The 915,402-nt window shown below is 73.5% G+C and carries 749 protein-coding genes, 4 tRNA genes, 24 pseudogenes and 2 riboswitches (2 of these 779 cut by a window edge); of the genes and pseudogenes, 337 read left to right on the top strand and 440 right to left on the bottom strand.

The window, feature by feature from the left end:
• Together SCK26_RS04285 and SCK26_RS04290 are read right to left on the bottom strand one after the other, a co-directional pair.
• Positions 1-2,248: the 5' portion of a glycoside hydrolase family 65 protein gene (locus SCK26_RS04285; protein WP_318199904.1), read on the bottom strand. The gene continues 113 nt to the left of window position 1, outside the view; the window shows 2,248 of its 2,361 coding nt (coding positions 1-2,248); it begins with the start codon at positions 2,246-2,248; the stop codon falls past the left edge of the window.
• On the bottom strand, positions 2,245-2,985 hold the full coding sequence (locus SCK26_RS04290) for a beta-phosphoglucomutase family hydrolase (protein WP_318199905.1): 741 nt from the start codon (positions 2,983-2,985) through the stop codon (positions 2,245-2,247). The genes SCK26_RS04285 and SCK26_RS04290 overlap by 4 nt, the downstream gene beginning before the upstream one ends.
• 85 nt (positions 2,986-3,070) lie before the next feature.
• On the opposite strand from SCK26_RS04290, the gene SCK26_RS04295 reads away from it, so the two are divergent.
• From SCK26_RS04295 to SCK26_RS04315, 5 genes are all read left to right on the top strand, one after another.
• A complete protein-coding gene (locus SCK26_RS04295; protein ID WP_318199906.1) occupies positions 3,071-3,742 on the top strand; it encodes a nucleoside/nucleotide kinase family protein in 672 nt (223 codons plus the stop codon).
• A gap of 243 nt (positions 3,743-3,985) precedes the next feature.
• Positions 3,986-5,896: a phosphatase PAP2 family protein gene (locus SCK26_RS04300; RefSeq protein WP_318199907.1), complete on the top strand. Its 1,911-nt coding sequence runs from the start codon at positions 3,986-3,988 to the stop codon at positions 5,894-5,896.
• Between the two features lie 764 nt (positions 5,897-6,660).
• On the top strand, positions 6,661-7,578 hold the full coding sequence (locus tag SCK26_RS04305; protein WP_318199908.1) for a MurR/RpiR family transcriptional regulator: 918 nt from the start codon (positions 6,661-6,663) through the stop codon (positions 7,576-7,578).
• 361 nt (positions 7,579-7,939) lie between these two features.
• Complete coding sequence (locus tag SCK26_RS04310) at positions 7,940-8,320, top strand: hypothetical protein (protein WP_318199909.1); 381 nt, start codon at positions 7,940-7,942, stop codon at positions 8,318-8,320.
• A 105-nt stretch (positions 8,321-8,425) separates the two neighbouring features.
• On the top strand, positions 8,426-10,840 hold the full coding sequence (locus tag SCK26_RS04315) for a SpoIIE family protein phosphatase (protein WP_318199910.1): 2,415 nt from the start codon (positions 8,426-8,428) through the stop codon (positions 10,838-10,840).
• Between the two features lie 56 nt (positions 10,841-10,896).
• On the opposite strand, the gene SCK26_RS04320 is transcribed toward SCK26_RS04315, so the two are convergent.
• From SCK26_RS04320 to SCK26_RS04330, 3 genes are all read right to left on the bottom strand, one after another.
• The gene (locus SCK26_RS04320) at positions 10,897-11,562 is read right to left on the bottom strand and encodes a DUF4232 domain-containing protein (RefSeq protein WP_318199911.1); all 666 of its coding nucleotides are present in this window, start codon (positions 11,560-11,562) and stop codon (positions 10,897-10,899) included.
• A gap of 254 nt (positions 11,563-11,816) precedes the next feature.
• Positions 11,817-12,365, bottom strand: a complete 549-nt coding sequence (locus SCK26_RS04325; protein WP_412080705.1) for a flavin reductase family protein — start codon at positions 12,363-12,365, stop codon at positions 11,817-11,819.
• Between the two features lie 501 nt (positions 12,366-12,866).
• Positions 12,867-13,700 (bottom strand): hypothetical protein, encoded by an 834-nt coding sequence (locus SCK26_RS04330; RefSeq protein ID WP_318199912.1) that lies wholly within the window; start codon positions 13,698-13,700, stop codon positions 12,867-12,869.
• A gap of 182 nt (positions 13,701-13,882) precedes the next feature.
• Here SCK26_RS04330 and SCK26_RS04335 point away from each other — a divergent pair, with 182 nt between their 5' ends.
• The 3 genes from SCK26_RS04335 to SCK26_RS04345 all read left to right on the top strand — a co-directional run bounded on the left by SCK26_RS04335 (position 13,883) and on the right by SCK26_RS04345 (position 18,553).
• On the top strand, positions 13,883-14,623 hold the full coding sequence (locus SCK26_RS04335) for a TetR family transcriptional regulator (protein WP_318199913.1): 741 nt from the start codon (positions 13,883-13,885) through the stop codon (positions 14,621-14,623).
• Between the two features lie 183 nt (positions 14,624-14,806).
• Positions 14,807-15,217 carry a Zn-ribbon domain-containing OB-fold protein gene (locus tag SCK26_RS04340; RefSeq protein WP_318199914.1) on the top strand — a complete coding sequence of 137 codons (411 nt, stop codon included), beginning with the start codon at positions 14,807-14,809 and terminating at the stop codon, positions 15,215-15,217.
• A gap of 543 nt (positions 15,218-15,760) precedes the next feature.
• Positions 15,761-18,553 carry a hypothetical protein gene (locus tag SCK26_RS04345; protein ID WP_318199915.1) on the top strand — a complete coding sequence of 931 codons (2,793 nt, stop codon included), beginning with the start codon at positions 15,761-15,763 and terminating at the stop codon, positions 18,551-18,553.
• A 22-nt stretch (positions 18,554-18,575) separates the two neighbouring features.
• Here the strand turns inward: SCK26_RS04345 and SCK26_RS04350 are convergent, their stop codons facing one another.
• Entirely contained in the window at positions 18,576-18,962 is a 387-nt protein-coding gene (locus SCK26_RS04350) for a PPOX class F420-dependent oxidoreductase (RefSeq protein WP_318199916.1), read from the bottom strand.
• Between the two features lie 383 nt (positions 18,963-19,345).
• Here SCK26_RS04350 and SCK26_RS04355 point away from each other — a divergent pair, with 383 nt between their 5' ends.
• Positions 19,346-20,668: a S1 family peptidase gene (locus SCK26_RS04355; protein WP_318199917.1), complete on the top strand. Its 1,323-nt coding sequence runs from the start codon at positions 19,346-19,348 to the stop codon at positions 20,666-20,668.
• Positions 20,669-20,743: 75 nt separating this feature from the next.
• On the opposite strand, the gene SCK26_RS04360 is transcribed toward SCK26_RS04355, so the two are convergent.
• Positions 20,744-20,929 carry a hypothetical protein gene (locus SCK26_RS04360; RefSeq protein WP_318199918.1) on the bottom strand — a complete coding sequence of 62 codons (186 nt, stop codon included), beginning with the start codon at positions 20,927-20,929 and terminating at the stop codon, positions 20,744-20,746.
• A gap of 186 nt (positions 20,930-21,115) precedes the next feature.
• Here SCK26_RS04360 and SCK26_RS04365 point away from each other — a divergent pair, with 186 nt between their 5' ends.
• Positions 21,116-22,315, top strand: coding sequence for a Gfo/Idh/MocA family oxidoreductase (locus tag SCK26_RS04365; RefSeq protein WP_318199919.1), 1,200 nt, complete (start codon positions 21,116-21,118; stop codon positions 22,313-22,315).
• Positions 22,316-22,332: 17 nt separating this feature from the next.
• Here SCK26_RS04365 and SCK26_RS04370 read toward each other — a convergent pair whose 3' ends face one another.
• Together SCK26_RS04370 and SCK26_RS04375 are read right to left on the bottom strand one after the other, a co-directional pair.
• Positions 22,333-23,028, bottom strand: a complete 696-nt coding sequence (locus SCK26_RS04370) for a L,D-transpeptidase family protein (RefSeq protein WP_318199920.1) — start codon at positions 23,026-23,028, stop codon at positions 22,333-22,335.
• Positions 23,029-23,176: 148 nt separating this feature from the next.
• Positions 23,177-24,565: a PLP-dependent aminotransferase family protein gene (locus SCK26_RS04375; protein WP_318199921.1), complete on the bottom strand. Its 1,389-nt coding sequence runs from the start codon at positions 24,563-24,565 to the stop codon at positions 23,177-23,179.
• A 76-nt stretch (positions 24,566-24,641) separates the two neighbouring features.
• Here SCK26_RS04375 and SCK26_RS04380 point away from each other — a divergent pair, with 76 nt between their 5' ends.
• Positions 24,642-26,027 (top strand): pyridoxal phosphate-dependent decarboxylase family protein, encoded by a 1,386-nt coding sequence (locus SCK26_RS04380; RefSeq protein ID WP_318199922.1) that lies wholly within the window; start codon positions 24,642-24,644, stop codon positions 26,025-26,027.
• Between the two features lie 7 nt (positions 26,028-26,034).
• Here the strand turns inward: SCK26_RS04380 and SCK26_RS04385 are convergent, their stop codons facing one another.
• From SCK26_RS04385 to SCK26_RS04405, 5 genes are all read right to left on the bottom strand, one after another.
• Positions 26,035-26,823: an SDR family NAD(P)-dependent oxidoreductase gene (locus SCK26_RS04385; RefSeq protein WP_318199923.1), complete on the bottom strand. Its 789-nt coding sequence runs from the start codon at positions 26,821-26,823 to the stop codon at positions 26,035-26,037.
• 208 nt (positions 26,824-27,031) lie between these two features.
• Positions 27,032-27,946, bottom strand: coding sequence for an SDR family oxidoreductase (locus SCK26_RS04390; RefSeq protein ID WP_318199924.1), 915 nt, complete (start codon positions 27,944-27,946; stop codon positions 27,032-27,034).
• A gap of 95 nt (positions 27,947-28,041) precedes the next feature.
• Positions 28,042-28,671: an MBL fold metallo-hydrolase gene (locus tag SCK26_RS04395; protein WP_318199925.1), complete on the bottom strand. Its 630-nt coding sequence runs from the start codon at positions 28,669-28,671 to the stop codon at positions 28,042-28,044.
• Positions 28,671-29,759, bottom strand: a complete 1,089-nt coding sequence (locus SCK26_RS04400) for an S-(hydroxymethyl)mycothiol dehydrogenase (RefSeq protein WP_318199926.1) — start codon at positions 29,757-29,759, stop codon at positions 28,671-28,673. The genes SCK26_RS04395 and SCK26_RS04400 overlap by 1 nt, the downstream gene beginning before the upstream one ends.
• 124 nt (positions 29,760-29,883) lie before the next feature.
• Positions 29,884-30,198 (bottom strand): hypothetical protein, encoded by a 315-nt coding sequence (locus SCK26_RS04405; protein ID WP_318199927.1) that lies wholly within the window; start codon positions 30,196-30,198, stop codon positions 29,884-29,886.
• A 172-nt stretch (positions 30,199-30,370) separates the two neighbouring features.
• Here SCK26_RS04405 and SCK26_RS04410 point away from each other — a divergent pair, with 172 nt between their 5' ends.
• The 3 genes from SCK26_RS04410 to SCK26_RS04420 all read left to right on the top strand — a co-directional run bounded on the left by SCK26_RS04410 (position 30,371) and on the right by SCK26_RS04420 (position 33,336).
• Positions 30,371-30,736, top strand: a complete 366-nt coding sequence (locus SCK26_RS04410) for a nuclear transport factor 2 family protein (RefSeq protein ID WP_318199928.1) — start codon at positions 30,371-30,373, stop codon at positions 30,734-30,736.
• Between the two features lie 67 nt (positions 30,737-30,803).
• Positions 30,804-30,884: riboswitch (ZMP/ZTP riboswitch) on the top strand.
• 26 nt (positions 30,885-30,910) lie between these two features.
• The gene (locus SCK26_RS04415) at positions 30,911-31,768 is read left to right on the top strand and encodes a bifunctional 5,10-methylenetetrahydrofolate dehydrogenase/5,10-methenyltetrahydrofolate cyclohydrolase (RefSeq protein ID WP_318199929.1); all 858 of its coding nucleotides are present in this window, start codon (positions 30,911-30,913) and stop codon (positions 31,766-31,768) included.
• A gap of 338 nt (positions 31,769-32,106) precedes the next feature.
• A complete protein-coding gene (locus SCK26_RS04420) occupies positions 32,107-33,336 on the top strand; it encodes a glycosyltransferase (RefSeq protein WP_318205908.1) in 1,230 nt (409 codons plus the stop codon).
• Positions 33,337-33,351: 15 nt separating this feature from the next.
• Here the strand turns inward: SCK26_RS04420 and SCK26_RS04425 are convergent, their stop codons facing one another.
• Together SCK26_RS04425 and SCK26_RS04430 are read right to left on the bottom strand one after the other, a co-directional pair.
• The gene (locus tag SCK26_RS04425) at positions 33,352-34,377 is read right to left on the bottom strand and encodes an alcohol dehydrogenase catalytic domain-containing protein (RefSeq protein ID WP_318199930.1); all 1,026 of its coding nucleotides are present in this window, start codon (positions 34,375-34,377) and stop codon (positions 33,352-33,354) included.
• Between the two features lie 110 nt (positions 34,378-34,487).
• Entirely contained in the window at positions 34,488-35,156 is a 669-nt protein-coding gene (locus tag SCK26_RS04430; RefSeq protein WP_318205909.1) for a TetR/AcrR family transcriptional regulator, read from the bottom strand.
• Positions 35,157-35,316: 160 nt separating this feature from the next.
• On the opposite strand from SCK26_RS04430, the gene SCK26_RS04435 reads away from it, so the two are divergent.
• On the top strand, positions 35,317-36,570 hold the full coding sequence (locus tag SCK26_RS04435; protein WP_318199931.1) for a YncE family protein: 1,254 nt from the start codon (positions 35,317-35,319) through the stop codon (positions 36,568-36,570).
• Between the two features lie 299 nt (positions 36,571-36,869).
• Here the strand turns inward: SCK26_RS04435 and SCK26_RS04440 are convergent, their stop codons facing one another.
• The 6 genes and pseudogenes from SCK26_RS04440 to SCK26_RS04460 all read right to left on the bottom strand — a co-directional run bounded on the left by SCK26_RS04440 (position 36,870) and on the right by SCK26_RS04460 (position 43,144).
• Complete coding sequence (locus tag SCK26_RS04440) at positions 36,870-37,172, bottom strand: GNAT family protein (protein ID WP_318199932.1); 303 nt, start codon at positions 37,170-37,172, stop codon at positions 36,870-36,872.
• A gap of 38 nt (positions 37,173-37,210) precedes the next feature.
• Positions 37,211-37,399: pseudogene (locus SCK26_RS37915) on the bottom strand (GNAT family N-acetyltransferase); the annotation flags it as partial.
• Between the two features lie 25 nt (positions 37,400-37,424).
• Positions 37,425-37,925 (bottom strand): metallophosphoesterase, encoded by a 501-nt coding sequence (locus SCK26_RS04445; RefSeq protein ID WP_318199933.1) that lies wholly within the window; start codon positions 37,923-37,925, stop codon positions 37,425-37,427.
• 9 nt (positions 37,926-37,934) lie between these two features.
• Entirely contained in the window at positions 37,935-38,945 is a 1,011-nt protein-coding gene (locus SCK26_RS04450) for an SDR family oxidoreductase (RefSeq protein WP_318199934.1), read from the bottom strand.
• Between the two features lie 45 nt (positions 38,946-38,990).
• Entirely contained in the window at positions 38,991-40,100 is a 1,110-nt protein-coding gene (locus SCK26_RS04455; protein ID WP_318199935.1) for an enolase C-terminal domain-like protein, read from the bottom strand.
• Positions 40,097-43,144, bottom strand: a complete 3,048-nt coding sequence (locus SCK26_RS04460) for an FAD-binding and (Fe-S)-binding domain-containing protein (protein ID WP_318199936.1) — start codon at positions 43,142-43,144, stop codon at positions 40,097-40,099. The genes SCK26_RS04455 and SCK26_RS04460 overlap by 4 nt, the downstream gene beginning before the upstream one ends.
• Positions 43,145-43,269: 125 nt before the next feature.
• Here SCK26_RS04460 and SCK26_RS04465 point away from each other — a divergent pair, with 125 nt between their 5' ends.
• Positions 43,270-43,707: a MarR family winged helix-turn-helix transcriptional regulator gene (locus SCK26_RS04465; protein ID WP_318199937.1), complete on the top strand. Its 438-nt coding sequence runs from the start codon at positions 43,270-43,272 to the stop codon at positions 43,705-43,707.
• 197 nt (positions 43,708-43,904) lie between these two features.
• Positions 43,905-44,489 carry an isochorismatase family protein gene (locus SCK26_RS04470; RefSeq protein WP_318199938.1) on the top strand — a complete coding sequence of 195 codons (585 nt, stop codon included), beginning with the start codon at positions 43,905-43,907 and terminating at the stop codon, positions 44,487-44,489.
• A gap of 26 nt (positions 44,490-44,515) precedes the next feature.
• Here the strand turns inward: SCK26_RS04470 and SCK26_RS04475 are convergent, their stop codons facing one another.
• The 11 genes from SCK26_RS04475 to SCK26_RS04530 all read right to left on the bottom strand — a co-directional run bounded on the left by SCK26_RS04475 (position 44,516) and on the right by SCK26_RS04530 (position 92,514).
• The gene (locus tag SCK26_RS04475) at positions 44,516-44,692 is read right to left on the bottom strand and encodes a hypothetical protein (protein ID WP_318199939.1); all 177 of its coding nucleotides are present in this window, start codon (positions 44,690-44,692) and stop codon (positions 44,516-44,518) included.
• A gap of 90 nt (positions 44,693-44,782) precedes the next feature.
• Positions 44,783-45,151 carry a DUF6479 family protein gene (locus SCK26_RS04480; RefSeq protein WP_318199940.1) on the bottom strand — a complete coding sequence of 123 codons (369 nt, stop codon included), beginning with the start codon at positions 45,149-45,151 and terminating at the stop codon, positions 44,783-44,785.
• A gap of 57 nt (positions 45,152-45,208) precedes the next feature.
• Complete coding sequence (locus SCK26_RS04485; protein ID WP_318199941.1) at positions 45,209-45,481, bottom strand: hypothetical protein; 273 nt, start codon at positions 45,479-45,481, stop codon at positions 45,209-45,211.
• A gap of 80 nt (positions 45,482-45,561) precedes the next feature.
• Positions 45,562-47,799, bottom strand: a complete 2,238-nt coding sequence (locus SCK26_RS04490; protein WP_412080706.1) for a SpoIIE family protein phosphatase — start codon at positions 47,797-47,799, stop codon at positions 45,562-45,564.
• A 754-nt stretch (positions 47,800-48,553) separates the two neighbouring features.
• On the bottom strand, positions 48,554-49,090 hold the full coding sequence (locus SCK26_RS04500; RefSeq protein WP_318199942.1) for a choice-of-anchor K domain-containing protein: 537 nt from the start codon (positions 49,088-49,090) through the stop codon (positions 48,554-48,556).
• A 149-nt stretch (positions 49,091-49,239) separates the two neighbouring features.
• Complete coding sequence (locus SCK26_RS04505; protein WP_318199943.1) at positions 49,240-49,779, bottom strand: GNAT family N-acetyltransferase; 540 nt, start codon at positions 49,777-49,779, stop codon at positions 49,240-49,242.
• A 138-nt stretch (positions 49,780-49,917) separates the two neighbouring features.
• Positions 49,918-50,121 (bottom strand): MbtH family protein, encoded by a 204-nt coding sequence (locus SCK26_RS04510; protein WP_318199944.1) that lies wholly within the window; start codon positions 50,119-50,121, stop codon positions 49,918-49,920.
• A 122-nt stretch (positions 50,122-50,243) separates the two neighbouring features.
• On the bottom strand, positions 50,244-70,376 hold the full coding sequence (locus SCK26_RS04515; RefSeq protein WP_318199945.1) for a non-ribosomal peptide synthase/polyketide synthase: 20,133 nt from the start codon (positions 70,374-70,376) through the stop codon (positions 50,244-50,246).
• Between the two features lie 13 nt (positions 70,377-70,389).
• A complete protein-coding gene (locus SCK26_RS04520) occupies positions 70,390-89,253 on the bottom strand; it encodes a non-ribosomal peptide synthase/polyketide synthase (RefSeq protein ID WP_412080833.1) in 18,864 nt (6,287 codons plus the stop codon).
• 578 nt (positions 89,254-89,831) lie between these two features.
• Positions 89,832-91,205: a serine hydrolase domain-containing protein gene (locus tag SCK26_RS04525; protein WP_318199947.1), complete on the bottom strand. Its 1,374-nt coding sequence runs from the start codon at positions 91,203-91,205 to the stop codon at positions 89,832-89,834.
• 100 nt (positions 91,206-91,305) lie between these two features.
• The gene (locus SCK26_RS04530) at positions 91,306-92,514 is read right to left on the bottom strand and encodes a cytochrome P450 (RefSeq protein WP_318199948.1); all 1,209 of its coding nucleotides are present in this window, start codon (positions 92,512-92,514) and stop codon (positions 91,306-91,308) included.
• Between the two features lie 1,137 nt (positions 92,515-93,651).
• Between SCK26_RS04530 and SCK26_RS04535 the strand changes: the two genes are divergently transcribed.
• Positions 93,652-95,811: a SpoIIE family protein phosphatase gene (locus tag SCK26_RS04535; protein ID WP_412080707.1), complete on the top strand. Its 2,160-nt coding sequence runs from the start codon at positions 93,652-93,654 to the stop codon at positions 95,809-95,811.
• Between the two features lie 190 nt (positions 95,812-96,001).
• Here the strand turns inward: SCK26_RS04535 and SCK26_RS04540 are convergent, their stop codons facing one another.
• Positions 96,002-97,297, bottom strand: coding sequence for a S1 family peptidase (locus tag SCK26_RS04540; protein WP_318199950.1), 1,296 nt, complete (start codon positions 97,295-97,297; stop codon positions 96,002-96,004).
• 677 nt (positions 97,298-97,974) lie between these two features.
• Between SCK26_RS04540 and SCK26_RS04545 the strand changes: the two genes are divergently transcribed.
• The 4 genes from SCK26_RS04545 (at position 97,975) to SCK26_RS04560 (ending at position 104,159) form a co-directional block, all read left to right on the top strand.
• Complete coding sequence (locus SCK26_RS04545) at positions 97,975-98,193, top strand: type A2 lantipeptide (protein ID WP_318199951.1); 219 nt, start codon at positions 97,975-97,977, stop codon at positions 98,191-98,193.
• A gap of 125 nt (positions 98,194-98,318) precedes the next feature.
• Positions 98,319-99,125 (top strand): HlyD family efflux transporter periplasmic adaptor subunit, encoded by an 807-nt coding sequence (locus SCK26_RS04550; RefSeq protein WP_318199952.1) that lies wholly within the window; start codon positions 98,319-98,321, stop codon positions 99,123-99,125.
• The gene (locus SCK26_RS04555; RefSeq protein ID WP_318199953.1) at positions 99,122-101,341 is read left to right on the top strand and encodes an NHLP family bacteriocin export ABC transporter peptidase/permease/ATPase subunit; all 2,220 of its coding nucleotides are present in this window, start codon (positions 99,122-99,124) and stop codon (positions 101,339-101,341) included. The genes SCK26_RS04550 and SCK26_RS04555 overlap by 4 nt, the downstream gene beginning before the upstream one ends.
• Before the next feature lies 1 nt (position 101,342).
• A complete protein-coding gene (locus SCK26_RS04560; RefSeq protein WP_318199954.1) occupies positions 101,343-104,159 on the top strand; it encodes an NHLP bacteriocin export ABC transporter permease/ATPase subunit in 2,817 nt (938 codons plus the stop codon).
• Here the strand turns inward: SCK26_RS04560 and SCK26_RS04565 are convergent.
• Positions 104,156-104,986, bottom strand: a complete 831-nt coding sequence (locus SCK26_RS04565; RefSeq protein ID WP_412080708.1) for a ribonuclease BN — start codon at positions 104,984-104,986, stop codon at positions 104,156-104,158. The genes SCK26_RS04560 and SCK26_RS04565 overlap by 4 nt on opposite strands.
• Positions 104,987-105,222: 236 nt before the next feature.
• On the opposite strand from SCK26_RS04565, the gene SCK26_RS04570 reads away from it, so the two are divergent.
• Positions 105,223-106,269 carry an MGDG synthase family glycosyltransferase gene (locus tag SCK26_RS04570; protein WP_318205912.1) on the top strand — a complete coding sequence of 349 codons (1,047 nt, stop codon included), beginning with the start codon at positions 105,223-105,225 and terminating at the stop codon, positions 106,267-106,269.
• 299 nt (positions 106,270-106,568) lie between these two features.
• On the opposite strand, the gene SCK26_RS04575 is transcribed toward SCK26_RS04570, so the two are convergent.
• Genes SCK26_RS04575 through SCK26_RS04585 form a run of 3 tightly spaced genes read right to left on the bottom strand, consistent with a single transcriptional unit; the run spans position 106,569 to position 109,152 of the window.
• A complete protein-coding gene (locus SCK26_RS04575; protein WP_318199955.1) occupies positions 106,569-107,366 on the bottom strand; it encodes a polysaccharide deacetylase family protein in 798 nt (265 codons plus the stop codon).
• 7 nt (positions 107,367-107,373) lie between these two features.
• Positions 107,374-108,303, bottom strand: coding sequence for a DMT family transporter (locus SCK26_RS04580; protein WP_318199956.1), 930 nt, complete (start codon positions 108,301-108,303; stop codon positions 107,374-107,376).
• Between the two features lie 6 nt (positions 108,304-108,309).
• Positions 108,310-109,152: an SDR family NAD(P)-dependent oxidoreductase gene (locus tag SCK26_RS04585; protein ID WP_318199957.1), complete on the bottom strand. Its 843-nt coding sequence runs from the start codon at positions 109,150-109,152 to the stop codon at positions 108,310-108,312.
• Between the two features lie 272 nt (positions 109,153-109,424).
• Here SCK26_RS04585 and SCK26_RS04590 point away from each other — a divergent pair, with 272 nt between their 5' ends.
• The 4 genes from SCK26_RS04590 (at position 109,425) to SCK26_RS04605 (ending at position 111,725) form a co-directional block, all read left to right on the top strand.
• Positions 109,425-109,598: a hypothetical protein gene (locus SCK26_RS04590; protein ID WP_318199958.1), complete on the top strand. Its 174-nt coding sequence runs from the start codon at positions 109,425-109,427 to the stop codon at positions 109,596-109,598.
• A gap of 152 nt (positions 109,599-109,750) precedes the next feature.
• Entirely contained in the window at positions 109,751-110,788 is a 1,038-nt protein-coding gene (locus SCK26_RS04595) for an iron-containing redox enzyme family protein (RefSeq protein WP_318199959.1), read from the top strand.
• A 33-nt stretch (positions 110,789-110,821) separates the two neighbouring features.
• Positions 110,822-111,460, top strand: coding sequence for a HemK2/MTQ2 family protein methyltransferase (locus SCK26_RS04600; RefSeq protein ID WP_318205913.1), 639 nt, complete (start codon positions 110,822-110,824; stop codon positions 111,458-111,460).
• Between the two features lie 88 nt (positions 111,461-111,548).
• A complete protein-coding gene (locus SCK26_RS04605; protein ID WP_318205914.1) occupies positions 111,549-111,725 on the top strand; it encodes a CDGSH iron-sulfur domain-containing protein in 177 nt (58 codons plus the stop codon).
• Between the two features lie 194 nt (positions 111,726-111,919).
• On the opposite strand, the gene SCK26_RS04610 is transcribed toward SCK26_RS04605, so the two are convergent.
• The 5 genes from SCK26_RS04610 to SCK26_RS04630 all read right to left on the bottom strand — a co-directional run bounded on the left by SCK26_RS04610 (position 111,920) and on the right by SCK26_RS04630 (position 118,328).
• Entirely contained in the window at positions 111,920-112,354 is a 435-nt protein-coding gene (locus SCK26_RS04610; RefSeq protein ID WP_318199960.1) for a protease inhibitor, read from the bottom strand.
• Between the two features lie 323 nt (positions 112,355-112,677).
• On the bottom strand, positions 112,678-114,198 hold the full coding sequence (locus SCK26_RS04615; protein WP_318199961.1) for an RICIN domain-containing protein: 1,521 nt from the start codon (positions 114,196-114,198) through the stop codon (positions 112,678-112,680).
• A 311-nt stretch (positions 114,199-114,509) separates the two neighbouring features.
• Complete coding sequence (locus SCK26_RS04620; protein WP_318199962.1) at positions 114,510-114,887, bottom strand: toxin Doc; 378 nt, start codon at positions 114,885-114,887, stop codon at positions 114,510-114,512.
• 3 nt (positions 114,888-114,890) lie between these two features.
• Positions 114,891-115,130, bottom strand: coding sequence for a hypothetical protein (locus SCK26_RS04625; RefSeq protein WP_318199963.1), 240 nt, complete (start codon positions 115,128-115,130; stop codon positions 114,891-114,893).
• Positions 115,131-115,232: 102 nt separating this feature from the next.
• Complete coding sequence (locus SCK26_RS04630) at positions 115,233-118,328, bottom strand: glycoside hydrolase family 2 TIM barrel-domain containing protein (protein ID WP_318199964.1); 3,096 nt, start codon at positions 118,326-118,328, stop codon at positions 115,233-115,235.
• A gap of 296 nt (positions 118,329-118,624) precedes the next feature.
• Between SCK26_RS04630 and SCK26_RS04635 the strand changes: the two genes are divergently transcribed.
• Positions 118,625-121,021: a SpoIIE family protein phosphatase gene (locus SCK26_RS04635; protein WP_318199965.1), complete on the top strand. Its 2,397-nt coding sequence runs from the start codon at positions 118,625-118,627 to the stop codon at positions 121,019-121,021.
• A gap of 68 nt (positions 121,022-121,089) precedes the next feature.
• Here SCK26_RS04635 and SCK26_RS04640 read toward each other — a convergent pair whose 3' ends face one another.
• Entirely contained in the window at positions 121,090-121,638 is a 549-nt protein-coding gene (locus SCK26_RS04640) for an RNA polymerase sigma factor (RefSeq protein WP_318199966.1), read from the bottom strand.
• 46 nt (positions 121,639-121,684) lie between these two features.
• Between SCK26_RS04640 and SCK26_RS04645 the strand changes: the two genes are divergently transcribed.
• The 4 genes from SCK26_RS04645 to SCK26_RS04660 all read left to right on the top strand — a co-directional run bounded on the left by SCK26_RS04645 (position 121,685) and on the right by SCK26_RS04660 (position 125,858).
• Complete coding sequence (locus SCK26_RS04645) at positions 121,685-123,085, top strand: serine/threonine-protein kinase (protein ID WP_318199967.1); 1,401 nt, start codon at positions 121,685-121,687, stop codon at positions 123,083-123,085.
• 152 nt (positions 123,086-123,237) lie between these two features.
• Positions 123,238-123,945: a DUF4232 domain-containing protein gene (locus SCK26_RS04650; RefSeq protein ID WP_318199968.1), complete on the top strand. Its 708-nt coding sequence runs from the start codon at positions 123,238-123,240 to the stop codon at positions 123,943-123,945.
• A 91-nt stretch (positions 123,946-124,036) separates the two neighbouring features.
• The gene (locus tag SCK26_RS04655) at positions 124,037-125,290 is read left to right on the top strand and encodes an SLC13 family permease (RefSeq protein ID WP_318205915.1); all 1,254 of its coding nucleotides are present in this window, start codon (positions 124,037-124,039) and stop codon (positions 125,288-125,290) included.
• 52 nt (positions 125,291-125,342) lie between these two features.
• Positions 125,343-125,858 (top strand): universal stress protein, encoded by a 516-nt coding sequence (locus SCK26_RS04660; RefSeq protein WP_318199969.1) that lies wholly within the window; start codon positions 125,343-125,345, stop codon positions 125,856-125,858.
• 44 nt (positions 125,859-125,902) lie between these two features.
• Here the strand turns inward: SCK26_RS04660 and SCK26_RS04665 are convergent, their stop codons facing one another.
• Positions 125,903-126,871 carry an aldo/keto reductase gene (locus SCK26_RS04665; protein WP_318199970.1) on the bottom strand — a complete coding sequence of 323 codons (969 nt, stop codon included), beginning with the start codon at positions 126,869-126,871 and terminating at the stop codon, positions 125,903-125,905.
• A gap of 194 nt (positions 126,872-127,065) precedes the next feature.
• On the opposite strand from SCK26_RS04665, the gene SCK26_RS04670 reads away from it, so the two are divergent.
• Complete coding sequence (locus tag SCK26_RS04670) at positions 127,066-127,863, top strand: endo alpha-1,4 polygalactosaminidase (RefSeq protein ID WP_412080709.1); 798 nt, start codon at positions 127,066-127,068, stop codon at positions 127,861-127,863.
• A gap of 49 nt (positions 127,864-127,912) precedes the next feature.
• On the opposite strand, the gene SCK26_RS04675 is transcribed toward SCK26_RS04670, so the two are convergent.
• Positions 127,913-128,113, bottom strand: coding sequence for a ferredoxin (locus SCK26_RS04675; RefSeq protein WP_318205917.1), 201 nt, complete (start codon positions 128,111-128,113; stop codon positions 127,913-127,915).
• Between the two features lie 24 nt (positions 128,114-128,137).
• Positions 128,138-129,367 carry a cytochrome P450 gene (locus tag SCK26_RS04680; protein ID WP_318199971.1) on the bottom strand — a complete coding sequence of 410 codons (1,230 nt, stop codon included), beginning with the start codon at positions 129,365-129,367 and terminating at the stop codon, positions 128,138-128,140.
• 30 nt (positions 129,368-129,397) lie between these two features.
• Here SCK26_RS04680 and SCK26_RS04685 point away from each other — a divergent pair, with 30 nt between their 5' ends.
• Both SCK26_RS04685 and SCK26_RS04690 read left to right on the top strand, forming a co-directional pair.
• Entirely contained in the window at positions 129,398-129,568 is a 171-nt protein-coding gene (locus SCK26_RS04685; protein ID WP_318199972.1) for a hypothetical protein, read from the top strand.
• Between the two features lie 103 nt (positions 129,569-129,671).
• A complete protein-coding gene (locus tag SCK26_RS04690) occupies positions 129,672-130,136 on the top strand; it encodes a nitroreductase family deazaflavin-dependent oxidoreductase (RefSeq protein WP_318199973.1) in 465 nt (154 codons plus the stop codon).
• A gap of 80 nt (positions 130,137-130,216) precedes the next feature.
• Here SCK26_RS04690 and SCK26_RS04695 read toward each other — a convergent pair whose 3' ends face one another.
• Positions 130,217-131,143 (bottom strand): cation diffusion facilitator family transporter, encoded by a 927-nt coding sequence (locus SCK26_RS04695; RefSeq protein ID WP_318205918.1) that lies wholly within the window; start codon positions 131,141-131,143, stop codon positions 130,217-130,219.
• Positions 131,144-131,485: 342 nt separating this feature from the next.
• Here SCK26_RS04695 and SCK26_RS04700 point away from each other — a divergent pair, with 342 nt between their 5' ends.
• Together SCK26_RS04700 and SCK26_RS04705 are read left to right on the top strand one after the other, a co-directional pair.
• Positions 131,486-132,502, top strand: coding sequence for a glutathione S-transferase family protein (locus tag SCK26_RS04700; protein WP_318199974.1), 1,017 nt, complete (start codon positions 131,486-131,488; stop codon positions 132,500-132,502).
• A gap of 28 nt (positions 132,503-132,530) precedes the next feature.
• Complete coding sequence (locus SCK26_RS04705; RefSeq protein WP_318199975.1) at positions 132,531-132,842, top strand: DUF4235 domain-containing protein; 312 nt, start codon at positions 132,531-132,533, stop codon at positions 132,840-132,842.
• 363 nt (positions 132,843-133,205) lie between these two features.
• Here SCK26_RS04705 and SCK26_RS04710 read toward each other — a convergent pair whose 3' ends face one another.
• Positions 133,206-133,670, bottom strand: a complete 465-nt coding sequence (locus tag SCK26_RS04710; RefSeq protein WP_318199976.1) for a pyridoxamine 5'-phosphate oxidase family protein — start codon at positions 133,668-133,670, stop codon at positions 133,206-133,208.
• A gap of 157 nt (positions 133,671-133,827) precedes the next feature.
• Positions 133,828-134,679 (bottom strand): hypothetical protein, encoded by an 852-nt coding sequence (locus SCK26_RS04715; protein WP_318199977.1) that lies wholly within the window; start codon positions 134,677-134,679, stop codon positions 133,828-133,830.
• A 207-nt stretch (positions 134,680-134,886) separates the two neighbouring features.
• Between SCK26_RS04715 and SCK26_RS04720 the strand changes: the two genes are divergently transcribed.
• Both SCK26_RS04720 and SCK26_RS04725 read left to right on the top strand, forming a co-directional pair.
• Positions 134,887-135,273: an anti-sigma factor antagonist gene (locus SCK26_RS04720; RefSeq protein WP_318199978.1), complete on the top strand. Its 387-nt coding sequence runs from the start codon at positions 134,887-134,889 to the stop codon at positions 135,271-135,273.
• A 226-nt stretch (positions 135,274-135,499) separates the two neighbouring features.
• Positions 135,500-136,732 (top strand): ricin-type beta-trefoil lectin domain protein, encoded by a 1,233-nt coding sequence (locus tag SCK26_RS04725; protein WP_318199979.1) that lies wholly within the window; start codon positions 135,500-135,502, stop codon positions 136,730-136,732.
• 9 nt (positions 136,733-136,741) lie between these two features.
• Here the strand turns inward: SCK26_RS04725 and SCK26_RS04730 are convergent, their stop codons facing one another.
• Both SCK26_RS04730 and SCK26_RS04735 read right to left on the bottom strand, forming a co-directional pair.
• Positions 136,742-136,987: a hypothetical protein gene (locus SCK26_RS04730; protein WP_318199980.1), complete on the bottom strand. Its 246-nt coding sequence runs from the start codon at positions 136,985-136,987 to the stop codon at positions 136,742-136,744.
• A gap of 93 nt (positions 136,988-137,080) precedes the next feature.
• Positions 137,081-137,869 (bottom strand): SDR family oxidoreductase, encoded by a 789-nt coding sequence (locus SCK26_RS04735; protein ID WP_318199981.1) that lies wholly within the window; start codon positions 137,867-137,869, stop codon positions 137,081-137,083.
• A 155-nt stretch (positions 137,870-138,024) separates the two neighbouring features.
• Here SCK26_RS04735 and SCK26_RS04740 point away from each other — a divergent pair, with 155 nt between their 5' ends.
• Positions 138,025-139,062, top strand: a complete 1,038-nt coding sequence (locus SCK26_RS04740) for a PHP domain-containing protein (protein WP_318199982.1) — start codon at positions 138,025-138,027, stop codon at positions 139,060-139,062.
• Positions 139,063-139,113: 51 nt separating this feature from the next.
• On the top strand, positions 139,114-139,770 hold the full coding sequence (locus SCK26_RS04745; RefSeq protein WP_318199983.1) for an HAD family hydrolase: 657 nt from the start codon (positions 139,114-139,116) through the stop codon (positions 139,768-139,770).
• A 329-nt stretch (positions 139,771-140,099) separates the two neighbouring features.
• On the opposite strand, the gene SCK26_RS04750 is transcribed toward SCK26_RS04745, so the two are convergent.
• Positions 140,100-140,684 (bottom strand): XRE family transcriptional regulator, encoded by a 585-nt coding sequence (locus SCK26_RS04750; protein ID WP_318199984.1) that lies wholly within the window; start codon positions 140,682-140,684, stop codon positions 140,100-140,102.
• Between the two features lie 377 nt (positions 140,685-141,061).
• On the opposite strand from SCK26_RS04750, the gene SCK26_RS04755 reads away from it, so the two are divergent.
• Both SCK26_RS04755 and SCK26_RS04760 read left to right on the top strand, forming a co-directional pair.
• Complete coding sequence (locus SCK26_RS04755) at positions 141,062-141,709, top strand: FMN-binding negative transcriptional regulator (protein ID WP_318199985.1); 648 nt, start codon at positions 141,062-141,064, stop codon at positions 141,707-141,709.
• Between the two features lie 38 nt (positions 141,710-141,747).
• Positions 141,748-142,461 (top strand): B3/4 domain-containing protein, encoded by a 714-nt coding sequence (locus SCK26_RS04760; protein ID WP_318199986.1) that lies wholly within the window; start codon positions 141,748-141,750, stop codon positions 142,459-142,461.
• 106 nt (positions 142,462-142,567) lie between these two features.
• On the opposite strand, the gene SCK26_RS04765 is transcribed toward SCK26_RS04760, so the two are convergent.
• Positions 142,568-143,761: a PP2C family protein-serine/threonine phosphatase gene (locus SCK26_RS04765; protein ID WP_318199987.1), complete on the bottom strand. Its 1,194-nt coding sequence runs from the start codon at positions 143,759-143,761 to the stop codon at positions 142,568-142,570.
• A gap of 958 nt (positions 143,762-144,719) precedes the next feature.
• On the opposite strand from SCK26_RS04765, the gene SCK26_RS04770 reads away from it, so the two are divergent.
• The 6 genes from SCK26_RS04770 (at position 144,720) to SCK26_RS04795 (ending at position 151,360) form a co-directional block, all read left to right on the top strand.
• Positions 144,720-145,715, top strand: coding sequence for a sporulation protein (locus SCK26_RS04770; RefSeq protein WP_318199988.1), 996 nt, complete (start codon positions 144,720-144,722; stop codon positions 145,713-145,715).
• A gap of 181 nt (positions 145,716-145,896) precedes the next feature.
• Positions 145,897-146,472, top strand: coding sequence for a TerD family protein (locus SCK26_RS04775; protein ID WP_318199989.1), 576 nt, complete (start codon positions 145,897-145,899; stop codon positions 146,470-146,472).
• Between the two features lie 13 nt (positions 146,473-146,485).
• Positions 146,486-146,728, top strand: a complete 243-nt coding sequence (locus SCK26_RS04780; protein ID WP_318199990.1) for a twin-arginine translocase TatA/TatE family subunit — start codon at positions 146,486-146,488, stop codon at positions 146,726-146,728.
• 379 nt (positions 146,729-147,107) lie between these two features.
• Positions 147,108-147,443 (top strand): hypothetical protein, encoded by a 336-nt coding sequence (locus tag SCK26_RS04785; RefSeq protein WP_318199991.1) that lies wholly within the window; start codon positions 147,108-147,110, stop codon positions 147,441-147,443.
• A gap of 554 nt (positions 147,444-147,997) precedes the next feature.
• Complete coding sequence (locus SCK26_RS04790) at positions 147,998-150,085, top strand: AAA family ATPase (protein WP_318199992.1); 2,088 nt, start codon at positions 147,998-148,000, stop codon at positions 150,083-150,085.
• Between the two features lie 447 nt (positions 150,086-150,532).
• Positions 150,533-151,360 (top strand): lysophospholipid acyltransferase family protein, encoded by an 828-nt coding sequence (locus SCK26_RS04795; protein WP_318199993.1) that lies wholly within the window; start codon positions 150,533-150,535, stop codon positions 151,358-151,360.
• Between the two features lie 25 nt (positions 151,361-151,385).
• Here SCK26_RS04795 and SCK26_RS04800 read toward each other — a convergent pair whose 3' ends face one another.
• The 3 genes from SCK26_RS04800 to lpxA are packed head-to-tail and all read right to left on the bottom strand — an operon-like array spanning position 151,386 to position 154,038.
• The gene (locus SCK26_RS04800; protein ID WP_318199994.1) at positions 151,386-152,210 is read right to left on the bottom strand and encodes a UDP-3-O-acyl-N-acetylglucosamine deacetylase; all 825 of its coding nucleotides are present in this window, start codon (positions 152,208-152,210) and stop codon (positions 151,386-151,388) included.
• Positions 152,207-153,259: a UDP-3-O-(3-hydroxymyristoyl)glucosamine N-acyltransferase gene (locus SCK26_RS04805; RefSeq protein WP_318199995.1), complete on the bottom strand. Its 1,053-nt coding sequence runs from the start codon at positions 153,257-153,259 to the stop codon at positions 152,207-152,209. Before SCK26_RS04805 ends, SCK26_RS04800 begins: the two co-directional genes overlap by 4 nt.
• Positions 153,256-154,038 carry an acyl-ACP--UDP-N-acetylglucosamine O-acyltransferase gene (lpxA, locus tag SCK26_RS04810; RefSeq protein WP_318199996.1) on the bottom strand — a complete coding sequence of 261 codons (783 nt, stop codon included), beginning with the start codon at positions 154,036-154,038 and terminating at the stop codon, positions 153,256-153,258. Before lpxA ends, SCK26_RS04805 begins: the two co-directional genes overlap by 4 nt.
• Positions 154,039-154,205: 167 nt before the next feature.
• Between lpxA and SCK26_RS04815 the strand changes: the two genes are divergently transcribed.
• The 5 genes and pseudogenes from SCK26_RS04815 to SCK26_RS04835 all read left to right on the top strand — a co-directional run bounded on the left by SCK26_RS04815 (position 154,206) and on the right by SCK26_RS04835 (position 159,143).
• Entirely contained in the window at positions 154,206-154,865 is a 660-nt protein-coding gene (locus SCK26_RS04815) for a YdcF family protein (protein WP_318199997.1), read from the top strand.
• Positions 154,866-155,194: 329 nt separating this feature from the next.
• On the top strand, positions 155,195-156,016 hold the full coding sequence (locus SCK26_RS04820; protein WP_318205919.1) for a VOC family protein: 822 nt from the start codon (positions 155,195-155,197) through the stop codon (positions 156,014-156,016).
• Positions 156,017-156,241: 225 nt separating this feature from the next.
• Positions 156,242-158,122: a molecular chaperone DnaK gene (dnaK, locus tag SCK26_RS04825; protein ID WP_318199998.1), complete on the top strand. Its 1,881-nt coding sequence runs from the start codon at positions 156,242-156,244 to the stop codon at positions 158,120-158,122.
• Positions 158,119-158,751, top strand: coding sequence for a nucleotide exchange factor GrpE (grpE, locus tag SCK26_RS04830; protein WP_318199999.1), 633 nt, complete (start codon positions 158,119-158,121; stop codon positions 158,749-158,751). The genes dnaK and grpE overlap by 4 nt, the downstream gene beginning before the upstream one ends.
• 21 nt (positions 158,752-158,772) lie before the next feature.
• A pseudogene (locus SCK26_RS04835) lies at positions 158,773-159,143 on the top strand (VOC family protein).
• Between the two features lie 57 nt (positions 159,144-159,200).
• Here the strand turns inward: SCK26_RS04835 and SCK26_RS04840 are convergent.
• Positions 159,201-159,521 carry a hypothetical protein gene (locus SCK26_RS04840; RefSeq protein WP_318205920.1) on the bottom strand — a complete coding sequence of 107 codons (321 nt, stop codon included), beginning with the start codon at positions 159,519-159,521 and terminating at the stop codon, positions 159,201-159,203.
• 175 nt (positions 159,522-159,696) lie between these two features.
• Between SCK26_RS04840 and SCK26_RS04845 the strand changes: the two genes are divergently transcribed.
• Entirely contained in the window at positions 159,697-160,728 is a 1,032-nt protein-coding gene (locus SCK26_RS04845) for an SDR family oxidoreductase (RefSeq protein ID WP_318200001.1), read from the top strand.
• Positions 160,729-160,764: 36 nt separating this feature from the next.
• Complete coding sequence (locus tag SCK26_RS04850) at positions 160,765-161,022, top strand: hypothetical protein (RefSeq protein WP_318200002.1); 258 nt, start codon at positions 160,765-160,767, stop codon at positions 161,020-161,022.
• 84 nt (positions 161,023-161,106) lie between these two features.
• Here the strand turns inward: SCK26_RS04850 and SCK26_RS04855 are convergent, their stop codons facing one another.
• The gene (locus tag SCK26_RS04855; protein ID WP_318200003.1) at positions 161,107-162,396 is read right to left on the bottom strand and encodes an ROK family transcriptional regulator; all 1,290 of its coding nucleotides are present in this window, start codon (positions 162,394-162,396) and stop codon (positions 161,107-161,109) included.
• A gap of 212 nt (positions 162,397-162,608) precedes the next feature.
• Complete coding sequence (locus SCK26_RS04860) at positions 162,609-165,788, bottom strand: bifunctional cytochrome P450/NADPH--P450 reductase (protein ID WP_318200004.1); 3,180 nt, start codon at positions 165,786-165,788, stop codon at positions 162,609-162,611.
• Positions 165,789-166,076: 288 nt separating this feature from the next.
• Between SCK26_RS04860 and SCK26_RS04865 the strand changes: the two genes are divergently transcribed.
• The 4 genes from SCK26_RS04865 to SCK26_RS04880 all read left to right on the top strand — a co-directional run bounded on the left by SCK26_RS04865 (position 166,077) and on the right by SCK26_RS04880 (position 169,988).
• Positions 166,077-166,724 (top strand): PAS domain-containing protein, encoded by a 648-nt coding sequence (locus tag SCK26_RS04865; protein ID WP_318200005.1) that lies wholly within the window; start codon positions 166,077-166,079, stop codon positions 166,722-166,724.
• 99 nt (positions 166,725-166,823) lie between these two features.
• The gene (locus tag SCK26_RS04870) at positions 166,824-167,318 is read left to right on the top strand and encodes an FBP domain-containing protein (protein ID WP_318200006.1); all 495 of its coding nucleotides are present in this window, start codon (positions 166,824-166,826) and stop codon (positions 167,316-167,318) included.
• A 92-nt stretch (positions 167,319-167,410) separates the two neighbouring features.
• Positions 167,411-168,673: an FUSC family protein gene (locus SCK26_RS04875; protein WP_318200007.1), complete on the top strand. Its 1,263-nt coding sequence runs from the start codon at positions 167,411-167,413 to the stop codon at positions 168,671-168,673.
• A 100-nt stretch (positions 168,674-168,773) separates the two neighbouring features.
• The gene (locus SCK26_RS04880) at positions 168,774-169,988 is read left to right on the top strand and encodes a lactonase family protein (protein WP_318205921.1); all 1,215 of its coding nucleotides are present in this window, start codon (positions 168,774-168,776) and stop codon (positions 169,986-169,988) included.
• On the opposite strand, the gene SCK26_RS04885 is transcribed toward SCK26_RS04880, so the two are convergent.
• Both SCK26_RS04885 and SCK26_RS04890 read right to left on the bottom strand, forming a co-directional pair.
• Positions 169,956-170,681 carry a DUF2470 domain-containing protein gene (locus SCK26_RS04885; RefSeq protein ID WP_318200008.1) on the bottom strand — a complete coding sequence of 242 codons (726 nt, stop codon included), beginning with the start codon at positions 170,679-170,681 and terminating at the stop codon, positions 169,956-169,958. The two genes, SCK26_RS04880 and SCK26_RS04885, sit on opposite strands and share 33 nt — an antisense overlap.
• Before the next feature lie 91 nt (positions 170,682-170,772).
• Positions 170,773-171,381 carry a TetR/AcrR family transcriptional regulator gene (locus SCK26_RS04890; RefSeq protein ID WP_318200009.1) on the bottom strand — a complete coding sequence of 203 codons (609 nt, stop codon included), beginning with the start codon at positions 171,379-171,381 and terminating at the stop codon, positions 170,773-170,775.
• Between the two features lie 117 nt (positions 171,382-171,498).
• Between SCK26_RS04890 and SCK26_RS04895 the strand changes: the two genes are divergently transcribed.
• On the top strand, positions 171,499-173,103 hold the full coding sequence (locus tag SCK26_RS04895; RefSeq protein ID WP_318200010.1) for a cytochrome P450: 1,605 nt from the start codon (positions 171,499-171,501) through the stop codon (positions 173,101-173,103).
• Here SCK26_RS04895 and SCK26_RS04900 read toward each other — a convergent pair.
• The 6 genes and pseudogenes from SCK26_RS04900 to SCK26_RS04925 form a co-directional block, all read right to left on the bottom strand.
• On the bottom strand, positions 173,065-173,913 hold the full coding sequence (locus tag SCK26_RS04900) for a pentapeptide repeat-containing protein (RefSeq protein WP_318200011.1): 849 nt from the start codon (positions 173,911-173,913) through the stop codon (positions 173,065-173,067). The two genes, SCK26_RS04895 and SCK26_RS04900, sit on opposite strands and share 39 nt — an antisense overlap.
• Before the next feature lie 58 nt (positions 173,914-173,971).
• Positions 173,972-175,273, bottom strand: coding sequence for an alpha/beta fold hydrolase (locus SCK26_RS04905; RefSeq protein WP_318200012.1), 1,302 nt, complete (start codon positions 175,271-175,273; stop codon positions 173,972-173,974).
• A 93-nt stretch (positions 175,274-175,366) separates the two neighbouring features.
• Positions 175,367-176,386: a LacI family DNA-binding transcriptional regulator gene (locus SCK26_RS04910; protein WP_318200013.1), complete on the bottom strand. Its 1,020-nt coding sequence runs from the start codon at positions 176,384-176,386 to the stop codon at positions 175,367-175,369.
• Positions 176,387-176,439: 53 nt separating this feature from the next.
• Positions 176,440-177,777, bottom strand: a complete 1,338-nt coding sequence (locus tag SCK26_RS04915; RefSeq protein ID WP_318200014.1) for a BNR repeat-containing protein — start codon at positions 177,775-177,777, stop codon at positions 176,440-176,442.
• A 14-nt stretch (positions 177,778-177,791) separates the two neighbouring features.
• Positions 177,792-178,112, bottom strand: coding sequence for an L-rhamnose mutarotase (locus SCK26_RS04920; protein WP_318200015.1), 321 nt, complete (start codon positions 178,110-178,112; stop codon positions 177,792-177,794).
• A gap of 209 nt (positions 178,113-178,321) precedes the next feature.
• Positions 178,322-178,675, bottom strand: a pseudogene (locus tag SCK26_RS04925) (ATP-binding cassette domain-containing protein); the annotation flags it as partial.
• A gap of 273 nt (positions 178,676-178,948) precedes the next feature.
• On the opposite strand from SCK26_RS04925, the gene rhaI reads away from it, so the two are divergent.
• From rhaI to SCK26_RS04960, 7 genes are all read left to right on the top strand, one after another.
• Positions 178,949-180,109 carry an L-rhamnose isomerase gene (gene rhaI, locus SCK26_RS04930; RefSeq protein ID WP_318200016.1) on the top strand — a complete coding sequence of 387 codons (1,161 nt, stop codon included), beginning with the start codon at positions 178,949-178,951 and terminating at the stop codon, positions 180,107-180,109.
• Between the two features lie 109 nt (positions 180,110-180,218).
• Complete coding sequence (locus SCK26_RS04935) at positions 180,219-182,258, top strand: bifunctional aldolase/short-chain dehydrogenase (protein WP_318200017.1); 2,040 nt, start codon at positions 180,219-180,221, stop codon at positions 182,256-182,258.
• Entirely contained in the window at positions 182,255-183,721 is a 1,467-nt protein-coding gene (locus tag SCK26_RS04940; RefSeq protein WP_318200018.1) for a rhamnulokinase family protein, read from the top strand. The genes SCK26_RS04935 and SCK26_RS04940 overlap by 4 nt, the downstream gene beginning before the upstream one ends.
• 94 nt (positions 183,722-183,815) lie before the next feature.
• Positions 183,816-184,571, top strand: a complete 756-nt coding sequence (locus SCK26_RS04945) for a (Fe-S)-binding protein (protein ID WP_318200019.1) — start codon at positions 183,816-183,818, stop codon at positions 184,569-184,571.
• Entirely contained in the window at positions 184,568-186,046 is a 1,479-nt protein-coding gene (locus tag SCK26_RS04950; protein WP_318200020.1) for a lactate utilization protein B, read from the top strand. The genes SCK26_RS04945 and SCK26_RS04950 overlap by 4 nt, the downstream gene beginning before the upstream one ends.
• On the top strand, positions 186,043-186,684 hold the full coding sequence (locus tag SCK26_RS04955) for a lactate utilization protein C (protein ID WP_318200021.1): 642 nt from the start codon (positions 186,043-186,045) through the stop codon (positions 186,682-186,684). Before SCK26_RS04950 ends, SCK26_RS04955 begins: the two co-directional genes overlap by 4 nt.
• Before the next feature lie 77 nt (positions 186,685-186,761).
• Positions 186,762-187,916, top strand: coding sequence for a betaine/proline/choline family ABC transporter ATP-binding protein (locus SCK26_RS04960; RefSeq protein ID WP_318200022.1), 1,155 nt, complete (start codon positions 186,762-186,764; stop codon positions 187,914-187,916).
• Between the two features lie 6 nt (positions 187,917-187,922).
• On the opposite strand, the gene SCK26_RS04965 is transcribed toward SCK26_RS04960, so the two are convergent.
• From SCK26_RS04965 to SCK26_RS04975, 3 genes are read right to left on the bottom strand one after another with little or no spacing between them, the layout of a single operon-like run.
• Entirely contained in the window at positions 187,923-188,879 is a 957-nt protein-coding gene (locus SCK26_RS04965) for an ABC transporter substrate-binding protein (RefSeq protein ID WP_318200023.1), read from the bottom strand.
• Positions 188,876-189,550, bottom strand: coding sequence for an ABC transporter permease (locus tag SCK26_RS04970; protein ID WP_318200024.1), 675 nt, complete (start codon positions 189,548-189,550; stop codon positions 188,876-188,878). Before SCK26_RS04970 ends, SCK26_RS04965 begins: the two co-directional genes overlap by 4 nt.
• Positions 189,547-190,227: an ABC transporter permease gene (locus SCK26_RS04975; protein WP_318200025.1), complete on the bottom strand. Its 681-nt coding sequence runs from the start codon at positions 190,225-190,227 to the stop codon at positions 189,547-189,549. The genes SCK26_RS04970 and SCK26_RS04975 overlap by 4 nt, the downstream gene beginning before the upstream one ends.
• 199 nt (positions 190,228-190,426) lie before the next feature.
• Here SCK26_RS04975 and SCK26_RS04980 point away from each other — a divergent pair, with 199 nt between their 5' ends.
• From SCK26_RS04980 to SCK26_RS04990, 3 genes are all read left to right on the top strand, one after another.
• Positions 190,427-191,284, top strand: coding sequence for a MoxR family ATPase (locus tag SCK26_RS04980; protein ID WP_318200026.1), 858 nt, complete (start codon positions 190,427-190,429; stop codon positions 191,282-191,284).
• Entirely contained in the window at positions 191,281-192,645 is a 1,365-nt protein-coding gene (locus SCK26_RS04985; RefSeq protein WP_318200027.1) for a VWA domain-containing protein, read from the top strand. Before SCK26_RS04980 ends, SCK26_RS04985 begins: the two co-directional genes overlap by 4 nt.
• Positions 192,646-192,763: 118 nt before the next feature.
• Positions 192,764-193,741: a D-cysteine desulfhydrase family protein gene (locus tag SCK26_RS04990; RefSeq protein ID WP_318200028.1), complete on the top strand. Its 978-nt coding sequence runs from the start codon at positions 192,764-192,766 to the stop codon at positions 193,739-193,741.
• A 343-nt stretch (positions 193,742-194,084) separates the two neighbouring features.
• Here SCK26_RS04990 and SCK26_RS04995 read toward each other — a convergent pair whose 3' ends face one another.
• Positions 194,085-194,516 (bottom strand): MarR family winged helix-turn-helix transcriptional regulator, encoded by a 432-nt coding sequence (locus SCK26_RS04995; RefSeq protein ID WP_318200029.1) that lies wholly within the window; start codon positions 194,514-194,516, stop codon positions 194,085-194,087.
• Positions 194,517-194,593: 77 nt separating this feature from the next.
• Here SCK26_RS04995 and SCK26_RS05000 point away from each other — a divergent pair.
• The 3 genes and pseudogenes from SCK26_RS05000 to SCK26_RS05010 form a co-directional block, all read left to right on the top strand.
• A pseudogene (locus tag SCK26_RS05000) lies at positions 194,594-195,817 on the top strand (DHA2 family efflux MFS transporter permease subunit); the annotation flags it as partial.
• Between the two features lie 594 nt (positions 195,818-196,411).
• Entirely contained in the window at positions 196,412-197,626 is a 1,215-nt protein-coding gene (locus SCK26_RS05005; protein ID WP_318205922.1) for a cytochrome P450, read from the top strand.
• 113 nt (positions 197,627-197,739) lie between these two features.
• Positions 197,740-198,675, top strand: a complete 936-nt coding sequence (locus SCK26_RS05010; RefSeq protein WP_318200030.1) for an RNA polymerase sigma-70 factor — start codon at positions 197,740-197,742, stop codon at positions 198,673-198,675.
• A 117-nt stretch (positions 198,676-198,792) separates the two neighbouring features.
• Here the strand turns inward: SCK26_RS05010 and SCK26_RS05015 are convergent, their stop codons facing one another.
• A complete protein-coding gene (locus tag SCK26_RS05015; RefSeq protein ID WP_318200031.1) occupies positions 198,793-199,503 on the bottom strand; it encodes a chaplin family protein in 711 nt (236 codons plus the stop codon).
• Between the two features lie 278 nt (positions 199,504-199,781).
• Here SCK26_RS05015 and SCK26_RS05020 point away from each other — a divergent pair, with 278 nt between their 5' ends.
• Positions 199,782-200,342, top strand: coding sequence for a DUF2243 domain-containing protein (locus SCK26_RS05020; protein ID WP_318200032.1), 561 nt, complete (start codon positions 199,782-199,784; stop codon positions 200,340-200,342).
• Positions 200,342-201,166, top strand: coding sequence for a cytochrome c oxidase assembly protein (locus SCK26_RS05025; RefSeq protein WP_318200033.1), 825 nt, complete (start codon positions 200,342-200,344; stop codon positions 201,164-201,166). The genes SCK26_RS05020 and SCK26_RS05025 overlap by 1 nt, the downstream gene beginning before the upstream one ends.
• Positions 201,167-201,564: 398 nt before the next feature.
• On the opposite strand, the gene SCK26_RS05030 is transcribed toward SCK26_RS05025, so the two are convergent.
• Positions 201,565-202,494 (bottom strand): M56 family metallopeptidase, encoded by a 930-nt coding sequence (locus SCK26_RS05030; RefSeq protein ID WP_318200034.1) that lies wholly within the window; start codon positions 202,492-202,494, stop codon positions 201,565-201,567.
• 5 nt (positions 202,495-202,499) lie between these two features.
• Positions 202,500-202,898 carry a BlaI/MecI/CopY family transcriptional regulator gene (locus tag SCK26_RS05035; protein WP_318200035.1) on the bottom strand — a complete coding sequence of 133 codons (399 nt, stop codon included), beginning with the start codon at positions 202,896-202,898 and terminating at the stop codon, positions 202,500-202,502.
• A 148-nt stretch (positions 202,899-203,046) separates the two neighbouring features.
• Here SCK26_RS05035 and SCK26_RS05040 point away from each other — a divergent pair, with 148 nt between their 5' ends.
• Positions 203,047-203,688 (top strand): peptide deformylase, encoded by a 642-nt coding sequence (locus tag SCK26_RS05040; RefSeq protein ID WP_318200036.1) that lies wholly within the window; start codon positions 203,047-203,049, stop codon positions 203,686-203,688.
• A gap of 8 nt (positions 203,689-203,696) precedes the next feature.
• Here SCK26_RS05040 and SCK26_RS05045 read toward each other — a convergent pair whose 3' ends face one another.
• Positions 203,697-205,127, bottom strand: a complete 1,431-nt coding sequence (locus SCK26_RS05045; protein WP_318200037.1) for an NAD(P)/FAD-dependent oxidoreductase — start codon at positions 205,125-205,127, stop codon at positions 203,697-203,699.
• A 140-nt stretch (positions 205,128-205,267) separates the two neighbouring features.
• Between SCK26_RS05045 and trxA the strand changes: the two genes are divergently transcribed.
• A complete protein-coding gene (gene trxA, locus SCK26_RS05050) occupies positions 205,268-205,645 on the top strand; it encodes a thioredoxin (protein WP_318200038.1) in 378 nt (125 codons plus the stop codon).
• 22 nt (positions 205,646-205,667) lie between these two features.
• On the opposite strand, the gene SCK26_RS05055 is transcribed toward trxA, so the two are convergent.
• Entirely contained in the window at positions 205,668-206,681 is a 1,014-nt protein-coding gene (locus SCK26_RS05055) for a LacI family DNA-binding transcriptional regulator (protein WP_412080710.1), read from the bottom strand.
• Positions 206,682-206,810: 129 nt separating this feature from the next.
• Between SCK26_RS05055 and SCK26_RS05060 the strand changes: the two genes are divergently transcribed.
• Both SCK26_RS05060 and SCK26_RS05065 read left to right on the top strand, forming a co-directional pair.
• The gene (locus SCK26_RS05060) at positions 206,811-207,491 is read left to right on the top strand and encodes a TetR/AcrR family transcriptional regulator (protein WP_318200040.1); all 681 of its coding nucleotides are present in this window, start codon (positions 206,811-206,813) and stop codon (positions 207,489-207,491) included.
• Positions 207,488-208,636, top strand: a complete 1,149-nt coding sequence (locus SCK26_RS05065) for an NAD(P)/FAD-dependent oxidoreductase (RefSeq protein ID WP_318200041.1) — start codon at positions 207,488-207,490, stop codon at positions 208,634-208,636. The genes SCK26_RS05060 and SCK26_RS05065 overlap by 4 nt, the downstream gene beginning before the upstream one ends.
• Before the next feature lie 160 nt (positions 208,637-208,796).
• Here the strand turns inward: SCK26_RS05065 and SCK26_RS05070 are convergent, their stop codons facing one another.
• Positions 208,797-209,477, bottom strand: coding sequence for a helix-turn-helix domain-containing protein (locus SCK26_RS05070; RefSeq protein ID WP_318200042.1), 681 nt, complete (start codon positions 209,475-209,477; stop codon positions 208,797-208,799).
• Between the two features lie 99 nt (positions 209,478-209,576).
• Between SCK26_RS05070 and SCK26_RS05075 the strand changes: the two genes are divergently transcribed.
• Positions 209,577-210,134, top strand: coding sequence for an NAD(P)H-dependent oxidoreductase (locus SCK26_RS05075; RefSeq protein WP_318200043.1), 558 nt, complete (start codon positions 209,577-209,579; stop codon positions 210,132-210,134).
• A 99-nt stretch (positions 210,135-210,233) separates the two neighbouring features.
• On the opposite strand, the gene SCK26_RS05080 is transcribed toward SCK26_RS05075, so the two are convergent.
• A complete protein-coding gene (locus SCK26_RS05080; protein WP_318205923.1) occupies positions 210,234-212,264 on the bottom strand; it encodes a TerD family protein in 2,031 nt (676 codons plus the stop codon).
• Between the two features lie 241 nt (positions 212,265-212,505).
• Between SCK26_RS05080 and SCK26_RS05085 the strand changes: the two genes are divergently transcribed.
• Positions 212,506-212,967 (top strand): hypothetical protein, encoded by a 462-nt coding sequence (locus tag SCK26_RS05085; RefSeq protein ID WP_318200044.1) that lies wholly within the window; start codon positions 212,506-212,508, stop codon positions 212,965-212,967.
• 189 nt (positions 212,968-213,156) lie between these two features.
• Here the strand turns inward: SCK26_RS05085 and SCK26_RS05090 are convergent, their stop codons facing one another.
• Entirely contained in the window at positions 213,157-213,585 is a 429-nt protein-coding gene (locus SCK26_RS05090) for a hypothetical protein (RefSeq protein WP_318200045.1), read from the bottom strand.
• Between the two features lie 145 nt (positions 213,586-213,730).
• The gene (locus tag SCK26_RS05095; RefSeq protein WP_318200046.1) at positions 213,731-214,402 is read right to left on the bottom strand and encodes a helix-turn-helix transcriptional regulator; all 672 of its coding nucleotides are present in this window, start codon (positions 214,400-214,402) and stop codon (positions 213,731-213,733) included.
• A gap of 110 nt (positions 214,403-214,512) precedes the next feature.
• On the opposite strand from SCK26_RS05095, the gene SCK26_RS05100 reads away from it, so the two are divergent.
• Positions 214,513-214,959 (top strand): hypothetical protein, encoded by a 447-nt coding sequence (locus tag SCK26_RS05100; protein ID WP_318200047.1) that lies wholly within the window; start codon positions 214,513-214,515, stop codon positions 214,957-214,959.
• Between the two features lie 68 nt (positions 214,960-215,027).
• Positions 215,028-215,474: a type II toxin-antitoxin system PemK/MazF family toxin gene (locus SCK26_RS05105; protein WP_318200048.1), complete on the top strand. Its 447-nt coding sequence runs from the start codon at positions 215,028-215,030 to the stop codon at positions 215,472-215,474.
• Between the two features lie 71 nt (positions 215,475-215,545).
• On the opposite strand, the gene SCK26_RS05110 is transcribed toward SCK26_RS05105, so the two are convergent.
• Positions 215,546-216,373, bottom strand: coding sequence for a TIGR02452 family protein (locus SCK26_RS05110; RefSeq protein ID WP_318200049.1), 828 nt, complete (start codon positions 216,371-216,373; stop codon positions 215,546-215,548).
• 229 nt (positions 216,374-216,602) lie between these two features.
• Between SCK26_RS05110 and egtA the strand changes: the two genes are divergently transcribed.
• Genes egtA through egtD form a run of 4 tightly spaced genes read left to right on the top strand, consistent with a single transcriptional unit; the run spans position 216,603 to position 220,988 of the window.
• A complete protein-coding gene (egtA, locus tag SCK26_RS05115; RefSeq protein ID WP_318200050.1) occupies positions 216,603-217,916 on the top strand; it encodes an ergothioneine biosynthesis glutamate--cysteine ligase EgtA in 1,314 nt (437 codons plus the stop codon).
• On the top strand, positions 217,913-219,250 hold the full coding sequence (egtB, locus tag SCK26_RS05120) for an ergothioneine biosynthesis protein EgtB (protein WP_318200051.1): 1,338 nt from the start codon (positions 217,913-217,915) through the stop codon (positions 219,248-219,250). The genes egtA and egtB overlap by 4 nt, the downstream gene beginning before the upstream one ends.
• Positions 219,250-220,029, top strand: coding sequence for an ergothioneine biosynthesis protein EgtC (gene egtC / locus SCK26_RS05125; protein ID WP_318200052.1), 780 nt, complete (start codon positions 219,250-219,252; stop codon positions 220,027-220,029). The genes egtB and egtC overlap by 1 nt, the downstream gene beginning before the upstream one ends.
• Complete coding sequence (gene egtD, locus SCK26_RS05130) at positions 220,026-220,988, top strand: L-histidine N(alpha)-methyltransferase (protein ID WP_318200053.1); 963 nt, start codon at positions 220,026-220,028, stop codon at positions 220,986-220,988. Before egtC ends, egtD begins: the two co-directional genes overlap by 4 nt.
• 16 nt (positions 220,989-221,004) lie before the next feature.
• On the opposite strand, the gene SCK26_RS05135 is transcribed toward egtD, so the two are convergent.
• The gene (locus SCK26_RS05135; RefSeq protein WP_318200054.1) at positions 221,005-222,264 is read right to left on the bottom strand and encodes an extracellular solute-binding protein; all 1,260 of its coding nucleotides are present in this window, start codon (positions 222,262-222,264) and stop codon (positions 221,005-221,007) included.
• Positions 222,265-222,481: 217 nt separating this feature from the next.
• Between SCK26_RS05135 and SCK26_RS05140 the strand changes: the two genes are divergently transcribed.
• Positions 222,482-222,697 carry a dodecin gene (locus SCK26_RS05140; RefSeq protein ID WP_318200055.1) on the top strand — a complete coding sequence of 72 codons (216 nt, stop codon included), beginning with the start codon at positions 222,482-222,484 and terminating at the stop codon, positions 222,695-222,697.
• 16 nt (positions 222,698-222,713) lie between these two features.
• Here SCK26_RS05140 and SCK26_RS05145 read toward each other — a convergent pair whose 3' ends face one another.
• Positions 222,714-223,205 carry a hypothetical protein gene (locus SCK26_RS05145; RefSeq protein ID WP_318200056.1) on the bottom strand — a complete coding sequence of 164 codons (492 nt, stop codon included), beginning with the start codon at positions 223,203-223,205 and terminating at the stop codon, positions 222,714-222,716.
• A 96-nt stretch (positions 223,206-223,301) separates the two neighbouring features.
• Between SCK26_RS05145 and SCK26_RS05150 the strand changes: the two genes are divergently transcribed.
• The 3 genes from SCK26_RS05150 (at position 223,302) to SCK26_RS05160 (ending at position 226,943) form a co-directional block, all read left to right on the top strand.
• The gene (locus SCK26_RS05150; RefSeq protein WP_318200057.1) at positions 223,302-224,309 is read left to right on the top strand and encodes an LLM class flavin-dependent oxidoreductase; all 1,008 of its coding nucleotides are present in this window, start codon (positions 223,302-223,304) and stop codon (positions 224,307-224,309) included.
• A 78-nt stretch (positions 224,310-224,387) separates the two neighbouring features.
• Positions 224,388-224,582: an antitoxin gene (locus SCK26_RS05155; RefSeq protein ID WP_318200058.1), complete on the top strand. Its 195-nt coding sequence runs from the start codon at positions 224,388-224,390 to the stop codon at positions 224,580-224,582.
• A gap of 30 nt (positions 224,583-224,612) precedes the next feature.
• Positions 224,613-226,943, top strand: a complete 2,331-nt coding sequence (locus tag SCK26_RS05160; protein ID WP_318200059.1) for an excinuclease ABC subunit UvrA — start codon at positions 224,613-224,615, stop codon at positions 226,941-226,943.
• A gap of 30 nt (positions 226,944-226,973) precedes the next feature.
• Here the strand turns inward: SCK26_RS05160 and SCK26_RS05165 are convergent, their stop codons facing one another.
• The 6 genes from SCK26_RS05165 to SCK26_RS05190 form a co-directional block, all read right to left on the bottom strand.
• Entirely contained in the window at positions 226,974-227,861 is an 888-nt protein-coding gene (locus tag SCK26_RS05165) for a lysophospholipid acyltransferase family protein (RefSeq protein ID WP_318200060.1), read from the bottom strand.
• Entirely contained in the window at positions 227,861-228,631 is a 771-nt protein-coding gene (locus SCK26_RS05170) for a GNAT family N-acetyltransferase (RefSeq protein ID WP_318200061.1), read from the bottom strand. The genes SCK26_RS05165 and SCK26_RS05170 overlap by 1 nt, the downstream gene beginning before the upstream one ends.
• Positions 228,632-228,770: 139 nt before the next feature.
• A complete protein-coding gene (locus SCK26_RS05175; protein WP_318200062.1) occupies positions 228,771-229,796 on the bottom strand; it encodes a hypothetical protein in 1,026 nt (341 codons plus the stop codon).
• A 101-nt stretch (positions 229,797-229,897) separates the two neighbouring features.
• Positions 229,898-230,647, bottom strand: a complete 750-nt coding sequence (locus SCK26_RS05180) for a succinate dehydrogenase/fumarate reductase iron-sulfur subunit (RefSeq protein ID WP_318200063.1) — start codon at positions 230,645-230,647, stop codon at positions 229,898-229,900.
• A complete protein-coding gene (locus SCK26_RS05185; RefSeq protein ID WP_318200064.1) occupies positions 230,644-232,590 on the bottom strand; it encodes a fumarate reductase/succinate dehydrogenase flavoprotein subunit in 1,947 nt (648 codons plus the stop codon). Before SCK26_RS05185 ends, SCK26_RS05180 begins: the two co-directional genes overlap by 4 nt.
• A 2-nt stretch (positions 232,591-232,592) precedes the next feature.
• Positions 232,593-233,264: a succinate dehydrogenase gene (locus tag SCK26_RS05190; protein WP_318200065.1), complete on the bottom strand. Its 672-nt coding sequence runs from the start codon at positions 233,262-233,264 to the stop codon at positions 232,593-232,595.
• 120 nt (positions 233,265-233,384) lie between these two features.
• On the opposite strand from SCK26_RS05190, the gene SCK26_RS05195 reads away from it, so the two are divergent.
• Positions 233,385-234,269, top strand: coding sequence for a LysR family transcriptional regulator (locus SCK26_RS05195; protein WP_318200066.1), 885 nt, complete (start codon positions 233,385-233,387; stop codon positions 234,267-234,269).
• An 8-nt stretch (positions 234,270-234,277) separates the two neighbouring features.
• Here the strand turns inward: SCK26_RS05195 and SCK26_RS05200 are convergent, their stop codons facing one another.
• Positions 234,278-235,168, bottom strand: coding sequence for an NAD(P)H-binding protein (locus tag SCK26_RS05200; RefSeq protein WP_318200067.1), 891 nt, complete (start codon positions 235,166-235,168; stop codon positions 234,278-234,280).
• 131 nt (positions 235,169-235,299) lie between these two features.
• Here SCK26_RS05200 and SCK26_RS05205 point away from each other — a divergent pair, with 131 nt between their 5' ends.
• Positions 235,300-236,145 (top strand): LysR family transcriptional regulator, encoded by an 846-nt coding sequence (locus SCK26_RS05205; RefSeq protein WP_318200068.1) that lies wholly within the window; start codon positions 235,300-235,302, stop codon positions 236,143-236,145.
• Positions 236,146-236,233: 88 nt separating this feature from the next.
• On the opposite strand, the gene SCK26_RS05210 is transcribed toward SCK26_RS05205, so the two are convergent.
• From SCK26_RS05210 to SCK26_RS05220, 3 genes are all read right to left on the bottom strand, one after another.
• The gene (locus SCK26_RS05210; protein WP_318200069.1) at positions 236,234-238,378 is read right to left on the bottom strand and encodes a putative bifunctional diguanylate cyclase/phosphodiesterase; all 2,145 of its coding nucleotides are present in this window, start codon (positions 238,376-238,378) and stop codon (positions 236,234-236,236) included.
• On the bottom strand, positions 238,375-239,187 hold the full coding sequence (locus SCK26_RS05215; RefSeq protein WP_318200070.1) for an SAM-dependent methyltransferase: 813 nt from the start codon (positions 239,185-239,187) through the stop codon (positions 238,375-238,377). The genes SCK26_RS05210 and SCK26_RS05215 overlap by 4 nt, the downstream gene beginning before the upstream one ends.
• Positions 239,188-239,455: 268 nt before the next feature.
• Positions 239,456-240,415, bottom strand: coding sequence for an SCO0930 family lipoprotein (locus tag SCK26_RS05220; RefSeq protein ID WP_318200071.1), 960 nt, complete (start codon positions 240,413-240,415; stop codon positions 239,456-239,458).
• Between the two features lie 858 nt (positions 240,416-241,273).
• Here SCK26_RS05220 and SCK26_RS05225 point away from each other — a divergent pair.
• Both SCK26_RS05225 and SCK26_RS05230 read left to right on the top strand, forming a co-directional pair.
• Positions 241,274-241,402, top strand: a complete 129-nt coding sequence (locus tag SCK26_RS05225) for a hypothetical protein (RefSeq protein ID WP_318200072.1) — start codon at positions 241,274-241,276, stop codon at positions 241,400-241,402.
• Positions 241,403-241,433: 31 nt separating this feature from the next.
• A complete protein-coding gene (locus SCK26_RS05230) occupies positions 241,434-242,198 on the top strand; it encodes a hypothetical protein (RefSeq protein ID WP_318200073.1) in 765 nt (254 codons plus the stop codon).
• A gap of 157 nt (positions 242,199-242,355) precedes the next feature.
• Here the strand turns inward: SCK26_RS05230 and SCK26_RS05235 are convergent, their stop codons facing one another.
• Positions 242,356-243,339, bottom strand: coding sequence for a hypothetical protein (locus SCK26_RS05235; RefSeq protein ID WP_318200074.1), 984 nt, complete (start codon positions 243,337-243,339; stop codon positions 242,356-242,358).
• 329 nt (positions 243,340-243,668) lie between these two features.
• Here SCK26_RS05235 and SCK26_RS05240 point away from each other — a divergent pair, with 329 nt between their 5' ends.
• Positions 243,669-244,340: a class F sortase gene (locus SCK26_RS05240; protein ID WP_318200075.1), complete on the top strand. Its 672-nt coding sequence runs from the start codon at positions 243,669-243,671 to the stop codon at positions 244,338-244,340.
• A gap of 56 nt (positions 244,341-244,396) precedes the next feature.
• On the opposite strand, the gene SCK26_RS05245 is transcribed toward SCK26_RS05240, so the two are convergent.
• Positions 244,397-245,233, bottom strand: a complete 837-nt coding sequence (locus tag SCK26_RS05245; protein ID WP_318200076.1) for a polysaccharide deacetylase family protein — start codon at positions 245,231-245,233, stop codon at positions 244,397-244,399.
• A gap of 191 nt (positions 245,234-245,424) precedes the next feature.
• Here SCK26_RS05245 and SCK26_RS05250 point away from each other — a divergent pair, with 191 nt between their 5' ends.
• Positions 245,425-245,895: a universal stress protein gene (locus SCK26_RS05250; RefSeq protein WP_318200077.1), complete on the top strand. Its 471-nt coding sequence runs from the start codon at positions 245,425-245,427 to the stop codon at positions 245,893-245,895.
• Positions 245,896-246,076: 181 nt separating this feature from the next.
• Entirely contained in the window at positions 246,077-247,501 is a 1,425-nt protein-coding gene (locus SCK26_RS05255; RefSeq protein WP_318200078.1) for an amino acid permease, read from the top strand.
• Here the strand turns inward: SCK26_RS05255 and SCK26_RS05260 are convergent, their stop codons facing one another.
• Positions 247,502-248,665 (bottom strand): CapA family protein, encoded by a 1,164-nt coding sequence (locus SCK26_RS05260; RefSeq protein WP_318200079.1) that lies wholly within the window; start codon positions 248,663-248,665, stop codon positions 247,502-247,504.
• A 216-nt stretch (positions 248,666-248,881) separates the two neighbouring features.
• Here SCK26_RS05260 and SCK26_RS05265 point away from each other — a divergent pair, with 216 nt between their 5' ends.
• The 3 genes from SCK26_RS05265 (at position 248,882) to SCK26_RS05275 (ending at position 250,888) form a co-directional block, all read left to right on the top strand.
• Entirely contained in the window at positions 248,882-249,430 is a 549-nt protein-coding gene (locus SCK26_RS05265; RefSeq protein ID WP_318200080.1) for a sigma-70 family RNA polymerase sigma factor, read from the top strand.
• Positions 249,431-249,573: 143 nt separating this feature from the next.
• Positions 249,574-250,080, top strand: coding sequence for a hypothetical protein (locus tag SCK26_RS05270; RefSeq protein WP_318200081.1), 507 nt, complete (start codon positions 249,574-249,576; stop codon positions 250,078-250,080).
• Between the two features lie 151 nt (positions 250,081-250,231).
• Complete coding sequence (locus SCK26_RS05275) at positions 250,232-250,888, top strand: zf-HC2 domain-containing protein (protein ID WP_318200082.1); 657 nt, start codon at positions 250,232-250,234, stop codon at positions 250,886-250,888.
• 66 nt (positions 250,889-250,954) lie between these two features.
• Here SCK26_RS05275 and SCK26_RS05280 read toward each other — a convergent pair whose 3' ends face one another.
• The 3 genes from SCK26_RS05280 to SCK26_RS05290 form a co-directional block, all read right to left on the bottom strand.
• Positions 250,955-251,818: an Fpg/Nei family DNA glycosylase gene (locus SCK26_RS05280; RefSeq protein WP_318200083.1), complete on the bottom strand. Its 864-nt coding sequence runs from the start codon at positions 251,816-251,818 to the stop codon at positions 250,955-250,957.
• Between the two features lie 55 nt (positions 251,819-251,873).
• On the bottom strand, positions 251,874-253,961 hold the full coding sequence (locus SCK26_RS05285; protein WP_318200084.1) for a SpoIIE family protein phosphatase: 2,088 nt from the start codon (positions 253,959-253,961) through the stop codon (positions 251,874-251,876).
• Positions 253,962-254,032: 71 nt separating this feature from the next.
• Positions 254,033-254,914: a DUF6777 domain-containing protein gene (locus SCK26_RS05290; protein ID WP_318200085.1), complete on the bottom strand. Its 882-nt coding sequence runs from the start codon at positions 254,912-254,914 to the stop codon at positions 254,033-254,035.
• A 127-nt stretch (positions 254,915-255,041) separates the two neighbouring features.
• On the opposite strand from SCK26_RS05290, the gene SCK26_RS05295 reads away from it, so the two are divergent.
• Positions 255,042-256,463 (top strand): lipase maturation factor family protein, encoded by a 1,422-nt coding sequence (locus SCK26_RS05295; RefSeq protein ID WP_318200086.1) that lies wholly within the window; start codon positions 255,042-255,044, stop codon positions 256,461-256,463.
• On the opposite strand, the gene SCK26_RS05300 is transcribed toward SCK26_RS05295, so the two are convergent.
• From SCK26_RS05300 to SCK26_RS05315, 4 genes are read right to left on the bottom strand one after another with little or no spacing between them, the layout of a single operon-like run.
• A complete protein-coding gene (locus tag SCK26_RS05300; protein ID WP_318200087.1) occupies positions 256,451-257,290 on the bottom strand; it encodes an amidohydrolase family protein in 840 nt (279 codons plus the stop codon). The genes SCK26_RS05295 and SCK26_RS05300 overlap by 13 nt on opposite strands.
• Positions 257,287-258,261 carry an aldo/keto reductase gene (locus SCK26_RS05305; protein WP_318200088.1) on the bottom strand — a complete coding sequence of 325 codons (975 nt, stop codon included), beginning with the start codon at positions 258,259-258,261 and terminating at the stop codon, positions 257,287-257,289. Before SCK26_RS05305 ends, SCK26_RS05300 begins: the two co-directional genes overlap by 4 nt.
• Entirely contained in the window at positions 258,258-259,016 is a 759-nt protein-coding gene (locus SCK26_RS05310) for an SDR family oxidoreductase (protein WP_318200089.1), read from the bottom strand. Before SCK26_RS05310 ends, SCK26_RS05305 begins: the two co-directional genes overlap by 4 nt.
• Positions 259,013-260,353: an L-fuconate dehydratase gene (locus SCK26_RS05315; protein ID WP_318200090.1), complete on the bottom strand. Its 1,341-nt coding sequence runs from the start codon at positions 260,351-260,353 to the stop codon at positions 259,013-259,015. The genes SCK26_RS05310 and SCK26_RS05315 overlap by 4 nt, the downstream gene beginning before the upstream one ends.
• Before the next feature lie 184 nt (positions 260,354-260,537).
• On the opposite strand from SCK26_RS05315, the gene SCK26_RS05320 reads away from it, so the two are divergent.
• On the top strand, positions 260,538-261,248 hold the full coding sequence (locus SCK26_RS05320) for a FadR/GntR family transcriptional regulator (RefSeq protein ID WP_318200091.1): 711 nt from the start codon (positions 260,538-260,540) through the stop codon (positions 261,246-261,248).
• A 75-nt stretch (positions 261,249-261,323) separates the two neighbouring features.
• Here SCK26_RS05320 and SCK26_RS05325 read toward each other — a convergent pair whose 3' ends face one another.
• From SCK26_RS05325 to SCK26_RS05350, 6 genes are read right to left on the bottom strand one after another with little or no spacing between them, the layout of a single operon-like run.
• Positions 261,324-264,344: an alpha-mannosidase gene (locus tag SCK26_RS05325; protein WP_318200092.1), complete on the bottom strand. Its 3,021-nt coding sequence runs from the start codon at positions 264,342-264,344 to the stop codon at positions 261,324-261,326.
• A gap of 57 nt (positions 264,345-264,401) precedes the next feature.
• A complete protein-coding gene (locus SCK26_RS05330) occupies positions 264,402-266,654 on the bottom strand; it encodes an endo-beta-N-acetylglucosaminidase (RefSeq protein WP_318200093.1) in 2,253 nt (750 codons plus the stop codon).
• Positions 266,651-267,907: a glycosyl hydrolase gene (locus tag SCK26_RS05335; protein ID WP_318200094.1), complete on the bottom strand. Its 1,257-nt coding sequence runs from the start codon at positions 267,905-267,907 to the stop codon at positions 266,651-266,653. The genes SCK26_RS05330 and SCK26_RS05335 overlap by 4 nt, the downstream gene beginning before the upstream one ends.
• Before the next feature lie 35 nt (positions 267,908-267,942).
• Complete coding sequence (locus tag SCK26_RS05340; protein ID WP_318200095.1) at positions 267,943-268,848, bottom strand: carbohydrate ABC transporter permease; 906 nt, start codon at positions 268,846-268,848, stop codon at positions 267,943-267,945.
• Positions 268,845-269,732 (bottom strand): sugar ABC transporter permease, encoded by an 888-nt coding sequence (locus SCK26_RS05345; RefSeq protein WP_318200096.1) that lies wholly within the window; start codon positions 269,730-269,732, stop codon positions 268,845-268,847. Before SCK26_RS05345 ends, SCK26_RS05340 begins: the two co-directional genes overlap by 4 nt.
• A gap of 5 nt (positions 269,733-269,737) precedes the next feature.
• Positions 269,738-271,021 carry a sugar ABC transporter substrate-binding protein gene (locus tag SCK26_RS05350; RefSeq protein ID WP_318205924.1) on the bottom strand — a complete coding sequence of 428 codons (1,284 nt, stop codon included), beginning with the start codon at positions 271,019-271,021 and terminating at the stop codon, positions 269,738-269,740.
• 218 nt (positions 271,022-271,239) lie between these two features.
• On the opposite strand from SCK26_RS05350, the gene SCK26_RS05355 reads away from it, so the two are divergent.
• Together SCK26_RS05355 and SCK26_RS05360 are read left to right on the top strand one after the other, a co-directional pair.
• Entirely contained in the window at positions 271,240-272,352 is a 1,113-nt protein-coding gene (locus SCK26_RS05355; RefSeq protein ID WP_318200097.1) for a LacI family DNA-binding transcriptional regulator, read from the top strand.
• Between the two features lie 140 nt (positions 272,353-272,492).
• A complete protein-coding gene (locus SCK26_RS05360) occupies positions 272,493-273,845 on the top strand; it encodes an amidase (protein ID WP_318200098.1) in 1,353 nt (450 codons plus the stop codon).
• Between the two features lie 40 nt (positions 273,846-273,885).
• Here the strand turns inward: SCK26_RS05360 and SCK26_RS05365 are convergent.
• Both SCK26_RS05365 and SCK26_RS05370 read right to left on the bottom strand, forming a co-directional pair.
• Positions 273,886-274,170, bottom strand: a pseudogene (locus SCK26_RS05365) (GNAT family N-acetyltransferase); the annotation flags it as partial.
• Positions 274,171-274,220: 50 nt separating this feature from the next.
• Positions 274,221-274,394, bottom strand: a complete 174-nt coding sequence (locus SCK26_RS05370; RefSeq protein ID WP_318200099.1) for a hypothetical protein — start codon at positions 274,392-274,394, stop codon at positions 274,221-274,223.
• A gap of 493 nt (positions 274,395-274,887) precedes the next feature.
• On the opposite strand from SCK26_RS05370, the gene SCK26_RS05375 reads away from it, so the two are divergent.
• Positions 274,888-275,283, top strand: coding sequence for a hypothetical protein (locus SCK26_RS05375; protein ID WP_318200100.1), 396 nt, complete (start codon positions 274,888-274,890; stop codon positions 275,281-275,283).
• 103 nt (positions 275,284-275,386) lie between these two features.
• On the opposite strand, the gene SCK26_RS05380 is transcribed toward SCK26_RS05375, so the two are convergent.
• The 4 genes from SCK26_RS05380 to SCK26_RS05395 form a co-directional block, all read right to left on the bottom strand.
• Positions 275,387-276,880 (bottom strand): SDR family NAD(P)-dependent oxidoreductase, encoded by a 1,494-nt coding sequence (locus SCK26_RS05380; RefSeq protein ID WP_318200101.1) that lies wholly within the window; start codon positions 276,878-276,880, stop codon positions 275,387-275,389.
• A 260-nt stretch (positions 276,881-277,140) separates the two neighbouring features.
• Complete coding sequence (locus SCK26_RS05385; RefSeq protein ID WP_318200102.1) at positions 277,141-278,472, bottom strand: wax ester/triacylglycerol synthase family O-acyltransferase; 1,332 nt, start codon at positions 278,470-278,472, stop codon at positions 277,141-277,143.
• A 48-nt stretch (positions 278,473-278,520) separates the two neighbouring features.
• Positions 278,521-280,842: a GH92 family glycosyl hydrolase gene (locus SCK26_RS05390; RefSeq protein ID WP_318200103.1), complete on the bottom strand. Its 2,322-nt coding sequence runs from the start codon at positions 280,840-280,842 to the stop codon at positions 278,521-278,523.
• 153 nt (positions 280,843-280,995) lie between these two features.
• Positions 280,996-281,739, bottom strand: coding sequence for a (2Fe-2S)-binding protein (locus SCK26_RS05395; protein ID WP_318200104.1), 744 nt, complete (start codon positions 281,737-281,739; stop codon positions 280,996-280,998).
• A gap of 220 nt (positions 281,740-281,959) precedes the next feature.
• Between SCK26_RS05395 and SCK26_RS05400 the strand changes: the two genes are divergently transcribed.
• Positions 281,960-283,414, top strand: coding sequence for a DMT family transporter (locus SCK26_RS05400; RefSeq protein WP_318200105.1), 1,455 nt, complete (start codon positions 281,960-281,962; stop codon positions 283,412-283,414).
• On the opposite strand, the gene SCK26_RS05405 is transcribed toward SCK26_RS05400, so the two are convergent.
• Entirely contained in the window at positions 283,384-284,529 is a 1,146-nt protein-coding gene (locus tag SCK26_RS05405) for a transglycosylase family protein (RefSeq protein ID WP_318200106.1), read from the bottom strand. The genes SCK26_RS05400 and SCK26_RS05405 overlap by 31 nt on opposite strands.
• A 274-nt stretch (positions 284,530-284,803) precedes the next feature.
• Between SCK26_RS05405 and gndA the strand changes: the two genes are divergently transcribed.
• On the top strand, positions 284,804-286,243 hold the full coding sequence (gene gndA / locus SCK26_RS05410; RefSeq protein WP_318200107.1) for an NADP-dependent phosphogluconate dehydrogenase: 1,440 nt from the start codon (positions 284,804-284,806) through the stop codon (positions 286,241-286,243).
• Between the two features lie 915 nt (positions 286,244-287,158).
• On the opposite strand, the gene SCK26_RS05415 is transcribed toward gndA, so the two are convergent.
• From SCK26_RS05415 to SCK26_RS05430, 4 genes are all read right to left on the bottom strand, one after another.
• Positions 287,159-287,503, bottom strand: coding sequence for a GNAT family N-acetyltransferase (locus SCK26_RS05415; RefSeq protein ID WP_318200108.1), 345 nt, complete (start codon positions 287,501-287,503; stop codon positions 287,159-287,161).
• A gap of 34 nt (positions 287,504-287,537) precedes the next feature.
• A complete protein-coding gene (panD, locus tag SCK26_RS05420) occupies positions 287,538-287,957 on the bottom strand; it encodes an aspartate 1-decarboxylase (RefSeq protein ID WP_030611681.1) in 420 nt (139 codons plus the stop codon).
• 284 nt (positions 287,958-288,241) lie between these two features.
• A complete protein-coding gene (locus SCK26_RS05425) occupies positions 288,242-290,626 on the bottom strand; it encodes a phosphoketolase family protein (RefSeq protein WP_318200109.1) in 2,385 nt (794 codons plus the stop codon).
• A gap of 435 nt (positions 290,627-291,061) precedes the next feature.
• Positions 291,062-291,913 carry a hypothetical protein gene (locus SCK26_RS05430; protein ID WP_318200110.1) on the bottom strand — a complete coding sequence of 284 codons (852 nt, stop codon included), beginning with the start codon at positions 291,911-291,913 and terminating at the stop codon, positions 291,062-291,064.
• Between the two features lie 202 nt (positions 291,914-292,115).
• Here SCK26_RS05430 and SCK26_RS05435 point away from each other — a divergent pair.
• Positions 292,116-292,837: pseudogene (locus SCK26_RS05435) on the top strand (IS5 family transposase); the annotation flags it as partial.
• An 18-nt stretch (positions 292,838-292,855) separates the two neighbouring features.
• On the opposite strand, the gene SCK26_RS05440 reads toward SCK26_RS05435, so the two are convergent.
• The 3 genes from SCK26_RS05440 to SCK26_RS05450 form a co-directional block, all read right to left on the bottom strand.
• On the bottom strand, positions 292,856-293,209 hold the full coding sequence (locus tag SCK26_RS05440) for a hypothetical protein (RefSeq protein WP_318200111.1): 354 nt from the start codon (positions 293,207-293,209) through the stop codon (positions 292,856-292,858).
• Positions 293,210-293,435: 226 nt separating this feature from the next.
• The gene (locus SCK26_RS05445) at positions 293,436-293,702 is read right to left on the bottom strand and encodes a hypothetical protein (RefSeq protein ID WP_318200112.1); all 267 of its coding nucleotides are present in this window, start codon (positions 293,700-293,702) and stop codon (positions 293,436-293,438) included.
• 126 nt (positions 293,703-293,828) lie between these two features.
• Positions 293,829-294,536 (bottom strand): CBM20 domain-containing protein, encoded by a 708-nt coding sequence (locus SCK26_RS05450; RefSeq protein ID WP_318200113.1) that lies wholly within the window; start codon positions 294,534-294,536, stop codon positions 293,829-293,831.
• 944 nt (positions 294,537-295,480) lie between these two features.
• Here SCK26_RS05450 and SCK26_RS05455 point away from each other — a divergent pair.
• A complete protein-coding gene (locus SCK26_RS05455) occupies positions 295,481-295,996 on the top strand; it encodes a hypothetical protein (RefSeq protein ID WP_318200114.1) in 516 nt (171 codons plus the stop codon).
• 135 nt (positions 295,997-296,131) lie between these two features.
• On the opposite strand, the gene SCK26_RS05460 is transcribed toward SCK26_RS05455, so the two are convergent.
• Positions 296,132-298,930 carry a helix-turn-helix transcriptional regulator gene (locus SCK26_RS05460; RefSeq protein ID WP_318200115.1) on the bottom strand — a complete coding sequence of 933 codons (2,799 nt, stop codon included), beginning with the start codon at positions 298,928-298,930 and terminating at the stop codon, positions 296,132-296,134.
• A gap of 198 nt (positions 298,931-299,128) precedes the next feature.
• Here SCK26_RS05460 and SCK26_RS05465 point away from each other — a divergent pair, with 198 nt between their 5' ends.
• The 3 genes from SCK26_RS05465 to SCK26_RS05475 all read left to right on the top strand — a co-directional run bounded on the left by SCK26_RS05465 (position 299,129) and on the right by SCK26_RS05475 (position 304,973).
• Positions 299,129-299,815: a lipase gene (locus SCK26_RS05465; protein ID WP_318200116.1), complete on the top strand. Its 687-nt coding sequence runs from the start codon at positions 299,129-299,131 to the stop codon at positions 299,813-299,815.
• Positions 299,816-300,104: 289 nt separating this feature from the next.
• The gene (locus SCK26_RS05470; RefSeq protein ID WP_318200117.1) at positions 300,105-304,289 is read left to right on the top strand and encodes an HPC2 multi-domain protein; all 4,185 of its coding nucleotides are present in this window, start codon (positions 300,105-300,107) and stop codon (positions 304,287-304,289) included.
• 15 nt (positions 304,290-304,304) lie between these two features.
• A complete protein-coding gene (locus SCK26_RS05475) occupies positions 304,305-304,973 on the top strand; it encodes a hypothetical protein (RefSeq protein WP_318200118.1) in 669 nt (222 codons plus the stop codon).
• Positions 304,974-305,311: 338 nt separating this feature from the next.
• Here the strand turns inward: SCK26_RS05475 and SCK26_RS05480 are convergent, their stop codons facing one another.
• Genes SCK26_RS05480 through SCK26_RS05575 form a run of 20 tightly spaced genes read right to left on the bottom strand, consistent with a single transcriptional unit; the run spans position 305,312 to position 329,342 of the window.
• Entirely contained in the window at positions 305,312-307,459 is a 2,148-nt protein-coding gene (locus SCK26_RS05480; protein ID WP_318200119.1) for an ATP-binding protein, read from the bottom strand.
• A 5-nt stretch (positions 307,460-307,464) separates the two neighbouring features.
• Positions 307,465-309,192 (bottom strand): hypothetical protein, encoded by a 1,728-nt coding sequence (locus tag SCK26_RS05485; protein ID WP_318200120.1) that lies wholly within the window; start codon positions 309,190-309,192, stop codon positions 307,465-307,467.
• Entirely contained in the window at positions 309,189-309,725 is a 537-nt protein-coding gene (locus SCK26_RS05490) for a hypothetical protein (protein WP_318200121.1), read from the bottom strand. Before SCK26_RS05490 ends, SCK26_RS05485 begins: the two co-directional genes overlap by 4 nt.
• Before the next feature lie 2 nt (positions 309,726-309,727).
• On the bottom strand, positions 309,728-310,861 hold the full coding sequence (locus tag SCK26_RS05495; protein WP_318200122.1) for a hypothetical protein: 1,134 nt from the start codon (positions 310,859-310,861) through the stop codon (positions 309,728-309,730).
• On the bottom strand, positions 310,858-312,849 hold the full coding sequence (locus SCK26_RS05500) for a hypothetical protein (protein ID WP_318200123.1): 1,992 nt from the start codon (positions 312,847-312,849) through the stop codon (positions 310,858-310,860). Before SCK26_RS05500 ends, SCK26_RS05495 begins: the two co-directional genes overlap by 4 nt.
• A gap of 2 nt (positions 312,850-312,851) precedes the next feature.
• The gene (locus tag SCK26_RS05505; protein ID WP_318200124.1) at positions 312,852-314,102 is read right to left on the bottom strand and encodes a hypothetical protein; all 1,251 of its coding nucleotides are present in this window, start codon (positions 314,100-314,102) and stop codon (positions 312,852-312,854) included.
• Between the two features lie 11 nt (positions 314,103-314,113).
• Complete coding sequence (locus SCK26_RS05510; protein ID WP_318200125.1) at positions 314,114-316,087, bottom strand: phage tail protein; 1,974 nt, start codon at positions 316,085-316,087, stop codon at positions 314,114-314,116.
• The gene (locus SCK26_RS05515; protein ID WP_318200126.1) at positions 316,084-318,123 is read right to left on the bottom strand and encodes a putative baseplate assembly protein; all 2,040 of its coding nucleotides are present in this window, start codon (positions 318,121-318,123) and stop codon (positions 316,084-316,086) included. Before SCK26_RS05515 ends, SCK26_RS05510 begins: the two co-directional genes overlap by 4 nt.
• Complete coding sequence (locus SCK26_RS05520) at positions 318,120-320,060, bottom strand: putative baseplate assembly protein (RefSeq protein ID WP_318200127.1); 1,941 nt, start codon at positions 320,058-320,060, stop codon at positions 318,120-318,122. The genes SCK26_RS05515 and SCK26_RS05520 overlap by 4 nt, the downstream gene beginning before the upstream one ends.
• The gene (locus SCK26_RS05525; RefSeq protein ID WP_318200128.1) at positions 320,057-320,479 is read right to left on the bottom strand and encodes a GPW/gp25 family protein; all 423 of its coding nucleotides are present in this window, start codon (positions 320,477-320,479) and stop codon (positions 320,057-320,059) included. The genes SCK26_RS05520 and SCK26_RS05525 overlap by 4 nt, the downstream gene beginning before the upstream one ends.
• Positions 320,476-321,177 (bottom strand): phage baseplate assembly protein V, encoded by a 702-nt coding sequence (locus tag SCK26_RS05530; protein WP_318200129.1) that lies wholly within the window; start codon positions 321,175-321,177, stop codon positions 320,476-320,478. Before SCK26_RS05530 ends, SCK26_RS05525 begins: the two co-directional genes overlap by 4 nt.
• A complete protein-coding gene (locus SCK26_RS05535; protein WP_318200130.1) occupies positions 321,174-322,355 on the bottom strand; it encodes a type IV secretion protein Rhs in 1,182 nt (393 codons plus the stop codon). Before SCK26_RS05535 ends, SCK26_RS05530 begins: the two co-directional genes overlap by 4 nt.
• A gap of 10 nt (positions 322,356-322,365) precedes the next feature.
• Entirely contained in the window at positions 322,366-323,037 is a 672-nt protein-coding gene (locus SCK26_RS05540; RefSeq protein ID WP_318200131.1) for a CIS tube protein, read from the bottom strand.
• The gene (locus SCK26_RS05545; protein WP_318200132.1) at positions 323,034-323,219 is read right to left on the bottom strand and encodes a putative phage tail protein; all 186 of its coding nucleotides are present in this window, start codon (positions 323,217-323,219) and stop codon (positions 323,034-323,036) included. Before SCK26_RS05545 ends, SCK26_RS05540 begins: the two co-directional genes overlap by 4 nt.
• A 5-nt stretch (positions 323,220-323,224) precedes the next feature.
• Positions 323,225-323,743 (bottom strand): phage tail protein, encoded by a 519-nt coding sequence (locus SCK26_RS05550; protein WP_318200133.1) that lies wholly within the window; start codon positions 323,741-323,743, stop codon positions 323,225-323,227.
• Positions 323,740-325,263, bottom strand: coding sequence for a phage tail sheath family protein (locus SCK26_RS05555; protein WP_318200134.1), 1,524 nt, complete (start codon positions 325,261-325,263; stop codon positions 323,740-323,742). Before SCK26_RS05555 ends, SCK26_RS05550 begins: the two co-directional genes overlap by 4 nt.
• A gap of 1 nt (position 325,264) precedes the next feature.
• Entirely contained in the window at positions 325,265-325,720 is a 456-nt protein-coding gene (locus SCK26_RS05560) for a phage tail protein (protein ID WP_318200135.1), read from the bottom strand.
• Positions 325,721-325,761: 41 nt separating this feature from the next.
• A complete protein-coding gene (locus SCK26_RS05565) occupies positions 325,762-328,026 on the bottom strand; it encodes a phage tail sheath C-terminal domain-containing protein (protein ID WP_318200136.1) in 2,265 nt (754 codons plus the stop codon).
• A 12-nt stretch (positions 328,027-328,038) separates the two neighbouring features.
• The gene (locus SCK26_RS05570; RefSeq protein ID WP_318200137.1) at positions 328,039-328,767 is read right to left on the bottom strand and encodes a carboxypeptidase-like regulatory domain-containing protein; all 729 of its coding nucleotides are present in this window, start codon (positions 328,765-328,767) and stop codon (positions 328,039-328,041) included.
• Positions 328,764-329,342 carry a DUF4255 domain-containing protein gene (locus SCK26_RS05575; protein ID WP_318200138.1) on the bottom strand — a complete coding sequence of 193 codons (579 nt, stop codon included), beginning with the start codon at positions 329,340-329,342 and terminating at the stop codon, positions 328,764-328,766. The genes SCK26_RS05570 and SCK26_RS05575 overlap by 4 nt, the downstream gene beginning before the upstream one ends.
• 232 nt (positions 329,343-329,574) lie before the next feature.
• Between SCK26_RS05575 and SCK26_RS05580 the strand changes: the two genes are divergently transcribed.
• From SCK26_RS05580 to SCK26_RS05590, 3 genes are all read left to right on the top strand, one after another.
• Positions 329,575-329,724, top strand: a complete 150-nt coding sequence (locus SCK26_RS05580) for a hypothetical protein (RefSeq protein ID WP_318200139.1) — start codon at positions 329,575-329,577, stop codon at positions 329,722-329,724.
• Between the two features lie 140 nt (positions 329,725-329,864).
• Positions 329,865-330,620, top strand: coding sequence for an AfsR/SARP family transcriptional regulator (locus tag SCK26_RS05585; RefSeq protein ID WP_318200140.1), 756 nt, complete (start codon positions 329,865-329,867; stop codon positions 330,618-330,620).
• A gap of 228 nt (positions 330,621-330,848) precedes the next feature.
• Complete coding sequence (locus SCK26_RS05590) at positions 330,849-332,051, top strand: peptidoglycan-binding protein LysM (protein WP_318200141.1); 1,203 nt, start codon at positions 330,849-330,851, stop codon at positions 332,049-332,051.
• 133 nt (positions 332,052-332,184) lie between these two features.
• Here SCK26_RS05590 and SCK26_RS05595 read toward each other — a convergent pair whose 3' ends face one another.
• Positions 332,185-332,640: a hypothetical protein gene (locus tag SCK26_RS05595; RefSeq protein WP_318200142.1), complete on the bottom strand. Its 456-nt coding sequence runs from the start codon at positions 332,638-332,640 to the stop codon at positions 332,185-332,187.
• Positions 332,641-332,762: 122 nt separating this feature from the next.
• Between SCK26_RS05595 and SCK26_RS05600 the strand changes: the two genes are divergently transcribed.
• From SCK26_RS05600 to SCK26_RS05625, 6 genes are all read left to right on the top strand, one after another.
• The gene (locus SCK26_RS05600; protein ID WP_318200143.1) at positions 332,763-333,188 is read left to right on the top strand and encodes a cold-shock protein; all 426 of its coding nucleotides are present in this window, start codon (positions 332,763-332,765) and stop codon (positions 333,186-333,188) included.
• Positions 333,189-333,376: 188 nt separating this feature from the next.
• Positions 333,377-334,009 (top strand): TetR/AcrR family transcriptional regulator, encoded by a 633-nt coding sequence (locus tag SCK26_RS05605; RefSeq protein ID WP_318200144.1) that lies wholly within the window; start codon positions 333,377-333,379, stop codon positions 334,007-334,009.
• A 294-nt stretch (positions 334,010-334,303) separates the two neighbouring features.
• Complete coding sequence (locus tag SCK26_RS05610; RefSeq protein WP_318200145.1) at positions 334,304-335,350, top strand: amidohydrolase family protein; 1,047 nt, start codon at positions 334,304-334,306, stop codon at positions 335,348-335,350.
• A gap of 98 nt (positions 335,351-335,448) precedes the next feature.
• Positions 335,449-335,658: a ferredoxin gene (locus tag SCK26_RS05615; protein WP_318200146.1), complete on the top strand. Its 210-nt coding sequence runs from the start codon at positions 335,449-335,451 to the stop codon at positions 335,656-335,658.
• The gene (locus tag SCK26_RS05620; protein WP_318200147.1) at positions 335,648-337,021 is read left to right on the top strand and encodes an NAD(P)/FAD-dependent oxidoreductase; all 1,374 of its coding nucleotides are present in this window, start codon (positions 335,648-335,650) and stop codon (positions 337,019-337,021) included. The genes SCK26_RS05615 and SCK26_RS05620 overlap by 11 nt, the downstream gene beginning before the upstream one ends.
• 31 nt (positions 337,022-337,052) lie before the next feature.
• Positions 337,053-338,252: a cytochrome P450 gene (locus SCK26_RS05625; protein WP_318200148.1), complete on the top strand. Its 1,200-nt coding sequence runs from the start codon at positions 337,053-337,055 to the stop codon at positions 338,250-338,252.
• A 7-nt stretch (positions 338,253-338,259) separates the two neighbouring features.
• Here SCK26_RS05625 and SCK26_RS05630 read toward each other — a convergent pair whose 3' ends face one another.
• The 14 genes from SCK26_RS05630 to SCK26_RS05695 form a co-directional block, all read right to left on the bottom strand.
• Positions 338,260-338,814: an SRPBCC domain-containing protein gene (locus SCK26_RS05630; RefSeq protein WP_318200149.1), complete on the bottom strand. Its 555-nt coding sequence runs from the start codon at positions 338,812-338,814 to the stop codon at positions 338,260-338,262.
• A gap of 33 nt (positions 338,815-338,847) precedes the next feature.
• Positions 338,848-339,657 carry a LytTR family DNA-binding domain-containing protein gene (locus SCK26_RS05635; protein ID WP_318200150.1) on the bottom strand — a complete coding sequence of 270 codons (810 nt, stop codon included), beginning with the start codon at positions 339,655-339,657 and terminating at the stop codon, positions 338,848-338,850.
• Positions 339,658-339,772: 115 nt separating this feature from the next.
• Positions 339,773-340,642, bottom strand: a complete 870-nt coding sequence (locus SCK26_RS05640) for a carbohydrate ABC transporter permease (protein ID WP_318200151.1) — start codon at positions 340,640-340,642, stop codon at positions 339,773-339,775.
• Positions 340,639-341,595 (bottom strand): sugar ABC transporter permease, encoded by a 957-nt coding sequence (locus tag SCK26_RS05645; RefSeq protein ID WP_318200152.1) that lies wholly within the window; start codon positions 341,593-341,595, stop codon positions 340,639-340,641. Before SCK26_RS05645 ends, SCK26_RS05640 begins: the two co-directional genes overlap by 4 nt.
• Positions 341,589-342,908 (bottom strand): ABC transporter substrate-binding protein, encoded by a 1,320-nt coding sequence (locus SCK26_RS05650; RefSeq protein WP_318200153.1) that lies wholly within the window; start codon positions 342,906-342,908, stop codon positions 341,589-341,591. Before SCK26_RS05650 ends, SCK26_RS05645 begins: the two co-directional genes overlap by 7 nt.
• Complete coding sequence (locus SCK26_RS05655; protein WP_318200154.1) at positions 342,905-343,891, bottom strand: GNAT family N-acetyltransferase; 987 nt, start codon at positions 343,889-343,891, stop codon at positions 342,905-342,907. The genes SCK26_RS05650 and SCK26_RS05655 overlap by 4 nt, the downstream gene beginning before the upstream one ends.
• A 93-nt stretch (positions 343,892-343,984) precedes the next feature.
• Positions 343,985-346,351: a glycoside hydrolase family 65 protein gene (locus SCK26_RS05660; protein WP_318200155.1), complete on the bottom strand. Its 2,367-nt coding sequence runs from the start codon at positions 346,349-346,351 to the stop codon at positions 343,985-343,987.
• Positions 346,348-348,459, bottom strand: coding sequence for a xanthine dehydrogenase family protein molybdopterin-binding subunit (locus SCK26_RS05665; protein ID WP_318200156.1), 2,112 nt, complete (start codon positions 348,457-348,459; stop codon positions 346,348-346,350). Before SCK26_RS05665 ends, SCK26_RS05660 begins: the two co-directional genes overlap by 4 nt.
• Before the next feature lie 19 nt (positions 348,460-348,478).
• Positions 348,479-349,474, bottom strand: coding sequence for a xanthine dehydrogenase family protein subunit M (locus SCK26_RS05670; protein WP_318200157.1), 996 nt, complete (start codon positions 349,472-349,474; stop codon positions 348,479-348,481).
• Positions 349,471-350,001: a 2Fe-2S iron-sulfur cluster-binding protein gene (locus SCK26_RS05675; RefSeq protein WP_318200158.1), complete on the bottom strand. Its 531-nt coding sequence runs from the start codon at positions 349,999-350,001 to the stop codon at positions 349,471-349,473. Before SCK26_RS05675 ends, SCK26_RS05670 begins: the two co-directional genes overlap by 4 nt.
• Before the next feature lie 105 nt (positions 350,002-350,106).
• The gene (locus tag SCK26_RS05680) at positions 350,107-351,999 is read right to left on the bottom strand and encodes an ABC transporter ATP-binding protein (RefSeq protein WP_318205925.1); all 1,893 of its coding nucleotides are present in this window, start codon (positions 351,997-351,999) and stop codon (positions 350,107-350,109) included.
• Positions 352,000-352,351: 352 nt separating this feature from the next.
• On the bottom strand, positions 352,352-353,584 hold the full coding sequence (locus SCK26_RS05685; protein ID WP_318200159.1) for an NAD(P)/FAD-dependent oxidoreductase: 1,233 nt from the start codon (positions 353,582-353,584) through the stop codon (positions 352,352-352,354).
• Positions 353,581-354,984, bottom strand: a complete 1,404-nt coding sequence (locus tag SCK26_RS05690) for an FAD-dependent oxidoreductase (RefSeq protein ID WP_318200160.1) — start codon at positions 354,982-354,984, stop codon at positions 353,581-353,583. The genes SCK26_RS05685 and SCK26_RS05690 overlap by 4 nt, the downstream gene beginning before the upstream one ends.
• Positions 354,981-356,411, bottom strand: a complete 1,431-nt coding sequence (locus SCK26_RS05695) for an FGGY family carbohydrate kinase (protein WP_318200161.1) — start codon at positions 356,409-356,411, stop codon at positions 354,981-354,983. The genes SCK26_RS05690 and SCK26_RS05695 overlap by 4 nt, the downstream gene beginning before the upstream one ends.
• Before the next feature lie 273 nt (positions 356,412-356,684).
• Between SCK26_RS05695 and SCK26_RS05700 the strand changes: the two genes are divergently transcribed.
• The 6 genes from SCK26_RS05700 to SCK26_RS05725 all read left to right on the top strand — a co-directional run bounded on the left by SCK26_RS05700 (position 356,685) and on the right by SCK26_RS05725 (position 364,819).
• Positions 356,685-357,671 carry a hypothetical protein gene (locus SCK26_RS05700; RefSeq protein WP_318200162.1) on the top strand — a complete coding sequence of 329 codons (987 nt, stop codon included), beginning with the start codon at positions 356,685-356,687 and terminating at the stop codon, positions 357,669-357,671.
• A gap of 43 nt (positions 357,672-357,714) precedes the next feature.
• Positions 357,715-359,274, top strand: a complete 1,560-nt coding sequence (locus SCK26_RS05705) for an amino acid permease (protein WP_318200163.1) — start codon at positions 357,715-357,717, stop codon at positions 359,272-359,274.
• A 187-nt stretch (positions 359,275-359,461) separates the two neighbouring features.
• Entirely contained in the window at positions 359,462-360,553 is a 1,092-nt protein-coding gene (locus SCK26_RS05710) for a mechanosensitive ion channel family protein (RefSeq protein WP_318200164.1), read from the top strand.
• A 649-nt stretch (positions 360,554-361,202) separates the two neighbouring features.
• Positions 361,203-361,634 (top strand): DUF4186 domain-containing protein, encoded by a 432-nt coding sequence (locus SCK26_RS05715; RefSeq protein ID WP_318200165.1) that lies wholly within the window; start codon positions 361,203-361,205, stop codon positions 361,632-361,634.
• 37 nt (positions 361,635-361,671) lie between these two features.
• Positions 361,672-363,891 (top strand): NADP-dependent isocitrate dehydrogenase, encoded by a 2,220-nt coding sequence (locus tag SCK26_RS05720; RefSeq protein ID WP_318200166.1) that lies wholly within the window; start codon positions 361,672-361,674, stop codon positions 363,889-363,891.
• A gap of 136 nt (positions 363,892-364,027) precedes the next feature.
• Positions 364,028-364,819 carry an N-formylglutamate amidohydrolase gene (locus SCK26_RS05725; RefSeq protein ID WP_412080834.1) on the top strand — a complete coding sequence of 264 codons (792 nt, stop codon included), beginning with the start codon at positions 364,028-364,030 and terminating at the stop codon, positions 364,817-364,819.
• A 60-nt stretch (positions 364,820-364,879) separates the two neighbouring features.
• On the opposite strand, the gene SCK26_RS05730 is transcribed toward SCK26_RS05725, so the two are convergent.
• Genes SCK26_RS05730 through SCK26_RS05740 form a run of 3 tightly spaced genes read right to left on the bottom strand, consistent with a single transcriptional unit; the run spans position 364,880 to position 367,409 of the window.
• Positions 364,880-365,350 (bottom strand): hypothetical protein, encoded by a 471-nt coding sequence (locus SCK26_RS05730; RefSeq protein WP_412080711.1) that lies wholly within the window; start codon positions 365,348-365,350, stop codon positions 364,880-364,882.
• Complete coding sequence (locus tag SCK26_RS05735; RefSeq protein ID WP_318200167.1) at positions 365,347-365,985, bottom strand: sigma-70 family RNA polymerase sigma factor; 639 nt, start codon at positions 365,983-365,985, stop codon at positions 365,347-365,349. The genes SCK26_RS05730 and SCK26_RS05735 overlap by 4 nt, the downstream gene beginning before the upstream one ends.
• Complete coding sequence (locus SCK26_RS05740) at positions 365,982-367,409, bottom strand: S8/S53 family peptidase (protein WP_318200168.1); 1,428 nt, start codon at positions 367,407-367,409, stop codon at positions 365,982-365,984. Before SCK26_RS05740 ends, SCK26_RS05735 begins: the two co-directional genes overlap by 4 nt.
• 124 nt (positions 367,410-367,533) lie before the next feature.
• On the opposite strand from SCK26_RS05740, the pseudogene SCK26_RS05745 reads away from it, so the two are divergent.
• A pseudogene (locus SCK26_RS05745) lies at positions 367,534-370,099 on the top strand (CHAT domain-containing protein).
• 43 nt (positions 370,100-370,142) lie between these two features.
• Here the strand turns inward: SCK26_RS05745 and SCK26_RS05750 are convergent.
• A complete protein-coding gene (locus SCK26_RS05750) occupies positions 370,143-372,269 on the bottom strand; it encodes a helix-turn-helix transcriptional regulator (RefSeq protein WP_318200169.1) in 2,127 nt (708 codons plus the stop codon).
• A gap of 94 nt (positions 372,270-372,363) precedes the next feature.
• On the opposite strand from SCK26_RS05750, the gene SCK26_RS05755 reads away from it, so the two are divergent.
• A complete protein-coding gene (locus tag SCK26_RS05755; protein WP_318200170.1) occupies positions 372,364-373,449 on the top strand; it encodes a M12 family metallopeptidase in 1,086 nt (361 codons plus the stop codon).
• Positions 373,450-373,567: 118 nt separating this feature from the next.
• Here SCK26_RS05755 and SCK26_RS05760 read toward each other — a convergent pair whose 3' ends face one another.
• The 11 genes from SCK26_RS05760 to SCK26_RS05805 all read right to left on the bottom strand — a co-directional run bounded on the left by SCK26_RS05760 (position 373,568) and on the right by SCK26_RS05805 (position 382,990).
• Positions 373,568-374,392 (bottom strand): TauD/TfdA dioxygenase family protein, encoded by an 825-nt coding sequence (locus SCK26_RS05760; protein WP_318200171.1) that lies wholly within the window; start codon positions 374,390-374,392, stop codon positions 373,568-373,570.
• 68 nt (positions 374,393-374,460) lie between these two features.
• Positions 374,461-375,558 (bottom strand): LLM class flavin-dependent oxidoreductase, encoded by a 1,098-nt coding sequence (locus tag SCK26_RS05765; RefSeq protein WP_318200172.1) that lies wholly within the window; start codon positions 375,556-375,558, stop codon positions 374,461-374,463.
• Positions 375,555-376,943, bottom strand: a complete 1,389-nt coding sequence (locus SCK26_RS05770; protein ID WP_318200173.1) for an NtaA/DmoA family FMN-dependent monooxygenase — start codon at positions 376,941-376,943, stop codon at positions 375,555-375,557. Before SCK26_RS05770 ends, SCK26_RS05765 begins: the two co-directional genes overlap by 4 nt.
• A gap of 21 nt (positions 376,944-376,964) precedes the next feature.
• Entirely contained in the window at positions 376,965-378,173 is a 1,209-nt protein-coding gene (locus SCK26_RS05775; protein WP_318200174.1) for an LLM class flavin-dependent oxidoreductase, read from the bottom strand.
• 123 nt (positions 378,174-378,296) lie between these two features.
• Positions 378,297-378,602, bottom strand: a complete 306-nt coding sequence (locus tag SCK26_RS37920) for a putative leader peptide (RefSeq protein WP_412080712.1) — start codon at positions 378,600-378,602, stop codon at positions 378,297-378,299.
• Positions 378,518-379,537, bottom strand: a complete 1,020-nt coding sequence (locus SCK26_RS05780; protein WP_318200175.1) for an ABC transporter substrate-binding protein — start codon at positions 379,535-379,537, stop codon at positions 378,518-378,520. The genes SCK26_RS37920 and SCK26_RS05780 overlap by 85 nt, the downstream gene beginning before the upstream one ends.
• A 50-nt stretch (positions 379,538-379,587) precedes the next feature.
• Positions 379,588-380,379 carry an amino acid ABC transporter ATP-binding protein gene (locus SCK26_RS05785; protein ID WP_318200176.1) on the bottom strand — a complete coding sequence of 264 codons (792 nt, stop codon included), beginning with the start codon at positions 380,377-380,379 and terminating at the stop codon, positions 379,588-379,590.
• Positions 380,376-381,359 (bottom strand): amino acid ABC transporter permease, encoded by a 984-nt coding sequence (locus SCK26_RS05790; protein WP_318200177.1) that lies wholly within the window; start codon positions 381,357-381,359, stop codon positions 380,376-380,378. Before SCK26_RS05790 ends, SCK26_RS05785 begins: the two co-directional genes overlap by 4 nt.
• Before the next feature lie 170 nt (positions 381,360-381,529).
• Entirely contained in the window at positions 381,530-381,679 is a 150-nt protein-coding gene (locus SCK26_RS05795; RefSeq protein ID WP_318200178.1) for a hypothetical protein, read from the bottom strand.
• 31 nt (positions 381,680-381,710) lie between these two features.
• Positions 381,711-381,821, bottom strand: a riboswitch (SAM riboswitch).
• Between the two features lie 77 nt (positions 381,822-381,898).
• Positions 381,899-382,786, bottom strand: a complete 888-nt coding sequence (locus tag SCK26_RS05800; RefSeq protein WP_318200179.1) for a glutathione S-transferase C-terminal domain-containing protein — start codon at positions 382,784-382,786, stop codon at positions 381,899-381,901.
• A gap of 81 nt (positions 382,787-382,867) precedes the next feature.
• Positions 382,868-382,990 carry a putative leader peptide gene (locus SCK26_RS05805; RefSeq protein ID WP_318200180.1) on the bottom strand — a complete coding sequence of 41 codons (123 nt, stop codon included), beginning with the start codon at positions 382,988-382,990 and terminating at the stop codon, positions 382,868-382,870.
• Positions 382,991-383,119: 129 nt separating this feature from the next.
• Between SCK26_RS05805 and SCK26_RS05810 the strand changes: the two genes are divergently transcribed.
• The 7 genes from SCK26_RS05810 (at position 383,120) to SCK26_RS05840 (ending at position 390,287) form a co-directional block, all read left to right on the top strand.
• Positions 383,120-384,286, top strand: coding sequence for an FAD-binding oxidoreductase (locus tag SCK26_RS05810; RefSeq protein WP_318200181.1), 1,167 nt, complete (start codon positions 383,120-383,122; stop codon positions 384,284-384,286).
• A complete protein-coding gene (locus SCK26_RS05815; RefSeq protein ID WP_318200182.1) occupies positions 384,283-384,585 on the top strand; it encodes a (2Fe-2S)-binding protein in 303 nt (100 codons plus the stop codon). Before SCK26_RS05810 ends, SCK26_RS05815 begins: the two co-directional genes overlap by 4 nt.
• Positions 384,578-385,975 (top strand): NAD(P)/FAD-dependent oxidoreductase, encoded by a 1,398-nt coding sequence (locus SCK26_RS05820; protein WP_318200183.1) that lies wholly within the window; start codon positions 384,578-384,580, stop codon positions 385,973-385,975. Before SCK26_RS05815 ends, SCK26_RS05820 begins: the two co-directional genes overlap by 8 nt.
• Before the next feature lie 43 nt (positions 385,976-386,018).
• Positions 386,019-386,915, top strand: a complete 897-nt coding sequence (locus SCK26_RS05825; RefSeq protein ID WP_318200184.1) for a dihydrodipicolinate synthase family protein — start codon at positions 386,019-386,021, stop codon at positions 386,913-386,915.
• A gap of 22 nt (positions 386,916-386,937) precedes the next feature.
• Positions 386,938-387,939: a proline racemase family protein gene (locus tag SCK26_RS05830; RefSeq protein WP_318200185.1), complete on the top strand. Its 1,002-nt coding sequence runs from the start codon at positions 386,938-386,940 to the stop codon at positions 387,937-387,939.
• 32 nt (positions 387,940-387,971) lie between these two features.
• Positions 387,972-388,664 (top strand): GntR family transcriptional regulator, encoded by a 693-nt coding sequence (locus SCK26_RS05835; RefSeq protein ID WP_318200186.1) that lies wholly within the window; start codon positions 387,972-387,974, stop codon positions 388,662-388,664.
• Positions 388,665-388,841: 177 nt separating this feature from the next.
• Complete coding sequence (locus tag SCK26_RS05840; RefSeq protein ID WP_318200187.1) at positions 388,842-390,287, top strand: amino acid permease; 1,446 nt, start codon at positions 388,842-388,844, stop codon at positions 390,285-390,287.
• 10 nt (positions 390,288-390,297) lie between these two features.
• On the opposite strand, the gene SCK26_RS05845 is transcribed toward SCK26_RS05840, so the two are convergent.
• The 3 genes from SCK26_RS05845 to SCK26_RS05855 are packed head-to-tail and all read right to left on the bottom strand — an operon-like array spanning position 390,298 to position 393,593.
• Positions 390,298-391,521 (bottom strand): sensor histidine kinase, encoded by a 1,224-nt coding sequence (locus SCK26_RS05845; protein ID WP_318200188.1) that lies wholly within the window; start codon positions 391,519-391,521, stop codon positions 390,298-390,300.
• Positions 391,522-391,564: 43 nt separating this feature from the next.
• Positions 391,565-393,319, bottom strand: coding sequence for a cation acetate symporter (locus tag SCK26_RS05850; RefSeq protein ID WP_318200189.1), 1,755 nt, complete (start codon positions 393,317-393,319; stop codon positions 391,565-391,567).
• Positions 393,320-393,347: 28 nt separating this feature from the next.
• Complete coding sequence (locus SCK26_RS05855) at positions 393,348-393,593, bottom strand: hypothetical protein (RefSeq protein ID WP_318200190.1); 246 nt, start codon at positions 393,591-393,593, stop codon at positions 393,348-393,350.
• Between the two features lie 555 nt (positions 393,594-394,148).
• On the opposite strand from SCK26_RS05855, the gene SCK26_RS05860 reads away from it, so the two are divergent.
• Both SCK26_RS05860 and SCK26_RS05865 read left to right on the top strand, forming a co-directional pair.
• Entirely contained in the window at positions 394,149-396,674 is a 2,526-nt protein-coding gene (locus SCK26_RS05860; RefSeq protein WP_318200191.1) for an SdrD B-like domain-containing protein, read from the top strand.
• A 218-nt stretch (positions 396,675-396,892) separates the two neighbouring features.
• On the top strand, positions 396,893-397,588 hold the full coding sequence (locus SCK26_RS05865) for a hypothetical protein (RefSeq protein ID WP_318205928.1): 696 nt from the start codon (positions 396,893-396,895) through the stop codon (positions 397,586-397,588).
• A 7-nt stretch (positions 397,589-397,595) separates the two neighbouring features.
• On the opposite strand, the gene SCK26_RS05870 is transcribed toward SCK26_RS05865, so the two are convergent.
• Positions 397,596-398,807, bottom strand: a complete 1,212-nt coding sequence (locus SCK26_RS05870) for a nitrous oxide reductase family maturation protein NosD (RefSeq protein WP_318205929.1) — start codon at positions 398,805-398,807, stop codon at positions 397,596-397,598.
• A 220-nt stretch (positions 398,808-399,027) separates the two neighbouring features.
• Here SCK26_RS05870 and SCK26_RS05875 point away from each other — a divergent pair, with 220 nt between their 5' ends.
• A complete protein-coding gene (locus tag SCK26_RS05875; RefSeq protein WP_318200192.1) occupies positions 399,028-400,182 on the top strand; it encodes a Dyp-type peroxidase in 1,155 nt (384 codons plus the stop codon).
• Positions 400,183-400,786: 604 nt separating this feature from the next.
• Here SCK26_RS05875 and SCK26_RS05880 read toward each other — a convergent pair.
• Positions 400,787-400,927 (bottom strand): annotated as a pseudogene (locus SCK26_RS05880) (transposase); the annotation flags it as partial.
• Positions 400,928-401,021: 94 nt separating this feature from the next.
• On the opposite strand from SCK26_RS05880, the gene SCK26_RS05885 reads away from it, so the two are divergent.
• Positions 401,022-401,525 carry an NUDIX hydrolase gene (locus SCK26_RS05885; protein ID WP_318200193.1) on the top strand — a complete coding sequence of 168 codons (504 nt, stop codon included), beginning with the start codon at positions 401,022-401,024 and terminating at the stop codon, positions 401,523-401,525.
• A 15-nt stretch (positions 401,526-401,540) separates the two neighbouring features.
• Here SCK26_RS05885 and SCK26_RS05890 read toward each other — a convergent pair.
• A pseudogene (locus SCK26_RS05890) lies at positions 401,541-402,373 on the bottom strand (IS5 family transposase).
• A 92-nt stretch (positions 402,374-402,465) separates the two neighbouring features.
• Here SCK26_RS05890 and SCK26_RS05900 point away from each other — a divergent pair.
• A pseudogene (locus SCK26_RS05900) lies at positions 402,466-403,002 on the top strand (IS701 family transposase); the annotation flags it as partial.
• Between the two features lie 135 nt (positions 403,003-403,137).
• On the opposite strand, the gene cynR reads toward SCK26_RS05900, so the two are convergent.
• On the bottom strand, positions 403,138-404,049 hold the full coding sequence (cynR, locus tag SCK26_RS05905; RefSeq protein ID WP_318200196.1) for a transcriptional regulator CynR: 912 nt from the start codon (positions 404,047-404,049) through the stop codon (positions 403,138-403,140).
• 125 nt (positions 404,050-404,174) lie between these two features.
• Between cynR and SCK26_RS05910 the strand changes: the two genes are divergently transcribed.
• From SCK26_RS05910 to SCK26_RS05920, 3 genes are all read left to right on the top strand, one after another.
• Positions 404,175-404,753, top strand: a complete 579-nt coding sequence (locus SCK26_RS05910) for a carbonic anhydrase (protein WP_318200197.1) — start codon at positions 404,175-404,177, stop codon at positions 404,751-404,753.
• Positions 404,754-404,858: 105 nt separating this feature from the next.
• On the top strand, positions 404,859-405,329 hold the full coding sequence (gene cynS / locus SCK26_RS05915) for a cyanase (RefSeq protein WP_318200198.1): 471 nt from the start codon (positions 404,859-404,861) through the stop codon (positions 405,327-405,329).
• 150 nt (positions 405,330-405,479) lie between these two features.
• The gene (locus tag SCK26_RS05920) at positions 405,480-405,977 is read left to right on the top strand and encodes a nucleoside deaminase (protein ID WP_318200199.1); all 498 of its coding nucleotides are present in this window, start codon (positions 405,480-405,482) and stop codon (positions 405,975-405,977) included.
• A gap of 63 nt (positions 405,978-406,040) precedes the next feature.
• Here the strand turns inward: SCK26_RS05920 and SCK26_RS05925 are convergent.
• Both SCK26_RS05925 and SCK26_RS05930 read right to left on the bottom strand, forming a co-directional pair.
• Positions 406,041-406,313 (bottom strand): annotated as a pseudogene (locus SCK26_RS05925) (NAD(P)/FAD-dependent oxidoreductase); the annotation flags it as partial.
• A 16-nt stretch (positions 406,314-406,329) separates the two neighbouring features.
• The gene (locus tag SCK26_RS05930; protein WP_412080835.1) at positions 406,330-406,731 is read right to left on the bottom strand and encodes an arsenate reductase ArsC; all 402 of its coding nucleotides are present in this window, start codon (positions 406,729-406,731) and stop codon (positions 406,330-406,332) included.
• A 95-nt stretch (positions 406,732-406,826) separates the two neighbouring features.
• Between SCK26_RS05930 and SCK26_RS05935 the strand changes: the two genes are divergently transcribed.
• From SCK26_RS05935 to SCK26_RS05945, 3 genes are read left to right on the top strand one after another with little or no spacing between them, the layout of a single operon-like run.
• Entirely contained in the window at positions 406,827-407,135 is a 309-nt protein-coding gene (locus SCK26_RS05935; RefSeq protein WP_318200201.1) for a metalloregulator ArsR/SmtB family transcription factor, read from the top strand.
• Entirely contained in the window at positions 407,132-408,250 is a 1,119-nt protein-coding gene (gene arsB, locus SCK26_RS05940; protein WP_318200202.1) for an ACR3 family arsenite efflux transporter, read from the top strand. Before SCK26_RS05935 ends, arsB begins: the two co-directional genes overlap by 4 nt.
• Complete coding sequence (locus SCK26_RS05945; RefSeq protein WP_318200203.1) at positions 408,247-409,308, top strand: ArsO family NAD(P)H-dependent flavin-containing monooxygenase; 1,062 nt, start codon at positions 408,247-408,249, stop codon at positions 409,306-409,308. The genes arsB and SCK26_RS05945 overlap by 4 nt, the downstream gene beginning before the upstream one ends.
• A 371-nt stretch (positions 409,309-409,679) precedes the next feature.
• On the opposite strand, the gene SCK26_RS05950 is transcribed toward SCK26_RS05945, so the two are convergent.
• The 3 genes from SCK26_RS05950 to SCK26_RS05960 all read right to left on the bottom strand — a co-directional run bounded on the left by SCK26_RS05950 (position 409,680) and on the right by SCK26_RS05960 (position 410,612).
• Positions 409,680-409,868 (bottom strand): hypothetical protein, encoded by a 189-nt coding sequence (locus tag SCK26_RS05950; protein ID WP_318200204.1) that lies wholly within the window; start codon positions 409,866-409,868, stop codon positions 409,680-409,682.
• A 96-nt stretch (positions 409,869-409,964) separates the two neighbouring features.
• Complete coding sequence (locus tag SCK26_RS05955; RefSeq protein WP_318200205.1) at positions 409,965-410,339, bottom strand: metalloregulator ArsR/SmtB family transcription factor; 375 nt, start codon at positions 410,337-410,339, stop codon at positions 409,965-409,967.
• 42 nt (positions 410,340-410,381) lie between these two features.
• Positions 410,382-410,612, bottom strand: a complete 231-nt coding sequence (locus SCK26_RS05960; RefSeq protein ID WP_318200206.1) for a hypothetical protein — start codon at positions 410,610-410,612, stop codon at positions 410,382-410,384.
• Between the two features lie 167 nt (positions 410,613-410,779).
• Between SCK26_RS05960 and SCK26_RS05965 the strand changes: the two genes are divergently transcribed.
• Entirely contained in the window at positions 410,780-412,183 is a 1,404-nt protein-coding gene (locus SCK26_RS05965) for an NAD(P)-binding domain-containing protein (protein ID WP_318200207.1), read from the top strand.
• A 109-nt stretch (positions 412,184-412,292) separates the two neighbouring features.
• Positions 412,293-412,478, top strand: a pseudogene (locus SCK26_RS05970) (MFS transporter); the annotation flags it as partial.
• On the opposite strand, the pseudogene SCK26_RS05975 reads toward SCK26_RS05970, so the two are convergent.
• The 3 genes and pseudogenes from SCK26_RS05975 to SCK26_RS05985 form a co-directional block, all read right to left on the bottom strand.
• A pseudogene (locus SCK26_RS05975) lies at positions 412,423-413,026 on the bottom strand (transposase); the annotation flags it as partial. The pseudogenes SCK26_RS05970 and SCK26_RS05975 overlap by 56 nt on opposite strands.
• 767 nt (positions 413,027-413,793) lie before the next feature.
• Positions 413,794-415,260, bottom strand: a complete 1,467-nt coding sequence (locus tag SCK26_RS05980) for an FAD/NAD(P)-binding protein (protein WP_318200208.1) — start codon at positions 415,258-415,260, stop codon at positions 413,794-413,796.
• A 16-nt stretch (positions 415,261-415,276) separates the two neighbouring features.
• Entirely contained in the window at positions 415,277-416,500 is a 1,224-nt protein-coding gene (locus SCK26_RS05985; protein ID WP_318200209.1) for an ATP-grasp domain-containing protein, read from the bottom strand.
• 276 nt (positions 416,501-416,776) lie between these two features.
• On the opposite strand from SCK26_RS05985, the gene SCK26_RS05990 reads away from it, so the two are divergent.
• Complete coding sequence (locus SCK26_RS05990) at positions 416,777-417,748, top strand: phenylacetaldoxime dehydratase family protein (RefSeq protein WP_318200210.1); 972 nt, start codon at positions 416,777-416,779, stop codon at positions 417,746-417,748.
• A 38-nt stretch (positions 417,749-417,786) separates the two neighbouring features.
• Positions 417,787-418,614 (top strand): class II aldolase/adducin family protein, encoded by an 828-nt coding sequence (locus SCK26_RS05995; protein WP_318200211.1) that lies wholly within the window; start codon positions 417,787-417,789, stop codon positions 418,612-418,614.
• A 77-nt stretch (positions 418,615-418,691) separates the two neighbouring features.
• Here SCK26_RS05995 and SCK26_RS06000 read toward each other — a convergent pair.
• Positions 418,692-419,198: pseudogene (locus SCK26_RS06000) on the bottom strand (IS701 family transposase); the annotation flags it as partial.
• A gap of 300 nt (positions 419,199-419,498) precedes the next feature.
• On the opposite strand from SCK26_RS06000, the gene SCK26_RS37925 reads away from it, so the two are divergent.
• Entirely contained in the window at positions 419,499-420,059 is a 561-nt protein-coding gene (locus SCK26_RS37925; RefSeq protein WP_412080836.1) for a tyrosine-type recombinase/integrase, read from the top strand.
• Here the strand turns inward: SCK26_RS37925 and SCK26_RS06010 are convergent.
• A protein-coding gene (locus tag SCK26_RS06010) for an IS5 family transposase (protein ID WP_318200212.1) occupies positions 420,028-420,839 on the bottom strand; the annotation gives its coding sequence in 2 pieces (ribosomal slippage) (positions 420,028-420,489 and positions 420,492-420,839; 810 coding nt in all). The genes SCK26_RS37925 and SCK26_RS06010 overlap by 32 nt on opposite strands.
• A gap of 229 nt (positions 420,840-421,068) precedes the next feature.
• Between SCK26_RS06010 and SCK26_RS06015 the strand changes: the two genes are divergently transcribed.
• A complete protein-coding gene (locus SCK26_RS06015) occupies positions 421,069-422,313 on the top strand; it encodes a hypothetical protein (protein WP_318200213.1) in 1,245 nt (414 codons plus the stop codon).
• 91 nt (positions 422,314-422,404) lie between these two features.
• On the opposite strand, the pseudogene SCK26_RS06020 reads toward SCK26_RS06015, so the two are convergent.
• The 3 genes and pseudogenes from SCK26_RS06020 to SCK26_RS06030 form a co-directional block, all read right to left on the bottom strand.
• A pseudogene (locus SCK26_RS06020) lies at positions 422,405-422,977 on the bottom strand (IS5 family transposase); the annotation flags it as partial.
• A 676-nt stretch (positions 422,978-423,653) separates the two neighbouring features.
• Positions 423,654-424,532, bottom strand: coding sequence for an alpha/beta fold hydrolase (locus SCK26_RS06025; RefSeq protein ID WP_318200214.1), 879 nt, complete (start codon positions 424,530-424,532; stop codon positions 423,654-423,656).
• 121 nt (positions 424,533-424,653) lie between these two features.
• Entirely contained in the window at positions 424,654-426,309 is a 1,656-nt protein-coding gene (locus SCK26_RS06030) for a GMC family oxidoreductase (RefSeq protein ID WP_318200215.1), read from the bottom strand.
• A 121-nt stretch (positions 426,310-426,430) separates the two neighbouring features.
• Between SCK26_RS06030 and SCK26_RS06035 the strand changes: the two genes are divergently transcribed.
• From SCK26_RS06035 to SCK26_RS06070, 8 genes are all read left to right on the top strand, one after another.
• Positions 426,431-427,534 (top strand): NAD(P)-dependent alcohol dehydrogenase, encoded by a 1,104-nt coding sequence (locus SCK26_RS06035; protein WP_318200216.1) that lies wholly within the window; start codon positions 426,431-426,433, stop codon positions 427,532-427,534.
• Positions 427,535-427,536: 2 nt separating this feature from the next.
• Positions 427,537-428,541, top strand: coding sequence for an acyltransferase domain-containing protein (locus tag SCK26_RS06040; RefSeq protein ID WP_318200217.1), 1,005 nt, complete (start codon positions 427,537-427,539; stop codon positions 428,539-428,541).
• Positions 428,517-428,768 (top strand): acyl carrier protein, encoded by a 252-nt coding sequence (locus SCK26_RS06045; RefSeq protein ID WP_318200218.1) that lies wholly within the window; start codon positions 428,517-428,519, stop codon positions 428,766-428,768. Before SCK26_RS06040 ends, SCK26_RS06045 begins: the two co-directional genes overlap by 25 nt.
• Positions 428,765-431,122, top strand: coding sequence for a beta-ketoacyl synthase N-terminal-like domain-containing protein (locus SCK26_RS06050; protein ID WP_318200219.1), 2,358 nt, complete (start codon positions 428,765-428,767; stop codon positions 431,120-431,122). The genes SCK26_RS06045 and SCK26_RS06050 overlap by 4 nt, the downstream gene beginning before the upstream one ends.
• Before the next feature lie 2 nt (positions 431,123-431,124).
• Complete coding sequence (locus SCK26_RS06055) at positions 431,125-433,524, top strand: SDR family oxidoreductase (RefSeq protein WP_318200220.1); 2,400 nt, start codon at positions 431,125-431,127, stop codon at positions 433,522-433,524.
• A 102-nt stretch (positions 433,525-433,626) separates the two neighbouring features.
• Positions 433,627-434,148: a hypothetical protein gene (locus SCK26_RS06060; RefSeq protein WP_318200221.1), complete on the top strand. Its 522-nt coding sequence runs from the start codon at positions 433,627-433,629 to the stop codon at positions 434,146-434,148.
• Positions 434,149-434,157: 9 nt separating this feature from the next.
• Positions 434,158-435,564, top strand: coding sequence for a wax ester/triacylglycerol synthase domain-containing protein (locus SCK26_RS06065; protein WP_318200222.1), 1,407 nt, complete (start codon positions 434,158-434,160; stop codon positions 435,562-435,564).
• Between the two features lie 16 nt (positions 435,565-435,580).
• A complete protein-coding gene (locus SCK26_RS06070) occupies positions 435,581-437,095 on the top strand; it encodes an ABC1 kinase family protein (protein ID WP_318200223.1) in 1,515 nt (504 codons plus the stop codon).
• Between the two features lie 148 nt (positions 437,096-437,243).
• Here the strand turns inward: SCK26_RS06070 and SCK26_RS06075 are convergent, their stop codons facing one another.
• The 3 genes from SCK26_RS06075 to SCK26_RS06085 form a co-directional block, all read right to left on the bottom strand.
• The gene (locus SCK26_RS06075) at positions 437,244-438,095 is read right to left on the bottom strand and encodes an IS5 family transposase (protein ID WP_318200224.1); all 852 of its coding nucleotides are present in this window, start codon (positions 438,093-438,095) and stop codon (positions 437,244-437,246) included.
• Positions 438,096-438,904: 809 nt separating this feature from the next.
• Positions 438,905-438,978: transfer RNA gene (locus SCK26_RS06080), tRNA-Pro, on the bottom strand.
• Positions 438,979-439,023: 45 nt separating this feature from the next.
• On the bottom strand, positions 439,024-440,454 hold the full coding sequence (locus SCK26_RS06085) for an MFS transporter (RefSeq protein WP_318200225.1): 1,431 nt from the start codon (positions 440,452-440,454) through the stop codon (positions 439,024-439,026).
• 216 nt (positions 440,455-440,670) lie between these two features.
• Between SCK26_RS06085 and SCK26_RS06090 the strand changes: the two genes are divergently transcribed.
• The 4 genes from SCK26_RS06090 (at position 440,671) to SCK26_RS06105 (ending at position 444,044) form a co-directional block, all read left to right on the top strand.
• On the top strand, positions 440,671-441,249 hold the full coding sequence (locus tag SCK26_RS06090) for a helix-turn-helix domain-containing protein (RefSeq protein WP_318200226.1): 579 nt from the start codon (positions 440,671-440,673) through the stop codon (positions 441,247-441,249).
• 114 nt (positions 441,250-441,363) lie between these two features.
• Complete coding sequence (locus tag SCK26_RS06095; RefSeq protein WP_318200227.1) at positions 441,364-441,708, top strand: cupin domain-containing protein; 345 nt, start codon at positions 441,364-441,366, stop codon at positions 441,706-441,708.
• Positions 441,709-441,814: 106 nt separating this feature from the next.
• Positions 441,815-442,978 carry a Gfo/Idh/MocA family oxidoreductase gene (locus SCK26_RS06100; RefSeq protein ID WP_318200228.1) on the top strand — a complete coding sequence of 388 codons (1,164 nt, stop codon included), beginning with the start codon at positions 441,815-441,817 and terminating at the stop codon, positions 442,976-442,978.
• A gap of 61 nt (positions 442,979-443,039) precedes the next feature.
• The gene (locus SCK26_RS06105; protein WP_318200229.1) at positions 443,040-444,044 is read left to right on the top strand and encodes a Gfo/Idh/MocA family oxidoreductase; all 1,005 of its coding nucleotides are present in this window, start codon (positions 443,040-443,042) and stop codon (positions 444,042-444,044) included.
• A 45-nt stretch (positions 444,045-444,089) separates the two neighbouring features.
• On the opposite strand, the gene SCK26_RS06110 is transcribed toward SCK26_RS06105, so the two are convergent.
• Positions 444,090-444,281: a hypothetical protein gene (locus tag SCK26_RS06110; RefSeq protein ID WP_318200230.1), complete on the bottom strand. Its 192-nt coding sequence runs from the start codon at positions 444,279-444,281 to the stop codon at positions 444,090-444,092.
• A gap of 122 nt (positions 444,282-444,403) precedes the next feature.
• Complete coding sequence (locus tag SCK26_RS06115) at positions 444,404-445,306, bottom strand: sugar phosphate isomerase/epimerase (RefSeq protein WP_318200231.1); 903 nt, start codon at positions 445,304-445,306, stop codon at positions 444,404-444,406.
• A 251-nt stretch (positions 445,307-445,557) separates the two neighbouring features.
• Here SCK26_RS06115 and SCK26_RS06120 point away from each other — a divergent pair.
• Positions 445,558-446,925, top strand: a pseudogene (locus tag SCK26_RS06120) (cellulase family glycosylhydrolase).
• Positions 446,926-447,010: 85 nt separating this feature from the next.
• Here the strand turns inward: SCK26_RS06120 and SCK26_RS06125 are convergent.
• From SCK26_RS06125 to SCK26_RS06140, 4 genes are read right to left on the bottom strand one after another with little or no spacing between them, the layout of a single operon-like run.
• Complete coding sequence (locus SCK26_RS06125; RefSeq protein ID WP_318200232.1) at positions 447,011-449,404, bottom strand: glycoside hydrolase family 3 N-terminal domain-containing protein; 2,394 nt, start codon at positions 449,402-449,404, stop codon at positions 447,011-447,013.
• Complete coding sequence (locus SCK26_RS06130; RefSeq protein ID WP_318200233.1) at positions 449,401-450,219, bottom strand: carbohydrate ABC transporter permease; 819 nt, start codon at positions 450,217-450,219, stop codon at positions 449,401-449,403. The genes SCK26_RS06125 and SCK26_RS06130 overlap by 4 nt, the downstream gene beginning before the upstream one ends.
• Positions 450,216-451,172, bottom strand: coding sequence for a carbohydrate ABC transporter permease (locus tag SCK26_RS06135; protein ID WP_318200234.1), 957 nt, complete (start codon positions 451,170-451,172; stop codon positions 450,216-450,218). Before SCK26_RS06135 ends, SCK26_RS06130 begins: the two co-directional genes overlap by 4 nt.
• Positions 451,173-451,179: 7 nt before the next feature.
• Positions 451,180-452,484: an ABC transporter substrate-binding protein gene (locus SCK26_RS06140; RefSeq protein WP_318200235.1), complete on the bottom strand. Its 1,305-nt coding sequence runs from the start codon at positions 452,482-452,484 to the stop codon at positions 451,180-451,182.
• Positions 452,485-452,618: 134 nt separating this feature from the next.
• On the opposite strand from SCK26_RS06140, the gene SCK26_RS06145 reads away from it, so the two are divergent.
• Positions 452,619-453,641: a LacI family DNA-binding transcriptional regulator gene (locus tag SCK26_RS06145; protein WP_318200236.1), complete on the top strand. Its 1,023-nt coding sequence runs from the start codon at positions 452,619-452,621 to the stop codon at positions 453,639-453,641.
• A 1,148-nt stretch (positions 453,642-454,789) separates the two neighbouring features.
• Here SCK26_RS06145 and SCK26_RS06150 read toward each other — a convergent pair.
• A complete protein-coding gene (locus SCK26_RS06150; RefSeq protein ID WP_318200237.1) occupies positions 454,790-455,875 on the bottom strand; it encodes an endo-1,4-beta-xylanase in 1,086 nt (361 codons plus the stop codon).
• A 388-nt stretch (positions 455,876-456,263) separates the two neighbouring features.
• Here SCK26_RS06150 and SCK26_RS06155 point away from each other — a divergent pair, with 388 nt between their 5' ends.
• From SCK26_RS06155 to SCK26_RS06165, 3 genes and pseudogenes are all read left to right on the top strand, one after another.
• Complete coding sequence (locus tag SCK26_RS06155) at positions 456,264-456,959, top strand: glycoside hydrolase family 11 protein (RefSeq protein ID WP_318200238.1); 696 nt, start codon at positions 456,264-456,266, stop codon at positions 456,957-456,959.
• 68 nt (positions 456,960-457,027) lie between these two features.
• Positions 457,028-457,708: pseudogene (locus tag SCK26_RS06160) on the top strand (polysaccharide deacetylase family protein); the annotation flags it as partial.
• Between the two features lie 174 nt (positions 457,709-457,882).
• Positions 457,883-459,832, top strand: a complete 1,950-nt coding sequence (locus SCK26_RS06165; RefSeq protein WP_318200239.1) for a hypothetical protein — start codon at positions 457,883-457,885, stop codon at positions 459,830-459,832.
• Between the two features lie 40 nt (positions 459,833-459,872).
• On the opposite strand, the gene SCK26_RS06170 is transcribed toward SCK26_RS06165, so the two are convergent.
• Positions 459,873-460,874: a helix-turn-helix transcriptional regulator gene (locus SCK26_RS06170; RefSeq protein WP_318200240.1), complete on the bottom strand. Its 1,002-nt coding sequence runs from the start codon at positions 460,872-460,874 to the stop codon at positions 459,873-459,875.
• A gap of 692 nt (positions 460,875-461,566) precedes the next feature.
• On the opposite strand from SCK26_RS06170, the gene SCK26_RS06175 reads away from it, so the two are divergent.
• The 7 genes from SCK26_RS06175 to SCK26_RS06205 all read left to right on the top strand — a co-directional run bounded on the left by SCK26_RS06175 (position 461,567) and on the right by SCK26_RS06205 (position 467,094).
• The gene (locus SCK26_RS06175) at positions 461,567-462,196 is read left to right on the top strand and encodes a hypothetical protein (RefSeq protein WP_318200241.1); all 630 of its coding nucleotides are present in this window, start codon (positions 461,567-461,569) and stop codon (positions 462,194-462,196) included.
• A gap of 78 nt (positions 462,197-462,274) precedes the next feature.
• Positions 462,275-463,168, top strand: coding sequence for an AraC family transcriptional regulator (locus SCK26_RS06180; protein ID WP_318200242.1), 894 nt, complete (start codon positions 462,275-462,277; stop codon positions 463,166-463,168).
• An 85-nt stretch (positions 463,169-463,253) separates the two neighbouring features.
• Positions 463,254-463,451 carry a hypothetical protein gene (locus SCK26_RS06185; protein ID WP_318200243.1) on the top strand — a complete coding sequence of 66 codons (198 nt, stop codon included), beginning with the start codon at positions 463,254-463,256 and terminating at the stop codon, positions 463,449-463,451.
• Between the two features lie 91 nt (positions 463,452-463,542).
• Positions 463,543-464,145, top strand: coding sequence for a MauE/DoxX family redox-associated membrane protein (locus SCK26_RS06190; RefSeq protein WP_318205930.1), 603 nt, complete (start codon positions 463,543-463,545; stop codon positions 464,143-464,145).
• Entirely contained in the window at positions 464,133-464,672 is a 540-nt protein-coding gene (locus tag SCK26_RS06195; RefSeq protein ID WP_318200244.1) for a TlpA disulfide reductase family protein, read from the top strand. The genes SCK26_RS06190 and SCK26_RS06195 overlap by 13 nt, the downstream gene beginning before the upstream one ends.
• Entirely contained in the window at positions 464,669-466,519 is a 1,851-nt protein-coding gene (locus SCK26_RS06200) for an ABC transporter ATP-binding protein (RefSeq protein ID WP_318200245.1), read from the top strand. The genes SCK26_RS06195 and SCK26_RS06200 overlap by 4 nt, the downstream gene beginning before the upstream one ends.
• Complete coding sequence (locus SCK26_RS06205; protein WP_318200246.1) at positions 466,516-467,094, top strand: S26 family signal peptidase; 579 nt, start codon at positions 466,516-466,518, stop codon at positions 467,092-467,094. Before SCK26_RS06200 ends, SCK26_RS06205 begins: the two co-directional genes overlap by 4 nt.
• Here the strand turns inward: SCK26_RS06205 and SCK26_RS06210 are convergent.
• Positions 467,021-468,031, bottom strand: coding sequence for a helix-turn-helix transcriptional regulator (locus SCK26_RS06210; protein WP_318200247.1), 1,011 nt, complete (start codon positions 468,029-468,031; stop codon positions 467,021-467,023). The genes SCK26_RS06205 and SCK26_RS06210 overlap by 74 nt on opposite strands.
• Positions 468,032-468,810: 779 nt before the next feature.
• On the opposite strand from SCK26_RS06210, the gene SCK26_RS06215 reads away from it, so the two are divergent.
• A complete protein-coding gene (locus tag SCK26_RS06215) occupies positions 468,811-470,568 on the top strand; it encodes a M28 family peptidase (RefSeq protein ID WP_412080837.1) in 1,758 nt (585 codons plus the stop codon).
• A gap of 106 nt (positions 470,569-470,674) precedes the next feature.
• Here SCK26_RS06215 and SCK26_RS06220 read toward each other — a convergent pair whose 3' ends face one another.
• The 3 genes from SCK26_RS06220 to SCK26_RS06230 form a co-directional block, all read right to left on the bottom strand.
• Positions 470,675-472,045: an RICIN domain-containing protein gene (locus SCK26_RS06220; RefSeq protein WP_412080713.1), complete on the bottom strand. Its 1,371-nt coding sequence runs from the start codon at positions 472,043-472,045 to the stop codon at positions 470,675-470,677.
• 31 nt (positions 472,046-472,076) lie between these two features.
• The gene (locus SCK26_RS06225) at positions 472,077-473,519 is read right to left on the bottom strand and encodes an endo-1,4-beta-xylanase (RefSeq protein ID WP_318200249.1); all 1,443 of its coding nucleotides are present in this window, start codon (positions 473,517-473,519) and stop codon (positions 472,077-472,079) included.
• Positions 473,520-473,779: 260 nt separating this feature from the next.
• Positions 473,780-474,505 carry a glycoside hydrolase family 11 protein gene (locus SCK26_RS06230; protein WP_318200250.1) on the bottom strand — a complete coding sequence of 242 codons (726 nt, stop codon included), beginning with the start codon at positions 474,503-474,505 and terminating at the stop codon, positions 473,780-473,782.
• A gap of 379 nt (positions 474,506-474,884) precedes the next feature.
• Here SCK26_RS06230 and SCK26_RS06235 point away from each other — a divergent pair.
• Positions 474,885-475,016, top strand: a pseudogene (locus SCK26_RS06235) (transposase family protein); the annotation flags it as partial.
• 16 nt (positions 475,017-475,032) lie between these two features.
• Positions 475,033-475,179, top strand: a complete 147-nt coding sequence (locus SCK26_RS06240; RefSeq protein WP_318200251.1) for a hypothetical protein — start codon at positions 475,033-475,035, stop codon at positions 475,177-475,179.
• A 189-nt stretch (positions 475,180-475,368) separates the two neighbouring features.
• Here the strand turns inward: SCK26_RS06240 and SCK26_RS06245 are convergent, their stop codons facing one another.
• Positions 475,369-476,058: a TetR/AcrR family transcriptional regulator gene (locus tag SCK26_RS06245; RefSeq protein ID WP_318200252.1), complete on the bottom strand. Its 690-nt coding sequence runs from the start codon at positions 476,056-476,058 to the stop codon at positions 475,369-475,371.
• Between the two features lie 97 nt (positions 476,059-476,155).
• On the opposite strand from SCK26_RS06245, the gene SCK26_RS06250 reads away from it, so the two are divergent.
• The 4 genes from SCK26_RS06250 (at position 476,156) to SCK26_RS37930 (ending at position 482,089) form a co-directional block, all read left to right on the top strand.
• On the top strand, positions 476,156-477,082 hold the full coding sequence (locus SCK26_RS06250; RefSeq protein WP_318200253.1) for an SDR family oxidoreductase: 927 nt from the start codon (positions 476,156-476,158) through the stop codon (positions 477,080-477,082).
• A 1,355-nt stretch (positions 477,083-478,437) separates the two neighbouring features.
• Positions 478,438-480,474: an ABC transporter ATP-binding protein gene (locus SCK26_RS06255; protein WP_318200254.1), complete on the top strand. Its 2,037-nt coding sequence runs from the start codon at positions 478,438-478,440 to the stop codon at positions 480,472-480,474.
• 130 nt (positions 480,475-480,604) lie between these two features.
• Complete coding sequence (locus tag SCK26_RS06260; protein WP_318200255.1) at positions 480,605-481,042, top strand: NUDIX hydrolase; 438 nt, start codon at positions 480,605-480,607, stop codon at positions 481,040-481,042.
• A gap of 87 nt (positions 481,043-481,129) precedes the next feature.
• The gene (locus SCK26_RS37930) at positions 481,130-482,089 is read left to right on the top strand and encodes a DUF6461 domain-containing protein (RefSeq protein WP_412080838.1); all 960 of its coding nucleotides are present in this window, start codon (positions 481,130-481,132) and stop codon (positions 482,087-482,089) included.
• Positions 482,090-482,300: 211 nt separating this feature from the next.
• Here SCK26_RS37930 and SCK26_RS37935 read toward each other — a convergent pair.
• A pseudogene (locus tag SCK26_RS37935) lies at positions 482,301-482,505 on the bottom strand (hypothetical protein); the annotation flags it as partial.
• Between the two features lie 97 nt (positions 482,506-482,602).
• On the opposite strand from SCK26_RS37935, the gene SCK26_RS06275 reads away from it, so the two are divergent.
• Positions 482,603-483,157: a YrhB domain-containing protein gene (locus tag SCK26_RS06275; protein WP_318200256.1), complete on the top strand. Its 555-nt coding sequence runs from the start codon at positions 482,603-482,605 to the stop codon at positions 483,155-483,157.
• A 533-nt stretch (positions 483,158-483,690) separates the two neighbouring features.
• On the opposite strand, the gene SCK26_RS06280 is transcribed toward SCK26_RS06275, so the two are convergent.
• A complete protein-coding gene (locus SCK26_RS06280) occupies positions 483,691-485,103 on the bottom strand; it encodes a pyridoxal phosphate-dependent decarboxylase family protein (protein ID WP_318200257.1) in 1,413 nt (470 codons plus the stop codon).
• Positions 485,104-485,796: 693 nt separating this feature from the next.
• Here SCK26_RS06280 and SCK26_RS06285 point away from each other — a divergent pair.
• From SCK26_RS06285 to SCK26_RS06295, 3 genes are all read left to right on the top strand, one after another.
• Complete coding sequence (locus tag SCK26_RS06285; protein ID WP_318200258.1) at positions 485,797-486,624, top strand: class I SAM-dependent methyltransferase; 828 nt, start codon at positions 485,797-485,799, stop codon at positions 486,622-486,624.
• A gap of 151 nt (positions 486,625-486,775) precedes the next feature.
• Positions 486,776-487,300, top strand: coding sequence for a hypothetical protein (locus tag SCK26_RS06290; protein WP_318200259.1), 525 nt, complete (start codon positions 486,776-486,778; stop codon positions 487,298-487,300).
• A 298-nt stretch (positions 487,301-487,598) separates the two neighbouring features.
• Positions 487,599-488,324 (top strand): peptidylprolyl isomerase, encoded by a 726-nt coding sequence (locus tag SCK26_RS06295; protein WP_318200260.1) that lies wholly within the window; start codon positions 487,599-487,601, stop codon positions 488,322-488,324.
• A 414-nt stretch (positions 488,325-488,738) separates the two neighbouring features.
• On the opposite strand, the gene SCK26_RS06300 is transcribed toward SCK26_RS06295, so the two are convergent.
• From SCK26_RS06300 to SCK26_RS06330, 7 genes are all read right to left on the bottom strand, one after another.
• Complete coding sequence (locus SCK26_RS06300) at positions 488,739-489,818, bottom strand: protein kinase family protein (protein WP_318200261.1); 1,080 nt, start codon at positions 489,816-489,818, stop codon at positions 488,739-488,741.
• 129 nt (positions 489,819-489,947) lie between these two features.
• A complete protein-coding gene (locus SCK26_RS06305) occupies positions 489,948-490,676 on the bottom strand; it encodes a HAMP domain-containing sensor histidine kinase (RefSeq protein WP_318205932.1) in 729 nt (242 codons plus the stop codon).
• Positions 490,586-491,467 (bottom strand): hypothetical protein, encoded by an 882-nt coding sequence (locus tag SCK26_RS06310; RefSeq protein ID WP_318200262.1) that lies wholly within the window; start codon positions 491,465-491,467, stop codon positions 490,586-490,588. Before SCK26_RS06310 ends, SCK26_RS06305 begins: the two co-directional genes overlap by 91 nt.
• 35 nt (positions 491,468-491,502) lie before the next feature.
• The gene (locus SCK26_RS06315; RefSeq protein WP_318200263.1) at positions 491,503-492,243 is read right to left on the bottom strand and encodes a response regulator transcription factor; all 741 of its coding nucleotides are present in this window, start codon (positions 492,241-492,243) and stop codon (positions 491,503-491,505) included.
• An 85-nt stretch (positions 492,244-492,328) separates the two neighbouring features.
• Positions 492,329-493,789: a streptophobe family protein gene (locus tag SCK26_RS06320; protein WP_318200264.1), complete on the bottom strand. Its 1,461-nt coding sequence runs from the start codon at positions 493,787-493,789 to the stop codon at positions 492,329-492,331.
• A 30-nt stretch (positions 493,790-493,819) separates the two neighbouring features.
• On the bottom strand, positions 493,820-496,024 hold the full coding sequence (locus tag SCK26_RS06325) for an MMPL family transporter (RefSeq protein WP_318200265.1): 2,205 nt from the start codon (positions 496,022-496,024) through the stop codon (positions 493,820-493,822).
• Between the two features lie 180 nt (positions 496,025-496,204).
• The gene (locus SCK26_RS06330; protein ID WP_318200266.1) at positions 496,205-497,395 is read right to left on the bottom strand and encodes a serine hydrolase domain-containing protein; all 1,191 of its coding nucleotides are present in this window, start codon (positions 497,393-497,395) and stop codon (positions 496,205-496,207) included.
• A 179-nt stretch (positions 497,396-497,574) separates the two neighbouring features.
• On the opposite strand from SCK26_RS06330, the gene SCK26_RS06335 reads away from it, so the two are divergent.
• Positions 497,575-498,954 carry an MFS transporter gene (locus tag SCK26_RS06335; RefSeq protein WP_318200267.1) on the top strand — a complete coding sequence of 460 codons (1,380 nt, stop codon included), beginning with the start codon at positions 497,575-497,577 and terminating at the stop codon, positions 498,952-498,954.
• A gap of 61 nt (positions 498,955-499,015) precedes the next feature.
• Here SCK26_RS06335 and SCK26_RS06340 read toward each other — a convergent pair whose 3' ends face one another.
• Complete coding sequence (locus tag SCK26_RS06340; RefSeq protein WP_318200268.1) at positions 499,016-499,663, bottom strand: helix-turn-helix domain-containing protein; 648 nt, start codon at positions 499,661-499,663, stop codon at positions 499,016-499,018.
• A gap of 161 nt (positions 499,664-499,824) precedes the next feature.
• Here SCK26_RS06340 and SCK26_RS06345 point away from each other — a divergent pair, with 161 nt between their 5' ends.
• Together SCK26_RS06345 and SCK26_RS06350 are read left to right on the top strand one after the other, a co-directional pair.
• A complete protein-coding gene (locus SCK26_RS06345) occupies positions 499,825-501,381 on the top strand; it encodes a class I adenylate-forming enzyme family protein (protein ID WP_318200269.1) in 1,557 nt (518 codons plus the stop codon).
• A 22-nt stretch (positions 501,382-501,403) separates the two neighbouring features.
• A complete protein-coding gene (locus SCK26_RS06350; protein ID WP_318200270.1) occupies positions 501,404-502,597 on the top strand; it encodes an acyl-CoA dehydrogenase family protein in 1,194 nt (397 codons plus the stop codon).
• On the opposite strand, the gene SCK26_RS06355 is transcribed toward SCK26_RS06350, so the two are convergent.
• Together SCK26_RS06355 and SCK26_RS06360 are read right to left on the bottom strand one after the other, a co-directional pair.
• A complete protein-coding gene (locus SCK26_RS06355) occupies positions 502,536-503,207 on the bottom strand; it encodes a tyrosine-type recombinase/integrase (RefSeq protein WP_318200271.1) in 672 nt (223 codons plus the stop codon). The genes SCK26_RS06350 and SCK26_RS06355 overlap by 62 nt on opposite strands.
• A 556-nt stretch (positions 503,208-503,763) precedes the next feature.
• Positions 503,764-504,912, bottom strand: a complete 1,149-nt coding sequence (locus SCK26_RS06360) for a serine hydrolase domain-containing protein (RefSeq protein ID WP_318200272.1) — start codon at positions 504,910-504,912, stop codon at positions 503,764-503,766.
• Between the two features lie 502 nt (positions 504,913-505,414).
• Here SCK26_RS06360 and SCK26_RS06365 point away from each other — a divergent pair.
• Positions 505,415-508,537 (top strand): AfsR/SARP family transcriptional regulator, encoded by a 3,123-nt coding sequence (locus SCK26_RS06365; RefSeq protein ID WP_318200273.1) that lies wholly within the window; start codon positions 505,415-505,417, stop codon positions 508,535-508,537.
• Between the two features lie 239 nt (positions 508,538-508,776).
• On the opposite strand, the gene SCK26_RS06370 is transcribed toward SCK26_RS06365, so the two are convergent.
• Both SCK26_RS06370 and SCK26_RS06375 read right to left on the bottom strand, forming a co-directional pair.
• Positions 508,777-509,610: an alpha/beta hydrolase gene (locus tag SCK26_RS06370; protein ID WP_318200274.1), complete on the bottom strand. Its 834-nt coding sequence runs from the start codon at positions 509,608-509,610 to the stop codon at positions 508,777-508,779.
• A 256-nt stretch (positions 509,611-509,866) separates the two neighbouring features.
• Positions 509,867-510,704: pseudogene (locus tag SCK26_RS06375) on the bottom strand (alpha/beta fold hydrolase).
• A gap of 906 nt (positions 510,705-511,610) precedes the next feature.
• Here SCK26_RS06375 and SCK26_RS06380 point away from each other — a divergent pair.
• A complete protein-coding gene (locus SCK26_RS06380; RefSeq protein WP_318200275.1) occupies positions 511,611-512,192 on the top strand; it encodes a sigma-70 family RNA polymerase sigma factor in 582 nt (193 codons plus the stop codon).
• A gap of 827 nt (positions 512,193-513,019) precedes the next feature.
• Here the strand turns inward: SCK26_RS06380 and SCK26_RS06385 are convergent.
• Complete coding sequence (locus tag SCK26_RS06385; RefSeq protein WP_318200276.1) at positions 513,020-513,376, bottom strand: DUF4333 domain-containing protein; 357 nt, start codon at positions 513,374-513,376, stop codon at positions 513,020-513,022.
• A gap of 491 nt (positions 513,377-513,867) precedes the next feature.
• Here SCK26_RS06385 and SCK26_RS06390 point away from each other — a divergent pair, with 491 nt between their 5' ends.
• Positions 513,868-514,053, top strand: a complete 186-nt coding sequence (locus SCK26_RS06390) for a hypothetical protein (protein WP_318200277.1) — start codon at positions 513,868-513,870, stop codon at positions 514,051-514,053.
• Positions 514,054-514,143: 90 nt separating this feature from the next.
• Here SCK26_RS06390 and SCK26_RS06395 read toward each other — a convergent pair.
• Positions 514,144-514,217, bottom strand: a tRNA-Pro gene (locus SCK26_RS06395).
• Between the two features lie 160 nt (positions 514,218-514,377).
• On the opposite strand from SCK26_RS06395, the gene SCK26_RS06400 reads away from it, so the two are divergent.
• On the top strand, positions 514,378-514,884 hold the full coding sequence (locus tag SCK26_RS06400) for a DUF309 domain-containing protein (protein ID WP_318200278.1): 507 nt from the start codon (positions 514,378-514,380) through the stop codon (positions 514,882-514,884).
• 92 nt (positions 514,885-514,976) lie between these two features.
• Positions 514,977-515,750: a precorrin-6A synthase (deacetylating) gene (cobF, locus tag SCK26_RS06405; RefSeq protein ID WP_318200279.1), complete on the top strand. Its 774-nt coding sequence runs from the start codon at positions 514,977-514,979 to the stop codon at positions 515,748-515,750.
• 71 nt (positions 515,751-515,821) lie between these two features.
• Here the strand turns inward: cobF and SCK26_RS06410 are convergent, their stop codons facing one another.
• The 4 genes from SCK26_RS06410 to SCK26_RS06425 all read right to left on the bottom strand — a co-directional run bounded on the left by SCK26_RS06410 (position 515,822) and on the right by SCK26_RS06425 (position 520,535).
• Positions 515,822-516,601: a cobalt-precorrin-6A reductase gene (locus SCK26_RS06410; protein ID WP_318200280.1), complete on the bottom strand. Its 780-nt coding sequence runs from the start codon at positions 516,599-516,601 to the stop codon at positions 515,822-515,824.
• Between the two features lie 101 nt (positions 516,602-516,702).
• Entirely contained in the window at positions 516,703-517,476 is a 774-nt protein-coding gene (locus SCK26_RS06415) for a sulfite exporter TauE/SafE family protein (protein WP_318200281.1), read from the bottom strand.
• A 285-nt stretch (positions 517,477-517,761) separates the two neighbouring features.
• Positions 517,762-519,273 carry a long-chain fatty acid--CoA ligase gene (locus tag SCK26_RS06420; protein WP_318200282.1) on the bottom strand — a complete coding sequence of 504 codons (1,512 nt, stop codon included), beginning with the start codon at positions 519,271-519,273 and terminating at the stop codon, positions 517,762-517,764.
• 74 nt (positions 519,274-519,347) lie between these two features.
• On the bottom strand, positions 519,348-520,535 hold the full coding sequence (locus SCK26_RS06425; RefSeq protein ID WP_318200283.1) for a thiolase family protein: 1,188 nt from the start codon (positions 520,533-520,535) through the stop codon (positions 519,348-519,350).
• A gap of 140 nt (positions 520,536-520,675) precedes the next feature.
• Between SCK26_RS06425 and SCK26_RS06430 the strand changes: the two genes are divergently transcribed.
• The 5 genes from SCK26_RS06430 to SCK26_RS06450 all read left to right on the top strand — a co-directional run bounded on the left by SCK26_RS06430 (position 520,676) and on the right by SCK26_RS06450 (position 524,018).
• The gene (locus SCK26_RS06430) at positions 520,676-521,485 is read left to right on the top strand and encodes a lysophospholipase (protein WP_318200284.1); all 810 of its coding nucleotides are present in this window, start codon (positions 520,676-520,678) and stop codon (positions 521,483-521,485) included.
• A gap of 433 nt (positions 521,486-521,918) precedes the next feature.
• Positions 521,919-522,410, top strand: coding sequence for a DNA starvation/stationary phase protection protein (locus SCK26_RS06435; RefSeq protein ID WP_318200285.1), 492 nt, complete (start codon positions 521,919-521,921; stop codon positions 522,408-522,410).
• A gap of 67 nt (positions 522,411-522,477) precedes the next feature.
• Positions 522,478-522,819 (top strand): DUF3140 domain-containing protein, encoded by a 342-nt coding sequence (locus SCK26_RS06440; protein WP_318200286.1) that lies wholly within the window; start codon positions 522,478-522,480, stop codon positions 522,817-522,819.
• Between the two features lie 78 nt (positions 522,820-522,897).
• Complete coding sequence (locus SCK26_RS06445; RefSeq protein WP_318200287.1) at positions 522,898-523,149, top strand: hypothetical protein; 252 nt, start codon at positions 522,898-522,900, stop codon at positions 523,147-523,149.
• Between the two features lie 65 nt (positions 523,150-523,214).
• Positions 523,215-524,018 (top strand): SAM-dependent methyltransferase, encoded by an 804-nt coding sequence (locus SCK26_RS06450; RefSeq protein WP_318200288.1) that lies wholly within the window; start codon positions 523,215-523,217, stop codon positions 524,016-524,018.
• Between the two features lie 29 nt (positions 524,019-524,047).
• Here the strand turns inward: SCK26_RS06450 and SCK26_RS06455 are convergent, their stop codons facing one another.
• Positions 524,048-524,902 (bottom strand): Cof-type HAD-IIB family hydrolase, encoded by an 855-nt coding sequence (locus SCK26_RS06455; RefSeq protein ID WP_318200289.1) that lies wholly within the window; start codon positions 524,900-524,902, stop codon positions 524,048-524,050.
• A 151-nt stretch (positions 524,903-525,053) separates the two neighbouring features.
• On the opposite strand from SCK26_RS06455, the gene SCK26_RS06460 reads away from it, so the two are divergent.
• Genes SCK26_RS06460 through SCK26_RS06475 form a run of 4 tightly spaced genes read left to right on the top strand, consistent with a single transcriptional unit; the run spans position 525,054 to position 529,037 of the window.
• Positions 525,054-525,863 carry an SAM-dependent methyltransferase gene (locus tag SCK26_RS06460; RefSeq protein ID WP_318200290.1) on the top strand — a complete coding sequence of 270 codons (810 nt, stop codon included), beginning with the start codon at positions 525,054-525,056 and terminating at the stop codon, positions 525,861-525,863.
• A 48-nt stretch (positions 525,864-525,911) separates the two neighbouring features.
• Positions 525,912-527,315, top strand: coding sequence for a glutamine synthetase family protein (locus SCK26_RS06465; protein ID WP_318200291.1), 1,404 nt, complete (start codon positions 525,912-525,914; stop codon positions 527,313-527,315).
• Between the two features lie 2 nt (positions 527,316-527,317).
• Complete coding sequence (locus tag SCK26_RS06470; protein ID WP_318205933.1) at positions 527,318-528,493, top strand: amidohydrolase family protein; 1,176 nt, start codon at positions 527,318-527,320, stop codon at positions 528,491-528,493.
• A gap of 16 nt (positions 528,494-528,509) precedes the next feature.
• Complete coding sequence (locus SCK26_RS06475) at positions 528,510-529,037, top strand: NUDIX hydrolase family protein (RefSeq protein ID WP_318205934.1); 528 nt, start codon at positions 528,510-528,512, stop codon at positions 529,035-529,037.
• Between the two features lie 262 nt (positions 529,038-529,299).
• Here the strand turns inward: SCK26_RS06475 and SCK26_RS06480 are convergent, their stop codons facing one another.
• The 8 genes from SCK26_RS06480 to SCK26_RS06515 form a co-directional block, all read right to left on the bottom strand.
• On the bottom strand, positions 529,300-530,061 hold the full coding sequence (locus SCK26_RS06480) for a restriction endonuclease (RefSeq protein WP_412080714.1): 762 nt from the start codon (positions 530,059-530,061) through the stop codon (positions 529,300-529,302).
• A 257-nt stretch (positions 530,062-530,318) separates the two neighbouring features.
• Entirely contained in the window at positions 530,319-530,942 is a 624-nt protein-coding gene (locus tag SCK26_RS06485) for a hypothetical protein (RefSeq protein ID WP_318200292.1), read from the bottom strand.
• Positions 530,943-531,376: 434 nt separating this feature from the next.
• The gene (locus SCK26_RS06490) at positions 531,377-531,940 is read right to left on the bottom strand and encodes a dihydrofolate reductase family protein (protein ID WP_318200293.1); all 564 of its coding nucleotides are present in this window, start codon (positions 531,938-531,940) and stop codon (positions 531,377-531,379) included.
• A 202-nt stretch (positions 531,941-532,142) separates the two neighbouring features.
• Positions 532,143-532,472 carry a hypothetical protein gene (locus tag SCK26_RS06495; RefSeq protein WP_318200294.1) on the bottom strand — a complete coding sequence of 110 codons (330 nt, stop codon included), beginning with the start codon at positions 532,470-532,472 and terminating at the stop codon, positions 532,143-532,145.
• Between the two features lie 290 nt (positions 532,473-532,762).
• On the bottom strand, positions 532,763-533,290 hold the full coding sequence (locus tag SCK26_RS06500) for a gluconokinase (RefSeq protein ID WP_318200295.1): 528 nt from the start codon (positions 533,288-533,290) through the stop codon (positions 532,763-532,765).
• Entirely contained in the window at positions 533,277-534,710 is a 1,434-nt protein-coding gene (locus tag SCK26_RS06505) for a glucose-6-phosphate dehydrogenase (RefSeq protein WP_318200296.1), read from the bottom strand. Before SCK26_RS06505 ends, SCK26_RS06500 begins: the two co-directional genes overlap by 14 nt.
• The gene (locus SCK26_RS06510) at positions 534,707-536,554 is read right to left on the bottom strand and encodes a glycoside hydrolase family 15 protein (RefSeq protein ID WP_318200297.1); all 1,848 of its coding nucleotides are present in this window, start codon (positions 536,552-536,554) and stop codon (positions 534,707-534,709) included. The genes SCK26_RS06505 and SCK26_RS06510 overlap by 4 nt, the downstream gene beginning before the upstream one ends.
• Before the next feature lie 69 nt (positions 536,555-536,623).
• Complete coding sequence (locus SCK26_RS06515) at positions 536,624-537,631, bottom strand: NAD(P)-dependent alcohol dehydrogenase (RefSeq protein ID WP_318200298.1); 1,008 nt, start codon at positions 537,629-537,631, stop codon at positions 536,624-536,626.
• A 328-nt stretch (positions 537,632-537,959) separates the two neighbouring features.
• On the opposite strand from SCK26_RS06515, the pseudogene SCK26_RS06520 reads away from it, so the two are divergent.
• Positions 537,960-538,845 (top strand): annotated as a pseudogene (locus SCK26_RS06520) (lactonase family protein); the annotation flags it as partial.
• A 30-nt stretch (positions 538,846-538,875) separates the two neighbouring features.
• Here SCK26_RS06520 and SCK26_RS06525 read toward each other — a convergent pair.
• Entirely contained in the window at positions 538,876-539,676 is an 801-nt protein-coding gene (locus tag SCK26_RS06525) for a universal stress protein (RefSeq protein WP_318205936.1), read from the bottom strand.
• Positions 539,677-541,361: 1,685 nt separating this feature from the next.
• A tRNA-Pro gene (locus SCK26_RS06530) sits at positions 541,362-541,435 on the bottom strand.
• 124 nt (positions 541,436-541,559) lie between these two features.
• On the opposite strand from SCK26_RS06530, the gene SCK26_RS06535 reads away from it, so the two are divergent.
• Together SCK26_RS06535 and SCK26_RS06540 are read left to right on the top strand one after the other, a co-directional pair.
• Positions 541,560-542,267: a transketolase gene (locus SCK26_RS06535; RefSeq protein ID WP_318200299.1), complete on the top strand. Its 708-nt coding sequence runs from the start codon at positions 541,560-541,562 to the stop codon at positions 542,265-542,267.
• Between the two features lie 31 nt (positions 542,268-542,298).
• Positions 542,299-543,219, top strand: coding sequence for a transketolase (locus SCK26_RS06540; RefSeq protein WP_318200300.1), 921 nt, complete (start codon positions 542,299-542,301; stop codon positions 543,217-543,219).
• A gap of 261 nt (positions 543,220-543,480) precedes the next feature.
• On the opposite strand, the gene SCK26_RS06545 is transcribed toward SCK26_RS06540, so the two are convergent.
• From SCK26_RS06545 to SCK26_RS06610, 14 genes are all read right to left on the bottom strand, one after another.
• Positions 543,481-543,840, bottom strand: coding sequence for an MmcQ/YjbR family DNA-binding protein (locus SCK26_RS06545; protein ID WP_318200301.1), 360 nt, complete (start codon positions 543,838-543,840; stop codon positions 543,481-543,483).
• A 45-nt stretch (positions 543,841-543,885) separates the two neighbouring features.
• Entirely contained in the window at positions 543,886-544,407 is a 522-nt protein-coding gene (locus SCK26_RS06550; RefSeq protein WP_318200302.1) for a GNAT family N-acetyltransferase, read from the bottom strand.
• Positions 544,404-544,970: an XRE family transcriptional regulator gene (locus SCK26_RS06555; protein WP_318200303.1), complete on the bottom strand. Its 567-nt coding sequence runs from the start codon at positions 544,968-544,970 to the stop codon at positions 544,404-544,406. Before SCK26_RS06555 ends, SCK26_RS06550 begins: the two co-directional genes overlap by 4 nt.
• 35 nt (positions 544,971-545,005) lie before the next feature.
• Complete coding sequence (locus SCK26_RS06560) at positions 545,006-545,920, bottom strand: LysR family transcriptional regulator (RefSeq protein WP_318200304.1); 915 nt, start codon at positions 545,918-545,920, stop codon at positions 545,006-545,008.
• A gap of 31 nt (positions 545,921-545,951) precedes the next feature.
• Positions 545,952-547,145, bottom strand: coding sequence for a glycine C-acetyltransferase (locus SCK26_RS06565; RefSeq protein WP_318200305.1), 1,194 nt, complete (start codon positions 547,143-547,145; stop codon positions 545,952-545,954).
• A 35-nt stretch (positions 547,146-547,180) separates the two neighbouring features.
• Positions 547,181-548,209, bottom strand: a complete 1,029-nt coding sequence (gene tdh / locus SCK26_RS06570) for an L-threonine 3-dehydrogenase (protein WP_318200306.1) — start codon at positions 548,207-548,209, stop codon at positions 547,181-547,183.
• Positions 548,210-548,426: 217 nt separating this feature from the next.
• A complete protein-coding gene (locus SCK26_RS06575) occupies positions 548,427-548,999 on the bottom strand; it encodes a GAF domain-containing protein (protein WP_318200307.1) in 573 nt (190 codons plus the stop codon).
• Between the two features lie 61 nt (positions 549,000-549,060).
• A complete protein-coding gene (locus tag SCK26_RS06580; protein WP_318200308.1) occupies positions 549,061-549,660 on the bottom strand; it encodes a GTP-binding protein in 600 nt (199 codons plus the stop codon).
• Entirely contained in the window at positions 549,638-550,009 is a 372-nt protein-coding gene (locus tag SCK26_RS06585) for a DUF742 domain-containing protein (RefSeq protein ID WP_318200309.1), read from the bottom strand. The genes SCK26_RS06580 and SCK26_RS06585 overlap by 23 nt, the downstream gene beginning before the upstream one ends.
• Before the next feature lie 2 nt (positions 550,010-550,011).
• On the bottom strand, positions 550,012-550,446 hold the full coding sequence (locus SCK26_RS06590) for a roadblock/LC7 domain-containing protein (protein ID WP_318200310.1): 435 nt from the start codon (positions 550,444-550,446) through the stop codon (positions 550,012-550,014).
• 89 nt (positions 550,447-550,535) lie between these two features.
• Positions 550,536-553,004, bottom strand: a complete 2,469-nt coding sequence (locus SCK26_RS06595) for a sensor histidine kinase (protein ID WP_318200311.1) — start codon at positions 553,002-553,004, stop codon at positions 550,536-550,538.
• Positions 553,005-553,486: 482 nt separating this feature from the next.
• Positions 553,487-554,653, bottom strand: coding sequence for an MBL fold metallo-hydrolase (locus SCK26_RS06600; protein WP_318200312.1), 1,167 nt, complete (start codon positions 554,651-554,653; stop codon positions 553,487-553,489).
• Positions 554,654-555,050: 397 nt separating this feature from the next.
• The gene (locus SCK26_RS06605; RefSeq protein WP_318205937.1) at positions 555,051-555,836 is read right to left on the bottom strand and encodes an SGNH/GDSL hydrolase family protein; all 786 of its coding nucleotides are present in this window, start codon (positions 555,834-555,836) and stop codon (positions 555,051-555,053) included.
• A gap of 176 nt (positions 555,837-556,012) precedes the next feature.
• Complete coding sequence (locus SCK26_RS06610) at positions 556,013-558,085, bottom strand: alpha-galactosidase (RefSeq protein ID WP_318205938.1); 2,073 nt, start codon at positions 558,083-558,085, stop codon at positions 556,013-556,015.
• 173 nt (positions 558,086-558,258) lie between these two features.
• Between SCK26_RS06610 and SCK26_RS06615 the strand changes: the two genes are divergently transcribed.
• Entirely contained in the window at positions 558,259-559,056 is a 798-nt protein-coding gene (locus SCK26_RS06615; RefSeq protein WP_318200313.1) for a tyrosine-protein phosphatase, read from the top strand.
• Positions 559,057-559,087: 31 nt separating this feature from the next.
• On the opposite strand, the gene SCK26_RS06620 is transcribed toward SCK26_RS06615, so the two are convergent.
• From SCK26_RS06620 to SCK26_RS06710, 20 genes are all read right to left on the bottom strand, one after another.
• On the bottom strand, positions 559,088-559,210 hold the full coding sequence (locus SCK26_RS06620) for a DUF6126 family protein (RefSeq protein ID WP_318200314.1): 123 nt from the start codon (positions 559,208-559,210) through the stop codon (positions 559,088-559,090).
• Positions 559,207-559,830 (bottom strand): helix-turn-helix domain-containing protein, encoded by a 624-nt coding sequence (locus SCK26_RS06625; RefSeq protein ID WP_318200315.1) that lies wholly within the window; start codon positions 559,828-559,830, stop codon positions 559,207-559,209. The genes SCK26_RS06620 and SCK26_RS06625 overlap by 4 nt, the downstream gene beginning before the upstream one ends.
• A 110-nt stretch (positions 559,831-559,940) precedes the next feature.
• Complete coding sequence (locus SCK26_RS06630) at positions 559,941-561,326, bottom strand: aspartate aminotransferase family protein (protein WP_318200316.1); 1,386 nt, start codon at positions 561,324-561,326, stop codon at positions 559,941-559,943.
• A complete protein-coding gene (gene dxs / locus SCK26_RS06635) occupies positions 561,323-563,221 on the bottom strand; it encodes a 1-deoxy-D-xylulose-5-phosphate synthase (RefSeq protein ID WP_318200317.1) in 1,899 nt (632 codons plus the stop codon). Before dxs ends, SCK26_RS06630 begins: the two co-directional genes overlap by 4 nt.
• A gap of 31 nt (positions 563,222-563,252) precedes the next feature.
• A complete protein-coding gene (gene ispG, locus SCK26_RS06640; protein ID WP_318200318.1) occupies positions 563,253-564,386 on the bottom strand; it encodes a flavodoxin-dependent (E)-4-hydroxy-3-methylbut-2-enyl-diphosphate synthase in 1,134 nt (377 codons plus the stop codon).
• Between the two features lie 5 nt (positions 564,387-564,391).
• A complete protein-coding gene (gene hpnH / locus SCK26_RS06645) occupies positions 564,392-565,414 on the bottom strand; it encodes an adenosyl-hopene transferase HpnH (protein WP_318200319.1) in 1,023 nt (340 codons plus the stop codon).
• Between the two features lie 5 nt (positions 565,415-565,419).
• Positions 565,420-566,103 (bottom strand): 1-hydroxy-2-methyl-2-butenyl 4-diphosphate reductase, encoded by a 684-nt coding sequence (locus SCK26_RS06650; protein ID WP_318200320.1) that lies wholly within the window; start codon positions 566,101-566,103, stop codon positions 565,420-565,422.
• Between the two features lies 1 nt (position 566,104).
• Positions 566,105-568,135: a squalene--hopene cyclase gene (shc, locus tag SCK26_RS06655; protein WP_318200321.1), complete on the bottom strand. Its 2,031-nt coding sequence runs from the start codon at positions 568,133-568,135 to the stop codon at positions 566,105-566,107.
• Between the two features lie 116 nt (positions 568,136-568,251).
• A complete protein-coding gene (locus SCK26_RS06660; protein WP_318200322.1) occupies positions 568,252-569,325 on the bottom strand; it encodes a polyprenyl synthetase family protein in 1,074 nt (357 codons plus the stop codon).
• A 58-nt stretch (positions 569,326-569,383) separates the two neighbouring features.
• Positions 569,384-570,814, bottom strand: coding sequence for a hydroxysqualene dehydroxylase HpnE (gene hpnE / locus SCK26_RS06665; protein WP_318200323.1), 1,431 nt, complete (start codon positions 570,812-570,814; stop codon positions 569,384-569,386).
• Positions 570,811-571,074: a DUF6380 family protein gene (locus SCK26_RS37940; protein ID WP_412080715.1), complete on the bottom strand. Its 264-nt coding sequence runs from the start codon at positions 571,072-571,074 to the stop codon at positions 570,811-570,813. The genes hpnE and SCK26_RS37940 overlap by 4 nt, the downstream gene beginning before the upstream one ends.
• Positions 571,074-572,024: a presqualene diphosphate synthase HpnD gene (gene hpnD / locus SCK26_RS06670; protein ID WP_318200324.1), complete on the bottom strand. Its 951-nt coding sequence runs from the start codon at positions 572,022-572,024 to the stop codon at positions 571,074-571,076. Before hpnD ends, SCK26_RS37940 begins: the two co-directional genes overlap by 1 nt.
• Entirely contained in the window at positions 572,021-572,917 is an 897-nt protein-coding gene (gene hpnC, locus SCK26_RS06675) for a squalene synthase HpnC (protein ID WP_318200325.1), read from the bottom strand. Before hpnC ends, hpnD begins: the two co-directional genes overlap by 4 nt.
• 361 nt (positions 572,918-573,278) lie before the next feature.
• Complete coding sequence (locus SCK26_RS06680; RefSeq protein WP_318200326.1) at positions 573,279-574,058, bottom strand: ABC transporter ATP-binding protein; 780 nt, start codon at positions 574,056-574,058, stop codon at positions 573,279-573,281.
• Positions 574,051-574,980: an ABC transporter permease gene (locus SCK26_RS06685; protein WP_318200327.1), complete on the bottom strand. Its 930-nt coding sequence runs from the start codon at positions 574,978-574,980 to the stop codon at positions 574,051-574,053. Before SCK26_RS06685 ends, SCK26_RS06680 begins: the two co-directional genes overlap by 8 nt.
• An 88-nt stretch (positions 574,981-575,068) precedes the next feature.
• On the bottom strand, positions 575,069-575,941 hold the full coding sequence (locus SCK26_RS06690) for a glycosyltransferase family 2 protein (RefSeq protein ID WP_318205939.1): 873 nt from the start codon (positions 575,939-575,941) through the stop codon (positions 575,069-575,071).
• A gap of 8 nt (positions 575,942-575,949) precedes the next feature.
• Positions 575,950-576,729 carry a CDP-alcohol phosphatidyltransferase family protein gene (locus SCK26_RS06695; protein ID WP_318200328.1) on the bottom strand — a complete coding sequence of 260 codons (780 nt, stop codon included), beginning with the start codon at positions 576,727-576,729 and terminating at the stop codon, positions 575,950-575,952.
• Positions 576,707-577,768 (bottom strand): iron-containing alcohol dehydrogenase family protein, encoded by a 1,062-nt coding sequence (locus SCK26_RS06700; protein WP_318200329.1) that lies wholly within the window; start codon positions 577,766-577,768, stop codon positions 576,707-576,709. Before SCK26_RS06700 ends, SCK26_RS06695 begins: the two co-directional genes overlap by 23 nt.
• On the bottom strand, positions 577,756-578,508 hold the full coding sequence (locus SCK26_RS06705; protein WP_318200330.1) for a phosphocholine cytidylyltransferase family protein: 753 nt from the start codon (positions 578,506-578,508) through the stop codon (positions 577,756-577,758). The genes SCK26_RS06700 and SCK26_RS06705 overlap by 13 nt, the downstream gene beginning before the upstream one ends.
• Positions 578,505-580,334, bottom strand: a complete 1,830-nt coding sequence (locus SCK26_RS06710; protein WP_318200331.1) for a DUF5941 domain-containing protein — start codon at positions 580,332-580,334, stop codon at positions 578,505-578,507. Before SCK26_RS06710 ends, SCK26_RS06705 begins: the two co-directional genes overlap by 4 nt.
• Positions 580,335-580,600: 266 nt before the next feature.
• Between SCK26_RS06710 and galE the strand changes: the two genes are divergently transcribed.
• The 3 genes from galE (at position 580,601) to idi (ending at position 583,434) form a co-directional block, all read left to right on the top strand.
• A complete protein-coding gene (galE, locus tag SCK26_RS06715) occupies positions 580,601-581,572 on the top strand; it encodes a UDP-glucose 4-epimerase GalE (protein WP_318200332.1) in 972 nt (323 codons plus the stop codon).
• Between the two features lie 129 nt (positions 581,573-581,701).
• Positions 581,702-582,643 (top strand): cation diffusion facilitator family transporter, encoded by a 942-nt coding sequence (locus tag SCK26_RS06720; RefSeq protein ID WP_318200333.1) that lies wholly within the window; start codon positions 581,702-581,704, stop codon positions 582,641-582,643.
• Positions 582,644-582,840: 197 nt separating this feature from the next.
• Complete coding sequence (gene idi / locus SCK26_RS06725) at positions 582,841-583,434, top strand: isopentenyl-diphosphate Delta-isomerase (protein WP_318200334.1); 594 nt, start codon at positions 582,841-582,843, stop codon at positions 583,432-583,434.
• Positions 583,435-583,443: 9 nt separating this feature from the next.
• On the opposite strand, the gene SCK26_RS06730 is transcribed toward idi, so the two are convergent.
• Positions 583,444-583,932, bottom strand: coding sequence for an ATP-binding protein (locus tag SCK26_RS06730; RefSeq protein WP_318205940.1), 489 nt, complete (start codon positions 583,930-583,932; stop codon positions 583,444-583,446).
• A gap of 269 nt (positions 583,933-584,201) precedes the next feature.
• Between SCK26_RS06730 and SCK26_RS06735 the strand changes: the two genes are divergently transcribed.
• The 4 genes from SCK26_RS06735 to SCK26_RS06750 all read left to right on the top strand — a co-directional run bounded on the left by SCK26_RS06735 (position 584,202) and on the right by SCK26_RS06750 (position 588,344).
• Positions 584,202-585,008, top strand: a complete 807-nt coding sequence (locus tag SCK26_RS06735) for an enoyl-CoA hydratase/isomerase family protein (RefSeq protein WP_318200335.1) — start codon at positions 584,202-584,204, stop codon at positions 585,006-585,008.
• A 45-nt stretch (positions 585,009-585,053) separates the two neighbouring features.
• Positions 585,054-585,185 carry an LPFR motif small protein gene (locus SCK26_RS06740; RefSeq protein ID WP_318200336.1) on the top strand — a complete coding sequence of 44 codons (132 nt, stop codon included), beginning with the start codon at positions 585,054-585,056 and terminating at the stop codon, positions 585,183-585,185.
• A gap of 105 nt (positions 585,186-585,290) precedes the next feature.
• Complete coding sequence (locus SCK26_RS06745) at positions 585,291-587,684, top strand: Tex family protein (protein ID WP_318200337.1); 2,394 nt, start codon at positions 585,291-585,293, stop codon at positions 587,682-587,684.
• 84 nt (positions 587,685-587,768) lie between these two features.
• A complete protein-coding gene (locus SCK26_RS06750; RefSeq protein WP_318200338.1) occupies positions 587,769-588,344 on the top strand; it encodes a DinB family protein in 576 nt (191 codons plus the stop codon).
• A gap of 32 nt (positions 588,345-588,376) precedes the next feature.
• Here SCK26_RS06750 and SCK26_RS06755 read toward each other — a convergent pair whose 3' ends face one another.
• Positions 588,377-590,017, bottom strand: coding sequence for an ABC-F family ATP-binding cassette domain-containing protein (locus SCK26_RS06755; protein WP_318200339.1), 1,641 nt, complete (start codon positions 590,015-590,017; stop codon positions 588,377-588,379).
• A 72-nt stretch (positions 590,018-590,089) separates the two neighbouring features.
• On the opposite strand from SCK26_RS06755, the gene SCK26_RS06760 reads away from it, so the two are divergent.
• Complete coding sequence (locus SCK26_RS06760; protein WP_412080839.1) at positions 590,090-591,004, top strand: FAD-dependent oxidoreductase; 915 nt, start codon at positions 590,090-590,092, stop codon at positions 591,002-591,004.
• Positions 591,005-591,325: 321 nt separating this feature from the next.
• Here SCK26_RS06760 and SCK26_RS06765 read toward each other — a convergent pair whose 3' ends face one another.
• Positions 591,326-593,272, bottom strand: a complete 1,947-nt coding sequence (locus SCK26_RS06765) for a Xaa-Pro dipeptidyl-peptidase (protein WP_318200341.1) — start codon at positions 593,270-593,272, stop codon at positions 591,326-591,328.
• A gap of 178 nt (positions 593,273-593,450) precedes the next feature.
• Between SCK26_RS06765 and SCK26_RS06770 the strand changes: the two genes are divergently transcribed.
• Positions 593,451-594,938: a M1 family metallopeptidase gene (locus SCK26_RS06770; protein WP_318200342.1), complete on the top strand. Its 1,488-nt coding sequence runs from the start codon at positions 593,451-593,453 to the stop codon at positions 594,936-594,938.
• Between the two features lie 61 nt (positions 594,939-594,999).
• Here the strand turns inward: SCK26_RS06770 and SCK26_RS06775 are convergent, their stop codons facing one another.
• Positions 595,000-595,959: a PfkB family carbohydrate kinase gene (locus SCK26_RS06775; RefSeq protein ID WP_318200343.1), complete on the bottom strand. Its 960-nt coding sequence runs from the start codon at positions 595,957-595,959 to the stop codon at positions 595,000-595,002.
• 41 nt (positions 595,960-596,000) lie between these two features.
• Positions 596,001-597,467, bottom strand: a complete 1,467-nt coding sequence (locus tag SCK26_RS06780; RefSeq protein WP_318200344.1) for an amino acid permease — start codon at positions 597,465-597,467, stop codon at positions 596,001-596,003.
• 221 nt (positions 597,468-597,688) lie between these two features.
• Here SCK26_RS06780 and SCK26_RS06785 point away from each other — a divergent pair.
• Positions 597,689-598,390, top strand: a pseudogene (locus SCK26_RS06785) (MerR family transcriptional regulator); the annotation flags it as partial.
• A gap of 1,097 nt (positions 598,391-599,487) precedes the next feature.
• On the opposite strand, the gene SCK26_RS06790 reads toward SCK26_RS06785, so the two are convergent.
• Genes SCK26_RS06790 through SCK26_RS06800 form a run of 3 tightly spaced genes read right to left on the bottom strand, consistent with a single transcriptional unit; the run spans position 599,488 to position 604,139 of the window.
• Entirely contained in the window at positions 599,488-601,665 is a 2,178-nt protein-coding gene (locus tag SCK26_RS06790) for a 3-hydroxyacyl-CoA dehydrogenase NAD-binding domain-containing protein (RefSeq protein ID WP_318200345.1), read from the bottom strand.
• A 41-nt stretch (positions 601,666-601,706) separates the two neighbouring features.
• Complete coding sequence (locus tag SCK26_RS06795; protein ID WP_318200346.1) at positions 601,707-602,921, bottom strand: acetyl-CoA C-acetyltransferase; 1,215 nt, start codon at positions 602,919-602,921, stop codon at positions 601,707-601,709.
• 45 nt (positions 602,922-602,966) lie between these two features.
• Complete coding sequence (locus tag SCK26_RS06800; RefSeq protein WP_318200347.1) at positions 602,967-604,139, bottom strand: CaiB/BaiF CoA-transferase family protein; 1,173 nt, start codon at positions 604,137-604,139, stop codon at positions 602,967-602,969.
• A gap of 349 nt (positions 604,140-604,488) precedes the next feature.
• Here SCK26_RS06800 and SCK26_RS06805 point away from each other — a divergent pair, with 349 nt between their 5' ends.
• A complete protein-coding gene (locus tag SCK26_RS06805; RefSeq protein ID WP_318200348.1) occupies positions 604,489-605,667 on the top strand; it encodes a saccharopine dehydrogenase family protein in 1,179 nt (392 codons plus the stop codon).
• Between the two features lie 240 nt (positions 605,668-605,907).
• Here the strand turns inward: SCK26_RS06805 and SCK26_RS06810 are convergent, their stop codons facing one another.
• Entirely contained in the window at positions 605,908-606,651 is a 744-nt protein-coding gene (locus SCK26_RS06810; protein WP_318200349.1) for an endonuclease V, read from the bottom strand.
• 59 nt (positions 606,652-606,710) lie between these two features.
• Here SCK26_RS06810 and SCK26_RS06815 point away from each other — a divergent pair, with 59 nt between their 5' ends.
• Positions 606,711-607,007 carry a YciI family protein gene (locus SCK26_RS06815; protein WP_318200350.1) on the top strand — a complete coding sequence of 99 codons (297 nt, stop codon included), beginning with the start codon at positions 606,711-606,713 and terminating at the stop codon, positions 607,005-607,007.
• Between the two features lie 9 nt (positions 607,008-607,016).
• Here the strand turns inward: SCK26_RS06815 and SCK26_RS06820 are convergent, their stop codons facing one another.
• Positions 607,017-607,355, bottom strand: coding sequence for a plasmid stabilization protein (locus SCK26_RS06820; RefSeq protein WP_318200351.1), 339 nt, complete (start codon positions 607,353-607,355; stop codon positions 607,017-607,019).
• A gap of 292 nt (positions 607,356-607,647) precedes the next feature.
• On the opposite strand from SCK26_RS06820, the gene SCK26_RS06825 reads away from it, so the two are divergent.
• The 4 genes from SCK26_RS06825 (at position 607,648) to SCK26_RS06840 (ending at position 612,144) form a co-directional block, all read left to right on the top strand.
• Complete coding sequence (locus tag SCK26_RS06825) at positions 607,648-608,064, top strand: SsgA family sporulation/cell division regulator (protein WP_318200352.1); 417 nt, start codon at positions 607,648-607,650, stop codon at positions 608,062-608,064.
• Positions 608,065-608,372: 308 nt separating this feature from the next.
• Positions 608,373-609,998, top strand: coding sequence for an ABC-F family ATP-binding cassette domain-containing protein (locus SCK26_RS06830; RefSeq protein WP_318200353.1), 1,626 nt, complete (start codon positions 608,373-608,375; stop codon positions 609,996-609,998).
• Between the two features lie 167 nt (positions 609,999-610,165).
• The gene (gene ddaH, locus SCK26_RS06835; protein WP_318200354.1) at positions 610,166-610,942 is read left to right on the top strand and encodes a dimethylargininase; all 777 of its coding nucleotides are present in this window, start codon (positions 610,166-610,168) and stop codon (positions 610,940-610,942) included.
• Positions 610,943-611,169: 227 nt separating this feature from the next.
• Positions 611,170-612,144 carry an acyl-ACP desaturase gene (locus SCK26_RS06840; protein ID WP_318200355.1) on the top strand — a complete coding sequence of 325 codons (975 nt, stop codon included), beginning with the start codon at positions 611,170-611,172 and terminating at the stop codon, positions 612,142-612,144.
• 27 nt (positions 612,145-612,171) lie between these two features.
• On the opposite strand, the gene SCK26_RS06845 is transcribed toward SCK26_RS06840, so the two are convergent.
• From SCK26_RS06845 to ligD, 3 genes are all read right to left on the bottom strand, one after another.
• On the bottom strand, positions 612,172-612,417 hold the full coding sequence (locus SCK26_RS06845; protein ID WP_318200356.1) for a WhiB family transcriptional regulator: 246 nt from the start codon (positions 612,415-612,417) through the stop codon (positions 612,172-612,174).
• Between the two features lie 174 nt (positions 612,418-612,591).
• Entirely contained in the window at positions 612,592-613,668 is a 1,077-nt protein-coding gene (locus SCK26_RS06850) for a LacI family DNA-binding transcriptional regulator (RefSeq protein ID WP_318200357.1), read from the bottom strand.
• 300 nt (positions 613,669-613,968) lie between these two features.
• Positions 613,969-614,988: a non-homologous end-joining DNA ligase gene (gene ligD, locus SCK26_RS06855; protein ID WP_318200358.1), complete on the bottom strand. Its 1,020-nt coding sequence runs from the start codon at positions 614,986-614,988 to the stop codon at positions 613,969-613,971.
• 73 nt (positions 614,989-615,061) lie between these two features.
• Here ligD and SCK26_RS06860 point away from each other — a divergent pair, with 73 nt between their 5' ends.
• Positions 615,062-616,132: an ATP-dependent DNA ligase gene (locus tag SCK26_RS06860; protein WP_318200359.1), complete on the top strand. Its 1,071-nt coding sequence runs from the start codon at positions 615,062-615,064 to the stop codon at positions 616,130-616,132.
• Positions 616,133-616,157: 25 nt separating this feature from the next.
• On the opposite strand, the gene SCK26_RS06865 is transcribed toward SCK26_RS06860, so the two are convergent.
• Both SCK26_RS06865 and SCK26_RS06870 read right to left on the bottom strand, forming a co-directional pair.
• On the bottom strand, positions 616,158-617,348 hold the full coding sequence (locus SCK26_RS06865; protein ID WP_318200360.1) for a zinc-dependent alcohol dehydrogenase: 1,191 nt from the start codon (positions 617,346-617,348) through the stop codon (positions 616,158-616,160).
• A gap of 134 nt (positions 617,349-617,482) precedes the next feature.
• Complete coding sequence (locus tag SCK26_RS06870) at positions 617,483-617,947, bottom strand: MarR family winged helix-turn-helix transcriptional regulator (RefSeq protein WP_318200361.1); 465 nt, start codon at positions 617,945-617,947, stop codon at positions 617,483-617,485.
• A 185-nt stretch (positions 617,948-618,132) separates the two neighbouring features.
• Here SCK26_RS06870 and SCK26_RS06875 point away from each other — a divergent pair, with 185 nt between their 5' ends.
• The 7 genes from SCK26_RS06875 to pcaD are packed head-to-tail and all read left to right on the top strand — an operon-like array spanning position 618,133 to position 624,602.
• Positions 618,133-618,888, top strand: a complete 756-nt coding sequence (locus SCK26_RS06875; RefSeq protein ID WP_318200362.1) for a CoA transferase subunit A — start codon at positions 618,133-618,135, stop codon at positions 618,886-618,888.
• On the top strand, positions 618,888-619,532 hold the full coding sequence (locus SCK26_RS06880) for a CoA transferase subunit B (protein ID WP_318200363.1): 645 nt from the start codon (positions 618,888-618,890) through the stop codon (positions 619,530-619,532). The genes SCK26_RS06875 and SCK26_RS06880 overlap by 1 nt, the downstream gene beginning before the upstream one ends.
• A gap of 11 nt (positions 619,533-619,543) precedes the next feature.
• Positions 619,544-620,749: a thiolase family protein gene (locus tag SCK26_RS06885; protein ID WP_318200364.1), complete on the top strand. Its 1,206-nt coding sequence runs from the start codon at positions 619,544-619,546 to the stop codon at positions 620,747-620,749.
• Positions 620,750-620,768: 19 nt separating this feature from the next.
• A complete protein-coding gene (pcaH, locus tag SCK26_RS06890) occupies positions 620,769-621,542 on the top strand; it encodes a protocatechuate 3,4-dioxygenase subunit beta (RefSeq protein ID WP_318200365.1) in 774 nt (257 codons plus the stop codon).
• A gap of 5 nt (positions 621,543-621,547) precedes the next feature.
• Positions 621,548-622,150, top strand: coding sequence for a protocatechuate 3,4-dioxygenase subunit alpha (gene pcaG / locus SCK26_RS06895; protein WP_318200366.1), 603 nt, complete (start codon positions 621,548-621,550; stop codon positions 622,148-622,150).
• Positions 622,147-623,484 carry a 3-carboxy-cis,cis-muconate cycloisomerase gene (pcaB, locus tag SCK26_RS06900; RefSeq protein ID WP_318200367.1) on the top strand — a complete coding sequence of 446 codons (1,338 nt, stop codon included), beginning with the start codon at positions 622,147-622,149 and terminating at the stop codon, positions 623,482-623,484. The genes pcaG and pcaB overlap by 4 nt, the downstream gene beginning before the upstream one ends.
• Positions 623,481-624,602 (top strand): 3-oxoadipate enol-lactonase, encoded by a 1,122-nt coding sequence (gene pcaD / locus SCK26_RS06905; protein ID WP_318200368.1) that lies wholly within the window; start codon positions 623,481-623,483, stop codon positions 624,600-624,602. Before pcaB ends, pcaD begins: the two co-directional genes overlap by 4 nt.
• A 140-nt stretch (positions 624,603-624,742) precedes the next feature.
• Here pcaD and SCK26_RS06910 read toward each other — a convergent pair whose 3' ends face one another.
• Positions 624,743-627,427 carry an ATP-binding protein gene (locus SCK26_RS06910; RefSeq protein WP_318200369.1) on the bottom strand — a complete coding sequence of 895 codons (2,685 nt, stop codon included), beginning with the start codon at positions 627,425-627,427 and terminating at the stop codon, positions 624,743-624,745.
• Positions 627,428-627,644: 217 nt separating this feature from the next.
• On the opposite strand from SCK26_RS06910, the gene SCK26_RS06915 reads away from it, so the two are divergent.
• Entirely contained in the window at positions 627,645-628,706 is a 1,062-nt protein-coding gene (locus SCK26_RS06915; protein ID WP_318200370.1) for a DUF2510 domain-containing protein, read from the top strand.
• 101 nt (positions 628,707-628,807) lie between these two features.
• Here SCK26_RS06915 and SCK26_RS06920 read toward each other — a convergent pair whose 3' ends face one another.
• Together SCK26_RS06920 and SCK26_RS06925 are read right to left on the bottom strand one after the other, a co-directional pair.
• Positions 628,808-629,077 carry a hypothetical protein gene (locus SCK26_RS06920; protein ID WP_318200371.1) on the bottom strand — a complete coding sequence of 90 codons (270 nt, stop codon included), beginning with the start codon at positions 629,075-629,077 and terminating at the stop codon, positions 628,808-628,810.
• 257 nt (positions 629,078-629,334) lie between these two features.
• Positions 629,335-629,949 (bottom strand): TetR/AcrR family transcriptional regulator, encoded by a 615-nt coding sequence (locus SCK26_RS06925; RefSeq protein WP_318200372.1) that lies wholly within the window; start codon positions 629,947-629,949, stop codon positions 629,335-629,337.
• A gap of 183 nt (positions 629,950-630,132) precedes the next feature.
• Here SCK26_RS06925 and SCK26_RS06930 point away from each other — a divergent pair, with 183 nt between their 5' ends.
• Together SCK26_RS06930 and SCK26_RS06935 are read left to right on the top strand one after the other, a co-directional pair.
• Positions 630,133-630,933 (top strand): phosphatase PAP2 family protein, encoded by an 801-nt coding sequence (locus SCK26_RS06930; RefSeq protein WP_318200373.1) that lies wholly within the window; start codon positions 630,133-630,135, stop codon positions 630,931-630,933.
• The gene (locus SCK26_RS06935; protein WP_318200374.1) at positions 630,930-631,979 is read left to right on the top strand and encodes a hypothetical protein; all 1,050 of its coding nucleotides are present in this window, start codon (positions 630,930-630,932) and stop codon (positions 631,977-631,979) included. Before SCK26_RS06930 ends, SCK26_RS06935 begins: the two co-directional genes overlap by 4 nt.
• A gap of 72 nt (positions 631,980-632,051) precedes the next feature.
• Here SCK26_RS06935 and SCK26_RS06940 read toward each other — a convergent pair whose 3' ends face one another.
• Complete coding sequence (locus tag SCK26_RS06940) at positions 632,052-632,843, bottom strand: phospholipid scramblase-related protein (protein ID WP_318200375.1); 792 nt, start codon at positions 632,841-632,843, stop codon at positions 632,052-632,054.
• 66 nt (positions 632,844-632,909) lie between these two features.
• Positions 632,910-634,958, bottom strand: a complete 2,049-nt coding sequence (locus SCK26_RS06945) for a phosphocholine-specific phospholipase C (RefSeq protein ID WP_318200376.1) — start codon at positions 634,956-634,958, stop codon at positions 632,910-632,912.
• A 171-nt stretch (positions 634,959-635,129) separates the two neighbouring features.
• Between SCK26_RS06945 and SCK26_RS06950 the strand changes: the two genes are divergently transcribed.
• Positions 635,130-636,416 (top strand): MFS transporter, encoded by a 1,287-nt coding sequence (locus tag SCK26_RS06950; RefSeq protein WP_318200377.1) that lies wholly within the window; start codon positions 635,130-635,132, stop codon positions 636,414-636,416.
• A 48-nt stretch (positions 636,417-636,464) separates the two neighbouring features.
• On the opposite strand, the gene SCK26_RS06955 is transcribed toward SCK26_RS06950, so the two are convergent.
• The 7 genes from SCK26_RS06955 to SCK26_RS06985 all read right to left on the bottom strand — a co-directional run bounded on the left by SCK26_RS06955 (position 636,465) and on the right by SCK26_RS06985 (position 645,398).
• Positions 636,465-638,639: a discoidin domain-containing protein gene (locus SCK26_RS06955; protein WP_318200378.1), complete on the bottom strand. Its 2,175-nt coding sequence runs from the start codon at positions 638,637-638,639 to the stop codon at positions 636,465-636,467.
• 59 nt (positions 638,640-638,698) lie between these two features.
• On the bottom strand, positions 638,699-640,303 hold the full coding sequence (locus SCK26_RS06960; RefSeq protein ID WP_318200379.1) for an alpha-amylase family glycosyl hydrolase: 1,605 nt from the start codon (positions 640,301-640,303) through the stop codon (positions 638,699-638,701).
• 34 nt (positions 640,304-640,337) lie between these two features.
• Entirely contained in the window at positions 640,338-641,219 is an 882-nt protein-coding gene (locus SCK26_RS06965; RefSeq protein ID WP_318200380.1) for a carbohydrate ABC transporter permease, read from the bottom strand.
• Positions 641,216-642,166, bottom strand: coding sequence for a sugar ABC transporter permease (locus SCK26_RS06970; RefSeq protein WP_318200381.1), 951 nt, complete (start codon positions 642,164-642,166; stop codon positions 641,216-641,218). The genes SCK26_RS06965 and SCK26_RS06970 overlap by 4 nt, the downstream gene beginning before the upstream one ends.
• A 5-nt stretch (positions 642,167-642,171) precedes the next feature.
• Entirely contained in the window at positions 642,172-643,524 is a 1,353-nt protein-coding gene (locus tag SCK26_RS06975) for a sugar ABC transporter substrate-binding protein (protein ID WP_318200382.1), read from the bottom strand.
• 129 nt (positions 643,525-643,653) lie between these two features.
• Entirely contained in the window at positions 643,654-644,652 is a 999-nt protein-coding gene (locus tag SCK26_RS06980; RefSeq protein ID WP_318200383.1) for a LacI family DNA-binding transcriptional regulator, read from the bottom strand.
• Positions 644,653-644,726: 74 nt separating this feature from the next.
• Positions 644,727-645,398: a hypothetical protein gene (locus tag SCK26_RS06985; protein ID WP_318200384.1), complete on the bottom strand. Its 672-nt coding sequence runs from the start codon at positions 645,396-645,398 to the stop codon at positions 644,727-644,729.
• A 243-nt stretch (positions 645,399-645,641) separates the two neighbouring features.
• On the opposite strand from SCK26_RS06985, the gene SCK26_RS06990 reads away from it, so the two are divergent.
• Together SCK26_RS06990 and SCK26_RS06995 are read left to right on the top strand one after the other, a co-directional pair.
• Complete coding sequence (locus SCK26_RS06990; RefSeq protein ID WP_030618141.1) at positions 645,642-646,298, top strand: helix-turn-helix domain-containing protein; 657 nt, start codon at positions 645,642-645,644, stop codon at positions 646,296-646,298.
• Positions 646,299-646,435: 137 nt separating this feature from the next.
• Entirely contained in the window at positions 646,436-646,660 is a 225-nt protein-coding gene (locus SCK26_RS06995; RefSeq protein ID WP_318200385.1) for a hypothetical protein, read from the top strand.
• A gap of 77 nt (positions 646,661-646,737) precedes the next feature.
• Here SCK26_RS06995 and SCK26_RS07000 read toward each other — a convergent pair whose 3' ends face one another.
• Positions 646,738-647,436: a 4'-phosphopantetheinyl transferase family protein gene (locus tag SCK26_RS07000; protein ID WP_318200386.1), complete on the bottom strand. Its 699-nt coding sequence runs from the start codon at positions 647,434-647,436 to the stop codon at positions 646,738-646,740.
• A complete protein-coding gene (locus SCK26_RS07005) occupies positions 647,384-648,289 on the bottom strand; it encodes a metallophosphoesterase (RefSeq protein ID WP_318205941.1) in 906 nt (301 codons plus the stop codon). Before SCK26_RS07005 ends, SCK26_RS07000 begins: the two co-directional genes overlap by 53 nt.
• Before the next feature lie 377 nt (positions 648,290-648,666).
• Here SCK26_RS07005 and SCK26_RS07010 point away from each other — a divergent pair, with 377 nt between their 5' ends.
• Positions 648,667-650,202 carry an MFS transporter gene (locus SCK26_RS07010; protein ID WP_318200387.1) on the top strand — a complete coding sequence of 512 codons (1,536 nt, stop codon included), beginning with the start codon at positions 648,667-648,669 and terminating at the stop codon, positions 650,200-650,202.
• A 157-nt stretch (positions 650,203-650,359) separates the two neighbouring features.
• The gene (locus SCK26_RS07015; protein ID WP_318200388.1) at positions 650,360-651,481 is read left to right on the top strand and encodes an ATP-grasp domain-containing protein; all 1,122 of its coding nucleotides are present in this window, start codon (positions 650,360-650,362) and stop codon (positions 651,479-651,481) included.
• Positions 651,482-651,619: 138 nt separating this feature from the next.
• On the opposite strand, the gene SCK26_RS07020 is transcribed toward SCK26_RS07015, so the two are convergent.
• From SCK26_RS07020 to SCK26_RS07050, 7 genes are all read right to left on the bottom strand, one after another.
• Positions 651,620-652,957 (bottom strand): 6-phospho-beta-glucosidase, encoded by a 1,338-nt coding sequence (locus SCK26_RS07020; protein ID WP_318200389.1) that lies wholly within the window; start codon positions 652,955-652,957, stop codon positions 651,620-651,622.
• Between the two features lie 109 nt (positions 652,958-653,066).
• Entirely contained in the window at positions 653,067-653,810 is a 744-nt protein-coding gene (locus SCK26_RS07025; protein ID WP_318200390.1) for a class I SAM-dependent methyltransferase, read from the bottom strand.
• A gap of 203 nt (positions 653,811-654,013) precedes the next feature.
• Complete coding sequence (locus tag SCK26_RS07030) at positions 654,014-655,252, bottom strand: MFS transporter (protein WP_318200391.1); 1,239 nt, start codon at positions 655,250-655,252, stop codon at positions 654,014-654,016.
• Positions 655,249-655,839, bottom strand: a complete 591-nt coding sequence (locus SCK26_RS07035; protein ID WP_318200392.1) for a hypothetical protein — start codon at positions 655,837-655,839, stop codon at positions 655,249-655,251. Before SCK26_RS07035 ends, SCK26_RS07030 begins: the two co-directional genes overlap by 4 nt.
• 59 nt (positions 655,840-655,898) lie before the next feature.
• Positions 655,899-657,125: a hypothetical protein gene (locus SCK26_RS07040; RefSeq protein ID WP_318200393.1), complete on the bottom strand. Its 1,227-nt coding sequence runs from the start codon at positions 657,123-657,125 to the stop codon at positions 655,899-655,901.
• A 97-nt stretch (positions 657,126-657,222) separates the two neighbouring features.
• Positions 657,223-657,378, bottom strand: coding sequence for a hypothetical protein (locus SCK26_RS07045; protein ID WP_318200394.1), 156 nt, complete (start codon positions 657,376-657,378; stop codon positions 657,223-657,225).
• A 173-nt stretch (positions 657,379-657,551) separates the two neighbouring features.
• On the bottom strand, positions 657,552-658,457 hold the full coding sequence (locus SCK26_RS07050; RefSeq protein ID WP_318200395.1) for an AraC family transcriptional regulator: 906 nt from the start codon (positions 658,455-658,457) through the stop codon (positions 657,552-657,554).
• Between the two features lie 146 nt (positions 658,458-658,603).
• Between SCK26_RS07050 and tkt the strand changes: the two genes are divergently transcribed.
• The 8 genes from tkt (at position 658,604) to SCK26_RS07090 (ending at position 667,936) form a co-directional block, all read left to right on the top strand.
• On the top strand, positions 658,604-660,679 hold the full coding sequence (tkt, locus tag SCK26_RS07055) for a transketolase (RefSeq protein WP_318200396.1): 2,076 nt from the start codon (positions 658,604-658,606) through the stop codon (positions 660,677-660,679).
• A 59-nt stretch (positions 660,680-660,738) separates the two neighbouring features.
• Complete coding sequence (gene tal / locus SCK26_RS07060; RefSeq protein ID WP_318200397.1) at positions 660,739-661,884, top strand: transaldolase; 1,146 nt, start codon at positions 660,739-660,741, stop codon at positions 661,882-661,884.
• A complete protein-coding gene (gene zwf / locus SCK26_RS07065) occupies positions 661,881-663,467 on the top strand; it encodes a glucose-6-phosphate dehydrogenase (protein ID WP_318200398.1) in 1,587 nt (528 codons plus the stop codon). Before tal ends, zwf begins: the two co-directional genes overlap by 4 nt.
• Positions 663,464-664,390: a glucose-6-phosphate dehydrogenase assembly protein OpcA gene (gene opcA, locus SCK26_RS07070; RefSeq protein ID WP_318200399.1), complete on the top strand. Its 927-nt coding sequence runs from the start codon at positions 663,464-663,466 to the stop codon at positions 664,388-664,390. The genes zwf and opcA overlap by 4 nt, the downstream gene beginning before the upstream one ends.
• A gap of 1 nt (position 664,391) precedes the next feature.
• Positions 664,392-666,044, top strand: coding sequence for a glucose-6-phosphate isomerase (gene pgi, locus SCK26_RS07075; protein ID WP_318200400.1), 1,653 nt, complete (start codon positions 664,392-664,394; stop codon positions 666,042-666,044).
• A gap of 2 nt (positions 666,045-666,046) precedes the next feature.
• Positions 666,047-666,925 carry a phosphogluconate dehydrogenase (NAD(+)-dependent, decarboxylating) gene (gene gnd / locus SCK26_RS07080; protein WP_030605657.1) on the top strand — a complete coding sequence of 293 codons (879 nt, stop codon included), beginning with the start codon at positions 666,047-666,049 and terminating at the stop codon, positions 666,923-666,925.
• Positions 666,926-666,931: 6 nt separating this feature from the next.
• Positions 666,932-667,519: a histidine phosphatase family protein gene (locus SCK26_RS07085; RefSeq protein WP_318200401.1), complete on the top strand. Its 588-nt coding sequence runs from the start codon at positions 666,932-666,934 to the stop codon at positions 667,517-667,519.
• A gap of 141 nt (positions 667,520-667,660) precedes the next feature.
• Complete coding sequence (locus SCK26_RS07090) at positions 667,661-667,936, top strand: hypothetical protein (protein ID WP_318200402.1); 276 nt, start codon at positions 667,661-667,663, stop codon at positions 667,934-667,936.
• A 78-nt stretch (positions 667,937-668,014) separates the two neighbouring features.
• Here SCK26_RS07090 and SCK26_RS07095 read toward each other — a convergent pair whose 3' ends face one another.
• Genes SCK26_RS07095 through wecB form a run of 4 tightly spaced genes read right to left on the bottom strand, consistent with a single transcriptional unit; the run spans position 668,015 to position 673,737 of the window.
• Complete coding sequence (locus SCK26_RS07095) at positions 668,015-670,225, bottom strand: glycosyltransferase (RefSeq protein WP_318200403.1); 2,211 nt, start codon at positions 670,223-670,225, stop codon at positions 668,015-668,017.
• Positions 670,222-672,039, bottom strand: a complete 1,818-nt coding sequence (locus tag SCK26_RS07100) for a hypothetical protein (protein WP_318200404.1) — start codon at positions 672,037-672,039, stop codon at positions 670,222-670,224. Before SCK26_RS07100 ends, SCK26_RS07095 begins: the two co-directional genes overlap by 4 nt.
• Positions 672,039-672,644, bottom strand: a complete 606-nt coding sequence (locus SCK26_RS07105) for a class I SAM-dependent methyltransferase (protein WP_318200405.1) — start codon at positions 672,642-672,644, stop codon at positions 672,039-672,041. The genes SCK26_RS07100 and SCK26_RS07105 overlap by 1 nt, the downstream gene beginning before the upstream one ends.
• Positions 672,637-673,737 carry a non-hydrolyzing UDP-N-acetylglucosamine 2-epimerase gene (wecB, locus tag SCK26_RS07110; protein ID WP_318200406.1) on the bottom strand — a complete coding sequence of 367 codons (1,101 nt, stop codon included), beginning with the start codon at positions 673,735-673,737 and terminating at the stop codon, positions 672,637-672,639. Before wecB ends, SCK26_RS07105 begins: the two co-directional genes overlap by 8 nt.
• A gap of 130 nt (positions 673,738-673,867) precedes the next feature.
• Between wecB and SCK26_RS07115 the strand changes: the two genes are divergently transcribed.
• The 3 genes from SCK26_RS07115 to SCK26_RS07125 all read left to right on the top strand — a co-directional run bounded on the left by SCK26_RS07115 (position 673,868) and on the right by SCK26_RS07125 (position 677,884).
• Positions 673,868-675,322 (top strand): glycosyltransferase family 4 protein, encoded by a 1,455-nt coding sequence (locus SCK26_RS07115; protein WP_318200407.1) that lies wholly within the window; start codon positions 673,868-673,870, stop codon positions 675,320-675,322.
• A 123-nt stretch (positions 675,323-675,445) separates the two neighbouring features.
• Complete coding sequence (locus SCK26_RS07120) at positions 675,446-676,699, top strand: nucleotide sugar dehydrogenase (RefSeq protein WP_318205942.1); 1,254 nt, start codon at positions 675,446-675,448, stop codon at positions 676,697-676,699.
• A 48-nt stretch (positions 676,700-676,747) separates the two neighbouring features.
• Positions 676,748-677,884, top strand: a complete 1,137-nt coding sequence (locus SCK26_RS07125; RefSeq protein WP_318200408.1) for a glycosyltransferase — start codon at positions 676,748-676,750, stop codon at positions 677,882-677,884.
• 76 nt (positions 677,885-677,960) lie between these two features.
• Here the strand turns inward: SCK26_RS07125 and SCK26_RS07130 are convergent, their stop codons facing one another.
• Entirely contained in the window at positions 677,961-678,551 is a 591-nt protein-coding gene (locus SCK26_RS07130) for a helix-turn-helix domain-containing protein (protein WP_318200409.1), read from the bottom strand.
• A gap of 103 nt (positions 678,552-678,654) precedes the next feature.
• On the opposite strand from SCK26_RS07130, the gene SCK26_RS07135 reads away from it, so the two are divergent.
• Positions 678,655-679,533, top strand: coding sequence for an NAD(P)-dependent oxidoreductase (locus SCK26_RS07135; RefSeq protein WP_318205943.1), 879 nt, complete (start codon positions 678,655-678,657; stop codon positions 679,531-679,533).
• Positions 679,534-679,570: 37 nt separating this feature from the next.
• Here the strand turns inward: SCK26_RS07135 and SCK26_RS07140 are convergent, their stop codons facing one another.
• Complete coding sequence (locus SCK26_RS07140) at positions 679,571-680,011, bottom strand: PPOX class F420-dependent oxidoreductase (RefSeq protein WP_318200410.1); 441 nt, start codon at positions 680,009-680,011, stop codon at positions 679,571-679,573.
• A gap of 120 nt (positions 680,012-680,131) precedes the next feature.
• Here SCK26_RS07140 and SCK26_RS07145 point away from each other — a divergent pair, with 120 nt between their 5' ends.
• From SCK26_RS07145 to SCK26_RS07160, 4 genes and pseudogenes are all read left to right on the top strand, one after another.
• Entirely contained in the window at positions 680,132-680,713 is a 582-nt protein-coding gene (locus tag SCK26_RS07145; RefSeq protein WP_318200411.1) for a TetR/AcrR family transcriptional regulator, read from the top strand.
• A pseudogene (locus SCK26_RS07150) lies at positions 680,710-680,991 on the top strand (MFS transporter); the annotation flags it as partial. The gene SCK26_RS07145 and the pseudogene SCK26_RS07150, both read left to right, overlap by 4 nt.
• Before the next feature lie 5 nt (positions 680,992-680,996).
• Complete coding sequence (locus SCK26_RS07155; protein ID WP_318200412.1) at positions 680,997-681,212, top strand: hypothetical protein; 216 nt, start codon at positions 680,997-680,999, stop codon at positions 681,210-681,212.
• Positions 681,213-681,242: 30 nt separating this feature from the next.
• Positions 681,243-682,466 carry a serine hydrolase domain-containing protein gene (locus SCK26_RS07160; RefSeq protein WP_318200413.1) on the top strand — a complete coding sequence of 408 codons (1,224 nt, stop codon included), beginning with the start codon at positions 681,243-681,245 and terminating at the stop codon, positions 682,464-682,466.
• Positions 682,467-682,479: 13 nt separating this feature from the next.
• Here the strand turns inward: SCK26_RS07160 and SCK26_RS07165 are convergent, their stop codons facing one another.
• From SCK26_RS07165 to ribA, 4 genes are read right to left on the bottom strand one after another with little or no spacing between them, the layout of a single operon-like run.
• Positions 682,480-683,634: a saccharopine dehydrogenase family protein gene (locus SCK26_RS07165; protein WP_318200414.1), complete on the bottom strand. Its 1,155-nt coding sequence runs from the start codon at positions 683,632-683,634 to the stop codon at positions 682,480-682,482.
• A gap of 4 nt (positions 683,635-683,638) precedes the next feature.
• Entirely contained in the window at positions 683,639-684,688 is a 1,050-nt protein-coding gene (locus SCK26_RS07170; protein WP_318200415.1) for a saccharopine dehydrogenase, read from the bottom strand.
• Positions 684,685-685,830, bottom strand: a complete 1,146-nt coding sequence (locus tag SCK26_RS07175) for an FAD-binding oxidoreductase (RefSeq protein ID WP_318200416.1) — start codon at positions 685,828-685,830, stop codon at positions 684,685-684,687. The genes SCK26_RS07170 and SCK26_RS07175 overlap by 4 nt, the downstream gene beginning before the upstream one ends.
• 33 nt (positions 685,831-685,863) lie before the next feature.
• Positions 685,864-686,535 carry a GTP cyclohydrolase II gene (ribA, locus tag SCK26_RS07180; RefSeq protein ID WP_318200417.1) on the bottom strand — a complete coding sequence of 224 codons (672 nt, stop codon included), beginning with the start codon at positions 686,533-686,535 and terminating at the stop codon, positions 685,864-685,866.
• Between the two features lie 38 nt (positions 686,536-686,573).
• Here ribA and SCK26_RS07185 point away from each other — a divergent pair, with 38 nt between their 5' ends.
• Positions 686,574-687,329, top strand: coding sequence for a creatininase family protein (locus SCK26_RS07185; RefSeq protein WP_318200418.1), 756 nt, complete (start codon positions 686,574-686,576; stop codon positions 687,327-687,329).
• Here the strand turns inward: SCK26_RS07185 and SCK26_RS07190 are convergent.
• The 5 genes from SCK26_RS07190 to SCK26_RS07210 form a co-directional block, all read right to left on the bottom strand.
• The gene (locus tag SCK26_RS07190) at positions 687,223-688,308 is read right to left on the bottom strand and encodes a lysylphosphatidylglycerol synthase transmembrane domain-containing protein (RefSeq protein ID WP_318200419.1); all 1,086 of its coding nucleotides are present in this window, start codon (positions 688,306-688,308) and stop codon (positions 687,223-687,225) included. The two genes, SCK26_RS07185 and SCK26_RS07190, sit on opposite strands and share 107 nt — an antisense overlap.
• Before the next feature lie 272 nt (positions 688,309-688,580).
• A complete protein-coding gene (locus SCK26_RS07195) occupies positions 688,581-689,516 on the bottom strand; it encodes a class I SAM-dependent methyltransferase (protein ID WP_318205944.1) in 936 nt (311 codons plus the stop codon).
• A gap of 715 nt (positions 689,517-690,231) precedes the next feature.
• Positions 690,232-691,344: a glycosyltransferase family 4 protein gene (locus SCK26_RS07200; RefSeq protein WP_412080840.1), complete on the bottom strand. Its 1,113-nt coding sequence runs from the start codon at positions 691,342-691,344 to the stop codon at positions 690,232-690,234.
• Between the two features lie 56 nt (positions 691,345-691,400).
• Positions 691,401-691,799, bottom strand: coding sequence for a 6-carboxytetrahydropterin synthase (locus SCK26_RS07205; protein ID WP_318200420.1), 399 nt, complete (start codon positions 691,797-691,799; stop codon positions 691,401-691,403).
• A gap of 115 nt (positions 691,800-691,914) precedes the next feature.
• The gene (locus SCK26_RS07210; RefSeq protein ID WP_318200421.1) at positions 691,915-692,898 is read right to left on the bottom strand and encodes a zinc-binding alcohol dehydrogenase; all 984 of its coding nucleotides are present in this window, start codon (positions 692,896-692,898) and stop codon (positions 691,915-691,917) included.
• A 107-nt stretch (positions 692,899-693,005) separates the two neighbouring features.
• Between SCK26_RS07210 and SCK26_RS07215 the strand changes: the two genes are divergently transcribed.
• A complete protein-coding gene (locus SCK26_RS07215; protein WP_318200422.1) occupies positions 693,006-693,791 on the top strand; it encodes a CDP-alcohol phosphatidyltransferase family protein in 786 nt (261 codons plus the stop codon).
• Positions 693,792-693,888: 97 nt separating this feature from the next.
• On the opposite strand, the gene SCK26_RS07220 is transcribed toward SCK26_RS07215, so the two are convergent.
• From SCK26_RS07220 to SCK26_RS07235, 4 genes are read right to left on the bottom strand one after another with little or no spacing between them, the layout of a single operon-like run.
• Complete coding sequence (locus SCK26_RS07220) at positions 693,889-695,127, bottom strand: MFS transporter (protein ID WP_318200423.1); 1,239 nt, start codon at positions 695,125-695,127, stop codon at positions 693,889-693,891.
• Complete coding sequence (locus SCK26_RS07225) at positions 695,124-696,857, bottom strand: ABC transporter permease subunit (protein ID WP_318200424.1); 1,734 nt, start codon at positions 696,855-696,857, stop codon at positions 695,124-695,126. Before SCK26_RS07225 ends, SCK26_RS07220 begins: the two co-directional genes overlap by 4 nt.
• Positions 696,858-696,860: 3 nt before the next feature.
• Positions 696,861-698,354, bottom strand: a complete 1,494-nt coding sequence (locus SCK26_RS07230; RefSeq protein ID WP_318200425.1) for an ABC transporter substrate-binding protein — start codon at positions 698,352-698,354, stop codon at positions 696,861-696,863.
• Positions 698,355-698,412: 58 nt separating this feature from the next.
• The gene (locus tag SCK26_RS07235; RefSeq protein ID WP_412080716.1) at positions 698,413-698,994 is read right to left on the bottom strand and encodes an N-acetyltransferase family protein; all 582 of its coding nucleotides are present in this window, start codon (positions 698,992-698,994) and stop codon (positions 698,413-698,415) included.
• Between the two features lie 131 nt (positions 698,995-699,125).
• Here SCK26_RS07235 and SCK26_RS07240 point away from each other — a divergent pair, with 131 nt between their 5' ends.
• Positions 699,126-700,520 (top strand): hypothetical protein, encoded by a 1,395-nt coding sequence (locus SCK26_RS07240; RefSeq protein WP_318200427.1) that lies wholly within the window; start codon positions 699,126-699,128, stop codon positions 700,518-700,520.
• Between the two features lie 117 nt (positions 700,521-700,637).
• Here SCK26_RS07240 and SCK26_RS07245 read toward each other — a convergent pair whose 3' ends face one another.
• From SCK26_RS07245 to SCK26_RS07280, 8 genes are all read right to left on the bottom strand, one after another.
• The gene (locus tag SCK26_RS07245) at positions 700,638-702,503 is read right to left on the bottom strand and encodes a discoidin domain-containing protein (protein WP_318200428.1); all 1,866 of its coding nucleotides are present in this window, start codon (positions 702,501-702,503) and stop codon (positions 700,638-700,640) included.
• 123 nt (positions 702,504-702,626) lie between these two features.
• Positions 702,627-703,991 (bottom strand): GH1 family beta-glucosidase, encoded by a 1,365-nt coding sequence (locus tag SCK26_RS07250; RefSeq protein WP_318200429.1) that lies wholly within the window; start codon positions 703,989-703,991, stop codon positions 702,627-702,629.
• Between the two features lie 30 nt (positions 703,992-704,021).
• Positions 704,022-704,861, bottom strand: coding sequence for a carbohydrate ABC transporter permease (locus SCK26_RS07255; RefSeq protein ID WP_318205946.1), 840 nt, complete (start codon positions 704,859-704,861; stop codon positions 704,022-704,024).
• Positions 704,862-704,916: 55 nt separating this feature from the next.
• Positions 704,917-705,903 carry a carbohydrate ABC transporter permease gene (locus SCK26_RS07260; protein ID WP_318200430.1) on the bottom strand — a complete coding sequence of 329 codons (987 nt, stop codon included), beginning with the start codon at positions 705,901-705,903 and terminating at the stop codon, positions 704,917-704,919.
• An 8-nt stretch (positions 705,904-705,911) separates the two neighbouring features.
• A complete protein-coding gene (locus SCK26_RS07265; RefSeq protein WP_318200431.1) occupies positions 705,912-707,228 on the bottom strand; it encodes a sugar ABC transporter substrate-binding protein in 1,317 nt (438 codons plus the stop codon).
• A gap of 108 nt (positions 707,229-707,336) precedes the next feature.
• The gene (locus SCK26_RS07270) at positions 707,337-708,554 is read right to left on the bottom strand and encodes an MFS transporter (RefSeq protein ID WP_318200432.1); all 1,218 of its coding nucleotides are present in this window, start codon (positions 708,552-708,554) and stop codon (positions 707,337-707,339) included.
• 170 nt (positions 708,555-708,724) lie between these two features.
• Positions 708,725-709,321: a helix-turn-helix domain-containing protein gene (locus tag SCK26_RS07275; protein ID WP_318200433.1), complete on the bottom strand. Its 597-nt coding sequence runs from the start codon at positions 709,319-709,321 to the stop codon at positions 708,725-708,727.
• Between the two features lie 119 nt (positions 709,322-709,440).
• A tRNA-Leu gene (locus SCK26_RS07280) sits at positions 709,441-709,528 on the bottom strand.
• A gap of 299 nt (positions 709,529-709,827) precedes the next feature.
• Here SCK26_RS07280 and SCK26_RS07285 point away from each other — a divergent pair.
• From SCK26_RS07285 to SCK26_RS07300, 4 genes are all read left to right on the top strand, one after another.
• Positions 709,828-711,504 carry a thiamine pyrophosphate-binding protein gene (locus SCK26_RS07285; protein WP_318205947.1) on the top strand — a complete coding sequence of 559 codons (1,677 nt, stop codon included), beginning with the start codon at positions 709,828-709,830 and terminating at the stop codon, positions 711,502-711,504.
• Between the two features lie 11 nt (positions 711,505-711,515).
• Positions 711,516-712,748 carry a formyl-CoA transferase gene (gene frc / locus SCK26_RS07290; RefSeq protein WP_318200434.1) on the top strand — a complete coding sequence of 411 codons (1,233 nt, stop codon included), beginning with the start codon at positions 711,516-711,518 and terminating at the stop codon, positions 712,746-712,748.
• A gap of 1 nt (position 712,749) precedes the next feature.
• On the top strand, positions 712,750-714,897 hold the full coding sequence (locus tag SCK26_RS07295) for an acetate--CoA ligase family protein (RefSeq protein WP_318200435.1): 2,148 nt from the start codon (positions 712,750-712,752) through the stop codon (positions 714,895-714,897).
• Between the two features lie 186 nt (positions 714,898-715,083).
• Complete coding sequence (locus SCK26_RS07300) at positions 715,084-716,493, top strand: OFA family MFS transporter (protein ID WP_318200436.1); 1,410 nt, start codon at positions 715,084-715,086, stop codon at positions 716,491-716,493.
• A 73-nt stretch (positions 716,494-716,566) separates the two neighbouring features.
• On the opposite strand, the gene SCK26_RS07305 is transcribed toward SCK26_RS07300, so the two are convergent.
• Positions 716,567-717,244 carry a GntR family transcriptional regulator gene (locus SCK26_RS07305; protein ID WP_318200437.1) on the bottom strand — a complete coding sequence of 226 codons (678 nt, stop codon included), beginning with the start codon at positions 717,242-717,244 and terminating at the stop codon, positions 716,567-716,569.
• A gap of 152 nt (positions 717,245-717,396) precedes the next feature.
• Positions 717,397-718,344 carry a beta-ketoacyl-ACP synthase III gene (locus SCK26_RS07310; RefSeq protein ID WP_318200438.1) on the bottom strand — a complete coding sequence of 316 codons (948 nt, stop codon included), beginning with the start codon at positions 718,342-718,344 and terminating at the stop codon, positions 717,397-717,399.
• A 204-nt stretch (positions 718,345-718,548) separates the two neighbouring features.
• Here SCK26_RS07310 and fdhD point away from each other — a divergent pair, with 204 nt between their 5' ends.
• Complete coding sequence (gene fdhD / locus SCK26_RS07315; RefSeq protein ID WP_318200439.1) at positions 718,549-719,397, top strand: formate dehydrogenase accessory sulfurtransferase FdhD; 849 nt, start codon at positions 718,549-718,551, stop codon at positions 719,395-719,397.
• Positions 719,398-719,419: 22 nt separating this feature from the next.
• Here fdhD and SCK26_RS07320 read toward each other — a convergent pair whose 3' ends face one another.
• Entirely contained in the window at positions 719,420-719,857 is a 438-nt protein-coding gene (locus SCK26_RS07320; protein ID WP_318200440.1) for a MarR family winged helix-turn-helix transcriptional regulator, read from the bottom strand.
• A gap of 145 nt (positions 719,858-720,002) precedes the next feature.
• Here SCK26_RS07320 and SCK26_RS07325 point away from each other — a divergent pair, with 145 nt between their 5' ends.
• Both SCK26_RS07325 and SCK26_RS07330 read left to right on the top strand, forming a co-directional pair.
• Positions 720,003-720,920: a quinone oxidoreductase family protein gene (locus SCK26_RS07325; RefSeq protein WP_318200441.1), complete on the top strand. Its 918-nt coding sequence runs from the start codon at positions 720,003-720,005 to the stop codon at positions 720,918-720,920.
• A gap of 111 nt (positions 720,921-721,031) precedes the next feature.
• Positions 721,032-722,909, top strand: coding sequence for a sialidase family protein (locus SCK26_RS07330; protein WP_318200442.1), 1,878 nt, complete (start codon positions 721,032-721,034; stop codon positions 722,907-722,909).
• Here SCK26_RS07330 and SCK26_RS07335 read toward each other — a convergent pair.
• Positions 722,859-723,923, bottom strand: coding sequence for a bile acid:sodium symporter family protein (locus SCK26_RS07335; RefSeq protein ID WP_318200443.1), 1,065 nt, complete (start codon positions 723,921-723,923; stop codon positions 722,859-722,861). The two genes, SCK26_RS07330 and SCK26_RS07335, sit on opposite strands and share 51 nt — an antisense overlap.
• A 192-nt stretch (positions 723,924-724,115) precedes the next feature.
• Between SCK26_RS07335 and SCK26_RS07340 the strand changes: the two genes are divergently transcribed.
• The 3 genes from SCK26_RS07340 (at position 724,116) to SCK26_RS07350 (ending at position 728,039) form a co-directional block, all read left to right on the top strand.
• Positions 724,116-724,985, top strand: coding sequence for a LysR substrate-binding domain-containing protein (locus tag SCK26_RS07340; protein WP_318200444.1), 870 nt, complete (start codon positions 724,116-724,118; stop codon positions 724,983-724,985).
• Between the two features lie 264 nt (positions 724,986-725,249).
• Positions 725,250-727,076, top strand: a complete 1,827-nt coding sequence (locus SCK26_RS07345; RefSeq protein ID WP_318200445.1) for an AMP-dependent synthetase/ligase — start codon at positions 725,250-725,252, stop codon at positions 727,074-727,076.
• 126 nt (positions 727,077-727,202) lie between these two features.
• Positions 727,203-728,039 (top strand): aldo/keto reductase, encoded by an 837-nt coding sequence (locus tag SCK26_RS07350; RefSeq protein ID WP_318200446.1) that lies wholly within the window; start codon positions 727,203-727,205, stop codon positions 728,037-728,039.
• A gap of 25 nt (positions 728,040-728,064) precedes the next feature.
• Here SCK26_RS07350 and SCK26_RS07355 read toward each other — a convergent pair whose 3' ends face one another.
• A complete protein-coding gene (locus tag SCK26_RS07355) occupies positions 728,065-728,676 on the bottom strand; it encodes a hypothetical protein (RefSeq protein ID WP_318200447.1) in 612 nt (203 codons plus the stop codon).
• 203 nt (positions 728,677-728,879) lie between these two features.
• Between SCK26_RS07355 and SCK26_RS07360 the strand changes: the two genes are divergently transcribed.
• Entirely contained in the window at positions 728,880-729,575 is a 696-nt protein-coding gene (locus tag SCK26_RS07360; protein ID WP_318200448.1) for a glycoside hydrolase family 75 protein, read from the top strand.
• A gap of 13 nt (positions 729,576-729,588) precedes the next feature.
• Here the strand turns inward: SCK26_RS07360 and SCK26_RS07365 are convergent, their stop codons facing one another.
• From SCK26_RS07365 to SCK26_RS07380, 4 genes are all read right to left on the bottom strand, one after another.
• The gene (locus tag SCK26_RS07365; protein ID WP_318200449.1) at positions 729,589-730,296 is read right to left on the bottom strand and encodes an SDR family oxidoreductase; all 708 of its coding nucleotides are present in this window, start codon (positions 730,294-730,296) and stop codon (positions 729,589-729,591) included.
• 73 nt (positions 730,297-730,369) lie between these two features.
• Positions 730,370-731,287, bottom strand: coding sequence for a class I SAM-dependent methyltransferase (locus tag SCK26_RS07370; RefSeq protein ID WP_318200450.1), 918 nt, complete (start codon positions 731,285-731,287; stop codon positions 730,370-730,372).
• A gap of 144 nt (positions 731,288-731,431) precedes the next feature.
• Positions 731,432-733,177 (bottom strand): glycoside hydrolase family 6 protein, encoded by a 1,746-nt coding sequence (locus SCK26_RS07375; protein ID WP_318200451.1) that lies wholly within the window; start codon positions 733,175-733,177, stop codon positions 731,432-731,434.
• 52 nt (positions 733,178-733,229) lie between these two features.
• The gene (locus SCK26_RS07380) at positions 733,230-733,478 is read right to left on the bottom strand and encodes a hypothetical protein (RefSeq protein ID WP_318200452.1); all 249 of its coding nucleotides are present in this window, start codon (positions 733,476-733,478) and stop codon (positions 733,230-733,232) included.
• Between the two features lie 327 nt (positions 733,479-733,805).
• Between SCK26_RS07380 and SCK26_RS07385 the strand changes: the two genes are divergently transcribed.
• Entirely contained in the window at positions 733,806-736,718 is a 2,913-nt protein-coding gene (locus tag SCK26_RS07385; RefSeq protein WP_318200453.1) for a glycoside hydrolase family 48 protein, read from the top strand.
• Positions 736,719-736,871: 153 nt separating this feature from the next.
• Positions 736,872-739,544 carry a cellulose binding domain-containing protein gene (locus tag SCK26_RS07390; RefSeq protein WP_318200454.1) on the top strand — a complete coding sequence of 891 codons (2,673 nt, stop codon included), beginning with the start codon at positions 736,872-736,874 and terminating at the stop codon, positions 739,542-739,544.
• Positions 739,545-739,596: 52 nt separating this feature from the next.
• Here SCK26_RS07390 and SCK26_RS07395 read toward each other — a convergent pair whose 3' ends face one another.
• The 3 genes from SCK26_RS07395 to SCK26_RS07405 form a co-directional block, all read right to left on the bottom strand.
• Positions 739,597-740,310, bottom strand: a complete 714-nt coding sequence (locus tag SCK26_RS07395; RefSeq protein ID WP_318200455.1) for a hypothetical protein — start codon at positions 740,308-740,310, stop codon at positions 739,597-739,599.
• 103 nt (positions 740,311-740,413) lie between these two features.
• Complete coding sequence (locus tag SCK26_RS07400; RefSeq protein ID WP_318200456.1) at positions 740,414-741,169, bottom strand: class I SAM-dependent methyltransferase; 756 nt, start codon at positions 741,167-741,169, stop codon at positions 740,414-740,416.
• 5 nt (positions 741,170-741,174) lie between these two features.
• Positions 741,175-741,480: a 4a-hydroxytetrahydrobiopterin dehydratase gene (locus SCK26_RS07405; RefSeq protein WP_318200457.1), complete on the bottom strand. Its 306-nt coding sequence runs from the start codon at positions 741,478-741,480 to the stop codon at positions 741,175-741,177.
• A 103-nt stretch (positions 741,481-741,583) separates the two neighbouring features.
• Here SCK26_RS07405 and SCK26_RS07410 point away from each other — a divergent pair, with 103 nt between their 5' ends.
• The 6 genes from SCK26_RS07410 (at position 741,584) to narI (ending at position 749,966) form a co-directional block, all read left to right on the top strand.
• Positions 741,584-742,408: a helix-turn-helix transcriptional regulator gene (locus SCK26_RS07410; RefSeq protein ID WP_318200458.1), complete on the top strand. Its 825-nt coding sequence runs from the start codon at positions 741,584-741,586 to the stop codon at positions 742,406-742,408.
• Between the two features lie 103 nt (positions 742,409-742,511).
• Positions 742,512-743,375: a helix-turn-helix transcriptional regulator gene (locus SCK26_RS07415; RefSeq protein WP_318200459.1), complete on the top strand. Its 864-nt coding sequence runs from the start codon at positions 742,512-742,514 to the stop codon at positions 743,373-743,375.
• Between the two features lie 99 nt (positions 743,376-743,474).
• On the top strand, positions 743,475-747,158 hold the full coding sequence (locus SCK26_RS07420; RefSeq protein ID WP_318200460.1) for a nitrate reductase subunit alpha: 3,684 nt from the start codon (positions 743,475-743,477) through the stop codon (positions 747,156-747,158).
• Positions 747,158-748,753, top strand: coding sequence for a nitrate reductase subunit beta (narH, locus tag SCK26_RS07425; protein ID WP_318200461.1), 1,596 nt, complete (start codon positions 747,158-747,160; stop codon positions 748,751-748,753). Before SCK26_RS07420 ends, narH begins: the two co-directional genes overlap by 1 nt.
• Positions 748,753-749,247 carry a nitrate reductase molybdenum cofactor assembly chaperone gene (gene narJ / locus SCK26_RS07430; RefSeq protein ID WP_318200462.1) on the top strand — a complete coding sequence of 165 codons (495 nt, stop codon included), beginning with the start codon at positions 748,753-748,755 and terminating at the stop codon, positions 749,245-749,247. The genes narH and narJ overlap by 1 nt, the downstream gene beginning before the upstream one ends.
• Positions 749,244-749,966, top strand: a complete 723-nt coding sequence (narI, locus tag SCK26_RS07435; protein ID WP_318200463.1) for a respiratory nitrate reductase subunit gamma — start codon at positions 749,244-749,246, stop codon at positions 749,964-749,966. Before narJ ends, narI begins: the two co-directional genes overlap by 4 nt.
• Before the next feature lie 64 nt (positions 749,967-750,030).
• Here the strand turns inward: narI and SCK26_RS07440 are convergent, their stop codons facing one another.
• The 3 genes from SCK26_RS07440 to SCK26_RS07450 all read right to left on the bottom strand — a co-directional run bounded on the left by SCK26_RS07440 (position 750,031) and on the right by SCK26_RS07450 (position 753,323).
• The gene (locus SCK26_RS07440) at positions 750,031-750,456 is read right to left on the bottom strand and encodes an OsmC family protein (RefSeq protein ID WP_318200464.1); all 426 of its coding nucleotides are present in this window, start codon (positions 750,454-750,456) and stop codon (positions 750,031-750,033) included.
• Between the two features lie 147 nt (positions 750,457-750,603).
• Complete coding sequence (locus tag SCK26_RS07445) at positions 750,604-752,754, bottom strand: phage holin family protein (protein ID WP_318205948.1); 2,151 nt, start codon at positions 752,752-752,754, stop codon at positions 750,604-750,606.
• A gap of 137 nt (positions 752,755-752,891) precedes the next feature.
• Positions 752,892-753,323: a hypothetical protein gene (locus SCK26_RS07450; protein ID WP_318200465.1), complete on the bottom strand. Its 432-nt coding sequence runs from the start codon at positions 753,321-753,323 to the stop codon at positions 752,892-752,894.
• Positions 753,324-753,407: 84 nt separating this feature from the next.
• On the opposite strand from SCK26_RS07450, the gene SCK26_RS07455 reads away from it, so the two are divergent.
• Positions 753,408-754,181: an MBL fold metallo-hydrolase gene (locus tag SCK26_RS07455; protein ID WP_318200466.1), complete on the top strand. Its 774-nt coding sequence runs from the start codon at positions 753,408-753,410 to the stop codon at positions 754,179-754,181.
• The gene (locus SCK26_RS07460) at positions 754,178-754,798 is read left to right on the top strand and encodes a DedA family protein (RefSeq protein ID WP_318200467.1); all 621 of its coding nucleotides are present in this window, start codon (positions 754,178-754,180) and stop codon (positions 754,796-754,798) included. The genes SCK26_RS07455 and SCK26_RS07460 overlap by 4 nt, the downstream gene beginning before the upstream one ends.
• A gap of 22 nt (positions 754,799-754,820) precedes the next feature.
• Here the strand turns inward: SCK26_RS07460 and SCK26_RS07465 are convergent, their stop codons facing one another.
• The 3 genes from SCK26_RS07465 to SCK26_RS07475 all read right to left on the bottom strand — a co-directional run bounded on the left by SCK26_RS07465 (position 754,821) and on the right by SCK26_RS07475 (position 758,106).
• Positions 754,821-755,870, bottom strand: a complete 1,050-nt coding sequence (locus SCK26_RS07465; protein ID WP_318200468.1) for an MBL fold metallo-hydrolase — start codon at positions 755,868-755,870, stop codon at positions 754,821-754,823.
• Positions 755,867-757,165 (bottom strand): aminotransferase class I/II-fold pyridoxal phosphate-dependent enzyme, encoded by a 1,299-nt coding sequence (locus tag SCK26_RS07470; RefSeq protein WP_318200469.1) that lies wholly within the window; start codon positions 757,163-757,165, stop codon positions 755,867-755,869. The genes SCK26_RS07465 and SCK26_RS07470 overlap by 4 nt, the downstream gene beginning before the upstream one ends.
• A gap of 182 nt (positions 757,166-757,347) precedes the next feature.
• Entirely contained in the window at positions 757,348-758,106 is a 759-nt protein-coding gene (locus SCK26_RS07475) for a hypothetical protein (protein ID WP_318200470.1), read from the bottom strand.
• A 326-nt stretch (positions 758,107-758,432) separates the two neighbouring features.
• Here SCK26_RS07475 and SCK26_RS07480 point away from each other — a divergent pair, with 326 nt between their 5' ends.
• The 4 genes from SCK26_RS07480 to SCK26_RS07495 all read left to right on the top strand — a co-directional run bounded on the left by SCK26_RS07480 (position 758,433) and on the right by SCK26_RS07495 (position 761,923).
• Positions 758,433-760,229, top strand: coding sequence for a thiamine pyrophosphate-requiring protein (locus tag SCK26_RS07480; protein ID WP_318200471.1), 1,797 nt, complete (start codon positions 758,433-758,435; stop codon positions 760,227-760,229).
• A 90-nt stretch (positions 760,230-760,319) separates the two neighbouring features.
• Positions 760,320-760,697, top strand: coding sequence for a DUF2795 domain-containing protein (locus SCK26_RS07485; RefSeq protein WP_318200472.1), 378 nt, complete (start codon positions 760,320-760,322; stop codon positions 760,695-760,697).
• A complete protein-coding gene (locus SCK26_RS07490) occupies positions 760,694-761,374 on the top strand; it encodes a diguanylate cyclase (RefSeq protein ID WP_412080717.1) in 681 nt (226 codons plus the stop codon). Before SCK26_RS07485 ends, SCK26_RS07490 begins: the two co-directional genes overlap by 4 nt.
• 6 nt (positions 761,375-761,380) lie before the next feature.
• Positions 761,381-761,923 carry a type 1 glutamine amidotransferase domain-containing protein gene (locus tag SCK26_RS07495; RefSeq protein ID WP_318200473.1) on the top strand — a complete coding sequence of 181 codons (543 nt, stop codon included), beginning with the start codon at positions 761,381-761,383 and terminating at the stop codon, positions 761,921-761,923.
• 74 nt (positions 761,924-761,997) lie between these two features.
• Here SCK26_RS07495 and SCK26_RS07500 read toward each other — a convergent pair whose 3' ends face one another.
• Complete coding sequence (locus SCK26_RS07500) at positions 761,998-762,285, bottom strand: DUF6158 family protein (protein WP_318200474.1); 288 nt, start codon at positions 762,283-762,285, stop codon at positions 761,998-762,000.
• Positions 762,286-762,341: 56 nt separating this feature from the next.
• Here SCK26_RS07500 and SCK26_RS07505 point away from each other — a divergent pair.
• Positions 762,342-763,345: pseudogene (locus tag SCK26_RS07505) on the top strand (Vms1/Ankzf1 family peptidyl-tRNA hydrolase); the annotation flags it as partial.
• Between the two features lie 29 nt (positions 763,346-763,374).
• Here SCK26_RS07505 and SCK26_RS07510 read toward each other — a convergent pair.
• Together SCK26_RS07510 and SCK26_RS37945 are read right to left on the bottom strand one after the other, a co-directional pair.
• Entirely contained in the window at positions 763,375-764,940 is a 1,566-nt protein-coding gene (locus tag SCK26_RS07510; protein ID WP_412080841.1) for an ABC-F family ATP-binding cassette domain-containing protein, read from the bottom strand.
• The gene (locus tag SCK26_RS37945) at positions 764,847-765,359 is read right to left on the bottom strand and encodes a histidine phosphatase family protein (RefSeq protein WP_412080842.1); all 513 of its coding nucleotides are present in this window, start codon (positions 765,357-765,359) and stop codon (positions 764,847-764,849) included. Before SCK26_RS37945 ends, SCK26_RS07510 begins: the two co-directional genes overlap by 94 nt.
• A gap of 59 nt (positions 765,360-765,418) precedes the next feature.
• Between SCK26_RS37945 and SCK26_RS07520 the strand changes: the two genes are divergently transcribed.
• The 3 genes from SCK26_RS07520 (at position 765,419) to SCK26_RS07530 (ending at position 768,087) form a co-directional block, all read left to right on the top strand.
• A complete protein-coding gene (locus tag SCK26_RS07520) occupies positions 765,419-766,918 on the top strand; it encodes a bifunctional phosphatase PAP2/diacylglycerol kinase family protein (RefSeq protein WP_318200476.1) in 1,500 nt (499 codons plus the stop codon).
• A 133-nt stretch (positions 766,919-767,051) separates the two neighbouring features.
• Positions 767,052-767,873 (top strand): class I SAM-dependent methyltransferase, encoded by an 822-nt coding sequence (locus SCK26_RS07525; protein WP_318200477.1) that lies wholly within the window; start codon positions 767,052-767,054, stop codon positions 767,871-767,873.
• A 43-nt stretch (positions 767,874-767,916) separates the two neighbouring features.
• On the top strand, positions 767,917-768,087 hold the full coding sequence (locus tag SCK26_RS07530) for a hydrophobic protein (RefSeq protein WP_318200478.1): 171 nt from the start codon (positions 767,917-767,919) through the stop codon (positions 768,085-768,087).
• Positions 768,088-768,108: 21 nt separating this feature from the next.
• On the opposite strand, the gene SCK26_RS07535 is transcribed toward SCK26_RS07530, so the two are convergent.
• From SCK26_RS07535 to SCK26_RS07600, 13 genes are all read right to left on the bottom strand, one after another.
• Positions 768,109-768,390, bottom strand: coding sequence for a gas vesicle protein K (locus SCK26_RS07535; protein ID WP_030605837.1), 282 nt, complete (start codon positions 768,388-768,390; stop codon positions 768,109-768,111).
• On the bottom strand, positions 768,387-768,602 hold the full coding sequence (gvpJ, locus tag SCK26_RS07540; protein WP_318200479.1) for a gas vesicle protein GvpJ: 216 nt from the start codon (positions 768,600-768,602) through the stop codon (positions 768,387-768,389). Before gvpJ ends, SCK26_RS07535 begins: the two co-directional genes overlap by 4 nt.
• Entirely contained in the window at positions 768,599-769,423 is an 825-nt protein-coding gene (locus tag SCK26_RS07545) for a GvpL/GvpF family gas vesicle protein (protein ID WP_318200480.1), read from the bottom strand. Before SCK26_RS07545 ends, gvpJ begins: the two co-directional genes overlap by 4 nt.
• The gene (locus tag SCK26_RS07550; protein WP_318200481.1) at positions 769,420-769,755 is read right to left on the bottom strand and encodes a gas vesicle protein; all 336 of its coding nucleotides are present in this window, start codon (positions 769,753-769,755) and stop codon (positions 769,420-769,422) included. The genes SCK26_RS07545 and SCK26_RS07550 overlap by 4 nt, the downstream gene beginning before the upstream one ends.
• Complete coding sequence (locus SCK26_RS07555) at positions 769,752-770,960, bottom strand: SRPBCC family protein (protein ID WP_318200482.1); 1,209 nt, start codon at positions 770,958-770,960, stop codon at positions 769,752-769,754. The genes SCK26_RS07550 and SCK26_RS07555 overlap by 4 nt, the downstream gene beginning before the upstream one ends.
• Positions 770,957-771,595, bottom strand: a complete 639-nt coding sequence (locus SCK26_RS07560) for a DNA primase (RefSeq protein WP_318200483.1) — start codon at positions 771,593-771,595, stop codon at positions 770,957-770,959. Before SCK26_RS07560 ends, SCK26_RS07555 begins: the two co-directional genes overlap by 4 nt.
• The gene (locus tag SCK26_RS07565) at positions 771,592-771,855 is read right to left on the bottom strand and encodes a gas vesicle protein GvpG (RefSeq protein WP_318200484.1); all 264 of its coding nucleotides are present in this window, start codon (positions 771,853-771,855) and stop codon (positions 771,592-771,594) included. The genes SCK26_RS07560 and SCK26_RS07565 overlap by 4 nt, the downstream gene beginning before the upstream one ends.
• A gap of 30 nt (positions 771,856-771,885) precedes the next feature.
• Positions 771,886-772,656 (bottom strand): GvpL/GvpF family gas vesicle protein, encoded by a 771-nt coding sequence (locus tag SCK26_RS07570; RefSeq protein ID WP_318200485.1) that lies wholly within the window; start codon positions 772,654-772,656, stop codon positions 771,886-771,888.
• Positions 772,653-773,075, bottom strand: a complete 423-nt coding sequence (locus tag SCK26_RS07575) for a gas vesicle structural protein GvpA (RefSeq protein WP_318200486.1) — start codon at positions 773,073-773,075, stop codon at positions 772,653-772,655. Before SCK26_RS07575 ends, SCK26_RS07570 begins: the two co-directional genes overlap by 4 nt.
• A 63-nt stretch (positions 773,076-773,138) precedes the next feature.
• Positions 773,139-773,540, bottom strand: coding sequence for a gas vesicle protein (locus SCK26_RS07580; RefSeq protein ID WP_318200487.1), 402 nt, complete (start codon positions 773,538-773,540; stop codon positions 773,139-773,141).
• Between the two features lie 394 nt (positions 773,541-773,934).
• A complete protein-coding gene (locus SCK26_RS07590; protein WP_318200488.1) occupies positions 773,935-775,782 on the bottom strand; it encodes a transketolase in 1,848 nt (615 codons plus the stop codon).
• 17 nt (positions 775,783-775,799) lie between these two features.
• A complete protein-coding gene (locus tag SCK26_RS07595) occupies positions 775,800-777,284 on the bottom strand; it encodes an NAD(P)/FAD-dependent oxidoreductase (protein ID WP_318200489.1) in 1,485 nt (494 codons plus the stop codon).
• Between the two features lie 331 nt (positions 777,285-777,615).
• The gene (locus SCK26_RS07600) at positions 777,616-778,029 is read right to left on the bottom strand and encodes a phage holin family protein (protein ID WP_318200490.1); all 414 of its coding nucleotides are present in this window, start codon (positions 778,027-778,029) and stop codon (positions 777,616-777,618) included.
• A gap of 80 nt (positions 778,030-778,109) precedes the next feature.
• Here SCK26_RS07600 and SCK26_RS07605 point away from each other — a divergent pair, with 80 nt between their 5' ends.
• Positions 778,110-778,457, top strand: coding sequence for a VOC family protein (locus SCK26_RS07605; protein WP_318200491.1), 348 nt, complete (start codon positions 778,110-778,112; stop codon positions 778,455-778,457).
• Between the two features lie 5 nt (positions 778,458-778,462).
• Here SCK26_RS07605 and SCK26_RS07610 read toward each other — a convergent pair whose 3' ends face one another.
• From SCK26_RS07610 to SCK26_RS07650, 9 genes are all read right to left on the bottom strand, one after another.
• On the bottom strand, positions 778,463-779,008 hold the full coding sequence (locus SCK26_RS07610) for a GNAT family N-acetyltransferase (protein WP_318200492.1): 546 nt from the start codon (positions 779,006-779,008) through the stop codon (positions 778,463-778,465).
• Between the two features lie 17 nt (positions 779,009-779,025).
• The gene (locus tag SCK26_RS07615) at positions 779,026-779,949 is read right to left on the bottom strand and encodes an LD-carboxypeptidase (protein WP_318200493.1); all 924 of its coding nucleotides are present in this window, start codon (positions 779,947-779,949) and stop codon (positions 779,026-779,028) included.
• A complete protein-coding gene (locus SCK26_RS07620) occupies positions 779,946-781,913 on the bottom strand; it encodes an LpqB family beta-propeller domain-containing protein (protein WP_318200494.1) in 1,968 nt (655 codons plus the stop codon). The genes SCK26_RS07615 and SCK26_RS07620 overlap by 4 nt, the downstream gene beginning before the upstream one ends.
• 3 nt (positions 781,914-781,916) lie before the next feature.
• Positions 781,917-783,221, bottom strand: a complete 1,305-nt coding sequence (locus SCK26_RS07625; protein ID WP_318200495.1) for a M20/M25/M40 family metallo-hydrolase — start codon at positions 783,219-783,221, stop codon at positions 781,917-781,919.
• Complete coding sequence (locus tag SCK26_RS07630) at positions 783,214-784,047, bottom strand: M55 family metallopeptidase (protein ID WP_318200496.1); 834 nt, start codon at positions 784,045-784,047, stop codon at positions 783,214-783,216. The genes SCK26_RS07625 and SCK26_RS07630 overlap by 8 nt, the downstream gene beginning before the upstream one ends.
• 152 nt (positions 784,048-784,199) lie before the next feature.
• The gene (locus SCK26_RS07635) at positions 784,200-784,919 is read right to left on the bottom strand and encodes a class I SAM-dependent methyltransferase (protein WP_318200497.1); all 720 of its coding nucleotides are present in this window, start codon (positions 784,917-784,919) and stop codon (positions 784,200-784,202) included.
• A 99-nt stretch (positions 784,920-785,018) separates the two neighbouring features.
• Positions 785,019-787,490 carry a SpoIIE family protein phosphatase gene (locus tag SCK26_RS07640; protein ID WP_318200498.1) on the bottom strand — a complete coding sequence of 824 codons (2,472 nt, stop codon included), beginning with the start codon at positions 787,488-787,490 and terminating at the stop codon, positions 785,019-785,021.
• A gap of 155 nt (positions 787,491-787,645) precedes the next feature.
• The gene (locus tag SCK26_RS07645; protein ID WP_318200499.1) at positions 787,646-790,045 is read right to left on the bottom strand and encodes a DHA2 family efflux MFS transporter permease subunit; all 2,400 of its coding nucleotides are present in this window, start codon (positions 790,043-790,045) and stop codon (positions 787,646-787,648) included.
• A gap of 161 nt (positions 790,046-790,206) precedes the next feature.
• Positions 790,207-790,650, bottom strand: coding sequence for an SRPBCC family protein (locus SCK26_RS07650; protein ID WP_318200500.1), 444 nt, complete (start codon positions 790,648-790,650; stop codon positions 790,207-790,209).
• 146 nt (positions 790,651-790,796) lie between these two features.
• On the opposite strand from SCK26_RS07650, the gene SCK26_RS07655 reads away from it, so the two are divergent.
• The 3 genes from SCK26_RS07655 to SCK26_RS07665 all read left to right on the top strand — a co-directional run bounded on the left by SCK26_RS07655 (position 790,797) and on the right by SCK26_RS07665 (position 794,187).
• On the top strand, positions 790,797-791,840 hold the full coding sequence (locus SCK26_RS07655; RefSeq protein ID WP_318200501.1) for an Rv2578c family radical SAM protein: 1,044 nt from the start codon (positions 790,797-790,799) through the stop codon (positions 791,838-791,840).
• A 210-nt stretch (positions 791,841-792,050) separates the two neighbouring features.
• Positions 792,051-793,622, top strand: a complete 1,572-nt coding sequence (locus tag SCK26_RS07660; RefSeq protein WP_318200502.1) for an alpha/beta hydrolase — start codon at positions 792,051-792,053, stop codon at positions 793,620-793,622.
• 40 nt (positions 793,623-793,662) lie between these two features.
• A complete protein-coding gene (locus tag SCK26_RS07665; protein ID WP_318200503.1) occupies positions 793,663-794,187 on the top strand; it encodes a GNAT family N-acetyltransferase in 525 nt (174 codons plus the stop codon).
• Positions 794,188-794,194: 7 nt separating this feature from the next.
• Here SCK26_RS07665 and SCK26_RS07670 read toward each other — a convergent pair whose 3' ends face one another.
• Positions 794,195-794,776 (bottom strand): adenylosuccinate lyase, encoded by a 582-nt coding sequence (locus tag SCK26_RS07670; protein WP_318200504.1) that lies wholly within the window; start codon positions 794,774-794,776, stop codon positions 794,195-794,197.
• A 394-nt stretch (positions 794,777-795,170) separates the two neighbouring features.
• On the opposite strand from SCK26_RS07670, the gene SCK26_RS07675 reads away from it, so the two are divergent.
• From SCK26_RS07675 to pssA, 9 genes are all read left to right on the top strand, one after another.
• Positions 795,171-796,985 (top strand): 3-hydroxybutyryl-CoA dehydrogenase, encoded by a 1,815-nt coding sequence (locus tag SCK26_RS07675; RefSeq protein WP_318200505.1) that lies wholly within the window; start codon positions 795,171-795,173, stop codon positions 796,983-796,985.
• Positions 796,986-797,121: 136 nt separating this feature from the next.
• Positions 797,122-797,934, top strand: a complete 813-nt coding sequence (locus tag SCK26_RS07680; protein ID WP_318200506.1) for a TetR family transcriptional regulator — start codon at positions 797,122-797,124, stop codon at positions 797,932-797,934.
• A gap of 414 nt (positions 797,935-798,348) precedes the next feature.
• Positions 798,349-799,686 (top strand): crotonyl-CoA carboxylase/reductase, encoded by a 1,338-nt coding sequence (gene ccrA / locus SCK26_RS07685; RefSeq protein WP_318205950.1) that lies wholly within the window; start codon positions 798,349-798,351, stop codon positions 799,684-799,686.
• A 9-nt stretch (positions 799,687-799,695) separates the two neighbouring features.
• Positions 799,696-801,723: a protein meaA gene (locus SCK26_RS07690; protein WP_318200507.1), complete on the top strand. Its 2,028-nt coding sequence runs from the start codon at positions 799,696-799,698 to the stop codon at positions 801,721-801,723.
• A complete protein-coding gene (locus SCK26_RS07695; protein WP_318200508.1) occupies positions 801,720-802,682 on the top strand; it encodes an HpcH/HpaI aldolase/citrate lyase family protein in 963 nt (320 codons plus the stop codon). Before SCK26_RS07690 ends, SCK26_RS07695 begins: the two co-directional genes overlap by 4 nt.
• 5 nt (positions 802,683-802,687) lie before the next feature.
• Positions 802,688-803,212, top strand: a complete 525-nt coding sequence (locus SCK26_RS07700) for a MaoC family dehydratase (RefSeq protein WP_318205951.1) — start codon at positions 802,688-802,690, stop codon at positions 803,210-803,212.
• 3 nt (positions 803,213-803,215) lie between these two features.
• A complete protein-coding gene (locus tag SCK26_RS07705) occupies positions 803,216-804,421 on the top strand; it encodes an acyl-CoA dehydrogenase family protein (RefSeq protein WP_318200509.1) in 1,206 nt (401 codons plus the stop codon).
• Positions 804,422-804,590: 169 nt separating this feature from the next.
• The gene (locus SCK26_RS07710; RefSeq protein WP_318200510.1) at positions 804,591-805,241 is read left to right on the top strand and encodes a phosphatidylserine decarboxylase; all 651 of its coding nucleotides are present in this window, start codon (positions 804,591-804,593) and stop codon (positions 805,239-805,241) included.
• A 22-nt stretch (positions 805,242-805,263) separates the two neighbouring features.
• Complete coding sequence (pssA, locus tag SCK26_RS07715) at positions 805,264-806,082, top strand: CDP-diacylglycerol--serine O-phosphatidyltransferase (protein ID WP_318205952.1); 819 nt, start codon at positions 805,264-805,266, stop codon at positions 806,080-806,082.
• Positions 806,083-806,212: 130 nt separating this feature from the next.
• Here the strand turns inward: pssA and SCK26_RS07720 are convergent, their stop codons facing one another.
• A complete protein-coding gene (locus SCK26_RS07720) occupies positions 806,213-807,349 on the bottom strand; it encodes a glycerate kinase (RefSeq protein ID WP_318200511.1) in 1,137 nt (378 codons plus the stop codon).
• 179 nt (positions 807,350-807,528) lie between these two features.
• Here SCK26_RS07720 and SCK26_RS07725 point away from each other — a divergent pair, with 179 nt between their 5' ends.
• The 3 genes from SCK26_RS07725 (at position 807,529) to SCK26_RS07735 (ending at position 809,970) form a co-directional block, all read left to right on the top strand.
• Positions 807,529-808,632, top strand: a complete 1,104-nt coding sequence (locus SCK26_RS07725) for an ADP-ribosylglycohydrolase family protein (RefSeq protein ID WP_318200512.1) — start codon at positions 807,529-807,531, stop codon at positions 808,630-808,632.
• Entirely contained in the window at positions 808,629-809,123 is a 495-nt protein-coding gene (locus SCK26_RS07730) for an NUDIX hydrolase (RefSeq protein ID WP_318200513.1), read from the top strand. The genes SCK26_RS07725 and SCK26_RS07730 overlap by 4 nt, the downstream gene beginning before the upstream one ends.
• Before the next feature lie 109 nt (positions 809,124-809,232).
• Positions 809,233-809,970: an SIR2 family NAD-dependent protein deacylase gene (locus tag SCK26_RS07735; protein ID WP_318200514.1), complete on the top strand. Its 738-nt coding sequence runs from the start codon at positions 809,233-809,235 to the stop codon at positions 809,968-809,970.
• A gap of 56 nt (positions 809,971-810,026) precedes the next feature.
• Here SCK26_RS07735 and SCK26_RS07740 read toward each other — a convergent pair whose 3' ends face one another.
• The 4 genes from SCK26_RS07740 to SCK26_RS07755 form a co-directional block, all read right to left on the bottom strand.
• The gene (locus SCK26_RS07740) at positions 810,027-810,515 is read right to left on the bottom strand and encodes a methylated-DNA--[protein]-cysteine S-methyltransferase (RefSeq protein WP_318200515.1); all 489 of its coding nucleotides are present in this window, start codon (positions 810,513-810,515) and stop codon (positions 810,027-810,029) included.
• Between the two features lie 52 nt (positions 810,516-810,567).
• On the bottom strand, positions 810,568-812,046 hold the full coding sequence (locus SCK26_RS07745) for a DNA-3-methyladenine glycosylase 2 family protein (protein WP_318200516.1): 1,479 nt from the start codon (positions 812,044-812,046) through the stop codon (positions 810,568-810,570).
• An 80-nt stretch (positions 812,047-812,126) separates the two neighbouring features.
• On the bottom strand, positions 812,127-812,981 hold the full coding sequence (locus SCK26_RS07750) for a methylenetetrahydrofolate reductase (protein WP_318200517.1): 855 nt from the start codon (positions 812,979-812,981) through the stop codon (positions 812,127-812,129).
• A 301-nt stretch (positions 812,982-813,282) separates the two neighbouring features.
• Positions 813,283-813,726, bottom strand: coding sequence for a MarR family winged helix-turn-helix transcriptional regulator (locus tag SCK26_RS07755; RefSeq protein ID WP_318200518.1), 444 nt, complete (start codon positions 813,724-813,726; stop codon positions 813,283-813,285).
• Between the two features lie 230 nt (positions 813,727-813,956).
• On the opposite strand from SCK26_RS07755, the gene SCK26_RS07760 reads away from it, so the two are divergent.
• Genes SCK26_RS07760 through SCK26_RS07770 form a run of 3 tightly spaced genes read left to right on the top strand, consistent with a single transcriptional unit; the run spans position 813,957 to position 817,248 of the window.
• Positions 813,957-814,691, top strand: coding sequence for an acetoacetate decarboxylase (locus SCK26_RS07760; protein ID WP_318200519.1), 735 nt, complete (start codon positions 813,957-813,959; stop codon positions 814,689-814,691).
• Between the two features lie 47 nt (positions 814,692-814,738).
• Positions 814,739-815,689: a 3-hydroxyacyl-CoA dehydrogenase NAD-binding domain-containing protein gene (locus SCK26_RS07765; RefSeq protein WP_318200520.1), complete on the top strand. Its 951-nt coding sequence runs from the start codon at positions 814,739-814,741 to the stop codon at positions 815,687-815,689.
• A gap of 26 nt (positions 815,690-815,715) precedes the next feature.
• Positions 815,716-817,248, top strand: a complete 1,533-nt coding sequence (locus tag SCK26_RS07770; protein WP_318200521.1) for a CoA transferase — start codon at positions 815,716-815,718, stop codon at positions 817,246-817,248.
• Positions 817,249-817,363: 115 nt separating this feature from the next.
• Here the strand turns inward: SCK26_RS07770 and SCK26_RS07775 are convergent, their stop codons facing one another.
• The 4 genes from SCK26_RS07775 to SCK26_RS07790 all read right to left on the bottom strand — a co-directional run bounded on the left by SCK26_RS07775 (position 817,364) and on the right by SCK26_RS07790 (position 822,247).
• Entirely contained in the window at positions 817,364-817,882 is a 519-nt protein-coding gene (locus tag SCK26_RS07775; protein ID WP_318200522.1) for an O-acetyl-ADP-ribose deacetylase, read from the bottom strand.
• Positions 817,883-817,927: 45 nt separating this feature from the next.
• On the bottom strand, positions 817,928-819,346 hold the full coding sequence (locus tag SCK26_RS07780) for an NAD(P)/FAD-dependent oxidoreductase (protein WP_318200523.1): 1,419 nt from the start codon (positions 819,344-819,346) through the stop codon (positions 817,928-817,930).
• Between the two features lie 87 nt (positions 819,347-819,433).
• Positions 819,434-820,279, bottom strand: a complete 846-nt coding sequence (locus SCK26_RS07785; RefSeq protein WP_318200524.1) for an inositol monophosphatase family protein — start codon at positions 820,277-820,279, stop codon at positions 819,434-819,436.
• 126 nt (positions 820,280-820,405) lie between these two features.
• Positions 820,406-822,247 carry a gamma-glutamyltransferase family protein gene (locus tag SCK26_RS07790; RefSeq protein WP_318200525.1) on the bottom strand — a complete coding sequence of 614 codons (1,842 nt, stop codon included), beginning with the start codon at positions 822,245-822,247 and terminating at the stop codon, positions 820,406-820,408.
• Between the two features lie 359 nt (positions 822,248-822,606).
• Between SCK26_RS07790 and SCK26_RS07795 the strand changes: the two genes are divergently transcribed.
• The 3 genes from SCK26_RS07795 to SCK26_RS07805 all read left to right on the top strand — a co-directional run bounded on the left by SCK26_RS07795 (position 822,607) and on the right by SCK26_RS07805 (position 827,533).
• Positions 822,607-825,480 carry a carbohydrate binding domain-containing protein gene (locus SCK26_RS07795; protein ID WP_318205953.1) on the top strand — a complete coding sequence of 958 codons (2,874 nt, stop codon included), beginning with the start codon at positions 822,607-822,609 and terminating at the stop codon, positions 825,478-825,480.
• Between the two features lie 134 nt (positions 825,481-825,614).
• Complete coding sequence (locus SCK26_RS07800) at positions 825,615-826,679, top strand: biotin/lipoate A/B protein ligase family protein (protein WP_318200526.1); 1,065 nt, start codon at positions 825,615-825,617, stop codon at positions 826,677-826,679.
• Positions 826,680-826,867: 188 nt separating this feature from the next.
• Positions 826,868-827,533, top strand: a complete 666-nt coding sequence (locus SCK26_RS07805; RefSeq protein WP_318200527.1) for a hypothetical protein — start codon at positions 826,868-826,870, stop codon at positions 827,531-827,533.
• Positions 827,534-827,569: 36 nt separating this feature from the next.
• Here SCK26_RS07805 and SCK26_RS07810 read toward each other — a convergent pair whose 3' ends face one another.
• From SCK26_RS07810 to SCK26_RS07825, 4 genes are all read right to left on the bottom strand, one after another.
• Entirely contained in the window at positions 827,570-828,286 is a 717-nt protein-coding gene (locus SCK26_RS07810; protein ID WP_318200528.1) for an FHA domain-containing protein, read from the bottom strand.
• Positions 828,261-830,273 carry an AAA family ATPase gene (locus SCK26_RS07815; protein WP_318200529.1) on the bottom strand — a complete coding sequence of 671 codons (2,013 nt, stop codon included), beginning with the start codon at positions 830,271-830,273 and terminating at the stop codon, positions 828,261-828,263. The genes SCK26_RS07810 and SCK26_RS07815 overlap by 26 nt, the downstream gene beginning before the upstream one ends.
• An 88-nt stretch (positions 830,274-830,361) precedes the next feature.
• Complete coding sequence (locus tag SCK26_RS07820) at positions 830,362-831,990, bottom strand: hypothetical protein (RefSeq protein WP_318200530.1); 1,629 nt, start codon at positions 831,988-831,990, stop codon at positions 830,362-830,364.
• Positions 831,987-834,434: a protein kinase domain-containing protein gene (locus SCK26_RS07825; protein WP_318200531.1), complete on the bottom strand. Its 2,448-nt coding sequence runs from the start codon at positions 834,432-834,434 to the stop codon at positions 831,987-831,989. The genes SCK26_RS07820 and SCK26_RS07825 overlap by 4 nt, the downstream gene beginning before the upstream one ends.
• Before the next feature lie 167 nt (positions 834,435-834,601).
• Between SCK26_RS07825 and SCK26_RS07830 the strand changes: the two genes are divergently transcribed.
• Positions 834,602-835,738: a macro domain-containing protein gene (locus tag SCK26_RS07830; RefSeq protein WP_318200532.1), complete on the top strand. Its 1,137-nt coding sequence runs from the start codon at positions 834,602-834,604 to the stop codon at positions 835,736-835,738.
• Here SCK26_RS07830 and SCK26_RS07835 read toward each other — a convergent pair.
• Positions 835,713-836,390 carry a 4Fe-4S single cluster domain-containing protein gene (locus SCK26_RS07835; protein ID WP_318200533.1) on the bottom strand — a complete coding sequence of 226 codons (678 nt, stop codon included), beginning with the start codon at positions 836,388-836,390 and terminating at the stop codon, positions 835,713-835,715. The genes SCK26_RS07830 and SCK26_RS07835 overlap by 26 nt on opposite strands.
• Before the next feature lie 238 nt (positions 836,391-836,628).
• Here SCK26_RS07835 and SCK26_RS07840 point away from each other — a divergent pair, with 238 nt between their 5' ends.
• The 3 genes from SCK26_RS07840 to SCK26_RS07850 all read left to right on the top strand — a co-directional run bounded on the left by SCK26_RS07840 (position 836,629) and on the right by SCK26_RS07850 (position 839,700).
• Entirely contained in the window at positions 836,629-837,315 is a 687-nt protein-coding gene (locus SCK26_RS07840; RefSeq protein ID WP_318200534.1) for a hypothetical protein, read from the top strand.
• A gap of 68 nt (positions 837,316-837,383) precedes the next feature.
• The gene (locus SCK26_RS07845) at positions 837,384-838,148 is read left to right on the top strand and encodes a hypothetical protein (RefSeq protein WP_318200535.1); all 765 of its coding nucleotides are present in this window, start codon (positions 837,384-837,386) and stop codon (positions 838,146-838,148) included.
• Positions 838,123-839,700, top strand: coding sequence for a hypothetical protein (locus SCK26_RS07850; protein ID WP_318200536.1), 1,578 nt, complete (start codon positions 838,123-838,125; stop codon positions 839,698-839,700). The genes SCK26_RS07845 and SCK26_RS07850 overlap by 26 nt, the downstream gene beginning before the upstream one ends.
• Before the next feature lie 76 nt (positions 839,701-839,776).
• Here the strand turns inward: SCK26_RS07850 and SCK26_RS07855 are convergent, their stop codons facing one another.
• The 9 genes from SCK26_RS07855 to SCK26_RS07895 all read right to left on the bottom strand — a co-directional run bounded on the left by SCK26_RS07855 (position 839,777) and on the right by SCK26_RS07895 (position 850,890).
• Positions 839,777-840,427, bottom strand: a complete 651-nt coding sequence (locus tag SCK26_RS07855) for an RES family NAD+ phosphorylase (RefSeq protein ID WP_318200537.1) — start codon at positions 840,425-840,427, stop codon at positions 839,777-839,779.
• A complete protein-coding gene (locus SCK26_RS07860) occupies positions 840,427-841,173 on the bottom strand; it encodes a hypothetical protein (protein ID WP_318200538.1) in 747 nt (248 codons plus the stop codon). Before SCK26_RS07860 ends, SCK26_RS07855 begins: the two co-directional genes overlap by 1 nt.
• Positions 841,170-845,222 (bottom strand): CHAT domain-containing protein, encoded by a 4,053-nt coding sequence (locus SCK26_RS07865; protein ID WP_318200539.1) that lies wholly within the window; start codon positions 845,220-845,222, stop codon positions 841,170-841,172. The genes SCK26_RS07860 and SCK26_RS07865 overlap by 4 nt, the downstream gene beginning before the upstream one ends.
• Positions 845,223-845,531: 309 nt before the next feature.
• The gene (locus tag SCK26_RS07870; protein WP_318200540.1) at positions 845,532-846,551 is read right to left on the bottom strand and encodes a TIGR03842 family LLM class F420-dependent oxidoreductase; all 1,020 of its coding nucleotides are present in this window, start codon (positions 846,549-846,551) and stop codon (positions 845,532-845,534) included.
• 11 nt (positions 846,552-846,562) lie between these two features.
• On the bottom strand, positions 846,563-847,957 hold the full coding sequence (hydA, locus tag SCK26_RS07875) for a dihydropyrimidinase (protein WP_318200541.1): 1,395 nt from the start codon (positions 847,955-847,957) through the stop codon (positions 846,563-846,565).
• Positions 847,954-848,325 carry a hypothetical protein gene (locus SCK26_RS07880; RefSeq protein ID WP_318200542.1) on the bottom strand — a complete coding sequence of 124 codons (372 nt, stop codon included), beginning with the start codon at positions 848,323-848,325 and terminating at the stop codon, positions 847,954-847,956. Before SCK26_RS07880 ends, hydA begins: the two co-directional genes overlap by 4 nt.
• 16 nt (positions 848,326-848,341) lie before the next feature.
• Positions 848,342-849,592, bottom strand: a complete 1,251-nt coding sequence (locus SCK26_RS07885; RefSeq protein WP_318205954.1) for an aspartate aminotransferase family protein — start codon at positions 849,590-849,592, stop codon at positions 848,342-848,344.
• Between the two features lie 29 nt (positions 849,593-849,621).
• A complete protein-coding gene (locus SCK26_RS07890) occupies positions 849,622-850,464 on the bottom strand; it encodes a nitrilase-related carbon-nitrogen hydrolase (protein WP_318200543.1) in 843 nt (280 codons plus the stop codon).
• 174 nt (positions 850,465-850,638) lie between these two features.
• Positions 850,639-850,890 carry a helix-turn-helix domain-containing protein gene (locus SCK26_RS07895; RefSeq protein ID WP_318200544.1) on the bottom strand — a complete coding sequence of 84 codons (252 nt, stop codon included), beginning with the start codon at positions 850,888-850,890 and terminating at the stop codon, positions 850,639-850,641.
• Positions 850,891-850,960: 70 nt separating this feature from the next.
• Here SCK26_RS07895 and map point away from each other — a divergent pair, with 70 nt between their 5' ends.
• A complete protein-coding gene (map, locus tag SCK26_RS07900; protein ID WP_318200545.1) occupies positions 850,961-851,737 on the top strand; it encodes a type I methionyl aminopeptidase in 777 nt (258 codons plus the stop codon).
• 166 nt (positions 851,738-851,903) lie between these two features.
• Positions 851,904-854,462 (top strand): ATP-dependent Clp protease ATP-binding subunit, encoded by a 2,559-nt coding sequence (locus SCK26_RS07905; protein WP_318200546.1) that lies wholly within the window; start codon positions 851,904-851,906, stop codon positions 854,460-854,462.
• Between the two features lie 13 nt (positions 854,463-854,475).
• Here the strand turns inward: SCK26_RS07905 and ggt are convergent, their stop codons facing one another.
• The 9 genes from ggt to pcaC all read right to left on the bottom strand — a co-directional run bounded on the left by ggt (position 854,476) and on the right by pcaC (position 863,125).
• On the bottom strand, positions 854,476-856,278 hold the full coding sequence (ggt, locus tag SCK26_RS07910) for a gamma-glutamyltransferase (protein ID WP_318200547.1): 1,803 nt from the start codon (positions 856,276-856,278) through the stop codon (positions 854,476-854,478).
• 282 nt (positions 856,279-856,560) lie between these two features.
• Positions 856,561-857,439: an amino acid ABC transporter permease gene (locus SCK26_RS07915; RefSeq protein WP_318200548.1), complete on the bottom strand. Its 879-nt coding sequence runs from the start codon at positions 857,437-857,439 to the stop codon at positions 856,561-856,563.
• A complete protein-coding gene (locus SCK26_RS07920; protein WP_318200549.1) occupies positions 857,436-858,080 on the bottom strand; it encodes an amino acid ABC transporter permease in 645 nt (214 codons plus the stop codon). Before SCK26_RS07920 ends, SCK26_RS07915 begins: the two co-directional genes overlap by 4 nt.
• An 11-nt stretch (positions 858,081-858,091) precedes the next feature.
• A complete protein-coding gene (locus tag SCK26_RS07925; protein WP_318200550.1) occupies positions 858,092-859,003 on the bottom strand; it encodes a glutamate ABC transporter substrate-binding protein in 912 nt (303 codons plus the stop codon).
• Positions 859,004-859,019: 16 nt separating this feature from the next.
• Entirely contained in the window at positions 859,020-859,763 is a 744-nt protein-coding gene (locus tag SCK26_RS07930; protein WP_318200551.1) for an amino acid ABC transporter ATP-binding protein, read from the bottom strand.
• Between the two features lie 136 nt (positions 859,764-859,899).
• Positions 859,900-860,319, bottom strand: a complete 420-nt coding sequence (locus SCK26_RS07935) for a DUF6278 family protein (protein WP_318200552.1) — start codon at positions 860,317-860,319, stop codon at positions 859,900-859,902.
• 15 nt (positions 860,320-860,334) lie between these two features.
• A complete protein-coding gene (locus SCK26_RS07940) occupies positions 860,335-861,114 on the bottom strand; it encodes an exodeoxyribonuclease III (protein WP_318200553.1) in 780 nt (259 codons plus the stop codon).
• A gap of 35 nt (positions 861,115-861,149) precedes the next feature.
• Complete coding sequence (locus SCK26_RS07945) at positions 861,150-861,785, bottom strand: MBL fold metallo-hydrolase (protein ID WP_318200554.1); 636 nt, start codon at positions 861,783-861,785, stop codon at positions 861,150-861,152.
• Between the two features lie 38 nt (positions 861,786-861,823).
• Complete coding sequence (gene pcaC, locus SCK26_RS07950) at positions 861,824-863,125, bottom strand: 4-carboxymuconolactone decarboxylase (protein WP_318200555.1); 1,302 nt, start codon at positions 863,123-863,125, stop codon at positions 861,824-861,826.
• 1,166 nt (positions 863,126-864,291) lie between these two features.
• Between pcaC and SCK26_RS07955 the strand changes: the two genes are divergently transcribed.
• Entirely contained in the window at positions 864,292-864,897 is a 606-nt protein-coding gene (locus tag SCK26_RS07955; RefSeq protein ID WP_318200556.1) for a helix-turn-helix domain-containing protein, read from the top strand.
• A 220-nt stretch (positions 864,898-865,117) separates the two neighbouring features.
• Here the strand turns inward: SCK26_RS07955 and SCK26_RS07960 are convergent, their stop codons facing one another.
• The 3 genes from SCK26_RS07960 to SCK26_RS07970 all read right to left on the bottom strand — a co-directional run bounded on the left by SCK26_RS07960 (position 865,118) and on the right by SCK26_RS07970 (position 867,434).
• Positions 865,118-865,792, bottom strand: coding sequence for a ScbR family autoregulator-binding transcription factor (locus SCK26_RS07960; RefSeq protein WP_318200557.1), 675 nt, complete (start codon positions 865,790-865,792; stop codon positions 865,118-865,120).
• Positions 865,793-865,944: 152 nt separating this feature from the next.
• A complete protein-coding gene (locus tag SCK26_RS07965) occupies positions 865,945-866,718 on the bottom strand; it encodes an SDR family NAD(P)-dependent oxidoreductase (protein ID WP_318200558.1) in 774 nt (257 codons plus the stop codon).
• Entirely contained in the window at positions 866,715-867,434 is a 720-nt protein-coding gene (locus SCK26_RS07970) for an HAD family hydrolase (RefSeq protein ID WP_318200559.1), read from the bottom strand. The genes SCK26_RS07965 and SCK26_RS07970 overlap by 4 nt, the downstream gene beginning before the upstream one ends.
• Before the next feature lie 574 nt (positions 867,435-868,008).
• Here SCK26_RS07970 and SCK26_RS07975 point away from each other — a divergent pair.
• Positions 868,009-868,977, top strand: coding sequence for a ScbA/BarX family gamma-butyrolactone biosynthesis protein (locus SCK26_RS07975; protein ID WP_318200560.1), 969 nt, complete (start codon positions 868,009-868,011; stop codon positions 868,975-868,977).
• A gap of 442 nt (positions 868,978-869,419) precedes the next feature.
• Here the strand turns inward: SCK26_RS07975 and SCK26_RS07980 are convergent, their stop codons facing one another.
• From SCK26_RS07980 to SCK26_RS08025, 10 genes are all read right to left on the bottom strand, one after another.
• Positions 869,420-871,201, bottom strand: a complete 1,782-nt coding sequence (locus tag SCK26_RS07980; protein ID WP_412080718.1) for an SWIM zinc finger family protein — start codon at positions 871,199-871,201, stop codon at positions 869,420-869,422.
• A 674-nt stretch (positions 871,202-871,875) separates the two neighbouring features.
• Positions 871,876-874,728 carry a DEAD/DEAH box helicase gene (locus tag SCK26_RS07985; RefSeq protein ID WP_318200561.1) on the bottom strand — a complete coding sequence of 951 codons (2,853 nt, stop codon included), beginning with the start codon at positions 874,726-874,728 and terminating at the stop codon, positions 871,876-871,878.
• A 97-nt stretch (positions 874,729-874,825) separates the two neighbouring features.
• The gene (locus tag SCK26_RS07990) at positions 874,826-875,407 is read right to left on the bottom strand and encodes a sugar kinase (RefSeq protein ID WP_318200562.1); all 582 of its coding nucleotides are present in this window, start codon (positions 875,405-875,407) and stop codon (positions 874,826-874,828) included.
• Positions 875,404-876,549, bottom strand: a complete 1,146-nt coding sequence (locus SCK26_RS07995) for an ROK family glucokinase (protein WP_318200563.1) — start codon at positions 876,547-876,549, stop codon at positions 875,404-875,406. Before SCK26_RS07995 ends, SCK26_RS07990 begins: the two co-directional genes overlap by 4 nt.
• Before the next feature lie 143 nt (positions 876,550-876,692).
• Positions 876,693-877,463, bottom strand: coding sequence for an ATP-binding cassette domain-containing protein (locus SCK26_RS08000; protein WP_318200564.1), 771 nt, complete (start codon positions 877,461-877,463; stop codon positions 876,693-876,695).
• Positions 877,460-878,503 carry an ABC transporter permease gene (locus tag SCK26_RS08005; RefSeq protein ID WP_318200565.1) on the bottom strand — a complete coding sequence of 348 codons (1,044 nt, stop codon included), beginning with the start codon at positions 878,501-878,503 and terminating at the stop codon, positions 877,460-877,462. Before SCK26_RS08005 ends, SCK26_RS08000 begins: the two co-directional genes overlap by 4 nt.
• Positions 878,500-879,504, bottom strand: a complete 1,005-nt coding sequence (locus SCK26_RS08010; RefSeq protein ID WP_318200566.1) for a sugar ABC transporter substrate-binding protein — start codon at positions 879,502-879,504, stop codon at positions 878,500-878,502. Before SCK26_RS08010 ends, SCK26_RS08005 begins: the two co-directional genes overlap by 4 nt.
• Positions 879,505-879,701: 197 nt before the next feature.
• Positions 879,702-880,439 (bottom strand): GntR family transcriptional regulator, encoded by a 738-nt coding sequence (locus SCK26_RS08015; protein ID WP_318205956.1) that lies wholly within the window; start codon positions 880,437-880,439, stop codon positions 879,702-879,704.
• A 625-nt stretch (positions 880,440-881,064) separates the two neighbouring features.
• Complete coding sequence (locus tag SCK26_RS08020) at positions 881,065-881,751, bottom strand: response regulator transcription factor (protein ID WP_318200567.1); 687 nt, start codon at positions 881,749-881,751, stop codon at positions 881,065-881,067.
• Positions 881,752-882,031: 280 nt separating this feature from the next.
• On the bottom strand, positions 882,032-883,303 hold the full coding sequence (locus SCK26_RS08025; RefSeq protein ID WP_412080719.1) for a sensor histidine kinase: 1,272 nt from the start codon (positions 883,301-883,303) through the stop codon (positions 882,032-882,034).
• Between the two features lie 194 nt (positions 883,304-883,497).
• Here SCK26_RS08025 and SCK26_RS08030 point away from each other — a divergent pair, with 194 nt between their 5' ends.
• Both SCK26_RS08030 and SCK26_RS08035 read left to right on the top strand, forming a co-directional pair.
• Positions 883,498-883,698, top strand: a complete 201-nt coding sequence (locus SCK26_RS08030) for a hypothetical protein (protein WP_318200569.1) — start codon at positions 883,498-883,500, stop codon at positions 883,696-883,698.
• 90 nt (positions 883,699-883,788) lie between these two features.
• Complete coding sequence (locus SCK26_RS08035; protein ID WP_318200570.1) at positions 883,789-884,184, top strand: ribonuclease domain-containing protein; 396 nt, start codon at positions 883,789-883,791, stop codon at positions 884,182-884,184.
• A 95-nt stretch (positions 884,185-884,279) separates the two neighbouring features.
• Here the strand turns inward: SCK26_RS08035 and SCK26_RS08040 are convergent, their stop codons facing one another.
• From SCK26_RS08040 to allB, 3 genes are all read right to left on the bottom strand, one after another.
• Positions 884,280-885,092: an AIM24 family protein gene (locus tag SCK26_RS08040; protein WP_318200571.1), complete on the bottom strand. Its 813-nt coding sequence runs from the start codon at positions 885,090-885,092 to the stop codon at positions 884,280-884,282.
• 127 nt (positions 885,093-885,219) lie between these two features.
• Positions 885,220-886,335, bottom strand: a complete 1,116-nt coding sequence (alc, locus tag SCK26_RS08045) for an allantoicase (RefSeq protein WP_318200572.1) — start codon at positions 886,333-886,335, stop codon at positions 885,220-885,222.
• A gap of 39 nt (positions 886,336-886,374) precedes the next feature.
• Positions 886,375-887,712, bottom strand: coding sequence for an allantoinase AllB (allB, locus tag SCK26_RS08050; RefSeq protein ID WP_318200573.1), 1,338 nt, complete (start codon positions 887,710-887,712; stop codon positions 886,375-886,377).
• Between the two features lie 274 nt (positions 887,713-887,986).
• Between allB and SCK26_RS08055 the strand changes: the two genes are divergently transcribed.
• A complete protein-coding gene (locus tag SCK26_RS08055; RefSeq protein ID WP_318200574.1) occupies positions 887,987-888,784 on the top strand; it encodes an IclR family transcriptional regulator in 798 nt (265 codons plus the stop codon).
• Positions 888,785-889,319: 535 nt separating this feature from the next.
• Here SCK26_RS08055 and SCK26_RS08060 read toward each other — a convergent pair.
• A complete protein-coding gene (locus SCK26_RS08060) occupies positions 889,320-889,622 on the bottom strand; it encodes a DUF5955 family protein (RefSeq protein ID WP_318200575.1) in 303 nt (100 codons plus the stop codon).
• Between the two features lie 157 nt (positions 889,623-889,779).
• Here SCK26_RS08060 and SCK26_RS08065 point away from each other — a divergent pair, with 157 nt between their 5' ends.
• Positions 889,780-890,388: a nucleotidyltransferase family protein gene (locus SCK26_RS08065; RefSeq protein ID WP_318200576.1), complete on the top strand. Its 609-nt coding sequence runs from the start codon at positions 889,780-889,782 to the stop codon at positions 890,386-890,388.
• 184 nt (positions 890,389-890,572) lie between these two features.
• Positions 890,573-892,198, top strand: coding sequence for a malate synthase A (gene aceB / locus SCK26_RS08070; protein WP_318200577.1), 1,626 nt, complete (start codon positions 890,573-890,575; stop codon positions 892,196-892,198).
• A 58-nt stretch (positions 892,199-892,256) separates the two neighbouring features.
• On the opposite strand, the gene SCK26_RS08075 is transcribed toward aceB, so the two are convergent.
• From SCK26_RS08075 to SCK26_RS08090, 4 genes are all read right to left on the bottom strand, one after another.
• On the bottom strand, positions 892,257-893,171 hold the full coding sequence (locus SCK26_RS08075) for a HipA family kinase (RefSeq protein WP_318200578.1): 915 nt from the start codon (positions 893,169-893,171) through the stop codon (positions 892,257-892,259).
• A gap of 175 nt (positions 893,172-893,346) precedes the next feature.
• The gene (locus tag SCK26_RS08080; protein WP_318200579.1) at positions 893,347-893,529 is read right to left on the bottom strand and encodes a hypothetical protein; all 183 of its coding nucleotides are present in this window, start codon (positions 893,527-893,529) and stop codon (positions 893,347-893,349) included.
• A gap of 51 nt (positions 893,530-893,580) precedes the next feature.
• Positions 893,581-895,848 carry a fibronectin type III domain-containing protein gene (locus SCK26_RS08085; RefSeq protein ID WP_318200580.1) on the bottom strand — a complete coding sequence of 756 codons (2,268 nt, stop codon included), beginning with the start codon at positions 895,846-895,848 and terminating at the stop codon, positions 893,581-893,583.
• A gap of 367 nt (positions 895,849-896,215) precedes the next feature.
• Positions 896,216-897,715: an IucA/IucC family protein gene (locus tag SCK26_RS08090; protein ID WP_318200581.1), complete on the bottom strand. Its 1,500-nt coding sequence runs from the start codon at positions 897,713-897,715 to the stop codon at positions 896,216-896,218.
• A gap of 450 nt (positions 897,716-898,165) precedes the next feature.
• On the opposite strand from SCK26_RS08090, the gene SCK26_RS08095 reads away from it, so the two are divergent.
• From SCK26_RS08095 to SCK26_RS08115, 5 genes are all read left to right on the top strand, one after another.
• The gene (locus SCK26_RS08095) at positions 898,166-899,740 is read left to right on the top strand and encodes an IucA/IucC family protein (RefSeq protein WP_318200582.1); all 1,575 of its coding nucleotides are present in this window, start codon (positions 898,166-898,168) and stop codon (positions 899,738-899,740) included.
• Between the two features lie 106 nt (positions 899,741-899,846).
• Positions 899,847-901,388 (top strand): hypothetical protein, encoded by a 1,542-nt coding sequence (locus SCK26_RS08100; RefSeq protein WP_318200583.1) that lies wholly within the window; start codon positions 899,847-899,849, stop codon positions 901,386-901,388.
• 58 nt (positions 901,389-901,446) lie between these two features.
• Entirely contained in the window at positions 901,447-902,190 is a 744-nt protein-coding gene (locus SCK26_RS08105; RefSeq protein WP_318200584.1) for an NUDIX hydrolase, read from the top strand.
• Positions 902,191-902,255: 65 nt separating this feature from the next.
• Positions 902,256-903,518, top strand: coding sequence for a VWA domain-containing protein (locus SCK26_RS08110; protein WP_318200585.1), 1,263 nt, complete (start codon positions 902,256-902,258; stop codon positions 903,516-903,518).
• Positions 903,518-904,318, top strand: a complete 801-nt coding sequence (locus SCK26_RS08115; RefSeq protein WP_318200586.1) for a hypothetical protein — start codon at positions 903,518-903,520, stop codon at positions 904,316-904,318. Before SCK26_RS08110 ends, SCK26_RS08115 begins: the two co-directional genes overlap by 1 nt.
• A gap of 106 nt (positions 904,319-904,424) precedes the next feature.
• On the opposite strand, the gene SCK26_RS08120 is transcribed toward SCK26_RS08115, so the two are convergent.
• Complete coding sequence (locus SCK26_RS08120; RefSeq protein ID WP_318200587.1) at positions 904,425-905,051, bottom strand: helix-turn-helix domain-containing protein; 627 nt, start codon at positions 905,049-905,051, stop codon at positions 904,425-904,427.
• A gap of 81 nt (positions 905,052-905,132) precedes the next feature.
• On the opposite strand from SCK26_RS08120, the gene SCK26_RS08125 reads away from it, so the two are divergent.
• From SCK26_RS08125 to SCK26_RS08150, 6 genes are all read left to right on the top strand, one after another.
• On the top strand, positions 905,133-906,341 hold the full coding sequence (locus SCK26_RS08125) for a pyridoxal phosphate-dependent aminotransferase (protein ID WP_318200588.1): 1,209 nt from the start codon (positions 905,133-905,135) through the stop codon (positions 906,339-906,341).
• 107 nt (positions 906,342-906,448) lie between these two features.
• A complete protein-coding gene (locus tag SCK26_RS08130) occupies positions 906,449-908,383 on the top strand; it encodes a trypsin-like serine peptidase (RefSeq protein ID WP_318200589.1) in 1,935 nt (644 codons plus the stop codon).
• A gap of 28 nt (positions 908,384-908,411) precedes the next feature.
• Entirely contained in the window at positions 908,412-909,026 is a 615-nt protein-coding gene (locus tag SCK26_RS08135; protein WP_318200590.1) for a DUF4232 domain-containing protein, read from the top strand.
• A 75-nt stretch (positions 909,027-909,101) separates the two neighbouring features.
• Positions 909,102-909,701, top strand: coding sequence for a histidine phosphatase family protein (locus SCK26_RS08140; RefSeq protein ID WP_318200591.1), 600 nt, complete (start codon positions 909,102-909,104; stop codon positions 909,699-909,701).
• Between the two features lie 160 nt (positions 909,702-909,861).
• Entirely contained in the window at positions 909,862-910,482 is a 621-nt protein-coding gene (locus tag SCK26_RS08145) for a hypothetical protein (protein ID WP_318200592.1), read from the top strand.
• A gap of 52 nt (positions 910,483-910,534) precedes the next feature.
• Positions 910,535-910,957: an acyl-CoA thioesterase gene (locus SCK26_RS08150; protein ID WP_318200593.1), complete on the top strand. Its 423-nt coding sequence runs from the start codon at positions 910,535-910,537 to the stop codon at positions 910,955-910,957.
• A 77-nt stretch (positions 910,958-911,034) separates the two neighbouring features.
• Here SCK26_RS08150 and SCK26_RS08155 read toward each other — a convergent pair whose 3' ends face one another.
• The 3 genes from SCK26_RS08155 to SCK26_RS08165 form a co-directional block, all read right to left on the bottom strand.
• Positions 911,035-912,402 carry a nucleobase:cation symporter-2 family protein gene (locus SCK26_RS08155; RefSeq protein WP_318200594.1) on the bottom strand — a complete coding sequence of 456 codons (1,368 nt, stop codon included), beginning with the start codon at positions 912,400-912,402 and terminating at the stop codon, positions 911,035-911,037.
• A 301-nt stretch (positions 912,403-912,703) separates the two neighbouring features.
• Entirely contained in the window at positions 912,704-914,089 is a 1,386-nt protein-coding gene (locus SCK26_RS08160; RefSeq protein ID WP_318200595.1) for an 8-oxoguanine deaminase, read from the bottom strand.
• A 68-nt stretch (positions 914,090-914,157) separates the two neighbouring features.
• Positions 914,158-915,402 carry the 3' portion of a nucleobase:cation symporter-2 family protein gene (locus SCK26_RS08165; protein WP_318200596.1) on the bottom strand. It continues 168 nt past the right edge of the window, so only the last 1,245 of its 1,413 coding nucleotides appear in the window; the start codon falls outside the window, past its right edge; its stop codon occupies positions 914,158-914,160.

A 915,402-nucleotide genomic window follows, 5' to 3' on the forward strand; every position in this document is an offset into this window, starting at 1 on the left:
GCTCGCCGTGGTGGCGGAGCGTCAGCGGCTCGCCGTCCAGCAGCGCGTACGTCACCTTGTCCGCGCCGATGTCCACGCGCAGCCGGCGTCCGCGGAAGCCCACGTGGAAGGCGAGGCGGCGCAGCCGTTCGGGCAGGCGGGGCGCGAACCGCAGCCGGTCGCCGTCGCGCCGCATGCCGCCGAACCCGGCGACCAGCGCCATCCAGGTCCCGGCGAGCGAGGCGATGTGCAGCCCGTCCCGGGTGTTGTGCTCCAGGTCCTGGAGGTCCATCAGCGCCGCCTCGGTGGTGTAGGCGTAGGCGAGGTCCAGGTGGCCGGTCTGGGCGGCGACGACGGCCTGGCAGCAGGCGGACAGCGAGGAGTCTCGGACGGTCAGCGGCTCGTAGTAGGCGAAGTTCCGGGCGATCTGCTCCTCGCCGTACTCCTCGAAGAAGTCGCCGCAGGTGTACATCGCCAGCACCAGGTCGGCCTGTTTGACGACCTGTTTGCGGTAGAGGTCGAAGTAGGGGAAGTGCAGCAGCAGCGGGTACTGGTCGGGGCGGGTGGCGTCGAAGTCCCAGCGCTGGTAGCGGGTGAATCCGGCGTGCTGTTCGTGGACGCCGAGTTCGTCGTTGTAGGGGATGTGCAGGGCGTCGGCGGCGTCCCGCCAGGCCGCGCTCTCCTCCTCGTCCACGCCGAGCGCCCGGGCCCGGTCCGGGTGGCGTTCGGCCGCGTCGGCGGCGGCGCGCAGGTTCTGCCGGGCCATCAGGTTGGTGTAGGTGTTGTCGTCGGCGACCGCGCTGTACTCGTCGGGGCCGGTGACGCCGTCGAGGTGGAACACGCCGTGGGAGTCGTGGTGGCCGAGCGACCGCCACAGCCGGGCGGTCTCCACCAGCAGTTCCACGCCGGTCTCCCTCTCGAAGCCGGTGTCGCCGGTGGCCGCGACGTACCGGACGGCGGCGTCGGCTATGCCGGCGTTGACGTGGAAGGCGGCGGTGCCGGCCGGCCAGTAGGCGGAGCCCTCCGGGCCGGCGATGGTCCGCCAGGGGAAGGCGGCTCCGGCGAGCCCCAGTTGGGCCGCGCGTTCGCGGGCCTCGTCCAGGGTGTTGTACCGCCAGCGCAGGGCTTCGGCGACGGCCTGGGGCGCGGTGTGGGTGAGCACGGGCAGCACGAACATCTCGGTGTCCCAGAAGGCGTGCCCGTCGTAGCCGGAGCCGGTCAGTCCCTTCGCCGGTATCGCGCGTCCCTCGGCGCGGGCCCCGGCCTGAAGGACGTGGAACAGCGCGAACCGGACGGCCTGCTGGATCTCCTCGTCGCCCTCCACCTCGACGTCGGCGCGGGCCCAGAAGTCGTCCAGACTGGCCCGCTGCTCGGCCAGCAGCCCGTTCCAGCCGTCGTGCGCGGCGGCGGCGAGCGCGGCGTCGACCTGGTCGGCCATCGCGGGCAGCGACCGGGCGCCGGACCAGCCGTGCGCCACCAGCTTCTCCACCCGCAGCGTCTGTCCGGGCTCCAGTACGGAGGTGACGGTGAGCCGGGCCACGTCGATGCCGCTCTCGCTGCGGGTGGTGGTGCGGTCGGGGCCGGTGACGACGTGGTCGGCGGCCACGGCGACCCTGAGGCCGCTGCGCCGGGTGCGGTGCACCAGCCGGAGCCGGCTGCCGGAGGCGAAGTGGTCCTCCTGTTCCAGCGGCGACTTCAGGGCGCGGGCCGCGCGCGGGTCGCCGTCGGGCTCGGGCAGGCTCTCGTTGGCGACCAGTTCCGACTGGATCACCACCCGGCTGCGGTCGCCGACCGCCTCCACCTCGTAGGCGACGGCGGCCACGGCCCGCTGGGTCAGCGACACCAGCCGGGTGGAGCGCACCCGGACCGTGGAGCCGGCCGGGGAGGTCCACTCGCAGGTCCGCTCCAGCACGCCCCGGCGCAGGTCCAGGACGCGTTCGTGGGCGACGAGCCGGCCGTAGCGCAGGTCGAACGGCTCGTCGTCCACCAGCAGCCGGATGACCTTGCCGTTGGTGACGTTGATGACGGTCTGCCCGGACTCCGGATAGCCGTAGCCGGCCTCCGCGTACGGCAGCGGGTGCACCTCGTGGACGCCGTTGAGGTAGCTGCCGGGCAGGCCGTGCGGCTCGCCCTCGTCCAGGTTGCCGCGCCAGCCGACGTGCCCGTTGGACAGCGCGAACACCGACTCGCTCTGCGCGAGCACGTCGAGGTCGAGGGTGGTCTCCCGGACGGTCCAGGGTTCGACGGCGTACGACCGGTCGGTGATCACCGCTCACCTCCCAGTTCGGCCAGGTCCTTGACGACGATGTCGGCGCCGTGCGCGTACAGCGCGTCGGTCTGGCCCACCCGGTCCACGCCGACGACACAGCCGAAGTCGCCGGCGCGGCCCGCGTCCATGCCGGCCAGCGCGTCCTCGAACACGGCCGCGCGGGACGCCTCGACGCCGAGGTCCCGGGCGGCGGCGAGGAAGGTGTCCGGGTGCGGCTTGCCCGGCAGGTTCCGCTCGGCCGCCACCACGCCGTCGATCCGCACGTCGAAGAAGTGCTCGGCGCCCACCGAGCGCAGCACGTCCCGGCAGTTGGCGCTGGAGGAGACGATCGCGGTGCGCAGGCCCGCGGCGCGGACGGCCTCCAGATAGCGCACGGTGCCCTCGTACACCTCGACCCCGCCGGTGCGGATCTTCTCCAGCAGCAGCTCGTTCTTGCGGTTGCCGAGGCCGTGCACGGTGGCGGCGTCCGGCGGATCGCCGGGCTCGCCCTCGGGCAGGCGGATGTCACGGGAGGCGAGGAAGGCGCGGACGCCGTCGGCGCGCGGACGGCCGTCCACGTACTCGTCGTAGTCGGCGTGGACGTCGAACGGCCGTCCCCGTTCGCCGTCGTAGTCGCGCAGGAACGCGTCGAACGTCTCCTTCCAGGCCGCCGCGTGCACGACGGCCGTCCTGGTGACGACCCCGTCGAGGTCGAAGAGGCAGGCCTGGATGGTGTCGGGCAGACCGAGCTGAGTCATACCGAGGACTGTTCCCCGTCCCGGGCACTTAAGCCGGTGGCGCGCACCACATACGGCACGGACGGGTGGTGACACACTCTCCGGTGTGCCTGCGACCATCGGCCGTGTACCGCGGACCTTCGACGACCTCCTCGCCCGTGCCCGTGCCCTGCCCCGGGACGGCCGGCGTGCCCTGCTCGGCATCGCGGGCAGCCCCGGCGCCGGCAAGTCGACCCTCGCGCGGCGGCTGGTCCGGGCCCTGAACGGTGACGGCGTGCCGTGGGCCGCGCAGGTGCCGATGGACGGGTTCCATCTCGCCGACGCCGAACTGGACCGGCTGGGCCGCCGGGACCGCAAGGGCGCGCCGGACACCTTCGACGCGGGCGGCTACGCGGCGCTGCTGCGGCGGCTGCGGGAGGAAACCGGCGAGGTGGTGTACGCGCCGGGGTTCGAGCGGGTGCTGGAGCAGCCGCTGGCGGGCGCGATCCCGGTGCCGCCCGAGGCCCGGCTGATCGTGACCGAGGGCAACTACCTGCTGCTGACGGAGGGTTCGTGGGCGCGGGTGCGGCCGTGCCTGGACGAGGTGTGGTTCTGCGAGGTCGGCGAGGAGGAGCGGATCCGCCGCCTGGTCGCCCGGCACGAGGAGTTCGGCAAGGAGCGCGCGGCGGCCGTGGCCTGGGCGCGTGGCACGGACCAGCGCAACGCCGACCTGGTCGCGGCGACCCGGGACCGGGCGGACCTGGTGGTGCCGGCCACCGCGCTGCCGGCCGGCGACTGACGCCGCCCGTCCTGTTCGTTCCCGTGGACCTCACCGCCACGGGCTCGCTCACGGAGACCTTCGAAAGGCCGAGGTGAGGGCCGCGCGTTCACCCGTCGTACACGCTCCGGTCGCCGCGGCCTTCCCACCGGGTCACCAACCCGCCCTAGACATGCACCCGTTCACCCCGCACTCCGCAACGGGATCGCACCACCGCGCACACCGGCGCGGGCGTTCCCGGCGACCCTTCCGAGAGGCACACGCATGCCGTCACCCGCCGGGCCCCGCACCCCCGCACCGAACCGGCGCCGGTTCCTCACCGCCTCGCTGGCCGCGTCGGCGGGAGTGCTCGCCGCACCGGCCGTCGCCGCCTGGCTGCCGGCCGCCGACGCCAAGGCCGCGACCACGCCGGCCGCGTTCGTGGACGACTACCGCAGCAACACCGCCGACCACCTCACGCCCGGCACCAACGCGGTGGTCCGCGTCCTCGGCGGCTTCGCCGGGATCTGGAAGACCGGCGCCGCCTGGGACTCGGGCACGCCGCTGCGCGCCGACATCCTCCGCGCCGACCTGCGCTACTGCGCGCGGATCACGGCCGCGCGCACCGAGGCGCAGGCGAAGGAGGCGTTCGTCCACGACCGCCGGCACCAGAGCTACGCCCTGATCGCGGGCCTCGGTCCGCTGGCCGGCCCGTACCGGGCCGGCGCGCGGGCGGTCACCTCGATCACCGGCGCGCCCGACGGCACTCCGGCAACCACGGTGAGCGACGCGGTGCCGGCCGGCGCGCCGGCGGGCTCGGCCCTCGGGGCGGGCGCGCACGACTCGGCGCTGGGCAAGGTGGCCGAACTGGTCGACACCCTGCGCGGCCCGTACGCCTCCGGCAACCCCGCCAAGTACGCCTACCAGTACCCGCGGCCGTGGCGGCTGACCGAGGACAGCGAGGTCGTGGACACCGGCCGGACGGACGAGTTCGGCTTCCCGGTGTACGACTCGCCCGTGACCGTGGCCCCGCAGCTGCTGCGTCAGCGCGGCACCTCCCCCGCCGACGACGGCGGCTTCCCCAGCGGTCACACCAACGCCTTCCACCTGGCCGCGCTGGCGTACGCGTACGCGGTGCCGGAGCGGTTCCAGGAGCTGGTGACGCGGGCGTTCGAGCTGAGCCACAGCCGGATCGTGGCGGGCATGCACCACCCGGTCGACGTCATCGGAGGCCGGATCATGGCCACCGCGCTCGCCGCGGCCACGCTCGCCGACCCGGCCCACGCCGGGCTGAAGGCCGCCGCACGGGCCCAGGCGCTCGCCTACTTCACCGAGCGGACCGGCACCACCGCCGACACCCTGTACGCCTACGCGCACCCGGACGACGACCCGTACGCCGACCGGGCCGCGAACCGGCGCGCGGTGCGCCACCGGCTGACGTACGTCCTGCCCCGCGAGGGCCGCGAGCTGCCGCCGGCCGTGCCCAAGGGCGCGGAGGTGCTGCTGGAGACCCGGCTGCCGTACCTCACCGCCGGCCAGCGCCGCGCGGTGCTGCGCACCACCGCGCTGCCCTCGGGCTACGCGCTGCTCGACGGGTTCGAGCAGTGGGGGCGGCTGGACCTGTTCGCGGCGGCGGACGGCTACGGCGCCTTCGACACCGGTGTCACCGTCACCATGGACGCGGCGGCCGGCGGTTTCTCCGCGGCCGACAGCTGGCGCAACGACATCGGCGGGCCGGGCGGGCTGACCAAGCGGGGCACGGGCGCGCTGACGCTGACCGGCCGCAACCGGTACACGGGCGGGACCGTGCTGGCCGAGGGCACACTGACGGCCGGTTCCGGGGACGCGCTCGGCCGCGGGGACGTGCGGGTGACGGGCGGGACGCTGCGGGTGGCCGGGCGGCTGCGGGTGCGCGGCGCCTGGGCGCAGGACGCGGGGACACTGGAGGTCACGGCGCGGGCCGGCCGAGCGGCGGCACCGGTGAGCGTCGCGGGGCGGGCCGTGCTCGGCGGGCGCGCGGTGCTGGCGCTGCGGCTGGACACCGAACGGCCTCCGGCGGCGGGCGGCACGCTGCCGGTCCTCGCCGCGCCCCGGCTGGCCGGACGGTTCGCACGGATCGAGGTCAACTCCGACCGGCTGCGGGCCGTGCCCGTCTACACGGCAGAGGGCCTGTCGGTACGGCTCCTGCGACGGTGACGCCGCAGGGTGGCGGAAGCGGTGCGCCGGCAAGACCGTGAACCGGTCACCGCGCGGCCCGTCCCGTCAGGTGCGCGGACGACGACACGTGAAACGCACAGACGCGGGGAACCGCCGCGAGCGGGCGCACGGGCTGCCGACGGTCCCGGACCCCGCCGTCGCCACGGCGCGCGAACGACCGGCGGTGCTGCTCGCGGCAGCCGCCCGATCGGCAACGGCGGCGGGAACGGTACCCCGACCCGACCCCGACCCCGGCACCACGCGGCCCGTGCCGTCACGCGCGCGGACGGCGACACGTGAACGCCACCCGGTACACACAGACGCTCGGTACCGCTGCAAGCGGGCGCACGGGCTGCCGACGGTCCCGGACCCCACCGCCGCCACGGCGCGCGAACGACCGGCGGTGCTGCTCGCGGCAGCCGCCCGATCGGCAACGGCGGCGGGAACAGTACCCCGACCCGACCCCGACCCCTGCACCACGCGGCCCGTGCCGTCACGCGCGCGGACGACGACACGTGAACGCCACCCGGTACACACAGACGCTCGGTACCGCTGCAAGCGGGCGCACGGGCTGCCGACGGTCCCGGACCCCACCGCCGCCACGGCGCGCGAACGACCGGCGGAACGGATCACGGCGGCCGGCCGGGCGGTGACGTGGGTCGTTCGCTCGCCCTGGCCGACGGTGGGGGTGCCGTCTCAACCCCCTGGTCACGGCGGTCGGTGAGCTATGTTGAGTCATCGTGGCAGACAAAGGAGGCCGACCCGTGCCCTCGCCGCAGCAGGCACGCGCACAGGCATCAGCGATCACGTCGGGCAGGACGGCGCCCGGGGCCGAGGCCGCGCCGACCTCCCGGCTGCGGGACCTCTTCGACGGGCCGCGTCTGTCACCGGGGCAGCGGCGGATCGCCCAGTACCTGATCGAGCACATCACCGAGGCCGCCTTCCTGTCGATCACCGAGCTGGCCGACCGGGCCGGGGTCAGCCAGCCGTCCGTCACCCGCTTCGCCGCCGCCGTCGGCTTCAGCGGCTATCCGGCGCTGCGCGAGCGGCTCCAGTCGATCGCGCTGAGCAGCCTCGCGGGCGGGCCCGGCGAGGAGGACCGGGCCAACGAACTCCAGGCCGCCGTGGACGCCGAGATCGAGAACCTGGAGAACCTGCGGCGCGACCTCGCCGACCCCGACCGGGTCATCCGGGTCGGCCGCGCGCTGTCCCGCTCCACCCCGCTGACCGTGCTGGGGCTGCGCATCTCGGTGTCGCTCGCCGAGTACTTCGGCTACGCCGCCCGCCGGATCCACCCGGACGTGCGGCTGGTGACCCGCGGCGGCAGCGTGGCCTACGACGCGCTGTTGCAGGCCCGGGAGGCGGGTGGCGGCTGGGTGCTGGCCTTCGCCATGCCCCGGCACTCCCAGGAGACCCTCCAGGCCGTCCGGGTGGCGCGCGACGCCGGTCTGAAGGTGGCCCTGGTGACCGATCTGGCGCTCGGGCCGCTGGCCGACGAGGCCGACGTCACCTTCGCCACCGGCACCGGCTCCCGCCTGGTGTTCGACTCCTACGCCGCCCCGGGGGTGCTGGCGGCGGCGCTGCTCCAGGCCATGACGGACGCCGATCCGGAGCGCACCCAGGCCCGGCTGGAGAAGTACGAGCAGCTGTCGGAGCAGCACCAGTTCTTCCTGCGGGACTGAGCGGCGGCGGAACGGCACGGTCACGGCCGCGCCTTCCGCCCGCACCCGGCAGTCGTGAAGATCTTGCGGTCATCCGCCCGCGGGACGGGGATGATTCACCGCAAACGGCGCATGAATGTTTTCATACGTCTTGAAAAGCGATCGGCATATATAAATACTGCTCCGCGGACTCACCGCACAGCCCCCGCACTCGGGGCCCCCGCGCGCACACGCCGAGCCGCCGTCCCCTTCCCACGTCGGCGCCCGGGGTGTGCCGGGGCGCGTCGCCCGCGCGACGCGCCCGTGGCGGCCCCGGCCATCCCCTGGGCCGGGGCCGCCCCGCCCCCCGTCGACCACCGTCACGACGCCGCCCACGGAAGCGATGATCATGCACCTGACCAGCACGCGTATCAGCCCCGACTGGCCCTGTCAGGTCAAGACGCCGGGCAGCTACGACTGGGAGCGCTCGGCGGCCAAGTGGCTGCGCGAGCTGATCCCCGCGCGCTACGCCAGCTATCCGGCGCTCATCCGGCACCCGGTCCTGCTCGCCCGGCACGCGCAGCTCCAGGTGCAGCAGGAGATCCGGGTCGCCCGGACCGCGCTGCAGACCGCGCGGACCGAGCTGCCGGTACTCGGACTGCCCGAATCGGTGATCGAACACACGATCAAGCTGTACGCGGCCGAGGTACTCCAGCTCCAGCACATCGCGCGCAGCGTCCGTGCGGTCAGCGCGGCCCTGGCCGCCCGCGGCACCGGCCGCTGAACCCGCCGCCCGCCCCCACCCGCCGGGCCGCTCATACGAACGTCATGGCAATCCGGACCCGGCAGACGAGTGATCCAACGGGCCGACGTGTGCGATGCTCGTCGCGTGACGAGCGAGCCTCTGTTTCCGGGGGACCGCGACACCGGATCCGGGCCGGCGGCGCCGGCCGAGGTCGTGGCCCGGCAGCGCGCCGAGCTGGACCGTCTGCGGGACCAGGCCGCGGCCTCGGCGATCGTTGAGCGGGCCAAGGGCGCCCTGATGGCCGTCACCGGCTGCGCGCCGGACGCCGCCCACCAGGAATTGCTGCAGCGGGCCAAGGACGGCAACCGCACGCTCATCGAACAATGCTGGCTCACCCTCGGCACGCTGCCGCCGCCCAGGGAACGGCCCGCCCACCCGGCGCCGGCGCCCGCGGCCGTCACCGAAGGCAGGAGCGGGCCCGCCCACAACGGCGATCTCACCGAGCTGCTGGCCGCCCTCGGCCGCGCCCTGGTCCGGGTCGGCTCGCCGCACGAGCTGGCCGGCTGTCTGCTGGAGCGGCTGGCGCCCGAGGTGGACGCCGACGCGGTGCTGCTGTACGAGCGGCTGCCCGAGGACGGGCTCGCCCTCGTCGGACACGCCGGCGTCGAGCCCGTCCTGGCCGCCCAGTGGCGGCACGTCCCGCCGGTGACCGGCCTGCCCGCGCTGGAGGCACTGCGGTCCGGGCGGCCGTGCTGGCTGGAGCACCCCGCCGAGGACCGCACCCGCTACCTGCTCATCGGGCCCCCGCCGGAACGCTGGCTGACCCGGGCCTGGCTGCCCGTGCCCGAGGGCGACACCGCGCGCGTCGCCCTCGGCGTGCTGCGCCGGCGCGACGCGCCGTTCTCGCCGCGCGAGCGGGAACTGCTGCGGGCCGTGGCCCGGCTGTGCGCGGGCCGGCTGCGCGCCTTCGACAGCCCCTGCACCGCCACGGCCGGGGACATCTCGCAGACGGTGCAGGCGGTGTTCGACGCGCTGCCGGGCCCGGCGGTGCTGCTGACCCCGCTGCGCGCCGCCTCCGGCGAGGTCACGGACTACCGGATCACCGCCGCCACCCCGGAGGCGGCCGACGTGTTCGGCCCGCCCGGCCGGGACCTGGTCGGCAGGCACCTCCTGCGGAGCTACCCGTCGGTCGCGGGCGCGCCGCTGCGGCGGGGCTGTCTGCGGGCGCTGGAGACCGGGGAGCCGTACGAGAGCGAACCGTTCGCCTACCGGGACGCGGCCGGCACGGCGCCCGGGACCGCCACCTACACGGTGCGGGCGGCCCCGCTGGGCGAGGGCCTGGTCGTGACCTGGCTGCGGTACGACCCGGTGGACCGGCAGGAGCAGCGGCTGGCCGACGTGCAGCGGCTGGGCAACCTCGGCTGGGCCAACTGGAACCTGATCACCGGAGAGATCTCCTGGGCCGCGCAGACCTACACCGTGCTCGGCCGGCGGCCCGACGAGCCCCCGGTGCCGCTGGAACGGCTGCCCGGCCTGGCCCTGCCGGAGGACACGCGTCCGCTCGCCCGGGCGATCGACGAACTGGTCTCGCACGGGCGCCCGGTCGACGTGCCGTTCCGGACCGAGACGGCCGTGGGCGCCCGGCATCTGCGGATGGTCGCGGAGGCGGTCACGGCGCCCGACGGCGTCCCGGTCGAGGTGCACGGCTTCGTCCAGGACCTGACCGCGCAGCGCAGCGCGGAACTCGCGCTGGTGGAGAGCGAGCGCGCGATGCTGCTCCAGCGCGGCATCCTCCAGGCCGAGCGCGCCCTGGCGGCCCGGCTCCAGCACGCCCTGCTGCCGCTGCCCAGCAAGCCGGTGCGGCTGGCCGGGCTGCGCGTGGAGGTCGCCTATCTGCCCGCGCAGGCCGGCATCCACGTCGGCGGCGACTGGTTCAGCGCCATCGAACTGCCCGACTTCGACGCGCTGTTCGTGGTCGGCGACGTCGCGGGCCACGGCATCGACGCGGTCGCGACCATGGCCCAGCTGAGGTTCACCGCGAAGGGGATGGTGAGCACCGGTTCCTCGCTCACCGGGGCGCTGGCGCGGCTCAACCAGCTGCTGCTGCACTCCCGTGACGGCCAGACCACCGCCACCATGGTCCTGGCCCGCTACGACACCGACCGGCACCTGCTGACCTGGGCGCAGGCCGGGCATCTGCCGCCGGTGCTGGTGCGCCGGGGCGAGGTGCGCTTCCTCGACCGTCCCGGCGGCATCCTGCTCGGCGCGACAGGCGCCCCCGTCTACGAGTCGCGGGAACTGCGGCTGGAGCCCGGGGACCGGCTGCTGCTGTACACCGACGGCCTGGTGGAGCGCCCCGGCGAGGGCCTCGACGCGGGCTTCGCGCGGCTGGCCGAGGCGGTGCGGGCGCACGGCCGCGGCGAGTCCGGTTCGCTGGACGCGCTGCTCGCGGCGATGCTCCCGGACGAACGGCGGGACGACGTGTGCGTGCTGGACATCCGGATGCCGCTGGAGGAGGTCCACGACGCGGTGGACAACCCACGGGTGACGGACGGCTAGAGCGTGTTCCGGGTGGTGCGGGCGGCCGGCGCGGGTCCCGGTGACGACGGCGCGGGTCAGCCGCCCTGGCCGGCGCTTCCGATCGGGCCGACCTTCACCGGGGAGCCGGAGCCGTCCGTGACGGGCAGCGTGGCGGCGCCCGGCCAGGCGAGGGAGACCGACTTCGTCTCGTCCGGCGGGGTCACCACCAGCCCCGTGACGCGGACGCCGGAGCCGCCCGAGTCGTTGACCGGGTAGGTGATGCCGAAGGCCACCGACTCGCCGTACTTCAGGACGGTCCGGCTCGCCGGCTCACCGGTGCGCCGCGCGGACAGCGACCCCGCGTTCGTCTTCAGGTCGACGCCCGCGTAACCCGAGAGCGCGCAGTCCCGGCCGCCGCCGTTCGTGAACTCCACCACGACGGTGCCGCCCGGATCGCCGTCGATGGTGTGGTCCGCCGCCGTGACCTCCAGCTCGTCGGTGCGGCACTTGCCGGTCTTGCCGTCCTTGTCGGAGCCGGTCCCGGCGCCCGTGCCCTGCCCCTCGCCCGGGTCCTTCCCGGCGGAGGTCTTCGCGGCACCCCGCGCCGAGCCGTCCGATCCCGGGCCGCTGTGCGCAGAAGGCGATGCCGGCGCGGCGGACGAGTCGCTCCGGCTCGTGGCGTCGCCGTCGCTCTGGCAGGCGGTGAGCGAGAGGCCCGCGGCGACGGCCAGGGCCGCGATGGTGATTTTGGTGACGCGCATGGTGTCAACCTCGGTATCTGTCGGTCGGGGTGCCGGCCCGTCGGTACGGGCGCGCTTTCCGCGTACCAAGAGCCGTCCGGCCCGGTCCGCCGTTTCGCCCGACCACCCGCTGGTACAACCCTGTTACAGGCGGCGGCGCGCCAGACCCGGAGCGGCGGTTGCCGCACCGTTCCGCGACTGCGCGCCTGTTCCCATCCGCCGTCCGCCGGGACGGACCCATGACCCGGGAGCCGGAACCGGCCCGGCCGTCCCGCTCAGTCCGCCGGGTGGCCCGCCTCGATGGTGGCGGCGTCGGAGAGCCGCAGCAGCGGCCCCGGCCGGCCCTCGCCCCATCCGACCGGGTCGAGCACATGGCCGACGTGGTCGCCGCCGTCGACGCGGTGCAGGACGGTGCCGACGAACCAGGCCGCCACGTCCTCCAGGACGACGGCGCCGGCGGGTCCTTCCCGCCAGCCGGGCCACGCGAACTTGTCGGCGTCGTCGCCGGTCCGGCCGCCGAAGTGTTCCGCGAGGTCCCGCTGGTCACGGGTGAGCAGGTGGACGGCGAGGTGCTGCGCGGCGCGGGCGACCCGGTAGGTGTGGTTGGCCTTGGACAGCCACACGACGAACCGGGGCGGCCGGATGGAGCACTGCGAGGCGAAACCGACCAGACAGCCGGCCCGCTCACCGCCCGCCACGGCGGTCACCACGCACATGTCGGGGTCCAGCCGGTCGAAGAAACCGTCCAGCTCCTCCGGGCCCGCCGCCGGCCCACCGCTGTCCGCCGTGCCGTCCGCGCGTCCCGTGCCGCTCTCGTCCGCCATACGCTCCACTCCGTCCGCTCCCGTCCGGCTCCGCGCCGGCGGTGGGTTGTCGCTCCCGCTCCGGTGTGCCCCGCGTGCCGTCCCTGAATCGTCGCCGACGCCGGTGCGGGACTCCAGCGGGCGACGCGTGTCGTTCCCGGCCGTGCTCGCCTTCGTGCCAAAAGATCCTCATGACGACTCCCCGCTCCCGCCCTTGGTCACGCCGTGCCTCCGCGGCAGACGGTCCCGGCACCGCCGTCGCGCCGGGCCTCGGCGCTCACCACGCCGGACGGGTTCGCGCCGCCGCGGGCGCGGTGGCGCGGCCTGGTCCTCGGCGAGGGCTTCGGCCGGGCCGCCGAACCCTTCCGGTGTGCCGGTGCCTTCGGCCGGGTGCACCGGCGTGCGCTTCCTGTCCGCGCCGGCCGCCCTCGTGTCCTCGGCCACCGGGCCCGAGCCGACGCCGACGTCCGGGGGGCCGTCCGGCACGGCGGGCGCCGGGCAGCAGGCCGCGGTCGGGCCGGGTCAGAGCGCTCCGCGTGCGAACCGGCTCAGCGAGGCCGTGAACGCGGCGACGAAACGATCCCGGTCCGGCTCCGGCAGCGCGTCCAGGGACAGATAGGGGTTCAGGTCCTCCAGTTCGACCAGCAGCAGGCCGCCGTCCGGCGCGCGGCAGGCGTCGACGCGCTGGATGCCGCAGCCGAGGGCGTTCCAGTCGACGAACCGGCGCGCGAACCCGAGGTCGGCGGCGGTGGCCCGGTACGGCCGCAGCTCCCAGCGGCGCGCGGGGTCGGGGGCGTACAGGGCGTACTGGAAGTCGTCGTCGACGAAGTAGAAGGACACCTCGTAGGCGAAGTCGACGCAGGGCTGGATCAGGAGGTCGCCGGAGGCGAGGCCGGGCAGTTCGCCGGCGGGGACGATGCGCAGGCCGAGGGAGTCGGCGCCCGTTCTGGGCTTGACCACGTAGCGTTCGGCGGCCGGCAGCAGGCGCACGTCCTCGGCGCGGTCGACGGTCGGGATCACCGGAAAGCCGGCGTCGGTCAGGTCGAGCAGGTACTGCTTGCCGGCCATGTCCGCCTTCCCGGTGAGCGGGTTGTACACGCGGGTGCCGGCGGCGAGCGCCCGGGCACGGAAGGCCTCGTACTCCCGCTGGTAGCCGAGGACGGGGCCGCTGTTGCGGACGACGACGGCGTCGAATCCGTCCATCAGGGCCGCCGCGTCCCGCGGATGGCACAGGGCCAGGTCGAAGTGGGCGCGCAGCCGGGAGGCCAGGAGGATGTCCTCGTCGCAGTAGCGGCGCCCGCGGGCCTGGTACGCCAGGTCGGTGACGTACAGCAGGCGGGGTCGTGCGGCGGACATGGGAGTGCTCCTCGGGAGGGTGCGGGCCGGTGCCGGCGAGGGGTGGTGAAAGGTTACGCCGGAGCATGCGGCCCTCTTCGTCCGCCCCTGAGCGGAGGAGCGGTACGACACTCAGTACCCTCGTCCGCCACTCGCACTGCACTGAGTGCCACAAGACGCGCCCGGGTGCTACGTTCCCGTCCATGAGCTCCAGCAGCGCGGTGCCGGCCGCGAAGCCGCCGATCCGGGACGCCCTGGTGGCGGCGGCCTTCCGGCTCTTCCTGGAACGCGGGTACGAACAGACCACCGTGGACGACATCGTGGCCCTGGCCGGGGTCGGCCGGCGTTCGTTCTTCCGCTACTTCCCCTCCAAGGAGGACGTGGTCTTCCCCGACCACGAGGGCGCTCTGGCCGAGATGACCGACTTCCTCGCGGCGAGCGGCCCGGAGCACGAGCCGGTGCGCCGGGTGTGCGACGCGGCCCGGCTGGTGCTGCGGATGTACGCGGAGAACCCGGCCTTCTCCGTGCAGCGCTACCGCCTCACCCGCCGGGTGCCGGGCCTGCGCGCCTACGAATTGTCGGTGGTATGGCGCTACGAGCGGGCGCTCGCCGAGTACTTGCGCGGGCGGTTCGCGGGGCGGCCCGACGGGACGCTGCGCGCCGATGTGATCGCGGCGGCCGTGGTCGCGGCGCACAACAACGCGCTGCGCTCCTGGCTGCGGTCGGACGGCGTCGGCGACGCGGGCGCGGCGGTGGACCACGCGCTGGCCTATGTGCAGATGACATACGCGCGGCCGGCGGACACCCCGGCCGTGTGGAGCGGCCCGGCCGGACCCGGCGCGGACGCGGGACCGGACGGGGAGGTGGTGGTGCTGATCTCCCGCCGGGACGCTCCGCTGTGGCGGGTGGTACAGGAGTTGGAGACGGTCCTCGACCGCTCCTGACCCGGCCGCCGGACGGGGCCCGGGCGCACGGCCCGGCCCTTTCAGTGGTACGGAGTGCCTTTACGAGTGACACTGAGTGCCATACCCTGTCGGCGTGCACGGTGGCACGGCAACCGTGCGCACGCGTGCCCGGTCCGCCCAGGGGCACGCGCGATTCCGGCCGAGCGCAGGGAGTTGACCAGCGTGTTTCACCACTCAGCAAGCACCTCGAGGCCGGCGGCCGGTTCCGCGACGGGTGTTCTCGACCCCGCCGCCGACTCCCGGGACGCCCTTCTCTTCCAGCGCTGCACCTGGTGCGGCACGGCGATGTACCACCGGCTGCTGTGTCCGGTGTGCCAGGGCAGCGAGCTGCGCACGGAGCGCAGCGAGGGGGTCGGCACGGTCCGCCACTCCACCGTGGTGCACCGCAACACCCCGGCGGCGCGCAATGTGTCGCTGGTGGAGATGACCGAGGGGTTCGTCGTGCGCGGCCGGGTCATGGGCCCGCCGGTCGGCATCCACAGCGGTGACCGGGTCCGGCTGTCCACCGCGCAGGACCCGGTGCGCGGTGAACCGGTCTTCCAGCTGGTGGACGAGTACCGGGCCTGGACCTGACCGCAGTAGGAGTGTCTCGGCGGCCACGGGACGACGTCCCGTACCGGGAACGGACGTCCGGTCCCGAAGGCCCGGTTCGCGGCGAGGCCGACAGCCGGTGCCAGCGCGCCGTCGCGTGCGCCGGACGCCGGCGGCGGGAGCGGGCGTCCGGCGCGGGAGCGGGGCCTGCGGTGGCCCGAACAGCGCGTCCGGCATGCGCGGGTCCGCCCCGCCGTGCGCTTCGTGCGCGGCCCGCACCGGGAGTTCGGCCGGCGGCTCCCACAGCGGGCGCAGCATGAGCCGCACCCCGCCCGCGTGCGCGGCGGCCCGCTCCCCGCGCACCACGCCACCTCCGCCCGCCGTCCAGTAGCGGACGGACCGGCGGGCACCTGTCCGGTCCCGGCAACTCGGTGCGCCCGCAGGGGCTTTCGGCCCCGGCGAGTCCGCGATGTGATCCATCACCCGTCGCGCACAGGCAACCCACGGACTTCGCCTTCCATCCTCCGGAGACGAGGGACGCCCGGGACCACCGGGACGTCCGAGGTCGGTGTTCGAGGAGGAACAGTGGTCCGTGCCCGGCACATAGGGGTGATGGCCGCCGCGTTGCTCGCGGTGGCCGGGGCATCCCCGGGGGCGGCGGTCGCCCGCTCCCAACCGGACGGCTCCCAAGAGGCGTCGGCCGCACGTGACGCGGTGCCGCTGCCGCCGGGATGGCGGCTGACCGGGAGCGGCTCGGCGCAGCGGCTGGTGTGGCGGTCCGAGCGCCCGGTGCCGATGGGTGACGCCCGGGTCGAATTCCGGTCCGCGGGACGCCTGCTGGGCGTGCCGCGGCCGGCGGCGGACGGCCGCACCTTCCGACTGCCGCTCGGCGAGCGGCGGTTGACCCGGCTGCGGGGCATCGTGCCGGGCTCGCCGTCGCGCGGGCTGGAGGTCTGGGCCGGCGGACGGCGGCTGGACGCGCCGCAGGCGCCCGGTGCCGCGCCTGCGGTGCGACCGCCCGCCCCGCTCCCGGCGAACGCCGTGGATCCGGGCAAGCCCGGCGGCTACCGCACCAGGACCGGAGAGTACGCGCTGAAATCGGTCCGGCTGCCCGGCCTCCCGGCACCGGTGGAGATGCGCGCGGTGGTCGTCGCACCGGTCGGCGCCACCGGCAAGCGGCCCCTCGCGCTGTTCCTGCACGGCCGCCACGCCACCTGCTACAAGGGGCGCGAGGAGGTCGGCATGGACTGGCCCTGCGCGGCCGGCACCACACCGATACCCAGCCACCGCGGCTACCTGCGCGACCAGCGGCTGCTCGCCTCGCAGGGCTACGTGACCGTCTCCATCGCCGCCAACGGCGTCAACGGGCAGGACTTCGCGGCCGAGGACGGCGGCGCGCAGGCCCGCTCGTCGCTGGTGCGCCGGCACCTGGCCCGCTGGGCCGACTGGGCCGAGCACCCCGGGAGCGCGCCGAAGGCGGTCCGCGAGGCGCCGCGTGCCGATCTGTCGAAGGTGCTGCTGGTCGGGCACTCCCGGGGCGGCGAGGGCGTCAACCGGGCCGCGCTGGACAGCCTCACCCCGCCGCCCGCCGGCCAGGACGGCTACCACGGGCCGGTGCGCTGGACGGTCCGGGGCACCGTCCTCATCGGTCCGACCGTCTTCGGTCAGAACCCGGTGCCGGACGTGCCGTCGGTGACCCTCCTGCCGGGCTGCGACGGTGATGTCTCCGACCTCCAGGGCGAGGTGTACGTCGACGGCACGCGCGCGGTGGGCAACGGCACCGCGCTGCACAGCGCCGTGTACGTGATCGGCGCCAACCACAACTTCTTCAACTCGCAGTGGACGCCGGGCCAGGCCGCGGCGCCGGCCGAGGACGACTTCTTCGACGACTCGCGGCACCCCGACCCGGTGTGCGGCAAGGGCGCCGCGACCCGGCTGTCCGCCGACCGGCAGCACCGGGCCGGCAGCACGTACATCGCCGCCGCCGCGCGGCTGTTCCTCGCCGGGGACGACCGGGTGCGGCCGCTCCTGGACGGCTCCGGGAAGCGGGCGCCGTCGGCGGACCCGGCACGGGTGCTGAGCCACGCGGTGGGCGCCCGCCGCAGCGGCGGGTTCCTGCCGGACGGCGGGGTGTCGGTGACCGGCGGCACGCTGTGCGCCGCGGTCGACCCGAGTCCGGCCCGCAGCTGCCTGGCCGCGGGCACCAAGGGGGCCTCGCCGCACTTCGCCCGGTGGGAGACCGACCGCGAGACCGGCCGGCAGGCGGTCGCGCTGCGCTGGACCCGGGCCGGCACGGCGGCCCGGGTGACGCCGGGGAAGCCGGTGTCGCTGTCGGGTTCGACGGCGCTGGCGCTGCGTGTGTTCGTACCGCCGAACACGCGCGGTACGCGGCTGGACGTGGCCCTGACCGACACCTCCGGCAAGAAGGCGAAGCTCGGCCGGGTCACGCTGGACGGGCTGCCCGGCAGCGGGCGGACCGCCTCCTACTGGGCGCGTGAGGTCCGGGTGCCGCTGTCGGCGGCCGGCCGCGCCGGTCTGAAACTGGGTTCGGTCAAGTCCATGGAGCTGACGTCGCGTTCGGCGTCCGGACGGGCCTGGCTGATGGACGCGTGGGGCTGGCGGCCCGGCACGCCCGCGGTGCGCGCGCAGGCGCTGCCGCGCGTGGACGTCGGCCGGGCGACCGTGGACGAGGGGGACGCGGGCACGCGTACCTACCGGGTGCCGGTGCGGGTGACGGGGCACGGCGGCAGCGGCCTGGTCCGGGTGTACGTCGTCGACCCGGTCACCGGGCGGACGACGGACCGGCTGGTGACGGTGCGTCCGGGCGGTCACGAGGCCGATGTGCCGGTGGAGGTGCGGGGCAACACCCGGTACGGCACCGACGTGTCCCACGACGTGCTGGTCAAGGCGGTCCGCGGCGCGGTCGTCGGCTCCTACCGGGGCGGGCTCACCGTGCGCGACGACGACCCGGCGCCGACGACGACCCTCACCCCGGCCGCCGCGAAGGTGACCGAGGGGCAGCCGCTGAAGTGGCGGGTGAAGCTGTCGGAGCCGGTGGACGTGGACATGAGCGTCTGGTTCGAGGTCGCGCCGGCCGCCGCTTCGGAGCTGTCCACCAAGGACGTCCCGGCGCGCTGGCTGCGGGACGAGACCGGGGAGAAGCCCGATCCCGAACGGCCGCTGTCGAAGGTGGCCGGACTCTCGCTGTGGGGTGACATCCCGGCGGGCCGCACCAGTGTGGACCTCACCGTGCCCACGGCCGCGGACGGCGTCCGGGAGTCCGCCGAGTCGGTGCGGTTCCGGCAGCTCGATCCGGACACCGGCAAGCCGCGGGCCGGCGGCCTGGAGGCGACGGGGACGGTGCTCGACGCGTCGTAGGACGCCGCCTTCCGGGTGGCCCTCACCGGCCGGGGGTCACCCGGATGCCGACCGTGCCGTCCAGGCCGCGCCGCAGCCGGCTGCCGAGCAGGGTGAGGCGGCCGAGGACGCCGTACTTGCCGGCGATGAGGCGCCGGTAGCGGGCGGTGGCGCCCGCGTCGGCGATCTCGGCGGTGGCGGGCAGCTGGTCGCCGGTGGGGTTGCCACGCCGGTCGCAGGGGCCGACGAGGACGTCCGGGCGGTGCCGGATCCGCTTGACCTTCCCGCTGCCGGCGGCGGTCCACACGCCGAGGGTGTCCCCGTCGCGGACCACCCACACCGGGGTGGCGACGGGCGTGCCGTTGCGGCGGTAGGTGGTCAGCAGCAGGTAGGGGCCGGCGCCGAGCCGGGCGAGTCGTGTGGGGTCCATGTCCGCAGTCTCCCGCCCGCCGGGTCCAAGGTCCAGACGGTGCAGATCGGGCGGGGCGTCCGGATCGCGTCACCGGACTTCCGCCAGCCGGTGACGCCGATCCCGCTCGACGTGGTCGTCTCCACCGGCGGCGACGAGGACCCGTACGGCCTGCCGGCGCGGCGGTTGACCGACGGAGGGCCTGCCCGCGGCGGCGGCCGGAGGCCGCCGCCGGGTTCGCGCCGGAAGGGGCAGCCGTGTCCGGCGGAGTGGCCCGCGAGCCCGAGCCCGGTCGCCGCTGAACACCGCCGCGCCCGGCGCCGTATGGAGGGGCGGGTCCCCGGCCGGCCGGGGGCCCCGCGGTGCCGGCTCGGGCATCGCGGGTCCGGCCACGGGAGCCTCGCATGCGGCACGCACGACGACGGGTCGTCCTCCGGGTGACACGCCTGGCGGCGGCCGGCGGACTCCTCCTGGGAGGTGCGATGGTCGCACAGGCGGCCTGGGCCGGTGAGCCCTCGCCCGCCTCCGCCGGGCGGCCCGGCGACACCGCTGCGGCGCTGGTGGCGCGGCTCGGCACCGCCCGTACGGCGGGCAGCTGGACCGGAGCCGACGGGCGCGCGGTGGTGGCGGTGACCGACGGGGCGGCGGCGCGGGCGGTGCGCCGGGCCGGGGCCGGGGCGAAGACCGTCGCGCACAGCATGGACGAGCTGAAGTCGGCGACGGCGAGCCTGCGTTCGGCGCCACGGGTGCCGGGCACGGCGTGGGCGGTGGACTACCGGGCCAACCGGGTCGTGGTGCGGGCCGACCGCACGGTGTCCGCCGCCGACTGGTCCCGGCTGAGCCGGGTCGCCCGGCGGATCGGCGGTTTCGTGCACATGGAGCGGACCAAGGGCGCCTTCACCACGCGGCTGAACGGCGCCCGGCCGATCCTGTCGGCCGGCGGGCGCTGCTCGGCGGGGTTCAACGTCACCGACGGGCGGTCCGACTTCATCCTCACGGCCGGGCACTGCGGGGCCGCCGGGGCCGCCTGGTTCGCCGGCGATCCGGGCGGCCCGCCGCTCGGCACCACCGTCGACAGCGCCTTCCCCGGCAGCGACTTCTCGCTCGTGCGGTACGCGGGCGGCACGGCGGGGCCGGGCGCCGACGTGGTCGCGGTCGGCGGCGGCAAGGGCGTGCGGATCACCGGGGCGGCCGATCCGGCCGTCGGGCAGCGGGTGTTCCGCAGCGGGAGCACCAGCGGGCTGCGCGAGGGCCGGGTCACCGCGCTGAACGCGACCGTCAACTACCCGGAGGGGACGGTCACCGGGCTCGTGGAGACCACGGTGTGCGCCGAACCGGGCGACAGCGGCGGCCCGCTGTTCGCCGACGGCATCGCGCTCGGTGTCACCTCGGGCGGCAACGGCGACTGTACGACGGGCGGGACGACGTTCTTCCAGCCGGTGACCGAGGCGCTGTCGGCGCTGGGGGTCCGGATGATCACGTCGGCGGGAGACGCGGGCGGCGCCCGGACGGGTTCGCCCTCCTCCGCGGCCGGTGCGACGGCTCCCGCCCCGGCCCGGCCGGTGACGGGCCGGGCCCTGTCGGACCGCCTGCTGGACGCCCGCAACACCGGGCCGGGCCTGCTGGTCGTCGCGGGCAGTCTGGTCGCGCTGGTGGCGACCCGGTATCTGCGGGCCGAGCGGGACCGCAGGGCGTACCGACGGGACTACTCGGCGACCTGGGGCTGACCGGGCGGCGGAGGGACGACGGAAAAGGGCACCCGTGTCGTCACGGGTGCCCTCGGCGGTACGGCGCGGGGCCGGTCAGGCGGCCCGGTGCGATCGCGGGGTCGCGGCGGCCCACTCCATCACGAGGCGCTGGTACTGCGCGCGCTGCTCGGTGGTCAGTGTCCCGCCCGACCGGCGCCACAGGGCCCGGATCTCCTCGTTGACCTCCGCGGCCGATCGCTCGGAGGCGGTCGCAACAGTGGTGGACATGCTGTGAAGCATATGCCGACCGAGGTGAAGGCGCTGTGAGTAAGTATGCGCGATACGGACATTTCGGACCGTGTTGCTCATCACGTCAATGTGTCAAGCCCCAGCGGGAATTCTTTCGGAACGGCGACCCCGCGCGATCTCAGGGGTGACCGAGTGGGCTCTTGACGCGTAAAATCTTTCGTCGCGAAAGTGATCCATATGACTTTCTCCCTCGGCATCGTCGGCGCAGGACAGTTCTCCGGCCAGTTCGCCGCGCTCTTCCACGCCCATCCCGGCGTACGGGACGTCTATGTGACGGACGCCCTGCCCGAGCGCGCCGAGCGCCTCGTCGCCGCGAAGGGTCTCGCGGGCACGTTCCCGTCGTACTCGGCGATGCTGGAGTCACCGCTCGTCGACGCCGTCGCCGTCTTCACCCGGCGCTGGACACACGGTCCCCTGGTCATGCAGGGCCTGAACGCGGGCAAGCACGTGTACTCGGCCGCCCCCATGGCGGTCACCGCCGAGGAGGTCGCCGCGATCGTCGCGACGGTTCGCGCCACCGGACTGACGTACATGATGGGCGAGACCAGCCACTACCACCCGGCGACCGTGCACGCCCGCGCCAGGAACGCCGAGGGCGCCTTCGGCCGGCTGTTCTACGCCGAGGGCGACCACGTCCAGGACATGGACCCGGACTTCCGCGACGCCCACCGTTGCAGCGGCGGCGAGGACGGGCGGGCGACCGCCGGCCATCCCCCGCTGCTGTACCCGACGCACTCGGTGGGCGGGGTGCTCGGGGCCTGGCGGACGCACGCGGTGAGCGTGTCGGCGATCGGCGTCCGCGACGACCGCGACGATGGTGTTCTCGACCGCTCCGCCGGCATGTTCGACGACGACATGTCCAACGTCACCGCGCTGTTCGAGGTGGCGGGCGGCGGATCGTTCCGCACCAACGAGTTCCGGCGGGTCGGCTACCCGGCGCACCTGCGCGCGTCCCGGTTCCGGTTCTTCGGGACAGAGGCCAGCATGGAACAGCTCGCCACGGTGGCCCTGTGGCAGGACCGCGGCGGCGTCGAGGACATCACCGAGCTGCTGGAGCCGAAGCGGAGCCCCGCGCCCGACGACCCGTCCCTCGCCGCTCTCGCGCCGGAACCGCGCGCGGCCTTCACCTCGGGCTCGGCGCCGGTGCACGACCGGTCCCGGCTGCCCCGTGAGTTCGACCGTCTGGCCAACGGGCACGAGGGCAGCCACCACTTCCTGGTGGACGACTTCGTCACCGCCGTGACCCGGCGCGCCCTGCCGCCGGTGAACGCGTGGGTGGCCGCCCGCTACACCCTGCCGGGCATCGTCGCGCACGAGTCGGCACGGCAGGGCGGGGCGCGGCTGGACATCCCGGACTTCGGGGACGCCCCCGCCTGACGGGACCCGCCCGGGGCTCAGGTGCCCGGCTTGCGGCCGTAGACGAAGACGTCGTCGCCGTTCCTCAGCAGCGACCAGTACTTCTTGGCGTCCGTCTTCGTCATGTTGACGCAGCCGTGCGAGCCCGGCGGGTTCCACATGCTCAGGCCCACCGAGTGGAAGGCCTGGCCGCCGTCGAAGAACTGGCTGTAGGGCATCGGCACGTCGTAGAGGTTCGAGACGTGGTCGATGTCCCGCCAGTAGATCTTCTTCAGGCCGGTGCGCGTCTCGTAGTGGTCACGGCCGGTGCGCACCGGCACCGGGCCGTAGACCAGCCGGCTGCCGTCCTGGATCCAGCTGAGCTGAAGCGTGAGGTTCACACAGGCGATCCGGCCCTTGTTCACCGGGCACTTGCCGTCCTTGTTCGGCTTCTTCCCGACGGCCTTCTGCTTGTTCATCAGGTCCATCACGCCCCAGGTGACCGAACCGGCGTAGCCGATGTCGGGGCTGATGCCGTGCCTGGTCTGGAATGTGCGGATCGCCGTGCAGTCGGCGGCGGACTGCCTGCCGTCGACCGGCCGGCCCAGGAACTTCTCCACCTGCTTCTGGTACGGCCCGGTGCTCGTGGTACAGCTCGCGGCCTGAGCCGGTGCCGCGGTGAAGGCGAGCGCGAGCGGCGTCACCAGTCCCGTCACGCCCAGCGCTATGACGCCTCGTTTGCGTATGCCCCCCATGGTGGCCTGTCTCCTTCCGGTTCCCTGGCGGTTCGCCCGGTCCTCCCGGGTGCTCCTCCAGCGCGATTTCCCGCGGTGTCGGACTACTAGACCCGGCCGGGGAGGGCATGGTTGTGGTTCCGGTCAGGCTGTGACGAAACGGTGAAGTTCAGACCGTATCGCACGCCCTGAGCAGCTCCACCGCCCGGGTGAGGGTCTCGGGTGTGGCCGTGAACGGCAGCCGGAGGTGGCGGCTCAGGGTGGCGCGGTCGGCGGCGAAACGGGGGCCCGGGGTGAGGGCGAGACCGCGCGCGGCGGCCCTCGCCGCGAGGTCGGCGGCGCGCGGTCCGGCGCCGCCCAGGTGCAGCCACAGGCTCAGCCCGCCCGCCGGCACGGTGTACGTCCAGCCGGTATCGGCGAGCAGCCCGGCGAGGTGGTCGCGCTGGGCGCGCAGCCGGGCGCGGCGGTCGGCGAGCAGCGCCGGGAGCGGTGCGCCGAGGAGTTCGGCCGCGATGAGCTGTTCCAGCGGCGGCGGGGCGAGCTGCGCCTGGAGCGGACGCAGCAGCAGGCGCCGTACGAGGTCCGCGGTGGTCCGGATCCAGCCGACCCTGAGGCCGCTCCACAGGGTCTTGCTGACCGAGCCGATCTGGATCACCCGCGCCCCGGCGAGGTGCGGCTCGGTGCCGGGCGGTGTTCTCAGGTCGATGTCGCGCAGGGTCTCGTCGGCGAGGACGGTCAGGTCGTGGCGGTCGGCGAGCGCGGCGACCGCCCGGCGGACGGCGGGGTCCATGTGGGCGCCGGTCGGGTTGTGGAAGTCCGGCACCAGGCAGGCGAGTCGGGGGCGGTGGCGGCGCACGGCGGCGGTGAGGTGGGCGATGTCCCAGCCGTCCGTGGCGGAGACGGGGACCGGCAGCAGCCGGGCGCGGCGGGCGCGCAGCACGGCGAGGGCGCCGGGGAAGGCGGGGTTCTCCACCAGCACGGGCGCGGTGCGGTCGGTGTACAGCTGGTCCAGCAGGAGGGTGAGGGCGGCCTGGGCACCGGCGGTGACCAGGATCTGCTCGGGGCGGGTGGCGAGTCCGGCGCGGGTGTAGCGGTCGGCCAGCAGGGCGCGCAGCCGGGGCAGGCCGGCGGTGGCGACGCCGGAGTCCACGAGCAGCGGCGCGGTCAGCTCGGCGGCGCGGGCGAGGGCGGCGCGGTAGGCGTCGTGGGGCGCGGCGGTCACGGCGAGGGTGAGGTCCAGGTCGGCGCCGGGGGCTCCGCCCCGGTCGAGGGACCAGGGGGCGGTGCGTTCGGTGAGGCGGGCGGGCAGGCGTACGGCGCTGCCGCTGCCGTGCCGGGTGCGCAGCCAGCCGTCGGCGCGCAGCAGGCTGAGCGCGGCGACCACCGTGCCCCGGCTCAGCCGCAGGGTGCGGGCCAGTTCGCGTTCCGAGGGCAGCCGGGTGCCGGCCGGGAGCCGGCCGTCGACCACGGCGTCCTTCACCGCGGCGGCCAGGGTCCGGGCGAGGGGGCCGGGCCGGCCGCGCCAGTCGCCGAGCGCGGCGACGAATCCAGTGTCCACGGGTCCAGTTTTACCGGTCCACTTGTGGCGAAGTGGACCAGGCACGGGGCGGTCGCCGCGGCCTAGGGTGCGGCGCATGGACCGTGTGCTCGCCGGTGATCTCGCCCGGCTCCCCGAACTGCTGCAGGCCGCCCGTGATGTCGCCGCCCGGGAGGTGGCGGGGCTGGCCGGGCGGCCGGTCGCCGCGCCGGGCCCGGTGCCGGGGCGGGCGCCGCTGCCGGCCGAGGGCGTGGGCGGCGAGCGTGCCCTCGCGCGCTTCGCCGAACGCTGGGCGCCCGGTTTCTCCGGCTCCGCCGGCCCGCGCTACCTCGGCTTCGTCACCGGCGGGGCGACACCCGCGTCCGTGGCCGGGGACTGGCTGACGTCCGCGTTCGACCAGAACCTGTCGGGAGCGGGCGGTTCCTGGGCCGGGGAACTGGAGCGGGAGACGGTGGCGTGGCTGCGCGAGCTGTTCGGGCTGGGCGCGGCGCACAGCGGGGCGTTCGTGACGGGCGCGACCGCGTCGAACACGGTCGGGCTCGCCATCGGCCGCGAGTGGGCGGGCGAACGGCTGGGCGTGGACGTCGCCCGGCAGGGGGCGGCGGCGCTGGGCCCGCTGGAGGTGCTGTCGGGCAGCCCGCACTCCAGTGTCGCGAAGGCGATGTCGGTGCTGGGCCTGGGCCGGGACCGGCTGCGGCGGGTGCCGGTGCTGCCGGGCAACCGGGAGGCGGTCGACGTGGCCGCGCTGGAGGCGGCGCTGGCCGAGCGGGCGGGCCGGCCGGTGATCGTCGTCGCCAACGCGGGCACCGTGAACACCGTCGACTTCGACGATCTGCGGGCGATCGCCGCGCTGAAGGAGCGGTACGACTTCTGGCTGCACGTGGACGGCGCGTTCGGCGCGTTCGCGGCGCTCAGCCCCACGCACGCAGGCCTGGTCGACGGGCTGGACGCGGCCGACTCGGTCTGTGTGGACCTGCACAAGTGGCTCAACGTGCCCTATGACGCGGCCGTTCAGTTCACCCGGCGCCGCGATCTGCAGGTGGCGGTGTTCCACAACGCCTCGCCGTATCTGGGACCGCCCGGCGGTGAACCGGAGTTCCTGCATCTGACCCCGGAGAACTCGCGCCGGCTGCGGGCCCTGCCGGCCTGGTTCTCGCTGGTGGCCTACGGACGGGCCGGGCACCGGGAGATCGTGGAGCGCAACGTGGCGCTGGCCCGCCGGCTCGGCGCGGGCGTCGAGGCCCTGCCGGGCCTGCGCCTGCTGGCGCCGGTCCGCCTCAACGTCGTCTGCTTCACGCTCGCCGCGGATCCGTCCGAGGAGCGGGTGGCGGAGCTGGCCCGGGCGGTCGCCGCGTCCGGGGAGGCGTATGTGACGCCGACGGTGTACGGCGGCGTGCCCGGGCTGCGGGCCGCGTTCAGCAACTGGCGTACCACCGAGGCGGACACCGAGCGGGTGCTGCGCGTGCTGGCGGCTTGCGTCTGATGTTTCGTCAGCTACCTCCGACAGCCGTACGGAAGCCGGTGTTGACGGCGGTCAGACCGCCGTCGACCACCAGCGTGGTCCCGGTGATCCAGGCGGCGTCGCGCGAGGCGAGGAAGGCGACGGCGGCGGCGATGTCCTCCGGCTCGCCGACCCTGCCCAGCGGGTACACGGCGCGGACGGCGTCGAGAGCGTCCTCGCGTCCTTCCCACGCCGAGGTGCGGACCGTGCCCGGCGCCACGAGGTTGACCCGCACGCCCCGGTGCGCCGCGTGCCCGGCGAGGGTCCGGGTGAGCGAGCCGAGGCCGGCCTTGGCGGCGCTGTAGGCGTGGTTGCCGAAGTCCTGGAGGCCGTTGACGGAGCCGATGCTCACGATCGCACCGCGTCCGGAGGCGGCGAGGTGCGGCAGGGCGGCCCGGCAGCAGCGGTGGGTGCCGGTGAGGGTGACGTCCAGGTCGTGTGCCCAGGCCTCGTCGGGGTCCTCCTCGTACAGCGGGACGTCCGGACTGCAGTGGGCGGCGCAGTTGACCAGCACGTCGAGGGAGCCGAAGGCAAAGACGGCGCGGGCGACGGCCGCCTCCACCGCGGCGCGGTCGGCCACGTCACAGGCGAACGCCTCGGCGGTCAGACCGTCCTGGCGCAGGCCGGCGGCGGTCCGCTCGGCCTCGGCCGGGTCCCGGTCGGTCACCAGCACCCGACCGCCCTCCTCCGCGAGCCGCCGGGCGACGGCGGCACCGATCCCCCGGGCGGCACCGGTGACGAGAACTCCGTGTCCCGTAAAGCGGGTTGGATGGGTCATGGGCCGACGGTACGTCCTCGGAGGCGCGGACACACCGGTACGGCACCGGCTTTCGCGGTGGCCGTGAGGTTGCCGGGGGCCGCCGGGCGAAGGGGGTCACGGGTGGCCGTGGGATTCTCCCGGCAGCCGGCCTCATCGGTGGCCGAGGCGTCACCGGTCACGGTGACGCGACGGCATCCGGTGACCCGCGTGGGCGCGTAGCCGGAGTTCAGCGGTAGCCGGTGACGTCCGCCGGTTTGCCCGGGTCCTGGACCTCGGTCAGGTAGCGCCAGGCGTCCGGGCGGCTGCCGTCGAGGTCGGTGAAGCCGTACGTCTTCGCCAGGCCGCCGCTGGACAGCGACTGCCCGTTGAACCGGGCCGCCTCCGGGTCGGCGGCCAGCGCGGCGACGGCCCGGCCGGTGAAGCGCGGGGTCTCGGAGATGGCGAAGTGGGGTTCGCGTTCCAGGGCGTCGCGCCAGTTCTCCTCGCGCACGCCGTACGCGTCGAGCATGATCTCCGAGCGCATCCAGCCGGGCGTCAGCGCCACCGCCGTCGCGCCGCGCGGCCCGAGTTCGTGGCCGAGGGCGAAGGCCATGCGCAGCACGGACGTCTTGGCGAGGTCGTAGAAGAAGTTCACGCGATAGGTGTCGCGGTTGTACTCGGCGGTGCCGTCGGTGACCTCCACGACCAGGCCGCCGGGCCGGCGCAGCAGCAGTGGCAGCGCGTAGTGGCTGGTGACGGCGTGGGTCTCGACCGCGAGGCGGAGCAGCCGGAGCCCGTTGTCGAGGTCGTGTTCCCACACGGGGGTGTCCCACGCGAAGAGCTTCTCCCCGCCCCAGATGTCGTTGACCAGAACGTCGAGGCGGCCCCGCTCCCGCGCGATGCGGTCCACCAGCTGCCGTACCGCGGACCGGTCGAGGTGGTCGGCCGGTACGGCGATGCCCCGGCCGCCGGCCTCGGTGACGAGGTCGGCGGTGTCCTCGATGGTCTCGGGGCGGTCGTACTCCGAGCGGCGGGCGCGGGTGCTGCGGCCGGTGACGTACACGGTGGCGCCGGCCGCGCCGAGTTCCACGGCGATGCCCCGGCCCGCGCCCCGGGTCGCCCCGGCGACCAGCGCCACCTTGCCGTCCAGCGGTCCTGTCATGTCCTGCCTCCCGTGTGCCGTGCCTTGCGGTTGCGGCACCCACTCTCAACGGAAAACCGGACACCTTCTGTCGGTGTTCTGGGACGGGCCCGCGATCAGTGCCCGCGCTCGATCCACTCCTGGAGGTGGGGGGCCTCCGCGCCGATGGTGGTGGCGTCGCCGTGGCCGGTGAGGACCTTGGTCCCGGACGGCAGGGCGAGAAGGCGGTCGCGGATGGAGTCGATGATGGTCGGGAAGTGCGAGAAGGAGCGTCCGGTGGCGCCCGGTCCGCCCTGGAAGAGGGTGTCGCCGGTGAACACGGTGCCGAGTCCCGGGTCGTACAGGCAGACGGCGCCCGGGGCGTGTCCGGGAGTGTGCAGGACGGTGAGGTCGGCGCCGGCGGCCTCGATGACCTGGCCGTCGAGGAGGTGCCGGTCGGGTTCGCGGTGCGGGTGGGTCTGTTTCCACAGCGGCAGGTCGTCGGGGTGCAGCCAGATCGTGGCGCCGGTCAGGTCGGCGAGCGCCGGGGCCGCGTTGACGTGGTCGTTGTGGGCGTGGGTGCACACGATGGCGGTCAGGCGCCGGTCGCCGACGGCGCGGGCGATGGCCTCGGCGTCGTGGGCGGCGTCGATGACGATCACCTCCCGGTCGTCGCCGACGAGCCACACGTTGTTCTCCACGTCCCAGGTGCCGCCGTCCAGTGTGAACTGGCCGCTGGTGACGAGGCGTTCGACGCGGGCGGTCATCACAGCACCACCACCGAGCGCAGCACGTCACCGTGGTGCATCCGCTCGAACGCCTGCTCCACCTGGTCGAGTCCGACGGTCTCGGTGACGAACGCGTCGAGCGGCAGGCGGCCTTGCAGGTGCAGGTCGATCAGCATGGGGAAGTCACGGCTGGGCAGGCAGTCGCCGTACCAGCTCGACTTCAGGGCGCCGCCGCGGCCGAAGACGTCCAGCAGCGGCAGTTCGAGCTTCATGTCCGGGGTGGGGACGCCGACGAGGACGACGGTGCCGGCCAGGTCGCGGGCGTAGAACGCCTGCCGGTAGGTCTCGGGCCGGCCGACGGCCTCGATCACGACGTCGGCTCCGAAGCCGCCGGTCAGCTCGCGGACCGCCTCGACGGCGTCGGTCTCCTTGGAGTTGACGGTGTGCGTGGCGCCGAGGCTCCGCGCCGTCTCCAGCTTGCGGTCGTCGATGTCGACGGCGATGATCCGGCCCGCGCCGGCCAGCTTCGACCCGGCGATGGCCGCGCCGCCGACACCGCCGCAGCCGATCACGGCGACCGAGTCGCCGCGGCCGACGTCGCCGGTGTTGATCGCGGCGCCGATGCCGGCCATCACCCCGCAGCCGAGGAGGCCCGCGACCGCCGGGGACACGGCCGGGTCGACCTTGGTGCACTGGCCGGCCGCGACGAGCGTCTTCTCGGCGAAGGCGCCGATGCCGAGCGCCGGGGACAGCTCCTGGCCGGTCGCGGCGAGGGTCATCTTCTGCCGGGCGTTGTGGGTGTCGAAGCAGTACCAGGGCCGGCCGCGCAGACAGGCCCGGCACTGCCCGCACACCGCGCGCCAGTTGAGGACGACGAAGTCTCCCGGGGCGACGTCGGTGACGCCCTCGCCGACCGACTCCACGACACCGGCGGCCTCGTGGCCGAGCAGGAAGGGGAAGTCGTCGGAGATGCCGCCCTGCTTGTAGTGCAGATCGGTGTGGCAGACCCCGCAGGCCTGGACGCGTACGACGGCCTCGCCGGGCCCCGGGTCCGGCACCACGATCGTCTCGATCCGCACGGGCTCGTCCTTGCCCGGTGCGATCACGCCGCGTACTTCCTGCGCCATGGCCTGTCCCTTCATCGAATGCCTTCGCCGACGACCCTACGACGCGACCGATCGGTAGCGGGACGGATCACGCACATGATCGCGCATCCTTCCGGCCGCCGTCGGCCGCGGCGCGGGCCGGGTGTCAGCGGAGGCGGACGGGAACGGCGTTCACCAGGCCGAGCACGGGCGCCGCGGGGGCGATGACCTGCTCCAGCTGGTGCAGCTGGTTCAGCTCGCGCAGGTGCCTCAGCTCCTGCACCTGGTCGCTGACCTTCGGCACGCGGTCCCGGTGCGGGGCCGGGATGTCACCGGCGGTGAGCGAGTCCAGCGCGGACAGCGCGCCGAACTTTCCGATGAGGGGCGCGCCGGTGGTCGCCGCGCCCGCCTGCGGTGCGGCGAGGCCGGCGATCCCGGCGGCCAGACCGACGGCGGCGGCGATGCGTCGTGTGGAGATCATGCCCTCAGCAACGGCCCGGGGCCCGGGCCGGACACGGGCGGCGGAGCCGGCTCACCCGTGAGGTGGAGCGTGCCGCCCGCGCTTGCCGGGGCCGCCGGGGCGGAGGAGTCTCGACAGGGGGACCCGTGCGGCCCGCTCGTGGCCGGGCCGCGGGCGCCTGAAGGAGGTCACCATGACTGATGCGACGGGCTCCGCCTTCGACACCGAGACACTGCGCCGGGGCATAGAGGGCAACACCGGCAACACGCTGCTGTCGCTCTACGCGGACGACGCGCGGATCCGCATCGTGGACCGCGACCACCAGCCCAGTCACCCCACGGTGCTGCGCGGCCGGGCCCAGATCGCCGAGCTGCTGGACGACATCTACCACCGCGACATGACGCACCGGCTGGAGCAGTGCGTCATCCAGGGTGACCGGGCCGCCTACAGCGAGTCCTGCGAGTACGCGGACGGCACCCGGGTCGTCGCCGAGTCGATGCTCACCCTGCGGGACGGCAGAATCGCCGACCAGCTGGTCATCCAGGTCTGGGACGACTAGACGACCAGGCCCGGCCGGTACCGGAGGAAGGGCGGCCCGAGGGTCGTACACACACTCGGTTACGCTGTGAGCGGGCCGTGACTGGCGCTGAGGTGGAGTACCACCGGGGAGCGGTCCATTGAGACAGCCGCGCGCCTGGGCGACAAGAGCCGATCCAGCCCAGGAGTGTGCAGCATGACCCGGACCCAGGCCGCCCGTCTGATGGACGGCACCGCGCTCGCCCGCCGCATCGTGGAGGAGACCGCGCGCCGGGCCGCCGATCTCACCGGCCGCACCGGCACCGCGCCGTGTCTCGCGACCGTGCTGGTCGGTGAGGACCCGGCGTCCGTGACCTACGTCCGCATGAAGCAGAACCGCTGCCGCAAGGCCGGCATCACCTCCCGGCACGTCGCGCTGCCGGCCACCACCACGACGGACGGTCTCGTCGGCACGCTGCGGGAGTTGTCGGCCGATCCGGGCGTGCACGGCATCCTGCTCCAGCATCCGGTGGGCGACCACATCGACGAGCGGGCCGCGTTCGAGGCGATCGCGCCGGAGAAGGACGTGGACGGTGTCACCTTCGCCTCGTTCGCCACGATGAGCTTCGGACTGCCGGGCTTCGTCTCCTGCACGCCGGGCGGCATCGTGCGGTTGCTGGACGAGTACGGCGTCGACCCGGCCGGGAAGCGGGCCGTGGTGGTGGGCCGCAGCGCGATCCTCGGCAAGCCGGTGGGCATGCTGCTGCTGGCCCGGGACGCGACCGTGACGTACTGCCACTCGCGCACCCGGGACCTGTCGGCGGCGGTCCGCGAGGCCGACATCGTCGTGGCGGCGGTGGGCCGGCCGCGGCTGATCCGGGGGCAGGACGTCAAGCCGGGCGCGGTCGTGATCGACGCGGGCTACAACCCGGGGAACGTGGGCGACGTCGACTTCGACTCGGCCGTGGAGCGGGCCTCGCTGATCACGCCGGTGCCGGGCGGCGTCGGCCCGATGACGATCGCCACGCTGCTGGAGCAGACGGTGACGGCCGCGGCCCGGCAACTCGGGGCGTAGGGGCGACGCGGGACCGGCGCGTCCGGGCGCTGTGGTCCCGCCGTACCCGGGGATGACGCGGGTGAAGGTGGTCCGCGGGCCGGGGACGGCGCCGGCGCGCGCGTCTAGGAGCAGCATCCGCCGGGTGCCCTCGCCGCCGCACGCGCGGGCCCGGCCCGGACGGCCCGAGGCCGGGTCCCGGCGCCGGCCGGTACCGGGCGCCGCGCCCGCGCCTGACGGCCCACTGCCGGCCGGTGTCCGTTGACACGGGCGTGTGGACGTGTACCGGACAATCACGCGGGCGCACGGGTGCCGGAACGGCGGAACCGGTCATACTGGCCGGCGTGCGTGTTGCGATCATGACGGCGGGTTCCCGGGGCGACGCCGCCCCGTACACCGGGCTCGGGCACCGGCTCGCGCTGGCCGGGCACGACGTCACGCTGGTCACCCACGGCCGCTTCGAGCCGCTGGTGGCGGGGTCGGGGGTGCGGTTCCACCCGCTGCCGGTGGATCCGCGGGCGGAACTGGAGTCCCCGCGCGGCCGGGGCCTGCACCGCAGCGCCAGCGGGCCCGGGAAGCTGCTGCGCGTGGTGGAGCTGGCCCGGCACGTGGTGGGACGGATGACCGAGGATTTGCTCGACGCGGCGCGGGACAGTGACGTGCTGCTGCTGTCCGCCTCGGTGGCCCCGCTCGGGCACACCATCGCCGAGGGACTGCGGCTGCCCAGCCTGGGCGTGTATCTGCAACCGCTCACGGCCACGCGGGAGTTCGCTCCGCCGATGCTCGGCGGCGGGGCCTGGGGCGGGGCGGTGAACCGGCTCGCCGGGCACGGGGTGGGCCTCGCCGTGGAGCATGTCTTCTCCGGTGCCGTGCCGGCCCTGCGCGCGCGGCTCGGCCTGCCCCGGCTGGGCACCGGTGCCGCGCGGCGGTCCCGGGAGCGGCGGCACTGGCCGGTGCACCACGGCTTCAGTCCCTTGGTGGTGCCCCGGCCCGCCGACTGGCGGGCGGGCCTGGAGGTGGGCGGCTACTGGTGGCCGTACGACACCGAGGAGCGACTTCCCGAGGACGTACGGGAGTTCATCGAGGCCGGGCCGCCGCCGGTGTTCGTCGGGCTGGGCAGTGCCACCGTGCCGGACGCCGGGCGGCTGAGTGCGCGGGTGGTGACCGCGCTCAGGCGGGCCGGGCTGCGCGGGGTGATCCAGCGCGGCTGGGGCGGGCTGGCGGCCGACGGGGACGACATGCTGACCATCGGCGAGGTGCCGCACTCGCTGCTGTTTCCGCGCATGGCCGCCGTGGTCCATCACGCGGGCGCGGGCACCACGGCGGCGGGGCTGCGCGCCGGGGTGCCGGCGGTCTTGGTGCCGGTGCAGTTCGACGCCGGGTTCTGGTCCGCCCGGCTGGTGGCGCTGGGGGTCGCCCCGGCCGTCGTACCGCTGCGCCGGCTGAGCGCGGACGCGCTGGCCTCGGCGCTGTCCCGGGCCGCCCGGGACCCGGCGTACCGGCGCCGCGCCGAGTCCCTGGGCGCCCGGATCCGGGGCGAGGACGGCACGGCCCCGGTGCTGGCCGCCCTGGAGCGGCTCGCCGGCTGAAACGGGACCAGGGTCTCAGCCGGTGGTGAGCACCATGCGGAAGCGGGCGGCGCCGGCGAGCATCTTGGCGTACGCCTCCCCGGCCCGCTCCAGCGGCACCGTCTCGGTCATCGGGCGGATGCCGTGCAGGGCGCTGAAGGCCATGGTGTCCTCGACGTCCCGCGCGGTGCCGGAGGGATGTCCGCGGACGACCCGCCCGCTCATGATCAGTTGCACCGGGCTGATGCCCAGCGGCTCCGGGGTGGCGCCGATGACGGTCAGTTCGCCGCGCGGGGCCAGGCCGTCCACGGTCGCCGTGATGGCCTCGGAGCTGCCGGCGGTGGCCAGTACGGCCTTCGCTCCGCCGAGGGAGCCCAGCGCCTCGGCCACCGGGACCGGTGCCGTGCTGTCGACGTAGTGGTGGGCGCCGAGCCGCCGGGCGAAGTCGGCCTTCTCGGCGCCCCGGGCGATCGCCACGGTCTCGAAGCCCATCGCCACCGCGTACTGCACGCCGAGGTGGCCGAGGCCGCCGAGGCCGAGCACCGCGACCAGGTCGCCCGGCTCGGCCGGACCGCGCCGCAGCCCGTTGTACGTGGTCACGCCCGCGCAGGCCAGGGGCCCGGCGTCGGCCGCGGAGAGCGTGTCGGGGATCCGGGCCAGGGCGTCGACGGGTACGGTCGTCCGCTCGCCGAAGCCGCCGTCGTAGGTCCATCCGGGGACCTTCAGGGCGGTGCACACGATGAAGTCGCCCCGGCGGCAGGGCGGGCAGTGGCCGCAGCTGCCGCCGAACCAGCCGACGGCCACCCGGTCGCCGACGCTCCAGCCGCGCTCCCGAGTGCCCTCGCCCAGTTCCTCGATCCGCCCGGCGATCTCGTGCCCGGGGACCTCGGGAAAGGTCACGCCCGGCAGTCCGCCGCCGACGAAGAGGGCGTCGCTGTGGCAGATCCCGCACGCCTCCACGGCGATCCGCACCAGGCCGGGTCCCGGCGGCCGGATCTCCCGCTCGGCGAGTTCGAAGGTGCCGTCGGGGGCGGTCACCTGGGCGACTCGGTAGGTACTCATGGCGCTCTCCGGGAAACGGGGCGACGGCCTTCACCCCCAGCAGACCAGCTCCGGCCCGATCACGCGCGCCGAGCCGGTCCGCACCCCCGCCGGCCTGCGCGTACGCCGTCTCAGCCGGAACCGGGGCGCCAGCCCTCCGGCCGGAGCATGCCCAGCAGCAGCCGGACCAGTTCGTCCACCACCTCGTCGAGCGTGGCGTCCACCCAGCCGGCCGTCCAGTCGTGCAGCAGCCCGTTGACGCTGCCGATGAAGGCGGTGGCCGCCAGGCGGTAGTCGCGCGGCGCCGCCTGTCCGCGGGCCACGGCCGCGTCCGCCTCGGCACGGATGAGGTCGACCCAGCGGGCGCGGCGGGCCAGGCGCTGCTCCTCCAGGCGGGGGCTGACTCCGATGATCTCCATGAAGGCGATCCGGATGCGGCGCGGGTCGGAGGTGATGTCGCGGGCGTAGGCCCGGAAGAGGGTGGTGACGCGGTCGGCCAGCGCCGAGCCGTCGGCGTCGGCTTCGGCGAGCGCGTCCAGGACGGCCTGTTCGGCCCAGGCGTTGACCTGGAGGTGCAGTGCGGCCAGGACGTCCTCCAGGGTGCGGAACTCCTCGTAGAACTGGCGGGTGGACAGGCCGGCGGCCTGGCTGAGGGCGGCGACGGTGGTGCCGCGGTAGCCGGGGGTGTCGCCGAACAGGCGCAGCGCCGCGTCGAGGAAGCGGCGGCGCCGCTCGGCCTGCCGTTCCTCGGCGGACCGGCCGCCGTAGCGTCCCGTCGGCGCTCTGAGCCTGCCGCCCAACGCGTCCCCCTCCGTCATCCCGCCGGTCCACCAATCTTGTCGTGCACGCATCTTGTCGAGAAGGCCGCCCCTTCCTTACTTTTCAGTAAGTTCATTGTGAATGCGGCCGTGTTCAGATCCCCGGACTTCCCCCGACTTTCCCCGAGGAAAGAGAGCCGTCATGGCTGCCTCCAGAACCAGGCACCTGTGCTCCATGGCCGTCGCCCTCGCCCTGGCCGTCGCCGGGCCGGCGGCCGCCGCCTCCGCGCGTTCCGCCGCTCCCGACGGCCTGCGCGAGGTGCTCTTCGTCGGCAACAACTGGGACGGCACCGCCGATGTGATCCGGTCCTCCGGCGACTACGCGAAGGTCGGCCGGATCAGCGTCGTCCCGGACAAGGCCGCGCGGATGGCGGAGATCAACGCGGACCCGATCAAGTGGATCTACTTCCAGGCGATCCGCAACAGCGTCGGCGAAGGGCACGACCAGTTCGCCGACGACATGTACTCCACCCCGGACGGCCGGTCGGTGGTGGTGTCCCGGCCGAGCTTCGCGGACGTGGTCTCCATCGATCTGGCCACCGGCGCGGTCAACTGGCGGTTCCCGGTGGCCGGTTACCGCGCCGACCACATGGCGGTCTCCCCGGACGGCACCCGGGTGGCGGTCTCCGCGTCCACCGCCGACACCGTGCATGTGCTCGACATCGCCACCGGCCGGCAACTGGGGTCGTTCAAGACCGGCGCCAAGCCGCACGAGAACGTCTTCACCAAGGACGGCAAGTACCTCTGGAACATGTCCATCGGCGACGTCAACACCGACCTGGACGGGCCCGGCTGGGACTGGACCAAGGGCGACCGGCACATCACGGTCGTGGACGCCACGACGTTCCAGCAGGTCAAGGTCATCGACATGCGGCAGCGGCTGGACGCGTTCGGCCTGAAGGACTTCTCCGACGCGGTCCGCCCGGCCGTGTTCTCCCCCGACGAGTCCAAGCTCTACTTCCAGGTGTCGTTCTTCAACGGCTTCTTCGAGTACGACGTCGCCACCGACAAGATCACCCGGATGAAGACGCTGCCGAAGAACCCGGCGACCAGCGAGGACCGCACCACCTGGGTCAACGACTCGCGCCACCACGGGATCTCGATGAACCCCCAGGGCACCAAGCTGTGCGTCGCGGGCACCATGGACGACTACGCGACCGTGGTCGACCGGGCCTCGCTCCAGGAGGGACCGCTGGTACCGGCCGCCAAGCCGTACTGGGCGACGGTCAGCGGGGACGGCAAGGACTGTGTCGTCTCCGAGAGCGGCGCCGACCAGGTGACGGCGATCGACTTCGCCACCGGCCGGAAGGTGACCTCGATCCCCGTCGGCGACCATCCGCAGCGCGTCCGGCTGGGTCGTGTGCGGGCCGACTGGACCGGCCCGAACGGCGGCTGACGCGCCATCAGAACGTGGCCTCCGGGGTGCCCCACTCACTCCCGGAGGCCACACCACCGCCAGAAGCGGCCGACTCGGCCCGCGCCGCGGCGAACAGGTCCGCCGAGGACGCCGTGGCGGCTCCTCTCCGGCCCGCCGGGTGGGGCCGGTTCCTCCTGCGAGAGCTTGCGGGTGCCACGAGCAGCGCGGATCGTGATCATTGTCTGTACCAGCACGGGCACGGCTGAGAGCGGATTCGGCGTGCGCCCGGGAGGCTACCCGGGGTCTCCGGACACCCGTGCGGGCAGGTGCCGGTCGTGTCAGCCGTCCGCGTGCAGGAGGGCGCTGCGCTGGGTGCCCTCGTAGCGGAAACCGGAGCGCTCCGCGACGCGGCAGGACGCGGGGTCGGCCGTGGAGTGGCACAGTCGCAGCCGGTGCGGGCCCAGGTCGTCCAGGGCCCATCGGGTCAGCCGGCGGGCCGCCGTGACGGCGAGGCCGGCGCCGCGGGACGGGGGCAGCAGCCAGTGGACGAGTTCGGCGCCGCCGCCCGCGAGGTCGACGCCGCCCAGGCCGAGGCGTCCGGCCGGGCGAGGGCCCGCACCGCGCCGGTCTCGGCCCGCCACCGCTCGCGCATCCGGGCGATCCGGGCGCGGGCCTCTCCGGCGTCGGCCACGATGAACCGGTTCCACCGCCGGACGGCGGGGTCCTGCCCGGCGGCGAGCAGCGCGTCGGCGTCCTCGGGCCGCCGGGGCCGCAGCCGCAGGCCGTCCGGCAGGTCGAGGACGGGCTGCGCGGCAGCCGCCATTCGGCCACGCGGTACGACGTCGGGTATGCCGGCACTGGAGATCATCCCGGCATCGTCGCACAGGTGCCCGCTACCGCCGGGGCAGCCGGTGCAGGGTCACGTCCGTGAGCGTCCCGCCGGCCGCCGTCGCCGTCAGGTAGGTGCAGTGCGGCTGGCGGCGGCGGTCGGTCGGGGAGCCGGGGTTGAGCAGGCGCAGGCCGCCGGGGGCGGTGGTGTCCCACGGGATGTGGCTGTGCCCGAAGACCAGGACGTCCAGGTCCGGGAAGCGGGCCGCGCAGCGGGCCTCGCGCCCTTGGGCGGGGCCGGTCTCGTGGACCACGCCGAAGCGCAGGCCGCCCAGTTCGGCACGGGCCACCTCGGGCAGCCGGGCGCGCAGCTCGGCGCCGTCGTTGTTGCCGTACACGCCGATCAGCCGGCGGCTGCGGCTCTCCAGCAGGTCCAGGGTGGCGGTGTCGACCCAGTCGCCGGCGTGCAGGACGACGTCCGCGTGCGGGAGTTCGCCGAGCAGCTGCTCCGGGAGCCGCTTGGCCCGCTTGGGCAGGTGGGTGTCGGACATGAGCAGGAGGCGCACGCCGTCGCCCTAGGCCGCTCGTCCGGTGAGGCGGCGCACGCCGAGTGTGGTGCCGAGCACGGCGGCGCCGGCGCCGAGGGCGGTGGCGGCGGGGTGCCGGACCAGGGTCTCCTGCCAGGAGCGGGTGTGCGAGGTGTCGTCGAAGGCGCCGTGCGCGCCCTGGTCGTCGGCGGGGGTGCGGTCGACCGGCTCGAAGAGGTTGTCCAGGTGGGCCGGCGGGACGCTGTCGGTCTGCTGGGAGTCGAAGCCGGTGCGGGCCAGATAGCGGTCGAGCAGCGCCGGGACGAGCCGGTTGGCCCAGATGGTGGCGACGGTGGAGGCGCCGACGTAGTACTGCTTGCGGCGCGGGTGGTCGGCCGCGTACAGCACGCCCCGGGCGGCCACCTCGGGCTGGTAGATCGGCGGGACCGGCATGGGGTGCTTGGACAGCCGGGAGCGGACCCACTGGAACTGGGGGGTGTTGACGGCGGGCATCTGGGCGATGGTGACGTGCACGTTGCTGCCGCGGTGCAGCAGTTCGGTGCGCAGGGAGGAGGTGAAGCCGTTGATGGCGTGCTTGGCCCCGCAGTACGCCGACTGGAGCGGGATGGACCGCTCGCCGAGCGCGGAGCCGACCTGCACGATCGTGCCCCGGTCGCGCGGCAGCATGCGCTTCAGGGCGGTGCGGGTGCCGTTGACGAAGCCGAGGTAGGTCACCTGGGTGACCCGTTCGAACTCCTCGGCGGTGATCTCCTCGAACGGCGCGAACACCGTGGAGAACGCGCAGTTGATCCAGATGTCGATGGGCCCGAACGCCTGCTCCGCGGCCTCGGCGGCGGCCTCCAGCTGCGCCGCGTCGGACGCGTCGGCCACATGCGTCAGGGGCCGGCCGCCGAGCGCCGCGACCTCGTCGGCCGCCATCTCCAGGCCGCCCTCGCCGCGCGCGACCAGGACGACGTCGGCGCCGCGCCGGGCGTACAGGCGGGCGGTGGCGCGGCCGATGCCGGCGCTGGCGCCGGTGATGACGACGGTGGGAGGCATGGTTTCTCCTTTTCGAACGTGCTCGGTGACGCGGCTCGGTCCGTCTCACTCCACCCGGTACGGCGCCGCGCGCTCCCGGGCGAGCGTGAGGCCGAGTCCGGGTTCCCCGTCGGCGCCCGGTGTGACGCTGCCGCCGGCCGGATCGAGGACGCCGTCGAACAGGAGGCGTTCGATGCGGACGTGGTCGTGGAACCACTCCAGATGGCGCAGGTTGGGCACGGCGGCGGCAGCGTGCGCGTGGGCGTGGGGCGCGCAGTGACCGGAGACGTCGATCCCGCGCGCCTGGGCGAGCGCGGCGGCGCGCAGCCAGACGGTGATGCCGCCGCACCGGGTGATGTCGGCCTGGAGGCAGTCGACGGCTCCGGCGGCCAGCATGTGCTCGAAGTACGGCAGGGTGTAGCCGTATTCGCCGGCGGCCACGTCGAGGGGGATGCTGTTTCGGATGCCGGCGAGGACGGTGAGGTGGTCGGAGGAGACGGGTTCCTCGAACCAGGTGACGCCCTGGTCGGCGAGCGCGCCCGCGACCCGTACCGCCTGGCCGCCGGTGTAGCCGCCGTTGGCGTCCACGTACAGCTCGGCCGTGTCGCCGACGGCCGCCCGCGCCAGGGCGACGCGTTCGAGGTCGCGGTCCTGCCGCGCGCCCCACGACTCCCCGATCTTGATCTTGACGCGGGGGATGCCCTGTTCCTCGGCCCAGCCGCGCAGCTGGCGTTCCTGCCGGCCGGCGTCGTAGGTGGTGAAGCCACCGCTGCCGTAGACGGGCACGTCGGTGCGGGCGGCGCCGAGCAGCCGGACGAGGGGCAGGCCGAGCAGGCGGGCCTTGAGGTCCCACAGGGCGATGTCGACGGCGGCGATCGCCTGGGCGGCCAGGCCGGGCAGTCCGGCGTTGCGCACGGCCCGGCACATCCGCTCGTTGGCGCGCGGCACGTCGTACGCGGACAGGCCGGTGACGCTGCCGGCGAGCAGTTCGCGCACGAGGTGGGCGGTGGCGGCGGGCGCGTAGGTGTAGCCGAGCCCGGTGGTGGTGCCGGAGCGGACGGTGACCAGGACGAGGGTGGTCCTGTCCCAGGCGAGTGTGCCGTCCGCCTCGGGCGCGTCGGTGGGCACGGTGTAGACGGCGGTGTCGGCCGCGTCTACGGCCGGCTGGTCGCTCATGGTCGCCTCCGGGACCGGCGCAGCCCGCTGACGACGGCGGCGCTGCCCGCGGCGAGGGCGGCCACGGAGGCGGTGGTCGCCCAGGCGGCCCCGCGGGACGGCTCGTCGGGGCGGACGGCCAGGCGTTCGGGGCGGTCGCCGGGCAGGTTGCCGTCCAGGGCGAGCGCGAGGACCTCGGCGAGGTGCAGCGCGCGCCGGCCGGTGCCGCCCTGTTCGATCTGGGTGCGGCAGCTGAAGCCGTCGGCGACGACCAGGCTGTCCGGGGCGGCGGCGCGCACGGCGGGCAGGACGCCCAGTTCGCCGACGGCCATGGACACCTCGTGGTGGCCGCGCTCGAAGCCGAAGTTGCCGGCCAGGCCGCAGCAGCCCTCGTCGAGCACCTCGGCGTCGAGGTGGGCGCGGCGCATCAGTTCGCGGTCGGCGTCGAACTTCATGACGGCGTGCTGGTGGCAGTGGGTCTGCACGGTGGCCTGCCGGGCCAGTCGCGGCGGCTGCCAGTCGGGGGCGTGGTGGATCAGGTGTTCGGCGAAGGTCCGCACCTGGCCGGCCAGCCGCCGGACGTCCTGGTCGTCGGGCATGAGTTCGGGGGCGTCGGCGCGGAAGACGGCCGTGCAGGAGGGTTCCAGGCCGATGACCGGCGTGCCGGCCTCCAGATAGGGCCGCAGCACGCCGAGGGTGCGGGTCAGCATCTTCTTGGCGGTGGCGAGCTGGCCGGTGGAGATCCAGGTCAGTCCGCAGCACACCGGTTCGGTGGGGACGGCGACGTGGAAGCCGGCGTCCTCGAGGACGCGGACGGCGGACCGGGCGATGGCGGGATGGAAGTAGGTGCTGAAGGTGTCGGGCCACAGGACGACCGTGCGCGGGTCGGCGGGGTCCGGCTCCGGCCGGCCGCGGGCCCGCCACCACTGGACGAAGGACTCCTCGGCGAACACCGGGGCCCGGCGGGCGGCGTCGACGCCGGCGAGCCGCTTGCCGAGGCCGGCCAGGCCGGGCGCGTGCAGCGCGGCGTTCACCAGCCGCGGGGCGGTGCGGCTGAGCCGGGCCCACAGCGGGAGCCAGCCCATGGAGTAGTGGGCCATGGGGCGCTTGCGGCCCGCGTAGTGATGGGAGAGGAACTCGGCCTTGAGCGTGGCCATGTCGACGCCGGTCGGGCAGTCCGACTTGCAGCCCTTGCAGGCCAGGCAGAGATCGAGGGCGTCGTGGACGGCGGTGGAGCGCCAGCCGTCCCCGATCGCGGAGTCCGGGTGCCCGCCGAGCATCTCGAACAGCAGCCGGGCCCGGCCGCGGGTGGAGTGCTCCTCCTCCATGGTGGCCCGGTAGGAGGGGCACATGACGCCGCCGGAGTGGCCGCGGCAGTTGCCGATGCCGACGCAGCGCATCACCGCGCGGTCGAAGGAGTGATCGTCCTCGGGGAAGCCGAAGTGGGTGGCGGGAGTGGCGGGCCGCCAGGTGGGGCCGAGCCGCAGTTGTCCGTCGACCGGGTTGGGGTGGACGATCTTGCCGGGGTTCATCCGGTTGCCGGGGTCGAAGAGCGCCTTCAGTTCGCCGAACGCGGTCACGAGCCGCGGCCCGAACATCCGGGTGAGCAGTTCGCCCCGGGACTGGCCGTCCCCGTGTTCGCCGGACAGGGAGCCGCCGTAGGAGGCGACGAGGTCGGCGGCGCGCTCCAAAAACCGCCGGAAGCGCGCCACGCCCTCGGCGGTGCGCAGGCCGAAGGGGATGCGGGTGTGGACGCAGCCCTGTCCGAAGTGGCCGTACAGGGACGGGCGGCCGTAGTCGAACTCGGCGAACAGGCCCTTCAGGTCGCGCAGATAGTCGCCGAGCCGTTCGGGCGGTACGGCGGAGTCCTCCCAGCCCTCCCAGGTCTCCCGGTCGTCCGGCGGGCGGGCGGTCACGCCGAGCCCTGCCTCGCGGGCCTTGAGCATCCGCTGCTCGCGTTCCGGGTCGTCGGAGAAGGCGACGTTGCGGTCCTTCTCGTCGCGGCCGAGGGCGTGCAGCAGGGCGTGTGCCTGTGCGTCGACGTCCTCCTGGCTGTCGCCGCTGTACTGCACCAGCAGCCAGCTGTCGCCCTCGGGCAGCACGGCGAGCGACTCCAGGTAGGCGCCCTCCTCGCGCATCAGCTGGGCCATCCGGCCGTCCAGGGCCTCCAGTTGGGTGGGGTCGCCGTGCTCCAGCAGGCGCGGTACGTCGTCGGCGGCGGCGCAGATGTCGTCGTAGCCGAGGACGAGCAGGGACTGGTACGCCGGCACGGGCACGAGGTCGAGTTCGGCGCGCAGGACGGTCACCAGGGTGCCCTCGCTGCCGACCAGCGCCTTGGCCACGTCGAAGCCGTTCTCGGGCAGCAGGGAGTCGAGGTTGTAGCCGGAGACGCGGCGCGGGATCTTCGGGTAGCCGCGGCGGATGTCGGCCAGGTACTCGGTGGAGACGCGGTCCAGGCCGGCGTAGATCTCGGCGAGCCGGCCGCCGCCCGCGATGATCCGCTCACGCTCGTCGGGCGGGGTGGGACCGACCCAGGCGCGCTGCCCGTCGTAGGTGAGGATCTCCAGTCGGCGGACGTTGTCGACGGTCTTGCCGTAGGCCTGGGCGGAGGCGCCGCAGGAGTTGTTGCCGATCATGCCGCCGAGCGCGCAGTGGCTGTGGGTGGCCGGCTTCGGTCCGAACTGGAGCTTGTACCGTGCCAGTCGGCGGTTGAGTTCGTCCAGGACGATGCCGGGTTCCACCACGCAGGTGCGCCGGTCGGGGTCGACGGAGAGCACGCCGGTGCAGTACTTGGTCCAGTCGATCACCACGGCGGTGTTGGTCGTCTGTCCCGCGAGGCCGGTGCCGCCGCCCCGGGAGAGGACGGGCGCCTCGAAGCGCGCGCACACCGACACGGCGCGGGCGGCCGCCTCCACGGTGCGGGGCACGACGACGCCGATCGGGATCTGCCGGTAGTTGGAAGCGTCCGTGGCGTAGGCTCCGCGGCTGCCCGCGTCGAAGCGGACCTCGCCGTCCACCTCGGCGTGGAGAGCCGCCTCCAGGCCGGACCTGTCCGCAGGGGTCATCTGCGCTCCTTGGTTCACCGACGTGCTGCGCTGACCGGGGCCGGGCGAGTACCCCGGCAAATAGACAGCCAAAACTGAACAGTCCGAGCTGGACAGTTCCGGCTGCCGGTCATAGCCTGGCGTCCATGGCCGACATCTCCGACTCCGCCGCCCGCGCCGCGCGTGATCTGCGTGTGGTCTTCAGCAGGCTGCGGCGCCGCATCCGCGAGGTGGCGCAGGACGCCGACCTCAGCCCCTCGCAGGAGTCGGCGCTCACCCTGGTCGGCAAGCACGGCGCGGCCACGGCCAGCGCGCTCGCCGCCGCCGAGGGGGTGCGCCCGCAGTCCATGGCCACCACGCTGACCGCGCTGGAGCGGCACGGCCTGATCCGCCGGGCGCCCGACCCCGACGACGGCCGCCGCCAGCTGGTCACGCTGACCGACGCCGGGCGGGCCCGGGTCGAGGGCAACCGGCAGGTCCGCGAGGAGTGGCTGGCCCGCGCCTTCCAGGACCGCTACACCGAGGAGGAGCGGCGTACGGTCCTGGCGGCGCTGGAGCTGCTGGAACGGCTGTCCGCGCCCTGACCCCGGCGCCCACGCGGCCCGGCTCCGCCGCGCACGCCCGTGCCCGCCGCCGCCGCGCTCTTCCCGCACCGCCGGACCCTGCTCGCGCCGGCCGGCTCCGCGCCGCCCTCGCCCACGCCCTCGTCCGGCTCACCCCGAAATCGCTCCACCCCTGAAACACCGGAACACCCGAAACACCCGAAAGGCCCGACCGCCCCATGCCGCTCAGCACGCTCGACCCCCACACCGCCCTCGTCGCGATAGACCTCCAGAACGGCATCGTGGCGATGCCCACGCAGCCCTGCCCGGGCCCGCAGGTGGTCTCCCGCACGGCGGAACTCGCCGACGCCTTCCGCTCCCGCGGCCTGCCCGTGGTCCTGGTCCGCGTCTCCTTCGCCGCCGACGGGGCGGACGCCGTGCCCGGCCGCACCGAACGCCAGCCGCGCGGACTCGCCTTCCCGGAGGGCTGGGACGTCGTCGTGGACGAGCTGTCGGGCCACCCCGGCGACATCCGGGTCACCAAGCACAACTGGAGCGCCTTCCACGGCACCGACCTGGACGTGCAGCTGCGCCGCCGGGGCATCACGCAGATCGTGCTGACCGGGATCGCCACCAGCATCGGCGTGGAATCCACCGCCCGTGACGCCTACGCGCACGGCTACCACGTCACCCTCGCCACCGACGCCATGGCCGACGCCGACGGCGAGGCGCACGCCAACAGCGTGGAGCGCGTCTTCCCGCGCCTCGGCGAGACCGGCACGGCCGCCGAGGTCGCGGAGCTGCTCGCCAAGACCCGCGTCTGACCCCTGCGGCCGGGCACCGGGACTCCTCAGTCCTCGCCGCGCACGATGGTGTCCTCCGTGTCCGGACCCCGGCGCCCCGGCGCGGCGCGGTCCAGGAGTGCCGGGAGGCAGGTGCGCACTCCCGGGTCCCGCCGCCGGCGGGCCTGGGCCCAGCCGGTCTCCGCGTAGGGTATGGCCCGTTTCGCGTCCGCGTGCGCGGTCATGTCGTTCCGCTTCCTTCCGTGTCCCGCCGCCGGCGGGAGCCTTCGCCGGGCCCGCACCGGGCCCGGCGCGGCGATCCGTGTCCGGCCGGGTCAGGTCCGGCCGCCGCCACCGCCGCCGAAGGACCCGCTGGACCCCGGCGACCAGCGCGGACGGCTCTGGTCGGCGGCGCGCTTGGTGCCGACGTTGCCGAGCTGGTGCGGGGTGAGGCGGTCACTCCCGTCGGCGGCCCGGGGCATCTCGTCGGGCTCTCGCACCTCGCGGGTCTCGCCCACCGGTCCCCCCGGCGGCATCTTCGGCTGCTCCTCCGGGCGCGGCGGCGCGGGCTCGCGCTCGCGCACCTTCGCGCCCAGCCGAAAGGCCCAGATGATGCCCGCGACGAGGGCGACTCCGGCGATCAGGATCAGGACGTATCCGAAGGTCTGGGCGCCTGTGGCCGCTTGGTACATGGCAGTGTTCATGACGTGCGGGTACCCGGGGCCGGGCCGCGGATGCCTGGCCCGGGCCTCCCGCGGCGCTCAGTCCTCCTCGCCGGCCGCCGCGCGTTCCACCTCCGCCTCGACCTCGGCCCGGGACCGGCCCGTGTCCCTGGCGTACTCGCTCACCGCCGTCTGCACATCGCGGGCGAGGTCACGCCAGGCCCGCAGGGCGGTCTCGTAGGTGCCCGCCTGGACGCCGGCCAGCCGCCGCTCGGCCGGCGGGCCGTAGGCCTCCCGCAGTTCCTGGACCTGGGTCTGGGCGGCGTCGGCCGCGCGCTGTTTCGCGACCAGTTCTTCGAAGGTGTGCGACACGCCAACCGACCTTAGGCAGCTCCGGCTCTTGCGCACAGAGCGACCTGCGGAAGCGGCCGCACCCGCACCCGAGTGGCGGGTCAGCCGCCGGTCACCAGCTCCGCCCAGACCTGCTTGCCGCCGCTGACCGGCACCGTGCCCCAGGCCGCCGACACGGCCTCCACCAGCCAGATCCCCCGGCCGCCGGTGGCCTCCCAGCCGATCCCGGCGGGTTTGACGGGGCCGCGCGGGGAGGAGTCGGTGACGGCCAGCCGCAGCCGGCGGCCGACCAGGCCGAGGTCGAGCCGGACCGGGCCACCGGTATGCACGAGCGCGTTGGTGACCAGCTCGGAGACCACCAGCAGGGCCGCGTCGACGGTGTCCTGGGGCAGGCCCCAGGAGCGCAGGGTGCGCCGGGTGAAGCGGCGGGAGTGCCGGGCCGCCTCCGGCACCCGCCACACCGTCCAGCTCTCTCTGAGCGGGCGTACGGCCATGCCGTCGTAGCGCATCAGCAGCAGGGCCACGTCGTCGGCGCGGTGGGCGTCGGCGAGCAGCGCGTCGGCGACCAGCCCGAGGTGACCGGGGTCGGCGGCGGCCAGCGCGCGGGCCAGCCGGTCCATGCCGGCGTCCAGGTCCAGGGCCGCCGACTCCACCAGGCCGTCGGTGGTCAGCGCGATCACCGTGCCGGGCTTCAGCCGCAACGGGGTCATCGGGTACTCGGCCCGGTCCAGCACGCCGAGCGGCGGACCGCCCTCGCACCGCAGGATCTCGGCGGTGCCGTCCGGGTGGCGCAGCACCGGCTGCGGATGGCCGGCGCGTACGCACCAGGCGGTGCCCTGCTCCATGTCGACGTCGACGTAGCCGCAGGTGGCGAAGAGGTCGGTCTCCATGTCCAGCAGCAGGCGGTTGGCGTGCGAGACGACCACGTCCGGGGCGTGGCCCTCGGTGGCGTAGGCGCGCAGCGCGGTGCGCATCTGGCCCATCAGGGTGGCGGCGCCCGCGTTGTGGCCCTGGACGTCGCCGATGACGAGGGCCACGTGGTGGTCGGCGAGCGGGATCACGTCGTACCAGTCGCCCCCGACCTCCAGGCCGGCCGTGGTGGGCAGATAGCGGGCGACGGCTGCCCCGCCGGGCAGCCGGGGCAGCCGGCGGGGCAGCAGGGTGCGCTGGAGCATGCCGACGAGTTCGTGCTCGGCGTCGAAGGCGTGGGCGCGCAGCAGGGCCTGGCCGGTCAGCGCGGCGCAGGCGGTGAGCAGGGCGCGTTCGTCGGGGGCGAAGTGGTGCGGGCGGTCCCAGCCGATCAGGCAGGCGCCGGCCATCCGGCTGCCGGCGGGCAGCGGCAGTACGGCGAGACCGCCGGGGCCGACCTCGCCGAGGGCGGGCTCCAGCGCCGAGCCGGCGGGCCAGATCCGGGCACGGCCCGCGCGCAGCGCGGCGGCCAGGGTGGGCATGGCGCGCACCGGGGCGTCGGGCCACTCGGTGCGCCATTCGCTGCGCCACACCTCGGGCCAGGCATCCGGTTCGGGCGGGTCGAGGACGGTGACGACCAGCCGGTCGTTCTCCAGTTCGGCCAAGGCGATCCGGTCGGCCCCAAGCGGTTTGCGCAGGGCGGCCACGACGGCCTGGCCGACGTCCTTGACGGTGCCGGCGGTGGCGAGGGAGGCGGCAAGCCGCTGCACGCGGGCCACGTCGGTGCCGTCGGAGCGCAGGGTGGAGGCGTCGACGACGGTGCCGACGAGCCGGGCGGGACGGCCCTCGCCGCGGGGCAGCAGCCGGCCGCGCAGCCGCAGCCACCGGGGCGGGCCGTCGGGCTGCACGACGCGGAACTCCAGTTCGCGTTCGCCGATGGTCATGTGGTCGGCCTCGACGGCGGACATCAGCGCGGGCAGGTCCTCGGGGACCGTGCGGCCGAGCAGGGTCTCCACGTGGCCGTCGAAGCGCTCCGGACGGATCCCGAACAGCCGCAGGAGTCGCGCGCCGGCCTTCACCCGGCCGGTGTCCATGGCCAGGCTGAAGTCGTTGCCGGCCTGCTCGCCGGTGCCTGCGGCGACGGCCGGTGCGGGCACCGGGATCGCGCGGGCGATCAGTTCCAGACAGGCCCGCTCGTCGGCGCCGAAGCCGCCGGGCTGTCCGCGGACGGCCAGCAGACAGCCACCACCCGGCGGCCCGAGCGGCAGAACGGCCACGGCGATATCGGGGGGCGGGGCGGCCTCGACGATTTCGGGGGGCGGGGCGGCCTCGGCGGTTTCGGGGCGCGAGGTGGCCTCGGCGGTTTCGGGGCGCGAGGTGGCCTCGGCGGGCGGCTCGGCCTCGGCCGCCTCGGAGGGCCGAGCGGACACAGCCGCCTCGGAGGACGGAGCCGACACGGCCGCTTCGGACGGCCCAGCAGACACGGCCGCTTCAGAGGGCGAAGCAGAACCAGCCGCCTCGGACGGCCCAGCAGACACGGCCGCTTCAGAGGACGGAGCAGAACCAGCCCCCTCGGACGGCCCAGCGGATCCGACCACCTCGGACGACGGAGCAGACCCAGCCGCCTCCGACGATGGAGCGGACACGGCCGCCTCGGACGGCCCAGCAGACACGGCCGCTTCAGAGGACGGAGCAGAACCAGCCCCCTCGGACGGCCCAGCAGACCCGGCCGCCTCGGACGCCCGAACAGAACCAGCCGCCTCGGAGGATGGTGCGGGGCGCTCGTTCGGGTGAGCGGGGGTGGGCCATAGGGGGCGGCCGGTGCGGTGTGCCTCGGCGACCGGGGAGGAGCCGGCGGCGGGGTAGGCGTCCGGGAGGCCGTACAGGGATCGGGGCAGGCCGGCCGACTCGGCGAGGCGGAGCAGCGCGGGGTCGTCGCCGGGCGCGTACACCCCGGCGAAGGAGGCCCCGGCGAGGACCAGCGCCTGCTCCAGGAGGCGGCGGAGCCGATCGGGGGCGGCCGGGGAGGCCGCCAGCGCGGCGAGGGCGGCTTCGGCGCGCTCCGGTGCCGTTCCCGCTCCGCCGGCCGCAGCGCCCTGTCTCACCACCTCGCCATTACAGCGCGGCTCGGCGGCCCGCGCAGCCCCTGTGCGCGGGCCGCGGGCTCCGGGCGCCTGCGGGGGGTCAGGACTCCGGCGCGGTCTTCCGCTGGAACCGGGCGAAGATCCAGGCGCTGTCCGTCTCGCCCTCGGGAACGTTGAAGCCGGTCGCCGTCCGGGTCTCCTGCAGCCTTCTGAAGCCGGTGATCTCCACGTCGTACTCGACGTTGTCGATGTACACCTTCTCGGGCACGTGGAATTCCTGCAATTGCACGATGTCGTTCGGGTTCGGACCTTGGTTGGGTGTCTCGTTGTGACGGAACCGCACATTGATGTCGCGGTCGAAGTTCCCGTTCTCGAAGTGCACCTTGATGGTGAGATACACCCAGAACTGTGACTGCTCCGCGAGGTAGATCGGGTAGTTGTAGTGCGTGAACTGCCCTATCGGGAATTCCCGGCCGTTGAGGATCGCCTCCATCGGGTGGCCTTCGAAGTCATAGCCGCTCACATTGCCGCCGGAGGCGGGCTGTCCCCATCTGATCTTTCCGGTGTTCACTCCCGTGAGACCCGGAAGGTCCGCACTGGTCCCCGTGAATGTGCCGCTGGTCTCGATGAGCCCCACTGCGGGATTCCCCTTTCCCTGGGCTTCGCAGAACGAGTTTCCTGCCGTATTGCTCCCGGATTCCGGGAACAGGTCGTCGCCACTCTATGAGACCGGGACGGGGGTGATGAAACGAGAAAACAGGACAAACGAAAAAGGTGCCGCCCCGCCTATCCCGGCTCCCCGGCGCTCGCCGCCACGCCCGGTTCCCCGGTCGGGACGACCAGCAGCTTGGTGACCGAGCCGTCGTCGCCGACGACGTCCCGGACGTGGCGGAAGCCGAGGCGCCGGCACATGGCCAGGCTGGCGGTGTTCCCGGCACCCACCATGCCGTACGCCTCGGTGAGTCCGAGGTTGTCGGCGGCGTGCCGGAGCAGGCCGCGGACCACCTCGCCGCCCAGGCCGCGCCCCCAGTAGCCGGGCAGGAGGGCGGTGACGAGTTCGTGGCCGTCGACGTTGCCGGTCGGCTTGACCTCGGCGTGGCCGACGTAGCGGCCCTGGAGCCACAGGCCCCACACGTCGAAGCGGCGCCGGGGGTAGACGTCGGTGAGGATGGCGCGGAACAGCTCGCGGATCTGCGGTTCGGGCACGAGGTCCTGCCCCATCCAGCGGCACACCTCCTCGTCGCGCAGCAGGGCGACGAAGACGTCCTCGTGCTCGGGCCGGTAGGGGAGGAAGTCCAGGCGTTCGGTGCGCAGGACGGGGGTCATGGCGGGCTCCTCGGGAGTGATGCGGTGCGGTGGGCCGAGGGCGGTGGGGCGCCGGGGCGGCGACTGGTGGGGGGAAGGGGAAGGGGACGCCGGGCCGGCGCGGGGCCGGCCCGGCGGGTGTCCGTGGCGCCGCGGCGGTCAGGCGCCGGTGTTCTCCATGCGCTCGCGCAGGCTCTTGGGACGCATGTCGGTCCAGACCTCGTCGACGTAGGCGGAGCACTCGGCCTCGGTGCCCTCCTTGCCGACGGGCTGCCAGCCGGCGGGCACCTCGATGTCGACGGGCCACAGGGAGTACTGCTCCTCGTCGTTGCGCAGCACCTGGTAGCGGGTGTTCTCGTCCATGTCGTCTTCCTTCGTCGTGCGGTTCGGGTGGGTGGTGCGCGGTGGCCGGCGGGGTGCCGGCGGGGAGCGGGGGCCGGGCCGGGCGGGCCGCCGGCGCGGGGCCGCGCGGGGGCGGAGGATCGTCACCGGCCTCCCCTGGCGTGCCGGGCGAGGTGGCGCAGGGCGGCGGCGAACTCCTCGGCCACCCGGCGCACGGTCTCGGTGTCGTGGGCGCCGGTCCGGTGGTGCCAGGTGAAGGCGAGCCGGCCGTTCTGGACGGCGCCGACCACCTCCACCGGGTGCGAGCCGGCATCCCGCGGGTCGTGGTCCTGCCCGAAGGAGCCGTGCTCGGCGCGGACCAGGCCGCCGTCCGCGGTGTCGGGGCGGGCGTCCCACTGGCCGAGGTAGTTGAACACCACCTGGCTGTGCGCGGTGCCGCCGAGGCGTTCGCGGACCTCGGGCGGGCCGAAGGTGCGCAGCGCGCCGAAGCCGATGCCGTTGCCGGGTACGGCGCGCAGCTGGCGGCGCACCGATTTCACCAGCGACCGCCAGTCCCGGTCCGGGCCGAGGTCGCCGGGGTCGGGCACCTGGAGGGCGACGGGGTGGACAGTGGTGAACCAGCCGACGGTCCGGGTCAGGTCGACGCCGTCGAGGAGGTCCTCGCGGCCGTGGCCCTCCAGGTCCAGGCGGACCCGGTCGTGCCCGGTCCAGCGGGCCAGCGCCAGGGCGAGGGCGGCGAGCAGCACGTCGTTCACCCGGGTGCGGTAGGCGGTGGGCGCCGAGCGCAGCAGGGCGGCGGTGTCCTCCTCGTCGAGTTCGACGTCCACCGTGCCGGCCGGTCCGGCGCCGGCGTCCGGGGCCGGGGGCTCCTCGGTGTCCACGGCCTGTTCCCAGTAAGGCAGTTCGTGGTCGAGGCCGCCTTCGGCGACGTGCGCGGCGAGCCGCCGGGACCACTCCCGGAAGCTGGTGCCGCGCTCCCCCAGCTCGACCGGGCCGCCCTGGAGGGCCTGCCGGTAGGCGGTCTCCAGGTCGTCGCGCAGGACGCGCCAGGAGACGGCGTCCACGACCAGGTGGTGGGCCACGAGGAGGAGGAACGCGGGCCGGTCCGCCTCCCCGGTGAACAGGGCCGCGCGCAGCTGCGGGCCGCGGGCCAGGTCGAAGCTCGCGTGGAGTTCGTCGGCGGCCTTGGCCATGGCCGCGTCGGCGTCGTCGGCGGCCAGGCCGCTCAGGTCGTGCCGGATCAGGATGTCCTGGCCGGTGGCGGGCGGCGGGTTGAACTGCCGCCAGCCGTCCGTCTCCTGAGTGAACGTCATGCGCAGGGCGTCGTGGTGCTCCAGCAGGGCGTCGAGGGCGGCGCGCAGGGCCCGCGGGTCCGGGGTGGCGGCGAGTTCCAGCAGGGCCGACTGGTTGAAGTGGTGGTGGGCGGCGCGCGGTGTGGTGAGGAACCACTCCTGGATCGGGGTGAGCGGCACTTCCCCGGTGACCGGGCCGGTGGCGGACCGCCCGGGCGCGGCGCGGACGACGGTGGCGAGGTCGGCGACGGTCTGGTGGGTGAACAGGTCCCGGGTGGCCACGTGCAGGCCGTCGCGGCGCAGCCGGGAGACCACCTGCATGCTCAGGATGGAGTCGCCGCCGAGCGCGAAGAAGTTGTCGTCGGCGCCGACCTCCTCGATGCCCAGCACATCGGCCCAGATCCGGGCGATGCGGCGTTCGGTGTCGGTGCGCGGCGCGGTCCGCGGTCCGTCCGCCGCCTGGGCCGGGCCGGGCGCGGGCAGGGCCCGGCGGTCGGTCTTGCCGTTCGGGGTGAGCGGCAGTCGTTCGAGCGGCACGAAGACGGACGGCACCATGTGCGGGGGCAGCAGTCCGGCCAGGTGCAGCCGCAGTTCGCCGACGGGCAGGGCGGCGGTGCCGGACGGCTGCGCGGGGACGACGTAGGCGACGAGCCGGGCCGGCGCGCCGGCCGGTTCCGCGCGGACGACGACGACGGCGTCCCGTACCAGGGGGCTGCGGCGCAGCGCGCTCTCGATCTCGCCGGGTTCGATGCGGTAGCCGCGCAGCTTGACCTGGTCGTCGGCGCGTCCGGCGAACCGGAGCCGGCCGTCGGCGGTCCACCGGACCAGGTCCCCGGTGCGGTACATCCGCTCTCCCGGCGCCCCGGACGGGTCGGGCAGGAACCGCTGGGCGGTCAGTCCCGGCCGGCCCAGGTAGCCGCGGGCCAGGCCGGGTCCGCTGACGTACAGCTCGCCGGTGACGCCGGGCGGTACGGGGCGCAGGGCGGCGTCGAGCACCTGGACGCGGGTGGCGCCGGCGGGACGGCCGATGGACGGGGTGCCGGTGCCCGGGGTCAGCGGGCCGGTCCAGCTGGCGACCACGGTGGCCTCGGTGGGACCGTAGGAGTTGATCATCCGGCGGCCGGGGGCCCAGGTGTCGACCAGGTCGGCCGGGCAGGCCTCGGCGCCCACGATGAGGGTGCGCAGCCGGGGCAGGGCGGCGGCGGTCTCGGGCGGCACGGTGGCCAGCGCGGCCGGCGGGATCAGGGTGTGGCTGATCTCCCGTTCCGCGAGCACCTCGGCGAGGCGTTCCCCGACCAGCGGTCCTTCCTCGCCGGTGACCAGCGCGGCCCCGCCGAGCAGGGAGACGCACAGTTCCAGCACGGAGGCGTCGAAGCTCGGGGAGGCGAACTGCAGGACGCGGTCGCCGGGTCCGGCCGCGTACCGCTCGGCGGCGGCCGCGGCGAAGGCGGCGAGGCCCCGGTGGGTGACCACGACGCCCTTGGGGGTGCCGGTGGAGCCGGAGGTGTAGATGACGTAGGCGGGGTGGGCGGGGGTGAGCGCGGTGGTGCGGTCGGCGTCCGTGGGCGCGGTGTCCGGTCCGTCGGCGTTCCACACCTCGGCGGGGTCGCCGAGGACCAGGTGGGCGCCCGCGTCGCGGATCATGAACTCCCTTCGCTGCGGCGGGTAGTCGGGGTCCACGGGCAGGAAGGCGCCGCCGGCCTTGGCGACGGCGAGCTGGGCCACCACGGCCGACGCCGAACGGGGCAGCGCCAGGGCCACCACGCGCTCCGGTCCGACGCCGTCGCGCAGAAGCCGGTGGGCCAGCCGGTTGGCCGTCCGGTCGACTTCCGCGTAGGTCAGTTCCCGGTCGCCGTCGATCAGCGCCACGGCGTCCGGGGTACGGGCCGCCTGTCGTTCGAACAGGGCGGGCAGGGTGGACTCGGGCACCGGGCCGAAGGTGCCGCGGCCCTGGGCCGACAGGGCCATCAGCTCGTCGTCGGAGGCCAGTGGCAGGGCGCCGAGCGGGCGATCGGGGTCCTCGGCGACGGCGCGCAGCAGGGTGCCGAGCTGTGCGGCCATCCGTTCGGCGGTGGCCGCGTCGAACAGGTCGGTGTTGTAGGTGAGCAGGCCGTGCAGGGCGCCGGTGCCGGTCTCGGCGAACTCCAGGGTGAGGTCGAACGCGGCCTGTTCCGACTCCGGTTCGACATCGGTGACGTCCAGGCCGGGCAGGTCGAGACCGGCGGCCGGGGTGTTCTGCAGGACGACCATGACCTGGAAGAGGGGGCTGCGGCTGGTGTCCCGCTCGGGCTGGACGGCGTCCACGACCCGTTCGAAGGGCACGTCCTGGTGGGCGAACGCGTCGAGGACGGTCCGCCGTACGTCGGTGAGGAACGCGCTGAACGGCCGTGCGGCCTCCGGCCGGGAGCGCAGCACCAGGGTGTTGACGAAGAACCCGACCAGGCCCTGCGTCTCGGGCCGGTCGCGCCCGGAGGTGACGGTGCCCACGGCGATGTCCTCGGCGCCCGAGAGCCGGGCCAGGTAGGTCTGGGCGGCGGCGACGAGCGTGGTGAACAGGGTGGTGCCGTGGTCCCGGGCGAGCCGGGTGAGCCGCCGGACGGCCGGTGCGGGCAGCGTCAGCCGGGCGCTCGCGCCGGCGCTGGTGCGCACCGGCGGCCGGGGCCGGTCGGTGGGCAGCTCCAGCGGCGTGGTGCCGGCCAGTTGCTCCTTCCAGTAGGCGAGGTGCTCGTCGGCGGCGGCGGCCCCGGCGGTGCGCTGCCAGTGCGCGTAGTCGGCGTACCGCACCGGCAGCGGCGGCAGCCCGGGCTCGGTGAGGCCGGTTTCGGCGCGGTAGTAGTGGGCGAGGTCGCCGAGCAGGACGGCCGTGGACCAGCCGTCGGTGACGATGTGGTGCAGGGCGAGGGAGAGGACGTGGTCCTGCTCGGCGAGCCGGACCAGGCCGGCCCGCAGCAGCGGGCCCTCGCGCAGGTCGAAGGGGCGGGAGCGGTCCTCCGCGAGCAGCTTGCGCAGCTCCGACTCCCTTGACTGCGCGGCGGTTTGGGACAGGTCGCGGACGGGCAGCGGCACGTCCTGGGCCGGGTGGACGATCTGCACGCCGTGTCCGTCGACGCTGTCGAAGGTGGTGCGCAGGGACTCGTGCCGGGCCACCACGGCGGCGAGGGCCGCGCGGAGCGCGGCGGTGTCCAGGGTGCCGCGCAGCCTGAGGGCGAGCGCGGTCGTGTACTCGGCGCCGCCGGGTTCGAACTCCTGGAGGAACCACAGGCGTTGCTGGGCCAGGGACATCGGCGCCACGGCGTCGCGGGCGACCGGGACGAGCGCCGGGCGGCCGGTGCCGCTCCGGGTGCCGAGCAGGCGGGCCAGGGCGGCCGGGGTGGAGTGGGTGAACACCGCGCGCGGGGTGACGTCGGTGTCGAAGACCTCGGCGAGCCGGGAGGCGAGCCGGATGCTGAGGATCGAGTCGCCGCCGAGCTGGAAGAAGTCGTCCTCCACGCCGGGCGGTTCGCTGCCCAGCACCTCCGCGAAGACGGCCGCCGTGCGGCGCTCGGCCTCGGTGCGGGGCGCGGTCCGGGCGCGCGCCGGCAGGGCCTCCGGCGCGGGCAGGGCGGATCGGTCGACCTTGCCGTTGCGGCTGAGCGGCAGGGCGGCGAGCGGGACGACGGCGGCGGGCACGAGGTAGTCGGGCAGGGTGCGGGCGGCGAAGGCCCGCAGGTCCTCGGTGTCCCGGCCGGCCTCGCCGACGACGTAGGCCACGAGCCGTTTGGCGCCCGGCCGGTCCTCGCGGGCCAGGACGGCGACGTCCGTCACGCCCGGGTGGGCGGCGAGCGCGGCCTCGACCTCGCCGGGTTCCACCCGGAAGCCGCGGATCTTGACCTGGTCGTCGGCCCGGCCCAGGAACTCCACGGTGCCGTCCGGGCGCCGCCGGGCCAGGTCGCCGGTGCGGTACATGCGGGCGCCGGGCGGGCCGAGCGGATCGGCGAGGAAGCGGGCGGCGCTCTCGCCGGGCCGGCCCAGATAGCCGCGCGCGACGCCCTCGCCGGCCAGGTACAGCTCGCCCGGGCAGCCCGGCGGTACGGGGCGCAGCCGGGCGTCCAGGATGTGCGCCCGCATGTCGTCCAGCGGCCGGCCGATGGGCACGGTGGCGGGCACGGCCGCCGGCTCGGTGAGGGCGAAGGAGGTCGCGAAGGTGGTGGTCTCGGTGGGACCGTAGCCGTCCACGACGGTCAGCCCGGGGCAGGCGGCCAGCACCCGGCGCACGGCCGGGGCGGGCACGACGTCGCCGCCGGTCCACACCTGCCGGATACCCCGGAAGCAGTCGGGGGCGTCCTGGGCGAGCAGCCGGAACAGTCCGGCGGTCAGCCACAGCGCGGTCGGCGCGCCGTCGGCGGCGAGCCGGCGCAGCAGGGCCGCGTCCACGGTGCCGCCGGGCGCGACGACCACGCGGCCGCCGTTGAGGAGCGGCGCCCACACCTCGAAGGTGGCCGCGTCGAACGCCACCGGCGAGTGCAGCAGCACCCGCTCGCACACCCCGCCGCCGAACCGGCTGTCGGTGGCCAGCGCCGCCACGTCCCGGTGCCGCACCGCGACGGCCTTGGGCAGTCCGGTGGAGCCGGAGGTGAACATCACATACGCCAGCCGGTCGGGGTCGGGAGCGGGCAGCGGCCGCGTCCCACCGCCGTGCGCGGACCGGTCGGACGCGGACCCCGGCCCTCCGGCTCCGCGCACGGACCGATCAGCTGCCTCCGCGTCCGCGCCGTCAGCGGACCGGTCTGACGCCTGCGCGTCCAGTCCGCGCGCGGGCCGGTCGGGACCGGTCTCCCGTGCTCCCTCCGCGAGGGTGCCCGGTGCCGCCGGCCGGGTGGTGCCGGCGGGCGGTGTCCGGTCCGCCGTGGCGCCGGGGCGGGCCGCGGTCACGTCGGCCGCCGTGAGACGGATGGCCGCGCCCGCCTGGGTGAGCAGCGTGCGGCGGCGCTCTTCGGGGGCGCGGGAGTCGACGGGGACGTAGGCGCCGCCGGCGAGGAGCACGGCGAGCTGGGCGACGACGAGTTCTGCGGAGCGGTCCGGCAGCAGGGCCACCCGGTCCTCGGGCGCCAGCCCGCCGGCGAGCAGCCGGCCGGCCAGCGCCCGCGCCCACTCGTGCAGTTCGCGGTAGGTCAGCTCGCGGTCGCCGTCCTGGACGGCGATCGCGTCCGGGGTGCGGCGGACCTGTTCGGCGAACAGGTCCACGGGGCTGCGCGGGACGGCCGGGCGGGCGGTGGTGTTCCAGGCGGCCAGCAGCTCGCGGTCGGCCGGGGTGAGCAGGTCCAGGTCGGCCAGGTCGGTGTCGAAGCCGTCGGCGAGGGCGGCGAGCAGCGCGGCCAGCCGGCCGGCGGCGCGCTCGGCGGTGCCGGCGTCGAACAGCGCGGGGTCGTAGGCGAGGTCGAAGCCGAGCCGTTCGTCGAGGTGGGCGCGCAGGCACCAGGCGAAGGTGGTGGCGTCGTCGGCGCGCACCTCCTCGACGCGGACGCCGGTGCGGGCGGTCGCCGACTCGTCCACGGGGTAGTTCTCGAACACCACCATGCTGTCGAACAGCGGCTCGCCGGGCGGTACTTCGCCGAGGGCCTGGATGCGGGACAGGGCGAGGAAGTCGAAGCGACGGGCGTCGCTCTGCCGTTCCTGGAGGTCGCGCAGCCACGGCAGCACCGGCCCCGCGGGAATCCGTACCCGGGTCGGCACGGTGTTGACGAACATGCCGATCATGCCTTCGACGCCGGGCAGTTCGGCCGGGCGGCCGGAGACGGTGGTGCCGAACACCACGTCGTCCCGGCCGCCGGAGCGGGCCAGCAGCAGCGCCCAGGCGCCCTCCACCACGGTGTTGACGGTGAGTCCGGCGCGGGCGGCGCTCTCCCGCAGCCGCCGGGAGACCCCGGCGTCCAGCTCGTGGTGGACGGCCGCGGCGGAGCGGGCGCGGTGGGCCTCGGCGGGCGTGCGGTCGTACGGCAGCGGGGTGCGGGCGGTGAACCCGGCGAGCGCGTCGGCCCAGTGCCGTTCGGCGGCCGTCTCGTCCTGCGCGCCGAGCCAGTGCAGGAAGTCCGCGAAGGGCCGCCGCACGGGGGGTGCCTCGCCGGGGCCGCCGGTGAGGGCCGCGTAGCGTGCGCAGACCTCGGTGAGCAGCTGCCCGGTGCTCCAGCCGTCGAGGACGATGTGGTGGGTGGACCACAGCAGCAGCACCTCGTCGCCGGGCAGGGCGGCCAGGGTGAGCCGGGTGAGCGGCGCGGTGGTGAGGTCCAGGCCGGCCGCGCGGTCCTCGGCGAGCAGCCGCTCGGTGTGCTCGGCGCGTTCGGCGGGCGTGAGAGCGCGCCAGTCGAGGTGGGTGACGGGCAGTTCGGCGTGGCGGTGGACGAGCTGGACGGGACGGGGCAGGCCGTGCCAGTGGACGCTGGTGCGCAGCGCCGGGGTGCGGTCGGCGACCTGCTGCCAGGCGGTGGCGAAGGCGTGCGGGTCGGCCACCCCGGACAGCCGTACGGCCGTACGGTCGAAGTAGGCGTGTTCGGTGTCGACGAGGCCGTGGAAGAGCATGCCGGACTGGAGCGGGGTGAGCGGCAGCACGTCCTCGATGTGCCTGCCGGTGCCGACGAGCCGGTCCAGCTGTTCCTGGCCGAGGCCGGCGAGCGGGAAGTCGGAGGGCGTACGGCCGCCGGTCCCGGGGTCCGCGCAGTGCGTCACGATCTCGCGCAGGGCGGCGAGGGTGTCCTCGGCGAGCCGGCGGACGGTGGCCTCGTCGTAGACGGCCGCCGGGTAGGTCCAGCCGAGTTCGAGGCGGCCGTGCTGCACCACGCCGGTGATGTCCAGCAGGTAGGGGCGGGGTTCGTCCGGGTCGGTGTCGCGGCCGGCCGGGGGCAGCGCGCCGCGGATCAGGCCGTCGGCGCCGTCGGCGTCCCACCGGCCGTGGTAGTTGAAGCCGACCTGCGGTGCCGGGGCGCCGGCGAGGGGGCTGCCGGGCACCAGGTGGCGCAGGGCGCCGTGGCTCAGGCCGTGCAGCGGGACCGCGCGCAGCTGTTCCTTGACCGAGCGGAGGGTGTCGTGCCAGCCGGCGTCCGGCGCGACGCGCAGCGCGAGCGGGTACTCGGCGGTGAACCAGCCGACGGTACGCGACAGGTCCACGTCCTCGAACAGCTCCTCGCGGCCGTGGCCCTCCACGCCCAGCAGGACGGTGTCGCGTCCGCACCAGCGGGCCAGGGTGCGGCCGAGGGCGCTGAGCAGGACGTCGTTGACCTGGGTGCGGTAGGTCTCCGGGACCCGGCGCAGCAGGGCGTCGGTGGCGGCCGGGTCCAGGGTGACGGTGAGGGTGGCGGCGGTGCCGTGGGTGTTGGGGCCGGGGCGTCCGGCGGGCAGCCCGGCGGGGGCCGTGCCGGTGCGGGTCCAGTACGGCAGGTCGGCGTCCAGGGCGCCGGAGCGGGTGTGCCGCTGAAGGCGGGCGGCCCAGTGGCCGTAGGAGGTGCCGGTGGCGGGCAGGTCGGCGGGCCGGCCGGCCGCCGTCGCCCGGTGGGCGTCCTCCAGGTCCGCGAGCAGGATGCGCCAGGACACTCCGTCGATCACCAGGTGATGGACGGTGACGACGAGTTGGCCGGGCCGCTCCGGGCCTCGGTCGAGGAACAGGACGCGCAGGACCCGCCCGGCCGTGGGATCGAGGCCGGCCTGCGCCTCCTCCGTCAGCCGCTGGGCCTCGCTCTCCAGCGCCGGGTCGTCGAGCGCGGCCACGTCGTGCCGGCTGAACACGCCGTCCGGGGCCTCGGGCAGCGCCTCCTGGCGCCAGCCGTCGGGAGTGCGGCGGAACCGGGTGCGCAGCGCGGCGTGCCGGCGGACGACCGCGTGGACGGCCTGTTCCAGCGCCGGGGTGCCGGTGCCGGCGGCGAGTTGCAGGCGCTGGGTCATGGTGAACCGCAGCGGCCGAGCGGGATCGCGGCCGTCCAGGTACCAGTGCTGGATCGGGGTGAGCGGCGCCTCGCCGGGCTCCTCGGCGGCGGCCCGGTGGGGCGCCGATTCCTTGGCGCGCAGGGCGAGTTCGGCGACGGTCTGGTGCCGGAAGACGTCCTTGGTGGTGAGGGCGAGTCCGGCCTGCCGGGCGCGGGAGACGATCTGGATGCTCAGGATGGAGTCGCCGCCGAGGGCGAAGAAGTTGTCGCGGGCGCCGACGCGTCCGACGCCGAGCACCTCGGCCCAGATCGCGGCCAGGCGTTCCTCGGTGCCGGGCCGGGGGGCGACGTAGGGGGTGGTGCTGTCGGGCTGCTCGGGCGGGGCGGGCAGGGCGCGCCGGTCGGTCTTGCCGCTGGTGGTGCGCGGGATGCGGGCGAGCGGGACGAACGCGGCGGGCACCATGTGGTCGGGCAGGCAGGCGCGCAGCGCGAGCCGCAGCGCGTCGGCGGACGGTACGCGGCCGGCGGCGGGCACCACATAGCCGACGAGCATGAGCCGGCCGGCGTGTTCCCGGGCGGCCACCGCGGCGTCGGCGACGTCGGGGTGGTCCAGCAGGGCGGCTTCCACCTCGCCGGGCTCGATGCGGAACCCGCGGATCTTGACCTGTTCGTCCGCGCGGCCCAGGAACTCCAGCAGCCCGTCCCGGTCCCAGCGGGCCAGGTCCCCGGTGCGGTACATCCGCTCGCCCGGCGCGCCGAAGGGGTCGGCGAGGAAGCGGGCGGCGGTCAGGCCGGGCCGGTTCAGATAGCCGCGGGCCACCTGCGCCCCGGCGAGGTACAGCTCGCCGGGCACGCCGGGCGGCACCGGATCGAGGGCGCCGTCGAGGACGTAGGCGCGCAGGCCTCCGCCGGGGCGGCCGATGACGGGGCGGTCGGGCCGGTCGGCGGCGCGGCCGTACACCGCGTCGACGGTGCACTCGGTGGGCCCGTACATGTTGTACACGGCGACGCCCAGTTCCCGTTCGGCGCGCACGAGTTCGCGCCAGCCGGCCGGGGTGACGGCCTCGCCGCCGACGAGCAGCAGGCGCGGGTGGTGGCGGCCGGGGGCGAGCAGTCCGGCGGCGGTCAGTTCGCGCAGGAACGACGGGGTGACGTTGACCAGGTCCAGGCGGTGCGCGGCGACCTGGGCGCAGAACGCCTCGGGGTCCAGGCGGACGTCCTCGTCGATGAGGTGCACCTCGTGGCCGAGGGCGAGGAGCAGCGGGCCCTCCCAGGAGGTGTCGAAGGAGAAGGAGGCGCTGAGCGCGGCGCGCAGCCGGTGTCCGTCCGCGGTGTGCGCGGCGAGCAGACCCTCGCGGTGGTCGTGGCAGAGGTTGACCAGCTGCCGGTGTTCGACGGCGACGCCCTTGGGACGGCCGGTGGAGCCGGAGGTGTAGACGAGGTAGGCGGTGTGTCCGGGCAGCAGGGGCCTGATCCGGTCGGCGTCGGTCGGGTCGTGGTCGGGCAGCCGGTCCCAGGGCACCTCGCCGAGGCCGGTCAGCAGGGTGTGCGGGCGGGCGTCGGCGAGGAGGAAGTCCTGCCTGCGCTCGGGCAGCGCGGGGTCGAGGCAGAGCAGGGTGGCGCCCGCCTTGAGGACGGCGAGCAGGGCGACCATCAGGTCGGTGGTGCGCGGCAGCCGTACGGCGATCACGTCCTCGGGACCGGCGCCCCGGGCGATGAGGTGGTGGGCGAGCCGGTTGGCGCGCCGGTTGAGCGCGGCGAAGTCCAGGGTGGTGTCGCGGGCGGCCAGTGCGGTGTGGTGGGGGGTGCGGGCGGCCTGGGCCTGGAAGAGGGCGGGGAAGGTGGTGTCCGGCGCGGGCAGCGGGGCGCCTTGGCCGTCGCGGAGCACCTGGCGCCGTTCGTCGCCGGTCATCAGCGGCAGCCGGCCCACCGTCCGCCCGGGGTCCTCGGCGGCGGCCTCCAGCAGGACGCGCAGCCGGGCGGCGAGGCGTTCGGCGGTGTCGGTGTCGAACAGGCCGGTGTTGTACTCCAGATGGCCGGTGAGGCCGCCGTCGCTCTCCACGAAGTCGAAGGCGAGGTCGAAGGCGGCGGTGCGGACCGGCGGGGTGACCGGCTCCACCGCCAGGCCGGGCAGCCGGGGCGGCTCGGCGTCGAGGTTGTGCAGGGCGACCATGACCTGGAACAGAGGGGTGCGGCTGGTGTCCCGTTCGGGCTGGACGGCGTCCACGACGCGTTCGAAGGGCACCTCCTGGTGGGCGAACGCCTCCAGGACGGTGGTGCGCACCCCGGCCAGCAGCTCCCGGAAGGAAAGCTCGGGACGGACCCGGGCGCGCAGCACCAGCGTGTTGACGAACATGCCGACCACGTCGTGCAGTTCGGGCCGCTCGCGGCCGGCGGTGACGGTGCCGACGGTGACGTCCTCCTGGCCCGCCCAGCGCGCGAGGAGGACCTGGCAGGCCGTCACCAGGGTCATGTAGAGGGTGGCGTCGGCCTCCCGGCCGCGCTCGCGCAGCCGCTCGGTGAGCGCGGCGGGCAGGGTGAAGGTCAGCAGGGCGCCGGTCCGGGTGCGGACGGCGGGGCGCGGCCGGTCGGTGGGCGGCTCCAGCGGGGTCACGCCGGCCAGGGCCTCGCGCCAGTAGGCGAGGTCGGACTCGGCGCGTTCGGTGCGGGCGCGCTGCCAGGCGGCGTAGTCGGTGTAGCGGACGGGCAGGCCGGGCAGGTCGGGGCGGCGGTTCTCCAGGGCCGCGGTGTACAGCTCGCCGAGGTCCCGGGCCAGCACACCGCCGGACCAGCCGTCGGTGACGATGTGGTGGACGGCCAGGACGAGGACGTGCTCGCGGTCGGCGAGCCGGGCCAGGCGGGCGCGCAGCAGCGGCCCGGTGGCCAGGTCGAAGGGGGTTGCGGCTTCCCGTTCCAGCAGGGCGTCCAGGGCGCTGTCGTCCGCGAGGTCGTCCACCGGGAGGTCGACGGGCCGGGCCGGGTGCACGAACTGCCGTGCCTGGCCGTCGTGTTCGGCGAACGTGGTGCGCAGCGCCTCGTGCCGGGCGACCAGCGCGTCCAGCGCGGTGCGCAGCGCGCCGGTGTCGAGCGGGCCGCGCAGCCGCAGCGCGGACAGGGTGGTGTAGTCGGTGCCGCCCGGCTCGAACCGGTCGAGGAACCACAGGCGTTGCTGGGCGTACGACAGGGGGGCCGGGGTGTCCGGGTCGGCGGCCGGGATGGTGCCGGCGGTGTCGCCGCCGCCGGGTTCGTCCAGCGCGGCGGCCAGGGCGGACAGCGTGGAGTGGGTGAACAGCAGCCGGGGCGAGACGTCGGTGCCGAAGGCTGCGCGCAGCCGTGAGGTGACGCGGACGGCGAGGATGGAGTCGCCGCCGAGGGCGAAGAAGTCGTCGTCGGCGCCGACCTCGTCGGTGTCCAGGACGTCCGTCCAGGCGGTGGCGACCAGCCGTTCGGCCCGGGTGCGCGGCGGGGTGCGGGTGGCGTCGGCGGCGAAGCCGTCGGGGCCGGGCGCGGGCAGGGCGCGCCGGTCGAGCTTGCCGTTGACGGTGAGCGGCAGCGCGGCCATCGGCACATAGGCGGCCGGCACCATGTGCGCGGGCAGCAGGCCCTCCAGGTGGGCGCGGAGTTCGGCGGCGGACGGGGGCGGCACGGCGCGGTCGCCGGTGCCGGTGCCGACGACGTGGGCGACCAGCCGGCGGGTGCCGGCGGCGTCCTCGTACACGCCGACGGTGGCCGCGCCCACGCCCGGGTGGCGGTGCAGGGCGGCCTCGATCTCGCCGGGCTCGATGCGGTAGCCGCGGATCTTCACCTGCTGGTCGGCGCGGCCCAGGTACTCCAGGGTGCCGTCGGCCCGCCAGCGGGCCCGGTCGCCGGTGCGGTACATGCGGCTGCCGGGGCGTCCGAACGGGTCGGCGGGGAAGCGGGCCGCGGTGAGACCGGGGCGGTTCAGATAGCCGCGGGCCAGGCCCTCGCCGGCGACGAACAGTTCGCCGACGGCGCCGGGCGGCACCGGCTGGAGGCGACCGTCGAGGACGTAGAGCCTGAGGTCGGGGATGCCGGTGCCGATGGGGCTCGCGGTGCCGGCGCGGGCCGCGGCGGCGTCCAGCGGCGCGTAGGTGACGTGCACGGTGGTCTCGGTGATGCCGTACATGTTCACCAGGCGGGGCGCGGTGTCCGGGTGGCGGGCGTACCAGTCGGCGAGCCGGGCGACGTCCAGCGCCTCGCCGCCGAACACCACCGTCCGCAGCGCCAGCCGTTCGCTCACCTCGGGCAGTTCGGCGTCGGCGCGGATCAGCGGGTAGAAGGCGGAGGGGGTCTGGTTGAGGACGGTGACCCGTTCGTCGGCGAGCAGGCGCAGGAAGTCCTCCGGGGAGCGGGCGGTGTCCTCGGGGACGATCACGAGCCGGCCGCCGTGCAGCAGCGGGCCCCACAGCTCCCACACCGAGAAGTCGAAGGCGTAGGAGTGGAACAGCGTCCACACGTCGTCGGGGCCGAAGCCGAACCAGGGCCGGGTGCGGCCGAACAGGCGGACGACGTTGGCGTGCGGGACGACGACGCCCTTGGGCAGGCCGGTGGAGCCGGAGGTGTAGATGGCGTAGGCGGGGCTCTCGGGCAGGGCCCGGCGGGGCGGGCCGGCGGCCGGGCGGCGGGCCAGGTCGGCGCGTACGTCCGGGTCGTCCAGCAGCAGCCGGGGCACGCCGGTTGCGGCCGCGGTCCGCCGGGTGGTCACCAGCGTCACCGGCCGGGCGTCGTCCAGCAGGTGCCGGACGCGGTCGGCGGGCAGGGCCGGGTCGACGGGCAGATAGGCGGCGCCGGTCTTGAGGACGGCGAGGACGGCCACGACGAGGTCGGTGGAGCGGGGCAGGGCGAGGGCGACGAACGTCTCCGGTCCGGCGCCGAGTTCGGCGAGCCGGTGCGCGAGCCGTCCGGCGCGCGCGTCCAGGGTGGCGTAGTCGAGCCGTTCGCCGCCGCAGGTGACGGCCTCGGCGCCGGGTGTGCGGGCGGCCTGGGCGGCGAACAGGGCGTCCAGGGTGTCGGCGGGCCGGCCCTCCTCGGTGCCGTTCCAGTCCGTCAGCAGCCGGCGCCGTTCCTCGGCGGTCGTCCAGGCGAGGGCGTGCGGCGGCCGGTCCGGGTCGTCGGCCAGCTCGGTGAGCAGCAGGCACAGCCGGTCGGCCAGGGAGCGTACGGTCGGGGCGTCGAACAGCTCGGGGTCGTAGGCGAGGTCGAAGCCGAACCGCTCGCCCTGGTAAGCCCGCAGGACCAGCGGGTAGTTGGTGGCGTCGCGGGAGGAGACGTCGGCCAGCCGGATGCCGGTGGTGGCCGAACGCGCCTCGTCGAAGGGATAGTTCTCGAAGGCGACCATGCTGTCGAAGAGCGGGCTGCCGGCGGGCACGTCGCTCAGCGAGGTCAGCTCGGCGAGGGACACGTCGGCGAACCGCCGGGCCTCGGCCTGCTCCTCCTGGAGCCGCCGGAGCCACTCGGCGGCCGTGCGGTCGCCGTCCACGCGGACCCGGGTGGGCAGGGTGTTGATGAACATGCCCACCATCGACTCGGCGCCGGGCAGGTCGTCGGGGCGTCCGGAGACGGTGGTGCCGAACAGCACGTCCGGCTCACCGCCGTAGCGGGACAGCAGCAGCGCCCAGGCGCCCTGCACCACGGTGCCGAGGGTGAGCCCGGCCGACCGGGCGGTGCGGGCCAGCCGTGCGGAGACCTCCTCGGACAGCCCGGCCGTGTGCACGCCGGCCGAGCGGGTCTCGTGGCCCGGGCGCCGGACGCGGTCGGCGGGCAGCGGGGTGGGCGTGGCGAACCCGGCGAGGACGGCCCGCCAGTGCTCGCGCGCGGCCGAGGAGTCCCGGCCGGCCAGCCAGCGCACGTAGTCGCCGAACGGGCGGCGCGCCGGGGGCCGGGGCGGGGTGCCGGTGGTGAGCGCGGCGTACTCCTCGAAGACGTCGGTGAGCACCTGGGCGAGGCTCCAGCCGTCCAGGATCAGATGGTGGGAGGTCCACAGCAGGTGCAGCCGGGCGTCGGGCAGCCGGACGAGGGTGAGCCGCATCAGCGGGGCGGTGCCGAGGTCCAGGCCGCGCGCGAGGTCCTCGGCGCGCAGCCGCTCCAGCCGGGCGGCCCGCTCCCGCGCGTCGAACTCCCGCCAGTCCGCCTGCTCCACGGGCACGGTGACGTGCCGGTGGACGACCTGGAGCGGCACCGGCACGCCCTCCCACACCACCGAGGTGCGCAGGGCCGGGGTGCGGTCGGTCACCCGCTGCCAGGCCAGGGCGAGGGCGTCGGGGTCGGTGACGCCGTCCAGCAGGAGGGCGGCCTGGTCCACGTACACGTCGTCGGGTCCGCCGACCAGCCGGTGGAAGAGCATGCCCTCCTGGAGCGGGGTGAGCGGCAGCAGGTCCTCCACGTCCCGGCCGTCGCCGGCCAGGCGGTCCACTGCGGCCTGGTCCAGGCGGGCCAGCGGGAAGTCGGAGGGGGTGCGGCCGCCCGTGCCGGGCCGGGCGCAGTGCTCGGCGATGGCGGCGAGCGCGGTCACCATGCCGTCGGCCAGCCGCCGTACGGTGCCGGCGCGGTGCACCTGGTCGCTGTAGTGCCAGGTGATCTCCAGTTCGCCGTCGGCGACGAGTGCGGACACGTCCAGGAGGTGGTCCAGGGGCGCGCCGGGGTCCATGTCGGTGCCGGGTACGTCGGCGACGGGCGTGAAGTCGCCTCCGGCGGGCGCCTCCCACTGGCCGTGGTAGGTGAAGCACACCTGGGGAAGCGGGAGTCCGCCGAGCGCCCGCGCGGCGGGCAGGGGCGATCCGAGGTGGCCGAGGGCCTGGTAGCCGAGGCCCCGGCGGGGCACGGCCCGCAGGCGTTCCTTGGCGGCCTTCAGGGTGGTCCCCCAGTCGTCCGGGCCCGCCGGGACGAGGGTGACGGGGTACTGGGTGGTGAACCAGCCGACCGTGCGGGACAGGTCGGTGCCCTCGGCCGGATCCTCCTCGCGGCCGTGGCCCTCCAGGGCGACGGTCACCCGGTCGGTGCCCGTCCAGTCGGCCAGCACCCGGCCCAGCGCGCTCAGCAGCACGTCGTTGACCTGGGTGCGGTAGACGCCGGGCACCTTGCGCAGCAGGGCCTCGGTGGTGGCCCGGTCCACCCGGGTGCGGACCGTGCGCACGGATCCGGCGAGCGGGGTGCCGGGCAGGTCGACGGGGAGCGGGGCGGGCGGCTCGGCGGTCTCCCGCGTCCAGTAGGGCAGGTCGTCGTCCAGGCCGCCGGCCCGGACCCGCTCGGCGAGGTCGCGCGCCCAGGCGGTGAACGGGGTGTGTTCGGGCTCCAGCCGGGGTTCCTTGCCTATCGCGGCCTGCCGGTAGGCCGTTTCCAGGTCGGCGAGCAGGATCCGCCAGGAGACGCTGTCGACGGCCAGGTGGTGCGCCGCCAGGAAGAGGCGCGGGCGGCCGGGTCCGGTGAGCAGGGCGGCGCGCAGCAGGGTGCCGGTGGCCGGGTCCAGGGCGGCGCGGGCGGCGCCGGCCGCGTCGGCGGGCGGGGTGCCGGGGGCGCAGCGGGTCAGCAGTTCGCCGGCCGGGCCGGTGCCGGGCCGCTGCCGCCAGGTGTCCCCGGTGCGGGTGAAGCGGGTGCGCAGGGCGGGGTGGTGGGCCACCACGGCCTCCAGCGCCCGTTCCAGTGCCTCCGTGTCGAGGTCGTGCGGCAGGTCGAGCAGCATCGACATGGCGAAGTGGCGCAGCGGCCCGTGGGTGGCGAAGAACCACTCCTGGACGGGGGTGAGCGGGGCGGGCCCGTCCTCGTGCGGGCGCCGGGGCGCGGGCACGGCGGTGGTGCGGCGGGTCGCGGCGGCGGCCAGGTCGGCGACCGTCTGGTGCCGGAAGACGTCCTGGGAGCCGATGCCGAGCCCGGCGGCGCGGGCCCGGGAGACGGCCTGGATGCCGAGGATGGAGTCGCCGCCCAGCTCGAAGAAGTTGTCGGTGACGCCCACCCGGTCCACCCCGAGCACCTCGGCCCAGATGCCGGCGAGGGTCTCCTCCTCCGGGGTGCGCGGGGCGGTGAACTGCCTTTCCTCGACGGGGTTCTCGGGTGCGGGGAGGGCGCGGCGGTCCAGTTTGCCGCTGGTGGTCAGGGGCAGCGCGGCCAGCGGGGTGAAGGAGGACGGCACCAGCGCCTCGGGCAGCACCCGGCGCAGGGCCGCCCGCAGGTCGGCGGGGACGGGCCGGGACGCGCCGGGCGCGGGGACGACGTAGGCGGCCAGGCGGGTGTGGCCGTGCGGGTCGGGTACGGGGACGACCGCGGCGGCGGCGATGCCGTCCAGCGCGAGCAGCGCGGCCTCGATCTCGCCGGGCTCGATGCGGTGGCCGCGCACCTTGACCTGGTCGTCGGCGCGCCCGAGGTAGTCGAGGCGGCCGTCGGCGGTCCAGCGGGCCAGGTCGCCGGTGCGGTACATCCGCTCCCCCGGCGCGCCGAACGGGTCGGCGAGGAAGCGGGCCGCGGTCAGGCCCGGCCGGCCGGTGTAGCCCCGGGCGAGCTGCGGGCCCGCGAGGTACAGCTCGCCGCCGACGCCGGGCGGCACCGGCTGGAGCCGGGCGTCCAGCACATAGGCACGCAGCCCGGGCAGGGGGCGGCCCACCAGCGGGCGGTCGCGGTCGTCGATGCGGCAGGACAGCGCGTCGACCGTGCACTCGGTGGGGCCGTAGAAGTTGTGCGCGGTGACGTCCGGGTGGGCGGCCAGCTCCCGCCACAGCGCGGGTCCGACCGGCTCGCCGCCGAGCATGAGGACGCGGGGGTGGTGCCGGGGGTCGGTGAGCAGTCCGGCGGGCAGCAGTTGCCGCAGGTAGGAGGGGGTGAGGTCGAGGAAGTCGATGCGGTGCTCGACCACGTACTCGACCAGCGCGGCCGGGTCCATCCGGGTGGCCTCGTCGACCAGGTGCAGCGGGTGGCCGTCGGCCAGCAGCAGCACGCCTTCGAGTGAGGTGTCGAAGGAGAAGGACGCGGTGAGCGCGACCCGCAGCGGACCGCCGCCCGCCTCGGCGACGAAGCCGGACCGGTGGGCGGCGAGCAGGTGGGCCGCCGCGCGGTGGGGCACGGCGACGCCCTTGGGGCGGCCGGTGGAGCCGGAGGTGTGGATGACGTACGCGGTGTGCTCCGCGTCCAGCGGGGCGCGCCGGTCGGCGTCGGTGGGGTCGGTGTCCGGGGCGGTCGCGGGTACGGCGCCGAGCGCGGCCTCGTCCAGGACCAGGGCCGGGCGGGCGTCGTCCAGCAGGTACCGGACGCGCTCCTCGGGAAGGGCCGGGTCCAGCGGCAGGTAGCCGGCGCCGGCCTTCCACACGGCGAGGATCGCGGTGATCATGTCGGCGGTGCGCGGCAGCCGCAGCGCGACCAGCCGTTCGGGGCCGGCGCCGAGCGCGATGAGGTGGTGCGCGAGCCGGTTGGCGCGGGCGTTGAGCGTGGCGTAGTCCAGCCGTTCGCCGCCCGCGACGAGCGCGAGGGCGCCCGGCGTGCGGGCCGCGCGGCGCTGGAAGATCTCCGGGTGGGTGGCGTCGGGCACGGGCTGCCGCGGGCCGGCGCTCCAGTCGTGCAGCACCTGGCGCATCTCCTCCCGCGAGAGCAGCGGCAGGCTGTCCAGCGGGCGGTCCGGCGCCTCGGCCGCGCCCTGGAGCAGGCGCAGCAGCTGTCCGGCCAGCCGCTCGGCGGTGCCGGCGTCGAACAGGTCGGTGCGGTACTCCAGCAGACCGGTCAGGCCCGCGCCGTCCGGTACGAACTCGATGCTCAGGTCGAAGGTGGCCGCCCGCCGGGGCACGGTGACCGGGGTGGCGGCGAGCCCGCGCGGGGCGGTGGCGGCGGGCGGGGCGGGGTGCAGCAGCACCATCACGTCGAACAGCGGGTTGCGGCCCGCCTCGCGGGGCGCGCCCACCGCCTCCACGATCCGCTCGAACGGCGTGTCGCCGTGGGCGAAGGCGTCGCTCACCGTGCCGGCGGCCTTCGTCAGCAGGTCGCGGAAGGAATCGGAGGCGTCCACCTGGGTGCGCAGCACGACGGTGTTCACGAAGAACCCGACGGTGCGTTCGAGGTCGGTGCGGGGCCTGCCGGGGGTGAGGGAGCCGACGGCGATGTCGTCCTGCCCGGACCAGCGGGCCAGCAGCGCCTGGACGGCGGCGACCAGGGCGGTGTGCAGGGTGCTGTGCCGCTCGGCTGCCAGGTCGCGCAGGCGGGCGGTCAGCGGGGCCGGGACGGTGAAGGTGTGGACGGCGCCCTCGCCCGCCTCCTCACCGCGCCGGGGCCGGTCCAGGGGCAGCTCCGGCGCCACCGTTCCCGTCAACTGCGCCTTCCAGTGCGCGAGTTCGCGGTCGAGGCGGGGGCCGGACAGCTGTGCGCGCTGCCATACGGCGAAGTCCGGGTACTGCGTGGGCACCGGGGGCAGTCCGGGAGCGGCACCGCGCGCCAGGTCGTCGTAGGCGGTGCACAGTTCGTCCAGGACCACGCCCATCGACCAGCCGTCGGTGACGATGTGATGGGCCGTCAGGAGCAGGACGTGCGCGGTCGGCGACTCACGCAGCAGCAGGGCGCGCAGCAGCGGGCCGTGCCGCAGGTCGAAGGGGCGGGAGTACTCCGCCAGCAGGTCCGCGTCCAGGTCGCTCGTGTCCCGGACCGGCAGCGGCACCGGGCCCGCCGGACCCACCAGCTGCACGGGCCGGCCGTCGGTCTCCTCGAAGGTGGTGCGCAGGGCGTCGTGCCGGGCCACGACGGCGGCGAGGGCCGCGCGCAGCGCCTCGTGGTCCAGCGCGCCGGTGAAGCGGACCGCGACCGCGCTGTTGTAGCGGGCGTCGCCGGGCCGCAGCCGGTCCAGGAACCACAGGCGTTGCTGCGCGAACGACAGCGGCAGCGGGCTCTCCCGGTCGGCGCACGGGATGCCTTGCCGGGCGGCGGGCGCGGCGCCGCCGGCGGCCCGGCCGGCCAGGCGCCGCCGCAGCGCCTCCCGCATCTCCTCGGGCAGCGCCTCGGCGCGGTCCCGGCGGGAGGAACCGGAGGCACCGGCGGACGGGGAGGACCCGGCGCGCCGGGCGGGACGGGAGGAGCCGGAGGAGGGAGAAGGGGTCGAAGACGTCATGGTCGTCGGGTCCTCACCGTTCGTCGTGGTCGGGGCCGCCGTACGCGGCGTCTTCGTGGCCGTGTCCGCCGTACGCGGCGTCTTCGCCGCCGTACGCCGGGTCTTCGTCGTCTTCCTCGGGATCGCCGTACGCGGCCGCCTCGAGTTCGCTCAGCACCTGTTCCTCCACGAGCTCCGCGAGGGCGGCGACCGTGCGGGAGACCAGGACGTCGCGGGGGGTGAGCGTGACGCCGAACGCGTCGTTGGCGCGGGAGGCGATGAGCAGGGCGCGCAGGGAGTCGCCGCCGAGCAGGAAGTAGTCGTCCTCGGCGCCCGCGGGCGTCTGGAGGGTCTCCTCCCAGATGGCGGCCAGCGCCTCCTCGGTGGGGGTGCGGGGCGCCACGTACCGCGGCCTCTCCCGCTCCTCGGCCGGGACCGGGGCGGGCAGGGCGGCCCGGTCGGTCTTGCCGTTCTCGGTGAGCGGGAAGCGGTCCAGCACCACGAACGCCGACGGCACCATGTATCCCGGCAGCGAGCGGGCGGCCAGCTCGCGCAGATGGGCGGCGGTGGGCGGTTCGGCACCGGGGGCCGCGAGCAGGTGGGCGACCAGGCGCGGCAGGCCCGGTTCGTCCTCGCGTACGGTCACCACCGCGTCCAGCACGCCCGGGTGGCACGTGAGGACCGTCTCGACCTCGCCGGCCTCGATGCGGTGGCCGCGCAGTTTGAGCTGGTGGTCGGTGCGGCCCAGGTAGTGCAGTTCGCCCGCGCCGTCGCGGCGCACCAGGTCGCCGGTGCGGTACATGCGGGTGCCGGGCGGCCCGAACGGGTCGGCGCGGAACCGGGCGGCGGTCAGTCCGGGCCGGCCGAGGTAGCCGCGGGCCAGCGCCGGTCCGGTCAGCCACAGTTCACCGGGGACGCCGTCGGGGACCGGTCGCAGCCGGGCGTCGAGGACGTAGGCGCCGGTGGCGGGCAGCGGGCGGCCGATGGGCGGCGCGGTGCCGTCGGGCTCCAGCGGAGCGGACCAGGTGGCGACGACGGTGGCCTCGGTGGGGCCGTAGGAGTTGACCATGCGGTGGTGCGGGGCCCAGCGGGCGACGAGTTCGGCACCGCACGCGTCCGCGCCGACGATCAGGGTCTTCAGGTCCGGCAGGGTGCCGGGGGTGTCGGCGGGCAGGGTGGCGAGGGCGGCCGGCGGCAGCAGGGTGTGGGTGACGCGCTCGCCGCGCAGCACGTCGGCGAGTTCGGCGCCGAGCAGCGGGCCGGGCCGGGGTACGACGAGCCGGGCGCCGTGCGGCAGGGACATGCACAGCTCCAGCACGGAGGCGTCGAAGCTGGGCGTGGCGAAGGCCAGCACCCGGTCTCCGGGGGCGACGTGGTAGTGGGCGGCCTCGGCGGCGCTGAACGCGGCGATGCCCCGGTGGGTGACGACGACGCCCTTGGGGGTGCCGGTGGAGCCGGAGGTGTAGATGACGTAGGCCGGGTCGTCCAGGTCGAGCGGGCGGGTCCGGTCGGCGTCGGTGGGCCGGTGCCCGGGCGTGTCGTCCGGCGGGGCGGCGAGCAGGGCGGCGATCTCCTTGGCGTCCAGGGTGAGGGCGGGGGCGGCGTCGCGCAGCATCAGGGCGATCCGCTCCTCGGGGTAGGCGGGGTCCACCGGCAGGAACGCGGCGCCGGTCTTCGCCACCGCGAGCTGGGCCAGCACCATGTCCGCCGAGCGGGGCAGCAGCAGCGCGACGAGGTCGCCGGGCCCGGCGCCGCGGGCGATGAGCCGGTGTGCCAGCCGGTTGGCCCGCGCCTCGGCCTCGGCGAAGGTGAGCAGGGTGCCGGGTGCCTGGAGGGCGGGGTCGGCGGGCCGGCGGTCGACGGCGGCCTCGACCAGGGCCGGCAGGGTGGCGGCGGGCACCGGTGCGGGCGCGGGCCGGGAGGGGCCGCGCAGCAGCCGTTCCCGGTGGGCGGGCGGGAGCACGTCGAGGTCGTCGAGGCGGGCGGTGCCGTCCGAGGCGGCCAGCGCGTGCAGGGCGTGCAGCAGCTGGCCGGCCATCGAGGCGGCGGTGGCCTGTTCGAAGTACCGCGGGTCGTAGCCGAGTTCGACGGTGAGCCGGTCGCCGGGCGAGACGACCACGGTGAGCGGGTAGTTGGTGGCCTCCCGGGCGTCCAGGTCGCGCAGCGCGAGCCCGTGCGCGCCCGCGGTGGCGTCGCCGACCGGGTAGTTCTCGAAGACCACCAGGCTGTCGAACAGCGAGGTGCCGGGCGGGAGGTGGGTGTAGGTGTGCAGTTCGGCCAGGGGCAGGTGGTCGTGGCGGCGGTCCTCGGCCCGGGCCTCCTGGAGGGCGCGCAGCCAGGTGTCGCAGCGGGCGGTGCCGTCGACCTCGGTGCGGGCGGGCAGCGTGGTGATGAACAGGCCGGTGATGGTGTCGGCGCCGGGCAGTCCGGCGGGCCGTCCGGAGACGGTGGTGCCGAAGCAGACCTCCCGCTGCCCGCTCCACCGGGCCAGCAGCAGCGCCCAGGCGCCTTGGACCAGGGTGTTGAGGGTGAGGCGGTGGCGGCGGGCGAACTCCGTCAGGCTCCGGGACTGTCCGGGGTCGAGCCGCCGGGACAGCCAGGCGCCGGAGCGGGCGGTGGTGTCGGGGGCGGGCCGCCGGTCGTACGGCAGCGGGGTCGGGGCGCCGAGGCCGGCCAGGGCGCCGCGCCAGTGGTCCTCGGCGGCGGCGGTGTCGCGGGCGGCGAGCCAGGCGGCGTAGTCGCCGAACGGCCTGCGCTCGGGCAGCCGTGGCCGCTCGCCCTGGGTGAGGGCGGCGTGCGCGGCCATGACGTCGGACAGGACGTGGAAGACGCTCCAGCCGTCCAGCAGGACGTGGTGGAAGGTCCACACCACCCGGACCGCGTCCGGGCCGAGCCGGACCAGGGCGAGCCGCAGCAGCGGGGCCCGGTCCAGGGCGAGGCCGCGGGCCCGCTCGTCGGCGAGCAGCCGCTCCAGCTCCGCCGCGTGCCGCTCGGCCGGCAGCGCGCTCCAGTCGTGCTCGGTGACCGGCAGGGTCGCGTGCCGGTGGACGATCTGGAGCGGCACCGGTACGCCGTGCAGGGCGATCGAGGTGCGCAGCACGGGCGTGTGGTCGACCACGTGCTGCCAGGCGGCGGCCAGGGCCGCGAGGTCGCGGGCGCCGTCGGCCACGAAGGTGATCTGCTCGACGTACAGGCCGTGTCCGGCCTCGTCCAGGCCGTGCATCACCATGCCGGTCTGGGTGGGCGTGAGCGGGTAGACGTCCCGGACGTCCGCTCGGTCGCCGACGAGCCGGTCCACGGCCGCCTGGTCCAGCGGGGCGAGCGGGAAGTCGGAGGGGGTGCGTCCGCCCGCGCCGGGTTCGGCGCAGTGCCGGACGATCGCGCGGAGTTCGCCGGTCAGCTCGGCCGCCAGCCGGGCGACGGTCTCCCGCCGGTGCAGCCCGCGCGAGTACGACCAGGTGAACTCCAGCCGGTCGTCGACGACTTGGCCGAGGACGTCGAGGAGGTGCGGCCGGTCCGCCGAGCGGTCCATGCCGCCGGTGAGGCCGCCGCGCGGTGCGTGCAGCAGGCCGCCCGCGGCGGGAGTCCCGTCCGGCCGGCCCAGGTAGTTGAAGCAGACGGGCGGCAGGGCGGGCAGCCGGCGGCCGGCGGTGGGGTGCAGGTGGCGCAGTGTGCCGTAGCCGAGTCCGCCGTGCGGTACGGCCCGCAGGTTCTCCTTGACCGACTTCAGCACGGTGCCGGTGCCGGCGTCCCGGGGCACGTCCAGGGCGACCGGGTACATCGCGGTGAACCAGCCGGCGGTCCGGGCGAGGTCGGTGTCCTCGAACAGGTCCTCGCGGCCGTGGCCCTCCAGGGTCACCGCCACCCGGTCCCGGCCGGTCCACCGGGCCAGGACCCGGCCCAGCGCGGTGAGCAGCACGTCGTTGACGCGGGTGCGGTACGCCTCCGGGACGTCCTGGAGCAGCCGGCGGGTCTCCTCGGCGTCGAGTCCGGCACTCACGGTGTCCTCGTCGGCGACGGTGTTGGCGCCGCCGGGACGGTCGACGGGCAGCGCGGTGCCCGCGTCCAGGTCCTGCCAGTACGGGAGTTCGGCGTCGAAGCCGCCCGCCTCGGTGTGTGCGGCGAGCCGTCGCGCCCAGTCGCGGAACGAGGTGCTCTTCGGGGCGAGGGCGGGCCGTCCGCCGTCCCGCAGGGCGCGGTAGGCGGTGTCCAGGTCCTCCAGGACCAGCCGCCAGGACACGGCGTCCACGACGAGGTGGTGGGCGGACAGCAGCAGCACCGGGCGGGCCGCGCCGGCCGGCCGGCACAGCGCCGCCCGCAGCAGCGGCCCGCCGGCCAGGTCGAACCCGGCGCCGAGGGCACCGGCGACCGTGTCCGGGTCCGCGCCGTGGTGCACCTCCAGGTGCGCCTCCCGGTCGCCGGGCGCGGTGCCGTACTGCCGCCACCTGCCTTCCGGGGTGCGCTCGTAGCGCATGCGGAGCGCGTCGTGGTGCTCCAGTACGGCGGCCAGGGCGGCCCGCAGCAGCGTCTCGTCGGGGTCCGCGGCCAGCTCGTAGGAGACCGTCTGGCTGAAGTGGGCCGGGTCGCCGGTGAGGGTGGACAGCAGCCAGTGCTGGACGGGGGTGAGCGGGGTCTCGCCGGTCACCGGGCCCTGCTCGGCGGTGACGGCGGCGGCCGGCAGCCGGTCGGCCGCGGCGGCCAGTTCGGCCAGGGTCTGGTGGGTGAACAGGTGCCGGGGGGTCAGCGCGAGACCGGCCCGGCGGGCGGCGGAGACGATCCGGATGCCGAGGACGGAGTCGCCGCCGAGCGTGAAGTAGTTGTCGTCCGCGCCGACCTCGGGCACGCCCAGCACCTCGGTCCAGATCGCGGCGAGGGTCCGCTCGGCCTCGGTACGCGGCGGCCGGCCGGACGTCCCGGCGGCCGGCGCCCCCCACTCCGGCACGGGCAGCGCCCGCCGGTCGAGCTTGCCGGTGGCACCCAGCGGCAGCCGTTCCAGCGGCACGACGAGGGCGGGGACGAGGTGGTCGGGCAGACTGCGGGCGAGGAAGGCACGCAGCTCGGCGGGGTCGGGCGGATTGGCCGGGCGGGCGCCCGAGGGGCCGGACGGACCGGGCCCGGCGGAGTCCGCCGGGGCCGGTGTGCGAGGCACCACGTATCCCACGAGGCGGCGGTGGCCGGCGTGTTCGAGGACGCGGGCCGCCGCCGCGGCCACGGCCGGGTGGCGGGCCAGGGCGGCCTCGACCTCGCCGAGTTCGATGCGGAAGCCGCGCACCTTCACCTGGTCGTCGCCGCGGCCGAGGTAGACGAGGTCGCCGTCGGCCGTCCAGCGGACCAGGTCGCCGGTGCGGTACATGCGGCTGCCCGGCGGGCCGAACGGGTCGGGCAGGAAGCGGGCGGCGGTCAGGCCGGGGCGGTGGAGGTAGCCGCGCGCGACGCCGGTCCCGGCGAGGAACAGCTCGCCGGGCGCACCGGGCGGCACCGGCCGCATCCGCTCGTCCAGGACATGGGCGCGGGCGCCGCCGAGCGGCCGGCCGATCGGCGGGTCGCGGTCGGGGTCGGCCGGGTCGCAGGTGAAGGCGGTGGCGTAGACGGTGGCCTCGGTGGGGCCGTAGATGTTGCGCACCTCGCTGCCGGGGATGGCGTCGCGGACCCGGCCTACGGTCCGGGCCGGCAGCCCCTCCCCCGCGAGCACGACGGTGTCGGCGCTGATCCGCACGGCGTCCTCGGCGAGCAGCCGGTCCAGTGCCGAGGGCACCGCGCTGAGCAGTCCGGCCCGCCAGGGTCCGGGACGCTCGGCGAGGGCCAGCAGGTCGCGGACGATCTCCACGCAGCCGCCGGACAGCAGCGGGGCGAAGATCTCGAAGACCGACACGTCGAAGTTGAGCGAGGTGGAGGCCACCACGTGGTGCAGTCCCCGGCCGGCGAACTCGGCCGCCGCCCAGTCGGTGAGGGCGAGGACGGAGGCGTGGCTGACGACGACGCCCTTGGGGCGGCCGGTGGAGCCGGAGGTGTGGATGACGTAGGCCGGGTGGCCGGGCAGCAGGGTGGCGTGGCGTTCGTCGTCGCCGACCGGGGTGTCCGGCGCCGCGGGGTCCGCGTCGTCCAGCAGGATCCGGGTGAAGGGGCCCTCGGGCAGCCGGCCGGCGGTCTCGGCGGCGGTGATCACGGCGTCGGGCCGTACGTCCTCGAAGAGGAACGCGACGCGCTCGGCCGGGTACTGGGGGTCGACGGGCAGATAGCCGGCGCCGCTCTTGAGCACCGCGAGGAGCGCCGTGACCAGGTCGGCGGTGCGGGGCAGGCAGAGCGCGACGAAGCGTTCGGGTCCGGCGCCGGCGGCGATGAGCCGCCGGGCCAGCCGGCTGGAGCGGGCGTCGAGTTCGCGGTAGGTGAGCAGGTGGTCGCCGTGGCGCACGGCCGGGGCGTTCGGGGTGCGTTCGGCCTGCCGCCGGAACGCGCCGGGCAGCGTGTCCTCGGGTGCCTCGGCCGTCCGTCCGCCGAACCGGGCCACCAGCGCCCGTTCCTCGGCCGGTTCCAGCAGCGGCAGTTCGGCCAGGCGGTGGTTCAGGCCGGCGGCCATGCCGGTCAGCAGGGCGCGCAGGCTCTCGCCGAGCGCGGTGACCGTTGCGGCGTCGAAGGCGGCCGGGTCGTAGTCCAGGTTCACGGTGAGGGTGTCGCCGGGGGCGACGACCACGCTGAGCGGGTAGTTGGTGGGCTCCAGGTCCCGTTCCTGCTCCATGGCGAGGCCGTGCCGGGACAGCGCGCCCGCGTCGAAGGGGTAGTTCTCGAAGACCACGAGGGAGTCGAACAGCGCGGTGCCGCCCGGTACCTCGCTCCAGGACTGCACCTGGGCCAGCGAGACGAAGTCGTGACGGCGGGCCTCGGACTGGGCCGTCTGGATCTCGCGCAGCCACTCGGGCAGCGGGCGGGAGCCGTCGACGCGGACCCGGGTGGGCAGGGTGTTGATGAACAGGCCCACCATCGAGGTGACACCGGGCAGTTCGGCGGGCCGGCCGGAGACGGTGGTGCCGAAGACCACGTCGGTGCCGCCGCCGTAGCGGGACAGCAGCAGCGCCCACGCGCCTTGGAGGACGGTGTTGAGGGTGAGTCCGGCCCGCTGGGCGGTTTCCCGCAGCCGCGCGGAGACGTCCGGGCCGAGGGTCATGCGCACGGATCCGGAGGAGGAGGCGCGGTGGGCCCCGTCGGGGCGCCGGTCGCGGGGCAGTTCGGTGGGTGCCTGGAAGCCGGCCAGGGTGGTGCGCCAGTACCGTTCGGCCCGGCCGGTGTCGCGTCCGGAGAGCCAGCGCAGATAGTCGGCGAAGGGCCTGCGCTCGGGGGTGTGCGGGCGGCGCCCGGAGGTGAGGGCGGCGTACCGCTCGCAGACCTCGTCGAAGACCTGGGCGGCGCTCCAGCCGTCGAGCAGGACGTGGTGGAAGGTCCACACCAGGCGGACCCGGTCCGGGGACAGCCGGATCAGGGTGAGCCGCATCAGGGGCGCGGCGGCGAGGTCGATGCCCCGCTCGCGGTCCTCGGCGAGCAGCCGGTCCAGTTCGCGTGCGCGGTCTTCGCCGGGGCGGGCGGACCAGTCGTGGTGGGTGACGGGCACGGTGGCCCGGTGCCGGACGACCTGGAGCGGTTCGGCGGTCTCCTGCCAGACCAGGTGGGTGCGCAGCACCGGGTTGGCGTCGGCGGTGTGCTGCCAGGCCGTGGCGAGCGCGTGCGGGTCGGTGACGCCGGCCAGCACGAGCTGGACCTGGTTGACGTAGGTGCGGCCGGCCGGGTCGAGCAGGCTGTGGAAGAGCATGCCCTCCTGCATCGGCGTGAGCGGGTAGACGTCCTCGACGTCCCGGCCGTCGCCGGCGACGCGGTCCACGGCGGCCTGGTCGAGCCGGGCCAGCGGGAAGTCCGACGGGGTGCGGCCGCCCGCGTCGGGGCGGGCGCAGTGGGCGACGATGTCGCCGAGCGCGGTCAGCATGCCCTCGGCGAGCGCGGCGACGGTCTCCTCGCGGTGCCGTCCGCCGCCGTAGTACCAGGTGATCTCCAGCCGGTCGTCCTCGACGCGGGCCACGACGTCCAGCAGGTGCGGCCGTTCGGTGTCCGGTGCCTCCGCGCCGCCGAGGCCGCCGGGCACCGCCCGGACCAGCGCGGCGTCGTCGGCGGACCAGTCGAAGCGGCCCAGGTAGTTGAAGCTGATGCCGGGTTCGGGGGCGTCGGCGAGCCGTGGGTCGCCGAGGAGGTGGCGCAGCACGCCGTAGCCGAGCCCTCGGCCGGGTACGGCCCGCAGCTGTTCCTTGACCGTCTTCAGCGCGGTGCCCCAGTCGCCCGCCGGGACGGTCAGGGCCACCGGGTGGAGCGCGGTGAACCAGCCGACCGTGCGGGACAGGTCGACGTCCTCGGCCGACCGGTCCTCGCGGCCGTGTCCCTCCAGGCCGACGGCGACGGTGGCGCGTCCGGTCCAGTCGGCGAGGACCCGGCCCAGCGCGGTGAGCAGGACGTCGTCCACGCGGGTGCGGTAGACGCCGGGCACGCGGCGCAGCAGGGCGTCGGTGCGCTCGCGGTCGAGCCGCACGGTCACCTCGCGGACGCCGGCCATGGTGTTGCCGCCGGCCAGGTCCACGGGCAGCGGGTCGGCCGCGGCCCGCGCGGTCCGCTCCCAGTGGGCGAGCTGCCCGGTGACGTCGAGGCCGCGCAGCCGGCGGACCCATTCGGCCGCCGAAGTGGTGCGGGCGGGCAGCCGTACGGGCTCGCCGGCGGCGGCCTGCCGGTAGGCGGTCTCCAGGTCCTCCAGCAGGATCCGCCAGGAGACGCCGTCGACCACCAGGTGGTGGGCGACGAGCAGCAGCCGGGCGGGCCGGCCGTCGTCGGCGGTGAACAGGCGGGCGAGGAACAACGGGCCTGTCTCCAGGTCGAGTCCCGCGTGGGTCGCCGCCGTGACGTCCTCCTCGGCCCGCCGGTCGTGGAGCCCGAGGAGTTCGGGGACCGGACCGTCGTGGGCGGCGATGTCCTGCTGCCAGGCGCCGTCGGCGGTGCGGCGGAACCGGGCGCGCAGCGCGTCGTGGTGGGTCCACAGCGCGGTGAGGGCGCGGCGCAGGGCGTCCTCGTCCACCGGGCCGGGCGTCTCGACGACGACGGACTGGTTGAAGAAGGCGGGGTGCGCGGGCCGCGCGTCCAGGAACCAGTGCTGGATCGGGGTGAGGCCGGCCGGTCCGGCGACCGGTGCGGTGCCGGCGACGGCGGGTGCCGCGCCGCCGCCGGCGGCGGCCAGTTCGGCCACCGTGGGGTGGCGGAACAGGTCGCGGGGGGTGAGGGCGAGTCCGGCGGCGCGGGCCCGGGAGACCACCTGGATGCTGAGGATGGAGTCGCCGCCGAGCATGAAGAAGTTGTCGTCGACGCCGACGCGTTCGACGCCGAGCAGCTCGGCCCAGATCCCGGCGAGGATCCGCTCGGTGCCGGTGCGCGGCTCGCGGTGGGCACGCTCGCCGCCCGCCGACCAGTCGGGTGCGGGCAGCCGCCGCCGGTCGACCTTGCCGTTGGCGGTCAGCGGCAGTCCGGGGACGGTGACGAACGCGGCGGGCAGCATGTAGTCGGGCAGTCCGGCCGCCAGGTGCGCGCGCAGCTCGGTGGCGGAGGGCGCCGCGGCGCCTTCGGCCGGTACGAGGTGGGCGGCGAGCCGCTTGCGCCCGGCGTCCTCGTACAGGGAGACGACGGCCTCGGCGACGGCGGGGTGGGCGGTGAGCCGGGCCTCGATCTCGGCGGGTTCCACACGGAAGCCGCGGATCTTGATCTGGTCGTCGGCGCGGCCGACGAAGTGCAGTTCGCCGTCGGCGCTCCAGCGCACGAGGTCGCCGGTGCGGTACATCCGGGTGCCCGGCGGACCGTAGGGGTCGGCGACGTAGCGGGCGGCGGTCGCGCCCGGCCGGCCGGCGTAGCCCCGGGCCAGACCCGCGCCCGCGATGTACAGCTCGCCGGGGATGCCGGGCGGCTGGGGCTGGAGGGCGGTGTCCAGGACGTAGACGCGGGTGTTGTCCAGGGGGCGGCCGATGGGCAGGACGGCGGGCAGCGGATCGCCGGAGCGGAAGACGCGGCGGGTGGCGAAGGTGGTGGTCTCGGTGGGGCCGTAGCCGTCCACGACGGTCAGGCCGGGGCAGGCGTCCAGGACGCGGCGGACGACCGCGCCGGGCACGGCCTCGCCGCCCGTCCACACCTCGCGGGCGCCGCGCAGGCAGCCGGGGTCCTCCTGGGCCAGCAGCCGGAACAGGCCGGCGGTCAGCCACAGGCAGCTCACGCCGCGCTCGGTGACGGCCCGGCGGACCTGGGCGGCGTCGAGCCCGGCGGGCGGGGCGAGGACGGCCGTGCCGCCGCGCAGCAGCGGCACCCACACCTCGTACGTGGCGGCGTCGAAGGCGTGCGGCGAGTGCACCAGGACCCGGTCGTGTCCGGCGAAGGCCCGGTCCAGGGCCAGCGCGGCGACGTCCCGCTGGCGCACCGCGACGCCCTTGGGGGTGCCGGTGGAGCCCGAAGTGAACATCAGGTACTGGACGTTGTCGGGATGGACGGCGTACGTCGGCACGAGGGGCGCGACGGAGGTGTCGTCCGCCCGCAGCACGCCGTCGCCGGGCAGCAGTTCCCGGGCCGTCCGCTCCCGGCCGGCGTCCGTGAGCAGCAGGTCCGCGCCGGCCTCGGCCAGCATCCGGCGCAGCCGTTCGGCCGGGGCCCTGCCGTCCAGCGGCACGTAGATCCCGCCGGTGCGGACGAGCGCGAGCTGCGCGACGATCAGGTCCGCGGACCGCTCCATGAGCACGCCGACCGGCCGTTCCGGCCGTACTCCGAGCGCGGCCAGCCGGCCCGCCAACGCCTCGGCCCGGGCGTCGAGTTCGCGGTAGGTCAGGCGGTCGTCCCCGGCTTCCAGGGCCATGGCGTCGGGGGTGCGGCGCACCTGCGCGGCGAAGAGGGCGGCGACGGTGGTGTCGGGCAGGTCGGTGGCGGTGTCGTTCCAGGCGTCCAGCACCTGCGCGCGGCGGTCGGGGGCGAGCAGCGGCAGCCGGGCGGGCGGGCGGAGGGAGCCGGCGGGCAGGTGGGTGAGCAGCACGGTCAGGTACTCGGCCATGCGCTCGGCGGTGCCGGTGTCGAACAGGCTGGGGTCGTAACCGAGCCGCAGGGCCAGCTCCGTTCCGGGGTAGGCGGTCAGGCTCAGCGGGTAGTTGGTGCTCTCGACGCCTTCCAGGCCACTGAGGCGCAGCCCGTGGGCGGCGGCGAGGCCGTCGTCCACGGGGTAGTTCTCGAAGACGACGATGCTGTCGAACAGCGGTGTGCGTTCCGGCAGTTCGGTGAACGTCTTCAGCCGGGTGAGGGGCAGGTGGTCGAAGCGGCGGTCCTCGCTCTGGTCGTGCTGGAGGGCGCGCAGCCAGTCCAGCAGGGTGCCGTGGCCGGGGACGGCGACCCGGGTGGGCAGGGTGGTGATGAACAGGCCGGTCATGGTGTCGGCGCCGGGCAGCTCGGGCGGCCGGCCGGCGACGGTGGTGCCGAACACCACCTCGTCCCGGCCCGCCTGCCGGGCCAGCAGCAGCGCCCAGGCGCCCTGCACCAGGGTGTTGAGGGTGAGGCCGGAGGTCCGGGCCAGTTCCTGGAGCGCCCGGGTGGCGGCCGGGGGCAGCGTGCGGCGCACGGCGTGGGTGGACTCGGCGCGGTGGGCCTCGCGCGGCTCGCGGTCGTACGGCAGCCAGGTGGCCTCGGCCAGCCCGGACAGGCGGCGCCGCCAGTGCCGTTCGGCCTCGGCGGGGTCGCGCTGCCGCAGCCAGGCCACGTACTCGCGGTGCGGTGCGCGGTGCGGGAGGGCGTCGGGGCCGGTTCCGGCGTGGTGGGCGAAGACGTCCGAGAGGACCTGGAACATGCTCCAGCCGTCCAGCAGCAGATGGTGGAAGGACCACACCACGCGCACGGCGGTGCCGGACAGGCGGATCAGGAGCAGGCGTTGCAGCGGGGCCCGCCCGAGGTCGATGCCGCGCGCGCGGTCCCGGGCCAGTACGTCGTCCAGGCGGGCGCGGCGCTCGTCCTCGGTCAGGTCGCGCCAGTCCAGGTGGGTGACCGGTATGCGCGGGTGGGCCTCCACCACCAGCAGCGGTTCGGGCACGTCCTGCCAGACGACCCGGGCGCGCAGCGTCTCGGTGCGGTCGGTCACGTGCTGCCAGGCGGCGGCGAGGACGCCGGGGTCGGGCACGCCGTCCAGCACGAACGTCAGCTGCTGGAGGTAGACCCCGCGGTCGTCCTCGGACAGACCGTGGAAGAGCATGCCGGCCTGGGTCGGGGTGAGCGGGTACACGTCCGCCACCGCCGCCGGGTCCGCGCCGGTGATCCGGTCGACGGCGGCCTGGTCGAGCCGGGCCAGCGGGAAGTCGGACGGGGTGCGGCCGGCGGCTCCCGGCCGGGCGGCGTACCGGGCGAGGTCGGCGAGCGCGTCGGCGAAGCGCCGGGCGAGGCCGGCGACCTCCTCCTCGCGGTGCGGTCCGTCCGCGTAGAACCAGGTGAACTCCAGCCGTTCGTCCGTGAGTTGTCCGACGACCTCCAGGGCGTGCGGGCGGGCGGCCGCCGGGTCGGCGTCCAGCTCCAAGGGGCGTACGGTGCCCCGGTAGAGGCCGTCGGGGTCCTGCGGCAGTTCCATCCGGCCCAGGTAGTTGAAGCTGATCCGGGCCTGCGGGGCGGGCGGCGCCGCCTCCCGGCCGGCGAGCCGGCCGAGGGCGTCGTATCCGAGGCCGTGCCGGGGTACGGCGCGCAGCTGTTCCTTGACCCGCTTCAGCACGGTGTCCCAGCCGGCGTCCCCGGGGACGGCGAGCGCGACGGGGTACCGGGTGGTGAACCAGCCGGCCGTGCGGCTGATGTCGAGGTCGGGGAAGAGTTCCTCGCGGCCGTGTCCCTCGACGTCGACCAGCACCCGGTCCAGGCCGCTCCAGCCGCACAGGACCCGGCCGAGGGCGCCGAGCAGGACGTCGTTGGCCTGGGTGCGGTAGGTGTCGGGCAGGGTGCGCAGCAGCGCCGAGGTGTCCTCGGGGCTCAGCCGCACGGTGACCGCGCGCTGTTCGGCGTAGGTGCCGGCGGGTCCCGTCGGCGGCGGGGGTGCGGTCGCGGGGAGGGCACGGGTCCAGTACGCGCGTTCGTCGTCGAAGCCGCCGTCGGCCGCGTGGGCGGCGAGCCGGCGGGCCCACTGGCGCAGCGGCGAGGACTTGGCGGGCAGCGCGGCGGCGCCGTCGCGGCCGGCGCGGCGGGCCCGGTAGGCGCGGTCCAGGTCCTCCAGCAGCAGCCGCCAGGACACGCCGTCGACCACCAGGTGGTGGACGGCGAGGTGCAGCACCGGGGGCCGGCCGGTGCCGGTGTCGTGCAGGACGGCCCGCACCAGCGGTCCCCGGGCGAGGTCGAAGGGACCGAAGTGGGGGGTGTCGGTCTCCGGCCCGGTGTGCCGGGCCAGGAGCAGGCGGGGCGCGCGCTCGTCCACGGTCCAGGCCGGGGCGCCGTCCGGGCCGTCGGCGGTGAAGCGGGAGCGCAGGGCGTCGTGGTGGGCGACCAGGTCGTTCAGCGCGTCCTGGAGCGCCGCCGGGTCCAGGTCGCCGGGCAGCCGGACGGACAGCGCCTGGGCGTAGTGGCCGGCCCGGTCGGCGGCGGTGTCGAACAGCCAGTGCTGGATGGGGGTCAGGGGGGCGGTGCCGGTGGCGGCCTCCGGTCGGGGGGCGGCCTCGCGCGGGCCGCCGGCGGCGTCCGCGCGGCGGGCCAGGGCGGCCACCGTCTGGTGCTGGTAGACGTCCCGGGAGGTCAGCGGCAGGCCCTCCTGCCGGGCGCGGGCCACCACCTGGATGCTGAGGATCGAGTCGCCGCCGAGTTCGAAGAAGTTGTCGTCCACGCCGATCCGCTCCACCCGCAGCACCTCGGCCCAGATCGCGGCGAGGGCGCGCTCGGTGGGGGTGCGGGGCGCGACGTGCCGTACCGCGCGCACCGCGGGCCCGGGGTCGGGGAGCCGGCCGCGGTCGACCTTGCCGTTCGGGCTGAGCGGCAGGGCGTCCAGTACGACGACGGCCGACGGGACCATGTAGTCGGGCAGGGTGCGGCCCAGTTCCCGGCGTACGGCCTCGGCGTCGGTGCGCTGTCCGGGGGCCGGGACGACGTAGCCGACCAGGCGCCGGTGGCCGTCGTCGTCGGTGGCGGCGGTGGCCGCGGCCTCGGCCACCGAGGCGCAGCCGCGCAGCGCCTCCTCCACCTCGCCCAGCTCGATGCGGAAGCCGCGCACCTTGACCTGCTGGTCGGTCCGGCCGACGTACTCCAGCGCGCCGTCTGCGCGGCGGCGCACCAGGTCCCCGGTGCGGTACATGCGCTCTCCCGGCGCGCCGAACGGGTCGGCGACGAAGCGGGCGGCGGTCAGTCCGGGCCGGTTCAGGTAGCCGCGGGCCAGGCCGGCGCCGCCGAGGTACAACTCGCCGGTGACGCCGACGGGCCGGGGCCGCAGGGCGCCGTCCAGGACATAGGTGCGGGTGAGTGCCACCGGGGTGCCGATGGGCGGGGCCTGCTCGGGCAGCCGGTCCCCGGCGAACCAGGCGGTGGCGTACACGGTGGCCTCGGTGGGGCCGTAGATGTTGGCGACGCGGCAGCCGGGCAGGGCGGCGCGCAGCTCCTTCAGCGTCTGGGCGGGCAGCGCCTCGCCGGCGAGGACGACGGTGCCGGCGGTCACGGGCGCCGTGCCGCCCGCGATCAGCCGGGAGACGACGGACGGTACGCCGCTGAGCAGCCCGGCCCGCCGTGGTCCGGTGCCGTCGGCGAGGGCCGGCAGGCCGGCGACGACCTCGACGGTGCCGCCGGCCGTGAGCGGGCAGAGCAGTTCGAAGACGGAGACGTCGAAGTTGAGGGAGGTCGCGGCGATCACATGGGCCAGCCCGTCGGCGCCGAACCGCTCCCGCGCCCACCGGGCCAGCGCGGCGACCGTGCGGTGGGTGACCACGACGCCCTTGGGGCGGCCGGTGGAGCCGGAGGTGTAGATGACGTACGCGGGGTGGTCCGGCAGCAGCGGGCGGAGCCGGTCGGCGTCGGTGAGGCCCGTGCCGGGCACGGCCGGGTCGGCGCAGTCCTCCAGGTACAGCGGGTCGCAGTCCGGGGGCAGGGCGGCGGCGGTCTCCCGGGTGGCGATCACCAGGGCGGGCCGGGCGTCGGCGAGCATGAGCCGGACCCGCTCGGCGGGATAGCCGGGGTCGACGGGGAGGTAGGCGGCACCCGAGGTGAGCACCGCCCAGAGCACGGGCACGAGGTCGGCGGTGCGCGGCAGGCACAGCGCGACCAGGGTCTCCGGGCCCGCGCCGCGCGCGACGAGCTGCCGGGCCAGCCGGTTCGCGCGCCGGGCGACCTCGGCGTAGTCCAGCCGGTCCGGGCCGCAGATCACGGCCGTACGGTCCGGGGTGCGGGCCGCCTGGGCGTGGAGCAGGCCGGGCAGCGTGGCGTCCGCGGTGTCCCGGAGCCGGCGGGCGGGCGGGTTCCAGCTGTCCACCAGGGTGCGCTGTTCACCGGCGGAGAGCATGGGCAGTTCGGCCAGGGTGCGGCCCGGTCCGTCCGCCATGCCCTCCAGCAGGCGGTGCAGATGGGCGGTCATCCGGGCCACGGTCGCCGCGTCGAAGAGGTCCGTGTTGAACTCGGCGGTCAGGACCGAGCCGCCGTCCGCGTCGGGGGTGAACTCCAGGACCAGGTCGAAGCGGGCGGCCGGGCGGGGCAGCGGATGCTCGGCCAGGCGCAGCCCGCCGGCGAGCGGCGGCACGGGCAGCGCGCTCTGCTGGACGACGAGCGTCTGGATCAGCGGGGTGCGGCTGGGGTCGCGGGGCGGGGCGAGTTCCTCCACCACCCGGTCGAACGGCACGCCGTCATGGGCGAAGGCGTCCAGCACGGTCGTCCGCACGCTCTCCACGAACCGGTCCACGGTGACCCGCTCGTCCACCTCGCCGCGCAGCACCACCGTGTTGGCGAAGAACCCGGGTACGTCCTCCAGGTCCCGCCGTCCGCGCCCGGTGGTGACGGTGCCGAACGCGATGTCCCGCTGTCCCGAGTAGCGGGAGAACAGCAGGGCGGCGGCGCCCGCGAACAGCGTGAACACCGTCGTGCCGCGCCCGGTGGCCAGATGCCGCAGCCGGGTCACCAGCTCGGCGGGCAGGAGGTGCCGGTGGGCCGCGCCGGCGGTGGTGCGCACGGCGGGCCGCGGCCGGTCCGTGGGCAGCTCCAACTGCTGAAGGCCCGTCAGGTGCCGTTTCCAGTAGGCCAGGTCGGCGGTGTCCGCGTCACCGGTCCGCTGTCTGCGCTCCCACACCGCGAAGTCCGGGTACTGGACGGCGGGTTCGGGCAGGCCGTCGGGTGCGCCGGTGGTCTCGGCGTGGTAGAGGGCGGCGAGTTCGCGGGTAAGGATGCCGACGGACCAGCCGTCGGTGACGATGTGGTGCTGGGCCAGGAGCAGTACGTGCTCCTCGGCGCCCAGCCGGACGAGCAGGGCCCGGGTGAGCGGGCCGGCCGTCAGGTCGAAGGGGCGGTTCAGCTCCTCGGTGAGCAGCGCCTCGACGGCCTCCTCCGCGTCGGGCACGCCGGCGAGGTCGGCCGTCCGCAGCGGCAGTTCGGGTTCCGGCGCGATCCGCTGGACGCCCTGGCCGTCGGCGGTGGCGAAGGCGGTGCGCAGGGAGGCGTGCCGGGCCGCGAGCCGGTACAGGGAGCGGCGCAGCGCGTCCGGGTCCAGGGCGCCGCGCAGCCGCAGGGCCACGCCGGTGTTGTACTCGGTGCCGCCGCCGGAGAGGTCGTCCAGATACCACAGCCGTCGCTGCGCGCTGGACAGCGGCAGGCCGTCCCCGGCCGGGGCGGGCGGGATCGGCTCCGGGGCGGCGGCGGCCGACGGGTCGGCGAGCAGCGGGGCGAGGGCGGCGACGGTGCGTGCGGTGAAGACGTCCCGCAAGGTCAGCCGGACACCCAGCTCGTCCCGGACCCGGGCGAGGAGCCGGGCGGCGAGGAGGGACTCACCGCCCAGCTCGAAGAAGTCGTCGGTCACCCCGACCGCGTCGACGCCCAGCACCTGCGCCCAGATCGCGGCGAGCGTCCGCTCCCGCTCCGACCGGGGCGCCACCTGCCCGCCCGCGACCGCACGTCCCGGCGCGGGCAGCGCCCGCCGGTCGATCTTGTGCTGCGGGGTGAGCGGCATCCGCTCCAGCACCACGACGGCGGCGGGCACCATGTGCCCGGGCAGCAGGGCGGCCACGGCACTGCGCAGAGCGGCGGGGTCGAGCGGCTCGGCGGCGTCGGCCGTCACGGCAGGGCCGAGCGGCTCGGCGGGGTCGCGAGGCCCGGCCGCGTCGCGGGGTTCCGCGGAACCGGCCGAGGGCGCGGGAAGCAGTGGTTCGGCGGAACCGGCGGACGCGGCGGAGTCACGCGGTCCGACGGCGCCGGCGGGACCGGCCGAGTCGAGCGGCTCGCCGGAGCCGACCGGAGCGGTGAGGTCACCCGGCTCGGCGGCGTCGGCCGGAACGGCGGGGTCGCGGGGCCCGGCCGCGTCCGTGGGGACGGCGGGGCCGGCCGGGGTGACGTAGGCGACGAGGCGCTGGTGGCCCGGTTCGTCCTCGCGGACCACGACCACCGCCTCCCCGACCGATCCGCCACCGGCGCGGCGCAGGGCCGCCTCGATCTCGCCCGGCTCGATGCGGAAGCCGCGGATCTTCACCTGCCGGTCCAGCCGCCCGAGGAACTCCAGTTCCCCGTCGGCGGTCCGGCGCGCCCGGTCCCCGGTGCGGTACAGGCGGGCGCCGGGCACGCCGAAGGGGTCCGCGACGAACCGGGCCGCGGTCAGGCCCGGACGGCCCAGATATCCGCGCGCCACCGCGTCGCCACCGACGTACAGCTCACCGTCCGCGCCGGGCGGTACGGGCCGCATCGCGGCGTCGAGGACGTACACCCGGGTGTGCGGCAGGGCGCCGCCGATCGTCGGGGTGCCCCGGCCGGCGGTGAGCGGCCCGGTCCAGGTCGCGACGATGGTGGCCTCGGTCGGCCCATAGGAGTTGATCATGCGGCGGCCGGGCGCCCAGCGGTCCACGAGCTCCGCCGAGCAGGCCTCGGCGCCCACGATCAGCGTGCGCAGACGGCTCCCGGCACCCCGCGCCGGGTCGGGCAGCGTGGCCAGCGCGGCGGGCGGGATGAGGGCGTGGGTGATGCCGAACTCGTCGAGGACGGAGGCGAGTTCGTCGCCCAGCCAGGGCCCGTGCGGCGGTACGACGAGCGTGGCGCCGCACAGGACGGAGACGCACAGCTCCAGCACGGAGGCATCGAAGCTCGGCGAGGAGAACTGGAGCACCCGGTCGCCGGGGCCCACCGCGTACCGTTCGGCGGCGGCCGAGGTGAAGCCGCCGAGGCCGCGATGGGTGACCGTGACGCCCTTGGGGGTGCCGGTGGAGCCCGAGGTGTAGATGACGTACGCCGCGTGGTCCGCGCCGGTTCCGGGCCGCCGTACCGCGCCGTCCCCGGCGGCCGGCGCCTCCTCCGCCTCCAGCAGCTCGCCGGCCTCGCGCGGATCGTCCAGGACGACGGCCGGCCCGGCGTCGGCGAGCATCAGCGCCCGGCGCTCGGCGGGATAGGCGGGGTCCACGGGCAGGAAGGCGGCACCCGCCCGCGCGACGGCCAGCTCGGCCGCGATCAGCTCCAAGGAGCGCGGCAGGACCAGGGCCACCACCCGGTCCGGCCCGGCTCCCCGCCGTCTCAGGTGCGCGGCCAGCCGGTCGGCGCGCGCGGCCAGTTCGCGGTAGGTCCAGGTCCGCCGCCCGTCGGTGAGGGCCGGTGCGTCCGGCGTGCGGGTCACCCAGGCGGTGAACAGCTCGCCGAGCGTCGGGTACGCCGGTGCCACGCCGCTCTCCGGCACGCCGGCGGCGGGGCCGGAGAGCGGCAGGGAGGACGCCGGAGCGGGCTTGTCGTGCAGGTCCGTCATGGGTGAAGTCCTTCGGAGAGCGGGGCGATACGGCGCGGGGCGACCCCGGTGGGCCTCGGGGCACGGGAGCGGGAGCGGGTCACCGGGCATACGTGACGGGACGGCGGTGCGGTGCGGCGGGGCCTGGCGCCGGGGAGCGGTGACCGGTGCCGGCACGGGACGGCCGGGGCGCCCGGCCGGTCACGGAGGCGCCGGGGTGAGGAGCGGTCCACCGGGTCCGGGGCCGGGGAACACCCGGGACCGCACCGCGACCGGGACCGGACCCCGGGCCCACGACAGCCACCAACACCCTGCCGGCCGTACCCACGAAACCGGCCACACCGGCGAGACCGGAGCCGCGACCGGAGCGGACGCGGATGCCAACCGGAACCGGACCGGACCGGACCGGCGCCCGCACCGCGGCCGGCACGGCGCCGGACCCGGAACCGAGCCGGCCCGGAGCCGGACTCGAACCGGCACGGCACGGCACTCAGCGGTACCGGCACCGGTACCGATACCGGCGGGATCCCGGTTCAGCCGTCGTCGGTGCGGCGGGCCGTGCGTCCGGAGATCTGTACCCGGTCGACCCGGCCGGTGGCCGGATCGCGGTGGAACCGTCCGCCGGGTTCGAGGCGTCCGGTGGCCGGATCGCGCAGATCGCAGGACAGGTCGGCGTAGCAGACCAGCGGCAGCGGCAGGTCCCCGTCCACGGACAGCGCCGGCGTGCCGTCGGGACCGGGCGCGACGCGGTAGGTCGTGGTGCCGTTGCGGTACGTGCCCTCGCAGCCGGACAGCGCGACGGGCCGGCCCCGGTCCACGGTGTGCGCGCCGGCCGGCACCGGGATGCCGGTGAGCCGGGTCACCTCCTCGGCGAGGTCGCGCCACAACGCGGTGGCGGCGCCGGCGTTGCCGGTGAAGGCCACCACGACGCCGCTCTCCGCGTCGGCCCGCAGGTGGCAGGACGTGCCCTGGGCGTTGCCGTCGTGGCCGCACCAGATCCGGTCGTCCCGCCGGTACAGGGCGAGTCCGGGGCCCCAGCCGTCGGCCAGCGTGCCGGGGCGGGCGGCGTGCTCGGGCCGGCGCATCTCCTTGGCGACGGCGGGCGGCAGCAGGTCCGAGCGGCCGGTGAGCGCGTTGCCGAACGCGATCAGGTCCAGGGCGCTCGCGAGCAGCGCGCCGGCCGGCGCCTCCAGCGGTGCCAGGTTCTGCCGGGCCGGACGGGCCTGCCCGGTCGCGGTGTTGGCGGCGTGCCCGGCCGCCACGGGACGGGTGGGCGCGGTGTCGTCGGTGAACGCGGGCCGGATGCCGAGGGGTTCGAGGAGCAGCGCCCGGACCGCGTCGGGCCACGGCATGCCGGTGACCGTCTCCACCAGCCGTCCGGCGGCGACGTAGCCGGCGTTGGAGTAGGAGAAGTCGGTCCCGGGCGCGAACAGCAGGTCGCGGCCGGTGCAGACGGTGGCGAGATAACGCGGGGCGGTGGTCGCGGCGGCGGTGTCCGAATCCGGGCCGGTGGGTAACCCGCCGGTGTGGGCAAGGAGGTGACGTATCGTCACCTCGGGTATCCCGGCCAGCTCCGGGAGCTGGCCGGCGGCGGGCTCGTCCAGGTCGAGGTCGCCGTCGTCGGCCAGGAGCAGGACGAGCGCGGCGGTGAAGGGCTTGGTGAGCGAGCCCAGCGGGACGGCGGTGTCCGCGGTGAAGGGGCTGCCGGTCGTGGCATCGGCGGTGCCGGTGTGCACGGCGATCACGTCCGTGCCGGTGTGCAGGGCCAGTTGGGCGCCGGGCACCCGGTGGGTCCGGGCCAGCGTGTCGAGCCGGTCCTGCAGTTCCCGGTGCAGGTCCTGCGGCTCCCGGGGGGACGGGGACGGTGTCCGGGAGGCGGCCGGAGCGGCGGGGATGGTGTACGGCATGAGAAGGGGACTCCGTTGGATGGGTCTCAGGTGCGGGTGTGCCGGTCCGGCCCTGATGAGCGGTGCGGGGCCGGCCGGGAGGCGCTGCGGCGCGCCGGGGCTACGGTCTGCCGACCTCGACGGGCAGATGTCGTACGCCGACGATGACGGCCGGGTTCTGGTAGGCGATGTCCTCGTAGGAGGGGATCGTCAGCATGCGGAATCGTTCATGCAACATACGCAGGGCGATCCGTGCCTCCAGCCGGGCCAGGGGTGCGCCGAAACAGAAGTGGATGCCGTGCCCGAAGGTGAGATGGGGATTGGGGCTCCGGGTCACGTCGAAGACGTCGGGCTCGGTGAACCGGGCGGGATCCCGGTTGGCGGCGCCCAGATGGGCCATCAGCAGGGCGTCCGCCGGGATGTCGTGGCCGCCGAGGACCACGGGCCGGGTGACCCGGCGGCCCAGTTCGGGAAAGGGCGGCAGCCAGCGCAGCACCTCCTCGACGGCGGCCGGGATGAGCCCGGGGTCGGCGCGCAGCGCGGCGTCCGTGCCGGGGTGCCGGTCGAAGGTGACGACGGCGTTGCCGAGCAGCGCGGTCGTGGTGATGTGCCCGGCGACCAGCAACAGGGCCACGAAGCCGACCATCTCCTGGTCCCGCAGGCGCGCACCGTCCACCTCGGCGGCGATGAGCCTGCTGGTGAGGTCGTCGCCGGGGTCGGCGCGCCGGGCACGGATGTAGTCCAGCATGTAGCCGTTCATCTCGCGCACCGTGGGAGCGATGGCCTCCAGGGCCCGCTCCAGGTCGGCCATGTCGGGCGCCTCGCCGAGCTGGTCGCCGCCGAACAGGACACCCGCCCACTCCTGGAAGAGCCGGTGTTCCTCGGCCGGGATGCCGAGGAGTTCGGCGATGACGATGATCGGCAGCGGATAGGCCAGCGCGTCCACCAGGTCGAACCGGTCGCGGTCGGCGACGGCGTCCAGCAGCCGGGCGCAGACGGCCTCGATCCGGGGCCCGAGTCCCTGAACGACCCGGGGGGTGAAGGCCTGGCTGACCAGGGCACGGAGTGTGCGGTGTTCCGGCGGGTCCATGCCGACGAAGTTGCCCTGCCGGAAGGTCTCGAAGTCGGGCTGGGTGGGGGTGAGGGCGGAGAGGTCCGAGGAGTAGGTCGCCGGATCGGCGAGCACGGCGGCGACGGTCTCGTGGTCCGCCACCTGCCACACGCCCTGCGCCTCGTCGTGGCGCACCGGCCCGGCCTCGCGTACGTCCCGCCAGCGGTCGGGTAACTCCTCCAGCAGGAGGCGTTCGCCCGTCGGTTGCTTGCTGATCACCTTGTCTCCTTGCTAGCGGCTGCGCGTGCGGGCACGGCGAAAGTCATGCGTACAGGGGTCGTCGGGCACCGGGCCGGGCGGGACCGCGGTCGGTTCCGGACACGGCTGTGCCGACGCTTTCGGGACATCGGACGAGGCGCGGCGCGGGGCGCGCGCGGCCTGCGGGCGCGCGGCGGGACGTCAGCCGTCGTCGGGCTGACGCCGGAGTGGGCCCACGGCCCTCAACACGTGCGACGCAGGACGCGACGACCGCGCGGCCGGCCCCGGCCCCGCGGCGAGCCCGGTCGTGTGGCGCGCCAACCCGACATAACCCATCCCCTCGGCGATACCTCCCGCGCAGCGATCAGGCGGGACCCTCCCGGCTCCTGTACGGACAGCGGGGCCCCCAGCCCCGGCCGTTCGAAACGAGGTGCGAGATGACGCGTTATCGGCGTCCGCCCTCCGTGATGTGCATGGTGCACACCCCGGGACACCTTCGTTTCGAGGGAACTCGGCCACAGTCTTCACGGTGTGTCACGCGCAAGCAACCCCCTGAAGTTGAACGGAGAGTACTGAGCCACTGCTTTTGCGTCATCGTTCAGCCATTCCGCCGGGCCCTTCCCCGCGCGGAGGAGGCGTCCGGATCGCCGCCGCCGCGTGTGCCCCGGCGCCTCATCCGCAAACCGGCTCGCGGGAAAAAAGAAGCCGAAGGGGCTCGTGTGGGGCCACTGTTCGCCCGCCGGCCGCCCGGACCGGTGCCTACCGCCCAGTACGACGGGTTGGCCGAACCTCGCCTGATCTGGTGCGACGATTCGGCCAGGGGACACGCCGGGCCGGCCGCCCGGCACGACGGCGCGACACGCCGTGGGCCGACCCGGCCCACCTCCAGTACGCCCGTGTTTCCCGCACCCCTCGGCCCGGCACCGGACCGCGCCGGGATCCGGAACGCGCCGGTCGTTTTCCCTACCTGAGATTTTCGGCCATCGTGGCGTGACAAGGGGGCGCACACATGGCGCCCGTTCACCACTCACGCCCCGCGTGCCCGGCCGTGCGCCCCGCTCCGCCGCGCACGCCGCACCGGGCCCCGGGGCCGCTCGCCGTGCGCCGCGCGCCGCCGCGAGGGAGTCTTGTGCCCTGGACGCGGCGCGACCGGAGGAGGTGGTCGGCGTGTCCGACGGGCCGGGGCCGGAACCGGCACCGGCGGCCGAGGGGGCGACGGCCGCGCAGCCGTTGCTGTCGCTCGCGCTGGTGTCGATGATGCACGAGGTCCACGCGCACTCCGGCGCGGTGTACCTGCTCCCGTCCGACGAGCCGGTCCTGCGGATGGCGGTGCACGCGGGCATGCCCCGGGCCTTCGCGGCACCGTGGGAGCGGGTGGGGCTGAGCGCCCCGCTGCCGGTGGTGGACGCGGTGCGCGAACGGCGCCTGGTGTGGGTGGGCGGCGAGGAGGAGATGGCCCGGCGCTATCCCCGGATCGCGGTCGTGCTGCCGTACCCGTTCGCGCTCGCCGCGCTGCCGGTGGCGACGGAGCGGCGCGTGTACGGCGCGGTGTTTGTGACCTGGCCCGGCGGGCATCCGCCGGAGCTGTCCGACGCCGAGCGCGGCCGTCTGCGGTCGGCCTGCGAGCGGCTGGCGCTGCGGCTGGAACGGCTGGCGGCGCGGGACGGGCCGCTCGGCCGGGAGGACGACATGTCGGCGTCGGCGGTGGCCGGGGCCGCGACGGTGGCGGAGACGCTGGGCTCGGTCGAGGCGGTCCGGCTGGTGTCCCGGCTGCCGTACGGGCTGATCTCACTGGACCTGCACGGCCGTATCGGGTTCGTGAACCGGGCCGCCGCCGAGCTGCTCGGCCGGCCGGCCGGGCAGCTGCTGGGCACGCCGCTGTGGGCGTCGGTGCCCTGGCTGAACGACCCGATGTACGAGGACCGGTACCGGGCGGCGCTGCTCAGCCAGCAGATGGCCTCGTTCGTGGCGCTGCGCCCGCCCGGGGACTGGCTGTGGTTCCGGCTGTATCCCGGCACCACCGGGCTGAGCGTGCGGATCGGCCGGGCCCGGGCGATGACGCGGAGCGCGCGCGAGACCCGGCAGGCGGGTCCGGGTCCGTCCCGGCTGGTGACGATCTCCCAGGTGCTGAGCCTGGCGGGCGCGCTGACCGAGGCGGTGGGGGTACGGGACGTGGTGCAGCTGGTCTGGGACGAGGTGGCCCCGGCCGTCGGCAGCCAGGCGATGGCGATCCTCGGCTCACAGGGCGGGCGGCTGCACGTGCTCGGGCACCGCGGCTACCGGGAGGCCCGCGTCGTGGAGCGGTTCGAGGGGCTGCCGCTGGCCGAGCGGACCCCGGGCACACAGGCGCTCAGCACCGGGGTGCCGGCGTTCTTCGACTCCCGGGCGCACCTGGAGCGGCTGTATCCGGGCAGGCACCAGACCCCGGACGGCTTCGCGGCCTGGGCGTACCTGCCGCTGATCGCGTCCGGCCGGCCGGTCGGCACCTGTGTGCTGGCGTACGCCGAGCCGCACGTGTTCCCCGCCGACGAGCGGGCGGTGCTGACCTCGCTCGGCGGGCTGATCGCGCAGGCCCTGGAGCGGGCCCGGCTCTACGACGCGAAGCACAGCCTGGCGCACGGCCTCCAGCAGGCGCTGCTGCCGCACTCGCTGGCGTCGCTGCCCGGCATCGAGGCGGCGGCCCGCTATCTGCCGGCCACGCACGGCATGGAGATCGGCGGCGACTTCTACGACCTGGTGCCGGCCCGGCCGCTGGCGGCGGCGGTGATCGGGGACGTCCAGGGGCACAACGTGACCGCGGCCGGTCTGATGGGGCAGATCCGCACCGGCGTACGGGCGTACACCACGGTGGGGCAGGCGCCGCACGAGGTGATCGGCAGCACCAACCGGCTGCTGATCGATCTCGGGGCCGAGTTGTTCGCGAGCTGTCTGTATCTGCGGCTGGACCCGGCGCGCGGGCGGGCCGTGATGGCGCGGGCGGGCCATCCGCCGCCGCTGCTGCGCCGGCCGGACGGGAAGGTGCGGGTGCTGGACCTGGCCGGAGGTCCGCTGCTCGGCATCGACGCCTCGGCCGTCTACCCCACGACCGAGGTGGCCCTGGACCCCGGCTCGGTGCTCGTCCTCTACACCGACGGGCTGGTGGAATCCCCCGGCGTCGACATCGAGGACGCGCTGGCGGACCTCGGCGCGCTGCTGGCCGACATCGGCGACCGGCCGCTGGAGAACCTCGCCGACGAGGTGATCCGGCACAGCGCGGCGGCCCGCGACCGCGCGGACGACGTGGCCGTACTCCTCCTCCGGGCGCACACCACCGACTGAGACCCCCACACCACCGCGGCCGACCACATCACCGAGAGAGCCGCCCCGCCGTCGGGTCCCGACCGTACGACGCCCGCCGCCCCTCCCCCGACAGGCCAGGTCCGGCCCTCCCGCCGGAGGGCCGGACCGCTCCCCGCCGGCTGGAACCGAGGGGGGCCGGCCGGGGAGTCTCAGGGGCGCGCCGGTCCGCTCAGCGCGTACCGGTCGGGGACGACGACCCGTCGTCGTCCGCCGCGCCGGAACCGGAGGCGCCGGACGGCGCCGACGCGTCACCGCCTTCACCGGCACCGGCCTCGTCACCCGCACCCGCACCCGCACCCGCACCGGACTGGTCGCCCGCGCTCCCGAGCGTCGCGCCGGTGGCGCGGAGGGCGGTGGTGACCGGCTGGAAGAAGGTCTCGCCGCCGCCGGTGCAGTCGCCGCTGCCGCCGGAGGTGAGGCCGAGGGCGCTGCCGTCCTGGGTGAACAGGGACCCGCCGCTGTCGCCGGGCTCGGCGCAGACGTCCGTCTGGATCAGGCCGGTGACGGTGTCGACGCCGTTCGGGTCGGTCTCGCTCTGGAAGTTGACGGTGGCGTCCAGGCCGGTGACCTGTCCGTCGTGCAGCCCGGTCGTGGAGCCCATCCGGAACACGGCCTGGCCGACGGTGGCCTCGGCGGCCCGGCCGATGGGCACGGTCCGGCCGTCGCCGGCGTTCACCTCGCTGGGCGCCCGGGTGGCCGGGTCGTCGTACTTGACGAGGGAGAAGTCGCCGTCGCCGGGAAAGGTGGCCTGGTCGACGGTGGCGACGGGCTCGCCGGTCTCCGCATCGGACCACTTCTCGGCGGCCACCCCGCAGTGACCGGCCGTCAGGAAGGCGGGGCTGCCGTCGGCGGCGGTGACGTTGAAGCCCAGGGAGCAGCGGACGTTGCCGCCCTGGACCCGGGAGAAGATGGCGTCGCCGCCCGAGGCGAACGTCCTGAAGGTGCCGGAGGACTTCTTCAGGGTCGCCATGCCGGAGCCGAGGCTCCGTACGGCCGACCGCAGCCGGGCCCACTCGGCGCCGGTCACCGTGGAGTCGGCGGTGACGAGGATCTTGCCGGTGCGCGGGTCGACGGCCCAGGAGGTGCCCGGGATGGCCGCCCGGGTCCTCAGCGTCCGGGCGGCGGCCCTGAGTTCGGCGGTGCTGTTGTCGACCTGGCGGACGACCGCGCCGGCCTTCCGCGCCTGGACGACGACGTCGTCGCCGCCGCCGACCACGTTGACGACGAGTTGCTGCCGGCCGCTGTCGTAGTAGGAGCCGGCGAAGGCGTCGCCGAGGATCTTCCGCAGCCGGGCGTCGAGGTCCGGGGCGTCCGTGGCCCTCAGGGTCCTCGCGGTGCCGCCGGCGCCCGGCGCCGGACCGCCGTCTCCCGGGTCCTGGGAGGCGTCGGCGTGGGGCAGCAGGAACGCCGCCGCGCCGAGTGCCGCGAGAGCGCCCACCGCCATCGCGGCCTTGCGCCTGGGCATGCGCTTGTGACTCAACCTTCTCGACCTCCTGGGACGGGGAGCCCGCCGCTCGCGGGCGGTGCGGACCGGGGTGGGTATCGCGGCGCCTGGATGGCCGTACGTACGCACCGCAGGCGCGGTGCGTTCAGTTCCGGTTCCGTACGGCCGGGCCGGCGCGGCGAATCGGCCACGCTCCGGCCAGCCACTGAACACGGCCCGACCGTCAACCGACCAGACACGAACAAACACGGTCTGCTATCGCTCGATGACGCTCAGCTGTGAACTCGAAGCGGAATCCACCCTTCAGGGAATCTGCACATCGATTACCGGGGCACCTCACCGGCCCCCGGGGATCTGCACATCCGCGCGGCCCCCGGCACGCCATTGGCGAGAAGTGCCGGATTCGCGGCCCGGCGGCCAGGACACCCGTCGCGACGATGCCGTGCGGCATGTGAAGGAGTCGCCGACACGACGTGCGCACGCCTGCACGGATGAGGCCCCTCATGAGCCAAGTGCCCAGGTGAGAGCCCTGGTTGATTGGAAGCGCGGCCCGCGTGCGTGCTTTGATCCATCGCACCGCAGGGCTCCGGCGGCTCCCGTGACCGGGTGCCCGGCGCTCGCGGTCGCGGCCGTCCGTCTGTCCCCAGAGGGGGCCGCTCCCCCCTTGTGAAGTCATCCATACGAAGGGAAGTTCCATCATGAACTCCACCCCCCAGGTCGAGACCGTCGAGATCTCGGACGCCGAGCTGGACAACGTCTCCGGCGGTCTGTCCGTGAACACCCTCAACAGCACCCTCGGCACCGTGAACGAGATCGCCCCCGGCGTGACCGGTCTGGTCAACACGGTCGTCGGCACCGTCGAGGGTGTCACCGGCCTGAACACCGCTCCGGTCAACGGCCTGGTCGCCGGTCTCTGATCGCACCCCGGTGCCACCGAAGTCCCGGAGCCGTCCCTCGGCTCCGGGACTCTCGGACGTTGTGAACCAGATGTGTCACCCCATGCGTCACCTCATGCGTCTGACCCACAGGTGAGGGAAGTTCCGTGCAGTTCCGCCAACAGGCCCTCGCCAAGCTCCAGTCGCCGGAAGAACTGGACCTCCCGGTACGGCTGGCCCGCCCGCAGGGCTGGATCGCGCTCGGCGTCACCGTCGTCGTGCTGGCCGCCGCCTCCGTGTGGGCCGTGACCGGCTCGGTCGCCTCCACGGTCAGCGCGCCCGCCATCCTCACCCACGGGCAGGGCAGTTACGTGCTCCAGAGCCCGGTGGCCGGGCAGGTGACCGCCGTCCTCGCCCGGCAGGGCGAACGGCTGCCCGCGCACGCGCCCGTCGTCAAGGTCCGTACGGAGCACGGCGACACGGTCGTCCGTACCGTCGCCGCCGGCCGCGTCACCACACTCGCCGCCTCCATCGGGCAGATCATCCGGACCGGCGGCGACGTCGCCGCCGTGGAGAAGGTCGCCCATGCCTCCGACCCGCTGTACGCGACCGTGTATGTGCCCGCCGAGAACGCCGCCGCCATCCCGGCGCACGCCTCCGTCGACCTGACCGTGTCCTCGGTCCCGGCCCAGCGATACGGCGTGCTGCGCGGCACGGTGAAGTCGGTGGACCGCGGCGCGCAGTCCGACCGTTCGATCGCCGCGTTCCTCGGCGACCGCCAGCTCGGCGAGCAGTTCACCCGCGACGGCCGCCCGGTCGCCGTGCTGGTGGAACTCGCCGAGTCGTCGTCCACGAAGAGCGGTTACCGCTGGTCCAGCGCCGGCGGGCCGCCGTTCCGGCTCGACTCCATGACCCTGGCCACCGGCTCCGTCCGGCTCGCCGACCAGCACCCCGTCGATTGGCTGCTCCCGTGACCACCGCCCGGCAGACCCGTGGCCGCAGACGGGCGGCCCCCGCCGGACGCCCGTCCGCCAAGTCCCGTACCGGCAGGGCCCGTACGCCCACCGTGCTGCAGATGGAGGCCGTCGAGTGCGGCGCCGCCTCCCTCGCCATGGTCCTCGCCCACTACGGCCGGCACGTCCCGCTGGAGGAGCTGCGCATCGCCTGCGGCGTCTCCCGCGACGGCTCGCGTGCCTCGAACCTGCTGAAGGCGGCGCGGAGTTACGGCCTGACCGCCAAGGGCATGCAGATGGACCTGGCCGCCCTCGCCGAGGTGCGGGCCCCGGCCATCCTGTTCTGGGAGTTCAACCACTACGTCGTCTACGACGGCATGGGCCGCCGCCTCGGCCGGCGCGGGGTGTACGTCAACGACCCCGCCAAGGGCCGCCGTTTCGTGCCGTTGGAGGAGTTCGACGGCAGCTTCACCGGTGTGGTGCTGGTGCTGGAACCGGGCGAGGGCTTCGCCCGGGGCGGGCGCCGTTCCGGAGTGCTCGGCGCGCTGCCGGCCCGGCTGCGCGGCACCGCCGGCACCCTCCCGGCGGCGGTGCTGGCCAGCCTGCTGCTGGTCGCGGTCGGCGCGGCCGTGCCCGCGCTCAGCCGCACCTACATCGACATGTTCCTCATCGGCGGCCAGACCTCCCTGCTGGGCGTGCTGTTCACCTCGATGGCCGCCTGTGTGCTGCTGACGCTGGTGCTGACCTGGCTCCAGCAGGCCAATCTGCTGCACGGCCGGATCATCTCCTCCACCCTCTCCAGCGCCCGCTTCCTGCGCCATCTGCTGCGGCTGCCGGTGACGTTCTTCGCCCAGCGCTCCCCCGCCGACCTGGTCCAGCGCCTGCAGTCCAACGACCAGGTCGCCGAGACCCTGGCCCGCGACCTCGCGGCGGCCGGCGTGGACGCCGTCGTGGTGGTGCTGTACGCGGTGCTGCTCTACACCTACGACCCGCAGCTGACGGTCGTCGGCATCGCCGTGGCCCTGCTGAACGTGGTGGCCATGCGGCTCGTCGTACGGCTGCGCGCGACCCGCACGGCGAAGCTGCGCGCGGACACCGCACGGCTCACCAACACCTCGTACACCGGACTTCAGCTGATCGAGACGCTGAAGGCGACCGGTGGCGAGGACGGATACTTCCGCAAGTGGGCCGGGCAGCACGCCACCACGCTGGAGGAGCAGCAGCGGCTCGGTGTGCCGAGCGCCTGGCTGGGCGTGGTCGCGCCGACGCTCGCCACCTTCAACAGCGCGCTCATCCTGTGGATCGGCGGCCTGCGCGCGGTGGAGGGACACATCTCGGTCGGTCTGCTGGTGGCCTTCCAGGCGCTGGTCGCCCGCTTCACCGCGCCGCTGACCCGGCTCAACGGCGTGGCGGGCCGCATCCAGGACTTCGCGGCCGACGTGGCCCGGCTGAAGGACGTGGAGAACTTCCGCACCGATCCGCTCTACGCCCGCCCCGGCGGTGACTCGGCCCGGCGGCTGCACGGCCATGTCGAGCTGGAGAACATCACCTTCGGCTACAGCCCGCTGGACCGGCCGCTGCTGACCGGCTTCGACCTGAGCGTCGGTCCCGGGCAGCAGGTGGCGCTGGTCGGCGGCTCGGGCAGCGGCAAGTCCACGGTCTCCCGGCTGATCTCCGGCCTGTACACGCCGTGGGACGGGGTGATCCGCATCGACGGCCGCCGGCTGGAGGACATCCCGCGCGGCGCGCTCGCCGCCTCCGTCTCCTTCGTCGACCAGGACGTCTTCCTGTTCGAGGGCTCGGTCCGCGACAACGTGGCCCTGTGGGACCCGTCCATCCCCGACGAGGCGGTGGTGGAGGCGCTGAAGGACGCGGCGCTGTACGACGTGGTGATGCGCCGGCCCGGCGGCATCCACAGCCCGGTCGAGCAGGACGGCCGGAACTTCTCCGGCGGGCAGCGCCAGCGCCTGGAGATCGCGCGGGCGCTGGTGCGCCGGCCGAGCATCCTGGTGCTGGACGAGGTGACCAGCGCGCTGGACGCGGAGACCGAGCTGGTGGTGATGGACAACCTGCGCCGGCGCGGCTGCGCCTGCGTGGTGATCGCGCACCGGCTGAGCACGGTCCGCGACAGCGACGAGATCGTCGTCCTGGAGCACGGCACGGTCGTCGAACGCGGGCGGCACGAGGAGCTGGTGGCGCGCGGCGGCGCGTACGCGGCGCTGGTCAGGGAGCGGTGAGATGACATCCGTGCGGGAAGGCGACCTCGTCCTCGAAGCGCTCGGCTCGCTGGGCACCCGGCTGGACTGCGCCGGGCTCGGCCGGCTGGACCTGGAGGGTCCGCAGGTGCTGTGGCTGGTCGCGGCCGGCGCGCTGGACCTGTTCGCGGTGGACGCCGCCCAGCAGGGCCACTGGCACCACCTGGGCCGGCTGGAGGCGGGCACGCTGCTGCTCGGCCCGGTCGCCGGGCCCCGGCACACGCTGGTGGCCCGCCCGGTCCGGGACTGCGTGGTGCACCGCGTCGGGCTGCGCGAGCTGTACCAGCCGGCCGCCACCGAGACTTGGTCCTACGACGAGCACGGCGCTCCACAGTACGTGCCGCCGGCCTCCAGCCCCCTGGAGTACGCGCTCGCGCTCGGCGTCGGCCGGGGCCTGTCCGTCCTCTTCCAGGCGCCGATGGCGGACGAGCGCGCCGACACGCCCGCCGACGACGACGTGTTCTGGATGCAGGTGCCGCCGGGCAGCGTGCAGTACGGCTCGCTGTACGGCGCCGAGGCCGCGGCCGATCTGCTGATGGACCCGGCGCTGTGGCAGGGCATGGTGGACCAGCAGTACCGGCTGCTGACCGCGCTGGACCGGTGGATCGAGCAGCTGGAGCAGGCGCACGAGACGCGTACGGCCGCCGGGATCAAGGCCGGCGAGGCGGTGCGCGCGCAGGCCGACCAGACCCTGCTGGCCGCCATCGGCAAGCGCTCGGCCCGCCGTACGACGGCCGCCGACGCGGACGCCACCTACGCGGCCTGCAAGCTGGTCGCCGCGGCGGCCGGGATCACGCTCGCCGCGCCCGCGCACGGCGGCACCGCGAGCGAGCGGCTCGATCCGGTCGAACGGGTGGCGCTGGCCTCCCGGGTGCGCACCCGGGCGGTCCGCCTCGAGGGGCGCTGGTGGCGGGAGAACACGGGCCCGCTGGTCGGCCGGCGGGCGCTGTCCGGGGCGCCGGTGGCGCTGCTGTGGCGGCGCGGCGGCTATGTCGCCGTCCACCCGGGCACCGGCCGCCGGACCCCGGTCGGCAAGACGAACGCCGGGGAGTTCGAGCCGCGCGCGGTGATGTTCTACCGGCCGCTGCCCGACAAGCCGCTCTCCCCGCTCGGACTGCTCCGGTTCAGCCTCCGCGGAACCCGCGGCGACCTGCTGAACCTGCTGCTCGCGGGCCTGGTGACGGTGGCCATCGGCGCGCTGGTGCCGATCGCCACCGGCAAGGTGCTCGGCGAGTACGTGCCGCGGGCCCAGGAGGGCCTGATCGCCCGGGTGTGCCTGGCGGTCATGGTGAGCGGAGTGGTCGCGGCGGCGTTCACGCTGCTGGAGAACCTGTCCATCCTGCGCCTGGAGGGCCGTATCGAGGCGGCGCTGCAACCGGCCGTGTGGGACAGGCTGCTGCGCCTGCCCACCCGCTTCTTCACCCGGCGCTCGACCGGCGAACTGGCCAGCGCGGCGATGGGCGTCAGCGCGATCCGCCGGCTGCTGGCGGGCGTCGGCCCGGTCGTCGCCCAGTCGGTGACCGTCGGCGCGATGAACCTGGGACTGCTGCTGTGGTACAGCGTGCCGATGGCGCTCGCGGCGATCGGGATGCTGCTCGTCGTCGCGGTGGTGTTCGCGGGGCTCGGGCTGTGGCAGGTGCGCTGGCAGCGACGGCTGGTGGTACTCGGCAACAAGCTGAACAACCAGGCGTTCCAGACGCTGCGCGGGCTGCCCAAGCTGCGGGTGGCGGCGGCCGAGAACTACGCCTACGCGGCCTGGGCCCGCGAGTTCGCGCGCGGCCGCGAACTCCAGCAGAGGGTCGGCCGGATCAAGAACCTGACCACCGTCCTGGGCGCGGTCTACCTGCCCGTGTGCACCTTGCTGATGTTCATGCTGCTGGCCGGCCCGGCCAGGGGCGCGATGTCGGCGGCGGACTTCCTGGCCTTCAACACCTCGGTGACCATGCTGCTGACCTCGGTCACCCAGCTGACCGGCGCGTTCGTGTCGGCGGTGGCGGCGCTGCCGCTGTTCGAGGAGATCAAGCCGGTGCTGGAGGCCATGCCCGAGGTCCGCACGGCGAGCACCCGTCCGGGGCCGCTGTCGGGCGCGCTGGAGGCCCGCCGGCTGTCCTTCCGGTACACCGACGACGGCCCGCTGGTCCTGGACGACGTGTCCTTCGCGGTACGGCCGGGCGAGTTCGTGGCGGTCGTCGGCCCGAGCGGCTGCGGCAAGTCCACGCTGCTGCGCCTGCTCATCGGCTTCGACCGGCCGGTCTCCGGCAGCGTCCTGTACGACGGCCAGGACCTGGCGGCGCTGGACCGGTCCGCGGTACGCCGCCAGTGCGGCGTGGTCCTCCAGCACGCGCAGCCGTTCTCCGGCTCGATCATGGACGTCATCTGCGGCGCGGAGCCGTACACGCCGGAGGAGGTGATGGCGGCGGCCGAACTGGCGGGGCTCGCGGAGGACATCCAGCGGATGCCGATGGGGCTGCACACCATCGTGGCGGCCGGCGGCGCGATCTCCGGCGGGCAGCGGCAGCGCCTGATGATCGCGCAGGCCCTGATCCGGCGGCCGCGGATCCTCTTCCTCGACGAGGCGACCAGCGCCCTGGACAACGACACCCAGCGCGTCGTCATCGACAGCACCCGCAAGCTGAACGCCACCCGCATCGTGATCGCCCACCGGCTGTCCACCGTGCTGGACGCCGACCGGGTGATCGTGATGGAGGACGGCAGGATCGTCCAGCAGGGCACCCCGGCCGAACTCCTCGCGGACACCGGTGGCCGGCTGCACGAGCTGGTGCGCCGGCAGCTCGCCTAGGACCCGTCCCGCTCGTCGGTGCCGTCCGTCCGCTGCGGCTGGTGATGGGAGGGCATCCAGTGGTGCTCGGTGAACCAGCGGCCGAACAGGGCACCGCCGTAGATGACGAAGCCGACGCCGATGAGCCAGGACTCCACGACGAGGACGGTGCCGACGGCGCCGTAGCTGAGGGCGTTGGTGACGATGAGGGGGGTGAAGACGAGGTGGGAGAAGGCCCGCAGCCCGATCAGGCCGACGACGGTGGCCACCGCGCCCGGCAGCAGCGCCCGCCAGCGGACCTGGCCGCCCAGCAGGAACCGCTGCCCCCACCAGAAGAACAGCACACCGCTCAGCGTCGACAGGGTGATCCGCTGTCCGCCGTGCAGTGTCGTCTTCGTCGCCGCCTCCTGGTACAGGTACGCGGTCAGCACCACCAGCCAGGTCGCCTGCCGCCACACCCGGTGCCACGGGCCGGACGCCAGGCCCCAGATCCTTTCGTAGGCGTTCTGCACACTGCCGCCGAAGGCCACGCCGAAGACGGCGAGCAGGACACCGCTCCAGACGCTGGTGGTGCCGATGACCTTGCGCGGCGGGCTGATGACGTCGGTGACCGCGTGCGCGGACCGGCCGGACAGGCCCATGCCGTCGGTGAGCCAGGACGCGAAGCCGCCCCGCACCAGGGGGTCGGCCGCGGCGACCACGATCAGCAGCGGCGCCAGCGTCACCAGCGACAGGGTGGCGAACCCCATGGCCCGGTGCATCAGTTCCAGTTCCCGCCCGTGCTCGAACAGGGCCCCGACCCGCAGCCACCGCCACGCGCGGTGCAGGCCGCGCCGCAACCGCCTCACGGCTCCTCCCGTGCTCGCCGCCCAGCCGCCGTCGTACCGATGCCTCCAGCCTGGCACGTGCCGGGCGGCTCGCAGCCGCAGGGCGGGCGCGGGCGCGGTGGTGTGGCGCGCCCGGGTGACCCGGCCGGCCGGGGTCCGGTTTGGGCACCGCGACGGCGGAGAATCGTCAATCCGTGCGGAGCACCGACCACGAGACGCCGGACGGCCGGCGGCGGACCCTGATCGTCAGCGCGAGCATGGGAGCCGGTCACGACACCGTGGCCGCCGAACTCGCGCGCCGGGCCGGGGCCCGGGGCGAGCGGGCCGAGGTGGTCGACGTGCTGCGGCTGCTGCCGTACGGCCTGGGCACGGGCCTGCGCCGCGGCTACCAGGCGTCGGTACGCCACCTGCCGTGGGTGTACGCCGGGATCTACGGCGCGTTCCTGCACGAGGGACCCGGCCCGCGGCCCGGCGGGGTGCCGCTGGCCCGGCTGGCCGGGGACCGGCTGACGGACCTGGTGGACCGGCTGCGCGCCGATGTGGTGGTGTCCGTCTTCCATCTGGCGGCGCAGCTCACCGGGCATCTGCGGGCCCGTGGGGCGCTGCGGGTGCCGAGCGCCGTCTTCCTGCTGGACTTCGCGGTGCACCGGCAGTGGCTGCACCCGGGCAACGACCGGTATCTGTGCCTGACGGACACGGCGGCGGCGCGGGTGCGCCGGGCGCTCGCCGCGCCCGTGGTCACCACCGGTCCGGTGGTCGCGCCCGCCTTCCGCGCCCCGGCCCCCGGCGCGGCCCGGTGGCGGCGGCGGTTCGCCGAGCGGGCGCCGGGCCGGGTCCCGGTGCTGCTGTCCGCCGGCGCCTGGGGCGCGGCGTCGCGGCCCGCCGCGACCGCCCGGCTGCTGGCGGCGGCCGGCTGGCTGCCGGTCGTGCTGTGCGGCCGGAACGAGCGGCTGTACGCCCGTATGTCCCGGGAGCCGGCCGCGCTGGCCCTCGGCTGGGTCGACGACATGCCCGGGCTGCTGGCCGCGGGTCACGCCCTGGTGGACAACGCGGCCGGCCAGACGGCCGTGCAGGCGCTCGCGGCGGGCCTGCCGGTGGTCGCCCACCGCCCGCTGCCCGGCCACGGCGCGGACGGCGTCCGCCGGATGGCCGACCTCGGGCTGTGCGCCCTCGCCCCGGACGGCCCCGCGCTCCTGAAGGCCCTGGCCGGCCTCCGCGAGGGCACTTCGGAGCGCGCCGCCCGGGTGGCCCGGGGACACGCGCTGTTCCGCGGGGACGCGCTGGACCACCTGACGGACCTGTGAACCGGCGACACCGCGCCCATCCGCACCGCCCCGGCGAACGCGCCGCCCGCACACCGGCCATCCGGCACACCGGCGGCACCGGCCGCACCGGCCGCACCGGCCGCACCGGCCGCACCGGCACGACGGAGCGCACACGCTCCCCCGCCCCCTCCGCACGCCCCCTCCGGCACACCCGAACCCGCACCACCGCACCCGCGCACTCTCCCGCCGGACTCCGGCACGGCGGTACCGGCACCACCGCGCGCCCGCCGTCGTCCGGCGGGCGCGTTCTCCCGCGCGGCGGAGCAGGCGTCGCCTCCTCACCGGTGCGGTCGTCCCCCGCTCACGCGCTGCGGTGCGGGGGGCCGGGGTGCGGTCGGTGCCGGTATTGCGTGGTGTTCGTGGAGCGGGCCCACCGTCAGGCCCGCCTCGCGGCAGTCCCGGACGATGGCCGGGAGGGCGCCGAGCGCGGCCTGCCAGCAGCCGGGGGCCGAGTACCGGTCGGCGTCGTGCAGCAGGACGGTGCCGCCGCCGCGCAGGTCCGCGGCAACCCGGTCCCGCACCGACGCCGGTGTGGCGTCGGCCGTCCAGTCTCTGCCCCACGCCGACCACAGCACCGTGCGCAGTCCGGACCGCCGGGCGGCCCGCCAGCGGCCGGCGGTGAGGATGCCGTACGGCGGGCGGTACCAGCGCGGGCGCCGCCCGGTGAGGTCGTGCACGACGCGGACGGTCCGGGCCACCTCCTCGGCGTCGCGGGCGAACGCGAGCCGCCAGGGCCGGTCGTGGCGCCAGCCGTGCACTCCCAGCTCGTGGCCGCGCCGTACGGTCTCGCGGAGAACGCCGGGATGGCGCACCGCCCGCTCGCCGACCACGAAGAACGTGGCCCGCACCCCGAGCCGGTCCAGCTCGTCGAGGAAGCACGGGGTCGACTCGGGGTCGGGCCCGTCGTCGAAGGTGAGCGCGATGTGCCGGACGTGGCCGGTGCCGGCGAGGCCGGGGAAGAGCAGCGGCCGTACGCCCGGCAGCCAGGTGGCCGCCGGGACGATGTGCGCCGCGACGGCGCCGGCCGGCAGCAGCGCGGCGGCCGTCCGCCAGGAGCGGCCGGACACGGGGGACATCGGTGACCTACCTCCTCGGTGCGCGCGGAAGAGCGGCGGCCGAACCGGGCGACGGCGCCGGACCGTCCTCGTCCCACTGACCGCCGACGGACGGGGCGCGGGCGAGGCCGATGCTGCCCGCGCCGATCAGGGCCACGCCGACCGCCTCCGGCAGCATGCGCGGCCCCAGCTGGATCGTCTCGGCGAACAGCGCCCAGCCGAGGACCACGCTGCCGAGCGCGTCGCCGAGGGTGAGCGCGGGCTGGGAGGCCGTCAGCGGTCCGGCGGCGAGCGCGCCCTGCAACAGCACGAAGGCGACGAGTCCGGCGGCCCCCGTGGCGTACGGCGACCAGTGCCCGAGCATCGCCGCGGGCCCGTGCTCCAGCCGGCCCACGGCCTCCTTCAGCAGCGCGGCCGTGGTGGCGAAGCACAGCGCCGAGGCGAGGCCGAGCAGCGCGGCCCGGGACGCGCCGCGGACCGGGCGCGCGGCCAGCCAGAGCAGGACGACCGCGCCGAGCACCCCGCCGCCGCCCAGCAGCCAGGCACCGGGGCGCGCGGTGTCCCGCCCGGCGGTCGGGGCGGCGGCCAGCAGGAACAGGGCCAGCCCGCCGGCCAGGGCGACGAACGCCAGCCAGGTCCGGACGTCGGGCCGGCGCCGGAAGACGATGCTGCCCACGGCCAGCGTGAACAGCAGCTCGGCGGCGAGCAGGGGCTGCACCAGGGACAAACTGCCGGTGGCCAGCGCGCCCGCCTGGAACAGGCTGGACAGCAGCAGCAGCGCGGCACCGGCCAGCCAGACGCGGCGGCGCAGCAGCTGCGGGATCCGGCGCAGGATGGACTCCTGCCCGTCGCCCTGGTCCGTCTCCGTCTCCTCGACGGCGGCCCGCCGCTGGAGCACCGAGGCGGACGCGTTGGCCAGAGCCGCGAGCAGGGCGAGCAGCACCGTGACCGCGGTCATGGCGGCTCACCCGAAGCGGGCGGCGAGCCGCCGGTAGAGTCCGGGCGCGGCACCGCGCACCAGGGCGGGCAGCCGGAGCCAGCCGGGGACGAACACCTCGTCCCTGCCGTGCCGTACGGCTGCGCAGACCGCGTCCGCCACCCGCTCGGCGGGCACCGGCCGGGGCCAGGACCGGGCGTAGGGGATGCCCCGCCGGTCGAAGAACGGCGTGTCGACCACACCGGGGATGACATGGCTGACGCCCACTCCGGTGCCGCGCAGCTCGTAGCGCAGGGAGTCGGCGAAGGTGCCGAGGGCGGCCTTGGCCGCGGAGTAGACGGCCTCGCCGCGCACGCCGACGCTGCCGGCCAGGGAGCCGATGAGCACGACGCGGCCGGTGCCGGCGGCGACCATGTGGGGCAGCAGGGCGCGGACCAGGCGGACGGTGGCCAGCAGGTCGACGCCCACGATCTCGTCGATGCGCGCGGCGGGCATGCCGGTGAAGTCCCCGGCCCAGCCGACACCCGCGCCCGCCACCAGCAGGTCGAGTCCTCCGAGGTGGTCCAGCGCGAGGTCGGTGAGCCGTCGGTCTGCGCCGGGCCGGGCGAGATCGCCGGGCAGCGCGACCGCGCCGGACTGGGCGGCCACCTGCTCCAGTCGGGTGACATCGCGGCCGTTGAGCGCCAGCCGCCAGCCGCCCTCGGCGGCCAGCCGGCGCGCCACGGCCGCGCCGATGCCCGAGGACGCGCCGGTCACCAGGGCGGCGCCGCCCCGGCCGGCGGGCGGCGGGGCGGCTCGCTCCTGGGGGGCCGGGGCCGGGGCCGGCCGGGTGCCGTTCGACGGTCCTGCGGGAGACGGGGCATGGGACATGTGACGACCTCACTGCGACGGCGTGCGGGCTCGCGGACTGCCGGGGCCGAACCCTCGGGGTGTATCCAGGGCGCCACACACTGAAACACCGCGCACGGCGGGGACCGTCTCGCCGCGTCCCGGCGGCGGCTGTCCGGGGGCGCGGGGCCGCCGCCGGGCGTGTCCGGTCGCCGGCCGGCCCGGCGGGAGGCCGGCGGGTGCGGCCGGACGCTTGGGACGGCGCCGCCGGGTAACCCGCATGAGAGATCACCTCATCGGTGGAAGGAGAGGTCATGCCGGGTGGGAACGGCCGTAGCGATCACGAGGACCGGCCGGAGTCGGCCGTGGAGGAGGTCCTCCGGGAGGTCGAGGAGGCCGAGAAGCGCGACGAGGACAAGGCCTCGGGCGAGGCCGGGGACGCCATCACCCCGAACACCGGGGCGCAGGAGCAGGCGGAGGGCGACTGACCCGGCCGGGCGGGCGGACCCCGGGAATCCCGCCGGGGCCGGCCCCTCGGGGTGCTCGCCGGCGGGCCGGTGCGCTCGGCCCGCTCGCGGAGGCGGCCGGCCGGTACGCGGGTCGCGCAGTTGATCGACGGCGGCGCGGGTACCCGGGTCTCATGAGCCACGACCAGCGAGAACCCCGGCTGCCCAGCCCCCGAGGCCCGCTCTCCGCCGCGCTGACCGCGAACCTGCGCGGCACGGGCCCGCTCCCCCGACCCGCCGACGCCCGGGCGGCGGACCCGTACGGCGACGACCTCCAGCTCGCCCTGTACGTGTGCTACGAGCTGCACTACCGCGGCTTCGCCGGGGTGCCGGCGGAGCGTGAGTGGGACCCGGAGCTGCTGGCCGTACGGGCCGCGCTGGAGCAGCGCTTCCTGGCCGCGCTGCGCGCCGACACCCCGGTCCACGACAGCCTGGACGACGCGCTCGGCGCCCTCCTCGCCGAGCCGGCCGACGGCGCGGGGCTCTCGGGCTTCCTGCACCGGGAGGGCGAGTTGTGGCAGCTGCGGGAGTACGCGGCGCTGCGCTCGCTGTACCACCTGAAGGAGGCCGACCCGCACGCCTGGGTGCTGCCGCGGCTGTGGGGCCGGGCGAAGGCGGCGATGGCCGCGGTGGAGTTCGACGAGTTCGGCGGCGGCCGGGCCGACCGGGTGCACGCGCGGCTGTTCGCCGGCCTGATGACGGACCTGGGCCTGGACACCGCCTACGGCCGCCATCTGGACGCGGCTCCGGCCGAGATGCTGGCCGTGGTCAACCTGATGTCGCTCTTCGGCCTGCACCGCGCGCTGCGCGGCGCGCTGGTGGGCCATTTCGCCGAGGTGGAGATCACCTCCTCGCCCGGCTCGCGCCGGCTCGCCGAGGCGATGCGCCGCACGGGGGCCGGTCCGGCCGCGGAGTTCTTCTACGACGAGCACGTCGAGGCGGACGCGGTGCACGAACAGGTGGTCCGGCACGAGGTGATCGGCGGACTACTCGATGAGGAGCCGGAGCTGGCGCCGGACATCGCATTCGGGATCGACGCGACCGAGTACCTGGAGGACCGGCTGGCCCGGCGGCTGCTGGCGGACTGGCGGGCGGGACGGTCGTGCCTGCGGGTGCCCCTGGAGGCGACGGGGCAGCGGGAAGCGGAGCGACAGACGGCCTATATATCATGATTCACTGGGCATTCGAGTGAGGTGAACCTTTTGCTGCTTCCGGGTGTGTACGCCCCTCAGGACGACACGGAATTGCTGGTGGAGGCCCTGCGCGAGGAGGCCCCACCGCCGGGTACCCGCGTGCTGGACGTGGGGACCGGGAGCGGGGCCCTGGCACTGGCGGCGGCCCGGCAGGGCGCCGAGGTGACCGCGGTGGACGTGTCCCGGCAGGCGGTGTGGACGGCCCGGCTGAACGCCTGGCTGAGCCGGCTGCCGGTGCGCATCCGGCGCGGCAACCTCTTCGCACCGGTCCGGGGCCGCACCTACGACCTGATCCTGGCGAACCCGCCCTATGTGCCGGCGCCCGAGACCGGGCGCGGGCCGCGCGGCCGGTCGCGGGCCTGGGACGCGGGGAACGACGGCCGGCTGCTGCTGGACCGGATCTGCCGGGACGCCCCGGCACTGCTGCGGCCCGGAGGGCTGCTGCTGATCGTGCACTCGGCCCTGAGCGGCCCCGACCGCACCCTGGAGCTGCTGCGGGCGGCGGGCCTGACGGCCGAGGTGGTCCGGCGCCGCCGTGTGCCCTTCGGCCCGGTGCTGCGCTCCCGGGAGGACTGGCTGCGCCGGCGCGGGCTGCTCGCGCCGGCCGACGACAAGGAAGAGCTGGTGGTCATCCGTGCCGAACGACCCTAGTGACAGCGCGCCGCGCGAACCGGCCGGCGAGACGCCGTACGAAGCGGCCGGCGACCCTCCGCGCGACCCGGCCGGGGCCGCCCGGCGGATCACCGTGCAACGCCGCGGGCCCCTCCTGGTGGAAGGGCCCGTGGAAGTCGAACTGGAGGACGGGACCACGGTCCGCTCGGACCGGTTCCGCGTCGCTCTGTGTACCTGCCGGCGCAGCCGCCGCTACCCCTGGTGCGACACGAGCCACCGGCGCAGGGCGCATACACCTGGTTGAAACCGTACGTTTTTCGCCGCTCCCCGGACGGCCCCCCACGGACCGGCCGGGGAGCGGCTGTGTGCCCGGAGCCGGCGGGCGGCCCCACTCCGCCCGCCTGCCCCGGTGCGAGATCGCAGGTTCCCCGCTCCAGGGGCCGCACTCCCCAGTTGCGGGCCTGATCCGGCTTCCACGGGGTCCCGTGCGATCCCGGTCTAGAACGCGAAGAGGCTGCCGCCGACGGCATCCCTCGCGCACGCGTTGCCGAAAGTGCGCTCGTAGGAGACGCGCTGGCCCTGCCAGACGCCCTGCACCGTGACCACGACGGGGTCGTACACCTTGGTGCACATCACGCCGTCGGCGTCCTTCAGGGCGTCGAAGTCGCCGCCCAGGCCGCGCAGTTCGGCGCAGGCCTCGACGGGGGCCGGATGAGTCCCGGAGGCCGTCGGGGCGCAGCTCAGGGTGACGGCGCGCTCCGGAGTGGCCGTGGCCACGTCGTTGCCGTGGCCGGTGGTGAGCACCAGCGCCGAGGGGGCGTAGAGCGACGACGGGGCGGCGCCCGGTGCAGCGACGGCGGCCCCGGTCAGGGGTCCGCAAACGGCGGCGGCCGTGAGGCCGAGGGCCGCTGCCCAGCGCGCGGTGTTCCGCATTGTGTGCATCCTTCCGCTCGAACAGTCGGGTTGCCGGCTCCAGCCCGGTCGGGTGCCGGAGCGGCGTGCGCCACTCTGCCGAGTCCACCGGCGAAACTCACATCGAACCCATGGGTTTCAGTAACCTTTCGTATTGAATCAGTGGCGTGAAGTAACGGAAATCGAACGGCGGGACCCCGTAACAGAGCGGTTCCCCCGTCCCGGAAACAGCCGGATGGCCGAAAAACAGCGCGTCGTTAATCGTCCTGAAACATTCCGGCTTCGCTCGCCCAGAGCCCCTTCATGACTCCCCGTGTTCACGAAGTGATCACCGCGGGGACGGTTCAGGTCCAGCGCTCTCCGGCGGAGCCGTCCCGTACCTTGACGACGACGTCGGCGCCCGGCCGGCCGGCGCCGGCGGCGAGCGCGAGGGAACGGTCCCAGCGGGGCGTCAGCTCGCCTTGTGCGGTGAGGTCGTAGCGCACGTCGGCGCCGCGTGCCGCGCCGGCGCCGGGACAGTCGCCGAGGAGCACCACGCCCGCGTCGGCGTGCGAGTCCAGGCACAGGCCGGCACCGGCCGCGCTGCGCAGCACCCCGTCGCCGCCGTAGGTCCACCGCTGGGTGGCCGCGGCGGAGCAGACGGCGAGGACGGCGCTCGTCCCGGCGCGGGGCGGCCCCTTGACGTCCAGGCACAGGCCGGTGCCGTTGCGCAGCGGCCCCGGCCGGCCGGCGGCGGGCAGCCCCGCGGAGGCGGAGGCGGACGGAGAGGGGCCGCCGGTGCCGGTCGCCGCGCCGGTGGGGACGGCCGGGCCGGGGCCGCCGGCGCCGCCGTCCGGCCACGGGCAGACCGCCAGGACCGTCGCGAGCAGTCCGGCCGCGACCAGCAAGAGACCCGCCGGCAGCGTCCGGGGCGAGCGGGCGGCTCCGGGCGTGCGGCCCGCGGCCGCCCGGACGGGGAACCGGCCCGGCCGGCCGCCGCGCCGGCGTCCGCCGGAGCGCCGCGGGCCGCCGCGGCCGCGGGCGGGCCCGGGGCCGCGGCCGGGGCGCGAGTCGAGATAGCGGCGGGCGCCCCAGCCGAGCACGGCCTCGGCGAGCAGCACGCCGGGGGCCGCCTCGGCGTGGCCGAGCTGGTCGGCCGCGTGCCGGCAGTGCGCGCAGCCGGCCAGATGCTCGCGGACATCGGGCAGTAGCGCGCCGCCGCGGCGTATGGCGACGTCGAGGAGCCGGTTGTGGTAGCGGCAATCCCTGCCGGGTGCGCGTTCCCGGTGGGCGCGTACCAGGCCCTCGCGGAATTTCTCCCGGGCCTGTCCGAGCAGGGCCGTCGCGTTCTCGGCGTCGATGCCGAGCAGGGCGGCGGGCACGGCGGGCGGCTCGGCCTCGACCTCGGTGTGCCACAGCAGTGCCTGTTCCAGCGGGGAAAGGCCGTGGAACGCGCTCTCGGAGAGAACGCGGTTCTCCGGAATCGGCGTGCGCGCGGCGCGCATGCCGCGCCCGCCGGCCGGTTTCGCGAGTCCGGGCAGCACGGCGGTGATCCGGTCCGTGCCGGACCAGTTCACGACCGTGTCCCGGACCGTCACCAGCAGGCGTGGCCGCAGCGCGTCGGCGCTCTCGCCGAGCGCCAGCCGGCCGAAGACCTGGTGGAAGGCGGTCGCGGTGACCATGTGGGCAAGGGGTCCGGCGCCGGCCAGGCAGATGACCGCGTACTCGTGCGCGGGCTGCCAGTGCCGGGCCATCAGCAGGGCGGCGGACCGGGAGGCCTCGGCGTCGGAGCCGGCCCGCAGCGGCCCGGCGAGGAATTCGTCGGACTCCCCGGGAGCGGCGCCGGACGGCGGGCAGGACGGACGAGGGGGGTGGGGGGTGAGCACGGGGCGGATTCCTCCGGCGCGTGGTGCGAGCGGAAATTCACCGAGGGGGAACCCTTGCACACCTTCCACACGAGCAACAAGGCGCTCGTACGATGTCGACCGTTTGAGAGGGAGTCGGCGCTGCGGCGCCGGTCGAGAATCGACAGAAAGCGGTTCCTCTTCCGCACCCCGTGTGAAGCGCGCGCCCGCACCGGCCGGGCGCGCGCGCTCCCGGAAGGCGCGGTCCGGTAGTGGACTGAGGTCCGGTCCTCCCCGAGAGGCCCCGCTCCGGCCGGTGGCTCCGGCGGCTTCCTCCGCCGGCCGGAGCGGGGTCAGATCTGCCAGGCGCGCAGCCGGTCGGCGGCGCCGTAGACGTCGGTCTTGCCGGAGATCAGGTCCCGGGCGAGGTCGACGAGGGCGCCGTAGGGCGGGTCGATGCCGGCGCCGCTGACGAACATGTAGGCCACGGCGGTGGCGCAGGCGAAGCGGGCGTTGGCGGCGGGCAGCGGCTTGAGCACGGCGAGGGTGTGCAGCAGCGCGGCGGCCCGCCAGGCCGCGTCGGAGTCGACACCGAGCCGGGGCGGGTCCACCCGGTGCCGCGCGACGGCCGCGACCAGCGCCGAGAAGTCGTCCACGGCGGGCTGGTCGGGCAGGACCTCCTCGTGCCGCTGGAGCAGCCAGGGGACGTCGATGTGGATGACGGGGGCCATCGGTCAGGCGGCCTCGCCCCTGCCGGGGCGCTCGTCGTCGGGGAAGGCCGCGGCGAACTCCTCGGCATGGCCGGCGAAGAAGCGGCGGAAGGCGTCCGCGCCCTCCTTCAGGGCCCGGTGCCGGGCGATGTCGGCGGCGGCGGCCGCGCGGACCAGGGCCTTCATCGACGTACCGCGCTCCTTGGCGATCTGGCGCAGGTCCTCTAGTTCCCGTTCGCTGAACTCCACGTTGAGAGCTGGCATGCCCTCACGGTACCGCGCGGGTACTCAGGCGTAAATATCCCCAGGTGGGACGGCCTGCATCGCGGTACCGCCAGGTCTGAACCCGTCGTCTTACGCGCCCTCTCACGCGTCCAGTCCGCTGATGCGTACCGCTCCCTCGGGGCGGCCGGGGCGGGCGCTGGTGAGGGTCAGGCGCAGGCGGGAGCCCCGGACCGGGGCGAAGGTGAGGACGGTGGGGCTGTCGGAGACGGTGGCCCACTCCACCCTCGCCTCCCTCACCGGGACCCAGGCGTGTCCGTTCCACACCGCGACCTCGACGCGCGCGGGCAGGGTGTGGTGCGCGTCGACCGTGAAGGAGACGGCCACCCGGTCGAAGGTCCGGGTGCGCCCGTGGTCGACCGACACCCAGTCCTTCTCCCGGGCCCCGTCGAACGCGGGCAGCAGCGCGGTGGCCTGCTTGGCGAAGGCGTTGGACCAGCCGGTGGCCGGGTCGCCGTCCAGCATCGCGGCGGGCGGGGTGTCCGGACGGCCGGAGTAACTGGCGTCCGCGTGCGGGTAGCCGGGCGGCGCCGGGTGGTCGGGCCGGAGGACGGCGGGTGCGGTGGTCACGGCCGGGCGGGCCGCAGTGGTGCGCAGGCGGACGGTGCCCGGGCGCAGGCCGTCCGCGCGGGCGGTGACCTTCAGGGCGCCGGCCTCGGTGCCGGACCGGACGATCGCGAGCGCCTTGCCGTGGAAGGCGGTGCGGGTGCTCGCCTGGTAGCGCTCGGCGCTCTCCTGGCGGCCGTTGTCGACGCCGGCCAGGGAGCCGCCCAGGACGTCGAAGGCGATGAGGTGCGCGGCGTCGGGCACGACGACCCCGTGCGCGTCGGTGATCTCGGCGGTGACGAAGGCGAGCGACCGGCCGTCGGCGGGCAGGGACCCCCGGTCGGCGGTGAGGCGTACGGCGTGCGGGGCGCCGGCCGTGCGCAGGACGTCACTGGCGACGACCTCGCCGTCCCGCCGGGCCACCGCCCTCAGCTCGCCGGGCCGGTAGCGCACCTTCCAGGTCAGGTGCAGCTTGCCGGCGCTGCCGTTGGGGCTGGTGTAACTGCCCGGCCAAGGGCCGTCGGTGAAGGTCTTGTCGTCGCCGGTGGCCTCGGTGGTCTCCAGGTAGGCGCGGCCGTCGGTGGTCTTCTTGACGTCGAACTCCCGTACGCCGAGGGACTCGCCGTCGAGGAACAGCTCGACGGTGGGCACGTTGGCGTACGCCCACACCTCGACGGTGTCGCCTTCCTCGTGGTTCCAGGTCATCGGCAGCAGATGGACCATCGGCTCGGTGGTCCACTGGCTCCTGAAGAGGTGGTACATGTCCTTGGGGAAGCCGGCCGTGTCGACGGCGCCGAAGAAGGACGCCTTCACCGGGAACACGTCGTACGGGGTCGGTTCGCCGATGTAGTCGATGCCGGACCACAGGAACTGGCCCGCGAACCACTTCCGGTCCCGGTCCTTCTTGTGCCCGTACTCGCCGCTCATCGTCCAGGAGGCGAGGTTGTTGTCGTAGGAGGAGACCTCCCGGCGGCCGGGGGTGTGGTTCTCGCCGGTGTTCAGGTGCTCGGGCTCCTGGTAGGTGCCCCGGGTGGAGGTCTCCGAGGAGGACTCGGACTCGAAGAGGAACAGGTGCGGGTAGGCGGCGTGCAGGGCGTCCACCGACTTGGCCGTGTTGTAGTTGAGGCCGAGGCCGTCCAGCTTGGCGAGCATCAGGTCGGCCGCCGAGCCCTTGGCGGGCGGCCGCCGGTACTTGTCGGAGCCGATGACGAGCGGCCGGGTGTCGTCGGCGGCCCTGATCGCGCCGATGATCCGGTCCGCCATGGCCAGGCCCGCGGTGGAGGTGGAGTCGGGGATCTCGTTGCCGATGGACCACAGCACCACGGCCGGTGAGTTGCGGGCGGCCAGGACCATCTCCGTGGCGTCCCGCTCGCACCACTCGTCGAAGAACCGGCCGTAGTCGTACGCCGTCTTGCCGGTGCGCCAGCAGTCGAATGCCTCCACCAGCATGACGATGCCCAGTTCCTCGCAGACGCGGATCAGCTCCGGCGCGGGCGGGTTGTGCGAGGTGCGCAGCGCGTTGACACCCATCGACTTCATGATCCGCATCTGGCGGCGGACGGCGTCGGCGCTGATCGCGGCGCCGAGGGCGCCCTGGTCGTGATGGAGGTCGACACCCTTGATCTTGGTGTGGACGCCGTTGAGCGAGAAACCCTCGTCGGGGTCGAAGCGGAAGGTGCGGATGCCGAAGGACGTGCGCCGGGTGTCGGTGGTGCGGCCGGCCACGCGCAGCTCGGTGTGCAGGGTGTAGCGGTGCCCGGGGGTCTCGAAGTCCCACAGCAGCGGGTCGGCGACGGTCAGTTCGTGGGTCTGCGCGGCCTCTTCGGCGACGGTGACCGTGCTGGCCGTACGGGCCACGGTCCGGCCGTCGGGCGCGGTGATCCGGGAGCGGATCTCCACGTCCGCGGCGGTGCCGGAGTCGTTGCGCGCGGTGGTCACCACCCGGACCAGCGCCCGGCCGGCGGAGACCTCCGGCGTGGTGACCCGGGTTCCCCAGCGGGCCACGTGCACCGGCTCGGTGATCACCAGGCGGGCCTCGCGGTAGATGCCGCTGCCGGAGTACCAGCGGCTGCTGGGCAGCCGGTTGCGCACGCCGACCGCGAGCACGTTGGGCGTGCTGCCGTCGGTGTGCACCAGGCCGGTGAGATCGAGGGCGAAGCCGGTGTAGCCGTAGGGGTGGCGGCCCGCCTCCGTGCCGTTGCAGTAGACGTGGGCGTCCATGTAGACGCCGTCGAACTCGACCGAGACGCGCCGGCCGGTGTACGAGCGCGGCAGGGTGAAGGAGAGCCGGTACCAGCCGAGGCCGCCCGGCAGGAAGCCGGTGCCGCCGGTGGTGTGGTGCTCGGTGGTGGGCGTCTGCTCGATGCTCCAGTCGTGCGGGATGCGGACCTCGCGCCAGGCCGAGTCGTCGTAGCCGGGGTCGGTGGGCCGCGCCGGGTCACCGGCCGGGTCGGTGGCGCCGACCGGGTCGGCGAGCAGGAACCGCCAGCCGTCCCGCAGCGGCACCGTGTGGCGTCCGCCGGTGCCGGACGCCTCGGCGGCGAGGGCGGCCGGGGCCGCCGCGAGGGCCGGGAGCGTTCCGGCCGCGGGTGCCGCCGCGGCTGCGGCCAGAACCGATCTGCGCGTGACCGTCATGGGCGGCCCTCCCTCATCGGGGCTCGTCAAAGCTCAACAGGACTCAGAAGTACTCACAACTGATCGCGAACAAACAGATTCTGACGGCCTGCTCCACGCGATCGTCAAGGGTCCGGACGCGTACGGCTGCGTACGGCCGTGATCGGGCCGGATTTCCCCGGTGACCGGACCCGCCCGTGTTCGACGGGTCGGCCATGTGGACCCGGCGCCGCCGCTCACGGATGGACATCACGCACTACGCTGGACCACGGGTGGTGCCATCTGTTCACCGGGAGTGTGCGCTTGGAGCGGCGACGATGAGCCGGGTCTATCCGTTCGACGACGCGGGCACGGCACGAGCCGTCATCGGCGCCGACGGTGCGCTGAGGGAGTGGAACGAGGGTGCCGTCCGCCTGCTCGGCCACCCGGCGGACGCCGTCCTGGGCCGCCCCGCCGCCGAACTGCTGGCCGGCGCCCCCGCCCCGGCCGTCCCCGACGGCCCGCGCTGGGAGGGCACCGTCGCACTGCGCCACCGCGACGGCCGTAGCGTCTCCGTGTGGCTGCTCGCGCACCGCCGCCCGCCGCACGACGGACACCCGGGCGACTGGCTCGTGGTCACCCCGCTCGCCGGCGCGGAACCGCCCCTCGCCGAGGACCCGCTCGCCGAGGCGGGCCTGGTCCAGTCCCCCTGCGCGATCGCCGTGTACGACGACCGGCTGCGGCTGCGCCGGATGAACGAGGCGATGGCCGCCGTCGTCGGACTGCCCGAGGAGCGGGTACGAGGGCTGCGGCTGGCGGAGATCGGCGGCAAGCCGCAGAGCGAGGAACTGGAGCGGAACCTGCTCGCGGTGCTGACCTCGGGCCGGCCGCTGGACGTGCAGACCTTCCTGCGCACCGGCGGCGAGGACCGGGCGCACGCCTGGCTGGCCCGGATGGCGCCGGTCCGGGACCGGGCGGGACGGGTGCGGGGCGTGTCCATGGCCGCGCACGACATCACCGACAACCAGCGCGCCCGGCAGCGGCTCCAGCTCGTCAACGAGGCCAGTGTGCGCGTCGGGACGACGCTGGACGTCACCTGTACCGCCCAGGAGCTGGCGGACGTGTGCGTGCCCGCGCTCGCCGACTTCGTCACCATCGACCTGCTCGACCCGCAGGAGAGCCACGGCGAGCCTCCGGCCCGCGTCACCGCGCCGGTGCGGCTGCGCCGCACCGCCCACCAGTCGGTGCTGCCCGGTGTCCCGGAGGCGGTGATCGGCCCCGGGCGGACGGAGCCGTTCCCGGCGTCGTCCCCGCAGGCGGACGCGCTGGCCGCGGGCCGCACCATCGTCGCCTCGCTGCCGGGCGGCGCCATGGAACGCTGGCTGGGCCGGCACGGCGAGCGCGGCGAGCGGGCGCGGGAGTTCGGCGTCCACTCCTTGATGTCGGTGCCGATCCGGGCCCGCGGGCTGACCCTCGGGGTCGCGGTGCTGTGCCGGCACCGGCGCCCGGACGCGTTCACGCCGGACGACGTGCTGCTGGCCGAGGAGATCACCGCACGGGCCGCCGTCTGCATCGACAACGCGCGCCGCTACTCGCGCGAGCGGGAGACGGCGCTCGCCCTCCAGCGCAGCCTGCTGCCCCGCTCGCTGCCGCACACGGCCGCGCTGGCGGCCTGCTCCCGGTATCTGCCGGCCGCGCGCGCCGGGGTGGGCGGGGACTGGTTCGACGTGATCCCGCTGTCCGGGATGCGGGTCGCGATGGTCGTCGGGGACGTGGTCGGGCACGGCATCCAGGCCTCGGCCACCATGGGCCGGCTGCGCACCGCCGTGCGCACCCTGGCGGACATCGACCTGACCCCGGACGAGCTGCTGACCCACCTGGACGACCTGGTGCTGCGCCTCTCCGACGAGTCCGGGACCGCGAGCGCCGGCGAGGCGGGCAGCCCCGGCGAACTCGGCGCGACCTGCCTGTACGCCGTCTACGACCCGGTGTCCCGGCGCTGCACCCTGGCCCGCGCCGGGCATCCGCCGCCCGTCGTCCTGGAGCCGGGCGGCGCGCCCCGGGCACTGGACCTGCCCGCCGGTCCCCCGCTGGGCCTGGGCGGGCTGCCCTTCGAGTCCGCCGAGGTGGAGCTGCCCGAGGGCACGGTCCTCGCGCTGTACACGGACGGACTGGTGTGGTCCCGGGAGCGGGACCCGGAGGCCAGCCGGGAGCTGCTGCACACGGCACTCGCGGCGTACGCCGGCTCGCTGGACGAGACCTGCGACCGTGTGCTGAACGCCCTGCTCCCCTACGGCGGCGCCCCCGACGACGTGGCGCTGCTGCTCGCCCGCACCCAGGGCCTGCCCGCCTCGCAGGTGGCGACCTGGGACATCCCGTCCGACCCGGCGCTCGTCGCGCCGATCCGCAAGCAGGTCGTGGAGCAGCTGGCCGACTGGTCGCTGAGCGAGGCGTCGTTCACGACCGAGCTGGTGGTCAGCGAGCTGGTGACCAACGCCATCCGGTACGGCTCCCACCCGATCCGGCTCCGGCTGATCCACGACGCGAACACGCTGACCTGCGAGGTCTCCGACGCCAGCCACACCGCCCCGCACCTGCGCCGGGCCAAGGTCTTCGACGAGGGCGGCCGGGGCCTGCTCCTGGTGGCCCAGCTCACCCAGCGTTGGGGCAGCCGCCACACGACGGAGGGCAAGACGATCTGGGCCGAACTGCCGTTGTTCGAACAGGACCGGTAGGAGGCCCGGGCAGGTCCTGTACGGCGTACACCGCCGCAGGGGCCGGCGGCGGCGCGGGGCCGGTGGGTTCAGGAGGCCGTCAGCCAGGGGCGTACGCGTTTGCGGGCCTCGTGCAGGCGGGACTTGAGGGTGCCGAGCGGGATGCCGGCGCGCTCGGCGGCCTCGGCGTAGTCCAGCTGGCAGATGTCCCGGTAGACCAGCGGCGCGACCAGCTGCGGATGCTCCCGCTCCAGCCGGTCCAGGGCCTCCAGCAGGTCCACCCGGGAGCCGGCGATGACGCTGGTGGTGCGCGGGTCGACGGCGTGCGCGGGCTCGATGGCGGCGGGCTGCTCGGCGGCCCGCCGCTTCAGCTCGCGGTACTTCTGCCGGCAGCAGTTGGCGACGACGGTGTGCAGCCAGGTGCCGAAGCGGCTGCGGCCCTCGAAGCCCGTGATGTGCCGGGCCACTTGGAGCAGCACGTCCTGGGCGGCCTCCTCGGCGTCCTCCCGGCACGGCAGGAAACGCCCGCAGCGGCGCACGGTCTCGGGCCGGATCTCGGCCAGCAGCAGCTCCAGCGCCGTGCCGTCGCCGGCGGCGGCACGCCGGGCCAGTTCCTCGGTCGGCGTCCGGTCCGGCACGGCGAGGCCCCCTTCACGTCGCTCTCGGGCCAGGCATGATAGCCGTATGCAGCCCCCGGAGCGGATCGGCCGCTACCGACTCGAACGGCCGCTGGGCAGCGGCGCGTTCGCCCTGGTGTGGCTCGGCCACGACCCCGGACTCCAGGCTCCGGTGGCGGTGAAGGTCCTCGCCGAGAACTGGGCGCACCGGCTCGACATCAGGGAACGCTTCCTGGCCGAGGCACGATTGCTGCGCCGGGCCGGTTCCGGCCGGGTGGTGCAGGTCTACGACATCGGCGAACTCCCGGACGGACGGCCGTACTTCGTGATGGAGTACGCCGGCGGCGGGACCCTCGCCGAGCTGGCGGCGGGCGGTGCGCTGCCGGTGTCCGAGGCGCTGGCGCTGACCGCCGAGGCCGCGCGTGCCGCCGCCGAGCTGCACGAGGCGGGCATCGTGCACCGCGACATCAAACCGGCCAATGTGCTGCTGCACACCGCCCCGGACGGCTCCCGGCGGGTCCTGCTGGCCGACCTGGGCCTGGCCAAGAGCCTCGCGCAGGCCTCGGTGCTGACGCTCGCGGCGGGTTCGGCGGGGTACCGGCCGCCCGAGCAGGCCGAGCCCGGCGCGGGCATCGACGAGCGGGCGGACGTCTACAGCCTGGGCGCGGTCGGCTACGAACTGCTCACCGGGACCGTGCCGGGCCCGCCGGGAAAGGTGGTGCCGCCCCGGCGGCTGCGGCCGGAGCTGGACGAGGAGGTGGCACGGGCGCTGCTGCGCGCGCTGGAACCGGACCGGACGCGGCGCTGGCCCGGCGCGCTGGCGTTCGCGCGGGAGCTGGACCGGCTGGCCGCGCGGCCCTGGGCGCCGCCCGCGCGCCGGCCGGCCCGCACGGACCGGCTGCGCGCCCGGCTCGGCCCGGCGACCCTCGCCGTCGCCGCGGTGCTCGCCGCCGGCGCCGCCGCGGCCACGGTGACCGTGGCGCTGCACCGGGACGGCGGCGGGCCGGAGCGGGTGCGGATCACGGACGCCGGCGGCCGGGTGACGCTCACGGTGCCCGCCGGCTGGGGCCGCGAGCTGCGCGACTCCGGCTGGGACCCGCGGGTGCTCGGGCTGGCGGCGGGGCGCGAGCCGGGTCTGGTGGTGGCCGACGACCTGTCCCGCTGGAGCGATCCGACCGCGCCCGTGGACGGCGTGTTCGTCGGCGTCGGCTCACACGGCGGTCTCACCGCCGCGGTGGAGGCCCTCACCCATCCCGGCTGCCGCTCCACCGGCTCCCGCACCTTCGCCGACGCCCACTGGCACGGCCTGGTCCGGTCCTTCGGCCGCTGCCCGGACGGCGGCTCGGTCACCGAGTGCGCGCTTCTCCCGGCGGGCGGAGCTGCCCGGCCGCAGGTGTACGTGCAGATACGCCGACGGGGTGACGGCGACGCGACCGACGGCGTGCTGCGTTCGCTACGGGTGGCCTGAACGGCGCCTGCCGAGGGGCGAATCGGGGAAAAAGAACCCGCGTGCTCCGAACTTTTCCGGCGGTCCGCGCATCGGACGGTGAGAACGGCGCACCCGGCGCCCCCGGCACGCGCCACGGCCGCGTGCCACGATCCTTCAGGAGTGTGAGCGACATGGTGCACACCCCCCGGTCCGCGCGGCGCGGGGCCCTGCTCGCGGGCACGGCCGCCGTGCTCGGCCTGCTGGCCGGCTGCGGCAACGGCGAGACGGTCCGCAGCGATCCCCCGGTCAGGTCCTCCGGTACGGCCGCCCCCGCGCAGGACACTCCCAGCCCCCCGGCGTCCGCCCCGGCCACCTCCTCCGACCCCGTCCCCACCGTCCCCACCGTCCCGCCGGCCCCGCCGAGGTCGACGGCGCCCTCCGGCGGCCGCACGACGGCCGCGCCCGCGACGGCCGCGGGCGGCTCCCGCTGCCACACCTCCGAGCTGCGGGCCTCGGTGGGCCGCAACGACCCGGGCGCCGGCCAGGAGAACTTCCCGCTGGTCCTCACGAACCGGTCCGGCCGCACCTGCACCCTGCGCGGCTATCCGGGCGCGGCCTTCCTGAACGGCTCGGACGGGCAGCTCGGCGCCGACCCCAGGCGCGAGCCCGGCCGCCCGGCCACCGTCACGCTCCGGCCCGGGCGCAGCGCCTGGGCCGGGCTGACCTTCTCCAACCCGCAGGTCAGCGACGCGAAGGCGGCCACCCCGGCCACGCTGCTGGTCACCCCGCCCGACGAACGCGACCCGCTGCGGGTGTCCTGGCCGGGCGGCCCGGTACCGGTCTCCGGCACCGCCTCGTCCGCCCGCCTGACGGTCCTCGGCCCGGGCACGGGCCCCTGACCGGCCTCCCGCCGAGCCCCTGACCGGTCCGCGACCGCCGGTCTGTTTTCATGGGCGGGCACCCCCGTGATCACTTCCGGAAGGACCCGCCCTGAACACCCCGCTCGCCGCGGCCCTGTCCGCCGCCTTGCTGGTCGCCGTGCTGGCCTGGGCCGTCGTACGGCCCTTCGGATGGCCGGAGGCGGTCATGGCCGTGCCCGCCGCCGGGATCGCGGTGGCCACCGGCGTCATCCCCCTCGCACACGCCCGGGCCGAGGCCGAACGGCTCGGCCCGGTGGTCGGCTTCCTGGCGGCGGTCCTGGTGATCGCCCATTTCTGCGACGTCGACGGGCTGTTCCAGGCGTGCGGCGCCTGGACGGCCCGCTGGGCGGCCGGCCGGCCGGTGCGGCTGCTGACCGCCGTGTTCGCGCTGGCCTCGGCCATCACCGCCGTGCTCAGCCTGGACGCGACGGTCGTGCTGCTCACCCCGGTGGTGTTCGTCACGGCCGCGCGTACCGGCGTACGGCCCAAACCGCATGTCTACGCCTGCACCCACCTGTCGAACACCGCCTCGCTGCTGCTGCCGGTGTCCAACCTGACGAACCTGCTGGCGTTCACGGCGAGCGGGCTGAGCTTCACCCGGTTCGCGGCGCTGATGGCGCTGCCGTGGCTGGCCGCGATCGGCGTCGAGTACCTGGTGTTCCGGCGGTTCTTCGCCCGCGACCTCGCCGCGGCGGCCCCGGCCGATCCGGACACCGGCACCCCGCCGCGGCTGCCGCTGTTCGCGCTGGTGACGGTCGGCTGCACGCTGGCCGGATTCGTGGTGGCGTCGGTGTTCGGCGTCGAACCGGCCTGGGTGGCGGCCGGGGGCGCGCTCGTGCTGGCCGGGCGGGCGCTGGCGCGGCGCCGGGCGACACCGCTGACGGTCGTACGGGCGGCGGCCCCGGCCTTCCTGGCGTTCGTCCTGGCACTGGGCGTCGTGGTGCGGGCGGTGGTCGACAACGGGCTCGCGGACGTGCTGGGGCGGGTGCTGCCGGGCGGCACCGGGCTCGCCGCGCTGCTCGGGATCGCCGCGCTGGCCGCGCTGCTGGCCAATCTGATCAACAACCTGCCGGCGGTGCTGGTCCTGCTGCCGCTGGCGGCTCCGGCCGGACCGGGCGCGGTCCTCGCGGTGCTGCTCGGAGTGAACATCGGCCCGAACCTCACCTACGCCGGGTCGCTGGCCACGCTGCTGTGGCGGCGGATCGTGCACCAGCACGAGCACGAGGTGGACCTCGGGGAGTTCACCCGGCTGGGTCTGCTCGCCGTGCCGTCGTCCCTCGCGGTCGCGGTGGTGGCACTGTGGGGGTCGTTGCGGGTTCTGTAGGGGTGCGCGGGCCCGGCTGCGAAGGCGCGCGCGGCGGCGGGAGGTGTGGCGGATGCGGGTGATCGCCTGGCTGGTGGAGGGCACCTGGCCGGCCTGCGTGGACGCGGTGCGCGCCCACGCGCCGGAGGCCGCCGAGGTGGTGCTGCTGCATGTGAGCGGTCCCGAGGTGCCCGCGGTGGCGCACGGGGCCTTCGACGGGCTGCTCGGCCGCGGTCACCGGGCGGGGCACCGGCCGGCCGAGGGCTGGGCACGGGACCCGGGGGACCGGCTGGAGGCGCTGGGCGGCACCTCGGCGTCCGCGCTGCTGGACGCGGCGGCCCGGCGGCTGGGCCGGCCGTGCGTGCGCGAGGAGCGGTCGGGCCGGGCCGAGCGGGAGGTGGTGGCCGCCGCCGAGGGGGCGGGGCTGCTGGTGCTGGCCCGGGACGGGGACCGGTCCCGGCTCGGACCGAAGAGCCTCGGCCCCGCGGCCCGCTTCGCCGTCGACCACGCCCCGTGCCCGGTCCTGCTGGTCTGGCCGGAACCGGCCCCGCCCCTGACCACGCTCCCGCCGCCGCCCCGCCACTCCTGAGCCACCGCCCGGAGCCGGGCACCGGCCCGGGCGGCGCGCGGCGGTCAGTGGCCGCTGACCGCGCGCGGGGCGTACGGCCGCTGGAGTTCCTCGATCTCCTCGTCGGTCAGCCGCAGTTCGACCGCGGCCACCGCGTCCTCGAGGTGCCCCGGCCTGGCGGCGCCGACGATCGGTGCCGTCACGGTGTCCTGGTGCAGCAGCCAGGCGAGGGCCACCCGGGCGCGCGGCACGCCCCGCGCGGCGGCGATCCGGGTGACCGCCTCGACGATCGCGCGGTCGCTCTCCAGGTACAGCCGGCTGCCGAAGTCGTCGGTGGCGCTGCGTCCGGTGACCGTGCCCCAGTCGCGGGTGAGCCGGCCCCGGGCGAGCGGGCTCCACGGCAGCACGCCGACGCCCTGGTCCGCGCACAGGGGGAGCATCTCCCGCTCCTCCTCGCGGTAGAGCAGGTTGTAGTGGTTCTGCATGGACACGAACTTCGTCCAGCCGTGCCGCTCGGCGGTGTACTGCGCCTTGGCGAACTCCCACGCGTACATCGAACTGGCCCCGATGTACCGGACCTTGCCCGCCTTGACCAGGTCGTGCAGCGCCTCCATCGTCTCCTCGACGGGGGTGGCGTGATCGTAGCGGTGGATCTGGTAGAGGTCGACGTAGTCGGTGCCGAGGCGGCGCAGGCTGTGGTCGATCTCGGTCATGACGGCCTTGCGGGACAGACCGGCGCCGTTGGGGCCGGGCCGCATCCGGCCGTGCACCTTCGTGGCCAGCACGATCTCCTCGCGCCGCGCGAAGTCCCGCAGCGCCTTGCCGACGATCTCCTCGCTGGTGCCGTCGGAGTAGACGTTGGCGGTGTCGAAGAAATTGACGCCCGCCTCCAGCGCCTGCCGGATGAGCGGACGGGACGCCTCCTCGTCGAGGGTCCACTCGTGCGTGCCGCGGTCCGGCACGCCGTACGTCATACAGCCCAGACAGATCCGCGACACGTCCAGGCCCGTCGAACCGAGCTTCACATACCGCATCGTTGCTGCTCCCGCCGTCGAGACGATGATCCTCGGCGAGCCTACGACGTGGTCCGGGAGCCGACTTGACGACGGGAGCGCACGGGCGATTTGATCCTGGGACGTGCCGCGCCGCCCGGCGTGGGCAGGATGGAGCGGACTTGTCCCCCACGGGTGTTCCCCGCGCCTCACGGTCGCGTACGGCCCTGGGCGCCTTGGCAGCGGCCCTGGCCGTCACGGTGTCGGCGCTGGCCGGCTGCGCCTCCGGCGGCCCGGACGAAGAGGGTTCCGGCAAGCCCGCCGCGGTGCGGCTGCCCCCGAAGGCCGCGGGTTTCGACTACCAGATCGGCGGCGCCTACCCCCCGCCCGAGGGCGTGCGCGTGGTCAGCCGCGACCGTTCCGACTCCCCCGCCCGTGGCCTGTACAACATCTGCTACGTCAACGCGTTCCAGGCGCAGCCCGCCGAGCGCTCCTCCTGGCCGGCCGATCTGCTGCTGCGCGACGCGCGCGGCAGGCTCGTCGTCGACGAGGACTGGGACGAGCCGTTGCTGGACATCCGCACGCCGGCCAAGCGTGACCGGGTGGCGAAGCGGGTGAACGGCTGGATCGACGGCTGCGCGGACAAGGGCTTCGACGCCGTCGAACCCGACAACTACGACAGCTACACCCGCTCCGACGGGCTGCTCGACCCGGCCGACGCGACCGCGTTCATGGCGCTGCTGTCCCGGCACGCGCACGCCCGGCACCTGGCCGTGGCGCAGAAGAACACCGCGGAACTGGCCGGGCAGCGCGGGCGGGCCGGGCTGGACTTCGCGGTGGCGGAGGAGTGCGGTCAGTACGACGAGTGCGGGGTGTACGCCAAGGCGTTCGGCGACCGGGTGGTGGACATCGAGTACACCGACCACGGCCTGGAGGCGGCCCGCGCCCGCTGGGGCGGGCGGCTGAGCATCGTCCGCCGGGACCGGGACGTGTCCACCCCGGGCAGCGCGGCCTACGTCCGCGCCGTGCGGTAGCGGCACCGCCACGGCGGTACGGCGACGGATCGCCGTACCGCCGTGCCCGTCAGGGGTTGCGCTCGCGCACGGTGATCGCGCCGACCGGGCAGGCGCGGGCGGCCTCCCGGACCATCGGGTCGGTGACGCCGTTCTCCCGGCCGGGCAGCAGGACGCTGTAGCCGTCGTCGTCCTGGGTGAAGACGCCCGGAGCCGCCAGGGCGCACTGCCCGGCGCCGATACAGACGTCCTTGTCGATGTCGATGTCGATGTCGATGTGCATGAGCGAAGCCTCTTACCAGGTCACGGGGAGTTCCAGCATCCCCTGGATCGTGTCGCCCGGTTTGAAGGGAATCTCCTTTGCCGGGACGGCCAGACGCAGCCCGGGCAGTCGGGTGAACAGGCTGCCGAGGGCGATCTCCAGTTCCGCCCGGGCCAGGTTCTGGCCCAGGCACTGGTGGATGCCGAAGCCGAACGCCACGTGGTGGCGGTCGGCACGGTGGAAGTCCAGGTCGTCCGGGCCGTCGAAGACGGCCGTGTCCCGGTTGATGACGGAGGTCGCGAACAGCACGCCGTCGCCGGCCCGGATGGTGGTGCCGTCGATCTCGATGTCCTCCAGCGCGATCCGTTGCAGCCCCTCGGCGATGGACAGCATCCGCAGCAGCTCCTCCACGACGGCGGGCAGCAGCGTGGGATCGGCACGCAGCTCGGCCAGCCGGTCGGGGTGCTGGAGCAGGGTGTAGGTGCCCAGGGAGATCATGTTGGCGGTCGTCTCGTGCCCGGCGACCAGCAGGATGACGGCGAGCGACACCACGTCCTCGCGCTCCAGCTCCCCCTGCCGGAGCCGGTGGTGGACGAGGTCGTCGAGGATGCCGTCGCCGGGCTCGGCCTCCTTGGCCTTGGCGTCGATCAGGTCGCCGAGGTAGCGCTCCAGCCGGTCCCGGGCGTCCGTGGTGTCGGCGCCGGTCGGGCCGCGCAGCAGCCGGCGGGACTGCTCCTCGAAGAACTCGTGGTCGGCGTAGGGCACGCCGAGCAGTTCGCAGATGACCATGGACGGGACGGGCAGCGCGAAGGCGGAGACCAGGTCGGCGGTCGGCCCCCGCTCGATCATCGCGTCCAGCAGTTCGTCCACGATCCGCTGGATCCAGGGGCGCTGTGTGGTGGCGCGTTTGACGGTGAACGACGGGATCAGCATCCGGCGCTGCTGGTGGTGCTCGGGGTCGTCCAGCCCGAGCAGGGCCAGCTTGCGGTAGCGGCCGGCCTCGAAGCGGGGCGTGGGCACGGGGAAGCCGTCGCGGCGGCGGTCGGTGGACAGCCGGGGATCGGCGAGCAGGGCGCGGGCGGTCGCCTGCGCGGTGACCATCCAGACCTCGCGGCCGTCGTAGAGGGTGACGCGGGACAGGGGTCGCCCGTCGCGCAGCGGGTCGTATCCGGTGGGGGGGTGGTAGGGACAGGTGCGGTCCTGGGGGAAAGCGACGGGTTCGGCCGCGGCAGCCGGGCCGGTGGTGTCCGTCAGTTCCGTCATGGAAAGACCTCGCAGACGAATGAGTGCGTCGTGCCGATCTTCATTAGATGCCCCAGGCATCTATGGGTCGACGGGAAGTTCGGCCACTTCGGTGACCTGCGTGATCTGGCCGAAGTACCCCGCCTCGACGGCCGGGAACCGGCCACCGCCCCGGACGCCGTCGGCAGCGGTGTGCCGCGCGAGGCTGTGGTGGCGCGGTGACCTGTGAGGTAATGGGCGCCCGTGGTACGGATGTCTCCGGCGGCCACGGCTGTTGCCGGCCGTGGCGGATGTCCGCCGGACGGATGAAGGGAAGCGCGAAGCCATGCCTCTTGAGGGCGAGTACGAGCCCAGCCCGGAACAGTGGGTACGCGAGCAGGTCGAGTTGTACGAGAGCTCGGGCGGGACGAAGGGCACGACACTGCTCGACACCGGACTGCCGGTGATCGTGCTGACCACCCGGGGCGCGAAGAGCGGCAAGCTCCGCAAGACGCCGCTGATGCGGGTGGAGCACGAGGGCCGGTACGCGGTGGTCGCCTCCGTCGGCGGTGCGCCCAAGCACCCGGTCTGGTACTTCAACGTCAAGGCCGACCCGCATGTCGAGCTGCAGGACGGCCCGGCGAAGCGGGACATGCGGGCCCGGGAGGTCACCGGGGCGGAGAAGGCCGAGTGGTGGGAGCGGGCGGTGGCCGCGTTCCCGCCGTACGCCGAGTACCAGGAGAAGACCTCCCGGGAGATCCCCGTCTTCGTGCTGGAAACGTTCGACGGGGACCCCTCCGGCGAGAGCTGATTTCCGGCCGGGAACCGCTGCGTTTCAGAAAAATCTGTTTCTGGAACGTGTGAACCGGTCCGGCGCCGGGCACTTCTGGGTCAGGCCCCGCCGCGTTCCCCCGTCGCGGCGGGGCTTTCCCGTGCCCCGCCCGGCCGCCGGTCCGTGACGTCGAGAAAGATCTGGCCGGCGTCGGGGAACGTCCGGGCGAGGGACCGCTTGATACGGTCGGCGACCTCCTCGACGCGTTCGCTGTCCAGGCCCGGCACGAGGTCGATGCGGGCCGCGACGAGCATGGAGTCAAGGCCCAGCTTCATGGTGAACAGCGCCTCCACGCTGTCGATCTCCGGCTGCGCCCGCAGCAGCGCCCGGATCCTGCCGCTCAGCTCCGGGTCGGCGGCCTCCCCGATGAGCTGGTCGCGGGCGTCGCGGCCGAGCCGGTAGGCGACGTAGACCAGCAGTACGCCGATCGCCAGCGAGGCGGACGCCTCCCACACGACCTGCCCGGTCACCATGTGCAGGGCCATGCCGATCAGGGCCAGGGTCACGCCGAGGACCGCGGTGCCGTCCTCGGCGACCACCGTGCGCAGCGCGGGGTCGCGCAGCCCGCCGAGGCCGCCGCCCTGCCGGCGCACCTGGTGCAGGGCCCGCAGCAGCGAGCCGGCCTCGGCGACCAGCGCCACGCCCAGCACGATCAGGCCCGCCACATAGCCGCTGAACTTCTCCTCGGCTCCGCCGTGCAGCGCCTCCAGGCCCTGGAAGAAGGAGAAGCAGCCGCCCATGACGAAGATGCCGACGGCGGCGAGCAGGGACCAGAAGAAGCGCTCCTTGCCGTAGCCGAACGGGTGCCGGGTGTCGGCCGGGCGGCGGCTGCGGCGCAGGGCGGCCAGCAGGAAGACCTCGTTGAGGCTGTCGGCGACCGAGTGCGCGGCCTCCGACAGCAGCGCCGGCGATCCGGCGAGCACCCCGCCGGCCCCCTTCGCGACGGCGATCACCAGGTTGGCCGCGAGCGCGACGAGGACGGTGATCCTGGTGGACCGGTCGCCGTCGGCCGCGGGGCCGTCGCCGGCGCCGCTTTCGGTGTGGCCGTCGCGGGGCCGGTGGTGACCGCCGTGCGGTTCGCAGTGGCCGCCGGTCCTGTCGCGGCGATCCGGTGGGCCGCCGGGCCTGGTGGGGGCCCGTGGCGCGTCCGGTGGCGCGCCGGGGGCCGGACGGTGGGCGTTGCTCGCGGCCGTACGCGCGGCCGTCTCCCGGTTCGAGGGTGTTCCGCTCACCCTTCGCCGACTGCCCCCGACCGGGCGGCTCACACCGTGCGAGCCGCGCGAAACGGGGAACGCGGGGCCGGAGGAACCGGACGGCGAGGAGGAGACATGGGCGGCGACGGCAACAGCGCCTACGGACACCGGACGTTCACCAGGTCCCGGAGCCACTTCGACGACCGGATCACCGCCGACGGCCGGGACGGCTGGCCGGTGGAGCCGGGCCGCTACCGGCTGGTGGTCTCCCGCGCCTGTCCGTGGGCGAGCCGGGCGGTGATCTCGCGCCGGCTGCTGGGGCTGGAGGACGCGCTCTCGCTGGCGGTGGCCGATCCGGTCCAGGACGACCGCAGCTGGCGGTTCACGCTGGACCCGGACGGCCGCGACCCGGTGCTCGGCATCCGGTTCCTGAGCGAGGCGTACGACCGGCGGGAACCCGGCCACCCGGGCGGGGTCAGCGTGCCCGCGGTCGTGGACGTCCCCAGCGGGCGGCTGGTCACCAACGACTACCAGCGCCTCACCCTGGACCTGGCCACCGAGTGGACCGCCCTGCACCGCCCCGGCGCGCCGGACCTGTACCCGGCCGCCCGGCGCGAGGAGATCGACCAGGTGATGGCCGAGGTGTACGAGGACGTGAACAACGGGGTGTACCGGGCCGGGTTCGCCACGCACCAGCGGGAGTACGAGGAGGCGTGCGCGGGAGTCTTCCGGCGGCTGGAAGTGATCGGTGAGCGGCTGGCCGGGCGGCGTTATCTGGTCGGCGACACCCTCACGGAAGCGGACATCCGGCTGTTCACCACTCTCGTCCGGTTCGACGCGGTGTACCACGGCCACTTCAAGTGCAACCGCTGGAAACTGGCGGAGCATCCGGTGCTGTGGGCGTACGCCCGTGACCTGTTCCAGACGCCGGGATTCGGGGACACGGTCGACTTCGACCACATCAAGCGCCACTACTACCAGGTCCACACCGGCATCAACCCCACCGGGATCGTGCCGCTCGGCCCGGATCTCGGCGGCTGGCCGACCGAGCACGGCCGCGGGGAACTGGGCGGGCGGCCGTTCGGTGACGGCACGCCGCCGGGACCGGTGCCCCCGGGCGAACGGGTGGCCACGCGGGGCCGGCCCGCATGAGGGCCGCCCGACGAGGAAGGAGTGACACATGGCCAAGAAAGACAAGCACAAGAAGAACAAGCTCCCGCTCGTGTACCAGCCGTTCGGGTTCGCGCTCAGCTGGGCGGGCGGCGCGCTGGCCGGGGTGGCGTTCCGCAAGGCGTGGAAGGCGATCCGGCACGAGGACGACGCGCCCGACGCGCTGGACCCGGACCGCAGCTGGAGCGAGATCCTGCTGGCGGCGGCGGTACAGGGGGCGATCTTCGCGGTGGTCCGCAGCGCCGTGGACCGCACCGGCGCGAAGGCCATCGCCCGCTCGACGGGAGTCTGGCCGGCAACGGACAAGAACGGCCGTGACTGACCGACGACGACCGGCACGGCCGAGGTTCGGCCACGGCTGACGACGGACGGCCGCGGTCCATCGACGGCCGACGACGGACGGCCGGGCCGGGGCCTGGCCGGCGAGCGTGCGCCGGCGGCCGGGGCCGAGCCACCGCGACGAGGCGACGACACGGCTGGGCCCGGCCGAGAGGCCGGCCCGGTCGCTCGGGCGGCCGGTGGCAGGGGGCGGCGCGGGCGTGTGGCAGGGCTCGGTCCGTGGGTCGTGACAAGGCGCGGCATGGGCCGGTGGCAGAGCGTGGCGCCGCCCGTCCCGCCGCCACCACGCTCTCGCGCCCCCGCCTCTCACTCACCGCAACCCCGCCACCCTCCCCCGCCCCACCGCTCAGTCCGCGTCCAGCCACCGGCCGGCGCGCATCAGGTCGCGGCCGGCGAGTTCGTTCTCCTCCCGCCAGGCCTGGACACGCTGTGGGACGACCCTGAAGTACAGGTAGGGGGTGGACAGCCGGCGGGGATCGAAGCCGGTCTTGCCGGCGAAGACCTCGGCGTCCTCCTCGGGCAGGTCCTCCGGGGTCACCGACAGGACGGTGCCCTCGATCAGGACGACGTCCCGCGTGGGCCCGATGCCCAGCCGGGCCCGGCCGGTGGCCGCGAGGTTGCGGCCGGTGGGGCTGTCGGCCGCCGTGGCGATCAGCAGCGAGGTGCCGTCCCACACGAACGGCAGCGGCACGAGACAAGGCGCCGCGCCCTCGGGACCGGCGCTGGCGACCCAGGCGTCGACGTCGTTGTCCAGCCGGTGGAGGGTGTCCTTCTTGCGCTGCGCGACGGAGCGGGCGGGGGGCGGGGTCATGGCGGGCGGCCTCCTGTTTCCGTGATCGTTGCGATCAGTGTGGCCGCGCTCGACAACAAGACCGCGATGCGCCACGGCCGCAGGTAATCTTCGCGGAAGACCTAGGCCGACAGCCGATCCGCTGCCGGCGGGTACGGCACCGGGCCCGGCGCCTGGGTCATTTGCAGCCGAAGCCGTCCTTCACGAGCGGCCAGGCCTCCACGCCGTCCGGTGTACGGACGTAGGCGGTCCGCCGGTCGCCGGTCAGCCACAGCCGGTCGCCGCGGTGGTGGTAGCCGGTGTCGCGGGCGTCGGCGGGCATGCGGACGTGTGCCCGGTACGGGGCGCGGAGCAGGTCGTCTCCGGCCAGCACGCCGTCGGGATCGCGGGCGTAGGTCCGGCCGTCCAGCGCGAGCAGGCGGGTGGACTGCCAGCCGCAGTGCTCCGGTCCCGTCGAGCTGTGCAGCCTGGACACCGGGACCCTGCGGCCCGCGCGGTCGGCCCAGATCTCCCAGTCCGTGGTGGCCGTGAAGCTCTCGGGGAGTTCGGCCGGATCGCAGGAGGCGCTGGTCTCCGGACCCCAGCCGGGCCGGTCCTTCTGGTCCCTGGCCACCACGACGGCCGCCTTGGTCCGGCCGGCCACGTCGTAGGAGTAGAGCACCCGGCCGGGTTCCCGGCGCTCCACGCGGTAGCCGTGGTCGGGGAGGTCCGGCTGCACGATGTCGAAGTAGAGGTCCAGTCCCTCTTCGGGGGTGGTGCCGCCGTCCGCCTCGCTCCATCCGTCGGGACCGGTGCCGTCGAAGATCTCCCCGTCGCACTCCAGTGCCCGGCCGGCCGCTCCGGCGGCCAGGCGGAGCGCGCGCGGGCCGCTCTCGTCGAGTTCCCTGGTGGGCACGGAGAGCGGGCCGCCGTAGGGAGTGGCCGGCGGTGTTCCCCGGACCACCAGGTCCGGCCGGGGGCCGTCGTCGCAGCCCGCCACCGCCAGGGCGGTCACCGCCGCCAGCGCGACCATGGTGATTCCTCTGCGCATTCCCGCCCCTGTTCTCCTGGGTGTGCCGGTGCTTCCGGGTCCTTCGACGCCGGGAGGGGCGGAAACGTTCAGCGGGTGCGCGAGCCGTACCGGCGGTACGCCGCAAAGTCGAAGACATATGTCAATCGAACATGCTCAAATTCCTTCCGACGAAGGTAACTTGGCGGTCGGCGATCGACCGGTGCGCGGGTGGGAGGTGGTGCCGAGGTGCGACACGAACCCGTATCCCTCACCCGGCAGTTGGGCGTGTACGCCTACCGCGGGCACACCGTGCTGGAGTTCCGGGGCGAGATCGACCTCGTCGCCGCGGAGGAGATCGGCCCGTTCCTCGACCGGGTCACCGGCCGGGCAGGCGTCCGGGCCGTGCTCGACCTGCGGCCGGTGGAGTTCTTCGACTGCTCGGGACTGCGGCTGCTGTACCGGGCGCGCTCCCGGGTGCTGGAACGCGGCGGGCAGCTGCACCTGGTGTGCACGCACCCGCTGACGCTGCGGGTCATCCGGGTCACCGGCCTGGCCCGCCTGCTGCCTCCGCAACCGGGCCTGGACGCGGCCCTGGACCGCCCGGCGGCCGGCGGCCCGGACCGAACGCCGTGAGGGCAGCAGCAGAGTGACGGCGATCAGCGCGTCAGCCACCCCGCACCTCCCGGAATCCGCCGGCCCGGGCCCGCGAGGCGATGACATTACCGCCGGGCCGGTCAGGGCCGGTGCCGGCGGGTGCGGACAAGTGGTCCGTACCAGAGTCTTGACGCCCTCTTATCTCACTCCTTAAATCAAGGAGCGCATTCATGCCGCGCGAGAACCCCCACGAGAACGGAGAGCCATGGCCTCCCCACGCCTGCTCCGCAGATGTCTGCTCGCCGCGCTGTCCGCCGCGCTGATCGGCTCCGCCGCCGTCGGCCCGGCGCGCGCCCAGAGCGCCGCTCCGGCGGCCGCGGCCGTCACCACCTTCTCCGACACCTTCGACGGGCCCGCGGGCGCGGCGGTCGACGGTACGAAGTGGACGCTGGAGACCGGCGACAACGTCAACAACCACGAGCGGCAGTACTACACCTCGGGCACGAAGAACGCGGCCCTGGACGGCCAGGGCCATCTGGTGATCACGGCCCGCAAGGAGAACCCGGCCGGGTACCAGTGCTGGTACGGCAGCTGCCAGTACACCTCGGCCCGGCTGAACACCGCCGGGAAGTTCACCGCCCAGTACGGCCATGTCGAGGCGCGCATGAAGATTCCGCGCGGGCAGGGCATGTGGCCGGCGTTCTGGATGCTCGGCACGCCCGTCAACTGGCCGGACTCGGGCGAGATCGACGTGATGGAGAACGTCGGTTTCGAACCGTCGACCATCCACGGCACCATCCACGGCCCCGGCTACTCCGGCTCGGGCGGCATCGGCGCGCCGTACTCGCTGCCGAACGGGCAGGCCTTCGCTGACGCCTTCCACACCTTCGCCGTCGACTGGGCACCCGACTCGATCACCTGGTCGGTGGACGGCACCGTCTACCAGCGCCGCACCCCCGCCGATCTGGGCGGCAAGACCTGGGTGTTCAACAAGCCGTTCTTCCTGATCCTGAACCTGGCGGTCGGCGGCTACTGGCCCGGCGACCCGGACGGTTCCACGCAGTTCCCGCAGACGCTGGTGGTGGACTCGGTGTCGGTGACCACGAGCACCGGCGCCGCCGGGGTGCCGATCCGGGGCCTGGCGGGCAAGTGCGTGGACGTGGCCGGCGCGAACTCCGCGAACGGCACCCCGGTCCAGCTCTACGACTGCAACGGCACGGGCGCGCAGGCGTGGACCGTCGGCTCGGACGGGACGCTGCGGGCGCTCGGCAAGTGCCTGGACGTCAGCGGCGGCGGAACCGCCGACGGCACCCCCGTCCAGCTGTGGGACTGCAACGGCAGCCCCGCCCAGCAGTGGGCGCTCCCGGCGGCTCGCGACATCGTCAACCCGCAGGCGAACAAGTGCCTCGACGTCGCGGGGAACAACTCGGCCAACGGGACGCGGCTGCAGATCTGGACCTGCACGGGCGGCGCCAACCAGAAGTGGACGGTCGGCTGAGCGGTCCGCTCAGCGCGGTCGCCAGGTGTACTTGTCCCCGCCCACGAACCGGATCACGTCCGGGTCGTCGAGATCGTGAATGGTGAGGCCGTAGGAGGCCGCCGCCTCCAGGACGTCGGTGACGTTCCGGGCCTCACCGACCACCTGACCGTCGATCTCCATGATCCGGAACGGCGGCTCGCCCGGCTTGCCCGGGCACACACCGAGGACCAGGATCCGCGGGTGGGAAATGTGGGGAGCTGCTTGTTCGGTCATGTAATAGAGCCTAGAACGCCCGGCGCGCCGACGGGCGGTCCACCGGGGGCGGCCGGTCCGCACGACCGGGGCCGGCCGCTCCCGGCCGGTGGTTCAGGGCCGGCGCCAGTCGTCACTGGTCAGATGTGATCCGGCCTGCGGGCCCATGCGCAGCATGCCGCCGTCGACGCTCCAGGAGGCGCCGGTGACGTACGAGGCGTCGGGACCCGCCAGGAACGCGATCACGGCGGCGACCTCGCGGGCGTCGCCGGGCCGGCCGAGCGGCACGCCGGGGCGGCGCACGGTGTGCACGTCGGTGTCCTCCTGGCCGGTCATCGGGGTGGCGATCTCGCCGGGCGCGACCGCGTTCACCGTGATGCCGAACTCGGCCAGCTCCAGGGCCATCACCTGGGTGAGCAGGCCGAGGCCGCCCTTGGCCGTGCAGTACGGGGCCGCGCCGACCCGCGGCTGGTGCTCGTGCACCGAGGTGACGTTGACGATCCGGCCGCCCTCGCCCTGCTCGATCATCCGGCGGGCGGCCCGCTGGCCGAGCAGGAAGGGGCCGACGAGGTCCACGTCCAGGACCCGGCGCACATCCGCCAGGGTGAGGTCGAGGTAGGGCGTCATGGTGCCCGTACCGGCGTTGTTGACCAGGACGTCGAGCCGGCCCAGCTCCTCGCACAGCTCGTCCACGGTGTCGGCGGCCTCGGGCAGCCGGGTCAGGTCCAGCCGGGTCACGACGGCGCGGCGGCCGTGCGCGCGGACCCGCTCGGCCGTCTCCTCGGCGCCCTCGTCGTCGGTGTGCCAGGTGATCCCGACGTCCAGACCCGCCTCGGCCAGGCGTACGGCGGTGGCGCGGCCGATGCCGGAGTCCGCGCCGGTGACGATCGCTGCACTGGGCATGACCAGCCTCCTCTTCTGTGACCGTGGGCCTTCGCACTACCCGGGCGCGGGAGGGACAAACGGGACCATTGCGGGGACGCAGGGGCATGGTGGGGTGCGGGGGCGCTCGTGCGTTCCGCGCGCCTGTGTGGGCCGCCTGGTGTGAACCTGGTGGCATGGAACCCGTCGCCGCTCTCGACCGGATCGCGTTTCTGCTGGAGCGGGCCCTCGCGCCCACCTACCGGGTACGGGCCTTCCGCACCGCCGCGCGGACGCTGGCCGCACTGCCCGGCCAGGAGGTGGCCGAGCGGGCCGCCGCCGGGACGCTGGAGTCGCTGAAGGGGGTCGGGCCGAAGACCGCGCAGGTGGTGCGGGAGGCGCTGACCGGTGAGGTGCCCGGCTATCTGCGCCGGCTGGAGGAGGAGGCCGGGGCGCCGCCCGAGGGCCCGGGGACCGGGCTGCGGGCGCTGATCCGCGGGGACTGCCACACCCACTCGGACTGGTCCGACGGGGGCAGCCCGATCGAGGAGATGGGGCGGACGGCGGCCGCGCTGGGACACGCCTGGACGGTGCTCACCGACCACTCGCCCCGGCTGACCGTGGCCCGGGGCCTGTCGGCCGAACGGCTGCGGGAGCAGCTGGCGGTGGTGGCGGAGCTGAACACGCGCTGGGCACCGTTCCGGCTGCTCACCGGCATCGAGTGCGACATCCTGGAGGACGGCTCGCTGGACCAGGAGCCGGAACTGCTGGAGCGGCTGGACGTGGTCGTGGTGTCGGTGCACTCCAAGCTGCGGATGGACGCCCGGTCCATGACCCGGCGCATGGTGGCCGCCGTCCGCGATCCGCACGCCGACGTCCTCGGGCACTGCACCGGGCGCCTGGTGACCGGCCGGGGGCGGCCGGAGTCGGAGTTCGACGCGGACGAGGTGTTCGCCGCGTGCGCCGAGTCGGGGACGGCCGTGGAGATCAACAGCCGTCCGGAGCGGCTGGACCCGCCGCGGCGGCTGCTGCGCCGGGCGGTCGAGGCGGGCGCGCTGTTCGCCGTCGACACCGACGCGCACGCGCCGGGCCAGCTGGACTGGCAGATCCTCGGCTGCGCCCGGGCCGAGGAGTGCGGGGTGCCGCCGGAGCGGGTGGTGACCACCTGGCCGGCCGAGGATCTGCTGGCCTGGACCCGCGAGGGCCGCCTCCCGGACCGCGCGCCGGGTTCCTGACCCGCCCGGCGTGGTACCCGTGCCGGAGCGAGCGCGTGAAAGGAACCCCGCATGGAACGAGCCGCCGTCTTCGACGTGGACGGAACCCTGGTCGACACCAATCACCTGCATGTCGTCGCCTGGTGGGAGGCCTTCCGCCAGGCGGGGCACGAGGTGCCCATGCACGCCGTGCACCGGGCCGTCGGCCTGGGCTCCACGGACCTGATCGACCACCTGCTCGGCGACGGCCGCGACCGGGAGCAGGACGACGAGCTGAGCGCCGCGCACACGGCGCTGTACGGCCAGTACTTCGACCGGCTGCCCGCGCTGCCGGGCGCCGGGGAACTGCTGCGGCGGCTGCACGGGGACGGCTGGACGGTGGTCCTCGCCACCTCGGCGAGCGGTGCGGAGCTGGGCGCGCTGCGCCGGGCGATCGACGCGGACGACGCCATCACGGCAACGGCGAGTTCCGACGACGTCCAGGAGGGCAAGCCGGCCCCCGAGCCCGTGCAGCACGCCCTGGAGCTGGCCGGGGTCCCGGCCTCGCGGGCGGTGTTCGTCGGGGACACGGTGTGGGACATGCGGGCGGGCAGCAAGGCCGGGGTGCGCTGTGTCGGCGTCCTGTGCGGCGGGATCCCCCGGGCCGACCTGGAGGAGGCCGGGGCGGAGACGGTGTACGCCGACCCCGCGGACCTGCTGGCACGGCTGGCGGAGAGCCCGCTGGCGTGAGCGGTGACACCTTGGCACACACGGTGACACAGGTCACGTAGAGGGGCGGAACAGCACGGTGTGGTTGTCCGTTGAACAAGCCGTGGGTGCGGACGGGACAGTGTCCCCGGGCCTCACCTTTCGCCCACAGGGAAGATCGTTCGGCTGAAGCCCTGTGGAGCCTTTCGCCGCGAGGCGACCGCCGTCCGCGCCCACCACCGACCGCCCCGGCCGTGAACCCCCGTCACGGCCGGGGCTTTTTCCGTTCGCGCGCCCGCGCCCGCGCCCGCGCCCGCGGCCGCGGCCGGCGCCGCCCGGAGCCCGCGAGGCGGTGTCCCGGCCGGCGCGCGTCAGCTCGCGGAGCCGGGGCCGGGCGGGAGGTGCACGGTCATGATCAGGTGGCAGGTCTCGGTGCCCGCGCCGCGGTAGGTGTGAGCGGTGTCGCCGTCGAAGGCGGCGGTCTGGCCGGCCGCCACGGGATGCTCGGCGCCGTCGACGACCAGCGTCATCCGGCCGGACGTGACACTGACGGTCTCCACGACGCCGGCCTGGTGGGGGTGGCTCGGGTACTCCTCGCCGGGTTCCAGCGTCCAGCGCCAGACCTCGACCGGGGCCGGCCCGGGCGTGGTCAGCACGAGCCGGGCCTCGCCGCCCCGCGGCCCGGTCCACAGCGGGGTCAGGCCGTCGGCCGCCACGACGCGTACGCGCCCTTCGGTCCGGCCCTCCAGCAGCGCGGAGACGGAGACGCCGAGGGTGTCGGCCAGCCGGACCAGGGTGGCGAAGTTCGGGTTGCCCTGGGCCTTCTCCAGTGCGACGAGGGCCCCCTTGCTGACCTGGGCCCGCCGGCCGAGTTCGTCCAGCGACAGGCCCGCACGGGTACGGGCCGCGCGGACGTTCCGCGCGAGTGTCCGCAGCGCCGCCTCGGTCTCGGCCATCCGATCACATCCTCAATGGGCCACTGCACTGCACCGTCCGGTCGTTCGATTGACACGCCCCGGTCGGTACGTTGTACGGTTCAGTCGTTCCATTGATAGTAAGGGATCATCTCGTGATCGCTCCGCCGCCGGCCCCGGGCAGCTCCCCCGCCCGCCTCCCGGCGCCGCCTTCAGCCCGGCGGCCCTGGCCTGGAGGGCCGCTCTCCGGTGTCGCGTCGGCCGACCTGCGCACCCGGCCGGCACGGTCCTGCTCGACCGCGGCGCGCTCGCCGAACGCGTCCGCCGGAGTCGGCTCGTCGGCCCGGGCACCGCAGCCGCCGCCGTCGGCCTGCTCCCCCCGACCCGACCCGCCCTCTCACTCCCGCAGGAGGTACCGCATGTTCATCCAGCCCTGGGACGCCGGCCTGGACGACGCCGAATGGCAGACCTGGATCGCCGAGGGCCACGACTTCGGCCAGCTCACCGTCAACGGCCCGCCGGGCGGGCCGCCCGTCGTCGTCCCCACGCACTTCGCGCCCGACGGGGACCGCCTGCTGATCCATCTGGCCCGCCCCAACCCGGTCTGGACGGCGATCGAGCGGGACCCGAACGTCGTCCTCACCGTCATAGGCGACTACGCCTTCGTCCCCGGCCCCTGGCGCGCCGAGCCGGACACCCCGCCCACGGACGGCGTCCCCACCAGCTACTACGCGGCCGTCCGGTTCACCTGCCGCGCCCATGTCATCGACGGCCCCGAGGCCAAGGCCGACCTGCTGCGCCGCCAGCTGGCCCACTTCCAGCCCGACGGCGACCACGCTCCCGTCGACCCCGGCCGGCCCCCGTACGGCCGGATGCTTCCCGGCATCCGGGGCCTGCGCCTGGACGTCGTCGACGTACGGGCCAAGTTCAAGTACGACGACCACAAGGACGTCGAGCACCGCACCGCCGTGGCCGACCGCCTCACGCGGCGCGGGCAGGCCCTCGACGTGCCCGCCGCCCGCCAGCAACTGCGCCGACTGGACCGCGTCGGCACCTGGACCCCCTGACCCCGCCACCGGCACCCGCACGGAACAGGAACTCGCCCATGCCCGCCGTCCGTATCAGCCCCGCCGTCGCCGACGCCTTCCCCGACACGCTCATCGCCCTGGTCACCGCGACCGGCCTGCGCGGCCACGAGCCCTGGCCCGCCACCGTCACCGCTGTTGAGGACCTGGAGAGGCAACTCGCCGCGGGCACCTGGCAGCCGGCCGACGAGACCGACCCGCGCATCGAGGCGTGGCACACCGCCTACCGCTCCTTCGGCACCAATCCCCGCCGCGTCCGGCCCAGCGTGGACGCCCTCGGCCGCCGCATGGCCAAGAAGGGCGGCCTGCCGCGCATCAACCCGGCCGTCGACTCCTACAACGCCGTCTCCGTCCGCCACGGCCTGCCCGCCGGCGCCTTCGACCTCGACCACGTCACCGGCGACATCGACATCCGCCCCGCCGACGGCGGCGAGGAGTTCACCCCGCTCGGCGAACCCGGCACCGTGGAGCACCCCAAGCCCGGCGAGATCGTCTACGCCGACACCACGGGCGTCCTCACCCGCCACTGGAACCACCGCGACGCCCACCGCACCCGCGTCACCGAGGACTCGGCGCACGTCACCTTCGTCCTGGAAACCCTCCACGCCACCCGGGACGGCCACCTCCTCAAGACGGCGGCGGAAGAACTGCGGACCCTGCTCCTCCCCCACACCGGACCCCTCACGGTCGACTACCTGAGCCCCGCACATCCCCGCATCACCCTTGCTCCGTAAGGCGGTCGGCGCGCTCCGCGTCCGGGCCGGTCGTACGAGGTCCGGTTCCCCGCACCCGCCGGCGAACTCCAGGCCCGGTGGCGGAGCCGGGACCACCGGAGGGAGGTCAGCCGCGCCACTCCACCATGAGCAGTGTCGCGTCGTCCGTGGTGCGGCCGCCCCGGGCCCGCTTGAGCGTGTGGGACAGGGAGCGCGTCACCGCCCGGATCCCGCGGCCGCTTCCCTCCAGCCGGTTGACGTGCTCGATCAGCTGATGCTCGCCGAACTCCTCCCCTCCCCGCTCGTGCTCCTCGATCAGCCCGTCGGTGAAACACAGGACCCGGTCCCCGCGCACCAGTTCCAGCGAGCTGGCCCGTGGCTTCGGACCGCCGAGGCCGACCGGGAGGGTCGTCGGGGCGACCAGGCGCCGTACGACGCGGTGGTCACGCACGAGGATCGGCGGCGGGTGCCCGGCGTTGACCCACTGCATCCGTCCGGTGATGGTGTCCAGCTGCATCATCTGCGCGGTGACGAAGTGTTCGAGGCCGAACTGCTTCGCCACGGCACGGTCCATGAAGTCGTAGATCGCGGATAGTCCGACGCCGAGGCGGCGCGCGTGGCGGTAGGCGCCGATGACCACGGTGGCCAGCGTGGCCGCGTCCAGTCCGTGCCCCATCGCGTCGATCATGACCACATGGAGGATGTCCCCGTTGAGCGCGTAGTCGAAGCTGTCACCGGCCACGTCATAGGCGGGTTCCAGGATCCCGGCCACGGCGACCCGGGGCATGATCATCGCCAGCGGTGGCAGCAGGGACCACTGGATCTCCGCGGCGACGCTCATGGGTTCGCTGCGCCGGACGCCGAAGAACAGGTCGGAGTAGCCGTGCTTGGTCACCAGCAGGTCGGCCACCAGGCCGGAGATCCTCAGCAGCAGGCGCCGGTCGTCGTCGTCGACGCCGTCCAGCGTCACCGCCATGACTCCCACCTGGTCGCCGCCGTCCAGCAGCGGCAGGTACATCCGTACGCCGTCGCTCTCGGGCAGCTCGACGGGAACGGCGTCGAGAAAGCAGCGGCCTGCCGCGGAGTCGTCGATCACCTGCGGTGGTCCGCCGGCGAGGCCCTCGCCGGTCAGGGGGGCGAGGAGCAGCTGGCCGTAGTCCTGGAGCAGCACCTGCGGACGCCGGCCCCCCAGTCGCGTCATCACCGTGGTGACCAGCGGCCCGATGAGATGGGGAGGAAGCTCGTGCGCGCGGTCGAGAACCTCTCCCAGCAGCGCTTCCCCGAAGCTCTCGGAGCGGTCGGCACGCCGTTCGAGCGCCATCCGTTCTCCCGCAATGATCCGCGCGTATCGGTTGCGGTGGGGCCGGACGGCCAAGGGATCGCTTCTGCCGTGGCTCCACCGGAGGCGTCGGCGGCCGGATCGCCCGGCCGGTCACCCGGGCCCGGCAGGAACCGGGTCCTCGCCTGAGTCCGGTCCTCCTTCCGCCTCCTCTGTGGCCTGTCCGGCAGGGCCGGCCGGGGCCGCGTCCCTCAGGTGGGCGGGGGCCGTGGTCGCCCGTGGGGCATCCGGCCGGGAGGCGGTGTCCGGCGGGCCGTTACGGGCGCCCGGGGCAGGGGCATCCTGCGGCTTTCTTCGGCGGGTGTGGTGATGGCGTCCATCGCGGATCCCGTCCCGGGCTGCCGCACGGCTGCCCGCGTCCCTCGCCGGGAACGCGCCGCCGTGGTCGTGCGCCCGAAAACTCCCGGTAAAGTCAGCGTACCCCCGGCCGTGACCGGCGGCAGGAAGGGCCGTCCGGGCTGCCGGTCCGGCCTGGAGGACGGAGCCGTTCGGCTCGCGTTCGACGGGTGCCGGCGGCAGTCGATCGGACAGCGGTTCAAGACGAGCGGGCCGGCGGGCTCGGCCTCCAGGTGGTTCCCGGCGTGGACGCCACCGTTGCCGACGCCGTTCCCGATGCCGGGCAGGACGGGCGCGCCAGAGCGGTCGAGGCGGTGCGGGCGGTGGGAGCCGGCGGGCGGTTTCCGGCCGGTGCCGAACGCGTCGACGTGACGGATGCCGCTCTTGCGCCGACGATCCGCTCTCGGAAGAACAGGGCTTCGTGGAGTGCGGGCGGCCGCCCGGCCACGGCACGGCTGGCGGAGCGTCAGGTTCGGCGGCGGCCGGTGCCGCCACGGTGCGCGCGACGACCCTATGCTTCTACATGCTTGTAGAGAGCGACCGGGTTTCCCGGTGGTTCTCACGGACATCGCAGACATACGCACACGAAGGAGTGGACGCCGCGATGGTGTTCAAACGGCTGCTCGGCTCACTCGGCATCGGCGGACCCTCGGTGGACACGGTGCTGGACCCGGGACCCGCCCTGCCGGGCCACGGCCTGAGCGGGCAGGTCCACCTCCGGGGCGGGGAGGCGGACTTCGACATCGACCACATCACGCTCGAACTCGTGGCGCGGGTCGAGGCCGAGCACGACGGCGGCGAGAGCGAGGGTGTCGTCGCCTTCGACCGGTTCACGGTCGGCGGCGGCTTCCGCCTCGCCGCGGGCGAGCTGCGCAGCATCCCGTTCGGCGTGACGCTGCCCTGGGAGACGCCGGTCACCGAGCTGTACGGCCAGCCGCTGGGCATCGTGCTCGGCGTGCGCACCGAACTGGGCGTGGCCGGCGCCAAGGACAAGGGCGACCTCGACCGGCTGACCGTCGGGCCGCTGCCCGTCCAGGAGGCGATCCTGGAGGCCCTCGGACAACTCGGCTTCGGCTTCAGGTCCGCCGACCTGGAGTACGGCCATATCGGCGGTACGGGACAGCAGTTGCCCTTCTACCAGGAGATCGAGCTGACCCCGGCCCCGCAGTACGCGCACCAGGTCGACGAGGTCGAGCTGACCTTCCTCGCCTCCCCGGCCGGCCTGGAGGTCGTCCTGGAGGCCGACAAGCGCGCCGGCCTCTTCTCCTCCGGCCACGACGCGCTGACCCGGTTCACCGTCGGTCACCACGACTCCCGTGACTGGAACGCCGAAGTCGACGGCTGGATGCGCCAGTTGGTCGAGCACCGTGCCGCATACGGCTCCCACGCCGGGTACGGACACGGTGACCCGTACGCCGGCGGCCACGGGTACCACGAGCACCGGCACCACGAGCAGCACCGCTCCGGTCCGGGCATCGGCACGGCGGTCGCCGCCGGTGCGGCAGGGCTGGCGGTCGGTGTGGTGGGCGGCATGGTCGCGGCCGAAGCCGTCGACGAGATCGGCGATTTCTTCGAGGACGACGAGGGCGGCGAGGACTGATGTCCGGACGGCTGGCGGCCCGCGCCGGGCGCCGGGGAGGCGTCGGCGCCCTCGCCGCCGGCCGTCCCGGGTCCGCGTCCCGTCGTGCCCCTACGCCGCGGGGACGGCGGGCCGTCCCACGCTTCTTCTACAGTCCTGTAGATTCATTAGGGCAGTCACCATCTCACCGAGGAGGAGAGCAGTGGGAGTTTCCCTGTCCAAGGGTGGCAACGTCTCGCTCAGCAAGGAGGCGCCGGGCCTGACCGCCGTCCTGGTAGGACTGGGCTGGGACCTGCGGACCACCACCGGAGCCGACTACGACCTCGACGCCTCCGCGCTGCTGCTCGACGCGTCCGGCAAGGTCCTGTCGGACCGGCACTTCGTCTTCTACAACAACCTCACCAGCCCGGACGGGTCGGTCGAGCACACCGGCGACAACCTCACCGGCGAGGGCGAGGGCGACGACGAGTCCCTCAAGGTGAACCTGGCGGCCGTGCCCGCCGAGGTCGACCGGATCGTCTTCCCGGTGTCCATCCACGACGCCGACGGCCGCGGCCAGAGCTTCGGCCAGGTCCGCAACGCCTTCATCCGCATCGTGAACCAGGCCGGCGGCGCGGAGATCGCCCGCTACGACCTCTCCGAGGACGCTTCCACCGAGACGGCCATGGTCTTCGGCGAGCTGTACCGGCACGGCACGGAGTGGAAGTTCCGCGCCGTCGGGCAGGGGTACGCCTCCGGGCTCGCGGGGATCGCGTCCGACTTCGGCGTCAACGTCTGACCGGCGGCCTGAGATGTTCGGGCTGAGCGAACTGGCGGTCCTGCTCATCGTCGTCATCGCCGTCCTGGCCGCCAAGAAGCTGCCCGGACTGGCCCGGTCCGCGGGCAGGTCGGCGCGCATCCTCAAGGCGGAGGCCAGGGCGGAACGGGAGGAACAGCCGCCGGCGGGGCGGCGGGTGATCCGAGGAGAGACCGTGCCCCCGGCGACCACCGGCACCGACCGGGCCCGGCCGCCCGGCGACGAAAGGCCGCACTGACCGGCCTCCCCCGCCGGCCGGCCGGACCGGAGCGCGACGCCGGGGATTCACTCCTCGGCAGGCACAACGCGGCGGCGCGCACCACGCGGCGGCGGTCTTCCGGGCCGTCTCAGGCCGGGCCTCGGTCGCGGCGGGAGCGGCCGACGGCCCCGCCTCTCCCGCCGCGCACCCGCGCGTCGCGGCCTCCCATCGGCGCCTCGCCCGGCACCGCTGTCGCGTGGTCGTGGCGGCGGGCGGCGCCTTGGGCGGCGTACGGCGCCGGTGCGCCGCGCCCGGGCAGCCGCCCGCGTCCGAGTGACCGCCGCCGGCCGGGCCCTCGCGGCGGTCCGCCTCGTGTCCGTCAGGCATGCGGGGCCTGGCCGCTGACCCGGTGGCCGGCGTGGCTGAGCGCTTCACGGTCGACAGGGTGGTGTACGTCCGTGACCACCTGGGCCGCGGTGCGGCCGACGTGTCCGGGGCGCTCGGCGCCTACGACGGCGGTTCGACGGCCGTCGCGCTGCTGCTGCCCCGCGTCCTGGACCGGGTGTCCGACCGCACGGTGATGCTGCGCGGCGCGCTGCTGATCGCCGTCGTCCTCGTCGCGCTCGGCACGCTCGTGGCGGCGGGCGGCGGTACGTGGCGCCGGCCCGCGGTGCCGGCGACCCGGGCGGCCTTCGGGGCCGCACCTCCGCCTTCGCCGCGCGGTTCTCCCTCTCGCACAGCTGCCGGCTGCTGACGTATCCGCCGGCCGGGTGGCTGGGCACGGCGGCGGGCCTGCGGCCGGTGGTGCTCGTCCCGGGCCTGATCACCGTGGCCGCGGCTCTGCCTGCGGTGCGCCTGTGGCCGCCGGAGTAGGCGCCGGACATCGAGCACGAGCACCGGGGCCTGCGCGACGACCACCCTCATCTCGCGGATGCCGTGCGCGTTCCGCACGGCTGGCGGCACAGCCACCCCAGGCCGGCCGACGGACTCCACCCGCGGGCCTGAACGGCGCGGCGCGGCCCCGGGGGTTCGTCGGGGCGGGAGCCGCGCGCCGGTGTGCTCCGTGACCGGCATCGGCGCCGTCTCGGTCGCGCACCGACGCGGGTGCCGCCGGGCATCGGGGGCGACCGCCGCCGGCAGCGGGCATGCCCCTCACCTGGCGCCGGGCGGCGCCGACCGGGCGCGGCCTGGCCGGTTACGGCGAGGGAGGACACGTTTCGGTCGCTTTAGTCAACATTTACTTTTCCCGTGGCCGTCTGCATAGTGGCGCCTCGACACAGTGGCCGGTCGAACGGGGAGGGCCCTTTCTTGTCGCGGATCAACGACGGTGCCGTGCGCGAGGTGGAGCACGAAAGAGCGCAAGTGTCCGTCATCGGCGAGCTGTTCGACGAACGGCTGGCGGGGGCGCGAGCGCAACTGGCGCACGTGCTCGCGTCGCCGTTCGACGGTGCGCGCGAGGCGTACGAGCGGGAGGTGGCGGCCGGGCGGCTGGCGGGAGAGATCCGCCGGTTGGAGGGGGCCGAGGACGGGTTGGTCTTCGGCCGGATCGACCGGGCGGACGGGACCGTGCTGCGGATCGGACGGCTGGGGCTGCACAGGGACGCGGACGAGCTGCCGCTGCTGGTGGACTGGCGGGCCGAGGCCGCGCGGCCCTTCTACGAGGCGACGCCGGTGCATCCCATGGGACTGCGGCGGCGACGCCACCTGCGTCTGTCGGGCCGCACGGTGGTGGGAGTGAGCGATGAGCTGCTGGACGGCTCCGCGCCCACCGGTCAGGACGTGGTCGGCGACGGCCCGTTGACGGCGGCGCTCCAGGAGCGGCGCACGGGGCGGATGGGTGCCGCGGTCGCCACGCTCCAGGCCGAGCAGGACGCGATCGTCCGGTCGCCGCACCGCGGGGTGACGGTGGTGCAGGGCGGGCCGGGCACCGGGAAGACGGTGGTGGCGCTGCACCGCGCCGCGTACGTGCTGTACGCGTTCCCGAAGGCGGCGGAGCGCGGCGTGCTCGTCCTGGGGCCGAACGCGCGGTTCCTCGACTACATCAGCCAGGTGCTGCCGTCGCTCGGGGAGAACGACGTCGTCCTGGCGACGTGCGAGGAACTGGCCGGCGTGGTGCCGCAGGCCGCGGACTCCTTCGCGGTGGCGCGCCTCAAGGGGATGCCGGCACTGGCCGAGGGGCTGGCCGCCGCGGTCCGCGCACGGCAGGCGCCGGGCGGCGGCTTCGACGTCCGGGTCGGCAAGGAATGGATCCGCCTGGAGGACGAGGAGGTCGCCGGAGCGCGGGAGTCGGCCCGGGCCGGTGGTCTCGCGCACAACCGGGCACGCCGGCTGTTCAAGGAACTGCTGGTCGATGCCGTCATCCGTGAACTGGCCCGCAGTGGTGTCGAGGCGCTCGAACTCCTCGACGCCCAGGTCACGCAGCTGACCGGCCTGGACCTGGACCGGGTGGCCGCGGCGGACCTGCGCCGCCTCGGGGTCGCCGACACGTCCGCCCCGGATGCCGGCGAGTTCGACGCCGACACCGTACGCGCCGACCTCCTGGACGACGCTCCGCTGGACAGGGCCGTCGAGGACCTGTGGCCGCGGCTCACGCCCGGCGGCGTGGTCCGTGACCTGCTGGCGGACGCCGACGCGCTGGCCGCGTACCTGCCGCGGTTCACCGACGAGGAGCGGGCCCTGCTGTGGCGGCCGCCCGGTGCGCCCTGGACGGACGCCGACGTGCCGCTCCTCGACGAGGCGGCGAGCCTGGTCGACGGCCCGCCCGGCCATGTCTTCGGGCATGTCGTCGTGGACGAGGCGCAGGAGCTGACCGCCATGCAGTGGCGGATGATCGAACGCCGTTGCCCGGGCAGGTCGATGACGCTGGTCGGCGACTTCGCCCAGGCGGGACCGGCGACGGTGGCCCGGGACTGGAAGGAGGCGCTCGGCCCGGACCTCGGCCGGCGTTTCGACCTGCGCACCCTGACCGTCGGCTACCGGACCACGCAGGAGATCCTCGCCACCACGGAGGACCTGCTCGACCGGATCGCCCCGGGCCGGCCGGCGATCCGGTCGATCCGGCGCGGCGAGGTGCCCCGCACCCTCGTCGCGGCCCCGGAGTCCCTCGTCACCGCCCTCGTGGACGAGCTGCGCGAGCAAGGCGCCGCGTATCCGGGCGAGTTGACCGGAGTGATCTGCGCCGACGGCAGGATGGCGGAACTGGCGGCCGCGGGGGTCGAGGAGTACGCCCGGCTGGTGCCGGCCTCCCAGGCACGCGGTCTGGAGTTCGACGCCGCGGTCGTGGTCGACCCGGACGGGATCACCGCCGCCCGGCCGGGCGGTGAGCGCGACTTGTACGTGGCTCTGACCCGGGCAACCAAGCGACTGTGCACCCTCACCGTCCGGACCACGGGCTGAGAAGGGACGAGGCTCGTTGTCGGCGACATCAATAGGTGGCGTCGGTATCGCGTCCCGGACTCCGCGAACACACGTCGCGCGTGGTGGTCGGTGCCGGCCGGAAGGTCGGCACCACGACGGCGCGACCGCGGCCCCTGTCCCCTGCCGAAGGACACCTCCCGTGCCGCACGCCCCTCCGGACCGAACGGACGGGACATCACCCGTTCCGGTGAGCCTCGCGCCGGGACCTTTGGTGGTACGCCTCGGTCCGGCGGTCAACTGAGCGGGAACGACACGGTCTTGGCTGCGCGCCGGGGCCGGGGCGGGGCCGTACCGTGGGGGCGTTGGTGCCGTCGGCGGACGGAACCGGTGTCGTGCGGAGAGTGAACACAACGTGGATGTGCGCGAGTCAGCCAGTGGACGGCCGGTGCGCCGGTGGGCCGGACCAGCCGTGGAGGCGTGCCGTCCATGACCGCCACCGCATGCGGCCCGCGTTGCGTCGGCCGGGACGATGTCGTACGGCACGTCGGCCGGGTCCGTTACGCGTGGCGGCTGACCGCTCTGGCCGCCGTCCTCTTGCTGACGCCGCTGCTCGGCCGGCTCGCGGTGCTCTGCGGACAGCGCGGCGCGCATCGGCTGCTACGGCTGTGGGCCCGCTCGCTGGTGACGGCCGCGGGAATCTCCGTCCGGGTCCGGGGCAGCCTGCCCCGGTCGGGTCCGGCGCTGCTGGTGTCGAACCATGTCACCTTTTTCGACGGGATGGCCATCACGGCCCGGTTTCCCGGTCTGCTCGTCGTCACCAACCAGAGCGCGGCCCGCAATCCGCTCAGCGGCCGGCTGTTCCGCGGGGCCGGCCTGATCTTCGTGGACAGGGACGCGCTGCGGGCCACGCCGAGGATGGTCGAGGAGGTGACCGGCGCCCTGCGCGGAGGGCGCGTGGTGCTCGTCTATCCCCGGGGAACGTTCAGTTGCCGGCCGCCCGGCGGCGCGTTCCCGCCGGCGGTTCTGCAGGCCGCGCTCGACGCCGGGGCGCCCGTACGGCCGTTGCTGACGCGCTGTGTCACGCGCGGGAGCGGGCCGACGGCGCGGGGCAGTTACTTTCCCGACGACGAGAGCCTCGTGGCCATGTTCCGTCGCGTGCTGCGGATCAGGGACCTGGAAATCGAGATCAGTGTGCTGGAGGCGGTGGATCCGTCGGTGTGCGCCGACCGGCGTGAACTGGCGAGGCTCACCAAGGCGCGGATCGACGAGGCGGCCGGCACCGGACCGGCGTCGTGTGGCACGGCCGGCGGCTGAGCGGCCCGCGTTCGGGCGGGCCGCGTCAACGGCGCCTGGCGGGTGAGGGGATGCGGCGGGGCCGGACGAGCGCGTCCGTCAGGGCCTGCGCGAGGCGCACGTTGGCCTGGTGTCCGCTGCGGTGCGCCGTGACATCGAGGTGGGCCGGAGGAATCCCGGTCAGGTACAGGTCGCCGATGAGGTCGAGCATCTTGTGCCGGACCGGTTCGTCGGAGAAGCGCACCGGGCCCTCGTAGGTCTGTGCGCCGATGACCACCACGCTGTCGGGGCCGAGGCCGCGGCCCAGCCGGTGGGCGCGGGCGGCGGGGATCTCCTCGGCGAGGACGAGGGTGCGGGCGGGCGCGATGTGATCGGGATGGTCGCCGGGGAGTCGTACCGTCAGGGACTGGACGCCCAGCCAATGTCCTTCCAGGTGGTAGACGCACGTCCACCGGCCGGTTCCGGCGCGCGCCTCGACGTAGGTGGCCCCCTGCGTGTATCTGACGGGGTGGCGTAGCCGCGGGGCGGGTGCGGCGGCGAGGGGGCGCAGTCCGGTGGCCAGCAGGGCCTGGACGTAGGGCAGGGCACTGCCGTCCAGGCCGGGCAGTTCGGGAGCGGTGACGCTGATCTCCAGGTCGGTGATCTGTGTGCAGGCCAGAGCGCTCATGAGGTGCTCGACGGTGGAGACCGGCCCCAGGCGGGTGCAGCGACTGGTACCGGTGACGTTGGCCGGGACGGCGGGGACGCGCTCGCCCCGGTAGTGGAAGGCGATGCCGTCGCCGCCGGGGCGCATGGTCACGGTGACGGGCTCTCCGCTGTGCAGGCCGAGGCCGCGCAGGGTCAGGGGTGCGCGCAGGGTGTTCCGGTTCACCGCGACGGGCCGGGTTCGCCGGAGGGTCCGTGGGGCTGGGCGTCGCGCGCCGCGGCCAGGTGTTCCAGGCGTTCGAGCCGGCGCAGGACGTCGGGCAGCCGGGGCTGGACGGCCTCGACGCGCAGTTGCTGGGCCAGCGGGCGCGCGGGGTAGCCACGGTAGACGCCGGCGTCGCGGACATCACGGGTGACACAGGCCCGGGCGCCCAGGCTCACGTCGTCGGCGATGTCCACGTGGTCGCCCGCCAGGCTTCCTCCGCCCATGACCGAGCGGCGGCCCAGTACCGAGCTGCCGCCGATGCCGGACATGGGCACCATCATCGCGTGCTCGTTGATGCGGGCGTTGTGTCCCACCTGAGCGAGGTTGCCGATCTTGGCGCCGCGGCCGATGTCGGTGACACCGCTGGTGGCACGCTCGACCGAGGCCAGGGCGCGGATCTCGGCGTCGTCGCCGACGTGCACCTCGCCGACGTGGGGAACGCGGCGCCATCCCTCCTCACCGCGGCGGAAGCCGAACCCCTCCACGCCGACGACGGCGCCCGGATGCACCGAGCAGCGCTCCCCGAGCCGTACGTCACGGCACAGCACGACGTGCGGGTACAGGACGCTGTCGGCGCCGATCCGGCAGTTCTCGCCGACGTAGCAGAAGGGCAGCACGCGGACGCGCGGGCCGAGTACGGCGCCGGCTTCCACCACGGCGTAGGCGCCGATGTCCGCGGAGGGGTCCACGACGGCCCGGGGGTCGACCACGGCGGTGGGGTGCACACCGTCGGCCAGCGGCATCGGGCGGTCCAGCTCCGCCAGCAGTACGCCGAAGGCCGCGCGCGGATCGTCGACGTGGATGGTGGGCTTGCCGGGGCTCGCCAAGCCGGGCGGCAGCAGCAGCGCTCCCACCTTGGTGGCCCGCTTCAGGTAGGACTTCGCCTCGCAGAAGGCGATGCCGTGGGGGTCGTCGGCCTCGGCGGGCACCGGCCGGACGCGCAGGCCGGGGTCGCCGGTGAGCCGGCCGCCGAAGCGGTGGGCCAGCTCGGCGAGTGTCCAGGTCGTCACGGCTTCCTCCCCGTGAGCCGGGCACGGCGGGCGAAATCCGCGATGCCGCGCTGCGATGCCGTGGTGTGAAAGGCGAGGAGATGTCGCACCAGCTCGCTGGAGCCTTCGTCGAGGTCCGTCTCGCCGCGCTGCAGGGCCAGGAACACCCTGCGCAGGGCCATCTGCTCGCCGGCGGGGATGCCGCGGCGCCGCAGGCCCACCATGTTGACCTGCCAGTGCACCCCGGGTGATCCGTCGAGCACGGTGAACGGCAGGACGTCCCGGGTGACCTTGGTGAGCGCGCCGATCATCGCGAGCCGTCCGATACGGCAGAACTGGTGGACGGCCACCGCGCCGCCGATGACGGCCTCGTCCTCCACCGCGACGTGCCCGCCCAGGGCCGCGCCCTGGCTGACGGTCACCCGGTCCCCGAGCCGGCAGTCGTGGGCGATGTGCGCACCGCCCATGACGAGGCAGTCGCGCCCCACGCGGGTCGGCGTCGAGCTGGTCGAGCGGTGGATGGTCGCGCCCTCGCGGATCGCGGTCCCCGCCCCGATCTCGACACCGGTGGTCATCCAGGGGTTGAACTTCAGGTCCTGCGGGTCGCCTCCCACCACGGCGTGCACACCGATCGTGGCTCCCGGTCCCACGGACGCCGAACCGTGGACGACCGCGTGGGACTGGAGGCGGACGCCGTCTCCGAGCCGGGCTCCGGCTTCGACGACCGCGTACGGGCCGACGCAGACCGACGCGCCCAATATGGCTTCGGAGGAGACGATCGCCGTAGGGTGAATGTCCATCGCTCAGGCTCTCCCCTCGCCGGCGGGTGCGGGGCGCCGCAATGACGGCCGCCCGCCCCTCCCGTGCTCGGCATTCCCATCGAAGTAAAAGACCCATTCCGTCAGGCCCTGTAGCGTAACCGAAGATATCCGGGGCATTCGCCGCCCGCTGGGCCGAAGGAGTGAACATGGGTCCGTGCACGCGACCGGTGGCGGAAGACGATATGGAGCGGGCGATGCTGGTGGCCGGTTTTCTCCGGATGCGGCATGAGCCCCGTCCGGCGAGTGTCGCCGTCGGCCTGGGAAGCGTCGGCGTGCGGACCGCCGCCACCTGCGCCGGGCTGTACCACGCCGGGCTCGCTCCCCTCCTGGTCTTCAGCGGCGCCAACAACCCGTACACCGCACGCCTGTTCCCCCGGGGAGAAGCGGTTCACTACCGTGACCACGCGGTCTCCCTCGGCGTTCCCGCAAGCGATGTCCTGATCGAGCCGCGGGCCACCAACACGGCGGAGAACATCCGGTTGACCCGAGAACTCCTGCATGACGCGGGAATCGAGCCGGCCACCGTGCTTCTGGTGGCCTGGTTCCCGCGGCGCCCCTACGCGACGGCCCGCAAACTGTGGCCGGATGCGGAGTTCTCGTGCGTACCCAATCCGTTCAGCCTTTCGGAATTCGCTCACGCAGGCATCCGTGAGGATATTATGATTAATATTCTCGTGGGTGAGCTGCATCGCATTCAGGACTATGCGGAACGCGGATATATAGAACCGCAGCGGATTCCGTCCGGCGTGCGGACGGCGTGCTCGGAACTGATCGCATCCGGGTACGACGGCCGCCTCGGTGGGTGAAGGCGGCCCGGAGACGGCCGGGGCGCGACGATGTACCGGCCCGGTCATCTGCGGTGACAGCCGTTCCACGGTGGACGGATGTGCGACCACGCACCACGGCACGGCCGGCTGCGGACCCTGCGTCACCTGGGGCCCGGCTCGTGCGGGGCCCGGGCCGCACGACGGCCGCCGGTGAGCCGCGTCCGCCGGCCGCGACACCACCGGCCGGGCCGGCGGTGGCCGTTTCCGTCCGGGTGCCGGGGGTACGCTGACGCTTCAGGTTTCGCATTCCCGTCGGACATCGCACGCAGAGCGATGGCGGTGGGGGCAGGAGGCCAGGCGCGATGGCCATGAATCACGGCAAGACACAGCCCGCCAGGGCCACCGACGGCGTGTCCACGTCCACCGTGGCCGGTGCACCGTGCTGGGTCAGTCTGACCAGCCACGATCTGGAGGCGGCCCAGCGTTTCTACGGCGCCGTCCTCGGCTGGCGCTGGCGGCCGGCCGGGACCGGTGACCACTTCCGTATCGCGCTGGTGGACTCGGTGCCGGTCGCCGGGATCGCCGTACTGCCCGCGCTGCGGCAGACGGGAGTGGCCTGGACGCCGTACTTCGCCGTCCCCAACGCCGACCAGGCCGCGGCGCGGGCTCGGGAGCGCGGCGGCACGGCGGGCGTCGGCCCGCTGCGGCTGCCGCCGGGGCGCGTGGCGCTCCTGTCCGACCGGCACGGGGCCACCTTCGCGATCTGGGAGGGGGAACTGATCAGCCGCTGGGACGCCTGGCGGCAGGCGTCCCCGATCTGCCTCACCCTGCACACCCGCGACGCCTTCGAAGCCGCCATGTTCTACGGCGGTGTCCTCGACTGGGCCTCGGAGCGCCCCGGCAGCTGCGAGGTCGAGTACGAGGCCGACGAGGTGCTGCTGCGCAGCCGGGGTCTCGTCGTCGCGCGCATCGAATCGGGAGAGTCGGACACGGCCCCCGACCCCTCGGTACGGCCGCACTGGCAGGTCTCCTTCCCGGTGGCCGACGTGGCGGCGTGCGCGCGGGCCGCGGAGCGGCACGGCGGCAGCGTCCTGGAGGAGAGCGGGCACGAGGCCGTGCTGCGCGACCCCGACGGCGCCCGGTTCGTCGTGGCCTCCAAACCAGGACACCGGCCCGCGCCGCAGGCGTGAACGCGCGCGGTGACCGGGAGTGCCGCTCCCGGCGCCGCGGTCGCTGATCACCGGCTTTCCTCCTTCCGCCGGGGCCCTGGGCGGCCCGTACGTCCCGAAAAGGACATGCGAGCGGAAATCCCCGCGTAGGTCCGCGCAGGACGGTTACGCGAGGAGCGTCACGTTTCCGGACTCCGAGCGAGAGGTGTCCGCTCCGGGTCCGGGACCCGGATGGAGGAGAGGGCCATGGCACGTGCAGTGGGAATCGACCTGGGCACGACGAACTCGGTGGTCGCGGTCCTGGAGGGTGGCGAGCCCACGGTCATCACCAACACGGAAGGCGCGCGGACCACGCCGTCGGTGGTGGCCTTCGCCAAGAACGGCGAGGTGCTGGTCGGCGAGGTCGCCAAGCGCCAGGCCGTCACCAACGTGGAGCGCACGGTGCGCTCGGTCAAGCGGCACGTCGGGGAGGCGCAGTGGAGGTTTCCCGAGCAAGGTGACGTCGACGGCAGGCGGTACACCGCGCAGGAGATCTCCGCGCGGGTGCTGCAGAAGCTGAAGCGGGACGCGGAGGCGTACCTCGGCGAGGACGTCACGGACGCGGTGATCACCGTACCGGCGTACTTCAACGACTCCCAGCGCACCGCGACCAAGGAGGCCGGTGAGATCGCCGGGCTGAAGGTGCTGCGGATCATCAACGAGCCCACCTCCGCCGCCCTGGCCTACGGCCTGGACAAGGAGAACGAGCAGACGGTCCTGGTCTTCGACCTGGGCGGCGGCACGTTCGACGTGTCGCTGCTGGAGATCGGCGAGGGCGTGGTCGAGGTCAAGGCCACCAACGGCGACACGCATCTCGGCGGTGACGACTGGGACCAGCGGATCGTGGACCACCTGGTCCGGCTGTTCAAGAACCACCACGGCGTCGATCTGGCCAAGGACAAGATGGCCGTGCAGCGGCTGCGGGAGGCGTCGGAGCGGGCGAAGATCGAGCTGTCGTCGTCCTCGGAGACGACGATCAACCTGCCGTACATCACGGCGTCCGCCGAGGGCCCGCTGCACCTGGACGAGAAGCTCACCCGCGCCCAGTTCGAGCAGCTGACCGCCGACCTGCTGGAGCGGTGCAAGGGCCCGTTCCACAGCGCGGTCAAGGACGCCGGGATCAAGGTGTCGGACATCGACCACGTCATCCTGGTCGGCGGCTCGACGCGGATGCCGGCGGTGACCGGGCTGGTGCGGGAACTGACCGGCAAGGATCCGCACAAGGGCGTCAACCCGGACGAGGTCGTGGCCGTCGGCGCGGCTCTGCAGGCCGGTGTGCTCAAGGGCGAGGTCAAGGACGTCCTGCTGCTCGACGTCACCCCGCTGTCCCTCGGTATCGAGACCAAGGGCGGCATCATGACCAAGCTGATCGAGCGCAACACCACGATCCCGACCAAGCGCTCGGAGATCTTCACCACGGCCGAGGACAACCAGCCGTCGGTGCAGATCCAGGTCTACCAGGGCGAGCGGGACATCGCGGCGTACAACAAGAAGCTCGGCATGTTCGAGCTGACCGGTCTGCCGCCGGCGCCGCGCGGCGTCCCGCAGGTCGAGGTCTCCTTCGACATCGACGCCAACGGCATCATGCACGTCACGGCGAAGGACCTCGGCACCGGCAGGGAGCAGAAGATGACCGTCACCGGCGGCTCCTCGCTGGCCAAGGACGAGATCGACCGGATGATGCGGGACGCGGAGCAGTACGCCGAGGAGGACCGGCGCCGGCGCGAGACAGCCGAGACCCGCAACCGCGCCGAGCAGGTCGCCTACCAGACCGAGAGGCTGCTGACCGACAACGCCGACAAGATCGCGGCCGACGTCAGGAGCGAGGTCGAGGCCGCTCTGACGGAGCTGAGGCAGGCGCTGAAGACGGAGTCGGCGGATTCCGCGCCCCTGCGGCAGGCCACGGACAAGGTCACCGCCGCGGCCCAGAAGGTGGGCACCGCCATGTACGCGCAGGCGCAGCAGGACCAGGGCGCGCAGGCGGCCGGCGGCGCGGGCGGCGGCGAGTCCGGTGCGAGCGGGCCGGACGAGGACGTGGTCGACGCGGAGATCGTCGACGAGGACAAGCGGCAGGACGGTGCCGGATGACCCGGCCGAGCGGCACCGGCCGCCGTGACGGGCCGACGCTGTCGCTCGTCGGCGGCACCCGGCGGCCGGACCCGGGAACCAGCCTGGAGCCCCGCCGCCGCGGCGATGTCGAACCGGCCCGGCAGGCGGCGGCCCCGGCCGTGGACGAGGCGGCCCTCCTGCGTGCGCGGCTGCGGGAGTGCGCGGCGGACCTGCGGCGGGTGCGGGCGGAGTACGACCACTACCGCCGACGGGTCGGCCGCGACCGGCTGGCGGTGCGGGAGGCGGCCGTGGCCAATGTGCTCACCGGTCTCCTGCCCGTGCTCGACGCCCTCGACCAGGCCCGCCGGCACGGCGAGGTCACCGGCGGTTTCCGGCGGGTGGCCGAGGTCCTGGCGAACGAGCTGGCGACGCTGGGGCTGCGGTCGTTCGGCACGGCGGGCGAGCCGTTCGACCCCGCCCTGCACGAGGCGGTCTCCTGCACCGGCCCGGCGGACGTCGACCGGCCCACCTGCGCCGTCGTCCTCCGCCCCGGCTACCGGGTCGGGAACCGGCTGCTGCGACCGGCTCAGGTCGAGGTCGCCGCCGCCGTCGCCCCAGGAGGCGAGGGCCTGGAAGGCGGGCACCGCCGGGACGGCGGCGTGCGGTGACCGGCCTGTAGGCTGCCGATCATGTCTTGTCGTATTCCGAACTGATGATCGCCTCTCAGAACCCGCGAGCCCTCGCGGAGTTCTGGTGCGAGGTACTGGGCTTCACCGTGCTCGACACCGAGGACGGCGCCGTGGAGATCGGGCCGGCGGAAGGGTCCGGCGGACCGCAGCCGACCCTGGTCTTCGTCCCCGCCGCCGGGCCCTGGACGGGCAGGTCGCGGCTGCACTTCGACGTCAACGCCACCGACCGCGACCAGGACGCCGAACTCGACCGCCTCCTGAAGCTCGGTGCGCGCCCGGCCGACATCGGCCAGACCGGCGAGGAGTCCTGGCACGTCCTGGCCGACCCCGAGGGCAACGAGTTCTGCCTCCTGCGCGCCCGCCTGAACTGAGGACGGGGCCGCGCGGGAGTGCCGCCAGGCTGCCCGGCCAGGCGGACGGGGTGTGTCCTAGGCGGGGCCGGGGCCGTCGAGGAACGTGAGCAGTACGGCGGCCTCCGCGCGCAGCCGGGCGGCGTGGTCCGCGTGGGCCGGAGCCGTCAACCGCGCGGCCGCTTCCAGGCGTTCGGCGGCTTCCGCGCGTACGACGTCGATCACGCCGCGCTCGCTCAGTTCGCGCCGCGCCGCCTCTGTGGTGCCGGCGCCGGCCGGTGACTCCTCCAGGGCCACGCCCCGGAGTCCGGCCTCCGACAGGGGTACCGCCTCCGCGTTGTCCAGTGCGGCAAGTGTCGAGCGGAGAGCGCTCACGGCGGCCTTGTCGCGGGCCCGCATGGCTTCCGGCAGCGCTTGACGCATACGAAGACGTAGAGACATACCGGCGACTCCATGTCCGCGCTTCCCGTGACCACACGCGGTACGGGCCACCGCCGTGCCGCGTGTGCGCGCCCGGTGCCCGGGTACCCGGGCGCTCGTCGCAGTGCCGCCGCGCCGACGAGAGGAGCCGAAGGTGAGCAGCTCAGCGGGCAGCAGGGTGGTCGTGACCGGCGCCACGGGCAATGTCGGGACCAGTGTGGTGCGCCTGCTCTCGGAGGACCCCGAGGTCGAGTCGGTGTGCGGCCTCGCCCGGCGGCGGCCCGAGTGGTCGCCGCCCAAGACCGAGTGGGCGGCCGTCGACCTGGGCTCCGACGAGGAGGACCTCGCCGAGCGGTTCGAGGGCGCCGACGCCGTGATCCATCTGGCCTGGGCGTTCCAGCCGACGCACGATCCGGTGAAGACCTGGCGGACCAATGTGCTGGGCGGTATCCGGGTGTTCGAGGCGGTCGCCGCGGCCCGGGTGCCGGTACTGGTGCACGCCTCGTCCGTCGGCGCGTACGCGCCGGGGCCGAAGGACCACGCGGTGGACGAGTCCTGGCCGACGCACGGCTGGCCGGACGCCGCCTACTGCCGGGAGAAGGCCTACCTGGAGCGGACGCTGGACGTGTTCGAGCGCGACCATCCCGAGGTACGGGTGGTGCGCATGCGCCCGGCGTTCCTGTTCAAGTGGCAGTCGGCGAGCGAGCAGCGGCGGATCTTCGGCGGGCGGTTCCTGCCCGGCCCGCTGGCCCGGCCGGACCTGCTGCCGTTCCTGCCGGACATCCCGGGCCTGCGGGTGCAGGCCCTGCACACCGACGACGCGGCCGAGGCCTACCGGCTCGCCGTGCGCTCGGACAACGCCCGGGGCCCGTTCAATCTGGCCGCCGATCCGCCGCTGGACGCCGCCGTCCTCGCGGAGCTGCTCGGCTCCCGGCCGGTCCGGCTGCCGCGTACGGCGGCCCGCTCGGCGATCGCCGCGGCCTGGGGACTGCACCTGCTGCCCGCCTCGCCGCACCTGTTCGACGCCGTGCTGCGGCTGCCGCTGATGGACTGCGCACGGGCCCGCGCGGAACTGGGCTGGCAGCCCCGGCGTACGGCGACCGAGGTGATCCGGGAGTTCCTGGAGGGTCTGCGGCAGGGCGGCGGGATGGAGACCGAACCGATGCGGGGGCGGAAGGTCGGCTGACGCGCGCCCCCGAGCCGACGAAGGAGTGAGAACGCCATGGCAGCTGTGCAGGAACCGGAGTCCGGCGCCGGAGAGCGGCCGGTGCCCCGGGACATGCCCGACCAGCAGGCCGGTGCCGAGGAGGACCGCTGGGACGTCACCCCGGAGCGGCCGGCCCGCGACGGGCGGGACGAGGACGAGAGCGACCGGGCCACCGCGCCGGACACGGACGAGGCCGGCACCGGCCCCAGGGGCGCGCCCCGGGCGGGCACGGTCCACCCGGAGCACCCGACCCCGGACGAGCCGCCGGCGTGACCCTCGGGTACGGGCGCGACCCCGTCCCGCCGTGCCGCGCCGTGAAGGTTCCGCCGTGTTCACTCACCCGATCGGCCCGCCCTCTCAGTGCGGCGCCCGCTCCTGGAGCGCCGTGTGCCAGGTCGGGAGGAGGGCTTGTGCGGTCGGTTCCGGGCGGCGACCGCCACTGGCGAAGAAGTCGGCCAGCGGCAGGATCGCCGCGCCGACGGTGACCGCGTCCGGGCCGAGCCGGCCGAGGTCGATGGTCACCTGGTCGGCCGGATGGCGCAGGGCGTACGTCGCCGCGTGCCGGCGGACCGCGGGCAGGAAGCGCGTACCGAGCTGGAGACCGGCCCAGCCGCCGATCAGGATCCGCTCGGGCTGGAAGAGGTTGATCAGGTCGGACAGGCCGGCGCCGAGGTATTCGGCGGTCTCCTCCAGGACGGCCAGCGCGACCGGGTCCGGCGCGGTGCCCTCGGGCGGGTACGCGGCGGCGAGCATCGCGGTGAGCGCGGTCTCCTCGTCCGTGTCCTCGGGCGGCCGGCCGCCCTCCTCGCGCCAGCGGGCGAGCAGCGACTCCGCGCCGGCGTACGCCTCCAGACAGCCGGGTGCGCCGCAGCGGCAGCGCCGGCCGCGCACCCGTACCGTCAGATGCCCCCACTCCACGGCCCGCCCGTGCTCCACCTCCGGGGTGACCAGGCAGGCGCCGACACCGGAGCCGAAGAGGACGACCACGGCGTTGCGGGCGCCGCGCCCCGCGCCGAACCACATCTCGGCCTGGCCGAGCGTCTTGGCGCCGTTGTCGATGAGGTACGGCACCCCGTCGGGGAGCGGGGAGGCGGAGCGCAGCAGCCGCTCCAGCGGGACCGCGTCCCAGCCGATGGTCTGCCCGTGCACGACGGCGCCCTGGTCCGGGGTGTGCTCGACGATGCCCGGGACGCCGACGCCGACGCCGAGCAGCCGCTCGGGAACGGCCTGTTCGGCGGTGAGGACCTCGGCGACGCCGTCGCGGATGTGCCCGGCGATGACCTCGACGTCGTAGCCCTGCGGGGCCAACGGGCGTTCCACCCGGGCCAGTTCGGTCAGGGCCAGATCGAACAGCTCGACGCGTACGCGGGTTTCGCCGACGTCGACGCCGATCATCTGTCCGCTGTGCGGGGCGACGCGCAGCAGGGTGCGGGGCCTGCCGCCGTCGGAGTCGACGCTGCCGGCCTCCTCGACCAGGCCGTCCGCGATCAGGTCGGCGACCACGTTGCTGACCGAGCCGGAGCTGAGTCCGGTGGCCGGTCCCAGCTCGAAGCGGCTGAGGGGGCCGTCGAAGTACAGTCGCTGGAGCACCGCCGTACGGTTGCCTCGTCTCAGGTCGCGTACCGTGCGCCCGTTGCGCCCCGCCATATGGCTCCCTTCACGAACCGTGCCCGACCTGCAACATACTCCTTCGGGCAGCGGGAAGCGACATTAACCCACGCCTTAGTTCACGCTATGAGCTAAGCGGAGGGCCGGATGCCGTCCGGTGCGGCGGCGACTTCCGGCCCGGCGGCGGGCGGGCCGGAGCCGCCGGGCGGGGCCGGAGCCGGCGCGGCCCCGGGTCCCCGCCGCGGCGCGGCTCACCCGGCCGCGTAGACGTCCTCCACATAGCGGCCTTCCGCCACCAGGGAGCCGAGCCAGCGTTCGGCCGCCGCCGGGTCGGCGCCGGGGGTGTGCGCGCGGTACAGGGCGCGGAAGGCGTCGCGTACGCCGGGTGCCATGCGAGCACCGTCGCCGCACACGTACACCCGGGCGCCGGCGGTCAGCAGCCGCCACACCTCGGCGGCCTCGGCGGCGATGCGGTGCTGGACGAAGGCGGCGCCGTTCTCGGGGGCGGCGCTGAAGGCCGGGCGCAGCGAGAGGGCGCCGGCCCGTTCGGCGGCCCGCAGCTCGTCGGCGTGCAGAAAGTCGGCGCCGGGCGCGTCGCAGCCGAAGTACAGCAGCGCGGGCGGGAGCTGCGCGCCCGCGCGGAGCGCGGCGAGGCGGTCCGCGACGGCGCCCCGGAACGGCGCGAGACCGGTTCCGGCGGCGACCATCACCACCGGTGCCGAGCCGTCGATCCTAAACGCCTCGCGGCAGGGCTGGACGCGGGCGTACACGGTGTCGCCGGGCCGCAGGGCGGCGAGGTGGCCGGAGCCGGTGCCCCGGTAGCGGCCCTTGCCGGAGCGTGCCGGGGCGTCCAGCACGGACACCATGAGGTCGGCGTGGCGGGCGTCGGCCGCGGGCGCGGAGGAGATGGAGTAGTGGCGCGGGCGCAGCGGGGTCAGCAGGTCGAGCAGCAGCGGCCAGTCGAGGGCGCCGCGCAGCGCGGGGTGGTCCTCGGCCAGCTCGACCAGGGTGCGCGGGTCGTCGCCGGTGAGGGCGGCGAGGGCGGCGCGCTCGGGCGGGCAGGGGTTGGCCTCGGCGAGCAGGGCCCGCTGCCGGTCCGTCGGCCGCTCCTGCAACTCCACGTGACGGGTGAGCAGTTCGCGTACCGTCAGCGGCCGGTCGACAGCCAGGCCGTCGCGGCGCGGGCGGCCGGCCCGGATGTCCAGGACGGCGTCGGCGTCGAGGCCGAACGCGGTGACCGCCCGGTCCACCAGTTCCGGGGCGTTGGCCGGCAGCACGGTCAGGTGGTCGGCGGTGCGGTAGGTGACACCCTCGGGCAGCGCGACGCGCAGGAACCGCTTGACGCGGGGGTGGCCGGGCGCGGTGAGGTCGCGGGCCTCGGTGACCGTCATGGGGACCAGGCCGTGCCGTTCGGCGAGGGCGTCCAGCGGGCCGCCGGTCAGGGTGCGCACCGTGTAGGCGTGGGCGGGCTCCTCCGCGGTGTCGGGCCCGGCGTCCGGGTCGCCGTACTGCGTGAGCAGCGCGGTGCGCAGGCGGTCCGTGAACTGCCGTACCGTGCCGGTGAGATCGCCGGACGCGTCGGCGGCGGCGCGCTCGGTGAGCCGGGTGGCGCCGAGTTCGGCGAGGCGGGCGTCGATGCGGGTCGGGACCTGCTGGTAGGTGGCGGCCCAGTTGCGGTCGCCGACGCCGAGGACGGCGAAGGTCACGCCGGTCAGGTCGGGCGTGCCGGCGAGCCAGGCGGTGAAGGCGGTGGCGTCGTCGGTGGGGCGGCCGTTGTAGGAGGCGGCGGTGACGATCACGGGCCGGTCGGTGGGCAGGCCGTCCGCGTAGGCGTCCAGCGCGGCGATCTCGGTGGCGCAGCCGACGGCGGCGGCCTCGTCGGCGAGCCGGGCGGTGAAGTCGCGGCAGGTGCCGTAGTTGCTGCCGTGCAGGAACAGGACGCGGGTGCCGGGACGGACCCGGGCCGGGAGGGCGTCCGGGGCCGGGGTGCCCTGGGCCGGCGCGGGAGCGGTGCCGGGCAGCGGGGCGTGCGCGCGGTCGGCGGCGGTGCGCGGGGTGAGCGTGAGGGTGAAGCCCTCGGGCTTGAGGGTGAGGGTCTCCTTCACGGTGAGGCGGTAGCCGGTGTGGTCGTGCAGGCGGTAGCGGTGGACCAGCAGGGCGAGCAGCATGGTCGCCTCGTGCAGCGCGAACTGCCGCCCGATGCAGGCGCGTTCGCCGGTGCCGAACGGCTTGAAGGCGTGCACCGGGCGGGCCGCCTCGGCACCCGGGGTGAACCGCTCGGGGTCGAACAGCTCGGGGTTGTCGCCCCATACGGGCTGGCGGTGCAGCATCGGCGCGAGGACGGTGACGGCCTGGCCGGCGCGCAGCGGGATCCGGCCGCCGAGCAGGGTGTCCTCGCGGGCGTGCCGGCTGAACGCGGCGGCCGTCGGCCACAGCCGCAGCGCCTCGTTGAGCACCTGCCGGGTGTAGGTGAGCCGGCCGATGTCGTCGTAGGTCGGCTCGGGGTCGGGGGTGTCGCCCCACAGGGCGTCGGCCTCGCGCTGGACGAGCCGGAGCACGGCGGGGTGCTTGGCGAGGTAGTACAGGGCGAAGGACATCGCGCCGGAGGTGGTCTCGTGGCCGGCGATCAGGAAGGTGATGACCTGGTTGCGGATGTTGGCCGGGTCCAGGGTGGTGCCGTCGGCGGGGTGCGGGGCGGAGAGCATCAGCCCGAGCAGGTCCTCGGCGCCGCTCTGGTCGGTGCCGGTGCGGGCGGCGATGACGTCGTCCACGACCCGGGCGAGGTGGTCGGCGTCCGCGCGGAAGGCGGCGTCGGCGGCGGAGTGGTCGCTGCCCGGGGTGCGGGCGAGGCGCGTCATGCTCCACTCCAGGCAGCGGACCATCGACTCCACGAACGGGTGCGGCTCGGCGCGTTCGAAGGAGCCGAAGTCGTAGTCGAAGCCGGCCAGTCCGATGGTGTCGAGTGTCATGCGGGTCATGTCGTCGGGCACGTCGACGGGCCGGCCGGCCCGGGCCGCCCGGTCCCAGGAGTCGATGAGCCGCCGGGCCACCTTCAGCATCACCGGGTGGTAGGTGCGCATGGAGCCGAGCGCGAAGGCGGGCATCAGGATGTCGTGCGCCTTGGCCCAGTTGGGCTCGTCGTTGTACGCGGTGAACAGGCCGTCGGCGGCGAACTCGCGCACGTTCTCCAGGGCGGGTCCGACGTGCTTGGCGAACCGCTCCTCGTCGGCCAGGTCGGCGACCAGGTCCGCGTCGGCGACGAACAGCGCCTGCCGGCCGTGCAGCCGGCGCACCAGCACCGGGCCGTGCTCCCGCATCAGCCCCATCACCTGCTGGAGGGGGGTCCGGCCGGGGCCGGTGGCGGAGATGTCGACGACGGGTACGCCGGGCAGGGCTGCGGCGGGCTCGGGGTGCGGTGCGGTGGGGGGCATGACGCGACAACTGCCTTTCGCGGTAGCGGACTCCTGCGCTCCAGAGTGCTCGACGCGCGGCCCGGAGCCGCGCCACGGCACTACACGATCGTGTAGCGGAAAGTCGGCCTCGGCACTTGCGCGTCCGCGCGCGGTCCGGCCGCCGCCGGGCGCCGGGCGGAGCCCGGCGCGCGCGGGCCACGGCTGGTCGTCACACACCGCGAAGGCCACGCCAGCCGAGGCCCGGAGTTGCCGCTGACCTGCCTCTTCCTCTTTGATGGGCGGGCGGCCGGCGGACCGGGAGGTGCGATGGAGGCGGGACGGGCCGACGCGGTGACGTGGCGCAACCGCGCGCTGCTGGTGTTCGACCGCGTGTCGGTACCGGTGGCGGTGTGCGATGTGTACGGCCGGGTGGTGCTGGCGAACCCGGCGATGGCCACGGAGTGCGGTACGACCCCGGGCCGGCTGCGCGGCCGGCAGGTGCTGGAGCTGTTCCGGCCGCAGCAGGCCGGCCAGGTGGAGCGGATCGCCGAGGCGCTGCGGCTGCGGCACCGCTCCCGCTACCAGGTGTCGGTGTGCTGGCGGGCGCCGGGCGGGCCGGAGCGGTACGGGGAGCTGACCGCGGATCCGGTGAGCGACAGCGCGGCGGAGACACCGGCGCTGCTGGTGATGCTGCGCGTGCTGGGCGAGCGCACCGGGCCCGGTGCGGAGCCGGTGCCCACCAGCGAGGTGGAGCGGCGGGTGCTGGCGCTGCTGGCCGGTGGTGCGACCACCGCCCGTGCCGCCCGTGAGCTGGGTCTCAGCAGGGACGGCGTCACCTATCACCTGCGGCGGCTGTCGGCGCGCTGGGGCGCCGCCAATCGGACCGAACTGGTCGCCCGCGCCTACGCCTTGGGCGTGCTGCTGCCCGGGGTGTGGCCTCCGCGGGCGCGGCCCGACGAGACCGAGCAGCCCTAACCGAAAACCATTGGCCTGCTTCCGCGAGGCTACATACGATAGCCATATTCCTAGGAACCCTAGGCAGGCCGTCGTCACATCCGGAAGGACCCTCCCCCGATGAAACCGCTCACCGAGCAGGACATCCGCAGCTGCTTCGTCAACTGCTCCAAGGGCGAGGCCAAGCGCCTGGCCGTGCCGCGCGATCTCGACGCACGACCGTGGGACGCCCTGGACTTCCTCGGCTGGCGCGATCCAGGCGCACCGGACCGTAGCTATCTGGTCACCGTACGCGATGGCCGGCTCGTCGGCGTGGCCCTGCGGTACCCGGCCGCGCAGCGCGGCTTCCTGCACCGCAGCCTGTGTTCGGTGTGCCTGACCACGCACTCGGGCGGCGGGGTGTCGCTGATGACGGCGCGGAAGACGGGCGCGGCCGGCCGGGAGGGGAACTCCGTCGGGCTGTACATGTGCACCGACCTGGCGTGTTCGCTGTACCTGCGGGGCAGGAAGGCGCCGGAATCCGGTGTGCGGTTCGAGGAGAGCCTGACCGTGGAAGAGCGGATAGACCGGGCCCGGGGCAACCTCTCCGCCTTCCTCGACAAGCTGTACGCCTGAGGGCCGTCCGGCCCCGGCGCGGCGGTCATGGCCGGAAACAGTCCGCGAACGGCCACGTTCGACCTGCCCGAGTAACGGGAACAGGCCAAAGGATGATCAACGTACGGAAGTGGACCTCGGGATGGACCTCGGGGCTGCGGCAGGTGCTGAGGCGTCGCCGGGAACCGGTGGTCGTCCAGACGCTGCGGTCGGCCGCGGCGGCATCGGTCGCCTACGTCATCGCGCTCCGGCTGAGTCCGGAGCCGGCCCCGCTGACCGCGCCGCTGACCGCGCTGCTGGTCGTCCAGGTGACGTTCTACGCCACGCTGACCAACGGCATCCGCCGGGTGAACGCGGTGGTCGCCGGCGTGCTGGTCGCCATCGCCTTCAGTGTGCTGGTGGGGCTGACCTGGTGGAGTCTGGCGCTGCTCATCGTCGCCTCGCTGGCCGTGGGACGCGTGGTGCGGGTGGACGAGTACGTGGCCGAGGTGGCGATCAGCGCCATGCTGGTGCTCGGTGCCACGGTCGGCTACACCGCGTGGGCGCGGATCGTGGAGACGCTGATCGGCGCGGCCGTCGGCACCGCCTGCAATCTGCTGCTGCCGCCGCCGGTGTGGGTGGACGAGGCCGGCCGGTCCATCGCGGGCCTGGCCCGGCGGGTGCGCCAGCTGATGCTGCGGATGGGCGAGGAGGCCGCGGGCCGCGTCCCGTGGCAGCAGGCGGCCGAGCGGCTGCACGAGGCGCGCCGGCTGGACCACGACATCACCGGGGTGGACTCGGCGCTGCGGCAGGCGGAGGACAGTCTGCGGCTCAATCCGCGGGTCAAGGAGGGGCTGCTGCACCGGGTGGTGCTGCGCACCGGCCTGGACACGCTGGAGATCTGCACGGTGGTGCTGCGGGTGCTGGCCCGCTCGTTCACGGACCTGGCGAAGGCCCGTGGCTCGAAGGACCTGTTCCCGCCCCGGGTGGGAGCGACCGTGGAACAGCTGCTGTCGGAGATCGCCGACGCGGTGGTCAGCTTCGCGGTGCTGGTGACCACGCATCTGAGCGAGGACGCCGAGTCGGCGGAGGCCCGGCTGACGGCCGAGCTGCACACGGCGGCCGGCACCCGCGACCGGCTCGCGGAACTGCTCCGGGAGGAGATCGCCGAGGACTGGACCGACTGGCAGCTGCTGGGCGCCGTGCTGACCGAGACGACCAGGATCATCGACGAGCTGAACACCGAGCACCGCACCCGGCGCCTGCTGGAGGAGCTGGACCGGGTCTCCCGCGAGCACCGGGCCAAGCTGCCCCGGCCGGCCCGGCTGCGCGACTGGCTCGGCGTCCAGGAGGAGCTGTGGCGCAACCGCGCGGGCCTCGGCAGCCGGTCCCGCTGAGCCGCGCCGGGACCGCACCCGCCGGCACGCTTGCCCCTGCCGCCGGGTGCGGGTCAAGGTGGCTGTCGTGAGCGGGCCGACCGACGACCTGAGGTGGGGCATGGAGACGGAGTCACGGACACCCCCGCGGAGCCGGGAGCGCGGCGGCGGCTGGACCAGGCGCCGGTTCGTCGGGGCGGTGGCCGGCACGGCCGCGGTCCCCGCGTGCACCGCCCGGACCGCTCCGCGGGCCGACGCTCCGGCCACCCGGGACACACCGGACTCCGCCGCGCCGTCGCGTGGGCCGTCCGGGCCGCGCCCGCTGTACATGGGCACGTACACGTCCGCCGAGGGCGGCGGCACCGGCATCGGCATCGCGTCCTACGATCCCCGGTCGGGCCGGATCACCGGGGCCGGCACGGTCACCGGGGTGCCCGACCCGTCGTATCTCGCCGTCCATCCGGACGGCCGCACGCTGTACGCGGTGGCCGAGCGCCAGGAGGGCGGGGTGACGGCCGTACGCCTCGCGGACCGGCGGGTCCTCGGCACCCGGAGCACCGGCGGCGCGGGCCCGTGTCATCTGTCGGTGCATCCCGGCGGGCGCTGGCTGCTGAGCGCCGACTACGGCTCGGGCAGCGTCTGTGTGCATCCGATCGACGCCTCGGGCGCCCTCGGCGAGCGCACCGACCGGGTCGTCCACACCTCTCCGGCGCCCGGGCCCGGCCAACAGGGCCCGCACGCGCACCAGTTCACGACCAGCCCCGACGGACGGCACGTCCTCGCCGTGGACCTGGGCACCGACACCGTCTACACCTACCGCCTCGACCCGGTGCGCGGCACGCTGACCGAGACCGCCCGGGCGCAGACCCGGCCCGGCGCGGGGCCGCGCCATCTGACCTTCCATCCGGGCGGCCGGTACGCCTATCTGGCCAACGAGGTGGACGACACGGTGGCCGTCTGCGCCTACGACCCGCGCTCCGGCCGGCTGCGCGTGGGCGCGCCGCAGCCGACGGGCTCCGGCGGCGGCACCAACTATCCGGCGCAGATCCTGGTGACAGCCGACGGCCGGTTCGCGTTCCTCGCCAACCGGGGCCACAACAGCATCGCCCGGTACGCCGTGGAGTCCGCCGGGGCCCGGCTGCGGCTGCTCGGCACGGTGCCGGTGGGCGGGGACTTCCCGCGGCAGATCGCGTTCTCCCCGGACGGCCGGCTGCTGTTCGCGGCGAACCAGCGTTCCGGCACGGTCACCGTCTTCCACGTGGACACCGACGGCGGACTCCGCCCGGCCGGCGAGCCGTTCGCCTCACCCGTCGCCGTCTGCGCGCTGCCGCTGTAGCGCCCGGGGGCAGGACGCGGCGGCGGCCTGCGCCAGCAGGGCGTGCATCCGCTCGGTGAGCTGGGGGACGTCGTCGGCGGGCGCGTGGAAGGGCAGCCGTACGTCGCCGTGGGCGCGGGTGCGCTCGATGCGCAGGGTCAGTCCGTGCCGGTCGACGGCGAGCGGCGCCACCCGGGTCGCGGCGTGCAGGCTTTCCGGCCGCACCAGGCGGGTGAGCCGCTCGACGGCGTCCGGGTGGGCGTCGGCGAGATGGGTGAGCAGCCGGGACTCGGCTCCGGCGAGGGGGTCGGGCCGGGCGGCGGCGAACTCGTCGAGGTCGGCCACCACGGGTCCGGACGCCTCCCGGAGCACCACCCGGGTCGGGCGGAAGAGCAGGTCGCCGTCGGACGGGGCGAGCCACCCGGAGAGCCAGAGCCGGGCGCGGATGCGGTGGCGCACCGGTACGGGGGCCACGTCGGCGAACTCCAGCAGGGCGGAGGGCTCCTGGCGCGGGGCGCACAGGGCCGCGGCGAGCAGGCCGCTGTCGTCGGGCACCGTCAGCCGCACCCGGCCGTCCTCGGTCACGGTGTGCGCGCCGGCGTACTCCTCGCGCACGCCGTCCGCGGTCACCGCGCACGACCACGCGACGGACAGCACCGAGCGTGCCCGTTCCGCCGCGCCGGGGGCGGCCGTCCAGTCCTGCGTGTCACCCATCCCGAGATCTCCTTAGGTAAGCCTTGCCTAACCTATCGGAGTTCGGAGCGCGCGCCAACCGCGCCGCACCGGCGGACGGAATCGTTCGGGGTTACGCGAGGACGCCCAGCAGCGCGCGGGCGCACAGGTCGCGCACCTGCGCGCGGCTCAACTCGCCTTCGCCGCGCAGCCATTCCAGACACACGGCCGTGGTGAAGGCGAGCCAGCCGCGCACCGCCAGGTGGACCCCGGGAGCGGCCTCGACGACCGGCCCGAACTCCGGGTCGGCGGCGAACGCGGCCAGGATCTGCCGCTCCTGCGCGGCCAGCGCCCGCCGGTAGACACGGCGCACGGCCTGGTCGCCGGCCGCGTCGGCGCGGTGGAAGGCGCGGAAGCCGTGGGCGTGGGCCTCGACATAGCCGAGGTAGGCGTCGAGACCGGCGGCCAGCTGCTCGCGCACCGGCACCCCGGGCACGGCCGCCGTCATCCGCAGCATCCGCTCGCTCTCGCGCTCCACGACCGCGGCGAAGAAGTCCCGTTTGGTGGGGAAGTAGTGATACAGCAGCCCCCGCGAAACCCCCGCGATCTCGGCGACCCGCTCGACCCACACATCGTCGTAGGCGCTCTCCGAGAACAGCTTCGCACCGACCGACAGCAACTGTTCCCGGCGTTCCTCGGTACTGAGCCGGCGCCGGGCGCGCTCCTCCTCGTTCGCGGGCATGGCGTCACTTTACTTGACGCCGGTTCGACAACGGCCCGACACTGAGCGCGTTATTGAACCCACGTACAACATGCGGGGGCGGCGTCAACCATCCGCTGGATCAAGGGGGATCGCGCCATGGCGGAGATGACGAAGACCATGGGGAACCGGCCGCCGAAGGGCTTCCGGAGCGCCGAGCACGGCTGGCCCGAGCTGCATCGCATACCGCACCCGCCGCGCCGGCTGCCGCTGCTCGGCGATGTGCTCGACGCCGACCGGCACCGTCCGCTCCAGGACTCGCTGCGCCATGCCCGCGCACTGGGTCCGATCTTCCGGCGCCGGGCCTTCGGCAACGAGTTCGTGCTGGTGTGGGGGGCGCGGCTGGTCGCCGACCTCGCCGACGAGTCGCGGTTCGCCAAGCACGTCGGGCTGGGCGTCGCCAATCTGCGGCCGGTGGCCGGGGACGGCCTGTTCACCGCCTACAACCACGAACCCAACTGGCAGCTGGCGCACGACGTCCTGGCGCCCGGGTTCAGCCGGGAGGCCATGGAGGGCTACCACGGGATGATGCTGTCCGTGGCCGGCCGGCTCACCGACCACTGGGACCGGCGGCTGGCTGCCGGGCACACGGTGGACGTGCCCGGCGACATGACCCGGCTGACCCTGGAGACGATCGCGCGGACCGGCTTCGGGCACGACTTCGGCTCCTTCGAACGCGACCGCCCGCACCCCTTCGTCACCGCGATGGTCGGCACGCTCGGCTACGCCCAGCGGCTGAACACCGTCCCCGCGCCGCTGGCCCCGCTGCTGCTGCGCTCCGCGGCCCGGCGCAACGCGGCCGACATGGCCTGCCTCGACCGCACGGTGGACGAACTGGTGGCGGCCCGGCGCCGGTCCGGTGGCGGCGAGGGAGACCTGCTGGACCGCATGCTGGCCACCACGCACCCCGAGACCGGGGAGCGGCTGTCCGCCGAGAACGTCCGCAAGCAGGTGATCACGTTCCTGGTCGCGGGGCACGAGACCACCTCGGGCGCGCTCTCCTTCGCCCTGTACTACCTCGCCCGGCATCCCGAGATCGCCGCCCGGGCCCGCGCCGAGGTGGACCGCGTCTGGGGCGACGCGCCGCATCCCCGCTACGACCAGGTCGCCCGGCTGCGCTATGTGCGCCGGGTGCTGGACGAGTCGCTGCGGCTGTGGCCGACCGCGCCCGCCTTCGCCCGCGAGGCCCGGCACGACACGGTCCTCGCCGGGGAGCATCCGATGCGCCGGGGCGCGTGGGCCCTGGTGCTGACGCCGATGCTGCACCGCGCGCCGGAGGTGTGGGGCGCGGACCCCGAGCGGTTCGACCCGGACCGCTTCACCGCGGCGGCCGTACGCGCCCGGCCGCCGCACACCTTCAAGCCGTTCGGCACCGGGGCGCGGGCCTGCATCGGCCGGCAGTTCGCCCTGCACGAGGCGACCCTGGTCCTCGGTCTGCTGCTGCGCCGCTACGACCTGCGCACCGAGCCCGGCTACCGCCTGACCGTGGCCGAACGCCTGACCCTGATGCCGGAGGGGCTGCGGCTGCGGCTGGAGCGGCGACGGCAGCGCGCCGAAGGGACGCACGGCGGTGTCGACAGCGGCTCCGCGGTACCGGCGCGACCGGCCCGCGACGGCGCCGCGGACGACTCACGGCAAAGCCCGCACGAGCCGGTTGAGCCCCGGTCAGCCGGCCGCTGCCCAGTGCACCGGCCGGGCGACTGACGCCGGCAGCCGCGTACCGGCGCCGCCCCGCGCGGCGTTCACCTGGGGCTGGGTGAGGAAGAACGCGCCGGTCAGATCGGCGTCGGTGAGGTCGGCGTCCCGCAGGTCCGCGCCGATCAGATCCGCCTCGCGCAGATCGGCTCCGGTGAGGTCGGCCGCGATGAGATACGCGCCGCGCAGGCTCGCCCCGCGCAGATCGGCGCCCCTGAGCCGGGCGCCGATCAGGTCCGCGCCGCGCCGGTCCTTGCCCTTGCTCTTGCCCTTGCCCTTTCCGGCGGCGCCGGCCCGGACCAGTTCGCTGGTGCGCAGCAGGAGCACGTTGACCTCCTGCCGGTGCGCGGCCACGTCCAGCGCGGCCAGTTCCCCAGGGCTGCGCCGGGTGAGTCCCTCCGTCCGCTCCAGCGCCCGCCGCAGCTCGGGGTGGACGGACGCGGCGGCGGGCAGGTTCAGCGCCTCGGTGAGGTACCACAGCAGTTCGTGCAGCTGCCGGACGACCGGGAACACGTCGAACATCCGGCGCGCCTGATCCTTCGGCGCGGTACGCCAGTCCTGCCCGCCGAAGGTGACCTGGGACACCTTCTGCCCGGCGCCGAAGCAGTCGTAGACCGTGCAGCCGGTGAAGCCCCGCTGCCGCAGGCGGGCGTGGATGCCGCAGCGGTGGTCGTCCCGGAGGTTGGCGCAGGGGGTGCCCGCCGGCTTGTTCACGGCGAAGTCGGCGGAGCGGGCGAAGGGCAGGGCGACACAGCACAGTCCGAAGCACTGGGCGCAGTCGCCGCGCAGGTCGGCGGGGTCGGTTGTCTGGTCCGGCATGGGAACCAGCCTACTGACCTGCGAATGCGCCCTGCGCGCCGCCGTCCTGGGCCGTCCGTCACACCTCGTCGCGAACCAGGGCCAGCAGCCGGTCCAGGACCCGGGGCGCGCCCGTGCGCAGGCCGTCGTGCTCGTACTCGTTGGTGACCCAGGGGCGCAGGCCGCGGATCGCGGCCGCGGTCCGGAGGGAGTGGGCGGCGTCGACGTACATGTCGTCGTGGTAGACGGCCGCGGCGACGGGGACCTCGTTGGCGGCGAGGCGGGCCGGGTCGTACAGCGGGCGCCAGTCGGTGCGGGCGGCGAGCAGCCCGGCGGTCTCGCGCAGGGGCCGCAGGGCCGGGTCGGTCTCGAACATCCAGGGGTGGACGGTCTCGCCGGTGAAGAGCACCGGGCCGTCCCCGGCGAGCGCCTTGGCCGCGTCGAACTGCGGGAACTCGGCGCGGACCCGTTCGGCGGCCCAGGCGGTGGGGCGGGCGTCCTGGCCGTAGATCGTCTCGTGGACGAGGGCGTAGAGGGGGTTGGCGGCGTACGACAGCAGCGCCTGCGCCTGCTCCTGGAAGGCGTCGGACAGCTCCGGGCCGGACGGGGTGCGCGCGAAGGCGTCCTCCAGCAGGTGGTGCAGGCGGTGGCTGCCGTCGCTCGTGCCGAGCATCAGGCCGAGGGACTGGAAGGCCTCCACGGTGAGGCGGTAGCCGCCGGGGAGGACCACGTCGTGGGTGAGGAGGTGGTCGGCGATCCGGCGGGCCGCCGCCACGTCCTGCGGGTAGCGGTCGTAGTGGGCGGCGACCTTGCGCTCGATGCGCGGGTAGGCGGCCCGGTAGACGTCGTCGGCGTGGGCGTGCAGGGAGGGCAGTCCGCCGGTGACAAGCGCCGTGTGCACGCCCTCGGGGGCGAGGGAGAGGTACGTCACCGTGCAGAAGCCGCCGTAGCTCTGGCCGAGCACGGTCCACGGGGCGCCGCCGGTGAGCCGGGGGCGGATGGCCTCGCAGTCGCGCACGATGGAGTCGGCGCGGAAGCGGGTGAGGTAGTCGGCCTGGGCGGCGGGGCCGCCGCGCAGCGGGAGCGTCTGCCGGGTGGCGGGGGTGGAGCGGCCGGTGCCGCGCTGGTCGAGCAGCAGGACGCGGTACTCCTCCAGGGCCCGGTCGAGCCAGGACTGACGTCCGACGAAACGGCTCGCTCCGAAGCCGGGGCCGCCCGTGAGGTACACCAGCCAGGGCAGGTCCTGCCCGGCCTTGTCGCTCGCCACCGCCTCGCGGGCGTACAGCTCGATGGTCTCGCCGCCGGGGTCGGCGTGGTCGAGGGGCACGGTGAAGTGGTGATCGGTGAGGACGACGCCGGGCTGGCGGTAGCTGAGGCTCAACGGGTCTCCCGGGACGAGCGGATGCGGACGCGTCCCAGTTGAGCACACGGGCGCGCGCGGGCCGGCGCCCGGGATCACCGCCGGTCGCGGCGGTCAGCGGGCGACGAGGCTGGAGCGGCGCACCACCAGCTCCGGCTGGAGCACCACCCGGCGGTGCTCGTGGGCCCGCTCGCCCTGTTCGGTCTCCTCCAGCAGCAGTTCGGCGGCGAGGGCGCCGAGGGTGACGGCGGGCTGGCGCACGGAGGTGAGGGGGACGGCCGCCGCGGCGGCGAACTCGATGTCGTCGTAGCCGACGATGGCGAGGTCGTCGGGGACGGTGACGCCCGCCGCGTACATGGCCTGGAGCAGGCCGAGGGCGAGCAGGTCGTTGGCGCAGAAGACGGCGGTGGGCCGGTCGGCGAGGCCGAGCAGGCGGGCGCCCGCGTCCCGGCCCGCGGCCACGTCCAGGCGGTCGGTGGGCAGTTCGCGCAGCGCCTCGGGGCCGAGTCCGGCCTCGGCGAGGGCGGACAGCGCGCCGGTGCGCCGGTCGCGGACCTGGTTGAGCCCGGGCGGGCCGCTGACGTAGGCGATGCTGCGATGCCCGGCGTCCACCAGGTGGCGCACCGCGAGCGCGCCGCCCGCGATGTCGTCCACCGACACCGAGCACTCGGTGGTGCCCTCGGCGACCCGGTCGACCAGCACGAACGGGATGCCGTGCCGGCGGAAGGCGGCGATGTTGCGGCCGGTGGCGTCGGCCGGGGTGAGCAGCACGCCGCGGACCCGCTGTTCGGCGAAGAGCGAGAGGTACTCCGCCTCCTCGGCCGCGTCCTGGGCGCTGTTGCACACCATCACGCCGAGCCCGGCCTCCCGGGCCGCCCGTTCGGCGCCGCGGGCCACGTCCACGAAGAACGGGTTGCCCATGTCGAGCACGAGCAGGCCCATGATCCGGCTGCGGCCCGCGCGCAGCTGGCGCGCCGACTCGCTGCGGACGTAGCCGAGCCGGTCGATCGCGGACAGCACCCGGGCCCGGGTCTCGCTCGCCACGGTGTCCGGGCGGTTGATGACGTTGGACACCGTGCCCACCGACACTCCGGCGGCGCGGGCGACGTCCTTGATACCCACCGACTGGGCCATCGGGCTTCGGACCTCCAGGGACGGGATGCGGCGGGACGAGCTTCACATTACCGTCACGCGGGCAGGGCGAAGTCGGCCACGTGCAGCGGCGAGGGCGTCGTCCCGGCGGATCTCTCCTGGTACATGAACGACAGGACGTGGTCCGCCGCGATGCGGGTCTCGTCGACCACCACCTCGCCGAACGCGTTGAGCCCGGCGCCGTCGAACAGCAGGGTCCAGTCGGTGTGTCCGGAGGCCGCCGAGGCCGCGGCGATCCGGCCGCGGGGCAGCACGGCATAGGCGTTGTCGTGGCGGTCCAGGACCAGCCGGGTGCGCTGGCTGGAGCGGAGCGGGACGGGGATCTCGGTCTTGAGCCAGGCCCCGGAGGCGGTCTTGCGCAGATGATGGGCGCGGGCGTGGGCGGTGCGGGCGGCGGCGTAGCCGGTGGTCGCCGGGCCGAGGCGGACGGGGAGGTGGCTGACGACCGCGTGCGGCCGGCCGGCCGAGTCGACGCACTGGCTCTCCTGGTTCATCAGGCAGTGGTCCGGGCCCAGCGGGTCGACGACCAGGCCGGGGTCGGTGACGCGGACCCGGTCCGGCCCGCCGGTGGTGCCCACCACGGTGCCCGCGTCGTCGCGCCAGGTCCGGCCGCGGTCGTCGGAACTGACGTAGCCGGTGTCGTGGTTGGTCAGTGCGCTCCTGCCGCCGAGGACGGCCGGGTCCCGCTCCCGCCAGGTGAACAGGACGTGCAGCCGGCCGCGCCGGTCGTAGTCGAGGCCGTGCGGATACATGTTGCGGGCGGTGCTGGAGCCGTGCGCGGTGGTGTACGTGCCGGTGGCGCCGGACCACTCCCCGAGGGCCGTCCAGCGCGAACCGTCGTACTCCGCGAGGGCGTTGCGGCCGTTGCCGGAGACGCCGGTCCGGTAGGCGAGCTGGAGCCGGCCCTCGGGTGTGGTGAGGAACTGCGGGTAGGTGAACCGCTCGGTGAGCGGCAGGCCGTCCAGGGTGGTCTGTACGGCGCCGAAGGCGGACGGGCCCCAGGCGGTGCCGCAGGGGTCGTCGAGGAGCCGGGCGACGGACTTGACGTAGTGGAAGCCGTCGCTGTGGGAGTCGAGGTTCAGGTGCAGGCGGCCGTCCGCCGGGGAGACGCCCATGCAGATGACGTTGTGGGAGTCGTCGGCCTTCAGCCGGTGGGGCAGCGGGACGGCCGACCAGGTGGCCGTGCCGAGCCCGCGGCGGGCCACGACCGCCTCGCGGCTCGCCGTGTACCAGACGGCGTACTGGTGGCCCCGGTGGGTCAGCAGGCCGTGTTTCTGGAAGGAGTTGGTGTTGACCAGGCCGTCGTAGGAGACGAAGTACAGGGCCCGGGCGTCGAGCAGGGTGACGGCCGGCCCGGTCAGCGAGGGTCTCATCCGCGTAGCTCCGGTCAGGCCAGGTGGAACACTTCGGTGAGCGGTCGCATGGCCTCGTCGGGCCGGGCGCCGTCCAGGGACTCGAAGAAGGGTGCCATCTCCTTCTGCCAGCGGGCGTTGACCTCGGTGGCGGCCATGCCGGCCTGGGCGGCGGCGAAGTCCTCGGTCTCCAGATAGCCGACGAGCAGGCCGTCCTCGCGCAGGAACAGCGAGTAGTTGTGCCAGCCGGTCGCCGACAGGGCGTCGAGCATCTCCGGCCAGACGGTCGCGTGCCGCGCCCGGTACTCGTCGAGCCGGTCCGCCCTGACCTTCAGCAGGAAGCACACGCGCTGCATGAACCGCTCCCGTTCTCTCAGAAGTCGTAGCCGTCGATTCTGCGGGCGTCGAACACGGTCGGCCTGCCGCGGTCGCTCACGCCGTTCTCTCCGAGGGTCCAGGTCCGGGTACGAGGGCAAAGGTCCGGCTGACCGGTCTCGGCGCCCCCGACGACCCGCGCCGCTACGTCGAGAACGGCACCGTCGGGACCTTCGGGCTGTGGGACCCCGCGACCGAGAGCGCGTTTGGGCCTGCGACCCAGGAAGATGTTCTCGGCGATCGACAGATCGGGGAACAGGGTGGGTTCCTGGTAGCTGACGGGGATGCCGGCGTCACGGGCGTCGCCGGGCCCGTGGACGACGTCGGGCCGGCCGTCGGGCAGCACCTGCCCGGCGTCCGGGGGGTGCGCTCCGGCGAGGGTCTTGATCAGCGTCGGCTTGCCCGCGCCGTGCTCGCCGGCGAGGGCGTGCGCCTGACCGGGCGGCAGTTCCAGGGAGACGTCCCGGAGGGCGCCTGCGGCGCCGAAGGACTTGGAGACGCCCTTCAGCGCCGGGACCGGTCCCGGGTCGGGCGGGTGGGTCATGGGGGCTCCTCGACGGCCACCGGCGCAGGCTCGCCGGCCGCCAACGATGTCGTGAAAGGTTTCAAGCGGATTTCCGGGACCGTAGGCACCGTGGCCATGTCACGTCAATGGGCCCGTATCGAAAAAGTTTCGACGACTGCTGGTTGCGGAGAGGTAGTGGCGTCCGGGTCGGTCGGAGTGCTTGACACCCCTGGTGACGGCACCTAGCTTGCCGTTCTGAATCGTTTCATACGCTCAGTCCGTCGTACGCCCGACATCCACAGGAGCCCCGAAGTGACCGACCTCGCCGCGGTGAAGGCCGCGCTCAAGACCCAGGCCGTCGAGACGCCGTCGTGGGCGTACGGGAACTCGGGCACCCGGTTCAAGGTGTTCGCGCAGGCCGGTGTGCCGCGCTCGCCGTGGGAGAAGCTCCAGGACGCGGCGCGGGTGCACGCGTTCACCGGGGTGGCGCCCTCGGTCGCCCTGCACATCCCCTGGGACACCGTGGAGGACTACACCGCGCTCGCGAAGTACGCCGGGGAGCGGGGGCTGCGGCTGGGCGCGATCAACTCCAACACCTTCCAGGACGACGACTACAAGCTGGGCAGCATCTGCCATCCGGACGCGGCGGTGCGCCGCAAGGCGGTGGACCACCTGCTGCGCTGCGTCGACATCATGGACGCCACCGGGTCCCGCGATCTGAAGCTGTGGTTCGCGGACGGCACGAACTATCCCGGGCAGGACGATGTGCGGGCCCGCCAGGACCGGCTGGCCGAGGGGCTGGCCGAGGTGTACGCGCGGCTCGGGGACGGGCAGCGGATGCTGCTGGAGTACAAGCTCTTCGAGCCGGCGTTCTACTCGACGGACGTGCCGGACTGGGGGACCGCCTACGCCCACTGCCTCGCACTCGGCGACAGGGCCCGGGTGGTGGTGGACACCGGGCACCACGCGCCGGGCACCAACATCGAGTTCATCGTCGCCACGCTGCTGAGAGAGGACAGGCTCGGCGGGTTCGACTTCAACTCGCGGTTCTACGCCGACGACGACCTGATGGCGGGAGCGGCGGACCCCTTCCAGCTGTTCCGGATCATGTACGAGGTGGTGCGGGGCGGAGGGTTCACCTCCGAGGTGGCGTTCATGCTCGACCAGTGCCACAACATCGAGCCGAAGATTCCGGCGATCATCCGGTCGGTGATGAACGTTCAGGAGGCCACGGCCAAGGCACTGCTGGTCGACAGGGCCGCGTTGGCGCGGGCTCAGGCGACGGGGGACGTGCTGGGGGCCAACGCGGTGCTGATGGACGCGTACAACACCGATGTGCGGCCGCTGCTTCGCGAGGTACGGGAGGACATGGGGGTGGACCCCGATCCGATGGCCGCGTATGCCCGGTCCGGGTGGGCCGAGAAGATCGTCGCCGAGCGGGTCGGGGGCGAGCAGGCCGGCTGGGGCGCGTGACGCCTCCGCCTCCGGAGCGCCGTCGCGGGGCGCGGGTCCGTCGTGACGTGCCGCGCACTTCCCCGCGCCCCTTTCGCCCCTCCCCTCTTCCGGAAAGGAACCCGACCTCATGACCACCCACCCCGAAGCAGCCGCTCTCCTCTCCCGCTCGCACCGCCTCGGCTCCGATCCCCGCAACACCAACTACGCCGGTGGCAACGCCTCCGCCAAAGGCGTCGCCGGCGATCCGGTCACCGGCGGTGACGTGGAGCTGATGTGGGTGAAGGGGTCCGGGGGCGACCTCGGGACGCTCACCGAGGGCGGGCTCGCCGTGTTGCGGCTGGACCGGCTGCGGGCGCTCGTCGACGTCTACCCGGGTGTCGAGCGCGAGGACGAGATGGTCGGGGCCTTCGACTACTGCCTGCACGGCAGGGGCGGGGCCGCGCCGTCCATCGACACCGCCATGCACGCCCTGGTGGACGCCCCGCACGTGGACCATCTGCATCCGGACTCCGGTATCGCGCTGGCCTGCGCGGCCGACGGGGAGAAGCTGACCGCCGAGTGTTTCGGGGACCGCGTGGTGTGGGTGCCGTGGCGGCGGCCCGGGTTCCAGCTCGGGCTGGACATCGCCGCGGTCAAGGCCGCCCATCCGCGGGCCGTCGGATGCGTCCTCGGCGGGCACGGGATCACCGCCTGGGGCGACTCGTCCGAGGAGTGCGAACGCAACTCGCTGTACATCATCCGCACCGCCGAGGCGTTCCTCGCCGAAAGGGGCAGGGCCGAGCCGTTCGGGCCGGTCGTCGCCGGGTACGAGGCGCTGCCCGAGGCCGAGCGCAGGGAGCGGGCCGCCGCGCTCGCGCCGTACGTCCGGGGCCTGGCCTCGCGGGACCGGGCGCAGGTGGGCCACTTCACCGACTCCGACGCCGTCCTGGACTTCCTGGCCCGCGCCGAGCACCCCCGGCTGGCGGCCCTCGGCACCTCCTGCCCCGATCACTTCCTGCGCACCAAGGTACGGCCGCTCGTGCTGGACCTGCCGCCGGCCGCGCCGCTGGAGGACGCCGTCGCCCGGCTGAAGGAGCTGCACGCCGCCTACCGGGAGGAGTACGCCGCCTACTACCGGCGGCACGCGCTGCCCGACTCCCCCGCCATGCGCGGCGCCGACCCGGCCATCGTGCTGATCCCGGGTGTCGGCATGTTCAGTTTCGGCAAGGACAAGCAGACCGCCCGGGTGGCCGGCGAGTTCTACGTGAACGCGATCAACGTCATGCGGGGTGCCGAGGCGGTCTCGTCGTACGCGCCCATCGAGGAGTCGGAGAAGTTCCGCATCGAGTACTGGGCGCTGGAGGAGGCCAAGCTCCGCCGGATGCCGGCGCCCGAGCCGCTCGCCACGCGGGTCGCGCTGGTGACGGGCGCGGGCAGCGGGATCGGCAGGGCCGTCGCGCACCGGCTGGTCGCGGAGGGCGCCTGTGTCGTCGTCGCCGACCTGAACGCCGAGGGCGCGGCGCGGGTCGCCGAGGAGCTGGGCGGTCCGGACAAGGCCGTCGCCGTCACCGTGGACGTCACCTCCGAGGAGCAGATCGCCGCCGCGTTCCGGTCCGCGGCGCTCGCCTTCGGCGGGGTCGACCTCGTCGTGAACAACGCCGGGATCTCCGTCTCCAAGCCGCTGCTGGAGACCACCGCCCGGGACTGGGACCTCCAGCACGACGTCATGGCCCGCGGCTCGTTCCTGGTGTCGCGGGAGGCGGCACGGGTGATGACGGCGCAGGGGCTGGGCGGCGACATCGTGTACATCGTCTCGAAGAACGCCGTCTTCGCCGGGCCGAACAACATCGCCTACTCGGCCACCAAGGCCGACCAGGCCCACCAGGTGCGGCTGCTGGCGGCCGAGTTGGGCGAGCACGGGATCCGGGTGAACGGGGTCAACCCGGACGGTGTGGTGCGCGGCTCCGGGATCTTCGCCGGGGGCTGGGGCGCGCGGCGGGCCGCCGTGTACGGGGTGCCGGAGGAGAAGCTGGGCGAGTTCTACGCACAGCGGACGCTGCTCAAGCGCGAGGTGCTGCCCGAGCACGTGGCGAACGCGGTGTTCGCGCTGACCGGCGGGGACCTCACGCACACCACCGGGGTGCACCTCCCGGTCGACGCGGGCGTGGCGGCCGCGTTCCTGCGATGAGCACGGGCGTGAAGGCGTACGCGGCGGTCGACCTGGGCGCGTCCAGCGGGCGGGTCATGGTGGGCCGGGTGGGTCCGGACTCGGTGGAGCTGACCGAGGCGCACCGGTTCCCGAACCGGCCGGTGCGCCTGCCGGAGGGGCTGCGCTGGGACATCCTCGCGCTGTACGGCGGTGTCCTGGACGGGCTGCGGGCGGCGGGCACGCACTGCGCGGACGGCCCGCTCGCCTCCGTCGGCATCGACAGCTGGGCGGTGGACTACGGCCTGCTGGACGCCGACGGGGCACTGCTCGGCAATCCGGCGCACTATCGCGACGCCCGTACCGAAGGGGTCGCGGAGAAGGTGTGGGCGACCGTGCCGGCGGCGGAGCTGTACGCGGCGACGGGCCTTCAGCACGCGCCGTTCAACACGCTGTACCAGCTCACGGCCGACCGCCCGACCGCCCGGTTCGCGCACGCGGCACGGGTGCTGCTCGTCCCGGACCTGCTGACGTACTGGCTCACCGGCGAGCAGGGCACCGAGCTGACCAACGCCTCCACCACGCAGCTCGTCGACCCGCGGACCCGGACCTGGGCGTACGAGGTCGCCGACCGGCTGGGCATCGACCTCGCCCTGTTCGCGCCGCTGCGGCAGCCGGGCGATCCGGCCGGGACCCTGCGGCCCCGGGTGCTGGCGGAGACCGGGCTGCGCGGCCCGGTGCCGGTGACGGCGGTCGGCTCGCACGACACCGCGTCGGCGGTGGTGGCCGTCCCCGCGACCGGCGAGCGGTTCGCCTACATCTGCACCGGCACCTGGTCCCTGGCCGGCCTGGAGCTGTCCGCGCCGGTGCTCACCGAGGAGAGCCGGGCCGCGAACTTCACCAACGAACTGGGGCTGGACGGCACGGTCCGCTACCTGCGCAACATCATGGGGCTGTGGCTGCTCCAGGAGTGCGTACGGGCCTGGGGGGAGCCGGATCTCGGGCTGCTGCTGCGGGAGGCGGCGACCGTGCCGACGCTGCGGTCGGTGGTGGACGCGGGCGCCGCGGCGTTCCTCGCGCCGGGCCGGATGCCGGAGCGGATCGCCGAGGCGTGCCGGGCCTCGGGACAGCCGGTGCCCGTGACCCGGGCCGAGGTGACCCGGTGCATCCTGGACTCGCTGGCCCTCGCCCACCGGCGGGCCGTGCTGGACGCGGCCCGGCTGGCCGACCATCCGGTGGACGTGGTCTACCTGGTGGGCGGCGGCACCCGCAACGCGCTGCTGTGCCAGCTGACGGCCGACGCCTGCGGGCTGCCGGTCGTCGCGGGCGCGACCGAGGCGGCGGCGCTCGGCAATGTGCTGGTGCAGGCCCGCGCGCACGGACTCGCCGGCGATCTGCCCGCGCTGCGCCGGCTGCTCACCCGCACCCAGCCGCTCACCCGGTACACGCCCCGGGGGGACACCGGCCGGTGGCGGGCGGCCGAGGCCCGGCTCGCCGCGCGGTGAACCGCCCTCTCCCCGCCGCCGGACCCCGCCGACTACCCTGCACTGGTCCGATGATCTGTTCCACTCGTCCGACGACCGACACCGAGGAGCCTCGATGCGTGTCGCCCTGTTCCTGACCTGTGTCAACGACACGCTGTATCCGGACACGGGCCGGGCCGTGGTGAAGCTGCTGACCAGACTGGGTGTCGACGTCGACTTCCCGATGGGCCAGAGCTGCTGCGGGCAGGCGCACTACAACACCGGTTACCGTCATGAGGCCGAGCCGCTGGCCCGGAACTTCTCCGATGTCTTCGGCGGCTACGAGGCGATCGTAACCCCGTCCGGGTCGTGCGGGGCGATGGTGCGGGAGCTGTATCCCCGGCTGGGCGAACGGGCCCGGGCCGAGGGGCGCGGGGACGGGCTCGCCCGGACGCTGGCACCGGTGGTGCCGAAGACGTACGAGCTGACGGAGTTCCTGGTCGATGTGCTCGGCGTGACGGACGTCGGCGCCTGTTACCCGCACACGGTCACCTATCACCCGACCTGTCACGGGCTGCGCGGCCTCGGGCTCGGGGACCGGCCGCGCCGGCTGCTGCGGGCGGTGAAGGGGCTGGAGCTGGTCGAGCTGCCGGGGGCCGAGGAGTGCTGCGGGTTCGGCGGCACGTTCGCGGTGAAGAACGCCGACGTGTCGGCGGCGATGGGCGTGGACAAGGTGCGCAACGCGGAGTCGACGGGCGCCGAGGTGCTGTGCGCGGCCGACAACTCCTGCCTCATGCACCTCGGCGGCACGATGAGCCGGCTGCGCAGCGGCATGCGGCCGGTGCACATCGCGGAGATCCTGGCGAGCACGGAGGAGGAACCGGCGGTATGAGCGGCACGTTCGTCGGCATGCCGGCCTTTCCCGAGGCCGCGCGCGACGCCGTCCACAACCCCACGCTGCGCGGCAATCTGCGCCACGCCACGCACACCATCCGCGCCAAACGGGCCAAGGCCGTCGGCGAGTTGTCCGACTGGGCGGCGCTGCGCGAGGCGGGCCGGCGGATCAAGGACCACACCCTGCGCCATCTCGACCGGTATCTGGTGGAGCTGGAGGAGTCGGTCACCGCGGCCGGAGGCACGGTCCACTGGGCGGCGGACGCCGCGGAGGCCAACCGGATCGTCACCGAACTGGTCAGGGCCACCGGCGAGTCGGAGGTCGTCAAGGTCAAGTCGATGGCCACGCAGGAGATCGAGCTGAACGAGGCCCTCGCGGCGGCGGGCATCAGCGCCTACGAGACCGATCTCGCCGAGCTGATCGTGCAGTTGGGCAAGGACCGCCCCTCGCACATCCTCGTCCCCGCCATCCACCGCAACCGGGGCGAGATCCGGGACATCTTCGCGCACGAGATGGGCGAGTGGGGCCGGCCCGCGCCGGAGAACCTGACGGACGCGCCCGCCGATCTCGCCGAGGCGGCCCGGCTGCACCTGCGGGAGAAGTTCCTGCGGGCGAAGGTCGGCATCTCCGGCGCCAACTTCATGGTCGCCGAGACCGGCACGCTCGTGGTCGTCGAGTCCGAGGGCAACGGCCGGATGTGTCTGACCCTGCCCGAGACGCTGATCTCGGTCGTGGGCATCGAGAAGGTCGTGCCCACCTGGCGGGACCTGGAGGTCTTCCTCCAGACCCTGCCCCGCTCCTCGACCGCCGAGCGCATGAACCCGTACACCAGCATGTGGACCGGCACCACCGGCGAGGACGGCCCGCGCGCCTTCCACCTGGTGCTGCTCGACAACGGCCGCACCGACACCCTCGCCGACACCGTCGGCCGCCAGGCGCTGCGCTGCATCCGCTGCTCGGCCTGCCTGAACGTGTGCCCGGTGTACGAGCGGGCCGGCGGGCACGCCTACGGCTCGGTCTACCCCGGCCCCATCGGCGCCATCCTCAGCCCCCAGCTGCGCGGCACGGGCAGCGAGATCGACGCCTCGCTGCCGTACGCCTCGTCGCTGTGCGGGGCGTGCTACGAGGTGTGCCCGGTCGCCATCGACATCCCCGAGGTGCTGGTGCACCTGCGGGAGCGGGTGGTGCAGGGCGGTCCGGCGGTGCGGCGGGGCAACAGGGTGCTGCTGAAGCCGGCGAAGGGGCACGCGGCCGAGCGGGCGGCGATGCGCGCGGCACGCTGGGCGTTCACCCACCCCGGGGCCCTGCGCGCGGGCCAGCGGCTGGCCTCCCGGACGCGCCGGCTGCACCCGCGCGCCCTGCCGGGTCCGGGCCGGGCGTGGAGCGCCGCGCGGGACCTGCCGGCCGTGCCGCCGGAGCCCTTCCGGGACTGGTGGCAGCGCACGCGCGGCGGGAAGGACGGCGGCAGGTGAACAGCAGGGAGCGGGTGCTGGGCCGGGTGCGGCGGGCCCTCGCGGACGTGACACCGGACGAGCGGCCCTACGAGCAGGCCGTACCCCGGGAGTATCTGCGCGAGCACGGGCAGCGGACCGCCGAGGAGACGGTGGAGCTGCTGGCGGAGAACCTGGCGGACTACCGGGCGCTCGTGCACCGCTGCGGCACGGAGGACCTGCCGGCGCTCGTCGGGCGGCTGCTGGCCGGGCGCGGCTCCCGGGAGGTGCTTCTCCCGCCGGGACTGCCCGTGGAGTGGCTGTCCGCCACGGACGCGGTACGGGTTCCCGACGCGGCGGCGGACACCGCCCGGCGGCTGGACCGGGTGGACAGCGTGGTGACCGGCTGCGCCGTGGCGATCGCCGAGACCGGCACCCTCGTCCTCGACGGCTCCCCGGACCAGGGCCGGCGCCGTGTCTCGCTGATTCCGGACCACCACATCTGTGTCGTCCGCGTCCCGGACCAGGTCGTCTCCTCCGTCCCGCAGGCCCTCGAACGCCTCGCCGCGACCCGCCCGCTGACCTGGATCTCGGGCCCGTCGGCCACCAGCGACATCGAACTGGACCGGGTGGAGGGCGTGCACGGTCCCCGCACCCTGGAGGTGATCCTGCTCGGCTGACCGGCCTCGGTACGCGGGGTCCGCCGGTCGGGGCACGACGGGATGAGGCCCCGGACCGGCTGCCGTAGCGTGGGGGAATGATCCGGTTCGAGCAGGTCACCAAGCGGTATCCGGACGGTACGACGGCCGTGGACGGCCTCTCCTTCGAGGTCGCCGAGGGCGAACTGGTGACGCTCGTCGGGCCGTCCGGGTGCGGCAAGACGACCACCATGATGATGGTGAACCGGCTCATCGAACCGACCTCGGGCCGGATCCTCGTCGACGGCCGGGACGTCGCGGCCGTCGACCCGGTGCGGCTGCGCCGCCGCATCGGCTACGTCATCCAGCAGGTGGGCCTCTTCCCGCACCGCACCGTCCTGGACAACACCGCGGCCGTGCCCGCGCTGCTCGGCTGGAAGCGGGCGAAGGCGCGGGCCCGGGCGGCCGAACTGCTGGACCTGGTGGGCCTGGACCCGGCGACGTACGGGCCGCGCTATCCCCACCAGCTGTCCGGCGGGCAGCGGCAGCGGGTCGGCGTGGCCCGCGCGCTGGCCGCCGATCCGCCGGTGCTGCTGATGGACGAGCCGTTCGGCGCGGTCGACCCGGTGGTGCGCGAGCAGTTGCAGGACGAGTTCCTGCGCATGCAGGCCGCGGTGCGCAAGACGGTGCTGCTGGTCACGCACGACATCGAGGAGGCCGTCCGGCTCGGTGACCGCATCGCCGTGTACGGGCAGGGACGCATCGAGCAGTTCGACCCGCCCGGCACTGTCCTCGGGGCGCCCGCCACGCCGTACGTCGCCTCCTTCGTGGGCGCCGACCGCGGGCTGAAGAGGCTGTCGGTCACCGCGATCGAACCGGACGACCTGGAGCAGCCGCCGGTGGCCCGCCCGGAGGAGTCCGCCGCGCGGGCCCGGGAGCGGCTGCGGGCCGAGGGCGCCCGGTGGGCGGTGGTCCTGGACGCGGACGGCGACCTGCACGGCTGGGTCGGCGTCGAGGAGCTGACGGCGGACGGCACGGTCGGGGACCTGACGCACCGGATGACCGCCCGGGTGCCGGTCGGGGCGCCGCTGAAGCAGGCGTTCGGGGTGATGCTCCAGCACGACGCCGGATGGGTCGCCGTGCTGGACGGGGCGCGGTTCCTCGGCGTGCTGACCCCGGCGAAGCTGCACGAGGCGCTGCGCCGCTCGGTGGACGCGGACGCGCGCGGGGTGACACGGGGACAGGTGCCGTTCGACTCGGTGGCGGAAGCCTGAGGCGGGCTACTTCAGCAGTCCCTTGTCCTCCAGGTAGGCGCGGGCCACCTCGGCGGGCAGCCGCCGCGCGCCGTCGACCTGCCGGTTCATCGCGGCCAGGTCGGCGGTGGTGAGCACGGCGCCGAGCCGGCCCAGGGCCTTCGCCACCCGTGCGCCGCCCGCGCGGGCGCGGTTGACGACCGGGACGACGTGGTCGGCGTTCTGCAGCCGCTTGTCGTCGGCGAGCAGGACCAGGCCGAAGGAGTCGAGGGTGGCGTCGGTGGTGGTGGTCAGCACCATCTGGTCCCGGCCCTGCTGCACGGCCCGCTTGGCCTGCGTGGTGCCGACGCCCTTGGGGTCGATCCCGGTGATGTCGATGCCGTAGACCTTCCGCAGGCCCGGGGCGCAGTACGGCCGCCGGACGCACTCGTCGCCGGCCGCGAGCCGCACCGGCAGCCCGGCGGCGCCTAGGTCGCCGAGGGTCCGCAGGCGGTGCCGCCGGGCGTAGCCGGCGGTCACCGCGAAGGCGTTCTGGTCGACGGCCCGGCCCGGTGCGAGGACGGTCAGGCCGCGGGGCGTGGCGAGGGCACGCAGCGCCTTCATCGTGGCGCCGAGGTCGGGCGAGCCCACCGGGGCCGCGGCGGCGCCGTGCGTCCTGGCGTTCAGCCAGTCGGCGAAGGTGGCCGCGTACTCGGGTACGACGTCGATCCGGCCGGTCTCCAGGGCCGGTTCGTACAGTTCCCGGTTGGCGACGGTGAGGAGGGAGGTCCGGTACCCGGCGTCGTCGAGCAGCCGGGCGTACAGCTGGGCGAGCAGGTCGCTCTCGGTGAAACCGGCCGAGCCGATGGTCAGACTGCGGCTGTCACCGGGCGCGGCGGTGACCCGGCCGCGGTCCTCCAGGGCGGGGCCGGTGGCACAGGCGCCGAGGGCCAGGAGGGCGAGGGCGGTGAGCACGGCACGGGCGGGTGTCCGGGGGCTTCTCATGGCAGGCCGCCTCTCGCCCAGGCCGGCGACAGTCGTTCGGCGAGCGCGAAGGCGCCCTCCACCACGAGGGCGAAGGCGGCGACGAGGAACGCGCCCGCGACCACCTGGGGCGTGCTGGCGAGGTTGAAGCCGGCCGTGATGATCCGGCCGAGGCCGCCGCCGCCCGCGAGCGCGGCGATGGTGGCGGTGGCGACGAGCTGGACGGCGGCGATACGGACCCCGTTCAGCAGCAGGGGCAGCGACAGGGGCAGTTCCACGCGGAAGAGCACCTGCCGGCCGGTCATCCCCATGCCCCTTGCGGACCGGACCACATCGCGGTCCACCTCGCGCATGCCGACGTAGGCGTTGGTGAGCAGCGGCGGTACGGCGAACAGGACGAGGGCGACCACGGTGGGTCCCTCGCCCCACCGCCCGAGGGGGGTCAGCAGGAGCAGGACCAGGACGGCGAAGGTGGGGACGGCCCGGCCGATGTTGGACAGGTTCACGGCGAGCGCGCCGCCCCTGCCGGCATGGCCGAGGACGAGGGCCACGGGCAGCGCGATCGCGCAGCTCAGCAGCAGACAGACGACGGTGAGCGCCAGGTGCTGGAGCAGCCGGTGCCGGATGCCGTCCTCGCCGGACCAGTGCGCGGGGTCGGTGAGCCAGTCCCAGCCGGCGGCGAGGGTGCTCATGCGCGGGCCGCCCTGGTCCAGGGGGTGAGCAGCCGCTGCGCGCCCAGCAGGAGGAGGTCCGCGGCGACGGCGATCAGCACGCACAGCACGGAGGCGGTGAGCACCTGGGCCTTGAAGTAGCTGTTCATGCCCGCGTAGATGAGGTTGCCGAGGCCGCCGTAGCCGACGATCGCGCCGACCGTGGCGAGGGAGACCGCCGAGACGGTGGCGATGCGCAGGCCGGCCATCGCGGCGGGCAGGGCGAGGGGCAGCTCCACGGCGAGCAGGAGTCGGACGGGGCCGTAGCCGAGGCCGCGTGCGGCCTGCCGGGTCCCCTCCGGGACGGCGCGCAGGCCCGCGAGGATGTTCCGTACGAGCACGGTGAGCGAGTACAGCGCCAGCCCGGCGACGACGAGGGCGGCGGACAGGCCGTAGAGGGGCAGCAGGAGGGAGTACATGGCCAGCGACGGGATGGTGTAGAGGATCGTCGTCACGGCCAGCACCGGGCCGGCCGCCCAGCCCCAGCGGCGGGCCAGCACCGCGAGCGGAACCGCGACGACCAAGCCGATCACCACGGACAGGAACGTCAGCCACAGGTGCTGGCCGACCGCGTCGAGCAGGATCTGCCGGCGGGTGCTCAGATAGGCCCCGCAGATCCATTCGTTGCGCGTGAGGCAGTCGTCCGGGAGCGGGGTCACGGGTCCATTGCAGCGGGCGGGGACGGGCGGGGGCGCGTTGGGGTGGGCCGGACGGGTGTGCGGGCCGGGGGCTCGGTGGGCGCGGCTGATCGCCGCGGACCGTGGCGCGAGAGCTGAACAAGCGCTTAGATAGGGCCGGAACGTTTCCCCGGGGGTCCGCTCCCGGGGCTGTGCTGCTCCCGACCCGCCGGAGGCCCCGTTGTTCACGTCCGTCGACGACGTCTCCGCCCGCCTGGCCGAGACCGGCTACCTCGCCTCGCCCGCCGTCGCCACGACCGTGTTCCTCGCCGCCCGGCTGGGCAAGCCACTGCTGGTGGAGGGGCCCGCCGGGGTCGGCAAGACCGAGCTGGCCAAGGCCGTCGCCGAGGCGGCCGGCGCCCGGCTGGTACGGCTCCAGTGCTACGAGGGCGTGGACGAGTCCCGGGCCCTGTACGAGTGGAACCACGCCAAGCAGCTGCTGCGCATCAGCGCGGGCCGCGGCGAGAGCTGGGACGAGGCCCGTACCGACATCTTCAGCGAGGAGTTCCTCCTCCCCCGGCCCCTGCTGACCGCCATCCGCGGTGACGAGCCGACGGTGCTGCTCATCGACGAGACCGACAAGGCCGACATCGAGATGGAGGGACTGCTGCTGGAGGTGCTGAGCGACTTCCAGATCACGGTCCCCGAGCTGGGCACGGTCAGCGCCGCCCGCCGCCCGTTCGTCGTCCTCACCTCCAACGCCGGCCGGGAGCTGTCGGAGGCGCTGCGCCGCCGCTGCCTGTTCCTGCACATCGGGTTCCCGGAGGAGGAACTGGAGCGGCGGATCGTACGGCTGAAGGTGCCGGAACTCGGCGACGCGCTGACCGGGTCGGTGGTGCGGGTGGCCGGGGCGCTGCGCGCGATGGACCTGCGCAAGGCGCCGTCCGTCGCCGAGACCGTCGACTGGGCGCGCACCCTGCTGGCCCTGGGCGCCGACACCCTGGACGAGAGCGTCGTCCGGGACACCCTCGGAGTGATCCTCAAGCACCAGGAGGACATCCGGAAGGCGGCGGCCAAGCTGGACCTGGACGCGCTGTGACCGCCGTCGCCGACCGGATCACGGGCCTGGTCGGGGCGCTGCGCGCGCACGGGGTGCGGATCGGCACCGGGGAGACGGTGGACGCGGCGCGCGCGGCGGCCGTGCTGGGCCTCGCGGACCGGGAGCTGCTGCGCGAGGGCCTGGCCGCGACCCTGCTGCACGGGACCGGCCAGCGGGCCGTGTTCGACTCGGTCTTCGACCTGTACTTCCCGCGCGGTGTGGGCGGCCCGGGGACTGCCTCCGGGGACCGGGACGGGCTGCGCGACCGGATCGCCGCGGCGCTGGCCGACGACGACCGGGCGCTGCTGGCCCGCCTGGCGGCGGAGGCGGTCGACGGGCTGGGCGGATACGGGAGTTCGCCGGACTCGGACGGCTGGTCGGCGTACCAGACCTTGGAACGGCTGCGCCCGCAGACCCTGTTGGCCCGAGTGCGGGCCGACATCCGGGGCCGGGGCGGCGGCGGGGCGGGCGGGGCGGCGGACTTCGCGGACCGGCTGCTGGACGACGAGATCCGGCGCCGCATCGAGGAGTTCCGGCGGCTGGTCGGGGCGGAGGCCCGGCGCCGGGTGGCGGAGCGGCGCGGGCGGGACGAGATCGCCCGGCGGGCCGTCAGGCCGACCGCCGACCGCGTCGACTTCCTGTCCGCCGGCCGGGACCAGCTCGCCGAACTGCGCCGGACCGTCCAGCCGTTGGCGCGCAAGCTGGCCACCCGGCTCGCCGCGCGCCGCCGCCGGGCCGCGCGCGGCACCATCGACCTGCGCCGCACCCTGCGCTCCTCGCTGTCCACGGGCGGGGTGCCGATGCGGCCGGTGCTGCGCCGGCGCCGGCCGGTCCGCCCCGAACTGGTGCTGCTGTGCGATGTGTCCGGCTCGGTGTCCGGGTTCTCGGATTTCACCATGCTCCTCGTCCAGGCGCTGCACGAGGAGTTCGCCAAGGTGCGCGTGTTCGCCTTCGTCAACCGGCTGGACGAGGTCACCGGCCTGCTCGGCCACGGCCGCGCCGACCCCGACGGCCTCGGCGCCCGCATCCGCGCGGAGGCCACGCTCACCGGGTGGCACGGCAGCAGCGACTACGGCATGGCGCTGGGCGAGTTCGCCGAGCGGTACGGCGCCGCGGTCGGCCCGCGCACCACGGTGTTCGTCCTCGGCGACGCGCGTACGAACATGAGCGACCCGAACCTGTCCGCCGTACGGGACATCGCCCGGCGGGCCCGGCGCGTCCACTGGCTGAACCCGGAGCCGCGCGACCGCTGGGGCACCGGCGACTCGGCCGCGCCCGCGTACGCGGACCTGGTCCAGATGCACGAGTGCCGTACGGCCCGGCAGCTCGGCGCGCTGATCGCCCGGTTGCTGCCGGTGTGACGCGGGCGCCCGGGGCCGCGTGCGCGGGTGACGGCGGGCGGCCGGCCGTGATCGACTGGCCACGGCGGCCGGCCGTCCCGGCGCCCGCGCCCGCCGATCACCGACCCGAGGACATGCGATGAGCCAGCACCCGCCCGTGCCGCTGGGCACCTTCCCGACCCCCGTCGAGCCGGCGCCCCGGCTGGCCGCCGCGCTGGGGCTCGGACCGGACGACCTTTGGGTGAAGCGGGACGACCTGACCGGCCTGGGCGGCGGCGGGAACAAGATCCGCAAACTCGAGTGGACGGTCGGCGCGGCGCTCGGCGAGGGCGCGGACACGCTGGTGACGACCGGTGCCGCGCAGAGCAACCACGCCCGGCTGACCGCCGCCGCGGGCGCCCGGCTGGGGCTGGACGTCGTCCTCGTCCTGCGCGGCTCCCCGGGCGGCTCGCGCTCCGGCAACCTCGCCCTGGACGGGCTGTTCGGGGCGCGGCTCGCCTGGGCCGGCGAGGTGGACCGGGCCGGGCTGGACGCGGCGGCCGACGACGTGTGCGCACGGCTCCGGGCCGCCGGTGCCCGTCCCGCGCTGATCCCCTTCGGCGGTTCCAGCACCCTGGCGGCCCAGGGCTACGCGGACTGCGGGGCGGAACTGCGCGAACAGGTGCCCCTGCTGCGTACGGCGGTGGTCGCGCTCGGCTCGGGCGGCACCATGGCCGGGCTGGTCGCGGCCCTGGGCAGCGGGTCGGTGCTCGGTGTCGACGTGGGCGCGCTGGAAGACCCGGCGGCGGCGGTGGCCGGGTTCGCCGCGCCGCTCACGGACGAGAAGGTCACAGCGGAGGGGCTGCGGGTGCGCCGGGACCAGGTGGGCGCCGGGTACGCGGCCCTGACCGGTCCGGTCACGGAGGCGCTGCGCCTCGCCGCCCGCACCGAGGGCCTGGTCCTGGACCCGACCTACACGGGCCGGGCCCTGGCCGGTCTCCGCGCGGCGGTCGAGGACGGCGACATCCGCCCGGGCGAGAAGACGGTCCTCCTCCACACCGGCGGCCTGCCCGGCCTCTTCGGCAACCCGCAGGCGGTGACCTTCGCGGAGGAGGGGGCCGGGGTCTTCGGGGGGTGACGGTGGGCGGATCGACGCGGTACGAGCCGCCGGCCTCCCGGGTTGCCGCTCCTCCGGTTCCCCACCGCTCCTCAGCCGCGCGGAGCGGGCGCGCCAGACGTACGTCTTCGGCCTCCCGCGAGCGCGGCGAGTGAGCCGTCACCTCTTCGGCGGAGGCCGGCGGGTCCGGTACGACGACCAACCCGGGCAGGTCGTGCGGAAGACGGACGCCATGCCCGGGTATCCGCGCGGCGGCGCGGCCGTCGGCCTCCGAGACCATCGGCACCGGATGGTGGTCCCCCGGTTCACCGAGCGCGTCCGGCCCGCGCACCCGTGCGGGCACGGCACCGCGGGCGGGCCGTCGTCAGCCCGTGTTGTCCCGGATGCGCGCCAGCAGGACCCGCAACTGCTCCCGCTCGTGCGCGTCCAGTGTCGCGGTGGCCTCGGCGAGGGCGAGGCGGTCGGTCTCCTCCGCCTCGCGGTGGCAGCGCAGCCCCTCCTCGGTCAGCCGCAGCAGGAACGCGCGCCGGTCCGTGGGATGGCGCACCCGCTCCACCAGGCCGTCGCGTTCCAGGCTGTCCACGATCGTGGTGGTGGTGCGGGCCGCGATGCCGGCCATCTCGCCGAGGTCCCGCATCCGCAGCGGCTCCCGCGCCCGGGCCAGCATGCGCAGGGCGCGCAGCCGGGCCACCGACGCGCCCTTCGCCCGCAGCCGGGTCTCCACGAACTGCCGTAGCCGGTTGGTCGTCTCGTACAGCTCGTCGATGAGGATGTCGCTGCTGCCGTGCACTGCCATGGTGTCCAGTCTCTCCTGTCCCGCACCGACACCGGAAGCCATATGCTGAGCAATGACATAGTGCGTATGCTCAGCATATGCGCCGTCGTCCCTCCGTGCCGTCTTTTCCGCCGTCCTTCCTGCCGTCCCGGCTCAGCCAGCGCCTGGTCGTCCCCGTCGTCTGCGTCAGCGTGACGTTCATCGCGATCGTCGACGGAGCGATCACCACCGTGGCCCTGCCCTCGATCGCCCGTCAGTTCCATCTGACGGCCGCCGCGCTGGACGGCGTGGTCATCGCCTACCCGGTCTGCCTGGCCATGGCCATCCCCGCCTCCGCCTGGCTGGTGGAGCGGTTCGGCGGCAAACGCGTCCTGCTGGCCGCCCTGGCCGGCTTCCTCGCCTCGTCCCTGCTGTGCGGGGCCGCGGCCGGGCTCGGTCAGCTCGTCGCCTACCGCGCGGTGCAGGGGCTGTCGGCCGGTGTCCTCTTCCCGGCCTCCACCGCGCTGCTGTTCGGCACCTTCACCTCCGCCGAACAGGTCCGTGTCTCCCGCTACATGATCATTCCGCAGCAGATAGCCCCGGCCGCCGCGCCCGTCCTGGGCGGGCTGCTGGTCGACCACCTTTCGTGGCGGTGGGTGTTCTACGTCAACCTGCCGGTGGGTCTGCCCGCCGTACTGTTCGGCGCGCTGTTCCTGGCCGGCGACCGCGGCGGCCGGCCCGGCCGTTTCGACCTGCCCGGACTGCTGCTGAGCGCGGGAGCCCTGGGCACCGTGATGTTCGGGGTCTGCGAGGGGCCCAACCGGGGCTGGTCCTCGCCCGCCGTCCTCACCTGCCTCGTACTCGGCGCGGTGCTGCTGGCCGCCGCCGTCGCCGTCGAACTGCGCACGGCCCACCCCCTGCTGCGGCTGCGCCTGTTCGCCGACCGGCTCTTCCGGGACACCAACCTCGCCAACCTGGTCGGCCTGATACCCATCATGGGCGCCCTGTACCTCGGGCCCCTCTTCCTCCAGCAGGCCCAGGGCCGTACGGCGCTGGAGTCGGGCCTGACCACCTTCCCCGAGGCGTTCGGCGTCCTGCTGACCGTGCAGCTCGCCGGCGCGCTGTACACCAGGGTCGGGCCGCGCCTGATCGTCGGCTGCGGACTGACCGGGGTCAGCGCGGTCCTGGTGCTGCTCGCCACCTGCGACGCGGACACCGGCCTGTGGACCTTCCGCGCCTACATGTTCCTGTTCGGCGCCGCGATCGGCTGCTTCTTCATGCCGACGACGGTCGCCTCGCTGGCCACCATCGACCGGACGGACCTGGCCCAGGCCACGATGCTGAACACCGTCGTGCGGCAGACCGGCGGCGCGCTCGCGCCCGCGGCGGTGACCACGGTCCTCGTCCTCGGCACCCCGGCGGGCGCCGCCGCGGCCCCGCCCGTCGCCGCCTACCAGCACGCGTTCCTCGCCCTCGCCGCGCTCGCGGCGGCCACGGCGGTCTTCGCCTTCACCCTGCCCGACGGCCCCGCCCGCGCCGCCGCCGCGCGGCGGCGCCGAAACGTCCGTCCGGTCCGTCCGGTCCGTCCTCGCCGGGCGCCGACGGGACCGGGTCGACGCCTGAACACCGCCGGGGCGGCGCCGCGCCCATCGTGCGAAGCCCGTCGGCCTCCCGCATATTGGGGAGGTGACTCTCTCAGGGGCGAGGCCGCACCGCGGATCACGCCCGGACGTCTTCGCGCGGCACCGCCCCGGGCACGGGAGAGCGGACGGCCGGCACCCGGCCGGCGGCACCGGCGGCGCGCCCCGGTGCGGTCGACGGCGCCGCGGACAACGTCGTCCCGCCGCGGCCGGCCCGGCAACGCCGGCGCCCCCGGAAGCGGACCTGCCCGGCCAGGCACACAGGAGCGCGCCCGGCGGCGCACAAAGGAGGCTGTGATGGCGTTCCAGGAACCGGCAGTGCTCGAATGCCCCTTCGACTTCGCCGAGGCGCTGGACTTCGACCCGGAGCTGGCCGAGCTGGCGGGCCGCGGCCCGGTCAGCCGGATCCGGCTGCCGTACGGCGAGGCCGAGGCGTGGCTCGTGACCAGCTTCGCCGGGGTGCGTCAGGTGACGTGCGATCCGCGGTTCAGCCGGGCGGCGATCGTCGGGCGCGACTATCCGAGGATGACGCCCGAACCCATCGTGTCACCGGAGTCGATCAACGTGACGGACCCGCCGCACGCCACCCGGCTGCGCCACGTGGCGGCCCAGGCGTTCACCCGCGACCGGGTCGCCGCGATGCGGCCGGCCGTGGACCGGGTGGTGGCCGGACTGCTCACGGCGATGGCCGAGGCGGGGCCGCCCGCCGACCTGGTGACCCATCTGTCGGTGCCGCTGCCCCATCTGACGATCTGCGAGCTGCTGGCCGTGCCCGAGGCCGACCGCGACGAGCTGCGGGACCGCACCATGCGACTGCTGGCCACCTCCGCCGACGCCCGGCAGACCGCGGCCGAGGCGAAGGCGTCGCTGCGGGCGTACTTCGCGGGACTGGTCCCGGAGCGGCGGCGGGCGCCGGGCGAGGACCTGCTGAGCACGCTGGCCACGGCCCCGGTGCCGGAGGGCGAGGAGCCCTTGAGCGACGACGAGCTGGCGGTGCTGGCCGTGACGCTCATCCTCAGCGGCAACGACACCGCGACCTGCCAGATCAGCGACATCGCCTATCTGCTGCTGACCCGGCCCGAGGAGCGGGCGGCGCTCGCCCGCGACCCCGGCCGGCTCCCCGGCGCGCTGGAGGAGCTGCTGCGGTTCATCCCCTTCCGCAAGGGCGTGGGCATTCCCCGGATCGCCCTGGAGGACGCGGAGGTCGAGGGCACCCTCATCAGCGCCGGCGACTACGTCCACGTGTCCTACCTGGCGGCCAACCGCGACCCGGCCGTCTTCCCCGACCCGCACCGGCTTGACCTCCGGCGGCCGGTGCGCCCGCACATGACGTTCGGCTGGGGCGGCCACCACTGCCTGGCCGCACCGCTCGCGCGGGCGGAGCTGGACAGCGCGGTCAGCGGCCTGCTGACCCGCTTCCCCTCGCTGCGGCTCGCCGTCTCCCCCGACGACATCCAGTGGGACACCGGCACCATCCGCCGCTTCCCGCTGCGGCTTCCGGTCACCTGGTGAGGCGGCCCGCACCCTTGTGACGTACGTCACCGGCCCCGCTTGTCACACCGTGCCGCCCGCCGGCATCTCGTGGGTGTGGCGACAGGGCCGAGGGCGAACAGGCGGGGGCGGGCATGAGCGAGCGCGACACGGGCACAGGCGCGGCCACGGGTGCGGCCGGACCTCCGGTGCGGCGCCCCGACCTCGCCACCGAGACGTTCGTCGCCCACCGCAGCCTGCTGTTCACCGTCGCCTACGAGATGCTCGGCTCGGCCGCCGACGCCGAGGACGTCCTTCAGGAGACCTGGCTGCGCTGGGCGGACGTCGATCCGGGGACCGTGCGCAATCCGCGGGCCTACCTGGTCCGCATCACCACCCGCCAGGCGCTGGCCCGGCTGCGGACACTGGCCCGGCGCAAGGAGTCCTACGTCGGCCCCTGGCTGCCGGAACCGCTGCTGACCTCTCCCGATGTCGCCGAGGACGCCGAACTGGCCGACAGCGTCTCGATGGCGATGCTGCTGGTGCTGGAGACGCTCACGCCGACCGAACGGGCGGTCTTCGTGCTCCGCGAGGTCTTCGGCGTGGAGTACGACGAGATAGCCGAGGCCGTCGGCAAGAACCTGGCCGCGGTCCGTCAGATCACCCACCGGGCCCGCGCCCGCGTCGCCGCCCGCCGGCCCCGCGCAACGGTCTCCGCCGCCGAGACCCATGCCGCGCTGGAGGCGTTCCGGCGGGCCGTGAACACGGGCGACCTGCAAGGACTGCTCGACATCCTGGCGCCGGACGTCGTCTTCCTGGGCGACGGCGGCGGGGTCGCGCAGGCCGCGCCGGAGCCGGTCGTCGGGGCCGGGCGAGTCGCCCGGCTGGCCGCGAGGCTGCGCCGGTTCGGCGCTGCGGCGCTGCGGCCGGCCCGGGTCAACGGCTGTCCGGCGCTGGTCCTCCGCCTCGACGGCAGGGTCGACACCGTCATCGCCCTGCACGTCGCCGACGGCCGCGTCGCCGGTCTCTACGCCGTCCGCAACCCCGAGAAGCTGTCCCGCATGGAGCACGAGACGGTTCTGCGCCGCTGAGCCGCCGGCGCGGTCCGGCCGGCGGCGCGGTCCGGCCGGCGGCGCGGTCCGGCCGGCGGCGCGGTCCGGCCGGCGGCGAAGCCGCCCCCTCCCGGCACCGGCAGGGGGCGGCCCGGTTCAGCTCTCGCTTCCGGTCGCCCCCGGCCGGAAGCGCCGGTACAGCACGGTTCCGCCCATCAGCGAGGCCAGGCCCGCGACGGCGGCCGTCCAGGTGCCGTCGGCTCCGGTGTGGGCGAGGGTACCGGGCGTGCGCTGCCGTACGACGCTGGACGACGGGTGCGGCGCCGGGCGGTGCGACGGCTCGTGCGGCTGATGGCGTACCGGCGGGGTGTGCCGCGCGGGCGGCCGCGGCGTGGACCGGCCGGGCGCCTCGGGACGGGGGCCGGAGGTGTTCACGGACTGGTTCCCGAAGACGGGGTTGCCGATCCCGACCACGTCCACGGTGTTGCCGCTGACGTTCACCGGCAGATCGACCGGGAGCTGGACGCCGTTGCCGGAGATCACCCCGGGCGAACCCTGCTCCTTGCCCACGGCCGTCGCCCCGCCCGAGGTCCTGGCCCCTTCCTTCGCCTTGCCCGTGGCGTGGTCACCCTGGTTGGCGCAGCGGTTGCCCATGGCCGGGTTGAGCAGCCCCACCACGTTCACGGTGTTCCCGCACGCGTTCACCGGGACGTCCACCGGCAACTGGATGCCGTTGCCGGAGACCAGCCCGGGCGAGCCGCCCGCGTAACCGCCCGCGGCGGAGTCGGCGTGCGCCGCCCCGGCCATGGCCATCGCGCCCGAAGCGGCGGCGAAGGCGATGACACTGTTTCGGGTAACCCTTTTCATCGGTTCCCTGTCCTTCCAGATACGGTCGCGGGCAGTTGCCCGCACCCGGTGAAACGCAGGTGAAAGCACGCAAGTTATGGCTTATCAATCTTTCGCCGGGTACCAGAGACGGATGCGCGCGCCCGGCGGGCGTCCCCGACCCGTCGGAAGTCGGCCGCCGCGCGGGGCCGCGCAGATGGCCGAGCCCGCGGCAGCGGTGGCGCCCGGGAACTGATAGCTGTCGTGGGGGCACCTCAGCCGGAGCCGGTCCACCCGGCAGTCGACGGAGACGAGGAGCGATGGCAACGACCGTACGCGACACCAGGAGCGACACCGCGCCCGCCAGTCTGCGCCTGCCCGGCATCCTGCTGGGTGTGGGGCTCGGCGGATTCGTCGACGGGATCCTGCTGCACCAACTCCTCCAGTGGCACCACATGCTGAGCAGCACCGACGACGATCGCATCGGCGTGAAGTACTACGACCCGAAGAGCGTTTCGGGGCTGGAGATGAACACCGTGTGGGACGGCGTCTTCCACACCGTCTGCTGGCTCGCCGTCCTGTCCGGGCTCGCCGTGCTGTACGCCCGGGTGACCACCGGCCGGCGGCGGGTGTGGGGCTCACGGGTGCTGTGGGGCTGGGTGCTGGTCGGCTGGGGTCTGTTCAACCTGGTGGAGGGCCTGCTGGACCATCAGGTCCTGGGCATCCACCATGTGCGCGGCGGGTCGTACCAGGCGTGGTGGGACGCGGCCTTCCTCGTCTTCGGGGCGCTGCTGGTGGCCGGCGGTCTGCTGCTCGGGCGGAGCGGCCGGCCGGGCGGCCCGGGGACTCCCGGCGCCGTGGACGAGGGACGCCGCGCCTGATGGACCACCACCACACCTCCCACCCGGCGAGCGGTGGCACGCTGGACGTCGTCCTGCCGGTCCTGGCCCTGCTGGTGTGCGCGGGCGGCTATCTGCTGCTGGCGTCCCGGGCGCGGCGGCGTCATCCGGTGCGGGCCTGGAGTGCCTGGCGGACCACCGCGTTCTGCGCCGGCGTGCTGCTGCTGGCCGTGGCACTGCTGCCGCCGGTCGCGCCCTTCGCGCACCGGGACTTCCGCGGTCACATGGTGCAGCACCTGCTCATCGGGATGTACGCCCCGCTCGCCCTGGTACTGGGCGCCCCGGTCACGCTGGTCCTGCGCGCCGTGTCCGCGCCCCGCGCACGCCGGCTCGCCGCCGTGCTGCACAGCGGCCCGGCGCGCCTGGTGAGCCGTCCGGCGGTGGCTCTGGCGCTGTCCGCCGGCAGCCTGCCGGTGCTGTACTTCACCCCGCTGTACGACACCGCCATGGCGCATCCGGCCGGGCACTGGCTGGTGCACGCGCACTTCCTGCTGTCGGGGTGCCTGTTCGCGCACGCCGTCGCCGGTCCCGACCCCGCCCCGGCGCGGCCCGGCGTGCCGGCCCGGCTGGCCTGGCTGGGCTGCGCGATCGCCGTGCACGCGGTCGCCGCGCAGCTGATGTACGGCGGCTTCTGGGTGGATGTCCACGCTCCCGCGTCGGAGGTCCGGGGCGGCGCGGAGATCATGTACTACGGCGGTGACATCGCGGAACTGCTGCTGGCGGCGGCACTGGTCGCCACCTGGCGCCCCGGCCGCCGCCCGTTCACCCGGCCGGCGCCCCTGCGGCCGGCACGCCCGTCCGGGTGACCCCCTGAGCAGAGCCGCTCCGTGCCGCCGCGCAGGAAGAACCAGGTGATCCGCCGGTCCGGCGGGGTGGGGCGGCGGCCGCTCAGGCGCGGCGGTGTGTGGCCCGGGACGGTCGGCGGCGGTGCGGACCGGCACCGGCCGGCGCGGTCCGCACCGGCGTACTCCGGCGCCGCGCACGCCCTGTCCTCACGCCTCCCGGCGGGCGCACGCCCTGCCCCTCGCGCCCCGGCGCTCCTTCGCCGCCCGGTCCGGCTCCCAGGGTCTTCGTCCCGCCGACGCCTTCCTCGGAGAGGGCCGTGCGACGGCAGGCGCGGCGCACTCCGCCGCCGGACCGGGCGGAGTGGCCCACGTCTGCCGGGTCCGGCGCCGGTGCCGTGAGCGGCATGGGCGCCGGCCGGTCACAGGGGGGTGGCCGCGCGCAGGATGAGGACCAGGGTGACGGCCGAGTTCGCCGACGACATCGCCGAGGCCAGCGCCCCGGCGGCGGCACCCCAGACGGCCAGCCCGACCGCCGTGAACGCCGACGGCCAGGTGCGGGCCACCGGGGCGGGTGCCAGCAGCGCGGCCACCCGGCGCGGCACGGGCCCGGTCGCGGCGAGCGCCGCCAGCGTGGGCGCCGGGGTGCGCGGCGACAGCAGGGCCGCCTTGCCGATGGCGCGGGCGACCGTGCGCCGGTCGCCCACCGCGCGGGCCGCCTCCTCGTCCGCCCACCGCTCGGCCGTGTACACGACGGCGGTGCGCAGCGGGCGCAGGAACGGGTTGGCGCGGGCGGCCAGGTGTGCGGCGAGCAGATGACGGTGGTGGCGGGCGGTCAGGTGGGCGCGTTCGTGCGCGAACAGGGCGCGCCGCTCGGCCGGGGTGAGTCCGGCGAGCAGGGCCGTGCTGACGACGATCCGGCCCCGGCCGCCGGGCAGCGCGTACGCGTACGGCGTGCCGTCGGGCAGGACGGCCACCGTGGAGCCCGGCACCCCGGCCAGAACCCGGCGGGCGCGGCGGGTGACCCGGCGGTGCCGCCACAGGGTGCGGGCGCAGGCGACGGCGACCACGGCGAGCGCCGGTATCGCGGCCCGGCCGGCCACCTCGTCGTGCGGGACGGCGGCCCGCACCTCGGGATCGGACCAGCCGTCGGGCAGCGGGTTGCCGGGCAGTTGCGCCGTGCCGACCACCATGAGCAGGGCCAGGCACAGGGTGCTGCACACGGCCATGACGACGGCGACCGCGGTCAGCAGCCGGGTGGCGGTGCGCGGGTGCAGCCGGGTCTCGGCGAGCCGGGCGACCGGCCAGGCGGACAGCGGCAGCACCAGCGGCAGGAAGACGAAGACCCCCATCGCGCTCAGTCCTCCGGGCCGCCGGCGTCCGGGGCCGGGATGTCGAGCAGGGCCCGCAGCACCTGTTCGTCGCCGGGCGGCAGGGCGGTGACGAAGCTGGCCAGGACCGCCTCGCGGTCCCGTTCGCCGTCCAGCAGGCGGCGCATGCGCAGGGCGGCCAGCCGGGCGACGTCGGCCGTCGGCGTCCACAGGAAGGACCGGCCGTGCCGTTCGCGGGAGACGACGTCCTTGGCGAGCAGCCGGGTCAGGATGGTGACGACGGTGGTGTAGGCGAGGTCGCCGCCGAGGCGCTGCTGCACCCAGGCGGCGCTGACCGGCCCGTCCGCCTCGCGCAGCGCGCCGAGCACCTGCCCTTCCAGTTCGCCCTGACCGCGCCGCCGGGCCCGGCCGTCCTGCCCTGTCATCTCCGGTTCCCTCCCCCGTCTCCCGCTGCTCGCTCACCGACCCGTCCCACGCTACTTCACGCCTCTGACAGTGCCGTGGCCGCACGGTGCGCGCGCCGACGCCCCGGGGTGCCGCCGGGGGCGGGGGCGGGCGTGGCATGCTGACGCGATGGCACCCCGTGATGACACACCGCTCGCCGAGCGGGTCGAGGAACTCCTCGCCGCCGGCGGCCCCTTGCCCATCGTCGCGGCCGGCCGGCCGGTGCTGCGGCGCGGCACCGAGCCGTACGACGGTCAGCTGGGCCCCGCGCTGCTGGCCCGGTTCGTCGAGGCCCTGCGCGCCACCATGCGCGCGGCCCCCGGAGTGGGCCTGGCCGCCCCGCAGGTCGGCATCCCGCTCCGGATCGCGGTCATCGAGGACCCGGCGCCGGTGCCGCCGGAGGTGGCGGCGGCCCGGGGTCGGGTCCCGCAGCCGTTCCGGGTGCTGGTCAACCCGGTGTACGAGCCGGTCGGCACCGCCCGGGCCGCCTTCTTCGAGGGCTGCCTCAGCGTGCCGGGCTGGCAGGCGGTGGTGGCCCGGCACGCCGAGGTGCGGCTGCGCGGCGAGGACGAGCACGGCCGCCCGCTGGACGAGGTGTTCACCGGCTGGCCGGCCCGGATCGTCCAGCACGAGACGGACCACCTGGACGGCACCCTGTACCTGGACCGCGCGGAGCCCCGCTCCCTGTCGACCAACGAGGCGGTGGCGTCCCTGTGGCCGCACCCGGCCCCGCACCCGGCGGCCGAGGCCCTGGGCTTCGAACTGCCGTAGCGCGGCGCTCAGTTGTCCCGGTACGCCTCCAGCAGGCGCAGCCATACCTCGCTCAGCGTGGGGTAGGACGGGACGGCGTGCCACAGGCGGCCGACCGGGACGCGGCCGGTGACCGCGACGGTGGCCGAGTGGATCAGTTCGCCGACGCCGGGGCCGACGAAGGTGACTCCGCGCAGGATCTCGTCCTCCAGGTCGACGACCATGCGGGCGCGGCCCTTGTAGCCCTCGCCGTAGAGGCCGGCGCCCGCCACGGAGGAGAACTCGACGTCCACGGCGCGCACCCGGTGGCCGGCCTGTTCGGCCTCGGCGAGGGAGAGTCCGACGGCGGCGGCCTCGGGGTCGGTGAAGACGACCTGGGGTACGGCGTGGTGGTCGGCCGTGGCGGCGTGGGCGCCCCAGGGCTCCTCCAGGAGGGGGTCGCCGGCCGCCCGGGCGGCGATCGCGGCGCCGGCGATGCGGGCCTGGTACTTGCCCTGGTGGGTGAGGAGGGCGCGGTGGTTGACGTCGCCGACCGCGTACAGCCAGTCGGTGCCGGTGACGCGGAGGCTGTCGTCGGTGTCCAGCCAGGAGCCGGGTTCCAGGCCCACGGTCTCCAGGCCGAGGTCGTCGGTGCGCGGGGCGCGTCCGGTGGCGAAGAGGATCTCGTCGGCCTCGATCCGGTCGCCGGCGGAGGTGACCGCCACGACGGTGCCGTTCTCGCGGCGGACGGACTCCACGGAGGTGCCGGTGCGGATGTCGGCGCCCGCCTCGGTGAGGGCCTCGGCGACCAGTTCCCCGGCGAACGGCTCCATCCGGTTCAGCAGGCCCTTGCCGCGGACCAGCACCGTGACCCGGGAGCCGAGGGCCTGCCAGGCGGTGGCCATCTCGGCGGCGACGACCCCGCCGCCGACCACGATGAGCCGCCCGGGCGCCGCCTTGGCGCTGGTGGCCTCGCGGCTGGTCCAGGGCCCGGCCTCGGCAAGGCCGGGCAGGTCGGGCAGCTGGGCGCGGGTCCCGGTGGCGACGGCTACGGCGTGCCGGGCGGTGAGCGTGGTCCGGGTGCCGTCGGGGCCGGTGACGGTGACCGTGCGCGGACCGGCGAGCCGGCCGTGGCCGCGGTACAGGTCGGCGCCGGTGCCCGCCAGCCAGGACACCTGGCCGTCGTCCTGCCAGTGGGAGGTGTACTCGTCCCGGCGGGCGAGCACGGCCGGGGCGTCGAGGGGGCCGCGCACGGCCTGGGCGAGGCCGGGCAGGCGGCGCGCGTCGGCCTGGGCGATGACCGGCCTCAGCAGGGCCTTGCTGGGCATGCAGGCCCAGTACGAGCACTCGCCGCCGAGCAGTTCGCTCTCCACGACGGCGGTGGTCAGGCCGGCCGCCCGGGTCCGGTCGGCGATGTTCTCCCCCACCGGGCCGGCACCGATCACCACGACGTCGTACGCGTTGGATTCCGTTTCCGTCATGGGGTCAGTCTGGTGGGTGGTGTGCGCCCCGGCCACATGGGTACGCGCGGGGAACACCGGCGTGCGCGGGTGGAATAGGCGGCACGGCGGCCGTGTTTGCGCCGTCGGCACACCCCACACCAGGAAGAGGGAATCACGCCATGACCAGCACCGTGGAACTGACCAAGGAGAACTTCGACGAGACGGTCTCCGGGAACGAGTTCGTTCTGATCGACTTCTGGGCGTCCTGGTGCGGGCCTTGCCGGCAGTTCGCGCCCGTGTACGAGAAGGCGGCCGAGGAGAACCCGGACCTGGTGTTCGGCAAGGTGGACACCGAGGCGCAGCCGGAGCTGGCCGCGGCCTTCGGCATCTCGTCGATCCCGACGCTGATGATCGTCCGAGACCAGGTCGCGGTCTACGCCGAGCCGGGCGCGCTGCCCGCGCCGGCCCTCGACGGCCTCATCGGGCAGGCCCGCGCGCTGGACATGGACGAGGTCCGCAAGAGCATCGCCGCCCAGCAGGGCCAGGCCCAGCAGTAGGGCGTCCCGGTGCGGGCGCGGGTCAGCTGGATTCGCGCCGCACCACCGAGGCCCCGAGCACGGTGTGCGTCTCGGGTTCACCGCCGGGGTCGCGCACGGCGCGGTCGACCAGCGCGGCGAGGGTGCGCCCGGAGGGCAGTTCGATGTGCACGGTGCTGAGCCGGGGCCGCAGCAGCCGGCCGAGCATCAGGTCGTCGGCGCCGATCACGGCTACGTCCTCGGGGATGCGTACGCCGTCGTCCTGGAGGGCGCGCATCAGCAGCATGGCGTACTCGTCGTTGTAGGCGAAGACCGCGTCCAGGCCCGACTCCGGCCAGCGGGCGGCGAGTTCGGCCGCGGCCTCCTCGGTGTAGGCGAGCGGCAGCTCGGTGACGGTGGCGTCGGTGCCACGCAGCGCCTGGCGCACGCCGGCCAGCCGGGGCCGGGCGTAGGTGCCGAGTCCGGGCTCCTCGGGCATGACGACGCCGATCCGGCGCCGGCCCCGGGCGTACAGGTGGGCGCCGGCGCAGTGGCCGATGGCGTCGTGGTCCATGAGGATGGCGTGCGCTCCCTCGACGCGGCCGGGGCCGAGCGTGACCACGGCCCGGGCACCGGCCCGTCTGAGGACGGCGACGCCCCGCGGGCCGATCCCGACTCCGGGCACGAGGACGGCGACGGGACGTAACTCGGCCCAGGCGAGGGCGGCTTCGTCGCCTTCGAGGCCGACGCTGCCGTACTGGACGACGGTGTAGTCGAGCCGGCCCAGCGCCCGCTGGAGTTCGTCGAGGAACCTGCTGTAGAGGGGGCCCACCGGGATCACCGGGGCGGGCATCAGGACCGTACGGCTGTGTCCGGCGCGCAGGCTGCGGGCGGCGGCGTGCGGCACGTAGCCCAGCTCGCGGGCGGCCTCGCGCACGCGACGCCGGGTCTCCTCGCTGATGCGCACGGCGCCGGCGTTGTTGAGGACGTAGGAGACCGTCGCGCGGGAGACCCCGGCCAGGCGGGCGACATCGGCACTCGTGGGCGTGTTCGGTATCTGCACCATGACAGACCGCATCTTGGCAGAGGGGCGGGGGCCGGGAGAGGGCGGGTGGAGGTGGTCCATCCTTCGACGGACACGCCTCCCTGGAGCGAACATGTTCGGCCCGAACTTGTTCGCGACGAACATGTTCGTTACAGTTGCGGCATGACCGCTGCTCCCCGCTCCCGTCGAGAACGCCCCGCCAAGCCCGCCCTGACCCGGGAGGGCATCGTCGCCGCGGCCGTCGCGATCCTGCGCGCCGAAGGGCTGCGCAAGGTGACGATGCGACGGCTCGCGCAGGAACTCGACACCGGCCCCGCCTCGCTGTACGTGTACGTCCGCAACACCGACGAACTGCACGCCGCCGTCCTGGACGAGCTGCTCGGCACGGTCGGCCCGGCGCCGGCCGGGGGCAGTTGGCGGGAGCGGCTGGAGCAGGTGCTCACCCGCTACACCGCGATGCTCCTGGAGCACCCCTCCCTGGCCCGCTCGGCGCTGACCGCGCGGCCGAGCGGCCCGCACTACCTGCGCCTGATCGAGACCCTGCTCGGTCTGCTGCGGGAGGGCGGGGTGCCGGGCGCGCAGGCCGCCTGGGGCGTGGACCTGCTGCTCCAGCACGCCACCGCGACCGCCGCCGAGCACGCCGGCGAGGAGTCCCCGGCCGCCTGGGAGGCGGTGGCCCGGGCCCTGCGCGAGGCACCCGCCGCCACCCATCCGCACATCGCCGCCGACGCCGGGGCGCTGCTGTCCGGCACGCCCGAGGCCCGCTTGTCGTGGGCCTTCCAGACGCTGATCACCGGCATCGAGCGGACCGTCGTACCGACCGAAGGCCAGGAGGCCACATGACCACCACGCCCCTCCCCCACCATCCCGTGGCCGTCGTCGGCGCGGGCCTCGGCGGGCTCGTCCTCGCCCGTGTGCTGCACGTGCACGGCATCGAAGCCGCGCTGTTCGACCTGGACCCGTCCCCGGACGCCCGGGCCCAGGGCGGCATGCTCGACATCCACGACGACTCCGGGCAGGAGGCGCTGCGGGCGGCCGGCCTGCACGAGCGGTTCCTGCGCCTCGTCCACGCCGGCGGCCAGGCCACCCGGGTCCTCGGGCAGGACGGCGCCGTCCGGTTCGCGGCGCCCGACGACGGCAGCGGCGGCCGTCCCGAGACGGACCGGGGCGACCTGCGCGAACTGCTGCTCGGCTCCCTGCCCGCGGGCACGATCCGGTGGGGTGCCAAGGTCGTCGGCGCCCGGCCGCTGGACGGCGGCCGGCACCGGGTGACGCTCGCGGACGGCTCCGGGTTCACCACCGATGTGCTGGTCGGCGCGGACGGCGCCTGGTCCCGGGTGCGGGAGCTGGTCTCCGCCGCCCGGCCCGCGTACACGGGCGTGTCGTTCGTGGAGGCGGATCTGCGGGAGGCCGACCTGCGCCATCCGGTGAGCGCGGAGGTGGTCGGCGGCGGCATGCTCTTCGCGCTCGGCCCGGGCCGCGGCTTCCTCGGGCACCGGGAGCCCGACGGCAGCCTGCACGTGTACACCGCCGTGGCTGCGCCGGAGGACTGGCTGGACGGCATCGACTTCGCCGACACCGAGGCGGCGAAGGCGGCCGTGCTGAAGGAGTTCGACGGCTGGGACGAGCGACTGCGGGCGCTGGTCCGCGACGCGGACGGGGCGCTGGTGCCCCGCCGGATCCACGCGCTGCCGGTGGGCCACCGCTGGGACCGGGTGCCCGGGGTGACGCTGCTCGGGGACGCCGCCCATCTGATGTCCCCGTTCGCGGGCGAGGGCGCGAACCTGGCCCTGCTCGACGGCGCCGAACTGGGCCTCGCGCTGGCCGCGCACCCCGGGGACACGGAGGCCGCGCTGACCGCGTACGAGGCGCGGATGTTCCCGCGTGCCGAGGCGTCGGCGGCGGAATCCGCGCGCGCCCAGGAGATGCTGTTCGCCGAGGACGCCCCGCGGGGGCTGGTGGAGATGTTCACCGGAACGGGGGGCTGAGCGGACGCCCGTCCGAGCGGGAAGCGGGCGAATCCACGCCGACCGCGCCGGGCTCCGCCCGTCGGTTCCGTACGGCCGGCTCGCTCGCTCCGCGCGGGGCCGGACCGGCGGCTGTGGGTCCGCTGTGGGTCCGTGCGACCGTCCACCGCCTCCCGGCGGGTCAGCCGGGCGGGTCCGTGCGGGTCACCCGGGCGACCAGGTCGAGCCAGGCGGCCTCCAGGCGCTCCATGGGCATCCCGCACTGCCGGGTGAGGTGGTGGATCAGCGCGGGGTCCAGGGAGGCCAGCAGGGTGTGGGCGAGCAGGTCGCAGTCGGCGTCGCGGACGATCTGCCGGAGCAGCACCGTGATGTGCGCGCGCAGGGCCGCGGAGACGGGGTGGGACAAGCGGCGGGTCGGCTCGGACTGGGCCGCCAGTTGCAGGTCCAGCTGCTCGGCCGAGCGGTACAGCACGGCCACGCCGAACGCGCGGAGCCGGTCCAGCGGCGGTGCGCCGGGGCCCAGCGGCGGGGGCCCGCCCAGGAAGTCGGCCTGGAGCTGCCGGGCGGAGTGGTCGAGGAGGGCCATCAGCAGTCCGCTGCGGTCGCCGAACCGGCGGAAGACGGTGCCCTTGCCCACGTCGGCCGCCGCGGCGACCGCCTCCATGGTGACCCCGGCCACCCCGTGCTCGGCGATCAGCCGCGCGGCGGCCTCCAGCAGCCGGGCCCGGTTGCGGGCCGCGTCGGCGCGCAGGCACGGCTCGTCGGGAGCCGCGCCGACCGCCAGCAGCGAGGGGGTCTCTGAGGGCTCCTGAGGCTTCGGGAAGGGCGGCAGGGCGCTGGACATGACGCCAGCGTAAAGCATCGGGAAGAAAACTGGACCGCGGTCCGCTTATGGTGATACACACTTAAACGGACTTCGGTCCGGATCGTGACAGCGATGTTTCAGCCCCTTGGAGTTCCCATGTCTGTTCGTATCCTCGCGCTGGTCGGCAGCCTCCGTGCCGGTTCGCACAACCGCCAGCTCGCCGAGGCGGCCGTGAAGCTCGCGCCGGAGGGCGCCGAGGTCGAGCTCTTCGAGGGCCTGGCCGACGTCCCGTTCTACAACGAGGACATCGACGTGGAGGGCAGCGTGCCGGCCGCCGCCGCGAAGCTGCGTGAGGCCGCGAACGCCGCCGACGCCTTCCTGCTGTTCTCCCCCGAGTACAACGGCACCATCCCGGCCGTGCTGAAGAACGCCATCGACTGGCTGTCCCGCCCCTACGGCGCCGGCGCCTTCGGCGGCAAGCCCGTCGCCGTGATCGGCACCGCCTTCGGCCAGTACGGCGGCGTGTGGGCCCAGGACGACACCCGCAAGGCCGTGGGCATCGCCGGCGGCAAGGTGATCGAGGACATCAAGCTGTCCATCCCGGGTTCCGTCACCCGCTTCGCCGAGACCCACCCGTCCGACGACGCCGAGGTCGCCGCCCAGCTGACCGAGGTCGTGGCCCGCCTGCACGGCAACGTGGGCGCCGCCGCCTGAGCCACCCACCCCCAGGGGCCGAAGCCACACCGGCTTCGGCCCTTGCGGTTGCCCTGGCCGGCCGGAGACTGTGCGGACGGCCGGCCGGCACGGGCGATCTCACGCGGAGGTCACCGGCTCCCTGACGGATGCGCGTCGCGCCGGCGGCCGGTCGAAGGGCACCACCACGTTGCCGTAGAAACGCTGTACGGCGTCGTCGACACTGCGGATGAAGCCGGTCGCGGCGTTGCCGCGGCCGCTGCCCATGCTCTTCGCCAAGGAGAGGCGGAAGCCGGTGATCCGGGCGCCGTCGGCCTTGGGCAGCAGGTCCGCAGGTTCGGGGCGCAACCGCTCCAGCGTTCCTCGCGGGCCACCCGTCTCACCGTCGACCAGTGTCTCGATGTGCAGGTCGGCGGGCGCCTCGGCCAGCCGCCGGACGAGCCTCTTCGCCCAGGCCAAGGGGTAGCCCTGGGCAGGGGCGGGGACATCCGTGGAGACCCGGAGCCTGCCGGTCCGCAGGTCCGCCCCGACCGACAGCACACCGGACGTGCCGTCGATACGGAGTTCGGCCTGGAGCCGGCCCTGGAGGCAGAGCCGGTCGGCCTGGGCCTGGCGCAGTTCTCGCGGGTTCCCGCCACGCTTGCCCCGCTGCACCGGGAGCACCTTGCGTCCGAGTTCGCCTCCGAGTCCGAGGCACACCTGACGGATGAGCCGTTCCCAGCTCTCCACGACTTCGAGCGCCCTCGGATCGCCCTGGCACAGCGTCTCGTCGTCGATGCCGTTGCGCACCGGCACCCAGGCGGGGCCCATGTTCTGGAATCCGTGACAGCCGGAATTCTCGTGCTGGAGGTAGTGCAGCAGTTCCTGGAGCAGCCAGGCGTGTCCCGCGTTGCCGACGCCTTCGTGGCGGATCAGCACCTGGGCCTGGTAGGCGACTTCCGCCCAGGACAGATGCCGGAGGGCCACCTTGTGCTTGCGCCGGCCGTCGACCTTGACGTCCACCAAGGGGCTGGCCTCCAGGGCTACGTCGTTCGACAGTGTGATGACGGCCTCGTAGCCCCGGCGCGCGGCGATATCCATGTACGCCTGCACCTGATCGCTCTTGAGCGCGTTGCCGTTGGTCTTCGTCTCGACCAGCGCGGTCCACAGCTTGCCCGCCCGTTCGACGCGCACGACACCGTCCGGCCGTCGCGGTGTGTCGCCGTGCGGCAGGGACACCTCGACGAACGTCTCCATGCGGCCCGCGGGCGCTCCGAAACCGGCCATGAGCCTTCGGCCGAACTCCGGCACCTGGGCCATCACCGACAGCAGGACCGAGGTCGCGCGGGTCTCCCGGTCCCGGTCGCTCTTGAGTGCCGAGACCGGAAACAGTCTCGCTTCCCTCCAGGATTCGTTCTCGGCGAGAGACTTCTTCGCCGCCCTGGGAAGGGTGATTTTCCTCTTGGCCGTGCGGGGGCGTGGTGCCGGGCCGGGCGCCTGAACCGCTTCACCGGACCGGCGGGGGGAGGGTACGGCGGGCAGCGCCGGCCCCGGTGCGGGATCGGCCGTGCCGGCATGCGGCGTCGCGTCGTCCTCCTCGGCGCCCGCCTCGTCCAGCCCGGACTCCGCCGCCGCGTCGTCATCGATGTCGACGCCGAAATCCGTGGCCAGACCGGCCAGCCCGTCGGCGTACCCCTGCCCCACGGCACGGAACTTCCATGCGCCGTCCCTGCGGTACAGCTCGCCGAAGATGACCGCGCTCACCGACTGCGCGTCGTCGATGGCGAACCGGAGGATGCCCTCGCCGGCCGCGTCGGACAGCGTGACCCCCAGGTCCTCCAGCTCACCGAAGCGGGCGCCGCCGTACCGGCTCGCGGCGACGACCATCCTGTCGACGTCCTCCGGTACCGCCGTCAGATCGAACCCGATCCGGTCCTCGTCCCCCCGCTCCGCCGGGGCCTTGCCGAGCAACTGCACGCTGCCGTCCGAGGCCACCGGGTTGTTGTAGAAGTAGAAGTCGGCATCGCTGCGCACCTTGCCGTCCGGCCCGAGCAGCAGGACCGACACATCAGCGTCTCCCTCACCGCTCGGACTGGCCCAGCGGAGGCTGACGATCACCGAACCGACGTTCTCGCTCAGGGCCGAAAGCGTCGCATTCGAGCCCTTCACCATCTCCCGCACCAACAATCCCCCCAGACTGCCGCGTTTCCCCTGCACACACGCCATCGGACCTCATCGCACCACTCGATGTGATGTGGCCCACAGAGGAGGACTGTAACCTCCAGGCAGCACCACAAGGGCCGAAACCGCATGGAGGACCGCGGCCCCTGTGGCTCGGGCGGCCGGCGGCGGGCGGCGGCTCGACGAGGTCGAAGGTGAGGGAGGGGCTTGGGTGAGTTACGAGTTGCGGGCTGTGATCGCGGAGGCCGGGCTGCTGCGTCGTGTGTCACGGGATCTCGCGGGGGCCCGGGTGGCGGCTCTTCGGCAGGGGCTGGCGTTGATGCCCATGACGGATGAGCCGGCCGGCGCCTTCACGGACGGCGGTGATGCGGAGGTTCTGGGGTTCGGGCGGCTGTCGGCGGGCTTCGAGAGGACGCTCGGCCGGTGGTCCGTCGCGGGGCCCCTCGCCTATGTCGAGGCCGAGTACTTCGGGGGTGCGGGTGAGCAGCGAGCCGCCGTGTGGGCTGACGGAACCTTGGTGCTGGGGCCGCTGGACGTGCCGGTGAAGAGGTGGTTCTCGCGGCCGGTCGGTCCCGTCTCGCAGGCCCTGCGGCGGCTCGGTGTGCGCAGGCGGCCAGGTGGGGACGAATTCGACGCCGTGGGACTCGGCCGGCACCGGCACACCGACGACTGGGCGGCTTCCGGCGCCGGTTGAGGACGCGGCGGCCGACGGCGCCGGCCGGACCGAGACGGGGCGGCGGTGACGGTGGTCGGATGCCGGCCGCAACGGACCGTCTACGCCACGGCCGCGTACGGCGGTCGAGCCGGTCGCGTCGCAGGTGAGCGCCGTACATGCCGGTCAGGCTCCGCCGGGCCGGGACGCCCGGACGGCCGGGTCCGCAGGTCAGGACGTCGCCAGGGTGATGCCCAGGGCGAGCAGGGTCGCGGCCTTCAGGATCTCCAGCGCCACGTACCACAGGTGGCTGCGCGAGCGGGGCAGGTGCTCGCCCGCGAGCACCCGGTCGGACCTGCGGTTGAGGACGGGGCGGACGACGGCCAGCTGTACGGCGAGGAGTGCCGTCGCCGACGCGGTCGGCCCGATGATCGCGGCCGGGGCGCCGCCCACGGCCACCGCGATGATCACGGCGACGGCCAGGACCGCCTCCACGGTGTTCAGTGCCCGGAACACCAGCCGGCCGATGCCCAGCCCGAGCGGGATCGTCACCCCGGGGGCGCGGAACTTCAGCGGCGCCTCCAGGAAGGAGATCGCCAGCACCATGCCGAGCCAGACGAAGGTGATCGCGCCGGCGGTGGCGGCAGAGGCGGCGTTCATGGGGCTACGGGCCTTTCTCCGCCGGGTCGGCGGGTTGTCCTCGGGGGCCTGGCAGGGGCCCGCGCAAGGGCCTGAGCGGAGGTCCGCCGGTCGGCTGCGGCGGACCGGGACGCCGGCCGCCCGGGTCCGCCGAGGGCCGGCCGGCTCAGGCGGCCGGTGTGCCGGCCAAGTGCGCGACGCACGCGTCCGGTTCGGCGAACGGCTCCAGCGCGGTGGCCGTCAGCGGCGCGCCCATGCGGGCCAACGCGCCCTGCATCAGGCCCAGATGGAGCGAGCAGACCAGGCCGCCCTGCTCCTCGGCGAGTTCCAGGAAGGGGCAGTGCCGCAGCCGGATCCGCCGAGGCGGCCGACCGGGCTCGCCGTCGTCTTCGGGCCGCGGGGCGAACCCCAGGCCGTCCAGCAGGGCGAGCAGCGCGGCCGTCGACCGTTCGGGGGTCGGCGTCTCGTCCGGCGCGGGCGGGTCCGCCAGATAGCGGCCCCAGGTCCGGCCCGTCTCCCGGGCCTCCGCGCGCGCCTCGGCGGGGTCGGCCGCGGTCCAGCGGCTGAGCAGCATGCGGGCCAGCAGCCGGTACTCGCGCGGGCCGCCGCGGTCCATGCCGGGACGGGCGGTGTAGACAGTGCGGGGCCGGCCGGGCCCGGAGGGCTTCTCGGTGCGGCGTTCGACCAGGCCGTCGGCCACCAGGGCGTCCAGGTGGAACCGCACGGTGTTGGCGTGCAGCCCCATCCGCTCGGCGGCCTGCGCGACACCGAGCGGCGCGGGCGCCGCGCGCAGCACGTCCAGCAGCGCTCGGCGGCGCGGACTCTCCCGCGTGCTCACGTCCGGGCACCCCTCTCGTCCGCGATCGGTTTTCACGAATCCTACATGTATTAATTGTTAGGGTGGTCGGGAGTGAGACCGGGGGAACGCGAGACCGAGGGGAACACCAGATGACATCGCCGTCCGCGGCCGACACCGGCCCGGCCGCCCGTCCGGCGACCGAGCCGCGCGTCCTGTGCGAGACCCGCGCGCTGGCCGAGGCGCCGCCGGTGGCCGCCGGGGTGCTGTGGAAGCTGGCCGAGAGCGGGCGCCAGCTCGACGCGAACGTGGTCCGGCTGGCTCCGGGCGGCCGGGTACCGGCGCACACCGAGACGCAGTTGGACGTGCTGGTCCTGGTCGTCGCCGGCGACGGTCTGCTCGGCGACGGCTCCTCGGACCCGGGGCAGCCGCTCGCCGAGGGCGCCCTGGCCTGGCTACCGCACGGCGCCGCGCGCAGCATCACCGCCGGCCCGGCCGGGCTGACGTACCTGACCGTGCACAACCGGCGCCCCGGCATGCGGATCGGCGCGCGCCCCGACGCCGTACCGGCCCGGCTGCCCGACGCGGCACCGGCGTGACAGCCGGGTCCTGAGGGGCGTAACACCCGGCCGCCCCAGGCGGATTGCCCGGGCGTTAGGGTTCCCGCGTGAGCACCTTCACCGACGACAACGCCCCCGGCCGCCACGGTCCGCACGCCACCACCGAGGCCGACCCGCGCGAGGTGGGCCGGGTGCGCACCGAGTACTCCCCGGCCCATGACGGCGACCCCGACCCCGGGGAGATCGTGTGGACGTGGGTGCCGTTCGAGGAGAACGACGGCCGGGGCAAGGACCGTCCGGTGCTGGTCGTGGCCCGGGAGGCGGCGGGCACCCTGCTCGCCGTACGGCTGTCGAGCAAGCGGCACGACCGGAACCGGGACTGGGTGGCGATCGGCGGCGGACCGTGGGACCGGTCGGGCCGCGACTCCTGGGTGGACGTGGACCGGGTGCTACGGCTGCACGAGCGGGGCATGCGGCGGGAGGCCTGCGCGCTGGACCGCATGCGCTTCGACCTGGTCCGGCAGCGGCTGCGCGAGCGTTACGGCTGGACCTGACACCGGACCGGGCCGACGGACGCCGGGCCCGCGCCGGACGGCCGCGGACCACCGGCCCGCACAACCGCCGTTCACTCCCGCGTCCCGGGAAACGCCCGCGCGAACGCCTCCCGCACCACCGCCCCCGGTGTCCGGTCCAGCACGCCGAACACCACGTGCTCGAACGAGCGCGAGAAACGGCCGCCGGGCCCCAGGGCCGCCCGGAAGGCACCAGCGACCTGCGCCGGATCGTTCTGGAAGACGCCGCAGCCCCAGGCGCCGAGCACCAGCCGCCGGTAGCCGTGGGCCGCAGCCGTCTCCAGCACGCGTTCCGCCCGTGCCGCGAGGACACCCGGCAGTGCGGCGGCCCGCTCCGGCGCCGTGCGCCGGATGACGCCCGCGTTCGGCGCGGCGGCCGTCAGGAAGCCCGCGAGATACGGCTCGGCGAGCAGCCGGCCCCGGTCGTCGCGGAAGACGGGGACGCCCGGCGAGTGGATCACCCGGTCGGTGTAGAACGGGTCGCGGTCGGCGCGGTGGTGGTCGTAGAAGCCGCGCGCCGTCAGCAGGCAGGTGTGCAGCGCGGAGGCGCGGCACAAGGCCTCCTCCTGGGCCTGCGCGCCGTTGAGGTAGCCGCCGCCCGGGTTGCGGGCCGAGGCGAAGTTCAGTACGGCGACGGGCACCTCGGCCAGCCGGCGGGCCGCCTCGAGGCTGCTCTCCCCGGTGACCTCGAGCCGTGTGCCGCCCTCCGGCACCGGCACCGCGGGCATCGGCACCGGGCCGGGGCCGAACATCCGGGTGCCCGCCCGCGCGGCCTCGACCGCCTCCGCGACCGGCACCTGCCGGCCGTCCGGTGCCCGGTACCGGCCCGCGGCCACGATCTGTTCCGTCTCCGCGGCGATCCCGCGCAGCCGCGCGCTCACGGCGCCACCCCCGTGGGCGCCACGGCCGCGCGCCGCGCGGTCTCCCCCGTCGTGCTCATGCACGCATCCTGGGCGATGCTGGGGAGACGGCGCAACGGAATTGCCGGCGCGCCCGCGACGGCCGGACCCGCGCTCTTGTGCGCGGCCGCCGAAGGGTCTTGGCTGGGAACTGCTTGTTCGGCCCGCGCCACGGGCCGATGGCATGCTGGAACCTCAGGAGGATCCCGACATGTCCGATATACAAAGCGACGGCGGCGACTGTACGGAGCACCGCACCGCCGTCACCGAGGCCGAGGTGGAGGCCCTGGTCCGGGGCATCTGCTTCAAGACCGGACCGCCGCGCGCACTCGGTGTCGAGCTGGAATGGCTCGTGCACTCGCTGGAGCTGCCACAGCTCCCGGTCCCACCCGAACGACTCGAAGCGGCCTACGCCGCGGTGCGGAAACTGCCCCTGGCCTCGGCGCTCACCGTCGAGCCCGGCGGCCAACTGGAGCTCAGCTCGCCGCCCGCCGCCTCCCTGATGGAGTGCGTGGAGACCGTATCCGCCGATCTGGACGCCGTACGGGCCGTCTTGGCCGGTGACGGCCTCGGGCTCGCCGGCATCGGCCACGACCCCTGGCACCCGCCCCGCAGATTCCTGCACCAGCCCCGCTACGACGCCATGGAAGCCTGTCTGGACCGCACCGGTCCGGCCGGCCGGCACATGATGTGCTCCTCCGCCTCCGTCCAGGTGTGCGTGGACGCCGGGCAGGAGGAGCCGGGCCCGCTGGGGCACGCCCGGCGCTGGTGGCTGGCGCACCAGCTGGGCGCGGTCCTGGTGGCCGCGTTCGCCAACTCCCCGCTGATCGGCCTGCGGCGCACCGGCTGGCGGTCCGCCCGTCAGCTGACGTGGATGGAGATAGGGCCCGGCCGGGCCGGCGCTCCGCCGCTGGACGGCGAGCCGCGCGCCGCGTGGGCCCGGCACGTCCTGGACTCGCCGGTGATGTGCGTGCGCCGGGACAGCGGCCCCTGGGAGGTTCCCGAGGGGCTCACCTTCCGGGAGTGGACGCGTACCGGCGCGCCCCGGCCGCCCACCCGGGCGGACCTCGACTACCACCTGAGCACCCTGTTCCCGCCGGTCCGGCCGCGCGGCCATCTGGAACTGCGGATGATCGACGCGCAGCCCGGCGCGGACGGCTGGATCGTGCCGCTCGCGGTGACGGCGGCGCTGTTCGACGATCCGCAGGCCGCCGAGACCGCCTACCGGACCGTGAAGCCGCTCGCCGAACGGGCCCTGGACCGGCCCGCACCGCACAATCCGCTGTGGGCCGACGCGGCCCGGCACGCTCTCGCCGACCCGGAGCTGCGCGAGGCAGCCGACGGCTGCTTCGCGGCGGCCCTGGAGGCCCTGCCCCGGCTCGGCGCCACGACGCGGGTCGTCGACGCGGTGGCCGGGTTCCGGGACCGCCATGTGGCCCGGGGCCGCTGCCCGGCCGACGACCTGCTGGACGAAACCCCACCCGGAGGCACCCGTGCCCACGGGAGGAAGGACAGCCGCACATGACCGCCCCGGAGACCGGAACCACGACCACCGAGACGGACACCGAGACCCTGCGCGAGCGCGCGCTGGCCTGCCTCACCACGGCCCGTGACCGCACCACGCTGCTGACCACCTGTGTCGACGAACCGGACCTCACCGCCCAGCACTCCCCGCTGATGTCCCCGCTGGTGTGGGACCTGGCGCACATCGGCAACCAGGAGGAGCTGTGGCTGCTGCGGGCGGTCGGCGGCCGGGAGGCCATACGGCCGGAGATAGACGGCCTCTACGACGCCTTCGAGCACCCGCGCGCCGAGCGCCCCAAGCTGCCGCTGCTGCCGCCCGCCGAGGCCCGCCGGTACGCGGCCGAGGTGCGCGGCCGGGCGCTGGACCTGCTGGCGAAGGCGGACTGTGACGGCGGCCGGCTGACCGAGGCGGGTTTCGCCTTCGGCATGGTCGCCCAGCACGAACAGCAGCACGACGAGACCATGCTGATCACGCATCAGCTCAGGAAGGGCCCGCAGGCGCTCACCGCGCCGGACCCCGAGCCGGTGCCGCCGTTCACCGGTCCGGCCGAAGTCCTGGTGCCGGGCGGCCCGTTCATGATGGGCACCTCCGGCGAGCCCTGGGCGCTGGACAACGAACGGCCGGCGCATCCCCGGGAGGTGGCGCCGTTCTGGATCGACACCGTCCCGGTGACGAACGCGGCCTACCAGGCGTTCATCGCGGACGGCGGGTACGACACCGAACGGTGGTGGACGCCCGAGGGCTGGGCGCACATCCGGCGGCACCACATCACCGCCCCGCTGTTCTGGCGGCGGGACGGCGACCGGTGGCTGCGGCGCCGGTTCGGCGGCACCGAGCCGGTGCCGCCGGACGAGCCGGTGCTGCACGTGTGCTGGTACGAGGCGGACGCCTACGCCCGCTGGGCCGGACGCCGGCTGCCGACCGAGCCGGAGTGGGAGAAGGCGGCCCGCTTCGACCCGGTCACCGGCCGTTCCCGGCGCTACCCGTGGGGCGACGCCGACCCGGCGCCCGAACACGCCAACCTCGGCCAGCGGCACCTGCGGCCCGCCCCCGCCGGCAGCTACCCGGCCGGACAGTCGCCGCTGGGCGTACGGCAGTTGATCGGCGACGTGTGGGAGTGGACGGCGAGCGACTTCCTGCCGTACCCGGGGTTCAGGGCCTTCCCGTACAAGGAGTACTCGGAGGTCTTCTTCGGCTCCGACCACAAGGTGCTGCGCGGCGGCTCCTTCGCCGTGGACCCGGTGGCCTGCCGGGGCACGTTCCGCAACTGGGACTATCCCGTGCGCCGGCAGATCTTCTCCGGGTTCCGCACCGCCCGTTCGGAGGCCGTCTGATGTGCCGTCATCTCGCCTATCTGGGGCCCGAGGAGCCGCTCGGCCGGCTCCTGGTGGAGCCCGCGCACGGGCTGTACCAGCAGTCGTGGGCGCCGCGCCGGCAGCGGTACGGGACGGTCAACGCCGACGGGTTCGGGGTCGGCTGGTACGCGCCGGGGGATCCGGCGCCGGCCCGCTACCGGCGGTCCGGGCCGATCTGGGCCGACCTGTCCTTCGCCGACCTGGCCCGGGTGGTGCGCTCGGGCGCCGTCCTCGCGGCGGTCCGGGACGCGACCCTGGCCGGAGCGGACGCCGAGGCCGCGGCGGCGCCGTTCGCGGCCGGGCGGTGGCTGTTCAGCCACAACGGGCTGATCGCGGGCTGGCCGGACGCGGCGGCACCGCTGGTGTCCGCGCTGCCCCCGGTCGAGTTGCTGTCGCTCCAGGCCCGCACCGACTCGGCGTTCGTCTGGGCCCTGGTCCTGCACCGGCTGCGGGCCGGTCAGGCACCGGAGCGGGCGCTGGGGGAACCGGTGCGCGAACTGGCCCGGGCGGCCCCGGCCTCCCGGCTCAATCTGCTGCTGACCGACGGAGCCACGATCACCGCGACCACCTGGGGCGACTCGCTCTGGTACCGCGCGGAGCCCGGCCGGAGCACGGTCGTCGCCTCCGAGCCGTACGACGACGATCCGCTCTGGCGGGAGGTCCCCGACCGCACCGTGCTCACCGCGAGCCGCACCGGCGTGCTGCTCGCCCCGCTGGAGGATCCGGCGGCCGTACCCTCGAAGGAGCCCTGCCGTTGAGCCCCTTGCACATCACCCGCACCCTTGCCGAGGACGCGACGGAGGCCGCGCTGCGCGCCGACGTCCTGCGCGGCCTCACCGACACCCCCAAGTGGCTGCCGCCCAAGTGGTTCTACGACGCCCGCGGCAGCGAGCTGTTCGAGCGGATCACCGAGCTGCCCGAGTACTACCCCACGCGGGCCGAGCGGGAGATCCTCGTCACCCGGTCCGGGGAGATCGCGGCCGCGAGCGGCGCCCGCACCCTGATCGAACTGGGCTCCGGTTCCTCGGAGAAGACCCGCCACCTGATCGACGCGCTGCCCGCGCTCGCCGCGTACGTGCCGGTCGACGTCAGCGAGAGCGCGCTCACGCGGGCCGGACGGGCGCTCGTCGAGGAGCGTCCGGGGCTCGACGTGCACGCGCTGATCGCCGACTTCACCGCCCCGCTGACGCTGCCCGCCACGCCCGGGCCCCGGCTGCTGGCCTTCCTCGGCGGCACCATCGGCAATCTGCTGCCCGCCGAGCGCGCCCGGTTCCTCGCCTTGGCGCGCGCGCTGCTCGCCCCGGGCGACGGACTCCTGCTCGGCACGGACCTGGTCAAGGACGAGCGGGTGCTGGTCCGCGCGTACGACGACGCGGCCGGGGTGACGGCCGCGTTCAACCGGAACGTGCTGGCCGTGATCGACCGCGAGCTGGGCGCCGACTTCGATCCGGAGGCGTTCGACCACGTGGCCCGGTGGGACGCCGAGCGGGAGTGGATCGAGATGCGGCTGCGCTCCCGTACCGCCCAGACCGTGAAGGTGCCCGCGCTCAGTCTCGCCGTGGAGTTCGCGGCGGGCGAGGAGCTGCGCACCGAGGTGTCGGCCAAGTTCCGCAAGGAGGGCGTGACCTGCGAACTCGCCGCGGCGGGCCTGGAGCTGACCCACTGGTGGACGGACGCGCCGGGCCGCTTCGCGCTGTCGCTGAGCGTGGCGCGGTGACCGCGGAACCGGCGGCTCAGCCCACGTCCGGGGCGAGCGCTCCGGTGATCTTCCGGGAGGCACGGCGGGCCTCGGCCGCCGGGTCCGCGCCCTTGAGCACCCGGGACATGTACTCCTTGATCGGGTTGTCGGCCTCGACGTCGGCCCACTGAGGAGTGGTGGGGGTCGCCCTGCCGTGCGCCGCGCCCGCGGCCATGGCGGCGACCCCCTCCGCGCCGGCGACCTCGCCGGCCAGCGTGGTCTTGTTGGGCACGTAGTTCATGGCGCGGGCCAGCTCGGTGTCCCACTTGGCGCCGGTGAGCGCGCCGACCACGGTGGTCGCGGCGAACTGGTCGTCGGTGTTGCGCGGGACGACGAGGTCGGAACCGCCGGTGAAGACCGTACCGGGCCGGCCGGCCGTGCGGCCGGGCACCGGGAAGAAGCCGATCTTGTCCTTGAGTCCGGGATTCTGCCGGACGATCGACTGGGCCAGCCCGGGCAGGGCGATGATCTGTGCGACCTCGCCGCCGGCGAACACCCCGGCGTGGGGCGGGTGTTCCTCGTCGGCGTCCGCGGGGCCCCGGCCGAGCGCCTGGAGCCGCCGGTAGAAGTCCATGCCGCGCAGCGCGGCCGGGCTGTCCAGGGTGCCCCGCCACTCGTGGTCCTTCTCCTCGGCGAGTTCGCCGCCCTCGTCCCAGACGAACCCGGCGAGCGTGTACCAGTCCTGGCCCGCGAGGTAGATGCCCTGCTTCCCGCCGCTGTTCAGCTTCTCGGTGGCGGCGAGCCATTCGTCGCGGGTCCGCGGCGGTCGGGCGATGCCGGCCTGCCGGAACAGGTCCTTGCGGTAGACGACGACCCGGTTGGCCGCGTACCAGGGGATGCCGTACTGCTTGTTGCCGTCCTTGCCGGGCTCGGCGAGGCCGGGCAGCCACTTGTCCTTGTCCCAGTCCCGCATCGACTCCAGGGTGAGGTCCGCCAGCCGGCCGCCGTCGGCGTACAGCGGCACCTGGGTGTTGCCGACCTCGATGACGTCCGGGCCGTCGCCGGAGGGTGCCTTGAGCGCGCCGCGGACCTTCTCGACGATGCCGGTCCATTCCTGGATGCGGATGTCGAGGCGCAGGTCGTCGTGGGTGCGCTCGAAGTCCTCGGTGAACCGCCGCAGGTACTCCTTGGAGGCGCTGTCCTTCATCAGCCACACGGTGACGGTCGTCCGCTCCTCGTCGTCGCCGGGAAGCATCCCGCAGGCGCTGACGAGGGAGCCGGTGGCACAGAGGAGGGCGAGCAGACGACGTCTCACGAGGGGTCCTGTTCTGTCTGGCGAGGGTGCTGGGACAGGGGTGGGGGGCCCGACGTGGGGGGACGGAGCGCAACAGGCTCGTACGGGTGTGCTGGATTTTGGTATGGACCAATCAGGAGGTCAAGCGCTACCGGGCGGTACGCCGCCCGGGACGCCGTGCGCACACCGCGCGGATAGTGCACGGTGGAGTACGGCGTGACACGAGAGGAGCACCCGCATGACGAACCACACCTACCGGGTCACCGAGATCGTCGGCACCTCGCACGAGGGCGTCGACCAGGCCATCCGCAACGGCATCGCCCGCGCCGACCGGACGCTGCGCAATCTGGACTGGTTCGAGGTGACCCAGGTCCGCGGCCAGATCGAGAACGGCCGGATCGAGCACTACCAGGTGGGTCTGAAGGTCGGCTTCCGCATCGAGGACGGCGACTGAGCCGCTCCGGCGCGCGTCAGGTACGGCCCTCCCGCTCCTGCGCCTCCTCCAGCGCGGCCGACTTCCGCGCCCAGCGCGCCCGTACGACGGTGAAACCGGCGCGCTCGGCGTCGTCGCACACCAGCTCGTCGTCGTCCACGAGCATCCGGACCTCATGGTCCCGGGCGAGCCGGCGCAGGATCGCCAGCTTGGTGAACCGGGCCGGCCTGCGGTCGGCGTCGTCCCGCATGAACACCCGTCCCTCGGGCAGTTGCCGAGCCGCGAGCCACTCCAGGGTGTCCCGGCGGTACCGCTCGGGGCGGCCGGTCAGATAGACGACCTCGCAGACGCGGGCGCTCTCCATGGCCAGCGCCATGCCTTCGGCGAGCGGCGGGTCCGCGGGCGCGGCGGCGAAGAACGCGGCCCAGTCCCGCCGCCGGCCCTCCAGGAAGTGCTGGCGGTGGGCGGTGTCGGCCAGCGTGTTGTCGAGGTCGAACACGGCGATCGGCGGCCTGCTGTGGTCGGTCACACCGGCCACCCTAGCCAGCCGCGGCCACCCGCCCGCCACGGGCGCCGGCGCGGCACGGCCGGGGAATTGCGTGCGCGTCCGCGCGTTGAACCCTGTGTGAGCAGCACAGTGATCAGCCGCACCCGGTTCTCCGTCCTCGACCGCTCCCGCACCCGGCAGGGCCGCCCGGCGGCCGAGGCGCTGCGGGACACCGTCGCGCTGGCCCGGGAGGCGGAGGCGCTCGGCTACCACCGGTTCTGGGTGTCCGAGCACCACGGGGTGCCGGGCGTCGCCGGGTCCGCGCCGACCGTGCTGGCCGCCGCGGTCGCCGCGGCCACCCGCACCATCCGGGTCGGCACCGGCGGGGTCATGCTGCCCAACCACCGGCCCCTCGTCGTCGCCGAACAGTTCGGGGTGCTGGAGGCGCTGTTCCCGGGGCGGATCGACATGGGGCTCGGCCGGTCGGTGGGGTTCACGGACGGGGTGCGCAAGGCGCTCGGCCGGGACAAGGAAGACGCCGAGGACTTCGCGGCGCAGCTCGGCGAACTGCTCGACTGGTTCACCGGCGGCTCGCCGACCGGGGTGCGGGCCCGTCCCTCGGAAGGCCTGACCGTGCCGCCGTTCGTGCTGGCCCTCGGCGAGGGCGCGCGGATCGCGGCCCGCGCCGGCCTGCCCATGGTCATCGGCGACCTTCGGGACCGGGAGAAGATGCTGCGCGGCATCGACCGCTACCGCTCCCTCTTCCGCCCCTCGCGCTGGGCGACCGAGCCGTACGTGGTGATCTCCGGCACGGTCGCGGTCGCCGGCAGCGAGGCCGAGGCGCGCCGGCTGCTGGTCCCCGAGGCCTGGTCGCTGGCGTACTCCCGCACCCACGGCACCTTCCCGCCGCTCGCCCCCGCCGAGTCGGTGCGGACGCACACGATGACGGCGCGGGAACGGGACCTGTACGAGTCCGCGCTCGCCGGGCACATCGCGGGCACCCCCGACCGGGTCGCGCACGAGCTGGAGACGGTGCTGAAGGAGACGGGCGCCGAGGAGGTGCTCGTCACGACCAGCACCTACGACCGTACGGCCCTGCTGGAATCCTGCCGGCGGCTCGCCGCGCTCTTCGCGCCGGGCCGGTGAACCCGGCCCCGAGATGCGATCCCGGCGCGGGCCGGTGACCCTGGGAGGGCAAGCCTGTCAGCGACTAGGAGGGCCGCCATGTCCTTCATGGACAAGATCAAGGGCATGCTCAAGGGCCACGAGAGCACGGCCGACAAGGGCATCGACAAGGGCGGGGACTACCTCGACCAGCGCACCGGCGACAAGTACCGGTCCCGGGTCGACACCGGCCAGGACAAGCTCCGGGACGAGTTCGGCACCCGGCCGCAGGACCCGGGCAACCCTCCGCGGTAGTGGCGCACGGGGGCGGATAGAGTTCCCCCGATGCACATCCCCCACGACCCCTTCGTCCGCGTCCGCGGCGCCCGCGAGCACAACCTCAAGAGCGTGGACGTGGACATCCCCCGGGACGTACTGGCCGTGTTCACCGGGGTCTCCGGCTCGGGCAAGTCCTCCCTGGCGTTCGGCACCGTCTACGCCGAGGCCCAGCGGCGGTACTTCGAGTCGGTCGCGCCGTACGCGCGCCGGCTGATCCACCAGGTCGGCGCGCCGAAGGTCGCCGAGATCACCGGGCTGCCCCCGGCGGTCTCGCTCCAGCAGCGCCGCTCGTCCCCCACCTCCCGCTCCTCGGTGGGCACGGTCACCAATCTCTCCAACTCTCTGCGGATGCTGTTCTCGCGGGCCGGCAGCTATCCGCCCGGCGCCGGGCGGCTCGACTCGGACGCCTTCTCGCCGAACACGGCGGCCGGTGCCTGTCCGCGCTGCCACGGCCTCGGGCAGGTGCACGAGACGGCCGAGGAACTCCTGGTCCCGGACCCCTCGCTGTCCATCCGCGAGGGCGCGATCGCGGCGTGGCCGGGCGCCTGGCAGGGCAAGAACCTGCGGGACATCCTGGACACGCTCGGCTACGACGTGGACCGGCCCTGGCGCGAGCTGCCCGCCGAGCAGCGCGACTGGATCCTGTTCACCGACGAGCAGCCGGTGGTCACCGTCCACCCGGTGCGGGACGCCGACCGCATCCAGCGGCCCTACCAGGGCACCTACACGAGCGCCCGCCGGTATGTGCTCAAGACGTTCTCCGACACGAAGTCGGCCACGCTGCGGGCCAAGGCCGAGCGGTTCCTGACCAGCACCCCGTGCCCGGCCTGCGGCGGCAGCCGGCTGCGGCCCGAGGCGCTCGCGGTGACCTACGACGGCCGGACCATCGCCGAGCTGGCGGCGCTGCCGCTGACCGGCCTCGCGGACCTGCCGGACGGCGGCGACGAGACGGCGAGGGTCCTCACGGCCGACCTGAAGTCCCGGATCGCGCCGGTCGTCGAACTGGGCCTCGGCTACCTCAGCCTGGACCGGGCCGCGCCCACGCTCTCCGCGGGCGAGCTGCAACGGCTGCGGCTGGCCACCCAGTTGCGGTCCGGGCTGTTCGGCGTGGTGTACGTGCTGGACGAGCCGTCCGCCGGACTGCACCCGGCGGACACCGAGGCGCTGCTCACCGTCCTGGACCGGCTGAAGGCGGCCGGGAACTCGGTGTTCGTGGTGGAACACCATCTGGACGTGGTGCGCGGCGCCGACTGGGTGGTGGACGTGGGTCCCGGTGCGGGCGAGCACGGCGGGCGGGTGCTGTACAGCGGGCCGCCGGCCGAACTGGCCTCGGTGGCCGGGTCGGCGACGGCCGTCCATCTCTTCGACGAGGCGCCCGGTCCGGCGCGCGAGGTCCGCGAGCCGCGCGGCTGGCTGGCGGTGGGCCCGGTGACCCGGCACAATCTGCGCGCGGTGACGGCCCGGTTCCCGCTCGGCGTGTTCACCGCGGTCACCGGTGTCTCCGGTTCCGGGAAGTCCACGCTCGTCGGGGAGCTGACGCAGGAGCTGCCGGGGGTGGGTCGGCTGGTCCGGGTCGACCAGAAGCCCATCGGGCGCACCCCGCGCTCCAACCTGGCCACGTACACGGGCCTGTTCGACGTGGTCCGCAAGGTGTTCGCGGGCACCGAGGAGGCGCGGGCGCGCGGATACGGCGTCGGGCGGTTCTCCTTCAACGTGCCCGGAGGGCGCTGCGAGACCTGCCAGGGCGAGGGGTTCGTCAGCGTGGAGCTGCTGTTCCTGCCGAGCACCTACGCGCCCTGCCCGGACTGCGCGGGCGCCCGCTACCGTCCCGAGACGCTCCGGGTGTCGTATCGCGGCCGGAACATCGCCGAGGTGCTGGACCTGACGGTGGAGGCCGCGGCGGAGTTCTTCGCGGGCACCCCGGGCGCCGCCCGGAGCCTGGGCGCCCTCCTCGACGTGGGCCTCGGGTATCTGAAGCTCGGTCAGCCCGCGACCGAGCTGTCCGGCGGCGAGGCGCAGCGGATCAAGCTGGCGAGCGAACTCCAGCGCGGGCGCCGGGGCCACACCCTGTATCTGCTGGACGAACCGACGACCGGTCTGCACCCGGCCGACGTGGAGGTGCTGACGGACCGGCTGCACGGGCTGGTCGACGCCGGGCACACGGTCGTCGTGGTGGAGCACGACATGACGGTGGTCGCGGGCGCCGACTGGGTGATCGACCTCGGTCCGGGCGGCGGCGACCGCGGCGGCCGCATCGTGGCGGAGGGCCCGCCGGACCGGGTGGCCCGGACGGAGGGCGGCGCGACGGCGCCTTATCTCGCGCGGGTCATGCCCTGAGCGCCGTAGCCGCCACGCGTCGTGCCGCCGTCAGGCCCTGAGGACCGGACGGCTCGCCCGGGTGCCGTGGCCGGGCGGGCGGACCTGGGCGCCGGCGACCAGGGCCTCGTGGGTCCAGGCGGGCTCGGACGCGGCCGGCTGGGCCGCGCGGGCCAGGCTACGGCGGTCGGAGTGGGTGCCCGGCCGGATCAGCGGCCGTATCTCCACCTCGGCGACCAGGCCGCGGGTCCGGGCCACCCGCCACAGCGAGGCCGTCAGGGTGTCCTCGCCGACGAAGGCCGCCGCGGTGCCGGGACCGCCGTCGTGCCGCCGGTAGCGCAGGCCGACCGGCTGGACCGGCACGCCCGCGTCGAGCGCGGCCTGGAAGACGGCGCGGCGGAAGCGGCCCTGGGCGCGCCCGCACCAGGTGCTGCCCTCGGGAAAGGCGGTCACCGCCCCGCCGGCGCGCAGGGTGCCGGCGATCCGGGCCACCGTGCCGGGCAGGGCGCGCAGCCGGTCCCGTTCGATGAACAGGGCCCCGCCGCGCGCGGTGAGCGCGCCCGCCACGGGCCAGCGCCGGACCTCGGCCTTGGCGAGCATCCTGGCCGGGCGTACGGCGGTGAGCAGCGGGATGTCCAGCCAGGAGACATGGTTGGCGACCAGCAGCAGCCCGCCGTCCGGCGGAACGGCGCCGGTGATCCGGACCCGCACCCCGGCGGCCCGCACGATCAGCCGGCACCACCGCCGGACCCACTCGGCGGGGATCCTGCCCCGCGAGCGGGGCAGACCCCGGCCGAGCGGGGACAGCGCGATCCCGGCGAGCACCAGGGCCGCGACCGCGGCCAGCCGCAGCACGGCCCGCGGGACGGACGCGGCGGCCCGCACGGGTTCCACACAGGCGCCCGGGGTGCACGGCGCGGTGGGCAGCCAGCCGCTCATCAGGCCGGGGCGAGGGAGAGGAAGTGCCGCAGATAGCGGGGATCGACCCGGCGCATCGACAGCAGGACGTAGAGGTCGGCGACGCCGAAGTCCGGGTCGTGCGCGGGTGCGCCGCACACCCAGGCGCCGAGCCGCAGGTAGCCGCGCAGCAGGGCGGGCAGTTCGGTGCGGGCGGCCGGGGCGCCGGCCGGAGCGGTCCACGGCAGCAGCGGCCGGACCCGGAACTCCTCGGGCGCCAGGTGCCGTTCGCGCACCCGCTGCCAGGTGCCGGCGGCGAGGGCGCCGCCGTCGGCGAGCGGCACGGAGCAGCAGCCCGCCAGCCACGCGTGGCCCCGGTCGGTCATGTAGCGGGCTATGCCGGCCCAGATCAGGCCGATGACGGCGCCGTCGCGGTGACCGGGGTGGACGCAGGAGCGGCCGACCTCGACCAGCTGCGATCGGATCGGGTCGAGCGCGGCGAGGTCGAACTCGCCGTCGGAGTACAGCCGGCCGGCGACGGCGGCCCGCTCGGGCGGCAGCAGCCGGTAGGTGCCGACGACCTGTCCGGTCGTCTCCTCGCGGACGAGGAGGTGGTCGCAGTAGGCGTCGAAGGCGTCGGTGTCGTGCCCCGGTTCCGGGCCGGCCAGCAGGGCTCCCATCTCCCCGGCGAAGACGTCGTGCCGCAGCCGCTGCGCGGCCCGCACGTCGGCCTCGTCGCGGGCGAGGGTGACGGTGTAGCGGGCGGGGGCCGCGGGCTGCGGGGGACGGTCGAGGGTGGGAACGCCGGTCATGGCTACTCCTGGGCACGGGCCGGGTCGGCAGGGGCGGCGGGCCGGTGTGCGCGGTCCGCCGTTCCTGTTCTTCCGAGACCGGGCGGCGTGCGTGTGACCGGTGCCAGGAGCGCGGATGTGGAGCTGGTGAACGCCCCGGTCAGCCGTCCGCGGTGAGGCAGCCGGCGAGCAGCCGCCGGGCCTCGGCCTCGTCCAGCACCCGTTCCAGGACGAGGTCGCCCTTCATGTGCGGGAAGAAGCGGCCCGCGGGCCAGCTCCGCTCGTACGGCGGCGGGTCCAGGACGAGCAGCCGAACGCCGTCCACGACAGGGATGTCCGAGGGGGTGCCCTCGTTCCACACCCAGTCCCCGGAGGGGGTGACGAGGTTGAAGGAGCCGGTGGTGTCCACCTGTCCGGGCCGGTCCCGGCAGACGGCGGCCTCTCCGGCGGACGGGGCCCGGCCGGGCAGGTGGCCGCCGCCTATGAGGACGTCGGCGAGCAGGGTGTGCAGCTGGAAGTTGTCGCCGATGCCGGTCATGCGCAGGGCGTAGCCGGTGCCGGTGGGGCGGTGCAGGACGACGAGGGGCTCGTCGAGGACGAGCAGGGCGTAGGCCAGGCACTTGAAGTCGTACCCGGAGTCCTCCTCGACCGAGCGCAGGGTCCGCAGCAGGCGGGTGCGGGTGCCGGCGTCGAGCGCGGTGCGGACGGTGGCGTGGTTGAGCATGGCGACGGCGGCCATCTCCCAGTGGTGCAGGGTGAGCCAGGCGACGGCCTGGTCCGGGTTCACCCGGTCGAGGAGGTCCTCGGGCGGCTCCTCGGCTCGCGGGTCGGGGAAGTCGCCGCCGCCGGTGGCCGCCCAGCGGTCGCAGAACGCGCGGGCGTCGTCGAGGGCCCCGGCGAGGCCGGCGAGGACGTGGGGTGCGCAGGGGGTGGGGTCGGCGCCGCGTTCGACGCACGCGCCGACGAGCACGGCGACGGTGGCGCGGGGGGCCGGCGGCATCTCGTCCAGGACCGCCGCCAGCCGTGGCCCGGCGTCCCGGAACTCCTGGTCGTCCGCTTCGCCGAAGTACCGGTGCAGGTCCTGGAAGTACTGCTGCGAGCGGTCGGCGTCCTGCGCGCGGACGGCGGTCTCGAAACCGGCCACGGCATCGCCGAACCGTGCCGTCCGCTTGTTCTCGGAGATCATGGCGGCAGGCTACCGGGGCCCGGAACACCAGACGGGGCCGGGTGAGCACCTCCCCGGCCCCGCCCGCCCGCCTCCGGTCGGCGAACGTCTTCAGGTGGCGGCTACCTCTTGCCGGCCTTCCGGGTGGCCCGCAGCCACTCCCTGTTCATGCCGGTGATGGACATCAGCGGGATGCCCTTGGGACAGGCCGTGGCGCACTCGCCGGTGAGCGTGCATCCGCCGAAGCCCTCGGCGTCCATCTGGGCCACCATGTCCAGCACCCGGGTCTCCCGCTCGGGCGCGCCCTGGGGCAGCACGTTGAGGTGGTTGACCTTGGCGGAGGTGAAGAGCATCGCCGCGCCGTTGGGGCACGCGGCCACGCACGCCCCGCAGCCGATGCACTCGGCGTGCTCGAACGCGAAGTCGGCGTCGGCCTTGGGCACCGGGGTGGCGTGGGCCTCCGGCGCGGAACCGGTGGGCGCGGTGATGTAGCCGCCGGCCTGGATGATCCGGTCGAACGCCGAACGGTCCACCACCAGGTCCTTGATCACCGGGAACGCGGACGCCCGCCACGGTTCGATGTCGATCGTGTCGCCGTCCCTGAAGGACCGCATGTGCAGCTGGCAGGTGGTGGTGCGCTCCGGCCCGTGCGCGTCGCCGTTGATGACGAGGCTGCACGCGCCGCAGATGCCCTCGCGGCAGTCGTGGTCGAAGGCGACGGGATCCTCGCCGGACAGGATGAGCTGTTCGTTGAGGACGTCCAGCATCTCCAGGAAGGACATGTCGGGCGAGATGTCGTCCACCTCGTAGGTGGACATCGCTCCTTCGGCGCCGGCGTTCTTCTGCCGCCAGACGCGCAGGGTGAGCTTCATGCGTAGCTCCGCTGGGTGGGGTGGACGTACTCGAAGACCAGGTCTTCCTTGTGCAGGACGGGAGCCTCGCCGGTGCCGGTGAACTCCCAGGCGGCGGCGTAGGAGAACTCCTCGTCCTTGCGGGCGGCCTCGCCGTCGGGGGTCTGGGACTCCTCGCGGAAGTGGCCGCCGCAGGACTCGGTGCGGTGCAGCGCGTCGAGGCACATCAGCTCGGCCAGCTCCAGGTAGTCGACGACGCGGTTGGCCTTCTCCAGCGACTGGTTGAACTCCTCGCCGGTGCCGGGCACCTTGATCCGGCGCCAGAACTCCTCGCGGATCTCCGGGATGCGCTCCAGTGCCTTGCGCAGTCCCGCGTCGGTGCGGGCCATGCCGCAGAACTCCCACATCAGCTCGCCGAGTTCGCGGTGGAAGGAGTCCGGGGTGCGGTCGCCGTCCACGGCCAGCAGCAGGTTGATCCGGTCCTCGGTCTCGGCCAGCACCTCCTGGACGGCGGGGTGAGCGGCCGTGACCGGGTCCTGGTGGGGGTTGCGGGCCAGGTAGTCGTTGATGGTGGCCGGCAGCACGAAGTAGCCGTCGGCCAGGCCCTGCATCAGGGCGGAGGCGCCGAGCCGGTTGGCGCCGTGGTCGGAGAAGTTGGCCTCGCCGATCGCGAACAGGCCGGGGACGGTGGTCTGGAGGTCGTAGTCGACCCACAGGCCGCCCATCGTGTAGTGCACGGCCGGGTAGATGCGCATCGGCACCTCGTACGGATCCTCGTCGGTGATCCGCTGGTACATGTCGAAGAGGTTGCCGTACTTGGCCTCGACCGCCTTGCGTCCCATGCGCTTGATCGCGTCGGCGAAGTCCAGGTAGACGCCCTGTCCGCCGGGCCCCACTCCCCTGCCCTCGTCGCAGACGTTCTTCGCGGCGCGGGAGGCGATGTCCCGGGGCACCAGGTTGCCGAAGGACGGGTAGATGCGTTCCAGGTAGTAGTCGCGCTCGTCCTCGGGGATCCGGTGCGGCGGCCGGGTGTCGCCCTTGGCCTTGGGCACCCAGATCCGGCCGTCGTTGCGCAGCGACTCGCTCATCAGGGTCAGCTTGGACTGGTGGTCGCCGGTGCGCGGGATGCAGGTGGGGTGGATCTGGGTGAAGCAGGGGTTGGCGAAGTAGGCGCCGCGCCGGTGCGCCCGCCAGATGGCGGTCGCGTTGGAGTTCATGGCGTTGGTCGACAGGTAGAAGACGTTGCCGTAGCCGCCGGAGGCGAGGACGACGGCGTCCGCGAAGTACGTGTCGATCCTTCCGGTGATCAGGTCCCGGGCGACGATGCCGCGGGCCCGTCCGTCGACGACGATCAGGTCCAGCATCTCGGTGCGCGGGTGCAGCTCCACGTTCCCGGCGGCGATCTGCCGGGACAGCGCCTGGTAGGCGCCGAGCAGGAGCTGCTGGCCGGTCTGGCCGCGGGCGTAGAAGGTGCGGGAGACCTGGACGCCGCCGAAGGAGCGGGTGTCGAGCAGGCCGCCGTACTCGCGGGCGAACGGCACGCCCTGGGCCACGCACTGGTCGATGATCTCCACGGAGATCTGCGCGAGGCGGTGCACGTTGGACTCGCGGGCGCGGAAGTCGCCGCCCTTGACGGTGTCGTAGAACAGCCGGTGAATGGAGTCGCCGTCGTTGCGGTAGTTCTTCGCCGCGTTGACGCCTCCTTGCGCGGCGATGGAGTGGGCGCGGCGCGGGGAGTCCTGGTAGCAGAACTGCACGACGTGGTAGCCCTGTTCGGCGAGGGTGGCGCCGGCGGAGCCGCCCGCGAGGCCGGTGCCCACCACGATCACCGTGTGCTTGCGCCGGTTGGCCGGGTTGACCAGCTTGGCCTCGAACCGGCGCTTGTCCCAGCGCTCGTGGACCGGGCCGGCCGGGGCCTTGGTGTCGGCGACCGGCGCACCGGTCGCGTAGTCGGTGTAGGTCATGGTCAGCTCACCACTCCGGTCATGACGCCCACGGGTACGGCGATGAAGCCGGCCGTGAGCAGCAGCGCGAGGACGTTGGCGACGGTCTTCAGGGCGCGGTCGCGGGCGCGGCTGCCGACGCCGAGGGTCTGGGCGGCGCTCCAGAAGCCGTGCCGGATGTGCAGGCCGAGCGCGAGCATCGCGACGATGTAGACGACGTTGCCGTACCAGGTGGAGAAGGTGTCCACGACGTTCTGGTACGGGTGTCCCTCCTGGAAGCCGCCGGAGTGCACGGTGCCGGTGGTCAGGTCGAGGACGTGCCAGACGATGAACAGCCCGAGGATGACACCGCCCCAGCGCATGGTGCGCGTCGCGTAGCTCGCCCGCGGCTTGGCGTGGACGTACTTGGCGGGGCGGGCCTTGAGGTCGCGGCGGCTGAGCTGGTAGGCGGAGGTGGCGTGGGCGGCCACGGCCACGACGAGGACGATCCTCACCAGCCAGAGCGTCCACTCGTAGTGCATGAACGGTTCGCCGACGGTGCGCAGCCAGTGCCCGTAGTGGTTGAACTCGTCGGCGCCGAAGAAGATCTTCAGATTGCCGATGACGTGGGCGACCAGGTACAGCAGCATGATCACGCCGCTGACGGCCATGACCGTCTTCTTGCCGACGGAGCTGTCCCACACGGTACGCGCCATGGACGGCCGTCGGTCCGTCCGCGTTGCCAGAGCCATGGGACAGCACGCTAGGGCCGAAGGTCCCGATCGGTCCAAGACATGGTGCAGCTTGTTTCCATAGGCTGTGGCTATTCTGGCTGGGTGCAGTTCACCCAGCTCCAGTACTTCGTGGCCGTCGCCGAGACCCGGCACTTCACCCGGGCCGCCGAGCGCGTCCATGTGGCCCAGCCGTCGCTGTCGCAGCAGATCAAGGCGCTGGAGCGGGAGCTGGGCGCGGATCTGTTCCTGCGCGCCCGGGGCAACATCACGCTCACCGACGCGGGCGAAGCGCTGCTGCCGCTGGCCCGGCGGATCCTGGCCGACGCGGACACCGCCCGGCACGAGGTGCAGGAGCTGGTGCAGCTGCGGCGGGGGCGGGTGCGGCTGGGCGCGACGCCGAGCCTGTGCACCGGGCTGCTGCCGGATGTGCTGCGCGCCTTTCACGACCGGTACCCGGGCATCCGGCTGCTGATCGAGGAGGGCGGCTCGCACGACCTGGTGCGGGAGCTGGCGCGCGGGGCGCTGGACCTGGCGCTGGTCGTGCTGCCGCTGCCGTCGCCGGCGCCCGCGCTGACCACGGTGGAGCTGCTGCGCGAGGACCTGGTGGTGGTGTCCTCGCCGGAGGCACCGGCGCCCGGCCGGGGCGGGCCGGTGATCCGCATCGCCGACCTGGCGGGTGAGCGGCTGGTGATGTTCCGGCACGGGTACGACCTGCGGGAGCTGACCGTGGCCGCGTGCCGGGCCGAGGGTTTCGAGCCGGACTTCGCGGTGGAGGGCGGCGAGATGGACGCGGTGCTGGGCTTCGTACGGGCGGGGCTGGGGGTGGCGGTGGTGCCGCGCATGGTCGCCACCCGGGCCGGGCGCGGGCTGCGGGTGACCCCGCTGGCCCGGCCCGGACTGCACCGTACGATCGCGCTCGCCCACCGCAGCGACGTGGCGCCGCCGCGGGCGGCGCGGGAGTTGCAGCGGATGCTGCTGGAGCGCTGAGCCCCGGCTCAGCCGGTGACGGCGGGCCTGAGCACCTCCTCGCACCACTGGCGGAAGCCGGTCGGCGCGGTGTCGGGGGTGACGGGCACGCCGGCGCCGTAGAAGTCCTGGCGGGTGAGGGCGCGCATCATGTCGGCCAGGGCCCGGGCGGCGTCCTCGCTCGCGCCGTACCGCAGGAGCGCCGCCCTCTGGTCCTCGGCGTCGATCCGGCGGAAGCGGACCGGCCGGTCCAGCACCTCGGACACGATCCGCGCCATGGCCTCGGGCGTCAGGTCGTCGGCACTCACCAGCGGTACGTCCTCCTGGCCGGTCCAGGAGCCGTCCAGCAGCAGCCGCGCGGCCGTGGCGCCGATGTCCCGGGTGGCGCAGGTGCGCAACACCCGGTCACCGGGCACCGCCATGGTCAGCTCGCCGCCGTCGCGGAGGGCGGCGGCCTGGTTGAGCAGGTTCTCCATCAGGTAGGGCGGGCACAGCGCGCGGTGGTGGACGCCGGTGGCCCGGACCTCGTCGTCGGCGGCCAGCGCGGCGGAGATCTGCCCGGCGTGTTCGGCCACCCCGCGGCCCAGCGTGGAGACGGCGACGACCCGCTCGACGCCCTGCGTGGCGACCGCGTCGGCGAGCGGCCGGGCGAAGGCACGGAAGTGGCCCTCGACGCTGTCGGCGGTGAGGGACGGCGGCACCAGCCAGAACACCCGGTCGACGCCCGCGCACGCCTTGGCCATGACGTCGGGATCGGCGTGCGAGCCGGCGACGGCCTCCACGCGGTCGCGCACCTGCGGGGCCAGGCGGGCGGGGTCGCGGACGACGACGCGCACCGGTCCCGCCGCCTCCCCGGCGGCGAGGAGGGAGGCGAGGACCCGGCCGCCGATCTGGCCGGTCGGGGTGGTGACGAGGATCATGAGGACTCCGGAAAGGTCTGCGGAAGCGGAGGAAGACGTGCCCGAGCCTGCCCGCCGGGCTCCGGGAACTGAAGGTCCGGCCGGCTCAGGGTTGTTACCCTCAAGGCAATACCGAGCGCAGGAGGTGCGGGGTGGACTCCCGCCTGTTGCACTACTTCGTCGCCGTGGCCGAGGAACTGAACTTCGCCCGCGCCGCCGAGCGGCTCGGCATCTCCCCGCCGCCGCTGTCCCGAGCGATCCGCCGGCTGGAGTCAGAGCTGGGCGTGCCGCTGTTCGACCGGAGCACGCACCACGTCGCGCTGACCGAGGCGGGAGAGGTGCTGCTGCCGGAGGCGCGGTTCGCGCTGGACGCCCTCCAGGCGGCCGGGCGGCGGGCGCGGCGCGCGGCCGGGCCGGACCGGAAACTGGTCCTGGCGGTCAAGGCCGACGGCGACGCGGGCCTGCTGGAGCCCGTCCTGGAGCACTACGCCGCCCGGCCGGGCGCGCTGCCGGTGACGGTCCGCCTGTGCGCGTGGCGGGAACAGCCCCGGCTGCTGCGGTGCGGGGAGGCCGACGTGGCGCTGGTGCACGAGCCGTTCGACCGCACCGGCCTGGACAGCGAGCCGCTGCTCGTCGAGGACCGCGTCGCCGCCCTCGGCTCGGCCCATCCCCTGGCCGCCCGCGCCGGCATCACCCTCGGCGACCTCGGCCTGCGGCCCGGAGAGCTGCACCGGTTCCTCGAGGAGACCCGGAGCGCGGGCCGGGACCTCGCCCAACTGCTCACGCTCATCGCGCTCGGGGACGCGGTGGCCGTGCTGCCGGCGTCCGTCGCCGACCGCTATCCGCGTCCCGGGGTCGTCTACCGGACGGTCGCGGACGCACCGCCCTCGGTCCTGGCGATCGCCTGGCCACAGCAGTCCCGCTCCCTGGCCACGGCGGCACTGGTACGGTCCGCCACCACCGTGGCCGCGACGGCGCACGGGAAACGGCCGGCGTGACGGTGACCGGACGTACGACGGCCCGGCCCGTCCCAACCGGGGACCGGTGGCGGGCGGGCGGCGGCCCGCCGGGGTCTGCCGCCGTAGTTCAGCCCGTCGCGTCCACCAGGGCCAGGTCGTGGAGCCGCTCCGGTGGGCCCGGGCGGGCGTAGTACCAGCCCTGGGCCGTGTCGCAGCCCAGGATGCGCAGTTGCTCGGCCTGGGCGCCGGTCTCCACGCCCTCGACCGTGACCGCCAGGTCGAGGCTGTGGGCCAGGGAGACGATGCCCTCCACGATCTTGAGGTCGACGGGATCGGCGGGGAAGCGCTGCATGCCCTGGGTGAAGGAGCGGTCGAGCTTGAGGATGCTGACCGGCAGCCGGCGCAGGTTGGCGAGGTTGGAGTAGCCGGTGCCGAAGTCGTCCAGGGCGATGTCGACGCCCATCTCGGCGAGCCGGCGCAGCGGTTTGAGGAGGTCGTCGTCGGCGCCGATGAGCGCGGACTCGGTGACCTCCAGGCACAGCGCGTCCGGGGTGACGCCCGCGCGTTCGAGGATGTCGACGGTGTCCTGCACCAGCCCCGGGTGCCCGAGCTGGCAGGGCGAGAGGTTGACGTTGATCCGCAGCGGGCCGGCGCCGGCCTGGCCGCCGTGCCGTTCACGCCAGGCACGGGCCTGCCGGATCGACTCCTCCAGCACCCAGCGGCCGAGCGGCACGATGAGGCCGGTGTGCTCGGCGAGCGGGATGAAACGGTCCGGGCCGAGGACCCCGTGCTGCGGGTGCAGCCAGCGCACCAGGGCCTCGGCACCGCGTACGCTGCCGTCGCCGAGGTGCACCAGGGGCTGGTACTCGATGAAGAACTCGCCGCGCTCCAGGGCGGTCGGCAGCGCCGTCGTCAGGCCGTGCCGGGTGATGGCGCGGGCGTCGGCCTCCGGGTCGGCCAGCTCCGCGCGGTTGCCGCCCGCCGACTTCGCCCGGTACATGGTGATGTCGGCGCTGCGCAGCACCTCGGCGGCGGTACGCTCGCCGGCCGGACCCTCCACGACGCCGAGGCTGCCGCGGACCAGCAGATCGCGCCCGTCGACGCTGATGGGGGTCACCAGCGCGTTCAGGATGCGCTCGGCGAGTTCGTCGACCCCGCGCTCGGTGCCGGGGCCGGTGGTCAGGGCCACGAACTCGTCGCCGCCGAGCCGGGCCACCATCTCGCCGGGCGCGGTCGCGCAGGACTGGAGCCGGTCGGCCACCTCCACCAGCAGCCGGTCGCCGGCCGCGTGGCCGAGGCTGTCGTTGATGGTCTTGAAGCCGTCCAGGTCCAGGTAGCACAGGCCGAAGCGCTGGCCCTCGCCCGCGTTCAGGGCCTTCTCCAGCCGCTCGAAGAACAGGGTGCGGTTGGGCAGGCCGGTCAGGGCGTCGTGGGTGGCCTCGTAGCGCAGCCGCAGGTTGAGCAGCCGGCGCTCGGTGGTGTCCTCCATCAGGGCGAGCTGGTACTGCGGGCTGCCGTCGGCGTCGCGCAGCAGCGAGACCGTCAGGTTGGTCCACAACACCGTTCCGTCGGGCCGGTTGAACGCCTTCTCCACGTGATAGTGCTCGCGCTCGCCGCGGACGAGTTCCTCGTACAGCCGCCGGATCTGCGGGGCGTCCTCGGGGTGCACCCAGTCCTGCACGCGCCGGCCGCGCAGGGTCTGCTCGGACAGGCCGAACATGCGCAGCAGCGCCTCGTTGACCTGGAGGACGTGGCCGTCGAGGTCGGCGATGCCGATCCCTATGGCGGCGCCCTCGAAGACCGCGCGGAACCGGGCCTCGCTCGCGTGCAGCGCCTGCGCGACCACGCCCTGGGCCCGCAACGCGGCCTGGGCGATGGCCTCCTGCTCGGCGCGGGTGCGCGCGCGCAGCGCCTGCGCGTAGCCGGCGGCCATCGCGTGCTGCAACTTCGAGGATCGCAGCCGCAGTTCGTCCTGGAGGCCGTCCTCGCCGCAGTACAGGACCAGATAGGCGTCCACGCAGTCCAGGGTGCGGGCCAGCGCCTCGGGGTCGGTGCAGTGCGCGCCGACCAGGGCGGCGCCGACCGCCTTCGCCGCTTCCGCGTCGAATTTGCGGGCGCGCAGCAGCTCGCTCAACCGGCGGGCGAGCGGCAGGAGTTCCTCCGCGAACTCGGCGCGGGTCAGCGAAGTCGAGGTCACCGGGTAGACCGCCCGGCTCCAGATGGTCGTGAGCCGGTGCAGTCTGTCCTCCGGCCCGTCCGGCTCCGCGCTCACGCCGGACGCCCCACGCCGGCGAACCCGGAGAAGGCATACGGATCCTCGTCCTCCGGCGCCGAATCCGGGCGCCAGTGCGGCATCTGCACCAGTCCGGGTTCCACCATGTCGTACCCCTCGAAGAACCGCGCGATCTCCTCGCGCGAGCGCATGATCAGCGGGTTGCGAATGTCCTTGTATACGTCCACCGCGCCCTCGGCCCGCTCGGCGGGCAGCGGGATTCCCTCGTACGAGGCATGGGTGAGGATCAGCAGGCTGCCGGGCGCGAGCGCCTCGCGCAGCTCGGCCACCGCGCCGTAGGGGTCGTCCGCGTCGTCCACGAAGTGCAGTATGGCAACGAGCAGCAGGGCCACCGGCCGCTTCAGGTCGATGAGCCGCTCCAGCCGCGGGCTGGACAGGATCTCCCGGGGCTTGCGGAGGTCGGCGGCGATCACGTCCGCGTCGTCGTTGCCGGCGAGCACGGCCTCGCTGTGCGCGACGGCCACCGGGTCGTGGTCGACGTAGACCACCCGGGCGCCCGGTACGGCGGCCTGGGCCACCTCGTGGACGTTGCCGAACGTGGGGATGCCGGAGCCGATGTCGAGGAACTGGGTGATGCCCTCGCCGGCCGCGAACCGCACCGCGCGGCGCATGAACGCCCGGTTGGCCTGCATGACCTTCGGCAGTCCCGGCATGAATTCCATGGCCCGGCGCGCCGCCTCCCGGTCCACCTCGAAGTTGTGCGAACCGCCCAGGTAATAGTCGTAGATCCGCGAGACGCTCGGCACCGAGATGTCGATGCTGCGTGGGGCCCAGGCAGGACGCTCCATGTATGTCTCCAAAGCGTGGACAAGTGTAGGCGATCCGGTGTTCGAGCTGAGGCTACTGATCGCCCGCCAAAGGAGCGACCCGAAACGGAAATTGACCATCCGTTCCCGGTCACTGCCTGCGGCAAGTGCCCGTACGACCCCGGTGCGTGACGGCACGGGACCGTCCGGCTCCGCGCGCAGCGATCCGCCCCCTCCGCGCGGTGCGGAGGGGGCGGATCTTCGGCCGCGCGCCGGGCCGGGGCGGGGTGATCGACCCTGGGGAGGTGATCTATTCGCCCGGCGCGCCGACCGGCTTGCCGTCGGGCGAGACGGCGTACCAGGTGCCGCCCACGCCCTGACCGTTGGTGTCGCCCGGGGCCTTGTCCCCGGTGAAGGTGTAGACCGGCCAGCAGTTGACCGTCATCTGCCGGGTTCCGTCGGGACGGGTGAAGGGCATGAGGCCCTTCTTCTTCACGCCCTCGGTGTCGTCGGCGGCGACCGGGGCGACGGCCGGCCACTTCTCCAGGCAGGCTCCGGTGCAGTTCGAGACGGACTTGGGCCAGGCCTTGTCCTTCATGAAGCGGTAGACCGTCATGCCGTCGCGGTCGACGACGATCTCGCCGAGCTCGGGGTCCTCGCGGACGGACAGGCCGGGCCGGTCGGACGGCTCGGCCTTCTTGCCGGTCGGGGCCAGCGCGAACCAAGTGCCGCCCACGCCCTGCCCGTTCACGTCGCCGGCGTTGACGTCCTTGGCGTAGCGGTAGGCGGGCCAGCCGCCGATGGTGAGCTGCTTGGAGCCGTCGGCGCGGGTGACCTCGCCGAGCAGCGCCTTGTCGACACCGGCGCCGGCGGTGGCGTCGTCGGCGGGGACCGGGGGCCAGGTGGTGGCGCAGTCGCCGGCGCAGTTGGTCTTCGGCGGGTCGGCGGTGTCCTTGTCGAACCGGTAGAGGGTGAGGCCGGAACCGTCGGTCAGCACCTCGCCCAGCTCGGGGTTGCTCGCCACGGTGAGCTTGCCGGCCGGGATGACCTGGGCCGTCGCGCCCTGTTTGCCGTCGGCGCCGTATCCGTTGCCCGCGCCGATCGCGGTGCCGCCGCCCGGGCCGCCGTCGTCGCCGGCCGCGACCGTCGCCCCGGCGTTCCGGGCCGCCGAGGCGGGCGTGGTGGTGTTGTCCTGACCGCACGCCGTCGTCAGCGCCAGCACCGCGGCGGCCGTGGCCACCAGTGAGGCGGTCCGCCAGGAGGTCTTCATCGTCAGCTCCCCATCATCACCTGGATACCGCAGCGCCTGCCGCGCCGCCGCACGGCCATGGGTACGGAGAGAGGGGTCCGCCGCGTTCAGCACCGGCCGCGAATTCTTTCCGGGAGCGGTGGGCCGGCGGGGCCCGGGCGGGTGGGGCCGGTGATCCGCGGCGGGCCCGAAAACCACCGCGGCGGGCAGTGCGTTCCGCATATGCGGCTGTTTCGTGCGGCAAACCTCCGGTTACTCAATCTCCCTCTTTCGGAGCAATCTCGGGCCACTGCGGGGTAATACGGTCGCCCGCGCCCCATGATCTGCGTCGTGCATGGACCCCGAGTGACCCGATGCGCGCCCGCCGCACGGGTGTTGGCCCTGCTGACGCTGACCTGGGCCCTGGTGGGCTGGCCGGCCGGCGGCGCGTCGGCCGACGCCTGCGCGTACGCCTCGACGGGCCCGGACGGCACGGTCGCGGTGGCCCGAGCCGGCGCCCACCACCACCCCCATCCGCCCGGCGGCCACCACCGTCCCCACCCGCCCGGTGGTCACCACTGGCCCGACCCGCCCTGCCCGAAGCCGCCGCCCCCGCCCCCGTGCCCGCCCGAACCGACGCCCGCGCCCACTCCCACTCCCCCGCCGAAGCCCACCCCGCCGCCCGAGCCGACGCCCCCGCCACCACCGGCCCCGCCGAAGCCGGCCCCCAGCCCCACGCCCACACCGGCCCCGACTCCCACGCCCCGGCCACCCGCCCGGCCCGCCCCGGCACCCCCGGCCCCGCGCCCGGCACCCAACCCGGCCCGCACCCCGGCACACCCGCCCACACCCACACCGAAACCCACGCCCAAACCCACCCCGAGGCCCTCCGCGACCCCCGTGAGCTACCCGGTGTACCACCCGCACACCGTCCGCCGCCCGGCGCGCCGCCACACCACTCCCGTCACCTACGTCCTGCTGATCACCATCCCCGCGATCGTGGCCGTCGCCGCCCTGCGCCCGCGCTGACGCACCGGCCCCTCACCTCTGGAGGCACCAGTTGTCGGATTGGCTTGTTCTCGTCCTCGCGATGGCGGGGGCCTTCGCCGTCGTCCTCGTCATCACGCTGGTACGGCAGCGGACGGCGTCCGAGGACGAGGATCCCAGCGAGACCCCCGACGTCATCGAGTACATGACGATGTGGATCGGCGTCATCTACGCCATCGTCCTGGGCCTGGCCATCGCGGGTGTGTGGGAGGCCCGCAGCGCGGCGCAGGACCATGTGCAGGCGGAGGCGCAGGCGCTGCACGAGATCTCGGAGCGGGTGCGCGTGTACCCGCCGGACGCCCGCGACCGCGTCCGCGAGGACGTGCAGGCCTACGCCGGATATGTCGTCCACACCGAGTGGCGGCGGATGGCGGACGAGGAGCGGGTCACGGAGCGCGGCGCCGAACTGCTGGGCCGCGTCCGGGCGGACGTCACCGACTACCGCCCGCGCAACGACTTCGAGGCGCAGGCCTACCAGCCGCTGCTGGACCAGATGGCCGCCGCCGACCAGGCCCGCAACGCGCGCGCGGACTCCATCGGGGCCACCATGCCGCCGGTGGTGTGGTGGGGCCTGATCACCGGCGGGCTGATCACCATCGGCATGGTGTTCGCCCTCCAGATCCGGCGAACGGGGCGGGAGTTGGCCCTCGCCGGGCTGTTCTCGGCCACCATCGCCTTCATGCTGTTCCTCATCTGGGACTTCGACGCGCCGTACAGCCGGGGGATCGCGGTGACCGCGGAACCGTTCGTCACCATGTTCCCGGGCATCGCCGGTTAGTTCCCGGCCGCGGCCCACAGCCGCCCGGCCGCTCGCCCGGACCCGGCCGCGACAGGCCCGCGCCCCGCTTCCGGCCGGGAACGCGGAACCGGGGCGTGGGCCGGTCGTGGTGCGGGTGCCCGGCGGGCGGGGACGGTCGCGGTGGCGCACCGGCGGCTCAGGCCCCCTTCTCGTGCCGGCGGCGCAGCCAGAAGGCACCCCCGCCCACCAGGGCCGCGGTCACCAGCCCGCCGCCGATGGCCATGTCGGTGGGTGTCGCGCCGCCGGTCCGGCTGCCGCCGAGACCGCCGCTGACCCCGCCGAGCACGGTGAAGGCGTCCCGGCGGGTCAGCGTGCGGCCGTCGCAGCGGACGGTGACGCTGTACCGGCCGCGGCGGGCGTCGCGGTCGACGAAGGCGACGCCCCGCGCCGTGTCGTCGCGGAACGATTCCAGCCGGATGGTGCCGAAGGCGTCGGAACTCGCCGTACCGCCCCGGCAGCCGTTGACGATGATGGTGAGGCGGCCCCCGGCCGGCAGCACATCGGGCGTGACGAAGATGTCGTGCGAGTTGCCGAAGCCCTCGTCCCGGCCCTCGCCGCCGTTGCCGTGCCCGAAGTCGCCGCCCCGGTCGCCCCCGCCCTCACGCCCGTTGCCGCCCTCGCCTCCGCGGCCGTTGCCCCCGCCGTCCCCGCCCCGGCCGTTGCCGAAGCCCTCGCCTCCGCGCCCGTTCCCTTCGCCTCCGCGTCCGTTCCCCTCGCCGCCCCGGCCGTTCCCTTCGCCCCCGCGTCCGTTCCCCTCGCCGCCCCGGCCGTTGCCGAAGCCCTCACCTCCACGGCCGTTCCCGTTGCCGTTTCCGTTCCCGTTGAAGTTGCCGTTTCCGTTTCCGTTCCCGTTGAAGTTGCCGTTTCCGTTCCCGTTTCCGTTGAAGTTGCCGTTTCCGTTGCCGTTGAAGTGGCCGTTCCCGTTGGCGTTGCCGTTCCCCGGGAAGACGCCGTTCCCGCTGAAGGTGCCGATGTTGCCGGTGCCGGGGACGATGACAGTGGTGTCGGTGCCGCTCGGGCCGCCCCCGTTGCCCATGCCGTCCGCGACGGCCACGGGGACGGCGAGCCCGAGGACGGCGACCGTGGTGCACGCCGCCGTCAGGGCGCGTTGGTTGCGCATGTGATCCTCCGCGGGAGGTCACCGGGCCCGTCCCCGGTGGATCGGCGAGAAGCACCTCCCGGGACGACACTCGGGCGCGCGGAACACGCCCGCATGTCGAGAATGGTCCGTCCTGGTGAGCCGACACACCGGCGTATCAGCACACAATCGGATATTGCCGCAGGTCACGGACCGTCAGAAATTTCCTGGGAACGGCAACTCGGATGGCTCACCGAGCGCGCGGCCGGCCACCCGTTCGCCGATCGCCCCGTCGCCCGCCGCCCGCGCGGGACTTAGCGTTTTCCCATGCGCGATGGACGTGGCGCGACCGCGTCGAGAGGGGATGGCGAATGTCTGCGTCCAAGCTGGCCTTGCTTGCCGAAGAGGAGGAGCGGCGGAAGAGGCGCGCCCCCTGGGGCGTGATAGCGCTGGTGCTGCTGACCGGTCTGGCCCTCATCCGCAACGGTTCCGGGGAGTTCGACGTCGGCCCGCCGCAGCCCGCCTCGGCGGCGGCCCCGGACGCCCGCGCCACCCTGGGCACCCTCGCGCCGGCGCCCGCCGCGCTGCCGTTCTCCCCCGTGCAACGGGTGCGGATCCCGGCGATCCGGGTGGACGCCCCCGTCGTGCAGGTCGGGCTGGACGCGGACGGCTGGGTCGCCGCGCCGCCGCCGGAGAACCCGGGCCAGGCCGGCTGGTTCACCGGCGCCGTGTCCCCGGGCGAGAAGGGCACCGCGGTCATCGTCGGCCATGTCGACAACAAGCAGGGCCCCGCCGTGTTCTACGGCCTCGGGGCGCTGAAGAAGGGCAACCAGGTCGAGGTCCTGCGCCAGGACGGGAGGACCGCCGTGTTCGAGATCTACGGCGTCGAGGTCTTCGCCAAGAACGACTTCCCCGGCGACCGGGTCTACGGCTCCAAGGGCACCCCGGAGCTGCGCGTCATCACCTGCGGCGGCGGTTTCTCGAAGCAGAACGGCTACGAAGGCAACGTCGTCGTCTTCGCCCGCCTGGCCGCGGTCGTCTGAACCGCCACGCCTGTGTGCCGCGGCGGCGACGGGACCGGCGAGGCACCGGGGACCGCTCACACCCGGCGGCGCGGCACGGTGAGCCGGTAGCCGGAGTCGAGCAGATAGGGCAGCCATTCGCGGATCGCGCGGACGGTCTGCGAACGGTCGCCCCCGGCGTCGTGGGAGAGCACCACGACACCGGGGGCGGCGCCTGTCTCCACCTGGTCGACGATGGTGTCGGTGCCGGGCTCCATCCAGTCGGTGGTGTCCACGGTCCAGGCCATCGGCTCCATGCCCATCTCGGCGCCCAGTTGGAAGGCGGCCCGGTTCCAGGCGCCGTAGGGCGCGCGGAACCACTGGGGGCGCTCGCCGTAGGTGTCCTCGATGACATCGCTGGTGCGCTCCATCTCGGAGCGGATCTCCTTGCGGCCGAGGGACGTCAGCAGCGGGTGGGTCCAGGTGTGGTTGCCGACCACATGGCCCTCGTCGGCCATCCTGGCCAGCAGTTCCCGGTTCTCCACGACGCACTCGCCGCAGACGAAGAACATCGCCCGGACGTGGTGGCGGGCGAGGGTGTCGAGGATGTGCGGGGTGTAGTCGGGGTGGGGTCCGTCGTCGAAGGTCAGCACCATGCGCCGGCCGCGCCCGGAGATCCGCAGGATGGGCTCCTTGCGCACCTTGAGCTTGCGCGGCGGGGTGCGCGGTGCCCCGTATCCGGTGAGTGGCTGGAGCCGGAAGGCGGAGGGCCCCAGCGCCGGGCGGGCCTGGGGACCGGGGGCGGGGGCCACGGCGGCCCGGACGGTCTCCTCGCCGTCACCCGCCAGCACGGCTCCCGCCGTGCCCGCCGAACCGAGCGCGGCGACACCGGCGAGGAGCATCCGGCGCCGCGTGAACAACTGATCCTTCTGCATGACCCATCAGTCGCCCGGCCGGGCTCCGCCGCACCGCAACACCATCGGTGCGGCGGCGGTAATGCACCCGGACAGCGGAGCCGGCGGACGCTCGCACGGCGACCCTCCCGCCATGTCCGCGGCCGAGCCCGACCACCGGCCGACGGGCCCCGGCCCTGGGTGGGAACCGTGGATTCCGCTAGCCTCGGGGCGTGACGGAACAGCACGAACAGCCTTCGCACACGTTCGAACGGGGCACGGACGGCCCCAAGGTCGTCCTCGTCGGCGTGGACGGCTCGGACTCCTCGCTGCGCGCCGCGGCGTACGCCGGCGGTCTGGCCCGGCGCCAGCACGCGCTGCTGGCCGTGGTGTACGTGCAGCCGGTGCTCGCGGCGGGCGCGGCGCTCGGGGCGCCGGTGGCGGAGACGACCGACGAGATCGCCGAGCACCTGATCGCGCAGATCCGCGAGGCGGCCGAACGGGTCAAGGGGATATTCGAGGTGCGCTGGGAGTTCCACACCTTCCGCGGCGACCCGTACAACGGGCTGGTGCGGGCGGCGGAGGAGCTGAAGGCGGACGCGGTGGTGGTGGGCGCGTCGGAGCAGGCCGGCCACCGGATCATCGGTTCGGTGGCGATCCGGCTGGTGAAGGCGGGCCGCTGGCCGGTGACGGTGGTGCCGTAGGCCGCCGGCGGTGGCGACCCGGGCCGGTGACGGTGACGCTCCGGCCCGGACCGGCACCCGGCGCGCGGGAGAGGACGAAGGTGCCTCGTGCCCGGGCCGTGCGTGGCGTCTTCCCTGGGCGGCGGCGCTGATACATCATGATCCGCCGTCAGGCGTTGCCGTCGGCGAAGAGGTGAGGCGCATGGGCAGGCTCCGCGCGGGTGAGGGGATCCTCCGCCGCAAACCCATCGAGCACATCGAGGAGACCGAGGTCGGCGAGGGCACCCGGCTGGAGAGGTCGCTGGGGCTCTGGCAGCTCACCGCGATCGGGGTGGGCGGCATCATCGGCGCCGGCGTGTTCACGCTGGCCGGCACGGTGGCCAACGGCACCGCCGGTCCCGCGGTGCTGGTGTCGTTCCTGATCGCCGGCGTGGCGAGCGCCTGTGCGGCGCTGTCGTACGCCGAGTTCGCCGGGATGATCCCGAAGGCGGGGTCGGCCTACACCTACGGGTACGCGGTGCTCGGCGAGTTCGCGGGCTGGTTCATCGGCTGGGACCTGCTGCTGGAGTACACGGCGATCGTGTCCGTGGTGGCCATCGGCATCTCCGGCTACTTCGGTTTCCTGGTCGGCGAGATGGGCGCCCATCTGCCGCGGTGGATGCTGGGCGCGCCCGGCACCGGCAGCGGCCACCGGGTCGACCTGTTCGCGGCCGTGCTGTGTCTGCTCATCGCGTGGCTGCTAAACCTGGGCATCCGCAGCGCGGCCCGGTTCGAGACGTTCGTGGTCGCCCTGAAGGTGCTGGTGGTGCTCCTGGTGATCGCGGTGGGCGTGTTCCACATCGACACCGGCAACTACCACCCGTTCTTCCCGTACGGGGTCGGCGGGGCGTTCACGGGCGCGGCGACGGTGTTCTTCGCGGTGTTCGGCTACGACGCGATGTCGACGGCGGCCGAGGAGTCGAAGGACGCCCAGCGGCACATGCCGAAGGCGATCATCTACTCGCTGGTGATCTCGATGGTGCTGTACGTGGCGGCCTGCCTGGTGCTGACGGGCATGCAGAACTACAAGGAGATCGACAAGGAGAGCGGCTTCTCCACGGCGTTCAAGTCGGTGGGGCTCGGCGCGCTGGCGGACGTGATCGCGGTCGGGGCGATCATCGGCATCCTCACGGTGATGTTCACGTTCATGCTGGGCGTGACCCGGGTGTGGTACTCGATGTCCCGGGACGGCCTGCTGCCCACGTGGTTCGCCAAGACACACCCGACGCGGCACGTGCCGACCCGGGTGACCTGGATCGTCGGGGCGGCGTCCGCGCTCATCGCCGGGTTCGTCCCGATCGCCGAGGCGGCCGAGCTGACCAACATCGGCATCCTGCTGGCGTTCGTGGTGGTGTGCGCGGCGGTGATCGTGCTGCGCTACCGGCAGCCGGAGCTGCCGCGCACCTTCCGGACGCCGGGGATGCCGGTCGTGCCCGCGCTGGGAGTGCTCTTCTCCATCTGGCTGATCACGTTCCTGCAGTGGCAGACCTGGCTGCGGTTCGCGGTGTGGTTCGCGATCGGCTGCGTCGTCTACTTCGCCTACTCCTACCGCCGTTCGGCGCTGGCCGGCGGGCGGTCCGGCGACTGATCACTCCGCCATGACCAGGCCGTCCTGGGCGGCCCCGCGGCTGAGGACCACGTCCCTGATCCGGTCGCGGGCGCCCTCCAGCTCGGCGCCCTGCGCGATGGCCCGGCCGAGGTCGAGCACCCGGCCGGCGTCGAGGTCGTAGAGCTGGGGGACGAACTCGGCCTTCACCACCCGCCAGGGCCCGCCCGGCCGGTCCGGCGGGGCGAAGGTGAAGCGGCCGAGGGTGGACTCGTTGCCGCGCGGGTCCGGGGCGCCGCGCCCGTCGTGGGGCGGCACGGCGATCTGGTCGCCCAGTCCGTAGACCACCCAGGTGCCGTTGACCTTCTCGTACGCCTGGGGGACGTGGGCACAGGTGCCGAGGATCAGGTCGATGTCGGGGCGGCCGTCCGTGGCCGAGGCGGTCAGGCGCCCGGCGAGGGTGAGCTGGAACGGGTCGGGTTCGTCCTGCCCCTCGGTGCCCCAGTCCAGGGAGACCACGACCACGTCGGCGCCGCCCCGCCGGGCGGCGCGGGCGTCGGCGGTGATCCGGTCGGCGTCGATCAGGCTGACCGCCCAGGGCCGGCCGGCGGGCGGCGCCTGGCCGGTGGAGGCGGCGTAGGACAGATGGGCGACCCGGGCGCCGCCCGCCCGGTGGATCATGACCGAGCGGGCCTCGGCCTCGCTGCGGGCGGTCCCGGCGTGCCGCAGTCCGGCCCGGTCCAGGGCGTCCAGGGTCCGCCGCACGCCGTCGGCGCCGTCGTCCAGGGCGTGGGCGGAGGCGGTGGAGCAGCCGTCGTAGCCGGTGGCCGCGAGATCCTCGGCGAGCCGCGGCGGGGCGGTGAGCGGAGGGCCGCCGGCGGGGTCGCCGGCCGGGCCGTAGCCGGTGGCGAGGTGACACAGCGCCAGGTCGGCCCGGGAGACGACCGGTTGGACGCCGGAGAGCATGGGACGGAAGTCGTGGCCGTCGCCGCCGGCGTCGTAGGCGGCCCGTTCCACGACGGAGGCGTGCGGCAGGATGCTTCCGGAGGCGACGAGGGTGAACGGGCCGGCCGCGGCGGGCGCCGGAGCGGCCGGAGGCGCCGCGGGTCCCGGCGCGCCGGATTCCTCGTGCTGGTTCCGGCAGGCCGCTCCCGCCGCGAGGACGGCGGTCAGGACCAGCGCCACCTGCTTTCTGCGTCCGATCATCAACTCACCCCAGGGTCGTCGTCCGTGCAGACGGAGCCGTGACGGGCATATGGGTATGAAGCTGATGCGTCGGATAAACAGTCCGGGTGGCGTCATTAGCCCGTCCGGGGTCCCGGTGTACCGCCCGGCCGACCGTTCGCCGACGCGATCGACCGTCCGTCGCACGGCCCGGTCCGCCCCTTGTCCGCCGGGCGCGGCCTGCGCTGGCATACGGCCATGACGGCCGGAACCTCACTCACCCACGGGACGACGACCGCCGAGCACGAGCTGGCCGCGCTCCAGCGCGAGCACGGCGGTCCGCTGTTCGCCCTGCTGCTCAGACTGTGCGACGGAGACCGCCAGCGCGCCGAGGACCTCGTCCAGGAGACGCTGGTGCGGGCCTGGCAGCATCCGGAGGCGCTGCACGCCGACGACTTCGACTCGGTACGGCCCTGGCTGCTGACCGTGGCCCGGCGGCTCGCGATCGACGCCCGGCGCGCGCGGCGGGCCAGGCCGCCCGAGACCGGTGACGCGGTGCCGGAGAACGCGCGGGTGACCGCCGACCACGCCGAGCGGGCCGCGGCGATGCTCGATGTGCGGGAGGCTGTGAAGACACTCACTCCCGCCCACCGTGACGTGCTCGTACTCGTGTATTTCCGCGGGGCCAGTGTGGCGGAAGCGGCCGAGGCCCTGGGGATTCCACCGGGTACCGTGAAGTCCCGCGCGTACTACGCGCTGCGTGCCCTGCGCCGGGTCCTGCCGGGTTACGCGGCCGACCTGCGGTGAAACCGGAAGGCTGGTCAAGTTTGAGCAAAGCGCCTTGCCGTGGCCCGCGTTCGGGCATGGGCTGTCCTCATCCGCGTTCCGGACGGGGGTCCGGGCCCGGCGGTTCGGGCGACGCGCACGCACCGGAGGAAGGGCAGGAAGGGATGCTGCACAGAGGTCACGAGAGCACGGACGGCGCCGACGGCGGTGGACTGGCCGTCCCGATGGCCTGGCTGTACGCCGAGTACATCGCCGACGAGCTGCTGCGCACCGGCGATCTGATGCCGCCGACGTCCTTCGAGTACCGGGCCGGCCGGGACGCGCTGGCGCTGACCGTCTTCCTGTCCGACACCGACGGGGAGCTGTCCGGCATCCGGGTGATCTCCCAGCTGGAGAACTGGCTGGCGCTGACCGCCTACGACCAGCCGTGGCAGGACTGGGTGCGGGCGCGCATGGCCGAGCGGGCGGCCGGCTCCGGCGCCCCCTGCCCGGACCTGGCGCTGGCCGCCGGCGCCTGGCGCTGGCTGGAGGAGACCGAGCTGCTGGCGCCGGACCTGGACGCGGTGCCGGGCGGCGGGCCGGTGTTCGGGGAGGACGACGGGCCGAAGGTGTGGACACCGGCGTGGCGGCTGGGGCTGCCGCTCGGTCACCTGGCGATCCACCTGTTCTGAATCCTTCGCGGCACGCACCGGTCCACGGGCCGGGCGGCTCCGCATGCCTTGGTCACGATTGTGTGCGTGCCTTGAGTGATTCGGTGGTGCGCCGCGTACGGGTGGGGGCACGGAGCAACCCCGCCCGCACCCATCGGCACGAGGATTCGGCATGAGGTCCCTGGAAAGGCATCGCGACGCCGGCGCGTACGCGCTCGGCGTGCTGGACGAGGCGGAGGCCTTCCGCTTCGAGGACCACCTCATGGAGTGTCCCCGGTGCGCGGCACAGGTGACGGAGTTCGGGCCCGCCACCCGGCAGCTGACGCTGTACCGCCGGGCGACTCCGCCGTTCGTGCACCCGCTGGCCCAGCCCGGCCCCCGGCTGCTGGAGCGGCTGCTCGGCGAGCCGGCGCACCGGCACCGGGTGCGCCGCCGGCGCCTGCTGTACGGGCTGGCCGCCACGGTGGCGCTGGCCGTGGCCGGTCCGGGGATCGTGGCGTTCGCCGGGCATCCGGGGCCGCCGGACGCCAAGGTCGCCGCGGCGAGCGACCCGCGCACCGGGGTGTGGGCGCGGGTCACCTCGGCGGACGCGGAGTGGGGCAGCGCGCTGCGTGTCGAGGTCGGGGACGGCGCCGGGCCGCGGACCTGCCGGCTGGTCGCGGTCGGCCGTGACGGCACCGAACAGATCGCCGCCGGCTGGACCGCCCCGGACGCGGCCGGCCGCCCCGCCACCGCGCTCGGCGCGACCGCACTGCATCCGGACGAGATCGACCGGTACGAGATCCGAACGGCCGGCGGACGACTCCTGCTCACGGTCGCGGCGCGCTGAGACCCGCCCCAGGCGGCCCGGACCCCCGGCTCCTCCTACCAGCGCGCGGTCCCTGCCCCGGCGTCCTCACTTCAGCAGGCGGGAGAGCCTGCGGTCGGCCAGCAGTTTGCCGTTCGTCTGGCAGGTCGGGCAGTACTGGAGCGAGGAGTCGCTGAAGGAGACCTCGCGGACGGTGTCGCCGCACACCGGGCAGGGTTCGCCGGTGCGGCCGTGGACGCGCAGACCGCCCTTCTTCTCCGCCTTCAGCCGGCCCGCCGCCACGCCCCGGGCCCGCTCGACCGCCTCGCCGAGCGTGCCGCGCAGCGCCTCGTACAGCCGGTGGGTCTCCTCCGGTGTGAGGGAGGCGGCGAGCTTGAACGGGGACATCCGCGCGGCGTGCAGGATCTCGTCGCTGTAGGCGTTGCCGACGCCCGCGATCAGCGACTGGTCGCGCAGGGCGCCCTTCAGCTGCCGCCGTTCGCCGCCGAGCAGGGCGGCGAGGCGGTCCTCGGTGAAGTCCTCGGCGAGCGGGTCCGGGCCGAGGCGGGCGATGCCGGGCACCTCGGCCGGGTCGCGCACGACGTACACGGCGAGGCGCTTCTGGGTGCCGGCCTCGGTCAGGTCGAAGCCCTCCCCGCTCTCCAGCGCGACGCGCAGCGCCAGCGGGCCCTTGCCGGGCCTCGGCGGGCCGTCCGGCAGCCGGTCCCGCCACTGGAGCCAGCCCGCGCGGGCCAGATGGACGACCAGGTGGAGGCCGCCGTCCGTCTCGATGTCCAGGAACTTGCCGTACCGGCGCACGGCCGTCACCGCGGCGCCCTCGACGGCGCCGGGCGCAGGGTCGTACGTCTTCAAAACGCTGACGGCCACCGGCAGCACCCGCACCACCCGGCGGCCGGTCAGGTGTTCGGTCAGGAAGTCCGTCAGCGCTTCCACCTCGGGCAGTTCGGGCATACGTCCAGGGTGCCAGCCGGTGCCGGGAACGCCAGGCGGCGGCCGGGCGCGGCCCCTACGGCAGCCGGAACTCGCACCACACCGCCTTGCCGGAGCCCCGCGCCGCCACGCCCCAGGCGTCGGCGAGCCGGTCGACCAGGAGCAGGCCGCGGCCGGAGACCCCGTTCTCGTCCGCGTCCCGGCGGCGCGGCAGGGCGCTGGAGCAGTCCTCGACCTCGATGCGCAGCCGGCGCTCGTCACCCTCCAGCACCCGCAGGGTGACGCTCGCCGGGCCCTCGGTGTGCAGCAGGGCATTGGTGATCAGCTCGTCGGCGACCAGCTCGATCTCGTCGGCCTGTGCGCCGGCGCCCCAGGCGCGGACCGCGTCGCGGACCATGTGCCGGGCCCGGGCGAGGGCCTCCGGGTCGCCGGACGCCACGTGCCGGCGGAGCCGGCCGCCGGGCCGGGCCGCCTGCCGGATGCGGCGGCGCAGCAGGAGCAGCGCCACGTCGTCGTCGCCGCCGTGCTCCTCGGCCGCCCGGATCAGCCGGTCGGCGAGGGCCGCCACCTCGGCGGGCCCGTCGCGCACGAGCCGCAGAAGCGCGGACACGCCCTCGTCCAGATCGGTGCCGGGCAGTTCCACCAGTCCGTCGGTGCACAGCAGCAGCGTGGCGCCGGGCTCCAGTTCGACGGTGGCGACGGGGTACTCCAGCCGGCCGAACTCGGCGGACAGGCCGAGCGGCAGCCCGCCTTCGACGGACAGCCGGGCGCAGCGGCCGTCGCGGTGGCGGACCAGCGGGTCGATGTGCCCGGCGCGGACCATCTGGACGACTCCGGTGGCCAGGTCGGCCTCGGCGTACAGGCACGTGGCGAACCGGTCGGTGTCGAGTTCGTGCAGGAAGACGGAGGCGCGGGCCATCACGGTGGCCGGGGTGTGGCCCTCGGCGGCGTAGGCGCGCAGCACGATCCGCAGCTGGCCCATGACGGCGGCGGCGTGCGTGTCGTGGCCCTGGACGTCCCCGATGACCGCGCCGACCCGGCCGCCCCCGGAGGAGGTGGCGCCGGGCAGCGGGATCAGGTCGTACCAGTCGCCGCCGATGTCCCGGCCCAGGGCGGCCGAGCGGTAGCGCACGGCGACGTCGGCGCCGCACACGCTGGGGATGGAGCGGGGCAGCATGGCCTGCTGGAGGCCCTGGGCGAGATCCTTCTCCTGCTCGTAGAGCATGGCCCGCATCAGGCTCTGCGCGATGCTGCCGCCGAGCGCGACCAGGACGGCGCGCTCCTCGGCGGAGAAGCCGCGCCGGTTGTCGTAGAGCAGGCCCATCGCGCCGATCGGGCGGGCCTGCGCGATCAGCGGGAGGTAGGCGGCCGAGGTGATGCGCAGGCCGGTCAGGTGCGGCCACAGCAGGGGGTAGTGCGCGGCGAACTCCTCCGGTGACTCGATGAACCGGGGGCTGAGGGAGCGCACGACCTCGCTCATCGGGTACGGCTCGTCGATCCGGGTGACGGCGGTGCCGGGGACGAAGCTGCCCGCCGGTCCCTCGGCCACCAGCCGGATCCGGCCCGCCTCCACCAGGCCCATCACCAGGCTGGTCGCGCCCAGGTGGCGGACGCCGTGGGTGTCCTTGAGCACGTCGATGACGTCCTGGACGGTGCGGGCGTGCGCGAGGGCGGCGGAGATGACCTGGACGACGCCGGTCTGCTGCCGGAACGCCTCGTCCTGGGCGGACCGGAAGCCGCGCGCCGTGCTGTCGGCGAGTTCCTCCGTGGCGTCGCGGAGGATGCCGACGACCCGGTGCGGGCGGCCGGTGCCGTCGCGGCGGATGCGGCCCCGGGTGTGCGTCCAGCGCATGGTGCCGTCGCGGCGGCGGATGCGGAAGTAGGCGCTGTAGTGCTCGCTGCCGTCCTTGATCGCCCGGGCGACCGTCGCGTCGAGCCGGGCGGCCTCCGGCGGAGGCACCCGGAGGGCGTTCAGGGTGTCCAGGCGCCCGTCGTACTCCTCGGGCGGCAGGTCGAGCACCTCGAAGGCCTGGGCGTCCAGGAGGAACAGACCGGCGTCCAGGTCCCAGTCGAAGCTGCCCATGCCGTTGAGCGCGAGGATCGGGTCCGGATGTGCGGGCCGGTCCTCCGGGAGTGACAGGGCGCTCGCACCCCGATCGGCCATGGGGCCACCTTGCCAGGATCCGGCCGATTCTTCGACTCGCCCGCGGGACCGCGGGCGCGACGGGCCCACGCTCAGGCGGTGGGGACGGCGGGGCGGTCCGGGGCCGCGGGCCCGCCCGGCGGGTTCGCGGGCGTCGGTTCCGCGTCCGCGCGGGTGGTCGGGGACGGGCCGGTCGTGGCCCCGGCGGGCGGCGGGACGACGCGGTCGCGCCGGACGTCGTGGCCGACCCGGCGCTCGGTCCAGGTGCGGTGCCCGGCGTCGACGAGCGTGAGGCTGGCGACGGCCCGGGGCGCCGGACTCACCACGATCACCTTGTTCGGCCGGTAGCCGGGCCAGGGTGTGCCCCGGGCGCTGGCCCCGCCGCGGGTCGGCGCGGGCGGCGCGAGCGGGTTGCCGCAGGCGCAGCGCACCCGGGGCACGCCCCGGTCGTCCACGAGGACGGCGGTGCCGGCCTGGAGGACGGCCTGGTAGTCGTCCGCCCGGTGGTCCCGGTAGGCGTGGTTGGTGACCCGGGTGTCGGAGCCGAGCACGACGGGGGTCAGGCCGCGCAGATAGGCGGGCAGCGCCGCCCGTCCGACCCCGACGACGCCGGCGAAGGCGCCGGCCCTGGACGGGTCCGCCGCGAGATAGCGGATGTGCCGCTCGACGTCGCAGCGGGCGACGCGCGGGGTACCCCGGTACAGGCCGGGCATCGAGCCGGACACGGTGCGGGCCGCGCGCAGGGGCGCCGCCAGCTGGCCGGCGGAGATCCTGGCGCCGATCCGGGGGGACTCGGCGACGGGACCGGTGGCCGCGGAGTCGGTGAAGGGCCCGGGGCCGCGGTCCCCGACGGCCTGGAGGAAGACGAGGTCGCCCACCCGGGTCTGCTTGACGCCGGTGCCCGCGCAGCCGGCGGCGAGCAGCGCGGCCCAGAGCACGCAGGCCGTGACCAGGGTTCGGGTGGGGATCCGCACCGCACACTCCACATCACTATGGGTGATTACGTCCTATTGTTGGCATCGCACGGGTTTGGCTGGCAACTCGGGGAACGCCGCGCCGGCAGCGGCGACGGCGGAGCCGTACGGAAGGGCGCGCACAGCCGTGGACTGGTTCACCGCACCCGACTACTGGCTGAGCCGGCTGGTCCTCCAGCGGGCCCTGGCCGCCGTGTACCTGGTCGCGTTCCTGTCGGCGGTCCTGCAGTTCCGGGCCCTGCTGGGCGAGCGCGGCATGCTGCCGGTCCCCCGCTTCACCGCCCGGGTGCCCTGCCGGCGCGCCCCGAGCCTGTTCCAGCTGCACTACTCCGACCGTTTCTTCGCCGGCTGCGCCTGGGCGGGCTGTGCGGTGTCGGCGGCGCTGCTGGCCGGGGCCGACTCGTGGCTGCCGCTGTGGGCGGGGATCGTGCTGTGGCTGGTGCCGTGGGCGTTGTATCTGTCGATCGTGAACGTGGGCCAGACGTGGTACGCGTTCGGCTGGGAGTCGCTGCTGCTGGAGACCGGCTTCCTGGCCGCGTTCCTCGGCAACGGCGAGGTGGCGCCGCCGGTCGTCGTGCTGTTCCTGCTGCGCTGGGTGCTGTTCCGGGTGGAGTTCGGCGCCGGGCTGATCAAGCTGCGCGGCGACGCCTGCTGGCGGAAGCTGACCTGTCTGGACTACCACCACGAGACCCAGCCGATGCCGGGCCCGCTGAGCTGGTTCTTCCACCATCTGCCGAGGCCGCTGCACCGGGTGGAGGTGGCCGCCAACCACGTCACCCAGCTGGTGGTGCCGTTCCTGCTGTTCACCCCGCAGCCCGTCGCGTCGGCCGCCGCCGCCCTGATGATCGTCACCCAGCTGTGGCTGGTGCTCTCCGGGAACTTCTCCTGGCTGAACTGGATCACCATCGTGCTGGCCCTGTCCGCGCTGCGGCTGCCGGCGGCGGCGCCGTCGGTGCCGGCGGCGCCGCCGTGGTACGAGGTGCTGGTGCTCGCGGTCGGCGCGCTGCTGCTCTTCCTGAGCCACCGCCCCGTGCTGAACATGATCTCCCGCCGCCAGGTGATGAACCGGTCCTTCGACCCGCTGCACCTGGTGAACACCTACGGCGCGTTCGGCAGCGTCAGCCGGTTCCGCTACGAGGTGGTGGTCGAGGGCACGCTGGACGATGCCCCGCGCGCGGACTCGGACTGGCGGGAGTACGCCTTCAAGGGCAAGCCCGGCGATCCGAGGCGCTGGCCGCGCCAGTTCGCCCCGTACCATCTGCGCCTGGACTGGCTGATGTGGTTCGCCGCGCTGTCGCCGGGTTACGCGGGAGAGTGGTTCGGCGCTCTGGTGGAACGCCTGCTGGAGAACGACCGGGACACCTTGAGGCTGCTGCGCCGCTGCCCGTTCCCGCCGGACACCCCGCCCCGCTATGTGCGGGCCCGGCTGTTCCGCTACCGGTACACCAGCCGGCGGGAGCTGCGGGAGACGGGGGCGTGCTGGGAGCGGACGTACGTGCGGGAGTATCTGCCGCCGACGCGGCTGGCGGAGCCGGCTCAGAGGGCGTAGACACGCGCCGCGGTGACCTCGAACAGTGCCGTGCGCTCGGCCTCGGCGAGGCGGGCGGTCAGCTCGCGCGCGGTGTGCAGCACCTCGGCGTAGGAGGCGGCCCGGGTGCACACCGGCCAGTCGGAGCCGTACATCAGCCGGCCGGGACCGAAGGCGTCCAGGGCGATGTCCGTGTAGGGGCGCAGGGCGTCGGCCGTCCGGGCGCCGGGGGCGGCCTCGGTGACCAGTCCGGAGAGCTTGGCGACGGTGTTGGGCAGGGCGGCGAGGGCGCGCAGGCGGGTCGCCCAGGGCTCGCGCGCGCCCGTGGCGACCGGGGGTTTGCCGAGGTGGTCCAGGACGAAGGTGAGCCCGGGCAGCAGGGCGGCGGCCCGCGCGCACGCGGGGAGCTGGTGGGGCAGCACCACGAGGTCGTGGACCAGTCCGGCGTCGGCCACGGCGGCCAGGCCGCGCAGCACGTCGGGCCGCAGCAGCCACTCGGGGTCGGGCTCGGACTGGACCTGGTGCCGGATGCCCTTCAGCAGGGCGCCGCCGGGCAGGGCGCGCAGCCGGGCCAGCTCGTCGGCGATGTCGGGACGGGTGAGGTCCGTCCAGCCGACGACCCCGGCGACCAGGTCGTGCCCGGCGGCGAGCGCGAGCAGTTCGGGGGTCTCCTCGGGGACGGTGACGGTCTGGACGAGGACGGTGGCACCGATCCCGGCGGCCCGGGCCTCGGGTTCCAGGTCGGCGAGGAGGAAGTCGCGTCGCAACGGGGCGAGTCCGGGGCCGTGGAGCCAGTCCTGGTCGCGGACGGTCAGGTCCCAGACGTGGTGGTGGGCGTCCACGGTCACGGCGACTCCTCCCGTGCCCGGGGCAGCAGGCCGCTGTCGCGCAGCTCCTGCCAGAAGGCGTCCGGCACCGGTGTGGCGAACTGATCGGCGCAGTCGTGGACTTCGGCCGCCGAGCGGGCTCCGGCCAGGACGCTCGCCACGGCCGGGTGCCCGGCCGAGAAGGCGAGCGCGGCGGCGCGCAGGGTGGTGCCGTGCCGTTCGGCCGCCGCCTTCAGCCGCAGGGCGCGGTCCAGGAGCGCGCGGGGTGCGCGGGTGTAGTCGTACGTCGCGCCGGGCGCCGGGGCCGCCAGCAGGCCGGAGTTGAAGGGGCCGCCGACGACCACCGACACTCCTCGTCGCAGCGCCTCGGGCAGCAGTTCGCCGGCCGCTTGCTGGTCGAGCAGGGTGTACCGGCCGGCGCACAGCACCACGTCCACGTCGGTGTCGCGGACGAATCGGGTGAGCATCGCGGTCTGGTTCATGCCGGCGCCGATCGCGCCCACCACCCCTTCCGCGCGCATCCGTTCCAGGGCCGGGTAGCCCTCGCGGAAGGCCTGTTCGGCGTGGTCGTCGGGGTCGTGGAGGTAGACGACGTCGACCCGGTCGAGGCCGAGGCGGTCCAGGCTCGCCTCCAGGGTGCGGCGGATTCCGTCGGCGCCGAAGTCCCACACGCGGCGGTGGGCGGCGGGGACGGCGTAGCCGTGGGCGAGGTCGTCGCCGGTGCCGTCGGCCGGCTCCAGGCGGCGGCCTGCCTTGGTGGAGAGCGTGTAGCTCGCGCGGTCGTGCGCGCGCAGGGCCGCGCCCAGGCGGCGTTCCGACAGGCCGAGGCCGTAGTGCGGGGCGGTGTCGAAGTAGCGGATGCCGCGGTCCCAGGCGGCCTCGACCGCCGCGTGCGCCTGCTCCTCGCTCACCGGTGTGTACAGGTTGCCGAGGGCGGCGGCGCCGAGGCCGAGCGGGCTGACCTGGACGCCGCTGCGGCCGAGCGCGGTCACCGGTGCGCCGCCGGCCGGAGCCTGAGGCCCTGCATGCCGCCGTCGACGGCGAGCGCGGTGCCGGTGGTGGCGCCGGCCGAGGGGCTCGCCAAGTAGGCGATGGCGGCCGCGACTTCGGCGGCGGAGACGAGCCGCCCGGTGGGCTGGCGGGCCTCCAGGGCGGCGCGTTCGGCGGCCGGGTCGGGGGCCGTGTCCAACAGCCGGCCGATCCACGGGGTGTCCGCCGTACCGGGGTTGACGCAGTTGACGCGGATGCCCTCGCGGACGTGGTCGGCGGCCATGGCGAGGGTCAGGGAGTACACGGCGCCCTTGGTGGCGCTGTACAGGGCGCGCTGAGGCAGGCCCGCGGTGGCCGCGATGGAACAGGTGTTGACGATCGCGGCATGGGCGGAGCGGCGCAGGTGCGGCAGGCAGGCGCGGGCGGTGCGGACCATGCCGAGGACGTTCACGTCGAAGACGTGCCGCCACTCGGCGTCGGCGTTGTCCTCGACGGTGCCCTGGGCGCCGATGCCCGCGTTGTTGACCAGGATGTCGAGGCCGCCGAGCGCGTCGGCGGCCTCCGTCACGGCCCGGCGCACCGAGGCGTCGTCGGTGACGTCGGCGCGCAGCGCGAGCATCGGTTCCGGCACCGGGGACGGGTCCAGGTCGAGTACGGCGACCCGGGCGCCGCGCTCGGCGAGGAGGCCGGCGGTGGCCCGGCCGATGCCGGAGGCGCCGCCGGTGACGAGGGCCCTGAGGCCGGTGAAGTCGCTCATGTGGACTGCTCCTTGTGGCCGCCTGGGTCGGCGGACCAGTAGGTGCCGCCGGGGAAGGTGTAGCGCGCGACGGCTTCCGGGCGCAGGGCCGCGGAGAAGCCGGGTGCGGTGGGTGCCGTGTAGTGGCCCGCGCGGATCGTCACCGGGTCCAGGAAGTGCTCGTGCAGATGGTCGACGTACTCGATGACCCGGTCCTCGGTGCTGCCGGAGACGGACACGTAGTCGAACATCGCCAGGTGCTGGACGAGTTCGCACAGGCCGACGCCGCCGGCGTGCGGGCAGACGGGGACGCCGAACTTGGCGGCGAGCAGCAGGATGGCGAGGTTCTCGTTGACGCCGCCGACGCGGGCGGCGTCGATCTGCACGATGTCGAGGGCGCCGGCCTGGAGGAGTTGTTTGAAGACGATCCTGTTCTGCGCGTGTTCGCCGGTGGCGACCTTGACCGGTGCCACGGCCCGGCGGATCGCCGCGTGGCCGAGGATGTCGTCGGGGCTGGTCGGCTCCTCGATCCAGTACGGGTCGAATCCGGCGAGCGCCCTGGTCCAGGAGATCGCCTCGTCCACGTTCCAGCGCTGGTTGGCGTCGACGGCCAGGCGGATGTCCGGTCCGACGGCCGCGCGGGCCACCCGGCAGCGGCGCACGTCGTCCGCGAGGTCCGCGCCGACCTTCAGTTTGATCTGCCGGAAGCCGTCGGCGACGGCCCGGGCGGCGAGCCGGGCCAGCTTGTCGTCGTCGTAGCCGAGCCAGCCGGGCGAGGTGGTGTAGGCGGGGTAGCCGCGCTCCAGCAGGCGGGCCGTACGCTCGCCGGCGCCGTCCCGGCCGCGGCGCAGCAGCGTCAGCGCCTCCTCGGGCGTCAGCGCGTCCGTCAGGTAGCGGAAGTCGATCTGGCGCACCAGCCACTCGGGTTCGGCCTCGGCGAGCAGCCGCCACAGGGGCCGGCCGGCGCGCTTGGCGGCGAGGTCCCAGACGGCGTTGACGACGGCGCCGATCGCCATGTGCAGCACGCCCTTCTCGGGGCCGAGCCAGCGCAGTTGGCTGTCGCCGGTCAGGTCCCGGTACAGCGTGCCCGGATCGGCGCACAGCTCCTCGACGGACCGGCCGACCACATGGTGGCGCAGCGCGTGGAGGGCGGCGACCTGCACCTCGTTGCCGCGTCCGATGGTGAACGCGAAGCCGTGCCCCTCGCATCCGTCCTCGGCGTCGGTGCGCAGCACGAGGTAGGCGGCCGAGTAGTCGGGGTCGGGGTTCATCGCGTCGGAGCCGTCGAGTTCGCGCGAGGTGGGGAACCGGATGTCGTAGGTGTCGACGGCGGTGATGCGGGCGGGCGTCGGGGACACGGGGGGCCTTTCGGTCCGGGCGGTGATCGTGCGCGGCCAGCCGAGCGAGGAACAACGTCGCATACTTATCAGACCACTGAGCCCGCATGACACCCTCCTGCACGGACATCTCCTCCGTATGCCCGGATTGGTCGGACCACAGCCCTGGTTAGACTGCGACGCACCCGGTGACTGGAGGAGTGGCGTGGACGACGCGGCCCCGCGCAAGGGCACGGTGACCCAGCGCGCCGTCGAGGAGATCAAGGCGATGATCGCCGAGGGCCGGCTGGAACCGGGCCAGCGGCTGCCCACCGAACGGGACCTCGCCGTGCGACTGGGCATCTCGCGCAGTTCGACGCGGGAGGCGATCCGCGCGCTGACGGTCATGGGGGTGCTGGACGCGCGGCACGGCTCGGGGATCTACGTCGGCGCGCTGGAGGCCGGCGACCTGCTGGAGACCTTCGGCGTGGTCGCGGACCTGTCCCGGGGGCCGCGCCTGGTGGAACTGCTGGAGGTGCGCCGGGTCCTGGAGTCCACGGCGACCGCGCTGGCCGCCGCGCGCATCACCGAGGACCAACTGGCGGCCCTGGCAGCCCACTTGGCGGCGATGAACGCCACCGACGACCCCGAGGAGATCCTCGCCCACGACCTCGCCTTCCACCGCGAGATCGCGTCGGCCGCGGGCAACGCGACGATGGCCGCCATCCTGGACGGCCTGTCCTCCCGCACCTTCCGCGCCCGCCTCCGGCGCGGCTACCAAGAGGAAGGCGCCCTCGCGCGCACCCGGCGCGAACACGCCGCCATCCACCGCGCCCTCACCGCCCGCGACCCGGAGGCGGCCCGCGCGGCGGCAGCGGCCCACGTGAGCGAGGTGGAGGAGTGGCTGCGGGGACGGATCGGGGGCGGTGAGCGGTGAGACCACGTCCCGGCCGGGACCCGGTGCGGCTCGATGGGCCGGCGCCGGGGCCCGCGGTGAGCGGTGCCTCGCGGGTCAGGGACGGCCGAACCTGAGGGTGACGAGTTCGAACGGGCGCAGGCACACGGTGATCCGCTCGCCCTCGCGGATGCCGGGCCGGGCCCCGGCGAGCGGGCGTTCCAGCAGGTCGGTGGCGGTGACGTCGGTGAACGCGAAGCCCGCCGTCAGCGTCGCCCGGGCCCGGCCGCCGTGGGCCTCGTGGAAGCGGACCACCACGTCCCCGCTGCCGTCGTCGGCGAGTTTCACCGCCGTCACCACCACCGCGTCGTCGTCCACGGTGACCAGCGGGTCGACCGCGCCGGCGCCGGTCGTACGCCGCTCCGGCAGGTTGATCCGCCAGCCCTCGCGGACCGCGTCGCCGACCGTGGCGCCAAGCACCAGTGCGTGCCGGAAGCGGTGGACGCCCTGGTCGGTCTCCGGGTCCGGGAAGCGCGGGGCGCGCAGCAGGGACACCCGTACGGTGGTGGTCGTACCGCGGTCGCCGTCCGCGCGGACGGCGCGGGTCACGTCGTGGCCGTAGGTGGAGTCGTTGACGACCGCCACGCCCCAGCCGGGCTCCTCGAGGTGCACGAAGCGGTGGTTGCAGGCCTCGAACCTGGCCGCCTCCCAGGAGGTGTTGGTGTGGGTGGGCCGGAACACGTGCCCGAACTGGGTCTCGGACGCGTACCGTTCGGCGTGCAGGTCGAGCGGGAAGGCCAGCTTCAGGAACTTCTCCGTCTCGTGCCAGTCCACCTCGGTGTCGATGACCAGCCGGCGCTCCCCGGGCGGCAGGGACAGCAGCTGGGTGACCCGGGAGGAGCCGAAGGTCCGGACGATCCGCACCGAGGCTTGGTCCTCGCCGGCCGTGACCGACTCCGCGCCGGTGAGGTCGGTGACGGTGTTGCGGTAGAAGGAGTCGACGTCCCAGGCGTCCCACATGTTCGGGAGGTCCGGGTGGAGCTGGAGGAGGTTGGCGGCGGTACCGGGGGCGATCGCCTCGCGGTCGGCGGCCGGATCGTAGGCGGAGACGACCAGGCCCCGGGCGTCCACGGTGACCCGCAAGCGGCCGTTGTCCAGCGTGAACCCGCCGTCCTCGCGGCGCGTGCGCGTGTCGGTGCCGGGCGCCTGAGGGGTGGCGGCGCCGCCCGCCGGGACGCCGTGGCGGGCGTGCGGGGCGGAGTTGAACAGCAGCGGGGCCGTGCCCTCGCCGGCCAGGGCGCGCTGGGCGGCGTCGATGACCGCGGTCAGCTCGGCGGTCAGCCGCTCGTACGTCGCCCGGGCCTCCCGGTGCACCCAGGCGATGGACGAGCCGGGCAGGATGTCGTGGAACTGGTGCAGCAGGACCGTCTTCCAGATACGGTCCAGCTCCTCGTACGGATAGGCGAACCCGGTGCGTACGGCCGCGGTGGCCGCCCAGAGTTCGGCCTCGCGCAGCAGGTGCTCGCAGTGCCGGTTGCCCTGCTTGGTCCGGGCCTGGCTGGTGAGGGTGGCGCGGTGCAGTTCGAGGTACAGCTCGCCGACCCAGACAGGCGCTTCGGCGTACTCGGCCTCGGCCCGCTCGAAGAACGCGCGCGGGGTCTCCCAGCGGACGGTGGCCGAGCCCTCCAGGTCGCGCAGCCGGGCCGCCTTGGCGACCATCTCCCGCGTGGTGCCGCCGCCTCCGTCGCCCCAGCCGGTCGGGGCCAGGGAGTGCCGGGCCCGGCCCTTGTCCCGGAAGTTGCGTACCGCGTGGGCGATCTCGCCGCCCTTCATCGAGCAGTTGTAGGTGTCGACCGGCGGGAAGTGCGTGAAGACGCGGGTGCCGTCGATGCCCTCCCAGTGGAAGGTGTGGTGCGGGAACCTGTTGGTCTGCGACCAGGAGATCTTCTGCGTCAGCAGCCACTTGGAGCCGGCCGCCTTGATGATCTGCGGCAGACCCGCGGCGAAGCCGAAGGTGTCCGGCAGCCAGGCCTCCTCGTTCTCGACGCCGAACTCGTCGAGGAAGAACCGCTTGCCGTGCACGAACTGCCGGGCCATCGCCTCCGATCCGGGCATGTTGGTGTCCGACTCCACCCACATCCCGCCGGCCGGCACGAACCGGCCCTCCGCGACGGCCTCCTTCACCCGGGCCCACACCTCGGGCCGGTGCTCCTTCACCCAGGCCCACTGCTGCGCCTGGGACATGGCGAAGACGAAGTCCGGCTCGTCCTCGAGCAGCGCGGTCATGTTGGACACCGTCCGGGCCACCTTGCGCACGGTCTCCCTGAGCGGCCACAGCCAGGCGGAGTCGATGTGCGCGTGCCCGACGGCGCTGAGCCGGTGCGCGGAGGGCACGGCGGGAGCCGACAGGACACCGCCGAGCTGCCGCCGGGCCCGGCCGGCGGTGGCGTTCACGTCCTGGAGGTCGACGGCGTCCAGGGCCCGGTCGACCGCGCGCAGGATGTCCCAGCGGCGCGGCGATTCCACGGGCAGCTCGGCCATCAGCTCGCCCAGCACCTCCAGGTCCATGACCAGCTGCCACACGTTCTCGTCGAACACGGCGAGGTCCATACGGGCGAGGGTGTACTGCGGTTCGCCGCCGGCGGTGTCCTTGTCGCCGAGCGGGGTGGGCCGGAAGGGGTGGTAGTCGAGGATGACCGGGTTGGAGGCGGCCTCGATGTGCAGGCGCACCTCCTCCCCGCCCGCGACCGGCGCGCCGATCCGCACCCACTGGTTGCGCGGGTTGAGGCCCTTCACCGGGGTGCCGTCGGGCCGGTAGACCAGGCCCTCGCACTGGAAGCCGGGCATGTTCTCGTCGAAGCCCAGGTCGAGCAGGGCCTCGACGGTCCGGCCGGCCCACGCCTCGGGCACGGACCCGGTGACGCGGAACCAGCTGGTGCCCCAGGGCGCGCCCCAGCGGGCGCCCGCCTCGATCGGCTCGGGCTCGGCGGCGAGCCCCTCGGCGACCGGCACCGGCTCGCCGGGCGCGTGCCACACCGCGACCTCGAGCGGCACGGACTCGGGGTACACGGCAGGGCGGATACGTTCGTCGAGCACGCGCCTGAGGCGGGCTTCCACCAGCGTGCGGTCGTCATGCATGCGGGACGCTCCCTGCGGGTTTCCGGGGTGTTCACCAGGGGTGATTACCAGCGGTGATTACCAGGGGTGGGTGAGGGTGACGGGGGGTGAGATGGTGTACAGCTCCCCCACGGCGCGCACTTCGAACCGTGCGGCCGGCTCGCCCGGCTCGGGCCGCAGGCCGGCGACGAACCAGGCGCGCTGACCGGTGGCGCCGAGGAAGCGGCGGGTGCCGTCGGGGAGGAGGCGGTGGAGGGTGTAGTGGCGGACGGGGCCGGGTGCGGGGTTCCAGGCGAGGCGGAGGTCGCCGCCGGTCGCGGCGGTGACGCGGGCGGCGGAGGGGGCGGCGGGGGTGGGCGGGGTGCCGGCGGGGCGGACGGCGAGGCCGCCGAGCCGCCAGCGGACGGGGCCGCCGGTGGGGGTGAGCCGGATGCCGAGGGTGTGCGCGGTGCCGGAGAGGCCGGTGAGCGGGATGGTGACGGTCTGCCAGCCGTTGACCGTGTTCACACTCGGGTGGGGGCTGTTGGGCCGGGCGGGCACCTGGGTGTGAATCGAGTTCACGTTGCTGCGGGAGTCGCCCGGTGTTGCCCGGGGTTGCGTGTCAACCGAGTTCACAGCGGTGTCGCTGCCGCGCGCGGCGACGGGTGTGTGCGCGTGAGGCGTGTTCACACGGCCCGCCGCACGGCCGGAGTTCACGCCCGCCGCCGTAGCCGCCGATTGCCCGGGGATCTCCGTGTTGACGGCGTTCACAGGCACATACCTGTACGGCGGCGTCTCCCCCGGGCCGTCCGGTTCCGCCGTTGCCACCGCGAGTTCGACGTCCACAGGCCCAGACTCGCTCCGGTACGTCAGGTCGACAACCGTGTTCACACCGATCGGCAGCCGGGTCGCGTACAGGTCCAGGACCACCGGTTGATCGAGTTCACCCGTCACCAGCACGCTGCTCCCGCCACGCCAAGCGTCGGCGAAGTCGAAGGAGACCACCGGCCGTGCCCCGGCCGTCCGGACCACCCACCGCCGCGACGGCAGCCGGTCCTGGAGCCCGAGGTGGTTCCAGGCAGCCTCCGAGGCCACGGCGCCTTCCTCGTACCACCGCAGCCCGCGGCCCGTGTTGAACACGGTCGCGAACGGAACCGAGGAAACCGTGGACCGGTCCGCCACGGACGCCGCCAGCGCCCGCCAGGGGTCGTCCGGGTCGGGCCGCGACGGGTCCGCGGACCGCCCGGTCCAGAACCGGTCGTCGGCCGCGTGGAAGTCGCCGGGCGCGCGGCGGCCGGCGGGCAGGTGGTTGCGGGTCCACTCGGGCCGGTAGAACCCGATCGACGTGACGTGCGGCTTGCCGGCCGGCACGATCGCGTCCCAGTTCACATACGTCCCGGACCCCTGGGACTCGACGTCGACGCCGGCCCACAGCTCGTAGCGGCTGCGTCCGAGCCCGTCCGCCTTCGTACCGGACGACGCCAGCGTGGCCGCGCTCCACCGGAAGTCCACGAACATGCCGTCGGCGGCCTCGAAGAACGCCTGGTTCCGGCTCGTCAGGGCGCCCTGCCAGCTGACCGTGCCGTTCACGGTCAGCGCGTCGTACCACGTCACCCGCTGCCCCGCGGCCGCCGCCAGCTCCTTCAGCTCCTTGACGAAGCCCAGCACGGCCGTGCCCAGGGCGGTGTTCCCGCCGCCCGTCTCGGCGTTGAGGAACCAGCCGTCGAAGCCGTACGCCGCCGCCACCGCGACGAGTCGCGCGGCGAGCGGGTGGTGGCCGGTGGCGTCCTCGCGCACCAGGTCGCGGGTCCACTGGAGTTGTCCGCCGTAGGCCGCGGGGGGCAAGAAGACGTTGCCGAGGACCGGGACGCCGTGCCGGTGGGCCGCGTCCACGACGGGCGCGTTCGGAGCGAGGATCAGGCCCTCGCCGGCCGAGCCGCCCCAGAACACCAGCTCGTCGATGTACGCCCAGTGGGTGAGGGCGTAGTAGTCGGCGGTGGCCGAGCCCTGCGAGGGGTTGCCGGAGGTCGGCCCGAAGGAGACGAGGGCCTGGACACGGGCCTGTCCGGAGCGGGCGGTGGGGTTCGCCGGGGTCGGGGTGAAGCGCGGGGCGAGGGGCACGGTCGCCGCGTTGAAGGCCAGGTCGGGGTCGGTGTCGGCGCGCCAGCTCGTCAGGCTGCGCCAGGTGATGCCGGGGCCGGGGGTGCCGGAGGGCAGCGCGTCCGGGTACCAGTAGGCGGCGTACGGCGGGGTCGCCGGCGCGGTGCGCGGGGCCGTCGCCGCCGCGGACGGCACGCGGACCGAGGCGGCGGCACCGGCGGCGATCAGGACGGTGCGTCTGGTGGGGTTCACGAGCGGGTGCCTCCTTGGCGTACGGGGCGTACCTGGCCGGGAGTGACGACTTCGGTGATGCCGCGCGCGGCGAGGTGGTCCCGGTCGCCTGCGCGGGTGTCGAGCACGGTGGCCGGGCGGGCGCCGTCGGCGACGAGCCGGAAGAAGGCGTCGTAGACGTCGCCGCCGGGCGCGCAGCGGGAGCGGTGGCCCGGCGCGGCGGGGACGACGAGGGCCGTACGGCGGGCGGCCGGGGCGCGGAGCGGGGCGCGGGCCGCGCCGGCCAGGACGCGGGCGATGTCCTTCGGCCGCCGTTCGCCGGTGAACAGGCCGAGGGAGTACTCGAGTTCGGGGAAGTCGGCGAGCGTGCGCGGGACGTCGTGGGAGCACCACCAGGTGACGCCCCACAGGTCGGGGCAGTCCAGGACGTTGCGGATCGTCGCCTCGGCGAACGCGGCGGCGTGCTCGGCGGGCACCAGGGGCGCGGGGGCGCCGACCTCCTGGAGCCAGACCGCCCGGTGCGGGTCGTCGGCCCATGCCTTGCTCAGTTCCACCAGGTAGGCGGCGTGGTGTTCGGCCGGCACGGAGGTGCGGCCGTGCCGCTGCGCGGTGCCGTTGAACACCCAGGAGTGGACGGCGGTCATGGCGCCGAGCCGGGCGGAGTGACCGGGGGTGAAGGGCTGGTCGTCCTGGTACCAGGCGGCGTCGTAGGAGGCGTGCAGGTGGAGGCGGCCGGGAGCGCCGTCGGCGCAGGCGTCCAGCATCCGGGTGAGCCAGCGTCCGGCGTCCTCGGGTGTGACCGGGTCGGGGTCGGGGTGGGGGGCGGCGGCGAACTGGTTGACCTCGTTGCCGACGGTCATGCCGAGGAAGTGCGGCCGGTCGGCGAGGGCGGCGGCGAGGGTGCGCAGATAGGCGGCCTGGCCGTCGGTGACGTCCGGGTCGGTGAACAGGTTGCGGCGGTGCCAGGTGCGGGTCCAGGCGGGCAGGAAGTCGAAGCTGGACAGGTGGCCCTGCAGTCCGTCCACGGCGGTGTCGAGGCCGCGTTCGGCGGCGGCGTCGGCGAGGGCCACGAGCTGGTCGACGGCGCGGGGGCGGATCAGGGTGCGGTTGGGCTGGAAGTACGGCCACAGCGGGAAGACGCGGATGTGGTCCAGGCCGAGTGCGGCGATCGCGTCGAGGTCGGCGCGTACGGCGTCGAGGTCGAAGTCGAGCCAGTGGTGGAACCATCCTTCGCTGGGCGTGTAGTTGACGCCGAAGCGCACGGCAGGAGGCATGCGGTGTCCTTGAACTCGGGGTACCCGGTGGAGGTTCAGCCCTTGACGGCGCCCTCGCCGACGCCGCGGAAGAAGTACCGCTGGAGGCAGGCGAACAGGACGATGAGCGGTGCCACGGCGATGATCGTGCCGGCGGCGACGAGGCGTTCGTCGCCGGCGAAGGTGCCGTGCAGATGGTTGAGTCCGATGGTCAGGGTGAACTTGGAGGGGTCGCTGAGCACGATGAGCGGCCACAGGAAGTCGTCCCAGGCGCCCATGAACGAGAAGATCGCCACGACGGCGAGGGTGCCCTTGACCGAGGGCAGCGCGATGCGCAGGAACCGCTGCCAGACGTTGGCGCCGTCGACGTAGGCGGCCTCGTCCGGTTCCTGGGGCAGGGCGCGGAAGGCGCCCCGCATCAGCAGGACGTTCATCGCGCCGACGGCTCCGGGCAGGACGACGCCGATCAGCGTGTTGTTCAGGCCGAGTTCGCGCATGGTGGTGAACTGGGCGATGACGATGCCCTCGACGGGTACGAGCATGGCCAGCACGAAGACGAGCGTGGTCGCGCGCCGGCCGCGGTAGCGCAGCCGGGCCAGGGCGTAGCCGGCGAGGGCCGAACCGGCGCAGTTGGTGACGACGTTGGCGGTGGCGACCTTCAGGGAGTTCAGGGCGTAGTCCCAGACCGGGATGGTGTCGGCGACCCGGGCGTAGTTGCGCAGGGTGGGGTGGCCGGGCAGGAGGCGGGGCGGGGAGCTGTAGATGTCCTCGGTGGGGCCTTTGAGGGAGGTGGACAGCTGCCACAGGAACGGGCCGGCGGTCAGCGCGAGGACGACGAGGAGCAGCAGGTACCGCCAGAGCAGTTCGCGGGGCCGGACCCTGCGGCCGTGCTCGTCGGTGAGGCGGCGCTCGCGGGCCGCGGCGGCGGGCCGCCGGGGCCGTACCTTCTCCGGGACGGTCACGATTCCTCCTTCCGGTCGGCGCGCAGGACGAGCAGCATCAGGGCGACGGTGACGGTGAACACGACGACGGAGAGGGCGGAGGCGTAGCCGACGCGGCCGGACAGGCCGGTGCCGGTGCGCTGGACGAGCATGACGAGGGTGGTGTCCTCGCCGGCCGGGCCGCCGCTCGGGCCCGCCATCAGGTACACCTCGGAGAACACCTTGAAGGCGGCGACCGAGGAGAGCGCGGCGACGAGCACCATGGTGGAGCGTACGGCGGGCACGGTGACGGACAGGAAGCGGCGGACCGGGCCGGCTCCGTCGACGGCGGCGGCCTCGTGCAGTTCGCGCGGCACGTTGGCCAGTGCGGCCAGGTAGACGACCATGTAGTAGCCGAGGCCCTTCCAGACCGTGACCGCCATGGCGCTGAGCAGGAGCAGCCACTGGTCGCTGAGGAATCCGACGTGGCCGATGCCCACTGTCTCCAGTACCGAGTTGACCAGGCCGCGTTCGTCCAGCAGCCAGACCCAGATCAGGCCCACGACGACGACGGAGGCGACGACGGGGGTGTAGAAGGCGGAGCGGAAGAAGGTGATGCCGGGGATGTTCCGGTGCACCAGCAGGGCGAGCAGCAGGGGCAGGACGACGAGTGCGGGGACGACGCCGAGGACGTAGAGGGCACTGTTGCGCAGTCCGGTCCAGAACATGTCGTCGTGGAGCAGTTCGCGGAAGTTGGCGAGTCCGACGTAGCGGCCGGGGAGCAGGGTGCGGCGGTCGGTGAGGGAGTTCGCCAGGGTGGAGAGGAAGGGGTAGAGCACGAAGGCGCCGGTGATCAGCAGTCCCGGTGCGGCGAACAGCCAGGGGCTGGTGGGGAGGTGGTGACGGACGCGGAGGGGCGTGGCCATGGCGGTCAGCCCTGCTGGAGGAGCCGGTCGGCGGCCTTGACAGCGTTGTCCAGGGCTTCCTTGGGGCTCTGCTTGCCCTGGAGCGCCTTGGCGACCTCGTTGCGTAGCGCGGTCTTCATCTGCTCGCTGAACAGCACCGGTGTGTAATTGACGGCGGTCTTCAGGGATTTGGCGGCGGCGACGCGTACCCGGGTGGCGTCGGTGCCGTCCTGCCTGGTGAAGTACGGGTCGTCGAGGGAGCCGGCGGTGCTGGGGAAGATGGCGACCCGTTTGGCGAAGGACATCTGGTTCCGCGCGTCGGTGACGAAGTGGGCGAAGGCGACCGCGGCCGGGGTGTGCCGGGTGCGGGAGTTGACCATGACGCCCATCACGTACATGTTGGCGTGTCCGGTGCTGGTGATCTGGTCGGTGATGCCGATGTTCCGGTACAGGCCCGGGGCGTTCTTCCGGAAGTTGTCCAGGTCCAGGGCGCTGCCTGGGTTCATGGCGACGGCGCCGGTGAGGAACTTCTTGCCGGCGGACTCCCCGGTGGCGGTGAGTGCCTGCGGGTCGAGGGCCCCGGCGTCGTACAACTGCTTGTATCTGGTGAGGAGTTCGACGCCCTTGGGGTCGTTGAAGGCGAATGCGGTGCCCTGTTCGTTCATGAGCGGAACGCCGTAGCGGCCGAAGTCCTCGATGGTGGGGACGTTGGCGAGGGTGGCGACCTTGCCGCCGGTCTTCCGGGCCATCCTCAGTGCGTCGGCGAAGAGTTCGCCGTAGGTCTTCGGGGGCTGCCCGGGGTCGAGTCCGGCCTTTTCGAAGAGGGCCTTGTTGTAGAAGAGCGGGCCGGTGTTGAGGTACCAGGGGAAGGCGTAGGTGCCGGTCAGGCCGGGGACCTTGTGGCCGGCCCAGGCGCCGGGCAGGTACTCCTCGCGATAGCGGGCGGCGGCCTTGTCGAGGTCCAGCGCGAGACCCGCCTTGGCGAGCGGGGCGAGGAGGTCCGGGGAGACGTTGACGACGTCGGGCAGGGTGCCGCCGCCCGCGTCGGCGCCGATCTTGTCGGCGTAGCCCTCGGCCGGCTGGTCGATCCACTTGACGTGGGTGTCCGGGTACTTCTCCTCGAAGCCGGCGATCAGGTCCTCGAAGTAGTCCTTGAAGTTGGCGCGCAGGTTCCAGGTCTGGAAGGTGATGTCGCCCTCGACCTTGCCGGAGGCGTCGCTCGTGCCTCCGTCGCCGCCCGGGCCGCAGGCGCTCAGCGGCAGGACGAGGGCGACGGCGAGGGCGGTGAGGGCTCTGCGGGAGAGGGGCACGGACACGGCTCCCTTGCGGTGTCGGGGCTGTGGGTGGCGCGAAAGACCTTGCCCGGGCCGTTCGGAGAAAGTCAATGGATTCGTCGCCGCTAAAGCATTCCGTCCTTCATCAGTGCAGGTGGGCGCCTACTGGCCGAGAACTTGCGGTAGTTGGCTAATGCGCTTTAGGGTCTTGACACTCAAGCGCTTTAGTAGTTCCCTGCCGAAGGGAAGGAAACGTGCCGACCAGACGGTCCCCCGCCCGCCGGCCCACGATGAAGGACATCGCCCGGCGCGCCGGAGTCTCCGAGAGTGCCGTGTCCTTCGCGCTCAACGACCGCCCCGGTGTCTCCGAGGCCACCCGGGCCCGGGTCCGCCGGGTCGCCGAGCAGCTGGGCTGGCGGCCGAGTACGGCGGCCCGCGCGCTGTCCGGGGAGGGCGCGGCCACGGTCGGCTTCGTCCTGGCCCGCCCCGCGGCCACGCTGGGCGTCGACTCCTTCTTCCTCCAGCTCGTCTCCGGCATCCAGAAGGTGCTGGCCGAGCGCCACTTGGGCCTGCTGTTCCAGGTGGCGGAGGACGTGGCCGACGAGTGCGCGGTGTACCGGCGCTGGTGGGCCGAGCACCGGGTGGACGGCGTCCTGGTCGTCGATCCGCGCGCCGACGATCCGCGGCCCGGCCTGCTGGACGAACTCTCGCTGCCCGCCGTGGTGATCGGCGGCGCCCCGGACGAGCGGCACCCCGGGCTGTCCACGGTCTGGGCGGACGACGCGGGCGCGATGGCCGCGGTGGTGGGCGAGTTGACGACGCTGGGGCATCGCCGGATCGTGCACATCGCCGGTCTGCCGGGCCTCGCGCACACCCAGCGCCGCATCCGCACGCTGCGCGCCGAGGCGGAGCGGCGTGGGCTCGCCGAGGTGGAGTCGGTGACGACCGACTACTCCGACACCGAGGCCGCCGCGGTCACCCGCAGGGTCCTGCGCGGCCCCGCTCCCCCGACGGCCCTGGTCTACGACACCGACGTGATGGCCGTCGCCGGCCTCGCCGCCGCGGCCGAGCTGGGGTTCTCGGTGCCGGCCGGGCTGTCGGTGGTGGCGTGGGAGGACTCGGCCCTGTGCCGCATGGTCACGCCGCGGCTGTCGGCGCTGTCCCGGGACAGCGTGGAGTTCGGGTCGACGGCGGCGCGGGAGCTGCTGGAGCTGCTGGACGGCGGCCCGGCCCGGACGGTGCGGGTGCCGGTCCCCCGGCTGATCGAACGGCACAGCACGGGCCCGGCACGCACGGCCGGCGCCGGCGACCGCGGGTGCGAGCACGGTCCGGACGAGGGCACGGACGGCGGCGCGTCACGGGGTTGACCGGCCCGGGCCTGGCGCGCCGGCCCGGACCGACGGCCTCTCGACGTACCGGCCCGGGCGGTGCACAGTTCTCTCTACGCGCTTTCATACCGACGGGTAACCGATGGGGCGCGCAGTCGACGACCAGCCGAGGAGTGTCCGTGAGCAGCTGGGCCGGCCGCAGTGCCGCCGAGATCGCCGCCGCCGTCCGCGAGGAGCGGGTCACGCCACGGGAGGTGGTGGCCGAACACCTCGCGCGGATCGACCGGTTCGACGGCCGGATCGGAGCGTTCCGGAAGGTCCGGGCGCGGGCGGCGCTCGCCGAGGCCGACGAGGTGGCCGCCCGCGCGGATGTGGCCGGGCTGCCGCTGGCGGGCGTGCCGGTGGCGGTCAAGGACAATCTGCCGGTGCGCGGCGAGTCGTGCCGCAACGGCTCCGCCGCCACCTCGGACGCCCCGGCCGCCGAGGACCATGTGACGGTGGCCCGGCTGCGCGCGGCGGGCGCGGTGGTGGTCGGCGTGACGAACGTGCCGGAGCTGTGTGTCTTCGCCACCACGGAGGGCCCGTACGGCATCGCCCGCAATCCGTGGGACCTGTCCCGCACGGCGGGCGGCTCCTCCGGCGGCAGCGCGGCGGCGGTGGCCGCGGGTCTGGTGCCGCTGGCGCTGGGCAACGACGGGATGGGCTCGCTGCGCATCCCGGCCGCGAACTGCGGGCTGGTCACGCTGAAGCCGGGGCCGGAAGTGGTGCCGGCCGGGATCGGCCACGGCGACTGGTTCGGCATGGCGGAGAACGGGCCGCTGGCCACGACGGTGGAGGATCTGCGGCTGATGCTGGGCGTCCTCGCCGGGGCGGAGTTCGTACGGCGCGAGGAGCGCGGTCCGCTGAGGATCGCCGTCGCGCTGCGCAGCCCGCTCGCCGGGGTGCCCGTGAGCCGGCCGTATACGAACGCGGTCCGGCAGGCGGCCGGGGCGCTGGCCCGGTCCGGGCACCGGGTGCGGCGCGCCGAGCCGCCGTACCCGCTGTCCCTCGGCGTGACCGCGCTCGGGCACTGGACGGCCGGGACGGCGGTGGACGCCGAGGGCATGGACCCGGCCCGGCTCGCCCGCCGGACCCGGGTGCACGCGGCCGTGGGGCGCCGCTTCACGCGCACGGTCCGCGGCGGCGCGGCCCGCGACCGGCTGCGCGCCCGGCTGACGCCGTTCTTCACCGAGTACGACGTGCTGCTCACCCCGGCGCTGGCCCGCCGTTCCCCGCACGCCGGGCCGTGGCACGAGCGCGGCTGGCTGCGGAACCTCCTCGCCGACTCCGCCTACTCGCCGTTCACTCCGCCGTGGAACCTGACCGGCTGGCCGGCGATGTCCGTCCCGGTGGGCGCCCTGCCCTCGGGCGCGCCCTGCGCCGTGCAGCTCGTGGGCCGGCCGGGCACGGAGTCCGTACTGCTGGACGTGGCCGAGGAGTTGGAGGAGCTGACCCCGTGGCGGCGGACGGCGCCGGTGGCGGAGCGCCGGTAGCGGTCGAACTGCCGCTGGTCCAGGGCCCCGTAGAGGTTCACAGGGCGACGGCGGGGTTCGTCTCGACCACGGCGTCGAAGACCATGGCGCGGTAGCCGTGCGTGCGGGCCTCGGCCAGTACATGGGTGGTGATGCCGCGGCCGGAGTGGTCCGGGTCGGCCATGAAGCCGGCGCCCGCCGCACGGGCGGCCGGTCCGCCGTAGTCGGCGGTGAGACAGGCCGAGCCGACCACGCTCCCGTCCTCGTCCTCGGCGGCGACGACGATCCGGTGCCGGAAAGGCCGGATCCGCGGCCAGTCGCCGGCCGTGGCTTCTCTGATCGGCATGGGCGTGTGTCACGCCCATGCGGGCGGTGATCGCGGCGGGCCGGGAGGGGTCAGTCCACGCTCGGCAGGATGTGCGGCTCGGCCAGATCCTCCTCGTACCCCGCGAGGCGGATCGGTGCGGAGCGGGCCCACACCTCCAGGCTGCCGAGTTCTCCGGGGCGGCGGCCCCTGCGCTCCGCGCGTTCCTCGGGCCGCTGTTCGCGATTCGTCTTCTCCGGTGTCACCGCGCACTCCTTATGTGTCGGGTCACCCTCGGGGCGTACCGCACAGTCTGCGCCACGGCGCTGGACGCCCGCTCGGGTCTGGATGGAAGGCCAGGTTCGGACGCGGTGGCGCCGGTTCCGCTGTGCCGGAGCGGGCCGTTGTGGCCGGCGTGCCCCAGGACGGACGGTGGGTGTGGGTAGAACCCCGTACTGTTGTCCGCCGCCTCCAGATTAACCAAATGAGCGGGCATCCGCTCGATAGGGAATGCAAACAAGGTGTAACCAATATGCTTCGCGCAGCCGCCCAATCACCCCCAATATGGGGCCTTTTCAGACAAGATGCTCACTCGTACGACATCCGGAATCACCCGTACGGCGGATGCTAACGAACGTCTCTTCGAAATAAGTTGAGAGTGGTCGGCCGACCGGGCGCAGTTCAAATGCCGTTGGCCGGGCGGCAAGCCGGCCATGGTCTGCTGACGCGGCAACGGCTGTCTCGCGAAAGGACTGACGCATGGAGCTGCGCAGCGTCGAGGAGCTGATGGATCTGCTGTACGCCGGCCCGCACCGGCACGCGCTGCGGACCGCCGCGCTCCTGCGCCGCAGCCGTCCCGCCGACAAGGAGCTGCAGGTGGCCGCGCTGGTGCGGGGCATCCGGCCGGGCTCGAGGCCGGGCGACGAGGCGGCCCGGGCCGGCGGCCTCGCCGAGGCGGTGCGCTGCCTGCTCGGTGAGCGGGTGTCCCGGCTGGTCCGCGCGGAGGCGGACCCGGCCGACGACGACGTGCTGCGGCTGCGCCAGGCCGAGGAGGAAAGCCGTACGCCCGGTTTCGACGCGGGCGTGCTGGAGGACTGGCGCACCGTGCTGGAACTGGTGGCGGCCGGGCGGGCCCGGCTCGACGCGGTCGACTGAGGCGCGGCGGCCGAGGCGCGGCCGACGGAGACACGACCGGCTGAAGCCCGCTCGGCCGAGGTCCGCCCGGCCGCCACCACTCAGGCCAACGCCCGCCGGGCGCTCACCACTTGCCGGGCTCGTAGTCCTTCAGGAAGACGCCGTACAGGTCCTCGCCCGCCTCGCCGCGCACGACCGGGTCGTAGACACGGGCGGCGCCGTCGATGAGGTCGAGCGGGGCGTGGAAGCCGGCCTCGGCGAGACGCAGCTTGTCGTAGTGGGGGCGCTCGTCGGTGATCCAGCCGGTGTCGACGGAGGTCATCAGGATCCGGTCGGACTCGAACATCTCCTGGGCGCTGGTCCGCGTCACCATGTTCATCGCGGCCTTCGCGGCGTTGGTGTTGGGATGGCCCGCGCCCTTGTAGCCACGGCTGAACACGCCTTCCATGGCCGAGACGTTCACCACGTACGCCCGTCCGCTCGCCGCCCTCCCGGCGGCCGCCGCCATGGCCGGGCGGAGCTTGCTGATCAGGATGAACGGCGACGTGTAGTTGCACAGCTGGGTTTCCAGCAGCTCCACCGGGGAGATCTGGTCGATGGTCTGCACCCAGGTGTTGGTCTCCACCACGTCGGGGAGCAGGCCGCCCGCGTCGATGGCGGTGCCGTCGAGGTGCCGGGCGACGCTGGCGTTGCCCGCGACGAGCGCGAGGTCGGCCACCTGCTGCGCGTCCAGCCCGCTGGTGCCGGCGGGCAGCGCGGCCAGGCCGTCCACCGCGCCGGAGTTGAAGGCGCCGATGACGTGGTGGGCGGGCAGCTCGCCGGCGGGCAGCGGGGCGCTCTCGCCGTCGACCAGGGCGGCGTAGGCGGACGGCAGGCGGCGCACCGTCTGCGTGGCGTTGTTGATCAGGATGTCCAGCGGGCCGGCCTCGGCGACCTGGTCGGCGAGCGCGACGGCCTGGGCCGGGTCGCGCAGGTCGATGCCGACGACCTCCAGCCGGTGCAGCCAGTCGGCCGAGTCCTCCATCGCCTTGAAGCGGCGGATGGCGTCCTTGGGGAACCGGGTCGTGATGGTCGTGTGGGCGCCGTCGCGCAGCAGCCGCAGCGCGATGTACATGCCGATCTTGGCGCGGCCGCCGGTGAGCAGGGCGCGCTTGCCGGTGAGGTCGGCGCGGGCGTCGCGCTTGGCGCGGTTGAGCCGGGCGCAGTCGGGACAGAGCTGGTGGTAGAAGTAGTCGACTTCCACGTACCGGCTCTTGCAGGTGTAGCAGGAGCGCGGGCGCTGGAGTATGCCCGCGATGTTGCCCGCCTCGACCTTCGAGGAGGGCAGGATGCCTTCCGTCTCGTCGTCGATGCGCTCGGCCGAGCCGGTGGCGGTGGCCTCGGTGACGGCGCGGTCGTGCGCGGTCTTGGCGGCCCGGCGTTCCTGGCGGCGGCGCTGCTTGACCACGCGGTAGACGTGCGAGGTGGCCCGGCGCACCTTGATCGCGTCGGGGTGGTCGACGTCGAGCCGGTCCAGTTCCTCCAGCACGCTCAGGCAGACGGCGAGCCGCTCGGGGTCGATACCGGGTCCGTAGACCATCTCGTCCATGGACGCCGAGCCGTCCTCTGTCACCGTCATCGCGCTGCCGTTTCCCTGGTCACCCGCGCAGCGCTCCGACTCGCGCCCGCCTTCGAACAGCGAATTTTACGGAGCGCCGGGCCGGTGGGCCAAACCGGCGACGGTTCCGGCCCCGCGGACCGCCGGCGGAGACCGCCCGCCGGACACGGAGTACGGACGGGAACCGGGAGCCGGACGTGGCCCGGTTCACACCCGCCGGCGAGCCGCGCGGGCGGTGCGGCGGAAGCAGACGGCGCGCACCGCCGGCGGTGGCACGGTTCTCAGTGGCCGCCGGCCGCCAGCAGTGCCGTCATCTCCGCCGGCACCGCCCACGCGAGCCGGTCCAGGTCCGGTACGGCCCGTCCGTCGGCGACCAGTCCGTAGTGCACGCGCCCGCGGTACGTGGAGATCGCGACCGCCAGCGCCTGGCCGGGCGGCAGCGGGGCCAGCGGATACACCTCGGTCAGCTCCTGGCCGCCGAGCCGGAGCCCGAAGCCGGGCAGCGGCACGCTGGTGACGAGGATGTCGAACCACAGCCGGGCGGCCTGGCCGACCAGCGGCCCGCCGAGCCGGTGGCCGAGCGCCGGGACGCGGTCGGCGAGGAGGGCCACCGCGCCGGCGCCCCGGTCGGGTCCCGCGTCCTTGTTGCGGGCCATCGCGGTGCGCACGGTGTCCAGCCGGCCGAGCGGGTCGCTCTCGTGCACCGGGAGCCGTATCAGGTAACCGGAGAGCCGGTTGCCCTGTGGCTGGGCGGCGTGCGGACGGCGCCGGGAGACCGGGATCAGGGCGCGCGGCGCCACGCCCTGGCTGCCGTCGCCGCGCTCGTCCAGCCAGCGGCGCAGGGCCCCGGCGACGACGGCGACGAGGACGTCGTTCACCGTGCCGCCGGCGCCCTTGCGCACCCGGTGCACGTCGTCGATGTCGAGGACGGCCCCGGCGGTGCGGCGGGTGCCGCTGGGCGCCGAGACGAGCGCGGGGCAGGGGCGCATGCCGAGGGTGGAGCGGGCCAGCGAGGCGCCGATGTCCAGGGTCCGGCCGACGTCGCAGAGCACGTCCCGGACCAGCCCGGGAACCCGGGCGGGCAGCCGGCGCACGTCGGGCAGCGGGCCGCGCGGCGGCTCGACGGCGCGGGGCGCGCGCTCGGGCAGGCCGACGGGGTCCAGGACGCCGGCGGCGAGCCTCAGCGCGCGCAGCCCGTCGGCGAGGGCGTGGTGGAACTTGAAGAGCACCGCGAAGGACACCCCGTCGGCGCCCGGCAGCACATGCGCCTCCCACGGCGGCCGGCCGCGCTCCAGCGGGCGCTCCATGAGCCGGCCGGCGACCGCGTGGAAGTCGTCGGCGGGGGCGTGCAGCCGGACGTGGTCGAGCGGGTCGAAGGCCGGGTCGGTCTCCCGGGCGGCGCCGCCGAAGGCGGGCGGCTGCCAGCGGTCGCGGATGCGCAGGCGCAGGCCGGGTACGGCGGCGGCGCGGGCGGCGAGCAGGTCGGCGGCGTGCGCCCCGGCGGTGGGCGAGCGCGCGCCGAAGACACCGAGCGCGCCGAGGTGCATCGGGTGCCGGTCGGACTCCATGTTCCAGAAGGCCAGATCGAGGGGAGCGAGCAGGTCGGAGGTCACGGGCTTGCCTCACACGTCGGCGACGGGTGGATCAGCGGTGCGTCGCGGTCATCTCAGGACGGGCGGCGCCGCCTCGGGCGAGGTGCCCCACCGGGACGGGCGCGGGCCGACGGTGAAGGCGAGGGAGCCGAGGGAGCGCAGCGCGCCGGTCGTCAGATACGTCCGGCCGTGCGGTGTCCCGTCGGTGCGCACGGCCTGGACGTAGCGGTCGGTGCGCGAGGTGCCGGGCGCGGTCACGGTCAGCCGGCCGCGCGGCCAGTAGCGGCGGTCCAGGGTCAGGTCGACCCGGTCGAACACCGGCGTGGTCAGGCCCCAGGTGCCGTAGCCGGGCTGGACCGGGAACAGTCCGATGGCCGACAGCACGTGCCAGGCGGACATGGTGCCGAGGTCGTCGTTGCCGGTCAGGCCGTCCGGGCTGTCGGTGAACAGGGTCAGCGCCGCGTGCACCACGTCCGTGGTCTTCCAGGGGTGGCCGGTGGAGAGGTAGGTGTACGGCGCGACGAGGTCCGGCTCGTTCATCGGGTTGTAGACGGCGGCGTTGTAGTAGGCGTACGGGTCGCCGTGCACCCAGACCTCGCGCGCGGTCCGCTCCGGGTCGGCGAGCAGCCGGTCGTAGGCGAAGAAGGAGTCCAGGCGGGCCTCGGCCGCGCGGGCGCCGCCGATCAGCGCCGTCATGCCGGGCACGTCCTGCGGGACGAGCCACTGGTACTGCCAGGCGGTGCCCTCGTGGAAACCGGTGCCGCGGGCCGGGTCGGGCGGGCCGGTGAAGGCGCCGGAGGCGTCCCGGGCGCGGAAGAAGCCGGTGGCGGGGTCGAAGACGTTCCGGTAGGCGCGGGAGCGGGCGGCGTAGCGGGCGGCGTCCTCGTGGTGCCCGAGGCCGCGGGCCATCTGCGCGAGCATGGCGTCGGCGAGCGCGTACTCCAGGGTGACCGAGGCGCCGTAGTGGTAGTCGGAGTCGCCCGCCTTGGCGTACGGCCGGCCCTTGACGTAAGGGGCGAAACCCTTGGCGATGTACTCGGCGTTGGCCTCCCGGCCGACGCCCGGGTACGCGGCCGGCGGCACACCGTCGGCGTTCTTGCGCAGTGCCCGGTAGGCGCGCTCCTCGAAGCCCTTCAGCAGGCCCGAGTGGTAGGCGGTGGTCAGGAAGGGGGTGACCGGGTCGCCGGTCATGATGTTGGTCTCGACCGGGCCGTAGCCCCACTTGGGCAGCCAGCCGCCGTCCTCGTCGACCGCGATCACCGACCGTGCCATGTCCCGGGCCTCGCGCGGCGCGAGCAGGGCCAGCAGCTGGGCCTGGGTGCGGTAGGTGTCCCACAGCGACCAGTTCTGGTAGTAGGTGAATCCCCGGGCCCGGTGGACACGGCGGTCCCAGCCGAAGTAGCGGCCGTCGGCGTCGCCGCCGACGTTGGGCGCGAGGTACGCGCGGTACAGCGAGGAGTAGAAGGTCCGGCGCAGCGCCTGCGTGCCGCCGCGCACCCGGACGGCCGAGAGCCGGCGCTCCCACTGCTCGCGGGCCCGGCGGCGCACGGCGTCGAAGGACCGGCCGCCCTCGGCGCGCAGGTTGGCCGCGGCGCCGCGCGCGTCCACGTACGACAGCGCGGTGGTCGCCTCGACGGTGCGGTCCCGGGTGGTGTCGAAGCGGAGGTAGGCGCCGCCGGGTCCGGTGCGGGCGCCGGGGGTGACGGTGCGGCCGGCCCAGGTGCCGTAGGCGGTGAAGGGCCGGCTGAAGCGGGTGATCGTGTGGACGGTGTAGGGGCCGGTGTCCCGGCAGAAGCCGTGGCCGGTGATCTCGGTGCGCACGGTGCGGTCGTCCAGGATCTCCACCGCGCTGCTCACCGGCTTGTGCAGGGCCTGGGCCGCGTTCAGCAGGACGTTGGCCTGCTGCGTGGCCGGGAAGGTGTAGCGCTGCACTCCGGTGCGGGCGGTGGCGGTCAGCTCGGCGCGGATGCCGGAGCCGAGGCCGACCCGGTAGTAGCCGGGGCTCGCCTCCTCGTCGTCGTGCGAGTAGGCCGCCGCGTACCGCGCGTAGTCCGTCCGGGTGACGTCACCGGTGGTGGGCAGCACGGGCAGGTCGCCGCCGATGCGGCAGCCGACGCCGGAGAGATGGACCAGGGAGAAGCCGCGGATACGGTTCTGCGTGTAGTCGTAGCCGGTGCTGTGCCCGGTGTCCGGGGAGAGCTGCACCATGCCGAAGGGCACGGCCGCGCCGGGAAAGGTGTTGCCCTCGTTCCGGCTCCCGATGAACGGGTTGACCAGCTCGGTGAGGCGGCCGTCGGTCCGCTCCTCGGCCCGTGCGGCGGGGGTGGCGATCAGCGCCGTCGCTGCCATCACCCCGGCCATGCACCAGCGCGTGCGCCGGGTCCCTCTCATGTCGGATGACCTCCGCGGGTTGGACATCGTTGCCTGCATCCTGAGGGCCGAGGGGCGCGAACCCGGGCATTCCGAGCGATTGACGTGGAACGCGTCGCGCGCGGGAGGGGCCGCCCGCGGCCGGCGTGCCCGGTGGCCGCGGAGCCGGGCCGGTCAGCGCGCGGGCGGGGCGGGGCTCGGCGGGCGGGTGAGGCAGCAGTCGCCGCACAGGCCGCCGCCGGGCACCCGGTAGTACAGGCAGCAGCTGCGGCGCCGGAACGACGTGCCGGTGCGCAGCCCGGTGGCGTGCAGCAGCGGATGGGCGAACAGCTCGGCGGTGAGGGCACGGGTGCGGGCCGCCACATCGCCGCGGCCGTGGGCGCGGGCCCAGCGGCCGAGTTCCCGGGCGGTCGCGGCCAGCGCGGAGCCCGCGTTGCCCCACAGCAGGCCCGCCGCGACGCCGTAGCGGGCCCGCAGCGCCGCCGTCAGGGGTTCCAGGTGGCCGTGCAGCACGGCGCCGGCGAGGTCGGGCGCGTCACCGGGCAGCGGGCGCACCTCGGTGAGCCACAGGTCGTCGGGGGCGGCGGCGTCCACGTCCCAGCGCAGCAGGCCGGGGTCCAGGTCGGGCAGCCGGCCGTACAGGACGGCGCAGCCCAGGGCCGCCGACCACAGCCGGGCGGCCAGTCCCTGCTGGGCGAGGGAGGCGGCCACCCGCGGCTCGGCGGTCCGCAGCCGCTCGCCCACGACGGCGACCCGCGCGGCCAGCGGGTCCCGGTCGTGCGGCGTCGTCTCCGCGTAGCCGTCCGCCAGGGCCGGCAGCCGACGCGGACCCGTGCCGCCGGACGGATCGGCGAGCGTGCGCAGGACGAAGAAGCCGCCCAGCGGGCGCAGCGCGGCGAGAGAGGGATCGAGGTGCACGACAGGCACTCCTACCAGGCGGGCCGCCGGGCCGGTACGGCGGGTGCCCGCCCGGCGTCGGCCCGCCAAGGGAGCACCGGCGCGCCGGCGTACTCCAAAAGCAGTAGGACGCATTGCGCTCAGGGACGACGACGGGAAGATCACGGGCGGGCAGAGTGTTGACCATGGAAGCCGATCGCATACGGGCCCAGGACGCCCACTGCCCCACGAGGAGACGCCGATGAGCGCCCTGGCGTTGTCCGTGCTGCTGTCGGTCGTCTCCGCCCTCGCCTACGCGGGCGGAGCGATCGCGCAGGAGCGGATGGCGGTGTCGTCCGCCGGCAGCGTCCCGGTGCGCCGGCCGGGCTGGTGGGGCGCGCTCGCGCTCAACGGTCTCGGCGGCGTGCTGCACGTCGTGGCGCTGGCCTGCGGGCCGCTCAGCCTGGTCCAGCCGCTCGGCGCGCTGACCATCGTCTTCGCCCTGCCCATGGCGGCCCTGTGCGTCGGCCGCCGGGCCGGGGCGACCGCCTGGCGCGGCGCCCTCATGGCCACGGCCGGCCTCGCCGGTGTGCTGTCCCTGGTCGGCTCCTCCGCCACGCACTCCCTGGCCGCCGGGCAGCGGCTGGCGGTCGCGCCGGCCACCGGCGCGGCGGTGGCGGCGCTGGCCTTCGCCGGGCTGGCCGTGCACCGGCATCCTGCGGTGCGCAGCGTGCTGCTCGCCACCGCCTCCGGTGTCGCCTTCGGCATGTCGTCGGTGTTCACCAAGACCGTGGCCGTGGACTGGACCCACGGCATCGGCCTCGGCGACCTGCCCTCGCTCGGCGTGATCGCCGCGTTCTCGGTCGCCGGCGTCGTGCTGTCCCAGCTGTCCTACCGGTACGGCGGCCTCGCCGCCCCGCTGGCCACGCTGACGGTGGTCAATCCGGTGCTGGCCGCCGCGGTCGGCGTGCTGATGTTCGGCGAGACGTTCCGCCACGGCACCGCGGGCACGGTGCTCGCCCTCGGCTGCGGGGTCGTGGCGGCGGGCGGCCTGATCATGCTGACGACGGAACGGCTGGAGACCGCGGAGACTCCGCGGGACCCGAGTGGAGCCCGGGTGGAGGAGCCGCCGGCCGCCACGGCGGGAGCTGTTCCGGCGGGGTCCTCGGCGGTCGCTCCCGCGGCTTTCGTGTCCGCCGTTGCCGCGGCCGCTCCGGCGGCGGTGTCCCGCGCGCAGGCGTTGCCGGACGCCGCCGGGCCGGACCGGGCCGCCGGAGAGGCGCGTGCCGGTGTGCCACGGCAGCGCGGGGCGGCGGACGCCGGAGCGGACCGGTCCGGAGCGTCCACGAGCGGCGCCGGAGCGGCGGGAGCCGGGCGGGCGTCCGGCGGCGCCGGAACCGGGGCGGCCGGGACCGTGCCGCGCGAGCCGCTCGTGCCGGGCACGGCCGGGAGCGGGACCGAGACCGGGAGCAGGAGCGAAGCCGGCGGCGGGACGGAGGCCGACGGCGCCGCGGCGCCGGCCGGCGCGGTGTCCTCGACGCCGTACGTCCCCGCGGACGAAGACGCGCCTGCGGCGCCGTACGTCCCGGCGGACGACGCCGCGTCCGCCGCGCCGTACATACCGCTGTCCGTGCGCTTCCACGTGCCGGTCGCGCTGCCGGTCCCGGTGCCGGTCCCGTGCCCGCGTCAGATGCTGACGCCGCCGGCCCGGAGGTAGGCGAGCGGGTCGACGTCCGACCCGAAACCGGGCCCCGTCCGCACCTCGAAGTGCAGGTGCGGGCCCGTCACGTTGCCCGTGGAGCCGGAGCGGCCGATGCGCTGGCCCGCGGTGACGTTCTGGCCGGTCCGCACGGAGATGGCGGACAGATGGGCGTACTGGGTGTAGCGGCCGTCGGCGTGCCGCAGCACCACCTGGTAGCCGTACGAACCGCCCCAGCCCGCCGACACCACGTGGCCGGCCGCGACCGCCTTCACGGAGGTACCGGTCGGCACGAGGAAGTCGACGCCGGTGTGGTAGCCCTTCGACCAGTGCGAACCGGCCACGTGGTAGCCGGTGCCGACGGACGCGCTCACCGGGGCGACGCGCGCGTGCCGGGCCGGGGACGGGGTGTGGTGCGTACCGGTATGGTCCGAAGGGGCTTTGCGCTTCGGCGACTTGGGAGGCGCGGGTCTGGTGGGGGTGCCGTTCAGGCTGAGTCGCTGCCCCGGCATGATCAGGTCCGGATCGGCGCCGATCGTGGCGCGGTTGCCCGCGTACAGCGACCGCCAGCCGCCCGGGACGCGCTGCTCGCCGGCGATGCCGGAGAGGGTGTCCCCGTGCACCACGGTGTACATCTCGGCCCGGCCCGCGCGGGACTGCGGAGTGGTCTGCGGCTGCACGTCCTTGACGGAGGAGGCCGGCCGGACGCCGGTCCGCGCGGCGGCCGAGTCGGTGTGCACGCCGGTTCCGGCACCGCCCGGGGTGAGCCCGGCGCGGGGCGAGCACGCCGGCCAGGCGCCGGGCCCCTGTCCGTCCAGGACCTTCTCGGCGACGGCGATCTGCTGGTCCGGGCTCGCCAGGTCGGCGCGCGACGCGTAGCGGGCGCCGCCGTACGCCTCCCAGGTGGACTGGGTGAACTGCAGTCCGCCGTAGTAGCCGTTGCCGGTGTTGACGCTCCAATTGCCGCTGGACTCGCAGGCGGCGACCTTGTTCCAGGTGGCCGCGTCGGCGGCGTGCGCGGTGCCGGCGGCGACCAGCGGGATCGCGAGGCCGGCGCCGCCCGCCGTGACGGTCAGTGAGGCGCGGTTGATCCTGTTCGGCTGGTACCGGCGGTGCCGGCCGCGTACGGCCATGTCCGAATTCCCCTCGGCATGCGTCAGGAGGGGCAAACGTAAGCGCCGCGAACAGGCCATGACAAGACGGGGAATCGGCCTGCCGTACCGCCCAAATGGCCGGGAAGACCCCCTTGTTGAGCCGGCCGCCGGCCGGTGACCGAGACGGAGGGCTGTCCGGCCGCGTACGCATGTGTGGCGGGTCGGCTGTGCGCTCGCCGTCGGGGCACGTCAGGATGAGCATGGTCCCGTACTGACGGAGCCGTAGTCATGAGGCAACCAGGGAGCAGGCGGTATGAGCACTTCAGCGCAGATCGGTGTCACGGGCCTCGCGGTGATGGGCCGCAACCTCGCCCGGAACTTCGCGCGCAACGGCTACACGGTCGCCGTGCACAACCGTACGGTGTCGCGCACGAAGGCGCTGGTGGAGGAGTTCGGGCAGGAGGGCGACTTCGTCGCGGCCGAGACCGCCGAGGAGTTCGTGGCGGCGCTCGAACGCCCGCGCCGCCTCGTCGTCATGGTCAAGGCGGGTGAGCCGACGGACGCGGTGATCCAGGAGTTCGCCCCGCTGCTGGAGCCCGGCGACATGATCATCGACGGTGGCAACGCGCACTTCGCGGACACCCGGCGCCGGGAGCGGGAGCTGCGCGAGCGGGGCATCCACTTCGTCGGCGCGGGCATCTCCGGTGGCGAGGAGGGCGCGCTGCACGGGCCGAGCATCATGCCGGGCGGGTCGGTGGAGTCGTACGAGTCGCTGGGCCCGATGCTGGAGAAGATCTCCGCGAAGGCCGCCGACGGCGCGCCGTGTGTGACGCATGTGGGTCCCGACGGTGCCGGGCACTTCGTGAAGATGGTCCACAACGGCATCGAGTACGCCGACATGCAGCTGATCGGGGAGGCGTACCAGCTGCTGCGCGATGTCGCCGGGTACTCCCCCGCGCAGATCGCGGACATCTTCCGCACCTGGAACACGGGCCGGCTGGACTCCTACCTGATCGAGATCACCGCCGAGGTGCTGTCCCACGTGGACGAGGCCACCGGCAAGCCGTTCGTGGACGTGGTGGTGGACCAGGCCGAGCAGAAGGGCACCGGCCGCTGGACCGTCCAGATCGCGCTGGACCTCGGCGTTCCGGTGTCCGGCATCGCCGAGGCGGTCTTCGCCCGGTCCCTGTCCGGGCACGCGGAGCTGCGGGCCGCGTCCCGGGAGCTGGCCGGCCCGAAGCCGTCCGCGCTGAGCGAGTCGGAGGCGGCGGCCTTCGCGGACCGGGTGGAACAGGCGCTGTACGCGTCCAAGATCGTGTCGTACACCCAGGGCTTCCACGAGATCGCGGCGGGCAGCGAAGAGTACGGCTGGGACATCGACCTCGGCGCGGTGGCCTCCATCTGGCGGGGCGGCTGCATCATCCGCGCCGCGTTCCTGGATCGCATCCGCGCGGCCTACGACGCCCGCCCCGACCTGCCGAGCCTGCTGTCGGACGAGACGTTCGCCCGCGAGATCGCCGACGCGCAGGACGACTGGCGCGAGGTGCAGATCGCGGCGGTGCGGCAGGGAGTGCCGACGCCCGGTTTCGCGGCGGCGCTCGCGTACTACGACGGCCTGCGCTCTCCGCGCCTGCCCGCGGCCCTGACCCAGGGCCAGCGCGACTTCTTCGGCGCGCACACGTACCGCAGGGTGGACCGCGAGGGCACGTTCCACACGCTGTGGGGCGGGGAGCGGGGAGAGGTTTCGGCGTAGGGGCCGGAGCCGCCTGACCAGAGGGGCCGGGCTGCGGTCGGGGCGTGGACCCGTGGACCGTGGCCCGGCCTCTCGGGTGCGGCGAGTGCTCTCCGTCCGCTGTGAGGTCGTAGGCCGCGGGGAGCCGCTTGGGCACGGCCGTGGTGCCGGACCGCGAGAGGCGCGGCGAGGGCGCCGCTCGGACGGCCGGCGCGCACAGCTGCGCGGCCCGGCCGGCCCTCGGGCGTCACGGGCACGTGGTACGCGGTACGCGGGCTCTGCCGGGGCGTCCGGTGCGGCCGGCGGGTCTGCCGTGGCCGGGCGCCCGGTTCCCCGCGCCCTCTGGCCGGCGGGCACCGCTCGGTGCGCCGGGGCTCAGGTGAGGGGCGGGCCGGGTTCGGGGTTCGGCACCGGTTCCGGGCCCGGCGGGATGGGAGACGGGGACGGCTCCGGCGGGCCCGGGTGGGGCGGCGCCGGGGACGGTGCGGGGCCGGGGCCGGGCGGGACCGGGGTCGGTTCCGGGGCCGGCTCCGGCGGCGGGACCGGGCTCGGATAGGGGTCCGGCGGAGTCGGGCTCGGGCCGGGGCCCGGGGCCGGAGCGGGCGGGACCGGGTCGGGATGCGGGCTGGTCATGATGTCCTCCGCGCTGTCACGGGACGTGGCCTGCGGACTACTCCCCCGCCTACCCGGAGCCCGCGCGGCCACTCACCCGACGGCACCACCGAAGGGGTCCGCGCGGGTGGCCGCCGGGAGGACGGAGGGCGACGACGGCCCGCGCCCGGATCCGACCGCGGCAGCGGGCACGGAACGCCGGGCCGACGGGCCGCCGCGCGACCACTCCCGGTGAACGCGGCGACGGTCCGCACGCGCCGGCCGGACGGATGTACGGCCGCCGCGACCGCTCACCCGCCGGGCGCGCGCCACGGATGCCGGTTCTCAGAACCGTCCGGGATGGACGCGCAGCCAGTCCTTGGCGGCCGAGAGCAGCTCGGGGTCGGCCGGCGGAGCGGTCTCCGGGTGGCGTTCGGCCCACTTGACGACGTACGGGCACAGCGGGGCCACCGGGACGCCCTCGCGCCCGGCGAGGGCGTACAGCTCGCGGGCGAGCGATCCGGCGATGCCCTTGCCCTCGTGGGCGGGCTCGACGATGGTGTGCACGGGGACCAGGGCGCGCGCGGGCGATTCCAGCACGAAGTACTCGATGCGGCCGACCACCTCACCGTCGCCGACGGCCTCCAGACGGCCCGCCGCCCGGTCGTCGCGGATCTCGGTCTCGCTCATGGCCACGCACGCTCCTAGTCCACCGGTCAGCCGGTCAGGCTCCTACGGCCTGCGGGCTGCGCTGCTGGTCCGACCCGGGCACGGGCTCGGACGGGTCGGCGCCGAGGGACACGATCCGGTTGCCGGCGTCGACATGCACGACGCGGGGCCGCAGCTCACGGGCCTCCGCGTCGGTGACCTGAGCGTAGCTGATGATGATCACCAGGTCACCGGGGTGCACGAGATGGGCGGCCGCCCCGTTGATCCCGACGACCCCGGAACCCCGCTCCCCCTCGATGACGTACGTCTCCAGCCGGGCCCCGTTGGTGATGTCGACGATGTGCACCAGTTCCCCGGGCAGCAGGTCGGCGGCATCGAGAAGATCGGCGTCGATGGTCACGGATCCCACGTAGTGCAGGTCGGCCTGGGTGACGGTGGCTCGATGGATCTTGGACTTGAACATGGTACGAAGCATCGAAATACTCCCGGAATAGGCTCCCTGCCTGCGTTCTTGCAGGTCAAGGGCTGTGTCCACACCCTACAACGAGTCGCACGCCCGGGCAGCTCTCCCTGGGTTTTCCAGGACTCATGCTGACCACTCCGCGGACGATCTGGACGGCAGCCGAAAGCGAAGGCGGTCCGCCCGGAGCCGGAGGCCGGGTGAGGAACTGGCCGACTTCGTCGACCAGCTTCCCCCGGTCCTGGCCGGTGAGGCTGCTCGCGGTGAGAAGCGGGCAGGTGCGGTGCCGGCGGGGTGGTTCAGCCGTCCCACGTCCAGTCGGCGATCTCGGGCAGATCCGTGCCGTGCTCGCGGATCCAGACGTGGTGACGTTGCCGGGCGTCCGCCATGCGCTGGCGCAGCGCCGTTGCGCGCACCGCCAGGCCGGGGACTCGGTCGATGACGTCCATGACCAGGCGGTAGCGGTCCAGGTCGTTGCGGACGACCATGTCGAACGGTGTGGTCGTGGTGCCGATCTCCTTGTAGCCGCGCACATGCGTGCCCCGGTGGCCGGTACGGCGGTAGGCCAGGCGGTGGATCAGCCACGGGTAGCCGTGATAGGCGAAGATCACCGGCTTGTCCGGGGTGAACAGGCCGTCGTACTCGAAGTCGCTCATGCCGTGCGGGTGTTCCTCGCTCGGCATCAGCCGGGCGATGTCGACGACGTTGACCACCCGCACGGCCAGCCCGGGCAGGTGTCGGCGCAGCAGCTGGGCGGCGGCCAGCACTTCCTGGGTGGGGACGTCGCCCGCGCAGGCGAGCACGACATCCGGCTCGCGCGAGCCGTCCTCGGTGCCCGCCCACTCCCAGATGCCCGCGCCGCGCGCGCAGTGGACCGTGGCGTCCTCCATCGACAGCCAGTCGAAGCAGGGCTGCTTGCCGGCGACGATCACGTTGACGTAGTCACGGCTGCGCAGTGCGTGGTCGGCCACCGAGAGCAGGGTGTTGGCGTCCGGCGGGAAGTAGACCCGTACGGCCTCGGGGCTCTTGTTGAGGATGTGGTCGACGAAACCGGGATCCTGGTGGGAGAACCCGTTGTGGTCCTGGCGCCACACATGTGAGGTGAGCAGGTAGTTGAGGGAGGCGATGGGGGCGCGCCAGGGCAGGCGGCGAGTGGTGCGCAGCCACTTGATGTGCTGGTTGACCATCGAGTCGACGATGTGCACGAACGCTTCGTAGCAGGAGAACAGTCCGTGCCGGCCGGTGAGGAGGTAGCCCTCCAGCCAGCCCTGGCAGGTGTGTTCGGAGAGGATCTCCATCACCCGGCCGTGCCGGTCGAGGTGTTCGTCCACGTCGAGGGTGTCCGCCTGCCAGGCCTTGCCGCTGGCCGCGTAGACGGCCTGGAGACGATTCGACGCGGTCTCGTCGGGGCCGACGAGACGGAAGTCCCGGCGCTCGGCGGTGGCCCGCATCACGTCCTCGAGCAGGTCGCCGAGCACGCGGGTCGGCTCGTGCTGGGTGGCGCCCGGCCTGTCGACGCGGACGGCATACCGTTCGAGCGGCGGCAGGGGCAGGTCGCGCAGCAGGAGCCCGCCGTTGGTGTGCGGGACGGCGCCGAGCCGGCGGGGCCCTTCGGGAACACAGGCCAGTACCTCGGCGCGCGGGGCACCGTGCTCGTCGAACAACTCTTCGGGCCGGTAGGAGCGCAGCCACTGTTCGAGCTGCCGCAGATGCTCGGGGTTGTCCCGCACGGCGGACAGCGGCACCTGGTGGGCCCGCCAGGTGCCTTCCACCGGCAGCCCGTCGACCTCGGCCGGGCCGGTCCAGCCCTTCGGGGTGCGCAGCACGATCACGGGCCAGCGCGGGCGGTCCGTGACCCCGTCCTCGCGAGCGGCGCGCTGCAGCGCGGTGATGCGGTCCAGCGCCGTGTCCATGGCCCGTGCCATCGCATGGTGCACGGCGGCCGGGTCGTCACCGGTGACATGGATCGGGTCGTGGCCGTACCCCTTGAGGAGGGCATCCAGCTCGGCTTCGGGGAGCCGGGACAGCACGGTCGGGTTGGCGATCTTGTAGCCGTTGAGGTGCAGAACCGGCAGGACCGCGCCGTCGTGGACGGGGTCGAGGAACTTGTTGGAGTGCCAGGAGGCCGCCAGCGGCCCGGTCTCCGCCTCGCCGTCGCCGATCACGCAGGTGACCAGCAGGCCCGGGTTGTCCAGGGCCGCACCGTAGGCATGCGAGAGCGCGTAGCCGAGTTCCCCTCCCTCGTGGATCGATCCGGGCGTCTCGGGCGCGACGTGACTCGGCACTCCCCCGGGGAAGGAGAACTGCTTGAACAGCCGGGCCATGCCGGCCGCGTCCCGGGTGATGTCGGGGTACGTCTCGGTGTAGGAACCCTCCAGCCAGGAGTTCGCCAGCACCGCCGGCCCTCCGTGCCCGGGTCCCCAGACGCAGATGGCGTCCAGATCGCGGGCCTTGATCACCCGATTGAGGTGCGTGTGCACGAGGTTGAGGCCCGGCGACGTGCCCCAGTGGCCCAGCAGGCGCGGCTTGACGTGCTCCGGGCGCAGCGGCTCGGTCAGCAGGGGGTTGGCCATCAGGTAGATCTGACCGACGGCCAGATAGTTCGCGGCGCGCCAGTGCGCGTCCAGCGTCTTCAGCTCGCACTCCTCCGGTTGCGCGGGTGTCTGCTGCTCGTCGACGGGCATGTGGATTCCTTTTCGTGGCAGGGCGGCGGACGTGCGGATGGATACGTCCCACCCTCGTCTGCCCCCGCGGGTACCCGACAGGGCCGTTCGGGCTACAGCCGTGGGACGATCCGGGCCTCGGCGCTACTGCCGCCGCCGCTAGGCCTGCGGGCCGGGGTACGAGGGCCGGCGGGTCGCTGTCAGCGAGGCGGGGGCCCGCCCGGTGACAGGACCGCGCCTGACGGACGGCGGGAACTACGGGACGGACGGTCAGGCGAGGGGCCACGGCACGCCCTCGTGATGTCGTCACCACCGGCCGGTGCGAAGACCAGGACCATGGCAGCCGCCGCTACGAGCGGCAGACCGAAGACCGACGAGCCGTAAGTGGCGTGCGGAAGGCTTGTCACCATAGACGGCGGAAAGCCGCCGGGCGGTCCGCGACGCCGTCGAATCCGGTCATTCTCCGGCGTGGGCGAGCCACAGGTCGGGGCCGAAGACCTCGTAACGGAGGCTGCGGGCGGGGATGCCGGCTCGAAGCAACTGGGTGCGTACGGCGCGCATGAAAGGGAGTGGGCCGCACAGATAGACGTCGGCGTCCGCGGGCAGCGCGAGGCCGTCCAGGTCCATCAGCCCCGTACGGGAGCCCGGTTCGCCGCTCGCGCCCTGCTCGTACCAGAACTCGGCCCGGGCGTCCGGCAGCTGTTCCACCAAGCGCCGCACTTCGGCGCGCAGGGCGTGGCCGGCCGGGGTGCGGTCGGCGTGCAGGACCCATACCGGCCGGGTCGAACCGGTGGCGGCGAGGTGGTCGAGCATGCCGGCCATCGGGGTGCAGCCGATACCGGCGGCGACCAGGACGAGCGGGGTACCGGCTCCGTCGAGCAGCACATCGCCGAACGGGGTGGACAGGGTGAGTTCGTCACCGGCGTGAACGGTCTTGTGCAACTGGTTGGAGACCTCGCCTTCGGGATCACCGGCGTCGCTCGCCACCCGCTTGACGGTGATGCGTAGCAGACCGTCTCCGGGGGCGTTGGACAGGCTGTACTGGCGGGTCTGGTGGATGCCGTCGGGCATCAGCACGCGCACGCTGACGTACTGGCCGACGCGTGCACGGGACAGGGGCCCCGCGCCGGCCATGAGCCAGTACACCTCGTCCCATGCGGTGACCACCTCGGGGGTGACCGCGTCACCCAGTACGTCGCCGATGACGCGGAAGAGGTACTTGTGGACGATCGTGTACTGGTCCTCGGTGACGCCGAGCGCGGATGAACCGCCAGCCCTCTGCCTCGGGGTGGGGACCTCGACGTTCAAGGACCCACGGCGAACGCGCCGAAGCCCCTTGTGCTCTCCCCTCGGTGGCAGGACCGGCACAGCGGCCACACCTTGCTGTCCGTGTCCTCGCCACCGAGGGCAAGCGGGGTCTGGCCGCCGAGAGCCTTGGCAGCCGGGCGCGGGAACGGCAGAGCACTGCCCGTGCCTGATGATCTTGTGTCGGACGGGCTGTGGAAGCCCCCGCTGCCCGGGCAGGCTGCCAGCGGATGACCGGGCGGCGCTGCGGGGCATCGTGTGCGTGTTGCGCAAGGGCGCGAGTTGACGGGACCTGCCGGCGGAACGGACCGGGTGCAGCGGTGTGACGGCCTGGCGCCGGTTGAGGGACTGGACCGACGCCGGTGTGTGGCCTCGTCTGCACGAGGTGCTTCCGCCGAGCCGCGGGCAGCGGGCTTGTGGGAGATGGACGGCGCGGCGACAGACGGCTCGCACGTCCGGGCGCTCAAAGGGGGATACCACAATGGGCCCTCGCCGGTCGACCGGGGCCGGCCCGGCAGTAAGCGTCACCTGATCACCGACCGGCGCGGCATCCCGCTCGCCATAGCCCTGACCGGCGGCAACCGCCACGACGTCACCCAACTGCTGCTGGACCTCATTCCGCCGATCCGCGGCCTGCGAGGACGCCTCCGCCGACGTCCCCGCAGACTCTTCGCCGACCGCGGCTACGACTATGACTACGACAAGTACCGCCGCACCCTGCGGTGCCGGGGCATCACTCCGCGAATCGCCCGCCGCGGCATCGCCCACGGCTCCGGCCTCGGCAAGACCAGGTGGGTGGTGGAGCGGACCTTCGCCCGGCTCCACCAGTTCAAGCGCCTGCGCATCCGCTATGAGGTACGCGCCGGCCTCCACCCGGGACTGCTCCAACTCGTCTCCGGCGTCATCCGCCTTCGGCGACTCCGCACTTCACTTCGAAACGATCAGTCAGGAGAAGACGACGGAGCGTACGAGCAGGCGGTCGGAGGCGCCCCTGCCGGGCGGCAGGACGTAGTAGCTCTCGCCTTCGCAGTCGGTGTCGAGGAAGACGGTGGCGGTCGCGTCCGTGTGGTTCTTCGGGGCTCGTGAGGCGGAGCCGGGCTCGGATGCCGGGGGCGTGAGGTTGATGCACCGACCGCTGGCGGGGTCGTTCAGGAAGCCGACGGCTTCATAGCCGTCGCTGGTGGTGTAGGAGTAGCGGAACTGGCCGGTGGCGGCGGCGGCCGAGCCGGGCACCGCCACGAGCAGAACCGCTGCGCTGACGGCGGCGCCGGCAGCCAGGGTGAGGGAGCGAAGGGACACGGGGGTCTGTCCTTCCTGGTCGGTGAACGGGTCGCCGCCACAGATGCCCGCGACCTTGGGGACCGAACGCGTTTCCCTTCGATCGTGGGAAGCCGAATCGGTTCTTCTCGAGCGAATGGCCTACCGGCCCGCACCGCCCGGACGTCATGGCTGCGGCGCTCCGCCGCACGCTTGGACGACTCTGAAGCGGGCTGCCGAAGTCGGCTGTCAACGCGCCTGCCGATCGTCAGCGCGAGCCAGCGACCGCCGTCGGGCACCGGCTCGCCCTCGCAGCCGGCACCGAGATACGGCCCAGGGTCGCGCGCGGTTCGGCCTCGGCCTGCCCGTCGTCGTCATCCCGGAAGTCCCGACTGACCTGTAGTTCGCGCACATCCTGTAGTTCGCGCACATGATGCTCTGGTCCACCGCTCCCGGTGGCGTCGGCAAGGGTCACCTCCGGGAACGGCTGCATGGCCAGGACGTCCAACGCCGAGAGACACTCCTCGGTGGTCATGCGCGTAGGTTATGGGACCGCGTGGACAACCACCGCCGACGGTGCGCACCGACCAATGATCGACCGGACGGCTCCGGTGCCCCGGGCCCCTGGGGCGCGACGAGGGATACTGCGGGTGCCGGGGCGTCAGCGCCAGACGTCGTTGAGCGTCACCGTGCCGGTGGACGTGATGAAGACGGTGCGGTTGTCGCCGTTCTCCCAGGTGACGGTGCCGTCGGGGTTCTTCTTGAGGTACTTGTACTGCACGGTGGTGCCGGGCGGCAGCTGGTGGGTGCCGGCCCACACCGGGTAGGCGGCGGAGTCGGTGGTCAGGGGGAGGGCCTTGGCCGGGTCCCAGGCGCCGAGGTCGGCGACGTTGCCGGAGACGTAGAGGTTCTGGCCCCAGGTGGTGGAGGCGGTGGCGTGAAAGGCGGCCGTCACGGGGGTGACGTTCCAGCGGTCGTCGTTGCCCGGCCCGTCCGGAGAGACGGTCAGGGTGCGGTTGGAGACGCTTTCCCAGGTCACGCTGCCGGTGGGTGAGCGCTTGAGGTACTTGTACTGCACCGTGAGGCCGGCGGGCAGCTGGATGTTGGCCGACCAGTGCGGGTAGGCGCTCGCCGTGGTGCCCAGGGGGACGGCCCTGGCCGGGTCCCAGGCACCCAGCTGCGGGGCACTGCCGGACACCAGGAGGGTCTCTCCTTCGGTGGTGGCCTGCACGCCGAAGGTGACGGAGACATCCTGTGCCGTGGTTGCCCGGGCACGGGGGGCCGTGACGGCGAGCAGGCCGGCGAGGAGCACGCCGAGCATGAGGACCGACCGCCAGGCGGACGGAACCCGTTGGCGTATCGAGAACATGTCACCCCTTGTGTGGTGGGCAGCGGCCGCGGGCACCGCTGCGGGAGGAGGCGGGCTCGTGCCCGCCGTCGCGCACATCTCAACACAAGTTGAAGTCATCCGGTGACTGAACGTGCCTCAAGTGTTCAATGAAGCGAGCGAATTCGGCCGCAGAGCGCGAATTCGTCCAGGCTCTTCATTAAAAGATTGAACGGAATGACGGATGTCGAGGGGAGAGGCTCTCCGGCTGGTCGACCGGCCGCGGAGATCCCGGAGAGCCTCTTCGGGGCTGACATCCGCGGGCCGCCTCCAGGCTCCGGCCCGGCCCCACGGACGTCACGCGCCTCTTGCGCAAGTTGACGCAAAAGTTTTCATACGGAGAGCGGCCCGGCGCAGTGTCCGGCGGGTCTGCATGCGCCCCGCCCGGGCACCGGATGGCCGTTGTCCGGGCGGGCGCACGGGCCGGGTCGCCGTGAGGGCCTCCCCGCCATGCGAGGCGCGCGGCGGCCGACGGCTTCTCACCGTCTCCGGTCACATCGGTCGTGTCCCGCTCGACGGGCCGCCGCCGACGACGCCGCCGCCCCGAAGGCGATGACCGCGCACAGCAGCCAGACCGTCATACAGCCCGAGTCCGCCGGTGTCCCGTCGCCCGGGCCCCGTCTGGCCGACGAGGCCGGCAGGGAGACGATCACACCGCCCGCGCCCGCGCCGTCGAGCCGTCGCCTGACGCGGGCGCGAAGCGCCGGCCGCGTGACCGCCGAGGCGCGCCACGCCCCCGTGCCGGACCTTGACCGTCTCATCGGCTCCCGAGCGGACGCTGGTGGTCTCCACGCCCGGGCTCGGAGTCGGCCGGGCGACCGGCCCTGCCGGGAAGCCGGGCACGCACCGGCGGGTCGTCCGGTCGGAGGACACTTCGCCGGGTGCGCAAAGTGGCGCGGGCACCGTGTCCGGGTGATCGTGAGGACATGGCTGACTCCCCGGCGGTCGGCAGGGAACCGCCCCGGCACCAGGACGCGCGCGAGATCGTTCTCTTCGGCGGGGTGTACGGCGCCGTCCTCGCCAGCTCGATGGTCGCGGCGCTCACCCAGTACGGGCACACCTCCGCCGACGTCCGCGGCTACGACGCCGCGTGGGTGCTCGTGACCGCGTGCGCCTCCGCCCTCGCCCACGGCTACGCCCATTACATCGCCGAGCGCTCACCGCACCGCCGCTGGGACGTCGTGCTCGCGATGCGCAACGAGTGGCCGCTCGTCACGGCCGTGCTGCCCACGGCCTTCCTGCTCGCGGGCGCGCGCTGGGGATGGTGGCCCGCGAAGGGCGTCGAGTACGCGGCGTTCGTCCTCAACATCGTGATCCTGTTCGGCCTCGGCCTCGTCACCGCTCGCTGGTCGGGACGCAGTTGGCCGGCGGCCGTCGTCGTCGGGCTGGGCGACGCGTTGCTGGGGCTGATCGTGGTGGTGGCGAACGCCTTGATCAAGTAGCCGCGTGCGGTCGCGGCGGCGTGCTCCGGCCGGCCGCGGGGTGCCGGCCTCGGCGAGGTGGGCCGGGGACGAGTGTCCCGGGCCGCCACGCGGTGCTCCGTGACCGGGAGTTGGACCGGGCGAGCTCCCGTTCCTCTAGCGGAAGTGCGCGGCCAGTTCGACGCGGGAGCGCACGCCGAGTCGAGTGAAGACGTTCCTGAGGTGGTACTCGACGGTCCGGACGCTGACCATCAGCACGTCGGCGATCTCCTGGTTGGTCGCGCCCTGGGCGACCAGCTCGCAGATCCGCGTCTGCTGCGGTGTCAGGTCCGCGCCCGTTCCGCACCCGCCTTCGCCGAGCCGCGCGGGAATCTGCACGCGCGCGCCGGTGGCGCGGAGTTCCTCGGTGGCCCGCCGGGCCCACGAGGCGGCACCGAATTGCTGGAAGATCTGTACCGCTTCACGCAGCAGCTCGCGTGCCGGACGGGGCTTGCGGGCGCGCCGCAGCCGATGGGCGTGGAACAGCTCGGTCTTCGCCAACTCCAGTACGGCTCCGTCTTGCCGGTGGAGCCGGGCGGCATGCCGGAACTGGGCGTCGGCCGCCGCGTCGTCGGACTCCAGCAGCGCGTGGCAGCGGTGGGCCAGGGCCAGCCGGGCGGCGCTCGTCCCGCCGGCCGCCCAGGCGTGGTAGGAGCGCAGTGCCTCCGCCGCCTTGGCACGCCGGTCGCAGCGCACCGCGGCCTCGACGAAGTGCGGAGTGGCCAGCTGACGGATGACCAGGTCCGTCTGGTTGCCCACGGCGGTGTGGGCCATGCCCGCCAGCCGGGTCAGCGCCTCGGCGGGCCGATTGTCCGCGAGATCGGCGCACGCGGACGCCCAGCGGCCGAACGCGGCCGGCCGGCCCAGCCCCCACATGGACACCTGTTGTGTGATGGACCGCAGCCTGACCGCCGTGTCATCCCCGTTGCCCCGCAGCGCGGACACCAGCGCGAGCACCGCCAGGTGATCCACGGCGAGGTTGCGCTGCCCCGTCTGGCGGGCCAGCCGCAGCCCGTCCAGAGCCGCTCCCTCGGCCGCCGCGCAGCGGTCGGTCAGCAGCGCGGCCAGGGCCTGGTAGACGAGCGCGGCGGGCACCAGGGAGAGCGCGCCCCTACGTCGGGCCGACTCGGCCGCGGCGACGGCGAAGGCGTGGGCACGGGCGGCGTCGCCCAGCGTGTAGGCGGCCTGCGCGGCCCACAACGCGCAGTACGCGTCCGGGATCCCCTCGGCCAGCCGCATCACCCGCCGCAGCAGCCGCCCCGCCTCCCGGTGCCGGCCTTCGAAGGTGGCCGTCATCCCCGCGAAGTGGTCGACGACCAGGCGCGTGGCCGGGGTGGCCTCCATGCCGGCGCCGCGCCGCAGGGGTGCCGCCCGGCGTGCCAGCGCGAAGTAGCCGGCGAAGTCACCGGCCAGGAAGGCGGCCTCGCCGGCCAGCATCATCGCGCGCGCCGCCGACTCACGGCAGTCGTCCAGGAACAGGTCGGCTGCCGCGGACAGTTGTCGGCACGCTTCTGCCGGCGCACCGTCGCGCAGCCGGCGTTCTCCCTCGACCAGGCTCCGCAGCGCACGCGTCCCCTCGGGCACGCCGTGTGGCGGCACGCGGCGCAGCAGGCTTCGGGCCCGGATGTCCTCCCCGGCCAGGAAGGCGTGCCGGGCCGCCAGCGTCAGCCACCGCTCCCGGAGTTGTCGCCGTGGCGCGAAGTCGGCCGCCTCCTCCAGCACCTCTCCGGCCGCGTGATGGCCGGCATCGCCGACCGCCCCCTCCAGGTCCGCCGCGTCCTGCTCGGCGGGGCCCGTGCCGCAGGCCAGCCGGTGCAGCGCACGGCACAGCCGGGACCGGTCGGGATCGAGCACTTCGGCCAGGAGCCGGTGCGCGGCATGCTGTGCGGCCAGCGGGACCTCCGCGCGCAGTACCTGGCGCAGCAGCCGGCCCGCCACCGCCACCGTGCCGTCGTCGGACACGACGATCAGCCCGCCGGCCAGCGCCCTGTCGATCGCGTCCGGGGCCCATCCCGCCCGGCGGGCGGCGGTACGCAGCACATCCGGACCGAGGGGGCCGCCGACGAGGACAGTGGCGATCACCGCCCGGGCCTCGTCGGGCAGTTGCCGGAAGCGGTGGGCGTGGTCGGCCCGCCACCTGCTGCCCGGTGGCAGGCCGAGGGGGCCGCACCGGTCGCCGGCACGGGCAGCGGCCGCGAGTTCGGTCAGTGCCAGGGGGTTGCCGGCCGCGAGAGCGAGCACTTCCGCCGCGGTCGCCGGGCGCAGGCCGGCCGCCCGGCCCGGGGGCGCCGCGTCCGCCAGCAGCCGGCGGGCCGCCGCGTCGTCGATCGGCGGCAGTGGCAGCGTGTCGATCCCGTCCAGGGCCACGAGGGCCGGATGCCCGGTGACCACGGTGAGCAGCAGGCCGACCCGCAGGGCCTCCAGCCGGCGGGCCAACAGCCCCAGTACGCACAGTGAGAGGTGGTCCAGCCGATGTGCATCGTCCACGCACAACAGCACCGGCCGCCCCGCGCCCGAGGCTTCCAGCGTCCGGCGCAGCGCCGATGCGACCGCGAGGACCGCCTCCGGCGGACACCGGCCCGCGACGATCCCGGCCAGGACCTCCGCGTCTCCCGCGGAGGGCGCCGGCAGGGCCTCGGTCAGTCGCAGCACGAGCCGCTGGCACCATGCCCACGGGACTGCGGCCTCCGAGTCGACACCACCGACGTGATGCACGGTGCACCCCGCGGCCGCACGCGCGGCGGCGGCCAGGAGCGCGGACCGCCCGCTGCCGGACTCGCCCGACACCACCACGGCGGCTCCCCGCCCGGCGCCCAGCCCCGCTACCAGGTCGCGCAGGGTCCGTTGCGCCTCGGAACGGCCATGGAGGCGGACCGGAATGCGGGGCGCCGCGTTGCCTCCGCTGTCGCTGTCCATGACGGCAGTGTGAAGCGGGAGCTGTTGAAACGGAAGGGAGTTGCCCCGCGTCCGCCGCCCCGCCACCGTGATGTGCGACCCCACCGCGCCACGTGGACGACTGGTGGTTCCACCGGTCCGCGACCGGTCCGACCAGCGCACACTCCTTCCCGATCGTTCCCCTCCACCCGGGGGGAGCGCGGAGAAGGGAGTCACCCCATGCGACGCCTGCGCATCCTCTTGCTCGCCGTGCTCTCGGCCGTGGCGCTCGCCGCGTTCGGGATGTCCGGTGCCAGTGCCGCGGAACCGGCGAGCAGCGCCCGCACCCCCGTGATCTTCGTCCACGGCTTCACCGGCAACGCCACCCACTGGATCACCGCCAAGGGCGTGTTCAAGGCCGGCGGCTACTCCGACGGCGACCTGTTCGCCTACGAGTACAACTGGACGCAGTCCAATACGATCAGCGCCGGCGGCCTCGCCGCATACGTGCGGCAGGTCCTCGCCACCACCGGCGCACACCAGGTCGACATCGTCAACCACTCCATGGGCGGCCTGGTCAGCAACTGGTACGTCAAGAAGCTCGGCGGTCAGCCCTACGTCCGCCACCTCGCCTCCATCGCGGGCGCCAACCACGGCACCACCGCGGCAGGTGCCTGTCTGGTGAACCTGTCCTGCGTGGAGATGTTCCCCGGGTCCGCCTTCCTCGCCACGCTCAACGCGGGCGACGAAACCCCGGGTGGCACCGAGTACGCCACCTGGTACTCGCCGTGCGACGGCGTCATCCTCCCCTACACCAGCACTCCGCTCGCCGGCGCCGCCAACCATCTGGTCCCCTGCCAGACCCACCTCGGCTTCCTGGCCGACGTAGTGACCCTCCAGGCCGTCGAGCGCTTCCTCAGCAGCTGAGCCATCCGACCGGCTTCGCCGTTGCCGTCGGCCGGACGTCGGCGACCGCCCTGGCGGCGCTCGGGAACGGCAGCGCCGGCCGCCGTCCGGGCGTACCGCGACACGAAGGGCAAGGCTCTCCCGCCGCCTCCCAGCGCCTCTTCTCCGATGTCCGAGCGAGTCGGCGATCACGCTCCGGGGGACGCGGAGGTGACGAACTCGTCACGCCCGTGTCGGCACACTGCGTCGGGGTGTCCCTCGGGCGCCGGGCGCCTGTCGCCACCGACCTGCTGGGGAGGGATCGCGTCCGATGCCAGTGCCGAAGGCTCTCGCGGTGCGGCCGGCGGCGTCGTCCGCGGTGTCCGCGCCGACGAAACAGCGGCCGCAGCCGGCCGGTTCCGCACCGTCCGCGGTGCACGCCCCGTCCAACGCGGCGGTGACGGCCGCCCTGGCGGGCCCGGCCAGGCCGGTCCCGGCCCCGCCCCACCCCGGGCGGCCGCCGCTCGCCGCGCAGGACATGGTCGGCAACGGCGCCGTCGCGGCGGCCGGTCGCGCCGGGGCGGGTGCCGTCGCACCGCCGGCGCGGGGTGCGGAGGCGGAGGCGGCTTCCGGCCCCGGACCGGAGGCGAAGGCGCGGCCGGGTCCCGACGCGGATCCGAAGTTCGCGTCGCTGAAGAAGGACGTACGGCACAAGAAGCGGGCGCTGGCCGCGTCGCACCCGCCGCCGCGTGCCGAGGCCGCGGCGGCGCAGGACGCCGCGCTGCCGCCCAAGGACGACGAGGTGGCGCAGGGCAAGACCGCCAACGCCGAGAGGATGGACGAGGCCAAGCCCAAGGAGTTCGACAAGGACGCGTTCATCAGGGCGGTCGAGAAGGCGATCGCGGACAAGGCGCCGAAGAACCTCGACGAGGCGGACAAGTTCGCCGGCTCCGGCAAGGCCGACGAGGTCCGCGCCGAGGTGCACGGCAAGGTCGGTGAGGGCACCTCGGACTCGGCCGAGCAGATCGCCACGACCACCGCCGCCCCGCCGGACACCTCGGCGGCCGTGCCCAAGAAGGTCGTGCCGATGAGCGGGGACCGGCCTCCCGGCACGCCGGACGCGCCGAATCCCGCCCAGGCCGTACCGGACAGGCTGCCGCCGTCGGCCACCGACATGTCGGCGGGGCCCGCCGAGGTCGACCGGCGGATGGCCGACGCCCAGGTCACCGAGGCGCAGCTGCGGAAGTCCAACGAGCCCGCGTTCGCCCGGGCGCTGGGCGAGAAGAAGGCCGCCGAGCGGCACTCCGACGCCGCTCCCGGGCGGGTGCGCAAGCACGAGACGGCCCAGCTGCGCTCCTCCACCGCGCAGGCCAGGCGGCTCGGCGCGGCCGCGATGGGCGCGATGGGCGCCCATCGGGTGCGTACCGGACAGCAGGTCCACACGGGCAAGACCGGCGCCAAGAGCCGCGACGAGGAGAAGCGGGCCCAGGTCACGACGGTCCTGCAAGGCGTGTTCGACACGATGAAGAAGGACGTCGAAGCGATCCTCGGCGGCCTCGACAAGCTCGTCGACGACCAGTTCGGCCGGGGCGAGAAGGCGGCCCGGGACGCGTTCACCGCCGAGCACCGGCGGAAGATGGACGACTACAAGGACCGCCGGTACTCGGGCGCGACGGGCAAGCTGCGCTGGGTACGGGACCTGTTCGCGGGGCTGCCCGCCGAGGCCGACAAGATCTTCGAAGAGGCCCGCGACACCTACGTACGCCGGATGCGACAGGTGATCTCCGAGGTCGCCGACACCATCGGCGCGGAGCTGAACCGGGCCAAGCGGCGCATCGCCCGGGGCCGGGCCGAGATGCGGGACGCGGTGCGCAGGCTCCCGGCGGACCTGCGGAGCATCGGGCAGCAGGCGGCGGCCGAGTTCACCGACAAGTTCGACGCACTCGCGCAGGCCGTGGACGACAAGGGCACCCAGCTCGTCGACACCCTGGCCACCAAGTACACCGAGGCGCTCAAGTCCGTGGACGACGAGATCGCCGCGGAGAAGGAGAAGAACAAGGGGCTGGTGGCCAAGGCCGTGGACGCGGTCAAGGCCGTGATCAACACGATCCTGGAGCTGAAGCGGCTGCTGCTGGCGGTCCTCGCCAAGGCCGCCCAGGCGGTCATGCTGATCCTCAAGGACCCGATCGGCTTCCTGCGCAACCTGGTCTCCGCCGTCGGCGCCGGCCTGCGGCAGTTCCTCGCGAACATCGGCCGCCACCTCCAGCAGGGCATCCTGTCCTGGCTGCTGGGGAAGACGGCCGAGGCGGGCATCGAGTTGCCGGCGAAGTTCGACACCCAGGGCGTGGTGAAGATGCTCGCCGGCCTGCTGGGCCTGACCTGGCCGAACATCCGCGCCCGGATCACCCGCAAGGTCCCCGAACCGGCGATCGCGGCGGCCGAGACCGCGGTGCCGCTGCTCGCCGAGGTCCGCAGACGGGGCGTCGCGGCGATGTGGGAGGACCTCCGGGCGCGCGTCGGCGACCTGCGCAAACAGCTGCTCGACAACGTGATCGCCTACGTCACGCCGACGATCGTGGTCGCCGGGATCATGTGGGTGATCTCGCTGCTCAACCCGGCGTCGGCGTTCGTCCGGGCCGTCAAGCTGATCATCGACTTCGTCCGGTTCGTCGTCACCCAGGCCCGTCAGATCTTCGACTTCGTCAACGCGGTCCTCGACGCGGTCATCGCGATCGCGAGAGGCGGCAGCGGCGGCGTCCCGGCCCTGATCGAACGCGCCCTGGCCCGCTCCGTCCCCGTCCTGCTGGGCGTCCTGGCGGCGGTCCTGGGCGTGGGCGGCATCGCCGGACGGGTGCGGCAGATCGTCCAGCGCCTGTCGGCACCGGTCAACAAGGCGGTCGACTGGGTCATCGACAAGATCGTCGGCCTGGTGAAGAGGCTGTGGGCGAAGCTCAAGTCCGCGTTCGACAAGAAGAAGCCGAAGGCCGAGCCGAAGCCGAAGCACCGCCCTGACCGTAGGCGGCCGGGCGGGCCGGGCCGGCGGAGGCGACCGGACCGGCGGCGGCGGCCGGACGGGCGGAAGCCGAAGCGGAAGGACGGTCGCGACCCGAGGAAGAAGCGTCCCGACAAACGGTCGGAGGCGGCGAAGCGGAGCGCCCTCGACGCCGCCCTCCGCGAGGCGAATCAACTCATCGGCGAGGATTCCGCGACCGTGCAGTCCGTCCGAAAGGGACTTCCCGGAATCAAGCGGCGGCATCGGCTGACCTCGATCCGTCTCGTCAAGTCCGGAGAGCTCTACCGCCTCAAACTGACCATCAACCCGGGTGCCGACTCCGATCCGGCGGCTCTGGATCTCCGGCTCGTCGAAGCGGCGAAGAAGTACGTGCGGGAGGTTCACGAGCACTGGTGGTCACAGATTCTCAGCAAGGCGAAGGCCGGATCCGCGGGCAAAGCAGTGTGGGACCGCTCCGTCCTGAACGACACCGACTCCGCAGCGTTGGCATACATCGAGAGGCAGGATGTAGCCGCGTTCAGGAGAGCACATCCACGCGCAGCAGCCGAAAAAGATACCGTCAAAAGCTATCTGTTCGGTAAGAACTCCGCCACCCGCCACCCCTTCCTCGACAAACTCGGCGGCCCCGAGGGGGCGTTGGGCAACCTCAAGTCCACCGGGAAGACCACAGCCGCAGGTGACGAGAAAACGGTGGAGGTCATCGACGAGATGACCTTCTTCGCCGACCGCCCCACCTACGGCCGCTGGGACCCGTTCCCCGGCCGGGACGCGGACGCCGACCAGGATTTGAAGGCAGCGGTCAACGCGCATGGCCTGCGCGCGTTCCTGGAGACCATGGTGCGGGCGAATCAGGTCGGCACGATCACCTGGGAGAGATTCCGCGACCTCTGGGACAACGACACCCCCAGCCGCGAATTCGTCAAGGGCCGCTTCCGCGACCTCGAGGAGGGGACGCACGAGTGGATCCCCACGGACCATCTCCTGGAGGTCATCGAGTCCGCCATCGATCACCACAAGAAGGGCGACCTCGAGAAGGGCCTGGACTGGCTGCGCCTGCAGGATTCCCTGCGGTCCCCGACGAATCACGTCATCTGGCACGTCCTGGACCCCCAGGGGAAGCTGTCGCTGGAAGCCCACGTGGGCACCTTCTACACCAGGGATCGCAAGTCGACCCTCACCAACGGCACCAAGAAGTTCCACGATTGCCTCCGCGACCTGTACATGGAGAACAGGTCAGGCACCGCCCGGGCGTTCGTCGAACTGCTGCTCAAGATCCTCGACAGCGATGCGAAAGCAGGTGCATCCGGAATCAGGCTCCTCTGGAGCGGCGACCTCGGGGACGTCCCGCCCGCCCTTCTCAACCAGCCCCTCGATGTACTCTTCCGCGTCAAGACGGACTCATTCCTGGAAATGACTCTCGCCCAACTCGGCGCCCAGCAGCAGGAGGCCTTCGAAGCCGTACGGAACAGGTTCCTGAAAGCCCAGAGTGCACTCAAACGATGATGAAGAAGGAAGCGGATGGATCCCGCGATCGCCGGAGCGATCTCCCTCAAGGTCGGACACCCGGAACCGTTCGAAGACGAAGAACTCGGCAACATCATGACTCTAGGGGTTCCTCATGCCCGCGGCATCTCCGGGCTCGAGCGCTGTTCGTCCCTGCAGGTCCTGGTTCTTGTGGGCTACGGCGCCGGTGAACTCCCCGACCTCGGCAGGTTCCCCGATTTGTCCAGCCTCAAGGTCTCCGACAGCGACCTCCGCGATATCGGGTCGGTCCACGAAGCGTCCGCGCTGCTCTCACTGAACCTGGAACGCAGCCTCGTCTCGGATGTTTCTCCCGCACTCGAGTGCGCCGGACTGCGCTGGATCGACGTCACAGGGAACCCGCTGTCGGACGTGTCGTACCGGGAGGTACTGCCTGAACTGCGCGCGAGGGGCGTAGACGTGCGGGCCTCACAGGAGCGCGAGTGGTCACTCACGCGGGCGCTGCACGAGGCAGGCCTTCCGTTCGCCTATTACCTGCACGGCGACCGGCACCGCTTGTCCCGTCCCGGCCTGACCCGCACCGGCAGCCCGGAGGGAGGACACATCGGCATCCCTCCCGACGAACTGGAGCATCTGCTGGCGACCAGCCCCGAGGACATCGAGCCCCTTTTCGACGACCCGAACCGGACACCGGGTCACCTCTGAAACCACCGGGTGAGTGAGAGGTGCTCACCGGCCAGGGGTGTCCTTCTGCCTTGGTTTCATGGACCGCACCAGCACGGGCGGTACGGCCCCGGTCGCCCGCGTCATGGCCTCCGCCACGGCCGCGTTACCGGCCTGGTCATGAGCGACCGCAAGCACCGCTCCTTCGTGGATCAGCGGCTTCGCGTGCACGGACCGGGCCGTCGCCGCGTTGCTCACCGGCTCAGTCACCGGAGCCGGTGTCTGGCGCGTCGGTGGCGTCGTTTCCTGGGGTCTGGCCGGCGGGGTCGGTGCCACCAGGCGGTGCGGTGAGAGCGGGCGTTCGGTGGGCAGCATCGGGGTCACTCCCGGGACGTGTCGAGCAGATGGGCGTGGGGGCCCAGTTCGGTCGGGCGGAGCAGACGGGCCTCGCGCTGGAACTGGCGGGCGACTCCGCGTACGACGTGCCACATGGCGATCGTGTCGCCGTCGCCGTCCGCCGCGGCCAGCGCGGCCGTGCGGGCCGCCGCCGTGATGGCGGCGCCGGTCATGTCCAGGCGGGCCAGCGCGTCCAGGTCCACGTCCGCGGCGAGCGGGGCCTGCTCGGGGAAGGCGAGGCGCCACAGCCTGCGCCGCTCGGCCACGCCCGGGCGCGGGAAGTGGACGACGAAGTGGAAGCGCCGGGTGAACGCCGGGTCGATGTTGTCCTTGAGGTTGCTGGTGAGGATCACCAGGCCGTCGCTGGCCTCCAGGCGCTGGAGCAGATAGCCGACCTCCATGTTGGCGTACCGGTCGGTGCCGTGCTTGACCTCGCCGCGCTTGCCGAACAGGGCGTCGGCCTCGTCGAAGAGCAGCACCGCGTGGCTCTCCTCGGCCTGGCGGAAGGCGGTCTCCATGTTCTTCTCCGTCTCCCCCACCCACTTGGAGACGACCTGGGCGAGGTCCACCTTGAGCAGTTCCAGGCCGAGCATGCCGGTGACGATCTCGGCGGACAGGGTCTTGCCGGTGCCCGGTTCCCCGGTGAACAGCGCCTTGACCCCGCCGTGCGCCGAGCGGCGGGCGAAGCCCCAGGTCTCGGCGATCCGGGGCCAGGCGCGGAAGGCCGAGACGATCTCCAGGACCTGGTGGAACTGGGCGTCGGGCAGGACCAGGTCGTCCACGGTGCGCCGGGGCGTGATCGCCTGCACGGCGCTTCCGCCGCGCCCGCGGGTGACGGTGGCGATGGCGGGTTCGACATGGTCGGCGACCGGTTCGGGACGCCCGTTGCCCGCCAGGCGGGCCCCCGCGTCCGCGACCGACGCCACGGCGCGCAGCTCGCCGCCGCTCATGCGGTACCGGACGGCGAGGTCCTCCAGGAGGGTGCCGTTCAGGTCCGGCAGCGCCGCCGACCACATCGCCCGCCGGTCGGTGAACTTCGCCACCGGAACGGTGAGTTCCGCGTAGGCGCGCGCGGCGAGCAGGGCTGCCGGACGCCACGGCTTCAGGCCGGTGAGGCACACCGGCGCGCGGGAGCGCAGCAGCGCGGCGGCGATGATGCCGAGGTGGCTCTGCCGCTGCGGCTCGTCGTGCGGGTCGTCGGTGGGGATCCACAGCACCGCGCCCAGCGCGGCGGCCGTGCGCAGTTCGGCCTCGGGGTCGCCGGTGAGGGTCCGCAGCGGCGCGCCGGCCGCTCGGGCCAGGGCCTGTACGGCATCGAGCTGGTCGTCGGACGGGCAGCCCCACAGCCCGGCCAGGTCGATGTCGCCCGCGCCCAGCGCCTCGCCCAGACGGGTGAGCCGCCGCGAGGCCAGGTGCGGGGGCGGCACCTGTGGTTCCGGCCGGACGACCTCGCCGGGGTCGTGACCGAGCAGTCCGGCGTCCGTGCCCCAGCCCAGCAGGAAGTCCAGCACGCCTGGGCCCAGGAAGAGTTCCTGGGCCAGCCCGACCGCGGCTTCGCCGTGCGGACGCAGCAGTCCGTACCGGCGCAGCGGCCCGGCCGGCCCGAGCGAGCGGCGCAGGGCGAGGCGGGCGGCCGGGCCCGGCGGCTCGGCCGCTTCTCGCGCTCCTTCGCGGCCGGCTTCGCTCGCCGCCGCCACCGTGACCAGCAGTTCCACGCTCGGCATCCGGCGGTTGAGGTTGTCCACGATGTAGGCGTAGATCCGCTCGTAGCCGCGGTCCAGTTCGGGCGCGGCCACCAGCAGCAGCGCGTCCTGTTCGGCGCGGGACAGGCCGAACCGGGTGGCGAGCGCGTCCAGCGGGAGGGTCCGGCCCTCGGCCGACGCGCGCCGCCTCAGCTCGCGTTCGCCGTCCGGCTCGGGCCGTCGGGGGGTGTACGGGGCCGCCATCGCGTCGGTGAAGGCGTGCACCTCGCCGAGCAGCACGTCGACCTGTTCGTCGGTGACGCAGTACGGCGTGAGGTCCGGCCGGGTCAGCCGGGCCGCGATCCGTGCCTGCCGTTCGACGGCGGCGCGCAGCGCCCGGTGGACGTCCGCGAGGCGGATCCGCAGGTGTTCCAGCGCCGGTTCGCCCATCTGGCTCAGCCTCCCGAGAAGGTCAGGGTCCGGCCGTCCAGCCAGGCCACGTCGGGCACGTCGGCGAGCAGCCGGCCGCGCAGCAGGTCCGCGTGGCGCCGCCCCATCGGAACGCGCACCCGGACGGCGCCGGCATCGAACCGGACGATGGCCTCCAGGTCGGCGAAGCGGGTCAGGGCCGACAGCGGATCGGGGGTCTCGCGGTCGCGCCAGAGCGTCCAGGCCACGGTGGCCAGGCCCAGGGCCGCGGCGAGGGTGACGGAGCGTTCCAGTGCGCCGTCCCGGGCGAGTGGTACCGCTCGCCGCTCGGTCACCAGAGCGGTGACCAGGTCAGCGAACCGCTCGGCGTGGCCCGGCAGTCCGGTGGCGAGGCGCGGGTCCGCCAGCCGTCGTGCCGTGCCGGTCCACAGGGGCGTACGCCAGGGCAGCCGGGTGACGGGGTCGGCGCGCAGGGGTCGTACGGCGGTGAGGAACGGCACGCCCGCCGAGTCCAGTTCGCGCAGCGAGCCGGAGGGAAGGCCGCCTCCGCAGACCAGTACGGGAGGCCGTCCGCACGCCTGCCAGTGCGGGAGCAGCGCCGCGGGGTCCGCCGCCCAGGCGACCGGGAACATGCCCTGGGCGTCGGCCAGGAGGAGTCCGTCGTCGGTCCCGGTGAGCAGGAGCGGGTCGGCGGGGTCGTGGCCGCGGCACACCGAGAGCGCCAGGACGCCGTCGAGCACCGGGAGCGCGGGCCGTACCGTGTGCGCGAACGCGGTCAGCCGCTCCTCCGGGACGGGCGGTTCGAGCCCGGCGAAGGCGGCGGCCGTCTCGCGGTCCGCTTCGTCCCGGCGCCAGCCGCGCGCGGTCACGCCCAGCACCTTGTACGCGAGGGCCGCGGCGAACAGCGGTGCCTGGTCGGCGAGTTCGGCACCGGCCAGCGCGGGTGCGATCGCGTCGAGGTATCCGATGCGGGCCAGTGGTCCGGCGAGCAGGAACGGCAGCACGGACCGTACGCGCACCTCTTCGGCGGCACGGGCCGCGACGGCGCCCGGCGCCGCTCGCGGATGCGGTGTCCCGGCCGTCCGGTCGTCCCCGGCCTGCCGGCCGTGCTCGCGCCCCGGGGACCGCGCCGGCCGGGCCGCCTCGTCGTGCTGCGCCGAGGTCGCGTACGCGGCGGGGAGCCCGGGCAGTGACCCGGCCGGGCCGTCCTGGCGGGCGCGCCGGGCGAGTTCCGCGAGGAGCCGGGCGGCCACCGCGTCGTCGTCGCCGAGCAGGGCGAGCGCGTACACCTGGAGCGATTCGCCGGGCAACAGCGCGAGGAGCGCGTCCAGTTCGCCGCGCTCGGCGAGTTCGCCGAAGAGCGCGGCGGCCGAGGGCGCGTCCCGGACGGCCGCCTCGGCGAAGGACTCCTCGAACGACGGGACGTCCGCGGGCGCTTCGCCGGGGACCTCGGCCGTCACGACCGGCGCGAAGCGGACCTCGGCGGGCACGGGGGGCCGGCCGGGCGCCCCGGTGCCGCCCAGCCGGACGGTGACGGTCACCGGTTCGGTGATCTCCACGTCCGGGCCGTCGCCGGCCAGTTGCTCGGCGAAGTGGTCCGCCAGCAGCTCCGGAAGCGTGTCGACCACGTGCCGCACCAGGCCGCGCGGGTCCGGCCCCCAGCTCCACCCACCGCGCCGGGTCACGGTCACCGTGCACCGGTGGACGGTGATCTCACCGGCCTCGCCGACGGCCGGTGCGGGGGGCGTGCTCACGTCACGTTCGCCTCCTCCAGCAGGCCCGCCCAGCCGGCCGCCAGCACCAGGACGCCGTGCTTGCCGCCGGCGTCGAGGCTCAGCGGCAGTGTCACCCGGGTCTGCTGGGCGGGCAGTTCCCCGGCGAGCACATGGGTGTCCTGGTCGGCGGAGACCAGCGCGACCACCTTGGCGGGCCTGGCCGGCGCGACCTGCACGGTGATGGTGAGCCCGTTCGGCGTCAGCGCGACACCGGCGCCGCCGGTCCAGGTGGCCAGGCGCGTCAGCGTGGGTCCGGGCCTGCCCTCGGGGTTCAGTTCGACTCCGAAGGCCAGAGGGTCGACGAGGGCCGCCGGCTCGTCGTCCACCACCGCCACGGCGAGGTTCCCGGCGTTCAGCGGCAGCGTCGCGACGCGGCCCTGGCCGACGGAGACGCGCATCGGCAGCGCGCGTCCGACGAGCGCGGCTACGTCGGCCGGCGCGCCGGCGCCGGTCAGGGCCAGCGCGCCCACCACATGGCCGGTGCCGGCCGTGTACACCACGGTGAGAGCCATCGTCAGCCACCTCCGTTCGTCGCCACGACCGTCGCCAGGACGAGGAAGTCGACGGCCCCGGGCCGTTCGACGACCTTGGCCGTGGCGATGTCGCACGCACGCGTCCGGCACCTGACCCGCCGGTCGCCGTCCACGGCGGCCTCCACGGCGCCGACCAGCGTGGATCGGGTGTCGGTCGGCGGTATGCGCGCGGTGAGGTGCACATGAATCACGACCCGGCCGTCGGCGATCTGTTCCGGGGTGATGCCGGACGGCAGCGGGAGCAGCATTCCGTCGGTGGCCGTCCCGGATGCCACCAGGGTGCTGCCGACCGGCATCCGGCCGCTGAAGCTGCCCTCGATGGCGAGGTTGCCGTTGGCCGCGAGGGTCATCAGCGGGGCGACCGTGCCGCTGCCCTGGTACAGGCCGAAGACCAGGCTCGGCCGGTCTCCTCCGGACAGCACGAGGGCGGGCTCGCCCTCCTGGGCGGCCGGGCCGGTGCGCAGGGTCAGCGCGCCCGAGGAGGCCGAGACGGTGTCCGCGCGGACGCCGGCGAAGCGCACCCCGACTCCGCGCGCCTTGGTCTCCACCCCGCTGAAGTGGCCGTCCGTCCAGCGGACGTAGCCGAGCAGGACGAGCCAGCGGACGGGCGGATCGGCCGGCGGGGTGCCGGTCGCGGGCGGGCGCTGCTCGTCGGCCAGCCGCTCGTCGCCGAGGCGCCCGAAGAGGATCTGGTACGACTCCTCCACGCGCGTCGGGGTCGCGCCGCCGGCGCACGAGAGGGGCCCGGGTACCCGGGCGGGCTCCCGGTCGGCCGCGGTGAGGAAGACCGGGTAGGGCTCGTCCGTCGGCTGGTCCGCCCCGTTGACCTCCTCGAAGTCGCTCTCGCGCAGCACGACCGGCTCGGTGAGGACCACCTCGCGGCCGGTGCCGTCGACCGCGATGCCCGGTGCCACGCTCACCTCGGTGTAGCGGGCGTTGGTGAGCGGGTCGGTGCGGCCGCCGGTGACCAGGCCGAGCCCCTCGGCGATGCCCCAGTCGTGCAGATGACGCGCGTGCCGGGTGGCCGTGCCGCGCGCGTACTCGACCGTGGCCGACAGGTCCGCGGCGGCCAGGACCTGGCCCTCGTGGAAGGCGGGGCGCAGCGGGCCCGTCATGGTGTCTCCCCGGACTTCGGGCTGCGGGAGGGGCGGGTGCGCTTGGCCGGCGGCTTGGCGGGCCCTTCCTGGGCCGGCGACTCGCCGGACGGCTCGCCGGCGCCGCCCTCCAGCTGCGCGAGGCGGGACCCGAGGTCCTCCGGAAGCCGCTCGCTGAGCCGGCCGACCTGTGCCTGCGCGCTGCCCAGCCGGGCGCCGAGGCCGGACACGGCCGCCGTCAGCTCGGCCACCCGGGTGCGCAGTGCGGCCAGCTCCTGGATGCTGTCGGTGACTTCACTGGGTGTGGTGTAGACCTGTTCGTGCAGTGCCTTGGGCGGTGTCTCGCCGGGTGCCGGGGTGAGCAGCAGGGACACCATCTCCTCCAGGTCACCGGTGCGCGGCCAGTCGCCGAGCAGACCCTCCGCGTAGGGACGCGCGATGTCGCCCTGCGGCGGGAGCGCCGGCTGCCCGGCACGCGGGCGGGGGGCGGCGCACACCCGCTCGGCCAGTTCGCGAAGCCGGTAGAGCTTGGGCAGCCACTCGCCGTACGCCCCTCCGCCCGGCAGCACCTGCTCGCGCGTCCCGGAGCACACCCGTACGACGTCGCAGCCGTCCAGCTCCAGCCGGGCGAGGAGCACGTCGGTGTCGGTGCAGTCGCCGCACGGCGGGTTGAGTGTGGCGCACGCCGCGTCGGTCAGGAAGCGGCGCAGCGCGAGCGTGAGTGCGCCCGCCGCCTCGGCGATCTGCTGTGCCTCGGCGATGGTCGCCCTCTCCACGCTGTCCGGCGGCGGGGCCGGCAGCGGCGGCGGTACGTCGACGGCGGCGACCTCCGCGCGCAGCCGGCAGTCACCGGTCTCGCCGGCCTGGTCCAGGCGGGCGAGCAGCCACTGCCTGATCAGGCCGAGGTCCGCGCGGAACGCCACCCGCAGCGCATGGCTCAGCGGTGTTCCCTGGGCCACCATGCGCACTTCCAGCGGCGCGTCCGCGTCGTCCCGGCCGGGCACCACCCGGGCCGCGGTCTCGGTGACGACCGCTCCGGCGAGGGCGCGGTGCAGCGGGTCCGGCCAGGCCGCTTCCGCGTCGGCTTCGCGGAGCCGGCCGCAGGCCGTGCCCAGGACGCCGCGGGCCTCCTGGACGGTGGCGAGGTCCGGGTACTGCGCCTTGAGCCGCTCTTGTCCGGCGGCGTCGTAGGTGTCGTAGCGGGCCACGCCGGCGGCGAGCGCGCGGACGTGCTCGGTCATCTCGCGGGCGGCCGGCGGTGGCGGCGGCCCCTCGCCGTCCGCGTTGCGGCGCAGCCAGGCCAGGGAGGCGGCGTACCGCCCGGCGTCGGCCGCGTCGAAGCGGAACGTCCGGCCGGTGCCGGCCGAGGCGGTGGACAGCGCGTCGCGGTAGTACTCCAGGCGCCGGTCCCGGGTGCGGGCGCGGTCGGCCCGGGCCAGATCGCCGATGCTCGCGAGCAGCCGGGTGCCGGGGTTGTGGCGGTGGTCCTCGAAGTCGTCGCACTTCACGACGAAGCGGAACCCCTCCTGTATCCGGGAGGGCACGCAGCCCGGCGAGGGGCAGGGCTCCTCGGTGGCGTACGGCGCCACCGGTTCGACGGGCGTCTCGTGGTAGCGCACATAGAGGCCGTAGCGGCGGCCGCCCTCGTCGTCGCAGTCCTCCCCGCAGTCCACACCGAGGGCGCTGATCCGCTGCTCCCGCACCATGGCCCGTACGTCGACCTGTTCGGTGCAGGGCACCACGATGTCGTTGCCCGCGCAGTCGAGCGCGTGTCCGGGGTGGACCGCCACGGTGCCGCCGCCGCAAGGAGCGCAGGTGACGCCGAGGCCGCAGACGACCCCCGGTCCGTACAGCGACCGGTTGTGCAGCCTGCCCTTCGCGGTCATGTAGTCCACCAGCAGGCCGAGGTCGTCCTCGGTGAGCAGCTGGCCCGCGAAGAAGCGCGGCCGTACGAAGGCGGAGGTCCGGGTGGCGTCACCCCCGCAGCCGCATCCGCAGTCTGTTCGCATGATCAGCGCTCCTTAACGAAGAACCAGCTCTCGAAGACGTCCCCGCCCGCCCCGGTTCCGGACGTCCAGGGACCGATGCCGGACGGCGGCAGTCCGCAGCCCGCGCGCGCCGCCGCCGGCGTGTCCGTACCGGTGCCGATGGCCGGTACGCGTCCGCCGACGTGGGTGCCGTCGACCGGCCGGCAGCAGCGGTCCAGGAGGAAGGCCGCGCGGACGGTGATCAGCACGCGGTCGCCGTCCTGGAGCGTCTCGCGCGTGGTCTGGCGGTAGCGGAACTCCTCGGTGAACTCGCCGCAGGCGGCGTCGGGTTCGGTGAAGGTGCCGCCCATGTACCAGGTGGAGGCGTTGCGGCCGCTGCCGCCCTCGACGACCTGGAGCTCCACCACGCCCGGTCGCAGCGAGTCGGTGCGCACGCCCGCGGAGAACCGCACCAGGAGCCCGCCGTCCTCGTCCTGGGTGCCGAGGAGGGCCTTGGCCTCGTCGATGGTGTAGGTGTGACCGTGAATCCAGTTGACACCGGTGATGACCGTGGGCAGGTGGCGGCCGAACGGGCGGCGCACGTTCATGTGGATCTGGTCCCGGCGCACCGGCCGGTGCGCGTCCGCGCGGTCGATCCTGGCCAGCCAGAGCGTGGTGTGCGCGCCGCGGGAGCAGCAGGTGTCGCAGCGCTCGTCCACCGGCGGCTCGCAGCCGGTGACGACCACCTTGTGGCACTCCTCCGTCCAGCCGAACTCGCAGTCGGCGGTGTCCGCGCACGCGTCGTTGTAGACGGCGCGGGTGGGCTCGACGGGCCGCTCGGCGTAACGGATGCCGATCCAGACCGTGTCGGTGTCGCGCTCACCGGGGGGCAGCGCCTTCCACAGGTCGATGTCGCAACCGCCCCGCACCACGACCTCGTTGCCGTCGCAGTCCACGGCGAGACCGGAGGTGAGGCGCACTTTGGCCCGGTGCCGGCCGTGCTCGGCCGCGGTGTGCTCATCGGTGTGCTCATCGGTCACGGCCGTCCCGCCGGCCTCCGTGTGCCCGTCGTCGCCGTCCGCGCAGTCGTCGTGCCCCGGCACCGGTTCCACGAACAGGCCGCACACCACGCCGTAGCCGAGCAGGCAGCGCATGCGCAGCCTCAGCCTCTCGCGGTAGTACTCCTGTTCCCGCTGGAAGTCCCGGGCGCCGAGCATCTGGCCGTGGAAGTACCGCAGCCTGCGCAGCGGCGGCGCGTCGAACTCCGCCGTCCCCGGTGTACCTGTCTCCGTCATCGTCCGTCCTCTCACGACACTCGCGTATGCACACCGACGGCGGAGACGACTCCCACTCCCACCCCTCGGCGCGGTCCTCTGGGGCCCGGTCCGAGCACCCCGTCGCGGTTCAGCCTCAGCGGGCTGTCGCCGCCGAGCACGGGCGGCGGCAGCGGGACGAACGCGGTGTCCACGCCGACCGTGGACCGGGAGCCGACCACGAAGCCGGTGCCGCCGGTCCGTACCGATGCCACCGTGTGCGCGGGCGCCTGGCGCTCCACCAGCCGTCGCAGCGCCCGGGTGTCCGCCGGCCCGGCGGGCAGCAGCACCCGGAACCGGTGCGCGTGCGCGGTCAGCGGATCGCTGTCGGGCGCCCCGAACGCGCGCAGCGGCGCGGCGCCCAGTGCCGAGCCGCCGACCCGGAAGCGGCTCGCCGAGCGCCCGAACAGCCGTACCGAGCCGAGTCCTTGGGCGTGCGCCGGCGGCGCGCACCCGACGGCCGCGCGCAGTTGTGCCCAGCGGCGGTCCCCGGCCAGCTCGTCGATGACCGGGGTGACCCCGAAGACGATGCGCACCGCTTCCCGCAGCGCCCAGGGCGTGCCGCGGCGCCGGTACAGCTCCGGCGCCGCGGCGAGCAGCGCGCGCCGGGTCCGCGCGTCCCAGCCCGCCTCGAACGACAGGCCGAGCAGTCCGGCGAGCCACGGCAGCACCCGGTCCGGTACGCCGGCCGGGTCGAGGAGCGCCGGATACCGTTCGACGACCCGGTCGACCTCGGCGAGCGTGGCGTCGAACAGCGAGAGGAAGCGCTCGGTGAAGTCGTCGGCCGCGGGGTCCTGGCGGAAGGCGGGCGGCAGCAGGTCGGCGCTGGTGACCCGGGGGAAGTCCAGCCGGATGCGGCGCACGACCGGCGTAGCGCCGCCGTCGCCCGTGAGGCGCAGCCGCAGCCGCAGGAAGCGGCCGGGCGGCTGGTCGACGAGGAAGTCGGTGATCCCGGGGGCCGGTGTCTGCCAGTCGCTCTGCTCGTAGCGGCCGTCCTCGGTCACCACGATCCCGACGCCGACCGAGGTGCCGGCGGGCACCTCGGCGTCGACGCGCACCCGGTGCCAGCGGCAGCGCGACTCACCGCTGTCGATCAGGGTGGTGAGGTACGAGCCGCCGGTCAGGTAGGTGTCGGTGCGCGGTGGCACGGGGTCCCGGGGCAGGCCCTGCCAGGTGTGGCAGTGGATCTCGGGCCCGTCGGGGCCCTTCTCGTCCAGGCGGAACCCGTCCTCGTCCGCCGAGGTGAGCGCGGACGGCGTCAGCGCTCCGGCCAGTTCGTCCAGGGTGGCGGTGCGAAAGGGCCGGCCGTGCCCGCCCCGGTGGACGCGCAGCCGGGTGCCGTCGTCGGCGAGCAGCCAGACCGTCCGGTCGTCCCCGACGCGCAGCCCGACGACCTCGCCCCGCACCCCGGTGCGCAGCACCCCTTTCCGGCCGCCCGCCGAGTCGAACCGGCGCAGGTCCGTACTGCCCCGCGTGGCGACCAGTACCTCGTCGCCGGGCCCCAGGGCGGCCCGGACGGGCCGCCGCACCCGGATCACGCCGGCGAGCTGATCGCCCTCGCGGCGCCATACGAGCACCCGGTCGGACTCCACCACGGCGAGGCGGTGTCCGCGCGCGGCGACGCAGACCGGCCGGCGCAGCAGGCCGGGGTCGCAGGCGGACGGCCATACGGGGCCGAAGGCGTCGCCGCACGCGCCGCGCCGGAGCAGCCGCCGCTCCGCGGGGACCAGCAGGTACCAGCCGCACGGCCCGCAGGCCGGTGCCAGGCGCGGGTCGGGGAACCACGGCAGGAGCTGCTTCCTGGTGGGTCCTTCCGGCGCGCCGCCACGGTAGGCGAGCCGGATGCCGGCGGGTTCGTCGAACCCGACGATGCCGGCCGTGCCCGGTTCGCTTCCGTCCGGGCTCCGGTCCCAGCCGACGTAGCCGTCCAGGAGGCGGAAGGTCGCGGGGTGTGGTGTGCACGTCATGGCTGGTCTCCTACCGGGATCAGCAGCGGGCGCTCCGGCCAGACCAGGTCGTGCGGCCCGATCGCATGGTCGGTGCAGGGCGGCAGCCGCACTCCGTCGACGGTGAGCGAGAGCCGGGCGACGGCCAGCACGCCGTCGGCCGCGAGGAGGCGCCGGACCAGCGCGGTGTGCCGCAGCGCGCCGCCGAACGGCCAGCCCGCGCCGTCCTCCCCGCCGCGCAGCGGGTCCAGATAGCCGCGCACCGCGTCGCCCGCCCTGGTCAGGACCGCGGCGCGGTCGAGGTCCGGGTCGAGGGCGACCCATGCCTCGACGGCGACCGTGCGGTACCGCACGGGCGCGGCGACCACGGTGACCCCGGCCGGGGCGGCCTCGCGGGTCAGGTGGTCGGCGACGGCCCGCAGCGTGGCGGCGGTGGGAATGGGCGGCTGGGTGCCGTCCTCGCCCGGCGGCACGACGAGGACTCCCACGACGCCGGGGATCCGCGTTCCGGCGTAGTCGGGGTGCAGGCCGGGCACGCCGTGGGCGCGGGCCACGAAGGCGCCGGGTGCGCGGGTGGCCAGCAGGCCGTAGTCGGCCGGGGCCACGGCCCGGCCCCGGGCCCGCAGTTCGCCCACCCCCCGGCGCATCGCGTCGGCGTCGGGCTCGGCATCCGTGCCTCCGGAGGCCGGGAAGGGGTTGGCGACGCCGATGACGTACGGCAGAGCGGTCACCACCGTGCTGACGGCGCCCGCGCGCACGGCTCCGGCGCTGCCGCCGCCCACGCGGTAGCGAACGGCGCGGACGTTGCGGAATCCGGGCGGTACGGCCGCTCCGTGGACGCCGTCGCCGAAGGTCACCTCGCCGCTGTCGTGGTCGACGGTGAAGACCCGGTCGTCGGCGCCGTACCCGGCCAGGCTCTCCACCTCCCGCCAGCGGGAGGCGGGACCGGTCGTGGTGCCGAACACGTCGGCGCCGGGATCGTCGTCGACCTCGACGACCACGGTGCCGGCGAGGACGGGCCGCTGACTGAGGCTCATGCGGCGCCGGCCGCTCTCCCCGCTGTCCTCGATCGGCCGCAGCGGCTCGTCCCTGATGGTGCGGGCGGCCGTGGCGGCGACCATGTTCAGCCGCAGCCCCGACAGCACCGGCGCGGGCCCGCCGAAGGCGCCGTGCGCGATCCGCAGCCGCAGCCAGCGCAGCGGGGGCCTCGGCCGGGCGCCGGGCGGGCTGCCCGGCGCCCAGGAGCGCGGCACCCGCAGCTCGACGGTCCCGCTCGCCCGGAACCCGGCCGTCGAGTCGCGCACCAGCTCGGCGGGGACCAGCCGGGTGCCGTCCAGCACGTCCCAGCGCAGCAGGGGCGCGGGCGGCAGCGGCAGGGGCACCGGGCCGCCGGAGCCGGCGGGCGCGGGCGGGGCGGCGACCACCACGAAGCCCAGCGAGAGGTGCGGGTAGGGGGCGGCCGTCCCGGCGAGTCCGATCCACAGGCCGTTGCCGGGTTCCGGGTCCCGGCCGAACGGCGCGAAGGGACGGCTGGGCCCGGCCGGTCCGAGCGGCAGGGTCTCCAGCGTTCCGCCTTCCTGTACGGCGAGGGCGGCGAGGGTGGCCGGAGTGGCGTAGAGGTCCTGTTCGGTCTCGTACACCACCTGCCCGGCGGGGCCGGACGCCGCGCTCTGGAATCCGGCGGGTACCAGGACGGAGGTGCCGTCCGGCGGGTTCACGGTGAACTCCAGGAGGACGGCCGCCGCCCCGGCCGGGCGGCGTCGCACGCCGGCCTGCGCCAGGTGTTCGGCCAGCAGTTTCTCCGGCAGCCGGTTGACGCGCGTGAGGACGGGTTCGGTCTGGGTGCCGAAGAGGCGGACGAGCGCGACTCCGGCGTCCTGGCGGTCGGGGTCGGTCCAGTCCGGGGTGTAGCCCGCGATCCGGCCGCGCACCGCGGCCCGGACCGCCTCGCGGGTGGCGTCGGTCAGCTCGGGCTGGACGCCGGTCGGGCCCGGGCCGGCTACGAGCCGTCCCTCCTGGTCGCGCGCGGCCTTCTCCCACCACACGTCGCCGGTCATGCCAGCCCCTCCCCCGGTTCGACGGCGGTCACGATCCGCGTGCGGACCGCCCGCAGGACGGGTAGTTCGCCGGGCCCGAGCGGCACTTCCCGGCAGTCCTCGTCCGGGTCGGCCCCGTCCAGGCCGATCGCCACGGCGGAGACGGCCGCGAGGTCGCCGAGCGCGCGGTGCGCGGCCCGCAGCAGGGCCGAGGGGCGCAGCGGCCGGCCGAACGGCCAGCCGTCCTGGTCGTCGCCTCCGGTCAGCGGGTCGAGGAAGCGGCGCAGCGCCTCGGTGAGCCGGGCCGACACCCGGTCCCGGTCGGCGGGATCGCCCGACAGGTCGGCCCGCAGCACCACCTCGCGGTAGCGGGGCGCGCGGACGAAGATCTCGGAGGTGAGCAGCCGCGCCTGCTCCAGGTGGGCGGCGACCGCGCACAGCATGCCCGGGTCGGGGCGCGGCGCGGCCACGAAGTCCTCGCGGGCCGGGTCCGCGCGCGGCACCGCCGGTACGAGATGCACGGTCACGGCGCCGGGCACCGGGGTGCAGGGGAAGCCGGGGTGCTCGCCCAGCGAGGCGTGGGCGCGGGCGACGGCGACGCCCGGGGTGGCCAGGGCGAGGGTGGTGTAATCGGCCGCGGTGACCGCGCGGGTCACCTCGCCGAGGGAGGCGGCGGCGCGCTGCCGTGCCTCGGCGACCGTCTCCGGGTCGGCGCCGCCTTCGGCGCGCACCAGGTTGGCGGCCGTGATCGCCGCCGTGGAGTCCCCGGCCGGTACCCAGTTCGCGGTCATGCCGCCGTTTCCGTCCCGGCCGCCGCCGATCGTGTACTCGGCGCTCGCCTCCTGGCGCGGGTGCGGGATGCGGCCGGTGAGTCCGTCGCCGAACACCAGCGCGCCCTCGGTCCGGTCGAGGACGAAGACCCGGTCGGCGGGCCCGCAGAAGGTGAGGTCGGGCACGGCCCGCCACTGCTGTCCTCCGAGCCGCAGGCTCGCCTCCAGCAGGCGTTCGGCGGCCTCGGGCAGGTCGAGGTGGCGGCCGGGCAGCTTGAGCCAGGCGTCGACCTGCTCCTGGAGTTCGCCGCCGCTCGCGGTGCGCCGCCGGCGGTGGTGTGCGGCGCACACGTTGACGGCGAGCCGGAGCAGGCGCGGCGGGGCGGCGTGCGTCGCGGCCGGGGTGGACACCAGGATTCCGCTGTCCCGGGTGGTCCAGCCGGCGGGCGGGTACAGGCGCACGATCCCGGACCGTCTGAGCCCGGCCGTGCCGTCCTCGGCCTTCTCGAACGGACCCCGGGTCTCGGTCCCGGGCCGGAACCAGGACCAGGTCAGCTCGGCGGGCGGCGGTACGCCGGCGACCGACCCGGGCAGCCAGGCCGGCCCGGACGCGGCGGGCGCGTCCAGCTCGAACAGCAGGCTGAGCGGGCCGGGCGCGGGATGCGCCCCGGTGAGCGGCAGGGTGAACCGGGCTTCGGCCGCGGCCCCGTCGGCCGCCAGCAGCGGCACGCCCCGGCGGGCGCGCAGGTCCGCCGTGCGGTCGCGGCCGGTCCATACGGTGACCTCGCCGTCCTCGGCGAGCGGGAAGACGGCCACGTCGTCGTCGAGGGTGAAGACGATGCGGCCCGCCGGGTCGCGGGTGAGCGCCGTTCCGGCGGGGACGACCGGGACGGCGGTGCCGGTCCGACGGGCCGTGACGCCCAGCACGGTGGCGGCGGGCCGGGCGGGATGCGGCGGGTCCAGGCCGAGCAGGCGCAGTAGGGCGACCACGAGCGCGTCGGGCACCTGGTCGAGCCAGTACAGCCGCTGTTCGAGGAGGTAGGCGAAGAGTTCGAGGAGGGTGACACCGGGGTCGACGGGCGCGTGGAGGGTCCAGAGGCCGTCCGACTCGGCGGGGATGCGGCGGCGGACGGCCGCCAGCATGTCGGCCCAGGTGAGGTCGTCCAGCTTGGGCGCGGGCAGGGTCATGGCGTCCCTCCCGGGGAAACGGCGGAGCCGGTGAGTCCGGCGTAGAACGGGAACACGAGGTTCGCCTTGGTGTTGCTGCGCCGGACGCGGTAGACCACCGAGACGGTGATGCGCCCCTCGTCGGCCGGGTCGGCCTCGGCGCGGACCTCGTCGAGTTCCACTCTCGGCTCGTGGTCGCGGACGGCGGCGGCGATCGAGTTCTCCAGGTCGCGCAGGTTCTGCACGCTGCCGGGCGCGAACACCAGCTCATGGGCGCGGGTGCCGAGCGCGGGCCGCATGACCCGCTCGCCGGTGCCGGTGAGCAGCAGCGCCCGCAGGCAGTGCTCGATGCTCTCCTCGCCGACGGCATAGGCCAGGCGCCCGGAGGCGTCGGGCAGGATCGGGAAGCGCCAGCCGGTACCGAGGAACTCCTCGCTCATGCCGTCCTCGCCTTCTTGGCCAGTACGGCGGGGGTGAGCGGCGGGACCGGCGGGCCGGTGGGCCCGGCGGGGGACGGGTGGGTGTGGGTGTTGAACGCCTGGAGCAGCGCGTTGCCCAGCACCAGGGGCTCGGTGGCGCCGCCGCCGAGGTCGACGGAGGGCGAGTCGAGGGTCACCTTGGGCGCCTTGAGCGTGACCTCTCCCTGCGCGGTCACGGTCACGCTGCCGCCCTCGGCGGCGGTGATCCGGATCGCCTTGCCCTGGTCGTCCAGCTCCACCACGTGCCCGGCGGCCGAGGTGATCCGCACGGCGGCCCGGTCCGCCGCGTCGTCGAAGAGCACCTCGTGCCCGTGGCTGGTCCGGATCGTCTTCCGGTCGCGGCCCCCGGTACGGGCGGTCGGCGGCTTGTCCTCGCCGTTGTAGAGGCCGCCGAGCACGATCGGGTACCGCATGTCCCCGTGGACGAAGGCCACCAGGACCTCGTCGCCCTTCTCGGGCACGAACACCGAGCCGTAGCCGTTGCCCGCGTACGGCTGGCTGACGCGGATCCAGTCGGTGACCGTGACGTCGTCGAACCAGGGGAACTTCACCTTGACCCGGCCCTCGTCGTCGCCGTCGTTCTCCACGACGATCGCCGAGGCGACGCCGTAGTACCGCCTGTCGGTGCTGCGGGCCCGCGGTGTGGTCCTGATGCTCACTGGTCCCCCTGGTGGATCCGCCGTCCGGTGAACTGGGTGAAGAACCCACCGGTGTTGAGGGTGTGCTCAACGCGTTTGACGAAGTACATGCCGGAGAAGCGGCGTCCGAGGCCGTGGATCTCCAGGTTGTCGCCGGGCCGCAGCTCGGGCAGGCCGGCCACCTTGCCGGTGGCGGTGATGAACTCGTACGCCCGCTCCCGCAGCAGGCTGATCGCCAGTTCGCGGGCCTCCTGGTCGCTGCCGACCGGTGCGTCGACCAGCACCTCCTGGCGGCCTTGCAGGGTGGACTCGGCGACCTGCGGCCCGCTCTGCCCGTCGGCGGTGTTCTGCCCGGCCGGCAGGTTCTCCGCGGTCGCGGTGAACGCGATGGGCTGTTTGGTGCGGGGGTCCCAGCCGCGCACGGTGACCTTGCTGACCTGCTGGGACACGGTCAGGGTCGGGGTGAACTCCAGCAGGTTGGGGATCAGGCCCGCGGGCTGGGCGGCGGGGCCGGTGGACAGTCCCGGCGCGTAGGCCAGCCGGTACACCCGGATGGGGCGTCCGTCGCGGCCGTCGGTCGGCCGGATGAAGTGCAGCGTGTCCTCGCCGGTCCTCGGGTCCGGCAGGATGTAGCAGTCGAAGTCCAGCCGCTTGGCCCGCTCCAGCAGGAACGTGGCGTCGTCCTGGTTCTTCTGCACCACCAGGTCGTGCGTGGGCCCCTCCCGCGTGACCTCGGCCCGCAGGTGGTTGCGCTGGGCGATCTGCTCGGCGATCCGCCAGTCGGGCTGATTGCGGTAGATCTTGGTCTCGTTCTCGGTGGGCTTGCGGTCCTTCAGCCGCAGCAGCCCGTCCACTCCGCTGACCTGGACGGTGGGCGAGGCGCTGTCGGTGAACTTCGGGCTGAGCGTGGAGATGGTGCCGGTGGCGACGGTGAGCAGCTTGTCGGCGTAGCCGAGCCGCACCGAGACCCGGCCGCCGAGCCTGAAGGACGGCGAGTCGCTGTGCTTGAACCGCAGGTTGGCATCGTCCCAGTTGTTGAGGGTCAGGTCGAAGCCGGACATCTCGTCGATGTCCCGGTTCACCTTGATGTCGATGATGTCGTTCTTGGTGGACGGGTCCATCTCCAGGCCCTCGATGCGCACCTCGAACTCGGGCGCGTACCGGTCGGGCGGGGCGGCCTCGGGGGTGGGAGTGCTCATCGCGCGCTCCTCACGGCAGCCGGGGCACGGTCAGCACGCGGCCCGGCCGCAGGTCCCGTGGGTCGGTGATGCCGTTGGCGCGCGCCAGTTCCCGCCAGGCGTCGGGCCGCCGGTACAGCGCGCCGGCGATGGAGCTGAGCGTGTCGCCGCGGCGCACCACGTAGCTCTTCTCCACCGTGGGCGAGGAGCGCGGCGTGGCGGCGACCTGCACGGCGGCGGTGCGGAACTCCTTGAGCGAGAGGTCCAGCACGGCCCGCAGCGGCACGCCGTCCGGACGGAACAGCTGGTAGTTGACGTCCAGCTTCTCCACGACGCCGGTGAAGACCTCCTCGTCCCACACGAACCGCACGACGGGCGGCGCGTGTTCGCGGCTGTCCGGCCGCAGCAGGTTGCGCAGCGCGTCGACGTAGAGCTTGCGTACGTTCTCCAGGGTGTCGGAGGTGTCGACGAGCGCCTGGACGGTGAGGGTCTCCGTGCCGCCGCGCACGTACTGCAACGGCGGGGTCTCCAGTCCCGGGATGGTGATCTCGGCGAAGGTGTTGCTCTTGCTCAGCTTGTAGTCGGTGGGGTTGAACCGCAGCGGGATCCGCCGCTGCCGCTCGTCGGCGATCACCGGCCGGACGATCTCCAGGCGGGCCTGGGCCGCTCCCTGGCGGGCGAAGGACACGGGCGTCACGCTCATGACGGGCCCTCCGCGTCGCCGAAGCGGCGTTCGGCCTCGGTGTGCGCGGCGCGGGCGCAGGCGTCCTCGTACAGCTTCGACCAGGCCTGGATGTGCTTGTTGAACAGGCGGGTGAACACGGCACCGTCGTCACCGTCCACCTGGAACCGCACTTCGAGCTGGTGAATGGTCACCTTCGGCACGGCGGTCACCTCCCTCGGTTCGGTCGCGGCAAGCCGCTCGCCGCGGCGTCCTGCATGACCTTGTCCAGTCCCTCGTGGGCGATCTCCAGCGACTCCACGGCGATCGCGTTCTGCTCCGCGTGCAGATCCGGTCCCGTCCACTTGGCGGCGAGACCGCCGTGGAACGCCCATGCCGCGCCGGGCACGCCGTCCGGGCCGAGGACGATCACCGCGCCGTCCCGGCGGGCGCCCAGCGAGTCGGCGAGCCCGGCCTGGTACCAGGCCCACAGACCCGGATCGCGCACCACACCCCGCTTGAGGGTGATCCGGTTCCACGAGTGGCGCAGCGGCAGCTGGTGCACCGAGTCGTTGCGGCCGCCCTCCGGATAGCTCGTCACCTCCAGCTGCGCGCCGAGACCGGTGACCTCCTGGAAGGCACCGGAGGCGGCCAGCGGCAGCAGCAGCGCCTGCGCGGGGGGCAGATAGGCGTCGCCGGGGTCGAGGGTGACCAGGAACCGGTACTTCGGCAGCGGGTCCTCGTTCATGCCTCGATCACCTCCAGACCTCGGTCCTGGCCGAGCACCAGGCGCAGCCGGATGAACTCCATGGGGACGGCCGGGGCGACCTCGATCTCGCAGACGAGTTCTCCCGGGTCCTGCTCGGGCGGGTTGATGGTGTCGTCGCACACCACCCGGAACGCCTGCTCGGGCCGCGCCCCGGCGAGCGCCCCGGCCCGGAAGGCGGACAGCAGCACCGAGGTGACGGCCCGCACCAGCGTCAGGCGCAGCTCGGGCGAGTTGACGTCGAACACCAGCGGGCTCGCCACCCTGCGGATGGCGCGCACCAGGAGGTGTACGAGGCGGCGGTGGGCGATGTGGCGGGTGCGCGGATCGGCGGACAGGGTGCGCCCGCCCCACACCGTCAGGCCCCGCCCGCGGGTGCACCGCACCAGGTCGATGCCCGCGTCGAACAGCCGCGCCTGCTGCGGCTCGGGGAACCCGTCCGCCAGGTCGACCGCCTCCAGGATCACGGCGTTGGCGGGTGTGTGGTGCGCTCCGCGCTCGCCGTCCAGGCGGGCGATGACACCGAGGACGTGCCCGGAGGCGGGGACGGTGCGCAGCCCGTGCCGGTCGGGGACGCGCAGCGCCGGGTGGTAGACGGCGGCGCAGTCCAGGAGCCCCTCGTCGCCCGTGGCCGTGAGCGAGTCCACCCAGCCGGCCACCTCGTCCACGGAGGACAGCCGGGGCGGGACGTCCAGGACGGCCAGCCGGTCGTGCAACGGGGCGACGCTGCGCAGCAGTTCGAGCACCACGTCGGTGTGCGCGCTCCCGGACAGGTCCGTGCCGAGGTCCGGCAGCGCCACCAGCGCCGGTTCCGGGAGTTCGGCCTGCGCGGCCACGGCGTCCTCGTACGCGTCGCGGGCCGGCGCGGACTCGGTGCCGCCGGTGAGTGTCAGGTCCCAGGACGTCGAGATCGGGCCGGGCCGTCCGGGCGGCGGCGGAGGCCCGTCCGGGAGCAGCCGCACGAAGCGGGAGGCGGCCAGCCGGTCCGCCGCCTCGGCGAGCGGCAGACCGGGGAACGCCTCGGGCGGCTCGCCGGGCACGGTGACCCGTACGCTCACCGTCGGCGGTCCGGCGACCGTGCTGCTCTGGTGGCGGATGGCGACCCGCGCGCCGTTGGCCCAGGTGCCCGGGCTGGTGGCGAGCACGCGGTAGCGCGTCGTCGGGAAGTCGCTCAGCGGACCGACCGTCCACCGGGTCCACGCCGTGGTGGCCGGCCCGGACACACGGAGCACCCAGGCCGTACGGCCGCCGTTCTCGAAGAAGCCGCGCAGCGCGTACGGCGTGGCGAAGGCGCCGTCCGGCGGTTCCGCGCCGCGCGGCACGCTCACGGGGGCACCGAAGGCGCCCACGACGTCGTTCCAGCTCTCGACCCGCACCGGGACACCGACCGGTCCCCGGCGGAGCCGGCCGAGGAACGCCGCCACGTCGGTGCGCAGCGGCTCCGCCTCGGACCCGCGCGGCGCGAGCGTCAGGGACACGCCGGGAAGCGCTTCACTGGTCATGTCAGACGTCGATCTCCAGCTTCTCGACCGCGAGGACGAGCGTCTCCATGGCGATCTCGTTCTTGGTGGCGCTCAGGGTCGGGCCGGTGTACTTGGTCGGCCAGCCGCGGTCGAAGTTCCAGCGCATGGCCTCCTGGCGGTTCTCGTCGAGGAGCACGATCGAACCGGAGGTGCGCCGCACCTTGCCGTTGAGCGCCTCGACCACCCAGTTCCAGAAGCCGGCATGGCCGGTGATGCCGCGCTTGAAGGTGAGGTTGGTGTACTTCTTCAGCCCCGGGATCTTGCGGACGGTGATGTCCTCGCTGCCGTTGCGGTACTCGATCGGCGGGATCTCCAGCTCCAGGCCGCTGGCCTCGGTGAAGGACCCGCTCACCGCGACGCCGTCGTCGCTGACGTTGGTCACGATGATCTGGAAGTTGTAGGACGCGTACGGATCGTCCCTGGTCACGGGCGGCATGGCGGCCCCTCCTCGGTCCTCGGTGGTCCTCGGTCGGATGCTCAGGCGAGCTGGGTCTCGCGGGTCTTCTGCTGGATCCGGAAGATCACGAACTCGGCGGGGAAGACCGGCGCGACGCCGACGACGCAGATGAGGCGGCCGTTGGCGAGGTCGTCCTCGGTCATCGTGGTGCGGTCGCAGGCGACGAAGAACGCCTCGTCCGCGGTGGTCCCGGCGAGCGCGCCGCTGCGCCACACCGTGGTGAGGAAGTTGGTGATGGTCTGTCGGACCAGGGCCCACAGCGACTCGTCGTTGGGCTCGAAGACCACCCACTGGGTGCCCTCGTCGATCGACTCCTCCAGGAAGAGGAACAACCGCCGGACGTTGACGTACTTCCAGGAGGCGTCCGAGGAGAGCGTGCGCGCGCCCCACACCCGGTGGCCGAGGCCCGGGAAGAAGCGCAGCGCGTTGATCCCCTGGGGGTTCAGCAGGTCCTGGTGGCGCCGGGTGATGTCCTGGGCGAATCCGTCGGCCTGCCGGATGCCCCGGACGACCACGTTGGCGGGTGCCTTGTGCACGCCGCGCTCCACGTCCACCCGGGCGTAGACGCCGGCCATGTGGCCCGACGGCGGAACCTCGACATCGCGGCCGGCCGACGGGTCGCGGGTGACCAGCCACGGGTAGTACAGCGCCGCGTATTTGGTGTCGAACGGCTCGCGGAACGCCTTGATCCCCTCGATGTCGAGGCCGTCGCGCGGGTCGAGGATCGCGAACCGGTCCTTGAGCAGTTCGCAGTGGGTGACCAGGCTCGATTCGACCGTGCCGGACCACATGCCGGGCACCGCGCAGACCGCGACCTCGTCGATGTCCTCCAGTGCGACGATCCCCGTGCGCCGCCCGCTGCCGCCGTCGGTGCCGACGAAGTCGCCCACGCTCAGGGACTCGTACGCGTCGTCACCGTCCGCCAGTGTCAGCCAGGAACCGATCGCGGGCACCGGGAACCTGGCCGGGTCGGTGGACATGCCCGGCAGCGCGGTGGCCCGGACCAGCCGCGACCGGGCGGCCAAGGCGGTCACCAGGTTGGACGGCGTGTCGCCGGTGAGCCGAAGGCCCGGGAAGGTCTCGGTGACGGTGGCGCCGCCGGGGTCGGTGAACCGGGTGCTGACCTCGGCCTCGATCAGATGGATCCGGTCGGTCTCGAAGAACGTCCCCGGTACGTCGCGGTCGAAGGTGACGGCGTCGCCGGCGGCCGTCCGGACGGTCACGGCGGTCAGCGCGGTGCCGTCGTCGAGTTGGACGACCGCTCCCTCGTACAGCCTGCTCGCGCCGCCGATCCTGAGCGTCCGGCCCGCCGCGAGGTTGCCCCGTCGCACCCGGCGCACGGTGAGCCCGGCCTCCCACGCCGGGTGGCTGGTGCCCGCCGGGAGGGTCAGGGTGAGCTTGCCGTCCGCGGGCCGGCCCACCTCGGCCTTGTACCGGTCGGGGCCGATCTGGGCCCAGACGTCGGCGGGCAGGTCGTCCGGGTCGAGCCCGGGCCCCGCGGCCACCTCGACCGTCCCGCTGTCGGCGGCCGCGTCCGCGACGAGCCGGGTGACGAACAGCGGGCCTTCCTGCGGGTCGGGCAGCACCGGCAGCGCGGCGCCGACCAGCGGCTGCACCCGCACCTGGACGCCTGTGCCCCAGGCGCCGGGGCTGTTCGCCGACAGCCGCAGTGTCTGCTCGGTGCCGCGCTCCCCGACCTGGACGTAGTCGCCCCGGGCCGTCCTGACCTCGGCGGGCAGGGCGGCGCCCAGCGTGATGCGGCGCTTGGCCATGTCGTAGCCGGAGACCGTGGTGGTGTGGACGGCCTGCTGGTCGTCGCCGCGGAAGATCTGGATCTGCTGTCCGACGCCGGTGAAGCCGACCAGGTGGCCCAGTTGCAGGCTGGTCGCGCCGCGCGCGGCATCGGTGGCGATCGGGCTCACCAGGCCCTGGCCGAGAACGCCCGAGGCGGGCGTCGCCTGTGCGGCGGCGACCCGTTTGACGTACAGACGCCGGCCGCCGTTGTCGAAGAATCCCTTGACGGCCAGCGGGAACAGCCACCAGCGGCCGCCTTCGGAGGGGTTGTCCGCCCACGCGTCCCGCACGGCCGCCTCCGGCTCGGGCAGGAAGCCGCCGAAGGTGTTCTGGAACTCCAGGAAGTTCGTCACCAGTTTGGGTTTGCCGGTGTACGGCCCGCGAGCGGTGACCCCGACCATCCCGGCGGTGCTGGTGCTCACCCCCGCGATCGGCCGCGGCCCCGCGTCGATCTCCTCGATATAGACCCCGGGGCTCAGATACTCGGCCATGGCATGGGCTCCTCACTGCTCACGGATCTCGATGACGTGCTGCCGCTCCGTGTCCCGGGGCAGGTGCACCATGAGCGACCCGGTCCGGCCCGGCCGCTCGGTGGCCTCGAGGCGGAACGTCTCCTCGACCGCGTGCTCGGCGGCTCTCTCGCCCTCCCAGCGCAGGGCGAGCCGGAAGGCTCCCCGGGCGTCGGTGAGCGTGCGTTCGTGCCACGGTGTCAGGTCCTGGCCGGTCCGCCCCCGGGCCTCGACGAGCGCGTTCGCGACCGGCGTCCGGCCGGCGGCGTCGACCACGACGCCGTGGACGGTGCGCGTACCCGGCGGGTACGGGAAGGAGACCGCCGGCAGCAGCCGGACCAGCCGCGGCGAGACCTCGGCGGCGGGCGGATGGGTGTCGTCGTACGGGTGGACCGGGAACTCGACGCCCGAGAGGCCGGCCGAGAACGGCTGGCCGTCGGCCGGGTACAGCGGCTGGTAGCCGGCGGCCGCGAAGCGGGCCCGGTGGCGCTCCGGCCGGGCCGCCCACGGTTCCGCCCGCCTGCCGAGCCCGGGGAAGACGAGGGCTCCGCCGGGTGTGCGCACGACCGCGTCGTCCAGCGGCAGCCAGCCGTCGGCCTCGTCGAACCGTTCGAGGCGGACGTCCACGCCCGCGGCCCGCACCCGCCGTGCGTAGTCGTCGTACGGCACCAGCCAGACGGGGCTGTAGAGCGTCGACCGGGCGAGGGGCAGGAAGGCGCTCATGGCATCGCCGTCCCCTCCACGGTCCGGCTCCGCACCGGCCGCACCGCCGTCTCCACGGCGGAGTCCAGGTTGACGACGCGGACCTCGTAGTTCAGTGAGAGCCGGTACGGCTTCTGGATCGCGTACCAGACCCAGGACTTCTGGTCGAGGGCCAGCGGTGTCAGCGTGAGGTGCAGCGAGTCGACGCTGCCGGCCAGGCCGCCGGAGAGCTGCGCGCCGTCCAGGATCGCGTCGTCGTAGAAGGTCTGCAGAGCGCGTCCGAGCATCCGGTGCTGGGTCGCCTGGTCGCCACCCCAGGGAGTGATCAGGTACCGCAGCAGCAGGGCCATCGGCGGTTTGCGGCTGGTCGGCGGTTCGGGCGGCTGGGAGCGCACCGGCGGCCGGTTGCGCGAGGTGGGGTCCTCGGCGATCTCGTAGAGGAACACGGTGAGTTTCGGGGGCGGTGTCTGCACCGTCTCGGACAGGTCGTTCAGTTCCGCGATCGGCGGTTCCACCTGGCTGAGCCCGCGCAGGGCCCGCGTCAGCGTGCTCACGACGACCGACGAGACATCGGCGATCACACCGAAGTCACCCATGCGGCACCCCCCTTGGCCCGGCCGTGCCCGACCGTGTGCCGCAACGATGCCGACTCCCCCGTGATCCGTCCGCGACCCGCCCGTCGCACCGGCGTCACCCCGGCGTCCTCACCGCGTGCCGTGACGCCGCCGGACACGGAACGACGACGCCGGGGTGACAGCCGTGCGGAACACTCGGTCTCCCATGGAGACCCCTTCAGCGCGGTCCGGCGTCCTCATACTCCGGGTGTGGGTGGAAGGCGACAGACCGGACGGCTTCCGCGCGCGCATCATCCGGATCGTAGACGGCGAGCAGAAGCCACCGACGGCGGCGGACCAGACCGCCGATGTCTTCCTGGCCCTGCGGGCCTGGCTCGATGAGCTGCTGGAACAGGACCGGTGACGTTTCGGTGACGTTCCGTTGTTCCCTTGATGACGCCGTCCTGCTAATTCTCGACCCTGCGGTCATAACTTCCCCTTAACATAGCTTCGAGAAGCCGATGATCCAAATGAAGATCACCCGCATCGGTACCGGGGGCGTCGATGAACGGACAAGCACATATCATTACGTTGAGGCTACTCAAGGGCTTCACTCTCGCGGTTGACCACTCACGCATTCCGGTTTGCTCCGGCACCCAGCGACTCCTCGCATTCCTGGCTTTGCAGGGGATGCCGCGGTCCCGCGCCTACGTGGCCGGAATCCTCTGGCCGGACGTCACGGCGTCGCGCGCCAACGCGAGCCTGAGATCGTCTCTTTGGCGAGCGGCGCGCACGGGTCACCCCGTCATCGACGCGACCGCGCGCGAGCTGGCTCTCTCCCAGCACATCGTCGTTGACCTGCACGAGTCGGTGGCTCGCGCGCACCGACTGCTCGACAGCTCACGCCCGTGCGACGACATCCTCACCATGCAGACGCTGGCGGATCTGTCGGTGGACCTCCTGCCGGAATGGCCGGAAAACGACTGGATGATGATCGAGCAGGAGCAATACCGTCAGCTGCGGCTTTACGCCTTGGAAGCGATGACCGAGCGGCTGACATCGGCCCGGCGCTACGGCGAAGCCGTCGCCGCCGGACTCGCCGCCGTACGTACCGAGCCCTTGCGGGAAAGCGCCCACCGCGTCCTCATGAAGGCGCATTTGGCTGCCGGAAATAGGGGCGCGGCGCTGCGCCAATTCGAACAGTGCCGCCGCGTTCTGCGGGAGGAATTGGGGCTGGAACCCTCCACCTCGCTGCGCGACCTCGTGCCTCTGCGCACCGGCCACGGCGAACAGTCACGTCTTCAGCCCTTCCCCACCTGATCTCCTCGGCTTTTTCGAATACGACCCGAGGTGTGCGCCCCGGCCTCAGGTGACACCCTTCAGCACCACGAGGGCCACGCCATTGCCGAACACATCGTGCCGCGGCCGCGTAACTCCCCGGGGGCGGACCGGCAGCGGCCTCTCCCGCGCCTGCCCTCGCGTCCCCTACCGCGTACCGCGCGAGCGCCTCGGCGCCGTCCACGAACCCCACGCCTCACGAGGAGTGCCATGACCACCTTCCACGCCGCCGTCGTCCGCCCCGACAGATCCGTCGTCTACTGCGGCGAGGTGAGCCAGGCACACGTCGACGAGGCGCTCGCCATGGCCGCCGTCGAGACCGCGCCCCGCTCCGCCGTCCGGCACCCGCGCCGTCCCGGCTCGGTCTTCGTGCTGCGCGAGGACGGCGACCTCGACTGGTACGAGCCGGTGGACGCCGAGCCGTTCGTCGTCCGCGCCCCGGACCCTCGGTCCCGCCCGGCCGGCGGCCACTTTGCCACCGACGACCCGCCGCTCGCCGGCGAGCCGGTGCACGGCCTGGCCGGCACCCGGTGGATCCCCGGCGCGATCCGGCTCGGCGACGGCGTCATCGGCGGGGCGATGGACACTCCCGGCCATCCGCCCCGGGTCGTGCACCACACCACCGAGTCCCCGGCCGGGGGCAGGTATCTGGAGTCCGTCGGGTCGTACCTGATGCTCGTGGCCTGCGAGCCGCAACTGATCTACTGCCCGGTGACCGACCGGGTCGGCCAGTTCGGATCGCTCCACCTGAGCGCCCGGGCCCTGCGCAACGACGGCGCCCGACGGACCAACCGCGAGGGCAGGGTCTGCATCCAGATCGAGGTCCTCGGCCGCGCCCGCAAGCCCTGGACCACCGGCTGGGATCCGGCGAAGAAGCCGGGCTGGCGGAAGATCCTGGCCGCGGTCCGCTCCTGGGACGTGCCGGACCTGTTCCCGGCCGGACGCCCGGCGGCGTACCCGGGGCCGGGCAAGTCCCGCTCGCGGTCCGTCTGGCGGTCCGCGGGCGGCCACTTCGGGCATGTCGACGTGCCGGGCAACGACCACGGTGATCCGGGGGCGATCGACACCGCCAAGGTGCTGTACCAGGCCGGTCCCACGCCGCCGAGGCCGAACAAGCCGAAGGTCAGCGTCGCCCACCTGGTCGCCGCCGCGAAGAAGGACGTGCCGGCCCGGGACGGACACACCACCTATCCGGCCGAGGTCCGCGTCCTCGAGAACGCCCTCGTCGCCGAGGGTCTCCTCCAGCGCCGGTACGCCGATGGCTCCTTCGGCTCCAAGACGGTTGCCGCGTACGCGGCGTGGCAGCGCAGCAAGGCCGGCGGCTCCTATACCGGCGACGCCGCCGACGGCATACCCGGCATCGCCTCGCTGAGACGCCTGGCCGCCCGCCACGGTTTCACCGCGACCGCCTGAACGGGACCGCCCGAACGGACCGGCACGGGCGCGCTCGGCTCTCCGGAGAAGGCCCGGCACACCGGTGCGACGCGGAACGGGCGCGGCGGGTCCGGTCCGGGAACGGACGGCACCCGGGTCCGCTCGGGGCCTGTCAGCGACGGGTGCGGCCGGAGAGCCAGGGGGTCAGTGCGGGGGCCGGGACCGGTTCCTTGCAGGTCTCGTCGCAGGGCAGCGGCACGACCAGCCAGTGGCCGGGGGGAAACAGGCGGCCCTTGGTGAAGGCCAGGCCGCCGTAGACGGAGCGGAGGAACGAAGGGACCGAGTCGCGGGGGACGTCGTGGAACTCCACGCCCTCCACGGTGATCTTCGCGTCGTCCTCGGGGAAGAGCCGGACGCTCACCGACGGCGGGCCCGCCAGGTCGACGAACGCCTCGTGCGGGAGGGAGCCGTCGGGATCGAGCACCGTGAAGAGCGGGGCCGACGTGCGACGCGACGTACGGTCCGCCCCGATGTCGTCGGTGACCGACAGGGACAGGCCGAATTCCGCCGCCACCTCGCGTATCGCGGTGACGGCGGCCTCGGTGGTCGGCAGGTGTGCGTGTGCCATGCCCCTGATCATGCCTGACGGAAAAACCCGCCGGCCGGAGGCGGGACGCGGCTACCATCCCTACGGAATTTCCGGGAACGGGTCCCGGGTGGTCTGTGGTGTCGAGGAGTTGGGGGGTCCGCATGGTCGCGGGTCGTGTCGTCCGGTTCGACAGTGCGCGTGGTTACGGGTTCGTCGCGCCGGAAGGCGGCGGAGAGGACGTCTTCCTGCACGTGAACGATTCGCTGATTCCCGAGGAGTACCTGCGCTCGGGTCTCGTCGTGGAGTTCGACGTGGAGAACGGCGAGCGGGGGCCGAAGGCGTCGAACGTCCGGCTCGCCGAGGGCGTCGATCCCGCCCCGCCCCGGCGATCGGCCGCGGCGGGCCGGCCGGTGGTGCTGGACGAGTCCGGCCATCCGATGTGCGATGTGCTCAGCGCCGCGGAGTACCGGCGCGAGGTGACGGAACTCCTGCTGAACACCGGCCCCTTGCTGACCGCCGAGCAGATCCTCGCCATCCGCGGCGCGCTGGTGAAGTTCAGCGAGAGCCACGGATGGGTCGAGGACTGACCGGCCCGGAACACGGAGGCTCGTCCAGCCGACTCCGGGATCGCTCGCGGCAGATGAGGACGCCGGGTGCCGCATCCGCGCGTCCTCTTTTCGGCGGCTTGCTGTAGCGCCTGCTCCAATTGGAGCAGGCGCTACGGTAAGCTCGCGCCCGACAGAGGCGAGAGCGGGTCGACGCAAGGGACTTGTGCATGACCGGGCCGCGGACGGCGGGCAAGAAACGTGCCAACGGCGTGGAGTCGCGGCAGCGGATCCTCGACGCGGCGGTGGCCATCGCGGGCGAACGCGGTTACGAGGGCACGTCCATCGCGGCGGTCAGCTCCCGCTGCGGACTGCCGGCCAGCTCCATCTACTGGCACTTCCAGGACAAGGACGACCTGATCACCGCGGTCATCGAGCGCAGCTTCGAGACCTGGCTCGCGGCCGTCGAGCTGCCGGGCGAGGAGGCCGGCACTCCCCTGGACCGGGTCGTGATCATGGCGGCGAACGTGGCCAGGTCCCTGGTGAACGAACCGGACTTCCTGCGCCTCGGCCTCATGCTCGCCCTGGAGCGGCGGCCCGAGGAACCGCGCAGCCGGGCGGTGTTCTTCCAGGTCCGCGCCATCGCACGGCAGCGGATCGAGCAAGTCGTCCGGTTCGTGCTGCCGCACCTGGACGACGACGCGGTGCGCCTGCTGACCACCTATGCCATCGCGGGCGCCGACGGACTGTTCGTCCAGCGCGAGTTCAACGGCGACAGCATCGACCTGGTCGAGCTGTTCCAGTTCCACGCCCGGCAGGTGTACGAGACGGGCATCCGCATGGCGGCGGAGTGCGTCCGATGACCCCGGCCGGCCGGCGACGCGCCGCGAGCGCCCGGCGGCCCGCCCGGCCCCGGTGCGCGCATCCCGCCCCGCCCCGCCCGGCCGGACGTCGCCACCGGTTACGGCACCTTCCCGGACCCCGGCCGACGGGTGCCGTCCGGCACCGCGACCACCGCGCCCGCCGTCGGCGCCGGTCGCACCGGCAGGAGCGCGCACCGGCCCGCGGGCCGGTGGCGGTGACGAACGGCTGACAACCGCCCGCCCGCCGGTGCCGTCCGGAAAACCATCCCCGAGAGAGAGTCAGCAGGTCACCGCATGCCCGCCGCACTTCGCCGGATCGACGTCCACCAGCACGTCACACCGCCCTTCTACGGCGCCCTGCTCGCCCAGGCGGGCATCGCCGAGGCGGGTGGCCGCGCCCTGCCCGACTGGAGTCCGCAGGCGGCGCTGGAGTCGATGGACCAGCTGGGCACCGCCACGGCCGTGGTGTCCGTCTCCACGCCCGGGACCGGGTTCCTCAGCGACCCGGCCGAGGCCGCCGGCCTGGCCCGGCGGCTCAACGACTTCTCCGCGGCCCTGGCCGCCGACCACCCCGGCCGTTTCGGCTGGTTCGCCACCCTGCCCATGCCGGACGCCGACGCCGCCGTGAACGAGGCGCGCCGGGCCCTGCTCTCGCTGGGGGCCGACGGGGTCACCCTGCTCGCCAACACCCAGGGCGTCTACCTCGGCGCGCCCGGCCAGGACGCGCTGTGGCGGTGCCTGGACGAGCACGGCGCCGTGGTGTTCGTCCACCCGGCCGAGCTGCCGGCGCCCGCGATCAAGGACATCCCGCCGTTCGCCGCCGACTTCCTGCTGGACACCACCCGCGCCGCCTACCTCCTGGTGCGCGGCGGCATCGTGCGCGACTGCCCGAACATCCGGTTCGTGCTGAGCCACGGCGGCGGCTTCGTCCCGTACGCCTCCCACCGCATGGCCGTCACCATCGCGAACGAGACCGGGCGCTGCCCGCTGGACGTGCTGGAGGACTTCCGGTCCTTCTACTTCGACACCGCGCTGACCTCCAGCCCGGCGGCCCTGCCCACCCTGCTGGGCTTCGCCCGTCCCGGGCACGTGCTGTTCGGCAGCGATTGGCCGTTCGCGCCCACCGCCGCCGGGCAGTACTTCGCGGCCGGCCTGGACACCCACGTGGACCCCGGCACCCTGACCGCCGTCAACCGTACGAACGCCGAAGCGCTCTTCCCCCGACTGGCCGGCCGGACCCCCGCTCCACCGGCCCGCCCGCTCACCGCGCGGCTGCGCCACTCCGTGCACCGGGCCGGTGCCCGGCTCGCCTTCAAGCTGGTCCAGCCCGGCGCCGACTGAGGGGCGCCCGCGGCGCCGTCCCGCTCGCGTGGCGGGCGGGTGCCGGGCCGCCCATGATGGGACGGTCAGCGGTCAGCCGAGCAGGAAGAGCGACGGCCATGCAGATCGTCGTGGATCTCACGCGCTGCCAGGGCTACGCGCAGTGTGTGTTCCTCGCCCCGGACGTCTTCCGGTTGCACGGTGAGGAAGGCCTGCTGTACAAGCCGTCGGTGCCCGACGACCGGCTGGAGCGCGTCCGCCAGGTTGCGGCCGCCTGCCCGGTGCGGGCGATCCTCGTCGGCGAGGAGGTGGGCACCGGTGGCGGGTGAGGCGCGGGACGGCCGCATCGTCGTCGTCGGCGCCTCGCTCGCCGGGCTGCGGGCCGCCGAGACGCTCCGGGACGAGGGTTTCACCGGTTCGCTGACCGTGGTCGGGGACGAACCCCATCCGCCCTACGACCGGCCGCCGCTGTCCAAGCAGGTGCTGCTCGACGAGGCCCCCGCGGACAGCACGGGACTGCCGGTGCGCCGGGACCCGGACGCCGAGTGGCGTCTCGGCGTGGCCGCCACCGGGCTGGACCCGCTGGCCCGGCGGGTGCTGCTGGCCGACGGGGAGTCACTGCCGTACGACCGGCTGCTCATCGCCACCGGGACCCGGGCGCGGCCCTGGCCCGACCCGGCCGGCGCGGCCCTGGACGGCGTGTTCACCCTGCGCACGCGCGAGGACGCGACGGGGCTGGCGGCGCGGCTGGCCGCCGGACCCGGACGGGTGCTGGTCGTCGGCGCCGGATTCACCGGTTCGGAGATCGCCTCGGCCTGCCGCAAGCGGGGACTTCAGGTGACGGTCGCCGAACGCGGCCCCGATCCGCTGGTCGGCGCGCTCGGCGGGACGCTGTCCCGGCTCGCGGCCCTGATGCACCGCGAGCACGGGGTGGACCTGCGCTGCGGGGTGACGGTGACCGCGCTGCTCGGCGACGGTGCCGGCCGGTTCACCGGGGCGGATCTGTCCGACGGGACCCGCGTCGAGGCGGACGTGTGCGTGGTGGCGCTGGGCGCGGTGCGCAACGTGGAGTGGCTGGCGGAGTCGGGGCTGGCGGCGGGCCCGCGCGGGATCGCCTGCGACGCGGGGTGCCGGGCCTTCACCCGGTACGGGATCGTCACCGACGACATCTTCGTGGCCGGGGACGTCTCCCGGTTCCCGCATCCGCTGTTCGGCTACCAGATGCTCTCGCTGGAGCACTGGGGCAACGCGGTCGCGCAGGCCGAGGTGGCGGCCCACAACATGGTCAGCCCCGGGCCGCTGCGCCGCCCGCACCTGTCCCTGCCGGTGTTCTGGTCCACCCAGTTCGGCCTGAACATCAAGTCGGTGGGCGTGCCGACCTACTCCGACCACATCGTCATCGCCCAGGGATCGCTGGAGGCGGGCCGGCTGGCGATGGTCTACGGCTACCGGGGCCGGGTCACCGCCGCGGTCACCGTCGACATGGCCAAGTCGGTCGACTACTACCGGCATCTCATCGAGACCGCCGCCCCGTTCCCGCCCCCGCCCGGCGCGGCGGACCGCGCGCTCACGGCCGACATCCCGCTGCCCTCGGACGTGCCGGACCCGAAGGGGCTGTCCCACGAACCCGTCGTGGCGCTCACCGGTCATCTGCCCGACCGAGCGCTGATGGTGGTGCAGCCGCCCGGCTGACCCGCGTCCCGCCCGACCACGAGGAGCCGCCATGGCCCCCGGCACCCTGCTGGCCCGGATCACCGACTACGCGAGCCGCCCCGATCCCTACCCGCTGTACGCGCGAGCGCGGGCGGCCGGGCCGGTGCTGCGGCAGGACGACGGCTCCTTCCTGGTCGGCGGCTACCACGAGATCGCCGCGCTGCTGCACGATCCCCGGATGAGCGCCGACGAGCGGGCCCGCACCACGCCGACGCCGTACGAGGGGAGCCGGGACGCGTCGTTCCTGCGGCTCGACGACCCCGAGCACCACCGGCTGCGCACCCTGGCCATGCGGCCGTTCGGCCCCCCGCACAGCCCGCACCGGGTCGACGCCATGCGCGGGGAGATCGCGCGCATCACCGAGGAGCTGCTGGCGGGCCTGCCGGCGGACCGGCCGGTCGACATCGTGGACGACTTCGCCTATCCGCTGCCGGTCATCGTGATCTGCCGGCTGCTCGGCGTGCCGCGCGAGGACGAGCCGCGGTTCAGGGCCTGGTCCGACGCCCTGGTGGCGACCGCCGACATCCGGCCGGGCGAGGACACCACGGAGGTGGAGCGGGCCGGTGACCGGGCCGGCGCCGAGCTGCGGCAGTATCTGCTGGACCTCGCCGAGCGGCGCCGCGGCCGGCCGGCCGACGACATGCTCTCCGCCTTCGTCAACGAGCCCGACCCGTCTTTGCGGCTGACCTCGCAGGAACTCGCGGTGACCGCCGCGCTGCTGCTCATCGCGGGGCACGAGACCACGGTCAACCTGATCACCAACGGCGTGCTGACCCTGCTGCGCGGGCCCGAGCACCTTCGGCGGCTGTCCCGGGAACCCGGGCTGCTGCCGGTCGCGGTGGAGGAGTTGCTGCGCTACGAGCCTCCGGTCCACCTGCGGGAGCGGGTGCCCCTGGTGGACATCGAGGTGGCCGGCACCACCCTGCCCGCGGGCACCTCCGTGATGCTGGCGCTGGCCTCCGGCAACCGCGACTCCCGGCGGTTTCCCGACCCGGACCGGTTCGACCCCGGCCGCGCGGACAACGAGCACCTGGGCTTCGGCAGCGGCATCCACCTGTGCTACGGCGCGCCGCTCGCCCGGATCGAGGCCCAGACGGCACTGGGCGCGCTGCTGCCCCGGCTGCGGACCGCCCGGCTGGTCGAGGACCCGCCGCCGTACCGGCAGAACGCCATGCTGCGCGGCCCCCGCCATCTGCGCGTCCGGCTGTGAGCGGCGGCTACGGCGCCGGGCGGCGCCCGAGACCGCGGTGGCGGTCCGGATCGACCACCGTGGTCAGGCCGTTGAGCAGCAGACGGGTGCCGCCGCGCAGATGGGCGGCGTCCTGGTCGCCGTCCGAGCCGGGCGCGAGCCAGGTGTACTGCTCGTGCCACAGCAGGCGGCAGCCGGCCGGCTCGTCGGAGAGTTCGACGGTGACGAGGGAGATCCAGCGGCGGACGTCGTCGACCTCGGCCTCGTAGACGTACACGATCCGGGTGTCCGGGACGATGTCGAGGAAGCGGGAACGGTAGGCGAGACGCTCCTCGGTGCCGCCGGAGACGAAGACGTTGCGGGCGCTCTCGCCGCCGCCGACCCGGAAGTCCAGCTCGTGTCCGGCGGTTTCGGAGGGGCCGGGGAGGCGGAACCAGCGGCCGCGCAGGGAGGGTTCGGCGAAGCCGCGGAAGACCTCGGCGCGGGGCACCGTGAAGTCTGTGCCGACGGAGAACGAGCCGTGGCGCGCGGGGAGCACCGGGAGGCCGTCCGGCTTCGCCGGTGTGGGGTGACCTGCGTCCATGGGCTGAACCTAGCACCCGGTTCCGCACTGCCCTCAGCGTGCCCGGCCCGTCGCCCGGCCGGTCAGCAGGTCCCGCAGTTCGCGGGCGTTGCGGCGGCTCACGGCGAGCGTCCGGTCGCCGATACGGACCGTCAGATTACCGCCTTCGACACGGAGTTCCTCGATCCGGCCGAGGGCGACGAGCCGGCTGCGGTGGATGCGGACGAAGCCGTGCGCGCGCCACTGCTCCTCCAGCGTGGACAGCGGGATCCGCACCAGATGGCTGCCCTCGCCGGTGTGCAGCCGCGCGTAGTCGCCCTGGGCCTCGACATGGGTGATGTCGGCGAGGGGCACGAACCGGGTCACTCCGCCCAGTTCCACGGGCACGTGACCGCCGGGGCCGGGCGCGGCGGGCGCGGGCGTCCAGGGCGCGGCCGGGCGGGGTCCCTGACCGGCCCGGACCAGTTCGGCGACGCGTCGTACGGCCTCGGCGAAGCGCTCCTTGCGGAGCGGTTTGAGCAGGTAGTCCACCGCCTTGAGGTCGAAGGCGCGCACGGCGAAGTCCTCGTAGGCGGTGACGAACACGATCAGCGGCGGCGCGGCGAACCCGGCCAGCATCCGGGCCAGTTCGAGACCGCCGAGGCCGGGCATGTCGATGTCGAGGAAGACGACGTCGAAGCCCTCCGGGCCGTCCGGGTCCCGCGCCAGGGCGTCGTTCAGCCGGCGCAGCGCCTCGCCGGCCTCCCGCGCGGGCACGGCCGTGCCGACCCGCGGGTCCTCGCCGAGCAGGTACAGCAGTTCGTCGAGCGCGGGGCGTTCGTCGTCCACGGCCAGGGCGCGCAGGGGCGCGTCGGTCACGCTCATGTGCGAAAGCGCTCCTTCCGTCCTCGGCCGCTCCCCATCGTGGTGCCGCCGGGCGCCGCCGTCGAGATCGCGGACGGCGCTGTGTCCGGGCCGTGATGCCCGGGGGGCGGGACCGTTATTTGAGGCCGCTGAGCATGACGCCGCGGATGTAGTGCTTTTGGAGCAGCAGGAACAGCACCAGCACCGGCAGGACGCTCAGGACCAGGCCGGCCATGACGATCGGCAGCGTACGGGCCGGGTCGACGTGGTCGCGCAGCAGCTGGATGCCGACGGGCAGGGTCATCAGGTCCGGGTTGGCGGTGGAGACGAGCAGCGCCCAGATGTACTCGTTCCAGGCGTCGACGGCGGTGAGCAGCCCGAGGGTGACCAGGACCGGTGCGGTCTGCGGGACCACGATCCGCCACCACACGGTGAACTCGCCGGCGCCGTCGACGCGGGCGGCCTCCAGGACCTCGTCGGGCAGGGACAGCATGAACTGGCGGGTCAGGAAGATCCCGAAGCCGTTGACGAGGAACGGCACGGCGAGCGCCACGATGCTGACGGTCAGGCCCGCGCCGCCGCGTCCGAGCAGGTCGTTGCCGCCCGCCAGCGGCCAGTGCACCAGGATCAGGAAGTGCGGGATGAGGAAGACGAACGGCGGGAACATCATGGTCGACAGCACCAGCCGGAAGACGAGGTCCCGGCCGGGAAAGCGGAGTTTGGCGAGCGCGTAGCCCGCGAGCAACGAGGTGAGCAGCACCGACGCGGTGACGACGGCGGTGACGACGACGCTGTTGCGGAAGAGCACCGGCAGGTTCAGCTGGTGGACGGCCGCGCGGTAGTTGGACAGGGCGAACGCCTTCGGCAGGAACCGGTACGGCAGTGTGCCGGCCTCGCCGGGGCCCTTGAAGGACGTCATCACCATGTCGAGGAACGGCACCACCGTGAGCAGGGCGCCGGCTGCCACGACCAGGTACGACAGCCACGGTGCGCTCCGGCGCGTCACGCGTCCTCCCCCGCCCGCCGGAAGATCCACAACTGGGCCAGGGTGACCAGGAGGACCACCGCGAACAGCACGAACGCGGCGGCGCTCGCGGTGCCCCAGTCGCCGTAGTCGAAGGCCCGCCGGTACATCTCCAGCGCGGCCACGTCGGTCGCGTCGCCCGGTCCGCCCCGGGTCATCACGGTGATCAGCGCGAAGGACTGCAGGCCGGTGAGGAACTGGGTGACGCACACGAACAGCAGGGACGGCCGCAGCAGCGGCAGGGTGATCCGCCGGAACACGGTGCCGGGGCCGGCGCCGTCGAGCGCGGCGGCCTCGTGGTACGACGCGGGGATGGACTTCAGCCCGGCGGTCAGCACGAGGATCGCCGAGCCGAGCGAGGCCCAGGCCTGGACGACCACGACGGAGGGCAGCGCGGTGTCCGGGTCCTGGAGGAACGCCACCGAGCCGATGCCCAGGGCGTTGAGGACGCCGTTGGCCAGGCCGCCCGGCTCGTACATGTACTTCCAGACGTTGCCGACGGCGACGACGGTGGTGACGATCGGCAGGAAGTACAGGGTGCGCCACAGGCCCTGGAACCGCAGCCGCTCGACGCAGGTGGCGACGAGCACCGAGCCGGTGACGGCCAGGACGACGGTGCCCAGGGCGAACAGCAGTGTGTTGGTGAGGACCGGCACCAGGAACGTCGACCCGTCGGCGAAGAGCGCGCCGAAGTTGTCCAGGCCGGCCGGTTCGACGGCGCCGAGGTCGAACCCGGTCCAGTGGGAGACCGAGAGCAGCAGGGCGAAGCCGAGCGGCAGGACGAGGAAGACCGCGAAGAACAGCAGCGCCGGTGCCAGGAAGAGGTAGGCGACGGCCGTCTGGCGGCGCCGGGCCCGGCGGCGGCCGTCGCGGGCGGGCGCGGGGCCCGGGGTGGGCAGCCGTTCGGGGGTCCGCGGTGTCAGGACGTTCACCATGCCCGGGACACCTCCTGGTCGACCTGGCGGCGGGTGGTGCGCAGCGCCTCGTCGACGGACCGGCGGCCGGTCCACAGCGCCTCGATGTTCTCGCGCAGCAGCGCCTTGGCGCGGGCCGCGCCCGGCACGTTCGGCTCCGGTACCGCGTAGGCCAGCGCGTCCAGGAACGGGCGCAGGTTGGGGTCGCCGCCCGTGCCGAGGAGCGCGCGCATGTCGTCGGCGCGGGCGGTGAGCGAGCCGACGGACACCTGGAGGGCGCTCATCCGGGTGGCCGTGCTGCCTCTGAGCGTGCTCACCCGGTCGGCGTTGAGCCAGCGCAGGAACTCCCAGGCCTCGCGCGGATGCCGGCTGGCCGTGTTGACGCCCAGCATGAAGCCGGTGGCGAGGGTGGCGGGCCGGGCGTGCGGCTCGGGCACGGGCACGGGCGCGACACCGACGTCGCGGTAGTCCCCGCCCATCAGGGGTCTCAGGCTCCCGGTCCACCAGCCGGCGCCGACCACCATGGCCACCTGTCCGGACGGGAAGGCCTGGTAGACGTCGACGGCGGGGGCGCTCGCGCCGCGGGCGACGAGCCGGTGCTCCAGGGCGAGCACGGCGCGGCCGGCCGGGGAGTCGATGGCGGTGGACCTGCCGTCCGGGGCGACGAAGCGTCCGCCGGCGGCGTGCAGCAGGGCGAGGGTCTGGCCGACGGTGGTGGCGTCGTCGTGGGCCGACAGTCCGAAGCCCTGGATGAGGGGGTTGCCGTAGCGGTCGCGCCGGGTGGTGCGGCGGGCGGCCTCCTCCAGCTCGGGCCAGGTGCGCGGCGGGCCGTCGAGGCCGGCCTCGCGCAGCAGCCGCCGGTTGTAGTAGAGGGCGTAGGTCTGGGCCTCGGTGGGATAGCCGTAGACCGTGCCGTCCACCGTCACGGCGCCGACGGCGGCCTCGCCGTAGCCGCTCCGGATGTGCTCGGCGTGTTCGGGCGGCGCGGGCCGCAGCACGCCGGCGCGCACGAGCTGGCCGTTCCACAGGCAGTACGGGTGGAGGATGTCGGCGCCCTGGCCGGCGGCCTGGCGGACCATGACGGTGGTCAGCAGGTCGGTGAACTCGACGGCCTTCGTGCGCACCTTGACCCGGTCGTGGGTGGCGTTCCACTCGTCGACCGGGCCTTGGAGGGCCCGGTGGAGCGTGCCGCTCGCGTAGTGGGACAGCAGGGTGAGGACGACGGGGTCGCCGGGCCGCCCGGTGCCCCGGTGCGGGCCCGCGCAGCCGGCGGCGAGCAGCGCCGAGGGCAGCGCGAGCGCGAAGTGGCGGCGGCCGAGGGCGGGGCGCGTCACCGGGCGGCCTCGCGGCGCAGCACGTGGAACACCCGGGTCGTGGTGAAACCGGCCTGGCGGTACAGGTGGCCCGCCGGGGAGTCCTCGCCGGTCCACAAAAACCACGCGCCGTGCGCGCCGCGTGCCCGCATCCGCTCCAGGACCAGGTGGAGCAGGACCTTGCCGAGGCCGGTGCCGCGCAGTTCCTCGCGCACCCCGAACGGGCCGAACCGCTCCAGGGCCGCCTCGTACGTCCCGTGCATCGCCCAGCCGGCGAGCCGGCCGTTGGGGTCGCGGGCGACGACGATCCGGTCCGCCGGGAGGCCCGCGGCGCAGGCCTCCCGGATGGCGCGGGCCCAGTCGGCGCCGAAGCGGGTCCCGGCGAGCGCGATCAGGTCCACCAGGTCGTCGTCGGCCGGGGTGGCGAACCGGTGGCCGCGCGCCGTCAGGTCGTCCCGGCGGCGCGCGATCTCGTCCGGCAGGCGGTAGCCGACCAGGCGGCGGTCCATCGCCGCCGCCTCGTACAGCGTGCAAAAGCCCAGCGAGGCGAGGAGCCCGGCGGCCTCCGGGTAGGTCTCGGCGTCCAGGCCGGGCAGCAGGTAGTTCGGGGTGTACGACGCGAAGTCCACCCGGGTGCGGCCGTGGCCGCGCAGCCAGTCCAGGGCCTCGGTCAGCAGCCGGCGGCCGAGGCCGCGCCCGCGGGCGGCCGGGTCGACGAAGAAGAACGGGATCCAGCCCTGTTCCGGCTCGGTGTCGGTGCCGGCCAGGGGGGTCAGCCGGCGCACCGCGTAGGCGGCGCCGACGATCCGGCCGCCGGCCACGGCGACCCGCAGGCCCTCGGGATCGAAGTTGGCGTCGAGCAGCACCAGGGTGCGCAGCCGGTCCGGGGCGAGGGGGTCGGCCGGCAGGCTCCGCCGCCAGGCGTCCAGCAGGAGCGGTCCGTCGCCGGTGCGGAAGCCCCGCAGCGCGGTGCGGTCCCGCGTGGTGAGGTCGGACTGGCTCATCCTGTGCCCCCGTCTGCCGGTGCCCTCTCGAAACGGTGGCTGGAAATCTACTGCTCCGTCCGGGAATGTCGAGCCGGACGCGCCCGGAGAGGCTCAGTCCGGCAGCACCAGCCGGGCCGTCTCCCCGGGGCCGACGGGCACCACCCGGTCACGCAGCCGGATGTCGATGGGCAGGCGGTCGGAGGACGGTACGGCGATCTCCAGCAGGCCGCTGCGCAGCCGCAGCCGTACGCCCCAGTGGCCGCGGTAGCGGACGGTGAAGCCGTAGGAGGACAGCTCGGGCAGCGGGACGGGGTCCAGGCACAGGCCGCCGCGGGTCTCCAGGCCGGTCAGTCCGCGCTGGACGAGGTCGAGCGTGCCGGCCATCGCGCCGAGGTGGACGCCCTCGCCGGTGGTGCCGCCCTGGAGGTCGGCGATGTCGCCGCGCAGCGCCTCCTGGACGAACCGCCAGGCGCCGGCGCGGCGGGCGCGGGCCAGGATCCAGCCGTGGACCAGGCCGCTGAGGGTGGAGCCGTGGCTGGTGCGGTGCAGATAGTGGTCGACGGTCGCCGACCAGGTGTGCTCGTCCAGCGGGTGCCCCAGCCGCTGGAACAGGCCGCGCAGTTCACCGGGCGAGAACAGGTAGCCGAGCATCAGGACGTCGGCCTGCTTGGACGCCTTGTAGCGGTTGACGGTGTCGCCCTCGGCCTCCAGGATCCGGTCCAGGCGCCGGATGTCGTCGTACCGCTTGCGGTAGCCGTCCCAGTCCAGTTCGGCCAGGTCGGCGTAGCCGTCGAACTGGCTGATCACACCGTCGTGGAAGGGGATGTGCAGGCGGTGGGAGACCTGCTCCCAGCGGGCGGGCTCGTCGTCGGCCAGGCCGGAGTACTCGGTCAGTTCGCGCCGGCGCGGTTCGGGCAGGCCGGCCAGCAGTTCCAGGGCGCGGCCGAGCACCCAGGCGGCGGTGACGTTGGTGTAGGCGTTGTCGTCCAGGCCCGGTCGGGCCGCGCCGGGGTAGGCGTCGTGGTACTCGTCGGGGCCGACCACGCCCCGGATGCGGTAGCGGCCGAGGTGGTCGTCCCAGGTCGCCGAGTCCGCCCAGAAGCGCGCGATCTGCAGCAGCATCTCGGCGCCCTCGCCGTGCCGGAAGCCGGTGTCGCCGGTCGCCTCGCAGTACTGCCAGACGTTGTACGCCACGGCGGAGCCGACGTGGTGCTGGAGCCGGGAGTGGTCGGGCAGCCAGCGGCCGGAGCGCGGGTTGAGGTGCAGTTGCTGGGTCTCCTCGCGGCCGTCGCTGCCGCTCTGCCAGGGGTAGAGCGCGCCGCGCCGGCCGAGCGCGGCGGCGGCGTGGCAGGCGGCGTCCAGCCGTCGGTGGCGGTAGTGGAGCAGGGCCCGGGAGACCTCGGGCAGGTGCAGGTTCAGGTAGGGCAGGACGAAGAGTTCGTCCCAGAAGACATGGCCCCGGTAGGCCTCGCCGTGCAGTCCCCGGGCGGGCACGCCGACGTCGAGGTCGGCGGTGTGCGGGGAGAGGGTCTGCAGGACGTGGAACAGGTGCAGGCGCAGGATGCTGCCCGCCTCGCCGGGCACGTCCAGCGCGGTGCGCCGCCACAGCTGCCGCCAGGCGGCGCGGTGGGTCTCCAGCAGCCGGTCGAACGGGGGCGCGGCGGCGGCCCGGTCGAGGGCCGCGCACAGCGGGTCGCTGATGGCCGGGTCGCGGGAGGTGTGCAGGGCGACGGTCTTGTCCACGGTGGCGCTCCGGCCGGGCGGCAGGCGCAGCCGCAGCCGCTGGACGGCGCGGCGGTCCTCGTCGGCGTGGCGGACCGGTGCCCCGGCGGTCAGCCGGGCGGCGAGGCCGAAGCCGATGTCGGAGGTGCGGGTGTGGCAGCGCAGCCAGACGCTGCCGGGTGCGGCGGCGCCGACGTCGACCCGGGTGAGGTGCCGGCCGTCCAGTTCCCGGTAGCGGGCCACCCCGGAGTTGGTGACGCGCCCGTCGAGCGCGGCCTCCACGTCCAGGTCGAGAGGGCCGTCTTCGGCGGTGAACTCGGTGCGCAGCGCGGCGAGATGGGGATCGGCGAGGTGGACCAGGCGCACCTGCCGGACGAGCAGGACGGTGCCGTCGCCGAGCGGGTAGCGGGTGCGGCGCTCCAGCACTCCGGGTCCGAGGTGGAGGATCTGGTGGTGCTCGGCGACGGGGGTGGTGTCCGGGGTGAGCCAGTCGCCGTCCGCCGGGCGGAACCGCAGGGGCAGCCAGTTGGGGAGGTTGACCATGTCCTCGTTCTCGACCCGGCGGCCGGCGACCTCGGAGATGAGCCGGTTGTAGCAGCCGGCCGCGTAGGTGCCGGGGTAGTGGACGTCGTCGGCGGTGCACTCGGCGAGCGCGCCGCGAGTGGCGAAGTAGCCGTTGCCGAGGGTGCACAGGGATTCCCGCAGGCGTTCCTCGCCGGGCCGGTAGCCGTCGTACTCCCAGGTGGGTCCGGTCACCGTCGTCCCTCGGACAGCAGGCCGGCCAGGATCCGGTCGGGGGTGAGGGGGAGTTCGCGGAAGCGGATGCCGGTGGCGTGGTGGACGGCGTTGCCGAGCGCGGCGGCGGTGCCGACGATGCCGATCTCGCCGATGCCCTTGCTGCCCATGGGGTTGAGGTGGGGGTCGTCCTCCTCGATCCAGTCGGCCTCGATGGCGGGCACGTCGGCGTGCACGGGCACGTGGTAGGAGGCGAGGTCGGCCTCGGGGAAGTCGCCGAACGCCGGGTCGAGGGTGCTGTGCTCGGTCAGGGCCATGCCGAGGCCCATGACCATGGCGCCGGTGAACTGGGAACGCGCGGTGCGGGCGTTGAGGATCCGGCCGGCGGCGTAGACGCCGAGCAGCCGGCGCACCCGGATCTCGCCGGTGACGGTGTCGACGGCGACCTCGGCGAAGTGGGCGCCGAACGCGTGCTTGGCGTAGGGGCTGTCGGCGCCGGCCTCGCCGGTGGTGTCCGCGCGGGCCTCGATGCCCTCGGCGGGCAGCGGCCCGGGGTGCGCGGCCAGCCGGGAGGCCAGCTCGGCGCAGGCCGCGTGGACGGCCCAGCCCCAGGAGGCGGTGCCCATGGAGCCGCCGGCCAGCGGGGCCGGGGGCAGGTCGCTGTGGCCGATCTCGATGCGCACCCGGTCCAGGGGCACGCCGAGGGCGTCGGCGGCCACCTGGGCGAGGACGGTACGGGCGCCGGTGCCGATGTCGGTCGCGTTGATCCGGATGACGCGGGTGCCGTCGGGCAGGGCGCGGGCGGCGGCCGTGGACGGGGCCGCCTGGCTCGGGTAGGTGGCGGCGGCCACGCCGGTGCCGAGCAGCAGCGGGCCTTCGCGGCGGACGCCGGGGCGCGGGTCGCGGCCGGCCCAGCCGAAGCGGCGGGCGCCCTCGCGCAGGCACTCCACGACGTGTCGGCTGCTGAAGGGTTTGCCGCTGCCGGGCTCCTGGTGCGGCTCGTTGCGCACGCGCAGCTCCACCGGGTCGGTGCCGAGGGCGTGGGCGAGTTCGTCCACGGCGGACTCCAGGGCGTACATGCCGGGTGCCTCGCCGGGCGCGCGCATCCAGGAGGGGCTGGGCACGTCGAGCGGGACCACCCGGTGGGTGCTGAGCAGGGCCGGAGTGGCGTACATGACGCGGGAGACCACCGCGGCCTGTTCGACGAACTCCCGCACGTGCGAGGTGTGCGCGGTGACCTCGTGCAGCACGGCGGTGAGCCGGCCGTCGGGGGTCGCGCCGAGCCGCAGCCGCTGCACGGTGGGGGCGCGGTGGCCGACGGTGGCGGGCAGGTACCGGCGGGGGTAGGCCACGGTGACGGGGCGTCCGGTGTGCCGGGCGGCCAGGGCGGCGAGGACGACGTCGGGACGCGGGGTGCCCTTGGAGCCGAAGCCGCCGCCGACGTGCTCGGAGACGACGGTGACGTGTTCCTCGGGCAGGTGGAACAGCCCGGCGAGCACGGACCGCACGGTCGTTCCGCCCTGCGTGGAGGTGTACACGGTGAGCCGGTCGCCGTCCCAGTGGGCGGTGCTGGCGTGCGGCTCCATGGGGTGGTTGTGCAGCGGCGGGAGCCGGTAGGTGACGTCGACGCGGACCTCGGCGCCCGCGAAGGCGGCCTCGGGGTCGCCGGACTCCAGCCGGCCCGGCTGGCCGTTGACGTCCTCGGGCTCGTAGCCGCCCGGGTGGTCCTCGGTGAGGCGGGTGTCGTGGGGCGCGGTGGCGTAGTCGACCCGGACGGCGCGGGCGGCGGCGCGGGCGGTCTCCGGGGTGTCGGCGACGACGAGGGCCACGCACCAGCCGCGGTGCGGCACGTCCGGGCCGCGCAGCACGGCGAGCGTGCCGTCCTCGGGTTCGCCGAGGCCGGCCGCGGCGCCGGGGGTGAGGACGGCGAGGACGCCGGGCAGGGCGAGGGCCGCGGCGGTGTCGACGGCGGTGACCCGGCCGCGGGCGACCGCCGCGGGGACGGGCCAGGCGTGGGCGCGGCCGGGCAGGGTGTACTCGGCGGCGTAGCGGGCGGCTCCGGTGACCTTCCGGCGTCCTTCGCGGCGCTCGGCGGGGGCACCCAGGGCGGTGCCGGTCGTGCCGGTCATGGGGTCCTCCTGTGTCGGCTCAGGCCGTCGCGCGGGCCGGGGCGAGGCGGTTCAGGACGTCCAGGGCGAGGTTGCGGGCGAGGGGCACCTTGTACGCGTTGTCCCGCAGCGGCTCGGCGTGCGCGAGTTCGAGGGCGACGGCTCCTTCGAAGGCCTCGGGGGTGGCGGGGGCGCCGAGGAGGGCCAGTTCGGTGTGGCGGGCCCGCCAGGGGCGGTGGGCGAGCCCGCCGAAGGCGACGCCGACCTGGTCGACCACCCCGTCCGCGACCCGCAGCACGACGGCGACGGAGGCGAGGGCGAAGGCGTACGACGCCCGGTCCCGGGCCTTGCGGTAGGCGGACGGCACGCCGGCGGTGGCGGCCGGGAGCAGCACCGCGGTGATCAGTTCGCCGGGACGGATCCAGGTGTCCCGTTCCGGGTGCTCGCCGGGCAGCCGGTGGAAGTCGGCCACCGGCAGGCGCCGGGTGCCCTCGGTGCCGTACAGCTCGACCTGGGCGTCCAGGGCGGCGAGGGCGACGGCCATGTCGGAGGGGTGGGTGGCGATGCAGTGCGCGGAGTGGCCGAGGACGGCGTGGTCGCGGTGGACGCCGTCCCGGGCGCCGCAGCCGCTGCCCGGTTCCCGCTTGTTGCAGGGCTTGTCCAGGTCCTGGAAGTAGGGGCAGCGGGTGCGCTGGAGCAGGTTGCCGCCGGTGGTGGCGGCGTTGCGCAGCTGGGCGGAGGCGCCCGCGAGGAGGGCTTGGGACAGGACGGGCCAGCGGTCGCGCACGCGCGGGTCGGCGGCGAGGTCGCTGTTGCGTACGGTGGCGCCGACGCGCAGCGAGCCGTCGGGCAGTTCCTCGATGGTGTCCAGGGGCAGCCGGCCGACGTCGATGAGGACGGCGGGCTGTTCCACGCCGAGTTTCACCAGGTCGACCAGGTTGGTTCCGCCGGCCAGGTAGCGGGCGCCGGGGTGGGCGGCACCGGCCTCGGCGGCCTCCTGGAGGGTTTCGGGCCGCAGGTATCCGAAGCCGTTCACTCGATCACGTCCTCGATCGCCTCGACGATGCGGGGGTAGGCGCCGCAGCGGCAGAGGTTGCCGCTCATCCGCTCGCGGATCTCGCTCCGGTCCAGCGGGACGGGCCGGCCGGAGGGGACGGCGGGGTCGGTGACGTGGGAGGGGTGGCCGGCCGCGGCCTCGGCGAGCATGCCGAGGGCGGAGCAGAGCTGGCCGGGGGTGCAGTAGCCGCACTGGAAGGCGTCGCGGTCGAGGAAGGCGCGCTGGAGCGGATGCGGTTCCTCGCTGTCGCCGCCCAGGCCCTCGACGGTGGTGATCTCGCTGCCGTCGAGGGTGACCGCGAGCAGCAGACAGCTGTTGATGCGGCGGCCGTCGACCAGCACGGTGCAGGCGCCGCACTGGCCGTGGTCGCAGCCCTTCTTGGAGCCGGTGAGGTCCAGGTCCTCACGCAGCAGGTCCAGCAGGACGCGCCGGTGGTCGACGCGCAGGGTGTGGGGTTTGCCGTTGACCCGGAGGGTGACCTCGGAGTGGTGGGATGTGCTGGTCATGGGCGGGGACGACCTCCCGGACGGACGATGCTGCCGTCCCCACCGCGTATCCAGTCGCCTCCGCCTCACACGTCCCGGCACCCGTCCGGCGGGTCCCGGTACCGCTCAGCCGGCCGGCGGCGCCACCGCCGCCGCCGGTTCGTCGCGGGTCGCGAACTGCGTGCGGTGCAGCTCGGCGTAGCGGCCGCCGGCCGCCAGCAGGTCCTCGTGGGTGCCGCGTTCCACGATGCGACCGGACTCCACGACGAGGATCTGGTCGGCGGCGCGGACGGTGGACAGGCGGTGGGCGATGACGACGGCGGTGCGGCCCTCCAGTGCCTCGGTGAGCGCCTCCTGCACGGCCGCCTCGGAGGTGTTGTCCAGGTGGGCGGTGGCCTCGTCCAGGATGACGACCCGCTGCCGGGCCAGCAGCAGCCGGGCGATGGTCATGCGCTGGCGTTCGCCGCCGGAGAGCCGGTAGCCGCGCTCGCCGACGACCGTGTCCAGGCCCTCGGGCAGGGACCGTACGACGTCGGCGAGACGGGCCCGGCCGAGGGCGTCCCAGAGGTCGTCGTCGGTGGCGTCGGGCCGGGCGAGCAGCAGGTTGGCGCGGACGGTGTCGTGGAAGAGGTGGCCGTCCTGGGTGACCATGCCGACGGTGGCGCGCAGGGAGGCGAAGCTCAGGTCGCGCACGTCGACGCCGCCGACGCGGACCGCTCCGGCGTCGGCGTCGTACAGGCGCGGCAGGAGCTGGGCGATGGTGGACTTGCCGGCGCCGGAGGAGCCGACGAGGGCGACGGTCTGTCCGGGTTCGGCGCGGAAGGAGACGCCGTGCAGCACCTCGGTGCCGCCGCGGGTGTCGAGGGCGGCGACCTCCTCCAGGGAGGCGAGGGAGACCTGGTCGGCGGACGGGTAGGCGAAGCGGACGGCGTCGAACTCGACGGCGGCCGGGCCCTCGGGGACCTCGCGGGCGTCCGGCTTCTCCTCGATGAGGGGCTTGAGGTCCAGCACCTCGAAGACCCGCTCGAAGCTGACGAGCGCGCTCATCACCTCGACCCGGGCCCCGGCGAGCGCGGTCAGCGGGGCGTACAGCCGGGTCAGCAGCAGGGCGAGGGAGACGACGGCGCCGGGCTCCAGGGTGTCGTGCAGGGCGAACCAGCCGCCGAGGCCGTAGACGAGGGCCAGGGCGAGGGCGGAGACCAGGGTGAGGGAGGTGATGAAGACGGACTGGGCGGTGGCGGTGCGCACGCCGATGTCCCGGACGCGGGCGGCGCGGGCGGCGAACTGGGCCGACTCCTCCTCCGGGCGGCCGAACAGCTTGACCAGGGTGGCGCCGGGGGCGGAGAACCGCTCGGTCATCCGGGTGCCCATGGCCGCGTTCAGCGCCGCCGCCTCGCGCTGCATCCGGGCCATCCGGCCGCCCATGCGGCGGGCCGGCAGCACGAACACCGGTAGCAGCACCAGCGCGAGCAGCGTGATCTGCCAGGACAGGGTGAGCATGACGGCGAGCGTGAGCAGCAGCGTGACCAGGTTGCTGACCACGCCGGACAGGGTGGAGGCGAAGGCCCGCTGGGCGCCGATCACGTCGTTGTTGAGACGGCTGACCAGCGCTCCCGTACGGGTACGTGTGAAGAACGCGACGGGCATGCGCTGCACATGATCGAACACGGCCGTTCTGAGATCGAGGATGAGTCCCTCCCCGAGCGTCGACGACAGGCGCCGGCCGAGGATGCCGAGCCCGGCCTCCGCGAGCGCGACCAGCGCGATGAGCAGGGAGAGGCGGACGACACCGGCGGAGTCGTGCCCCGCCACGATCGCGTCGACGACGCGTCCGGCGAGTACGGGGGTGGCGACCGCGAGCAGTGCGGTCGCCACCCCGATCAGGATGAACCGGACGATACCGGCACGGTGTGGGCGGGCGAAGGCGGCGATCCTGCGCAGCGTGGCGCGGGCGAACGGGCGACGCTCGGACTGCGCGTTCATGACGCTGTGCAGCTGCGTCCAGGCGGTGGTCTCCATGCTCATGCCGACGACGGTACGACCTCAAGCATCCTTGAGGTCAAGGTCCGCGGTTCCTCACCCCCGGTTCGGGCGGCGCGGCCGTCCCCGGATGCCGTGACGTCCGCCCGCCGTGTCCCCGTCCGCCGGGTGCCGCGCCTGGTACCGCTCGCGCCGGTCGCCGTGGCCGCCGCATGGCACCGCGTCATGCTCGCCGAGGGGTTCGGCCGGTTGCGCTCCGCGTCCCGGCGGTGGCTGCTCGCCGCGGCCGGCGCCACCTGGCCGACCCGGGTGGCCGCGGCCGTGGCCCGGCAGGGCGCGGTGCTCCGGCCGCCGCCGAAGGGCCGGCTGCCGGTCATCCGGTTCGCCGTGCTCAGCCGGTGCTCACCCGCACCGGGCCGCCCCCCGGGTCGACGCGGTCGTGCCAGCGGGCGGTGAGGGTCAGGGCGCGGTGCGGCACGGCGGCGCCCGGGCCGAGCCGTGCGCGGTGCAGGAGGCGGCCGTCCTGGCGGACGTACAGGACCGGGCGGGACAGCGGTGCGCCGGTGCGCAGGAGGTGGTGCTCGGGCGGAGTGCCGGGGGTGACGCGGTTGGGGGTGATCCGGCGCAGCGGCGCCGACACCAGGACGGGCACCCCGGGGCCGGGCCAGGGGGCGCCCGCCAGGTGGTCCAGGACCGCGCGGGCCGCCCGGGCGCCCTCCAGGGCCGCGGTACGGGCGGGCTCCACGGCGTGCAGCAGGCTGCCGGCGGCGAAGACGCCGGGGCGGGAGGTGTGCCAGGCGCCGTCGGTCGCGGGGCCGCGGGTGCCGGGATCGAGGACGAGGCCGCCGCGCCGGGCCAGTTCGTGGTCGGGCACGAAGTCGCCGGTGAACACCACGGTGTCGCAGGGCAGGACCGTCGTACGGCCGTCCCGGTGGCGGACCCGGACGCCGGACAGCCGGCCGCGGCCGAGGAGTTCGGTGATCGTGGCGGAGGTCAGCAGCGGGATGCCGCGGTACAGCCGGGCCGCCTGGGCGCGGGCGCGGCCGGTGCGGGCGCGCGGGTCTTCCGTGACCAGGGCGACGACCTCGGCGCCGGCCGCGCGCAGGGTGCCGGCCGCCGCGTAGGAGACGTCCTCGGCGCCGGCCACGACGGCGCGGGTGCCGATGTGCTGTCCGTACAGGTGGACGGCCTGCTGGAGTTCGCCGGTGGTGTAGACGCCGGCGGGGCGGGTGCCGGGCACCAGGCGGGCGGCGCGGGGGCGTTCGCGGGCGCCGGTGGCGAGGACGACGGCCCGGGCCGCGACGGTCTCCGGTCCGCCGGGGCCGACGGTGCCGAGCACGGCGTGTCCGGACGCCCAGTCCAGCGCCGTCACGCCGGTGCGCAGGGTGGCGCCGGCCCGTTCGGCGGCCTCGGTGAGCAGCCGGGCGTAGCGCGGGCCGGTGAGCGGGCGGGTCCAGGTGCCGAAGCCGCCGTGGGCGCAGTGCCGGGGCACCCCGCCGGGTGCGGTCTCCCGCTCCAGCACCTCCACCCGGCCGGCGCCGGCGGCGGCCAGCCGCGCGGCGGCGGCGAGCCCGGCGGGGCCGGCGCCGACGACGAGGACGTCCACGTGCCGTGCGGCCGTCATGATCCGGTCCCCCGTTCGAACAGCTCGCGGACCGCCGCCCCGCAGTAGAAGCCCTGGCAGCGGCCGGCCCGGGCGCGGGTGCGGCGGCGCAGGCCCTCCAGGCCGCGCGGCGGGATGGTACTGGCGAGGGCGTCGCGGATCTCGCCGCGGGAGACGCGCTCGCAGTGGCAGACCAGGGTGCCGTACTCGGGGTCGGCGGCGATCAGGTCGGCCCGCTGGTAGGGGCGCGGGAAGGCCTCGCCGAGGTTGGGCACGGTCACCGGCTCGGGTTCGCGTACCGGGCCGAGGTCGAGCCCGGTGCCGGCCAGCAGGCCGGTGACGTGGGCGGCGATGGCCATGGAGGCGGTCAGGCCGGTGGAGCGGATGCCGCCGACGGTGACGTACGCCTGCCCGGGGTGCGCGGTGATGCGGTAGTCCTCGTGCCCGGTGGCCGCGCGCAGCCCGGCGTAGACGGCGGTGACCTCCTCCTCCACCAGGGCGGGCAGGACGCGCCGGCCCTTCTCCCGCAGGGCCGCGAGACCGTCGGCGGTGGAGCCGGTGGCGTGCTTGTCGTCCAGGTCCTCGGCGGTGGGGCCGAGCAGGACGTTGCCGTAGACGGTGGGCGCGACCAGGACGCCCTTGCCGAGGGCGGTCGGCACGGGCAGCAGGATGTGCCGCACCAGGGAGCGGGCGAACTTGTCGTAGACCAGGAGCTGGCCGCGGCGCGGCGTGACGGTGAAGTCGTCGTGGCCCAGGGCGCGGTCCAGGGTGTCGGCGTGCAGTCCGGCCGCGTTGACCAGGTGGCGGGCGTACAGGGTGCCCCGGCTGGTGGTCAGCCGGTGCCCGCCGTCCCAGCCCGCCTCGCGTACGGCGGTGTTCAGGTGCAGGTCGGCGCCGGCGCGGACCGCCTGGGTGGCGTAGGCCAGGGTGGTCGTCCAGGGGCAGACGACGCTCTCGCCGGGGACGTGCAGGGCACCGAGCGCGCCGGGGCCGAGGTGCGGCTCGCGGGCGTACAGCTCCTCGGGGCCGAGCAGGCCGGTGTCGTGGCAGCCGTTGCGCGCGGCCTTCTCCGCCAGCCGGGGCAGCGCGGCGAGCTGCTCCGCGTCCCAGGCGACCAGCAGGGCGCCGGTCCGCTCGACGGGGATGCCGGTCCGGGCGGCGTAGGCGCCGAGCAGGGTGTGGCCCTCGTGGACCAGCCGGGCCTCCAGGGTGCCGGGGGTCGCGTCGAAACCGGTGTGCAGGATGGCGGTGTTGGCCTTGGAGGTGCCCTGGCCGACGTCGTCCTGGGCCTCGATCAGGGCGATGCGCAGCCGGGGGTGGCGGGCGAGTTCGCGGGCGATGGCGCAGCCGACCACGCCGGCGCCGACGACCGCCACGTCGTACGGCGTCGCCGGGAGCGCGCCCGCCGCGGTGACGGTCACGAGCCGAGGAGGGCGGCGACGGCGGTGCGGAAACCGGCGCGGCGTTCGGCGGCCTGGTCGGCCGGGATGCGGGGCTCGTACACGGCGGCGGGCCGCCAGCCGGGCAGGGCGTCCTCCACGCGCAGGCCGGGCTGCGCGCCGATGCGGGCCAGGGTGGCGGCGCCGAGTGCGGTGGCATCGGGCAGCGCGGACACCTCGACGGGGCGTTGCAGCAGGTCGGCCTGGGTCTGCATGAGCAGCGCGGAGCGGGTGAGGCCGCCGTCGACGCGGAGCGTGTCCGCCGGCGCGCCCAGGTCTTCGGCGGCGGCCTCGGCCAGCTCGGCGACCTGGGCGGCGATGCCCTCGCACAGCGCGCGCACCAGGTGTCCGGCGGTGGTGTCGAGGCCGAGCCCGGTCAGCGAGCCGCGCAGGTCACCGCGCCACCAGGGGGCGGCGAGCCCGGCGAGGGCGGGGACGAAGGTGACCCCGCCGCTGTCGGGGACGGTGCCGCCGACCGGGTCGAGGTCGGCGGCGCAGGAGAGGACGCCGAGGCCGGTGAGCCAGCCGACGGCGGAGGCGGCCGTGTACACCTGGCCGTCCAGGCAGTAGCCGGGGTGTCCGGCGAGCCGCCAGGCGACGCAGGAGACCAGGCCGGACGGGCCGCGCCGGGGCCGGTCGCCGGTGTGCGCGAGCAGGAACGCCCCGGTGCCGTAGGTGCACTTGACGGCGCCGGGGCCGGTGATCCGCTGGGCGAGGAGGGCCGCCTGCTGGTCCACGATCAGGGCGGTGAGCGGGATCTCGGGGCCGAAGGCCGTGGTGGTGCCGACCGGTCCGGCGTTGTCGGCGACCTCGGGCAGGCGCTCGCCGGCCAGGCCGTAGAGGTCGAGGGCGCGCGGGGACCACTCGGTGCGGTCCAGGTCCAGCAGCTGGGTGCGGCCGGCGGTGGCGGCGTCGGTGGCGAAGGCGCCGGTGAGGCGGTGCACCAGCCAGGCGTCGGAGGTGGTGACGACGCCGTCGCGGGTGAGGTGGCGGCGGATCCAGGCCATCTTGGGCGCGGCGAAGTACGGATCGAGGGGAAGCCCGGTCAGCTGCCGCAGCTCCTCCGCGTGATCGGCGAGTTCCGCGCAGACTCGCTCGGCGCGCCGGTCCTGCCAGACCAGCGCGTCGGTGAGCGGGCGGCCGGTGGCCGGGTCCCAGGCGAGGACGGTCTCGCCCTGGTTGGCGAGGCCGAGCGCGACGACGTCCTCGCCGGCCTCGGCGAGCGCGCGCCGGCCGGCCTCGACCACCGAGTCGTACAGCTCGCCCGGGTCCGCCTCGACCAGGCCGCCGGGCAGATGACGCGGGCGGACCTCGGCGAAGCCGGTGCCGAGGACACCGCGTTCGGGGCAGACGACGAGCGCCTTGGTGCCGGAGGTGCCCTGGTCGACGGCGAGCACCGGCCCCGTCATCGCGCGTCCCCCGCACCGGACCTGAAGATCACCGCGCCAGCCTGCCGTCGCGGCGGGCCCGGCGTCAAGCTCTTGCGGCCGGATGACCGGCGCCGTCGCGGGATACCTGCCGATATGTCAACTGCCCTTGCGAGATGGTTGACTTGGCAACAATAGATAGGTCGAACAAGTCGCCTCTATAGTGACCGCCGACCACGCGAGACCGCATTCACCACCGCCCAGGGGAGGGCTGTTGCCACGTCAGGTGCGCCGGCGGCCGGGGGCCGGCGGCTGATGGCCAGAGACGGAGTCCGCCCCTCCTACGACCCCGCCGGACCCGACCACGCGCTGCGGGCCGCGCTCCAGGAGCTGCGCACCGGCCGCTGGATGGCCATGCGCGCCCTGCTGGCGGAGACCACACAGTGGTGGCGGTGGACGCAGCGCACCCAGGTGCTGGCCACCGCCGCGGCCGGCACCGACGTGGTGCGGGCCTGGCTCGCCGAGGAGCCGGACAGCGTGCACGCGGCGGTGATGCACGCCCGGGTCGGCGTGGAGCGGGCGCTGCGGGCCCGGCGGGAACGGCACCGGCGCACCCACGAGTTGTGGATCGAGGCGTGGGACGCGGCCCAGACCGCCACCGCGGCCGCGCCCCGGGACCCGGTGCCCTGGGTGTGCCTGCTGGCGCTGGCCCAGCTCGACCCGGAGCAGCGCTGGGAGGAGCACCGGACCGCGCCGCCGGAGCCGATGCTGCCGCCGGGCCCCTGGGTGCTGCTGGCCGAGGCCGGCCGGCGCGACCCGTTCAACCGCGAGGCCCACCACCGGATGCTGCAGTTCCTGTATGTGCGCGGCGGTTCGGGACGGCTGGCGGAGGCGTCCGGGTACGCGCAGTGGGCGGCGGGCCAGGCGCCGCCCGGCTCGGCGCTGCACCTGCTGCCGCTGTACGTGCGGGTGGAGCGCTACCGCCGGGACAGCGGGCACGACGCGGCGCTGGACCTGCACTGGGTGGCGGAGGAAGCGGCCCGGGAGGCGCGGCGGGCGCTGGACTCCTGGTTCGACCGGACGCGGCCGGACGAGCGCGCGCTGCCGGACCTCAACCATCTGGCCCACGCGCTGTGGGGCTCCCACCAGTTTCCGGCCGCGGCCCGGGTCTTCGAGGCGATCGGCCCCTACTTCACGCCGCCGCCCTGGATGTACCGCACCCGGGACCGGGACCGCGCGGTGGAGGTCTTCGCACAGGCCCGGGACCGCTGCCGGGCCGCCGTGGAGGACCGCCGCCCCTGAACATCCCGCACGCGCACGTCAGTTCGACAACCGTTCGGCAACCATGACCCCGGAGGTCCCCCGCGTGTCCCCCACCCCCGAACCCTCGCCCGTGCCCTCCCCGGGGCTGCCGCAGCAGGACGAGGAGCAGCGCCTGCGCGAACTCGGCTACCGGCCGGTGCTGGCCCGCCGGATGGGCGGTTTCGGCAACTTCGCGATCAGCTTCTCGGTGATCTCGATCCTGTCCGGCTGCATGACCCTGTACGGCTTCGGCCTGAACACCGGCGGCCCGGCCGTGATGCTGTGGGGCTGGGCCGGCGTCGGCCTGTTCGTGCTCTGCGTCGGCCTCGCGCTCGCCGAGGTGACCAGCGCCTATCCGACCTCCGGCGCCCTGTACTACATGGCGGACCGGCTCGGCGGCCGGCGCTGGGGCTGGTACACGGGCTGGCTGAACCTGCTCGGCCTGCTCGGCGCGATCGCCGGCATCGACTACGGCGCCGCCCTGTTCGCCGGGGCGTTCGCCAACCTCCAGTGGGGCTTCGTGCCGACGCCCGGCAGGACCATGCTGATCTTCTGCGCCATCCTGCTGCTGCACGCGGTGCTGAACCTGTTCGGCGTGCGCCTGGTCAGCCTGCTGAACTCGGTCAGCGTGTGGTGGCACCTGGCGGGCGTGGCGCTGATCGTGGGCGCGCTGGTGATCGTGCCGGACCACCACCAGTCGGCGTCCTTCGTGTTCACCGAGTTCGTCGACAACACCGGCTGGGACAACCCGCTGTACGTGGCGGCGATCGGCCTGCTGCTCGCGCAGTACACCTTCTCCGGGTACGACGCCTCCGCCCATCTGTCGGAGGAGACCGCGCACGCCTCGGTGGCCGCCTCCCGGGGCATCGTCCGCGCCATCTGGGTGTCCTGGCTCGCGGGCTTCGTGCTGCTGGCCGGACTGACCTTCGCCATCCAGGACTACGACGCCACGCGCACCACCGACACCGGTGTGCCGCCCGCCCAGATCATGCTGGACGGTCTCGGCACCGACGGCGCCAGCGCGCTGCTCCTGGTCGTGATCGTCGCCCAGCTGTTCTGCGGGAACGCCGAGGTCGCCGCGGCCAGCCGGATGGTGTTCGCGTTCAGCCGGGACGGCGCGCTGCCCGGCTCGCACCTGTGGCGCAAGGTGAGCGGCCGCACCCAGACCCCGGTCGCCGCGGTCTGGCTGTCCGTGGCCGTGGCCTGCGTGCTCGCGCTGCCGTCGCTGTACTCGGCGACGGCGTACAACGCGGTGACCGCCATCAACGTCATCGGCATCACCCCGGCCTACGCCATCCCCGTCTTCCTGCGGCTGCGCGCGGGCGACCGCTTCCGGCCGGGGCCGTGGCACCTGGGCCGCTGGAGCAGACCCGTGGGCTGGATCGCGGTCGTGTGGGTGGCGTGCGTGACCGTCCTGTTCTGCCTGCCGCAGGCGTCGCCGGTCACGGTGGACACGATGAACTACGCCTCCGTCGCCCTCGGCGCGGTCCTGGTCCTCGCCACCGTCTGGTGGTTCGTCGCCCGCCGGTCGTACGGCACCCCGACCTCCGCCGCCTACGGCAGCGACCGTGACCAGGCGGAACTCGCGGAGGGCATCGTCTGAGCGGCCGTCCGGCGGCGCCGCTCCGGTGGCGAACCGGCGTGCGGGATGCGGCAGGATGAACGAACGCGCCGGTTCCCGGAGTTCCTCCGGCCGGCGCGGTCGCACATCCCGGACATCGAGCAGGTGACAACGTGACGAGACTTCACAACCGGCCTCCCGCAGCCGCCCGGCGCCCCGGAGGTGACCGGTGAACCGCACGCTGACCCTGGACGACCTCGTCCTCGCCGGAATCGCCCTGGCGGCGGGCCTGACACTCGCCTTCATGTCACGCACCCTGCTGCGCTGGCTGGCGAAGCACGCCAAGCGGACCCGCTGGAGCGGGGACGACGTGATCGTGGACGCGCTGCGCTCGGTCGTCCCGTGGGCGGCCATCGCGGGCGGCGCGGCGGCGGCCGCGGCGGTGCTGCCGCTCACCGGAGCCGTCCAGCACCACATCGACCAGGTGCTCCAGGTCTGGGTGATCGCCGTGGTGACCTTCTCCGCGGCCCGGGTCATCGCCGGCCTGGTCCGCTCGGTCACCCAGTCCCGCTCGGGAGTGGCGGGCTCGGCGACCATCTTCGTCAACATCACCCGGGTGCTGGTGCTGGCCATCGGCTTCCTGGTGGTGCTGCAGACCCTCGGCATCTCCATAGCGCCGCTGCTCACCGCCTTGGGCGTGGGCGGTCTGGCCGTCGCGCTGGCCCTGCAGGACACGCTCGCCAACCTCTTCGCGGGCATCCACATCCTCGCCTCCAAGACCGTCCAGCCGGGCGACTACATCCGGCTGAGCAGCGGCGAGGAGGGCTATGTCGTCGACATCAACTGGCGCCAGACGACGGTCCGCCAGCTCTCCAACAACCTGGTGGTCATCCCCAACGGCCAGCTCGCCAAGGCCAACATGACCAACTACACCCGGCCCGAGCAGGAGCTGACCGTGCTGGTGCAGGTCGGGGTGGGCTACGACTCCGACCTGGAGCACGTGGAGCGGGTGACGGCGGAGGTGGTCACCGAGGTGATGCGGGACGTCACGGGCGCCGTCCCCGACCACGAGCCCGCCATCCGCTTCCACACCTTCGGCGACTCCCGGATCGGCTTCACGGTGATCCTCGGCGTGGGCGAGTTCAGCGACCAGTACCGGATCAAGCACGAGTTCATCAAGCGCCTGCACCGCCGCTACCGCGCCGAGGGCATCCGCATCCCGGCCCCCACCCGCACGGTGGCGCTCCAGCAGGGCGCGGCGATCATCCCGCAGCAGCGCAACGGCGAGGACGCGGTCTCGGGAACCCCGGCGACCGAGTAACCCGACGACCGAGCGGAACCAACGGCGCCCGACAGCCCCGCCCGGCCGATCGGGCCTGCGGCGATGGGGGGCGCCATGGGTCGGGAGGCGGGGGGCCGGGGGGCCATGGGGGTGGGAGGCCCGTGGGGGGGGTGGCGGAGGAACGCCGGAGGTCGCGGCGGAAGGCCGCAGGCCGGTCGAGAGGGCCGGTCGGAGGCCCGGCAACGGGCCACGGTAAGGCCGCAGGGACGGACGGAGGGCCGCAGGGGCCCGCGCTGGAAGACCGCCAACGGGCCCGGCGAAAGGCCACAGGGGGTCGCAACAGGCCGGACGGAAGGCCGACGGGAGGCCACAGGGCGCCAAGCGGAAGGCCACAGGCCGGGCGGAGGACCGCCGGCCCGGGTGGAAGGCCGCAGTCCATCTGGAGAGCCACAAGGCGGGTGGACGAACGCCGGCCCGGGTGGAGGACCGCGACAAGCCGGGCGGAGGCCACAGGCCGGGCAGAAGGCCGCAGCCCGTCTGGAGAGCCGCAAGGCGGAGTGGAGGACCGCCGATCGGGGCGGAGGCCGAGCCGGGCCCTGGGCCACAAGTCGACGCGGAGGCCGAGCCGGGCCGGGCCGTGGGCCACAGCCCGACGCAGAGGAGCGTAGAGGTCGTACGCTCGGTAGGCGTGGACTTTGTCGCTGATGACCCCCGCGCGCTCGACCGGCGGCTGGACGCGCTCGCGCGGCAGCCGTTCCGGGCGCGGTTCCGTCTGCGCGGGCGGGAGCTGGCGACCGCCGGGCTGAAGGGGCCGGCGACCCTGCGGTGGCACGCCTACGACCTGGTCGCCGAGCGGCTGGCGCCGGCCCGGCCGCGCAAGGACGGCCGGCAGACGCCGTACCGCGGCCATCCGGTGTTCGTGGCCCAGCACGCGACCGCCACCTGCTGCCGGAGCTGTCTGGAGCGCTGGCACGGCATCCCCAAGGGACGCGAGCTGACTCGCGTCGAACATGTGTACGTAGTAGAGGTGATCTGCCGCTGGATCGCGCGCGAGACGGCGGACGGCGGAATTTCCGGGCCGGACCCCTGTCGAGCGGACGCCGATCACGAGATATCTTGATGTCGAGCAATGTTGCAGACGTGGAGCGGAGCACCCGGTGACTGACTCGACCATCATCTACACCTACACAGACGAGGCCCCGGCCCTGGCGACGCATTCGTTCCTGCCGGTGATCCAGGCGTACGCCTCGCAGGCCGGTGTGCCCGTGGAGACCCGCGACATCTCGCTGGCCGGGCGCATCATCGCCGTCTTCCCGGAGTACCTGAACGAGGACCAGCGCATCCCGGACGCGCTGACCGAGCTGGGCGAGCTGGCCAAGACCCCGGCGGCCAACATCATCAAGCTGCCGAACATCTCGGCGTCCATCCCGCAGCTGAAGGCCGCCGTCGCCGAGCTCCAGGGCAAGGGCTACGCGCTGCCGGACTACCCGGACGACCCGAAGACCGACGAGGAGCGCGAGATCCGCGCCCGCTACGACAAGGTCAAGGGCTCCGCCGTCAACCCGGTGCTGCGTGAGGGCAACTCCGACCGCCGCGCGCCGGCCTCGGTGAAGAACTACGCCAAGACCCACCCGCACCGCATGGGCGCCTGGACCGCCGAGTCCAAGACCAACGTGGCGACCATGGGCGAGAACGACTTCCGCTCCACCGAGAAGTCCGTGGTGATCTCCGAGGCCGGCACCCTGCGCATCGAGCTGGCCGCCGAGGACGGCACCACCACCGTCCTGAAGGACTCCGTACCGGTCCTCCAGGGCGAGGTCGTCGACGCCTCCGTCATGCGCGTCGCCGAGCTGAACGCGTTCCTCGCCGCGCAGGTCGCCCGCGCCAAGGAGGACGGCGTCCTGTTCTCCGTGCACCTGAAGGCCACGATGATGAAGGTCTCCGACCCGATCATCTTCGGCCACGTGGTGCGCACGTTCTTCCCGAAGACGTTCGCGAAGTACGGCGAGACCCTCAAGGCGGCCGGCCTCACCCCGAACGACGGCCTCGGCGGCATCCTCAAGGGCCTGGAGAGCCTGCCCGAGGGCGCCGAGATCAAGGCCTCCTTCGACGCCGAGATCGCCGAGGGCCCGGCCCTGGCCATGGTCGACTCCGACAAGGGCATCACCAACCTGCACGTGCCCTCCGACGTCATCATCGACGCCTCCATGCCGGCGATGATCCGCACCTCGGGCCACATGTGGGGCGCCGACGGCCAGGAGCACGACGCGCTCGCCGTCATCCCGGACTCCTCCTACGCCGGTGTCTACCAGGCCGTCATCGACGACTGCCGGGCCAACGGCGCCTACGACCCGTCCACCATGGGCTCGGTGCCGAACGTCGGCCTGATGGCGCAGAAGGCCGAGGAGTACGGCTCCCACGACAAGACCTTCGAGATCCCGGCCGCCGGCACCGTCCGCCTGGTCGACCAGGCCGGCAACGTCCTGATCGAGCAGCCGGTCGCGCAGGGCGACATCTTCCGCGCCTGCCAGACCAAGGACGCCCCGATCCGCGACTGGGTCAAGCTGGCCGTCACCCGCGCCCGCGCCACCGGCGACCCGGCGGTGTTCTGGCTGGACGAGACCCGCGCCCACGACGCCAACCTGATCGCCAAGGTCGAGCAGTACCTGCCGGAGCACGACACCGAGGGCCTGGACATCCGCGTCCTGTCCCCCGTCGAGGCCACCAAGCTGTCGGTGGAGCGCATCCGCCGCGGGGAGAACACCATCTCCGTCACCGGCAACGTCCTGCGTGACTACCTGACCGACCTCTTCCCCATCCTGGAGCTGGGCACCAGCGCCAAGATGCTGTCGGTCGTCCCGCTGATGGCGGGCGGCGGCCTGTTCGAGACCGGCGCCGGCGGTTCCGCGCCGAAGCACGTCCAGCAGCTGGTCAAGGAGAACTACCTGCGCTGGGACTCCCTCGGCGAGTTCTTCGCCCTGGTGCCGTCCTTCGAGCAGTACGCGGAGGCCACCGGCAACACCCGCGCCAAGGTCCTCGCCGACACCCTGGACCGCGCCACGGCGACCTTCCTCGAGGAGGACAAGTCCCCGACCCGGCGCGTGGGCGGCATCGACAACCGCGGCAGCCACTTCTACCTGTCCCTGTACTGGGCGCAGGAGCTGGCGAAGCAGACCGACGACGCGGACCTCGCGAAGGCGTTCGCGCCGCTCGCCGAGACGCTGGCCGCGAACGAGCGGAAGATCGTGGACGAGCTGAACGCCGTCCAGGGCGAGTCGGCCGACATCGGCGGCTACTACCAGGTCGACAAGGCCAAGGCGGACGCCGTCATGCGCCCGTCGGCCACCTGGAACGAGGTCCTGGCGTCCCTGAGCTGACGCCCGCGACACCCGCGACGCCCTGAACCACCGCGCCCCGGCCGGCACCGCCCGGCCGGGGCGCGGTGGTTCGGTGCGCGGGCCGTTGTCAGTGGGGTGTGGCACCTTGATCACGGACGATGCCACCGACCACGCCCTGGAGCAGCCCGTGACCTCCTTCGACCTCCTGCCCGGTGACCCGGACTCGCCCGTGCTGCTGCACGTGCCGCACTCCGCGCGGGCGATACCCGACGACGTGCGCGCCGGGATCGTGCTGGACGACGGCGGGCTGGAGCGCGAGCTGGACCACATCACGGACGCGCACACCGCCGAGCTGGCCGAGCGGGCCGCCGCGCTCGCCGGGGTGCGGCCCTGGCGGTTCGTCAACCGGCTGTCGCGGCTGGTGGTGGACCCGGAGCGGTTCCCGGACGAGCGGGAGGAGATGGCGGCCGTCGGCATGGGCGCCGTGTACACGCGGACCACGCACCGGGCCGGGCTGCGGCCCGCGGACACCGACCCGGAGCCGCTGCTCGCCCGGTACTTCCGGCCGTACGCCCGGGCCATGACCGAGGCGGTGGCCGGCCGGCTGGCCGCGACCGGGCGCGCCGTGATCATCGACGTGCACTCGTACCCCACCGAGCCGCTCCCCTACGAACTGCACGGCGCCGGGCCGCGTCCGCCGGTGTGCCTCGGCACGGACTCCTTCCACACTCCGCCGGCGCTGGCCGAGGCCGCCCGCGGGGCGTTCGCCGACTGCGGCGACACCGGACTGGACAGCCCGTTCGCCGGGACGTACGTACCGCTGGAGTTCTACGGCACCGACGCCCGGGTCACCGCCCTGATGGTGGAGATCCGCCGCGACACCTACATGACGGAACCGGGCGGCCCGGCAGGCCCCGGCCTGAACCGCCTGGCCGCTTCCCTGGCGAGGCTCGTCAACAGCGCCTGACCACCGGACCGGTACCCACCGGCCCGGCACCACAGGGCCCTCACGACCACGGTGGCTCTGTCACGCCCGTAGCCATTGGGTCACGATCACCTCCGCGCCGGTGCGCAGGCGGAGGGCGAACGGGCCGGTGGACGGACGGTCGCCGGTGAAGCGGCCGAGGGAATCGGTGGTGAGCGGACGGACGTGGCCGGGGCCGCCGAGGAGTTCGATCCGCGCGGACTGCGGCGGCAGCAGCTGGCCGATCAGCTCGTCCCCGGTGACCTCCACGTCCACGGTCAGCTCGCCCGCGCGGAAGGTGAGCATGCGCGGCGGGTCCAGCGCGCCCCGCACCGGCAGCGCGTCCACGAGCGAGTCGAAGGCCAGCTCGGCGAGCCGGGCGTCCAGGTCGTGCAGCGCGAACGCGTCCAGGGCCGACTGGACCAGCTCGGGCGGGACCGGGTCCCACACGGCGGCGGCCTGCCGCAGCTCCTCCGCCAGCAGTTCGTCGGCCAGTTCGTCCGGCTCCCCGGGCATCTCCTCGTCGCCGTTCACAGCGCACCTCGCGCGTCCATCCGGGCCCGCAGCCGGCGCAGACAGCGCTGGCGCAGCGGACCGATGCTGCCGACCGCGATGCCGAGCGCGGCCGAGATCTCCCCGTAGCTCGGCGGCGGCGAGGCCATCAGCACCCGCAGCAACTGCCGGCAGCGCTCGCCCAGTCCGTCCAGCTCCTGCCACAGCCGGCGGACCCGCTCGGCCCGGTCCGCCGCCTCCTCCGAGTCGATCAGCGACTCCTCCGGCGTGCGCTCCTCGCTGGCCCGGTCCAGCACCCGCGGATCGTCGGTCAGGGTCAGCCGCGACAGGCCCTTGAGCACCTTCAGGCACTCGTGCCGGGCCGTACTGGCCAGCCACGCACCGGCCTTGTCGGGTTCGCGGATGCGGCCGAGGTGCTGGGCGAAGCGGAACCAGACGGTCTGGAAGACCTCGTGCCCGTCGGCGTCCGAGAGCCGGTAGGCCCGTACCACCGACCACACCAGCGGGCTCAACCCTTCCACCAGCGACTTCCAGGCCGCGGCGTCCCCGTCGACGGCGGACTGGACCAACGCGCCGACCTCTGTTCGGTCCACGGCTCCACCCCTTGTGTACGGCACGTCATCGTACGCCGCGGAGCAGAGGGTCCCGGCCCTCATACCGGCAGCGCCGGGAGCGGGGCCGGCACGGGACGCCAGGTGGGCGGAAAGAGCGCCGGGACGTACGCCCCGCGCACCTCGGCCCGGTCCGTGGCGGCCGCCAGCAGCGCGGCCCCGGCCGCCCGCGGATCGCGTTCCCCGTATCGCGTCATCCGGGCGGCGACCAGCCCCGCGACCACCGGGGTGGCGAACGAGGTGCCGCTCCACCGCGCCATCCCCTCGAACATCACCTGGTCCGGTTTGCCGCCCGTGCTCCGCAGGCCCTCGCTCAGCACGCCCGTGTGGCTCGGGTACTGGCAGGTGCACGGATACGCGTCGGAGCCGAACCGGCAGGCGTCGTAGCTGGAGTGCTGGTAGACGTACGGCACCGGGACGGTGAAGCCGGTGAGGGCGCTGGTGAGGCGCTCGCCGGGGGCGTTCACCCGTACCCAGGGGCCGTGGTTGGTGAAGCAGGCCCCGCCCTCGCCGTCCGCGCGCAGGGCGCCGACCGACAGCACGCTGCCGGCGTACTCGGGCAGGCCGGCGTAGGCGGCGGGCCAGAACGGGGTGGCGCTGCCGTTGTTGCCCGCGGCGGCCACCAGCAACGTGCGCTGCTCGCGCAGTTCCCGCATGAACGCGTCCAGTCCGATCAGGCCGTCGGGGTCCTTGCCGGGCGTGCCGGCGGACAGGCTGATGATGTCCGGCCAGCCGTCCCGGTCGACCGCCTCGAAGAGGCGCGCGCCGAACTCCGACTCCAGCACGGCACCGGCGTCGTCGAGCGTGCCGCGCACGGTGATGTCGGTGTTGGGCGCGACGGCCGCGAGGATCCCGGCGATGAACGTGCCGTGGCCGACGTACTGGCGCAGCACGCCGGCGGCGTCGGTCTCGGCCCGCTGGGCGTCGCCCGTGGTGTGGGCGAGCAGCGGACTGCGGTGGTGGTCGTGCACCAGGCCGGTGTCGACCACCAGGACACCGACCGCGGTGGCCGGGTCGTGACGTCCCGCGGCGGCGGCCGGGTTGGCGGGTTCGCCGCGCGGGACGGGCACCGGTTCGTCGCCGGGGCAGGCGTTGACCGCGATGTGCACGACGTGATTGCGGCCCGCCAGCCGGCGGCCCCGCCGGTCCTCGGCCTGCCGTACGGCGCGCAGGGCGTGCGGCACGGTGTCCTCGCCCTCCGCCGGGTGGCCGACCCGGATACGGGTGACGCCGGTGCGGCCGGTCCCCGGGCCCTCGCGGCGTACGTGGTCGGGGACGAGTCCCCGGGTCTCGGTGAAGTGGGCGCGCACGGCGTCCTCGACGAACGGGGCCTCCTCGCCGTCCCGGACGAGGACGACGCCCTTTTCGTAGAGGAGTCCCGCCGACTCGTCCGGCCCCATGGTCAGCGGGACGTCCGGCATGGCGCGCTGGATGTGCTGGAACTGCTCGTGGAAACGCTGTGGTGCCACCTGGCATCCTCCCCCGTGGACGGTGCTACGACTGTGAGAGTCGCGGGACCGCCGTCTGATACAGCAGGCCACTACCATGCGAGACGTGACGGCGGGATGCGAGTCGGTTCTCGAACTGCTGCCCATGGTGTTCGCCGACCCGGGCGAGGCCCGGGCACGGGCGGAACACGTGCTGCGCGCCGGTCCGTCGCCGCTGCACGCCAGCGTGGCCCACCAGGTGCTCGGCATCTGGCAGCGGGACTTCGGCGATCTCCGGATCGCGCTGCGGCACCTGCGGCGGGCCCGGGACCTGGCGGCGCGCGCGGAGTCGGCCGACCGGGAGGCCGATGTGCTGGCGACCCTCGGGGTCGCATTGGTGCACGCGGGGCGCACACGGCAGGGCCTCGCCGCGTTCGAGCGGGGGGTGGCCCGGGGCGGCGGGCACACCCGGGCCCGGGTGCTGTACCGGCGCGCCTACGTCTGGTGGGTGCTGGGCCGGCACCGGGAGGCGCTGGAGGACGTGCGGCGGGCGCTGCCGGTGCTGCGCCAGGCCGCCGACGACATCTGGACGGCGCGGGCGCTGACCCTGCGGGCCACCGTGCATCTGGCGCTCGGCGCGGTGGACCGGGCGGTCGCGGACTTCACGGCGGCGGAGCGGCTGTGGGACACCACCGGCCAGGAGCACGACAAGGCGGACGCGGTGGAGAGCCGGGGCCTGGCCGCCTTCCGGTCCGGGGACATCCCGGCGGCGCTGCGGCTGCTGGACGAGGCCGAGGAGCGCTACGCCAAGCTGGGCACCCCCACCTACAACCTGTCCATCCGGCGCTGCGAGGTGCTGCGGGCGGCGGGTCTCGCCCCGGAGGCGCTGGCCGAGGCGGACGCGGCGATCGCGGAACTGGACCGGATCGGCGGGCAGTCCACCCGCAAGGCCGAACTGCTGCTCGCCGCCTCCTGGGCGGCCCGTTCGGCGGGCGACGCGCACACCGCGATAGCCCGTGCCGCCGTCGCCGTACGGCTGTTCGCGGCGCAGCGCCGGACGTGGTGGGAGACGCACGCGCGGCTGGTTCTGATCGAGGCGCGGGTGGCGGCCGGGCGCCGGTCGGGCCGGATGGTCGCGGACGCGGCGGCGGTCGCCGAGAAACTGGCCGCCTTCGGCTCGCCCGCCGCGCCGGAGGCCTCGCTGCTGGCCGGCCGGATCGCGCTGGCGCTGGGCTGGACGGCGGACGCGGAGCGGCACCTGGCGGTGGCCGCGCGCAGCCGGTACGGCGGGGCCGCCGCCGGCCCGGGTGACCGGCTGGGCGGCACAGGCGCTGCGGGCGCGGGCGGGCGGGTCCCGGCGGGGCGTGCTGGAGGCGTGCCGGCGCGGCCTGGACGTGCTGGACGACCACCGGATGACGCTGGGCGCCTCGGAGCTGCGCGCCCACGCGACCGCGCAGGGCGCCGAACTGGCCGCGCTGGCCCAGGAGGTGAGCCTGGCCCAGGGCGGCCCGCGGCGGCTGCTCGCGTGGAGCGAGCGGTGGCGGGCGACCGTGCTGTCCGCGCCGCCGACCCGGCCGCCGGACGATCCGGCGCTGCTGAGCGGGCTGACGGCCTACCGGGAGATCGCGGCCCGGGCGGAGGCCGCCCGGATGGACGGCCGCCCGGTGCCGGCGCTGGAGCGCGAACAGCGGCGCCTGGAGCGGGAGATCCGCTCCCGCACCCGGCACATGTGCGGGGCCGCGGCGGGCGCCGGGTACCGCTTCGACGTGGACCGGCTGCTGGACCGGCTCGGCGACGAGCGGCTGGTGAAGCTGGTCGTGGTCGACGGCCGGGTGCACGTCCTGCTCTGCGGGCAGGGCAGGGTACGGCGCTTCACGGGCGGGTCGCTGGCCCGGGCGGTGGCCGAGGCCGGGCATGTGCAGGCCGCGTTGCGGCGGCTGGCGCATCCGGGGGCCGAGGCACGGCTGCCGCTGGTGGAGGAGGCCGGCCGGCGGCTCCAGGACCTGCTGCTGGCCGGCGCGGTGCCGCATCTCGGGTCCGGCCCGGTGGTGATCGTGCCGCCGGGCGCGCTGCACCAGGTGCCGTGGGCGCTGCTGCCCGCGCTGCGCGAGCGGGTGCTCGGCGTGTCGCCGTCGGCGGGCAGCTGGCTGCGCGCCCGGGAGACGCAGCCGCCGCCGGAGGGCCGGCCGGTGCTGGTGCGGGGCCCGGGCCTGGCGACCGGCGGTGCGGAGGTCCCCGAGCTGGCGGACCGGTACGGTACGGCGACGGTCCTGGAGGACGACGAGGCGCGGGTGCCCCGGGTGCTCGCGGAGCTGGACGGCGCGCATCTGGCGCATCTCGCCGCGCACGGCACGTTCCGCGCCGACAGCCCCCTGTTCTCCGCGCTGCGGATGGCGGACGGACCGCTGATCGTGCACGACTTCGAACGGCTGGCCCGCAGCCCGTACCGGATCATCCTCTCCAGCTGCGAGACCGCCCGCCTCGCCTCGGTCGGCGCGGACGAACTGCTCGGCGTGGTCACGGCGTTGCTGCCGCTGGGCACGGCCGGCGTGGTGGCGAGCAGCGCGCCGGTCAACGACGCGGCGGTGGTGCCGCTGATGCTGGCCCTGCACAAGGGCCTCGGCGCGGGTCTGTCCCTGGCCGAGGCGCTGCGGGACGCCCGCGCCGCGCTGCCGGGCGACGCGGTGCACCAGGCGACGGGGTGGGCGTTCGCGGCGTTCGGCGCGGCATGAGGACGGCGGCCCGGACGGCGGGTGTCCGGGGCGCGGGCGGTCCCTAGGCGGTCTCGCGCGTGTCCACCAGCCAGGGCAGCGCGGTCCGGTCGCCGGTGCCGAGCCGTGTGTAGGCGCCGTACAGGTGGTTGCCCACCGTCCGTACGGACAGCGTCAGCTTCTCGGCGATCTCCCGGTTGCTCAGCCCGGCCGCGGCCAGCGTGACGATCTGCCTCTGACGGGCGGTGAGTTCGCCGAGGACGAGTCCGGCCAGCGCGGGTGTGTTCGCGCCCTGGCAGCGGCGGGCCAGGATGAGGGCCCGGGTCCGGGCCCGCCGGGCGGCGCCCGGGTCGCGGTGCGCCCGGGCGGCCTGGGCGTGGGCCTCCGCCGCGTACAGCGTGAAGCCACGCTCCGCCAGCGCCTCGGCGGCCCGGTCCAGCGCGGGCCCGTCCCCGCGCGCGAGGGCGTCGGCGTGCCGGGCGAAGACGCTGAGGGCCGGGAGCCGGCCGGCCGCCCGCCCGGGTTCCCCGAGGCGTACGGCGTCGTAGCGGGCGTGGACGTCGTCCGGGTCGCCCGTCCCGTCCGGTCCGCCCTCGGCCAGCCGGAGTTCCCTGCGGCAGCCGTCGTCCGACGGGGCCGCCCGCAGCCCCTCCCGGGCCCAGGCCGCCGCCTCGCGCAGCTCGCCGCGCAGGCGCGCGAACCGGGCGCGGACCTCGGCGTACCGGGCGGGCAGCGGCCCGCCGTGCGCCACCAGCCACTCCCCCACCGGCGTGGGCACCGGCCGGACGTCCAGCCGCTCCATCCGCCGTACCAGCGCCCGCCGTTCGGCGTCCAGCGCCGGGCCGTACGCGGGGGCCGCCCGGCCCAGCCGCCGGGCCCGCAGCCGGCCGGCCGAGGCCCGCAGCACGGCGCCGTGCAGGGGGTGGTCGAGGGTGACCGCGCCCTGTGCGCCGACGTCGACCAGACCGTCGGCCTCCAGGCGTTCGAGGGCGTCCGGGTCCAGGTCGTCCGCCGGCAGCGGCAGGGGTTCGGCGAAGGCGAGGCGGTCCAGGATGTCGCGTTCACCGGGGCCGGACCGCTCCAGGTGGGCGGCGACCCGCTCACGGACCGCCGCCGTGACCGGCAACGGCCCCCGCCAGGCCCACTCGCCGGTACCGGCGACGCGCACCGGCCGTCCGGGCGCGGTGACCGCCGTCCCCAGGTCGGGCGCCGGCCGACCGCATGCGGCGAGAGCGGTCCGCAGGCCAGGCGAGGGCCGACCGGTTCCGGCACGCGTGGCACCCAGGCCGGCCGTCGGCGACACCGACCGGGCCGGCCCCACTCCCGAGCCGGCCCTCACCCGGTCGCTCCCGGCGCACACGGTCCCCAAGCCGGGCAGCACCCGACCGCTTCCGTCCCGCATGACCCCCAAGCCGGCCGTCATCCGGTCGGTTCCGGTGCGCGCGGCCCCCAAGTCCGCCGTCCGCCGGTCCATTCCGGCGCACGCCGCTGCCGCGCCGGGCGCCGGCGAGTCCGGTCCGCACGGCTCCGCTCCGAGGCATGCCGTCCGCCAGTCGGGTTCGGCGGATGCCGGTGCCGGGTGGCCGGGGGCGATGAGTGCGGTGACCAGGTCGCGCAGGAGGCGCAGGTCGCCCCGGCACGTCCGGTGCAGGCGGCGCACGGTGAGCGGTTCCAGGGCGGTGCCGGCGAGCAGCCGGGCGGTGTCCTCGCCCGGCAGCGGGCCGAGGGCCAGCCGGGGCAGCAGTTCACCGGTCCACAGCCGGGACACCGCGCCGGGTGCGCGCACGCCGTCCGCCGCGGCCACGATCAGCCGGGTGCGGCCGTGCACGGCCAGCTGGTGGACCAGGGCGGCGGAGGTCTCGTCCAGCAGCTGGGCGTCGTCCACGACGAGGACCCGTACGCCGGACAGCGCACGCAGTGCGCGGTGCGGCGAGAGGGTGTCGGGGAGCAGGTGCGCGAACGCCGCGAGGGGCAGGTCCCGGGCCTCGGGCGTCCCGGTCACCCGGGCGTGGTCCAGGCCCCGGACCGCCTCCGTGATCAGCCGGGTCTTGCCGTGGCCCGCCGGGCCGGTCACCACGATGCCGGGCCGCCGGCCGGCCGACGCGCCGCGCACCAGCTCCAGTTCCTCCGCCCGGCCGGTGAACGGCCAGGTCGGCTCCGGGGTCTTCGGATGCAGTTCGTCAGTGCTCACACCATGCTGAGCACGGGTACTCGGTTCTGATACAGGGCGACTTGAGTAGCCCCCGACTCAGGCGTGCCGCCGGGCCGGGCGGCATCCTGCTGGCATGACCCGACGCCTCTGCTCGCTTCCGCGGCAGCCGGTCCCGGCGTTCGCCCCGGGACTGACCGCCGAGCGGCTCGGCGCGCTGCTCGCCGGGCGGCGGATGTGGGTCGACGGCACGGTGCTGCACTACTGCTTCCTGGACGCCCGCACCGACGCCTCAATCATCCCGGTCCCCGGCACCGGCGAGCCTCGCCGGGTGCCGTGGGCGGGCGGCGCGGAGCAGCGGGAGGTGGTCCGCGGCTGCTTCCGCGAGTGGCAGGACCTCGGCATCGGCGTCACCTTCGCCGAGGTCGCCGACCGGCACGAGGCGGAGCTGCGGATCGGGTTCCAGGCCGGTGCCGGTTCCTGGTCGGCGGTGGGCCGGGACGCGCTTTCGGCGGGCCGGGGCGAGCGCACCATGAACCTCGGCTGGGACGTGACCGCACCCGGGGAGCGCGGCACGGTGCTGCACCAGGTCGGGCACGCCCTCGGCATGGTGCACGAGCACCAGAGCCCGTACGCGGGGCTGCACTGGGACGACGAGGCGGTGTACGCGGAGCTGGCCGGCCCGCCGAACTTCTGGAGCCGGGAGACGACGTACACCAATGTGCTGGGCCGGCTGGACGCCGGCGCGGCGCAGGCCCCGGTGTGGGACCCGCGGTCGGTCATGACGCTGCCGCTCGGGCCGGGGCTGGTGCTGGAGCCGGAGCAGTACCGCGGCGGACTGCGGCCGCCCGGCAGCCCGTCCCCGGCCGACAAGGAGTTCGCGCTGCGCTGGTATCCGCCCGCCGGTCCGGCGGGGCCGGCCGCGCTGGTGCCGTTCCGGTCGGCGCCGCTCGGCCTCGGGCCGGGCGGGCAGGCGGACTTCACCGTCGAGCCGCCGCAGACCCGCGCGTACACCGTGGGCACCTTCGGCGAGGCCGACACCGTGCTGGTGGTCTTCGAGGAGCGGGACGGCGAGCCGCGCTTCCTCGCGGGGCACGACGACGGCGGCACGCCGGACAACGCCGCCGTCCGGGTGCGGCTCGTGAAGGGCCGCCGCTACACCGTCCGGGTCCGCCTGTACTCCACGTGGGGGCCGGGGGAGACGGCGGTCATGTGCTGGTGACGGCACACGGACGGCCCGGCGCCACGGTCCGGCACCGGGGCAGCGGGCGCGGACGTCACCCACGGGGGTGGTGACGTCCGCGCCCGCGCCGGTGCCGCCGTTCGCGCGCCGTACCCGCTCAGGCGGCGGGGCGCAGCGGCTCCACGCCGATGACCTTGCGGTAGACGCGGGCGCCGTCGCCGTAGTCGTCGACGGCGTAGTGCCAGGTGGCCTGGTTGTCCCAGAGGACGAAGTCGCCGGGCCGCCAGCCGAAGCGGATCGTGTAGTCCGGTGAGGCGGCGTGCCGCAGGAGGTGGTCGAGCAGGGTGCGGCCCTCCTGGTCGGTGACGCCGGTGAGCCCGAGCGCGGAGGAGCTGAGGAAGAGCCCCTTGCGTCCGGTGAGGGGGTGTTCGAGGACGACGGGGTGCTCGGTGGTGGTCTCGCCGAGGGGCGTCTTCCGGCTGCCCTGCGCGTAGTTCTCGGGGTTGCCGTCATAGACCGCGCCGACGCCGGCCAGCAGGGTCTTGAAGGGCTCGGACAGGTCGTCGTAGGCGGCCTGCAGATCGGCCCACAGGGTGTGGCCGCCGAGGTCGGGCACCTCGTCGTAGGTCAGCGACTCGATGGCGAAGGCGGGCGTGCGCCACAGGCCGCCGATGTGCCAGGTGCTGGCCTTGCCGGTGTGCCGCACGTTGTAGGGGTAGACCAGCGGGTGGTCCGGGTGGCGGGTGGCGGTGGGGTGGTCGAACGGCTCGGCGAACAGCCGTACCGCCTCCACGTGCTGGTCCGGTGTCAGGTGCTGGTCGCGGAAGACCAGCACCTTGTGGTCGCGGAAGGCCCGGCGCAGTGCGCCGGCGGTGGTCTCGTCGACGGGGCGGGTCAGGTCGACGCCGGTCACCTCCGCGCCGATGCGCGGGCCGGCCCGGTGGATGACGAGGTTGGTGTCGTGATCGGTGACGGTGGTCATGCCCATCTCCTCGGTACGAAGCTCAGGTGTGCGCTGACACGAACTCGGGCGTGCGGGCGTGCGGTGGCTCAGCGGCCGGCCGGCACGGGGGCCGGTGCGGACGCGGGGCCGGGGACGGCGGGGGCCCAGGGGAACGGGGGGTCCGGGATGGTGCGGCGCAGGACCGGGGCGACCTCGGACTGGAACAGTTCCAGCGAGTCGCGGTGCCGGTCGGGCGGGAGCCCGCCCGCGTCCGCGGCCACGTGCAGCACGGTGTGCCCGAACTCCTCGTGGTAGCGGTGCACCTTGTCGACGACCTGCTCCGGGCTGCCGATCAGGGCCGAGCTGCGGGCCGCGAAGTCCTCCAGGGTCTCGAAGACCACGGGCAGGCCCGCCGCCCGCTGGTAGGCGAGGGTGGCCTCGAAGACCGGGCGGTACGCGGCCAGCGCCTCCTGCGAGGTGCGCGCGACGTACAGCCCGGCCGTGCCCGCGCCCACCGCGATGTCCGCCGGGTCGTGGCCGTAGTGCTCCCAGCGTTCGCGGTAGTACCGGATCAGTTCCGCGTACGGCTCGATGGGGTGGGTGACGTTCGCCGAGAACAGCGGGTCGCCGTAGCGCGCGGCGAGGTCCACGGACTCCTTGCTGGTGGCGCTGCCGTGCCAGACCCGCACCGGCCGCTGGTACGGCCGCGGCCACACCTCGGCGTCCTTCAGCGGCGGCCGGAACCGGGTGTCGGCGCTCACCTTGTCCTCGCGCCACAGCCGCCGGAACACCTCGTAGCTCTCGGCGTTGCGGGCCCACTGGTCCTCGGGGGTGACCTGGAACAGCTCGCGCTGCGCGGAGCCGTTGCCCTTGCCGATGATCAGGTCCAGCCGGCCGTCGCAGAGGTGGTCCAGGGTCGCGTAGTCCTCGTACGCGCGGACCGGGTCGAGCAGGCTGAGGGTGGTGACGGCGGTGAACAGCCGGATGCGGCGGGTGAGCGCGGCGACGTGGCCGAGCACCACCGTCGGCGCGGAGGAGAGGAACGGCCGTTCGTGCCGCTCTCCCACGGCGAACCCGTCGAAGCCCAGCTCCTCCGCGACGATCGCGTCCTCCAGCACCTCGCGGAACCGCTCGTGCGTCGGTTTGAGCACGCCGGTGGCGGGGTCCGGCCGGTGCACGATCAGTGTGACGGCGAGGAACCTCACGACGCGGCCCGCTCGGCCGGGGCGCCGGTGCGGCGGGCGGCGTCGGGGTGGGCGAGGCCCAGGTGGTCGCGCAGGGTGGTGCCCTCGTAGTCGGCGCGGAAGACGCCCTGTTCCTGGAGCAGCGGGACGACCTTGTCGGCGAACGGGTCGAGCCCGCCGGGGGTGATGTGCGGGACGAGGATGAAGCCGTCGGAGGCGTCGGCCTGGACGAACTCGTTGATGGTCCGCGCGACGGTGGCGGGCGAGCCGATGAAGGTCTGCCGGTTGCCGGTGTTGATGACGAGGTCGCGGATGGACCACTTGTTGGCCTCGGCGAGCTGCCGCCATTCGCGGGCGATGGCGATCGGGTCGCGGTACATCCGCACCTGGGCGCGGCCCCGGGAGATGTGCTCCTCGGCGACCACCGGGTCGACGTCGGGCAGCGGGCCCTCCGGGTCGTACGCCGACAGGTCCCGGTTCCACACGAATTCCAGGTGCTTGATCGCGGTCGCGCCGCTGACCTGCTGCCGGCGGACCTCGCGGGCGAGTTCGGCGGCCTCCTCGTCGGTGTCGCCGAGGACGAAGGTCGCGGCCGGCAGGATGAGCAGGTCCTCCGGGCGGCGGCCGTACTTGGCGAGGCGGGACTTGACGTCCGTGTAGAACGCCTGGCCCTCCTTCAGCGTGGCGTACCGGCTGAAGATCGCGTCGGCGTCGGCGGCGGCGAACTCGCGGCCCTCGTCGGAGTCGCCGGCCTGGAAGATGACGGGGCGGCCCTGCGGGGAGCGCGGGACGTTGAAGCGGCCCTGGATGTCGAAGTGCTGCCCTTGGTGCCGGAACGCGCCGGCCCGGGCGTCCCGCAGGAAGGTGCCGGTGGCCTGGTCGGCGAGGATCTCGTCGCCGCGCCAGGAGTCGAACAGCTCGTGCGCGGTGGCGAGGAACTCCTTGGCGCGGGAGTAGCGCTCCTCCTGCGGCAGGAAGCCGCCGCGCCGGAAGTTCTCGCCGGTGAAGGCGTCCCAGGAGGTGACGACGTTCCACGCGGACCGGCCGCCGGAGAGGTGGTCGAGGCTGGCGAACTGGCGGGCCACCTCGTACGGCTCGTTGAACGTGGAGTTGATGGTGCCGGTCAGGCCGAGCCGGTCGGTGACGGCGGCCAGCGCGGCGAGCACGGTGAAGGTGTCGGGGCGGCCGACCACGTCCAGGTCGTATATCTTGCCGCCCTGTTCGCGCAGCCTGAGGCCCTCGGCGAGGAACAGGAAGTCGAACTTGGCGCGTTCGGCGGTCCGGGCGAAGTGCGCGAAGGAGCTGAACTCGATGTGGCTGCCGGCGGCCGGATCGCTCCAGACGGTGGTGTTGTTGACGCCCGGGAAGTGGGCGGCCAGGTGGATCTGCTTCAGCGGCTTGCTCATGGTGGGGCGGGTCCTCCCGGCTCAGGCGGCGGCTGTGGAGTAGCGGTTGGCGGGGCGGGCGAGACCGAGGAGGCCGCGCAGGGTCGTCGCCTCGTAGGCCGTGCGGAAGCGGTGGCGGCGCTGGAGTTCGGGCACCAGGTCCCGGGTGATCCGGGGCAGGTCGTGGCCGGTGACGGCGGGCCGCAGCCGGAAGCCGGTCAGTCCGCCGGCCGCCAGTTCCTCCAGCAGGTCGGCGAGTCCGGCGGCGGTACCGGCGAAGACGAGGGTGTCGCTGGTGTACGGCTCGCCGGCGAGCGTGTCGAGCCGGTCCAGCCGGGCCCGGGCCGCCTCCTGGCTGTCGTCGAGGAGGACGACGAGGTCCCCGAAGACGTGCAGGGGCTGTCCGGCGCGGCCGGCCGCCTGCTGCTCGGCGCGGATCTCGGCGACGATGGCACGGGCCTGGTCCGCGTCGCGCGGCGTGACGTAGCCGACGTCGGCCTGGCGGGCCACCAGCCGGTACGGGACGGTCTGGTGGGCGAGGGCGGTGACGAGGGGCTGGCCCTGCGGCGGACGGGGGGTGATGGAGGGGCCCTTGACGTTGAAGAAGCGGCCCTCGAAGTCGATGTAGTGCAGCTTGTCGCGGTCGATGAAGCGGCCGGTCGCCGCGTCCCGGATCTCCGCGTCGTCCTCCCAGCTGTCCCAGAGCCGGCGCACGACCTCCACGTGGTCGGCGGCCTCGTCGAACAGTTCGGCGATCGGTGCCGGCGTGTCCGCGCCGTCGCGGGAGTCGATCCGGGCGATGGTGCGCCGGCCGAAGTGGGCGGCCTCGTCGGGGCGGGCGCTGATCTTGACGCGCAGGCCCGCGCGGCCGGTGCTGACGTAGTCGAGGGTGGCGATGGCCTTGGAGATGTGGAACGGCTCGGTGTGGGTGGCCACCACGGTCGGGACCAGGCCGATGTGGCGGGTGAGCGGGGCGACGCGGGAGGCGATGAGGACCGCGTCGAGCCGGCCGCGGACCTGGTCGGTGCGCTCGTCGGCCTCCCGGCGCCGGGAGGACTGCGGGCCGAGGCCGTCCTCCAGGGTGACGAAGTCGAGCAGACCGCGTTCGGCCTCGGTGATCTGGTCGGCCCAGTAGCCGGCGGTGAACAGGTCCCGGGGGCGGGCGACCGGCTCGCGCCAGGACGCGGGATGCCAGCCGGTGCCGTCCAGGGCGACGGCGAGATGCAGGTGTGCGGGGGCAGTCGGCGACACGTCGGTGCCTTCCTTGATGTCCGTACGTGGGTGAGCGGCGCGCGGCCGGGCGCGGGCCGGGGTGCGCGGCGGGGGCCGGGCGGGCGCGCGGGAGGTGCGGCCGGGCCGGGGGCCGGGCAGGGATCAGCGGCGACAGAGCGCGGCGGACACGCGCTGGAGGTCTATGTGCGGCCGGGAGTGCAGCCGGACGGAGCGGTACGGGCGCGGCGGGCGGGCCTGGTCGGGCACTCGGGTCACGGCCGTCGCCTCCCTCCGTCGGACACGGCGGGCCGGATCGGCGTCCGCCGGGTGGATCTCGTCAAGACGGTCAACGCCCGTCCGCCGCGGGTTGTTCCCCGGCGGGGTCAGGAGTTGTCCAGCGGCAGGCCGGGCGGGTTGATCTCGGCCTTGGGCACGGCTTCGTTGGAGAGGTTGTAGGCGGCGAGCCACTTCTCGTACTGGCCGTTCTCGATCAGGTGATTGAGGGCGTCGGCGAGCGGCTTGGCGAGCCCGCTGTCCTTCTTGGCGGTGGCGGCGATCAGGCCCTGGACCGTCTCGCCGGCGCCGGAGAAGGTGCCGGCGTTGCGGGTCGGGTCCGGGGTGTGCGCGGTCTGCCGGGTGCGGTAGGCGACGGCGGGGTTGGGCCCGAGGTAGGCGTCGACCTTGCCGCTGCGCAGCGCCAGGCTGATGGCGTTCTGGTCCGGGAAGTACTTGACGGTGAGCTTCTTGCCCTCCTTGGCCAGCTTGGCCTTCCACTCCAGCAGGATCTTCTCCTGGTTGGTGCCGGCGCCCACGGTGACCGTCTTGCCGGCGAGGTTCTCGTAGTCGCCGTCGAAGTTCCAGGTGCTCTTCTTCGGCACCTCGAAGGCCAGGTCGTCCTTGCGGTAGGAGGCGAACTCGTACTTCTTCTTGCGTTCCTCGGTGACGGTGACGTTGGAGAAGGCGACGTCGTTCCTGCCGCTGTCCAGGCCGACGAAGAGGTTCTCCCAGGTGGAGTTGCGCAGTTCGGGCTTCAGGCCGAGCACCGCGGCCACCAGCCGGCCGAGGTCGGGTTCGGAGCCGGTGAGGGTCTTCTGGTCGCTGCCCACGAAGTTCAGCGGCGCGGAACCGGAGGGCAGGGCTCCGACGCCGATGACGAGCTTGCCGCTCTTGCGGACGGAGGCGGGCAGTTCGGCGCTGATGGACTTCACCTCGGAGACCTTCAGCTCGGTCGGTTCGGCGGCTCCGTTGGACAGCTGTCCCACGGTCACCGTGCCGGCCGGGCCGCTGGTGGTGGCGGCGTCGCTGTCTCCCCCGCAGGCGGCGAGGGAGCCGGCGAGGGTGAGGGTCGCGGTCACCGCGGTGAGGCCGCGTACGAGGCCGGGTCGGGAGAACTGGCTGGGCATGGCTGTCCTTGTCGTTCGGGGTGTCGAGGGGTCGTGGGGCGGGCGGCGGGTCACAGGACCTTGCCGAGGAAGTCGCGGGTGCGTTCGTGCCGGGGGTGGTCCAGGACCTCGCCGGGCGGGCCCTGTTCGACGATCCGGCCGGCGTCGAGGAAGACGACGCGGTCGGCGACCTCGCGGGCGAAGCCGATCTCGTGGGTGACGATCACGAGGGTGGTGCCGCTGGTGGCCAGGTCCTTGATGACGGCCAGGACCTCGCCGACGAGTTCGGGGTCGAGCGCGGAGGTCGGCTCGTCGAAGAGGATGATCCCGGGACGCAGGGCGAGGGCGCGGGCGATGGCCACACGCTGCTGCTGGCCGCCGGACAACTGCCGTGGGTAGGCGTCGCACTTGTCACCGAGACCGACGCGGCCGAGCAGTTCGCGGGCGAGGTCCCGGGCCGCCGGCCTGGCCAGCCGGCCGGTGGCGACGGGGGCGGCGGCGACGTTGTCGAGGACGGTCAGGTGCGGGAAGAGGTTGAAGTTCTGGAAGACGAAGCCGATCCGGCCGCGCTGGACGAGCAGGGCGCGCTCGCCGAGTTCCCTCAGCCCCTTGCCGTGCCGCTTGACGCCGATCAGTTCGCCGCCGACGCTGACGTGGCCGATGTCGGGCTTCTCCAGGTGGTTGATCACCCGGAGCAGGGTGGATTTGCCGGAGCCGGAGGGGCCGATGATCGCTGTGACCTCGCCGGGGCGGACGGTCAGGTCGATGCCGTCGAGCACCCGGTGGGTGCCGTACCACTTGTGCACGCCGTGCACTTCGAGCGCGACGGGCGCCGCCTTCTCCGGGGTCTGGACGGTGGTCATACGGCGGCCTCCTTGCGCAGCCGGGTCCGCAGGTCCGCGAGGTGGGCGCGGGCCCGCTGGAGCGGTGTCGGCGGCAGGGTGCGGGTGGCGCCGCGGGCGTAGTGCCGCTCGACGTAGAACTGGACGACGGAGACGGCGCTGGTGAGGAGCAGGTACCAGACGGTGGCGACCATCAGCAGCGGCACCACGTCGCCGGGGTAGGTGTTGCCCATCGACTGCACCGCGCCGAACAGGTCGAGCAGGGACACGTAGAACACCAGGGACGTGCTCTTGATCAGGCCGATCAGCTGGTTGACGTAGTTCGGCGTGATGGACCTCAGGGCCTGCGGGAAGACGATCCTGCGGAACCGGTAGCCCCGGGGCAGGCCGAGCGCGGCGGCGGCCTCGTGCTGGCCCTGGTCGACGGAGAGGATGCCGCCGCGGACCACCTCGGCCGCGTACGCCGCCTCGTTGAGGGTGAGGCCGACGACGGCGATGGTCATGTCGGTGGCCAGCCGCGACTCGTCGAAGGTGACGAAGGCCGGGCCGAACGGCACCCCGAGGCTCAGGGTCTTGTACAGGGCACTGAAGTTGTACAGGAAGATCAGCACCACGATCAGCGGGACCGACCGGAACAGCCAGGTGTAGGTCCAGCTGACCGCGCGCAGCACCGGGCTTCCGGAGAGCCGGCCGAGCGCGAGCAGGACGCCGCCGAGGAGGCCGAGGACGGCGCTGAGCGCGGCGACTTCGAGAGTGACGAGGAGTCCGTCGACGACGGCGGGACGCAGGAACCAGTAGCGGAAGCGGTCCCACTGGTAGAAGGGGTTGGTGGCCAGTCCGTGCAGGATCTGCGCGACGAGCACGAGGACGACGGCGGTGACGATCCACCGCCCGGGCCGGCGCAGCGGCTGAACTCGCTGTGCTGAAAGCTTTTCTGGCGGTATGTCAGCTGAGACGGGCGCCTCGGCGAGGGAGACGGCGGCGCCTGGGGATTCACTCATGAGGGGCTCCGGCGAGGTCGGACACCCCGGGCCGCGGCCGGGCGGACGCGGGCCGCGACGGCTCTGGGGCACTAGGCGGCGCACGGGCCGGCGCGAACCGGGGGTGGGCGGACTACGGCACACCGGGCGAGCGGGGTGCGCGGCGGGAACGCGAGGGCGATGAGGAGAGGTCAGCCCTGGCGGCGGGCGATGCCCGGCGCGGTACACAGTGCGCTGTTCACCCGGAGCAGATCGACGGCGCGGTCGGCGACCAGGAGGCCGGCGAACGACGGTACGCGGCCCTGGGGGCGGCTCGGGGCCGTCCTGGAAGCTGCGTACATGTCGTCACCTGTCACTGTCGCGGCCCGGCGGGCCTCGCGCTTACCGAATGCGTCGTCCGGTCCGGTCGTCACCTGGGGCACCCCACCGCGGTGCGAGGGTTGCCGGTCAGCGAGCCAGGGCTTGGCGCTGACGCTCATGACCGTTCTGAGCCGTAAGTAAGGCAGTTGCCCGTTCGAATGTCAACGCCCGTCCGCCCAGTGGACCCCGGCGGACCGCTCTCACCTGCGGCGGGCGCCCGGAGTGTGCCCGGCGTGGCTCGCCCAGTCCAGGATCTGGACGGCGGCTCCGGCGGCCTCCAGGCCCTGGCAGCGGCCGTGGTGGCGGCGGGCGATGCCGTCGAGGTCCAGGTGGCGGCCGAACGCGGGGTGGGCGGCCAGCCGGCGGGCGTAGGCCCACAGCGCGTGGTGCCCGGCCACCCGGTGCACGGCGGAGGCGTCGAGATGGCAGCGGTGGACGGTGTCGAGCTGCACCAGGGCCACCCACAGCTCGACGTCGGCGGCGGTGAGCCGGCCGTCGGCCAGGTACTCCTCCCCGCTCAGCCGGCGTTCCAGCCGGTCCAGGGTGTCCAGCAGGGTGTCGAGCGCGGCGGCCCGCTCGCGCGGCGTGGCGCCCGCCCGGCCGGCGCGCTGCGCGGCCTCCTCGATGCCCTCGGCGCACATCCGCTCGACCGCCTCGATCACGGACTCCAGGCCCGCCGGGTACAGACGGGCGTGGCCGTCCGGGCGGAACCGGTCCAGGTCGCGCAGGATGTCGGGGGCGTGGGTGCTGACGATGCGTCCGGACCAGTCGTCGCTGAGGACCGGGGCGAGCGCCGGGCCGGTGTAGTGGTGGGCGCTGGCCTCGTACAGCGGGCGCAGCGCCGCGTGGCCGCCGCCGGGACAGTCCGGGACGGCGGGCAGGAAGGTGACCGGACAGCTGGTGTCCAGGCCGAGGAGGGTGTGACCGACGGCGAGGCGCAGCCCGTCGGGGCAGGCGGTCGACAGATGGAGCCGGTAGCGGTGCGGCACGGCGTAGTGGCCGCTGCGCGCGTCCCGGCCGATCCGGCCCCGGAAGACGGGGGCGGTGCGGCGGGCGTGCGGCGCGGCGGCGAGCGGAGTGATGGACATGCGTCTCCCCGGGTGGTGGGCGTGCGGACGGGCGCTTTCCGGCGCGGACGTCGGCCGGCCGGCGGGGCCGAGGGGCCCGGTTCAGCGGCGGCGGCTGATCGCGCTGCAGACACGCTGGAGGTCGATGTGGCGGCGGGAGGTGAGCAGGGGTGCGCGCCACGGGGTCCGGGCCGTACGGCCGGTGCCCGGTGCGAGGCGCGTCATGATTTCCTACCTGTTCACTAGGATTCCCTCCCTGGAGTGTCGATCCGGCTCGGTAGGACGTCAAGGGGCTGTCCACGCACCGGAGTCGGGGGTCTCCTCAGAGTGAGAAACATGTGACATAGTACTGACGTGGCGAAGCGGCTGACCTGCGATGTCGTGGTCGTCGGAGCCGGGATGGCGGGCGCGGCCTGTGCGCTGTACGCCGCCCGGGCCGGCCTGGAGGTACGGGTGGTGGACCGGGGCCCGGTGGCCGGCGGCACCACCGGAGCGGGCGAGGGCAACCTGCTGGTCTCCGACAAGGAGCCGGGCCCGGAGCTGGAACTCGCCCTGCTGTCGGCCCGGTTGTGGGCGGAGCTGGCCGAGGAGCCGGGCGCCGCCGCCGAGATGGAGTACGAGCCCAAGGGCGGCCTGGTGGTCGCCTCCACGCCCGGCGCGCTGGCCGCGCTGCGGGACTTCGCCGCGGGCCAGCGGTCCGCCGGCGTCGCGGCCGTGCCGGTCGGTCCGAGTGAACTCTCCGCGCTGGAGCCGTACTTGGCGCCCGGCATGGCGGGCGGGACGCACTATCCGCAGGACGCCCAGGTCATGCCCGCGCTCGCCGCCGCCCGGCTGCTCCGCGCCTCCGGCGCCCGGCTGCACCTCGGCCACACCGTGACCGGGGTGCTGCGCACGGCCGGCGGCACGGTGTACGGCGTCCGCACCGACCGGGGCGATCTCCACGCCCCGGCGGTGGTGAACGCGGCCGGCACCTGGGGCGGCGACCTCGCGGCGCTCGCCGGCGTCCGGCTGCCGGTGCTCCCCCGGCGCGGCTTCGTCCTGGTCACCGAGCCGCTGCCGCGCAGGATCCGGCACAAGGTCTACGCGGCGGACTATGTGGCCGACGTGGCCAGCGACTCGGCCGGGCTGCGCACCTCGCCGGTCGTGGAGGGCACGGCGGCCGGGCCGGTGCTGATCGGCGCCACCCGGGAGCGGGTGGGCTTCGACCGTTCGCTGTCGCTGCGCGCGGTCCGGGCGCTCGCCGCCGGGGCCATCGGGCTGTTCCCTTTCCTGGAACGGGTCCACGCGCTGCGGACGTACGCGGGCTTCCGCCCGTATCTGCCCGACCACCTGCCGGCGATCGGCCCCGACCCCCGCGCGCCCGGCCTGTTCCACGCCTGCGGGCACGAGGGCGCCGGCATCGGACTCGCGCCCGGCACCGGGCTGTCGATCGCGCGGGCGCTCACCGGAACGGCGCCGGAACTGGACCTCACGCCGTTCCGTCCGGAGCGGTTCGACACACGGAAAGGCGAGGACCGGTGAATCCTCTGAAGCGGACACGGGCCCGGCCGGGCCCGGCCTGTACGGTCACCTTCGACGGCCGGCCCCTGCGGGCGCTGCCGGGCCGGACGGTCGCGGCGGCGCTGTGGGCGGCGGGCGTGACGGCCTGGCGCGGCACACGGGGCACCGGCAAGCCGCGCGGCGTGTTCTGCGGCATCGGGGTGTGCTTCGACTGCCTGGTGACCGTCAACGACCGGCCGAACCAACGGGCCTGTCTGGTGCCGGTGCGCCCGGGAGACGTGATCCGCACGCAACGGGGAACGGGCCGGGACGATGACTGAGCGGCCCCGGCTCGCCGTCGTCGGCGCGGGCCCCGCCGGCCTGGCCGCGGCCCTGGCGGCGGCCTCACGCGGTGTCCGGGTGATCCTGGTCGACGCGGCCGACCAGGCCGGCGGGCAGTTCTACCGGCAGCCGGCCGCCGCCCTCGGCGCCCGCCGGCCCCCCGCGCCGCACCACCGGCGGCGCACCTGGGAGCGGCTGCGGGCGGGCCTCGGACGGCACCGCGCGGCGGGCCGCCTCGTTCATCTGACGGATCATCATGTGTGGTGTGTCGCACGGGAGTCCGGCTCCGGCGGATTCACCGTGCACGCTCTGCGCGGTCCCGGCCAGGAGGAGGGTGTCACCGTCCGCGCCGACGCCGTGGTCCTCGCCACCGGCGGCTACGAGCGGGTGCTGCCCTTCCCGGGCTGGACGCTGCCCGGCGTCGTCACGGCGGGCGGTGCGCAGGCCATGCTCAAGGGCGGACTGGTGCTGCCCGGGCGGGTGGCCGTGGTCGCCGGGACCGGGCCGCTGCTGCTGCCGGTGGCCACCGGGCTCGCCGCCGCCGGTGCCCGGGTGGCGGCGCTGGTCGAGTCCGCCGGTCCGGCCGCGGCGCTGCGCCGGGCGCCCGCCCTCACCGTCCGGCCCGGCACACTCGCCGAGGGCGCCGGGTACGCGGCCCGGCTGCTGCGGCACCGGGTGCGCACCCTGACGCGGCACACGGTGGTGGCGGCGCACGGCACCGGGCGGCTGGAGGCGGTGACGGTGGCCGCGCTCGACCGCGCCGGACGCCCGCGGCCCGGCACCGCCCGGCGCCTGGCCTGCGACACGCTCGCCGTGGGCCACGGGCTGCTGCCGCACACCGACCTCGCCGAGGCCCTCGGCTGCGCCCTGAGCGGCACCGCCGTACGGGTCGACGGCGAGCAGCGCACCGACGTGCCCGGCGTGTGGGCCGCCGGGGAGGCCACCGGCGTCGGCGGCGCGGCCCTCGCGCTCGCCGAGGGGCACATCGCCGGGCACTCGGCCGCCGCGCGCCTGTACGGCGCCGTTCCCGACCCGCGCCGCCGGGCCGGCGCCGACCGGGCGCGAAGCCGGGCGCGGGCGTTCGCGGCGGCCCTGGAGGCGGTGTACGCCCCGCCCGCGGGCTGGGCGGACGGGCTGCCGGACGACACGGTGGTGTGCCGCTGCGAGGAGGTCACCGCCGGGCGGGTGCGCGAGGCCGCCGGCACGCTCGGCGCCGGGGACGCGCGCACCGTGAAGCTGCTGACCCGGGCCGGAATGGGCTGGTGCCAGGGCCGGATGTGCGGGCCCGCGGTGGCCGGACTGACGGGCTGTCCGCTCACCGCCGGACGCCGGCCGTTCGCCCGGCCGGTGCCGCTCGGGGTCCTGGCCGGCCTGCCGGACGCGGAGTAGGACCACGCCTCAGTGCCATGTCACACCGTAGAGAGAGGACCTTATGTCCGACGTACCGCACCGTCCCTGGCACGGCGTCCTCGTCGCCACCGCCCTCCCCTTCCGCGACGATCTCTCGGTCGACCACGACCGCTACGCCGAGCACTGCGCCCGGCTCGTCGCGAGCGGCTGTGACGGCGTCGTGCCGAACGGCTCGCTCGGCGAGTACCAGGTGCTCACCGCGGAGGAACGGGCCCGGGTGGTGGAGACCGCCGTGGCCGCGATCGGCGGGGAGCGGGTGGTGCCGGGCGTCGCCGCGTACGGCTCCGCCGAGGCCCGCCGCTGGGCCGAGCAGGCCGGCGCGGCCGGCTGCGCGGCGGTGATGCTGCTGCCGCCCAACGCCTACCGCGCCGACGAGCGTTCCGTCCTCGCCCACTACGCGGAGGTCGCGCGGGCCGGCCTGCCGGTGGTGGCGTACAACAACCCGGTCGACACCAAGGTGGACCTGGTGCCCGAACTCCTCGCCCGGCTGCACGGCGAGGGACTGGTGCAGGCCGTCAAGGAGTTCTCCGGCGATGTGCGCCGCGCCTGGCGGATCGCCGAACTCGCGCCGGAACTGGATCTGCTGGTCGGCGCGGACGACGTGCTGCTGGAGCTGGCGGTGGCCGGTGCCAAGGGCTGGGTGGCCGGCTATCCCAACGCGCTGCCGCGCGCCTCGGTGGAGCTGTACCGCGCGGCGGCGGCCGGGGACCTGGCCACCGCGCTCCCCCTGTACCGGCAGCTGCACCCGCTGCTGCGCTGGGACTCCAGGACCGAGTTCGTCCAGGCGATCAAGCTCTCCATGGACGTCGTCGGGCGCTACGGCGGCCCGGTGCGCCCGCCCAGACTCCCGCTGCCGCCCGAGCAGGAGGCCGCGGTCCGCGCGGCCACCGAGAAGGCCGTGGCCGCGGGGCTGGCCTGACGACCGGGAAGGAGACCGGAAGATGCGCAGCAAGCTCGTCCTGCACGCCGTCGACTCGCACACCGAGGGCATGCCGACCCGGGTGATCACCGGCGGGATCGGCACCGTGCCCGGCGCGACGATGAACGAACGGCGGCTGTACTTCCGCGAACACCGCGACCACGTCAAGCGGTTGCTGATGAACGAGCCGCGCGGCCACTCCGCGATGAGCGGCGCGGTCCTGCAGCCGCCGACCCGCCCGGACTGCGACTGGGGGATCATCTACATCGAGGTGTCCGGCTATCTGCCGATGTGCGGGCACGGCACGATCGGGGTGGCCACCGTCCTGGTCGAGACGGGCATGGTGGAGGTCACCGAGCCGGTGACCACCATCCGGCTGGACACTCCGGCGGGGGTCGTGGTCGCCGAGGTCGCGGTGGAGGGCGGCGCGGCCCGGAGCGTGACGCTGCGCAACGTCCCGTCGTTCGCCGCCGGCCTGGACCGCGAGGTCACCCTGCCCGACGGCCGCACCGTCGGCTACGACCTCGCCTACGGCGGCAACTTCTACGCCATCCTGCCCGTCGACGCCCTCGGGCTGCCCTTCGACCGCGCCCGCAAGGACGACATCCTGGCGGCGGGACTGGAGCTGATGCGGGCGATCGGCGAACAGGACGAGCCGGTCCACCCGCAGGACGCGTCCATCCGCGGCTGCCACCACGTCCACCTGTACGCGCCCGGCGCCACCGCCCGGCACTCCCGGCACGCCATGGTCATCCACCCGGGCTGGTTCGACCGCTCCCCCTGCGGCACCGGCACCTGCGCGCGCATGGCGCAGCTGCACGCCCGCGGCGAACTGCCCCTGGGCACCGAGTTCGTGAACGAGTCCTTCATCGGCACCCGGTTCACCGGACGGCTGCTGGGGACGACCGAGGTCGCCGGGGTGCCGGCCGTGCTGCCCAGCTTCACCGGCCGCGCGTGGATCACCGGGACGGCGCAGTACCTGCTGGACCCGGACGACCCGTTCCCCGAGGGGTTCGTCCTGTAGGCCCGCCGGGCTCCTCTACACTCACCCCGGTGATGCGTGACATGGCACAGAACACGCGTGACGCGGAGCTGTCCGCGCTCCCGCGGCTCGGCGGACGGCGCAGCAGCTACCGCGAGCGGGTCGCGGACGCCCTGCGCGCCGCGCTGATCGCGGGCGAGCTGCGGCCGGGCGAGGTGTACTCGGCGCCCTCGCTGGCCGCCCGGTTCGGTGTCTCGGCGACACCGGTACGGGAGGCGATGCTCGACCTGGCCAAGGAGGGACTGGTCGACACCGTGCCCAACAAGGGCTTCCGGGTCACGGCCGTCTCCGACCGGCAGCTGGACGAGTACACGCACATCCGGGCGCTCGTCGAGATCCCGACCGTGGCGGACCTGGCCCGCACCGCCGACCGGGTCTCGCTGGAGGCGCTGCGCCCGGCGGCCCGGGAGATCGTCGCCGCCGCCGCGGCGGGCGACCTGATCGCCTACGTCGAGGCCGACACCCGCTTCCACCTCGGCCTGCTCGCCCTAGCGGGCAACGCGCACCTGGTCGAGGTCGTCGCCGACCTGCGCGGGCGCTCCCGGCTGTACGGGCTGACCGCGCTGGTGCGGGCGGGCCGGCTGCTCGCCTCCGCCGAGGAGCACCTGGAGCTGCTGGACGCCCTGCTGGAACGCGACGAGCGGGCCGTCCGCGAGATCATGACCCGGCATCTGGGGCATGTGCGCGGCCTGTGGGCGGCGGACTGACCTCCCCGGGCGGCGGACATCTGGCGGCCACGGGTCCGCGCCGCGACGTTTTTTGCGCGATCCGGCGGCCCGCACGGAACAAAAAACGGCGATTTTGAGCCAGATCGGCGCATCCCCGACCATGGAACCCGTCCCGGTGATCCCGGGAACATCCGTTCCATGAGAGGCGCACCACCCATGCACAACACCGGAACCGTCGCACGGTCGGCTCCGGCCTCCGCGGAGACCCCCGCGGCGCCCCCCACGGTTCCCGCCGAGAACCCGCACGGCGACGCCGGCAGGCATGCCCGCCGGTTCGGCCTGCCCGTCGCCACCGCCCTGGTCATGGGCAACATCATCGGCGGCGGCATCTTCCTGCTGCCCGCCTCCATCGCCCCCTACGGCACGGTCAGCCTGGTCGCCTTCGGCGTGCTGACCGTCGGCGCCATCGCGCTCGCCCTGGTCTTCGGCCGGCTGGCCGCCCGGGACCCGCGCACCGGCGGCCCCTACGTCTACGCCCGCGAGGCGTTCGGCGACTTCGCGGGCTTCCTCGCGGCCTGGTCGTACTGGATCACCACCTGGGTGTCGAACGCGGCGCTCGCCGTCGCCGCCGTCGGCTACCTGGACGTGCTGATCCCGGTCGACGACCACCGCTGGACCGCCTGCCTGGCCGCGCTCGCCCTGCAGTGGCTGCCCGCGCTCGCCAACTTCGCCGGCACCCGGTACGTGGGCGCCGTCCAGCTGGTCTCCACCGTGCTGAAGTTCGTCCCGCTGCTGCTGGTCGCGGTCGGCGGGCTGTTCTTCTTCGACCCCGACCGGCTCGGCCCGTTCAACTCCAGCGGGCACGGCGCGGTCGGCGCGGTGTCCGCCTCCGCCGCGCTGCTGCTCTTCTCCTACCTCGGCGTGGAGTCCGCCGCCGTCAGCGCGGGCGAGGTCGAGAACGCCCGCCGCAACGTGGGCCGCGCCACCGTCATCGGCACCGCGGGTGCGGCGCTGGTGTACCTGCTGGGCACGGTGTCGGTGTTCGGCACGGTCGCGCACGACCGCCTGGTGACCTCCACCGCGCCGTTCTCGGACGCCGTGAACACGATGTTCGGCGGCAGCTGGGGCGGTACGGCGGTGGCGCTCGCCGCGCTGGTGTCCATGACCGGCTGCCTCAACGGCTGGACCCTGCTCAGCGCCCAGACGCCGTACGCGGCGGCGCGCGACGGACTGTTCCCGAGCGCCTTCGCCCGCCGCCGGCGGGGTGTGCCCACGGTCGGCGTGGGCGTGACGGTCGTCCTCGCCTCGCTGCTCACCGTCTACAACTACTTCTCCGGCTCGGGCAAGGTCTTCGACGTCCTGGTCCTGGTCACCACGTTCACCGCGACCGTGCCGTACCTGCTGGCCACCGCCGCGCAGATCTTCCACCTCGTGGCCGGGCGGCCCGAGGCGGTCGACCGGGGGCGGCTGGTGCGGGACTCCGTGATCACCGCGGTGGCCGCGGCGTTCTCGGTCTGGCTGATGGCGGGCGCCGGCTACGCCGCCGTGTACCAGGGCGTGCTGTTCCTGTTCGTCGGGATCATCGTCTACGCGGTGATGGCGGCGCGACGGCAGCGGAGGCAGACCCCGGCGGCCGAAGCCCCGGCGGCCGAGGCGCCGTAGTCGGCGGGGCCTAGTCCCGGCGGCCGGGGGGCACGGGGTCGGGGGGCGCGGGGTGCACTCCGGGCCGGTACTTCGGGACCCGGATAGTGATCTTCATCCCGGCTCCGACGCCGGTCTCGATCACCAGGCCGTGCTCGTCGCCGTAGACCTGGCGCAGCCGCTCGTCCACGTTGCGCAGCCCGATGCCCGCCGCCGGGCCGTCCTCGCCGCGCAGGATCCCGCGCAGCCGGTCCGGCTCCATGCCGACCCCGTCGTCCTCGACGACGATCCGGGCCGTCGCCCCCTCGTCCCGCGCGGTGATCGTGATACGGCCGCGCCCGGCGCTCTCCTCCAGCCCGTGCTTGACCGCGTTCTCCACCAGGGGCTGCAGGCACAGGAAGGGGACCGCCACGGGCAGCACCTCGGGGGCGATCCGCAGGGTGACCTCCAGCCGCCGGCCGAACCGGGCCCGCACCAGCTCCAGGAACTGCTCGATGGCGCGCAGCTCCTCGGCGAGCGTGGTGAACGCGCCGTGGCGGCGGAAGGAGTAGCGGGCGAAGTCGGCGAACTCCAGCAGCAGGTCGCGGGCCCGCTCGGGGTCGGTGCGGACGAAGGACGCGATCGCCGCGAGGGAGTTGTAGACGAAGTGCGGGGAGATCTGCGCCCGCAGCGCGCGGATCTCCGCCTCGATCAGTCCGGTGCGGGTCCGGTCGAGGTCGGCGAGTTCGAGCTGGACGGAGACCCAGCGCGCCACCTCCTCGGTGGCCCGCGCCCCGGACCCCGGCTCCCCGGCGCCGAGCACGACGAGCGCGCCGAGCACACGCCGGTCCACGGTGAGCGGCGCGGCGGCGCCCCAGCGCACCGGGCAGTCCGGCTCCGGGCAGCCGACGGCGAAAGTCTGCGCCCGGCCGGTGTCCAGCACCTGGCGCACCCGCTCCAGGGCCGTCTCCTCGTGGTGCCGGCCCGGTCCCTCCCAGGCCAGCAGCCGGTCCTCGGCCGTGAGCGCGAGGGCGGCCGTGCCGAACAGCGGACGCAGCCCGCGTACCGCCTTGCGGGCCGCGTCCGGGGTGAGTCCGGCGCGCAGCGGTGGCGCGGCCACGGAGGCGGTGTGCAGGGTGCGGAAGGTGGCGCGCTCCACGGGGGTGCCGGGGTCCGCGCCGTCCCGGTCCGATCGGCGGGCCGACAGGCGCCCGGCGGCGAGGCCGGCGGCGAAGAGCAGCGGGGCTCCGGCGGCGAGCAAGGCGAGGCCGTTCACCGGGGCGAGCCGTGGGCCGCGAACCACTGGCACCGGTTCGTCGTCATGGTGTCGTCACTCCTCGGCGGGTGGTGGACGGGCTTCGGCCGGCCGGGCGTTCGGGCAGGTGGAGGCGGGCCATGGCGGCCTCGGTGCCGGCGGGGACGCGGTTCCGGGTGGCCAGGGACACCAGGATCATGGTCAGGAAGCCGAGCGGGACGGACCACACGGCGGGCCAGGCGAGCAGGGAGTGCGCCCAGCCCCGGGCCGGCGGCCCGGCGATCGTCAGGGTGACGGCGGTCAGGGCGCCGCCGCCGCCGGCGAGGAGTCCCGCGATCGCGCCGGGCGGGGTCAGTCCGCGCCACCAGATGCCGAGCATCAGCAGCGGGCAGAAGGAGGAGGCGGCCACGGCGAAGGCGAGTCCCACGGCGCTGGCGACGGGAAGCTGCCCGGCGGCCACGCTCACCGTGCCGGGCACGGCCACCGCCAGCAGCGTGGCGAGCCGGAAGCGGCGGACGCCGAGCGAGGGCAGCACGTCCTGGCTGAGCACGCCCGCGACGGACAGGATGAGCCCGGAGGCGGTGGACAGGAACGCCGCGCAGGCACCGGCGGCGATCAGCGCGCCGAGCAGGTCACCGGCGGTGCCGCCGATCAGCCGCTCGGGCAGGACGAGGACGGCGGCGTCGGTGTCGCCGGTGAGCAGCAGGTCGGGGGCGTAGAGCCGGCCGAGGAGGCCGTAGAGGGGCGGCAGCAGGTAGAAGCCGCCGACGAGGGCGAGCACGATCACGGTGGTGCGCCGGGCGGCGCGGCCGTCGGGGTTGGTGTAGAAGCGGACGAGGACGTGCGGCAGCCCCATGGTGCCGAGGAACGTGGCGCATATCAGCCCGTACGTGGCGTAGAGGGGGTGCTCCTCCTCGCCGCCGGACAGCGGTGCGGCCCAGCCGGCGGCGCCGTCCGCCGGGCCGTCGCCGCTCACGCGCTCGGGCACCGGGGTCCGGGGCGGGAACCGGAGCGTGGTCCCGGCCCGGATCTCGTGCACACCGGGCTCCAGCACCAGCGGCCCGCCGTCGTAGCCCCTGCCGTCCACGGCGCCGGTGGCGGCGGCCCGCAGCGGTGTCCCGATCCGGAGCCGCACGGTGCTGTCGACGGTGACCTCGGTGTGCCGGCGGAAGGTCGGCGGCTCCTCCACGGCACTGGCGGGACGCGGGTCGCCGTGCCAGGCGAGCAGCAGGAAGACCGCGGGCACGAGGAGGGCGGTCAGCTTCAGGCAGTACTGGAACGCCTGGACGAAGGTGATGCCGCGCATGCCGCCGGCGGCCACGGCCAGGGTGACGACGACGGCGACGAGCACGCCGCCGAGCCAGTGCGGCGCACCGGTGACCAGGCCGAGGGTCAGGCCCGCGCCCTGGAGCTGCGGCAGCAGGTAGAGCCAGCCGACGCCGACGACGAGGACACCGGCGACGCGCCGGGCGGCCGTGGACTCGAGCCGTGAGTCGGCGAAGTCGGGCAGGGTGTAGGCGCCGGAGCGGCGCAGCGGGGCGGCGACGAAGGCGAGCAGGACGAGGTAGCCGGCCGCGTAGCCGACGGGGAACCAGAGCATCTGGACGCCCTCGGCGGCGACGAGTCCGGCGATGCCGAGGAAGGAGGCCGCCGAGAGGTACTCCCCGCTGACGGCCATGGCGTTGAGGTACGGCGGCACGGTGCGGGAGGCGACGTAGAAGTCGGACGTGGTGCGGGAGACACGCAGTCCCAACGAGCCGATCACCAGGGTCGCCAGGACGGCCGCCGACACGGCCACGATGCCGTACGCCTGGCTCACCCGGCGGCCCCGCGCGCTCCGGCGCCGGTCACCGCCGAGCCCCTTCGTCCCCGTCCGCCACGTCCCGTTCGTTGCGCTCGGCCCGTACGACGTACCACCGGCCGACGACGACGAGCAGCGGGTAGACACCGACCCCGAGGACGGCCCACACGACCAGCGCGCCCGCCGGCCGGACCGCCGGGTCGGGCAGGGCCGCGAACACGAGGGGCAACGCCCCGACCACGCCGACGAGCACTCCGAACACGGCCAGCCCCAGCCGAAACTGACGTCGCATCAGTTCTCTCGGCCCGGCACCGTCCGCGGGACGCACCGGAACGGACCGCGCCGGACCGCGCACCGGCCTGGCCAGCCGGGAAACCCCCGTGACCACTTCACGTCGGGGAGTCCCGGGTCCACCCATGCCGCGCCCTCCGGCCCGCGAAGATCACACGTCGCAGTGGAGTGTACGCACCACCGATGCGCGGGGACAGCTCCCGGCCGGGGCCCGTTTTCCGGCCGCCATTCTCCGGCGCTCCGGGATTCCCGCACATTCCGGTTCTGCTGGTGACGGCGGGACCGCCATGGATAGAATGTCGCGCGCTGCTCGCGATGGCGGTCGGCGAGGTCGGCGGTGGGGGCGAGAGTACCGTGATTGAGCTGTGGAAACACCCGGAGCGAAGCGGCCCCTCCCGAGCATCTGAACGCGTGTTCGCTTTTTCCGGCATGCGGTGCTTACGGCCTGTCCGCCATATCCACGAACGGTCATCGTAAAGCGGCCCACGCGACAGCAGTGGGCCGCTTTTCTTTGCCTGCCTGGTTTCAAGACAACGAAAGTGTGGAGTGTGATGCCATGAACCGAGTCGGCAGAGACTCGCCCCGGGCGGCCAGGAGGCTTGTCCAGCCGCTGGCGCGCACGGGCTTGTCCGCCCTCTTATTGGCAGGCGCCGCCGCCGGAGTGACGGCCGGACCGGCCACCGCCGCGGCCGCCGACGGCACGCTGACGGTCCAGGTACTGCGCGACTTCTTCGGCACCGGCGTGATCAACACGACGATGGACGTGCCGCAGCGAGGCATGCGGGTGGAGGTCACCGACCCCGCCGGGCACGTGGTCACCGGCGTCACGGACGCCACCGGAAAAGTCGTGGTGCCGGGGTCGAGCGCGCTGAGCGGCGGCCGGTACCGCGTCGACGTCAGCGTCCCGGCGCCGTACAGCGGTCATCTGCGGCCGGCGCCCGCGTCGACGGCGGAGAACCACTTCGACAGCTTCACGTCGTTCGTGGACCTGTCGGACGGCAAGAACGCCTCGGTGGTGACGGGGGTGTGGAATCCGGCCGACTACGCGCTGCCGGACTCCCGGTACTTCGTGCCGGTCCACAACGGCCCCAACGGGAAAGACAACCGGGCGCTGGTGGCGTTCGGGACGAAGGTCCGCGGCACGTGTCCCACCGATACGGCGTGCCCGACCACGCTCGCCACACAGGACCAGGTGGGCACGACGTTCGGGCTGGCGTACGACACGAACCGGTCCCGGCTGTTCCAGAGCGCGTTCGCCCGCCGGTACGCCGCGTACGGGCCGCAGGGCGGCGGCGCGATCTACACGGTGCCGGCCGACGGCTCGGGTACGCCGAAGCTGTTCGCGCGGGTGCCGGACGCGGCGGAGACGCGGCACGACACCGCGAACCTGATCAAGGACGCCGGATTCACCGACGCGCCGGGCAAGGAGAGCATCGGCGGCCTGGCCCTGTCGGAGGACGGCGCCACGCTGTACGCGGTCAACCTGCGCACCCGCAGCCTGGTGAGCTTCGACGCGACCGGGGCCACCGCCTCGGCGCCCAAGGCGACGGTCCCGATCCCGGACCCGGGATGCGCGGGCCGCGGCGACTGGCGGCCCTTCGGGCTTCAGGCCCACGACAACACGCTGTACGTCGGCGGTGTGTGCAGTGCGGAGAGCACGAAGGACCGCCAGGACCTGAAGGCCGTCGTCGCCACCTTCGACGGCAAGCGGTTCACCACGGTGCTGAGCCACCCGCTCACGGACGTCCGCGGCACCGTCTTCGATACCGGCGACAAGGCCACCCACTGGAACCCGTGGAACACCGGCCTGGACTCGTGGGACGACCGCAAGGCTGGCTACTACTTCATCGATCCGCAGCCGGAGCTGTCCTCCCTGGCCTTCGGCCGCGACGGCTCGATGATCCTGGGTTTCCGCGACCGGTTCATGGACGTGCTCGGCTGGGGCGGCCTGGACCCCCGCCCGGGCAACGACACGGCGGAAAACGGCATGTCCGGTGGTGACATCACCATGGTCTGCGCCACCGCCACCGGTGAGTACCAGTGGGAAGGCACCGGAAGCTGCCCCAACCACGCCGCTCCCGCCAACAACGGCGGCCAGCCCGCAGATGTCGTCGAATACTTCCCGGGCGACTTCTACGCCAACTCGCACCAGGAGACCGCGCTGGGGTCGGTGGCCTACATCCCGCAGCAGCAGTGGGTCGTCAGCACGGAGTTCGACCCGGTCGTCGACGTCGCGACCTCGGGGACCGGGTACCACGACATCGCGACCGGTCAGGGCCCGGGCAACAACCCGAAGGCCAACGGATTCCAGTTCGTCAGCCGCGAACAAGGCGGGTTCGGCAAGGCCGGCGGGCTCGGTGACATCGCCTACGCGGCGGCGAACGCGCCGATCCAGATCGGCAACGTCGTGTGGTTCGACGGCGACCACAACGGAATCCAGGACCCGGGGCACGTGCTGCTGCCGGGGGCGACGGTCAACCTGCTGGACGCCGACGGCAAACAGGTCGCCACGACCCGGACCAACGCCGCCGGCGAGTACTACTTCGGTGGTGTCGGCGCCGCGTACGAACTCACGCCGGGCGCGAAGTACACCGTGCAGTTCGACGTGTGCACCGCGGACACCGGCCAGGTGCCCGGGCAACCGCCGACGAGCGCACTGAGGTTCACGCTCCCGCGGGCCGGTGCCGACCGTGCGCACGACTCCAATGTGACCCCGCCGACCACCGGCCGGCTGTGCATCGGCACCGCGCCCGTCACCGCGCCGGACAAGCCGGGCGGCGTCGACCACACCATCGACGCCGGGGTCTACGTCCCGAAGGCGACACCGAGCCCCACTCCCACTCCCACTCCCACTCCGACCCCGTCCCCGACTCCCGCCCCCAGTTCGCCGCCGGCCTCGACACAACCGTCACCCGCGCCGCCGGCCAACCCGGGCCCGGGCGGCGGGGACACGCGTTCGGGTTCGATGGCGAACACCGGTATGTCCGGGATGCCGAAGATGATCGCACTCGCCGGTCTGCTGGTGAGCGCGGGCCTGGTCATCGCGTTCATGAGCCAGAAGCGTCGCGCCAGGAAACACTGAACGCACTGGACGACGCCGATCTGCCCGCCCGCGCGCCATCCGGTGCGCGGGCGGGCGGATCGCGTCCCGGCCGGGCAGTGCGGCGACCGAAAGGAAGAAACGGAAGAGTGCCAGCGTCGAACCGCGTGCGGAGCGGGAGAATCCGGCAAGTCCCACCGGGCCGTGCGGCCGGCCGGCGCCGATGGGCCCGGCCACGCTGGGCGGCGGCCGCGCTCGGCCTGGCGGCCGTCGCGGCGGCCGCGTTCCTTCTCACCGGCGGCGGCTCCGGCTCCGGCGGTCCGCGCGCACTGACCTCGGACGAGGCGAACCGGCTGGCGATCACCCGGTTCCGCAACTTCGAGGCACGGGGCCGCGCGGTGACGATCACGGTGCCGGGCACAGCCGGGGAGCTGACCGTCACCGGGTCCGTCGACTACCGGGGCAAGCTCGGGTACGGCGTGGTGCACGGCACCGGGCGCGGCACCTCCAGTGACGGGCTGATCCAGTGGACGGCCACCGCGGTGTTCGTCCGCCCGATGGCGAACGCCCCGGCGCACGCCCCCGCCTCACCACCCCGCTCCGGCTGGTACCGCCGTCCGCTGCGATCGTCCGGCAGCGCGCTGGACAGTTCGCTGGCCATCGCCCTCAAGCTCGGCAGCGACCGGCCGGACAACGCCGAACTGCTGCCGCAGAACGGCGCCTCCTGGCGGGGGCGCGACCGGGTGGCCGGGCACCCGGTGGACGTCATGACCGGGCCGTCCTCCCCCGACCGCTCCGGTACGGCCGGCAACGTGCGCTACTGGATCGGCTCGGACGGCACCATGTACCGGGTCCGCGTCCGCGTGGACTCCGAGTCGCAGCCGGTGGTCATCGCCTTCGACACCCAGAAGTACCTTCCGGTCGAGCCGGTGCCCGGCGTCATCCCGGCCCGGTAACCGCCGTTCAGGGCGTGCGCACCCGCGCGTGCGCGGCGAGCAGGGAGCCGGACGGCAGCGAGATGTCCGCCGTCTTCGGCAGCTCCGGAACGGCCGGGACGGCGGTGGCGCCCGTGCCGGTGGCACGGGGGAACTGCGGCTGCGGACCGGGCGCGGCGACCTCGCTGAACGGGATGCCGCCAGGCGCCCGCGGCGCCGCCCAGGTGCCGGCCGGCGACGGTGACCCGGCGGGCAGCGGGCAGGCCGCGCCGGTCGCGAGCCGCGCGGGCACCGTCGTCCGCAGGTCGTTGCCCCGCAGGCAGTTGCCCCGTCCCCGCGTGGCGGTGGGGAACGACCAGCCGACGTCGACGCCGTTGTCGCTGAAGGCGTTGTCCACGATCTGGTTGCCGACCGGAGGGATGTCGGCGGTCGCGGTGATCACCAGCCCGGCGTTGCCGTTGCCGGTGACGCGGTTGCGGAGGAACCGGTTGCCGCTGCCGCCGTCGATGCCGATGCCGGTGCCCCATCCGCCGTCGGCCTGCTCCGGTGTGGCCCTCTGCTGGTTGGCGGCGATCAGGTTGCCCGCGATGACGGCGTCCCGCTGCGGGAGCAGTTTCTCCTGGTGGTCGGAGTTGGTGGTGAGTCCGACCCGGTTGCCGGCCAGGCGGTTGCCCACCACGTACATGTCGCCGCCGGCGTTGGTGCCCTCGTAACCGACCGCGTTGAGTTCGGCGATGTTGTCCCGCACCACGATGCGGCACGGCTTGCACTGGCCGACGTAGATGCCCGAGTCGGCCCCGCCCGAGGCGTACGAGTGCTCGATGACGCCGTTCTGCGCGGAGAACGCGTAGATGCCGTACAGGCCGTTGCGGGTCGCGGTCACGTACGAGACCAGGAACGACTTCAGGAAGGTGACGGGCTCGTCGCCGGTGTCGTAGCCGCCGCTCTGCCCCGGCAGGCCGGCCGCCGCCTTGGCCGAGCCGGTGACCAGGACGCCGTTCTGCGTGTTGTTCCGCACGGTCAGGTTCTCCACGGCCACTCCGGGCGCGGAGACGACGACGCCGTTCGGCTGCCGCAGCCGCCCGTCGATGACGACCTTGTCGCGGGACTCACCCCGCAGGGTGATGCGCGGCGTGGAGACCCTCACCGACTCGTGGTAGACGCCCGCCGCGACCAGTACCAGGTCACCGGGACGGGCGAGGGAGACCGCCGCCGAGATCGTCGGGGCGTCGGCCGGCACTCTGATCGTCACGTGCGCCCCGGACGGTCGCCGGCCGTCGTCCGATCCGTCGCCGCCGGACCCGCAGGCCGCCAGCAGGCAGGCCAGGGTGCTCAGTAACGCGGCCATCACACGAAGACGGAGACGAGGCATGGGCATGGCCTCATCCTGGCATGAAGTGCTCCCGGCGCGAGGCCGGCCAACTCGCCGCGCGGGGAAGGGATATGGCATTCTTCGCTCCGTGAGCCGAGCCGACGCCCATCCGTCACGCCGCGCGTTCATCGGTGCCACCGGGGCCGTGGCGGCGGCCACCGGGCTCACGGCCGGATGCGAAGCGCCCGCGGTCCGGCAGGACCGGCCCCCATCCCCGGCGTCGACCCCACGGGTCGCGGCGACCGGTCGCCATCAGGCGGGCGTCACGCTCCCGCAACCGGCCCAGCCGAACCTCCTGGCGGTGGTGGCCGATGTCACCGACGGCGTGGCCGTCGGCCCGCTGCTGGCCGAACTCGGCCGGGCCGTGCACGCGCTCACCGCGGGAGCCGATCCCCGGCTGCTGGGCCTGCCGCCGGGCGATCTCACCGTGACGATCGGCGTGGGCCCCCGGCTGGTGCGCCGGGCCGGCCCCTCCCTGCCCGGCGCGGCGGACCTCCCCCGCTTCTCCCGCGAGCGGATCGCGCCGCGGTCGCGCGGCGGTGACCTGCTGTTGCAGATCTGCGCCGGCGACCCCTTGCTGCTGCCGGTCGTCGCCACCGCGCTGCTGCGGCAGGCCGGCGACCGGGTCCGGGAACGCTGGCGGCAGTCCGGACGCCGCGGCCCGGACGTTCCCGTGACCAAGGGCGTCTCCGCGCCCCGCAACCTGCTCGGTTTCATCGACGGCATCGTGGGCCCGCACACGGATGCCGAACAGCGGCGCCACCTGTGGCTGGCCGGGCCGGCTCCCGTCGCCGGCGGCACGATCGCCGTGGTACGGCGCATGGAACTCGACCTGCCGCGGTTCGCCGCGCTCTCCGTCGCCGACCAGGAAGCGGTCTTCGGCCGGCGCCGGGCCAGTGGCGCGCCCCTGTCCGGCGGAACCGTGGCCTCGGACCCGCAGCTGGGCGCCAAGACACCGGACGGGCGCTACCTCGTCCCGGCCGATGCCCACGTCCGCCGGGCCCACCCGGGCGTGGTCGGCGCCGGCCTCATGCTCCGCCGTTCCTACAGCACCGACGAGCCCTCCCCCGGGCTGCTCTTCATCAGCTTCCAGAACGACCTGCGCACCTTCACGAAGACGCTGGCCCATATGGACGGCTCCGACGCGCTGCTCGGATTCACCACCACCACCGCCACCGCCACCTTCCTCGTCCTGCCCGGTTTCGACCACCAACGGCCCCTCGGCGCCGGCCTGTTCCGCTGACCGGCCCGGCGGCACGGCGCGGTGGTCCGGACCCCCGCGCCGAGGGCCGCGGCTAACGACCCGTGGCCCCCCGCAGGGCACGGGGGACGGCCCGGTCGTCGTCGAGGGCGCTCATCCGGACGGGGTCTCTCTCGTCGTCCAAAAACGACGGCGCGGACCACCGTTCCGGCAACTGCGTGCTGGTCACCGTCCGGCCAGTGCGGGTCCTTCGTGTTGTCGATCAGGCCCGCGGTGCCGTCTGGGAGCAGCACGTCCAGCCCCCAGGGCCGTACCGCGAGCACACGGACGTCGTACCCCTGACGAAGTGTCGAGGGCATGGCACTCAGCCTCCTCACGGCTTGGATATCCAGGTGCGGGCGACGATCAGGGCGTTGACCTCGTTCAGCCTGCTGCAGCCGATCACCCACTCGGTCCTGGGGCTTCCGTTCGGACCCTTCCTCGCAGGTCCACACCGTCCTCACCCCGCCTAACAAGCGGGCTCCGTACGACCGACGGCGGCGCCGACCGCGACCACACCCACGGCCCCCGCGGCGGCCACCGGGGAGTACGCGGCGGGTGTCGGCGAGACCGCCGCCGCCCGCGTGCACACCGCCCCGCGGGCCGTCGTGGTCACCTGCCCGAATCGTTCCGGAAGGTCGCGCCGCGGCACCCCGGTCCGCACCCGGTGCAGTATCCCATTGACCACCTGCCGGTGGTCCCGCCACCGCCCGCACCGGTTGTTACTCACTGGCAGCAACGACTCCAGCCGCTGCCATTACCCGTCCGAAAGATCTCCCCGTCCCGTCATGCCACGGTCAACGCTCCAGACCAGCGGCCGGACACGGCCCTACAGTGAGGACATGTCGGACGATCAGCACCGCGTGACCGTGGACGACGGCGTCGAGTTCCCCGCGCCCGCCGACGGCGAGATGTGGGCGGTCGGGGCCGTCATCCTCAATCAGGACGGCCACGCCTTCGCCCAGAAACGCAGCCCTGAACGGCGGCTCTTCCCCGACTGCTGGGACATCGCCGGCGGCCACGTCGAGCCCGGCGAAACCCTGCTGGACACCCTCGCCCGCGAAGTGGAAGAGGAGACCGGATGGCGTCTGCGCCGCGTCCGGCGCCTCCTCGGCATCACCACCTGGACCGGCGACGACGGGGACGGACTGCGGCACGAGGCCGACTACCTCGTCGAGGTCGACGGCGACCTGGGCCACCCCGCCCTGGAATGGTCCAAGCACACCGCCTACGACTGGTTCGGTCCCGCCGGCCTGCACCGCCTCAAGGAGAACCGAGCTCCCGGCGAATACCTCATCCACGACCTGATCGCGAAAGCCCTACAAGATCGCCCGGACACGCCCTAGATCGTGTCCGCAAAGTCAGGGCAGCCAGAGTTGTAGGCAGGCGAGGGTGACCAGGGCTTGGTAGTGGCGGGCGCGTTTGTCGTAGCGGGTGGCCAGGGCCTTGTGATGCTTGAGCCGGTTGAAGCAGCGCTCGACGACGTTGCGGCGCCGGTAGGCGGCCCGGTCCAGCCGGCACAGACTCTCGCCTCGGCGCAGGCGGCCGTTGATCTGGTCGATCCGCTCCGGGATCACCGCCTTGATGCCGCGCCTGCGCAGGTAGGAGCGAATCTTCATGGACGAGTAGCCCTTGTCGGCGACGACCCGCTCAGGCCTGGTACGGGGCCGTCCGGGCCCGCGCCGGCGGACGCTGATGCGGGCCATGACCTGCTCGAACTGGGTGCAGTCGTTGACGTTTCCGGCGGTGATGGTGAAGGCCAGTGGCCGGCCCCGCCCGTCGCAGGCGAGGTGGATCTTCGTGGTCAGCCCGCCGCGGGACCGGCCGATCGCCTCACCCGGCCAGAGCCCCCTTTTCGGGCCCCGGCCGCATGCTGGTGGGCCCGCACGGTGGTGGAGTCGACACACACGACCGTCCAGTCGACCGTGCCGACGGCATCCGAGTGCTGCTGGACATGGGCCAGGAGCCGGTCCCAGGTGCCGTCGGCGGACCAGCGGCGGAAGCGTTCGTAGACCGTCTTCCACGGGCCGTAACGTTCGGGCAGGTCCCGCCAGGCGGCCCCCGTCGACAGCTTCCACAGGATGCCGTTGACCACCTGGCGGCGGTCCCGCACCGGCCGGCCCATCCGCGCCGGCGCCAGCAACGGCTCGATCACCGACCACGACTCATCGGTCAGCTCATGACGACGCACCATGAACAGACCAACGACGCCAACACTTTGCGGACACGACCTAGTAGTGCTTCGTTACGTTGGGTGAACTTGCCTGTGGCGGGTATCTGTCGGGCATGAGGCTGGGGGAAGTGGAACGGCTCCGGGGTGAGCTATCGCAGTTCGTTGCCGATGTGTTCGGGTCGTTGCCGCAGCGGGATCAGCGGCGGTGGGGCGCGTGTTATCTGTGGGGGCTGATGCTGGACGGCCGGCGGAAGTCGATCCAGCCGATGGCCGAGCGGCTGCCGGACGGCAACATGCAGGCCCTGCAGCAGTTCGTGAACCAGTCGCCGTGGGATCCGTTGCCGGTGCGGCGGCGGATCGCCGAGCGGTTGTGCGAGGCGGTCCGCCCTGAGGTGTGGGTCGTCGATGATGTGTCGTTTCCCAAGTGCGGCACCGCGTCGGTGGGGGTGGCCCGCCAGTACTGCGGGGCGTTGGGCAAGCGGGCGAACTGCCAGGTCGCGGTCAGCGTGCACGCGGCCACCGACACCGCATCGTGCCCGCTGGATTGGGAGCTGTTCCTGCCCGAGGAGTGGGCCGGTGACCACGACCGGCGAAGCAGGGCCGGGGTCCCTGACGAGGTCGGGCATGCCTCGAAGACCCGACTGGCGCTCGGGACGATGTGCGGTGACCGCGTTTCGGGCCGGGCTGTTCCGCGTGAGGTGACGCGGTGCTCGCGTCGCTGGAGGAGAGATCGCCGCGGACCTGGACGGTGTCGGCCTGGGCTCCCCCCCGGCTGGTCCGGCGGGCTATGGAGCGGGTGTGTAGCCGCGGGTGCGGACGAGGTCGTGGGTGAGTCGGGTGAAGGCGCGGGTGGCGGCGCCGCGGTAGGCGCCGTCGCGGTGCAGGAGGGTGACGGTGCGGGTGGGTAGGGGCGGGTCGAGGGGGACGGGGGTCAGATGGGGGTGGTCATGGGTGATGGCGTCGGGCAGGACGGTGGCCAGGCCGGTGCGCTGGACGATCTCGGTGAGGGCCTGGATGGAGTTGGCCTCGACCCTGATGCGCGGGGCGGTCCGGTGGCGGCTGAAGTAGGCGTCGATGTGACCGCGGGTGGCGAAGTCACCGCTGAGCAGGGCGAGTTGCTGGTCGGTGAGCTTCTTTACGGGTAGCGGGGAGACTTGGCCGGCGTCGGGCCGGCGGGTGCCGGTGACCAGAGTGAGCGTCTCCGTGAACAGGGCGGTGGCGGTGATGCCGGAGAGGTGGGGGCCGGCGAAGGCGATGCCGAGGTCGAGGTCGTCGGCGAGCAGGGCCGCTTCGATGCGGTCCTGGGTCATTTCCATCAGGGTGAGGTTGATGCCGGGGTGGCGGGTGTGGAACTCGGCGGTGAGCGGGCCCACCAGATAGGCGGTGAAGGTGGGAGTGACGCCCAGTCGCAGGTGACCGCGGGTGAGGTCCTGGACGTCGTGGACGGCGCGTTCGGCGGCGGCCAGGTCGCGCAGCGCGCGCCGGGCGTGGTCGGTGTAGACGGCACCGGCGTCGGTGAGCCGCACCGTGCGGCCGGTGCGGTCCAGCAGCTGCACGCCCAGGGTCCGCTCCAGCTGCTTGATCTGCTGGGAGAGCGTGGGCTGGGAGATGTGCAGCTCCTCGGCGGCGCGGGTGAAGTTGCCGTGTTCGGCCACGGCGAGGAGATAACGCAGGTGACGCAGTTCGAGAACAGCCATGGAACGAACTATAGATGTGAACAATAGCTTCTATTCCTAATAGCTCTTGGACACTATAGGAGGAGGTCATGCATGGTGGATCTCACCAGCCCACAGGGGCCGATCCCCACCCGAAGGGAGTGACCATGCAGGACCTCGCCGATGGCGTCACCCGTTTCCAGCGGGACGTCTTCCCGGCCAAGGCGGAGCTCTTCGCCCATCTGGCCACACATCACACGCCGCAGACGCTGTTCATAGGCTGCTCCGACGCCCGTGTCGTCCCCGAGCTGATCACCGGCACCGAGCCGGGTGACCTGTTCGTCATCCGCACCGCCGGCAACCTGGTGCCCGCCTACACCCCTGAGGCCGACGGGATCACGGCGAGCATCGAGTACGCGGTCGCCGCACTGGGCGTCAAGGACATCGTCGTCTGCGGGCACTCCGCGTGCGGTGCGATGACCGCACTCGCCGAGGGCCACGACCTCGGCGGTGCCCCGGCGGTCGCCACCTGGCTGCGGCACGCGGACGCCTCGGTGGCCCGCACCGCCGCAGACGGTGGCGTTCCCGCCCTGGTACGGCAGAACGTGCTGGCCCAGCTGGCGAACCTGGCCACCCACCCTTCGGTCGCCAAGGCGCTGGCGCAAGGGAAGGTCACCCTGCACGGCTGGGTCTTCGACATCCCCACCGGCCGCATCCAGGACCTGACCGCCCCGCTCGCGGCCTGATACTCCCGGCTCCGGCCTCCCGCCCGGGAAACGCTTATCCCTCCACTCGCCACTTCCACCTCCTGCTCGTGAAGTGGCCCAGCCGAGAAAAAGGACGTACTGATCATGGTGCACGCACAGTTCGACTCGACCGCCCGTGAGGCCCTGGCCGCCAAGGCCGTGGAGGCCAAGACCGTCAAGGACCTCTCCTGGAAGCAGATCGCTGACGCCTCGGGCCTGTCGGTGGCCTTCACCACCGCCGCCGTCCTCGGTCAGCACCCGCTGCCGGAGAAGTCCGCGAAGGCCGTGGCCGAGCTGCTGGGTCTGGACGACGACGCGGTGATGCTGCTGCAGACCATCCCGGTCCGCGGTTCGATGCCGAACCGGATCCCGACCGACCCGACCATGTACCGCTTCTACGAGATGCTCCAGGTCTACGGCACGACCCTCAAGGCCCTGATTCACGAGGAGTTCGGCGACGGCATCATCTCCGCGATCAACTTCAGGCTCGACGTGAAGAAGGTCGCCGACCCCGAGGGCGGCGAGCGCGCCGTCATCACCCTGGACGGCAAGTACCTGCCGACCAAGCCCTTCTGACCCCCGGCGCCGATACAGCGTCGCATACGGGCAGATGGCAACGGGGCGGGCCGGAAGAACAGCCTTTCGGCCCGCTCCGCCCCGTTCCCCGAACCCCGCGAAGCCGCCCGTCGGCCGCATCGCCCCTTTCCCGTCCTTGGAGGATCTTTCATGGACTTCGTCCAGCGCACCATCGACATCGCCCGTCAGAACGTCGCCGAGGGCGGCCGTCCGTTCGCGACCGTCATCGTCAAGGACGGCGAGATCCTCGCCGAGAGCCCCAACAAGGTGGCCCAGACCAGTGACCCCACCGCGCACGCGGAGATCCTCGCCATCCGCGACGCATGCACCAAGCTGGGCACCGAGCACCTGACCGGCACCACCATCTACGTCCTCGCCCACCCCTGCCCGATGTGCCTGGGCGCGCTGTACTACTGCTCGCCCGACGAGGTCGTCTTCCTCACCACCCGCGACGCCTACGAGCCCCACTACGTCGACGACCGCAAGTACTTCGAACTCGGCACCTTCTACGACGAGTTCGCCAAGCCCTGGCAGGACCGACGGATGCCGATGCGCTACGAGGAGCGCGAGGACGCCGTAGACGTCTACCGCTTCTGGCAGCAGCGCAACGGCGGCGAGCGCCGCGTCGCGGGCACCCCCGCCGCCTGACCCAGGCGGTCGAGAAGGTGGCCTGGGTCCACCTGCCCGGCGGCACACCCGACCCCGGCGAAACGCTGATGTCGCCGGTGAGGCCGACGGCCGTGATGTCGTCGTCGATCATTTCGGCACCGAACTTCTCGGCCCGGGCCCGCGTGTTCTCCATCAGGACGGGCCCGCCGGGGAAGCCGGGGAAGTTCTCCACCTCGGTCGTGGTGGTCCGCGATCAGCCGACGAAGATGGAGCTGCCGAACAGCAGGGGCTTCAGCTGTGCGCGGGCGGTGTAGAGGACGGCGGTGTAGCCGGCGGGCCGGAGCCGATGATGACGACCTCGCGTATCCCGCTCACGCCGTCGCCTCAGGCTTCACCGGGCGATCTCGGAGATCAGGCCCTCAACCAGGGTCTTGATCTCGTCGCGGATGGGGCGGACGGCCTCGACGCCCTGCCCGGCCGGGTCCTCCAGCTTCCAGTCGAGGTAGCGCTTGCCGGGGAAGACGGGGCAGGTGTCGCCGCAGCCCATGGTGACGCAGACGTCCGACTCGCGGACCGCGTCGATGGTGAGGATCTTCGGCGTCTCGGCGGAAATGTCGATGCCGACCTCGGCCATGGCCTGGACAGCGGCCGGGTTGACCTGGTCACCCGGGTCGGAGCCGGCGGAGCGGACCTCGACACGGTCGCCGGCCAGGTGGGTCAGCCACGCGGCGGCCATCTGGGAGCGGCCGGCGTTGTGGACGCAGACGAACAGGACGGACGGCTTGTCGGCCACGATGATCGTTCTCTCTCGTCGCATGGCGGAACCCAGCCGCCAATGACTACAGTCCCCGCTGATATCAGCAGGCGGTGATATGAAAGTATCAGTACATGCTGACTTCAGTCGATCCTGATGTGATCCGGGTGCTGGGCGATCCGCTCCGCCTGAAGATCGTGACCCTGCTGGCGCGCGAGACGCTCTGCACGACGCACCTGGTCGAGGAGACCGGAGCCAAGCAGACCAACCTGTCCAACCACATGAAGGTGCTGCGCGAGGCCGGGATCGTGGAGACCGAGCCGTGCGGCCGCTTCACCTACTACAAGCTCAAGGCCGAAGTCCTGGCCGGCCTGTCCGAGCAGTTCGCCGAGCTGGCCGCCTCCGCCCGCACCGCCGCCGAGAACAAGAGGGCCTGCCCGTGACCTCCACCGAGCCCACCACCGCCTCAACCCGGGGCACCGGCCCGGCCGGGGACGACTCGATCGTCAAGAAGCTCTCCACCCTCGACCGCTACCTCGCGGTGTGGATCCTGCTCGCCATGGCCGTCGGCCTGGGCCTGGGCCGTCTCGTCACGGGCATGAACGACGCGCTCGCGAAGATCGAGGTCGGCGGGATCTCCCTCCCGATCGCGCTCGGCCTGCTGGTCATGATGTACCCGGTCCTCGCGAAGGTCCGCTACGACCGGCTCGATCGCGTCACCGGCGACAAGAAGCTGATGATCTCCTCGCTGGTCGTCAACTGGATCGTCGGCCCCGCGGTGATGTTCGCACTGGCGTGGATCTTCCTGCCGGACCTGCCCGAGTACCGCACCGGCCTGATCATCGTCGGCCTGGCTCGCTGCATCGCCATGGTCATCATCTGGAACGACCTCGCCTGCGGCGACCGCGAGGCCGCCGCCGTACTGGTCGCGCTGAACTCGGTGTTCCAGGTCCTGGCGTTCGGCCTGCTGGGCTGGTTCTACCTCGACCTGCTGCCCCGCTGGACGAACCTCGGCGACGGACAGGGCCTGGACGTGTCGGTCTGGCACATCGCTCTGAACGTCGTCGTCTTCCTCGGCATCCCGCTGCTGGCCGGCTTCCTCACCCGCCGCGTCGGCGAGCAGAAGCTGGGCTGTGCCGACTACGAGGCGAGGTTCCTGCCGAAAATCGGCCCGTGGGCGCTGTACGGGCTGCTGTTCACGATCGTCATCCTCTTCGCCCTGCAGGGCAGGACCATCACCTCCCAGCCTCTGGACGTCGCCCGGATCGCACTGCCGCTGCTGGTCTACTTCGCGGTCATGTTCTTCGGCACCTTCCTCCTCGGCAAGAGCCTGGGCCTGGCCTACGACCGCACCGCGACGCTGGCGTTCACGGCGGCGGGCAACAACTTCGAGCTGGCCATCGCGGTCGCCGTCGCCACCTTCGGCGTCACCTCCGGCCAGGCCCTGTCCGGCGTCGTCGGCCCGCTCATCGAGGTCCCGGTGCTGATCGGCCTGGTCTACGTCGCACTCGCGTGGCGGGAAAGGTTCGCGGGTGAGGCGGTGACGACGGCGTCGTGACCCAGCAGACGGATGTGGTGGTGGTCGGCGGCGGCCAGGCCGGGCTCGCCGCCGGCTACCACCTGCGGCGCCAAGGGCTGGACTTCGTGATCCTGGACGCGGGTGCGGCGCCGGGCGGGTCCTGGCAGCACATGTGGGACTCGCTGCACCTGTTCTCCCCGGCCGAGCACTCCTCGCTGCCCGGCCGCCTCATGCCCGCCCAGGCGGGCCGGACGTATCCGGATGCCAGGCACGTGGTGGACTACCTCACCGGCTACGAGAAGCGCTACGACCTGCCCGTCCAGCACGGCACACGCGTGGAGGCCGTGCGCCGCGACGCAGGCCGGCTCCTGGTCGAGGCGGACTCCGGCACTTGGCGGACCCGCGCGGTCATCGGTGCGACCGGCACGTGGTCACGGCCTTTTCTTCCCGCCGTGCCCGGCCGGGACGTCTTCGCCGGGAGGCAGTTGCACACGGTGGGCTACCGATCGCCGGCCGAGTTCGCCGGCCGGCGCGTCATGGTGGTCGGCGGCGGGAACTCCGGCGCGCAGATCGCTGCCGACCTCGCCCTGGACGGCCACGTCGAGGTGACGTGGGTGACCCGGCGCCCGCCGCGTCTCCTCCCCGACGACATCGACGGCCGCGCCCTGTTCGACGTTGCCACCGCCCGCCGCCGTGCTCTCGACGCCGGCCGCAACGACACCGGCGGCATCGCCTCGCTCGGTGACATCGTCGCGGTGCCGCCCGTCCGTGCCGCCCGCGACGCCGGACTCCTGACCGCGAAGCCGATGTTCTCCCAGCTCACCACCGAGGGTGTCCGGTGGGCCGACGGCAGCCACAGCGGCGCGGACGCGGTCATCTGGTGCACCGGGTTCCGCCCGGCGCTGGCCCCCTTCGCACCGTTGGGCCTGCGTGGGCCGCGCGGACGCATCCCCAACGACGGCACGCGCGCTCTGGGCGAGCCGCGGGTGCACTTGCTCGGCTACGGCGACTGGACCGGCCCGGCCTCGGCCACCCTCATCGGCGTCGGCCGCACCGCCCGGGAGGCCGTCCGTGAAATCACCGGCCTGCCGGCGTAGGCGCCGGAGCGACCGCCACGCGCCGAGTTGACCGGTTGTGCGGAGGTGCCTCTTGTCAGTGACATCAGCGACGAGTCTTCCGACAGCGCTGTGAGCTGACGTTCCGCCGCACGGGACGGGCGGGAGCCCGGCCGGCGCCGTGGCCGACCAGGGCGTACCGGTACGCCTCACCTGTCGCATCCTCGCTGTCCAGCCAGTTCAGCCGGCTCCAGGACTGCGGATCGAGGTCTCCTGATGTTGTGCGTGCGCAGCCGCTTGTCCAACTGCTCGGGGCTGAGGTCTTCTTCTTCCGCGCAGCCCTCGCGCAGCGCGCACTGGGCGGCCTTGCGGATCAGCCACTTCAGCGACGGCTCGATGCCGTGCCGGTAGTTCTACAGGATCGGAAGGGGCAGCGAATCGTCCGGGCCGTGGGCGATCCGGTGTCGGGCGGCGGTCTCGGCCGCTCGCAGACAGCCGCCGGCGAGGACGGGATCGTCCTCACCGGCACCGCCCCAGACGGCGATCCCGGCACCGGCCCAGCGGGGCCGGGGCAGACTCAACCGGTCTTCGGCTTCCTCCACCCCGTCAGGACGGCAACCGCCCGCCTCGTCCACTACCGCTTTTGGCTGCCCACCGCTGCGGCGGCTCCGGGCATTGCGGCGGGCGTCCGATGGTGGTCATGCCGCAGCCGGTGCACCTACCAGCAGTTGGCCCATGGCGGCCAGCACGGACGGCTCGACGCGGTAGTACACCCAGGTGCCGCGCCGCTCGGAGGTCAGCAACCCGGCCTCCTTCAGCTTCTTCAGGTGGTGGGACACCGTCGGCTGGGAGACGCCGACATCGGAGATGTCGCACACGCACGCCTCCCCGCCTTCGTGCGAGGCCACCGCGGAGAACAGCCGCAAGCGGATCGGGTCGCCGAGCGCCTTGAACATGCGCGCGGCAGTCACGGCCTCCTCGGCGGTCATCGGGCGCTCGGTCAACGGCGGGCAGCACGGCACCACGCCCTGACCATCAGCTTCGAGCAGCGGCAGCACCTTCGCATTCGACATGCGTCTATGTTGACATACATCGAACCAGTGAGGCGAGGACCGTCACCGGCGCGCGAGACAGGCGGCCAGGCGCCGGGCGACGCGGTGCGCGTCACGGCCCACGCCGCGCAGCGAGTTCGACGGCAGACCGCACTGCCACTCCAGCCCGACGAACGCCGACCTCGGAACCCCGGTCGCCATCCCCTCGCGGTGCCGGGGGTTCCCGGTGGCGTCGAGAGCGCCGTCGAGGCCGGCGAGGCAGGGCAGGTCGGGGCGGTAGCCGGTGGCGAGCACGACACCTCGACCCCCTCCCGCGTCCCGCCCCGCCAGACGATCTTGGTCCCGTCGGCGCCGGTGAACTCCATGACTTCGATGAACGTCTATGTTGACCCTCATCAATACAGGTGCCATGCTGGGCCGCGCAAGCCATCGACAGATGTCGAAACACGCAAGGAGTCGCCGTGAACGCGCCCGCCACCACCGAGCTGCCCGTCGTCGTGATCGGGGCCGGCCCCGCCGGTCTGGCCGCCGCCGCCCACCTTCTCGACCAGGGCATCGAGCCCCTGGTCCTGGAAACCGGCGAGAGGGCCGGTGCCGCGGTGCGCGAGTGGGCGCACGTGCGCCTGTTCTCCACCTGGGGTGAGGTCGTCGACCCCGCCGCCGAGAAACTCCTCGCCCCCACCGGCTGGACACGCCCCGACCCGGCCGCCTATCCCTCCGGCGGCGACTGGGCCGAGCTCTACCTGCAGCCCCTTGCCGACGCCCTCGGCGACCGTGTCCGCCTCAGCGTCACCGTCACCGGTGTCTCCCGGGCGGGCCGGGACCGCATCGTGGACGCCGGCCGCGAGGCCCGGCCATTCGTCGTACACGTCGCCCACGCCGACGGCCGTGAGGAACGCCTCCTCGCCCGCGCCGTCATCGACGCCTCCGGCACGTGGGCCACACCGTCTCCGTCCGGCGGCAGCGGACTGCCCGCGCTCGGCGAGAAGGCCGCCGCCGACCGGATCACCTACCGCGTCCCGGACCTCCAGGACCCCGCCGTCCGCGCCCGGTACACGGGCAAGCGGACCGCCGTCATCGGCTCCGGCGCCTCCGCCTTCACCGCGCTCGCCTACCTCGCCGGCCTCGCCAAGGCCGACGACGGCGCGGGGACGAAGGCGGTGTGGATCCTGCGCCGGGGCATCTCGGGTTCCACCTTCGGCGGCGGCGAGGCCGACCAGCTCCCGGCGCGCGGCGCCCTGGGCCTGGCGGCGAAGGCCACCGTCGACGAGGGGCACGCGGACGCGGTCACCGGCTTCCGCACCGAGGCCATCGAGCGGGACGCCGACGGCCGCCTGGTTCTGGTCGGCGAGGACGGGCGCCGCCTGGACGCGGTTGACGAGGTGATCGTGCTGACCGGCTTCCGCCCCGACGTGTCCTTCCTCGATGAGTTGCGCCTGGGCCTCGACGAACGTCTCCAGGCACCCGTCGCGCTCGCGCCGCTGATCGACCCCAACCAGCACTCCTGCGGCACCGTCTACCCCCACGGCCACCGCGAACTCTCCCACCCCGAGCAGGGCGTCTACCTGGTCGGCATGAAGTCCTACGGCCGCGCCCCGACCTTCCTGGCGATGACCGGCTACGAGCAGGTCCGCTCCGTCGCAGCCGCGATCGCCGGCGACCTCGACGCAGCCGACCGCGTGGAGCTCACCCTCCCCGAGACGGGTGTGTGCGGTGGCGCCGGTCTGTTCGACGCTCCCGACGCCCAGGAGGCTGATGGTGGCGGCTGCTGCGCACCCGCGCCGCACCTCGTCCAGCTCGGCGCCTCCACCGCGGTCGGGACGTCCGCCGAGCAGGCTTCGGCGGGCGGCTGCTGCGGCTCGTGACAGACCTCAGCACCCGAGGCGGGGCACACGACCGGACCAGGAGACCGGTCGCGGCCCCGCGTCGCGCTGCCCGCCCTCTGCGCCACGCAGATCGTGAGCCGGGGCATGCCTGACCGCGTTCGGCGGACTGACCACCACCGCTTTCGCCGCCGTCCCCGGCCCGTATGTCCTACTTATCGCCGTGTCGGCCGCGGCCGACACGGTCCGCGGTAATCTCACCCTGCTCCAAGCCACCGCCATCACCAACCGCTGGGGCACCACCCACTACGGCCGCCTCTGCGGACTCCTCTCAAGCGGACGATGCTCCAAGCCAGTTGGAGGAGTCCGAGGTGAAGATCGGCGCGTGTCCCGTAGCGGATCCGTAGTCGTTTGAATTGGTGGAGCCAGGCAAAGGTTCACTCGACGACCCAGCGGGTCTTGCCCGGGCCGGAACCGTGAGCGGTGCCCTTGCGGGCGGTCCTCGGTGCGGTATGGCGTCGAGCAGTGGGACGAGCTGGTGACGTCGTGGCGGTTTCCGCCGGTCAGGGAGACGGCGAGCGGGGTGCTGTGCCGGTCGGTGATCAGGTGATGCTTGCTGCCTGGGCGAGCCCGGTCGAGCGGCGAAGGCCCGGTGTGGTCCCCTGCCTCGAGGGTCCTGGCGTGCGAGCCGTCGACAGCGGCGTCGTCCATGTCGAGCAGTGCTGTCTTGCGTAGTTCGCTCAGGAGAAGCTCGTGGAGGCGGAGCCAGACTCCGGCCTGGGTCCAGTCGCGTAGCCGTCGCCAGGCGGTCACCCCGCTGGAGCCGACACGTTCGGTCGGCACATCGGCCCAGCCAACCCCCTTGCGCAGCAGGCAAACAATTCCTTCGGGCCACTGCGACATCGCTTGTTGCCTGAAGGCCGGGCAACGGTCGCCAGTTGCCGTCATTCCGCGCGCCTCCCGGTACTTTCTGCCAGCGGTGGTACACGCCGTTTTCGGTGCCGCGTACAAATGCTTCCAGCGTGCCGCCGTCGTTCCGCGCTACGGCGACGTTGCCCATGATCTGCCCGGTGCCCAGAGGCCCCCATGACGGGTTCCAGCCGTTGCCTTCCTGCCAGCGGTGGTAGACGTTGTTGTCGGTGCCGCGTGCGAACATTTCCAGGCGGCCGTCCCCGTTCTGTCCGACCGCGGCATCTCCTTCGATAGGTCCGCCGAGGAAGTGCTGGCCCCATCCGCCCTCGTTCCAGCCGTTGTTTGTGCGCAGCGATTTCAATATCGTATACAAGCGGGTCCAAGCGACCCCGAACAACCACACCACCTGGTCTGACTGGCAACAATTGAACCATTTTAAGATTGACAGTGAGATCACAGCTATCAGGAACAGCGTCGGGCAAGTGATGGCATTCGCGCGCCGCACTGACAACACGATCATCTACCGGAAGGATTGACAACCGAGGCAGTATTCTGAGTACTCCTGGTCGCGGCGTACTGGCGAACCAACCTGGCTGGGACCTGGGCTCCGCCACCCCCCGCTTCGGGGCCGAGTGGGATGCGTGCGACCAGGTCCGCCAGATCTCGCGGAGGCAGACCTGGTCGACCTGGCCGGGGTGGTGCAGTCGGCGCGACCCGACATCTCAGGATCCGACGCCTGTTCACGGATGGAACACCGGGAGGGACTGACCGACACCTCGGCAACTCCGCGCTGGGAGCGCACGCAACTCGCGCACCACGCGGGAGATCTGAGGAACGACAGCGACTACTCCGTGCACGAGCGGCACCCGGGTCGCGGAGCACTGTCCTACCGCGAATACGCGCTCGTCCATGTCTCGTCCGAGATCCACACGCAGATCGGCTGACAACGCGGCCGGCGCCCCCCGTCGGTGTTCTCCCAAGAGGAGTCTGCCCTCCGAACACCGCATGGAGGGCGGACGGTAACCGGTGGCGTAGACGACGGCGTCGAAATGATCACACGAGCCGTCCCGCCACTTCATGGCCCACCGGTCACCCGTCCGGGTCAGCTCGGTGGGCCGGCGCCGGCCCACCTCGAGGCGCCCGGCGTCCGCCAGTGACAGGAGTTTTTTCGCATTGCTCACCGGCATGGCCGAGATGTAGCGGTCGAGGACGTCTTCCACGATTACCCAGAAGTCCTGCCACACCGCTGGTGGCTGCCGGAGCAACCACTCATTGGTCAGCGCGATGAATTCGACGGTCAGTTCCTGCCAGAAGTTGCGTCCTTCCTCCGCGATGGTGATCTCCGCACGGAGGCGTTCCACCGGGTCATGCGCCAGGGAGAGCTGGTCTCGAAGGTGGGGACGGCCGTGACCGGCCAGACAACGGACCAGTCCGGCGACGAAGCGCTCGGCCTGCCCCGCGTCCGTCGTCTCCACCCAGGGGTGTCCCGCCAGGGCCGTGAGCGATCCGCTGGCCGAGGAATCCGGGTACATCCGGGTCCTCACGGAGGGCAGGGTGCCCGACGGTGAAGCCATCTGCACACGGGCGCCGGAACGGCCGAGGGTGATCACCGCGTCGACCGCGGACAGCCGGCTTCCCAGGACCAGGACACGGGCGTCGTGGGGCAAGGCGGCCGCCGGCCCCAGGGCCGAGGCCGGCGTCACCCCCGAGTAAGACCGGAACGGCCGGATGACCGGTGGGGTCCACGCGTCCATTCCCATGCAGAGCATCACGGCGTCAGCCGGCCATTCGGCCCCGCTCCCGGTCCGCAGGGTGTAACCCGGTCCCGCACCCGCCACGGAGACCACCTTCTCCCGGTGGTGTTGGAGATGCACGCCGAGCGCCGAGGCTGCCGAACGTACGCCCAGGTACCGGTCCCGGCAGTACTGTGCGAACAGATAGCGCGGTACGCAGTCAAGCGGTGTCACGGGAAAGCCGAGTCCGTGCAGATAGTCGACGAAGTCATCGGGCCGATCGGCCATCAGCGACATGCTGTCGGCCGAGGTGTTGCACAAGAGCGCCGGGTCTGTAGAGGAGAAGGCATCCCCGTGACCGATCGCGCCTGGTTCGAAGACGTCGATGCGCTGGGCAACGCCACACCTGGCCAGGTGGACCACCGCTGACGTACCGGTAGCCCCGGCTCCCACCACGGCGACACTGCGGAGCACGACCGTTGCCTGCGGGTCACACCGCGACGATGTCGAAAAGCGTGCCCGCGTCTTCCATGCCCATCACGACGGCAAGGGACTTCTGGACCACGGGCTCGTCCTCGTGGACGAAGTACACGATGCCCGTGCTTCCCGTGGTGAGAGCGTGGTCCTTGACCGTGCTCCCGACCTCGGGCAGGGACGTGCCGCTGTGAAAACCCGGCAGGCGGCGGACGGCTTCCAGCCCCGGGATACCACGCAGAACACCGGAACCGAAGCTGCGCAGGAACGCCTTCCCCATTACGTTCGGCGGGGTGTACCCCAGACGCAGACGCCGCCGGAAGTCGGCAGGAGCGAGCAGGCTCTCCACCAGGAGGTGCTGCTGGCTCGACCCGAACGCCTTGAAGTAGGGGTCCGGATCAAGAGTAGGCCCGAGAATCCGGGCGTTCACCTCGAGGATCCGGGGCCCGGCCTGCGTGAGGCGCACGTCCGTGTTGGCCGCGCCACGCCGGATCCCGAGAGCGTCCAGGCACGCGTACACGTAGGCGAGGACGCGGTGCTCCTCGAGCCCGAGACGGTGGCAACTGATCGTGTGGCGCCGGGTCGGCATGCCGTCGCGTTCGTCGACACAGCTGCGCGACAGCTCGTGGAGATAGTGCTGTCCGTCCATGCTCACCGTGGAGACGAGGTACTGAGAACCGGGAAGGTACTCCTGCACGAGCACTGCCTCGTTCACCGCACCGAGCAGGTTGGGGCGCTGGTGGATAGCCATGAAATGCTCGGCGGCGTCCTGTTCCGTACGGCAGATCCTGCACCCGTCGCTCCCGGAACTGGCGGGGGGCTTGGCGACGACCGGCAGTCCTACGTGATCGAGGGCGCCAGGCAGGTCTTTCCGGGTGGCTACGAGGGCCTGCCGGGGTACCTCGATACCTGCGTCACCCAGAGCGTCCACCATGCGCGCCTTGTCAAACCGTGCCGAGGCCGTCGCATCCTCGTTGCGTGGAAGGTCCAGGTGTTCGGCGAGACGGTGGGCAAGGTCGACGCCGGCCTCGCTCCCGGGAACGACGTGACGTACACGCAGGTCGCGCAGCAGGCGGGCGGTTCTGTGCACGTTCCGGTGGATCACACACTGACCGGGGCCGCCGTCCTCGGCCGCCGCGGCGAAGTGTCCGCTGTAGACGAGCACACACTCCTCGCCGCGTTCGCGGAATGCCGCCGACAGGAAGACGCCGCTCGATACCGGATTCACCAGGGCGATCATCAGCGCACCCCCTCTCATCGATCCCAGTCTGAACCAGCCGCCCGTCACCACAAGGCGGAGTCCGGGTTTGCGAGCGCACCTCGCCATCCCAAGATTATTGTCACACCCGGCAAAGCGCGATCGGAGAAAGATCAATAAAGCCGCTCGGGCCGGCGTCGGCCCAGACGATGCGGGATCGCGAAAACTGGCTAGACTGGATCGTGATCATCTCCGTTCCCCGACTCCTCGTGCTCCTGGTCGGGATCTCTTACGAAGTTCCGCACAAAATGATGAGCCATGACGAAGCGATCCTCTGACCCGGTCCAGCACACTCCTCGGTTTCCCGCGTTCACCGGGGTTTTTCCGTCGGGTTGCACGGCCTACGTGATGGGTCAGTACGGTGTGCAGTCCGCCGCTGGTGCGGTGCATGAGGCGGCAGCGGCGGAAATGTGTCAAAGGTTCCGGTCGCCCAGCCGACCGGATGTCGTCAACCGAGGTTCGTTCACGGACTCTTCGGGGTTGATGAACACCGTATGGTTCGCCTACTGGCTCGAGCCGGCCCGGCATCGCTCGTGGGTCGCCGAGGGGAAACGCTCGGCTCCCGTCCAGGAAGCGGGCTGGTGGTGGGAAGAGGCGCTGATTCCCGTCACAGCGACCGAGACCCTGCACACCCACCGGCAGGACCAGTACCCCACGAGCGGGCTGGCGGAAATCCTCGACCAGAAACCGACCAAGCTGCATGACTACTGGGGGTCCGCGCGCGACCGCATGCGGAACTCCTCGGCTCCGCCAACCCATGGTGCGGCGTTCAAGACCCACGACAGCGTCGTGGACGTCGTCGTGGAAGGCGGTATCTGCCTGATCCGCACCGCCCAGGACTGGTCAGCAAGCAGTGTTTTCCGCCTGCCTTTCCTGCAAAAGGTACAGCCGGTTAAAAAAAGAGGTGTCAGCTACCTGGCCGAGCACCCGGAAACTGGTTGCATATGTGCTCGGGAAATACTCGAGCAGGATATGGATGGACGCCCGCTGGACAGAGCGTGCACCGTGGCCTGGTTCGTCTCACTCGATCATCTTCTGTCGTGGACCCATTTCCACGAAACGCATCTGCGGATATACCGTTCGTTCTTCTCCATGCTCCAGGAAGAACAGGGCTGCCTGGACGTGGCGCTGTGGCACGAGGTGAGCGTGCTCCCACCGGGTTCCGTACGGGCCCGTTATGCCGGATGCCATCCGGCCACCGGATTGCTGCCACTCGGCCGCCATGAATAGGACGACCGAAGTCCGTCGCCTCCTCATCTCCCGGGTCGTTGTTCAGTACTTGCCCCACCTCGTCCAGCGAGAGGACCCAGCACGTGACGCGCCATGATTCCGGTACCGGCCTGCCCATCCCCGACCCACCCGTCTTCGCTTCCCCCGCCGACGAACGCCGCCACCGCAAACAGCGTCTGACCGCGGCCCTGCGCCTCTTCGGCAAGTTCGGGTACGGAGAAGGAATTTCCGGCCACATCTCCGTGCGTGATCCCGAACACCTTGATCACTTCTGGGTCAACCCCCTGGGTCTCTCTTTCAACCGTCTCCGTGTCGCCGACCTGATCTGCGTCGATGCCACCGGGACCGTGGTGGAGGGCCACCACCGCCTCAACACCAGCTCCTTCGTCATCCACTCACCCATCCACGAGCTGCGGCCCGATGTCACCGCCGTCGCCCACGGCCACACCGTGCACACCCGCGCGTTGGGCTGCCTCGGCCAGCTCCTGATCCCACTGGACCAGGAGTCAGCCGCCTTCTACCAGCAGCAGGTTCTCTACGAGGACTACGAAGGCCCTTCCGTCACCGTCGCCCAGGGCCGCGACATGGCTCACAAGCTCGGCGACCACCGGGCCCTCCTCCTCAAGCACCATGGTCTCGTCACCGTCGGTGCATCGATCGAAGAAGCCGTGCACTGGTTCTTCACCTACGAGACCTGTGCCCACGTCCAACTCCTCGCATCGGCAGCCGGAACCCCTCAAACCCTCACCCACGAACAGGCCCTCGCCGCAGCCGAAGGCTTCGGCGCCCCCGAACTCGCACGCTTCAGCTTCGAGCTCCTGTGGGACGAAGTCGCCCACGAACATCCCGAACTGCTCGATGAGTGACGCCCTCCCGGCATCGCGACGAGACATGAGAAGACTGCCGCCTCCTGGTACTCCAGCGCGGTGGCTGCGGGGAGGAGGGCGAGCATGGCGAGGGTGCCCCAGCGGCGCCAGGACGTCCCGCGTCTGACCTGGTGGTCGTCCAGTCCGGTCAGACCCTTGCCGGACTGCAATGCCTCTTCGGCCGTCCATCTGCGTCATCTGCGTCCGGCCACCTTCACCATGATGGACAGCGGCACCCGGGTCGCCGAGTAACAGCGGCAGAAGGCGAGTTCGCCGGTGCTACGGTCGCGGCGGACGAGCAGGTCGCGGCAGCCGGGCCGATCGTTGGCGATGTCGGCCGGGGCCCAGTCGGAGTAGCGGTGTCCCTTGGCTCCGGCTCCTGCGGAGAGCTTTTGCCAGGTCGGCTTCAGGAGCTTCTTGACCGGGGCGTCAGTGCGGATCTTGCCCGCACGGGTGGTGATCTGGTGGTCGCAGGCAACGGCGAGGACGTATTGGAGCTGCCGTTGCTCCAGCGCGGTCCGCAGGTGCGGGTCGCCTCCACAGACCTCGTCGCCGGCCACCCTGGCCGCGGGCCGGCGTCCGGCGCGCGGCCGATCACGCGGGTGACGAGTGGGAATTTGGCCTGGCCGCCCACCACGACGAGCTGCACGCCTCCTTCAGCGCGCCCGGACCGACGGCGGGCGCTGGGCGGTCTACCGCATGCTCAGCCGCGACGGTCCTGACCAACGCCTGGTACTCGACCAGCGACCTGGCCGCTCGTCTCCGGGTGGACGCGTCCACGACCGCCCCGCACCCGGCGGACCGACCGACAAGGGCACCAAAGGCAGCGGGCCCGCAAGGTCCCCATCATCGAGGAGATCCGCCCCCTGGTCGCCCAGCGCGTCCTGTCCGCCGGCCCCGCCCCCGACGCCCGCCTGTTCACCGGCCCGCGCGGCGGACGCATCTCCACCGCCGTCCTGCGCGACGCCACCCACTGGGACGACGTGGTCATCAGGCTCGGCTACGAACACCTGCGCCGCCACGACCTCCGGCACACCGGCCTCACCTGGTTCGCCGACACGGGAGTCCCGGTCCACGTCCTACGGCGCATCGCCGGCCACGGCTCCCTCATGACCACCCAGCGCTACCTCCACCCCGACGTCCACAAGATCACGGCCGCCGGCGCGGCACTCTCCGCACACCTCAGCGCGCTCCGCGCCCCCCCGCTCGCTCCCGAGCCCGATCGTCATGACCCGCTGACACCGGTCAAGGGAGCATTGGTCCCCAACTGGTCCCCAAGAACGATCAAGGGCCGGCCTCGGATTTCTCCGAAACCGGCCCTGACCTGCGACTCTCACGAATCGGGAACCTGCGACCCCTTGACCCCCAGGAGTGAGGGTCAGCGGTGTTTTCTGGATATAGCGGACTTAGACATCATTTCAGTTGGAGCTTGCGGTGGCATATGAGGGTCGCGGCGATGGCGGTGAAGGCGAGGAAGTGTTCCGGCTTCCGCTCGTAGCGGCGGTGGAGGCGTCTACAGCCGGAGAGCCAGGACACGGTCCGTTCCACGACCCAGCGGTGCCGGCCCAGCCGTTGAGACGGCTCGACGCCCTTGCGGGCGATGCGGTGCCGGATGCCATGGGAAGACAGCCAGCGCCGCAGGTGCTGGTAGTCGTACCCCTTGTCTGCGTGCAGCTTGCCGGGCCGTCGGCGACGGGGGCCACGACGTGAGCGGATGGGCGGGATGCCGCGGACGAGCGGGATGAGGGCCTGGCTGTCGTGGAGGTTGGCGGCGGAGATGCCGATCGACAGGGGCAGGCCGTTACGGTCGACGATGAGGTGGATTTTCGATCCCTTCTTGCCGCGGTCGGTCGGATTCGGACCCGTCAGCTGCCCCCTTTGAGGGCCCGGACGCTGACGGAGTCGATCGCGCACCGCGACCAGTCCAGCCCACCCCGGGAACCGAGTTCGTCCAGGACCAGGCGGTGGAGCTTGGCCCACACCCTGGCCTCGGTCCACTCGGTGAACCGGCGGAAGGCCGTCACTCCCGACAGGCCGAACCCAGGTGGCAGCTGGTTCCAGGTGCAGCCCGAGGTGGCCACGAAGATGATCGCGGCCAGCACCTCGCGATCCCCTCGCCGACGATGCCCTCCGCCCTGCGGGCGGACCGGCGCCGGCGGCACCACCCGCTGGAACAACTCCCACAGGTCTCCTGGCACCATCCGCTCGACAAGCACAGCAGTCATCGCCCCAGACTGCCGCAAGATCACGCCAACTGAAATGGCGTCTTAATCCGGGTGCAAGACGTGCGTGGAGACATGCTTCGTGCGCGACCGCGCGGAGCGTGTGGTCCCCAGCTGGTCCCCAGGATCACCGCGCTGGCGGCGAGGCGGGCTCTGGGCATCTCTGATCACTGCAGGGTGGAGAGGACAGATTGACCGGCGGACTGTCAGTGCTCGCGCATAGCCTGCCGACATGCCCTCGACTCGCGATGAGCTTCGCCACGTCCTGCTCGGTTCCCTCTTCACACCTGAGGTTCCCCTGGGGCCGACCCGGGACTTCCTCATCACCTGCCACGTCTCGGCGACAGGCAAGAGCAAGTTCCACGGAAGCCTCGAGTGCCGCACACTGCGGTCGGCCGCCTCCGTGAACCAGATCAACGTCCCCTTCGGCGAAGCCGTGGCGCGGCTCTGCACGAGCTGTCGGTGGCCTCTGCCCACGGACAGCCCCATCCTCCCGCTCGGCGCCGCTGTGAGCGAGGTGGATTCACTCGCCATCTGGCTCGACCGGGAGTCCAAGGACGAGGAAGACCTCGAGGCCGAGCGTGACGCCGCCATCGCCCTCGCCGCCGGCGAGTACCCGCCCCGCGCCACCGAATCCGGCGACGAGGAGGAGGAAGACGACGAGGCCGGGCGCGACGAGGAATGGGAGCGGTACGACCGCGCCCGCAGTTTCCGCTCCCGACGCCACGAGCACTGGCGACGGCTGCACTCCTACCTGGCACGGAGCAACGAGGCCGTGTCCGAGTACCCCTTCCTCACGCCGTGGGCCGATGGCCTGCAGAGTCGCCTCGCCACGGTCCTCGACGAGGAGCGTCGGGCCTTCGCCGCCCTCGTGCAGCCGATCCGCCTGCTGGAGGCGGCTGCCGTGCGTATCCTGCCCGAGCCGAAGTTCTCCGCAGACCCCGGCTTCGCCGGGTTGGGATCGGAGGCGGAGAAGACCTTTCGGCGAGCGTGGTACGAGTGGAGTCGGCGAGCCATCTGGTCCTGGCACCGCCTGGAAGATCACGACTTCTCGGTCTACACCGTCGTCAGCGACGCCTTCGGACGTCGCCGTAAGGGAAAGCCCGAGGCCCACGCCACCTTCCGCCGGTTCACCGCAGACTGGATCCGCCAGGCACGCGAAGAAGCCGGCCGCCCCGTCAGTACGCCATGGCAACTGGTGGCGGTAAAGGCGCCCGCCCTTCCCCAGACCCACCACAGCGAGCCGGAACGCGACCCCCTCACCTTGTGGGAAGCAGCGGTCATCGCCACCTACCAGGTGGCCTTCAACCTGAAGGCCGGCACCACAGCGCTGCTCGTTCCCCACCTCGTGGCCGAGCAACTGCTCGCATGCGCCTCCGCCGACATGCCGGTCCAGCGCCTGGCTCCCGAAGGCAGCGCGCTACCCGCAGAGGTGTTGCTCGATCAGTGGGACCACACGGGGCCCACCTTCTCATGACCGCCTTCCCCGCGGGCCAGCCGGCGTGAATGCTCAGCCACGCGAACGTGCGCTCCACCAGCCACCTCTTGGGCAGCACCGTGAAGCCGCTGGTGTCGTCGCTGCGTCTGACCACCGTCAGCGCGACGTGCAGGACACCGCAGGCGAAGTCGACCAGGTGGCCGGAATAACCTCCGTCGGCCCACACCCGCGTGACGCGCCAGTGCCGCCCACGCAGCCGGACCAGGAGCGTCTGCCCCGCGTCCCGGTCGGTGACCGAGGCCGCGGTCACCATCACGGCCAGCAGAAGTCCAAGGGTGTCCACCACGATGTGCCGCTTACGGCCGTTGACCTTCTTTCCGCCGTCGAAGCCCCTGGTCACGGCCGGCACCGATGTGGCTGCCTTCACCGACTGCGCGTCGATGATGCCGGCCGTCGGCTCCGGGTCCCGGCCTGCGGCCTCGCGGACCCGGTCACGCAGCCGGTCGTGGAACTCGGCGGTCAGGCCCTTGTCCCGCCAGCGCCGGAAGAAGGCGTAGACGCGGTCCCAGGCGGGGAAGTCCGTCGGCATCGCCCGCCAGATGATGCCGCCTGCGACCAGGTAGCAGACCGCGTCGACCATCTGCCGGTGGCAACAGCTCTCCGGCTGCCCGCCGCGGCCCTCCAACCAGCCGGGAACCGGCATCGCATCGCGTACGACGGCTCACTCCGCGTCACTCATGTCCGACGGACACTTCGGTCGCCTGTGCCGCCGGTCCGCAGCTTTCCCGAACCGGTGAGCGAGACAATCACACGACACAGAAGCCGAGTTGGACGCCATCGGCGTCGGCACGGAAGACTGCGGCACCAGGGACCTCCTGTTGCTCGTTTGGATTCGACACCCTCGAGCTGTGCGAGAGGCCCCGCCCTCATGCCCCATCGGCCATGAGATCACCCGACCGAGTCGACGATCTCGAACTCACGCTCACCAAGGTCGATAGAGCAACGGCCTCTCAGTTCGTGTGTCCCACTGGCCGGGCAGAAGGCGGGCGATGTGGCGGGCGGCGTCACCGATGAACTGCCGGCTGCTGGCCGCCACCTCGATCCCGGACGCCGTGGCACGCTGGACCAGGCGGGCCAGGGCTTCTCTGGCCGCCGCCTCATCCGCGTCGGACAAGTGGTATGTCCCAGCCTCACCCCGGTGAACCCGGTCTCCGGAGCGTGCCTTCCGCGGACTTGTATTGCTTGCCGGGCGGGATGGCGATGACGCCGATTACGGCCTACGGCCTTTCGTTTGGATCATCGGATCGGGAGGGAGGGCGGATCGGCGGATGCGAGGACACCAGGGCAGGCAGGCAGTCACGACCGCGCAGGACATGGTGTCAGGCTCTCCGGCGGTCTCGCGGCGCCGCGTTCAGGAAGGGCACGACGGCGTCGAGTAGTCTGTCCGGCGCCTCCACGGGTAACAGGTGGCCGACATGCGGGAACAGCATCAGACGGGCATCGGGCAGGTGCCGGAACGCCCGCAGTCCCTGTCGGTACGGCAGCACCCGGTCATGGATCCCCCACAGCACGAGCGTGGGCATGGTCAGGTCGCACAAGTCGCTGAGGAGCAGCTGCCGCTGACCGAAGGGGCCGGTGATGGAACGCTGGGCCCGCAGCGCTGTGGCGAGGGCTTCCGGTGAGGAGGTGGCTCGGACCTGGGAGTGCCACCATGTCGGCGGCAGGCACCGTGGCCGGGCGGCTCCGATCAGGGACAGCCAGGCGACGAGGAGTTCCGGGCCGAGAGGGAGGCCGGGGGTGAGCAGCGAGAGCTCACCGAGCGGGGTCACGGCCTGGAGAACCTGAGCGGGGTGGATGGCACGCCCCATGCCGGTGGGGCTGACCAGGACCAGACGGGGAACGTGTGCCGGGCGCCGCAGGGCCATGCGGACGGCCACGGCACCACCGAACGAGTGGCCCATGAGAGCCGCCTCCCGGATACCGATCGTCCTGAGGAACCGCCACAGGAACGCGGCGTCGTTATCCGGCGCCGGGCAGACGATGGGGTCGCTCTCGCCGTTGCCTGGCAGGTCGACGGCCATGGCGCGGTAGCGGAGGGCGAGCCCCGTCATCACGTCGCACCAGTTCTCCGCCACGCCTCCTTCACCGTGCAGGAGGAGGACGGGGCGGCCGTGTCCGGCTTGGAGGAAACGGGTACGCGCGCCCTGGACAGTCACCCAGTGTGCCCTGATCCTTGGTCTGCGGGTGCCGTGTTTCACTGTGGGTCCCCTTGGTGACGGTCCTTCCGCCGGGGTGCCGCCCGGCCGGTGGCCGGGGTGCTGTCCTGCCTGCCGGCTTCCGGTGCCGGAGGGTTCCGGACGGTCGGCGTTGTGGCCTCGCTCAGCGCAGGGTTCCGGCGATGTGTTCGGCTGTCATGATCACAGTCAGGTTGACGGGCGCCGACGGAGCGTCGGGGAAGATGGACGCGTCGACGACGCGCAGGCCGTGGAGGCCGTGGACGCGGCCGAGGGCGTCGACGACCGCCCGTGGATCGTCCGCAGGCCCCATCGGAGCACTCGAGGTGGGGTGGTGGAACGTCCGCACCGATGCCTTGAGGATTCGATGCAGGCGAGCGGACGGCATCGTGCCGGGGTCGGGGAAGAGACGGCAGGCGATCATCCTGGCGAGTGGGTCCGTGTGCGTCAGGTGGTTCGCCAGAGACATGGCTTGCGCCATGCGTTTCCGGTCCCGTTCGTCGGTCAGCCACCGCGGGTGGATGCGCGGGGCCGCGTGCGGGTCGCGCGAGGTGAGGGTGATGGTGCCGTGGGAACGCGGGCGGGTCACCCCCGCGATCAGGGTGAACACGGGAACGGGCACGGGCGTGATCGGCTGCATGATGCCGACATGGAGATCCAGCTCCCCGGGCGGGGCCGACGTGCTCGCGGTCCACACGGCCGCGGCCGCGACCGACCGCGGCCGGCCGGCCCGCCACGGCCAGGCGAGGCACGGCAGTTGGAGGAGTGGATGGTCACGGTAGGCGGTGCCGACGGGTAGCTCGCGGACGACCGGGATGCCCAGTTGCCGCAGGTGTTGCCGCGGGCCGATGCCGGAACGCAGCAGCAGTGCGGCGCTGCCGTAGGTGCCGGCGCTGAGGATCACGTCCGGGGCGTACAGCGTGCGGCCGTCGGCCAGCGCGACACCCGTCACTCGATGACCGCGGACGAGGACGCGGTCGACGAGGGTGTGGCGTTCGATGCGCAGATGGGGGCGCGCCCGTACGGAAGCGGTCAAATACGCCATCGCTGTGTTGACACGCGTGCCGTGCACGGCGTTGACGGGGTAGGGAGCGGCTCCGTGGGGTGTGATGCCGTTGAAGTCGGCCGGCCGGTAGCCGAGTCGGCGCGTGGCGGACAAGAAGCCCGCCTGGAGTGTGCTGAGTTCACTTCGACGCAGCTGGTGTACGGGCAGGGGGCCGCTGCGGCCTCTGTGCGTCATGCACGGCGCGTCGGCGTGTTCGAGGCGCATGTAGTCGGGCAGGACGTCCGACCAGGTCCACCCGTGGACTCCCCTGCGCGTCCAGCGAGCGAAATCCGCGGGCAGGGCGCGCATGGCCACGGTGCCGTTCATGGCGGAGGAACCGCCGATCATCCTGCCCCGGGGCAGTGGGGAGTGCCGGGGACGCGCGGTGTATCCCCAGTCGTACCCCGCGGCTCGGCCGATGAAGGCACTGGATGCCACGGTAAAAGGAGAGGAGCCGGGTGGAAAGACGGGGCCGGCTTCGAGGAGGACCACGTGACGCCGCCCGTCCTCGCTGAGACGCGCGGCGAGAACGGCACCGGCGGTTCCACCACCGACAATCACAACATCACACGAATGACGGTTCATTCGTTTCTCCAGCGGGCGGTAGACGCGGCAGCACGGGAAATGGGGGGCGGCGGGAGATGGCTGCGGTTCACCGTGCGGACGCCGGCGAAGTGGCGCCCCTTGGTGTGCTGATGGCACCAACCCTCGGCGGGAAGGGCGGTCAACTGAATTCTGTTCCACGCCTCTTGACATGTCAATGACTCCGCTATCACTGTAGAAATGTATTCACGTGGCGCCCGGCCCCGAGCCGCCTAGGCCACCTTCCGGAGGTGCATACCCGGACTTATTCGCTTCCCTGTACGAGGTGAGTTCCATGCTGATCCGAGCTGCGGTAATCGACGCACCGAATAATGCGTTTATCATTCAGGAGCTCGCCCTTGAACCTCCGGGACCGGGCGAAGTTCTGGTGCGTATGGCCGGGACGGGGGTGTGCCACAGTGACCTGATCGTCCGGGACGCCTGGTACCCGGTTCCCTTTCCCGTGGTTCTCGGCCATGAGGGCGCCGGCGTGGTGGAGGCGGTCGGAAACGAAGTGACCGAGGTGTCCCCGGGTGACCATGTCGTCCTCAGCTTCGACTCGTGCGGCTCATGCACCCGTTGCCGCACGGGGGCGCCTGCTTACTGTGCGGAATTCCTGACGCACAACTTCGGATGCGACCGGCCCGACGGATCGGTGTCGTTGAGGCGGGGACCGAGCCGGGTGAACGGCTTCTTCTTCGGGCAGTCGTCCTTCGCCACCCATGCGCTCGCTCCGCGACGGAGCGTCGTCAAAATCCCCGCCGACCTGCCGCTGGCACTGATGGGGCCATTGGGGTGCGGCGTCCAGACAGGGACGTGCGCGGTGCTGAAGGCGTTGCGTTGCGAGGCGGGAAGCCGGATCGCCGTATTCGGGTCGGGATCCGTAGGGTGCAGCGCGGTGATGGCGGCGGTCGTCGCCGGCTGCTCTACGATCGCCGTGGTCGGCCGGAACAAGCACCGTTTACGGCTCGCCGAGGAACTCGGCGCGACACACGTGGCCGATGCAGGCAGCGCGAACGTGACGGAATCGTTGAGATCGATCTCCGGTGGCATGGGATTCGATTACAGCATCGAGGCCACGGGCGACCCCGGCCTGTTACGGGCAGCCGTCGACGTTCTCCATACGCGTGGCACGTGCGGTGTCATCGGCGCCGCACGCCCCGGAATCGAGGTGGCCCTGGAGATGTCCGGGCTGATGTTCGGCCGGAGACTACAGGGCATCGTGGAAGGTGACTCCGTCCCCCAAGTCGACATCCCGCTAATCGCCGGGCTGCACCAGAAGGGCCTGCTTCCCTTCGATCGCATGATCACGACGTATCCCTTCGAGGCGATCAATGAAGCGGCACAGGATGTAACCGCAGGGAAATGCGTCAAGCCGGTTCTGCTTTTCCAGGAGTGACGATGGGAATCGCCTTGATTTTTCCCGGCTTCGGCGCCTTCTACCCGGCCGCTTTTTCGGGGTGCGGTGTAGCGGAAGCGGAAGCCGAACCGGTCATCACCGAGGTCGACGAGGTGACGGCGCGGTACGGCCTGCCGTCGGTACGCGAAGCCCTCCTGGCCGCCCCCGGGGCTGCGACGGGCACCGGCGTGGGGGACTGTCCCGACACCCGGGCCTTGGAGATCTTCGCCGGTCAGGTCGTCTGCCACCGGATCCTGCGGCGCCTGCTGGGGATCCGGGAGCAAGTGGTCTGCGGGCACAGTCTCGGCGAGTACGCGGCGCTGGTCGCGGCGGAGGGGCTGACGGTGCGGGCCGCGGCGCGGCTGCTGTGTGAACGGATCATGGCGGTCCGCTCGCACGCCGTTCCGGCCGGGCGGATGCTGGCTGTGCCGCTGAGCCGTGACCGGGCACGCCGACTGGCCGCCCGGGAGCCGGACGTCGTCATCGCCGCCGTCAACGCGCCCGAGCAAGTGGTGCTGTCGGGGCCCGCCGAGTGCATCGACCGCCTCAAGGAGGCGGCGCAGGCCGACGGCGTGCAGGCGGTGCGGCTGCGCACCGACCCCTGCCCGCACCACCATCCACTGCTCACGGCGGTATCCCGGCACTGTGCGGAAGCCTCCCGTCCGGTACCGACGCGACACCCGAAGGGCCGGGTCTACGGACCGGTCCTGGGCCGCGCTTATCTGCCCTGCGACGACCTGGCCGGGACGCTGGCGTCGCAGATGGTGCTCCCCGTCGACTTCGCCCGTGCGGCGCGGGATCTGTACGACGACGGCGTCCGCGTCTTCGTCGAGTGCGGACTGAAACGCACGTTGTCGGACCTGGTCGAGGCCGGCATCCCCGGCGCACGGGTCTTCGCCCCTTTCCGGACCAGGGTCACCCACGAGCGCCTGCGCGACACGCGTGCGGAGATCCGGGCCGGCACAGTCACAGGAGGACCGGCATGTCCCTCGAACGCGACGAACTGATCGACGAGCTGAAGACGATGTACGCGCGGGTGCTGGATTACCCGCCGGAAGTGGTCACCGACCATATCGACCTGGAGGCGGAGCTCGGAGTGGACTCGCTCCAGCACCAGCTGGTGCTGGCGCAGGCGAGGGAACGCTGGCGGCTGACTCTGCCGCCCGAGAGCGACGCGCCCGCACCTCTGACCCCGGCATCGGTCGCCGACTACCTTCTTCGATCGTCATCATGAGCGCGTCACCGCCCGGCCGGCCGCTGGTGGCTGTCGTCGGTGCCGGACTGGCGGTGCCCGGGGCCGCCGGTCCGGAGGAACTGTGGGAGCTGGTCCAGCGCGCCCGGCCTGTTTTCCGCGAGCCGTGCGCCCGGTTCGCACCGGACGACTTCTGGGCGCAGGACCCCGCGGCCGAGGACCGTACCTACGGGCGGGTCTTCGGGGAGCTGACCGCCTTCACTCCGCATCCTCGGCTGGAGGCGTCGTGGACCGCCCCCGGCCAGGGCGACCTGCAAGCCGCCTGGTTGCGGCACAGCCTCCTCCAGGCCCTGGACGCGACGCATGTCCCGCACGGCAGCCGGCTGGCCCTCTTCCTTGCCGCGACCACCGAAGCCAGCCACGAAGGGGACGCCGCTCTCGCAGCCGACCTGACGGCCGACGGAATCGCCCGCGACCTGCCGGGCGACCACGATACGAACCGTGCCCGCGTCCGGGCGCGGCTGGCAACAGCCGGCCCCGGCGCGGCGCACCCCCACCACCACTATCAGCCGCACGCGCTGGCCCGCCGCGCGATGCACGGCATCGTCCCGCACGACACCCCGGTGCTCGTCGTCGACAACATCTGTCCCGCCGGCCTGTACGCCATCGACCTGGGGGTCCGCCATCTGCTGGCCGGCGAGACCGATGTCGCGCTCTGCGGCGGCACCAGTTCCCACGGGCCGCTCCGGCAGGTCTACTTCGCCAAGATGGGCGCGCTGTCGCCGAGCGGGCGGGTCGGGGCGTTCGACGCGCACGCCGACGGGACCGCCTTCTCGGACGGCGCCGCGGTGGTGGTCCTCAAGCTCCTGGAGCGTGCCCGGCGTGACGGTGACGAGATCCTCGGGGTGCTGGCCGGTTTCGGCGGCGCCTCCGACGGCAGCGGCAAGGCGATCTTCGCTCCCCGGTCCGAAGGCCAGATCACTGCGATGCGACGAGCCCTGGCCGTCAACGGCCTGGATCCGGGACAGGTCGGGTGGGTGGTGGCCCACGGGACCGCCACGGTGACCGGGGACGCCACGGAGACGCGTTCCCTGGCCGCCGTCCACCCCGAGGGCGTGGACGTCACCTCCGACAAACCCGTCGTCGGACATACCGGGATGGCCTGCGGGGTGATTTCGGTGATTCAGATCCTCAACGGGCTCCGCCGTGCCGCCGTGCCGGCCCAACCGTGCTTCACCACGCCACAGCACGCCACGCCGTCCGCCGTCCGGATCCGTTCCGCCGGGCATCCCCTGCCGCACGCCCGTCCCGCTGGCGGAGACGGGCGGCCCGGTACTGCCCGCCGCATCGCCGGTGCCTTCGCCTGCGGTCTGGGCGGCATCAACGGCCACTTGCTCGTCCAACACCCCGACGATCCTGTGGACGGTCTGGTCTCCGGCGCGCTCCGGTCGGATGAGGAGGTGGCGTTGGTCGGTTGGGACGCGTTCCTGCCCGGCGCGCCCAATCGGCAGGAGGTGCACGACAACCTGGTCACCGGACGCGTACCGTCCGCACGGCGTCGCTTCCCCGAGCCCCACCCCGTGCCGCCGTTCCAGCGGACCCGGGTGGCCCCGCGCATCGCCGCCCAGATCGACCGGCTGCAACTGATGGCCCTGTCACTGGTCCATGCGTCTCTGCACGAGCCCGGCTTCGACGGGGCGGAACTACGCGCCCGGACCGGCGTGTTCGGCGCCCACTACGGGCCGACACGGCTGGCCGCCGACTCCACGGTGCGGTGTTTCCGCACCCTGCTGACACGGCATGTGACCAAAGGCGAAGACGCCGAAGCGAGCGCGCGGTTCTTCGCCGGACACGCCGAACGCTCAGCCCCGGTCGGCCCGTACACCCTGGCCGGCCGCATGCCCAGCGTCGCCCTCGGCTGGATCGCCAACCGGTACGACTTGAACGGCCCGACGATGATGCTGGACAGCGGTCCGGACTCCGGGCTCGCCGCCGTGCATGTGGCCGCCGACCACCTGCGCACCGGGGACCTGGATCTCGCCTTGGTGCTCGGCTGCAACACGGCCCCGCCGGAACTGGTCCCGCGCGAGCTCGGCGTCGACGCCGCCGATGTCGCACAGGGACTGTTCCTGCTGGTGCTCGCCCGGCACAGCGTTGCCGAGAGCCGGGGGTGGCCGCCGATTGCGACGCTGCGCACCAGCCTGTTGCCGCCGACACCCGCCGCCGACGCGGCCCCACTGCCCCGCCCCACCTATCTGGCGGCCGACGGAATCATCACCGTCCTGAGGGCCGCCCTCGGCGCGGCTCGGGGCCCGCACCTGGTGGCATCGGGCCGGCTCGCCCCGGCGGTCACCGTGGAACGGCGGACGGCCGCGGCGACTCCGGGGAGCAGGTGATCATGGAACGCCACCTGACCGTTCTCACCCCCGCGCCCGTAGGCCGCACACGGCCCGAGGTCGCGTCCCTCGCACCCGACACCGCGGTCCTCACCGACGATCCCCGCCTCGCGGCCCATCTGGCCGCCCTGCCTCTGCCGTCCCCGTCACTCGTGGTGTGCACCTCCCCCGCCGGCCCGGGGGTCACCTATCTGCCCCGCGCGGAGGAAGGAGTCATCGGCGCGCTGTGGGACCGGCAGCCCGGCACCTCCGGGCGCCGTCCGCTACGGCACGTCCGCGCGGTCACCGATCTGCGCAGCGCCGCGTGGCCGCAGCCACCCGGTCAGCCCCTACTGGCCCTGCAGGAGCTGCTTTTCCTGGCCGCCAAGCACCTGTCCTCCGTCCGCGTGGAGGGCTCCTCGCTGGCCGTCGCGGTCCTCGACCCACTGCGGGGCGGACTGCCACACCCGCACGCGGCCCTGCTCACCGGCTTCGTGAAGTGCGCGTCCTGGGAACTGCCCGGCACGCGCGCATACGCCGCCGTCACCGACAGCCCGTGTCTGGACACGGCATGGGACGAGCTCGCCCTCGAGTCCGGTGCGGACGGCGGACTGCCGGTGGGGTACTACCGCGGCGGACTGCGCAGTGCCGAACACGTGATTCCCGTGCCTCTTGCCGTGCCGCCGCAGCACGCTCCCGTGACGGACGACAGCGTGATCGTGGCCGTGGGAGGAGCCCGCGGTATCACCGCCACCGCGCTGTGCGGCCTGACGGCCCGGGCACGTCCTGTGGTGTGGCTGCTGGGCAGCACACCAGTGGCCGCGCTCGCCGACCGGGCACGTGAGCTCGGCGACACCGGCCGCGTGGAGTACCTGCGTCGCCGGCTCGCCGCCTCGCCCGGGTTCGCGGTCACCGAGGCGGGCACCGAGTGGGACCGGTTGCACCACGTCCGGCAGGCTTTGCGCACCCTGGCAGCGCTGCGCCGCCGCTGCGGCAGCACCCGGGTGCACTACCTGACGTGTGACGTGACCGACCCGCCCGCGGTGCGGGAGGCGGCGGAGCGGATCCACCGCACCAGCGGCCGTGTGGATCTGCTGATCCACGCCGCCGGTATCGGCCGGGCACGGGCGCTGCGGAGCAAGTCGCTCAGCGCGTTCCGCGAGGTGCGCGGCGTCAAGATCGACGGCTACCACAACCTCAAAGCCGCCTTCGGCGCTCCCCGTCCGGCAAGGTGGTGCACCTTCAGCTCCATCGCCGGTGTGCTCGGTCTGCCGGGCGAATGCGACTACGGTCCGGCGAACGACACCCTCAACGCGGCGGCCCGCTACGAAGTGCTGCGGGGACACGACGAACGTTCGCTCGCCTGGACGATGTGGGGCGACTCGGGGCTGGGGCCGCGCTCCGGTTTCACCGACCTGACCCGGCGCACCGGGCGCCTGAGCCTGCTCGGTGACGCCGAAGGCCGGCGGCTGTTCACGGCGGAACTCGGCGCGCCACCCGAGCTCGCGCATGCCGTACCGATCTTCCTCGGGCCGCCCGAGCGACGCACTATCGACGGACACTGCCCGGGCCTGGTGCCACAGCGGCCCGCGTTCGCCTTCCTCGACTCGCCGACCCGGCTCTTCGTCGGCGAACCCGCCGGCTTCGCGGTGTGGCCGATCGACCTGCGTCCGTACTCCTACCTGCTGGGTCATCAGCGCAACGGCACCGCGCTGCTGCCCGGGGCGCTCGCCGTCGAACTCGCCGTGGCGTCCGCCGGTCGCCTTGTCCCCGGGGGAACGGCGACCGAAGTCACCCGCGTCCGCTTCCACGCGCCCATCGCCGTCGCCCCCCGGCACACCGGGTACGAGTTGCACGCCGCCCACACGCCCCGTCCGGACGGCCAGGACCTGGTGCACATCGAGATCCGCAGCGTCGCCCTGCCACCGGCTCCCCCACGGCCCCGGCCGGGCCTGCACTTCTCCGCCGACGTCATCCTCGGCGCGCGTCACACGTTGCCGCCACCGCCTCCTCCCGCACCACTCGGCGACCGCCCGCCACACCGCGCCGCCACCGCCCGTCTGTCGCGGCCCTTCGACAACGTCCGCCTGCTCCGCCTCGACGAGCGGGGTGTCGAGGCCCGGTGCCGCCTCGACCTCACCGGCCAGGACACCCGGCACTTCGCACGGATGGCGACCTGCTGGCTCGTGCTGGACGCGGTACTGCACACTGCGGGCTTCGTCACCCCCGGACGCCTGGCCACCCCTCGCGCCATCCACCGCATCCGCCTTCCCGCCGGCCTCTCCAACGACCACACCCTCGCCACCAGCGGTGCGGACATCACCCTCGTGGCCTCACCCGACCGCCATCACGCCCACGCCGCCGCGACCACCCAGCACCGCACCACCGTGCTGGTGCGCGTCGAGGGCCTGGAGCTGGCCTGAACCACCGGCCGCCGCGCCGTGAACCCGGACGGCGACCGGCACCAATGCCCCTGCCTGGACGACGAACGACGAACGACGAACGACGACGACAAGGAGAACCCGGTGTACAGGACCGCAGGACTCGGCCGCACCATGGCCGACATGCTGGACGGCGTGCAGGAGATCGTCGGTGAGGTACTCGGCGGCTACGAGACGCGCCATGGAACCGCGTGCCGGGAGTGGCCCGGCGAACGGCACTGCCGACGCGACGACGCGCGGTGGGAGACCGACGACTTCGACTGGAACGACTCCTGGTGCGACCACCGCGACGACTGCCGGTGCGGGCGGTGGGAGTGCCGGTGCTGCGAACGGCGGGAGCACCGCCCGCACCGCAGGTGTCGATGCGACCAGCACCACCCCCCATGCCACGACCAGCGCAACGGCCCGTACCGCCACGCGGACCAGTGGTGGCCCCCCGGCGACCGCTGCGGCGACGAGTGCTGCTGCGAGGGACACGGCGAGCGGTGCTGCCGCCCCGCCCCGTGCCCGGGCGAGGACGACCACGACGGCCACGGACACCACCGACCCGGCAGGAAACACACCCGGCGCGCCGGCTCCCGCAAGGAATCCGAACGGAACCGCTGAGGAGATCCCGTGGCTGCGCACTTCACCCGACATCCCGCGAGCACGTCCGAAGCGGACGAAATGAGCGCCAAGGACCACATGGTCTGGCGCCTGGAGTCCGGACGGCGGGCCCGGCCCATCATCGTCGTCGTCCTGTTCTTCGAGGACGACGTGTCCTGGGAGGCGTTCACCGCCTGGCACGAGAGCCTCTGCGCCGCGATGCCTCGTCTGCGCGGCCGGGTGGCCCCCGGCCGCCGCCCCGGGGAACGGCCGCGCTGGGTTCCGGACGAGAATTTCTCCCTCCTCCACCACCTCCAGCGCGTCGCGGTGGAAGGCAAGGGCACCCGGCGGGACGTCTTCGACGCCGCCGAGGTCCTGGCCGAGGTCCCCTTCCCCCAGGGCCGGTCGCCGTGGAACGGCTACCTCATCTCCGGCCTCGAAGGCGGCAGAACCGGCTACGTACTGAAGATCTCCCACAGCATCGCCGACGGCATCCGGCTGCGTGAGATCTTCCTGCGACAGTCTGTCGCGGAGACCGCTGCGCACTCCAGCGGAACACCGGCGGCCGAAGGCCCCTGGCAGGTGATCAGCCCCATGCCCGCGGCGGAGGTCCCCCCACCGCGGACGGAACAGCCCGTACCGCCTTCCCCGCACGGCCGCCGCCTCCTCAAAGCCGCACGGTTCCTGGGACGGGCCACCCTCGACATGCTCGACCTCCCGCACCCCGTACCGGAAGCGGGCGGCCAGTTCCGCCGGCACTTCTTCACCACCACCGTGCCCCTGCCGCCCGTCAAGCAGCTCGCCACCGCGTCCGGGGGTACCGTCCACGACGCGCTCGTCGCCGCCGTCACGGAGGGCTGCCGCCGCTACAACACGCACCATGGCGTACGCCGCCGCCGCATGCGTGTCTTCTCGCCCTACGGCCGCCCGCCCCGGGCGACGGCACACGACTCGCGCAGCCAGGGCAACCACTGGTTCATCGTCCGCTTCGCGGTCCGTGCCGAACTCCCCGACCTCCCCGCCCGTATCCGCGCCGTCCGGCGTGCCGTGCGCGACAGCTACCACCCCGACTCCGCCGACTGGATGGGCGCCATCGCCAGGCTGTGTCCCCTGGTGCCGCGAGCCCTCTTCGAAGCGGTGTTCCTGCGCTTGTGCGCCACCCACGAGTTCGTGGTCAGCAACATGCCGGGCCCGACGGTCGCGGCGTCGGTCAACGGCCACCGCGTCGGCGAGATCTACGCCATCGCCCCCACCCTCGGCTCGGCCGTCACCGTCACGCTCATGTCGTACCAGGACACCTGTCACATCGCCGTCAACGTCGACCCCACCGTGATCCCCGATTCGCACCTCGTCGCCCACCACATCTGCCAGGCCGTCAGAGAACTGGCCGACCCGGCCGCGCCCCGCGCACCCGGCAGCGGAAAGACCGGGCGATGACCGGGCGGCCCGCTCGGTGAACCTCGCCCGCAGCCGCCTGCTCGCCCGAATCGCCTACCACATCGTCCACGCGTCGGTCCGCAAGGACCTTCCGGACCTGGCGGGAGGCACATCCGGCGAAGCGGCCCACGCAGTGGCCGTACGGCAGGCGTTCGAGGCTCTCGGGCCCCTCTACATGAAGGTGGGGCAGATCCTGTCGACGCGCCCCGACGTGGTCGCCGCGCCCATCGCCAAGGAACTGGAACATCTCCACGACCGCGCTGCCGTGCTGCCCTTCCACCTGCTGGAACCCGTGCTCGAAGAGGGTCTCGGCCGCAACTGGCACCGCCGCTTCCGTCACTTCGACACCGCGGACCCCATCGGCACCGCTTCCCTGGCCCAGGTCTACGCCGCGACGCTGACCGACGGCCGCCGGGTGGCGGTCAAGGTCCAGCGGCCCGGGATCCGCCCCCTGGTGGAACAGGACATGAGAACTCTGCGCCGCTTGGCACGCTTCTTCGCCAGACGGGCACCAGCGTTCAACGCGACCATCGATGTCGAGGCCATGCTCGGCGTCGTGTTCGACGCCATGCGCCCCGAACTCGACTTCACCCTGGAGGCCCGCAACATGGACCGGGCCCGGCTCGCCGCTCGCCGCTTCAGCCTCGTCACCGTTCCCCGACCGCTCGACGCCACCCCCAAGGTACTCATCCAGAGCCTGGCCGCGGGAACCAGCATCCGGGACGCGGATCCCGCCGACTTCTCCCGGGACGAACGCCAAGCCGTCGGGCGCCAGTTGCTCGCCTTCATGTTCCACGGCTACTTCATCGACATGACCTTCCACGCCGACCCTCACCCGGGCAACATCTTCGTCGCCGCCGGCCGCCCCGCCACCGTCATCGACTGGGGGATGATCGGTCACATCGACCGTCGACAGAGCATGTCCTTGATGCTCGGCCTGCTCAGCCTCTCCCAGAACGATGGTCACGCACTCGCCAAGGCATGGGTGGAGATGGGCAAGGTCACCCCTTGGGCCGATGTCTCGTCTTTCACCCAGGACATGGCCGCGCTCGTGCCCAAGATCACCTCGGCCTCCTTGGAGGAGCTCAACTTCGGTGCGACGCTGACCTCCGTCCTCGCCAGTTCCACCCGCAGAGGCATCCAGACCAGCTCCATGATCTCCATCCTGGGCAAGTCCTTCGCCAACGCCGAGGGCTCTGTGCGCTACCTGGCACCGGAGCTGTCCGTGACCGATGTCTTCCGTAAGGAGATCCGCGGGATCGTCGCCGCGTACCTGCGTGAAGCCTCGTCGGACCAGCAGGCGGCCCGCACCTTGATGGAACAGCTCATCAGCAGTCTGTCCACGCCGGGTGAGATCCGCGGCATCATCCGCGACATCGCCAACCAGGACCTGACCATCCAGGTGGCCCAGGCCGCCAAACAACGCCTCTCGCCCCGGGACGACCGTGCCGACGCGCGTCTGCGGCGTGTCCTCCAGGCGGCCGGCCTCGCGGCCCTCGTCTGGCGGGCGGCACAAAACCGCCAGCGGTGACCGCTCCGGCCGACGACCTCCCTGCGGAACCGAGCCGGTCACGACGCCGGTTGCCGAACCTCCGCGGCCTGCCGATCCGCGAGCGGTGCCTCTTCGACACGGGACTTCGTCCGGGAAATCAACCGGTAAGAGAGCATCTGATCAATGTTCACGCCGATGTGAGTGGGATGTCCGTTTCGATTCGCCACGTTGGTGCGGATTCTCCGGTCAGTTCGCGGGACATTTTGTTAGCCATCGCCCAGTGGATCATCGTCTGGGATCGCTGCGGCAGGGCTTCGTAGTCTCGTGCCAGGCGGCGGTGCTGCATCAGCCAGCCGAAGGTCCACTCGATCACCCATCGCTTCGGTAGCGGCTCGAACCCCTTCGTCCGTGGCCGCTGTACCACCTCGACATTGATGCCCAGCCGGGCGCCGTGGTTGAAGATGCTGTTCTGGTAACCGCCGTCGGCCCAGACCTTGGTGACGCTGGGATGGGCTGCGGCCAGGTCGTCGAGCAGGAGCTTGCCGCCGGTGGTGTCGTGCACATTCGCGGCGGTGACCAGAACAGCCAGCACCAGACCGAGCGTGTCGGTGATCAGGTGTCGCTTGCGTCCTTTGATCTTCTTGCCGGCGTCGATGCCCTGGCTGTTCTCGGCAACGTTTGCCGAGGTCTTCACGCTCTGCGCGTCGACCACGGCCGCGGTGGGCTCCGCACTGCGACCGTGAGCCCGCCGGGTCTTGTCGCGTAAGAGGTCATGGACCTGCCGGGTGGTGCCGTCGGCTTCCCACTTCGCGTAGTAGTCGTAGACGGTTTTGTACGGCGGGAAGTCGTGCGGCAGGTACTCCCACGGGATGCCAGTGCGGTTGACGTACAGGATGGCGTTGACGATTTCCCGCAGATCGTGCACCCGGGCTGCCGTACCCGGTCCGGTCCGTCTCGCTCGCCAGGCCGTGAAGACCGGCTCGATCAGAGCCCAGCGGGCATCGGACACATCACTGCGGTACGGACGACGAGCACTCACACACCGTGCAACGACCGTCAACGCCGCCAGTCACAAAACCATCCCAGAACACCAACTACCTAGATCAGATGCCCTCTAAGAGCCGCGCGTCTACGTCTGTGAGACCCACCCGGACAGCACAACGGGCCCAGGCCGATGAAGCCCCGACGGACGGCCCACCGGAGAGGCAGGATCTCGGGCCGTGGTCCGGCCCTCTCCGCAAGTGGGCAGATGGCGGGCGGGAGGCACATGGAAGGCGCACGGGGTGTGTTCCCGGGACTGCGGGTGTGTGTTTTCGGGTCAGGGTGCGCTCTGGCCCAACTGAGCTATGGCGCACGTCCTTCGCCGGAAGCGGCCCCTGTCCGAGCAGGAGCGCGAACGCGACGCGTATGGCCTCGCGGCACGCGTTCGCGCGCACCGCGGCCAGAAGCTGACCGCGGTCCAGGGCGGCGAGCAGCAGCGGATCGGTTCTGCCCTTCTCCAAGCCGGCGGTGATACGCGGTCACTCCGCTCGGGACAGAGGCGCCGTAATCGTCGCTATGGCGGAGCCCGCGGCTTCCGCCGGTCCACGTCCTGCGGCGCATCGCCGGCCACGGCTCCCTCATGACCACCCAGCGCTACCTCCACCCCGACGTCCACAAGATCACGGCCGCCGGCGCGGCACTCTCCGCGCACCTCAGCGCGGTCCGCGCCCCCGCTCGCCCCGGGCCCGATCGTCATCACCCGCTGACACCGGTCAAGGCAGCGCTGGTCCCCGACTGGTCCCCAAAAACGGTCAGGGCCGGTCTCGGATGTCTCCGAAACCGGCCCTGACCTGCGACTCTCACGAGTCGGGACGACAGGATTTGAACCTGCGACCCCTTGACCCCCAGTCAAGTGCGCTACCAAGCTGCGCCACGTCCCGCCGCGGTCCCACGCGGGGTGCCCCGCGTGATCACGCAGGTCAACCCTACCGTACGCGGGCGGGTGCCCGTGTCGTCCGCGGTGCGGCGGGGGCCTCGGCCAGGGGGCCGGGGCGGCGGGCCGGGACGAGGAGGGCGGCGCCGGCCGCGGCCAGGCAGAGGAGGGCGAGCAGGGCCCAGCCGTGGGTGTATCCGGAGGCGTACGGCAGGCCCGAGGGCTGGAGCCGGCCGGTGACCAGGACGCTGGTGAGCGCGGCGCCGATGGAGCCGCCGATGGTGCGGATGTTGGCGTTCATGCCGGTCGCGGCGCCGGTCTGGGCCACCGGCACGCTGCCCACGATGAGGTTGGCCATCGAGGCGAAGGCCAGTCCGATGCCGAGGCCGAACAGGCCCGCGACGACGCCGATCTGCCACCGGGAGTCATGCCAGAGGGTGAGGAAGCCGCAGGCCAGCGCGCCGAGCGCGGAGCCCGTGGTGAGCAGCGCCTTGGCGCCGACGCGGGGCTCCAGCCGGCCCGACAGCACGCCGGAGAGGAACATCGCGACCAGCATCGGCAGCATGAGCAGGCCGGACTCGGTGACGCTGGCGCCGAAGCCGTAACCGGCCGCGGACGGTGTCTGGACGAAACCCGGCAGGAAGGACCAGATGGAGTACATGCCGGCGCCGAACAGCAGGGCGGCGGTGTTGGTCGTCCACACCGCGGGCAGCCGCAGCACCCGCAGGTCGATCAGCGGGGTGCGCGAGCGGGCCTCGGTCACCAGCCACACCGCGAACAGCACGACGGCGGCGGCGAACAGGCCCACCACCTTCGCCGAGCCCCAGCCCCACTGCCCGGCCTGGCTCAGCGGCAGCAGCAGGGCCACCAGCCAGCCGGAGAGCAGCACGGCGCCGCCCCAGCCGACCTTGCCCTCGGCCCGCTCGGGGGACTCGGGGATGTAGCGCAGGGCGATGAGGACCGTCGCGGCGACGATCACCACCGGGATCCAGAACAGCCAGCGGTAGTCGAGCGCGGACACGATGGGTCCGGCGGCGACCATGCCGACGCCGCCGCCGGCCGCGATCACGGCGGAGAGGTTGCTGATGCTGCCGCTGACCTCGGCCGGTGCGAACTCGTCCCGGATGATGCCGAAGGCGAGCGGGAAGAGGGCGCCGCCGATGCCCTGGACGACCCGGGCGACGATCAGCACGCCGATGTTCGGGGCCAGCGCGGCGACCAGACAGCCCGCGAGGACGGCGAGCAGGACGCCGACGAGGGTCCGTTTCCGCCCGGCGAGGTCGCCGACCCGGCCGAGGATCGGGGTGAAGACCGAGGCGGACAGCAGGTACGCGGTCATCACCCAGGTCGCGGTGGACGGGGAGGCGTGCAGGGCGTGCTGGACGGTCGGCAGGGCCGGCGCGATCAGCGACTGGAGCATGGAGAAGACGCCGGCACCGGTCGCGAGGACCGCGAAGGTGAGGCGCGTGGAGGCGCGGGGCATGAAGAAGCCTCTCCGGAAGCAGGGAAGCGAAGTGCCGAGTACGTGGGGCAAGCGGTGCGGCGCACGGCCGTACGGGCCGTGCGCCGGTTGCGGGGCGGCGGCGCGGGCCGCGTCCGGCCACGGCGGAGCCACCCCGCACTGGTAAAGTGGAGGTACCCCTCCACTCTAGCGGAGGCTCACCTCCGCTTCAATCGACCACTCCCCCGGGAGGCAGCAGTGACGGCCACGCCGTTCCCCGTCAGCGAGATCGTGGCGGCCCGCCGGCCGCACCGTAAGGACGCCGCCCGCAACTACGACGCGCTGCTCGGCGCCGCCCGCCAGGCGTTCGCCGAGCACGGGGCCGACGCCTCCCTGGAGGACATCTCCCGCCGCGCCGGTGTCGGCATCGGCACCCTGTACCGCAACTTCCCGACCCGCCGCGACCTGTTCGAGACGGTCTACGCCGACGAGGTCGCCGCCCTGTGCGCGGCGGCCGTGGAGGTGGCGGACCGGGAGCCGTGGCAGGCGCTGTCGGCGTGGCTGGACCGGTTCGCCGGTTACATGGTCACCAAGCGCGCGGTGCGCGAGGCGCTGAACGGCGAGTCGGACATCTTCCAGACCTGCCGCGAGTCCATGTACGCGGCCGGCGGTCCGCTGCTGGAGCGCGCGCAGCGCTCCGGCGCCGCCCGGACGGACATGGACTTCGGGGACCTGCTGCGGCTGGTCGCCGGGATCACGGCGACGAACTTCGAGGACGACGCCCAGCGCGACCGGGTGCTGGCCATCGCGCTGGACGGGGTGCGCGCCGGCCGCTGACCCCGGAGGGCACGCAGGCGCCGGCCCCGGGCGACGAAGTGTCCCCCGGCCGGCCCCGATGCCCCACACCCTGTCCACGGCACGGCGGCGCACGCGCCGTCTAGGGTCGGCCGCATGACGCACAGCTTCGCGCTCCACATCCCCGACGCCGTCCTCGAACCCGAGCCCCTGGACCCCGGGCAGATCGTCTCCGGGAATCCCGAGGTGACCGGGAAGGTGGTGTGGCAGTCGCCGGACGGACGGCAGGTCCGGGGCATCTGGCAGATCACCCCGGGCGTGGTCACGGACACGGAGGCCGACGAGCTGTTCGTGGTGATCAGCGGCTCGGCCACGATCGAGGTCGAGGACGGGCCGACGCTGCGGGTCGGTCCCGGCGACATGGTGGTGCTGCGGGCGGGCGACCGCACGCGGTGGACGGTGCACGAGACCCTGCGCAAGGCGTACGTCCTGACCCTCTGAGGTTGCTCCCCGAGGGTTGACACCTCCGCCATGTCCGGACAAAGGTGGCCCGGAGCCGGGACGGACCGGTCCGGGCGCCGGTGCCACGCTTCTGGGAGAGGCTGTCATGGTGGATGCGCTGGGTGTCGCCGTCATCGGGTTCGGCTGGATGGGCCGCGTGCACACCCAGGCGTACGCGCGGCTCCCGCACCACTACCCGGATCTCCCGTTGCGGCCCCGGCTGGTCACGGTCGCCGAGGCGGTGCCGGGCCGGGCCGAGGAGGCCGCCGGGCGGTTCGGGTTCGCCTCCGCGACCCGCGACTGGCGCGAGGTGGCCGCCGATCCGCGCGTCCAGGCCGTCAGCGTCACCGCGCCCAACTTCCTGCACCGGGAGATCGGCGTGGCGCTGGCCGAGGCCGGCAAGCACCTGTGGATCGAGAAGCCGGTGGGGCTGGGCACCGCCGACGCGCGCGCGGTCGCCGACGCGGTCGCGCGGGCCGGTGTGCAAGGCACGGTCGGCTTCAACTACCGCAACGCGCCCGCCGTGGAAGCCGCCCGCGAGCTGATCGCCTCCGGTGGGATCGGCACGGTCACACATGTGCGCGTCCGCCTGTTCAGCGACTACGCGGCGGACCCGGACACCGCTCTGACCTGGCGCTACGAGCGGCGGCGCGGGGGCAGCGGGGTGCTCGGCGACCTGGCCTCGCACGGCGTGGACCTGGCCCGCTTCCTGTGCGGCGCCATCGACTCCGTCACCGCCGACACCGCGGTCTTCGTCCCGGAGCGCGCCCGCCCGGGCGGCGCGACGGCCGGCCACGCCCTGGCCCGCGGTGGCGAGCCGGGCCCGGTGGAGAACGAGGACTACGTCGGCTGTCTGCTCCGCTTCGCCTCCGGCGCCCGCGGGGTCCTGGAGGCCTGCCGGGTCTCGGTCGGCGAGCAGAACGCCTACGGCTTCGAGGTGCACGGCAGCCGGGGCGCGGTGTTCTGGGACTTCCGCAGGATGAACGAGCTGGGCGTGAGCCGCGGCACCGGCTACCGGGACCAGTCCGTGAGCACGGTCCATGTCGGCCCGGGCGCGGGTGAGTTCGCCGCGTTCCAACCGGGCGCGGCCAACGCGATGGGCTTCGACGACCTGAAGGTGATCGAGGCCTGCCGGTTCGTACGGTCCATCGCCGAGGGCACGCCGTACGGCACCACTCTCGCGGACGCGGTGCACAGCGCGCGCCTGCTCGACGCGATGGCGCGGTCCGCGCGGACCGGCGGCTGGGTGAGTCCGCGGACGGCTCCTTGAGGAGTTCCGACGGCTCTTCGATGATGGTGCGAGAAGTTTGTACGGACAAGAACGGAGCCCCATGCGCATCGGAATCCTCGGTCTCGGCCGCATCGGCTCCTTCCACGCCGAGACCCTCCACGGGCTCGACACCGTCGAGTCGCTGGTCGTCACCGATCCGTTCGCCGGCGCGGCCGAGCGCGCGGCGGAGCGGTTCGGTGCCGAGGTCGCCTCCTCGCCGGAGGCGCTGCTGGCGTCCGGAGTGGACGGCATCGTGGTGGCGGCGGCCACCGACGCCCACCCCGCGCTGATCCGGGCCGGTGTCGCGGCCGGTGTCCCGGTCTTCTGCGAGAAGCCCGTCGCTCGGACGATGAGCGAGGGCGTCGAGGTCCTCGCGGCCGTGCGTGACACCGGTGTGCCGGTCCAGATCGGCTACCACCGGCGCTTCGACGCGGGATTCGCCGCCGCCCGGGCCGCCGTACGGGCCGGTGAGCTGGGCGCGCTGCACACCGTGCGGTCCACGACGCTGGATCCGGCGCCGCCGCCGGCCGCGTACATCGCCGCGTCCGGCGGCATCTTCCGGGACTGTGCCGTGCACGACTTCGACAGCATCCGCTGGGTGACGGGCCGTGAGGTCGCCGAGGTGTACGCGGTGGGCGGCAACCGCGGCGCCGATCACATCAGGGCGGCGGGCGACGCCGACACCGCCGGCGCGCTGCTCACCCTCGACGACGGCACGGTCGCGGTGGTGTCCAACTCCCGGCACAACGGGCGCGGTTACGACGTGCGGATGGAGCTGCACGGCTTCGCCGACTCGCTCGCCGTCGGCCTGGACGACCGGCTCCCCCTGCGCTCGGCCGAGCCCGGCGCGCAGTTCCCGCCGGGCGCCCCGCACGCCTTCTTCATGGACCGCTTCGCCGCCGCCTACCGAGCCGAACTCGCCGCGTTCACCGAGGTCGTGGCGGGCACCCGGCCCTCCCCGTGCACCCTGGAGGACGCCCTGGAGGCCGGCTGGATCGCCGAGGCGTGCACCGTGTCGCTGCGCGAGCACCGGCCGGTGCGACCGGCGGAGGTGCGATCGGCCTGAGCGGACGGGGACAGCGCCGGGACCGGTGCCGTCCCCGGGACCGGGTCAGCCGCAGTACCGGATCAGCCACTCGTCCGCGTGGTAGGTGTCCCGGGCCGGGTCGGGCCGGGTGGCCGGCTTCGTCTCGACCGTGTCCTCGGCGCGTATGCGCTCGGGCAGGCGGCCGAAGCGCCGGTTCCGGGCGGCCGCGTCGGCGGCGTCCCGCGGCGTGTCCTGGGTGTGTGTGCGGTGTGTCATGTCGTCCTCCCGTCCACACGGGCGTTCCCCGTTGTCAGTCGAACGCCCGTGTGCCCCGGTTGGTTCCCCGCCGCGCCGTGGCCGAATCCGCCGGCAGGGCGCGGGATCCGGCGCGCGCCCGCTCAGGCGCCGCAGGAGCGCAGGAAGCGGCGGGTGCGGACGGCGATCGGCAGCGGCCGGTCCGGTGCGCACGGGTACATGTCCTGCTCGACGATCGCGAACAGGTTCACGCCCAGTGCCTGGGCCGCCCGCAGCACCGGTTCCAGCTCCGGGATCCCGGCGGGCGGTTCGCACATCACCCCGCGCCGCACGGCGGGACCGAACGGCAGCCCGCCGGCGACGACCTCGGCGAGGACGTCCGGGTCGACCTGCTTGAGGTGCAGGTAGCCGAGGCGTTCGCCGTAGGTCTCGATCAGCTTGACGCTGTCGCCGCCGCAGTAGGCGTAGTGCCCGGTGTCCAGGCAGAGGCTCACCAGTTCGCTGTCGGTGGCGTCCAGGAAGCGGGTGACGTGGGCCTCGGTGTCGATGTGGGTGTCGGCGTGCGGGTGGACGACGATGTCGAGGCCGTAGGTCTCCCGGACCTGGCGGCCGAGCCGTTCCATGCCCCGGGCCAGGTCCGTCCACTGCCCGGCGGTCAGCTCGGGCGGCTCCAGGATCTCGGCGGTCTTGTCGTCGCGCCAGAAAGAGGGGATCACCACCAGGTGCCCGGCGCCCATCGCCCGGGTGAGCGCGGCGACCCGGCCGACGTGGTCCCAGGTCTCCTCCCAGACGGCCGGTCCTCGGTGCAGGGCGGTGAAGACCGTGCCGGCCGAGACCTTCAGGTTCCGCCGGGCCAGTTCGTCGGCGAGCCGGGCCGGGTCGGTGGGGAGGTAGCCGTAGGGGCCGAGTTCGATCCAGTCGTAGCCCGCCTCGGACACCTCGTCGAGGAAGCGGTGCCAGGGGATCTGGTGCGGGTCGTCGGGGAACCAGACGCCCCAGGAATCGGGGGCGGAGCCGACCCGGATGCGGTCGAGGGTCTGGGCCATGGTCAGGGGTTCCTCTCCGGATCGGTCGTCGCGGGCGGGGCGCGAACGCTGCCGCGTCGGGACGGGATACAAGCCCCTGCCGGGCCCGCTGTCAATCCTTTGTCAGGACATCATTTCACAGCCGGGCCCGCCGTCCCCCGGCAAGTGCGCGGTACGCGACGCTGGTCCTTCCCGAGCGTTGCTGGTAGCACAGGAGTGTTCGGCTTCAAGTGCGCGAAGAACAGTGGAACTTGCCGTCCCGGAGGTCTCCCGTGCTGCGAGCGATACTGACGGCGGGCGCGGTCCTCGCCGCGCTGCTGGCCCCCGCCACCGCCCACGGCGAGGAGGCCGGGCCGGACATCCCCCCGCTCACCGACGCCCGGGGCCGGGTGCTCACCCTGCGCGGCTGGAACATCGAGGACAAGGCGCACCGGGGCGAGCAGGCCCTGACCGCGATCACCGAGCGCCATCTGCGCGATCTGCGCGCCCAGGGCTTCGACTTCGCCCGGCTGCTGGTCTTCTGGGACGACCTGGAGCCGCAGCCCGGGCAGTACAGCGAGAGGTATCTGCGCAAGATCGGGCGCGTCCTGGACTGGGCCGAGCGCCAGGACGTGCGGGTCGTCCTCGACGCCCACCAGGACGTCTTCGGACCCGCCTTCGGCCACCGGGGCATACCTCGGTGGGCGACCAGGACCGACGGGCTGCCGTTCACCGCGCATCCGGACGACTGGTTCGCCGAGTACTTCGAACCCGCCGTGCAGCGCGCCTTCACCCATCTCTACGAGGACGACGACCTCCGGCGCGCCTAGGTTCGGATGTGGCACACCCTGGCCGCCCGCTTCGCCGGCCGTCCGGCCGTGGTCGGCTACGACCTGATCAACGAGCCCATGGGCGAGCCGAGGCCCGGGGAGGACCTGCCGGCGGCCGCGCGCCGCGTGGAGCGCGAGCAGCTGACCCCGATGTACAACCGCCTGGCCGACGCCGTCCGCACGGCCGACCGGGACGCCTGGCTGTTCGTCGAGCCGACCCCGGTCGTCGGCGAGGGCGTGCCGACCGGTCTCGGCCGCGTCCGCGATCCCCGGGTGGTGTACGCGCCGCACTTCTACGACACCGCGATGGAGGCGGGCGCCGACTACGACCCCGGGGCGGGCTGGATCGAGCGGTACGAGCGGGCGGTCACCGCGTATCCGGCGCGGTACCGGGTCCCGGTGGTGGTCGGCGAGTGGGGTCCGCCGGACAGCTCGCTGCCGCGGATGAACCGCTTCTACCGGGACGCGATGGCCTCGCTGGGGCGTTATGCCTCCGGCTGGGCGGGCTATGTGTGGTGCTACGGCGGCGGGTACTGCGCGCTCGACGGCCGGGGCGGCTTCCGCGCCAACAAGGAGCTGACCGTGGAGCCGTACGCGGAGACCGTGGCGGGCACGGTCCGCTCCGCCGGGTACGACCCCGGGACGGGCGGGTACCGGCTGGTCTACCGCGCGGCGTCGCACGGCGCCCGGGTGAGCGTGCTGTCCCTGCCGCCGGGCACGTGGCGGCTCACGGCCGGGGGCGGGGCGCGCGTCGTGCGGCGGACGGCCGGGCGGGCGTGGGTCCGGGCGGTCCCCGGCGGCCTGGCGACCGTCACGGTGACGCGCGGGTGACCACGACCGCGCCGCTCGGCCGGGTACGGCCGGGTACGGCCTCGGCGCGCGGCCGGCCCCGGGTGGGCCGGCCGCGCGCCGAGGGTCAGGCGGCGGGGTCCGCCGGCGGTGCCGTGTCCTGCTCGAAGCGCGCGTGGAAGCGGCGGGTGTGGTCCACGTGGCGTTCCGGTCCGGTGAGGGTCACCGTCGCGGTCAGGCGGGCGTCGGCGCTGGACGCCGCCAGGCGCAGGTGCAGTTCGCCCGGTTCGACCACCCGGCGGCCGTCGCGGCCGGTGAAGGAGGCCACGTCGGCCGGCACGGTGACCCGCACCCGGCGCGCCTCGCCCGCCGCGAGCCGCACCCGGGTGTAGCCGACGAGCCGCTGCACCGGCTGGACGACGGAGGCGACCGGGTCGTGCAGGTACAGCTGGACCACTTCGGTGCCGTCCCGCTCCCCCGTGTTGCGCACGGTGAAGGCGAGGGAGAACTCGCCGGCGGTGTCCGCCTCCGCCCGGTCGACGGCCAGCGAGTCCCAGTCGAACGACGTGTAGGACAGGCCGTGGCCGAACGCGAAGGCCGCCGTGGGATCGATGCTGGAGACGTCGCTGGCCTGGGCGAGCCGTGCGCCGAGGTAGGTGGCGGGCTGGCCGCCGGTGTCGCGGGGCACGCTGACCGGCAGCCGTCCGGACGGGTTGGTCCGGCCGCTGAGCACTCCGGCGATGGCCGTGGTGCCCTCGACGCCGGGGAAGAAGGACTGCACGATCGCCGCGGCCTCGTCCGCGGCCCGGCCGAGGGCGTAGGGCCGGCCGGCCAGGAGGACCGTCACCACGGGCGTACCGGTGTCGAGCAGCGCGTCGAGCAGCCGCTGCTGGGCGCCGGGCAGCGCCAGGGACTGCGCGTCGCAGCCCTCGCCGCTGGTGCCCCGGCCGAAGAGGCCCGCGCGGTCGCCGAGGGCCACCACGACGACGTCGGCCCGGCGCGCGGCGTCCACGGCCTCGGCGATGCCGAAGATGTCGCCGTCGTCGACGCCGGTGCCCTGCACCACGGTGAGTTCCGTCTCGGGGAACTCCCGTCCGATGGCCTCCTCCAGAGTGGGCAGGTCGATGCCGGCCGGTGTCCCGGGGTGGTGCACGCCGACGTGCTGGGGGAAGGAGTAGCAGCCCAGCACGGCCGTGGGAGCGGTGGCGTTGGGGCCGATCAGGGCGATGCGGCGGGGCCGGGCGAGGGGCAGGGTGCCGTCGTTGGTGAGCAGGACGACGGCCTCCTCCGCGACGGTCCGGGCCAGTTCCCGGTTCTCGGCGGTGTCCAGGTCGACGGTGCCGCGCAGGGCGCCCGCGTCGTCCGGGTCGGCTCCGCGCAGCGCGGCCGGGACCGGGTCCCAGCCGGCGTCGAGCAGGCCGAGCCGGGCCTTCTGGGTGAGCACCCGGCGCAGGGCCCGGTCGATCAGCGCCTCCGGCACCCGGCCGTCGGCGACGGCCTCGGCGAGGGGCGCGCCGAACGTCTTCACGGTCGGCAGTTCCACGTCGACGCCCGCGCGCAGGGCCGCCGCCGCGGCGTCCGCCCAGTTCCCGGCGATCCCGTGCAGGGTCTTGAGGAAGGCGATGCCGAAGTAGTCGGCGACGACCGTGCCCTCGAAGCCCCAGGTGTCGCGCAGCAGCCCGGAGAGGAGGTCCTCGTCGGCCGCCGAGGGGATGCCGTCGGTGTCGGTGTAGGCGTGCATGACGGAGTCCGCCCCGCCCTCCACGATGGCCATCTCGAACGGCGGCAGCAGGACGTCCGCCCGTTCGCGCGGGCCCATGCCGACAGGCGCGAGGTTGCGGCCGGCGCGGGAGGCGGAGTAGCCGACGAAGTGCTTGAGGGTGGCGACGACACCGGCCGAGCCCAGCCCCTGGACATAGGCGGTGCCGATGCTGCCGACGAGGTACGGGTCCTCTCCGATGGTCTCCTCGACGCGGCCCCAGCGGGCGTCGCGGACCACGTCCAGGACGGGCGCGAGGCCCTGGTGGACGCCGACGGAGCGCATGTCGCGGCCGATGGCGGCGGCCATCCGGCGGATCAGGCCGGGGTCGAAGGTGGCGCCCCAGGACAGCGGGACGGGGTAGGCGGTGGCGCCCCAGGTGGCGAAGCCGGCCAGGCACTCCTCGTGGGCCAGCGCGGGGATGCCGAAGCGGTTCGCCGCGGTGATCCGGGTCTGGGTGCGCAGCAGGGACAGCGCGCCGAGTGCCGGGTCCACGGGTGCCGTGCCGAACGGGCGGGTCAGCTGGCCCAGTCCGGCGGGCAGCAGGGCGTCGAGGTCGACGGCCTCCTCCATGTCGTGCTGGTGCGGGGCGACCTCGCCGCCCTCGTCGGACGCGCCGACCCACACGCCGTACAGCTGGGCGGTCTTCTCCTCCAGGGTCATCGCGTCGATCAGCGCGGAGACGCGGGTGCCGACGTCCTGGCTCGGGTCGTTCCACAGGGGGACTTCGGGGGTGGTCTCTACGGCCACGTTGGCGGTCACTTTCCTCCCATGCCCATCAGGCCCTGGACCAGGGCCCGGCGGGCGAACAGGTAGACGAGCAGGACGGGCACCATGGACAGCGTCACGGCTCCCAGCAGACCGGGGATGTCGATGCCGTGCGCGGTCTGGAAGTTGTACAGACCCAGGGTGATCAGCTTGGTGTCCTCGGACTGGGTCAGGACCAGCGGGAACAGGAAGCCGTTCCATGCCTGGAGCGCGGAGAACACCACGATGGTGGACAGTCCGCCGCGCGAGAGCGGCACGACGAGCTGGAAGAACATCCGCCTCGGGCTCGCCCCGTCCATGGTCATGGCCTCGAACAGCTCCGGGGAGATGTCCCGCATGGCCCCGCTGAGGATGAGCGCCGACATCGGCAGGCAGAACGCGGCGGTGGGCAGGATGACGCCGAGCAGGTTGTCGTACAACCCGGCCTCGCTGATCAGGTAGAACATCGGCACGATCACGGCCTGGGCCGGAATGGCGAGGCCGAGCAGGAACAGCCGGAAGATCTGCGAGGTGACCCGGGACTGGCTGCGGACGATCGCGTAGGCCAGCGGCGGTACGAGCAGCAGCACCACGCCGACCACGCACACGGTGACGATGATGGTGTTGAGGAAGTACCGGCCGAAGCCCGAGTCGAACGCCCCGGTGTAGTTGTCGAAGGTGAAGTGGTCGGGGAAGGACACCGGGCCCTTCGCGGCGTAGTCCTGCCGGGTGCGCAGGGTCGCGGCGAGCATCACGTACAGCGGCAGGCCGACCACGACGAGCCAGACGATCGAGCCGGCTCCGGCGAGGTAGTTGGGGCGGCGCCTCATGACACCCCCTCCATGTCGCTGCGCATCTTGTCGTAGCCGGAGACGCGGACCACGATCAGCGAGACGATGGTGGCGGCGATGACCAGGCACAGGGCGATGGCCGAGCCGGCTCCGAAGTCGAAGCCCTTGAAGGCCTTTTGGTACATGTAGTAGGCGCTGATGGTGGTGTCGGTGCCCGGTCCGCCCTGGGTGAGGATCAGCACGGTCTCGAAGGTGGTGAGGCCGCCGACGATCATCAGGATCATCGAGGTGACGACCGAGTTGCGCAGCTGCGGCAGGGTGATGTGGAAGAACTGGCGGAAGCGTCCGGCGCCGTCGATCTCCGCCGCCTGGTACAGCACCGGCGGGATCGCGCGGGCGGCGCCCTGGTAGATGAGCGTGTGGAACGGGGTGTACTGCCAGGTGCTGACGAAGGCGAGGACACCGATGGCGGTGGACTGCTCGCCGAACAGGTTGCCGTCGCCGAACAGCCAGGTCATCCGCGCGGGGATGCCGAAGTTCGGGTCGAGCAGCGCCCGCCAGAGCACCGACACGGCGGTGGCGGACAGCAGCAGCGGGATGAAGTAGATGGCCGAGAGGACGGCGCGGTTGCGCTGGTGTCCGGCGGCCCAGACACCGAGCACGATGCTCAGCGGGGTCTGGAGGACCACGCCGAGGGCGGTGAGCAGCAGCGTGAGCCAGATGCTGCGGATCATCACCGGGTCGTCGAGGATGCGCTTCCAGTTGTCCGTGCCGACGAACTCGGGTGATCCGAGGCCGTCCCAGCTCATGAAGGACAGCACCGCGACCATGATGAGCGGTGCGATGGCGAAGAGGGTGAAGAACAGGGTGGCGGGCAGCGCCCAGAGGAAGCCGGGGCGGGTGCCGTGGGCGGCGTAGGAGTCCTCCGGCCGCCGCCGGGCCTTACGGGGGGCCTCGGCGGTGGGCGGGGCGCTCGTGAGCTGTGTGGTCATGAGCAGTTCATTCGGTCGGAAGGGCCTGCATGGCCTTGATGAAGCCGTCCGTGTCGAGCTGTCCGTTGAAGAACTGCTGTACGGCCTGGTGGATGGGGGTGCTGGCGGTCTGCGGGTAGGCCTGGTCCCAGGAGAGCTGGAAGGACTTGGCCTTGGCCACCAGGTCGTACTGGAAGCGGGAGTACTCGGGGCTCGCGGACTTGTCCAGGAACTGCGCGGTGTTGGTGGTGGTGGGCAGGTTGCCGATGGACAGCTGGGCCTTGACGAACTCGTCGGAGTACATGAGCTTCAGGAACTCGGCGACGGCCTCGGGGTGCTTGGTCTTCTTCAGCACCGAGTAGAAGTTGTTGGTGTTGCCGACGACGTCCGAGGGGTCGCCCTTGCCGCCGGGGACGGTCGGGAAGGCGCCGTAGCCGAGGCCCTTGGCGGCGAAGTCCTTGGCGTCCGTCTGCTGCTGCGAGTAGTACCAGGAGCCCATCAGCTCGAAGCCGGCCTTGCCCTGGGCCACCAGCGCGGGCGAGGAGCCGTTGGTGTACTTCACCGAGTCGTAGTTCTTGCCGAACGCGCCGGCGTCGACCAGCTCCTTGAGCTTGCCGAGCGCCTTCTTGCTGTCCGCGCTCGCCCAGGCGTCCTTGTCGCCGCCGAGGGCCTTCTCGAACAGACCCGGGCCGGCGATCCGGTCGTAGACGTACTCGAACCACATCAGCGTCGGCCACTGGTCACCGCCGCCGAGGGCGATGGGGGTGACGCCGGAGGACTTCAGCTTCCCTACGGCGTCCAGCAGTTGGTCCCAGGTCTGGGGCTGCTTCGCGCCCGCCTTGGCAAGGACGTCCTTGTTGCTGAACAGCAGCACGGGCTGGGTGCCGCGCATCGGGATGCCGTACGGCTTCCCGTCCACGACGGCGCTGTTGTAGACGGTGGGCAGGAACTTGTCGTCGAGATTGGGGTCCTTCTTGATGAAGTCGTCCAGCGGCATCAGCAGCCCCGCCTTGACGAACGGCTTGATGCTGCCGCCGCCCCAGTGGAAGAAGATGTCCGGCGCCTGGGGTGTGCTGATGATGGTCTGCAGCTTCTGCTGGTAGTCGGCGCCGGGGATGGTGTCGAGGACCGCCTTGACCTTGGAGGTCTTGTTGAAGGTGTCGACGATCTGCTTCTCGACCTTGTTGGCGGAGTCCCCGTAGACAAGCACGTGGATCTTGCCGTCGTTCGAGGAACCTCCGCCGCTTCCGCTGCCGCACGCCGCGAGGCTCGCCGCCAGGGCCAGCGTCGCACCGCAGGCGACCAGTCTGGGCATCCGTGTACGCATGGTCATCCGCCTTCCGAAAGTTTCGGTTAAAGAGCCGAAAGTCCTGCGGCTGGACAGTAGGAGGCGAGAGAAGAAATGGTCAACGGTCCTGCACGTACGCGGCCAAACCGTTACCCGGCATCGTGCCCTATGCTGCGACCATGCGCGAAGAAGCCCAGGTCGGTCGGAGAGTCACCCTGGCAGCCGTCGCCAGAGAGGCCGGCGTCTCGCTTCCGACAGTTTCGAAGGTGCTCAACGGTCGTTCGGATGTGTCTCCCGTGACCCGGGCCAAGGTGGAACGCCTGCTGGAGGCCCACGGCTACCGCCGGCGGACCGCGGGACCGCCGCAGGCGCCGCTCATCGAAATCGTCTTCCACGAGCTGGAGAGCGTGTGGGCGATGGAACTCATCCGCGGGGTGGAGAACGTCGCCAAGCAGAACGACGCGACCGTGGCGCTCACCGAGAGCGGCACCCGGCACGCGCCCGGCCCGGAGTGGATCGCGGGTGTCCTGCGCCGCCGCCCGCTCGGTGTCCTGCTGGTCTTCTCGACGGTCCCCGAGGACGTGAAACGCCAACTGCGGTCCCGGGCCATCCCGTTCGTCATCGTGGACCCGGCGGGCGATCCGGACCCCGACGTGCCGTCCGTCGGCTCGGCCAACTGGGCCGGGGGCATGGCCGCGACGCGCCATCTGACCGACCAGGGCCACGAGCGCGTCGCCATCATCACCGGCCCCGAGGACCTGATGTGCTCGCTGGCCCGGCTCGACGGATACCGCTCGGCGATGGCGATGGCGGGACACCAACCGGACCCGGCGCTGGTGCGGTTCGGCGACTTCCACGTCCAGGGCGGCTTCGAACAGGCCATGGACCTGCTGCGCCGCCCCGACCGTCCGACAGCGATCTTCGCCGGCAGCGACCTCCAGGCCCTCGGCGTCCTGGAGGCGGCCCGGGTCCTCGGCCTGAGCGTCCCCGGCCAGCTGTCGGTGGTGGGCTACGACGACGTCCCTCCGGCCCGCTGGTCGAGCCCGCCCCTCACGACGGTCCAGCAGCCGCTCCAGCGCATGGCCGAGGAAGCGGCCCGCATGCTCCTGCGCCCCACGGACGCCCGGAAATCGGCGTTGCGCATCGAACTGGCCACCCACCTGGTGATCCGCCAGAGCACGGCCCCACCTGGGACGAGGTGACAGGGCTGGACCGGGGCGGGGGCCTGTGCGGGGAGACGGGGCCGCCGGGGGTGAGGGCCTGTGCGGGGAGACGGGCTTGGGGCTCAGCGCCTGCGCCGGGAGACGGGGGTGGGGGTGGGGGCGCCTGTGTCAGGAGGCGGGGCGGAGGGCCAGGCCTGCGCCGGGAGACAAGGCCGGGGGCGGGGACGCCTGTGCCAGGAAGCGGGACCGATGGCCACAACCTGCGCCAAAAGACGGGGTTGAGGCTGAGGACTTATGCCGAGAGGCGGGGCCGAGGGCCAGGGCCTGCGCCGGGAGACGAGGCCGGGGCTCGGGCCTGCGCCGTGATGCGGGGCCGAGGCTGAAAGCCTGTGTCAGAAGGCGGGGCCGAGGGCGAGAGCCTGCGCCGGGAGACCGGGCCGGGACTGAGAACTTGTGCCGAGAGGCGGGGCCGGGGGCGAGGATCTGCGTCGCGAGACAAGGCCGGGGGCGAGGACCTGCGTCGCGAGACAAGGCCGGGGCTGGAAACCTGCGCCCAGCGGCGGGGCCGAAGCTGGAAGTCGGCGTCTGGAAGCGGGGTCGAGGGCCAGGCCTACGCCGGAACAGGGGGCCGGGGCTGAGGACTTGTGTCGGCAGACGGGGCCGAGGGTGAGGACCTGCGCCGGGAGACGAGGCCGGGGCTCGGGCCTCACCGAGGGACGCGGCCGAGCCCGAAAGCCCGCGCCGAGGGACGCGGCCGAGCCCGAAAGCCCGCACCGGGAAACGCGGCCGAGCCCGAAAGTCCGCGCCGGGAGACGCGGCCGGGACTGAATGCCTGCGTCCGGGAGACGCGGCCGGGGGTCAGGGCCGGGTGAGGTGGGTGGGGGGACTGAGTGGGGGCGGTGGGCCGCTCGCCTCAAGGACGCGGTGCCGGTCCACGGTTGTCCTCGGCGGCCGGGTGCCGACCGCCCCTCACTCGCTCGCCGGACCGGGCGCGCCCGCCGGAGACCACCGGGAGGCCGTCGGCACCGGTCGTTCCACGACCGGTGCCGACGTGTCCACGCTCCGGCCTGCCGGCCGTACGGCGGCGCCGGCGGCCGGGACACAGACACACGACCGCACCGGGCCCCCGCCCCTCGCGGCATCGCGCTCCTCCGCACCCCGCGTCGGAGCGCCGCCACGGCCTCCGCTTACCCGGCGGACCGAGGCCGTGCCCGGCCCGTCAGTTCGGACTGGAGCGTGCGGTACGCCGGCTTGGGGCGGTAGGTCTCGTCGAACAGGTTGGCCGCACCCTCGCCGGGGAACGTGTCGGGCACCCAGGAGTACTTGTCGGTGAAGCCCCAGACGGTGAACGAGATGCAGTGCCGGGTGCGCAGACAGGCGTCGAGCAGCAGCCGGTAGCCCTCGGCCTGGGTGGCCAGCTTGCTGTCGTCGGCCGGCATCTCCATGCGGACGTCCGCCTCCGTCACGGCGGTCGCCAGCCCGAGCTTGTCGAAGCGGGCGAAGTTGGCCGCCATGCCGGTGGGCAGGCCGTACTGGATGCCGAGGTGACCCTGGAAACCGACGCCGTCGATGGGCACGCCCTCCGCCCGCAGGCGGCTCACCAGGTCGTACACGGCGTCGCTCTTCGGGCCCGTCCACTCGGTGTTGTAGTCGTTGTAGAACAGCAGCGCGTGCGGGTCGGCCTCGTGGGCCCAGCGGAAGGCGTCGGCGATGTAGCCGGGCCCCAGCTCGCGCAGCCAGATGCTGTCCCGCAGCGTGCCGTCCTCGTTGAACGCCTCGTTGACCACGTCCCATTGCCAGACGCGGCCCTTGAAGTGCCGGACGGTGTCGGTGATGTGCCGGTGCAGGATGTCCCGCAGCTCGTCCCGGCTGAAGTCACCCGACGTCAGCCAGGACGGCAACTGGTTGTGCCAGACCAGGACGTGGCCGCGTACCTTCTGCCCGTGCCGGTGCGCGAAGTCGAGCAGCCGGTCGGCGGCGGCGTAGTCGTACTCGCCCCGGCTCGGCTCGATCGCCTCCCACTTCATCACGTTCTCCGGCGTGACGGTGGAGAACTCGGAACCCGTGAGCCGGCGGTAGGCGGCGTCGTCGGCGAGCGCGGACGTGTCCACCGCGGTGCCGACCCGCAGATGGTCGTCGGCGGCGAGCTGCCGCAGCGGACGGTCCGCCGCGGAGGGGCCGCCCGCCGCGTCCGCGGGGCCGGCGGTGGCGAGCGGGAGCAGGGCCAGGCAACAGGCCGCGGCGGCGGCCGCGGTGATACGGGGCAGATTCACGAGCGCTCCAGAAAAGGGCCGAAAGTTTCGTGATACGTCACGAGCGTTGCGTCACGCTAAACAGCCGCCTCTACCCCGTCAACCGTCCTGACGGCGAATACAGCGCCGAACTCCGGCGACTATCCGAAAGTTGCGGCCATACACCCCATAAGTGCCCGCCTAGTTTCGATGAAGTTTCGGAAACAGACGCATTGACCTCCGTTTCGGCCCGGCCCCATACTCTCCAGCAATCGAGCCCGCCCCCGGCAGGGACGGCCCCCGCCACGGCATCTGGCACGGACATGCCAATCATCCGAGGCAACCGGCCACGTCAGCCCCCGACGCCCGGCACCCGCACCGCCGTACCCACCGCACCGGGCCCCGCTCATCCGCCCTCACAGGAGCAAGCATGGACATGGACAACGCCCTCTCCCGCCCGATGAGCCGCAGGGGCTTCATCGGCCGCGCCGGCGCGCTGGCGGTGGCCACCTCCGCCTCCGGGCTGCTGCTGCCCGGCACCGCGAACGCCGCCACCGTCATCACCACCAACCAGACCGGCACCAACAACGGCTTCTACTACTCCTTCTGGACCGACGGCGGCGGCGCGGTCTCGATGACCCTCAACTCCGGCGGCAACTACAGCACCTCGTGGACGAACTGCGGCAACTTCGTCGCGGGCAAGGGCTGGAGCACCGGCGCGCGCAGGACCGTGAACTACTCGGGCAGCTTCAGCCCGTCCGGCAACGGCTACCTGGCCCTGTACGGCTGGACCTCGAACCCGCTGGTGGAGTACTACATCGTCGACAACTGGGGCACCTACCGGCCCACCGGAACGTACAAGGGCACGGTCACGAGCGACGGCGGCACGTACGACATCTACCAGACGACGCGGTACAACGCTCCTTCCGTGGAAGGCACCAAGACCTTCAACCAGTACTGGAGCGTCCGCCAGTCCAAGCGGACCGGCGGCACCATCACCACGGGCAACCACTTCGACGCCTGGGCCCGCGTCGGCATGCCCCTCGGCAGCTTCAACTACTACATGATCCTCGCCACCGAGGGCTACCAGAGCAGCGGTTACTCCAACATCACGGTGAACGGCTGACCCGTCCCCGGCCTCCGTCCGCTCGTCCCCGCCCACGGTCCCGCACGATCCGAGGAGGACCCACCCGCATGCGCGCCGCACCCCGCTCCCTGCTGACCGGACTGGCCGTCGCCGCGACGGCCCTGGCCGGCACCGCCACCACCGCCGCCGAGGCCGCACCGGCACAGGCCGCCGCCTGCTCCGGCTACGTCGGGCTCACCTTCGACGACGGCCCGTCCAACGACCACACCCCGGCCCTGCTCAACGCCCTGCGGCAGAACGGCCTGCGGGCCACCATGTTCAACGAGGGCCAGTTCGCCGCCGCCTACCCGGCCCAGGTCCGGGCCGAGGTGAGCGCCGGCATGTGGGTCGGCAACCACAGCTACACCCACCCGCACCTGACCCAGCTGAGCCAGGCCCAGATCGACTCCGAGATCTCCCGCAGCCAGCAGGCGATCGCGGCGGCCGGCGGCGGCACACCGCAGCTGTTCCGGCCGCCGTACGGGGAGACCAACGCCACCGTCCAGGCGGTGGAGGCCAAGTACGGCCTGCGGCAGATCATCTGGGACGTCGACTCGCAGGACTGGAACGGCGCGAGCACCGATGCGATCGTGCAGGCCGTCTCCCGGCTGGGCAACGGCCAGATCATCCTGATGCACGAGTGGCCGGCCAACACCCTCGCCGCCATCCCACGCATCGCCCAGACGCTGGCGGCCAAGGGCCTGTGCGCCGGCCGCATCTCTCCCCAGACCGGCCGCGCCGTGGCCCCCTGACCGAACGGCATCCCCTTCCCGACGACCGACGACCGACGAACCGTCAGGGGTGGCCCCGGGTTTCTCCGGAGCCACCCCTGCTCCACACCCGGCACCCGCGGAGCCGATGTCAGTGGCGTACGTCAGCATGCTGCACAAGCGACCGACGACCGCCTTGACGGAGGACCCCTCGTGACCGGCCAGGAACCCGAGACCGCGCTGCCCGCCGACTTCCTTCTCACCGCGATGGCCGGCCGGGGCCCGGACGACCCCGTGGTGCGGCTGGCGGCACGGCAGGTCCGGTCGGCCCCGCGGCACCACGACCATCCGGTCCTGGCCGAGGCGCTGTTGTCGGGTCCCCACGCCGAGGAGGCGCCCCCGTGGCTCCTGGAGGCAGCCGTGGCGGCGGGCCTGGAGACCGTCCCGGAACCGTCCGGCTCCGGCTCCCGGCCGGCCCTGGTCGCGCTCGCCCTCGGCCATCCGTCGTGCCCGACGGCCCTGCGGGAGCGGACCCTGAAGGAGTGCGACGCGCGGCAGTTGGCCCGGCTCGGGACTCCGTGCGCCGCCGAGCGGCTCGCTCGCGCGCTCGCCGGAGAGCTGCGTGCCCGCGGCGGCACACCGCCTTCCATGACCCCCGGACTGCTGGAGGAACCGACCACGGCCCAGCTCGTCCTCCAGCAGGGCCCGCTGCACGACCTCGTGTTCGCGGCAGCCCGCGACACGCTCCCCACGGCCCCCGACGCCGACAGTCCGGACGGCGAGGACGACGTCACGAAGTGGCTGGAGCGGCACCGGCGCGCGTACGCCGCGTGGGAGGGCATGTGGCGCCGGATACTGAAGCGGCACCCGGAGCGTCACCGCGCGTTCGTGGAGTGGGCCGCCGGCACCGACGCCGAGCACACGATCCGCAACGAACTGCTCGGCGGCCTGCCCTGGGCGGTCGAGCCGGACCTCCTCACCGAGCTGGCCGCGGCCGACCTCGACCGTTTCCCGTCCCAGCTCCTGCTGGGACGGGCCTCCCGGATGCGCCGCGACGGCTCGGACGAGCAGCGGGTCCTGGATCATTTCGCCGGGGAACTGTCCGCCCTGACGGACGAGGAGCAGCTCCGTGTCCGCCACTTCGTGGGCCGTACGAGCACCGCACTGCTCGACATCGGGTGCCGAGCCCCTGTCACCTGGGTGCGGCACACCGCGTCCGGTACTTGGCGTCACCTGCTCGACCCGGCGCGGGCGAAGGACGGTCACCACCGGGCCGAGTGGCGGGCCCGCGCCGACACGCTGGCCGGTCTGGCGGTGCGGTTCGCCGAGACGGCTGCCCGTGCCCTTCCCTTCTGGGAGCCCGAGGACCGCTACACGGCCATCGCCCCGGACGAGGTGGCCTGGGTACGCGACATGGTGCTGCATCTGCCGACGGTCACCGAGGACGTCAGGGCCGGTATCCGCCCGATCGTCAGGGACGCGCGCAAGCGGCTGCACCACCGGCATCCGGGCCTCCAGCCGCGCCACGACGAACGCCGCGAGATCGAGGAGATCCTCGGCACGATCGAGCGCGTCCTCGCCGACCCGCCGGCGGCCACCGGCACGGACCGCCACCGGTCCGCGCTCGGCGCCCCGGCCGAGGTGACGGTGCGCGAACTGGCGGGCGTCACGGGGCGGACGCTGAGCGAGTACCTGGACCGGCACCCCGGCGACGACTGCCTCGTGGAGAAGGCCCTCCTCGCCTGCGCCGCCCGCGGGACCCGGTCCGACGGCGACTTCGAGGACGTACTGCGCCGGCACGGCTCGCCGGACACGGTGCTGCTCCGGCTCACCGAGGGCCTGCGCGCGAACCTGGGCGGCGCACCCTCGTGGCGCGAGGCCTGGACCCGCCTCGTCCTGGCCAGGCCGGACACCGGGCCGGACCTGGTGCGGGCCCTGCCGGCCTGGTCGGCGCTGCGCGCCCGGGGCGGCCGGCACGGCAGCGCCCATCCGTCGGTGGTCACCGTGGTACGCGCGGCCCTCGGGACCGCTCAGGACGCGTGGGACCGGTTCGCCGCCTGCCCGGCCACCCACTCCGGCCCCACGGCCTGGCTGCGCCTCGGCGACCTGCTGGACGCGGCCGCCGCGGGAACGGCGTGGCCGAAGCCGCCGGGCAGCCGATGAGCGGTACGGCCGGGCGGTGTCCCGTGGGCCGTCCCGCTCCTCACACCCAGCCCAGGCGCACGGCCTTCACCGCCAGTTCGAAGCGGCTGGACGCGCCGAGGCGGGTCGTCAGGTCGGCCACCATGCGGCGTTCGGTGCGGACCGAGATGCCGAGGGCACGGGCCACCGTCTCGTCCTTGCAGCCGTCGGCGAGCAACCGCAGTACGGCCCGCTCCTGCGCGGTCGGCCCCACGGACGGCGTGTCCGGCGGCTCCGTCCCGAACGGCTCGGCGTCCTTCCAGTACGCCTCGAACAGGGCGTGCAGGGCGCGTACCACGGGGACGCTCCGCAGCAGCAGCGCGGTCGGCCGGCCGGCCCGGGACTCGCCCGGTATCACCGCGACCTCGTGGTCCACGATCAGCAAGCGCATCGGCAGCGCGGGCGCGAGTCTGATGTCGCCGCCCAGCTCCCGCACCCAGCGCACGTACCGCGTGGTCACCCGGTCGGTGGTGATGCTCTGGAGATAGATCGTACGGAACCGGACACCTCGCACCATGGCCTGCTCGTTCAGCGGTCGGCTCGCCTCCAGGGCCTCGGTCGGCAGGGCGCCGCCCGGCTGGAAGGACAGCACCTCGCGGGTGCACCGGCCGGCCAGCGATTCGAGGCGGGTGCGGATCTCGTCCATCCCGCGCAGCACCTCGACGGCGTCCGCGGGCCGGTCGGCCAACTCGCCGGCCGCCGCGTACTCGGTGGCGAGCAGCCGGAGCGCCGTACGGGTCTGCGCGAGCCGTTCCTGACGCAGCAGCAGTTCCTGCTGTTCGCGCTGGAGCATCAGCTCCAGGCCGAGGTCGGGGCTGACCGCGCGGATCAGGTCGGGCCGGTCCCTGGAGGGGCGCAGCAGGGCCAGCTCGGTCAGCCGGTCGAAAGCGGCCTGCACCCGTTGGCCGCACATGCCGAGGATCCCGGCGAGCGCCGCCCGGTCGCACTCCCGGTGCAGCAGCACCGCCCGGTACACCGCCAGCGCGTCCGCGTCGAGCGCCGTCCCCTCGTCCCCCCAGGTCACGGTGTGGCATCCCCTTCCCCGGAGCCTGCTCCGGGCTCGTGCCCGCGCGGCAGCGCGGGTCGTTCGCGTGACGTCCGCCGCGGTCCTCACCCCGGTACGCGGTACCGGGGTGCGCGGCCGGTGCGCGGGCGGCCCGGCCCTGGCCACACGGACACCTCCGTGACACCGCCCAGGGCTCAACAGTTGGCGAACGCCGACGCGTTGACCAGTCAGGTTTGCGTCATACCGGCCTTCCGCACGTCCTCGCGCCGTGCTCGCCACGGCCGTGCCCCACGGGCCGGTGCCCCGCGTCGGCAGGCCGCCTCGTCCCACGCGGCCTTCGACGCCGCGCCCCGCTGGCAGAAAGCTGCCTGGCAACCGAATGCCGTCCGATCGGCCTTCCGGGGTGCGACGGGCGGTGCTCTGCTTGCCTGCGACGCCGGAAGCCGCTCGGGCCCCGGCACAGCGCCCCGCCCAAGGAGCCCTCATGCGTGCGTCCCGTGCTTCGCTCCGCCTCCGCCGTTCCTGTCGCTGTACCGCGCTCGCCGCCCTGGTGGTACTCGGTGCCGCCGCACTGGTGCCGGGCCTCGGCCGCACCCCGCTCGACGTGTCTTCGCGGTCCGCGGCCGTGGCCACGAGCGCCGTTCCGGCGCAGGAAGAGGACTTCACCTGGCCGACGCCGCCGAATCCCGTGCCCGGCGCGGCGTCCGTCCATGCCTGACGAGCGTCCGCCCGGCGCGACCCGGCTCGCGCTGGTCGTCGACGGCGACACCCCCGTGGGCAGGCTCGTCTGCCGGCGGCTGGCGGCGGCGGGTACCACACTCGCCGTGACCGGGCGATCGGCGCGCCGCTGCGCGCTGCTCTGCCGGCACCTGCACGACCGGTACGGCAACCGGGCCCTGCCCTACCTGGTACTCCCGGACGCCCCCGCCAGTCTGCGGCGTGTGCTGACCGAGGTGACCGGCGAACTCGGCGGCATCGACGCGGTGGTGGACCTCGCGTACGCGCCCGGCCGGGCCCATCCGCTCGGCGCGGCGCTGCGCGCGCTGCCGGCGGACCGCCGCCGCAGGATCGTCCTGGTCGCGCCGCCCGGCGCGGTCACCGCCGGCCCCCAGGACGAACCGCTGCCCGCGGACACCAATGTGGTGACCCCCGGCCCGGGCGCGTCGGCGCGCCGGGTGGCCGCGGCGGTGCTGATGCTGCTGGGCCCGGACGCGGCGGGCCTGCACGGCCAGCGCATCGAGGTGACGGGCTGCGCCGAGCCCGCGCCCGGGTACGGCCACGAGGCCGAGGACCGGGACGGTGACGAGGACGTGTGCGGCGGCGGGGACGACACCCGCTGAAGCGAAGGCCTCTGCCTTCGGGTTCCGCACCGACCGGCCCGGCCCACCGAAGCCCATCCCTCTGGAAGAAGGACCGGAATGGAGTTCTCGGCGTGCTCGCATGCCCTCCCGCACCTGTCCGGCGTCCCGTCCCATCCCGGAGTCCTCGCCTATCGCGGGTTCCGGCTCGCCGCCGCCGAGGCGTGCCGGCGCCTGGAGCCCCCGGCGGACGCCGTGATCCTGATCCTGGTCACCGAGGGCGAACTGCGCATCAGCGAACCGCCGGACCACCAGGCGCCGTTCGTCGTCCGGCGGGCGAGTGTCCGCGGACTGCGCACCAGCGGACTGCACGTCGAGCACCGTACGGCGGTGACGGGCGTGGAGGTGGCCCTGGCGCCGTGGGCCGCCTTCCGGCTGTTCGGCGTACCCCTGCGGCGCCTCTCGCACCGCGTCGTCGAGCTGGACCCGCTGCTGCCGGCCGGTCGCTGTGCCGCCCTGCTGCGCGCACTCGGCGCGGCGGAGGACTGGCCCGAACGGTTCCGTCTGCTCGACACGGAACTCGGCACCCTGCTCGCCCGCGGTCCCGCGCCCGCCGTACCGGTGGCCCGCGCCTGGCGCTCCCTGACCCAGGCCGCGGCGGCCCCGTCCGTCGCCGAGCTGGCCCGTGAAGTGGGTCTGTCCCAAAGCCAGTTGGTGCGGCGCTTCCTGGAACAGGTCGGGGTCACCCCGAAGGTCGCCGCCCGCATCGTGCGGCTGCGCCGGACGCTCGGCCTGATGGCCGGCGGCTGCTCGGCCGCGGACGCGGCGCTGCGGACCGGCTACTGCGACCAGGCCCACTTCAGCCGCGAGTTCAAGGCGATGACCGGTATCTCGCCCCGGGGCTTCCGCCTCCGCGCGCACGCCTCCGGGAGCACCGGCCCGGAGCTAATCCCCGGACGGTCCATGGAAGTCGCCGAATTTCTCCAAGACCGCGCGGCGACACCGCTGCGATAGTCGTTCCACGAGCCGGACACGCGTCAGCAATTCGCGAGGAACCGGTTCCGTAAGACAAGTCCCGTCAAAGAAAAGGAGGATCGTCATGCTCAAGAAGATCGAAGCGCTCGGCAACGGTCTGCTCGGCCTGTTCGTGCCCAGGGTCGAGGCCGCCGCGGGTTCGGCCGCGTGCCAGTCGTGGTCCGCCTGCTGGCAGTGCAACAAGGCGTACGGCGGCGCGTGCGGCTACAACGCCCCCTGCTCCACCTGCAACAACGGCGCCTCGTACAGCTGCTTCTGCTGACGCCCGCTCTTTCGATCCGCTCGATCGTGCGGCCGGCGCGGTGCACCACCGCCGCGCCGGCCGGCACGGAGAGGAACGCACGGTGCATTACGTGGTCCTGGCCGTTCAAAGCCTTGTCGTCGTGGTTTTCCTGGTCTCGTCGGCCGGGAAACTGAAAAGCCGCGACGCCGTCCGGGAATTCACCGCCTCCTTGCGCCGGTTGCGTATCCTTCCGGCGTCGGCGGCAGGGCCGGCCGCCTTTTCCGTCCTGGTCGCCGAGGTGGCCGTCTGGACCCTGCTCGTCATTCCCGCGTCCGTCACCCGTACGGTCGGCTTCGGCGTCGCGGCGGGGCTGCTCACCGTGTTCGCCGTGGGCATCGCCCTGTCCCTGCGGCGCGGCGCGCAGGTGCCCTGCCGCTGTTTCGGCGCCTCCACGACACCGCTCGGCCCCTGGCACGTCGTCCGCAATCTGCTGCTCGCCGGCGCCGCGGCCCTGGCGGCCGTGCTGCCCTCGCAGGGCCCGGTGCGGCCCGGCGGCCTGGTCGTGGCGGTGTGCGCGGGACTGCTGCTCGGCGCGCTGGTCGCGCTCTTCGACGACCTCGTGGCCCTGTTCCGTCCCGTCCCGGCGCCGCCACGCCCGCTTTCCGCCCCCCTGCCCCGCCCCCCGGTCCCCCGCCCCCACCGTCCTCAAGGAGAAGCACGATGGCATTCGTGATCGCGGCCCTGGCTCTCGTCGGGCTGCTCTGTGTGCTCGATCTGACCCTGACCCTCGGTGTGATCAAGCGCCTGCGCGAGCACACCGCGCTCCTCACCGACCTCAACGGCGGACCCGCCTCGATCAAACAGGGCGAGGAGGTCGGCGAGTTCACCGCGGCCACCGTCGACGGTGAGGCCCTGACCCGGGCCGAGCTGTCCGACGAGACCCTGGTCGCCTTCTTCTCGCCGACCTGCGGGCCGTGCCAGGAGAAGATGCCGAAGTTCGTGGAGTACGTGAGCGCGCTGCCCGGCGGCCGGGACCGCGCCGTCGCCGTGGTGGTGGGCAAGCCGGAGGAGAGTGCCGGGTTCGTCGACGCCCTCAGCCCCGTCGCCCGCGTGGTCCGCGAGACCCCGGACGGCGTGCTCGGGGCCGCGTTCAAGGCCCGGGCCTACCCGCTGGTGCTCGCGGTCGGCGCGGACCGCGAGGGACGGGTCGTGGTCCGCCGCGACCAGGTGGCGCTGGACCGGGCCGCGGTCGCCGCATGACCACCGCGACCAGCCCCGTCGGCCGCCGTCTCGCCGTCGCGGCCTCGCTCGCCCGGCGGGCCGCGCCCGGCACGCTCGGCCTGCATCTGGCGCTCACCCTGTTGGCGGCCGGCCTGCCGGTGGCCGCCACCTGGCTGACGAAGCTGCTGCTCGACGGGCTGGTCGGCACGGCCGCCAGGGGACATCTGCCGGCCCTGGGGGCCGCCTTGGCGCTGACCGGAATGGTGGCCGGGGTACAGCCGCAGGTGACGCAGTACCTGCGTGCCGAACTCGACCGGAAGATCGCTCTGCTGGCGCAGGACGAACTGTTCCGGGCGGTGGAGGGCTTCGCGGGCCTGCGCCGGTTCGAGGACCCCGCCTTCCTCGACCGGCTGCGCCTCGCCCAGCGCCCGGGCGGCTCCCCGTACGCGAACCAGGCCCTCGACGGCCTGCTCGGCGCGGTACGCGCCACCGTGACCGTGGTGGGTTTCCTCGGCTCGCTGCTGGTGCTCAGCCCGCCGATGGCGGCCGTGGTCCTGTGCGCCGGGGCGCCGACGCTGCTCGCGCAGGTGCTGCTGTCGCGGCGCCGGGCCCGGATGCTGTGGGACCTCGGGCCGGTGGAACGCCGGGAGATGTTCTACGGCGACCTGCTGTCCACCGTCGAGGCCGCCAAGGAGACCCGGCTCTTCGGCACCGGCCGGTTCTTCCGCGAGCGGATGGCCCGGGAGAAGCGCACGGCCAACGCGGCCAAGCGGGCCGTGGACCGCAGGGAGGTCCGCACCCAGGGCCTGCTCGCGCTGCTCGCCGCGACGGTGTCCGGCGGCGGCCTGCTGTGGGCCGTAGCCGCCGCGCGGACCGGCGCCCTCACGCCCGGGGACGTGACGGTCTTCGTGGCGGCGGTCGCCGGGGTGCAGGGCGCGCTGGCGTCGCTGGCCGCCGAGGCCGCCGCCGCGCACCAGGCGCTGCTGCTGCTCGATCACCATGTCGCGGTCACCTCGGCCGGCCCCGATCTGGTGCGGGCGCGCGGAGCGGTGCCGCCGCTGCGGACGGGCATCGAACTGCGGGACGTGTGGTTCCGCTACTCGCCGGACCACCCCTGGGTGCTGCGCGGGGTGAACCTGCGCATCCCGCACGGCACCGCGCTGGCCCTGGTGGGCCTCAACGGCGCGGGAAAATCCACCCTGGTGAAGCTGCTGTGCCGGTTCTACGACCCGACCAAGGGCGCGGTCCTCTGGGACGGCGTGGACCTGCGCGAGCTGGACGTGGCCCGGCTGCGCGAGCGGATCGGCGCGGTCTTCCAGGACTACATGCACTACGACCTGACGGCGCACGAGAACATCGCCCTCGGCGACCTGGCCGTACTCGACGACGAGGACCGGGTACGGGCCGCCGCGGCCCGCGCCGGAATCCACGACCGTCTCGCCCGGCTGCCCTACGGCTACCGGACGTTGCTGTCGCGCATGTTCTTCATGGACACGGAGAAGGACGACCCGGCCAGCGGCGTGCTGCTGTCCGGCGGCGAGTGGCAGCGGGTGGCGCTCGCCCGCGCGTTCCTGCGGGACTCCCGTGACCTGATGATCCTGGACGAGCCGTCGGCAGGTCTGGACGCCGAGGCCGAGCACGAGATCCACACCTCGCTGCGCCGCGCCCGGCGGGGCCGCACCAGCCTGCTGATCTCGCACCGCCTGGGCGCGGTGCGGGACGCGGACCGGATCGTGGTCCTCGCCCGGGGGCGCGTCGCGGAGCAGGGGACGCACGCCGCGCTGCTCGCCCGGGGCGGCACGTACGCCCGGCTGTTCGGACTGCAGGCCCAGGGCTACCGCGGCGCGTGCGACGACACCGCCGCGCTCACCGGAGGCGGATCGTGAACCGTGCCGTGCTCGCTCTCGCCCTCGGTGGCCTCGCCGTGGCGGCGCTGTCCGCCGCGGCCCGCCGGATGCGCCGGAGCCTGGTGTCCGTGACCGTGCGCGGCCGGAGCATGGAACCGACGTACCGCGACGGCGACCGCGTCCTGGTGCGGCGCGGCGGCCCGCTCGCGCGGGGCCGGGTGGTCGTGGTGGAGCGCCTGCCGTTCGAGGCGCGGCGGCCCGCGCCGCCCGGGCAGCCGGGTCCGGGCCCCACCTGGCTGATCAAGCGGGTGGCGGCGGTGCCGGGCGACCCGGTCCCCCGCGCCCTCGGCCCGGCCCTCGCGGCGGCCCCGCAGGACCTGGTGCCCCCGGGCGGGCTCGTCCTGCTCGGCGACAACCCGGACGTCAGCCAGGACTCGCGCCGCATGGGCTTCTTCCCGGCCGACGCGGTCCTCGGGGTGGTCGTACGGTCGCGTCGAGCGGGCGGCGGCGACCCCGCGAGCCGCGCCCGCGCGACCGGTTTCAGTCCACCAGTCCGAGGCGGACGGCGGCCACTCCCGCCTCGAACCGGCTGGAGGCGCCGAGTTTCTCCATGATCTGGCGCATCAGGCGGCGCAGGGTGCGGTCGGAACAGTCCAGCCGGCGGGCGATGGTGTCGTCCTTGGCGCCGGTGGCCAGCAGCGCCAGCACCTCACGTTCGAGCGCGGACAGCTCCGGCCCGGTGCGACCCGGCCCGGCGGGCGGCCCGGTGTGCGGCCGGGCGAGGTCCCAGGCGTGCAGGAAGACCCGGGCGAAGCACTGCGCCACGGGCCTGCTGTGCAGGATGACGTCCCCGCCCTCGCCCCGGGGACCGGCCCCCACCCCGATGACCACGACCGCGCGGTCCATGATGTTCATGTGCAGCGGCACCGTCGCCGCGACCCGCACCTCGGCCCCGGCGTCGATCAGCGCGTGCAGATAGCGGGCCGGCGCGGCGGAGCGCACCGCCTGCTGAGAGGTCAGCACGCGCATGCGGACGCCGCCGGCCGCCATCTCCAGGTCTCGTACGAGGCTGGCGTCCAGGACGCGCGCACCGGGGAAGGTGTTGCGCATCGCCAGGAACTCCTCCCGGCTGAGGGCGTCCAGTTCCTCCAGCCGCTGCCGGGTGCGCTCGCGGTCGGTGAAGAACTCCGTCTCCACGGTTTCCCGGGCACCGGTGCCGGGCCGCGGGGCCGCCAGCAGGGACAGTACGTCGTCCAGCGCCCGGGCGTCCCGGCCGAGCCCCTCGACCGTCTCCCGCAGCCGGCGCCGTTGCTCGGCGACGACGTGCCGCAGGGCGCGCTCCGGTGGGCTGAGCCGTGTCCCGCTCGGGTCCAAGAGCCGCCGCTCCGCCAGCCACCGCGTCAGTTCGGCGGAGAGGCCCCGCAGTTCCTCCTGTTCGGCGTCGTGCCGCGCACCCGATGTCTCGATCCGCTCCACCATGGCCAGGTAGGCCTCCTTCGCCTCGGAGTCCGTCGGCCGCCGGCCCCGCGAAGGGTTCTCCCGCGCACGCATGCGCGCACGATACGGGCGGCTCGCACCGGAGGCCAGAGCGGTCACCCGGCGACGGCGGCGGCTCACGCCCGGGAACGCACACACGACGGCGGCGGCCCCGGCGGGGAGCGGACGTACGGCGGCGGAGCCGACCGAAAGCGCACATGCCGACGACGGGTCCCTCCGGGAGTGGATACGCCGACGGCGGACCTGGCCGAGCACACACACGCGACGAAAGACCTGCCCAAGAACGCACGCGCCGAAGGCAGGCCCGGACGAGAGCCGGCGCGACGGAGGCGGCCCTGGCCGGGAGCGGACGCGCGGCGGCGGACCTGCCCGGAAGCGCACACGTCGACGACGAGTCCGGCCGGGAGTGGATACGCCGACGACGGACCTGGCCGAGTACACACGCGACCACAGACCTGACCAAGAACGCACGCGCCGAAGGCAGGTTCGGACGAGAGCGGACGCGTCGGCGGCAGGCCCGGCCTGAGAGCGGACACGACGGCGGCGGGCCTGGCCGGGAGCGGACGTGCCGGTTTCGGCCAGGGTGGTCGGCGGGCCGGGGCCGTTAACCTCGTGGCCGCCCGCCCGGTTTCTCGGGGCCCCGGCACGTCCGTCCGGCACCCTCGCCGCGCAGGCGCCTGCCGGAAGGGCGGGCGGGAGCCGTTGATCCGGCCGGTCTCGCACGCCCATGATTGCCGAGAGCTTGGCATGCGCATGCTCATCAGAGTGTCGCGGTGCGGCTCACCCGAGCCCGCCGCACACCCGACGTTTCCTCCACCCCACAAGGAGACATGGTGCTACGACCACGAAGACTGTCCCTGGCGGGCCTGGCACTGGCCACGGCCGCCGCGGGCCTCACCCTGCTGCCCGCGAGCGCCGAGGCGGCCCCCGCAGGCCACCCGGCCACGGCGACCCACTCCCCCGCCCTGACCGCCGCCGCGCCCGACATCGACGTCACCAAGGTGCAGGCACACCTCACCGAGCTGAACGCCATAGCGACCCGCAACGGCGGCAACCGCCGGTCCACCGGCCAGGGTTACCGCGACTCGGTCGCCTACGTGAAGGGCAAGCTCCAGGCGGCCGGTTACACCGTCACCGAGCAGGCCTGCACCTCCGGCTGCACCAGCGGCGCCGGCCCCAACCTGATCGCCGAGTGGCCCCGCGGCGACGCGTCGAAGGTGTACATGTTCGGCTCCCACCTGGACGGTGTCTCCGCCGGGCCCGGCATCAACGACAACGGCTCCGGCAGCGCCACCCTCCTGGAGGTCGCGCTGAAACTGGCCCAGACCGACCCGTCCATGGCGGCGCGCGTCCGCTTCGGCTGGTGGACGGACGAGGAGCAGGGCCTGAACGGATCCGACTTCTACGTCCGTTCGCTGACCTCCGCCCAGCGCTCGGCGATCAAGGCGTACTACAACTTCGACATGGTCGCCTCGCCCAACGGCGGCTACTTCATCAACCACATCACCTCCGCCGCCGCCGCGCCGATGAAGGCGTACTGGGACTCGCTGAACCTCCAGCCCGAGGAGAACACCGAGGGCGCGGGCCGCTCCGACGACTACTCCTTCGAGAACTACGGCATCCCGACCTCCGGTTACGCCATGGGCGCGAGCGCCCGCAAGACCTCGGCGCAGGCGGCCAAGTGGGGCGGCACGGCGGGCGCCGCGTACGACGGCTGCTATCACTCCTCGTGCGACACCACGAGCAACATCAACGCCACCGGGCTGAACCGCAGCGCGGACGGTGTCGCCTACACGCTGTGGAAGCAGGCGGTCTCGGACACCGCCCCGGCGAACGACTTCTCGGTCTCGGTGAATCCGGCCACCGGCAGCACGGACCCGGGCACCTCGCTGACCACCACCGTGTCCACGGCCACCACCGGCGGCTCGGCACAGACGGTGAACCTGTCCGCCTCGGGCGCACCGGCGGGCGTCACGGTCTCCTTCAGCCCGGCCTCGGTGACCTCCGGCGCCTCGTCCACGGCGACGGTCTCCGTCGGCGCCTCCGTGCCGCCGGGCACGTATCCGCTCGCCTTCACCGGCACCGGCACCGCCACGCACAGCGCGTCGTACACGCTGACCGTCAAGGGCGCCGGCGGTTGCACACCGTCCCAGGTGATCTCCAACGGCGGCTTCGAGAACGGTACGACGCCGTGGACGGGTGACACCGGCGCGATCGGCACGTTCAGCGGCCAGTCGGCGCACTCCGGGTCCCGGTACGCCTGGCTTGCGGGGTACGGCTACGCGGCGACCGACAGCGTCGGCCAGACGATGACCGTGCCGGCGGGCTGCGCGAAGGCGACCCTGAAGTACTGGCTGCACATCGACACCGCCGAGTCGGGCACGACGGTGTACGACACCTTCCAGGTCAAGGTGAACGGCACCGCGAAGCAGACGTACTCCAACGCCGACGCGGCCACCGGGTACACCGAACGCGCCTTGGACCTGAGCCAGTACGCCGGCCAGCAGATCACGCTGACGTTCACGGCCACCGAGGACTCCGGCCTCCAGAGCAGCTTCGTCATCGACGACGCCACCCTGACGACCGGCTGACCGCACCGCTCCCCGCACATGCCCGGGGCCGGTTCCGGACACCTCCGGAACCGGCCCCGACCCGCGGAACCGTCACCCCTCTACCACAGCCCGGCCCCACGACGTGTCACTGGAACTGTGCGAAGAACCTCCAGATCTCTGTCTTGGTCCAGGTGGTGACGCCGCTCTCGCCGGAGGAGCCGTCGACCGGTCCGGGGATGTGGTCCCCGTCGAACGCGGCCCACTGGACCGGGTATCCGGCACGGCAGCCCGAGTAGGTGGTGGTGATGTGCGTCCGGCTGCCCGGCGCGGGCTCGCGCGGGCTCTGGGCGGTGCAGCCGTTGTTGCCCACGAACCTGTCGCGCAGGGACCGTCCTTGCGCGATGTTGAGCACGGAGTCGCTGATGCCGTGGATCCCGAAGTAGGCGATGGGCTGGGTGCCGCCGCTGCATCCGCTGATCTCGGCGCCGGACATGACCGCGACGGCCCTGAAGACGGTGGCCCGGCTGCACGCGAGTGCGTAGCTCATGCCGCCGCCCCAGCTGAATCCGGTGGCGAAACGCTGCGCCGGGTTGACGCAGAGGCCGCCCTCGATGTACCGGATCATGTCGTCGACGAAGGTGACGTCCTCACCGCCGGAGTTGGCCCAGCCGTTGCCGAGGCCCTGGGGGGCGACAAGGATCGCGCTGTTGTCCGACTGCTCCTGCTGGCCGTAGTAGGACCACGCGCTTCCGCTCGTGCCGCCCGAGGCGACGTCGCCGGCGGTTCCGCCCCGCCAGTGGAACGCGAAGATCAGCCGGTAGCGGTGGCTGCTGTCGTAGTCGGCGGGAACCCTCAGGATGAAGCTGCGGCTCTTGCCACCGCTCTGGATCGTGTGCGTACCGCTCGCCAGAGCCGGGGCGCTGCCGCATCCGCCGCCGCCACCGGACGACAGTTTGACCATCTGCCACTGCTGGTTGGCGCCGCCCCAGTCGGAGTACTGGACGACGCTGCCGCCGTCGGCGGTGGAGGCGCCCTGCACCTCCACCGCCTTGCCGCTGGAGCGGTTGATCAGCCGGACGTGGCCCGCGTCGGAGTCGGCCAGGCGGAACTGCTGGTTGGCCCCGTTGTGGTCGGCCCACTGCTGGATCGCGGCACCGTCCGCGGCCGAGGCGCCGGCCACGTCGAGGACCTTGCCCGAATGCCGGGCCTTGAGACGGTAGAAGCCGTCACCGGAGTCCACGAACTGCCACTGCTGGTTGGTTCCGTCGTTGCGCGTCCACTGGCTGACGCGCGCGCCGTCGGCGGTGGACGCGCCGGAGACGTCCAGTGCCTTGCCGCTGTTGCGATTGACCAGCACGTACCAGGCGTTGGTGTCCACCGTCGCCGCCTCGGCGGGCGTCGGATGCACCGCGGCGAGCATGCCGACCGCGAGCGCCGTCGCCACCACGGAGGCGACCCGGGACCACCAGCGGTGTTGTCGCGGAGTGGCGGGAGGAGCCGCACCGCAGATCCTCATCGGCTCGCCCTTTCCTTTGTGGCCAGAACCATCAGGTGCGGGTCCAGTGCTGGTTGCTGCCGTTCGCGCAGGAGTAGAGCTGGATCAGGGTGCCGTTGGCGGTGCCGGCTCCGACGGCGTCGAGGCAGAGGCCGGACTGGACGCCGACGATGGACCCGTCGGAGTTGAGGCGCCACTTCTGGTTGTCGCCGCCCCAGCAGCTGTAGATCTGGACCTTGGCGCCGTTGCCGGTGCCGGCGGCGTCCAGGCACTTGTTGCCGTAGACCTTCAGTTCACCGGCGTCGGTGAGCGTCCACTGCTGGTTGGTGGCGCCGTTGCAGTCCCACAGCTGGACCTGGGTGCCGTCGGTGGTGCTGGCGTTGGGCACGTCCAGGCAGCGGCCCGAGCCGACGCCCTTGATCTGCCCGTCGCCACCCGTGGGCGGAGGCGTGGTGGTGGAGCCGCCGTTGAGCGCGTTGAGCACCGCGGTGTAGGCGGCCTTCTTGCTGCCGTCGTTGTTGAACAGCAGCGGCGTGTCCCCCGACCGCCAGGAGTCGCTGTCGCGCACGCCCCAGACGGTGATGCCGAGACAACGCGAGACGGCCAGGCAGTCGTTGGTCACGGCGGCGTAGGTCGAGGACGAGGCGCCCTGGATGTCCAGCTCGGTGATGGCCACGTCGACGCCGAGGGCGGCGAAGCTCTGCAGCGTGGTGCGGAAGTTGCTGTTGTACGGGCTGCCGCTGTTGAAGTGCGACTGGAAGCCGACGCAGTCGATCGGCACGCCGCGCTGCTTGAAGTCCCGGACCATGTTGTAGACGCCCTGCGTCTTGGCCCAGGTCCAGTTCTCGATGTTGTAGTCGTTGTAGCAGAGCTTGGCCGACGGGTCGGCGGCACGCGCGGTGCGGAAGGCGACCTCGATCCAGTCGTTGCCGGTGCGCTGCAGGTTGGAGTCGCGCCGGGCGCCCGAACTGCCGTCGGCGAAGGCCTCGTTCACGACGTCCCACTGGGCGATCTTGCCCTTGTAGTGGCCCATCACGCCGTTGATGTGGTCGATCATCGCCTGGCGCAGTGAGCTGCCGCTGAGGCTCTGCATCCAGCCGGGCTGCTGGGAGTGCCAGGCCAGGGTGTGACCGCGCACCTGCTTGCCGTTCTGCACCGCCCAGTTGTAGACGCGGTCACCGGCGGTGAAGTTGAACTGGCCACGCTGCGGTTCGGTGGCGTCGATCTTCATCTCGTTCTCGGCCGTCACCATGTTGAACTCGCGGCTCGCGATCGAGGTGTACGTCGAGTCGCCCAGCCTGCCCGAGGCGATGGCGGTACCGAAGTAGCGGCCGCTCTGCGCCGCCGCGGCGCCGAGCGTGTTCTCGGCGGCGTGTGCGGTCGGCTGCGCGGACAGTGCGGAGACCGTACCGAGGACGCCGACGGCCAGCGCCCCGAGCAGGTTGCGGATCTTCCGGCGGACGAGGAGTTGTCCGGGAGGGGCATAGGAGCCCATGACTGTGCCTCCAAGGTGGACATAGGGAAGGACTGGAGCACGAGGGAACGCGTCGCCCCGTTCCCACCCGGCGGACGGACGGGAGGGGTCGGGACCGGGGCGGCGTACGTGGTCTGCCGTGCGGGCCGGATCGCACGGAGTGATGCCGTTCGGTATTTCGAACTAGGGCCGGTTTCCCAGACAGGGATGATTGAGGTTTTGACGGTGGACCGTCAACCTCTCCCGCAGGGAAAGTTGTCGGCCGTTCGCTCGGACAGGGATCAGCCGCTGACCGTGATGGTCGAGCTTCCGCTGCTCTGGTAACCCTCGGTGGCCATGATCATGTAGTACTTGAACTGGCCCAGGTTCATGCCCGCGCGCGCCCAGGCGTCGAAGTGGTTGCCGGTGGTGATGGTGCCGGAGCCACTGGTCACCTTCGACTGCCGGACGCTCCAGTACTGGTCGAAGGTGCGGGTGCCCTCGACGGAGGGGGCGTTGTACCGCGTCGTCTTGTAGATGTCGTACGTGCCGCCGTCGCTGTAGACGGTGCCCCGGTACTCGCCGGTCGGCCGGTAGCTGCCCCAGTTGTCGACGATGTAGTACTCCACCAGCGGGTTCGACGTCCAGCCGTAGAGGCAGCCGTAGCCGTTGCCCGACGGGTTGAAGTAGCCGGTGTAGCGGACCGTCCTGCGCCCGCCGGTGTTCCAGCCCTTGCCGGCGACGAAGTTGCCGCAGTTCGTCCACCGCGTGCTGTAACCGCCGCCGCCGTTCAGCGTCATGGAGACGGAGCCGCCGCCGTCGGTCCAGAACGAGTAGTACATGCCGTCGTAGCCGGTCTGACTGGTGGTGATGGTGGTGGCGGCGTGGGCGGTGCCGGGCAGCAGCAGTCCGGTCGCGGTGGCGAGCGCGACGGTTCCGGCACCGCCGAGGAAGCCTCGCCGGCTCAAGCCGCCGAGGGGAGCGGGGTTCTGCTGGGTCTGGTGCTGCTGCGTGCCGTCCTGCTGCATGCGTCCTCCCGATGAAGGCTGGTGGGGGCAGGCGGCTGCTGCCGCCCGCGGCCTGGCACGGAACACGGCGTGGGCCGCGCGCGGCCGTGCCGTTCGGTGGCCACAGTTTTCGGAGAACGCCATGACCCTGTCAACAGTTTCGACATCCTTTCGGAAACACCTCTGTAACCCGAAGGGGACGCGACGAGTACGTCTTGGCTGCTCACGCCACCCTTGACGCGAACCGTCGCGAGAGGGGGAGCGAGACAAGGAGGAAACGCGACGCAAGGCCGTACACGGCTTTCGAAACTTTCGAGCCGTCGCGGAGCGCCGGACACCGGCCAAGGAGCACCGGCCCCCAACCGGCGCTGGATCCAACACGGCGTCGCGGCGGTGAGTTCGGCGTGGCCGGCCGTGGCGGCTGCCACCGGAGGACCGAGAGTTGCCGGTAGCGACGTACTGGCGCACCGACCTGACGTCACGACAGGTGTCGCCGCCGTTCGGGATCTCGAAGTCTGCCGCTGAGGGCGTCAGGGCTGCCGGCCCGGATGACCGGCACCGTCGACCCGGCACGGTTCACCGCGAGCCGTCGGGCCTACCTCACCGCCTTCTTCGATCAGCATCTGCGCGGCCGCCACCAGCCGCTGCTGGACGGCCCCTCTTCGCTCCACCCGGACGTTCGGTTCATCGGCTGAAGCGCGCGGGAACGCCCTTAGGGCCCGCTCATCGTCTGTCCGCACGGTGCGAGGCCGGCTCGGCCGCGGCCTGACGGCGGTCAGCAGCGTGCCGCCCCCATGGCCGGCACCCGCCGGCGCAGCGCTTCGTCTGCCGTGCCACCACCTGTGCGGCAGACGGAAAGGTACCTGGCGCTGTGCGGCCGACGCTCAGGAGGCCGAGTCGGCGCTGGCCTGTTCTGTCTGCCGGGCCAGCAGGCCGGAGGCGGTCACTGCCACCGTACGGCGGACCAGGTCGGTGAAGTCCAGGCGCATGGCCGCCAGTGCGGGGTCGGAGGCGTAGGCCGCCAGCATGGCCTCCGAGGGACGGCTGCACTGCCAGGCCGTCATGGCCATCAGCAGGGTCGACTCCACGAGCGTGGCGGCGCCGTCGGGGCCGAGTTCGGGAAGGTGGCGCAGGACGAACTGGACCAGGGACCGCAGGGACTGCCGGGCTGCCTGCTTGTGGCGGATACCGGCCTCGGTGGAGACGTTCTGTTCCAGGACCGCGCCCTGCGCGCTGAGCAGGTCGCACAGCACCGGTCGTCGCGCCATGGAGGTGGCCAGGAGGTCCGCCAGCCGGTCACCGCGCTCACGTGTGGTGCCCTCGCTTGCCGCGTGCTCGTTCAGCAGCTCGGCGACCCAGGTCCGGGTCTCGGTGTCGAGCAGGTCGAGCAGGACCGCTTCGCGGGACTCGAAGTAGCGCAGCACGTTCGCCTTGGCCAGGCAGACGCGGCGGCTCAGTTTGTTCAGGCTCAGCTCCGCGACCGGCATCTCGGTCAGCATCGCGGCCGCGGTGTCCAGGATGTGGCGTCGTCGCTGGTTGCGCTGTTCGTCGGTGCGGGCACGCTGAAAGGTCACCCGCCCATGTTACGCACCGGCGGTACTTTGATTGGATACCAGTGGTCCGTTACGGTGAGGAGAGACAAGATACCGGTAGTACGTAATGGGGTTCGCCATGTACCAGGTCCCTGACCAGCACGGAAAGCTCGCCGTCGTCACCGGCGCGAACAGCGGCACCGGCAAGGAGGCTGCCAAGCGGCTGGCCGGAGCCGGAGCCCGTGTCGTGCTCGCCGTGCGCACGCCGGCCAAGGGCGAACAGGCGCGGGACGAGATCCTCGCCGCGCACCCCGGCGCCCAGGTCGAGGTCCGCCGCCTGGACCTGGCCGACCTCGCCTCGGTCCGCGGCTTCGCCCACGGTCTGATCGCCGACGGCAGGCCGCTGGACCTGCTGCTGAACAACGCCGGAGTCATGAACGTGCCTCAGCGCACCCAGACCCCGGACGGCTTCGAACTCCAGCTGGGCAGCAACTTCCTCGGTCCGTTCGCCCTCACCGTCCACCTGCTGCCACTGCTGCTGGCTGCCCCCGCCCCACGGGTCGCCACGATGAGCAGCGGCACCGCCCACCGGGCCCGCATCGACTTCGACGACCTGCAGTCCACCCGCGGCTACAGCCCCACCCGGGCCTACGCCCAGTCCAAGCTCGCGGACATGCTGATGATGCTGCACCTCGCCGACCTCGCCGACCAGCACGACTGGCCGCTGCTGTCGGCCGGCGCGCACCCCGGCTACACCCGCACCAATCTGACGACGTCCGGCCCGACCCTGAACGGCGGCCGGCCCGGCAGGCTCGAATCACTGCTGTACAAGATCGTGCCGTCCCAGGGGCCGGAACAGGGCACCGAACCCCTGCTGTACGCGGCCACCAGCCCCGACGCCACACCCGGCGGCTACTACGGACCGCGCTGGGCGTTGGTCGGCCCGGCCAAGCCCACCCCTCTGCCGCGCAGCGCGCGGGACAAGACCGTCGCGGCACGCCTGTGGACCGAGGCCGAACGCCTCACCGGCGTCTCCATGCCGACAGGCGAGGAACTCCGTGGCTGACGGCTGTCCTCGGGGTGGCGGCGTCATTGTCGCCAGCACTCGTCGTCACCGGCCAATGCGCCGTGCGGCCGAGGTTTCGCTGCCAGTCGGGGTACCGGCCGCCGAGGTCAGACCAAGATGAGGGCGAAGACACCCTCGGGTCCCACTCCGAGTTCCCTGGTGGGTGATGCCGAAGCGGTCCTGCCCGGCCCCCAGGCGGGGACGAGACGGGCCGACGCGGCCTGCGCGGCGGCCGGCGCCCGGGCCACCGCCACCGCCGGTCGCGCCACCCGGGATGAGGCCCGGCACGTCCTGCGCGAGGCGTGGCGGCTCGGCGTAACACCAGGTGCAGCTCGACGTACCGTCCGCTTCCGGCCTGCTGCTCACCCACGGCACCCCGCGCGCCGGGTGGGAGTCCGAGCTGCTGCGGGCCCTGGACCGCGCCGCCCGCCGCGCTCCACTGCGGCCCGGTTCAACGCGCTCACCCCGCCGCCCCGACGTCTTCGCCCTGGCCGCCTCGCTCGACGCCAGCGCGCTGATCGACAAACCGCCGGCCCAGGGACTGCTCACAGGCAAGTACGCCCCGGACCGCCCGCCCACCTTCGCGCCCGGCGACCACCGGCTGCGCAAAGCCCCGGTTCGCCCCCGGCGCGCTGAAGATCACCCAAGACGGCCTGGCGCCGCTGCGGCAGCGCTTCGCCGACAGCACGGCCGTCCTTGTCGGCTCCACCCGGCCCGAGCAGATCACCGAGAACCTGGCCTCCGCCGTCTCCCCGCTCACCGGCGAGGAACCCGCCTTCGTACGCACCACCCTCGGCCGGCTCCAGCAGACCCTGGACGCGCACAGCGAAGTGCTCCTCCACGAGAAGGGAGCCGGCCGGTGAACCCTTCCGCCGAACATCTGTCCCTGCTCAGCCCCGACACCCCCGCCCATCAGGCCGCTGACGACGCCGAGCGGCCTGATGCTGTCCAACGCCCAGCACGCCTGCCCCGACCGCTCGCGCCGCCAAGCCGCGTGGATCGCCGGCCATCAGGACGCGAGCCACAGGACCCCGACTATCGCGCGGTCATCGCCTGCCGCACCGCCGACGCCCACCCGGTGCACAGCCCGGTCACCGCGGCGGGCCCAAGACGCACCGCAACGTCGCCAAGCGCGCCTTCCCGTGGGAGTACGCCTTCTTGATGCCTGAACGTCGGCGTTTCGGCCAATCCCCCCATGCCGTGGGCTCGTGCGCGGCAAGGGTCGGTGCACTGCGCATCTTCGGACAACCGCTCTATTCCAGCGTGAGCAACGCGTCCGAAAGAGCGCGTGTTCGAAATCGCGGCGGCGTCGTTGAACAGGCCGACACCATCACCACGCCTTGAGGGGGAACACATTGACGCGAGTCGAACCGGGCGGCGGCGATGACACCGCCAACCCGCCGAAGGCCGCGGCACAGGCCGGTATCTCGAATGCCGAGCGCGAGTTGTACGGGGGCCGGCTGCGCTATGACCAGTCCTATGTCCGGCACGCGGGGCCGCTGACGCGGCTGGGTTTCGGGCACATGGCGGCCGCGCTGCCCCGCATGGTGGGCACGGTGCTGCGTACCGGCTGGGAGACGGACCGGCGGGCTCTGGCCGGGGTTGTGGTCGCCCAGCTCGGGCAGGGTGTGACGGCCGGGTGGGGGCTGGTGGCGGTGAACAGCGTCCTCACGCGGCTGTTCGCCGACGGGCCGACCGCGGACAAGCTCCGCGACGCGCTGCCGTCATTGGCGGTGCTCGCCATCGCGGCGGTGGCGACCGCGGTGCTGTTGGCGTGGTCGACGGCCATGTCGGGCCGGCTGGAGCCGCAGGTGGAGCGTGCGGTGTCCGCCCGGTATTACGCGGCTGTCACCCACGTCGAGGTGGAGGCCACCGAGCGGCCGGAGGTCCAGCGGGTCCTGGAGGCGGGGAAGTTCGGCACGGACTCGGCCCGCAGCATGCTCCGGTTGTCGGTCGGCGTGGGCAGTGTGGTGATCGGCATGGCGGCGGCCGCCATCGTGCTGGCGTCGCTGCACTGGGCGCTGCTGCCGATGCTGCTGGCCATCGCCCTGCCCAAGGGATGGGGAGCGGTCCGCTCCGCGCGCCGTGACTACATCTCCCGCCTGAACTGGGTCGACCACCGCAGGGCGATCGCCTCCCTGCTGGCCTACCTGACCCGCCCGCACGCCGCCGGCGAGATCCGCGTACACGCCGCCGGCACGAAGCTGCTGTCCAGCTACGAGGAGATGTCCCGGCAGACCGAGGCGGAGCAGCGGCGCCTGGCCCGCGCCCAGGCGTCCACGGACCTGATCGCCGGCGCGATCGCGGGTGTGGCTTCGCTGGCCTGCTACGGGGTGCTGTGGTGGCTGCTGTCGACCGGTGGTCTGCCGCTCGCTGTCGGCGGCACGGCGGTGATCGCCATCCGCACCTCCACCGCACAGCTCACGTCACTGGTGCAGCAGGTCAACCGGCTGTACGAGGAGCTGTTGTTCCTCACCGACACCGAAGACGCCATCAAGGTGGCGGGCGAGAACGCCATCCCGTCCTCCGGTACCCCGCTGCCCGCGCGAGTGCGGGAGGTGCGGACGGAGGAGGTGTCGTTCACCTACCCGGGAGCCGCCGGCCCTTCCCTGAGGGGCGTGAGCGTGCGGGTGCCCCGGGGGAAGGTGACGGCACTGGTCGGCGCGAACGGCTCGGGCAAGACCACCTTGACGAAGGTGCTGGCCGGAATGCTGCTGCCGACCGAAGGGAGCGTGTGGTGGGCAGGCGAGTCCGGTGAGCGGGTCGAGCTCCGCGAGGCCGACCGTGCCCAGGTCTTCGGCGTCGTCGGGCTGCTGGCGCAGGACTTCCCGCGCTGGGAGATGACCGCGGCCGCGAACGTGGCCATCGGGATCGGCGACCGCCCCCGGGACATGGACCGCGTCCGCGAGGCCGCCCGGGACGCCGATGTCCTGGACCTGGTCGAAGGCCTGCCGCACGGCTGGGACTCGATCGTGTTCAAGGGCTACGAGCGCGGCGTCCAGCTCTCAGGCGGGCAGTGGCAGAAGCTGGGAACCGCTCGGACCCGGTACAGGCAGGCGCCGTTCCTGCTCGTCGACGAGCCCACCAGCGCCCTTGATCCGCACGCGGAGATCGCCGCGTTCCAGGGACTGTGGTCGCTGGCTCAGGAGGGGCACGCGGTCGTGCTCGTCACCCACCGGCTGGCCGCGACCATGAAAGCCGACCACATCTACGTCCTCGACCAGGGACGGGTCGTCGAAGACGGCACCCACGAGGAGCTCATGGCCAACAACAGCGGCCTGTACCAGGGCATGTTCACCGCCCAGGCCGCCCAGTACGGACGCGCGCCCACAGCCGGCACGCTTCCCGGCCCCCGCGGCACCCGGCCGTCCGACCACGAGACGGCGAGCTGACCCCGCAGCCGACCCGCGCAACGCCCGCCCCCCGCGTCGAAGGCGAGACGTCGCTCATGCCCCCAGCTCCTGTGAAATCCGTAAGACCGTCGAGGCGTACCTCGGCCGCCACCCTGACGAACGTGACACCTTGGCCGGGCTACTCGCCGCGCTGAAAGAGCCCGCCGACGTGACCGCCCGGACGGCGCTGCCCGCTCACGTCACCTGCAGCGCCGTCGTCATCGACCGCCGGCGCCGAATCCTGTGCATCCGCCACCGGGCCACCGACGGGCTCATGCTCTCCCCCCCCGGCGGCCACATCGAGTCCGAGGACCGCACGCTCCTCGCCGCGACGCTGCGCGAGGTGGCGGAGGAGACCGGGATCACGGCCGGGGCCCTGTGCCTGACCGGGCAGATGCCCGGCTCTCCCATCGACATCGACGTCCGCCACATCGACGCCAACCCGTTCAAGGGTGAACCGGCCCACCGGCACGTTGACTTCCGCTACGTGTTCTACCTCGCTGGCCTCACCGAACCTGCGCGCGAAGCTCCTCCATCGCGCGACTGGACGGACAGCCCGAGCCGGTGAACGCGCCCGCGCTCATCCACGACGGGCCGGCCGCTACCTGCTTCATCTCCGTGACCACAAGCCATCTGGCAGTCAGGGGCGTTCGCCCTGCTCGGCGGCGGCCGCACACACGACGACCCGAGCCTGGAGGGCACCCTGCTGCGTGAGCTGTCCGAGGAGGTCCCCGGCCTCCGACTGGAGAACCTGGCGCCGTACGCCGTGGAGGAAGCCACCAGCGTCGACGGCCTCAGCGTTCCGGTCCAGGTCTTCGCCGGCCGCTGGCGCGGCAACCCCGACCGGCTCCGGCTGCACGAGGGAGCGCTCCTGCGGTGGTTCACTCCCGACGAGTTGGACCGGCTGCGCCTGCACCCCGCGACCCGAGACCTCATCCGGCGGCACGCGGCCAACAACCTCGGTTTCGACGGTGGCCTTGGGGTGCCGTGTGCGGAGACGCTGTCGGAGGGCGGCCGGGTCGTGGCGCACTCGAACAACGGCGGCAAGCCCATCTCTCTCTTTCACTGGTTTGAGGACGGTGAGGTCGTCGACGGGAAGGCGGCGGTCCTCGCTCTGGCCGAGAGACTCACCGGCATACGCGTCACCGAATTCCTCCTTGAGGACGCCACGTACGAATCGGAACAGCCTGCCGAGGAGTGGACCAGCCTGGTCATCGACATCACCGATGCCCACGGAAAGCGTCTGTACAAGGAATGGACCTACGAGGAGATTGCGGCGGCTTCCGACCGCGCACGGGCGGAGGCGAACGCGCCCGTCGTGATCACCCACAACGAGCCTCTCGCCCAAGATCGTTCGGAGCACGAGACGGGTGAGCAGCGGACGGACGCGTGGCGGATGCCCCGGGGCACCCGCCGCCCTCTCCGAGGGAACATTGCCGCCGGCCCGCACCAGCCACGGGGCGCTGAGCCCGGAGCGCGCCAGGGCGACGGTGGACGGTGTGCCGGGGGCTGCTTGGGGTACGCCCGACGGGCGCGACCACAGGCTGCTGTGGGCCATGTGGTCTCCCGAGGCGGTGATGGTGGTGGCGCGGCTGGGGTCGTGATCAGGGATTGACACGATCGGCTGGCGCAAATCTCGGTTGTCGTGCCGCGGAGGGCGGCTGTGGCGGATGCCGCGCCTGGGACTGGGCGTGCCCTGAGCCCTGGCCTCCGTCTTCGCCGACCTGCCGGCCGTCTTCTTTGCCCGGCTCTGCCTGGCCTTGCCGGACCCAGACATCACAGACCGGGAGGCCGTAAACCCAGAGGGAGAAGCGGACGCCTTCTCTTCAGCAACCGCTCGGTGTCGCTGCCTCACTGCCTGGAGGACCGGCGCGCCCCTGTTGCGGTCGAGCTGGCCTCCACCGCGCCCAGTCCATGTTCCAGCCGGTGAGGCCGTTGTCCGGCGAAACCGTCTTGTCACCGGTGTGCTGAACGACCACGACGTCACCGATCAGCGGAGTGGTTGCAGAAACAGGCTGTCGGCGTGGTCGGGCCGCGTCGTTCGCGTGCGTTCCCCGGGGTCTGCCCAGCCGTGGACCGAACAGGAAATCCGGTGGTAGGCATTCGGGCCGTGCGGGATGGTGGCAGAGTGATTGAGCAAGACGCCGCGGTTCAGATCGTTGAGGAAGAACTGGAACGGGACTACCAGCGGGAGCTGTCGGTTGGGATAGTCCCGATGCGCATGGCTGTAGCGCATGTAGAACAGCACGAGCTGGTATGGATCGTCTCCTGGACGTCTGAGGAGTATCTGCGCACGCGGAACCCGGACTTCCTACTGGCCGGGAATGGGCCCTACCTGGTTGACCGCGTCGACGGAAGCCTGCATCAGATCAGTGTCGTCTCCGCAGTAACCGGTGCGTGGGAGGCGGACTACCGCGCCCGTATTCGCAGGCAGGTCACGCGGACCGCAGTGGACGATCTACACGACGAGGTCCGGGCGGTGGCAGACGCTCGCGGGAGGGTGCACGCCATGCACGCCCTGCGCCAGAGAGTGCCCGTGCTCTCCCACGCTCAGACCATCGAGTACGTGACGGCCTTGCAACGCGGCGATCCTCCGGCGCACCTTGTAGCGGTCGCCTGCGGAGAGCTGGTTCCGGAACCAGTTTTGTCCGTAGTCACCATCCGCCAAGCCGAGCAACGTTGAGGTGCCCAACGTCAGATGCTGTCACCTCGCCGGGCATACATGGGCACGTTGGCCCTTCAGTGTGCGCCTGCGCGGGCATCTGCTTCCTCCTGTGTCCCCGGCGTGCGTCCCCGAGGATCCTCAGGTCGCGCGGAGTCCCATGCCGTTCGCGTCGAGACGCCGGTCGATCGGAGGGGTGGGTTCAAATACGTCGCTGCCCCGGGCGGCGCGGGGCAACTACCGCGGACGGCGTCGGGGGCCGTGCGACGAGGCGGGAAGAAGATGTACTTCGCGCGCCCCCGGGCGCCGGGTGCACCGCGGGGCGCTCCCATGTGGGCCTTGGTCAGCCGGTCCGCAGGGGCGATGAGGGCGAAGCCGAACCGCTGCCGAGGTCTTCCGTCTGACCTGGTCGGCGCCGTACTCGTCCGTCGGCGTGCACGCCGCGCCGAGGCTGTGGGCGTCGGCCTCGGCGCACACCCGGCTCGGCTTCCTCGCCAGCGCGGTGGCGGATGACGAGCCGGCAGGCCCTGCCCGCTGCCGGGTGTGCCCCCGGCTCAGTCCTGGGCGGCGGCGTGGGACCGGATCGTCGTCCAGATCCGGTGGACGGCCGCCTCGTCGGTGTACGGGGAGCCCAGCGCGGCCCGCAGGACCGGCCGGCCGTCGACGGTGGCGGACGTGCACAGTACGACGGGATCTCCGGTGAGGCGTTCGGCGAGGTCGCGGGTCCGTGCGTCGGTGTCGCGGCGGAAGACGACCAGGCCGAGGCGGTGCACGACGACCTCGAAGCCCGGTTCCGCCTCGATCAGCCGGGCCAGCAGCGCGGCGAGGCGGACATCGTGACGGATCGTCTCCCGCAGCCCCTCCAGCCCGTGGGCACGCATGACGTACCACAGCTTCAGGGCCCTCATCGGGCGGCCGAGCGGCACCTGCCAGTCCTTGAAGTCGACGACGGTCCTCGACTCGCTGGCCGGGTTGCGCAGGTAGGACGCGGTCAGGCCCACGGCGTCGGTGAGGGCCGTGTGGTCCGCGACCCACAGGACGTCGCACGGGATGCCGGTACGCATCCACTTGTGGGCGTTGACCGCGTAGGAGTCGGCGTGTTCCAGCCCGGCGTTACCGTCGCGGAACTCGGGGCAGAGTGCGGCGCTGCCGGCGTAGGCGGCGTCCACGTGGAGCCACACCCCGCGCTCCCGGCAGACCGCGCCGATCTCGGGTACGGGATCGGTGGCGCAGGTGGTGGTGGTGCCGACGGTGGCGACGACGGCCGCGGGAACCAGTCCCGCCGACCGGTCCGCGTCCATCCTGGCGGCGAGCGCGGCCGGGTCCATCTCGTGGGTGCCGGGCAGCAGGGGCACCTGGACGGCCTCTCCGGCACCGGCGATCCGTACCGACTTGGGCACGGACGCGTTGGTCTGTGCGGTGCAGTAGACCCGGTGGCGGCCCTCCGTGCCGTGCGTGCGCCAGCGTCCTCGGGATGCCCGGTGGAGCGCCGCGACCACCGCGACGAGCACGGCGGACGACGCCGAGTCCTGGATCACCCCGCCTCCCCGGCCAGAGGCGTGCGTGAACCGCTGCGGCAGGGCGAGGGCCCGGGCCAGCCAGTCGCAGACCCGCTGCTCGAGTTCGGTCGCGCCCGGCGACGACGACCACATCATGCCCTGCACGCCCAGCCCCGCCGTGACCAGCTCCGCCAGTACGGAGGCGGGCGAGTTGTTGGTCGGGAACCAGCCGAGGAATCCGGGATGCTGCCAGTGGACCAGTTGCGGCACGATCGTGCGCCAGGTGTCGTCGAGGATCTCCGCCAGGTCCTCGCCCTCCTCGGGCGCCTCCTCGGGGAGCGCCTTCGAAGTGGTGCCCGGCGGGCCGGACGGCACCACGGGGAGTTCCGCGGCGGCAAGTGCTCGCCAGTGGGCCGCGAGCCGCTCGGCGGCGTCGGCGGCGACGGCAGGGAAGACCTCGTCGTTCATACGCCGACGCTAGGCGCGGTACCTCCGGCAACTTCTTCCGCGCAACCCGTGGTCACCCGTACGAGCCTCCAGTGGCCGCCTCCGCCCGAACTGCTGCCCGCCTCTCGTGCCGCACTGCGGGACGGTGTCCGGTCTACGCCCTCCCCGCCATACCCGGTCAAGCCTCAGGACGCCGACCGCGACGCGTACTTCGGCCGTGCCCGCACCTCACGGGTGCCCACCGCCGCCCTCGCCCGGGCGCTGCCGGCGACCACCGCGGAGGTAACCGTCTGGGCCGGCCCCGCCGACCGGCGGGCCCTTCGCGGGGCACTGACGGCCTGCCGGCTGCTCGGCCCCCGCCACGGCCTGACTCGGCATCGCCGCCGTCGTCGTCAGCGCGTACGACGGCGGGGACGGGCGAAGACGCCTTGGGCAGGTGCAAGGCCGACCACCGGCTGTTCCTCGCCCTCACCCGGTCCGTCGTCGCCCTCCGCGACGCCACCCGCTACGCCGACGCCGAGCAGCACCGGCTGATGGACGTTCTGGCCGCGGCCCGGCTGCCGCGTCCGGTCCCGCCGCGCGGCCTGGACAGCGGGGAGCGCAGGCTGAAGGGGTACACCCCACCGACGAACGGGAACCGGCCGAGTCGACACCCGGCACGGCACTTTTCCGGTTCCTCCCTCATGCGCGGCCGGGGCGCGGTTGGATGTCCTCATGACCTCCGCCGAGCACGCGCGGCTGATGCGCGCCAACCAGGCGAACTGGGACGCCCGCACTCCGGTCCACGTCACCAGCCGGTTCTACGGCCTGGACGAGGGCCTGGATCCGGAGCGCTGGTTCGCCGAGTTCGAGTGGGAGGACCTCGGCGAGTTGTCCGGCCGGGACGTGCTGCACCTCCAGTGCCACCTCGGCACGGAGACGCTCGCCCTCGCCCGGCGTGGAGCCCGGGCGGTCGGCCTGGACTTCTCCGCGGCGTCCGTGACGGTCGCGCGGGACCTCGCCGCGAAGTCGGGCCTCGACGTCACCTATGTCCAGGCCAACGTGTACGACGCCGTGGCGGCGCTCGAGGGCCGGCGGTTCGACGTCGTCTACACCGGCAAGGGCGCCCTGTGCTACCTGCCCGACCTCGGCCGGTGGGCGGATGTCGTGGCCGGGCTTCTGCGGCCGGGCGGGCGATTGTACATCGTGGAGTTCCACCCGCTGCTCAACGCGCTCGGCCCGAAACCGGGTCCGGACGAGGGACCGGAGCTGCTGCTGCGCCACGACTACCTGGGGGGCTCCGGTCCGGTGCACCGGGACGCCACCCACACCTACACCGACGGCCCGGCCGTCGAGGGCGCCACGGACAGTTACGAGTGGATGCACGGAATCGGAGAGGTCGTGAACGCGTTGACGGATGCGGGAATGGGCATCCGGCGACTGCGGGAGAGCGACGAACTTCCCTGGCCGCGCTGGCCGCGGATGGTCCGTACGGACTCCGGCTGGTGGCGGCTGCCCGAGCCGCGGATCCCCCTTTTGTACGGCCTGCTGGCCGTTCGTTGAGCCTCCTTCCGCCGGCAGCGGTACAGGGCGAGCGGCAACGAGCAGCACGCGTGCTTGCCCTACTGCTCCCCGGAATGTTGCCTTGCCGCAGGGTGTGCGGCGGCGGATTCCCGACGGCATCGGGCTCGGACCCCTGGTGACCGATGAGGTCATGCCGACCAGGATGCCGCGCAACGTGCTGCCCAACGGGCCGCCCTACGCCCGCAGGCGCGCTGAGTCGCTGGGCGGCCGGCTGACGCTGGACAGCGAGATCGGCCGCGGCACCGAGGTGCCCGTCGAGATCCCCGCCTCCCCCGGCCGGTCGGCGGCGGAAGCGGCGCACGTGGCGGCGACGGGACGTACGCGCCCGGTGGCGGGCTCGTTCGTGGTGGTCGACGACGAGGCGTTCGTCGCGGCCGTCCGTCCGCTGCTGGGCGAGGTCGCCGGGTCCGTCACCTTCCTCCGCGACGGCTCCCATGCCGCCGCCACCGTCGGGCGGGAGCGACCGAACGCCGCGCTGCTCGGCCTCAACATGCCCGGTGTGGACAGCTACGAGGTGTACCGGCTGCCGACCGCGCATCCCGCGACCGCGCGGACACCCGTGGTCGTGCTGACCGCACTGGACGCGGCGACGACCTCGCCGTCCCGCTGCCCGGCGGCGACATCCGGTACGTGGGCCGCGGCGACCGCCAGGTGAAGGTCCGCGGCCACCGCGTGGAGCTCGGCGAGATCGAAAGCGCGCTGCTCGCCCACACCGGGGTCAAGGACGCGGTCGCCGCCGTCCGGGAAGCGGCGCAGGTCCTTCAGTGACGGGGCCTCCCCGACGGGAATGACGTAGGCGACCACCTCCGGGAAGTCGGTGTCCTGGGAACGAAAGTCGCCTGCCGGCCCGGGACCGGGAGCGAATGCGGCGCGCGGACGGGTACTCGCCCGCCGGGACGCGCCCTAGACTGCGACCGCTCCGAAATCTGACGATCTTCTGGAGGGTGTGCACGATGAACCGAGTTCTCATCACCGCTTGCGCGGCAGCGGCATTGGCCGTGTCCGGGGGCAGCACCACCGCCTCCGCTGCCGAGGCCCCGCCACGGACCACGCACGGCCCTTGCCAGTACACCCAGACCCCGGACGAGCCGGCGGCGCGGCCGGTTCCCCTGCCGCCCGACCCGCGGCACACCCCCGCTCACGGCACGGTCGACACGGCTGTCCGGACCAGCCAGGGACCGCTCCCGCTGCGGCTGGACCGGGCGGAGGCGCCGTGCACGGTCCAGAGCTTCGTGCACCTGGCGCGGCACCGGTTCTACGACCGCACGGTGTGCCACCGGCTGACGGCGTATCCGACGCTGAAGGTCCTGCAGTGCGGTGACCCGACCGGCTCCGGCGAGGGCGGCCCGGGGTACGCGTACAAGGACGAGCTGCCGGTGGACCTGCCGCCGGCACCGACCGATCCGACCGGAGCCCGCCGCCTCTACGGGCGGGGTCTGCTGGCGATGGCCAACGCCGGGCCGAACACGAACGGTTCGCAGTTCTTCGTCGTCTACGGCGACTCCGCGCTGCGACCGAACTACACGGTGTTCGGCACGGTCGGTGCCGCCGGCCTGAAGACGCTCGACAAGGTCGCTGCCGCCGGCACCGAGCCGACCCCGCAGGACCCGGCCCCTGTCGACGGCACGCCCGCCCTGCACACCGAACTGCTCAGCGTCCGCCCGTCCTGCCGGTCCTGATGAACGTGCGGTGCGGTCACCAGGAATCCGGCTGACGCCGTCGGCCTCGTCAGGGACCGCCCCCGGGAACGACGGCGGCCCGGACGGTGCCGCGTGTCCGAGCCGCCCCGCCCGTCACGCGGTCCGGTGTCGGTGTGTCAGGCGGTGGGTTCATCATGCAATGACGAAAAAACGCAAGCGGAGCGGCGAGCCAGTGCGCGAGCTGCGCAGTAAGGCGAAGATCGTCGAGTCATCGTAGAACGGGCCTGCTGTTCGCGCGAACGCGGAACAAACAGTAGACGAGCGGAACCGGGACCTGGACCTCGTCGCGGATGACGATACCCAGCGCATGGCACGCCGACCCGCTGTCGGCCTTGGGAGCCCCGCACCGCGCAGGCTGAGGAGAACCCGTGAGGCACGGTCGCGGCGCACATTTCACCTCGATGCTGACGCGCTGGCCAGGGCCTGCCAAACCTCGGCTGCGGGGAACGGGGTGCGCTTGGTCTCCGTAACAAGTCGACGGGCGAAGCCGTCCATGACGACGGCGTGCGGGGCATGGCGATCAATGATCGCCGTGATCCCGGGAGGAACGCCGTCGGGGCGGCGGCCTGCGATCCATTCGTGCAGGAAAGTCCCGATTTCCGTGTCACCGCGCACGGCCTCGGGTAGATGGTGACGCAGCAGATGCCACGGTGCGTAGCAGCGGTCATACGTGAGGTGGTCGGCGAGGAAGGCGGCTTCCTGAGCCGAGAGTTCGAAGTGGCGGCTGAGAGCAAGCCCGAAGTCCGCGAAGTACACCTGTTGGCCGTCGGTCAGGAGGTTGGCGAAGTGCGCGTCGAAGTGCACCAGCCCGCGTGAACTCATGAACTCGGTCCCCTGCACCAGCGCGTCTTCCACCCACAGGTAAGAGGAGTCGCCTCCTGGCTCCGTGCCGGCCGCGTCACGGGTGGCGCTGAGCCAGGCCGCGAGTGTCTGAGGCACGTGTTCCAGGAAGAGCACCAGGCTGAGGGAGGATCTTCCGATGGCTTCCAGCCGATGACGTACGGCGGGCGATCCCTCCCAATGCGCGACGGCTCCCTCGACGCCTCCGAACTCATCGGCGAAGCCGGCAGGAGGCCGGTCCGGCAGAACTCGCCAGTGATACATGAGCGGGAAACCGGCGAACTCGTCCCCCAGGACCCAAGCGGTGGTCATGACGTGCGCGGCCAGTTCACGCCAAGCACCGAACCCTGCCGATCCCACCCCGTACTGGTAGTAGAGGGGGAGCTCGAACAGGTTGGCGGTCGAGCGCACATGCTCCGGCCGTAACTCGATGTCCGTCAGCGGAATCCGCTTGACGAAGACAGGTATCCCCGCGACCTCCATCTCGCCCCGTCTGCCACCGATGCCCGAGCCCAGTGACGGAGCGGCAGCCACCGCATCGCCGAGCCTTCGGTCGCTGAGCAACGACAGCTGTGCTCCTACGGCCGCGTAGGCGGATAGACGCGCGGCGGGGAGTGACTCGGTCTCATCCATAGGTGGCTCCTGCCTGACATCACACTGACCGCTGACGATCATGCCAGGCGTCCCAACGCGGCTCCCGAAGTTGCCGTCAACGGCGGCACGTGAGCGGAACCCCCACCTCCTGGTCGCTGGACCCTTCGCTCACGTCGTCGCGTCCACGGCCCGGTCGTCCAGCGGGTCGGCCAGGGGCAGCAGGACGCGGAAGGTGCAGCCCTGGCCGGGGGCGGTGTCGAGGGTGATCTGGCCGGCGTGGGCGGTGACGAGGGCGTGGGCGATGGCGAGGCCGAGGCCGGAACCGCCGGTGGCACGGGTGCGGGAGTCGTCGGTGCGGTAGAAGCGGTCGAAGACGTGGGCACGTTCGGTGGCGGTGAGGCCGGGGCCCTGGTCGGCGACCTCCAGGACCGCGTGCCGGCCGACGGTGCCGACGCCGATACGGATGGGGGTGCCGGGAGGGGTGTGGGTGACGGCGTTACCGATGAGGTTGGTGACGACCTGTCGGAGCCGGGCCTCGTCGGCGTGTGCCGGGGCGGTGGCGGGTTTTCCGCCGCCGGGCCCGGTCAGGGTCACCGGACGCGTGGCGTCCAGGGCCTGGACGTCGTGGAGGGCGTCGGCGGCGAGGGTGCGCAGGTCCATGGGGGCGAGGTCGAGGGCGAAGACGGACTGCCTGGCGGTACGCGTGCCGCCGGTGGCCGCGCCCTCGGTGTCCTCGTCCAGGCGGGCGAGGAGGAACATCTCCTCGACGAGGCGGGTGAGGCGTGCGGACTCCTCGGCGATGCGGGTCATCGTCTGGTCGACGTCCTCGCGGGAGGGTATGGCGCCCATGCGGTACAGGTCGGTGTAGCCCTTGATGCCGACGAGCGGCGTCCGCAGTTCGTGGCTGGCGTCGGCGAAGAAGCGCCGGGTTCTCGCCTCGGCCTCCGGGCGGGCCCGGAGGCCGAGGCGATGCGGCCGAGCATCTGGTTGGAACAGGTGGTCAGGCGTCCCACTTCGGTGTTCGGGGCGGCCAGTTCGGGAACGCGGTGGGAGTAGTCGCCGGCGGTGATCGGGGTCGCGGTCTCCTCGATCCGGGTGAGGGGGCGCAGTCCGGAGCGTACGGCGAACCAGCCGGTGACGCCGAGGATCGTGAGCAGCGCCGCGCCTGCCGTCAGGGAGAGGTTCCGGGTCTTGGTGACAGTGCGATGCACCTCTTCCAGGGAGGTGGCCACGACGACGCTGCCGCGGGGCGCGGAGCTGTCCGGGGGGAAGACCTGGGCGGGCTGGGTCAGCGCGATGACCCGCCAGGGGTGCTCGCCACCGCGCGCGGGCACGGTGAAGGGGCGGCCCCGGTGGGCGAGGACGGTGGCACGGTCGAGACGGGGCAGGTCGGGACCGCCGCCCGGGGGTGCGGTGCTGGCGTCGAAGGTCCTGCGGGTGGCGCCGGTGTCGTCCACGTACGTGACGGTCGTGTCGCCGAGCACGCTGAGGGCGCGCACGCTCGGCGGGGTGCCGGCCCCGGACGGCGGTGCCAGCCGGGCGGCGATCTGTCCGGTCAGGACGAGCCGGTCGTCCACCCGGTCCTGGAGGTAGCCGCGCAGGGCCGTGGTGACGAGCAGTCCCGTGCCGAGCAGACCGACGGCGACCAGTGCGACGGACAGGCACAGCAGACGGGTGCGCAGCGACATCCGGCCGAGCCTCGCCGTGGGCGAAGGGAAGCGCCTCACGGCCGGGGCTCGCGGATGACGTACCCGACGCCGCGGACGGTGTGGATGAGTTTGGGCCCGTCGGTGTCGACCTTGCGGCGCAGGTAGCTGATGTAGGTGTCGACGATGCTGGGGTCGCCGCCGAAGTCGTACTCCCACACGCTGTCCAGGATCTGGCTCTTCGACATGGTGCGTCCGGCGTTGGCGACCAGGAAGTGCAGGAGGCGGAACTCGGTCGGGGACAGCCGTACGCTCCGCCCCGCCCGGGTGACGTGGTGGCTGTCGGGTTCGAGCTGCAGATCGCCGACGGTGAGGCGGGCCGGCGACTCGCCCCGGGTGCGGCGCAGTACGGCGTTGATGCGGGCGATCAGCTCCTCCAGGTCGAAGGGTTTGGTGACGTAGTCGTCGCCGCCGAGGCGCAGTCCGTGCAGCCGGTCCTGCCGGTCCTCGCGTGCGGTGACGAAGAGGACCGGCACGTCGCCGCCCCGGCCGGGCAGCGCTGAGCGGGGCTGGGCGCGCAGCCGGCGGATCACCTCGAAGCCGTCCATGTCCGGGAGCATGACGTCCAGGAGGACCAGGTCGGGGGCGTGCCGTGCGGCCAGGTCGAGGGCTTCCCGGCCGGTGGCGGCGGCGTCGACGTCGAACCCGGCGTAGCGCAGGGCGGTGCGCAGCAGCTCCCTGACGGTGGGCTCGTCGTCGACGACGAGCAGGTGGTCCGGGCGGCCCGCGGTGCGCGGGGGAGGTGTCGGTGCCGCCATGGTCGTGGTTCGCCGCCTTCCCGGATGCCACGGTGCCGCTCTTCGCGGGCGTTGCTCAACGTTCTTCTCAGGAGATCACATGGCCTCAGGGGACCGGGTCCGATGTGAGGGCGCGGCGCCCGGACGCGGTACCGGACGCTCCCGCGGGGCGTTCGCGGCGCCCTGCCCGTCGGCCCTGGAGGCGGCTTCCGCCGTACGCGGCGAGGGCGGCCGCGACGAACGCGGTGAGCGCGGACAGCCGGGGGCTCGTGTCGAGGCCGGCGCGCAGGCCGCCCATCTCGCTGCCCATGAGGCTGACGCCGAGGCGCAGTGAGCCGCGCGCGAGGTAGGGGAGCACGAACGTCGCGGCACCGACCGCGATGCCCATGCGCAGGGCGGTGTCCGTGTGGCGGTCCAGGAAGGCGTCCGCGTCCTCCCGAGCGGTGCGGGCCGGGGTGCGGGCGGCGGCGACGTATCCGGCGAGGAGCAGCAGGAGCAGGGTGAGCAGCAGTCCGATCACCCACAGTGGTACGCCTGCGCCGGCCCAGTGTCCGAGGTCCACCACACGGTCCCGGTCCGACGCGCCGTCCTGCTGCCCCGTGCCGAGCATGCCGGCCATCCCGCCGCCCTCGGGCCGCAGCCGCCGCACCCCCGCCTCCCAAGAGGTGCCCGCCCCCGTGGTGAGCAGTGCGGCGATCAGGTTGGGCCCGGCGAGCAGCAGCACGCCCGCGGCCTCGGCCGCCCGCTCCCGGCCGGTCAGCGCCGCGGCCCCGGCGAGTACGGCGACGGCCAGGGCGACGCAGCACAGCACGGCCGCGGACCCCGCCAGGGCGGACAGGACGGCGTTCCACTTCAGCCGCGGCCCGCCGAGGGCGACGGGGCGGGGCAGCGTCGTACGGCGGGCGGCGAGGCAGCCGACCGCGAGGACGGCGACCACGCCCAGCCAGCCGAGGAACGCGGTGGTGACGACATCGGTCCGGAAGTCGACCGAGGACAGGCCCGAGGCGAACCCACCGCCTGCCCCGCCGCCGAACCGGCCGGAGCCGGCGCGTTCGGCGATCCTGTCCTTGACGTTCTCCGGCAGCCGGACCGTGCCTCGCGCCAGGACGGCGCACACCGGGAGGGCCACCGCCGTGATCGCCAGTGCGCCGCCGCACCGCGCCCACAGCATCGCGGGGGTGGGCCGTGCCCGGCGGCGCAGCGGCCGGAAGAACCCCGTGGCCAGGACGGCTGTACCCAGGAAGGACAGCGTCAGGGGGGTCAGCGCCACCTCACCGGCCAGCCCGAGGCTCAGGCCACCGCCCCCGCCGAACAGTCCGCCGAGTCCTCCCGCGGCGGCGGACCCGGCGGCCCCGGCGGCCGACTCCAGGGTGACGCCGCCGCCGACGGCGAGGCTCACCAGCACCGGCACCAGCCGGGCAACCGGTGCGACGGCGCCGGCACCGAGGAGGACGAGGGCCGCCCAGGCGGTGGCGGACATGGTGACGAGGGCGGTCACGGCGGCGAGGGCGCCTGCGAGAGCGTGACGCCACACGGGAAGGGAGGGGCGGGACGGCGGTGCGGACATGAGCGGACTCCTCCGGACGGGGAACGGGGTTCAGGTACCGGAGACACGGCCCGCGGCCACGTCGACGGGGGCGGCCCCGCCCGCCTCGGCCACGCCTTGGCGCGAGGACTCCAGCCGCTCTCCCTCCACGTCGAGTTCGGGCACGAGCCGGTCCAGCCAGCGGGGAAGGCTCCAGGCCCGCCGGCCGAGGAGGGCCAGCACCGCCGGGACGAGCGTCATGCGGACGACGAACGCGTCGAAGAAGACGGCGGCGGCGAGCCCGAACCCGATGGTCTTGAGGATCTGCTCCTCGGAGCCCAGGAACGCGGCGAACACCGAGACCATGATCACCGCGGCGGCGGTCACCACCCGTGCGCTGTGCTCGAACCCGCTGACCACGGAGTCCTTCGGCGACTGCCCGTGGACGTACGCCTCGCGCATCCGGGTCACCAGGAACACCTCGTAGTCCATGGCGAGGCCGAAGACGACACCCACCATGAAGATCGGCATGATCGACACCACCGGCCCCGGTTCCGTGACGCCGAAGACGGACCCCATCCATCCCCACTGGAAGACCGCGACCACCGCGCCCAGCCCGGCCAGCACCGACAGCAGGAAGCCGAGCGCGGCCTTGAGCGGGACGAGCAGGGAGCGGAAGACGGCGATGAGCAGCACGAACGCCAGACCGACCACGAGGGCCAGGTACGGGATCAGCGCGTCCGACAGCTTCTGCGAGACGTCGACGTTCATCGCGGTCGTGCCGGTGACCAGCACCCGGGCGCCGGCGTCCCGGACGAGCGCCGGTTCGCGCAAGGCGTGCACGAGGTCGGCGGTCTGCGTGCTGCTCGGGGACGCGGCCGGTACGACGCTCAGTACGGCGGTGTCACCGGAGGCGCTCAGCCGGGGCTTTCCGACGGCGGTGACGTCCCCGCGTCCGTCCAGGCGCTTGGTGACATTCTTCGCGGCCTGTCCGGCGCTGCCGCCGTCCTCGGCCTGGACGACCACGGTGAGCGGGCCGTTGTAGCCCGGTCCGAAACCCTCGGCGATCATGTCGTAGGCCCGGCGCTGGGTCGTCGAGACGGGCTTGCTGTCGTCGCCGGGCAGGCCCATCTGCAGGGACGCGGCCGGGAGCGCGACCACGCCGAGCAGTACGACGCCGCCAAGGAGCACGGTGACCGGGCGACGGGTGACGAACCGGGCCCAGCGCACGCCTGTTCCCGGTCGCTGCCGGCCCTTCCGACGCCGTGGGCGGACCGGTCCGATCCGGCGTCCGCAGAGCCCGAGGAGGGCGGGGATCAGGGTGATGGCGATCAGTACCGCGATGACGACCGTGCCGGCCGCGGCGAGACCCATCTGGGTCAGCAGCGGAATGCCGACCACGGACAGGCCGGCGAGGGCGATGACCACGGTGAGCCCGGCGAAGACGACCGCCGACCCCGCGGTGCCCACCGCGTGCCCGGCCGCCTCCTCCCGGCCGCGTCCGCGCGCGAGTTCGGCCCGGTAGCGGGAGACCACGAACAGCGCGTAGTCGATGCCCACGGCCAGTCCGATCATCACGGCGAGGCTGGTCGTCGTGGAGCCGAGGCCCAGCGGTTCGGCCAGCACCCGGATGACCAGCGCGCCGAAGCCGACGCCGAGCACGGCGGTCAGCAGCGGCAGTCCGGCCGCGAGCAGCGAGCCGAAGGTGAGGACGAGCACCACGGCGGCCACCGCGAGGCCCGCGGCCTCGGAGGAGTGACCCGCGCCCTTGGCCTCGACGGCGTTGCCGCCCGCCTCCACGGACAGCTCCGGCGAGGCGGCCCGCTCGACGGTGTCCCGCAGCGCGGTGCGGGAGCCGTCCTCGAGCTTCGAGGCGGACACCTCGTAGGACACCTGGGCGTAGGCGGTGGAGCCGTCCTTGCTCACGGAGTGGGTGGTGAAGGGGTCGGTGACGCGCGCGACCTGCGGATCGTCCCCGAGGGCCCGGACCGTCTCCCCGATGGCCCGGCGCGTCTGCGGGTCGGTGACCTTGCCGTCCTCGGCCCGGAACACGACCCGGGCGGTCGCTCCGTCCGCCTTCAGCTCGGGGAAGTCCTGCTCCAGCAGGTCGTACGCCTGCTGTGCCTCGGTGCCGGGCATGGAGAAGTCGTTCGGCGGCGCGGCGGGGGCGCGTCCGGCCAGCACCCCCGCCCCCACGAGCAGTACCACCCACAGCAATGCGACCGGCCGGCGCCTCCGGAAGGAGAACCGGCCCAGCCTGCAGAGGAATGTCGCCACGGAAAGGGCTCCCAGTCGGATCGGGCTTGCAGAAGTTCCGCCGCCGACGCTGTCAGCCCTCTCTGACCGGACCCGGAGAGATCCTGGGAGTTTCCTGGGAGTCCCGGCCGCCACCATAGGGATGTAACGGACATGGCCACCATCGGTGCGGCCCGGTTCACAGGAAGCTCCCGGACGGGGTCAGCCCAGGCCGGCGAGGTGCGCACCGATCCGCAGGAACGCCCGGACGAACGGGGCGACCGGCACGGACGGCGAAATGACCTGGGAGCCGAAGTGGACGACGACGAGGTCGAGTCCGGGCGAGACGAAAAGCCGCTGGCCGTGGATGCCGCTGGCCATATAGGAGCCGTACGGGTCGTTCGGGATCCACCACAGGTCGTGGTACGACAGCGTGGCCGGCGCCGTCGGCGGAGCGGCGGGGAAGCGCACGCGGCGGGGATAGCCGTCGGGGACGGCGGCGGTGATGGACGTGACCACCTCCTCCGGCACGACCTGCCGGCTGCCGACAGCCCCGCCGCATCGCAGCATCTCCCCCAGGCGGGCCACATCACGGGCCGTGGCGCTGAAGCCGCCGCACGCCGCCTCGACACCTTCGCCGTCGAGGACGTAGTAGGCGTCCTCCTCCGCGCCGATCCGGGACCAGATCAGCTCGCCGAGCAGGGCCGAGGTGCTCAGACCGGTGACACGGCGCAGCACTTCGGCGAGCGCCTCGACGTTGCCGTTCTCGTAGCGGAACTCCGTTCCCGGTGCCCCGGTGGCGCGGGCGGTCAGGAGGTGCTCGCGGATGGTGCCCGGACCGCTGTAGCCGAACGGGCGCAGCCGGGGGGCTATGACGGCGTGGTAGCGCTGGGCCTCGATGGCCTTGTCGTAGGGCCGGCCGGCATAACTGACCTGCGTGCCCATGTGCAGCAGGTCCTCGACACGGGCCTCGCCGAAGGCGGTTCCGGCGAGTTCGGGGACGTAGGCGTCGGTACGGGCCGAGCGGTCCAGGGCCCCCTCGTGCGCCAGCGTCGCCGCGAGCAGGCCGAGGTAGGACTTGGCCGCCGACGCGTTGAAGTGGGGGTCGTGGGGTGCGGCGCCGTGCGGATACGCCTCGTGGACGACCACGCCGCGGTGCAGGACGAGGAAGGCGTCGGTCTGCGCCGTCGCGAACAGGTCCGGCAGGGTGGCCGTCGCAGCGCCGAGGCCGAGGTCGAGCGTGTCGAGGGCGGCGGGCTCGCTGGGGAGGGGCCGGGCGGGGCCGGGGCCGCGCCAAACGCGGCGGCTCGGGGAGAGTTCGCGGCCGGCCGAGGTGAAGCGGCGGATCCAGCCGGGGTCGGTGTAGCCGCGGGTCCACAGCAGGTCGCCCAGCCGGGCGTCCGTGTCGGTCATCTCAACTCCGTTGACGCAGAGGTCTTGAACGAGGACGCCGTTAACGTACAACCTGTTCGTTAACTACGACAGCGCGCGGCGCCCGCCTTCCCGCCTTCGGGCGCCGCACGAGCCTGGAGATCCCCGCCCTCGCACCGGGGGTGCCGCCTCCACTCCCTCCCGAGCCGCAGGAGTGCCCCATGGCCGAACCGTCCTCGTCCGCACCATCCCGCCGGGACGCCGCGGCGGCCTCACCGCGCGCCGGGGAACCGGACCGGCGGCACGCATGGCTGATCGCCGCGATGATCGTGACGTTCATGCTGGTCAACTACGCCGACAAGTCCGTCCTGGGGCTGGCGGCCGTGCCGATCATGGACGAACTCGACATCAGCAACAGCACCTACGGCATGGTCTCCAGCTCGTTCTCGCTGCTGTTCAGCCTCTCCGGGCTGGCCGTCGGCTTCGTCTCCGCCCGGGTCTCCAGCCGCGCACTGCTGTTCGGCATGGCCGTCGTATGGGCGGTGGCCCAGTTGCCGGTGCTGTTCGTGGCGTCGGTGCCGGCCCTGGTCGCCGGGCGGGTGCTCCTGGGGGCGGCCGAGGGACCGGCGGCGTCGATGTCGATGCACGCGCTCTACAAGTGGTTCCCGGCGGACCGGCGGGGGCTGCCCTCGGCGCTGCAGATCGCGGGCGCGGCGCTCGGCACGATGGTGGCCGCGCCGGCCGTGACGGGACTGATCAGCGCCTTCGGCTGGCGGTCCGCGTTCTGGGCTCTGGCCGTACTGAGTCTGGTGTGGGCGCTGGCGTGGTGGCGGGTGGGACACGACGGCCCCTACGGCGAGACCCGTACGGCGACCGCCGTGGTGGCCGGGCAGCGGCTGCCGTACCGACGCCTGCTGCTGAACGGAACGGTGCTGGGCAGCATCGCCGGGGCGTTCGGCGCGTCCTGGGCCCTGGCGCTGAGCCACGCATGGCTGCCCGCGTACCTGCGCACGCAGCTCGACATGACGCCGGGCGCGGCGGCCACGCTGATCAGCGCGGTCTCGGCGCTCAGCCTCGTGCTGCTGCTGTCGGCGCCGCCGCTGCTGGACACGCTGCGCCGCCGGGGCCTGTCGGACCGGTGGTCACGCGGTGTCCCGCAGGGGATCGCGGTGGCGGTGGCGGCGCTGGCCATGACCGCGCTGCCGTTCGTCGACGCCCGGGGTGCCCATCTCACGCTGCTGGCCGTGGCGTTCGGGGGCCACGCCATCGTCTTCCCGCTGCACTACATGACGACCTCGGCCGTCGTCCCTCCGCCCCAGCGGGGCGCGGTGTTCGGCATCGTCGCGGCGTCCGGGACCCTGCCGGGACTGTTGGCCCCGTATCTGACCGGGTACCTGCTGGACTCCGCGCCCTCGCAGAACGCCGGGTACACCCACGCGTTCCTGCTCTCCGGCGGGGTGATGCTGGTGTGCGGGCTGGTCTCACTCCTCACGGTCCGGCCGGACCGGGACGCACGACGCCTGAGCCCGGACACGGAGCAGTCGGCCGGGGACGTGCGGCGGCCGTGCCTGGGCACACAGCGACCGGGCGAGGACGCGTAAGCGGCCGGGCGGGACGCGGGGCGGTCCTCCACCCCGGACGACCGGACCCCGCCCCCCTGAATCACCCCGGCGCGGACACTCCCCCCGGCCCCAAGGCGCCCGGTCCCGCCGCCCAGGCCGGCGACTCGAAGCCGCTGGCCCAGTAGCGGCCGCGCATCGCGAGGTCGAGCAGCATGCGCACGACCTCCTCCGCGGGCAGGGACGGTGCGTCCTGCTCGACCCACCAGCGCAGTACCGCCAGCTGCTCCCCCACCCACACCCGGGCGAGCAGCTCCGGGTCGATGCGCGGCTTGACGGCGTTGCGCTCCGCGCGCGCCCGGAACTCTTCCGCGGTGGCGCGCGCGCAGGCGTCGACGAACATCCGCAGGGGCTTGCCGTCCCCCTCACCGCGCAGCACGATCCGGTACAGGTCGCGTTCCTCGCGCGCGTGCCGCAGCATCTCCAGGACCGGCTTTCCGGTGAAGCCGACCGCGCTGTCGGCGACGGCCGGGGCCAGCCGCTCGCCAAGTTCCGTCAGCAGGTCGGCCGTCACCCGGGCGAACAAGTCCTCCTTGTCCCGGAAGTGGGCGTAGAAGGTCGCCCGGGCCACGTCCGCGCGCTCGGTGATGTCCTCCACGGTCAGCGCGGTGAAGCCACGTTCCAGAACGAGTTCCACCAGGGCCGCCCCCAGCGCGCGCCTCGACCGTCTGGTCCGTCTGTCCTCGGCCATGGAGCCCTCCTCGATCCTCGCGCCTCGGTGCGCGCCCAGTGTAGGAGAGCCTTGACATGCGAACAGTTACTGAACAGTCTGTATGACATTGATCAGCCAGTCCGGCAGTGGAAGGCCACAGACTGCCGTCGTCTCCCGACACACGCCTCGGAGAGGTCTTCATGAACCTCGGCACCTACTTGTCCCGCAGCGCCCGCTACTGGCCCGACGCCCCTGCACTCGTCTGCGCGGACCGCTCCTGGACCTTCACCGAACTCGACCGCTCGACCGACCGCCTGGCCTCCGCCCTGGCCGCCCGTGGCCTGCGCCCCGGTGACGCCGTGGCCTCGCTCGCGTGGAACCGCGGCGAGCTGGTGGAGGTCGAATTCGCTCTGTACAAGGCAGGATTGACACGGGCCCCGATCAACGCCCGCCTCGGACGCGGCGAGATCGAGCACATCCTGCGCTACGCCCCCGTCCGCGCCCTGGTCTTCGACGCGGCCCATCGCGAGGACGCCCTCGCCGCGATCACCTCAGCCGGCACCGGCTGCCTGCCCGTCCCGCTGGACACGGAAGGGGCGGACGGTGTCCCGTACGACGCCCTGCTGGCCGAGGGCGCGGAGACTGCGTTCCGTGTCGAGGTCGACGAGTCGCAGCCCTGCGTCCTGAACTTCACCTCCGGTTCCACCGGAGCGCTGAAGGCCGCGGTGCAGACGGTCGGCAACCGCCTGGCCAACATGCGCAAGCTGCTGATGGCCGACGAGTCCCGTCCCCGTCCCGGCACCCGTTACCTGGCCTGCGGCCCCATCACCCACGCCACCGGGATGGGCCTGCTGGCGGGAGTGTTCGGCGGCTCCACGACGTATGTCCTGCCCACCTGGAGCCCCGGGGGCTTCCTGGAGACGGTGGAGAAGGAGCGCATCACCGCCACCTTCCTGGTGCCCGCCATGGTGAACATGGTCCTCGCCCACCCCGGAGCCGAGCGCTATGACCTGTCCTCCTTGACGAGCGTGCGCGTCGGCGGCGCACCCATCTCACCCCGACGGCTGCGCGAAGCGGTGGAGTTCTTCGGCCCGGTCGTCGCCCAGGGCTACGGGCTCGGCGAGACCACCAGCGTGGTCGCGGCCCTGAGCGGCGAGGAGATCGCCCGCGCGGTGAAGGAGGATCCGGAATTGCTCCAGTCCTGCGGACGTGCCGCCTACGACACCGAGATACGCGTCGTGGACGAGGCGGGCCGCGAGCTGGGGCCCCGCGAGATCGGGGAGGTCATCGTGCGCGGGCCCGACTGTGTGCGCGAGTACTGGAAGGAACCCCGGCTGTCCGCGGAGACCTTCCGTGAGGGCTGGGTCCACACAGGAGACCTCGCGTGGATGCGGGAGGACGGTTATCTGTTCCTGGTCGACCGCAAGAAGGACATGATCATCTCGGGCGGCTTCAACATCTATTGCACCGAGGTGGAGGCCGCCCTCTACGAACACCCCGCCGTCCAGGAGGTGTGTGTCGTCGGTATTCCGGACGAGCGGTGGGGCGAGGCCGTGAAGGCGGTCGTGGTACGCCGCCCGGACACGACCGTCACCGCCGAGGACCTGATCGCCTTCTGCGCCGGCCGACTCGACCGCCTCAAGAAGCCCCGCTCCGTCGACTTCGTCACCGAACTCCCCCACAACCGCAACGGCAAGCTCGACCGCAAGGCGGTGCGCGAGCCGTTCTGGGCGGGCACCGCCCGCCGCGTCAACTGACCACTCCACGAAGGACTTACCGGTGACATTTTCCCTGCGCCCCACCTACGCCGACGCACGAACCGCCGAACTGGTGGACCGTCTGCGCGACTACCTCGACGGCGAACTCGCCGACCACGAGCGCGAGCACGGCATCACCCCGGCCACCCGCCTCACCCGCGCCGACCTCGTACCGGTCTGGCGCCGCAGCCGCGAACTCGGCTTCTACGGCATCCACCTGCCCGAGGAATACGGCGGACAGAACCTCAGCTACTCCCAACTCGCCGCGCTGAAAGAGGAAATCGGCGCGAGCGGGCGCGTCCTCGCGCACAGTGTGCTCGGCGACATGGGCGGTCCACTACGGGCCGGTGACATCCTCCAGCACGCCACCGCACACCAGCTGGACACGTACCTGCTCCCGCTCATCCGGGGCGAGCGGGCCTGCTGCTTCTCCCTCACCGAGACCGACGCCGGCTCCGACGTCCGCTCCATGCGCACCGTCGCCGTACGCGACGGCGACGGCTACCGGCTGACCGGACACAAGGTCTTCTCCTCCGCCGGCCCCTTCGCCGACTTCGCGATCGTGGTGACCCGCATGGCCGGCACCGGCGAGAAAGAGGGCGAGAAACCGAGGTTCTCCGCCTTCCTCGTGGACCTGGAAAGCCCCGGCTGCCGGGTCGAGGACGGGGCGACACCGATGTCCGGCGAGCACATCGAGAGCGACATCGTCCTGGAGGACTGCCACGTTCCCGCCGCCAACCTCCTGGGCGAGGAGGGCAACGGCATGCGCATCGCACTCGGCAGGGTCACCACCAACCGCCTGCTGCACTGCCCGACCGTGCTCGGCGCCACCCGCCGCGCCCTGCAGCTGACCCTGGACCGCACCCGCACCCGCCAGGTCTCCGGCAAGCCCCTGCTCATGCTCCAGGCCATCCAGCACAAGGTCGCCGACATGGCCACCGACTTCTACGCCGCCCGCTCCATGACGTACGCCGCGCTGGCGGCGCTGGACGAGGGGCGTGAGGTGCCCGCGGAGGCGTTCATGTGCAAGCTGTTCGTCGCCGAGTCCGCCTTCCGCATCCTCGACGAGGCCGTACAGATCCACGGCAAGGACGGCCTGACCCAGGGCAACGAGATCGAGTACCTCTTCCGCAAGATCCGCATGTTCCGGGTGCTCACCGGCACGTCCGAGATCCAGCGCAACGGCATCGCCAAGCTCCTGGCCTTCCAGCACTGACCTCAGCCGGCCGTGCCATCCGGCCCGAGCAGGCGGCGTCGACCGGCCACCGGGTCTGGCGGCGCCAGTTGCCGTCGTCGAGGTGGCGGCCGGGCCGGCCCTTGGTGATGGTGGTGAAGACCAGCGCGTCACGGTCGAGCCGGTGGATGTGGCGTTCGAGCGCCTCCAGGACGTGAGGCGGGAGCGGGACCTCGCGGCGGCTCTTGGAGCTCTTGGGGTACTCCTTGATGCCGCTCTCGGTGTTGACCTCCACCACGAACAGGCGCGAGCGGCGCCGGTCGATGCGGTGGCAGTGCAGACCGGAGAGTTCGCCCCAGCGCAGCCCGGTGTAGAAGCCGAGCAGGCACATCGTCTTGCACGCGGTGGGGAGTTCGTCCAGAATGCTCTGCGCCTGGTCGAGCGTGAACCACTGCGACGGCTTGACGGCGATCGGGGGCAGGTCGATGCTGCGGCACAAACTCACCGCGATGACGTCGTCGTCGACGGCCGCCCGCATGATGGAGGACGTCAGGTTGTAGGCCCTCTCGATACCCCAGGCACGGGCCCGGGCCTTGAGCGGGAAGCTCTCGCTGAACCGGTCTCCGCTCCGTTGCGTACGGTCGGCTGCCACTTGCCTGACGTCAACTTGCGCAGGTACGCGGTACCACTCCTTTGTTCGGGGATGAGGGACAGGCTGACAGCACGAGGTCAGCGGTGGTTGCGCGGGGAAACGACCGACCTGCTGGCGATGAACTCCTCCAGATACCGGGAGGATCTGGGTTCCGGCGTCCCAGGGATAGACGACGTCCTGCTCCACTGGGCCGGTACCCTTCCGGCCCGGGGTCCGGAGCCGGGCTGGCCGGGCCTGGCCGAGCAGTTGCAGGGCACGCTGAAGGCCCCGTCGGCCGGGATCGCGCCTGGACAGCGGCCAGGCTGGCTCGGGGGGCTGTGGGCCGGTAAAGGTGGTGACTGGGCGAGCGGCTCGATGTCCCCGGCAGCCCGCCGCACCTACGAAACCAGGAGATCGCCTGATCAACCACCGTTTCGACGGCCCCGCCCTGAAACCGGAGCACCGTGCCGAGGGACCGGCCCGGGAACTGCGCCCTGCCGCGCGAGCCGAACCGGTAGGGCACGTCTCCGCCCGCGGGAACTCTCGGTCCTGGTCGCCGGGGCGGAGCGGCCGACCGTCAGTCGGTGGAGTCCAGGACTTTGTAGACATGCCTGATGTAGTCATGGGTGCGCTCCGAGCCGAGGATTCCGTCGCCCAGCCGGTTCATCGTGTACGAGAAAGTGACGCGCCGGTCGAGGTCCATCATGACGATCGAGCCGCCCCGGCCGACCCAGAAGCAGATCCTTCCGGTGGGCATGTGCGGCATCGTCCTCGCATCGGCGAGTGCGAAGCCGATGCCCCAGCGCACGGGGACGCCCAGGAACAGGTCGACTCCGTCTGCCTGTACGTCGAGGACCTTCTCCGTCGTTTCCTCGGAGAGGAGCCGGAGGCCGTTCACCCGGCCGCGTCGTGAGATCACGGAGAGGGCGCGGGCCATGCCTCGTGCGTTGCCGTGTCCGTTGACGGCTCCGAGTTCGGCACGGCGCCACTGCGGAGTGTCGACATGCTCGTCTCTGGCGGGGCTTCCGAGCAAGGTCTTGCTGAAGATACCCTCGGGATCGAGGCCGGCGGGTATTCCGGAGAGCTGCGACGGGGCCACCAGCTCGGCGATGCGCGGCCAGTCGGCCTGCCGCGCGCCGATCTGGACGTCGGCCTGCGCCGGTTCGGCGATCTCTGTGTCGACGAACTCGGTCAGGGTACGGCCGCTGACCCGCCGGACGAGTTCTCCCACGAGCTGTCCCTGAGTCTGCACGTGATAGCCCGAGGCGCTGCCCGGCTCCCACCAGGGCGCCTGCGCGGCCAGCCGGGCGCTGGCGGTAGGCCAGTCGTACAGATCGTCCATGGTGAACGGCTGCTGCCAGCCGGACAGCCCCGAAGTGTGCGCCAGAACATGCCGCACCTCGATGTCCTGCTTGCCCTGGGCGGCGAATTCAGGCCAGTAGTGCGCGACCGGGCGGTAGAGGTCCAGTGCCCCCCTGTCGACGAGGACGAGGGCCGCCAGACTGCTCAGGGTCTTGGTGGTCGACCAGAGGTTGACCACTGTGTCCCGGTGCCACGGGACGGTTCGCGCTTCGTCGGCATGCCCGCCCCACAGGTCGACTTCCATGATTCCGTCGACATCCACGGCGATCGACGCCCCCAGCTCTTCGCCCGACTCCAGGTGCGCTGCCAGCGCCGCTCGGACCGGTTCGAACCGGTCGGTGCTCGTTCCTTCGACATGGACCATGTCTTCTCTCCACTCCTGACGACGACCGTTCGCTCACTCAACGGAGCGGACGTCGCGCTGGTTCACGAGTCGTCGCAGGTGAGGGGCGTCTGCCCAGAAGCGCCTCTGTCAGGACGTGCGTGCGGTGGTCCGTGACAGGTCCATCTTGGTCAAGCGCTCGAAGCACCACCGCGTAGAGGCGCATCGTGTGCGGCACTCCACGGACCGGGTCCCGCCTGGACGGGGAAGCCGTCCAGCGCACGGCCGCCTCCGAAGTCATCACGCCGATCGGCGTCCTGCTAGTGTCCTGTCGGGATGCGGGAGGCGGACGATGGGGTTCTCGCCGCTCCGATCACCTGCGCCCGCCCCATCTGGGCGGTCAGGTCACCACGACGAGGATCGCGCGGACCCGGTTCTCGTCACAGCGGGAGCGGGTTGCCCACACGTCCGCTGATCATGATCATGTATGTGCTTCCGATGGTGACGCCGTCGAGCGGGATTCTGGATGAGTACGGTGACAGACGTGGGACAGGATCTCGACTTCGGACTGCTGGGTCCGCTGGTGATACGGCGGGCGGGGGCGGTACTCGATCCGGGCCGGCGCCGACAGCGGCTGCTGCTGATCCGCCTGCTGCTCGCCGACGGCCGGGCGGTCACTCCGCAGACGCTGTGCGAGGAACTGTGGCCGCAACAGCCGGGACGGACACCGGGCGGAGCGATGGGCTCCCTGCACGCCCATGTCAGCAAGGTACGCGCGGTCCTGGAACCCCGGCACCTGCGCCGGAAGGGCGCCTTCGAGGTTCTGGTCACCGAGCCCCTGGGCTATGCCCTGCGGGTGCCGCCCGAGAGCCGTGACACCGTGCGCTTCGAGCGGGCCCTTGCCCGGGCGCACCGGTTCATGGACCAGGGCCGGCCCGAACGCGTCGAGGAAGAGGCGCGAACAGCGCTGGAGATGTGGCGCGGCCCCGCGTTCGCCGACGCCGCGCACCACCTTTTCGCCGTCAACGAGGCGGCCCGCCTGGAAGAACTGCGCCAGACCACCCGTGAGATCCGCGCCGGTGCCCTGCTCCTGCAAGGACGGATCGTCGAGGCCCTGGACGCGGCGCAGGAGATGACCGCGGAGCATCCTCTGCGGGAAACCGGCTGGGTCCTGCTGCTGCGCGCCTTGTACCTGGCCGGCCGGCACGCCGAGGCGCTTGAGCGCTATACCGGCCTGCGCCGGCACCTCGCCGAGGAACTCGGCCTCGAACCCGGCCCGACCCTGCGCGCGCTGCACCACGGCATCCTCCACCACGATCTGCCACCGCTCCGCCCGGCCGATGAGCTGAACAGGTTCGGCGCGGCGTCCGTATCCGGCGGGAGTACCGGCCACGGGCACGATCCGCTCGGGCCGAGCACGTCCGGAACGCCGGAGGCGGACGAGGCGGACGCGTCCGTGGGTCCGGCCGAGGACGAACCGTCCGACGCCGCCGAACGTTCCGAAGCGAGTCGCGACCCGGCCTCGGATGTCGAGGGAACCACGCCGCCGCCCCGGACGCGTCCGGCACAACTGCCGCGCAGCCTGACGGTTTTCGCGGGACGAGAGGCCGAGGGAGCGTGGCTGTCGGCCGTGAGCGATGTGCCGGCCCGGTCCGCGACGACCGCTGCCTCTGCCGTCGTCATCAGTGGGGCTCCCGGGGTCGGCAAGACCACCTTCGCCGTCCACCACGCCCACCGCATAGCCTCCTCTTTCCCCGACGGACAGCTTTTCGTCGACCTGTGCGGTTTCCATCCCCACGCACCCGCCGTCGAACCCGGCAACGCCCTGCACGGCTTCCTGACGGCCTTCGGCGTTCCCGCCCAGCGCATCCCGGAGGACACCCCGGGCCGCAGCACGCTCTTCCGCAGCCTCCTCGCCGACCGGCAGGTCCTCCTCGTCCTGGACAACGCCCGCGACGAGCGACAAGTACGCCCTCTGCTCCCCGGGGGAACGGGCTGCCTCACACTGATCACCAGCCGCAACCAGCTTCCCGGACTGATCACCACCGACGGCGCCCGGGCCCTCACCCTCCCTCTGCCCTCACAGGCGGAAGCCCACCAAGCCCTCGAGCGACGCCTGGGCACCGAACGACTGGCCGCCGAGCCCGCCGCCACGGCCGACATCATCCGCCTGTGCGGACGGCTTCCGCTGGCCATGGCGGTGGTCGCCGCCCGCGCCGAACTGGATCCGTCCTTCCCCCTTCACGCCATCGTCGACGACCTGCGGGACACCGAGGGCCTGGACGCCTTCACCGGCTTCGACTCCACCACCGACGTACGCGCCGTCTTCTCCTGGTCCTACCGGTCCCTGGACGAGCCCACCGCCCGGCTCCTGCGCCTCCTGGCCCTGCATCCCGGCCCCCACATCACCGCCCCCGCCGCCGCGAGCCTCGCCGGCCTCCCCCTCGCCCGAACCCGCCGCGCCCTCGCCGGCCTGGTCGGCTCCTGCCTCGTGGAACAACCGCTGCCCGGCCGCTACAGCCTGCACGACCTGCTGCGCGGCTACGCCACCGAACTCGTCCACGCCCACGACACCGTCCAGGAACGCCACCACGCCACCCTCCGGATCCTGGACCACTACATGTTCACGGCCCACGAGGCGAACCAGCTCCTCAAGCAGGACACATCGCCCGACCTCGACCTCGGTGCACCCGGCCCGGGCGTCACCGCGGAGAGCCTCGGCACCGTCGGGCAGGCCACCCGATGGCTGACCGCCGAACACCGGGTGCTGACCGGCCTGCTCCACACCGCCGTCGCTCAGCGGCTGGACCACCACACCACCGGGCTGGCCTGGTCCCTCATGGACCATCTCAACCGCCAGGAATTCTGGCCGGAAGCCATCACCGCGCTGACCCCCGCCCTCGAAGTGGCCCGGCGCCGGAACAACCGCCTGGAAGAAGGCCGTTGCCTGCGCCACCTCGGCCACATACACGGCTATCTCGGCCACCAGGAGCAAGCCCTTCACCACCTGCGACGCGCCACCACGATCTTCGAAGAGCTCGACGCAACCGGTGAACAGGCCCGAGCCCACTACGTCACGGCGTGTGCGCTGTTCCTGTTCGGCCGGATCCAGGAGGCCGTGACGTGTTCCGAAAGGGGACTGGAGCTGTCCCGTGAGACAGGTGAGGAGTTGTGGCTGGCCGAGTGCCTCACCGAACTCGCCTGGTTCCACTCCAACCTCGGGCACCTCGAGAAGAGCCTCCTGTACAGCGAGGAGGGCATCGCCTTGTTCCAGCGCCTGGGCGCGCCGTGGCAGCTGGCCCAGGCCTGGGACATCCTGGGTTACACCCTCCGCATGCTCGGCCGTTACGAGGAATCGGTCGCTACCTATCAGCGGGCGACACAGGCGTTCGAGGAGTTGGGTGACCACAGGAACGCCATCGGCTCACTGATGAGGCTGGGCGACACCCGGCTGGCCCTGGGTGACCGGGAAGGCGCGCGGGCGAACTGGGTCCACGCCCTCGGAAGCGCCGACGAACGCGCCATGTCCCACAGCGCCCAGCAGGTCCGTGACCGGCTCACCGCTCTGGACATGGACGCGGACCCCATACCCACCGTGCCGCAGCGAGCGGCCGCCAGTCACAGCCATAAGCTCCCGGCCCCGAGAAGTGGCCATCCTGTGGGCTAGGACTCCGACAAGGGTGGTTCAGCAAAGGGCCGCCCTTTCCTCCTCCCGAACGGTTGCGCTGCCGCGAGGGAGCGTCCGGGGAGCACGGTCGTCGCCGCCGGCGCGGTGTCCACCGCGGTGCGTCCTTCTTCTCCGGCTGCGTCGGGCGTACGGAGACGGCGCCCCGCCACCGTCGAACGGTGACGGGACGCGTGCGGGTCGCCGTCCGGCCCGTGAGAGGTGCCGGCCCTCCGGCCGCCCTACTTGGCGAGGAAGGCGAGGAGGGCGTCGGTGACCTCCTGGGCGTGGGTCCACAGCAGGCCGTGCGGTGCGCCCTCGACGACGACGTAGTCGGCCTGCGGAAGCGCCTTGCGGAAGAGTTCGCCGGTGGCTTCGATGGGCAGGATGCGGTCGGCGGTGCCGTGCAGGATCAGTGCCGGCACGTCGATCTTCCGGATGTCGGCACGGAAGTCGGTGGTCCACGTGGAGACGCAGGCCAGCGAGGCGTACCAGGACGCGCCGGCGGCCACGTTCCAGCTGTTGCGGACGGCCTCCTCGCTGATCCGGGTGCCGAGGTTCTCGTCCAGGTTGTAGAAGTCCTGGTAGAACGCGCTGAAGTAGGCGTACCGGTCGGCGGTGACGGCCTGCTTGATGCCCTCGAAGACGCTCCCGTCGACACCGTCGGGGTTGTCGTCGGTCTTGAGCAGGAACGGCTCCAGCGAGGCGAGGAAGGCGGCCTTGGCGACCCGGGCCGAGCCGTAGGTGCCGAGGTAGCGACCGACTTCGCCGGTTCCCATGGAGAACCCGACGAGGACGGCGTCGCGGAGGTCGAGGGTCTCCATGACGGTGTTCAGGTCGGCGGCGAAGGTGTCGTAGTCGTAGCCGGTGGTGGGCTGGCTGGAGCGGCCGAATCCGCGCCGGTCGTAGGTGATGACCCGGTGGCCGGCCTCGAGCAGGGCCGCGGCCTGCTTCTCCCAGGAGTGGCCGTCGAGAGGGTAGCCGTGTATCAGCACGACCGGCTGCCCGGTGCCGTGGTCCTCGTAGTAGAGGTCGATGGTGGTGGAGTTCTCCTGGCCGACGGTGATGAACGGCATGGTTGGCGCTGCCTCTCGATGTGGGTTGTGGTGCGAGGTGGTGACTCGGATGTGGTCGGCGGTCAGTGCAGGCCGCGGCCTCGGTCGGCCGGCGTCGCGTCTGCCATCCTGGAAACGGTGGCGGGGCGGGCGCGGTTCACGGTCTGACCGAAAAGGAATCACTGACGCGGCCGGAAGGCAAGGAGCATCAGTGACCTCTCGAGCATGGATCGCGCCCGCCCGGAACGACTCCTGTGCCTGGATCGGCAGGTCCCGGTCAGCGGACCGTACGAGCCGCCTTCTCCACGATGCGGGCGACGGCGTCGGGGCGCGAGACGGACACCGCGTGCGAGGCGTCGATCTCAGTCGTACGGGCGTGTGCCCGGGCCGACATGAAGCGCTGGGCCGCCACGGGGATGTTCCGGTCCTCGGTGGTGACCAGCGACCAGGAGGGAATCGTCTTCCAGGCGGCACGGGTGGAGTTCTCCTCCAGCGCGGCGGCGGCGATCGGACGCTGCCCGGTGGCCATGAGCCTTGCCTTGTCCGCGGGGACGTCCGCGGCGAACTGCTGGTGGAACTTGTCCGGCTTGATGAAGACGTCGGCGCCGGAGGCTCCGTCAGGAAGCGTGTAGTTCACCGGAGCGATGACCTGGCCGAGGGTGCTGCCGGGAAACTTGTTCGTCAGGCCCAGCGAGTTCTCGCCCGTGTCGGGCAGGAACGCGGCGATGTAGACGAGCGCTTTGACCTTTCCCTCCAGACCCGTGGCGGCCTGGCTGATGACGGTGCCTCCGTAAGAATGGCCGACCAGGACCACCGGGCCGTCGATGTGCTCGACGACGCTGCGCAGGTAGGCGGCGTCGGTGGCCGGGCCGCGCAGGGGGTTGGCGGCGGCCACCACCGGGTAGCCGGCGCGCTGCAGCCGCTCAACCACCCCGTCCCAGCTGGAAGCGTCGGCGAACGCCCCCGTGCTCCAGCACGATCGTCGGCCGGACCGGCCGGCGGGGTGTCGCGCCGGCCGTGCCCGGCAGGGTGATGGCCGTGACGGAAAGGCCCACGGCCGCGACGCCGAGCAGGGTGACCAGACGGGCGGGTCTGGTCGGTCGGGTAATACGCATCTTCGATGTCCTTCTGTGTGAGGGCTGTCGCCCTGAGGGGGGCGGGGCCGGCAAGGCGAACCGGCTCCGACGAGAAACACAGCACCACGTCAAATTGCACCCAACTGATTTGCGCGTAACTGAAAGTGGTGAGGGCCCAGTCCTGATTGATCGGATGGTGACGGCTCCGGGGCCTGAGCGGCCCTGCCGGCTGCCGCCACAACAGCCGACAGGGCTGACATCCGGTCAGGGCTTTCATGCGCCCGGACGTCACTGCTTCCTACGAACAATCCCGCACTGCGGTTCACCGGGACGGTGGTGACCTCGGCGTCCGTTCCGGCCTGAGCGGACATGAGGGGGAACTCCGCAGAGCGAGGAGTGTCCGTGCCCGGGCATGCGAGGACCTCCGGCCGTAGCCCTGCCGCACGTCGCGACGGCGACCGGAAAGTGGGCCGGCCGGCCCTCGGCCCGTCAGCCCCATGCCGGCATCGCCTGTCGCCGGCCTGCCGCGACAGCCATTCCGCGGGTACAGGTTCGGCGCCCATGTCCCGATCTCCGCGGCCGGAGCGTCCCGGCGGTCCACGCCGGGTAACTGCCCATAGAGCGCATGGACTTCGTGCCCGTCTGCCGGGCAAGGCCGTTCCTGCGGCGTAGGAGTCACCGAGGGCAGCGGTCGTGGCGGCAGGCACCGGGTCCAGGTCTGACGCACTCCCTTCCGCGCCTACGCTTTTCTGCGCCTCGCCGGTGCCGCAGAGCACATCCTTGACGGACACGACGACGTGCCGAGAGCCGGCGGCATGGACCGGCAAGCGGCGCGACAAGGAGACGACAAGGTTCCGCAAAGGGGTCCCGCCGAGTGTTGAGCCACTCCCCCGCGCGAGCGGGAGAGCACGCCACGGAACACTCGAGCAGAATCGGGCACCACCCATGAACGGGACCATGAAGGCGGGGACGGCCACCCTCGCTCCGACTCGGGCACACGCCCGGCACGTCGCTTCGGACACCGACTACGACGCCTTCGTACGAGACATCTACGAGCAGTACGGTCCTCTGCTCGTCCGGTACGCCGCGCGGCTGCTGGACGGTGACTGGCACAGAGCGGAGGACATCCTCCAGGAGACCACGGCGCGCGCCTGGAAACACGCACGGTTCTTGAGCACCCGCAGCGAACACATCCGGCCGTGGCTGTTCACCGTGGTCAGGAACCTGGTCATCGACCATCACCGGGCCCGGCAGGTCCGGCCACTGGACCTGATGGCGGTCGAGGACCTGAACACCTCCTGGGACGCCACGGAGTCCACGATCACCTCTCATGCGGTGCGGGAGGCGCTGCGGGAGCTGAAGGAGCAGCACCGGACCGTGATCCGTCTCATGTACTCCCTGGAGTGCAGCGTGGCCCAGGCGGCCGAGCACCTCCGCATCCCGCCCGGCACGGTCAAGAGCCGCGCCTTCTACGCCGTGCGGGCCCTGCGCGAGGCATTGGAGAGGCAAGACGTGCTCGGCATGTAGTCGCGGCACGGAGGGGTGATGCCGGCTTGCTCCCGGCCCTTTCGTGTATCCGTCCGCTCGCGTTCGAGGGCGCTGGCTGCCGCAGCCCCGGCGGTCGCTCGGGTCGGGACGGCCCGTCCGTCGGGAACCATGTCTCGTCCACCGCACACGGCTGTCGTCGCGCCACTGCCGTACCCGGCAGGCCGGCATGTCGGATACGGATCGTAACCAACGGGTCGCCGTTTCAGATGATGCCGAACGCGGTCGGAGGAACCCGGAGAGTGCGCACGTCCGACAAGGGTGCTTGAACGCGTCGGGCACTCCCGCCCGGGTCCACCTACCCGGCACCGGCGGTCATCTCGCCCGACAGCACGCGTCCAACCTTGTCAGGCCATCTGCCTCGCCTCCTGTGGCTGCCACTGTTGCGGCGCCGATGCGGCGGGCGCCCCCGTTGCCATGATCTGCTCGTACCATAGCGCCTACTAGGAACGTGCCCAACGGACCAGGTACAACTGGGGAGTTACGTGGCCAAGGACGTGATGGTCGCGCACTCACGGCCCACGACTCACGACGCGTCCGGGGGTGCGGCTGGGGACGCGGCTGAGGATGACTCGTCAGGTGCGGGGCGGCCGGCCTCGGCGATAAGTGCGGCGGGCAGTCGCGTTCAGGGCTGCGGCCGACCGGCGCGCGGCCGAAGAAGAAGAGGGGCCGTGACGGAGACGTGCAGCCGCGCACGAGCCGACGAGCCGAACCGGGCCATCAGGTGCGCGCTGCGGTGATCACCGGCGGACGGCTCCGGACTGACCGACCGCGAGCGATACGTCCTCTCCGCCCTGTAGCACACCGCGTCAGCTCGACGCCGGAGACGCCTTGTCATCGGCCTTGAAATCATAGTGGATCTGGTCTCCGCTGACAGAGGTTACCTTGACCGTCACGCCCAGGGTGCTGCCGTCGTCCGCCGTGAGCGTGCAGCGCGAGGTGGTACCCACCTTGCCGACGAGGTCCTTGGGGCAGGAGACGTGCGGTTTCGGCTGCCCCGTGGCGTCGGCGAGCTTCTGGGACAGGGTGCTGGAGAGCTTCTCCGCGGACAGCTTCGGCGGCGTGGACTTCTTGACCTCGACGGAAGTCGAGCAACCCAGGAGCAGCGCGCCGGCCGCGACGGCCGTGAGAATCGAAATGCCTGCGGTCTTCCGGGCTGTGGACATCGTGCGCTCCGGTCGGCTGGTCAGGGCATGAAGACCCGGAGAGCATATACGGCTGGAGCCTGTGGACATTCCTATGGGGACGGCCTACGGCCGTCGCGCAATCGTCCCCGTACACATGATCGCCAAGGACTCCACTGGTCATCTGCTGACGCGCAAGCAGGGCGTGCATACCCTGCCCGTCGGCCTAACGGATGACGAGCACAGCGGGATGGCAGAGCAACAAGACCGTCACGGCGGACGGCGTGACGATCACATTGCCAAAGCCCGGCACGGGCACCTACGACAACAGCCTGCCTCGGGCCAGACCGTCGCCCTGCCAGGAAGCGGGGCGCTCACCACCGGTGACACCATCCACACCGGGGCCCCGCCACTCCCACCAGGAGCGGCGGGGGCCGCCCACGCCTGCAGACCGGACGCTCCGAGCGCACCAGAGCCACTCACTGGACCCGCACCGCCTGCCCAACGTGCGCCTGACACCCCGCACAACGGGCGTGGCCACGATCCCGTTCGTCTACCGCTTCTACGCCTCGGTTCGGCTGGCGCGTTCGCCCATCACCGCCGGTGGCCGCGGGCCGTGGCTGCTGCACGGCTCCTGCCTGCAGGAATGGCTCGCCTCGCCTGACGCCGACAACTGGCGAGTGGATGCCTCCCGGGGCCCGGTCGTCATGACCCGCTGACACCGGTCAAGGGAGCACTGGTCCCCAAAAACGGCCGAGAGCCGGTCTCGGATGTCTCCGAAACCGGCCCTGACCTGCGACTCTCACGAGTCGGGACGACAGGATTTGAACCTGCGACCCCTTGACCCCCAGTCAAGTGCGCTACCAAGCTGCGCCACGTCCCGTCGCACCAGCGCGCGGTGTCCCGCGTGATCGTGCGGACAGCACTTTACCCCACACCGGCGGGTGCACCGAAGACGGGCGGACGGGGCAATGGACAAGAGGGGGCAAAGCGGGAAAAGGGGTGGCGCGCGGTCGGGGACGCGGCGGGGGACAATCGGCGGTATGACGAACGTGGGGGCATCGGATGCCCGGGACCGGGACGCGGTCGGGCGGGCCCGGAACGCGCGGCCCCGGGACGGGCTGGGGCGCCCGCTGCCGTACGGCGCCGAGGGTGTGCCCCGGCAGCCGGAGGGGGTGCTGCGGGCGCCGGAGGAGACCGTCGGCGAGGCGCAGGCACTGCTGGCCGCCGGGCGGCCCTTCCACGCGCACGAGGTGTTCGAGGACGCCTGGAAGTCCGGCCCGCCGGAGGAACGCCCGCTCTGGCGGGGGCTCGCCCAGCTGGCCGTGGGGCTCACCCACGCGGCCCGCGGGAACGCCGTGGGCGGGGCCCGGCTGCTGCGGCGGGGCGCCGGCGCGGTCGGGGAGTGGGCGGTCACGCGCGGTGAAGACCGGCCCTACGGGCTCGACCTGCCCGGGCTCGCCCGGTGGGCGCGGGAGCTGGCGGGGCGGGTGGAGCGCGGCTGCGCACCGGTCGACGCACGCGCCGAGGCACCCCGCCTGGGCCCCTGACCGGAGCGCTCGACGGGCGCGGGCGGAGGCGTCGTCGCTGCCCGTGCGGAGGCGGTGGACGCATTGTCAGTGGCATGCGGCAGACTCGGGGCGTGCGAAAGATTCATGTCATCGGTATCGGCGCGGGCGACCCCGACCAGCTGACCCTGCAGGCGGTCAAGGCGCTGCGGAGCACGGACGTGTTCTTCCTCCTCGACAAGGGCGAGGTGAAGAGCGATCTGACCCAGCTCCGCCGGGACATGCTGGACGCGCATCTGCCGGCCGGGTCCTACCGCGTGGTGGAGGCCCGTGACCCGGAGCGGGACCGCTCGGCGGGCGGCTCCGCCTACTCCCCGGCCGTAGAGGACTGGCGCAACGCCCGCGCCGGGATCTACGAGCGGCTGATCGCCGGCGAGCTGGACGAGGACGGCACCGGCGCGTTCCTGGTGTGGGGGGACCCCGCGCTCTACGACAGCACGCTGGGCATCCTCCAGGAGGTGCTGGAGCGGGGCGCGGTGGAGTTCGCGTACGACGTGGTCCCCGGCGTCAGCAGTGTCTCCGCCCTGGTCGCCCGGCACCGCACGGGGCTGAACCGGGTCGCCCGGCCGGTGCAGATCACCACGGGGCGGCGGCTGGCCGAGGGCTTCCCGGAGGGGGTGGACGACGTGGTCGTGATGCTGGACGCGCACCAGGCCTTCCGGCGGTACGCCGAGGAGGACATGGACATCTACTGGGGCGCCTACATAGGCACACCGGACGAGATCCTCGTCTCCGGCCCGATCGCCGAGGCCGGCCCGCGCATCGAGCGGCTGCGCGCCGAGGCCCGGGAACGCAAGGGCTGGATCATGGACACGTATCTGCTGCGCAGGCATCCGGCGGAGGACTGATCCGCGCGGAGGCGATGCCGCGCCGACGACCGGGTCGGTGGCCGAGCGGCGTGGCCCCCGCGACGTGTCCGTCAGACGTCCGGTCCGCCGGACGTGCCGTTCGCCGCGTCCGTCCCGAGGCCCAGTCGGTCCAGGACGCCCGCCACGTCGGGGACGGCCCTGACGCCGTCCGGCAGCGGCGGGCGGCGTACGACGATCACGGGCAGGCCCAGCTCGCGCGCGGCCGTGAGTTTCGCCGCCGTGGCCCGGCCCCCGCTGTCCTTGGTGACCAGGACGTCGATCCGGTGGGCGCGCAGGAGTTCCGTCTCGTCGGGGACCGTGAACGGGCCGCGGGCCAGGATCACCCGGGTGTCCGGCGGCAGCGGCGGCTCGGGCGGCTCCACCGAGCGGACGAGGAAGCGCAGGCCGGTCAGGGAGGCGAAGGCGGCGAGGCCGAGGCGTCCGGTGCTGAGGAACACCCGGCTGCCGAGACCGGGCAGTGCCTCGGCGGCCTCGGCGAGGGACGCCACGTCGTACCAGCGGTCGCCGGGGCCCGGCCGCCAGCCGGGACGGCGCAGGACGACCGCGGGGACTCCGGTGGCGCGCGCCGCTCGGGCCGCGTGGGCGGTGATCGTCTCGGCGAAGGGGTGGGTGGCGTCCACCAGGGCGTCCACCCGGTGCTCGCGCAGCCAGCCGGCCAGGCCCTCCGGCCCGCCGAAGCCGCCGACGCGCACCTCGCCGGGCAGCGCCCCGGGGCGGGTGACCCGGCCGGCGAGCGAGGTGGTGACCCGGATACCGGGCCGGGCGGCGAGGTCGGCGGCGAGGCGGCGGGCCTCGGTGGTGCCGCCGAGGATCAGCACATGCGCGGACATGGTGCGAGCGTACGAGGCGCCGGGCGGCGGCCGGCCGGCCGGGTCGTCACGGTCGCGGACGTTCCGGGGCTGCCGGGGCTGGGGCAGGGGCGGTGGAAGGCCTAGTGCAGGAGCAGTTGCACGCCGCCCACGATCGTCGCCGCGATCACAAGTTGTTCGAAGAGTCGCTGGTTGATCCGGTTCACAGCCCGTTTGCCGATCAGCGCACCGGGCACGACGAACGCCACGAGCGCGGCGTCAAGGAGCAGTGACCGCCCGTCGATCAGGCCCAGGCCCACGCTGAACGGCACCTTCGAGACGTTCACGATGAGGAAGAAGAAGGCGGAGGTGCCGAGGAAGCCGAGCTTGCGGAAGCCCGCGGAGAGCAGGTACAGCGACATCACCGGCCCGGCCGCGTTGGCGACCATAGTGGTGAACCCGCCGAGCACACCGTAGGAGTGGGCCTTCATCCGGCCCGCCCGGGTCGTCACCGCCTCCGGCGCGGGCGGGGTCTCGGCCGTCCGTCGGCGCCACACCGTCACCCCGGCCATCAGCAGGAGGATCGCGCCGATCGAGACCCGTACCATCCCGTCGCCGGCCCACACCAGGAACAGCGTGCCGGCCACCACGCCCGCCGCCACGGCCGGGAACAGCCGCCACAGCGTGGGCCAGTGCGCGTGCCGCCGGTAGGTGAGGACGGCGAGCACGTCCCCGGCGATCAGGAGGGGCAGCAGGATGCCGGTGGAGGCGCGGGCGGGCAGGATCGCCGCGAAGATCGCGAGGCTGACCGTGTTGGCCCCGCTGACCGCGGTCTTGGAGAAGCCGACGAGCAGGGCCGCGAAGGCGAGCGCGGCGAACTCCCAGCCTGATATGTGCCAGAGCGTCATCGTGTTCATGCGGGGACCGATGCTATGCGCACGCATCGGCCTCGCGTAAGCACCGTCTCGCGGGCCGGTCCATGACGCCGCCGGTTCGCCCGCCCCGCCGGATACGGGCCCGGCCCGCGCGACGCGCCCGGGCCCCGGCCTCCGACCCGATCCCGGCCCCGACCTCGGCACCGGTTGTGGTCTCCGTCTCCGGCCACGGCACACGTCGTGGCACCCACCGGCCCGACGCCGGCACCGCTCACGGCATCCGCCGTACGGCCGGCCCCTCTCCCCCGGCCCCCGTGCCGCCCTACGTCACCGTCCCGTGTACCGCGCCCGCAGCTCCCGCTTGAGCACCTTCATGCTCGGTCCGAGCGGCAGGGTGTCCGTGAACTCCACGCGGCGCGGGTACTTGTGCCGGCCGAGGTGCTGCTTGGACCACTCGGTGAGGGCGGCGGCGTCCGGTGTGGTGCCGGGGGCCGGGACGGCGACGGCGCAGATCTCCTCGCCGTGCAGTTCGTCGGGCAGGCCGATGACGGCGACCTGGGCGATGTCCGGGTGCCGCATCAGGACCTCCTCGACCTCGCGCGGGTAGACGTTGTAGCCGCCGCGGATGATGACGTCCTTCTTGCGGTCGACGATCCGCAGGAAGCCCTCGTCGTCCTTGACACCGAGGTCGCCGGTGCGGAACCAGCCGTCCACCAGGGCCTCGGCGGTGGCCTCGGGACGGCCCAGGTAGCCGGAGAAGACGTTGTGGCCGCGGATGACGACCTCGCCCAGCTCGCCGGGCGGCAGCAGCTCGATCCGGTCCTCCGCCTCGGCGCGGGCGATCTCCGCGTCGACGCCCCACAGCGGGTGCCCGATGGTGCCGGGCCTGGTGCCGAACACCGGCTGGTTGACGGTGGCGGCCGGCGAGGTCTCCGACAGTCCGTAGCCCTCGTAGACCTCCGTCCCGAACGCGGCCTCGAACCGCTCCAGTACCGCGACCGGGAGCGAGGCCCCGCCGGAGATGCACACCCGCAGTCCGGGAAGCCGTTCGGCGTCGGCGGCCGCCGCGGCGAGGGCCACGAACATGGTGGGCACGCCGTGGAAGGTGTTCACATCCTCCCGCACCATCAGCTCGATGGCCCGGGCCGCGTCGAAGCGGGGCAGCAGCACGAGTGTGGCGCCGGCCCGCCAGGTGGAGTTCAGCGAGACGGTCTGGCCGAAGGCGTGGAACAGCGGCAGTGCGCCGAGGGCGATGTCGTCGGCGCGGATGTCGTGGGCGTCGAAGGCGTTGACGGTCGCGTTCATCACCAGGTTGAAGTGGCTGAGGACGGCGCCCTTGGGGACACCGGTCGTACCGCTGGTGTAGAAGACCACCGCGGGATCGTCGGCGGCGCGGGTGACGTAGGAGGGCAGCGGCTCGGCGTCGGCCGCCAGCTTGTCCAGCTCCTCGCCCAGCGTGACCACTCGGACGCCGACCGCCTCGGCCGCGGCCCGGCCGGTTACGGCCTGCGCCGGGTGGACGAGCAGCACGGTGGCCCCGCTGTCCTTCAGCACGTGCTGGACCTCGTCGGCCGACAGCAGCAGGTGGACCGGGACGACGACACCGCCCGCCGCGGCGATCGCGTAGTAGGCGACCGGGAACTCGGCGGTGTTGGGGGCCATGAGGGCGATCCGGTCGCCGGGCCGTACGCCGAGGCCGGTGAGCGCGCCCGCCCGGGCGAGCGCCCGCCGCCACACCTCGGCGAAGGTGAGCCGCAGTTCGCCCTCGACCAAGGCGGTCTTGCGGGGGCGGCGCCGGGCGTTCTCGGCGAGTATGGCGGCGACGGACAGGGTTGCCATGGAGTGCTGCTCCGTTTCCTTGCTGCGGCTCGTGCTACCGGATCCCCGTGCGGGGAGCCCCCGTTGACGTCGGCTCAGTCTCGCTCGACCAGCATCGCGGTGCCCTGCCCCACGCCCACGCACATGGTCGCGAGGCCGCGCCGGGCGCCCGTGCGCCGCATGCGGTGCAGCAGGGTGGTGAGGATGCGGGCGCCGGAGCAGCCGAGGGGGTGGCCGAGGGCGATGGCACCGCCGGTGGGGTTCACCAGGTCGGGGTCGAGGCCCAGTTGGTCGACGCAGGCGAGGGCCTGGGCGGCGAACGCCTCGTTCAGCTCGGCCTCCTCGATGTCGCCGGTCTCCCAGCCGGCCCGGGTGAGCACCTTGCGGGTGGCGGGGACCGGGCCGAGGCCCATCACGTCGGGGTGGACGCCCGCGGAGGCGCCCGCGACATACCGGCCGAGGGACTCCAGGCCCAGTTCGTTCAGGGCCTCTTCGCTGACCAGCAGCAGACCGGCGGCGCCGTCGTTCATCGGCGAGGCGTTCCCGGCCGTGACGGTGCCGCCCGCACGGAAGGCCGGCTTGAGACGGGCCAGCTTCTCCAGCGAGGTGTCCTCGCGGACGCACTCGTCGTGCTCGACGGTGACGCCGTCCGGGCGCTCCACGGGCAGGAGTTCGTCGTCGAAGTGGCCGTTCTTGCGGGCGGCGGCGGCGAGTTGGTGGCTACGCAGGGCGAACTCGTCCTGGCGGGCACGGGAGATGCCGAGGCGAGCGGCGACCTCCTCGGCGGTCTCGCCCATGGAGAGCAGGCCGTGCAGCTCCTTCATGGCGGGGTTGACCAGGCGCCAGCCGAGCCGGGTGTCGTGGGTCTCCATGCGGTGCGGCAGGGCCTCGTCGGGCCGGGGCAGCACGAACGGGGCGCGGCTCATCGACTCGGAGCCGCCGGCGATCACGATGTCGGCCTCGCCCGCGGCGATGGTGCGGGCGGCGGCGGTGACCGCTTCGAGTCCGGAGGCGCACAGCCGGTTGACGGTGGCGCCGGGCACGGAGTCGGGCAGGCCGGCGAGCAGGGCGGCCATGCGGGCGACGTTCCGGTTGTCCTCGCCGGCCTGGTTGGCGGCGCCCCAGTACACGTCGTCGACGCGGGCCGGGTCGAGCGCGGGCACGTCGGCCACCAGGTGGCGGATCACGGTCGCTGCCAGATCGTCGGGGCGGACCGAGGAGAGGGCACCTCGCACCTTGCCGATGGGGGTGCGGCGGGCGATCGCGAAATGGACGGGACGCACGGCGGGACTCCTGACCTACGACATTGTGGATCACGGACCTGTGCAGCATTAATTAGCACTGCTAGTTTTGGACTATAGACCTCCGGCCGCCCCGCTGGGAAGCTCCCCCCGGGGCTTCGCCGGCGGGAACGGGAGGAGACATGCACCACGTCCGCGAGCACGTCCTCGACGGCACGCGCGGAGCCCTCGCCGTACGCGAGTGGCCGCACCCGGAGCCCCGCCTGCTGGCGCTCCTGGTGCACGGGTACGGCGAGCACATCGGCCGGTACGAGGAACTGGCCGGCGTGCTCACCGGGTACGGGGCCGCCGTCTACGGGCCCGACCACACCGGCCACGGCCGGTCGGCCGGGGAGCGGGTGCTGATCGAGGACTTCGAGGACGTGGTCACCGATGTGCACGCCGTCGCGGACCTCGCCCGGGCCGCGCATCCCGGTCTGCCGCTGGTCCTGGCGGGCCACTCGATGGGCGGGCTGATCGCGGCCCGCTACGCCCAGCGGTACGGCGACGGGCTGAGCGCGCTGGTGCTGTCCGCGCCGGTGATCGGCGCCTGGGAGCTGCCGGGGCGGCTGCTGGCCCTGGAGGAGATCCCGGACACGCCGGTCAGCCCTTCCGCGCTGTCCCGGGACCCGGCCGTGGGCGCCGCCTACGCGGCCGATCCGCTGGTCTGGCACGGGCCCATGAAGCGGCCGACGCTCCGGGCGTTCGCCCGCACCCTGGAGACCGTCGCCCGGGGCGGTGACGTGGGCCGGCTGCCGTTGCTGTGGCTGCACGGCGACGACGACCGGCTGGTGCCGCTGTCCGGGAGCCGGCCCGGAGTGGAGCGGCTGAGCGGCGGCCGGCTGACCGAGCGGATCTTCCCCGGGGCACGGCACGAGGTGTTCCACGAGACGGACCGTACGACGGCCCACACGGAGCTGCTCCGCTTCCTGGACCGAGTACTCCCCCTCTGACCGACCGAGCCTGCCACGCGCCGGCGCCTGCCCTCCCCAGCCGAGGCTGCCACGCCGACAGGGCAGGCGCTGCCGTATGCCGGGGCGCCACCTCAGCCGACGGACCGAGCCCGCCACACACCGAGCACCGCCTCCGCCGCACAGCCGAGGCCGCCCCACCGTCCGGCCGGCACCATCGCCCGAGCCTCCACCGATCAGCCGACGCTCCCGCGACCGGCCGCCGCGCCCACCGATCGATCCGCGTGCGCTCCCGCACCCCGAGTGCCTCGCCCGCCGGTGACCCGACGTCGCCGCATCCCCGGCATGCCCTCGCCACCCCGCGCCCCTCAGCGGATGCCGCCCCCGCTGATCAGCCGGTTTGTCTGCGTGTGCCGGGGGCACCCGCCCTTTCGGACATGGCTGAGGAAAGTTGAGGAAAGGGGACCAGCGCATCATGACCGTGGTCAAGAGCACTCTGTCCGAGGACGCGCTCGGCGTCACCGGTACCGCCCTGCAGGACACCCTGGTCGATCTGCTCGGGCTGTCACTGGTCGGCAAGCAGGCGCACTGGAACATCGTGGGCCCGCGGTTCCGGTCGATCCACCTCCAGCTGGACGAGGTGGTCGCCACGGCCCGCGCCCACTCCGACACGGTGGCCGAACGGGCCGCCGCGCTGGGCGTGTCGCCGGACGGCCGGCCGGAGACCATCGCCGCCACCTTCGCGCTGCCCGGCACCAAGGACGGCTGGCTGCGCGACACCGAGGTCGTGGAGCTGATGGTGTCCTCGCTGGAGGCGGCCATCGGACGGCTGCGGGAGCGGATCGCGGCGACCGAGAAGGCCGACCCGGTCAGCCAGGACCTGCTCATCACCATCACCGCCGATCTGGAGAAGCAGCGCTGGATGTTCGAGGCGGAGAACCACCCCCGCGACACGGACGCCGGCTGATCCCGGAGCCCGACGGCCCCGCACGCCGTCCCGCCCCCGGCGGGACAGAACACGGAAGGGAGAACCCATGGCCGACTCCCCGGAACCCGACACGCTGTGGGACGACTTCCACCGCGTGGTGAACATGACCTCGGCGGAGCTCGCGGACTGGCTGAAGGTCCGGGACGCCGGCGAGGAGACCGAACCGCTGCCGGAGGCGGCGGGCACGGAGACCGGGAAGCATGTCCTGGCGATCCTGCAGAAACGCCGTACCGACCTGACCCACGACGACGTCCGCGTGATGCGGCAGGTCGTGGACACGGTCGGTGAGCTGGTGGACGTGGAGAACGAACCCGCGCCGGAGACCGCCCGGGACACCGGCCGCCGGCACCGGCTGATGACACTGGGCCACGACCCGCTCAAGCCGTAGGCCACTAACCGTGATGCCGTACCGGCTGCTGGTGCCGTCCCTGCCGCTCGGCCCCCGTGGGCCCGGGCGCCGGCCGCGGTGGCCGCCGCCCGGGCCCACGGGGGCTGGGGCTGTCCAGGTGCTCCTCGTGCGGGAGACGGCGCCGAGCTGCTCGACGAACGCCGGGCCGGCGATCTGCGCCGGCTGTCCCGGAAGGCCGAAGACGACATCCGCACGCTGCGGGGCCTGATCCAGGAGGAGCCCGGCATCGGCCCGGCCGACGCCCGGTCAGCGTCCCGGGCGGCGCCGGATGAACAGGTGGCCGAGGACCGTCTGCGCCGCACCGCATGATCGTGCCAGACTGCTCCCGCGCGTCCCGGACCGACCGCCGGGACCGGACGGGGAGGAGCGGCCGCATGCCGGAGACCGGACCGGACATCCAGGACATCGACACCAGCCGGCCGCATCCGGCCCGGGTCTACGACTGGTTCCTCGGCGGCAAGGACAACTATCCGGTCGACGAGGAACTGGGCCGGCGGATCGCGGCGATCGACGCCGGCTCCGCGCCCCGGACCGCCCGCGCCAACCGGGCGTTCATGCGCCGCGCCACCCGGACGCTGGCGACGCGGCACGGCATCCGCCAGTTCCTGGACATCGGCACCGGCATCCCCACCGAGCCCAACCTGCACCAGATCGCCCAGTCCGCGGCCCCCGACGCCCGGGTCGTCTACGTCGACAACGATCCCATCGTGCTGGCCCACGCGGGCGCCCTGCTGGTCGGCACGCCGGAGGGCGTGACGGAGTACGTGCAGGCCGACGCCCGCGATCCGCGCACCATCCTGGAACGCGCCGCCCGCGTCCTGGACCTCGGCCGCCCGGTGGCCCTCTCCCTCGTCGCCCTGCTGCACTTCGTCGCCGACGAGGACGGCGCCCGCGACCTGGTCCGCACCCTGGTCGACGCGCTGGCCCCGGGCAGCGCGCTGGTGCTGTCCACCATGACCGCCGACTTCGAGCCGGAGAACGTCGGGAAGGGCATCGCCGCCTACGCGGCCGGCGGAGTGACCCTGGTGGCCCGCTCGCACGCCGAGGTGGGCACGTTCTTCGCCGGGCTCGGCCTGCTGGAGCCGGGCATCGTGCCGGTCACCGACTGGCGCCCCGACGAGCCGCCGGCCGGCGGCGGCCCGGTCTCCCTGTACGGCGGGGTCGCGCTCAAGCCCTGAACCCCCGGAAGCGGCCCGTGGCCCGGCCGCTACAGGCCGAGCACGTGCGCGATGGTCCGCAGGACGCCGGCGTCGTTGTTGGACGGAGCCAGGTGGCGGGCCCGGCGGATCACCTCGGGGTGGGCGCCGGCCATGGCGAAGGACCACTCGGCGGCGTCGAGCATCCCCAGGTCGTTCAGGTAGTCGCCGAACACCATGGTCTGGGCGGGCGTGATGCCGAGCGCCCGCTGGAGGCCGCGCACGGCGGTGCCCTTGTCGGCGGTGCGGTTCATCACGTCCACCCAGTGCTCGCCGGAGACGACGACCCGGTGGGTGGCGGCGAACCCGGCGAGGGCCGGGGCGACGGTGTGCTCGGCGGCCCCGAAGTCGAACACCGCCACCTTGATCACGTCGTCCTCGACGGCGGTGACGTCCTCCACGATCCGGTGCTCGGCGTAGTACTGGCGCACCTCGGCCAGGAACGCCTCGTCGGTCCGCTCGACGTACGCCGCCCGCTTGCCGCAGACGACGGCTCCGACGTCCGCGCCGTCCGCGGCCAGCCGCCGTACCGCCCGCGCGATCTCCGCCGCGACGGGGCCCGCGAGCGGGTCGGAACCCAGCTCCACGCCGTCGCGGACCACGTACGTGCCGTTCTCCGCGATGAACACCATGCCCTCGGCGACCTGCTCGAACTGCCGGTACAAGGTGGCGTACTGCCGTCCGCTGGCCGGGCTGAACAGCACCCCGCGGCGGCGCAGCTCGGCGAGCATCGGCCACAGGCCCTCGGGAATCCGCTTGGCGTCGTCCAACAGCGTGCCGTCCATGTCGGTGACGATCAGCCGGATGTCGGCGGGGCCGGCGGGCAGGGCGGAGGTGTCGGGGAGGGGCGCGGGTATGGCGGGCATGTCCTGCTTCCGGTCGGGTGCGGGGATACCGGTCCAGTGTTCCTCATCGGCCCGGCGGTCCCCGAACCCCCCGGTGTTCCGTTTCCCGGGACAGCGCGATCACCGGAAGGCACAATGACCGCGAAGAACAGCACGTGAGAAGGGCAGACAGGTGAGCAACGGCCACTCCCCGGCGACCGGGACGGCACGGCTGGACACCAGCGTCGCGCACAACGCGCGGGTCTGGAACCACTGGCTGGGCGGCAAGGACAACTACGAGGTCGACCAGCGGGTGGGCGAGCAGATCGCCGGGATGTTCCCGGTGATCCGGGCCGTGGCCCGCGCGGACCGGGACTTCCTGGGCCGGGCGGTGCGGTACCTGGCCGCCGAGCGCGGGATACGGCAGTTCCTCGACATCGGCACCGGGCTGCCCACGGCCGACAACACCCACGAGATAGCCCAGCGGATCGCACCCGGGTCGCGGATCGTGTACGTCGACAACGACCCGATCGTGCTGGTGCACGCCCGCTCGCTGCTGACCAGCTCGCCCGAGGGCGCCACCGACTACATCGACGCCGACGTGCGCGACCCGGACGTCATCGTGCGGGGCGCCGCCGCCACCCTCGACCTGGAGCGGCCGGTCGCGGTGATGATGCTGGGCATCCTGAACTTCGTACCGGACACCGGCGAGGCCCGGGACGTCGTGCGCCGGATCATGGCGGCCGTTCCCTCCGGCAGCCATCTGGTGCTCACCCATCCGACCTACGACGCCGAGGCGGGCGGTGCGGGCAACGTCCCCGCGATGGAGTTCTGGAACGCCCACGCCACTCCGCCGATCACCGCCCGCAGCCGCGACGAGATCGCCGGTTTCCTCGACGGTCTGGAGCCGGTCGAGCCCGGACTGGTGCCGTGCTCGCGGTGGCGCGCCGGGGCGGAGGCCGCCGTGGTGCCGCAGTACGGCGCGGTGGCCGTGAAACCCTGACCCCGGCCCCGGCCGTCCCCCGCCGGCCGGGCCCGTCGAGGAGGACGCATGACCACGCTCGCCGACCCCCGCCCCGGTGGCCGCCCCGGCGACCTGGAACGGGTTCCCGCCCTCAGCACCGGCCTGGCGGCCCGGGGCGTGCACGGCATCGTCCTGGCGTACGTGGACACGGCGGGCATCTGCCGGGTCAAGACGATCCCGACGGCACGGCTGGCGGCGGCCGTGGCCTGGGGGGTCGGCATGTCGCCGGTGTTCGACACGTTCCTCGCCGACGACTCCGTCGTCACCACCGACGTCCTCGGCTCCCCCGACGGCGACCTCCGGCTCTACCCCGACCTCGACCACCTCGTGCCGCTGGCCGGGCAGCCGGGCTGGGCGTGGGCGCCGGTGGACCGGATCACCCAGGAGGGCGAACGGCATCCCGGCTGCGCCCGGACCTTCCTGCGCCGGACCGTCGCGGACGCCGCCGACCGCCACGGCCTCGCCTTCAAGGCGGCGATCGAGATCGAGTGGGCCGTGGGCACCGCTTCTGCGCCCGCCGACGAGTTCGTGCCGGCCGCCACCGGCCCGGCCTACGGCGCCGTCCGGCAGGTGGAGCTGAGCGACTACACCGCCGAACTGCTGGCCGCGCTCGCCGCCCAGGGCGTGGACGTCGACCAGATCCATCCCGAGTACGCGCCCGGTCAGTTCGAGGTCTCGGTGGGCGCGCTGGACCCGGTGGCGGCGGCCGACCGCAGCGTGCTGGTACGGCAGACGATCCGGGCGGTGGCCCGACGGCACCGGCTGCGCGTCTCCTTCGCGCCCGCCTATCTCCCCGAAGGGGTCGGCAACGGCGGCCATCTGCACCTGTCGTGCTGGCGCGACGGGGTGAACCTGCACTCCGGCGGCGAGGGCCGGTACGGCATGACGGCCACGGCCCAGTCGTTCCTGGCCGGGGTCCTCGCCCATCTGCCCGGCCTGACCGCGGTGACCGCGCCGAGCCCGGCCAGCTATCTGCGGCTCCAGCCCTCCCAGTGGGCGGGGGTGTTCACCGCCTGGGGCCGGGAGACCCGCGAGGCGGCCGTACGGATCGTCACCGGCACCGCGGGCCGCCGGGACCAGGACGCCAACATGGAGGTCAAACCCGTCGACCTGGCCGCCAACCCGTATCTGGCGCTGGGCTGTGTGATCGCCGCCGGCATCGACGGCATCACGGCCGGCCGTCCGCTGGGCGAGGAGATCACCGGCGACCCGGCCCGCTACGGCCCCGAGGAGGCGGCGGCCCTGGGCGTACGACGGCTGCCGCGGTCGCTGCCGCAGGCCGTCGAGGAGTTCCGCGCCGACCCGGTGCTGCGGACCGCGCTGGGCCCGGTCCTCGCGGACGCGGTGAGCGCCGTACGGCTCGGCGAGGCGGCGGCCGTCGAGGGCCTCGCCCCCACCGCGCTGGCGGCGGCCTACCGGTGGGCGTACTGACCGTGGCCGCGCCGGGACCGGTCCACGAGGCACTCGCCGCGCTGCCGCTGGTGGACCACCACTGCCACGGCGCGGTGACCGCCGATCTGGCCGCCGGGGAGTTCGCCTCCCTGCTCACCGAGGGCGCGGCCTGGCCCGGCGTCTCCCCCTTCGACACCCCCGCCGGCGTGGCCGTACGCCGCCACTGCGCTCCCCTGCTGGACCTGCCCCGGCACGCCCCGCCCGCCGACTACGTCGCGCGGCGCGCCCAGCTCGGCTGGCAGGAGGTCAACCGGCGCTTCCTGACGGCGTCCGGGGCCGGAGTGTTCTGCGTGGACACCGGCTTCGCCCCGCACCCGGTCACCACCCCCGCCGAGCTGGCCGCGGCGGCCGGCGCCACCGCCTGCGAGGTCGTACGGCTGGAGCAGGTCGCGGAGGCGGTGCTGGCGCGGGGTGTGGAGCCGGGCGAGTACGCGGCGGTGTTCCGCGCCGCCGCCGAGGAGGCCGTACGGCGGCCCGGTGTGGTGGCGGTGAAGTCGGTCGCCGCCTACCGCACGGGCTTCGCCCTGGACCCCGGGCGCCCCACGGACGCCGAGGTGACCCGGGCGGTTAGGCGCCGGCCGGCGCACGGCGGCCGCCTCGCCGACCCGGTGCTGGTACGGCACCTGCTGTGGACCGCCGTCGATCTGGGGCTGCCGCTGCAACTGCACACCGGCTTCGGCGACGCGGACCTGCGGCTGCACCGCGCCGACCCGGCCCTGCTCACCGACTGGCTGCACCGGACGGCCGGCACGGTGCCGGTCCTGCTGCTGCACTGCTGGCCGTACCACCGCCAGGCGGCGTATCTCGCCGCGGTGTTCGAGCAGGTGTACCTGGACGTCGGCCTCGCCCTGCACCACACCGGCCCGGCCCGCTGCCGGGCGGTGCTGGAGGAGGCCCTGGAGGTGACCCCGTTCCGCAAACTGCTGTACAGCTCCGATGCTTACGGTGTGGCCGAGTTCCACCACCTGGGCGCGCTGTGCTTCCGCCGGGGCCTCGCCGGTCTGCTGCAGGACCGGGTGGACGCCGACGAGCTGAGCCTGGCCGACGCCCTGCGGATCGCCGACTGGACGGGCCGGGACAACGCCCGCCGGCTGTACGGACCGCCCGTATCCGAACCCGCCCGCGATCCCGGCGGGCGCCCCTCGCGGAAAGTATGATCAAGCAATGTCTGACATGACCGAGACCACGCCCGGCTGGCTGACCACGGACGAACTGGAGATGGCCAGGGCCCGGATGCCGATCCTGTACGTCGAGGCCGTGCCCGTGCGCGTGGACGACAGCGGTGAGGTCACCAGCATCGGGCTGCTGCTGCGGATCGGCCCGGACGGCACGGTCAGCCGGGCCCTCGTCTCCGGCCGGGTCCTGCACCACGAGCGGGTCCGCGACGCGCTGCTGCGGCACCTGGAGAAGGACCTCGGGCCGGTCGCCCTGCCCCGCGTCCCCACGTCCCTGCAGCCGTTCACGGTCGCGGAGTACTTCCCGACGGCGGGCGTCACGCCGTACCACGACCCGCGCCAGCACGCGGTGTCCCTGGCCTACATCGTGCCGGTGGCCGGCGACTGCCGGCCCCGCCAGGACGCCCTGGACCTCGTCTGGTTCAGCCCCCGGGAGGCCGCCTCCCCGGCCGTCCAGAGCGAGATGCCGGGCGGCCACGGGGTCCTGCTGAAGCAGGCGCTGGCGCATGTGGGACTGGTGTCCTGAGCCCGTGCCGGGAGGGCGCGTGCGGGAGACGAACCGGCTGACGGTGCGGGCGGGCGTGCCTGGCCGGAAGCGGTCCCGTCCGGACCCGGCGCCCGCGCGCGCCTGACCGTGCGGGCCGGTGACCATTGCGGGCCGGGGCCGGTCGAGTTCACCGTCCGCTGTCCGCACGGGCTGTTGCCGAGGCGGCGCCGGGCTTCCTCCGCGCGCGGGCCGCGGCTCGACGGTGCGGCTCGAACCCCGGCAGGTGCGGTCCGGTGCCCCGTCAGCATCCCTCTGTGAGGTCCACGAGCATCCAGGGTGCCGGTCCGGTGCCGTCGTGCCATGCCCGCAGGGCCGGCCGGTCGAAGCAGAGGATCCCGCACTGTTCGGCGTACTCGGCGGCCGGTGCGGTGAAGTCGCTGGTGGTGACGAGGACCGCGACGTCGGCCTCGTGCACGGTGTAGCAGGTGCCGCCGAAGCGCTGCAGGTCCTGGGAGCCGACCCGGTGACCGTCGCCGTAGCGCTTGCACTGGATGACGACCCGCCGCCCGTCGGGTGCCACGGCCAGCACATCGGCGCCCAAGTCCCCGGCACCGCCGACGACTTCGACACCGGTGCAGCCGTCCCGTTCGCACAGTACGGCCACCGCCTGCTCGAACTCGTCGGCGTCCAGGGCGTCGTAGTCGTACGCGGGGACACCGGTGACGTACCGGTCACCGGCGGCCGGGACGGGCGGCGCGGGCGCCTTCCACTCCTCCAGCGCCGTGTGCACGCCTTCTTCCAGTGCCGCGGCGGCCCTTCGGGCGGTCCGGGCGCCGGAGAGGCGGTGCCGCCGGCGCCCCCAGGCGAGGACGGCGGCGAGACCGACCAGGCAGAGGACGGCCACCCAGGCGGGGCGCCGCTCGGCGGTCCCGGCCAGCGTACGGACGGCGAAACCGAGGACACACACGGCGAGGGCGAGAAGCACGAAGAACAGGGCGGTCGCGCGTAGGTCGAACGACCGGCGGCCGGCGCGTGGTCGTATGCGGCGTGCGGGCATGGTCACGAGGTGACGCCCCCTTCCCCTGACGGAACATGAAGATCAGTTCCGTCTGCCCGCAAAGCGCGTGCCCCACAACTCCGGCGCGTCCTCGGAGGATCGCCGGACACGGGCCCCGCGCCATCGTGTCGTTCCGCGGCCGGCCTCGGGCGACCGCACAGACCGGTCCCCGGGCACGAGCCGAGGGCCGGTCTCGGACACTGCCGAAACCGGCCCCTGGTCCGCGACCAGGAACGAACCCGCTCCCGGCTCGCGAGAGACGGTCAGTGAGTGTGCTGGTGCATCGACGGGCGGACGGAGGGCGGCGTGGCAACGTGCCGCGCGGGAGCCTTCTCGGGCGCCTTCGGCCGGCCGGCGTGGAACCGGGCGGGTGAGACGAACTCGTAGCCCGACCAGATGCCGCCGCCGCGCCACGCGGAGCCGTCCCAGACGTAGGCCGAGGCGAGGGTCTGGTAGTAGCCCTCCCCGCAGGCCTGCCACCCGCCCCAGTTGTAGACCATCTCCGGCCCATAGGGTCCGGGGAACTCGCCTCCCGTCTGGCCCGTGGCGCCGTACTTCCAGGCGCTGGTGCGGCACACCGCCCAGGCGGAGCCGTTCCACCGGTAGACGGTGGCTCGCGTGGCGGCCCAGCCGTCGGGCCTGGACAGACCGGTCCCGCACCCTTGGGTGAGGGCGTAGGTGTGGGAGTACGCCAGGTTGCCGGACAGCGCGCCGGGTCGCACGTGGTCGATTCCCGCGTCCCCTTGGACGCACAGGCCGGAACCGTTGTACACGGTCACTTCCCTGGCCCAGGTCCAGGCGTTCGCCGGTTGCGTCCAGACGGCGGCCATCAGCAAGGTGACGGCCGTGCACAGCGCGGCTTTCAGAGTCAGGCGGAATGCTGCCATGGTCCCTCCGTTTCTCGATGCGCCGGTGGACCGGGCTCTCGCGGGCGGAGCGGTGCGGAGCCGGACGGCGCGATGGGTTCCGGTGGTGACGGTCAGAACAGGAGCGGCCGGCGGGACACGCTGGGAACGGGTGACCTGGCCGGCGTACTCACGGCCCCACGGGAGGAGGCGTTTCCGGGACCGCGAACCAGATGACCCCGAGAGGGTGAGCCTCCCTCGACTCACCGCCTCCCACCATAGGTGATCCGGTCGCCTCACGCCTGTCGGCGGTTGCCCGGCAGCGGGCCCGAAAGACCGGTCGGGCGGGACGCGTTCGCCGCCGGTTCGGCCTCCAGGTGGCGTTCTCCGCGCGGTCACGCCGACGTTGTGAGGCTCCCTGGTGCTCTTCCGGCAGCGCCCGCGGGGCCATAGGGCCATGCCCCCGGGACGGCCGCTCAGCGCCTCGTCTCGTACCTGGTCAGGATCACACCACAGGGAAACGTCCGCGTCTCCACCAGCTTCAGGTCCACCCAGTTGTCCAGTGCGGTGAAGAACGGCGTGCCGCCGCCCACCAGGACCGGCGCGGTGGCCAGCATGTACTCGTCGATCAGGCCGGCCCGCATGGCCGCCCCGGCGAGCGTCGCGCCGCCGATGTCCATCGGGCCGCCGTCCTCGGCCCTGAGCCGCGTGATCTCGGCGACCGCGTCGCCGGTGACCAGGCGGGTGTTCCAGCCGACCTCGTCGATCGTCGAGGAGAACACCACCTTCGGCATGTCCCGCCAGCGGCGCGCATACTCGATCTCCGCCGGGGTGGCGTCCGGCTGCTGGTCGCCGGTCGGCCAGTAGGAGCTCATCGTCTGCCACAGCTTGCGCCCGTACAGCGTCAGGTCGGTCGCCTGCAACCGGTCGGACCAGAACCGGAACAGCTCGTCGCTCGGCACGCTCCAGCCGATGTCGTCACCGGGCGCGGCGATGTAGCCGTCCAGGCTCATATTCATGCCGTAGATCAATTTCCGCATGGCGTCAGCCTTCCGTGAGTCGGTGGCCTGCTGACTCTCAACCGCCCCGCCTCTTCACCGCCTGGGTGGAACAGGTCTACCACCGACGGGTCCGCTCCGAGACCGCTGATCGACTCCGCGCGCGCGAAGGAGCGTGGCCGGCGGATCGACTACGCTATCTTCCTGCCGAGCCGGGACCAGCCGATCGAGGCCGTCGAACCCGTCACGCGGACGCTTGGGCGCCTGGCTCCGGGACCATCTGGAAATCGACGAAAAACGTGCCGGGGTCGCCAGGCACGACACGGCAACTGAAGTGGCGCCCAAGCAGAGAACTGACGCTGATTTCGAGGTTCTGCGAGAGAACGGCGGCCGAGCCGACGTACTTGTTCGTCGGGTCGTCGACGGCATGGGCATCGACGAGCGCTCCACGGACCCCGGTCACGACGTATGCGACCCGTCGACCGCCGCGGAGGTCGGGCTCTTCGTCCTCGTGGTCGCAGTTCACTACGTGGGCGAGCACGTCACCCAGGCCGGTCTTCGGATCGTCGCTCATGAGCGCACACGCTACGTGGCCGCCACGGCAACCGCACAGAGCCCGCGGCTCTCGGTCCGCTCCCGCCGGCGGGGCCGAGCAGGTCGCGCTTCAGCGCGGTCCGCGCCCTTCGATCACCCTCTGCCCCCGGTCGCGGGCCTGGCCCCAACTGGTCCCCAAGGGGCACGTCCGCGCCGCCTCGGACAGACAAAGCGGCTAGTGCGACGACAGATGGGGCGTCATCCTCGTCAACCCACCTACGTGCTCCCCGCCGCATGCCATGGCGGACACCGGCCTTGCCCTCGGCGAAGTCAGCGGAGCTGCCGCGCCAGCAGGTCTACGGCCAGGCCGGCGAGGACGTCGGGAGCCGGCGTCGCGTCGAGCTCGGCTCCCGGCTCGTCCGGTTCGAGGGGTTCGAGCGTGGCAAGCTGCGAGTCGAGGAGCGAGCTCGGCATGAAGTGGCCGGTGCGTCCGCCGATCCGGTCCGCCAGCACTTCGCGGCTGGCGATCAGGTGCAGGAAGAATGCGCCCGGGCAGGCCGCTCGCAGGATGTCCCGGTAGCGCCGCCTGAGCGCGGAGCAGGCGACCACCGCACCGGTGCCCGCCACGTCCCGCTGGTGCAGCCAGCGGCCGACGGACTCCAGCCAGGGGCGGCGGTCGGCGTCGTCGAGCGGCGTACCGGCCGACATCTTGGTGATGTCGGCCGCCGAGTGGAAGTCGTCGCCGTCCGCGAAGGGCACGCCCAACCGCTGTGCCAGCAGGCGGGCCACCGTGGTCTTGCCGATCCCTGCGACGCCCGTGACGACGACGCACGGGGACCGGCGCTCAGCGCGGTCCATCTTCCGGTAGCGCTTCGGGGTGCAGCAGGTCGCTGCGCCGCCGTTGGGCGCCCTCGTGCGGCCGGGGAGGCGGACCGTCGGAGCCGGCCGGATACTCCTCCAGCGGGACCAGGTTGCTCTCCCATGCGCTCAGGACGGGGGCCAGGACCCGCCATGCCTCCTCGGCCTCGTCGCCCCGGATGGACAGGGCGGGATCACCCTTCATGACGTCCAGAAGGAGCCGGCCGTAGGCGGGCAGGTCGGGCGGTTCCATCCGGGCTGTCAACGAGAGCTGGGTGAGAGCCTGGGCGCGTGCGCCGATGCCCGTCATGTCGAGGGTCATCCCTTCCGGCTCCAGCCCGAAGCGCAGCACGTTGGGCTCGGCCTGGCCTTCGTGACCGAAGGGCAGATGGGGCACGGAGCGGAAGCGCACCGCGACCTCCTTGCGGTCCCGTCCGAGCGCCTTGCCGCTGCGCAGCCGGAACATCGTCCCCGACCAGCGCCAACTGTCCAGTTCCAGTTCGACCTCGGCGAAGGTCTCCGTGCGTCGCCCGGGGTCCACGCCCTCCTCGTCGACGTATGCGGGGACATCGCGGCCGCCGATCCGGCCGGACAGGTAGCGTGCGCGGCGTGTGCGGTGCACGACGTCGTAGTCGGTGAGGAGCCGCACGGACCGCAGCACGTCGACCTTCCGGTCGCGCAGGTCCCGCTCGCCGAGGGTGATCGGGGGTTCCATGGCCACGAGGCACAGCAGTTGCAGCAGGTGGTTCTGCACCATGTCCTTCAGCGCGCCGACGCCGTCGTAGTAGCCGGCGCGGCCTTCCAGGGCGAGGGTCTCGTCCCAGACGATCTCGATGTCCGCGATGTGAGTGCTGTTCCAGATGGGCTCCAGCATCCGGTTGGCGAGCCGGCTTCCGAGGACGTTCTGGACGGTCGTCATGGCGAGGAAGTGATCGACCCGGAACACCGCCTGTTCGGGCACGAGACCGGCGAGCAGCCGGTTGAGCCGGTGCGCGCTCGCCAGGTCCTCGCCGAACGGCTTCTCCAGAACGATCCGGCTGCCCGGCGGCAGGCCGGCCTCGTGCAGGGCCGTGACCACGTGCGGGAAGAGTGCCGGGGGAAGGGCGAGATACACGGCGATCGGGTCGTCGCCGACGACGACGGCGGCGACGTCCGCTGGATCGGTGACGTCGGCCCGCCGGTAGTGGGCCGAAGCCGCGACGGCCGTCCTCGCCTCGACAGGGCAGGAGCCGCCGTGGCGGTCGAGCTGGTCGGTGCACCACCAGCGGAAGCGGTCGGTGTCCCAGCCTTCCCTGCTCGCGCCGGTCAGCCGGAAGCCGTCGTCGATGTGTCCCGCGGCCCGCAGCGCGGCCAGGGCCGGCAGGAGGTAGCGGGCGGTGAGGTCGCCTGTCGCGCCGAAGACGGCGAGCCGCTTGATCATGTCCGTGTGCCTGCCTTCGCTCGGGCGAGGTTCACGCCGCTGGCGATGATCCCGATGTGGCTGAACGCCTGGGGGAAGTTGCCCATGAACTCTCCAGTGCTGGGCTCGATCTGTTCCGGCAGTAGTCCGAGCGTGCTGGCACGGGCGCACAGCGAGGTGTACACCTTCTCGGCCTCCTCGATCCGGCCCTGGGCGGTCAGGTTGTCGGCCAGCCAGAAGCTGCACAGCACGAAGCCGCCCTCGTCGCCGGGCAGGCCGTCGGGCGACTCCTCGTGGAGGTAGCGGTAGAGCAGGCCGTCGCCGGCCGACAGGCGTTCGGCCACGGCCGTGGTGGTCGCGGCCATCCGCGGGTGGTCGGCCGGCACCACGTGGCGCAGCGGGAGCGCGAGCAGGCTCGCGTCGAGCGCGCCGCCGCCGTCCAGGTGCGCGCTCAGCGTCTGCGCGTCCTCGTCCCAGGACTCCTCCAGGATGCGCCGGCGCAGCCGGTCGGCCGAGGCACGCCAGGCTGTGGTCGGCCCGGGCAGTCCGAGCCGCTCGCCGATGTCCGCGGCCCGGGCCAGGGCCACCTGGCACATGCCGGCCGAGTACGTGAACACCCGACCGTCGCTGCGTACCTCCCAGATTCCCTGGTCCGGCCGGCGCCACGCCCGCCCCGCGGTTTCGGCCAGCTCCGCCAGGCCCGCCCACAGCGCGGGCTGCACCTCACGGCCGGAGCGCAGCCACTGGTCGGTGCGCAGCCACTGGTCGGCGCAGTCCAGGATCTCGCCGTAGACGTCGTGCTGGCGCTGATCGGCCGCGCCGTTGCCCCACCGCACCGGACCGGAGCGGCGGTACCCCTCCAGCTCGGTGTCCTCGATCTCCTCGGGCACGGGGCCGCCATCGAGGTTGTACATGATCCGGGGGCTGCGGCTCTGCTCAACGGCGTCGAGGACCCAGCCGAGGAAGGCGTCCGCCTCGCCGGTGAAGCCGACGCGCCGCAGGGCGAACACGGCGTAGGCGGCGTCGCGGATCCAGGCGTAGCGGTAGTCCCAGTTGCGGACTCCGCCGACCGGCGCGGGCAGGGAGGAGGTGGGCGCCGCGACGACGGCGCCGTTGGTCCAGTCGTCGCACAGTTTCAGAGTGACGGCGGCACGCCGGACCAGTGCCTCCTGGGGACCGGAGTAGTCGAAGTGTCTCATCCAGCGCCGCCAGGCGTCGGCGGTGTCCGTGAGCATCGTGTCGGTCCGGAACCGGTGGTGGCGGTGGAAGCGGCCCCAGGACAGGACGAGGTCGAGGTGTTCGCCCTGTCGCAGGTCCTGGGTGCTGTGCAGGCCGGGCAGGGGGTGATTGGAGCGCAGGTGCAGGCGCAGGTCCGGCCGGCGAGAGGGTCGCAGTTCCAGGCCGCTGAAAAGCGTCTGGGTCGTGCCGCCGCCACGGGGCTCCAGGTCCACCCGCAGCCGCACGTGTCCGGAGAGGACCACGGCCGACCGGACGAGCTCGCACCGTCCGGCTGGGGAGTCCTCGGTGAGGTCGGCGCCGGTGCGCACGGTCAGCGCGTCGGTGACCCGTACCAGGCCGGTGGTACTGCGCATCTCGGTGGTGAGTACACCGGTGTCGGGTTCGTAGCGCTGGCGGGCCTCCACCAGGTCCTGCGGCGCGAGGGTGAAATGGCCGCCTCGTGCGTGGTCCAGCAGGCCGCAGAACAGGGGGTCGGAGTCGAAACGGGGCAGGCACATCCACGGGATCGAACCGTCCAGGCCGACCAACGCGGCCGTCGTACCGTCCCCGATGAGGCCGAGGTCCTCCAGCGGCAGGTAGCCCTCGCGCCTGCGGACCGGGCGGAACGGGGGGTCGGGATCGTGCATGGCTCCTCGCTTCCGCGGCGCCGCAAAGCACCGTCCGCCGCGCTGCGCAAGTCCGGGAAAGGACGCTGCCTAGAAAGTGATCAGCACCTTCACGACGTCTTCGAGCTTCTTGTCCGCGACCTCGAAGGCCCGCTCCATGTCGTCGAAGGAGAACGTGTGGGTGGTCATGCGCGTGGGGTCGATGCGCTTCGCCTCCACTACGCGCAGCAGCCGTTCCATGCGGAGCCGGCCTCCGGGGCAGAGCCCGGTCGCGATGGTCTGGTCCGCCATGCCGACGCCCCATTCGACGCGGGGGATGCTGATGAACTCGCCCTCGCCGAAGTAGCCGATGTTGGAGATGGTGCCGCCGGGCTTGGTGATCTTCACAGCGGTCTGGAACGTGATGTCCGCGCCCAGGGCCTCGATGGCGGTGTCGACCCCTTCTCCACCGGTCAGCTCACGGACCCGCTCGACGACGTCCTCGCTGGTGAAGTCCACGATCTCATCGGCGCCGTACTCGCGCGCCAGTTTCTGCCGACTGGGGACCGACTCGACCCCGATGACCCGGCCGGCGCCGCGGAGCCTGGCCCCCGCCGTGGCCATCAGGCCCACCGGTCCCTGCGCGAGGACGGCGACCGTCCCGCCGATCGGGATGTTGCCCTTCTCCGCTCCCATGAATCCCGTCGACAGCATGTCGGCGCAGTAGACCGCCACGTCGTCACCGATCGTGTCGGGGATCCCGGCGAGATTGGCGTCGGCGTCGTTGACGTGGAAGTAATCGGCGAAGACCCCGTCCTTGCGGTTGGCGAACTTGAACCCGCCGAGCGGTCCGCCCGACTGCGACGGGAACCCGTTCTGGGAGGCCATGTCGCCCCAGTCGGGGGTGATGGCGCCGACCAGCACGCGGTCGCCGGGCCGGAATTCCTTCACCTCGCTGCCCACCGCGTGCACGATGCCGACGGCTTCGTGGCCCAGCGTCAGGTTCTTCCTCGGGCCGATGCCGCCGTGAACGGTGTGGGAATCGGATGTGCAGATCAGGGCACTGGTCGTCCGCACCACCGCGTCGCCTGGGCCCGGCTCCGGAACGGGCTTCTCCATGAAGCCCGTCCGTCCGATTTCCTTCATCACGAACGCCTTCATCCGCCCGCCCTTCCTCCACCGGCTCACTGCCGGCCGCGACGACGGTGAGCCGGCCGCATCGACTCCGGTCTTGGCGTCAGCTCTTCACTCCTGCCACTGTCGCAGGGTCCGAGTCCGCTCGCGACTCGACCGGACGATGCCCGGTCAGGCGACGCGGGCGTGCGGAAGGGTTCGGTGAAATGGCCTCGGTGAGGTGACCTGGGTGACACGCCTGTCCCGGTACTGGCCCCGGCGGCGAAAGCGGCCCTGCCGGCGTCGGGCCACGCGCGCGAGGGCGGAGGACGCTGTGGGTGACGAACGCACGGATCGAGCCTTCATCAGATCGTTCACATCATCGGGTGGCCGCGGCATCGTGGTGGCCGCCGTGCATCCGAAGACGGGAGCGCTGACCGAAATCGGCGTTGTCGATGCCCTACCGGACCCGTCCTACCTGACTGCCGATCACGACCGGTCCTCTACACCGTCTCCGAGACGGCACAGGGCTCGGTCGCCGCCTACGACATCGCCGATCCCGAACCGCGACCCCTCGAGGTCCCCGTGGCAGTGCGAGGGGATGCGCCCACCCAGCTGTCGGTGGTGCGTGGTCACCGCTGACCGCCAATCACGCCTCCCGGCAGCGTCACCGTGCTCTCCCTCGCCGCCGACGGCGGCCTGCGAACCACCGGGGACGTGCGGCACTACACGGGCAGCGGACCTGACCCCGCCCGCCAGTCCGGCCGCGTCACCTGGCCTTCCGGCCGTCCGGAAGCCACGCCCGCGTTCTCGGAGAACTCGATGCGGCCGTCACCGTGTGCCGCTGGGACGCCGCCGCCGGCGTGCTCGAACCGGTGGGCACGGCACTCTCGTTCCCGGGTGGCACCGACGAGGCCGTCTCTCCCCCGGCACCGGTCGTCTCACCCGACGGCCGCCGTCTGTGGGCGGCGGTCCGCGGCACCGGCACCATCACCGTCCTTGCGCTCGACGCGACCGGCGAGCGAGCGGAGTCGGTCGCGTCGGTTCCGTGCGGAGGTCGATGGCCGCGCGACCTGGTCCTGCACCGTTCCGGCGCGCGGCTGTACGCGGCCGACGAACGCTCAAGCGACGTCACACGGCTGGACCCGGACCCCGCGACCGGCGTCCCGCGACGCGCCGGTTCCCTGCCGGTGCCGGCGGCGTCCGGCACCGTGATCGCCCGACGGCAGCGCACGCGCACCCGGCTCCACTCAGGATCCGCCGCGGACGACGGCGACCGGGCAGTGCGCGTGGTGCAACAGCACCTGGCTGACCGACCCCAGGAGCATCCCGGAAAACCCGCCGCGCCCCCTGGCGCCGGCCACCATCAATTGGGCGCTCCTGCTGGCCTGGACCAGGACCTCGCGGGTCTCGCCGCTAAGCACTTCCTGTCGGACCGTCACGTCCGGACAGCTCTCCGCGCGTCCGGCGACCGCCTGGGCCAGCAGGCGCTCCGGGCTCTCCACGCCCGTACCGGCCGGTGCGTGGTCCGGCAGCCACGCGTGCACGGCGACGAGGTCGGATCCCCGCCTCTCCGCCTCGGCGAAGGCGAATTCGACCGCCTTCTCGCCCTCTGGGGAGCCGTCGACGGCCAGCACGACGGGCCCGGAGCAGTCCGGCTCCTCGCGGATCACCAGCACCGGACAGTGGCTGTGGGCGGCCAGGGATACCGCCGTCGAGCCCAGCAGCATGCCGACGAAGCCCCCGATGCCCCGGCGGCCGACGACCACGAGGTCCGCGGCGCGCGACTCGGCCACCAGCACCGACACCGCACCGCCGATCATCACGGCTTCGTCGACCTTCACCCCGGGCGCCACACGCCGAGCATCCTGTGCGGCGTCGTGCGCCAGCATGTTGAGCGGCGACGGGTCCAGCGGTGCGTACATGGGCCCGACCGGCCAGCTGAAGGCGTGCACCACACGCAGCTCCGCACCGCGCCGCTCAGCCTCCCGAGCGGCCTGAACCACCGCGGCATGGCTCGACGACGAGCCGTCCACACCTACGACGACCATGCTGCCCACCGCGCCTCCTTACACACGTCGGTACCGTGGGCATGGGCGAGACAGGCCGTCGGATGGGCCCCTCGCGGCTGTCCGCTGAAGGCGATGGGCTGCTCCTTGTGGCCGGGCTCAAGGTTCGCCGCTTGCACGACGCAGGACGCCCTCTGGTTGGTCTTGTTCGTGATCGTCACCAGGGCGGCGGGCAGTCCACCGGTCCGGTTCCGGTGCAGGGTCTCGGACACAGCGTTGCCGCGGCCCTGAACGTTCTTGAGCGCACTGTCGGCGGCGGTGCCGGCCCGGGCGGCCTCGGCGTCGACGGATGCCTCGCATCCCAGGGCCCGGGCAGCCGCGGAGGATGCCGCTGCCGAGGCGGACGTGCGAGTGGAGGCGATGGTGGAAGCCGCCGAAGAGGTCGGCGCCGACCGTGGTGTGCCGGGAATGTTCTGACCGCCGCCGCGACCTGCCAGGGCGAGCGTCCCTACGGCGCAGCCACATGGCAACGCGACGGCTCGGTGGCCGAAGCGACGGGAGCTGCCGGGGAACCTTGGGGACATGTGCCATCCTTTGCGCCTTACACGGCCGAGCACACTCATCTTCCGCCCCGAGATCGCGACCGGCGAGTCGACCATGGCCATTCGGAGAGGACGTGCACACTCCCCACGTCATGGTGCTGCTGCCAACCGGGGAAGTCTCTCCGTCTCCTCCTTGTTGGAGACCGAACGCGAACGCCTGCAACACCAATACGGTCCGACACCGTACGGCGCCATCGCGGACAGCCCCGCACAGACACTCCGCAGCGTGCGGACCTGGCTCGCGCGATGTCCACGGCGCTCGAAGAGGTCGCCCTGGCCGCCGGCTACGTCGCCCTCGGCCGCGACGACCGAGCCAGCCGGCACTCGAACTGGCACTGGCACTGGCACGGAGGGAACCGATGTCCGTCTCTCCCGTCCGGCGCCGACGGACCCGTGCCCGGCGTCCGCATCCGGAGCAGGGCTCGTGCCGGGCCGGGTCGGCGGCATAGCAGCTCCAACACACCGGATTCCCCGCGTCGCTGGCTGCCACGACGCCGTCGCGTCAGCAGTGCGTGCACGGGCGCTTGCGGTCTTGTTCGGCACAAGGCCGCACGCCCTGCCCTCGGCCCGCTGTTCGGGCAGCGGGCGGAGACGGCCGCAGCGCGCGCACCCCGGATCCGCACCGGGTGCCCGGACTGCTTCAGTCGGTCGAGGAGTCGCAGCAAAGAGGGCGGGATGTCCGCACTGCCGGCGGTCAGGGCGTCTGGGTGCCGCCGCAGAGTGGGCGTCGAGGCGGTGCAGCCCGATGTGCCGGTGAGCGTTGACCGCGGCCAGCGCCGCTGCGGCTTCACCCGGGCCGAGGCCGGGCAGCAGCTGGTGCAGGCGGGCCGTCGCCCGTGCACACACCACATCGGGCGGTTCGGGCCTGCTCACGGGAGAGGTGGACACCCCGCTCGGTCGGCAACGGCACCAGATCGGCAGTCTGGAACATGAAGATCACGGCCGTCGGCACAGCACTCTCCGCACACCTCAGCGCAGTCCGCGCCCCCGCTCCCTCCCGAGCCCGATCGCCATCACCCGCCGACACCGGTCAAGGGAGCCTGGCCCCCGACTGGCCCCGAAAACGATCAAGGGCCGGTCTCGGATGTCTCCGAAGCCGGCCCTCTGAACTGCGACTCTCTCGAGTCGGGACGACAGGATTTGAACCTGCGACCCCTTGACCCCCAGTCAAGTGCGCTACCAAGCTGCGCCACGTCCCGGTGCGGTCTGACCTGGGGTTTCCCCGGCCGAACGCGCAGGGAAACAATACCGCATTCGGCTCGGTGATCGCGCGCCCCTTTCGGCGTTGACCTCAAGTTTGGTTGAGGTTGCACGATCAACCGTATGACGATCGCAACGGAACAGTCCCGCACGTACGGCTACGACGACCTGCCCCGGCTGATGGCCCTGATGACCGGCGACGAGAAGCACGGCCCGGCGGCCACCTCCACGCTCGACGTGCTGTGGGTGCTCTACGACCGCGTGCTGCGGGTCACTCCCGAGCGGCGCACCGACCCCGGCCGGGACCGCTTCCTGCTCAGCAAGGGGCACGGGCCCATGGCCTACTACGCCGTGCTGGCCGCGAAGGGCTTCGTGCCCGTGGAGTGGCTGCCGGGGTTCGGGACGTACGACTCCCCGCTCGGGCACCATCCGGACCGGGTGCTCGTGCCGGGCGCCGAGATCGGCAGCGGGTCGCTCGGGCACGGGCTGCCGATCGGCGTGGGCACCGCGCTGGGCCTGCGCGCCCAGGGCCTGACCGATCCGGCGGTCTGGGTGCTGACCGGGGACGCCGAACTGGACGAGGGCAGCAACCACGAGGCGATCGCCTTCGCCGGGCCCGCCGGGCTGGACCGGCTGCACACCGTCGTGATCGACAACTCCTCCGCCAGCCACGCGCTGCCCGGAGGCGTCGCCGCCCGGTTCCAGGCCGCCGGCTGGTCCGCGGTGACCGTGGACGGCCGCGACCACGAGGCCCTGTACGCCGCGTTCACCGCGCCGCATCCGGGCCGGCCGCACGTCGTCGTGGCCCGTGTCGAACCGAAGAACTCCTGATCCTCCCCGCTCCCCGAAAGGGCTCTCTGTCATGGACACCATGCGTGACCGCTTCGCACCCGTCGTCTCCCGGCTTCTGGACGAGGACCCCCGGGTCGCCGTCGTCCTCGCCGAGATCGGCCTCGACGGCTTCCGGGACGCCATGCGGCGCCATCCCGACCGGGTGATCAATGTCGGCATCCGCGAACAGCTGCTGGTCGGGGCGGCGGCGGGGCTGGCCCTCACCGGTCTGCGGCCCGTCGTGCACACCTTCGCCAGCTTTCTCGTGGAGCGGCCGTTCGAGCAGGTCAAGCTGGATCTGGGACACCAGGACACGGGTGCGGTGCTGGTGAGCGCCGCCGCCTCCTTCGACTGGCCGGCCGGCGGCTTCACCCATATGGCACCGGGTGATGTGGCCCTCCTGGACACGCTGGACGGCTGGAGTGTGCATGTGCCCGGGCATCCGGACGAGGCCGGGACGCTGCTGCGGCACGCGGTCGCCGCGGGCGACGACAAGGTGTACGTACGGCTGTCCGTGCAGTCCAACCGGCAGGCGCGGCCGATCGACGGGCAGCGCTTCGTCACGGTCCGCGAGGGCCGCTCGGGTGTCGTGGTCGCCGTCGGCCCGCTGCTGGACACCGTCCTCGCCGCCACGGAGGGGCTGGACGTGACCGTGCTGTACGCCACGACGGTACGGCCGTTCGACGCGGCCGGGCTGCGCCGGGCCACGGAGGCCGCCGGTACGGATGTGGTGCTGGTCGAGCCGTATCTGGCGGGGACCTCGGCGGCCGCGGCCGGCGAGGCGCTGTCCGATGTGCCGCACCGCGTGCTCGGCCTCGGCGTGGGCCGGCGCGAACTGCGCCGCTACGGCACGATCGAGGAGCACGTGGCCGCGCACGGCCTGGACGCGGCGAGCCTGCGGGAGCGGATCGGCGGGTTCGTGGGCGCCGGGCGGGTGCCGGTGGGCGGGTGAGCGCGGGCGGTGCCGCCGGGCGGGCCGGGTCCGGGCCCGGTGGGCCGGTGAGTCCGGGTGCCGGTGGGCCGACGTGTTCCCGCCTCGGCGGGGTCGGTGTGAGCGGGCGGGTGCGTTCCGGCCCGGGCGGGCCGGTGGGCCGCGGGTCTCAGTGGACCGGTGTCTTGAAGCCTTGGCGGGTGGGAGCGGGTGGGAGCGGGCGGGGCGGCGGCTCGGGGCAGGTGGACGATGCCACCCTCCCGTCCGCACCCACCGGATCTTTCAGTCCCCGGACGGGAGGCCCAACTCGGGGTGGGCGTCCAGGAGTCGGGGCGGGGCGGCCTGGCGCCAGGAGTCGGCCAGGATGTCCCGCAGTTCGTCCTCGTCCTCCAGGGCGGCCAGTCTCGCTCTCACCCAGGCGAACTGGGCCTCGTGGCCGGCGATCCAGAACTTCTCCGGCTCGGCCAGCACCAGTTCGTCGCGCTCCACCTTGGGACAGCGCACGGCGATGGACGTCTCGTTCTCGGGCAGGGTCGCGAACATCTTCCCGGCCACCCGGAACGTGGGCATGCTCCAGGCGACCTTCTCCGTGGTGTCCGGCAGGGACAGGGCGATTCGGCGTACGTCTTCTGCATCCGGCATGCCACGCAAGGTAGCTCCTGCCACTGACAACGGGCCGCCGGGCGATCAGCCGCCGAGCCGCTTGTAGTACAGCGTCGTCGGCCGCAGTTCGCCCGCCGGGCTCGCCGCGTAGTCGGGGATGGTGCCGGCCGGGGTCCAGCCGGCCGAGCGGTACAGCCGCTCGGCGGGGCAGCCGGTCTCGGTGTCGAGGTGGAGCAGGGTACGGCCGTCGGCCGCGGCGGCCCGCTCGGCGGTGGCCAGGAGCCGGCGGCCGAGCCCCAGTCCGCGCGCGCTCCGGTGCACCATGAGCTTCACCAGCTCGGCCCGGTGCCGGCTGTTCGGCTTGGCCGGGAAGTCCAGGCTCACCGTGCCGGTCACCCGCTCCCGGTCGTCCACGGCCGCCCAGACGGCGAACCGGCCCGTCGCCACGGCGTCCGCCCGCTCCCGCCACCAGGCGACGGCCTCGGCGTGCCCGAGCGGTGCGAGGAAGCCGACGGAGGCGCCCGAGGCCACGGTGTCGGTCAGCAGCTCCGCCAGGCCGTCGGCCCGTTCGCGCACCCGGTCGCCGCTCCAGCGCTCCACCCTCATGGCCGTACCACCGCCAGGACGTAGCGCGCCGGATCCGGACCGGGGCAGTGGAACCGGGTCGCGCCGGTCACCCGCATCCGCAGGCAGTCTCCCGCGTCGAGCCGGTGGACCTGCTCGCCGACGGTGACCTCCAGCGTTCCCGCCAGCAGGTACAGGTGCTGTTCCAGGCCGGGCACGGGCGGACGGTCGTAGGCGAGGTCCGCGCCCGGGACGAGCCGGCCCTCGACCAGTTCGCCGCGCAGCCCGGCGTGCGGCGGGGACACCGACCGCCGGACGAAGCCGGCCCGGCGGTCCTCCCAGACCCGCTGGCCGGCGGCCCGGACCAGCGGCGCCGGTGCCGCCTCGACCTCGCTGAGCAGCTGGGACATGGTGCGGCCGTAGACATGGCAGAGCCGGTTCAGGACGGCGGCGGTGGGGCTGGTCTCCGCGCGTTCGGCGCGGGACAGCGTGGACCGGCTGACTCCGCTGCGCTCCGCCAGCTCGCCCAGGGACCAGCCGTGCTGGGCGCGCAGTTCGGCGAGCCGGGCGCCGATCAGGAGATCGACGGGATCTTCCCTTCTCATATCCGGGACGCTATCCCCGATGTGAGACATCGGTGTTACGGACGCCTCACGACCGTGCCCGCCTCGCCGAGCGCGTCCAGTACCGGGCGGATCAGCGGGTGGCCCTCGGCTCCCCGGCGGACGGCGGCGAAGACCCGGCGGGTCGGGGCGACGCCGTCGACGGGGCGTACGACCACGCCCGCGAGGTCCATACCGCACAGCGCCGAGCGCGGTACGAGGGCCACGCCCACGTCGGCCGCGGCGAGCGCGACGACGGCCCGGAAGTCGTCGGAGGAGTGCTCCAGGCGGGGCTGGAAACCGGCGCTCTCGCAGGCGAGGACGACCACGTCGTGGCAGGGATTGCCGGGGTACGGGCCGATCCAGGCGTCCTTGGACAGGTCGGCCAGGGGCACCTCGGGCGCGTCGGCGAGCCGGTGTCCGAGCGGGACGACCGCGTCGAACGGCTCGGCGTAGAGCGGGACATGGGTCAGGCGGGGGTCGTCGGCGGACGGGGCGCCCCGGTACTCGACGGCGACCGCCACGTCCACCTGCCGGTCCAGGACCATGGGCAGGCTGGCGTCCCCCTCCGCGTCCTGCACCCGGATCCGTATGCCGGGCGCGGAGTGGGCGAGGCGGGCCACCGCCGGGGCCACGACCTGGGCGATGCCGGTCGCGAAGGCCGCCACGGTGACGGTGCCCGCCTCGCCGGAGCCGTAGGCGGCCAGCTCGGCCTCGGCCCGCTCCAGCTGGGCGAGGACCGCGTTGGTGTGGCTGAGCAGGATCTCGCCGGCCGGGGTGAGCCGTACGCCCTTGGCGCCGCGCTCCACCAGGCGGTGGCCGGTCTCCTGCTCCAGGGCCGTCAGCTGCTGGGAGACTGCGGACGGGGTCAGGTAGAGCGCGGCGGCCGCCGCGGTCACCGTACGGTGGTCGGCCACCGCACGGAGGATGTGGAGCCGCCGTGCCTCGATCATGCCCCCGATTATCCCAGCTCGTCCGGCCTGGTCAGGCCGCCAGCTCGGCGCGCGCCGCGACGAACGCGTCCACCGCGCGGTGGACGTCCTCCGTGGAGTGCGCGGCGGACAGCTGGACCCGGATGCGGGCCTGGCCCTGCGGGACGACCGGGTAGGAGAACCCGATCACGTACACCCCGCGCTCCAGCAGCAGTTCGGCCATGCGGGCCGCCTGCGCCGCGTCGCCGATCATGACGGGGGCGATGGCGTGGTCGCCGGGGAGGATGTCGAAGCCCTCCTCGGTCATCCGGCGGCGGAACAGCGCGGTGTTCTCGCCCAGCCGCACCCGCAGGTCGTCGGCGGACTCCAGCAGGTCGAGGACCTTCAGGGAGGCGGCGGCGATCACCGGGGCGAGGGTGTTGGAGAACAGGTACGGGCGGGAGCGCTGGCGCAGCAGGGCGACGATCTCGGCGCGGGCGGCGACGTAGCCGCCGGAGGCGCCGCCGAGGGCCTTGCCGAGGGTGCCGGTGACGATGTCGACGCGGTCCATGACGCCGTGCAGTTCGGGGGTGCCCCGGCCGGTCGGGCCGACGAAGCCGACGGCGTGCGAGTCGTCGACCATGACCATCGCGTCGTAGCGGTCGGCGAGGTCGCAGATCTCGCGCAGCGGGGCCACGTAGCCGTCCATGGAGAAGACGCCGTCGGTGACGATCAGCCGGCGGCGGGCGTCGGACGCCTCCTTCAGCTTGGCCTCCAGGTCCGCGAGGTCGCGGTTGGCGTAGCGGTACCGGCGGGCCTTGGACAGGCGGATGCCGTCGATGATGGAGGCGTGGTTGAGGGCGTCGGAGATCACCGCGTCCTCCTCGCCGAGCAGGGTCTCGAAGACACCGCCGTTGGCGTCGAAGCAGGAGGAGTACAGGATGGTGTCCTCCTGGCCGAGGAACGCCGACAGCCTGGCTTCCAGCTCCTTGTGCACCTCCTGGGTGCCGCAGATGAAGCGGACGGAGGCCATGCCGTAGCCCCAGCGGTCCAGGGCCTGGTGGGCGGCGGCGATCACCTCGGGGTGGTCGGCGAGGCCGAGGTAGTTGTTGGCGCAGAAGTTGAGGACCTCGCCGGGACGGCCGCCGGCGGTGACGCCCACGGTCGCGGACTGCGGGGTGCCGATGACCCGCTCGGGCTTGTGCAGGCCGGCGGCGCGGATCTCGTCCAGGGTGGCGCGCAGGTCGTCGCGCACGGTGTCGAACATGGGGGGCTCCTGAAGGTGCTCGCGGGTGAAGGGGGTCAGACGGTCCAGTCGAGGATGACCTTGCCGCCCTTGCCGCTCGCCGCGTCGGCGAAGGCGGCCTCGAAGTCGCGGTAGCCGTACCGGCCGGTGATCACGGGGGCGAGGTCGAGGCCGCCCTCCAGCAGCACCGACATCGCGTACCAGGTCTCGAACATCTCGCGGCCGTAGATGCCCTTGAGGGTGATCATCGAGGTGACGATCCGGGCCCAGTCGACGGGGAACTCCTCGGCGGGCAGGCCGAGCATGGCGATCCGGCCGCCGTGGGTCATGTTGGCGATCATGTCGCGCAGGGCCTCGGGGCGGCCGGACATCTCCAGGCCGATGTCGAAGCCCTCGCGCAGGCCCAGTGCGCGCTGGCCGTCGGCGATGGTGGAACCGGCGACGTTCAGGGCGAGGCTCGCGCCGATCTTGCGGGCCAGGTCCAGGCGCTCCTCGCTGACGTCGGTGACGACGACATGGCGGGCGCCCGCGTGCCGGGCCACGGCGGCGGCCATCAGGCCGATCGGTCCGGCGCCGGTGATCAGGACGTCCTCGCCGACCAGCGGGAAGGACAGCGCGGTGTGCACGGCGTTGCCGAACGGGTCGAAGATCGCGGCGACGTCGAGGTCGACGGGGACGCGGTGCACCCATACGTTGGACGCGGGCAGGGCCACGTACTCGGCGAACGCGCCGTCGCGGCCGACGCCGAGGCCGACGGTGGCCCGGCACAGGTGGCGGCGGCCGGCCAGGCAGTTGCGGCACTTGCCGCACACCAGGTGCCCCTCGCCGCTGACCCGGTCGCCGACGCGGACCTCGGTCACGTCCCGGCCGGTCTCCACGACCTGTCCGACGAACTCGTGGCCGACCACGAGCGGCGTGCGGATCGTCTGCCGGGCCCAGCCGTCCCAGGCACGGATGTGCAGGTCGGTACCGCAGATACCGGTCCGCATGACCTTGATGAGGACGTCACCGGGGCCGATGGCGGGCTCCGGGACGTCCGTCAGCCAGAGTCCCGGCTCCGCCTTCTCCTTGACCAGCGCCTTCAACGCTACGGCTCCTGTGAGTGAGGCCCGGCCCACGGGCATGCCGAAGAAGCCCGCACCGGGTCAGAGGGGTGGAATCACCCTGCAATCTGCCGTATGAGCGCGCGGTGGTCCATCGAGCTTTTCTTAACCGGCGCCTCAGCTTTCCTTCAGGCCTCGCGGGCATTCCTCATGCCCCTTGCGCCGCGCCCGCGTTGGGCCCGGCTCCGGCGGCGGGGCCTCACAGAGGCAGGCCGTCCCGCGTGCTCCGTTCGAGTCGTACGACGAGATCGGCGGCGAGCGTCTTGATGGTCTCCAGGCCGGCCCTGCCCCAGGCGCGCGGGGATGTGTCGGCGGCACACACCGTGCCGAGCGCCATGCCGGAGCTGTCGATGAGCGGGGCGCCGAGGTAGGAGCGGATGCCGAACCCGTCGACGACCGGGTTGCCCGCGAACCGCGGATAGTCGCGGACGTCGTCCAGGACGAGTGCCCTGTGTCGTACCACCACATGGGGGCAGAACCCATGGTCGCGCGGCAGCACCCGGCCCATCTCGGCCCTGCTCCCGTCCTCGCGGACGACCGGGACGGCCGGGGCGCTCAGGCCCGCGAAGAACTGGCGGTCCTCGCCGATGAAGTTGACCATGGCGTAGCACGCGCCGGTGAGCTGGGCGAGGTGGCCGGCGAAGGCGTCGAGCGCCGGGTCGGGCCGGTCCGCCAGGCCGAGCCGGCGCAGCCGGTGGACGCGGGCGGGGGCCTCCTTGTCCTCGGGGGTGAGCAGCAGACCCCGGACCGGCCGGGGCGGCTCGTAGCTCATCGCCGGGCTCCGGCGCTGTGGGCGTACCTCATACAGGGACTCCGTGGACGGTGGGTCGGGATCACATGTGGGCGCCCTGGCTGGGCGTGGTCGCCGGCGCGAGGGCCAGCAGGTGGCGGACGAGGATGAGCAGGGTCTGGATGCCGGAGCTGGAGATCCGGGCGTCGCAGCGCACGATCGGGACCTCCGGATCGAGGTCGATGGCGGCCCGCACCTCCTCGGGGTCGTAGCGGTGGGCGCCGTCGAACTCGTTGACGGCGACGACGAAGGCGAGGCCGCGCTCCTCGAAGAAGTCGACGGCGGCGAAGCAGTCCTCCAGGCGCCGGGTGTCGGCGAGGACGACGGCGCCGAGCGCCCCCTCGGACAGCTCGTCCCACATGAACCAGAACCGCTCCTGTCCCGGCGTGCCGAACAGGTACAGCACATGGTCCGGATCGAGGCCGATCCGGCCGAAGTCCATGGCGACGGTGGTCTCCGTCTTGTTCTCGATGCCCTCGAGACTGTCCGTGCCGACGCCGACCGTGGTGAGCAGCTCCTCCGTGCTGAGCGGCGCGATCTCGCTGACCGCCCCCACGAAGGTCGTCTTGCCGACTCCGAACCCGCCCGCGACGAGGATCTTGAGCGCGGTCGGGAACGGGTCAGAGCTGTCGTCGTAGTCCATCGAGCACTGCCTCCAGCAGAGACCGGTCAGTGGGGGTGTGGTGGTAGGCGGGCGGCCTGGTGGTCAGCGCGCCGCAGGCGACCAGGTCGGACAGCAGCACCTTGGTGACCGCCGCGGGAAGCTTCAGCTGGGCGGCCACCTCGGCGACCGGGACGGGCACCCGGGACAGGTCCAGGGCCTGCGCGTGCTCGGGGCCGAGGTAGCCGAGCGGAGTGACGCCGGTGGCCATCACCTGCGACATCAGGTCGAGGGCGATGCTCGGCTCGGTGCGGCCTTCGCTGACCGCGAACGGCCGCACCAGCCGGCCGGCCGCCTCGTCCAGCCAGGGCCCGTCGCCGGCTGCGGCCACGCTCAATGCCTCGTGGCCGCGGTGCCGGCGGCCTGCTGCCGGGGGGCGGTGACCAGATAGGGGCGGACGCTCTTGACGAGCATCGCCATCTCGTAGCCGAGCACCGCGGCGTCGGCATCGCGGCCGGCCAGCACGGCGAGACAGGTGCCGGAGCCGGCGGTGGTGACGAAGAGCAGGGTCGCGTCGAGTTCGACCACGACCTGACGCACGTCGCCGCCGTCGCCGAACCGGACGCCCGCGCTGCGGCCGAGGGAGTACAGGCCGCAGGCCAGGGCCGCCATGTGGTCGGCGCTGTCGGCGTCCAGGCCGTGCACGGACTTCACCAGCCCGTCGGAGGAGAGGAGCACCGCGCTGGTGGTGTGCGGTACGCGCTGCACGAGGCCGCTCAGCAGCCAGTCGAGGTCGGATGCGGGGACGGTCGGCGCATCGCTCGCCATGGTGGATCGACTCCTTGGGGTACGGAAAACTGCGGGCGCGCTGGGGGTGGGGGTACGACGTGCGGGAGCGGGGGCGGAGGTGGGTACGGTCATCCGGCCGGGGCACTTCCCTCGGCTGGGCCGGTACCGGGCGTGCCGTCCGGCGCGGGCGCGTGGGCGCGGGCCTGAGGTATGGGGGCGGGGGCCGGGGGTTGTCCGGCGGTGGTGTGCTCCGAGCCCATGTGGTGGCGGGCTGTGTGCCGGGGAGCCGTGTGGTCCGGGGTGGCGGGTTCCGGTGCCGTGTGGCGCGGGCCCATGTGGTCCGCGGCCATGTCGGGTGCGCCCATGGGAGGCGGGCCCGTGTGGTCGGCGGCCATGTGGCGAGCGTCCGTGTGGCGGGAGTCCGTGTGTGCGGCATCCATAGGCGAGGCGTCCGTGTGGGCCGGAGCCATGTGTCCGTACGCCGTATGGGCATACGCCGGTTCCCCGTAGGCCCGGTACGAGGCGCCGTCCCTCCTCGGCTCCTCGTAGGCCTCTCCTCCACGCCTCGGCTCCTCGTACGCCGCCCGCTCGCGCCTCGGCTCCTCGTACGCCGGCCCGCCGTGGCCCGGCGGTTCCTGTCGCGGCTCCTCGTGGCCGGACTCCAGTTGCTGCTGGGCCTCGGCGAGTCCGACGCCGCGCTGGAAGGCGGCCATCAGGCCGGGGTCGTGGCCGGTGACGGTGCCGGCGGCCTGACGGGGGGCCGGGCCGCCGCGCAGTTGGGGCGCGATGTGCTCCTGGGCGCGTCTGCGGGGCAGTTGGGGCTTTTCGACCATGATGTCGCGCACCATGCCGGCGCGCGGGACGGGCAGGATGCCCGTGCGGGCCTCCACCACCGGCCGGTCCCCGGCGCTGACGCCGGGCACGGCATCGGCGGGGGTGGGACGCGCCGCACGGGTGCCGCGCACGGGCAGCGGGGGCAGGGCGCCGTCTTCGTGGCCTCCGCGTGTGCCGTCCTCGGAGTCACGCCGCCCCGATTCGCACTGCGCGTGCCGCCGTCGCCCGGCCTCCTGAGCCCGTGCGCCGCCGTTCCCGTCCTCGGAGCCGTCAGCCGCGCCGGTTTCCCATCCGGCTCCGGTTCCGGTTCCGGTGCCGCTGGTCCCAGGGTCCCCGGCCCCGGTCTCCGTACCGGCCACGGGCGCGGAACCGTTCCCGGCCTCGCCGCCGCCGTTCCCGGTACCCGGCTCGGCCGTCCCCCCGCCCGCCCCTCCGGGCAGGGGCACGGACACCGGCAGCAGCGGCGGCGCGACAAGAGCGGCCTCCGCGCCCTCGCCCGTGTCCGTGCCCTGTCCAGCCGCGGCGCCTTCGCCCGTGTCCGTGCCCGGCCCGTCCTGGGACTGCCCCAACAGGGCCTGCGGGACGACGAGTACGGCCTGCACACCGCCGTAGATGTTGGTCTGCAGCCGCACCTGGATGCCGTGCCGGCGGGCGAGCTGGGAGACGACGTAGAGACCGATGCGACCGTCGGCCAGCAGGCTGGCGACGTTGACCTGGTCGGGGTCGGCGAGCAGGGCGTTCATCCGGTTCTGCTCGGTGACGGGCATGCCCAGCCCTCGGTCCTCGACCTCCACGGCGCACCCGGAGGTGACGAAGCCGGCGCGGAGCAGCACCTGCGTGTGCGGTGCGGAGAACACCGTGGCGTTCTCGACGAGTTCGGCGAGCAGGTGGATGACATCGGCGACGGCATGGCCGCGCAGTTCGCCGTCGACGGGCGGCACGAGCCTGACCCGGGAGTACTGCTCGACCTCGGCGATGGCGGAGCGCAGCACCTCGGTCATGCTGACCGGGTTGCTCCACTGGCGGCGGGAGACGGCGCCGCCGAGCACGGCGAGGTTCTCGGCGTGCCGGCGGATCCGCGTGGCCAGGTGGTCCACGTGGAAGAGGCCCTTGAGCAGGTCGGGGTCCTCGATGTCGTTCTCCAGGTCGTCGAGGATCGAGATCTCCCGGTGCACGAGGGACTGGAGCCGGCGCGCGAGGTTGACGAACACCTCCAGTTTCTGTTCGCTGCCCGTCCTGCTGGAGAGCTGGGAGGCCCGTACGACGGCGGTGACGGCGCCGTCGTGGGCGCGGGCCAGGTCGGCGGCGAGCAGCTCGAAGTCGTCGGCGTCGGCGGGCGGCCGGTGGTGCCGGCCGCGCTGTGGCGGGGTCTCGCCCTGCCGGAGCGCGTCGACCAGGGCGTGCAGGTCGGCTTCGCCGCGCACGGCGGTGCGCCTGAGGGCGTCGAGGCGGTCGGCGACCGAGCGGGCGGCGCGGTCGGCGGCCACGGCGGCGATCAGGATGCCGGCGACGGCCAGGCCGGCCGCCCCGGCGACCATGGCCCACAGCAGGGGACCGGTGCGCGCGCCGGCGGAGCGGACGGTGAACAGCACCGCGGCGCCGGAGCCGAGCGCGACCGCGAGGGGCGGCAGGACGGCGAGCCGCATCAGCTGGGGCCGTATGCGCGTCTCGGACAGCGCGGGAGCGGGACGGGCGGCCGGTCGCCCGTGCCGGCCGCCCTCGCGGCGGTCGGCGTGGGCGGCCGCTGCTCGGAGGTGAGACATCTGCGTCCTCGTACGGGTGCGTCGGGCCTGGGGTCCTCGTGCGGTGCGCGCCGCGGGCATGGGTCGATGCGGGCGCGCGCGATCGCGGCGTCGGCCGACGGGACCGGCGGATCCGGCCGCGTGTCACCCGACGGACACTCACAGTAGTTGTCCGCGCATTCACCGTGGTGGGCAGTTCGCAAAGTCACCCGGGGAGCGTCCCGCTCTGGTATGAGGGGTCGTACGGCAGACCGACCGTCCGGCCGAGCGTCTCCCGGGCGGAACGAAAGAGATCGATACGGCCTGGTCGGAAGCGGTCAGAAAAGACGAACGGGGGTGGCGAGCCGGATCGGCCCGCCACCCCCGCGAGGTGTGAACGTACGAACGTCAGTTTTCCTCGATCGTCCTGCCGAGGCGCCTTTCAGGAGGCGGCGACCTCCTCCGATGTCACGGAGAGTGGTTGCCTTGGCCTGGGATCGGCGGCACCGGATCCCCGGCTCCGCTCAGTTCCGTACCGGCGGTTCGGCCACGAGTGCGCCGGCCGAGCGCCAGGTGCGCCGGACGTCGCCCGAGACGTGGCGCCACCATGCCTCCGCCGGCAGCTTCCCGGCGGGTTCGAAGGGTTCGCCGGGACGCGGCAGGGCGACCGCCTGGCCGGCGTCCTCGGCGACCTCCTTGGTCCACTCCCCCGGTTCCGCCCAGGGGTGCGGGGCCAGGTTGAACGTGCCCCAGTGGATCGGCAGCAGCGCCCCGTGCGGTGCTCCGCCCTGGAGGTCGAGGTGCGCGCGCAGGCCCTCCTCCGGGGTCATGTGGATGTCGGGCCAGAACTCGCTGTACGCCCCGATCTGGATCATCGTGGCGTCGAACGGCCCGTACGCGGCGCCGATGTCCTTGAAGCCGTCGAAGTAACCGGTGTCGCCGCTGTGGTATATCCGGTGCTCCTCGCCGGCGACGGTCCAGGACGCCCAGAGGGTGTGCTGGGTGTTGCGCAGGCCCCGGCCGCAGAAGTGGCGGGCCGGGGTGGCGGTGAGCGTGAGTCCGCCGATCCGGGTGGACTCGTGCCAGTCCAGTTCGCGCAGCCGGTCCGGGGAGACGCCCCAGTGCTCCAGGTGGGCGCCGACCCCGAGCGGCACGGCGAACAGGGTGTCCGTGCCGGCCAGCGCCTTGATGGTGGGCAGGTCCAGGTGGTCGTAGTGGTCGTGCGAGATGACGACGACGTCGACCGGGCCGAGCGCGGCCAGCGGCAGCGGCACGGGATGCAGCCGCTTGGGGCCGGCGAACGGGAACGGGGAGCAGCGCTCGCCCCAGACGGGGTCGAACAGCACCCGGTGGCCGTCGATCTCGGCGAGCACGCTGGAGTGGCCCATCCAGGTCAGCCGCAGTCCGGTGGCGGGCGGCTCGGCGAGGTCGGCGAAGGTGGTGGGGTGCACCGGCACGGTGCCGCCGGGCGAGCGCAGCGGCCGGGTGTCCTTGTCCAGGAACACCTTCGCGAGGTCCAGCGCCGAGGCGCTCGGCCGGGTGCGGGCGGGGCCGCCGGGGTTCTGGAAGACACCGTCCCTGAAGTGCGGCGAGCGGCGGATGCGTGCCAGGCGGGCGCCGCCCGGGTCCGCGCCGAAGGCGGCGGGCCGCAGGGCGCGCGGCCCGGAGCCCGGAGAACGCAAACCGGTCACGGTACCTCCCGGTGGAATGGGGTGAGGCCCCTATTATGGTCGGCCCCTCCGACAGTCCGGGCACGGCGGGGTGCCTCCCGCACACCTCGGCCGCCGAAAGCCCGTTCGGCGCCCGCCGGCTCCGGGGCCGGCCACCGGGACGACCGCCTGGACGGCGGGAGCCGCCGGGCGGAACGAGGCGAGAGAGCGCGAGGGTCGGCGGTTCGCGTGAGCGGGCCGGGTGCCGCGGCCGGCGGGGCCGGAGGTGCGGCCGACGCGCTGCCCGGGCGCGGGAACGGCCGGACGGCGGCCTCGTCCGTGAACCGGGCCCGGAACAGCGGGCGTTGGCCCGGCGACGGTGTGCGCCGGGCGCGTCCCGGGCCGCCCGTGCGGGCGGTCCGGGACGCGGCCGGCGGCGTCAGGCCACGGAGGCGATGCGCATCTTGATGGCGTCCGGCGAGAGCGTGCCCTTGGCGGTCACGTGATCGCCGGAGGACTCGCCGCGCAGCCGGCGGCCGATCCACGGCACGAGGTACTCGCGCGCCCACTGCACGTCGTCGCGGCGGACCTCCAGCGTGCCCCGGGGCGGCAGCGGCGGCCACGGCTGCTCGGGGTCGGCCGGCACCTGAAGGCCGAGGACCTGTCCGGCCCGCAGCGCCACGCGCGTGTGCCCCTCGGGCGAGAGGTGCAGGCGGTCGCTGTCCCAGGCCCTGCGGTCCTGCACGGACTTCAGGGACCACAGGTCGAGCACGGGGCAGCCGTACCGGTCGGCGATGGCACGGACGTGGCCGTTGTAGGTGGCGATCTTGCCGCGCAGGTGCTTGAGCAGCGGCACGCCGCGGGTGTCGAAGCCGGTCGTCACCATCACCGTCCCGGCGGCCCCCGCGAGCCGGGCCACGGCGCGTTCGAAGCGCTCGGCCACCTCGTCGGGGTCGGTGCCCGGGCGGATGATGTCGTTGCCGCCCGCGCAGAAGGAGACCAGGTCGGGTGCCAGGTCGACGGCCTGCGGGACCTGGTCGGCCACGATCTGGTCCAGCAGCTTCCCGCGCACGGCGAGGTTGGCGTACCGGAAGTCGCCCTCGGGGCGCCGGTCGGCGAGCAGTACCGCGAACCGGTCGGCCCAGCCCACGAACGCCCCGTCCGGCCCGGGGTCGCCGACGCCCTCGGTGAAGCTGTCCCCCACCGCCACGTACGACCCGATCACTGATCTGCTGTCACTCTTCGAATCGTCTGCCACGTCGGACCATGATTCACCTTCGGATGTGACCTACGCGACCGTAGGCCGGGGTTGACGAACGGTGAGATGAGCCACTCTTAAAGACTTCGTAATCCAGGAATAAAGGCGGACCGCACCAGAGGCGCCGACTGCGGGCATGAGGGTCACACGCGGCGCAGCCGGACAACCGTCGCGTCCAGGTCGCCCTTGAGGTCCGTGCGCAGTCCGTGGTGCAGCAGCACCGCGCCCCGGTGCACTTCGCCGGTTTCGCGGCATGCGTACGAGGCCGCCGGGTCGAGTCCGCGCAGCCGCACCGCCGGGGACGGCTCGCCGTGGTGCTGCGCCTGGAGCCAGGCGAGGACGACGGTCTCCTCGCCCCGGAGGTACTGCACGGCGCTCAGGCCGCCCGTCGGGGGCCGCAGCCGGTACAGCTCGCCGTGCTGCACGAGCGGGCGGATCTCCTTGTACAGCTCCACCCACCGGCGGGCCTCGGCCAGTTCCTCCGCGCTCCACCGCGTCAGGTCGCCGCCGATGCCGAGGACGCCGGCCATGGCGCTGACGAACCGGAACCGCAGCGAGCTGGACCGCCCGTTGAGCTGGGTGTTGGGGCTGTCGGTGACCCAGGCGGCCATCACGCGCGCGGGATGGATCTGGCTGAAGCCGTGCTGGATGGCGAGCCGGTCCAGCGGGTCGGTGTTGTCGGAGGTCCACACCTGGTCGGTGCGGCCGAGCACGCCGAGGTCGATCCGGCCGCCGCCGCCCGAGCAGGACTCGAAGGCGACCCGGGGATGCGCGGCCCGCAGCCGGTCCAGCAGGTCGTACAGGGCGCGCACGTGGTCCACCCACAGGCGCTGCGGGTAGGGCTCCCCGGGCCAGCCGGCGTCGGTGAAGCAGCGGTTGAAGTCCCACTTCACATAGTCGATCGGGGCGCTGGAGAGCAGGGTGTCCAGCCGGTCCCACAGATACCGCCGGACATCCTCGCGGGCGAGGTTGAGGACGAGCTGGTGGCGCAGCTCCGTGCGCCTCCTGCCGGGATGGTGCTGCACCCAGTCGGGGTGGGCGCGGTACAGCTCGCTGTCCGGGTTGACCATTTCGGGCTCGACCCAGATCCCGAACCGCATGCCGAGGTCGTGCACATGGTCGGCGAGGGGTTTCAGGCCGTGCGGGAAGCGGTCGGGGTTGGGCGTCCAATCGCCGAGGCCGGCGCGGTCGCTGGTGCGTGCGCCGAACCAGCCGTCGTCCACCACGAACAGCTCGACGCCGATCCCGGCGGCGCGGCGGGCGAGGGCGGCCTGCCGCTCCTCGGAGATGTCGAAGTACGTCGCCTCCCAGGAGTTGAACAGCACGGGCCGGTCCCGGTCGGCGTCCGGGACGACGTACGCGCGCTGGTAGGCGTGCCAGGCGCGGCTCGCGCCGCCGAAGCCGCCGTCGCTCCACAGGCCCGCGAAGACGGGCGTGGTGTACGACTGTCCGGGCGCCAGGAGCAGCAGGCCCGAGTCGTCGTGTCCGGCGCCGCCGGTGATCTGCACGCGCGCGTCCGGGAGCTGGGCGACCGCGATGCGCCAGGAGCCGGACCAGCCGAGCGCGCAGCCGTAGACCTCGCCGCGCTCCTCGGTGGCGTCGGTGTCGAGGGCGACCCAGGGCAGGTGCTGGTGGCCGGTGTGGCCGCGGCGGCTACCGATGACCTTCTCGCCGTAGGTGAGGGGGGCGGTGGTGAGCCGGGACTCGGCGGCCCACCGGCCGTGCAGCTGGGACAGCCGCCAGCCCTCGCGGTCGGGCAGCGTCCAGGTGGCCGCGTCGGCGCGCAGCAGCTCCACGGGCGCGGGGCCGTCGTTGGCGACGGTCGCCCAGCGTTCGACCACGTCGCCGCGCATCCGGTAGTGCAGGACGACGCCGAGGCCGTCGTCGTCGAAGCGCAGCCGCAGTGTGCCGTCCCCGACGGCGTACGACACGAAGCGCCACTCGGTGCCGCGCCGCCGCTCGGTGCGGACGGACAGGGCGGGGCGGACGAAGCGGAGGCCGCCTTCGACGGGGTACTCCTCGCGGCCGTCGAGCGGGGACTCGAAGGGCCAGGGGCCGGGCAGCGGGCGGGCCGCCAGCGCCTCGGCGTCGGCGAGCGCGATCCGTGGCCCCCAGTGCAGGTGGAGCAGTTCGTCGGCGTCGGTCAGACGCAGGGCGTAGCTGCTGGCCGGACCCGACAGCAGCCAGGTGCGTCCGTCTTCGGCGATGTCCACCATCGAGACCTCACAGGTGTCAACAGATTCGCGCAAGTCCCGACATCATCAAGGGCCGCGGGCCCGTCTGACAATGCCTGTGGATAACTCATTGCCCGAGGAAATCGATGCCGTATGGTCGACTTCAGTGCCCGCCGGCGAGCCGCGACGGCGGGGAACGACCGGGAGGAGCCCCCGTGACGCAGCAGGTCCCGTCGACCGAGCCGGAGCTGGCAGGAGTGCGCAATTTCCGTGACGTGGGCGGGCTGCCGACCGTGGACGGACGGCGGGTGCGGCACGGAGTGCTGTTCCGCAGCGGGCATCTCGCGCACGCGACGGAGGACGACGCGGCCTTCCTCGCCTCCCTGGGGCTGCACACGATCTTCGACTTCCGCAACGCGGCCGACCAGAAGCTGGAGGGCCCGGACGTCGAGCTGCCCGGCGTGCGCAATGTGAACCTGCCGCTGAGCGACCCGGCGGACGGCGCCGAGTTCTGGAAGATGGTCCGCGACGGCGACCTCGACCAGCTGCGCGCGATCCTCTCCGACGGCAGGGGCGCGGCCCGGATGACCGAGTCCTACCGGAGGATGGTCAAGGAGCGCACCGCCGAGCACTCCCGGGTGCTGCACGCGCTCGCCGACGACAGCGTCCCGGCGCTGATGCACTGCGCGGCCGGCAAGGACCGCGCGGGCGTGTCCATCGCCGTCACGCTGCTCGCGCTGGGCGTGGAGCGCGAGGCGATCGTCGCCGACTATCTGGAGTCCAACGCCAAGCACCGGCGCTACAAGGTCCGGCGCAGCGGCAGCGCGGAGACGGCGTACACGCCCGAGGTGATGGAGCTGCTCGACCCGCTCTTCGACGCCCGGGCCGAGTATCTTCAGGCGGCGTTCGCGAGCATCGAGGAGAACTGGGGCGACGTCGAGACGTATCTGGCGCGGGGCCTGGGGCTCACGCCCGAGGCGCGTGAGCGGCTGCGCGAACGCCTGCTGGACTGACGCCTGGCGGACCGCGGTGGCCGCGGGAAGGTCAGCTCTTGGCGCCCACCGCGAACAGCAGGTAGAGGAAGGCCGCCAGTACGTGCCCGAGGGCGATGTAGACGATCAGCCGGATCCACAGGGCGCGGGGAAACTTCTCCTCGAAGTTCGTCATGGCAGCTCTCCGGTCGGCGAGCCCAGGCACAGCGTGGCCGTGGGGCTCTGCAGCAGGGTGTGGACGAACAGAAGCTCGACGCCGTCGTGGTCCTCGGCGGCGAGGCGGTGCGGTGTCAGCGAGTCGAAGTGTGCGCTGTCCCCGGGCCCGAGCAGGTGCGCGGTGTCCCCGAGCCGCAGCCGCAGCCGCCCCTTGAGGACGTAGAGCCACTCCTCGCCGGGGTGGACGCGCACGATGTCGCCCTGGGAGCCGTAGGGCGCCCGCACCCGCAGGGCCTGCATGCCGCGGCCGGACGCGCCGGCCTGGACGTACGTCCAGCCGCCGGCCCGGGTCGGTTCCATGTCGGCGGCGCGCACGATCGCGTCCCGGTCGGCGACCGTCTCCCCGAGCAGTTCGGAGACGGTCGTACCGTAGATACGGGCGAGCGCCAGCAGCATCGGCAGCGACGGCTGCCGGTGCCCGGTCTCCAGGCGGGAGAGATGGGCCGGGGAGAGACCGGCGGAGCGGGCCGCGGCCTCCAGCGTGAGCCCGGCGCGCCGGCGCAGAGCACGCAGCTGCGGTGCGACGGCGGGCAGGCCCCCGTCCGCGGCCGCCGGCGGCGCGGCGTCTGAGGCGTTCATGCCTCCATTGAGCCCCACCATTGCCCGTGGGGCAATTTTCTTGCCTCAGAGGCAAGAGGCGGAGCGCCCCGGCGTCCACCGCCGCCGGCGCCCCGCCGTCCAGGCCGCTGTCAGCGGTTCGCCACGGCCTGCTTGATCAGCGTCTTGCCGAAGTCCCACATCAGGCCGCCGCCGTTGTGCGCGTCGTCCATCACCGCGGTGAAGGCCTCCACGAACCGGTCCACGTCGGCCTCGTCGACGATCAGCGGCGGAATGAGCTTGATCACCTCCAGGTGGTCGCCGGAGACCTGGGTGAGGATCCGGTGCTTCTGCAGCAGCGGTACGACGACCATCTGGGCGAACAGGCCCTTGCGGGCCGCCTGGAGCATGGTCCAGCGACCGCGCAGCTTCAGCGAGGAGGGCCTGCCGAACTCGATGCCGATCATCAGGCCCCGGCCGCGCACGTCGGCGAGCAGCTCGTAGGTGTCGATCAGCGCGGTGAGCCGGGACTTCAGCAGCTCGCCGGTGCGGCGCACGCCGGCGACGATCTGCTCGTTCTCCATGACCGACAGCACGGCGAGGCCGCACGCCATGGCCTGCGCGTTGGAACCGAAGCTCGCGGAGTGCACCAGCACGCGGTCCATCGAGGAGTAGACCTTCTTGAAGATCCACTCCTTGCCGAGGGTGGCGCCGACCGGGACATAGCCGCCGGACAGGGCCTTGGCCACGCACACCAGGTCCGGTTCGACGCCGTCCTCGTGCTGGTAGGCGTAGAAGTCGCCGGTGCGGCCGAGACCGGTCTGCACCTCGTCGGCGATGAGCAGCGCCTTGTGCTTGTGCAGCAGTTCCTGCGCGGCCCGCAGATAGCCGGGAGGTGCCTCGTGGACGCCCTTGCCCTGGATCGGCTCCACGATCAGCGCGGCCACGTCGCCCTTGCGCAGCTCCCGCTCCAGGGCCTCCAGATCGCCGAGGGGGACGGCGGTGTCGGGCAGCAGCGGGGCGAACCCGTCGCGGAAGCCGTCTTCGCCGTTGACCGACAGCGAGCCGGTGGTCAGGCCGTGGAAGGCGTGGTCGCAGTACAGGACGCGCGGCTTGCCGGTGGCGTACCGGGCGAACTTCAGGGCCGTCTCGACCGCTTCGGTGCCGCTGTTTCCGAAGAACACCCGGTCCAGGTGCGGGCTGTGGGCGAGGAGCCGTTCGGCGAGCAGGCCGGGCAGCGGCTGGCAGTCGAAGCGGGTGAGGTCGGCGAGGTCCAGGTCCAGGACGTCGTGCAGCGCCTTGCGGACGACCGGGTGGTGGCGGCCGAGGCCCATCACGCCGAACCCGGCGAGCATGTCCAGGTAGTCGTTGCCGTCCGCGTCGAAGAAGTGCGCTCCCTCGGCGCGCTCGTAGACCTTGTCGAAGCCGATGGTGTGCAGCATCCGCGGGAGCTGCGGGTTGAGGTGCTTGGTGTGCAGCTCGTAGCGTTCGGCTCCGCGCTCGGCGAGCAGGGCGCCGAGGTCGAACTCGGTGGTCATTCACTCTCCTTGGCTGTGCCGCCGACGTCCTTGGCGGCCAGACTCGCGCTGATCCGCCCGGCGATCTCGACGGGCGTGAGGCCGATGTCGGCCAGTACCTCGGCGCGCTTGGCGTGCGCGAGGAACTGATCCGGGATGCCGAACCGCCGTACCGGTACGTCCACGTCGGCGTCGCCGAGGGCCAGCGCGACGGCCGAACCGACGCCGGCTGCGCGGCTGTTGTCCTCGACCACGGCCACCAGCCGGTGTCCGGCGGCCAGTTGGGGCAGGGCGGGGTCGACGGGTTTGACCCAGCGCGGGTCGACCACCGTGCAGCCGATGCCGCGGGCTTCGAGCAGTTCGGCGGCCCGCAGGCACACCGTGGCCATCACGCCGACGGCCACCAGCAGCACCTCGGGACGTTCGGCGCGGTGCAGGACGTCCATGCCGCCGACCCGGTCCACGGCGGGGACGCGCGGGCCGGCGGTCTCCTTCGGGAAACGGACCAGCGTGGGCGCGTCGTCGACGGCGACGGCCTCGCGGAGCTGGGCGCGCAACTGGTCGGCGTCGCGCGGGGCGGCGATCCTCAGGCCGGGGACGACCTGGAGGATCGACATGTCCCACATGCCGTTGTGGGAGGCGCCGTCGGTGCCGGTGACACCGGCCCGGTCCAGCACGAAGGTGACCCCGCAGCGGTGCAGGGCGACGTCCATCAGCAGCTGGTCGAAGGCCCGGTTGAGGAAGGTGGCGTAGACGGCGACGACCGGGTGCAGTCCGCCGGTGGCGAGGCCGGCCGCGGAGACGGCCGCGTGCTGCTCGGCGATGCCGACGTCCCAGACGCGGTCCGGGAAGCGTGCGGCGAACTCGGCGAGGCCGACCGGGTGCAGCATGGCCGCCGTGATCGCCACGACGTCCTCGCGTTCCTCCCCGATCCTGACGATCTCCTCGCCGAACACCGAGGTCCACGACGGGCCCTTGGACGGCGCGAGCGGCTCGCAGGTGAGCGGGTCCATCACGCCCACGGAGTGGAAGTGGTCCTCCTCGTGCGCGAGGGCGGGTTCGTAGCCGCGGCCCTTCTCGGTGAGGCAGTGGACCAGGACGGGGCCGTGGAAGCGTTTGGCGCGGCGCAGCGCCGACTCGACGGCCTTGAGGTCGTGGCCGTCGATCGGGCCGAGGTACTTCAGGCCCAGGTCCTCGAACATGCCCTGCGGGGCGAAGGCGTCCTTGAAGCCCTTCTTCGCGCCGTGCAGGGACTCGTAGAGCGTGCTGCCGACGACCGGGGTGCGCTGGAGCACTTCCTTGCCCCAGGCGAGGACCTTCTCGTAGCCGTCGGTGGTGCGCAGCGCGGCCAGGTGGTTGGCCAGGCCGCCGATGGTGGGTGCGTAGGAGCGTTCGTTGTCGTTGACGACGATGATGAGCGGCCGGTCCCGGGCCGCGGCGATGTTGTTCAGCGCCTCCCAGGCCATGCCGCCGGTCAGCGCGCCGTCGCCGATGACGGCGACCACATGGCCCTTCTCCCCCTGCACCTGGTTGGCCTTGGCCAGGCCGTCGGCCCAGCCGAGCGCCGTGGACGCGTGGCTGTTCTCGATGACGTCGTGCTCGGACTCCTCGCGCGAGGGGTAGCCGGACAGCCCGCCCTTTCCGCGCAGCTTCGAGAAGTCCTGACGGCCGGTCAGCAGCTTGTGGACGTAGGACTGGTGGCCGGTGTCCCACAGGATGCGGTCGGCCGGCGACTCGAAGACCCGGTGGAGCGCGATGGTGAGTTCCACCACGCCCAGATTGGGCCCGAGGTGACCGCCGGTCCTCGACACGGCGTGCACCAGGAACTCACGTATTTCTCCGGACAATTCCCCGAGTTCCGCTTCGGACAGCGCCTTCAGGTCGCGTGGTCCCCGGATGCTCTCCAGAATGGTCACTCTCGGGCCCCCTCTCGTTGCGTGCCTTGCCTCAACTCACCTGGTCCGACGGTCTCTTGCTCTCGGCGAGCCTCATGGCCTCCTCGATCAGGGTCTCCACGATCTTCGACTCGGGGACGGTCTTGACGACCTCGCCCTTGACGAAGATCTGGCCCTTGCCGTTGCCGGAGGCCACGCCGAGGTCGGCCTCGCGGGCCTCGCCCGGGCCGTTGACCACACACCCCATCACCGCGACCCGGAGCGGCACCTCCATGCCGTCCAGGCCGGCCGTCACCTCCTCGGCGAGCTTGTAGACGTCGACCTGGGCGCGGCCGCAGGACGGGCAGGAGACGATCTCCAGGCGGCGTTGGCGCAGCCCCAGGGACTCCAGGATCTGGATGCCGACCTTGACCTCCTCGGCCGGCGGTGCGCTCAGCGACACCCGGATGGTGTCGCCGATGCCCTGGCTCAGCAGCGCGCCGAACGCCACCGCCGACTTGATCGTGCCCTGGAACGCCGGGCCGGCCTCGGTCACGCCGAGGTGCAGCGGATAGTCGCAGCCGGCGGCGAGCTGCCGGTAGGCCTCGACCATCACGACCGGGTCGTTGTGCTTGACGGAGATCTTGATGTCCCGGAAGTCGTGCTCCTCGAAGAGGGACGCCTCCCACAACGCCGACTCGACCAGCGCCTCCGGGGTGGCCTTGCCGTACTTCTGGAGCAGACGGCGGTCCAGGGAGCCGGCGTTGACGCCGATCCGGATCGGGGTGCCGTGGTCCTTGGCGGCGCGCGCGATCTCCTTGACCTTGTCGTCGAACTGCTTGATGTTGCCCGGGTTGACGCGGACCGCGGCGCAGCCGGCCTCGATGGCGGCGAACACGTACTTCGGCTGGAAGTGGATGTCCGCGATCACCGGGATCTGCGACTTCCTCGCGATGGTCGCCAGGGCGTCCGCGTCGTCCTGCGTGGGGCAGGCGACGCGGACGATCTGGCAGCCGGACGCGGTGAGTTCGGCGATCTGCTGCAAGGTGGCGCCGATGTCCGAGGTGCGGGTCGTGGTCATCGACTGCACGGACACCGGGGCGCCGCCGCCGACCGGCACGCTTCCGACCTGGATCTGCCGCGACGCCCGCCGAGGCGCGACCGGACGGGCCGGCACCTCGGGAACGCCCAGCGGAACGGCGGTCATCGCGGTCACTCCCGGTTCCCGGCGACGGTCTCGCGCATGGCGCGCAGGGACTCCTTCAGGGAGCCCATGGTGGCGAGGACGGCGGTCGGCTCGTAGCCGCAGTGCGCCATGCAGTTGGCGCAGCGCGGGTCCTTGCCGCGGCCGTACTTGTCCCAGTCGGTCTTCTCGACCAGCTCGCGGTACGTCGGCACGTACCCGTCGCTCATCAGGTAGCAGGGGCGCTGCCAGCCGAAGAGCGAGTAGTTCGGGATCGCCCACGCGGTGCACGGGAAGTCGACCTTGCCTTCCAGGAAGTCCAGGAAGAGCGGGGAGTGGTTGAGCCGCCACTTGCGGCGGTTGCCGCCCGCGAATGCCTTCTTGAACAGCTCGCGGGTCTGCTCCACACCGAGGAAGTGCTCCTGGTCCGGAGCCTTCTCGTAGGCGTAGGCGGGCGAGATCATCATCTCGTCGACCTGGAGGTCGTCGTTGAGGAAGTTGAGCACCTCGATGATGGTCTGCGGGGTGTCGGTGTTGAAGAAGGTGGAGTTGGTGGTCACCCGGAAGCCGCGCCGCTTGGCCTCCTTGATGGCCGCCACGGCCTCGTCGAACACGCCTTCCTTCGCGACGGATTCGTCGTGCCGCTCACGCAGCCCGTCGATGTGCACCGCGAAGGCGAAATAGGGCGAGGGAGTGAACTTGTCCATCTTCTTGCGCAGCAGCATCGCGTTGGTGCACAGGAAGACATACTTCCGCTTCGCCACCAACTGCCGCACGATCTCGTCGATCTGAGGATGCATCAGCGGCTCGCCGCCCGCGATGGAGACCATCGGCGCACCGGACTCCAGCACGGCGCCCACGGCCTGGGCGACCGGCATGCGCTGCTTGAGCACACCGGCGGGGTGCTGGATCTTGCCGCAGCCCTCGCACTTCAGATTGCAGGCGAAAAGCGGTTCCAGCTCGACAATGAGCGGGAACTTGTCCCGCTTGCGGAGCTTCTGTTCAGCCAAGTATGTAGCGACCTTGATGGACTGGCGCAGCGGCATGGCCATCTGGCTCACCTCCGAGGGAGCAGCGAAGAACGGTGCCATTCGAAAAATGCGGGAAGGACGGATCGGAGAACGCGGAAGGCCGATATTCCTCCGCGCAGGGTGCCGACACGGACGAGTTCGTGTTCGGGGGCGTCCACGACGACCCGTACGGCGGCCACCGGCCGCTCGCCGGCGCGGACGGCGGCCAGCAGCGTGGCCGCCGACTCCATGTCCACGGCGATCGCGCCGGTGGCGAGCAGATCGGAGCGCTCGGGGCCCCGCACGACGTGGTCGGAGCCGGTGAGCGGGCCGGTGTGGACGGTGCGTCCGGGCAGCAGGCGCGCGAGTTCCTCGACCAGGAGCTCGGTGCCCACGCACGGAACGGTACCGCGCGGGTCCCGGGTCTCCTCGGCGACCACCAGGTCGCCGGGGTGCATCCCGGGGGCCAGTCCGGCACAGAAGCCGGTGGCCAGCACGGCCGTGCCGGCGGGTGCCGGGCCGGCCAGGAGCCGGGTGACGGAGCGTTCCGCCGCACGGGGCCCCATGCCCGTGCGGACGAAGGTCACCGGCCCGCCGGCCCTCCGCCCCGCGCCCCCGCGCAGCGGCCCGCCCGCCCCGCGCGCCCGGCGGTCGCCGGTGCGCAGGGCGAGGTGCTCGATGCCGAGCGCGCAGGCGATCAGCAGCGGAGCCGGAGCGGGCTGGTGGCTCACATCAGTTCCCCTCGGCCCGCGCGGAGACCTTCTGGGCCCGGGCGAGCAGGTTGCGCTCGAAGGGGTCGCCGTGCAGGTACCGGCCGAGCGCGGTGAGCGGGAACACCTGCCGGTACAGGTGGTAGTTGATGGAGAAGTCCCAGGGGAAGCCGGTGCCGGTGAAGTACGGCTCGTCCCAGCCGCCGTCCTCCCGCTGGGTGTCGGCCAGCCAGCGCACGCCGCGCTCGACGGCCGCGGAGCCCTTCTCCCCGGCCGCGAGCAGCGCCATCAGCGCCCACGCGGTCTGCGAGGCGGTGGAGGCCCCCCGGCCGCTCCATTCCTTGGCGTGCTGGTAGGAGCGCAGGTCCTCGCCCCAGCCGCCGTCGTCGTTCTGGACGCTCTCCAGCCAGGTCACGGCACGCCGGATCGCCGGGTGCGAGGTGGGCAGTCCGGCCGCGGTGAGCGCGGGGACCACCGATCCGGTGCCGTAGATGTAGTTGACGCCCCAGCGGCCGAACCACGAGCCGTCGGCCTCCTGTTCGGCGAGCAGCCAGTCGATGCCGCGCCGAGTGCGCGGGTCGTCGGCCAGGCCCTCGGCGGCGAGCATCTCCACGACGTGCGCGGTGACGTCCGCGGACGGCGGGTCGATGACCTCGCCGAAGTCGCAGAACGGCAGCCGGTTCGGGAACGGGCTGGTGTTGTCCACGTCGAAGGCGCCCCAGGCGCCGTTCTTCGACTGCATGCCCAGGTTCCAGCGCACCGCACGGCCGATGGCCCGGTCCACGTGCTCGGGGTCGTGGTGGCGGACCCGGCGCAGCGCGAGCGCGACCTCGGCGGTGTCGTCGATGTCGGGGTAGTTGTCGTTGTGGAACTCGAAGGCCCAGCCGCCCGGCGGCAGTTCGGGCCGGCGTACGGCCCAGTCGCCGGGCCGGGCGATCTCCTCGCCGAGCATCCAGTCGGCGGCCTTGACCAGTTGCGGGTGGTCCGCGGGCAGTCCGGCGTCCACCAGCGCGATGGTGGCCAGGCAGGTGTCCCACACCGGGGACTGGCAGGCCTCGATCATCCGGGCGCCGTCCTCGCGCCAGACGGCGAAGCGGTCCAGGGAGGCGAGGCCCTCGCGCAGCACCGGGTGCTGGAGGTCGTAGCCGAGCAGGTGCAGGGCGATGACGGAGTACACGGCCGGGGGCTGGATGCCGCCCCAGCAGCCGTCGTTCTCCTGCCGCTCGATGATCCAGCGGGCCGCCGCGTTCAACGCGGCCGTGCGCAGCCTGCGCACGGCGACCTTGCGGTAGCCGCGGACCACCTTGTCCAGCCGCTGGAAGACGCCGTCCCAGCTCGCCACCGGGGCGAGCGGCTGCGGCGGGTTGGGCTCGGCCGGGTCGGTGTGCAGCTCGTCCAGCGCGAACGGGGCCGGGCGCACCGGGCGCTTGGCGGAGACGATGGTGAGCGGCACGATGGTCTGCCGCGCCCAGCATCCGAAGTCGTAGATGTTGAGCGGGAACCAGGTGGGGAAGAAAATCAGCTCCGGTGGGAGTTCGGGCAGGTCCTCCCATTTCCACCAGCCGAACAGGGCGAGCCAGATCCGGGTGAAGACCCGCGCGGCGGCGATGCCGCCGCGCTCGCGGATCCAGGCCGAGGCCTTCGCCATGTGCGGCGCGTCGGGCGCGTCGCCGGCCAGGCGCAGGGCGACGTACGCCTCCACGGTGGTGGACAGGTCGCCCGGGCCGCCGTAGAAGGTGGCCCAGGTGCCGTCCTCGCGCTGCTCGCCGCGGATGAACTTCGCGGCGGCCTGCGCGGTGTGCTCGTCCAGGATGCCCAGGAACTGACGGAGCAGCAGGTCCTCGGCGTCCATGGTGACGTTGGTCTCCAGGTCGCCTTTCCACCAGCCCTCGGTGTCCTGCCGGGCGAGCAGGAAATCGGTGGCGCGCCGTACGGCGCGCGTGGCGGCTTCTTGTACCCCGGCCGTCTCGGGGATGGTGAGGGTGGAGTCGCTGGCCGCGGCAGCCCGGGACGGCAAGATGGCCCCGGTGCTTCCGTCGGTCGTCGCTGTCATGGCTTCCCCTTCGTGCAGTCGTGCGAGTCGTGCTGCTGTGGGTCCGCCGTCGGCCGGTGTCCTTCGTGCTGCGGCACCGGCCGGCGACTACGCCAGGCTTATCCGGCCAATGGTGATCATCTCTTTCGTACGACGACGAAGTCGGCGAGCGCCGTGAAGGACTCCCGCACCCGGTCGGGCATGTCCACGGCCTCTAGGGCTTCGATGGCGATGGTGTGCTGACGGCGCGCCTCGGCGGCCGTCCAGTCGCGGCCGCCGGCCTCCTCGATGAGGGCGGCGCGGGCCGCGAACTCCTCCTCGGAGAAGTTCTCGAAGTCGCTGCTCTTGGCGTCCGCGGCGAGGATCTCGCCGAGCTGTTCGGAGGCGGGGCCGCCGGCCGCGAGGGCCGCGACGACCGGCAGGGACTTCTTGCGCTGGCGCAGGTCGCTCCAGGTCTGCTTGCCGGTGGCCTCCGGGTCGCCCCAGATGCCGAGCAGGTCGTCCACGGCCTGGAAGGCGAGACCGAGGTGGTAGCCGTACCGCTCCAGCGCGTCGGCGGTGGTGTCGTCCGCGCCGCCGAGGACCGCGCCGATGGAGGAGGCGCAGGCCAGCAGGGAGCCGGTCTTGTTGCCCTCCATCTCCAGGCACTCCTCGACGCTGACGCGGTCACGGTGCTCGTAGGAGATGTCCTGGGCCTGGCCGTCGATCAGGGCGCGGGTGGCCGCGGTCAGCCGGCGGGCGGCGCGGCCGGCCTCGACCGTGCCGATCTCCAGCAGCACCTCGCCGGCGAGGGCGAACAGGGCGTCGCCGACCAGGATGGCCTGGGCGGGGCCGTGCACCTTCCAGACGGTGTCGCGGTGCCGGCGCTGCTCGTCGCCGTCCATCAGGTCGTCGTGCAGCAGCGAGAAGTTGTGCACGAGTTCGACGGCGACCGCGCCGGGCACGCCGGTCTCGGGCGCGGCACCGGTGACCTCGGCGGACAGCACGGCCAGCGCGGGGCGGACGGCCTTGCCGCCGTCGCCGTCCACGGGGTTGCCGGCGGCGTCGATCCAGCCGAAGTGGTAGGCGGCCACGGTGTCCATGGGCGGGGCGAGACGGTCGACGGCCGCCCGCAGCACCGGTGTGGCCAGGTTCCTGCCGCGCTCCAGGAGCGCGGTCACGTCCACCGCGGGCCTCCGAGCGGGCGTCGCGGCCGGGGGCACAGTGGGCACAATCTCTCCTCTAGTTGCGGTACCGGGGGTGCGGGGGCGGTCGCCCGCCGGCCGGCCGTCACGCCGCCTCCTCGAACGCGAAGAGGTGGCGGGGTCGGGGCCGGCCCAGGGTGCCGAGCGCGGCGTCGGCCGCGCTCACTCCGCTGCGGACCGCACTCTCCATGGTCGCGGGCCACCCGGTGGCGGTCCACGCTCCGGCCAGGTACAGGCCGGGGGCCTTGGTCCGGGCGCCGGGCCTGAGGCGTCCGACGCCGGGGCTGGGGGCGAACGTGGCCGTGCGCTCCCGGGTCACGAAGAAGTCCTTCACCCCGGCGGCGCGGGTGCCTGGGATGAGCCGCTCCAGCTCGGGCAGGTAGCGCTCGCGGAGTTCGGCCACCGGGGTGTCGATGTCGTCCTGCGCGGCCGACTGCGACAGCGCGAGGTACTGCCCCGAGCGCAGTCCGGAGGCGTCGGTCCGGTCGAACACCCACTGCACCGGGGTGCCGAGCGCGGCGAAGAAGGGGCGCGCGAGCACCTTGCGGTCGTAGACGACGTGGACGTTGAGGATCGGCGCGGTGCCGATCCTCAGCAGCCGCTCGGGCTCGTCGAGGGCGCCGGGCGGGAGCAGGTCGTGGGCCTCGCGCTGGGGTACGGCGAGAACGACGGCGTCCGCGGAAAGTGTCTCGCCGGGAACTTGAACGCTCCACCCGCCGTTGTCGTTGGTGGAGACGGAGGTGACGCGTGTACGGACCTCGGTACGGACGCCCGCGGAGTCGAGCGCCTTGCGGGCCAGCCGGTCGTGCAGTTCGCCCAGCGGGACGCGGGCCCAGCCGATGTCGGCCGCGCCCGGGTCGGACAGCAGACCGGTCTTGAACACCATCGCGGCGAGGCCCAGCGAGGCGTCGCCCGCGACCGCGTTGAGGGTGGCGACCCCGACCAGGTCCCACAGGGCCTCGACGGCGCGCGCGGACTGGCCGTGCGCGGCCAGCCAGCTGCCGAAGTCCTGGGTGTCCAGGGTCGGATCGGCGAGGTCGAGCCCCTTCAGCGCGAGCGCGGCCCGCCCGACGGCGGCGCGCTCGGCGAGCGAGAGGTGCGGATAGGCGGCCAGGCCGCGTCCCAGGTGGAGGGGGACGGGCAGCGGGTCGCGCCGCAGTCTGCCGAGCCGCCGGCCCACGGGCTTGGCGACGTCGACGACGGGCACGTCCAGGCGGTCCTGCAGCGGTGCCAGCGCCGTGCCCCGGATCCGGTCGAGGAACCAGCGGTAGGCGGTGCAGCAGCGCAGGTACACGTGCTGGCCGTTGTCGACGGTCAGTTCGCCGCGCTGGAAGGAGAAGGCGAGGCCGCCCAGCCTGGGCCTGCCTTCGAGCAGGGTAACGCGGACGCCCGCGTCGGCGAGGGCGAGCGCCGCGGTGATCCCGGCCAGTCCGCCGCCGACCACGACCGCGCTGCGGGCCGCCGTGCGCGGCGTGTCGGCCGACGTTGGTGCCGGGTGGGGTGAGCCGTCGCTCATCGTGCGTCCTTCCCTACGTGCGCGTGCGCCCCGCAGGCGCGACCGGTGCGGGCCGCCCGCCGGCCGCCGCCTCGTCGTGGCTGGTCGCGTCCCTGCGCCGGGAGCCGCGTGCCGGACCCGGCCCCGCGTTCCCGAGCGGTCGGGGCACACCGGCCGAACGGTGCGCGACCGGCCGTCTCAGTCAGGGACGCCGCGCCGCGGTGCGGGGTTGCCTGCCGCGGGTCGTCGGGTTCGGCCGGCTCCGGTTCGGTGCGCTGCATCAGGCGCGCCTCCGGACGGAGCGCCGGGAGACGTGGCGGGTGTCGAGGCCGGACAGGCCGCGCACGGCGACGTAGGCCTTCTCGTGTCCGGGCAGCGAGACCCGGCCGCGCAGCACGGCCTCCGGGTCGCGCTCGATGCGGTCGAGCAGCCGGCGGTAGATGCCGGCCATCGCGGCGACACAGGCGCCGCTGCGCCGGTCGAGCATGGGCAGCAGCCGGTAGCCCTCGGCGAACAGGGCCCGGGCGCGCCGTACTTCGAAGTGGACGAGGCCGGCGAAGTCGGCGCCCTCCGGCGGGGTCGGCGCCTGGAAGCCGGCCGAGCAGCCGAACTTGGCGAGGTCGTCGGCCGGGAGGTAGGTACGGCCGCCCAGCGCGTCCTCGCGGACGTCGCGGAGGATGTTGGTGAGCTGGAGGGCGAGGCCCAGCGTGTCGGCGTATTCGGCGGCGCGCTCGGTGCCGCGCGCGCCGGGTTCGGTGCCGAACACGCCGAGCGAGAGGCGGCCGATGGCACCGGCGACACACCGGCAGTAGACCTTGAGGTCCTCCCAGGTCTCGTAGGTCTCCCCGCGCACGTCCATCTGGACGCCGTCGATCAGCTCGTCCAGGCCGCCGAGCGGGATCGGGAAGGCCCGCGCGGCGTGGCTGAGGGCCACGGCCACCGGGTCGGTGTCGTCCTCCTCGACGTCGTCCTCGCGGATCCGGGCGAGCAGTGCCCGGGTGTCCTCCAGCCGCGTCAGCTTGACCTCGTCGGCAAGATTGCCGTCGCCGATGTCGTCCACCCGCCGGGAGAACGCGTACAGCGCCGACATGGCGCGGCGCTTGGCCGCCGGCAGCAGCCGGATGCCGTAGGCGAAGTTACGGGCCTGCTGCCCGGTCACGGCCTCGCAGTAGCTGTAGGCGGCGAGTACCGGCGCGGACACGTACGGCACAGACTCCACGGTCCGGATCACCCCTCTCCTCGCAGGATCGCGCCCGCCTCACGCAGCAACTGGATCTTGCCGGGTCTGGGCGGGCCGGGAAGTACGTCGTATTCGGCGGCGGCGATCGCTCTGATCGCCGCCCTTCCCCCCGCCACGAACCCCGCGAGCAGCAGTCTGAGCCTGCCGTGGACGCTACCCACCAGGGGAGCGCCTTCATCCAGCAGATCGCGGGCGCGTTGTGCTTCGTATGCAACCAGGGCGCGCACCGATGCGCCCGCGCTTTTTTGGCCAAGATCAGCTTCCTGGACGTGGAAGCGTTTCATGTCCTCGGCGGGCAGGTAGACGCGGTCGCGGCCGAGGTCCTCGGCGATGTCCTGGAGGTGCTCCACGATCTGCAGCGCGGTGCAGATCGCGTCGGACAGCCGGATCCGCTCGGGAGTGGAGGTGCCGGTGACGGCGAGCACGAGGCGGCCGACGGGGTTGGCGGACAGTTCGCAGTAGGCGAGGAGGTCGTCGTAGGTCTCGTACCGGGCGACGAGCTGGTCCTGGCGGTTGGCGGCGATCAGCCCGAGGAACGGCTCGGGGGTGAGGGCGCGGCGCCGGACGGTGGGCTGCAGGCGGCGCAGCAGCGGGTGGCGCGGCGTGCCGTCGAACACGCGGCGCAGGTCCTCCTCGAAGGCGTCGAGGAGGACGAGCCGGTCGGCGGCCTCGGCGGGCGACACGCCGAGCAGGCGGGCGTCGGCGCCGCCGGGGGCGAGGTCGCCGTCGCCGATGTCGTCCACGAGGCGGGCGAAGCCGTAGACGGCCATGAGGTCGGCGCGCCAGGCCCGGGGCAGGAAGAAGGGGGCCACCGGGAAGTTCTCGCTCGCGGCCTTGTCCAGGGTGGCGCGTTCCGGGCCGGACGCCGTCTCGGCGGCCGTCATCGGACGCTGCCCGGGGCGGGGACGGCACACGCTGCGCTGCGCTGGGGCGTTTCCGTAGCCATTGCCGTCACATCTCCCGTTCTACACTGCCGACCCAATACACACTATTTCGGACACGCCGCCCCGCAATGCACGAGGACACCTCCACGAAGGAAGGCGCGCATTATCGCCGCACTTGCCGGTTTCCGGCACCGGTACAGCTTACGTTGTACAACGTGGCGCCCATCGTCGGGGTGTCCCGCACATCACAACAACACACCGATTGGCTCCAAGATTCCTGCTACGGGGCCGAGTTGACGTTTCCTTTGCAGACGAAGGGCCCCACCGGACGAAATTCCGGTGGGGCCCTGACCGAAACGGGTCACTTGCCCGTGAACTTCTCGTACTCCTTCAGGACCTCGTCGGTGGGTCCGTCCATCCGCAGTTCACCGCGCTCCAGCCACAACACGCGGTTGCAGGTGTCGCGGATCGACTTGTTGTTGTGACTGACCAGAAAGACCGTTCCGGCCTCTTTGCGCAGTTCCCGGATGCGTTCCTCGGAACGCTTCTGGAACTTGCGGTCACCGGTGGCCAGCGCCTCGTCGATCATCAGGACGTCGTGGTCCTTGGCGGCGGCGATGGAGAAACGCAGCCGGGCGGCCATACCGGAGGAGTAGGTGCGCATCGGCAGGGTGATGAAGTCGCCCTTCTCGTTGATGCCGGAGAAGTCGACGATGTCCTGGTAACGCTCCTTGACCTGTTCCCGGGACATGCCCATGGCCAGACCGCCGAGGATGACGTTCCGCTCGCCGGTGAGGTCGTTCATCAGGGCCGCGTTCACGCCCAGCAGGGACGGCTGGCCGTCGGTGTAGACCCTGCCCCGCTCCGCGGGCAGCAGGCCGGCGATGGCGCGCAGCAGGGTCGACTTGCCGGAGCCGTTGGAGCCGATCAGGCCGACGGCCTCGCCGCGGTAGGCGACGAAGGACACGCCGCGCACGGCGTGCACCTTGCGCACGCCCCGCTCCTCGCCGCGCCTGAGGATGCGGCTGAGGGCCGCGGTGGCGCTGCCCTTGCCGGTCTTGGCGCCGTTGACTCGGTAGACGATGTGCAGATCGTCCGCGATGACCGTCGGACGCGGGTCCTGGATGTGCTGCTCAGCCACGGCCGTACCGCTCCTCCGCCTTCCAGAAGTACACGAAGCCGCCGGCGAAGACGAGCACGGCCCACAGCAGGGCGATGGCCCACACGTGCGGCGGCAGGTTGACGGAACCGTAGTCGTCGATCAGGGCGAAGCGCATCAGGTCCATGTAGACCGCGACCGGGTTGACCTGGAGCACCCGGACGATCCACTCGGGACGGCCCGCCAGCATGGTGTTGATCGAGAACATGACGCCGGAGGCGTACATCCAGGTGCGCAGCACGAACGGCATCAGCTGCGCGAGGTCCGGCGTCTTGGCGCCCATGCGGGCCACGATCAGCGCGAGCCCGGTGTTGAACAGGAACTGCAGCACCAGCACCGGCACGATCAGCAGCCAGGACGGGCCCGGGTAGCTGCCGAAGCCGATCGCCACGGCGAACAGCACCAGCATCGAGAACAGCAGCTGCTGGAGCTGCTGGAGCGAGAAGGAGACGGGCAGCGAGGCGCGCGGGAAGTGCAGGGCGCGCACCAGGCCGAGGTTGCCGGAGATGGCGCGGACACCCGACATCACCGAGCTCTGGGTGAAGGTGAACACGAACACGCCGGTGACCAGGAACGGGATGTACACGTCCCGGGACATGCCGCGGCTGGCGTGCAGGATCAGCCCGAAGATGAGGAAGTACACGGCCGCGTTCAGCAGGGGCGTGGCCACCTGCCAGAGCTGGCCGAGCTTGGCCTGGCTGTACTGGGCGGTCAGCTTGGCCTGGGAGAAGGCCAGGATGAAGTGGCGCCGTCCCCACAGCTGCCGGACGTACTCCACGAGCGAGGGCCGGGCGCCGCTCACGGAGAGCCCGTACTTGGCGGCGAGCTCGGCCGCCGTCAGTCCCGCGTCGGGCGACGGGGCCGCGGTCACCGCGACCGTGCCGTCGTGCGTGGTCTCACTCACAGGGGAAACTTTCGTCTTCGGGTACGCGTGTCGGTTCGTCGTCCGGGCAGCCGCGCGCGGCGGCACTGACCCGTCGGGGACGAGCTTGTCAGATGACCGGGGGACGGCCCAGTCGGGTGAGTCGCCACACCGTACGCCAGCGCATCGGGCGGCGAGGACCGCACGGCGTGGCCCAGCCCTCCCGGAAGCCGCCGAACCAGGCCTTCAGGGCCGGCCGCGAGGGGCGGCGGAGCAGGGTGAGCAGCAGCCAGACCCCGAGGTAGACCGGGACCAGGAGGGCGGGGAGGTTGCGGCGGGCGAGCCAGACGCGGTTGCGGGCGACCATGCGGTGGTAGACGGCGTGCCGCGACGGCGCGGTCGTCGGGTGGTAGAGCACCATGTCGGACCGGTAGTCGATCATCCAGCCCGCGTCGAGGGCCCGCCAGGCCAGGTCGGTCTCCTCGTGCGCGTAGAAGAACGCGTCGGGCAGGGCGCCGACCTCGGCGAAGACGCGGGTGCGTACGGCGTTTGCGCCGCCGAGGAAGGTGGTGACCCGGGAGGAGCGCATCGGGTCCGAGGCACGCAGCCGGGGCACGTGCCGGCGCTGGGTCTCGCCGGTGTCGGGGTCGGCGATGCGGAAGCTGATGATGCCCAGCTCGGGGTCCGCGGCGAAGGCCTCGCGGCACAGCTCGGCGGTGTCGTGGCGGGCGAGCAGGCCGTCGTCGTCGAGGAAGAGCAATATGTCGACGTCGCGGCCGGAGGGGCCGAACGCCTCTATGCCGACGTTGCGGCCGCCGGGGATGCCCAGGTTCTCGGGCACCTCCACGGTCCGTACGCCCTCCGGCACGTCCGGGACGGGCGAGCCGTTGCCCACGACGACCACCTCGACCGGGTCGCCGTCCTGCTTGGCGACGGAGTCGAGCAGGGCCCGCAGCTCCTCGGGCCGGTTGCCCATGGTGATGATGACGGCGCCGACCTTCATGGGCGCGCTCACTTCAGCCTGCTGGAGGCGAGGATGGACACCAGGTGCAGCAGGGTCTGCAGCAGGGCGATGCCGGCCAGCACGGCGGTGCCGAGGCGGGTGAAGAACAGGTCGCCGCGGGCCTGGTCCGCGATCGCGAGGACGACGATCAGCAGCGAGGCCTCGATGCCGAGGATCAGCCGGTGGAACTTCAGCGCGGCGGCGGCCCGGCGGGCCAGCGCCATGCCGGAGGAGCGCGGCTCGGAGGCGGCCTCCTGCACCGGGGGCTTGCCGGTCTGGTGCCGGGCGACACCGACCAGGTCGGTCTCGGCCTTGATCAGGATGGCGCCGAGCGCGGCGAGCGTGCCGAGGAAGGCCCACAGCCAGTCGATGCGGCCGGTGCCCCACAGGTCGGCGGCGCGCAGCCCCAGACCGACCAGCACGGCCGCGTCGGTGAGGTAGGCGCCGACCCGGTCCAGGTAGACCCCGCCGAGCGAGTACTGCTGCTTCCAGCGGGCGATCTCGCCGTCGACGCAGTCCAGCAGCAGGTACAGCTGGGTGGCGACCACGCCGAGCACCGCGCCCAAGATGCCCGGCACCAGCAGGGCCGGGGCCGCGAGCACGCCGCAGACGGTCATCAGGTACGTGAGCTGGTTGGGCGTGACCCTGGTGTTGACCAGGTAGCGGTCGACGCGCAGGGACACCTCGCGCATGTAGAGGCGTCCCGCCCAGTGCTCACCGCTGCGCCGGTCCTTCACCCCCGCGGGGTGGACGACCGGACGGAGTTCAGCTACCGATGGCCTTGACATAGTCGGCGTAGATGTCCTTGATCTGGTTCGTCTTGAGGTCGAGGTGTTCGAGGATCGTGTAGCGGCCGGGCCGGGTCTCCGGGGCGAACTCCACCGCGCGGACGAACTCGTCCACCGTGAAGCCGATCTCCTCCGGCAGCACCGGGAGCCCGTGCCGGCGCAGCACCTCGGCCATGTACGCCGACTCCTCGTGGGCGCCGCGCAGATACATCGCGAAGGCGGCGCCGAGGCCGCACTGCTCGCCGTGGGCCGCGGCGCGCTTGGGATAGAGCAGGTCGAAGGCGTGGTTGATCTCGTGGCAGGCGCCGGAGGACGGGCGCGAGTCGCCCGACACGGACATGGCGATGCCGGTGAGGACCAGCGCCTCGGCCAGTACCTGGAGGAAGCCGTCGTCGCCGACTCCGCCGGGGTGGCGGAGCACCGCCTCGCCGGCCTGCCGGGCCATGGCGGCGGCGAGCCCGTCGACCTTCTCGCCGTTGACCCGGTGGGCCAGCTCCCAGTCCGCGACGGCGGAGATGTTGGAGATGGCGTCGCCGATGCCGGAGCGGACGAACCGGACGGGTGCCTCGCGGATCACGTCGAGGTCGATGATGACCGCGATCGGGTTGGGCACGCCGTAGGAGCCGCGGCCGGCGTCGTTGTCGAGGGTGGCGACCGGCGAGCACAGGCCGTCGTGGGCCAGGTTGGTGGCGACGGCGACCAGCGGCAGGCCCACCCGGGCCGCCGCGAACTTGGCGCAGTCGATGATCTTCCCGCCGCCGAGGCCGACCACCGCGTCGTAGTGTCCGGCCTTTATGTCGCTCGCCAGCCGGACCGCGTCGTCGATGGTGCCGCCGCCGACCTCGTACCAGGTGGCGCCGGGCAGCGTGGGGGCGATCCGCTCGCGCAGCCGGGCGCCGGAGCCGCCGCTGACGGCGATGGCGAGCCGGCCCGACTGCGAGATGCGCTCGTCGGCGAGCACACAGGCCAGGTCGTCCAGGGCACCCGGGCGGATGTCCACGACGACCGGCGAGGGGATCAGCCGGGTCAGTACTGGCACGCGATCTCCCGTCCCCGGGCGAGGTCGTCGTGGTTGTCGATCTCGACCCAGTCGACCTCGCCGATCGGAGCCACGTCGATGCGGAAACCGCGGTCGACCAGTTCCTGGTAGCCGTGCTCGTAGAACTGCTGCGGGTCGGTCTCCCAGACCGTCTTCAGCGCGTCGGCCAGTTCCGGCGCGGCGTCGCCCTCGATCAGGGTGACGCCGATGTACTCGCCGGTGGCCTCGGCGGGGTCCATCAGCTTGGTGATCCTCGTCATGCCCCGCTCCGGGTCGACGACGACCTTCATCTCCTCGTCGGCCAGGCTCTTCACCGTGTCCAGGGCGAGGATGATGCGCTTGCCGTCGCCGCGGGCGGCGAGCAGCGTCTTCTCGACGGAGACCGGGTGGACGGTGTCGCCGTTGGCGAGGATCACGCCGTCCTTGAGGGCGTCACGGCCGCACCACAGGGAGTAGGCGTTGTTCCACTCCTCGGCCTTGTCGTTGTCGATGAGGGTGAGCTTGAGGCCGTACTTCGCCTCCAGGGCCGCCTTGCGCGCGTAGACGGCCTCCTTGCGGTAGCCGACGATGATCGCAACCTCGGTCAGGCCGATCTCGGCGAAGTTGCCGAGCGTCAGGTCCAGGACCGTCGGTTCGCCCTCTATGCCCGCGGGCCCCACCGGCACCAGCGCCTTGGGCAGGGTGTCGGTGTAGGGGCGCAGACGCCGTCCGGCGCCGGCCGCCAGCACGAGGCCGATCATGCGGTTTCTCCTTCGTCGTGTACGGCGGGCGCCCCGGCGGACACCCAGAAGCGGACGCTCTCGACGAGCACCACCAGGGCGACGGCCACGGCGAGCACCGTGAGCGCGGCCTTGAACTGCGCGGCGGTGAGCACGGCGGCCAGGGCGGTGACGAGCAGCGTCCGCCCCTCCTGCCCGCCGATGGCGCGCACCAGCCAGGCCGGGGACGCTCCGGCGTCGCCGCGGATGCGGTACACCGTGTCGTAGTGATGGTAGGCGACGGCCGCCACCAGCCCGAAAGCGGCGGGAAGGGCTCCGTTCACGTCCGCTTCACCGGCGAGCGCGAGGACGGTGCCGTACTCGGCGGCCCGGAACAGCGGGGGGACCAGCCAGTCCAGGGCGCCCTTGAGGGGGCGGGCGACGGCGAGGGCCGAGGTGAGGACGTAGACCAGGGCGCCGGCGACCGGGAGGACGCCGCCGAAGTCCGTGAGGGCCGAGCAGGCGACGACCGCGGCGCCGCCCAGCAGGGCGACGGCGGGCACGGCGAACCCGGGCAGGCCGCGCCCGAGCACCCGCCGCAGCGCGTGCGCCAGCGGACCGGAGTCGGCGAGGTCGGCGAGCGCCCGCGCGGCGCGGTCGGTGCGCCGGGCCCCGCGGGTCACCGAGCGCAGCACCCGGCCCGCCGTGGTGTACGCGGCCGCCAGGGCGCAGCCGACGAGCAGGGCGTAGAAGGTGATGCGCGGGGTGGTGACCGCGGTGAGGACCGCGATCATCGCCCAGCGCTCGCCGATCGGCAGCACGATCATGCGGCGCACCCAGACCGTCCAGCCGACGCTGTCGAGCTTGTCGGAGAGGGCGGCGGTGGGGCTGGTGTTGGCGGTGGCGTCGTGGTTGGCCTCGTTGAAGGAGAAGTCGACCACGTGACGGCAGGTCTGCAGGATCATCGCGCCGAGGGCGAGCGCCCAGACGTCGTCGCCGCCGCGGGCCGCGCCGAGGGCGAGGCCCGCGTAGTAGGCGTACTCCTTGGCCCGGTCGAAGGTGGCGTCGAGCCAGGCGCCGAGGGTGGAGTACTTCAGCGCGTAGCGGGCGAGCTGGCCGTCGGTGCAGTCCAGGACGAAGGAGGCGATGAGCAGCACGCCGGCCGCGACGAAGCCGCCTCGGGTGCCGGTGGCCGCGCAGCCGGCCGCGATCAGCGCGGTGAGCAGCGAGGCCGTGGTGACCTGGTTCGGGGTCAGGCCGCGGCGGGCGCACCAGCGGGCGAGGTAGCGCGAGTAGGGGCTGATGAAGAACGTGGTGAAGAAGCCGTCGCGGGACTTCACGGCCGATTTCAGGCGCACCGCCTCGTCGTCGACGGCGGCGACGGCCCGCCGGGCCTCGTCCAGCGCCCGCGGGCCGACGGGCACGGTGGCGACCAGGCTGCCCAGCTCGGGCCGGTGCACCGCGCCGCCGTCGTCGTCCAGGGCGCCGGCGACGCGGTCGGCGAGGCCGTCCACGGCGAGCGCCGGAGCGCCGCCCTCGGCGCCCCGGGCGGCCGTACCGGCGGGCGCGGAGGTCGCGCGGGCCACGGCGCGGGCGAGGGCCTGCCGGGCGGCGGGCTGGGCGGTGACGGCGCCGGGGACGGCGGCGAGCGGGAAGCGCGGGTCGGTCAGGCCGAGGCGCAGCGCGTGCGGGTGGCCGACGAAGCGGGCGTCGACCAGGGCCACGCGCCGGTCGGCCGGCACGGTGGTGAGCAGGGTCTGCGTCTCGGCGGCGTCGGCGGCCACGCGCACGTCGAAGCCGAGGGACCGCAGATCGTGTTCCAGTGACGATCCGGGGACCGGCTGACCGGTGACGATGGCCGTCGACAACCGAACTCACTCCCTGGGTGCCGACGCGCGCGGCGCCGGTCTGCTGCATGGTGGGGCGCCCCGGCCTGCGGCACCCGGGCGGCATGTCGGCAGAGGCTATCGGATGGGCCGGAGCCCGCGTTCACCGGCCGTTCACGGCCCGGCCCACCGGGGCTGACCCGGCCTTTGCCGCGATCATCATCGGTGATCGGAGGGCCCGCCCACAAACCCATGGGGCAGACCCGGGCAACCGGGACACCGGGCGGCTGCGCATAGGCTGGGCGACCATGACGTGGCTGATCACCGGCGGAGCCGGATACATCGGGGCGCATGTGGCACGGGCCATGGCGGGCGCCGGGGAGAGCGTCGTGGCGCTGGACGACCTGTCGGCGGCCGTGCCCGAGCGGCTGCCCGCCGACGTGCCGCTGGTGCGGGGCTCGACGCTGGACGGACCGCTGCTGAAGCGGGTGCTCGCGGAGTACGGCGTGACGGGCGTCGTCCATCTCGCGGCGCGCAAGCAGGTCGCGGAGTCGGTGGCCCGGCCCACTGCGTACTACCGGGAGAACGTGGGGGGCCTCGCCACCCTGCTGGACGCGGTCGCGGAGGCGGGCGTGGGCCGGCTGGTGTTCTCCTCGTCGGCGGCGGTGTACGGCAACCCGGACGTGGACCTGATCACCGAGGACACCCCGTGCGCGCCGGTGAACCCGTACGGCGAGACCAAGCTGGCCGGGGAGTGGCTGGTGCGGGCGGCCGGGCGGGCGCACGGGATCTCCACCGTGTGCCTGCGCTATTTCAACGTGGCGGGCGCGGCGGCGCCGGAGCTGGCGGACACCGGCGTGTTCAACATCGTGCCGATGGTCTTCGACCGCCTCACCCGCGACGAGGCCCCGCGGATCTTCGGCGACGACTATCCGACCCCGGACGGCACCTGCGTCCGTGACTACATCCATGTGGCCGATCTCGCCCAGGCCCATCTGGCGGCGGCGCGGCGGCTGGCCGACGGGGCGGTCACCGGTGATCTGACGCTGAACATCGGCCGCGGCGAGGGCGTCTCGGTGCGCGAGCTGATCGAGGTCGTCGGGGAGGTCACCGGGGACCGCAGGGAGCCCGTGGTGGAGGGCCGCCGGCCGGGCGACGCGCCGCGCGCGGTGGCCTCGGCCGACCGGGCCGCCGAGGCACTGGGCTGGCGGGCCCGGCGCGGGGTGCGGGAGATGGTCGGGTCGGCCTGGGAGGGCTGGCGGCTGCGTCACGGCCGGTGAGCCGAGGCGCTGACCTGCGGAACGTTTCCGCAGGTCAGCGCACATGACAACGGTGTTCAGTGCCGCGTTGCCAATACCCCCCACCCGTAGTTCACTGGCCCTCCGGGCAGGCAACGGAAGGCGGTAGTCATGGGGGCAGGGCACGACCACGGGCACGCGCACTCCCACGCGCCGGCCCCGGGTACGGCCACGGCCGCGTACCGGGGACGGCTGCGCGTCGCGCTGGGCATCACGCTGATGATCATGGTGGTCGAGATCGTCGGCGGCCTGGTCGCGGACTCGCTCGCGCTGATCGCGGACGCGGCGCACATGGCGACCGACGCGGTGGGCCTCGGCATGGCACTGCTCGCGATCCACTTCGCGGGCCGCCCGCCGAGCACCAACCGCACCTTCGGCTACGCGCGCGCCGAGATCCTCGCGGCCCTCGCCAACTGTCTGCTGCTGCTCGGCGTCGGCGGCTACGTCCTGTACGAGGCGGTGCAGCGGTTCGTGGAGCCCGCCGAGACCCGGGGCGGCCTGATGATCGTGTTCGGTCTGGTCGGCCTGGTCGCGAACTCGGTGTCGCTGATGCTGCTGATGCGCGGGCAGAAGGAGAGCCTGAACGTGCGCGGCGCCTTCCTGGAGGTGGCGGCGGACGCGCTGGGCTCGGTGGCGGTGCTGCTGTCGGCGGCGGTGATCCTGACCACCGGCTGGCAGTCGGCGGACCCGGTCGCCTCCCTGGTCATCGGCCTGATGATCGTGCCGCGGACGCTGAAGCTGCTGCGCGAGACGCTGGACGTGCTGCTGGAGGCGGCTCCCAAGGGCGTCGACATGGCCGAGGTCCGGGCGCACATCCTGGCCCTGGACGGCGTGGAGGACGTGCACGACCTGCACGCCTGGACGATCACCTCGGGCATGCCGGTGCTGTCGGCGCACGTGGTGGTCAGCTCCGAGGTGCTGAACGCCATCGGGAACGAGAAGATGCTGCACGAGTTGCAGGGCTGCCTGGGCGACCACTTCGACGTGGAGCACTGCACGTTCCAGCTGGAGCCGGGCGGGCACGCGGAGCACGAGGCGCGGCTCTGCCACTGACGGCACCGCCGGCCCGCCGTCCGGCACGCCTCGCCGGACGGCGGGGACCCGGCCGGTTTCCGGCGGCGGACGCCGGGCACGATGGCCTACCGGGTCCGGCCGCCGGTGCCGCTCCGCGCGCGACAGGCGTGCGGCGCGCCCGGGGCGCCGGGACCGTACGGCAGACTTGGGATGCTGGACCGAAGCGAAGGATGCGTATGCCGATCACACCCGCCACCGCGACGCACGGCTCGTCGAAGGGCACCGCAGAGGCGATCTTGCTGGAACTGGTCGACGAGGACGGTGTGACGATCGGCACCGAGGAGAAGCTCGCCGCCCATCAGCCGCCGGGACGGCTGCACCGGGCGTTCTCGGTGTTCCTCTTCGACGAGCGGGGCCGGCTGCTGCTCCAGCAGCGGGCGCTCGGCAAGTACCACTCCCCCGGCGTGTGGTCGAACACCTGCTGCGGTCACCCGTACCCGGGCGAGGCGCCGTTCACGGCGGCGGCCCGGCGCACCCACGAGGAGCTGGGCGTGTCGCCGTCGCTGCTCGCGGCGGCCGGCACGGTCCGCTACAACCACCCGGACCCCGTCTCCGGCCTGGTGGAGCAGGAGTACAACCACCTGTTCGTCGGCCTGGTGCAGGCGGCGCCCGCGCCGGATGCCGAGGAGGTCGCCGAGACCGTCTTCGTGACGGCGGACGAGCTGGCCGAGCGGCACGCCCGGGACGCGTTCTCCGCCTGGTTCATGACCGTGCTCGACGCGGCCCGGCCGGCGATCAGGGAGCTGACGGGCCCGACCGCCGGCTGGTGATCCGGCCCGCTACGGCAGCGCCGGGGGCTTGAGCGGCAGGGCGGCCCAGATCACCTTGCCGCCGCTCGCGGTGTGCTCCACGTCGATCACCCCGCCCGCCTCCCGGGCCACCTCGCGGACCAGGAGCAGCCCCCGGCCGCCGGTCCGGCCGTGGTCGGCCTCGAGGGCGGTGGGGCGGTAGGGGTGGTTGTCCTCCACCGACACCCGCACCCACTCCGCGCCGACGGCCACCTCCACGGCGAGCACCGGCGACAGCAGCGCCGCGTGCCGTACCGCGTTGGTGACCAGCTCGGAGACGATCAGCAGCAGGCCGTGCACCAGGTCGTCGGAGGCCGGCACGCCCTGGCGCAGCAGCAGGTCCCGTACCGCGTGCCGGGCCTGCGGGACCGAGGCGTCCACCGCGGCCGCGGTGAACCGCCAGACCCCTTCGTACGGCAGGGGGCCCGGCGGCCGTCCGCCGCGTTCCGCCGGGCACAGGCCGTGCCCGTGGTCGTCCATCGTCCGGTCGCCGTCCTCGCGCTCGATTGTCACCACACGTCGAGTGTTGGCAATCAGGCGCGGCCACCCGGATGTCTGAACACAAGTCAGCGGGTATCGAACGGTTTCTGACCGACCGCGCCTGACCTGGTCGCGCGCGGGACTGTTCCTGTTCTCCGGACGCCGGTTCACGAACTAGTCGGGTTGTACGGGTTTGCCCTGCCGTGCCACCCGGTCCGCCGTCCGCTCCGCCGCCGGCGCCGCGGGACGCCTCCGCTACGATCCGCCGCATGGACCCCCAGCTGTCCCATGAGGTCGCCGACTCCGTCGCCACCGTGGTGATCCGTCATCCCGCCAAGCGCAACGCCATGACGGCGGCGATGTGGCGGGCCCTGCCCCCGCTGCTGGACGCGCTCGCGGCCGACCCGGACGTACGGGCGCTGGTGCTGACCGGCGAGGGCGGCACCTTCTGCGCGGGCGCCGACATCAGCACGCTCCAGGGCTCGCCGGAGGAGGCACAGGGCCTCGCGGTGGCGGCCGAGGAGGCCCTGGCCGCGTTCCCGAAACCGACCGTCGCCGCGGTGCGCGGGCACTGTGTGGGCGGCGGGGCGCAGCTCGCGGCGGCCTGCGATCTGCGGCTGGCGGAGGAAGGCGCGCTGTTCGGGGTGACCCCGGCGCGGCTCGGCATCGTCTACCCGGCGTCCTCGACCCGCCGGCTGGTCGGTCTGGTCGGCCCGGCCACCGCCAAGTACCTGCTGTTCACGGCCGAGTTGATCGACGCCGGCCGGGCGCTGCGCACCGGTCTGGTGGACGAGGTGCTGCCCGAGGGAGAACTGGACAAGCGGACCGCGGAGCTGACCCGGGTGCTGGTGTCCCGCTCGCAGCTCACCCAGGCCGCCGCCAAGGAGTTCGCGGCCGGCCGCACCGACCGGGACGCGCACTGGGCGGCGCGGGCGCGCGGCAGCGGCGACACCGCGGAGGGGGTCGCCGCGTTCCTGGAGCGCCGGCCGCCGCGCTTCACCTGGACGGCGTCCGCGCCGGACCGGGGCACCGCCGGGGCCCGGCCGCCCGGCACCCCGGGGTTTCCCCGGCCCTGACGAGGTACCCGGTGCGCGAAGTCCCCGACGAGAGGAGACCGTGCCGTGTTCCGTGCCCTCGCAGACGTACTGCGACAGATCGGCTCAGCCGTCGCGACGGTGGTCACGCTGCCGTTCCGCGCGCTCGCCCGGCTGTTCGGCGGAGCCTCGTCCACCGCGCGCGGCAGCCGGGCCTGACCACCCGGCGCCCGGCGCCCCGCCGGGCGCCGCCCTGATCCCCGGTTGTCGGTGTCACCTGCCACAATTGCCGCGCAACCTCAGTGGAGAAGGCGGTACGGGATCGTGACCACACCCGGGTCCCTCGGAGCAGGGTCCATCGAAAGCAGGATCGCCGAGGAACTCGGCGTACGGGAGCGGCAGGTCAAGGCCGCGGTGGAGCTGCTGGACAGCGGCTCGACAGTGCCCTTCATCGCGCGCTACCGCAAGGAAGCGACCGAGATGCTCGACGACGCGCAGCTGCGCACGCTCGAGGAGCGGCTGCGCTATCTGCGGGAGCTGGAGGACCGGCGGAGCGCGATCCTGGAGTCGGTGCGGGAGCAGGGCAAGCTCACCGAGGAGCTTCAGGCGCGGATCCGCGGCGCCGAGACCAAGGCGCGGCTGGAGGACATCTACCTCCCGTACAAGCCCAAGCGGCGCACCAAGGCGCAGATCGCGCGCGAGGCGGGCCTGGAGCCGCTGGCGGACGGACTGCTGGGCGATCCGACGGTGGAACCGGCGGCCGCGGCCGCCGCGTTCGTGGACGCCGGCAAGGGCGTGGCCGATCCGCAGGCCGCGCTGGACGGCGCCCGGGCGATCCTGACCGAGCGGTTCGCCGAGGACGCCGACCTGATCGGCGAGTTGCGCGAGCGCATGTGGGTGCGCGGGCGGCTGGCCGCGAAGGTGCGCGAGGGCAAGGAGGAGGCGGGCGCCAAGTTCGCCGACTACTTCGACTTCGCCGAGCCGTTCACCGAGCTGCCCTCGCACCGGATCCTGGCGCTGCTGCGCGGGGAGAAGGAGGAGGTCTTGGACCTCGTCCTGGAGCCGGAGGAGCCGGCCGAGGGCCCGTCGTCGTACGAGGGCCTCATCGCCTCGCGGTTCGGGATCGCCGACCGGGGCCGGCCGGCCGACAAGTGGCTGACGGACACGGTCCGCTGGGCCTGGCGCACCCGTGTGCTGGTCCACCTCGGCATCGACCTGCGCCTCAGGCTGCGCACGGCCGCCGAGGACGAGGCGGTGAACGTGTTCGCGGCGAACCTGCGGGACCTGCTGCTGGCCGCTCCGGCCGGCACCCGCGCCACGCTCGGTCTCGACCCGGGTTTCCGTACGGGCGTGAAGGTCGCCGTGGTCGACGCCACCGGCAAGGTCGTCGCCACGGACGTGATCCATCCGCATGTGCCGGCCAACAAGTGGGACCAGGCGATCGCCACGCTGGCGCGGCTGGCGAAGGAGCACGACGTCGAGCTGATCGCCATCGGCAACGGCACGGCGTCCCGCGAGACCGACAAGCTCGCCGGTGAACTCGTCGCGAAGCACCCGGAGCTGAAGCTCACCAAGGTGATGGTGTCCGAGGCCGGCGCGTCGGTGTACTCGGCGTCGCAGTACGCCTCGCGGGAGCTGCCGGAGCTGGACGTGTCGCTGCGGGGCGCGGTGTCCATCGCGCGGCGCCTGCAGGACCCGCTGGCCGAGCTGGTGAAGATCGACCCGAAGTCCATCGGTGTCGGCCAGTACCAGCACGACCTGTCCGAGGTGAAGTTGTCCCGCTCGCTGGACGCGGTCGTCGAGGACTGTGTGAACGGCGTCGGCGTGGACGTCAACACCGCGTCCGTGCCGCTGCTCTCCCGCGTGTCGGGCATCTCCGCCGGGCTCGCCGAGAACATCGTGGCCCACCGGGACGCCAACGGCCCCTTCACCTCCCGCGCCGAGCTGAAGAAGGTGGCGCGGCTCGGCCCGAAGGCGTACGAGCAGTGCGCGGGCTTCCTGCGCATCCGGGGCGGGGCCGACCCGCTGGACGCCTCCAGCGTGCACCCGGAGGCCTACCCGGTGGTGCGCCGCATGGTGAAGACCACGGGTCAGGAGGTGGCGTCCCTCGTCGGCAACACGGCCGTGCTGCGCTCGCTCAGGCCGGCCGACTTCGTGGACGACACCTTCGGTCTGCCGACCGTCACCGACATCCTCAAGGAGCTGGAGAAGCCGGGCCGCGACCCGCGTCCCGCGTTCCGGACGGCCACCTTCAAGGAGGGCGTGGAGAAGATCTCCGACCTGTCCGCCGGGATGGTCCTGGAGGGCGTGGTGACGAACGTGGCCGCGTTCGGCGCGTTCGTGGACGTCGGTGTCCACCAGGACGGCCTGGTGCACGTGTCGGCGATGTCCAAGTCGTTCGTGAAGGACCCGCGCGATGTCGTCAAGCCCGGTGACATCGTCAAGGTGAAGGTCCTGGACGTGGACATCCCGCGCAAGCGGATCGCCCTGACCCTGCGGCTGGATGACGAGGCCGCCCCGCAGGCGCAGGGCGGCGGCCGGCCGCAGCGCGGCGGTGCCCGCCCGCCCCAGCAGCGGCAGGGCGGCGGCCAGGGGCAGGGGCAGCGGCAGGGCCGGGGCGGCGGCGACCGCGGCGGGCGCCAGGCCGCGGCGCCCGCCAACGGCGCGATGGCGGACGCGCTGCGCCGCGCGGGGCTGCTGGACCCGAAGAAGCGCTGACGGCACGGTCTCGGGGCCGGGCGGGAGAGCCGTCCGGCCCCGGAAAACCGTGGACAAAGATCATCTGATCGTCAGACTCGTCGCATGACGCGATCAGATCCGAAGGCCGATCTCCGGGTGTACCTCCAGGACGCGCGAGACGTGCTGCTCTGGAAGCTCGACGGCCTGCCCGAGTACGACATCCGACGCCCGCTGACGCCCACCGGCACCAATCTGCTGGGCCTGGTCAAGCATCTGGCGGGTGCCGAGGCCCTGTACCTCGGCGCGGCCTTCGGCCGGCCGTTCCCCGGTACGCCGCTGTGGTTCACGGGTGAGGCCGAGCCGGACTCGGACCTGTGGGCGCGGGCCGACGAGACCCGTCAGGAGATCACCGAGCGGTACCTGCGGGCCTGCGCGCACGCGGACGAGACCATCGCGGCGCTCCCCCTGGACGCGGTCGGCCGGCTGCCGGGCGCGCCCGGGAAGATCACGCTGCACCGGACGCTGACCCACATGGTCGCCGAGACCCAGCGGCACGCCGGTCACGCGGACATCGTGCGCGAGCTGATCGACGGGGCCGTGGGCCAGCGGCCGGACGGCCTCAACGTCGCGCCCCGCGACCCGGACCACCTCGGCCGGGTCGAGCGAGCGGCGCGGGAGGCCGCGGCGCGCCGGTCCTAGGGCCTGTCTGACGATTCGCGTCGCGACAGGCCCTAGCGCTCCGTGACCTTGCCGTCCGCCACCTCCAGGCGCCGGGTCACCCGGACCGCGTCCAGCATGCGCCGGTCGTGGGTGACCAGCAGCAGGGTGCCCTCGTAGGCGTCGAGGGCCGACTCCAGCTGCTCGATGGCCGGCAGGTCCAGGTGGTTGGTCGGCTCGTCCAGGACCAGGAGGTTCACGCCCCGGCCCTGGAGCAGGGCGAGGGCGGCGCGGGTGCGTTCGCCCGGGGAGAGGGTCTCGGCGGGCCGCAGGACGTGGTCGGACTTCAGGCCGAACTTGGCCAGCAGCGTGCGGACCTCCGCCGGCTCGGTGTCGGGCAGGGCCGCGCGGAAGGCGTCGAGCAGCGTCTCGGGACCGTGGAACAGCCGCCGGGCCTGGTCGACCTCGCCGACCAGCACACCGGAGCCGAGGGCCGCGTGCCCGGCGTCGAGCGGGATCCGGCCCAGCAGGGCGGCGAGCAGGGTGGACTTGCCGGCGCCGTTGGCGCCCGTCACCGCGATCCGGTCCGCCCAGTCCACCTGGAGCGACACCGGTCCGAAGGTGAAGCCGCCGCGCCGCACCTCGGCGTCCCGCAGCGTCGCCACGACCGCGCCGGACCGCGGGGCGGACGCGATCTCCATGCGCAGTTCCCACTCCTTGCGGGGCTCCTCGACCACCTCCAGGCGCTCGATCATGCGCTGGGTCTGCCGGGCCTTGGCGGCCTGCTTCTCGCTGGCCTCGCTGCGGAACTTGCGGCCGATCTTGTCGTTGTCGCTCCCCGCCTTCCGGCGGGCGTTCTTCACGCCCTTGTCCATCCAGGACCGCTGCATCTGGGCGCGTTCCTGGAGGGCACCCTTTTTGTCGGCGTACTCCTCGAACTCCTCGCGGGCGTGCCGGCGGGCCACCTCGCGCTCCTCCAGATAGGCCGCGTAGCCGCCGCCGTAGAGGTTGATCCGCCGCTGGACGAGGTCGAGTTCGAGGACCTTGGTGACCGTGCGGGTGAGGAACTCGCGGTCGTGGCTGACGACGACGGTGCCCGCGCGCAGGCCGGTGACGAACCGTTCCAGACGCTCCAGGCCGTCCAGGTCCAGGTCGTTGGTGGGCTCGTCCAGCAGGAAGACGTCGTAGCGGGACAGCAGCAGGGAGGCGAGGCCGGCGCGGGCCGCCTGGCCGCCGGACAGTGCGGTCATCGGCTGGTCCAGGTCCACCGCCAGACCGAGGGAGTCGGTGACCTCCTCGGCGCGTTCCTCCAGGTCGGCACCGCCGAGTCCGAGCCAGCGCTCCAGGGCGGTGGCGTAGGCGTCGTCGGCGCCGGGCGCGCCGTCGACCAGTGCCTGGGTGGCCTCGTCCATGGTGTGCTGGGCGGCGGCGACGCCGGTGCGGCGGGCCAGGAACTCCCGGACGGTCTCGCCGGGCCGGCGCTCCGGCTCCTGCGGCAGGTGGCCGACGGTCGCGGCCGGCGGGGACAGCCTCAGTTCGCCCTGCTCGGGCGGGGTGAGTCCGGCGAGGATCCGCAGCAGGGTCGACTTGCCCGCGCCGTTGGCGCCGACCAGCCCGATCACATCGCCGGGCGCGACGACCAGGTCGAGCCCGGAGAACAGGGGCCGGCCGCCGTGTCCGGCGGCGAGGTTCTTGGCAACGAGGGTGGCAGTCATCAGGAGGCCGATCCTAACGGCGGCGGGCGCGGGGCCTATCGTCCTGGCGTGGACACCGAGGCGAGTGACGAAGTGATCGTGGTCGGAGGCGGGGTCGCCGGGCTGACGACGGCCGTACTGCTGGCCGAGTCGGGGCGGCGGGTACGGGTGTGGGTGCGCGAGCCCGCCGAGCGGACCACCTCGGCGGTGGCCGGCGGCCTGTGGTGGCCGTACCGCATCGAACCGGAGCGGCTGGTCGGGGCCTGGGCCCTGGAGTCCCTGCGCGTCTACCGGGAACTGGCGGCACGGCCGGAGGAGACCGGGGTGCGCCTGGTCGACGGCGTCCATCACGGGGTCCGGCGCGCGGAGCTGGGTGCCTGGGCGGGCCGGGTGCCGGGGCTGCGGGCGGTGGCCGGGGGGCTGGCGGCGCGGCTGCCGGTGGTCGACATGCCGGTGCATCTGGCGTGGCTGACACGGCGGCTGGAGCAGGCCGGGGGCACGGTGGAGGTCCGTGCGGTGACCGACCTGGCGGCCGTGCCCGCCGCCGTGGTGGTCAACTGCACGGGGCTCGGAGCCCGCGCCCTGGTACCGGACCCGGCGGTGCGGCCCGTGCGGGGGCAGCTGGTCGTGGTGGAGAACCCGGGCGTCACCGAGTGGTTCACCGCCGTCGACGACACCACGGCCGCGTCCACGTACGTCATCCCGCAGCCGGACCGGCTCCTGCTGGGCGGCACGGCCGAGGAGGACGACTGGAACCTGGAGCCGGACCCCGGGACCGCCGCGGCGATCGTCGCCCGCTGCGCGTCCGTCCGGCCCGAGGTCGCCGGCGCCCGCGTACTCGCCCACCGGGTGGGCCTGCGCCCGGCCCGGAAGGCGGTACGCCTGGAGCGCCGGCCCCTGCCGGACGGGCGCGCCGTGGTCCACAACTACGGCCACGGCGGCGCCGGCGTCACGGTGGCCTGGGGCTGCGCCCGGGAAGCGGCGGCACTGGCGTTTCCGACGGGCTGAGTGCCGTGATGTGGGCAGGTCCGGCGGCTTGAGTGTCGTCACGCGGAGAGGGCCGCGCTTCCGGCGGGCCGGGCGATCGGGTGCGCCGAGGGGGCCGGCGTAACGGGCGCTCCGGGCGGCTGCCCCAGGGGCTCGGGCAGCCGCACGCCGAGCCACCGCCGGTCCGCGACCGCACACGGCGGCCGGCCACCCGCGTTCCGGGCCGGCCGGGCGGCGGCTCCCCCAGGAGCGCGGAGGACCGAACGCCCGGCCCGCGCCCGCACCGGCGCGCGGCCGGACACGGCGGCCGGACACCTCGTGCCCCTCGGAACAGCCGGGCCCTCAGCCGACCGGCACGTGCAGGCCGGCTCGCGGCGGTGACACCCCTTCCAGCACCGTCGGCACCGGCGCCTCGGGCCCACCGGTCGCGGCCCGGGCGAACGCCGCCGCCCCACCCACCAGCGGCACCTTCGCCGTCGTACGGGACAGGTCCACGGTGAGCGTCGGCCGGGTCGACGGCGGTTCGAGGAGGTCCTTGTCCGTGCCGGCGACGATCAGCGCCAGCCGGTGCCCCGCGGGCACGACATGATCGGTGGCCCCGAGCCGGAGGGTCATCGTGTAGGCCCTGCCCGGGGTGAGCGGGACGCCCTTCGTCGCCGAGGCGTGGTGCCCGAGGTCGGCCCAGCCGCGGCTGACCACGGTGTAGCCGACCGCCGTCGTCTTCGCCCGGGTCTCCTTGAAGCAGGCGCTGTCCCCGGCCGTGCTCGCGCCCCAGCAGGTGCGCTCGGCGAGGGTGGTGATGCCCTCGTCCGGGTCGGCGTAGTCGCGGATGGTGTCCGGGCCGATGTCGGCGAGGACGGCGGACAGGTGGGCGGTGCGGGTGGTCGGGGTCGCGGTGACCGTCACCTGGGCGGAACCGGCCAGCCGGAGGGCGCGGGAGAGGGGCGCGGTGAGGAAGCCCGCCTTCTCGGGCGTGGTCGTGGTGACCCGGGCGGCCCAGTCGGTCTCGCTCAGCCGCGGGTCGTCCGTGAAGGCCGCGGTGCCGTGGGCCCGGCCGAGGCCGAGCGTGCCGACGCCGGCCTGGCGGCCCGGGGCCGGGCGCAGCACGGTGGGACGGGTGCCGGCCGGGGGCCAGACGGGGGTGGTGGCCCACTGGCCGGGGTGACGCTCGACGTCGGCCGTCGGCTCGCGGTCGATACCGTTGTCGTAGCCGAGGAGTTCGTGGTCGAACCAGCGGTGCAGGGTGTCGACCCAGGCTCCGCGGCGGAAGTCGAAGGGGTCGACGTGCCCGGTCTGGGACAGCCAGATCTTGCGCCGGACACCGTTTCGGGCGAGGGCGTCCCACCACGGGCCGACGTGCTGGGTGCGGACGTTGAGGTCCTGCATGCCGTGCACCAGGAAGACGCTGGCCCGCACCTTCGCCGCGTCCTTGACGTAGTCCCGCTCGGTCCACAGCGGGGTCCGGTCGCCGGTGCGCGGGCTGCCGTCGGCCAGCCTGCGCTGGACGGCCGCGCAGTGGGCGTGCGCGCCGTCGCTCTCGACGCGGTCGGCGAGCTGGTCCGGGCCGCCGTCGTAGAGCGCGGCGCCCTGGGCGAAGTAGTAGTCGTACCAGGAGGAGATGGCGCTGATCGGGACGATGGTCCTCAGGCCTTTGACGCCGGTGGCGGCGACGCCGTTGGCGATGGTGCCGTCCCAGCTCTTGCCGATCATCCCGGTGCGGCCGTCGGTCCAGCCGGCCCGCACCGGGGTGTCGCCGGTGCGGCTCGTGTAGGCCCGGGCGCGGCCGTTCAGCCAGTCGATCACGGCCTTCGCGGACCGGATGTCGGAGGGGCCGCCGATGTCCACGCAGCCGTCGGAGCGGTTGGTGCCGGCGAGGTCGACACCGATGAAGGCATAGCCGCGCGGTACGAAGAAGTTGTCGTAGAACAGCGGCATTCGGACCACGCGGCCCTGTGCGTCGTACGTCTTGAGCTGGCTCTCGTTGCCGCGTCCGCAGCAGGAGTAGTACGGGCTGGCGTCCATGATGACCGGCACCTTGCGGCCCTGCCGGGCGGGTTCGGCGGGCCGGACGATGTCGGCGGCGACGCGGTCGCCCTTGCCGTCGGCGTCCTCGTCGAGCCCGGTGTCCACCCATACGGACTCGCGGATCGCCTGGTCGTAGGAGTAGACGGGGGTGCTCTCCCGGGGCGCGGGGCGGGCGCCGGCCGGGGTGGGGAGGAGAGCCGTCAGGGCGACGGCGACGGCGGTGACGAGCGTTCTGCGGATCGCGGAGCGCGTGCGTGTCGGCATGCGCGGACGGTACTCCGGTCAACTCCCGCAAAAAAGAGGACTCTCCGGGCCGCGTGACGGCTGAATGGCGATCATGTGACAGCAGGTGCCATGGACAGGTCAGTGGTCTCGGGGAATGAATAGGCTGCGGACAGAGCCTTTCCGAACGGACCCGTGGTCCTGACGACTTGGAGCTGACGTGCACCGCAGAATCATCGCGCCGGGCGCATTGGCGGCGGCCTCCGTACTGCTGGCGATCCCGGCATCGGCCGCGAGCTACACCACCGGCGCGCCGGGCATCGGCGACCCCTACTACCCGTACTACGGCAATGGCGGCTACGACGTCTCCCACTACGACCTGAGGCTGCAATACCAGCCGAAGACGGACGAGTTGCAGGGCACGGCGACGATCCTGGCGAAGACCACCCAGGACCTGTCCCGCTTCGACCTGGACTTCCTGCTGGACGTCAGCGAGGTGCGGGTCAACGGCGCCAAGGCATCCTTCACCACCTCCGGCGAGCACGAGCTGGTCGTCACCCCGAAGACCCCGCTGCCCAAGGGCACGCCGGTCACGGTCGTGGTCCGCTACAGCGGAGTGCCGTCGGCGAAGAGCGCCTACGGCTTCACCTCCTGGCACCGCACTCCCGACGGCGGGGTGGCCGCCAACGAGCCCGAGGCCGCCTGGTGGTGGTTCCCGAGCAACGACCACCCGACGGACAAGGCCACCTACGACGTGTCGGTGTCCGTCCCGGACGGCACCCAGGCCATCTCCAACGGCACGCTCCAGTCGACCAGTTCGAAGCTGGGCTGGACCCGGTACAACTGGCGGCAGAACAAGCCGCAGGCCACCTACCTGGCCACGCTGGCGCTCGGCAGGTTCGACATCACCACGGGCACCTCCGACGGCGGCGTGCCCGTCATCAACGCCTACAGCAAGGACCTCGGCGACAACGAGGGCGCCGCGCGGGCCAGCGTGGAGCGCACCGGCGAGATCGTGGACTGGCTGAGCGGCTACTTCGGGCCGTATCCGTTCTCCTCGGCCGGCGGGTACGTGCCGAACACCACCACCGGCTACGCGCTGGAGACGCAGACCCGCGTCTACTACAGCCCGCGGCAGTTCGCGAACGGCGCCAACACCTCCGTGGTCGTGCACGAGCTGGCCCACCAGTGGTACGGCGACGACGTGTCGGTCAAGGGCTGGAAGGACATCTGGGTCAACGAGGGGTTCGCCCGCTACGCGCAGTGGCTGTGGTCCGAGCACGAGGGCGAGGGCACCGCGCAGGAGCTGGCCGACTACGTGTACGCCTCGCACCCGGCCGACGACGCGTTCTGGACGATCGCGCCGGGCGACCCGGGCCCGGACAACCAGTTCGACGGCGCCGTCTACGACCGCGGTGCCGTGGCCATCCAGGCGCTGCGCAACGAGATCGGCGACGACGCGTTCTTCGCGATCCTGAAGGGCTGGCCGAAGGAGCACGCCTACGGCAACGCCTCGGTGGCCGACTTCCAGCGGTACGCCGAGCGGGTGTCCGGCAAGCCGCTGGCCGCGCTGTTCGACACCTGGCTGTTCCAGCCGTCGAAGCCGGCCGCGCCCTCGGTCCGCGCCCTGGTGAAGACGGGTACGGCGGTGGCGCAGCCGAAGTCGTGGAAGAAGATCGAGGCGACGAACGAGGTGCACGCGCACTGACCCCGGCCGACGCCCCGCCGGTCACGGGCACCGGGGGCCGCGCCCCTGGTGCCCCGGTGGCTCAGGGGCTCGGTACGGCCGCCCGCCGCAGCAGTTCCTCCCGGCCTATCGCGTCCGCGCGGTCGGCCGGGACGGTGCAGGCGTGGGCGCCGGCGAGGGCGCCGTACCGGGCGCAGCGCTCGGCCGGCTCGCCGGCGAGCCGGCCGTAGAGGAACGCGGCGGCGAAGGCGTCGCCCGCGCCGTTGGAGTCCACCACCGGCGCGGGCGGCTCCGCCGCCGGGACCTCGGTCAGCTCGCCGTCGGCCAGCAGGAAGGCGCCCTCGGCGCCGGCGGTGGCGACGACGGTCCGGGCCCGGCCGCGCCGGGCGATGCGCCGCATGGTCCGCTCGGGGTCGGCGAGGGCGGCGGCCGACAGGAAGACGACGTCGGCCGCGTACGCGAACGGCTCGTGGTACGGGTTCTCGCCGTCCCAGTCGTGCAGGTCCGTGGAGAGCGGCACGCCGGTCTCCCGCAGGACGGGCAGCGCGTGGGCGCAGGGCTGGGTGATGGTCACGTGCACATGGCGGCTCGCGGCGGCCAGCGCCCGCACGGTGGCCTCGGGGAAGCGGTCCTCGGGGTGGGCGCGCGTGGTGTCGTACAGCGACAGGCGGCGGCCGTCCGGTCCGACGAGGTTGACGGCCCGCTTGGTCCCGGCCGGCTGCGGCAGCGCCGTGAGGGCGATGCCGTGCTCGTGGTGCAGGGCGCGGACGAGGCCGCCCTCGGGGTCGTCGCCGAGCAGGTCGAGGTGGTGGGTGCGCAGGCCCAGCGCGGCCAGTCCCAGGGCGACGAAGTCACCGGTCTGCCCGGCCCGGGTGCGGATCCCCGAGTCGATCATGTAACTGTCGGCGTAGGGCAGGGGCAGCTCGGGGACCCGGACGATCGTGTCCACCCCGGCCCCGCCCAGCACCAGTACGTCGGCCCCCTCGGGGCGCTCTCCGGACGGCGCGGTGGCGCCGCCCCGGACATCTGTGGTCTCCGGCATGGCGCCACCGTAGGGGATGCCGCGGACGGGGGTGGCGGGCTTTACTCCGGCAGTCCGGACGAGGCCTTGGCCGCGTCCTTGGCCACCTGGCGGCGGATGCCGAACCAGCCGACGACCAGCATGACGGCGATCACGGGGATCAGCAGCAGGGTCTTGCGGCCGACCTCCTCGTCGTTCCACATCATGCCGAGGCAGACCAGCAGGAACACCACCGTGGCGATCTCGGTGACCGGGCTGAACTTCAGCTGGAAGTGCGGCCGGGTCACCAGGCCGGCGCGGGCGCGGCGGACGAAGATCACGTGGCAGATCATGATGATCACCCAGGTGCTGATGATGCCGAGCGAGGCGACGTTCAGCACGATCTCGAAGGCCTGGCTCGGCACCAGGTAGTTCAGGCCGACGCCGAGCACACAGACGGCGCAGGTCAGCAGGATGCCGCCGTAGGGCACCTGGCTGCGGCTCATCACGCGGGTGAACTTGGGCGCCGAGCCGGCCATGGCCATCGAGCGCAGGATGCGGCCGGTGGAGTACAGGCCGGAGTTAAGCGAGGACATGGCCGCGGTCAGCACGACCAGGTTCATCACGTCGCCGGCCGCCGGAACGCCGATCTTGGACAGCACGGTCACGAACGGGCTCTGGTCGGCGGTGTACACCGAACCGGGCAGCAGCAGGGCGAGCAGCACGACCGAGCCGACGTAGAACACGCCGACCCGCCACATGATCGAGTTCACCGCGCGCGGGACGACCTTCTCCGGCTCGGCGGTCTCGCCGGCGGCCACGCCGACCAGCTCCAGGGCCGCGTAGGCGAAGATCACGCCCTGCATGACCAGGACCACGGGCATCAGACCGTGCGGGAAGACGCCGCCGTGGTCGCTGATGACGCTCAGACCCGGCTTGCTGCCGCCGACGTCGTGCTGGGTGGCCAGCAGGAAGATGCCGATCAGCATGAAGCCCACGAGGGTGGCGACCTTGATGATCGCGAACCAGAACTCCATCTCGCCGAAGATCTTCACCGAGATCAGGTTCACGGTGAGGACGACGGCGAGGGCGATCAGCGCCAGCACCCACTGCGGGATGGAGGTGAACATGCTCCAGTAGTGCGTGTAGAGCGCGATCGCGGTGATGTCGGCGATGCCGGTGGTCGACCAGTTCAGGAAGTACATCCAGCCGGCGACGTAGGCGCCCTTCTCGCCGAGGAACTCGCGCGCGTACGACACGAAGGACCCGGAGGACGGGCGGTAGAGGACCAGCTCGCCCAGGGCCCGCACCACGAAGAAGGCGAAGACACCGCAGACCAGATAGGCCAGGGCGAGCGCCGGGCCGGCGTTGTGCAGGCGTCCGCCGGCGCCCAGGAAGAGGCCGGTGCCGATGGCACCGCCGATGGCGATCATGTTGACGTGACGGGCCTTGAGGTCCTTGCTGTAACCGGCGTCGCCCGCGTCCGCGGGCGTCTGGGCCACCTGGGGGTGGGTGGTGGCCTGTGCCGGTTCCACGGCTTCCTTGCTCACGGGTGGTTTCACTTCCTGGTGCGCCCGGACCTCATGGACCCGGGGTTCGTGCAGGTCTTGGCCCGCACCACCCTTGTGTCGGGGCACAGACCAAGGCAGCAGCTTCCCAGACACATCGGCCGGCAAGCGGTGACCCACGTCACAGAGCGGTACTTCTCACACCACCCACACGGGCTCTCTGCGGGTTTCACACCATTGGTGGGACAGTGATACTGCTGCACATGACGACCGATACCGGGGAGCCGACCCTGACGATCGACGAGCTGGCCGCGCGGGCGGGCGTCACGGTCCGCACGGTCCGCTTCTACGGCACCAAGGGGCTGCTGCCGCCGCCGGTGATCGGTCCGCGCCGGGTGGGTCACTACGGCCGCGGGCACCTGGCCCGGCTGGAGCTGATCGAGGAGATGCAGCGGCAGGGCATGACCCTGGCCGCGATCGAGCGGCACCTGCGGCAGCTGCCGGCCGGTCTCGGCCCGCACGATCTGGCGATCCACCGGGCGGTGGTCGCCTCCTGGGCGCCGGACACCGTGGAGACCGTGTCCCGCGCGGAGCTGGAGCGGCGGGCGGGACGGCGACTGGCCGCGGCGGAACTGGACCGGCTGGCCGCGATGGACGTGGTGACGCCGGACGGGGAGTCCTTCCGCGTGGACTGCGGTCTGCTGCGGCTCGCGGTGCGGCTGCTGGACGTGCCCTTGGCGCAGGAGACGATCCTCGCCGCGCGGACCGTCCTGACCGGCCACGCGCGGGCGGCGGCGCACGAGCTGTCGGACCTGCTCCGCGAGGCCGTGGCGGAACGCGACACCCAGGACGTGAGGTCCCTGTCGGCCCACATGCACCCGCTCGTGGTGCAGGCGCTGCTCACCACCTTCCAGCGCTCGCTGCGCGAGGAACTGCGGCAGTGGCTGAACGCCACGGAAAACCCACCTGAAGCGGACGACACGATGACCCCGGGCGCGGTGAGCGCGGGCGCGGAGGGGCTGGGCGCGGCGACCCCGGGCGCGGAGGAGCCAGGCACGGCGATCGCGGGCTCGCAGGGGCTGGGCGCGGCGACCCCGGGCGCGACTACTCCGGGCGCGGAGGAGCCGGGCACGGTGATCGCGGGCGCGGCGACCCCGGGCGCGACTACTCCGGGCGCGGAGGAGCCGGGCACGGAGGAGCCGGGCACGGTGATCCCGGGCTCGCAGGGGCTGGGCGCGGCGACCCCGGGCGCGACTACTCCGGGCGCGGAGGGGCCGGGCACGGTGATCGCGGGCGCGGAGGGGCCGGGCGCGGAGGGGCCGGGCGCGGCGATCTCTGGCACGGCGACCCCGGGCGCGGAGGGGCCGGGCACGGCGACCCCGGGCGCGGAGGGACCGGGCGCGGCGATCTCTGGCACGGCGACCCCGGGCGCGGCAACCTCGGGCTCGGAGGGACCGGGCGCAACTACCCCGGGCTCGGAGGAGCCGGGCTCGGAGGAGCCGGGCGCGGAGGGGCCGGCTGCGGAGGGGCCGGAGGACGCGGCGACGCACGCGGCGGAGCCGGATCACACGGCCACCCCCCACGCGGACGACCAGGACCGACCGGACCAGACGGCCGCCCGACGCTCGGAGCGACCGGACCGGACAGACCACGCGACCGCCCAACCCGCACAGGGCTCACGCCGGACAGACCACACGGCCGCTCCTCGCGCGGAGTGACCGGACCGGACAGACGACTCGGCCTCGCCCCGCGCGAAACGGCTGCACCGGACGAACCACACAGCCACCTCGCACGCACAGCGACCCGACCGGGCCGACCACACGGCCACCCGCACGCGCAGCACCACAACCCGGCCGACCACACGGCCACCCCTCGCACGGGGCGACCGGACCGGACAGACGACTCGGCCGTCCCCCCACACAGAGGAACCCGACCCGGCCGACGCCACGGCCACCCCCGCACGGAGTGACCGAACCCCGGCCGCCGACCGGCCGCCGACCGGTCTCCGGAGGAGTCGGGCGGAGAAGGGCGGAGGGCGGGTGCGCCGGCCGGGTGAGGTGGCTCAGTGGTGGTCGGTGAAGGTCTCCCCTCGCTCCGCCTTCGTGACGAGCAGCGCGGGCGGGGTGAACCGCTCGCCGTAGCGCTCGGCCAGCTCGCGGGCGCGGGCCGTGAAGCCGGGCAGGCCGCCTTCGTAGCCGTTGATGTACTGGAGCACACCGCCGGTCCAGCCGGGGAAGCCGATGCCGAGGACGGAACCGATGTTGGCGTCGGCGACCGAGGTCAGGACGCCCTCCTCCAGCAGGCGCACGGTGTCCAGCGCCTCGGCGAAGAGCATGCGCTCCTGCATGTCCCGGAACGGGATCTCGTACCCGGGCTTGGTGAAGTGCTCGCGCAGCCCCGGCCAGAGCCCGGCCCGCTTGCCGTCCTCGGTGTAGTCGTAGAAGCCCGCGCCGCCGCCGCGGCCGGTGCGGCCGAACTCGTCCACCATGCGGTCGACGACCGCCTCGGCCGGGTGCGCGGTCCAGGTGCCGCCGGCCTCCTCCACGGCCCGCTTCGTCTCGGCGCGGATCTTGCGGGGCAGGGTGAGGGTCAGCTCGTCCATGAGGGAGAGCACCTTGGCCGGGTAGCCGGCCTGCGCGGCGGCCTGTTCCACGGAGGCGGGCTCGACGCCCTCGCCGACCATGGCGACGCCCTCGTTGAGGAAGTGGCCGATCACCCGGGAGGTGAAGAAGCCGCGCGAGTCGTTGACGACGATCGGGGTCTTGTTGATCTGCCGGACCAGGTCGAAGGCGCGCGCGAGCGCCTCCTCGCCGGTGCGCTCGCCCTTGATGATCTCGACCAGCGGCATCTTGTCGACCGGCGAGAAGAAGTGCAGCCCGATGAAGTCGGCTTGGCGCTCGACGCCCTCGGCGAGCGTGGTGATCGGCAGGGTGGAGGTGTTGGAGCACAGCAGCGCGTCCGGGGCGACGACCGACTCGATCTCCTGGAACACCTTGTGCTTGAGGGAGGTGTCCTCGAAGACGGCCTCGATGACCGCGTCGCAGCCCGCGAGGTCGGCCGTGTCGGCGGTGGGGGTGATCCGGGCGAGCAGCGCGTCGGCCTTCTCCTGGCTGGTACGGCCCTTGGCCACGGCCTTGGCGCACAGCTTCTCCGAGTAGCCCTTGCCCTTGGCGGCGGCCTCCGGCGAGACGTCCTTGAGGACGACGTCGATGCCCGCGCGGGCGCACGCGTAGGCGATGCCGGCGCCCATCATGCCGGCGCCGAGGACGGCCACCTTGCGCACCTTGCGGGGCTCGATGCCCCGGGGCCGGTTCGCGCCGGAGTTGACCGCCTGGAGGTCGAAGAAGAACGCCTGGATCATGTTCTTCGAGGTCTGCCCGGCGGCCAGTTCCACGAAGTAGCGCGCCTCGATGACCTGGGCGGTCTCGAAGTCGACCTGGGCGCCCTCGACGGCCGCGGCGAGGATGTTGCGCGGGGCGGGGTAGGGGGCGCCGTTGGTCTGCTTGCGCAGGCCGGCCGGGAAGGCGGGCAGGTTGGCGGCGAACTTCGGGTGGGCCGGGGTGCCGCCGGGGATGCGGTAGCCCGGCGTGTCCCAGGGCTGCCGGGACTCGGGGTGGGCGTCGATGAAGGCGCGGGCCTTGGCGATCAGTTCTTCGTGGGTCTCGGCCACCTCGTGGACGAGGCCGTTCTCCAGCGCGCGCCGGGCGTTGTACCGGGTGCCCTGGAGGAGGACCTTCAGCAGGGCGTCGGCGATGCCCAGCAGGCGTACGGTGCGCACCACTCCGCCGCCGCCGGGGAGCAGGCCGAGGGTGACCTCGGGGCAGCCGATCTGCGTGCCGGGGGTGTCGAGGGCGACCCGGTGGTGGCAGGCGAGGGCCAGTTCGTAGCCGCCGCCGAGGGCCGCGCCGTTGATCGCCGCGACGACCGGCTTGCCGAGGGTCTCCAGGCGGCGCAGGTTGCGCTTGATGGCGAGGCCGCCGTCGAACAGCTCCCGCGCGGTCTCCGGCGTGACCCGGATGAGGTCGCGCAGGTCGCCGCCGGCGAAGAAGGTCTTCTTCGCCGAGGTGAGGATGACGCCCCGGATCGAGTCCCGCTCGGCCTCCAGCCGGTCGGTGATCACGGCGAGGGAGTCGCGGAACGCCTGGTTCATGGTGTTCGCGGACTGCTCCGGGTCGTCCAGGACGAGGGTGACGACACCGGTGTCGTCCTGCTCCCAGCGGATGGTGGTGCTCTCGGTCATGACAGTCGTCTCCGTTGAAGTCGCTTGGTTCCGCTGGGAGTTCAGATGCGCTCGAGGATGGTGGCGATGCCCATGCCGCCGCCGACGCACAGCGTGGCGAGGCCGTAGCGCTTGTCCTGGCGCTCCAGTTCGTCGACGAGGGTGCCGAGGATCATGGCGCCGGTGGCGCCGAGCGGGTGGCCGAAGGCGATGGCGCCGCCGTTGACGTTGATCTTGTCCAGGCTCAGGCCCATGTCCTTGGCGTAGCGCAGCACGACCGCGGCGAACGCCTCGTTGATCTCGACCAGGTCGATGTCGTCGATGGTAAGGCCGGCCTTGGCCAGGGCCTTGCGGCTGGCGGGTGCGGGGCCGGTGAGCATGATGGTCGGCTCGGAACCGGAGACGGCGGCGGAGACGATCCGCGCGCGGGGTGTGAGGCCGTGGCGTTCGCCGGCCTCCCGGGAGCCGATCGCGACGAGCGCGGCGCCGTCGACGATGCCGGAGGAGTTGCCCGCGTGGTGGACGTGGTCGATCCGCTCCACCCAGTGGTACTTCTGCAGCGCGACCGCGTCGAAGCCGCCGAGGTCGCCGATGTCCGCGAAGGACGGCTTGAGCTTGGCGAGGGAGTCGGCGGTGGTGCCGGGGCGCGGGTGCTCGTCGTGGTCGAGGACGACCAGGCCGTTGCGGTCCTTGACGGGGACCACGGAGCGCTCGAAGCGGTTCTCCTTCCAGGCGGTGGCGGCGCGTTCCTGGGACAGCGCCGCGTACTCGTCCACGTCCCGGCGGGAGAAGCCCTCGATGGTGGCGATCAGGTCGGCGCTGATGCCCTGCGGCACGAAGTTGACGGCGAGGTTGGTCATCGGGTCGTTGAACCAGGCACCGCCGTCCGAGGCCATCGGGACCCGGGACATGGACTCGACGCCGCCGGCCAGGACCAGGTCCTCCCAGCCGGCCCGGACCTTGGCGGCGGCGAGGTTGACGGCCTCCAGGCCGGAGGCACAGAAGCGGTTCTCCTGGACGCCCGCGACGGTGTCCGGCAGCCCGGCGGCGAGGGCGGCGATCCGGGCGATGTCGGAGCCCTGGTCGCCGATGGGGCTGACCACGCCGAGCACGATGTCGTCGATCCCGGCCGGGTCGAGGTCCGGGAAGCGGGCGCGGATCTCGTGGATGAGGCCGACGACGAGGTCGATCGGCTTCGTGCCGTGCAGGGCGCCGTTCGCCTTGCCGCGCCCGCGCGGGGTGCGGATCGCGTCGTACACGTACGCTTCGGTGCTCACTGGTGTGCCTTTCGGGAGGGTGGGCCGAGCGGGGGTGGGCGGCGGTCAGCCGCCGGTGGCCGCGTCGTCGGTGCGGGGGCCGTCGGCCGGGCGGGTGGGCAGGCGCCAGTCCCGGGCGACCGCCGCGGTGTCCGCGCCGGGCATGGCGGGGCCGGTGCGGACGGCGGTGGGCGTCGCGGAGAAGCGGGGGGCCGGGGCGGGCTGGGTGACGCCGTCGTGGTCGGTGAAGGTGGAGCGGGCGGCGAGGTGCGGGTGGTGCGGGGCCTCGCGCAGGCCGAGCACGGGCGCGACGCAGGCGTCGGAGTCCGTGAAGACGGCCGTCCACTCGGCCCGGGTGCGCGACTTGAAGGCGGCGGCGATCCGTTCGCGCAGCTCACCCCAGCGGGTGAGGTCGGTGCGGGCGGCGTCCAGGCCCGTGAGGCCGAGCAGGCGCAGGAACTCCGCGTAGAACTTCTCCTCCAGGGCGCCGACGGCCATGTACTGGCCGTCGGCGGTCTCGTAGGTGCCGTAGTAGGGGCAGCCGCCGTCCAGGAGGTTGGCGGCGCGACGGTCCTGCCAGCCGCCGGCGGCGAGCATGGCGTGGATCATCGTGGACAGGTGGGCCGTGCCGTCGACGATGGCCGCGTCGACCACCTGGCCGGTGCCGGTCGCGCGCGCGTGGTGCAGGGCGGCGAGGACGCCGACGGCCAGGTAGAGGGAGCCGCCCGCGTAGTCCCCGAGGAGGTTGGCGGGCACGGCCGGCGGTTCGTCCGGGCGGCCGATCATGCCGAGGGTGCCGGTGAGCGCGATGTAGGCGACGTCGTGGCCGGCGCGGTGGGCGAGGGGGCCGTCCTGGCCCCAGCCGGTCATCCGGCCGTAGACCAGGCGGGGATTGCGGGCGTGGCAGTCCGCGGGTCCGACGCCGAGCCGTTCGGCGACGCCCGGGCGGTAGGCCTCCAGGAGGATGTCGGCCCGCTCGGCGAGGTCCAGGACGCGCGCGGGGCCGTCCGGTGCCTTGAGGTCGACCACGACGGAGCGTTTGTTGCGGTTGGTGAGGTCGCGGGCCGGGTCGAGGCCGAGGCCCGCGCCGCCCGGGCGGTCCACCCGGACCACGTCGGCGCCGAGGTCGGCCAGCAGCATGGCGGCGAAGGGGCCCGGTCCGATGCCGGCCAGCTCCACCACGCGCACGCCGGACAGCGGGCCGGTACCCGGCACCGGCGGCGTCTGTGCCGTTGTCATGCGTCCAGCCCCCAAGCCTGTGTGACACCACTGCTGTAACACCGGTGATGCTAAGAACGTGTTCCATCGAGCACAAGACCTCAACGAGCAAGCGCTTAGCCAAGTGCCCGGCGCGTCGGCCACCACCCGAACGAGTGAACGCGACCCGTGTCGCCACGCCGGCCGCGCGGCGCCGCCGCGCCCGGCCGGGCGCGTGCGTCGGCTCCCGCGGACGCGGGGCGTTCCGGGCTGCGGCCACCGCTGCCTCCGGACTGGTCTTCGGACTGCGCACCCCTCACGCTAGCCTCGGCCACCGACAGCGGCGCGGGCTGCGCTGGGGGTGTGCGGACCAGGGGAGACAAGGGGAGACATGAGCAGCATCAGCAGGACCGGCCGTCCCTACGACCTCGTGCTCTTCGGGGCCACGGGCTTCGTCGGCGCGCTCACCGCCCGCTATCTCGCCGAGCACGCGCCGCGGGACCTGCGCTGGGCGGTCGCCGGCCGCGACGAAGGACGGCTGGAGCGGCTGCGCGAGAGCCTGCCCGGCGGCGAGGGCATCGGTGTCCTGCGGGCCGACGCGCGCGAACCGGCCACCCTGCGCGCGCTCGCCGGGCAGACGCGCGTCCTCGCCACGACCGTCGGGCCGTACGTGCTGTACGGCGAGGAACTCGTCGCCGCCTGCGCCGACAGCGGCACCGACTACCTGGACCTCACCGGTGAGCCGGAGTTCGTGGACCTGATGTACGTCCGGCACGACGCCCGCGCGCGGGAGACGGGCGCGCGCCTGGTGCACGCCTGCGGCTTCGACTCGGTGCCGCACGACCTGGGCGTGTACTTCACGGTCCGGCAGCTGCCCGAGGGCGTGCCGCTGACCGTGGACGGCTATGTGACGGCGGACGCGGCCTTCTCCGGCGGCACTCTCGCCTCGGCGCTGAACCAGCTCTCCCGCGCCCGGCGGATGCGCGCCGCCGCCCGCGAACGGGCCCGGCACGAGCCGCGGCTGCCGGGCCGCCGGGTGACGGCGCCGGCCGGCGTGCCGAGGTTCGCGCCTCCGGCCGGCGGGTGGGCGCTGCCGCTGCCCACGCTCGACCCGCAGGTCGTGCGCCGTTCGGCGCGGGCCCTGGAGCGGTACGGCCCCGACTTCCGCTACCGGCACTACGCCGCCGTACGCCGGCTCCCCGTGGCCCTAGGCGGGGTCGCCGCCGTCGGCGCGGTGGCGGTCGCGGCCCAGCTTCCGCCCGTCCGGCGCCGGCTGTCGGACCTGCTCCGCCCGGGTGACGGACCGAGCCCGCAGCGGCGGGCGGAGAGCTGGTTCCGGGTGCGGTTCGTCGGCGAGGGCGGCGGGCAGCGCGTGTACACCGAGGTCGCGGGCGGCGACCCCGGCTACGACGAGACGGCGAAGATGTTCGCCGAGGCCGCCCTCTGCCTGGCCTTCGACGACCTGCCGCCGACGGCCGGTCAGGTCACCCCGGCCGAGGCGATGGGCGACGCGCTGACCGGACGGCTGCGCGCGGCCGGGATCACCTTCCGGGTGGCGGCGCGGCGCTGACCGGAACGCACCGGCCCCGGCGGCTCCGCGCCCGCCCGGCCGCGGTCAGGGAGCCCTGCCCGAGCGGCCCGGGAACGGCGGAACGGACGTGAAGTCCGTGCTCGAAGCGACCGTGGACGACCGGGCGGACGCGCGGGACCGGGTGCGCGAGCCGGAGCGCATCCCGCGCTGCCGGGCCGGCGGCCCGCGGCACCACGCCCTGGCACCCGGCGCCGCTACGGCCGTGTGCGGCTCGGCGCATCAGGAGGCCGGCGCCGGGCGCGTCGTGCCGTCCTGGCCGCTGCCGCCGGCCACGCCCCGTGCCGCCTCGCGCAGGGCCCGCCGGCACAGGGCGTCGGCGCGGCGAGTGGTCTCCGGGAGGCGGAACCTGGGGGTCAGCGCGAGGGCGTGCGCCAGGGCACCGGCCAGACTCACCCGGTGGCCGACGGAGACGAAGACCGGCTTGACGCCGTCCCGGGTGCGCAGGGCGCGCCCCACCTCCTGCGTCCCGGCGAGCAGCGGCGCCGAACGGCCCCGTTCCGGGCCTGGTTCGTCGTAGGCGAAGGCGAACGGGTTCTTGGCGACGCCGATGACCGGCAGGCCGGTGAGTACGCCGAGATGGCTGGCGAGGCCGAAGCGGCGCGGATGGGCGAGGCCGTAGCCGTCGCACACGACCAGGCCGGGCGGGACGGGCAGCCGCTCCAGGGCGGCCAGCACGGTCGGGATCTCCCGGAAGGCGAGGAGTCCGGGCACGTACGGGAAGGAGACCCGGCCGACGGCCGTCGCCTCCGCGACGACGTCCAGGGTGGCGGCGTCCAGCGCCACGGCCGCCGCCGCGACCAGGTCCCGTTCGTCGTCGTAGGCGACGTCGACCCCGGTGACGCGGCCCGTCCCGGGCGGCGGTCCGGGCTCGTCGAGCACCACGCGGCCGCGCAGTTCGTCCTGGACGGCGCGGGCCGCCTCCTCCGTCGCGGGCCAGCCCGCGGGTATGCCGACGATCGTCACGCGGGTGACTCTACGGGTTCGCCGGTCGCCGGCGGCGGGCCGGGGGTAGGCTCGTGATCATGTTCGTCCTCGAGCTGAACTACACCGCGCCCCTCGATGCCGTGGACGCCGTCCTGCCCGACCATGTGGCCTGGCTGGAGCGGCAGTACGACAAGGGCCTGTTCCTGGCCTCCGGACGCAAGAACCCCCGCGACGGCGGGGTGATCCTGGCCGTCGCGGGGAACCGCGCCGAGATCGAGGAGACCGTCGCCACCGACCCGTTCGTGGTCGCCGGCGTCTGCTCCTACCGCGTCATCGAGTTCCTCGCCACGAAGACGGCCCCCGAACTGGAGCGCCACCGGCAGACCCTCGGCTGAGCCGGCGGGTCATCCCTTCTTGGTGTCCAGCGCGCGCTGCAACTGCTCCTTGTTCATGTGCGAACGGCCTTCGATGCCGCGCTGCCTGGCCTCGTTGTACAACTGGTCGCGGGTCGGACCGTGCGAGCCGGCCCGGTTTCCGGACCGCTGACCGCCCCGCTTGCCGGACGACATGTCCTGGGTGGAGGTGCGGCTGGCGATCTTGGACTCGCCGGAGCGGGCGCGTTCCTTGTTCACCGTCCGCGCGGCGATCTCCTCGGCGCGCCCGGTGCTCTCGCCACGGTCCTGCGCGCTCTTCTTGATGTGCTCGTACTGACGCTCACGCTTGGGGCTGGAACCGGCTGGCATGATCGCTCCTTTCCTTCACGGCGGGATACGGGTACCCGCCTCGCGCGCGCTCACGTCACCGGACCGGCCGGTGGCGACGGCCGCCCCGGCCCGCGCGAGGCCGGCCCGCTGCCCCGGGCCCGTCCGGAGCCGGGCGCACGCCGGTGCCACGAGCCGTGCGCCCGCGTGCATGAACGCGGTGACCGAGGTCACTCGGTCCGGGTGTGCACGCACCGGCCGTTTCCGTCGTCTCTCCCAGTGCCGGGTGTGGGCGCATCCGGGCGCAGTCCAGCCGTCACGAGGGAGCAAGGCGTTGTCCACCGTCATCGAGCAGCCGGTAGAGGCCCGTCTCGTCGCCGCCGCACCGCGCATGCCGAGCATTCCCGCGACGTTGCGCTACGACCGGCGCGACCCGTTCGCGGTCCGCATGACCTTTCCGGCGCCGGCCACCCTGGAGGGTGTCGAGGTGTGCTGGACCTTCTCCCGTGAGCTGCTGACGGCCGGTCTCGAAGGGCCCGAGGGCCAGGGCGACGTCCGGGTGCGGCCGTACGGGTACGACCGCACGGTGCTGGAGTTCCACGCCCCGGAGGGCACCGCGATCGTGCATGTGCGTTCGGGCGAGATACGGCGGTTCCTCGAGGCGGCGGACGCACTGGTCCCCGCCGGCCGGGAGCACCTCCAGCTCGACCTGGACCACGGTCTCGCCGAGCTGATGCGGGACGCCTGCTGAGCGCCACGCGCGCGTGAGGAGCGCCTCCGGGAGCCTCGGTCAAAACGCGTTGACACCTTTTCCGGCCTCTCCTACGGTGTACAGCGGTTCTGTTGCCGCCGATCGGAGAAGGCCGTTGCTCGTCTGAGGTCCTGAGACACCGCGTCGCACCGGTGAGGTGTGCGCGGCGTACGACGACCTCGGCGTCCGAGCCGTCCCCCAGGCAGGCCCCTTCTCTCCGCGGCCCTTCCTGCCCGGCCCTTCGGTTTCCCGCCTCGCGGTGTCTCGCTACGCGTCCACCCGAACGCCCCCACCCTTGCGAGGCGCCCATGTCCGCTTCCCTCACCTGTACCTCCCTGTCCTTCGCCTGGCCCGACGGCACCGTCGTCTTCGACGGCCTGGACATCGCCTTCGGTCCCGGCCGGACCGGGCTCGTCGGCGTCAACGGATCGGGGAAGTCCACCCTGCTCAGGCTGCTGGCCGGGGAACTCGTCCCGGCCGACGGCACCGTCAGGACGACCGGCGAGATCGGCTACCTCCCGCAGAACGTCACCCTCGACACCGCGCTCCGCGTCGACCAGGCCCTCGGCATCGCCGAGCGGCGGGCCGCCCTGCACGCCATCGAGGCGGGCGACGTGGCCGAGCAGCACTTCGAGACCGTCGGCGACGACTGGGACGTCGAGGAGCGCGCCCTGGCCACCCTCGGCGAACTCGGCCTCGGCCACATCGGCCTGGACCGGACCGTCGGCGAGGTGTCCGGCGGCGAGTCGGTGCTGCTGCGGCTCGCCGCGCTGCTGCTGCGCCGCCCCGGCATCCTGCTGCTCGACGAACCCACCAACAACCTCGACCTGTACGCGCGCCGGCGCCTGTGCCAGGCCGTCGCCGCCTGGCCGGGCATCCTGGTCGTGGTCAGCCACGACCGGGAGCTGCTGGACCTGGTCGACCAGATCGCGGACCTGCGCGCGGGCGAGGTCACCTGGTACGGCGGCAACTTCTCGGCCTACGAGGAGGCACTGGCCGTGGAGCAGGAGGCGGCCGAACGCATGGTGCGCGTCGCCGAGGCCGATGTGCGCAAGCAGAAGCGGGAACTGGCCGACGCCCGGATGAAACTGGCCCGCCGCAAGCGGTACGGCCAGAAGATGTGGGACTCCAAGCGCGAACCGAAGATCGTCATGGGTGCGCGCAAACGCGCCGCCCAGGAGTCCGCCGGCAAGCACCGCATCCTGCACGAGGAGCGGCTCGCCGGGGCCAGGGAACGGCTGGACGAGGCGGTGGAGGCGGTACGGGACGACGACGAGATCCGCGTCGAGCTGCCGTACACGGCCGTGCCGCCCGGCCGTCAGGTGCTCACCCTGGAGAACCTGGAGACGGCCTGCCACGCGCGCGTGCCGGGCATCCTCGATCTGCGCGGCCCGGAGCGGATCGCGCTCGTCGGCCGCAACGGTTCCGGCAAGACGACGCTGCTGCGGACCGTCGCCGGCCGGCTGGCGCCGCTGGCCGGCACGGTGACGGCGCACGTTCCGCTCCGGTTCCTGCCGCAGCGGCTGGACGTGCTGGACGACGGCCTGTCGGTGGCGGAGAACGTGGCCAGGTTCGCGCCGGACGCCACCAACAACCGGATCCGGGCCCGTCTCGCCCGCTTCCTGTTCCGTGGCGCCCGGGCCGATCAGAAGGCGGCCACGCTCTCGGGCGGCGAGCGTTTCCGGGCGGCCCTGGCCGCGCTGCTGCTCGCCGAGCCCGCGCCGCAGCTGCTGCTGCTCGACGAGCCGACGAACAACCTCGACATGGCCAGCGTCCGGCAGCTGACCCAGGCCCTGGAGTCGTACGAGGGCGCGCTGCTGGTCGCCAGTCACGACCTGCCGTTCCTGGAGTCGATCGGGATCACACGGTGGCTGCTGATGGAGGAAGGGAGGCTGACGGAGACGACACCACAGTCCCTCACGGAACCGCCGTGACCGACCACCCGGCTTGGGCCGACGGCCGGGCTCGGCCCGACAGCCAACCTCGGCCCGGTGGGCGGGTTTGGCCGTGGGCGGAGGGGGTTGCATGATGACGGACCGGCGCCGGGTGAGCGGCGCCGGCCCACCGTGCCCTCCGCACCGACTGATACGAAAGGCCCGTCGTGCCCAGCAAGAAGGCCCTCGTCCGCCGCCCCAGCCCCCGCCTCGCCGACGGCCTGGTGACGCACGTCGCGCGGGAGCAGGTCGACGTGGGGCTCGCCGTCGAGCAGTGGGAGGCCTATGTGGCGGCCCTGCGCGCGCACGGCTGGGAGACGGTCGAGGTCGAACCGGCCGACGACTGCCCGGACTCGGTGTTCGTCGAGGACACCGTCGTCATGTTCCGGAACGTCGCGCTGATCACCCGCCCGGGCGCCGCCGTCCGGCGCGCGGAGACCGCCGGCGTGGAGGAGGCCGTGGCGAGCCTCGGCTGCTCGGTGAACTGGATCTGGGACCCGGGCACGCTGGACGGCGGTGACGTCCTCAAGGTCGGCGACACCGTGTACGTCGGCCGGAGCGGGCGCACCAACGCGGCCGGTGTGCAGCAGGTGCGGGCGGCCTTCGAGCCGCTGGGCGCCCGCGTGGTGGCCGTACCGGTGAGCAAGGTGCTGCACCTGAAGTCGGCGGTGACCGCGCTGCCCGACGGCACGGTGATCGGGCACATCCCGCGAGTGGACCGGCCGTCGCTGTTCCCGAACTTCCTGTCGGTGCCGGAGGAGTCCGGAGCGCATGTGGTGCTGCTGGGCGGCGGCAAGCTGCTGATGGCCGCGAGCGCGCCGCGGACGGCGGAGCTGCTGAGCGATCTCGGCCACGACGTGGTGACGGTCGACATCAGCGAGTTCGAGAAGCTGGAGGGCTGTGTGACCTGTCTCTCCGTACGCCTGCGGGAGTTGTACACCTGATCGGGTGACGACGCCGCCGCGGCGACCCCGGGACCTGCGGATCCAGGGCCCGCCCGGCCTGCGGAGAAGCCGGGGAGGGTGGGCTGATCAGCGGGTTCTTTACCGCCGTCTTAACCTACGGCTTCGTAACCTACGGGTTCGTAGCCTACGATTTCGTAGGTTCCCGGCACCGCTCGCCGGGCCGTCCCCTTTACCCGCCCCTTGTCCGGCGACCCCCTGGAGTTCCTGTGACGATCACTTCCCCTCACCTCGGCAGCCCGTCCGTCTGGACCGACGCGCGGCTCCTGTACGCACTGGAGGAAGTGGTCGAGAACGAATTGAACCGGCATCTGAAGGTCGCCAAGGACTGGATGCCGCACGAGTACGTGCCGTGGAGCGACGCCCGTAACTTCCCGGGTCTGTTCGAGGACGGGGAGGCCTGGGAGAAGGGCCAGTCGAAGGTCACGGAGGTCGGCCGGATCGCCCTCGTGGTCAACCTGCTCACCGAGGACAACCTGCCGAGCTACCACCACGAGATCGCCACGCTGTTCGGCCGCGACGGCGCCTGGGGCACCTGGGTGCACCGCTGGACGGCCGAGGAGGGCCGGCACGGCATCGTGATGCGCGACTATCTGCTGGCGTCGCGCGCGGTGGACCCGGACCAGCTGGAGCGCTTCCGCATGGCGCACATGAGCGAGGGCTTCGAGTCCGACAACGGGCACTCGATGCTGCACTCGATCGCCTACGTCGCGTTCCAGGAGCTGGCCACGCGGATCTCGCACCGCAACACCGGGCACCAGTCCGGCGACCCGGTCTGCGACCGCATGCTGGCCCGCATCGCGACCGACGAGAACCTGCACATGGTGTTCTACCGCAACCTGCTCAAGGCCGCCTTCGAGCTCGCCCCCGACCCGACCATGGAGGCGGTCCGGGACGTCGTGGTGAACTTCCGCATGCCCGGCCACAGCATTCCCGGCTTCGAGCGGGCCGCCGCGCAGATGGCGATCGGCGAGGTCTACAACCTGCGCATCCACCACGACGACGTGCTGCAGCCGGTGCTGCGCTTCCTGAAGGTCATGGAGATCGACGGCCTCGGCCCCGCGGGACTGCGGGCGCAGGAGGAACTCGGCATGTTCCTGGGCGGGCTGAACGCGGAGGCTTCGAAGTTCGACGAGAAGCTGGCCGCGCGCAAGGCCCGGATGGCGGCGCGCGCCGCGGGCTGACGGCCCGCGCGCGCAGGCCGGACCGGGTCAGCGGGCGGTGCGCCGGAGGGCGAGGCGTTCCTTCTCCGACAGGCCGCCCCAGACACCGAACCGCTCGTCGTGGGCGAGCGCGTACTGCAGACAGGCCGGGCGCAGCTCGCACAGTGCGCAGATGCGCTTCGCCTCGCGCACCGAGCTGCCGGGCTCGGGGAAGAAGAAGTCCGGCCCGGTCTGTGCGCACAGGGCCTGTGCCTGCCAGGTTTCGTCGGCCGGGGTCATGGTGTCGAAGTGCATGGCCAGAAGCCTGCCCGGGACAGAAAAACGTTCGATCAACGCCGGCTCAACGACGGGCCCGGGGCCGCCGGCCGCCCCGATCATGTCTCCTCGGTCCCGACGCGCGCACGGCGGCGCGCGGAGCCGGCGCGAAAACCCGGGGACCCGGGGAACCCGGGGAAGGGTGCGGGCGGCTCACGCGGAGGCGCGGCGTACCAGGGTCGTCGGCAGGATCACGCTCCTGCCCGCCGTGCCCGGGACGCCGGCCGTCGTACGCTCCCGGTCCCGGACCTCGGACAGGCCCTCCAGCAGCAGGCGGGCCATCAGCCGGCCCATTCCCTCGATGTCCTGACGTACCGTCGTCAGCGGCGGATCGGTCTGCTCGGCGACCGGCGCCATGTCGTCGAAGCCGGCCACCGCCACGTCCTCGGGCACACGTCTGCCGCGCTCGCGCAGCACCCGCAGGGCACCGAGCGCGGTGAGGTCGTTGGCCGCGAACACGGCGTCGACGTCCGGGCAGCGGTCGAGGAGTTCGCGCATCGCCCGTTCACCGCCGGCCGGGGTGAAGTCGCTCTCCACGACCAGCCGGGGATCGCCGGCGCCGGGCACGTCGGCGACGGCGTCCCGGTAGCCGTCGAGCCGGTCCACCGCCGACGTCTGGTCCAGCGCCCCGGTCAAGTGGGCGACACGCCGGCGGCCGAGGTCCAGCAGATGCCGTACCGCCGCGCGGGCCCCGCCCCGGTTGTCGCAGTCGACGTACACCACGCCGGGGTCCTCCGTCCCGGGGCCGGTGCCCCAGTGCGGGCGCCCGCCGAACACGGTGGGCACGCCGGCGTCGCGTATGAGGCCGGGCAGCGGATCGTCCAGGTGCAGGGAGAAGACGAGCGCGCCGTCGACATGGCCGCCGGCGAGATAGCGGGCCACGCGCGCGTGGTCGGCGCGTCCCTCGGTGAGCAGCAGCACCAGCTGGTTGTCGTGCGCGGTCAGCTCCTTGCTGATGCCGCGCAGCTGGAGCGCGAAGAAGGGATCGGCGAAGACCCGGGTCTCGGGTTCGGCGACGACGACCGCGACGGCGTCGTGGCGGCGGGTGACCAGGCTGCGCGCGGCCTGGTTGGGGACGTAGCCCAGCTCCTCCACGGCCCGCCGGACCCGCTCGGCCAGCGGCTCGCGGACCCCGTCGCCGCCGTTGACCACCCGGGACACCGTGGCCCGGGACACCCCGGCCCGCGCGGCCACGGCCTCCAGGGTGGGACGCGACACTGCCTCGGTCACTTCGGGACACTCCTCGTCGGCGGCTGGCGCTCAGGATAGCCGCGCGGTGCCGCCCGGGCCGGTGCCGCGGCAGCCCGTCCGGGCGGCTCGGCCCAGCGGGCCGACCGCCGTCCCGGCACCCCGGCGCACCGCCTCCCGGTACGCGTACCAGGGCGGCCCGACCGGGGCGTACACCGGGCGCTGCCGTGCGGAAGTCCTCGCGCGGGACGGTGAGGCAGGCCGCCGGGTCCGGCGGCGCTGCCAGGTCGCTCCGGGCCGGCACACGGGTCGTCCCGCCGTTGTCCTCGGACGGGCGGGGGCTCAGTGCGGTGGTGCGCGGCGGGCGCGGCTCGGCTGGACGCGGGTGGGCTCGCCAGGCATCTTCGGGTACTCCGGCGGGTACGGCAGGTCGCCCAGGCCGTGGTCGTGTTCGTCCCGGCGGGCCAGTTCCAGCAGCGCGTCCAGGGAGTAGGCGTGGTCGTCCATGTCGGCGTGCACGTCGCCGAGTTCGGCGAACCGGGCCGGCATGGTGGCGAGGTCGAAGTCGCGGGGGTGGGCGACGCCCACCTCCTCCCAGCGCAGGGGCGCCGAGACGGGGGCGTGCGGGCGGGGACGCACCGAGTAGGCGGAGGCGATGGTGCGGTCCCGTGCCGTCTGGTTGTAGTCGAGGAAGATGCGGCGCCCGCGTTCCTCCTTCCACCACTTGATGGTGACGTGCTCGGGCATCCGGCGTTCCATCTCGCGGCCGACCGCGATCGCCGCGCGCCGCACCTGGGTGAAGGTCCAGCGGGGCTCGATGGGGACGAAGACGTGCAGGCCCCGGCCGCCGGAGGTCTTCGGCCAGCCGCGCAGCCCGCCGAACTCGTCCAGTACTGCGCGCAGTTCGCCGGCGGCGCGGACCGCGTCGTCGTAGTCGGTGCCGGGCTGCGGGTCGAGGTCGATGCGGAGTTCGTCGGGGTGGTCGACGTCGGCGGCGCGGACCGGCCAGGGGTGGAAGGTGAGGGTGCCGTACTGGGCGGCCCACACCACGGCGGCCTCCTCGGTGGGGCACATCTCGTCGGCGCTGCGCCCGCTGGGGAAGGTGATGTGGGCGGTCGGGATCCAGTCGGGCATGCTCTTGGGGGCCCGCTTCTGGTAGAACCACTCGCCGCCGACGCCGTCCGGGTAGCGCTCCAGGGTGGTGGGGCGCTCGCGCAGGGCGCGCAGGATGCCGGGGGCGACCGAGGCGTAGTAGCGGGCGAGGTCCAGCTTGGTGAAGCCCCGCTCCGGGAAGAACACCTTGTCCGGGCTGGACAGCCGTACGGTCCGGCCGCCCACCTCCAGTTCCACCGCATCGCCCATGCGGCCACCGTAGGCGCAGCCCGCACAGCGCGCATACCAGGCGAAGCCGTATGTATGCGAGCAGAATCGGAACATGGATCTGCCCGTCATGCCGCCCGTGAAACCCATGCTCGCCAAGTCGGTGGCGAAGATCCCGCCGGGCATGCACTACGAGGCGAAGTGGGACGGCTTCCGGTCGATCGTGTTCCGCGACGGAGCCGAGGTCGAGTTGGGCAGTCGCACCGGCAAGCCGCTGACCAGGTATTTTCCCGAGCTGGTCGAGGCCCTGAAGGAGCGCGTGCCCGAGCGGTGCGTGCTGGACGGGGAGATCGTGATCGCGCGCGGCGGGCGGCTGGACTTCGACGCGCTGACCGAGCGCATCCATCCGGCGGCCTCCCGGGTGCGGACGCTGGCCGAGAGGAACCCGGCGTCCTTCGTCGCCTTCGACCTGCTGGCCCTGGACGACCACGCCCTGCTCGACGTGCCCCTCACCGACCGCCGTGCCCTGCTGGACCGGGCCCTCGCGGACGCGGCCCCGCCGGTGCACGTGGCTCCCTCGACGACCGACATCGAGGTGGCCCGGCGGTGGTTCGAGCAGTTCGAGGGCGCCGGTCTGGACGGGGTCGTGGCCAAGCCGCCCGGCCTGCGCTACCTCCAGGACGAGCGGGCCATGTTCAAGGTCAAGCACGAGCGGACGGCGGACGTCGTCGTCGCCGGGTACCGGCTGCACAAGAGCGGCCCGGTGGTGGGCTCGCTGCTGCTGGGGCTGTACGACGAGCGGGGCCGGCTCCAGCACGTCGGCGTGTCGGCCGCCTTCTCCATGAAGCGGCGCGCCGAACTGGTGGAGGAACTCCGGCCGCTGCGGATGGACGATGTCGCCGGGCACCCGTGGGCCGCCTGGACGGACGAGGCGGCGCACGAGACGGCGCGGCTGCCGGGCGCGCCGAGCCGCTGGTCCGGGAGGAAGGACCTGTCCTGGGTGCCGCTGCGGCCGGAGCGGGTGGCCGAGGTGGCCTACGACCACATGGAGAACGGGCAGCGGTTCCGGCACACGGCCCGCTTCCGCCGCTGGCGGCCGGACCGTACGCCGGAGGGCTGCACCTACGCCCAGCTGGAGGAGCCGGTGCGCTACGACCTGGCGGAGGTGCTCGGCGAGAGATCGTGACCGGCGCGCCGGCGGCTGCCGGGCGCTACGGCCGCATGAGGACCTTGACGGCGCCGTCCTGCTTGCGCTGGAACATCTCGTACGCGTGCGGCGCCTCCGCCAGCGGCACCCGGTGCGTGGCGAAGTCGTCGACGCCGAGCGGGTCCTCGTCCGTCAGGTACGGGATGATCCGGCTCGTCCAGCGGCGGACGTTGGCCTGGCCCATGCGGAGCTGGATCTGCTTGTCGAAGAGGGTGAGCATCGGCATCGGGTCGGCCATGCCGCCGTAGACCCCGCTCAGCGAGATCGTGCCGCCGCGCCGGACCAGGTCGATCGCCATGTACAGCGCGCCGAGCCGGTCGACGCTGAAGCGTTCGGCGAGCGGGCCACTGAGCTTGCGGGGCATCATCGAGGTCGCCGTCTGGGCGAGCTTGGCGGCGGCACTGCCGTGCGCCTCGGTGCCGACGGCGTCGATCACGGCGTCCGGGCCCCGGCCGCCGGTCACGTCCCGGATGGCATGGACCAGCGCCTTCTCGTCGTCGAAGGCCCTGAGGTCGTACGTCTCGACCCCGCGCCGCTGCGCGCGGGCCAGCCGCTCGGGCACCAGGTCGACCCCGAAGACCCGTTCGGCGCCGCGTGCCCTGGCGATCCGGCAGGCCATGTCGCCGATCGGGCCGAGCCCGAGGACCGCGAGGGTCCCGCCGGGCGGGACGGCCGCGTACTCGACGGCCTGCCACGCGGTGGGCAGCACGTCGGAGAGGTAGACGAACCGGTCGTCCGGCGGGCCCTCGGGGACCTTGATCGGGCCGAACTGCGCCTGCGGCACCCGCAGGTACTCGGCCTGGCCGCCGGGCACGGCGCCGTACAGACGGGTGTAGCCGAACAGGGCCGCGCCCATGCCCTCGCCGGTGACCTGGGTCGTCTCGCACTGGGTGGGCAGGCCCGTGTCGCACATGAAACAGTGCCCGCAGGCGATCTGGAACGGCACCACGACCCGGTCGCCGGGCCGCAGGTCGGGCACCTCGGGGCCGACCTCCTCCACGATGCCCATGGGTTCGTGGCCGAGGATGTCACCCGGGGTCATGAACGGGGTGAGCACCTCGTACAGATGCAGATCGGACCCGCACAGTCCGCTGGACGTCACGCGGATGACGGCGTCCGTGGGTTCCTCGATCCGCGGGTCTGGCACGTCCTCGACCCGGACGTCCCGCTTTCCCTGCCAGGTGACTGCCTTCATGCGTCGCACTCCCTCGGTCACGTACGGCCTCGTCCGTGTGCGGTGGCGGCCGGGTACCCGTGCGGGCCGGCACCGAACCCGGCACCGGACCCGGTACCGACGAGGGCGGCGGGAGGGCAGGTGCCGTGGCGCGGTCAGGCCTGGGCGGCCAGCGGCTCGGCCGGGTTGCGCAGGTCCTCGGCGGCGTCGGCGACCCGGCGGATCAGGTCGAAGAACACGCTTTGCTCCTCGGCGGACAGCGGGGCGAGGAACACCTGGTTCATCCGGGCGGTGCGCACGGACAGCTTGCGGTGGACGCGCGCGCCCTCGTCGGTGAGGCGGAGCAGGAAGCGCCGGCCGTCCCGCGGGTCGCGCACCTTGTGCAGCAGTCCCCGGCGGTCGAGGCGGCTGATCACCTCGGCGATCGTGGAACGGTCGAGGCCCACCCGCTCCCCCACGGTCCGCTGGTCGAGTCCGGACTCGGCGACGAGCGCGTTCATGACCGCGAACTGCGGCGAGGTGATCTCCTCGGAGACCATCGTGTTCCACAGCAGGTAGTGGGCCTGCTGGAGCCGCCGGGCGAGGTGTCCGGGATGGGTGGCGAGGTCCACCGCGGCCATGTGCGCTCCTCTGATCGATTCGTTGGTGCACTGAACGATACCGGCCGCCGAACCGACTGTCCTGTTATGTGTGTGGGAAAAAATACAGGTCTTGACGGCCTACGTCTCCGATGGCAGCGTGAGCGGCACCTCAGCCAAATACTCAGTGCCCTGACTATCTGGGTCGGAGAGACGGAGCTTCACGGATGGACAAGGTGGTGGCCGGCGCCGTCGAAGCGGTGGCCGATGTGCCGGACGGCGCTTCCCTCGCCGTCGGCGGGTTCGGGCTCAGCGGTGTGCCGGACGTGCTGATCCGGGCGCTGTACGAGCGCGGTGTCGGCGCACTGAGCGTGGTGTCGAACAACTGCGGGGCGATGGAGTCCGGACTGGCGGTGCTGCTGGCCGCGGGCCGGATCACCCGGGTGACCGGCTCGTACATCGGCGGCAACAAGGAGTTCGCGCGCCAGTACCTGGCCGGCGAGCTGGAGCTGGAGCTGATACCGCAGGGCACGCTGGCCGAGCGGCTGCGCGCGGGCGGCGCCGGCATCCCCGCCTTCTACACCCCGGCCGGCGTCGGCACCCAGGTCGCCGAGGGCGGACTGCCCTGGCGCTACGACGGCTCGGGCGGCATCGCGCTGGCCTCGCCGCCGAAGGAGGTGCGGGAGTTCGACGGTGTGGAGTACGTGCTGGAGCGCGGCATCCGCACCGACTTCGCGCTGGTCAGGGCCGCGCGCGGGGACCGGCACGGCAATCTGGTGTTCCGCAGGTCGGCCCGGAACTTCAACCCGCTGGCCGCGATGGCCGGCCGGATCACCATCGCCGAGGTGGAGGAGCTGGTCGAGCCCGGCGAACTCGATCCGGACGCGGTGCACGTGCCGGGCGTCTTCGTGCAGCGGGTGGTGCCGCTCACCCCGGAGCAGGCGGCGGACAAGCGGATCGAGTTCCGGACGGTGAGCGGCTGATGGCCTGGACACGCGAGCAGATGGCCGCCCGCGCGGCGCGTGAGCTGCGCGACGGACAGTACGTGAACCTGGGGATCGGGCTGCCGACGCTGATCCCGAACCACCTGCCCGAAGGGGTCGAGGTGGTCCTGGAGTCGGAGAACGGCATTCTGGGCACGGGTCCGTATCCCACGGAGGGCCAGGTCGACCCCGATCTGATCAACGCGGGCAAGGAGACCGTGACGGTGCTGCCGGGCGCTTCCTTCTTCGACTCGGCGCTGTCGTTCGCGATGATCCGGGGCGGGCACATCGATGTGGCCGTGCTCGGTGCGATGCAGGTGTCCTCACGGGGCGACCTGGCCAACTGGGCGGTGCCCGGGAAGCTGGTGACCGGGATCGGCGGCGCGATGGACCTGGTGCACGGGGCCCGGCAGGTGATCGTGGTGATGACGCACACCGCGAAGGACGGCTCGGCGAAGATCCTCAAGGAGTGCACGCTGCCGCTCACAGGCAAGGGCTGCGTGAACCGAGTCATCACGGATCTGGCGGTACTGGACGTCACCGAGAACGGACTGACACTGGTCGAGACCGCGCCGGGTGTGAGCGTGGACGAGGTCGTCGCCAGGACGGACGCGGAACTGACCGTTGCGGGGAGTCTGCTGTGAACCGCGCTCACATGCCCAAGCCCGTGTACATCGTCGACGCCGTCCGCACCCCGTTCGGCCGTTACAACGGCGCCCTGTCCGCCGTCCGCCCCGACGACCTGGCCGCCCACACCCTCCGCGCCCTCCTCGCCCGCACCCCGGACCTGGACCCCGCCCGGATCGACGACGTCTACCTCGGCAACGCCAACGGCGCCGGCGAGGAGAACCGCAACGTCGCCCGGATGGCCGCGCTGCTCGCCGGCCTGCCGACCTCCGTGCCCGGCGTGACCGTGAACCGGCTGTGCGCCTCCGGCCTGGAGGCGGTGGTCCAGGCGGCCCGCGCCATCGCGCTGGGCGACGCGTCCCTCGCCGTGGCGGGCGGGGTGGAGTCCATGACCCGGGCGCCGTACGTCCTGCCGAAGGCGGACAGCCCGTTCCCGGCCGCCCACACCGAGCTGTACTCGACCACGCTCGGCTGGCGCATGGTCAACCCGCAGATGGACCCGCAGTGGACCATCCCGCTGGGCGAGAGCGCCGAAAGGATCGCCGACAAGCACGGCATCACCCGCGAGCGGCAGGACGCGTTCGCCCTCGCCTCCCACCGCAAGGCCGCCACCGCCCGGGAGCAGGGCCTCTTCGACGCCGAGCTGGCGCCCGTCCCCGTCCCGCGGCGCAAGGGCGAGCCGGTGGACCTCGCCGCCGACGAGTGCGTACGGCCGGACGCCTCGCTCGCCGCCATGGCGAAGCTGCGGCCCGCCTTCCGCGCCGAGGGCGGCACGGTCACCGCGGGCAACGCCTCTCCCCTGAACGACGGCGCCGCGGCGCTGCTCCTCGCCGACGAGGAGGGGTTGCGGGCCACCGGCCGGGAGCCGCTGGCCCGGATCAGCGCGACCGGCCTCTCGGCCACCGACCCGCAGTACTTCGGGCTGGCGCCCGTGGAGGCCGTCGACCGGGCCCTCGCCAAGGCCGGCAAGGGCTTCGGCGACCTGTCGGTCCTGGAGCTGAACGAGGCGTTCGCCGCCCAGGTGCTCGGCTGCCTCGCCGAGTGGCCGCAGTTCGACCCGGCCGTCCTCAACCCCCAGGGCGGAGCCATCGCGCTCGGCCATCCGCTCGGCGCCTCCGGCGCCCGGCTCGCCGGGACCGTCGCCCACCAGCTCGCCCGCCGCGGCTCCGGCACCGGCGTGGCCACCCTCTGCATCGGCGTGGGCCAGGGCCTCGCCCTCGTCCTCGAACGATAAGGAAGCGTCAGGTACCACCATGGCCCTCACCCAGCAGGACATCGACCAGGAGATCGCCGCCGAGCGCGCCGCGTACGACAAGCGCCTCGCCGGCGGGGCGCCGGTCGAGCACCATCCGCGCCGCGACTACGCGCCGTACCGTTCCTCCGTGCTGCGCCACCCGAAGCAGCCGCTGGTGGAGATCGACACCCGCCAGGACCCGGAGCTGGTGGAGCTGCGCTCCCCCGCCTTCGGGGAGCGTGACGTCACCGAGGTCGACAACGACCTCACCCGGCAGCACACCGGCGAGCCCGTCGGCGAGCGCATCACGGTCTCCGGGCGGCTGCTGGACCGCGACGGGCGGCCGGTCCGCGGCCAGCTGATCGAGATATGGCAGGCCAACTCCGCCGGCCGCTACGCCCATCGGCGCGAACAGCACGACGCGCCGCTGGACCCGAACTTCACCGGGTTCGGCCGCACCCTCACCGACGCCGACGGCCGCTACCGCTTCACCACCATCCAGCCGGGCCCCTACCCCTGGCGCAACCACGTGAACGCCTGGCGCCCGGCCCACATCCACTTCTCGGTGTTCGGCACGGCGTTCACCCAGCGGCTGGTGACGCAGATGTACTTCCCGAACGACCCGCTGTTCCCGTACGACCCGATCCTGCAGTCGGTGACGGACGACGCGGCCCGGCAGCGCCTGGTCGCCACCTACGACCACGCCCTGTCGGTGCCCGAGTTCTCCCTCGGCTACCACTGGGACATCGTGCTGGACGGCCCGGCCGCCACCTGGACCGAAGAAGGACGCTGACCGCCATGACGACCATCGACCCGGGCAGCCCGGAGCAGGTGCCGCCCACCCCGTCCCACACGGTCGGCCCGTTCTACGGTTACGCGCTGCCGTTCCGCGGCGGCGAGGAGATCGCTCCGCTCGGCCATCCGGACACGATCACCGTGCACGGGTACGTCCTCGACGGCGCGGGCGGGCCGCTGCCCGACGCGCTGATCGAACTGTGGGGCCCGCGCCCGGACGGCACGGTGCCGCGGGTGGACGGCTCGCTGCGCCGCGACCCGGCCACCGGCGGCTTCCTGGGCCGCAACGGCGTGGAGTTCACCGGCTGGGGGCGGATCCAGACGGACGCGAACGGCCACTGGTACGCGCGTACGCTGCGCCCCGGCGCACGCGGGCGCAACGCGCCGTACCTCGGCGTCTGCGTCTTCGCGCGCGGCCTGCTGGTCCACCTGTTCACCCGGATCTACCTGCCGGGCGACGACGCCGCGCTGGCGGCCGACCCGTTGCTGACCCGGGTGGGCGAGCGGCGCGACACGCTGATCGCGGGCGACGAGGGGAACGGCACGTACCGTTTCGACATCCGCCTTCAGGGCGAAGGCGAGACGGTCTTCCTGGAGTTCCGGTGACATCCGAGTCCTCACCCTGCGCCGACACCGGTCTGCTGGACCCCGGACGAGAGGCGGCGGGCGGCGCGTGCGAGACCGGCGACGCCGCTTACCTGCGGGCGCTGCTCGACGCCGAGGCCGCGCTGACCCGGGCGCAGGCCGCGCTGGGGCTCGCCCCGGCCGACGCCGCTGCGGTGGTGACCGCGGCCGCCGACCCGGCCCGGTTCGACCTGCGCTCCCTGGCCGCCCGCGCCGCCGGCGGCGGCAACCCGGTCATCCCGCTGGCCGCAGACCTGACCGCGGCGGTCGGCGCGGAGTACGGCCCCTACGTGCACCGGGGCGCCACCAGCCAGGACATCATGGACACGGCGACGATGCTGGTGGCCGTGCGCGCCCTCGGCCCGGTCCTGGCCGGCCTCGGGCGCGCCGAGCGGGCGCTGGGCCGCCTCGCCGCCGGGCACCGGGACACCGTGCTGCCGGGCCGGACGCTCACCCAGCACGCCGTACCGACCACGTTCGGGCTGAAGGCGGCCGGCTGGCGGGCGCTGGTCCTGGACGCGCGCGACCGCCTCACCCGGGTACGCGGCTCGCTCCCCGTCCAGCTCGGCGGGGCCGCCGGCACCCTGGCGGCCTTCCAGGCGTACGGCGCCCCGGACCCGGCCGCGCTGACGGAGCGTTACGCCCGTGAACTCGGTCTCGCGGCACCCGTGTTGCCGTGGCACACGCTGCGCACACCGATCGCGGACCTGGCCGGGTGCCTGGCCTTCACGGCGGGCGCGCTGGGCAAGCTCGCCGTGGACGTGCTGACGCTGTCGCGCACCGAGACCGGCGAGGTGAGCGAGGACGGCGGCGGCTCGTCCGCCATGCCGCACAAGGCGAACCCGGTGCGCGCCACCCTCCTCGCGTCCGCCGCCCGGCGCGCCCCCCAGCTCGCGGCGACGCTGTACGGCTGCCTGGCCGCCGAGGACGAGCGGCCGGCCGGCGCCTGGCACGCCGAGTGGGAACCGCTGCGCGACCTGCTCCGGCTGGTGGGCGGCGCGGCCGGGCACGCGGCGGAGCTGACCGAGGGACTGCGCGTGCACCCGGACGCGATGCGCCACAACCTCGCCCGCACCCGGGGACTCATCGTCTCCGAGCGGCTGACCGCCCTCCTCACGCCCGTCCTCGGCCGGGCGCGGGCCAAGGAGCTGCTGACCGAACTGGCCCGCCGCGCCCACGCCGAGGACCGTCCGCTGCGCGAACTCCTCGGCGAACAGCCGGAGCTGGCGGGTCTGGACCTGGACGAGGCGACCGATCCCGCCCGGTACACCGGTTTCGCCGGGCCCCTCACCGACCGCGCACTGGAGCGACGTTGACCGTGACCCTCCTCAACCACCGCGCCGAAGGCCCCGCTTCCGCGCCGCCGCTGCTGCTCGGGCCCTCACTCGGCACCTCGCTGGCCCTGTGGGACCAGGTGGCGCCCGAGCTGTCCGCGACCCACCGGGTGGTCCGCTGGGACCTGCCGGGCCACGGGGGTTCGGCGGCGGACCTGATCGGGCCGGGCGCGAGCGTCGGCGACCTGGCCGCGCTGGTGCTGGCGCTCGCCGACGCGCTCGGCATCGACCGGTTCGCCTACGCGGGCGTGTCCCTGGGCGGCGCGGTCGGCCTGCACCTGGCCGTCCACCACCCGGAGCGGCTGACCTCGCTGGCGCTGCTGTGCTCCTCGGCCCACTTCGGCGGGGCGGCGCCGTGGCGGGAGCGGGCGGAGCGGGTGCGCCGGGAGGGCCTGGAGTGGCTGGCGGAGAGCGCCGACGCGCGCTGGTTCACCCCCGGGTTCAGCGTGCCGGAACTGGTCCGGGACCACCGGTCGGCCGATCCGGCGGCGTACGCGGCCTGCTGCGACGCGCTCGCCGCGTTCGACCTGCGCGACCGGCTGGCCGCGATCACCGTACCGACGCTCCTCGTGGCCGGCCGGGAGGACCCCGCGACCCCGCCCGCGCATCTGCGGGAGATCGCGGACGCGGTGCCGGGGGCAGCGCTGGTGGAGCTGCCCGGTGCCTCCCACCTGGCCCCGGCGCAGGTCCCCCGGGCCGTGCTGGCCGCGCTGCGCACCCAGCTGGACGGGCCGCCGGCGAGCGGGCTGGCGATGCGCCGGCAGGTGCTCGGCGATGCCCACGTGGACCGCGCGCAGGCCCGGCAGACCCCGTTCACCGCCCGCTTCCAGGACTTCATCTCCCGCTACGCCTGGGGGGAGATCTGGACCGACCCGACGCTGTCGCGCCGCGAGCGCAGCATGATCACGCTGACGGCGCTGGTCGCGCACGGCCACTACGACGAGCTGGCGATGCACGTCCGGGCGGCGCGGCGGGGCGGGCTGACGCCGGAGGAGATCGGCGCGGTGCTGCTGCAGACCGCCGTGTACTGCGGGGTGCCGGCGGCCAACTCGGCGTTCGCGACGGCTCAGCGGGTGCTGGCCGAGGAGGAGACCGGCTGAGCGGCGCCGAAGCCGCTGCTGTGCGGCGGGTGCGACGGCACCCGGCCCGCGCGGGCGTACGAGGCCGCGTACGGCCTTCGGGTACGGCACCGGCCGGCGCGCTCAGCGAGCGGTTGCCGGACCGCTGGACCGGGCCCGCACTAGCGCGGGCCCGGTACCGAGGCCAGCGCCTGACGGGCCGTGGCCGCCAGTCCGTCCGCGCCGCACAGCCGCGCGAGGTCCAGGCCACGGGTGAGGTCCGCGGCCGAGCCGGCGGCGATGCCGTACTCGATCCGGGCCGCCGCGTGCTCGTACTGGCAGGGCGAGGCCTCCAGATAGGCCACGGCCCGGGCGGCGAGGCGTACCGCGCGCTGGCCCGTCTCCAGGGCGGCGGCGCAGCGCAGGGCCTCGCCGATGGCGGTGTCCGTGCCGAACCGCTCGGCCTGCTTGCGGGCGTCGGCGGCGAGCCGGGCGGCGCGGGCCGGGTCCGCGGCGGCGAGGGCCCGGGCGAGGTCGACGGACCAGGGCGCGAGGACCGGGTTGTGGCCGCCGCGGGAGGCGGCGGTCTTCTCGGCGGCCTCCAGTTCGCCGATGCCCTCGGCGGTGCGGCCGACGGCGAGCAGCAGCCGGCCGCGCACCGAGCGGATGTCGGGCAGCACGATGGTGGAGGGGTACGGCGGCGCGAAGCCGTACTGCTCGGCGACCGACCAGGCCTCCTCGACGCGGCCGCGGGCCAGCAGGGTGTCGACCAGTCCGCAGGTGGCCGACCAGTACAACGGCAGGCGGCGGCCGACGCGTTCGGCGAGGCGCACGGCCTCGCGCAGGGTGGACTCGGCGTCGGGCAGCCGGCCCTGTCTGCGGTAGGCGAGTCCGAGGAAGGCGTTGGCCAGGGAGAGGTGGACGCCGCGCCAGCCGGCCGAGGTGTAGACGCGCCGGGCTTCGGAGAACAGGCTCTCGGCGCGGTCGAGCCGGTCGGCGTAGGCGTACGCGCTGCCGAGCATCATCAGCAGTTCCATGCCCCACTCGGGGTCGGTCCAGCCGAGGCCGGGCGCGAGGCGGCCGTTGACGAGGGCGCGGTCGCACAGGTCGACGACCGCGTCGGCGCTCTCGCCGTGCGTCATGGCGTCGAAGGCGCGCAGGATCAGCAGGGCGCGTTCGGCGTTGTCGCGACCGGCGCAGGTGCTCGCGAGTTCGGCGAGGCGCCGGGAGCGGGCCGGGGCGACGGTCTCGCCGTGGATGCCCTCCCACATGAACTGGAAGGCCTGGAGCCGCAGCCGGACCGGGCCGGCCGCGTGCCGGGCGGTCTCGGTGCCGACCGTGCGGACGGCCTCCTCCAGTTGGTCGTTGTGGAGCAGGGCCTGGGAGAGGCGGACGACGGCGTGCACCCGGTCGTCGCCGTCGAGGCCGGGCATGCCGAGCGCGCTGCGCAGCTGGTCGATGGAGACGGCGGGGTTGGTGAGCAGGGTCGCGCAGCCCAGTTCGTACAGGACATGCGCGTACACCTCGGGGCGGGGCGGTTCCCGCAGCGCGCGTTCCAGACAGCGGCGGGCCGCGTCCGGCGCGCCGACGGCGAGGTGTTCGCGGGCGGCCTGGCGCAGTTGCCCGACGAGTTCGTCGTCCTCGTCCGGGTGCACCTTCAGTAGGTGCCGGGCGGCCTCGGCGGCGCCGCGGTCCAGCTCGGTGATGATCTGCGCGGCGACGCCGTGCATGGCGGTGCGCACGCCGGAGGGGATGGACTGGTAGACGGCGGTGGCGATGAGCGGGTGGACGAACTCCAGCTCGTCCGCGGTGCGTTCGCCGTCCTCGGCCGGGTGGCGGCGGGTGAGGATGCGGGCGGTGCACAGTACGTCGGCGCATGTGCGGGCGAGGTCGTCGTCCATGGTGGCGAGGCGGGCGACCATGTCGACGGTGATGCCGGTGCCGAGGATGGCGGCGGCCCAGGCGAACCGGGTGGCCTCCAGGCCGAGGCTCCTGATCCGGTCGACGAGTCCGCCGCCGCGGGCCGCGCGGTTGAGCGCGCGCAGCTCTCCGGCGTACGCCTCGACCGGCCGGAGTTCGCTGTCGTGCACCTTGGCGAGGAGTTCGACGGTCTCGTAGGGGTTGCCGTCGGTGACCGCCCAGACCTCGCGGCAGAACGCGTCGTCGGCGTGCCGGCCGAGGGTGGCGCGGGTGAGTCCGGCGGTGGCGTCCGGGGTGAGGGCGCTGAGGTCGTTGACCGGCCGGCCCGCGGCGGCGGCGACCGCGTCGAGATGGCGGGCGCCGGCCCCGCCGGTCTCGTCGGGCCTGCGGGCGACCACGACGAGGACGGGCACGTCGGCCAGGCGTTCGGCGAACGCGGCGAGCCAGCGCAGGGTTTCCGGGTCGGCCCAGTGGGCGTCGTCGAGGAGCAGCACCAGCGGCCAGGCGCGGCGGGCGATCCTGCGTACGGCGGAGACGAGTCCGTCGCGGACGTAGTGCGGGTCGGCCTTCTCCCCGCGCGGCCGGATTATGCCGAGGGCGGGGCCGGCGATGTCGTGCCAGTCGCCGAGGTACTCGCGGGCCTCCTCGTCCGGGAGGGACAGCAGCGCGGGCTGGAGCAGTTGCCGCAGCACGTGGAAGGGGACAGACCTGAGGGTCTCGGCGCCGCGGGCGGACCAGACGGCGCAGCCGCGGCGTTCGGCCATGCGGCGGGTCTCGGCGAGCAGCGCGGTCTTGCCGAGTCCGGCCTTGCCGCGGAAGACGAGCAGGCCGCCCGCGGAGTTCCGGTCGGCGCACAGGGCGTCGAGCGCCGCCGCGACGGTGGCGATCTCGGCATCCCGCTCCCACAGGGGTGCCGAGCCGGCCGCCGATGGCCGTGCGTCCGTCATCCGTTCCCTCCCCGGTCGCCCGTATGACACACCGGCACCGAGCGTAGCCGTCCGGCGGGGCACCGCGGGGGTGGTCGGGGCAGGTGCTGCCCGGCCGGGTGAAAGACGGTACGCACGGGCGACACCGGCGTGACGTCACAGCGATATGCCCCGGTTCGCTCGCGCGGGCGGCAGATCCTCTCATCCCCTTTTCACCGTCACCTCATACCGTGGGGGCATGACGCAGGCGACTCCTCCCGGGTGGTACCCCGACCCCGGGCAGACGAACGACGGTCCGCCCACCGAGCGCTGGTGGGACGGCACGGCCTGGACGGACCGCACCCGCCCGGCGGGCACGGCCGCCCCGTGGGGTCCCCCGGCACCGCAGGCGGCGCAAGCGGGCGCCTCGGCCCCGGGCGAGTACGGCGGATACTCCGCGTATCCCGCCTGTCCGGCGCCGCCGCCGGCCCGGTCCCGGCGCGGGCTGCGCACCGGGATAGCCGTCGCGGTGACGGCCGCGGTACTGGCGAGCATCGGGGTCGGCGTGTACGCCCTCGCCAAGGACGACGGCGGCGGCGACCGCGCGGGGTCCCGGCAGGGGCAGGGGCCGGGGCCGGACGGCGGGTCCGGAGGTCCGGGCGGGTTCGGCGGCCCTGGCGGGTCCGGCGGGTCCGGCGGATCTGGCGGGTCCGGTGGATCTGATGGGTCCGGCGGGTCCGGCGGGAAGTCGCCGTCCCCGGGGCCGTCCGGGGCGCCGGAGATCGAGGGCGGCGGCACGGTGCCCGACCCGGTCAACGGGATCAGCCTGCCGGTGCCGAAGGGCTGGACCGGGCAGACGACGGGGGCGGGTGCGCGGGTGACCTCCGAGGACACCTACAAGTGCCCCGGGGACACGACGCAGACCTGCACCGCGGGCGGTGCCTACACGGCGCCGGCAATGGCGCTGCGCGTCAAGGGCGAGACCGCCGAGGAGGTCGCGAAGGCGGACATCGCGGCCAACGCCAAGGAGTCCTACGGCGGCACCTCCTACGGCAGCGTCACCTCGCACGAGGTGCTGGCCGACAAGGCGGTGACGGTGGCCGGGCAGAAGGGCCACCTGGTCCGCTGGAAGGCGGTCACCAGCAAGGGCGCGGACGGCTACGTCGAGTCCGTCGCCTTCCCCTCCCCCGACGACCCCGACCGGATCGTCGTGATCCGCTTCGGCCTGGACGTCGGCCAGGACCCGTCCGTCATCGACCGGATCGTGAAGGGGATCAAGGTCTCGTCCGCCACCGGCACGGGCGACGGACAGGCCGTGTGACCGCCGGCCGCACCGCCGTCGGGTCACCCGCACCCGGCGACGAGGCGGCTCGCGCGGGCGCCCGGCCGGGGCCCTCGGCCGAGCACCGCGAGCGGACGGCCTCAGGCGCCCGCCGTGCCCGACCCGCAGAACCGGCACCCGACGCGCTCCAGGCGGGACAGGCGCCCCTGGGCGTCGTACTGGTAGTCGTCGCGCACGGACCCCCGGCAGCCGCCGGTGGCACACGGCGCCGCCCCGGTCAGGCGCCCGTACGGGCTGGAGCGGAGCGTGCCGGCGTTGCACTCCAGACACGGGAAGGGGTGCAGTCCCCCGTCGTTGACGACGTACGCGATCGTTTCCGCGAGATGGCAGTGCGGACAGATGGCGGCCATCCGGCGTGATCCCTTCGAAGGGTCGTCCAGGGTCGTCCGAGAAGCACATCGCCAACGACTGCTCCCCGGTCCCGGTTACCCGGGCCCGGGCCGGCTCGCCGCGGCGGCGGCGGGACCGGAAACGCCAGTCGGCCGGGTGGGGTTCCCCTCCGCTCAAGGGGAAGCCCACCCGGCCGGGGGGTGCGCGCCGCCCCCGTCCCCACGGTGCGGCGCGAGCAGGTCGCCGTTCAGTCATCCCGTGAACGGCGGCCTGGGTCTCATCTCAGTCCGAGCGCCGGCAGCACGGCCGCCTCCACGAACCGGACCAGGTAGTCGGCGTCGGCATACTGCCCATTCAGGACCGGCCGTACCCGTAGAACGCCGAACATCATCGCGGGGATGTACTCCAGCGCCGGGTGGCCCGCACGGATCTCGCCACGTTCCACGCCCCGGGCGAGCATCTCCTCCAGTGCGGCGATCTCCGGGTGGACCAGGGCCTCGCGCAGCGCCCGGGCCAGTTCCTGGTCCGATGTCACCGCGTGCCCCAGGGCCTGGAGCAGCCGGGTGTCCTTGCCGGACCAGTCGCCCGCGGCCCGCGCGGCCTGGCGCAGGTCCTCGGCGAGCGAGCCGGTGTCGATGCCGGCGAACCGCACCCGGCGGCTGGCGCGCAGCGCCGCCGCGACGAACTGCGGCTTGGTCTTCCACTGCCGGTAGAGCGTGGACTTGCTGCAGCGGGTGCTGGCGGCGACGCCCTCCATCGTGACGGAGTCGTAGCCGCACTCGCGGATCTGTTCCAGCACGGCGTCGAAGAACTCCCGCTCACGCTCCGGCGTGATCTTGGAGCGGCGCGAGGCGACGACCGTGTCCGGTCCCTCCGCGGCCTGCGACGTCATGCGGTGCTTCCCCTCACTCGTGCTGTCTCCAGTGTGGCGCACATCAATCGATACGCCAGTGTACCGGTACTCAAGCGTATCGGTACACTGGCGTATCGGTACGGAAACGTATCGATCAGTTCCGGCGACCGGCCGGGACGTACGCACCACCACACGCACCACCGTCAGCGAAGGGGCCGGGGGATGAATGCCCGAACCGAGCCTGCGGAGGCGGAAACGGCACCGGGGAACCCGGCACGTCCGCCTCTGATACGTGAGTTCCTGCTGGTCGCCGGGCTCTTCCTCGTCTACAAACTCGGCCGCGTGCTGGCCACCGGCCACACCGGCGACGCCTTCCGCAACGCCCGCCGCCTGTGGGACCTGGAGCGGGCCGCGCACCTCCCCCACGAGAACGCCGTGCAGTCCGCGCTGCTGCACGGCGACACCCTCGTCCATCTGGCGAACACCTATTACGCGACCGTCCACTTCCCGGCCACGCTCGCCTTCCTGGTCTGGCTCTACGTACGCCGGCCCGCGCACTACGTCTGGGCCCGCCGCGTCCTCGCGGTGGTCACCACGGCCGCCCTGGTACTGCCGTTCACCTTCCCGCTGGCCCCGCCGCGGATGCTGACCGGGACGGGGCTGGTGGACACCGGCCGCCTCTACGGCCCCTCCGTGTACGGCCCGCCCGCCAGCGACCACCTGTCCAACCAGTTCGCGGCGATGCCCTCGCTGCACTTCGGCTGGGCGCTGATGGTGGCCATCGGCCTGATCGCCGCGACCCGCTCCCGGTGGCGCGCGCTGTGGCTGCTACACCCGCTGATCACGCTGCTGGTGATCGTGGGCACGGCGAACCACTACTGGCTCGACGCGCTCGTGGCCACCGTGATGCTCGCTCTCGCCCTCGCCGCCATCCACCCGCCCCGGCGCACCGCCACCACGGCGGGACGCGGCACCGGCCTGCCGGTCACCCGGGAGCCCGCCCTGGCGGGAGCCGGCCGATGAGCGCCGCCGCCCTGGCCGCCCTCGGCCTGTCGCTGGTCTCGGCCGTCGCCTACGCGCTGGCCGCCGTCGCCCAGGAGCGGCTGGCCGCGCGCAGCCCGGGCACCGGACTGCTGCGGTTGCTGGGCACCGGCGCCTGGTGGTCGGCGGTCGGGCTGAACGCCGCCGCCGCGCTACTGCACGTCGTCGCCCTGAAATACGGCCCGCTGACCGTCGTACAGCCGCTGGGCGCGCTCACCCTGGTCGCGGCCGTGCCCCTGGGCGCGCGGGCGGCCGGGCGGCGGGTCAGGGCGGTGGAGTGGCGCGGTACGGCGCTCACCCTGCTGGGGCTGGCCGCGCTGCTGCTCGCCGCGTCCGGTCCGGCACCCGCGCGGGTGCTGTCGCTGCCGGCGGCGCTGGCGGTCTCGGGGGCGACGGCCGCCGCCATCGGCCTGCTGTCCTGGCCCGGCGCGCGGCCGGGCCTCAGGCACGCGACCGCGTCCGGCTTCGCCTCCGGAGTGGCCTCCGCGCTCACCCAGACGGTGACGGTGGCGGCCACGGACCGCTCGGGGCCCGTGCTGAGCACCGAGGTGATCGTGGGCGCCGTGCTCGTCGCCGCGTTCGCCGTCGGCGGGCTGCTGCTGTCCCAGACCGCCTACCGCGGCGGGCTGGGCGCGCCGCTGGCCGTGGTCACCCTCGCCAACCCGGTGGCCGCCGCGGTGATCGGCCTCAGTCTGCTGGGGCAGGGCCTGCACGGCGGGGCCGGTGGGGTACTGCTGGCCCTCGTCGGCGCGGGACTGGCCTCCTGGGGTGTGCTGCTCCTCACCCGTGCTGCCCCCGGGCCCGCCGGCCCGGCGGTGGACGAGGAGCATCCGGTGGCGGCCGTACTGGCCCTGGAGCCCGGCACGGCCACCGCGGAACCGGCCCTGGCGCCGAGGCGGCCCGGGCAGGCGACGGCCACCGGGGAACCGGCCCTGGTCCCACGGCGGCCCAAGCCCGGAACGGCTGCCACGGAACCCGCGCTGGTGCCGCGGCAGCCGGAGCAGCCGGGGCACCTCACCGCGCTCTGAGCGGATACGGCGACGGCCGGTGCCTGCGGGAGATCCCGCCGGCACCGGCCGCGCTGTTCCCGTCGCTCCGGGTCACCCCCAGCCGCGCGCGTCCTGCTTCAGCGCGGTGTCGACCGTCAGCGCGGTCGCCACCACGAGGCTGAGCAGGGGCTCGGGCAGCTGGTAGTGGATCTGCAGGACGTAGTTGTCCGCGGTCGTGAAGAGCGTCTTGGCCAGGCCTTCCCAGGTCTTGGTGATCCGGGCGACCTCGCTGTCCGCGTGGTCGACGATCGCGAAGTTCCAGGCCCGCCAGTTCTCGGCCTTGATCGCGCCGACCTGCTGGCCGTTCGCCATCATGGCGAAGTTGATCTTGCCGATCATGTTCTTCTGGACGATCTCGCCGACCGGGGAGCCGTCCGGGCGGGTCACGACGACCCGGGACTTGAAGATCTTCGCGGGCCGGGTCAGCAGCAGCTGCGGCTGGCCGTAGGCGTCGCGGATCTCCAGCTTGTGGGTCAGGAACTGGTCCAGGCTGGAGACGAAGCGCAGGATCTTGCGCAGGATGCCCTGGCCGACCTGGGTGACCGAACCGATCTCCCGGCCGCTCTGGTCCATGACCTTGTACTCGTTGGTCAGCTCGATGAGCTTGGCCTTCTGGTTCACGACCAGGACGGGCTCGGTGAAGAGGGTGCCGCCGCCGGCGCCGCCGGCCGCGACACCGGCCTGCTGCCGCACCTGGCGCTGGACCTTGGGGTCGGCGGCGGCGGCCTGCTGCGCCGGGTTGGTGTGGTCGGTCCACTGCGTGCCGTCCCAGTAACGGAGCGTGTTCTGCGCTCCGTGCGGGTCCGGGTACCAGCCGGCAGGGGTGTTCGATTGCGTGGTCACCGGGGCACACTACCCTGATGTGACCGGTACCTGACCAGTCCGCACGGAGCGGTGCTCATCGGTCGTTCACCCCGTGGCGATCGCCGGATCGCTGACTCCGGGCCGCCCGTTCTCCACATGGCCGGCGAAGCCGCGCAGGAAGGCCGGGTCGGCCTCCGAGGTCACGGTCAGGTCGTACCAGCGCTTGCTCGCCGCGAGGCCCACGGTCTGCCGCACGGTCGCGCCGGGCCGCACCGTCACCGTGACCGGGGCGGTGCCGTAACCGTCGGTGATCTTCAGCCGCGCCGTGCCGGAGCCCTTGTTGGTGAACGTCAGCTCGATGTCGTCGCCCGTGTGCCGGGCGGTGACCTCGGGACCGGCCACCTTGTTGCGGCCCTTGAAGACGCGCAGGAAGCCGTTGGGACCGTGCACGGTGAGGTCGTAGTCGCCGCCGGAGTACACCGAGTTCCAGGTGTCCGAGAGCGTCTTGCCGGCCTCGGTGGTGTAGGTCCAGGGGCCGTCGGTGCGGCTGTTGGACGTCACCAGGAAGGCGGCACCGGCGCCCGCCCCGGAGGCGAACGTGAGCGTGAACCTGCCGGCCGCCGTGTCCGCGGCGCCGTCCACCACGGGTGCGTACCTCAGCGGGCGCGTGGGCCGGCTGCCGGGCTCCTGCCGGGGCAGCGTGCCCTGGGCGGGCGGCTTGGGCACGTAGTCCGGGTGCCGGTCGCGGTCCGGCGGCCGGTAGCCGGCCGTGGAGGGCAGCGGCGCCGGCGCGGTGTCCTGGCGGGAGAAGTCGAAGGCGCTGGTCAGGTCGCCGCATATGGCGCGGCGCCAGGGCGAGATGTTGGGCTCCCGGACGCCGAAGCGGCGCTCGATGAACCGGATGATCGAGGTGTGGTCGAAGGTCTCGGAGCAGACGTAACCGCCCTTGCTCCACGGGGAGACGACCAGCATCGGCACCCGCTGGCCGAGCCCGTAGGGCCCGGCCGCATGGCCGCTGTCGCCCTTGAACAGGTCGGGCGCGGGGTCGACCGTCGACTTGCCCCGGGCGGCCGAGGCCGGCGGGTGGGGCGGGATGACGTGGTCGAAGAAGCCGTCGTTCTCGTCGTAGGTGATGAACAGCGCCGTCTTCGCCCACACGTCGGGGTCGGCGGTGAGCGCGTCCAGGACCTGGGAGATGTACCAGGCGCCGTAGTTGGCGGGCCAGTTGGGGTGCTCGGTGAAGGCCTCGGGAGCGACGATCCAGGAGACCTGCGGCAGCGTGCCCGCCGTGACGTCCGCCTTCAGCCGGTCGAAGAAGCCCTCTCCCTTGCGGGCGTCGGTACCGGTGCGGGCCTTGTCGTACAGCGGGTTCCCGGGCTGGGCGGTGCGGTACTGGTTGAAGTAGAGCAGCGAGTTGTCGCCGTAGTTGCCGCGGTAGGCGTCGTTGATCCAGCCCCAGGAGCCGTTCGCGTCCAGGCCGTCGCCGACGTCCTGGTAGATCTTCCAGGAGACCCCGGCCCGCTCCAGGCGCTCGGGATACGTCGTCCAGCCGTAGCCCTTCTCCTCGTTGCCGAGGACCGGTCCGCCGCCCTGGCCGTCGTTGCCGGTGTAGCCCGTCCACATGTAGTAGCGGTTGGGATCGGTGGAGCCGATGAACGAGCAGTGGTAGGCGTCGCAGACGGTGAAGGCGTCGGCGAGCGCGTAGTGGAACGGGATGTCCTCGCGCGTCAGGTACGCCATCGTGGTCGCGGACTTGGCGGGCACCCACTTGTCGTACTTGCCGCCGTTGAACGCGGTGTGGCCGTCGTTCCAGCCGTGCGGGAGGTCCTGGATGAAGGCCAGGCCCAGGTCGTCGGCGTCGGGACGGAAGGGCAGGATGTCCTTGGTGCCGTCGGACTGCTTCCAGACGGACCTGCCGTTCTGGGTGACCGGGCGCGGGTCGCCGAAGCCGCGTACTCCGCGCAGGGAGCCGAAGTAATGATCGAAGGAACGGTTCTCCTGCATCAGGACGACGATGTGCTCCACGTCGTCCACCGATCCGGTGCGGTAGCGGGCGGGCAGGGCCGCCGCGCGCTGGACACTGCCGGCCAGTGCCGTGAACGCCGTGGTGGCGCCCGTGAGTTGGAGGAAGCGCCGCCGGTTGACTTCGGGCATGGGTCGAGGGTCCCCTCTCATCCTGACGCACACGGTGCCGCCAGATGACGGAATGTGCGCGGAGCGAGTGTTCCAAGAGCAGCAAACGTCAGGGAAGGGTGTGGTGGCCCCGATGTGAACTCATCGCTACATGAGGTGTGCGGCACCCGCCGACCGGGGAGGGACGCGATCATGACAGGCAAGCAGACGACGGCACCGGAGCGGACGAGGCGGTCCGCGCGACAGCTCGTTGCCGCATCCGTGGGCAACGCCGTGGAATGGTACGACTGGTACGCCTACACGTTCCTCGCCACCTACATCGCCGCCGCGGTCTTCCCCAAGGGCACCGGCAACTCCCTCGTGCCGCTGCTGTCGACGTTCGCCGTGTTCGCGGTCGGCTTCTTCATGCGCCCCGTGGGCGGGCTGCTCATGGGGGCCGTCGCCGACCGGCGCGGCCGACGGGCCGCCCTCACCGTCACCATCCTGCTGATGGGCGGCAGCAGCCTGCTGGTGGGGCTGACCCCGACCTACGCCTCGGCGGGCCTCGCGGCGCCGGTGGTGCTGGTCGCCGCGCGGCTGCTCCAGGGGCTGTCGGTGGGCGGCGAGTTCGCGGCCTCGACCACCTTCCTCGTGGAGTCGGCGGGACCGGGCCGGCGCGGATTGTTCTCCAGCTTCCAGTACGTCTCGACGACCGCCGGACAGCTGGTCGCGTCCGGCATCGCCACCCTGCTCGTGGACACGCTCCCCGGACCCGCGATGGACGGCTGGGGCTGGCGGGTGCCGTTCTGGCTCGGCGGGGTGTTCAGCCTGGTCGGCTTCTGGATCCGGCGCGGCGCCGAGGAGACCCGCAGCGCCGCGCAGCGACGGGCGCCGCGGCCGGGCCTGTTCGAGGCGCTGCGCCGCCATCCGCGCCAGTCCCTGCTCATCGCCGGCATCACCGCGGGCGGCACCATCGCCTACTACACCTGGACGTCGTACCTGCCGACGTACGCCGAACTCAACGCGGGCGTCGAGAAGTCGGACGCGCTGCTCGCGAGCACGATCTCGCTGGCCTTCTTCGCCCTGCTCCAGCCGCTCGGCGGGCTGCTGTCCGACCGGGTGGGGCGCCGGCCGCTGCTGCTGGGTTTCGGCGTGGGCTTCGCCGTGCTGTGCGTGCCGCTGCTGCACCTGCTGCGCGACTCCTTCGCCGTGCTGCTGCTGGTGAGCTGCGCGGGCATGGTGCTGCTGACCGGGTTCACGTCCGTCAGCGCGGCCGTCAACGCCGAGGTCTTCCCGCCCCGGGTGCGCGCGGCCGGCATCGGCTTCCCCTACTCCCTCACCGTGGCGCTGTTCGGCGGCACGGCCCCGTACGTCGGCACGCTGTTCAAGGAACTGGGCCGCTCCGGGCTCTTCCCCTGGTACGTCGCCGCGCTGTGCCTGCTGTCCTCGCTGGTGTACCTGCGGCTGCCGGAGACGGCCCACCGGGAGCTGGAGCGCTGAGAAGGGAGCCGCGCCCCGGCGTCCGGGCCCGGCTCCCTCGGTGTCCGGTCAGGACGAGTAGGCCTCCACCTCGCCGAACTGGCCCGCCGGCCAGCCGGTGTTGGCGCTGACGGTCAGGCGCAGGTGGCGCAGGCTGGTGCCGCCGGGCAGGGACACGGTCACGGTGTTGCCGGTGGCCGGGTCGAAGCGGTAGCCCTGGGCGCCGAGGACCGTGGAGTAGGTGGTGCCGTCGGTGCTGCCGAGCACCGCGACGGTCTGGGTGCGTGCGCCCCAGGCCGCGGACGGCGGCAGCTTCAGCACCAGGCGGCGCACGCCGTAGGAGGCACCGAGGTCGACCGTCCAGGACTGCGGGAAGGCGTTGTTGGCCGACTCCCAGTAGGAGTTCGGGTCACCGTCGACCGCCTTGCCGGGCGCGTAGACGTCCTGCGAGCCGGTCGCGGTGGCCGGGCGGCCCTTGGCGAGGTTGCGGTTCGGGTCGGGTTCGGGATTGCCCTGGCCGGGCCGCGGCCAGGTGGAGCAGTCCGACCAGGTGCCGGACCAGCCGGAGTTGCCGCCGCCGTCGGTGAGCGTGAAGGAACCGGAGTTCGCCGGGAAGGGGCAGTTGTACACGCCGGCCGCGCCGACCTGGGTGGCGGTGACGTTCTTGAACACGGCCGCGCCCTGGGCCTCGGCCTGGACGACGACCGTGCCGGTGTTCCGTACCGTCGCGCCGGTGACGGCGACGTTCCGTACCGGGTAGCCGTGCCCGCCGCCGGAGACGAACTCGAAGGCGCTGTACGGGCTGTCGGTGATCGTGGTGTTGGTGATGTTCACGGTGGCGTTGACGGCGCTGTCGTAGGAGTCGACGCGCAGCGCGCCCATCGGATGGTTCCAGTTGGGGTTCATGGCGCCGGCGCGCACCAGCGTGTTCCCGTCGACCGTGATGGTGCCGGCCAGGGGGCTGAAGGGGTCCAGGAACTTCTGGTTGGAGATCGCGATGCCGCTGCCCAGGGCGTTGGTGTCGGCGACCAGGTTGTCGCGTACGGCGATGTCGGTGCCGCCGTAGACGGCGATGCCGTTGGCGAGGTTGGGCTGGGAGATGGTGTTGTGCTCGAAGCTGGAGTCGGTGTCCGGGGCGTAGAGGGACCACATGGCCAGGGCGTCGTCGCCCTGGTTGCGCAGGAAGTTGTCCCGCACCCGGACGCCCCTGGCGTTGCCGTTGAGGTTGAGTCCGTCGGCGGTGGTGTCGAGGATGCGGTTGCCCTCCACCACCAGGTTGTCGTTGTTGCCGGTGAGCCACAGCCCGACCTTCAGGTGCTGGAGCCACATGCCGGACACCGAACTGTTCGGTCCGAGCGAGCCGTTGACGAAGTTGTCCGGGCTGGAGTCGACGCGCTCGGTGACCTCGCCGATGACCGCGAAGTCCTTGATGTGCACGTTGCCGGCGGAGCCGGACTGGTCGATGAAGCGGGAGGTGTGCACGACCGAGTACCAGTGGCCGGCGCCCTGGAGGGTGACGTTCTGCACGCCGTTCAGGGAGGAGGTGATCCGGTAGTCGCCCGGCGGGATCCACACCGTGCCGCCCTGGGCGGCGGCGATGGCGTCCCGGAACGCCTGGGTGGAGTCGGCGTTGCCGCCGGGATCGGCGCCCTTGGCGACGACGGACACCGAGCCGGCGGGCTGCGCGGCGGCCGGTGCCGCCTGCTCGAAGTCGGCGACGTCGACGGTGACTTGCACGCCGGCCGCCTCCACGGCGACCTTGTCGCCGGCCTGGACGGTACGGCCCAGCAGCAGCCGGGTGTTGTCGAAGAAGTGGTGGGTCTTGGAGCCGGTGATCCAGCCGGTGTCGACGTAGGAGTACTTGGCGGTCACCGGGAGGGTCTTGGCGAGCCTGGTGCCGTTGACGTACACGTTCAGCGCGCCGGACTGGCCGTCCGGGACGCTGTAGGCGAGGTTCAGCGCGTCGGCCGTGCGCGGCACGGTGAACTCCACGCGCTGCCCGGCGGCCAGCCGGACGGCCTGCCGGCCGGAGGCCTCCGAGGCGAGGGTGCCCTGCGTGTGGTCGGGGCCGATCCTGGTGCCGTCGGTGCTCGCCGACTCGGCCTCCACGGAGGTGAAGGGGAGCGTGGCGCCGGCCGCCGCGTGCGCGGCCGGGGCGAGGGTGACGAGCAGGCCGGCGGCGAGGGCGACGGCCGCCCCGATGGCCGGCATGCGCCTGACATGTCTGGCGGTGCTGCTGTGCATGTGCCGATCCCTTCGTGGTGGGGTGCGTGGGACAGCTCGGTGGTGCGTGGAGGCGTGGCTCACAGACGCAGCCAGGCCGCCGTGTCCCGCGGCAGCCGGCCCGCGTCGTCCAGCGGGCCGCTGCCGAGCAGGAGCCGGGAGTGCGCGGGGAGGGGGACGGGCGTGGCCGCGAGGTTGACCACGCACAGCGCGTCCGCGCGGGAGAAGGCGAGCACGCCGTCGGGGGCGGGCAGCCAGGTCAGGGGGCCGTCGCCGAACACGCGGCGCAGGGCGATGGCCGAGCGGTAGAGGGAGAGCACGGAGTGCGGGTCCCGCCGCTGGCGGTCGACCGCGTACGACGCCCAGTCGGCCGGCTGGGGCAGCCACGGCTCCTCGCGGGAGCCGAATCCGGCGTGCGGCAGGCCGGCGGCCCAGGGCAGCGGCACCCGGCAGCCGTCGCGGCCTGGGTCGGTGCCGCCCGAGCGGAAGTGCATCGGGTCCTGGATGCGGTCGAGCGGGATGTCGGCCTCCGGCAGGCCCAGTTCCTCGCCCTGGTAGAGGTAGACCGCGCCGGGCAGCGCCAGCGACAGCAGGGCGGCGGCGCGGGCGCGCCGGGTGCCGAGAGCGAGGTCGGTCGGGATGCCGAAGGCCTTGGTGGCGAAGTCGAAGGCGGTGTCCGCGCGGCCGTAGCGGGTGACGGTGCGGGTGACGTCGTGGTTGCACAGCACCCAGGTGGCCGGGGCGCCGACCGGGGCGTGTTCGGCGAGGGTGGTGTCGATCGAGGCGCGCAGCCGGCCGGCGTCCCAGGGGCAGGCGAGGAAGGAGAAGTTGAAGGCGGTGTGGAGTTCGTCGGGGCGCAGGTAGCGGGCGAAGCGCTCGGCGTCGGGCAGCCAGACCTCGCCGACGAAGACGCCGTCGTACTCGTCGGCCACGCGCCGCCAGGAGCGGTAGACGTCGTGGAGTTCGTCGCGGTCGAGGAACGGGTGCGGCTCGGGGCGGGCGGCGAGGTCGGGCAGGTCCGGGTCCTTGGCGAGCAGGGCCGCCGAGTCGATGCGGACGCCGGCGACGCCCCGCTCGAACCAGAAGCGCAGGATGTCCTCGTGCTCCTGGCGGACGGCCGGGTGGGCCCAGTTGAGATCGGGTTGTTCCGGGGTGAACAGGTGCAGGTACCAGTCGCCGTCGGGCAGCCGGGTCCACACCGGTTCGGTGGAGCCGGCGAACTGCGAGGGCCAGTCGTTCGGCGGGAGTTCGCCGTGCGGGCCGCGTCCGGGCCGGAAGTGGAAGAGTTCGCGTTCGGGGCTGCCGGGGCCGGCGGCGAGCGCGGCGCGGAACCAGGGGTGCTGGTCGGAGACGTGGTTGGGCACGATGTCGACGATGGTGCGGATGCCCGACCCGGCGGCCTCGGCGATGAGTTTCTCCGCTTCGGCGAGGGTGCCGAAGGCCGGGTCGATGGTCCGGTAGTCCGCGACGTCGTAGCCGCCGTCCTTCAGCGGTGACAGGTACCAGGGGGTGAACCACAGGGCGTCCACGCCGAGTTCGGCCAGGTACGGCAGCCGGGCGCGGACACCGGCGAGGTCACCGGTGCCGTCGCCGTCGCCGTCCGCGAAGCTGCGCACGTACACCTGGTAGATGACGGCGTCGCGCCACCAGTCGGGGTCTTTCCGGGCAGGGGTGGGCTGTCCCACGGGGCTTGACCTTTCTGTGGACGGGGCGGCGGCGTCAGCCCTTGGTGCTGCCCGCGCCGATCCCGGCGATGATGTGCCGCTGGAAGACGAGGAAGAGCGCCACCATCGGGATGCTGGCGATCACCATCGCGGCGATGAGCACGGTGAGCTGGACGTTCTGCGACAGCTGCACCAGGGCCACGCTGATCGGCTGCTTGCCGGTGTCGGAGAAGACCATCAGCGGCCACAGGAAGTCCTGCCAGACGGCGACCAGCGCGAAGATCGACACCACGCCGAGCACCGGCCGGGACATGGGCAGGACGACGGACCACAGGACGCGCAGCCGGCCCGCGCCGTCGATCTCGGCGGCCTCCAGGACATCGCGCGGCAGCTGGTCGAAGAACCGTTTGAGCAGATAGAGGTTGAAGGCGTTGGCGACCGCCGGCAGCCAGATGGCGAGAGGGTCGTTGAGCAGGCTCGTGTGGATCAGCGGGAGATCGGCGACGGTCAGGTATTTGGGGACGACCAGCGCCTGGGCCGGAACCATGAGGGTGGCGAGGATGCCGCCGAGGACCACCTTGCCGAACGCCGGCCGCAGCTTGGACAGGGAGTAGGCCGCGGCGGTGCAGAACACCAGCTGGAAGGCCCAGGCGCCGGCCGCCTGGACGAGGGTGTTCTCCAGGTGCGCCGGCAGCTGCATCAGGTCCCAGGCGTCGGTGTAGCCGCCGGGATGCCAGTGCTCGGGCAGCAGGGCGGGCGGGGTGCGGGCCACCTCGTCGGGGGACTTCAGCGCGCCGGTCACCATCCAGTACACGGGGAAGAGGAAGGCGAGCGCGAAGAGGACGACGACGGCGGTGAACACCGTCCAGTAGAGGGCCTTTCCGCGCGGGCGGGCGAGGGCGGCCGGTGAGATGAGGGTGCGGGTGCCCGGGGTCATGCGTCCCCCTCGGTGCGGGTGAGCCGCAGGTACAGGGCGGAGAAGGCGCCGAGCAGGACCAGGAGCATCACGCTGAGGGCGCAGGCGCCGCCGAAGTCGTTGTAGAGGAAGGCGTATTTGTAGATGAGGTACAGGACCGTGACGGTGGCGTTCTCCGGGCCGCCGCCGGTGATGACGTACGGCTCGGTGAACACCTGCATGGTGGCGATGATCTGAAGGAGCATCAGCATCAGGATGACGAACCGGGTCTGCGGGACCGTGACGTGCCGGATCCGCTGGAGCAGGTTCGCGCCGTCCAGTTCGGCCGCTTCGTACAGCTCGCCGGGGACGGACTGGAGCGCGGCGAGGTAGACGAGGACGGTGCCGCCCATGTTGGCCCAGGTGGCGACGAGTACCAGGGAGACGAGCGCGGTGTCGGTGCCGTTGGTCCAGTTCGAGGTGGGCAGGTGCACCAGGCGCAGGGCCTCGTTGGCGAGGCCGGCTCCCGGGTCGTAGAACCACTTCCAGAGCAGGGCGCTGACCACCGGAGGGATCATCACCGGCAGGTAGACCACGACCCGGAAGAACGCTCTGGCGTGCCGCAGTTCGTTCAGGACGAGGGCGAGGACGAAGGGGATCGCGAAGCCGATGAGCAGGGCCAGCAGGGTGAAGGCGAGGGTGTTGCGCCAGGCGTCGGCGAACTCGGGGTCGTGCAGGACGCGGGTGAAGTTGGCGGTGCCGGCCCACTCGGGCGGGGAGCCCGGGGTGTACTTCTGGAAGGAGATGACGACCGCGCGGATCGCCGGGTACCAGGAGAAGAGGGCGAAGCAGAGCAGGCCGCCGAGGAGGAAGCCGTAGGCGCGGGCCTGGTCGGCCAGGCGGCGCCGGCGGTGCCGGGCCGTGGCGGGGGCCGGGAGCGGGGGGACGGGCGGGTGGGCGACGGGCCGTCGCTCGGCCGTCTTCGGCATGGCCGTCAGCTCCGGGACAGAATGCTGTCGATCTTGCCGGACGCCTCCTCCAGGAGCCGGTCGATGTCGGCGTCCTCCTTGGTGAGGACGGCGGAGACGGTGCCGTCGAGGACGGAGTAGATCTGCTGGGCGTGCGGCGGCTCTATTCTGAGCCGCAGCTTCCGGTTGCCGTCGAGGAACGCCCGGTAGTTCTCCACCGGGACGTTGGCGTTGGCCTGTTTCACCCGCTGGTCGGTGGCGTCGGCGGCGCCGGTGAACAAGCGCGGCTCGGGCAGGCCGACGGGAGCGTCGTGCTTCCTGGCGCGGGCGTAGTCGCCGAGGAAGCCCTTGCCGGGCGTGAGGAACATGTGGTCGAGCCACTTCAGGCCGGCGCGGATCTGCGCGGGCGTGGCCTTCTTGCCGAACATGTAGCCGTCGCCGCCGACGAGGGTGGCGCGGCCGCCGGGCATGGGGGCGAGGGCGAGGTCCTTGTAGTCGCCGCCCTTCTCCTTGACCAGGATCGGGATGTTGTCGGGGGCGGCGAGGTACATGCCGAGCCTGCCCGAACCCATCAGCTGCTGCACGTCGTTGATGACGAGGAGCTGTTTGCTGCCCATCGAGTCGTCGGTCCACCGCATGTCGTGCAGGTTCCGCAGCACGGCGCGGCCCTCGGGGGTGTCGATGGCGGCCTTCTTGCCGTCGACGCTGACGACGTCGCCTCCTTGCGCGTACAGCTCGGCGGTGAAGTGCCAGCCGCCCTGGTTCTGCGCGCTGTAGTCGGCGTAGCCGACCGTGCCGTCGCCGAGGGCCGCGATCTTCCTGGCGGCGGCGCGGACCTCCTCCCAGGTCGCCGGGGGCCGGTCGGGGTCCAGGCCGGCCTCGCGGAACAGGGCGCGGTTGTAGATCAGCCCCATGGAGTAGCCGGTGCGCGGGATGCCGTAGACCTTGCCGTCCACCGTGTAGATGTCCCGCAGCTGCTTCTGGATGCTGCCGTAGCTCTTCAGTTCCTTCAGGTACGGCGTGAGGTCGGCGGCCTGGCCGATGTCCACGACGTGCCGGGCGTCGGTGAAGTACGTGTAGAAGACGTCCTCCATCTGGCCGCCGGCGAGCTTGGCGTCGAAGGTCTTCGGGTCCTGGCACGGGAAGGCGTCGTGCGCGACGACGTCGATGTCCGGATGGGCCTGTTCGAAGGCGGCGAGGTCCGCCTCGAAGAAGGCGCGGTCGGCCTCGGCGCTCTTGGGCGGCTCGCAGTTGACGGTGATGCGGGTCTTGCCGCTCGCCGCGCCGCCGGCCCCGGACCCGCAGGCGGTGGCGGCGAGGGCGAGGGAGGAACAGACGCCGATCGCGACGACGGTACGGCGGAACCCGGTGTGTCTCATCGGTGGACCCCTCATGGCACTCATGGCAGGAGCGGTGGGCGCCGCACACTCAAGCACCGCCGACATCCGTTCGCAAGATGTCGCGCAGACTCTGTAATTATTCGACAGCTGACCGGATCTTCCGGAAGGTCAGTCGCGCGGAGCTTGCGCGGTGGAGCCGCGCACCACGAGTTCGGGCTCGAACAACAGCTCCTCGGCGGGTACGGCGGTGCCGCCGATCTGCGCGTTCAGCAGCTCGACGGCCGCGCGCCCCATGGCCTCGATGGGCTGACGGACGGTGGTCAACGGGGGCTCGGTGCAGTTCATGAACGCCGAGTCGTCGTAGCCGACGACGGAGACGCGGCCGGGGACGTCGCAGCCCTTGCGGCGGGCCGCCCGGACGGCGCCCAGGGCCAGCGGGTCGGAGGCGCAGATGATGCCGGTCACGCCGCGGTCGATCAGCCGGGAGGCGGCGGCGTGGCCGCCCTCGATGGAGAAGATGGCCCGCGCGACGAACTCCTCCGGCAGGTCGCCGGCGACGGCCCGGGCGGCGGCGAGTTTGCGGGCCGAGGGGACGTGGTCGCCGGGGCCGAGGAGCAGGCCGATGCGCTCGTGGCCGAGGGAGGCCAGGTGTCGCCAGGCCTGTTCGACGGCTACCGCGTCGTCGCAGGACACGCCCGGGAAGCCGAGGTGTTCGATGGCCGCGTTGACCAGCACGACCGGGATGTTGCGCTCGGCGAGCAGCCGGTAGTGACCGTGCGGCGCGTCGGCCTGGGCGTACAGGCCGCCGGCGAACACCACGCCGGAGACCTGCTGCTGGAGCAGCAGCTCCACATAGTCCGCCTCCGACACCCCGCCCTTGGTCTGCGTGCACAGCACCGGGGTCAGCCCGTGCTGGGCCAGAGCGCCGCCGATGACCTCGGCGAACGCCGGGAAGATGGGGTTCTGCAACTCGGGCAGGACGAGGCCGACGAGCCGGGCGCGTTCGCCGCGCAGCTGGGTGGGGCGCTCGTAGCCGAGGACGTCGAGGGCGGTCAGCACCGCCTGCCGGGTGGCGTCCGAGACCCCGGGTTTTCCGTTGAGCACCCGGCTGACGGTGGCCTCGCTGACCCCGACCTTCTTCGCCACTTCCGCAAGTCGTCGCGTCATGAGCGCAAGGGTAGCGCAAGCTTTGCAAGTGGCTTGCGTAAGCGACGGGAGGCGGCTCGGGTCCGGCGGGCCGGTCAGGCGTCGGGTGTCGGGACGGCCGTGAGGTGGGAGGCGGCGCCCCGGGCCCGGCGCGGGCGGCGTACCGGCGCGGCGGGGCGGCGGGACTCGCGCAGCACCATCGTCAGGCGCCGGTAGCCCAGCTCCCGCAGCGGCTGCGGCGCCTCCTCCACGATGCGGCACTCGGTGCGCCCGTGGCGCGGGTCCGGGTGGTGCAGCAGGCGCACGGCGCCGTCGAGGCGGGTCGCGGCCTCGCCGACGGCGTGGATCCAGTGCGGCAGGCCGTGCCGGTAGGCGGCGTCCATGATCGGGTCCTGCGCGATCTCCCGGCGCACGGCCTGGAGTTCGTGGTCGTGCGCGCAGGACTCCAGGGCGGTGCGGAGCTGGGCCAGCATCGGCAGGCACCAGTCCGGCTCGTGCTCGCCGAGGATCTCGCCCGCGTCCGGGTGGAACAGGACGAACCGCAGGAAGTTCTCCCCCGGCATGGCCGACGGATGCGGGCGCACGCCGCCGAACAGCGCGTCGAACGCCCGGTTCGCCATGACCACGTTCCACTGGTGGTCGACGACCAGGGACGGACACGACAGGTACTCCAGCAGCGTTCCGTAGTCCTGGAGGTACCCCTGGGTGTCGCAAGTGTCGGGGACGGGCCGCGGTGCCGGCCGCTGCCCTCCTGCCTGATGTGCCATCGGGAGGTCACCCCTCTTGCCTCTGCGGCCTTTCACGCGGCGATGCGATCCTGCTGCCCAGGCCGGAGTCGTGTCAACTATCGTGGCATTTCATGCCGGTTGACGGCTGAAATTCGCCACAGTTGTGGCGACACCTGGATGTGGGTTCCGGACACGGGCTACTCTCCGGGAAGTTCACGGCGATCGCTCGTGAGAAGCACGGACGCACCTGAAGCCCTCTTTAGAGACGTAGGAGTTCTGTCGGTGACGGATGGCTACGAGGATCCGGGCGCCTCGGCGACCGCCCAGCTGCCGGCCGTCGTCGCCCGCGTCACCGCGCTCGCCGACCGCCTCGGCGTACCGCACGCCGAGGTCTTCGACGTCGGGCGGCTGTCCATCGCCTGCGGGGTGCCCGAGCCGGTGGTCCGGGCCCTGCTCAGCGGCCGGCCGGCCGGCGAGCCGGATGTCCAGGCCCGGTTCCTGCAGCGCTTGGACCTGCTGCGCCGCACCCGGCTGAAGCCGGGCGGACGCCGGTACACCCAGCAGGAGATCGCCGACGGCGCGGGCATGTCCCGGCAGCAGGCCGGGGCCCTCATCAACGGCGACCGGCGGCCCACCATGGAGCACTGCGACGCGTTGCAGCGCTTCTTCCGGGTGCACGCCGGCTTCCTCACCGCGGAGGACCCCGAGGCGCTGGCGGGCGCGTTGCAGCGCGTCGAGCAGGAGCTGCTGCAGAAGCTGGCGGACCGGGAGCGGGCCGACGTCGAGGCCGCGCAGGACCCGCTGGAGCGGCTGCTCCAGGACCACGGGGTGCGCGGAATCGCCTGGCGGGCCGCGCAGTTGCCCACCGACCAGCACCGGGACAAGGTCGCGGAATGGCTGGACATGCTCCTGGAGAGCGTCAAGCGGCCCGAGTCGTGAGCTGAGCGGGCGAACGCGGGCCGAGCCGGACGGGATTGTCAGTGGCGCGCGGCAAGCTGGGGGTGTGCGCCGCAGGACGCGGTGCACGGCGCCGCAGGGCGCGTGACCGTGACGCCTACCCCGGGGAGAGCCGACCGATGCCCACCGCCGTACCGACCGACCGCGAGCGCACCGCCGTCCAGGCGTATCTGCGGCTGCTGCACACGGTGCGCGCCGCCCTCGACGGACCGGACGGCGGCCGGCCCGCCGTCGTCCCGCCCGCGGTCCTGGCCGAGACCGAACAGGCGCTCGCACACGCCGGACTGGCGGGAAACGAGGCGGAGTTCTTCCGTCTGCTGCGCGACGGGTACCCGCCCGTCTGACGGCCCCGGCGCCGCGCGGGACACCGGCCGTCAGGAGCGCGGACGGGTGCGGGACGACGGGCGCGGGGCGGCGGCCGTCAGGGGCGCGGGGCCGCGGAGGCGTGCGGGACGACGACGGATGTGGCCGCCACTCCGTCCCGGACCATCCACCGGCCCTCGAACACCTGTAGGCGCCGGCCGCCGACCAGCGGACCGGGCACGAGGAGTTCGGCGCGCAGGGTGCCGTACGGCTCGCCGCCGGGGTCCGGGTCCAGGGTGATGTCGGCCTCGGAGAAGTCCAGCCACTTGCGGGTGAGCGGGAACCACGCCTTGTAGACGGACTCCTTCGCGCTGAACAGGAGCCGGTCCCAGTGCACGGCGGGCCGGCGCACGGCCAGCTCGCCGAGGCGCGCGGACTCGGCGGGCAGGAACACGGAGTCGCCGACGCCCTCCGGGAGCGGGCCGTGCGGTTCGGCGTCGATGCCGAGGGAGGCGAGGTCGGCGGCGCGGACCAGCGCGGCGGCGCAGTAGCCGTCGCAGTGGGTCATGCTGCCGGTCAGCCCGGCCGGCCACAGCGGTGCGCCCCGCTCGCCGCTGAGCACGGCCTGCGGCGGTACGCCGAGCTTCTCCATGGCGCGCCGGGCGCAGCCGCGCACGGCGGCGAACTCACGGCGCCGCTTGGCCACCGCGCGCACGACGAGCGCCTCCTCCGCCGGATAGAGCGGGGTCTGCCACAGCGGGTCGTCAGCGTGCGCCTCCACGGCCACGACCGACTCCGGGAGCAGCTCCTCGATCACCTACTTCGACCTCCATCGGCAGGATGCGGCGCAGCCTTCCCGGAGGGTCCGGACGCTTGCGCCATTCGCGCGGGTATCCCACGGAGACCTCCATGAAGCGGACTCCGTCGTGCCAGGTGGTGCGGGGGATGTGCAGATGGCCGTAGACCATCGTGGCGACCCGGAACCGGCGGTGCCAGTCGGCGGTCAGCCCGGTGCCGCACCACATGGCGAACTCCGGGTGCCAGAGGATCTCGGTGGGGTGCCGGTGAAGCGGGTAGTGGTTGGCCAGCACCGTCGGCAGGTCCTCGGGCAGCTCGGCCAGCCGGCGCTCGGTCTCGGCGACCCGGGCGCGGCACCACGCCTCGCGGGTCGGGTAGGGGTCGGGGTGGAGCAGGAACTCGTCGTTGCAGACGATGCCCGTGCCCTCCGCGTAGGCCAGGCCCTCCGCCTTGGTGGCGCAGCCGGCCGGCAGGAACGAGTAGTCGTACAACAGGAACAGCGGGGCGACGACGACCGGGCCGCCGGCGCCGTGCCACACGGGATAGGGGTCCTCCGGGGTCACGACGCCCAGCTCCCGGCACACCTCGACCAGGTGGTCGTAGCGGGCGACGCCGCGCAGGGTGACCGGGTCCCTCGGATGGGTCCACAGCTCGTGGTTGCCGGGCACCCACAGCACCTTGCGGAAGCGGCTCGCGAGCGTGCCGAGGGCCCAGCGGATGTCGGCGACGGTCTCCGCGACGTCGCCGGCCACGATCAGCCAGTCCTCGTCGCTCTCGGGCCGCATGGCCTCGACGAGGGCACGGTTGTCCGGATAGCCGATGTGCAGGTCGCTGATGGCCAGCAGCTGTCCGGCCCCGGCCGTCGACTCCACCCCGCCACCCCTTCCGATCATCCGATGGCACCACAAGAACACATCGACCCGGCCCGGGACAAGAGGCTTCTGGCCGGGCGTCAGGTACCAGTGCGCGGCGGCGTCTTGACGGATCATGGTCGTTATCCGGACACCGTCGAGGAGATACGCGGACGGTTTCCGCCGCGGGTCCGGGTCGCGAGGGATCGCCGCTCCACCGTAACGCGATCGTCCGGCCAGGCGCTCGTTCAGATCGTGCACCGGAATGCGCCGGTCCGCCCGCCGTCGCCGGACTGGCCGGATCCCGACGGTCCCATTGAGGGAAAGTTCGACAGTACGCAACTATGCGAACTGTCGTATGAGCTGGGCCGCCCTGCCCATGACCCGAAGGGCCGACCATGTCCACCTCCCCCAGGCCGCACACGCAGCCGGCCGGCCCCGGCCGGACCCGGCCGGGCTGGAGCCTGGCGCTGCTGGCGCTGGCGCAGCTGATCTTCTCCCTCGACCTGAACATCGTCTTCGTCGCCCTGCCCGACATCGGCGCCGACCTGGACTTCCCCGGCCAGACCCAGCAACTGGTCGTCAGTGCCTACGTCGTCTTCGCCGGCGGCTTCCTGCTGCTCGGCGGCCGGGCCGCCGACCTGCTCGGCCGGCGCCGCATCTTCGTGCTCGCCCTCTCCGTGTACGCCGTCTCCTCGCTGGCCGGCGGACTGGCGGGCAGCCCGGAGATCATCGTCGCGGCGCGGGCGGTGCAGGGCATCGGCGGCGCGCTGCTGCTGCCGTCGACCCTGTCGCTGATCAACACCCTGTTCGAGGAGGGCCCCAAGCGGAACCGGGCGCTCGCCGTGTGGGGCGGGGCGGGGGCCAGCGGCCTGACCGTCGGCGCGCTGCTGGGCGGTCTGCTCACCGAGGCCTTCGGCTGGCCCGCGGTGTTCTTCGTCAACGTGCCGCTGGCCGGGCTCGTGGCCCTGGCCGCCGTGTTCGTCATCCCGCGCGACCCGGCGGGCACCGCGGGCCGCCGGTTCGACCTGCCCGGCGCCCTGACCGTCACCGCCGGCGCCACCCTGCTCGTCTTCGCCCTGGTGGAGGGCCCGGAGTGGGGCTGGACCTCCCCGGCGGTCATCGGCGCGGCCGTCGCCGCCCTGGTGTGCCTCGCCGCGTTCGCCGCGATCGAGTCCCACAGCGCGGACCCGCTGATGCCGTTCCGGCTGTTCCGCAACCGCAGCCTGAGCGTGGCCATCACGGTGACGTTCCTGTACATGGCCACGTTCGGCACCCTGCCCTACTTCCTCACCGTGCTGCTGCAGTCGGTGCACGGCTTCAGCGCCCTGGAGACGGGCCTCGCGTTCCTCGTGCCCTCCGTCGCCATCGCCGCCGGCACCCAGCTCGGCGAGCGCATGACCACCCGGCTGGGCGCCCGCACCACGCTGATCGCGGGCTTCCTGGTGGGCGCGGTGGGCACCGCGGTCCTCTCCCTCGGGTTCGACGCGGACGCCGGCTACGGCATCGCGGTGCCCGGGCTGATCGTCTCCGGGGTGGGCCAGGGCATCGTGTGGACGGCGATGTGGATCGCCGCCGCCACCAAGATCGCGCCCGAGGAGCAGGGCATCGCCAACGGCATGGCCTCCACCACCCTCAACCTGGGCAACGCCATCGGCCTGGCCGTGCTCACCGCGCTCGCCGACGCCGGGACCGGCGGCAAGACCGGTGCGGCGCTGCGGGCCGCCACGGCGGACGGGGAGTTCCTGGTCGTCCTGCTCACGGCGGCCGGCATGGCCCTCGGCCTGCTGATCGCGCTCTGGCTGCCCCGTGCCCAGGCCGCCGGCGTCCCCGTCGCCAGCTCGCCGGAGGCCGGGGAGCCGGCCGCCGCGGCCGCCGCCGTTCCCGGTCCGGCGGCCGGCCAGGAACCCCTGACACACGGGAGGCGTCCTTAACACGCGCGTTGCACGAGGGGGTGCCGGTTGGCCGTATGATCGCCCCGACACCGGCGCCCCCGATCCCCTTTCGCACAGGGCCGTTTGGTGACCCTTCCACCCACCTGCCCGGGCACGGGCCGCTCCGCCCTGCCCGCACACCCGAAAGGCGGCCTGCATGCTCTCTCGCGTACGCGTCTGGCTCAACCGCACGTACGCGGAGAACGTGTTCTTCATGGAGCAGCTGCGGAGAAACCCCGGCGACCGGGCGGTCGAGATCCATGCCACGCACGGTGACCCGGACTCCCCCGTGCTGGCCGCCGCCGACACCGCTGAGCTGGAGCCGGAGGGCCTGTCCCCGGCCGCGTACGTCGAGTACGCCCTCGACCAGTGCGTCCGGCGGGGCATCGACGTGTTCGTGCCCCGGCTGCACCAGGCCGCCGTCGTGGCGCACCGGGCCGAGTTCGCGGCGGCCGGTACGGCGCTGCTGGCGCCGACGCCCGAGGCGGTCGCGGTGTTCGCGGACAAGGCGACCGCGTACGAGGCGGTGCGCTCGGTGGGCGTCCCGGTGCCGCCGTGGTGGCGGGTCCGGACGGCGGACGAACTCCTCGCGGCGGTGGAGGAGTTGGAGTCGGCCGGGCACCGGGCGTGCTTCAAGCCGGCCGCCGGCGCGGGCGGGGCGGGCTTCCGGGTGATCACCCGGTCCCCCGTGTCGCTGCCGCAGCTGAGCGGCTTCCCGGGCCCGGACGTCCAGCTGGACCTGGTCGTCGACGCGCTGCGGCGGGCCGGGGAGCCGGCGGACTGGCTGGTGATGCCGCGCCTGGAGCAGCCGGAGGTGTCCGTGGACTGCCTGACCGGTCCGGACAACCGGGTGCGGCTCGCGATCGGGCGCACCAAGAACGGCCGCCGCCGGGGCTTCACCCTGGACGAGCGGTGGCTGGCACCGGCCCGGCTGATCGCCGAGGGTTTCGGGCTGCACCACCTGTCCAACATCCAGTTCCGGATGCTCGGCGACCGGCCGGTGCTGCTGGACGTCAACACCAGGCCCGCCGGAGGGCTGCATCAGCTGTCGCTCTGTGGGGTGAACGTGCCCTGGGCGGCGGTGCGGCTGGCACTGGGCGAGGACCCGGGAGTGATCGAGCCGCCGTTCCTCGGGCAGGACTACACGGTGGTGGCGGGACCGCGTCCCCTGATGCCCGCCGGGCTGCCCCGGCAGCGGGTGGAGCCGGCCGAGGCGCTGCTGCCGGCGGTGCCGGCCCCCGCGCGGACGGCCTCGGCGGGTGAGGTGCTGCCGCTGTAGGCGCCCGGCCTCTCCAAGGCGCCCGGGCTCTTCTCGGCCGGCCGTCACGGGGCTCGTGCGGAGGTTTCACGGGCGGCGGTACCGGCCCGCTCCCGGAGCGGAACCGCCGGCGCCCGCGGGACGGACCCGCCGGCTCCGCTACGCGAGATAGGCCAGCCCAAGATGCGCGGCGGTGTACTCCTCCACCAGCCGGCGGGCGATGGTCACGGAGTCCACCAGCGGGTGCAGGGCGAACGCCTTCACCGCGGTCGCGCGCGAGCCCGACTCCGCCGCGGCGAGCACCTGCCGCTCGACCTCCTTGACCGCGCACACCAGACCGGTGGCGTGACCGGGCAGCGGATCGGCGGCCAGCGGGTGCGCGCCGTCGGCGTCCACCAGGCACGGCACCTCGATGACGGCGTCCGCGTCGAGGACGCGGAGGGTCGAGCGGTTGCGGACGTTGAGGATGAGGGTGGCGCGCTCGTCCCGGGCGATGGCCCGCATCAGGGCCAGCGCGACCTTCTCGTAGCCGCCGGACAAGTCCTCCTCCTCCCGTTCGCCGGCGCCGGCGCTCTCCCGGTTCTCCGCCATGTAGGTCGCCTCGCGCTCGGCGCGGGTGCGGTCCCAGGCGCTGAGCGCGGAGCCGCCGGGACCGGCCGCCTCGGTGTAGAAGCGGGCCTGCTGGTCGCGCAGGAAGGCGCCGCGGGTCCGCTCGGCCTCCTGGTAGGCGCGGACGGCCTCCCGGTTGAAGTAGTAGTAGTGCAGGTACTCGTTGGGGATCGCGCCGAGCGAGCGCAGCCAGTCGGCGCCGAACAGCCGGCCTTCCTCGAAGGAGCCGAGCAGCGCGGGATCGCCGAGCAGCCGGGGCAGTTCGTCGCGTCCGGCGACCCGCAGGCCGCGCACCCAGCCGAGGTGGTTGAGGCCGACGTAGTCGACGAAGGCCCGCTCCGGGTCGGCGCCGAGCACCCGGGCGATACGGCGGCCCAGGCCCACCGGCGAGTCGCAGATGCCGATGACGCGGTCGCCGAGGTGGCGGGTCATCGCCTCGGTGACCAGGCCGGCCGGGTTGGTGAAGTTGATGACCCAGGCGTCCGGGGCGAGCCGGGCCACCCGCCGGGCGATGTCCACGGCGACGGGGACCGTGCGCAGTCCGTAGGCGATCCCGCCCGCGCCCACGGTCTCCTGGCCCAGCACTCCCGCGGCGAGCGCGATCCGCTCGTCCTCCGCCCGCCCCTGCAGCCCGCCGACGCGGATCGCGGAGAAGACGAAAGCGGCGCCGCGCAACGCTTCGTCCAGGTCGGTGGTGGCGGACACCGCGGGCGCGTCGGGGACCGCCTCGGCCTGCTCCGCCAGCACCCGGGACACCGCGCGCAGCCGGCGTGCGTCCAGGTCGTGCAGCACCACCTCGGTGACCCGCCCCTCGGCGTGGTCGGACAGCAGCGCTCCGTACACCAGCGGCACCCGGAACCCGCCACCACCCAGAATCGTCAGCTTCACACCGGCACCTTCCTTCCCGCCCGCACCCTGCTTGTCTGCCGCACCCTTGGTAGCAGACGAAAACCGCGCGGGCGGACCACCGGGCGGTCGCCGAGGCGGTGCCGGCCGGTCAGGCGCGGCAGCGCAGCATCTCCAGCGGCGGGGACGCGAGGAGGTCCGCCCAGAAGTCCTCGCCGAACTCGCGGAGGCCGGCTTCGGACACCCCGAGCGGAACCCACTCCACCGCGCCGAACCCGGCCGCCCGCAGACACTCCTCGTACACCTCGCGGCGCGGGACCGTGCTGACGATGCTGATCGGCCGGGGGTCGAGGAGAGCCGTGACCCGCACCCGCGGACCCGCCTCGGCCTCCTCGCCGGTCGGCTCGCAGCGGAACCCGTACGCCTCCAGGGACGCGCAGTCGAACCGGTAGTCGGGCCGCTGGGCGAACACGAAGAACTCTCCGCCCGGCACCAGGCTGCGGTGGATGGCGCGGCACATCCGCTCCAGCCCCGCGACGTCCTCGGCGTAGTTGAGGCACTGCACTCCCACCGCGAGGTCGAAGCGGCGGTCCGGGGCCCGCAGTTCGGCCACGTCGCCGACCTCGTAGCGCACACCCAGCGGATCACGCTGCTCGATCCCGCGCGCGACGGCGATCATCTCGGCGGAGATGTCGACACCGAGGACATCGGTGGCGCCGCGCCGTTTGAACTCCCTGCTGTAGAAACCGGTGCCGCACGCCGCGTCGAGAACCGACCTGCCGCTCACGTCCCCGACCATGCCGAGGAAGCTCGGCACCTCTGCGTAACGTATCAACGGCAAGGACTTGAACCCCTCGAAGGCCTCGCCGATCTCGTCGTACTGCTGCACGCTCATGTGCATCCCCCTCCAGTGCCTCGTCCGCCACACGGCCGTCCCGGCGCCGGGCGCGAAGGATCGGCTCCGGCGCGGACGTCCGCCGGGCCGCGGCCATGGCAGGCAGTCTTCACCGCCCCGGCCCGGTCGCCGTACTGGCGGATGACACGAGAAGCCGGCCGGGCGAATCCCGCATCGCCCAACACCGGAAGGGCGCGCGGCCGTCACGGCGGCGTACCGCGCAGCGCCACCACGGGGATCACCGCGAGGGCGAGGACTCCTGCCGCCGCCGCCAGGAACGGGTAGCCGCTGCCGGTCACCACCAGGCCCGACACCATGCCGCCCGTCGCACCCGCCACGGACATGCCGACGTCGGCCAGGCCCTGCACCGTGGCGCGGTTCTCGGCGGGGGCGGCCCGCGTGAGCAGGGCGGTGCCGCCGACTAGGGCCAGGTTCCAGCCGGCGCCGAGGAGGACGAGCGCGCAGGCCGACAGGGCGACGGAAGCGGGCGGGGCGAGGGCCGCCAGCAGGCCGGCGAGCAGCAGGACGACACCGGACGCCGCCGCCACGGGCCGGCCGCCGGCCCGATCCGCGAGCAGGCCGCTGAGCGGTGACGGCAGGAACATCGCGCCCACGTGCAGGGAGATGACGAGACCCGCGGCCCGCGTTCCGTGTCCGTGGCCGGTCAGGTGCACGGGCGTCATGGTCATCACGGCGATCATCACCAGCTGTGCGGTGATCATCACGGTGGCACCGGTGACGACGCCGAAGCTCCCGCGCGCCGGCCGGCGCGGCCCGATGGCGGACTCCTCTGCCGCGCCGGGGCCGTCCGCGGCCGGGGACGGCCGGAGGGGGCGCGGCCAGGCCAGCAGCACGAGGGCCGCCGCGGTGTAGGCGGCCGCCGCCAGGAGGAACGGTCCGGCCAGTCGCGGGATGCCCCAGGCGTGGGCGAGCGCGCCGGTGGGGCCGACGAGGTTGGGTCCCGCGACCGCGCCGAGGGTCATGGCGAACAGCACGGTGCCGGTGGCCCGGCCGCGCCGCCCGGGCGGGGCCAGTTCGGCGCCCGCGTAGCGCGCGAGCAGTCCCGTGGCCGTACCCGCCCCGTACACCAGGAGCGCGGCCAGCAGCAGGACGGGCCAGCGGGCCGCGGCGCCCACGACCACCGCCGTGCTGCCGGCGGCGGCCACGCCGTTGCCGAGCGCCAGCCCGACGCGGCGCCCCCGGCGCTGGCAGACCCGTCCGAGGACCGCGGCTCCGAGGGCCGCGCCGATGGTGAACAGCGCGACCGGCAGCCCCGACAGGCTCGCCGAATCGAACAGGTCCCGGGCGAGCAGGGCGCCGACCGTGATGCCGGCCGCCATGCCGGCACCGCCGAGCACCTGCGAGACGACGAGCACCGTCAGCGCGCGGCGCGGTGCCCGGAAGAGGGCCGGCCCGGCGCCGAGCGGGACCGTCCCGGTCACGCGCCCGACCGCACCGGCTCCGGTTCCGCCGTCGCCGCGGGCCGGCCGGATGTCCGATCGCCGTCGGCCAGTGCCGTCATCTGCGCCAGGGACAGGCCGAGTTCGTCGCGCAGGAACCGTACGATCGTCCAGTGCGGCACGGCGTCCTCGTCGAAGGGGCCGAACGCGGCGGTGTAGAGAGGGATCCAGCGCAGTGCCTCCTCGGCGGCGGCGGCCCGGCCGGGAGCCTGCTGGTAGTCACCGTAGGAGATACTCCGGTGGTGGATGAACCGGGCGCCGGGCAGCCGCTGTTCGCACAGTTGCCGGTACTCGCGGGTCTGCAGGATGAGGTAGTGCCAGATCTCGTCGATGTCCTGCTCGACCGGGAGGAAGAGGCCACCGAGCCAGTCGGGGTGGCGGGAGACCAGGTACAGGTAGCGCAGGCATTCGCGGACCTGGTGCCGTACGACGGCTTCGCAGGGGCTGCCGGGCTTGGCCAGGAAGTGCCGGACCACTTCGTCGTGCAGGACGGGGCCGAGCAGTTCCTCCGCGGAGGGAGCCGGTCCGGCGGCGGTGCCGGCGGGGACGGACGCTGCGGACGTGGGCATGGGGATCCTGTCGGGGTCGTGGCCGGGGCCGGGCGGGCGCATGAGCCCGTCGCCGTATGTCAGTTCGGGTCGGACGTGGTCAGCCAGGAGTACTTGCCGGAGCGCCCGATCGGTATGCGGGCGCGGTGCTCGACCCGGCAGGAACGCCCGGTCAGGGCGGCGACGGACGCGGTGAGCCGGGCGGTGTCGCCGGGGCCGAGCGGTACGCCGTCGAAGGTGGTGTACGCCAGCCGGCACGCGTCCGGGCCGGTCAGGTGCAGTCGGTGCAGGAAGACGCGGTCGCTGACCTCGGTGACGCGGCTGTCGAGGTCGGCCTGGGCGACGGGACCCGCGCAGGTGGGCAGGAGTTCCTTCTCCCGTCCGCAGAAGGAGACGATCCGCTCCGGGTCGGCACTGCCGTCGCGGGTGCGGACGCAGTCGCCGGACCGGTAGCGCACCAGCGGCATGTACGGGTTGCGGACGCTGGTGACGATGAGGCTGTGGATGCCGCTGCCCGGTGCGACCGGGATCAGCTCCACGCTCATGTCTTCCAGGTACGGCCGGTAGCGGCCCTCGGCGTCGCTGTAGAAGAGGTAGCCGAGTTCGGTGCTGCCGAAGAGGTCGACCACGGGGCAGTCGAAGTGGGACCGCAGGTGGGCACGGACGTTCAGCGGGGCGTACTCGTAGGCGTGGACGATGCCCGCCGGGCGGGGGAAACCGTCCCACAGGTTCCACGCGGCAACCGCGCGGATGAGATGGGCCAGGTGGTAGCCGGAGCAGTCGAGGAGATAGGCGCCGTCGGGATGGGCGCCGGCCACGTCCCGGATCTCGCCGAGCATGCGCTCGACGTCGGCGCGGTCCCAGTCGGCCGGGTCCAGGCGGCGGTTGAGGTACAGCGTGCGGTCGTCGAGCCAGCGTTCGCCGGGGGTGGCGCCGGGTCGGCGGGCGTTGACGCGGGCGACGTGTTCGGTGGCCAGCACGGTGGTCAGCGAGACCCGCCGGGCGCCGGCGCGCCAGGAGGCGCCGAGTTCGGGGTGCTGCTGCCAGAGGCGGTAGTAGGAGCGGAGCAGGAACAGGGGCGGCCGGATGAGCTGCATACGGGCGTGGTTGGTGCCCGTGGACAGCACGAATTCCGCCTCTCCCGTCTCCAGCGCGCGGGCCAGCCGCTCGGTCATCCAGTTGCCGGGGAAGCCCCGGGCGATCTCCGGTTTCTCCAGGATCGGGAAGTGGCCCCGCTCGACAAAGGCGCGGTAGATCGGGATGTCCCGCACCTGGTCCAGGACGTCGGCGCTCGGCATGCGGTTCACGGGGGCTCTCCGGGGCGGTGTCGGCGGCGAGGGCGGAGGCCCGCCGGCGCGGCGAGGGCCGCGCCGGCGGGCCGGGGCCGGCGGAGCGGCCCGGACGTCAGCGGGAGATACAGCCGCTCTTCGCCGTGACGCTGATGCAGCCGCTCTTGGGCGCGGCGCTGATGCAGCCGTCCTTCGCCCCCTCGGCGGAGTTGACGGCGACCCACCTCCGCCACACGGATTCCTCGGTCATGCGCTTGATGAGCTGGTCCATGGGAAACCTCCGGAACGTACGAGACTTAACGTTTCTGCATGCACAGACGGTCCAGGGCGCTGACGCTCGCCCATCACCACCGAAGGTAAAGAGATGGTCAATCACCAGTCAATAGACGGTAGGGTGGTTGGCCGGAAACACACCACACCGCACCCGCGTACGCGCGCCCGGCCTCAGCGCAGATCCGCCCGGAACGCCACCGGTGTCTGGCCGGTGTGCAGATGGAAGAACTTGGAGAAGTTGGCCGCGTCGGGAAAGCCCACGGCCACCCCGACACGGCCGATCGGCATCTCCGTGTGGGCGAGGAGGCGCTTGGCCTCCAGCACGACCCGTTTATCGATGAACCCCTTGGGGGTCTCGCCGGTGGCCGCGCGGACGGCGCGCACCAGGGTGCGGCGGGAGTAGCCGAGGGCGTCGGCGTAGGCACTGACGCTGTGGTTGGTCGCGAAGCCCTGCTCGACGGCGGCCCGGAAGCGGGTGAAGGTGCTGTCGGTGTGCTGCGGGGAGGTCTCGGCGGCGCTGGCGGCGAGATGGGCGAGGCGCAGCAGGAACGCGGTCAGCGTGTGCCGCAGGACGGCCGTGTGCAGGCTGAGCGGGAGCGTGACGGCGTCCTCGTACTCCCGGCGGAGCTGGTCGAGGGCGGCCTGGAGCGCGGTGAGCTGCGCCGGGCCGGGGTGCAGCAGCGGCGGCAGGTCGTAGCGGTACAGGCCCGTGGCCTCGACGGTGGAGCGGGGCAGAAAGCCGGGTTGCATGGTCAGGACGGTTCCGCGGTACCCGGACTCCCGGGAGAAGCGGTGGACCTGCCCGGGGCGGATCCACAGCAGGTCGCCGGCGCCGGCCTCGTACTCGGCGAAGTCGATCATGTGACGTACGGGGCCGTCGGTGAAGAGCATGACCACGTGGAAGTCGATGCGGTGGACGCGGTGAAGGGGGGCCTCGGCATGCCAGGTGCGGTCGGTGCCCATGGGCCCGACCTGCATGCCGACGCCGCCGACGGCCAGCTCGGCCGGGAAGGGGAAGGTTCTGATCCCGTCGCCGCCGGTCCCGTCGTCGCCCGCCTGGCCCATCATGCCCGCCATGTCTTTTTCGTACCGTTTCTGTGCCGTGATCACTGTCCCAGATTCACCACAGGCTGACACACCCCGACCTTTCCTCGAAAAAGTCAGACTTTTAAGTTTGAACACGTCAGGCCAGCCATCCCGCACTCAACGAGGACTTCTTGAAGATGACGACGCAGACTTCCGACGGCTTCGAGTGGACCGACCTCGACCGGCGTGCCGTGGACACGGCGCGGCTTCTGGCGGCCGACGCGGTGCAGAAGGTGGGCAACGGACACCCCGGCACCGCGATGAGCCTGGCCCCTGCCGCGTACACGATCTTTCAGAAGGTGATGCGGCACGACCCGGCGGACCCGGAGTGGACCGGCCGTGACCGCTTCGTCCTCTCCCCCGGCCACACCTCGCTGACCCTCTACACCCAGCTCTACCTCTCCGGGTACGAGCTGGAGCTGGAGGACCTGAAGGCGTTCCGCACGCACGGCTCGAAGACGCCGGGCCACCCCGAGTACGGCCACACCGCCGGTGTGGAGACCACCACCGGCCCGCTCGGGCAGGGCGTGGCCAACGCCGTCGGCATGGCGATGGCCGCCCGCTACGAGCGCGGCCTCTTCGACCCGGACGCCCCGGCCGGCACCTCCCCGTTCGACCACACCGTCTGGGCGATCGTCTCCGACGGCGACCTCCAGGAGGGTGTCTCCGCCGAGGCGTCCTCGCTGGCCGGCCACCAGAAGCTCGGCAACCTGGTCTTCCTCTACGACGACAACCACATCTCCATCGAGGGCGACACCGCGACCGCCTTCTCCGAGGACGTGCTGAAGCGGTACGAGGCCTACGGCTGGCACACCCAGCGGATCGAGCCCACCGCCGAGGGCGACATCGACGCCCCGGCCCTGTACCGGGCGCTGAAGGCCGCGCAGGCCGAGACCGAGCGGCCCTCGATCATCGCGATGCGCACGATCATCGCCTGGCCCGCCCCGAACGCCCGGAACACCGAGGCCTCCCACGGCTCCGCGCTCGGCGAGGACGAGATCGCCGCCACCAAGCGCCTGCTGGGCTTCGACCCGGAGCAGACCTTCGAGGTGGCCGACGAGGTCCTCGAGCACACCCGCCGGGCCCTGGACCGGGGCGCCGAGGCGCACGCGGCCTGGGACAAGCGGATCGCCGAGTGGCGCGCCGCCCGGCCCGAGCGGGCCGAGCTGTTCGACCGGGTGAGCAAGGGCGAGCTGCCCGCCGGCTGGGAGGACGCCCTGCCCGTCTTCGAGGAGGGCAAGTCGGTCGCCACCCGCGCCGCCTCCGGCAAGGTGCTCCAGGCCCTCGGCCCCGTCCTCCCCGAGCTGTGGGGCGGCTCCGCCGACCTGGCCGGCTCCAACAACACCACCATCGACAAGACCAGCTCCTTCCTGCCGGCGGGCAACCCGCTGCCGGAGGCCGACCCGTACGGCCGTACCGTGCACTTCGGCATCCGCGAGTTCTCCATGGCCGCGGAGATGAACGGCATCGCCCTGCACGGCAACACCCGGATCTACGGCGGCACCTTCCTCGTCTTCTCCGACTACATGCGCAACGCCGTGCGGATGTCGGCGCTGATGCAGCTGCCGGTGACGTACGTGTGGACGCACGACTCCATCGGCCTCGGCGAGGACGGCCCCACCCACCAGCCGGTCGAGCACCTGGCCTCGCTGCGCGCCATCCCCGGGCTGAACGTCGTCCGCCCGGCGGACGCCAACGAGACCGCGATCGCCTGGGCCGAGATCCTGAAGAGGCACGCCACGCACCCCGCCCCGCACGGGCTCGCGCTGACCCGCCAGGGCGTGCCGGTGTACGCGCCGAACGAGGACGCGGCCAAGGGCGGCTACGTACTGCGCGAGTCCTCGACGGAGGTCCCGGAGGTGATCATCATCGCGACGGGCTCCGAGGTGCACCTGGCCGTGGCCGCGCGGGAGCTGCTGGAGGCCGGGGGGACCGGCACGCGGGTGGTGTCGATGCCGTCCGTGGAGTGGTTCGAGGAGCAGCCGCGCGAGTACCGCGAGCGGGTGCTGCCGCCGGCCGTGAAGGCCCGGGTCGCCGTGGAGGCCGGGATCGGCCTGACCTGGTACCGCTATGTCGGCGACGCCGGCCGCGTCGTCTCGCTGGAGCACTTCGGTGCGTCGGCCGACGCCAAGACCCTGTTCGCCGAGTTCGGCTTCACCCCCGAGAACGTCGCCGCGACGGCCCGCGAGTCGCTCGCCGCCGCGCGCGCCTGACCCGACGCACCCCTGAGACCGGCGCACACCGCGCCCGATACCGACGCAGAAGTAGAAAGATGAGCACAGTGACCGAAGCAATCGCGACCCCGGGAGCCCTCAAGCGCCTCGCCGACGAGGGCGTGTCGATCTGGCTGGACGACCTGTCGCGCAAGCGGATCACCTCGGGCAGCCTCGCCGAGCTGGTGGCGAGCGGAAGCGCCGTCGGTGTCACCACGAACCCGTCCATCTTCCAGGCCGCCATCGGCTCCGGTGAGGGCTACGAGGAGCAGCTCGCCGACCTCGCCGTACGCGGCGTCACGGTCGACGAGGCCGTACGGATGATGACCACCGCCGACGTGCGCGACGCCGCCGACGTCCTGCGGGAGGTGTACGACGCCACGGGCGGCCGGGACGGCCGGGTCTCCATCGAGGTCGACCCGCGCCTGGCCCACCACACCGAGGCCACCGTCGCCGAGGCCAAGCAGCTGGCCTGGCTCGTCGACCGCCCCAACGTGATGATCAAGATCCCGGCGACCCGGGCCGGCCTGCCCGCGATCACCGAGGTGATCGGCCTCGGCATCAGCGTCAACGTGACCCTGATCTTCTCCCTGGAGCGCTACCGCGAGGTCATGGCCGCCTACCTGGCCGGCCTGGAGAAGGCCCGCGAGCGGGGCATCGACCTGTCCACCATCCACTCGGTGGCGTCCTTCTTCGTCTCCCGCGTGGACAGCGAGATCGACAAGCGGCTGACCGCCGTCGGCACCGACGAGGCCCTGGCCCTCAAGGGCCGCGCGGCCCTCGCCAACGCGCGTCTGGCCTACGAGGCGTACGAGGAGGTCTTCGCCTCCGGCCGCTGGACGGCGCTCCAGGAGGCCGGCGCCACCAGGCAGCGTCCGCTGTGGGCCTCCACCGGTGTGAAGGACCCGGCGTACAAGGACACCCTGTACGTGGACGAGCTGGTCGCGCCCGGCACGGTCAACACCATGCCCGAGGCCACGCTGAACGCCGTCGCCGACCACGGCGAGATCACCGGTGACACGGTGACCGGCGGCTACGACCGGGCCCGCGCCGACCTGGCCGCCGTGGAGCGGCTCGGCATCTCCTACGAAGAGGTCGTCCAGCAGCTGGAGGACGAGGGCGTCGCCAAGTTCGAGGCGGCGTGGCAGGAGCTGCTGGACGCCGTCGCCACGTCCCTGAAGAGCAAGGGAGCTGACGCCCGATGACCGACAACGCCACCGCCGCACCGGCATCCGACCAGGTGCCCGTGCCGGTGATCCCGGCCGCCGACTGGGCGAACCCGCTGCGTGATGCCCGCGACCGCCGCCTGCCCCGCATCGCCGGGCCGTCGGGCCTGGTCATCTTCGGCGTGACCGGCGACCTGTCCCGCAAGAAGCTGATGCCGGCCGTCTACGACCTGGCCAACCGCGGGCTGCTGCCGCCGGGCTTCTCCCTCGTCGGGTTCGCCCGCCGCGAGTGGGAGGACCAGGACTTCGCGCAGGTCGTCCACGACTCCGTGCGCGAGCACGCCCGCACCCCGTTCCGCGAGGAGGTGTGGCAGCAGCTCGCCGAGGGCATGCGCTTCATCCCCGGCGACTTCGACGACGACACCGCCTTCAAGCAGCTGAAGGACGCCGTCGACGAGCTGGACGCCTCCCGGGGCACCGGCGGCAACTTCGCCTTCTACCTCTCGGTGCCGCCGAAGTTCTTCCCGAAGGTCGTGCAGCAGCTGAAGAAGCACGGCCTGGCCAGCCCGCCCGAGGGTTCCTGGCGCCGCGCGGTCATCGAGAAGCCGTTCGGGCACGACCTCGCCAGCGCCTGCGACCTGAACGCGATCGTGCACGAGGTGTTCGAGCCGGACCAGGTGTTCCGCATCGACCACTACCTCGGCAAGGAGACCGTCCAGAACATCCTGGCGCTGCGCTTCGCCAACCAGATGTACGAGCCGATCTGGAACCGCAGTTACGTCGACCACGTCCAGATCACCATGGCCGAGGACATCGGCATCGGCGGCCGGGCCGGCTACTACGACGGCATCGGCGCCGCCCGCGACGTCATCCAGAACCACCTGCTCCAGCTGATGGCGCTCACCGCCATGGAGGAGCCGATCGCGTTCGACGCCGAGGCGCTGCTCACCGAGAAGCTGAAGGTGCTGAAGTCGGTGCGGCTGCCCGACGACCTGGGCCGGCACACCGTGCGCGGGCAGTACGCGGCCGGCTGGCAGGGCGGCGAGAAGGTCGTCGGCTATCTGGAGGAGGACGGCATCGACCCCAAGTCGAAGACCGACACCTTCGCCGCGATCAAGCTGGGCATCGATAACCGCCGCTGGGCCGGAGTGCCGTTCTACCTGCGCACCGGCAAGCGGCTGGGCCGCCGGGTCACCGAGATCGCGGTCGTCTTCAAGCGGGCCCCGCACTCCCCGTTCGACTCCACCGCCACCGAGGAGCTGGGCCAGAACGCCATCGTCATCCGGGTCCAGCCCGACGAGGGCATGACCGTGCGGTTCGGGTCGAAGGTGCCGGGCACCTCGATGGAGATCCGGGACGTGTCGATGGACTTCGCCTACGGCGAGTCGTTCACCGAGTCGAGCCCGGAGGCGTACGAGCGGCTCATCCTGGACGTGCTGCTCGGCGATGCCAACCTCTTCCCGCGCCACCAGGAAGTGGAAGAGTCCTGGAAGATCCTCGACCCGATCGAGGAGTACTGGGCGGCACACGGCAGGCCCGCGCAGTACGCGTCGGGCAGCTGGGGACCGAGGGAAGCCGACGAGATGCTCGCACGAGACGGACGGAGCTGGCGCAGGCCATGAAGATCGACCTGACCGACACCACGGCAAGCAAGATCAACAAGGCGTTGGTGCAGGGCCGCCGCGCCATCGGGACGCCCGCCGTGGGCATGGTCCTGACGATGGTCATCGTCACGGACGAGGAGAACGCCTACGACTCGATCAAGGCCGCCGAGGACGCCTCGCGCGAACACCCCTCGCGGACCCTGGTCGTCATCAAGCGGCACGCCCGCACCCTGCGCGACCGCACCCACTCCCGGCTGGACGCCGAGGTACGGGTCGGCTCCGAGGCCGGCACCGGCGAGACGGTGGTGCTGCGCACCTACGGCGAGGTGTCCGACCACGCCGACTCGGTGGTGCTGCCGCTGCTGCTGCCGGACGCCCCGGTCGTCGTGTGGTGGCCGGTGGAGGCCCCCGAGGCTCCCGCCAAGGACCCCCTGGGCGCGCTCGCCCAGCGCCGGATCACCGACCTGTACGCCGTCGACCGGCCGCTGGAGGTCCTGGACACCCGCGCCCGCTGCTACGCGCCCGGCGACACCGACCTGGCCTGGACCCGGCTGACCCTGTGGCGCTCGATGCTGGCCGCCGCCCTGGACCAGGCCCGGGTGCCGATCACGTCGGCGATCGTGGAGGCGGAGGCCGAGAACCCCAGCGCCGAGCTGCTCGCGCGCTGGCTCCAGGCCCGCCTGAAGGTGTCCGTGGACCGGGTGCACAGCGCCGGCCCGTTCGTGACGGCCGTCCGCCTCGGCACCGCCGGCGGCGAGATCGTCGTGGACCGGCCGGAGGGCCCGCTGGCCACGCTGACCCTGCCCGGCCAGCCGCCGCGCACCCTCGCCCTGAAGGTCCGCGCCACCTCCGAACTCATCGCCGAGGAGCTGCGCCGCCTCGACGCCGACGAGATGTACGCCATCGCCCTCCAGGGCGAGGCCCCCAAGGAGAACGCCTGAGATGGCAGAGTTCCCGAAGCTCACCCACCGCCCCGAGTGGACGGCCCTCGCCGACCACCGCGCCCAGGGCCGTCCGCACCTGCGCGAGCTGTTCGCGACGGACCCCGGCCGCGCCGAGCGGTACGTCGTACGGGTCGGCGACCTGTACATCGACTACAGCAAGCACCTGATCACCGACGAGACCCTGGCCCTGCTCCAGGAACTCGCCGCCGCCACCGGTGTGTCCGCGCTGCGGGACGCCATGTTCCGCGGCGAGAGGATCAACGTCACCGAGGACCGGGCGGTGCTGCACACCGCGCTGCGCGCCCCGCGGGACGCCGTGATCGAGGTCGACGGCGAGAACGTCGTGCCCAAGGTGCACGCGGTGCTGGACAAGATGGCCCACTTCGCCGACCGGGTCCGCTCCGGCGACTGGACCGGACACACCGGCCGGCCGATCCGCAACGTCGTCAACATCGGCATCGGCGGCTCCGACCTCGGCCCCGCGATGGCCTACGAGGCGCTGCGCCCCTTCACCGCGCGCGACCTGACCTTCCGCTTCGTCTCCAACGTGGACGGCGCCGACCTGCACGAGGCGATCCGCGACCTGGACCCGGCGCAGACCCTGTTCATCGTCGCGTCCAAGACGTTCACGACGATCGAGACGATCACGAACGCGACCAGTGCGCGCAAGTGGCTCCTCGACGGGCTGGACGGCGACGAGAAGGCCGTGGCGAAGCACTTCGTGGCGCTGTCCACGAACGCCGGTAAGGTCGCCGACTTCGGCATCGACACGGACAACATGTTCGAGTTCTGGGACTGGGTCGGCGGGCGGTACTCCTACGACTCCGCGATCGGCCTGTCCCTGATGATCGCGATCGGGCCGGACCGGTTCCGGGAGATGCTCGACGGCTTCCGGCTGATGGACGAGCACTTCCGCACCGCGCCCGCCGAGGCCAACGCGCCGCTGCTGCTGGGTCTGCTGGGCATCTGGTACGGCAACTTCCACGACGCGCAGTCCCACGCGGTGCTGCCGTACTCGCACTACCTGTCGAAGTTCACCGCCTACCTCCAGCAGCTGGACATGGAGTCCAACGGCAAGTCGGTGCAGCGCGACGGCCACCCGGTGGACTGGCAGACCGGGCCGGTGGTCTGGGGCACGCCCGGCACCAACGGGCAGCACGCCTACTACCAGTTGATCCACCAGGGCACCAAGCTGATCCCGGCGGACTTCATCGGCTTCGCCGAGCCGGTCGCCGAGCTGAGCAGTGAACTCAAGGCCCAGCACGACCTGTTGATGGCCAACTTCTTCGCCCAGACCCAGGCGCTCGCCTTCGGCAAGACGGCCGAGGAGGTCCGCGCCGAGGGCGTCGCCGAGGAGCAGGTGGCGCACCGCACCTTCCGCGGCGACCACCCCACCACCACGATCCTGGCCCGCGAGCTGACCCCGTCCGTGCTCGGCCAGCTGATCGCCCTCTACGAACACAAGGTGTTCGTCCAGGGCGCGGTGTGGAACATCGACTCCTTCGACCAGTGGGGCGTGGAGCTGGGCAAGGTCCTCGCCAAGCGCGTCGAACCCGCGCTCACCGAAGGCGCCGACGTGCCCGGTCTCGACCCGTCCAGCAAGGCCCTCGTCGCGGCCTACCGCACTCTCAAGAACGCATCGGAGAACTGATCATGCAGCTCGGTCTCATCGGTCTCGGCAAGATGGGCGGCAACATGCGCGAGCGGATCCGCCGCGCCGGCCACACCGTCATCGGCTACGACCGCAACCCGGAGGTCTCCGACGTCAAGAGCCTCGCCGAACTGGTCGAGAAGCTCGACGCGCCCCGCCATGTGTGGGTGATGGTCCCGGCCGGCACCGCCACCCAGACCGTCATCGACGAACTCGGCGACCTCCTCTCCCCCGGCGACACCGTCATCGACGGCGGCAACTCCCGCTGGACGGACGACGAGAAGCACGCCGCCGCGCTCGGCATCAAGGGCATCGGCTTCGTCGACGCCGGTGTCTCCGGCGGGGTGTGGGGCCTGAAGAACGGCTACGCGCTCATGGTCGGCGGCGAGAAGGAGTACGTGGACCGGCTGCGGCCGATCTTCGACGCGCTCAAGCCGGAGGGCCCCTACGGCTACGTCCACGCGGGCCGGGTCGGCGCCGGGCACTTCTCCAAGATGGTCCACAACGGCATCGAGTACGCCATGATGCAGGCCTACGCCGAGGGCTGGGAGCTGCTGGAGAAGGTGCACTCCGTGGAGAACGTCCGCGAGGTGTTCCGCTCCTGGCAGGAGGGCACGGTCATCCGTTCCTGGCTGCTGGACCTCGCGGTCAACGCGCTGGACGAGGACGAGCACCTCCAGGGTCTGCGCGGCTACGCGGAGGACTCCGGCGAGGGCCGCTGGACGGTGGAGGCGGCCATCGACAACGCCGTGCCGCTGCCCGCGATCACCGCGTCCCTCTTCGCGCGGTTCGCCTCGCGTCAGGACGACTCGCCGCAGATGAAGATGATCGCCGCGCTGCGCAACCAGTTCGGCGGCCACGCGGTCGAGAAGAAGGGCTGACCCGCCGTGGGGGACCTGCTGCTGGTCCGCCACGGTGAGACGGAGTGGAGCAGGTCGGGACAGCACACCAGCTGGACCGACCTGCCGCTGACCGGGCACGGCGAGGAACAGGCCAAGTCCCTCGCCCCGCTCCTCACCGGCCGGACCTACGCCCGTGCGCTGTCCAGCCCGCTGGGCCGCGCGCTGCGCACCGCCGAACTGGCCGGCATACCCGGAGTCGAGCCCGACCCCGACCTGCACGAGTGGGACTACGGCGGCTACGAGGGCGTCACCACCGTCGAGATCCACCGCACCCGCCCGGACTGGGACCTGTGGACCGACGGCGTCCCGCCCGGTCCCGAGGGACACCCCGGGGAATCGCCGGCCGGGATCGGCGCCCGCGCCGACCGGGTGCTGGCCCGGGTGGAAGCCGATCTGGCCGAGGGTGACGTGGTCCTCGTCGCGCACGCCCACTTCCTGCGCGTCCTCACCGCCCGCCGCCTGGGCCTGCCGCCCGCCGACGGCCGCCTGTTCCAGCTGGCCACGGCCACGGTCAGCCGCCTGTCCACGGAACACGGCCGTCCGGTGATCGCGGAGTGGAACGTCCGGCCGTAAACCGCTGCCGCGCCCCCGGCCTTGGGCCGGGGGGTGGCGAACCGGCCGGAAGCGCGTACGCCGTCGACGCTCCGCCCCGCCCGGTATCAGCTGTCTCCGGCCCGCGCGTCCGGGCCGTGAGCCCTGTCGCGAGGGGGAGACGTGCGGTGGGTGGGACGGGCCGCCGTCGTGGTGGCGTTGTCGGCTGTCTGCGCGACGGCGGTGCCCATGACCTCGGCGAAGGCCGCGGGCGAGGCGGGCCGGCCGGGCACCCGCCCGGTGAGCGCCGCGGCCGACGGGACGGGCGGGTGTTCCGACTCGGGTACTCCTCGGATCAGCGCGAACGGACGGTATGTCGCCTTCGGTTCCTGGTCGGCGAACCTGGTACCGGGCGACACCGACGGCCGTACGGACGTCTTCGCACGCGCCGTCCGCTGAGCGGGCACAGCCTGTGTGACAGGCGCTGCCCGATGCGGCCGGGACTCCGCGCTCGCGCCGCGCGGGCCGACGCCACGCTCAGCCGCCGTCCGTGACCCGGCCGGTCACCAGCAGGTCCGTCCAGGACGCCGCGACCCGGTCCAGCGCGTAGGTCCGCCGTACCTGGGCGCGGGCCGTCTCGGCGGCGGCCCGCCAGGTGTCCCGGCCGGCGCCGAGCCCGGCGATCGCCTCGGCCATCGCCCGCGGGCCGGCGTGGATCCACCGCCGGTCGTAGATCTCGTCGGCGCCGGGCCACGGCAGCAACGCGGGGACGGCGCCGGAGGCCATGCCCTCGGCCGGGGCGAGGTGGAAGGACTCGTCGTCGCTGGTGGACAGCACGTGCCCGACGCGGCGCAGCCAGTTGGGCACGTCCGCGCCGAAGTCGTCGAAGACGACGGCTCCTTCGAGCAGCGGCGAGGTCTGGACGCGGCGCAGGATGGCCTCGTAGTGGGCGCGTTCCTCCGGCTTGTTCCAGATCCACCAGTACTCCCACGGCGGCTTGGACTTGACCGACAGCCGCCAGCGCCGGTCCTCGGCGCGCAGCAGTTCCAGGACGTCCAGGCCGAGGTCGAGGCGTTTGCGGCTGGGCGCGATGCCGATCATGCCGAGGCGGAAGCGGGCGCCGGGCGCCTTGGGCCGGTCGAGCTGGTCGGCGTCCACCCAGTTGGGCACCACGACGACCTTGTCCGCGGGCCAGCCGGTGTGTTCCAGGGTGCGGCGGGCGTAGTAGGGGCTGACGCAGACGACCCGGTCGACGGCGTCGATGTCGACCTGCCGCGGCCACTCGGCGTCGAGTTCGAACCGGTGCAGCCGGATCACCAGCCGGCTGCCGCGCCGCTTGTGGCGGCTGTACCAGACGGCGGCCGGGCCGCACCATTCGACGACCACCACATCGGCCCAGTCGGCGAGTTCGCGGCTCGCGGCCTGGTCGTGCCGGGCCAGCGCGGGCCAGGCGTCCACGCGGACGTCGAGTCCGGGCAGGGCGCGGAAGTGGTCCAGCAGCCGGGTGAGGAACTTCAGGTCGTGGCCGGCGACGCCGATCCGCAGCGGGCGGGCGCGGTGGGCGACGGCGGGGGGCGCGGGCGGGAAGACCCGGTCGAGGTGGGCGCGCCAGCGGCCGGCGGCGGCCGTCAGGGTGAACCGGCTCGCGGCCTGCCGGCAGCGGTCGGCGGCGAGCCGGCGGGCCTCGGGATCGCGGGCGGCCCGGGCCACGGCCTCGGCGGCGTCCTCGGGTTCGGCCCGGCCGGGGACGTAGAGGGGGTAGTCGCTGCCCAGCAGTGCCTCGTGCGCGGGGGTGCGGTTGAGCACGACGGGCAGGCCCAGGGCACCGAACTCCAGGACCTTCGTGGACAGTTCGAGGCTGGCGTCGAGCCGGGGATCGCGCCAGCCGAGGCCGAGGTCGCAGCCGGCGGCGATGCGCATGGCCTCCTCGCGGGGCCGGCCGCCGTGGTGCCGGACGCCGGGAGTGCCGTCGTGCAGGGCCCGGTGCATGGCCTCCTGGAACTCCGGGTGGCCGGGGTCGTCGTGGATCTTGTCGCCGACGGTGTGGAGTTCGGCCCGGACGCCCCGCTCGGCGAGCAGGGCGGGCAGCCGGGTCATGGGCAGGGTGTTCCACAGCGGGGCGAACTTGCCGGTATAGACCAGGCGCAGCGGATCGTGCGGCCGGTCGCGGTCCGGCACCGGGAAGCCGGGCTCGGGGACGGCGGGCGGGCAGAGCACGCTGCGGCCGCAGGCCCCGGGCACCCAGGTCTCCAGGAAGCAGCGCAGTTCCTCGGTCTGGCACAGCAGCAGCCGGGAGGCGGCGGCGATGCGGCCGAGTTCGGCGCGGGCCCGCTCGGTCATCGCGGCGGCGGACTGCGGGATGTCGGTCAGGTAGGCCCAGATCCGTCCGTCGAAGTGGCCGTCGGTGACGACCTGGCCGACGATCCGGCGCCCGCGCAGCACGAGCAGGTCGCACGGCTCGTCCCGGTCGAGCCGGGTGAGCAGGCGCGAGGCCTGCACCGGGGACAGCGGCCGGCCGGCCTGTCCGGCGACCAGCCGCTCCTCGGCGGGCCTGACGACGCTCACCCCGGGCAGTCCGGCCAGCGGATCGGTCAGCCGGCCGGTGAGCACCGGCGACTTGAGCACCAGCCGGACCTCGCAGCCGGCCAGGGACAGCGCCTGCACGGTCGACTGGGCCCAGACGGCGGAGCCGTCGATGAGGTTGAGGTCCACGTCGCCGTAGACCAGGGCCCGTACCACTCGGCTCATGACGGCTCCTTCCCGCGCACGGCGAACAGTCGGTGGCCCCGGCCGCACCAGCTCTCCGGCGGCGCGCCCGCGAGGTGCAGGGAGCGGCGCACCAGCAGCGGCCGGCACAGCTCGGGGACGAAGGTGTAGTCGGCACCGCCGGCGGCGTGGCCGAGCGCGTCGGCGCCCGAGTACTCCTGGGCGCACATCAGGTCCAGCAGCAGCGTGTCCGGGCGGTCCTCGGCGGGGCCGGTCCAGTCGGCGACCCAGGCCGCGGTGGGCGGCCCGGTGCGCAACGCGACGCCGGCGGCGTCGAGTTCCTCCAGGCCGGCCGGGTCGGGGACGACCACCTCGGCCGGGCGGTGCTGCTGGCCCAGGACCTGGGCGACGAGCAGGGCCGCCTCGCGCCGGTCACGCGGGGCGGCGAGCACGGCGACGCGGCGTCCGGCCAGCGGGTCGGGCGCGCCGACCAGCCGGGCCAGCTCGGCCAGCCGTACCCGGGTGCTGTCCCACTGGAACGCCTCCCGCAGCCGTTCCCGGCCGTCCCCGCGCGCGTCCAGCCGGGACAGCCGTACGCCGGTGTCGGCGTCCAGTACGGCGTCCCAGGCCAGCTGGGCGAGGCCGGGCGCGGCGGACGCCGGCGCGTCCCGCCACAGCACGGCCCGCCGGCCCAGCGCCCGCGCCTCGGTGAGGAGTTCGGCGAGCCGCCGGTCGAGGTCGGGGGCCGTGCCGGTGCCGGTGAGCGCCCAGGGGCCGTGTCCGGTGCAGGCGCTCAGCTGGACCACGACCGCGTCGGGGTCAGTGCGCCGGACGAGCGCCGGGCCGTCGTGCGGGAGCGGCCGGTTGACCACGGCGTCCGCCGCGAAGTCCTCGGCGGTCTCGTCGGTGAGCACCGCGGTGATCACCAGGCGGTCGCGGGGGGTGGCGGCGAACGCCCGGTGCACGAGGTGGAGGCGGTCGTCGGCGCCCACGGGAGCGGGCCGGCCGGCGGCCGTCCGGGTGCCGGGCGCGGCTCCCCGCGCGGAGCGCGTGCGCCACAGCCCGTACAGCTCGCGGGGCAGTGCGGGCATCTCGCGCCGCGGCGAGCGGGCCGCCGACACCAGGGCCCGGCCCACCTTCAGGGAGGTGGAGCCCTCCAGCATCGCCACCCGCGCCTGGAGCACGTGGACCCGGTCGCGGGCCTGCCGCAGGGCGGAGGCCAGCTGCTCCTTCTCCCGTACGGCGGCGGACAGCCGGTCGGCGAGGCCGTCCTCGCGGACGGCGTCCCGGGCGCGTTCCGCCTCCTCGGCCCGGCGTTCCAGGTCCTGGTGGCGGGCGCGCAGGGTGCGGGCGGCCAGGTCGGCGAGGACGTACTCGCCGGCCATCCGCAGCGTGGTGGCGAAGCCGTCCGTGGGCACCGGGCGGCCGAACCAGTCGTGCGGGGTCAGGAGTTCGTCGGCGGCGAGGCGGCTGAACACCGCGCCGGCGCGCAGGTGGACGTAGTCGAGCGGGGCGGCGCGCAGCAGCTGGCAGCGCTGGGTCACCAGGTCGTCCAGGAGCCGGTGCCAGGGCGGTTCGGGTCCGGGGTGGCCGGACAGCAGCAGGCCGCGGGCGCCGGGCCGCAGGCGGCGCAGTACGGCGAGCAGGGCGTCCTCGGTGCCGTGCACGGCGGGGTCGGGGCCGTACGACAGGAGGACCAGGTCGCCTTCGCCGAGGGCGCGACGGCCGTCGTCGTGGTGATGGGCCACGCCGTCGGGGAGGTGGAGGCAGGACGCGAGGCGCAGGCCGCGGCCGGTGGCGTCGACGACCGTGGTGACGCCGTCCAGGTGCGGGTGGAGCAGATCGGTCAGACGCATCAGCGGATCCTCGTGAAGACGTGGAAGCCGACCTCGGTCTCGCGGAAGCCGTACGGCCGGAACTCGGTGTGGCCGAGGCCGAGGGGTGCGAGCGCGGCGCGGTAGTCGGCCGCGGGCCGGTGCAGGAGACGGCCGCGCCGGGCCCGGGGCACGGGCGTGTCCGCGTCGGTGACGACGAGCCGGCCGGTGAGACGGACCAGGGAGGCCAGGTTGCGCAGGGCGGCCCACCACTCGGCGTCGTCCCGGAGGTGGAAGAGCACGTCGAGGCAGAGCACGATGTCGTACGGCCAGGGGCTGCGCCACCGGTCGATGCGGGACAGGGCGCAGCGCGGTCCGCCGCCGGCGGCGCGGGCCCGTTCGACCGCCTCCTCGTCGGCGTCGATGGCGTCCACGCGGTGGCCGCAGCGGGCCAGGGCGCGGGCGACGTGTCCGTCGCCGCAGCCCGCGTCGAGCACGAAGAGCGGGGCGGCGGGGTCGCCGAGGTCGCCGATGAGGGTGAGCAGGGTGCCGAGCCGGAGGGTGTGGAACAGTTCGCGGCCGGCCCGGTCGAGGCCGGGGAGGAAGCCGCCGGGCGGGCCGGGACGGTCGAGGGTGGCGTCAGTCATGGTGCTCCAGCCACTGGGTGATCAGGCGGGCTATCCGGGGGCCGGCCTTGCCGTCCCACAGCGGCGGTCCCTCGGCGGGCGCGGCCGGGGCGCCGTCGAGTGCCTTGCACAGGGCGGGGACCAGTTCGCCGGGGCCGACGAGGCGGTTGGTGCCGTGGGTGACGGTGACGGGGCGTTCGGTGGTGGTGCGCAGCGTCAGACAGGGCACGCCGAGCACGGTGGTCTCCTCCTGCACCCCGCCGGAGTCGGTGATGACGGCGGCGGCGCCGCGCACCAGGCTCATGAACTCGAGGTAGCCGAGGGGTTCGAGGAGGTGCACGCCGGGCGCGCCGTCCAGTCCGGCCGCGCGCAGCGCGTCCCGGCCGCGCGGGTGCAGCGGGATGGCGAGGTCGAGGTGGCGGGCGGCCTCGGTGAGCGCGCGGGCGGCGGCGCGGGCGGCACCGGGGTCGTCGACGTTGGCCGGGCGGTGCAGGGTGACGACGCCGTAGCGCTCGGGCAGCCGGTGCGCGGCGCGGGCGGCGGCCGGGTCGAACAGGTCCAGGTGGGTGAGCAGGGTGTCGATCATCGGGTTGCCGACGAAGTGCACCCGGGCCGGGTCGGCGCCCTCGCGGGCGAGGTGGCCGACGGCTTCGGGGCTGGTGGCGAACAGCAGCCCGGCGAGCTGGTCGACCAGGCGCCGGTTGACCTCCTCCGGCATCGTCATGTCGAAGCTGCGCAGGCCGGCCTCGACATGGGCGACGGGCACGCCCAGCTTGGCGGCGGCCAGGGCGGCGGCGAGCGTGGAGTTGACGTCGCCGTAGACCACGACGAGGGCCGGGGCGCGGGCGGTCAGCTCGGCCTCCAGGGCCACCAGCAGGTCGGCGGTCTGCCCGGCGTGGCTGCCGGAGCCGACGCCGAGGTCGGTGTCCGGCCGGGGCAGCCCCAGCTGGCGGAAGAACACGTCCGACATCCGGGCGTCGTAGTGCTGTCCGGTGTGCACCAGGGTCTGGTCGCAGCCGGCCGAGCGGAGCGCGGCGACGACCGGTGCCGCCTTGACGAAGTTGGGCCGGGTGCCGACCACATGGAGTACTGGGCCGTTCGTGACGCCGTTCATGTCCTCGCCTTCCACGGGCGGTCGAGCAAGGGGCAGCGGACGGGGGGACGAGGGGAGCGTGGTGCCCTTGCCGGCGCCGGCGCGTGGTCGCGCCGAGGCGCCGCGAGCCGGGTCGGCCTACCGTGGCGGCATGTCCCGTCGTCTCCCCCGCGCTGTCAGTCTGGCCGCATCCGTGGCCTGGGGCGAGTTGCGCCAGGACCCCGCCCGGGCCGCGCTGCTGGCCTCGCGGCTGCTGCCGGCGCGGCTCGGGCGCCGGGTGCGGCCGGTGCAGCGGTGGCTCGGTGCCCGGGCCCGGGCGGCGGGGCCGGGCGCGGTGCCGTCCGCCGTTCGGGTGAGCGCGCCCGCCGGGCGGCCGGTGCGGCCGGTGCCCGGCCGGGTGCTGCATCTGGTGACCAACTCGCTGCCGTTCGCCCACGCCGGCTACACCGTGCGCACCCAGAAGCTCGCCGAGGCGCAGCGGGCCGCCGGGCTGGACCCGCACGTGGTGACCCGGATCGGGTTCCCGGTGGCGCGGGGCGTGCTGGACGCCGGTCCGGTGCAGCTGGTGGGCGGGGTGCCGCAGCACCGGCTGCTGCCGTTGTGGCTGCCGTACGGGCAGGGGCCCGCGCTGGTCCGCAACGCCGAGCTGGCGGGGCGGCTGGTGGAGCGGCTGCGGCCCGCCGTGCTGCACGCGGCCACCGACCACGGCAACGGGCGGGTGGCCCTGGCCCTGCGAGAGGCCTACGGCCTGCCGGTGGTCTACGAGGTGCGGGGCTTTCTGGAGGAGACCTGGCTGAGCCAGGACCCGGCGCGCGGCCCCGCGGACCCGGTCTACCGCCGGCGGCGGGAGCTGGAGACGGACTGCATGCGCCGGGCCGATCTGGTGCTGACGCTGGGCGCCGCGATGAAGGCCGAGATCGTGGCGCGCGGGGTGCCCGAGGAGCGGGTGCTGATCGTGCCGAACGCCGTGGACGGGACGTTCCTGGGGCCGCCGCCGGACGGGTCCGCGGTGCGCGCCCGGCTCGGGATCGCCCCGGAGGCGTACGTGGTGGGCACGGTCGGCAGCCTCACCCCGCACGAGGGGATCGGCACATTGCTCCATGCGGGTGTAGAGCTGCGGCGGCGCGGGGTGCCGTTGCGGCTGCTGATCGTCGGGGACGGTCCGGAGCGGGCCCGGCTGGAGCGCCAGGCCGCCCGGCTGGGCCTGGCCGGTGACGGCACCGCCGTGTTCACCGGTCGCGTGCCGCACGGCCAAGTCCGCGATTTCTACGCGGCGTTGGACGTGTTCGCGGTGCCGCGCACGGCGGCCCGGGTGTGCCGTCTGGTGACCCCTCTCAAGCCGGTCGAGGCGATGGCGAGCGGGCTGCCGGTGCTCGCCAGCGATCTCCCCGCGCTGCGGGAGCTGGTCGAACAGGAGGTGAACGGACGGCTGATTCCCGCTGAATCACCACACGTCTGGGCGGATGAACTCGAAAGGGTGCTTTACAGTCATAAGCGGCGGATCGAATGGGGAGCCGCCGCCCGCGCGAGGGTCGCGCGGGAACGCACCTGGGACCGGGTCGCCACGACGACCCGCGAGGCGTATCGCTCGCTCGGATGCGTCTGACGCCCCGCGAACCCCACCAGCGCAGCCGTGAAGGCCGGGTGAATCCCTATGCAGGTCGAACGGATACAACCGCTCGGGGACAAGGAAGGGCCGGGACCGCAGGGGCCGGAACCGGTCTACGACATGGAACTCGCCGTGATCGGTCTCGGCTACGTCGGACTGCCACTGGCCCGCGAGGCGGCCTCGGTCGGCCTGCGCGTCGTGGGCCTGGACCGCGATCCACGGGTCGTCGCGGGACTCAACTCCGGCCGCTCGCACGTCGGTGACGTCCCCGACGAGGAGGTGCGGCGGATGCGGGAGGCCGGTTTCACCGCGACCGCCGACGACGCCTGTCTGGCGCGCGCGCAGACCGTGGTCATCTGCGTGCCGACGCCGCTCGGCGAGGACGGCGGCCCCGATCTGGGCGCGGTCGTCTCCGCCACCCGCGCGGTGGCCGGACGGCTGCAGCCCGGGCAGCTGGTGGTGCTGGAGTCGACCACGTATCCGGGCACCACCGAGGAGGTCGTGCGGCCGCTGCTGGAGGAGTCCGGGCTGCGGGCCGGCGAGGACTTCGCCCTCGCCTTCTCACCCGAGCGGATCGACCCCGGCAACACCCAGCACGGGCTGCGCGACACCCCGAAGGTGGTCGGCGGCTGCACTCCGGCCTGCGCGCTGCGCGCGGTCGCCTTCTACGCCAAGTTCGTGAACATGGTGGTCCAGGCGAGGGGCACCCGCGAGGCCGAGATGGCCAAGCTGCTGGAGAACACCTACCGGCATGTGAACATCGCGCTGGTCAACGAACTGGCCATCATCAGCCGCGAGTTGCATGTGGACGTGTGGGACGCGATCCGCTGCGCGGGCACCAAGCCGTTCGGCTTCCAGGCCTTCCGGCCGAGCCCCGGGGTGGGCGGGCACTGCATTCCGATCGACCCCAACTACCTGTCGTACAAGGTGCGTTCGTCGCTCGGGTACGACTTCCGGTTCGTCGGGCTGGCCCAGGAGATCAACCGGCGGATGCCCGAGTACGTGGTGCGCCGCGCCCAGGACCTGCTCAACTCCGCCGGCCGGCCGCTGCGCGGCTCCCGGGTGCTGCTGCTCGGCGTCACCTACAAACCGGACGTCGCCGACCTGCGCGAGACCCCGGCGGAGCCGGTGGCCCGGCTGCTGCGGGAGCGGGAGGCCGCCGTCGCCTTCCACGACCCGCAGGTACCGCGGTGGTCGGTGGACGGGGCCGACGTGCCCCGCGTCGGGGACCTGACGGCCGCGCTCGGCGAGTACGACCTGACGATCCTGCTCCAGGACCACTCCGCCTACGACCTGACGGCCCTCGCGGACACCGCGCGGCTGCTGTTCGACACCCGCGGGCGGATCCACCGGCCCGGCGTCGAGGTCCTGTAGGCACCTCGCGAACCTCCGTGCGTCCTCGGGGAGTCGGAAGGACCTGCCATGCGGATACTCGTCGTCACCGTCGTCCACCATCCGGAGGACGCGCGCATACTGCACCGCCAGATCGCCGCGCTGCGCGAGCGCGGCCACCAGGTGGTGTACGCGGCGCCGTTCGCGGCCCGGGACGCCGTCCCCCGGCCGTACGTCGAGGGCGTGGACCTGCCCCGGGCGCTCGGCCGGGACCGGGGCGCGGCGCTGCGCGCGGCCCGGGCGCTGCTGGCCGAACGCGGCCCGGCGGCGGACGTGATACTGCTGCACGATCCCGAGCTGCTGCTCGCCCTGCCCGGCACCCTGCGCCGGCTGCGCCGGTCCGGGGCGGTGCCGGTGGTCGTGTGGGACGTGCACGAGGACACGGCGGCGGCCCTGGCGATGAAGGACTGGGTGCCCCGGCCGCTCAGGCCGCCGCTGCGCGCGGCGGTGCGGGCGGCCGAGCGGCTGGCCGAGCGCCGGCTGCGGCTGCTGCTCGCCGAGGAGGCCTACCAGGACCGGTTCCGGCACCCGCACCCCGTCGTCCCCAACCTCGCCGCCCCGCCGCCCGGCCCGCTCCCGGCGCCCGGCGACGACCGGGTGGTCTACCTGGGCCAGCTGTCCCGGGCGCGCGGCGCGCTCGATCTGATCGCCCTGGCGCGGCTGCTGGCCCCCGCCGTGCGGGTCGAGGCGATCGGCACGGCGGACCCCGACGTGCGCGACGCGCTCGCGGCGGCCGACCGGGCGGGGGTCTTGCGCTGGTACGGCTTCCTGCCCAACGACCGTGCGCTGGCCCGGCTGTCCGGCGCCCTGGCCGGGCTCTCCCTGCTGCACGACCAGCCCAACTACCGGCACTCCCGGCCCACCAAGGTCGTGGAGTACATGGCCCACGGCGTGCCCGTGGTCACCACGCCGACGCCGCTGGCCGCCGGCCTGATCGAGCGGTACGGGTGCGGGCTGGTGGTGCCGTACCAGGACCCGCCGGCGGCGGCGCGGGCGATACGGCGGCTGGCCGGCGACGCCGACCTGCGGCTGCGCGCCGCCCGCCGGGGCCGGGAGGCCGCCGTGACGGAACTCGACTGGCGCCACCGGGCGGCCGACTTCGTGGACCTGCTGGAGATGTGGGTCAAGGAGGAAACCTCCGGAGCGGGCCCCACGAGCACCCTCTGACCCGGCGCACAGGCAAGGGCGTGCGACGGCACACCGGACAGCCCGCCAGGTCACGGGTGGACGGCGGGCCGCCGCGTCACCGGCGGGCGGCGGCGTCGAGCAGCGGGCCGAGTTCGCGGACGGCGGTGGTGAGGGGGGCGGTGTCCTGTGCGGCGCGGGCCATCAGGATCGCGCCCTCCAAGGTGCTGATCATGAGGGTGGCCAGCGGCTCGGCCCGGGAGGCGGGCACGCCGAGGTCGGTCAGGGCCGCGGCGAGCGGTGCGCGCCAGGCCGTGAACGCGGCGGCGGCCGCCCGGCGGGTGGCGTCGGCCGCGGTGGCGCAGTCGACGGTGGCGGCGGCGACCGGGCAGCCCGCCGCGAAGCCGTCCGCCGCGTACTCGTCGGTCCACTGCGCGGCCATCGCCGCGAACAGCGCGCTCGGCGCCGGCGCGTCCAGTCCCGCGAGGAAACGGGCGATCCGCTTGCCCGCGTACCGTCCGGCCCACTCGACCGCCTCGTTGACCAGCTGTTCCTTGCCGCCGGGAAAGTAGTGCCGGAGGGAGCCGCGCGGCGCGTCCGCGTGCGCGGCTACCTCGCGCATGCCGGTCGCGGCGACCCCGTGCCGCCGGATGAGCTGGGCCGCGCTGAAGACCATCCGCTCCCGCGGTCCGGGCCGGGCCTTCGTCATGCCTCGCCTCCGTTTCCTCGCCTCCCAGCCTATGACCGTCGTCATAACGCGCGCTACTATGACCACTGTCATAAGCGGCGCGCGGCGCGAAGGGCGGCCGGCCATGGATGTCGGATTCATCGGTCTCGGAGTGATGGGCGGGCCCATGGCCCTGCGGCTGGCGCGCGCCGGCACCGCGCTGGTGGTCTGGAACCGGACCCCGGGCCGGGCGGAGCCGCTGCGCGCGGCCGGCGCCGAGGTCGCGGCGGACGCCGCCGAGGTCTTCGCGCGGGCGGAGACGGTGCTGCTGATGCTCGCCGACGAGGCCGCGGTGGACGCGGTCCTCGGCCGGGGCACACCGGATCTGGCGGCGCGCGTCGCGGGCCGGACCGTCGTCCACATGGGCACGACCTCCCCGGATCACTCCCGCGCCCTGGAGGCGGACGTCCGCGCGGCCGGCGGCCGGTACGTCGAGGCACCGGTCTCCGGGTCCCGGGAGCCGGCGGAGCAGGGCCGGCTGGTCGCGATGCTCGCCGGCGAGGAGGACGCCGTGGCCGCCGTACGGCCGCTGCTCGCGCCGCTGTGCCGCGAGACGTTCGCGTGCGGCGCGGTGCCGGGCGCGCTGCTGATGAAGCTGTCGGTGAACCTCTTCCTGATCACCCAGGTGACCGGGCTGGCCGAGGCGTTCCACTTCGCCGAGCGGCAGGGCCTGGACCGCCGGCTGTTCCTGGACGTCCTGGACGCGGGCCCGATGGCCAGCGCGGTGTCCCGGATGAAGGCGCCCAAGCTGCGCGAGCGGGACTTCGCGGTGCAGGCGGCGGCGCTGGACGTGCTGAAGAACAACCGGCTGATCGCGGAGGCGGCCCGGGAGGCGGGCCTCGCCTCCCCGCTCCTGGACGTCTGCCACACCCTGTTCCGGGAGACGGTGGCGCGCGGTCACGGCGGCGAGGACATGGTGGCCGTGCTGCGGGCGATCGAGGCGCGGACCGCCGAGGCGCCGTAGCCGGGCGGCCCCGTTCCGCCCGGCCCCGCCACGCGGGTCAGCCCTTGCGCGGGATGCCGTACGCCCGTTCGACGTGCAGCCGCAGCACCAGACGGCGGTCGCGGACCATGGCGGCCCGGAAGTCGTCCCAGTCGGGGTGCTCGCCGAGGACGTCGCGGTAGAGCCGCTCCAGTTCCGCCACGGTGCCGTCGGCCGGGTCGGCGGCGACCGGGGTCAGCTCGGCGGTGCCCTCGGCGACGGTGTACGCCCAGCGGTCGGCGCTGGTGACGTGGTACGAGGCGCGCGGGTCGCGGCGCAGGTTGCGGGTCTTGGCGCGGTCGTCGGTGACCGAGATCCGGATGATCCGCTCCTCCGGGTAGTACGCGTGGCTGACGTTGGACAGCTGGGGGCGGCCGTCGCGCCGGAGGGTGACCAGTACGCCGCCGTGGCCTTCGGAGAGCAGGCCGAGCAGCGCCTCTTGGGTGGTGTCCTGAGTCATACCCCGGTCAACCGGCCCGGCCGTCCCGCGCATTCCCGCCGCCCGGCTCCAGTAGACACCGTCTACACTCGACCGGCAGACGAGTAGACGGTGTCTACGAGCGGCTGGTAGACACCGTCCATGACCGAGTCCGACACCTGCCTGCGCGACCGTCTCGTGGACGCCGGCGTGGAACTGCTGGCCGCCGAGGGCCTCCAGGCGCTGACGCTGCGGGAGATCGCCCGGCGCACCGGCGTCTCGCACGGGGCGCCGCGCCGCCACTTCCCCACCCATCTGGACCTGCTGTCCGCCATCGCCCGGCGGGGCTTCGCCGACCTGGCCGGGCGGGCGCGCGGCGCACTGGACCGGGAGACCGGCGGCGTCCGTGCCCAGGCGGCCGCGCTGGCCCGGGCCTACCTGGAGTTCGCGCTGGAGCAGCCCGGCATGTACGACCTGATGTTCCGTCACGATCTGCTGGAGAGTGACCGGCTGGGGCTGCGGGAGTCGAGCCTGCCGCTGTTCTCGCTGCTCACCGGACTGATCGCCGCGGACGGACCGGACACCGACGCTCCGCGCGTGGCGGGCGCGCTGTGGGCCAACCTGCACGGCATGGCCCAGCTGTGGCGCCGGCGGAGTCTGCAACTCGCCACCGGGGAGGAGGACTTCGAGGCGCTGCTGGAGACCGTCCTGGCCGCGCACCTGGGTCCCGGGGACGGCCGGTGAACCGGGCATGGACGCTGGCGAGCAGCGTCGGCGGCGCGGTGGTCGTCGCGCTGGACGGTACGGCCCTCACGGTCGCGCAGCCCGGCCTGCAACGGGACCCGGACGCGTCGTTCACCGAGGTGCAGTGGACCAGCACCGCCTATCTCGTCGCGGTGGCGAGCCTGCTGGTGTTCGCGGGGCGGCTCGGCGACCGGTACGGGCAGTGGCGGGTGTTCGGGCTGGGCATGCTCGGGTACGGCGCCGCCTCGGCGGGCATCGCCGTGGCCCCCGGGGCCGGCTCGGCTTGCAGCAGACCGCGCTGAACGTGGGTCCCGCCGTGGGCGTGGCGGCGGCGACCGCGCTGCTCGGCGCGGGCACCGGGCCCGCGCTGCCCGCCCTGGCGGCGGTGGCCGCGCTCGCCCTGCCCGTGGCCCGTCTGCTGCCGGGACCGGCGGCCGTGACACCGCGCGCCTGCGCCGCGCACGGGTCTGTCCCGGCCGGTGGTCCTGCGCGACGATGAGGGGCGGGACGGACGCGACGGAGGAGAGCGATGGGACGGCTGCGACAGGACGTCGACCCGGCGGAGGCGGGCCTGGACCCCGGGGCCCTGCACCGGCTGGACGGGCACTTCGTCCGGTACGTGGACGAGGGGCGTCTGCCCGGCTTCCTGGTGGCGGTGGCGCGCGGCGGCAGGGTCGCCCATCTGACCACGTACGGGCTGCGGGACGTGGCGGCCGGGCTGCCGGTCGAGCCGGACACGCTGTGGCGGATCTACTCGATGACCAAGCCGGTCACCGCGGTGGCGGTGCTGCTGCTGGTCCAGGACGGCCTGCTGTCCCTGGACGATCCTCTCGACCGCCATCTGCCCGCCTTCGCCCGGCCCCGGGTGTACACCGGCGGCTCGGGCGACGACGTGCGCACCCGCCCGGCCGCCGGACCCGTCCTGATCCGCCACCTGCTCACCCACACCGCGGGCCTGACCTTCGGCTTCTACCACCGCCACCCGGTGGACGCGCTCTACCGCGCGGCGGGCCTGGAGTACTCGGTGCCGCCGGGCAAGGACCTCGCCGAGACTATCGAGCTGTACGCGCGGATGCCGTTGCAGGCGGACCCGGGCACCCAGTGGAACTACTCGGTCGCCTCCAATGTGCTGGGCCGGGTCATCGAAGTGGTGTCCGGTCGGCCGCTGGACGCGTTCTTCGCCGAACGTGTCCTCGGCCCGCTCGGCATGACCGACACCGGCTTCCACGTCGGTCCCGGACAGGCCGGCCGGCTGGCCGAGTTGTACGGCGAGACGGACGAGGGCGGGATCGAGCCGGTGCCGGGGCTGCCGGTGCACGGCCGGCCGCTCTTCCTGTCCGGCAGCGGCGGCCTGGTCTCCTCCGCGTACGACTACCACCGGTTCACGGAGATGCTGCGCCGGGGCGGCGAGCTGGACGGCACACGGCTGCTGCACCCGGACACGCTCGCCCTGATGACCCGCAACCAGCTGCCCGGCGGCGCCACCATCCGCTCCTTCGGCGCGCCGGTGCACCGGGAGCCGGGCATGGACGGCCTCGGCTTCGGCTTCAACGTCTCCGTCGTCACCGACCCCGCCCGCACCCTGGCCCCGTCCCACCTCGGGACCTACGGCTGGACCGGCGTGGCCACCACCGCGTTCTGGGTCGACCCGGCCCACGACCTGACCGTGCAGTTCCTGACCCAGGTGCGCCCCAAGAAGCTGAAGGTGTTCCCCGAGCTGCGGCGGCTGGTGCACGAGGCCGTGCGGGACTGAGCGCACCCGCCGGCTACTGGCCCAGCGTCAGCGTGAACTCCAGTCCGTCGTCGACGAGTTCGGCCAGCCAGCGATCCGCGCGCTGCGGGGTCTCCGCCGCCCGGTGCAGGCCCGCCGGCAGACTGCCGTCCAGGATGTGGCGGACGCCGAGGGCGAGCGGACGGGAGACGCAGCGGGCCATCGCGGACTCCTCGGTGCCGCCGGTCAGGTCGAGCAGATACGCGCCGGTCCAGACGCGTCCCCGCCCCGCGTCCACCTCCAGGCGGACGGAGAGCACCACCCGGTCCCGGTCGGCCTTGGTGGCCGGGTAGGCCGCCGCCAGCTTCCGGGCCAGCGCGGCGATCCGCTCGTCGTCGCCCTCCGTCAGCTCCGCGAAGACCGGCTCCCACGCCTCACGCCAGCCGTCCGGCCGGAGGGTGCCGCGCACGAAGGTGTGCGGGGTCCAGGCGGCGGGCAGGTCGTAGCGGGTGATGAACGGGACGCTGTCGCGGTTGGGGTACGCCTCGAATCTCTCGCCGGCCAGGACCAGCGGCCGGGTCGCCTCCCAGGGCCGGCCGGCCCTGGTCTCGGTGCCGTCCTGGAGGTAACGGGCGGGTGAGCGCAGGGCGTTGAGGACGCCGAGCGGGGCCCAGCTGAAGCGGTACCGGAAGCCGTCGGGCACCGCCGGGATGCCGCCGCAGTAGGAGGTGAGCCGGTAGGAGGCCGGGGTGTGCGCGCCGATCCGGGCCCGGGCCCGGCCGATCAGGCTGTGCGCGAAGAGGTGGTCGACGCCCGGGTCCAGGCCCGCCTCGGTCAGCACGGTCAGGCCGGCCGCGCGCGCCGCGTCCGTGTGCGCGAGCAGGTCCGGTGCGGCGTAGCTGGAGCAGGCGAAGTGCGCCCCGGCGCGCACGCACGCGGCGAGCAGTCCGGCGTGCCGGGCGGCCGGGAGCATCGACACCACGACGTCCCCGGGTTCCAGCGCGGCGGCGAGGACGTCCGGGGCGAGGGCGCGGGGCTCGGCGCGCCCGGTCAGGCCCCGGCGGGCCAGGGCCTCGGCCGCGCGGTCGGCGGTGCGGTGCCACAGCAGGACCCGGCCGGCCGTGGCGCACAGGGCGGCCAGTCCGCTGCCGGTGGACAGTCCGGCGCCGACCCAGTGGACGGTGCCGCTGGCCGGGACACGGTCGGTCATGCTCCTACTCCCTCTCGCGGATGCCGAGTTCACGGCAGACCTGGTGGAACCGGTCGAGACAGCGGCCCCAGGCGCCGCCGGGGCCGAAGGCGAGCAGCTGCGGCAGCAGCGCCGCCGAGAAGTCGGTGCTGGACTCCCGGGGCAGCAGAGACGGCAGGTTGTCGATGGCGATCAGGTCCAGCGGCGGGTCGTCCCGCAGCCGGCGCACGGGCCGCGCCCAGTCGGTGGTGCGGTCGTAGACGGGCAGCACGTTGAACGGGGAGCCGACGTCACAGGTGACGTCGCACAGGGTGCGCAGCCGGCGGGCCGGGGAGTCCAGGTCCTCCCGGCGCAGGAACGGCGGGACGAAACCGGTGGCGAGGACCGCGTTGACCAGCACGTCGTGCCCGAGCAGGGCCGGCCGGTCCAGGTCGCGGGTCTCCGCCAGGTCCCAGCGGGTGGCCTCGGTGCCCGCCGTGCGGAAGGCGGCCACGGCGCCGCGCCCGCTGCGGCCCAGGGCGCCGATGACCAGCGCCGTGAACTCCTCGTCCCCGGCCCGTGGCCGCAAGGCGGCGTCCAGGTCGTCCTTGGCCGTGGGGGCGAGCGGCGCGGTGAGCCGGCCCCGGTGCCGGAGCACGGCGAGCGCGGCGCCGAGATAGCCCGCCCAGAACCCGAAGGCGGCGAGCCTGCGCCCGTCCTCGTCCACCAGGTACTCCAGGTCCAGCAGCGCGCCGCCGCCGGCCGCGAACCGGCGCAGCAGCCCGGCGGCACCCGGCTGGCCCTTGTACGCGTGCCCGAAGTAGATGTGACGGTGGATCAGCTCGGGTGGCTCGTCGGGGAGTTCCTTGAGTCCGAGGATCACGGCGTCCCGGGGTGCGCCGGTCCAGGAGCCCGCCGGGGCGGGCCGGCAGCCGGCCGCCTCGTACTCCTCCAGCGGGAAGATCCGCTGCGGGGACTCCTCGACGGTCAGCGTCGCCCCGGCGTCCACCAGGCGGCGGGCGTCGGCGGGCACGACCGGCGTGCGCCGTTCGGTCGTACGGGGCTCGTGGCGCAGCCACAGGTGGAGCGTGGTCATACCAGGTTGGCCTCCGGGCGCGGGGCGTCGGCCGCGAACCGGCCGGCGCTCAGGGGGCTGACGTCCAGGAAGGGTACGCGCCCGAGGTACAGGTCGCGGATCACCTCGCCGACGGCCGGTCCCTGGAGGAAGCCGTGTCCGGAGAATCCGGTGGCGTACAGGAACCGGGACACCGTCGGCGCCTCCCCGATCAGGGCGTTGTGGTCGGGCGTGTTCTCGTACAGGCCCGCCCAGCCGCCGGTGCGCGGCAGGTCCAGCAGGGCGGGCGCGCGGGCGCGCATCGCCTCGGCGAGCCGGGGGATCCAGCGGTCGTGGGTGCCGGTGGCGAACCCGGGCCGCTCGTCCGGGTCGGACATGCCGAGCAGCAGGCCGGGGCCCTCCCGGTGGAAGTAGAGGCTGGTGGTGAAGTCGATGGTCATGGGCAGGGCGGCCGGCAGGTCCGGCACCGGTTGGGTGACGGCGATCTGCCGGCGCAGCGGCTCCACCGGCAGGTCCACGCCCGCCATCGCGCCGACCGCCCGCGACCAGGCGCCGGCCGCGCAGACCACCGTGTCCGTGGCGATCTTGCCGCGAGAGGTACGGACGCCGGTGACGGTGCCGCCGCGCAGGTCGATGCCGGTGACCTCGGTGTGGCGCAGGACGCGGACGCCGAGGGCGCGGGCGGCGCCCGCGTAGCCGTGGACGACGGCCTCGGGGGTGCAGTGGCCGTCGTCCGGGGAGTACGCGGCGGCCAGCAGGCCGTCGGTGGTGATCAGCGGGGAGAGCCGGCGGGCCTCCTCCGGGCCGATCAGGCGGCTGGGCACCCCGAGGGAGTTCTGCAGCCGCACGCCCGCCTCGAAGGAGGCCACCTGCTCCGGGGTGGACAGCAGGAACAGATAGCCGACCCGGTGCAGCCCGATGTCCTGTCCGACCTCCCGCTCGAAGCGGCCGAACGCCTCCAGGCTGCGCGCGCCGAGCCGGATGTTCAGCTCGTCGGAGAACTGCGCGCGCACCCCGCCGGCGGCCTTGGAGGTGGAGCCGGCGGCGAGTTCGTCCCGCTCCACGAGGACGACGTCCCGCACCCCGGCGCGGGCCAGGTGCCAGGCGATGCTCGTGCCGATCACCCCGCCGCCGACGACGACCACCCGTGCCCGCAGCTCCATCGCGCCGCCTTTCTCCTCCTCACCGCCGCCTCGTCAGGACCCGTGGGCGACGGCGTCCAGATGCGGCAGGTGGTGGTCCATCCGCTCCCGTTTGGTGCGCAGATAGGTGATGCTGCTCTCGCACGGCTCGATCAGCAACGGCACCTGCTCGGCGACCTGGACGCCGTGCCGGACGAGCGCCTCCCGTTTGCGCGGGTTGTTGGACAGCAGCCGTACCGAGCGCACCCCGAGGTCGTGCAGGATACCGGCGGCCGCGCCGTAGTCGCGGGCGTCGACCGGCAGGCCCAGCGCGAGGTTCGCCTCCACCGTGTCCAGTCCCTCCGCCTGCAGCGCCATCGCGCGCAGCTTGGCGAGCAGTCCGATGCCGCGTCCCTCGTGGCCGCGCAAGTAGACGACGACGCCGCTGCCTTCGGCGACGACCGCGCGCAGGGCCGCCGCGAGCTGGTCGCCGCACTCGCAGTGCCGGGAGCCGAAGGCGTCCCCGGTCAGGCATTCCGAGTGCAGCCGGGTCAGCACGTTCTCGGTGCCGATCCCGCCGTACACCAGGGCCACTTGTTCGTCGCCGCGGTCGTGGTCCAGGTAACCGATGGCCTGGAATTTCCCGTACACGGTGGGCAGCGGCGCGTTCACGACGCGTTCGACGCCGGAACGCCGGAGGGATTTCTTGCCGAGTACGCCGATGTCGGCGCCGATGTTTTCTGTCATGATCTGATTCCTCAGCAGATATGAAAGGCAGTGAAAAGATGAGTGGTTCGGGTGCGCGGACGGACGGCTGGAAAGCGGCGCACGGAGTGCTGCCGGCGGACACCACCGAGGACGTGCGGACGCGCGGCGCGCGGGTCGCCGTCCTTCCCGTGGGCAGCTTCGAGCAGCACGGCCCGTATCTTCCGCTGGCGACCGACACGCTGGTCGCCTGCGCGGTGGCACGGGGAATCGCCGCCGCGTATCCGGTGCACCTCCTTCCTCCGGTGACGGTCTCCTGCTCGCACGAGCACGCGGCCTGGCCCGGGACCGTCAGCATCTCCGCGGTGACGTTGCACGCCGTGGTCTCGGACATCGCGGCGTCGCTGCGCCGCTCGGGCGTGGCCGCGCTGGTCGTGGTCAACGGGCACGGCGGCAACTACGTGCTGGGCAACGTCGTCCAGGAGGCGTCCGCGCACGGTGAGCGGATGGCCCTGTTCCCGGCCGCAGAGGACTGGGAGACGGCGCGTAAGCGGGCCGGGGTGGCCACCTCGCTGCTCACCGATATGCACGCGGGAGAAATCGAGACGTCCATTCTGCTGCACGCTCACCCCGAATTCGTCCGGCCTGGCCACGAGTCCGCCGATTTCATCGCCGACGACCGCCGTCATCTGCTCACGCTGGGAATGTCCGGCTATAGCGAATCGGGTGTCATAGGCCGTCCTTCTCTGGGCTCGGCGGACAAGGGCAGGAAACTGCTGGCGAGTCTGGCGGAATCCTTCGCGCCGTGTCTCGCGCTGCTCGCCGCTCCGGAATAGCGGGCGGGAAGCCGTCGCGGAGCGTGGGCCCGGCGCGTACGGCCGCGCCGCGGCGCCGGAGCAGGACGGCGGCGCCGGGCAGGCTCGCCAGGAGGCTCAGGACGCCGTAGACGACGGCGACCGCGACGCCGCGGTCCGCGCCGAGCCCGGCCGCACCGAACGCCCACGCCGTGACGCCCTCGCGGGGCCCGAAGCCGCCGACGTTCAGCGGCAGGCCCATGGCCAGCAGGGCGAGTACGGCGAGCGGCAGCAGCACCGCCACCGGGGCGGCCGAGCCGGCGACCCGGGCCGCCACGACGAACAGGGCCAGGTGCCCGGCCAGGACGACCGCGGAGGACAGCGCGACACCGGGTCCGCCGCGCCGCGACGCCAGTCCCTGCCGGGCCTCGCCGAGACGTCGGCGCAGGGCACCGGCCCGGCGGGCCGGCGGGCGGTTCATCCGGACGGCGAGTACGACGGCCAGCACACCGACGGCGGCGAGCCCGGCCGGTGGCGCACCCGCCCGGACCTCGGCGCGCACCGGGGACGGCAGGGTCGCCAGCAGCACCGCGCCGGCCACGGTCAGCGCGAGCTGCCCGGCGACCCGCTCCAGCACCACCGCCGTCACCCCGCGCCGCACGTCACCGGCGCCGCGCCCGTGCCGTACCGCCCGGTGCACATCTCCCAGGACGCCGCCGGGCAGGGCCGCGTTGAGGAACAGCGCGCGGTAGTAGTCGGCGACGGCCGGGCCCAGCGGCAGCCGCAGCCCCAGCCCGGCCGCCACCAACCGCCAGCGCCACGCGCTGCACACGGTGGTGACCGCGCCGATCCCCAGCGCGACCGGCACCGTCCGGACGTCGATCCGGCGCAGCCCGTCGAGCAGCGGGCCGGTGCCGAGCCGCCAGAACAGGATGCCGAGGAGGACGGCGCCGGCGAGCGTGCCGAGGTGCGTGCGCAGGGCCGGGGATCGCCGTGGGGTGGCGCCGTGGGGCGTGGACACCGCCGGCGGCGTGACAGGGGTGCGAGGGGTCTCCTCCGGCACCGCGCGCGTAGGCACCGGGTGCGCCTTCGATGCTCCGCGCATGGGTGCCGGGGGCGTCTGCGGTGTCCCGCGCGGACGTACCGGACCGTCCTCGCGCGCCACGCTCCCGCGCACCGGCCCGGCCTCCGCCACGACGGCCGCGCGCGCTCGACTCGCCGGCGGCCTGCGCGCGTACGTGCCGGTGTCCGTGGCGCGGGACGTCCTCGGGCGCGGTCCCGTCGGTCTCGCGGTCATGCGGGACCGCCCGTCGGCCGGGGCAGCGCCAGCAGGTCGGTGTGGTGGACGGTGACGCGCAGCGTGCCGGTCGCGCAGGCGGTGAGGCGGGCGGTCAGGTAGCGCTCGGCGGCGCCGCGCAGTTCCGGCCGCTGCTCGACCGCCGCGCCCACCCAGCCGCGCAGCCACTGCTCGGTCAGCGCGGCGTCCGCGGGGCCGAGCCGCCATGGACTCGGGTGCGGACGGACCGTCGCGCCGCGCTCGGCGAACACCCGGCGGGCCACCGTGACCGCGTCCGGGCCGAGCAGTCCGGCGCGCCGCTGGTGGGCGTTGAACGCCTCGGTGATCACGGCGTCCAGCGGGTCGGCCGGGGTGAGTTCGACGCGCCCGGTGACGGAGAGGGTGAGCAGGGCCGGGCAGCCGGCGCCCGCGCAGGCGTCCGCCAGGGTCTCGATCTCCGCCCGGGTGAGGACGTCGAGCAGCGCGGACGCGGTCACCAGCGAGGCCCCGGCCAGCGCCCCGGGCGTGAGCCGGGCTAGGTCGCCGCGCCGGGTCTCCACGGTGACGCGGCTGCCGTCGGCGGCGCGGCGCGGGGCGCCGGCGGCGGCGAAGTGCAGCAGGTGGGGATCGCGGTCGTGCAGGACCCAGTGCTGGGCGCCGGCCAGGCGCGGCGCGAGCCAGCGGCCCATCGAGCCGGTGCCGCAGCCCAGGTCGTGCACGACCAGGCCGCCGCCGGCCGGCCGGACCCGCAGCGGGTCGAGCAGTTCCCGCGCGCGGGCCGCCGCGTCGGCGCCCTCCCGCAGCCGCAGCCACTCGGGCGCGTACCGCGGCGGCTCCTCGGACCTCCCGCCGCGCAGCCGCACGGTCTCCCGCTCCCCGGGCCGTCCCACGGGCCCGGCACCGGCGACGGCCGGGAAGGGGCCGCCTCCGGAACCGTACGACTCCTCCGGCACGCCGTCACAGGACCCGCCGTCCCGCTCCACCGCCTCCGCGCCGCCGCCCGACGCACCGGCCCTGTGGCCGGCCGCGCGCACGGCCCGCGCCTCCGCGCCGCCGGCGCTCCGGCCCGGCGGACCGTTCCGCTCCCCCGTGCTCACGCCTCGCGTCGTCCCGCCGCGCGACACACCGTTCCGCCCCTCCCCGCTGCCCGCGCCGCCGTCCGGCACACCGCCGCGCTCCCCCGCCGCGCCGCCGCCCGCACGCACACTCCGCGCCTCCGCACCGCCCGCACCCGCACCCGGTCCCTCCCCGCTGCCCGTGCCGTCGTCCGGCACACCGCCGCGCTCCCCCGCCGCGCCGCCGCCCGCACGCACACTCCGCGCCTCCGCACCGGCACCCGCACCCGGCCCCTCCCCGCTGCCCGCGCCGCTCGTCCGGCACACCGCCGCCGCCGCGCCGCCCGCACGCACACTCCGCGCCCCGCACGCACACTCCGCGCCTCCGCACCGCCCCCACCCGCACCCGGCCCCTCCCCGCTGCCCGCGCCGCTGTCCGGCACACCGCCGCGCTCCCCGGCCCCGCCGCCGCCCGCACGCACACTCCGCGCCTCCGCACCGCCCCCACCCGCACCCGGCCCCTCCCCGCTGCCCGTGCCGTCGGCCATCGGTAGCGCTCCTCTCGGTTCCGGCCGGACCGGGATCGCGTTGCCGGTCGCCGTTTCGGGAGTGTTCATGCCGGCCTCCGCCCAGGGTGCGGGAGCCGGTGGAGGACGGTGGCCACGGCGCGGGCCGTGGCGGGCCAGCCGGTGAGCGCGGTGCGGCGGCCGCGGGCCGCCGCCCGGAGGCGGCGGCGTACGTCGGGGTCGCCGGACCAGCGGCGCAGCGCGGCGGCGAGCGCGCCGGGGTCCTCCGGCGGGACGAGGATGCCGGGCACCCGGCCGTCGGGGGCGCGGCCGACCGCCTCGGGCAGGCCGCCGACGTCGGTGGCGAGGACCGGGACGCCCCGGGCGAGGGCCTCGGTGACCGCCATGCCGTAGGTCTCGGCGCGGGAGGCGAGGACCATCAGGTCGGCGGCGGCGTAGGAGGCGTCCAGTGCGGCACCGGAGCGGGGGCCGGTCAGGCGCAGCCGGCCGGTGAGGCCGTGGCGGGCGATCGACTCCTCCACCCGGGCCACGTATGCGGGGTCGTGGCCGAGGCCGCCGACGCACTCGCAGGTCCACGGCAGGTCCCGGACCGCCGCGAGCGCCTCCACCAGCCGGTGCTGGCCCTTGCGCGGGGTCACGGCGGCCACGCACAGCAGCCGGGACACGCCGTCGGTGCCGGGCGCGAGGGGCGCGATGTCGGCGCCGGGCGCGGCCACGTGCACACGGTCGGGGGCGAGCCCGTGGTGGGAGACGAGTCGGCGCCCCGCCCAGCCGCTGGTGGCGATCACCGCGCCCGCGGCCCGCAGCACCGCCCGCTCACGGATGTCCAGGCCGGCGGCGACGGCCCGGTCCAGGCCGGTCTCGTCGCCGAGCGGCAGATGGACGAGGACGGCGAGGCGCAGCCGCCCGGCCTCCGGGACGACGATCTCCGGGACGCCGCAGGCCACGAGTCCGTCGAGCAGGACGACGGAGTCGTCCGGCAGGTCCCGCAGGGTGCGGGCGAGCCGGTCGCGGGCGGGGCGGTCCGGCCGGGGACGGCCGCCGGGGACGGGGTGCCGGGTGACCTGCCAGCCGAAGCCGGGCAGGTCCAGGCAGATCCGGCGGTCGTAGACATTGCCGCCGCTGGGCGCGGCCGGGTCGTCGACGCCGCCCGGCAGCACGAAGTGCGCGGTGCGCAGGGTCATGGGAACGGTCCGGATGGTGTCCTCGGCGGCGGGCGGACGGGGGTGGCGGGTGCGCCGCGCGGTCAGGCCGGTCACAAGGCACGCTCGTAACTCGCCCAGGCGATGTGCGACTCGTGCAGGGTGACGGTGATGCCCGCGAGGGCCTTGGCGCCCTCCCCCAGCCGGCCCTCGGCGATCCGCTCGGCGAGCCGGTCGGCGATGACCTTGGCGAGATACTCGGTGGAGGTGTTGACGCCGCGGAAGTCCGGCTCGTCGTCCAGGTTGCGGTAGTTCAACTGCGCCACTACCGCGTGGAGTTCCCGGGTGGCCAGGCCGATGTCGACCACGATGCCGTCCTCGTCCAGCTGTTCGCGGCGGAAGGTCGCGTCCACGAGGAACGTGGCGCCGTGCAGTCGCTGCGCGGGTCCGAAGACCTCGCCGCGGAAGCTGTGGGCGATCATCAGGTGATCGCGGACGGTGATGCTGAACAACGGACGACCCTCCAGGTGCGGCGCGTCTGCTCCCCCTGCCCTTGCCCGCCGGGGGATGCCGTGTAGTACGGCTCGTCGCTTCCCCGTGTTCAGCCTGTCTCACTCTTCTCTCAGGTCAGGCGGTCCCGGTGTAGCGGATGCGGTGGCACAGGGCGGGGATCTGGCCGGACGCCAGCTTCGGCAGCACGGACGGGAGTTCCTCGAAGGGGCTCTCGCCGGTGACGAGGGCGTCCAGCGCGGAGTCGCCGAGCAGGTCCAGGGCGAGCGTCATCCGGTCGGCGTAGGTGCGGCCGGCGCGGGCGGCCGGGGAGACGGTGCCGACCTGGCTGCCGCGCAGGGTGAGCCGGCGGGAGTGGAAGGCCTCGCCGAGCGGCAGGGCCACGGTCCGGTCGCCGTACCAGCTCAGTTCGACGACCGTGCCTTCGGGGGCGAGGAGGGCGAGGGCCCGGGTGAGGCCGGCCTCGGTGGCGCTGGCGTGCACGACGAGGTCGCAGTCGCCGAGGGCGTCGGCGGGCCGGGCGAAGTCCACGCCGAGCGCCCGCGCGGTCTCCTCGCGTGCCGGGTCGGTGTCGACGAGCTGGAGGCGGAGGCCGGGGAAGCGGGCGAGCAGCGCGGCGACCGCGCAGCCGACCATGCCGCCGCCGACGACCGCGATCCGGTCGCCGATCAGAGGGGCCGCGTCCCACAGCGCGTTGACGGCGGTCTCCACGGTCCCGGCGAGGACGGCCCGTTCGGCGGGCACGGCTTCGGGGACGACGGTGACGGCGCTCGCCGGGACGACGTACCGGCTCTGGTGCGGGTACAGGCAGAAGACCGTACGGCCGGTCAGCGCGTCCGGGCCCTCCTCCACCACGCCGACGCTGAGGTAGCCGTACTTCACCGGGCCCGGGAAGTCGCCCTCCTGGAACGGCGCGCGCATCACGGCGCGCTGACTGTCCGGCACCCCGCCGCGGAAGACGAGCGTCTCGGTGCCCCGGCTCACCCCGGAGTACAGGGTGCGCACCAGGACCTCGTCCCGGGCGGGTTCGGGGAGGGTGACCTCGCGGAGTTCTCCGTGGCCGGGCGAGCGGAGCCAGAACGCGCGGGCGCAGCGGTTCATCGGCGTCCTCCTGAACGATCGGGAAGCTGTTCGCGTACCGGGTGGTGCACAGGCCGCGCACGGTACGCGGCGTTGATCGACTCTGTCACTCGGCCGGAGGATGTGCGGTGGCCCTGAACAACACGTACGACGCGAGGCTCCGGCGGGAGACCGCCGTGGGAGCGGGCGGGCAGGTGCTGCTCATGGCGCTGCTCGGCCTGGGGCCGGCCGGCTGGCTGACGGGGCTGGGTTTCGCGTGCGCCACCTGGGTGGTGCTCTCCCGTGCCGGGCACCGTTCCCGGCTGCGCCGCCTAGGGCCGGCGAACCGGGTCACGCTGGGCCGGGCCGGTCTGGTCGGCGGGGTGACGGCGCTGGTCGCGGACTCCTTCGCGAGCGCGCCGCCGGTGCCGGTGCTGGTCGTCCTGACCGCCGTGGCGCTGCTGCTGGACGGCGTGGACGGCCTGGTGGCCCGGCGCACCGGCACCGCCTCGGCGCTGGGGGCCCGCTTCGACATGGAGGTGGACGCGTTCCTGATCCTGGTGCTCAGCGTGTACGTGTCGGCGCGGCTGGGGCCGTGGGTGCTGCTGATCGGCGCGATGCGCTACGCGTTCGTCGCCGTGGCCTGGTGTGCGCCGTGGCTGACGGCGCCGCTGCCGCCGTCCTTCGCCCGCAAGACCGTCGCGGCCGTGCAGGGGGTGTGCCTGCTGGTGGCGGGCTCCGGGCTGCTGCCGTACGCGGCGGAGCTGGTGGTCGTGCTGCTCGCGCTGGGCTCGCTGGTGTGGTCGTTCGGTCGGGATGTGGTGTGGCTGTGGCGTACCGCGCGAGCGTCGGCCGGGGTGCCGTCCGGGATGCCGGGGATGGTGCCGGCCGGGCGGACCCGGCAGACCCGGCTGCCGGAGCCGGTGGCACGCTGAGCCGGACTCGAGCCGCTTTCCGCGCGAACCGCGGCGCACCGGACCGGACCCGAGCCGGCCCGGACGCGGCCGGCACGGGCGGCGCGCGGGGCCCGGCTCACGCCGGCTCGGGTGCCGTGCCGTGGGCGGGCCGGTCCCTGGGCAGGATCAGCACCGCCGCCAGGGGCACCGCCGCCAGGACCGCCCAGGGCAGCGCCGGGGGCAGCCCGAGGTCGAGGAGCGCGCCGGAGGCGGTGCTGCCGAGCAGGACCAGCAGGCCGGAGACGGAGGACAGGGCGCCGGTGTAGAGACCGATGCGGCCGGGCGCGGCGAGGTCGGGCAGCCAGGCGCGGGCGACCGGCGCGACCAGCATCTGGCCGAGGGTGAGCAGGACGACCAGGGCGGCGAGCGGGGCCAGTCCGGCCATGCCGGTGAGGCCGGCGGGGCGGGCCGCGGCGACGGCGGCGAATCCGGCGCCGGTCAGCAGCAGCCCGGCGGCCAGCGAGCGGCGCGGGGTGAGCCGGCGGCCGGCCCAGCGGGTGACGGGCAGTTGGGCGGCCACCACCAGCAGGGAGGACAGCGCGAACAGCCAGGCGACCGGCGCCTGGGAGCCGGAGGTGCGCCGGACCTCGGCGGGCAGGGCGAGGTAGAGCTGGTTGTAGGCGAGGAGTTGCGCACCGTATCCGCAACTCAAAGCGAGGAAGCGGCGGTTGCGCAGCAGCGGACCGAGTCCGCCGCGCACGGCGACGGGTTCGCGGCCGGGCAGGTGCCGGGGCAGCAGGACGGCGTGTCCGGCGAGGACGGCGGTGAAGACGGCCGCGCCGGCCAGGCAGACCGTGCGGAAGTCGGCCGTCAGCAGCAGGGCGCCCAGCAGCGGGCCGGTGAAGGCGCCCGCCTGCCCGGCGACGGTGAACAGGGCCAGTACCCGGGCGCGCGGACCGCCGCCGGCCTCCTCGCGCAGCACGGCCTGCCGGGCGACCTCCGATTCCACCGCCGGGGAGAACAGCGCGGCGGCGCAGCCGATCAGCAGGACGGAGCCGATCACCGACCAGGTGCGTTCCGCGTATCCGAGCCAGGCGAACCCGGCGATGCGCAGCGCGCACCCGGTGAGGACGACGGGCCGCACGCCGTACCGGTCGGCGAGGGCGCCGCCCGCCACGAACAGTCCCTGCTGGCTGAAGGTGCGCAGTCCGAGGACGACGCCGACCAGCCAGCCGGCCATGCCGATCGCCGTGCCGAGGTGTTCGGCGAGGAACGGCAGGACGGCGAAGAAGCCGATGTTGAAGGCGAGTTGGGTGAGAATCAGCAGCCGCAGCAGCGGCGGCAGCGGGGTCCGGCCGGTGCGCGCGGCGCTCATCGGGCGGTCGTCTCCCTTGTGGCGGTGGCGGGTCGGGCCGGGCGGCGGCGGTGGACGGCGCCCGCGGAGGTCACCGCCAGCGCGCCGAGGACGGCGAGGACGGCGGCGGGCGCGAGGACGGCCCAGGGGGCGCGCTCGGCGTAGGGCTGGTTCTCGGCGAGCAGCCAGCCCCACTCGGGGGACGGCGGCTGGGCGCCGAGGCCGAGGAAGCCGAGCGCGGCGAGGGCGAGTGCGGTGCCGGGCAGCCGCAGCAGGGCGTGCCGGGTGACGGGCGGGACGACGGCGGGCAGGAGTTCGTGGCGCAGGAGGTACCGGCGGCCGGCGCCGAGGGCCCGGGTGGCGGTGAGGTGGAGGGCGGCGCGTTCCTGGCGGAGCAGGGCGGAGGTGTGGGTGGCGAGGGGGGCCCAGGCGACGGCGGCGACGGCCAGCGCGGGGGTGGCCGGGCCGCCTCCGGTGACGGCGGTGACCAGCAGCGCGGCGAGCACGGGCGGTACGGCGTTGACGGTGTCGGCGAGCGGTCCGGACAGCCGGGGCAGCAGGCCGAGCAGCAGTCCGGCGAGCAGGGTGCCGGCGCTGATCGCGAGCGCGAGCAGCAGGGTGTCCAGGGCGCCGTGGGCGACCCGGGCGAGCAGGTCGCGGCCGAGCGCGTCGGTGCCGAACGGGTGGGCAAGGGAAGGGGGTCGCAGGCGGGCGGTGGTGTTCAGGGCGAGCGGGTCGCGGGGCAGGCCGGCGGCGAGGACCGCGAGCAGCGCCCCGCCGAGCAGCAGCGGCGGGGTGCGGCGTACGGCCGGGGTGAGGCGGGGCGGGGCGGGCAGGGCGCCGTCGCGCAGGGCGGGGCCGGTGAGCAGCCGGACGGCGAGCCGGGCCGCGCCGGTGGCGAGCGCGGCGAGCAGCAGCAGGGCGAGGGTGCCGGCCTGGAGGACGGGCAGGTCCTGGGCGAGGGCGGCCTGGAGGGTGGTGCGGCCGAGGCCGGGGATGTCGTAGAGCTGCTCGACGGCGACGGCGCCGCCGGTCATGCCGACGACGAACAGGGCGGTGTTCGGCAGCAGTCCGGGCAGGCAGCGCCGCAGCGCCTGGCGGGCGACGCGCGCGCGGGGCAGTCCGCGCGCGGCGGCGGCGCGCGCCCAGGGTTCGGCGAAGGCGCCGGGCAGCTGGTCGTCGAGGAGCCGGCCGAGGACGGCTCCGGCGGGCAGGCCGAGGGCGAGCGCGGGCAGCACGGTGTACCGGGGCCCGTACCAGCCGAGGGCGGGCAGCCAGCCCAGCTGGACGCCGACGACGGTGGCGAGGACGGAGGCGGTGAGGAACTCCGGCAGGGTGGCGAGCACGGCGGAGCCGGTGCCGCCGGGCCGGGTCCGGCCGCCCCGGTACAGGGTGCGGGCGCAGACGGCGGCCGCGGTGCAGGCGGCCACCAGGAGGGCGACCGCCATGAGCAGCAGGGAGGCACCGAGGGCCCGTGCCACGAGCGGTCCGGCCTCGGCCCCGGAGATCCAGGACCGGCCGGCGTCCCCGCGCGGCAGTCCGCCGAGCCAGCGTCCGAGCAGCGTCAGCGGGCCCGCGTCCAGGCCGAGTTGGTCGCGGATGGCGGCGAGCACGGCGGGGTCCGGGTCGCGGTCCTGGGCGCGTGCCTTGAGCACGGTGAGCGCGGGGTCGGTGCGGCTGAGCCAGGGCAGCAGGCCGATCCCGCACACCAGGGCGGCGGCGAGGAAGGCCCGCCACAGCACGGTCCGCACGGGTCAGCGCCGGGTGCCGGTGCCGATGAGGGTGCGCTCGTAGGGGTCGAGCAGCACGCCCTTGACGGAGCGGCCGACGCCGGTGATGACGCGCTGGTGGACCAGCGGTACGACGGAGTCGGTGCCGAGGACGTGTGCCTCGGCGCGCAGCGCGGCGTCCTGCCGCTCGACGGGGTCGGCGGTGCGCTCGGCCTCGGCCACGGCCCGGTCGACGTCCTTGTCGCACAGCTGGGCCAGGTTGTAGCCGCCGTCGCAGGTGTAGTCGCCGGCGAGGATGGCGACCGGGTCGCCGGTGTCGACGAGGCTGTTGCGGGCGAGGACGAAGGCGTCGAACCTTCCGGCGAGGGCGTCGCTCTCCAGCCGCGCGTACTCGCGGACGACGAGCTTGACGCGGAAGCCGGCCTTCTCCAGCTGCTGGCCCAGTACCTGGGCGGCCTCGGGGAGTTCGGGCCGGTTGTCGTAGGTGGCGAGGGTGATCCGGGTGCCGTCGGGCCGCTTCGGCGTGGCCCTGCCGACCGGCGCGGGATGGCGTCCCTCGGCCCAGCTGACGGCGGGGCCGTAGATTCCGGTGCCGCGGTCGGCGTGGCCTTCGTAGACGCCCTTGGCGAGGGCGGAGGTGTCGACGGCGGCGCGGGCGGCGGCGCGCAGCCGCGCGTCCTCGAACGGGCCGGAGCGGTGGTTGAGCAGCAGGCTGGTGGTGCGGGTGGTGGCGGTCTCGCGGCGGGTGTCCGGGCGGAGCGTGGCCGCCTGGGCCACCGGGACGGCTTCGGCGATGTCCGTGTCGCCGCTGCGCAGGGCGTTGGTGCGGGCGGTGCCGTCGGGGACGAAGCGGACGTCGATGCCGGCGGCCTGGGCGCGTCCGCCCCAGTAGCCGTCGTACCGGTCGAGCGTGGCGGAGGCGGCGCCGGTGACCTTCTTCAGCGTGAAGGGGCCGGTGCCGGTGCCGGCCGGGTCGACGCGGTCCTTGTCCCGGTAGGCCTTCGCGGAGAGCACGGCGAGGCTCGGACTGGACAGCCTGAGCGGCAGGATGGGGTCGGGCCGGCCGGTGCTGACGCGTATCCGGTGCCGGTCCACGGCCTTCGCGGTGAGCGTCACGCCGGACAGGGCGGCCGGGGCGGGCCGGGCGTGGGCGGCCCGGCCGAGCGAGGCGGCCACGGACGCGGCGGTGACCTCGGAGCCGTCGTGGAAGGTGGCCTCGCGCAGGGTGAACTGCCAGGTGCGCTCGTCCTGCCGGCGCCAGGAGGAGGCGAGGGCGGGAGCGGCGGTGCCGTTGCCGTCGAGCGCGGTCAGGCCCTCGGTGACGCCGAGCCGGCTGAGGATCGTGGCGTCGGCGCCGTACGGCGAGAGCCGTTCGGCGGGCGGGAAGGCGAGTGCGACACGGAGCCGCGAGCCGTCGGCGGGCTTGTCGTCCGCCTCGCCGGAGGAGGCGAAGCACCCGGCGAGGAGGGGCGTGGCGAGTAGGGCGGCGAGCAGGCGGGAAGGGCGCGGGGCAGGCATGGTCCTCGTTCGTGCGGGTGGAGGTGACGTGCGGTCGGAGCGAAAGATTACATGGAAATCATTTCCAATAAACCCTGGCTCGCTCGGGACCGTCCGCGGCGCCCACGGTCCGCTCCAGAGGAATCTCGAAGTGCACGACGCCCTGACCGCCTCCGGCGTCCTCGCGCTCGTCGTGCACGACCGTGCCGAGCGAGCGCCAGAAGGGTTCGGCGCCGGGCACGGCGGGGTCGGTGTGCAGGTACACGGACCGGTAGCCGCCGTCCGCGGCGGCGAAGTCCAGCAGCCGGACCACCAGTTCGCGCGCGATGCCCCGGCGCCGGTGCCCGGGGCGCACGTACACGCGGCGCAGTTGCGCGGTCTCGCCGGAGGGGTACCGCTCGGCCAGCCGGGGCGGGTTCGGCGGCGACTGCGGGCCGCGCGAGTCGAGGGCGCCGGTGCCGACGACCCGGCCGTCCGCGTCCACGGCGACGAGCAGGGTGTGCCGGACGGGCTCCAGGTAGCAGGCGGCCGGGTCCACGATGTCGGCGTGCCACCGGGGCACGTACCCGGTGCCGAAGTCGCGGTAGACGGTGTCGAGCATGACGGACCTGGCACTGTCGAGGTCGTCGGCGGTCGCGGGCCTCACGCTATACGTACGCACTTGCACATCATATGCATTAAGCCCGAGGTCATGATCACGGGGCAACCTTCCCGCCCGCTCGGCGGTCGCCTCTGCGGAGGCGACGCCTCCGAGCCGCGAGCGCGGCGTCCGGCCCTCCTGAGCGAGAGACCTTGAGCGAGAGCACCACCACCCTTCGGGACGGGCACGCCCCCGTCCCGCCCGCCCCCGCGGAGATACGCGCCGAGCGCCGCCGGCTGATCGAGTCGGTCCGCGCCCTGCGCCGCCTGCTGGACGGTCGCCGCGCCTTCGAACTGGCCGACCTGCGGCGGCTGAACCGCGAGGCCCGGGAGCGCGGGCGCGCCGAGGCCGCCTGCGCGAAGACCCTGCAACGCGTCCACGAGCGGCGGCTGCGCCGCGAACGCTCCCTGGCCCGGCGGCTCGACGGCCTGGACGGCAAGCGGGAGCATCAGGAGCGGCGCGCCCTGACGGTGCTGCGCCGGGAGTCGGTCGAACGCTCGCTGCGCGCCACCCGGCTCACCACGAGCGAGATCAACGGCATCGGCGCGGGCCTGATCCGGGACCTCGGCGCGGCCGGGATCCGCACGGCCGCCGACTTCACCCGGGTCAGCTGGGGCAAGGCCCCCCACGGCAAGGGCGGCGAGGTGCTGTACCTCCACCGTCCGCACGGCCGCAAGGTGCACATCAACGGGATCGGCGAGCACCGCGGCCGGCCGCTGATGGAGTGGCGCCGGGCCGCCGTGGCCCGCGCCAAGGCCCGGGCGCCGCGGGAGCTGCCGCCGGACCAGCGGCACCGCATCGCCGAGATCATCGAGACCGAACGCGCCCGGCTGAAGGCGGAGGCGGCCGAGCTGCCCCGGGAGGCGGACGCGGCCCGCGAGGACGCCGTACGGCTGCGCACCGAGGCGCTGTCCCGGCTCGCCGAGGCGGCCCGCGAGGCCGGGCGGGCGGCCGCCGAACGCCGGGCGGAGTTCGACGCGATGGCCGAGCGACTGCTCGCCCTCCAGGCGGAACTCGCCGCCCACCAGGACCGGTACGGCGACGCGGGCCGCCGCCTGCGCCGCGCCCAGTCCCGCGCCCTGCGCCCGCTGCCGACCGTCCCGGGCCCCCGCGCTCCGGAGGACGGCTCCGGCGCCGGGGAAGGCGCGCCGGTGAGCGAGCCGGGGACCGCGGGAGAGCCCGGCACGCGGGTGCGCGCCGGCCTCGGCTGGCTGCTGCCCGTCCTGCTGTTCGCGCTGTGCAGCGTGACCGGCGTGGGCGAGCTGGGCGAGGTCACGCCGCCGCTGTGGCTGCGGGTGGGCTCCCGGCTCGCCGCGCTCGCGACCACCGCGGAGCTGCTGCGCCTGTGGGTCCCGCGCAGACGTCCGGCGACGGCGGCCCCGATGCCGCCCGGCACCGGCACGCAGGCCGCCGGCGTGTTCCTCGCGCTGGCCGCGGCGGGCATGTCCGGCTCCGGGGACCACGGCGTCGTGGCGGCCGCCTGGGCGACCGCCCTCCTGTCGGCGCTGCTGCTGGCGGCCGGGACGCGGCGCCGCGCGAAGGACTGAGCGGCCGGGCGCCGGCCGCCGCGCCGCTCCCCCGGCGCGACGGCCGGCCCGGCCCTTCCGTCCTCCCCGGCACGGCGGCCGGTTCAGCCCTTCCGTCCCTTTCCGGCCGACGCCGGCTCAGCCCTTCTGCTCGACCCGCACCCAGTCGATCTCGGCCCGCACCGCCCCGGACGCGACCTTGTCGACACTGGACTGGGGCAGGCCCCAGTACGGGCTGGTGACCTTGTTCCAGCCGGCCGGGTAGGCGCCGCCGAGGGCGAGGTTCAGGATGAGGTACTGGTCGTGGTCGTAGACCCACTGGCCGCGGGTGGACTCCAGCTTGTTCCGGGTCGTCTCCTGCACCACGCGGTCGTCCACGAAGAAGCGCAGCGCCGTCGGGGTCCATTCGACCGCGTACGTGTGCCACTGGCCGGCCGTGCCGCCGTTCGGGTAGGTCTGGCGGGCGCCGATGTTGCCGTCCGCCGAGTAGCCGGGGCCGTGCAGGGCGCTGCTGGTCCAGTCCGGGTAGCCGATGTTCTCCATGATGTCGGTCTCGCCGGACGCCGGCCAGGACACCGAGGGGTCGTCGACGTTGCTGCCGAGCAGCCAGAAGGCCGGCCAGAACCCGTCGCCGACCGGCAGCCTCATCCGGGCGCTGACCTTGCCGTAGGTGAAGTCGAGGTGGGTGTGGGTGTCGACGCGTCCGGAGGTGAAGTCGTAGGTGCCGCCGCCCGCCCGGGTGCAGCCCTTGCAGTACGCGGCCTTCAGGACCAGGCTGCCGTCGCGGGTGGCGACGGTGTCCGGCGAGTCGACGTACGCCTGGGACTCGCCGTTGACCGGGCCCATCTCGGTGCCGGTGCGCACCACCCGCCACTTGGAGCGGTCCAGCGCGGCGCCGGTGAAGTCGTCGAAGAAGGTGGTGCGGTAGCCGCCCGGTGGATCGGCCGGGAGCGCCGGGTACGCGGCGGAGGCGCTGCCGCCCGTGCCCCAGACCTCGAACTCGTAGAGCGAGTAGCCGAACTGGGCGGTGGCGGGGGCCGGGTTGTAGAAGGAGCGGCGCTCCTTGCCGAGCATGCGGACGTAGCGGCCCGTCACGGGCGCGGGCAGCCGGACCGAGTCGTGCACGCCGGCCGCGTCGGACGGGGACTTGACGTCGGCGCGGCGGGCGGCGACCTCGGCGGCCGACGGTTGGTACACCGTGCGCCAGGTGCGGTTGTCGTCGGACACCTGGAGGAGGTAGTCGACGGCGTAGGCCGACTCCCAGTAGAGGTCCACCGTGTCGACGGCGGAGGGCGCGCCGAGGTCCACCGACACCCAGCGGTCCGTGTTCCAGTCGCTGGACCAGCGGCTGGCGTCGCCCTTGAGGTCGGCGGGCCGGCCGCCGTCGGTCACGAACGCCGGTGAATGGCCCGCGTCCTGGTAGTAGTTCGCGTACGCGGGGTGGTGCAGGGCGAGGTTGGCGCGGGTGGCCGAGGCCGGCGCCGGCTCGCCGCCGTAGACCTTGAGGCTCCACAGCGAGTAGCCGTAGGGCGTGGCGCGTTCCAGGCCGCGCAGCCGGACGTAGCGGCCGGTGACCTCCTGCGGGTGGGTGTGCGCGGTGACCGAGCCGCCGGTGCCGGCGGTCTCGGTGAAGAAGGGTGTCCAGTCGGTGCCGTTCTTCGAGACCTCCAGGACATAGCGCTTGCCGTAGGCGGCCTCCCAGTCGAGGGTGACGCGGTCGACCCGGAGCACGGAGCCGAGGTCGACGCGGATCCAGGCGTCGTCGGCGAAGTCGCTGGACCAGCGGGTGGCCGCCTGGCCGTCGAAGGCCAGGCCGGGGCCGGTGCCGGCGTTCTCGCTGCCGGAGGCGGTGACGGCGGCCGGGTTCAGCGCGTAGGCGGCGGCCGCCCGGTCGGTGTCCCAGCCGGCGGCGGCGGGCGCGGCCAAGGCGGGTGCGGCCGACAGCGGGCCCGAGCAGAGCAGGGCGGTGGCGGCCAGGGCGGCGAGCAGGGTGCGGGACGGCATGCGGCGCTCCTTGTGGGGTGGAGGTGCACTACTGCTTTTTGGCGTGCTCATGACATACATGGGGTGCGGTGTGCCGGTGGACACGGACTCCCCAGCCGTGTCCACCGGCCGTCCGGGCCGGGCTCAGGCGGCCCGGCGTGTCCGGCCGCGGTGGGCGCGGACCAGGTCCGCGTACCGCCGGCCGCTGCCCTTGATGGTGCGGACCTGGGTGCGGTAGTCGACGTGGACCAGCCCGAACCGCTTGTCGTAGCCGTAGGCCCACTCGAAGTTGTCCAGCAGGGACCAGGCGAAGTAGCCGGCCAGCGGGGCGCCCTTGCGGACGGCGGCGGCGCAGGCCGCGAGGTGGCGCTCCAGGTAGTCCTGGCGCTCGGGGTCCGCCACGCTGCCGTCGGGGCGTACGACGTCCGGGAAGGCGGAGCCGTTCTCGGTGACGTACAGCGTGCGGGCGCCGTACTCCTCGGTGAGCCGCAGCAGCAGCGTCTCGATGCCGGAGGCGTCGATCTCCCAGTCCATGCCGGTGCGCGGGACGCCCTCGCGCCGGACGGAACGGGCGTACGGCGCCGGCCCCTCGGGGTCGTCGGCGATGTGCGCCGGGAAGTAGTAGTTCAGGCCGAGCCAGTCCAGCGGGGCCGCGATGGCGGCCAGGTCGGCGTCTTTCAGGGGGAGGTCGACGCCGTAGGTGTCCACCATGTCGGCGGGGAAACCGCGGCCGTGCACGGGGTCGAGCCACCAGCGGTTGACATGGCCGTCGTGCCGGCGGGCCGCCGCCACGTCCTCGGGGCGGTCGGTGGCCGGGTGCACGGTGGAGAGGTTGTTGACGATGCCGACCCGGGCGCCGGGTGCGGCGGCGCGGATCGCCTCGGTGGCCAGGCCGTGGCCGAGGAGCAGATGGCAGGACGCGCGCACGGCGGCGGTCAGATCGGTCCAGCCCGGCGCCATCGTGCCTTCCAGATGGCCGATCCAGGCCGAGCAGGACGGCTCGTTGAGGGTGGTCCACAGGGTGACGCGGTCGCCGAGGCGTCCGGCGACGACGGAGGCGTACTCGGCGAACGCCTGCGCGGTGTCCCGCTCCGGCCAGCCGCCGCGGTCCTGGAGCACCTGGGGCAGGTCCCAGTGGTAGAGGGTGACGGACGGGGTGATGCCCGCCGCCAGCAGGGCGTCCACCAGCTCGTCGTAGAAGGCGAGGCCCTTGTGGTTCACCGGTCCGGTGCCGCCGGGCAGCACGCGGGGCCAGGCGACCGACAACCGGTAGGCGTTGAGGCCCAGTTGCCGCATCAGGCCGATGTCCTCGCGCCAGCGGTGGTAGTGGTCGCAGGCGACATCGCCGTGGTCGTCGTTCGCGATCTTCCCGGGAGTGTGCGAGAAGGTGTCCCAGATGGAGGGCGTACGGCCGTCCTCGGCCACGGCTCCCTCGATCTGGTATGCCGCGGTGGCCGCGCCCCACAGGAAGTCGGGCGGGAAGGCGGCGAGGTCGATGGGTTCGGACACGGAAGTCCCTCCGGGATCAGGGGGTGGGGGTCACTTGACGGCGCCCGCCGTCAGACCCGCGACGAGATAGCGCTGGAGCAGCAGGAACCCGGCCACCACGGGCACGCTGACGACCAGCGAGGCGGCCATGATCTGGTTCCAGTAGACGTCGTTGAGGGTGGAGTAGGCCTGGAGGCCGACGGCGAGGGTGCGGGTGGTGTCGTTGGTCATGACCGACGCGAAGAGCACCTCGCCCCAGGCGGTCATGAAGGCGTAGACGGCGACCGCCACGATGCCGGGTACCGCGGCCGGCACGACGATCCGCAGCAGCGCCTTCAGCGGCCCGCAGCCGTCCACCAGCGCCGCCTCGTCCAGGTCGCGCGGCACCGAGTCGAAGTACCCGATCAGCATCCAGATCGAGAACGGCAGCGAGAAGGTGAGGTACGTCAGGATGAGGCCGCCGCGCGAGCCGAACAGGGCGATGCCGGTGGCGTTGCCGATGTTGACGTAGAGCAGGAACAGCGGCAGCAGGAAGAGGATGCCGGGGAACATCTGCGTGGACAGCACGGTCACCGTGAAGACACGCTTGCCGCGGAAGTCGTAGCGGCTGACGGCGTAGGCCGCGAACACGGCGATGACGACCGAGCAGACCGTCGCGGCGCCCGCCACGATCAGCGAGTTCACGAAGTACCGCGCGAGCGGGACCGTCGACCAGATGTCGATGTACGGGCGGACGGTCAGCCCGCTGGGCAGCCAGTGGAACTCGCCGCTGACGTCCGCGAGCGGCTTCAGCGAGCTGGAGACCATCACGTACACCGGGACCAGCACGAATCCGGTGAGCAGGGTGAGGAAGATCCGCCGGAGCCACAGGAACGAGCGCGCCGGTGCCATGGGCGAGCGGGCGGGCGCCGCCGGCGTGCGGGTGTGCGGCACCGGCGTGCGGGTGCTAGACATCGGCGGCCCTCCGTCCGCGCGAGGTGAGCAGCAGGTAGCCGCCCGTGACGACGAGCAGGAAGAGCAGCAGCAGGACGGACATCGCCGAGCCGGTGCCGAAGTTCCAGGTGACGAAGGACGCCTGGTAGATGTGGACGGAGACCAGGTCGGCGGCCTCGGGCGCGGACCTGCCGAACAGCACGTACGGCGTGTTGAAGTCGTTGAACGTCCACAGGAACAGCACCAGGACGAGGACCTGGTTGACCGGGCGCAGCGAGGGCAGGGTGATGCGGCGGACGCGCTGCCACGTTCCTGCGCCGTCGAGCGCGGCGGCCTCGTACAGCTCGCCGGGGATGTTCTGGAGCCCGGCCGTCACGATGAGGAAGGCGAACGGCCAGCCCTTCCACACCGAGACGGTCAGCAGGGCGTAGAAGCTGTTGTCGCCGATGAGCCAGAAGGAGGGCTTGTCGGTGAGGTGCAGCTGGTCGTGCAGGACGTGGTTCACCAGGCCGTTGTCGTGCTGGAACATGAACGCCCAGGTGATGACGGCGGTGTAGACGGGCAGCGCGTACGGCACCAGGAACAGGGCGCGCAGCAGCCCGCGGCCGCGGAAGGTGTCCTGCATGAAGACGGCGGCGGCGGTGCCGATCAGCCAGCACAGGCCGACGGACAGCAGGGTGAAGCCGACGGTGACGAAGAAGGAGTGCAGCAGCGCCTCGCCGACGGGGGCGTCGAAGTCCACCGACACCTGGTAGTTGCCGAGGCCGGACCACGGGGCGGTGCCCCAGTCGCGGATGTAGAACTGGGTCAGTTCCTTGAAGCTCATCACGATGCCGATGACCATCGGCACCAGGTGGACGAGGAGTTCGAGCAGCAGGGCGGGCAGGAGCAGCAGATACGGCAGCGAGATCCGGCGCAGCCGTCCGGGTCGGCGGGGTGCGCGGGCCGCGGCCCCGGACGAGGCCTGGCGCACCGGTTCCTTGAAGGCGGTGGTGGTCATCGTCGGTCTCACGCCGCCGGCATCTGCTGCTGGGCCTTCTGCAGCTTCGCCTCGACCGAGCCGGTGGTCACCGGGCGTCCGGCGGCGGCGTCGGCGAACAGGTCCTTGACGGCCGTACCGACCGCCGTCTCGAACTGCGACTCGGAGGCGACCTGCGGCAGCGCGGCGGCGCTGGTGGCCAGGGTGTCCTTCAGCACCGCGGTGTCCGGGGCGGCGAAGGCGGGGTCGGCCTGCGCGGACTTCACCGGCGGGATGGCGCTGTAGGCCTTGTTGAGGATCTTCTGCTCCTCGTCGGAGGTCATGAACTTCACGAACCGGGTGGCGCCGTCGAGGTTGTCGGTGTTCTTGAAGACGGCCATGTTGATGCCCATGACCGGCGAGTTGACCTGGGTGCCGTCGCCGGGCGTGCCGGAGATCACCGGGACGGGCGCGATGCCGTAGGCGTCCTCGCTCATCCCCTGGGACTTGAGGTTGGCGGAGGCCGTCTGCCACAGCAGCATGGCCTGCTTGCCCTTGGCGAAGTCGCTGACGGATTGGTTCTGCGCGTACTCGGCGTCGCCGGCCGGGATGACCTTGTCCTTGGCCATCAGATCGACGTAGCTCTTGACCGCGTCGACCACCTTGGGGTCGGTGAAGTCGGGCTTGCCGTCGGCGGTGAAGAAGTCGGCGCCGTGCTGCTTGGCGAAGACGAAGACGTGGTGGATGTTCTCCGACAGGTTCGCACCCTCGGCGCCGAGCGGGGACACGCCCTCGGCCTTGATCTTCTTGCCGTCGGCGACGAGTTCGGACCAGGTGGCCGGGGGCTTGGAGATGCCGGCGTCGGCGAAGATCTTCTTGTTGTAGTAGAGGGCGTACGCCATCGAGTACAGCGGAACGGCCGCCGGGTCCTTGCCCTGGGCACCGGTCGAGCCGAGCGCGGTCTCGGCGAAGCGGTCCCGGCCGCCGATCTTGGCGAAGTTCTTCTCGTCCCAGGGCAGCAGCGCCCCGCTCGCCTGGAGGGAGGCGCTCCAGGTGTTGCCGATGTTCAGCACGTCCGGGCCCTGACCCGAAGTGGTCGCCGTCAGGATCCGGTTGAGCAGATCCGACCAGGGCACGACCTCCAGCTCGACCTTGATGCCGGTCCGCTGCTCGAACTTGTCCAGCTCGGGCCGGAGCACCTTCTTGTCCGCCTCGATGCTGGCTCCCTGGTTGGACGCCCAGTACGTCAGCGTCTTCGGCGAGTCGTTGGACCCGCTGCCGGTGGCCGATCCGCCTCCGCAGGCCGTGGCCGCGAGGGCGAGTGACAGGGTGACGGCGCCTACGGCCGCGGCTCGGATGCTGCGCATGGGTCCCGGTGTTCCCTTCGGGGATTGCACTCATGACTTAATTTAGGACGTGAGTTAATCCGCCGGAAGGACGATCGTCAAGGGATTCGACAGCTGATCGTCAGGGATTCACGGCCGCGCGGCGGGCCGGCCGCCGGCGGGTCGGCTCTCGCGCACCGCTTCCGGCACCTGTGCCACCGCGTCCTGCGCGCCGGGCCGCGCGCGGCCGAGTTCGGGCAGGACGGTGAGGAGTCCCGTGGCGGCGAGGCCGGCGCCGAGCCAGAGCGGGGCGCGCAGGCCCCACAGGCCGATGGCGACGGCGCCGAGGGAGGAGCCGATCATGACGCCGAACGTGATGAAGGAGGAGTGGACGGTGTTGACCAGCGGCCCGGCGTTGCCCGCGCGCTGCACCCGGGTGACCATCGCCGGGTTCATGGTGACGCCCACCAGGCCGATGCCCAGCATGCAGACCACGGCGGGGGCGGGCGCGCCGGCGAAGACGGCGAAGCCGGTCAGGAAGAGCAGGTTGAGCAGCAGGCCGACGGCGAGGACCGGCAGGGCGCGCCGGTCGGCGAGCCGGCCGACGACCGTGTTGCCGACGACGGTGGCGGCGCCGTAGGCGATCAGGAGCAGCGGGACGGTGCCCGCCGAGAAGCCGGTGAGGCCGGTGAGGACGGGGTTGAAGTAGCTGAAGGCGGAGAAGGTGGCGCCGATGATCAGCGTGCTGGTGGCCAGCGCCAGCCACAGGCGGGGCCGGGCGAAGACGCCGGCCTCGGCGCGCAGACCGCCGCTCGGCGCGGGGTCCAGGCGCGGCACACCGGCGGCGGTGGCCGCGGCGGCGGCCAGCGCGAGCGCCGAGACCGCCCAGAACGCGGCGCGCCAGCCGAGCCGTTCGCCGATCAGGGTGGACAGCGGCAGCCCGAGCAGGGTGCCGAGCATCAGCCCGTTCATGGCCACGGCGACGGCCCGCCCCCGGACCTCGGGCCGGGTGAGGCGGGCGCACAGCGAGAGGGCGACGCCGAAGAAGGCCTGGGAGGCGACGCCGGTGACGATGCGCGCGGCGAGCATGGCGCCGTAGCCGGTCGCGGTGGCGGCGAGCACGTTGCCGGCCAGGAAGACGGCGAACAGCACCGACAGGGCGGTGCGGGGCGGGAGTTTCATCACCGCCACGGTGAGCACCGGTCCGCCGAGGGCCATGGCGGCGGCGAACGCGGTGATGAGATAGCCGATCTGCGGGACGGTGGCGTGCAGGCCGGCGGCCATCTGCGGCATCAGACCGGCGACCGCGAACTCGCTGGTCACCATGGCGAAGATGCCGAGTGCCAGGACGTAGACGGCTCGGGGCACGAGGGGACTCCTTTGGCGTGGCTAGTTATGTACGGTTCAGTTCAAAACCGGGACGCGACCGAGGTCATTCTGGATGGATCAGTTCAAAATCAGGACAGCCGTACAGCGCACGACCGGATCACCGTCCGGCGGGACGGGACCGGAGGGCCGGGAGTTCGGGCAGTCGGCTGTCAGACGGTCAGGGCGTCGAGGGCGACGGCGGCGATGGCGTCCAGGGCGGTGCGGTCGGCACCACCCTGGGCGGAGACGCGCAGGCCCGCGATGGTGGCGTTGAGGAACCGGGCCAGGTCGCCCGCGTCCCGCGAGGAGGTGATGCTGCCGTCACGCCGGCCGGTCTCGACGGCCGCGCGCAGCGCGTCCAGCCGGTGAGCCGTGTCACGCTCCAGCATCCCGGCCGCGACGGCGTCCCGGCCGGCGAGTTCGACGGTCGAGTTCACCCCGAGACAGCCCAGGCTGCGGCCGGCAGGCCGGTTCCGCGCGTCACCGTCGAGCACGAGGGCGAACAGGTCGCGGATCCGGTCGGCCCCACTGCGCGCCGGATCCTCCAGCACCGCCAGCTGACCGGCGTTCATGGTGGTCATATAGCGGTGCAGGACCCGCTGGAACAGGGCGCGCTTGCTCTTGAAGGTGTTGTAGATACTGCTGCGCCCCAGCCCCGTGGCGGCACACAGATCCTCGGTGGAGGTGCCTTCGTACCCCTTCCGCCAGAAGATCCACATCGCCGCGTCGAGCGCCTGCTCCTCGTCGAACGTCCTCGGTCGGGCCATACCCGGACCCTAGCCGTTTTGGACTGCCCATTGCAATACCAACCACCGCCCGCCCCGCTCGGCCGGTCACCCCGCATCCCGGAAAAACAGAAAGACCCCAGATCGACTGGGGTCTTCGCTGGTGTCCGAGGGGGGACTTGAACCCCCACGCCCGATAAAGGGCACTAGCACCTCAAGCTAGCGCGTCTGCCATTCCGCCACCCGGACCAGGTGTCTGCCGCCTCGCGGGTGTGTTCCCCGCGGCGACATGGACAACAATACCAAGGTTTCGGAGTGCGTTTCACCTGCGTATCCGTCGCCGGGCGGCAGGCGGAAGGGCCTCCCACCAGCACGGGTGCCGTGTGTGCACGATCCGCGAGGACGGCCGCACGCACCGTGAGGCCGGCCTGGCCGAAAGTGCGCACGCCCTCTGGACACCGCTCACCGGATGCGGGATAACCAGTCCATACAGTATTCGTCGACTGTATGCAATGTGCGGTATGCACACCTACGAAAGGGACCTCGTCATGCCCGACCAGGACCTGATCTCCGGCGGCCACCTCGTCGCCAAGGCGCTGAAGGCCGAAGGCGTCGACCGCGTCTACACCCTCTGCGGCGGCCACATCATCGACATCTACGACGGCTGCGTGGACGAGGGGATCGAGGTCGTCGACGTCCGTCACGAGCAGGTCGCCGCGCACGCCGCCGACGGCTACGCCCGGATCACCGGCAAACCGGGCTGCGCGGTGGTCACCGCAGGCCCCGGTACGACCGACGCCGTCACCGGCGTCGCCAACGCGCTGCGCGCGGAGTCCCCGATGCTGCTCATCGGCGGCCAGGGCGCTCTCTCGCAGCACAAGATGGGGTCCCTCCAGGACCTGCCGCACGTCGACATGATGACGCCGATCACCAAGTTCGCGGCGACCGTGCCCGACACCGCCCGCGCCGCGGACATGGTGTCGATGGCCTTCCGCGAGTGCTACCACGGCGCCCCCGGCCCCTCCTTCCTGGAGATCCCCCGGGACGTCCTCGACGCCAAGGTGCCGCGCGACCGGGCCCGCGTCCCCGGCGCCGGCGCCTACCGGGCGTCGACCCGCTCGGCCGGCGACCCGGAGGCGGTCGAGCGGCTCGCCGACCTGCTGGTGCACGCCCACAAGCCCGCGATCCTGCTCGGCAGCCAGGTGTGGACGACCCGCGGCACCGAGGCCGCCGCCGAGCTGGTGCGCACCCTGAACATCCCGGCGTACATGAACGGCGCCGGCCGCGGCACCCTCCCGCCCGGCGACCCGCACCACTTCCAGCTCTCCCGGCGGTACGCCTTCTCGCACGCCGACGTCATCGTGATCGTCGGCACCCCGTTCGACTTCCGCATGGGCTACGGCAAGCGCCTCTCCCCCGACGCGACGGTCGTGCAGATCGACCTCGACTACCGGACCGTCGGCAAGAACCGCGACGTCGGCCTCGGCATCGTCGGCGACGCCGGACTGGTGCTGGCGTCCGTCACCCAGGCCGCGTCCGGACGGACCGACGGCGGGGCCGTGCGGCGCAAGGAGTGGCTGGAGGAGCTGCGCGCGGCCGAGCAGGCGGCCGTCGAGAAGCGGCTGCCGCAGCTCAGGTCGGACGCCACGCCCATCCACCCGTACCGGCTGGTCAGCGAGATCAACGACTTCCTCACCGAGGACTCGGTCTACATCGGCGACGGCGGCGACATCGTCACCTTCTCCGGGCAGGTCGTCCAGCCCAAGTCGCCCGGCCACTGGATGGACCCCGGCCCCCTCGGCACCCTCGGCGTCGGCATCCCCTTCGTGCTCGCCGCCAAGCAGGCCCGTCCGGACAAGGAGGTGGTCGCCCTCTTCGGCGACGGCGCCTTCTCGCTGACCGGCTGGGACTTCGAGACCCTCGTCCGCTACGACCTCCCCTTCGTCGGCATCGTCGGCAACAACTCCTCCATGAACCAGATCCGTTACGGCCAGGCCGCCAAGTACGGCAAGGACCGCGAGCGGGTCGGCAACACCCTCGGCGACGTGCCGTACGACGAGTTCGCGCGGATCCTCGGCGGTCACGGCGAGGAGGTCCGCGACCCCGCCGACATCGGCCCCGCCCTGCGCCGGGCCCGCGAGTCCGGCAAGCCGTCGCTGGTCAACGTCTGGGTCGACCCGGACGCGTACGCCCCCGGAACCATGAACCAGACGATGTACAAGTGAGGTGAACGCCCATGACCACCAAGGCACTCGAAGGCATCCGCGTCCTCGACATGACGCATGTCCAGTCCGGGCCGTCCGCCACCCAGCTGCTCGCCTGGCTCGGCGCGGACGTCGTCAAGCTGGAGGCGCCGGCCGGCGACATCACCCGCGGGCAGCTGCGGGACCTGCCGGACGTCGACTCGCTGTACTTCACGATGCTCAACTGCAACAAGCGCAGCATCACGCTGAACACCAAGACCGAGCGCGGCAAGGAGATCCTCACCGAGCTGATCCGGCGCTCGGACGTCATGGTCGAGAACTTCGGGCCGGGCGCGGTCGACCGGATGGGTTTCACCTGGGAACGCGTCCAGGAGATCAATCCGCGGATCGTCTACGCCTCCATCAAGGGGTTCGGGGACGGCCCATACACCCGGTTCAAGGCGTACGAGGTCGTCGCGCAGGCCATGGGCGGGGCGATGGCGACCACCGGTTTCGAGGACGGGCCGCCACTGGCGACGGGGGCCCAGATCGGGGACTCGGGCACGGGGGTGCACGCCGTGGCGGGAATCCTCGCGGCCCTGTTCCAGCGCGAGCGCACCGGGCGCGGGCAGCGGGTCGACGTGGCCATGCAGCACGCCGTGCTCAACCTGTGCCGGGTGAAGCTGCGCGACCAGCAGCGGCTGGCCCACGGGCCGCTCGCCGAATACCCCAACGAGGACTTCGGCGAGGAGGTCCCCCGCTCGGGGAACGCCTCCGGCGGCGGTCAGCCGGGCTGGGCGGTCAGGTGCGCGCCGGGCGGCCCGAACGACTACGTGTACGTCATCGTCCAGCCCGTCGGCTGGCGGCCGATCACCAAACTCATCGGCCGGCCGGAGCTGGCCGACGACCCCGAGTGGGCCACGCCCGAGGCCCGGCTGCCGAAGCTGAACAAGATGTTCCAGCTGATCGAGGAGTGGTCGGCCACGCTGCCCAAGTGGGAGGTGCTGGAGCGGCTGACCGCGCACGGCATCCCGTGCGGCCCGATCCTGTCCACCAAGGAGATCATCGAGGACGCCTCGCTGGCCGCCGACGGCATGGTGGTCCGCGTCCCGCACCCCGAGCGCGGCGAGTTCGTCACCGTCGGCAGCCCCATCAAGCTCTCCGACTCACCCGTGGAGGTGACGGCCTCGCCCCTGCTCGGCGAGCACAACGAGGAGGTCTACGGCGCCGAACTGGGCCTCGCCGAGGACGCGTTGCGCCTGCTGAAGTCGGACGGGGTGATCTGACGTGGGGACCGAGGACCGGGTGGCGCGGGTGCGGGCGCTGCTGGAGTCGGTGCGGGCCGAGGGCCGTACCGCGCTGACCGCGCCCGAGGGCAAGGTGGTCGCCGACGCGTACGGGATCGCCGTACCGGGCGAGGAACTGGCCGGGGACGTGGACGAGGCGGTGGCCGCGGCGGCGCGGCTGGGCGGGCCGGTGGTGCTGAAGATCGTCTCGCCGGACATCCTGCACAAGACCGAGGCCGGCGGGGTCGTCGTGGGAGTGGAGGGCGCGGCGGAGGTGCGGGCGGCGTTCCACCGGATCGTCGCGGGCGCGCGCGCCTACGACGCCGGGGCCCGGATCGAGGGCGTGCAGGTGCAGGAGCTGCTGCCGGCCGGACAGGAGGTCATCGTCGGCGCGGTCACCGACCCCGCGTTCGGGAAGGTGGTGGCGTTCGGGCTGGGCGGGGTGCTGGTGGAGGTGCTGAAGGACGTGACGTTCCGCCTCGCGCCGGTGCGTACGGACGAGGCGCTGTCGATGCTGGACTCCATCCGGGCCGCGGAGATCCTGCGCGGGGTCCGCGGGCGGGCCGGGGTGGACCGGCGGGCGGTGGCCGAGCAGATCCGGCGGGTGTCCGAACTGGTCGCGGACTTCCCCGAGATCGCGGAGGTGGACCTCAATCCGGTGATCGCGACGGCCCATGGCGCGGTCGCCGCCGACATCCGGGTGATCCTCGCCGAGCGGCGGCAGCCGGCGCGCAGGACGTACACCCGCGAGGAGATCCTCGCCTCGATGCGCCGGCTGATGCGGCCGCGTGCGGTCGCCGTGATCGGCGCCTCCGGCGAGCCGGGCAAGATCGGCAATTCGGTGATGCGCAACCTGGTCGACGGCGGCTTCGCCGGTGACATCCACCCGGTCAACCCCCGGGCCGACGACATCCTGGGCCGCAAGGCGTACCGCAGCGTCACCGACGTGCCGGGCGAGGTGGACGTGGCCGTCTTCGCCATCCCGGCCCGGCGGGTGGCGGCGGCCCTGGAGGAGGCGGGACGCAAGGGCGTCGCCAACGCGGTCCTCATCCCGTCCGGGTTCGCGGAGACCGGCGAGCACCGGCTCCAGGAGGAACTGGTGGAGATCGCCGAGCGGTACGGCGTCCGCCTGCTCGGCCCGAACATCTACGGCTACTACTCCACCTGGCAGGACCTGTGCGCCACGTTCTGCACGCCGTACGACGTCAAGGGCCCGGTGGCGCTGACCTCGCAGTCGGGTGGCATCGGGATGGCCGTCCTCGGCTTCGCGCGAACCACGAGGACGGGCGTGTCGGCGATCGTCGGCCTCGGCAACAAGGCGGACCTGGACGAGGACGACCTGCTGACCTGGTTCGGCGAGGACCCGCACACCGAGTGCGTCGCCATGCATCTGGAGGACCTCAAGGACGGGCGGGCGTTCGTGGCGGCGGCCCGCGAGGTCGTGCCGAAGAAGCCGGTGGTGGTGCTGAAGGCGGGCCGTACGGCGGCGGGCGCGAAGGCGGCCGGCTCGCACACCGGGGCGCTGGCGGGCGACGACGCGGTCTACGACGACATCCTCCGGCAGGCCGGGGTGATCCGGGCGCCGGGCCTGGACGACCTGCTGGAGTACGCGCGCGCGTTGCCGGTCCTGCCCGCCCCGAAAGGCGACAACGTCGTCATCATCACCGGCGCCGGCGGCAGCGGGGTGCTGCTGTCGGACGCGGTGACGGACAACGGGCTGTCGCTGATGGAGATCCCGCCCGACCTGGACGAGGCGTTCCGCCGGTTCATCCCGCCGTTCGGCGCGGCCGGCAACCCGGTGGACATCACCGGTGGCGAGCCGCCGTCGACGTACGAGGCGACGATCCGGCTGGGCCTCGCGGACCCCCGCGTGCACGCCCTGGTGCTCGGCTACTGGCACACCATCGTCACTCCGCCGATGGTGTTCGCCGAGCTGACCGCGCGCGTGGTGGCCGAGTTCCGCGAACGCGGCGTGGAGAAGCCGGTGGTGGCGTCCCTCGCCGGTGACGTGGAGGTCGAGGAGGCCTGCCGGTACCTGTTCGAGCGCGGGGTCGTGGCGTACCCGTACACGACCGAGAAGCCGGTGGCCGTGCTCGGCGCCAAGTACCGGTGGGCGCGGGCGGCCGGCCTGCTGCGGGACGGTTCATGAGATGACCTCGGGCTCGGTCCCGAGAAGACCCGCCCGCCTCCCGCCTCTCCCGAACGGCCTCTCCCGTACGGCCTCCGCCGACACGGCCTCTTCCGCACGGCGCCGGGCGCCGGCCCGTGCCCGGCGCACCGCCCGTCCCCCAACCCCCCGACCCCCCACCCCCCATCGGCGAGGAGCTGGCCCCACATGACGTCAGATCCCATGAAGACCCGGAAGACTCCGGCCGGACCGGAGGCGCCGTACCACGCCTACCGCGAGGTGACCGACGCCCGCGGCCGGGTCTACCGCGTCGGCGAGACGGACCGGGACATCCTCGGTCACTCGCGCAAGCTCATGGTGTACCTGCCCTGGATCTCCATGATGGCCATCAGCGTCTCGGAGTACGCCTACGGCTCCGCGGAGGACACCTTGTCCTCCGCCCACGCCTGGACGCAGAGCGACACGTTCTGGATCCTGAGCGTCTGGATCTTCTTCCAGGCGGGCATCGCGTTCCCGGCGGGCTGGCTGCGCGAGCGGGGCCTGCTCACGGCGCGCCGGGCCATGTACATCGGCGCCGTGATGTGTCTGCTCGGCTTCCTGGCCCTGTCCCACTTCCACGACGTCCTGCCGGCCATCCTCGGCTTCGGTGTCGTGGGCGGTGTCGGCTCCGGGCTGATCTACGCCACCTGCATCAACATGGTCGGCAAGTGGTTCCCGGAGCGGCGCGGGGCGAAGACCGGATTCGTCAACGGAGGCTTCGCCTACGGCTCACTGCCGTTCATCTTCATCTTCAACTACGCGTTCAACACCGGGGATTACGAGCGGGTGCTCGACCTGATCGGCGGTTACGTCCTGGTGGTGGTCGCGGTCTGCGCGTTCTTCTTCCAGGACCCGCCGAAGAACTGGTGGCCGGCCGACGTGGAGCCGCCGGCCCGCTCCGGGAGCGGCGCCGGTGCCGCGAGCCTGGCGAAGAACCCGCCGGCGGTACGCCAGTTCACGCCCGGCGAGGCCGTCCGGACCGGAATGCTGCCGCTGATGTGGGTCCTGATCGTGATGACGGCGGGAGTGTCGATCTTCGGGATCTCCTTCCAGGTCGACTTCGCCAAGGAGGTCGGCTTCGGTCCTCTGGTCGCCGCCTCCTCGATGGGCGTCATGGCCGTCGTCAACGGCGTCGGCCGCGCGGTGGTCGGCTGGCTGTCGGACCTGTGGGGCCGCAGGACGACGCTGGTGTTCGTCATCGTGGTGCTCGGGCTCGCGCAGTTCGGTGTCATCTGGGCCGGCGAGTCGCGCAACCAGTGGCTGTTCCTGTTCTTCGCCTTCCTCTCCGGCTTCGGCGGCGGCGCGTTCTACCCGCTGTTCGCGGCGCTGACCCCGGACTACTTCGGCGAGAACTACAACGCCACCAACTACGGCCTGGTGTACAGCGGCAAGCTGGTCAGCGGCCTGTTCGGCGGCGGCCTCGGCTCGATGGTGGTCGGCGCGTGGGGCTACGACGGGGCCTACGCGCTGGCCGGCGGTGTCTCGATGGCCGCGGCGGCGCTCGCCCTGCTGCTGCGGCAGCCGGGCCGGGACCGCGCGGACCGGGTGGCGGCACCGAGGCCGCGCCCCGCCGCCTGACGCCCGGCTCACCGCCTTCTCCCGGGCGTTCACCCGTCCACGGCCGGACGGGTGAACGCCCGGCGGGTGTCGCTCAGGCGGTCTCGCGCTCGTGGTACGACCGCCGTGTGTGCTCGGTGTGCGCGCGCATCAGCTGCGTGGCGCGCTGTTCGTCCCGGGCCTCGACGGCCGCGATCAGCTCCCGGTGCTCGACCCACGACTGACGGCCGCGCTGCCGGGCCACCGGCGTGTAGTACCAGCGGACCCGCCGGTCCACCTGGGCGGCGAGCCCGGCGAGGACGGTGTTGCCGGCCAGCTCCATCACCTTGCTGTGGAAGGCGGCGTTGAGGGCGACCGCGCGGTCCACGTCCTCGGCCGCCACCGCCTGCTCGCCCTCCGCGCACAGCTCTTCGAGGACGGCGATGCCGGCGCTGTCCGCGTGCGCGGCGGCCAGCCGGGCCGCCTCCGCCTCCAGCAGGGTGCGGACGGTGAGCAGCTGGTCGGCCTCCTCCTCGGTCGGCTCGTGCACGAACGCGCCCTGGGCGGGCCGCAGATCGACCCAGCCCTCGGTGTTCAGGCGTTGCAGCGCCTCGCGCACGGGCTGCCGGGAGACGCCGAGGTGTCCGGCGAGTTCGCTCTCCACCAGGTGCTGGCCGGGGCGCAGGGCGCGGGTGGTGATGAGTTCGAGCAGCGCCTCGTACACGCGCTCGCGCAGCGGGCCGGGCCTCTCCAGCCTCGGCACCGACCCTTGCGGCAGTCCGGTCGACAACATCGCGGTCCTCCTGGCGGGTCCGGCGCGTGGGCATGGACGCTCAGTATCGATTGTCTTTCGTCTACAGTCTACGGTGCACAGGATCCCGTACGGCCGGTGCGGGCGGCGGGGACGGCGGGGCACGCGGGAGCCGTACGCACGACGGCCGACCCTCAGGGGCAGCGCACGACCTGCCCGGCGTACGACAGGTTGCCGCCGAACCCGAACAGCAGCACCGGGTCGCCGCTGCGCAGGGCGCCCTGTTCGAGCAGCTTGGAGAAGGCGAGCGGGATGCTGGCGGCCGAGGTGTTGCCGGACTCGGTGACATCGCGGGCGACCACGGCGTTCACGGCGCCGAGCTTGCGGGCCAGCGGCTCGATGATCCGCAGATTGGCCTGGTGCAGCACGACCCCGGCGAGGTCCTCGGGCGCCGTCCCGGCCTTCTCGCAGGCCTGGCGGGCGATGGCCGGCAGCCGGGTGGTGGCCCAGCGGTAGACGCTCTGTCCCTCCTGCGCGAACCGGGGCGGAGTGCCCTCGATGCGCACGGCGTTCCCCATCTCCGGCACCGATCCCCACAGCACCGGCCCGATGCCGGGCTCGGTCCCCGGCGGGCACGCGGTCAGCACGGCGGCCCCGGCCCCGTCGCCGACCAGGACGCAGGTGCTGCGGTCGGTCCAGTCGGTGACGTCGGACATCTTGTCGGCGCCGATGACCAGGGCGCGGGTGGCGGCACCGGCCCGCAGGGTGTGGTCGGCGGTGGCGAGCGCGTGGGTGAAGCCCGCGCAGACCACGTTGACGTCCAGCGCGGCGGGCCCCGGGATGCCGAGCCGGGCGGCGACCCGGGCAGCGGTGTTCGGGGAGCGGTCCACGGCGGTGGAGGTGGCGACGAGCACCAGGTCGATGTCGCCCGGGGTCAGGCCGGCCGCGGCGAGGGCCTTGGCGGCGGCGTGCGCCGCCAGTTCGTCCACGGGCTCGTCGGGGCCGGCGATGCGCCGGGTCCGGATGCCCACCCGGCTGCGGATCCACTCGTCGCTGGTGTCGACCATGGCCGCCAGGTCGTCGTTGGTGAGCACCCGGGCGGGCTGGTAGTGGCCGATGGCGACGATGCGCGAGCCGTTCATGCGGGAATCCCCTCGTTGCCGTGGGTGGCGGGATCCACCAGTGTGGCCAGTGACCGGCGGGTACGGCGGCAGGTGAGGCCACAGGAAACCGGCGTCGGGATTGTCGGCTCCGGTCAGACTGTCGGACGTCCATATAAAACGGCCCACCGCACGGCCCGCACCCCGCCCGGTCCTCCACGCCCCGTGTACCGGACAATGAGACACATGGGACGAGTCACGGAACGACGCAAGGTCCTGCGCATCCGGGACGGGGCGGTCTCCACCCGGCCGGACACGCTCGTCGCGGAGGAACCCCTGGAGATCCGGCTGAACGGCAAGCCGCTCGCGATCACCATGCGGACCCCGGGCGACGACTTCGCGCTGGCGGCCGGCTTCCTGGTGAGCGAGGGCGTCCTGGCCACGGCGGCGGACCTGCGGAACATCGTCTACTGCGCGGGCGCCACGGCGGACGGCTCGAACACCTACAACGTGGTCGACGTGCGCACCGCTCCCGGTGTCGTCCTCCCGGACTTCACCCTGGAGCGCAACGTCTACACCACCTCCTCGTGCGGCCTGTGCGGCAAGGCCAGCCTGGACGCCGTACGGACGACCGCGCGCTGGCCCATCGCCGACACTCCCCCGCTGCGGGTCGCTCCCGAGCTGCTGGCGGACCTGCCCGGCCGGCTGCGGGCGGCCCAGCGGGTGTTCGACCGGACCGGGGGTCTGCACGCGGCGGCCCTGTTCGACGAGGACGGGGAGCTGCTGGACACCCGCGAGGACGTGGGCCGGCACAACGCGGTCGACAAGCTGGTGGGACGGGCGCTGCGGAACGACGCGCTGCCGCTGTCCCGGACGATCCTCATGGTCTCCGGGCGGGCCTCCTTCGAACTGGCGCAGAAGGCGGTCATGGCGGGCATCCCGGTGCTGGCGGCCGTCTCGGCGCCGTCGTCGCTGGCGGTGGACCTGGCCGCGGAGACCGGCCTGACCCTGGTGGGCTTCCTGCGCGGCACCTCGATGAACGTGTACGCGGGCGAGCACCGGATCGCCCTGCGCGAACCGGCCGCCCGCGGCTGACGGGGGCGGCGGGGCGGCGCCGTCAGTCCTGCGTGCCCGAGATCCGGGCCAGCATCCCCATGAACCGCTCCCGTTCGGCGGCCGACAAGGGGGCCAGCAGTTCGTCGTTGGCCTCGCGCGCGGCCTTCTCGCAGCGCCCGAGGAGCCGGGCGCCGTCGCCGGTGAGGGAGACGGCGTTCTTGCGCCGGTCGCGGGGGTCGGGTGCGCGCTCGACCAGGCCCCGGGACTGGAGGTCGTTCAGGATGCCGACCACGTCCTTGGGGTCCAGGCGCACACTGCGGCCGAGGTCGGCCTGGGCGACCGGAGCGAGGTCGCGGACGGCGGAGAGCACGACGTGGTGCCACATCTTCAGCCCTTCGGCCGCCAGGGCCTCGGCGACCAGGGCGCGGCCCCGGGCGGCGGCCCGCCCCAGGAGCCAGCTCGGCAGGGAACGGATCGCGGGCAGGGGTGCTTCGGCCATGACGGCAGCCTAACCGAAGAATCATTGGGCTTCCCAATGAACCGAACCTCCTCTACCGTTGGGACTCCCAACGAATTCATGGGTGTTCCCCACGACCGGCCCCACGGCCGACGGGGCCGGTGTGCCCGGCCCGAGGAGGTGTGCGATGCGTCGCGTCCGGTACGAGTCCGCCGGCGGCCCCCTGGTCCTCCAGGAGGCGCCCGTCCCCGAGCCCGGCCCCGGCGAGCTGCTGGTGCGCTGCGCCGCCGTCGGCGTCACCCTGCCGATGGTCCGCAAGGTGGCCGAGGCCGCCGGGCCGGTGCCGCTGGGCGGGGAGGTCGCGGGCGAGGTGGTGGCGGCCGGCCCCGGCACGGCCCGCTTCCGGGCCGGCGACCGGGTGACCGGGCTGTGCTTCGGCCACGGGTACGCCGACTTCGCCGTGGTCCACGAGGCCATGGCCTCGCCGGTGCCGGACGACGCCGGCTTCGTCACCGCGGTCGCGCTGGTGCGCAGCGGCCTGGTGGCGTACGGCGCGCTGGAGGCGGCACGGTTCGCGCCGGGCGAGTCGGTCCTCGTCACGGCGGCGGCGAGCGGCGTCGGCCACCTCGCGGTGCAGCTGGCCCGGGCCCGGGGCGCGGCCCGGGTGGTCGGGGCCGTCTCCGGAGCCGGGAAGGCCGGCTTCGTCCGCTCCCTCGGCGCGGACGACTGCGTCCGGTACGACGACGACGGCTGGGGCGAGCCCGTCGACTGCGTCCTGGACGCCGTCGGCGGCGAGCTGCTCGGCCCGGCCCTGGCCGCGCTCGCCCCGCACGGCCGCCTGGTCGCCTACAGCTCGGGCGGCGGCACGATCCGGGCGTACGACCTGCTGGTGGGCGCCAAGTCGGTGACCGGCTTCCAGATGGCGCTGCTCGCCCGTGAGCGGCCGAAGGTGTACGAGCGGTGGCGGCGGGAGCTGTGGCGGCTGCACGCCGAGGGCGTCCTGAGGCCGGCCGTGCACGCGGAGTTCGGCCTGGAAGAGGCGGAGGCCGCGCACCGGGTGATCACCGGCCGGGCCAACCTCGGCAAAGTCGTGCTGTGCCCGTGAGTGCACGCTCCTTGTGAGCCGCGCACCCCCGAACTACCTTCGGGAGCACGCACGTTGGACGTGGGATGTCCGGATGTCCGCTTGTCCGGCCGACGAAGGGCAGGTCGCACCGTGCCGTCACACCTCCGCGCCCGTCCCGGTTCCGTACTCGCCACCGCCGCCCTCGCCGCCGCCGGACTGCTCCTGGCGTTCCTGCCCGCTCCACCGGCCCACGCCCAACCGGCCTCTGCGACACCGGACTTCGAGCAGCAGGTGCTGTTCAAGGCCGCCCAGGACCCCGGTTACGCCTGCTTCCGCATCCCGGCGATCGTACGGACCACCGACGGCACGCTGCTGGCCTTCGCCGAGGGCCGGGTCCTCAACTGCGGGGACGCCGCCGACATCGACATCGTGCTCAAGCGCTCCACCGACGGCGGGCGCACCTGGGGCCCGCTGCGGGTCGTCACCGAGGGCGCCGGCGACACCCACGGCAACCCCGCGCCGGTCGTGGACCGCGACACCGGCCGGATCTGGCTCGCGCAGACGTACAACACCGGCCGTACCGACAGCGCCGGTTGCCGGGTCCCGTGCGACCGCACCCCGCACCTCCAGTACAGCGACGACGACGGCGAGACCTGGTCCGCGCCGCGCGATCTGAGCCCCGAGATCCTGCCCGCCGACTGGAACTCCTGGTACGCCACCGGCCCCGTGCACGGCATCCAGCTGACCCGCGGCCGGTACGCGGGCCGTCTGGTCTTCGGCGTCAACACCGAGACGTGGGACGGGACCAGGGTCACCGCCAACCACGCGGCGCTGATCGTCAGCGACGACCACGGCGGGCACTGGCGGATCGGCGCCACCGACACCTGGCCCGTCGCCGCCGACGGCACCTTCCGGCAGAAGCCCTCCGAACTCACCCTCGCCGAGCGCGCGGACGGCTCGGTCCTGGTCAGCGGGCGGGAGCAGGACGGCACCGACCTCGGCCACCGCACCCAGGCGGTCGGCCGCGACGGCGGCACCGCCTTCACCGGGCCCTTCCGCGGCCTGCCCGACCTGTACACCCCGCAGGTGCAGGGCTCGCTGCTGCGCCTCGGCGACCGGCTGCTGCTCGCCTGCCCCGGCGACCCCGACCGGCGCCGCACCATGATGATCCGCTCCTCCTGGGACGGCGGGCGGACCTGGGACGGCACGGACCGCGGCACGGTCGTCACCACGGACTGGTCCGGCTACTCGGATCTGGTCCGCATCGGCTCCGCCGGGATCGGCCTGCTGTACGAGGGCGGGGCGGTGGACGCCCGCGACGAGATCCGCTTCGCCCGCTTCACCGAGGACCGGCTCGCCCCGCGCCGCGGCCCCGGCCCGGTCACCCCCGACCTCGCCCGGCACGCCCGCCCGGCGGCGGTGCTCGGCGGCCCGGAGGACACCGACGGCGTGTCCGGCGGCGCGCTGGCCTTCGACGGGACCGACGACGCGGTCCGGCTGCCGTACCGCGCCGCTCTCCCCCTCGGAACGCGGGACTTCACGGTGTCGCTGTGGTTCCGGTACACGGCGACGGCCGGGGAGCAGCCGCTGCTGTGGATGGGCGGGACCGGCACCGGCCAGCCGCAGGTGTGGCTGCGCGGGGAACCGGCGAGCGACCGGGTGCAGGCGCTGATCACGGTACGGAACGGGGCCGCCGCGCCGCAGTCCGCGTCCGTGCGCACCCAGGCCGCCTACAACGACGGCCGGTGGCACCACGCCGTGCTCCGCCGGGGCGGCGGGCTGCTGTCGCTGGCGGTCGACGGCACGGCCGTCACCACGGCGGACAAGCCGGGCTCGGTCAGCCGTAACTCGCCTTTCGGCGTGCACCTCGGTCAGCGCGTGGACGGCCGCGCCTTCCTCACCGGCGCGCTGGACGAGGTGCGGGTCTGGGACCGGGCGCTCGCCGACGAGGAGCTGACGGACCCGGACGTGCTGCGGTCAGCGCAGGACACGGTTCTGTGGCTGCCCCTGGACCGGGTCCGCGGCTGATCCCCGCGGCGCGTCCGCCGGCTCCGCGGACGCGTCCTCGGCCGCCTCCGGGTCGTGGGACCGGCGCTTGGCGATGACCGCGCACACCATCAGCTGCATCTGGTGGAAGAGCATCAGCGGCAGCACGGCCAGGGAGGCGTGGCTGCCGAACAGGACGCTCGCCATCGGCAGCCCGGAGGCGAGGGACTTCTTCGACCCGGCGAACTGCACGGCGATCCGGTCCGCCCGGCCGAAGCCGAGCGCCTTGGCGCCGTACCAGGTCAGGGCCAGCATGACCGCCAGCAGGACGGCCTCCACGCCGAGCAGGGCGGCCAGCCGCACGGGACTGACCTGGTGCCAGATGCCCTGGTTCATGCCCTCGCTGAACGCGGTGTAGACGACCAGCAGGATGGAGCCGCGGTCGACCAGGCCGAGGACCTTCTTGTGCCGGGTGACGAACTCCCCGATCCAGCGCCGCAGCACCTGACCGGCGACGAACGGCACCAGCAGCTGGAGCACGATCCTCAGCAGCGAGTCCGTGGAGAACCCGACCGCGTCGCCGCCGAGCAGCCCCGCCGCGAGCAGCGGGGTCAGGACGATGCCGGCGAGGGAGGAGAAGGACCCGGCGCAGATCGCCGCGGGCACGTTGCCGCGGGCGATGGAGGTGAACGCGATGGACGACTGGATGGTGGACGGCACCAGCGTCAGGAACAGCAGGCCCTGGTAGAGCGGCTGGGTCAGCAGCACCGGCACCAGGCCCCGGGCGGCCAGCCCGAACACCGGGAAGACGACGAAGGTGCAGATCAGCACGGTGAGGTGGAGCCGCCAGTGGCGCAGTCCGTCCAGCGCCTCCCGGGTGGACAGCCGGGCGCCGTAGAGGAAGAAGAGGAAGGCGATGGCGGCCGTGGAGGCGCCGGAGGCCACGTCGGCGGCGGTGCCCCGGGCCGGGAGGAGGGCGGCGAGCCCCACCGTCCCGAGCAGCAGCACGATGTACGGGTCGATCGGCAGCCAACTGGGCCGGCGCAGGCGTGTCACGGTGCTCCGTCTGTTCTGTGTCCGGTTGCTGTTCTGGGTCGGGTCGCTCTGTGTCGTTCGGGTCGCTCTGTGTCGTACGGTCCCGGGCCCGCAGGGCCCCTCTCCATCGTCCTCCTGCCACCGTCGATCGGGAATCCGGTATACCGCTCTGACTGCCATCGCGTTTCGTGATGACCGCGCTAGGCTCCGAGGGTGTACGAGCCGACGCACCTGCGCACCTTCCTGGCGGTCGCCCAGACGCTGAGCTTCACCCAGGCCGCCCGGCGGCTGGGCCTGCGCCAGTCCACGGTCAGCCAGCACGTGCGACGGCTGGAGGAGGCGGCCGGCCGGCAGCTGTTCTCCCGGGACACCCACTCGGTGGAGCTGACCGAGGACGGCGAGGCGATGCTCGGGTTCGCCCGCCGCATCCTGGAGGTGCACGAGCAGGCGACGGCGTTCTTCTCCGGCACGCGGGTGCGGGGCCGGCTGCGCTTCGGCGCCTCGGAGGACTTCGTGCTGACCCGGCTGCCGGAGATCCTGGAGGGCTTCCGCTACGACCATCCGGAGGTCGACCTGGAGCTGACCGTGGAGCTGTCCGGCACCCTGTACGAACGGCTGGCGGCCGGGAAGCTCGACCTGGTGCTGGCCAAGCGGCGCCCGGAGGACCCGCGCGGTGAGCTGGTATGGCGGGACGACCTGGTGTGGATCGGCGCCGAGCGGCTGCGGCTGGAGGCGGACCGGCCCGTTCCGCTGATCGTCTATCCGCCGCCGGGCATCACCCGGGCCCGGGCCCTTGAGGTACTGGAGCGGCAGGGCCGTCCCTGGCGGATCGTGTGCACGAGCGGCAGCCTCAACGGGCTGATCGCGGCGGCCCGGGCCGGACTCGGGGTGATGGCGCACTCGCGGCGGCTGATCCCGCCGGGCCTGTTCCGGCTGCCGGACCGGGCGGCCCTGCCCGAGCTGGGCAAGGTCGACTTCGTGCTGGTCCACGGCCGCCGCCGGGGCCCGGCCGAGGACGCCGCGAACGCGCTGGCGGCGGCGGTCCTGGCGGGCGGCGAACACCTGCGCCGCAGCGCCGGCTGACCGGCACGGCCGCCCGGAACGGCGGTCCCCGTAATCGGCGCGTACAGATTCGGTGGAGATTACGGTACCGAAACTTACGGACCCGTCGGTAACGTGTCCGGCCCTTCCCCATGTGCGGGCATTTCCCCGGGGTCGTCCGGGCGGAACGCGAGGTTTGCCCGGCTTCCGTACCCCTCCCGCGCACCGATCGTGTGAGGTAGCTTTCACCGCGCTGCCGCGGTGCGTGGACCGACGACGCCGAGGCGCGAGAGACGGGGAGCGAGGTTGCGCGAGTTCACCAACCCTGCGCTGGTGTCGCCGCCGCCCGCGGGCGGTCTGGCCGACATCGTCTTCGAGCACGCCCTGACCGATCCGCTGCGCATAGCGCTCGGCCGCAAGGACGCCGCCGGGCACTGGCGGGACGTGACCGCCGCCGAGTTCCGCGACGAGGTCATGGCCCTCGCCAAGGGCCTGCTGGCCGAGGGCATCCGCTTCGGCGACCGCGTGGCGATCATGTCCCGCACCCGCTACGAGTGGACCCTCTTCGACTTCGCGCTGTGGACCGTCGGCGCCCAGGTGGTGCCCGTCTACCCCACCTCCTCGGCCGAACAGTGTCTCTGGATGCTCCACGACGCCGAGGTGACCGCGGCGGTCGTGGAGCACGAGGACCACGCGATGACCGTCGCCACCGTCATCGACCGGCTGCCGCGGCTGCGCCGGCTGTGGCAGCTGGACGCCGGCTGCGTGCAGGAGCTGTACGACGCGGGGGCGCACCTGGACGACGAGGTGGTGCACCGGCACCGGCAGGCGGTCACCCCGGACTCGGTCGCCACCGTCATCTACACCTCCGGCACCACCGGCCGGCCCAAGGGCTGCCTGCTGTCCCACGGCAACTTCATGTGCGAGGCGGACACCGTGCTGCGCGGGTGGGAGCCGGTGTTCCACTCCAGGAAGGGCGACGAGGCGTCCACACTGCTCTTCCTGCCGCTGGCGCACGTCTTCGGCCGGATGGTCCAGGTCGCCGCGATCCGCGGCCGGGTCCGCTTCGGGCACCAGCCGCAGTTGCACGCCGCCGCCCTGCTGCCCGACCTGGCGGCGTTCCGGCCCACGTTCGTCCTCGCGGTGCCGTACATCTTCGAGAAGGTGTTCAACGCGGCCCGCCGCAAGGCCGAGCGCGAGGGCAGGGCGGGGCCGTTCGAGAAGGCCGTCGACATCGCCGTGAGGTACGCCGAGGCGGTGGAGGCCAAGGCGTGGGGCACCGGGCCGGGCCCGTCGGCGGGGCTGCGGATGCAGCACCAGCTGTTCGACAAGCTGGTGTATTCCAAGGTCCGCGCCGCGATGGGCGGCCGCATCCGCAACGCGATGTCCGGCGGCTCGGCGATGGACCGCCGGCTGGGCCTGTTCTTCGCGGGCGCGGGCGTGCAGATCTACGAGGGCTACGGCCTGACCGAGTCCACGGCCGCCGCGACCGCCAACCCGCCCGGGCGCACCCGCTACGGCACCGTGGGCCCGCCGATCCCGGGCGTGACCGTGCACATCGCCGACGACGGGGAGATCTGGCTGCGCGGCGGCACCGTCTTCCAGGGCTACCTCAACAACCAGAAGGCCACCGACGAGACCCTGCACGACGGCTGGCTGGCCACCGGCGACCTCGGCGCGCTGGACGGGGACGGCTATCTGACGATCACCGGCCGCAAGAAGGAGATCCTGGTGACCTCCGGCGGCAAGAGCGTCTCCCCGGCCGTGCTGGAGGAGCGGGTCCGCGAGCATCCGCTGGTCAGCCAGTGCATCGTGGTCGGCAACGACCGCCCCTACATCGCCGCCCTGGTCACCCTGGACCAGGAGGCGGTCGAGCACTGGCTCCAGATGCGCTGCAAGCCGGGGATGACCTCGGCCGAGCTGGTGCGCGACCCGGATCTGGAGGCGGAGGTGCGGCGGGCGGTGGTGGCCGCCAACACGCTCGTCTCGCAGGCGGAGTCGATCCGCACCTTCCGCATCCTGGCCCAGCCGTTCACCGAGGAACACGGGCTGCTGACACCGTCGTTGAAGCTCAAGCGCAAGGCGATCGAGAAGGCGTACGAGAACGAGGTGGAGGCTCTCTACCGCGCCTGACGCCTCGCCCCGGGCACCTCGGCGGGCCTTCGGCAGGGGTGGATCGCGCGGTCAGGAATGCGGAACGGCCCGTGATCGTTGACCATGGGAGAGACACATGCCGACAAGCGAAGGACCAAGAGGCTCGTGAGCAGCAACGTCCCCCCGATCATCCTCAACAACGGCGTCGAGATGCCCCAGCTGGGATACGGCGTCTGGCAGGTGCCGGACGACGAGGCCGAGCGAGCCGTCGCCACGGCGCTGGAGGCGGGTTACCGCAGCATCGACACCGCCGCGATCTACGGCAACGAAGAGGGCACCGGCAAGGCCATCACCGGCTCGGGCCTGCCGCGCGAGGAGATCTTCGTCACCACCAAGCTCTGGAACAGCGACCAGGGCTACGACGCCACGCTGCGCGCCTTCGACACGTCGCTGGCGAAGCTGGGGCTCGACTACGTCGACCTGTACCTGATCCACTGGCCGCTGCCGTCCCGGGACACGTACGTCGACACCTACAAGGCGTTCGAGAAGCTGTACTCCGACGGCCGGGTGCGTGCCATCGGCGTCTCCAACTTCCTGCCCGAGCACCTGCGGCGGCTGGCCGAGGAGACCTCGGTCGTCCCGGCGGTCAACCAGATCGAGCTGCACCCGCACCTCCAGCAGCGCGAGTCCCGCGCCGTCCACGCGGAGCAGGGCATCGCCACCGAGGCCTGGTCGCCGCTCGGCCAGGGCAAGGGCCTGCTGGAGGTGCCGGCGATCGTGGCCATCGCGCGCAAGCACGACCGCACCCCGGCCCAGGTCGTGCTGCGCTGGCACCTCCAGCTCGGCAACATCGTGATCCCGAAGTCCGTGACGCCGTCGCGGATCAAGGAGAACATCGCGGTGTTCGACTTCAGCCTGGACGACGAGGACCTCGCGGCGATCAGCGCGCTCAACGAGGACCGGCGCATCGGCCCCGACCCCGCCGCCTTCGACCTGGCCTGACCACCGGCCCGGCGCGACGCGCGGCTCAGTCGAGGCGCACGTCGGCGTACACGACCTCGAACTCCTCCAGGCCGACCACGTCGACGCGCGCCTCGGCCGACGCCTCGTGGCGCACGGCCGCCAGGGCCGCGCGCGAGGCGGCCAGCGCGGCGCGGTCGCGGAACACCGTGCCGGCCACGGCCCGGCCGTGTTCGCGGTCGAGCAGCAGGGAGATCCGGCACAGGCCCGGCAACGACTCGGCCCGCGGCACCACCGTGGCCCGGAAGGCGTCGACGACCGGGTCCGCGTCGCGCGGGTCGAACTCCAGCCGGGCGGCGCGCAGTCGGCTGCCCGGCCTGGGGTGCTCGGTCCGGTGGGAGACCGCGGCCTCGTAGCGGGCGACCGAGACCGTGCCGGCGAAGGGCTCCAGCAGCGCCTCGCGCCGTTCGCGCATCACCTCGTCGCTGTGGTGCCGCGCCTGCTCGGTCTCCCACCAGCTCACCGTGAGGAGTTTGCCGACGTCGCGGTCGACGAAGATTCCCGCGCCCCGGTATCCCGGGCGTTCCTCCAGCAGGTCCCGCCCCTCGCTGTTCAGCGTCCGGACGGCCGTGTCCAGCAGTGCCGGATCACCGGTCGCGTACACCGCGCGTACGAACATGGGACTCGCCTCCGGAAACGGCGACCGCGGATCGAGTCGAACCTCTGGGACGTATCCGACCCCACCAGTCTCTCCAGCTACCCGGATCACCGCAATGCGCCCGCGTTTCATCCGTTCGCGACCCGGGGGTTGACGAGGGCATGCCGCCGGGGCACGGTGGAACGCATCCGGTAAGGAAACTTTCCTAACAGAAGGGTCCCACCGTGCGCCTCCGAACCCTCACCCTCGCCGCCGCCTCCGGCACCGCCCTGCTCGCCGCCGGCCTGCTGCCCGCCCACGCCTCCGCCGCCGCCTCCCCGAGGTCCGCGCAGGAGGGCACGGTCAGCGCCGCCGACCTGCTCGCCAAGGTGACCTCCTGTTCGCAGATCTCCAACGGCAAGTACCGGACCGACGAGGAGACCTCGGCCACGGTCCCCGTGTGCGGCAAGAACGGCGCGGTGTTCTGGAAGGCCGACATGGACATCGACTGCGACGGCCAGCGCACCACCAACTGCAACGAGGACCGCGACCCCTGGTTCCAGGACGACACCGCCTTCCACCAGTCCGACGGCAAGCCGCTGAAGGCGGAGACGCTGCCGTACGTCGTGGTGCCCAGCGCCAGCTCCGTCTGGGACTACTCGGGCGCCGGCATCAAGGGCGGCGGTGTGGTCGCCGTCATCTACAACAACAAGGTCGAGTACGCCGTCGTCGGCGACACCGGCCCCTCGAAGATCATCGGCGAGGCGTCGTACGCCACCGCCAAGGCGCTCGGCATCGACCCGGACCCGGAGACCGGCGGCGCGGACTCGGGGGTGACCTACATCCTGTTCAAGAACTCCAAGGTCTCCCCCATAGAGAGCCACAGCGCCGCGGTCTCCCTGGGAGACCAGCTGGCCAAGCAGTTCCTGGCCGCCAACTGAGGCCCGTCGTCCGTCAGGTGGGCTGGCCCACCGGGCGGACGACCACCGTGTTGACGTCTACCCCGGCCGGCTGCCGGATCGCCCAGAGAACCGAGTCGGCGATCTGATCGGCGGTCAGCAGGTGGCCCGGTGGCAGGCTGCCGTAGCCGTCCCAGAAGGGCGTCTCCACCCGGCCGGGGGCCACCAGGGTGACCCCTACACCGAACTCCGTGACCTGCCGCCGGGTGTTCTCGGCGAGTCCCGTCACCGCCCACTTGGTGGCGCCGTAGAGGTTGCCCGGGCCGTGCACGAACCCGGCGACGCTGCCCACGAGGACGATCCGGCCCCGGGTCTCCTTCAGCGCGCCGACCGAGGCCCGGATGAGCAGGGCCGGACCGAGCACATTGGTGAGGACCATCTCCCTCCAGCCGGACGGGTCGCCGTCCGCGACGGTGTCGTGGGTGGCGAAGCCGGCGTTGGCGACGACCGTGTCCAGCCGGCCGTACGCCTCGAGCGTGCGGTCGACCGCGTGCCGGACGTCGGCGAAGTCCGAGGCGTCGCCGGCCAGCGTCAGCAGCCCTCCGGGACGGCCGAGACTCTCGGCGAAGTCCCGCAGCCGGCGCTCGCCGCGCCCGGTGACGGTCACCCGGTGTCCCGCCGCCAGCAGTCGCCGCGCCACGGCGGCGCCGATCCCGCTGCCGCCGCCGGTGATGAGCGCGACCGGAGAGTCGTTCGTGGTCATGTGTGCGGCCCCCTGTGCGTCGATGAACGCCCGGAGTCCATCACTTGGAGAGCACTTCAGGTCAAGTGCCGGATCAGCCCCGGCGGACGGCGGTGTGCACGGTGTACGCGCCGAGCACGAACACGTCCGGCCGCACGTGCACGCTGGACGGGTCGGACGGGTCGAGGAGCCGGTCGAGGGTGGCGCGGTCGTCGGCATCCAGCGCCTCGCCGACTCCCTCGCGCAGCCGGGACAGGTGCGCGGCGACATAGGCGCGGGCCCGGTCGTCGACCGGGGCGGGCAGGTCGAGCAGGAAGGTGCGGGTGCCGGTGTGCGCCAGGCCGGCCGCGGTCAGCAGGGCGGGCCAGTCCTCGGTCTCGGCGACGGAGCCCGGCAGCTCGGCCCGCATCCGGGTGAACCACTCCTCCTCCAGCGCGTCGAGCCGGGCCTGGAGGCCGGGGCGGCCGATGCCGGGGTCGCGCGGCAGGAAGCGGGAGGGCAGTCCGCCCTCCAGGAGGGCTAGGGTGCCGCCGGGGGCCAGGTGGCCGGCGAACGCGGCGAGCGCGGCCCGCTGGTCGCCGAGGTGGTGCAGGCTGCGGCTGGCCCACAGCAGGTCGGCCGGGCGGTCCAGCCGGCCGAGCGCCTCGGGCAGGTCGCCGGCGACGGTGTCGAAGCGGTCGGCGACGCCTTGCCGGGCGGCCCGGTCGCGGGCCCGCTCCAGCAGCGGCGCGGTGCCGTCGACGGCGACGACCCGGGCGCCGGGGAACGCCTCGGCGAACAGGCAGGAGACGACGCCGGGGCCGCTGCCCGCGTCCACGACGAGGCCCGGCTCGGCCACCTCCCGCGCGAGCCAGGCCATGGCCTGCCGGTAGACGGGAGCGAGCAGCTCCGCCTGCGATTCCAGCAGGGGCGCCAGTTCGTTCCAGTCGATGTCCGTGCCGTGCCCGTGTCCATGACCGTGGCCGTGCCCGGTGTCGTGCCGGTGCTGCTGCTCGTGGTGTACGTGTGCCATGGTGGTCAGCCTTTCGTCCGGTTGCCGTCAGGGTGCGACGGCGCACCGGCCGGAGGCCACTTCCGTTGCCGTTCCGGCAAACGCGTATGCCGGAACGGACCGCCGGGGCCCGGGGGTCGGGCGGGCCCCGGCGGAGTCACCGCGTCAGGACAGCGGCGGGTAGGCGTTCTGCATCAGCTGCTGGAACTGGGCGGAGAACCAGTGCCCGGCCAGCGGCGAGTTGGGCAGCGCGCCCGAGGGGTTGTTGCCGTTGCGCGCGTTGCCACCGTAGGTGGGGTCGCACATCTGGTCGAAGCCCTTGCCCTCGTCGTTGCTGATGGCGGAGCTGGCTCCGTCGGACTCCCCCGGCGGCTTGGCCCACACGTAGGCGTCTATCCCGGCGGCGGGAGCGGCGGTCGGCCGTTCGCCGAGTCCGGCACCGCTCTGGTTGCACCAGTTGCCGACGTGGATGCGCCGGTCGATGCGGCCGCCGTTGACGTAGTTGTCGACCGAGGTCAGCGGGCCGGGGCCGGAGGGCCGGGCGGTCCCGCCCCAGCCGTTGCGGGAGGTGTCGATCAGCATGCCGATACCGGAGTTGAACCCGGACGCCACCAGCTTGTCCCGCAGGCCCTGCGCGTACGACTGCTCGTCCACGTACTGGTTCCAGTCGACCCACTTCGACTGGCGGACGGTCTGGCCGTTCACGCTGTCGGAGACCTTGAAGTAGGGCTCCTTGGTCGGGCTGTAGTTGGCCGTGTTGACGATGAAGCCGGCCACGTCGCTCAGGCTGGCGCCGTTGGTCGTGGCGACCTTGTAGAACTCCTGGGCGGTCGGGCCGAGGTTGGTGTCCCAGCCGAGCCAGCCGTGGTGACCGGCGTCGATGTAGTTGTAGACGTTCGAGAGGTTGCCCAGCTTGTCCAGCGCGTAGCTGACGCCCTTCTCGTAGTTGCCGTTGGACTTCATGGTCACGCAGGCGTCGGTGGTGGTGTTGGTGCCGCCGGCGTTGGTGACCAGGTTGGGCAGCGAGTCCGGCTCGATGAGGGCGGAGATGCGCAGGCCCGCGTACTTGGCGTCGGACAGGATCGAGGCGATGGCGTCGATGTACTGCGTCTTGTACTTGTCGATGTCCGTCGGGCCGAGTTCGCCGTTGGAGGCGAGGGCGGCGCAGTCACGGCCGGGGAGGTCGTAGATGACCAGCTGGACGACCAGTTCGCCGGAGCCCTTCTGCTTCAGGGCCTCGTCCAGGTGGGCGCGCAGGCCCATGCCGCCGTTGACGCCGTTGATGGCCGCGATGCGGTCCAGCCAGACGAAGGTGGGCTGGTTGGAGACGCGGCTGCCGCCCGGTTCGGCGGCGGCCAGCTTCGACCACTCCGGGTTCACGTACACCTTGGAGCCGGCGTAGGGGTTGTCGACGCGCCCGGAGGTGCCGCCGCCGCCGTTGTCGCCCCCGCCGCCGTTGTCCCCGCCGCCACCGTTGTCGCCGCCCCCGCCGTTGTCGACGTTGCAGGTGACCCCGTCGAGCGTGAACGTGGCGGGCACCGCGTTGGTGCCGCTGTAGCTGCCCTGGAACCCGAAGCTGACCGTACCGCCGGTGGCCAGCGCGCCGTTGTAGCTCTCGTTGGCGGCGGTGACCGCGGTGCCGCTCTGGCTGAGCTTGGCGTTCCAGCCGCTGGTGACCTTCTGGTCACCGGCGTACGACCACTTCAGCGACCAACTCGACTTGGCCGGCGCGTTGTTGGTGACGGTCACCGCGGCGGTGAAGCCGGTGCTCCACTGGTTCTGCACCTTGTAGTCCACGGTGCAGGGGACGGCGGCGGCAGTGGCCGAGGCCGACTGCATGCCGATCGCCGTCCCGGAGGCCCCGGCGACCAGCGCCAGGGCGGCGAGCAGTGATGTTCTGGTACGACTCATGAGTGCGGGTGTCCTTCGGTGTGCTGTGGGTGTGTGGTGCCGTGTCGGGGAACTACGGATGGACGGCGCGGGGGTGGTCGCGCGGCCCGGCGCCGTACGCGGCGGGTGTGCCGTCGCAGGCGGAGGCGGGGCGGGCGGCGGGGAGTCCGCCCGCCGGGTCGGTGGGTTCGCGGGTGTTCCACTGGCCGAGGCCGTCGCGGCACGCCGCCCCGCCGGAGCGGTGCGAGCCGGGCGGGCGGCGGCCGGCGCCGTCCGGCCGGAGTGCGGCCGGACCGGTGGCGCGGCCGGACCGGGTCCTCACCGGACCCTGGAAGTCCTTCGCCCACTGGCCGGCGACGGTTGCACGTACTGAACGCGGGGGGTGACGCATGAGCGAGTCCTCGCAGTGTGGCGCGTCCTGACGACGCGTCGACTGATGGAATCGCTCCCACTGGTTGCGAAGGAAGGTAGCGCCAACTGGCCGGAAAGCCCAGGGGGGTTGCTTTACTTTTTCGCGATCGGGCCGGTCGAATCTTTTCGCATCGTCTAGGTCTTGACCGTCCGTTACCTCGTCTTCACTATGGGAGCGCTCCCACTGGTTCAAGCCTTGACTTCTCCCCGAGCCGCAGCCGCAAGGAGGAACCAGCACATGGATCCTGGACGCAGACGCAGAACCGTGCGTCGGTTGTGGACGGCGGTGGCCGCCGCCGCGGCCCTGCCGCTGTCGATGCTCGCCACCGGCACGGAGACCGCCCACGCGGCCGCCGTGCAGTGCAGCGTCGACTACAAGACCAACGACTGGGGCTCGGGTTTCACCGCCGACCTCACGATCACCAACCGCGGTACGGACGCCGTCAACGGATGGACGCTGACGTACGCCTACGCGGGCAACCAGAAGCTGACCAGCGGCTGGAACGGGACCTGGTCCCAGTCCGGCCAGTCGGTCACCGTGAAGAACGCCTCGTACAACGGCGCCATCGCCGCGGGCGCCGCCGTCTCCACCGGCGCGCAGTTCACCTACAGCGGCGCCAACACCGCTCCCACGTCCTTCGCCGTCAACGGCACCACCTGTGCCGGCGCCCACCAGCCCCCGGTGACCGTGCTGACCAGCCCGAGCGCGGGCGCGGTCTACGGCCAGGGGGACGCCGTACCGCTCGCGGCGACCGCGGCGGCGGCCGACAACGCGACCATCAGCAAGGTGGAGTTCTACGACGACACCACGCTGCTGGGCACGGACACCAGCGCGCCGTACTCGCTCTCGGCGTCCAGTCTGGCCGTGGGCAGTCATTCCCTGGTGGCGAAGGCGTACGACAGCCTGGGCGCGTCCGGCACCTCCACGCCGGTGGGCATCACGGTGGCCTCCGGCCCCGCCGTGGTCGCCTCGCCGTCCCAACTGGGCGTGCAGCAAGGCAAGTCGGGCACGTTCTCGGTGAAGCTGTCCACGCAGCCGAGCGCGAACGTGACGGTGAGCACGGCTCGCACGGACGGCAACACCGGCCTGTCCGTGACCGGCGGTTCGTCGCTGACCTTCACCCCGTCGAACTGGAACACCGCGCAGACCGTGACCATCACGGCCGACTCCTCCGGCACCGGCAGCGCGACCTTCACCGCGTCGGCCACCGGCCACGCCAAGGCGACGGTCACGGTCACCGAGCTGCCCGCGGCGAAGGCGTACGACGCCCGCTTCCTCGACCTGTACGGGAAGATCACCAACCCGGCGAACGGCTACTTCTCCCCCGAGGGCATCCCGTACCACTCGGTGGAGACGCTGATCGTCGAGGCCCCGGACCAGGGTCACGAGACCACCTCCGAGGCGTACAGCTACCTGCTGTGGCTCCAGGCGATGTACGGCAAGGTCACCGGCGACTGGTCGAAGTTCAACGGCGCCTGGGAGATCATGGAGAAGTACATGATCCCCACGCACGCCGACCAGCCGACGAACTCCTTCTACAACGCCTCCAAGCCGGCCACCTACGCGCCCGAGTACGACACCCCGAACGAGTACCCGGCCAAGCTGGACACCTCGGTGTCGGTGGGCTCGGACCCGATCGCCGGTGAGCTGAAGAGCGCGTACGGCACGGACGACGTCTACGGCATGCACTGGATCCAGGACGTGGACAACGTCTACGGCTACGGCAACGAGCCCGGCAAGTGCGAGGCCGGCCCGACCGCCACCGGACCGTCGTTCATCAACACCTTCCAGCGCGGCTCGCAGGAGTCCGTCTGGGAGACGGTCCCGCAGCCGACCTGCGACGCCTTCAAGTACGGCGGCAAGAACGGCTACCTGGACCTGTTCACCGGCGACAGCTCCTACGCCAAGCAGTGGAAGTACACCAACGCCCCCGACGCGGACTCCCGCGCCGTGCAGGCCGCCTACTGGGCGAACCTGTGGGCCAAGCAGCAGGGCAAGAGCGGGGACGTGTCCGCGACGGTCGCCAAGGCCGCCAAGATGGGCGACTACCTGCGGTACGCGATGTACGACAAGTACTTCAAGAAGATCGGCAACTGCACGAGCCCGTCCTGCCCGGCCGGTACCGGCAAGGACGCCTCGCACTACCTGCTGTCCTGGTACTACGCCTGGGGCGGCGCCACGGACACCTCCGCCGGCTGGGCCTGGCGGATCGGCTCCAGCCATGTCCACGGCGGCTACCAGAACCCCCTGGCCGCCTACGCGCTCAGCTCCGTCGCCGACCTGAAGCCCAAGTCGGCCACCGGCGCCACCGACTGGAGCAAGTCGCTCCAGCGGCAGCTGGAGTTCTACCAGTGGCTCCAGTCGTCCGAGGGCGGCATCGCGGGCGGCGCGACCAACAGCTGGGCCGGCCGCTACGCCAGCCCGCCCACCGGCACCTCCACCTTCTACGGCATGGCCTACGACCCGGCTCCCGTCTACCACGACCCGCCGTCCAACCAGTGGTTCGGCTTCCAGGCGTGGTCGATGGAACGGGTCGCCGAGTACTACCAGCAGACCGGGAACGCCCAGGCCAAGGCGATCCTCGACAAGTGGGTGAAGTGGGCGCTGTCCAAGACCACGATCAACCCGGACGGCACCTACCGCATCCCCTCCACCCTCCAGTGGTCGGGCCAGCCCGACACCTGGAACGCCTCCAGCCCCGGCTCCAACAACGGGCTGCACGTCACGGTCGCCGACTACACCGACGACGTCGGAGTGGCCGCCTCCTACGCCAAGACGCTGACGTACTACGCCGCCAAGTCCGGTGACGCGACGGCCAAGTCCACGGCGAAGGCGCTGCTGGACGGCATGTGGAACAACTACCAGGACAGCCTCGGTGTCGCCGTGCCGGAGACCCGGACCGACTACAGCCGGTTCAACGACAGCGTGTACGTGCCGAGCGGCTGGACCGGCACCATGCCGAACGGCGACGCGATCAACTCCTCGTCCACGTTCTCCTCGCTCCGGTCCTTCTACAAGAGCGACCCGAACTGGTCGAAGATCGAGGCCTACCTCAAGGGCGGCGCAGCGCCCGTGTTCACGTACCACCGCTTCTGGGCCCAGGCGGACATCGCCACGGCCATGGGCTCGTACGCGGAGCTGCTCGAATAGTCCCCGCCGGCGCTCCGTGTACCCGGCCCCGCCACAGGGCGGCGGGGCCACCCGGGCCGGGCGGCCCCCGACCGCACAGGGGGGCCGCCCGGCCCGTCCGCACCACCACCTCCGTGACCTTTTCGCGTCTCCGTCAGGAAAGGCAGCCCCACCGTGCGCAGAACCCGCATCCTCGTGGCCGCGTTCTCGCTGGCCGCCGGACTGCTCGCCGGCACCCCGCCCGCACTGGCCGCGGCCACGTCCGCCCCGCCACTGGCCGCCGACACCTACACCTGGAAGAACGCCCGGGTCGACGGCGGGGGCTTCGTCCCCGGGATCGTCTTCAACCGCACCGAGAAGAACCTGGCCTACGCCCGCACCGACATCGGCGGCGCCTACCGCTGGCAGCAGTCGACCAAGACCTGGACCCCGCTGCTGGACTCGGTCGGCTGGAACGAGTGGGGCCACACCGGCGTGGTGAGCCTCGCCTCCGACCCGGTCCAGCCGGACAAGGTCTACGCGGCCGTCGGGACGTACACCAACAGCTGGGACCCCACCGACGGAGCGGTGCTGCGCTCCGCCGACCGGGGCGCGAGCTGGCAGAAGACCGACCTGCCGTTCAAGCTCGGCGGCAACATGCCCGGCCGCGGCATGGGCGAGCGGCTGGCGGTCGACCCGAACAAGAACAGCGTGCTGTACCTGGGCGCGCCGAGCGGCAAGGGCCTGTGGCGGTCGACGGACTCCGGGGTGACCTGGTCGCAGGTGACGAGCTTCCCCAACCCCGGCACCTACCGGCAGGACCCGAGCGACACCAGCGGATACGCGAGCGACAACCAGGGCATCGTCTGGGTCACCTTCGACGAGTCGACCGGCACGTCCGGGACCGCGACGAAGATCGTCTACGTGGGCGTCGCCGACAAGGACAACGCGGTCTACCGCTCGACGGACGCGGGCGCCACCTGGACGAGGCTCGCGGGCCAGCCGACCGGATACCTGGCGCACAAGGGCGTCCTGGACGCCGTGAACGGGTACCTGTACCTCGCCTACAGCGACACGGGCGGCCCCTACGACGGCGGCAAGGGCCGGCTGTGGCGGTACGCGACGGCCACCGGCACCTGGACCGACATCAGCCCGGTCGCGGAGGCGGACACCTACTTCGGCTTCAGCGGACTGACGGTCGACCGGCAGCACCCGTCCACCCTCATGGCCACCGCCTACAGCTCCTGGTGGCCGGACACCCAGTTGTTCCGGTCCACCGACAGCGGCGCCACCTGGACGAAGGCCTGGGACTACACGTCGTACCCCGACCGCGCCAACCGCTACACCATGGACGTGTCCTCATCGCCGTGGCTCACCTTCGGCGCGCACCCCTCGCCGCCCGAACAGAGCCCGAAGCTCGGCTGGATGACGGAGGCGCTGGAGATCGACCCGTTCGACTCCGCCCGCATGATGTTCGGCACGGGCGCCACGGTCTACGGCACCGAGGACCTCACGAAGTGGGACAGCGGCGGACAGTTCAGTGTGAAGCCGATGGTGCGGGGCCTGGAGGAGACGGCGGTGAACGACCTCGCCGCCCCGCCCTCCGGCGGCGCCCGGCTCTTCAGCGCCCTCGGTGACATCGGCGGCTTCCGGCACACGGACCTGACCGCGGTGCCGTCCATGATGTACACCTCGCCCACCTTCACCACGACCACCGGCCTGGACTTCGCCGAGGCGAACCCGGACACGGTGGTCCGCGTCGGCGACCTGGACTCCGGCCCGCACATCGCGTTCTCCACGGACAACGGCGCCAACTGGTTCGCCGGCACGGACCCTTCGGGGGTCTCGGGCGGCGGGACGGTCGCGGCGGCGGCGGACGGCAGCCGGTTCGTGTGGAGTCCGGCCGGCACCGGCGTGCGCCACACCACGGGCTTCGGCACCTCCTGGGCGGAGTCGGCCGGCATCCCGGCGGGCGCGATCGTCGAGTCCGACCGCGTCGACGCGAAGACCTTCTACGGCTTCAAGTCCGGGAAGTTCTACGTCAGCACGGACGGCGGGGCGACCTTCACCGCCTCGGCCGCCACGGGCCTGCCGAGCGGGGACAGCGTGCGCTTCAAGGCGCTGCCCGGCACCAGGGGCGACGTATGGCTGGCCGGCGGAGCGGCGGACGGCGCCTACGGGCTGTGGCACTCCACCGACGGCGGCGGGAGCTTCACCAAGTCGGCGAACGTGCAGCAGGCCGACACCATCGGCTTCGGCAAGGCCGCGCCGGACGCCTCGTACCAGACGCTGTACACCAGCGCGAAGATCGGCGGGGTGCGCGGCATCTTCCGGTCCACGGACAAGGGCGCGTCCTGGACCCGGATCAACGACGACGCCCACCAGTGGGGCTGGACCGGCGCGGCCATCACGGGTGATCCTCGGGTGTACGGCCGGGTGTACGTGTCGACGAACGGCCGGGGCGTCATCTACGGCGACACCTCCGACACGAGCGGCGGAGGCGGCGGAGACGGAGGCGGCGGCACGGACCCGACGCCGGTGCCCACGGGTGCCTGCACCGTCAGCTACAAGATCACCAATCAGTGGGCCGACGGCTTCCAGGCCGACGTGCGGCTCACCAACACCGGCTCGGCGGCCTGGAACGGCTGGTCCCTCGGCTGGTCCTTCGCCGACGGCCAGAAGGTCACGCAGATGTGGAACGCCGGCTACAGCCAGTCCGGCACCGCGGTCACGGTGAAGAACGTGAGCTGGAACGGCACCGTGGCGGCGGGCTCGTCGGTGGCCTTCGGCTTCACGGGCAGCCGGGCGGGTACGAACACCGTACCGGCCTCGTTCAAGCTGGGCGGCCAGAGCTGCGCGGCCGCCTGACCATCGGCCCGGCGGGGGTGCCGTCCACGAGCGGCATCCCCGCCGCGGCCCGCTACCCGACGGTCCCGGTGAAGATCGACGCGTCCGAGTCGAAGTCGGGACTGACCTCGATCTGGACGAGCTTCTCCGACTTGGGCAGTTCGCAGCCCCAGGGCACGTTCAGGGAGCGGCCGGGGAGCAGCTTGGTCTCCGGGCCGCCGTCCAGGCCCGCGTCGGAGTCGAACACCGAGTCGCTGCTCTTGCCGTCCTGTCCGTAGGAGCAGTTGACGGTGAGCTGGGTGACGTCGAGGGCCTTCTTACCGCCGTTCTTCACCTTGACGGTGAACTTGAGGTACGGCGTGTTCTCCGGCTCGGCGTACTCGCCGGTGACGGACCGCTTGAGCCCGAAGAGGGCGACCTCGGTGTCCGGTTCGTAGACGGCGGTGTCGTCCAGGGCGTAGACCCCGTCCTCGTCAGCGGCGTCGCCGCTGTCCGCTTCGTCCGCGGCGTCCGCGTTCTCCGCGTCGTCGTCGGCCGCCGTCGCGTCCTCGCCGGTCCCCTCCGCGCCGTCGTCCGCGGCGGCGGTCTTGGTGACGGTGGCGGTGGGCGCCGGCTTCGCCTCGGCGTCTCCGTCGACGCCCGCCGTGATCAGGGCCGAGACCGCGGCGGCGACGACGGCCGCCGCCACGGCGATGAGCGCGGTGCGGGATTTCCTCGGCGGTACGGGCGGCGGAGGGACCGGCGGTCCGTAGCCCGGCATGGGCGGTGGTGTGAAGTCGGTGCTCATGGGCCCCCCAGGGACGTGCTGTGTGATCTTCGCATCATCCCCGCTCCAAGCGGAATGTGAAAACCCTGTGATGGAATCGTGTCCCTGGCCCGAAGTCGCGACCTCAGGCCGAGGCCGGTGCTGCTTTCCGGAACGCGCGCACGCCGAAGACCGGGTCGGCGCGCGGGCGGTCCTGGTCGGGAAGTCCGGCCAGGTGCGCGGCGAACTCCTCGGTGCGCGGCTCGCCGGGCGGCAGCAGGGTGAACCAGCCCCGGCGCAGGTCGGCGATGGTGCCACGGGGGCTGCGGCCCTGTCCGGGGCTGCGGAAGGAGCCGTGCCCGGCGGGCCGCAGCCCGTGCCGGGCGGCCTCGGCGGTGACGGTGCCGGGGGCGTCGGGCGCGGGCCGGCGCGGGCGGTCGGCGAGGACGGCGTCGATGTCGCTGCCGACGTCGTGCGCGGCGGCCTTGTCGACGGTGGTGACGTACACCCCGCCGGGCCGCAGCACCCGGGCGCACTCGGCGACGACCGCGCGCAGGTCCCGTGGGTCGTACAGCAGGTGCAGCAGCCAGATGGTGGTGACGGCGTCGAACGTGCCGTCGGGAAAGGGCAGTCGGCGGCTGTCGGCCCGGACGATCGCGCCGGGCAGCCGCGCCGCCGCCCGGCGGGCCATGGCGGGAGTGAGGTCGGCGCCGGTCACCCGCAGCCCGGGGCGCGCGACGGCGAGCCGCCGGGTGACGCTGCCGGTGCCGCAGGCGATGTCGAGGAGGCGTCCGGGTCCGGGCGGTATCAGGCCGAGGACGGTGTGCGCGGCGGCCTCGGCGCGGGCCTCGCCGCCGCGGGAGGCGTCGTAGTCGGCGGCTTCCTTCTCGTAGTCGAGCACATCGTTCAGTGTGCTCCGTGGCCTGGGGCGATGTCCTCCACCCTGCGGGCGAGTTCGAAGTCCTTGGCGGTGAGCGCGCCGCCCGCGCTGTGGGTGTGCACGCGCAGGGACACCGTGTCGTAGCCGAGGGTCAGGTCGGCGTGGTGGTCCAGCTCGTCCTGGATGCCGGCGATGTGCACCACCAGCGCCGTGGCCGCGAAGTGCGAGGCGAGCCGGTAGGAGCGGCCGAGCCGCCCGTCGAGCACCGACCAGCCCCGCAACGCGGCCAGGCGGTCCTCGATCTCCTGCTGCGACAGCGGTTCCACGGCCATGACCGTTCGCTCCCTTCCGTGTCCGGGGGTACGGACCCAGCCTGCCACGCGGGCGCCGCGGGCGGCCGGGCGACGCGTGTCCGGCTCGACTAGGGTCGCTCGTATGACCGTTGCCGCCTCCCCTCCCTCCGTCCCCACCGGCGTCGGCCGGGGTGCCGGCCCGTTGCTGCGCGCCTGGCGCGAGCGGCGGCGGATCTCCCAGCTGGAACTGGCGCTGCGCGCCGACTCCTCGGCGCGGCACATCAGCTTCATCGAGACCGGACGGTCCCGGCCGAGCGAGGAGATGGTGCTGCGGCTGGCCGAGCGGCTCCAGGTGCCGGTGCGCGAGCGCAACGCGCTGCTGCTGGCGGCCGGTTACGCGCCGCGCTATCCGGAGACCCCGTTGGACGATCCGGCGCTGGACGCGCTGCGGGACGGGCTGGAGCGGCTCATCCGGGGCTACGAGCCCTATCCGGCGCTGGTGGTCGACGCCGGTTACACGGTCGTCGCCGCGAACCGGGGCATCGCCGTACTGCTGGAGGGGGTGCCGGAGAAGCTGATGAGCCCGGCGCCGAACGCGATGCGGCTGACGCTGCACCCGGAGGGGCTGGCGCCGCGCATCCGGAACCTGCGGGAGTGGCGCGGGCACCTGCTGGCCCAGATGGAGCGGGAGATCGCCCTGCACCGCTCCGACCGCTTGCGCGCGCTGTACGAGGAGGTGGCGGCGTACCCGGTGCCGCCGGAGGAGCCCGGCGCCGAACCGGCCGAGCCGGTACCGTACTTCGCGCTGCCGCTGCGGGTGGAGCACGCCGGGCGGGTCCTGTCGTTCGTGTCCTCGATCTCCACGTTCAACACACCGATGGACATCACGGTCGCCGAACTGGCCATTGAAACCTTCCTCCCGGCGGACCGCGCGACCGCCGCCCACCTGCGCGCCCTCGCCGACTGACCGGACTCCGGCTCCCTCCACCCGCGTCGGCCATATGTGCGAAAGCGCGATCGCATGGCAGACTGCTGCCCGCGTTCATCGGCACGTAGGGGAGGGCGTGGCTGTGAGTGAGCGGCGGGCCGCGCCCACCGTGGGGCAGGTGGTGCTCGGCAAACGGCTGCAGGAGCTGCGGGAGACCGCGGGGCTCAGCCGTGACGAGGCCGCCCGGGTCCTCCGGGTCACGTCGGCGACCGTACGGCGGATGGAGACGGCCGAGGTCTCGCTGAAGATCCCCTACGTACAGGTGCTGCTGACCACCTACGGGGTGCCGGACGAGGAGGCCGAGGCGTTCGTCCGGCTGGCCGAGGAGGCGAACCAGCCGGGCTGGTGGCAGCGGTTCCACGACGTGCTGCCGGACTGGTTCAGCCTGTACGTCAGCCTGGAGGGCGCGGCCCGGATCATCCGCTCCTACGAGCCGCACTTCGTGCCCGGCCTGCTCCAGACCGAGGACTACGCGCGAGCGGTGATGGAGGCCGGCACCATCGGGCACACCTCCCCCCAGACGGTCGACCGGCATGTGTCGCTGCGCATGGAACGGCAGCGGCTGCTGGACCGCGCCGATCCGCCCCACCTGTGGGTGATCATGGACGAGACGGTGCTCCGGCGCCCGGTGAGCACGCACCCGAAGGTGCAGCGCGACCAGCTCGACCGGCTGCTGGAGTACGCCGAACGGGACCGGGTGACGCTCCAGGTCGCCGAGTTCGCGGCCGGCCCGCACCCGGGGACGTACGCGCCGTTCACGCTGTTCCGGTTCGCCGAGCCGGAGCTGCCGGACATGGTGTTCACCGAGTACCTGACCGGCGCGCTGTACCTGGACGCGCGCCGGGAGGTGGCCGCGCACCTGGAGGTGCTGGACCACATGACGGCCCGGGCCGCGTCCGCCCAACGCACCCTGAAGCTGCTGCGGGAGTACCGCGAGCGCCTGTGACCCGGCCCGCCGTCCGGCGTGACCCGTACGGGTCTGCGGACAGGTGGCCTCCCGGGGCAGCCCCTAGGTTCTGAGTACGGGGTGAACCGAGGAGCGCACGTGACCGACACGCGGAGACCGCCCAGGGAGCCCGGCGCGGCCCTGCTGGCCGCCGGCCGCTTCTTCCGGCCCGGCACGCCCACGCCCGACCTGCACGGCGTCACACTGACCGGCGGCCGGCAGGGGGACGCCTTCTACCGGGACCGGTGGAGCCACGACAAGGTGGTGCGCTCCACCCACGGGGTGAACTGCACCGGCTCCTGCCGCTGGAAGGTGTATGTCAAGGACGGGATCATCACCTGGGAGACCCAGGAGACGGACTATCCGTCGGTGGGCCCGGACCGGCCCGAGTACGAGCCGCGCGGCTGCCCCCGCGGCGCCGCGTTCTCCTGGTACACCTACTCCCCCACCCGGGTGCGCTACCCCTACGTCCGGGGCGTCCTGCTCCAGATGTACCGGGAGGCGAAGCAGCGCCTCGGGGATCCGGTGCTGGCCTGGGCGGACATCCAGAGCGACCCCGAGCGGCGCCGCCGTTACCAGCGGGCGCGCGGCAAGGGCGGACTGGTGCGGGCGCGCTGGGAGGAGGCGGTGGAACTGGTCGCCGCCGCGCAGGTGCACACCATCAAGACCCACGGCCCCGACCGGATCGCCGGGTTCTCCCCGATCCCGGCGATGTCGATGGTGTCGCACGCGGCCGGCGCCCGCTACCACTCGCTGATCGGCGCGGCCATGCTGTCGTTCTACGACTGGTACGCCGACCTCCCGGTGGCCTCCCCGCAGGTCTTCGGCGACCAGACGGACGTACCGGAATCCGGCGACTGGTGGGACGCCGCCTATCTGATCATGTGGGGCTCCAACGTCCCGGTGACCCGCACCCCGGACGCGCACTGGATGGCGGAGGCCCGCTACCGCGGCCAGAAGGTCGTGGTGGTCGCGCCGGACTACGCGGACAGCGCCAAGTTCGCCGACGCGTGGCTGCACCCGCACCCGGGCACGGACGGCGCGCTGGCCCTGGCGATGGGCCATGTGATCCTCAAGGAGTTCTTCGTCGACCGGCAGACGCCGTTCTTCACCGACTACGTACGGAAGTTCACCGACCTGCCGTTCCTGGTGACGCTCGCCGAGCGGGACGGGGCGTGGGTGCCGGCGAAGTTCCTGCGCGCCGACGGCATCGGCCGGACCGGGGAAGGCGCCGAGTGGAAGACGGTCGTCCTGGACGAGACGACCGGCCGCGCGGTGGTCCCGGGCGGCTCCCTGGGCTTTCGCTGGACCGACTCCGGCGAGGGCCGGTGGAACCTGGACCTCGGTGACATCCGGCCCCGGTTGAGTCTGTACGGCAGCGAGGTCGCGGTGCCGGTGGAAGTGCTGCTGCCCCGGTTCGACACCGACGGCGGGACGCACGGACAGGGACGCGGTGAGGTGCTGCGGCGCAGCGTGCCCGCCACCCGGCTGGGCGGCGCGGACGGCCCGCTGGTGACGACCGTCTACGACCTGCTGCTGGCCCAGTACGGGGTCGGCCGGCCCGGGATGCCCGGCGACTGGCCCGCCTCCTACGACGACGGCCGCGCGCCGGCCACGCCCGCCTGGCAGGAGACGCACACCTCCGTCCCGGCCGCCCAGTGCGTGCGCATCGCCCGGGAGTTCGCGCGGACCGCCGAGCGCTCCCGGGGCCGCTGCATGATCATCATGGGCGCGGGCACCAACCACTGGTTCCACTCGGAGACGATCTACCGCGCCTTCCTGGCGCTGCTCCAGCTCACCGGCTGCCAGGGCCGCAACGGCGGCGGCTGGGCGCACTACGTGGGCCAGGAGAAGTGCCGTCCGGTGACCGGCTGGGCGACGCTGGCCGCCGCCTCCGACTGGTCCCGCCCGCCCCGGCAGGCGATCGGCACCGGGTACTGGTACCTGCACACCGACCAGTGGCGCTACGACCGCTTCGGCGCCGACGTGCTGGCCTCGCCGCTCGGTGAGGGCCGCTTCGCCGGGATGACCGCCGCGGACTGCCTGGCGCTGTCCGCCCGCGCCGGCTGGATGCCGTCGTACCCCACCTTCGACCGCAACCCGCTCGACCTGGGCGCGGTGAGCGGCGATCCGGTGGCGAAGGCGGTGGCCGGGCTGCGCGCGGGCACCCTGAGGTTCGCCTGCGAGGACCCGGACGCCCCGGAGAACTGGCCGCGGGTGCTGACCCTGTGGCGGGCCAATCTGCTGGGCTCGTCGGCCAAGGGCGCCGAGTACTTCACCCGGCATCTGCTGGGCACCCACTCCTCGCTGCGGGCCGAGGAGGCCGCGCCCGGCGAGCGCCCGAGGGACGTGACCTGGCGGGAGCGGGCGCCGGAGGGCAAGCTCGACCTGCTGCTGTCGCTGGACTTCCGGCACACCTCCTCCACGCTGCTGTCGGACGTGGTGCTGCCGGCGGCGACCTGGTACGAGAAGCACGATCTGTCCTCCACCGACATGCACCCCTTCGTGCACTCCTTCACCCCGGCCGTGGACCCGCCCTGGCAGGCCCGCACCGACTTCGACACCTTCAAGGCGCTCGCGGAGAAGCTGAGCGAGCTGGCGGTGGACCACCTCGGCGTCCGCAAGGACCTGGTGGCGAGTCCGCTCCAGCACGACACCCCGGGCGAGATCGCCCAGCCGGGCGGGGTGGTGCGGGACTGGAAGGACGGCGCGTGCGAGCCCGTGCCCGGCAGGACCCTGCCGAACCTGACCGTCGTGGAGCGCGACTACACCGCCGTCGGCGCCAAGTTCGCCGCGCTCGGCCCGCTGGCGGAGAAGCTCGGCCTGCCCGTCAAGGGCATCGTCCTGCGGCCGGACGAGGAGGTGGCGCGGCTCAGGGAGACGAACGGCACCGGCTATCACGGGCGGCCCTCGCTCGATACGGCCGTGAAGGCGGCGAACACCATCCTCGCCCTGTCCGGCACCACCAACGGCCGCCTGGCCACGGAGGGTTTCCGCACGCTGGAGCGGCGCACCGGGCAGCGGATGGCCCACCTCGCCGCCGAGCACGAGGGCAAGCGGGTCACGTACGCCGACACCCAGGCGGCACCCGTGCCGGTGATCACCTCGCCGGAGTGGTCGGGCAGCGAGTCCGGCGGCCGGCGCTACACGGCCTTCACGCTCAACACCGAGCACGGCAAGCCCTGGCACACCCTCACCGGCCGTCAGCACTTCTTCCTCGACCACGACTGGATGCACGAACTCGGCGAGGCGCTGCCGGTGTACCGGCCGCCGCTGGACATGCACCGGCTGTTCGGCGAGCCGCGCCTCGGCCCGGACGGCCAGCGGGAGGTGACGGTGCGTTACCTCACTCCGCACAACAAGTGGTCGATCCACTCCGAGTACCAGGACAACCTGTTCATGCTGGCCCTCTCCCGGGGCGGGCAGACCATCTGGATGTCGCCGCAGGACGCCGACGCGATCGGAGTGCGGGACAACGACTGGGTGGAGGCGGTCAACCGCAACGGCGTGGTGGTGGCCCGGGCGATCGTCTCCCACCGGATGCCGCCCGGCACCGTCTACATGCACCACGCGCAGGAGCGCACGGTGAGCGTGCCGAGGACGGAGACCACCGGGATGCGCGGCGGCATCCACAACTCCCTGACCCGGCTGCTGCTCAAGCCGTCCCACCTGATCGGCGGATACGCCCAGCTGTCCTGGGCGTTCAACTACCTGGGCCCGACGGGCAACCAGCGCGACGAGGTGACCGTGATCCGGCGCCGCGGCCAGGAGGTCGAGTACTGATGCGCCCGATGGCCCAGATCGCGATGGTGATGAACCTCGACAAGTGCATCGGCTGCCACACCTGTTCGGTGACCTGCAAGCAGGCGTGGACCAACCGGCGCGGCATGGAGTACGTCTGGTTCAACAACGTGGAGACCCGGCCAGGACAGGGCTATCCGCGCCGCTACGAGGACCAGGAGAAGTGGCGCGGCGGCTGGGAGCTGAACCGGCGCGGCGCGCTCCGGCTCAAGGACGGCGGCCGGTTCAAGAAGCTCGCCGGGATCTTCTCCAACCCCCGGCTGCCCGAGGTCAAGGACTACTACGAACCCTGGACGTACGAGTACCGCAACCTCACCGACGCCCCGCTCGGCGACGACTACCCGGTGGCCCGGCCGGTGTCGTCGATCACCGGTGAGCCGATGAAGATCGAGTGGTCGTCGAACTGGGACGACAACCTCGGCGGCGCTCCCGCCTACGGCGACCTGGACCCGATGGTGGAACGCCTGCGCCGGCAGGCTTCCGACAAGGTGCGGTTCGCCTACGAGCAGGCGTTCATGTTCTATCTGCCGCGGATCTGCGAGCACTGCCTGAACCCGTCGTGCGTGGCCTCCTGCCCGTCCGGGGCGATGTACAAGCGGGCCGAGGACGGCATCGTGCTGGTCGACCAGGACCACTGCCGGGGCTGGCGGATGTGCGTGACCGGATGCCCGTACAAGAAGGTGTACTTCAACCACGCCACCGGCAAGGCCGAGAAGTGCACCCTGTGCTACCCGCGGATCGAGGTCGGCCTGCCGACGGTGTGCTCGGAGACCTGTGTGGGCCGGCTGCGCTATCTCGGCGTGCTGCTCTACGACGCCGACAAGGTGACCGCCGCGGCCTCGGCACCGGACGAGAAGGACTTGTACGAGGCCCAGTTGGGAGTGTTCCTCGACCCGGACGACCCCGGGGTGCTGCGCGCCTGCGAGGACGCGGGCATCCCGCGCGACTGGACCGAGGCCGCCCGGCGCTCTCCCGTGCACGCGCTGATCAGCCGGTACCGGGTGGCGCTGCCGCTGCATCCCGAGTACCGGACGATGCCGATGGTCTGGTACATCCCGCCGCTGTCACCGGTGGTGGACGCGCTGGCCGAGACCGGGCACGACGGGGAGGACGCGGGCAATCTGTTCGGCGCCATCGACACCCTGCGCATTCCGCTGGAGTACCTGGCGGAGATGTTCACGGCGGGCGACACCGGACCGGTGCGGTCGTCGCTGGAGAAGCTCGCCGCGATGCGCTCCCACATGCGGGCCGTCAACCTCGGCGAGGTCCCCGACCCGGCGATCGCCGCGTCGGCCGGACTGCGCCCGGCCGACGTCGAGGCCCTGTACCGGCTGCTGGCGATCGCCAAGTACGAGGAGCGGTACGTCATCCCGACCGCCGCCCTCGGGGACGCCCGCCGGCTGGAGGAGTCGGCGGTGCCCGAGGAGTGCAGTCTCGACGTCGCGGGCGGGCCCGGCATGGGCGGCGACGGTCCGTTCGGCCGGGACTCCGGCCGCCGGCGGCTTCCGCTGGTGTCCGTGGAGAACTTCCACCTGCTGCGCGGGCGGCAGACCTCGGACGACGCGGAGGACGCCTGATGCCCTCGGACACGGTGCTCTACCAGGCGGCGGCCCTCTGCCTGACCTACCCGGACGACGACCTGATCGCCCGGCTGCCGCTGCTGCGCGAAGCCGCTCCGCAGCTACGGGAGTTCGCCGACCACGCGGCCCTCACCCCGCTGCTGGACCTGGCCGCCCACTACGTGCAGGTCTTCGACCTCAAGAACCGGCACAGCCTGTACCTGAGCTGGTGGCAGGACGGCGACACCCGGCGGCGCGGGATGTCCCTGGTGCGCTTCAAGGACGTCTACCGCCGGCACGGCCTGGAGTTCAGCGGCGAGGAACTGCCGGACTTCCTGCCGGCGGTGCTGGAGTTCACCGCGCGGACCGGCGACACCGGCCTGCTGACCGAACACCGCGCCGGGCTGGAGCAGTTGCGCACCCGGCTGACCGCCTGCGGCACACCGTACGCGGGCGTCCTGGACGCGGTGTGCGCCGCCCTGCCCGCCTGTCGACCGGGGGTACGCCGATGACCGTCCTCCTCTGGGGCGCCCTGCCCTACACCGCCTTCGCCCTGCTGGTGGCCGGCCTTCTCTGGCGCTACCGCTACGACAAGTACGGCTGGACCACCCGCTCCTCGCAGATGTACGAGTCACGGCTGCTGAACACCGCCTCCCCGGTCTTCCACTACGGCATCCTGTTCGTGCTGGCCGGACACCTGGTGGGGCTGTTCGTGCCGGTGTCCTGGACGGAGGCGTTCGGTGTGGGCGAGCACACCTACCACCTGCTGTCGCTGTACGGCGGGACGGCGGCCGGGGCGCTGGCGGTCGCCGGGATCGGGCTGCTCGTCTACCGCCGCCGCACCCGCGCCCCCGTCTTCCGGGCCACCACGGCCAACGACAAGGCGATGTACGTGCTGCTGGTCGGCGCGATCGTGCTGGGCATGGTCGCCAAGCTGATGCACACCGGTGGCGACGGATACGACTACCGGCACACCATCGCGCCCTGGGCGCGCAGCCTGTTCACGCTCCGGCCGGAGACGGAGCGGATGACGGGCGTGCCGGTGCTGTACCAGGTACACGCGGTGGTCGGCATGGTCCTGATCGCGTTCGTGCCGTACAGCCGGCTGGTGCACATGTTCAGTGCGCCGGTGCGGTACCTGTTCCGGCCGTACGTCGTCTACCGGACCCGGGACCCCCGGCAGCTCGGCCCGCGGCCGGAGCGGCGGGGCTGGGAGCGCCTGGGCGGCTGAGCGGCCCGGACACGCCGCGGGCCGCGCCCGGTGCGAGGGCGCGGCCCGCGGGTGCGGACGAGCGTCAGGCCAGCTCGGCCGTCAGGGTGATGGTCGTACCGCTCAGGGCCTGGCTGACCGGGCAGTTCTTCTTGGCGTCCTCGGCGGCCGAGGCGAAGCCGTCCGCGTCCAGGCCGGGCACCTCGCCGCGCACGGTGAGGTGGATGCCGGTGATGCCCTCGCCCGGCTGGAACGTCACGTCGGCCTTGGTCTCCAGCCGGGTGGGCGGGGTGCCGGCGCCGGCCAGGCCGTGCGAGAGGGCCATGGAGAAGCAGCTGGAGTGGGCGGCGGCGATCAGCTCCTCGGGGCTGGTCTTGCCGTTGGCCTGCTCGGCGCGCGAGGGCCACGACACCGGCTGCTGGCCGATGCCGGAGGAGTCGAAGGTGACGACTCCGTTGCCTTCGAGCAGGTTGCCTTCCCAGACGGTGTGGGCGGTGCGCGTGGTTGCCACGATGCTTCCTTTCACGAGGGTCGCGGTCTCCGGGGTTCCCGGTGCCCCCCTATCCGATCACATCCCGCCTCGTCCCACTCCGAAGACCGGCCCACGGGGGGTGAACGGCAGGTGATGACCCGGCGGCCGGACGCCCACCGGGCGTCCTCAGGCGGCGCGTTCCTCCTCCGCGGCGGGCGTCAGCGGCACCTGCGGGCCGTTCAGTTCGGCCAGCCAGCGGCGCAGGACGTGGTGGATCTGCTCGGCGCCGGCCGGCTCCGTGCCGTCGGCGGTCGGCGGCGAGAGGTCCACCGGGGAGAGCAGGAACGGGCGGGACTGGGCGCCGCCGAGGCCGCCGTGGGAGCCGATCTGCTCCTCGAAGGCGAGGACCTCGCCGTCGGCGGGGTCGTAGGCCGAGTTGACCATGATGTCGGCGGTGTGCGGGAAGGCGTGGGTGCGGCGGACGGCGTCGGCGGCGCCGGGGCCGAAGCGGGCCAGCGGGCCCGGCTCGTCGTCCAGCCGGTCCAGCGGTATCTCGGCGCCGTGCGCGCCGAGCACCACGCCGCCGTGCTCTTCGCTGCGCACCAGCAGGAAGCCGATGCCGGGATGGTTGGCGAGGGTGGTGAGCAGGGCGGGGTGGCGGGCGTCGATCTCCTCCTTGGTCATCCGGTGCGGGACATCCGGGAAGGAGACCAGGCCGAGGTTGCCGGAGGCCAGCACGACCGGCTCGCGGCGGCGGGCCGGGCGGTGGTGCTCGCCCTTCTCCTCCACCGGGCGGCGCAGCGCGGCGCGGACGGCGGCGCGGGCCTCGGCGCCGCTGTGGGTCTGCTCGGCCCGGCGCGGCACCGGCAGTCCGCAGCCGGCCCGGACCAGGTCGCCGAGGCCGAGGCCGTAGCGGGCGCGGAACGTTTCGCCGGGACTCTGTCCGTGGTCGGACAGGACGACGATCCGGTAGGGGCGCGGGGCGTGTTCGGCGACGCGTTCCACCAGGGCCAGACAGCGGTCCAGGCGCTGGAGGACCTTCTCGGCGTCGCGGCCGCGCGGGCCGGAGTGGTGGGCGACCTCGTCGTAGGCGACCAGGTCGGCGTAGACGGCGGTGCGGCCGGCGAGCATGTCGCCCATGACCGCGGCGACGACCACGTCGCGTTCGACGACGGTGGCGAAGGCCCGCACGAAGGGGTAGAGGCCCCCACGGCCGACCCGCGGACGCTGCCGGCTCAGCCGGGCCCGGGTGGACTGGCCGATCTCGCGGGCCACCTCGGCGACGAAGGACAGGGCGGTGCGGACGGCGTTCGCGGGGTCGGAGAAGTAGGCGAAGTAACCGGCCCGGGAGCGGTTGTCCCGGCCGCGGCGGCGGGTGGCGATGGACAGCACGAGCGCCTGTTCGCCGGCGCCGCCGCTGAAGAGGTTGCCGCGGCTGGCGCCGTCGACGGCGAGCAGTCCGCCGTCCCCGGTCCGCAGGGCGGCGCGGCGCTGGAGCTCGGCCGCGCTGGTCGGCCGGTTGCAGACCATCACCTCGCCGCGGTCCTTCTCGTACCAGCGGAAGGCCGGCACGTCGAAGGTGCTGCCGTGCAGGATGCCGAGCTGGCTGGCCCCGGTCTGGCTGGACCAGTCGGTACGCCAGGGGGTGAGGCGGTGGGTCGGGGCGTGGACGGGGTGAGGAGTGCCGGGTGCGGCTGCCGGACGCGGGCCGTCGCCGGCCGGCCGTATGCCCTTGGCGGTCGGCCGTGTGTTCTCGTCCGAGGACAGCCAGCGGGCGACCGTCGGCATCAGGCCCCGCCGGACCGCGTCGGTGAGGACGTCGTGGCCGACGCCGTCGAGCTGGACGCAGACCAGGCCGGGAGCGGTGGGGCAGGGCGGGTGGGCGCGGCGGCCGCGGGTGGCGAGGCGGTGCAGCCGGCGGCGGTAGGCCTCGTCGTCGCGCACGGCGAGGGCCGCGCCGGTCGCGGAGGCTACGGCGGACATCACCGCGGCCACGATGACGGCGGTCTCCGGCGCCGCCTCGCCCCGCCCGGAAGGATTGACGCGCAGGGCGAGCAGCAGCAGGGAGCCGTTGAGGAAGAAGACCAGCAGGCCGAGGACCAGCGCGGGCACGAGCAGCAGCAGGCGGACCAGCAGCGGCCAGACCACGGCCGACAGGACGCCGAAGGCACCGGCACCGCAGGCTGCGGCGAACGCGATACGGGTGACGCTGTCGCCGTCGGCGGACTGGAGCCGGAAGTCGGGCAGCAGACCGGCGAGGATCAGCATGGTGACCGTGGAGACCGCCCATACGGCGACGCTCCGTCCGACCTGACCGGCGATCCGCCGCCACCGCATGCCCCGCACGCCGTACACCTCACACCCCGGCCCGTCCCCGCCCTCGGGCCGGAAGGAGCCTCCTTGCGCTTCACCGGGCCGGTCGGGCCCCGCTCCACCTTGTCACACGGGACGCGGGCGGCCCGGACGGGCCGGGGTCAGCGGCCGTCGTAGCCGGCCGTCGGCATGGAGAGGCGGCGGTGCACCCGGGCCTTCATCTGCGCGTCGTACGACGGCTCGGCGCGCCCCACCGTCTCCACGCGCACGCCCCGGCGCGCGCACTCGGCGGTGAACTCCTCCACCGAGGACAGGGCCCGGCGCAGCACCCGGAGGCTGGGCGCGACGAACACGTCCACTCCGGGGCGCACGCCTTCCCACAGCGCGCAGTGGTCGAAACGGAGACCGCCGACGAGGAGTTCCCGGGCGATGACATAGCCGTGTTCGGCGGCCCAGCGGGCGCACATGGCGTGCTGGCTGCGGGAGTCCACGAGGAAGGGATCGGCCTCCAGCTCCTCCAGGGGCGTCAGGCTCGCGATGGCGGTGACCCGCACCGGCGTGAGCGTGCCGAACACACCTCGCGGCTGTCTCATGGCGTCCCCTCACCTCCGGTTTTCGCCGCCGACCCTACTCCTGCCCGTAGGCTTCGGGGAGTCGCGTGAAGGAGGCGGAAGAAGGTGCCGGTGGAGATCACCTGGTGGGGTCACGCCACCTGTGTGGTGGAGGATACGAACATCAGGGTGCTCACCGATCCCCTGTTCGCCCGCCGGCTGGCGCATCTGCGCCGCCGCAGGGGTGCCGTGCCGCCCGCCGGGGCCCGCCGCGCGGACCTGGTGCTGGTCTCCCATCTGCACGCCGACCATCTGCACGTGCCGTCGCTGGCCTGCCTCGCCCCGGGCACGCGCCTGCTCGTGCCTCGGGGCGCACCACGGGCGGTGCCCGGACTGCGCCGGCTGCGGCGGCTGCGGATCACCGAGGTGGTGCCGGGGGACGAGGTGCGGATCGGCGGCGTGCGGGTCCGGGTGGTGCCGGCGCTGCACGACGGGCGCCGGCTGCCGGTGGGCCCGCGCCGCTGTCCCGCGCTGGGATACGTGGTGGAGGGCGAGGCGCGCACCTACTTCGCCGGTGACACCGGGCTGTTCGACGAGATGGCCGAGCGGGTCGGGCCGGTGGACGCGGCGCTGCTGCCGGTGGGCGGCTGGGGACCGTATCTCGGGGAGGGGCACCTCGACGCGGGACGGGCGGCGCGGGCGCTGGCCCGGCTGGCGCCGCGGATCGCGGTCCCGGTGCACTACGGCACGTACTGGCCGGTGGGCATGGACGCGGTGCGCCCGCACGAGTTCCACGCGCCGGGCGACGAGTTCGTACGGCTGGCGGCGCTGGCCGCGCCCGGGGTCGCGGTGCACAAGCTGGGGCACGGCGAGAGCGTGCGGCTGGAGGTCGCGCGGTGACGCTGCTCGCCGAGGCGTCGCGAGCCGCGACGACCGGGTCCGCGCAGCAGGCGGTGGGCTATCCGTCGCTGTTCCTGCTGGTGCTGATCGGGGCGCTGGTGCCGGTGGTGCCGACGGGCGCGCTGGTGAGTTCGGCGGCGGTGGTGGCGTTCCACCGGTCCGCGCCGTTCGCGCCGGCGCTGGTGTTCGTGACGGCGTCGCTGGCCGCGTTCCTCGGGGACGCGGCGCTGTACTGGCTGGGGCGGCGCGGGATGCGGTCCCGGAACGGGTCGCGGTGGCTGGCGGCGATCCGGTCGCGGGCGCCGGAGGAGCGGCTGGCGCAGGCGCGCCGGAAGCTGGCCGAGCACGGGGGCACCGTGCTGGTGCTCTCCCGGCTGGTGCCGGGCGGACGGATACCGGTGATGCTCGCGTGTCTGCTGGCGGAGTGGCCGCCGCGGCGGTTCGCGCGCGGCAACCTGCCCGCGTGTCTGGCCTGGGCGGCCACGTACCAGGTGATCGGTGTGGTGGGGGGTTCGCTGTTCGAAAAGCCGTGGGAAGGGGTCGTGCTGGCGGTGGTGCTGACCGTCGTCGTCGGTGCGGCGCCCGGGGTGTGGCGGCGGGTCCGGGCCGCCGGCTGAGGGCGCGCCGTGCCGGGTCCCCTCACTCCAGCACTTTCGAAGCGCCGATCGGCAGGTCCCACAGGTTCTCCCGCTCCAGCCCCGCCTTCTCCCAGGCGTCCCGCACCCGGGTGAGCGGTTCCAGGACCGGTTCCGCCGAGAGGATGAACGTGCCCCAGTGCATGGGCGCCATGCGGCGGGCGCCGAGGTCCACAGTGGCCCGGACCGCCTCCTCGGGGTCGCAGTGGACGTCGCTCAGCCACCAGCGGGGGTCGTAGGCGCCGATGGGCATCAGGGCGAGGTCGATGCCGGGATAGCGGCGGCCGATGCGGGAGAACCAGTGGCCGTAGCCGGTGTCCCCGGCGAAGTAGAGGCGCTGTCCGTCGGGTGCGGTGAGCACCCAGCCGCCCCACAGACTGCGGCAGGTGTCGGTGAGAGTGCGCTTGGACCAGTGGTGGGCGGGGACGAAGTCGAAGCGGGTGCCGGACAGTTCGGCGCCCTCCCACCAGTCCAGCTCGGTGACACGGGTGAACCGGCGGCGGCGGAACCAGCGGCCGAGGCCCGCGGGCGCGAACACCGGGGTGTCGCGCGGGAGCCGGCGCAGCGTGGGCGCGTCCAGGTGGTCGTAGTGGTTGTGGCTGATGACGACGGCGTCGACGGTGGGCAGGGCCTCCCAGGGCACGCCGACGGGGGTGACACGGGCCGGGGTGCCGAGGATGCGGCGGGACCAGACGGGGTCGGTGAGAACGGTGAGCCCGCCGATCCGGACGATCCAGCTGGCGTGTCCCGCCCAGGTGACGGCGAGGGTGCGGGTGCCGACGCGGGGCAGCGGGCCCGGCTCGTACGGCAGCCGGGGGACGTCGGCGAGGCCGTCGGGGCCGGGGCGCACGGCGCCTTCGCGGGCGAACCGGGCGAGGGCCTTCAGACCGGGCAGGGGCGCGGTCAGCCGGTCGTGGAAGGTGCGCGGCCAGACCCGGTGTTCGCCCAGCGGGCGGGGCTCGGCCGGCGGGGGGAAAGGGCCGGCGAGGGGGGCGGGCGCACCGGACACCGTGGTCGTCGCGGCCGGTCCGGGCTCATGCGTCTGCTGCGTCATCGAGGAGGCTCCCATCGCTGAGCGTCATCGCGGAGATCGTCGAAGGCCGACCTCAAGGAGGCCAACGCGCGTCGCACGTGTGGCAGTTCCAGCGGGGCGGGGGACGCGAGGCTCTCGGCGCGCTCCTCGTCCGTGCCGCCCAGCAGCGGGCCGGTGGAGAGCCGTACGCGCAGTGCCCCGAGGTCGTCGCCGAAGCGGTGGCCGCCGGGCGCGGGCATGCCGAGCCGGGCGGTGAGGAGGTCCTCCAGGTCCTGGGCGTCGCCGACGCCCAGGCCGGCGAGCGGTTCGCGCAGCGGCCCGAGGTCGGCGTACAGGTGGCGGCCGGCCTGCGGGGGCCGGACGAGCGCGCCGGCGGCGACCAGGTCGGCGTGCGCGGCGGCGGCCACGCGCGCGTGCAGCCGGACGGCGGCCTCGCGGCGCTCGGTGACGGGCGGGGGCTCGTCGAGGGCGTAGCAGGCGGCCGCGGCGACCGGGACGGCGAGCCGCGCGTCGAGCGCGGTGAGGATGTCGAGCACGCGCGCGTGGAGGCGCTTTCCGGCGGCGGTGGCGGGGAAGCGGGCGACGGCGGCGGGCCAGCCGGCCGGCAGCAGGGCGCCGGCCAGGTCGGTGACGACGGTGACCTCGTCGGGCCACATCTCGGCCGGGCTGAGCAGGACGGTGCCGTGCGGCGCGTGCAGGGTGTCCCGCCAGGTCTCGTCGCTGACCAGGTGGAGACCCTCGGCGGTGGCGGCCTCCACGGCCTCGTGCAGCAGTTCGGGCGGAGCGACGGTGGCGGTGGGGTCGTCGGCGACGGACAGCACCAGCAGCCGCGGGTCGCCGCCCTCGGCGCGGAGCCGGCGGACGGTCTCCAGCAGGGCGTAGGGGTCGGGGACGCCGCCGCTCTCGGCGGGGGTCGGGACATGGAAGACGGGCCGGCCGAGGAGCCGGGCGTACGGCGCCCACCAGGCGGCGCAGGGGCGGGGTACGAGGATGTCGCCGCCGTCGCCGGCCAGCGCGGCGGTCAGGGCGAGCAGCAGGGCGGGGGCGCCGGGGGCCGCGGCGATCCGATCGGGGACGCAGGGCAGTCCGCGCCGGGTCCAGTAGCCGCAGGCCGCCTCCAGCAGGGCGGGGGCGCCGCCGGCGGGCTGGGCGTCGGCGCGGCCGGCCGCGGCGGCGAGCACGGCGGAGAGTCCGGGCGGCACGGGCAGGCCGTCGCCGGGCAGCGGCGGGCCGTAGCGGACGGGGCCGTGGTCCTCCCGGCGGCGGGCGGGGCCGTGGCCGTCCCGGCGGTCCCGCTCGGGGTCCGTCCGCCGCATGTCCGCCTCCGCGAGTCCGTGGTGCCTCGTGCCGCCCTGCCCGGGCCGTACGTTCCGTGTCCGGGCGTTCCTCGTCCGGTGGTCGCGCGGCGGAGGGTGCCGGTGGGGCCGCCGGTGGAGGTCCCGGGACGCCGTATACCCGTCCTGCGGCTCTCCATGGGAGGCGGCCGGTGTCGCCGGGGTCACATCTCGGCGGACTGGTCCGCCGCGAGGCGCGTGCGGCCGTACACGCGGTAGCCGGCGCCCGCGCAGGCGGCGGCGATCAGGACGGCACCGGCGGCGAGTGCGGGCACCGATGCGCCGAAGGCGCCGCCCGCTCCCGCGTCCACGCCGTGCTGGACGCCGGCCGGCCGGCAGGTGTCGGTGTCGCGGCCCTCACGGCAGGCGTGGCCGTCGTCGGAGCAGTCCGCGTCACGGGACTGTCCGCACCGGCGGCCGTCCTGCCCGCCGCCGTCCGGGCTCCCGCCGTCCCGTCCGCCACCGCCCGGACCTCCGTCGGCCTGTCCCGCCTCCTCCCGTCCGCCGGTGTCCTGTCCCCCGCCGGTCTGCCCGCTCCCGTCCCACCCCGGACCGTCCGGCCCCCCGACCTGTCCGGTGCCCTCCCGCGCCGAGCCGTCCCACCCGGTACCGTCCGGCCCCGCCGCCTCCTTCCCCGGGCCTCCCACGGCTCCCGCGTCCGGCACGCCGCCGCCGTCCGGCACCGCCGGCTCGCGCCCGCCGGCCCCCGGGGAGGTGTCCTCGCACCCGGGGTCGGCCGCGCTCTTGTCGCCGGGGACCATGGGCGCGGCACCGAGGGCGCCCGGTACCGGCACGGGCCCGGTGAGGGGGTCGCAGGACGCCGGGAGCGGAACCGGGGCGGCGGTCGCGGCGGGCCCGGTCAGGGCGAGCACGGCACCGGCGGCGAAGGCGACGGACAGGGCGGCGCGGGCGGTGCGGCGCATGGGCGGGGCTCCTCGCGGTGCGGCGGGCGGTCGGACGGCCGTACGCCGGCGCACCGGTACCACGGCGACGCCGTGCGGCACCCGGCCACGGGGGCACGGTCGGTGTGCCCTCGCTGCCATGACAGCCCGCGCGGCGCCGTACCGCGCGCGGCCGGAGCCCATTCGCGCGACACACGGGGCCGCCCGGGTGACGGCGCCCGGGAGCGCCGGACCCCCACGGCGTGGGCGCCGCCGGGCCGGTGCCGGAGGTTTTCCGGCTGCCGCGCAGGTGACTCGGTACGGGCTGACCGGATCGTCCGCTTCGCTCTCCACCGGGAGGTCTGTCCATGAGCACCAAGGTCTCGGACCACATCCTCGAACGCCTGCGCGCATGGGGCGTGGAACAGGTCTTCGGTTATCCGGGCGACGGCATCAACGGACTGCTCGCCGCCTGGGGCCGCGCCGAGGACCGGCCGCGGTTCATCCAGTCCCGGCACGAGGAGATGTCCGCCTTCGAGGCGGTCGGGTACGCGAAGTTCAGCGGACGTATCGGCGTGTGCGCGGCGACCAGCGGGCCCGGGGCCATCCACCTGCTCAACGGCCTGTACGACGCGAAGCTGGACCACGTGCCCGTGCTGGCCATCGTCGGCCAGACCAACCGGACCGCGATGGGCGGCTCCTACCAGCAGGAAGTCGACCTGCACACGCTGTACAAGGACGTCGCCTCGGAGTTCGTGGAGACGGTGACGGTCCCCGAGCAGCTGCCGAACGTGCTGGACCGGGCGATCCGCACGGCCTACGCCCGGCGCTGCCCGACCGCACTGATCATCCCGGCCGATGTGCAGGAGCTGGACTACTCGCCGCCGACGCACGCGTTCAAGATGGTGCCGTCCAGCCTGGGGATGAGCGAGTTCACGGCGACCCCGACGGACGAGGCGCTGCGCCGGGCGGCGGACGTGCTCAACGCGGGCGAGAAGGTGGCCGTCCTGGTCGGCCAGGGCGCGGCGGGCGCGGTCGCGGAGGTGCGGGAGGTCGCCGAGCTGCTCGGCGCGGGCGTGGCCAAGGCGCTGCTCGGCAAGGACGTGCTCAGCGACGAACTGCCGTACGTCACCGGCCCGATCGGGCTGCTCGGCAGCCGGCCGTCCTACGAGCTGATGCGCGACTGCGACACGCTGCTGACGATCGGCTCGTCGTTCCCGTACACGCAGTTCATGCCGGAGTTCGGCAAGGCACGCGGCGTGCAGATCGACATCGACGCGCACATGATCGGCATGCGCTATCCGTACGAGGTGAACCTGGTCGGCGACGCCCGGGCCACGCTGCGCCGGCTGATCCCGCTGCTGCGGGCGGAGGGGCGCGGACGCAAGTGGTACGACACGGTGTGCGCGAACGTGAAGCGCTGGCACGCGACGATGGAGCGGCGGGCCGCGGTGCGGGCCGACCCGATCAACCCCGAGTACGTGGCGCGGGCGCTGGACCCGCTGCTGCCGGAGAACGCGATCCTGACCTCGGACTCCGGTTCGGTCGCCAACTGGTACGCGCGGCACATCACGATGCGGCCGGGCATGCGCGGTTCGCTGTCCGGGACGCTGGCGACGATGGGCCCGGGCGTGCCGTACGCGATCGGGGCGAAGTTCGCGCACCCGGACCGGCCGGTGTTCGCGCTGGTCGGTGACGGTGCGATGCAGATGAACGGCCTGGCGGAGATGATCACGGCGGCGAAGTACCGGGACCGCTGGTCGGACCCGCGGCTGGTGGTGGCGGTGTGGAACAACCAGGACCTGAACCAGGTGACCTGGGAGATGCGGGCCATGGAGGGCTCTCCCTCGTTCCTGCCGTCGCAGTCGCTCCCCGATGTGCAGTACGCGGCGTTCGCGCGTTCGCTGGGGCTGACCGGCATCCGGGTGGAGAAGCCGGAGGACGTGGAGGCGGCCTGGCGGGCCGGGCTGGAGGCGGACGGCCCGGCGGTGCTGGAGTTCCTCACCGACCCCGCCGTACCGCCGATCCCGCCGCACGCCAGCTGGGAGCAGATGGAGGCGACGGCCGCGTCGATCCTGAAGGGCGACGCCGACCGGGGCTCGATGATCAAGCAGGGGCTGAAGGCGAAGGTGCAGGAGTTCCTGCCGGGCCGGGCCAAGCAGTGAGCGGCAGGAGACCCGTACCGGATGAACGAGCCCCGTGTCGGACGTGCGGCACCGGGTACGCGGTGCGCACTTCGACCCTTGGAGGGAGACATGCAGCGAGGCAGTGACCGGCTGAACGTCCACCGGGACGACGAGATGAAGCACGAGCTGAGGGGTCTGCTCCGCTCCGGCCACCCCACACGCGTGGACGAGTGGCACGACCCGGAGCCGGCCGCGGACGACGACCCGGAGGTCTGGAGCGGCCCGGTGGGCGGCCTCGGTTCCCCGGCGTCGCTGGAGCGGTCCCGGCTGGAGCTGGCCCGCCATCTGAACCGGCACGCCTTCCCGGCGAAGCCGGGCGAGCTGGCCCGGGCGCTGCGCCGGAGCAACGCGCCCGGCACACTCGTCGACGCCGTGGCCGCCCTGCCGCACGGGGAGCAGTACGAGAACCTCCAGCAACTGGCCGAGGCGCTGGTGGGGGGCGCATGAGGGCACCGATACCGGGTTTCGGCGGTGCCTCGGGCCAGGCGGCCGAGATGGCGCGCGGCGCCACGGTCGACACCGGCGAGGTCACGACGCGTTTCCTGCTGTACGGCTTGCTGCCCGGCTGGTTCGTGCCGGGACTCGCCGACTGGGCGATGCACCGGCGCACCGGGATCGAGGACACGTCGGGGACCAAGGAGTCCCTGATCCACTCCCTGATGATGGCGGAGGTGGGCCTGCCCATCGCGCTCACCCTGCGCTACGAGGTCAATCCGCTGCTGCTGGCCGTGCAGCTGGGCGCGGCGGCGGTGCACGAGGCCACCGCGCTGTGGGACGTACGGACGGCGGAGGACAGCGACCGCGAGGTCAAGCCGATCGAGCAGCACATCCACAGCTTTCTGGAGTCGCTGCCGTTCGGCGGGCTGGTCTCCCTGATGTGCCTGCACTCCGACCAGGTGCGGTCGCTGCTGCGGGGCGGGCGCGGGAATCCGGACGCCTGGCGTCTGGTGCCGCGCCGGCACCCGCCGTCGCCCGGCTATCTGGCGGGCATCGCAGTCGCGATCGGCGCCTGCGTGCTGCTGCCGTACGGCGAGGAGCTGCTGCGCTGCCGGCGGGCGGCCAGGGAAAAGAAGCGCCGCGCCCGGTTCCCCAGGGCGGCGCTGCGGAAACTGAAAGGAGCCTGACACATCATGCGAATCGCGTTTCTGGTGGCACCCGAGGGCGTCGAGCAGGTGGAGCTGACCGAGCCGTGGAAGGCGGCCTCGGACGCCGGTCACGAGCCGGTACTGGTGTCGACGGAGCCGGGACGGATCCAGGCGTTCGACCATCTGGACAAGGCGGACACCTTCCCCGTGGACGAGGTGGTGGGGCAGACGTCGGCCGGCTCGTTCGGTGGTCTGGTGCTGCCGGGCGGGGTGGCCAACCCGGACTTCCTGCGGATGGACGAGAAGGCCGTCGCCTTCGTGAAGGACTTCTTCGACCGGGGCCGGCCGGTCGCCGCGATCTGCCACGCGCCGTGGACGCTGGTGGAGGCCGACGTGGTGCGCGGCCGGGTGCTGACCTCCTGGCCGAGCCTGCGGACCGACATCCGCAACGCGGGCGGCACCTGGGTGGACGAGCAGGTGAAGATCTGCGACAACGGCTCCAACCAGCTGGTGACCAGCCGCAAGCCGGACGACCTGAAGGCGTTCTGCGACGCGTTCGTGCACGTCTTCGCCGGTGAGGCCGGCTGACCGTCGTCCGCCCGTACGCCACGGGGCCGGCCCGCTTCCGGGCCGGCCCCGCCGTATGCCGGGCGCGCGGTGCGTCAGGTGCCGGACGCGTCCGGGGTCGCCGCCTCGCCGGAGCCCCGCTCCCGGGCGCCCTCGCGGGTGCGGCCCGCGCTCACCAGGCGGCGGGGGTTGCGCCGCAGATACTCGCCCTCCAGCTGCGCCATCCGCTCGTTGTGGGCGCGCAGCGCGTCGTTCGAGCCGTACAGGAGGGTGTCGTGGCGCGTGCGGTGGATCGTCTCCAGCTCCTTCATGAGCTGCTGGTCGTCCAGCCGGCTGGGGTCGACTCCGGTCATGGTGGTGCCCCGCTCGTCGTGTTCGTCCATGGGCTACGGGTACCCGCCCGGCACGCACTGCCCCGAGCGATTTCCGGGAGGAATCCATGGATCTCGCGTTCCTGAGTCCACTGTACGAACATCCGGGTTCCCGGGCCTCCGCATACGTCGGCCTGTCGACGCCGCGGCGGCGCTGGAGCGCGGCAGCGAGCCCTACGGACGCCCCCTCTTCGCCCACGACGGCGAGGTGGTCCTCCAGGTGTCGCTGACCCGGGCCCCGCCGTGGGGCCTCGTGCGCTGGGGCACGCTGCCGCACGTCACCCCGCTGCCGGACCTGGCCGGTGAGGACCCGGTGTCGCTGGTGGCGTACATCGACCGCGCCGGTGCCGAGTTCGAGCTGCGCAGCGCGGTGCTGCGGGAGGAGGCCGGGCAGGTCAGGGGCGGCCGGCAGTGGCCGATGCACCGGGCGCGGGCCTCCGGCTGGTCCGAGCGGCGCTTCCGGCTGGAGGCGGAGGACACCTGGGAGCACAACGCGCGGGAGGCCGCCGAGGCGCTCGCGGGCTGTCAGGCCGAGACCGGCGCCGACCTGCTGGTCCTGTGCGGCGGGGAGCGGGAGTGCCGGTCGGTGCGCGAGCGGCTGCCGGGGCACCTGCGGGACCGGGCGGTCCGGGCCGCGCACGGCGTGGGCAGCCGGCTGCTGCCGCGCGAGGTGGAGGAGGTCCGGGCCCGGCACGTACGGGAGCGGATCCTGGCCGAGGTGGAGCGCTACCACTCCGCCCGGACGCCCGGCGAGGAGCGGCGGGCGGCGGCCGTCGAGGGTGTGCCGTCACTGATCGAGGCGGCCCGCGGGCACCGGCTGGCCGAGCTGCTGGTCCTTCCGGGCGGGCCGGACACGCGGCGCGAGGTGCGGATCGGCGAGGACCCGGCCCGGCTGGCGGAGCGCCGTACGGAGCTGTCGGACCTGGGCGAGCGGCACGCCTGGCCGGCCCGTGCCGACGATGCGCTGGTGCGGGCGGCCGTGGTGACGGACGCGCCGGTCCTCTCGCTGGCGCCGGTGCGGGAGGAGACCGGCCGAAAGGTGCCGGCGGGCGGCATGGTGGCGCTGCTGCGCCGGCGGCAGCGGCCCGGCGGCGGGCCCGGTTACCGGGCCCGCTCGACCCGGCGTTCGTCCCAGACCGGTTCCGGAGTCTCGCGGACCCGGCCGTCACCGCCGAAGACCAGGAAGCGGTCGAAGGAGCGGGCGAACCAGCGGTCGTGGGTGACCGCGAGGACCGTGCCGTCGAACGCCTCCAGCCCTTCCTGGAGGGCCTCGGCGGACTCCAGGTCGAGGTTGTCGGTGGGCTCGTCCAGCAGCAGCGCGGTGGCGCCGGCCAGTTCCAGCAGCAGGATCTGGAAGCGGGCCTGCTGTCCTCCGGAGAGCCGGTCGAAGGTCTGCTCGGCCTGCTGGGTGAGTTCGTAGCGGCGCAGCCGGGACATGGCCGCGCCGCGGTCCTGGGCGTGTTCCTTCCAGAGGATGTCCAGGAGGGTGCGGCCCCTCAGTTCCGGGTGCGCGTGGGTCTGCGCGAAGTGGCCCGGGACGACGCGGGCGCCCAGCTTCCACTCCCCCGAGTGCGCGACGTCCTCGCCGGCCAGCAGCCGCAGGAAGTGGGACTTCCCGGAGCCGTTGGAGCCGAGGACGGCGACCCGTTCGCCGTAGAAGACCTCCAGGTCGAACGGCTTCATCAGGCCGGTCAGTTCCAGTCCCCGGCAGGTGACCGCCCGTACGCCGGTACGGCCGCCCTTCAGGCGCATGGTGATGTCCTGTTCGCGCGGCGGCTCCGGCGGCGGGCCCGCCTCCTCGAACTTGCGCAGGCGGGTCTGGGCGGCGGCGTACCGGGAGGCCATCTCGTGGCTGACGGCGGCGGCCTGCCGGAGGTTCACCACCAGCTTCTTCAGCTGGGCGTGCTTCTCGTCCCAGCGGCGGCGCAACTCCTCGAAGCGGGCGAAGCGTTCACGGCGGGCCTCGTGGTAGGTGGCGAAGCCGGCGCCGTGCACCCAGGCGTCGGCGCCGGCCGGTCCGGGCTCCACGGAGACGATCTTCTCGGCGGCGCGGGCGAGGAGTTCACGGTCGTGGGAGACGAACAGGACCGTCTTGCGGGTCTCCTTGAGCTGCTCCTCCAGCCACCGCTTGCCGGGCACGTCGAGGTAGTTGTCCGGCTCGTCCAGCAGCAGCACCTCGTCGCTGCCGCGCAGCAGCGCCTCCAGCACCAGCCGCTTCTGCTCGCCGCCGGAGAGGGTGCGCACCTGGCGCCACTGGGCGCGTTCGTAGGGGACGCCGAGGGCGGCGGTGGTGCACATGTCCCACAGGGTCTCGGCCTCGTAGCCGCGTACCTCGGCCCAGTCGGCGAGGGCCTGGGCGTAGCCGAGCTGGGCGGCCTCGTCGTCGACGGTCATCAGCGCGTGCTCGGCGGCGTCGACGGCCTTCGCCGCCTCCCGGATGCGGGGCGGCGCGACGGAGACCAGCAGGTCCCGCACGGTCGTCTCGTCCCGTACGGAGCCGACGAACTGGCGCATCACGCCGAGACCGCCGCTGACGGTGACGGTGCCGCCGTGCGGTTTCAGCTCGCCGGAGATCAGCCTGAGCAGCGTGGTCTTGCCGGCGCCGTTCGGTCCGACCAGGGCGACGGCGGCGCCCTCGCCGACCCGGAAGGAGACATCGCCCAGCAGCGTCCTCCCGTCGGGGAGGTGGTATTCGAGGTGCGCTGCTTCCAGATGTCCCATGGGCAGGCATTCTGCGCGGCGCCCGGTCCCAGGGGCAAACGGATACTCGGGCGGGCGCCGGGCGCGCGTCCTTCGCCACGGCAGCGCTCGCGGCGGCCTCGGCGACCACCGCGTCGTCGGCGGCCCGGAGCCTCGCCGCTCTGCCCGGCGGGCATCCGCAGTCCGGTGAGCCCGGGCAGCGTTTCCAGGTCGCCGGCGGACGGCTCGCGGACGCCGTCCCGGACGATCACCTCCAGGCCGCGGGCTGCGGCCGTCCGCCGGGTGCGGACCGGCGTGGAGGCGTACACGGCGTCGGTGTCCTCGGCGGCGAGCGCCCCGGGCAGCGCGGCGGCCCGTGCCGCGCCGAGCCCGGCCGGCGGACGCATCCGGGGGTTCGCCGCCGCGCGGCGCACAAGGAACGGGTCCTTCAGGGTAACCGCACCCCATGAGCCCTGACCTGGACCTGACCGCCCCCGCGCAGTCCGCCGCCCGCGCCCCGCTGCGCCGTGCGCTCGACCTCGACGGCCGGCTGTTCGAGGCCGCCGCCGCCTGGCACTGGCCCGGCGCCGAGCGGGTGCTGCCCCGCCTGAGCCGCGCGGCGAACCACGGTGTGCTGTGGTTCGCCACGGCCGCCGGCCTGGCCGCCGCCCGCACGCCACGGTCCCGCCGGGCCGCGGTGCGGGGGCTGGCCTCGCTCGGACTGGCCTCGCTGACGATCAACACGCTCGGCAAGCGTTCGGTGCGCCGGGCCCGGCCGGTGCTGGACCCCGTGCCGCTGGTGCGGCGGCTGAAGCGGCAGCCGATCACCACCTCCTTCCCGTCCGGGCACGCGGCCTCGGCGGCGGCCTTCGCGACCGGGGTGGCGCTGGAGTCGCCGGCGTGGGGCGCGGCGGTGGCGCCGGTGGCGTTCTCGGTGGCGGCGTCCCGGGTCTACACCGGGGTGCACTTCCCGAGCGACGTGCTGGCCGGGGCGGCGCTCGGGGTGGGCGCCGCCTTCCTGGTCCGGCGGCTGGTGCCGGCCCGCACCCCGGTCCGGCAGTCGGCCCGGACGCGGGCCGAGGTGCCGGCGCTGCCCGAGGGCGAGGGCCTGGTGCTGGTCGCCAACCGGGCCTCGGGAACGGCGGACCGGGTCGGCGGGCTGCGCGACGCGCTGCCGCTGGCGGAGATCGTGGAGTGCGCGCCGGAGGAGATCGGGGACGAGCTGGAGAAGGCGGCGGCCCGGGCGCGGGTGCTCGGGGTGTGCGGCGGCGACGGCACGGTCAACGCGGCGGCCCGGGTGGCGCTGCGGTACGGGCTGCCGCTCGCGGTGCTGCCGGGCGGCACGCTCAACCACTTCGCCTACGACCTGGGCGTGGAGGACGAACGCCTGCTGGCCCGCGCGGTCCGGCACGGCGAGGCGGTCCGGGTGGACGCGGGCCGGTTCGTGGCCGGTGACGGGGAGGGCCTGTTCCTGAACACGCTGAGCCTCGGCGTGTACCCGGAGCTGGTGCGGGCCCGGGACGGCTGGTCGCACCGGATCGGCGCCTGGCCGGCCGGGGTGCTCGGCGCGCTGCGGGTGCTGCGGGCCGGACGGCATCCGCTGGAGGTGGAGGTCGGCGGCGAAGCGCGGCCCCTGTGGCTGCTGTTCGTCGGCAACGGCGTCTACCACCGCATGGGGCTCTCCCCGGGCCGCCGGACCGATCTGGCGGACGGGCTGCTGGACGTGCGGGTGGCGCACGGTGGCCGCAGGCCCGCGCTGCGACTGCTCGCGGCGGCCGTCGCGGGCCCGCTGACCCGGTCGCCGGCGCACTCGGCGGTGCAGGTGAACCGGCTGCGGCTGACCGGGCTCGCCCCGGGCACCCCGCTCGCCTACGACGGCGAGGTCACGTCGGTGTCGGGCGAGGTGACGCTGGAGAAGCTGCCGGAGGCCCTGACGGTCTACCGCCCGCTCGGCCTCACCGGCTGAACCTCCATCTCTGACCCACCGTCAGTCCGCATGGCGATACGCGTATCTCATCATTCGGCATACGCGCGTACGGTGGGCCGGCAGCGGCGGACGGGTCCGGCCCGTCCGCCACGAGGGGTGAAGGGGTACGGCCATGCCGAAGGCACAGGACACCGCCGTCTACACGCACGGGCACCACGAGTCGGTGCTGCGCTCGCACACCTGGCGGACCGCCGCCAACTCCGCGGGCTATCTGCTCGGCTCCCTGAAGCCCCACATGAGGATCCTGGACATCGGCTGCGGTCCGGGCACCATCACCGCCGACCTGGCGGAACTGGTGCCCGACGGGCATGTCACCGGCGTCGACCGGGCGCCCGGCGTCCTGGAGCAGGCCCGGGCCACCGCCGCCGGCCGGGGTCTGGCCAACGTCGACTTCGCGGTGGCCGACGTCCACGCCCTGGACTACCCCGACGACACCTTCTGCGTGGTCCACGCCCACCAGGTGCTCCAGCACGTGGGCGATCCGGTGCGGGCGCTGCGCGAGATGCTGCGGGTGACGAAGCCGAACGGGTTCATCGCCGTACGCGACGCGGACTACGCGGCGATGACCTGGTATCCGGCGGCGCCGGGGCTGGACGACTGGCTGGACCTGTACGAGCGGGTGGCCCGGGCCAACGGCGGCGAGCCCGACGCCGGGCGCCGGCTGAAGGCGTGGGCGCTGGCCGCCGGACTGACCGAGGTCACCGCGACCACCGGCACCTGGACGTTCGCCACCGCCGAGGAGCGGGCCTGGTGGAGCGGCCTGTGGGCCGACCGCACCCTGGCCTCCGCCTACGCCGACCGGGCGGTCGAAGGCGGCCACGCCACCCCGGAGCGGCTGCGCGCGGTGTCCGAGGCGTGGCGGGAGTGGGGCCGGCGGGAGGACGGCTGGTTCGCCGTGCTGCACGGGGAGATCCTGTGCCGTAAAGAAGCCTGATTCGCGGATTTCCGGCAAGACGCTCGGCAGGAGGTTTCACACTATGGTTCCCATCCTGCTGGTACTGCTTCTGGCCGTTGTTCTCTTCGGCGCCGGATTCGCGGTGCAGATTCTCTGGTGGATCGCCCTGGCGGTACTGATCGTCTGGCTGCTGGGTTTCCTCGCCCGCGGCACGACGTCCGGCGGCGGCAGGGGGCGCTGGTACCGGTGGTGACATGACGCCCCGGCCCGCACCCTAGTCGCGGGGCAGCAGCGGTCCGAGCGGCCCGAGGTCCAGGTTCAGGTCCTCGGGCCGCAGTCCGTAGCGGTCGCGCAGCTCGGCCATGCGCTCCTCCAGGAGCATGAGGGTGAGCCCGATGCGCTCCTCCTGCTCCTCGGTCAGCTCACCGGTGTCGAAGCGGCGCACGGCCTGCCGTTCCATCAGCTGGCGCAGCAGTTCCACCACGGTCAGCACCAGTTTCACCAGGTCGCGCTCGACCGTGTCGGGTTCCAGGTCGAGCCGCTTGGGCGGGGTCACACGACCTCCTCGGTGGGCTCGGGCGGCAGCGGGGGATCGAAGGGCGAGGGCACCGCCGCGTTGACGGAACTGATCAGCGCGTTCAGATCGATGCGGACAAGGTCGACGTCCGCGATCCGCAGGGTGATGTCCCCGGTGATCACGACTCCGCCGGCCAGCAGCCGGTCGAGCAGGTCGACGAGCGCGATCTCGCGCCGTTCGACGACGGTCACGTCACTTCCACCCCCGCATTCCCCGCATTCCCCGAATTCTCCGTATCCTCTGTGTTCCCGGTGTTCCCCGTGAAGGAATAGGCGGCCCACGGGCCGGTCAGTTCCACCCGGATTCCCGGAGCCTCGTCCTTCGTCCGGTCCACGAGTTCCACGAATTCCTCGGAGTGCGCCCGGGACACCAGATAGGCCGCGTTGAGCACATTCTGGCCGGTTGCCCCGGAGAGCGCGGAATTCTGCGGAGGATGCAGCCGGACGTCCTCGGCGCGTTCGGCGAGGCGCTCGTGCAGCGAGCGCGCGAACCCCTCGGCCCGCTGCCAGGTCTCCTCCCGCGCCAGGCCGCGGTCCCGCCGCCGGCGCAGATAGTCCCGGCCGCTCGCGGGCCGCGCCGGGGCGGCGGGCGCCGCCTCGGCCGGTTCGGCGGGCTCGCTCTCGACGAACACCTTCACACCCCACTCCACCCGGCCGTCGAGCCGGTCGAGCAGGGCCCGGAAGTCGTCCTCGCGGGCCTCGATCATCGTGCGTACGGCGCTGTCGTCACGGAAGACGGTGGCGAGCCGCAGCGGCAGCGGGGTGGTGACGGTGGTGAGCGCGTCGATCACGCCCTGGTGCGCCCGGGCGGTCGCGGCGAGCCAGTCCAGGTCCTCCAGGTGGGCCTTCAGCGCCTGTTCGCCGAAGTCGGCCTCCGGGACCGTGCTGACCACCGCGACCAGCCCGTGGTGGTGCAGCAGGCCCGCCGGGGCGCCGCCCACGCCCGTCAGCTCGGCCTGCAGGGGTGTCCCGAAGGGACGGCAGACGGCGTACACGTACCGCAGTCCGGTCATGGAGCCTCCTTCGGGGCGCGGCCCGGCTCGAGTTCCTCGAGCCGGGCGAGCCGTTCGCGCAGCTCGGCGTTCTCCCGGGTCAGCTCGTCGCGGCGGGCCCGGGAGGACAGGGCGGGATCGCTCTCCCACCAGTCGATCCCCATCTCCTTGGCCTTGTCCACCGAGGCGACGATCAGGCGCAGCTTGATGGTGAGCAGTTCGATGTCGAGCAGGTTGATCCTGATGTCGCCGGCGATGACGACGCCCTTGTCGAGCACTCGTTCGAGAATGTCGGCGAGGTTGGCTCCCGATGCCTGTCCGTACGGCTCGGGCAGGCGGCTCGGGGTCGTCATCGACCACTCCCGCGCCCGGTGTACTCGGGTTCCTCTTCCTCGTCCTCCTCGTATTCGTCGTAGGCGCCCTCCTCGTCCTCCTCGGGCTCCTCCTCCGGCTCGGCGTCCTCCTCGGCCCCGTCCTCGTCCTCGTACTCGTCCTCGTAGGGCTCCTCGGCCTCTTCGTCCTCTTCGGCCTCGTCGCCTTCCTCGGGCTCGCCGGACTCCCGGTCGGACGCCTCGGGCTCTTCGGGCTCCTCGGATTCCTCGGAATCCTCGGCCCCTTCCGGCTCCTCGGGTTCCTCGCCCTCTTCTCCGGACGCCTGTGCCTCGGACTGCTGCTCCTGCTCCTCCTCGGCCACGGCGTCCTCGTGGCTGCGGACCACCTCGCCGTCGCGGATCTCGCCGCGCCAGGCGTCCTCCGCCTCTCCCTTGAGCGTGATGAAACGGGCGAAGTTCTTCAGGTCCAGCCGGGCCCGGCGGCCCTGCGCCCGCCAGATGTTGCCGGTCTTCTCGAACAGGCCGGTCGGGTAGTACTCCATGACCAGCAGCACCCGCGTGAGGTTCTCCTCCAGCCGGTGGAAGGAGACCACGCCCTTGGTGGTGCCCTTGGCGCCCTCCGACGTCCACTGGATGCGGTAGTCGGGTATCTGCTCGGTCGTCTGCGCCTTCCAGCTGCGGGACGACCAGAAGACCTTCGCCTGCCAGTCGGAGTGCGTGTCGTCGGAGCGGCTCGCGCTCTTGACGCCCTTGGCGAAGGTGCTGAAGCTCTGGTACTGCGTCCACTGGTCGTACGCGGTGCGCAGCGGCACACCGACGTCGACGGACTCCATGATGACGGTGGGCTTCTTGCCCGCGCCGCCCTTCTTGCCCTTGCTTCCCCCCAGGTTTCTCACCGCGTCCATCACGTTCTCCTTGGCGCGGGAGGCGCCCAGCTCCAGCGCGGAGCGCAGCGGGCCCTTGCCCTCGGCCAGCTTGCGGCCGCCTTCCAGTGCCAGCTTGGCGAAGCCCGGGCTGTTGCCCTCGGCGATGTCGTTGAGCCGGACGGTCGTCTCGCCGAGCTTGCGGCCGACGCCGGCCAGCATCCGCTCTGCCTGCGCGGTCAGATAAGCGCGGACCTCCTCCTTGAGCCGGTCGGCGGCCTCGCTGTGGGCGAGGTCGGCGAGCGGACCCGCCGGGTTGCCGCCGGCGGCCTGGGAGGCCGTGGAACGGAGGGTCTCGGTCATCGGTCATCGCCGCCCTTCGACTGCCGGGAGCCGGCGCCGCGGGCGGACTCACCCGCCGCGGCCGTCCGCTTCGCCGCCGTCCTGCCGGCCGCGCCCGTCTTCCTGCCCGCTCCCTTGCCGGCGGCGGACAGCGGCTTCCCGGCGGCCTTGCGCCCGGAAGCCTTCTTCTCGGGGGCCTTCCGCTCGGAAGTCCTCTTCTGCGGGGCCTTCCCGTTCCCCCGGGACGCCTCGTCGCGGGCCCGGCCCTTCGTCCCGGCGTCCTCGTCCGCGCCGGTTTCCTCGCGCTCGTCCGGCTCCTCGCCCAAGCCGCCGGGCACGGCGCCCGACAGCTCGTCGTGCACCCGGTCGGTGCGGCTGCGCAGCCGGCCGGCGAGCGAACTCATCTGCCGCTCGACCATCGCGCCGGTGGCGGCCTTGCCGACCCCGCGCAGGTCCTGGCGCAGCTGGTCCCCGATCTCCTTGAACTGGGGGTTGCTCTTCAGCTGCTGGTTCGCCAGCTCCGCGAGCGCCTTGGGGCTGAGGTTCAGCTTCTTGCCGGCCACCAGGGAGCCGACCGCGAGCGCCATCTTCAGCTTCTTGGTGCGGCCGAGCAGATATCCGGCCCCTACGGCGAGGCCCAGTGCCGTTCGGTTCATCGTCCCGTCCCGTTGCCTGTCGTGTCGCCGGAGTGCATGGCGGTCTCCAGCCGGTCGAGCAGTTCGTCCTCGCGCCGGTCGAACTCCTCCTCGGTGATCTCGCCCGCCTCAAGCTGCTCTTCGAGGCGGGCGAGTTCGGCCCATACGGTGGCGGGGTCGTAGTAGATCCGTTCCGCCTCCTGGAGCACCTGCCTGATGGCCCAGGCGCTGCCGCGCACGGGGGCGAACGGCAGCATCAGCACTTCGCCGATCAGTCCCATGGTGTTCTCCTTCCGTCCGGGCCCGGAGCGCTAGCGCGCCCCGGTGTCCGCGCCCGCCGTACTGCCGGCGGGCTGGGCCGGGCCGGGTTCGACGAAGCTGTACGGCGGCAGCGGCCCGTTGATCCGCAGGTCGAGGTGGGGATGGCCCTGGCGGACCTCCTCCACCGCGGCCAGGAAGTGCTCGGCCGAGTCCCGGGCCACGAGGTACGACACGTTCAGCAGCCAGCCGGTGGACTCGGGACCCACGCTGACCGCGGCGGCGGCCGGTGCCAGCAGGTCCCGCACCTCGCCGGCGTCGTCGGCCTCCTTGGCCTTGACGAGACCGGCGATCAGCTCCCCGAGGCGGATCTTGTCCTCGTAGCTGCCTCCGCCGGACCGGCGGTTGGCCTCGGCGAGGGCGCGTGCCTCGGTGTTCTCGGCCATCACCAGATGCAGCACGGCCTCTTCGACGTGCGTGGCCTTGACGTTGTACTCGACCTTGCCGTCCAGCTCCCGCAGCCGCTCCGCGTAGTGGTCCGCCCGCTCGGTGAGCACCTGGACGACCGCGTCGTCGTCCGTGGCGACGCTGCCGAACCGCATGGGCAGCACGCAGCCGCCGGCTCCGGCCTCGGCGAGCACGTTCTGGTGGGCGAGCAGGTCCCGGCGCTTGGGGCGCAGGTCCTCGGGGGCGTCGCTGACCACGGCGGTCAGGTCACCGGCCGTGAGGACGCGCACCGGGCGGGGCGGCTCGCCGACGCCGGTCATGCCCTCGGGCAGCGCCGGGTGCGACCGGGCGGTGATCCCGTAGACGTAGGTGCTCACTCCTGCTCCTCCTTACGACGCGCCGGGGCCTTGCGGGCGCGCGGCCGGGACTCGGTCTCCCCTTCCTGCCGGGCCTGGTTGAAGGCGTCGGATATGGTCTGCGCGGCACCGGAGAGCGCGCCCTTGGACTTGCCGCGGGCTCCCTGCTCGGTGAGTTCGCCGACCATGTCGGGCAGGCCGGGGCTCTTGTGCGGCCCCGACTCCAGGTCGAGGCGGTTGCACGCCTCGGCGAAGCGCAGGTAGGTGTCGACGCTGGCCACGACGACCCGGACATCGATCTTCAGGATCTCGATACCGACCAGGGAGACGCGGACGAACGCGTCGATCACCAGCCCCCGGTCGAGGACGAGCTCGAGCACGTCGTAGAGGCCGCTGCTGCCGCCTCCGCCTCCGCTCTGCTGTGCCGGAACAACAGTCATGCCGGCGATTCCTCCTCGTGCCTAGTAGGTGCGCGGTCTGCGCGGTCGGGGCGCGCGGTCGGCTCAGCGGCCGCCGCGCGCGTCGGCCCTGCCGCGTTCGTAACGGCGGACGCGCCGGTATCCGGTCAGCTGCCCCTCGGGGTCCAGCTCGACCTGGTAGCTCGCCATCAGGCTCATGGTGTCGGGCACCCGGGCGAGCTCCAGCACCTCGACTTCGATGGACCAGCCGTCCTCGGTCTGCTCGAAGGAGGAGACGGTCTCGGGGACGAGCCCGGTGAGTTCGGTGAGCTGGGTGCGCGCCTCGCGCAGCACCTCCATGGGGGTCGGCCGGCGGCCGCCCGCCTCGTTCCGTTCGTTCCGCTCGTTACGTTCGTTCTGTTCGTTCCGCGCGTTCTCGTGCTTTTCGTGTGAGTCCTGGGGTTCTTGTGAACTCTGTGTCTTCGGTGTGCTGTTTGTGTTCGACATGGCCACCTCTCCCCTGCGTGTGGCCGCTCCTCCCTTGGCCAAACCTCGGGAGCGCATGTGATCGAGGCGGGGCCGGCCCCGGCCCCGCCCGGCACGATGGCCCACGGTGCGGTGCGGGCCTGTTCGACGGCGTCGGCGAGGGTCCACCTGCGGACGTCGAGCGCGGGATCGTCCACCTGTTTCCAGGCTAGGGCGACGGGGGCCGGAGCGCCCGGGCGGGCGCGGACGGTGCGGTCGGCGGTGGTGATCCGGCCCGGGTGCCGGACGGCGGCGGCATCGTCACGGGCCCTTGGTGTACCGGGGCGCGCCGTCGCGGCCGGAGAAGAGGACTCCCCGGCCGCTGGATCTCCACCGCGTGCCGGCCCGCCCGGATCGCCGGGCGCGGCGCCGTGGCTCACCGCACGACCGCCTCCTCGACCAGCAGCCGGACCGCCGCCGCGATGCCCACCGAGTCGATGCCGGCCGCGTGCAGCTGCTCGTCCGGCGCGGCCGAGCCCGGCATGGTGCGCACCCCCAGCCGGACCAGACGGGGCACCGGCCGGCCGTCGCCGAACACCTCCGCGACGGCGTCGCCGAGGCCGCCCTCCGGGCGGTGGTCCTCCACCGTGAGCAGGCAGCCGGTGTCCTCGGCGGCGCGGCGCAGGGTGTCGGCGTCGACGGGCTTGACCGAGTACAGATCGATCACCCGCACCTCGATGCCCTCCTCGGCGAGCCGGTCGGCGGCCGTCAGCGCCTCGGGCACGGTCACTCCGGCCGCCACGATCGTCAGCCGGTCGTGCTCACCGGAGCGCAGCGTCTTGCTGCCGCCGACCGGGAACTCCTCGTCCGGGCCGTAGAGCACCGGGGTCTTGCCGCGGGAGGTGCGCAGATAGCGGATGCCGTCCAGGCCGGCCATGGCCGCGACCAGCCGGGCCGTCTGGTTGGCGTCGCACGGGTAGAGCACCGTGGAGCCGTACACGGACCGGAACATCGCCAGGTCCTCCAGGCCCATCTGCGAGGGCCCGTCCTGGCCGATGGCGACACCGGCGTGCGAGCCGACGAGGTTGATCCCGGAGCCGCTGATGGAGGCCATGCGCACGAAGTCGTGGGCACGGGTGAGGAACGCGGCGAAGGTGGCGGCGTACGGCACCCAGCCGCGCGTGGCCATGCCGACGGCGCTCGCGACGAGCTGCTGCTCGGCGATGTAGCACTCGAAGTAGCGGTCCGGGTGTTCCTTGGCGAATTCCTCGGTGCGGGTGGAGTCGCCGACCTCGCCGTCCAGGGCGACGACGTCGCCGCGCGCGGTGCCGAGCGCGGCGAGGGCCTTGCCGAAGGCGTCCCGGGTGGCGGCCTCCTCGCCCACCTCGAATCGCGGCAGCCGGACCGCCTCGGTGGTCAGGGAGCGCAGCGCGGCGGCGACCTGCGGCTCGCTCACCCGGACCCGCAGGTCACGCTGCCCGCCGAGTTCGGCGATGGCCTCCTCGGCCTCGGGCAGCGGCTTGCCGTGCAGTCCCTCGCGGTCCTCCACGGAGGCGACGCCCTTGCCCTTGAGGGTGCGGGCGAGGATCACGGTGGGCTGCCCGGCGGTGGACAGCGCCTCGCCGTACGCCCGGTCGATCTTGTCGACGTCGTGCCCGTCGATCTCGATGGTGTGCCAGCCGAAGGCCTGGAAGCGGCGGGCGTAGGCGTCCAGGTCGTGGCCGTGCCGGGTGGGGCCGCGCTGGCCGAGCCGGTTGACGTCCACGATGGCGACGAGGTTGTCCAGGTTCTCGTGACCCGCGTGCTCGGCGGCCTCCCACACCGAGCCCTCCGCCAGCTCGCTGTCGCCGCACAGCACCCACACCCGGTAGCCGGTGCGGTCCAGCCGCTTCCCGGCGAGCGCGATGCCGACGCCGACCGGCAGGCCCTGGCCGAGCGAGCCGGTGGCCGTCTCCACCCAGGGCAGCCGGCGGGGCGTGGGATGGCCCTCCAGCCGGCTGCCGAGCTTGCGGAAGGTGACCAGCTCGCCGTCCTCGATGGCGCCGGCCGCCTTGTACGCGGCGTACAGCAGCGGGGAGGCGTGTCCCTTGGACAGGACGAAGCGGTCGTTGGCGGGGTGTTCGGGACGCTCGAAGTCGTAGCGGAGGTGGTTGGCGAGGAGGACGGCCAGCAGGTCGGCGGCGGACATCGAGGACGTGGGGTGCCCCGATCCGGCGGCGGCGGACGCCCGCACGCTGTCCACGCGCAACTGCTGGCCGAGTTCGGCGAGTTCGTCGGTGTTCATGAGTCTCCTAGATCTCCTTACAGGTCTGCTCGGGGACTGCTCGCAGGCCCCGTCGTGCTCGGTTTCGGGGCGGGGTGGCCGTCCGGCCGGATGCCGCGGCTCCCGTGGGTCATGGGCTCCTCTCCCCCGGCGTCCTCGGCCCGCTCGTGCTCGGGTCCGCGGCGTGCCTCGTACGGGCCGGGCCCCGGCTCCTCGGGGGCGCCCGGGACCCGTGCCGGTTCCGGTGCGGCCGTGTCCAGCGGTACCGGCCGGGACCGGTCCAGCCCCAACTGCACGCCTTGGCGCGGGAGTACGGCGTCCAGCAGCCAGTCGGCGGCGACCCGGACGCGGTTGCCGGGCAGCGCGGCCAGGTGGTGGCCGCGGGTCACCGCGCCGGCCGCGAGACCGGACAGCGGGATGCCGAACGGGTTGGCGGCGGCCCGGGCCCCGCCGAGGTCGACGGCGAAGCCGGCGCCGCGGTGGTGGTACGGGCGCCGGCGGCGGCCGAGCCCGAGCGTGGCGGCCAGGTTCTCCCCGGCCACCCGGCCCTGCCGCCAGGCGTGCCGGGCCGTCATCGCCGTGAACTCGCCCGGCCGGTCCGGGTCGGGCACGGCGGCGGCGTCCCCGCAGGCGAACACCTCGGGCCGATCGGGCAGCCGCAGATAGGCGTCGACGATCAGCCGTCCGCGCTCCAGCGGCTGCCCGAGGGCCTGCACCAGCGGATCGGGCCGTACGCCCACGCACCACACCAGGGTCCGGGACGCGAGGAACTCGCCGTCGCTGAGCAGCACGCCGTCGGGGGTGGCCTGCCGGACCGAGGTGCCGGTCCGCACCTCGACCCCGCGGGCCCGCAGCACCCGCTCGGCCGTCCGGGACAGCCGCTCGTCCAGCTCCGGCAGCACGCGCGGTGCCACGTCCAGCAGGATCCAGCGCGGGCGCAGCCCGGCCGGCAGCGGGTTCCGGCGGGCCAGCCGGTCGGTGAGCAGGTGGGTCTGGGCCGCCACCTCGGTGCCGGTGTAGCCCGCGCCGGCCACCACGAACGTGCACCGGGCGGCGGCCGACTCCGGGCTGTCGGCAGCGGCGAGTTCCACCTGCCGGGTCACGTGGTCGCGCAGGTACAGCGCCTCGGGCGGTCCCCGGAAGCCGTGCGCGTGCTCGGCGACGCCGGGGACCGGCAGCAGTCTGTTGACGCTGCCGACGGCCAGCACCAGCCGCTCGTAGCCGAGCGTGTCCGCGCCGCCCTCGGGGCCGCGGTAGTGCACCGTGCACCCGTCCAGGTCGACGCGCTCCGCCTCGCCGAGGACCAGCCGCACCCCGCGCAGCGTGCCGGGCAGCGACACGGTGACCCGGCGGGCCTCCAGGACGCCGGCGGCGACCTGGGGCAGCAGCGGCAGGTACAGGAAGTGATCGGTGGGGTTGAGCAGCGTGATGTCGGCGCGGTTCCGGGTGAGCCGGGCCAGCGTGCGGGCGGCCTGATACCCGGCGAAACCGGCGCCGACGATCACGACGCGAGGTCGGCTCACGGTGCGCCTCCGGCGGTGTGGCTCGTACGAGGTCTTCCGCGTAACCGGGGCCGGGGCCGCCAAACGCCGGGCGGGCCACCGTTACGCCGGCCGGGGCCGGGACAGCGCGGCGTCGCGCTCCCGGCGGCGTCTCGCGCCCGGCGCGACCGGTCCTCCGGGGCCGGCCCGGGCCGGGCCACGCGTCCCGGGTCGGCGGCGCCACGAAGGTGCGCCGCGTACGGAGACGATGCCGCGCGGCACATGAGCACGTTGCGGGCGTGCGCCGGCGGAAGTCGGAGAACCGAGGGTGCCGCCGCGGCTCACCGGGTGAGCACCGCCGGACCGGCCGCCGTCAGGCCCTGTGGCGCGGGCTGTCCGGCGGGTTCTGGGGCATCGGGGGGTAGGGCATGCCGAGGCCCGACGGCGGGGCTCCGGGGGCTGTGCCGCCGATCACGCGGTGCGGGGTGTGGTGGTCTCCGTGGGCCGCGCGGCGCAGGAAGTACGCCGCCACGCCGAGGAGTGCCGCCGTGATCAGGGCCGCGGCCCAGCCGGGCAGGCCGGACGCCAGGGCCAGGCCCGCCGCGAGGGCCACCGCGCCGCCCGCGTACAGGGCGGCGGCGCCCGAGGCGGCGTACAGCATGGCGGTGCGGCGCTGCTTGCGGGACTGCTCGCGCAGTTCGTCGCGCACCGTCTCGCGTGCCACCTGGGCCAGTTCCTCGACCAGGTGGCGGTCCAGATGATGTTCCAGGTGCTCCGAACGGTTCATGCCGTGCGGGTACCCGTCCCTCACTGTGCGTAACGCGGAGACCGTGCGCGCCGCGGGCGGCCCCAACTAGGCTCGCCCGTATGGAGATTCTGGGCGCTTCGCTGCGCATCTGCGTCGACGACCTCGACACCGCGGTCCCCTTCTACGAACGGCTGACCGGCACCGGCGCGCTGCGCTTCACGCGCGGCGGGGTCGAGGTCGCCGCGGTCGGCTCGTTCCTGCTGATGAGCGGCCCGCGGGAGGAGCTGGAGATCCTGCGCAAGGTGGCGGCGACGATCGCGGTGAAGGACGTGGAGGAGGCCCATCGGCTGCTGACCGGGCTGGGCGCGAGGATCGTCGCGGGACCGGTGCCGACGCCGGGGGGCCGCAATCTGCTGGCGGTGCACCCGGACGGGTCGGTCTTCGAGTACGTGGACCAGCGCGGCTGAACCGGTCAGCCGCGCATCTCGGTGGTCAGGGCCCAGCGCTCGTGGTCGCGCCAGGCGCCGTCGACGTGGATCATGTCGGGCGAGAAGCCCTCCAGGCGGAACCCGGCGCCCCGGGCCAGGGCGATGGAGGCGGCGTTGCCGGGCTGCACGTTGATCTCCAGCCGGTGCAGGCCCAGCGGGCCGAACGCGTACCCGATGACCAGTTCCAGCCCTTCGCGCATCAGGCCCCGCCCGGCCGCGTGCGCGAAGGCGCCGTAGCCGAGGGCGCCGCACCTGAAACCGCCCCGCACGATGTTGTTGATGTTGATGAATCCGGCGATGTCCCCGCTGTCCCGCTCGCACACCAGGAAGCCGGCCCGGGCCGGGTCGTCGATCAGCCGGCCGGCGTAGTCGGCGTACGCCTCGTCGGTGTCCGGCGGGAACAGCCAGGGCCGGTGCAGGTCCTTGCTCTCGCGGGCCCGGGCGGTGAACTCGGGGCCGTCCCCGAGGGTGAAGGGGCGGATGGCGACGCGGGGGCCCTCGGCGAGGTACCGGGACGGGTGGTGCGGCATCCGTCCAGCCTACGGCGTCAGCGCAGGGCCGGCTCGTCCAGGGTGAGCGTGCCCGCCTCCGTATCGAGCGCGGCGGTCACCCCGAACGGGACCGTCAACGCGCCCGCGCAGTGCCCGAATCCGGTGTTCTCGGCGACCGGCACCCCGAGCCCGCCGAGCCGGTCGGCGAACAGGGCCCGCAGCTCCTCCTGGCCGGCGCAGTCCTCCCAGGAGCCGAGCAGCACCCCGCGCACCCCGTCCAGCCAGCCGGCCCGCAGGAGCTGGGTGAGGTACCGGTCCAGCCGGTAGGTCTGCTCGCCGACGTCCTCCAGGCACAGCAGTCCGCCGCGCGCCGAAGGCCGGGCGCCCGGGGTGCCGAGTTCCGCGGCGAGCAGGCACAGGCAGCCGCCGAGGGTGACGCCGCGGGCCCGGCCGGGGACGAGGGGGGTGCCGCCGAAGGTCAGGGTCCGGACGGTCTCGGGCGCGAACAGCGTGGCCCGCAGGTGCTCCTGGGTCCGCTGGTCCTTGACGAAGTCGGCGCCGGCCGCCACCGGCCCGTACAGCGTGGCGAGCCCCAGCCGGGTGGCGATGGCCTCGTGCAGGACCGTGACGTCGCTGAAGCCGATGAACAGCTTGGGTCCGGCCGCGCGCAGCGCGTCGAAGTCGAGCAGGTCCAGCATGCGCTGGGCGCCGTAGCCGCCGCGGGCGCACAGCACCGCGTCCACGGCGGGGTCGCACCAGGCGTTCTGGAAGTCGGCGGCGCGGTCGGCGTCGGTGCCGGCCAGATAGCCGAGGCCCGGCCGCCGGTCGAGGACGTGAGGCGCGGCCACCGGGTCCAGGTCCCAGCCGCGCAGCACGTCCAGGCCCGCCTGGAGCCGTTCCTCGGGCACCGGACCGCTGGTGGCGACGACGGCGACCCGGGCGCCCGGGGCCAGCCGGCGCGGGCGGGCGAGTCCGTTCACGGGGTCAGCTCCACCGTCGGGGCGGGCGGTGCCGGGTCCAGCCCGAACACCTGGGTGTACAAGGAGAGTTCGGCCTCCAGTGCGCGGATCATGGTCTCCGCGCGGCGGAAGCCGTGGCCCTCGCCCTCGAACGCGAGGTAGGCGTGGGGTACGCCCCGGCCGGCGGTCCGGGCGAGGAAGCGCTCGCACTGGGCGGGCGGGCAGATGACGTCGTCCAGGCCCTGGAGCAGCAGGAACGGCACGGTGAGCCGGTCGGCGTGGGTGATCGGGGAGCGTTCGGCGTACCGTTCGGGGACCTCGGCGAGCGGGCCGATCAGCGACTCCAGGTAGCGGGACTCGAAGTCGTGGGTCTCGCCGGGGCCCCAGGAGGTGAGGTCGAGCACCGGGTAGCTGATGGCGCCGCAGGCGTAGACATCGGTGGTGGTCAGGGAGGCGGCGGCGGTCCAGCCGCCGGCGCTGCCGCCCCGGATCGCCAGCCGGGCGGGGTCGGCGGCGCCCTCGGCGGCGAGGGCACGGGCGACGGCCGCGCAGTCCTCGACGTCGACCACGCCCCACTGTCCGCGCAGCCGCTCCCGGTAGGCCCGGCCGTATCCGGTGGAGCCGCCGTAGTTCACCTCGGCGACGCCGATGCCCCGCGAGGTGAAGTAGGCGACGGCCAGGTCCAGGACGAGCGGGGTCCGGCTGGTGGGTCCGCCGTGCGCCCAGATCACGTACGGCGGGCGTTCGCCGTCGGGCGCGGTGCGCGCGGGGTGGTGCGGCGGGTAGACGTGGGCGTGCACCTCGCGGCCGTCGGGCCCGTGGAAGGTGCGCACCTCGGGCCGCGGGTAGTAGGCGGGGTCGACGGAGTCGCGGTGGCGGGCGCCGACCACGCGGGCGCGGCCGGTGACGGTGTCCAGCTCGACCACCTCGTACCCGGTGTGCGGGCCGGCGCCGACGGTGACGACACGCTGACCGTGCACGGCGAGGGTCGGGGCGCACTCGGTCCAGGGGCCGGCGGCGTCCACGATCTCGCCGGTCTCCGGGTCCAGTATCCCGAGCGCGGCCGGTCCGCGTCCGTGCACGACCGCCAGCAGGCCGTTGTCCAGCGGCGCGAACCAGCGCGCCCCGAGCTGCCACAGCGGACCGCCGAACTCCTCCTGGCGGCCGCACAGCGGGGTGCCGTCGCGGTAGAGGTGCCACCAGCCGCCGCGGTCGCTCGCGTACACAAGGCTGCCGTCCGGCGCCCACTCCGCCTGGCAGACGGCCTCCTCCGGGCCTCCGGCGACCGTGCGGACGCCGGTCAGCCGGCCGTCGCCGGTCACGTCGGCGACCAGCAGCTCGGTGCCGTCCCACGGCATCCGCGGATGGTCCCAGCCGAGCCAGGCGGCCCGCCGGCCGTCGGGCGAGAGCCGGGCGCCGGTGACGAACCGGTGGCGGGAGGCGGTGAGTTCGCGGACGGCGGCGCGGTCGGCGGCGGCCGAGCCGTCCAGCGGTACGGCGACCAGGACCCGCCGCACGTCGTCCGGCCCGTCCCCGGTGAACTCCTCCAGCACGCACCACACCTCGCCGCGGGCCGGGTCCACGCGGGGTTCGGCCCAGCGCAGGCCGCCGGCCACCGGGGAGAGGGGGGTGAGCGGGACGGGTTCGCCGCCGGGCTCGTACCGGTACAGCCGCTGGTCGGCGAAGTGCGCGAAGACGATCAGCGGCCGGCCGCCGGTCACGGCCCCGGTCCAGGGCCGGCCGCCGTACTCGATGACCCTGCTGCGGACGTTCCACGGCGCCGGCAGCACGGTCTCCTCGGTGCCGTCGGCGCGCCGCCGGACCAGGGCCCGCCGGCCGCCCTCGGCCGGCCGGGGTTCGGTCCACCAGATCTCGTCGCCGACGAACTCCACCCAGTCCGGGCGGCCGTCGTGCGCGGCGGCGAGCGCCGCGGTGACGGGCGACGGCCACGATCCGTACGGCGCGGTGCGCATCTGTTCCCCCATCGTCTACGCCGTCCTCAAAAAGCGGTCCAGGACGCGGACCCCGAAGTGCAGTGCCTCGACGGGCACGCGCTCGTCCACGCCGTGGAACAGCGCCTGGTAGTCGAGGCCGGCGGGCAGCTTCAACGGGGCGAAACCATAGCCGGTGATGCCGAGCCGGGAGAACTGCTTGGCGTCCGTGCCGCCGGCCATGCAGTACGGCACCACGTGTCCGCCGGGTGCGAACTCCTCGACGGCGGCCCGCATGCGCGCGAACAGCGGGGCGTCCACTGGTGCCTGGAGGGCCACTTCGCGGTGGGCGTACTCCCAGTGGACGTCCGGGCCGGTGAGCCGGTCCAGGGTGGCGGCGAACTCCTCCTCGGTGCCGGGCAGACAGCGCCCGTCCACATAGGCGACCGCCTCGCCGGGAATGACGTTGAGCTTGTAACCGGCGTCCAGCATGGTCGGGTTGGCGCTGTTGCGGACGGTCGCCTCGACCAGCCGGGCGGCGGGGCCGAGCTTCTCCAGCAGCCGGTCCACGTCGGCGCGGCCGGCGTCGATGCCGTACAGCTCGGCGAGCGCGTCCAGGGCGGCCCGGACGGTGGGGGTGGGCCGCAGCGGCCATTCGTGCTCGCCGATGCGGGTGACGGCGGCGGCGAGCCGGGTCACCGCGTTCTCCCGGTTCACCTTGGAGCCGTGCCCGGCCCGGCCGCGCGCGGTGAGCTTCAGCCAGGCGGTGCCGCGCTCGCCCGCCGCGATCGGGTAGATCTCGCGGCCGGAGCCGTCGTGGAAGGTGTAGCCGCCCGCCTCGCCGACGCCTTCCGTGCAGCCCTCGAAGAGTTCGGGGTGCCGGTCGGCGAGGAATCCGGAGCCGTCCACGGCGCTGGCCTCCTCGTCGGCGGTGAAGGCGATGACCAGGTCGCGGCGGGGCCGTACGCCCTGCCGGGCCCAGGCCCGGACCACCGCGAGGATCATCGCGTCCATGTTCTTCATGTCGACGGCGCCCCGCCCCCACACCATCCCGTCGCGGACCTCGCCGGAGAACGGGGGCACGCTCCAGTCGGCGGCCTCGGCGGGTACGACGTCGAGGTGGCCGTGGACGAGCAGCGCGTCGGCGGACGGGTCGGTGCCCTCGATCCGGGCCACCACGTTGGTGCGGCCCGGGGTGCGCTCCAGCAGCAGGGGTTGCAGGCCCGCACCGGCCAGCCGTTCGGCGGCGTACTCGGCGGCCGGCCGCTCCCGGCAGTCCCCGCCGCCCCGGTTGGCGGTGTCGATGCGGATCAGGCCGGAGGTGAACTCCACGACCTCGTCGAGTGCCTGCGGGTCAGCCATACTGCTCCTCCACGGCGGCGGAGGCGATCGTGGTGACCGCCTTGAACGTCCTGATGCCCTCGTACATCGTGGCGCTGGTGTACGCCACCTTCCGCTCGCCGGCCCGCGCCACGCCGGGGACGACGGTGGCGGCCTGGGCGAGGTGCTCGGCGTCGAACTCGACGGCCACCGTGAACGGCCCGTCGCCGAGCGGCTGGTGACGGACCGCCAGCGAGGCAGCCTCCTTGGCCGCGGCCCGGATGCCGGCGGCGGTCCGGGCCGGGGTCCGGCACACGGCCGCGTACCGCGAGACATGGTCCTTGACGGCCACCTTCCGTGCCTCGGGGGCGTAGCCGAGGGCGTCCTCGCAGGCCACGTCGTCGCCGGTGACGAGGACGACCGGGACGCCGTACTCGGCGACGACACGGGCGTTGAGCAGACCCTCGCTGGCGCGGACGCCGTTCAGCCACACTCCGGTGATCTGGTTGGCGAGGTAGGTGTGGGCGAGGACGCCCCCCATGCCGGCGCCGGCGTGGTAGCCGACGAAGGCGATGCCGTCGACGTCGCCGTGCTGGACGCCCTCGACCATCGACAGCGCCTTGTGCCGGCCGGTGAGCATCTCCACCCGCTCGTCGAGCCGTTCCAGCAGCAGGTTGCGCATGGTCCAGTGGGCCTCGTTCACCAGCACCTCGTGAGCGCCGCCGTCGAAGAATCCCTCGGCGGCGGCGTTCACGTCCGAGGTGAACATCGCCCGGCACCGCTCCCACTGCGGCGTCCCCGGCAGCACGTCGGCGGGCCAGGTGACCCCGGTGGCGCCCTCCATGTCGGCGCTGATGAGGATCTTCATGCCGTGTCACGTTACGCGCCGTGCAGCCCCCTGGCCACGACCCCGGCGAAGGACGCGAACCCGATGTCGGCACCGCCCCGGCCCCTTCCGAACCGCCCCCGACGCGCCACCGCGGACCGTCGGCGACCGATCCCGCCCCGGCCGGAGTGCGGTCAGGACCGGGCGAGGACGAACCAGCGGGCCGGGAGGTCGATGCGGGTGCCGTCGGCGAGGTACTCGGTCTGCGGCAGGGCGGTCGCGCCGTCGGCCAGTACGGTGAGGCCGGCCTCGGCGAGCAGGCGCGGGATCTCGTCGTCGGGGGCGGCGGCGGGCTTGAGCCCGTGGTGGAAGACGCGGCGCAGCTTGGGCGGCGGGCCGGCCGGTCCGGCGGCGGCGCGGCTGAGGACGTCCCGGGAGCCGGAGGTCAGCTCGACCACGAAGGCGCGGCCCTCGGTGCCGATGATCTCGGCGACGGCGGCGGCGACCGCCGGGCGCGCGGCCGGTTCGCTCTGGTGGATGACGGCCCGCATGTAGACGTGGCTGTCGCCGAGCCGCCGGTGCAGGGCGCGGACGGCGTCGGTGTCGGTCAGGTCGAGCTGCCGGAACTCGACGGGCGCGTCGCCCGCGGCGCGGCGGGCGTGCTCGACGGCCGCGTGCGAGAGGTCGACGCCGACGGCGCGGGCGAACCGGGTGGCCAGGTAGCGGGTCTGCGTGCCGTTGCCGCAGCCGAGGTCGACGATCGTCCGGTCCGGGTCGGCATGGAGCAACAGCAGGTCGCTGTGCGGCGCGGCGCTCAGCGAGGGATCGGAGTCCCATATCGCCTCCCCACGGACGTCGGAGGTCTCGCTCCAGTAGCTCTCCCACGCGTCGCGATAGGTGTCCGAGATGTTCATGCGGTCTCCCCACGGGTCGGTTCCGTGATCGGGATATCGCGGCGGACCGGCGCGGGGCAAGGGGCGCGCGGCCACCTTGTGGGAGGGACGCGCGGCGGGTCAGCCGCCGGCGGTGAGGGTCTGTTCGAACCACACGGTCTTGCGGTGCCCGGTGGCGCTGGCGCCCCACTCCCGGGCGAGCCGGCTGACCACGCGCAGACCGCGGCCGGTCTCGTCGTCGCCGCCGGTGCTCAGCAGGACGGGCAGGGCGGGTTCGTCGTCGGTGACCTCGAACAGCAGCGCGTCGGTGCGCACGATCCGCAGGCCGATCCGGTCGCTCCCGGCGTGCAGGACGGCGTTGGTGACGACCTCGCTGACCAGCAGTTCGGCCGTCTCCACCGCCTGCGGCAGGCCCCAGGCCCGCAGCTGTTCGCGCACCAGCCGGCGGGCCCGGGCCACCTCGCGCGGCGCGGCGTCGAGCCGCCACTCGGCGACATGGTCGTCGGCGATGCCGTTGAGACGCGCCATGAGCAGGGCGACGTCGTCCTTGCGTCCGCCACCGGTGTTCAGCGCCCGGATGATGGTGTCGCAGGCGTCGTCCATCGAGGCCGCGGGATGGGCGGCGGACTCGCAGAGCGCGGCCAGGCCCTCGCCGATGTCGGAGCCGCGCACCTCGACCAGGCCGTCGGTGCACAGCACCAGCCGGTCGCCGGGGGCGACCCTGACCCGGACGGCCTCGAACGGGACGCCGCCGACGCCGATCGGGGCTCCGGTGGGCAGTTCGAGCAGTTGGCTGCCGCCGTCCTCGGCGCGCACCAGCACGGGCGGGATGTGACCGGCGTTGGCGAGGGTCAGCTCGCCGCGGATCGGGTCGTAGACCGCGTACAGGCAGGTGGCGAGGTAGGTGTCGCCGAGCCGGCGGGCCAGGTCGTCCAGATTGCGCAGGAGCTGGGCGGGCGGGGTCTCCATGGCGGCCATGGTCTGCACGGCGGTGCGCAACTGGCCCATCATCGCGGCCGAGTTCAGTCCGTGGCCCATGACGTCGCCGACCACGAGGGCGGTGCGGGAGCCGGGCAGTTTGATGGTGTCGAACCAGTCGCCGCCGATCCGGCCGAGCCGGGTCCCGGGCAGATAGCGGGTGGCGATGTCGCAGCCGGCCATCCGCGGGGTGATCTGCGGCAGCATGCTGTCCTGGAGGGTGTCGGCGACGTTCTCCTGGTACGTGTACATGCGGGCGTTGTCGAGCACGAGGCCCGCGCGGGCGGCGAGTTCGGCGCCGGTGGTGCGGTCCATGTCGTCGAACTGCGGCCGGTCGGGGCGGCGCATCAGCACCATGAAGCCGAGGACGACGTTGCGCGCCTTGAGCGGGACGATCAGCAGGGACCGGCCGCCGATGAGGGGCCTGAGGTCGCGCTTCTCGAACTCGCCGGAGATCCGCTCGGACAGCTCGTCGGTGACCCGCGGGACGAGGACGGGCTCGCCGGTGACCATGCACCGGTAGAACGGGGTGTGCTCGGGGAAGGCGAAGGCCTCGCCGACCGGCACGGTGTCGTCCCAGCGGCCGGGCTCGTCGTTGTGCTCGACCCAGACGCGGAACATCACGGTGCTGGCGTCCGGCGGGCCGTCCGGGAAGCCCTCGCCGGCCAGCACGGCGGCGCGCAGATGGGTGCCGGCGAAGTCCGCGAACCGGGGCACGGCGGCGCTGGTGACCTCGCGGATGGTCTCGCCGAGGTCCAGGGAGGAGCCGATGCGGGAGCTGACCTCGTTCAGGAACTCCAGCCGCTCGCGGACCGCGGCGTACTCCAGGTCCTGCTCGGCGCCGGCCGGCACGGCGGCGGCCACGGCCCGGTTGCGCGGCGCGACGGCCGCGGTGTCCGGGAGGGTCTCGGCGCGGGTGCGGCCGGGGCGGCGGGGCACGCCCCAGTACGGGGTCACGGGCACCCGTTCGTACCGACTGAACTCGAGGATCGGATAGCCGAGTTCGAGGACCTGGGAGACGATACGGGCGCTGAGGCCCGGGCCCATGTTGGGCAGGATGTCGGGCAGCCGCCGTTCGAGGTCCTCGGAGGCGGGCAGTTCGGTGTGGCGGGCGAAGCCGGGCGCGATGCGTTCGGCGGTCTCGTCGTCGTGGCCGCGTTCGGCGCACAGCCGGGTGGCGTCGGCGGCGAGCACCAGCAGCCGGGAGGTGCCCGGGCCGACCAGCGGGTAGGCCCACCACAGCACGTCGATCCGGTCCTCGGCGGCGGGCCCCTGCCGGTGCGGGCCGAGCCGGACGCGGCCGGCCCTGGCGAAGCCGTGCTGCCCGTCGAGCGCGGCCTCCAGGTCGGGGCCGGTGCCGCCGGGCGCCGTGAGCGGGTCGGGGGCCGGGGCGTCCAGGTCGTCGGGGAGGGTGCCGGAGACGGGCAGCAGATCGGCCGCGGGCCGGCCGACGGCCTCCTCCCGGTGGACGCCGAACAGGCGCCGTGCACCGCTGCTCCAGTGGGACACCAGGCCGGCGCGGTCGACGACGACCACGGCCAGCGGGACCCGGCCCGCCGCGGTGTCGCCGTCGTCTCGCCCGGCAGGCGCGTCCCGCTCGCTGCCACGGTCCATGGCCCAGGCCCTTTCTCCCCACGGCTGTCCGCAAAACGATCTGTGCCGCCCGCCACTACGGTAAGGCGGCGGCCGGTCGCGATGTGTGGCAATCCTGGAATTGGGTGCACCGGATGCACCGGCGCACGGCCCGGCGCGCTGCGTGCGCCCCCCGGTCAGTCCTCGTGCCCCAACTGGAGGTCGCGTTCCGTGCGTCCGCCCCCCGCGACCTGGAGCACCGTGGCGACCGGCGGGTAACCCGCGGCGATGACGGTGTACTCGCCGGAGGAGAGGTCCACGAACCGGAAGGTTCCGTCGGCTCCGGTGGTGAGGGTGTCGACCACGTTGCCCGCGGCGTCCAGCAGGGTCACCCGGGCCTCCTCCACGGGGCGTCCGCCGCCGGCCCGGACGGTGCCCTTCAGGACGGCGCCGCCCGCGAGTTCGATGTCCTGCCGGGTCTCCCGGGAGGCCTGCACGGTGACCGGCACCGCGGCGGGCCGGAAGGCGGGGGCGCTGGCGGCGAGGGTGTACTCGCCGGCCACCAGCTCGGTGATGACGTAGCCGCCCTCGCGTCCGCTGCGGGTGGTGGCGACGACCTCGCCGTGCACGTTGGTGAGGGTGACGGTGGCGTCGCGGACGGGGCTGCCGTCGGCGGTGAGCACGCTGCCGGCCAGGCGTCCGGCGCCGCCGAGGACGACGTCGAGTTCGACGGGGCGTTCGCCGACGGTGACGGAGACGGCCTGCGGCTGGTGTCCGCCGGCGGCGGCGATCAGCACGTAGGAGCCGGAGCCGGGCGTGCTGAGCGCGTACCGTCCGTCCTCGCCGCTGGCGCCCCGGCCGACCTGCTGCCCGGCGACGTCGATGAGGGTGAGCGCCGCGCGGGGCACCACGGTGCCGTCGGGGTGCTGGACCGTGCCGCACACGGGGATGCCGGCCGGGTACGGCGAACGGGCGTGCGGGAGCGGGACGGTCACCGGCGCGGTCTCCTGGCCGAGGGCGGGGGCGTTGTGGGACACCAGCGGTTTCTCCTTGAGGAAGAAGGCGATGAGCAGGCCGAGGACGAGCACCGGGACGAGGTAGAGGAAGATCCGGGGCATCGCGTCGGCGTAGGCGCGGATGTAGGCGTCGCGCAGGGCCGGGGGCAGCGCGTGGACGAGCTGCGGGGTGATCGAGTCGGCGGCGGGCAGTCCGGTGCGCGCGGGCAGCTCCGCGCGCAGCGAGGAGGTCAGCCGGTCGGCGAAGAGGGTGCCGAAGACGGCGGCGCCGACGCTGCCGCCGATCTGCCGGAAGTAGTTGTTGGCGCTGGTGGCGGTGCCGAGGTCGGCGGGGCGCACGGAGTTCTGCACGGCGAGGACGAGGACGGGCATGACCAGGCCGATGCCGGTGCCGAGGACGGCCATCCAGATGCTGTAGTGCAGCCGGGGGGTGTCGGTCTGGAGCCGGGACAGCAGCCACATGCCGACGACGGAGACGGCGCTGCCGAGCACGGGGAAGATCTTGTAGCGGCCGGTGCGGCTGATGAGCTGGCCGCCGACGAGGGAGGCGCCGACGATCCCGGCCATCATGGGCAGCATGAGCAGCCCGGACTCGGTGGCGCTGGCCCCGTCGACCATCTGCAGGTAGGTCGGCAGATAGCTGGCGGCGCCGAACAGGGCGACGCCGATGACCAGGCCGACCAGGCCGCTGACGGTGAACACGGAGTCGCGGAACAGCCGGAGCGGGATGAGGGGTTCGGCGGCGAGGTGCTCGGCGACGAGGAAGAGCACGGTGGTGACGAGGGCGCCGGCGCCGAGGAGGAGGACGGGCCGGGAGTCCCAGGCGTACTCGGTGCCGCCCCAGGTGGTGAGCAGCACCAGGCAGGTGGAGGCGGCGGCGAGCAGGATCGCGCCGGGCACGTCGAGCCGGGCCCGCACGGGCGGCCGGGGCAGTTTCAGCACGACGGTGACGACGGCGAAGGTGACCAGTCCGAAGGGGACGTTGACGTAGAAGCACCAGCGCCAGGAGAGGTGGTCGGTGAAGTAGCCGCCGAGCAGCGGGCCGGCGACGGAGGCGAGGCCGAAGGCGGCGCCGATCAGGCCCATGTACCGGCCGCGTTCCCGGGGCGGCACGATGTCGGCGATGATGGCCTGCACGCCGATCATCAGGCCGCCCGCGCCGACGCCCTGGAGCGCGCGGTAGAGGACGAGCTGGTCCATGCTGCCGGCCCGGCCGGCGAGCGCGGAGCCGACGACGAAGACGGCGATGGCGAACTGGAAGACGCCCTTGCGGCCGACGAGGTCGCCGAGCTTGCCGTACAGCGGCAGGCCGATGGTGGAGGTGAGCAGGTAGGCGGTGACGGCCCAGGACATCTTGTCCAGGCCGTGCAGTTCGCCGACGACCTTGGGCAGGGCGGTGGCGACGATCATCTGGTCCAGGGCGGCCAGCAGCAGCGCCAGCATCAGCCCGGAGAACACCAGCCGGACCCGGCGGGGCGTCAGCGGCACGGCGGGCGCGGGGGACGGCGGCGCGGTCGCGGTCTCCTCGCCGGCCGCCGGTGCCACGGCCGGCTCCTGCTGCGCCAGTGTCGTCCGGCCCACGGACCGCTCCCCTCGTCACGCCTCACGCGTTTCCCGCGTGAGGCGACAACGGGGCCCGGTTGCCCGGGGTTACGGCACCGTCCGGCCGGCGAGGGAGATCCACTCGAACCGGTGAAAGAGTCAACCGCAGGTCAACGTCCTTGTACCGTCGGGCAGTTGGTCTACTTCTCGACCTCGGCGGCGAGGTTGGCGAGCAGGGCGTCGTAGATCCGGCCGAGGCCCTTGGGAGCGAAGGTGCGCTCGAAGAAGCCGCCGATGCCGCCGGCGCCCTGCCAGGTGGTGGTGACGACCACGCGGGAGCGGCCCTCGCCGGCCGGGGTGACGCGCCAGGTGGTGACCATGGAGGAGTTGCGGTCCTTCTCGACCAGCTCGCCGTCGGTGGGCTCGCTCACCTCGAGCAGGCAGTCGCGCACCCGCTTGCTGGTGGCCTGGAGCTTCCAGTGGACGAGGGTGCCCTCGCCGTCACCGCCCTCGCGCACCTCGTACTCGCTGAACTGCTCGGGCAGCAGCCGCTGCCGGGTGCCGCGGTAGTCGGCGAGCGCGTCGAACACCTTCTCCGCGTCCGCCGCGACGACCCGCTCCGTAGTGGCTTCGACCTGCGCCATTGCGTTCCTCCAGGACCTGTCTTCCAAGGACTGGGGCAAGCCAACCACCCCGGCGCCCGGCCCCCCAAATCGGGGTCCGGATCGGGGTCCGCACGATCATGGGAACAGATGTTCTATTCTGTGGCCAGTGCTACCGAGGAGGCGTCATGCGCTGGGACAACCTCACCGACGACAGCGACCACGGCCGGGCCGCCGATGCCGCGCTGTTCGGCGCGGACGCCGTCACGACCCGTACGTTCGACGCGCCCGGGTTCCGCGGGATCACCTTCCACGAGGTGCGGGCGCGCTCGGTGCTCAACCGGGTGCCGGGTGCCTCGCGCATGCCGTTCGAGTGGACGGTCAATCCCTACCGGGGCTGCTCGCACGCGTGCGTGTACTGCTTCGCCCGCGCCACCCACGGCTATCTGGACCTGGACACGGGCATCGGCTTCGACACCCAGATCGTGGTCAAGGTCAACGCCCCGGAGGTGCTGCGCCGCCAGCTCGGCTCGGCCCGCTGGCGGGGCGAGCACGTGGCGATGGGCACGAACGTCGACTGCTACCAGCGCGCCGAGGGCCGCTACCGGCTGATGCCGGGCATCATCTCCGCGCTCACCGACCACGCGAACCCGTTCTCGATCCTCACCAAGGGCACCCTGATCCTGCGCGACCTGCCGCTGCTGGTCCGCGCGGCGGAGGTGACGGACGTGGGCGTCTCGGTCTCCGTCGGCTTCCTGGACGGCGAGCTGTGGCGCACGGTGGAGCCCGGCACGCCCGCGCCCGAGCGCCGGCTGGAGGTCGTGCGCGCCTTCGCGGAGCACGGCATCGGCTGCGGGGTGCTGATGGCGCCGGTGATCCCGTTCCTGAGCGACGACCCGGAGCGGCTGCGGGAGACCGTGCGGGCGATCGCGGCGGCCGGGGCCGTCTCCGTCACCCCGCTGGTGCTGCATCTGCGCCCGGGAGCGCGGGAGTGGTTCACGGCCTGGCTCGGGCGCCACCACCCGCACCTGGTGCCGCGGTACGAGCGGCTGTACGCGGAGGGCGCCTACGCGCCGAGGTGGTACCAGCGCCGGATCACCCGTCAGGTGCACGAGCTGGCCGAGGAGTACGGCATCGGGCCGGCGCGCTCCGGGCAGTCCCGCCGGATCCGCCCGGCCGTACCGGCGCCGGCCCCCGCCCCGGCGGATCCGGTCCAGCTCAGCCTGATGTGAGGCCGGAGGCGAAACCTGCGGCGAGGCTCGCGGCGAGGCCGGTCGCGACGCCCGAGGGGCGGTCCGGGACGAGCGGGCTCCGGGCGGTTGGGGGCATCCCGCGGCCCGATCGGGTCAAGTATCGCGAAGACGGGTTCTCCGGGACGCCGGCTCCGGGACGATCCGGGCGGAACCGTGCCCCGCGGTTCCCCGCGTCCCCGGAGGACCCGTATGAGAACACGCGCAGCCGCGCTGGGCGCGGCCGTCGCCGTGGTGGCGGGCTCGCTCACCGCCGTTCCCGCCGGAGCGGCCGCCGCCCCGGCGCCCGTCTGGACGAAGTGCGCCACCCGCGACTCCCCCACGCTCCAGTGCGCCTCGGTGCGGGTGCCGCTGGACCACGTCGACCCGGCGGGCCGGCAGATCACGCTCGCCCTGTCCCGCGTCCCGCACACCGCTCGGGCCTTCGAGGGCCCGCTGCTGGTCAATCCCGGCGGCCCCGGCGGCAGCGGCCTGGAGCTGGCCGGGTTCGTCGCCTCGGCGCTGCCGGAGAGCGTGGCGGCCCGCTACGACGTCATCGGCTTCGACCCGCGCGGGGTCGGCCGCAGCACGCCCGCCCTGACCTGCGCGCCCGGCCACTTCACGGCCCCGCGCCCGGACTCCGTCCCGGCCACCTTCGCGCTGGAGCGGGCGAACCTGGACCGCGCGCGCTCGTTCGCCGCGGCCTGCGGCCGCCGGTACGCCGACGTCCTGCCGTACATGGACACCGTCAGCGCGGCCCGGGACCTGGACACCGTCCGCCGCGCCCTCGGCGCGCCGAGGGTCAGCTACTTCGGTTACTCCTACGGCACCTATCTGGGCGCGGTGTACGCGAAGCTGTTCCCCGGGCGGGTGCACCGGCTGGTGCTGGACTCGATCGTCGACCCGTCGGGTGTCTGGTACGCGGACAACCTCGCCCAGGACCACGCCTTCGACGACCGCCACCGTGCCCTGATGGCCTGGATCGCCCGGCACGACGCGGTCTACGGCCTCGGCACGGACCCCGCGCGGATCGAGGACCGCTGGTACGCGATGCGGGCTGCGCTGGCCGCCGAGCCCGCCGGAGGCCGCATCGGCGCGGCGGAACTGGAGGACACCTTCACGCCCGGCGGCTACTACGACGGCTACTGGCCCCGCCTCGCCGAGGCGTTCGCGGCCTACGTCCGCCGAGGGGACACCGGGCCGCTGCGGGCGGCGTACGAAAGGCTCGCCGCCGTGGACGCCGGCGGTGACAACGGCTACAGCGTCTACACGGCGGTGCAGTGCCGTGACGCGCCGTGGCCGCGCGACTGGAACCGGTGGCGGGCGGACACCTGGGCGGCGCACGCCAAGGCGCCCCTGATGGCCTGGAACAACACCTGGTACAACGCGCCGTGCGCGTTCTGGCCGACGGCCCCGCTGCGGCCGGTGGACATCGCTGCGGACGCGCTGCCGCCGGCGCTGCTCTTCCAGGCCACCGGCGACGCGGCCACCCCGTACGCCGGCGGCGTCGCGGTCCACCGGCTGCTGGCCCGCTCCAGCCTGGTGGTCGAGCAGGGCGGCGGCAACCACGGTGTCACGCTGAGCGGCAACGCGTGTCTGGACCGGTATCTGAGCGCGTATCTGACCGACGGCACGGTGCCGCGCGGTACCGGACCGGCCGACGCGGTCTGCGCGAGGACGCCGGAGCCCGAGCCCCTGTCGGCGAAGGCGGCGACGGCCTCGCGCGGCTCGGTCCTGCACGGCCTGCTGGGTCCTCGGCGGTGGCGCGGGGCGGCCGTCCCGTAATTCCTCCCGGCCGCCCCGCGTCCGCCCCTAGGGTTCCGTCATGGACGAACAGCGCCCGCACATCCGCCCGATGACCCTCGCCGACTGCGACCGCGTCTCGGAGATCCGCGTCCGGGGCTGGCAGCACGCCTACCGGGGACTGGTGCCGCAGCCGCACCTGGACCGGCTCGGCGTCGCGGCGGACGCCGCGCGGCGGCGGGAGCGGTTCGCGCGCGGCGACGGCACGGTGGTGAACCTGGTCGCCGAGCGGGACGGCCGGGTGCTCGGCTGGGCCGCGCTCGGGCCGTACCGGGACGGGGAGGCGTACACGGCGGACGCCGAGCTGTACGCGATCTACGTCGATCCGGAGCACCTCGGCGGCGGGATCGGGCGGGCGCTGCTGGCCGCGGCGGTGAAGCGGTGCCCGGCCGGCGCGCGTCTGCTGCTGTGGGTGCTGAAGGACAACGCGCCCGCGCGCCGCTTCTACGAACGCGCCGGGTTCCGGGCCGACGGCGCCCAGGAGTTCTTCGAGGCGGACGGCGTGCCCGTGCCCGAGGTGCGGTACGTGCGCGCCCCGGCCGGCTGACGGGACCTCAGGTGGGCTGCTGCTGCGGGAGCCGGGCCAGCGCGCGCACCGCCGCCTCCGCGAGCGCGGGGTGGGCCAGTGCCTCGTTCAGCACCCGCCGGGCGCGGTCGTCGCCGAGCGCGCCCAGGCCCTCCACGCAGGCGAGGGCGACCCGGCGGTAGGGGTCGTGCGGGCGCAGCCGCCGCTCCAGGGTGGTGATCAGCGCGGGTACGGACTCCGGGGCGCGCAGGGCGGTCAGGAGCCGCACCGGGTACAGGGCGTAGGCGACGCGCAGTTCGTTGGTGGCGAGGGCGGCGGCGGCCCGGGCGGTGCGGGGGTCGCCGAGGCGCGCGAGGGCGTGCGCGGCGGAGGCGCAACGCGGCGGGTCGCGGTGGTTGAGCAGCAGCACCAGGGCCTCGAAAGCCCGCCGGTCGCCCGCGCGGCCGAGGCGGAACGCGGCCAGTTCCCTGGCCCACAGCGGCTGTCCCGGCGCGGTGAGCACCTCGGCGAGTCCGTCGCGGTCTTCGGTGGCGAGCAGGCGGTCGAACGCGGCCGAGCCGCCCGACTCCTGCCGTAAGCGTTCCGTGAGCGAGCGCACCTCTTCGTCCACGGGGTCCAGCGTAGGCGGGTCGCGGCGGACAAGGGAGGTTCCTCACACGGAAGGATTGCTTCGAGGGGCTGGCGCGCTCGTTACCCGCCGGTTAAGCTCATTCGAGCGAGTACCCCTCGCACTCCGCTGGCGACGGTCTGGTGACGCGGCCGTCGCGAGCGAGCATCTGTCGGTTCGGTACGCCGTATGTACCGCAGGTACGACCCGGCTTCGGGACAGAGCCGGTCGGATCCCCCGCCGTGTCCGGGCGTGTGCGCGCCCGTGGGCCCGGCGGCGCTCACCGGGCGTGTGCGCTCGCAGCCCGGCAACACCCGCATCTCTCCGCTCCGTGGTGCGCCCTTCGGGGCGCACCCGGCGCGTTCCTCGTCGTCACTCTCATTCCTGGAGTCCCGCGATGGCCGCTCCCCTGTCCGACACCCCTCTGTCCCCCTCCTCCCCGCTGAAGAAGGTCGCCGTCGTCGGTCTCGGCACCATGGGCACCGGTATCGCCGAGGTCCTGGCGAAGGCCGGCCGCGAGGTGATCGGCATCGACGTCGCCGAGGACCGCGCCGCCCGGGCGCTCGCCGCTCTGGAGGCCGCCACCGCCCGCGCCGTGGAGCGCGGCCGGCTCACCGGGACGGAGCGCGCCGAGGCGCTGGCCCGGGTGCGCACCGCCACCGACCTCGGCGCGGCGGCCGACGCGGACCTCGTCATCGAGGTGGTCCCGGAGTCGTACGAGATCAAGCAGCGGGTCCTGTGCGAGCTGGACGGCATCGTCCGCCCGGACACCATCCTCGCGACCGGCACCAACGCGCTGTCGGTGACCCGGCTCGCGGCCGGCTCGGCCCGCCCCGAGCGCGTGCTCGGCCTGCACTTCTTCAACCCGGCGCCGGCCATGAAGCTGGTCGAGGTCGTCTCCTCGGTGCTCACCGGGCCCGAGGCCGTCGCCGCCGTCACCGACCTCGCGATCGAGCTGGGCAAGGAGCCGGTCGCGGTCGGCGACCGGCCCGGATTCGTCGCGGACGGGCTGCTGTTCGGCTATCTGAACCAGGCGGCGGCGATGTACGAGGCGAAGTACGCCTCCCGCGAGGACATCGACGCGGCCATGCGGCTCGGCTGCGGTCTGCCGATGGGCCCGCTCGCCCTGCTGGACCTGATCGGCGTGGACACCGCGCGGACGGTCCTGGACGCCATGTACGCCGAGTCCCGGGACCGGCTGCACGCGCCCGCGCCGATCCTCAAGCAGCTCAGCGAGGCGGGCCTGACCGGCCGCAAGGCCGGGCGCGGCTTCTACACCTATGCCGCGCCGGGCAGCGCGACGGTCGTGCCGGACGCGCTCACACCGGCGGCCGGGGACGCCCGGGCCGCGGGCCGGCCGGTGCGCTCCGTCGGCGTCGCCGGCTCGGGCACCATGGCCTCCGGCATCGCCGAGGTCTTCGCCAAGGCCGGTTACGACGTGGTCCTCGCCGCCCGCGGCGAGGAGAAGGCGCGGGCGGCCAAGGCCCGCATCGGCACGTCCCTGGCCCGCTCCGTCGCCAAGGGCCGGCTGACCGCCGAGGCCGCCGCCGAGACCCTTGAGCGGATCGTCCCGGCGGGCTCCTACGACGCCTTCGCCGAGGTGGACCTGGCGGTGGAGGCGGTCGCGGAGGACCTGGACGTCAAGCGGCAGCTGTTCGCGGCGCTGGACAAGGTGTGCAAGCCGGGCGCGGTCCTGGCCACCACCACCTCCTCGCTGCCCGTGGTCGCCTGTGCCCGCGCCACCTCGCGCCCCGAGGACGTGATCGGCATGCACTTCTTCAACCCGGCGCCGGCCATGAAGCTGGTCGAGGTGGTCCGCACGGTGCTGACGGCCGACGACGTGCACGCGACGGTGCGCGAGGTCTGCGGGCGGATCAGGAAGCACGCGGTGGACTGCGGCGACCGGGCGGGGTTCATCGTCAACGCGCTGCTCTTCCCGTATCTCAACAACGCGGTCAAGATGGTGCAGGACCACTACGCCACGCTGGACGACATCGACGCGGCGATGAAGCTGGGCGGCGGCTACCCGATGGGCCCGTTCGAACTGCTGGACGTGGTGGGCCTGGACGTCTCGCTGGCCATCGAGAAGGTGCTGCACCGCGAGTTCCGCGACCCCGGCCTCGCCCCGGCGCCGCTGCTGGAGCATCTGGTGGCCGCGGGCTGCCTCGGCCGCAAGACCGGCCGCGGCTTCCGCGAGTATGCCCGCCGCTGACGGCGCCGGCGACTGGTTCCGGACGGAACCGGACTGGGGCGGACTGCTCGACCCGGCCGCCGCTCCCCCGCCCCGGGCGGGCGGGGGGCACCGCGGACCTGCGCATCGACCGGTGCGCATGCAGTACGTTCGGGTCATGTCCCAGCCCGCCAAGTCCTCACGTACACCAGCTACGCCCGACGCGCCGGAAAGTGCCGCAGGCAGTCGCGCCGCCGCCCAGCGGCTCAAAATGCGCCGGGAACTGGCGGCCGCGGCGATGGAGCTGTTCGCGACCAAGGGGTACGAGGCCACCACCGTCGACGAGATCGCCGCCGCCGCCGGGGTCGCCCGGCGCACCTTCTTCCGCCACTTCCGCTCCAAGGAGGAGGCGATCTTCCCGGACCACGACGACACGCTGGTCCGCGCTGAGGCGGTGCTCAACGCCGCGCCGGCGCACGAGCACCCGCTCGACACCGTGTGCCGCGGCATCAAAGAGGTCATGAAGATGTACGCGGCCGCGCCGGAGATCTCGGTGGCCCGCTACAAGCTGACGCGCGAGGTGCCCACCCTGCGCGAGGCCGAGATCGCCTCCGTGGCCCGTTACGAGCGGCTGTTCACCCGCTACCTGCTCGGCCACTTCGACGAGCACGCGCACGCCGACGACGCCAACGACGACCCGCTGCTGGCCGAGGTCGCCGCCTCGGCCGTGGTCACCGCCCACAACCACGTCCTCAGACGGTGGCTGCGCGCGGGCGGCCAGGGGGACGTGGAGGCGCAGCTCGACCACGCCTTCGCGATCGTCCGCAAGACCTTCGGCACGGGCATCGGGGCCGGCCGCGAGAGCGCCCCGCGCACCCCGGCGGCCACCGCCGCCGCGCACGGCGAGGTGCTGGTGACGGTGGCCCGCACCGACGCCCCCCTCGACGAGGTGATGCGCACCATCGAACAGGCGCTGAAGGAACGGTCGTGAAGGAACGGCCGTAACCGGCCGGACCGCGACAGACGGGCAGTGAGTGGCACTGAGTGCCGCTCACTGCCCGTTTCGTTTGCCGAGCGTTGATCGATCATCGCTCATCTGTTACGTAAAGATTTCATCTGAGAGCAATTTCTGGCACTCAGTGCCTTGTCACCTGACACACCGTGTCATACGTTGAGGACGTCCGGGCGGCCGGAGAGCAGCGATCGCTCGCTCGCCGGCTGTCCCCGCGGGCCCCTGGCCCGCGCGCCCGGACGCCTGCGTCACAGGCACCCTCTCGCGCCACAAAGCGCTGCCGAAGCACCACCCCGCCGAACCGACGGCACCCCTCACCACCCTCAGCAGCACCGACGATCCCTCAGGCGCCCCTCCCTCAGGGCGCTCACCGCCGGAGGCAACACCGTGACCGTGAAGGACATCCTGGACGCGATCCAGTCGAAGGACGCCACGCCCGCCGACTTCGCCGCCCTGCCGCTCCCCGAGTCGTACCGCGCCATCACCGTCCACAAGGACGAGACGGAGATGTTCGCGGGCCTGGAGACCCGCGACAAGGACCCGCGCAAGTCGATCCACCTGGACGAGGTCCCGGTGCCCGAACTGGGCCCGGGCGAGGCCCTGGTGGCCGTCATGGCCTCCTCGGTGAACTACAACTCGGTGTGGACCTCGATCTTCGAGCCGCTGTCGACGTTCGGCTTCCTGGAGCGCTACGGCCGCACCAACGAGCTGGCCAAGCGGCACGACCTGCCCTACCACATCATCGGCTCCGACCTCGCGGGCGTCGTCCTGCGCACCGGACCGGGCGTCAACGCCTGGAAGCCCGGTGACGAGGTCGTCGCCCACTGCCTGTCCGTGGAGCTGGAGTCCTCCGACGGCCACAACGACACGATGCTCGACCCCGAGCAGCGGATCTGGGGCTTCGAGACCAACTTCGGCGGCCTGGCCGAGATCGCGCTGGTGAAGTCCAACCAGCTGATGCCCAAGCCGGCGCACCTGTCGTGGGAGGAGGCCGCTGCCCCCGGCCTGGTCAACTCCACCGCCTACCGGCAGCTGGTGTCCCGCAACGGCGCGGCGATGAAGCAGGGCGACAACGTCCTGATCTGGGGCGCGAGCGGCGGACTCGGGTCGTACGCCACACAGTTCGCGCTGGCCGGCGGCGCCAACCCCATCTGTGTGGTGTCCTCGCCGCAGAAGGCGGAGATCTGCCGGTCCATGGGCGCCGAGGCGATCATCGACCGCAACGCCGAGGGCTACAAGTTCTGGAAGGACGAGCGCACCCAGGACCCCAAGGAGTGGAAGCGCTTCGGCAAGCGCATCCGCGAACTCACCGGCGGCGAGGACATCGACATCGTCTTCGAGCACCCCGGCCGCGAGACCTTCGGCGCGAGCGTCTACGTCACCCGCAAGGGCGGCACCATCACCACCTGCGCCTCTACCTCGGGCTATCTGCACGAGTACGACAACCGCTACCTGTGGATGTCACTGAAGCGGATCATCGGCTCGCACTTCGCCAACTACCGCGAGGCCTGGGAGGCCAACCGCCTCATCGCCAAGGGCAAGATCCACCCGACCCTGTCCAAGGTGTACTCCTTGGAGGAAACCGGCCAGGCGGCCTACGACGTCCACCGCAACCTGCACCAGGGCAAGGTCGGCGTGCTGTGCCTGGCGCCCGGGGAGGGGCTCGGCGTCCGCGACGAGGAGACGCGCGCGCGGCACATCGACGCCATCAACCGCTTCCGGAACGTCTGAGAGCCGCAGATGACAGAGCGTCAGAAGGACCGTCCGTGGCTCATGCGGACGTACGCCGGCCACTCCACGGCCGAGGCGTCCAACGAGCTGTACCGGCGCAATCTCGCCAAGGGCCAGACCGGCCTGTCGGTGGCGTTCGACCTGCCGACCCAGACCGGTTACGACTCCGACCACATCCTCGCCCGCGGCGAGGTCGGCCGGGTGGGCGTGCCCGTCGCGCACCTGGGCGACATGCGCCGGCTGTTCCAGGACATCCCCCTGGAGCAGATGAACACCTCGATGACGATCAACGCCACCGCCATGTGGCTGCTGGCGCTCTACCAGGTCGTCGCCGAGGAGCAGGGCGCGGACATCACCAGGCTCCAGGGCACGACGCAGAACGACATCGTCAAGGAGTACCTGTCCCGGGGGACCCATGTGTTCCCGCCGGGGCCCTCGCTCCGGCTGACGACGGACATGATCGCGTACACGGTCTCCCACATCCCGAAGTGGAACCCGATCAACATCTGCAGCTACCACCTCCAGGAGGCGGGAGCCACGCCGGTGCAGGAGATCGCGTACGCGATGTCCACCGCGATCGCGGTCCTGGACGCCGTGCGCGACTCCGGCCAGGTGCCGCCGGAGCGGATGGGCGACGTGGTCGCGCGGCTGTCCTTCTTCGTGAACGCGGGCGTCCGCTTCGTCGAGGAGATGTGCAAGATGCGGGCGTTCGGCCGCATCTGGGACGAGATCACCCGTGAGCGGTACGGCATCCAGGACCCCAAGAAACGCCGCTTCCGCTACGGCGTCCAGGTCAACTCGCTCGGCCTGACCGAGGCGCAGCCGGAGAACAACGTCCAGCGGATCGTGCTGGAGATGCTCGCGGTGACCCTCTCGAAGGACGCCCGCGCGCGGGCCGTGCAGCTGCCCGCCTGGAACGAGGCCCTGGGCCTGCCCCGGCCCTGGGACCAGCAGTGGAGCCTGCGCATCCAGCAGGTGCTCGCCTACGAGAGCGATCTGCTGGAGTACGACGACATCTTCGAGGGCTCGAAGGTGATCGAGGCCAAGGTGGACGAGCTGGTCGCCGACGCCCGCGCGGAGATCGACCGGATCCAGGAGATGGGCGGCGCGCTGGCCGCCGTGGAGTCCGGCTATCTGAAGTCGCGGCTGGTCGCCTCGCACGCCGAGCGCCGGGCGCGGATCGAGTCCGGCGAGGAGAAGATCGTCGGCGTCAACATCTTCGAGGGCACCGAGCCGAACCCGCTCACGGCCGACCTGGACACCGCGATCCAGACGGTGGACCCGGCGGTCGAGGCCCGTGTCGTCGAGGCCCTGCGGAACTGGCGCGACACCCGCTACCAGCCGCCGTTCAACCACCCCCGGCCGTGCAAGGCGCTGGAGCGGCTGAAGGAGGCCGCCAAGGGCACCGACAACCTGATGGAGGCCACGCTGGAGTGCGCCCGCGCCGGAGTGACGACCGGCGAGTGGGCCGCCGCCCTGCGCGAGGTGTTCGGCGAGTACCGGGCGCCGACCGGGGTCTCCTCCGCGCCGGTCGCGGTCGCCGCCGAGGCCGGTTCGGCGCTCGCCGGGGTGCGCGACAAGGTGGCGGCCACCGCCCGCGAGCTGGGCGTCGGCAAGCTCCGCTTCCTGGTCGGCAAGCCCGGCCTGGACGGGCACTCCAACGGCGCCGAGCAGATCGCCGTGCGCGCCCGGGACGCCGGCTTCGAGGTGGTCTACCAGGGCATCCGGCTCACCCCGGAGCAGATCGTGGACGCGGCCCTCGCCGAGGACGTCCACGCGGTCGGCCTGTCGATCCTGTCCGGCTCGCACGCCCAGCTGGTCCCGGACGTGCTCCGGCGGCTGCGTGTGGCCGGTGCCACAGATATACCCGTGATCGCGGGTGGCATCATCCCGAACGGTGACGCCGAACAGCTCAGGGACGCCGGAGTGGCCGCGGTGTTCACCCCGAAGGACTTCGACATCACCGGGATCATCGGCCGCATCGTGGACGAGATCCGCACAGCGAACAAGCTCGACCCCCTGGAGGTCCCCGCATGACAACGGTCAACCGCCTTCGTCCCCGGCGCTCCTGCCTGGCCGTACCGGGCAGCAACCCGCGGTTCCTGGAGAAGGCGCAGGGCCTCCCGGCGGACCAGGTCTTCCTGGACCTGGAGGACGCGTGCGCGCCGCTCGCCAAGCCCGAGGCGCGGCACACCATCGTCAAGTTCCTCAACGAGGGCGACTGGACGGGCAAGACGCGGGTGGTCCGGGTCAACGACTGGACGACCGAGTGGACGTACCGGGACGTCGTCACGGTGGTCGAGGGCGCGGGCCCCAACCTCGACTGCATCATGCTGCCCAAGGTGCAGAACGCCCAGCAGGTCGTGGCGCTGGACCTGCTGCTGACGCAGATCGAGAAGACCATGGGCTTCGAGGTCGGCCGGATCGGCATCGAGGCGCAGATCGAGAACGCGCAGGGCCTGAACAACGTCAACGAGATCGCGCAGGCCTCGCCGCGGATCGAGACGATCATCTTCGGCCCGGCCGACTTCATGGCGTCGATCAACATGAAGTCGCTGGTCGTGGGCGAGCAGCCGCCCGGCTACCCGGCGGACGCCTACCACTACATCCTGATGAAGATCCTGATGGCCGCCCGCGCCAACGACCTCCAGGCGATCGACGGCCCCTACCTCCAGATCCGCAACGTCGACGGCTTCCGCGAGGTGGCCGGCCGCGCCGCCGCGCTCGGCTTCGACGGCAAGTGGGTGCTGCACCCGGGCCAGGTCGACGCCGCCAACGAGGTCTTCTCGCCCTCCCAGGAGGACTACGACCACGCCGAGCTGATCCTGGACGCGTACGAGTACTACACCTCCGAGGCCGGCGGCAAGAAGGGCTCCGCGATGCTCGGGGACGAGATGATCGACGAGGCCAGCCGCAAGATGGCCCTGGTCGTCGCGGGCAAGGGACGCGCCGCCGGTATGCGGCGCACCAGCACGTTCGAGATCCCGGAGGCGTGAGCGCGATGCAGTTCGGACGCACCTTCGAGGAGTTCGAGGTCGGCGCGGTGTACAAGCACTGGCCCGGCAAGACGGTCACGGAGTACGACGACCACCTGTTCTGTCTGCTCACCATGAACCACCACCCGCTCCACATGGACGCCAACTACGCCGGGAAGACGACCGACTTCGGCAAGAACGTGGTGGTCGGGAACTACGTCTACTCCCTGCTGCTCGGCATGTCCGTCCCGGACGTCTCCGGCAAGGCCATCGCCAACCTGGAGATCGAGTCGCTGCGGCACGTGGCGCCGACCTTCCACGGCGACACGATCTACGGCGAGACGACCGTGCTGGACAAGTGGCCCTCGAAGTCGAAGGACGACCGCGGGATCGTGTACGTCGAGACCAAGGGCTACAAGCAGGACGGCACGCTGGTGTGCGTCTTCCGCCGCAAGGTGATGGTGCCCACCGAGACGTACATCAAGGAGCGCGGCGGCGAGCAGCCGGGCCGCCCGGAACTCAACGCACCTACGGAAAAGACGGAGAAGTAGGCCATGGCCCGTCTCGCCCAGACCGCCGGTCTGACCGACGTCCAGCAGGAGATCCTCTCCACCGTCCGGGATTTTGTCGACAAAGAGATCATTCCGGTCGCGACCGAGCTGGAGCACCGCGACGAGTATCCGCAAGCGATCGTGGACGGCCTGAAGGAACTCGGCCTGTTCGGTCTGATGATCCCCGAGGAGTACGGGGGCCTGGGCGAGTCGCTGCTCACCTACGCGCTGTGCGTGGAGGAGATCGCCCGTGGCTGGATGTCGGTGTCGGGCATCATCAACACCCACTTCATCGTCGCGTACATGCTCAAGCAGCACGGCACGCCGGAGCAGAAGGAGCACTTCCTGCCGAGAATGGCGGCCGGCGACATCCGCGGCGCCTTCTCGATGTCGGAGCCGGGCCTCGGCTCCGACGTGTCGGCCATCACGTCCAAGGCGGTCCGCGACGGCGACGAGTACGTCCTGAACGGCCAGAAGATGTGGCTGACGAACGGCGGCACCTCCTCGCTCGTGGCCGTACTGGTCCGCAGTGACGAAGGACACCCCGAGGGCACGGCCCCGCACCGGTCGATGACCACCTTCCTGGTCGAGAAGGAGCCGGGCTTCGGCGAGGTCCGTCCGGGCCTGACCATCCCCGGCAAGATCGAGAAGATGGGCTACAAGGGCGTCGACACCACCGAGTTGATCATGGACGGCCTGCGCATACCGGCCGACCGGGTGCTCGGCGGGGTCACCGGCCGAGGTTTTTACCAAATGATGGACGGCGTGGAGGTCGGCCGGGTCAACGTGGCGGCGCGCGGCTGCGGCGTGGCCCAGCGCGCCTTCGAACTGGGTGTCCGGTACGCCCAGCAACGTCATACTTTCGGCAAGCCGATCGCCCAGCACCAGGCCATCCAGTTCAAGCTGGCGGAAATGGCCACCAAGGTCGAGGCCGCGCATGCGATGATGGTCAACGCGGCCCGCAAAAAGGACTCCGGGGAGCGAAACGACCTGGAGGCCGGCATGGCGAAATACCTGGCCTCCGAGTACTGCAAGGAGGTCGTGGAGGACGCCTTCCGGATCCACGGCGGCTACGGCTTCTCCAAGGAGTACGAGATCGAGCGTCTCTACCGCGAGGCCCCGATGCTGCTCATCGGTGAAGGTACCGCCGAGATCCAGAAAATGATCATCGGCCGCCGGCTGCTCGAAGAGTATCGGTTCCAGGGCTGAATGTCCCGTTACGGGGTGTTTTCTTCGAGAAGAAGATCACACCCCGTAGACGTTCTTCGGCCGCCGACTCGGCTTCCTGGCTTGCCCAGTTGTGGTCCGCGCCCGGTACGATCCGGGAAAGCCGCCGTCCCCCGTCAGAGCGCGGCATCATCCGCTACGAAGGTCATCCATGCCCCACACCTCTGCACACCGTGACCGCCTGGCAGGCGCACGCCTCGCGCGCGGAGCATCGCCGTGGCTTCTGCCGACCGTCGCCACCGCGGCCGTCAGCCTGGTCCGGGCCCGCCGTTCCGGCGCGGCCAGGGCCGTGGCCGTGCCCGCCACCGCGCTCGCGGCGGGCATGCTGTGGTTCTTCCGCGACCCCGAGCGCGAGATCGCACCCGGCCGGGTCATCTCGCCCGCGGACGGTGTGGTGCAGAGCATCATGCCGTGGAAGGACGGCCGCACCCGCGTCGCGATCTTCATGAGCCCGCTCAACGTGCACGTCAACCGGGCGCCCCTCGCGGGCACGGTGACGTCCGTCGAGCACATCCCCGGCGGCTTTGTTCCGGCTTTCAACAAGGAGAGCGAGAACAACGAGCGCGTAGTCTGGCATTTCGACACCGAACTCGGCGACATCGAGATGATCCAGATCGCCGGCGCGGTGGCCCGCCGCATCGTGCCGTACCTCCCGGAGGGGACGAAGGTCGAGCAGGGCGACCGTATCGGTCTGATCCGTTTCGGCTCGCGTGTCGACCTCTACCTGCCCGAGGGTGTGGAGGTCGCGGTCGAGGTCGGACAGAAGACCGTGGCTGGGGTGACTCGCATTGACCGTGATTGATCCGGAGACCCAGGCGGGCTGGGTGCCCGAGGCCGACGAGATGGACGAAGACGAGGAGATGCCTCTTTCTCTGCGCCTGTCGATAGCGGACACCCTGACGCTGGGCAACGCCACGTGCGGCTTCATGGCGGTGTACTTCACCACCACCGGCATCCTGATCCCGCACCTCACCGGCAGCCAGGAGTCCGGCATGGCCCGCCACAGCGCGGCCACGGCGGTCATCCTCATGCTCTGCGCGGCGGTCTTCGACCTGTTCGACGGCCTGGTGGCGCGCAAGCTGCGCTCGTCGCCGATGGGCGCGGAGCTGGACAACCTGTCGGACCTGATCAGCTTCGGCCTCGCGCCCGCGTACTTCGTGCTCGTCTACGGCATGGTCGCCGACGACGCACACCAGCGGGTGGCCGCGGTGGGCGCGATCGTGGTGCTGCTGGCCGTGGTGCTCAGACTGGCGCGGTTCAGCTGCGTCACGCTGAAGGACGGCATGTTCCAGGGCATGCCCTCGCCGTTCGGCGCGCTGACCGTCGTCTCGATCGTGCTGCTGGAGCTGCCGTTCGTGGCGACGCTGCTGGCGATCCTGGGGACGGCGTGGCTGATGGTGAGCCGGGTGGAGTACCCCAAGCCGCGCGGCCGGCTGGCCGGGGCGATGCTCTCCTGGATCGTGCTGTCGATGGGGCTGCTGGCCGCGTGGGCCTTCGACGCGCCGAGCGGTCAGCTGCTGCTCCAGACGGGCTGCGCGCTGCAGCTGGTGATGGGCGCGGTGATCCCGCTGTTCGCCACGGCGCGGCGGGTGAACAACTTCCGCGGCAACCGCCGCGAGGCGCGTACGGCGCAGCTGCCGTAGCGGCGCTCCGGCATCGACGTGGGCCCCCTACCCGGATCCGGGTAGGGGGCCCACGCTCGTGTCCGGGCCCGAGGGCTCCGTTTCGCCCACCCGTGCGAGGCCGGGGGTCCGGGAGCGGAGACCCAGAGGGTCAGCTCAGGCGGTTCTCGGCGATTCGTGCCGCGACGCGTTCCAGGATCGGGCCCGCTTCCGCGATGCACTTGGCGACGTCCGGCTCGACCGACGTGAGCGGGTACGCCTCCGAGATGCCGGCCCGCTCCAGCGCCTGCGCCGGCAGGGCGAGCCGTCCGCACACCGCCACCACCGGCTTGCCCGCGGCACGCGCGGCCGAGGCCACCCCCGCCGGCGCCTTCCCGTGCAGCGTCTGCTCGTCCAGCGAGCCCTCGCCGGTGATGACCAGGCAGGCCCGCTCCAGGGCGGGCGCGAAGCCCAGGACGTCCAGCATGACCTCGATGCCGGGGCGGAACCGCGCGCCGAGCAGCAGCGCGCCGTAGCCGATGCCGCCGGCCGCGCCCGCGCCCGGTGACGCCGCGTGCTCGGCGGCCCGCGGGCCCGCCTCCGCCTCCAGCACCTTCGCGAAGTGGGCCAGCGCCGCGTCCAGCGCCGACACGTCGTCCGGCGAGGCGCCCTTCTGCGGGCCGTACACGGCGGGCGCGCCCTTCGGCCCGGTCAGCGGGTTGTCGACGTCGCTGGCCAGCACCAGCTCGACCGAGGACAGCCGCGGGTCCAGGCCGGAGAGGTCGGCGCGGGCCAGTGCGGCCAGTCCGCCGCCGCCCGGGGACACCGGCTCGCCCGCCGCGGTGAGGAACCGGGCGCCCAGCGCGGACAGCATGCCCGCGCCGCCGTCCGTCGTGGCGCTGCCGCCGACGCCGAACACGATCGTCCGCGCGCCCGCGTCCAGCGCGGCCCGCAGCAGCTCGCCGGAGCCGTACGTGGAGGCCGTCAGGGGCGCGAAGACGCCGGCCGGCAGCCGCTGGAGGCCGCTCGCCTCGGCCATCTCCACGACCGCGGTGCCGTCGCGCAGCGCGAACGCGGCCGTCACCTCCTCGCCGAGCGGCCCGGCCACGCGGACCTCGCGCCGTTCGAAGCCGGCCGCGACCGCCGCGTCCACGGTCCCGTCGCCGCCGTCGGCCACGGGCAGCGCCTCGACCGCCAGGTCCGGCACGACCCGGCGCAGCCCGGCCGTCACCCGCTCGGCGACCTGCACGGCCGTCAGCGAGCCCTTGAACTTGTCCGCGGCGATGAGCACCCGACGGGTCTCGTTCACTGCAGCGTCCGCCACCTTGTCTTCCCCTTGCTCTCCGGGCCCCGCGCACGGCGGGGCCAGTCGCGCCGCTGTGACGATAACCGCAGGACACCCCAGCCGTCATGCCCCGCCCGAACCGTGGATGGCGCCCGCAGCGTGGAAGGCCGCGCGGAGCGGGCCGAAGTGGGTACCCCGCTGCCATGAGCACCCAGCGCACCGCACCGGACCTCGCCGACCGGCTGCACGGCGGCTGGCTCGGCCGGATCGCGGGCAACATGCTCGGCAAACCGGTCGAGCAGGGCGAGGTGTGGACCCGCGACCGGATCGACCGCTATCTGCGCCGGGCCGCCGCCCTGCCGCTGACCGACTACCTGCCCGAGCCCGCCGACCCGGCCGAGACCGCCGCGCTGCGCCCGGAGTGGCGGTGCTGTGTGCGCGGCCGGATCGACGGCAGCTGCCGGGACGACGACGTGGACTACGCGATCCTCGGCCTGCACCTGCTGGAGACCCACGGTTTCGGCTTCAGCACCGAGCAGGTCGGCGACCTGTGGCTGCTGAGACTGCCGTACCTGCAGACGTTCACGGCGGAACGGGCCGCGTACCGGAACCTGGCGAACGGCCTGAAGCCGCCGCTGACGGCGACGTACGACAACCCGTACCAGGAGTGGATCGGCGCGCTGATCCGCGCCGACGTCTACGGCTGGACCTGCCCCGGCGATCCCGTCCGGGCCGCGGGCCTGGCCCGCCGGGACGCGGTGCTCTCGCACACCGGCAACGGTGTCTACGGCGCCATGTGGGCCGCCGCGCTGATCGCGGCCTCCTTCACCGCCCCGGCCGTCCGGGACGCGCTGGAGGCCGCGCTGCGGGTCGTACCGGCGGGCAGCCGCCTGGCCCGGACGGTGCGGCGGGTCGCGAGCCTGCACGAGACCCGGCTGCCCTGGGACCAGACCCTGGCCACGGTGGCCGAGGAGACCGCCGGGCTCGGCTGGATCCACACCGTGCCGAACGCCGCGGTCCTGACCGCCGGGCTGCTGTACGGCGAGGACGACTTCACCCGGACGCTCGCGCTCACCGTGCGCGGCGGCCTGGACACCGACTCCAACGGGGCCACGGCCGGTTCGGTGGCCGGGGTGCGCACCGGGGCGCGGGGCATTCCGGCCCAGTGGCGGGAGCCGCTGCGGGACACGGTGCGCAGCGCGGTGTTCGGCTTCGACGGCGTGCGGATCAGCGCGCTGGCCGAGCGCACCCTGCGCCTGGCGACGGCGGGTTCGCACGGCGGGCGGCTGGTTACCCTGTCCGGATGACCACCACTCCTGACTTCGCCGCGTACATCGCGAGCCTGCCCCGCGTCCTCGCCGGGGCCGCCGCGCTCTTCCGGGACGCCGAGGGCCGTGTGCTGCTCGTGGAGCCCAACTACCGCGAGGGCTGGGCCCTGCCGGGCGGGACCATCGAGTCCGACACCGGGGAGACACCGCGCGAGGGTGCCCGCCGGGAGACGCTGGAGGAGATCGGGCTGGACCGACCGCTGGGCCGGCTGCTCGCGGTGGACTGGGTGCACGGCACGGGCCGGCCGCCGCTGGTGGCGTACCTGTACGACGGCGGTGTGCTCACCGGGACCGAGCTGAAGGCCATCCGGCTCCAGGAGGAAGAGCTGCTGTCCTGGCGCCTGGTCGCCCCCGAGGACCTGGCCGCCCATCTGCCCGGCGCGCTGGGCCGCCGGGTGCTGGCCGCTCTGGACGTGCTGGCGGCGGGCGGCGGCACGGCGGAGCTGGAGAACGGCCGGCGGGTGGCCTGACCGCTCGGCGCTCGGGTACACCGGAGGGCTCCGCTCCGGAACTGTTCCGCCGTGGCCGCCCGGTGTAACCGCTCGCGGCGGCGGCCGCGCCCGCCCTACCCTCGGTGCCATGACCAAGCCCCTCGTCGCCCTGCTCAGCGGGGCCGGTATCTCCACCGACTCCGGGATCCCCGACTACCGCGGGCCGAACGGGCTGTGGCGGCGCGATCCGGAGGCCGAGAAGCTCGTGACGTACGAGTACTACATGGCGGACCCGGAGATCCGGCGCCGGTCCTGGCTGATGCGGCGCGACAGCGGCGCGCTCGGGGCCCGGCCGAACGCGGCGCACCGGGCCGTCGCCGAGCTGGAGCGGTCCGGCGTCCCGGTGCGGGTCCTCACCCAGAACGTGGACGGTCTGCACCAGCTGGCCGGCCTGCCCGCCCGCAAGGTCCTCGAACTGCACGGCAGCGCCCGCAGCGTGGTCTGCACCCGGTGCCACGCCCGGGGGCCGATGGAGGACGCGCTCGCCCGGGTGGAGGCCGGCGAGGCGGACCCGCCGTGCCTGGAGTGCGGCGGCATCCTGAAGCCGGCGACGGTGATGTTCGGCGAGCGGCTGGATCCCGTGGTCCTCGGCGAGGCCGCGGCCATCGCCAAGGCCTGCCAGGTGTTCGTCGCCGTCGGCAGCAGCCTCCAGGTGCATCCCGCCGCCGGGCTGGCCGGGGTCGCCGCCGACCACGGCGCCCGGCTCGTCGTCGTCAACGCCGAGCCGACGCCGTACGACGACCGGGCCGACGAGGTGATCCGCGCACCGATCGGCACCGCGCTGCCCGCACTGCTGGGCCGGCTGGCCGCGGAGGGCGACGCGTAGGCCGGGGCCGGCGGGCCGAGGGACCATGGACGGCCCTGGCCTGCGGGCCGCGGCCGTCAGAACAGGGCCGCGGTCGCGCCCCGTTCGAAGTCCAGCAGCCGGCGCTTGCGGTCCAGGCCGCCGCCGTAGCCGGTGAGGCCGCCGCCCGCGCCGATCACCCGGTGGCAGGGCACGATGATGCCCACCGGGTTCTTGCCGTTGGCGAGGCCCACCGCGCGGGAGGCCTTGGGGTTGCCGAGGGCGTCGGCGAGCTGGCCGTAGGAGCGGGTCTCGCCGTACGGGATGCGGGTCAGCTGTTCCCAGACCATCCGCTGGAACGGGGTGCCGTGCAGGCGGAGTTCCACGGTGAACTCCTTCAACTCGCCCGCGAAGTAGGCCGCGAGCTGCTCCTCGGTCTGGGCGAACGGGGTGTCGTCGGGCGGGCCGAAGGTCTCCTCCGCCGGGCGGTGGCGCTGGCCGGCCATGTACAGGCCGCACAGGACGCCGTCGTCGGCGACGAGCGTGAGCGGGCCGTAGGGGCTGTCGATGACGGTGTGCTGCTTCATGGCGGGGTCCTCGTACGGGTGCTCGGGCGTAGGTGTCCTTGTACCAGGATCCTTACGCGGGCAGGAAGTTGATCGGGTGGCTGTCGGTCGCCCACAGGTACTGGACCGCGTAGGCCCGCCAGGGCCGCCAGCCCTCCGCGCGGGCGGTGAGCGCGGCCGGGGTGGACGGCAGGCCCAGCTCCTTGGCGGCGCGCCGGATGCCGAGGTCGGTCGGGAGGAACGCGTCGGGGTCGCCGAGGGCGCGCATGGCGATGACGTCCACCGTCCACGGTCCGAAGCCGGGCAGCGCGAGCAGCCGGGCGCGGGCCTCGGCCCAGTCGGTGTCCACGTCCAGGCGCACTTCGCCGTCGGCGAGCAGCCGGACCAGGGTGGTGAGGGTGGCGCGCCGGGTGCGGGGCATGGCCAGGCTCTCGGGGTCGACGGCGGCCAGCGCCTCGGGCGAGGGAAAGAGGTGGGTGAGGCCGCCCTCGGGGTCGTCGAGGGGTTTGCCGTGCGCGGTGACCAGGCGGGCCGCGTGGGTGCGGGCGGCGGCCGTGGACACCTGCTGTCCGAGCACGGCCCGGACGGCGAACTCGGCCTCGTCGACCGTGCGCGGCACCCGGCGGCCCGGGCCCTGGCCGACCAGCGGGGCCAGCAGCGGGTCGGTGCGCAGCCGCTCGTCGACGGCGACCGGGTCGGCGTCCAGGTCGAGCAGGCGGCGGCAGCGGCTGATGGCCATGGTCAGGTCGCGCAGGTCGCTCAGCGTGAGCCGGCAGGCGATGTGGTCGGGGCGGGGGGTGAGGGCGACGATGCCGTGGCCGTAGGGCAGCCGCAGCGTGCGCCGGTAGGCGCCGTCCCGCCACTCCTCCACGCCGGGTACGGCGGTGGCGGCGAGGTGGCCGAAGAGGTTGGAGGGGTTGAGCGGGGCGCGGAACGGCAGTCGCAGGGTGAGCACGCCGGGCGTGCCGGTGCCGCTCGCGGGCACGCGGGCGCGCAGCTCGCTCGGGGACAGGGCGAAGATCTCGCGGACGGTGTCGTTGAAGGCGCGCACGGAGGAGAAGCCGGCCGCGAACGCGATCTGGGCCATGGGCAGCGCGGTGGTCTCGACGAGCAGCCGGGCGGTCTGGGCGCGCTGGGCGCGGGCGAGCGCGAGCGGGCCGGCGCCCAGTTCGGCGAGGAGCTGCCGCTCCACCTGCCGGGTGCTGTAGCCGAGCCGGGCGGCGAGTCCGGGGACGCCGTCGCGGTCCACGACGCCGTCGGCGATCAGCCGCATGGCGCGGGCGACCAGGTCGGCGCGCCGGTTCCACTCCGGAGAGCCGGGGCTGGTGTCGGGGCGGCAGCGCTTGCAGGCGCGGAACCCGGCCTGCTGGCAGGCGGCGGCGCTCGGGTAGAACGTCATGTTCTCCGGCTTGGGCGGCACCACCGGGCAGCTCGGACGGCAGTAGATCCCGGTGGTCAGGACGGCCGTGAAGAACCATCCGTCGAACCGCGCGTCCTTGGACCGCACGGCGCGCACGCAGTGCTCCCGGTCGAGGTGAGTCCCTGTCTGCATGCCTCCAGCATCGACCACGGGCCGTCCCGTCGCTGGCGGAAATCCGACATCAGCCTGGGCTGGTCGCGGTCTTCACCGTTTCAGGGTGTGGGCGCGGGAGTGTGCTGCCGCCGGAACCCGTCGATCCACTCGGCGGTGGCGCGCAGTCCGCCGAAGGTGTAGAAGTGCACCTTCACCACGCCGTGCCGGGCGGGATCGCAGCGCTCGGCCAGCGCGTGCAGGAAGCGGTCGGGGCCGGCGGTGCCCATGAGGTTGGTGAGCGAGAAGCCGTACTTGCGGGCGACGGAGGCGCTGGTGCCGACGCCGAACCGGGTGGCGTAGCCCAGCAGCCGGCGCACGCCGGCCGGGCCGGGGACGCCGACGCGGACGGGCAGGTGCACGCCGCGGGCGCGCAGGGCCTCCAGCCAGGCGAGGACCGGGTCCGCGTCGAAGCCGAACTGGGTGATGACGTCGCCGTCGAACCGGTCGGCGCCGATGGCGGCCGCCTTGTCCGTGAGCGCCGACCACAGGGCCCGGTCGGTGATGCCGGGGTGGCCTTCCGGGTAGCCGGCGATGCCGACGTGCCGGACGCCGTGGTGGCGCAGCAGCCCGGTGCGCAGGACGGCGAGGGCGTCCTCGTAGGGGCCCTCGGGACGGGCGGGGTCGCCGCCGACGACGAACACGTTCCCGGCGGTGCCGTCGGCGGCCAGTCCGGCGAGGAACCGCTCCAGGGCGGGCCGGGAGGGCAGGCGGCGGGCGGAGATGTGCGGGACGGGGACGAAGCCGAGCCGTTTGACCGCGCGGGCCGCCGTCAGCCGGGTGGCGGTGTCCTCGCCGGCCAGGAAGGTGATGTTGATCCGGGTGCCCGGCGGGATGCCGTCGCGCGCCTCCTCCAGCCGGGGCACGTCCTTGCCGGTCATCTCCAGGGAGAAGTCGTCCAGCAGAGCGGGGTTCATGGTGCTTCTCGGCTTTCGTACGGCTGTTCCCGGACGCGGCCGATGATGTCACGCGGGACGCCGGGGCCGGTGGGCGGGGCGTCCGCCGCCGGGTGGTGGACGGCGGCACCGGCGCACGGCGTGAAGCGCCGTCCGCCGTCCCGGCACCGCCGGCCCTCCGGGCCGCCCGGACCGGTGTCCGGCCATGCCGCCGGTTCGCCCGGTGCCATCGCCTACGCGGCACGGCTGGGCAGGGCCTCGCGCATCCCGCGCCGGCCGGGCCGCTCGGCCCGGTGTCCGGTGGGTCCGGCGGCCGGGGACCTCAGGTCTCCTCGGCGACGGCGGACGCGGCGGAGTTGTAGCGGGCCAGCAGGGTGCGCAGGGTTCTGACCTCGTCCGGGGACCAGCCGGCGGTGCGGGCGTCGACCTCGCCGTACATCCGGGCGTCGGCGCGGGCGAGGAGTTCGCGGCCGCGGTCGCTGGGACGCAGCAGCTGGACGCGGCGGTTGCCGGGAACGGTCTCGCGGACCAGCAGGCCGGCCCGTTCCAGGGCGGTGACCTGGCGGCTGATCGTGGACTTGTTGAGGCCGTAGAGCCCGACCAGGTCGCCGGCCCGGGCGCCGCCGCGTTCGGCCATCTCGGACAGCAGCGAATAGTCCACGAAGCTCAGGTCCGGATGGAGCCGTTCGGCGTTGGCCCGGAAGCGCCGGGAGAGGGTCACCAGTTCCCGGACGAGCCCCGGGACCTCCGTGTCGTCGTCGGTCACGCGTCCGTCCTTCGCCGTAGTCCCTGTACGCATGATCACACAGAGAGTGTGCGTTGCATTTTGCAACACACCGCGCCCCGAGCCACAGTGAGTGAAGTTGCAGATTGCAACTCACCGAATCGGCGGCCTCGTCCGGACACCTCCAGGGCGGCCGGACGAGATGTTTGCCGCACTTCGTCCCCTTATGCTCCAGAGAGTCCGGAGGGGGCCAGGAGAGGCAGGCGAGAGTCATGCGAGCCGAGGACGTCGTCCGTGCACTGTCGACACCGCTGGATGCCCCGGCCTTCCCGGCGGGCCCGTACCGGTTCACCGACCGCGAGTACTTCGACATCACCTACCGGACGGACCCCGAGGCCCTGCGCCGGGTGGTGCCGGAACCCCTGCGGGTGACGGAGCCGCTGGTCCGCTTCGAGGTCATGCGGATGCCGGACGCCACCGGTCTGGGCGACTACACGGAGGCCGGCCAGCTGGCCGTCGTGGAGCACGAGGGCGAGAGGGGCGAGTACAGCATCTCGATGCACGTGGACAACTTCCCCGCCATCGCGGGCGGACGGGAGATCGGCGCCTACCCGAAGAAGGCCGGCCGCCCCCGGCTGTACGTCGACCAGGACACCCTCGTCGGCACCCTCGACCACGGCACACTGCCCGTCGCCCGCGCCACGATGGGCTACAAGCACCGGCCGCTGAACACCGAGCAGGCCCGTGAGGAACTGACCCGGCCGGCGTTCATGCTCAAGAAGCTGCCGCACTACGACGGTTCGCCGCGCATCTGCGAACTGGTCCGGACGCAGATCACCGAGATCGTGGTCAAGGGCGCCTGGAGCGGTCCCGCGCGGCTCCAGCTCTTCGCCCACGCGCTGGCCCCGCTCGCGGACCTGCCGGTGCTGGAGGTCGTCTCCGCCGCCCACGTCCTCACCGACCTGACCCTGGGCCGCGCCCACGTCGTCCACGACTACCTCGCCTGACCGCTCCCGCACGCCGGGGAAGAGAAACCGAGAGGAGAAGGCCGCGCATGTCCGACCACGGCATCGCCGGAATCCGCGAGGTCACCGTCGTGGGAGGAGGTGTGATCGGCGCCTCCTGGGCGGCACTGTTCCTGGCCCGCGGGCTCGCCGTCACGGTCAGCGACCCGCAGCCCGGTGTCGACGAGGCCGTCCGCGGGCACATCGCGCAGGCCGCGCCCGCGCTGAGCGCACTGGGGCTGGACACCTCGGACCTCACCGCCCGGCTCGCCTTCGTACCGGACCTGGCGGACGCGGTCCGCGCGGCGGACCTGGTGCAGGAGAACGGCCCGGAACGGCTGGAGGTCAAGCACGCGATGTGGCGCACCATCGAGGAGCACGCTCCCGCCGGCGCCCTGTTCGCCACCTCCACCTCCGGCATCCCCGCCACCGAGATCGCCACCGTCCTGAAGGCCCCGGAGCGGCTGGTCGTGGGCCATCCCTTCAACCCGCCGCACCTGGTGCCGCTGGTGGAGGTCGTGCCGGGCGAGCGGACCTCGCCGGAGACCACCGAGCGCGCCCGCGCCTTCTACCAGGCCCTGGGCAAGCGCCCGCAGGTGCTGCGCAAGGAGGTGCCGGGGTTCGTCGCGAACCGGCTCCAGTCGGCGGTCTTCCGCGAGTGCGTGCACCTGGTGAGCGAGGGCGTGGTCACCATGCAGGAGCTGGACGACATCGTCACCTCCTCCCTCGGCCAGCGCTGGGCGGTCGCCGGTCCCTTCCGCTCCTTCCACCTCGGCGGCGGCGACGGCGGGCTGCCGCACTTCATGAGCCACCTCGGGACCGGCATGGAGCGCCGCTGGGCCGACATGGCCGAGGAGGAGGTCGCGTTCGACGAGCGCACCCGGCAGTTGCTGACCGAGCAGGTGAAGGACTTCGGCGGCAGCGTCGCCGACCTCGCCGCCGCGCGCGACCGCAGGCAGATCGCCGTCATGCGCGCCCTCGGCGAGGGCTACGACGGCTGACCCGACCCACCGCACAGAGGCTGGACATGAGTACCGAAGCAGTGACCGCACGCATCCGGAAGGCCCTCGCCCATCCCGTCACCCACGAGGACGACGGCTTCGACATCCACGAGGCCCTGCGCGAGGTGCTGGCCTGCGCCGGCCTGCGCCCCGAGGACAGCGGCGGGAAGATCACGTTCCTCGGCAGCGACCCGGTCGTGCCGAGCATCATGCGCCTGGGCGCCGTACCCGCGCTGGGGATGACCGCCAAGTCGGTCGCGCTGGCCGCCCTGTGGCGCCGGCGGGGCGGCGAGGGCCAGGACATCACCATGGACCTGCGCAAGGCCCCGCACCGGCTGTGCCCGTTCTACGACAAGAAGTGGGAGCTGCTCAACGGCTATCCCGGCGGCACCCCCTCGGACCCGGTCAACCCGCTCGGGTTCGACTTCTACCGGACCCGTGACGACCGCTGGGTGATGCCGCTCAACCCCTACCCGAAGATCAAGAACGCCGTCTACAAGCTGCTGCGCACCTGGCCCGAGAGGCAGGCCGTCGCCGACGCCGTCGCCCAGTGGAACGCCGCCGACCTGGAGCAGGCCGGTGACGAGATCGGCGTGGTGATGCCGATGCTGCGCACCACGGAGGAGTTCCTGCGGGAACCGGCGTACGAGTACATCGCACGGGAACCGCTCATCAAGATCGAGAAGATCGGCGACAGCGCGCCCGAGCCCCTGAGCGCCGGCGCCGGCCAGCCGCTGTCCGGCGTCCGCGCCCTCGGCATGGGCCACATCATCGCCGGTGCCGGCGTCGGCCGGGACCTGGCCCAGCACGGCGCCGACGTGCTGAACCTCTGGCGGCCGAACGAGCTGGAGCACGACTCCACGTACAACAGCGCCAACGTCGGCGTCCGTTCGGCCACCATCGACCCCTACGGCACCGAGGGCCGGGCGCGGATCGGGCAACTGCTGCGCGACGCCGACCTGTTCTACGCCAACCGCCGCCCCGGCTACCTGGAGAAGATCGGCCTGAGCGCCGAGGAGGCCGCGGCCGTCCGCCCCGGCATCATCCACTGCAGCTTCTCCCTCGCCGGCGAGAGCGGCCCCTGGGCCGGGCGGGTGGGCTTCGACCAGACCGCGGGCGCGCTCGGCGGCATCATGCTGATGGAGGGCGAGGACGGTGTCGCGGCCGGGCCGGCCAGCACTCCGGCTCTGCCGTACATCAGTGTCGTCAACGACTACGTCCTGTCCTGGCTGGCCACCACCGGCGCGGTCGCCGCGCTGATGCGGCGCGCCGAGGAGGGCGGCAGCTACCGCGTCACGCTCAACCTCACCCGCGTCGCGACCTGGATCCTCAGCCTCGGCGTCTTCGACCGGGACTATGCCCAAAAGACCGCCCTCGACCCCGACCCGCGCTCCCCGCACGCCTATCTCGACCCGGACACCTTCACCGCCGACACTCCCTGCGGCCGCTACCAGGGCGTCACCGACCAGGTGGTCATGTCCCGGACGCCGGGGCGGTTCCGCACGGTGCTGGTGCCGCGCGGCAGCGGCGCGCCGGTCTGGCTCCCCCGGCACGGCTGACCGCGACCGGGCCCCGTGTCCCGGGTGGCGAACGCCGCTCTCCGGTCCGCCCGGCGGGCGCGGTGGCCGGTGCGGCGCGCCCGCCGTGCCGGGCGCGCCGGAACCCGCCGCCGGGTCAGCCGAGGCCGCCGAGTTCCCGGGCGAAGGTCTCGTACGCCTGGGTGTCGAAGAGGACGAAGCGGATCTCCTCGACGGCGGTGGGAGCGGTGCGCACCGTCCGGGCCGCGATGCGGGCCGCGTCCGCCATCGGCCAGCGGTAGACGCCGGTGGAGATGGCGGGGAACGCGACCGTGCGGGCGCCGAGGTCGTCGGCGACGCGCAGGGACTCGCGGTAGCAGGAGGCGAGGAGGTCCGAGCGGTCCTCCGCCGGCGACCAGACCGGGCCCACCGTGTGGATCACCCAGCGGGCGTCCAGGTCGCCCGCCGTGGTGGCGACCGCGTGACCGGTGGGCAGGCCCCTGCCGTACCGGGAGGCGCGCAGCGCGCGGCACTCCGCCAGGATGGCCGGGCCGCCGCGGCGGTGGATCGCGCCGTCCACTCCCCCGCCGCCCAGGAGCGAGGAGTTGGCCGCGTTGACGACGGCGTCGGCGTGCTGCCGGGTGATGTCGCCTTGGACGAGGGTGATGCCGGTCATGCCGGTCCCGCCTTTCCGGTCGGCCGCGCGCCGGTTCGCGTCGGTTCAGTCCTGTCGCAGTCTCCGCCAGACCGCCTTGGCCGCGTTGTGGCCGGACATGCCGTGCACACCGGGTCCGGGCGGCGTGGCCGAGGAGCAGAGGAAGACGGCCGGATGAGGTGTGTGGTACGGGAACAGGGACGGCTTGGGGCGCAGCAGCAGCTGGAGTCCGGAGGCCGCGCCGCAGGCGATGTCCCCGCCGACGTAGTTGGCGTTGCGGGCGGCCATCTCGGCGGGCCCGGCGGTGGCGCGGGCCAGCACGCGGTCGCGGAAGCCGGGGGCGAAGCGCTCCAGCTGGCGTTCTATGGTCTCGGTGAGGTCCCCGGACCAGCCGTTCGGCACATGGCCGTACGCCCAGAAGACGTGCTTGCCCTCGGGAGCCCGGGTCGGGTCGGCCACGCTCGGCTGCACGGTGATCATGAACGGCCGCTCGGGCGCGCGTCCCTCGCGGGAGGCGGCGCGCAGGGCGGTGCCGATCTCGGCCCGGCTCGCGCCGATCTGGACGGTGCCGGCGGCGCGGGCCTCGGGCGCCGTCCAGGGCACCGGGCCGTCCAGCGCGTAGTCGATCTTGAAGACGCTGGGGCCGTAGCGGTATCCGGCGTAGTGGTCGCCGAAGCCGGCGATCCGGGCGAGCGCGGCGGGCGAGGTGTCGAAGACGTACGCGCGGGCGGGCGGCAGGTCGTCCAGGCGCTTGACCTCGAAGTCGGTGTGCACCTCGCCGCCGAGGTCTCTCAGATACGCGGCGAGGGCGTCGGAGAGGGCCTGGGAGCCGCCGCGGGCCACCGGCCAGCCGCGGGCGTGCGCGGACAGGGCGAAGACCAGCCCGATGGCGCTGGTGGCCAGGCCGCCCAGCGGTGCCATCACATGGGCGACGAGGCCGGCGAAGAGGGTCTTGAACCGCTCGTCCTTGAAGCGGCGCATCAGCCAGGTGGACGGCGGCAGCCCGGCCAGCCCGAAGCGGGCGAGGGTGACCGGGTCGCGGGGCAGCGCGGTCAGCGGCAGGGACATGAAGTCCCGCACGAGCGTGTCCCAGTGGGCGAGCAGCGGCTCGACCAGTCTGCGGTACGGGCCCGCGTCGCGCGGTCCGAAGGAGGCGGCGGTCTCGGCCACCGAGCGGGACAGCACGGCCGCGGTGCCGTCCGGGAACGGGTGGGCCATGGGCAGCGGGGCGTGCAGCCACTCCAGGCCGTACCGGTTAAGCGGGAGAGCGCGGAACGCCGGGGAGTTGACGGCGAGGGGGTGGGCGGCCGAGCACGGGTCGTGCCGGAAGCCGGGCAGCGTCAGCTCCTCGGTGCGGGCGCCGCCGCCGACGGTGGACTTCGCCTCGAACAGGGCCACGGAGAAGCCGCGGCGGGCCAGCTCCACCGCGGCGGTCAGTCCGTTCGGTCCCGCACCCACCACGACCGCATCGAGCATCGACGGCACCTTCGGACCCCTTCGTCAGCCGATGGCCTTCGGGATCAGGATAGGCCGGGACACCGGCACCGCCCCGGTCCGGGTGGCACCGGCCGGTCAGGAGGCGGTGCGCAGCACGTCGGCCACCCGGCGGGCGGTGGCGGCGTCCCGCGCGGCGGTGAACGGCAGGGCGTTGCCGCCGGTCACGCGGAACGGCTCGCCGGTCAGGGTGAGGTGCGTGCCGCCGGCCTCCTCGACCAGGAGCAGCCCGGCCGCGTGGTCCCAGGCGGCCTCCCAGGAGAAGGCGACGGCGTCCAGCTCGCCCCGGGCGACCGCGAGGTACTCCAGGCCCGCCGAGCCGCACGCGCGCGGGGCGAGGCCGTCGGTCCACAGGGCGCGCAGCGCGCGCTTCTGCTCGTCGGTGGTGTAGTCCGGGTGGGAGGTGGCGACGACGAGGTCCCGGCCGGGCTCGGGCGGGCCGGCGAACAGCCGCTCGCCGTCGAGGAAGGCGCCGCGGCCGCGGACGGCGGTGGCGAACCGGCCGCGCGCGGCGGCGTAGGTCCAGGAGGCGATCACGGCGCCGCGGTGGGCGAGGGCCACCAGGGTGCAGAAGCCGTCGTCGCCGTGGACGAACTGGCGGGTGCCGTCCACCGGGTCGACGATCCAGACCGGTGTGTCGCCCTGCAGCGCCTCGTACACCGCCGGGTCGGCGTGCACCGCTTCCTCGCCGACCACCACGGAGCCGGGCAGCAGCGCGCCGAGGGCCTCGGTGAGCCGCAGCTCGGCGAGCCGGTCGGCGTCCGTGACCAGGTCGTGCGGGCCGCTCTTCTGGTCCACCTCGTGCGCGGCGAGGCGGCGGAAGCGGGGCAGGATCTCGGCCGCGGCGGCCTCGCGGACCGCCTCCTCCACGTCGGCCGAGCGGCGGGCGAGAAACTCCTCGATGGTTTCCGTCTCTTCGATCATGCCTCCCATCAGACCACGCCCCACTGACAGCCCCCGGCCCGCGGGTGGCCGCGGGGTGGAATCGACGCGAACAGCGGGGGTCTCGGCGAAGGGCCCCGGAAAGGGGGAAGGGCCCCGGAAGGGCCGTCAGCGGCCCACGGCGTATCCCTGCATGCCCCGCGGGTTCGCCGCCGCCGACAGGATGCCGGTGGCCGGGTCCCGGGCCACCGCGCACAGCCGGCCTTCGGACCAGGCCGGGCCAACGGTGACGTCGTGGCCGCGCCGCCGCAGCTCCTCGATCACCCCGGAGCCCATGCGGGACTCCACGGTCACGCTGCCGGGGCGCCGGCGGCGCGGGTGGAAGGAGCCGGGGAAGCTGTCGTTGTGCCAGTTGGGGGCGTCGACGGCGCCCTGGAGGTCGAGGCCGCCGCGGACGGGGGCGCGCAGGACGGCGGCCAGGAAGAAGTGCAGCTGCCACTGGTCCTGCTGGTCACCGCCGGGCGTGCCGAACGCCAGGACCGGCACTCCGTCGCGCAGCGCGAGGGACGGGGTGAGGGTGGTGCGGGGGCGGCGGCCGGGGGTGAGGGTGCCGGGCAGGCCCTCCTCCAGCCAGGTCATCTGCAGCCGGGTGCCGAGCGGGAAGCCGAGTTCGGGGACGACGGGGTTGGACTGGAGCCAGCCGCCGCTGGGCGTGGCCGCGATCATGTTGCCCCAGCGGTCGACCACGTCCAGGTGGCAGGTGTCGCCCCGGGTCGAGCCGTCGGCGGCCACCTCGGCCTCACCGGTGGCCTCCGCGAGGGCGGGCGCGCCGGGCAGCCGGGCGACGGTCGGCTCGCCGGCGCCCAGCGGGTCGAAGCCGGGCCGGGCGTCCGCCGTCGCGTGCGCGTGGGCGGGCAGCCTCGGGGGGCGTCCGCCGGGGCTGCCGGGGCGCAGGTCGTAGGAGGCCTTCTCGCCGATCAGGGCCCGCCGCCCGGCGTTGTAGCCGTCCGACAGCAGCTCGGCGAGCGGGACCTCGGCGGCGTCGCCGTACCAGGCCTCGCGGTCGGCCATGGCGAGCTTGCAGCCCTCGATCAGCAGGTGCACGTGATCGGCGGAGCCCGGGGCGGGCAGCTCGGGCGGGAGCAGGGCGAGCTGCTGGAGCAGCACCGGGCCCTGGCTCCAGGGGCCGGCCTTGCATACGGTCCAGCCGTTCCAGTCGTAGGTCACCGGGGTCTCGTAGTGGGCCGACCACCCGGCCAGGTCGGCCTCGGTGAGCGTGCCGGTGTGCCGTTCGCCGCTGGTGTCCCTGGTGGGCCGCCCGGACTGCCGTACCAGCGCCTCGGCGATGAAGCCGGAGCGCCACACCTCGCGCGCGGCGTCGATCCGCGCCTCCCGGTCGCCCGCGTGCGCGGTCTCGGCCAGCAGCCGCTTCCACGTCGCGGCGAGCGCGGGGTTGCGCAGCAGGGTGCCGGGGCGGGGCGGCCGGCCGCCGGGCAGGTACACCTCGGCCGACGACGTCCACTCGGTCTCGAACAGCCGCCGTACGCTCTCCACGGTCGCGCCGACGTTCTCCACGGGCGCGTGCCCGTGCTCGGCGTAGCCGACGGCGTACTTCAGGACGTCGTCGAGGGACTTGGTGCCGTGGTCGCGCAGCAGGAGCAGCCAGGCGTCGAAGGCGCCGGGCACGGCGGCGGCGAGCGGTCCGGTGCCGGGTACGAGGTCCAGCCCGAGCCCCCGGTAGTGGGCCGGGGTGGCGCCCGCCGGGGCCACGCCCTGTCCGCACAGCACGCGCACGTCGCCGCCCGCCGGGGCGAGCAGGATCGGGACCTCGCCGGCCGGCCCGTTCAGGTGCGGTTCCACGACGTGCAGCACGAACGCGCCGGCCACGGCCGCGTCGAAGGCGTTGCCGCCGTCCTCCAGCACCGCCATCGCCGACTGGGAGGCCAGCCAGTGCGTGGAGGAGACCATGCCGAAGGTGCCTTGCAGGGTGGGTCGGGTCGTGAACCGCATGTCTCACCTCGTTGTCTCGCGCGCGTCGGCCGGTTCGCCCGTGAGCGGCTGCCCGGATCAGAAGCTGCCCCGTCGCGCGGCCGGCTACGCGGTCGGGGACCGGGTCTCTGCGAGACCCCTTTACCTGGCTGTCATGTCCCGGTAGCTTCCGCCCTCTGCAAGTAGTTGCAGCAACTTACTGTCTCCAGTTTCATCCACTCCCCAATCGCCGCCCGGGAGACGTCATGAGATCAAGGTCAACAGCCCCTGCGAGCGCACCACCACGACCCCGCCCGCTCCGCCGCGCGCTCGCCGTGGGCGCCGCTGCCGCCGGGGTGATCGGACTGCTCACCGGCCCGTCGCAGTTGCCGCCGGACCCGATGCGGCCGACGGCCGCCGCCACCGCCTCCGCCACGACGACCGTCTTCTACTACACGAAGACGAAGAACTGGCCGTCCGCCTACCTGCACTACGCCCCCGACGGCGGCTCGTGGACGGTCGTCCCCGGCGTCGGCATGGAGCCCGCCTGCACGGACTGGGTGAAGAAGACCGTCGACCTCGGCTCGGCCACCGGGCTGCGGGCCGCCTTCAACAACGGCAGCGGCACCTGGGACAACAACGGCGGCGGCAATTACGCCCTGGGCACCGGAACCGTCACCGTCAAGGACGGGGTGATCGCCCACAGCGACCCGTGCGCGGACACCGGCACGGGCTCCGGGAACGAGGCGACCGTCTACTACTCGACGGCCACGACCGGCTGGACCACCGCCAACATCCACTACGCCCCGGCCGGCGGTTCCTGGACCACCGCCCCCGGCGCCGGCATGGAGCCCGCCTGCACCGGCTGGTGGAAGAAGACCCTCGACATCGGCACCGCCACCTCGCTGAAGGCGGCGTTCAACAACGGCAACGGCGTCTGGGACAACAACAACAGCGCCGACTACACGCTCGCCACCGGCACCTCCACCGTGCAGGACCGGAAGGTCACCACCGGGGCGAAGAACCCCTGCGCCGCGGCGGACCCCGACACCCAGGCCCCCACGGCCCCCGCCAAGGTCACCGCCACCGCCACCCACACCTCCGTCGTGGTCGGCTGGGACGCGGCCACCGACGACACGGGTGTGGTGAAGTACCAGGTCACCCGCACCGGCGGCACCAAGGGCACGACCGTCACGGACGTCACCTCCACGGTCCTGACCGACACCGGGCTGGAGGCGAAGACGGCCTACACCTACACCGTCAAGGCGGTCGACGCGGCCGGCAACACCTCACCGGCCTCGGCGGCGGCCACGGTGACCACCGGGGAGCAGGCGCCGGAGCCCGCCACCGGCACCCCGCTCGGCACCGACCCGCGCAAGGACCCCATCTACTTCGTCCTCACCGCCCGCTTCTACGACGGTGACAGCGCCAACAACCGCGGCGGCAGCCAGCACGTGAAGTCCGGCAACGCGGCCGGCAACGACCCGATGTTCCGCGGCGACTTCAAGGGGCTGGTCGACAAGCTCGACTACATCAAGGCCCTCGGCTTCTCCGCCGTCTGGATCACCCCGGTCGTCCTCAACCGCTCGGACTACGACTACCACGGCTACCACGGCTACGACTTCTACAAGGTCGAGCCGCGCCTGGAATCGGCCGGCGCCTCCTACCAGGACCTGATCAACGCGGCCCACGCCAAGGGCATGAAGATCTACCAGGACGTGGTGTACAACCACAGCTCCCGCTGGGGCGCCAAGGGCCTGTTCACACCGACCGTGTACGGCGTCCGCGACAGCCAGTGGAGCTGGTACTACGACGAGAAGAACGACGGCTTCGAGTACGACGGCCTGACGGTCGAGCCCAAGTCCGGTAAGTCGTACTACAACGGCGACCTGTGGTCCACCGCCGAACCGACGGGCAACACCTGCGTCAACTGGGGCAAGCCGACCGGCGGCAGGAGCGCGGAGGGCTACACCGTCTACAACTGCCAGTGGCCAAGCCCCACCTCGGGCATGTTCCCCAAGCAGTACTACCACCAGTGCTGGATCGGCAACTGGGAGGGCGAGGACTCACGCTCCTGCTGGCTGCACGAGGACCTCGCCGACTTCAACACCGAGTCCACCGCGGTGCAGAACTACCTCATCGGCGCCTACGACAAGTACATCGACATGGGCGTCGACGGCTTCCGCCTGGACACGGCCGTACACGTGCCCCGGGTCACCTGGAACCGCCGCTTCCTGCCCGCCATCCAGGAACGGGTCACGCAGAAGTTCGGTGCCGGGAAGGCGGCCAACTTCTTCGTCTTCGCCGAGGTCGGGGCCTTCGTCAACGACAAGTGGAACCGCGGGTCCGTGAACCACTCCGCCCAGTTCTACACCTGGAAGGAACGCAAGGAGTACAGCGCCGACGACGCCCGGGCGGCCCTCGAACAGTACGACTACGAGGAACAGCTGGGCACCGGCAGCCAGCCCACCTCCACCAACGCCTTCCTCAACGGCAACACCTACCACGCCCCGGACCACTCGCAGGCCTCCGGCATGAACATCATCGACATGCGCATGCACATGAACTTCGGTGACGCGCAGAACGCCTACGGCAACGGCAAGGACTCCGACGACAGCGTCAACGACGCCACCTACAACGTCGTCTACGTCGACAGCCACGACTACGGCCCGAACAAGTCGTCCACGCGCTACAGCGGCGGCACCGACGCCTGGGCCGAGAACATGTCCCTGATGTGGACCTTCCGCGGCATCCCGACGCTGTACTACGGCTCGGAGATCGAGTTCCAGAAGGGCAAGCAGATCGACTGCGGCCCCACCTGCCCGCTCGCCTCCACCGGACGCGCCTACTACGGCGACCACCTGGCCGGTACCGTCACCGCCTCGGACTTCGGCAAGGTCGGCTCCGCCACCGGCGAGGTCGCCGACACCCTCGCCCAGCCCCTGGTCAAGCACCTCCAGCGGCTCAACCAGATCCGCCGGGCCGTGCCGGCCCTGCAAATGGGCCAGTACTCCACCGACGGCATCTCGGGCGGCATGGCGTTCAAGCGCCGCTACACCAGCGGCGGCACGGACAGCTTCGCCCTCGTCACGGTCTCCGGCGGCGCCACCTACACCGGCATCCCGAACGGCACCTACACCGACGCCGTCACCGGAGACGTGAAGACCGTCTCCAACGGCACGCTGTCCGTCGCGGCCCCGGGCAAGGGCAACCTCCGGGTGTACGTGCTCGGCGGCCCCGGCAAGATCGGCACCGACGGCCCCTACCTGAAGTGACCCGCACCGGGACCGGGCCGGCGACCCGCGGCCCGGGTACGTCGTCCGGGTGATCGTACGAAGCCGTCCGGCCCGCCGGGAACACCCCGGGCGGGCCGGACGTTTCTCGTGCGGCAGGAACGGAGGCCAAGGCAGTGCACGGTGAGTACAAGGTGCCCGGCGGCAAGCTCGTCGTCGTGGACGTGGACGTGGAAGAGGGCGCGCTGCGGCATGTGCGCGTGGCGGGCGACTTCTTCCTGGAGCCCGACGAGGCGCTGGACGCGGTGAACGGCGCCCTGGAGGGCGCTCCCGCGGACACCGACGCGGCGGGGCTGGCCGCGCGCGTCGACGCGGCACTGCCGGCGGGGACGGTGATGTACGGCCTGACCTCGGAAGGCGTCGGCATCGCGGTGCGCCGGGCACTCGCGCGCGCCACGGACTGGACCGACTACGCCTGGCAGCTGATCCACGAGGCCCCGCAGCCGCCGGCCCTGCACATGGCGCTGGACGAGGTGCTGACCGCCGAGGTGGCCGCGGGCCGGCGCCCGCCGACGCTGCGGGTGTGGGAGTGGGGCGCCCCGGCGGTGATCATCGGCAGCTTCCAGTCGCTGCGCAACGAGGTCGACCCGGAGGGCGCCGCCCGGCACGGCATCGAGGTGGTGCGGCGGATCTCCGGCGGCGGCGCGATGTTCGTGGAGCCCGGCAACACCATCACCTACTCGCTGTCGGTGCCCGAGTCCCTCGTCCAGGGCCTGTCCTTCCAGGACAGCTACGCGTATCTGGACGACTGGGTGCTGGGCGCCCTCGGCGACCTGGGCATCCGGGCCTGGTACCAGCCGCTGAACGACATCGCCACCGACCAGGGCAAGATCGCGGGCGCGGCGCAGAAGCGGATGGTCGGGCCCGGCGGTGGCCCGGGCGCCGTGCTGCACCACGTGACGATGTCGTACGACATCGACGCCGACAAGATGGTCGAGGTGCTGCGGATCGGGCGGGAGAAGCTGTCGGACAAGGGGACGCGGAGCGCGAAGAAGCGGGTCGATCCGCTGCGCCGGCAGACGGGGCTGGCACGCGAGGCCGTCATCGACCGCATGATCGAATCCTTCCGCGCGCGCTACGGCCTGGCCGAGGGCGAGGTCACCGACGAGGAACTGGCCCGGGCGGAGGAACTGGCCCGCACGAAGTTCGGCTCACCGGAGTGGACGGCGCGCGTGCCATAGCCTTTGGCGGGTCCGGCGGGGTGTCCGGGCCGCGTGCGGGACGGAAACGGTACGGCATGATCGCGCGTCCGTGACCGGGTGGGCACGCAGTGCGTCGGCACTTCCGCCGCACAGGCGGTCATGTGACACTGTCGTACCCCGTCCGCCCCCGCGGACCCCTCCACCCCCTCCCCCACGAGAAGTGCGTCGTGCGTTCCCTTCCTCTGCCGCTCGCTCTCACCGCGCGTCTGTCGCCGGTCGCGGTGCTCGCCTGCGCCGGCTGGGCGCTGTCCTGCGGCCCGGCCGCGCCGCCCGCCGCCGGACACCAGACACTCCGGAACCCGCCCGTCGCAGCCTCCTCCGCCGCCCCGTCCGCCACCACGGCCGCGCCGACGTACACCACCGCGCCCTCGCCCTGCGCCGGCGTGCCCGCGGCCACCCTCGCGTCCCTGGTGCCCGGCGCGAAACCGGCCGGCAAGGAGATCCCCTCGACGGACACCAGGCTGCGCCGCACCTGCTCCTGGAACGCGCTCCACGGCTACGACTACCGCTGGCTGGACGTGTCGTTCGAGATCGGCGAGTCGGACCAGGAGGCGACGAAGGAGTACGAGCAGCGGGTCGCGGAGAAGAGCGGCGGCGGAGCCGTGCCGGGGCTCGGCGACACCGCGTACTCCGTCGTCGGCCTCGCCACCGAGGACAAGCAGCAGACCCGCGAGGGCGTCGTGCTGGTCCGCGTCGCCAACGCCCTCGTCGTCGTCACCTACAGCGGCAGCGACTTCGAGACCCGCAAGGCCCCGACGACGGACGAGATCAACAAGGGCGCCATCAGGGCCGCGAAGGCCGCGGTGGCCACGCTGGGCGACGGCCGGGGCTGACCCGCGGCGGGTTCCGGCCCGGCCGGCCGCCCCCGTTCAGTCCGCCTCGGCCGGCTCGTCCTCGACGCCGCGGACCGTGAAGCAGACCTTGGGGCCGAGTTCGAGCCGGTCGCCGTTGCGCAGGCGGACGTCCTGGCCGGGCACCAGGACGCGGTCGTTGACCCGGGTGCCGTTGGTGGCGCCCCGCGCGACCTCGCTCACCCAGGCCGCCCCGTCCGGGGTGTGCACGACGACGGCGTGCCGCGCCGAGACGGTCTCCTCGTCCGCCAGGAGCACCGACGCCTCGGGCGCCCAGCCACCGCTCCGGCCCAGCCGCAGTTCCCCGCCGCGCGGCACGTCGAGATGGCCGCCGCCGGCCCGGAACACCAGCCGCAGCACACCGCCGGCCAGCCGCTGCGGACGCGGACCCGCGCCGACCGGGGTCAGGCAGCCGGGACAGGCGGGCATACCGGCCGGGACGACCGTGGCACAGCGCGGGCACCGCTCGCCGACGGGCGGGGGCGGAGGCGGGGGCGGAGGTGCCGGCTGGGGCTGGTGGAGGGCGGTGACGCCACCCACGGGCTGCCAGTCGTCGTCATCGGCCTCTCCCCCGCCGCCGTCCCGCCCGGCGGCCGGTCCGGCGGCCGGTCCGGCGGCCGGTCCGGTGTCGGGCGCGGGCTCGGACTCGGGCTCGGGCTCGGGCTCGGCGACGGCGCCGGACTCGCCGCCGCCGTCGAACCAGTCGTCGTCATCCCAGTCCCTTACCTCCGCCAACGGTGTCTCCCTTCTTCACGACGACCTTGGTGTCCACCCGTCCGCTCTCCGCCTCGCGTACCTCCGTCACCACCACCGTGGTGCCCGGGCCGAGGTCGGACGCGGTGAACAGTTCCCGGGCGAGCGGGTTGATCAGATGGGTCTCCAGCACCATGCCGATGCCCCGGCCGCCGTTCCACTTGTCCCGGGTGCAGTGCTCCAGCAACTCCCGCCGGGCCTTGTCCTCGATCCGCAGGACCAGCCGGTGTCCCTGGGCCAGCTGCCGCTGGATGTTGCGGACCTGGAGGTCGAAGATCCGCTCGGCGACGTCGTCGGAGATGAAGTCGAAGACGACGACGTTGCCGCCGATCCGGTTCATCAGCTCCGGCCGGCCGATGACCTGCTCGAAGTGTTTCTTGACGTTGTCCCGGACAGTGGCCTCCAGCTCCTTGTACGGCGTGCCGGGCGCCACGATCCACTCGCGTTCCCCGGTCTCCGGGTCCGTGCGCTGCACCCCGAGGTTGGAGGTGAAGATGAGCACGCACTCGCTGAAGTAGGTGGTGACACCCTGCCCGTCGGTGAGCCGGCCGTCCTCCAGCACCTGGAGGAACTTGTCCAGGATGCCCTTGTCGGCCTTCTCGATCTCGTCGAAGAGGATGACGCGGAAGGGGTTCTCCCGTACGGCGGAGGTCAGTTCGCCGCCCGCCTCGTAGCCGACGTAGCCCGGGGGCGCGCCGACGAGCCGGTCGGCGGAGTGCGCGGCCGAGAACTCGCTCATGTCGAACCGGAGATACGCCTGGTCGCTGTCGAACAGCACGGACGCCACGGCCTTGGCCAGCTCGGTCTTGCCGGTGCCGGTCGGGCCGGCGAAGAACAGCACGCCACGCGGCCGGTGCCCGGGACTGGTGGCCTGGGCCCCGGACAGTCCCAGCGCGGCGCGTTTGAGGATGTCCAGGGTCCGCGCCACGGCCGCGTCCTGGCCGAGGACCCGGCGGGGAATGGACTGTTCGTTCTCGGGGTCCTCGCCGCGCAGGATGCGGTGGCGTATCTCGTCGCGGCCCCAGGGGTTCTTCTCCACGCCCAGCCGGTAGATCCGTACGGCGTCGGGCATGGCGGTGAACGGCAGGCCGCGGGAGCGGGCCAGCTTCACGCTCTCCTCCATGGCCCGCAGGCTCAGCCCGGAGGCCGCGCGGGCGAAGGCGCCGACCGCGCGGGACGCCTCCTCGGCGTCCGTGCCGCCGGCCGCGGCGGCGCCGTCGCGGGTGCCGTGTCCCGGGTAGCGCTCGTAGACCTGGTGCAGGAGGCGGGCCATCGTGGAGCGTTCGTCCGCGTCGGGCTCCGGGACGGCGATGGCACGGATCCGCTCGCTGCCGGAGATCAGCCACGCCGGGACGTCCCGTTCGCCGTCGGCGAGCCAGATCACCGGGTTGAACAGGCCCGGGCCCTGCGGCACGGCGCCGGTGCCGGGCCGGGGCGGCAACGGCTCGGCCTCGTGCGCGAGTTTGAGGCAGGCGAGGAAGAAGTCCCGTTCGTCGGGGCTCGGCCGGGACGGGTCGGCGAGCAGCCGGGAGGCGTGGTCGATCACCAGGGCGACCCGGAGCGGCGGCAGCCGGCGGCCGTCGCGCGGCACCTCGGTCCGCTGCCGCGCCCACCCGCCCGTGATGTTGCGCATCTGTTCCAGCACCGCCTGGCGGCGCGCCGCCGTGTGGCCGGGGAAGTCGCCGGTCCCCTGGAGCAGTTCGGCCACGGCCGCCTCCGCGTCGCCCTGCCCGGACTGGGCCACGCCGAAGCCGTTGACCTGGTCGCAGACCACCAGTACCTCGTAGCCCTTCTGCCGCAGGGGGTTCCACAGCACGTCGAGCAGCGGGTAGAACCGCTCCCGGCCGCGCCGGGACACCAGGTGCAGATCGCGGATGTTGCCGTGCAGGACGTACTGCGCGTGCACGCCGAGCGTTCCGGTCAGCTCCTCCACGAAGGGCGGCAGCCGGTCTTCCTTGGACAGGTCCATCGTTCCTCCCCGGTGCGCGCTGTCGCGGGCCGCGCGCGGGCCATGGCTGCGGCGGTGTGCTCACGGACCCCGCCGCGGGTGCCTCGGTCTAGCCTCTGCGGTGGTCCTCGCCGCCCACCTGCCGCTGCCTGAGCGGCGGATGACGGACGTCCCCGTGCGTGTCCGCGGGCCGCTCTCCCTCGTCGATCAGCTCGTTGAGCACCAGGGCGTCCTCTCCCAGCACGCCCGGCAGCGCTCCTTCGGTGTGTTCGACCTTGAATTCGAGACCGAGGCCCAGTACTCCGGTGATCTCCTCCAGTTCGGTGAACCGTGCCCGGGCCTCGGCGCAGCGCTCGTCGTCCAGGGCGCGCTGCCCGGCAGTCCGCTCTCCCGGTCCGCCCCGGTACATGGTCGCCACGCTCAGCCGGCCGTCGAGCAGCGTGGCCCGGAGCCAGTGGCCGGGGTCCCAGCCCCGCGGGGTCCAGTCGAGCCGGATCTCCTGCCCGGCGCCCTGGCCCAGCCCGGCTTCGCCGCCGAACCTCCGGGCCAGTTCCGCGACGGCACCCGCGCACCGCTCGCGGACGTAGAGGGCCTCCAGGGCGTGCAGCCGTTCGGTGACCCGGCGTTCGACCAGTTCCCGTTCGGCGGGGCCGAGCGGGACGCCCTGGTCCAGGGTGCGCCGCAGCAGGGCCACGGCGTCCGGTGCCGGGGCGAGGTCCTCGGCGCCGTCCGGGGTCTCGTACACGAGGAAGTCGTGGTGCAGGGCGGCGCGTTCCTGTGCCGCGCGGGTCTCGTGCGCCTGCCGGTTGGCGTCGCGCACGAACTTGCGGGCCTCGGTGAGGTGGATGCGGGCCCGGCGCGGGTCCTCGGCGGCGCGGCGTACGGCGTCCCGGACCGCCTGCGCGGCGAGGCCGGCCGCCTCCGGGGCGGCGTACGGGTCCAGCCGGCCGAGGATGCCCGCTCCGGTGCGGCGCACCTCCCGGGCGTCGAGCACCTCGGTGGCCGGCGTGCGGACGGGCGGGCGGGGTCCTCGGGCCTCGGCCTCGGCGGTGCGCTCGGCGGCGAAACGGCGCAGCGCGTCCTCCCGGCTCTCGCGCAAGGCGCGCTGCCACTCGTCGTCCCGGTCCTCCTCCAGCCGCAACTGTGCGGAGATCCGCCGCTCTTCCCACTCGGCCTGCCGCTGCTCCGCGCGGTGCAACGCCTCCTCGGCGCGGGCCAGTTCGCGGCGCAGGTCGGCGAGCGGGGCGCCGACGGGGGTCAGCGGGGGCGGTACGTCGGGGCGTGGCGGGGGTCCGGGCGGGCCGTCGGAGGACCGGGCGCGCGCCACCCGGGCGAGCAGGGCGTGGCGGCGGGCGTTGGTGCGGGCGGCGGCGAAGGCGGCGGCCTCCCACTGCTCGGCGGCCGTGGCCGCGAGGCGCTGCTGCCGTTCCAGGCACCGCTGCTCCTCGGCGGCGCGTACCGCTCCGGCGGCCAGCAGCCGGGTGCCGAGCAGCGCGGCCCGTCCGACGAGCAGGACGCCGCTGAGCGAGCCGAGCACCTGCAGCGCGGCGTCCGCCGCGTGGTGGGCGGCCTGCCCGGCCGCGTCGGCGAGGTGGCCGGAGGCCTGCCCGGCCGCGTCGTGCAGGTGCAGCATGCCGGTGTGCGGCAGTGCCTGCGGGTCCAGGGGCGGCGCGGGCGGCGGGAAGTGCACGGCGGGTGCCACCGTCTGGATGCTGGGGATGGCGAAACCCGAACTCATGCCTGATCTCCTGTCGTGTCGGTCGTCGTCCCGGGCCGCTCACGGGCCGCCCACCGCGCCCGGACGGCGTCCCACGGCCGCCACCGGGGAGCGCGACGGCCGTTTTGCGGCGGGGTCGGCCGCGCACGGCGCCGAGGCCGCCATGCCGGGGCCCGGCGGCCGGGTCGCGGGCGGATTCCGGGTCCGGGGCGCGCGGCGTCCCGGCGCGCTCGGGCCCGGCGCCGCTGTCGTCCCCATGCCCAGCACCGGCGGACGCCGAAGGCGGTGACGGCGACGGCCGTGGCGAGCGGCCACAGCCAGGGGGCGACGGCGACGGCGTAGAACCCGAGGAAGACGGCGAGGACGAGCAGCGCCGCCGCGATCCAGCGGCCGATCCGGGTGCGGGCCAGCTGTCCGGGGCGGTCCGCGCCCCGGATCAGGAGGCCGGCCACCGACCGGTGCGGGTGGTAGAAGGGCGGACCGATGTAGACGGCGGTCCACAGCTCCGCCACGAAGACGACCGCGGCGGCGGGCAGCGCCTCCAGCCAGGCCGTGACGACCGCTTCCTGGGTGGCGCGGCCGAAGACGTCCGCGAGGCCGATGACGAAGGTCCAGGGTGCCGTGACGACGACCGCGCCGAACAGCGCCCAGCCGAGGGTGGGCAGACGGTCCAGGCGGCGCAGTACGGCGGTCAGTCCGTCCTGGTCGGCCGCGAACCGCAGTTCCTGCTCCTCCTGGATCCGCCGGTCCCTGCGGGCCGCGGACTCCTGCCGGGCCCGGGCGGCGAGCCGGACGGCGACGACGAGACGCGGGTCGTCGTCCTGGGCGGAGAGCAGCGCGTCGAACCAGGGCACCGTCTCGGGCAGTTCCGCGCGCACGTCCCGCAGCGAGTCGGTGAGCCGGCGCCTGGTGGCTTCCGGTTCGCGGGCCAGTTGCAGCAGCCAGGCGTCCACCTCGGCGGTGCGCCGCAGGGCCGTGCGGTCCTGCCGGTCCCGCGCGACCTCCCGAACGGTGGGCTCCCACCTGCTGCGCAGGGCCTGCCACGCGGTGGCCGTCTCGTCCAGTCCGTGGCCGCCCGGCCGCCGGGCGAGTTCGGTCATGACCCCGGGACGCTCCGCCAGATGCCGGAGCAGCGCGACGGCGTCGGCGTGTCCGTCCCGGGCGCCCTGGCACAGCAGGCGCATGCCGGACGCGTCCAGGCGGACTCCGTGCCAGGCCACGTCGAGGCCGGGGCCGAGCCAGTTCAGCAGCCGGGCGACGCCTTCCGGGGCCGGTGGCCTGGCCAGCTCCTCGCACAGCTCGTCGAGCCGTTTACGTTCCTCCTCGCCGCGTCCGCCGACGGTCCTGAACTGGTCCAGCCATTCCACCAGTCGCGCCCGGTCGGCGTCGTCGGCCAGCATGCGCGCCGCCGAGACGTGGTTCTGGTCCAGGTGAAGTGCGAGCGACTCGGTGCCGGTGAACTCCCGGCCCATGAACGGGAACGGCCGGAGCACGGGGCGCGTGGGGTCGTCGGCGAAGACGCGGCCGTCGGTGCGCGGGGCGGTGTAGGGCTCCCCGCCGTCCAGCCAGTCCCGCACCTGCGCGGCCCCCCAGCGGTGTTCCGGGGCCCGGGTGAGCAGGCCCTCGCAGAGCAGGCGGGTCCTGCGGTGGGCGATGCCGGAGACGTCGGGGTCGTGGGTGGCGATCTCGGCGAGCACGTCCTCGTCCCGGCGGAACTCGATCGGGTGGCGGCCGAGGGCGAGTTGGGCGAGGACCATGCCGAGCGACCACCAGTCGCCGGCCTCGGAGACGGTCTGCCGGAGCAGTCCGGCCTCCGGCGCGAGGTACAGGGGCTTGCCGCGCCAGTCCGTCCGGGGTTCCAGGGCCTCGTCGGGCCGGTGGACGGCGGCGCCGAAGTCGACGAGGACGAGGTCGGCCGTGGCACCGCGGCGGGTCTGCACCATGATGTTGTCGGGGGTGATGTCCCGGTGGACGACACCGCGTCCGTGCAGGGCGGTGACGGCTTCGTGGAGCTGGCTCGCCAGGGACCGGACGGCGTCGGCGGGCAGGCCGTCGGGATGGTCCTCGTGGTACTTCTCCAGGGTCTCCTCGCCGTGCGACCAGTACAGATGCCAGGGGTGGCCGTCCGCCTCGCCGGTCTCCAGGAGGCGTTCCAGGTGCGGGGCCGCAAGTGCGCCGAGTTCCCGCAGTTCCTGTTCCACGGCCGGGTCCGGGGCGTGCAGGCGGTGGTACCACTTGAGCACCAGGGGTATCTCCGACGGTCCGTGCCGGGCCGTCAGGTCGCGGACCCGCAGGACGACCGCCTCGGCGGGCCGCCGCGCCTCGGCGAGCACGGCGACGAGCGGGAAGCGGTCGGCCAGTTCGCGGGGCACCCCGGCGAGGACCGGGCGGGTCTCGGTGAACCGGGCGTCGGTGAAACCGCCTTCGGCGGGGTCGACGAATCGGGTGGGCGGCGTGGTCGTCATCTTCCGGCCTTCCGGGAAACGCGCTGGGCGCACCGGGGGGCCGCGCCGTGGGGCGCGGCGGTGCGGTGCGGGGGCCGCGGGGGGACGAAGATATCCCGGTTCCCGGCGGGCGACAGGGGGTTTCCCGGATCTTCAGCGGATCCCCGGGCGGGGCTACGATGCGCAGCATGCACCCCCTGCCCTCGCACGAGAGCCTCGTGGCCGAACTCCGGGAACTGAGGCGTCGCGGCCTGCCCGGGCTGCGCCACTGCACCAGGGACGCGCTGCGTCAGGCGGCGGTCGCGGCCGGGCTGTGCGCCGGGCCGGAGGACGAGCAGACCGGCATCGAGGAACTGCTGGGCGCGGCGGTACGGCGGCTGGCCGGCGGGCGTCCGGTGCGGGACGACGACTCCAGCGATCCGCTGGCCCGCGCCGCCGCGCACTCGTTCGGGATCTTCCCCGCGCGCCGCGGGGTGCCCGGCACCGACCGGCGCAAGGCCGCGGCGGCCGTCTACGGCGTGACGACGGAGCGGTTCCGCAAGAGCCAGGAGCACGACGCCATCGCCGAACTGGCGGCGGCGGTGCTGGCCGTGGCCCGCCAGGCGGCCGGTCAGCCGGCCGAGGCGGTACCGGAACCGACGGCGGCCGGGCCGGCCGCGCCCGCGGCGCGCACCGCACCGGCCGTCGCCGGCCCGGTGCGTCCGGGCGCCGCGGCGGGCCGGATCACCGTGCGGGTGTGCCCGATCGAGGACGTACGGGACGTGGACATCCTGGTGTCCTCGGAGAACACGTATCTGGAGATGTCCAAGACCTTCCGTCCCACGGTCTCCGGCGCGCTGCGCCGGGCCGCCGCCGTGCGGGACGCCCAGGGCGAGATCGTGGACGACGTGCTGTCCCGGGAACTGGGCGTGTGGCTGCGGACGCACGGCAGGACGGGCATGCAGGTGCGGCCGGGCACGGTCGTCGCCACCTCGTCCGGCGCCCTGGCCGCCCAGGGGGTGCGGCGCATCCACCACGCGGCGATCGCGACCCCGGTCGGGGACGGCGACCGCTATCACGTGTCCCCCGCCGTGCTCGGCGAGGCGGTGCGCAGGTCCTTCGAACTTGCCCGCCACGAGAGCGAGTTCCTCTCTCTGCCGATGTCCTCGATCTGTTTTCCGCTGCTGGGCTCCGGCCGGGGCGGGCTGCCCGTGGAGACGGTGGCCCGGCGGCTGCTCGACGCGGTCCGCGAGGAGCTGCGCCGGGACCCGTCCTGGTCGGTGCTGCTGGTCACGCCGGAGGAGAGCCACGCCCGGCTGCTCACGGCCGCCAGCTCCGCTCCGTGAGGGCCACCCCGTCCTTGCCCAGCCGGCTTTCCAGCGCGGCGAGTTCGCCGCGCAGCGGGACGCCGTAGAGGCGCAGCGCGCCGTCCGGGCCGGGCGCCGGCTGCAACCGGGGGCCGGGGGACTCGCGGGTGAGGTAGGGGGCGTAGCGGGTGGCGCCGAGCGGGGTCAGCGGGACGATCCGCTGGTTGGCCGAGCCGCGCCAGGCCAGCCGGGTGGGTTCCGCCACCCGGAACCGGCCGGTGATCACGGCGTCCGCGCCGTCGAGGGCACGGCGCCGACCGGGCGTCAGCTCCTCGGGGTCGTACCCCGTGTACACCAGCAGGTCGGCGGGGCGGGACCCGGCGCTCCCCTCGTGCCGCCGGGCCCCGTCGCGCAGCCGTGCCGCGCCGGCGAGGAGGTGTGCGAGCGCCCGGGACTGCTGAAGGGGCTCGCCGCCGCTGACCGTGAGACCGTCCGCGCCGTCGGCGAGGGCCCGCCGCCACAGCCCGAGCACCTCCGGGACCGTGGCGGCGGTTCCCGCGTCCGGGTCCCAGGTGTGCCGGGACATGCACCCGGCGCAGGCCAGCGTGCAGCCCTGGAACCAGATGCCGAGCCGTTTTCCCGGGCCCAGCGTTTCCAACGGGTAGTGCGTCCCGTCGAGACGTAATTCCACGGCTTCTCCTCCTCGCGCCGGCTTGGAGTATCCAGCGCGCCGGCGGACCCCCGCAATTGCCTCGGGCCCTTCGTCCGGCTCTCCGCCGGGCGGGATCCGGTTGTTTTCCGGAACGTCCCCGAGAATGATCGGTTTTCCCGCGAAACACCGGTCCCGTCAAGGGTTTTGCCCGCTAACCTCTCCCCATCGCGGCGCCTTCCCACCCGGACCGCCCGCGACGAATGGGGGACTTTCGAAAATGATCAACAAAGCTCGAATAAATGTCCGGGTCCGACACCTGAATGCCGGGCTCCTGTCGTCGGCGCGCGCCCGGTCGCACGGCCGCAGGGACGCGGCCGAACTTCTGCAATTCCTCACCGACAGCGAGGGGGGCCGGGGACCGGCCGACGGCACCGCCGGCCTCCCGCCGTACATCCTGGGCCTGCACGCCCGGGTGCGGCGCGGCACCGCACGGCTGCGCTCCCACATGCTCCGGGCGCACCGCGAGCTGCACATCCGGATCCAGGCCGAGTCGGTACGGGTGGTGACCCAGTACACGGTGCGCAAGAAGCCGGCGCCGGCCGCGCTCGCCCGGTACGGGCGGATGGTCGGCGAGTGGCGCTCGGCCGCCGCCGATTACCGCCAGCAGGCCCAGCAACTCGCCGACGCGGCGAACCAGTTGATCGCCTGCTACTGGGACGGCGTGTGGGCCGGCGGCCGGGCGGCCGGCCTGGTCCAGGAGTCCCGGCCCGCGGGCCGGCTGCCCGGGCGGATCACGCTGGACCACACCTGGGCCCGCGTCGACGACAGCCTGCTCACCGACCGCTGGTACGCCGGGGAACGGGCCGGTGACCCGGCCGCCGCGTCGGCCGTCGCCCAGGCCCTGCACATCATCGACAACCAGGCGGCGTCCGGCGGTGCCGCCCACGGCGCCCGCCGGGGATGACCTCTCGCTCCGCTCCCGTCCACCGCTCCACCGCTCCCCGTCTCCCAGGAAGGCCAGGGAACGTCATCGTGCATCACTCGGCCCGGACCGGTCACCGGTCCACCGTCCGCACCACCCGCCGGCTCGCCGTCGTCGTCCCGCTGGTGTGCGCACTGTCCGCCCTCGTGTCCTGCACCAAACAGGAGGAAGCCCTCACCACCCCGTGCGGAGTGGTGGTCGACGGATCCGGATCCGCCGCCGCGGTGAAGGAGGGATTCGACGCGGAGGCCAAACTCAAGGACAGCCTCGTGGAGTTCCTCACCGACCAGAAGTGCGGGACCGTCGACTACGCCCCCATCACCCGCTCCTCGCGCAGTTCCTCCTGTCGGCAGGGCCAGGTCGATCTGGACCCGCCGCACGACGCGAACACCGACCAGAAGGCACAGCGGGCCGGCGCCCGGCGGAACGCGGCCGTCGCCGCGCTCGCCGAGCTGAAGTGCGCCCGTACCCAGAACGGTTCGGACGTCTGGGGCGCGCTGGACCGCATCGGGGAGACCGTGGCCGGCGACGGCCCGGCGCCCAAGCTGCTCGTCGTGAGCGACTTCGGGCAGTCGGACCCGGAATTCGTGCTCTCCCGCCAGGACCTCACCACCGAGGGCCGGCGGGCCAAGGTCATCGACTCCCTCGTCAAGAAGCGGGGGCTGCCCGGCATCAAGGGAATGGACGTCTTCCCGGTCGGGCTCGGCATGCAGTACAAGACGAAACCCAGCGAGGCCGACGACTTCGAGTCCTTCTGGGTCGAAGCACTCGAAGGGAGGGCCAAGGCACATGTCGACTCCCGTTACCGGCGCTGACGAGCCACGGCCGCGCCGCCTCCGGATCCCGTTCCCCGGACGCACCGCGCCGGGCACCGTACGGACCGGGCAGGCCACCGGCGGGCACACCGGCCCCCGGCCCCTGGTCCTCGACACCGCGGACCAGGGCACCCTGCTCAAGGACGCCCGCAAGAACGGGCAGGAGGCCGGCAAGAAGAAGACGCTGGACCCGTGGCTGCTGTACAGCGACGGCCTGCTGCCCTACTTCGCCGAACTCGCCGCGCAGCGCGACACCATGGTCCACCGCATCGAGGAGGACCTGCGCAGGCGGAACGAGGAGGCCCGGCTCCAGGACGCCCGGTCGGCCGCCGACGTCACCACGAGCGAGGACCGCACCAGGCTGCTGGACAGGCGGCTGCAGGAGGCCGACCGGGACATCGAGGCGGCCCTGAACCAGCTCGACCTGCTCGCACTGCGCTCCTCGCGCTGGCTGCGCTTCCGCGACCGGCTGCGCGAACGGGTGGAGGAGCGCTGGCTGCGCGCCCGCTTCGGGGACGCGGCCGCGGGTCCGGCCGGACCCGCCCCGGCCCAGGCCGCCGCGACCCCTCCGAAGGACGGCACCGCACCTGCGTCCGGCACGGGCGAGGGCGCGGACCCGGGGGACGACTGGCAGCCGGTGTCCACGCCGGACGGCCCCGCGTCCGGCCGGCTCGCGGACGACTACCGCGCCGCGCTGCGGGAGACCGGCGTGCGGGCGTCGGCCGGCGGGTGGGAGGGGCTGACGACCCGGCCCGGCCTGCCCCGGTGGCTGACGCTGGTCCTGCTGGGGGTCATCATGGCCGTCGAAGTGCCGGTCTACTGGGTCGCCTACCAGCCCTTCCACGGTGTCGGCAGCACCAGCGGGGACCTGATGTCCGGCACGCTCGCCGTCTCGTCCGCCGTCGTCATGCTGATCGTGCCGCACCTGTCGGGCCACATGCTGCGGTGGCGCTCGGGGACCGGGGCGCCGCGCAGCGGCTGGCTGCCGTCCCTGACGCTGCTCGGCGTGTGGGGCGGACTGACGTGGCTGCTCGGCACGCTGCGGGCCAAGTTCGTGACGCAGCACGACACGCCGGCCGCGGACACCGGGGACGGCGCCGGCTTCCGCGGGCTCGGCGGCTCGGGCACCGACTCCACCACCCTGGTGGACCGGCTGCACCTGACCACCCAGACGGTGACCTGGCTGTTCTGCGCGCTGCTGCTGCTGTCGGGCGGTGTCGGGTTCCTGCTCGGCCTGTTCCGTGAACACCCGTTCCTCGACGCCTTCCGTACGGCGGTCGAACGGCGGGAAGACCTGCAACGGCAGCGTGCGCGGAGCGTGGCGGACGCCGAGCGGGCGCGGGCCGCGCAGGAGACGGCCGAGGGCCGGCAGGAGGACCGCCGGGAGGCCGCGCGGGAGTGGATCGCCGCGACCCGCGCGCTCTACGAGTCCGCCGCGGGCGCGTATCTGCGCGGAGTGATGACGGCCTCGAAGGATCCCGCCGTCAGCGAGGCGGCGATGCACCGGGCCGAGCACCGGCCGCTGCTGCCCGGCCCGGCGCGGCACGGCTGAACCACCCGCGGTACCGGCGTACGACTGCCCCGGCCTCCCTCGTCAGGAGGCCGGGGCGGTCCGCGTGGTGACCCGCTCAGTCCTCCGGGACGGAGATGACCGCGTGCAGCGGCGCCAGCAGCCGGTTGACCTCGCGCACGTCCTGCGGGGACGAGAGCCGCAGGCACTCTTGGGGCCGGGGGTCGAGGGGTTCGGCCGGGCAGCGGTCCGCGAACAGTTGCAGCGCCGTGCGCGGCCGGCACCGCTTGGACGTCCACCACAGCCCCTGCACGTCGTCACACCGCTCGCGGATCACCCGCACCCAGTACCGGGTGCCGGCGTACTCCTTGGTGTCGATCAGCCAGTGGTCCTGCCAGACCGCGGCCAGCCCCTCGGCCGTCGTCAGGTCCACCAGGGAGAGGTCGGCCGTGGTGCGCAGGGCCGACAGGACGTACCGCGACGCCTGGGCCCAGGGGATCAGACGCACCCCGTCGTCGCCGTAGTCCACCGAGCGCAGCAGGACTTCGCTCAGCGCGGTGACCGGGTCGAGGGCGGCGTAGAGATAGCGGTACGGGTCCCTCTCGGTGGGGTCGAAGCGGCCGCCGTGGAAGAACTCGTGCGCGACGTTCGGGTTGAACTCGGCCGCCTGGTACTGCTCTTCGTGGCACCGCCACAGCACCGTGCCCGCCGGCAGCACGTGGCGCACCGGCTCCATGGCGACTCCCTCGGGCGGTATCTGCCGGCCCATCAGATGGCTCCCACCAGTTCGGCGGCGGCGCGTTCCAGCGCGTCGTCCGGCACCACGCCGAGCAGTTCCGCCGGGACACCGCCCAGCCACCGGTTGCCGCCCAGCCACCAGTCGGCGGCGCCCCACGGGTCGCGGTCCGCGCACAGCAGGACGTTGATCCGGCGGACGACCGGCAGCGGTTCGGCCGTACCGGTCCGGAACTGGAAGCGGGGGTAGCGGACGCCGTCGTCCGGGTCGCGCAGCCGGATCAGGGCGGGGTCCGGTCCGCCGGGCGGCGGGGCCGGTTCGGGCGCGGGGTGCTCGGACGCGGTGGGTGCCGGCGTCCCGGTTCCGTCCGGCGGTGCGGTCCCGGCCTCGGCCAGGGCCGCGTGCTCGGCCTCGGTCAGGGCGGGCGCGGCGAGGAGGCGGCGGCGGGCCGCGCGGAGCAGTTCACCCGGGCTGGGCGGCGGGGTGCCGAGGACGCCGATCACCGCGTCGATCGTGGCGAGGCGGGGCAGTTCGTGGACCGCTCCGGCGTAGCGGTGGCCGCCGAGCGCCTCGGCCACCGGGTGGCCGGACGGCAGCGCGGACAGCGTGCGCTTGAGCCGGCGTACGGTGCGGGCGACGGCGGCCGGGTTGCCGGCGACCGTCTCCGCGCGCAACTCCGCGAGGGCCTCGGACAGTTGGCGGTTTGCCTTCGCGTCGAGTCCGCCGGCGACGGTGATCCAGTGGTTCTCCAGGAGCCTCAGCAGGTCCTCTGAGGTCATACGGTCTCTCCTTCCCGCTGCCGGGCGGCGGGCGCCGCCGGTGCCGGGTTGCCGTGGTGGACGAAGGCGGCCCAGGTGTCGGGCCGCTCCCGGAAGTCCTCGGCGAGCCGCGTGGCCGAGATGTCCTCCAGCGCCGGGACGAGCGGGCGCTCGTGCGGCGCGGTGAGCATCCAGCGCTGGGCGGCGCGCAGCGCGTCCGGTGGCGCGAGGCCCCGGTTGAGGGCGTCGTGCAGGACGATCATGATCAGCTCCGACCGTTTGTCGTCGACCTTCCACCGGGAGCCGATGGCGTCGGCGGCCAGCCGGTGCACCATGACCGAGGTGACGGTCAGGGCCTCGTCGTGGTCGCGGGTGGTGAGGTCGGTCTCGCAGCCGCCGCACACCACCAGGGGGCCGGCCGACCGGAAGGCGTCGCCCTCGGCGGGCGTCTCCAGCAGGGTGCTCAGGGTGAGGCCGGCGGTCCGGGCCGGCTCGTCGGCCCGGTCGGGGTCGGCCAGGAGCAGGGCCGAGCGGGTGGGGTCCGGACCGGCGAGTCCGTGACAGGCGAGGTGCACCAGGGAGGCGGGCGCGGCGGCCCGGCCGCCGAGCAGCGCCAGTACGGTCTCCGGGGTCGCGGGGTCCTCGTGCGGGCGGTGCACCACGGCGCCCGGGTAGTGCACGGCGGCCAGGGTGTCGATCTCCTCCTCGGCCCACTCCAGGTCGTCCCCGCCGTGGAACACCAGGGCGGGCCGGCCGGCGAGCGGCATGCGCCTGCGGGCCGCGGCCCGCAGGAACTCCCGGCCGGAGGCCGCGTGGGTGAGCACGGCCACCTCACAGGCCCGCACCGGCCGCGGCACTCCGAGCCCGGCGGACGGCCGGAGCAGAGCCGCCTGCCAGGGCACGACCCCCAACTCCCCACACGGCACCAGCACAAGCCGCACGGCACCGCCTACGCCGGCCCCGGCGTCCGGGGCAGGCCCCACGCCGTCACTCCCGGCCGGACCGGAGCACACGCCGGCACTCCCGGCCGGGGCGGGGCTCGCCTCGACACTCCCGGCCGGGGCGGAGCACACGTCGGCACTCCCGGCCGACGCGGGACGCGCGCCGGTGTCCCCGGCCAGAGGAGGGAGCGCGTCGGAATCGGCGACCGGAGCGGAGCCCACGCCGGTATCCCCGGCCAAGGCAGCCCACGCGTCCGCACCGACCACCGAGGCAGAACGCACACCGGCACTCCCGCCCAGGGCAGGGCTCACCTCGGCACCCCCGGCCGACGCGGGACGCGCGCCGGTGTCCCCGGCCGACGCGGAACACACGTCGGCGCCCCCGGCCGAGGTGGAGCGCAGGCCGGACTCGGTGAGGGCGTGGGGCCACAGGGCGAGGTGGTCCAGGGCGGGGGCGAGCACCTCGCCGGCCCATGCGCACAGGTCGTCCAGGGCCCGCAGCCAGCGCCGCTCGGCACGCTCCTTCTCCTCCCGGCGTGCGGTGCTCTCCGGCTCCGTCGCGCCGGCGGCGGTCTCCAGCCGCTGCCGGTCCGCGCCGGCCGCCAGGTACGCGGCGACGGGACCGCGGCCCTCGGGGGTCAGCACGGGCAGCGGCAGCGCCACGGCGGGGCCGTCGCGGGGGACGACCAGCACCGCGCCGTCCCGGTCGTCGACACCGGGGACCAGGTACAGCAGCGCGTCCGCGCCCGTCGCCCGCAACCCGGCCCGCAGGTCGTCCGCGGCGGGCAGCACCGGCTCCAGCTCGGCCCCGCCCCGCCCGCGCAGCAGCTCCAGCGAGCGGCGCCGCAGGTCACCGGGCAGCCCGGGTGCGCCCGTGCCGACCGCGGCCAGCACCTCCATCGGGGAGCCGTTCGCCGGGCCGCCGGAGGCCACGTCGGCGGACAGCTCCCACAGCGAGCGGTCGTCACCGCGGTCCTGGTCGGCGGCGGCCCGCCACCGCTCGGCCAGTTCGCTCTCGCCGAGGGCGGCCAGCCGGTCGGCGACGCCCGCGGAGACGGCCGCGGCCCCGAGCACCAGGGACCGTCCGGCCTCCAGGCATGCGATCGCCTCCTCGGCGCGTCCGGCGCGCAGCGCCCAGAACGCCGCCGCGCGGCCCCGGTCGGCCGCCGCGCGGGCGATCCGCAGGCCGCGGCCGACGCCCTGCTGGAGCAGGACCTCGTCGGCGGAGTGCCGCAGCGAGGTGCGGGCGAGTCCGACGGCGGCCGACAGGTCCTCGCCGGCGCCGGGGGCGCCCGCCCGGAGCCCGGCGCGCTTGGCGTGCAGCGCGGCCAGGTCCCAGGTGATGCCGGCGCCGCCCGGCAGGCCCTCGGGCAGGCCCTCCAGACCCACGGTCAGCTCGCCGATCGCCTCGTCGAGCGCTCCGGCGTCCCCGGTGAGCAGATGCAGGGTGTCCAGGGCGTACGCGATGGCGCCGTGCGACCTCGGCCGCAGGACGCCGGTGAACTCGGTGTTCGCCAGCGCCGTCCGGGCGCGCCGTACGCCCTCGGCGATACGGGCCGGGTCCGACTCGGTGATCGCCGTGAGGGTGAGCAGCGGGGCCCAGGCGATGTCGAGGAGGCTGCGCAGGACGGGCATGTCCACCGACGCCTCCAGAGCCCGCTGCATGTGGTGCCCGGCCGCCCGGAGGTGCGCGGTGCGGTCGTCACCCGCGCCGTCCATCACCACGAGGCCGAGATAGGCGGTCCCGAGGACGAAGCCGACGAGGGTGCCGGGCCATTCCTCGGCGGCGGCGTAGGCCGCGTCCAGCTCCAGTTCGCACAGCGCGTCGATGACGTCCTCGACGGCCGCGGTGTCACCCCGGTCCAGCGCGGAGGTGAGCCGTGCCTGGAGCCGCATCGTCTCCCCGCACAGGCGCAGGTTGGCGGAGTGCACGCCGGTGGGGTCGCCGTCCCACTCCTGGGCCTCGAACAGGTCCCGGGCCAGCTCCTCGTCCACCAGGCTGCCGCCGGTGAGGGAGGCCCCGAGGAAGAGGACGGGGAGGATGGCGGGCAGCCACTCGCGGTGGACCGTACCGTCGAACTCGCCGCCGGCCCACGCCTCGTGGATGAGCCGGAGCGCCTCCCGGAAGCCCTCCAGGTCGCCGGTGTACAGCGCTTGGGCGCAGTGGACGAGCGCGCCGATCATCCTGGACGGCATGGGTGCGCGGCCGTCCTTACGGCCGGCGGCGGAGGGTTCTCCGATCAGTTCGGCGAGGAGCCCGGAGACGTTCTGCGGTCCGACGATCCCGGGTGACATCACCTCGGCCAGGGCCAGGAACTCGGTGAGGGCGTCCCGGGTCACCACGGCCGCGCCGGTGTCCTCGGCCGGCCCGTCCCCGGGTGTCCCGGGCCGCGCGGGGGACGTGGCGAGGGACCGTTCCATCTCGCCGAGCATCAGGGTCAGCAAGGTGCTCGTCGACGCCGGCAGCGATCCGTCGGTCATGGCGTCGAGCAGTGGCCGGGCCTCGCGGACGAACGCGCCGGTGTCGTCGGTCAGCAGCGCGTCGGTCAGTCCGCCGAACGCCTCCAGTCTGTCGCGTAGTTCGGGAGTCATCCGCTGCTGCTCGCGTTCCAGCAGCAGCCGCACGAGCAGCGCGCTGTCCTCCACGATGCCGGACCCGCCCTGGGCGAGAGGGGTGCCCAGCTCGGAGAGGGACACGAGTCGGTCGACGGTCCAGTGCGGCGCGGTCAAGACGGAGCTGTCACGGGCGAGCCGTACCAGCCGGAACCCGGTCAGCGCCACCAGCCCCCGGTAGGCCGCCTCCCGCTCCTGCGGGCCGAGCAGGGCTGACGTACGGGCCTGGTCCAGTAGCGGCAGCGCGCGCTCCCGGTCGGCCGGAGCGCCGTGGAGGACGAACCGTACGGCCCGGCACCGGCCGAGCCGGGCCGCCACCGCGGCGGCCGTCGCGCCGCTCTCCGCCGATCCCGCCAGACCGGCGAGCAGTTCCTCCAACTCGTTGATCACGGCGTCGAGTTCCGGTCCTCGTATCCCGGTGTAGGTCTCCGCTTCGACCGGTACGGACAACTGGTCGGTGCGGGCCAGCGCGGCGGCGGCGCGGTCGGCCGCGGACACGGTTCCGGCGTCACTCATGTGCATCCCCTCCGCCGCCATGGTGCCCGCTGCCGTGGTCCGGCGGCCGGGTCCGGGCGTGCCCCACCGGCATCCTGCCGGACAACGCCCGGCTACCGGCCGGTTTCCGCCCGGTCCGCCGCGGGCCGTGCGCCCGGCCCGACGCCGGACCCGGTGGCGCGAGCCGGACCGGTGCGCGGCACACCGCCGGGAAGGTGCCCGGGCCCGCCGCCCGGCCGTAGCCGGCGAGCGAGGAGGGCGCCGGGACCGGGCGGCCGTCGGTCGGCGGGGTGAGCGGCGCTGTCCGCCGCCGTACCGGGAGTGCGGCGGTCAGGAGTTGACGGCGGGGATGATCCGGCTGCCGTAGACGTCGATCGTCGTCTCCTGGGCGTCGTGCATGTCGTACAGCGCGAACTGGTCGACGCCGAGGGCGCGCAGCGCCGTCAGTTTCCCGATGTGCCGCTCGGCGGGGCCGATGACACAGAACCGGTCCACGATCTCGTCGGGCACGAACGCGGTGTCCGGGTTGCCGCTGCGTCCGTGGTGGGCGTAGTCGTAGCCCTGCCGGGCCCTGATGTAGTCGGTGAGTTCCGCGGGGACGTCGGCGGAGTGCTCGCCGTACCGGCTGACGAGGTCGGCGACGTGGTTGCCGACCATGCCGCCGAACCAGCGGCACTGGTCGCGGGCATGGGCGAGGGCCTCGGGCGAGTCGTCGGCGGTGACGTAGGCGGGGGCGGCGACGCAGACCTTCACCTCGGACGGGTCGCGGCCCGCGGCGACCGCCGCGTCCCTGACGGCCTTCACCATGTACTCGGTCAGGTACAGGTCGGCCAGCTGGAGGATGAACCCGTCGGCCTCCTCGCCGGCCGTCTTCAGTGCCCTCGGGCCGTACGCGGCCATCCAGACCGGGAGTTCGGCGCCCTCCTTGATCCACGGGATGCGGATCCTGGTGCCGCCGAGGTCGGCGTCCTCGCCGCGGCCGAGAGCGCGGATGACCTTCATGGCCTCGCTGATCCGGGCCAAGGTGACGGGCTTGCGGCCGGCGACGCGCATCGCGGAGTCGCCGCGGCCGATGCCGCAGACGGTGCGGTTGCCGAACATGTCGTTGAGGGTGGCGAAGGTGGAGGCGGTGACCTCCCAGGTGCGGGTGCCCGGGTTGGTGACCATCGTCCCGACCGTCAACCGCTCGGTGTGCTCGAGGATCTGACTGTGGATCACGAAGGGTTCCTGCCAGAGCACGGCGGAGTCGAAGGTCCAGCCGTAGCGGAAGCCGTTGCGTTCGGCGCGCCGCATCAGGGAGACGACGCGGGAGGCGGGCGGGTCGGTCTGCAGGACGAGTCCGAAGTCCATGGTCGCCACTCCTAGTCCAGGTACTGACAGGTGGCGCGCGGAGTGAAGACGCCGTGCCCGGCGCGCCCGGTGAACTCCCGCCGGTCGATGACGACTTCGCCGCGCGAGAGGACCGTCTCCACGCGTCCGGTGACCCGCTTGCCCTCGTACGCCGAGTAGTCGACGTTCATGTGGTGGGTCGCGGCGGACATCACCTGCTCGGCGTGCGGGTCGTAGACGACGATGTCCGCGTCGGCGCCCGGTGCGATGGTGCCCTTCTTCGGGTACAGGCCGAACATGCGGGCCGGGGTGGCGCAGGCGATCTCGATCCAGCGGCGGCGCGAGAGGTGGCCGTCCACGACGGCCTGGTGGAGCAGGTCCATGCGGTTCTCGACGCCGGGAAGGCCGTTGGGGATCTTGGAGAAGTCGCCGCGGCCCAGTTCCTTCTGGCCGGTGAAGCAGAAGGGGCAGTGGTCGGTGGAGACGACCTGGAGGTCGTTCGTCCTGAGGCCCCGCCACAGCCTGGCCTGGTGTTCGCGGGGCCGCAGCGGGGTGCTGCACACGTACTTGGCGCCCTCGAAGTCCGGCTCGGCGAGGTTGTCGGCGGACAGGAACAGATACTGCGGACAGGTCTCGCCGAAGACGTTCAGGCCCTCGTCGCGTGCCCTGACCAGCTCCGCGACGGCCTCCGCCGCCGAGACGTGGACGACGTACAGCGGCGCCCCGGCGACCTGGGCGAGCCGGATCGCGCGGTGGGTGGCCTCGGCCTCCAGCAGCGCCTTGCGGACCTCGCCGTGGTGGCGGGGGCCGGTCTCGCCCCGGGCCAGCGCCTGCCGGACCAGCACGTCGATGGCGATGCCGTTCTCGGCGTGCATCATGATCAGCCCGCCATTCTCGGCGGAGCGCTGCATGGCGCGCAGGATCTGGCCGTCGTCCGAGTAGAAGACGCCCGGATAGGCCATGAATTGCTTGAACGAGGTCACACCCTCCTCGACCAGGAGATCCATTTCCCTGAGCGTCTCGTCGTTCACATCGGAGACGATCATGTGGAAGGCGTAGTCGATGGCGCAGTTGCCCTCGGCCTTGGCGTGCCAGGCGTCCAGGCCCTCGCGCAGGGTGTGGCCGACGCTCTGCACGGCGAAGTCCACGATGGTCGTCGTACCGCCCCAGGCGGCGGCCCGGGTGCCGGTCTCGAAGGTGTCGGAGGCATGGGTGCCGCCGAACGGCAGCTCCATGTGGGTGTGCGCGTCGACGCCGCCCGGGATGACGTACCTGCCGGTGGCGTCGATCTCGCGGTCCGCGGTCCAGCTCTGCGAGCCGGGCGTGGCCAGCGCGGCGACGCGGCCGTCCACGATGAGGACGTCGGCGTGGATCTCGTCCGACGCGGTGACGACGAGACCGTGGCGGATGACGGTACGGCTGCTCATGCTGCTCCTCGGTCACTCGGCTCGGGCTCCGCGGGAGGCCGACGGCGGCGGTCTTCCGGCGCACCGGCCGCGACCGGCCCGCTCCGGTCAGGCTCGGCGAAGGCGAAGGCGAAGGCGAAGGCGAAGGGATGGTGCGGGACGGCCATCGGCGGTCCGCGCCGTTCGGCGGCCCGGCGCACCGAATCGGTCGGTGCCGCGCAGGCCCGGCCGAGGCCGGGCACGGCGGCGGCGGGCACGGCCCGGTGCGGGAACCGGATGTGCTCCGTCTGCGCGGCCTCGTCGTCGGCCGGCCGGACCCGGCCGGTGAGCGCCCGTCGGACGGACGGGGCGGCTTCCCGGCCGTGCCGGGACTGGCAGGCGGTGGTCATGGCCGTACCCCGTTCTCTAGTACGGGCTCCTGAGCGCGCTCTCCAGGATCGCCGCGCCCTCCTCGGCCTCGGCGACGGTGAGGGAGAGCGGTGGGGCGATCCGCAGGGCGCTGCTGTCGTGCCCGCCGCCCTTGCCGATGAGCAGCCCGTCCCGGCGGGTCGCCTCCAGTACGGCGGCGGCGGCCTGCGGGTCGGCCTCGTCCGTGCCCGGCTTCACCAGCTCGATGCCGATCATCAGTCCGCGTCCGCGCACCTCGCGCACCCCGGGCAGCCCGGCGGTGGCCGCCCGGAGCCGTTCGACGAGCAGTCCGCCGACGCGCCGGGCGTTGCCCTGGAGGTCGTGTTCGAGGAGGTAGGCGAGGTTGGCGAGGCCCGCGGCCATGGTGATCTGGGTGCCGCCGAAGGTGGAGATGCTGTTCGCGTCCAGGCAGTTCATGATCTCGGCGCGGGCGACGACCCCGCCGACGGACATGCCGTTGCCGATGCCCTTGGCGAAGGTGACGATGTCCGGCGGGCCGCTGCGGGCGTGCGCCTGCCAGCCCCAGAAGTGGTCGCCGGTGCGGCCCCAGCCGGTCTGCACCTCGTCGGCGATCCACAGGACGCCCTGGGCGGCGAGCACTTCGCGGAAGGCCGCGTACAGTCCGTCGGGCGGCGAGGTGAACCCGCCGACGCCCTGGACGGGTTCGGCGATCAGCGCGGCCGGGGTCCGGGTGTGGCCGAGGACGTCCTTCAGGTCGGCGACGCAGGCGTCGATGAACGCGCGGTCGTCGAGGTGGGCGAACGGGCCTCGGGTGCGCACGGCGCCGTGGACGTACAGGGTCTGCACCGGGGACAGGGAGGTCGGGGACCAGCCGCGGTTGCCGGTGATGCCGACCGCGCCGAAGGAGCGGCCGTGGTAGCTGTTGCGCATGGCCAGGACGGTGTTGCTGCGCCGGTAGGCGGTGGCGAGCAGCAGGGCGGTGTCGTTGGCCTCGGTGCCGGAGGCGGTGAAGAACACCCGGGCGTTCGGGATGCCGCTCACCCGGGCGATGCGCTCGGCGAGGTCGACCATCGGCCGGTTGAGGTAGAGGGTCGAGGAGTGCAGGAGCCGGCCGGCCTGCTCGGCGACCGCCTTGGTGACCTCGGGCAGGGCGTGCGCGGTCATCGTGGTGAGGATGCCGCCGAAGAAGTCCAGGTACCTGCGGCCCGAGGAGTCCCAGACGTGGCGGCCCTCGCCGTGGGTGATCTCGATCGGGTCGTCGTAGTAGAGGGCGAGCCAGTCGGGCATGACGCCGCGGTGGCGGGAGTAGAGGTCGTTCACGGCCGCACCAGCCCCTCGTAGGCGTCGGGGCGGCGGTCGCGGTAGAAGGCCCACTGGCGCCGCACCTCGTCGATGAGGCCCAGGTCCAGGTCGCGCACGAGGAGTTCCTCGCTCGTGTCGCTCGCGACCGTGCCGACGAACTGTCCGCGCGGGTCGACGAAGTACGACGTGCCGTAGAAGTCGTTGTCGCCGTACTCCTCCTGCCCGACGCGGTTGATGGCGGCGACGAAGTACGCGTTGGCGACGGCCGCGGCGGGCTGTTCCAGCTGCCACAGGTGGGCGGACAGGCCCCGGTGGGTGGCGGACGGGTTGTATACCAGCTGGGCGCCGTTCAGGCCGAGTTGGCGCCAGCCCTCCGGGAAGTGGCGGTCGTAGCAGATGTAGACGCCGACCTTGCCGACGGCGGTGTCGAAGACGGGCCAGCCCAGATTGCCGGGTTTGAAGTAGTACTTCTCCCAGAAGCCCTTCACCTGCGGGATGTGGTGCTTGCGGTACTTGCCGAGGTAGCTGCCGTCGGCGTCGATCACGGCGGCGGTGTTGTAGTAGAAGCCGGACTGCTCGACCTCGAAGACCGGGACGACGAGCACCATGCCGGTCTCCCGGGCGAGGTCCCGCATCCGGCGCACGGTCGGGCCGTCGGGCACGGGCTCCGCCCAGCGGTAGTGCTCGGGCTCCTGGACCTGGCAGAAGTAGGGGGCGTTGAAGACTTCCTGGAATCCGAGGATCCGCGCTCCCCGGCGGGCCGCCTCGCGGGCGTGCTCCTCGTGTTTCGCCACCATGGACCCGGTGTCGCCGGTCCAGGTGGCCTGGACCAGTGCGGCGCGGACGACGTTGGCCATGAGCTGCTCCTTCGACACGACGTCAGAGCCTCTACGCCCGTAGAGCGGGCCGTAGAGGGACGAACGTAAGCCTCCGGGCGGCCCTTGCCAAGACCATCGTCGTCAACCCGCGGGGTCGATCATGTTTCACACTCCGGTGGAGGAGCGGGTCCGGCCCGGCGCGGTGCGGACGGCTCAGAGGGGCACCAGGGCGCACCGTGTCACCAGCTCGTCCATGGACAGCCCGAGCGCGCCCGCCAGCGCGGCCACGGTGAAGAACGCCGGCGTCGGCGCCCGGCCCGTCTCGATCTTGCGGAGCGTCTCGGCCGAGACGCCCGCCGCCGCGGCGACGTCCGCCATGCTCCGGTCGCCGCGCGCCTCGCGCAGCAGCGACCCGAGCCGCTCACCGCGTTCGCGCTCTTCGGGAGTGAGAGGGGTGCGCACCATGCCCCCATTCTGCCCCTCCTCCGCCCCGCCCCCGTCACCATCCAATTTAAATACCGGTATAGTAATTGGCATGGTGGAACTGAAGACCGACACATCGATCGACGCGATGCACGCTGCGGGCCAGGTCGTAGGGCGTGCCCTGACGGCCGTACGGAAGGCCGCTCGCGTCGGCGTCTCGCTGCTGGAGCTGGACGAAGTGGCCCGGGAGGTGCTGCGCGAGGCGGGCGCGTCCTCGCCGTTCCTCGGCTACCGCCCCTCCTTCGCCCCGACCCCCTTCCCCGCGGTGATCTGCGCCTCGGTGAACGACGCGATCGTGCACGGCATCCCCACCGGCTACCGGCTCCGCGACGGCGACCTGCTCTCCGTCGACTGCGGCGCCGTGCTGGACGGCTGGGCAGGCGACTCCGCGATCAGCTTCGTGGTGGGCCGGCCCCGCCCGGCCGACCTGCGGCTGGTCGAGACCGCCGAGCGGGCGCTGGCCGCGGGCATCGAGGCGGCCGTGGTGGGAGGCCGTATCGGGGACATCGCGCACGCCGTCGGCCGGGTCTGCCGCACGGCCGGCTACGGCATCCCGCAGGGCTTCGGCGGCCATGGCGTGGGCCGTCGTATGCACGAGGACCCCGAGGTCCCGAACGAGGGCCGCCCCGGCCGCGGCCTCCCGCTGCGCCCCGGCATGGTCCTCGCCATCGAGCCCATGCTGATCGCGAGCGGCAAGGACGGCTACCACGAGGCCCCGGACGGCTGGACCCTGCGCACCGACGACGGCTCCCGCGCGGCCCACGTCGAGCACACGGTGGCCGTCACGGAGTCGGGCCCCCGGATCCTCACGGCACGACAGACGCCCTGAAGCGGCCGCGGAGCCCTGCCCGGCAGGCGGACATGCCCGGAGCGGCCGCGAGGGGCTGCCCGGCAGGCTGACATGCCCGGCCCCACGGATCGTGCCATCGTGGGCATGGGCGACCCGCCCGGGTTGCCCGGCCGCTCCGCATGCCGTCAGCGAAGGAACGCACGCCATGACCAACGGCTACCCTCCTGACCCCTTCGGTGACTTCCTGGCCCGCTTCTTCGGCGGGGCCGCCGGCGGGACACCGCGCCACATCGACATCGGCCGCCTGCTCAGCCAGCCGGCCCGGGAGATGGTCAGAGGAGCCGCCCAGTACGCCGCCGAGCACGGCAGCCGCGACCTGGACACCCAGCACCTGCTGCGCGCTGCCGTGTCGACGGAGCCCACCCGGAGCCTGCTGACCCGGGCGGGCGCCGACCCGGACTCGCTCGCCTCGGAGATCGACGACCGGGCGGGCCCGGTGCAGCACCCGCCGGGCGAGGGCCCGCCGCCGACCTCGCTGTCCCTGACCCCGGCCGTCAAGCGGGCCCTGCTGGACGCGCACGACATGGCGCGGGCCAGCGGCGCCGGGTACATCGGCCCCGAGCACGTGCTCAGCGCGCTCGCCTCGAACCCGGACTCGGCGGCCGGGCACATCCTGCACGCGGCCCGCTTCCAGCCGCGTCCCATGCCGCCGGAGGCCCCGGAGAGCACGCCGCCCCGCCCGGAGCGGCAGCGGCCCACCGGCACGCCCACCCTGGACAAGTACGGCCGCGATCTGACCGAGCTGGCCCGGCAGGGCCGGGTCGACCCGGTGATCGGCCGGGACTCCGAGATCGAGCAGACCATCGAGGTGCTGTCCCGGCGCGGCAAGAACAACCCGGTGCTGATCGGTGACGCGGGCGTCGGCAAGACGGCCGTCGTGGAGGGACTGGCGCAGCGCATCGCCGACGGCGACGTGCCCGACGTGCTCGCCGGGCGGCGGGTGGTCGCCCTGGACCTGACCGGGGTGGTGGCCGGCACCCGCTACCGGGGCGACTTCGAGGAGCGCCTGAACACCATCGTGGAGGAGATCCGCGCCCACTCCGACCGGCTGGTCGTCTTCATCGACGAACTGCACACCGTCGTCGGCGCCGGTTCCGGCGGCGACGGCGGCGGAATGGACGCCGGGAACATCCTCAAGCCCGCCCTGGCGCGCGGCGAGCTGCACATCGTGGGCGCGACCACGCTGGAGGAGTTCCGCCGGATCGAGAAGGACGCGGCGCTGGCCCGCCGCTTCCAGCCGATCCTGGTGCCCGAGCCGACGGTCGGGGACACGATCGAGATCCTGCGCGGGCTGCGCGACCGCTACGAGGCCCACCACCAGGTCCGGTACACCGACGAGGCGCTGGTCACCGCCGTGGAGCTGTCGGACCGGTATCTCACCGACCGGCGGCTGCCGGACAAGGCGATCGACCTGATCGACCAGGCCGGCGCCCGGGTGCGGCTCGGCTCCCGGACGAAGGGCACGGACGTGCGCGCCATGGAGCGCGAGGTGGAACAGCTGGTCCGGGACAAGGACCAGGCGGTCGCGGACGAGGACTACGAACAGGCCAAGCAGTTGCGCGACCGGATCACCGAGCTGAGGCAGCGGATCACGGCTGCCAGCGAGGACGGCAAGGCCGACGAGGGCCGGCTGGAGGTGACGGCGGAGGCCGTCGCCGAGGTGGTGTCCCGGCAGACCGGCATCCCGGTCAGCCGGCTGACCGAGGAGGAGAAGGAGCGGCTGCTCGGCCTGGAGCAGCATCTGCACCAGCGGGTGGTCGGCCAGGAGGAGGCCGTCGCCGTGGTCTCCGAGGCGGTGCTGCGCTCGCGCGCCGGGCTCGCCAGCCCCGACCGGCCCATCGGCAGCTTCCTCTTCCTCGGCCCGACCGGCGTCGGCAAGACCGAGCTGGCCCGGGCGCTCGCGGAGGCGCTGTTCGGCAGCGAGGACCGGATGGTCCGGCTGGACATGAGCGAGTACCAGGAGCGGCACACCGTCTCCCGGCTGGTGGGCGCCCCGCCCGGCTACGTCGGCCACGAGGAGGCCGGACAGCTCACCGAGGTGGTGCGCCGGCACCCGTACTCGCTGCTCCTGCTGGACGAGGTGGAGAAGGCGCACCCGGACGTCTTCAACATCCTGCTCCAGGTGCTGGACGACGGCCGGCTCACCGACTCCCAGGGCCGCACGGTGGACTTCACCAACACGGTCATCGTGATGACCAGCAACCTCGGCTCCGAGGCGATCACCCGGCGCGGTGCCGGGATCGGGTTCGGGCCGGGCGGCGCGGACGCCGACGAGGAGGCGCGGCGCGAGCAGATCCTGCGGCCGCTGCGCGAGCACTTCCGGCCGGAGTTCCTCAACCGGATCGACGAGATCGTGGTCTTCCGGCAGCTGAGCGGCGACCAGTTGCGGCGGATCACCGATCTGCTGCTGGAGAGCACCCGCCGGCTGGCGGAGGGACAGGGCGTGTCGGTGGAGTTCACGCGCGCGGCCGTGGACTGGCTGGCCGAGCGCGGCTACCAGCCGGAGTACGGCGCCCGGCCGCTGCGCCGCACCATCCAGCGCGAGGTGGACAACCAGCTCTCCCGGCTGCTGCTGAACGGCACGGTCTCCGGCGGCGGCCGGGTCACGGTGGACGTCCGCGACGGACGGCTGGACTTCCGCGCCGACCAGGCGACCGCGCCCGCGTCGGAGGGTCGGGTCCGGCCGCCCGCCGCGGAGCGGTGAAGGCGGCCCGGGGCTACCGCGCCGGGCGCACCACCATCGCCGAGCCGCCGCCGCGCCGCACCTTCTCGGCGGCGGCCAGCCACCTGCCGTCCGGCAGGCGCTGCACGCCGGTGGCGGCGCCGATCTCCGGGTTGGGGCTGAAGGCGTGCCCGATGGCCTCCAGGCGGCTCCTCAGCCCGCTGTCGTAGAGTCCCGGTTCCAGCTCGGTCTTCGCCGTGTTGCGCTGGCTGGCGCGCGGTGCGGCGATGGCGTCGACCAGCGGCAGGTGCCGGTCGAGGAAGCCGGTCAGGGTCTGCAGCACGGTGGTGACGATGGTCGCGCCGCCGGGCGAGCCGAGCGCCACGACGGGCTTGCCGTGCCGGTCCAGCACGATGGTCGGCGAGATCGAGGAGCGCGGGCGCTTGCCGGGGCCGGGCAGGTTGGGGTCGTGGACGGCCGGGTTGGCGGGGGCGAAGGAGAAGTCGGTCAGCTCGTTGTTGAGCAGGAAGCCCCGGCCGGGGACGGTGATGCCGCTGCCGCCGGTCTGCTCGATGGTGAGCGTGTAGGCGACGACGTTGCCCCATTTGTCGGCGACGGTCAGATGGGTGGTGTTCTCGCCCTCGTACGTCGTCGGCGCCGCGGTGCCGCCCTTGCCGCACGGCGCGGGGTGGCGCGGGTCGCCGGGGGCGAGCGGGCTGGCGAGGACGGCGTCGTCCTTGATGAGGCAGGCGCGCGAGTCGGCGTACCGCTGCGACAGCAGCTGCCTGGCCGGTACGTCCTCGAAGGCGGGGTCGCCGACCCAGCGGCCGCGGTCGGCGAAGGCGATGCGGCTGGCTTCGATGAGGCGGTGCAGGTACCGGACCCGGCTCGCCTTCGACAGGTTCGTCCGCTCCAGGATGTTCAGGGCCTCGCCGACCGTGGTGCCGCCGGAGGAGGACGGGGCGATGGAGTAGACGTCCAGGCCGCGGTACGACGTCCTGGTCGGCGCCTGGAGCTTGGCGCGGTAGACGGCGAAGTCCTTCTCGGCGAGCTTGCCGGGGCGGGCGTTCCAGCCGGAGGCGGGGTCCACGGGCGGGTGTTCGACGGTCTTGACGATGTCGTCGCCGATGTCGCCGCGGTAGACGGCGGCCGTGCCCTCGCGGCCCAGCTGCTCGTAGGTGCGGGCCAGTTCGGGGTTCTTCAGAGTGGAGCCGACCACGGGGAGTTCGCCGTTCGGCAGGAACAGCTTCACGGTGTCGGGGAAATAGCGGAACCGGGTCTCGTTGGCCGCGGTCTGCGCCCGGAAGGTGTCGTCCACCGTGAAGCCGTCGCGGGCTATGCGCTCGGCCGGCTTCAGTACGGTGCGCAGGTTCTCGCTGCCCCATTCCTCCAGGGCCTTCTGCCAGGTGGCGGGCGTGCCCGGGGTGCCGACGCTCAGGCCGCTGCTGACGGCGTCGGCGAAGGGCAGCGGCTTGCCGTGCTCGGTGAACAGGCCGGAGTCCGCGGCGAGCGGCGCGGTCTCCCGGCCGTCGATGGTGTGGACCGTGCGCGTCCGCGCGTCGTAGTAGACGAAGTAGCCGCCTCCGCCGATGCCGGCGGAATAGGGCTCGGTGACGCCGAGCGCGGCGGCCGTGGCGACGGCCGCGTCCACCGCGTTGCCGCCGCGCTTGAGGACCTCGATGCCGGCGGCGGAGGCGTCCGCGTCGACGCTGGCCACGGCGCCGCCGTAACCGACGGCCACGGGCGTCTTGGCGGCCCTCTCGCTCGCCGGCGCGGCGGGCGGCGCCGCCGCTCCCACCGACACCACGGCGGCCGAGACCACCAGAGCCGCAAGTTTCCGCTTGTCTGGACGACCCATGCGTACCTCCCGTCGGGACAGTCCGCGCAGCGTAACCAGAACGATGCTGTACCGACAGTACGCGACGGGCTCCCGGCCCACCATGGCGGCGCTCGAACACGCGTACGGCATGGGCGTGGTCGCGACGGTGGCGGATGTCACACGGGCGGGCACAACCCGTCCGGCGCGCAGCTGACCTTCTCCTCGCCCGGGGACGGCCCGTCACAGGTGTCCGTCCCGCTCCGCGAGCAGTGATCTCCGGCTGCCGCCGGACGAGCCTGGCCCGTTGAACTGCCGCCCCCCTCAGGGTTTCGGGGCCATGGGGGGCTCCCCACCGGGCAGCAGCGCCCCAGGGCCGGCCGGGGCGAGAGCCACCGCCTCGGTCTTGGGGCTGCGCTGCTCACGGCGGGACACCCAGCCGGCGAACCACGAGAGCAGCATGCACATCCCGATGTAGATCGGCGAGATCACCATCACCACGGGGATGAACGGCAAATCGTAGTCGAGGTTGGAGGCGATGAGTTTCCCGGCATGGAGAAACTCCTCGTAGGTGATGAGGAAGCCGAGGGAGGTGTCCTTCAGCGCGACCACCAACTGGCTGATGATGGCGGGCAGCATGGCGCGCACCGCCTGCGGCACGAGGACGTGCGCCATGACCTGTGTCTTGCGCATGCCGAGCGCGAACGCGGCCTCCCCTTGACCGCGTTCGACGGCGTGGACGCCGGAGCGGAAGACCTCGGCGAGCACCGAGCCGTTGTAGAGGGTGAGCCCGGCGACCAGCGCGGGCAGCGGCTGCGCCTTCAGGGCGACGAAGATGAAGAAGATCATGACCAGGACGGGCATGGCCCGGAAGAACTCCACGAGGAGCGTGGCGAGCGCGCGCACCGGCCGGTGGTCCGACAGCCGGCCGGAGGCCAGCACACCGCCGAGGACGAGGGAGAGGACGGCCGCGATCGCGAACGCCTTCAGGGTGTTGCCGAGGCCGCGCAGCAACAGCCGCTGGATGCCCTGGTACTCGAAGGGTGTCCACTTGGTCGCGGTGAACTGGCCGGTGTGGAACAGCAGGTACAGGATCCAGGCGAGCAGCGTGAGGAGGACGACGGCGGACAGCAGGCCGTAGACCGCGTGCCGCCGCCGGGTGCGCGGGCCCGCGATGTCGTAGAGCGCGGTGGTCCCGGTCATCGGGCGACTCCCCACTTCCGTTCCAGCGCGTGGAAGAGCGCGCTGATGGCGAGCGTGATGATCAGGTAGCCGGCGGCGATCCAGACGAACGTCCACACGATGTTGTAGCCGAGTTCGTTGAGCGTCTTGTACGTGCCGAGCAGTTCGGTCACGCTGAACGCGCCCGCGATCGCGGAGTTCTTGGCGAGCGCGATGAGGGTGGAGCCGATGGGCGGGATCACGGACCGGAACGCCTGCGGCAGCACGACCAGCGACAGGGTCTGCCCGAAGGTCATCCCGAGGCTGCGGGCCGCCTCCCCCTGGCCCGTGGGCACCGTGTTGATGCCGGAGCGCAGCGCCTCGCAGACGAAGGCGGAGGTGTAGCAGCCGAGGGCGAGGACGGCGAACACCTCGAAGGGGAGCACGAGCCCGAACCGGGGCAGTCCGAGCAGCACCGCGAAGAACAGCAGGGTGAGCGGGGTGTTGCGGAGCACGGCGACCCACACGGTGCCGAAGGCCCGCAGGGAGCCGACGGGAGCGACCCGGAAGGACGCCATCAGGAAGCCCAGGACGAGGGCCAGCAGGGAGGCGTAGACGGTCAGTTCGAGGGTTCCGAGGAAACCGGCGCCGTAGTCCGAGAAGTTGTCTGTCAGTACGTTCACGGCGTCCTCGCTCAGCCCGTCCGGTAGCGGTCGATGGCGGGCGGGTGGGGTGCGGGCACGCCGGACAGGCCGAGCGTGGCGTCGTACGCCTTCTTCCAGTCGCCGTTCCTCTCGCGGGCCGCGAGGGCGTCGTCGAGGGCGAGGCGCAGGGCGTTGTCACCGTGCGGGACGCCGATGCCGTAGGGCTCCTCGGAGAACGGTTTGCCGGCGAGCTTGAGTTCGCTCGGCACCTTGGCCGCGTAGCCGATCAGGATGGCGTCGTCGGTGGTGACCGCGTCGACCTGGTAGGTGAGGAGGTTGTCGACGCAGACGGAGTAGGTGTCGTAGGCGACCAGGACCGCCTTCGGGTAGTCGGCCTTGACGCGCTGGTACGGCGTGGAGCCGGCCGCCGAGCAGACGCGTCTGCCGGCGAGGTCCCGCGGGCCGTGGATGGTGTCCTCGTCCTTGCGGACCAGGAGCGACTGGCCGGCCATGTAGTAGGGGCCGGCGAAGCCGACGAGCTTCTTGCGGTTGGGGTTGATGGTGTAGGTGCCCACGTAGTAGTCGATCTGGCCGTTCTGCAGGGCGGTCTCGCGGTTGGCGGAGGCGATGGTGCGGAACCGGATGGTCTTCGGCGCGAGCCCCAGGGAGGCGGACATCATCCTGGCGATCTCGATGTCGAAGCCGGAGTAGGTGCCGGTGGCGGGGTCCTTCTCGCCGAGGTAGGGCTGGTCCTCCTTGACGCCGACGACGAAGTGGCCGCGCCGCTCGGCCCGGGTCCAGGTCCGGGAGGCGGGCAGGCGGACGTCCCGGGCCACCTGGTAGTGCGGGAGCCTGCCGGCGGCCGGTCCCTTGCCGGGCGGGCTGCCCTCCTTGCCGCAGGCGGCGGCCAGCAGCACGAGGAGCGCGCACAGGGCGCGGGGCACACGGGCGGTACGGCACATGGTCGCGGTCCCCCGGTCAGTGCTTGAGGATCTTGGAGAGGAAGTCTTTGGCGCGGTCGCTGCGCGGGTCGGTGAAGAACGCGTCCGGGCTGCGGTCCTCCACGATCCGGCCGTCGGCCATGAAGACGACCCGGTTGGCGGAGGCGCGGGCGAAGCCCATTTCATGGGTGACGACGACCATGGTCATGCCGTCCCGGGCGAGCTGCCGCATGACCTCCAGCACCTCGTTGATCATCTCGGGGTCGAGTGCGGAGGTGGGCTCGTCGAAGAGCATCGCCTTGGGTTCCATGGCGAGCGCGCGGGCGATGGCGACGCGCTGCTGCTGACCGCCGGAGAGCTGGGCCGGGAACTTGCCGGCCTGGTTCAGCAGGCCGACCCGGTCCAGGAGTTCGCGGGAACGCCGGTCGGACTCCGCCTGGCCCCGCCGGCGCACCTTCACCTGGGCGAGGGAGACGTTCTGGAGCACGGTCTTGTGGGCGAAGAGGTTGAAGGACTGGAAGACCATGCCGACCTCGGCGCGCAGCCGGGCGAGGGCCTTGCCCTCCTCGGGCAGCGGCTGCCCGTCGAGGGTGATGGTGCCGGACTCGATGGTCTCCAGCCGGTTGATCGTCCTGCACAGCGTCGACTTGCCCGAGCCCGACGGGCCGATGACCACGACCACCTCTCCCTTGCCGACCGTCAGGTCGATGTCCCTCAGGACATGCAGCTCTCCGTAGTACTTGTTGACGTTCCGCAGTTCGATCAACGGATCGACGGCCATCCGCAGCCCCACTCGCTCTCGGCTGTGTCGTGGTTGCCGCAACCTATCCAGCGGGCGGTGCGGTCGAGGAACGACACGCACCTTCAGGGCATTAGCCGTATTTACGTCAGCGGGCGGCCGGGGGGCCGGGGCGGGCTCAGTCCTCGGCGACCCCGGCGTACCACTGGGACAGCTCGGGGACGCCGCTCGCGGCCCACTCCTGCCCGGCCGGCACCACCTCCACCGTCCGGCCGGAGGCGAGCCGTACGACGGGTTCCCCGTCGGAGCGGATCAGCCAGGCGGCGCCGGGCACCGTGCGCACCACGACCGTGCCCAGGTACAGCCCGGCGTCGTGGCCGAGCCAGGGCAGGATCTCGGGGTCGTCGCGCCAGCGCGGGACCATCTGGTCCAGGGCCTCCAGGGAGGCCGGGGTGTCGTCGAGGCGGACGCCGCCCCGGGCCGCCTGCGCGCGCAGCAGATCGCACTCGGACAGCAGCGCGGCGACCGCCTCGGGATCGGCGGGCGGCGCCGCCGCGCCGGTCTTCTTGTGCCGGGGGCCCAGGAACGGAAGACGCATGCCCCCAGCGTGGCATCACACGTCGAGGTCGACCACCACGGGCGCGTGGTCGGAGGCGCCCTTGCCCTTGCGCTCCTCGCGGTCGACGTAGGCGTCCTTGACGGCCTCGGCGAACGGTTCGTTGCCGTACACGAGGTCGATGCGCATGCCGCGGTTCTTCGGGAAGCACAGCTGGCGGTAGTCCCAGTACGTGAACGGCCGGTCGTACTTCAGCGGGCGCGGCACGATGTCGCCCAGGCCCGCCTCGCGCAAGGAGGCGAGCGCGGCACGCTCGGCGGGGGTGACGTGGGTGGAGCCTTCGAAGGCCGTCACGTCGTGGACGTCGTCGTCGGTGGGCGCCACGTTGTAGTCCCCCATGACGGCGAACGGGCGGCTGCCCCGCGCGTCGCCGTACACGGCCGCCTTCAGGGCCTCGAACCACTGGAGCTTGTAGGCGTAGTGCGGGTGCCCGACCTCGCGGCCGTTGGGGACGTACACCGACCAGACGCGGACCGGGCCGCAGGTCGCCGAGAGGGCGCGCGGCTCGGTCACGCCGTCGTAACCGGGGTCGCCGGGCAGGCCCTTGACCACGTCCTCGATGCCGACGCGGGAGAGCACCGCCACGCCGTTCCACCGGCCGGTCGCGTGGACCGCCGACTCGTAGCCCAGCTCGCGCAGCTGGTCGAACGGGAACTGCTCCTCGGCGACCTTGGCCTCCTGGAGGCAGAGCACGTCGGTGCCGCTGCTCTCCAGCCAGGCCAGCAGCCGTGGCAGGCGGGCGGTGATCGAGTTCACGTTCCAGGTGGCGATGCGCATGTCCCACAACCTACCCGGAGCCTGTGACAACAGCCTCAGAGCTGCGCCGCCGCCCCGGGTGCCAGCCGCTGGTGGTCGGTGCCGCCGAGCCGGCCGAGGTGGCCGTCGTAGATGGGCCGGGCCAGGTCGGTGAGCAGGGCGTCGTGGACGTCGAAGGCGCGCCGCGGGCCGACCTCGCGGACGTAGTCGATCACCTCGGAGATCTTGTTCCACGGGGCCATCACCGGGACCAGCAGCGTCTCCACCGGCCGGCCGGGGACGGTGAGGGCGTCGCCGGGGTGGAAGACCGCGCCGCCGTCGATCAGATAGCCGACGTTGGTGACGCGCGGCAGGTCGGGGTGGATCACCGCGTGCAGCTCGCCGTGCACCTGGACGTCGAAGCCGGCGGCGGTGAAGGTGTCGCCGTGGCCGACGGTGTGCACCCGGCCGGGGAAGGCCGCGGTGATCCGCTCGGCGACGGACCTCAGCGTCCAGATCTCGGCGGCCGGGTTGTCCTCCATGGCGGCCCGCAGCCGGGGCTCGTCGAAGTGGTCCGGGTGCTCGTGCGTGACCAGGATGGCGTCCGCGCCGAGCGCCGCGTCCTGTTCGCAGAACCCGCCCGGGTCGATGACGAGCGTCCGGCCCTCCTTGTCGAGGCGGACGCAGGAGTGGGACTTCTTCGTGAGCTTCATGTCACCCATCTTCACGCCCGCGTCCGCCGCGCGCCGCGCTACCCGGCGGGCGTGGTCTCCTCGCGGATGACCCGCTGGGCGATCCGGAACGCGCTGTTCGCGGCCGGCACCCCGCAGTAGACGGCGGTCTGGAGCAGCACCTCGCCGATCTCGGCCGGGGTCAGCCCGTTGCGCAGGGCCGCCCGGGTGTGGGCGGCCAGCTCCTCCAGGTGACCGCCCGCGACCAGCGCGCCGAGCGTGACGCAGCTGCGGGTGCGGCGGTCCAGGCCCGGGCGGTCCCAGATCTCGCCCCAGGCGTAGCGGGTGATGAACTCCTGGAAGTCCCCGGCGAACGCGTCGGAGTCCGCCAGCGTCCGGTCCACGTGCGCGTCGCCGAGGACCTCGCGGCGGATCTTCAGCCCGGTCTCGTACCGGTCGGGCGAGCCGTCGGCCCGGGCCGGTACGGCCGCCGGGGCGATCTCGGCGACGGGCGCGGCCTGCGGCGGCACGGCCGGGGCGGGCGCCGGGACGGCGGTGGCGGGGGTGGCCGGCAGGGCGGTCTGGCCGGTGTCGAAGGGCTGCTGCCAGGCGGTGGAGAAGTGGTGGACCAGCAGGTCGGTGACGGCGGCGGGCTGCTCGACCGGCACCAGGTGGGAGGCGCCGGGGACGACCGCGAGCCGGGCGTCGGGGATGCCGGCGACCAGCGTGCGGGCCTCGGCGGGGCCGGTGACCTGGTCGTCGGAGCCGACCAGCACCAGCGTCGGTACGCCGACCCGGCCCAGCTCGGGCCGTACGTCGAAGGAGGCGAGGGCCTCGCAGGCGGCGATGTAGCAGCCCGGGTCGGTGGTGCGGACCATCTGCACGGCCCACTCGGTGATCGCGGGCTGGGCGGCGGCGAACCCGCCGGTGAACCAGCGGTCGGGAGCGGTCCGGGCGATCGGGTCGAGCCCGTTGGTGCGGACCACCACTCCGCGCTGGCGGAACTCGTCCGGGGTGCCGAACCGGGGGGAGGCCGCGACCAGCGCGAGCGAGGCGAGCCGCTCGGGGTGGCGCAGGGCCAGCTCGATGCCGACGGCGCCGCCCAGCGCGCAGCCCGCGTAGCCGAAGCGCTGCACGCCGAGCGCGTCCAGCGTGGCCAGCAGCCGGCCGGCGAGGTCGGCGACGGAGCCGGCCGGGTGCGCGGGGGCGCCGCCGTGCCCCGGCAGATCGAACCGGAAGACCCGCCACTGCTTGGCCAGCTCCGGCACCTGACGGTCCCACATGTGCCAGGTGGTGCCGAGGGACGGTCCCAAGATCAGGACGGGTAGGTGTTCCGGCCCGTCAAAGCGGTACTGCAGCGTTTCGATCTTGGCTTCGGTCACGGGTCCACACCTTCATCTGTCACGATCTGTCACACCCCCTGCGAGACCACCCCGTGCCTCCGCTGCTGGAAGCAGGTCCGCCGCGTCCGGCTTCACGTACCACTCTTCGCCGTCTTCACGTTCGTGTGTCCGGCCCACATGGCGAGCAGGTGATCCGGCACTCCCTTTGTCGGCGAGGTACGTCAAGCAAGACGCCCGAGCATCGTACAGACGGACCCTGCGAAGGCCGTTTCGGTCCGTGATCGTGCGGGCTCGCACGCGCAGCCGACGACCGTTCGGCGCGCGCGAGGTGACGACCAGAGTGTCGAGGGAGGTCGGCAGTTGCGGCACCCAGGAACCTCGGCCCGCCGTTCGGTGGCACCTCCCCGATGGATACGAACGCCCGCGAATTCGCACCAACGGGCCAACGGGCGCCAGCGGGCCTCCGAGCAGGTCGAGGTCGGCGAAACCCTTGATCGGACCCCAGTGGTTGCCGCACCGTGTAGGAACTCGAACCGATCGAGGTGACTTGAGCCTCTTCCAACTTGTACATGAGAGTCGCTATTTCGCCAGGGACCTCGTGCATGGTCGCCCCTCACTGCCGGGCCGGCGGGCATACGAAAGAGCGAACACCCCCCACTTGAGCCGTTTCGAGCTTGCTCCCCCACTCGGGTGATCGCAATGCGCGACGCTTCCCGACCGCTTCACGCGATCGCCGGTCATCCTCGCGATGTCCGTAGTGCGACGCGCGGCCGGCTGTGGACGCCGAGCGCGTCGGCCTGTCCGGCCGCGGCGGTTCGTCGCGCGCATCGACTGGGCGCGGGAGCACTCGCGCAGCGGCTCGCTCTCGACGACCGTCTAGATCCCGGAGAGCACCGCACCGAGTTCGACCGAGTCGGACAGGACGGCACCGCGCGAGGATACAAACCGGGAGTTCGGTTTACAACCCGGGAGGCATCGTTGGACAATTGAGGCTCCAGGATGCCGAGTACGCCTCGCTCGCTCGCGTGACCTGCACCTTTCTTGAGGCGAACAGGTCTCGCGACGACCGGCACGCCATCGTTACATCACAACATGAGCATGCCAGGATGGTCGCCAAACAGGATACGTGTCCTTTTATCAATCGTCCGTCATCACGAGATCACGAACGGAGTCACGGTGGATATGCTGCGAAACGAGTCCGCCGCATGAGGCAAGTGAGGGCCGAAGAGACCCGTAGCGCCCTCCTTCTGGCCGCCGCCCAGATCTTCGACCGCGAGGGCTACGAGGGCACCACGCTGGCGACGATCAGCGACCGGGCCGCGGTGAGCAAGGGCGCGCTCTCGTTCCATTTCAGCAGTAAGTCGGCGCTCGCGGACGCCGTGCAGTACCTGTCCTGCGAGCGCTCCCGCACCGGGCTGACGGCCCTGGACGATCCCGGAGTACCGGCCCTGCGGGCGCTCGGCGACATGGTGCGCGCGCTGGCGGACCGGCTGGCGGCCGACCCGCTGACCCGGGCCGGCCTCAGGCTGGCCCGGGAACGCGGACCGTCCTCGGGGCCGGACATGGACTGCCGGCTCACCTGGCGCGCGGTGTTCCGGCAGGCGGTGCGGCGCGCGCGGGAGGAGAACAGCCTGCGGTCCGGCGCCGCGGTGGAGTCCGTCGTGGACCTCGCGCTGGCCCTCGCGCTCCACCAGGAGGCGGTCCCCGCGGACCGGGACCAGAAGGAATGGCTGACCGACGCCTGGGACCTGATGCTCCCCGCGCTCGTCTCGCCCGCCTTCTCCGGCACGCTCACGCCCGCGTGTTCCTGAACCGGAGGACATACTCCTCCCGCCCCGCAGCCTGACCGGACGACCGGTCGTCATCGGCCGGACACCGCACCGCCGATGACGGCCCGTCCGAAGCCGGTACGGCCATCGGCACGCAGCGGATGTGCGCGCACGCGAACCGATGGTTCATCTGGCCCGCTTCGGCGGGCCCGGGCCGGTCGCACCGGCGTCGGTCCGGCGCGGGCGGCCGTGTGGGTGCGGGTCAGCTCGCCGGTTCCGCCACCAGGGCCGCCTGGACCTCCGCCCGCAGTTCGGCCATCACCCGGGTCCCGCGGTCCGGCCGGAAGTCCAGCTGCGAGAAGACCGCGGGCATCGCGACGCTGGGCAGCGTGTAGGCGAAGATGGACGAGATCCGCTGTTCCAGGTCCTCCCACTGGGATCTCACCTCGGAGACGACCTGGGCGCCGATCCAGGAGCTGACGAGGAAACGGCCGAGTTCCTCGGGCGCCACGTGCGGGTAGACCTCACCGCACCTCTTGGCCTCGACCACCACGGAGGCGAACCGCGCCGCCCAGGCCTCCCAGGGCCCGCCGTCCGTCAGTTCCTGAAGATGCCGCTCCATGGCCAGCTTGGCGCCGGCCTGCAGCATGATCTCCTTCGGCAGCCGGCAGGCCAGCGTCATGGTCTCGTCGACCAGCTCCTGGAGCTTGTAGGTACGCGGCGGCGAAAACCCCTCTTCCGTCACCTGCTCGGCGAAGATGCCCTGGACCAACTGCTCCTTGGAAGCGAAGTGGAAGTACAGAGCCCCTCGCGTGACCTGGGCCTTCTCAAGAATCTGCGCGATGCTGGCACCGTGGTAGCCGTGCTGCGCGAAGACCTCCGCCGCCGCGTTCAGGATCGCGCAACGGGTTCGGATCGCGCGCAACTGCTGTGCCATGTGTTCGTCCTCTCGTCCGCGCCCCGCCACCCCTCCGAGCTGACGCGAATGCCGGATCCCGGGCCGCGACCGCGGGCCGGGAGACAAAAACCAGATGACTGGTACTTTATCAATCTGCCGTTCAAGGCTGCCCGCGGCAAAAACACCGGGACTCACCAGGCTCCGGCGCCGCCGTCCACCGCCATGGTGGCACCGGTGACGAAGCCGGCCTGGTCGCTGCAGAGCCACACCGCGACCCGGGCCACCTCCTCCGGCTCGGCCACCCTCCCCTGCGGATTGCGACGGCGCATGCGTTCCTCGGCCGCCGGGTCCCGGGCGAAGACGCCCTCGGACATCTCCGTCCTGGTCAGCCCCGTGGCGAGCGCGTTGACCCGGATGCCGTGCCCGGCGTACTGCGCCGCGGCCGACTTGGTCAGGCCGAGAACGGCGTGCTTGGCGGCCACATAAGGCGCCCCTTGCGAGGTCGCGCGGACCCCCGCGATGCTGCTGTTGTTGACGATCGCGCCGCCCGCACCGTTCGCGAGCATGGCTTTGATCTGGTGCTTCATACAGAGCCAGACGCCCCGGAGGTTCACGTCGAGCACCGTGTCGTAGTCGGCGTCGTCGGTTTCGTGCAGCAGGGCCGGCTCGGTCACCGTACCCGCGTTGTTGAACGCGGCGTCGAGCCTGCCGTACCGGTCGACGGCGAGTCGCACCGCCCGCTCCACATCCTCCGAGCTGGTGACATCGCCGCCGGCGCAGGCGACTTCGGCGCCCTCCTGCCGCAACTCGGCCGCCAGTTCGTCGAGTCGGTGCAGCCGGCGGGCCATCAGCACCAGCCTGGCACCGTTGCGCGCGCCCACCCGGGCCGCCGCCGCGCCGATGCCGCTGCTCGCCCCCGTGACCAGCAGGACCTTGCCCGCCAGCAGTTCGCCTTCCCGGGTCACGCGACCGCCTTTCCGGGCACGCCGCCCCAGAGCGTGCCGGCCCGCGCCTCGGCGTCGATCGTACGCAGCAGCCGGTCGTCGATCTCGTCCAGGGAGCCGACGACATGCCGTGCCCCGGCCTCCGTCATGAGCTGCCGCTGGTAGCCGTGCGCGAAGTCGCTGGGGTGCCCGATGAACGGGGCGCCCAGCTCACGGGCCGCCTCGGCGACCCGGGCCACGTCGTCGATGAACACCACCTCGTCGCAGGCGAGTCCGGCGACGTCGACGGCGATCTCGTACAGGCCCGGGCGGATGTCGTTGGTGCACACGTACCGGGGTGCGTCGAACAGGTCGGACAGGTCGGACAGGTAGCGTTCGAAGTGGGAGGCGTCGAGCCCGCCGTAGCAGACGGTCCTGAGGCCCAGGGCGCGGAGTCTGCGCAGCAGGTCCACCGCGCCGTCGAGGACGCGGACCGGATGGTCCGCGAGGTAACGCTCCCGCTCCTCGAAGTAGACGGCGATCGTCTCCTCCGGGGAGGTCGGCATGTGGCACGTGTCCGCGAGGATCCTGCCCGCGACCTCCCGCGGCTGGGAGAAGATCCGGCGCTCCAGGTCGGCGGAGTAGGTGCCGCCCCGGCTGGTGACGAAGTGGTGGATCACGGGGCTGAACGTGTCGTTCAGCAGCACTCCGTCGATGTTGAGCGCGGCCATGCGGAGCCTGCCGAGCTGCTCGGTCATGGATTCGTCTCCCTCCCCGTGGCCCGCCGGCGCTTCGAGCGGACAGCGGGCCGGCTAAACCTGACGACCGGTTCCGATCCTCACACGGGCGTCGCCGATAGTCCATCGATCATGTTCCGGCGTCTCGTTTCCCGGAATCCGATGTCCATACACAGTGTCCCGCGCGTCACACCGGAGGGACGCCGCGACCGGCCCCGAGTAGGCTGGCGGAACCTTCCTCCACGCGTCGGCACGGGCGCGCGGAGCGGGCCGGACGACCGTGCGCGGTTGCCCGGGATCAGCTCCAACTCCCAAGGAGACCTGCGATGTCGGCGCCGGGCAGTACGTGCGCGAGGGGACAGCCGTCCCCGTCCGCCGGACACGGGACCGCGCCGCCCACCGCGCCCGCGCCCGACCGGCCGCGCCCGGCGGTCCCCGACCGGGACGGACGGAGGATGCTGGAAAAAAAACCGGTCAGTCCGTACAGTGACGCCCGTCGCACACCGCTCGGCTTCACCGCGCTCCATCCAAGCCCGTCCGGCTTGGCCTGTGTTACGGCAGCACTCCGTTCTCGACTGCCCTGGGGGAGAGGCACATGACCACGATTGCGTCCATCGACAGCATGATCCCGGAGTTCCGGGCGGATCTGCCCGCCACCACACCCACGGGACCGCGCATCCTCACGACGACCGTCCCCAAGGAGTACGTCCACCGCGCTGCTGTCACCGAGGTGTTCCTCACCGGCTGGCGGCAGACGGACGTGGACACCTGCACGGTCACGGCACAGTGGCCGCGGGCCCACACCCTCTACGGGCCCTCGAACGGCTTCCACGACCCGTTGCTGTTCAGCGAGACGCTGCGGCAGACGGTGCCGCTGCTGTCCCACGCGGTCTACGGCGCTCCCATGGACCACAAGCAGATATGGCGTGACCTGCGCGTCGCCCTCGACCCGGCGGCACTGTGCGCCGGGCTCACCCCGGCCGATGTCGAGCTGCGCATCCGGTGCTCGGACGTCGAACGGCGGGCCGGCGTGCTGCGCGGGATGCGGATGGAGGTGACCGCCACCCTCGACGGACAGTACCTGGGTACGGCGTCGACCTCGTTCAGCTCGCACAGCAGGACGGTGTACCCACGGCTGCGCGGGGCCTACGCGGACGCCGAGCGGGCGATGGCGGCGGCCATCGAGATGCCGCTGCCGCTCCCGCCCGAACTCGTCGGCCGCGACCGCCCGCACGACGTGGTGCTCTCGCCGCGCGCGGGCGACGGCCGCTGGCAGCTGCGGGTGAACACCCTGCACCCGATCATCTTCGACCACCCGAACGACCACGTTCCCGGCATGCTGCTCCTGGAGGCGGCCCGCCAGGCGACCCAGCACCACCTGGGCCCGGCGCCGGTCCTCGCCACGCAGCTGGAATCGGCGTTCCACCGGTACACGGAGCTGGACGCCCCGGCCTGGGTCGCGGCCGACACCCTCGCCGACGGCCGCGTCCGGGTGACCGTCGAGCAGCAGGACGCGCTGGTCTTCGAGTGCACGGTGACCACGCACCCGACGGCCACGGTCTGACACCCCGGCCCGCCCGCCTCCCAACGCACTGCGGTCACGGCGGCGGAACGGCTACGGCACCCCGTCGGCGAGGAGCCGGCACGGAAGGCCGGTCCGGGCGTCGGTGACGGTGGTCGGGTGCGGGCGCCGGTGTTGGAGGGCTTCGGGCAGGCGGAGCCGAGGGTCGTCGGGCGGCCTGGGTCAGGGGTCGTCCGGCAGGCCGGAGTGGGAGTTGCCCGGCGGGCCGGGGACGGGGGGGCGTTCCGTCGGGTCGTCGGGCGGGCGCGGGTCCGAGCCGTCCGGCACGCCGAGGTTCGGGGTGAACCGGCAGGCCGGGGACGAGGTTTGTACCGGCCGACCGTCCGGCCGCCCGTGCCGCGAGCCGTCCAGCGGGCCAGGGCCTGAGGTGAACCGGTAGGCAGGGTTCTTGAGTTGTTCCGGGTGGCCGTCGGGCGGGGTCGGGTCAGAGGGGGTCGGAGATGCCGAGGCCGGTCAGGGCGCCTACCGGGTCGGAGTCCGGGGTGCCGCGGGGCCACCAGTCGTCCTGGCCGGGCTCCGACTCGTAGGCGTACCACAACCCGTCGCGGCCCAGCCGGAGCTGGACGTGGCCGCGCGGGTGGGTGAGGCGGTTGCGCCAGGGGCGGAAGGCCGGCAGGTCGGCGGCGAGCAGCAGCGGACGGGCCCGGTCGAAACGGCCGGCCGGCGGATCCCACGGCTCCTCCAGGACGGCCAGCCCCGCCTCCCCGCCCTGCCGCCAGGCCGCCACGGCACGGGCGAGATCGGCCGGGGTGCGGCCGGTGGCGTCGGCGAGTGCGGCGTACAGCGTGCGCGTGGCCGCGGTCAGTCCGGAGCCCGGGCGGGCCGCGGCGAGGCGCACCGCGTCCTGCCACAGGGTGAGTTCGCCGACCGGATCGCGTCCGGTGGCGAGCAGCGCGTGCGCGCGGGCGGCGGCGTCGGTCGCCAGCTGGTCCAGCGCGAAGGGGTCCGGGCCGCCGGGTGCCGAGGGGTACACGGGAGGCTGTCCGGGATGCGGGGGCCCCGGCAACGGCGGCGGCGGTGGCGGGAGCCGACGGTCCGCCAGGACGTCGGTGGCCCGGACGCCGGGCAGGGTCCGTGGCTCCCGTTCGCGCGCGGCACGGGCGGCGCGGGCGGCACTGCGCCGGGACAGCGCGTCCAGCAGCTCCCTCTCGCCCCGGCCGCGGAGCAGGAGGAGCACGAAGGGGTCGGCGTCGAGCAGGCGGGCCGTCTGGTAGCACAGGGCGGCGGCGTGCTTGCAGGGGTGACCGGAGTCGGGGCAACTGCAGCGCGGGGAGAGGTCGCCGGGGCCGGGCAGCAGGGGGACGCCGCAGTCGGCGAGCGACTGGGGCAGCTCCTTGTCGAGCAGCGCCGCGATATGGCCCGGCCGGTCGGCGGCGGCGTCCAGGAACCGTTCCCAGTCCGCGTCGTCCAGGGTCCGCACCCGCATCTGCACCCGGTACGGCCGGGGCCGGCTTCCCCGGACGTACGCCAGCACCAGTCCCGGTGTGACGGTGATGGCGTCCACCTGCCCCTGGTCGGCGTAATCCCGGCCGCGCGCCAGCCGCTTGGGGTCCAGCGCGCCCCGCTCCAGCGCACCCATCCAGGCGTTGCCCCACCAGGTCCCGGCGAACGGCTCCCCCGCGCCGCCGCCCACGCGGGCGGGGAACGCCGGGAACGTGCGGCGCAGTTCACCGTCGCGGTGCGGGGTGCCCATGGTTCCGGCCCCGAAGTGCGGCTGCGCCGCCGCGGCCGGCCCGGGGTCGCTGTCCGCCGGCTCGGCGGGTGGGGGCGCGGCGGTGTGGACGGGGTCCTCCGGCTCGTCGCCGGTGGTCTCTGTCCACGAGGGCATGCGGAACGCGGTCGCCAGGTACTGCCGCATGTCCCGTACGGTCCTGGCCCGGGCGGGCGCAGTCTCCTCCCCGGGCGGAGGAGAGGTGCGCGGCCCGGCGGCCCGGCCCGGCCCGGCCGCTCGCCGCCCGCTCCCCGTCCCGGCGGCCGCCTCGGCCTCCGCACGCGCCGCTTCCCGCCGCGCCGCGCGCAACGCCTCCCGGGCGACATCGCCGGGACGCCGGCCGGCAGCACCACCGGCACGCCCACGCACACGGCCACCATCTGGCTCGTCCTCCGGCACCGGGCCACCGTCCGGCACGTCCTCCGGCACCGGGGCCGTGCCGTCCGGTTCGGCTCCGCCCGCGAGGCCGGCACCGCCCAGCCCGTCCGCGCGCACGGAACGGATACCGTCCGGCTCGCTCTCCGTCAGAGGGCCGACACCATCCGACCCAGCACCCCACCCAAAACCGGCACCACCCGGCCCGGCTTCCGCCACAGCACCGGCCCTCCCCACGGAACCGGCACCATCCGGCTCGTCCGCCCGCACGGAGCGGGTACCGTCCAGCTCGCTTTCCGCCGGGTAACCGGCACCGGCACCGTCCGGACCGGCTCCCTCCGCCGGGCCGGCACCCTCCGCACCGCTTTCCGGCGCGGGACCGGTGCCCTCCGGGCTGCCCTCCAGCCCCTCGCGTGCGAAGTCCACGGCACCCTCGGCCACCTCCGAGCGCGCGTCGGCGGTCCGGCGGGCGGCCGCCGCTCTGAGGGCCGCCCTCGCCACATCGGCGGGCCTCGGCCGCGCGCCGGGATCCGCACCGGCTCCGGCAGGGCCACGCGACGGCCGCGCCTCGTCGGGCGAGGAACCCTCCGCGCCCCGCGCCACCGCCCCGTCGACCGTGCCCGGCTCCGCGCGCTCCCCGTCGACCGGATCCTGCGCCGCGCCCGGCTCAGCGCGCCGCTCCTCGGCCGGGCCCGGCGCCGGACGCTCCTCCGCCGCCGTACCGGGCGTCCGCCGGCGTGCCTCCCGGAGGGCTCGGCGGGCCTCCTCGGCGGGGTGGGTGTGGTCGGGGGGCGTCATGGCGTCCTCCGGAGGGAGACGAGGTCGGACAGCTCGCGGTCCGTCAGTTCGGTGAGGGCCGCCTCGCCGGAGCCGAGGATGGCGTCGGCCAGGGCGCGCTTGGCGGCGAGCATCTCGGCGATGCGGTCCTCCACCGTGCCCTCGGTGACCAGGCGGTGGACCTGGACGGGCTGGGTCTGGCCGATGCGGTAGGCGCGGTCGGTGGCCTGCTCCTCGACCGCCGGGTTCCACCAGCGGTCGAAGTGGACGACATGGCCCGCGCGGGTGAGGTTCAGACCGGTGCCGGCGGCCTTCAGGGAGAGCACGAGGACCGGGGTCTCGCCGCTTTGGAAACGGTCGACCATGCGCTCGCGCTCCGGTACCGGCGTGCCGCCGTGCAGCAGGTCGACCGGGATCGCGCGGGCGGACAGGTGGGCGGTGAGCAGCCGGGCCATGCCGACGTACTGGGTGAAGACGAGGGCCGAGCCGTCCTCGGCGAGCAGGGTGTCCAGCAGCTCGTCGAGCAGGGCGAGCTTGCCGGAGCGGGCGGCCAGGCGCTCGGGGTCGGGCCGTTCCTTCAGATACAGCGCCGGATGGTCGCAGATCTGCTTCAGCGCGCCGAGCAGCTTCAGCACCAGGCCCCGTCGTGCGATGCCCTCGGCCGTCTCGATGGCCAGCATCGATTCGCGCACCACCGCCTCGTACAGCGCGGCCTGTTCCCGGGTGAGCGGCACCGGATGGTCCGTCTCGGTCTTGGGCGGCAGTTCCGGGACGATGCCCGGGTCGGACTTCTTGCGGCGCAGCAGGAAGGGGCGGACCAGCCGGGACAGGCGCTCGGCCGCCTCCGCGTCCTCGCCGCTCTCCACCGCGCGGGCGTGCCGGGCGCGGAAGGACTTCAGCGGGCCGAGGAGTCCGGGGGTGGTCCAGTCGAGCAGGGCCCACAGTTCGGAGAGGTTGTTCTCCACCGGGGTGCCGGTGAGCGCCACGCGCGCGGGCGCCGGGATGGTGCGCAGCGCTCTGGCGGTGGCCGAGTACGGGTTCTTCACGTGCTGGGCCTCGTCGGCGACGACCATGCCCCAGGACTGACCGGCGAGGTGCGGGGCCGCCGACCGCATCGTGCCGTACGTGGTGAGGACGAAGCCGCCTTCGACGCCGTCCAGGCTGCGGTCCTGGCCGTGGAAGCGGCGGACCGGGACGCCGGGCGCGAACCGGGTGATCTCCCGCTGCCAGTTGCCGAGGAGGGAGGCCGGGCAGACGACGAGGGTGGGTTCGGTGCGGGCCCGCTTCAGGTGCAGGGCGATGAGGGTGACGGTCTTGCCGAGGCCCATGTCGTCGGCGAGGCAGCCGCCGAGGCCGAGGGAGGTCATCAGGTCGAGCCAGGCCAGCCCGCGCAGCTGGTAGTCGCGCAGGGTGGCGTGGAGGCCCGGGGGCGGGTCGGCGGGACGCAGGCCGGCGGTGAGCCGGTCGCGGAGGACGGCCAGCGCGCCGACGGGGACGGCCTCGACGGTCTCGCCGTCCACCTCGGCGGTGCCGGTGAGCGCGACGGACAGCGCGTCGACCGGGTCGAGCAGGCCCAGTTCCCGCTTGCGGGCCTTGCGGACCAGCGCGGGGTCGACCAGCACCCAGCGGTCCCGCAGCCGTACGACGGGGCGGTGGGCCTCGGCGAGGGCGTCCATCTCGGCCTCGTCGAGCGGTTCGCCGCCGAGCGCCAGCTGCCAGCGGAAGCCGAGCAGGCCGGCGCTGTCGAAGAAGCCGGTGCCGTCGGTGGCGGAGCCGGGGGCCGGGCGGATCACGGCGGTGGCGGTCAGGTCGCGGGCGAGGTCCCGGGGCCAGTGCACGGCGACCCCGGCGGCGGCCAGCCGGTTCGCCGCGACACCGAGCAGGTCGCTCAGCTCCTCCTCGGACAGGGCGAGGACGTCGGGCACGTCCTGCTCGGCGAGGCGGTCCAGCGGCGGCCACACCCGGGCGGCGCGCCGGACGGCGAGGGCGGCGTCCACGCGCGCGCGGGGTCCGAACGCCGGGTCGGCCTCGCCCGCCCACAGGGCCGCCGCGTCGGCCACCAGGGTGGGGTCGGCGAGGCTGTGGACCTGGACGACGGCGGCGCCGGCGGCGCGGGCGCCGTCGCTCGCGCCGGTGTCGAAGACGTCGTACGCCGACAGGTCCAGGCGCAGCGAGACGCGGACGCCCGCGTCCATGCCGGCGGCGACCTCGGCCGCCCACGCGTGGGCGGCGGGCAGGCTCTGGGGTGCCTGGGCGGCGAAGGGCCGGCCGGAGGTGTGCGGGGCGGCGGGGGTGCGCGGGAGGGTGTCGGCGACCGCGTCGAGGAAGGAGCGGACGAGGGCCTCGGGCTCGGGCAGGCGCAGCGCGCCGGGGCCGGGGAGCGGCACGGCGTGGCCCTCGGGGGGCAGGGCGGCGGCGATCGCGCGCAGGTGGGCGAGGTCCTCGGGTTCCAGCGGGCCGGCCCGCCAGGCGTCGTGGCCGGCCGGGGTGAGGCCGGGCAGCAGCCGGCCGCGGGCGACGAGCCGCAGCGCGTGCAGGGCGGCGGCGCTCCAGCAGGCGGTGGCCGGGTGGGCGGCCGGGTCGCGGCGGGCGCGCACCAGCGGCGGCAGGGCCCGGGCGAGCGGCAGGGTCAGCGCGGGCACCTGGCGGCGGCGCACTCCGCTGCCGTGGCGGCGTACGACCGTCAGCTCTTCGGCCGTGCCCTCGGGTGCCGTGGGCAGCGCCTCGCCCGAGGGGTCCCAGAAGGCGAGGCGGCCGTCGCGGGGCAGGGGCGCGGGCAGATAGACGCACGCGAGGCGCGCCCACCGCGGGTGCCCGGTCTCCCGGGAACTCTCCGTGTGCCCGGCCTCCACGGCCGTGCCGCTCGTCATCCGTCCTGCCACCTCCCGCCCACGCGTCGGACCAGTCGTCTTCGACTCTAAGGGCGGGGTCTGACAATCGGCTCCGGGGCCCGGACGGGACCCCGGATCACGGGACCGTGCGGGAGACCACGTACACCATCGGGCGCTGGGGGTCGGACAGGTTGACGACCACGTCCTGGGTGGGGGCGGGGTTCTTCTGCTCGTGGGTCAGTCCCTGCCAGGGGCCGGGGCCGGTGAAGGTCCAGCCGCTGACCTCGCGGTCGCGCTCGCCGATCGTGATGTCGTCCTTGCGCAGCTGCTGCGGGCGTGCGCCCATGGCGCCGAGGAAGCTGTCGAGGCCGGCGGGGTTGGTGCGGAACTGGACGTAGAGGCGGCTGGTCTTCCAGTTGTTCGTCTCGTAGTAGGCGATGTCTTCGGCGGGGTGCGGGACGGACACCTGGTAGAGGCGGCGCTGCACCTTGGAGGGCCAGCCGGCGGTGAGGCCGGTCGCGGAGTATTTGGCTTCCTTGTCCTTGCCGCTGTCGCGGCTCTGGTTGGCGGAGATCACCAGATAGCCGGCCGGGACGCCGATGAGCAGCACGATGATCAGCAGGGTGATCGCCCGGCGCCGGGCCCGGCGCCGGGAGTTCTCGGCGGGCCGGTCCGGCCGCGGTGGCGGACCGCCCTGGTGGGGCAGCGAGGGCGTCATGCGGTGTCCCGGGCGCGGCGCGCCTCGGCGTACCGCTCATAGCGCTCGTACCGCTCCACCCGGCGCCGCTTGGCCCGGCGGAACCGGCGGGCGACCAGCCGGGCGAGGTCGGCGGCGCCCACCATGCCGGCCTCGGGGCCGAGCTGGGCACGGGTGATGCGGGCCTCGGGGCGGTAGCCGCGGCCGGTGAGGTGGCGCTTGAACGCCTCCCGGGCCGGGCCGATGAGCAGGTCGTCGGCGGCCGAGACACCACCGCCGATGACGAAGCAGGAGGGGTCCAGGGCGGCGGCGAGGTTGGCGATGCCGACGCCGAGCCACTGGCCGATGTCCTGGAGCAGTTCCACGCACATCGCGTCGCCCTCGCGGGCCAGCTCCGTGATCATCGGACCGGTGATGTCGTCGATGTTGCCCTTGACGTGCTCGATGATGCCGTAGGCGACCGGGGAGTCGGCGGCGGCCAGCTCCTTGGCCTCGCGGACGAGCGCGTTGCCGGAGCTGTACTGCTCCCAGCAGCCGCGGTTGCCGCACGGGCAGCGGTGGCCGCCGGGCACGACCTGCATGTGGCCGAATTCGCCGGCGACGCCGAACTTGCCGCGCTTGACCTGGCCGTCCTCCAGGATGGCGCCGCCGATGCCGGTACCGAGGGTGATCATCACGAGGTGGTCCTCGCCGTGGCCGGCGCCGAAGCGCCACTCCGCCCAGGCGGCGGTGTTGGCGTCGTTGTCCACCAGGACCGGCACGGAGAGCCTGCTGGCGAGGCGGTCGCGCAGCGGTTCGTTGCGCCAGGACAGGTGGGGGGCGAACAGGACGCGGTTGCGGTCGGCGTCCACCCAGCCGGCCGCGCCGATGCCGACCGCGTGCACGTCGTGCCGGTCGGACAGGTCCAGGACCAGCTCGACGATGGTGTCCTCGACGACCTTCGGGCTCTTGGACTTGTCCGGGGTCTCCGCGCGGAGCTTCTCCAGGATGTTGCCGTCGGCGTCCACGACGCCCGCCATGACCTTGGTGCCGCCGATGTCGATGCCGACCGTGGGCACGCGGGGGGCGGTCAGGTGGGACCGGCGCTCCCGTGTGCCGACGGTGCGCAGGACCGGGGCGCGGCGGGAACCGATGGGGGCGGTGAGGTCGCGGTAGGTGCTCATCGTTGGACGATTCTGCCGCACGCTCACGCCGGGTGCCGTACGGGGCGGGGAGGCGGGGGGTGCGCGTCCGGTGCCGGGCGCGGGTCCTTCGTGGTTTCCCACGCCCGGGCGGCGCGGCCGTACACCGGCACGGCCCCGCGCCCTCAGCCTCGTTGCAGTTCGTGTACCAGGGCGTCCAGGTCGGCTCCGCCCGCCATCTGCTTGGTCAGCTCGTCCAGGGTGATGTCGTCCCGTGTGTAATTGCCCACCATCGCGCCCCGCCTCAGGAGCACGAATCTGTCGCCTACGAGGTACGCGTGATGCGGGTTGTGGGTGATCAGGACAACGCCCAGGCCCTCGTCGCGTGCTGCGGCCACATACTTCAGTACCACTCCGGACTGCTTCACGCCCAGGGCGGCCGTCGGCTCGTCCAGGACGAGGACCTTGGCGCCGAAGTGCACCGCGCGGGCGATCGCCACGCACTGGCGTTCGCCGCCGGAGAGGGTGCCGATGGGCTGGTCGACGTCCCTGAGGTCGATGCCCATGCGCAGCAGCGCCTCGCGGGTGGTGCGGCGCATCAGGTCGATGTCCATGCGCTTGAACGGGCCGGCGCCCTTGCGGGGCTCGGAGCCGAGGAAGAAGTTGCGCCAGACCGGCATCAGCGGGACGACGGCCAGGTCCTGGTAGACCGTGGCGATGCCCCGGTCCAGGGCCTCGCGCGGGGAGGAGAGCGTGGTCTCCTCGCCTTCGATGCGCAGCGTGCCGCCGTCGTGGCGGTGCAGGCCCGCGATCATCTTGATCAGCGTCGACTTGCCCGCGCCGTTGTCGCCGAGGACGCAGGTGATCTCACCCGCGTGGACCTCCAGGGAGACGCCCTCCAGGGCGCGGACGGTGCCGTAGTGCTTGCTGACGTCGGTCAGTTCGACGAGGGTCATGCGGTCGCCTCCGCGCGCTTGCGGACCCAGGCGTTGAGCAGGGTCGCGAGGAGCAGCATCGCTCCGAGGAAGAACTTGAACCAGTCGGGGTTCCACTCGGCGAAGACGATGCCCTTGCTGGTCATGCCGAACAGCAGCGCGCCCACGGCCGAGCCGACCGCGCTGCCGTAGCCGCCGGTGATCAGGCAGCCGCCGATGACGGCCGCGATGATGTAGATCAGCTCGTTGCCGACGCCCTCGCCGGACTGGACGGCGTCGAAGGAGAAGAGCAGGTGCTGGCCGGAGATCCAGGCGCCGAAGGCGACGCCCATGTAGAGGCCGATCTTGGTGCGGGTGACCGGGACGCCGACCGCGCGGGCCGCCTCCTCGTTGCCGCCGACGGCGAAGATCCAGTTGCCGGTGCGGGTGCGCAGCAGGATCCAGGAGGCGAGGACGACCAGGCCCAGCCACCACAGGATGGTGACCTTCACGTCGACGCCGCCGACGGTGAGCGTGGAGGCGAAGACGGCGCGGGCGCTCTCGAAGCCCTCCATGTCGCCGATGGTCTTGGTGGAGACCGTGTCGTCGATCAGCTTGGTGAAGCCGAGGTTCATGCCGGTCAGCATCAGGAAGGTGCCCAGCGTGATGATGAAGCTGGGCAGCCTGGTCCGGGTGAGCATGAAGCCGTTGAAGGCGCCGATGGCCAGCGTGACCAGCAGCGACACGCCCACGCCGACCCAGGTGTTCGCCGTCATCTGGTAGCTGAACATCGAGGAGATCAGCGCGGACGACGTCACCATGACGCCCGCCGAGAGGTCGAACTCGCCGCCGATCATCAGCAGCGCGACGGGTACGGCCATGATGCCGATGGTCGACGAGGCGTACAGCACCGTGCTGAGGCTGGAGGCGCGCACGAAGCCGTCGGCGACGAAGGCGAAGAAGACGAAGACGGCCAGGGCGCCGACGACCGAGCCCAGCTCCGGGCGGGCGAGCAGCTTGCGCAGCGGGGAGGCCGGCAGCAGCCGTTCGTCGGCCGGCTTCTCGCCGGCGACCGCGCTCATCGGGTGCCCCGCTTGGTGTACTCGGCCAGCTCGGCGGCCTGGTCCTTGGTGACGATCTGCGGGCCGGTCAGCACCGGCTTGCCACCGCCGAGGACGTCGTCGTTGTACTTGTACAGCCACAGCAGGTCGACGGCCTGGTAGCCCTGGAGGTACGGCTGCTGGTCCACGGCGAAGCCGAGGGTGCCGTCCTGGAGCGCCGCCGCGACCTGGGGGTTGAGGTCGAAGGTGTCGATCTCGGCCTTGCTGCCCGCGTCCGTCCTGGCCTTCACGGCGGTGTCGGCGTAGGGCGCGCCGAGGGTGACGACGGAGTCGATGGACTTGTCGGCCTGGAGCTTGGCTCCGACGGCGGACTGCACGTCGGGCATGTTGGTGCCGTTGACGTAGAGCTTGCGCAGCGTGCCGCGGAAGGTCTTGGCGACGCCGTCGCAGCGCTGCTCGTGGCCGACGTTGCCCTGTTCGTGCAGCACGCACAGGGCCTTCTTCCTGCCGCGCTTGTTCAGCTCCTCGCCCACGGCCTCGCCGGCGATGGTCTCGTCCTGGCCGATGTGGGTGAGGGCGCCGAAGGCCTTGGACTCCTCCGAGCCGGAGTTCACCGTGATCACCGGGATGCCGGCCTTCTCGGCGCGGGCCACGGCGGCCTTCATGGCGTCCGGCTTGGCGAGGGTGACGATGATGCCGTCGACCTTCTTGTCCACGGCCGCGTCGACCAGCTGGGCCTGCTGCTGGGCCTCGTCGTCGTGGGAGTACAGGAAGTTGATGTTGTCCTTGACGGCGGCCTGCTTGGCACCGCTCTGGACGATGTCCCAGAAGGTGTCGCCGTCCCCCGAGTGGGTGATCATCGCGAAGGTCCAGCGGGGGGTGTTCACCGCCGCCCTGCCCTGGGCGGCGGCGGCCTTGCGCGCGTCCTCCGCCCGCTTTCCTCCGGTGCTGCTGCATGCCGCGAGGGACACGGAGAGTGCCCCCGCCAGCGCTATGCCTACCCAGGTCCGAAACCGTGCCACGAGGCCCGTGCCCTTCTTGCCGCTCTTGCTCTGCTCCGACGTACATAAGGGGCCGGCGACCTCACCGTGGGCGCTTCCCGGCGGTGACTCACCTGCCCCAAACACTTCAGTATCGGACATGCCGCATGCGGATGGCACGACCGGGGACCATGGAACGGCCGTTCTGTCCGGATATCGCAGTAAATGCCGTGGTGTGGTCACGGTCGCACCAGGAGCTGGAACTCGAAGGAGTAGCGGCTCGGGCGGTAGGTGTGGTCGCCCAGCTCCACCGCGCGGCCGGTGTCGTCGTAGGTGGTGCGCCGCATGGTCAGCAGCGGGGCACCCTCGGCCTCGGTCAGCCGCTCGGCCTCGGTGGCGGTGGCGCCCCGGGCGCCGATGGACTGGCGGGCGCTGTGCAGAGTGATCCCGGCGGAGCGCATCAGCCGGTACAGGCCGGTGTCCTCCAGCCGGCCGGTGTCCAGGTCGAGCAGGCCCGGCGGGAGGTGGTTGATCAGGTAGGCGATGGGTTCGCCGTGGGCGAGGCGGAGCCGCTCGACGCGGTGCACCTCGCCGCCCTCGGGGACGCCGAGCGCGGCGGCGACCTCGGTGGGGGCCGGGACGACCGTGTTGACCAGCACCCTGGTGGCGGGGCGCTGGCCGGCCGCCTCCAGGTCGTCGTAGAGGCTGCTCAGTTCCAGCGGGCGCTTGACCTGGCTGTGCACGACCTGGGTGCCCACGCCCCGGCGCCGGACGAGGAGCCCCTTGTCCACGAGGGACTGGATGGCCTGGCGGACGGTCGGCCGGGACAGCCCGAGCCGCGCGGCCAGCTCGATCTCGTTGCCGAGCAGACTGCCCGGGGTGAGGCTGCCGTGCTCGATGGCGGACTCCAGCTGCTGGGAGAGCTGGAAATACAACGGCACCGGGGAGCTACGGTCCACGCGGAGGTCGAGCGCCACGGACGGGTCCACATCTGGTTTCGGCACGGGGCCGAGCGTAGTCCCGCGCCTGGGTGACGGGAAGTCGTGTAGTCAGGTTGTCCGGACATAGGTCGGGACCGGTCGGTTCCAGCGCTCCGTGGCGTTCCCGGACGGCGGCCGCGCGCGACGGCGAACGCGTCCGCGCCTTCCACCCACCGCGACCGTCACAGCGATCCGGCCGCGGAAGCGGAGGGTGACGCGCGACGTTGCCGCGCCGCGGAGGACCCACGGCCACGGCGGCGGCCGGTCACCGTCCTCGGCTCCCGTGAACAGCGGCGGCCCTGCCGGGCAGCCCGCGCGGCGCCGCCTAGCCGCACGGTACGGTGACCGGCTCGTTCGGATCATGGCGGAGCAGGGCTGGCCGGCGGCGGAAACGGTCGGCGCGGAGAGGGCGCGCGCCGCATGGCCCATCGCCCACCACGCTGGCCGGCGGCTCGACATCCGGCGGCGCGCCCTCCACCTGATGCGGCACTCGGATCGCCGCTTCCGTGGCCCGCGAAGAGCCCCGGCGCCCGGACGAACTCCGCGCGGAAGCCGACACCGAGCCCTTCGCCGAGTACGTCGCCGAGTGCGCGGGGGCCTGGCCGTCCCTTCCCGGTGGCGTCTAGAGACCCTCGCCGCCGTCGCCGTCCAGCAGCCCGGCGTCGTAGACCAGGAGCGCGATCTGCACCCGGTTGTCGAGGCCGAGCTTGGCGAGGACGCGGGAGACGTGGGCCTTGACGGTGGCCACGCTGAGGAAGAGTTCGCCGGCGATCCGCGCGTTGGCGAGCCCGCGTCCGACGGCGACGGCGACCTCGCGCTCGCGGTCGTTGAGGGCGGCGAGCCGTTCGCGCGCCCGGGTCTGCCGGGCGTCGGCGGCGGAACCGGCCGCGTGCCGCATCAGCTGCCGGGTGACCGCGGGCGACAGGACCGGGTCGCCCGCGGCGACCCGGCGCACCGCGTCGACGATCTCGGCGGGCGGGGTGTCCTTCAGCACGAAGCCGGCGGCGCCGGCGCGCATGGCGTGCAGGACCTGTTCGTCGGCGTGGAAGGTGGTGAGCACCACGACCTGCGGCGCGTCCGGCCGCGCGCGCAGCCGTCGCGTCGCGGTGATCCCGTCCACCGCCGGCATCCGGAGGTCCATGAGGACGACGTCCGGCCGGGTCCGCCGCGCCAGTTCCTCGGCCTCGCCGCCGTCGGCGGCCTCCCCGACGACCTCGATGTCCCCGGCCCCACCGACCATCAGCGCCAGACCGGCACGGACGAGGGGGTCGTCGTCGACGAGGAGGAGTCTGATCGGCGTCGCAGTCATGGGGTTACGTAATCACGCCGGGCGGAGCGGGGCGGCGGGACGGTCGGTGGTGGAGGGTGAGCGCAAGGGTGGCTCGACAGCCTGCCGCCAGCCGCCCCGTGAACTCACCCGCCTTGCGAGGCGCGGCGCCGGAAAGGCGAGTGGTCGGGTGCCGTGTCCGTCGCCTCGGCCGAGGCCGGACGCGGGCGGGATTCCAGGCAGCCTCCGGACCGGAACGCCGCTCGCGCCGTCCGCCCAGCCGACGCGCGTACGACACGGAAGGCATCCACGGACGCTCTTCTCATCCCTTCGGCCACGGCAGCCACCCCCGTACCTCGAAGCCGCCGTCGGGCCGGGCGCCGTGCCGGAGGTGGCCGCCCGCCAGAGTGGCCCGCTCCGTGAGGCCGATCAGGCCCTGGCCGGAGCCGGGGACGGGCGGGACCTCGGCGGGCGGTGCCGGGTTGGTGACGGTCACCGTCAGGCCGTCGCCGGGAGCGCCGGTCAGGCAGACGGTGACGGCCGTGCCCGGGGCGTGCTTGCGGGCGTTGGTCAGGGCCTCCTGGGCGATGCGGTAGGCGGTGCGGCCGACGGAGGCGGGGACGGCGGTGGGATCGGCGACGCGGTGGTCGAGGACGACCTTCGTCCCGGCCTCGCGGCACTCGGCGACCAGGGCGTCCAGCGCGGCCAGCGTCGGCTGCGGCCGCCCGCCGGACGGCTCCTCGGCGTCGCCGGCCCGCAGCACACCGATGATCTCCCGCAGGTCCTGCAAGGCCTCGTGGGCGCTCTCCCTGATCACGCCGGCGGCCCGCGCGATCTCCTCGCGGGGCGCGTCCGGCCGGAACTCCAGCGCGCCCGCGTGCACGCTGAGCAGCGTGAGCCGGTGCGCGAGCACGTCGTGCATCTCGCGGGCGATGGCCTCCCGGGCCAGCCGCTGGGCCTGCTCGGCGCGCAGCCGGGCCTCGGTCTCCGCCCGGTGCGCCCGGTCCCGCAGACTGAGCATCAGCATCCGCTTGGAGCGGACGAACATGCCCCAGCCGGTGATCGACACGGTGAGCAGCGCGGTGAACGCGACGACGCCGGTGTAGGGCAGATCGGGATCGGGCCGCGCCCAGTACAGGAGCGGGACCAGCGCGAGTTCGGCGCCGCCGATCCAGGCGACGTACCGGAAGGGCCGGTGCACGGCGAGCGTGAACAGGGCGACCATCGCCGTGCCGCCCGAGGTGTTGGACAGCAGGCCGACCGGGACCATCGCGACGGCGAGCCCCACCGGCCACCGGCGGCGCAGCCAGAGCGCGGCGCAGGACAGGCCGCCCAGCACCTGGTCGAGGACGGCGAGGGAGTGCGGCAGGCCGGTCTCCTCGGCCACCGACCGGGCCGCCGCCAGGCCGATGAGGACGGCCAGGAGGAAGCAGGAGAAGTCGACGACCCAGTCGCGCGCGGTGCGCCGCGGCCGCCGGCCCGAGGGCCCTGCGTCCGGGTCCAGCTCGTGGACCAGCGCGGACGGGAACAGCCACCGTCGGCCCGTGAAGTCTCTCGGCGCCCGCGCCTGCTCGTCGTCGCTCACGGTCGGCAAATCTACGCACGGTCGGTGTCCCGCCGCCGCCCCGGGCCGGTGATCACCGACCCTGCGACCGGCCGCGGCCGACCGAAGTCGCACCGCCGGGAGACTTTGGTCGCGGGCCGCCGGGGCGGAAGGCGGCCCTTCGGCGGCGGACGCTCGCCGCGCGGCCGATGCGCGGGGCGTGGCCGCCGGGCGAGAGTCGCCGGGTGAGACAGCTACTGGAACTTCTCGGATTCATCGCGCTGGTGCAGGGCGTCATGGGCCTGGTCCACGAGTTCACCGACTGGCGGGTGGGCCTCGTGCAGAGCCTCGGCTTCCTCGACGGTTACGAGGTCTACGCGAGCGGCGGGCTCGTGGTGCTGGCGCTCGCGCTGTTCGCCGCGGCGGAGGGCCGGAAACGGCCGTAGGTTAACCCCCGGAAAAATCATCGGACGTACCGGGAAACTCTGCGTGCTTGACATTGACATGCCATGATCTACGCGCGTCATCATGAGGCCATGAGATTCCCCCCACGCGCGACGCGCATCGGTGCAGCAGCCGCCCTCCTGTCCGCCCTCCTCGTGGGCGGCACCGTCACGGCCACCACGGCGGACGCCGCGGCACAGTCGGTCGGCAGCATCTGTTACGGCGACCTTCCCGCCCAGGCGTACGACACCCTGGACCTGATCGCACAGGGCGGCCCGTATCCGTACTCGCAGGACGGGAGCGTCTTCCAGAACCGGGAAGGCGTCCTGCCCGGCCACACGGCCGGCTACTACCACGAGTACACCGTGATCACTCCCGGCTCCTCCACCCGCGGTGCGCGGCGCATCGTCACCGGTGAGAAGTACCGGGAGGACTACTACACGGCGGACCACTACGCCTCGTTCGACCTGGTCGACTACGGCTGCTGAGCCCCTCCCCCACGGGCCCGGCCCGAGGAACGGCGCGACACCCCGAGGCCCGGCCCGCTCCGGCCGGGCCTCGGTCTTCGCCGCGGGCGTCCCGGTCAGCCGGCGTGAGTGGAGAACAGTCCGCCGGTCGGGCCCTGCTTGTCGCCGCCCTGGGCCTTCTTCAGGGCGTTGGCCAGGCCCTCGATGGTGAGGGACTGGAGGATCACCCGGCCGTCGCCCTCCAGGGTGGCCAGGGACAGGCCCTCGCCGCCGAGGACGGCGTTCATGATCCCCTGGCGGTTGAGGCCGCCGACGCGCTGGACGCCGTACCGGATGCCCTCCTCGAAGGCGACCACACAGCCGGTGTCGACCTCGATGCGGCCGCCGAAGTCGGCCGGGTTCAGGTCGATGAAGTTGCCCGCGCCGGCGATGATCACCGTGCCCCGCCCGGTGAACTTCTCCAGGACGAAGCCCTCGCCGCCGCTCATGCCGGTGCGCCCGCCGGCGAAGGCGATGCCGAACTCGACGCTGGACTCGGCGGCCACGAAGGCGTCCTTCTCGGCGAACCACGCGCGCGTGCCGTCCAGTTCCAGGGCCCGCATCTCCCCGGGAAGCACACCCGCGAAACCGACCGTGCCCTCGCCGCCCTGGGCGGTGAAGTACTGGAAGGCCAGCGACTCGCCGGCGAGCATGCGCTGCCCGACCTGCATGGCGGTGCCCATGGCCTGGCGCAGCAGCCCGCCCATGCCGCCGGAGCCGCCCTGCTGCTGTCCGCCGCCGCCCGACGGGCCGGACAACCGGGTCTCCATGGTCACGTTCGCGGTCTTGAACAGGAACTTGCCGGCCTCGCAGTACACGGTCTGGCCGGGGCGCAGGCTGACGACCGCCATCTGCATGGCGTTGCCGACGATCTCTTGCTGAAGGGTCACGTGAGGGAGAACGCGTCAGACGGACGGAAGAGTTCCGCACCGGCGGCGGGAGGGTCCGTGCGGGTGACGCGCGGGGTGCCCCGGTGCTGTCCGGCCGGGGCGCCCCGCGCGGGCGTGCGGGCGGGGATCAGCCGCCCAGTTCCTGGTGGCGGGCGGCCAGGGCGCTCGCGCCGCGCTCGGTCAGGGAGCCGAACAGGCGCAGCCGGGAGATGCCGCCGTCGGGGAAGATGTCGATCCGCGCGTGCGTGCCGACCGCCGCCTCGGGCAGGACGAAGCGGTGGTTGGTGTCGGGCTGGAGCCGGGTGCGCGGCAGGACCTCGGTCCACTCGCCGTCCTCGCCGTCCCGGACGGACACCGACGCCCAGCCGGCGCTGTTGCCCTTCAGGTAGGCGGTGTCGATCTCCACGGCGCGGACGGCGGACTGGGCGACGAGCCGGTAGCTGATCCAGTCGTTGCCCCGGTCACGGCGGCGGCGGGTCTCCCAGCCGTCGTCCATCTTGCGGGAGCGGCCCGGCTGGATGGTGTTCGTGGCCGGCGAGTAGAAGAGGTTGGAGGCGTCCTCGACCCGGCCGCCGTTCTCCAGCGCGACCACGTCGAAGGTGCCGAGCGCCGCCAGCCACTCGGGGTCCGGGACGACCTCGCCGTACACCCGCAGCCGGGCGATGCCGCCGTCGGGGTGCTGGTTGACCCGCAGGTGGGTGAAGCACTCCTCGGCGGTGACCTCGAAGCCGTTGGCCGCGTGGCCGCCGACCGGGGTGCGCGGGACGAGGGTGGTCCACTTCACGTCGGCGCGGAGCAGTTCCTCGGGCGAGGGCGAGCCGGGTACGCGGGCGCCCTCGACGGAGACGGCCTGCGGGTAGTTGCCGCGGAAGTGGGCGGTGTCGACGACGATGCCGCGGATCACGCCGGGCGCGCCGAGCCGGACCAGCGCCCAGTCGTGGTCCTCGGCGGTGGGCCAGGGGTGCTCGGCGGAGACACCGCGCCGGCGGCGGGTCTCCCAGCCGTCCATGACCTTGCCCTTGTGGCCGAAGTGCTCCGGGTCGAACTCGGCCCGCTCGGGCACCAGCAGGTTCTCCCGCTGGGCGAAGAACTCGTCGTTGGCGGCGATGACACCGGCGCCGAGCTGCCGGTCGGCGAGGTTGGCGTACTGGGTGAAGGGGAAGTCGGCGGTGCGGTAGTCCGCGTACGGGTCGCCGCCTCCGTAGGGGTTCGCGTCGCCGGTGAAGCTGGGTGTCGCCGTCACGGTGATCAGTTCTTCCTTTCGGGGCTCGGTGGATGGATTTCAGCGGGTCCGGCTCAGCAGCGTGCCCTTCGGCTCGGTGAACTCGCCGTCGGCGACGATGCGTTCGCCGCGCAGCCAGGTGGACTTGACGACGCCGTACAGGGTCCTGCCGGCGTAGGCGGTGACCCGGTTGCGGTGCTGGAGGCCGGCCGGGTCGACGGTGAAGGTCTCGTCGGGTGCGAGGACGGCGAAGTCGGCGTCGCGGCCGGCCTCGATGGCGCCCTTCCGGGTCAGGCCGGCCAGGGCCGCGGTCCGGGCGGACATCCAGCGGACGACGTCCTCCAGGGTGTGCCCGCGCCTGCGGGCCTCGGTCCACACCGCCGGCAGGCTCACCTGGAGGCCGGCGATGCCGCCCCAGGCGGTGGCGAAGTCGTCGGTCTTCAGGTCGGCGGTGGAGGGCGAGTGGTCGGTGACGACGCAGTCGATGGTGCCGTCGGCGAGGGCCTGCCACAGCAGGTCCTGGTTGGCGGACTCGCGGATGGGCGGGCAGCACTTGAACTCGCTGGCGCCGTCGGGGACTTCCTCGGCAGTCAGGGTGAGGTAGTGCGGGCAGGTCTCCACCGTGACGCGGACGCCCTCGGCGCGGGCGGCGCGGATCAGCGGCAGGGCGTCGGCGGAGGACAGGTGCAGCACGTGCACACGGGCGTTCAGCCGCCGGGCCTGCGCGATCAGGTGCGCGATGGCGGTGTCCTCGGCGTCGCGCGGGCGGGAGGCGAGGAAGTCGGCGTACTTCGGGCCGCCGTGCTGCGGGGCGGCGGCCAGGTGGTGCGGGTCCTCGGCGTGCACGATGAGCAGGCCGTCGAACCCGGCGATCTCGGCCATCGACTGGGCGAGCCGGTCCTGGTCGAGGTGCGGGAACTCGTCCACGCCGGACGGGGAGAGGAAGGCCTTGAAGCCGAAGACGCCGGCGTCGTGCAGCGGACGCAGGTCCTTGACGTTGTCGGGCAGGGCGCCGCCCCAGAAGCCGACGTCGATGTGGGCCTTGTCCCGGGCCACGTCCTGCTTGATCCGCAGGTGCTCGACCGTGGTGGTGGGCGGCAGGGAGTTGAGCGGCATGTCGATCAGGGTGGTGATGCCGCCGGCCGCCGCCGCGCGGGTGGCGGTCCAGAAGCCCTCCCACTCGGTGCGGCCCGGGTCGTTGACGTGTACGTGGGTGTCGACCAGGCCGGGCAGCAGCACATGGTCGCCGACGTCCTCCAGCCGGGCCGTGGGCGGAACCTCGGCGTCGTACGGCAGGACCGCCGTGATCTTCCCGCCGGACACGGTGACCGTGGCGGCCCGCGTCCCCTCCGGAGTGATCACGCGCGTCGAGCGCAGCACCAGTTCAGCGTCGGACACCCGAACCCCTCTCTCTACCGCCGTCTTTACATCCAGGAAACGGGATTTACACCCACGTAACGGATTTCAACGTTCTGTTGAAGGAGTCTTCACTCCCGCTACTCCGCCGTCAAGAGGCACACTTCGGGGCAGCACCGGGGCGACGCCCGCTCTGGACGTTTCCACAAAGCGGAATTAGAATTCCAGCAAGCAGAACGTAGCTATGTACAAGCGGGGAGTCAACCGACTGCCGGGTAGGCTTCTGCTCTCCCGCCAGCCCCGAAAGGAACGCGCCGTGCCGACGTCCAGCGCCAGCACCACCGACTCCGCCAAGCCCTCCGCCGCAGGCGGGGTGCAGTCCCTGGAGCGCGCCTTCGACCTGCTCGAGCGGATGGCGGACGCGGGCGGCGAGGTGGGCCTGAGCGAGCTGTCCGCGGCCAGCGGCCTGCCGCTGCCGACCATCCACCGGCTGATGCGCACGCTGGTCGCCTGCGGCTACGTGCGCCAGCAGGCCAACCGGCGGTACGCGCTCGGCCCCCGTCTGATCCGCCTCGGCGAGTCCGCGTCCCGGCTGCTCGGCACCTGGGCGCGGCCGTACCTGGCCCGGCTGGTGGAGGAGACCGGCGAGACGGCCAACATGGCGCTGCTCGACGGCGACGAGATCGTGTACGTCGCCCAGGTGCCGTCGAAGCACTCGATGCGGATGTTCACCGAGGTGGGCCGGCGGGTCCTGCCGCACTCCACCGGCGTCGGCAAGGCGCTGCTCGCCGGGGTTCCGGACGACGAGGTGCGGGCGCTGCTGGCCCGCACCGGCATGCCCGCGGCCACCGAGAAGACCATCACCACGCCGGACGGGTTCCTCGCGGCACTGGAGGAGGTACGGCAGCTGGGGTACGCCGTGGACGACAACGAGCAGGAGATCGGGGTGCGCTGCCTCGCGGTGTCCGTGCCCGACTCCCCCACGGCGGCGGCCATCTCCATCTCCGGACCGGCCGGCCGGGTCACGGAGAGGGCCACGGAGAAGATCGTGCCGGTGCTCCAGCAGATCGCCACCGAACTCTCGGCCGCCCTGGCCAGCCAGAACCAGGGCTGAGCGGTTCGCCCGGCCCGGTCGGGCAGCCGTACTCACGCGTACGCCGGTCCGCGCGGGCAGGGTGGCGAGCACGGGCCTGTTCCGTCGCCCGGCCGGCCTACGACGCCACCGACGACCTCGGACCGTGCCGTCGTGCCGGCCCGGGCGCCGACACCGGTGCCGGACGCGGGCCGGCGATCCTGGAACCGGTGGCCCCGGCGGTGATTTCCGGCCTGTGGCGGCTGTCCGCGTACACGTTGGGTCCGGCCAGTGTCGCGGCGGCTCACCGAAGAGGCCCACGGCGGCGCATACCTACGCCAAGCCCCAGGTCCAACGCCGCCGGCCACGCCCCGGCCGACACCCGACCGACCCGGCCGAAGCCGACCGCGCCCCGGCCGACATCCAGCCACCGCACGGCCGAAGCCCGCCCGGCGGCCGGCAGGACCGCGGCGGCTCACCGAAGAGGTCCACGACGGCGCGTACCTGCACCAAGCCCCGGCCAACGCCGCCCAGCCACGCCCCAACCGGGACCAGGCCGCGCCCCGTCGGCGGCCGGTCAGGGCCGTGGGGGCTCGCCGAACAGGTCGATCGCGGCGCGCACCTGGGCCAGGCCGCGAGTCAGCGCGCTCATCGAGCCGATCGCGCCGGCGACCAGCAGCAGCGAGGCGCGCAGCCGTGGAATCTCCGGGACGCCTCCGGCGGCCATCGCGGCCAGGGCGCCCAGTTCTTCCTCGGCTATCGCACGGTCGGGAAAGTCCACGCGTAACACGGCGAGTTGGCGGCGCAGCCGGGACACGGCGGTACGCAATTCCGCCACTCTCGGGTCCTCGTCGACGCCGGTCACCGGCCTCTGCCCCAAGCTCCGCAACGCAGCCCTCCCCGTCCGCACGCCCTTGTGCGCCGGTCAGTAAACGCCATCTGCGGGCCCGCGCGCCACAGCGCGGACCGAAATTCAGCCCAACGGCGCCGTCGCCGCGCACACGGCCGGTTCCGCTCTTGTCGGGTATGCAGGACCCATGACGGACAACCGGGAATTTCACGGGGAGATCGCGGGGCTGCTGCTCGCCGCCGGCGGCGGCAGGCGGCTCGGCGGACGCCCCAAGGCACTGCTGACGCACCGGGGACGGCCCCTGGTCGAACACGCGGTGGGGGTGCTGCGCGCGGCCGGGTGCGGGCGGGTCCATGTGGTGCTGGGCGCGGCGGCGGACGAGGTGCGGGCCCGCGCCGCGCTGGACGGCTGCGTACTGGTGGACAACCCGGACTGGGCCGAGGGCATGGGCTCCTCGCTGCGCGCGGGACTGGCCTCGCTGGCCGGCACGGGGGCGCGGGCGGCCCTGGCCTGCCTGGTCGACCAGCCCGGCATCGGACCGGCCGCGGCGGCCCGGGTGCTGGGCGCGTACCGGGACGAGCGGTCGCTGGTCTCGGCCGCCTACGACGGGGTACGCGGGCATCCGGTGCTGTTCGGCGCGGCCCACTGGGCGGGCATCGCCGAGACGGCCACCGGCGACCGGGGGGCGCGGGCGTATCTCCGGGCGCACCTGGCGGAGATACGGCTGGTGGAGTGCGCGGACGTGGCCGAGCCGTACGACATCGACACCGAGGCGGACCTGAGCCACCTTGAGTGAACGGGGTGGCACCGAGCGCCACCTTGCCTCGACTCAGAGAATCTCGACATCAACACACCATTGAAGTTCCACGATGAGGAAACTACTATCCACTGTTCAGAAGCGTCCGACCGCACAGTGGGCGCTGTCTGTCCTGTTCGTGCCACTTGGCACCCGGTGCCACCGCTGAAGGAAGTGACAGCTCATGTCCGCACCAGCGCCGTCCCCGCTGGCCATCGTCGACGCCGAGCCCCTGCCCCGGCAGGAGGAGGTCCTCACCGACGCGGCGCTCGCCTTCGTGGCGGAGCTGCACCGGCGGTTCACCCCGCGCCGTGACGAACTCCTCGCCCGCCGGGCCGAGCGCCGCGCCGAGATCGCCCGCACCTCCACGCTCGACTTCCTGCCGGAGACGGCCGCCGTCCGCGCGGACGACTCCTGGCGCGTCGCCCCGGCCCCGGCCGCGCTGAACGACCGGCGCGTCGAGATCACCGGGCCCACCGACCGGAAGATGACCATCAACGCGCTCAACTCGGGCGCGAAGGTCTGGCTCGCCGACTTCGAGGACGCCTCCGCGCCCACCTGGGAGAACGTCGTCCTCGGCCAGCTCAACCTGATCGACGCCTACACCCGCGCCATCGACTTCACCGACGAGCGCACCGGCAAGTCGTACGCCCTGCGGCCGAACGAGGAGCTGGCGACCGTCGTCATGCGCCCGCGCGGCTGGCACCTGAACGAACGGCACCTCGCCGACGCCGACGGCACGCCGGTGCCCGGCGCCCTCGTCGACTTCGGCCTGTACTTCTTCCACAACGCCCGGCGGCTGCTCGACCTCGGCAAGGGCCCGTACTTCTACCTGCCCAAGACCGAGTCGCACCTCGAAGCCCGGCTGTGGAACGAGGTGTTCGTCTTCGCCCAGGACCACCTCGGCATCCCGCAGGGCACCATCCGCGCCACCGTCCTGATCGAGACGATCACGGCGGCGTACGAGATGGAGGAGATCCTCTACGAACTCCGCGACCACGCCTCCGGGCTGAACGCCGGCCGCTGGGACTACCTGTTCTCCATCGTGAAGAACTTCCGTGACGGCGGCGCCAGGTTCGTCCTGCCGGACCGCAACGCGGTGACGATGACCGCCCCGTTCATGCGGGCCTACACCGAACTGCTGGTCCGCACCTGTCACAAGCGCGGCGCGCACGCCATCGGCGGCATGGCGGCCTTCATCCCGTCCCGCAAGGACGCGGAGGTCAACAAGGTCGCCTTCGAGAAGGTCCGCGCCGACAAGGACCGCGAGGCGAAGGACGGTTTCGACGGCTCCTGGGTCGCCCACCCCGACCTGGTGCCCATCGCGATGGAGTCCTTCGACAAGGTCCTCGGCGACCGGCCGAACCAGAAGGACCGGCTGCGCGAGGACGTCCGCGTCGAGGCGGCCGACCTCATCGCCATCGACTCGCTCGACGCCAAGCCGACGTACGAGGGCCTGGTCAACGCCGTCCAGGTCGGCATCCGTTACATCGAGGCCTGGCTGCGCGGGCTCGGCGCGGTCGCCATCTTCAACCTGATGGAGGACGCGGCCACCGCCGAGATCTCCCGCTCGCAGATCTGGCAGTGGATCAACGCCGGGGTCGAGTTCGGCAACGGCGAGAAGGCCACTCCCGAGCTGGCCCGCAAGGTCGCCGCCGAGGAACTCGACGCCATCCGCGAGGAGATCGGCGAGGAGGCCTTCGCGGCCGGCCACTGGCAGGAGGCCCACGACCTGCTGCTCCAGGTGTCCCTGGACGAGGACTACGCCGACTTCCTCACCCTGCCGGCGTACGAGCGGCTGCGCGGCTGACCGCCACCCGCTCCGAGGGGCCCGGGAACCCACCCGGGCCCCTCGGCCGTCTCCCGGCTCAGCCCAGGTGTGCCGACCAGTCCTGCTCCGCCGCCGGCTTGCCGTGCAGGTCGGGAACGCGCTTCAGCCAGTCCGGGCGGCCCGCCTGGGTCCGGGCCGCGCGGGCGGCCTCCTCGGCCGCCAGCTCCTCGCGGCTCGGGAAGTCGGTGGGCAGCCACTGGGCCGAGAGCCGGAGCCGGTCCAGCAGATAGCCGACGTAGGCGTCCCGGACGTCGTCGGGCGTGGCGAACGCGGCGTCCTCGGCGAGCCAGGCGTCCGGCACCTCGGCGACGATCGCGCGCAGCAGGTCCTCGGTCACCCGGGGCGCCAGCTCGGCGTCGGCGGCGCGCACGTCGGGGCCGTAGTGGCCGAGGGCGTGGTGCCGGAAGTCGTAGCGCCTGCCCGGGGCCGTGGTGTCCCAGCGGTGGTGGAAGACGAGGGCGGCGCCGTGGTCGATGAGCCACAGCCGGGCCGGCGCGGTGCCGAGGGTGGGCCACACCATCAGGTTGGAGCTGTGGACCGTACGGTCGACGTTGACGGTCAGCGCGTCCAGCCAGACGATCCGGCCCGCCTCCAGCGGGTCCACCGGGAAGGTCCGGGCGATCTCCGGGGTGAAGTCCCGGGCGCCCGTCAGACAGTCCATGCCGAGGTTCACGCCGGCGCTCGCGCTGTGCAGCTCGCGCACCTCCTGGTGCGGTTCGGCGGCGGCGATGGCGGGATCGAAGCGGACCAGCACCAGCTCGGGAAAGCGCAGGCCGAGCGCGCGGGCCAGCTCCCCGACGATGACCTCGGCCACCAGCGCCTTGTGCCCCTGCGCGGAACCGGTGAACTTGACCACGTACGTGCCGAGGTCGTCGGCCTCCACGACGCCGGGGACGGAGCCACCCGAGCGCAAGGGTTCGATGTAGCGGGTCGCAGCGACTTCTCTCAGCATTTTCGAGGGCTCCCCACTCGCTGGCCTCGCATTCCATGGTCCCGTCCACGGCGCTGCAGTCCGTGCATATGACCACGATGGGCCCTGGGGAGAATCCGGGGAGTTACGACTGGCACGCTCCTGTCCCTTCCTCCCCAGCAGCCCATCGATCGCGCCGGAGGCCCTTGCTCCGGCCTCAAGGCACGAAGTGAGCATAGTAACCAAGCGTGACAGCCGGGGAGGGACGCCCGAGCCACCGCGCCAGCGCCCCTACGGACTCCTCCCTGGCGCGCTGGCGCGTCAGACGCGAGGTCGCCTCGGCGTTGAGAAGCTCCAGCGTGTCCTTCCGCGCCTCCAGTTCAGCCGGTGTCATCGTCATGCCGAGAGCCTGGGAGCCAGGGATGGAAGGGCCGCACCCCGCTCCGGTGCGTCAGGGCGCCATCATCGATATCCCGAACGGCGCGGCCTGGGGGGCCGATTCGGTGCCGTCGGCGGCCACGGCGGTGACGACGTAGTAGTAGTACGCCCGCGCCAGACCGGCGTCCTTGTACGTCAGTGCCGTGACCCCCGTGGCGATGCGGCGCTCAGGGGTGAAGACGTCCGAGCTGGACGTGGACCGGTAGACGTTGTACGAGACGGTCGCCTCCTGGTCGCACGCACCGACCTCCCAGTTGAGCTGGGCGTAGTCCGCGCCCCTGCCGCCCCCGGTGATCCGGGGAGTGGCCGGTGCGGTGAGGACCGGGCAGGCCAGGGTGACTTCGGCCATCGGCGAGAAGTCGGACCACTGGCTGTGCGTGCTGACGGCGCGCACCACGTAGTGCCAGGTCTTGCCGGCGGGCACGTTCTCGTTCGTGAAGGTCGTCCCTGTGATGAGCGGGGAGACCGAGTACGCCATCGCCGGGTCCGTGCCGGTCGTGCGGTAGACGTAGTAGCCGGCCACATCGGCCGACGTGCTCGCGGTCCACTCCACCGTGATGTTGCCGTCGGCGGCCGTCGCGGTGACCGAGGCGGGCGCGGCCGGCTTCTCGTAGACCGGCAGGCGCTTGCCGTAGACGGTGCCGTAGCCGGGCTCGGGCATGGTGGAGACGTTGCCGGCCGCGTCGACGGCGCGGACGGTGTAGCCGAACTGCTTGCCGGCCGGGGTACTGGTGTCCAGGTACTCGGCTCCCCGTACCACGGCGATCTGCTCCCACGCGCCGAACGTCGACGCACGCATGACGAGGTAGTGGTCCGTGTCGTCGGTGTTGGGCGTCCAGACGAGGTGCACGCCGTCCGATCCGTCCCAGGCGTTGAGGCCGTACGGCATGTGCGGCGGGGTGACGTCGCCGGTGCGGGTGGCCGAGGCCGTCGCTGACGGGTTCGACTCCGTGCCGTGGGTCGTGACCGTCCTGACCTGGTAGTAGCGCACCTCGCGGACGGGCGCCGCGTAGTCGTCGTAGGCGGGGCCGGTGACCGGCGTCTCGGTCAGCCGGGTCCAGGGACCGTCGGCCGACTCGGCGGCGTAGACGTGGAACCGGTGGGACGCGTCACCGTCGTACCGCCAGCTTACGGTGTTGCGGTCGACCCAGCCGTTGGCGGAGACGGCCGTCGGCGGCAGGGGCTTGGCCTCGGTGGCGTCGAGCCGGACGGGCGCGGAGTATGGGGAGGCGTTGCCCGCACTGTCCTTGGCCCGCACGCGGTAGTAGTAGGTCGTGCCCACGGCGGCGGCCGGGTCGGTCAGGGCATAGCTCTGCGTGGGTGTGCCGACCGAGGCGAACGGCCCCTCGGGCGCGACAGCTCGCTGCACCTCGTAGGAGCTCGCCCCGCTCACCGCGGACCAGGAGAGCCGGGCCCCGGCAGACGGGTCGTACGTGGCCGTGAGCCCGGTGGGCACGACGGGGGCCGTCCTGTCGGCGCTGACGACGCTCGTCACGGCGGACAGCGCGGAGACGTTGTTGGAGCGGTCGACGGCGCGGAGGGCGTACTCGTAGGTGTCGCCGGTGGCCGGGGGCGCCTCGGTGAAGGTGGTGCCCGTGATCAGAGTGGTGTTGCGCAGGCTCCAGCCGCTGGTGCCGGCGATGCGGCGGTAGACGCGGTAACCGGCCAGGTCCATCTCGTAGTTGCCGGACCAGGTCAGGGTCGTCCTCAGGGTGGACGCCGAGTAGCTCGACTTCACGCCGGCCGGGGCCAAGGGGGCGGTCTTGTCGTACGTGGCGCCGATGACCGGCTTGTAGGAGAAGGAGACGTTGGCGGTGCCGGTGAAGGCGGCGAAGTCCACGCGCAGGGTGTGGGTCCCGCGCGGGATCGTGAGGCGGACGGTCTTGCGCTGGGTCGAGCTGACGTTGCGCCACAGGTCGATCTTGCGGGTGCCGTCGAGGTAGACGCGGGCGCCGTCCTGGACGGCGACGCTCAGGTCGAAGGGGCCGCCGGAGCCGAAGTTGCGGGTGGTGGTCCAGCGGACCCCGAAGTTGTCGCTCGGCAGGGTCACGCCGGAGGGGTCGCCGTAGCCGTAGTTCTCGGCGATGGCGGTATCGCAGACGGTGGCCTTCGGAGTGCCGGAGAGGGCGGTGTTGGCGTAGTACTGGGCCGTCCACACGCCGGGCGAGCAGTACACGGCCGCATGCGCGGTCGCGGGGAAGGCGAGGCCGGTCAGGGCAGTGGCCAGGGAGAGCACGGCCGCACCACCTGTACGGCGCGCCGCGCCGAGGGATCTTCGCATCTACGGATGCTCACAGTTCGATGAGGAGATGAGGACAAGGCGTGTATGCCGCCCCAATAGTGCCATTCGGAAGATCACTTGCGATAGGTGGTTTGTGCGGTGGAGCCACCGACGGAATAGCGCTGCGCAGGTGACGAAACGTAGCCACCAGAGGTTGTTCCATAACGGGTGCGGTGGCTGATGCGTTGAGCATCAGCTCGCGGCGCTCGCGGGTGAGCACCATGTACACCGCAGAGCCCACGGTGAGGACGGGGCCGCCCGGGTCCCGCCGGGCGGCTTCCCTGAAAGACGCTGAACGGAGCGGAGAGGGATCACGTATCGGACGGCAGCCACATCGCGCGGCACACCGCAGGGTCGTCGTGGCCGGTCAGTGGCCCGACAAGGGGTTCGGCAGCGGCAGGTAGCGGGCGTCCGCGCCGTCCGCGGCCGTCCAGCGCAGCAGCAGGTTGGTCTTGCCGGGCAGGGTGGGCGCGGTGAGCAGCGCGGGGATCTCGGGCAGGTCGTGCCGGGCGAGTTCGCGGCGGACGGCGGGCCACGGGTCGAGGCCGGGGTGGTGGTCGGCGAGGGCGCCGGCGATCTCGGTGAGGTGGTTGACGACCAGGCAGTACACCACCCGTTCCCAGCCCGCCGCCCGGCTCACGTCCGGCAGCAGCTTGGCGCCCTCGGCGTCCCGGAACAGCGCCTGCACGGGCGTGCCGGCCGCGTCCACGGCGACCAGGGTGTTCTGCAGATGGGCCTCCAGGACGACCCCGTGGGCGTCGAACGCGGTCAGGACGGGCGGGACGACCTGCCGCAGATACGCCTCCCACCAGGCGGCCGGGTCCTGCGCGGCGGCCAGCGGGCTGTCCTCGAACCCCTCGGCGAGGCCCGCCGCGAGCAGTGGTGTGGCGCCCGGCAGCAGATGCCCGCGCAGCCCGTCGCGGACCAGCACGGCCAGTTCCTCGAAGGCGAAGACGGCGGTGCGGTAGCCGCGGTCGCTCAGCCAGGCCGCGGACGGGCCCAGCGCCGCGAAGGCGTGCTTGGCGGCGGTGTCGGTACGGCGCAGCCGGCCGAGGTCGTGGCGCCACAGCCGGCGGATGTCGTTGGTGATCCGGACGTCCAGGCTGAACTTGAGGAAAAGATCGCGGTTTGGCTCGTACACCGTGCGGACGGCGGCCGTCGGCCAGACGGGGAACGCGGTGGTGCCGAGCCGCAGCAGCCGGCCGTCGGCGAACGCGGGAGCGAGGTCGCGGCCGGTCAGGTCGAGCTGCCAGGGATGGGCGGGCAGCAGCCGGTAGCCGGGCGGGGCGGTGCCGAGGGCGTCCAGGACGCCGGTGTCGCCCTCCTCGGCCACCTGGTCCTCGCGGACGCCGAGGAGCGCCAGCGGGAAACGGGCGTGCGCCTCGGGGGCGTACGGCAGCCAGGACGCGACCGGGCCGCCGCCGCGCGCCTTGGGGGCCGGGTGGTAGGGGTGGCCGGTGAGCAGGGACTGCTCGGAGCGCAGATACGGGTCCCGCGGTGGCGTGGCCCGGGCGCGGGCGGTGAGCAGGGCGGCGACCGCGTCCCGGCTGTCGATCATCTCGGCGGGCAGGTCGCCGCCGGGCAGCCCGGTGTGCCGGCGCAGCACCTCGGCGACCAGTTTCACCAGTTCCGGGTGGCCGATGCGGTGCCAGGCGCCCGCCGTGTACACCTCGGGGCCGGTGGGCCGCCGGCCGGCGCGCACCCGCAGCAGCCGGCCGTCCGGCAGCCGGTGCACCCGGTGGTCACCTGCTGCCGGGAGCGGCTCGGCCACCTCCCGCAGCAGGCAGTTGAGCAGGGGGGCTGCCGCGTACGCGTCGGCCAGGCGGGCCGCCTCGCCGGTGGGGGGTGTGAGGTCCACGCGTTCCATTCGTCCGTCGTCCAGGGGCCCGTGGCCGTCCCGGCGCACGCGAGGCGCGCCGGCGGGGAGCCGGAGACGATCAGTATGGCTGCCGTAGGGGCGGCCTCCGCCACTTCCGCGCGAGTGCGCGCGGAACCCGCCACGGCCGTTACCCGACCGGTTCCTGCCACAGCCGTACCCGACCGGTTCCTGCCACGGCCGCACAGACCGGTCCGGCGACAGCCGTGCCCGGCCGGTCCCGGGACGCAGCCGCACGCGACCGACCCCGAGAGCGCCGTACTCGGTCGCCTCGGACACCGCCGCCACGCCCGGCCATTCCCGGCACCGCCGTACCCGACCGCCCCCGAGACACCGCCATGCCCGGCCACCCCCCACCCTGCCCTACCCGGACCACCCCGGCACCGCCACGCCCGGCCATCCCCCGCACCGCCCACCCGCCCGGTCCCCGACAATCGTGCCGTGCCCCGCCTACCCCAGGAGCCGACCGTGTGCCCTGCCCCCGCTGCCGCCGAGTCCGTGATCGCCGAGGAGCTGGCCGTGGTCCGGCCCGGCCTGCTGCCCCGGTACGCGGCGGAGCTGCCCGGCGCCCGGGCCGCCGTGCTGACCCGGCTGTGGCGGGCGCTGGTCCACGAGCCGCTGCCGTTCGTCACCGGCCGGGAGTCCGGCGCGCACGGCCTCACGCTGCGTCTGGCCGACGGCCGGCGGCTGCGCGGGCCGCACGCGGACCCGTACGCCACCGCCGCGTACGTCACCGCCGTGCGCCTGGACCGGGAGCGGTACGCCGATCCGGCGCGGCTGATGTACTCCCTAGGGGTGCCGCACGCGACCGGGTTCGCGGCGGAGCTGGCGCACAGCGTGGCGTCGCTGGCGCTGTCCCGGGCCGGTGCGGACCGGCGGGAGCGAGAGGAGTGGCCGGTGGGGGTTCCTCCGGCGGGAGGCCGGGAGGGGGACTGGGAGTGGGAGCGGCGGGTGACCGACGGGCACCCGTTCCACCCGGGCTGCCGGTCCCGGCCCGGTTTCTCGGTGGCGGACCAGCTGGCGTACGGCCCGGAGCACGGGCCGGTGGTGGAGCTGGGCACGGTGCCGGTGCCGACGGCCGAGTGCGTGGTGTCCGGCGAATGGCCGGACGAACTCCGCGACGGCGGACGGCTGTTGCTGCCGGTGCATCCCTGGCAGGCGACGCATGTGCTGAAGCGGTCGTACGACACCTGGCGCCCGGCGCGGCCGTTGATGTCGCTGCGCACGCTGGCGCTGCCCGGCGGACCGCATGTGAAGACCGCGCTGAGCGCCCGGCTGACGTCGTCGGTGCGGGACATCTCCGTGTACTCGGTGCGGGCGGCGGCGCGACTGACGGCGTTCGCCGAGGAGTTGGCGGCGCGTACCGACGGGCTGCTGCACATCACCCGCACGCTGGCGGCGGCGACCGCGCACTCCCCGGATCTGGCCGCGCTGCTGCGGGAGTCGCCGGAGGTGTACGCGGGGCCGGGCGAGCGGGTGGTACCGGTGGCCGCGCTCACCACCACGTCGCTGCCCGGCCGTCCCGGCTGGCTGGCGGCGTTCACCCGGCTGGCGCTCACGGTGGGCCTGCGCCTGCTGGACCTCGGCGTGGCCCTGGAGGCGCACGGCCAGAACCTCCTGGTCGTGCTGGCGGCGGACGGCACTCCGAGGCGGCTGGTCTACCGCGATCTGGCCGACATCCGCATCAGTCCCGCCCGGCTGTCCCGGCACGGCCTCACCCCGCCCGGCCTCACGGGCCGCCTGATCACCGACGACCCGACGGCCCTGCGCCGCAAACTCTTCGGCTCCCTGCTGGCGGGCGCCCTGGCCGCGACGGCGGGCTCCGCCCCCGCCCTGGCCGCGGCCCTGGAACCCACCCTGCCGGCCCTCCCCCGAACCCCCGACCTCCCCGCCCTGCGCGAATCGCCGCTCCCGGCGAAGGCCCTGACCTTGATGCGCCTCACACCCGACGGCGGCGGGGACATGTGGACGGAGCTGCCGCATCCCTGTACGGCACACTTTCCGGCGACAAACTGATGAGACGTCATCTTTAATAGACGCTCTGACGCGTTGGCCCCGTTCGATCGTCCGGCGGTGTGCCGAAGGCCGGCCGGCCCGGACACGAGAGCCTCGAAAGCAGCAGATGACTGACGTCGACAGCAGTGACAGCCTGATGACCCCGATCCAGCCCGAACAGCTGGAGCCCGGTGCCGTGATCGCGCAGTCGCTGGACAACCAGTGGGTCCCCGCACAGCTCACCAAGGACATGATCGATCGCGGTCAGTCGCTGGAACAGATCGGCCACCGGCGCCTCCGGGAGGTGCGCGCCGAGTACTTCCGCAGTCTCATCAACGCCAGCCAGGTCGTGATCAACCGCGCGTACTTCTACAACAACGACGCGATCAGCCGCGACCTGGTGACGGAAGGCGAGGCACGGGAGGCGCACCGCAGGCTCCTCGCCTCGGGAGCGATCGTCCCGTTCCTGCTGAACGAACGGCACCCGGCCGAGGAACCGCCCGCCTATCTTCACCTGCGAAGTGATGGATTCACGGGCTGGCAGGAGACGCTGACGGGCATGCCGTCCGGTGACCGGGTGCGTTGTGTGCGCATGTCGTGGGACGACTCCCCTGGCGACCAGGAGAACCGGGACCGCACCCGGATGCGGCTCTACCAGCCGTTCGCCGAGAAGGTCCAGGGGCTCACCGCGAAGGACATCGACATCCTCGCCGCCCAGGTCGGAGTGGCCCGCGAGGACGCCGACCGGTTCGGCGAACGGCTCGGCGAGGTGGTCGGCTTCAGCAACGGCCTCAGCGTGCGCCGGCAGCAGGTCGTCCGCAACACGCTGTACGAGGAGTTCGTGTCGGTGCCCGGCACGAACGTGGCGGAGGGCAGATACGACCGCGACAAGCCGTTCGCGGCGGAGATAAAGCAACTGCTGGATCTGATCTACAACGTCAACCTGGCCGATGCCCTGGGTCGTTACCCTCTCACGCCCGTCGGCAGCCTGCGGCGCGTGGTGCTGCAGGAGGCCCGCGAGGCCAGGGCCGCCACCGTCGGTGCCGTCGAGGACCCGGAGCAGTTGCTGACGTTCCTGCGGCGGCAGACCTTCGCCACCGTGCAGGACCACCTCACGCCCGCGGCGGTCGACGCCCTGAGCCTGCAGGACATCGTGCGGCTGCGGGAGACACCGGTCTGGAACGCCTACATCCGCGCGTTCGGCGCGCTCACCGCGGCTCCGGAGGCGTTCCACGACCACGCCGGTCAGGTGTTCGACTGCTACGTCCGGCTCAACTCCGAGATCCTCAAGCTGGCACGGGAGCGCCGGCAGGCCCGGCCGGCCGTTTGGCGTCCGGTGGTCGAGGTCGTCGTCACCGTGGGCGCGGCCGTGTTCACGGCCGTCAGCGGCAACGACATCTGGGAGGTGGCCGGTTCGGTCCTGCCGCTCACGGTGAGCGGCTCGCTCACCGGTTCGGTGCAGTTGGTGCTGCGCAACCGCGTGGCCGGCCGGCAGGAGCAGAGGTTCGCCCGGGAGATCGCGACCGTGCGGCTGGCGAGTGAGCGAGAATGGTCGCAGTTCCACGACCTGGTACGCCGCTTGCCCGGCTACCGGGACACGGCGGGTCCGGCCCGGACGGGCGCGGCCTCGGCGACCACCCAGGACAACGAAGACCTGCCCGAATACTGACCGCCGACCGGTCACCGACGAGCCGGAGTTCAGCCGTGCACAGCCTGCCGAGGCCCCGATGAACCGGTACGAGGCCCTGCGCCGGGTCGCCCCGGAGTGGTTCCGCGAGGATCCCGAGGGGATCAGGATCCTCACGGATCCGGCGCTGATCCGCGACGCCCGCAGGCAGGTGACGACGGCCCGGCTCAGCGGGCGCGGCGGCCCGTTCGGGGCGCTGTGGGCCCGGTTGCGGGCCGCGCTGCGGCCGGTCCCGGCGGGCGTGGTGTCGGCCGGCCGGTATCTGTGGCACCTGCGCGACCCGGTGCGTTTCCCCGACGGCCGGCTCGGTCTGTACGACCGCATCCTGCCGCCCCCGGGGTCCTCTCCCGGTGTGGTGGTCCTGCCGCTGGCGGGCCCGGAGGAACGGGTGGTACTGATCGAGCACTACCGGCACGCCACCCGCAGCCGGCACTGGGAGCTGGTGCGCGGCTTCGGTGATCCGGGCGCCACCCCTCTGGAGAACGTCACCCGGGAATTGCGGGAGGAGATCGCCGCCACCCCGTCGGAGCTAGTCCCCCTCGGCGAGGTGCACCCCGACACCGGTCTGCTGGCCCACAAGGTCTCCCTCTACGCGGCGCGCGTGGACGGCTTCGGGGAGTTGGAGAAGGGCGAGGCGATCCACCGGGCGATCGCGGTGACACCGGCCGAGGCCGAGGAGATGGTGGCCGACGGACGGATCACCGACGGCTTCTCCATCGCCGCGCTGTACCGGGCGCGGCTCGCCGGCCTGTTCGGCGCGGGGCCATCGGACGGTGGCGGCTGAGCGCCGGTCACCGAGCCTGTCCCGGCGTTTTGGAGTCCGGCGTGTCTGATCAATAGGATCCGGCGATGATCAGAAGACAACGGCTGGCGGTGGGGGTCTGTGCGCTGCTCGCCGCCCTGAGCGCCGGGATCGCGGTTCCGTCCGGTGCGGTCGCCGGCGAGACGGAGCAGGACGCTCCGAAGGTCGAACTCGTGCTGGACGTCAGTGGTTCCATGCGGACCCGGGACATCGACGGCGGCACCCGGATGGCCGCGGCGAAGCAGGCGTTCAACGAGGTGCTGGACGCGACGCCCGAGGAGGTCCGGCTCGGTATCCGTACGCTGGGCGCCAACTACCACGGTGACGACCGCAAGGAGGGCTGCAAGGACACCGCGCAGCTGTATCCGGTCGGCCCGCTGGACCGGACCGACGCGAAGACGGCCGTGGCCACGCTGGCGCCCACCGGCTGGACCCCGATCGGGCCCGCGCTGCTGAAGGCGGCGGACGATCTGAACGGCGGGAACGGCACCCGCCGTATCGTGCTGATCAGCGACGGCGAGGACACCTGCCAGCCGCTCGACCCGTGCGAGGTGGCCCGGGAGATAGCCGCCAAGGGCATCGGCCTGACCATCGACACCCTCGGCCTGGTGCCGGACGCCAAGACCCGCGCCCAGCTCAGCTGCATCGCGGACGCCACCGGCGGCACGTACACCGACGTCCGGCACAAGGAGGAACTGAGCGACCGGGTTGGCCAGTTGGTCGATCGCGCGGCGGACCCGGTGGTGACCCCGGTCGCCACCGAGGGCGCCGACCGGTGCGAGAAGGCCCCGTCCCTCACCTCCGGTCTCTACACCGACCGCGAGGAGTTCGGGCAGCAGCGCTGGTACAAGGTGGCCGTCGAGCCCGGCCAGGAGCTGCGCGCCTCGGTGAGCGTGGCGGACGACCGGGCCGTCGCCCCGCACTACGGGGTGCTGCTGCGGGCGGTGACCGTGCACGGACGGGAGATCGTGCGCGGCGAGGCCGCGGGCACCGGCCGTACGGACGTCATCTCCACCGGTCTGCGCTATCCCAAGCAGGACAGCGACGACGACTCGGCGCCCGCGGAGACGGTGTGTCTCCAGGTCACCCACTCCTTCTCGGCGGCCTCGGGCGTGAAGACCACGCCGGGTCTGCCGCTGGAGCTGACCGTGGACGTGGTGGACGGCCCCTCGGGCCACCACGACGTGGCCTCCTTCGGCCTCGGCCGCGGCTGGTGGCTGCTCGGCGCACTGGTGCTGGCCGGCTTCCTCGCGGGTCTGCTGTGGGGCTGGGTGTCACGCTGGCGGGTCGCGGTCTGGAGGACGAACTGATGCGGATCACACGCGTACTGGGCGCCGCGCTGCTGGCGCTGGGGCTGGCCGCCGGACCGGCCGCCGCCGATTCCTCGCCCTCGCCGAGCGCCTCGGCCGACGGTGACGCGCCCACGCAGGCGGGCACCTCCTTCCGTACGGCGACGGAGATCGAGCAGGGCGAGCGGGCCACCGCCTCCGGCTCCACCGGCGACTACCTGTACTGGTCCTTCCCGGCGGACACCGGACAGCGCCCCACCGTCGAGGCGACGGTGAAGCTCCCGGCCACACACGGCGCGCAGACCTGGCAGCTCGACGTGTACGACGGGCTGCGGCGCCGTCAGGCCTGCCAGTACGGCGCGCAGTCGCGCACCGCCGCGCCGGACGCCGGCACCGTCGGACTGGCCTGTGTGCTGCGTACGGTGCGCGGCTGGTCGGAGGCGTGGGCCAACGACCCGTTGCCGGGCACGTACTACATCCGGCTGACGGTGGTGGACCTCGCCGCCTCCGACCTCGGCCAGCCGGTCGGCGCCGAAGTACGCGTCGACTCCAAGGACATCGGCGGCGCGGCGGCGGTCGACGGCTCGCTGGGCAAGCCGCTCGTCCCGGGCATCGCCGCCAAGTCCGCGGCGGACGAGGACGGTTCGAAGGGAGCCGTGCTGTCCAGCTTCGGCCGGGACGACGGCTGGTCGTCCGGCTGGTGGTCCGACCGCTGGGTGTGGACCGGGATCGGCGGCGTGCTGGCCGCGCTCGCCGGCATCGGCGGCTACGCGCTGACGCGCGGGTCGGGCCGGCCGTCCCGGGTGCCGCCGGGCGCCTGAGCCGTACACCTCGCGAGAAACGATGAAGGCCCGCCGCTTTGGCGGGCCTTCGTCCGTACCGCGCCGGCCCCCGCGGGGCTCACCGCACCGGCCACGCGACCGCCCGTCACGCCTCGCGCAGCGCCTTGGCGAGCGTGCCCTCGCCGGTCACCGTCACCCGTCCGTCCCGTACGGCCTGCGGCAGGGCCAGCTCGCCGCGGGCGACGGCCTCGCAGGTCGCCGCGTCCATCACCAGGTACGCGTCGGCCGTACCGGGCGCGGGCCCGTCACCGTAGACCGGCCCTTCCTCGGCGCCGGCACGGAGGTAGAACTCGCCTTCCTCCAGGCGTACTTCGACGAGCCCCTCGCCCTCCAGAGACCGCAGCAGCGGCAGCGCGAACCAGTGCGCGCGCACCGCGTCGGTGGGTCTGCGCTCGCCCAGCTCGCGCGCGCCCCAGCTGCCCAGCGCCTGGAGGACCGGCAGCAACTGGCGGCCGCGCGCGGTGAGTTCGTACACGTACACGGCGCCCGGCGGAGGCAGCCTGCGGCGGGTGGCGAGGCCGTCGCGTTCCATCTCCTTCAGCCGTGAGGCGAGTACGTCCGTGCTCACGCCGGGCAGGTCCGCGTGCAGATCCGTGTAGCGGCGGGGGCCGGCGAGCAACTCCCGGACGATCAGCAGGGTCCATCGGTCGCCGACGAGATCGAGGGCGCGGGCGGTGGAACAGTACTGGTCGTAGCTTCGGCGAGGTGACATGCGACGCAGTGTAGACGCGTTGTTGGACTTTCCAAGCTCTCACTTGGTAAAACCAAGCAACACGAGTTCCCGGAGGGGCGCATGGAGTTCCGGCAGTCCAACAAGCTCAGCGAGGTGTGCTACGAGATCCGCGGCCCGGTGATCGAGCACGCCAACGCGCTGGAGGAGGCGGGGCACAGCGTGCTGCGCCTGAACACCGGCAATCCCGCGGCCTTCGGCTTCGAGGCGCCGGAGGAGATCCTCCAGGACATGATCCGGATGCTGCCGCAGGCGCACGGCTACACGGACTCCCGAGGCGTGCTCTCCGCCCGCCGCGCGGTCGCCCAGCGCTACCAGGGCTTGGGCCTGGACGTCGACGTGGACGACGTCTTCCTGGGCAACGGCGTCTCGGAGCTGGTCTCCATGGCCGTCCAGGCGCTGGTCGAGGACGGCGACGAGATCCTCATCCCCGCACCGGACTTCCCGCTGTGGACGGCCGTCACCACGCTGGCCGGCGGCAAGGCCGTGCACTACCTGTGCGACGAACAGGCCGACTGGAACCCGGACCTGGCCGACCTCGCGTCGAAGATCACCGACCGCACCAAGGCCGTGGTCATCATCAACCCCAACAACCCGACGGGCGCGGTCTACCCGAAGGAGGTCGTCGAGGGCATCCTCGACCTGGCCCGCCGGCACGGCCTGATGGTGTTCGCGGACGAGATCTACGACCAGATCCTGTACGACGACGCCGTCCACCACTCGGCCGCCGCGCTCGCCCCCGATCTGGTCGTCCTCACCTTCTGCGGTCTGTCCAAGACCTACCGGGTGGCGGGCTTCCGCTCCGGCTGGCTGGTGGTCACCGGTCCCAAGCAGCACGCCAAGGACTATCTGGAAGGCCTGACCATGCTGGCCTCCATGCGGCTGTGCGCCAACGCGCCCGCGCAGTACGCCATCCAGGCCGCGCTCGGCGGACGCCAGTCCATCCGCGAACTGACCCGGCCCGGCGGACGTCTGCACGAACAGCGGACCGTGGCCTGGGAGAAGCTGAACGAGATCCCCGGCGTGTCCTGCGTCAAGCCCAAGGGCGCGCTGTACGCCTTCCCGCGCATCGACCCCAAGGTGCACCCGATCCACGACGACGAGAAGTTCGTCCTGGACCTGCTGCTGCGGGAGAAGATCCAGGTGGTCCAGGGCACCGGCTTCAATTGGCCCGCTCCCGACCACTTCCGCATCCTGACCCTGCCGCACGCGGAGGACCTGGAGGCGGCGATCGGCCGGATCGGCAGGTTCCTCGCCGGGTACCGGCAGTAGGCGGGACCGGCGCACCCGAACCGGCCACCGCAGTCGAGTTGGCCCGTTTCGCTCGCTTGTGCGAAGATCACCGCGCATGATCGGGGGACTTCCGCGACGAGCCCTCGGTGCGCGCCCGACCAGCGCCGCACCGCACCGCCGCACCGCACCGCACCGCCACGCCCCCGGTCCGCTCCATCGACCAGGGGGAAACAGCAGTGTTCTCGTACGGAAGACCGGTCACGCACGGACGGCCGGCCGCTCGCGGCAGGCGTCGCGGCGCGGTCGTCGCCCTGCTCTGTGCGGCGCTGACCGCGGTCGTGGTACCGGCCGCGCGGGCCGGTGCGCCGGCGCCGGCCGCCGGGCAGGAGGCGCGGCAGGCCGCGCGGTTCTGGACCGCCGAGCGCATGGCCGGGGCGCGGCCGCTCGACGCGCTGCGGCACACGCCGCCGGCACCGACGGCACCTTCGGCGCCGGCCGCCGCGGCGGCCCGGCCGAAGGGCACCCTGTTCAAGGGCACCCGGCTCGTCGGGACGTTCTTCGGCGCCGACGGGCCGCGCGGCACCGCCTGGCACTGCACCGGCAGTGTCATCGACACCAGGGCCCGGAACATCGTGCTCACCGCGGCCCACTGCGCGCGGAGCATGAAGGGCGACTACCTCTTCGTCCCGAAGTTCGTGAAGGGCGCGGCCCCCGACCGGCAGCCGTACGGCATCTTCCCCGTCAAGCGGATCTTCACCGACCCGCGGTACGTGCCCGACCCGGGCTCGACCACCACCAAGAAGGCCGTCTCCGACCTGGACACCGCGTTCGCCCGGGTCTCGGCCAACCAGTGGGGCCGGTCCCTCCAGGACGCGGTGGGCGGCGGACTGACCTTCACCCGGCCCTCGGGCTACACCCACCGGGGCGTCACCGTCGTCGGCTATCCCTCCCACCGGCACAACAGCGCCGGACGCGCGGTCAGGTGCACGGTGCCGACGAAGCAGTTGCGCGGATACCGGCAGCTGTCGATGACCTGCGGCGGCTACTACGGCGGCGTGTCCGGCAGCCCGTGGATCACCGACTACAAGGACGACGCCCGCACCGGCCACGTCATCGGCAACCTCGGCGGCTACAACGGCGGCGGCAACGACGCCAACGTGGACTACATCAGCTACGCCACCGCGTTCGGCGCCGACGCCGCGAACCTCCTCGGGTACGCCGTCGCCGATCATGCCCCGCCCGCCGATCTGCCTCCGTACCGAGGGCTGAAGGGCGGCCTGCCGGGCGGCGCCGGGCGCTGGCGCAAGGCCGCGCTCATGGCCTCCGGCGAGTACACCGGCGACCGGCACGGCGATCTGCTGGCGGTCTGGTCCGACGGCGCGGTCACCCTGCATCCGGGCGACGGCAGGGGCGGGTTCGCGGCCGAGAAGCAACTGCGGCAGGCCAACTCCACCTGGACGCACGCCCGGACGCTGACCGGCGGCACCTTCGCCGGCGGCGGGCGGGCCGGGCTGCTGGTGCGCTGGTCCGACGGCGAGGTCACCCTCTACCCGCAGCCCGGTCCCGCCGGGCTGGGCCGGGAGATCCGGATGGCGGCGCCGGGCTCCGCCTGGAAGAACGCCGTCCAGCTCACCGCCGGGGCGTTCCGCGCCGGCGGCGGCACCGCCCCGCTGGTCCGCTGGGCCGACGGCGGGCTCACCCTGTACCCGGGGGCCGGCACCGGCGGACTCGGCGCCTCCACCCGGCTCCTTCCGGCGGGCGGCACCTGGACCAGGGCCGCGTTGCTGACCGGCGGCGACTTCGGCGGCACGGCCGCCGGGGACCTGCTGGTGCGCTGGTCCGACGGCGCGCTCGACGTCTACACCGGCACCTCGGCGGCGGGACCCGGCGCCAAGTCCCGCCTGCGCGGCCCGAACGGCCTGTGGCAGCAGGCCCGGGTGCTGACGGCCGGCGCCTTCCGCCACGACGGCCCGGCCGACGACCTGGTCGTGCGCTGGTCCGACGGCGAAACCACGCTGTACGCCGACACCCGCGCCAAGGCCCTCGGCACCGAGTACACGCTGGTCCACCCCGGCACCTGACCGCACCACGGCACTTCCAGGGGGAACGATGCCCGCCACCACCCGACCGGCCGCCGGCCTCGCCGCACGCACGGCCGGCCTCGCTCTCACGCTCGCGGCAGGCCTGACGCTGACGGCCTGCGGCACCACCACGACCGCCGCACCGGCCGCCACCGCACCGGCCGCCACCGCACCGCCCTGCCGTACCGCCTCGCTGGCCTGGACGCTGTCGCTGCTCGACGGCGACGGCGACGGCGACAGCGACGACGGTGACGGCGCGGGGCGGGGAGGCCACCGGTCCGGGGCCCGTCTCGTCGCCGTCAACAAGGGCTCCGGCCCCTGCGTGTTCTCCGGGTTCCCGGGCCTGGAGATCCACCACGGCAAGGCGGACGGCATCGAGGGCACCGGCGCCGGCCGTCCCGCGGCCCTCTCGCTGCCCGGCCAGGCGGCCGTCGCCGTGGACCTCCGCTACACCCGCCGCGGCACGCCGGGCGCGGACACCTCCTGGTGCGTACGGCAGCACGAGGCCACCGTCAGGGCACCGCACGACACCGACGGCACGGTCGTCCCGGTCACGGACGCGCACGGGAAGGCGGCCGTGCTCGACGCGTGCGGGGAGACCATCGCCATGGCGGCCCCGCACCGCACGGCCGCCGGGAGCTGACGGCGGCGGGCGCGCACAACGCCGTCCGGCGCAGTTCGTCCTGCGGGCGGCGGGGACCCATGGCACCGTGCCGTCATGGGTGACCTCTTTCTCGTCCGGCACGGGGAGACCGAATGGTCGCGGTCCGGGCGGCACACCGGCCGGACCGACGTACCGCTGACCGAGCACGGGCGGGACGAGGCGCGCCGGCTGGTCCCCCTGATCCGCTCGCACCGGATCGGAGCGGCCTTCGTCAGCCCCCTCCAGCGGGCCCGGGAGACCGCCGAGCTGATCGGCGTCCCGGACGCGCGGGTCGACGCCGACCTGTGCGAATGGGACTACGGCGGATACGAGGGCGTGACCACGCCGGAGATCCAGCGGAGCCGCCCCGGCTGGTTCCTGTTCACCGACGGTGTCGCACCAGGCCCTCCCGGCCGTCCCGGCGAGAGCCCGGAGCAGGTCGGGGAGCGCGCCGACCGGATGCTCGCCAAGGCCGACGCCGCCCTCGCCAACACGGAGGGGGTCGTCGTACTGATCGCGCACGGCCACTTCCTCCGCGTCCTCACCGCCCGCCGCCTGGGCCTGTCGCCCCGGCACGGCGCCCTCTTCCAGCTCGCCACGGGCGCGCTGGGCCGCCTCGGCACGGAGCACGGCCGCCATGTGGTGGCGGGATGGAACATCCGGCCACCGGAGTAGCGGAGCCGCCGCCCCGGCCGTACGGGCAGGAGCGACGACGCACCGCGCACCGGTCGTTGTCGGACCCCGGTCGTACTCTTCGACCGGGGCCCACGACGGGCCCGGGCGGCCGTCCGCGGGGGCGGGGCCCAGGAGTCAGCGGTGCCGGAAGGAGCAGCCCGTGACCCGACCGCCGTCCGCCGCGCAGCGACGGGTGATCGAGGAGGCCGATCCGGTGACCGGGCGGCTGCGCGGTACGCCGGCCCAGCTCGCGGCGCTGGTGCGGCGGGGCCTGGCCTTCCGCCACCCCCGGCCGCCGCACGACCACTTCCTCACTCCGGCCGGACATCGCGTCCGGGAGGAGGTGCCCGGGCCGCCCGCCGGATCGGCTCCGGACACCGGGGTGTTCACGGCCCGGGTCGGCGGCGAGGAGGAACCGGCGGTGTCCGGCCCGGCCCGGCGCCGGGAGGTGCACAGTGCCTGGCAGGGGCTGCTGGAGCTGCGCAGGATGACGCATCCGCACGGCGCCGTGGACCGGCCCTGCGGCTGGGAGCGGACGCATCTCGTGCGGGCCGCCGCGCTCGCGCTGGAGGCGGCCGGACACCGCCCGGCGGACGCGGACGCGGACGGGTACCGGGTCCGGGCGACCCCGCAGCCGGAGGCGGTCGCGGTGTACGCGCCGGACGCCCGGACGCTGGCGGCCTGCGCGGCGACGCTGGAGGAGGCCGGCTGGCAGACCGGCGAGTACACCGAGCCCAGGACGAGGGCCCGCTATCTGCTGGCCTCGCCGCGCCGGGTGTGACCGGCGTGTCAGGATCGGCCGACCGCAGTACCGAACACGAGAAGGGCGCGCAGTGACCGAACCGTTTTCCGTCCGGGTGACCGTCCGCGGCTACGAGACCGACACCCAGGGACATCTCAACCAGGCGGTATACCTCAACTACGCGGAACACGCCCGCTGGTCGCTGCTCCAGGCCGCCGGGATCAGCCAGGCCGGGCTGGTCGGCCGGGGTGTGGGACCGGTGGCGCTGGAGACCACCATCGGCTTCCGGCGGGAGCTGCTCGCCGGCGACGAGGTCGACGTGACGTGCGCCTTCGAGTGGGGCGAGGGCAAGACGTTCCGGATCCGGCAGGAGATACGCAAGACCGACGGCACGCTCGCCGCCGAGGTGACCGCGGTGGGCGGCATCATGGACCTCACGCAACGCAAGCTGGTCGCCGACCCGCGCGCGGTGTTCAAGGAACTGGCGACGGACCCCGCCCTGTTCGGCCTGTAGGCCTCCGCACGCGCGACGGGGCCGGGGGCGACGGTGTGCTCCGTCTCCCCCGGCCGGCCGGGTCCCGGCACCCGGTGTCAGCGGACGGCGGCGATCTCCTCCCCCGCCTCCATGGGATGGGTGACGTCCTGTGCCTCGCGGCCCTTGCCGAGGTGGTTGAAGAGCAGGTTGAGCACCACGGCCGTGACGCAGCCGGTGGAGATGCCCGAGTCCAGGACGATCTTCGCGGTCTCCGGGAAGGAGTGGTAGAACTCCGGCGCGGTGATCGGGATGATGCCGACCGCGAGGGACACGGCCACGATCAGCACGTTGTTGTCCTTGTCCAGGCCGGCCCGGACCAGGGTCTGGATGCCGCTCGCGGCGACCGAGCCGAACAGGACGATGCCGGCGCCGCCGAGGACCGGCCGGGGCACGACCGCGATCAGCGAGGCGGCCATCGGGCACAGGCCCATCAGCACCAGGAAGCCGCCGCCGGTCGCGACGACGTACCGGCTGCGGATCCGGGTCATCGCGACCAGTCCGATGTTCTGGGCGAAGGCGCTGCACATGAAGCCGTTGAACAGCGGGCTGAGCGCGGAGCCGAGGGTGTCGGCGCGCAGGCCGGCCGCGATGGTCTTCTCGTCGGCGGGGCGTTCGACGATCTCGCCGAGGGCCAGCATGTCGGCGGTCGACTCGGTCATCGAGACGACCATGACCACGCACAGGGAGAGGATCGCGGCGAGCTGGAACCGAGGGGCGCCGAAGTGGAACGGGGTCGGGAAGCCGACCACGTCGGCGTCGGCGACCGGGCCGAAGTCGGTGACGCCGAACGGGATCGCGAGAAGCGTGCCGGCGACCAGGCCGATCAGCACGGCGATCTGCTTGACGAAGCCCCGGGTGAAGCGGCGCAGCAGCAGGACGATCAGCAGGGTGATGCCGGCCAGGGTGAGGTAGGTGGTCGAACCGTAGTCGTGGGCCCGGGGGTCGGGGCCCTGCGCCCAGCCGAAGGCGACGGGGAGCAGGGAGACGCCGATCAGGGTGATGACGGAGCCGGTGACGACCGGCGGGAAGAAGCGGATCGCCTTGCTGAAGAAGGGCGCCGCGACGAAGCCGAGGAGGCCGGCGACGATGACCGCGCCGAAGATGACCGGCAGGGCGTCGGACTTGTCCTTCGTGGAGGCGACGATCGCGGTCATGGGGGCGACACCGGCGAAGGTGACGCCGTTGACGAAGGGCAGCCGGGCGCCGATCTTCCAGAAGCCGAGCGTCTGGAGGAAGGTGGCGAGGCCGGCGGTGAACAGGCAGGCACCGGTGAGGAAGGTCAGCTCGGTCGCGCTGAGGCCGATGGCCGCGCCGACGATGAGCGGTGGTGCGACGACACCGGCGTACATGGCGGCCACGTGCTGCAGGCCGCTGGTCGCCATTTTCAGGGCGGGGAGTTTCTCGTCTACGGGATGGGCGGCCACGGCGGCTCCTCCGGGCGGGTGACACGTCGATCGTCGACGCGGGTTTCATGGAGGTGGTGCGGGCGGTCGTGCGGGACCTCGCGGGGGGTGGCTCGATGAAGCGGTGACGAGTGTGTGGGGGTATGGGGCGATACGGGGGGTGTGTGGAGCGTGAAGAGGTGTGGGGTGTGTGGGGGTGGCCGTCCCCGGGGGCGTGCGTCCGCACGCGCCCCGGGGACGGTATCGCCGTGGATCCCGCTCGGATCCACGGGTCCGGCCGGAAGCCGTCCCTCCCGGCCGGAGTCTCGGGTGAACCCGCTGATCAGCCCTGGGCGGCGATCCGGGCGAGGCGCTGGGCCTCCTCGCGGGTGCTGACGGCGACGGCGTCCTCGTCGACGGTCAGCAGGCGGCCGTCCTCGACGATCTGCCGGCCGTTGACGAAGGATGCGGTGACCGGCGCCGCCGCGCCGAAGACCAGTGCGGTCACCGGATCGGTGATGGAGGCGTGGGCGAGGGTGTCCATCTTCCACAGCACCACGTCGGCCAGCTTGCCGGGCTCCAGCGAGCCGATCTGCTCGGCCCGGCCGAGGACCTGGGCGCCGCCGTACGTGCCGAGCCGCAGCGCCTGACGGGCGTTCAGCGCGGCCTCGCGGTGTGCGCCGAGCCGGTTGATCAGCAGGGCGTTGCGCAGCTCGGTGTGGAGTTCGCCGGACTCGTTGGAGGCGGTGCCGTCGACGCCGAGGCCGACCGGGACGCCCGCCTTCAGCATGTCGGGGACGCGGGCGATGCCGGCGGCGAGGCGGGCGTTGGACGACGGGCAGTGCGCGACACCGGTCCGGGTGCGGGCGAACGCCTCGATGTCGGAGTCGTTCATGTGGACGCAGTGCGCCATCCACACGTCCTCACCGAGCCAGCCGGTGGACTCGAAGTAGTCGGTGGGGCCCATGCCGAACAGCTCGTGGCAGAACTTCTCCTCCTCCACCGTCTCCGAGCCGTGGGTGTGCAGCCGCACTCCCAGCCGGCGCGCCAGCTCGGCGCCCTCGCGCAGGAGTTCGGTGGACACCGAGAACGGGGAGCAGGGGGCGACCGCGACCTGGGTCATGGCGTCGAAGGAGGCGTCGTGGTGCTTCTTGACGGTCTCCTCGGTCGCGGCGAGCGCGCCCTCCAGGGTCTCGACGGCGAAGTCCGGCGGCAGCCCGCCGTCCTTCTCGCTGCGGTCCATCGAGCCGCGGGCCAGCGTGAAGCGCACGCCCGTCTCGGCGGCGGCCCGGATGATCGACCCGGACAGGTCGCCGGAGCCGTGCGGGTAGACGTAGTGGTGGTCCATGGCGGTGGTGACACCGCCGCGGGCCATCATGGCGAGCGATCCCCGCGCCGCCGCGTACGTCATCCGCTCGTCGATCCGCGCCCAGGTCGGGTAGAGCGCGACCAGCCAGTCGAACAGGTTGTGGTCGGTGGCCAGGCCCCGGGTGATCCACTGGTAGAAGTGGTGGTGGGTGTTGACCAGACCGGGCGTGGCCAGATGGCCGCGCCCGTCGATCCGGCGCACCACGTTCTCCAGTCCCTCGGGAGCCTTGCCCGCACCGACCGCCTCGATCCGGTTGCCGGCGAGGACGAGGTACCCGGAGGCGTACTCCGTGTCGCCCGCGTCCACGGTGGCGATCGCACAGTTCTCGATGACGACGCGCTGGGCTGCCGATGGTGCCATCGTGCTTCCTTGTCTTTCGGTGGCGGCCCGTGGTCCAGGGGGTCCCACGGGGAGGGCACGGCAGGACCCTAGGAGGATTTGAGTGCCGGAGCCGGCTGCGGGCTCCGGGTGCCGAGATGGTGGAAGAACAGGTTCAGCAGGACGGCGACGAGCGCGCCCGCGCTGATGCCGGAGCCGAGGACGGTCTGCGCCCAGGCCGGGAAGTCGGCGTAGAAGGTCGGCGCGGCCAGCGGGATGATGCCGGCGCCGAGTGCCACGGCCACCAGGATGATGTTGGAGCTGTCGTCCAGGCCCGCCTCGGAGAGCGTCCGGATGCCGCTGACGGCGATGGAGCCGAAGAGCACGATGCCGGCGCCGCCGAGGACCGGCATGGGGACCAGGGAGACGACCGCGCCGAGGACCGGGAAGGCGCCGAGGACGATCAGGCTGCCGCCGGCCACGGCGACGACGTAGCGGCTGCGCACCCGGGTGAGCGAGACGACGCCGACGTTCTGGGCGAAGGCGGAGGTGGGAAAGCCGCCGAAGACCGGACCGAGCAGGGTGGCGATGCCGTCGGTGCGCAGGCCCCGGGTGATGGTCCGGGCGTCGGTGCGGCGCTCGCAGATCTCGCCGAGGGCGAGCATGCCGGCGCTGGACTCGGTCATCAGCACCAGCATCACGATGCACAGCGAGAGGATGGCGGCGGGCTGGAACTCCGGGGCGCCGAAGGCGAACGGGGCGGGCAGCGCGGCGACGGGCGCGGACTTGATGCCGCTGAAGTCGGCCATGCCGAAGGGGATCGCGGCCAGGGTGCCGACGAGCAGCCCGAAGAGCAGGGCGACCTGTTTGACGAAGCCCCTGCCGAAGCGCTGGATCAGCAGGATGACGGCGAGGGTGAATCCGGCGAGCGCCAGATAGCGCATGTCTCCGAAGTCGGCGGCGGTCTTGTCGCCGCCTTGGGCCCAGCCGACCGGGACGGGCATCAGCGTGACGCCGATCAGGGTGATGACCACGCCGGTGACCAGGGGCGGGAAGAAGCGGAGCAGCCTGCCGAAGAACGGGCCGAGGGCCAGGCAGAAGGCGCCGGCCACCATCACCGCGCCGTAGATCGCGGGGAGTTGGTGTCCTTTGCCGTTGGTCTCGGCGATCGCGAGGATGGGGGCGATGCCGGCGGAGGAGGCGGCGTTGACGAAGGGCAGCCGGTTGCCGACGAAGCCCTTGACGCCGATGGTCTGCAGGATGGTCGCGATGCCCGCGATGAGCAGGCTCGCGGCGATGAGCCGGGTGCGGGCCGCGATGTCGAGCCCGCAGGCCTGGCCGATGATGAGCGGAGG

It is taken from the genome of Streptomyces sp. SCL15-4, assembly GCF_033366695.1.
Taxonomy (GTDB): Bacteria; Actinomycetota; Actinomycetes; order Streptomycetales; family Streptomycetaceae; genus Streptomyces.

Excerpts from the sequence above, each read along its gene's own strand:
- SCK26_RS07560 (WP_318200483.1), bottom strand. The coding sequence starts at position 771,595 with ATGAACCGAACGGCACTGGGCCTCGCCGTAGGGGCCGGATATCTGCTC.
- SCK26_RS05075 (WP_318200043.1), top strand. The coding sequence starts at position 209,577 with ATGTCTGTTCGTATCCTCGCGCTGGTCGGCAGCCTCCGTGCCGGTTCG.
- SCK26_RS05010 (WP_318200030.1), top strand. The coding sequence starts at position 197,740 with ATGAGCGAGCGCGACACGGGCACAGGCGCGGCCACGGGTGCGGCCGGA.
- SCK26_RS06930 (WP_318200373.1), top strand. The coding sequence starts at position 630,133 with ATGAATGCCCGAACCGAGCCTGCGGAGGCGGAAACGGCACCGGGGAAC.
- SCK26_RS05400 (WP_318200105.1), top strand. The coding sequence starts at position 281,960 with ATGAGCGCCCTGGCGTTGTCCGTGCTGCTGTCGGTCGTCTCCGCCCTC.
- SCK26_RS05175 (WP_318200062.1), bottom strand. The coding sequence starts at position 229,796 with ATGATCTCCGAGAACAAGCGGACGGCACGGTTCGGCGATGCCGTGGCC.
- SCK26_RS05235 (WP_318200074.1), bottom strand. The coding sequence starts at position 243,339 with ATGCGCAACCAACGCGCCCTGACGGCGGCGTGCACCACGGTCGCCGTC.
- SCK26_RS07320 (WP_318200440.1), bottom strand. The coding sequence starts at position 719,857 with ATGGCCGAAGCACCCCTGCCCGCGATCCGTTCCCTGCCGAGCTGGCTC.
- SCK26_RS04590 (WP_318199958.1), top strand. The coding sequence starts at position 109,425 with ATGCCGGGTGGGAACGGCCGTAGCGATCACGAGGACCGGCCGGAGTCG.
- SCK26_RS04990 (WP_318200028.1), top strand. The coding sequence starts at position 192,764 with ATGAGCCAGCACCCGCCCGTGCCGCTGGGCACCTTCCCGACCCCCGTC.
- SCK26_RS07265 (WP_318200431.1), bottom strand. The coding sequence starts at position 707,228 with ATGCGCAGCATCCGAGCCGCGGCCGTAGGCGCCGTCACCCTGTCACTC.
- SCK26_RS04715 (WP_318199977.1), bottom strand. The coding sequence starts at position 134,679 with ATGCGCAGAGGAATCACCATGGTCGCGCTGGCGGCGGTGACCGCCCTG.
- SCK26_RS05260 (WP_318200079.1), bottom strand. The coding sequence starts at position 248,665 with ATGATCGGACGCAGAAAGCAGGTGGCGCTGGTCCTGACCGCCGTCCTC.
- SCK26_RS05380 (WP_318200101.1), bottom strand. The coding sequence starts at position 276,880 with ATGACGGTGACAGAGGACGGCTCGGCGTCCATGGACGAGATGGTCTAC.
- SCK26_RS07245 (WP_318200428.1), bottom strand. The coding sequence starts at position 702,503 with ATGCCGTCCCGCACCCTGCTCGCCGCCCTGGCCGCCACCGCCCTGCTC.
- SCK26_RS07485 (WP_318200472.1), top strand. The coding sequence starts at position 760,320 with ATGCAGCGAGGCAGTGACCGGCTGAACGTCCACCGGGACGACGAGATG.
- SCK26_RS07740 (WP_318200515.1), bottom strand. The coding sequence starts at position 810,515 with ATGAAGCAGCACACCGTCATCGACAGCCCCTACGGCCCGCTCACGCTC.
- SCK26_RS07735 (WP_318200514.1), top strand. The coding sequence starts at position 809,233 with ATGACCAAGCCCCTCGTCGCCCTGCTCAGCGGGGCCGGTATCTCCACC.
- SCK26_RS04355 (WP_318199917.1), top strand. The coding sequence starts at position 19,346 with ATGCGGCACGCACGACGACGGGTCGTCCTCCGGGTGACACGCCTGGCG.
- SCK26_RS04865 (WP_318200005.1), top strand. The coding sequence starts at position 166,077 with ATGGAGGCGGGACGGGCCGACGCGGTGACGTGGCGCAACCGCGCGCTG.
- SCK26_RS04545 (WP_318199951.1), top strand. The coding sequence starts at position 97,975 with ATGAACTCCACCCCCCAGGTCGAGACCGTCGAGATCTCGGACGCCGAG.
- SCK26_RS06195 (WP_318200244.1), top strand. The coding sequence starts at position 464,133 with ATGGCATTCGTGATCGCGGCCCTGGCTCTCGTCGGGCTGCTCTGTGTG.
- narJ (WP_318200462.1), top strand. The coding sequence starts at position 748,753 with ATGCCCTCGGACACGGTGCTCTACCAGGCGGCGGCCCTCTGCCTGACC.
- SCK26_RS06370 (WP_318200274.1), bottom strand. The coding sequence starts at position 509,610 with ATGCCGTTCATCACCGTCGGCCAGGAGAACTCCACCACCATCGACCTC.
- SCK26_RS04920 (WP_318200015.1), bottom strand. The coding sequence starts at position 178,112 with ATGCAGCGCGTGTGCTTCCTGCTGAAGGTCAGGGCGGACCGGCTCGAC.
- SCK26_RS07995 (WP_318200563.1), bottom strand. The coding sequence starts at position 876,549 with ATGAGCACCTACCGCGACCTCACCGCCCCCATCGGTTCCCGCCGCGCC.
- SCK26_RS05655 (WP_318200154.1), bottom strand. The coding sequence starts at position 343,891 with ATGAGCCAGTCCGACCTCACCACGCGGGACCGCACCGCGCTGCGGGGC.
- SCK26_RS06620 (WP_318200314.1), bottom strand. The coding sequence starts at position 559,210 with ATGACGAACTTCGAGGAGAAGTTTCCCCGCGCCCTGTGGATCCGGCTG.
- SCK26_RS06030 (WP_318200215.1), bottom strand. The coding sequence starts at position 426,309 with ATGTCAAGAGGCGTGGAACAGAATTCAGTTGACCGCCCTTCCCGCCGA.
- SCK26_RS05280 (WP_318200083.1), bottom strand. The coding sequence starts at position 251,818 with ATGCCCGAACTGCCCGAGGTGGAAGCGCTGACGGACTTCCTGACCGAA.
- SCK26_RS07575 (WP_318200486.1), bottom strand. The coding sequence starts at position 773,075 with ATGACTGTTGTTCCGGCACAGCAGAGCGGAGGCGGAGGCGGCAGCAGC.
- SCK26_RS04575 (WP_318199955.1), bottom strand. The coding sequence starts at position 107,366 with ATGTCCCCCGTGTCCGGCCGCTCCTGGCGGACGGCCGCCGCGCTGCTG.
- SCK26_RS05470 (WP_318200117.1), top strand. The coding sequence starts at position 300,105 with ATGCCAGTGCCGAAGGCTCTCGCGGTGCGGCCGGCGGCGTCGTCCGCG.
- SCK26_RS06105 (WP_318200229.1), top strand. The coding sequence starts at position 443,040 with ATGCGCATCGGAATCCTCGGTCTCGGCCGCATCGGCTCCTTCCACGCC.
- SCK26_RS05600 (WP_318200143.1), top strand. The coding sequence starts at position 332,763 with ATGGTCGCGGGTCGTGTCGTCCGGTTCGACAGTGCGCGTGGTTACGGG.
- SCK26_RS07970 (WP_318200559.1), bottom strand. The coding sequence starts at position 867,434 with ATGACCGAGCAGCTCGGCAGGCTCCGCATGGCCGCGCTCAACATCGAC.
- SCK26_RS04945 (WP_318200019.1), top strand. The coding sequence starts at position 183,816 with ATGCGTGTCGCCCTGTTCCTGACCTGTGTCAACGACACGCTGTATCCG.
- SCK26_RS07915 (WP_318200548.1), bottom strand. The coding sequence starts at position 857,439 with ATGACCGGGACCACCGCGCTCTACGACATCGCGGGCCCGCGCACCCGG.
- SCK26_RS05680 (WP_318205925.1), bottom strand. The coding sequence starts at position 351,999 with ATGGAGACCACCGCCTGGACGCAGCTGCACAGCGTCATGAACGCGCAG.
- SCK26_RS06145 (WP_318200236.1), top strand. The coding sequence starts at position 452,619 with ATGCGCGAAGAAGCCCAGGTCGGTCGGAGAGTCACCCTGGCAGCCGTC.
- SCK26_RS06815 (WP_318200350.1), top strand. The coding sequence starts at position 606,711 with ATGTTCGTCCTCGAGCTGAACTACACCGCGCCCCTCGATGCCGTGGAC.
- SCK26_RS07975 (WP_318200560.1), top strand. The coding sequence starts at position 868,009 with ATGACCACGATTGCGTCCATCGACAGCATGATCCCGGAGTTCCGGGCG.
- SCK26_RS04425 (WP_318199930.1), bottom strand. The coding sequence starts at position 34,377 with ATGAGTACCTACCGAGTCGCCCAGGTGACCGCCCCCGACGGCACCTTC.
- SCK26_RS07260 (WP_318200430.1), bottom strand. The coding sequence starts at position 705,903 with ATGACCACCACCGCCTTCAAGGAACCGGTGCGCCAGGCCTCGTCCGGG.
- SCK26_RS04740 (WP_318199982.1), top strand. The coding sequence starts at position 138,025 with ATGGAACCCGTCGCCGCTCTCGACCGGATCGCGTTTCTGCTGGAGCGG.
- SCK26_RS06985 (WP_318200384.1), bottom strand. The coding sequence starts at position 645,398 with ATGGCACATCAGGCAGGAGGGCAGCGGCCGGCACCGCGGCCCGTCCCC.
- SCK26_RS07170 (WP_318200415.1), bottom strand. The coding sequence starts at position 684,688 with ATGACCACGCTCCACCTGTGGCTGCGCCACGAGCCCCGTACGACCGAA.
- SCK26_RS06140 (WP_318200235.1), bottom strand. The coding sequence starts at position 452,484 with ATGACCATGCGTACACGGATGCCCAGACTGGTCGCCTGCGGTGCGACG.
- SCK26_RS07520 (WP_318200476.1), top strand. The coding sequence starts at position 765,419 with ATGAGCCCTGACCTGGACCTGACCGCCCCCGCGCAGTCCGCCGCCCGC.
- SCK26_RS06970 (WP_318200381.1), bottom strand. The coding sequence starts at position 642,166 with ATGCCGAAGACGGCCGAGCGACGGCCCGTCGCCCACCCGCCCGTCCCC.
- zwf (WP_318200398.1), top strand. The coding sequence starts at position 661,881 with ATGACCGACAACGCCACCGCCGCACCGGCATCCGACCAGGTGCCCGTG.
- SCK26_RS04895 (WP_318200010.1), top strand. The coding sequence starts at position 171,499 with ATGGCGGAGATGACGAAGACCATGGGGAACCGGCCGCCGAAGGGCTTC.
- SCK26_RS06875 (WP_318200362.1), top strand. The coding sequence starts at position 618,133 with ATGGACAAGGTGGTGGCCGGCGCCGTCGAAGCGGTGGCCGATGTGCCG.
- SCK26_RS08075 (WP_318200578.1), bottom strand. The coding sequence starts at position 893,171 with ATGCTGAGAGAAGTCGCTGCGACCCGCTACATCGAACCCTTGCGCTCG.
- SCK26_RS05065 (WP_318200041.1), top strand. The coding sequence starts at position 207,488 with ATGACCACCACGCCCCTCCCCCACCATCCCGTGGCCGTCGTCGGCGCG.
- SCK26_RS05605 (WP_318200144.1), top strand. The coding sequence starts at position 333,377 with ATGACCGGGCCGCGGACGGCGGGCAAGAAACGTGCCAACGGCGTGGAG.
- SCK26_RS06935 (WP_318200374.1), top strand. The coding sequence starts at position 630,930 with ATGAGCGCCGCCGCCCTGGCCGCCCTCGGCCTGTCGCTGGTCTCGGCC.
- SCK26_RS04290 (WP_318199905.1), bottom strand. The coding sequence starts at position 2,985 with ATGACTCAGCTCGGTCTGCCCGACACCATCCAGGCCTGCCTCTTCGAC.
- SCK26_RS07370 (WP_318200450.1), bottom strand. The coding sequence starts at position 731,287 with ATGGCACACGTACACCACGAGCAGCAGCACCGGCACGACACCGGGCAC.
- SCK26_RS04320 (WP_318199911.1), bottom strand. The coding sequence starts at position 11,562 with ATGCGCGTCACCAAAATCACCATCGCGGCCCTGGCCGTCGCCGCGGGC.
- SCK26_RS07050 (WP_318200395.1), bottom strand. The coding sequence starts at position 658,457 with ATGGCGGGCATGATGGGCCAGGCGGGCGACGACGGGACCGGCGGCGAC.
- SCK26_RS07480 (WP_318200471.1), top strand. The coding sequence starts at position 758,433 with ATGAGCACCAAGGTCTCGGACCACATCCTCGAACGCCTGCGCGCATGG.
- SCK26_RS07815 (WP_318200529.1), bottom strand. The coding sequence starts at position 830,273 with ATGGACCTGTCCAAGGAAGACCGGCTGCCGCCCTTCGTGGAGGAGCTG.
- SCK26_RS04850 (WP_318200002.1), top strand. The coding sequence starts at position 160,765 with ATGGCAGCTGTGCAGGAACCGGAGTCCGGCGCCGGAGAGCGGCCGGTG.
- SCK26_RS07445 (WP_318205948.1), bottom strand. The coding sequence starts at position 752,754 with ATGCGGTGGCGGCGGATCGCCGGTCAGGTCGGACGGAGCGTCGCCGTA.
- SCK26_RS06055 (WP_318200220.1), top strand. The coding sequence starts at position 431,125 with ATGGAACGCCACCTGACCGTTCTCACCCCCGCGCCCGTAGGCCGCACA.
- SCK26_RS05070 (WP_318200042.1), bottom strand. The coding sequence starts at position 209,477 with ATGCTTTACGCTGGCGTCATGTCCAGCGCCCTGCCGCCCTTCCCGAAG.
- SCK26_RS06830 (WP_318200353.1), top strand. The coding sequence starts at position 608,373 with ATGTCCGCTTCCCTCACCTGTACCTCCCTGTCCTTCGCCTGGCCCGAC.
- SCK26_RS05080 (WP_318205923.1), bottom strand. The coding sequence starts at position 212,264 with ATGGTGAAGGGCTCGAATGCGACGCTTTCGGCCCTGAGCGAGAACGTC.
- SCK26_RS06180 (WP_318200242.1), top strand. The coding sequence starts at position 462,275 with ATGGAGTTCTCGGCGTGCTCGCATGCCCTCCCGCACCTGTCCGGCGTC.
- SCK26_RS05180 (WP_318200063.1), bottom strand. The coding sequence starts at position 230,647 with ATGAAGCTCACCCTGCGCGTCTGGCGGCAGAAGAACGCCGGCGCCGAA.
- SCK26_RS06625 (WP_318200315.1), bottom strand. The coding sequence starts at position 559,830 with ATGAACGCCTCAGACGCCGCGCCGCCGGCGGCCGCGGACGGGGGCCTG.
- SCK26_RS05705 (WP_318200163.1), top strand. The coding sequence starts at position 357,715 with ATGACCCCGGAGGTCCCCCGCGTGTCCCCCACCCCCGAACCCTCGCCC.
- SCK26_RS06580 (WP_318200308.1), bottom strand. The coding sequence starts at position 549,660 with ATGGACTACGACGACAGCTCTGACCCGTTCCCGACCGCGCTCAAGATC.
- SCK26_RS05645 (WP_318200152.1), bottom strand. The coding sequence starts at position 341,595 with ATGGTGAACGTCCTGACACCGCGGACCCCCGAACGGCTGCCCACCCCG.
- SCK26_RS08065 (WP_318200576.1), top strand. The coding sequence starts at position 889,780 with ATGACGGACAACCGGGAATTTCACGGGGAGATCGCGGGGCTGCTGCTC.
- SCK26_RS07990 (WP_318200562.1), bottom strand. The coding sequence starts at position 875,407 with ATGACGCCCTCGCTGCCCCACCAGGGCGGTCCGCCACCGCGGCCGGAC.
- SCK26_RS05955 (WP_318200205.1), bottom strand. The coding sequence starts at position 410,339 with ATGTCGAATGCGAAGGTGCTGCCGCTGCTCGAAGCTGATGGTCAGGGC.
- SCK26_RS05835 (WP_318200186.1), top strand. The coding sequence starts at position 387,972 with ATGCGTGACATGGCACAGAACACGCGTGACGCGGAGCTGTCCGCGCTC.
- SCK26_RS06755 (WP_318200339.1), bottom strand. The coding sequence starts at position 590,017 with ATGACTGCCACCCTCGTTGCCAAGAACCTCGCCGCCGGACACGGCGGC.
- SCK26_RS06330 (WP_318200266.1), bottom strand. The coding sequence starts at position 497,395 with ATGACCGACACGGACGCCCGGCTGGGCGACCTGCTGTGGACCCGCGGC.
- SCK26_RS05060 (WP_318200040.1), top strand. The coding sequence starts at position 206,811 with ATGACCGCTGCTCCCCGCTCCCGTCGAGAACGCCCCGCCAAGCCCGCC.
- SCK26_RS08140 (WP_318200591.1), top strand. The coding sequence starts at position 909,102 with ATGGGTGACCTCTTTCTCGTCCGGCACGGGGAGACCGAATGGTCGCGG.
- SCK26_RS04580 (WP_318199956.1), bottom strand. The coding sequence starts at position 108,303 with ATGACCGCGGTCACGGTGCTGCTCGCCCTGCTCGCGGCTCTGGCCAAC.
- SCK26_RS05415 (WP_318200108.1), bottom strand. The coding sequence starts at position 287,503 with ATGAGCGAGACCGAGATCCGCGACGACCGGGCGGCGGGCCGTCTGGAG.
- SCK26_RS07840 (WP_318200534.1), top strand. The coding sequence starts at position 836,629 with ATGATCAACAAAGCTCGAATAAATGTCCGGGTCCGACACCTGAATGCC.
- SCK26_RS07605 (WP_318200491.1), top strand. The coding sequence starts at position 778,110 with ATGGAGATTCTGGGCGCTTCGCTGCGCATCTGCGTCGACGACCTCGAC.
- SCK26_RS06100 (WP_318200228.1), top strand. The coding sequence starts at position 441,815 with ATGGTGGATGCGCTGGGTGTCGCCGTCATCGGGTTCGGCTGGATGGGC.
- SCK26_RS06595 (WP_318200311.1), bottom strand. The coding sequence starts at position 553,004 with ATGTCTCACCTCCGAGCAGCGGCCGCCCACGCCGACCGCCGCGAGGGC.
- SCK26_RS05215 (WP_318200070.1), bottom strand. The coding sequence starts at position 239,187 with ATGGAGCGTCCTGCCTGGGCCCCACGCAGCATCGACATCTCGGTGCCG.
- SCK26_RS07410 (WP_318200458.1), top strand. The coding sequence starts at position 741,584 with ATGACCGTTGCCGCCTCCCCTCCCTCCGTCCCCACCGGCGTCGGCCGG.
- SCK26_RS07165 (WP_318200414.1), bottom strand. The coding sequence starts at position 683,634 with ATGACCGACCGTGTCCCGGCCAGCGGCACCGTCCACTGGGTCGGCGCC.
- SCK26_RS06500 (WP_318200295.1), bottom strand. The coding sequence starts at position 533,290 with ATGGACCGCGCTGAGCGCCGGTCCCCGTGCGTCGTCGTCACGGGCGTC.
- SCK26_RS05935 (WP_318200201.1), top strand. The coding sequence starts at position 406,827 with ATGCTGACTTCAGTCGATCCTGATGTGATCCGGGTGCTGGGCGATCCG.
- SCK26_RS06880 (WP_318200363.1), top strand. The coding sequence starts at position 618,888 with ATGGCCTGGACACGCGAGCAGATGGCCGCCCGCGCGGCGCGTGAGCTG.
- SCK26_RS05595 (WP_318200142.1), bottom strand. The coding sequence starts at position 332,640 with ATGGCACACGCACACCTGCCGACCACCGAGGCCGCCGTCACCGCGATA.
- SCK26_RS04410 (WP_318199928.1), top strand. The coding sequence starts at position 30,371 with ATGACTGATGCGACGGGCTCCGCCTTCGACACCGAGACACTGCGCCGG.
- SCK26_RS04755 (WP_318199985.1), top strand. The coding sequence starts at position 141,062 with ATGTTCATCCAGCCCTGGGACGCCGGCCTGGACGACGCCGAATGGCAG.
- SCK26_RS08120 (WP_318200587.1), bottom strand. The coding sequence starts at position 905,051 with ATGTCACCTCGCCGAAGCTACGACCAGTACTGTTCCACCGCCCGCGCC.
- SCK26_RS06545 (WP_318200301.1), bottom strand. The coding sequence starts at position 543,840 with ATGCCGGATGCAGAAGACGTACGCCGAATCGCCCTGTCCCTGCCGGAC.
- SCK26_RS06420 (WP_318200282.1), bottom strand. The coding sequence starts at position 519,273 with ATGGCAACCCTGTCCGTCGCCGCCATACTCGCCGAGAACGCCCGGCGC.
- trxA (WP_318200038.1), top strand. The coding sequence starts at position 205,268 with ATGACCAGCACCGTGGAACTGACCAAGGAGAACTTCGACGAGACGGTC.
- SCK26_RS06730 (WP_318205940.1), bottom strand. The coding sequence starts at position 583,932 with ATGGACGACCACGGGCACGGCCTGTGCCCGGCGGAACGCGGCGGACGG.
- SCK26_RS07025 (WP_318200390.1), bottom strand. The coding sequence starts at position 653,810 with ATGAGCGTGCAGCAGTACGACGAGATCGGCGAGGCCTTCGAGGGGTTC.
- SCK26_RS06230 (WP_318200250.1), bottom strand. The coding sequence starts at position 474,505 with ATGCAGCAGGACGGCACGCAGCAGCACCAGACCCAGCAGAACCCCGCT.
- SCK26_RS06200 (WP_318200245.1), top strand. The coding sequence starts at position 464,669 with ATGACCACCGCGACCAGCCCCGTCGGCCGCCGTCTCGCCGTCGCGGCC.
- SCK26_RS07750 (WP_318200517.1), bottom strand. The coding sequence starts at position 812,981 with ATGAACCCCGCTCTGCTGGACGACTTCTCCCTGGAGATGACCGGCAAG.
- dnaK (WP_318199998.1), top strand. The coding sequence starts at position 156,242 with ATGGCACGTGCAGTGGGAATCGACCTGGGCACGACGAACTCGGTGGTC.
- SCK26_RS04480 (WP_318199940.1), bottom strand. The coding sequence starts at position 45,151 with ATGAACACTGCCATGTACCAAGCGGCCACAGGCGCCCAGACCTTCGGA.
- galE (WP_318200332.1), top strand. The coding sequence starts at position 580,601 with ATGACGTGGCTGATCACCGGCGGAGCCGGATACATCGGGGCGCATGTG.
- SCK26_RS06185 (WP_318200243.1), top strand. The coding sequence starts at position 463,254 with ATGCTCAAGAAGATCGAAGCGCTCGGCAACGGTCTGCTCGGCCTGTTC.
- SCK26_RS05525 (WP_318200128.1), bottom strand. The coding sequence starts at position 320,479 with ATGAGCGAGGAGTTCCTCGGTACCGGCTGGCGCTTCCCGATCCTGCCC.
- SCK26_RS06415 (WP_318200281.1), bottom strand. The coding sequence starts at position 517,476 with ATGAACACGATGACGCTCTGGCACATATCAGGCTGGGAGTTCGCCGCG.
- SCK26_RS05045 (WP_318200037.1), bottom strand. The coding sequence starts at position 205,127 with ATGACGGAAACGGAATCCAACGCGTACGACGTCGTGGTGATCGGTGCC.
- SCK26_RS04815 (WP_318199997.1), top strand. The coding sequence starts at position 154,206 with ATGGGTCCGTGCACGCGACCGGTGGCGGAAGACGATATGGAGCGGGCG.
- SCK26_RS04335 (WP_318199913.1), top strand. The coding sequence starts at position 13,883 with ATGAGCTCCAGCAGCGCGGTGCCGGCCGCGAAGCCGCCGATCCGGGAC.
- SCK26_RS07925 (WP_318200550.1), bottom strand. The coding sequence starts at position 859,003 with ATGTGCCGTACCGCCCGTGTGCCCCGCGCCCTGTGCGCGCTCCTCGTG.
- SCK26_RS08085 (WP_318200580.1), bottom strand. The coding sequence starts at position 895,848 with ATGCGAAGATCCCTCGGCGCGGCGCGCCGTACAGGTGGTGCGGCCGTG.
- SCK26_RS05985 (WP_318200209.1), bottom strand. The coding sequence starts at position 416,500 with ATGATCGCCCTGGTGAATCCGGTATCGAGCGGCGTCTTCCTGTCGGCG.
- grpE (WP_318199999.1), top strand. The coding sequence starts at position 158,119 with ATGACCCGGCCGAGCGGCACCGGCCGCCGTGACGGGCCGACGCTGTCG.
- SCK26_RS05625 (WP_318200148.1), top strand. The coding sequence starts at position 337,053 with ATGGCCCCCGGCACCCTGCTGGCCCGGATCACCGACTACGCGAGCCGC.
- SCK26_RS06775 (WP_318200343.1), bottom strand. The coding sequence starts at position 595,959 with ATGCCGGAGACCACAGATGTCCGGGGCGGCGCCACCGCGCCGTCCGGA.
- SCK26_RS07450 (WP_318200465.1), bottom strand. The coding sequence starts at position 753,323 with ATGAGACAGCCGCGAGGTGTGTTCGGCACGCTCACGCCGGTGCGGGTC.
- SCK26_RS06440 (WP_318200286.1), top strand. The coding sequence starts at position 522,478 with ATGGCCGACTCCCCGGAACCCGACACGCTGTGGGACGACTTCCACCGC.
- SCK26_RS08020 (WP_318200567.1), bottom strand. The coding sequence starts at position 881,751 with ATGACTGCGACGCCGATCAGACTCCTCCTCGTCGACGACGACCCCCTC.
- SCK26_RS04350 (WP_318199916.1), bottom strand. The coding sequence starts at position 18,962 with ATGGACCCCACACGACTCGCCCGGCTCGGCGCCGGCCCCTACCTGCTG.
- wecB (WP_318200406.1), bottom strand. The coding sequence starts at position 673,737 with ATGAACGGCGTCACGAACGGCCCAGTACTCCATGTGGTCGGCACCCGG.
- SCK26_RS05200 (WP_318200067.1), bottom strand. The coding sequence starts at position 235,168 with ATGATCCTCGTCACCACCCCGACCGGCCAGATCGGCGGCCGGGTCCTC.
- tal (WP_318200397.1), top strand. The coding sequence starts at position 660,739 with ATGAGCACAGTGACCGAAGCAATCGCGACCCCGGGAGCCCTCAAGCGC.
- SCK26_RS05685 (WP_318200159.1), bottom strand. The coding sequence starts at position 353,584 with ATGACGGCCGCACGGCACGTGGACGTCCTCGTCGTCGGCGCCGGCCCC.
- SCK26_RS05390 (WP_318200103.1), bottom strand. The coding sequence starts at position 280,842 with ATGAGAGGGACCCGGCGCACGCGCTGGTGCATGGCCGGGGTGATGGCA.
- SCK26_RS05560 (WP_318200135.1), bottom strand. The coding sequence starts at position 325,720 with ATGCCGCCCGTGACCAGGGACGATCCGTACGCGTCCTACAACTTCCAG.
- SCK26_RS07770 (WP_318200521.1), top strand. The coding sequence starts at position 815,716 with ATGAGTACCGAAGCAGTGACCGCACGCATCCGGAAGGCCCTCGCCCAT.
- SCK26_RS07945 (WP_318200554.1), bottom strand. The coding sequence starts at position 861,785 with ATGAAGCTCACGAAGAAGTCCCACTCCTGCGTCCGCCTCGACAAGGAG.
- SCK26_RS06315 (WP_318200263.1), bottom strand. The coding sequence starts at position 492,243 with ATGGCGGCACCGACACCTCCCCCGCGCACCGCGGGCCGCCCGGACCAC.
- SCK26_RS07530 (WP_318200478.1), top strand. The coding sequence starts at position 767,917 with ATGGTTCCCATCCTGCTGGTACTGCTTCTGGCCGTTGTTCTCTTCGGC.
- SCK26_RS07705 (WP_318200509.1), top strand. The coding sequence starts at position 803,216 with ATGGCCCGTCTCGCCCAGACCGCCGGTCTGACCGACGTCCAGCAGGAG.
- SCK26_RS05140 (WP_318200055.1), top strand. The coding sequence starts at position 222,482 with ATGACGAACCACACCTACCGGGTCACCGAGATCGTCGGCACCTCGCAC.
- SCK26_RS04645 (WP_318199967.1), top strand. The coding sequence starts at position 121,685 with ATGCAGCCCCCGGAGCGGATCGGCCGCTACCGACTCGAACGGCCGCTG.
- SCK26_RS07495 (WP_318200473.1), top strand. The coding sequence starts at position 761,381 with ATGCGAATCGCGTTTCTGGTGGCACCCGAGGGCGTCGAGCAGGTGGAG.
- SCK26_RS04680 (WP_318199971.1), bottom strand. The coding sequence starts at position 129,367 with ATGACGGAACTGACGGACACCACCGGCCCGGCTGCCGCGGCCGAACCC.
- SCK26_RS05025 (WP_318200033.1), top strand. The coding sequence starts at position 200,342 with ATGGACCACCACCACACCTCCCACCCGGCGAGCGGTGGCACGCTGGAC.
- SCK26_RS06110 (WP_318200230.1), bottom strand. The coding sequence starts at position 444,281 with ATGACACACCGCACACACACCCAGGACACGCCGCGGGACGCCGCCGAC.
- SCK26_RS08090 (WP_318200581.1), bottom strand. The coding sequence starts at position 897,715 with ATGGAACGCGTGGACCTCACACCCCCCACCGGCGAGGCGGCCCGCCTG.
- SCK26_RS04325 (WP_412080705.1), bottom strand. The coding sequence starts at position 12,365 with ATGGCGGACGAGAGCGGCACGGGACGCGCGGACGGCACGGCGGACAGC.
- SCK26_RS05245 (WP_318200076.1), bottom strand. The coding sequence starts at position 245,233 with ATGCAGAAGGATCAGTTGTTCACGCGGCGCCGGATGCTCCTCGCCGGT.
- SCK26_RS07760 (WP_318200519.1), top strand. The coding sequence starts at position 813,957 with ATGCGAGCCGAGGACGTCGTCCGTGCACTGTCGACACCGCTGGATGCC.
- SCK26_RS07175 (WP_318200416.1), bottom strand. The coding sequence starts at position 685,830 with ATGGAGCTGCGGGCACGGGTGGTCGTCGTCGGCGGCGGGGTGATCGGC.
- SCK26_RS05830 (WP_318200185.1), top strand. The coding sequence starts at position 386,938 with ATGCGCAGCAAGCTCGTCCTGCACGCCGTCGACTCGCACACCGAGGGC.
- SCK26_RS07690 (WP_318200507.1), top strand. The coding sequence starts at position 799,696 with ATGACAGAGCGTCAGAAGGACCGTCCGTGGCTCATGCGGACGTACGCC.
- SCK26_RS05755 (WP_318200170.1), top strand. The coding sequence starts at position 372,364 with ATGACCCGACGCCTCTGCTCGCTTCCGCGGCAGCCGGTCCCGGCGTTC.
- SCK26_RS04760 (WP_318199986.1), top strand. The coding sequence starts at position 141,748 with ATGCCCGCCGTCCGTATCAGCCCCGCCGTCGCCGACGCCTTCCCCGAC.
- SCK26_RS06980 (WP_318200383.1), bottom strand. The coding sequence starts at position 644,652 with ATGACGCGACGACTTGCGGAAGTGGCGAAGAAGGTCGGGGTCAGCGAG.
- SCK26_RS07210 (WP_318200421.1), bottom strand. The coding sequence starts at position 692,898 with ATGAACCGCTGCGCCCGCGCGTTCTGGCTCCGCTCGCCCGGCCACGGA.
- SCK26_RS04660 (WP_318199969.1), top strand. The coding sequence starts at position 125,343 with ATGCGGGTGATCGCCTGGCTGGTGGAGGGCACCTGGCCGGCCTGCGTG.
- SCK26_RS04475 (WP_318199939.1), bottom strand. The coding sequence starts at position 44,692 with ATGACCGCGCACGCGGACGCGAAACGGGCCATACCCTACGCGGAGACC.
- egtA (WP_318200050.1), top strand. The coding sequence starts at position 216,603 with ATGTCCGATATACAAAGCGACGGCGGCGACTGTACGGAGCACCGCACC.
- SCK26_RS07730 (WP_318200513.1), top strand. The coding sequence starts at position 808,629 with ATGACCACCACTCCTGACTTCGCCGCGTACATCGCGAGCCTGCCCCGC.
- SCK26_RS04855 (WP_318200003.1), bottom strand. The coding sequence starts at position 162,396 with ATGGCGGGGCGCAACGGGCGCACGGTACGCGACCTGAGACGAGGCAAC.
- SCK26_RS04910 (WP_318200013.1), bottom strand. The coding sequence starts at position 176,386 with ATGGCCCAGTCGGTGGGTATCAAGGACGTCGCCCGCGCCGCCGGAGTG.
- SCK26_RS07115 (WP_318200407.1), top strand. The coding sequence starts at position 673,868 with ATGTCCCGTCGTCTCCCCCGCGCTGTCAGTCTGGCCGCATCCGTGGCC.
- gndA (WP_318200107.1), top strand. The coding sequence starts at position 284,804 with ATGAGCACTTCAGCGCAGATCGGTGTCACGGGCCTCGCGGTGATGGGC.
- SCK26_RS06555 (WP_318200303.1), bottom strand. The coding sequence starts at position 544,970 with ATGAGAAGGGAAGATCCCGTCGATCTCCTGATCGGCGCCCGGCTCGCC.
- SCK26_RS06860 (WP_318200359.1), top strand. The coding sequence starts at position 615,062 with ATGGATCTGCCCGTCATGCCGCCCGTGAAACCCATGCTCGCCAAGTCG.
- SCK26_RS07125 (WP_318200408.1), top strand. The coding sequence starts at position 676,748 with ATGCGGATACTCGTCGTCACCGTCGTCCACCATCCGGAGGACGCGCGC.
- pcaH (WP_318200365.1), top strand. The coding sequence starts at position 620,769 with ATGGCCCTCACCCAGCAGGACATCGACCAGGAGATCGCCGCCGAGCGC.
- SCK26_RS06400 (WP_318200278.1), top strand. The coding sequence starts at position 514,378 with ATGACGAACGTGGGGGCATCGGATGCCCGGGACCGGGACGCGGTCGGG.
- idi (WP_318200334.1), top strand. The coding sequence starts at position 582,841 with ATGCCGATCACACCCGCCACCGCGACGCACGGCTCGTCGAAGGGCACC.
- SCK26_RS05480 (WP_318200119.1), bottom strand. The coding sequence starts at position 307,459 with ATGGGCGAACCGGCGCTGGAACACCTGCGGATCCGCCTCGCGGACGTC.
- SCK26_RS06845 (WP_318200356.1), bottom strand. The coding sequence starts at position 612,417 with ATGCACTTCGACACCATGACCCCGGCCGACGAAACCTGGCAGGCACAG.
- SCK26_RS06790 (WP_318200345.1), bottom strand. The coding sequence starts at position 601,665 with ATGACCGAGAGCACCACCATCCGCTGGGAGCAGGACGACACCGGTGTC.
- shc (WP_318200321.1), bottom strand. The coding sequence starts at position 568,135 with ATGACAGCGACGACCGACGGAAGCACCGGGGCCATCTTGCCGTCCCGG.
- SCK26_RS04620 (WP_318199962.1), bottom strand. The coding sequence starts at position 114,887 with ATGGCCCCCGTCATCCACATCGACGTCCCCTGGCTGCTCCAGCGGCAC.
- tkt (WP_318200396.1), top strand. The coding sequence starts at position 658,604 with ATGACGACGCAGACTTCCGACGGCTTCGAGTGGACCGACCTCGACCGG.
- SCK26_RS08135 (WP_318200590.1), top strand. The coding sequence starts at position 908,412 with ATGCCCGCCACCACCCGACCGGCCGCCGGCCTCGCCGCACGCACGGCC.
- SCK26_RS07880 (WP_318200542.1), bottom strand. The coding sequence starts at position 848,325 with ATGACCACCGCCTGCCAGTCCCGGCACGGCCGGGAAGCCGCCCCGTCC.
- SCK26_RS06505 (WP_318200296.1), bottom strand. The coding sequence starts at position 534,710 with ATGATCAAGCGGCTCGCCGTCTTCGGCGCGACAGGCGACCTCACCGCC.
- SCK26_RS04940 (WP_318200018.1), top strand. The coding sequence starts at position 182,255 with ATGAGCACGGGCGTGAAGGCGTACGCGGCGGTCGACCTGGGCGCGTCC.
- SCK26_RS04885 (WP_318200008.1), bottom strand. The coding sequence starts at position 170,681 with ATGGGTGACACGCAGGACTGGACGGCCGCCCCCGGCGCGGCGGAACGG.
- SCK26_RS06495 (WP_318200294.1), bottom strand. The coding sequence starts at position 532,472 with ATGAGCGACGATCCGAAGACCGGCCTGGGTGACGTGCTCGCCCACGTA.
- SCK26_RS04730 (WP_318199980.1), bottom strand. The coding sequence starts at position 136,987 with ATGACCGAACAAGCAGCTCCCCACATTTCCCACCCGCGGATCCTGGTC.
- SCK26_RS04625 (WP_318199963.1), bottom strand. The coding sequence starts at position 115,130 with ATGCCAGCTCTCAACGTGGAGTTCAGCGAACGGGAACTAGAGGACCTG.
- SCK26_RS04840 (WP_318205920.1), bottom strand. The coding sequence starts at position 159,521 with ATGCGGGCCCGCGACAAGGCCGCCGTGAGCGCTCTCCGCTCGACACTT.
- SCK26_RS06290 (WP_318200259.1), top strand. The coding sequence starts at position 486,776 with ATGCCGACCAGGATGCCGCGCAACGTGCTGCCCAACGGGCCGCCCTAC.
- SCK26_RS05375 (WP_318200100.1), top strand. The coding sequence starts at position 274,888 with ATGGAGCTGCGCAGCGTCGAGGAGCTGATGGATCTGCTGTACGCCGGC.
- SCK26_RS07135 (WP_318205943.1), top strand. The coding sequence starts at position 678,655 with ATGGATGTCGGATTCATCGGTCTCGGAGTGATGGGCGGGCCCATGGCC.
- SCK26_RS05450 (WP_318200113.1), bottom strand. The coding sequence starts at position 294,536 with ATGTTCTCGATACGCCAACGGGTTCCGTCCGCCTGGCGGTCGGTCCTC.
- SCK26_RS05190 (WP_318200065.1), bottom strand. The coding sequence starts at position 233,264 with ATGGCGCGTACCGTGTGGGACAGCTCCGTCGGCAAGAAGACGGTCATG.
- SCK26_RS07785 (WP_318200524.1), bottom strand. The coding sequence starts at position 820,279 with ATGATCGAAGAGACGGAAACCATCGAGGAGTTTCTCGCCCGCCGCTCG.
- SCK26_RS04525 (WP_318199947.1), bottom strand. The coding sequence starts at position 91,205 with ATGCCGTACACCATCCCCGCCGCTCCGGCCGCCTCCCGGACACCGTCC.
- SCK26_RS04370 (WP_318199920.1), bottom strand. The coding sequence starts at position 23,028 with ATGGGGGGCATACGCAAACGAGGCGTCATAGCGCTGGGCGTGACGGGA.
- SCK26_RS05465 (WP_318200116.1), top strand. The coding sequence starts at position 299,129 with ATGCGACGCCTGCGCATCCTCTTGCTCGCCGTGCTCTCGGCCGTGGCG.
- SCK26_RS06490 (WP_318200293.1), bottom strand. The coding sequence starts at position 531,940 with ATGCGGAAATTGATCTACGGCATGAATATGAGCCTGGACGGCTACATC.
- SCK26_RS07625 (WP_318200495.1), bottom strand. The coding sequence starts at position 783,221 with ATGGCTGACCCGCAGGCACTCGACGAGGTCGTGGAGTTCACCTCCGGC.
- SCK26_RS05040 (WP_318200036.1), top strand. The coding sequence starts at position 203,047 with ATGGCACCCCGTGATGACACACCGCTCGCCGAGCGGGTCGAGGAACTC.
- SCK26_RS07230 (WP_318200425.1), bottom strand. The coding sequence starts at position 698,354 with ATGCCTGCCCCGCGCCCTTCCCGCCTGCTCGCCGCCCTACTCGCCACG.
- SCK26_RS07555 (WP_318200482.1), bottom strand. The coding sequence starts at position 770,960 with ATGACCGAGACCCTCCGTTCCACGGCCTCCCAGGCCGCCGGCGGCAAC.
- SCK26_RS04610 (WP_318199960.1), bottom strand. The coding sequence starts at position 112,354 with ATGCGGAACACCGCGCGCTGGGCAGCGGCCCTCGGCCTCACGGCCGCC.
- SCK26_RS05500 (WP_318200123.1), bottom strand. The coding sequence starts at position 312,849 with ATGCGAACAGACTGCGGATGCGGCTGCGGGGGTGACGCCACCCGGACC.
- SCK26_RS05555 (WP_318200134.1), bottom strand. The coding sequence starts at position 325,263 with ATGACCAGTGAAGCGCTTCCCGGCGTGTCCCTGACGCTCGCGCCGCGC.
- lpxA (WP_318199996.1), bottom strand. The coding sequence starts at position 154,038 with ATGGACATTCACCCTACGGCGATCGTCTCCTCCGAAGCCATATTGGGC.
- SCK26_RS04950 (WP_318200020.1), top strand. The coding sequence starts at position 184,568 with ATGAGCGGCACGTTCGTCGGCATGCCGGCCTTTCCCGAGGCCGCGCGC.
- SCK26_RS06690 (WP_318205939.1), bottom strand. The coding sequence starts at position 575,941 with ATGAAGGTCGGCGCCGTCATCATCACCATGGGCAACCGGCCCGAGGAG.
- SCK26_RS07795 (WP_318205953.1), top strand. The coding sequence starts at position 822,607 with ATGCGGCCGACGGCCGCCGCCACCGCCTCCGCCACGACGACCGTCTTC.
- SCK26_RS04690 (WP_318199973.1), top strand. The coding sequence starts at position 129,672 with ATGCCTCTTGAGGGCGAGTACGAGCCCAGCCCGGAACAGTGGGTACGC.
- SCK26_RS04570 (WP_318205912.1), top strand. The coding sequence starts at position 105,223 with ATGGGAGCCGGTCACGACACCGTGGCCGCCGAACTCGCGCGCCGGGCC.
- SCK26_RS06820 (WP_318200351.1), bottom strand. The coding sequence starts at position 607,355 with ATGCCAGCCGGTTCCAGCCCCAAGCGTGAGCGTCAGTACGAGCACATC.
- SCK26_RS05155 (WP_318200058.1), top strand. The coding sequence starts at position 224,388 with ATGTCCTTCATGGACAAGATCAAGGGCATGCTCAAGGGCCACGAGAGC.
- SCK26_RS07640 (WP_318200498.1), bottom strand. The coding sequence starts at position 787,490 with ATGGACCGTGGCAGCGAGCGGGACGCGCCTGCCGGGCGAGACGACGGC.
- SCK26_RS07955 (WP_318200556.1), top strand. The coding sequence starts at position 864,292 with ATGAGGCAAGTGAGGGCCGAAGAGACCCGTAGCGCCCTCCTTCTGGCC.
- SCK26_RS06705 (WP_318200330.1), bottom strand. The coding sequence starts at position 578,508 with ATGATCGGCCTCGTGCTGGCGGCCGGCGCCGGACGGCGTCTGCGCCCC.
- SCK26_RS04395 (WP_318199925.1), bottom strand. The coding sequence starts at position 28,671 with ATGACCGCCCGCGTCGAACGCCTCGTCACCAGCGGCCAGTTCACACTG.
- SCK26_RS07935 (WP_318200552.1), bottom strand. The coding sequence starts at position 860,319 with ATGCGTCTTCCGTTCCTGGGCCCCCGGCACAAGAAGACCGGCGCGGCG.
- SCK26_RS05515 (WP_318200126.1), bottom strand. The coding sequence starts at position 318,123 with ATGACCGGCGACGTGTGGTGGGAGAAGGCCGCGCGCGACCAGGAGGGA.
- SCK26_RS07765 (WP_318200520.1), top strand. The coding sequence starts at position 814,739 with ATGTCCGACCACGGCATCGCCGGAATCCGCGAGGTCACCGTCGTGGGA.
- SCK26_RS05735 (WP_318200167.1), bottom strand. The coding sequence starts at position 365,985 with ATGAGGGCCGGGACCCTCTGCTCCGCGGCGTACGATGACGTGCCGTAC.
- SCK26_RS07220 (WP_318200423.1), bottom strand. The coding sequence starts at position 695,127 with ATGAGCGCCGCGCGCACCGGCCGGACCCCGCTGCCGCCGCTGCTGCGG.
- SCK26_RS07820 (WP_318200530.1), bottom strand. The coding sequence starts at position 831,990 with ATGAGTTCGGGTTTCGCCATCCCCAGCATCCAGACGGTGGCACCCGCC.
- SCK26_RS04515 (WP_318199945.1), bottom strand. The coding sequence starts at position 70,376 with ATGACGTCTTCGACCCCTTCTCCCTCCTCCGGCTCCTCCCGTCCCGCC.
- SCK26_RS06340 (WP_318200268.1), bottom strand. The coding sequence starts at position 499,663 with ATGGCCGAGGACAGACGGACCAGACGGTCGAGGCGCGCGCTGGGGGCG.
- SCK26_RS08035 (WP_318200570.1), top strand. The coding sequence starts at position 883,789 with ATGAGATTCCCCCCACGCGCGACGCGCATCGGTGCAGCAGCCGCCCTC.
- SCK26_RS04595 (WP_318199959.1), top strand. The coding sequence starts at position 109,751 with ATGAGCCACGACCAGCGAGAACCCCGGCTGCCCAGCCCCCGAGGCCCG.
- SCK26_RS04890 (WP_318200009.1), bottom strand. The coding sequence starts at position 171,381 with ATGCCCGCGAACGAGGAGGAGCGCGCCCGGCGCCGGCTCAGTACCGAG.
- SCK26_RS07035 (WP_318200392.1), bottom strand. The coding sequence starts at position 655,839 with ATGCCCACGTCCGCAGCGTCCGTCCCCGCCGGCACCGCCGCCGGACCG.
- SCK26_RS07275 (WP_318200433.1), bottom strand. The coding sequence starts at position 709,321 with ATGGCCCGACCGAGGACGTTCGACGAGGAGCAGGCGCTCGACGCGGCG.
- SCK26_RS04630 (WP_318199964.1), bottom strand. The coding sequence starts at position 118,328 with ATGACGGTCACGCGCAGATCGGTTCTGGCCGCAGCCGCGGCGGCACCC.
- SCK26_RS04450 (WP_318199934.1), bottom strand. The coding sequence starts at position 38,945 with ATGCCTCCCACCGTCGTCATCACCGGCGCCAGCGCCGGCATCGGCCGC.
- SCK26_RS05335 (WP_318200094.1), bottom strand. The coding sequence starts at position 267,907 with ATGCCTCCTGCCGTGCGCTTCGGCGTCAACTACACGCCCAGCGAAGGA.
- SCK26_RS07385 (WP_318200453.1), top strand. The coding sequence starts at position 733,806 with ATGGATCCTGGACGCAGACGCAGAACCGTGCGTCGGTTGTGGACGGCG.
- opcA (WP_318200399.1), top strand. The coding sequence starts at position 663,464 with ATGAAGATCGACCTGACCGACACCACGGCAAGCAAGATCAACAAGGCG.
- SCK26_RS04330 (WP_318199912.1), bottom strand. The coding sequence starts at position 13,700 with ATGTCCGCCGCACGACCCCGCCTGCTGTACGTCACCGACCTGGCGTAC.
- SCK26_RS04870 (WP_318200006.1), top strand. The coding sequence starts at position 166,824 with ATGAAACCGCTCACCGAGCAGGACATCCGCAGCTGCTTCGTCAACTGC.
- SCK26_RS05100 (WP_318200047.1), top strand. The coding sequence starts at position 214,513 with ATGACATCGCCGTCCGCGGCCGACACCGGCCCGGCCGCCCGTCCGGCG.
- SCK26_RS05695 (WP_318200161.1), bottom strand. The coding sequence starts at position 356,411 with ATGACGGGGCCGGTGCTCGCCGTCGACCAGGGCACCTCCGGCACCAAG.
- SCK26_RS08110 (WP_318200585.1), top strand. The coding sequence starts at position 902,256 with ATGATCAGAAGACAACGGCTGGCGGTGGGGGTCTGTGCGCTGCTCGCC.
- SCK26_RS06920 (WP_318200371.1), bottom strand. The coding sequence starts at position 629,077 with ATGGCCGCCATCTGTCCGCACTGCCATCTCGCGGAAACGATCGCGTAC.
- SCK26_RS07890 (WP_318200543.1), bottom strand. The coding sequence starts at position 850,464 with ATGGCCAACGTCGTCCGCGCCGCACTGGTCCAGGCCACCTGGACCGGC.
- SCK26_RS06805 (WP_318200348.1), top strand. The coding sequence starts at position 604,489 with ATGAGCAGCATCAGCAGGACCGGCCGTCCCTACGACCTCGTGCTCTTC.
- SCK26_RS04860 (WP_318200004.1), bottom strand. The coding sequence starts at position 165,788 with ATGCCCCCCACCGCACCGCACCCCGAGCCCGCCGCAGCCCTGCCCGGC.
- SCK26_RS07610 (WP_318200492.1), bottom strand. The coding sequence starts at position 779,008 with ATGCCGCACCACCCGTCCCGGTACCTCGCCGAGGGCCCCCGCGTCGCC.
- SCK26_RS04710 (WP_318199976.1), bottom strand. The coding sequence starts at position 133,670 with ATGACCCCGCCCCCCGCCCGCTCCGTCGCGCAGCGCAAGAAGGACACC.
- SCK26_RS06435 (WP_318200285.1), top strand. The coding sequence starts at position 521,919 with ATGACCGTGGTCAAGAGCACTCTGTCCGAGGACGCGCTCGGCGTCACC.
- SCK26_RS08115 (WP_318200586.1), top strand. The coding sequence starts at position 903,518 with ATGCGGATCACACGCGTACTGGGCGCCGCGCTGCTGGCGCTGGGGCTG.
- SCK26_RS06130 (WP_318200233.1), bottom strand. The coding sequence starts at position 450,219 with ATGAGGCGCCGCCCCAACTACCTCGCCGGAGCCGGCTCGATCGTCTGG.
- SCK26_RS04970 (WP_318200024.1), bottom strand. The coding sequence starts at position 189,550 with ATGAGCACCCTCGCCGCCGGCTGGGACTGGCTCACCGACCCCGCGCAC.
- SCK26_RS04510 (WP_318199944.1), bottom strand. The coding sequence starts at position 50,121 with ATGGACGAGAACACCCGCTACCAGGTGCTGCGCAACGACGAGGAGCAG.
- SCK26_RS05015 (WP_318200031.1), bottom strand. The coding sequence starts at position 199,503 with ATGAAAAGGGTTACCCGAAACAGTGTCATCGCCTTCGCCGCCGCTTCG.
- SCK26_RS05510 (WP_318200125.1), bottom strand. The coding sequence starts at position 316,087 with ATGACGTGCACACCACACCCCGCGACCTTCCGCCTCCTGGACGGCTAC.
- SCK26_RS05490 (WP_318200121.1), bottom strand. The coding sequence starts at position 309,725 with ATGGCTCTCACCGTGGTGTACACGGCCGGCACCGGCCATGTGGTGGGC.
- SCK26_RS06175 (WP_318200241.1), top strand. The coding sequence starts at position 461,567 with ATGCCTGACGAGCGTCCGCCCGGCGCGACCCGGCTCGCGCTGGTCGTC.
- cynS (WP_318200198.1), top strand. The coding sequence starts at position 404,859 with ATGGTGCACGCACAGTTCGACTCGACCGCCCGTGAGGCCCTGGCCGCC.
- SCK26_RS05565 (WP_318200136.1), bottom strand. The coding sequence starts at position 328,026 with ATGGCCGAGTATCTGAGCCCCGGGGTCTATATCGAGGAGATCGACGCG.
- SCK26_RS06885 (WP_318200364.1), top strand. The coding sequence starts at position 619,544 with ATGCCCAAGCCCGTGTACATCGTCGACGCCGTCCGCACCCCGTTCGGC.
- SCK26_RS06535 (WP_318200299.1), top strand. The coding sequence starts at position 541,560 with ATGACGATCGCAACGGAACAGTCCCGCACGTACGGCTACGACGACCTG.
- SCK26_RS06450 (WP_318200288.1), top strand. The coding sequence starts at position 523,215 with ATGCCGGAGACCGGACCGGACATCCAGGACATCGACACCAGCCGGCCG.
- egtB (WP_318200051.1), top strand. The coding sequence starts at position 217,913 with ATGACCGCCCCGGAGACCGGAACCACGACCACCGAGACGGACACCGAG.
- SCK26_RS04540 (WP_318199950.1), bottom strand. The coding sequence starts at position 97,297 with ATGCCCAGGCGCAAGGCCGCGATGGCGGTGGGCGCTCTCGCGGCACTC.
- SCK26_RS04965 (WP_318200023.1), bottom strand. The coding sequence starts at position 188,879 with ATGAGAAGCCCCCGGACACCCGCCCGTGCCGTGCTCACCGCCCTCGCC.
- SCK26_RS04960 (WP_318200022.1), top strand. The coding sequence starts at position 186,762 with ATGATCCGGTTCGAGCAGGTCACCAAGCGGTATCCGGACGGTACGACG.
- SCK26_RS05405 (WP_318200106.1), bottom strand. The coding sequence starts at position 284,529 with ATGGCCGTACGCGGCCGGCACCGCCGGTACCAGCCGAACAGGATCAAC.
- SCK26_RS05635 (WP_318200150.1), bottom strand. The coding sequence starts at position 339,657 with ATGAGCGTGACCGACGCGCCCCTGCGCGCCCTGGCCGTGGACGACGAA.
- SCK26_RS07465 (WP_318200468.1), bottom strand. The coding sequence starts at position 755,870 with ATGACGCAGCAGACGCATGAGCCCGGACCGGCCGCGACGACCACGGTG.
- SCK26_RS07825 (WP_318200531.1), bottom strand. The coding sequence starts at position 834,434 with ATGACGACCACGCCGCCCACCCGATTCGTCGACCCCGCCGAAGGCGGT.
- SCK26_RS05805 (WP_318200180.1), bottom strand. The coding sequence starts at position 382,990 with ATGACGCGCCTCGCACCGGGCACCGGCCGTACGGCCCGGACCCCGTGG.
- SCK26_RS07775 (WP_318200522.1), bottom strand. The coding sequence starts at position 817,882 with ATGACCGGCATCACCCTCGTCCAAGGCGACATCACCCGGCAGCACGCC.
- SCK26_RS06870 (WP_318200361.1), bottom strand. The coding sequence starts at position 617,947 with ATGGCCGCGGTGGACCTCGCCACCCATCCCGGACACCTCGCCCGGCGG.
- SCK26_RS07355 (WP_318200447.1), bottom strand. The coding sequence starts at position 728,676 with ATGTTCGTACGCGCGGTGTACGCGACCGGTGATCCGGCACTGCTGGAC.
- SCK26_RS06515 (WP_318200298.1), bottom strand. The coding sequence starts at position 537,631 with ATGGAGAAGCCCGTTCCGGAGCCGGGCCCAGGCGACGCGGTGGTGCGG.
- SCK26_RS07655 (WP_318200501.1), top strand. The coding sequence starts at position 790,797 with ATGCGCTGGGACAACCTCACCGACGACAGCGACCACGGCCGGGCCGCC.
- aceB (WP_318200577.1), top strand. The coding sequence starts at position 890,573 with ATGTCCGCACCAGCGCCGTCCCCGCTGGCCATCGTCGACGCCGAGCCC.
- SCK26_RS06590 (WP_318200310.1), bottom strand. The coding sequence starts at position 550,446 with ATGGCGAGCGATGCGCCGACCGTCCCCGCATCCGACCTCGACTGGCTG.
- SCK26_RS05275 (WP_318200082.1), top strand. The coding sequence starts at position 250,232 with ATGAGGTCCCTGGAAAGGCATCGCGACGCCGGCGCGTACGCGCTCGGC.
- pgi (WP_318200400.1), top strand. The coding sequence starts at position 664,392 with ATGGCAGAGTTCCCGAAGCTCACCCACCGCCCCGAGTGGACGGCCCTC.
- SCK26_RS07940 (WP_318200553.1), bottom strand. The coding sequence starts at position 861,114 with ATGCGCATCGCCACCTGGAACGTGAACTCGATCACCGCCCGCCTGCCA.
- SCK26_RS07545 (WP_318200480.1), bottom strand. The coding sequence starts at position 769,423 with ATGACCGGACTGCGGTACGTGTACGCCGTCTGCCGTCCCTTCGGGACA.
- SCK26_RS07635 (WP_318200497.1), bottom strand. The coding sequence starts at position 784,919 with ATGAACATCTCGGACACCTATCGCGACGCGTGGGAGAGCTACTGGAGC.
- SCK26_RS06455 (WP_318200289.1), bottom strand. The coding sequence starts at position 524,902 with ATGCCCGCCATACCCGCGCCCCTCCCCGACACCTCCGCCCTGCCCGCC.
- SCK26_RS06280 (WP_318200257.1), bottom strand. The coding sequence starts at position 485,103 with ATGAACGACGAGGTCTTCCCTGCCGTCGCCGCCGACGCCGCCGAGCGG.
- SCK26_RS06285 (WP_318200258.1), top strand. The coding sequence starts at position 485,797 with ATGACCTCCGCCGAGCACGCGCGGCTGATGCGCGCCAACCAGGCGAAC.
- SCK26_RS05840 (WP_318200187.1), top strand. The coding sequence starts at position 388,842 with ATGCACAACACCGGAACCGTCGCACGGTCGGCTCCGGCCTCCGCGGAG.
- SCK26_RS07620 (WP_318200494.1), bottom strand. The coding sequence starts at position 781,913 with ATGGGGGAACAGATGCGCACCGCGCCGTACGGATCGTGGCCGTCGCCC.
- SCK26_RS06045 (WP_318200218.1), top strand. The coding sequence starts at position 428,517 with ATGTCCCTCGAACGCGACGAACTGATCGACGAGCTGAAGACGATGTAC.
- SCK26_RS06975 (WP_318200382.1), bottom strand. The coding sequence starts at position 643,524 with ATGAGACACACCGGGTTCCGCCGTACCGTCGTCGCGATCGGCGTCTGT.
- SCK26_RS37945 (WP_412080842.1), bottom strand. The coding sequence starts at position 765,359 with ATGCGTCCGCCGGCCGGGCTCGGCGCGGCACGGGCCGCCGCGCTGCCC.
- SCK26_RS07830 (WP_318200532.1), top strand. The coding sequence starts at position 834,602 with ATGCACCCCCTGCCCTCGCACGAGAGCCTCGTGGCCGAACTCCGGGAA.
- SCK26_RS04455 (WP_318199935.1), bottom strand. The coding sequence starts at position 40,100 with ATGAGCGACCAGCCGGCCGTAGACGCGGCCGACACCGCCGTCTACACC.
- SCK26_RS06575 (WP_318200307.1), bottom strand. The coding sequence starts at position 548,999 with ATGAGCTACGAGCCGCCCCGGCCGGTCCGGGGTCTGCTGCTCACCCCC.
- SCK26_RS05800 (WP_318200179.1), bottom strand. The coding sequence starts at position 382,786 with ATGTCCATCACTCCGCTCGCCGCCGCGCCGCACGCCCGCCGCACCGCC.
- SCK26_RS05425 (WP_318200109.1), bottom strand. The coding sequence starts at position 290,626 with ATGCCCGTCGACGAGCAGCAGACACCCGCGCAACCGGAGGAGTGCGAG.
- SCK26_RS06115 (WP_318200231.1), bottom strand. The coding sequence starts at position 445,306 with ATGGCCCAGACCCTCGACCGCATCCGGGTCGGCTCCGCCCCCGATTCC.
- SCK26_RS05035 (WP_318200035.1), bottom strand. The coding sequence starts at position 202,898 with ATGACAGGGCAGGACGGCCGGGCCCGGCGGCGCGGTCAGGGCGAACTG.
- SCK26_RS06050 (WP_318200219.1), top strand. The coding sequence starts at position 428,765 with ATGAGCGCGTCACCGCCCGGCCGGCCGCTGGTGGCTGTCGTCGGTGCC.
- SCK26_RS08080 (WP_318200579.1), bottom strand. The coding sequence starts at position 893,529 with ATGACGATGACACCGGCTGAACTGGAGGCGCGGAAGGACACGCTGGAG.
- panD (WP_030611681.1), bottom strand. The coding sequence starts at position 287,957 with ATGCTTCGTACCATGTTCAAGTCCAAGATCCATCGAGCCACCGTCACC.
- SCK26_RS06410 (WP_318200280.1), bottom strand. The coding sequence starts at position 516,601 with ATGTCCGCGCATGTGCTGATCCTCGGCGGCACCACCGAGGCCCGCCGC.
- SCK26_RS05325 (WP_318200092.1), bottom strand. The coding sequence starts at position 264,344 with ATGCATGACGACCGCACGCTGGTGGAAGCCCGCCTCAGGCGCGTGCTC.
- SCK26_RS04360 (WP_318199918.1), bottom strand. The coding sequence starts at position 20,929 with ATGCTTCACAGCATGTCCACCACTGTTGCGACCGCCTCCGAGCGATCG.
- egtC (WP_318200052.1), top strand. The coding sequence starts at position 219,250 with ATGTGCCGTCATCTCGCCTATCTGGGGCCCGAGGAGCCGCTCGGCCGG.
- SCK26_RS05255 (WP_318200078.1), top strand. The coding sequence starts at position 246,077 with ATGGGCAGGCTCCGCGCGGGTGAGGGGATCCTCCGCCGCAAACCCATC.
- SCK26_RS04435 (WP_318199931.1), top strand. The coding sequence starts at position 35,317 with ATGGCTGCCTCCAGAACCAGGCACCTGTGCTCCATGGCCGTCGCCCTC.
- SCK26_RS07525 (WP_318200477.1), top strand. The coding sequence starts at position 767,052 with ATGCCGAAGGCACAGGACACCGCCGTCTACACGCACGGGCACCACGAG.
- SCK26_RS07285 (WP_318205947.1), top strand. The coding sequence starts at position 709,828 with ATGCCCGACCAGGACCTGATCTCCGGCGGCCACCTCGTCGCCAAGGCG.
- SCK26_RS07590 (WP_318200488.1), bottom strand. The coding sequence starts at position 775,782 with ATGAACACCGACGAACTCGCCGAACTCGGCCAGCAGTTGCGCGTGGAC.
- SCK26_RS07680 (WP_318200506.1), top strand. The coding sequence starts at position 797,122 with ATGTCCCAGCCCGCCAAGTCCTCACGTACACCAGCTACGCCCGACGCG.
- SCK26_RS04915 (WP_318200014.1), bottom strand. The coding sequence starts at position 177,777 with ATGAGACCCTCGCTGACCGGGCCGGCCGTCACCCTGCTCGACGCCCGG.
- SCK26_RS07145 (WP_318200411.1), top strand. The coding sequence starts at position 680,132 with ATGACCGAGTCCGACACCTGCCTGCGCGACCGTCTCGTGGACGCCGGC.
- SCK26_RS06865 (WP_318200360.1), bottom strand. The coding sequence starts at position 617,348 with ATGAAGGCAGTCACCTGGCAGGGAAAGCGGGACGTCCGGGTCGAGGAC.
- SCK26_RS05020 (WP_318200032.1), top strand. The coding sequence starts at position 199,782 with ATGGCAACGACCGTACGCGACACCAGGAGCGACACCGCGCCCGCCAGT.
- SCK26_RS04390 (WP_318199924.1), bottom strand. The coding sequence starts at position 27,946 with ATGACAGGACCGCTGGACGGCAAGGTGGCGCTGGTCGCCGGGGCGACC.
- SCK26_RS06220 (WP_412080713.1), bottom strand. The coding sequence starts at position 472,045 with ATGAGGATCTGCGGTGCGGCTCCTCCCGCCACTCCGCGACAACACCGC.
- SCK26_RS04735 (WP_318199981.1), bottom strand. The coding sequence starts at position 137,869 with ATGCCCAGTGCAGCGATCGTCACCGGCGCGGACTCCGGCATCGGCCGC.
- SCK26_RS06560 (WP_318200304.1), bottom strand. The coding sequence starts at position 545,920 with ATGATCGAGGCACGGCGGCTCCACATCCTCCGTGCGGTGGCCGACCAC.
- ribA (WP_318200417.1), bottom strand. The coding sequence starts at position 686,535 with ATGACAGAAAACATCGGCGCCGACATCGGCGTACTCGGCAAGAAATCC.
- SCK26_RS06295 (WP_318200260.1), top strand. The coding sequence starts at position 487,599 with ATGAACCGAGTTCTCATCACCGCTTGCGCGGCAGCGGCATTGGCCGTG.
- SCK26_RS07015 (WP_318200388.1), top strand. The coding sequence starts at position 650,360 with ATGCTCTCTCGCGTACGCGTCTGGCTCAACCGCACGTACGCGGAGAAC.
- SCK26_RS06385 (WP_318200276.1), bottom strand. The coding sequence starts at position 513,376 with ATGTCCACAGCCCGGAAGACCGCAGGCATTTCGATTCTCACGGCCGTC.
- SCK26_RS06695 (WP_318200328.1), bottom strand. The coding sequence starts at position 576,729 with ATGTCAAGGCCATCGGTAGCTGAACTCCGTCCGGTCGTCCACCCCGCG.
- SCK26_RS07045 (WP_318200394.1), bottom strand. The coding sequence starts at position 657,378 with ATGGACCAGCTCATCAAGCGCATGACCGAGGAATCCGTGTGGCGGAGG.
- SCK26_RS07405 (WP_318200457.1), bottom strand. The coding sequence starts at position 741,480 with ATGGCCGTGGAACCGCTGTCGCAGCAGGAGATCGAGGACCGCCTGGCC.
- SCK26_RS06910 (WP_318200369.1), bottom strand. The coding sequence starts at position 627,427 with ATGACGGACGCACGGCCATCGGCGGCCGGCTCGGCACCCCTGTGGGAG.
- SCK26_RS07470 (WP_318200469.1), bottom strand. The coding sequence starts at position 757,165 with ATGCGGCGGACGGACCCCGAGCGGGACCGCCGGGACGGCCACGGCCCC.
- SCK26_RS04880 (WP_318205921.1), top strand. The coding sequence starts at position 168,774 with ATGGAGACGGAGTCACGGACACCCCCGCGGAGCCGGGAGCGCGGCGGC.
- SCK26_RS05665 (WP_318200156.1), bottom strand. The coding sequence starts at position 348,459 with ATGACCGGCACGACCGGCACCGCCCTGGGTGCCCCCGCCGAGCGCCGC.
- SCK26_RS04415 (WP_318199929.1), top strand. The coding sequence starts at position 30,911 with ATGACCCGGACCCAGGCCGCCCGTCTGATGGACGGCACCGCGCTCGCC.
- SCK26_RS07665 (WP_318200503.1), top strand. The coding sequence starts at position 793,663 with ATGGACGAACAGCGCCCGCACATCCGCCCGATGACCCTCGCCGACTGC.
- SCK26_RS05460 (WP_318200115.1), bottom strand. The coding sequence starts at position 298,930 with ATGGACAGCGACAGCGGAGGCAACGCGGCGCCCCGCATTCCGGTCCGC.
- SCK26_RS06225 (WP_318200249.1), bottom strand. The coding sequence starts at position 473,519 with ATGGGCTCCTATGCCCCTCCCGGACAACTCCTCGTCCGCCGGAAGATC.
- SCK26_RS04745 (WP_318199983.1), top strand. The coding sequence starts at position 139,114 with ATGGAACGAGCCGCCGTCTTCGACGTGGACGGAACCCTGGTCGACACC.
- SCK26_RS05160 (WP_318200059.1), top strand. The coding sequence starts at position 224,613 with ATGCACATCCCCCACGACCCCTTCGTCCGCGTCCGCGGCGCCCGCGAG.
- SCK26_RS08000 (WP_318200564.1), bottom strand. The coding sequence starts at position 877,463 with ATGACCCTCGTCGAACTGACCGACGTCAGCAAGCACTACGGCACCGTC.
- SCK26_RS04420 (WP_318205908.1), top strand. The coding sequence starts at position 32,107 with ATGACGGCGGGTTCCCGGGGCGACGCCGCCCCGTACACCGGGCTCGGG.
- SCK26_RS07475 (WP_318200470.1), bottom strand. The coding sequence starts at position 758,106 with ATGCGCCGCACCGCCCGCGCCGCCCTGTCCGTCGCCTTCGCCGCCGGT.
- SCK26_RS05860 (WP_318200191.1), top strand. The coding sequence starts at position 394,149 with ATGAACCGAGTCGGCAGAGACTCGCCCCGGGCGGCCAGGAGGCTTGTC.
- narH (WP_318200461.1), top strand. The coding sequence starts at position 747,158 with ATGCGCCCGATGGCCCAGATCGCGATGGTGATGAACCTCGACAAGTGC.
- SCK26_RS06015 (WP_318200213.1), top strand. The coding sequence starts at position 421,069 with ATGCCCTCGACTCGCGATGAGCTTCGCCACGTCCTGCTCGGTTCCCTC.
- SCK26_RS04380 (WP_318199922.1), top strand. The coding sequence starts at position 24,642 with ATGGACCGTGTGCTCGCCGGTGATCTCGCCCGGCTCCCCGAACTGCTG.
- SCK26_RS07600 (WP_318200490.1), bottom strand. The coding sequence starts at position 778,029 with ATGAACCGTTCGGAGCACCTGGAACATCATCTGGACCGCCACCTGGTC.
- SCK26_RS04405 (WP_318199927.1), bottom strand. The coding sequence starts at position 30,198 with ATGATCTCCACACGACGCATCGCCGCCGCCGTCGGTCTGGCCGCCGGG.
- SCK26_RS07700 (WP_318205951.1), top strand. The coding sequence starts at position 802,688 with ATGCAGTTCGGACGCACCTTCGAGGAGTTCGAGGTCGGCGCGGTGTAC.
- SCK26_RS07500 (WP_318200474.1), bottom strand. The coding sequence starts at position 762,285 with ATGGACGAACACGACGAGCGGGGCACCACCATGACCGGAGTCGACCCC.
- SCK26_RS06310 (WP_318200262.1), bottom strand. The coding sequence starts at position 491,467 with ATGTCGCTGCGCACCCGTCTGCTGTGCCTGTCCGTCGCACTGGTCGCC.
- SCK26_RS07960 (WP_318200557.1), bottom strand. The coding sequence starts at position 865,792 with ATGGCACAGCAGTTGCGCGCGATCCGAACCCGTTGCGCGATCCTGAAC.
- SCK26_RS04560 (WP_318199954.1), top strand. The coding sequence starts at position 101,343 with ATGACATCCGTGCGGGAAGGCGACCTCGTCCTCGAAGCGCTCGGCTCG.
- SCK26_RS05780 (WP_318200175.1), bottom strand. The coding sequence starts at position 379,537 with ATGCCCAGCCAGTTCTCCCGACCCGGCCTCGTACGCGGCCTCACCGCG.
- SCK26_RS07160 (WP_318200413.1), top strand. The coding sequence starts at position 681,243 with ATGGGACGGCTGCGACAGGACGTCGACCCGGCGGAGGCGGGCCTGGAC.
- SCK26_RS06750 (WP_318200338.1), top strand. The coding sequence starts at position 587,769 with ATGACGCGATCAGATCCGAAGGCCGATCTCCGGGTGTACCTCCAGGAC.
- SCK26_RS05790 (WP_318200177.1), bottom strand. The coding sequence starts at position 381,359 with ATGAGTGAATCCCCAGGCGCCGCCGTCTCCCTCGCCGAGGCGCCCGTC.
- SCK26_RS07100 (WP_318200404.1), bottom strand. The coding sequence starts at position 672,039 with ATGCGTCTGACCGATCTGCTCCACCCGCACCTGGACGGCGTCACCACG.
- ispG (WP_318200318.1), bottom strand. The coding sequence starts at position 564,386 with ATGACCGCCGTTCCGCTGGGCGTTCCCGAGGTGCCGGCCCGTCCGGTC.
- SCK26_RS07140 (WP_318200410.1), bottom strand. The coding sequence starts at position 680,011 with ATGACTCAGGACACCACCCAAGAGGCGCTGCTCGGCCTGCTCTCCGAA.
- SCK26_RS05165 (WP_318200060.1), bottom strand. The coding sequence starts at position 227,861 with ATGAGCGGCTGGCTGCCCACCGCGCCGTGCACCCCGGGCGCCTGTGTG.
- SCK26_RS07365 (WP_318200449.1), bottom strand. The coding sequence starts at position 730,296 with ATGACCACGAACGACTCTCCGGTCGCGCTCATCACCGGCGGCGGCAGC.
- SCK26_RS05445 (WP_318200112.1), bottom strand. The coding sequence starts at position 293,702 with ATGACCACCGAGGAGTGTCTCTCGGCGTTGGACGTCCTGGCCATGCAG.
- SCK26_RS05090 (WP_318200045.1), bottom strand. The coding sequence starts at position 213,585 with ATGAACGCCGCCTCTGCCGCCACCGCCGGCGCGATCACCTTCGTCTGG.
- SCK26_RS05885 (WP_318200193.1), top strand. The coding sequence starts at position 401,022 with ATGTCGGACGATCAGCACCGCGTGACCGTGGACGACGGCGTCGAGTTC.
- SCK26_RS07745 (WP_318200516.1), bottom strand. The coding sequence starts at position 812,046 with ATGCAGACAGGGACTCACCTCGACCGGGAGCACTGCGTGCGCGCCGTG.
- ligD (WP_318200358.1), bottom strand. The coding sequence starts at position 614,988 with ATGGGCGATGCGGTGGAACTGGAGGTGGGCGGCCGGACCGTACGGCTG.
- SCK26_RS05185 (WP_318200064.1), bottom strand. The coding sequence starts at position 232,590 with ATGACCTACACCGACTACGCGACCGGTGCGCCGGTCGCCGACACCAAG.
- SCK26_RS04705 (WP_318199975.1), top strand. The coding sequence starts at position 132,531 with ATGGCCAAGAAAGACAAGCACAAGAAGAACAAGCTCCCGCTCGTGTAC.
- hydA (WP_318200541.1), bottom strand. The coding sequence starts at position 847,957 with ATGAGCAGCCGTACCGTCATCCGCCACGGTCTCGTCGTCACCGCGTCG.
- SCK26_RS04875 (WP_318200007.1), top strand. The coding sequence starts at position 167,411 with ATGATCAACGTACGGAAGTGGACCTCGGGATGGACCTCGGGGCTGCGG.
- SCK26_RS06610 (WP_318205938.1), bottom strand. The coding sequence starts at position 558,085 with ATGGTGGACATCGCCGAAGACGGACGCACCTGGCTGCTGTCGGGTCCG.
- SCK26_RS05570 (WP_318200137.1), bottom strand. The coding sequence starts at position 328,767 with ATGAGCGCCTTCCTGCCCCTCGCCCGGTCGACGCTCTACAGCCCCGTC.
- SCK26_RS04820 (WP_318205919.1), top strand. The coding sequence starts at position 155,195 with ATGAATCACGGCAAGACACAGCCCGCCAGGGCCACCGACGGCGTGTCC.
- SCK26_RS07865 (WP_318200539.1), bottom strand. The coding sequence starts at position 845,222 with ATGAGTGACGCCGGAACCGTGTCCGCGGCCGACCGCGCCGCCGCCGCG.
- SCK26_RS05495 (WP_318200122.1), bottom strand. The coding sequence starts at position 310,861 with ATGACGGGCCCGCTGCGCCCCGCCTTCCACGAGGGCCAGGTCCTGGCC.
- SCK26_RS06380 (WP_318200275.1), top strand. The coding sequence starts at position 511,611 with ATGAACGGGACCATGAAGGCGGGGACGGCCACCCTCGCTCCGACTCGG.
- SCK26_RS08125 (WP_318200588.1), top strand. The coding sequence starts at position 905,133 with ATGGAGTTCCGGCAGTCCAACAAGCTCAGCGAGGTGTGCTACGAGATC.
- SCK26_RS05630 (WP_318200149.1), bottom strand. The coding sequence starts at position 338,814 with ATGGACGCAGGTCACCCCACACCGGCGAAGCCGGACGGCCTCCCGGTG.
- SCK26_RS07300 (WP_318200436.1), top strand. The coding sequence starts at position 715,084 with ATGACGTCAGATCCCATGAAGACCCGGAAGACTCCGGCCGGACCGGAG.
- SCK26_RS07930 (WP_318200551.1), bottom strand. The coding sequence starts at position 859,763 with ATGGCCGTCGATCCGTTGATCGAACTGCGGAACGTCAACAAGTACTAC.
- SCK26_RS04470 (WP_318199938.1), top strand. The coding sequence starts at position 43,905 with ATGCCGCTCAGCACGCTCGACCCCCACACCGCCCTCGTCGCGATAGAC.
- SCK26_RS05270 (WP_318200081.1), top strand. The coding sequence starts at position 249,574 with ATGCTGCACAGAGGTCACGAGAGCACGGACGGCGCCGACGGCGGTGGA.
- SCK26_RS05575 (WP_318200138.1), bottom strand. The coding sequence starts at position 329,342 with ATGGGTGACTTCGGTGTGATCGCCGATGTCTCGTCGGTCGTCGTGAGC.
- hpnC (WP_318200325.1), bottom strand. The coding sequence starts at position 572,917 with ATGACGGCCGCCGAGACGGCGTCCGGCCCGGAACGCGCCACCCTGGAC.
- SCK26_RS05310 (WP_318200089.1), bottom strand. The coding sequence starts at position 259,016 with ATGAGCGACTTCACCGGCCTCAGGGCCCTCGTCACCGGCGGCGCCTCC.
- SCK26_RS05345 (WP_318200096.1), bottom strand. The coding sequence starts at position 269,732 with ATGGCCACGCCCCTCCGCGTCCGTCACCACCTCCCCACCAGCCCCTGG.
- SCK26_RS06995 (WP_318200385.1), top strand. The coding sequence starts at position 646,436 with ATGCCCACCGCCGTACCGACCGACCGCGAGCGCACCGCCGTCCAGGCG.
- SCK26_RS05475 (WP_318200118.1), top strand. The coding sequence starts at position 304,305 with ATGGATCCCGCGATCGCCGGAGCGATCTCCCTCAAGGTCGGACACCCG.
- SCK26_RS07310 (WP_318200438.1), bottom strand. The coding sequence starts at position 718,344 with ATGAACGGCTCGCGCATCGTCGCCATCGGCCACTACCAGCCCGCCCGG.
- SCK26_RS06950 (WP_318200377.1), top strand. The coding sequence starts at position 635,130 with ATGACAGGCAAGCAGACGACGGCACCGGAGCGGACGAGGCGGTCCGCG.
- SCK26_RS07490 (WP_412080717.1), top strand. The coding sequence starts at position 760,694 with ATGAGGGCACCGATACCGGGTTTCGGCGGTGCCTCGGGCCAGGCGGCC.
- SCK26_RS04650 (WP_318199968.1), top strand. The coding sequence starts at position 123,238 with ATGGTGCACACCCCCCGGTCCGCGCGGCGCGGGGCCCTGCTCGCGGGC.
- SCK26_RS06360 (WP_318200272.1), bottom strand. The coding sequence starts at position 504,912 with ATGGTCCATGTCGAAGGAACGAGCACCGACCGGTTCGAACCGGTCCGA.
- SCK26_RS07675 (WP_318200505.1), top strand. The coding sequence starts at position 795,171 with ATGGCCGCTCCCCTGTCCGACACCCCTCTGTCCCCCTCCTCCCCGCTG.
- SCK26_RS06210 (WP_318200247.1), bottom strand. The coding sequence starts at position 468,031 with ATGCGTGCGCGGGAGAACCCTTCGCGGGGCCGGCGGCCGACGGACTCC.
- SCK26_RS06765 (WP_318200341.1), bottom strand. The coding sequence starts at position 593,272 with ATGCCGACACGCACGCGCTCCGCGATCCGCAGAACGCTCGTCACCGCC.
- SCK26_RS08105 (WP_318200584.1), top strand. The coding sequence starts at position 901,447 with ATGAACCGGTACGAGGCCCTGCGCCGGGTCGCCCCGGAGTGGTTCCGC.
- SCK26_RS05610 (WP_318200145.1), top strand. The coding sequence starts at position 334,304 with ATGCCCGCCGCACTTCGCCGGATCGACGTCCACCAGCACGTCACACCG.
- SCK26_RS06735 (WP_318200335.1), top strand. The coding sequence starts at position 584,202 with ATGGACCCCCAGCTGTCCCATGAGGTCGCCGACTCCGTCGCCACCGTG.
- SCK26_RS05910 (WP_318200197.1), top strand. The coding sequence starts at position 404,175 with ATGCAGGACCTCGCCGATGGCGTCACCCGTTTCCAGCGGGACGTCTTC.
- SCK26_RS07255 (WP_318205946.1), bottom strand. The coding sequence starts at position 704,861 with ATGGCACCGGCGCGCTCGTTCCTGTGGCTCCGGCGGATCTTCCTCACC.
- SCK26_RS04765 (WP_318199987.1), bottom strand. The coding sequence starts at position 143,761 with ATGGCGCTCGAACGGCGTGCCGACCGCTCCGAGAGCTTCGGGGAAGCG.
- SCK26_RS06155 (WP_318200238.1), top strand. The coding sequence starts at position 456,264 with ATGGACATGGACAACGCCCTCTCCCGCCCGATGAGCCGCAGGGGCTTC.
- SCK26_RS05285 (WP_318200084.1), bottom strand. The coding sequence starts at position 253,961 with ATGGCCGATCGGGGTGCGAGCGCCCTGTCACTCCCGGAGGACCGGCCC.
- SCK26_RS07095 (WP_318200403.1), bottom strand. The coding sequence starts at position 670,225 with ATGAGCCGAGTGGTACGGGCCCTGGTCTACGGCGACGTGGACCTCAAC.
- SCK26_RS37940 (WP_412080715.1), bottom strand. The coding sequence starts at position 571,074 with ATGCAGCGCACCGAACCGGAGCCGGCCGAACCCGACGACCCGCGGCAG.
- SCK26_RS06485 (WP_318200292.1), bottom strand. The coding sequence starts at position 530,942 with ATGGCAGCATTCCGCCTGACTCTGAAAGCCGCGCTGTGCACGGCCGTC.
- SCK26_RS04900 (WP_318200011.1), bottom strand. The coding sequence starts at position 173,913 with ATGCCGGACCAGACAACCGACCCCGCCGACCTGCGCGGCGACTGCGCC.
- SCK26_RS06720 (WP_318200333.1), top strand. The coding sequence starts at position 581,702 with ATGGGGGCAGGGCACGACCACGGGCACGCGCACTCCCACGCGCCGGCC.
- SCK26_RS04310 (WP_318199909.1), top strand. The coding sequence starts at position 7,940 with ATGATCATGCACCTGACCAGCACGCGTATCAGCCCCGACTGGCCCTGT.
- SCK26_RS07325 (WP_318200441.1), top strand. The coding sequence starts at position 720,003 with ATGCGTCGCGTCCGGTACGAGTCCGCCGGCGGCCCCCTGGTCCTCCAG.
- SCK26_RS07650 (WP_318200500.1), bottom strand. The coding sequence starts at position 790,650 with ATGGCGCAGGTCGAAGCCACTACGGAGCGGGTCGTCGCGGCGGACGCG.
- SCK26_RS04665 (WP_318199970.1), bottom strand. The coding sequence starts at position 126,871 with ATGCGGTATGTGAAGCTCGGTTCGACGGGCCTGGACGTGTCGCGGATC.
- SCK26_RS04995 (WP_318200029.1), bottom strand. The coding sequence starts at position 194,516 with ATGGCAGTGCACGGCAGCAGCGACATCCTCATCGACGAGCTGTACGAG.
- SCK26_RS04770 (WP_318199988.1), top strand. The coding sequence starts at position 144,720 with ATGGTGTTCAAACGGCTGCTCGGCTCACTCGGCATCGGCGGACCCTCG.
- SCK26_RS04700 (WP_318199974.1), top strand. The coding sequence starts at position 131,486 with ATGGGCGGCGACGGCAACAGCGCCTACGGACACCGGACGTTCACCAGG.
- SCK26_RS07870 (WP_318200540.1), bottom strand. The coding sequence starts at position 846,551 with ATGGACTTCGGACTCGTCCTGCAGACCGACCCGCCCGCCTCCCGCGTC.
- SCK26_RS05825 (WP_318200184.1), top strand. The coding sequence starts at position 386,019 with ATGTCCGACGTACCGCACCGTCCCTGGCACGGCGTCCTCGTCGCCACC.
- SCK26_RS04385 (WP_318199923.1), bottom strand. The coding sequence starts at position 26,823 with ATGACCCATCCAACCCGCTTTACGGGACACGGAGTTCTCGTCACCGGT.
- SCK26_RS05005 (WP_318205922.1), top strand. The coding sequence starts at position 196,412 with ATGGCGTTCCAGGAACCGGCAGTGCTCGAATGCCCCTTCGACTTCGCC.
- SCK26_RS05055 (WP_412080710.1), bottom strand. The coding sequence starts at position 206,681 with ATGCGGTCTGTCATGGTGCAGATACCGAACACGCCCACGAGTGCCGAT.
- SCK26_RS06965 (WP_318200380.1), bottom strand. The coding sequence starts at position 641,219 with ATGACCCCGGGCACCCGCACCCTCATCTCACCGGCCGCCCTCGCCCGC.
- SCK26_RS05920 (WP_318200199.1), top strand. The coding sequence starts at position 405,480 with ATGGACTTCGTCCAGCGCACCATCGACATCGCCCGTCAGAACGTCGCC.
- hpnH (WP_318200319.1), bottom strand. The coding sequence starts at position 565,414 with ATGGCCATGCCGCTGCGCCAGTCCATCAAGGTCGCTACATACTTGGCT.
- SCK26_RS04750 (WP_318199984.1), bottom strand. The coding sequence starts at position 140,684 with ATGGCCGAGACCGAGGCGGCGCTGCGGACACTCGCGCGGAACGTCCGC.
- SCK26_RS06465 (WP_318200291.1), top strand. The coding sequence starts at position 525,912 with ATGACCACGCTCGCCGACCCCCGCCCCGGTGGCCGCCCCGGCGACCTG.
- SCK26_RS07855 (WP_318200537.1), bottom strand. The coding sequence starts at position 840,427 with ATGGGCCGGCAGATACCGCCCGAGGGAGTCGCCATGGAGCCGGTGCGC.
- SCK26_RS05795 (WP_318200178.1), bottom strand. The coding sequence starts at position 381,679 with ATGTACGCAGCTTCCAGGACGGCCCCGAGCCGCCCCCAGGGCCGCGTA.
- SCK26_RS08160 (WP_318200595.1), bottom strand. The coding sequence starts at position 914,089 with ATGGCACCATCGGCAGCCCAGCGCGTCGTCATCGAGAACTGTGCGATC.
- SCK26_RS04585 (WP_318199957.1), bottom strand. The coding sequence starts at position 109,152 with ATGTCCCATGCCCCGTCTCCCGCAGGACCGTCGAACGGCACCCGGCCG.
- SCK26_RS08005 (WP_318200565.1), bottom strand. The coding sequence starts at position 878,503 with ATGAGCGCGGTCGCCGGCGAGAAGCCGGCCGACGAACGGCTGCTGCCG.
- SCK26_RS06040 (WP_318200217.1), top strand. The coding sequence starts at position 427,537 with ATGGGAATCGCCTTGATTTTTCCCGGCTTCGGCGCCTTCTACCCGGCC.
- SCK26_RS06540 (WP_318200300.1), top strand. The coding sequence starts at position 542,299 with ATGGACACCATGCGTGACCGCTTCGCACCCGTCGTCTCCCGGCTTCTG.
- SCK26_RS05675 (WP_318200158.1), bottom strand. The coding sequence starts at position 350,001 with ATGACCAGCACATCCCACCACTCCGAGGTCACCCTCCGGGTCAACGGC.
- SCK26_RS05760 (WP_318200171.1), bottom strand. The coding sequence starts at position 374,392 with ATGACCACCGTCACCGATCACGACACCAACCTCGTCATCCACCGGGCC.
- SCK26_RS06800 (WP_318200347.1), bottom strand. The coding sequence starts at position 604,139 with ATGACAACGGCACAGACGCCGCCGGTGCCGGGTACCGGCCCGCTGTCC.
- SCK26_RS05550 (WP_318200133.1), bottom strand. The coding sequence starts at position 323,743 with ATGAACGAGGACCCGCTGCCGAAGTACCGGTTCCTGGTCACCCTCGAC.
- SCK26_RS05170 (WP_318200061.1), bottom strand. The coding sequence starts at position 228,631 with ATGACCGGCGTTCCCACCCTCGACCGTCCCCCGCAGCCCGCGGCCCCC.
- SCK26_RS06955 (WP_318200378.1), bottom strand. The coding sequence starts at position 638,639 with ATGCACAGCAGCACCGCCAGACATGTCAGGCGCATGCCGGCCATCGGG.
- SCK26_RS06135 (WP_318200234.1), bottom strand. The coding sequence starts at position 451,172 with ATGACCACACAGCTCACGAGCGCCCCGCCCACCGCCGAGGCCCCCCGT.
- SCK26_RS05615 (WP_318200146.1), top strand. The coding sequence starts at position 335,449 with ATGCAGATCGTCGTGGATCTCACGCGCTGCCAGGGCTACGCGCAGTGT.
- SCK26_RS07790 (WP_318200525.1), bottom strand. The coding sequence starts at position 822,247 with ATGCGGTTCACGACCCGACCCACCCTGCAAGGCACCTTCGGCATGGTC.
- frc (WP_318200434.1), top strand. The coding sequence starts at position 711,516 with ATGACCACCAAGGCACTCGAAGGCATCCGCGTCCTCGACATGACGCAT.
- ggt (WP_318200547.1), bottom strand. The coding sequence starts at position 856,278 with ATGGGTCGTCCAGACAAGCGGAAACTTGCGGCTCTGGTGGTCTCGGCC.
- map (WP_318200545.1), top strand. The coding sequence starts at position 850,961 with ATGGTGGAACTGAAGACCGACACATCGATCGACGCGATGCACGCTGCG.
- SCK26_RS07305 (WP_318200437.1), bottom strand. The coding sequence starts at position 717,244 with ATGTTGTCGACCGGACTGCCGCAAGGGTCGGTGCCGAGGCTGGAGAGG.
- SCK26_RS04725 (WP_318199979.1), top strand. The coding sequence starts at position 135,500 with ATGGCCTCCCCACGCCTGCTCCGCAGATGTCTGCTCGCCGCGCTGTCC.
- SCK26_RS06345 (WP_318200269.1), top strand. The coding sequence starts at position 499,825 with ATGAACCTCGGCACCTACTTGTCCCGCAGCGCCCGCTACTGGCCCGAC.
- SCK26_RS07885 (WP_318205954.1), bottom strand. The coding sequence starts at position 849,592 with ATGCCCGACTGGCTCGCCCTCTACTACGACGACCCGATCGAGATCACC.
- SCK26_RS05455 (WP_318200114.1), top strand. The coding sequence starts at position 295,481 with ATGGCTGACTCCCCGGCGGTCGGCAGGGAACCGCCCCGGCACCAGGAC.
- SCK26_RS07695 (WP_318200508.1), top strand. The coding sequence starts at position 801,720 with ATGACAACGGTCAACCGCCTTCGTCCCCGGCGCTCCTGCCTGGCCGTA.
- SCK26_RS04795 (WP_318199993.1), top strand. The coding sequence starts at position 150,533 with ATGACCGCCACCGCATGCGGCCCGCGTTGCGTCGGCCGGGACGATGTC.
- SCK26_RS05990 (WP_318200210.1), top strand. The coding sequence starts at position 416,777 with ATGACGAAGCGATCCTCTGACCCGGTCCAGCACACTCCTCGGTTTCCC.
- SCK26_RS06475 (WP_318205934.1), top strand. The coding sequence starts at position 528,510 with ATGACCGAGACCACGCCCGGCTGGCTGACCACGGACGAACTGGAGATG.
- gnd (WP_030605657.1), top strand. The coding sequence starts at position 666,047 with ATGCAGCTCGGTCTCATCGGTCTCGGCAAGATGGGCGGCAACATGCGC.
- SCK26_RS06085 (WP_318200225.1), bottom strand. The coding sequence starts at position 440,454 with ATGCCCCGCGCCTCCACGCGCCTCACCTTCGCGGTCCTCGCGACCGGT.
- SCK26_RS04400 (WP_318199926.1), bottom strand. The coding sequence starts at position 29,759 with ATGGCGCAGGAAGTACGCGGCGTGATCGCACCGGGCAAGGACGAGCCC.
- SCK26_RS05770 (WP_318200173.1), bottom strand. The coding sequence starts at position 376,943 with ATGAGCAAGCCGCTGAAGCAGATCCACCTGGCCGCCCACTTCCCGGGC.
- pcaG (WP_318200366.1), top strand. The coding sequence starts at position 621,548 with ATGACGACCATCGACCCGGGCAGCCCGGAGCAGGTGCCGCCCACCCCG.
- SCK26_RS04780 (WP_318199990.1), top strand. The coding sequence starts at position 146,486 with ATGTTCGGGCTGAGCGAACTGGCGGTCCTGCTCATCGTCGTCATCGCC.
- SCK26_RS07895 (WP_318200544.1), bottom strand. The coding sequence starts at position 850,890 with ATGGTGCGCACCCCTCTCACTCCCGAAGAGCGCGAACGCGGTGAGCGG.
- SCK26_RS05820 (WP_318200183.1), top strand. The coding sequence starts at position 384,578 with ATGACTGAGCGGCCCCGGCTCGCCGTCGTCGGCGCGGGCCCCGCCGGC.
- SCK26_RS05505 (WP_318200124.1), bottom strand. The coding sequence starts at position 314,102 with ATGACGGAGACAGGTACACCGGGGACGGCGGAGTTCGACGCGCCGCCG.
- SCK26_RS07185 (WP_318200418.1), top strand. The coding sequence starts at position 686,574 with ATGAGTGGTTCGGGTGCGCGGACGGACGGCTGGAAAGCGGCGCACGGA.
- SCK26_RS06250 (WP_318200253.1), top strand. The coding sequence starts at position 476,156 with ATGTACCAGGTCCCTGACCAGCACGGAAAGCTCGCCGTCGTCACCGGC.
- SCK26_RS05520 (WP_318200127.1), bottom strand. The coding sequence starts at position 320,060 with ATGACCCTGCCCGCGCCCAAGCTGGACGACCTCACCTGGGCCGACATG.
- SCK26_RS06035 (WP_318200216.1), top strand. The coding sequence starts at position 426,431 with ATGCTGATCCGAGCTGCGGTAATCGACGCACCGAATAATGCGTTTATC.
- SCK26_RS07850 (WP_318200536.1), top strand. The coding sequence starts at position 838,123 with ATGTCGACTCCCGTTACCGGCGCTGACGAGCCACGGCCGCGCCGCCTC.
- SCK26_RS07565 (WP_318200484.1), bottom strand. The coding sequence starts at position 771,855 with ATGGGACTGATCGGCGAAGTGCTGATGCTGCCGTTCGCCCCCGTGCGC.
- SCK26_RS07710 (WP_318200510.1), top strand. The coding sequence starts at position 804,591 with ATGCCCCACACCTCTGCACACCGTGACCGCCTGGCAGGCGCACGCCTC.
- SCK26_RS06630 (WP_318200316.1), bottom strand. The coding sequence starts at position 561,326 with ATGACCACCGAGTTCGACCTCGGCGCCCTGCTCGCCGAGCGCGGAGCC.
- SCK26_RS04935 (WP_318200017.1), top strand. The coding sequence starts at position 180,219 with ATGACCACCCACCCCGAAGCAGCCGCTCTCCTCTCCCGCTCGCACCGC.
- SCK26_RS04635 (WP_318199965.1), top strand. The coding sequence starts at position 118,625 with ATGAGCCGGGTCTATCCGTTCGACGACGCGGGCACGGCACGAGCCGTC.
- SCK26_RS07905 (WP_318200546.1), top strand. The coding sequence starts at position 851,904 with ATGACCAACGGCTACCCTCCTGACCCCTTCGGTGACTTCCTGGCCCGC.
- SCK26_RS05785 (WP_318200176.1), bottom strand. The coding sequence starts at position 380,379 with ATGACCACCGTCCAGACCCCGGAGAAGGCGGCGCCCGTCGCGCTCGAA.
- SCK26_RS05535 (WP_318200130.1), bottom strand. The coding sequence starts at position 322,355 with ATGAGCACTCCCACCCCCGAGGCCGCCCCGCCCGACCGGTACGCGCCC.
- SCK26_RS07660 (WP_318200502.1), top strand. The coding sequence starts at position 792,051 with ATGAGAACACGCGCAGCCGCGCTGGGCGCGGCCGTCGCCGTGGTGGCG.
- SCK26_RS05030 (WP_318200034.1), bottom strand. The coding sequence starts at position 202,494 with ATGGGGGTCTTCGTCTTCCTGCCGCTGGTGCTGCCGCTGTCCGCCTGG.
- SCK26_RS06510 (WP_318200297.1), bottom strand. The coding sequence starts at position 536,554 with ATGCACGATCCCGACCCCCCGTTCCGCCCGGTCCGCAGGCGCGAGGGC.
- SCK26_RS06550 (WP_318200302.1), bottom strand. The coding sequence starts at position 544,407 with ATGAGGGTGGAGCGCTGGAGCGGCGACCGGGTGCGCGAACGGGCCGAC.
- SCK26_RS05585 (WP_318200140.1), top strand. The coding sequence starts at position 329,865 with ATGAACGGACAAGCACATATCATTACGTTGAGGCTACTCAAGGGCTTC.
- SCK26_RS05540 (WP_318200131.1), bottom strand. The coding sequence starts at position 323,037 with ATGAGCGTGACGCCCGTGTCCTTCGCCCGCCAGGGAGCGGCCCAGGCC.
- SCK26_RS06525 (WP_318205936.1), bottom strand. The coding sequence starts at position 539,676 with ATGGTCGTCGTAGGTGTGGACGGCTCGTCGTCGAGCCATGCCGCGGTG.
- SCK26_RS07375 (WP_318200451.1), bottom strand. The coding sequence starts at position 733,177 with ATGAGTCGTACCAGAACATCACTGCTCGCCGCCCTGGCGCTGGTCGCC.
- SCK26_RS08100 (WP_318200583.1), top strand. The coding sequence starts at position 899,847 with ATGACTGACGTCGACAGCAGTGACAGCCTGATGACCCCGATCCAGCCC.
- SCK26_RS05240 (WP_318200075.1), top strand. The coding sequence starts at position 243,669 with ATGTCTGCGTCCAAGCTGGCCTTGCTTGCCGAAGAGGAGGAGCGGCGG.
- SCK26_RS07010 (WP_318200387.1), top strand. The coding sequence starts at position 648,667 with ATGTCCACCTCCCCCAGGCCGCACACGCAGCCGGCCGGCCCCGGCCGG.
- SCK26_RS05590 (WP_318200141.1), top strand. The coding sequence starts at position 330,849 with ATGACCACCTTCCACGCCGCCGTCGTCCGCCCCGACAGATCCGTCGTC.
- SCK26_RS06240 (WP_318200251.1), top strand. The coding sequence starts at position 475,033 with ATGACCGGCACCGTCGACCCGGCACGGTTCACCGCGAGCCGTCGGGCC.
- SCK26_RS07105 (WP_318200405.1), bottom strand. The coding sequence starts at position 672,644 with ATGACTGACGCCACCCTCGACCGTCCCGGCCCGCCCGGCGGCTTCCTC.
- SCK26_RS04505 (WP_318199943.1), bottom strand. The coding sequence starts at position 49,779 with ATGACCCCCGTCCTGCGCACCGAACGCCTGGACTTCCTCCCCTACCGG.
- SCK26_RS05700 (WP_318200162.1), top strand. The coding sequence starts at position 356,685 with ATGGCCAGAGACGGAGTCCGCCCCTCCTACGACCCCGCCGGACCCGAC.
- SCK26_RS06300 (WP_318200261.1), bottom strand. The coding sequence starts at position 489,818 with ATGGATGAGACCGAGTCACTCCCCGCCGCGCGTCTATCCGCCTACGCG.
- SCK26_RS07985 (WP_318200561.1), bottom strand. The coding sequence starts at position 874,728 with ATGACGAGCGGCACGGCCGTGGAGGCCGGGCACACGGAGAGTTCCCGG.
- hpnE (WP_318200323.1), bottom strand. The coding sequence starts at position 570,814 with ATGAGCGACGGCTCACCCCACCCGGCACCAACGTCGGCCGACACGCCG.
- SCK26_RS06335 (WP_318200267.1), top strand. The coding sequence starts at position 497,575 with ATGGCCGAACCGTCCTCGTCCGCACCATCCCGCCGGGACGCCGCGGCG.
- narI (WP_318200463.1), top strand. The coding sequence starts at position 749,244 with ATGACCGTCCTCCTCTGGGGCGCCCTGCCCTACACCGCCTTCGCCCTG.
- SCK26_RS07550 (WP_318200481.1), bottom strand. The coding sequence starts at position 769,755 with ATGACGACCCCGAGCCGCCTGCCCGAGCCGTACGGACAGGCATCGGGA.
- SCK26_RS04365 (WP_318199919.1), top strand. The coding sequence starts at position 21,116 with ATGACTTTCTCCCTCGGCATCGTCGGCGCAGGACAGTTCTCCGGCCAG.
- SCK26_RS06320 (WP_318200264.1), bottom strand. The coding sequence starts at position 493,789 with ATGTCCGCACCGCCGTCCCGCCCCTCCCTTCCCGTGTGGCGTCACGCT.
- SCK26_RS04460 (WP_318199936.1), bottom strand. The coding sequence starts at position 43,144 with ATGACCCCTGCGGACAGGTCCGGCCTGGAGGCGGCTCTCCACGCCGAG.
- SCK26_RS06915 (WP_318200370.1), top strand. The coding sequence starts at position 627,645 with ATGACGCAGGCGACTCCTCCCGGGTGGTACCCCGACCCCGGGCAGACG.
- SCK26_RS07580 (WP_318200487.1), bottom strand. The coding sequence starts at position 773,540 with ATGTCGAACACAAACAGCACACCGAAGACACAGAGTTCACAAGAACCC.
- SCK26_RS06430 (WP_318200284.1), top strand. The coding sequence starts at position 520,676 with ATGCACCACGTCCGCGAGCACGTCCTCGACGGCACGCGCGGAGCCCTC.
- SCK26_RS07130 (WP_318200409.1), bottom strand. The coding sequence starts at position 678,551 with ATGACGAAGGCCCGGCCCGGACCGCGGGAGCGGATGGTCTTCAGCGCG.
- SCK26_RS07860 (WP_318200538.1), bottom strand. The coding sequence starts at position 841,173 with ATGACCTCAGAGGACCTGCTGAGGCTCCTGGAGAACCACTGGATCACC.
- SCK26_RS04465 (WP_318199937.1), top strand. The coding sequence starts at position 43,270 with ATGGCCGACATCTCCGACTCCGCCGCCCGCGCCGCGCGTGATCTGCGT.
- SCK26_RS05855 (WP_318200190.1), bottom strand. The coding sequence starts at position 393,593 with ATGCGACGTCAGTTTCGGCTGGGGCTGGCCGTGTTCGGAGTGCTCGTC.
- SCK26_RS05220 (WP_318200071.1), bottom strand. The coding sequence starts at position 240,415 with ATGAAGACCTCCTGGCGGACCGCCTCACTGGTGGCCACGGCCGCCGCG.
- SCK26_RS05265 (WP_318200080.1), top strand. The coding sequence starts at position 248,882 with ATGACGGCCGGAACCTCACTCACCCACGGGACGACGACCGCCGAGCAC.
- SCK26_RS07120 (WP_318205942.1), top strand. The coding sequence starts at position 675,446 with ATGGAACTCGCCGTGATCGGTCTCGGCTACGTCGGACTGCCACTGGCC.
- SCK26_RS07725 (WP_318200512.1), top strand. The coding sequence starts at position 807,529 with ATGAGCACCCAGCGCACCGCACCGGACCTCGCCGACCGGCTGCACGGC.
- SCK26_RS07395 (WP_318200455.1), bottom strand. The coding sequence starts at position 740,310 with ATGAGCACCGACTTCACACCACCGCCCATGCCGGGCTACGGACCGCCG.
- cynR (WP_318200196.1), bottom strand. The coding sequence starts at position 404,049 with ATGGCTGTTCTCGAACTGCGTCACCTGCGTTATCTCCTCGCCGTGGCC.
- fdhD (WP_318200439.1), top strand. The coding sequence starts at position 718,549 with ATGGGACGAGTCACGGAACGACGCAAGGTCCTGCGCATCCGGGACGGG.
- SCK26_RS07630 (WP_318200496.1), bottom strand. The coding sequence starts at position 784,047 with ATGAAGATCCTCATCAGCGCCGACATGGAGGGCGCCACCGGGGTCACC.
- SCK26_RS06565 (WP_318200305.1), bottom strand. The coding sequence starts at position 547,145 with ATGTTCGACACCGTGCGCGACGACCTGCGCGCCACCCTGGACGAGATC.
- SCK26_RS04300 (WP_318199907.1), top strand. The coding sequence starts at position 3,986 with ATGCCGTCACCCGCCGGGCCCCGCACCCCCGCACCGAACCGGCGCCGG.
- SCK26_RS06945 (WP_318200376.1), bottom strand. The coding sequence starts at position 634,958 with ATGCCCGAAGTCAACCGGCGGCGCTTCCTCCAACTCACGGGCGCCACC.
- SCK26_RS06925 (WP_318200372.1), bottom strand. The coding sequence starts at position 629,949 with ATGACGTCGCAGGCCGCGGAGGGACCGGACACGGTCGTCGCCTCGCGC.
- SCK26_RS06095 (WP_318200227.1), top strand. The coding sequence starts at position 441,364 with ATGACGCACAGCTTCGCGCTCCACATCCCCGACGCCGTCCTCGAACCC.